The organism is Enterobacter sp. UPMP701 (assembly GCF_053709515.1).
In genome coordinates, this window is record NZ_JBSKJN010000001.1 from 1 (window position 1) to 910,804 (window position 910,804).

Genomic DNA, 910,804 nt, shown 5'->3' on the forward strand with positions numbered 1-910,804 from the left:
CCCTCTCCCTGTGGGAGAGGGAGCAAACACTAAAACGGCAACCTGAAGGTTGCCGTTTGCTTTAACCTCCACAAACCTCACACCCCGGGTTACGCATCAGCTTCATTTCGCGGAACTGGCAGGTCATCGCGTCGTACATCACGATTTTCCCCGCGGCAGGCGTGCCGTAGCGCGCCAGGACTTTGATCGCTTCCATCGCCTGCAGTGAGCCAATCACGCCAACTAACGGCGCCATTACGCCCGCCTCAACGCAGGTGAGTGCGTTCTCGCCGAACAGACGGCTCAGGCAGCGGTAGCAGGGTTCACCTTCCGCGTACGTGAAGACGCTGATTTGCCCCTCCATACGGATAGCCGCGCCGGAAATCAGCGGGGTTTTATAAGCAAAACAGCCCGCGTTAAGCTGGTTGCGGATGGTGACGTTATCGGTGCAGTCCAGCACCAGATCGTGCTGCGCAATCTGGGCAAACAGCGCGTCGTCATCCAGCATTGTGTCAATCAGGGTGAACTGAACGTTGGGGTTAATGCGCGCCAGCGCCGTGCGGGCAGATTCCACTTTTGGCTGGCCCACCGTCGCGTCGCTGTGCAGCGTCTGGCGCTGCAGGTTGGACACCGACACGGTATCGAAATCCAGCAGCGTCATGCGGCCTACGCCCGCAGCGGCAAGGTACTGCGCGGCGGCGCAGCCCAGCCCGCCGAGACCGACGACCAGCACGTTTGCTGCCTTAAGCGCTTCCTGGCCCTCGAAATCAAACCCGCGCAGCACAATCTGGCGATTGTAGCGCAGCATCTCCTGGTCGCTCAGCTCCACCGTCATGTCAGCCCCCGAACAGGTGGTTAAAGCGCTCAACCTCAACCCACTCGCCCGGCTCCACGCTGCCGCGCTCGCGCTCCAGCACGATAAAGCAGTTGCCCTGGCTGAAGGAGCTGAAAATGTGCGAGCCCTGGTGGCCGGTGGTGCTGACTTCCAGATCGCCGTCCGCGTTGCGCGCCAGAATGCCGCGCTGGAAATCGAGGCGGCCGGGTGATTTTTTCAGGCGCGTGGCGGCACGCACGCGCAGGCGTTCCGGCAGCGGGCTGGCGCTGTTGCCGGACAGTTTTGCCAGCAGCGGGATCACCAGCTGGTAGAAGGTGAGTGCCGCCGAGACCGGGTTACCCGGCAGGCCGCAGAACCAGCTGTGCGTGAGCTTGCCAAACGCGAACGGTTTTCCCGGCTTGATGGCCAGCTTCCAGAAGGCGATTTCCCCCAGCTCTTCGAGGATGGTTTTGGTGTAATCCGCTTCGCCCACGGAGACCCCGCCGGAGCTGATAACCACGTCGGCAGCGTTATCCGCCTCGATAAACGCGGCGCGCAGTTTTTCCGGATCGTCAGGAATAATGCCGAGGTTAATCACCTCACAGCCCAGCTGCTCAAGCATCAGGTGAACCGCGAGGCGGTTGGTGTCGTAAATCTGACCGTCCTGCAGCGGCTGGCCCGGAAGCTGCAGCTCGTCGCCGGTGGAGAAAACGGCAACGCGCACTTTACGGAAAACGTCGATTTCAGCCACGCCGAGCGACGCCAGCACCGGCAGTTCACCTGCCGTTAGCTTCTGTCCGGCGGCAAAGACCGTTGCGCCAGGGGTGATATCTTCGCCCGTGCGGCGGATGTTCTGGCCCGCTTTAACGTTCGCGGTAAAACGCACGCCTTCGTCGGTCTGTTCGGTCTCTTCCTGCATTACCACGGCGTCGCAGCCGGCCGGAACCGGCGCGCCGGTCATGATGCGCACGCAGGTGCCCGCAGGCCATTCACCGCTAAACGGCTGACCCGCAAAGGCTTTACCCGCCACCGGCAGGGCGTTACCCGTCTGGAGATCCGCCAGGCGCACCGCGTAACCGTCCATCGCGGAGTTATCGAACCCCGGCACGTTCATCGGCGAGACGATATCGCGCGCGGCAATACGACCAAAACAGCGCACAAGCGGCAGCGTTTCAACGGCGTGCAGTGGAGTAATGCGGTCAAGCATCTGCGAGAGTGCCGTCTCAAGCGGCATCAGTCCGGCGGTAAAATCCATGGTGGGCTCCTGCGGAGTAACAACGAAAGCGCTCATTATGGCAGAAAAGTGCGGCTAACTGTATGACCCGATGGGTGTACGCTTTACATCACAGTTGCGTCTTTCTATATTCAAAAATCATCTGAAGATTCAACGACGATAATGATATTTATAGAAAAAGCCGCAAATCAGGCTAACGGGTGAGGCGAAATGGGTAAGGCGGTAATCGCAATTCATGGTGGCGCAGGGGCAATCACCCGTGCACAGCTCAGTCCCGAGCAGGAAAAGCGCTACATTGACGCGCTGTACGCCATTGTGGAAACGGGCCAGAAAATGCTGGAAGCGGGCGAAAGCGCGCTGGATGTGGTCACCGAAGCGGTGCGCCTGCTGGAAGAGTGCCCGTTATTTAATGCGGGAATCGGGTCGGTCTTTACCCGGGATGAAACGCACGAGCTGGATGCCTGTGTGATGGATGGCGTCACCCTGAAGGCGGGTGCCGTAGCCGGGGTTTCCCGTCTGAGGAACCCGGTGCTGGCCGCCCGTCTGGTGATGGAAGCGAGTCCGCACGTGCTGCTGGCGGGCGCTGGGGCGGAGACGTTTGCCTTTGAGCACGGAATGGAACCGGTATCGCCGGATCTGTTTTCCACGGAAGAACGCTATCAGCAGCTGCTGGAAGCCCGAACGGCGGGTCTGACGCAACTGGATCATGCTGCACCGCTCGATGAAACCACCAAAATGGGGACGGTCGGCGCGGTGGCGCTCGATAAAGCCGGTAACCTCGCGGCGGCCACCTCCACGGGCGGGATGACCAACAAGCTGCCGGGACGCGTCGGCGACAGCCCGCTGCCCGGCGCGGGCTGTTATGCCAACAACGCCACGGCGGCGGTGTCGTGTACCGGAACCGGGGAAGTGTTTATTCGCGCCCTCGCGGCCTATGACATCACCGCGCTGATGGATTACGGCGGACTGAGCCTGAGCGAGGCCTGCGAGCGCGTGGTGATGGAGAAGCTGCCTGCGCTGGGCGGCGTCGGCGGGCTGATTGCGGTCGATCGTGAAGGCAATGTCTCCCTGCCGTTCAACAGCGAAGGCATGTACCGCGCCTGGGGTTACGCCGGTGATGAACCGAGTACGGGCATCTATCGTGAATAAGGGGGCTACGCGTGCCGCACCGTGAAGAGCTGGACAACTGCGAAGTGCTGGCTGTCCACCAACTGAATATTGCGTTTCAGGAAGAGCGGCAGTTCATCCCCGCAGTACAGAATTTATCGTTTTCGCTCAGGCGCGGCGAGACGCTGGCAATTGTTGGCGAATCTGGTTCCGGTAAATCGGTCACCGCGCTGGCGCTGATGCGCCTGCTGGAACAGACGGGCGGGCAAATCAGCAGTGAGAAAATGCTCCTGCGGCGCCGTAACCGTCAGGTCATTGATGTCAACGAGCTGAGCGGCGCGCAGATGCAGGGCGTGCGCGGGGCGGATATTGCGATGATCTTCCAGGAGCCGATGACCTCGCTCAACCCGGTTTTTCCGGTCGGGGAGCAAATTGCCGAGTCCATCCGGCTGCATCAAGGGCTGAGCGGCGATGAGGCGCTCAAAGAGGCCCGACGAATGCTGGAGCTGGTGCGCATTCCGGAGGCGCAGGCCATTCTCGGGCGCTATCCGCATCAGCTTTCCGGCGGCATGCGCCAGCGAGTAATGATTGCCATGGCGCTCTCCTGCCGTCCGGCGGTGCTGATTGCCGATGAACCGACAACGGCGCTGGACGTGACGATTCAGGCGCAGATCCTGCAGCTCATCAAAGTGCTGCAGCAGGAGATGGAGATGGGGGTGATTTTCATCACCCACGATATGGGCGTGGTCGCCGATATTGCCGATCGGGTACTGGTAATGCACAAGGGCAGCGCGGTGGAAACCGGCACGGTTGAGCAGATTTTCCACGCACCCGCTCATCCTTACACCAAAGCGCTGCTGGCGGCGGTTCCGCGTCTGGGGGCGATGAACGGCAGCGATTTGCCGCGCCGCTTCCCCCTGATTTCTCTTGAGGCGTCTGAGCTGCAGGAGGATGAGCGCGAGCAGGACACCGTGGTGCCGGGCAACCCCATTCTGGAGGTGCGCGATCTGGTCACACGCTTTCCGCTACGCAGCGGAATTTTCAACCGCGTGAAGCGCGAAGTGCATGCGGTGGAAAACGTCAGTTTCGATCTCTGGCCTGGCGAAACGCTGGCGCTGGTGGGGGAGTCTGGCTGCGGGAAATCCACCACCGGGCGCGCGCTGCTCCGGCTGGTGGAATCACAGGAAGGCAGCATTACCTTTAACGGTGAGCGCATTGATACCCTTCCGGACAGCAAGCTGCAGGCGGTGCGGCGGGATATTCAGTTTATTTTCCAGGATCCGTATGCCTCCCTCGACCCGCGACATACGGTAGGGTACTCGATCATGGAGCCGCTGCGGGTGCATAACCTGCTCGACGGCGAAGCGGCACAGCGCCGCGTGGCCTGGCTGCTGGAGCGCGTCGGCCTGAAGCCGGAACACGCCTGGCGTTATCCGCACGAGTTTTCCGGCGGACAGCGGCAGCGTATCTGCATCGCCCGCGCGCTGGCGCTGAACCCGAAAGTGGTGATTGCCGATGAATCCGTCTCGGCGCTGGATGTCTCTATCCGGGCGCAAATCATCAATTTACTGCTGGATTTACAGCGGGATATGGGGATTGCCTTCCTGTTTATCTCGCACGATATGGCGGTGGTAGAACGCATCAGCCACCGCGTGGCGGTGATGTTTATGGGGCAGCTCGTGGAGATTGGTCCGCGAAGGGCGGTGTTTGAGAACCCTCAGCATCCGTATACCCGCAAGCTTATCGCGGCGGTCCCGGTTGCCGATCCCGCGCACCGTCACGGCCAGCGCGTGCTGCTGCAGGATGAAATGCCGAGCAATATTCGTAAGCGCGGCGAGGCCGTAGAGCGCGTCACGCTGCGCGAGGTCGGGCCGGGTCATTTCGTGGCTCCCCCGCGTCAGGACAATGCTTTTTCGCGGTTATAACTTACAACAGGCTGGAGAACACAATGGTTACATTTGTAGCGCGTAGATGGTTGTTAGCCGCGAGCATGACGGCAGCCCTGGCCGCTGCCCCCGCGTTCGCTGCCAAAGATGTGGTGGTGGCCGTCGGCTCCAATTTCACCACGCTCGATCCGTATGATGCCAACGACACGCTCTCCCAGGCGGTGGCGAAATCGTTTTATCAGGGGCTGTTTGGCCTGGATAAAGAGATGAAGCTCAAAAACGTGCTGGCGGAGGGGTACACCGTGTCCGACGACGGGCTGGTCTATACCATCAAGCTCCGTTCCGGCGTGAAGTTCCAGGACGGGACTGATTTCAATGCGGAGGCGGTGAAGGTTAACCTCGATCGCGCCAGCAATCCGGAAAATAGCCTCAAGCGCTATAACCTGTATAAAAATATCGCCAGCACCGAGGTGGTCGACCCGGCGACGGTGAAAATCACCCTGAAAGAGCCGTTCTCGGCGTTTATCAACATTCTGGCGCATCCGGCAACGGCGATGATTTCCCCCGCTGCGCTGAAAAAATACGGTAAAGAGATCGGTTTCCACCCGGTGGGTACCGGCCCGTATGAGCTGGTGACCTGGAACCAGACCGACTTTGTGAAGGTGAAAAAATTCGCGGGATACTGGCAGCAGGGGCTGCCGAAGCTCGATACCATTACCTGGCGCCCGGTGGTGGACAACAATACCCGCGCGGCGATGCTGCAAACCGGTGAGGCGCAGTTTGCCTTCCCGATCCCCTATGAGCAGGCCGCCATTTTGCAGAAAAACAGCAAGCTGGAGCTGGTCGCCAGCCCGTCGATTATGCAGCGCTACATCAGTATGAACGTCACGCAAAAGCCGTTTGATAACCCGAAGGTGCGTGAGGCCATCAACTACGCCATTAACCGCCAGGCGCTGGTGAAGGTCGCCTTTGCGGGCTATGCCATTCCGGCGACGGGCGTGCTGCCGCCGTCTATTGCGTATGCGCAAAGCTATCAGCCGTGGCCATACGATCCGGCCAAAGCGCGCGAGCTGCTGAAAGAGGCGGGTTTCCCGAACGGCTTCAGCACCACGCTGTGGTCGTCGCATAATCACAGTACCGCTCAGAAGGTGCTGCAGTTTACCCAGCAGCAACTGGCGCAGGTGGGAATTAAGGCGCAGGTTACCGCGATGGATGCCGGACAGCGTGCGGCAGAAGTGGAGGGGAAAGGACAGAAAGAGAGCGGCGTGCGGATGTTCTACACCGGCTGGACGGCGTCGACCGGGGAAGCCGACTGGGCGTTGTCGCCGCTGTTTGCCTCGCAGAACTGGCCGCCAACCCTGTTCAACACCGCGTTTTACAGTAATCCGCAGGTGGACAAAGACCTGGCCGATGCCCTGAAAACGACGAAACCGGAAGAGAAAGCCCGCCTCTACAAAGACGCGCAGGATATTATCTGGAAAGAGTCGCCGTGGGTGCCGCTGGTGGTGGAGAAACTGGTCTCAGCCCATAACAAAGCGCTGACCGGGTTCTACATCATGCCGGACACGGGCTTTAGCTTTGACGATGCGGATTTAAAATAAACCTCATGCTGAATTATGTTTGTAAACGCCTGCTGGGGCTTATCCCGACGCTGCTGATTGTGGCGGTGCTGGTGTTTTTATTTGTCCATATGCTGCCGGGCGATCCGGCGCGCCTGGTTGCCGGGCCTGAAGCGGATGCCACCGTCATTGACCTGGTGCGTAAACAGCTGGGCCTCGACCAGCCGCTGTATATGCAGTTCATCCATTATATCTGCAACGTACTGCAGGGCGACTTTGGTATCTCGATGGTGTCGCGCCGTCCGGTATCGGAGGAGATTGCCAGCCGCTTTATGCCCACGTTCTGGTTAACGATTGCCAGTATGAGCTGGGCGGTGGTGTTTGGGCTAGGCGCGGGGATTGTCGCAGCCGTCTGGCGCAACCGCTGGCCGGACAAGCTCGGCATGGCGCTGGCGGTGACTGGCATCTCCTTCCCGGCGTTCGCGCTGGGGATGCTGCTGATGCAGATCTTCTCCGTCGAACTGGGCTGGCTGCCGACCGTCGGGGCCGATACCTGGAAGCATTACATCCTGCCTTCCATGACGCTGGGCGCTGCCGTGTCGGCGGTAATGGCCCGCTTTACCCGTGCCTCGTTCGTTGACGTGCTGAGCGAAGATTATATTCGCACCGCGCGGGCGAAAGGGGTCAGCGAGAAGTGGGTCATTCTTAAGCACGGGTTCCGCAATGCGATGATCCCGGTGGTGACGATGATGGGGCTGCAGTTTGGCTTCCTGCTCGGCGGCTCTATCGTCGTGGAGAAGGTCTTCAACTGGCCCGGGCTTGGGCGCCTGCTGGTCGATTCCGTCGAGATGCGTGACTACCCGGTCATTCAGGCGGAAGTTCTGCTTTTCTCGCTGGAGTTTATTCTTATCAACTTAGTGGTAGACGTGCTCTACGCCGCCATTAACCCGGCCATCAGGTATAAGTAAGATGCGATTGTTGAACTGGCGGCGTCAGGCCGTTTTGAACGCGATGCCGGGACTCAAACCGGAGCATATCCGCACCCCGTGGTCTGAATTCTGGCGGCGTTTTCGCCGTCAGCCGGTCGCGATGGCGGCGGGGCTGTTCGTGCTGCTGCTGATTGTGGTGGCGGTGATTGCGCCGTGGGTGGCGCCGTTTGATGCGGAAAACTACTTTGACTACGACCGTCTGAACGACGGGCCCTCAATGATGCACTGGTTTGGCGTGGACTCGCTTGGCCGCGATATCTTCAGCCGCGTGCTGGTGGGGGCGCAGATCTCGCTCGCCGCCGGGGTGTTCGCGGTGCTGATCGGCGCGGCTATCGGGACCGTGCTGGGGCTCGTCGCCGGATATTACGAAGGCTGGTGGGATCGCATCATCATGCGCATTTGCGACGTGCTGTTTGCTTTTCCCGGCATTCTGCTGGCGATTGCCGTGGTGGCGATTATGGGCAGCGGTATGGCCAACGTCATCATTGCGGTCGCGGTCTTTTCGATACCGGCCTTTGCTCGTCTGGTGCGCGGTAACACGCTGGTGCTAAAGCAGCAAACCTTTATCGAGTCCGCCCGCAGTATGGGGGCCAGCGACGCTACGATCCTGTTCAGCCATATTCTGCCGGGTACGGTATCGTCCATCGTGGTTTATTTCACCATGCGTATCGGCGTGTCGATTATCTCAGCGGCCAGCCTGTCGTTTCTGGGGTTAGGGGCGCAGCCTCCGACGCCGGAATGGGGCGCGATGCTGAACGAGGCGAGGGCGGATATGGTGATTGCACCGCACGTGGCGATCTTCCCGAGTCTGGCGATTTTCCTGACCGTGCTGGCGTTTAACCTGCTGGGTGACGGGCTGCGCGACGCGCTGGATCCGAGGATTAAGGGGTAGGTTTATTGCCCCTCACCCTAACCCTCTCCCCGGAGGGGAGAGGGGACTGCTCGGTGCGGTTTTCCCCCTCGCCCCTTTGGGGAGAGGGCCGGGGTGAGGGGAATGTAATTAAACCCGGCTACCCCACAGGTCATACTCATCCGCGTTTTCAACCTTCACGCGAATAATATCACCCGGCTTAACGCTGGTTTCGCCGTTCAGGTACACCGCGCCGTCGATTTCCGGGGCATCCGCCATGCTGCGGCCAATCGCGCCTTCTTCGTCAACTTCGTCAATGATGACCATGATCTCGCGGCCCACTTTCTCCTGCAGACGCTCGGCAGAGATCTGCTGCTGCAGCTGCATGAAGCGGTTCCAGCGCTCTTCTTTCACCTCTTCCGGCACCTGATCCGCCAGTTCGTTGGCAGTTGCGCCTTCAACCGGGCTGTATTTGAAGCAGCCAACGCGGTCCAGACGGGCTTCTTTCAGGAAGTCGAGCAGCATCTGGAAATCTTCTTCGGTTTCACCCGGGAAGCCGACGATGAAGGTGGAACGCAGGGTCAGATCCGGGCAGATTTCACGCCACTGCTTGATGCGCGCCAGCTGGCGGTCAACGGAGCCAGGACGTTTCATCAGCTTCAGAATGCGCGGGCTGGCGTGCTGCAGCGGGATATCCAGGTACGGCAGGATTTTGCCTTCCGCCATCAGCGGGATCACGTCGTCAACGTGCGGGTAAGGGTAAACGTAGTGCAGACGCGTCCAGATACCGAGTTTAGACAGCTGCTCGCACAGACCCACCATGCTGGTTTTCACCGGCTCGCCGTTGTGGAAACCGGAACGGTGTTTAACGTCCACGCCGTAGGCCGAGGTGTCCTGGGAGATGACCAGCAGCTCCTTCACGCCCGCGTCAGCCAGACGTTTCGCTTCCGCCAGCACTTCGCCAATCGGACGGCTCACCAGATCGCCACGCATGGACGGGATGATGCAGAAGGTGCAGCGATGGTTACAGCCTTCGGAAATTTTTAAGTACGCGTAGTGACGCGGCGTCAGCTTCACGCCCTGTTCCGGCACCAGGCTCAGGAACGGATTGTGCTTTGGTTTTGGCACGTAGTGATGAACATGTTCCAGCACCTGCTCGTAGCTGTGCGGGCCGGTGATCTCCAGCACCTTCGGATGCACTTCGCGGATTTGGTCCACTTTCGCGCCCAGGCAGCCGGTGACAATCACTTTGCCGTTTTCCGTCAGGGCTTCACCGATGGCTTCCAGTGACTCTTGAACCGCGCTGTCGATAAACCCGCAGGTGTTAACGATCACCATATCGGCGTTGTCGTAGCTTGGCACCACGTCATAGCCTTCGGTGCGAAGTTCGGTCAGGATGCGTTCGGAATCCACCAGGTTTTTCGGGCAGCCCAGGGAGACGAAGCCGATTTTCGGCTGGTGCGTAACATTGCTCATAGGTTAAAAATTCATCAATTATGGAGTTATCAGGGCGGGATTTTACAGCGTATCGCGGGGGATTTATACACTCTTTGCAAGGCGGATGTATCAGGCAGAGGTTGTAACATTGTAAATAATGTTAATCAGTTAAGAATAATTGATCTCAGGCATTAAACTGTACAAAAAATGACCTTATTCTGAATGTGCAACATGGCTGACAGAGGAGGAAATAGCATGACCGTTGACAGACTGAAACGCGATCTGCTTAACAAGCTGATCAATGCCCGAATCGACCTGGCCGCCTATCTGCAGCTCAGGAAGGCAAAAGGCTATATGTCAGTCAGCGAAAGCGAACATCTGCGTGATAATCTGTTTGAACTGTGTAATTTCATGCGTGAAAAAGCACCGACCCTGAAGGCGGAATGCGGCGAAAGTGAGCTGATGGCGCTGCGACGCTCCGCTGAGGTGCTCTCCATTGCAGGGGTATGTCTGATGAACGGACGCCACGACTGCCCGACGTTTATCGCTGTAAACGCGGAGAAGCTTGAAAACTGCCTGACAACGCTCTCTCTTTGCATCATGTGTCTGAACAAGCACGAGACGCTTGAGCAGCGCTGAGCCCGGGGGAGGCAACTCCCCCTTCTGATTAAGCTTTTGTAAAAGTGGTAACGCGGCCGGAGCTTGTGGCTAATCTTTATGCCATATGCCGATAAAGGAGCGCGTTATGCCTCGATCCTCGCTGATTTTTCTGCCTGCGTTGTTCATTCCGTTTTCACTTCTTGCTGCGCCAGAGGCGGTTAAGGTCGAGGTGCTGCAAAACCGACTCGATCACCCCTGGTCGATGGCGTTTCTGCCGGATAATCAAGGGCTGCTGGTGACGCTGAGAGGCGGCCAGCTCAAACGCTGGCAGGCCGGAAAAGGGCTTTCCGATCCGATTGTCGGCGTGCCGAAGGTCTGGGCAAACGGCCAGGGGGGACTGCTGGATGTGGTGCTGGCTCCGGATTTTGAAAAGTCGCGCCGCGTCTGGCTGAGCTACGCCGAAGCGGGGAATGACGGCAAAGCCGGAACGGCGGTGGGCTTTGGCCGTTTAAGCGAAGACCTTACGCGCATTGAAGCCTTCCAGGTGGTATTCCGCCAGATGCCGAAACTCTCCACCGGGAATCATTTTGGCGGGCGCATGGTCTTTGACGGCAAAGGCTCTCTTTTTGTTGCTCTCGGCGAGAACAACCAGCGCCCGACGGCGCAGGATCTGGACAAGTTGCAGGGGAAAGTGGTGCGCCTCACCGAAGACGGCAAAGTGCCTCCGGATAACCCGTTTGTGAACACCGCGGGCGCGCGGCCTGAAATCTGGTCCTACGGCATCCGTAACCCGCAGGGGATGGCGATGAACCCGTGGAGCGACACGCTGTGGCTGAACGAGCACGGCCCGCGCGGCGGGGATGAGATCAATATCCCTGAGAAAGGAAAGAACTACGGCTGGCCGCTGGCGACGCACGGTATTAACTACAGCGGACTGAAAATCCCGGAAGCTAAAGGCGAGCACGTTGAGGGAACCGAGAAGCCGCTGTTTGTCTGGAAAGTGTCACCTGCGGTCAGCGGCATGGCGTTTTACAACAGCGACGTTTTCCCGCAGTGGAAAAATAAGCTGTTTATTGGGGCGCTGAAGGAAAAGGACGTGATCGTGCTGAGCGTGGACGGCAATAAGGTCACGGAGGACGGTCGAATTCTGGGCGAGCGGGAACAACGTATTCGCGATGTGCGGGTGGGGCCGGATGGCTATCTGTATGTCCTGACCGACGAAGCGGACGGGCAACTGTTAAAAGTCAGCCCGTCCGGTGCGTAATCAGGTGACCGGGATCATCACCACGTTACGGTACGCCGGGCGCTCGCTGAGCTGATTAAGCCAGCGGTCAAGGTTCGGGCGCGGCGTCCATTTCAGACCGAGGTTGGTCAGGTTCCAGACGAACGGCGCCACGGCAATGTCGCCCACGCCGAACGCATCGCCGGAGAACCATTTATGCTTCGCCAGCTCATCGTCCATCATCGCAAACAGGTTTTCGCACGCATCCTGAGCGGCATGAATGGCGGGGTAGTCGCGCTCGGCTTCAGGGGTTCTGACGAGCCCCATCAGGATCACGCGGTGGGTAGGTGACAGCGTCTGATTCGCCCAGTCCATCCACTTTTCACCCTGGGCGCGCTGGGCCGGACTCTCTACCCACAGGCGGCCCTGACCGTACTGCGCGGCGAGGTAACGCACAATGGTGTTGGACTCCCACAGCGTCGCGTCTGTTTCATCATCGCGCAGCAGTGGCACCAGGCCGTTCGGGTTCATGGCCAGATAGTCGGCCTCGTTGTTCACGCCAAACGACATGCCAGCCATGATTTGGTTAAACGGTAAATCCAGCTCCTCCAGCGTCCAGAGCACTTTCTTCACGTTGGTCGAATTGTTCCTGCCCCACAGCGTAATCATATTTACTCCTGATGAGTGTGAATCCGGGTCGGCTTTTTGCCATGGTGAGATAAAGCTAACAATTACGCAACAGAAGACAAAAAAATCGCCTGAATCAAAGCGTAAATGAATGTTATTGCATAAACTTTAATAACTTTACCCTCGTTGGGTTTCTTTAACCGTTTTAGTGCGCTATTACTCATCGCTTCTTGCGACACGGTGATGTGACGTAATTTTTGAATGGACACTCGGGTGGCATTTATGACGCGAAAAATGACTTCTCTGCGCAGCCTGGCGGCAGGCTCTGCGCTCCTTCTCCTGTTTGCACCAGCACTCCACGCAGCGGAACAGGCTGCGCCCGAAGCGCCGCCAGTGGATGCGCGCGCCTGGATCCTGATGGACTACTCCAGCGGTAAAGTGCTGGCGGAAGGCAATGCGGATGAGAAACTCGATCCGGCCAGCCTGACTAAAATCATGACCAGCTATGTGGTCGGCCAGGCGTTGAAAGCGGGCAAGATCAAGCTGGACGATATGGTCACCATCGGAAAGGACGCGTGGGCGACCGGCAACCCGGCGCTGCGCGGATCTTCAGTGATGTTCCTGAAGCCAGGGGATCAGGTCTCCGTTTCCGATCTGAACAAAGGCGTAATCATTCAGTCGGGAAATGATGCGTGTATCGCGCTGGCCGACTACGTTGCCGGTAGTCAGGATTCTTTCATTGGCTTGATGAATGGCTATGCGCAGAAGCTTGGCTTAACCAACACCACGTTCAAAACGGTCCACGGCCTGGATGCGCCGGGACAGTTCAGTACCGCGCGCGACATGGCGCTGCTGGGGAAAGCGCTGATCCACGACGTGCCGGATGAATACGCCATCCATAAAGAGAAAGAGTTTACCTTCAACAAAATCCGCCAGCCGAACCGCAACCGCCTGCTGTGGAGCAGCAACGTCAACGTGGACGGAATGAAGACCGGCACCACGGCGGGTGCGGGCTACAACCTGGTGGCCTCTGCGACGCAGGGTGACATGCGTCTGATCTCGGTGGTGCTGGGCACCAAAACCGACCGCATCCGCTTTAATGAGTCAGAAAAACTGCTGACCTGGGGCTTCCGCTTCTATGAAACCGTGACGCCGATTAAACCGGATGCCACGTTCGTCAGCCAGCGCGTCTGGTTTGGTGACAAGAGCGAGGTGAATCTGGGCGCAGGTGAAGCAGGCTCGGTGACCATTCCACGTGGACAGCTGAAAAACCTGAAGGCCAGCTATACCCTGACCGACCCGCAGCTCACCGCGCCGCTGAAAAAAGGCCAGGTGGTCGGGACCATTGATTTCCAGCTCAACGGTAAGTCGATTGAACAGCGTCCGCTGATTGTGATGGAAGCGGTGGAAGAGGGCGGCTTCTTCAGCCGGATGTGGGATTTCGTGATGATGAAATTCCACGGGTGGTTTGGCAGCTGGTTCAGCTAAACCTTATGGGTTTTCTCCCTCTCCCACAGGGAGAGGGCCGGGGTGAGGGCATCAGGCCGCAACCCCGCTTAATACATCAACTTAACCTGCTGCGCCTTTGCATGGGCCACAATCTCGTCGTCCGGGCGGCAGTCGCTGACAATGGCGTCAAACTGCGCCAGCTCGCCCATTCTTGCCGAACGCACCTTGCCAAACTTACTGTGATCGACCACCAGCACATGGTACTGCGCGGCGCTTAACGCCCAGTGCTTAACCGGCAGCTCTTCCAGATTAAAGCAGGTTGCCCCCTGGCGGACGTTCACGCCTGCGGCGGAATAAAACGCGATGTCCGGGCAGAGATTGCTGAGCGTGTCCTGCAGGTTAAGCGGCTTAAAGATGGCGTTGCTGGCGTGAAACTCGCCACCGCAGAGGATCACCCGGCACTCGGGTTTCTCCTGCAGCGCAAGAAAGGTGTTTAGCGAGTAACACACGGCGGTAAAAGGGATGTTGCTGTCGATGGCTTCGATAATCCACGGCGTGGTGGTGCCGCAGTCAAAAAACAGCGTCTGGTGCGGCTGTACCAGCGACGCCGCAAGACGTGCGGCTTTGCGTTTCTCTTCCACCAGACGCGTTTTCTGATCGCTGATCAGATAATGGCTGGCGCTGCGCGGCTCAAGGACGATGTACCCGCCCAGAAGCACCACGGGGGCGCTGTCGCTGTTCAAATCCCGACGAATGGTCATCTCTGAGACGCCGAGGAGGTTGGCGGCTTCCTTAAGATGCAGCTTATCGCTGCGCTTCAGCGCCTGTAGCAGCTGAGCAATGCGGTCATCGCGTCGTGTTTCCATAGTTCCTCGGGATAAAAAAGTGAGCCCCCGCAGGGCGGGGGCTCAGTGTAACCTGTCCGGTTGGGATTAGTCACGTATCCAGCCTTTGCGGATCGGGATGGCAAAAATGGCGCGATAGAGTGAAGACAGCGTGCGGTAGAGCGCTTCACCGAAGAGATTCCACAGGATAGCCGCGCTCACGCAGCCAATCAGCCCCACCAGGAATCCACCCACCATATCCAGCGGCCAGTGGACGCCAAGATAGACGCGAGACCAGGCGATAGCCGCGGCCACCACCATCAGCACCGCACCGGACCACAGTCGATGCCAGAACAGGAAAGCCAGCGCGAAGGTGAAGATAACCGTACCGTGATCGCTCGGGAAAGAATCATCCGGCGCGTGGTGCAGGAAGGTGTAGCCAACGTGATCGACAAAGGGACGATCGTGCGGGAACGCGTGGCCGAGAATATAGCTGACCAGCACGCTTACTCCGAGCGCCATCGCGACTTTGATGACCAGCTGGCGCTGAGCTTTAACCTGGCTGCGGGGACCCCACAGCCAAAGGATGGCTGCCAGCGCGGGGACGATGCTGATCAGATCCTTCGCCAGAAAGGTGGCAAAATCAATCATCCACTCTGGCGAGGCCGGGGTAGCGTTGATCAGATAAAACAGCTGATAATTCAGATTCTCTAGCATAGCGTAATCACTCTTTTGCAAACCGGGTGGAAATCAGCCCGTAGACCGCCACCTGGGAAAACCAGACCCACCACCCGGCCCACAGGTTGTGAGAGAAAAAATGTGCCCCGCGCATGACCTGACCGAAGCCCATCGCCAGGCCCAGAACCGCGCCAAGGACCACAAAGCTCCAGGCGAGACGCGGACGCTCGCGCCAGAAGGCAAAAAATAGCCCCATCACCATAAAGCCGCTGGAGGCATGGCCGCCGGGAAAACAGCGCCCCGGACCGCTGTCGGCGGGAGCGGCACTGAACAGGGGATAAGACACGGCCTTACCGCCATATTCCACCAGATCCCACGGGCAGCTGTGGTGGCTGATGCTTTTCAGCACGCCGACCACCAGCGCGCCAAGCCCCATCAGCAGCGCGGCGGTGACCAGCCTTGCGTTACGTTTGTAAGCGCCGTAAAGCAGCGCCACGGCGCCTAAGGCAATCGCAATGTACTTCGCCAGACGATGGTTCAGCAGATCCAGCAGGTGGTCTTTCTGCAGCGGGAAGCTCTGCGTCGCCGCGTCATACCAAAATCCGGTGATCCATCTGTCGAGCGCTTCATCGCGCGATAGCCACGTAAACACCACGGCAAGTGCTATCAGCACCAAAAGCTGATAACCATAAAAGCGGGACGGTAAGCGGTAAAGGTGTTTTGTCTTATTTGTCTGTAAGTTAGACAATTCTGAACGGCTGGAAGTGAGTGCCATAATTAGGGGTCATTGACGAGTAATCGCGCTATCATAAATCTGTCAACTTAAGGAAACCTTAAACGAAGACGATAAGTGCTTTATTTCTGTTTCTCCTCGATAAATCACTATCTCGGGCTGCGGCATTTCATTAAACTCGTCGCGATTTTGTCATTATAAAGAGATTGCATGTTAAACCGTTCTTCTTCTGGTTCACGTCTGGGTCGTCAGGCGTTGCTTTTCCCTCTGTGTCTGGTGCTCTACGAATTCTCTACCTATATCGGCAACGATATGATCCAGCCCGGTATGCTGGCCGTTGTGGCGCAGTACAACGCGGGAATTGAGTGGGTGCCGACCTCCATGACCGCCTATCTGGCCGGCGGCATGTTTTTGCAGTGGCTGTTAGGCCCGCTGTCGGATCGTATTGGCCGCCGTCCGGTGATGCTGACGGGCGTAGTGTGGTTTATCGTCACCTGCCTCGCCACGCTGCTGGCGCAAAACATTGAACAATTTACTCTGCTGCGCTTCCTGCAGGGGGTGAGCCTGTGCTTTATCGGCGCCGTGGGGTATGCCGCCATCCAGGAGTCGTTTGAGGAGGCGGTGTGTATCAAAATCACCGCGCTGATGGCGAACGTGGCGCTGATCGCCCCTTTGCTCGGGCCGCTGGTGGGTGCCGCGTGGGTGCACGTTGCGCCGTGGGAAGGGATGTTTGTACTCTTTGCCGTTTTCGCCGCCATCGCATTCTTTGGCCTGCACCGCGCGATGCCGGAAACCGCTACCCGCATCGGCGAGAAACTCTCGCTTAAAGAGCTGGGCCGGGATTACAAAGAAGTGCTGAAGAATGGCCGCTTTGTGGCGGGGGCGCTGGCGACCGGGTTTGTTAGCCTGCCGCTGCTGGCGTGGATCGCGCAGTCTCCGGTTATTATCATCAGCGGTGAAAAGCTCAGCAGCTACGAGTATGGCCTGCTGCAGGTGCCGATCTTTGGCGCGCTGATTATCGGTAACCTGGTGCTGGCACGTCTGACGTCGCGCCGCACCGTGCGCTCCCTGATTATCATGGGCGGCTGGCCGATTGCGGCAGGGCTGATTCTGGCTGCGGTGGCGACCGTCGCGTCATCCCACGCCTACCTGTGGATGACGGCGGGGCTCAGCATTTATGCCTTCGGGATTGGCGTGGCGAACGCTGGCCTGGTGCGCCTGACCCTGTTTGCGAGTGAAATGAGTAAAGGCACGGTCTCCGCGGCGATGGGCATGCTGCAGATGCTGATTTTTACCGTCGGTATTGAAGTGAGCAAGCACGCTTACGCGCTGGGCGGCAACGGATTGTTCAGCCTGTTTAACCTCGCCAACGGCGTGCTGTGGGTTGGCCTGATGGTGGTGTTCCTGAAAGACAAGCGCGTCGGAAACGCCCTGCAACCTTAATTCTTATCCCCTCTCCCCGTGGGCGAGCTCGGGACAGTCCCCTCTCCCCGTGGGAGAGGGTTAGGGTGAGGGCACCAGACCGCACATTGTCAGTTAAAAGGTGCCTCCCCGTTCAACACCTTCTCAATCACGTTTAAAACGCCTTCCTCGTTATTATGCGGCGCTTCAAAACGCGCTATCGCTTTAATATGCGGTTTCGCATTCGCCATCGCAAAGCTGAACCCGGACTGACGCAGCATCTCTATATCGTTGCCGCTGTCACCGAAGGCCACCACTTCACTGTCCTTGATGCCCCAGCGCTTTTGCAGGATCCGCAATCCGTTAGCTTTATGCACCCCGGGAATAATCAGATCGATACTGCCGTGGCCGGTGGTGACGGGCACCATAATGTCGCTCAGCTTTTCATGCAGCAGCGCCTGAATGCGCGGAATTTCATCGTCAGAAACGTTGAGCCCGAACTTGAAGAAGATGTCGTTCAGGCTGTTGAAATCCTGCACCCTTTCGAGACGGTGATAATATTTTGACGCGATATCAATGAAGGCATCGTCATAGGCCTTAAGCGTGTAGGCGCTGCCTTTTCCGCAGGCGATAATCTCAATGCCGGGAACCTCGTTTAATACGGTGGCCACGGTGTTGAAGTGGGCTTTCGTCAGCTCACCGTTGAACACATCTTCCCCGGCATCGACCACCCAGCCGCCGTTTTCGGCAACAAAGGCAATTTCATGCGCGATCTCCGGGAAAAAGGAGATCAGCTGGTAGTACTGGTTGCCGCTGGCAACCACGAAGCGAATGCCTTGCGCCTTCATGCGTGCATACTGCGCCAGAAAGCGCGCGCGGTTATAGGTCTTGGCATCACTCAGGAATGTGCCATCCATGTCGACGGCGATCAGTTTAACGCTCATATCCCTTCTCCATTGACGTTTGTTCCGTTTCCGGCTTTGCCACCGCGCGCGCCACCAGCGCCGCGATAATCACTAACCCTAACACCACCAGCATGGCGCTGCGCAGCCCGTAGTGCTCACCCAGGAAACCGAGCAGCGGCGGCCCGACCAGGAAGGCGAGATAGCCCGTGGTTGCCACCACGCTGACGCGCGTCGGGGCATCCGGGCCGGTGTCGCTGGCGGCGGAAATGGTGAGCGGGAAGCCGAGCGACGCGCCCAGACCCCAGAGGATCACTGAGACCCCGGCAATCCAGTCCACGTCCACAAAGATGATCATCGCTATACCCAGGCCGCCGAGCAAGGCGCTGGCGCGCACCACCGCCACGCGGCTGTAGCGGTCGATAAACCAGCCGCCGGTGAAGCGCCCGACGGTCATCCCCAGCGTAAAACCGGCGTAAATCAGCGAGCCGGAGGTCGGGCTAAAGCCGTGACCGTCCACCATCAGCAGCGGCAGCCAGTCGTTGGCAGAACCCTCCGCAAACGCCATCGCCAGCACCACCACGCCAATCAACATCAGCTGGAAATCGCGGTAGAAAGGCAGCCCTTTTTCGGCCGAATGGTGTTCATCCGAGGCGTTCTTGCCGGTGCCGTTCGGGATCGCCCGGATGCAGGTCAGAATCGGAATGATGCATACCAGCGCCGCCAGCAGGATATGCAGATTGGCGCTCATGCCAAAGGCCGTCAGCGCCATCCCCACGCCCGCGCCGGCCAGCGTACCGAGGCTGTAAAAGCCATGCATCATCGGCAGTACGGTTTTGTTCATCTCGCGCTCGACCGCCGCCCCTTCAACGTTGATGGCAACTTCAGCCGAACCGAAGCTGCCGCCAAATACCGTCAGCCCTAAAGCGAACAGAACCGGCGAGGCAAACCACAGCGCCACGCTCAGCACCACCATCCCGAACACCGCGCAGCACATGGTGGTGCGGATCACCGCCCGCGTGCCAAAGCGCTTCACCAGCCATGCAGAGCAGAGGATGCCGCTCATGGAGCCTATCGACAGGCCGAACAGCACGATGCCCATCTCAGCGGTAGAGACGGACAAAATATCGCGAATAGCGGGGGTACGCGTGGCCCAGGAGGCCATCAGCAGGCCGGGAATAAAGAAGAACATAAACAATGCCCACATGCGTAGTCGCAGGGCGTTGCGGGGTGAGGTCAGCGTCATTGGGGTAGCACCAGAAGTACAACAGTAGCGACAACACTAGCAAGTTTGTGTACATTTGTACACAAACCGGATGAGGAATTTATGAGCAGACCACCGAACGATCCGCATCGACGGGAGAAGATCCTGCAGGCAACGCTCGATACCATTGCTGAGCACGGTATCCACGCCGTCACGCACCGTAAAATCGCCACCTGCGCGGGCGTGCCGCTGGGGTCGATGACCTACTATTTCGACGGCATGGAGCCGCTGCTGGAGGAGGCCTTCACGTGGTTTACCCGGCAGATGTCGCAGCAGTACCGGGATTTCTTCGCGGGTGTCACCGGGCCGGAAATGGCGTGTGAATCCATCACCACCCTGATCCACAGCTCGCAGGTGACCACGCCGCACAACATGGCGCTGATGTATCAGCTCTACGCTTTTATGCACCGCAGCGCGGCGCTCAAAACGGTGATGCAGGACTGGATGAAGATGAGCCAGACCACGCTGGAGCAGTGGTTCGACCCGGTCACCACCCGTGCGCTGGACGCGTTTATCGAAGGGATGACGCTGCACTATGTCACCGACCGGGTGCCGTTAACCCGCGAAGAGATCCGGGCGATGGTGGGGAGAATTGCGGGCGAGGGGAACTCTTAGGGAGCGCTCGCCCTGTCAGTTCTACCTGCGTTCGATCTTGTTCCCGCTGGCGTCCACGACGGCTTCGCCATCCTCTTTCGTAAACGCACCTTTCTGCGCGTCCGGCAGAATGTCGAGGACAACTTCAGACGGGCGGCACAGGCGGGTGCCCAGCGCCGTCATCACAATCGGACGGTTAATCAGGATCGGGTATTTCAGCATGAAGTCGATAAGCTGGTCGTCAGTGAAATTATCTTCAGCAAGGCCGAGCTGTTCAAAGGGCTCCACGTTTTTACGCAGCAGATCCCGCACCGAAATGCCCATATCGGCAATCAGGGTGGTCAGTCTATCGCGCGACGGCGGGGTTTCCAGATAGAGGATAATCTCCGGCTCCGTGCCGCTGTTGCGGATCATCTCCAGCGTATTGCGCGACGTGCCGCAGGCGGGGTTGTGATAAATGGTGATGTGTCTCATATCAGTGGCTCATTACAGTGTGAAGGAGAGACGTAGCGTATATGTTATGGATCGTTGTGTAATGGCGAGTTTAAAAATCTCAGACAACAAAAAACCCATCAACCTTGAACCAAAACGGCGGGGTTGATGGGCTCCACAAATTGGGGACATCAAAGAAAAGCAGTGGCACTAGTTATGACTGCCCCCTGCTAAAAAAGTTCTGCGCGTTACAAAAATTTTTTCATTACGCGCAAACTTAGGAGTTATCCGAGTCCCGGCCAGATGATGATAATCAGCGTACCCGCCAGCGTCAGCAGCACGTTCGCGATAGCGTAGGTGCCTGCGTACCCCAGCGCCGGGATGTTGCTGCGCGCGGTATCGCTGATGATTTCCATCGCCGGGGCACAGGTACGCGCCCCCATCATTGCCCCGAACAGCAGGGCGCGGTTCATGCGCAGCACGTAGGCGCCGAACAGGAAGCAGATCACCACCGGCACCAGGCTGACGATAAGTCCGGAAACCAACATTTGCCAGCCGACGGCGCCCAGGCTGTGTCCGATACCGCTTCCCGCGCTTAAGCCGACGCCCGCCATAAAGACCATCAGGCCGAACTCTTTTACCATGTTCAGCGCGCCCTGCGGAATGTAGCCGAAGGTCGGATGGTTGGCACGCAGGAAGCCCAGCATGATCCCGGCGAACAGCAACCCGGCGGCGTTACCGATGCCGAAGCTAAAGTTGCTGAACTGGAAGGTAATCATCCCGATCATCAGGCCAACAATAAAGAAGGCGCAGAAGGCCAGCAGGTCGGTGACCTGGCTGTGAATGGAAATAAAGCCGATGCGGTCGGCAACGGTTTTCACGCGTCGCGCGTCGCCGCTGACCTGCAGAACATCGCCTTTATTGAGTACGACGTTGTCGTCGATAGGCATTTCAATCTGGCTGCGGATCACGCGGTTGAGGAAGCAGCCGTGGTCGGTCAGCTTCAGCTGGGCCAGTCGGCGGCCCACGGCGTTATGGTTTTTCACCACGATCTCTTCGGTGACGATACGCATGTCGAGCAGGTCACGGTCAAAGACCTCTTTGCCGTTACGGAAGCTAGGGTCGAGACGGGCGTGCGCGTCCGGGTAACCCACCAGCGCGATGTCGTCGCCCATCTGCAACACCGCGTCGCCGTCCGGGTTCGCCAGAATGCCGTTGCGGCGGATACGTTCGATGTAGCAGCCCGTCTGGCGGTAAATCCCCAGTTCGCGAAGATTTTTGCCGTCTGCCCATGCCACCAGCTCTGGCCCGACGCGATAGGCGCGGATCACCGGGAGATAGACTTTACGTTTGGAATCGGTATCCAGGCCGCGCTCGCGGGCGATTTGCTGGGCGCTGGTCTGCAGATCCTGGTGCTGCAGTTTTGGCAGGTAGCGCGCACCAACGATCAGGCTCACCAGACCAATCAGGTAGGTCAGGGCGTAGCCCAGGCTAAGGTGGTCGAGCGCGGTAGAGAGCTGCGCGCCAGCCATGCCGGAATGTCGCAGAGTATCACCGGCACCCACGAGCACAGGAGTGGACGTCATGGAGCCTGCCAGCATACCGGCCGTTAACCCGATATCCCAGCCAAACAGTTTGCCCAGCCCTAACGCGATCAGCAGCGCGCTACCGACCATCACCAGCGCCAGCATCAAATAATTTTTGCCGTCGCGGAAGAAAATTGAAAAAAAGTTAGGTCCCGCTTCCACGCCAACGCAAAAAATAAACAGCATAAAACCTAAGTTGAGCGCGTCCGTGTTAATGCTGAAGTGCTGCTGGCCTAATAATAAGGAGACGACTAAAACGCCAATGGAATTACCGAGTTGAACCGAACCCAGGCGCAATTTACCCAGGCAAAGACCCAGCGCCAGTACCACAAATAATAACAGGATGTAATTCCCATTTAACAAGTCTGCGACGTTTATATTCACGGAGGCTAACTTCTTGTTTACCAGTAAGTTGTTGAATGAAAGGACTTTTTGGGCTACTGTTTTCTGGGTCAGGGAAAGGCGTTAACGCTCCCTGTTTCCTGCTTTATTCCCTAAAACATTAGCTGGCGTGTAGTTTAATCGTATTAGCTACTGACAGCTACTGATTATCGCATCACCCTGTGCGTACTTTGGCATGGATTGCCGCACTGCTTTATCTGACTGGGCGTCTACCCGACGAAGGTGTATTTGATAGAGATAAGTCAGGAGGATAGTTTGAATATGAAACGAAACTGGGCGGGGGTGATCAGCTGCTTTTTGCTGTTCACGGTAGTTTGCATGTCGCTGGCTTTTAATGTGAAGGGCGCGTTCAGGGCGTCGGGGCATCCGGAACTGGGGTTGCTTTTCTTCACGCTGCCGGGGGCCGCCGCCAGTTTTCTCTCCCGTAAAGGGGAGGTGGTGAAACCGCTGCTCGGCGCCATGCTCGCTGCGCCGCTGTGTCTGCTGATGATGCGCCTGATGTATATTTCAACGCGGAGTTTCTGGCAGGAGCTGGCGTGGTTGCTGAGCGGCGTATTCTGGTGCGCGCTTGGCGCGCTGTGCTACTTGTTTGTGCGCAGCCTGGTTCAGCACCGACGGCACCGCAAATAAAAACGCCCTCACGGTGAGGGCGTCTTATCATTACTGCTCGGCAAACAGGCCCAGATGTTCTTTGGCGTAGGCCTCAAAGTCTGTGCAACCGCCGATGTGTTTCTGATCGAGGAAGATCTGCGGCACGGTTTCAACCGGCTTACCGACGGTTTTTTCGAGATCGGCTTTGGTGATGCCTTCCGCGTGGATATCCACGTAGCGGAAGTTGAAGTCATCGCGCTCTGCGGTCAGTTTCTCAGCCAGCTCTTTTGCGCGCACACAGTAAGGGCACCCTGGACGACCAAAAATTACTGCAAACATTTCTCTCTCCTCAAAAAAACAAGCCTGACGGCGAATGACACGTATAGTGCCCCATAACCCGCCGTCATTAAAGAAGGTTTCGCCTGTCGTTATAATACCTATGAGCTATGTTTCGCCAATTACACCGCGCACATCATTGCCTATACTGGCTGCCATACGTATTAAGCAAGAAAAAGAGAGACAAGATGACGCCAACCATAGACCTGCTCCAGTCCCACCGCTCCATTCGCCACTTTACCGATGAGCCGATTACCGAGGCGCAGCGTAACGCGATTATCGACAGCGCAAGAGCCACCTCCAGCTCCAGCTTTTTGCAGTGCAGCTCGATTATCCGCATTACCGACAAGACCATGCGTGAACAGCTGGTGACGCTCACCGGCGGGCAGAAGCACGTTGCGCAGGCCCCCGAGTTTTGGGTGTTCTGCGCCGATTTTAACCGCCACCTGCAGATTTGCCCGGAAGCCGAGCTGGGGCTGGCGGAACAGCTGCTGCTGGGCGTGGTGGATACCGCGCTGATGGCGCAAAACGCCTTTACGGCCGCGGAATCGCTGGGGTTAGGCGGCGTCTATATCGGCGGTCTGCGTAACAACATTCAAACCGTCACCGAGCTGCTGAAGCTGCCTAAACACGTTCTGCCGCTGTTTGGCCTGTGCCTTGGCTGGCCTGCTGATAACCCGGACCTGAAGCCGCGCATCCCTGCAGCGATGCTGGTGCACGAAAACCACTACCAGCCGGTCGATCAGGACGTTCTGAATCACTACGATGAAGAGCTGGCGAACTACTACCTGACGCGCGGCAGCAATAACCGTCGCGACACCTGGACCGACCATATTCGCCGCACCATCATCAAAGAAAACCGCCCGTTTATTCTTGATTATCTGCACAAACAGGGCTGGGCAACGCGATAGTCCATTTAACCTGCACCTGCCTGCGTATATGATATGCAGGCTTTTCCCATGTCTTTAGAGAGGTGCAGGGTGAAAATTGCCATATTGTCCCGGGATGGAACGCTCTATTCATGTAAACGCCTGCGAGAAGCGGCAGCAAAACGCGGCCATCAGGTTGAGATCCTCGACCCGATGTCCTGTTATATGAACATCGATCCCGCTGCGTCGTCGATTCACTACAAAGGCCGCAAGCTGCCGCATTTTGATGCGGTGATCCCGCGCATCGGCTCCCAGATAACCTATTACGGCACCGCCGCGCTGCGCCAGTTCGAGATGCTGGGCAGCTATCCGCTCAACGAGTCCGTTGCGATATCCCGCGCCCGCGACAAGCTGCGCTCGCTGCAGCTGCTCGCCCGTCAGGGGATCGATCTCCCCGTCACGGGGATTGCCCATTCGCCGGACGACACCAGCGATCTGATCGATATGGTGGGCGGCGCGCCTTTAGTGATCAAGCTGGTGGAAGGCACGCAGGGCATCGGCGTGGTGCTGGCGGAAACCCGTCAGGCGGCGGAGAGCGTGATTGACGCCTTTCGCGGCTTGAATGCGCACATTCTGGTACAGGAGTACATCGAAGAGGCGAAAGGACGCGATATTCGCTGCTTCGTGGTGGGTAATGAAGTGGTGGCGGCCATTGAGCGCCAGGCCAAAGAGGGCGACTTCCGCTCTAACCTTCACCGCGGCGGCGTTGCCAGAATTGCCGATATCAGCGATCGCGAGCGGGAGATTGCCGTGAAAGCGGCGCAAACGCTGGGGCTGGACGTGGCGGGCGTAGACCTTCTGCGTGCGACGCGCGGGCCGCTGGTGATGGAGGTGAACGCCTCCCCGGGGCTGGAAGGCGTGGAAAAAACCACTGGGGTCGATATTGCAGGTAAAATGATCGCATGGATTGAGCGTCATGCCACGCCGGGGTACTGTCTTAAAACGGGCGGTTAAATGGATTACCGCGCGCTTTTTGAGTACCCTATGCGAAGTTTTTACTAAAGAGGCTGCACCGCGATGGATTTACAGGTCGTTCCTACACTGGATACGTTACGTCAATGGCTTGATGATGCCGGGATCACGTTCTTCGAATGCGATTCCTGCCAGGCGCTGCATCTGCCTCATATGCAGAATTTCGACGGCATTTTCGATGCCAAAATCGATCTGATTAACGACGTGATCCTTTTCTCCGCGCTGGCCGAAGTGAAGCCGTCCGCGTTGCTGGCGCTGGCCTCCGATCTCTCGGCTATCAACGCCAGTTCTTTGACGGTGAAAGCATTTCTCGATATACAGGACGATAATCTGCCAAAACTGGTCGTTTGCCAGTCTTTATTCTCCGGTGCAGGGCTCTCGTTCAAGCAGTTCGCCTGGTTTATGCGCTTGAGTGAAGAGCAAATTTCCATGGTGATGATGGAAGCCAATGCACATCATCTGCTGTACAGCGCGGAAGACGATGCAGAGAATAATGATGCATCTCCCAATTTTCTTCACTAAGCCTGTCTGACTTTTGCGCAGTCGCTGCCAGAGCGGCTGCAGAAGGCCATTTTTTCTGCTGCTTTTAACCTTTCTTTAAAGAATTTTTCACCTCCCTCAGGGCCATTTCGGCTTATCACGTAGACTTAACCTGCATAAAAAATTGATAAAAGGCGTTTTTTCGTCTGGGCTATAGCCGGAGACACGGGCTACAGTTATTCTTGCGATGCTTAAAAAAGCGAGCGGATCCTGCCGGGTAAAGAGGTTTCTTTTTATTTTGAGCAGAGCGACAAACTATGCATGATTTTTGCATATATCCAGATTGCACAGTTTAGTTCGTTTGTTAACGAGCTTTCAGAAGGAATAACACTATGATCGCCTTGAATAAAAAATGGTTATCGGGTCTGGTTGCGGGTGCTCTGATGGCCGTCTCTGCCGGCACGCTCGCTGCGGAACAAAAAACGCTGCACGTTTATAACTGGTCTGACTATATTGCGCCGGACACGGTCGCTAATTTTGAAAAAGAGACCGGCATTAAAGTGGTCTATGACGTTTTCGATTCCAACGAAGTGCTGGAAGGAAAGCTGATGGCAGGCAGCACCGGTTTTGACCTGGTCGTACCTTCCGCAAGCTTCCTGGAGCGTCAGCTGACGGCAGGCGTTTTCCAGCCTCTGGATAAAAGCAAGCTACCGAACTGGAAAAACCTCGATCCGGAAGTGCTGAAGCTGGTGGCGAAGCACGATCCAGACAACAAATACGCCATGCCTTACCTGTGGGCGACCACCGGCATCGGCTACAACGTGGATAAAGTCAAAGCGGCGCTGGGCCCGGACGTCAAGCTGGACAGCTGGGATGTGGTGCTGAAGCCGGAAAATCTTGAGAAGCTGAAAAGCTGCGGCGTCTCCTTCCTCGATGCGCCGGAAGAGATTTTCGCGACCGTGCTGAATTACCTGGGCAAAGACCCGAACAGCAACAAGGCTAATGACTACACCGGCCCGGCGACCGATCTGCTGCTGAAGCTGCGTCCAAACATCCGCTACTTCCACTCGTCCCAGTACATTAACGACCTGGCGAACGGCGACATCTGCGTGGCGATCGGCTGGGCAGGGGACGTATGGCAGGCGGCGAACCGCGCGAAAGAGGCGAAAAATGGCGTGAACGTCTCTTACTTCATTCCGAAAGAGGGGGCGCTGGCCTTCTTCGATGTGTTCGCCATGCCGGCTGATGCGAAAAACAAAGACGAAGCCTACCAGTTCCTCAACTACCTGATGCGTCCTGAAGTGATCGCCCACATCAGCGACCACGTTTACTACGCCAACGGTAATAAGGCCTCCGTGCCGCTGGTGAGCGAAGCGATCCGCAATAACCCGGCAATCTACCCACCGGCGGACGTGTTCGCCAAGCTGTTCACCCTGAAGGTTCAGGATCCAAAAATTGACCGCGTGCGTACCCGCGCGTGGACCAAGGTGAAAAGCGGTAAATAAGTTACCGTGAGTCGTAGGCCGGGCAAGCGTTAGCGCCACCGGCAACAGGCGCACCGTTCTGGTGCGCCTGCACCATGATTTGATCTCTACCGGAGAACACCCCGTGAATGACGCGATCCCCCGCCCGCAGGCGAAAGTCCGTAAAGCGCTGACCCCGCTGCTTGAAATTCGTAATCTCACCAAATCTTTCGACGGCCAGCATGCCGTGGACGACGTCAGCCTGACGATTTACAAAGGCGAAATTTTTGCGCTCCTCGGGGCATCGGGCTGCGGCAAATCGACCCTGCTGCGTATGCTGGCCGGTTTTGAACAGCCCACCGCCGGGCAGATTATGCTCGATGGCGTCGATCTCTCCAGCGTGCCGCCGTATCAGCGCCCGATTAACATGATGTTCCAGTCCTACGCGCTGTTCCCGCACATGACGGTGGAGCAGAACATCGCCTTTGGCCTGAAGCAGGACAAGCTGCCGAAAGCCGAAATTACCGCGCGCGTGGCCGAAATGTTGAGCCTGGTGCACATGCAGGAGTTCGCGAAGCGTAAGCCGCACCAGCTCTCCGGCGGCCAGCGCCAGCGCGTGGCCCTGGCCCGCAGTCTGGCAAAACGCCCGAAACTGCTGCTGCTTGATGAGCCGATGGGCGCGCTGGACAAAAAGCTGCGCGACCGTATGCAGCTCGAAGTGGTGGATATCCTCGAGCGCGTGGGCGTGACCTGCGTGATGGTCACCCACGACCAGGAAGAGGCGATGACCATGGCCGGACGCATTGCGATCATGAATCGCGGTAAGTTCGTACAGATTGGCGAGCCGGAAGAAATCTACGAACACCCGACTACCCGCTACAGCGCGGAGTTCATTGGCTCGGTTAACGTTTTCGAAGGGCTGCTGAAAGATCGTCAGGAGGATGGCCTGGTCATCGAATCACCGGGGCTGCAGCATCCGCTTAAGGTCGATCCTGATAACTCGGTGGTGGATAACGTGCCGGTCTACGTGGCGCTGCGTCCGGAGAAGATCATGCTCTGTGACGATCCGCCTGCCGATGGCTATAACTTTGCCGTCGGGGAGGTGGTGCATATTGCCTATCTGGGCGATCTCTCCATCTACCACGTGCGGCTGAAAAGCGGGCAGATGCTCAGCGCCCAGTTGCAGAACGAACATCGCTACCGCAAGGGGCAGCCGACCTGGGGTGACGAAGTGCGCCTGTGCTGGGATGCGGACAGCTGCGTCGTGCTGACGGTATAAGGAGCGATCATGAGCACACTTGAACCTCCAGCCCGAGTCAAAAAACCGGGCGGCTTTGCCCACTGGCTGACGCGCCTTAAGATGAACCACGGCCGCAAGCTGGTGATCGCCATGCCTTACGTGTGGCTGATCCTGCTGTTCCTGCTGCCGTTCCTGATCGTCTTTAAGATCAGCCTGGCAGAGATGGCGCGGGCGATCCCGCCGTATACCGATCTGTGGGAGTGGGCCGACGGGCAGCTGACGCTGACCTTGAATCTGGGCAACTTCCTGCAGCTCACTGACGATCCGCTCTATTTTGAAGCTTACCTGCAGTCGCTACAGGTGGCGGCGATCTCGACGCTCTGCTGTCTGGCGATGGGCTACCCGCTGGCGTGGGCGGTGGCGCACAGCAAACCGTCGACGCGTAACATCCTGCTGCTGCTGGTGATTCTGCCGTCGTGGACCTCGTTCCTGATCCGCGTTTACGCCTGGATGGGGATCCTGAAAAACAACGGTGTGCTGAATAACTTTCTGATGTGGCTCGGGGTTATCGATCAGCCGCTGACGATCCTGCACACCAACTTCGCGGTCTATATCGGCATTGTTTACGCCTATCTGCCGTTTATGGTGCTGCCGATCTACACGGCGCTGACGCGAATTGATTACTCGCTGGTGGAAGCCTCGCTTGACCTCGGCGCGCGTCCGCTGAAAACCTTCTTTAGCGTTATTGTCCCGCTGACCAAAGGCGGCATTATCGCCGGGTCGATGCTGGTCTTTATCCCGGCGGTAGGGGAGTTTGTGATCCCGGAACTGCTCGGTGGTCCGGACAGCATCATGATTGGCCGCGTGCTGTGGCAGGAGTTCTTCAATAACCGCGACTGGCCGGTGGCCTCGGCGGTGGCGATTATCATGCTTCTGCTGCTGATCGTGCCGATCATGTGGTTCCACAAGCATCAGCAGAAACAGATGGGAGATCACGGATGAACAACTTACCGGTAGTACGCTCTCCGTGGCGAATTTTGATCCTCATTATCGGCTTCACCTTCCTGTATGCGCCGATGCTGATGCTGGTGATCTACTCGTTCAACAGCTCTAAGCTGGTGACGGTCTGGGCGGGCTGGTCGACGCGCTGGTACAGCGAGCTGTTCCACGACGATGCGATGATGAGCGCGGTGGGGCTGAGCCTGACCATTGCCGCGCTGGCGGCCACGATGGCCTGCGTGCTGGGCACCATCGCCGCGCTGGTGATGGTGCGTTTCGGGCGTTTTCGCGGCTCGAACGGTTTCGCCTTTATGATCACCGCCCCGCTGGTGATGCCAGACGTCATCACCGGTCTCGCGCTGCTGCTGCTGTTCGTGGCCCTGGCGCACGCCATCGGCTGGCCGGCAGATCGCGGCATGCTCACCATCTGGCTGGCACACGTCACCTTCTGTACCGCCTACGTGGCGGTGGTGATCTCCTCGCGCCTGCGCGAGCTGGATCGCTCCATTGAAGAGGCGGCGATGGATCTCGGCGCGACGCCGCTGAAGGTCTTTTTTATCATTACCCTGCCGATGATTATGCCTGCGGTCATCTCCGGCTGGCTGCTGGCGTTCACGCTTTCGCTCGACGATCTGGTTATCGCCAGCTTTGTCTCCGGGCCGGGCGCGACGACGCTGCCGATGCTGGTCTTCTCCAGCGTGCGGATGGGGGTGAACCCGGAGATCAACGCCCTGGCCTCTATCATCCTCGGCGTGGTCGGAATTGTCGGATTTATCGCCTGGTATTTGATGGCTCGCGCGGAAAAACAGCGAGTGCGCGATATCCAGCGTGCAAGACGCGGCTGAAGGATTTAAAATTTCCGGTGATGTGCCGCGCATGACGCGGCACTGTTTTTCAGGGAAGTAAAACATTGGGATTATTAAAAAAATCACGTCTTACGCACGCTCGTCCTAACGTCCCTGCGCTGGTACAGGTGGCGGCGCTCGCCATTATTATGATCCGCTGTCTGGACGTGCTGATGATTCTGAACACCCTGGGCGTGCGGGGCATCGGTGAATTTATCCACCGCAGCGTGCAGACGTGGAGCCTCACGCTGGTCTTTTTAAGCAGCCTGGTGCTGGTGTTTATCGAGATCTACTGCGCGTTTTCGCTGGTCAAAGGGCGCAACTGGGCGCGCTGGGTCTATCTGCTGACGCAGGTGACCGCCGCCAGCTATCTGTGGGCCGCCTCGCTGGGCTATGGCTATCCGGAGCTGTTCAGCATCGCCGGAGGCTCAAAACGCGAGATTTTCCATGCGCTGATCATGCAGAAATTGCCGGATATGCTGGTGCTGATGCTGCTCTTTGCGCCAGCCTCCAGCCGACGGTTCTTCCGCCTGCAATAATGTGTATAATCGCAGCCCTCGTTTTCCTTAAGGTTTTCATATGCAGTGCGCACTCTATGACGCCGGACGCTGCCGCTCCTGTCAGTGGATAGAACAGCCGGTCTCTCAACAACTCACCGCCAAAATGGCCGACCTGCAACAGCTGCTGGCAGCACACGCGGTGGGCGAGTGGTGCGCACCCGTCAGCGGCCCTGAGCAGGGCTTTCGCAACAAAGCCAAGATGGTGGTCAGCGGCAGCGTTGAAAAACCGCTGCTGGGGATGCTGCACCGCGACGGCACGCCGGAAGACTTAACCGGCTGCCCGCTCTATCCCGCCTCTTTTGAGCCGGTCTTTGCTGCGCTCAAACCGTTTATCGCGCGTGCAGGGTTAACGCCCTACAACGTCGCCCGCAGGCGCGGCGAGCTGAAATACCTTCTGCTGACGGAAAGCCAGATCGACGGTGGGATGATGCTGCGCTTTGTGCTGCGTTCAGAAGCCAGGCTGGAGCAGCTGCGCGCGGCGCTGCCGTGGCTGCAGGCACTGCTTCCGCAGCTTAAGGTCATTACTGCAAATATTCAGCCGGTGCATATGGCGATCATGGAAGGGAAGAAAGAGATTTTCTTCACCGACCAGCACGCGCTGGCTGAAAATTTCAACGGCGTGCCGCTGTGGATCCGCCCGCAAAGCTTCTTCCAGACTAACCCGACAGTGGCAAGCAGCCTGTACGCCACCGCCCGCGACTGGGTGCGCACGTTAAACGTCAAGCATATGTGGGACCTGTTCTGCGGCGTGGGCGGCTTCGGCCTGCACTGCGCCACGCCTGAGATGCAGCTGACGGGGATTGAGATCTCCGCCGAAGCGATCGCCTGTGCGAAACAGTCCGCCGCTGAACTGGGGTTAAGGAACCTGCATTTCCAGGCGCTGGACTCCACGCAGTTCGCGGCCGGGCAGGGCAACGTGCCGGAGCTGGTGCTGGTTAATCCGCCGCGTCGCGGCATTGGCAATGCGCTGTGCGACTACCTGAGCCAGATGGCGCCGAAGTACATCGTTTACTCCAGCTGTAACGCGCAGACCATGGCGAAAGATATCGCCAGCCTGCCGGGCTACCGCATTGAACGCGTGCAGCTTTTCGATATGTTCCCGCACACCGCGCATTATGAAGTGTTGACGCTGCTCGTGAAATCTTAAACAAAATGTGAACTCTGCCGGCCCACAAAATCAGGTAAGCTTACGTCATAAGACATGATTGAAGGCTTACCCATGAAGCAGATCCTGCTGGTGGAAGACGACCACGATATCGCGGCGCTTCTGCGACTCAATTTAGAAGACGAAGGCTACGCCATCACCCACGAGCCCGACGGGGGCAACGCCTTACTGCGCCTTGAAAAACAGCCGTGGGATGCAGTGATCCTCGACCTGATGCTGCCCAACGTTGATGGGCTGGAAATTTGCCGCCGCATCCGTCAGATGACGCGCTACCTGCCGGTGATCATCATCAGCGCCCGCAGCAGCGAAACCGACCGCATCACCGGGCTGGAAACCGGTGCCGATGATTATCTGGCTAAGCCGTTCTCGGTACAGGAGCTGATTGCCCGCATCAAAGCGCTGTTCCGCCGCCAGCAGGCGATGGGGCAGGCGCAGGCAGACGGGCACATTCAGGCTCATGGCCTGACGATCGATCCGCTGGCGCGTAGCGTATTGCTCCACGGTCAGGTGGTGGATCTCACCCCGCGCGAATTCGAGCTGCTGTACTTCTTTGCCCGCCACCCTGGCGACGTTTTTTCGCGGCTGGCGCTGCTGGAGCAGGTGTGGGGCTATCAGCACGAAGGCTACGAGCACACCGTCAACACCCATATCAACCGCCTGCGCATCAAGATTGAGAGGGACGCCGCCGAGCCGGAGATTATTCGCACCGTCTGGGGCAAGGGCTACAAATTTGCGGAGCCAAACCAAGATGCGTCGCTTTAGCCTGAGTCAGCGGCTGACGCTGTTGTTCATTCTGCTTCTGATGCTCTGCGCCACCGTGGCCTGCGCGGTGCAGCTCTACAGCAGCACGCAGTACGGCAATGCGATGGTGCAGCGGCTCTCCGGCGGGCTGGCGCAGCAGATCGTCCAGCGGGAACCGATTCTGGACGCGCAGGGCAGGGTCGACCGCAGCGCGCTAAAACCGCTGTTTGACCGGCTGATGACCTTTAATCCGAGCGTTGAGCTATACGTTATCTCTCCCGACGGCGATATCCTGGCGGACGCCGCGCCGCCGGGCCATATTCAGCGCCAAAAAATCGATCTTGTTCCGGTACAGAACTTCCTTAGCGGCGCGGCGATGCCAGTCTTTGGCGACGATCCGCGAAGCCAGAATAAAAAGGCCTTCAGCGCGACGCCGCTGCGTCAGGACGGCGAGCTTAAGGGATATCTGTACATTATTTTGCAGGGCGAGGAGTCGAACGCGCTGGCGGAAATGGCCTGGCACAAGGCGCTGTGGAGCACCGTCCTGTGGTCATTGCTGTGGGTTGCGCTGTTTGGGCTGCTGGCGGGGTTACTGGTCTGGTACTGGGTAACGCGTCCGGTTAAACGCCTGACGGAAGAGGTTACCGGGCTTGGGCAGGACAGCATCAGCGCCATTAAACAGCTGGCGGCGCAGCCGCTGGAGAGCACGGGGAATGACGAAGTGGCCGTGCTGCGTAACACCTTTATCGAGCTGGCGCGCAAAATCACCTCCCAGTGGGATCAGCTTTCCGACAGCGATCGCCAGCGCCGGGAGTTTATCGCCAATATTTCGCACGATCTTCGCACGCCGCTGACGTCGCTGCTGGGATATCTGGAGATGCTGTCGCTGAAATCCGCTACGCTCACACCCGAGGAACACCAGCAGTACCTTGCCATTGCGCTGCGTCAGGGCCAAAAGATGCGCCACCTGTCGCAGCAGCTGTTCGAACTCGCACGCCTTGAACACGGCGGCATTAAACCGCAGCGCGAACGTTTTGCCATGGGCGAGCTGGTGTCCGACGTGGCGCAAAAATTTGAGCTGGCGGCCCGCACGCGCGAGTTAAATCTGCATATTGATGTACCGGGTCCGCTGCCGCTGGTCTATGCCGACGTGTCGATGATTGAACGGGTAGTGACCAATCTGCTGGATAACGCCATCCGTCATACGCCCGTTGGCGGTGAGATCCGTCTTGCCGTATGGCAGGAAGCGCAGCAACTCCAGGTGGAAGTGGCAGACAGCGGCGCAGGTGTGGATGCCGCACTGCGCGACGACCTGTTCAAACGGCCTTCTGTCCTCAATCCTCAGGCATCGCGTGAGAATCGCGGTGGATTAGGGCTGTTGATCGTTAATCGCATGCTGGAACTGCACGGGGGCGGGATCAGGCTAATGGAGTCGGCAAGCGGGGCACGGTTCAGGTTCTTTGTGCCACTTTGAGAAATTGCCGGGTGACTCGGCCTACAGACTACCACCCCCGTAGGCCGATCCACCCGGCAAAAAAATCTTACTGCGGGAACCACCGATCGCTGATTTTCTGATACGTGCCGTCCGCTTTAATCGCCTTCAGCGCGCCGTTCAGTTTTTCCAGCAGGGCTTTGTTATCCGGACGTACCGCGATACCCAGACCAGTGCCGAAGTACTGTGGATCGGTGACTTTCTCGGTCGCCGTACCCAGCTGCGGGTTGGTTTTCAGCCATTCGTTCACCACGGCGGTGTCGCCGAATACGCCGTCGATACGGCCGTTTTTCAGGTCGATAATCGCGTTCTGGTAGCTGTCATAGGCCACGGTTTTCACTTCAGGATGCTTGTCCTGCAGGTATTTCTGGTGCGTGGTGCCGTTTTCCATCCCGATGCGTTTGTCTTTCAGCTGATCGAAAGAGGTATAAGCGTCTTTCTTCGCAATTACCACCGCCGAGTTGGCGTAGTACGGGTCGGTGAACGCAACCTGCTTGCTGCGCTCCGGCGTGATGTCCATTCCGGAGATCACCGCGTCGTATTTCTTGAATTTCAGCGACGGGATCAGGCTGTCGAACGCGTGGTTGGTAAAGGTGCAGTCGGCCTGCATCTGCTTGCACAGCGCTTTCGCCAGGTCGATGTCGAAACCGACGATCTGGTTGCTGGCATCCAGCGATTCAAACGGCGGATAGGTGGCGGAAACGCCAAAATTAATTTTATCAGCTGCGGATGCGCCAGCGGCGAAGGTTGCGAGTAGTGCGGCCAGAACTAACTTTTTCATGGTAATGCTCCCGTCTGTCTATCTTGTCATTATGCGCCGTGTCTGCGGCATGGATGTACAATGCCAGTTAATGAATTTATATGCAATAAATATGAGTAAATATTGTTTGATGTATAAAAAAAAGCGGATAAGCCATCAGGTTATCCGCTCTGGTAATTACGTTTTATGCACTAACGTGATTAATTTCTGCGCTCAAACGCTAACGCTTTACGCTCGATCAGGCGCATCATCAGCGTCAACAGACCGTTCACCACCAGATAGACCACGCCTGCCGCGCCGAACACCATCACGTCATAGGTGCGCCCGTACAGCAGCTGTCCGTGGCCCATTACTTCCATCAGAGTGATGGTGTAGGCCAGAGAGGTACTCTTGAACACCAGAACCACTTCGTTGGAGTAAGAGGAGAGCGCGCGCTTGAAGGCGTACGGCAGCAGGATCGCCAGCGTGTCTTTCTTGCTCATGCCTAACGCCCCGCAGGACTGCCATTGTCCTTCCGGGATGGCACGGATCGCACCGTAGAACAGCTGGGTGGTATAGGCCGCACTGTTCAGCGAAAGGGCAATCAGGGCGCACAGCCACGGCTCAGAGAGCAGATGCCAGATAACCGGATACTCCTGCAGCGACGGGAACTGGCCCGGGCCGTAGTAGATCAGGAAGATCTGCACCAGCAGCGGCGTACCGGTAAACAGGGTGATGTAGCCGCGCACGATCCATACCAGCACCGGCGTTTTCAGCGTCAGGATGATGGTGAAGATCAGCGCCAGAATCAGCGCCACAATGATCGACGCCACGGTCAGCGTCAGGCTGGTGTGCAGCCCTTTCATCAACTCCGGGAAATATTCAAGCATCAGCCTGGTCTCCGTTCAAAGCGCGTCGCACGCAGGTCAATACGCTTGAGGATGTACTGACTGAGCAACGTGATCACCAGGTAGATAGCCGCCGCCACGATGTACCAGGTAAACGGCTCCTGAGTACGGGTGGCGATACTCTTGGTTTGCAGCATTAAATCATTCACGCTAATCAGGCTCACCAGCGCGGTATCTTTCAGCAGCACCAGCCACTGGTTGCCAAGGCCCGGCAGGGCATGGCGCCACATCTGCGGCATCACCAGGCGGAAGAAGATCGCTGCCTTCGACATGCCGAGCGCCTGACCGGATTCCCACTGCCCCTGCGGAACGGCCTTCAGCGCGCCGCGAAGCGTTTGCGACGCGTATGCGGAATAGAGCAGAGAGAGGGCAATTACGCCGCACAGGAACGGGCTGACGTCAAAGTTCTCAATCTGCATTTGCACCGGGATCTGCGCAAAGCCGAGATTAATCGTGAAGCCGTCCGACAGCGTGAGCAGCAGCTGTGAGGAGCCGAAATAGATGAACAGGACCACCAGAATTTCCGGTAGCCCACGCAGCACGGTGACCAGCGCGGAGCCCGCCCAGGCGACGGGGAACCATTTCGCTGATTCCCACACCGCGAAGAACATCGCCAGCACAAGGCCGATTATCAGTGCGCAAACGGCAAGGCCGACGGTCATCCCGGCGGCGCTTGCTAAAGGTAAAAATTCATTCATCAGGAATTACTTCTGGAACCATTTTTTGTAGATGGTTTCGTAGGTGCCGTCTTTCTTCACTTTTTCCAGCGCAGCGTTGAATTTCTGCTGCAGCTCAGTGTTGCCCTGACGAACGGCAATCCCCAGACCGGTACCGAAGTAATCCTTATCGGTCACTTTGTCGCCCACTGGCGCCAGTTTGTCGTTGGCTTTCAGCCATTCGGTCACGACCGCGGTATCACCAAATACGCCGTCGATACGGCCATTTTGCAGATCCAGCTTCGCGTTCTGGTAGCTGTCATACGGAACGGTGGTGATTTCCGGATGTTTATCCATGATGAATTTCTGGTGCGTGGTGCCGTTCTGCACGCCGACTTTTTTGCCTTTCAGCTGATCGACAGAGGTGAATTTACCTTTCTGACCAATAAACAGGGCGGAGTTGTCGTAGTAAGGGGTGGTGAACAGCACCTGCTTTTCGCGCTCAGGGGTGATGTCCATACCGGCCATCACTGCGTCGATACGACGGAACTTCAGGCTCGGGATCAGGCTGTCGAACGCCTGGTTGCTGAAGGTACAGGTTGCGTCGATCTCTTTACACAGGGCGTTTGCCAGGTCTACATCGAAGCCAACAATTTTGTTGTTCGCATCAATGGACTCAAACGGAGGGTAAGAGGCTTCCGTGGCGAAACGAATGGTCTGGGCTGCGGTAGCGGAAAGGGTAACGCCAGCAAGCAGTACGGCAAGTAATACTTTTTTCATTATATTTCCCCTGACACAATCAATGAGATAAATAGTTTTTGAAGGCATCGGTTTGCGGGTTCGCGAAGCAGCTCGCGTCACCTTGCTCAACGATATACCCGTTTTCCATATAGACCACACGGCTGGCGGTTTTACGCGCCACTTCCACTTCGTGGGTAACAATGACCTGCGTGATATTGGTTTCTGCCAGCTCGCGGATGATGCTGACGATCTGGGCGGTGATTTCCGGATCCAGCGCTGCGGTCGGTTCATCAAACAGCAGCACCGCGGGCTCCATCATCAGCGCACGGGCGATCGCCACGCGCTGCTGCTGACCGCCAGAAAGGTGCAGCGGATAGCGGTCGCTGTAGGGCTTAAGGCGCAGGCGCTCCAGCAGCTTTTCGGCACGCGCGATTGCCTGATCTTTACTTAATCCCAGCACGCGGCACGGGGCTTCAATCAGGTTTTGCAGGACGGTCAGATGCGGCCAGAGATTGTATTGCTGGAAGACCATGCCGACGTTTTGACGCAGTTCGCGAATCGCTTTATCAGACGGGGTTTTCGCGAAATCAAAATGGTTGCCGGCAATCGCCAGCGTACCGGAACGGGGCATTTCAAGCAGATTAAGGACACGCAGAAGAGAGCTTTTGCCTGCACCGCTTGGGCCAAGCAAAACCAGCGTTTCGCCTTCCGGGCAGTTCAGCGTGATGTCAAACAGCGCCTGGTGTGCGCCGTAGAAGCAGTTAATGCCGTTTAGTTTAATACTCATCGGGGCAGTCTTTACTCATCCAGGCAATCTATAGCAATTGAGGCCGCAGATAGTACCGTTGACAGAATAGTTATGCAATATTTCTGCGTTAAAAGTTAAATATAACCCGCATTTCCTCTTAAACATAGCACAAAATAGCGAACGGCAAGGTCGGCGAGTATAAATGTCGGCATTCCGCATGAAATGCCGCACATTTTTCGGGGGTAACGCTTTTGCAATGGATGGTTTAGCGGTTCTCAACCGACTGGCGCAGCGTGCCTGCCGGGGCATGAACGCTGCCGCCAATATAGCGCACGTCATCTATTGCCCAGCACTGGCCTTCACGGATCATCAGCACTTCATCCTGCCAGGTCTGGGTGCCCTGGGTCAGCTTCACGCGCAGAGGAATGTTTCGCGCATCGGTGTTCGGGATGGTTGATGCGCTGGCGACGTCGGCGCTGTCCGGCAGCGTGGCGCGGCTGGAGAACGGATCGGATTTCAGCAGGGCGTTATGCTGCGGATCCCGGGTGGCATCGTTCAGCAGTTTTGCCAGACTATCGCTCAGGTACGGGCGCAGGGCGGTCAGATCATTTCCGCGATGCTGAATACGGTAATCATAAAATTGTTGCGCCACGGCGTCCGGGCCGCCCTCGATACAAGGGCCGCTGCGGGTACCGATATCCTTAAAGGCTGGCGTGACCGTGGTAGTACAGGCGCTGAGCACCAGCGCGCAGGGCACTAAAAGCGTTAAAGCAGAGTAGCGCATGTTGATTTCCTTATTTATTAACTATCCTTTCAATCATAGCGTAACGAACCGATAATGCTGTTGCTAACGCATTGAACGCTAAAGAAGGAGAGAAAGTATGCAGTTTTCAACAACGCCAACCCTGGAAGGGCAACCTATTACCGAGTACTGCGGCGTGGTCACCGGCGAAGCGATTCTGGGCGCGAATATTTTCCGGGATTTCTTTGCCGGCATTCGTGACATCGTCGGTGGACGTTCCGGCGCGTACGAAAAAGAGCTGCGTAAAGCGCGCGAAATTGCCTTTAAAGAGCTGGGTGAGCAGGCCAAAGCGCTGGGCGCGGATGCGGTGGTGGGCATTGATATCGACTACGAAACGGTCGGAAAAGATGCCAGCATGCTGATGGTGAGCGTAAGCGGCACGGCGGTGAAAACCCGTCGATGAAGCGTTCGCTTTCAATGCTCCTGCTGGCGATGTTGCTGGCAGGATGCGCCCAGGAAAATGGGATCGTCGATAAAGGCGCCTACGAACTGGATACGCGTCATCAGGCACAGGCGGCCTATCCGCGTATCAAGGTGCTGGTGATCCACTACACTGCGGATGATTTCGACACTTCGCTTGCGACCCTAACCGACAAAAACGTCAGTTCGCATTATCTGATCCCCGCGAAGCCCCCGTCGCCGGACGGTAAGCCGCGCATCTGGCAGCTGGTGCCGGAGAGCGAGCTGGCCTGGCATGCGGGCATCAGCTTCTGGCGCGGCACTAACCGTATAAATGATACGTCTGTCGGCATTGAGCTGGAAAATCGTGGCTGGCAGAAAACGGCCGGGGTGAAGCATTTTACGCCGTTCGAGCCTGCGCAGATTGCAGCGCTGGTGCCGCTCGCGAAAGACATTATCGCCCGCTATCACATCAGGCCTGAAAACGTGGTGGCCCATTCGGACATTGCGCCTCAGCGTAAAGACGATCCTGGCCCGCTGTTCCCGTGGCGACAGCTGGCGCAGCAGGGAATAGGGGCATGGCCCGATCCCGCCCGTGTGGCATTCTATATAAATGGTCGACCGCGCTTTCAGCAAGTGGATACCGCCGCGTTACTCGATTTACTCGCGCGCTACGGCTATGAGGTACCGGTCAACAGTACGCCGGCGCAGCAGAAACGTATCATTATGGCATTCCAGATGCACTTCAGGCCTGAGCTGTGGAACGGTGCAGGCGATGTAGAAACGATGGCAATTGCTGAAGCACTCTTAGAGAAATACGGGCAGGGGTAATCCTTCGGAATACCCCCGAATGAGTAGTTTTTTCCTTAACCTCTTCAGATTAATCTTAAGTACAAACTCAATTCATTTTTAGTTAATTGACTTAAAATTATCCGCATTTAAGATAGACACATAGCTTGCTAACTAATGCAGCAAATGAATATATCGCATTCGGCTTTTATTTCTTCTCCTTGAGAGCATCTTCAGGAAAATATTCTGAGGTTAAGGCTTTTTATTGCCTTATTCCTGTGAATTAAAAATTTCACATCTTAAATCGGGTATAACAATGTTAAGCATCTACGCAAAAAAATTACGTCCGCAACATGAAATGGAAGCCATTATTTCTGCGACCACAGGTTTTGAAGAAAAAACCTTAAAGAAGTGGCAAAAAATATCGACGTCTGACTCACAGTATATTCATATTATCGTCAGCGGCGAAGTGGAATTCCGACGCGAATCCGACGAGCTGTGCATGTTCACGGTAACGGGCCAGTGTATTTTTGGACTCTCCTCTATGTACTACAACGCAACCCACATGTACGGCCTCGTTCGCGCCAACACCGTGGTGCGTTCGATCAAAAAAGAGGTCTTCGCGCAGCTGATGACCGACAACAATTTATGGCCTCAACTGACCAAAGTTCTCTCCTGGTACATTTGCATGTTGAGCAAACGTGACGATGTCCTGGTCGCCCGTAGTGCTTATTCGGTGGTGCGTGAATTTTTGTACGAAATTAACGATCTGATTGTTCATCATCAGCGCGATATCAATATTTATGATTATATTCAGGAATACACCAACCTGGCGCGCAGTACCATTATTAAAATCCTCTCCGATCTGAAAAAAGGTCAGTACATTGTTGTGGAAAAGGGTCGGCTCCTTAACCTGACAACATTGCCTGAAAAATATTAACTACTCCAGCCGGTCTCCTTTCTCACTCAAAGGAGACCGGGGATCCACTTTATGCAACACATCCTTCTGCGAATTATCCTGCGTCTCGTCAACAGGCGGCGCGGGAATTTTTCCTTGCGAATAATCCTGTTCCTGTTCTTTTAATGCTTGTTTAAACAACTCAGTTAATGAGGCATCCTCACCGCCTGCGCTCGCGGGTACCGTATCGTGCGCTTCGGTTCCGGGTAAGGTATCCCGCGACGTATCGTGCGGCGCGCCGCCGTCAGGCGCCTGCTGCCAGTCTGCATCATCGCTATTGATGGGCAGATCCTGCATGGCAGGAACATCAGCCTGCACCGGCGCGGGTTTCGGATGCGGATGCGGGAATGGCTTACTCACATACACATAATGCATATCTGAAAGCTGCGTTTCGGGTTTCGCGACGCTGGCTTTGACCGGTTCTGGTGCCGGATGGCGCAGGTTCCAGTAAACGTGTGCGTACAGTCCCGCCATCACCATGGCGCACAAACCCAACGTCCATAAAAAAGTATGACTGAAGAATTTTCTCAGGCTGGGCAGGCGGTACGAAAACCAGACCGCCTCTCCGCTGGTATAGCTGCGCTGAGCCGCAAGACAGATAGTCGACATTAGGAATGCTTCTCCTGCGTTTTAGCGTCTGGTGTGTTGTGAGTGGCCTGAAGCAGTACGCTCGGCGTGGTATGCGTTTCACGCATCAGCTGCATCAGCGTATCTTCCCCAGGAATACCATCCACATGCAGATGCATTTTTTGCTGAAACTCACGGGTGCGTTTCATCATCTCCGCCGTCCAGGTTTGTGAATGCGTTTCAGGCTGGGCAAGAGCCACGCTCAGCTGCTGATCCAGCCAGCCCATATCTTTCGCATCGCTGGCGGCACTGATGGCGTCTTTACCTTCCGGCGTCAGGCGATGGAGTTGGGTATAGTTCCCTGTCGCATGCTGGTTAAACCAGCTACGGCTCACCTGCCAGGTGCGGTTGTTCATCAGCAGGTCGATAGAGGTATCTCCGACACGGGCGACCACGGCGTAGTTAAGATGGCCACCGGTTTTGAGTTCACTCACCCACGGGTAACCTTCCTTCGCGAGCGCATCCGGTGTGGCGCTACCCTGTTTACACATCAGATTCACCTTCGCGGCGTTCTGACACAGGGCATCGTCCGCCGAGGCGTCATATCCCCACATCAGGTAAAGCTGGTGCATCGCATCCGGTTGATTAACCATTTCGTTGTCGATAACCGGCACCACGGGGGCCTCAACTTTCGGGGCCTGCTGTTTCCAGCTGACGGGGACCGGCAGTTGAATCGGAAGTTTTGCGTTAATCGAAGAGGTCAAATACCAGCCGCAGGCAGCGAATAGCACGGAAGCGAACAGTCCCACGGTTGCCAGGCGCTTACCGTGTTTATTCACCGGGAGGATCTCACCGGCCGCCAGGCGTAAATGACGCGGGCTGACCTGTAGCGCACGTTCGGTCCAGGCGGCCAGCATTGACAGGTGTGCCAGTTCATTCAGTTTGCTGATATTCCCTTTGGTCAGCGCGTGCATTTTGCGCACGCGCGCCGGGGTTAGCGGCGAATTCTCACACCCGTGTTCTTCACACTGCGCCTGCACATAGCTCAGGTATTCGCGGCAGGTGAGGGGGCGCAGGACATGATGGGTGTGCGTATATTCGTGCAGTTCAGGTTGCTTTAGCAGGCGTTCCTGATCCGCCGTGCCCGTCAGCACCACGGCGAGCCGGAAGTTCAGCTCCTGGGCACGCGTGAGCAGCGTTCCCAGGACTTCACGGCAGCTCTCCTTCATGGCTTCGGAATGGGCGATCGTCAGCACTCTGGATTTTGCTTTCCCCTCCTGCCACTGGCGCAGGACGGCATCCACCGCCTGCATGCGATCTTTAATCGCTTTCGTTCCCGGGTTGAGTTTGTACAGCAGGCTACTGGCACTCAGTTTGGGAAACGCGTTGATGGCAATAACGGTAGGGTTGCTGGCTTTCAGCGCGTCGATGAAGTGGCCCGGAAGCGGAGCGTCGTCGCAAAAAAGCCCGATAATTCCCGCCAGCTGGGTTTTCTCTTTCAGCAGGTTGAACACGTCCTGATGATAAGGCACCAGAAAATCCCCGGATAAACGGGTGATTTCCCTGAACGGCGGGTTTTTAAATTTAAAGTGGCTCTGATACATAACGACTGACCGTCTCCGATTAGGAATAGCAACAGGACGAGAAAGTAAAGCAACGCTATAGGGTGGTCAATTTGCGCACAGGGTAAAAATGTCCTGCTGATATCGCCTAACATCTGGATTTTATACGGTCAATATTTTTCTGTATGAAAGTTGGTGGCGAAGTCAGTGGTCGTATTTGCAACAGCTTATTACTATTTTCCTCCATATTGGCGCAGTATGACGCTGCTTATTTTTGCTTTGCTATAGGCCGGATAAAAAATGAGGTTCTCATTTCTGTCACGGTGGATAACGCCTTGTATTATGTTTGTGCTGCTCATTTTTAGCGGCCAGCAAGGGTATCTCACCTTAAAAGATTATAAAAAAGTTACGAATAAGTTGGCTAAATCTGATCTACAGCCGCTGAAAAAAACGCGTGAAGAGAAACCCTTCACGCTTTTTACGGCTGCCGTCCGTCAGGAAAACTTACCGGCTGCGGCAAAAGCCCCGCTGGCAGCGGAGATAGAGGGCATTGTGCGCAGTGATGACGCCTGGCTCTCCTTCGCTGTCATCAAAACCCCTGGCGGTCAGCGAAGCTACCGTGAGGGTGAACCGCTCGCCGGTTTTAACGACGCATTTATTCAGGAAATAAACAAAGATAGTGTTGTGGTTAATTATGAAGGTGCTACGCAGGTACTGGCGTTAAATAAACCGGACTATTTTAAGGGCGGCGTGGATAGCGGCCCGGTTACAAAATCGACGAAAGATGCCGGCGCAGACAGTTTGCATCTTGATGATTATCTGGTGTTAAAACCCCTCATGGAAAAAGGCCGACTGGAAGGCTACAGGATAAATCCAAGGAATGCCTCCGCCTTTTACAGTCAGTCAGGTCTCGAAAAAGGCGATGTGGCGGTTCAGGTTAACTCTGTCGATATGACCGATGAAGCAAAAGCGAAAAGCATTATTGCCAACTGGTCGAAAATGAAAGAAGCGGAGGTCGTCGTACGGCGTCACGCTCACCTTGAAAATATTCGGGTTAATGTTCTAAACAATTAACAAGTGTGCAGACATGAAAAAATTTCCCTGGGCGTGCGTGGCGCTGACCGCATTGTCGTTATATTCCAGTTCGCTGCTTGCAGCTAACTTTAGCGCGAGTTTTAAAAATACCGATATCCGCGAGTTTATCGATACGGTAGGTCGCAATCTCAACAAAACCATTCTGGTCGATCCGTCTGTCCAGGGAACCGTCTCGGTCAGAACCTACAACGTGCTGACGGAAGATGAGTACTACCAGTTCTTTCTGAGCGTGCTGGATCTCTACGGCCTGTCGGTGATCCCGATGGACAACGGTATGGTCAAAGTGGTGCGCTCAAGTGTGGCGCGTACCGCCGGTGCGCCGCTGGCCGACAGCAAAAATCCGGGCAAAGGTGATGAGATCATCACCCGCGTGGTGCGCATGGAAAATGTGCCGGTGCGCGAACTCGCTCCGCTGCTGCGCCAGCTCAACGATGCCACCGGCATCGGCAACGTGGTGCACTTCGAGCCGTCCAATGTGCTGCTGTTAACCGGTAAAGCCTCGGTGGTGAACCGTCTGGTGGATCTGGTGCAGCGCGTCGATAAAGATGGTATTCAGCGCCGCGAAATCATCCCGCTGCGCTTTGCCTCTGCCAAAGAGCTTTCGGATATGTTGAACAACCTCAACAATGAAGAGCAAAAAGGGCAGAACGCGCCGCAGCTGGCGACCAAGGTGGTGGCGGATGTCGAAACCAACAGCCTGGTGATCAGCGGTTCGGAAGATGCGCGGGCGCGTACCCGTTCCCTTATTCATCAGCTGGATCGCGAGCAGAATAACGAGGGGAATACCCGCGTCTTCTACCTCAAATATGCCAGCGCTACCAAAGTGGTGCCGGTGCTGACCGGGATTGGTGAGCAGCTGAAAGACAAGCCGGGCGCGGCCAAAGCGAAAACCGCGAGCGCCTCAACTGACCTGAATATTACCGCCGACGAGTCAACCAACTCCCTGGTGATCACCGCGCAGCCTAACGTGATGAACTCTCTGGAGAAGGTGATCGACAAGCTGGATATTCGCCGTCCGCAGGTGCTGGTGGAAGCGATCATTGCCGAAGTGCAGGACGGCAACGGCCTGGATCTTGGCGTGCAGTGGACCAGCAAGCACGGCGGCGTGCAGTTTGGCTCAACCGGCCTGCCAATCAGCCAGATTAAAAATGGCACCATGAAGGGGGCGAGCTTCACTGGCCTTGCGACCGGCTTCTTCAACGGTGATTTTGGCGCCCTGATGACCGCGCTCTCTACCGACGGTAAAAACGACATTCTCTCCACGCCAAGCGTGGTCACGCTGGATAACAAAGAAGCGTCGTTTAACGTGGGTCAGGACGTGCCGGTCCTTTCCGGTTCGCAGACCACCAGCGGCGATAACGTCTTTAACTCCGTTGAGCGTAAGACGGTGGGGACCAAGCTGAAGATTGTGCCGCAAATCAACGATGGCGACATGATCCACCTGAAGATTGAGCAGGAAGTCTCCAGCGTTGACAACAGCGCGACGGAAGATGCCAGCCTCGGCCCAACCTTCAACACGCGCACGATTAATAACGAAGTGATGGTCCACAGTGGCCAGACGGTGGTGCTCGGCGGCCTGATGGAAAATGTGACCAAACAGTCGGTCTCCAAAGTGCCGCTGCTCGGCGATATCCCGCTGGTCGGTCAGCTGTTCCGCTACACCTCGCAGGATACCTCCAAACGCAACCTGATGGTGTTTATTCATACCACCGTCCTGCGTGACGACGACAACTACAGCGCAGCCTCGAAAGAGAAATATGACCAGATCCGCGCCCGACAGCAGCAGCGTGTGGAAGAGAAGAAGCTGGGCATTATTGAACCGACGGACAACGCCGTACTGCCAGCGTTTCCTGCCGCCAGCGCCGCACCCGCGAAAACTTCCGCGGCACGCAATCCGTTTAAAGAGTAAGGCGGAGGGGCACCGTGGACGAACTGAGTAAAACCCTGTGTAGCAGCAACTACGCAAAAGATAACGGCGTTCTGCTTTACAACAATGACGTCTATATCCGTGAGGACACCCCGGCGTTAGCACTGCTGGAGGTGCGCCGGGTGCTGGGATGCGCGTTCGTCCCGATCACCCTGGCGCCGGAAGCGTTTGACGAGATGCTGGCCAAAATCTGGCAGCAGAGCAGCGGCGTGTCGCAGCAGCTGGTGGACGACATGGACGCGGATATCGATCTGATGGCGTTAACCGAGGAGATCCCGGATAACGAAGATCTGCTCGATAACGATGAAAACTCGCCGGTGATCCGCCTGATCAACGCCATTCTGGGCGAGGCGGTGAAGGACGGCGCGTCGGATATTCATATCGAAACCTTCGAGCGCACCCTGAGCATTCGCTTTCGCGTTGACGGCGTGCTGCGCCCGGTGCTGCAGCCGGCGCGCAAGCTCGCGCCGCTGCTGGTGTCGCGTATTAAGGTCATGTCGAAGCTGGACATCGCCGAGAAGCGTCTGCCGCAGGATGGCCGTATCTCTCTGCGCATCGGTCGCAAGGCCATCGATGTGCGCGTCTCGACCATTCCGTCCCAGTACGGCGAGCGCGTGGTCATGCGTCTGCTCGACAAAAGTAACCTGAAGCCCGACATCAACAAGCTGGGGCTGATCGACGAAGAGCTGGAGAAGCTGAAAGGGCTGATTGACCGCCCGCACGGCATTATCCTGGTCACCGGCCCGACGGGTTCCGGTAAAAGTACCACGCTGTACGCCATACTCTCGGCGCTGAACGGTCACGAGCGCAACATTCTGACCGTGGAAGATCCGATTGAGTACGAGCTGGAAGGGGTGGGACAGACGCAGGTTAACCCGCGCGTGGACATGACCTTTGCCCGCGGGCTGCGCGCCATTCTGCGTCAGGACCCGGATGTGGTGATGATCGGGGAAATTCGTGACGGCGAAACCGCGCAAATTGCGGTGCAGGCGTCGCTCACCGGTCACCTGGTCATGTCGACGCTGCACACCAACAGTGCCGCAGGGGCGATAACCCGTCTGCGGGACATGGGGCTGGAATCTTTTTTAATCGGTTCATCGTTGCTCGGTGTCATTGCCCAGCGTCTGGTGCGTCGACTGTGCACGCACTGCCGGACTACCAGTCCGCTGGACGCCAATGAAAAAGCGCTGTTCAGCTTTATGGACGCGCCGCCAAAAGTGATTTACCGCGCGGTGGGGTGTGAGCACTGCCGCCAGAGCGGCTATCAGGGCCGTGCCGGTATTCATGAATTCCTGGTGGTGGACAGCACCATGCGTCGCGCTATTCATGAAGATAAAGATGAAATGTCCATCGAAACGCAGCTCTTTAAGCAGGCCTACAGCCTGCGTGAAAACGGGTTGCTGAAGGTGATTAGCGGCGTGACCTCGCTGGAAGAGGTGATGCGCGTGACCGCCGAACGCGGGGGAGATGCGTAATGGCCTTCTACGCGTGGACGGCGACGGATGTCGCAGGCAAAACCCAGCGCGGCACGCTGCAGGCCGAGGGGCAAAAGCAGGTTCGCCAGATGTTGCGCGAACAAAAGCTGATGCCCGTCAGCATCACCGAAACCCGCGAGGCGGCGGCAGGCGGAAAAGCGAAAACCGGGGCGAAGTTCTCCACCCCGGTACTGTCGATGTTTACCCGTCAGCTTTCGACGCTGGTGAACGCCGCGCTGCCGCTGGAGAGCGCGCTGAAGGCGATCTCGAAGCAGACGGAAGACAAAAAGCTGGCGGCGATGGTGGTGGAGATCCGCGAGAAGGTGGTGGAAGGCCACACCCTGTTCGATGCCTTCAGTCAATTTCCGCGCACCTTCGACAAGCTCTACTGCACCCTGGTGATGGCCGGTGAAAAGACCGGCCACCTGGGCGACGTGCTGGAGAAGCTGGCGGAGTACAACGAGCAGCGCCAGAAGATGAAAAGCAAGCTGACGCAGGCGATGGTCTACCCGATAACCCTCACCGTGGTCGCCATCGCGGTGATCAGCATCCTGCTGGTGGCAGTTGTACCGCAGGTCATTGAGCAGTTCACCCACATGAAGCAGCAGCTGCCGATCACCACCCGTACGCTGATTGCGGTGAGCGATTTCCTGCAGGCGTACGGCATTTATATTGTGGGTATCCTGGGCGGCGGCTTTATCGGCTTTAAAACCTGGCTGAGGAATGCCAAAAACCGTTTTCACTGGCACAGCTGGCTGGTGAACGGCTCGCCGATCAAAAAGCTGGTCTGCGCCATCAACAGCGCCCGCTACATCCGTACCCTGAGCATTTTGCAGGCCAGCAGCGTGCCGCTGCTGGAGGGGATGTACATTGCAATGGACGGTATCGAAAACCTCTACGCCCGGCAGGTGCTGGAGCAGGCGGCGGATACCGTGCGCCAGGGGGCGTCACTGTACGCGGCGCTGGAGCAGGCGAAATTATTCCCGCCGACCATGCTGTATATGATCGCCTCCGGCGAAGAGAGCGGGGAATTAGGTAATTTAATGGACCGCGCGGCGGAAAACCAGGAATCGGCATTACAGCATCGAATTACATTAACGCTGTCGGTATTTGAACCGGCGCTGGTGGTATCCATGGCAACGATTGTTTTATTCATCGTACTGTCAATATTACAACCGCTTCTGCAACTTAATAATATGGTAGGTTAAATCATGGCTTTAAAACGTAAAAACCTGGCTCGCCAGGCGGGCTTTACATTGCTCGAATTAATGGTGGTCATTGTTATTCTTGGCGTACTGGCGAGTATGGTGGTGCCAAATTTAATGGGCAATAAAGAAAAAGCCGATACGCAAAAAGCAACCAGCGATATTGTCGCGCTCGAAGGCTCGCTGGATATGTATAAGCTGGATAACCACCGCTACCCGACTACCGAGCAGGGGTTACAGGCGCTGGTGACCAAACCTGAAATCGCGCCAATCCCGAACGGCTACCGCACGGACGGCTATATCCGTCGCCTGCCACAGGATCCATGGGGCGGGGATTATATCCTGGTGAGCCCGGGCGAACACGGTGCGGTGGACGTCTTCTCAGCCGGTCCGGACGGCGAAGCCAATACCGCCGATGACATTACCAACTGGTCTCTGGATAAGAAAGAGAAATAATGAAAAATCAACGCGGCTTTACGTTGCTGGAAATTATTCTGGCGCTGGTGATATTTGCCAGTTGCGCCATGATGGTGGTGTCAACAATACCTTCGCGCAGCGGTGCGGATATATTTGGCCAGCAATTGAAAGCCCTCGTTGATTATGGTTCAGACCGCGCGGTGATGGACGGAAATATTGTCGGGCTGGTGATCACCACCGATAAATATCAGCTGGTGACGATCGCCGATAAAAATGGCGAGCGTCACTGGGTGCCATTATCTGCTGGACGCATTACCACCAAAGGTGATTTTCCGGAAGAGATGCACGTGTCGCTCTCGCCGCAGCGCCTGGCCGCGACGGTGACGTCCGAGCCGCAGGTGATCTTTTTACCGGACGGTGAAATCAGCCGCTTTACGCTGACGCTGCAAAGTTACGACAAACAGCACCATTTCCGCGTGGTGTCGCAAGGCGCGGCGCCGGTATCGGTAGAAAACGATGGCTAACGGCAACAAAAAACAAAAGGGGATGACGCTGCTGGAGGTGATGGTCGCCCTGGTGATCTTCTCCACCGCCGCGCTGGCGCTGATGAACTCAGTCTCCCTGAACGTGCGCTTTACCCACGGCCTGGCCGACACGCTCCAGGCCAGCTGGGTGGCGGAAAACCAGCTGGCGGAAGCGCAGCTCACGAAAACCGACTTCCCGGACGCCGAGGAGCAGGGGACGGAAATCATGGGCGGGCGCAGCTGGAACTGGCGCAAGCAGCGGGTGAAAACTGCCGACAACGTCTGGGCGAATACCCTGCGCGTGTATGCGGAAGGCGATGAGAGCCAGCCGGTTATTTCCCTGCGCATCATTCCGCCGGGAGAGAGCAAGTGAAAAAAACGCGACGCCAGCGCGGGTTTACCCTGCTGGAGATCATGATTGCGCTGACCATCTTTGCGGTGATCAGCACCCTGGCGTGGCAAATTCTGGACGGCGCGATGCGTACCAGCTCGGCCACCGATGCCAGCGCCGCAAAGCTCAATCAGCTTCAGCGCGCCTGGAGCCTGATGGAGCGCGATTTTTTCCAGCTTCAGGCCCGCGCCCCGCGCAACGAGCCGGAGCTGTTTCGTCAGGAGGGCGACACCCTTGAACTGACCACCCTGAACGGGGTGAGCGGAACGGTCCAGCTGGAGCGCGTGCGCTGGCGGCTGGAAGAGGGGCGTTTGTATCGCGACGTCTGGCCGGTCATTGACAGCCCGGCGGACGTCAAACCCGATGAAGTGCCGATTGTCGGCGAGGTGAAATCCCTGCAGTGGCGTTTTTACCGTCAGGGCTGGCAGAAAAGCTGGAGTGACGCGGCCCATCTGCCGGACGGCGTGGAGATTACGTTGACGATGGAAAATGGCGATACCTGGCGCTGGGTCTTTACGACACCGGGCGATATGCCTGAAGCGGCTGCGCCAGCGCCCGCCGCTGCGCCGGAGACCGCGCCTGCACCGCCACCGACACCGGAAGCAAAATCATGAGCGCATTACGTAAACAGAAAGGGGTGGCGCTGCTGGTGGTGCTGATCCTGCTGGTCATGATGTCGGCGCTGGCCGCCAAAATCAGCCAGCAGTTCTGCCGCAACCTGCAGAAGACCCATTACCAGGTCAGTCAGCAGCAGCTGCGCTGGGCGATGCTGGCTCAGGAGAAGGTGGTGAAAGACCGCCTGCAGACCGATGCCAGCGGTGAAAGCAAGCCGCTGGCCCTGGACGGCGACTGGCATCAGCCGCTGGAGACGCAGGGTGAGGACTACACGGTCGTGAGCCAGGTGGAAGATGCGCAGGACTGTTTTAACGTCAACAATCTGCTGGCCGCTGAGAAAGTGACGCAGGGGCAAAACGTACCTGCCGTGCCGGAAAAACCGCGTAACGAGCAGATTGTCGAGCAGATCCTGACGGAAAGCGGCCTCAGCCACACTACGGCGGAAGAGGTCTATCAACAGCTGGTGGATTATCTCGACGGCGACACGACGACGGCCAAAGAGGGGGCAGAGAGCGATGCCTGGGCTGGTGCCGTACCAGCCCGCCAGCCGGCGAACCAGATGATGCGCGCGATAGCCGAGATCAGGCAGTTGCCTGCGTTCCCGGCAGCGGCCTACCCGAAGGTGAGCAAGCTGCTTTGCGCGCTGCCGGACGCCGCCAGCAAGATCGATGTCAACACCCTGCAACCGGAACAGGCCGCCGTGCTGGCGGCCATGTTCCCGGGAAAACTCACGCGGGATGACGCCGTTCGCCTGCTGGATTCACGCCCGGAATCGGGCTGGGAAAATATGGAAGCGTTCAGCAAAGCGCTGGAGCAGACCTTCCCGCAGTTAAAAGACGATCTCCCGCAGGTGGCGGATCAATTTTCTATAAACAGCCGGTACTTCCGTGTGAATTACACCGGCAATACCGATGAATTAACGCTTCGCGTGGTCAGCCAGCTTCAGGTGAATAACGAAGCCGGTGAGATCGTGACGTGGCAGCGTCGTTACCGAATGATTGAATAAGAAAAGTAGAACGTTATGAAACAGGTACTTTTTGTTCGTCCCGACAGCCGCGAGGGCGGGAAAATAATGTGGTGTGAGTCCGGCAGCGAGCGCGTCGAGGTGGTCGACAGCCTGGAGATGCTGGCCGAACATCCCCTGGCTACGCGCGTTTGTCTCCTGTTGCCCGCCAGCGACATGATTTTCCGTCATTTTACGCTGCCGAAAAAGGTGGCTTCTCAGGCGATGGCTTTCTCGTGGATGGCGGAAGAAACGCTGATTGGCGACGTGGACAACCTCCACTGGACGGTACTCCACAAAAAAGGCGCCGACGTCGACGCCGTGGCCATTGACGCCGACCGCCTGCGCGCGGCATTAACCCGCTGTCAGGAGGCCGGATTAAACGTGATTCAGGCCCTGCCTGATGCCTGGCTCCTGCCCGTGACGGCAGGGGGCAGCACGCTGGTCGCCCAGGATGATGGCTACTGGCTGCGTTTATCGCCCCATGTGGCGGGTGAAATGGAGGCTACCCTGCTGCCGCTGTTAATGCAGAAAGCCGGGGTCGGGGAAGTGTGGTGCTACGGCGATGCGCCTGCGAAGGTGCACGTTGACGTGCAGCATGCCTGGCAGCATCCGCTGGCGCTGATTCAGCCGCAGTGGCAAACCTGCCGCGTTAACCTGCTTCACGGTGAATTCAGCCTTAAGGCCGGTCATGGGCGGGCGGCGAAAAGTATGAAAGCCGCGATGGTGGCGGCGGGCGTACTGTCTGTTGGTCTGCTGCTGGGGCCACGCATTGCGATGGCCTGGATGCTGGTGCAGCAGGAAAATCGGGTGCAGGAGGAGATCGTCCAGGTTTATCAGCACCATTTCCCCAGCATGCGTCAGCAGACCAATATCAAATATCACTTTGGTCAAAGCCTGAAAAAGCAGAGCAAGGGGTTCTTTCTTCAGCTTGAGGAGCTGGAGAAAGCCCGGCAGTCAGTTCCTGCGATGGAGATCGATCTGCTGGAATACGATGCGCAGCAAAACACCCTGACGCTGAGCGTCAGCGCGCAAAACCAGCCCGCGTTGCAGGCGTTTGTTAACCAGACCAGTGAGAACTTTGATTTTACCTTACAGCCTGTTTCAACAACCGAACCGTATACCGCCATGATCGCAGGGAAACATAAATGAAAGAGCGAATCGCACAGCTGAAAGCGCGCTATCAGAATTACAGCGCCAGGGAAAAAATCGTTTTAAAAATATGTGCCGTTGCCATTGTGGGGGCCGCGGTGTATTACACAGGAGTGATCCCTTTGGATAATATGATTCAAAATAGTAAATCGACGCTTAAAAGACAAAAAGAGACGCTTAACTGGATGCGCAGTGAAATTGATAAAAATCATATTCAGGTCCAGTTAGTCAAAACGGATAATCCGCGTACGGTGGTCGAGAACAGCGCCCATGAAATTAACCTTTCACTGACGGATGTGCGCCAGGAGGGGCAAACTTTATCGTTCGTGGTGAATCGGGTGAATGTTTATGAATTAAAAAGCTGGCTGCGCGAAATTAATCAGACCTCCGGCGTGAGACTGCAAAAAATAAACCTCACGCCGGTTGACCACCTCAGCGACGTGAAAGCGCAGGTACAGCTCACCTGGTCAAAAAACGCATGAATACCTTCGCGCTGATACGGGACGCCTGCCCGGTAGGGTTCCCGATAATGAGTGCGGTCCTGGGTGGCATTGTGGGCAGTTTTCTTGGCGTTGTCGCCGAGCGCGTACCGGGGATGGTGATGGATGAGGAGGGGAGCGGCAATCTGCTCTTTCCGGCCTCGCACTGTCCGGTGTGCCAGCACACGCTTGCGGCGTGGGAAAACATTCCGCTGCTCAGCTGGCTTTTATTACGGGGGCGCTGCCACCAGTGCGGCAGCGCGATCCCGCTGCGACTCTTTCTGGTCGAACTGATCTCCGCCTTGTTTTTTGGCATCACGGCCTGGTGCATGCCGGACGTTCAGGCGCTGTTCTCTTTGTGGTTACTGGCGGCTTTTTTACTGCCGCTGGCCATGATCGACTGGCAGCACCAGCTGCTTCCGGACTGTCTGACCCAGCCGCTGCTGTGGGCGGGGTTAGTGCTCCATGCGTTTGACCACACGTTGCCGCTAGGCGATGCGCTGTTCGGCGTGGTAGCGGGCTATCTGTCGCTCTGGCTGCTCTACTGGGCTTTTCGTCTGATCGCCGGACGAGAAGGTCTGGGGTACGGGGATTTTAAGCTACTGGCGGCGCTGGGCGCCTGGTGTGGGTGGCAGGCATTACCCTCCATTGAACTGGCGGCAGCGTTAAGCGGTATTGTCGGTTATTTCGCCGTAAATAATTTAAATAAAAATAACCTCACTATTTCTTTCGGACCATATCTCGCCTTTGCTGGAATAGGTGTGTTTATTAGTCAGCAGCTTGCTTTCACATTTTAAATATACAGGTCAAGATTTTTTATGAGTTTTTTCGATGGTGGAAGAGAAGGACGTCTCTTTACGCTCAGTGTATCGTAAGAGATATAAGCTACACGGAATTTCGGCTTGTATCTTTTAATGGAGGAATACAACGCAGCAACAATTTTTTTGTTCACGGCTCTCACGTTGGTTAAATACGCATTATGCGAAACGCATCCATGATCTCACGGAAGACATGGGTTATTACGTTATAAATAAATTTATCAGGAAATAAAAATGAAATTTATGAAGCCAAAATATCTGGCGCTCTTTATTGCGGCGGCAACCAGCTCCGCATTTGCAGCAGCGCCAGGTGCACCGACGATCGGCTATGGCAATGACAAATTTGCCCTGGTGGAAGTGGATCAGGCTGCTCAGGATTATAACAATCTTGTCAAAGTGCATAACGATGGCGTGGATGTAAAAGTTGAGTGGAACGTCTGGAGTGGTGATGCGCCAACTTCTGCGAAAGTTCTGCTGGACGGACAGACCGTATGGACCGGAGCAGCCGGTGCGACGGGCTCTGCAACGTTTAAAGTGAAAAAAGGTGGGCGTTATCAGGAACAGGTTGAAGTCTGTAACGCCAGCGGCTGTGCGAAAAGCGCCAGTAAGCTGATTATTGTGGCTGACACCGACGGTAGCCACCTGCTTCCGCTGAATACGTCTCTCCAGGAGAACAACAAAGCGTTCGCGAAGCATACCGATAAAGTGGTTGCGGCCTACTTCCCGGAATGGGGCGTTTACGACCGTAACTTCCCGGTTGATAAGATCCCTGCGGCAAACCTCAACCACATTCTGTACGGCTTCATTCCAATCTGTGGCGGTGACGGCATCAACGACGGCCTGAAAACCATTGAAGGCGGTAACAGCTTCCGCGTGCTTCAGAACGACTGTAAAGGCCGTCCTGACTTTACCGTGGCGATCCACGACCCATGGGCTGCGCTGCAAAAACCACAGGCTGGCGTCTCCAACTGGGATGACCCGTACAAAGGTAACTTTGGCCAGCTGATGGCGCTGAAAAAAGCGCATCCAGGCCTGAAAGTGCTGCCATCTATCGGCGGCTGGACGCTTTCCGATCCGTTCTTCCATATGGGCGACCCGGCTATCCGCGCACGCTTCGTCTCTTCTGTGAAAGATTTCCTCCAGACGTGGAAATTCTTTGACGGTGTGGATATCGACTGGGAATTCCCGGGCGGTGGCGGTGTGAGCGAAAACCTGGGTAACCCGCAGCAGGATAAAGCGACCTATACCGCACTGATGCACGACCTGCGCACCATGCTGAACGAGCTGTCTGCACAGACGGGTCGTACCTATGAGCTGACCAGCGCTATCGGTGCAGGCCGCGATAAGATCGAAGACGTGGATTACACCACGGCTCAGCAGTACCTCGACCACATCTTCCTGATGAGCTACGACTTCTACGGCGGCTGGAGCAACACCGTTCTGGGCCACCAGGCTGCACTGCGTGCGCCAGCATGGCGTCCTGACACCGATTACACCACTGAAAACGGCGTTAATGCGCTGCTTTCCCAGGGTGTACAGCCAGGCAAGATCGTGGTGGGTGCGGGCATGTATGGCCGCGGCTGGACCGGCGTGCATGGCTACACCGGTGACAATCCATTCACCGGTACGGCAACCGGCATGGTGAAAGGCACCTGGGAACCGGGCGTGGTTGACTATCGTCAGATCGTGAACGAATACAAAGGCAAACCAGGCTGGGAATACGGCTACGATGCGACCGCTGAAGCTCCTTATGTCTTCAACAAATCCACCGGCGACCTGATCACGTATGAAGATGCGCGTTCAACCACGGCGAAAGGCAAGTATGTTCTGGCCAATAAACTGGGCGGTCTGTTCGCGTGGTCTATCGACTCTGATACCGGCGACATTCTGAATGCGATGAACGAAAGCCTGCTGGGCGGCGACTCGACTCCGGTTGATCCGGTGGTCACCAACCACGCGCCAATCGCGTCCTCTGCCGATCAGAACGTGTCTGGCCCGGCAACCGTCACGCTCGATGGCTCTGCTTCCAGCGATCCTGATGGCGATGCGATTACCTACAAATGGACCCAGGTTTCTGGCCCATCTGTAACCATCGCTAACAGCACCAAAGCGAAAGCAACCTTCAACGTTGCGGCAGCGACCACCGACCAGACCATGACGTTCCGCCTGACGGTAACGGATGCAAAAGGTCTGAGCAACGCGATTGATGTGCAGGTTGTGAACAAAGCGCCGAAAGCGAACCAGGCACCTGTTGTAAACCAGATGGAAGCGGTAACGCTGCAGGCAGGGGAAACCTATTCTCTGCATGCACAGGCTGCGGATCCAGACGGTGATGCGCTGACCTACGCCTGGAGCGTTCCAGCGGACATGCACGCAACCGGTACTGACACCGCTAACGTGAGTATCACTGCGCCAGACGTGGCCTCAACATCAACTTACACCCTGAGCGTGGTTGTCGGCGATGGTAAAACCAGCGTGCAGTCTAACGTGCAGGTGACTGTGAATCCGAAACCGGCTGACGTAACGCCACCGGCTGATGACGTGACCCCACCAGCTGACGACGTGACTCCTCCGGCTGATGATGTGACTCCGCCATCTGACGAAGGTTCTGCAACCGGTAGCTGCGACGCGCCTGTCGATGCTAACGCCAGCAAGTATGCTGCGTGGGATGCCAGCAAAATCTACAACAATGGCGACACCGTAAGTGCCGACCATCTGGTGTGGAAAGCGAAGTACTGGACGCAGGGCAACAAGCCTGGCTTCGGTGTGGATGCATGGGAACTGGTAAGCAACGTGAAGATGAACTGGCGTTCTGACCTCGTCTACAACGGCGGCGAAACCACAACCTACCAGGGCAACGTTTACCGTGCCAAATGGTGGACCCGTGGTGATAACCCGGCTAACAGCGACGTATGGGTGAAAGAAGGTCCTTCAACAGACTGCAAATAATCTAGCCCATTAATGACTCCCCCTTCAGAGGGGGAGTCATTCAAAATTCATTTTACAGGATGTTGGTAAGGAGAAATAACCGAAACTGTCAGCAGGTAAAAATGAAAAAGTTGATTTTGTTGTTATTGATAATAAGCCAAAGCGCGCTGGCAAATTGTTGGGATAGAGCCGCGCATTATTATCATGTCGACCCTTATTTACTGTACGCGATAGCGAATGTGGAATCCGGTATGAATCCGTACGCAGTTGGGCAAAACCGCGATGGCACGCGGGATGTCGGGCTGATGCAAATCAACAGTTCGCATTTTACCGCGCTGGAAAGCAGAGGCATCGACGAATACCGATTAATCACGGAGCCGTGTACTTCGATCATGGTCGGGGCTTCTATCCTCTCCGGGATGATCAGGGTGTATGGCTATAACTGGGAAGCCGTTGGCGCGTATAACGCCGGACTGAAAAAAGAAAATTATCCGCAGAGGATGAAATATGCCCATAAGGTCTGGGCCAAGTATCAGCAACTGAAATTAGCAGCACGTTATTAACGTTTTTTATTTTTGAAGAATTCCTGAAGGTGTTCTTCGAAAAGTGAAAACAGCTGAATGTGGTTTATGTATTAACGGAGTAATACCTAAGCCGGGATATTAACATTTAATTTGAAACGAACAGGAAAACTGAAATGAACAAAAGGACGTTACTGAGTGTACTCATTGCGGGAGCCTGCGTGGCGCCATTCATGGCCCAGGCTGCGAATCTGAAGGAGACCAGCAGTGAGCCGTACACCATGAAAGCCAGCGATCTGGCGAAGAAAGAGAAAGAGCTGACCAGCTTCCCGCTGATGGCCTCCGTGAAAGAGACTATTCAAACGCTGGACAATACTCAGGTGGAAATGATTGAGCCAGGCCGCGCGGCGAACCCGGACAACGTGAAGCGCGTTGAAGGTATTGTGAAAGCCAGCGACTGGGAATATCTCTTCCCGCTGCGTGCCCAGGCATACACCTACAGCAACTTCCTGAAAGCCGTCGGTAAATTCCCGGCGCTGTGTAAGACCTATAACGACGGCCGTGACAGCGACGCGATCTGTCGCAAAGAGCTGGCCACCATGTTTGCCCACTTTGCCCAGGAAACTGGCGGCCACGAAAGCTGGCGTCCGGAAGCCGAATGGCGTCAGGCCCTGGTTCACGTGCGTGAAATGGGCTGGAGCGAAGGACAGAAGGGCGGTTATAACGGCGAATGTAACCCGGACGTCTGGCAGGGGCAGACCTGGCCTTGCGGTAAAGATAAAGACGGTGATTTCCTGAGCTACTTCGGTCGTGGGGCGAAACAGTTGTCCTACAACTACAACTACGGTCCATTCTCTGAAGCGATGTACGGCGACGTGCGTACGCTGCTCGACAAACCTGAACTGGTCGCGGACACCTGGCTGAACCTGGCGAGTGCGATCTTCTTCTTCGCCTATCCGCAGCCGCCAAAACCAAGCATGTTGCAGGTGATCGACGGTACATGGCAGCCGAACGATCACGATAAAGCCAACGGTCTTGTACCTGGCTTCGGCGTGACCACCCAGATCATCAACGGCGGCGTTGAGTGCGGCGGCCCGACTGAAATTGCGCAGTCTCAGAACCGTATCAAGTACTACAAAGAGTTTGCAAACTATCTGAAAGTGCCTGTTCCAGCGAACGAGGTGTTGGGTTGCGCCAACATGAAGCAGTTCGACGAAGGTGGCGCAGGCGCCCTGAAGATTTACTGGGAACAGGACTGGGGATGGAGCGCGGATACCCCAACCGGCCAGACCTACTCCTGCCAGCTGGTGGGCTACCAGACCCCGTTCAGCGCCTTTAAAGACGGTGACTACAGCAAGTGCGTGCAGCACTTCTTTAACGTGAAAATCGTTAACGATGATGGTTCTTCCGTTACGCCGGACGAAACCCCGGTAACGCCAACACCGACGCCATCTGGTGATGAAACGCCAGCGCCAACACCAACACCAACACCAACGCCGGATGAAACCCCGGTCGAACCTGTTGTGGTGAACCATGCGCCGGTTGCGCAGATTGCCGGTCCGATCGGCGCAGTTGAAGCGGGTGCGCAGGTTTCTCTGAGCGCGGAAGGCTCTACCGATCCTGATGGCAACAAACTGACGTATACCTGGCGTTCCCAGGATGGTCAGACTGTTACCGGCCAGGACAAAGCGGTTGTGACCTTCACAGCGCCAGAGTCTGCGACGGCGCAGCAGTATGAAGTGAGTCTGACCGTCAGCGATGGCGAGCTGAGCAACACCACGTCTTACCTGCTGAACGTGAAAGCGAAAGCGGCAACGCCATCCGGAGAAGATACGTCTTACCCGGCATGGAGCGCGAACAGCAAGTACAACGCCGGTGATATCGTGAACAACCACGGTAAACTGTTCCAGTGCAAACCGTTCCCGTACAGCGGCTGGTGTAACAACTCTCCAGCGTACTATGAACCAGGCGCAGGTCTGGCATGGGCTGAGGCCTGGACAGCGCTGTAAAAGCAAACGGCAACCGAAAGGTTGCCGTTTTAGTCTTTATACCGTCCCCTCTCCCAGGAGGGGCGAGGGGACGGTATGATGCTGTTGCAGGTGGGCAAAACGTTAGCGATGAAGTTTCCCGTGATCCCGTAACCACGCCGCCGTACGCACAATGCCTTCATCCAGCGTCACAATCGGTTTATATCCCAGTTCAGTCTCAGCGCGCGAAATATCCAGCGTAAAATCAAAGTTAAGCTTCGATACGCCGTAGTGCGTCAGCGCGGGCTCTTTGGCCGATTTACTGCCAAAACGCTCCATGCTGCGGGCAATCATGTCCAGCATCGGGTAGGGCACGGAACGGATACGGCAGTCGATCTGCAGTTCATCAATCAGCCGCTGCACAATGCTGCGCAGCGTGCACGGTTCACCGTTGGTGATGTTATAGGCGCGACCGGAGACCAGCTTATCGCAGTCCGGCTGGCTTGCCAGCCACATGGCGTGGACGGCATTTTCATAATAGGTCATGTCCACCAGCGCATCCCCGCCGCGCGGCAGCAGCACGCTGCCGTAGTGGTGCATCATCTGCGCCAGACGGGGAATAAACACTTTGTCGTGCGGTCCGAACAGGCTCTGCGGGCGCAGGACGGTAAAACGGGTATGCGGGTTCGACTGCGCCAGCAGATCGATCACCTCTTCGCTGGCCGCCTTGCTGCGGGCAAACTCACAGGCAAAACGAGCAGGGCGGAAATCTTCCTGCACGTCGCGATGGTGGTGATAGTCAAAATAGAGCGACGGGGAGGAGATATGAATAAAGTTACGCACGCCCCAGGCGACGGCCCATTCGCCCAGACGACGCGTGGCGCGCACGTTAGCGAGATCGAAGGCTTCCTGCGTTCCCCACGGAGAGGTAAAGCTTGAGCAGTGCCACAGCGTATCGATACCGGCGAGCATCACCTTCGCCTGAGAGGAGACCAGCTCCGTCAGGTCGGCATGGACGAACTCTGCGCCCATTTTTTGCAGCAGTTTACCCATCGCTTCGTTGCGACCGGTGGCCCTGACGCTGATGCCCTTGTTGCGCAGAAATTCGACCGCATTTCGGCCTAAGCCGCTGGTCGCCCCGGTAACCAGTACCTTCATATCAATCCACTGTGTTGAAAAGAATTTCGTGCGCATTCTTTCGTGAATTACGACGTGTTGCAATGGGAAAGGTGAAAGAATAAGAGATTTACTTCTTTTCCGTCTTTTGTTCTGCCAGTTGCGCAATGCGTTTCGCCATCCCCCGAAAGATAAACAGATGGGCGGGGATCATCAACAGCCAGTAGAACAGACCGGGCATTCCGTGCGGATGCCACCAGGCGCGAACGTCCAGTTCCCGATGATCGCCTTTGTCTTTCAGGGTAAAGCAGAGTCGGCCCAGCCCAGGGGCTTTCATACCGAACAGCAGCGCCAGCTGTTTTTCCGGCTCGACGATGATCACCTTCCAGCTGTCGACCGCATCGCCCACCGCAAGATACGGGCGTGCCGGGCGGCCTTTTGCCAGCCGGTGCCCCACCAACAGATCCAATGCCCCGCGCGTTTGCCAGAGGATATTGCCGAAGAAATAGCGCTCTTTGCCGCCAATCTGGTTCACGACCTCCCACAGCGCGGCAAGGCTGGCTGTGGTTTTAACCGTACAGCCCGCCGGTTTCGGGTAATAGCCATACTCGGGTCGCCAGCGGGCAAAGGCCTGAGCGTCGTAGCCCCAGTCGCTGGAGTTCACCAGCTTCTCTTCTTCTTTCAGCGTATTGCGCACCGCGTCGTCAAAGCGGATCAACGTCTGAGGGATCAATGCCCGCAGCGCGCGATCGTCCGCCAGCAGATCGTGTTTTAGCCCCTGAATTAGCGCTTTTGCCGTGGTTGGCGGCACCGAGGTAATGACGTTCAAAAACCACACCGATATCCAGCGGGTCGGGAAGGGGATGGGGATCAGCCAGCGGCGGCGGCCGCTGACGCGCATGAAATGTTCGAACTGCGCCTGATAGCTCAGTACCTCAGGGCCAGCGGCTTCCAGCACGCGGTGTTGCTCCGCCGGGTGATCCAGCAGGGCCACCAGATAATGCAGCAGGTTCTCCAGCGCAATCGGCGTGGTGCGCGAGCGCACCCAGCGCGGCGGCGTGAGCACCGGCAGGTTGTAGACCATATCGCGCATCACTTCGAAGGCGGCGGAACCCGCGCCAACGATGATCCCGGCACGCAGTTCGGTGACAGGTATATTCGCCCCGCGAAGCGTGTCCGCCGTCAGCTGGCGGGCGCGCAGATGGTCGGACTGCTCGTGTTCAGGCGCCTGGAGCGAGCTTAAAAAAATCACCTGCTTAACCGGGGTTTGCAGCAGGGCATCGCGGACGTTCATCGCCACCTGACGCTCGTGGGCGATGAAATCACCGCCTTCGCCCATGCTGTGCACCAGATAGTAAAGCGTGTCGACCCCTTCCAGCAGCGCGGGAAGCGCCTTTGGCCAGTTGAGATCGACGTTGTGACAGGTCACGCCAGGCAAATTGAGTTTTTGCAGACGCTCGGTGTTGCGTGCCGCTGCCCGCACCTGGTGCCCCTGCTGGCTTAACGCAGTGGTGAGATGCTGACCGATATATCCGCTGGCGCCAAGCACCAGAATGCGTTGCGGCACGTGATGCTCCTTAGCGCTGTAAAAATGCCTGCCAGTGTTTCACCACGTCCGCCAGTTGTTCGCGGCTCACGTCGAGATGCATCACCAGGCGCACGACCGGGGAAGCGTTGATCAGCACGCCACGCGCTTTCATAAATTCACCCAGCGCAGCGGCGTGCTCGTCGCCCACGCGCACAAACAGCATGTTGGTGTCGTGACGCATCACGTCTGCGCCGATCTCGCGCAGCTGCGTCGCCATCCACGCGGCGTTGTCGTGATCGTCCTTGAGGCGCGCCACGTTGTTTTTTAACGCGTACAGTCCCGCAGCCGCCAGAATACCCGCCTGACGCATGCCCCCGCCGGTCATTTTACGCCAGCGGTTGGCGCGCTTGATGTAGTCCGCATTGCCGACCAGCAGAGAGCCCACCGGCGTACCCAACCCTTTAGAGAGGCAAATGGTGAACGAGTCGCAATATTGCGTTATCTCTTTCAGCTCGCAGCCGTACTCCACCACGGCGTTAAAAATACGCGCGCCGTCAACGTGCAGGCCGAGTTTGCGCTCGCGGGTGAATTCCCACGCTGCTTTCAGGTACTCGCGCGGCAGCACTTTACCGTTGTGGGTGTTTTCGAGGCTGAGCAGCCTGGTGCGGGCGAAGTGAATATCGTCGGCTTTGATTTTTGCCGCGACTTTGTCCAGCGGCAGGGAGCCATCTGGCGCGGCGTCAATCGGCTGCGGCTGGATGCTGCCAAGCACCGCCGCGCCCCCGGCTTCGTACAGGTAGTTATGCGCGCCCTGGCCAACGATATACTCTTCACCGCGCTCGCAGTGGCTGAGCAGTGCCACCAGGTTCGCCTGCGTGCCGGTTGGCAGGAACAGGGCGGCCTCCTTGCCGCTCAGCTCCGCCGCATAGCGCTGCAGTTCGTTGACCGTCGGGTCATCGCCGTAGACATCGTCCCCGACCGGGGCGGCCATCATCTCTTCGAGCATGGCGCGGCTCGGGCGGGTAACGGTATCACTACGCAAATCAATCATTTCACATCCCTTTATTTTAAGAGGTCATGCGAAATGTTTTACCTGAGCCAGTTGGTTTTTGCCAGTTCGATCACTTCGTCACCGCGCCCGCTGATGATGGCGCGCAGCATGTAGAGGCTAAAACCTTTGGCCTGTTCCAGCTTGATCTGCGGCGGGATGGCCAGCTCCTCTTTAGCGACGACCACGTCCACCAGTACCGGGCCGTCGATGGCGAAGGCGCGCTGCAGGGCTTCATCCACCTCGGAGGCTTTCTCCACGCGAATGCCGGTGATGCCGCACGCTTCGGCGATACGCGCGAAATTGGTGTCGTGCAGCTCGGTGCCATCCGTGAGGTAGCCTCCGGCCTTCATCTCCATCGCCACGAAGCCCAGCACGCTGTTGTTGAAGACCACTATTTTCAGCGGCAGCTTCATTTGTACGACCGACAGGAAATCCCCCATCAGCATGCTGAACCCGCCGTCGCCGCACATCGCCACCACCTGACGCTCCGGCGCCGTCGCTTTTGCGCCCAGCGCCTGCGGCATGGCATTGGCCATTGAGCCGTGGTTGAACGAGCCGAGCAGGCGGCGTTTGCCGTTCATCTTCAGATAGCGAGCGGCCCAGACGGTTGGCGTGCCCACGTCACAGGTGAAGATCGCATCGTCATCGGCGAAATGACTGATCTGCTGCGCCAGATACTGCGGGTGAATGGCTTTGTCGCTCGGTTTGGCGAGGTCGTCCAGCCCCTTGCGCGCGTCGCGGTAATCGCTCAGGGCTTTGTCGAGGAATTTACGGTCGGTTTTTTCTTCCAGCAGCGGCAGCAGGGCGGCGAGGGTGGATTTGATGTCGCCAACCAGCGCCATATCGACCTTGCTGTGCGCGCCGATGCTGGCCGGGTTGATATCAATCTGAATGATTTTGGCATCCGTCGGGTAGAATGCGCGGTACGGGAACTGGGTGCCGAGCAGGACCAGCGTATCGGCGTTCATCATGGTGTGGAAGCCGCTGGAAAAACCGATCAATCCGGTCATCCCGACATCATAAGGGTTGTCATATTCGACGTGCTCTTTGCCGCGCAGAGCGTGGACAATCGGTGCTTTCAGCTTACCGGCAAATTCCAGCAGCTCTTTATGCGCGCCCGCGCATCCGCTGCCGCACATCAGAGCGATATTGCTGGAGTAACGCAGCAGTTGCGCCAGCTTTTTCAATTCTTCTTCCGCAGGCGTCACGACGGGCTGTGGCGCATGATACCAGTGGGTACTGGCACCTTCCGGTGCGGCCTTCAGCGCCACGTCACCGGGGATGACGACCACGGAAACACCGCGATTTAGCACGGCTTTACGCATCGCAATTGCCAGTACCTGTGGGATCTGCTCCGGGGATGAAACCAGCTCACAGTAGTGGCTGCATTCGCGGAACAGCTCCTGCGGATGCGTCTCCTGAAAATAGCCGCTGCCGATTTCGGAAGAGGGGATATGGGCGGCAATCGCCAGCACCGGCACGTGGTTGCGGTGGCAGTCGAACAGGCCGTTGATCAGGTGCAGGTTTCCCGGTCCACAGGACCCGGCGCACACCGCCAGCTCGCCCGTAAGCTGCGCTTCAGCACCTCCGGCAAAGGCGGCGACCTCTTCATGGCGAGTTGGCATCCATTCGATGGTTTTCATCTTATTCAGGCTGTCGCTGAGCCCGTTCAGGGAATCGCCCGTCACGCCCCAGATACGTTTTACGCCAGCCTGTTCGAGCGTTTTCGCAATATATGCAGCCACGGTTTGTTTCATGGTTGTCCGTCTCCTTTTTGTGATATCGCTTACAAGCTTAGAAGAAAGTCACTGTATTGCCTGCTGAGTACCCCTTAATTAAAGGTGGTTTTCCTGCGCAATTATTCGGCATACTCTGGTAAGGCTTAGGGTGAAAACAGGAATCATTTCAAATGGTTAAATCATTGTTAATTGCTGTTAATGAAAAGCTATCCTGCGACGATTTTGGCAAACTCTTGTTACGACTTGCCGTCGGCGGGCTGATGTTGTTTCACGGGTTGCATAAGCTTTTTGGCGGCGTGGGATTTATCAGCGGCATGCTGGTGGAAAAGGGATTGCCGGGTTTTATCGCTTATGGGGTGCTGATTGGCGAAGTGGTGGCACCGATTCTGATGATTGTCGGGCTCTTTACGCGTCCGGCCGCGCTGGTGCTGGCGTTTACGATGGTTGTGGCGTGGCTGATGGTGGGGACGGGGGAAACGTTCGCTCTCGATAAGGTCGGTGCATGGGCGATTGAAAGCCTGGTGTACTTCTTTATTGGCTCGCTGGCGGTGGCATTTTTAGGCGCCGGGCGGTTTGCGGTAGGGAAAGGTCCGGCGTGGCGGTGAAAGTTGGATGCCGGAATGAAAGAAGGGGTCTACGGACCCTTTTTTATTGGCGATTTTTAAGTGGTTGATTCTATTGAGCTGTATTGTATGTCATGAAAAAAGGGTTTAAGGGGGATTTCCTGGGGGAATTCTTTATCTGACAACGTGATAGGTGTAGATTGTTCCAGTTCACTGCCGTACAGGCAGCTTAGAAATAATATTGTTGCAGCGATCCTTTTCGGGGGTAGTTCACTGCCGTACAGGCTGCTTAGGAATATCGCGTCTCAGCAGTCATTCAGGGGCGCAAGTCACTGCCGAACAGGCAGCATGCACAACGCAGGTCGGGTAAACGAAGTGCCACCCGACAAAAAGCCCGGTGGCGCTAACGCTTACCGGGCCTGCGATCGAACATTTACCGTTTATGCGAGGACCAAATCACCCTGCGGGTGACACGAGCATGCCAGCACGTAACCCTCGGCAATTTCCGCGTCGGTTAACGTCATGGTGCTGGTGACGCTGTACTCCCCGGAAACCACTTTCGTCTTACAGCAGCCGCATACGCCTGCGCGGCAGGCCGCTACCACCGGCACCTTGTTGCTTTCCAGCGCTTCAAGCAGCGTGGTACCCACGCGGCCAAAGAAGGTTTGCGCTGGCTGCAGTTTGGTGAACTGAATCCCGCTGGTTGCCGCTTCTGCAACAGGCGTGAAGAATTGCTCCTTGAAGAAGCGGGTCACGCCAAGCGCTTTCACTTCTTTCTCCACGATATCCATGTACGGCGCCGGACCGCAGGTCATCACGGTACGGTTCGCAATGTCCGGCACGCCTTGCAGCAGCTCGCGGCTCAGGCGACCGGGCACAAAACCGTGGGTCGCATTGTGCTCCGCTACCAGCGTTACCGGATAATCACGCCACTCCCCGGCAAAAATCACATCCTCCGGGGAGCGCACGCTGAAGATCACCTGCACGTCGGCCTGCGGGCGGTTCTTCGCCAGCCAGCGACGCATCGACATAATCGGCGTCACGCCACAGCCCGCCGCCAGCAGCAGGAATTTATCGTCTGACTTGTCATCACAGGTGAAATCCCCCTGCGCGTCAGACAGCCAGATGTAATCCCCGCGCTTCACGTCACGGGTCAGCCACTGAGAGCCGGCACCGTCATCAATGCGGCGGACGGTGAGCGTAATGTATTCACTCACGCCCGGCGTGGAGGAGAGGGTGTAGGCGCGCAGGGTGTCCGCGGAATTGCGGACGCTGACCAGCGCATACTGGCCCGCACGATACGGATAGTAGTCGTGACAGAGCAGCGACAGCGTCCACACATCCGGCGTCTCCTGATGGATGTGATGAACCTGCATCCGCCACGGACATTGTGAGGTTGGCATGGTCATGAATAACTCCTTACGCGCTCAGCAATTGCTTCATATCATCTTCAACGTTGGTGACGGAACGCAAACCGAATTTCTCGTTCAGCACCGCCAGCAGGTCCGGCGTCAGGAAGCCAGGCGCGGTCGGGCCGGTCACGATGTTGGTGACGCCGAGCGAGAGCAGGGTCAGCAGGATCACGATCGCCTTCTGCTCAAACCAGGAGAGCACCAGCGACAGCGGCAGGTCGTTGACGCCGCAGCCCAGTTTTTCCGCCAGCGTGACCGCCAGAATGATGGCCGAGTAAGCATCATTACACTGGCCTGCATCAATCAGGCGCGGCAGACCTTCGATGTTGCCGAAATCCAGCTTGTTGAAACGGTATTTGCCGCACGCCAGGGTCAGGATCAGGCAGTCTTCCGGCACGCTGGTGGCGAAGTCGGTGAAGTAGTTACGCTCGCCGCGCGCGCCGTCGCAGCCGCCAACGAGGAAGATGTGGCGAAGCTTTTCACGACTGACGAGGTCAATCAGCGAGTCTGCGGCACCCAGTAGGGTTTCACGACCGAAGCCGACGGTGATCAGGTGTGGAATTTCGCTGTACGGGAAGCCCGCCATCTGCTGCGCCTGCGCGATAACCGGACCGAAATCGTCGCCTTCGAGGTGGCTCACGCCCGGCCAGCCGACGATGCTGCGGGTCCAGATGCGGTCGTCATACGCGCCCACGGTAGGGTCGATGATGCAGTTAGAGGTCATCACGATAGGGCCAGGGAAGCGGGCGAACTCAACCTGCTGGTTCTGCCAGCCGCTGCCGTAGTTACCGATCAGATGTTTGAATTTACGCAGCTCAGGGTAGCCGTGTGCGGGCAGCATTTCGCCGTGGGTATAGACGTTAACGCCGGTACCTTCGGTCTGCTTCAGAAGGTTGTAGAGATCTTTCAGGTCGTGACCGGAAATCAGGATGCATTTGCCTTCGGTCGCCTTGACGTTGACCTGAGTCGGCGTTGGGTGGCCGTAGGTGCTGGTTTCACCGGCATCCAGAATGCTCATGACTTTGAAGTTCATCTGGCCGATTTCCATTGAGCACTCAAGCAGAGCATTCATATCGGCAGGCCAGGTGCCCAGCCACGCCATGATTTTGTGGTACTGGGCGTAAATAGCGTTGTCGTACTGACCGAGCACGTGCGCGTGTTCCATATAGGCCGCAGCGCCCTTCAGGCCGTACAGGCACAGCAGGCGCAGGCCGAGAATGTTCTCGCCAATCGCCGCTTTGTCTTTATTTGGCGTGAAATCTGCCGCCTGACGCTGCAGGTCGCCCAGGTCATCGCTCACCAGCTGGAGCTCTGACATAGGGTTGTCCACGCGAGCGTTAGCATCCACCTTCAGACACTGCGCCTTCAGTGCTTCGCGCAGGGCGATGGCTTCGCGGGCATAGCCGACAATGCGCGGGGAATCAAAGTTGACGTTGGTCAGGGTGGAGAAGAATGCGCGCGGGGCGAAGCTGTCGACGTAATGGTCGATAATACCGTATTCACGGGCTTTGAAGGCCCATGCGGAAAGGCCTTGCAGGGCAGCGATCAGCAGGTCCTGCAGGTCTGATGTTTCTGCGGTTTTACCGCACATACCCTGTGCGTAAGAGCAGCCATTGCCTGCCGGGGTACGGATGGTTTGTTCACATTGCACACAAAACATAATCACACCTGTAAAAGTTATATTTAATATACATGTTTAAGGTTATGCCTGTGGCAGAGTGGGGGAAAGGGCTTTCTTCTACAAAATAGAGGGATATTGATTTAGCGCAATTTTGGCGGCAGGAGCCCTACCGCCACAGAGGTATCAGGCAGAGAAAAACGCCATGAGAATGGGAACCAGCAGGCTCAAAATAAAACCGTGCACGATGGCGGCGGGCACCATCTCCAGACCACCGGAGCGTTGTAATACCGGCAGGGTGAAGTCCATCGACGTGGCGCCGCACAGGCCCAGCGCGGTTGAGCGGCTGCGGCGAACCAGACCCGGGATCAGCATGATGGCAATCAGCTCGCGTGCCAGATCGTTAAAGAAGGCGGCGCTGCCGATCACCGGGCCGAACGATTCGGTCAGCAGAATACCGGACAGGGAATACCAGCCGAACCCGGAGGCCATCGCCAGGCTGGTCTTCAGCGGCAGATCGAGAATAAAGGCATTGATGACTCCTGCCACCATTGAGCTGGCGACAACAATAACGGCAACCATCATTCCCCGACGATTCAGGACAATCTGTTTCAGCGTCATACCGTTATTTCGCAGCTGGATACCGATCAGGAAAAGCAGGAAGATCAGGGTATATTCGCTGGCTTCTGTCGCGTGCTGTAAAAATGCCCATCCGGTAAGACCCAGAAGAAATCCGAGCACCACGACGCCGCAGAGTTTTAATGACTCCAGTGCCATCGCAATTCGTGAAGGGAGTTTTTCCTGATGATGGTGATTTTTCCATGGAATAGTGCGTTCCAGCCACAGCAGCGCGGCAATATTGCACAGCAAAATAACCACCACGGTGACCGCAGAATAATGCAGGATAGAAAGCAAATTCGTCGCCAGATTATCCAAAAAGGCCAGACTGATCCCCATAAAAAAGAGAATGACGTAAACAATCCAGCTGAGAAAACGGTTAATAAGCCGTAATGCGGATTCCTGATGCAGCGGGATGAGATAGCCCACAATCAGGGGCAGCAGAATAATGAGGAGTCCTGAAAACATGAACAGCCGGTCCTTTTGAGTATCTGTTAAGCGCCAGAGACACTACCCAATAACGGCTGCTCAGTAAAGCGGCAAAAGAAAACCGGGTGGCGGCTGCGCCTTACCCGGCTTGTATGTGCGGCCTGTTGCCCTCACCCCGGCCCTCTCCCACGGGGAGAGGGAGGGATAGATTAATCGCGTTTTTCCAGCAGAGTGCGGTACAGCACGCCGCCCAGAATACCGCCGATAATTGGCATCACCCAGAACAGCCACAGCTGCTCAAGCGCCCAGCCGCCCTGGAAAATGGCGACGGCGGTGCTGCGCGCCGGGTTAACGGAGGTGTTGGTCACCGGAATCGAAATCAGGTGGATCAGCGTCAGCGCCAGACCAATGGCGATGGGCGCGAAGCCTGCGGGCGCGTATTTGTCGGTTGCGCCATGGATCACCAGCAGGAAGCCGGCGGTCAGCACAATTTCAATCACGATCGCAGAAAGCATGGAATAACCGCCCGGGGAGTGTTCACCAAAGCCGTTAGAGGCGAAGCCGCTGGCCGCCGCGTCGAACCCGGCTTTACCGCTGGCAATCACGTACAGGACGGCAGCTGCAATAATACCGCCCACCACCTGCGCTACGATGTAGCCAATCACGTCTTTCGCCGGGAAACGGCCGCCCGCCCATAAGCCTAATGTCACTGCTGGGTTAAAATGACCGCCGGAAATATGCCCCACGGCAAACGCCATGGTTAATACGGTTAAGCCAAACGCCAGCGCGACGCCGACAAAACCAATACCTAATTCCGGGAATGCTGCTGCCAGAACGGCACTGCCGCAGCCACCAAATACCAGCCAGAATGTACCAAAGCATTCTGCTGCTAATTTTCTAAACATAACCACCTCAATAATAAATGACCGTGCGCTTTCCTGCGCGCGGGATATCGCCATAAAGGGATGACGACTCAAAGAGTCATTATTTTAGAAACCAACAACACCCCTTCGCCACTTAAATAAATTCGATTGATTTGATTTAAGGCAATGTGATGTCAATCCTTGTTCCAGTCAGCGGTAAATAGAGCATAGACCAATTCTTATAAGAATGAATGTTGTGCTGTCGTGACAAGATTCCTCCCGCTATACTGCTGATAACTTAAAGGAAAAAGTGATCATTTCGCGGGGGATTTATGCTTCTCGAACGTGCGGAAATTGTCGGGTTTCGCGGTATTAACCGTCTGTCGCTGCAGCTGGAGCAGAACAACGTCCTGATCGGCGAGAACGCGTGGGGTAAGTCCAGCCTGCTGGATGCGCTGACCCTCCTGCTTTCACCCGAAGACGATTTGTATCACTTCGTTCACGATGATTTCTGGTTCCCGCCCGGCGACATCGCGGGCCGCGAAAAGCACCTGCACATTATCCTTACGTTCCGCGAATCCGAGCCCGGACGACACCGCGTGCGTCGCTTCCGTCCGCTGTCGCCCTGCTGGGTTCCGTGCGACGACGGCTTTCACCGGATCTTCTATCGGCTGGAAGGCGAGATGGCGGAGAACGAAGGGGTGCTGACCCTGCGTGAATTTCTTGATGAGAAGGCCAGTCCGATCCCGCTCGACAACATCGACGATCTGGCGCGTCACCTGATCCGCCTGACGCCGGTATTGCGCCTGCGCGATGCGCGTTTTATGCGCCGTATCCGTAACGGTACCGTACCGAATATGCCGGAGGTGGAAGTCACTGCCCGCGAACTGGATTTCCTGGCGCGAGAGCTGGTGTCGCGTCCGCAGAACCTCACCGATGGCCAGATTCGTCAGGGGCTGTCGGCGATGGTACAACTGCTGGAGCACTATTTTTCCGAGCAGGGCACCTCGGAGTCCCGCCATCGTCTGATGCGCCGCCGCTCTCACGATGAACAACGCAGCTGGCGCTATCTCGACATCATCAACCGGATGATCGACCGGCCCGGCGGTCGTACCCATCGGGTGATTTTGCTGGGGCTGTTTTCAACGCTTCTGCAGGCGAAAGGCACCGTGCGTCTTGACCGGGATGCCCGCCCTCTGCTGTTGGTGGAAGACCCTGAAACGCGTCTGCACCCCATTATGCTCTCCGTGGCGTGGCATCTGCTGAATCTGCTGCCGCTCCAGCGGATTACCACCACCAATTCCGGTGAACTGTTATCGCTGACGCCGGTGGAGCACATCTGCCGTCTGGTGCGCGAGTCTTCGCGGGTTTCCGCGTACCGTCTCGGGCCCGGCGGGATGAATGCCGAAGACGGGCGGCGTATTGCGTTTCACATCCGTTTTAATCGCGCGTCGTCACTCTTTGCCCGCTGCTGGCTGCTGGTGGAGGGGGAAACGGAGACCTGGGTCATTAACGAACTGGCGCGCCAGTGCGGCCACCACTTTGATGCCGAAGGCATTAAGGTGATCGAATTTGCCCAGTCGGGATTAAAACCGCTGATAAAATTTGCCCGGCGAATGGGAATTGAATGGCATGTGCTGGTGGACGGTGACGAGGCGGGTAAAAAATATGCCTCAACCGTGCGCAGCCTGCTGAACAACGAGCGGGAAGAAGAACGGGACCACTTAACGATGCTGCCCGCGATGGACATGGAGCATTTTATGTATCGTCAGGGTTTTGACGACGTATTCCACCGCATTGCGATGGTGCCGGTCGACGTCCCGATGAACATGCGGCGCGTGATCGCCAAAGCCATTCACCGCTCGTCAAAACCGGACTTAGCCATTGAAGTGGCGACGGAAGCAGGAAGGCGGGGCGTCGAGGCGGTTCCGACCCTGCTGCGCAAGATGTTCTCCCGCGTGCTGTGGCTGGCACGCGGAAGGGCGGATTAACGTTCGGTCGCCTGTTTCACCTGCTGAATCAGGCTATCCAGCAGCGCGTAGCGGCGACGGTATTCGGCACGTTTTTTACTCGCGATCTCATCCATGGGTTTACGCGGCATGGCGAGCGGCAGCATAAAGTGACCGCTTTCCCGTTTTTCCCCACCGAGCGAGCTCCAGAAGCTGTCGTAATCGGCCAGCAGTTTTCCCTCTTTTTTCTTGCGGTAGCGCCAGCTGCGATAAATATGGGTGGCGTTACTGACGGCAACAATCTGCGCGACCGGGAAGGCGGCGCCGAACGTCATGGCGGCTTCAACCAGCAGGCGTTTCGGGAACAGCCCGTGGCAGGCTTTTGTCGCCTTCTGGATCAGCTCATGGGGAACATGCGCTTTCGCGCCCTGCAAGCCGCCGATGAACAGCGTCGATTTTCCTTCAAACTGGCAGAGCGTAAAGGTTAGCTCCGCCAGCACCGTATTCTCACTGTTGCAGAAGGTAAGGGTGGCTTCGCCCTCTTTATCCAGGAACGCATCGGCACACAGGCGGACGGTAAACGCCTGCTCATCTTTACCGGTTAACGTCAGCAGCGTAACGCCCTGCGTCGAAAGATAGCCCTTCAGCAGTGATGCGGGCAGCTGGCGGCTCATGGTCTGATAGTGCCAGTTCAGGGATTCCAGCGCGTGCTGGCGATCCATCTTCACCGTCAACCAGGGGCGATGAAGCCGGCACGGCAGACCGGGCTGTACCTGCAACATCTGCATCAGACGCGGTTGTTTTGCCAGGCTCGTTAACAGGCGGGACGTACTCACGGGCGTCGCCAGTGAACGCAACATGAACTTACGACGATAAGCGGGGTTCTGCCACGCCAGTCCGGGCGCGATCTTCCCGGACGCCAGGTTTTTGAAAAGCTGCCAGCCGGATGTCGGCTGCGTCAGGTTTGAATAGGGTGTATCGACGATGGAAGACATGATAAATCCTGAGTCTTTTTGAATATCGCTATTTCAACAGGGGAAATATCAACGTCTTGTAAACAAATTACGGCGATTTCGGAGAACAGGGGTTTCGTTAAGGAGTCGTTTAGATAGAATCAACGTTTATTATTGCCAGAACATTAATTTGGAATATTTATGAACCTCAAGGGAAAACGCAGAACGCTGTTTCTGCTGCTGGCGCTGGTGATTTTAGTCGGTGGATTCTGGTTATGGCAGGTGCTTAACGCGCCTGTTCCGCAGTACCAGACGCTGATCGTTCGTCCGGGTGAACTGCAGCAAAACGTCCTTGCGACGGGCAAACTTGATGCGCTGCGCAAAGTTGACGTCGGCGCGCAGGTCAGCGGCCAGCTGAAAACGCTGTCGGTAGAGATTGGCGACAAGGTTAAAAAAGGCCAGCTGCTTGGTGTTATCGATCCCGAGCAGGCTGAGAACCAGATCCGCGAAGTGGAGGCTACGCTGATGGAGCTGCGCGCCCAGCGTGCGCAGGCGCTGGCAGAGCGTAATCTGGCTCAGGTGACGCTGACTCGCCAGCAGGCGCTGGCGAAAACCCAGGCCATTTCAAAGCAGGATTTAGACACCGCCGCGACGGAGTTGGCGGTGAAACAGGCGCAGATTGGCACGATCGACGCGCAAATCAAACGTAATCAGGCCTCGCTGGATACGGCGAAAACCAACCTCGATTATACAAAAATCGTTGCGCCGATGGCCGGGGAAGTGACGCAAATTACCACGCTGCAGGGCCAGACGGTGATTGCCGCCCAGCAGGCACCAAACATTCTGACGCTGGCGGACATGAGCACCATGCTGGTGAAGGCTCAGGTCTCCGAGGCGGACGTGATCCATCTTAAGCCGGGGCAGAACGCCTGGTTTACCGTACTCGGTGACCCGCAAACCCGTTACGAAGGCGTGCTGAAAGATATCCTGCCGACGCCGGAAAAGGTTAACGACGCCATTTTCTACTATGCACGTTTCGAAGTGCCGAACCCGAAGGGCGTGCTGCGTCTGGACATGACCGCGCAGGTGCATATCCAGCTGACCGGCGTGAAGAACGTGCTGACCGTTCCGCTTTCCGCGCTGGGTGAATCCGCCGGGGACAATCGCTACAAGGTAAAAGTGCTGCGTAACGGCGAAACGCGCGAGCGCGAAGTGGTGATTGGCGCGCGCAACGACACCGACGTGGTGGTAGTGAAAGGGCTGGAAGAGGGCGAGGAGGTGGTTGTCAGTGAAAGCCTGCCCGGAGCTGCTAAATGACCGCGCTGCTTGAGCTGAAGGACATTCGTCGCAGCTATCCGTCCGGCGACGGCCCGGTGGAGGTGCTGAAAGGCATCTCGCTGCGGGTGGAAGCGGGCGAGATGGTGGCGATTGTTGGCGCGTCGGGTTCGGGTAAATCGACGCTGATGAATATTCTCGGCTGTCTGGATAAACCCACCAGCGGCACGTACCGCGTGGCCGGGACGGACGTCTCTACGCTGGACGGCGACGCGCTGGCGAAGCTACGCCGGGAGCATTTTGGCTTTATCTTCCAGCGTTACCACTTGCTCTCTCACCTGAGCGCGGCGCAGAACGTGGAAGTGCCCGCGGTGTATGCGGGCGTGGAACGTAAAAAACGCCTTGAGCGCGCGAAGGCGCTGTTAACGCGCCTGGGGCTGGCGGAGCGGGTGGAGTATCAGCCGTCGCAGCTGTCCGGCGGCCAGCAGCAGCGCGTGAGTATCGCCCGTGCGCTGATGAACGGCGGGCAGGTGATCCTCGCGGATGAACCGACGGGAGCGCTCGACAGCCACTCCGGCGAAGAGGTGATGGCGATCCTGCACCAGCTGCGCGATCAGGGTCACACGGTGATTATCGTCACCCACGATCCGCAGGTGGCAAAGCAGGCGGAACGCATTATTGAGATCCACGACGGCGAGCTGGTGAGCAACCCGCCGCCGCGTGAGTCCCGCGCGGCGGCACCAAAAGAGGCGCTACCGGCAGCAACCGGCTGGGGACAGTTCTCCAGCGGCTTTCGTGAAGCGCTGACCATGGCCTGGCTGGCGATGGCGGCCAATAAAATGCGCACCTTGCTGACCATGCTCGGCATCATTATTGGTATTGCCTCGGTGGTGTCGATTGTGGTGGTGGGCGACGCGGCGAAGCAGTTGGTGCTGGCGGATATCCGCGCCATCGGGACCAACACCATTGACGTCTATCCCGGCAAAGATTTCGGCGACGACGAGCCGCAGTATCAGCAGGCGCTGAAGTATGACGATCTGGCGGCCATCCAGAAGCAGCCGTGGGTGAACTCCGCCACGCCTGCGGTCTCGCAAAACCTGCGTCTGCGCTACGGCAATATCGACGTAGCGGCCAGCGCCAACGGCGTGAGCGGCGATTACTTTAACGTCTATGGCATGACCTTCAGCGAAGGTGCCACCTTCAACGCCGAACAGCTGGCGGGCAGGGCGCAGGTGGTGGTGCTGGACGCCAACTCGCGCAGGCAGCTCTTCCCCAATAAAGCGAACGTGGTGGGCGAAGTGATCCTGGTCGGCAATATGCCGGCCACGGTCATCGGCGTGGCCGAAGAGAAGCAGTCGATGTTTGGCAGCAGCAAGATCCTGCGCGTCTGGCTGCCGTATACCACCATTTCCGGGCGGATCATGGGCCAGTCCTGGCTCAACTCCATCACCGTGCGCGTGAAGGAGGGCTATGACAGCGCGCTCGCCGAACAGCAGCTGGAACGGCTGTTAACATTACGCCACGGGAAGAAGGATTTCTTCACCTGGAATATGGACGGCCTCTTGAAAACGGCGGAAAAGACCACACGTACTCTTCAGCTGTTCCTCACGCTGGTGGCGGTGATCTCGCTGGTCGTCGGTGGTATCGGGGTGATGAATATCATGCTGGTGTCGGTGACGGAGCGCACGCGCGAGATCGGCATCCGCATGGCGGTCGGAGCCAGAGCCAGCGACGTGCTCCAGCAGTTTCTGATTGAGGCGGTGCTGGTGTGTCTGGTTGGCGGGGCGATGGGCATTGCACTTTCGATGATGATCGCCTTCGCGCTTCAGCTCTTCTTACCCGGCTGGGAGATTGGCTTTTCGCCGGTGGCCATATTGACCGCTTTTCTCTGTTCAACGTTTACCGGTATTTTGTTTGGCTGGTTGCCCGCCCGCAACGCGGCGCGGCTTGATCCGGTGGATGCGCTGGCGCGGGAATAACCCGAAAATAAAAATGCCAGCCGATCGGGCTGGCATTTTGACTGCGTGATGTACACAATAAACAGAGAGCTATGCAACCGTTTCTGCTTCAACGGGTACGATAAGGCTTGCATGATTGCCTTTTGGCCCCTGGTGTACATCGAACCGGACGGACTGCCCGGCTTTGAGCGTTCTGTAACCATCCATCTGAATGGTGGAATAGTGAGCGAAGATATCCTCGCCGCCGCCTTCGGGGCAGATGAAGCCAAACCCTTTGGCGTTGTTGAACCACTTAACAGTACCCATTTCCATGCTTCGACATCCTTCGTAAATCTTATAAATTAAGATGGAATGAACCGGTGGTGGAGTGGGGGCTGTTCAAAACCTCGCCATCTCACGCTTGTACAATTTAGAGAAACGATAGAAGTCGTCAAGCGTTTGGCGCTGGAGATGGGACAATAATCAACCAAAGTTTGAAGCAGTTAACGCTATTGCAACGGTTTGTGACAGACATCGCGGATGACAGTAATAGATGATTGTTATCTAACATCTGAGGTAGATTCAAAGTGGTTATGCAAAATGGGTAAGACCAACGACTGGCTGGATTTTGACCAGCTGGCGGAAGACAAAGTGCGTGACGCGCTAAAACCGCCATCTATGTATAAAGTTATGTTAATGAACGATGATTACACGCCGATGGAATTTGTTATTGACGTGCTACAAAAGTTCTTTTCTTATGATGTAGAACGTGCAACGCAACTGATGCTTACCGTTCATTATCGTGGCAAAGCTATCTGCGGCATCTTCACAGCCGAAGTGGCGGAAACCAAAGTGGCGATGGTGAACGACTATGCGAGGGAGAACGAGCATCCGTTGCTGTGTACGCTGGAAAAGGCCTGATAAGGCATAAAATTGGGGGAGGTGCCTATGCTCAATCAAGAACTGGAACTCAGTTTAAACATGGCTTTCGCCAGAGCGCGTGAGCACCGACATGAGTTTATGACCGTCGAGCATTTACTGCTCGCACTGCTTAGCAACCCATCTGCCCGCGAAGCGCTGGAAGCCTGCTCCGTGGATCTGGTGGCGCTACGTCAGGAACTCGAAGCCTTCATCGAACAAACCACACCAGTGCTGCCAGCCAGTGAAGAGGAGCGCGACACGCAGCCGACGCTCAGCTTCCAGCGCGTGCTGCAGCGCGCGGTATTTCACGTCCAGTCTTCCGGACGTAGCGAAGTGACTGGCGCAAATGTCTTAGTCGCCATCTTCAGCGAGCAGGAGTCACAGGCTGCCTATCTGCTGCGCAAACACGAAGTCAGCCGCCTCGACGTGGTTAACTTTATTTCTCACGGAACGCGCAAAGACGAGCCTAACCAGGCATCGGATTCCAGCAATCAGGTCAATAACAATGAAGAGCAAGCAGGCGGGGAGGATCGTATGGAAAACTTCACCACCAACCTTAACCAGCTTGCTCGCGTTGGCGGTATCGACCCGCTGATTGGCCGCGATAAAGAGCTGGAGCGCGCGATCCAGGTGCTGTGCCGTCGCCGCAAGAACAACCCGCTGCTGGTGGGTGAGTCAGGCGTGGGTAAAACGGCGATTGCCGAAGGTCTTGCCTGGCGCATTGTGCAGGGCGACGTGCCGGAAGTGATTGCCGACTGCACCATCTACTCGCTGGATATTGGCTCGCTGCTGGCGGGCACTAAATATCGCGGTGATTTTGAAAAACGTTTCAAGGCGCTGTTGAAACAGCTGGAGCAGGACACCAACAGCATCCTGTTTATCGATGAGATCCATACCATCATCGGCGCAGGTGCGGCTTCCGGTGGCCAGGTGGATGCGGCAAACCTGATCAAACCGCTGCTTTCAAGCGGCAAGATCCGCGTGATGGGCTCCACGACGTACCAGGAGTTCAGCAACATCTTTGAGAAAGACCGTGCTTTGGCTCGTCGCTTCCAGAAAATCGACGTCACCGAGCCGTCCGTTGACGAAACGGTGCAGATCATCAACGGTCTGAAAACCAAGTACGAAGCGCATCACGACGTGCGTTACACCGCGAAAGCGGTCCGTGCGGCGGTGGAGCTGGCGGTGAAATACATCAACGACCGTCACCTGCCGGATAAGGCGATTGACGTGATTGATGAGGCAGGGGCGCGTGCGCGTCTGATGCCAGCGAGCAAGCGTAAGAAAACCGTTAACGTGGCGGATATTGAGTCCGTGGTGGCCCGCATCGCGCGTATCCCTGAGAAGAGCGTTTCTCAGAGCGACCGCGACACGCTGCGCACCCTTGGCAATCGCCTGAAAATGCTGGTCTTTGGTCAGGATAAAGCCATTGAGGCCTTAACCGAAGCGATCAAGATGGCCCGTGCCGGACTGGGGCATGACCACAAGCCTGTCGGTTCCTTCCTGTTCGCCGGTCCAACTGGCGTGGGGAAAACCGAGGTGACGGTTCAGCTCTCAAAAGCGCTGGGCATTGAGCTGCTGCGCTTTGATATGTCCGAGTATATGGAGCGTCACACCGTCAGCCGTTTGATTGGTGCGCCTCCGGGCTACGTGGGCTTTGACCAGGGCGGCCTGCTCACCGACGCGGTGATCAAGCATCCGCACGCGGTATTGCTGCTCGATGAAATCGAGAAAGCGCACCCGGACGTGTTCAACATCCTGCTGCAGGTGATGGACAACGGGACGCTGACCGACAACAACGGGCGCAAGGCGGATTTCCGCAACGTGGTGCTGGTGATGACCACCAACGCCGGGGTGCGTGAAACCGAGCGTAAATCAATCGGCCTGATCCACCAGGATAACAGCACCGATGCGATGGAGGAGATCAAGAAGATCTTCACGCCGGAGTTCCGTAACCGTCTGGACAACATTATCTGGTTCGATCATCTGTCTACCGAGGTGATTCATCAGGTTGTGGACAAGTTCATCGTCGAACTGCAGGTTCAGCTGGATCAGAAAGGCGTGTCGCTGGAAGTGAGCCAGGAGGCCCGCAACTGGCTGGCCGAGAAAGGCTACGACCGTGCGATGGGCGCCCGTCCGATGGCGCGCGTGATTCAGGACAACCTGAAGAAACCGCTGGCGAACGAGCTGCTGTTTGGCTCGCTGGTGGACGGCGGCCAGGTGACCGTGGCGCTGGACCAGGCGAAGAACGAGCTGACGTACGATTTCCAGAGTGCAGCGAAGCACAAGCCGGAAGCGGCTCACTGAGTTGTAAGGTAAAAGCACAACGGCAACTTCGGTTGCCGTTGTTTAGTTTTAGTAAGATGGTCACATAAAAAAGGACTCTTGATAGTTCTTTTTTATGCCACTGCTCTTTCATTCCATGAGTCTTTGAACATTATGTTCCCATCACAGTAAATCCACTCTATAGATTCATAACGAATTTCAATTTCTTCCATATGCTTACTTGCAACGCCTATTGGAAATAAAATGGGAGAAATCCTTGTAATTTTTACGTTTTCCATCTTTATATTAAAGTATTCTACTTCTATTCCTGCTTCATTAATCCTGTACATTTTAATTAAAGCAGTTTTAAGTGTTCTGCCCTGACATACCGCCCTGAATAAATAGGGGGTGAGGCGATCTATCTCTTTTTCAAATGTAATCGGAACATGTAGGCGCGTACCAGTAAGTTTTCCAGTGTTATAATCTGTAGGGATCCATACAGAATGATTGAACGATTTAAGCTCTGTGGAACCCAATCGTGTAGGCATTAAACATTCACCTATTATAGGTGAGTTATTTTCATCGGTAAGCCACATATATGCTGGTATTGTCATTTTTTATCCTTTGTCTTTGAAGCGAAAAGCAATTGCAAATACGGTTATAAAGATGCCTAGAATAATGTTACGGGCTATTTTAACATCCTCTATATTTGCTGCTATGATACCTGAAAGAAAAGCAGAAAATATAAATACACCGTACCAATAAAAATCATTAAAACAATCTTGTATAAAACTATCAAAGAATTGTTTTAAAAATTCCATGATTGACTTTAACATGATTACATCATTCTTTTTAGCGTGTTAGTAATTTCAATATCAGATGCTGTATTTATGTTTATGTATCCAGCCTTCATAATAATTGGTTCAATAAGAAAATACATCATCTCAAGTTTTTCAACATAAAGTGCATGATAAAATTGTGGCATAAAAGTCTTTAATCTATTTGCACTCTCAGAAGCTTTGTTAACAATGCCATAAAGGTTCAATGCAGTAATCGGAATGCCAGCGCGTCCTCCTATTTTTTTCACAAAAGCAGCTTCAACTGAGGCATTCATTTTATTTCCATAACAAATGTAAGATACAACGGAATAAATTAAGGCAGATTTTGATAAGGTTTTTATGGAAATGTTTTTAGTGAATGGTGTTAATCTTTCAAGAATTGTTTTCTTTTCTACTTCATTTTTGTTTTTGAGAACCGTTTCTATATAAATCTTAATCATCCTGAAAATTAAATCCCGGTGTATAACTAACTCGCCTAACCCCTGCACGAACCTAACATCTTCATCCTTTAATCGGATGCAAACATCATGATAATTTTTTGTTAAACATGATGAATAGTATAACAGGCGCGTCGCTGCATCACTGAGGTTATTTAAATAATCAGTAACTTCATCTTTGACCCCTCTCATAGCCTTATCTAATCTTATGGCTAATTCTTTGTCAGTTCCTATTTTATTAATAATATCTTCACTGTAATACATAATGCATTCCTTTGGTTTAATACGTACATCATCTTATAAGGAACGCTTTGAACAAGTGATCGTGCCCTCACTTTTGTTAAATAGGAGAAAAGGCAGTCTTTATATTTACATGATGGATGGTTGGTCTTTAATAATTAATGTGGTGAATGCAATGCTGTACTATAAGTTGTTCGTTATTTTTATCAGCTTATTTTAAAATTTTAAAAGTACGTCATTAAAAATAGCTCTGATATCGTTTGATATGATTTCATTTACAATTGTTGTTTCGGGTAGAAGGACGTTTGCGGCAACTGCAGAGCGCAGTGTTTTATAGTGATGATACGAGAGCTTGCCGGACGCTATAAAATCCGCTTTATGAGCATCAAACAGATAGGCAAGCATTTTTGCGACTTTAATCACGCCAGCTAAGGGGCAAGACTTTCAAAAACTTCAGGCGCACTAATGATGCTCGTTTGCGGATATACGCTAATTGTATTGAATTTAGCGTGTTTCACGCTTTTATCTATGAAATAGCGATAGAAAAAAACCTTTCGTCCAGAGGGGTAAACACGGATTCCAACCTGTCGTGTGCCTCACTCACTTAAATTACATTTATTATTTGTTCAATGTTTTGCCGTCCTTCCCTGTGCGAGAGGTGAGGGCACGAGGCTGCAGAGGAATTTTGCGAGGCGCTTTCCAGTTTCTTTCGAAGTCAGTTGCTGGATAAATCCACAGTAATAAAATGGCGGCGCACCTGCAAAATCAGGTGTCGGGATTGGCGTCCTGAAAGTGTGTGAGCAGCAGTAATGCTGCAGGCTTCGTTCGCCCTAAGGAAAAGGGTATAATTCTGCATCTGGCGGGCGAATCGGAAGCTTCTTTTGAAGCGCCAGTAGCACACACACTGGTACGCCAATTCCTTTTCGTCCGCCGCCAGCAAATTGGCGTTTCCTGCGGTGGTAAATTCATAGTGTGTGAAGGAATTACCCAATGAATACAGAAAACAATTTCGCCCATTTATACAGCGAACTCTCCCTCAACCCCGATCTCCCAACCCTGGCCGAGCGCTGCAAGCTGCTCACCGAAATTCTACTGGATTGCAAATCACTCCCGCAAACGCAGCCCGTCTGCCTCTGTCTCGGCGCCTGGCTGGAAGAAGTTAAAACCGGCCTCACAGAATCAATGCGTGATTTTCAGGTGGTGGAATTTGAGGACGAAGCGGAACAACCGCGACAAAAAGAGTGGTTGCTTGAAGATACAGAAACGAAATGCGACTACTGCCGCGCGTTAAACCATGTGCTGCTGGTGTCGCATTTTGACTGCGATATGTTGCCGCACCTGACGGGGTTGCTCCATGACATTACGCATTCGATGGCCGCGGATGTCGTTGCACCTCAACGTGCAGAAACGGTAATTCACATTATTTCCTGAATGCGATCCGAGGCGTCGGGGGCGTTACTCTGACGTTATTGGTTTATACCCTTTTTTCTGATATTTACGTAACGTATTGATTTATATGGTGCGTATTTACGTTCCAGAAAAAAGGGTTTTATGCGTAAAAGTTGATTATTTTGTTTGCTAACAATAAGATGGCGTTTTTTCATTTCAGTTCACTGCCGTACAGGCAGCTTAGAAAGTAAGTTCCTTGATGTAAAAACGCCGGTCATTGTTCACTGCCGTACAGGCAGCTTAGAAATTTACCGCCTTTGGCATTGAGCTGGTCAAGTAGTTCACTGCCGTACAGGCAGCTTAGAAATCTTTCGCGCGAATCATATCAATTAGTTTTCTGTTCACTGCCGTACAGGCAGCTTAGAAAATTACGCACCAGCCCTTACGCACTTGAAATTTGTTCACTGCCGTACAGGCAGCTTAGAAAGTCATATATCACCGTCTCAGTTAGCAGCCATTGTTCACTGCCGTACAGGCAGCTTAGAAATGTTCTCCATTAAAGCGTTGCCAGTTATCCCAGTTCACTGCCGTACAGGCAGCTTAGAAATTGCAGCAATAGCTGAAGGACGCGCACCACGCGTTCACTGCCGTACAGGCAGCTTAGAAAGGGAGGTCATTGCCCACGTAAACCGTCAGTACGTTCACTGCCGTACAGGCAGCTTAGAAAGCGACACACACACATTATCATGTGTTCGTGCAGTTCACTGCCGTACAGGCAGAATAAAAACCATCGGCAATCATAACCGAGTCTATTAGGCGAATGCCCGTTTTTGATGCTGACCTAAACTTCATCTCTTCATTATGTTGACTCCGTATGGGGAGTTGGCATTTTTTACCTGGAAATAAAATACCTTTCAGCTATTCTCCTCCCATTAAAAACAAGGAGAGCTATATGAAATTTCAATATTTTATTATGACAACTATTCTTTTTCTCCCAGTAACTGGTAATGCGGTTGGAATACCTCGTATGGGGGAACTTAAAGCCGAAAGTCATCAGATTTGTGGGAAAAACATCGATGTTGAAGTTATTATGCTTGAAAACCACTCTACATTGATTGGCCTGGAAAATAAACAAACACATAATCTGGATCTATTTCTCTCATCCGAGCAATCTCCCGAGGAGATGAATTATGCGAAATTCATTCCCGCCAGATATGATAACCTGTCAAAGAGTTTTATTGCCCGCGAAGATAATGAAATTGATATAGTCTGGGGGAGCTCAAAAAATGATAAGGGTGAGGTTTCTTACAGCCTTGCCCTTGGTCCTCAAACATATTCATGTAGCCCGCTCCAGAAGTGGCCCAGTGAAAAAGCCAATGAAATGTATGGTGAGGCTCCCTGACTCTCTTTATGCCTACAGGCGCTTTTTTAAGCGCCTGTATCAATGACCCCTTTCTGAAACTGGTAGGGAAGAGGAGTTGCTTAATTTATTTCCTGACATTAGGATGAGCGGTGTTCTTCCTGCTTCACTGCTGTACAGGCAGTTTAGAAAAACTCGACTGCGATTTTTTTCGCAATAAAATGTTTACTGCCGTACAGGCAGACCCCTCTTTTTAGTAAATATTCGCCATATCAATTTTATAAGTGAAATTATTCAAACTCTCACTTTTTTTCAAACGTATACCCGAAAACATTCACGGGAAAATTATATTTTTACATATATATCATTGGTGAAAATGATAAGTGAAGGGATGGAGATATTTTTTTCTCAATTATAGCTGTAATTAGTATTGATTTGATACCCGTCACATTTTTGTTCATCTTGTCTCCGATAACATGCCATGCATACAACGCCTTGAAATAAAAGCTCTTACTATGTCCGCAAACAGCATCACCTCAACAGACTTAAAAACCATTCTGCATTCAAAACGCGCCAACATTTATTACCTGGAAAAATGCCGTATCCAGGTAAATGGTGGACGCGTTGAATATGTCACCCAGGAAGGGAAAGAGTCATTTTACTGGAATATTCCCATCGCTAATACCACAGCGGTGATGCTGGGAATGGGAACATCCGTTACGCAAATGGCAATGCGGGAGTTTGCGCGGGCGGGCGTGATGGTTGGTTTTTGCGGTACAGATGGCACGCCGCTTTATTCCGCCAACGAGGTGGATATTGATATCTCATGGCTCAGCCCGCAAAGCGAATACCGTCCGACGGCGTATCTACAAAATTGGGTCTCATTCTGGTTTGATGAAGAAAAACGTCTGCAGGCGGCAAAGCAGTTTCAGTTTATTCGTTTTCAGCAAATCGAAAAACAGTGGGCAGGGCTGCGGATGCAGCGCGAAACGGCTTTTCAGCCAGATAAGAATGCGCTGGACACTATTCTGGAGCGTGCCCGACAGGGTATGGATAACGCGCAGGATCATACATCCCTGATGCTCCAGGAAGCACTACTCACAAAATCACTTTATAAACTGGCAAGCCAGACCGTGGGCTACGGTCACTTCAGCCGCGCCAAACGGGGCGGAGGGGCGGATATGGCAAACCGTTTTCTCGATCAGGGTAACTATCTCGCCTACGGGCTGGCGGCGGTCGCGGCCTGGGTGACGGGCATTCCTCATGGTCTGGCTGTCATGCACGGTAAAACCCGACGCGGCGGGCTCGTTTTTGATATTGCCGATTTAATCAAAGATGCCCTCGTTATGCCGCAGGCATTTATTGCGGCTATGGAGGGTGAAGATAATCAACAGTTTCGCCAGCGCTGTATTAATGCCTTTCAGCAGGCCGATGCGCTGGATGTAATGATTACCACGTTGCAGGAAACCTCGCAGTCGCTGGCGGGGGGCACAAAATGAATGTGCTGATTATCTCTCGGTGTACCAAACGTGCGCGCGAGCAAAGCTGGCAGATTATCGATCAGTTTGCTGAGCGCACGGGAGACGCGGCATGGCAGACGACGATGACGATGGAAGGCGCTATCACGCTGCGCAAGCTGCTGCGTAAAACTGCGCGACGTAATACCGCCGTGGCCTGCCACTGGTTGAAAAAAAACGGTCAAACCGAACTGCTGTGGATTGTCGGGAATTTGCGGCGTTTTAACGCGCAGGGGCGCGTGCCAACGAATCGCACGACGCTGCAAATTATTCGCAATGACAGCGAACACCGCTGGCAAAGTGCGGAAAGCATCGCCTTGCTGGCGGCGATCGCCGGGCTGTTTCATGATTTTGGTAAAGCCGGGATGTGCTTCCAGCAGACGCTTAAGGGGGAAAGTCAGCACGTTTGTCAGCCGTTTCGCCATGAGTGGATCTCGGTTCGTCTGTTCGAGGCGTTTGTAGGAGAGCAAACCGATGAACAGTGGCTGACATCTCTCACCCAGCTAAAAGCCGCTGACGAAAAGGCTATGCTGAAAGCGCTGAAGATGGACACAGATAAGAATTGCAGCCTTTTGAGCAACCTCCCACCTCTGGCGAAAGTGGTGGTATGGCTGATATTGTCGCACCACCGTTTACCGCAGTCGCATTCGACTCTTCCTGAGTTGCTCTATTGCGAAGGCTGGTTTGAGCGACAGCTGAACGCAGACTGGAACTCGCTTAATCATAAATCTCCCGAAAAACATCAGTGGAAAGCGCGTGATTTTAAAAATGTCTGGACATTTCCCCACGGTACGCCGCTAAAAAGTCAAACCTGGCGTGAGAAGGCCCGTCAGATTGGTAAACGCATCCGGAACCTGCCTGCTCTGCTTCATGCGGGATCGCTGGATAATCTCTTTACCCTCCACCTTGCACGTCTGTCGCTGATGCTGGCCGATCACGTCTACTCCTCTCAACCGGCTTATTCCGGATGGCAGGATGATGCCTTTCAGGTATGGGCTAACAGCTACCGAGGGACCGGGGAACTCAAGCAAAAGCTGGATGAACACAATGTCGGCGTAGCGCATCAGGCGCTATTGATGGGGCGTTCTCTTCCGGCGTTGCGTCGTTCATTGCCCGCCATCGCCAGACATAGAACCTTCCGGGAAAGGGCAAAAGAAGAGCGTTTTCACTGGCAGAACAAGGCCTGGGACGTTGCCTCTTCCCTGCGCGAGAAGAGTAACGAGCAGGGCTTCTTCGGCATCAATATGGCCTCGACCGGATGCGGTAAAACCTTTGCCAATGCCCGAATTATGTACGCTCTGGCTGATGATCAGACAGGGTGTCGTTTCAGCGTGGCGCTGGGGTTACGCACGCTGACGCTGCAAACGGGGCAGGCTTTACGTTCGCGCCTGAGGCTGGATGACGACGCGCTGGCCGTCGTGACCGGTGCCGCAGCAGTGAAGGAGTTGTATCAGGGTAACGAGGCTGAAGATACCAGCAGCGCCAGCGACGAAGCATTTTTCGCCAGCCACCATTACGTGCATTACGAAGGGGCGACCAGTAGCGGGATCGCACAGCAGTGGCTGGCGAAAGAACCGGCGCTTAATCGTCTGGTCAGTGCCCCGGTGCTGGTGACAACCATCGATCACCTGATGCCAGCTACGGAAGGCGTGCGCGGCGGCAGGCAGATCCCCGCCATGTTGCGCCTGATGACCAGCGATCTGGTTCTTGATGAGCCTGATGATTTTGATGTTGATGATTTGCACGCCCTGTGTCGGCTGGTGAACTGGGCGGGAATGCTGGGTTCCCGCGTGCTGCTTTCCTCGGCGACGCTCCCCCCTGCATTAACGGAAGCGCTGTTTGAAGCTTATCGGGTAGGGCGCAAAGCCTGGCAGGCCGCGTGCGGTCAGTCGGACAGGCCGATGAGTATCTGCTGCGCCTGGTTCGATGAATATGGCGCGCAGTCGCAGGATGTGGTCGACGAAGCTCAATTTCGTCAGGCGCATGGCGATTTTGTCAGGCAGCGGATCAAACGTCTGCCTGACCAGCCCCGGCTTCGTCTGGGGAAACTGGCCGTCGTGAAGCCGCACTCGTCCTGTACTGCCGATGTTGTCTCTGCGCTGGCGCAGACGTTGCATCAGCAAACAATCGCGCTGCACGGTCATCATCACAGCACGCATAAAAGTGGCAAAACCGTGTCGTTTGGTCTGGTGCGGATGGCGAATATCAACCCGCTGGTTGCCGTCGCGCAGGCGCTGATGGCATTACCCTCTCCGGATAATTACCGCATTCATTATTGCGTGTACCACAGCCAGCACCCGCTGGCGGTGCGTGCGGCAATTGAAAAACGACTCGATGCCGTGTTCACGCGGCATGAGCCGGAACGGGTCTGGCAGTTGCCTGAAGTTGTGCAGGCACTGATGTCACCGGAACAGCACCATCTTTTTGTCGTACTCGGCACATCTGTTCTGGAAGTCGGGCGCGATTTTGATGCCGACTGGGGAATTATCGAGCCGAGTTCGATGCGTTCGCTTATTCAGTTTGGGGGGCGTATTCAGCGCCATCGTCAGATCGTGCCTGAGAGCGAAAATCTGGTGATTCTGGAACGCAATGTTCGCTCGCTTCGCGGGGAGACGGTGGCCTACTGCCGACCCGGTTTTGAAACCGAGCAGCATCTGCTGCCTCACCACGATCTCCATGAGTTACTCAGCGAAGAGGGTTATCGCACGCTGAATGCGCTCCCGCGCATCGTTGAGAATCTGCCCGGCAATGCGCTGGCGGCACTGGAGCACGCCCGGTTGCGCGGCGCGCTGCTGGACGGCGGCGATAAGTCAGATGCGGTGGCCGCGTCGTGGTGGCGGCTGCCGCTGACGTGGAACGGTGAGTTGCAGCGGCGGACGCCGTTTCGCGCCTCATCTCCGCAGGAGTCCTTTTATCTGACAATGAAAGAAGAAGATGACGAGCCCGTATTTTGTTTGCTTCAGGAAAATGGTGAACCGAAACCTGCGGGAGGATTTTGCAAACAGCTGTTATCCATTGCTGACGGCGTAGAGCCGTGGATTGCAATTGATTATGCCGAGGTATTACAGGCGCTGGCGGAGACGAAGCAGATGGAGTTGGCTGCGGTGTCGCGACGGTATGGCGAAATCACATTGAGAGTGACCAGGGAGGAGGAAACAGAGAAATGGTTATATCACCCCGCATTGGGTGTATTCAGGGAATATCTCTAAGAGTCAGGAGCAAGTATGTCAGTTGAAGCACTAAGCGCTTTCATCGCTGAGTACATTGCCGGACGACGGCAAGCAAAGCTGGAAGCATGTGGTAAAGAGGCCGCAAAGCGCAGCGATACAGATAGCGCAACGCTTGCGGCAGAACGCCGGGCACTGGAGCTTCGCTATGAACCGAAAGCATGGCTGACGGATGCCGCGAAGCGAGCCGGGCAAATTAACCTCGTGACCCATGCGGCGAAATTTACCCACGGGGATTCAAAGAGTAGCAGTATTTACAGCGAGGCAGTGGCGAAGGAAGGGTATCTCAGCACCGCTGCGTTGTCAGGTCTGGAACCGGATGCGGTGGGTAACGCCGCTGCGCTGGACATCGCGAAACTGCTGCAAACGCGGACAGAAGATGGCGATTCTCTACTGGCTAGCCTGAAACGTGGCGATCATGCTGCGCTGGCCGCTTTTACCAATGACGCGAGTCAATTGAGTGAGTGGATTGCGGGATTTTCCCGCGCCTTAACGCCTGGAGAGCCTGCTTCACATAAGCTGGCGAAACAGAGTTATTTTCCGGCTGGTGGTGATTACCATCTGTTAAGCCCGCTGTTTGCCACCTCGCTTGTTCACGCGATGCATCAGAAAATGATTGCCTTCCGTTTTGGCGATGAGGTTAAAGCCATCTGGAAAGCCAGGCGCGAGAAAACCTGGCATCCTGCTTCGCTGACACTTTTCCCGGATTCAGCAGAAATACACTTCGGTGGCACTAAACCGCAGAACATTTCCTATCTCAACAGCGTGCGCGGCGGACGGAGCTGGCTACTTTCCTGCCAGCCGCCGCGGTGGAAAAGAGCAGAAAAGCCGCCTGTGAGTTTACGTTCTGTTTTCGCCTGGGGGGGGCAATTTGACCGCCGGGCGAAGAGCCACATTCAGCTGCTTGTTTCCCTACTGACGAAAGCGGGTGATTACACCAATTTTCGTATTCGTGAAGCCCGCGATGGCTACATCAATATGATTATCGATCTGCTGTTTGAGATCGCATCTGAATTTCAGCGTGAAACCGCGCAGAACTGGACGTGCAATTGCCCGGATCTGAAACCACATCAACAGCTCTGGCTCGATCCCTGGCGCACAAAAACAGACGAAGCCTTCCGTCTTGAACGAGAAAAAGACGACTGGCAGGACGCTGTGGCCGAAGATTTTGCCCTGTGGCTGAACGCCCGTTTGCGGAAGCCGATGCCGGATTTAGGTGCTGTAGAAAAACGAGAATGGGAAACCCGCGAACGTTTACGGGCCAACCTCCGCGAGATGGAAAAAATTATCCAGGAGGCGCTGAAATGAGCTCACTGATCCTGCTTCGCCGTGTGAGAGTTGAAAACGCCAACGCGATTGCTGGCCTGACCTGGGGTTTTCCCGCCATCACCCATTTCATGGGATTTTCTCATGCGCTGTCTCGCAAACTCACTGAAACGCACGGGCTGCGCATTGATGGCTGCGCCGTCGTGAGCCACGAACACCAGATCCACGCGCATACGTCTGGTCGTGATTATCAGTTCGCCCTGACGCGTAACCCCCTTACCCGTGAAGCGAAAACGGCCTCTTTTAATGAAGAGGGGCGCATGCATATGACGGTGTCACTGCTGCTGGAATGCCACGGGGAAATCCCCAACGGTGAATACGGGCAGCGCGATCTCGCCGAGTTGCTGTCTCAGGTATGCCCGACGCTTCGACTGGCGGGGGGAATCATCGTCGATATCCAGAATATTTCGGTTATGACGATGCCTGCCAGCGCTCAGGAAATGGGCCGACTACAGTGGCAATTGATGCCGGGTTTTGCCCTGCGCGATCGCAGTAGCTGGCTGGCGGAACATCATCACACGCTTCTTGAAAACGACCCTAACGCCACGCTGCTTGACGCCTGGCTCGATTTCGCTTCGTTGAAAATGCAGGCTGAAACGCCGGAGGACGGCAACATATCCGAAGGCGAGCCAGCAAACTGGCACTACGTCCCCAAACCTAAGCCCGGCTATCTGGTGCCATTAATGACAGGTTACCAGCGCATCTCTGAACTCTACGCGCCCGGTGTCGTGGCAAACGCGCGCGATGCAAAAACGCCCTTCGCGTATACCGAAGCGGTGCATGGCGTGGGCGAATGGTGCAGTCTGCACCGGATTCAGTCTTTAGACGACATTTTCTGGCGTTATCACACGACAGAAACAGGTTACTACTGTCAGGGCGCGGGCGCGCCGGTGACATCTGAACATCTTAATTAAAAAAGGACTTATCTATGGCAAAGGCTCCAACTGCCGTTAAAACGGCATCTGTACTGGCATTTGAACGTAAACTGGCAACCTCGGATGCGATGATGTATTCAGGAAGCTGGGAGGGAGAGACCTGGCAACCGATTCGTATTCAGGAAAAAGCGGTGCGTGGTACCATTTCTAACCGTTTGAAAAACGCGCTCACCAACGATCCGGCGAAACTGGATGCTGAGATCCAGAAAGCGAACCTGCAGCGAGTCGATGTGGCGGCACTGCCTGCTGGTGCGGACACCCTGAAAGTGAAATTTACCCTGCGCGTGCTGGGTAACCTGTCGACGCCGTCTGTGTGTAACGATCGTGCCTATCAGGATGAACTTCAGCAGGTTATCGACGGCTATATCAGTGAACACGGTTTTGCAGAACTGGCGCGCCGCTACGCAACCAACCTGGCTAACGGCCGTTTTTTATGGCGCAACCGCGTCGGTGCAGAAAAAATTATCGTGACCGTGACGGGCAGTAAGTCGTGGACGTTTGATGCATACAGCTATGCGCTGCGAGATTTTTCTGCCAGCGACGAGAGCCTGAACGCACTGGCGCAAGAAATCGAAAAAGGGCTTAGCGGTGAAGGATTTGTTCTCTTGAACGTCGAAGCGCAGGTGCTTCTCGGTGCCGGACAGGAGATCTTCCCGTCGCAGGAACTGGTTCTGGACAGCAACAGCAGCAAGAGTCGCCTGCTGTATCAGGTGGATAATGTGGCAGGCATGCATTCGCAGAAAATCGGTAATGCCATTCGAACTATCGATACCTGGCATCCTCAGGTAGATGCACTGGGCGCTATCGCCGTGGAACCTTACGGCTCAGTCACCAGCCGCGGTGTGGCTTGTCGTCAGCCGAAAGAGAAAATGGACTTCTACACCTTGCTGGATAACTGGGTGACGAAAGGCCAAAAGCCTGACGTTGAACAGCAACATTACGTGATGGCCGTGCTGATCCGCGGCGGCGTCTTCGGTGAGAAGGGCGAGTAAGGAGTGGCTATGGATCACTACATTGAGATCCGCGTCCTGCCCGACCCGGAGTTCAGCGAGGAGATGCTGATGACCGCGCTGGTGGCTAAGCTGCATCGTGCGCTGGGTCAGCGGGGGAAGGGGGATATTGGCGTTAGTTTCCCTGCGCACGGCATTAAGCCTGGTCCGGTGTTACGCTTGCATGGTACTCACCCGGCGTTAAGCGAACTCGAATCACTCATATGGCGAAAAGGATTGAGCGACTACTGCATGTCCTCGGACATCCAGCCCGTGCCTGTCGTCAACCAGTGGCGCTGCGTGAGCCGCGTTCAGGTGAAAAGTAGCACGCAGAGGCTCATGCGACGCTCGGTGAAAAAGGGATGGTTAACCGAGGAAGAGGCGCAACAACGTCTTCTGACGATGCAGGAAGCGAGAACGGATTTACCCTGGCTTAACCTGCGCAGCCTCTCTTCGGGCCAGTCTTTTAAACTCTTTATTCGCCACGGTGATTTGCTTTCTGCGCCTGCCACCGGCATGTTTACAACCTACGGGCTCAGCGCGACGGCGACGGTTCCCTGGTTCTGAGAAGCATAACCGCATCAGCGTTCAGGGTGCGGTTTTTTCAGCCAGGCGGGAATCAAAAATAAAGGGCAACTGCTGAACTGAATCGAGCGACGAGTGAAATGCAGGATGTAAGGGGTTAAGGATGGCATTGTTTTCATAAGGGATGATGCAGGAAGGTAAGATAAGCGCGAGGGCACTGTTAGCCTGTAACCAACCGGTTCCCAGATCCATTGTTGATACCGGCGCTGGGTTTTCCTGCCAGTCCTCGGGTAGCCACGCTTTATCCAGGTAATCAATCTGGTCATCCGGGATATCGATGCTGAAAAGCTGGTACTGATTCAGCACGGTATCTTTTTTAACGTGGACTAAAATCTCCAGTGACGCCAGCGAGATGGTGGTGGACACATACACGGCAGGATGTCCTTTATGGTTCCAGCGTCCGCCATACTGGTTTGCGCCACTTCCACTCCACGCTTCGCTGGCATAACGTCCCGTCACCAGCCGATAAAAAATCATGCGAACACTCCGTGCTCCAGTCGACCAATCAAGTCGGTGACTTCCAGAGCACCGGTTTCCGTGGCAATCAGGTCGACAGGTGCCACATTCCCAAGCCCGCGCACCGGTGCTTGCAGCCAGTTCCATGCCTCTTCTTTACTGCCAAAATAATCGACGGCTGCATCCAGCACCCGTACGAAACGGGCCACGCGTTCGCTCTCATCCGGCGTTAGCGTCCGTCCCGCGCTTTTGCGACGAGCCACGTTACGCTCATTAATCCCTGTGACGCGCAAAATATCTGCTTTCGACATGGCCGTCCACTCGTGGATATTGTCGAGGACGCTGACGGGTAAGCCCTGGTTGAGATACTCAATCAGCCGCATACCTCTGTTTGCAGGTAAACCGGCGTAGCGCCATAGTGCGTTATCAGCAGGTTTCTGCGCGGGGATCCAGGTTCTCATGCTTTCTCCTGAGTAATGTCATTTGTCATGGTTAAGTATAGCCATTTGTCGGGAGGAGTGAAATGAGTGTTTTGTATGCATAGGGAAGAGAAAAGGGCATTTGACCCTAATTTTTAGTGAATTTGTAATGTATTGATTTTAAATGGGAAATTTTGGTGGGTGAAAAAGAGGGTAAGAGAAGGGTTTTTAGCTTTTTTTGTATGAAAATCATAATGGTGTGGGGATATTATTCCAGTGCACTGCCGTGCAGGCAGCTTAGAAATGGAGGGTTTATGTCACCAGTTATAAATCACAGTGCACTGCCGTGCAGGCAGCTTAGAAATGCTCCATGTCCCGTTGATGTAGTTATAGGTTGTGCACTGCCGTGCAGGCAGCTTAGAAAATTGACCCGCAGGCAACAAACAGCGACGAAAGGTGCACTGCCGTGCAGGCAGCTTAGAAACGATGGAAGGTGAACAATATCATTACCTTTTTGTGCACTGCCGTGCAGGCAGCTTAGAAAGGAGCTGCTTTGCGCTAATGCCGCTAGAACATGTGCACTGCCGTGCAGGCAGCTTAGAAAATTGCCGAACAGACTGGTCGAAATTTTAGTGAGTGCACTGCCGTGCAGGCAGCTTAGAAATTTGACTAAGTTCAAAAAACTGTTCGACAGTGTGCACTGCCGTGCAGGCAGCTTAAAAGCTCTGCCGTGACCCACTATTGCGAGAGAATTCATACACTGCCACACACGCAGCTTAGCAAAATAGAAAATAAGGCTTCACCCCCTTACTTCCTACACTGTCGAACAGACAGCCTCGACGCTCAAACGAACCGCCAAATAATTGTTCAAATAATCAACTGCACCATCAAAAAATAAGGCCGGGAATATCCCGGCCTTATTTAAGATTCATCTGCCATTACAGGCGAAAACAATTAGCGACTACGGAAGACAATGCGGCCTTTGCTCAGGTCGTACGGGGTCAGTTCAACAGTCACTTTGTCGCCCGTCAAAATGCGGATGTAGTTTTTGCGCATTTTACCGGAGATGTGCGCAGTTACCACGTGACCGTTTTCCAGCTCTACGCGAAACATGGTATTAGGCAACGTATCAAGTACGGTACCCTGCATTTCAATATTGTCTTCTTTGGCCATCTAATCCTCTGGGGTATCACTACCAAGTTTTGAACCGGCAAGATAATGCCGAAATTCATCAATTAAGTAAAGAATTGCGCGATTAAAACGCAGCAAAACAGTTTCGGCGCATTGCCCAAGCGTCACGGTACAACCGAACAGGAAGCGCATTCGTAAAGGGGAGACGACAGGATAAACGTCAGGACGTTATCTGAAGCGAGGGTCCCAAACGGCGGCGGGGCAACAGGCAGAAGCTACTCTGCGGCATAATTATAACACCCTCACAAAAAATATGCGGAAAACATTTAGCTATTGGGCATAAAGAGCGTTCCGGGTATCCAGAAGTCGTGCGGGAGCTTCTCCTGACGGCAGGCATCCAGATGCTCGATATATTGACGTCGCGGGATGTCCACGGCACCGAGGGAGGCCGTATGTTCATTAAGGACCTGGCAATCGATCAGGCGTCCGCCGCGTTGGGCAAACGTCCGGGAGAAGACCAGCAGCGCGGTTTTCGAGGCGTTAACCGCACGGGAGAACATCGACTCGCCGCAAAACAACGTTCCTTGCGCCACGCCGTACATCCCGCCAACCAGTTCACCCTTTTCCCAAACCTCAATAGAGTGGGCGTAGCCAAGCTCATGGAGCTGGTGGTAGGCGTTGATGATATCGCGAGTGATCCACGTTCCCTCGTGACGGTCTTCGGCACACCCTTCGATCACCTGCCCAAAAGCGTGGTTCAGCGTGACGCGGTACGGTGATTTGCTATGGAAACGCTTCATGCTGCGGCTCAGGTGAAACTGCTCTGGCCACAGCACGGCGCGCGGGTCGGGAGACCACCATAAAATTGGATCGCCGGGAGAAAACCACGGGAAGATGCCGCGCTGGTACGCCATCAATAGCCGTGCAGGGCTAAGGTCACCGCCAAGGGCCAGCAGCCCGTTGGGCTCACGCAGTGCACCCTCCGGCGAAGGGAACGCGATGTTATGACGAGAAAGCTGGACCAGGCGCATGACAGCAAAACTCCAGTACGCGAGTGAGGACGCTACAAATATAGTCTACAGACGCTGTTTAAACTGGTAGTAGCGACCCTGTTTCGCCAACAGCTCTGCGTGACTACCTTGCTCAATAATGTGTCCGTTGTCCATCACAATTATCCGATCAAAACTCGCCAGACCGCGCAGGCGGTGTGTCACCATCAGTACGGTTTTGCCGGTCATAACATTCGCGAGCAAATCAAGAATTTGGCTCTCGGTTGTCGCATCAAGCCCTTCGGTCGGTTCGTCGAGCAGCATTAATGGCGCATCATGCAGCAGCGCACGCGCAATCGCCAGGCGGCGCAGCTCTCCGCCGGAAAGCTGACGGCCGCCTTCACCCAGCCAGCTGTTCAGCCCTTCGTCCTCAAGCAGCTTTTGCAGCCCGACCTGCTCCAGCATGGCGCGCAGCGCATCGTCTGACGCTTCCGGCGCGGCCAGCAGCAGGTTATCGCGCAGCGTGGCGCTAAAGAGGTGTACGCGCTGCGGAACGACGCTGACGGTCTTACGGAGTGCCTGTTCACTGAAATCTGCCAGCGGAGTCTCGTTAAAACGAATCTGACCGTGCTTCGGATCCCAGGCGCGCGTCAGCAGCTGCAACAGCGTCGACTTACCGCAGCCGGTGCGGCCGAGGATCGCAATCCGCTGTCCTGCATTGACTGACAGATTGATACCTTCCAGTGCGTTCTGCGCCTGTTTGTCGTAGGTGAAGGTTACGTCATCAAGGGTCAGCGCAACCAGCTCAGGCACCGCAGTTTGCCTGGTACTGAACGTCACTTCAGGCTCCTGCTCGGCAATCTGGGTGATGCGCAGGGCAGAGGCGATCACCTGCCCCAGATGCTGGAAAGCGCCCGTGACCGGGGCCAGCGCTTCAAAAGCGGCCAGCGCACAGAAAACGAAGAGGGCAATAAGAGGGCCTGGCTGTGTGTTACCGCCGACATTGCCGGAAGCCAGCCACAGCATGGCGATCACCGCCACGCCGCCGATCAACATCATCAGCGCCTGGGAAAAGGCCGTCAGTTCCGACTGGCGGCGCTGGGCCTCATGCCAGTTCAGCTCGGTACTTTCCATGCGCGCGCGGTAGCGCTTACTGGCACCAAAAATGGTCAGCTCTGCCTGCCCCTGAAGCCAGGAGGTCAACTGCTGGCGGTAATCTCCGCGCAGACGCGTCAGGTTTTCCCCGGTGGATTTCCCGGCACGGTAAAACAGCGGCGGCAGAATGATGAGTGTCAGCAGCATGATCCCGCCCAGCGTCAGCGCAACGGGAACATCCAGAACAGAGAGTCCCAGCGTGACCACCACAATCACCACAAACGCGCCCACTATCGGGGAGATCACGCGCAGGTACAGGTGATCGAGCGTGTCGACATCCGCAACGACGCGGTTCAGTAACTCGCCCTGACGAAAACGCGCCAGCCCGGCAGGGGAGAGGGGAAGCAGTTTGCTGAAGGTGTAAATACGCAGGTGCTGCAGGACGCGGAACGTCGCGTCGTGGCTGACCAGCCGCTCGAAATAGCGTCCGGCAGTACGGGTAATCGCCGTACCGCGCACGCCAGCCGCGGGAAGCATATAGTTGAAGCTGTATAACCCGGCGAATCCCGCGACGGCAGAGGCCGACAGGAACCAGCCGGAAAGCGTGAGCAGGCCGATACTGGCGAGCAGCGTCACAATTGCCAGCACAATGCCCAGCGTCAGCATCCATTTGTGGCGTTTATAGAGCGCAAGATAAGGCAGCAGAGCACGCATCAGATGTCCTCCTGACGGTTCGCCAGCAGGGCGGCAAATGGCCCCTGCGCGGCAACAAGAGAGGCGTAATCGCCTTGCTCAACGATACGACCGTTTTCCATCACCCAGACCTCATCCCAGTCAGCAATACCTTCCAGCTGGTGGGTGACCATCAGGGTGGTTTGCTGCCGCGAGGCGGCGTTCAGCGTCTCCATCACGCGCTGCTCGCTGTGGGCATCCAGGCTGGCAGCGGGTTCATCCAGCAGCATCAGCTGGCTCGGGTTAAGAAGAGCCCGGGCCACGGCCACGCGCTGGGCCTGTCCGACCGACAGACCGGCAGACTGGTCACCGACGACGGTATCCACCCCTTGCGGGAGCTGCGGCAGAAACTCGCTGACCCACGCGCGGTCGAGAACCGAGTGCAGCTCATCTTCACGCGCGTTCGGGCGCGCCAGAAGGACGTTTTCTCGCAGCGTAGAGGCCGGAAGCTGCGGGTTTTGTCCGACCCAACTGAGTTGTTTACGCCAGACGTCTGGATCGAGGTCGCGTAGTTCGGTTTTGTTTACCCGCAGCGAGCCGGTGTAGGCCATAAAACCGGCTAAGGCGTTCAGCAGAGAACTTTTCCCGGAGCCGCTGGTGCCGACCAGCACCACGCGTTGTCCGGCAGATAAGGTAAAGTTCAGCGGACCCGCGAGCACTTTGCCTTCGGGTGACAGAATGGAAAAGTCCTGCGCTTCAATGGTCACGGGATCGTTGGCATTCAGCGTCACGTCACCCCGTTCCGGATGCGCCAGCGGCGTTTCCAGGAACGTTTTCAGGCTATCTGCCGCGCCAACCGCCTGCGCTTTGGCATGATAAAAGGTTCCCAGATCGCGTAGCGGCTGGAAAAATTCCGGGGCCAGGATCAGCGCCAGGAAACCGGCAGAAAGGGTCACTGCCGTGCCGTAATGGCCGAAATCCAGCGCGCCAAGATAGGAAAAGCCGAAGTAGACCGCCACGAGGGCAATCGACAGCGAGGTAAAGAATTCCAGCACGCCGGAAGAGAGAAAAGCCAGGCGTAACACTTCCATCGTGCGCTGGCGGAAGTCCTGCGACGCCCGGCGAATGTTTTCAGTTTCCGCTTCGCCGCGGCCAAAGATGCGCAACGTCTCCATGCCGCGAAGACGATCCAGGAAATGGCCGCTTAAGCGCCCCAGTGCCAGAAAGTTACGACGGTTGGCATCTGCTGCCCCCATCCCAACCAGCGCCATAAACAGCGGGATCAGTGGGGCAGTGCCCATCAGGATCAGCGCAGCCATCCAGTTAACCGGGAAGATGGCAATAACAATCAGCAGCGGAACGAAGACGGCAAGGGCCATCTGCGGCAGGTAGCGCGCATAGTAGTCGTGCATATCGTCTATCTGCTCAAGGATCAGCGTCGCCCAGCTTCCGGCTGGTTTACCCTGGATCCACGCAGGTCCGGCTTCCTGAAGGCGATCGAGCACCTGACGGCGGATCTCGTAGCGGATATGTTGTCCGGCGTGGAAACCGACACGTTCACGCAGCCATACCACCCAGGCACGCAGGACAAAAATCAGGATCAGGACAATGAAGGGCAGCAGGAGCGCTTCGCGGGGGATGTTCTCCATGATCATATGATTGAGAATGCGGGCCAGCAGCCATGCCTGGGCAACAATCAACAGACCGCTAACGAATCCCAGGACACGGGAGATCGTAAGCCAGCGGCGGGAAAGAACGCTTTGCTGTTTCAGCCAGCGTGTTAACTCTTGTTGACGGGTTTTTTCCATTGCGTACTTTGCAGGTGACGTTATTAGAGTTGGGCAGCGCAATGTTACAACGGAGAGACAATAAAGGCGACTTATCGCCGCCTTTATTTACGTTTGTTACTGACTTGTAAAGATTATTTCCCTTGTTCAGCCAGTCCATCGAGGTAGCGTTCTGCATCCAGCGCGGCCATACAACCGGTGCCTGCAGAGGTGATCGCCTGACGGTAAATGTGGTCCATCACGTCGCCAGCTGCAAACACGCCCGGGATGCTGGTTTGAGTCGCGTTACCGTGGATGCCGGACTGCACTTTGATATAGCCGTTCTCCAGCTCCAGCTGACCTTCGAAAATCGCGGTGTTAGGGCTGTGGCCGATAGCCACAAACAGGCCTGCCACTTCCAGCGTTTCGACGTTATCGGTGTTCTGGGTATCGCGGATACGCAGACCCGCAACGCCCATCTGATCGCCGGTGACTTCTTCCAGCGTGCGGTTGGTATGTAGCACGATGTTGCCGCTCGCCACTTTATCCATCAGACGTTTGATCAGGATTTTCTCCGCGCGGAAGGTGTCGCGACGGTGGATCAGATGCACCTCAGAGGCGATGTTCGCCAGGTAGAGCGCTTCTTCCACTGCGGTGTTGCCGCCGCCGATAACCGCAACTTTCTGGTTACGATAGAAGAAACCGTCACAGGTGGCGCAGGCAGAGACGCCGCGGCCTTTAAACGCTTCTTCGGATGGCAGGCCGAGGTAGCGGGCTGAGGCGCCAGTGGCGATGATCAGCGCGTCGCAGGTGTATTCGCCGCTGTCACCCGTCAGACGGAACGGACGGTTCTGCAGGTCGACCTTATTAATGTGGTCGAAGAGAATTTCGGTTTCGAATTTGGTGGCATGCTCGTGCATGCGTTCCATCAGCAGCGGCCCGGTCAGGTCGTTCGGATCACCCGGCCAGTTTTCCACTTCGGTGGTGGTGGTCAACTGACCGCCTTTTTCCATCCCGGTGATCAGAACCGGCTGCAGGTTAGCGCGTGCAGCATAGACCGCCGCGGTATATCCCGCAGGTCCGGAACCAAGGATTAGCAACTTACTGTGTTTGGTCGTGCCCATGAGATCCCCATTGTTGTTGGCAGGCAATGGGCTGGATTGTAGGGAATTTGTTGCCGTAAAAAAAGAGCACTGGGATTTTGCTTTCGATATATGCAATAGCTGCGCCCGATGGATCTGACAAGATTACATCATGCCTGCTACTGAAAACCGCTCGTTTATAAGGCAGCAAAATGAGGATTAATACCCCTCCGAAATGAATATCCGGCATCTTGTACTAAAAAACGATGTTTTGCTTTGACAATCCCCTGCGCATTTGCGAAAACATTCAAGGAAGAAAAAAAACCGCGTTAACCGTATGCCGCATAGGCATGCACGTAAATGCCATTTTTACCGTGTCAGTGAAATCTACGCATGGCGTGGACAGACGCCATACGTGATGTCGGTGACAGCCTTCGGGCAGCGGTCTTCTTACCAACAGAACCCGAATCCGCATCGCGTCTAATACATAACCAGGCGATGTGATGACTAACGGGTACAGGCTCTGAACAGTGATGTGCACAGGGTCCAGGCAGGAGTAGGGAAGGAATACAGAGAGACAATAATAATGGTAGATAGCAAGAAGCGCCCTGGCAAAGATCTCGACCGTATCGATCGTAACATTCTTAATGAATTGCAAAAGGATGGGCGTATTTCCAACGTCGAGCTTTCAAAACGTGTGGGACTTTCCCCGACGCCGTGCCTTGAGCGTGTGCGCCGACTGGAAAGACAGGGTTTTATTCAGGGCTATACGGCTCTGCTGAACCCGCATTATCTGGATGCCTCACTTCTGGTATTTGTTGAGATTACTCTGAATCGTGGTGCGCCGGATGTGTTTGAGCAATTTAACGCCGCTGTACAAAAACTTGAAGAAATTCAAGAGTGTCATCTGGTTTCCGGTGATTTTGACTACCTGTTGAAAACCCGTGTGCCTGATATGTCCGCCTACCGTAAGCTGCTGGGGGAAACCCTGCTGCGTCTGCCAGGCGTGAACGACACCCGTACCTATGTGGTGATGGAAGAGGTCAAACAGAGCAATCGTCTGGTTATTAAGACGCGCTAACACGGAACAGGTGCAAAATCAGCGTAGTTTGATTACACTCCTGTTAATCCATACAGCAACAGTGCCGGGGAGCCCCGGCGCTGTTGTCCGTTTTAGCAAACAGGCAGGATATGCCTGATACCTGGAGAGCCTTTCTTGAGCCAGGAATACACTGAAGACAAAGAAGTCACATTATCGAAGCTAAGCAGCGGACGTCGTCTCCTCGAGGCTTTGCTGATTGTTATTGCCCTTTTCGCCGTCTGGCTGATGGCAGCCTTACTCAGTTTTAACCCCTCCGATCCCAGCTGGTCGCAAACCGCGTGGCATGAGCCTATACATAATTTAGGCGGCGTACCCGGCGCCTGGCTTGCGGACACGCTCTTTTTCATTTTCGGTGTGATGGCCTATACCATTCCCGTCATTATCATTGGCGGATGCTGGTTTGCATGGCGTCATCGTCAGAACGATGATTACATCGACTATTTTGCCGTATCCCTGCGCCTGATTGGCGCGCTGGCACTGATCCTCACCTCCTGCGGGCTGGCGGCGATTAACGCCGATGATATCTGGTACTTTGCCTCTGGCGGGGTCATCGGCAGCCTGCTGAGCTCTGCGCTACAGCCGATGCTGCATAGCAGCGGCGGCACGCTGGCGCTGCTGTGTATCTGGGCGGCCGGGCTGACGCTGTTTACCGGCTGGTCATGGGTGAGCATTGCCGAGAAGATCGGCAGCTTTATTCTCACCATCCTCACCTTCGCCAGCAACCGTACCCGCCGCGATGACACGTGGGTTGATGAAGAAGAATATGAAGATGAGTACGAAGAGGAAGACGATGCCCCGGTGCAGCGTCGTGAATCTCGTCGTGCCCGTATTCTGCGCGGTGCCCTGGCGCGTCGCCAGCGCGTCGCTGAAAAATTTGCCAACCCGCTAGGGCGTAAAACCGATGCGGCGCTCTTCTCCGGTAAACGTATGGATGAAGACGGGCAGGTTGAATACCGTGCGGCGGGTGCCGCCGTCGATCCTGACGATGTGCTTTTCTCCGGCAACCGCGCGATGCCGGGAGATTTCGATGAATACGATCCGCTGCTTAATGGTCATACCGTTACCGCGCCGGTTGCCGCTGCCGCTGCCGCAGCCGCAACGACCGCAGCGCAGGCGTATGCCGCGCCAGTTGACGCCGTGATGCCATCTGAGGCGGTTTCGCCGCCAGAATCCGTTATTCAGCAGCCTCAGGTTGCGTGGCAGACCGCACCGGGTGTGCACACGCCGGAGCCGGTTATTGCGCCTGAACCTGAAAGCTATATACCCGTGCAGCAGGCGCAGTGGCAGCAGCCTTATCAGCCGCCTCAGGCTGAGTATGAACCGCAGCAGTATGAGCCGCCGGTGTCCCAGCCGTATCAGGAATATGTGCCTGAACCGGTCGAGCCTGTGCAGCCTTATGTTGAGCCGCAGCCTGAACCGGAGGCAGTCGAAGAGGTGAAACCCTCTCGTCCGCCAATGTACTACTTTGAAGAAGTTGAAGAGCGTCGTGCCCGTGAACGCGAGCAGCTGGCGGCCTGGTATCAGCCTGTGCCTGAACCGGTGCAGGAACCTGCGCCAAAAGCCCCGTCGGTTTCGGTTCCACCAGTCGACCCGACGCCTGCTGTTGCACCCGTAGCGGATAGCGTGAAGCAGGCTACCGCTGCCGCTGCCGCAGCGGCACCGGTATTTAGCCTGGCAACGGGCGGCGCGCCGCGTCCTCAGGTAAAAGAGGGGATTGGTCCGCAACTGCCTCGCCCTAACCGCGTTCGCGTTCCAACGCGTCGTGAGCTTGCCTCTTATGGGATTAAGTTGCCTTCTCAGCGGATGGCCGAAGAAAAAGCGCGTGAGACGGACTATGAGGATGATGCTGACGAGATGCAGCAGGACGAGCTGGCGCGCCAGTTCGCTGCACAGCAGAATCAGCGCTATGGGGAAGACTATCAGCACGATGAACCGATGCTGGAAGACGAAGATGATGCGGCTGAAGCCGAATTAGCGCGTCAGTTTGCGGCAACCCAGCAGCAGCGTTACTCAGGTGAACAGCCTGCTGGCGCGAACCCGTTCTCATTGTCGGATTTCGAGTTCTCGCCAATGAAAGATCTGGTGGATGATGGCCCGAGCGAGCCTTTATTCACCCCGAGCGTGATGCCTGAAGCAGAACCTGTGCGCCAGCAGCCAGCGCCGCAGGCGCAGACATACGCGCAGCCGCAGCAACCTGTTCCGCAGCCGTATGCGCAGCCGCAGCAGCCACAACAACAGCCGCCGCAGTTCCAGCAGCCAGCGCCACAGCCGCAGGAGAGCCTGATTCACCCGCTGCTGATGCGTAACGGTGACAGCCGTCCGCTGCAACGTCCGAGCACGCCGCTGCCGTCGCTGGATCTGCTGACGCCGCCACCGGTTGAAGTTGAGCCGGTTGATACGTTTGCGCTGGAGCAGATGGCCCGTCTGGTTGAGGCTCGTCTGGCTGACTTCCGTATCAAGGCGGACGTGGTGAACTACTCACCGGGTCCTGTGATCACCCGTTTCGAACTGAACCTGGCGCCTGGCGTAAAAGCCGCGCGTATTTCCAACCTCTCCCGCGACCTGGCGCGTTCTCTGTCGACCGTTGCGGTGCGCGTGGTGGAAGTGATACCGGGCAAACCTTACGTTGGTCTTGAGCTGCCGAACAAGAAACGCCAGACCGTCTACCTGCGTGAAGTTCTGGATAACACCAAGTTCCGCGATAACCCATCCCCGCTGACTGTGGTGCTGGGTAAAGATATCGCGGGCGATCCGGTGGTGGCAGACCTCGCAAAAATGCCTCACCTGCTGGTCGCGGGTACCACCGGTTCCGGTAAGTCCGTCGGTGTGAACGCCATGATCCTCAGCATGCTCTATAAAGCGCAGCCGGAAGATGTGCGTTTCATCATGATCGACCCGAAAATGCTCGAACTGTCGGTCTATGAAGGCATTCCGCATCTGCTGACGGAAGTGGTTACCGACATGAAGGACGCCGCCAACGCATTGCGCTGGAGCGTCAACGAGATGGAACGCCGCTACAAGCTGATGTCGGCGCTGGGTGTGCGTAACCTGGCCGGTTACAACGAAAAAATCGCAGAGGCGGCGCGCATGGGCCGTCCGATCCCGGATCCGTACTGGAAGCCGGGTGACAGCATGGATGCCCAGCATCCGGTGCTGGAAAAACTGCCTTATATCGTTGTGCTGGTGGATGAATTTGCCGACCTGATGATGACCGTCGGTAAGAAAGTGGAAGAACTGATCGCGCGTCTGGCACAGAAAGCGCGTGCGGCGGGTATCCACCTTGTGCTGGCAACGCAGCGTCCGTCTGTGGACGTTATCACCGGTCTGATTAAGGCGAACATTCCAACCCGAATTGCGTTTACCGTTTCGAGTAAAATCGACTCGCGTACCATTCTGGATCAGGGCGGTGCTGAGTCGCTGCTGGGGATGGGGGATATGCTCTATTCCGGCCCGAACTCCACCTCTCCGGTGCGTGTCCACGGTGCGTTTGTTCGCGACCAGGAAGTGCACGCGGTGGTACAGGACTGGAAAGCGCGTGGACGTCCGCAATACGTTGATGGCATTACTTCCGACAGCGAAAGCGAAGGTGGCGGCGGTGGCTTTGACGGCGGCGAAGAGCTGGATCCATTATTCGATCAGGCGGTTAATTTCGTTACTGAAAAACGTAAGGCATCCATCTCTGGCGTGCAGCGTCAGTTCCGCATCGGCTACAACCGCGCGGCGCGTATTATCGAGCAGATGGAAGCGCAGGGCATTGTGAGCGAGCAGGGGCACAACGGTAACCGTGAGGTGCTGGCACCGCCGCCGTTTGATTAACCTTCAGCGATTGCAAAGAAGGGTAAAGCAGCAAAAATTAAGCATATTCTTCTGTCGCCTGCCTTCGGGCAGGTCCAGAATAGAAACGGAAACCCCATTTCGGGAAGACGTATTTTAAGGAATAACAATGAAAAAAATCGCCATCGCCTGTGCATTACTCACCAGTTTTGTTGCGAGCAGCGTCTGGGCTGATGCAGCCAGCGACCTTAAAAGCCGACTGGATAAAGTAAGCAGCTTCCACGCCAGCTTCACGCAAAAAGTGACTGACGGTAGCGGTAACGCGGTGCAGGAAGGACAGGGAGATTTATGGGTGAAACGCCCCAATCTGTTCAACTGGCACATGACTCAGCCGGATGAAAGCATCCTGGTGTCTGACGGTAAAACGCTGTGGTTCTTCAACCCGTTCGTTGAGCAGGCAACCGCGACCTGGCTGAAAGATGCCACCAGCAATACGCCGTTTATGCTGATCGCCCGCAACCAGGCCAGCGACTGGCAGCAGTACAATATTAAACAAAACGGTGACGAGTTTGTCCTGACGCCGAAAGGCAGCAACGGCAATCTGAAGCAGTTCACCATCAACGTGAGCACCAACGGTACCATTAATCAGTTCGGCGCGGTTGAGCAGGACGATCAGCGCAGCAGCTATCAGCTTAAGTCCCAGCAGAACGGCGCCGTTGACGCATCGAAATTCACCTTTACCCCGCCGCAGGGCGTAACGGTGGACGATCAACGCAATAAGTAAGAGGCGTGAGTGAGCAACCTGTCGCTCGATTTTTCAGATAATGCGTTTCAACCTCTGGCCGCTCGTATGCGGCCAGAAAATTTAGCGCAGTACATTGGCCAGCAGCATCTGCTGGCTGCGGGGAAACCCTTGCCGCGCGCTATAGAGGCCGGGCATCTGCACTCGATGATCCTCTGGGGGCCACCCGGCACCGGCAAAACAACCCTCGCTGAAGTGATCGCCCGCTATGCTAACGCGGACGTTGAGCGCATCTCGGCGGTTACCTCCGGCGTGAAGGAGATCCGTGAGGCGATCGAGCGCGCACGGCAAAACCGTAATGCCGGGCGCCGCACCATTCTTTTTGTCGATGAAGTCCACCGCTTCAACAAGAGCCAGCAGGATGCGTTCCTGCCGCACATTGAAGACGGCACGATCTTTTTCATCGGCGCCACCACTGAAAACCCATCGTTTGAACTCAACTCCGCGCTGCTTTCCCGCGCCCGCGTCTACCTGCTTAAATCCCTGACCACAGAGGATATCGAAAAGGTTCTGACTCAGGCGATGGAGGATAAGGCGCGCGGCTACGGCGGGCAGGATATCGTTCTACCGGACGACACGCGTCGGGCGATTGCGGAACTGGTCAACGGCGATGCGCGCCGCGCGCTGAACACGCTGGAAATGATGGCCGACATGGCCGAAGTGGATGATGCCGGAAAGCGGGTGCTAAAGCAGGAGCTGCTGACCGAAATAGCCGGGGAGCGCAGCGCGCGTTTCGATAATAAAGGCGACCGTTTTTACGACCTGATCTCGGCGCTGCATAAGTCCGTGCGCGGTAGCGCGCCGGATGCGGCGCTCTACTGGTATGCACGTATTATCACCGCGGGTGGCGATCCCCTGTATGTGGCGCGTCGCTGTCTGGCGATTGCATCAGAAGATGTCGGCAACGCCGACCCGCGAGCCATGCAGGTCGCTATCTCTGCATGGGACTGCTTCACCCGCGTCGGGCCAGCGGAAGGCGAACGCGCCATTGCGCAGGCGATTGTCTATCTGGCCTGCGCGCCGAAAAGTAATGCGGTCTATACCGCTTTCAAAGCGGCGATGTCGGATGCGCGCGAGCGCCCGGACTACGATGTGCCGGTTCATCTGCGCAATGCGCCAACCAAACTGATGAAAGAGATGGGTTACGGGCAGGAGTATCGCTACGCGCACGACGAGCCCAACGCCTACGCTGCCGGAGAGGAATATTTCCCGCAGGAGATGGCACAAACGCGCTATTATCATCCCACAAACAGAGGTCTTGAAGGCAAGATTGGTGAAAAGCTCACCTGGCTCGCCGGACAGGATCAAAATAGCCCTATAAAACGCTACCGTTAGTTCAATCGTTGCGGTAATGTTGGCAATGTATCCTTGTGGCCGCAGGCTGTGGTCACATTTTCCTATTTTAATTCGATAAGCACAGGATAAGCATGCTCGATCCCAATCTGCTGCGTAATGAGCCAGACGCAGTCGCTGAAAAACTGGCACGCCGGGGCTATAAGCTGGATGTAGATAAGCTGCGCGCTCTTGAAGAGCGTCGTAAAGTTCTGCAGGTACAAACTGAAAATCTGCAGGCAGAGCGTAACTCTCGATCGAAATCCATTGGCCAGGCGAAAGCGCGCGGGGAAGATATTGAGCCATTACGCCTGGAAGTGAACAAGCTGGGTGAAGAACTGGATCAGGCAAAAGCTGAGCTGGACGTTCTTCAGGCCGAAATTCGTGATATCGCTCTGGCTATCCCGAACATTCCTGACGACAGCGTGCCTGTCGGCAAAGACGAGAACGACAACGTTGAAGTGAAACGCTGGGGCACGCCTCGCGAGTTCGACTTCGAGGTGCGCGATCACGTGACCCTGGGCGAAATGCATGCGGGTCTGGACTTTGCTGCCGCGGTTAAGCTGACCGGCTCTCGCTTCGTGGTAATGAAAGGCCAGATTGCCCATCTGCACCGCGCGCTGGCGCAGTTCATGCTTGATCTGCACACCGAGCAGCACGGCTACAGCGAAACCTACGTTCCGTATCTGGTTAACCACGATACGCTGTACGGTACGGGCCAGCTGCCGAAATTTGCCGGCGATCTGTTCCATACCCGTCCCCTGGACGAGGAAGCAGACAGCAGCAACTATGCGCTGATCCCAACGGCGGAAGTGCCGCTGACCAACCTTGTGCGTGACGAGATCATCGACGAAGACGATCTGCCAATCAAGCTGACGGCACACTCACCGTGCTTCCGTTCTGAAGCTGGTTCTTACGGTCGCGACACCCGTGGTCTGATCCGTATGCACCAGTTCGACAAAGTTGAAATGGTGCAGATCGTTCGTCCTGAAGATTCCATGGACGCGCTGGAAGAGATGACCGGCCACGCGGAAAAAGTGCTGGAGCTGCTGGGCCTGCCGTATCGCCGTATGGCGCTGTGCACCGGTGACATGGGCTTTGGTGCCTGCAAAACCTTCGACCTGGAAGTCTGGGTGCCTGCGCAGAACACCTACCGTGAAATCTCCTCCTGCTCTAACGTCTGGGATTTCCAGGCGCGCCGCATGCAGGCACGCTGCCGCAGCAAATCTGACAAGAAAACCCGTCTGGTTCATACCCTGAACGGTTCTGGTCTGGCTGTAGGCCGTACGCTGGTTGCGGTGCTGGAAAACTACCAGCAGGCAGATGGCCGTATCGAGATCCCTGAAGTGCTGCGTCCATATATGAAAGGCCAGCAGTACATCGGCTAATTCTTTGCCTTACAACAAAAAAGCGCCATCGGGCGCTTTTTTTATGCCTCTGAATTGACACGACGCAATACCCCCTCCCTCTAAAGTAGTAATACTCCTCCGAATGAAAGTCAGCATAAAACGCTGATAACAAAAAAATTCGTTATTTATAAAACTATATAGCGGTTCGTGCCGCCTCTCTTTTCTTTGTGAGCAACCAAAGTGAGTCTCTATGAAAATCAAAGCGCCTGAAGCGTTAATGGCTGCCGAGGTCACTCGCCGTGGGTTGATGAAAACCACGGCAATAGGCGGCCTGGCTGTAGCCAGCAGCGCCTTCACGCTCCCTTTTACCCGGCTGGCGTCGGCGGCGGATGCACTATCCTCAGCCGCAGCCCCGGAAAATGTGGTGTGGAGTGCGTGTACCGTAAACTGCGGTAGCCGTTGTCCGCTGCGTATGCATGTGGTGGATGGCGAAATTAAATATGTCGAAACCGACAATACCGGGGATGATAACTACGAAGGGTTACACCAGGTTCGCGCCTGCCTGCGCGGTCGCTCCATGCGTCGCCGCGTCTATAACCCGGATCGTCTGAAATACCCAATGAAACGTGTCGGTAAACGTGGGGAAGGGAAGTTCGAGCGCATTAGCTGGGACGAGGCCTACGATATTATCGCCACCAACATGCAGCGCCTGATTAAAGAGTACGGCAACGAATCCATTTACCTGAACTATGGCACCGGGACGCTGGGCGGCACGCTGACCCGCTCCTGGCCACCGGGTAAAACGCTGGTGGCGCGTCTGATGAACTGCTGCGGCGGTTATCTCAACCACTACGGCGACTACTCTTCCGCACAGATTGCCGCCGGCCTGAACTATACCTACGGCGGCTGGGCCGACGGCAACAGCCCGTCCGATATCGAAAACAGTAAACTGGTCGTCCTGTTCGGTAATAACCCGGGCGAAACGCGCATGAGCGGCGGTGGAGTGACGTACTACCTCGAACAGGCCCGCGCCAAATCCAATGCCCGCATGATCATCATCGATCCGCGCTATACCGACACCGGTGCCGGACGTGAAGACGAGTGGATCCCCATCCGTCCGGGTACCGATGCGGCATTGGTGTCAGCGCTGGCATGGGTGATGATCACCGAAAACCTCGTCGATCAGCCTTTCCTGGATAAATACTGCGTCGGTTATGACGAGAAAACGCTGCCAGCCAGTGCCCCTGCCAATGGTCACTACAAGGCGTATATTCTCGGCCAGGGGAGCGACGGCGTAGCGAAAACGCCCGAGTGGGCATCCACCATCACTGGGATCCCTGTGGAGCGTATTGTCCAGCTGGCGCGTGAGATTGGCTCAGCCAAACCGGCCTACATCAGCCAGGGTTGGGGACCGCAGCGTCATGCGAATGGCGAAATCGCCACCCGCGCTATCTCCATGCTTTCTATCCTGACCGGTAACGTCGGCATTCACGGGGGTAACACCGGTGCGCGCGAAGGTTCTTATGAAGTGCCGTTTGAGCGTATGCCGACGCTGGATAACCCGGTTAAGACCAGCATCTCCATGTTTATGTGGACGGATGCGATTGAACGTGGCCCGGAAATGACCGCCCTGCGCGACGGCGTGCGCGGTAAGGACAAGCTGGACGTGCCGATCAAAATGATCTGGAACTATGCCGGTAACTGCCTCATCAACCAGCACTCTGAAATCAACCGCACCCATGAGATCCTGCAGGACGATAAGAAGTGCGAGATGATTGTGGTGATCGACTGCCACATGACCTCCTCGGCGAAATACGCCGATATTCTGCTGCCGGACTGCACCGCCTCTGAGCAGATGGACTTCGCGCTGGATGCTTCCTGCGGGAACATGTCCTACGTGATCTTTACCGACCAGGCCATCAAGCCGCGCTTCGAGTGCAAAACTATCTATGAGATGACCTCCGAGCTGGCGAAACGTCTTGGTGTTGAGCAGCAGTTTACCGAGGGACGCACGCAGGAAGGATGGATGCGTCATCTGCACGAGCTCTCTCGTAAAGCGATTCCTGACCTGCCGGACTTCGACACCTTCCGCAAGCAGGGCATGTACAAGCAGCGTGACCCGGAAGGGCATCACGTCGCGTACAAAGCGTTCCGTGAAGATCCGCAGGCGAATCCGCTGACCACGCCGTCGGGCAAAATCGAAATCTACTCCGAAGAGCTGGCAAAAATCGCGTCTACCTGGGAGCTGCCGGAAGGGGACGTTATCGATCCGCTGCCGATCTATACACCGGGGTTCGAAAACTACAACGATCCGCTGACGGCGAAATTCCCGCTACAGCTGACCGGTTTCCACTATAAGGCGCGCGTGCACTCCACCTACGGCAACGTTGACGTACTGAAGGCTGCCTGCCGCCAGGAGGTGTGGATCAACCCGATGGATGCCAAAGCACGTGGTATCAGCAATGGGGATCGCGTGCGTATCTTTAACGGTCGCGGCGAGGTGCACATTGAAGCCAAAGTGACACCGCGCATGATGCCTGGCGTAGTGGCGCTGGGGGAAGGTGCCTGGTACAGCCCGGATGCCAATCGCATCGACCAGGCAGGCAGTATTAACGTCCTGACCACGCAGCGTCCATCGCCGCTGGCGAAAGGCAACCCGTCTCACACAAACCTTGTCCAGGTTGAAAAGGTTTAAGGAGTAACCGATGACAACCCAGTATGGATTTTTCATTGATTCCAGCCGTTGCACCGGGTGCAAAACCTGCGAGCTGGCTTGTAAAGATTACAAAGATCTCACCCCGGACGTGAGCTTCCGCCGTATTTACGAATACGCCGGAGGCGACTGGCAGGAAGACAACGGCGTCTGGCATCAGAACGTTTTTGCCTATTACCTGTCGATTGCCTGCAACCACTGTGAAGATCCGGCCTGCACCAAGGTCTGTCCGAGCGGGGCGATGCACAAGCGTGAAGACGGTTTTGTGGTGGTGGACGAAGATGTCTGCATCGGCTGTCGCTACTGCCATATGGCGTGCCCGTATGGCGCACCGCAGTACAACGCCGCCAAAGGTCATATGACCAAATGCGACGGTTGCCACACCCGCGTGGCGGATGGCAAAAAGCCGATTTGCGTCGAGTCCTGCCCGCTGCGCGCACTGGATTTTGGGCCGATTGAAGAGCTGCGTCAAAAACACGGCCAGCTTGCCGCCGTGGCACCGCTGCCGTCTGCGCACTTCACCAAGCCGAGTATTGTGATTAAACCTAACGCCAACAGCCGTCCTACAGGTGACACCACCGGCTATCTGGCAAACCCGAAGGAGGTGTGAGATGGGAAGTGGATGGCATGAATGGCCGCTGATGATCTTCACGGTCTTTGGGCAGTGCGTAGTGGGCGGTTTCATTGTTCTGGCGCTGGCGCTGTTAAAAGGGAATCTCAATGCCGAACAGCAGCAGCGTTTAGTGTTGAGTATGTTTGGCCTGTGGGTGCTGATGGGGATTGGATTTATTGCCTCTACGCTGCATCTGGGCTCACCGATGCGCGCGTTTAACTCTCTGAACCGCGTAGGCGCATCGTCGCTCAGTAACGAAATTGCCAGCGGGGCAATCTTCTTTGCCGTCGGCGGGCTGGGCTGGTTGCTGGCTGCGCTGAAGAAATTGCCTGCGGGCCTGCGCAGCCTGTGGCTGATCGTGACGATGGTGCTGGGCGTGGTGTTCGTGTGGATGATGGTGCGCGTCTATAACACCATCGATACCGTTCCAACCTGGTACAGCATCTGGACGCCGATGAGCTTCTTCCTGACGATGTTTATCGGCGGGCCGCTGCTGGGCTACCTGCTGCTGCGCGTGGCGGGGGTAGATGGCTGGGCAATGCGTTTGCTGCCCGCTGTCTCGCTGCTGGCGCTGGTGGTGAGTGCGATGGTCGCCCTGATGCAGGGGGCCGAACTGGCAACCATTCACAGCTCTATCCAGCAGGCTTCTGCGCTGGTGCCGGACTACGGATCGCTGATGGCCTGGCGTGTGGTGTTGCTGGCAGCTGCGCTGGTGTGCTGGATTGCCCCTCAGCTTAAAGGTTATCAGCCTGCACTGCCGCTCCTGTCACTGGCTTTTGTGCTGGTGCTGGCTGGGGAGTTAATTGGTCGCGGTGTGTTTTACGGCCTGCATATGACGGTCGGTATGGCTATCGCCAGCTAATTTCATTTTTCGTTATAAAAAGCCGGGACATAGCGCCCGGCTTTTTCTTTTTTCATTCATGAAATTTTTCGACTGTCGTTTTGTTTTAATTTCGGCCATTAATAAATAAAAACATATACATAATTAATATCTATAGCAGGCGTTGCATTAGCAGGATAAGTTTTTTAAATCGACGGAGAGCATATTGTGCGAGCCGGCTAAATCAGTGGATTGACTTTGTTTTTGCCAGTGGCATGATGCGCACGAAATCTGAACTTCCTCACGGTTTTTAATCCATGACCACCTATACCCGGCCAGTGCTCCTGTTGCTCTGTGGCCTGCTTCTGTTGACCCTGGCGATCGCAGTGTTAAATACGCTCGTCCCGCTGTGGCTTGCCCATGAAAACTTACCGACCTGGCAGGTGGGTATGGTTAGCTCGTCCTTTTTTACCGGGAACCTGCTGGGCACATTATTAACCGGTAGCCTGATTAAGCGCTTTGGCTTTAATCGCAGTTATTACCTGGCCTCGCTGATTTTTGCTGCCGGATGCGCCGGTCTGGGTCTGATGGTGGGCTTCTGGAGCTGGATGGCGTGGCGTTTTATCGCCGGTGTCGGCTGCGCGATGATTTGGGTGGTGGTTGAAAGCGCGCTGATGTGCAGCGGCACGTCCCGTAACCGCGGACGCCTGCTGGCGGCCTATATGATGGTTTACTACGTCGGTACCGTGCTGGGACAACTGATGGTCAGCAAACTGCCAACCGACCTGATGAGCGTGCTGCCGTGGGTAACAGGCATGGTGCTGGCTGCGATCCTGCCGCTGCTCTTTACGCGCATTGTGAATCAGAACAGCGAACATCAGGAAGCGACCCACGTCTGGCCAATGCTGAGACTGCGCCAGGCGCGTCTGGGGGTTAACGGCTGCATTATCTCCGGGATTGTACTGGGCTCGCTCTATGGATTGATGCCGCTCTATCTGAACCATCAGGGCGTCAGCGATTCCGGGATTGGTTTCTGGATGGCAGTGATGGTGAGTGCGGGTATTGTTGGACAGTGGCCGATTGGCCGTCTGGCGGACCGTTTTGGTCGCCTGCTGGTGCTACGCGTTCAGGTCTTCGTGGTGATCATGGGATGCCTTGCAATGCTCAGCAATGCCGCGATGGCGCCCGCGCTGTTTATTCTGGGTGCCGCAGGATTCACGCTCTATCCGGTTGCGATGGCCTGGGCCTGCGAGAAAGTTGAACATCACCAGTTAGTGGCAATGAACCAGGCGCTGTTATTAAGCTATACCATCGGCAGTTTGCTGGGACCGACGTTTACCGCCATGCTCATGCAAAATTACTCCGATAATTTACTGTTTATCATGATCGCCAGCGTCTCATTTATTTATCTCCTGATGCTGCTGCGCAAAGCGGGCGAGCATCCCACGCCTGTGGCTCATGCCTGATGATAAAAAAGCCTGTCGATGACAGGCTTTTTTGTCCCTGTCACATATAAGACTTTTACTCATTGTTTGTTTTTCGCGCCTGGCGATAATTCAAATGAGTTCTACCACTAAAAGGCAGCAATCATGTCTACACGTCGTTTTTCCACTACCGCACTTGCCGTAGTGTTGTCTTTAACGTTTGCAACGGCTCCGGTCATGGCTAATCCTGGAAACGGGAATGGCGGTGGTCACGGAAACAGTGGCGGACAGGGTAATAGCGGCAATCATGGTAATTCCGGTAACCATGGTAATAAACAAAATAGCGGTCAGGATAACCCAGGAAAATCGGAAAAGAGCTTTAAAAACAGCAAAGATGTCGGTAATGACGTCGACGCTCGCGTGAGCTTTGATCATGCCCGTCATCTGGCACTGAATTATGGCTTAACAGGCTATGACTCTCTGCCTCCGGGGATTGCGAAAAACCTCGCACGCGGTAAACCGCTTCCTCCGGGCATTGCGAAGAAAACCGTGCCAGCCTCTATGCTGGGACAACTTCCTTCCTACCCGGGATATGAATGGCGCGTGGTCGGGGACGATCTGGTCTTAATTGCGCTGAGTACGGCGATTGTGACCTCCGTAATTAACGGCGTCTTTAAGTAGAATATAAAAAGGCCCGGTTTTTACCGGGCCTTCTCTTTAATACATGACCTTGTGGCCATACTGCTCAAGAATACCTTTCACGCGTTCCATGGTCTCTTTTTTCGGCGGCTTCACACCATCAAGCTTGTACTCTTCGCCCATTGCCACCCATTTATGTTTACCCAGCTCGTGATAGGGCAGAAGCTCAATTTTCTCGACGTTGCCCATGTCGCGGGTAAATTCACCCAGGCGGTGCGCGGAGTCGTCATCATCTGACCAGCCGGGAACAACAACGTAGCGGATCCAGGTTTTAATGCCCTTGTCGGCAATGTATTTGGCAAATTCCAGCGTGCGGTGGTTTGAAACACCAACGAGGTTCTGGTGGATCTCATCGTTCATCTGTTTGAGATCGAGCATCACCAGATCGGTCACGTCGAGCAGTTCATCAATAACCGGATCGTAGCGGCGCACAAAGCCGTTGGTGTCGAGGCAGGTATGAATACCTTCTTTGCGGCAGGCGCGGAACCAGTCGCGGACAAACTCAGCCTGCAGGATGGCTTCACCGCCGGATGCCGTCACGCCACCGCCGGATGCGTTCATAAAGTGGCGATAGGTCACCACCTCTTTCATCAGATCTTCAACGGTAACTTCTTTACCGCCATGGGTATCCCAGGTGTCGCGGTTATGGCAGTACAGGCAGCGCATCAGGCAGCCCTGGAAAAAGGTAATAAAGCGGATACCTGGGCCATCGACGGTGCCACAGGATTCAAAGGAGTGAATGCGACCAATAATTGACATTGCGGTGATATCTCCGAATTTGGCCCATCCAGGGGCCTATGTAGGTGCACAGCTCAAAGGCTATGTCGAGTCTGTTTTGGCTGTTATCCATAGAGTATAGATAGCGGACAAAAGAGACTGAGGTGGAGAGGGTGCTAAAAAGGCCCCACTGACGTGGAGCCTTTATTGTACGCTTTTTAACGCGTGATTTCAGTCAATTCCACTTACATGGACTGAGTGAAAGTACGGGTGATAACGTCCTGCTGCTGTTCTTTCGTCAGGGAGTTAAAACGTACTGCGTAGCCAGATACGCGGATGGTCAGCTGAGGATATTTCTCAGGGTGTTCCATTGCGTCGAGCAGCATTTCACGGTTCATCACGTTCACGTTCAGGTGTTGACCACCTTCGATGGACGCTTCGTGGTGGAAGTAACCATCCATCAGACCCGCGAGGTTAGTTTTACGCACTTCGTCGTCTTTACCCAGCGCGTTTGGCACGATAGAGAAGGTGTAAGAGATACCATCTTTCGCGTAAGCAAACGGCAGTTTTGCAACGGAGGTCAGAGAGGCAACAGCACCTTTCTGGTCACGACCGTGCATTGGGTTAGCACCTGGGCCGAATGGCGCGCCAGCACGACGACCATCTGGGGTGTTACCGGTTTTCTTACCATACACAACGTTAGAGGTGATGGTCAGAACAGACTGAGTCGGGATAGCGTTACGATAGGTAGTGAGTTTCTGAATTTTCTTCATGAAACGTTCTACCAGGTCAACCGCCATGTCATCAACGCGAGCGTCGTTGTTACCAAACTGCGGATATTCGCCTTCGATTTCGAAGTCTACGGCCAGGCCGTCTTCGTCACGAATTGGTTTAACTTTCGCGTATTTGATTGCAGACAGGGAGTCAGCCGCAACGGACAAACCTGCGATACCACACGCCATGGTGCGAACCACGTCACGGTCGTGCAGCGCCATCAGAGAGGCTTCGTAGCTGTACTTGTCGTGCATGTAGTGGATAACGTTCAGCGCGGTCACGTACTGCTTAGCCAGCCAGTCCATGAAGTGATCCATGCGCTCCATGACTTCGTCATAGTTCAGCACGTCGCCTTTAATTGGCTCAGACTTAGGACCAACCTGCATTTTCAGTTTTTCATCAACGCCGCCGTTGATAGCGTACAGCATGGTTTTCGCCAGGTTAGCACGCGCACCGAAGAACTGCATTTGTTTACCAACAACCATTGGGCTTACGCAGCAAGCGATAGCGTAGTCATCGTTGTTGAAGTCAGGACGCATCAGGTCATCGTTCTCGTACTGCAGAGAAGAGGTGTCGATGGACACTTTAGCGGCGAATTTCTTGAAGTTCAGAGGCAGTTTTTCAGACCACAGAACGGTGATGTTCGGCTCCGGAGAAGGACCCATGGTGTACAGGGTGTTCAGGAAGCGGAAGCTGTTTTTGGTGACCAGCGTACGGCCGTCAACGCCCATACCACCGATAGATTCTGTTGCCCAGATTGGGTCACCAGAGAACAGCTCATCATATTCTGGGGTACGCAGGAAGCGAACCATACGCAGTTTCATGACCAGGTGGTCAATCATTTCCTGAGCGTCTTGCTCGGTGATTTTGCCTGCTTTCAGGTCACGTTCGATGTACGCATCCAGGAAGGTGGATACGCGACCGAAGGACATTGCTGCACCGTTCTGAGACTTAACCGCAGCCAGGTAGCCGAAGTAGGTCCACTGGATAGCTTCCTGAGCGTTGGTAGCAGGGCCAGAGATGTCGCAGCCATATTTAGCTGCCATTTCTTTGATCTGACCCAGCGCGCGGTGCTGTTCAGCGATCTCTTCACGCAGACGGATAGTCGCTTCCAGGTTTACGCCGTTTTCCAGGTCGGACTGCAGGGAAACGAACTGCGCGTATTTGTCTTTCATCAGGAAGTCGATACCGTACAGCGCAACGCGACGGTAGTCACCAATGATACGGCCACGGCCATACGCATCCGGCAGACCAGTCAGAACGCCAGATTTACGGCAGTTCAGAATGTCTTTGGTATAAACATCGAATACACCCTGGTTATGGGTTTTGCGGTATTCGGTGAAGATTTTTTTCAGCATTGGGTCCAGCTCGCGGTTATACGCTTTGCAGGAACCTTCAACCATTTTGATACCACCGAACGGGATGATTGCGCGTTTCAGTGGTGCTTCAGTCTGCAGACCAACGATTTTCTCAAGGGCTTTGTTGATGTAGCCAGCATCGTGAGAAGTGATGGTGGATGCAACGGAGGTGTCAAAATCAACTGGCGCATGAGTGCGGTTTTCCAGTTTAACGCCTTCCATTACGCTGTCCCACAGCTTGGTGGTTGCGTCAGTTGCACCAGCCAGGAAGGATTCGTCACCTTCATACGGGGTATAGTTTTTCTGAATGAAGTCACGGACGTTGACTTCATTCTGCCAGTCACCTTTCGCAAAACCTTCCCAGGCTGTGGCTAACTTTTCATTAAGCTCGGACATGTAACACCTACCTTCTTAAGTGGATTTTTTATTTACTGCCTGAGACAACCATTAATGATGGTCGCCGCCACGCAGGTAAATGACCCAGTATGTCAACCCAACTAACAGACCCCCACCGATAATGTTCCCGATAGTGACGGGGATCAGGTTATCAGTAATGAAATTCATAATAGTCAGGTGAGAGAAACTTTCCGGGGATGAACCAACTGCGGTCCAGAACTCCGGGCTTGCAAAGTTGCGGATAACAATCCCCATCGGGATCATGAACATATTCGCAATACTGTGCTCGAAGCCGCTGGCAACAAACATCGCAACCGGCAGAACCATAATCATGGCTTTATCCATCAGGCTACGACCAGAGTAGCTCATCCAGACCGCCAGGCAGACCATCAGGTTTGCGAGGATGCCGAGAGCAACGGCTTCGATAAATGTATGGTGCATTTTGTGGTCAGCAGTTTGCAGGACATTAAGCCCCCAGCCACCGTTGGCGGTCATATACTCGCCAGAGAGCCACATCAACAGAACAAAGAGCAGACAGCCAATCAGGTTACCAACGTAGACGTTAAGCCAGTTGCGCGCCAGTTGACCCCAGGTAATTCTTCCGCTGGCTTTCGCCACAACAATCAGCACCGTTGAGGTGAAGAGGTCGGCGCCGCAAATGACGCAGAGAATCAGACCCAGTGAGAAGCAAATGCCGCCAATCAGTTTGGCTATGCCGAAAGGCATTCCGGCAGTACCGGTGGTGGCGGTGATGTAGAAGACGAAAGCGATAGAGATGAACACACCGGCCGTGATCGCCAGATAGAACGTCTTCATCGGGTGTTTCGTTGCTTTATAGACACCCGCTTCTTCGGCAACTTTTGCCATCGCGGCGGGGAGTAAAAGATCAAAAGGGTTGTCAGCTTTCACACTAACTCTCTCTTTATTAAGTCGGCGACGAGATACTAACAAAGCATTATAGAAGAGAAATTGATATAGATCATATCTCGCCTGGCTTATAGGCCCGCAGTATGTATGGTTTTACAACAAATGCGGAGTAAGTATTTGATTATCCGTATAAAAATAAATTTTAAAAGTTATGAAAAGAGTTGAATTTTTTCCTTCGGCCCCCTTCGAAACAGTTAATTAATATGGAGTATTTAAAATAAAAAGTAACAATAAAGCCCGGCTAAATATTATTATATTTACCCATATTTAACTTTATTATTACAATCAACAATCATTGTCGAAAAAATAAAAAAAAAGGGGCAATGAAATTGCCCCGTAATATAGCCCAGACGATTGAATACGCCTACAGCCGTTAATGTTATATGCGCTTATTTTGACCAGTAAGCGGCTTTCGCCTTCTGCAATTTCTCATAGGCGTTAAGCAGAGACTGATGAGCCGGGAAGGCCTTCAGGTCGCTATCAACCGCCTGCAGACCGTAGAACGGCTCTTCACCGCTCAGCGCCGCGCTGGCGGCTTCAACCGCTTCTGCACCGTACATGCGCACGAAGGCGTTCAGATACTGCAATGGCTCGCGATCGTCTTCCTGCGCAAGCAGCAGCAGGGTTTGCAGGCAGCGATAGTAGTTGGTGCGCTCCGCAGAGAAGACCGACTGGTTAAACTCCATGGTCCATTCGGTCCAGGCCAGGGCCTGATCCAGATCGCCGCCCGCGAGGGCCAGCATCGCTTTCAGCTCACCGATACGCAGCGTGTACCAGCCGTTGTCCTTACCGGTCGCCAGACCCAGCAGTTCGCGCACGCGGGTGAAGTCATCGTGGCCTTCATCGTCCAGCTGGGCGATCAGGTTGAGATAATCTTCTTTTTCCCACTCGCTGCCCGGCAGGGAGAGTAGAGTCTCACGCAGGTGCGCGCCCATGCTGTTATTTGCGAGCCACAGATCTTCCGCCGGGTAGATATCGGACATGCCAGGTACGATGATACGGCATGCGTAAACGCCCAGGTGTTCGTAGTCGGCAATGTAGACTTCCTGATCTTCGGCGTTGAAGATCGCCATCAGCGTCGCGAACTCTTCTTCTGTGGTGCCGGCAAAGCTCCAGTCCACGAACGGATAGTCCGCGTCCTGTTTGAACATATCCCAGGAGATCAAACCGCTGGAGTCGATGAAGTGGGTTTCGAGGTTGGTGTGCTCGGCCACCTCTTCATCGTCAAACGTTGGCGGAGTGAATACGTCGAGATCTTTCAGGCTACGGCCCTGCAGCAGCTCGGTCACGGTACGTTCCAGCGCCACGCCGAAGTCAGGATGCGCGCCGAAGGAGGCGAAACAGGTGCCGTTCGTCGGGTTAAACAGCACGACGCAGATCACCGGATATTTACCCCCCAGCGAGCCGTCATACGCAAAGATTGGGAAACCTTCCGCTTCCAGTTTCGCGATGGATTCCACCACGCCCGGGTAACGCGCCAGCACGTCCGCCGGGATCTCCGGCAGGCTGATGGATTCAGCGATGATGCGGTTTTTAATATGGCGTTCGAACACTTCAGACAGACCCTGTACGCGCGCTTCATTACGGGTATTACCCGCGGACATGCCGTTGGATACATACAGGTTGCCGACGATATTCATCGGAATATACACGGTTTGCTCGTCAGACTGACGGGTGAACGGCAGGGCGCAGATCCCACGCTCTTCATTGCCAGACTGGAGATCGATCAGCATGCTGGCAGTCAGTTCGTTTTCCGGATCGTAGAACGCGCGCAGACGGGCGTCCAGAATGCCTTCCGGCAGTTCGTCGTCTTCGGGAAGCGGGAACCATTTTTCGTTCGGATAGTGAACGAACGGGCCGTTGGCGATGGTTTCGCCCAGCCAGAAATCGGCGAAGAAATAGTTGGTGGACAGACGCTCAAAATACTCACCCAGCGCAGAAGCCAGCGCCGCTTTTTTGGTTGCGCCTTTACCGTTGGTAAAGCACAGCGCGCAGTCTTTGTCGCGAATATGCACGGACCAGACGTGAGGCACCGGGTTCAGCCAGGAGGCTTCTTCGATGTTAAAGCCCAGGTCGGTCAGTTTCTGCTGGAAGCGAGCGATGGAATCTTCCAGAGCGGCGTCTTTGCCGGGGATAAACGTTTGAGTCATGGCGTTCACTTTTATCGTACGTAAAGCGCGCAATGATACGGGTTTTGCGTGACGGGTGCTATCTCCGGCGAAAATAAATGGCTGGGCTATGCTTAGTAGCAGTAACTGACTGTTAAGGCATACAAAAATGAAAGCATTTGATCTCCAGCGGATGGCGTTTGATAAAGTTCCACCTGAATTTCTGGGCGAAGTGGCGCTGCGCAGCCTGTACACTTTCGTGCTCGTCTTCCTGTTTCTCAAAATTACCGGCCGTCGCGGCGTTCGGCAGATGTCACTGTTTGAGGTGCTGATCATTCTGACGCTGGGCTCGGCCGCAGGGGACGTCGCCTTTTATGACGATGTGCCGATGGTGCCGGTGTTTATCGTTTTTGTTTCCCTCGCCTTGCTCTACCGTCTGGTCATGTGGCTGATGTCAAAAAGCGAAAAGCTGGAGGATCTTCTGGAAGGGAAGCCGGTTGTAATTGTGAAAGACGGGCAGCTGGCATGGGAAAATGTGCAAAGCGCCAATATGACCGAGTTTGAGTTCTTTATGGAGCTGCGTTTGAATAGCGTTGAACAGCTCGGGCAGGTGCGGCTGGCGATCATGGAAACCAATGGGCAAATCAGCGTCTACTACTATGCTGACGACGACGTTAAGCCCGGCCTGTGTATCCTGCCGGATATGTTAGTAGAACGGTTCAGGGTGGTACCTGAAACCGGGGAGTATGCATGTATAAAATGTAGTCATGTGGTGGGGATGCATGCGGGCGATCATCAATTATGCCCGCGTTGTGCAAATCCGGAATGGACAAAGGTTAGCCGGGCTAAACGCCTCGTCTGACAGCGATTTTGTCGGTTTTGTCACGACGAGGCGGCAGATTGTATTGTGTGACGAAGGGCACATTTCCCCGGTCATAAGTTTTAGACATTGCGGCGCGTGTCACTGAATGATAAAACCGATATCCACAGTTATATCTTATGGCTTTTAGCGTGGTGAGGGGAAATGGCTCAAGTCTTTAATTTCAGTTCAGGTCCGGCAATGTTACCGGCAGACGTGCTCAAACAGGCTCAACAGGAGCTGTGTGACTGGAACGGTCTGGGTACGTCGGTGATGGAAATCAGCCACCGGGGTAAAGAGTTTATTCAGGTGGCGGAAGAGGCAGAAAAGGATTTTCGCGATCTGCTGAACATTCCCTCGAACTACAAAGTTTTGTTCTGCCACGGCGGTGGACGCGGCCAGTTTGCGGGCATCCCACTGAATCTGCTGGGTGACAAAACCACCGCTGATTACGTTGATGCGGGCTACTGGGCGGCCAGTGCGGTCAAAGAAGCGCACAAATACTGCACGCCGAATGTGATCGATGCCAAAGTGACCGTTGACGGTCTGCGTGGCGTGAAGCCGATGAGCGAGTGGCAACTTTCCCATGATGCGGCTTATCTGCACTACTGCCCGAATGAAACCATCGACGGCATCGCCATTCATGAAGAGCCAAACTTTGGGGATAACGTGGTTGTTACCGCGGACTTCTCTTCGACCATCCTTTCCATGCCGTTGGATGTGAGCCGTTATGGCGTGATCTATGCGGGCGCACAGAAAAACATCGGTCCTGCGGGTCTGACTATCGTTATCGTGCGTGAAGACCTGCTGGGGAAAGCCCATAAGTCTTGCCCGTCAATTCTGGATTACACCGTCCTGAACGACAACGATTCCATGTTCAACACCCCACCGACGTTTGCCTGGTACCTCTCCGGCCTGGTCTTCAAATGGCTGAAGCAAAACGGCGGCGTGGCGCAGATGGACAAAGTTAATCAGCAAAAAGCCGAACTGCTGTACGGCGTCATCGACAAGAGCGATTTCTACCGTAACGATGTGGCGAAAGCGAACCGTTCCCGCATGAACGTGCCGTTCCAGCTGGCGGACAGCAACCTGGATAAGGTGTTCCTGGAAGAGTCCTTCGCGGCAGGCCTGCATGCGTTGAAAGGTCACCGCGTCGTTGGCGGCATGCGTGCCTCCATTTATAACGCGATGCCGCTGGAAGGCGTTAAAGCCCTGACGGATTTCATGATCGACTTCGAACGTCGTCACGGTTAATGTGCTGTTTTTCACCCCCGCAGCGTCCCTGCGGGGTTTTTATTATGTTGAGTTGAGAGTTTAGTTTTCATGGAATCCCTGACGTTACAACCTATCGCGCGGGTAGATGGCACCATCAATCTGCCTGGTTCAAAAAGTGTCTCGAACCGCGCTCTGCTGCTGGCAGCTCTGGCAAACGGCACCACCGTCCTCACTAATCTGCTGGACAGCGATGACGTGCGCCATATGCTCAATGCACTGAAAGCGTTGGGCGTTCAGTACGCGCTGTCTGACGATCGTACCCGTTGTGAAGTCACCGGTAACGGCGGCGCGTTACATTCTGCTGAAGCGCTGGAGCTTTTCCTGGGTAACGCCGGTACCGCGATGCGTCCTCTGGCCGCTGCGCTGTGTCTGGGGAGTAACGATATTGTGCTGACCGGTGAGCCGCGAATGAAAGAGCGTCCGATCGGCCATCTGGTGGATGCCCTGCGTCAGGGCGGCGCGCAGATTGATTATCTTGAGCAGGAAAATTACCCGCCCCTGCGTCTGCGCGGGGGATTCACTGGCGGTAATGTTGAGGTTGACGGTAGCGTTTCCAGCCAGTTCCTGACGGCACTGCTGATGACCGCACCGCTGGCACCACAGGACACCGTCATCAGCATTAAAGGCGACCTGGTTTCTAAGCCGTACATTGATATCACCCTGCACCTGATGAACACCTTTGGTGTTGAGGTGGAAAACCAGTCTTATCAGCGTTTCGTGGTGCGCGGAGCGCAGCAGTATCAGTCCCCGGGCCACTACCTGGTTGAAGGCGATGCTTCATCCGCCTCCTATTTCCTTGCCGCAGGCGCGATTAAAGGCGGTACGGTTAAAGTGACGGGCATTGGCCGCAATAGCGTGCAGGGCGATATCCGTTTTGCTGACGTGCTGGAAAAAATGGGAGCGGTAGTTACCTGGGGGGATGATTTCATCGCCTGTACGCACGGCGAGCTGAACGCCATTGATATGGACATGAACCATATCCCGGATGCGGCAATGACCATTGCAACAGCGGCGCTGTTTGCCAAAGGCACCACCACGCTGCGTAATATCTACAACTGGCGCGTAAAAGAGACGGACCGCCTGTTCGCGATGGCGACCGAGCTGCGTAAGGTCGGTGCAGAGGTGGAAGAGGGCGAAGACTACATTCGCGTGACCCCGCCGGCAAAACTGCAGTTTGCGGAAATCGGCACCTATAACGATCACCGTATGGCGATGTGCTTCTCGCTGGTGGCGCTGTCCGACACGCCTGTGACCATTCTTGACCCGAAATGTACGGCGAAAACCTTCCCGGACTACTTCGAGCAGCTGGCGCGCATTAGCACCCTGGCATAATGGATACTTGCCGCATCACCCGATGCGGCATTTCCTTACGCTTCCTGACGATCTTTCCCGCTCATTTCTTCTACACTCTGCTTCAATCATTCCGTAATTTGCACGCAAAGGTAACAGTTGCGCACGTTGACGCGTATAATGCGCGGCGTTCATGTAAACGGTATGCCTTGTTTAAGGAGAAAAAGATGACGGCAGTTGCCCCGGTAATCACCATTGATGGGCCGAGTGGTGCAGGGAAAGGTACTCTGTGCAAAGCGATGGCGGAAGCATTGCAATGGCATCTTTTAGATTCGGGAGCAATCTATCGCGTGCTGGCTCTGGCTGCGCTGCACCATCATGTGGATGTGGCGTCTGAAGAGGCGCTGGTACCGCTGGCTGCGCATCTGGATGTGCGTTTTGTTTCCACCGATGGCAACCTGGAAGTGATCCTGGAAGGGGAAGACGTGAGCGGCGAAATCCGCACCCAGGACGTAGCGAATGCGGCATCGCAGGTGGCGGCTTTCCCACGCGTACGCGAGGCGCTGTTACGCCGCCAGCGTGCGTTCCGTGAGGCGCCGGGCCTGATTGCTGACGGGCGCGATATGGGAACGGTGGTCTTCCCTGATGCGCCAGTAAAAATCTTCCTTGACGCCTCTTCTGAAGAGCGTGCCCAGCGCCGCATGCTTCAGTTGCAGGAAAAGGGGTTTAGTGTTAACTTTGATCGCCTTTTATCCGAGATAAAAGAGCGCGATGACCGCGATCGTAACCGCGCCGTCGCACCACTTGTTCCTGCAGAAGATGCATTAGTTCTGGATTCAACCAGTTTAACTATTGAGCAAGTGATTGAAAAAGCGCTACAATATGCGCGCCAAAAACTGGCACTCGCGTAATCGCGACCGATTTAGCAGTACCCCCGCTGCAATGGATTGACGGCGGGTATGTGAAACAACCCCATCCGGCACGGAGCCAGGTGGACGTTAATATTAACCTGAAGATTAAACATGACTGAATCTTTTGCTCAACTGTTTGAAGAATCCTTAAAAGAAATCGAAACCCGTCCGGGTTCCATCGTTCGTGGTGTTGTTGTTGCTATCGACAAAGACGTAGTACTGGTTGACGCCGGTCTGAAATCTGAGTCCGCCATTCCGGCTGAGCAGTTCAAAAACGCCCAGGGCGAGCTGGAAATCCAGGTTGGTGACGAAGTTGACGTTGCTCTGGACGCAGTAGAAGACGGCTTCGGCGAAACCCTGCTGTCTCGTGAGAAAGCTAAACGTCACGAAGCATGGATCACGCTGGAGAAAGCTTACGAAGAAGCTGAAACTGTGGTCGGTGTTATCAACGGCAAAGTTAAAGGTGGCTTCACTGTTGAGCTGAATGGTATTCGTGCGTTCCTGCCAGGTTCACTGGTAGACGTTCGTCCAGTCCGTGACACCCTGCACCTCGAAGGCAAAGAGCTTGAGTTCAAAGTAATCAAGCTGGACCAGAAGCGTAACAACGTTGTTGTTTCCCGTCGTGCCGTTATCGAATCCGAAAACAGCGCAGAACGCGATCAGCTGCTGGAAAACCTGCAGGAAGGCATGGAAGTCAAAGGTATCGTTAAGAACCTCACTGACTACGGCGCATTCGTTGACCTGGGCGGCGTTGATGGCCTGCTGCACATCACCGACATGGCGTGGAAACGCGTTAAGCACCCAAGCGAAATCGTGAACGTGGGCGACGAAATCACTGTTAAAGTGCTGAAGTTCGACCGCGAGCGTACTCGTGTATCCCTCGGCCTGAAACAGCTGGGCGAAGATCCATGGGTAGCTATCGCTAAGCGTTACCCAGAAGGTACTAAACTGACTGGTCGCGTAACCAACCTGACCGACTACGGCTGCTTCGTTGAAATCGAAGAAGGCGTTGAAGGCCTGGTGCACGTTTCCGAAATGGACTGGACCAACAAAAACATCCACCCATCCAAAGTTGTTAACGTTGGTGATGTAGTGGAAGTGATGGTTCTGGATATCGACGAAGAACGTCGTCGTATCTCCCTGGGCCTGAAGCAGTGCAAAAACAACCCATGGCAGCAGTTCGCGGAAACCCACAACAAGGGCGACCGTGTTGAAGGTAAAATCAAGTCTATTACTGACTTCGGTATCTTCATCGGCCTGGACGGCGGCATCGATGGCCTGGTTCACCTGTCTGACATCTCCTGGAACGTTGCAGGCGAAGAAGCAGTTCGTGAATACAAAAAAGGCGACGAAATCGCAGCGGTTGTTCTGCAGGTTGACGCAGAGCGTGAGCGTATCTCCCTGGGCGTTAAACAGCTCGCAGAAGATCCGTTCAACAACTGGGTTGCACTGAACAAGAAAGGCGCAATCGTAAACGGTAAAGTGACTGCAGTTGACGCTAAAGGCGCAACCGTAGAACTGGCTGACGGCGTTGAAGGCTACCTGCGCGCTTCTGAAGCTTCACGTGACCGCGTTGAAGATGCGACTCTGGTTCTGAACGTAGGCGACGACGTTGAAGCTAAGTTCACCGGTGTTGACCGTAAGAACCGTGCAATCAGCCTGTCTGTTCGTGCTAAAGACGAAGCTGATGAGAAAGATGCAATCGCAACTGTTAACAAACAGGAAGATGCAAACTTCTCTAACAACGCAATGGCTGAAGCTTTCAAAGCAGCTAAAGGCGAGTAATATCAGGTTCTCAGCATCATTTGAGCTGTAACGCATTTACAGCGCGAAGGATGAGGAGCAAACTTGACAGATTGCAGGATTCGTCCTGTAATCAATAACAAAGGGCGGCTACGGCCGCCCTTGTTTAATGAGCTGTTAAGCTAATTGGTTTGAAAGGAACCGGAGGAATCATGACCAAGTCAGAATTGATTGAAAGACTTGCCAGTCAGCAACCGCATATCCCTGCCAAGGCAGTGGAAGATGCCGTAAAAGAGATGCTGGAGCATATGGCCTCCACTCTTGCCCAGGGCGAGCGCATTGAAATCCGCGGTTTCGGTAGTTTTTCTCTGCACTATCGTGCTCCACGTACCGGGCGTAACCCGAAAACTGGCGATAAAGTCGAGCTGGAAGGTAAGTACGTTCCACACTTTAAGCCGGGTAAAGAACTGCGCGATCGCGCCAATATTTACGGTAACTGAGTTTAGCCAGCGGGTTAAACTGGGTTCGAAAGAAAGCACCTGCGGGTGCTTTTTTTGTCTCCGTCGCTTTCATTCTGAAGGTGTCTCGCATTTTCAGTTGCGATTGCTGCAACGCGCTAAAAACCTTGCAGCGCTTGCTGTAGATTGCATTTTTCACACCTGACACCCCGCTCGACCTGCCCGCATACTGCCACCCTGAAACAGGGAGGTAGCAATGGGAATTCCCGCTTTAGGTATATGCGCCATTCTGGCAATAGCCCCGTTACTTTGGTTACCTGAACTGCCATCGCGCTATACCGTGTGGATAATGATAGCTGGTGGGGGCGTGCTGGCCGCACGGCAAAGCAATCGACTGAAGTATACAGGCATCACGCTGTTATTTTGTGTGTGGGGTGTTCTGGCCGCGAAGGAGAGCGTCTGGCCGATGCAGCATTTAACCACCGGTGCTGTGCAGGCTGAGGTAGAGATCACCGCCACCGATGGCGCAACTCAGCATCAGGGAAACATTCTCCGCGTCGATGGTCAACGCTGGTGGGGCTCTACTGGCGTTACGCTGTATGGCAATTATCTGCCGCAGGAAGCGTGTCCCGGTCAGCGCTGGGCGATGACGCTCAGGCTCAGGCCTGCACATGGCGAACTGAATGACGGAGGGTATGATCCACAGCGCAGCGCTATTGCCCGCCATCAAACGCTGAGCGGGCGCTTCACCCATGCGGAACTCGTCGACGGGCGCTGCAGCCTGCGCGCACAATATCTGACGTCGCTGCAAAACCGACTTTCCGCTTATCGCTGGAGCGCGGTTATTCTCGGGCTGGGGATGGGGGAGCGTCTGAATGTATCCCGGGAAGTAAAAGACCTGATGCGTGAAACCGGCACGCTGCATTTGATGGCGATTTCGGGACTGCATATCGCGCTGGCGGCCTCCATCGTCTGGTTGCTTGCCCGTGGGATCCAGTTTTTATTACCCTGCCACCGGGTTAACTGGCGCATGCCTCTGCTGGCTGGGGTATTCTTTGCCGCTTTCTACGCCTGGCTGACCGGATTGCAACCTCCTGCGCTCCGAACGGTGATTGCCCTCGCTGTACTGGCGGCGCTGCGGATCGGCGCCAGGCAATGGTCTCCCTGGCAGGTATGGATCTGCTGTGTCGCGGCGATCCTGGTAAGCGATCCCTTAGCCATACTTTCGCAGAGTCTTCTTCTGTCTGCATTTGCCGTCGCCGCGCTGATTTTCTGGTTTCAGTGGTTGCCTCTTCCCCACTGGCAGTGGGCTCGCCGGATACGTCCGCTGCTGAACCTGATCTATCTGCAGGCTGGCATGTTACTCCTTCTCATGCCGCTACAGGTTCTGATTTTCCATGGCTTCAGTATTTCCTCTCTGGTCGCCAATCTCTTTGCCGTTCCGCTGGTGACGTTTGTCTGCGTTCCGCTGATTTTGCTCGGCATGCTGCTCCATCTGCTGCCACTGACGGGGCTGGAAAGCGCCATCTGGTATGCAGCCGATACGTCACTTTCGGGGCTATTCTGGCTGCTGATGCGCCTGCCTGACGGCTGGCAGGGTATTGATCAACGCTGGCAGTACATGACGTTACTGCCCTGGCTTATCCTCATCGGCTGGCGTCTCCGCGCCTGGAAAACTGTTCCTGCCGTTTGTCTGGCTGGCAGTGTCTTACTGGCATTCCCACTCTGGCGAACGGTGAAAAACGACGCCTGGACGCTGCATATGCTGGACGTGGGGCAGGGGCTGGCAATGGTCATTGAACGGCAGGGAAAAGCCATTCTTTATGATACTGGGCTTGCCTGGCCGGGCGGGGATAGTGCGCAGCGGTTAATTATTCCGTGGCTGCGCTGGCATCACCTGAGGCCGGAAGGCGTTATTCTCAGCCATGAGCATCTCGATCACGCGGGAGGTCTCGCATCGCTGCAAAAAGCGTGGCCTGAAATGTGGGTGAGAAGCCCGTTGCGCGTGGCGGAACATCGTCCCTGTTTTCGCGGGCAAAAATGGCGTTGGCAGGGGTTAACCTTCACCGTTCACTGGCCTCCTGAGAATTATCCTGCTCGGGGAAATAACCGTTCCTGTGTGGTAAAAATTGACGACGGTGAGCAAAGTGTTCTGCTGACGGGAGACATTGAAGCGCAAGCAGAACAGGCTATGCTTAGCCATTACTGGCAGCATCTGACGGCCACCCTCATACAGGTACCTCATCACGGCAGCAATACCTCTTCGTCATTGCCGCTGGTGCAGCGGGTGGAGGGAGAGATCGCTCTGGATTCTGCGGCTCGCTATAACGCATGGCGATTTCCGTCGGCTAAAGTGGTCCGGCGCTATCGAAAAGAAGGGTATATCTGGCACGATACCCCCCATGCCGGACAAATATCGGTGACATTCTCGCAACATCACTGGCAAATCCGGCGCGTGCGGGAGCAATTTTTACCGCCCTGGTATCATCAGTGGTTTGGCGCGCCCGTAGATAACGGGTAGAATATGCGGCTATTTCAACAAATGCTGGTTTTTTGAATGCATAACGACAAAGATCTCTCCACGTGGCAAACCTTCCGCCGACTCTGGCCGATGATTGCACCCTTTAAAGCAGGCTTGATCGTGGCGGGTGTAGCGTTAATCCTCAACGCAGCCAGCGATACTTTTATGTTATCGCTCCTCAAACCGTTACTGGACGACGGTTTTGGTAAAACGGATCGCTCAGTGTTGCTATGGATGCCTCTGGTGGTTATCGGTCTGATGATCTTACGCGGTATCACCAGCTATATCTCCAGCTACTGCATCTCCTGGGTTTCAGGGAAAGTGGTTATGACCATGCGCCGTCGTCTGTTCAGCCACATGATGGGTATGCCGGTCTCGTTCTTTGACAAGCAGTCTACCGGGACGCTGCTGTCTCGTATTACCTATGACTCAGAGCAGGTAGCCTCCTCGTCCTCAAGCGCACTGATTACCGTTGTGCGTGAGGGCGCGTCGATCATCGGCCTGTTCGCGATGATGTTCTACTACAGCTGGCAGCTGTCGATCATCCTTATCGTTCTGGCACCGATAGTTTCTATTGCTATCCGCGTCGTCTCAAAGCGCTTCCGCAATATCAGTAAGAATATGCAGAACACCATGGGGCAGGTGACGACCAGCGCAGAGCAGATGCTGAAAGGGCATAAAGAAGTGCTGATCTTCGGTGGCCAGGAAGTTGAAACCAAACGCTTTGATAAGGTCAGCAATAAAATGCGTCTGCAGGGGATGAAAATGGTCTCGGCCTCTTCCATCTCTGACCCGATCATTCAGCTGATTGCATCCCTGGCGCTGGCGTTCGTTCTCTATGCTGCAAGCTTCCCAAGCGTGATGGAGACGCTGACGGCGGGTACCATCACCGTGGTCTTCTCCTCGATGATTGCCCTGATGCGTCCGCTGAAATCACTGACCAACGTGAACGCCCAGTTCCAGCGCGGGATGGCCGCCTGTCAGACGCTGTTCAGCATTCTGGATTCCGAACAGGAAAAAGACGAAGGTACACGCGAGATTGAGCGTGCCCGTGGCGACGTAGAGTTCCGCAACGTGACCTTCACCTATCCTGGCCGTGAAATCCCCGCGCTGCGTAATATCAACCTGTCTATTCCGGCGGGTAAAACCGTTGCGCTGGTGGGCCGTTCCGGCTCCGGTAAGTCGACCATTGCCAGCCTGATCACCCGTTTCTATGATATTAACGAAGGTGAGATCCTGCTGGATGGTCACGACCTGCGGGAGTACACCCTGCAGTCGCTGCGTAACCAGGTGGCGCTGGTTTCTCAGAACGTACATCTGTTCAACGATACGGTCGCCAACAACATTGCTTATGCGCGCACTGACGAGTACAGCCGTGAGCAGATTGAGAACGCCGCGCGTATGGCGTATGCAATGGACTTTATCAACAAGATGGATAACGGTCTGGATACGATCATCGGTGAAAACGGGGTACTGCTCTCCGGTGGTCAACGCCAGCGTATCGCCATTGCGCGCGCGCTGCTGCGCGATAGCCCGATTTTAATCCTGGACGAAGCAACCTCTGCGCTGGATACGGAATCTGAACGTGCCATTCAGTCGGCGCTGGATGAGCTGCAAAAGAACCGTACCTCCCTGGTGATTGCGCACCGCCTGTCCACTATCGAGCAGGCAGATGAGATCGTTGTGGTTGAGGACGGCATCATTGTTGAACGCGGAAGCCATGCCGATCTGCTGGAACACCGCGGCGTTTATGCCCAGCTTCACAAAATGCAGTTCGGCGAATGATTGCACGCATCTGGTCCGGTGAATCTCCGCTGTGGCTGCTGCTTTTGCCGCTCTCCTGGCTGTACGGCCTGGTGAGCGGCTGCATTCGTTTGCTTTACCGTCTGGGGCTCAGGCGTGCCTGGCGCGCGCCGGTTCCGGTAGTCGTGGTGGGTAACCTCACTGCGGGTGGCAACGGCAAAACGCCGGTGGTGATCTGGCTGGTGGAGCAACTGCAAAAGCGCGGTATCCGCCCCGGCGTGGTGTCGCGTGGTTACGGTGGTAAAGCGGCGCATTATCCATTGCTGCTCACGGCGGAAACCTCGACCGCCGAAGCCGGTGATGAACCGGTATTGATTTTCCAGCGTACCGGCGCGCCGGTTGCCGTCTCACCGGTGCGCAGCGATGCCGTTCAGGCACTGCTTGCCGAACACGCGGTGCAAATCATTATCACTGACGATGGTCTGCAGCATTACGCCCTGGCGCGTGATAAAGAGATTGTGGTCATCGATGGCATTCGCCGTTTCGGGAACGGCTGGTGGTTGCCCGCCGGCCCCATGCGCGAACGTGCTTCGCGTCTGAAATCTGTTGATGCGGTGATTGTTAACGGCGGTGAGGCAAAAGCGGGTGAAATCCCCATGCGCCTGCAGCCGGGTCTGGCGATCAACCTGGTGACGGGGGAACGCCGGTCGGTTGCTGAGCTGCCTTCACTGGTGGCGATGGCGGGGATTGGTCATCCGCCGCGCTTCTTCGCGACGCTGGAGCAATGTGGTGCCCGGCTTGAAAAACGCGTTCCGCTGGCTGACCATCAGGCGCTGGTGGCAGGGCAGGTAGACGCCCTGACCGCATCCGGGCAGTCGCTGATCATGACCGAAAAAGATGCGGTTAAATGCCGTGCCTTTGCGAAAGATAACTGGTGGTATCTGCCGGTTGACGCTGAACTCAGCGGCGAACAGCCGGAACAATTGCTCAAGGAACTGATTGCGTTGGTGCAGTAGAGGCTTACGCGGTTCTGGTGGCGCTTTGACTGACAGGAAAACGCATGTCTTTACCGCAACTCTCGCTTTCAGCCGCACGTAATTTACATCTTGCCGCGCAGGGGCTGCTCAAAAAGCCCCGCCGCCGCGCGCAGCCTGCCGATATCCTCTCTACCGTCCAGCGCATGTCGCTGCTTCAAATCGACACCATTAACATAGTGGCCCGTAGCCCTTATCTGGTGCTCTTTAGCCGTCTGGGAAGTTATCCCTCACAGTGGCTGGATGAGGCGCTCTGCAAAGGGGAGCTTATGGAGTACTGGGCGCACGAAGCCTGCTTCCTGCCCCGCAGCGATTTTGCCCTGGTCCGCCACCGTATGCTTGCACCGGAAAAGATGGGCTGGAAATACCGGCAAGCGTGGATGGAGGAACATGAGGCCGAAATAGAGCAGCTTATCAGCCATATTCGGGAAAACGGCCCCGTTCGCTCCGCCGATTTTGAACATCCGCGCAAAGGCACAAGCGGCTGGTGGGAATGGAAGCCGCACAAGCGTCATCTTGAAGGGTTGTTCACGTCAGGCAAAGTCATGGTGATTGAGCGGCGTAATTTTCAGCGCGTCTACGACCTGACGCATCGCGTGATGCCCCACTGGGACGACGAGCGGGATCTGCTTACCCAGGAGGCGGCCGAGGCCATCATGCTGGAAAACAGCGCCCGCAGCCTGGGCATTTTCCGTCCACAATGGCTGGCAGACTATTATCGCCTCCGTCAGCCTGCGCTGAAGCCTCTGCTGGAGGTGTGGCAGCGCGAACAGCGAGTTATTCCCGTTATGGTGGAAACGCTGGGAGAAATGTGGCTGCATGCGGATCTTCTCCCTCTGCTGCCCGAGGCTCTGGAGGGCAAACTCCGGGCGACCCACAGCGCAGTATTGTCACCTTTCGATCCGGTCGTCTGGGACAGAAAACGCGCTGAGCAGCTGTTCGATTTTAGCTACCGGCTGGAATGTTATACCCCGGCGCCAAAGCGGCAGTACGGCTACTTTGTCTTACCGCTGCTGCACAAGGGGCAACTGGTCGGGCGCATGGACGCCAAAATGCATCGCAAGACCGGCACGCTGGAAATCATTGCGCTTTATCTGGAAGAGGGCGTCAGGGTGACGGCGAGCCTGGAAAAAGGGTTGACGTCCGCCATGAGCGAGTTCGCGCGCTGGCAAGGGGCTCGCGACGTGACGCTTGGCCGGGTACCTGACGGACTGTTTACAACCTGTCGAAGTGGCTGGGAAACAGGCACGCCCTGAAAAGGGAATGTGTTAAGCTTTAACGATTACCCATACGGAGGAACTATGGATCACCGTTTACTTGAAATTATTGCCTGCCCGGTATGCAACGGCAAACTCTACTACAGCCAGGACAAACAGGAGCTGATCTGCAAGCTGGACAGCCTGGCTTTCCCGCTGCGTGACGGCATTCCGGTACTGCTGGAAAATGAAGCCCGCTCCCTGGTGGCAGAAGAGAGCAAACCATGAGTTTTGTTGTCATTATTCCTGCGCGTTACGCCTCAACCCGTCTGCCGGGTAAACCGCTGGTGGATATCAACGGCAAGCCGATGATTGTCCATGTTCTTGAGCGTGCGCGTGAATCCGGTGCCGATCGCGTGATTGTTGCTACCGATCATCCTGACGTCGCCCGTGCGGTTGAGGCGGCAGGCGGTGAAGTATGCATGACCCGCGCCGATCACCAGTCCGGCACCGAGCGTCTGGCGGAAGTGGTTGAGAAATGTGGTTTCAGTGACGATACGGTCATCGTAAACGTGCAGGGCGACGAGCCGATGATCCCGGCGGTGATTATCCGTCAGGTGGCAGAAAACCTGGCGCAGCGTCAGGTTGGTATGGCGACGCTCGCAGTGCCTATTCACCACGCTGAAGAGGCATTCAATCCGAATGCGGTGAAGGTGGTGATGGATGCCGAAGGCTATGCGCTTTATTTCTCCCGGGCTACGATTCCCTGGGATCGCGATCGCTTTGCGCTCTCTAAAGAGACCATCGGCGATTCCTTCCTGCGTCATATTGGGATTTACGGCTATCGCGCCGGCTTTATTCGCAGGTATGTTACCTGGGCGCCGAGCCCGCTGGAGCATATCGAAATGCTGGAGCAGCTTCGCGTGCTCTGGTATGGCGAGAAAATTCACGTTGCCGTTGCCAGCCAGGTGCCCGGTACGGGCGTTGACACACTGGAAGATCTTGAGCGCGTTCGCGCCGAGTTGCGCTAATACCGCCTGCATCCCTCCTTCTGGAGGGATGTTCTCTCCCCCGTTATTTTTGCCTTTCTTTACCCTAATTGATCTCTTCCGGGTGACATCTGCACTCCGGGCGCTCATTATAAAAGCAGTAGTCTTGATGGGGGTAATCTCATATGGAACAGCTGCGTGCCGAACTTAGCCATCTGCTGGGTGAGAAATTAAGCCGGGTCGAATGCGTGAGTGAAAAGGCTGATACCGCGCTCTGGTCGTTGTATGACAGCCAGGGCAACCCGATGCCGCTGATGGCTCGAAGTTTCTCGTCGCCGGGCGTTGCCAGGCAGCTCGCCTGGAAAATGTCGATGCTGGCACGGGAAGGGACCGTCCGTATGCCGACCGTGTACGGCGTGATGACGCATGAGGAACACCCCGGCCCGGATGTACTGCTGATTGAGCGTTTACGCGGTGTGCCCGTTGAAGCGCCCGCGCGTACGCCGGAACGCTGGGAGCAGCTGAAAGACCAGATTGTTGAGGCGCTGCTGGCCTGGCACCGTCAGGATAGCCGTGGACTTGTTGGCCCGGTGGACAGTACCCAGGAAAACCTGTGGCCGCTGTGGTATCGCCAGCGGGTTGAAGTGCTGTGGGGAACGCTTAACCAGTTCAATAACACCGGTTTGACCATGCAGGATAAGCGTATTCTGTTTCGCACCCGCGAGTGCTTACCGGCGCTGTTCGAAGGCTTTAATGACAACTGCGTGCTGATCCACGGTAATTTTACCCTCCGCAGCATGCTGAAAGACTCCCGCAGCGATCAGCTTCTGGCGATGGTGGGGCCGGGGATCATGCTCTGGGCTCCGCGCGAATATGAGCTGTTCAGGCTCAGCGACAGCGGGGCGGCGGAAGGTTTACTGTGGCACTACCTTCAACGCGCACCCGTTGCTGAGGCATTTCTCTGGCGGCGCTGGCTTTATCTGCTCTGGGACGAAGTGGCGCAACTGGTTAACACCGGACGTTTCAATCGCGCCAACTTCGATCTGGCGGCTAAATCACTCTTGCCCTGGCTCGCCTGACGATCCTTTCAACCACTGCCAGAGGCGTCCGAGCGTCTCGTAGCCGACGCGATCGCTATGCATCAACCACATCGGGGAGGGGATCACCCGCTCCCAGGGGTTGAGCGGCGCGCTGATGGCCATCTGGTTTGCCGGTGCGGGAAGCGGGTGCAGACCCTGCTTCTCGAAGAAAATCATCGCGCGTGGCAGGTGCGAGGCGGAGGTCACCAGTAAGAACGGGACATCGCCAATCGCCTGCTTCACTGCGGCAGCCTCTTCTTCGGTATCTTTTGGGCTGTCCAGGGTGATAATCGAGGAACGCGGCACGCCGAGCGATTCCGCGACTCTGGCCCCCGCTTCAGCCGTACTCACCGGGTTGGTTTTTGCCGCCGCGCCGGTGAAGATCATTTTTGATCCCGGGTTCGCGAGCCACAGGCGAATGCCTTCGTTTAGCCGTGGCAGGCTGTTGTTGATCAGGTTCGAGCTGGGAGCCCAGTCAGGATCCCAGGTATATCCGCCGCCCAGCACCACAATGTACTCAACTTTCTGGTTTCCCTGCCATGTCGGGTACCTGTTTTCGATCGGGCGTAGCAGTCCATCTGCCACGGGTTGCAGGCTCAGCAGCAGCAGGACAAGCCAGCCGAACGTGATAAGCGTTTTGCCACTTTTCTGAAAGCGACTAAACCACACCAGTGCCAGCCCCAGCGCGATGATGATAAGCAGCAGCGGAAGGGGAAGCATCATCCCTCCAATGTATTTCTTAAGGGTAAAAAGCATCCTTTTTGGTTCCTTTTTTGACCATACAGCAGGTGATTACCGGTGATATTACACCAGAGAGGTTCATTCTCCGCGCGGGTGTGACAAAATAGCGGTTTTGCAGTTAGCGAGTGGAACTCTCCCAATGCGGGATCGCAATTTTGATGACATCGCGGAAAAGTTTTCGCGCAACATTTATGGCACCACGAAAGGGCAGCTCCGCCAGACGATCCTCTGGCAGGATCTGGACACCATTCTGGCGACCTTTGGCGGCCAAACGTTGCGCGTGCTGGACGCCGGAGGCGGTGAAGGGCAGACGGCAATAAAAATGGCCGGGCTTGGTCATCACGTCACGCTTTGCGATCTTTCAGCGGAAATGGTCGCCCGCGCGACGCGTGCTGCAGAAGAGAAAGGTGTGAGCGACAACATGCATTTTATACAATGCGCCGCTCAGGACATCGCGCAGCATTTGGAAACCCAGGTTGATCTGATATTGTTTCATGCGGTGCTGGAGTGGGTTGCCGATCCGCTAAGCGTGTTACAAACCCTGTGGTCGATGTTACGCCCGGGCGGTACGCTGTCGCTGATGTTCTACAATGCTAACGGCTTCCTGATGCACAACATGGTGGCAGGAAACTTCGACTATGTTCAGGTCGGGATGCCCAAAAAGAAAAAGCGCACGCTTTCCCCGGACTATCCGCGCGATCCGCAGCAGGTTTATGGCTGGCTGGAAGCGATTGGCTGGCAGATCGTCGGGAAGACGGGCGTCAGGGTGTTTCATGATTATCTGCGTGAAAAACACAAACAGCGTGACTGTTTTGACACCCTAACAGAATTAGAAACGCGGTATTGCCGTCAGGAGCCTTTTGTCAGCCTTGGCCGCTATATTCACGTCACCGCGCACAAGCCGCAGATGCAAGGATAACCTATGAGTGAATTTTCCCAGACAGTCCCCGAACTGGTTGCCTGGGCCAGGAAAAACGATTTCTCCATCTCGCTGCCGGTAGACAGACTCTCTTTCCTGCTGGCGGTTGCCACGCTGAACGGCGAACGGCTGGATGGTGAAATGAGCGAGGGTGAACTGGTGGATGCGTTCCGCCACGTCAGTGATGCGTTTGAGCAAACCAGCGAAACCATTAGCGTGCGTGCCAATAACGCAATTAACGATATGGTGCGTCAACGTCTGCTGAACCGCTTTACCAGCGAGCAGGCGGAAGGAAACGCTATCTATCGCCTGACGCCGCTGGGCATCGGCATCACCGATTACTATATTCGCCAGCGCGAATTTTCCACGCTGCGTCTCTCCATGCAGCTCTCGATCGTGGCGGGTGAGCTTAAGCGTGCCGCCGATGCCGCGGATGAAAACGGTGACGAATTTCACTGGCACCGTAACGTCTACGCGCCGCTGAAGTACTCGGTGGCAGAGATTTTCGACAGCATCGATCTGACCCAGCGTCTGATGGATGAACAGCAGCAGCAGGTGAAAGACGATATCGCGCAGCTGCTGAACAAAGACTGGCGGGCGGCCATCTCCAGCTGTGAACTTCTGCTGTCAGAAACATCCGGCACGCTGCGCGAACTCCAGGATACGCTGGAAGCCGCAGGGGACAAGCTGCAGGCCAACCTGCTGCGCATCCAGGACGCGACGCTGGCACATGACGATCTGCATTTTATCGACCGTCTGGTGTTCGACCTGCAGAGCAAACTCGACCGTATTATCAGCTGGGGCCAGCAATCGATCGACCTGTGGATCGGCTACGATCGCCACGTGCATAAATTTATCCGTACCGCGATTGATATGGATAAAAACCGCGTCTTTGCCCAGCGTCTGCGTCAGTCGGTACAGACCTACTTCGATGCGCCGTGGGCGCTGACCTACGCCAATGCCGATCGTCTGCTGGATATGCGCGACGAAGAGATGGCGCTGCGCGATGAAGAGGTGACCGGTGAACTGCCGCCGGATCTGGAGTACGAAGAGTTCAACGAAATTCGTGAGCAACTTGCGGCCATGATCGAAGAACAGCTCGCTGTCTACAAAACCAGACAAGCGCCGCTGGATCTTGGGCTCGTGGTGCGCGACTATCTGGCGCAATATCCTCGCGCGCGCCACTTCGACGTTGCCCGCATTGTGGTAGACCAGGCGGTGCGCCTGGGTATCGCGCAAGCTGATTTCACCGGACTGCCGCCGAAGTGGCAGCCAATTAACGATTACGGAGCCAAGGTACAGGCGCATGTCATTGACAAATATTGAACAAGTGATGCCAGTTAAGCTGGCACAGGCGCTGGCGAATCCGTTATTTCCGGCGCTGGACAGCCAGCTGCGTGCCGGTCGTCACATTGGCCTGGACGAGCTGGATAATCACGCCTTTTTGATGGACTTCCAGGAGTACCTGGAAGAGTTTTACGCCCGCTACAACGTGGAGCTTATCCGCGCGCCGGAAGGTTTTTTCTATCTGCGCCCGCGCTCCACGACGCTGATCCCGCGCTCCGTGCTCTCCGAGCTGGATATGATGGTTGGCAAAATACTTTGTTATCTCTATCTCAGCCCCGAGCGTCTGGCGAATGAAGGCATCTTCACCCAGCAGGAGCTGTACGATGAACTGCTGACGCTGGCCGATGAGAGCAAGCTGCTTAAGCTGGTGAACAACCGCTCGACGGGGTCGGATCTTGACCGTCAGAAATTACAGGAAAAGGTTCGCTCTTCTCTGAACCGTCTGCGTCGTCTGGGGATGGTCTGGTTTATGGGCCATGACAGCAGCAAATTCCGCATTACGGAATCGGTCTTCCGCTTCGGCGCCGATGTGCGTGCGGGCGATGACGCGCGTGAAGCGCAGCTTCGCATGATCCGCGACGGTGAAGCGATGCCGGTGGAAAACCATTTGCAGCTCAATGACGAGCATGAAGAAAATCTGCCGGATAGCGGGGAGGAAGAGTAATGATTGAACGCGGTAAATTTCGCTCACTGACGCTGATTAACTGGAACGGCTTCTTTGCCCGTACTTTCGATCTGGATGAGCTGGTCACGACGCTCTCCGGCGGTAACGGTGCGGGTAAATCCACCACCATGGCGGCGTTTGTTACGGCGCTGATCCCCGATCTGACGCTGCTTCACTTCCGTAACACCACCGAAGCGGGTGCCACAAGCGGCTCCCGTGATAAAGGCCTGCACGGTAAGCTGAAAGCGGGCGTCTGTTATTCCGTGCTGGACGTCATCAACTCCCGCCACCAGCGCGTGGTGGTGGGTGTGCGCCTGCAGCAGGTCGCCGGTCGCGACCGTAAAGTGGATATCAAACCGTTCGCCATTCAGGGGCTGCCAACCTCCGTGCAGCCGACCGCGCTGCTGACGGAAACCCTTAACGAACGCCAGGCGCGCGTGCTGACGCTGCAGGAGCTGAAAGACAAGCTCGAAGCCATTGAGGGCGTGCAGTTCAAGCAGTTCAACTCGATTACCGACTACCACTCCCTGATGTTCGATCTGGGCGTGGTGGCGCGCCGTCTGCGCACGGCATCAGACCGTAGCAAATACTACCGCCTGATCGAAGCGTCCCTGTACGGCGGTATCTCCAGCGCCATTACCCGCTCTCTGCGCGATTACCTGCTGCCGGAAAACAGCGGCGTGCGTAAGGCCTTCCAGGACATGGAAGCGGCGCTGCGTGAAAACCGCATGACACTGGAAGCCATTCGCGTAACGCAGTCTGACCGCGACCTGTTTAAACACCTGATCAGCGAAGCGACCAACTACGTGGCGGCGGACTATATGCGTCACGCCAACGAGCGCCGCGTGCATCTCGATCAGGCATTAGAATACCGCCGCGAGCTGTTTACCTCCCGTAAACAGCTGGTGGCTGAGCAGTACAAGCACGTCGAAATGGCGCGCGAGCTGGGCGAGCACAACGGTGCCGAAGGCGATCTGGAAGCCGATTACCAGGCTGCCAGCGATCACCTGAACCTGGTGCAGACCGCGCTGCGCCAGCAGGAAAAGATCGAACGCTACGAAGCGGATCTCGATGAGCTGCAGATTCGTCTCGAAGAGCAAAATGAAGTGGTGGCCGAAGCCGCTGAGATGCAGGAAGAGAATGAAGCCCGCGCCGAAGCCGCAGAGCTGGAAGTGGACGAGCTGAAAAGCCAGCTTGCGGACTACCAGCAGGCGCTGGACGTACAGCAGACGCGTGCGATTCAGTACAACCAGGCGCTGCAGGCGTTACAGCGTGCGAAAGAGCTGTGCCATCTGCCGGATCTGACGCCGGACAGCGCCGACGAGTGGCTGGATACCTTCCAGGCCAAAGAGCAGGAAGCCACCGAGAAACTGCTCTCGCTTGAACAGAAAATGAGCGTCGCGCAAACGGCGCACAGCCAGTTTGAGCAGGCTTATCAATTAGTCGTTGCGATTAACGGTCCGCTGGCGCGCAACGAAGCCTGGGACGTTGCCCGTGAACTGCTGCGCGACGGTGTCAACCAGCGCCATCTGGCCGAGCAGGTGCAGCCGCTGCGTATGCGCCTGAACGAGCTTGAACAGCGTCTGCGCGAGCAGCAGGAAGCCGAGCGTCTGCTGGCCGAGTTCTGTAAGCGCCAGGGTAAGCATTACGATTTCGACGAGCTTGAGGCCCTGCATCAGGAGCTGGAAGCGCGTATTGCGGCCCTGTCCGATACCGTATCAAACGCCAGCGAGCAACGAATGACGCTGCGTCAGGAGCTGGAGCAGCTTCAGTCCCGTTCGAAGGCACTCCTGCAGCGTGCGCCGGTCTGGCTGGCAGCGCAAAGCAGCCTGAATCAGCTCAGCGAACAGTGCGGCGAGCAGTTTGAATCCAGTCAGGAAGTGACCGAATACCTGCAACAGCTGCTGGAGCGCGAACGCGAAGCGATTGTTGAGCGTGACGAAGTCGGTGCCCGCAAGCGCGAAGTCGACGAAGAAATCGAGCGCTTAAGCCAGCCGGGCGGGTCAGAAGATCCGCGCCTGAATGCGCTAGCCGAGCGTTTTGGCGGCGTGCTGCTGTCCGAGATTTACGACGACGTCGGCCTGGACGATGCGCCATACTTCTCCGCGCTGTATGGTCCGTCGCGTAACGCGATTGTGGTGCCGGATCTGTCGCTCATTTCTGAGCAGCTCGCAGGGCTGGAAGATTGCCCGGAAGATCTCTACCTGATCGAAGGGGATCCGCAGTCGTTCGATGACAGCGTCTTCAGCGTTGACGAGCTGGAAAAAGCGGTAGTGGTGAAAATCGCCGACCGTCAGTGGCGTTATTCTCGCTTCCCGGAGCTGCCGCTGTTTGGCCGCGCCGCGCGCGAAAGCCGCATCGAAAGCCTGCACGCTGAGCGTGAAACGCTGTCTGAACGTTTCGCGACCCTGTCGTTTGACGTACAGAAAACCCAGCGTCTGCACCAGGCGTTCAGCCGCTTTATCGGCAGCCATCTGGGCGTGGCGTTTGAAGCTGACCCGGAAGCGGAAATCCGCAAGCTCAATACTCGCCGTGGCGAGCTGGAACGTGCCATCGCCAGCCATGAAAGTGACAACCAGCAGAGCCGCGTCCAGTTCGAACAGGCGAAAGAGGGCGTCTCTGCCCTTAACCGCATCCTGCCGCGCCTGAACCTGCTGGCGGATGACACGCTGGCCGACCGCGTTGATGAGATCCAGGAACGTCTGGATGAAGCACAGGAAGCCGCGCGTTTCGTGCAGCAGCACGGTAATCAGCTGGCGAAGCTTGAACCCGTAGTGTCTGTACTGCAGAGCGATCCGGAACAGTTCGAGCAGTTAAAAGAAGATTATGCCTGGTCGCAGCAGGTGCAGCGCGAAGCGCGTCAGCAGGCGTTTGCCCTGACGGAAGTCGTGCAGCGTCGTGCGCACTTTGGCTACTCTGATTCAGCTGAAATGCTGAGCGGTAACAGCGACCTGAACGAAAAACTGCGTCAGCGCCTTGAGCAGGCGGAAGCGGAACGTACTCGCGCCCGCGAAGTGATGCGCAGCCACTCGGCTCAGTTGAACCAGTACAACCAGGTGCTGGCCTCGCTGAAAAGCTCCTTCGATACCAAGAAAGAGCTGTTAAACGATCTGCAGAAAGAGCTTCAGGACATCGGCGTCCGTGCCGACAGCGGGGCGGAAGAGCGTGCGCGCATCCGTCGTGACGAACTGCATGCTCAGCTCAGCAACAACCGTGCGCGTCGTAACCAGCTGGAAAAAGCGCTGACCTTCTGCGAAGCGGAAATGGATAACCTGACTCGTCGCCTGCGCAAGCTGGAACGCGACTATCATGAAATGCGTGAGCAGGTCGTGACGGCGAAAGCGGGCTGGTGCGCGGTGATGCGCATGGTGAAAGACAACAACGTTGAACGTCGTCTGCACCGCCGCGAACTGGCGTACCTTTCTGCCGATGAGCTGCGTTCCATGTCGGATAAGGCGCTGGGTGCGCTGCGTCTGGCGGTGGCGGATAACGAACATCTGCGCGATGTATTACGCATGTCAGAGGATCCGAAGCGTCCTGAACGTAAAATTCAGTTCTTCGTGGCCGTTTACCAGCACCTGCGCGAGCGTATCCGTCAGGATATCATCCGTACCGACGATCCGGTTGAAGCCATTGAACAGATGGAAATCGAGCTGGGCCGCCTGACGGAAGAGCTGACCTCCCGCGAGCAGAAGCTGGCTATCAGCTCCCGCAGCGTGGCGAACATCATTCGCAAAACCATTCAGCGCGAACAGAACCGTATTCGCCAGCTGAACCAGGGCCTGCAGAGCGTGTCGTTTGGCCAGGTGAACAGCGTGCGTCTCAACGTCAACGTGCGTGAGGCCCATGCCACGCTGCTGGACGTATTGTCTGAGCAGCACGAACAGCACCAGGATCTGTTCAACAGCAACCGTCTGACCTTCTCCGAAGCGCTGGCGAAGCTCTATCAGCGCCTGAACCCGCAGATTGATATGGGTCAGCGTACGCCGCAAACCATCGGTGAAGAGCTTCTGGATTACCGTAACTACCTGGAAATGGAAGTTGAGGTTAACCGTGGTTCTGACGGCTGGCTGCGTGCGGAATCCGGGGCGCTTTCGACCGGGGAAGCGATCGGTACCGGGATGTCGATTCTGGTGATGGTGGTGCAGAGCTGGGAAGATGAAGCGCGTCGTCTGCGCGGCAAAGACATCTCCCCATGTCGACTGTTGTTCCTCGATGAAGCAGCGCGTCTTGATGCCCGCTCGATTGCCACGCTGTTTGAGCTTTGCGATCGTCTCGATATGCAGCTCATCATCGCGGCGCCGGAAAACATCAGCCCTGAAAAAGGGACCACCTATAAGCTGGTGCGTAAAGTGTTCCAGAACAGCGAGCACGTTCATGTTGTAGGCCTGCGTGGCTTCGCGCCGCAGCCGCCGGAGTCATTGCCGGAAACCACAGCAGACGCTTCCTGAAGCGTCTGCTGATCAGAAGCGGCGCATTCGCGCCGCTTTTTTTTAAACTTAACTTGTGCTTAGGGCTGCGTTATCTTTAAACTTCTTTACATAAGGTAAGGCAACAGAGTAGCCGTCTACCTATAATGAAAGAAAGCCCCAACGTGATGGGCATGTCGTGAAAACAGGGGGCAAGGGATGTTGCTTAAGAAAAAATGTGGTCGTCAGCTGTCCGCGCTAAGTTTATGCCTGACAGTGATGTTTGCTCCACTGTTAACCGCCCAGGCCGACGAGCCTGAAATTGTGCCGACTGACAGCTCTGCAACGACAGGCGCGCAGCCAACGTCGCTATCCCAGCCGCTGGAGCAATCGCCGGCGACGGCCATCATGGCCGGGATTAAGCCGCTGCCAGAAGGTATCGACGCCGAATCGATCGCTCAACAGCTGCAGTCAGGGCTGCCATCAGGCTACACGCCTGCCTATATCAATCAGCTCACGCTGCTCTATGCTGCCCGTGATATGAAACCCATGTGGGAAAACCGCGATGCCGTACGCGCCTTCCAGCAGCAGCTGGCGGAAGTGGCGATTGCGGGATTTCAGCCGCAGTTTACAAAGTGGGTTGAGCTGTTAACCGATCCTGCCGTCACCGGCCAGGCGCGGGACGTGGTTCTTTCCGATGCCATGATGGGTTACCTGCAGTTTGTGGCGGGCATTCCGGTCAATGGCAACCGCTGGTTATACAGCGATAAGCCCTATAAGCTGGCGACGCCAGCCCTGTCGGTGATTAACCAGTGGCAATTAGCGCTGGATAACGGCGACCTGCCGCGCTTCATTGCCAGCCTCGCGCCTGCGCATCCGCAGTATGCCACCATGCACCAGTCGCTTCTCGCGCTGGTGGGGGACTCGCGTCCATGGCCGCAAATGCGGGGGACCGCGACGCTGCGTCCTGGACAGTGGAGCAGCGATGTGCCTGCCCTGCGCGAGATCCTGAAACGCTCCGGTATTCTGGATGGCGGGCCGAAGATTGCTCTGCCTGGCGACGATCCACAAAGCGTGGTGGTCAGCCCGTCAGCGCCCGTAAAAGAGAACAAGGCCACTGCCCTGAGTAATAAACCAGCGGCCTACGATCGTGAGCTGGTGGCGGCGGTGAAACAATTCCAGGCCGCTCAGGGGCTGGGAGCCGATGGCGTCATTGGCCCGTCAACACGAGACTGGCTGAACGTATCACCTGCGCAGCGGGCAGGGGTGCTGGCGCTCAACATCCAGCGTTTGCGCTTGCTGCCGGGCACGCTGTCCACCGGCATTATGGTGAATATCCCGGCCTATTCTCTGGTCTATTATCAGGACGGCAGTGAAAAACTGGCATCGCGCGTGATTGTCGGACGTCCGGACCGTAAAACGCCGATGATGAGCAGCGCGTTAAATAACGTGGTGGTGAATCCGCCGTGGAACGTGCCGCCGACGCTGGCGCGGAAGGATATTCTGCCTAAGGTCTGGAACGATCCGGGTTATCTGGAACGTCACGGCTATACGGTGATGCGCGGCTGGAACAGTAAAGAGGCGATCGATCCGTATATGGTCGACTGGTCGACGATTACCGCATCGAACCTGCCTTTCCGCTTCCAGCAGGCGCCCGGTGCGCATAACTCGCTGGGACGTTACAAATTCAATATGCCGAGCTCAGATGCGATTTATCTGCACGATACGCCGAACCATAATCTGTTCCAGAAAGATACCCGCGCGCTGAGTTCTGGCTGTGTGCGCGTGAACAAAGCCTCGGAGCTGGCCAACATGCTGTTGCAGGATGCGGGCTGGAACGATACGCGTATTTCTGACGCCCTGAAGCAGGGGGATACGCGCTATGTCAATATCCGACACAATATTCCGGTCAATCTTTATTATCTGACGGCGTTCGTGGGTGAAGACGGGCGGACTCAGTATCGTACAGATATTTACAATTATGATCTCACCGCGCGATCCGGCGCACAAATTTTGCCAAAAGCGGAACAATTAATCAGGTAAATGAAGTAGTTCGGGAAAAATGATTGTCGTAAGTTAGGGTGAATCGGGGCCAATATCGCTGTAAGCCGCGTATTCACTGGGGTTGGGCGCCTTGACGTACCCTGTTTTGCCAGTTAAGGTGCCCTTCGTGCGCTAAGCATATTTACGATTTCATTGACCTGTAGACCTGATTATCATGGACAAATTTGACGCTAATCGCCGCAAACTGCTGGCGTTAGGTGGTGTTGCGCTCGGCGCAGCGGCCATCCTGCCGACGCCAGCATTTGCCACCCTCTCGACACCTCGTCCGCGAGTTTTAACGCTCAACAATCTTCACACCGGTGAGTCGCTAAAAGCGGAGTTTTTTGATGGCAGAGGCTATATTCAGGATGAATTAGCAAGACTCAACCATTTTTTCCGTGATTTCCGCGCGAATAAAGTAAAAGCCATCGACCCAGGACTGTTTGATCAGCTTTTCCGCCTTCAGGGCCTGCTGGGTACCAGCAAGCCGGTGCAGCTTATTTCTGGCTATCGCTCTCTTGATACCAATAATGAACTGCGCGCCCATAGCCGTGGCGTAGCGAAAAAAAGCTACCACACGAAGGGACAGGCAATGGATTTCCATATTGAAGGCGTTTCGTTAGCCAATATTCGCAAAGCCGCGTTATCTATGCGCGCAGGTGGTGTAGGATACTACCCCAGCAGCAACTTTGTGCATATTGATACCGGTCCGGTTCGGCACTGGTAATAACGAAACACAGGAGCAGTATGAACTATCGTATTATTCCGGTTACCGCGTTCTCCCAGAACTGTTCATTAATCTGGTGTGAGCAAACCAAACTGGCCGCGCTTGTCGATCCCGGCGGTGATGCTGAGAAAATCAAGCAGGAAGTCGCCGACAGCGGCGTAACGCTGATGCAGATTTTACTGACGCATGGTCACCTTGACCACGTAGGCGCAGCGGCTGAACTGGCTGAACACTACGGTGTGCCGATTATTGGCCCGGAAAAAGAAGATGAGTTCTGGCTGCAGGGGTTACCTGCCCAAAGCCGCATGTTTGGCCTTGATGAGTGTCAACCCCTGACGCCCGATCGCTGGCTGAACGAAGGAGAGCGCGTTAACGTAGGGAATGTGACTTTACAGGTGTTGCATTGTCCTGGGCATACGCCAGGCCATATCGTCTTCTTTGATGACCAGTCCCGTCTGCTGATTTCCGGCGATGTGATTTTCAAAGGTGGCGTAGGACGCAGCGATTTTCCGCGCGGCGATCATGGGCAGCTGATTCAGTCGATCAAACAGAAGTTATTGCCGCTGGGTGATGACGTGACGTTTATCCCTGGACACGGCCCGATGTCGACGCTGGGCTATGAACGGCTCCATAATCCGTTCCTTCAGGATGAGATGCCTGTCTGGTAACCAGCATAAAAAAAGCCTGCTAAACGCAGGCTTTTTTGTAGGTGCAAATTACAGCACAGCGACAATCGCTTCGCACAGTGGCGCCATGTTGTCAGGGGTCATGCCTGCAACGTTAACGCGGCCAGAGGCCACGGCGTATACGCCAAACTCTTCACGCAGACGCAGAACCTGCTCTTTAGTCAGGCCGCTGAACGAGAACATGCCGTTCTGTTTGATGATAAAGCTGAAGTCGCGGTCCGCGCCTTTCTCAGCCAGGGTGTTCACAAACAGCAGGCGCATGCGCTGAATACGCTGACGCATATCGTTGAGCTCTTGTTCCCAGATCGCGCGTAGCGCATCGTTGCTCAGGATGGTGGCAACGACAGAGGCACCGTGTGCCGGTGGGTTAGAGTAGTTAGCGCGGATAACGGATTTCATCTGGCTGAAGGCACGATCGGCAGTTTCATCGTTAGCCGCAACCAGCGTACAGGCACCCACACGCTCATTGTACAGACCGAAGTTCTTGGAGTAGGAGCTAGCAACGATCAGCTCCTGATGAACTGCTGCGAACGCGCGCAGGCCTTCGGCATCTTCTTCCAGACCGCGGGCGAAGCCCTGATAAGCAAAGTCAAACAGCGGCAACCAGCCTTTCTCAACGGAGAGTTTAGCCAGGTGTTCCCACTGCTCAAGCGTTGGATCGATACCGGTTGGGTTGTGGCAGCAGCCGTGGAACAACACCACGTCACCCGCCTGCGCTTCGCTCAGGCTTGCCAGCAGGCCGTCAAAGTCCAGAGCGTGGTTTGCCGCGTCGTAGTAAGCATATTCACGTACTTCCAGACCCGCAGAGTTAAAGACGCTCTTGTGGTTCGGCCAGCTTGGGTTGCTCACCCATACACGCTTAACAGAGGTGTTTTTCGCAAGGAAATCCGCCGCCACGCGCAGCGCGCCGGTACCGCCAGGGGTCTGTGCTGTGCGAGCACGTTTGTCACTCACAATTGCGCTGCCTTTACCGAACAGCAGCTCCTGGGTGCAGCGACCAAATTCAGGGATACCATCAATACCGAGGTAGTTTTTGGTGGTTTCATTTTCCAGCAGATACTGCTCAGCTTTCTTAACGCTGGTCAGTACCGGAGTTTTGCCGGTTTCATCTTTATATACACCAATACCCAGGTTGATTTTGCCAGGGCGGTCATCGGCACGAAACAGATCGGCCAGGCCCAGAATAGGGTCGGCAGGAGCGGCGGTAATGTTCTCAAACATGACGAAGTTCCATTGTGATTACAGAAGTGAAATCCGCTATCAGGTTAACGGTAGATTTACAAAATGCCAACCGTTTGCGACGAAAAGCGTGCGGCTTTTCAAAAGTCGCCATTATTTTCTGTCAGGCATAAAAAAACAGGGCCGAAGCCCTGTTCATTAAGCATATAACAACGTGGTGTACGGATTAGAACTGGTAAACTGCAGCCAGGCCAACCTGGTCGTCGGTACCAACCCAGCCGCCGCCAGTGCGCTTGGCCTGATCTTCGTCGATCAGGTTGATACGGTAGTCAGCAGACACGTTGAAGTTTTTATTGAAGTAGTAAGTTGCGCCAACTTCAACGTATTTAGCCAGATCTGCATCGCCGCCAGCTACGGTGTTCAGGTTTTTACCTTTACTCTGCACATAGGACAGGGATGGACGCAGGCCGAAATCGAACTGATACTGAGCGATAACTTCGAAGTTCTGGGTTTTGTTCGCTACGTTGAACACGTCACCATCAGCATCCGGAGTATTGGAACCGGTGCTGTTACCCAGGATGCTCATGTTGCGGGTTTCTGCGTACACCGCTGCCAGATACAGGCTGTTAGCATCATATTTACCACCAATTGCCCATGCTTCAGCTTTGTCGCCTTTGCCATCAGCTTTCTGGTCAAGAGTACGGTTAGCATTGCTGTACGCACCGGTCAGGCCAAAGCCACCGCCGAAGTCGTAACCCACAGAGTAACCAACACCGTCACCGTTGGCACGACGCAGGTCAGCGCGCTCGTTTTTAGCCTGGTACTGGATACCGAAGCTCAGACCATCAACCAGACCGAAGAAATCGCTGTTACGGTAAGTCAGCAGGCCAGTAGAACGGCTGGTCATGTAGTTATCAACATAACCACCACCCCAGGTTTCGCCAGACCACGTTGGCGCCATGTCGGTGTAAGACTCTACATCGTATACGATGCCGTAGTTACGGCCATAGTCGATGCTGCCAGCGTCAGCCATTTTCAGGCCAGCGAAAGCCAGACGAGTACGGGTAGAGTTGTTTGCAGACTGTTCACCTTCAGCTGAGCTGGCCAGTGCACGGTATTCCCACTGACCATAACCTGTCAGTTGGTCGTTGATCTGAGTTTCGCCTTTGAAACCGATCTGCGCGTAAGTTGAGTCGGAGTTGTTGGTGTTATCGCCATTGGTAACAAAGTCACGCTCAGCATTAACTTTCCCGTACAGATCCAGTTTGTTGCCGTTCTTGTTATAGATTTCTGCAGCGTTAGCTGCACCGGCTACCAGCAGGGCAGGGATTACCACTGCCAGAATATTGCGCTTCATCATTATTTATTACCCTCATTGGTTTTTTTATGACACTCGCCACTGCCGTCAATAAATTCTGTCAATAAATATTTCCGGAACTATTGATGAGAGTTTGGTGTCTTTATGTATCTGACAGGCATCTTTCCATTCACCGAAGCGTTTCGCTAGCCTGAAAGTGCTACAATTCTCAAGATTGAGTTACAATAAGAAAATATGTGTAACTAAATGTGTATTTTTCGGAACTTTGTGAACCATCTCAAATTTCAGCGTGTCCTGGTGAATTAAGCAGCGAATTGTTTCCTATATATATGAATTCCTTATGATTAATTTGAATAAAGGCAATTCCTATAAACGGATGTTAAACGACTCGTTTTTTCTTATGACCGCAAAAAGACTTCTGGATGGCTGAAAAAGTGGTTGAAATTTGTGCTATTGCTTGAGGCTGTAATAATCTCAATAAGAATGTGGTTTATTTTTTGTGGCTGGATATTTCGCGGAAACAAAACGTAACAGGTAGTGGTTGTGACGGGGTGATGGTTTAAAAACGTTGACTTTGCGCTGACAAAAACTGACAGGGCAGAATAAAATAATGGCCAGCAAATGCTGGCCATTATCTGTTGTGTTACTTAGAAGCTGGCGTTACGTGGAGTACGTGGGAACGGGATCACGTCACGCACGTTCTGAACGCCAGTAACGTAGGCGATCAGACGCTCGAAACCAAGACCGAACCCAGCGTGCGGAACGGTGCCATAACGGCGCAGGTCGCGATACCAGCTGTAGTCCGCAGGGTTGAGACCCATCTCTTCCATGCGCGCGTCCAGCACGTCCAGACGTTCTTCACGCTGAGAACCACCGATGATTTCACCGATGCCCGGCGCCAGTACGTCCATTGCTGCCACGGTTTTCCCGTCTTCGTTAAGGCGCATATAGAAGGCCTTAATGTCTTTCGGGTAGTTTTTAACAACAACCGGTGCTTTGAAATGTTTCTCGGCCAGATAGCGTTCGTGCTCAGACGCCAGATCGACGCCCCAGTAAACCGGGTTCTCGAACTTCTCACCGCATTTCTCGAGGATCGCTACCGCGTCGGTATAGTCCACCTGCGCAAAGTCGGCAGAGACGAAACGCTCCAGACGCGCCACAGCATCGCTGTCTACGCGCTCGGCGAAGAACTTCATGTCGTCAGGACGCTCTTCCAGCACCGCTTTGAAGACGTACTTCAGCATCGCTTCCGCCAGACCGGCAACGTCGTCGAGGTCAGCAAACGCCACTTCCGGCTCCAGCATCCAGAACTCCGCCAGGTGGCGGCTGGTGTTGGAGTTTTCGGCACGGAAGGTTGGGCCGAAGGTGTAAATCTTAGACAGCGCACAGGCGTAGGTTTCGCCGTTGAGCTGGCCGGATACCGTCAGAAAGGCTTCTTTACCAAAGAAGTCTTTGTCATAGTCGACTTTCCCTTCCGGAGTACGCGGCAGGTTTTCCATATCCAGCGTGGAGACACGGAACATTTCGCCTGCGCCTTCCGTATCGGACGCAGTGATCAGCGGGGTAGACACCCAGAAATAACCCTGCTCATCGAAGAAGCGATGCAGCGCCTGAGCCAGCGTATGACGCACGCGGGCCACCGCACCAATCAGGTTGGTACGCGGGCGCAGGTGGGCGACTTCACGCAGGTATTCAATGCTGTGACGTTTTGCCGCCATCGGGTAGGTGTCCGGATCTTCAACCCAGCCGGTCACTTCAATGGCAGAGGCCTGAATTTCGAAACTCTGACCCTGGCCCGGTGATGCGACAACCACACCGGTAACGATAACGGAGCAACCCGTCGTCAGGCGCAGAACGTCATCATTGTAATTGGGCAGAGAATTATTAATGACGGCCTGTACAGGATCAAAGCAGGAACCGTCATAGACGGCAAGGAAGGAGATGCCAGCTTTAGAATCTCGGCGAGTACGCACCCATCCGCGCACGGTGACCTCCTGGTCAACGGCGACACGGCCCTGGAGTACGTCGGCTACAGGCACAACGCTCATAATATTCTCTCTGTTAATAGTCGGAAAAAATAAACACTTGTCCACCCTAAGACGGGGGGATATCTATGTTACCTGCCATCCGCTATCAGACAAGTAAATTTCGCAGTCAAAAGAGAAGAATTAAGAAATAAATAAGGGAAGGGAGCCCTGAAGGCTCCCGTCAGCGCTTAACTGGCTTTTTTGATCTGGGGGAGATCGAACGCTTTGCGCAATGCGCGGACAAACGCTTTGTCATGGCAGATGGTTTTACCCGGGCTATCAGAGAGCTTTGCCACCGGCTTGCCGTTACATTCCACCAGTTTTATCACGATGTTCAGAGGTTTTACCTGAGGGATATCGCAGGTCAACCGGGTACCAATCCCGAAGCCAAGATTAATTCTGGCATTGAAATGACGATACAGTTCGACGGCTTTCGCCAGGTCGAGATTATCGGAGAAGACCAGTACCTTGCTCATCGGGTCAATGCCGAGTTTTTGGTAATGAGCAATCGCCTTTTCGCCCCATTCAACCGGATCCCCGGAATCGTGGCGTAACCCCTGGTAGCGCTCAGCAAACTCGGGACCAAAATCGCGCAGGAAGGCATCCATCGTAATACAGTCGGTGAGGGCGATCCCGAGTTGATTCGGGTACTCCTCAAGCCATGCGGCCAGCGCCGCACGCTGGCTGTTAGCCAGGTCAGGGCTGATTTGCTGATGCGCCTGGAACCACTCGTGCGCCTGGGTGCCCATTGGCGTCAGGTTGAGGCGACGCGCCAGATCGTAGTTACTGGTGCCCACGAACCACGGCTCAAGTTGCAGACGTTTTACTATGGCCTCCTGAACGTCGCGAGAGAAGCGGCGACGGGTGCCGAAATCCATCAGGCGGAAGCGGGACATATCCAGCCCTTCGGTCAGCGTAGAGAAGGCTGCAAGTTTGTTTTCCAGCGAGGCAACGGCCTGCTCGACGCCCGTTTCCGGCGAACGGTAGCGGTGAGCCAGCTCGCTGATCACTGCCAGAAGCGGCACTTCCCACATGATCACTTCCCGCCACGGGCCTTCAAGACGAATATCCAGCTTGCCGTTCTCGTTGGTTACGGTGACCTGTTCTGGCTTATAGCGGAAGTCGCGCAGCCAGTTCAGATAGTCCGCTTTAAAGAAAGGCAGCCCGGAGAGCCAGTGGTATTCGTCGTCCTGCAGCGTCAGATGCTGCATCGCATCGACCTGTTCACGAATGGAGTCTGCGTAGATACCGAGCAAGTCGTCACCACGGCAGCGGAATTCCGCCGCGACGTGAACGTCATTGTAATGGTGGAAAACGGCTTGCTGCATATGCAGTTTATACGCGTCGGTATCCAGCAACGTATGCAGAACCGGAGAAGCGAATTGAGTCATAGGTGCGCTGTAGCATCCTCTCACGGGAGCGTTTAGTACAATAAACAACTCCGGAGTATACCTTGTTTAGTGATTTATTGAACCCCGATCACAACATAAGCACACTTTATGGTCGAGAGCATTTCGTGCCCCGTGTTATACAAATGTAGCAAAAAAAGAGTTTCTGCCTGAAAAGATGAACATTCTGCATAGCGCGTTTTACACAACAGGAATATATTGAAACGTTACTCGACAAACGATGCATAAGGTTTTCTATGACACAACAGCCACAAGCCAAATACCGCCACGACTACCGTGCGCCGGATTACCTGATTAGCGATATCGATCTGACTTTTGACCTGGATGCCACAAAAACCGTTGTGACGGCGGTAAGCCAGGTGACGCGCCACAGCGCGACTGCCGTACCGTTGCGTCTGGATGGCGAAGACCTGACGCTGGTCTCCCTGCATATTAACGATGAACCCTGGTCAGACTATAAAGAAGAAGGCAACCAGCTGGTCATCGACAACCTGCCGGAACGCTTTACGCTGCGCATCGTCAATGAGATCAGCCCTGCCGCCAATACGGCGCTGGAAGGGCTCTACCAGTCAGGCGTGGCTCTGTGTACCCAGTGTGAAGCCGAAGGCTTCCGCCACATTACCTGGTACCTGGACCGCCCGGACGTGCTGGCGCGCTTCACCACCAAAATCATTGCCGATAAAACGCTCTACCCGTTCCTGCTCTCTAACGGTAACCGCGTCGGTGAAGGCGAACTCGACAACGGCCGTCACTGGGTGCAGTGGCAGGATCCGTTCCCGAAACCGTGCTACCTGTTTGCGCTGGTAGCGGGTGATTTCGACGTGCTGCGCGACACCTTCAAAACCCGCTCTGGCCGTGAAGTGGCGCTTGAGCTGTTCGTTGACCGCGGCAACCTTGACCGCGCGCCGTGGGCGATGACCTCACTCATTAATTCCATGAAGTGGGACGAAGAGCGCTTCGGCCTCGAATACGATCTCGACATCTATATGATCGTCGCCGTTGACTTCTTCAACATGGGCGCGATGGAGAATAAAGGCCTTAACATCTTTAACTCCAGGTACGTGCTGGCGCGTACCGATACCGCCACCGATAAAGACTACCTCGATATCGAACGCGTCATCGGCCACGAGTATTTCCATAACTGGACCGGTAACCGCGTTACCTGCCGCGACTGGTTCCAGCTGAGTCTGAAAGAGGGCCTGACCGTCTTCCGCGATCAGGAGTTCAGCTCCGATCTGGGTTCACGCGCGGTGAACCGCATCAACAACGTGCGCACCATGCGCGGTCTGCAGTTTGCGGAAGATGCCAGCCCAATGGCGCACCCGATCCGTCCTGATAAAGTCATCGAGATGAACAACTTCTACACCCTGACGGTGTACGAGAAGGGCGCTGAAATTATTCGTATGATCCACACCCTGCTGGGCGAGGAAAACTTCCAGAAAGGGATGCAGCTTTACTTCGAACGTCACGACGGCAGCGCGGCCACCTGCGACGACTTCGTGCAGGCGATGGAAGACGCGTCTAACGTTGACCTTTCTCATTTCCGCCGCTGGTACAGCCAGGCCGGGACCCCGATTGTCACCGTTAAGGACGATTACAACCCGGAAACCGAGCAGTACACCCTGACCATCAGCCAGCGCACGCCGCCAACCGCCGAGCAGGAAGAGAAATATCCGCTGCACATTCCGTTCAGCATTGAGCTGTACGACAACGAAGGCAAAGTCATCCCATTACAGAAGGGCGGCCACCCGGTTCACCACGTTCTGAACGTGACCCAGGCAGAGCAGACCTTTATCTTCGATAACGTTTACTTCCAGCCGGTGCCAGCGCTGCTGTGCGAATTCTCCGCGCCGGTGAAACTTGAGTACAAATGGAGCGACCAGCAGCTGACGTTCCTGATGCGCCACGCGCGCAACGATTTCTCTCGCTGGGATGCGGCGCAGAGCCTGCTGGCAACCTACATCAAGCTGAACGTGAATCGTTACCAGCAGGGCCAGCCGCTGACGCTGCCGGTCCATGTGGCAGACGCGTTCCGCGCCATCCTGCTGGATGAGAAGATTGACCCGGCGCTGGCGGCTGAAATTCTGACGCTGCCGTCCGCGACTGAAATTGCGGAGCTGTTCGACATCATCGACCCGATTGCCATCGTGGCGGTGCGCGAAGCGCTGACCCGCACGCTGGCGACCGAACTGGCGGACGAGTTCCTGGCGATCTACAACGCCAACAAGCTTGACGCATATCGCGTGGAGCATGCGGATATCGGCAAGCGTACCCTGCGCAATACCTGCCTGCGTTACCTCGCCTTTGGTGAGGCCGGGCTGGCTAATACGCTGGTGAGCAAACAGTATCACGAAGCGGATAACATGACCGATGCGCTCGCGGCCCTGGCGGCAAGCGTTGCCGCTGAACTGCCATGCCGTGATGCGCTGATGCAGGAGTACGACGACAAGTGGCACCAGGATGGTCTGGTGATGGACAAGTGGTTTATTCTGCAGGCGACCAGCCCGGCGGCCGATGCGCTTAGCAAGGTTCGCAGCCTGCTGAAGCACCGTTCGTTCACCATGAGTAACCCGAACCGCGTTCGCTCGCTGATTGGCGCATTTGCCAGCAGCAACCCGGCCGCGTTCCACGCCGAAGACGGCAGCGGCTATCAGTTTATGGTGGAAATGCTGACCGAGCTCAACAGCCGTAACCCGCAGGTAGCGTCGCGTCTGATTGAGCCGCTGATCCGTCTGAAACGCTACGATGCACAGCGCCAGGCGAAGATGCGCGCCGCGCTTGAGCAGCTGAAAGGGCTGGAAAACCTGTCTGGCGATTTGTACGAGAAGATTGCTAAGGCGCTGGCCTGATGTAAAAAAGCCCGGTGGCGCTACGCTTACCGGGCCTACGATTTACCCTTGCGCCGTGTGATAGCGGGGCACTGGTTTTCTCCCTCTCCCCGTGGGGGATGTTCTGCTTAGGCTGATTTTATTGAATTTAAAAGAATTTTTAAAAAAATCGGTAATTTTAGCCCCCAGAAAAGCCCCCCGAATGCTGGTGGTGTCGCTGTAATGCTCTATTTCGCGAGTACAAAAATTTAACGAAGCGGGCTATTCAGTCAAACTGAGGTAAGCGGGATTAACCCACACCTCCGGGCTGGTGGTGCTTTCAGGCTGAGCAGCTCGGGATAATGCAGGAACCTAACTAAGGGCAGAGAGCCACCACTCTATGCCCTTTTATACTCCTCCTTCTGATAATCCTTTATCTATCCCTGTTACAAATAAATCCCACCGAGGTATAAATAATTTTTGCGAATTTAAATATGTAATTTATTCATTTTGTGAATTTATTTAATCTTCCCTGATGTCAGAAGCTGTCTAATAGATTTGAATGCATACTGAATAAAATCGTTATTAATTATTCGTGCTTATTTTTTTATCGAAATGAAATCAAAAAGGAAAAAATTTAACGCTGCCATTTTTCAATACACAAAAAAGCCGCCCAATTTCTGGGGTGGCATAAGTGTGAAAATCCTCACGGAATTAATCTCAAATATTGCGTTCAATGTGATTGAAATGATGTTTCATTTTTATAGGTGTGCTGTTTTGTTTGACTGTTTATTCACATGAGAACCGTTATGAAGATTAAAAATCTGCGCTGGTACATCATCATCCTCGTGATGCTGGGGACCATAACAAACTATCTTGCGAGAAGTACGCTCGGTGTTGCTGCGCCGGAAATGATGAAAACACTCGGCCTGTCCACCGAACAATACGGCTGGATTACAGCGGTGTTTCCCTTCACCTACGCGATTGGCGGCGTCATTTGTGGATTTATTATTGATAAGCTAGGCCTGCGTCTGAGCTTTTCTTTACTTGCCGGACTGTGGTCCCTGTTCAATATGCTGACCGCTCTGTGCAGCAGCTGGTTGCCAATCGCCTGGTTACGTGGCGGTCTGGGTATTACTGAAGCAGCATTTAACCCGGCCGGGATGAAAGTTACGGCGGAGTGGTTCCCGGCGAAAGAGCGCGGACTGGCCTGCGGGGTTTACAGCCTGGGGACGTCTGTTGGTGCAATGCTCGCTCCGCCGCTGGTCGTCTGGGCTATCACCTACTACAACTGGGAAATGTCATTCGTTGTGACCGGTGCGATTGGCCTTGTCTGGGCTGTAGTATGGTTCCTGTTCTACCGCTCTCCCGAACAACATCCGTCATACATTCAGTCTGAACATGCCGCCGTGATGGCAGACCAGATTGAGGTCGTGAAAGAAAAAGCCTCGCTGGCCTCCATCATCAAAGACCGCCACCTGTGGGCGATTTCCCTGCCGCGCTTTATGGCCGATCCGGCCTGGGGCACACTGCACTACTGGATGCCGCTGTATCTCGTCACCGTTCGGCATATGGATATGGCGCATATCGCTATGTTTGCCTGGCTGCCGTTCCTGACCGCTGACTTTGGGTGTGTTTTTGCCGGATTCCTTTCTCGTTTTCTGGTCAATCGTGGGGTTTGCACCCTGAATGCCAAACGCATCACGTTCAGTTTTGCGGCCGTTCTGATGCTGTCTATGGCGGGGGTTGGTCTGGTCACAAACGTTTATGTTGCGCTGGCGTTGTTCTGCGTTGCCGGGTTTGCGCACCAGTGCCTGTCTGTCACGGTTATCAGTATGTCCTCTGATTTATTCCCGAAAGAGAAAGTAGGGACGGCAACCGGATTTGCAGGCTTTACGGGCAGCATGGGCAATTTCTTCTTCAGCCTATTCCTGGGATCAATGGTGGCCGTGATTGGTTACAACTCGTTCTTTGTAGGCCTGGGCGTATTTGACCTGATCGGCGCGATGTTCCTGTGGGTGCTGATTAAATCACCGAAAAAAACAAATCAGCTGGCAACGGCGTAATTCTTCATTTCAGGTAAGGAAACTATTTCATGAAAAAATCAGCTTTGTTGCTGGCGGTTTGCTGCACCCCCATTCTGGCCCACGCAGCGACGTTTGACGTGCGTGGCGGCTATAAAGAAGCCAGTAAAACCTGGGAATCCCGCTTTAAAATCAGCCAGACCGTCGGGAATTTCTGGCTGAGTATGGAAACCGATAACAAGCAGGGAAATAACGATTTCGACCAGTCGAGTACGGACTATAACGAGCTTGAAGGGAACTACAAATACAGCCTGACCCAAAACACATTCGCTCAGCCAGGTATGGTCTATCACTGGGGCAGTGAAGGGGCACAATTTCGCCCCTACGTGAAATTTGGCTGGAAGATGACGGATAACTGGTATTCCGCGATCCGTTTCCGTTATGACTGGAATCAGTACGATTCTTCGGACCTGAACGGCGAAGAAAATAAAGGCAGTCAGGAACGTCTGGATCTGTATCTCGGCTGGCGAAACAAAGACTGGGATATCCAGAACAATCCCGTGTTTTATCGTTACGTAAATGATTTCCACTTCAACAACGGGGAAACGTCTTCCTGGGAAAACGATCTGGTTATTCGCTATAAGCACAATAAAACCTGGCAGCCTTATGTTGAGTGGGACTACATGTCACAGCAGGGTAAGTATGACGGTGAAGCAGGTCTGACTGAAAACCGCTTCCGCGTTGGCCTGTCCATCAACCTCGATACCCTCGGATAAGGCGCGTCTGCATGAAACTGAAACCCATTTATCAGGCGCTGATGATCAGCGCCGTTCTGGCCGCACCTTCGGTGGCAATGGCGTCATCACCGGATGATTGTCTGACTTATGACTGCGCGAAAATGCTGGAGATTAAGGGGGCGATTACTCACAGTGATCCCCAATATCTCGTTGCCTGGCGCGCACTGCAAAAGCAGGCTGATTCGGCGCTGACTCACTCGCGCTACGCGGTGACAGACAAAACACTGACCCCGGCGTCCGGGGATAAACACGACTACTACAGCTTTGGCCCCTACTGGTGGCCTGACCCGGACACGAAAAACGGAATGCCCTACGTCCGTAAGGACGGACAGATCAACCCTGATTCGAAAACGAACGGGACCGACAGTAAGCGGATGGTGCAATTCTCTGATGACGTGCGCGCACTGGCCCTGGCCTGGTTTTACAGTGGAGACGCAAAATACGCCGATAAGGCGCAGCAACTGTTGAAGGCCTGGTTCCTGGATGACGAAACCCGGATGAATCCCAACCTGAATTACGCGCAGGCAATTCCAGGTGCCATCGACGGGAGGGGGATCGGGATTATCGATACCCGCGTCCTGATTGACGTGGCCGACAGCATTGTGTTGCTTGAGGCATCGGGCCGGATACCGGCACAGGATTTGGCCGGGTATAAACGCTGGTACGGCGATTACACCCAATGGCTGCTGACAAGCCAAAACGGGTTTGAGGAGTCGAACTGGTACAACAATCACGGGGCCTGGTATGACGCGCAGGTCACTGCGTTCTCGCTGTTCACCGGGCAGCAAAAGCAGGCCCGGCTGCAGACGGATATTTTCAAACTCCGCCATCTGGCTTCTCAGGTGAATGCCAACGGTGAAATTGCTTCAGAAACGGAGCGTACCCGTTCCTTCCATTACACCAATTTTGCACTGGCCGCCTACGCGAAAATGGGCCGCTACGGTGAAAAGCTGAAAAACGATGTATGGGGCTTCGGGCTCGATAATCATTCGCTGAAAAAAGCCTTCATGCTGGTCAGCGGACAGACGGGGAAACCGCAGACGGCCTGGCTGCACGAAGAGATTAAGTACACCCCTTCTGAGGCGACGGGGCCGCTGCTGGCGGCTGCAAGGGCGTACGGGGATGCCGGGTTTTTGCAGTCTGCTGCGGCACTGACTGAAGCAAACCCCGGGGACATAAACATTCTCACCCCAGGCTCGGCTCTGGTGAAATAGCGGGGAAAAGATGAAACAGTTTACTGAATTACAGATTTTACGGGCGCGTGAGCGTGCAACGCCTGACACTATCCTGAGACTGATCACCGGCAACAGCGATGTGATCAATAACCCGGTGCTGGTACCTGAAACCGGCTGCGCAACCTGGAATCATTATTTTTTCTGCCCGGATCATAGTGTGCGCCTGACATGGGACAGACATTCTCCGGAGCAACATGTTTGCCCGGTTGACGGAAAAAAATTCTCCGGTGAACCCTATGACGGGGCCTGGTGGCGATGGCTGAACGGTCTGAATGCGAAGGCATGCTATGAGCTGGGCGTTCTCTGGCTGCTGACAGAGGATGAGCGCTACCTGAACAAAGTGCGGGAAATTTTGCTGGGGTATGCCCGCTATTACCCGGATTACCAGGAGCACGGGGGGATCCCTTATAACGGTCCCGGCAAGGCCAACGCGCAGACGCTGTGCGAAGCCAACTGTCATACCGATTTTGCCCGCGGGTTTGATCTTGTTCGTGCGCATCTGAGTGCAGAGGAAGAGCAGTATATTGCCTCCAGGTTGCTGTGCACCGGCGCGGATTTTCTGATGAAACACCGCTGTAATCAAATCCACAATCATGAGGTCAAAATTGGCGCAGCCATCGGCATTATCGGGGCCGTTCTGGATAACGATGCGTACCTGGACTTTGCGGTTAACGGTAAATACGGGCTGAGGTATCAGCTGGAGCATGCCGTCATGCCGGACGGACTCTGGTTTGAAGGCTCGCTGCATTATCATTACTACGCGCTTCAGGGTTTTTTTGCGTTTGAAAAAGTCGCGGGGGGATCTGAATACTCCCTGCTTGGGGAGCCGTATTACCGTCAGATGCTGAGTGCGCCGCTTCACCTGCTGATGCCGGATATGACGCTGCCCAGAATCAACGACTGTGTGAACGGGCAGGAGCGGCTGACGCACAGTGATATCTATGAATTTGCCTGGTGGTATTACGAAGATAGAAGCTACGGTCAGCTGCTGAAAAGCATCTGCCATCACCAGGGGCGCAACAGTATCGATGCGCTGTTTTACGGGAAAGATCTGTCCGGTGAAGTGCTTACTCCGCCGGAGCATACTCTACGGGTGCCGCAATCCGGACTGACGATTATCAGGCCAAAACCCGGCCGGGCCATCTGCGTCAAACACATGCCGTATGGTGGTGAGCATGACCACTATAACAGCCTTGGACTGACGGTGTTTGATGAAGGGATTGATATTTTCCCCGATCTGGGGACGACAGGGTACGGCGCGCCGCTGCATTACGGCTATTACAAGAATTCGTTTTCGCATAACACCCTTTGCATTAACGGGAAAAACCAGCCGCCCGCTTACCCGCGCGTGGTGTCATACCGTCATACAGGCGATTTCGTTCAGCTGATAACGGAAGTGGACTGGAAGGCGAAGCCTGTTTTGCCCGACAGCAAAACGCGGGTGGAGTGGGATGATGACGCGTACAGGGACGTGGTTTACCGGCGTAATATTATCGTCACGGGAGATTTACTGATTGATATCTCCACCATCGATAATCCGCATGGTCAGATGGTGGGGACCTCCTGGCTGATTGATGCGGAACCCTGCACTGCGCTGAATAAATGGCGCTACCGGGACGGATTTTATCCCCATATACGGGTGGCAGATAAAATCCCGCTTACGGAAACTGCCGTATTTTCTTATCAGGCTGTGAACCGGTTTACTGTTTACTGCTGCTCGCCGGGAGCGACAGATTTATATCAGGCAAAAGGGCCGAATAATCCTTCGACGGCTGATATTGAATATCTGATTATGCGTTCACAGGAAAAACGCGTCGTCCATATTGTTGTCACTGACCTGTCTGACACGGGGGATATCGGTGTAACGGTTGAGAATAATTATCTTAATGTGAAAACTGACAGCGGGACGGTTCATCGTTTTTCCCTGTCATAGTGCGGAGATTTATCATGTTTGTATTTCACAAAGATGTCATGCAGGAATCAGCCGGTGATGGCGTGACAAGAAAAATACTCGCTCACAACGGTTCGCTGATGAGTGTGGAAGTGGCATTTGAGGCCGGGGCTGTCGGACCGATGCATTCGCATCCTCATGAACAGCTGACGTACGTTCTGTCCGGTGTGTTCAGCTTCACGATTGGTGATGAAACACACACCGTCCAGGCAGGCGATACCCTGTATAAACGTTCCGGCGTCATACACGGGTGTACCTGCCTGGAAGCCGGTAAATTGCTGGATGTATTTACCCCGATTCGCGAGGATTTCTTACCCGCCCGGTAGGCCTGGTTCTTTTTCCGGTGTTGTTATATACGGGCCGGGTATTATTCCTGGCCTTTTTATAGTGCACTGAAAACCCCCAGCCAGGCTGGGGGTTCCGTAAAGCTTTCAGCTTTAAGCCAGTTATAAAAACCCCTTTTGATTTGTTAAAACAACTTGCGGTCTGGCAACTGCAAGAGAGAAACAAGAAATCAAAAGGGGGGGCCAATGGGGGACGAAAAGAGCTTAGCGCACACCCGATGGAACTGTAAATATCACATAGTCTTTGCTCCGAAGTACCGCAGACAGGCGTTCTATGGAGAGAAATGCAGAGCAGTAGGCGCGATTTTAAGAAAGCTATGTGAGGGGAAAAACGTGAATATTCTGGAAGCAGAATGCTGTGTAGATCATATCCATATGCTTCTGGAGATCCCACCGAAGATGAGTGTGTCGAGCTTCATGGGGTAATGCCATTTATCAGGTCTCCATGAAGTTATTAGCCTCCACAGTAGCCCCCAAAATGGAGGCGCTACAGGGATACATCAGAAGACAATAGTAGACAAAAGGAAACCGGACATGCCAGGGTATACGCGGCCTGAGGTGTTACAGAAATACTTCAGAAGATACAGGGAGAATCTGGTATACCACGTCAGATCCTCCCTGTGGGAGAGGGCCGGAGTGAGGGCATCAGGCATTAGCCTTAGCTCGCTGTAGCTCCGTACCCCCGCGCTTCATCACCCGATCCAGCACCTCCGCCTCCAGTTCCGCCAGTTTTGCCGAGCCTACCCGGCGAGGGCGAGGGATATCCACCGTCAGATCCAAACCGATTCTCCCGTCTTCTATAAGCAGCACCCGATCCGCCATCGCCACGGCTTCGCTGACGTCATGCGTCACCAGCAGTACCGTAAAGCCGTGCGCCTGCCAGAGGGATTCAATCAGATCCTGCATCTCAATCCGCGTCAGGGCGTCGAGCGCGCCAAGCGGTTCATCAAGCAGCAGCAGGCCAGGCCGGTGAATCAATGCTCGCGCCAGCGCCACGCGTTGTTTCTGTCCGCCAGACAGCGCCGCAGGCCATTCACCGGCACGGTGTTCCAGCCCGACGGCGGCCAGCGCCTGACGGGCTTCATCCCGCCAGCTGCCTTTGAGCCCCAGCCCGACGTTATCAATCACCGTTTTCCACGGCAGCAGGCGCGCGTCCTGAAACATCATGCGCGTATCGTCCTGAATATTGGCCAGCGGCGTGGTGCCTGCCAGAATCTCTCCACCGCTGGGGGCTTCCAGCCCGGCTAAAAGACGCAGCAGGGTGCTCTTGCCGCCGCCGCTGCGTCCGACCACGGCCACAAACTGGCCGGCGGGAATATGCAGATCCAGCCCGTTAAGAATGGTGTTTTCGCCATAGCGTTTGGTCACGCCGTTCAGCAGCAGCGGCGTTCCCTGGTTCAGTCGTGCTGTATTCATGCTTTTGCCTCCTGAAGGGTGTAGGCCGGGTTCCAGCGCAGCCAGCTGCGCTCCAGCCACTGGGCGCTAACGTCGGCGAGTTTGCCGAGCAGGGCATACAGGATGATGGCGACCACCACCACGTCCGTTTGCAGAAATTCCCGGGCGTTCATCGCCAGGTAGCCGATACCGGAGTTGGCCGAGATGGTCTCCGCCACAATCAGCGTCAACCACATCAGGCCGAGCGCAAAACGCACTCCGACCATGATCGAGGGCAGGGCGCCCGGCAGGATCACGTGTATGAAGAGAGAAAAACCGGACAACCCGTAGCTTCGCGCCATCTCGACCAGACCGCGATCGATATTGCGGATGCCGTGCCAGGTGTTGATGTATATCGGGAACAGCGTGCCCAGCGCCACGAGGAAGATTTTGGCGCTCTCATCGATCCCAAACCACAAAATGACCAGCGGGATCAGCGCCAGATGTGGCACGTTGCGCAGCATCTGAATGGACGTATCCAGCAGCCGCTCGCCCCAGCGGGAAAGGCCGCTGATCAGACCCAGCACCAGACCGATGCTGCCGCCGATGGAAAACCCAATCACGGCGCGCCACGAACTGATCGCCAGATGCTGCCACAGCTCTCCGCTCACGCTCAGCGACCAGAACGCTTCAATGACGCCCTCGGGAGAGGGCAAAATGCGGCTTGACAACCAGCCGGTGGACGACGCGAGCTGCCAGATCGCCACAATGCCGACGGGCAAAAACCACGGGGCGGCGCGCAGCAGCCATTTTTGTGAGGTGGCAGACATGGTCACTCCTTAGCTCTGCGCGGCTTTGCGTGGAATAAACTCGTTCGCCACGGCTTCGCCCTGAAGCTGGAGCCGCTGCGGCTGCGGAATTTCCGGAATAGTGACATCCAGATGCGGGAACAGCAGTTCACCCACCTTGTAGGCCTCTTCCAGATGCGGATAGCCGGAAAGAATAAAGCTGTCGATGCCCAGGTCAGCGTATTCATTGATACGCGCTGCCACGGTTGGGCCGTCGCCGACCAGCGCCGTGCCCGCGCCGCCGCGAACCAGACCGACCCCTGCCCACAGGTTAGGGCTGATCTCCAGATTCTCGCGTTTACCGTTGTGCAGAGACGCCATCCGGTGCTGCCCGACGGAGTCGGTTTTGGCAAACGCCGCCTGGGCTTTTGCAATCGTCTCATCGTCCAGGTGGGAGATCAGACGATCGGCGGCCTGCCAGGCTTCTTCATTAGTTTCGCGCACAATCACGTGCAGGCGGATGCCGAAGCGCACCTTGCGGCCATGGGCGGCCGCTTTAGCGCGGACCTGGGCAATTTTCTCTTTCACCAGCTCGGGTGGCTCGCCCCAGGTCAGATAGAGATCGACCTGCTCAGCGGCCAGATCCTGAGCCACATCCGACGATCCGCCAAAATAGAGAGGCGGGCGCGGCTGCTGCACCGGCGGGAAGTAGAGTTTGGCGTCACGAACGTGAATATGCTTGCCTTCAAAGGTGACGGTTTCGCCTTCCAGCAGGCGTCGCCAGACGCGGGTAAACTCGGCAGAGGCTTCATAGCGCTCGGTATGGTCGAGGAACACGCCGTCGCCCGCCAGCTCCTGCGGATCGCTGCCCGTCACCAGGTTAAACAGGGCGCGGCCGTTGGACAGTCTGTCCAGCGTTGCTGCCTGGCGTGCCGCCACGGTGGGGGAAACCACGCTTGGGCGCAATGCGACCAGGAACTTGAGGCGCTGCGTCACCGGGATCATCGACGCGGCCACCAGCCAGGCATCCTCGCAAGAGCGTCCGGTTGGGATCAGCACGCCAGTGAAACCGATTCTGTCCGCCGCCTGCGCAATCTGCTGAAGATAGCCGTGGTCAACCGGGCGTGAGCCCTCTTCTGTACCAAGATACTGTCCATCACCGTGGGTGGGTAAAAACCAGAAAAGATTCAGACTCATGATTTAGCTCCTTCTTTGCCTGCGGGCTGCCAGATGCGTTCGCGAATATTGACCTGTTTTGGTACCAGGCGGTTTTGATAGAAGAGGTCCGCGGTTTGCTGCTGAAGCGCGGCGACGTGCGCGTCGACAGGCGCAATGGTGGTGGGGGGACGGTGACTGAGGTAGCTCGCGATCACCGGTTCAGGTAAGCCCATGGTTTTTGCCAGCAGGGCAATGCTCGCCTGACGCTGGCTCTGTGTCAGGGCATCGGCCTGCGTAAAGGTATCCAGTACGCCCTGAATAAACGCGCCGTTCTTTTCTGCGTAAGGGCGTGAGGCGAGATAGAACGAACCGGTTTGCTTCAGCGTGGTTCCATCTTTCAGCACCCGTACACCACCCTGCAGCAATGCGGCGGAGTAGTACGGGTCCCAGATGGCCCAGGCATCAACGTTCTTCTGCTGGAACGCAGCACGCGCGTCGGCAGGCGTCAGGTAGACGGGCTGAATGTCGGTGAACTTGAGCCCGGCTTCCTGTAAAGCGCGCAGCAGCAGGTTGTGCGAGCTGGAGCCTTTCTGGAACGCAACTTTACGGCCTTTAAGGTCGGCAACGCTTTTGATGTCGCTGTTTTCAGGTACCAGAATCACCTCGGCTTTCGGTTTCGCGGGTTCTACGCCCACATAAACCAGGTCCGCTCCGGCAGCCTGAGCAAAGATAGGCGGAATGTCGCCCGTGCTGCCTAAATCGATACTTCCGACGTTCAGTGCTTCAAGCATCTGTGGCCCAGCGGGGAACTCCACCCAGGAGAATTTGGTGTCCGGGAAGCGTTTTTCCAGAAGCTGGTGGCTTTTTGCCAGCACCATACTGACGCTGCCTTTCTGATAGCCGATACGCAGGCTTTCCGGCGCGGTGTCTGCCGAATGAGCCAGCGACGAAAGGGCCATGAGTCCGGCCAGGCCGATGCGTGTCAGAGTTTTAAGCATGAGCGACTCCCTGTTGAGGATTAAATGAAGGGACCTGGATATCCCGGCGATGCAGCGCGTACCAGAAGGTTTCCAGCGCGGCATCAAGTCGCGTTTGCAGATTCGGCGTGAAGTGCGGCTTATGCTGGTAGTCGATGATCTGCGAATCATCTGCAAAAACGCCGTGAAGGATCTCCTGCGCTTTCAGCGCGTTGAGTACCGGTTTCAGGGCATAATCCACCGCCAGTAAATGGGCCACCGTGCCGCCCGTGGCCAGCGGCAGGACAACTTTGCCGTCCAGGGCGCGCTCGGGAAGCAGATCGAGCAGCGTTTTCAATGCACCCGAAAAAGAAGCTTTATAAACAGGTGTCGCCACGATTAAGCCGTCAGCGCCTTTAAGCTGTTCCGTCAGGGTTTTGAGCGCGGGGCTGTCAAAACGGGCGTAGAGCAAATCTTCAGGTTCGAAGTTATGCAGATTCCAGTGGCACACTTCCACATCCAGAGCATTGAGCTTGTCGCGGGCATATTCCAGCAGGGCGCTGGAACGCGAGGGGAATCGTGGACTGCCGGCCAGGGTGATGACGCGCATGTTTGCTCCTTATAACCAATTGTTTGCTTTTGTCTAACATTCATAACAATTTTCAGGAGTGTGACACCGCGCGGTTATTCCACTAAATGATTTATCCTCAATTCAAAAGCGAAAAAATGCATAAGAAAGGGGAAGGCAGGAAAACGATTGCGTTTTACGCTGATTTTTTTGCCGCAGGTCAATTCCCTTTCGTGGCGGGATCGCCCATAATCCCCTCCCGGTTTGCACACCGGGAATCCAGGAGAGTTCATGTACTACCCCTTCGTTCGTAAAGCCCTTTTCCAGCTCGACCCTGAGCGCGCTCATGAATTTACATTCCAGCAATTACGTCGCATTACAGGTACGCCTCTGGCGGCTCTGGTGCGTCAAAACGTGCCGGAAAAGCCTGTGCAGTGCATGGGTCTGACTTTTAAAAATCCGCTGGGTCTGGCGGCTGGCCTGGATAAGAACGGCGAATGTATTGACGCCCTGGGCGCGATGGGCTTTGGCTCCATCGAAATCGGTACCGTCACGCCGCGTCCGCAGCCGGGAAATGACAAGCCGCGCCTGTTCCGCCTGGTCGAAGCCGAAGGGCTGATCAACCGCATGGGCTTTAATAACCTCGGCGTTGATCACCTGGTGGAGAACGTGAAAAAAGCCCATTTTGATGGGGTGTTAGGCATCAATATCGGTAAAAATAAAGATACGCCGGTTGAGCAGGGTAAAGATGACTATCTGATTTGTATGGAAAAAGTCTACGCCTATGCCGGGTATATCGCGGTGAATATTTCCTCACCCAATACCCCGGGCCTGCGTTCCTTACAATATGGCGAAGCGCTGGACGATCTTCTGAGTGCCATCAAAAATAAACAAAATGAGCTGCAGACGATCCACCATAAATATGTTCCGGTCGCGGTTAAGATCGCACCGGATCTTTCTGCCGAAGAATTGATCCAGGTTGCCGACAGTTTAGTTCGCCATAATATTGACGGTGTGATTGCGACGAATACCACGCTCGATCGTTCGCTCGTCCAGGGAATGAAAAACTGTGACGAAGCGGGTGGGTTAAGTGGACGTCCGGTTCAATTAAAAAGCACCGAAATTATTCGCGCACTGTCTGCGGAATTAAATGGCCGTTTACCGATTATTGGCGTCGGCGGCATCGACTCAGTGATAGCTGCCCGCGAGAAGATGGCGGCGGGTGCATCACTGGTACAAATCTATTCCGGCTTTATTTTTAAAGGCCCGCCTTTGATTAAAGAAATCGTTACTCATATCTAATCTTTTTTCCTAATCAGACAACCAGGGCTTTATTTCCAGCCCTGGTTGTTTTATATTCCGTCACTGTTGCTTATTTAGACATTATAGTCTTTTATTACTAGTGTTATAAACGAAGCGGCGAACAGGACATTTTTAGTACAGGACGTTTGGGGACGGGAGAGACACATGCGAATTAAACCTGACGATAACTGGCGCTGGTATTTTTGCGACGAGCACGATCGTATGATGCTCGATTTAGCCAATGGCATGTTGTTTCGTTCTCGTTTTGCCCGCCGAATGTTAACCCCGGACGCCTTTGCCCCGTCGGGCTTTTGCGTTGACGATGCGGCACTTTATTTCTCCTTTGAAGAAAAATGCCGTGACCTGGCGCTTTCTAAAGAACAGCGCGCTGAGTTGGTCCTGAATGCGCTGGTGGCGATTCGTTTCCTGAAGCCGCAAATGCCAAAAAGCTGGCATTTCCTGGCGCACGGTATGAACTGGTCCCCGGCCACGGGCGACGCGGCCAGCGTCAATCTGAGCGATACTGCCGAAGAAGTGAGCCTGTTAGTGGTTGAGCCGGGCGAAAACGCTGCACTCTGCCTGCTGGCGCAACCCGGCGTGACGATTGCCGGGCGAGTGATGCAATTAGGTGATGCGATCAAAGTGATGAACGACAGGCTGAAGCCACAGCTGCGCGTCGATGCCTTCAGCCTGGAACAGGCGGTTTAAGCTTCCAGCTGTACGGACGTTTTCGGTACGCAGCTACAGCACAGAATTGTCCCGTCATTGCCAACTGCAGACTTCTTCAACGCACTCACTTCACCTTCCACCAGCTTAATGCGGCAGCATCCGCAAATTCCCGCGCGGCAGGAATACGGTACGCGAATTCCGGCTTGTTCCAGCTGCTCCAGTAAAACCTGCTGATTGTTGCCACGAATCACCTTGCCCTGCCAGTGAATATCCACCGCAGAGGCAACGTTTGTCTCAATGTCGACCATTTCTTCTTCCTGCCCGGCGCCGTACACTCTCGCAGGCCCGCGGGCAAGAATTTCGACCTCATCGCCTACGCGGATCGCGCCGCTGGAGCGCGGGATCAGGTTCTGACCGAAATCGACATCGCCGTTATCCTGCGCGGTACGGAACGATTGCAGCGTTTTCAGCGGTTCGCCGGAAGGGTGTTTCTGACCTTTCTCAGGGCTCACCGTGGTGAAAATGCAGCGGCTACAGGGTTTGACGACATCAAAGATGACGCTGCCGATGCGGATCACTTTCCAGGTGTCTTCATCCCAGGCGTCGGCACCTGTGACTACCAGGTTTGGACGGAACTGTTCCATCTGTACGCTGGCTTTACAGCGATTCTGTACATCACGCAGTGACGCTTCGTTGGTGAGCAGAAACGGGAAGCCATCGGCAAAGGAGAGGGGAACGGCGTCGTGGCGCTTCACGCGACGCGTCAGTTCAGGCCCAACCCAGCGCAGCTGCACGTCGCGGGAGAAGAAGCCGCTCAGCCAGCGGTTAATTTCATCCGGTGCGATGCGCGCGGTAAAATGATTGCCCCACACTTCCGTTGGCGCATCCACAGGCGCAAAATCAACAAAGCGAATCACCGCGCTGGAACCGTCCGGCGCGGTCAGATGCAAACCGTCATGAAGCGGGGAAGGGGTAAAGCGAACCATCTGCGGGAACTGGCGTGCGGTAATAAATGTGCCGTCTGGCTCGGTGACCATAAAAATACGATCGAAGGCGAATCCGCTCATGTCGGCCAGTGCGTGTGAGACACCGATGCCGCGCATGGATTTCACCGGATGAATAAAAAGCCTGGATAACGTCGCCACTGCACACTCCCACAAATGAAAATAAGCCTTCAACTTTATGACATACACGCCATATTAGCTATAATGCGCGACAATTTTCTAAGAGTAAAAGTGACGATATGAATTCTCTGTTTGCCAGTACGGCCCGTGGGCTGGAAGAGCTGTTAAAAACTGAACTGGAAAGCCTGGGCGCGCAAGAGTGCCAGGTGGTTCAGGGTGGTGTCCATTTTGAGGGCGACACGCGGCTTATTTACCAGAGCCTGATGTGGAGCCGTCTGGCGTCGCGCATCATGCTGCCGATGAAAGAGTGCAAGGTTTATAGCGACCTGGATCTCTATACCGGCGTACAGATGATCGACTGGACAGAGATCTTCACGCCGAATGCTACCTTCGCGGTGCATTTCAACGGCGTGAACGACGAAATCCGCAATAGCCAGTACGGCGCCCTGCGCGTAAAAGACGCCATTGTGGATTGCTTCACGCGTAAAAATAAGGAACGTCCAAACGTCGATCGCGAAAACCCGGACCTGCGTATTAACGTCTGGCTGAACGGCGACACGGCGAGTATCTCTCTCGATCTGAGCGGCGCGGGTCTGCATCTGCGCGGCTACCGCGATCGCACCGGGATGGCGCCGATCAAAGAAACGCTGGCCGCCGCCATCGTAATGCGCTCCGGCTGGCAGCCGGGCACGCCGCTGCTCGACCCAATGTGTGGTTCCGGTACGCTGCTGATTGAGGCCGCAATGCTGGCAACCGACCGTGCGCCGGGGCTGCATCGCGGCCACTGGGGCTTCAAAGGCTGGGCGCAGCACGACGAAGCGCTCTGGAAAGAGGTTAAAGACGACGCGCAGACCCGCGCGCGTAAAGGCCTGGCGGAGTATACCTCCCACTTCTACGGTTCGGACAGCGACCCGCGCGTGATTGAGCGCGCGCGCAGCAACGCCCGTCGCGCCGGTATCGGCGAGCTGGTCACCTTCGAGGTGAAGGATGTGGCGAACCTGACCAACCCGCTGCCAAAAGGCCCGTACGGTACTGTGATCAGCAACCCGCCATACGGCGAGCGTCTGGACAGCGAACCGGCGCTGATTGCCCTGCACAGCCTGCTGGGCCGCAATATGAAGGATTACTTCGGCGGCTGGAACCTGTCGCTGTTTAGCGCCTCGCCGGAACTGCTGAGCTGCCTGCAGCTGCGTGCCGATCGCCAGTTTAAGGCGAAAAACGGCCCGCTGGACTGCGTGCAGAAAAACTACCACCTGGCGGAGAAAGCGGCGGACAGCAAACCGTCCGGCGTGGCGGAAGATTACGCCAACCGCCTGCGCAAAAACCTGAAGAAATTCGAGAAGTGGGCGAAGCAGGAAGGGATTGAATGCTACCGCCTGTACGACGCCGACCTGCCGGAGTACAACGTGGCGGTTGACCGCTACGCGGACTGGGTGGTGATTCAGGAATATGCGCCACCGAAAACCATTGATGCGCAAAAAGCGCGTCAGCGTATGCTGGACGTTATTGCGGCAACTATCGCCGTGCTGGGGATTGCACCGAACAAGCTGGTGCTGAAAACCCGTGAGCGTCAGAAAGGAAAAAATCAGTACCAGAAAATGGGTGAAAAGGGTGACTTCATTGAAGTCGGCGAATACAACGCCCGCCTGTGGGTGAACCTGACCGACTATCTGGATACCGGCCTGTTCCTTGACCACCGCATCGCCCGACGCATGCTCGGCCAGATGAGCAAGGGCAAAGATTTCCTTAACCTGTTCTCCTACACCGGCAGCGCCAGCGTGCATGCGGGCCTGGGCGGCGCGCGGAGCACCACAACGGTGGATATGTCCCGCACCTATCTGGAGTGGGCAGAGCGTAACCTGCGTCTGAACGGCCTGACCGGACGCCAGCATCGCCTGATGCAGGCCGACGTGCTGGGCTGGCTGCGTGATACCGACGAGCAGTTCGACCTGATCTTTATCGATCCGCCGACCTTCTCTAACTCCAAGCGTATGGAAGATAGCTTTGACGTTCAACGCGATCACCTGCGCCTGATGACCGACCTGAAGCGCCTGCTGCGTAAAGGCGGCACCATTATGTTCTCGAACAACAAACGCGGCTTCCGTATGGATCATGACGGGCTGGCAGCCCTGGGACTGAAAGCACAAGAAATCAGCCAAAAAACGCTGTCTCAGGACTTCGCCCGTAACCGTCAAATTCATAACTGCTGGTTGATTACCGCGGTCTGAAAGGAAAAATAAATGTCTTTAATTAGTATGCACGGCGCGTGGCTCTCTTTCAGCGACTCACCGCTTCTCGATAATGCAGAGCTGCACATCGAAGATAACGAGCGCGTCTGTCTGGTGGGCCGTAACGGCGCGGGTAAATCCACGCTGATGAAAATTCTTAACCGCGAGCAGGGGCTGGATGACGGCCGCATCGTGTACGAGCAGGATCTGATCGTCTCCCGCCTCCAGCAGGATCCGCCGCGTCATGTGACCGGCAGCGTGTACGATTTCGTGGCGGAAGGCATCTCCGAGCAGGCGGAATATCTGAAGCGCTATCATGAGATTTCGCATCTGGTGATGACCGACCCGAGCGACAAGAACCTGAACGAGCTGGCAAAAGTGCAGGAGATGCTCGATCACCACGGTCTGTGGCAGCTGGAAAACCGCATTAACGAGGTGCTGGCCCAGCTTGGTCTCGAAGCGGATATGGAACTGTCCGCGCTGTCCGGCGGCTGGCTACGTAAAGCGGCGCTGGGGCGCGCGCTGGTCAGCGGCCCTAAAGTACTGCTGCTGGACGAGCCGACCAACCACCTGGATATCGAAGCGATTGACTGGCTGGAAGGGTTCCTGAAAACCTTCAGCGGTACCATCATCTTCATCTCGCACGACCGTTCGTTTATTCGCAATATGGCGACCCGTATTGTTGACCTCGATCGCGGCAAGCTGGTCACCTATCCTGGCGATTACGATACCTATCTGCTGGAGAAAGAAGAAAACCTGCGCGTGGAAGAGCTGCAGAACGCCGAGTTCGACCGCAAACTGGCGCAGGAAGAGGTGTGGATCCGTCAGGGCATCAAGGCGCGCCGTACCCGTAACGAAGGCCGCGTTCGCGCTCTGAAGGCGATGCGTCGCGAGCGCAGCGAGCGCCGCGAAGTGATGGGTAGCGCCAAAATGCAGGTGGAAGAGGCGTCCCGCTCCGGCAAGATTGTCTTCGAAATGGAAAACGTTAACTACCAGGTTGACGGCAAAGTGCTGGTGAAAGATTTCTCTGCGCAGGTTCAGCGCGGCGACAAAATTGCGCTGATTGGCCCGAACGGCTGCGGCAAAACCACGCTGCTGAAGCTGATGCTGGGCCAGCTGCAGGCCGATAGCGGCCGCATTCACTGTGGCACCAAGCTGGAAGTGGCGTACTTTGACCAGCACCGCGCGGAGCTGGACCCGGATCGTACCGTGATGGACAACCTCGCGGAAGGTAAACAGGAAGTGATGGTGAACGGCAAGCCGCGTCACGTTCTGGGCTACCTGCAGGACTTCCTGTTCCACCCGAAACGTGCGATGACGCCGGTGCGCGCGCTCTCCGGCGGGGAGCGTAACCGTCTTCTGCTGGCCCGTCTGTTCCTGAAACCAAGCAACCTGCTGATCCTCGATGAACCGACGAACGATCTGGATGTCGAAACGCTGGAATTACTCGAAGAGCTGATAGACGGTTATCAGGGGACCGTGATGCTGGTTAGCCACGATCGTCAGTTCGTGGATAACACCGTGACCGAGTGCTGGATCTTCGAAGGTGAAGGGCGAATTGGTCAGTACGTGGGAGGTTATCACGACGCAAAAGGGCAGCAGTCCCAGTCTCTGGCGCAGAAACAGTCAAAGTCCAGAACAAGTTCTGAACCTGCTGTAACAAAAGCAGAAACAGTCAAGAAAACCTCGGCTAAACTAAGCTATAACCTGCAGCGCGAGCTGGAGGGGCTACCCCAGCGTCTTGAAGAGCTGGAGGCCGCGCTTGAGGATCTGCAAGCGCAGGTTGCTGATGCGTCATTCTTCACCCAATCGCATGACTATACTCAGAAAGTACTGGCTGAAATGTCCGCGGCTGAAAAAGCCCTGGAAGAAGCATTTGAGCGCTGGGAGTACCTTGAGTCTCTGAAAAACGGCGCATAAACAGGGATAACATATGTGTGACCAGCACCATGCCGACAGGCATATATTATGCTCGCAATGCGATATGCTCGTGGCGTTGCCAGAGCTTGGTCACGGACATAAAGCCCTGTGTCCCCGCTGTGGCACGACGTTGACAACCGAGTGGGACGCGCCGCGGCAGCGTCCCACCGCTTACGCGCTGGCAGCATTGTTCATGCTGCTGCTCTCCAATCTCTTCCCCTTCATCTATATGAAGGTGGGGGGGATGACAAGCCAGGTGGATCTGCTCGAAATCCCGGGCGTGATGTTCTCGGAAGATTACGCCAGCCTCGGCACCTTTTTTCTGCTGTTCGTCCAGATAGTCCCGGCGTTTTGCCTGGTGGTCATCCTGTTGCTGGTCAACCGCGTCAGGATGCCCGCATCCCTTAAAATCAGGCTCGCGCGTATTCTTTTTCAGCTCAAAAGTTGGGGGATGGCCGAGATCTTTCTGGCGGGGATTCTGGTCAGTTTCGTGAAGCTGATGGCGTACGGCGACGTGGGGATTGGCAGCAGCTTTATTCCCTGGTGTCTGTACTGTGTCCTGCAGCTGCGCGCCTTCCAGTGCGTGGACAGGCGCTGGGCGTGGGACGATATCGCCCCGGCCCCGACGCTTGCGCAGACGGTGAAGGTTGGCGTGCCGGGTATCCGCCAGGGGCTGCGTTCCTGTCCGTGCTGTACCGCCGTGCTGCCCGCCGATCTCGACGTTTGCCCGCGCTGCGAAACGAAAGGTCATGTACGTCGCAAAAATAGCCTGCAGTGGACGATGGCGCTGCTGGTCACGTCCGTCATGCTGTATCTGCCGGCCAATATTCTGCCGATTATGATCACCGATTTGCTTGGCGACAAAATGCCCTCGACGATCCTCGCCGGGGTCATTTTGCTATGGGGGGAGGGGTCGTATCCGGTTGCTGGCGTAATCTTTATCGCCAGTATTATGGTACCGACCTTAAAAATGATCGCCATTGCCTGGCTCTGCTGGGACGCAAAAGGCCACGGTAAACGCGACAGCGAACGCATGCACCTGATTTACGAAGTGGTCGAGTTTGTTGGCCGTTGGTCAATGATTGACGTGTTTGTGATTGCCGTCCTCTCTGCGCTGGTGCGGATGGGCGGTTTAATGAGTATTTATCCCGCGATGGGGGCTTTAATGTTTGCACTGGTCGTGATTATGACCATGTTTGCGGCCATGACCTTCGACCCTCGTTTATCGTGGGATCGTGAGCCTGAATCAAGCCATGAGGAAGAGTAAGAGCATGGAAAATAAGAGTGGAGAGGCGAAAGTGCAGAAGGTCAAAAACTGGTCGCCGGTGTGGATTTTCCCCATCGTGACCGCTCTGATCGGTGCATGGATCCTGTTTTATCACTACAGCCATCAGGGACCGGAAGTGACGCTGATCACCACCAATGCCGAGGGGATTGAAGGCGGTAAAACGACGATTAAAAGTCGTAGCGTGGACGTGGGCGTAGTGGAAAGCGCTACCTTAACCGACGATTTAACCCATGTGGAGATTAAGGCGCGCCTTAATGCCGGTATGGAAAAACTGCTGCATGGCGATTCTGTTTTCTGGGTGGTCAAGCCGCAGGTGGGCCGTGAAGGGATCAGCGGCTTAGGAACGTTGCTCTCGGGTGCTTATATTGAACTGCAGCCGGGTGCGAAAGGGAACCAGCCGGGGCAATATCAGCTTCTGGATTCACCGCCGCTGGCACCGCCTGATGCAAAAGGTATCCGCGTGATCCTCGACAGCAAAAAAGCGGGTCAGCTCACGGCGGGCGATCCGGTGCTGTTCCGCGGCTATCGCGTGGGCTCGGTAGAGAAAAGCACGTTTGATCCGCAGAAAAGAGCGATGAGCTATCAGCTGTTTATCAACGCGCCTAACGATCGTCTGGTCACCAGCAATGTCCGTTTCTGGAAAGACAGCGGTATCGCGGTAGATCTGACCTCGGCAGGCATGCGTGTTGAAATGGGCTCGCTGACGACGCTGTTCGGCGGTGGCGTAAGTTTTGACGTGCCGGAAGGTCTGGACCTGGGGCAGCCGGTGGCCGAAAAAACCGCTTTCAGGCTGTTTGACGATCAAAAAAGCATTCAGGATGCGCTCTATACCGATCACATCGACTACCTGATGTTCTTTAAGGATTCTGTTCGCGGCCTGCAGCCTGGTGCGCCGGTTGAGTTCCGCGGTATTCGTCTGGGAACGGTGGGACAAGTGCCTTACTTTGTGCCTGGCCTTAAGCAGATGCTTGATGATGATTACCGTATTCCGGTGCTGATCCGCATTGAGCCTGAGCGCTTGATCAACCAGATGGGTGAGAATCAGGATATCGGCGAGCACATCACCGACCTGATGAATCGCGGCCTGCGCGGCTCGCTGAAAACAGGTAACCTGGTGACCGGCGCTCTGTATGTCGATATGGACTTCTATCCAAAGGCACCCCCAATAACCGGTATGCGCGAATTCGGTGGTTACAAGATTATCCCAACGGTGAGCAGCGGTCTGGCCCAGATCCAGCAGCGTCTCATGGAAACGCTGGATAAGATTAACAATCTGCCGCTGAACCCAATGATTGAAGCCGCGACAGGTTCGCTACACCAAAGCCAGGCGACAATGCAGCGCCTGCAGACCACGCTGGACAGCATCAATAAGATCACAGCCAACCAGAGCATGCAGCAACTGCCGCAGGATATGCAGAAAACGCTGCGCGAACTGAACCGCAGTATGCAGGGCTTCCAGCCTGGCTCGGCGGCGTACAACAAGATGGTGGCAGATATGCAGCGTCTTGATCAGGTCTTGCGCGAACTGCAGCCGGTTCTGAAAACGCTCAACGAGAAGAGCAATGCGCTGGTGTTCGAAGCGAAAGATAAAAAGGATCCTGAGCCGAAGAGGGCGAAACAATGAAAAAATGGCTAGCGATTGCAGGAGCGATGGTACTCACGGCCTGTAGTTCCGGGAGCGAAACGAAAAGCTACTACCAGCTACCGCTGGTGACGCAGGCGGTTACGCAAACTAGCGCCTCGCAGGGTAACCGTCTGCTGTGGGTCGAGCAGGTCGCCGTACCAGATTACCTGGCCGGTAACGGGGTGGTCTATCAGACCAGCGATGTACAGTACGTTATCGCCAACAACAACCTGTGGGCCAGCCCGCTGGATCAGCAGTTACGCAATACGCTGGTGGCGAATCTCAGCAGCCAGCTTCCGGGCTGGGTTGTCGCCTCCCAGCCTCTGGGAAGCGATCAGGACACGCTGAACGTCACGGTAACGGGCTTCCACGGCCGTTATGACGGTGCCGTGGTCATCAGCGGCGAGTGGTTGTTGAATCATCAGGGACAGCTGATTAAGCGTCCTTTCCATCTGGAGCTGAAGCAGCAAAAAGATGGCTACGATGACATGGTGAAAGTGCTGGCTCAGGGTTGGGCGCAGGAATCAGCCAGCATCGCCAGGGAAATTTCCCGGCTGCCATAAGTAAAATTCATCGTCAAAAACCGCAACCGGCCTGATGCTGATTGCGGTTTTTTTTTCGTTTTGGCGTCAGGCTGTTACTTGTGCTGCATCACAATTTTTGTACAAATGATCTTCCAGCTAGCTCACAAATATGACATCCGTATGAATTTTGAACGTTGACGCTGGGGCTAATTCGGGGTATTCGTTATCTGTGCCTGCGCATCTGGTGCAGACACTGTTTTCTTTCCACCAGACAAAAGAATGAGGGAAACGAGGCATGAAGAGACAGAAACGAGATCGCCTGGAACGGGCTCATCAACGTGGTTATCAGGCCGGCATCGCTGGACGTTCTAAAGAAATGTGTCCTTATCAGACGATTAATCAAAGGTCACAATGGCTTGGAGGCTGGCGAGAAGCCATCGGCGACAGGGCACTCATAGCCTGATAACGTCTCTTTAAAAAAAGAAACCTCCGCACTGCGGAGGTTTCGCCTTTCCGGGGTCGCTTAAAGCGATATCAGAACGCGGAAGTGTCCTGGAACAGACCCACTTTCAGGTCGTTAGCGGTATAGATCAGACGACCATCTACCAGCACTTCACCATCCGCCAGGCCCATAATCAGACGGCGGTTAACAATGCGCTTGAAGTGAATACGGTAAGTCACTTTCTTCGCGGTAGGCAGAACCTGACCCGTGAATTTCACTTCGCCGACGCCCAGCGCGCGGCCTTTACCTTCACCGCCCAGCCAGCCGAGGTAGAAGCCCACCAGCTGCCACATCGCATCGAGGCCCAGGCAGCCAGGCATTACCGGATCGCCAATAAAGTGGCAACCGAAGAACCACAGGTCCGGGTTGATATCGAGTTCTGCTTCTACGTAACCCTTATCAAAGTTGCCGCCGGTTTCGGTCATTTTCACGACACGGTCCATCATCAGCATATTGGGGGCCGGTAACTGCGGGCCTTTCGCGCCAAACAGTTCTCCGCGACCAGAGGCAAGAAGATCTTCTTTTGTATAGGATTCGCGTTTATCTACCATGTTCTCAGTAAGCCTTATTTTAGTGAAGGACGCAGGATAGCTAACACGTGTACGCTGAACAAGTCCGATCAGTTCGAACTGAACCAGCCCAGCCAGCGTAACGGCCATGGATAACGATGGCGAGCATCCTGCTGTGTCGCCTGGGCAATACGCTCCTGAATAGTCTGCATCAGGGTCGTCTGACCTTCGCCGTCCCAGACCAGGTTTGTCAGTAAGGGTAGCGCATCCTCGATCCCTTCGATGGCCCAGATGGCGAATTGTTCCTGTTCAACTGCATCCAGAATATCCTGGCTCAGGCTTAAATGGCGTACGTTGGGAGCCGGAATGATCACACCCTGTTTGCCGTTTAAACCGCGCTGCTGACAGATAGAGAAGAAACCTTCAATTTTCTCGTTGAGACCGCCAACGGGCTGAGCGCGACCAAATTGATCGACTGAGCCGGTAATGGCGATGTTCTGGTTGATCGGTACGTCCGCCAGGGCGCTGATTAAGGCGCACAGCTCAGCCATAGAGGCGCTATCGCCATCGACTTCGCTGTAGGACTGCTCAAATGTCAGCGAGGCGGAGAAGGGGATTTGCTGCTCAAGCTGCAGCTCAGACATCAAAAACGCCTGCATGATCATCATGCCTTTGGCGTGAATGTTGCCCCCCAGCTCGGCTTTGCGTTCAATATCGGTAAACTCGCCGTCGCCAATATGCACGACGCAGCTGATACGGGACGGTTCACCGAACGCGCGCGGATGGCCAGGAAACTCGATCACCGAGAGGGCGTTAATCTGCCCGATGCGTTCGCCTTCGGTCTCGACCAGAATTTGTTCCAGCAGAATTTCATCCTGCATGCGGTCAGCAAGATAGCCTTCGCGCCACTCTCGCTGTGCCAGCATCTGCGTAAGCTGTTCACCAGAGAACGTACCGTGGCCGCTGATAACGCCCACCTCACGCAGCTGCTTGCCGATCCAGAGCGGGCAGAGCGGCAAGGTTTCCTGGTCACCGGTATAGCGAACCGCTTCACGAAGTAAACCCGGCCACGCGTCGGCGGCTGGCGTCGGCAAGGCAAAACGCTCAGCGACGGTCATCACCCACTGGCACCACTGCGCCATGTCGTCCGCATCGGCAATCTGGATGTTGTCTTCGTATTCGCTGTAGACCGCCTGCTCAGCCAGTTCCGGCTCCATTTCCTGGAAGTCCGCCAGCGATTCCCGGTCACCTGTCAGAACGACAGTCAGCGACATCGGCATTGACGGAACGGAGACAGGGAGAGGACGAGACTCATCGTAACCGACCCAGTCAAAGCGCTGCTGGTTCACGATCGTTTTCAGGCGCATCCACAACAGCGGCTGCGCGAGCAGAGTACGCAGAGAGATGATGAGTACGCCGCCATTTGCGCGATGTACCAGACCCGGTTGCAGGGTAAGTTCACCGTTAAACTGGCGCAGACAGCCAAAGAGTTGTTCAGCCTCTACCCAGTTAGCGGTAATCACCTCGCCTGTGGCAGCAAAACGACCGTCGGACTGTTCCGCTGGTTCAAAGGTGACATGATGTCCGGCGATACGATACTGGCCGCCAAAGACCGCGTTCGCCTCCGGCCGCAGCTGGCGCATGGCATCCCCAAGCAGCGACAGGTATTCCGCTTCTTCCGGGGCTTTCAGCAGCATGAAAGGCGAGGTCGCCCATGGGCTTAACGTCTGCTCCAGCGCATAATGCAAACGTGGTTGCGTATCGCTAAGGATGAATTCGTGTTCTTTTGCGAGATCTGGCTGTGCAAACAGTTCCTGATAGCTCTCGGCATCCGGAACAAGGTCACGCCATGCTAGTTTCGTAATCGTCAAAGTTGATGTTTTTTAGTCAGATGTAAAAGCGTGGAGTATACCGTAAGCGGGGTGCTCTACCCAAGCAGGATTGGGAATTTCAACAGGCAGACAGGTGGCATTCGCTCACAGGATATGATTTCTTTTCAGCAGATTGCTAAAAAACTGATATTCTGAACAGAGTTACGTGGTAACACTGAGATCGCAATGAAATATCAACAACTGGAAAATCTCGAAAGCGGCTGGAAATGGAAGTACCTGGTCAAAAAGCACCGTGAAGGGGAGCTGATCACCTGCTATATCGAAGCCAGCGCTGCGCAAGAAGCCGTGGATATTTTGCTGACCCTCGAAAATGAACCGGTACAGGTAAACGGCTGGATTGAGAAACACATTAATCCTGCGTTGCTAAACCGGATGAAGCAAACTATCCGCGCGCGACGTAAACGGCATTTTAATGCCGAGCATCAGCATACCCGGAAAAAATCCATCGACCTGGAGTTCGTGGTCTGGCAGCGTCTGGCCGGTCTGGCGCAACGACGCGGCAAAACCCTGTCGGAAACCATCGTGCAGCTGATTGAAGATGCCGAACATAAAGAGAAGTACGCCAACCAGATGTCATCGCTGAAAAACGACCTTCAGGCGTTGCTGGGCAAAAAGTAAATTTTTGTTTTCTTCAGACAATAAAAAACCCCGCATGGCGGGGTTTTTTTATAAGACGATAACTTATGCCGCTGGCTGAGTTACAACGTCTTTAACGCCTTTAACTTCGATCTCTACGCGACGATCTGGAGCCAGGCAGTCGATCAGTGCAGCGCGAGCTTTCACGTTGTCACAGGTGTTGCCAGTAACTGGGTTAGATTCGCCCATACCACGTGGGGAGATCTTGTTAGCTGGGATACCTTTAGAGATCAGGTAATCAACAACAGACTGAGCACGTTTCTCAGACAGTTTCTGGTTGTAAGCGTCAGAACCGATACGGTCGGTGAAGCCCAGAACCACTACAGAACCGTCTTTAGGATCCAGGTTGCTCAGCTGGGTGTACAGCTGATCCAGTGCCTGCTGACCTTCTGGTTTCAGGGTAGCTTTGTTGAAGTTGAACAGAACGTCAGACTTCAGAGTGAAGTGCTTGGTCTGTACTTCTGGAGCTGGAGCCGGCGCTGGAGCAACAACTGGTGCTGCATCTTCCTGCTGGCCGAAACGGTAGGAAACACCTACGCTCAGCATGCCGTTGTCTGGACGAACGCCAACGGTAGCACCATCACCGATGTTGTTAACCCACTGGTATTCCAGACGGGTAGCGATGTCACGGGTCATAGCCCACTCAACGCCACCAGCGAATACTGGGGAAACGCCGGTGTCATGGTCGTCGCCAGCGATGCTGTTGCTGGAGTCTGCACGCCATACCATGCCGCCCAGACGGGTGTACACGTCCAGATCGTCAGTTACTGGGTAACCCAGTTTAGCGGTCAGCTGTACGCCTTGAGCTTTAAAAGCGCCGTTTACGTTGTCGCCTTTGTATGGCATACGACCTAACCAGTCGTAACCCATTTCAAAACCAACATACGGGTTAACCTGATAGCCACCGAACGCACCTGCACCAAGCTGGCTCTCGTGAGTAGGGCCATCATTGTTCAGGCTGCTGTTGTACCAGCCGGTGTCGTGGAACTGAGACCAGCCCAGTTTACCACCTGCATACCAGGTATTATCTTTCGGAGCGGCCTGCGCTACGGTAGCGAAGCCAGCCAGTGCCACTGCAATCGCGATAGCTGTCTTTTTCATTTTTTGCGCCTCGTTATCATCCAAAATTCGCCATGAAAGTCTCAAGAGAGAATCACGGTTAAATCCTTCACCGGGGGGCGTGGTCAAATATAAATCTACCGATATCTTCGGCTTAGGCCGAGCACCCCTAGCGATGTAAAGTCTACAACGTAGCTGAAAACTTACAAGTGTGAAGTCTGTCAGGCATATGAAAAAAAAAGTTCCGTATACCTATTATTTAACATTTTTAGAACGAATTTTGTGCAATAAAATTAAGGAGAACCGCACCAGACAAGCCTTGCCGCAATTTTGAGGCCGGGAACTAAAACCGCATCTTGCGGTCAAAAAAAATTCCAGGAAAAATCTTAATTTCACTCAGTGATACAAATTTGAGTGAATTTTTAGCCCAGAAAGTTGTCCTCTGCGATAAGAATCTGCACGAACCGGGCGCATGATAAACCCGATCGCATTCCCTTCTTCAGCCGCTTCGGTCAGACGAAAATGTTCCTCTTCCGTCAATTCTTCCGGTAACCACCCGATCACCACGCTGTAATTTCCCGTACGTAACGCCCGGATCATCGACTCAACGGTGTCACAGGGGGAAAGTTGGTTGATCTGCATAACCTTTGTCAGCGGCAGGCCCGCAGACTGAACCCATTGACGGCTCAGTTTCTGCTGTGGCGTCAGCCAGAGCTGCCAGCGCGATTGCTGACCAAGCTGCTGTAACAACGGCAGCAGAAGGAGTTGGGTCAACAGGGGCTGGTCTTCACGATAAACCACTTCACTAATAAGCCCCGTCGAAACACCCCCAACGGCGTTTTGCGCGACATTGCCCGCGGTTGAGGTGAGAGAAGTTAAGCGATTTGCATAGCCTGAAGTGTACATATTCATTCCAGCCCTGTAGTTACTGTATGAATATACAGTAACCCCTGTATGCATAAAGATCAACCTCATTTTCGGAAAGCGACTCGCAAAATTCATTCAATCTTGATGCCCTTCGAAAAATCATCTTGCTCAACTGCGCTAAGTTGCCTATTTTCCTGCTAACGGATCCGCTAGTAAGAAATTTCGTTGTTACTTTATGATTTTGAAGGGAAATATCATGAAAAAGATATCTTATGAACGGATTTATAAATCCCAGGAATACCTCTCGCCGCTGGGTGAAATCCACCATCGCGCGCTATTCGGCGGCTATACCCTGGCAGTGGATGATGCAGTTTTTGCCATGGTGTCAGATGGAGAGCTCTACCTCCGTGCCTGTGAAGAAAGCGCGAAATACTGTGTCAAAAATGCAGCCTCTTTTTTGACCCTGATGAAGCGGGGGCGTCCGGTGCTTCTCAACTACTATCGCGTGGATGACGGGCTGTGGCAGGACAGGGAGCGTCTGCTAAAACTCTCCTCATTCGCGCTCAATGCGGCAAGGAAAGAGCGTTATCAGCGGCATCAGCGAAACCGTCTTAAAGATCTGCCAAACCTGACTTTTCAGCTGGAAGTATTGCTCTTCGAAGCGGGTATTACTAATGAAGAGACGCTGCGGGCGCTAGGCGCCAGGGAGAGCTGGCTGAAGATGCGGGCAAAAAATAATGCACTCAGTATTAAAGTGCTCTTCGCACTGGAAGGCGCCATTGAGGGACTGCATGAGGCCGCACTCCCGGCAGGTATTCGCCGGGAGTTGACGGAGTGGTTTAATGCGCTGCCTGAGCCACAGGAGAATCACTCCTCCAGGTAGCGATTTGCTGTTGCAGTCGGCAAATTTCTGGCAGCAGAGCGATAAGCAGGCCAATCTGCTGTAGAACCAGCGGCGCTTTGCTGTCGTTTCCGGGCTCAAGATGCGCAATACGTTGAGTCAGCTCATCCAGTGACTGCCTCACGCGAGGTTCATCGGCGGGCCGGTGGTGCAGTGCATCATCGACATAACAGACCGCGTCATCCAGCAGGTTGAGGATGCCCGGGTTGGTTAGTTTCTCACGATGGGCACCCAGCGTGGAGATATAGCTGGTGAAAGTATGGTTCAGGCAGAGCAGTCGGAAAGCCGTCTCACGAATCTCTGCCGTGGCGCGAGGCTCCGTTGACATGTTAGAGACCACCGAAGCCAGCTCCGCATCGCTGTTGTGCGCATCCCGGCGGGCTATCCGGTAAGCCAGACGGTTATCGCGGCCCTGATGATACTGCTCAAGGATGGCATCCAGGTATCGGCAGTTGGCGTTCATGGCCCTGTCTAACACCCGCGGCAGATTGCGGAAACGCCAGTCTGGCCAGATAAAGCTGACCGCAGCCCAGGCGATAGCACAGCCTATCAGCGTATCAAGCACGCGTGGCAGGGCGACTTCAAACCCTTCACCCAGCAGGTTAAAGCAGAGCAGAACCAGCAGCGTGATGAACATCGTGGCATGGGCGTACTGCACGTTGCGAAACGCGAAGAACAACACGCCGGTGATCACGATCAGGATCAGCTGTCCTTCAACGGAGGGCACGAAATAGAGCACCGGCAGGCCGATCGCGACGCCGACCAGCGTACCGATAATACGCAGCGCAAGGCGGTGTCGGGTGGCGTTGTAGTTCGGCTGACAGACAAACAGGCTGGTCAGCAGTATCCAGTAGCCGTGATGCAAACCGGTTATCTGGATAAAAGCGTACCCAACGCACAACACCAGGGACATCCGCACCGCATGGCGAAACAGCGCCGACTCCGGCGTAAAGTTGCGGCTCAACCGGAGCCACATATCGCTCACGCTGTGCACACTGTCATCAGCAAGCTGGTTCTCCACTTCATTCCCCGGTAGCGCCATCGCCTGCTCGGACTCAATCGTCGCCAGCTGAGCGTCTATCGCCCGCAGGTTATTGAGCAGAAAACCCAGCGCCTTAATGTGTTCCGGCGACGTTCCGCTGGCCTGAACGCGGTCAAGCGCTGCATCAAGATGGCTGAATACGCGTTCAAAGCGCGGATCGTGCTGATAGGGCGTGCGCAGCAGAATGGATCGCGCCAGCTGCTGGCACGCCTGGGACTGCATGGACAGCAGGCGCTGGAAGCGGAACATCACGTCGCTGTAGCGAAATTTCTCACGCAGGGCGGTGTACTGAACGTGCGAGGAGCTGGCGCGCTCATGAATGTCCTGGGCGGCAAAATAGTAGTGCAGGGTTCTTCGCGTGCCGCGCTGGCCGCGATCGCCGCGCAAACGGGTAAGCAGCGAGGCTTTCGTCTGGTTAAGGGTCGCGACAAGCTGGCCGTTTGCCAGCGCCAGATCGTAAAGCGGCGCCTGGCTTTCTTCCTCGATATCCGGGTCGAACAGCCGGGACTTCAGTTCCAGATAATGGGCTAGCTGCTCATAGCTGCGGGCAAGGTTATCCTGCAGAGGACGAACCGGGAAGATCAGATGCCCGGTTAACGTCAGCAGGTTATACCAGATGGCGCCCAACAGCAGCAGCACAGGCTGCTGATACCACTGGTCGTATAGTGATACGCCCAGCATGGTATAGATGGCGATCAGCAGGGCCCCAAAGGCGATAGTGGCATAGCGCTGACCCAGGCCGCCCAGCAAAATAAACCCACTGGTGGAGAGCGTCAGGCCCAGCGCAAACAGCCAGGGCCAGGGGAAGAGCAGCTCAACGGACGCGGAGGCGATAAAAAAACAGACGAGCGTAATGACCAGGTTACGTAAACGTCCGGCCAGGCGGTCGTCCAGATCCGCAAGGGCACCGGCAACCACGCCCAGCGTGAGCGGAATTGTCAGCTTGACATCATTCAGCCACCACGGCAGGGCAACCGTGCCGCAAAGCGCGATAAAAATCCTGACGTTGTAGAGCCAGGAGCTGTTCCAGGTATAACGGCGAAGCAGTGGGCTTAGCATAAACGCGGCCAGTCCTTATTTACTGAAAACGACGACGCGCATTCGCTTCACGCGCCGCCTGGGCCACTTCGACCGGAACAACCCTGCGCCCGACGGGCCAGAGGGCAATAGCGGCGATCTTAAAGTTCGCGATCCCCACCGGAATACCAATAATCGTGATGCACTGCGCAATCCCGGCAAAAATATGCATGATACACAGCCACCAGCCGAAGAAAATCAGCCACAAAATGTTCAGCAGGGTTCCACCCGTGTTCATCAGGGCGTTCTTGCTCTCCGGGTTCAGTTCATCAACGTGAATAGCTTCGTTACCGTACGGGATGAACGAGAGTTTCGTGATCTCCCAGCAGGAGCGGGTCAGGGGGAGTGTGAAAATCAGGACGATGCTCACCAGCGTGGCAAAAAGCCAGGAGAGGGTGGTGGCAAAACCGCCCAGCACAAAATTCAACACATTCAGAACGGTACGCATAAACCCTCACTTCCTTTCGATAAAATTAACGCCCAATGATTGTAACGTTTTTTTAGGCTGGAGCACCTTAAAACTGGCAGTTAAACTGTCAGGTAAATTATCTCTTCGTGGATTTGGCGGGACATGGAACTGAAAGCAACTTCTTTAGGCAAACGCCTGGCGCAACACCCTTATGACAGAGTTGTTCTGCTCAATGCCGGGGTGAAAGTCTCCGGAGAACGCCACGAATACCTTATTCCGTTTAATCAGCTTCTGGCTATCCACTGCAAGCGCGGGCTGGTGTGGGGCGAGCTGGAGTTCGTTCTGCCAGACGACAAAGTCGTGCGTCTTCACGGCACCGAATGGGCGGAAACCCAGCGTTTTCATCACCACCTTAACGCGCTCTGGCAGCAGTGGAGCCAGGATATGAGCGTGATTGCCGCTCAGGTACTGCAGCAGGTGCTGGACGATATCGCGCAAAGCAACGCGCAACAAACGTGGCTGACGCGCCAGCAGACCGCCGGGTTGCAGCAAAAGATCAGGCAGGCGCTTTCGGCGCTGCCGTTATCCGTTACGCGTCTCGATGAGTTCGATAATTGTCGCGATGCCTGGCGTCAGTGCCAGGCCTGGCTGAACGATGTGGATAAAAGCCGCCTTGCCCATAATCAGGCCTGGACGGACGCCATGCTCACCCAATACGCCGACTTTTTCAGTACGGTGGAATCGTCACCGCTTAACCCTGCTCAGGCGCGCGCGGTGGTTAACGGCGAGCAGTCGCTGCTGGTGCTTGCCGGGGCCGGGAGCGGTAAAACGTCGGTGCTGGTGGCCCGCGCGGGCTGGCTGCTGACGACCGGTGAGGCGGTAGCCGATCAGATTCTGCTTCTGGCCTTTGGCCGTAAGGCTGCCCAGGAGATGGATGAACGCATCCAGGAACGTCTGCACACCCGGGACATCACGGCCAGAACCTTCCATGCCCTTGCGCTGCATATTATTCAGCAGGGCAGTAAAAAAGTGCCTGCCATCAGTAAGCTGGAAAACGACACGCAGGCGCGTCAGGCGCTGTTTATCAAGACGTGGCGCCAGCAGTGCAGTGAGAAAAAAGCGCAGGCGAAAGGGTGGCGTCAGTGGCTGGAGGAAGAGCTCAACTGGGACGTGCCGGAGGGCAGCTTCTGGCAGGATGAGAAGCTGGCGCGTCGGCTGGGCTCGCGCCTTGACCGCTGGGTCAGCCTGATGCGGATGCACGGTGGATCACAGGCAGAAATGATTGAAAGCGCGCCGGAGGACGTCCGCGATCTGTTTTCGAAACGGGTCAAGCTGATGGCTCCGCTGCTGAAAGCCTGGAAAACCGCGCTGAAAGAGGAAAATGCCGTTGATTTCTCCGGTCTTATCCATCAGGCCATCATCATTCTTGAGAAAGGGCGTTTTGTCAGCCCGTGGAAGCATATTCTGGTGGATGAGTTCCAGGATATCTCACCCCAGCGGGCGGCACTGCTCTCGGCGCTGCGGGCGCAGAACAAACATACCTCGCTGTTTGCCGTGGGGGATGACTGGCAGGCCATCTACCGCTTCAGCGGCGCGCAGCTCTCTCTGACGACCGCATTCCACCACTATTTTGGCGAAGGCGATCGCAGCGATCTGGACACCACCTACCGCTTCAATTCACGAATTGGTGAGATCGCCAACCGCTTTATCCAGCAGAATCCGCACCAGCTGGCAAAGCCGCTTAACAGCCTGCGGGCAGGGGATAAAAAAGCGGTCACCCTGCTGGCGGATGACCAGCTTGAACCGCTGCTGGACAAGCTCAGCGGGTATGCGAAGCCCGATGAACGTATTCTGGTGCTGGCGCGCTACCATCACCTCAAACCTGCGGCGCTGGATAAAGCCGCCACCCGCTGGCCGAAACTGCAGCTGGAATTTATGACGATTCACGCCAGTAAAGGGCAGCAGGCCGATTATGTGATTGTGGTGGGGCTGAAAGAGGGCAGCGATGGTTTCCCGGCCCCGGCCAGAGAGTCGGTGATGGAGCAGGCTCTGCTGCCGGTGCCGGAAGACTTCCCGGATGCCGAAGAGCGCCGTTTGCTGTATGTGGCCATCACCCGCGCGCGGCATCGCGTGTGGCTGCTGTTCAATAAAGAGGAGCCATCCGTGTTTGTCGATATTCTGAAGAGTATTGATGTGCCGGTAGCACGTAAACCATAACGATGTCAGGCAAGATTTTCCAGGCCGGGTAAGGCGTAACCGCCACCCGGCAAAAAAGCTACTTCAATCTTTCGGAGAGATAACGCTGATAGTCCGGAATAAGGATCTCAACCGGTGCGTTAAACTGCGGTGATTCAATGATGAAATCCGCCGTCGACAGGTTTGTCGCCACCGGAATATTCCACACCGTCGCCAGACGCAGCAGCGCTTTGACATCCGGATCGTGCGGAACCGCATTCAGCGGATCCCAGAAGAAGATCAGCACATCAATCTTTCCTTCGGAAATCTGCGCGCCGACCTGCTGATCGCCGCCCATCGGGCCGCTCAGCATCGCATTTACCTCCAGACCCGTTTCGCGCTGGATCAGGTTACCGGTGGTGCCGGTCGCCGAGAGGGCGTGCTTTTCCAGCAACGACTGATGGCGGCGAACCCAGTTAAGCAGCATTTGTTTACAGTGATCGTGCGCCACCAGCGCAATGTGTTTACGTTCAGGCAGCGTGCGTGTTGTCAGTTCCATAATCATATCCATCAGGTTAACTGACTACACGATGACGGGAACCGTCAGACGCTGCAAGAGTAAGGCGTAAAAAATGTGGCTTATGATGAAGGTTGTTGTTTTGCCCACTGTAAAAACCGGGCCCGCGTGTCGGGATCGGCCTGCTGGAACCAGAATTTAAGGCGCTGTTCCGTCAGGCTCTGGGACTGGGGAGGAATAACGTCCAGTTCAGAGACGCCGGATAACAGCGTACTGTCGTCCGCCATCCTGGTGGCAAACTGCGGCAGGGAAGCGCGTTTACCCGCTTTGTTGTAGGTTTGGGCTGCAGCCTCGTAGTCCGGGCTTTTCGGGGAGGAGGTCAAGGCCAGAATATCAAGCTTGACCGGAATCGGCATCGCGTCCCCGTCCAGTAGCTCTATGCGCGGCGATGCGTCAAAGGCCGAAGCGTCTTTTTCCGTTTCAAGACGAGGCAGGGTAATGTTCACCTGGCTGACTTGTCGGGTATTAAAGCTGACAATCAGCGGCGGGGAGAGGTACATCCGTTGCTCATGGTTAGCCATCCCGATCGATTTTTCTACCCGGAACACCAGCTGATGCGGCCCGTTATCTAATTCGATGCTGTCTGCCCCGCGCAATAATGAGCTGGAGACCTTTTTTCCGTCCAGTACCAGAAGATCAATGTCGCCAGAGAGCCGAAGCGTGGTGGCAAAAACGCAAACCGGCATCACTAACGCAATCAGAGCAGTGGCAATACCGGTTTTCATAGAAGGCTCCCGTCAGAAATCCTGTCGCCGCATTAATGTATCTAAATTTTTCGATAATCACGTTTACTAACATATAGACATATTTCGCCGTTTTGCCCTCATGCATCTGTATGGGATGGATGGTTGAGATGTGCGCTTTGGCGTACACTTTTAAAAAAGCCAGGAGAAAAACCATGAAAGAGAACGATATTGCCGAGATTCTGACATCCACGCGTACCATTGCGCTGGTGGGCGCGAGCGATAAACCCGACCGTCCAAGCTATCGGGTGATGAAATACCTTCTCGATCAGGGCTATCACGTTATCCCGGTGTCGCCAAAAGTGGCAGGGAAAACGCTGCTGGGTCAGCAGGGTTATGCCACGCTCGCTGACGTGCCGGAAAAAATTGATATGGTTGATGTCTTCCGTAATTCCGAGGCGGCATGGGAAGTGGCGCAGGACGCTATCGCCGTAGGGGCGAAAACGCTGTGGATGCAGTTAGGTGTGATTAACGAGCAGGCCGCCGTGCTGGCGCGGGATGCGGGTTTGAAGGTCGTCATGGATCGTTGTCCGGCGATAGATATCCCCCGCCTGGGGCTGGCGAAGTAATAAAAAAAAGCCCGTCATCGGGCTTTTTTTACACGCTTAGTTCCGCAGGCGCGGAGCCTGTAACTGTTTGCGGATAGTCTGAGCAAGTTCATCCATCGTGGGTTGCTCCGGATGCTCTTCCTGCAGCTCACTACTCAGCTGCGCTTCGGCAAGGTAGGTATGAACGGGTTGTCCGTCGTCACCTTCCATTACCACATGGTACCAGGGCGCAGCGCGAAGCTCTGCGTTGACCGCCAGCTCGTCCGCTGACGGTTCATCAAGGGAATACTCCGGGTCGATATCCACGACCACACCCAAATATCCAAGCAAAGTGTGGCGGACCTGCTGGCCGATACCGAATTTGCTGGCAATCATAGTCACCTCCCGGGAAACACTACTTACACATTAAGTGTGGGCAATATTTCTCTTTTCAAGTTACATGACGCGACAGGCAAACCCTTTCAGATACAGTCCTTCCGGGTAGGTAGCAATCACGGGGTGATCGGCTGCCTGACGGAACTGCTCTATAAATTGTACATCACGACCAGCATCTATTGCGGCATCGGCGATGATTTTTTGGAATAAATCGGTGGTCATCAGGCCAGAGCAGGAGAACGTCAGCAGCACCCCGCCCGGGTTCAGCAGTTGAATCGCCAGCATGTTGATATCTTTATAGCCGCGGCAGGCACCCATTAGCTGGCTTTTGTTCTCCACAAATTTTGGTGGATCCATGACGATGACGTCGAACTTCTCTCCCCCATCACGATATTTGCGCAGCAGCTTGAAGACGTCATCGCGTACAAACTCCGCTTTGCTCAAATCCAGCTTGTTTAGCCCGACGTTCTGTTTTGCCACGTCCAGTGCTTCCTGTGAGGTATCCACGCTCACCACCTGAGCACAGCCGCCCATCAGTGCCGAAACGGCGAAGCCACCGGTATAGGAGAAACAGTTCAGGACGCGTTTGTCGGCAACGTACTGGCGGGTCGCCAGACGGCTGTCGCGCTGGTCAAGGTAATAACCCGTTTTATGGCCGCCCTGAATATCCACCAGCAGCTTCATGCCGTGCTCTTCAATCGGCAGAAGGGCAGGCGGCAGCTCGCCGGTAACCGGACCCTGGGTCAGCTCCATGCCCTCTTTTTTGCGCACCGCCACATCGCTGCGGTCGTAAATAGCGCATTCCGGGAACAGGGTTTGCAGCGCGCTAATCAGCGCCGCACGTTGATACTCCGCCCCTGCGCTCAGAAGTTGCAGCACCAGGAAGTGACCGAAGCGGTCAATGGTGACGCCAGGCAGACCGTCGGATTCACCGGCAATCAGACGGTAGCTGTCCAGCCCGTCGCGTTTTGCCAGCCAGTCGCGCCACTGCTGCGCCTGCTGCAGGCGGCGAACAAAGAAGTCGATGTCGATGGATTCATCTTTATCGAAGGTCCAGACGCGCGCGCGGATCTGGGACGCTGGCGAGTAGGCGCCTCGCGCTAACCATTTACCCTGATGGTCAACAATATCAATGGTTTCACCGAGGCTGGCTTTGCCTTCCATACGGGCAACCGCGCCGGAAAAGACCCAGGGATGACGGCGCAGTAAGGATTTCTCGCGCCCTTTGGCTAACACTAAACGTACACTCATAATTTGCTGTTCTGTCGATTTCAGGGAAATGGCGCGTAGAGTAGCACATTCAGCCAGGCGCTATCATCTGCGGATGTCGTTGAGCGTTTCGGCACAAAATCAAATCGCTTAGGCACATTACGTCATTGCAGCAGGCTTTACAGTAGGGCCTCCGGTTCAGCAAAGGGAGCACCTATGAACAAGCGCAGTATGATAGTAATAGCCGCACTGGCGGCGATAAGTTTTCAGGTTTCAGCGGCAACGCCTTTCAGCATCACCAGCCAGGATATTTCCGGCGAGCGTCGTTTAGCGCAGCCGCAGGTATTCGAGGGATTCGGCTGCCACGGCGGTAACCAGTCTCCGCAGCTGGCGTGGAAAAACCCGCCCGCCGGTACGAAAAGTTTTGCCGTCACGGTATATGACCCCGATGCGCCCACCGGCAGCGGCTGGTGGCACTGGACCGTAGCCAATATTCCCGCGAAGACAACGACGTTGCCCGCTGATGCCGGTAACCCAAATGGCGAGAAATTACCTGCCGGTGCCGTGCAGGGGCGTAATGATTTCGGTTATTCTGGATTCGGCGGCGCATGTCCACCTGCGGGAGACAAACCCCACCGCTATCAGATGACCGTCTGGGCGCTGGACGTGGATAAACTGCCTCTCGACAAAAATGCCAGCGGTGCGCTGGTCGGTTTTATGATCAACAATCACGTTCTGGAAAAAGCCCAGTTAACTGTAACCTACAGCAGATAAGGATGAACCGGTGCAGGAGTTTCATTTTCGAAATAAACACCTCACGGCGGGTGAAGTGAACGCCAGCAAAATGCATCGCCTGCACCAGGTTAAACTCTTTTTTCCGGCCATTTGTCATATCACGCACGGCAGTAAGGTGATTGTTCAGGATGACAAGCGCCTGGTGGCGACCCGGGATGAGCTCATCATTATCCCGGCCAATACGACGATGGAGATTATCAATCAGCCTGCGAACGGTCTGTTTCACTCAGATTTGCTGATGTTATCGCCGGAAATTGTTGCCGAGTTTAAAGCGCATTACCTGAAATCCTGGCCGCGCACGACGTTGCATTCGCTCTGTGCTCCGCTAAGCGAAGGGCTGGCGTTTATGTGGGATAACCTGCTCCACGCCGTGCGTCAGGATTTACCCGAGGCGCTACAAAAACATCAGGCCTTCGGTCTTCTGCTGGCCTTGCTGCATGATGGCGTGGCAGGCCCGCTGCTTATTGAAAGAAACAGTAACCTGACCGAGCAGGTGCGGCAGTTCATTATGCTGTCACCCTCCAGAGCCTGGACCGCACAGGACGTCGCCAGCCGTCTGGCCTTAAGCGTACCGACGCTGCGCAGACGGTTACGTGAAGAGTCGCAGAGTTTTCGTCAGATCGTGGAGGAGGTGAGAATGGCCGTGGCGCTGTCACAGTTACAGTCGACTCGCTTACCGATCGGTGAAATCGCATTACAATGTGGGTATCTTTCCAGCTCTCGTTTCACCGCCCGTTTCCGGCAACACTATGGTTGTTTACCGAAAACGCTACGTTAAGGAGAAGAAAAATGTCAAAAGTTTGCACCATTGCCTGGGTTCACGGCGTCGTTCAGGGCGTCGGGTTCCGCTACAGCACCCAGCGCGAAGCGATTGAGCTTGGGCTCACGGGATACGCGCGAAATATGGATGACGGCAGCGTTGAGGTGGTCGCCTGCGGCGACGCGGAACAGGTTGAAAAACTGATGGCGTGGCTGAAAGCCGGTGGGCCGCGCAGCGCCAGGGTTGATAAGGTCTTAACGGAACCGCATCAACCCGGCCGGGAATACGTTAACTTCGGTATTCGCTACTAAATGCACTTCACCGGTTTAGGCAGGCCGGCAATTTTGGTGGCCTGTTTTGCCGGGCCCTTCGGGAACAGGCGATACAGATAACGGCTGTTGCCTTTCTCTTCGCCGAACTTATTGGCCATCGCTTTAACCAGCATGCGGATCGCCGGAGAAGTGTTGAATTCGAGATAGAATTCGCGCACGAAACGCACCACTTCCCAGTGTTCAGGGGAGAGGACGATGCCTTCCTGCTCAGCAATCACTGCCGCCAGCGCTTCGCTCCACTGACCACTCTCTTTCAGATAACCGTCGTTATCGGTCTCAAACTCTTTGCCTTCAAAACTCAACATAGTCATTCACGCGTCAGTCAAAAACCGCAGCAGTGTACCAAAAAACAAAGCCCCGCATAAGCGGGGCCAGGTTCACTGCGCTGTGGGTTAATCCCGGCTGGCGAAGCCCAGGATGCTCAGCAGGCTGACGAAGATGTTGTACAGCGACACATACAGGCTCACGGTCGCGCGGATGTAGTTTGTCTCACCGCCGTGAATGATGTTGCTGGTTTCATACAGGATCGCGCCAGATGACAGCAGGATAAACACCGCGCTGATTGCCAGGTGCAGGGCAGGCAGCTGCAGGAAGATGTTAGCCACCATACCAATCAGAACCACCACGATACCCGCCATCAGCATACCACCGAGGAAGGACATGTCCTTACGCGTGGTCAGCACGTAGGCCGAGCAGCAGAAGAACACCAGCGCGGTACCGCCCAGCGCCATACCAATCACGTCGCCCATACCGGCAGACAAATACGCGTTCAGGATCGGCCCCAGGATGTAACCCAGGAAGCCGGTAAAGGCGAACGCGGACAGGATACCGACCGGTTTGTCAGCGGTTTTGTAGGTCAGGAACATCAGACCATACATCCCGACCAGCGTCAGGATCAGGCCCGGAGACGGCAGCATCAGCACGGTGCTGGCGGTGGCGGTGATCGCCGAAAACGCCAGCGTCAGGCTGAGCATGAAATAGGTATTGCGCAGCACCTTGTGGGTACTGAGTAGCGATGTGCGGTCGCGTGAGGAAGTAATTATACGATCCATGAGTCACTCTCTTATGACAGATGTAATTAACGGAAAGAATAGGAAACGGCACGCCAGTCTCAAAGTGGTTTTACCCATCTTTACTCAGCACGTTAGCGCGAAAGGGGGTTGTTTCTTCTGCAAAATCATGTTTAACCAGTATGAACAGCGGTTTGCTGGCATTAACCAGATCAACCTCTTATAGGTTACTGAAAAATATTGCGTTATTCCCGTGCGGGCGCTAAGAGTTATCACCGGATCGTCATAAAACAGACAATAAGGCGAAGGAAATGAAACCACAAACACGCACGCGCTTTACGCTCTCTTTACTGACCGCCGGGATCCTGTGCGCCAGCACGGCAGCCTGGGCGGCTAACGTGCCAGCAGGAACCGCGCTGGCCGAAAAACAGGAACTGGTCAGAAACAATGGCAGTGAACCGGCCTCGCTCGATCCGCATAAAGTCGAAAGCGATGTCGAATTCAATATTATCAGTGATTTATTCGAAGGACTGGTGAGCGTCTCCCCGGCAGGCGAGATCCAGCCCCGGCTGGCGGAAAAATGGGAAAATAAGGACAACACCGTCTGGACGTTCCATTTGCGGCCTGGCATCACCTGGAGCGACGGTACGGCCATTACCGCAGAAGATGTGGTCTGGAGCTGGCAGCGCCTGGTTGATCCAAAAACCGTTTCACCGTACGCCAGCTATCCGGGCAACATGCACATCGTCAACGCGGCCGATATCGCTCAGGGGAAAAAAGCCCCCGACACGCTGGGCGTAAAAGCGATTAACGACACCACGCTGGAAGTGACGCTCACCCAGCCCAATGCGGCGTTCCTCCCCATGCTGGCGCACCCGTCGCTGGTACCGGTGGATAAAGTACTGATTGGCCGTTTCGGCGAAAAGTGGACCAAGCCGGAGCATTTCGTCAGCAGCGGGGCGTATAAGCTGTCCCAGTGGGTGGTTAACGAGCGGATTGTGGCGGAGCGCAACCCGCGCTACTGGGATAACGCGCATACCGTGATTAACAAAGTCACTTACCTGCCCATCACTTCAGAGGCCTCGGATGTAAACCGTTACAAAGCGGGCGAAATTGATATTGTGTATACGGTGCCGATCAACCAGTTTGCCCAGCTCAAGAAAACCATTGGCAGCGAGCTGGATGTCTCTCCGCAGCTGGCGACCTATTACTACGAATTCAATACCACCCGGCCGCCGTTCAACGATGCCCGCGTGCGTAAGGCGCTCAACATGGCGCTGGATAAAGACATCATCGCTGAGAAGGTGATGGGGCAGGGGCAGCGCCCGGCGTGGCTGATTAGCCAGCCGGATATCGGCGGCGTGAAGCTGCAGACCCCGGATTATGCGAGCTGGCCGCTGGACAAGCGCATCGCTGAGGCGAAAAAGCTGCTGAACGAGGCCGGGTATAACGAAAGCCATCCGCTGAGCTTCAACCTCCTCTATAACACCTCTGAATCGCACCAGCGCATCGCGATTGCGGCCAGCTCTATGTGGAAGAAGAACCTCGGCGTGGATGCGAAGCTGCAAAATCAGGAGTGGAAAACCATGCTGGATACCATGCACACCCACAACTTTGACGCGGTGCGCTACGCCTGGATTGCCGACTACGACGACGCGGCGACCTTCCTGAACAACTTCCGTACCGGCGACAGTGAAAACACCAGCCAGTACAGCAACCCGGACTACGACCAGGCCTTGATCAACGCCGCAAAAGCCAAAACGCCGGCAGAGCGGGGTAAGTTCTACCAGCAGGCGGAAGACCTGTTGGGCCGTGATGTGCCAGCCATTCCGGTTTATCACTACGTCCGTACGCACCTGGTAAAACCGTGGGTGGGGGGATTTACGCCGGATAAGCTGGGGTACTATTTCACGAAAGATATGTACATCAAAAAGCACTAAGCGAAGAGGCTGGATTTTATGCTGATAAAAGCACCGATATGTTGTCAGTTCAACCGATTAAACACGTTTTGACTATTTTTACAGCGAACGAATGGCGCGACTCTTTACAGCGCGCGGTGAGGTGTTTATAGTTCGCCTCACTCAGGAAGTGTGGCCGAGCGGTTGAAGGCACCGGTCTTGAAAACCGGCGACCCGAAAGGGTTCCAGAGTTCGAATCTCTGCGCTTCCGCCAGATATAAACCCCAGGTTACTCGTGAACCTGGGGTTTTTCTTTTGGATTGACCGATCCGCCTCACACTTTTAAAACTCCGCTATTCCCCTGTAAAAACCCGGCGTTATCATTCACCCCGTAAATATCTATTCATCTCTTACCGAGGCTTTGATGCTGGAGAATGTTTTCATCAGATAATCAGCTTCCCGCCCTTCTCAGGACGGACTGGTTATCGCTGCGCTTAAACCTTACGCACGCACCTTTGGGTGTGGGCTCGTTTTTACGCATGATGATTACACAGGTTTTCCAGTATGAATTTATCCCGTCAGGAACAACGTACCTTACACGTTCTCGCCAAAGGTGGACGTATTGTGCACGTCCGCGACAGTTCAGGCCGCGTCACGTCCGTTGAGTGCTATACCCGAGAAGGGCTGGTGCTGAGCGACTGCACGCTTAACGTCTTCAAAAAACTCCGCACTAAAAAGCTGATCCGTTCCGTGAACGGGCAGCCTTACCGCATCAACACCACCGGGCTGAACAACGTTCGCGCCCAGCTTGATAATCGCTAAGGAGCAGTGATGAATACACTTTACACAGATAGCTATGACCGCGCTTTTTTGCTCGATAACATGATGGGACCAAACGCCATGCGGCTTACCGAGGAGCTGGTTGCTCAACTGCAGATTACTCCCGGGATGCGCATTCTCGATCTCGGCTGCGGGAAAGGGATCTCTTCTATCCTGCTTGCCGAAAAATATGACGCCACGGTGTTTGCCGCCGATCTGTGGATTACGCCGGGTGAAAATGCAGCGCGCTTCAGCGAACGGGGTCTGGACGGGAAAATCTTTCCGCTTCTGGTTGATGCCACGAAAGCGATCCCGTTTGCGCATGACTACTTTGACCTGATCGTCAGCGTGGATGCATACCAATACTTTGGCAACAATGACGCCATGCTGGGCACATGGACGCGGGCGCCGGGGCCTATTTCAACATGATCCAACTGGTTGCGCAGAAACGCTAAGAGGTAATAAACAGCGCCACCCGTGGGTGGCGTTGAACGCGACGTTTATGAGCGGATAAAGGCCAGAATGTCCGCGTTGATGGTATCCGCATGGGTGGTATGCATCCCGTGCGGGAAGCCCGGATAAATTATCAGTACGCTGTTCGCCAGCAGCTTGTCCTGCAGAAGGGCGGCGTTCTTATACGGCACGACCTGATCGTCGTCGCCCTGCATCACCAGAACGGGCACCGTGATGGTTTTCAAATCTTCCGTCTGGTCGGTTTCTGAAAACGCCTTGATCCCCTCATAGTGCGCTTTGGCGCAGCCGATCATTCCCTGACGCCACCAGTTCTGAATGGTGCCCTGTGAAACCTCGGCCCCCGCCCGGTTAAAACCGTAGAACGGACCGCTGGCGACGTCGAGATAAAACTGGGCGCGGTTAGCCGCCAGTGCTTTACGGAAGCCGTCGAAAACCTCAATGGGCGTGCCGCCGGGGTTATTATCCGTTTTGACCATCAAAGGCGGCACGGCGCTGACGAGCACCGCTTTGGCGACGCGCCCCTGCGGCTGGCCATACTTCGCAACATAGCGGGCGACCTGGCCACCGCCGGTAGAATGGCCGACGTGCACGGCATTGCGCAGGTCCAGGCTTTCAACCACGGCCGACGCGTCAGCCGCATAATGATCCATATCATGCCCTTCACTGACCTGGTCCGAACGCCCATGACCACGGCGATCGATTGCGATAACGCGATAGCCTTCCGCAAGGAAAAAGAGCATCTGGTTATCCCAGTCATCAGCACTCAGCGGCCAGCCGTGGTGGAAAACGATGGGCTGAGCCTCTTTTGGGCCCCAGTCTTTGTAGTAAATGTTGACGCCGTCTTTCGTTGTTACGAATGCCATACCGCAGACTCCTCTGTAAAAGACAAAACGAGCGCCGGCTGAGCGTGCAGCGAATCAGTAATGTCTTAATTAAGTTGGCTTTTTTCTGTTTACTGTACCGACAGTACCCCTAAAGTGTAGGTGAAATCGTTAAAGCAGCGGGTGTCATTTCGGTTAAAGGCATTCATCAACCCCATCAGCGTTCCCCCGGCGATGACCGCTTGCGCGTATACATCGCCTTGTCAGCGCTATTGAGCAACGTATCGGCATCGGTGGCGTCATGAGGAAAGCGTGCGATGCCGATACTGCCGGAGATGGCAATCACCAGCTCGTTAATCAAAAATGACTGTGCCAGCGCAGCGCTGACCTTTTCCGCCGTTTGTAAGGATAATGGATCGTCGGTCGTTAAATCGGGGAGCAGGGCGACAAACTCATCGCCGCCGAGGCGGGCCACCGTGTCGCCTTCGCGCAGAACGCTTTGCAGACGAAATGCCACCATCCGCAGCAGCTCATCACCGACGGCATGACCGTGGAGATCGTTCACCGGTTTAAACCGGTCGAGGTCGATAAACAGCAGCGCCACTTCCCGGTCGTTGGCGATAGCCTGCGTAATGGCCTGCTCCAGACGGCTAACGAATAATCGCCGGTTCGGTAGCCCCGTCAGGGCATCAAAGTTGGCGTGCAGCCAGGCGATATGTTCACGCTGTTTGCGATCGGTAATATCGCGGATGAATGCCGAAAAGATTTGCTTACCCGCTTGCTGGTGTGGCCATATCGACAGCTCAATAGGGAACTCGCCTTTGGTGCGATGCAGCGCAGCGATCTCGATAGTGCGGTTGAGAATATTCGACGGTTGGGCGGCCTTGAAGCGCTTCAGGCCGCGCGCGTGCTGCTCACGGAATTCTTCAGGTACGATCATATTGCCAAGACTGTTGCCTATCGCTTCTTCGGCAGACCAGCCGAACATGCGTTCTGCCGCCTGGTTCCAGTTCACGACGATCCCGGCATGATCGATGGTGATCACCGCATCCTGTGCGGTCTCAACCAGCTGGCGATGGTACTCTTCACTCTCTTCCAGCGCCTGCTTCATCGACTCTATCTGGCTGATGCTCTCCTGCAGTTCGCGGTGCATTTCCGCCAGCGAAAGGGAGAAGAAGCGGATCCGCTCTTCAACGGACATATTTTTCATTTCTGAATAAAGGTCGCTGGCGGTACGTGGTGGCATACTGAATTCCTGACAAAAAGGTTAAGCACGATCAAGTATGGTGCTTTAGATGACTTTTTGTATCCGGATTATGGCTGGGCAGCGGCAGGAGGCTTGCAGGTAATTTGGACAATAGATATAAAACGGGCTCCGGAGCCGACCTCCAGAGCCTGCAGGGTTAGCGGTTTTCTTCGATATAGCGGGCCAGATCGGCCGGGGTTTTCAGCACCGTCGCGACGTCTGTCGGCGGGATCATACAGCCGTAAACGTCCTGCACTTCGAGCACCATGTCGACTGCCAGAATGGAGTCGAGAATATCCGATTCAATCAGCTCATCGTGAAAGCCAACCTTGCGGGATAACACTTTTTCAAACAGGGCAAGAATCTCTTTTTCCATCATTTTTTCCTGGGATAATTAGTTTGTGCGGGCGTAAGCGTCCAGCAGCTTGCGGTCAATTTTGCCGTTAGGATTCAGCGGCAAAGCGTCTTTAACGATAATTTGTGAAGGCACCATATAGTGGGGAACCACTTTTGCCAGCGAGGTTTTGATCGCATCCGGTGCCAGATCCGTCACGCAGAATGCGGCAATGCGCAGCACGCTGCCGCAGGGTTTCATCAGCGGCATCACCACCGCTTCGTTGATGCCGGACATAGCCAGCAGACGGTTTTCAATCTCATTGATTTCAATGCGGTAGCCATTCAGTTTGACCTGGCTGTCGTTACGGCCCTGGCAGTAGATAAGCCCATCTTCATAGCCCAGATCGCCGGTCCGGTAGCCGCGAAACGCGTCATTTTCCCGACGCAGCAGTTTTGCCGCGTTCTCCTGCGGCAGGCCGAGATAGCCGCGCATGACGTTTTTACCCCAGATAATCAGCTCGCCCTCGGAGGAAATTTCCATTCTGCTCTCCGGCATCATCACGCCCACCGGCAGCACCGCGCTGTCGCTGTTAAGGATGGCATCCGTGATCTCAACCACGGTCGTCGCGATGGTCGCTTCGGTTGGACCATAGGAGTTGATGATTTTGGCCTGCGGGAAACGGCGGCGCAGCTGCTTCACCAGCGCTTTATTGAGCACTTCGCCAATGAAGATAAAGACGTTGAGTGCAGGCAAATACTCGCTGTTAAACTGCGGGGAAAGCAGCTGCTGGTAGGCAAAAGAGGGGGTGGAAACCCAGGCGGAGACCGCGTTGCTTTGCAGTCGCTCGAGCCAGTTCGCTTTCTGAATATCCTCTTTAGCGTTCAGCACGATGTGTCCTCCCATCGCCAGGTTCGCCAGCAGCGGGATCAGGGAGAGGTCAAAGCTGAACACCGCGTGGTTCATCAGCACCGGTTTTTGCGGCAGCGAAAAGTCCTGGCTGACCCACTTCATGAAGTGCCACACGCTTTCACGCCCAATTTGCACGCCTTTCGGTTTGCCAGTGCTGCCTGAGGTAAACATGATATAGGCCAGATCCTGCTCCGCCAGCACCTTACCCGCCTCGCCGGTGGCGATGAACTGCCGCGTCGCCACGTCGTAATAGTAAGGGGCACTGGCCAGGTGGCAGATCTCCCGAAGCCGCTCCTGCGGATAGATGCAGTCCACCGGGATGTACGGAATGTTGTGCAGCAGGCAGCTATAGATCGCCACGGCGAATTCGGCCTGCTGGTGTCCGTACAGGACGACCGGCGTACCGGCAACAGGCTGGCAACGCTGGTAGCGCTGTGCCCAGTCCGTCACGGCAGAGGAAAGCTGGTGCCAGCTTAGGGTTTCGTCGCTGCCGCTGATGGCCAGCTGCTGCGGGGAGGCGGGATCGCGTAGTGCCGCCCGTAAGAAATCCTGCAGTTCCTGAAGATCGGAGTGATTTTTCATAGAGGTGACATTCCACTAAAGATGTATAGGGATCCTGCGGCGCTTGCCAGCGTCAGAATTCGTCCCAAAAACGCAACGGCGGGATACTGCAATCCGCGGTGTAACGCCGGGCTGCGTTTGGCTGACCACAGCAGCATGTTATGGGTGACGGAAATCGCGCCAAACAGCGCGCCGCTGATGACGTAATGGCGCTCCAGGCCATTCCACGCCCCCATGCAGAACAGGGTGCAAAAAATACCGATATTTTGCGCCAGCGTTTTGTTCTGACGGAAAAAGTTGAACTTCATCAGGTTCATATAGACGGGCATAAAAACCACGTCGCGCAGCCATTCGGACAGGCTGATGTGGAAGCGGCGCCAGAAATCCTGCGGGTTCTTCGCAAGAAGCGGCATGTTGAAGTTTGCCGGAATGTTCAGCCCAAACAGGCGGCCAGCGCCAATGGCCATATTGCTGTAACCCGCAAAATCAAAGTACAGGTAGGCGCTGTAGGCAATTGACATCACCACGCCCACGGTCGGGGTAAACGGCTTGTGGCTCCAGGGCTGCACGACGAGCGAGTCGATCAGCATGGCAAACAGGAACTTCTGGATAATACCGGTAATAATTTGCTCCAGCGCCGTTAAAAACTGTTCACGGTTAAGGACAAATCCCGGCTTATTTACATCGCTCATCCATGTCCGCCAGCGATACATCGGGCCGGCCAGAATAATAAAGGGCATAAAGAGATAGCAGAAATAGTGCAGGAAATTCTGGCCCTCTTTTTTACTGCGATACAGCAGCACATCCACAGCGCGGAAGGTCATAAAAGAGAGACCGATCATGCCGAGATGATGATTAAGATGTAATTTCACCAAAAACAGGGGCAGCAGCGTTAAAACGATCGCCTGCCAGGTTTTTAACCATCCCTTTTCTTTTAGCGTAGCGAAGAGATAAAAACAGCAAAAGACGGCCAGGGGGATAATGTAATCACCCTGAAAAATATACCCCCAGCCTAATGCTGTCACCACGGATAAAGACGTTAACCAGGTCAGACGATGGCGTAAAAGACGATTAACCAGCGCAAACGCCAGCGCGGATGAAAATAAACAGACAAAAAACATTCCTGAGCTGTACATCATTCGGCCTCAGAATTTTTGATATTCAAAATGCAGCTGCATACTCATGCTGTCATCGACGGCAGTCCATGCAACGACGGTAATTGCCAGCAGGAGATACAGGAAAAAAAGACGGATTGCGATTTTCATTATTTAAAACTCTGTGCAATAAAGCGAAGCATTGGCACCCAGGCCAGTTCGGTAGGGTGCAGACGATCCCAGTTCCAGCCGTTCTGATACGGCATGGCGTACATATCTAAATACGGGATCTGGTTCTCCTGCAGAATGGTTTGAATCTGCTTATCAAACGGGCGGAAGGTGTCGGTATGGTAAAGCGCCCACGGGTTAACCGGGTCGACGATAGCAATTACCTGTACGTGACGTGCTTTTAGAAGCTGGACGGTTTTCCTGAGCGCAGCGAACTGCCCCGGCACCACCGGCGTGTCATCCCACTGCTGCGGCTTACCGTCTTCGTCGTAAATCGTTTTGTCCATCCACAACGTGGCCGCGCTCTGCTGGCGTTTTTTATTTAACTCGCGGGCATTCGCCAGCGCTTTATCCCAGTCGGGGACAATATGGGAAGTGGGCTGCTGCGGCCAGGGTTGCACCGTCTGTGGGGTAATGTTGAGCAGCGACAGCCAGTCGTTTTTAATCAGGGTGCAGAAATTCGCAAACTGAAAACTCAGCTCGTCCCACATCAGCGCCGGATGCCAGCCATAGACACGCATTTGCCCGAAGGTTAAATGGCTTATCTCTTTTGCATCAATATGCTTCAGGTAATTAACCAGTAACGGGCGCGCCTGCGGATCTTTCATCAGGGGATTAAAAATGGATCCCGGAAAATTATCCGCATAGATAGCGGGCGGCAGACCTTTTGAATAAAAGCCGTCAGGTGCCAGAAGCAGAACCACTTTACTTTTTGCGTTAAGGCTATTTTTAAAGCGCGACAGCAGTAAAAATTGCGTTTCGTCATCGACAAACGCATCACCGTATGCCACGACGGGTTGGTGTAATTGCTTATTAAAATAATTATAGACCGCGTAATGTTCATCTTCGGACGTGGCGACCTCTGACGCACCCAGGAAGAAAATAGCATTACCTTCTAAAGCATGGGAAATAGTCGCTATTTTTTCCGCCTGTTCTTTTGGCGTCCCCGCCATCGATTTGATCAGCGGCTGGAATTTAAGCGGCGGATTAAAGCTTGTCACCAGCGGGTGAAAACTCAGGGCTAACATGGCTAAAACGGCCATCAGGATATGTAAGCAAAATGTATTTTTGATTTTCATCATCAACCAGTAAGGTTATATGGTGGTAATGCATTAAAACCCGGATTGCCGGGATTTATTACAATTACACAACAAATGACCGTCTATTTTTTTGGCATTCTATACCACAGTGATTTAAAAGGATGAGCGTTGCTGTGTAACGGTATGTACAAGGGGGGAGGGAGTGACGGAAGGGCGGGGGGCGGGTGACTTTTTGCGCAGTCAAACGCCTGCAGGCAAAAATAGAAAAATTCCTGCTTTACAAGGTGCTAATAGATGTTTATAGTGCGCCTCACTTTGGAAGCGTGGCCGAGCGGTTGAAGGCACCGGTCTTGAAAACCGGCGACCCGAAAGGGTTCTAGAGTTCGAATCTCTACGCTTCCGCCAAATTTGAAACCCAGGTCGTTATGCGACCTGGGTTTTTTTATGGCTGAATGATGAGGGATTAGTCCAGGGCTCTGGCCCCGGTGAGGTCATACAGTGAATAACGTTTTTGCAAAGGCTGTCCGCCATCACGGGTCAGCGGTTCCCAGTTTAACTTCGCGCGGGTGTTGGTGGGACGCGTGCTCATCAAATCCAGCGGAATGGAAATGTAGAAACCTTTGGTAAAACTGCCTTCACCGTAATCCTGGGAAGAGACATTGGTGAGAGTGGCATAGACTCCGGCCGTAATGCCGCTGGCGAAGCGCCGCGAAATATCCACCGTACCGCCTTTATCACCTGCGAGATAACGCCCCACGCTCACCTTCAGCAAAAACTCATCAGCAAACCACGGCTGCCAGTACCCTGTCACATGTCCGGTCGTGACGCTGTAATCCGCCATTTTCATCGGATCGTTCCAGTCACGTTGTTTCACCTGGTTAAGATCGGCACCGATGGCCCACTGTTTTTTCAGGGGGCGATAGAGCACTTCGCTGCCGACGCCCGCGAACATCATCTCCAGATAACCGCCGTAGTTTTGCATATACCAGCCGTTGCCCAGCGCGCGGGTATGCGTCAGCTGTAAATTGTTCAGATAGACATCGCTGGTACTGACGTAAGAACGAATATGGGTTCTGACCTGCGGAATATGGCTGTCCGCCGGGGGCGCCGTATAGTTGAATTTGTCGTAGTTATTGTGAAGGTTGAGTAACGCCACGCCACCTGCTTTCCAGTTATCGGAAATCTGATAGCTGGCGCTGCCGCTCAGGGCGATCTGGTACATATAGAACGACTCAGGCCCGCCAAACGACTGGTTGAGTACCGGCGACCAGTTAAGCTGCCACGGGGATTTTTCCAGAGCATAGCCCGCCTGTGCAGATGCTGGCTGCGTTGGCTCCTCGACCTTATTCACCTGCTGCGGCCTTGCGGCTCCTGGCGGCAGGCCACGCATCACTTCAGAGAGGGATAAGGTGTCACTGCGATAGCTGGCCATCGGCACATTTTCACGCTCTTCCGTGATGACAATCTGGCGGGTTCCCGCAGGCAGGGCGTTCATTATGATGCGGTTAGCGCGGTCCACGCCTTCGGCCCGGTCGCGGTAATCGGTCTGCTCGCCTGCGATATACACAGTATCGCCCACGCGATCGATGCGCGGAGAAGCAAAACCGGCATTATCACGCAGGGCGGTTAGCTGGGTCGCGGCGACATGAGGGTCAAAGTTTGCCGGTTGCTCCAATGGACGGTAATCAGGTTTCGGTGGCTTGTAGGCCTGGCTGCGCAGCGTGTCGAAATTGGTGTTGAGCGTGATGCCGAAGGTCAGGGTATTTCCGCGCTCATAGCCCACGGAGAGGTCACTCCAGTCATTCAGACGGTACAACACGCCGACATTCACCGGTGCGTCTTGCTTCAGCCTCCCGGCCCGGTCATTACGGTAGTCGTTGGCATCATACTCAGCTTTAATGCGCAGAGGCTGCCAGGGCGTCTGGTATTCCACGCCGCCGAACAGCGCTGCCGGGCCATGGAAAAAGCGATCGGCATCAACCGAGCCGCCGCGGCCACTGTAGCTCTCGCTGCGCTGACAAAAGCTGTTGCTCGCCCGGCAAAATGGGTTGGCGATATTGCCGCCGTTGGCGACATAGCCCCAGCCTGTTCCCACGGTGAAATCGAATGGTCCGACGGCTTTGCTGGCGACCAGATATTCACTGTCAAAAAGTCCTGTACCGCCAATGTCCCGGAATCCCAGCGAAATATCGGGCGTCCAGCGCGTCTCACGCCACAGGCGGGCTTTAAGGTCGATGGCTTTGTCTTTGTACGTCTGATCGCCGCTGAAATTTTTATCACCGTACTGGCGGGTGCGGACATCGGTGTATCGAATCGTGGTTTCCAGCCATGGCATGAGCTGTAGCGACAGGGCCCAGAAGCGGTACTGGTTATTGTCCCGATAGTTCAGGCTGAATTCGCCTGACGGGGCCATTCGCGCGCTCGGGGTCTGCAGTAGTCCCACACCGCCAAAGTCAGACTGAGAAGGGGAGACATAGGGAAGATAGAGCGGGGTGCCGAAATCTGCGCTGGCAACCGTGCTGATGCCGCTAAATAACAGCGCGATGCTGTAGCTGAGAGGGGTGAATTTCATGGTCTGACGGTCCGTTGGCTAAGCAACTGAACGATGCGTTGGTTCAGTGTCTGATATTGCGGTGATAAAGCGTTGAGCTGCAGGTTCAGCCAGATTTGGCTGCCGGGCTGCGGTTCGTGATAGCGGCGGTTCCAGTAGCCTGTCGGTACCGTTTCGACAGTGCCGTCCGGCGCGATGACCGTGACATTATCCGGGTCGATACCCGGCTGCTGCTGATCTGCGGCAGTCCAGATCGCTGTTTGCTGGCCAGCAATCCACGGCGTATTCTCGCGGCTACCGTTCCATATTGTCAGGTTTTGCGCCGGGAACGTACGAAGGTACAGGCGATAATCCCCCTCGAGTCTGGGTGAATTATCAGGTTTCAGCCGGACATGGTCAGGGTCCAGCTGTAAAGGAAAACCGCCGATGGCTTTCAGCGCCTGAAGACGCTGGCTTAACAACGCGATACGCTGGGCCTGGCGCGTATCACCCTGTTCTCGTAATTCCTGTGCAGCCGAGGTGAGTGCCAGCAGAATCTGTTGCTGACGAAGCTGCTGCTCAGCATCGCCTGCAGGCGTAGAAAGCCGAACGCTATTCCAGTCGATATTTTTGGGAAGGGCCGGGTGGGTCACCAGCTCGCTCAGGTCGCGGGCAGTTACGTCATTCACGGCGCAGGCTGGCTGGCAAATAAGCGCGATTTTCCCCTGGCCGTAGCTCAGCGGAGCCGCAGTGAGGAGCGTGACGGCAAGTATGAGATTTTTTTTCATCAGGAATACGGTTTGAGCAGGGTAAGGGACCATGTCTGGCCATGAGGATGCAAAATTTGCTTACTGTGCACGATGCGGCCGGACTGTGGATCGACCCAGTAACGTTGCTGCCAGGTCGCCCCGTCTTTTTCATCGGTCACGGCTTCTTCCAGCACACGGTAGCTGCGCGTCACGTCAAGTACGGTGAAGTCCTGAGAGCCCGACCAGTGGAAGCGGGACGTGATATTGGCAGCATGAAATCCGTGATCCTGCCACCGCGTCTGTGCATGCCATTGCTGGCCTTCCTGAATGGCGAGCGGATCTGCAAGCGGATCGGGCGTATTGCTTTCCAGACTCAGCAGGTTATCGCTGAAACCGAGCGTTTTAATGAGGCGTCCGCTGCGCGTGGCGATCATCTTTGCATCGGCGGTCAGCCACTTTTGCGTGTTGTCCTCATCCCAGGCGAGCACGATAAACGCCTGCGGGCCATCGGCAACGGTGAGGGCCATCGAGGCATACGGCACCTGGGTGACCTTAGCGCGGTCGATGAAGGCATCCTGCGAGGAAAGAGACTGAACAATCGTTTGGGAGAGGAGCCCGGGGCGATGCTGGCTGCAGGCGCCGATCAGTATCACCGCACCCGCCAGACCAATTTTTTTATACATAAGAGACTTTTCAGGGAAACTGGAAAATGGGGCTCAAAGGAGCCCCATGAAGGTATCGTTGATTAACGCGTAGACGTGGTGGTGCCGGTGTTGCCGCTACCATTGCTACTGTCGCTGGCTGCAACGGCAGCGATAGCAACGGCTCCCACTACGCCAGCGCCAACGGCAACGGCTGTGCCGGTCGCCACACCTGCAGCGGCGGCAGAAGAGCCTGCTGCGGTGCCCGTTGCGCTACCCACAGCAGCGGTTTCGGCTGCGGCGAAAGAAGTCATTGGCGCAGACAGGACACAGACCAGCAGGGCAGATAATTTAACGAATTTCATGTTATTTCCTTATTGGTTATTACAGTGGTGTATTCCTCAAATGGCAAAGAGTTGCCGTGCAGAGAAATAAGGGAAACCCCAAACGGTGAATGTCTGTAGGTTAAATATTTTCAGGGCAGGATGTTTTCAGTTATCGCCAAAAATATCGCGCGTATAGACTTTGCTTTGGACATCGAAAAGCTCGGTGGCCATACGGTTGGAGATTATTACGTCGGTGCTGTGCTTAAATTCATTGAGATCTTTAATCACTCTGGAATGGAAAAATTCATTTTTCTTCAGCGCGGGTTCGTAAATAACAACATCAATGCCTTTAGCTTTAATGCGCTTCATAATGCCCTGGATGGATGACGCCCGGAAATTGTCCGAGCCGGCTTTCATAATCAAGCGGTATATGCCCACGCGTTTCGGCGAACGGCTGAGAATAGCATCGGCAACAAAATCTTTGCGCGTGCTGTTCGCCTCGACGATCGCGCCGATAAGCTTGTTAGGTACATCACGGTAGTTGGCCAGGAGCTGTTTTGTGTCCTTGGGCAGGCAGTACCCGCCGTAGCCAAATGACGGATTGTTATAATGATGACCGATACGAGGATCCAGACACACGCCTTCAATAATCTGACGTGCATTGAGGCCGTGCGTTTCGGCATAACTATCAAGCTCGTTGAAGTAGGCGACGCGCATCGCCAGGTAGGTATTAGCAAAAAGCTTGATCGCTTCGGCTTCCGTCGAGTCAGTAAAAATGACCGGACAGTGTTTTTCGACTGCCCCTTCCAGCAGCAAACTGGCGAATAGCGAGGCGCGCTCGGAGCGCTCGCCCACGATTATTCGCGAAGGGTGAAGGTTATCGTGCAGAGCTCGCCCTTCACGCAGAAATTCTGGTGAGAATAGGATGTTCTGGACACCGAACTGTTGCCTGATATGCTGCGTGTAACCCACCGGAACTGTAGACTTAATCACCATCACCGCCTGCGGATTAATGGCGATGACGTCCTTAATCACCGCCTCAACGGAGGCGGTATCAAAGTAGTTTGTCTCCGGGTCGTAGTCGGTCGGGGTGGCGATGATCACGAAGTCAGCATTTAAGTAGGCATCATGTTTATCGGTGGTTGCCCGAAGGTTCAGATGCTTATTCTTTAAATAATGCTCAATATCGTTATCAATAATGGGCGATTTTTTATCGTTCAGTAAATCAACTTTGTGCTGAAGAATATCAAGCGCGACAACTTCATGATGCTGAGCGAGCAGAATACCGTTGGACAGGCCAACGTAGCCGGTACCGGCAATGGCGATTTTCATAACAGGCTAACTCTATGGGTGAATAAGCAACTTGCTGCGATGCCTGGTCACCTGACTGATGGATGATAAGTATTTATTGATGACGATAGCTTCATCAAAATGGCTGGCGATATGCTTACGGCTATTTTTTCCTAACTGAGCAAGCTCATGTTCCGACGATTCAATAATTTTTTCGATGGCCTCTACCAAACTTGTCAGACAGCCTGGTTCACAGAGATAGCCGTTAAACCCGTCCACCACGGTTTCGCGGCAGCCAACATTGTCCGTCGTGATGATCGGTTTACCCATGGCACCGGCTTCGAGCAGTGATTTCGGAACCCCTTCCCGGTAGTAGGAAGGCAGAACCACGCAGTGCACGTCTTTAAGTACGCTTTCGACCTTATCCGTCACGCCCAGATAATTGATAATACCCTCATCAACCCAGGTGTTAATTTCTTCGATATTCACACCTGAAGGGTGCTGAGCATCGCAAAAACCTAAAAGAGAAAAGTCAACTTTATTACCGTATTTTTGTTTTAAGTGCCGCGCCGCGTCTGCAAAAAGATAAACACCTTTTTCCTTCAGCATTCTGGCTGAGAGAAGGAATTTAATTGTCTTTGCTTTTTGTACCGGTGTGAAAGAAAAACGTGTGAGATCGGCACCTGAACCGGGTATCCGTTTTTTAATTGCTGCTGAGCCAATGTTATGTTTACGGAAAACAGCCATATCTTCTTCGTTCTGGAAGAAAATATATTCTGCTCTCCGTTGGCTTATTTTATAGAGTGCACGCACAATTTTATTTAATAAACCGTCATTAATAAACGCATGACCCAGCCCGGCAATATTGTTTATTACGGGGATGCGGAGTGGCGCTGCCGCAAGTGAACTATAAATATTATTTTTGGGTGTGAAGTTTAAAATGGCTTGTGGTTTTATTTTCAAATAAAGACGAAGAAAGTTGAGGCACGTAAAAGCATCAATAACGGGATTTATGCCTCTGCCATCAATTTTAATATCATGAACCATGCAGCCTAAAGCACGAAGCTTACCCGTATAATCATCGAAAGGAGAAATAACATGAACGTTGATTCCCCTGTTGATGAGCTCAATAATGGTATTTTTTCTGAAATTATAAATATACCAACTGGTGTTGGCCGTAATAGCAATGTTATTCATGATTTAACTGCAGCGTAGTCAGAGGTATTTCTGAAGTGGTGATTAAAGAGAGCGGTATAACGCAAGCCATTTTTGCGTAATGGCACTCATCGAGAAATGTTGTTCAACGTGGGAACGGGAAGCTGAGCCCATTTGTCGCGCGTCTTCAGGCGAAAGATTCAGCGCCGTGATAATGGCTTCAGCCAGGGCTGCGGAAGAGTGCGGTGGAACTAAAAAGCCGTTGTTGCCTAGAGCTTCTCGTATCCCACCACAGTCAGTCGCAACAACCACTCGCTCTGCTGCCATCGCTTCAACAATAACTAAAGGAAAACCTTCCCATGCAGATGACATCACGAAAATGTCTCCAGCACTTAACCATTCATGGACATTGTTTTTGATGCCAAGCCAGTGTACACGGTCAGTAATGCCAAGTTCGCTTGTCAGCGCTTTCAGTTCAGTTTCCAGCGTACCGCCGCCGATAATGGCTAACTGCGGCGCCACAGTTGTTTTGTCTTTAATTGCAGCAAAACTACGTAATAGATTGGGATAATCTTTTGCCGTAGCAAGCCGACCAACGGAAAGAAGTAAAGGTGTCTGTCGATCAATGCCGATTTCACGGCGTAACTTTTCCCTGTTAACTTCATCAAAACGAAAGTTGTCAATCTTGATGCCGTTATGGATGGTTGTTACCTTATTTTTATTGACGCTTCCGCGATTTATAATGGATTCAGTCGCTGCCAGACTGACATTCGTGGAGAGCGTAGATAACGGATCGGTGATCCGACAAATAAAGGCCCGTAGCGATCCTCCTTCGTAAGAATTGTGAGAGGTGGATACGAGTTTCGGCATAGGTGTCGTGATTCTAAGTAATCGCGCAAAGATATTGGCATGTACCATATGGCTGTGGACGACGTCTGGTTTGAATTTCTTGATCTCCTTCCGAACCTTAAAATATGTCAGAAGAAAAGATAGTGGGTTTCTTCGCATCGAAAGCGAAATAATTTCAATCTCCTTATTCGATGGGGAGATGAGTATTTTTCCCGACATTGAAATTAATTGTATTTGGACTCCCTTGCATGATAGTTCATCGGCTAGATCACAGACTTGTTTTTCTGCGCCTCCCATTGACAGACCGGTGATGATGAGTGTGGCTCGCATGTTTTTCTCATGTTACGTTGAAAATAAGTATGTTTGTGGGTTTTATAATTTAGCCATGAACCAGGATATTTTATATTTTACATATCCATTTAGTAATTTTTGCTTTATATTTTTGAGTCTGTTTAAATAGTAATGAAAATAAATCTTATCCTTCCTTGCATATTTGTTGTAGTTGTAAATCATGGATTCGCCAGTAAATGGTTGGACCAGGAATTTATTTGGTACAATAAAAAAACCTTGAGCATCGTCAACATCTTGATCAGGCATTTGCATATTTCTTTTTTGTAAGTGAATATATGCGCACTCTCGTTTTTCTAAAGATGATGTTTTTTCATCATAATAATATTCAAATAAATCCCCTTCATTCCAATAATAAATGTATTTTTTTTGCGATTTTTCTTGAGCCCTTTTAAATGTGTGAGATCTATAATTAATATCTGCGAAGTCATTGTTGTTATCATACGATTCAATACCTATCGAGTTGCATAGAAATGTCATCCCTTCGCTTTCATCAAAATGACATGGATAATCACTTTGAAAAACATCCTTATAGGAAAGCATCTTCATATGAATACTTCTTAAGAAAAGGTTATTCATTTTTGTTGTGTTTTTATATATAGTCAGATGACCATGCGAATATATTTTATTAAAAGTGGTTAATGTTTCATCTGAAATAAAGTGGTTTATGCTTCCTAATATTACGTCTATATCGGTATGGCCCCAAAAATCATATTTTGAAATAATGTCTGAAAATATTATCCCAAATGCTGGTCTGAAATCACAAGTTTTATATGGCTTCGATAAGGATATTTTAAAATCGAAATGGCGTTGAGCTTGCGATTTAAATTGAGCGAATTCTTTTTTAATATAATACAAATTGCCATCACGCTGATCATTTTCAACTTGATCGGTAATAATATAAAAGTCGATGAGGTTATTTTTTTTTGCTGATTTAATCCATAGTTTAAAATAATTCGGAAATGGGCCAAAATAAACTACGATTAAAGCTATTTTGTTCATAGTGTTACAACCTGTCGATGGCGAATTTTTAAAAGAGATAAAGTGGTTAGAAACAAGGTTAATGTTAAGAAAGCATCACTTAGAAAGAGTGAAAGTGGTACAGAAAACGCAGGTGGATTAAAAAGTGATATATATATAAGTGCAATGGTGAAAAATAACAAGCTTAATCCTACATTTATTATAATGATTTTTGAATTATTAAGAGCAATAATTATATGGCATATAAAATAATTAGCCACGCTCGTTAAAATCATCAAGATTGTGAAGAGGTAAATTGCCTTTTCTTCGTATGTGAAAGTTCTATTTGCCAGGTAAATATGAATAATATCCTGAAAATATACTATAATAAAAATAATTATGAATGATGTGCTTAATAAGAACGCAAGGTATATAAAACAGTGTTTTTTAAATTTTGCTAAATCAATGGATACTATTTTTGAAATGTGAGGGAACATGACATTGCTGATAGATTCATATATTCTTGAAACAGATGAGCAAACTCGCTGAGATATCGAGTAGACTGTGACAATACTAGTGCCATAAAAATATGAAATAAAAGACGATACCAGAGGATTTATAATGCTACCTAACAGACGGTAAGAGTAAATTCCCCATGATTCTTGTAACGTTTTTTTGAGTTGTATTGAAGGTATATTTATCAATGCTATTTTGATGCCGAATTTCATTTTTAGGAATAGCAATAAAATAATGCTGTTAATTACATACGAAAGATTGTGCAAAGCTGCATATGTGATTTCGTCTGATGGATCACTTATAAGTAAAAAAATTAATATAGAGGACAGTATTCGACAAGTAGCTTGTATCACTAATGCGAAACGTAGTTGCTGAATACCTTGAAAATATGCTATTGGTGATATTGTTTCAAAAAAAATCCCAATAGCGAAACATATTATAAGTTGTAATGGAAACTGTGGTGCTAAAACTGGTAGTGGAATTATAATCAGTAATATCAGTAAAAATAATCGTATCTTAATGTTGGTATGTAAACATACTAATTGCTGGTGAGTGTGTTTTTCTTCATCTTGAGCAATCTTTTTGGACAAAATAGTGTTAAGACCAAAGTCATTAAAAGTTATAATGAAATTTGCTAATGTCAGACAAACTGAAAAAACGCCAAAAGCACTCATGCCGATCTTTGAAATGACATAAGGGATAATAAGAAGGGGTAAGGCAAAATCAATTATTTTTATACAGCTTGAGTTAATAATGTTCTCGATAAGTTTTTTCATTACGTCAGCCATTCAAATAAGTAGCCATTATAAATGTAATGTTTTATATATTTGCTTTTTTCTATCCAAATTGTCATAGCGGTAAGTGATGAAAACAACATAATGATTAATACAGTATTATTCGTATTGCTTTGCTTTTGTGATGAAACAGTCATGACTAACATAGTGATAAGGGAGATAAAGTAGTAAGATAACCTGTCTGCAATGGTACTGCTTGCCATGCCGATGATAAGTAAAGCCCAGGGCGCGCCAACACAAATAATACTTAGCCGTTTAATAACTGGAGACAGAATATCCCGGCGTAGAATCTTTAATAAGAGAAACGTAGCAGGAACCAACAGGTAACAAATCCGTAATAGTAACCCCCCATTCTCCATGTCTGATGTAAAATATTGTTGATATCGTTCAAGTGGTAAGTAAGGAATGATTATCGTTATGAGTAATGTGCTGATAATAAGTAGTGATAAATTAACATTGGCTATAATTAAAACGGTTAAAAACAATGCCGAAGTATGAAACAATCCCGCCAGTAAAGTAAATATGCAGAATTTAATCTTATCGCCATTAAGAATATGTGCAAACGCTATTGTCATGACAGCCAGTGCGACACCCTGACGAATATAATTCACCCCCGCCATCACGAAGATATATCCACCGCTTAACGCAAAGAAATAATATGGGTTTATTTTGGCTGTTTCTGCTCCTTTGATAATGGACATGATGAAAATAGCGGATGTAACAAATATGACAAAACCGAATCCTATATGTGACTGGAAACCAAGTATATTGACTAATTTATACAGAAGTTCATGCGTATCGTAACGCCAGGGATCGGCATTGAATCTGTTATACATTCTTACATAAGCAAACCAGTCGACGCCCACTTTATCTCTTAATCCAATGATTAACGTAAAGTAAAGAGTAAAGAGGGCGTTCATTACCGCTCGAGCATCTTTATCTATTTTATCGTAGATATACCCTAAAATACCCGCCGTGAGTATTATTACAAAATAAATTGTCATTGCGTGATCCAGGTGTTTTTAGTGCTGTAAGCGGTATATAACAGAGATATGCAATTAGCTATACGAGTAAGCATTATACTCATAGGCGTTACTTGCTGTTTTTTCCACACCGTTCAGAATAACGCCGTTGACGGTTATATCGTTCTGTACAAATCGTTTCACTGAGACTTCAACTTCTTTTATAGAGTTTTTCTGAAAGCGAGTCACAAGCATAACGGTACCGGCATATTTTGCCGCAACACAGGCGTCGCTAACGGCTAATACCGGAGGGGTATCAACAATCACCAGATCATAATTATGCTGCGCCCACACCATCAGGTCCGCAAATGCTTCTGTCATGAGTAACTCCGACGGATTCGGCGGAATATGGCCGCGGGAGATAAAATCAAGGTTTTCAATATCTGTCTTCTGAATAACCTTTTCATACTCGCTTGTCCGATGCAGGATTTCGGAGACGCCATGATTGATCGCGCTGCCCAGAACGTGATGCATCTGGCCTTTACGTAAATCGGCATCGATAAGCAAAACACGCTTGCCTGATTGCGCAATCACCGTAGCAAGGTTGCAACTGACAAACGTCTTACCGGCTTCTGGTGTTGCTCCTGAGATAAGCAAAATGTTGTTTTTGGCCTGCATCATCGCAAAGTGCAGGCTGGTTCTCAGGCTACGCATCGCCTCAACGGCCAGGTCTGAAGGATTATCCCTGGCAAGCAGGTGCACGGAGCGCATATGCTCACGTTTACTTCTGGTAATGGTCTGATTTTTATTACTCAGCCATTTTGATACCGGGATGGTGGCGTAAACATTGACACCTAAGTTTTCAATTTGCTCGCTATTTTCAATTCCGGTGTGCAACAGCTTGCGGAAAATGCAATAGGTCACAGAGGCAAACAGACCAAGCATAAAGCTGATGAAGATAATCAATGGTTTGACGGGGGCGACGGGCTTTTTCTCTGTTAGGGCGTGGTCAATGATTCGCACGCTGCCAATGGCGCTGGCCTTGTTGATATTCAGCTCCTGCTGTTTGCTCAGAAGCTGCATATACACTTCCTGACCAGCCTGAACGTCACGGGTCAGGCTCAGTACTTCCTGCTGCGTTTTCGGCATGGCGCTAATTCGGCCATTGAGCTTATCACGCTCCTGGATCAGCACCGTTTTTTGTTCCAGAAGGGTACGGTAGGCCGGGTGATCGCGGGTATAGAGCTTCGAGATTTCGGCTTCTTTAAAGGTCAGTTCATTAATTTGTGCCTCAATACCCACTGCCGTCTCGAGTATGGATTTGGCCTCAAGCGATAAATCGACTGAGTCGTTTTTCTGACGGAACTGATGCAGGGTATTCTCGGATTTATTCAGGTTGTTTAAAACCAGCGGTAACTGCTCTTTAAGAAATTCCAGACTTTTGGCCGCTTCTTCTGATTTGCGCTCGATGTTCTGCTTCAGGTAGTTGTTGCTGATGCTTCTTAAAATCTCCGCCGTTTTCTTTTTATCTTCACCCCGGTATGCCAGCTGCAGCATGCCGCTGTCGTTGCCCATATCTTTTGCAGTGAAGCTATTCAGAAGCTGATTCACGGCGGTCAGCTTGTCGAGCTTAGTCAGCGTAAAGACTGTTCCTTCGTCGGCATGGATCTCCCTGATAACAAAGCTGATTCCATTCTGGGAAAAAGGCTCTCCGGTGTTGCCGGTGTATGTCGTGCCGTCGATTTCAATTTGATAGCTGTTTGCAGCAGTGACGGTAAGCGACAGGGGGATGTCCAAAAAGTCATCCGGGACGGTCAGATTTTCCACTTTCATACTGCCGTCCCGATTACCCAGCAGATTGGCGATCGCTTTGCCGATGACCGGGAAGTGCTTTTCCTGTACGGCGGTGTCGAGATGTAAATCGTCAACCGTCTGACCCAGCACCATTCGAGATTGCAACAGTCCTATTTGCGGCTGAGACTCCTGCTTGCCACCCGGAATAGCATCCGAAAGCTGGCTGAAAATGCTTTTGCCAGCATCTTTTTCAACCTGGACTAATGCCGTGGCCTGGTAAATTGGTGTCGCCATAAAGACATACGCCACGCTAACCAGGGTGAACATTGACGTAATGGCGGCGATCTTCCATTTGCCATCGCGCAGAATGCCGATGATGTCGGCCAGGCTCAGCAGCTTCTCTTTCTCGCTGGCGGTCTTTGAAATGTGGTATGAGTCAGACACGTTATCGAATCTCTCTTCTGTTCTTATTCAAAGCGAGCTCCCAGCGCGCGGCGCCCTGAGCCAGCTGCTTATAAACCAGTTCAAACATTTCACGGCTTTTTTTATAGGGATCGGCAATTTCAAGCTGATCCTGCCAGTGGCCAAAGAGCATCGCTTTCCCGCTCACTTCCGGATAGCTTCTTTTGATCCGCTCAAGGTGGGATTTTTCCATCACCAGAATCAGGTCGTACTGCCTGGCAAGTTCAGAGGTGAACGCCTGCCCGCGGTGTCCTTCCAGCGATACGCCGTGTACTGCCGCGACGTCCGCTGCGGTGGCATCCGCTTCTTTTCCCACCAGTGCGCCTAATCCGGCGGAATCAATTTTCTTATCCGGAAGGGCTCTGCGTAATAACCGCTCCCCGGTAGGGGAGCGACAAATATTGCCAATGCAAACAACTAAAATTGAGTCAAACATGGTTACCACTGCTTAATCATTCGGGCGGTATTGGTCATATCGTTGATACCGGAAATGGTCGGGACGAGCTGGCTTAACACACGGTTCCAGCGGGTGACTGGCGCGGTAGTGACATACACAACGTCATAAGGCTGAAGCCTGAATTCCGTGCCCATCACCAGTGCAGTGGCGTCGGAAATATTGAGCTGATAAACGTTGGCCAGCTTGCCGCCGGCATCTTTTCCTGCGGTCGAGCGAATGACAAAAATGCCGGTCGCGTCGGCGCTCATCTGGTCGATGCCTTCAGCATTGCCCAGCGCCTCAGTGAGCGTCATCCCGCTACGGTCCATCTTCAGGGTGGTTTGCTTTTTCACTTCGCCCATCACGAACACTTTCAGGTCGTCGTTGCGGGGGACGAAAAGGATGTCGCCGTTATACAGCAGACGGTTTTGCTGAAGATCGCCATTTTTCATCAGCGCCTGAAGCGAGATTCGCTCATCTTTACCGTTGTGCGTCAGCACCGCGTTATTCCAGTCGGCATCTTCGGCCAGACCGCCCGCCTGGTTAATGGCATCCATGATGGTGAGCGGAATATTAGTGATAGCCTGCTGACCGGAGCGGGTCACCTCACCGGTGATGTAAGCCTTTTGCGAACGAAAGGCGGCAACGTTGACGTCTACCTGTGGCGACTCAATAAAGGTTGCCAGTTTTCGGGTTAACTCATCGCGGACCTGGGCCAGCGTTCGGCCCGCGACTTTGATCTTGCCCGCGTACGGGTAAAAGATAGTCCCGTCGGACTTTACCCAGTTCCCGGTGTCAGAGGCGCTGCGATATTGCCCGGCAGGGGTGGTGAGCTCAGGGTGGTCCCACACGGTGACCATTAAGACATCCCCAACGCCGATACGATATTCGTAACGACGGATCTCGTCGGCCAGGTCAGTATTTGTGCGAGCGACTACCGGCGAGGGCTTCAGCGATTCAATCAATTTGGGTGTAACGCTGTAGACGTTCACTTTGTTGCTTATATCTGCGCTGGCGTCATTCGCATTAATAATGGTCTTGCCTGACGTCGACAGGTGACTGCCGGGCGTGAGGGTGCATCCGCTGAGCAGAACAGCAGAGAGGGCGAGGGCCCCAAACTTAACGGTCATCATAGTGAAAACTCAATTCATCAAAGGAGGTGAAAGCCCGGCTGGCGCGCTTTCACTAAAAAAGCATAAGGGCTCATGGCTGGCGGCTTTAGTGGCCGATGTGATTATCGGACTGCATGGACTCTCGGATCGGGGTTACGCTGCTGCAAAGCGTTGTTCATCAATACGTAAATACCGAAAACGGCAAGATAGAGGGACATAGACACACTTTCTGTGGCGCCAAACTTTGCCAGCGTCAGCCCCATTCCTGCCAGCGCGGCGGTGAGCAGTACCATCACAAAGACAGTCTGGCGGCTCGTCAAACCGCAGCGTAATAAAATATGGTGCAGATGATCGCGGTCGGCATGGAACGGGCTTTGTCGGCGGCGCAGACGGCGGATCATCACGGTGACCATATCCATCAGCGGCAGGGCGATAATCCACAGTGCGGTCACCGGTGCCATGATGGCATGGCTGCCCTGGCTGGCATTCAGAATCAGCCAAAGCATGGTAAAACCGATAACCATACTTCCGGCATCCCCCATAAAGACCTTTGCGCCCACCAGGCCAAAATTGCTGATCAGGTAAGGAAGCAGGGCCACGATCATCAGGAGACACCACAGCGCGGGCTGCTCTGCGCCAGCGGACAGGAAGTTAACCATCAGCGCGGCAAAAATTACGGCGGAAACCGAGCCCAGCAGACCGTCAATCCCATCGATCATGTTGAAAGCGTTGATGGCCGCCCATCCGGCCAAAAGCGTTATCAGATAGCCAGCCGAACCCAGCAGAAGTTCATACTCACCGAGGACGAACCCAAACGTATTGAGGTAGACATCATCCAGGATAATAACAATCGCAGCTAACGCCTGCGCCAGTATTCGCGGTATAACCGGAAGATCGTAATAATCATCCGCAATGCCGACTGCCAGCAATATAGAAATACCGACAATGTATGCAACGAAACTTGAATCGATAAACGGGGCAATATTGAGGTGCAAAATATGAAATATAACTATCCCGCAATACAGAGAAATGCCGCCAATTAAAGGAATATCACCGCTGTGCTGTTTTCGGCCTCCGGGTTTATCCACCAGACTGTATTTTCTGGCCAAAGGATGAGCGATGATTAAGGTTGTCATTGCTATTAAAAACATGATGATAGCTTCAGTCATGGTGGCTCCTGTGACCTTTGCTCCACGCTACCGCCCATGGTGAACAGGGAACAGGCCCTGTGCCATTCAAATAAAACATTTCATTTATACTTCCTGAATTGCATTGGTTTCGGCGCGAAAAAATCTGGCGCAGAAATTAACCGGCATAGTATATTTTTCTGTCTGTAAATATTAAAACACGATAAGCCATCATAAATGGCCGTAAAGACAGAGGTCGATGAAGATGGGCGGTATTCTATTTTGATAATTAGCGTCATTACTGTGCGTAATTCTAATTATCTTAACTCTCGAAAATGGGAGGAAATAATGAAATTTACAATGATATATTTTGATTTAGGGAGGAGGATTCGCCCCTGCGATAGCACTATCGCAGAGGGTATTTTACAGCGCAATCACCAGCTCACCCGAATGGCTCCGCGAACAGCACAGCGCCACCTGCTGGCCAGCCGCGCTTTTTTCTGCATCCGACTGTACGCTATCCCGGTGATCCACCACGCCGTCAATCACCGGCGTCAGGCATGCGCCGCAGATCCCCATTTCGCATGACAGCGGCACGTCTACGCCGTTTTCCTGTAATACCTGGGCGATGGTCTTATCCGCAGGTACCGGCCAGCGCTCGCCGGTGGAGGCCAGCTTGACCGTAAAGATCTCCCCGGCTTCACCGCCCCTGACAGGCGCAGCAGGCTGAAACGCCTCGCTGTGAATATGGGAGTCATCCCATCCCTTCGCCGCTGCCACATTGCGGACTTTCTCCATAAACCCCGCCGGTCCACACACCCACGCGTGCAGCCCCGCTTCAGGCGCGGGGAGATGCTCCACCAGTGTGGAACGCGGGCTGGTGGTATGAAGAATGCAGTCACCGCACTGCGAGAGTTCGCGCGCAAACGCCGCGCTTTCGCGGTTTCTGACATAATAGTGCAGCGTAAACGGCGTTCCGGCCGCCTTCAGTTGCAGTGCCATCGCATACAGCGGCGTAATGCCAATTCCCGCCGCCAGCAGCAATACTCGCTCTGCCTGACCAAGCGGAAACAGGTTGCGCGGGGTGGAGATCGTCAGCGTCTGTCCGGGCCGCAGCGTCTCGTGAACATAGCGCGACCCGCCGCGCGAGACGGCTTCTCGCCCCACGCAGATAAGATAGCTCTCGTCCCCACATGCCCCGGTCAGGGAATACTGGCGTACCACGCCGCAGGGCAGGTGGACATCAATGTGCGCGCCGGGCTGCCACGCAGGTAGCGCTTCGCCGTTTTCAGCCACCAGCCGGACGGCGAGGCTTTTGTCACCCTCGCGCCACAGCCCGTCAACGATCACGTTCAGCATATCGGCCTCCGTCATACCAGGAAAAATTCGCCAAAGCCCATCTTTTTCAGTCCACGACGGTAGGCAATCGAGCTTTTATCGGCGGGAATATGGGCCTCCAGCGTCAGGTCCAGCGGCAGGCTTTCCGGGCGCTGGGTTTCGACCATCAGGCGATCTTCTTCAAAGATACGCAGGTTAAAGGCATGCACATCCTCTATGGGAATATGCAGATCAAAATTGCGCGCAATAGGGGCGAACATGCGGGTGACGCGCGATGAGACGGGCGACGCGGCGTTCATGATCACCAGTCTCGACTCTCCCGGAAAATGAATCGTCAGGGTGGAGGTAAACGGCAGATGCATTTCAAAATGGCGCAGCCACTGGAACCCTTCTGGCGCCTGCACGTCTGAACTGGCGGGATAGTTGCTCACGGAGCTCCAGTAATCGGCCACGAAGCCGAACGGCGTCTCCTGCGGCTGATAGGTAGGCACAAGCTGATTATTGGGATCGGCAAAGGTATCAGTGTGGATCCACGCAAAGTGCGCCACGTCCAGAAACCCCTCCACCTGACGCCCGGCGAAGCCGTTCACCTCAAACGCCGGGCAGTTGATCTGCTGAAATCCGTCCTCATCCCAGTGCGGCATGGTGGGCAACGGCGCAGGATTGTCCGGGTCAAACGCCAGGCAGGTCCAGATCAGGCCGAAACGCTCCTCTACGGCATAGTTAATCAGGTTCAGCTTCGCCGGAACGGGCTGGTCGGGGCTGGACGGAATACGGTTGCAGCGCCCGTCCTCCCCAAAGCGGAGGCCGTGGTAGGGGCAGATGATCCCATGTTCGTCGTGAAAGCCGAGCGTCAGCGGTACGCCGCGGTGCGGACACACGTCTTTTGCGACCACAATCTGGTCGTTAATCCGGTAAATCACCAGCTGTTCGTCCAGCAGGGTCGCTTTGACCGGCGCCGGGCCGACATCGCAGGCGCGCGCGACCGGGTGCCAGCATTTCGCCAGACGCAGCCAGTCCTCTGGCTCAAACGTGCTGTGGGCGGGTGGAGTCGGTTCTCTTTTCATCGTTGTCCCTCTTGCGTTCAGCCTAACGGGCCGCCCTGAATGGTCTCGCACAGACCGTTGATGATGCGCTCGCCGGTCTCCTCTTTGAGCTCCTGATACCAGGCCTGCGTCAACGCCATGTCTTTCCCGTGGGTGATGTCACAGCGTTTACGCGCCTTCAGCACCAGGTCGCGCACCCGGTCGCAGCGCAGCGCTTCGTACTGCCGCAGCGCTAGCGTAATGCTGTGGTTTTCACGCAGGCATTCCCCCAGCACCACGGCGTCTTCCATCGCCGCACAACCGCCCTGGCCGATATCCGGCGTGGTGCTGTGCGCGGCATCGCCGAGCAGCGCGACGTTGCCGCGCACCAGGCTGTCGAACGGCTCAATGTCGTGGATTTCTATGCGGTTGGTCGTTTCAGGATCCAGCGCCGCGATAAGCTTCTGCACCGGCGGCGCCCAGCCGCAGAAGTAGCCCGTGAGATCGGCTCGCAGGGTGGTGCGATCCTCCGCCAGGCCCGCGGGCAGCGGCACGTCAAAAAAGAAGTAGAAACGACCGCCGGAGACGGGCATCAGCGACACGCGTTTGCCTTCGCCAACGAAGGTAGTCCACTGGTGCGCCGGGGCAATCTCTTCGTCAATCTTCACCAGCCCGTTCCAGTTCACGTACCCGGCGTAGCGGCGCTCCGGCGTATAGCCCAGCACATACGGGCGAACCGCCGAGTGGCTACCGTCAGCGGCAATCAGAAAATCCCCGGATGCCGTGGTGCCGTCGGTGAAGGTCACGCTCACGCCCGCGTCGTCTTCATTTACGCGTTCGACGCGCTTGCCGAACTGCACCTTGTCGCGCCCCCAGAAGTCCAGCATTTCGCGCTGGAGCTCGGTGCGCGAGACGGGGCAGGGATGCCCGCCGGTACGCTCAACCAGCGGGGCAAGGCTAAAGCGGGTCAGGGTCTCGCCGCGCCGGTAATCCTTGTAGGCCATAAAACGCATCGGACCGCCGTACGTCTCGATGATGTCGCCCATGCCGAGGTGCTGCATGCACTTTACGCCGTTAGGCCAGATGGAGATGGCCGCCCCGACGGGCCTGATCTCCTTTACGGCTTCAAACACGGTACAGTCGATACCCGCTTTCTTCAGCGCGACGGCGGCACTCAGGCCGCCAATACCCGCGCCAATGACGATTGCTTTCATGCTTCTCTCCTTTTGCAGGGTGTAAAAACATTCAGCAATTTGCGTACCAGGCTGCAGAGTGGCGAAAACGGCGTTGTGGGAGGTGAGTTTGCACTGCTAAGGTGCGCAAACACGGTGGGCGTGCCTTTTTTTGAATCAAAAATTTCCAGTTGGGCCATGCGGAATCGACTGTTTCACGCCTGCGCTCAGAGTGGCGTGGTTTGTGCAATAACCTGGAGGAAGATAATAAAGGAGACACTATGATCGCACTGCACGAGTTCAATCATCTTTCCCACGAAAAGGCGTTAGCGCTGATTCACCCCTGCGTAGCGCTCCCCGGCTGGGCCGATGCGCTGGCTCTGGGGCGGCCCTACGCCAGCCGGGACGAATTGTTCAGTACGGCAAAAGCGCTGACGCAAGCCTGGGACGAAGCGGCATTAACGCAAGCATTGAGCGCCCATCCGCGCATCGGGGAAAAGCCCGCGGGTTCACAGGCGGAGGCGGCGCTGTCGCGCCAGGAGCAGGGCGCGGTAAATGAAGGCGATGCTGCACTTGCGCAGGCGCTGCGCGAGGGCAATGCCCGCTACGAGGCCCGCTTCGGCCGGGTGTTTCTGATCCGCGCGAAGGGCCGCAGCGGCGAGGATATTTTACAGGCGCTGCACGCGCGGCTGGAGAACAGCGATGCGCAGGAAGTCCGGGCCGCGCTGGAACAGCTGCGGGAAATTACGCTGCTACGGCTGGAAGGAGTCATTAGCGAATGAGTACGTTAAGCACGCATATTCTCGATATCTCGACAGGCAAACCCGCAGAGGGCGTGACGGTTCATCTCGAACGGGAGGGCGAAATCATGGCTACGGGCGTGACCAACGTAAATGGCCGCATCACCGAATTTGTCCCTTTCCTGCCAAAAGGCCGTTATCGGCTGGTGGCGGAGATCGGCGCGTGGTTTAGCGAAACCGGTCGCGAGACGATCTATCCCTGCGCGCAAATTGAATTTGTGACGGGAGAAACGGCAGACGAGCATTTCCATCTGCCGTTTGTGATTGCGCCCGGCGGATGGTCAACCTACCGGGGCAGTTGACCACACCCGCTCGCCGTTGACCCAGGTCTCGCTGATGTTACGCTCGTCGCCGAGGGTCATCAGCACAAAAAGCTGCTCGTAGATATCCTGACAGCGGCGATTGCGCAGGCGCTGCAGCGGCGTTACGTCAGGGTCAATAACCACGAAATCCGCCTCTTTACCGGGCGCGAAGTTGCCAATTTTATCGTCCAGCCGGAGGGCGTGCGCGCCGCCCAGCGTGGCGTGATAAAACGCCTCGCTGGCGCGCAGGCGGTAGCTCTGAAGCTGGCCCACCTTGTAGGCTTCCCCCAGGGTGCGCAGCATGCTGAAGGTGGTACCCGCGCCGACGTCGGTGCCGATGCCCATCCGCACCCTGTGCTGCCAGCAGGCGGGCAGGCGAAACAGTCCGCTGCCGAGAAACAGGTTCGAGGTGGGGCAAAACGCCACCGCCGAACCGGTGTCATGCAGGCACTGCCACTCGCTGTGGTGCAGATGAATTGCGTGGGCAAACACGCTGCGCTCACCGGTCAGGCCGTAGTGGTGATACACGTCCAGATAGCGCTCATGCTCCGGCCAGAGATCGTTCACCCAGGCCACTTCGTTGGGGTTTTCGCTGAGATGGGTCTGCAGCCAGGTATCCGGGAACTCTTCCCTGATCAGGCTGACCGCGGCGAGCAGTTCCGGTGATGAGGTCGGGGCGAAGCGCGGCGTAATGGCATACCCCAGCCGCCCGCGTTTATGCCAGCGCTGGATCAGCTCCCGCGTCTGCCGGTAGCTCTGCTTCGCATCTTCGCTCAGGTAGTCCGGGGCGTGCCTGTCCATCATCACCTTTCCGGCGATAAGGCGCATGTTGAGGCGCAGGGCCTCGGTAAACAGCGCCTCGACCGATTGCGGATGCAGCGTGCAAAACACCAGCGCGGTGGTGGTGCCGTTGCTCACCAGCTGCCGAATGAAAAATTCGGCGATCTCTTTCGCGTAGGCTTCATCGGAAAACTGGCTCTCTACCGGGAAGGTGTAGGTGGTCAGCCACTCCAGCAGCTGTTCGCCAAAGGCGCCGATCATCTCCGTTTGCGGGTAATGGACGTGGGTGTCGACAAAACCGGGCAGCAGCAGCCTGCCGCGCAGGTCGGTGTAGCCCTTGTAGGGGTCAAGATACTGCTCGCCCTCCTGCCACGGCATCAGTGCCAGAATTTTCCCGCTCTGGATAAACAGCAGCCCGTCCTCAAGGTAGCGCGCGTGTTGGGCAATCGCGTCTGCGCTGTCGCAGACCCGGGCAATATCAAAAAATGCACCGCGTATCGCAGTCTGGTATTCCATCATGGTTACTGCCTTAGTATTTGCGTAGCGGGGTGAGAAGGCTCAGCAAGAACGGTGCCAGAATGAACGGGCCGCAGATAAACTGCGGCCGGAGGGAGTGGTTACTCTTTTTGCGTCGCCACGCGGGAACTGAACGACGCCGCGCCTGCTGTCTCGCGCTCATCCCGCGCCAGCCAGCGGTAGGTCACGCCGCCGAGGAAGACGCCGATAAACCAGCTGAAGTTTGCCACCTCGTGCAGGGCCGGAATAAAGCCAATCACCAGCCCCACGGCAACGGATGGGATCAGCGCGCCAATGGCCTTCGGGTTAAAGCCGTTGCGATACCAGTATTTGCCCTTTGGCGTGTCATCGAACAGATCGTCTACCGACACCTTGCCGCGCTTAATCAGGTAGAAATCGGCAATCAGAATGCCGAACAGCGGGCCGATAAACGCCCCGAGCACGTCGAGGGTGTAGTGGATAAGCTCCGGCGAGTTGAACAGGTTCCACGGGGTGAGCAGTATCGAGCCGACGGCAGCAATCATCCCCCCGGTGCGGAAACTGATCTTCTGCGGCGAGCAGTTAGAGAAATCAAACGCCGGTGAGACGAAGTTCGCGACGATGTTGATCCCGATGGTGGCGGTGATCATCGTCAGCAGGCCAATCGCCACGGCCAGATCGTTACCCACCCGGCTGACGGTTTCGATCGGGTCGGTGATCATGCGGCCAAACAGCGACTGGGTGCCGGAGACAATCACCACGGTAACGATGGAGAACAGCAGGAAGTTAAACGGCAGCCCCCAGCGGTTACCGCGGCGGATCTCGCCCATGCTTTTGCCGTAGCGGGAGAAGTCGCCAAAGTTGAGCAGCGGGCCGGAGAAGTAAGACACCACCAGCGCGGTTGCGGTGATCATCTGCCAGGTCTGCTCGCCCACGCTCAGGGATTTACTGGCGAGGGTAAAGGAGATCCCGTCAAAACCGGTCTTGTATACGATCCAGCCTGCGAGAGCCAGCATCACCACATAGACCGCCGGCCCGGCGATATCAATAAAGCGCTTAATGGCGCTCATGCCGTGCCAGAAGACCATCGCCTGGAGAACCCACATGATGGTAAAGCAGATCCAGCCCAGCGGCGACAGGCCGAGGAAGGCACCGGTGGTAAGGCTCGCCAGAGAAGGCCAGAACTTCAGCACCACCAGCATCAGCGCGTTGGCGGCAAGCCAGGTCTGAATGCCGTACCACGCAAAGGCGATCAGCCCCCGGATCACCGCCGGGATGTTGGCCCCGAAGACGCCAAACGCCTGACGGCTGATCACTGCGTAGGGCACGCCTGCCATCTGGCTCGGTTTGGCTACCAGGTTGGCGCACAGCTGCACGATGCAAATCCCCACCAGCAGGCAGAGCAATACCTGCCAGCTTGCCAGCCCAAGCGTGAAGAAGCTCGCGGCAACAACGTAACCCCCCATGCTGTGGACGTCCGACATCCAGAACGAAAAGATGTTGTACCAGCTCCAGTTCTGGTCACGCGTCGGTGCCAGATCCTCGTTGCAAAGACGTGGGCTGTAAACCGCACCGGAATCAGCGGCCTTACCCTGCTGTGCGTTTTGACTGTTTGGCATGAATCCTGCTCCTGTGTATGAAAACCCGTTGAGTGGGAGTGCAAACGGTGTTGCAGGATCCAGGCCAAAATAATAAATCTTGTATGCAATATTTTATTTTTATGTATACGATTCGCTAACGAAAGGTAAAAGATGGAGTGGTAAATGAACATCGTAAACGCCCTGCAGACCGCGCCAGACCTGCATGACAAAGACGAAAGCATCTTTCAGGCGCTGATGACCGCAATTGTCGAACATCAGCTACTGCCGGGGAGCAAACTGCCGGAAGAGGTGCTGGCCGAGGTATTTGGCGTAAGCCGTACGGGCATCCGTAAGGTGCTGCAGCGACTCGCGGCTGTGCAAATGGTCACCTTAACGCCCAGGCGTGGTGCACACGTCGCCAGCCCGACGGTTGAAGAGGCGCGTCACATCTTCCGCACCCGCGCCCTGCTGGAAGTTGCCAACCTGCCGGACGTGCTGGCCCACTGTAAGCCACCACATCTTGCCGCGCTGGAGGCCATTATTCGCCAGGAGCAGCAGGCGCACGAGGCATACGACGGTCCGGCGGCAATTCGCCACTCCGCTAATTTTCACATTCAGCTGCAGGCCATCTCCGGCAACCAGGTGCTGACGGAGATGGTGACCGGCCTGAGCCAGCGCTCCTCGCTGGTGATTGCCACCTGGGGCGCGCCGTGGCGTCAGGGCTGCCGCTGCAACGATCACGAACAGCTTGTGGATCTGCTGCGCCAGAAGGCACTTGAGCCGCTAAGCGCCGCCTTAATGCACCATTTTGAACATATCGTCGCCAGCCTCTGCTTCGAGCGGGCGGGCGAGTGCCTGCCTGATTTTGCCCGGCTGTTTGCCGGCCACAAGGAGTCGTAATGTCCTCTGTTCGTATACAAGTGATCAACCCCAACACCAGCCTCGCGATGACGGAAACCATCGGCGCGGCGGCCCGCGCGGTGGCGGCGCCGGGGACGGAGATCCTCGCGGTCTGCCCGAGCGCGGGCGTGCCGTCTATCGAGGGCCACTTTGATGAAGCCATCGCCGCCTTGGGGGTTCTCGAACAGGTCAAGCTCGGCAGAGAGCAGGGCGTGGATGGTCACGTCATCGCCTGCTTTGGCGATCCGGGCCTGCTGGCGGCGCGCGAGCTGGCGCAGGGGCCGGTGGTAGGTATTGCGGAAGCCGCCATGCATATGGCGACGCTGGTGGCGACGCGCTTTTCGGTGGTGACCACGCTGCCGCGCACGCTGATTATTGCCCGTCACCTGCTGCACCAGTATGGCTTTCACGATCGCTGCGCGGCGCTGCACGCTATCGATCTCCCGGTGCTGGCGCTGGAGGACGGCAGCGGGCTGGCGCAGGAGAAGGTGCGCGCGCGCTGTATACAGGCGCTGAAAGAGGACGGCTGCGGCGCCATCGTGCTCGGCTGCGGCGGCATGGCGACCCTGGCGCAGGAGTTGACCCGCGAGCTGCGCGTGCCGGTGATCGACGGCGTCAGCGCCGCGGTGAAAATGGTGGAGTCGCTGGTGGCGCTGGGGCTCTCGACCAGCAAGCACGGAGATTTGGCTTTTCCGGAGAAAAAAGCGTTAAGCGGACAATTTCAGGTACTGAATCCATTTTAATTTTTGGGGGTGGCTATGGGGCTTTTTGAACAGGATTACCCGCGGGATCTGCGCGGCTACGCGGGCAACCCGCCGCACGCGCGGTGGCCGAATCAGGCGCGCATCGCCGTGCAGTTTGTGCTCAATTATGAGGAAGGGGCGGAAAATCACGTTCTGCACGGCGATGCCGGATCCGAGCAGTTCCTGTCGGACATCATCGGCGCGGCCAGCTACCCGGACAAACACATGTCGATGGACTCCCTCTACGAATACGGCAGCCGCGCCGGGTTCTGGCGGATCCACGGTGAATTTCAAAAGCGCGGCCTGCCGCTGACGGTCTTTGGCGTGGCGATGGCGCTGGCGCGTCACCCGGAGATCGTTGAGGCGATCAAAGCGGCGGATTACGACGTGGTCAGCCACGGCTGGCGCTGGATCCACTATCAGCACATGGACATCAGCCAGGAGCGCGAACACCTGCATAAGGCGGTGCACGTGCTGACCGACCTGTTCGGCAAGCCGCCAACGGGCTGGTACACCGGGCGCGACAGCCCCAACACGCGCCAGCTGGTGGTAGAGCACGGTGGCTTCGACTATGACAGCGACTACTACGGCGATGATCTGCCGTTCTGGACGGAAGTGGCCTGTAGCGACGGCACCCGCAAACCGCACCTGATTGTACCCTATACGCTGGATGCGAACGACATGCGCTTTGCGACCGCGCAGGGGTTTAACACCGCCGAGCAGTTTTATACGTATCTGAAGGACAGTTTTGACGTGCTGTACGAAGAGGGGGAAAGCGCGCCGAAGATGATGTCCATCGGCATGCACTGCCGCCTGCTGGGTCGACCGGGGCGTTTTCGCGCGCTGCAGCGGTTCCTGGATTACGTGCAGCAGCATGAGCGGGTGTGGGTCTGTACTCGCCAGCAGATTGCCGACCACTGGCGGGAGGAGCATCCGTTTCAGAAGTAATTGAGCCGTGTTTTGCCGGGTGGCGGCTGCGCCTTACCCGGCCTACGGCTACGACATCAAACTCACCTGCGCCGCAACAATGCGCCACACATAGGCAAACCGCACCTACGGAAACCTAAAAGATCGGCCTGACGTTGGATGCTCCGCTAGCCATTTTTAGTTGTACCCATCATGGGGCATTAGGGTTTTTTGCCTGAATGATTGATTTTTCGTCACTTTAGCTGGAAAATCCCTGCACTTTAAAGGGAAAAGGAAGGAACCGGATGTTCACGCTCTACATGAGATGGGAAGCCCAGCGAATACTGGCGCCGGATAATATTCAGTTTGTCCTCACGCCACGTGAAGCGCTGGAGATGGCGAGCATATTCTACGAACTCGATTACCTGGAATACGACTATCAATGTAATCCCCTTCACCATAATAGCGTCCCGAAACGGCGGCAAGGTGTTCACCACCGCTACGCGGCGCAGCCCTACAGACGCAAGCAGCGTTCCGAATATGACGGACTTTATGATGAGGTGGAATGGAATCTTGAGCACGGCTGGATGGTCGGCGTGGACACGGGGGAAAAGTGGGATGAGTTCCGCAATCCATTCTCCTTTGATGGCGAAGGTAACCTGGTTTATGACTGCTTCATGGATACCTACTGCGAGAGCTTCCCGCAAGTTGTGCGTGAAATCTACGAGTACGCCCTTAACGAACACCAGGGCAGGAAGCCGCCTCCGACCGTTAAGGAGCACTATTTCGATGCCCCGATACAGCACGCTCAGGCCACAAAAACCATAAACAGCAAAGCTGCGGGAAGGCTTCTTGCGGCGGGTGGCATCTACAACGGCAACATAGAGGGGTTTCATAAGACCGCACAGCAGCTAGGCGGCGATGCTCCAGCAGGTTACGATCAGGTTATGGACAACAAAGGGTTAATCATTGCTGGCGCTTCTGTTGCTGCGGGTCTTGGTCTTGGCCGATTAGGGGCTGCTGGTGAGATTAACGATCTCCACGTTCTGGGAAAAGTTGAGGGTGAATATTCGATGATAAAGCCCGGACCATTACCTAAAGAGCTAGCAGTAACCTTTTCCAGTGGTACATACAAAGAGATCTCTCTATCAACAGATACACGTTTTTATAGAGGTGGTGTTGAGGGGCGACCATTAGGTCAATTTTTCGGATATGAACAACCTCTGGGTGTACTTCAAACCAGGGTAGATAAGGCGCTACTACCTAAATGGCCCAATGGAAGTGAATCTCCTCTTGATAGCTATCATGAGATTCAAATACCCGCAGGAACAAAAGTATATGTTGGAAAGGTAGGTTATCAAACAGACCTTTATTCCGGTGGAACTGAGCAAGTTATAGTACCTACACCGTGGAAAATACCTGGCATTAAGATACTTGGACGTGGCGGTTTAAAATGAAAAATGAAATAAAGAAAACGGTAATTGATATCATCACCATACTGTCCTCAAATGATGAGGAGTCGTGGGCAAAAATATTTGAAAAACTGGGCTTCGAACTCGATGTTGATTATGAGTCATCCATTTACTCATTGAAAAAACTCTACGGTGGAATGGGATCATTTAACGATATTGTTCTTCATAAAAATGGAATACCTCTCATTCGAGAAAATGACGAGTTAGAAGATTTGAGACACAAACTCTACAAGCAACTCGATCATGCCATCGGCTTGTTAAAAGCAGGTTAATTACCATAACTGCTTATAACGCGCATCGCTAAAAAAGCGCTCAGGGCGATTTCCCACCCTGAGCAGCAAATCGTTACACCATCAAACTCACCTGCGCCGCCACGATCCGCCACCCGCAGGCAAACCGCACCCACGTCTGCTGCTGGCGGCCAATGCGTTCCGTGCCCTCGCGGGTAAACTCGGTGCTGCACACGGCATAATCCTCCCCGAAGGTGGTGATGACGGTGTGGCGCAACGTCCGCTGTAAACCGGCGGACGGGCGCGCTGCGCGAAAGGCGCGGATTTCATCAATCCCGTACAGGTTTTCACCCGCCCCCAGACGCACCGTGTTTTTGTCGTGCCAGAACAGCTCGTCCAGCACCGCAATGTTGTTGCTGACCAGCGCGTCTTCATAGCGATAGAACGCGGCGGTCACCTCGGCAACCACCCACGGCAGGTTAATGTCATCATGATTCATCATGCGGCCACCTCCGCCGGGCGGGCATCGGCAATCCCACTCTCCTCCAGCACGCGCGCGACGCGCAGGCAGGCCTGCTCGTTAAACGGCGCGGCAATCAGCTGCAGGCCAATAGGCGCACCCTGGGCGGTGCGCAACGGAACGGTGGTCACGGGCAGGCCCAAAAATGAAATCGGCTGGGTCAGCATCCCCATGCTGGCGCGGATGGGGAGCGCCTGACCGTTAATCTCCATGGTTTGCTCGCCGATCCGCGTGGCGCTGCGCGGCGTCGCGGGGGCGATTAGCACGTCGGCCTGGGCAAATAGCGCGTGAAACGCCTGCCGTGCCTGCGCGCGGAACCGCTGGGCCTGAATGTACCAGGCGGAGGGGATCATCGCACCTGCCAGCAGTCGCTCACGGGAGTGCGGTTCAAAACGCTCGGGCTCCCGGCGAAGCGCGGGCAGGTACTGATTTCCCCCTTCAGAGGCGCTGATGATAAACGCCGCGGAGCGCGCCAGCCCGGCGTCCGGATACTGCAGTTCATCCTGCACGTCGAGCGCCTTCGCCACCCGAGCCACGGCGTCTCTGGCATCCGCATTGCACCAGGTGGTGAAGTAGCCGCCGAGTACAGCGCAGCGCAGGCCGTCAAGCCCGCGATCGAGCAGGGGGCGCGTCTGCTCGCGCGAGCTCTCTGCCTGAAAACCGTCGCTGCTGTCCCGCCCCTGCAGCGCGTCGTATACGGACGCCAGGTCGCACACGCGGCGGGCAAAGGGGCCGATATGATCCAGGCTCGCGACAAACGGATGGCTGCCGGATCGCGACAGGCGACCAAAGGTGGGCTTCAGGCCATAGATGCCGCACAGGGAGGCCGGAACGCGAATCGAGCCGTTGGTGTCGGTGCCGAGCGAAAAGTGCACCAGCCCGGCGGCCACGGCGGCGGCTGAACCGCCGGACGACCCGCCCGCAATGCGCGCCAGGTCGTGCGGGTTACGCGTCGTGCCGTAGTGGCTGTTTTCGGTGGTGAAGCCGTAGGCGTAGGCATCCATATTCACCATCCCGGTCAGCAGCCCGCCCGCGCTGCGCAGCTGGCGCACCGCGAAGCTGTCAGCGGCCGCGGCGGAGCGCTGGCTGAACAGCTCAGCGCCCGCGAGGGTGGTGTATCCGGCAACGTCGAACAGGTTTTTCACCGCGTAGGGCACGCCCGCCAGCGGCGGCAGGGGGCGCTTTTCGCGGCGCAGGGTGTCGATATTGTCAGCCTCGGCGAGCATGCGTGCTTCCGTCACGGCGGTCCAGGCGTTGATCTGCGGGTTCACGCGCGCAATCGCCTCCAGCGTCTGGCGGGCAATCTCGCTCGCACTCAGCTCGCCTGCGCTCAGTGCCTGCTGAATGTCGCTGATACTCATCTCGTGTAGCGTCATGCTTTGTATACTCCTGCGATCTCCAGACGGTCGTCGAGCGGCAGCGCCATCAGCGGGGCGGCCAGGCTGGCAATGCGGCTGAACTGCAACTGCAGCTCGGCGCGGCGGGCATCGTCCAGCTCTACGCCGAGCACGGACTCCATTTGCGCAAGATATGCCTGCCAGTCGGGTTGTTGTGTCGTCATTGTTTTCTCCTCAGAATCCGGCGGCCGCGCCGTTGCTGCGCGGGTCAAATGCCCCTTCGAACAGTCCGTTGGGGTGGCGAACAATCGCCCCCGCGTGGCCCATTGCTTCGCTAAAGCCAGGGAATATCTCCACCTCATGTCCCCGCGCACGGAGCTGCGAGACCGTCTCAGCGCTAAAGCGTCCTTCAAGTTTTAACGTGTCCGAGGTTTGTCCCCATGTGCGTCCCAGCAGCCAGCGCGGGCGGGAAATGCTTTCCTGTAAAGGCACGCCCTGAATTGCGTAGCGGGTAAAGAGCGCGGCCTGGGTTTGCGGCTGGCCGTCGCCGCCCATCGATCCGTAGACCATCACGCGCCCGTCCCTGAGACGCGCCGCCGCCGGGTTCAGGGTATGGAAAGGCTGTTTGCCCGGCGCGAGGGCCAGAAGATGACCCGGATTGAGGCTGAACGATGCGCCCCGGTTCTGCCAGACAATGCCGGTATCGGGCAGCACCACGCCGCTGCCGAACTCGTGATAGATACTCTGGATAAACGACACGGCAAGCCCGCTATTATCCATCACGCCCATCCACACCGTATCGCCGGGACCTTTTCCGGTTCCCCACGGCGCAGCGCGTCCATCGTCAACCCTGTCGGCAAGCTCCTGCAGGGCGGCGGGATCCAGCAGTTTCTGAACATCTGTTTTCAGCTCGCGCGGGTCGGTGATGTGGGCATCGCGCAGGCCAAAGGCCAGCTTGGTGGCTTCAACGATGCGGTGAATGGTGTCGGCGTCGTCGGCTTCCGCCATATTCAGGCGGTCGGTGATGCCGAGTATTGCCAGCGAGACCAGCCCCTGCGTCGGCGGGGCGTGGTTAAAAATCTCCCCCTGCTGATGCTGCAGCCTCAGCGGCGCGGTGCGGCGGGCTGTGTGTGCGTGTAAATCGGCCAGCGTCACGGGCAGTCCCAGCGTCTCCATGCCGTGCGCCAGCACGTCCGCCAGCGGGCCGCGATAAAAGCTGTCCAGACCGTCTTCAACCAGGCGCGTTAACGTCGTGGCCATGGCGGGCTGGTAAAAGCGGCTGCCGACCTGCGGCGGCTTACCGTCCACCAGCCAGGTTTCCGCGAAGCCAGGGACGTCCTTTAATTCGTCGAATTTGCTGGCCGTGGCATGGGCCTGAGAGGCCGTGACCGGCGTGCCGTTTTGCGCATAGTCAATGGCGTCGGCCAGCAGGCGAGCCAGCGGCAGCGCCTTGCTGGTCATCTCACGCGAGACCTTCAGCGCCTCGTCCCAGCCGCTCACCGTGCCGGCGACGGTCAGCGCCGCGCGGGGGCCGCGATGGGGGATATGCGCCAGACCGTCGTAGGCGGCGAGCGTTGCCCGCGAACCCGCCGCGCCGCTGGCATCAATGGCGATGGGGTCGCCTTCCGGCGGCACGATAAGCCAGAAGCCATCGCCGCCCAGCCCGTTCATATGCGGATACACTACGGCAATGGTGGCCGCCGCCGCGACCATCGCTTCTATCGCGCTGCCGCCTTCGCGCAGCACCGCCAGCGCGCTCTGGCTGGCAAGATGGTGGGGCGCAACGGCCATGCCGTGCGTGGAGACATTGCTTTGCATGAGGAGTCCTCGTAACCCTGAAAGTCACAAGGCGCTGCAAAAGCTGTTCCAGTTCTGAGAGAAAAGTTTCAGTAAACTGGCACGTATAATGAATACCTATAATAAAAGGTACAATGTGATGAAACAAAAGTTACAGAGGCGCTATGGAACAACTGGATGAACGTCTGAAAGCACAGTACCCGTCGCTGTCGCCGCAGGAGCAGCGGGTGGCGGATTTTATTTTCGATCATTTTGACGATCTTATTAGCTATAACAGCGCCGAGCTGGCGCAGCTGAGCGGGGTGTCGAAAGCCACGGTGAGCCGCCTGTTTAAGCGTCTGGGCTATGAGAAATATAAGGACATGCGCGACGAGCTGCGCACCCTGCGCCAGAGCGGGATGCCGCTCACTGATAACCGCGACGCGGTGCAGGGCAACACGCTGCTGGCGCGCCACTATAAGCAGGAGATGGCGAACCTGACCCAGTGGGTCAATGCCCTTGACGCGCAGCAGTTTGCCGACGCCATGGCCTGCATGGTCAAGGCGCGGCGCATCGTGATTATCGGCATGCGTAACGCCTATCCGGCGGCGCTTCACCTGCGCCAGCAGCTGCTGCAGGCGCGCGGTCAGGTGCTGGTCCTGCCGCAGCCGGGGCAGAGCCTGAGTGAGGAGCTGGTGGACTTAACGCCGGACGATCTGGTGGTGGTGATGGCCTTTCGCCGCCGCCCGCGCATTATCCGCCCGCTGATGCAGCAGCTTCTGCGTAGCGGTATTCCGGTGCTGCTGATGTGCGAGCCGCAGGCGCACAGCCTGTTCCCGCTGGCGAGCTGGCAGCTCTGCGCCCCGCTGGACAGCGTCTCGGCCTATGACAGCTACTCCTCGGTCAACAGTCTGATTAACCTGCTGGCGAACGCTTTTCTGCATGAGATCCTCGATAAAGGCCGTCCGCGCATTCACGACATTGCTTCCCTCTACCAGCAACTGGACGAACTCGAACAGCGATAATGGGGCATCAGGCTGGTGCTTTGCATTAAAATGGTGCAGCTGTCGGGTCGGAAAAACGCACGTTTTTTCGACCCGCCCGCATTTTATCAGGCTTCTCAATAATATTTCCCGCTTCGCCTTATCTGGCACATTAGTTGCAAAATCACATTCAAAGAATCTTTTGTTTCATGCTAACGTTACGGGGAAGCACCATGAAAAAATTGTTGATTGCACTGGCCGGGGCCGCATGCCTCTTCACACAGCTGCCGGCAAAGGCTGACCAGCTTCAGGATATCGAGAAGCGCGGCACTATCCGCATTGCCGTTCCGCAGGACTTCCCGCCGTTTGGCTCGGTGGGAACCGATCTCCAGCCGCAGGGCTATGACATCGACATGGCGCGCTATCTGGCCAAACAGATGAAGCTTAAGCTGCAGCTGGTGCCGGTGACCAGCGCCAACCGTGTGCCGTACCTGCAAACCGACAAGGTAGACCTGGTCATTTCAAGCCTCGGTAAAAACCCGGAGCGCGAGAAGGTGATCGACTTCAGCCGCGCCTACGCGCCGTTCTTCCTCGGCGTGTTTGGTCCTAAAGGGGCTGAACTGAAGGATGCCGCTGCGCTCAGCGGAAAAACCATCGGCGTGACGCGCGGAGCGGTGGAGGACATGGTGCTGACCGGCCTGGCGCCGAAAGACGCGGACGTGAAGCGCTACGAAGACAACAACACCACGCTCTCCGCCTACCTCTCCGGCCAGGTGCAGTACGTGGCAACCGGCAACCTCGTGGTGGCGGCCATTTCGCGCCAGAACGCGGATAAAGCCCCGGTGCCGAGCTTTATGCTGAAAGATTCGCCGTGCTTTATTGGCCTGAAGAAAAACGAACCGGCCCTGAAGGCAAAAGTGGATGCGCTGATTGAGCAGGGCATTAAGGACGGCACGCTGAACGGCCTGTCCGAGCAATGGCTGAAGGCCCCGCTGCCGGCAAGCCTCGGCGTATAAGGCTATGGCTGAGCAACTTGATTTCTCCGCACTCTGGCCGTACTGGACGGAGCTGCTGGCGGGGCTGTGGGTCACTATTCAACTGACGGTGATGGCAACCATTGGCGGGCTGGCAACAGGGATTGTCGGGGCGGCGATCCGCAGCGGACGACCCACCTGGTACAGCCGGGTCTGGGGGGCGTACGTGGAGATCATCCGCAACACGCCGTTTGTTGTGCAGCTGTTTTTCATCGTCTTCGGCCTGCCGAATCTCGGGCTGAAGATGACGGCGGGGGAAGCGGCGCTGCTGGCCATGGTGGTGAACCTGGGCGCGTACAGCACCGAGATTATCCGCGCGGGCATTCAGGTCACGCCGAAGGGGCAGTGGGAAGCCGGACGCGTACTGGGGCTGACCCGTTTGCAGACCTTTATTCGCGTGGTGCTGCCGCCCGCATTGCAGCGCATTTACCCGGCGCTGGTGAGCCAGTGCATCATCGTGATGCTCGGCTCGTCGGTGGTGTCGCAGGTCTCGTATGAAGAGCTGACCTTTGCCGCCAACCTGATCCAGTCCAGAACGTTTCTGAGCTTTGAGGTTTATCTGGTGACAACCGCCATTTACTTAGCGCTGTCGATTACCCTGCGCCAGCTGATGATGGCGGCAGGACGCAAATGGCTGGGGGTGCAGGCATGATGACCACCTTTACCGACTGGGACATTATTCGCAACCTCCTGCTGGCCGGACGCTGGACGGTGCTGCTGTCGCTGGTGGCGTTTGTCGGCGGGGCGGCGGTGACGCTGCCGCTCCTGCTGCTGCGCCTGACGGGCGGGCGCACGGTGAAGCGCATCATCCGCGGCTATATTGAGCTGTTTCAGGGCACGCCGCTGCTGATGCAGCTGTTCCTGGCCTTCTTCGGCGTGGCGCTGTTCGGCATCGACGTCTCGCCGTGGACTGCCGCCTCGCTGGCGTTAACCTTCTACACCAGCGCGTTTCTGCTTGATATCTGGAACGGCTGCATTCGCGCGCTGCCGAAAGGGCAGTGGGAAGCCTCGCGCTGTCTGGGGCTGACCTTCGGCCAGACCCTGTTTCGCGTGGTCGCCCCGCAGGCGCTGCGCATCGGCATCGCCCCGACGGTCGGTTTTGCCGTGCAGGTGATCAAGGGCACCGCGCTGGCGTCGATCATCGGCTTTATCGAGCTGACCAAGGCCGGGACCATGCTGACCAACGTGACGTATCAGCCGTTTAAGGTCTTTGCGCTGGTGGCGCTCGGCTACTTTATTCTGTGTTATCCGCTGTCGCGCTACAGCCGCTATCTGGAGACGAAATTCAATGCCTCTCATCACCATTAATCAGGTGCAGAAATACTACGGCGATAACCATGTGCTCAAGGGCGTCGATCTGGATATCGACATGGGCCAGGTGATCTCCATTATCGGGCGCAGCGGATCGGGCAAAAGCACGCTGCTGCGCTGCATCAACGGGCTGGAGGGCTATCAGGACGGCAGCATCAAGCTGGGCGGCATGACCATTACTGACCGGGATTCTCAGGCGCGCGAAATCAGCCGCTCGGTCGGGATGGTGTTCCAGAGCTTCAACCTGTTCCCGCACATGACGGCGCTCGAAAACGTGATGCTCGCCCCGCGTCGGGTGCTGAAGAAAAGCGCCGCCGAATGCCGGGCGCTGGCGCAGCAGATGCTGGAGAAGGTCGGCTTAGGCGATCGTCTGGATTACTACCCGTCGAGCCTCTCAGGCGGCCAGCAGCAGCGCGTGGCGATTGCCCGGGCACTGGCGATGTCGCCTAAAGTTTTACTCTGCGACGAGATCACCTCCGCGCTTGACCCGGAGCTGGTGGGCGAAGTGCTTAAGGTGCTGGAGCAGCTGGCGGCCGAGGGGATGACCCTGATTCTCGTGACCCATGAAATGAATTTTGCCCGCGAAGTGGGCGACCGCGTGGTGTTTATGCACCAGGGGAAAGTCTGGGAGCAGGGCGACAGCAAAACGCTGTTCGCCAACCCGCAGACCACGGAACTGAAGCAGTTCATCTCCTCCGTGCGCGGCCTCAACTGATAAGGACTGACAAATGGATATCGCACGCTTTCCGCAAATCAACCCGCCCCAGCGCCTGCTGATGGGGCCGGGGCCGATCAACGCCGACCCGCGCGTGCTGCGCGCCATGTCGAGCCAGCTTATCGGCCAGTACGATCCGGCCATGACCCACTACATGAACGAGGTGATGGCGCTCTATCGCGGGGTGTTCCGCACCGAGAACCGCTGGACGATGCTGGTGGACGGCACCTCCCGCGCGGGAATTGAAGCCGTTCTGGTCTCCGCCATCCGCCCCGGAGATAAAGTGCTGGTGCCGGTCTTTGGCCGCTTTGGTCATCTGCTGTGCGAAATTGCCCGCCGCTGCCGGGCGGAAGTGCACACCATCGAAGTGCCGTGGGGCGAGGTGTTCACCCCGGACCAGGTGGAGGATGCCATCAAACGTATTCGTCCGCGCCTGCTGCTGACCGTGCAGGGCGACACCTCCACCACCATGCTGCAGCCGCTCGCCGAGCTCGGCGCCATCTGCCGCCGCTACGACGTGCTGTTTTACACCGACGCTACGGCCTCGCTCGGCGGCAACGCGCTGGAGACCGACGCCTGGGGGCTGGATGCCGTCTCGGCAGGGATGCAGAAGTGCCTTGGCGGTCCGTCGGGCACCTCGCCGATCACCCTTAGCGCGCGCATGGAGGAGGCGATCCGCCGCCGCAAATGCGTTGAGGAGGGCATACGCACCGACGCCCACCGCGACGGCGACGAGGAGATGATCTACTCCAACTACTTCGATCTCGGCATGGTGATGGACTACTGGGGGCCGGAGCGGCTGAACCACCACACCGAAGCGACCACCGCGCTTTTCGGTGCCCGGGAATGTGCGCGGCTGATCCTCCAGGAGGGGCTGGATAACGGCATCGCGCGTCATAAGCTGCACGGCGATGCGCTGCTGAAGGGCATTCAGGCGATGGGGCTGGAGACCTTCGGCGATCTGAAGCACAAGATGAACAACGTGCTGGGCGTGGTGATCCCGCAGGGCGTCAACGGCGACCAGGTGCGTAAGCTGATGCTGGAGGATTTCGGGATTGAAATCGGCACCTCGTTTGGCCCGCTGCACGGCAAAGTGTGGCGCATTGGCACCATGGGCTACAACGCCCGCAAGGACTGCGTGATGACCACCCTGAGCGCGCTGGAGTCGGTGCTCAACTACCTGAAGTTCACCACCACGCAGGGGGCCGCCATGCAGGCCGCGTGGGACCACTATCGCCGCGAGACGCCACAATGAGCCCGGCGGCAGAACGGGTGATGGCGCGTGCCGACGCGCTGGCCGCCATCAGCGAAACCCCGGATGCGCTGACAAGGGTCTATCTCTCCACCCAGCATCTGCAGGCCAACCAGCTGGTCGGAGAGTGGATGCGCCAGGCGGGAATGACCGTCTGGCAGGACAGCGTGGGCAATATCTGCGGGCGCTATGAGGGGGCGCAGGAAGGGGCGCAGGCGGTGCTGCTCGGCTCGCATCTGGATACCGTGCGCAACGCCGGGCGCTACGATGGCATGCTCGGGGTGCTCGCCGCCATTGAGGTGGTGGACAGCCTGCATCAACAGGGTGTGCATCTGGCGCAGGCTATCGAAATTGTCGGCTTTTGCGATGAAGAGGGTACCCGCTTCGGCATTACGCTGTTAGGCAGCCGGGGCATTACGGGCACCTGGCCGCAGGGCTGGCTGGAAAAAGCCGACGCCAGCGGCATCAGCGTGGCGCAGGCGATGACCCTGGCGGGGCTCGATCCTGCCCGCGTGTCGCATGCCGCGCGCCGTCAGGAAGATTTCAGCGCCTATCTGGAGCTGCACATAGAGCAGGGGCCGTGCCTTGAGCAGGAGGCGCTCGCGCTTGGCGTGGTGGAAGCCATTAATGGCGCGCGCCGCCTGAACTGTTGCTTCACCGGCGAGGCAGGACATGCGGGAACCGTGCCGATGAACCACCGCAGGGACGCGCTGGCCGCCGCCGCCGAGTGGATGGTTATCGTTGAAAACGCGACCCGACAGCAGGGCGGCAACCTGGTGGCGACGGTCGGGGAGCTGCGCTGCCTGCCGGGGGCGGTGAACGTGATCCCAGGCGAGGTTCAGCTCTCGCTCGATATTCGCGGCCCGCAGGATGCACCGCTGGATCGGCTGCTTGGCGAGCTGCTGGAAAAAGCGCGTGTGATTGCTGCGCGTCGCGGGCTGGACTTCAGCGCCGAGGAGTTTTACCGCATCGCCGCCACGCCGTGCGATTTCCACCTGCAAAGCGCGTTGGCGGAGGCCGTCAAATCGGTACAGGGTCGCTCGCTGTCGCTGTCCAGCGGCGCAGGTCACGATGCGATTGCCATCGCGGAATGCTGGCCGGTGGGCATGTTGTTCGTGCGCTGCAAGGGCGGGGTCAGCCACCATCCGGCGGAATCGGTGATGGCTGAAGATGTCGCCCTGGCGATTGAGGCGTTTGGGTGGGCGGTGATTCAGCTGGCGGACCGCGTTACTCCAGCCCCAGCGTATATTGCGCGATCTTAAAGTAAATAATCAGCCCGGTGCCGTCGATAAGCGTCGCGATAAACGGCGCGGAGACGACCGCCGGGTCAATGCCGCAGCGCTTGAGCACCATCGGAATCACTGACGACACGATCGCGCTCCACAGCGTAATGCACACCAGCGTCAGGCTGACGATAAGCGTGATTTCCAGGCCAATTCCCATCATCCAGGCGCGGATACACCCGGCAATACCCAGCGTGACGGCAATCATCAGCGAGGTGGTCATCTCTTTACGCAGCACGCGGCCAACGTCGCGCAGATGGACTTCCCCCAGCGCCATGGCGCGCACCAGCGTGGAGGTGATCTGCGTCCCGCTGTTCCCGCCCGTGCCGATCAGCAGCGGAATAAAGAACGCCAGCGCGATGGCGGACTCCAGCGCCTCTTCGAAATGCTGGATCACCGAGCTGGTGTAGGCCTCCGCGACAAACAGCAGCAGCAGCCAGACGGAGCGTTTCTTCCACAGGCTGTACGGGCTGGTGTCCAGATAGGGCTTCTCCAGCGGCAGCGACGCCCCCTGAAGCTGAGCGTCTTCGGTGACGTCGTCTTCAAGCAGGTGGGCGATTTCGCGCTCGGTCAGGCAGCCGACGAGCTTGCCGTGCGTCACCACCGGCACCACATCCGCGCTGCCGTGCGCCAGAAGTCCTGCGACATCCGCCCGCTTATCCTCCGGCTTAACCTGAACAAATTCTGAAATCATCAGGCTTTTAACGGGCTGTACGGTGTCCGTGGCCTGCAATAATTTGCGTACCGCAATCATGCCCGCCAGCCGACCATGGTCTTCAATAAAAATATGCGACGGAATATCATCGTCTTTTAATTTTTCGAAGAATTTCTCGCGCGCCAGCGCCACGCATAATGAAGTATCAAGGACGATAAAATCGGTATTCATATATTGCGCGACCGCGCTGTCATTGAATGCCAGGTTTTGGTTGTGAATAGCGTAAGACATAGTGAATTCCCTTTGAATAATAACATCTCTCAGGGGCGAGCAAGACAGGGCATGTCGAAGAGGAGATCCCCACGTCCTGGGTTCAGCACTGTACACCGTATCCCGTAAGGGAAGTTATACTGACAAAGCCTTGATTCGACAGTGCCTGTTTTACCCTGTGCCGGTTCTCTCGAACCCACCAGAGCGATAACGTGTATTTGTACAGGAGCCTCGCCATAACGAGATCGTTGTAAAGCGAGAGAAATAATACGCTTATTTGATATTGCCGCTCGGGAAATTAAATAATGTTTAAGAACGGTTTATGTAAATCTTATTAATAATGCGTTGAGGGTTTATTTAAGTGTATTCATTTTAAATGGAGGATTAAGTAATAAACCGGGAGAGGGAGATGGCGTGGTTTGATACTCTGCTGAATCATTTTGCGCTGTATCCAGCACACCTGTTCGCGCTGTTATTTATGATGGCGCTGTGCAAGTCGACGGTGCTGATCTCCTCCGTGCTGCCACCCGCCTCGGTGATGCTGCTGGCAGGCATTACCGTCAGCCAGGGGTGCATGCATAATGCGCTGGCGTGGATCGCCGTGGTGATGGGGGCAACGGCGGGGTCGGTGCTGAACTACCATATTGGCCAACTGATGGGACACACCCGGCTGGTCACGCGTTTCACCTCAAAGCATGCCGCTACGTTCTTGCGGGTACAGCATCAGTTGCAAAAGAATGGGGTCATCGTACTGTTTACGTCGCGCTTTCTGGCGGTGTTGCGTTATGTCGTGCCGCTGGCAGCGGGGATGCTCAGGCTGAATACCGTCAAAGTCTACGCCGTCAGCCTGCTTTCCGCCTGCACGTGGGCGGCGCTGTATGTCGGCATCGTCACCGGCATCAGCGCCTTTTGAGTTACAGACTCCCCATTCCGCCGTCCACCAGCAGCTCGGTTCCCACCGTATAGCTCGACTCGTCGGATGCCAGATAGAGCGCGGCTTTTGCCAGCTCCGTCGTCGAGCCCATTCTGCCGAGCGGCACCAGCTTGATGATCTCCGCCATCATCGCGTTAAGTGTCTCTTCGCTTAAGCCTGTCTTCGTAAATGCCGGCGTTTCCACCGGGCCAGGGCTCAGCCCGTTGACGCGGATCCCGCGCGGCAGCAGCTCCGCCGACAGCGTGCGCGCCAGCGACAGGAGGGCGGCTTTGCTCGCGGCATACACACTGCTGGTAGGCAGGCCGATGCGCGCACTCACGGAGCCGCACAGGATCACTGAAGAAGGGTTATTCAGCAGCGGCAGCAGTGCCTGGATTAAAAAGAACGGTCCCTTCAGGTTGATGCCCATCAGGCGATCCCACGTCTCCTCCCGCCACTCTTCCAGGGGCGCGTGCGTCACGTCGCCAGCGTTGAGAAACACCGCGTCCAGGCGTGGCCAGCGGGCGGCGAGGGTTTCCGCCAGCGCTTTTTGCGATGTGATATCTCCCGCATCGGTCGGAATCACCCAGGCCTTATCGCCCAGAATACGTTCTGCTTCGGCGAGGGTGTCCGGGTTGCGTCCGGTGACGGCAACGCGCGCGCCTTCGGCGATAAACGCCTGCGCGGTGGCAAGACCGATGCCGCTGGTGCCGCCGGTAATCAGCGTATATTTATCTGTTAAACGACCCATGTTCTTCTCCTGAAATGTCACTGGAGAAAGCACTATAGAAACGTTAGTATCGAAAGGAAACCAGGTACCAAATGGATACTAACGAGGCAAGAGGTGTGCTATGGCTGAAATGCTGGGGGTGTGCTGTGAAAAAAAATCTGAGGTCTATACCTGCCCGATGACGCAGTTTGTGAACCTGATTTCCGGCAAATGGGCAATCCCGATCCTCTATCGTCTGATTGTGATCAACGCGCCTGTCCGCTTCGGCGATCTGTTGCGGGCGGCTTCCCCCATCACGCAGAAAGAGCTGACGAAGCAGCTGCGCCTGTTTGAGCAGCGCGGGCTGGTAACGCGGACGGTCTATCCGGAAATCCCGCCGCGCGTGGAGTATCAGATCACCGGGCTGGGGTTAACCCTGCAGGATGCCCTCTCCCCGCTGGCCGCCTGGATGAGCGAGTACGGCGACCAGCTGGAGCGTCAGACTACGGTTTAACGTAGCGCGGTGCCGGAATCCCGGTGCGCGCGCTGTTAAACAACTCAAGACGTGCCGCTTCGTAGCGATCCCACAGACCGGCGTCATGCATTGGCGGGATGGTGATCTGCTCGCCCTGATCCAGACCCGCCAGCGACGCATCCACCATATCGTCGGTGGTCATCACCGATCCTTCCGGCAGATCGTTCACCGTAACGCCCGAGTGGCTCCAGATTTCTGTCGCCGTGGCGGCGGGCAGTACGGCCTGAATGCGCACGCTGCTGTCGGCAAACTCTTCCTGTAACCCACGGGTAAAGCTCAGTACCCACGCCTTGGTGGCGCTGTAGAGGGCGCTTCCGGCGCGAACGTGCAGCGCTAACACCGAGGCGATATTGATCAGCGTGCCGCGATTGTTCTGCGCCAGGCGGGGCAGGATGGCGTAGGTTAAACGCATCAGCGCCGTGGTGTTCAGGGTGTTGATGGCCTCATGTTGCGCCACCTCGCCCGCGAGAAACGGTGCCATCTGCGCGGTACCCGCGTTGTTTACCAGCGTATCAATGGCGGTATTGCTGCGCAGTTCCTCTTCCACGGCGCGGATCCCGAATTCATCAGTGAGATCGGCCACCAGAATATCGACGGCCACGCCGTAGCGCGCGTGCAGGTCGGCGGCGAGGGTTTTCAGGCGATCCTCGCGGCGGGCGACCAGCACCAGGTTAGCACCGCGTGCGGCAAGGCGATCGGCATAGACGGCACCAATCCCGGAAGAGGCGCCCGTGATCAGAGCGGTGGTGATTTGCGTAGTCATCGTGTGTTACCTCAAAGCAAAGTGGGTTGTTTGGTTTCAAAATGAAACTAAATTAACTCTCTGCCATTTGGTTTTATAATGCAACCATTTTGGTAGGCGTTTTGTGCTTTTGCCGTCGGGAACGATCAGGAGGGGAGTTTAGCCACGATTTCTTCAGGCGTCAGTTCGCGCCCATCGTCAGCGATAAGCGTCAGTTTTCGCAGGGGTTTGCGCTGTTCGCTATCGACGAGAACGGTGCCGCATTCGTTTTCAGCAAACAGAAATTCATTGCCCCACTGGGAGAGGGCAACCAGCACCGTCTGGAGCGCGAGTCCCTTGTCGGTCAGGACGTATTCCTGCCAGGCGCTGCCGTCGGAGGCGGGCTGAAGCCGGAGGATGCCTTCGTCGACCAGCAGTTTTAGCCGCGAGGTGAGCATGTTTTTCGCGATACCGAGGCTTTTCTGAAACTCGCCGAAGCGTTTAACACCCCGTAGCGCGTCGCGAACGATCAGCAGCGACCACCAGTCGCCGATAATATCCAGCGAACGGGCGACGGGGCAGGTACTCTCTTCAAGGCGGGTGCGTTTCACAGTCAGGTCTCCGGACAGGGTGGTTTTATTATAAAACTAATTGGCACACACCGTAAGCATGTTAATCATCACTTTGAGAAATGCTTCCCGAAAAAACTGTCACGAATCTGTCACACTCAGTGGAACATTAAAAAAGTGTGAGGAACGAGGGATGAGAAAAGCACTACTCGCGCTGGCAGTCGCCGGTTCCATTTCAGCAACGTTTGGCGTGCAGGCGCAAGAGACGCCGGAAGGGTATCAGCTGGAGCAAGTTTTAATCATGAGCCGCCATAATCTGCGCGCGCCGCTCGCCAACAACGGCAGCGTGCTGGAGCAGTCCACGCCGAAGCAGTGGCCGGAGTGGGAGGTGCCGGGCGGTCAGCTCACTACCAAGGGTGGCGTGCTGGAAGTCTATATGGGTCATTACATGCGCGAGTGGCTGGCAGAGCAGGGGATGGTGAAGACGGGAGAGTGTCCACCCGCGGAGAGCGTTTATGCCTACGCCAACAGTCTGCAGCGTACCGTTGCGACCGCGCAGTTCTTCATTACCGGCGCGTTTCCGGGCTGCGACGTCCCTGTGCACCATCAGGAAAAAATGGGCACCATGGACCCAACCTTTAATCCGGTGATTACCGATAATTCGCCGGAATTCCGTGAAAAAGCGCTGAAGGCGATGGAGACCGAGCGGCAGAAAATGCAGCTTGCAGAAAGCTATAAGCTGCTCGAGCAGATGACCAACTACGCGGATTCCCCGTCCTGCAAAGAGAAAAAAGTCTGCTCGCTGGCGGACGCGAAAGATACCTTCAGCGCCGACTACGAAAAAGAGCCTGGCGTATCCGGGCCGCTGAAGGTGGGTAATTCGCTGGTGGACGCGTTCACGCTGCAGTATTACGAAGGCTTCCCGGCCGACCAGGTGGCCTGGGGCGAAATCAAGACCGACCAGCAGTGGCGCGTGCTGTCGAAGCTGAAGAACGGCTATCAGGACTCGCTGTTTACCTCCACCGAGGTGGCGCAAAACGTGGCGAAGCCGCTGGTGAAATATATCGATAAAACCCTGGTCACCGAACAGGCGAAAGCGCCGAAGATTACCCTACTGGTGGGGCATGATTCGAACATTGCTTCCCTGCTGACTGCCCTGGACTTCAAACCGTATCAGCTGCACGACCAGCAGGAGCGCACCCCGATTGGCGGCAAGATCGTCTTCCAGCGCTGGCACGATAAAAACAGCAACCAGGAGCTGATGAAAATTGAGTATGTCTATCAGAGTTCAGAGCAGCTGCGGAACGCCAGCGTGCTGTCATTGCAGGCGCCCGCGCAGCGCGTGACGCTGGAGCTGAAGGGGTGTCCAGTGGACGCGAACGGCTTCTGCCCTGTTGATAAATTCAATGCGGTCATGAATAACGCGGCGAAGTAAAAGAGAACCCCCCGCTGCGGCGGGGGGGAAACGCTTAGACGTTTTTACGTTCGATGGTTTGCTCACCCCAGAAGAGCGAGTCTTTGTCCGTTTTTTCGAAGGCGCGCACCAGCACCTCATCGCTCCCTTCTTCCCAAATCTGCTCGGCCAGCTTTTCATCGTACTTCGCGACTTCAAAGATGGCTTCGGCAATCTCCGGAGAGGTATTGCGTAAACTTGCCCATTCACCCACGCGGTGAGCTTTGGATTCTTGAGTTGGCATGCTTGTCCTCCTGTTGGGTTAGCCGTTCAGTTTTTTGGCGAGACCCGCGACGTATTCACCCTGATAACGGGCGATAGAGAGTTCTTCATTGCTTGGCTGACGTGAGCCATCTCCACCGGCAATGGTGGTTGCGCCGTACGGCGTGCCGCCGCGCACCTGGGAAACGTCAAACAGCTCCTGCGCGCCGTAGCCAATCGGCACAATCACCATCCCATGATGAGCAAGGGTAGTCCAGGTTGAGGTAATCGTCTGCTCCTGACCGCCGCCCGTGCCGGTAGAGCTGAATACGCTGGCGAGTTTGCCGTAGAGCGCCCCGGATGCCCAGAGCCCGCCGGTTTGATCGAGGAAGGTACGCATCTGGCCCGACATATTGCCGAAGCGGGTCGGGGTGCCGAAGATAATGGCATCATAATCCGCCAGCTCCTGCGGGGTGGCGACAGGGGCATTTTGTGTTTTTCCCCCGGCTTTAGCGAACGCTTCCGCCTGCATGGTTTCCGGTACGCGTTTTACCACAACCTCAACGCCGTCCACTCTGTTTGCGCCTTCTGCTACCGCGTGAGCCATGGTTTCAATGTGTCCATACATGGAATAATAGAGCACCAGAACTTTTGCCATTTTGCATCACTCCTCGTTGGTTTTTCTGACAGCGGATCGCTGCGTTCTTTTAAAGATATGACATCACAGCCAGACTGCAAAAATGAACGGCATTTCTTTGATTTATAACAACATGGTTACAATAAGGTGCTGTAGCAAAATGAAACAACTTTCCGGGCGCCGAATTTTGAAATGATAAGAAAGGCTTATGGATTTCCGTCGCGTTATCTATACCGAAAGGCTGAAATCATGTTGCAGGATATTACCTGCGGCTTGCCGGATAGCCTCAGTCCACTAAGCTTAGTTTCACGCGGCACAGATAAAGGCCCTGTCCTTTAGCCGCGCGGTGAAAGAATCCTCTTTTACTGAATGCAATATGATGTCTAATGTTTCACACTCTGGAGGTTAGAGATGGCAAACCATCGTGGTGGTTCAGGTAATTTCGCTGAAGACCGTGAAAGAGCATCAGAAGCAGGTCGTAAAGGTGGCCAGTCCAGCGGGGGTAACTTCAAAAATGACCCTCAGCGCGCATCAGAGGCTGGTAAAAAAGGGGGTAAAAACAGCCACGGCAGCAACAAGTAGTACGCCGGGTTGACTCCCTGCCGCCGGGTTTCCCGGCGGTTTTTTTATTTCTGCAACATTGAACTGTAACCAAAGGCAACGCACACTACAGAATTGATTTTATTTGCTGGTGTCGCATGTCTGTTTCACGTTTTAAATTCTCCGTAAAACCTCAGGAAGCCATCCTCATCCTCATCACTATGTTCTGGGGCGGGACCTTTCTTGCCGTCCAGTACGCGGTGACCCTGAGCGATCCGTTCTTTTTTGTCGGCCTGCGCTTTGCGACGGCGGCGATAGCCGTTGGGCTGATCTCCCTTAAAACGCTCCGGGGTCTGACGCTGAAAGAGCTTAAAGCGGGCGTAGCGATAGGGGTGGCGATAGCGATGGGCTACAGCCTGCAGACGTGGGGATTGCAGACCATCTCCAGTAGTAAATCCGCCTTTATTACCGCCATGTATGTACCGCTGGTGCCGCTATTGCAGTGGCTCTGTCTCGGCAGAATTCCGGGCCTGATGTCGTGCATCGGCATCGTGCTGGCGTTTATCGGCCTGATTTTATTAGCCGGGCCGGAGAACAACCTGCTGGCGCTGGGGCCGGGGGAGATCATTACCCTTGTTGGGGCAATTGCCATCGCGGCGGAAATTATTCTGATCAGCGCCTGGGCGGGCAACGTGGACGTTAAGCGCGTGACGGTGGTGCAGCTCGCTACTGCGTCGCTGGTGGCGTTTGCGACGATGGTTCCGGCAGGAGAGTCCGTGCCGCCGATGTCCACGGGGCTGATCGTGGTCGCGCTGGGGCTGGGGATCTTCAGCGCCATTATCCAGGTGACCATGAACTGGGCGCAGCGCAGCGTATCGCCAACGCGGGCAACGGTGATCTACACCGGTGAACCGGTTTGGGCGGGGATTTTCGGACGACTCGCCGGCGAGCGTTTGCCGCTATTAGCGCTGGCAGGTGCGGCGTTTATTGTCGTCGGCGTGCTGGTGAGCGAGTTAAAGTTCAGAAAGCGTCGGAATGAGGTGAGTGATTTGACGACCGAGTAAGCTTTTGATTGAAATAAAGCGCAGGGTTAACTACGATGTGTACGGATGAAAACCGTACATGATAAATAAAACCATGCCAGCACTCAAAAAACAGCGTATCGATCTTCGCTTATCGAATGAAGACAAAACTATGATTGAAGAAGCGGCGGCGATGACGAATCAAACCATCACCCAGTTTATGGTGAACAGTGCGTCAGAGCGTGCTGCCGAAGTCATCGAACAGCATCGGCGTCTCGTATTAAACGAAGCATCATGGAATGCGGTGATGGATGCCATCGACAATCCCCCAGAGCCAAATGATCGCCTGACGCGAGCGGCGAAGCGTCTTCGAAACATGGAGTGAAGCGTCGTGGCAAATCTCACGATCGAGATGTTATCAGAGGGAACAGATTACGATTTCGGCGATTTCGATTGTGGTGAACCCTCGCTAAATGCCTTCCTTACCGATCACCTGGTACGTCAGCACAGCGGACGTATTTTACGAGGCTACCTGCTTAAAGAACGCGACCACCCACGTATCCTGGGCTATTACACGCTTTCGGGAAGTTGCTTTGAGAAAGCGATGCTTCCTTCAAAGACTCAGCAGCGTCGCATCCCTTACAGCAACGTACCCAGCGTGACGCTGGGGCGTCTGGCTATCCATAAAGAACTCCAGGGAAACGAATGGGGAACAACGCTCGTTGCACACGCTATGCGCGTGGTGTACCTGGCGTCGCAGGCTGTTGGCGTCCACGGAATTTTTGTGGATGCGCTTAATGAACAGGCCAAACGATTTTATCTGAAGCTGGGTTTTATCCCGCTGGCAGGTGAAAATAGCAATTCGCTGTTCTTTCCCACGCAATCTATCGAACGACTGTTTGAGCAGGCGTGATCGCTCTTAAGGAGCATGCAGGTCGGGTAAGGCTTAGCCGTCACCCGACACAGCGATTTCACGAATCCTGATGCACCACGGCGCCCTGCGGCGTGACAGCCATCCGGCGACTCAGCAGGGCGTTAAGCAGGATCGCGCCGAAGGTCGCCGTACCAATCCCGCCAATCGTAAACCCGCCCAGCGTCAGGGCAAAATCGCCCGCGCCCAGCACCAGCGTGACCGCCACCATAATCAGGTTGCCGTTCTGGCTGAGATCGACCCGATGCTGCACCCAGATGCGCGCCCCGGCCACGGCGATCAGCCCAAACACCACAATCGATGCCCCGCCGATGACCGGAGACGGAATGGTGTGGATCAGCGCGCCGAATTTTGGTGAGAATCCAAGCAGCATCGCCATCACCGCCGCCGCCACGAAGACCAGCGTGGAGTAGACTTTGGTCACCGCCATCACGCCGATGTTTTCCGCATAGGTGGTGACGCCGCTGCCGCCCACGGAACCGGAGAGCATGGTCGCCAGACCGTCACCAACGAACGCGCGGCCCATGTACGGATCCATGCTGCGGCCGGTCATTCCCGCCACGGCCTTCAGGTGGCCTAAGTTCTCAGCCACCAGGATCACTGCGACAGGGGCGATAAGCATCATCGCCTGGGTGTTAAAGGTGGGTGAGGTCACCTGCGGCAGGCCGAACCAGGCGGCCTGATGAAGCAGGGTAAAATCGACCGGCTTGCCCATGCCGAACACATTCGCCAGCAGGGCGTAGATCAGGCAGGCGACGATCAGCCCGACCAGAATCAGCAGCCGCTGGATCATCCCCCGCGTGAACACCGCTACCAGGCCGATGCACAGCACGGTGATCACCGCCATCCAGCTTTCAAACGGCGAAGCGGAAACGCTTTTCACCGCAATCGGGGCGAGGTTCAGGCCAATCGCCATCACTACCGCCCCGGTGACGACGGGGGGCATCATTCGCTCGATCCAGCGCGTGCCGATCTTCATCACCACCAGACCAATCAGGGTATAGACCAGACCGCAGGCGATGATGCCGCCGAGGGCCACGCTCAGGTTGGGGTTGATCCCCTGGCCGTTAAAACCGGTAGTGGCGATGACCACCCCGACAAACGCGGCGCTGGATCCCAGATAGCTGGGCACACGCCCGCCGGTGACGAAAAAGAACAGCAGGGTGCCGATACCGGACATCAGAATAGAGAGGTTGGGATCCAGTCCCATCAGCATCGGCATCAGCACCGTGGCGCCAAACATGGCGACCGCGTGCTGCACACCCATCACCAACGTCTGCCCGAGCGGGAGGCGTTCATCCGGCGCGACCACGCCTGCTTCTGTGGAGGTCGATTTCAACTGCCAGTGGGGAAATCCGAACATGGTCTGTCTCCTTAAGGCGGGTTAACAGGCGGGTCGCATAAGCGCGTGATAGCCGCGGTCAAACCACACCAGCCCTTGCGGCGCGGGGTGGCGAATAATCGAAACAATGTCGCAAAACAGAATGTCATGAGTGCCGACGCTCACCACCTGGCTGATGCGGCAGTCAAACGAGGCCAGCGCGTCCTCCAGACGCGGGCAGCCCGTGTCGCCCGTTTGCCAGCGGGCGGCGGCAAAGCGGTCCTCCATCGGCGTTTTCCCGCCAAACAGATTCGATAACGGCTCCTGCCCGGCGCTCAGGGTATTCACGCACAACGTGCGGTTTTCGCTAAAGGTCGGCCAAACCGACGCGCCGCGATTCAGGCACACCAGCAGGGTAGGCGGGGAATCCGTGACGCTGCACACTGCGCTGGCGGTGAAGCCCGCCAGGCCTGCCGGGCCGTCGGTGGTAATGATATTGACCGCTGCGCCGACGCAGGCCATGGCGTCGCGAAAGGTTTGTTTATCCGGTGTCATCACGTTCGCTCCTTACGCCAGCCCGCAGGCATCGTCAAAGGCCAGGCGCGGCAGGCGTCCGTACAGTTTGGTCGTATCGCCGTAGCCCATGTTGATCAGCAGATTGCTTTTAAGCGTGGTGCCGGTGAAAAAGGCCTCGTCGACCTTTTGCCGGTCAAAGCCAGACATCGGGCCGGTGTCCAGCCCCAGGGCGCGACAGGCGAAAATGAGGTACGCGGCCTGCATTGAGCTGTTGCGAAAGGCGGTCTCTTCCGCCAGCGCGTGGCTTGCGGTAAACCAGCTTCTGGCATCGCCGTGCGGGAACAGCTCAGGCAGACGCTCATAAAACTCGCTGTCCCAGGCGACAATCGCCGTGACCGGGGCGGTGAGCGTTTTCTCAAGGTTGCCGCTGGAGAGCGCCGGGCGCAGCTTCTCTTTTCCCTCGGCGCTTCGCACAAACACAATCCGCGCCGGAGAGCAGTTGGCGGACGTCGGCCCCCATTTCATCAGGTCATAAATCTCGCGCAGCGTCTCGTCGCTGACCGGCATATCCAGCCAGCCGTTGTGGGTGCGGGCGTCGGTAAACAGCGTTTCCAGCGCGGCGGGCGTAATGGCTTCGCTCATTAAAGCTCCTTATAAAGCGGTTTCATGGCTGTGCAGCAGGCTGGCGAGCCCGTTCAGCAGCAGGGTGTTAAAGACGTCTGGCCCGGTGACGTTGCAGGCATGTCCGCCCTGGCGTATGACCGTTTTGTGGGCGTGCGGGAGGGCGGCCTGCAGTTCTGCGGAACAGACGGACGGCACCAGCATGTCGTCAGCAGAACAGATGATGTGAACCGGGCAGCGAATGCGTGCGGCCTGGCGGCTGAAGTCGGCTTTTTTCAGGGCGTTGAGCCTGCGCAGCAGGTTGCTTTTGCCCTGGAAGTGGGCCAGCGCCAGCGCCTCTTCGGCCTCCAGACGCGGCGCGCGGGCGGCCATCCAGTCTGCCGGGTAGAGAAACAGCGGCTGCGCCTCGACCCACGCCTGCGCGCCGCCGGCGTGCAGCAGGCGTTCGCGAACGTCAAAACAGCGGCGGGTGTGGGCATTGAGGGTTAGCCAGCCGTTGACGCACACCAGCGCGGTGAGTGAATCAGGCCTGTCGAGCGCCAGCTGCAGGCCGACCAGCGCCCCCAGCGCGTGACCTACGACGCTGTAGCGGGCAATTCCGGCATCAGCCAGCGCCCGGGCCAGCTCGTCCGCCATCTGCGCAAGGCTGTACCCTTCAGGCAGGGCGTCCGGGTTGTTGCCCGTTCCCCGCTGGTCATAGCACACCACCTGATACTCCGGCTCCAGCGCGGCCAGCTGGGGCAGCCAGTAGCTGCCGCAGCCCCCGAGTCCGGCAATCAGTACCACCACGGGCGCGCCCTCGAACGGGGGCGGCGAGACGGAAAGTTTCATGGCTGCCTCACTTCGCGATGTGCGCAACGGTGGCGATCTCAACCAGCGCGTCCGGTTTTACCAGCCCGCACTGAATGCAGAACCGCGCCGGTTTATCGCCGGGGAAGAACTCGGCGTAGATCTCGTTAATCGCGGCGTAGTTTTTCCAGTCGGTGATAAAGATGCTGTTGAAGGTCACGTCCTCCATGGTGCCACCCGCCGTTTCGATCACGGTTTTGATCGTCTCCAGCACGTGGCGGGTTTGCGCCTTTGGGTCGTTGATAAACACCACGTTGTTGTCTTTATCAAACGGCAGCGTGCCGGAGACATACACCACGCCGTCGGCGAGGGTGCCGGGAACAAATGGGGCAATCGGCGTGCTGGTGCCCGGCGGAATAATCACGGATTTCGGCATCAGGCGTCTCCTCAGGCGATACGGGCGAGTGGGGGAGTCAGGGCGTCGCAGAAATCGGCAACGTTACTGACCCAGCCAAAAAAGGTTTCGATATTGAACAGGGCCGCTTTCTGGGCGAACTCCGGCCCGGCCTGATGGGTCGCGTCTTCCAGCACCACGCCAAAATACTCGAGGAAAAAGCCGTCGCGCAGGGTGGACTCCACGCAGACGTTGGTGGCTATCCCGGTGAACACCAGATGGCGAATGCCCCGGCTGCGCAGCAGGCTGTCGAGCGGCGTGTTGAAAAAGCCGCTGTAGCGCGGTTTCGGCAGGACGATATCGCCCGCCTGCGGTACCAGTTCGTCCACCAGCTGATAATCCCAGCCGCCCTTTGCCAGCAGCTTGCCCTGCAGGTCTGGGTTCTTACGCATGGTTTTCAGGGCGTTGGACTTGTGAAAATTGGGCGAGCCGGGGCCACCGGCCTCGACGTACTGGTCATCCCAGCCATTCTGGAACCAGATGATGACCATCCCCGCTTCGCGCGCGGCATCGACGGCGGTTTTGATGTTCTCGATCACCGGTTTAGTGGCGGAAACATCGAAGCCCGCCAGATCCAGATAGCCCCCCTTGCTGGCGTAGGCGTTTTGCATGTCCACTACGATCAGCGCGCTCTGCTCTGGCGCGAAGGTGATAGCTTCCGGGCGTGCGTTAAGGGTCGTCATTACGCCACCTCCTTCGTGACGGCAGGGATGTGAGCGCGGCACTGCATCAGCGGCTGGATGCGCTCGCCGAAGGTCTCCACGCCGGTGAGGAAATCATCGAAGGTCAGCAGGACGCCCTCCGCGCCGGGCACGGCGGCCACTTCGTCCAGCATTCTGGCGACGCTGGCATACGAGCCAACCAGCGTGCCCATGTTGATATTGACGGCGGAGGTCGGGTCGGCCATCTGGCGCACATTGGTGTCCGCGCCGGAACGGGTGTCTTTCTGGCTCTGCTCGGTCAGCCAGCTCAGGGCCTCGTCGTCGGCGCCGTCCTTATAGCGCTCCCATCTGGCGCGCGCGGCGTCGTCGGTTTCGTCGGCAATGACCATAAACAGCACGTAGGAGCCCACGTCGCGCCCGGTTTTGTCGGCGGCCTCTTTCATCCGCGCGGCGGTCGGGGCGAAGGCGGCAGGCGTGTTCACGCCTTTGCCGAAGCAGAAGTTGAAATCCGCGTATTTGGCGGAGAATTCCATCCCCGCGTCGCTCTGCCCGGCGCAAATTACCTTCATTGGCACCGACGGCTGCGGGCTGACGCGGCAGTCGTTCATGGTGAAGAAGTCACCTTTGAAATCGCTTTTGCCGGTGCCCCACAGGTCGCGCAGGACCTGCACGTATTCGGTCAGGTAGTCATAGCGACGGGAGAAGTAATCGTCACCCGGCCAGAGCCCCATCTGCTCGTACTCCGGTTTTTGCCAGCCGGTGACCAGGTTGACGCCAAAGCGCCCGCCGGAGATGGAGTCGATGGTGGACGCCATGCGCGCCACGATCGCCGGCGGCAGGGTAAGGGTGGCGGCGGTGGCGTAGATTTGGATGCGGGACGTCACCGCGGCCAGCCCGGCCATCAGGGTGAAGGACTCCAGATTGTGGTCCCAGAATTCGGTTTTGCCGCCGAAGCCGCGCAGCTTGATCATCGAAAGCGCAAAGTCGAAATGGTAGTGCTCCGCTTTCTGCACGATGGCTTTATTCAGCTCAAAGGTCGGCATGTATTGCGGTGCAGTGGTCGAGATAAGCCAGCCGTTGTTGCCGATGGGTACAAATACGCCAATTTTCATCACGAACCTCTCTTCATTACGTCGCAGGTGTAACGGTGGTTTTGCAAAGGCAATGCCAGTTTTGAAAATGGCTGTGTTATTAATGTGTTAATCATTGGTTGGCGAATTGATGCGTCTAAATGTGGACTAACTGGTCAAAAACTTTGCACAGAAAACAGGCACTCATGCGCGATGGGAGTGCAGAAGGTCGTGGCGAGACGGGGGTTTTGCTATGCTGTTGGCAACGCAGAATAAGGAGAGCGGGAATGACACAAGGCGCAGTGAAAACACCAGGTAAACGTTCGCAGGCGGTGAGTGCCAAGAAGCAGGCGATCCTCAGCGCGGCGCTGGAGACCTTTTCACAGTTTGGCATTCACGGCACGCGCCTGGAGCAGGTGGCGGAGCAGTCTGGCGTGTCTAAAACCAATCTTCTCTATTACTACCCCTCGAAGGAGGCGCTGTATGTGGCGGTGATGCAGCAGATCCTCGATATCTGGCTGGCGCCGCTTAAGGCGTTCCGCGAAGAGCTGGCCCCGCTGGTGGCGATCGAGGAGTACATTCGCCTGAAGCTGGAGGTGTCGCGCGATTACCCGCAGGCGTCAAGGCTGTTCTGTCTTGAGATGCTGCAGGGCGCGCCGCTGTTGCAGGCGGAGCTGACGGGCGATTTAAAGCAGCTGGTGGACGATAAGTCGGCGATTATCGCCGGGTGGGTTGCCAGCGGTAAGCTGGCCCCGGTCGACCCGCAGCACCTGATCTTTATGATTTGGGCCGCCACCCAGCATTACGCTGACTTTGCGGCCCAGGTCGAGGCGGTGACCGGAAAAACGCTCCAGGACGAGGCGTTTTTCCAGAGCACCCTCGAAAACGTGCAGCGGATGATTATTGAAGGGATCCGCGTGCGCTAGTTCCCCCCTCACCCTAACCCTCTCCCCAAAGGGGAGAGGGAAGAGTTCCGTGCCTCGTCAGCCCGGCGGGAGAGGGCAGCTTAAGTCGCCCTCTTCACACTGCATCAGCGAGGCCAGAAACGCCTCGCGCTCCACGGTTTTTTCCGCCAGGCACTGGTTAACAATCATTGGCTGGACGCTTCCGCCTTCCGTGCCTGAACCGATAAACGCGCAGTCGGCGTCGCGCAGGGTAATCCACGCCTGCTGCGCTTTTTTCAGCAGGTCGCGCTGGGGGGCTGCCGCGCGCTTGATGGCGGCCTGATAGGTCTGGTTGAGCTTTTTATCGGCAGCCTGGTACTGCTGCGCGCTGCAGGTGTTCAGTTCAAGCTGGGTAGTGGCGTTGTTGCACTCGTCGGCCAGCGCGCTGGTGCTGAGCAGCAGTGCCGCACCGGCGATAAGATATCGTTTCATATACTCCTCAATAAAATAAGGCTCCGTCTCAGGAGCCTTATTAGCACAGCGTTAGCCGATTGTCATCAGGCTGGCGTTACCGCCCGCCGCCGCGGTGTTGACGCTGAGCGAGCGCTCTACGTACAGGCGCTCCAGCAGCAGGTTGGTTTCCCCGCGCGCAAAGCCCTGCACCGAAACAATCGCTCCGCTGCGGGCCGCCACCTGCTCGCACAGTTCGCGCAGCTGGTCGGAATCACCGTGGTAGATCACCGCGTCAAACGGCTGGGTCAGCAGGGCATCGGCTTTCGCAAAGCGAATGCGGGCCGAGACCGCTTTTGGCAGCTGTTTGGCGAGGTCGCGATGCAGCGCATCTTCCGGCCACAGCACTTCACAACCGGTTGCCATCGCGGCGGCCAGCTGCACCAGCGCGTCCTGCTCGTTATCCGCCACGCACAGCACGCGCTCGCGCGGCATCAGCGTCCAGGTGTTGCGCTCGCCGGTTGGCCCCGGCAGCAGACGCTGGGTACCGGCCTGCGCCAGCTCGCCATATTGCCGGGCAACCGCACGCAGCTCAGGACGTTTTTCCGCCCAGGCGATCAGCGCCTCCAGCGGCTGGGTCAGCACGGTTTTCACCTGCGTATCTACCGGATAGCGTGCGTCCTGACGCGCCAGCGTCACGCCCAGGGCGTTTTCCGGACGGTTTGCCAGCAGACGGTACAGGTAGAGCGGGCCGCCCGCTTTTGGACCCGTACCGGAGAGGCCTTCGCCGCCGAACGGCTGCACGCCCACAACCGCGCCAACCATGTTGCGGTTGACGTACAGGTTGCCGACTTTGGCAGTGCCAGTGACCTGCGCAATGGTTTCGTCGATACGGGTATGCACGCCGAGCGTCAGGCCGTAGCCGGAGGCGTTGATCTGGTCGATCAACTCGTTGAGGTTGTTACGGTTGTAGCGCACCACGTGCAGTACCGGACCGAAGACCTCTTTTTTCAGCTCGTCGAAGCTTGCCAGCTCAATCAGCGTTGGCGGCACGAAGGTGCCGGTCTGCCACTCGCGGGCATCTTCGCTGTTCTCGCGCACCGCCTGGAACACCGGACGACCTTTGGCGCGCATGGTCTGAATGTGATTTTCAATGTTGGCTTTGGCTTCCGCGTCGATCACTGGCCCGATGTCGGTGGTGAGACGGCCCGGGTTGCCCATGCGGCACTCCGCCATAGCGCCGCGCAGCATCTTCAGCGTGTGGTCCGCCACATCGTCCTGCAGGCACAGCACGCGCAGGGCGGAGCAGCGCTGACCTGCGCTGTCGAAGGCGGAGGCCAGCACGTCAACCACCACCTGCTCGGTGAGCGCGGAGGAGTCCACGATCATGGCGTTCATGCCACCGGTTTCGGCGATAAGCGGGGTAGGACGCCCCTGCGCATCCAGACGGGTGGCGATGTTGCGTTGCAGCAGGGAGGCCACTTCGGTCGAGCCGGTAAACATCACGCCGCGCACGCGGTTATCGGAGGTCAGTTTCGCGCCGACCGTTTCACCGCGCCCTGGCAGCAGCTGCACCACGCCCGCAGGCACGCCAGCTTCCAGAAGAATGTTGATGCCCTGTGCGGCAATCAGCGGGGTCTGCTCCGCCGGTTTCGCCAGCACGCTGTTGCCTGCGGCAAGGGCTGCGGCAATCTGGCCGGTGAAGATTGCCAGCGGGAAGTTCCATGGGCTGATACACACTACCGGGCCGAGCGGGCGGTGGGTTTCATTATCGAAATCATCGCGCACCTGACCAGCGTAGTAGTGCAGGAAGTCGACCGCCTCGCGCACTTCGGCGATGGCGTTGCTGAAGGTTTTACCCGCTTCGCGCACCAGAATGCCGATGAGCGACTGCATCTGATCTTCCATCAGCACCGCGGCGCGTTCCAGAATGGCGGCACGCTCCTGCGGCGGCGTGGCGAACCAGATTGGCGCGTTATTCACCGCGCTGTCCAGCGCCTGGTCAACTTCCGCTTCGGTGGCTTCACGCACGTAGCCGACGATATCTTTTGGCTCTGCCGGGTTAATGACCGGCTGCATTTCGCCGTCAGCAACGGACTGTTCCAGGATCGGCTTCGCCTGCCATTTCTGCAATGCGCTGTTGAGCAGGGCAGAGGAGAGCGATGCCAGACGATGTTCGTTGGCGAGATCCAGACCCGCCGAGTTGACGCGGCCTGCGCCATACAGCTCGCGCGGCAGGGCAATCTTCGGATGCGGCAGGCCAATCTGGCCTTCCTGCACCGCCATCTTCTCTACGGCCTGCACCGGATCGGCAACCAGCTCGTCCAGCGGCAGGGTGGTGTCGGCGATGCGGTTAACGAAGGAGGTGTTTGCGCCGTTTTCCAGCAGACGACGCACCAGGTATGCCAGCAGGGTTTCGTGGGTTCCCACCGGGGCATAGATGCGGCACGGGCGGTTCAGCTTGCCGTCCGCCACTTTACCGGTGACCTGCTCGTACAGCGGTTCACCCATGCCGTGCAGGCACTGGAACTCGTACTGGCCCGGATAGTAGTTCTGCCCGGCCAGGCTGTAGATTGCCGCCAGGGTGTGGGCGTTATGGGTGGCGAACTGCGGATAGATCAGGTTCGGCACGCCGAGCAGCTTTTTCGCACAGGCGAGATAAGAGACGTCGGTGTAAACCTTGCGGGTATAGACCGGATAGCCTTCCAGACCTTCCATCTGGGCGCGTTTGATTTCGCTATCCCAGTAGGCGCCTTTCACCAGACGGATCATCAGGCGACGGCGGCTGCGGCTTGCCAGGTCAATCAGGTAATCAATGACGAACGGGCAGCGCTTCTGGTAGGCCTGGATAACGAAACCAATCCCGTTCCAGCCTGCCAGCTCCGGCTCGAAGCACAGTTTTTCCAGCAGATCGAGGGAGATCTCCAGACGGTCGGCCTCTTCGGCGTCGATATTAATGCCGATGTCATACTGGCGCGCCAGCAGGGTCAGGGACTTCAGGCGCGGGTAGAGTTCTTCCATCACCCGGTCGTACTGCGCACGGCTGTAGCGCGGGTGCAGGGCGGAAAGCTTGATAGAGATGCCCGGCCCTTCATAAATACCGCGACCGTTGGACGCTTTACCGATGGCGTGGATCGCCTGCTGGTAGGAGACCATGTAGGCCTGCGAGTCGGCGGCGGTCAGCGCCGCTTCACCCAGCATGTCGTAGGAGTAGCGGAAGCCTTTGTCTTCCAGCTTGCGGGCGTTCGCCAGCGCTTCGGCAATGGTTTCGCCGGTGACGAACTGCTCGCCCATCAGGCGCATCGCCATGTCCACGCCCTTGCGGATCAGCGGCTCGCCGCTCTTGCCGATGATGCGGTTCAGGGAACGGGAGAGGTTGGCTTCGTTATGGGTGGAGACCAGCTTGCCGGTAAAGAGCAGACCCCAGGTGGCCGCGTTGACGAACAGCGACGGGCTGCGGCCAATGTGGGAATGCCAGTTGCCGTTGCTGATCTTGTCGCGGATCAGCGCGTCGCGGGTGGCTTTATCCGGAATACGCAGCAGTGCTTCCGCCAGGCACATCAGCGCCACGCCTTCCTGAGAGGAGAGGGAGAACTCCTGCAGCAGACCCTGCACCATACCGGCGCGTCCGCTGGCGGTTTTCTGGTTACGCAGCTTGTCGGCGAGCTGATACGCGAGGCTGTGCGCCTGAGCGGCAACGGCTTCCGGCAGGCGCGCCTGCTCCAGCAGCATTGGCACGGCGTCGGTTTCGGCGCGGCGGTAAGCGCCGGTAATGGCGGCGCGGCTGACGGACTGCGGCAGGATCTGCTCGGCAAATTCGAGGAACGGCTGGTGGTTCTCTTCCACCGCCGTCGCGGTATCTTCGCTTTCGTTCGCTGCACCCGCCAGCAGGGCAGGCAGTTCCGGCAGGCCGTCTTCGCTCTCCAGCCTTTCCAGATAGTTAAAAATGGCCTGCTTGATTAGCCAGTGCGGTGTGCGGTCAATGCGGGTTGCTGCGGTCTTAATCCGTTCGCGGGTCGCGTCATCCAGCTTAACCCCCATGGTGGTCATCCCCATGCCAAAACTCCTGTTGTTCTGTAATAGCGTTCTGTTGATAGCGTGAAATATCCACCATGTTGCAACTTTGTGCAACCGTGTTAAATGTGACCTGGTTTGCAAGCTGGAAAATGAATGGATTGTTAACGAATGGTTAGCTGGAAAAAAGCGCTGGCTTCTGCATGCGAAGCCTGGTTTTATGCGGTACTTAACACTTTTCAAAGGTGCAACCCGTATAAATGTGAGCGAGTGCAACCTATAGGAAACTCGTATCAAACCGGGGATGAATTTGATGTAAATGCAGTGTTAAATCGTTTGTCAGTGGGATGCGTATACGGCAGGATAGCGCGCCCAACGGAAACACATACACACATCACTACGTTCCGGTGATGACATAACAAGGCAACCCGGACGGTTGTCGCTCGACATTTTGGAGAATTTGAATGGCTATTAGCACACCGATGCTGGTGACATTTCTCGTTTATATTTTTGGCATGATCCTGATAGGGTTTTTGGCATGGCGTTCAACAAAGAACTTTGACGACTACATTCTGGGTGGCCGCAGCTTAGGCCCGATGGTCACCGCGCTCTCTGCGGGCGCCTCCGACATGAGCGGCTGGCTGCTGATGGGCCTGCCGGGCGCAATTTTCATCTCCGGTATTTCCGAAAGCTGGATCGCCATCGGCCTGACCGTGGGCGCGTGGATCAACTGGAAGCTGGTGGCAGGCCGTCTGCGCGTGCACACCGAAGCCAACAACAACGCCCTGACGCTGCCGGACTACTTCACCGGACGCTTTGAAGATAACAGCCGCATTCTGCGCATTATCTCCGCGGTGGTGATTCTGCTGTTCTTCACCATCTACTGTGCCTCTGGCATCGTGGCCGGTGCGCGCCTGTTCGAAAGCACCTTCGGCATGAGCTATGAAACCGCCCTGTGGGCCGGTGCCGCGGCGACCATTCTCTATACCTTCGTGGGCGGGTTCCTGGCGGTAAGCTGGACCGACACCGTGCAGGCGAGCCTGATGATTTTCGCCCTGATCCTGACCCCGGTGATTGTGATTTTCACCGTAGGCGGCTTTGGCGAATCGCTGGAAGTGATCAAGCAGAAGAGCATTGAAAACGTCGACATGCTGAAAGGGCTGAACTTCGTGGCCATCGTCTCCCTGATGGGCTGGGGCCTGGGCTACTTCGGTCAGCCGCACATTCTGGCGCGCTTCATGGCGGCGGATTCTCACCACACTATCGTACACGCGCGTCGCATCAGCATGACGTGGATGATCCTGTGTCTGGCGGGCGCGTGTGCGGTCGGCTTCTTTGGTATCGCGTACTTCAACAACAACCCGGCGCAGGCGGGCGCGGTGAACCAGAACGCCGAGCGCGTGTTCATCGAGCTGGCGCAAATTCTGTTTAACCCGTGGATTGCCGGTATCCTGCTCTCCGCGATCCTGGCGGCGGTGATGTCCACCCTGAGCTGCCAGCTGCTGGTTTGCTCCAGTGCAATTACCGAAGACCTCTACAAAGCCTTCCTGCGTAAAAACGCGAGCCAGAAAGAGCTGGTGTGGGTAGGGCGCTTTATGGTGCTGGGCGTGGCGCTGATTGCCATTGCGCTGGCGGCCAACCCGGATAACCGCGTGTTGGGTCTCGTGAGCTACGCGTGGGCGGGCTTCGGTGCGGCATTTGGTCCAGTAGTCCTGTTCTCCGTCATGTGGTCACGCATGACCCGTAACGGCGCGCTGGCGGGCATGATCATCGGTGCGGTGACCGTTATCGTCTGGAAACAGTTCGCGTGGCTGGGCCTGTACGAAATCATTCCGGGCTTCATCTTCGGCAGCATCGGCATTGTGGTGTTCAGCCTGCTGGGTAAAGCGCCGTCTGCGTCTATGCAGAAACGCTTTGCGGAAGCGGACGCGCATTACCACACTGCACCGCCGACGAAGCTTCAGGCAGAATAATTTTCCCCTCACCCTAACCCTCTCCCCGATGGGGAGAGGGAACAGACCGTTCACCAGTGTGAGTAATAATAAATGATGATTAAAACAGGGTTGATGGCGGCGGCATTCGTGTTGCTGGCAGGCTGTAATGCACCGATGCAACGCGCGCCGGTAGAAACCTGCAAAGCGGATAACCAGATGCAGCAGACCACGCTCTTTTTCGGCTTGAATCGTCCGGCCGGGGCGCAGATTACCGGCAGTGAGTGGCAGCAGTTTGTCGACCAGGACGTGACGCCGCGCTTTCGCGATGGCTTAACGGTATTTGATGCGCGTGGGCAGTGGCTGGGTAACGATGGCAAAGTGGCGCGCGAACCCAGCAAGACATTGATGCTGATCCACGGTAAAGATGCGCAGAGCGAGAAGAACATCGAAGCGTTACGCGGAATTTATAAATCCCGCTTCGCGCAGGAGTCGGTGATGCGCGTCGACCAGCCGGTGTGCGTGCAGTTCTAATAAAAACGGCGGGATAACCCGCCGTTGTTGTATCGTAGGCCCATGCAAGTGAAGCACCGCCGGGCATTAACCGCACAAAACTTACAGCACCAACCCCGCAAAGCTCGCCGACAGCAGGCTCACCAGCGTCGCGCCGTACACCAGACGCAAACCAAACCGCGACACCACGTTGCCCTGCTGCTCGTTCAGGCCCTTAATCGCCCCGGCGACGATGCCGATGGAGGCGAAGTTCGCGAACGACACCAGGAAGACGGACAAAATGCCCAGCCCGCGCGGTGACATCTGATGGGCAATCTTTTGCAGCTCAATCATCGCCACAAATTCATTCGCTACCAGCTTGGTTGCCATAATGCTGCCCGCGTTCAGGGCATCGCTCAGCGGAATACCAATAAGCCACGCCAGCGGATAAAACACATAGCCCAAAATCTGCTGAAAGCTCATGCCGAATACGCTGGAGAAGAGGGCGTTAACGGCGCTAATAAGGGCGATAAAGCCAATCAGCATTGCCAGAATAATCATCGCCACCTTAAAACCGGCCAGAATATACTCGCCCAGCATTTCGAAAAAGCTCTGGGATTCATGCAGTTTTTCCAGCCTGATATCCGGCTCCGCTTCCGGGCGTACCGGGTTAATGACGGAGAGAATAATAAAGGTGCTGAACATGTTCAGGATCAGCGCCGCGACGACAAATTTTGCGTCCAGCATGGTCATATAGGCCCCGACAATCGACAGGGAGACCGTCGACATGGCGGTTGCGGCCATGGTGAAGAGACGACGAGAGGAGAGATCCCCCAGCACGCCCTTGTAGGCAATGAAGTTTTCCGACTGACCAAGGATCAGCGAGCTTACCGCATTAAAGGATTCCAGCTTGCCCATGCCGTTCAGTTTTGACAGCAGCGTCCCGATAACCCGAATAAATATCGGCAGAATTCGCCAGTGCTGGAGAATACCAATCAGCGCGGAAATAAAAATAATCGGGCACAGCACGCCAAGGAAAATGAACGCCAGCCCTTTATCACCCATGCCGCCAAAGACGAAATTTGTCCCTTCAGAGGCGAATTTAAGCAGCGATTCAAAGAAGCCGGAGACGTATTTAATAATAAACAGGCCGCTTTCTGCGTGAAGGAAAAAGAAGGCCAGAGCAATTTCAATAACAATCAGCTGTAAAACATAACGAATGCGAATTTTTCGGCGGTCGAAACTCACCAGCCAGGCAAGCGCAAGAATAATCACCAGCGCCAGCAGGAAATGGACAATCTTAAACATGGTTTATTTTCGGTTGGTTTTCGAGGCGGACATTTAGCCACAGCGTTGATTAACCGTAAATGGGCATTTTCGTTATAACTTATAAACGTAATTGTAACGACTGGAATTATTATCTTGCGATGCGGTTACAACTCGTCATCAAAACATCACACATTTCGCTTGTGTTTCTTTTCGCCGTAATGATAATCACTATCACAAGAATTTACCTTTCTTTGCATCAGTTGACCGCGATAAACATTTAAGGTGTCGGCATGTTTGTTCCATTTCTCATTATGTTACGTGAAGGCCTTGAAGCGGCCCTGATTGTCAGCCTTATCGCCAGTTATCTGAAGCGAACCCAGCGCGGGCGCTGGATCGGCGTGATGTGGGTTGGCGTCTTCCTTGCCGCGGCGCTCTGCCTGGGGCTGGGTATTCTTATCAATGAAACCACCGGCGAATTCCCCCAGAAAGAGCAGGAGCTGTTTGAAGGCATCGTCGCCGTGATTGCGGTGTTCATCCTGACGTGGATGGTCTTCTGGATGCGCAAAGTTTCCCGCAATGTGAAGGTGCAGCTGGAGCAGGCGGTGGATAACGCCCTGCAAAAAGGCAACCATCACGGCTGGGCGCTGATCATGATGGTCTTTTTCGCCGTGGCGCGTGAAGGCCTGGAATCTGTGTTTTTCCTGCTGGCGGCTTTTCAGCAGGACGTGGGCATCTGGCCGCCGCTGGGCGCCATGCTCGGGCTGGGAACCGCGGTGGTGCTGGGCTTTCTGCTCTACTGGGGCGGCATTCGTCTGAACCTCGGCGCGTTCTTCAAGTGGACCAGCCTGTTTATTCTGCTGGTGGCGGCCGGGCTGGCGGCTGGGGCGATCCGCGCCTTCCACGAAGCGGGCCTGTGGAACCACTTCCAGGACGTGGCGTTCGATCTCAGCAACGTTCTCTCCACCCATTCACTGACCGGCACCCTGCTCGAAGGGATCTTCGGCTACCAGGAAACGCCGAGCGTCAGTGAAGTGGCGATGTACTTTATCTATCTGGTTCCGGCGCTGGTGCTGTTCGTAATGCCGCCGCGTACCGGCTCGCAGGCGTCGCGCGTCGCGCCATAATTATCTTTTTAGTTACAACATACTTTTTAAGGGAAGAGTCATGGCAATTCAGTTCCGTCGTAGTGCGTTATGCGCAGGCATTGCCGCGCTGTTCGCTTCTGCCTTCACCGCTCAGGCGGCAGATATTCCGCAGGTAAAAGTCACCGTCAACGATAAACAGTGCGAGCCGATGACCATCACGGTGAACAGCGGCAAAACGCAGTTTATTATTCAGAACCACAGCCAGAAGGCGCTGGAGTGGGAGATCCTCAAAGGCGTAATGGTGGTGGAAGAGCGTGAAAACATCGCCCCTGGCTTCAGCCAGAAGATGACCGCCAACCTGCAGCCGGGTGAATACGACATGACCTGCGGGCTGCTGACCAATCCGAAAGGTAAGCTGATCGTCAAGGGCGACGCCACGAAGGATGCCGCGAAGGGTGACGCGCTGCTGAGCCTGGGTGAGGCCATCACCGCCTATAAAGCCTACGTGACCAAAGAGACGGCGGACCTGGTCGCGGGCACCAAAGCCTTCACTGACGCGGTGAAAGCGGGCGATATCAAAAAAGCGAAATCCCTGTACGCGCCAACCCGTCAGCACTACGAGCGCATCGAGCCGATTGCCGAGCTGTTCTCTGACCTTGATGGCAGCATTGATGCCCGTGAAGACGACTACGAGCAGAAGGCCGCCGATCCGAAATTCACCGGTTTCCACCGTCTGGAAAAAGCCCTGTTTGGCAATAACTCCACCAAAGGGATGGAGAAATACGCCGGGCAGCTGAATACTGACGTGCTGGAGCTGCAAAAGCGCATCAGCGAGCTGGCCTTCCCGCCGTCGAAAGTAGTGGGCGGTGCGGCCGGTCTGATTGAAGAAGTGGCCGCGAGCAAAATCAGTGGTGAAGAAGATCGTTACAGCCACACCGACCTGTGGGACTTCCAGGCCAACGTCGACGGCGCGCAGAAGATTGTCGATCTGCTGCGTCCTCAGCTGCAAAAAGAGAACGGCGAACTGCTGGCAAAAGTGGATGCCAACTTTAAAAAGGTCGACACCATCCTGGCGAAGTATCGCACCAAAGACGGGTTTGAAACCTACGACAAGCTGACCGATGCCGACCGTAACGCGCTGAAAGGCCCGATTACCACCCTGGCGGAAGATCTCTCCCTGCTGCGCGGCGTTCTGGGTCTGGACTAAGCACGATGAACAAGCACAGCGAGAACGACGTGGTTGAGCCTTCACGTCGTCGATTGTTAAAAGGGGTAGGGGCGCTGGGCGGCGCGCTTGCCCTGGCAGGTGGCTGCCCGGTGGCGCACGCGGCAAAACCACAAAGCGCACCCGGCACGCTGTCTCCGGATGCCCGCATGGAGACGCAGCCGTTTTATGGGGATCACCAGGCGGGTATTCTGACGCCGCAGCAGGCTTCCATGATGCTGGTGGCCCTTGATTCGCTGGCGAGCGATAAGGCCGATCTGGAGCGGCTGTTCCGCCTGCTGACGGCGCGCATTGCGTTTCTTACCGCGGGCGGTCCGGCGCCGGAGACGCCAAACCCGCGTCTGCCGCCGATGGATTCCGGCATCCTCGGGGCGTTTATCGCCCCGGATAACCTGACCATTACCGTCTCGGTGGGCGCGTCGTTGTTTAATGAACGCTACGGCCTGGCAAAACAGAAGCCGAAAGCGCTGCAGAAAATGACGCGCTTCCCGAATGATTCGCTCGACGCGGCGCTGTGTCACGGCGACCTGCTCCTGCAGATTTGCGCCAATACCCAGGACACGGTGATCCACGCCCTGCGCGATATCATCAAACACACGCCGGATCTGCTGAGCGTGCGCTGGAAGCGGGAAGGGTTTATCTCTGACCATGCCGCCCGCAGCAAAGGCAAAGAGACGCCGGTTAATCTGCTGGGCTTTAAGGACGGCACGGCCAACCCGGACAGCAGCGATGCGGCGTTGATGAAAGACGTGATATGGGTGACGGCAGATCAGGGCGAACCGGCGTGGGCGGTGGGCGGCAGCTATCAGGCGGTGCGCATTATCCAGTTCCACGTCGAGTTCTGGGACCGCACGCCGCTGAAAGAGCAGCAGACCATTTTTGGCCGTGACAAGCAGAGTGGGGCGCCGCTGGGCATGAAGCACGAGCATGACGTGCCCGACTACGCGAGCGATCCGAATGGCGACGTCATTGCGCTCGACAGCCATATCCGCCTTGCTAACCCGCGCACCAAAGAGACGCAGTCCAGCCTGATGATGCGCCGTGGCTACAGCTATTCTCTGGGCGTGACCAACTCCGGCCAGCTTGACATGGGACTGCTGTTTGTCTGCTATCAGCACGATCTGGAGAAAGGTTTCCTGACCGTACAGAAGCGGCTGAACGGCGAAGCGCTGGAAGAGTATATAAAACCTATCGGCGGCGGCTATTTCTTTGCTCTGCCTGGCCCGCGCGACCGGAACGCGTACCTCGCGCAAGGGCTGATCGAAGCCTGATAATTGTCCCTGCGATAGTTCGCGGGGACATTATTTTTTCATATGACTATCTTGTTGTTATATTTCTGTAATATTCCTATATGAGACTGATTCCGCTGCAGGAGCAGTCTTAAAAGTTGCACTCAGGTAAAATAAATGTTGCATTTATGATAACTCCTGATGTACTTAAGATAAGACAGCGGTAGTTCCCGGCAGTGATGCTGAATCACTATGGAGATCGCGAATGGTTGCGTCCTGTACTGGACAAGGTAAACACAACAACCGCAGCACCCGGCGCGGAGGCTCAGACTCCGGCAGCGATCTCCTCACCACTAAATTCTCCCCCACACCTCAAGAATCTGATTCGACCGACGTGCAGAACGGTGCGCGTAGCCGTTCCGTATTGTCATCCGATAAAGCAAGCAATGGCTTACAAGGAAGCCAACCCTCTGATGTTCGTGCGCATAATCGTGCCGAAGCTGGCGCGTGTGATGAATACCAACAACTCAAGGTGCTATCCATGGGAAGACAAAAAGCAGTGATCAAAGCTCGTCGCGAAGCAAAACGTGTGCTGAGACGGGATTCACGTAGCCATAAACAGCGTGAAGAAGAATCGGTCACCTCGCTTGTGCAGATGAGTGGCGTAGAAGCAATTGGCATGGCCCGAGACAGCCGTGATAATTCTCCAATTGTGGCGCGCAATGAGGCTCAGGCGCACTACCTGAATGCTATCGAGAGTAAACAGCTCATCTTTGCAACCGGTGAAGCCGGATGCGGGAAAACCTGGATCAGTGCGGCCAAAGCAGCGGAAGCGCTGATCCATAAGGACGTGGATCGCATAATTGTTACCCGTCCGGTACTGCAAGCTGATGAAGATCTCGGTTTCCTGCCCGGGGATATTTCGGAGAAGTTTGCTCCGTACTTCAGGCCCGTCTATGACGTGCTGGTGAAGCGACTGGGTGCATCCTTTATGCAGTACTGCCTGCGACCAGAGATTGGCAAGGTGGAAATCGCGCCGTTCGCCTATATGCGCGGACGTACATTTGAAAATGCGGTCGTCATTCTTGATGAGGCTCAGAATGTGACCGCTGCGCAAATGAAGATGTTCTTAACGCGCCTCGGGGAGAACGTGACGGTTATCGTTAACGGCGATATCACCCAGTGTGACTTGCCATCCGGCGTGAAGTCCGGGTTGAGCGACGCGATGTCACGTTTTGAGGAAGATGAGATGATTGGGGTGGTACGTTTCACCAAAGAGGACTGTGTGCGTTCGGCGCTGTGCCAGCGTACGCTGCAGGTTTATTCCGACTAAAGGTAAAGCATTATCGTTTTACCGCTTTTTTGTAATCTCTTCCCGGCGTTATGCCGGGAAGCGTTTTTTTATTCTTTGTATAACTCACCTGTTATTCATAATTAATCATTTTGATTATTCATTTTTATGGCTGGTTTTTATTTGAGCGGCAGAAGTGTGATATGTGTTTATAATATCCACAAAATATCTATGAATATAATGATCGCGCTAATTGTTAGTTAAAAACTAAACGTGAATGATGTCACAGAACATTACTACGGAGTAAAAATTAAGTTGGTGTCTTCTGGGGAGTTATCTATGTTTCGTACTTGTTCGAACAAAATTCTAAGAAGAAACACAACAGGGGAAGCATTCCCCCGACACATCACGCTGAGGGTCATACATGAACGAACTGGTTGGTGCTATTAATGGTGTAATCTGGAGCCCTGCGTTAATATTTTTATGTCTGGGTGTTGGTCTCTATTTCTCACTGCGTAGTCGCTTTCTGCAATTACGTCACATGAAACATATGATTACCCTGATGTTCCAGGGGCGTCCCACCGATGCAGGCGTGTCGTCGTTTCAGGCGCTGACGATGACGCTGGCAGGCCGTGTGGGGACAGGTAATATCGCCGGTGTGGCCACGGCAATTACCTTTGGCGGTCCGGGTGCGCTTTTCTGGATGTGGATAGTAGCGTTTTTGGGTGCCAGCTCAGCGTTTGTCGAATCCACGCTCGGTCAGGTTTATAAAGAAAAAATAAACGGTGAATATCGCGGTGGTCCTGCCTTTTATATTGAAAAAGGGCTAGGGGTTAAGTGGTATGCATGGTTATTTGCTATTGTGACTATTTTCTCCTGCGGGTTATTACTTCCGGGCGTACAGGCAAACTCTATTGGCGCGAGCCTGGATATTGCCTTTGGTCTGAGCCCGAACGTCACGGCAGCATTACTTGCCGTGCTGTTAAGTTTTATTATTTTCGGTGGTGTGAAAAGGATCGCCAGCTTTAGTAGCATGGTGGTTCCATTTATGGCGCTCGGCTATATTATTGTCGCCTGCGTTATTATCGCCATTAATATTAACCAGCTCCCTTCGGTTATTCTGCTGATCTGGAAAAGTGCCTTCGGCCTTGAAGCGGGCTTTGGTGCCATCCTCGGTCAGGCGATTATGTGGGGCGTTAAGCGCGGGGTCTATTCCAACGAGGCGGCGCAGGGAACCGGACCACACGCGTCATCGGCGGCGGCGGTGAGCCATCCGGTGAAGCAGGGGCTGGTTCAGGCATTCTCAGTCTACATTGATACGCTGTTTGTCTGCTCCGCGACGGGATTCATGCTGCTGATCACCGGGCTGTATAATGTGCAGGGCGTCGACGGCGCGGCGCTGTATACCGGAATTGCAGGCGTGGCCGCAGGGCCGGGATATGTCCAGACGGCAATGGAAAGTATGATGCCGGGCTTTGGTAATTACTTTGTTGCCATTGCGCTGTTCTTCTTTGCCTTCACCACGATCATTGCTTACTACTATATCGCCGAAACCAATATCGCCTACATCAACCGTAAAATTCACCGCCCGTGGCTGACGTTCCTGCTCAAGCTGTGTCTGATGGCTTCGACGGTATATGGCACGGTTCGTACCGCGGATCTGGCATGGGGGCTGGGGGATATTGGCGTAGGGCTGATGGCATGGCTCAACATTATTGCCATTGTGCTGTTGCATAAAAAAGCGTTTGCCAGCCTGAAGGATTATGAAATCCAGAATGCGCAGGGGCTGGATCCACAGTTTGACCCCGTTCGGTTGGGGATTAAAAATGCGGATTACTGGCTGGAGGAGCGTAAGGATGAGGCTGTTGCTCCGCCTGAGCAGGTTTCATCTCTTGAAAGAAAGCAGCCGGCAGGGAAGTTGAATAGCTGAGGAATGGTTGAGACAGGCCCGTGCTTTTGTACGGGCTTTCTTTTTTTGTAGGTGAGGCAGCTCGTGTCGCACCGGGGGGGCTCATCCCCCCCTTATGGGAATATAAAAGAAAAAAGCCCGTACTTTCGTACGAGCTCTCATCTTGAATATGGCGGTGAGGGGGGGATTCGAACCCCCGATACGTTGCCGTATACACACTTTCCAGGCGTGCTCCTTCAGCCACTCGGACACCTCACCATATTGTTTTGCTGCCTGACCGCTTGGGGGGCAACGGGGCGCTACTATAGGGAGTTGCGCGAAAGCGGTCAAGCAGATTTTCTGCATTCGTGCTTGTTCGGTTAAGCCTTAATCAGCTTATGCCGCACAGCGGATGATTAACGCTGTGAATCGAGCACTTCGCTGTTTTTCACCACTTCCTGCGCTTTGCCGTAGCTTTCGATCAGCAGCTGGTAAGCCGGGAAGATGTGGGTGTATACCTCAGCCCATTCAGCCGCATCTTCACGGTTCCAGGTTCGCTGGATCTCAGAGGCCACCGCAGCGGTATCCATCGGTACCACACCGGCCTGAACCACGCGCGCCAGAGTGATCTCCTGCGCCATTTTGCTGTAGGTGCCGGAGGCATCAATTACCGCAAACACTTTGTACCCGTCCGCCACCGCGCTGATGGACGGGAAGGCCATGCAGACGCTGGTGATCGTGCCCGCAATAATCAGCGTTTTGCGCCCGGTGGCTTTCACCGCCGCCACGAACTCCGGGTTATCCCAGGCGTTGATCTCACCTTTGCGTGCCACATATTGCGCATGCGGCGCGTTGGCGTGGATCTCCGGGATAAGCGGACCGTTCGGTCCCTGTGGAACGGAGGCCGTGGTGATCACCGGGATCTTCGCCAGCGTGGCAATTTTTGCCAGCGCCGCCGCGCGCGCCCGCAGCTCCGGCATTGGCATGTCGCCGACGGTCTGGAACAGACCGCTCTGGTGGTCGATAAGCAGCATGACGGCATCATTTACGTCAATGACGGGACGTGCACCGTTGAAGTTTGCAGGGGTAGACATATTGCGCTCCTTTATTACGTTTAGATCTGGCCAAAGTGGCCGGAGTTGAAATCGCGAATAGCCTCGGCGATCTCGGTTTTACTGTTCATCACAAACGGGCCGTAGCCCACAATGGGTTCATTCAGCGGCTCACCGGCCATCAGCAGCACTTTGGCGTCGCTGTTCGCTTCCAGATGCAGCCTGTCGCCGCTCTGGCTCAGCACGACCAGCTGCGCTTCACCCGCTGGCGTGGTGCCGTTGACCGTTATGCTGCCCTCAAGTACCACCAGCGCCGTGCTCCAGCCTTCGGGCTGATTGAGCGTCAGATGGCTGCCCTGGTGCAGCGACAGATCCCACACGTTCAGCGGTGAGAAGGTATGGGCCGGGCCCGTCACATCCTCAAAGCGACCGGCGATGACCCGCAGCGTGCCGCTGTTATCCGGCAGCGTGACCACCGGGATATCGGCTTTGGTGATGCTCTGGTAGCCAGGCGTCGCCATTTTGTCTTTGGCGGGCAGGTTGACCCACAGCTGCATCATTTTCAGTTCGCCGCCCTTCTGTGCGAAAGCGCTGGAGTGGAACTCCTCGTGCAGGATGCCCGCGCCTGCTGTCATCCACTGGACATCGCCGGGGCCGATGACGCCGCCTCTGCCAGTGGAGTCGCGATGCTCCACTTCGCCGGAGTAAACGATGGTTACCGTTTCAAAGCCGCGATGAGGATGCTCGCCCACGCCGCGTTTCGCGCCGTCCGCCGGGAAGGTGTACGGCCCGGCATAGTCCAGCAGCAGAAACGGGCTCAGCGGCTCGCCGTGCGTCTGGTAAGAAAACATCGAACGAACCGGAAAACCGTCACCGACCCAGTGCGGACGAGGTGCGGTATAAACGCCTGTTACGTTTTTCATGATTAACTCCTGATGTTCTGTTGATGTAATTAGCTTATATTCAGGGTTAATATCCCGGTAGATAGTGAAAATGACATTCACTGTTCTGAAAATAGAACGATGAGGACATATGCAGGATCTCAATGATTTCGCGTGGTTTGTGAAGGTGGTGGACCATGGTGGGTTTGCGGCGGCGGGGCGGGCGCTCGATCAGCCTAAGTCGAAACTGAGTCGCCGGATCGCCCAGCTGGAAGAGCGCCTTGGCGTGCGGTTGATCCAGCGTACCACCCGGCAGTTTACGGTGACGGAGGTGGGGCAGACCTTCTATCAGCACTGCAAGGCGATGCTGATAGAGGCAGAGGCGGCGGAAGAGGCGGTGGCGGCGTTACAGGCTGAGCCGCGCGGTGTGGTCAGGATCACCTGTCCCGTTACCTTGCTGCACGTTCATGTGGGGCCGATGCTGGCACGGTTTATGGCGCGCTTTCCGGGGATCAATCTTCAGCTTGAAGCCACCAACCGGCGGGTTGATCTGGTGGGGGAGGGCATCGACGTGGCGATCCGCGTGCGTCCACGTCCGTTTGACGACAGCGATCTGGTGTTAAGGGTGCTGGCAGACAGAGGACACTGTCTTGTGGCGAGCCCTGCGTTGATTGAGCGGATGGGCAGCCCTGCCATGCCCTCTGAACTGAGCGAATGGCCGGGTTTGAGCATGGGGGTGGGAAAGCAGCTGCACAGATGGGAGCTGAGCGGGCCCGAGGGGGCTAAAGCCGCGATTCATTACGCGCCGCGCTTTATTACTACCGATATGCTGGCGCTGCGTGAAGCGGCGATGGCGGGGGTGGGTGTGGTGCAGCTGCCAATTTTGATGGTCAAGGATCAGCTGGCATCGGGAGAACTGGTTCGGGTGCTGGATGCATGGGAACCCCGACGGGAAGTTATTCACGCTGTTTATCCCTCCAGGCGAGGTTTGCTGCCGTCCGTCAGAACGCTGGTGGATTTTCTTACCGAAGAGTATGCGCGGATGGTGGAGGAGTAACGATCCCCTCGCCCCTTTGGGGAGAGGGTTAGGGTGAGGGGCTCAGCCCGCACCGGGCTGCTTGTAGCACCGGGGGGGATTGACTCGCTGCGCTCGCCCTGCGGGCAGCCTGTTCGCTTCGCTCTCAGTCTGTCCAACTGGCTGCGCCAGTTGTCGAACCCCGGTCGGGGGTTCTCATCCCCCCGCAGGTGTGCAACATGCGAAAAAAAAAAGCCCGCATTTTCATGCGAGCTCTTCTTTAAATATGGCGGTGAGGGGGGGATTCGAACCCCCGATACGTTGCCGTATACACACTTTCCAGGCGTGCTCCTTCAGCCACTCGGACACCTCACCATATTGTCATCCCGTTGTTGTCGGGACGGGCGCTAATGTAAGGAAAAGCCGAACTGCCGTCAACCCACTTTTTCAGTAATTTAGCGCGTTTAGACAAACTTCAGGCAACCTGATTCCGAAATGTGCGAAAAGCGCCTCTTTTATCAGCAGCACGGCTTCCCGAGAAATTTGTTATGCTGGCAATCTGGTTGAAAATGAAAACAAAACAGCGCAAGAAAAGGCAGGTATGACTATGGATATACTCTTCTATCACCCCACTTTTGATACGGCTTACTGGATTAAAGCGCTTTCTGCGGCACTGCCGGGCGCTCGCGTTCGTGAGTGGAAACGGGGCGATAACGAACATGCTGACTACGCGCTGGTCTGGCATCCGCCGGTAGAAATGCTTCAGGGCCGTAAGCTGAAAGCCGTGTTCGCGCTCGGGGCCGGCGTGGATTCCATTCTGAGCAAGCTGAAAGCACACCCTGAAATGCTGCCGGAAGATATTCCCCTGTTCCGCCTCGAAGATACCGGTATGGGCCAGCAAATGCAGGAATATGCCGTCAGCCAGGTACTGCACTGGTTCCGCCGGTTTGATGACTATCAGGCATTTAAACAGCAATCTCACTGGGAACCGCTGCCAGAATATCCGCGCGAAGCGTTTACCGTCGGTATCCTCGGCGCGGGCGTGCTGGGTTCGAAAGTGGCTGAAGCGCTCGCGCCGTGGGGCTTCCCGCTGCGCTGCTGGAGCCGCAGCCGCAAAGATTATCCTGGCGTTGAAAGCTTTGCCGGAACGGATGAGCTTCCGGCCTTTCTGAACGGTACGCGTGTGCTGATCAACCTGCTGCCAAACACGGCGGAAACGGTGGGTATTATCAATGAAGGTCTGCTCAACCAGCTGGACGATCAGAGCTACCTGATGAACCTGGCGCGCGGCGTGCATCTGGTTGAAGCCGATCTGCTGAAGGCGCTGGACAGCGGCAAGCTAAAAGGAGCCATGCTGGATGTCTATAGCCGTGAGCCGCTGCCTGAGGAAAGCCCGCTGTGGCGACACCCGCGCGTGGCCATGACCCCGCACGTGGCCGCCGTAACGCGACCCGCTGAGGCGGTGGCCTATATCTCGCACACCATCGGCGAACTTGAGAAGGGTAACCCGGTCACCGGACAGGTCGACCGACAGCGCGGCTACTGAGAGAAACCCGGCGTTCGCCGGGTTTTTGCTAATATTCGCCGCTGATAACTGCTATCCTTTGGAAAAAACGCAGAGGAGAGAAAGATGTATCCCGTTGACCTGCATATGCACACCGTCGCCAGCACCCACGCGTATAGCAACCTCCATGATTATATCGCCCAGGCGAAGCTTAAGGGCATTAAGCTTTTCGCGATCACCGATCACGGCCCGGATATGGCGGATGCGCCGCACTACTGGCATTTTGTGAATATGCGTATCTGGCCACGTCTGGTGGACGGCATTGGGATACTGCGCGGCATTGAGGCGAACATCAAAAATACCGACGGTGAAATCGACTGCACCGGCCCGATGCTGACCTCATTAGATCTGATCCTTGCCGGTTTCCATGAGCCGGTCTTCCCGCCGCAGGATAAAGAAACCAATACCGCGGCGATGATTGCTGCCATTGCCAGCGGCAATGTGCACATCATCAGCCACCCGGGCAACCCAAAGTACCCGATTGACATTCAGGCTGTCGCGCAGGCAGCGGCGAAACACCGTGTGGCGCTGGAGATAAACAACTCCTCGTTTGTGCACTCGCGTAAAGGCAGTGAAGCCAACTGTCGCGAAGTGGCTGCCGCCGTGCGGGATGCCGGTGGGATGGTGGCGCTGGGCTCAGATTCGCACACGGCCTTCACGCTGGGCGATTTTAGCGAGTGCCTGAAAATACTGCAGGATGTCGATTTCCCCGAAGCGCAGATCCTGAACGTCACGCCGCGTCGTATGCTCGACTTCCTCGAATCGCGCGGCATGACGCCGATTGATGAATTTGCCGATCTTTAATTGAATAACGGAATAAAACAATGAATGAATTCTCTATCCTTTGCCGCGTGCTGGGTTCTTTATACTACCGCCAGCCGCAGGATCCGCTGCTGGTTCCGCTGTTTACGCTGATTCGCGAAGGTAAGCTGGCGCAGAACTGGCCGCTGGAACAGGATGAGTTACTGGAACGCCTGCAGAAAAACTGCGATATGCAGCAGATCTCAACGGATTATAACGCGCTGTTCGTGGGGGAAGAGTGCCGCGTATCGCCGTATCGTTCGGCCTGGCAGGAAGGGGCGACCGAAGCGGAAGTGCGGGCATTTCTCTCCGCACGTGGGATGCCGCTGAGCGATACGCCAGCCGATCATATCGGTACGCTGCTGCTGGCCGCGTCCTGGATCGAAGATAACGCTGGTGATGATGAAAATGAAGCCATCGAGACTCTTTTCGAGACGTATCTGCTGCCGTGGGTGGGAACCTTCCTGGGCAAAGTAGAAGCCCACGCCACCTCTCCGTTCTGGCGAACGCTGGCCCCGCTGACGCGCGACGCCATCGCAGCGATGTGGGACGAGCTGGAAGAAGAGAGTGAAGAGTGATTTGAGTCACAAAAAATCTGCAACGATACATTTCAACTTGCACGTAATGTGCTTCTGATCTCATTTCTATGGCGCGCTTCTGCTAAGATGCGCGCCATGAACATATTACTGTGTATTGCGATTACGACGGGCATTCTCTCCGGCATTTGGGGATGGGTGGCGGTGTCTCTCGGTTTGTTAAGCTGGGCTGGCTTCCTGGGCTGCACGGCCTATTTCGCCTGCCCACAGGGCGGGCTGAAGGGGCTCTTTATTTCGGGGTGCACCCTGATGAGCGGCGTTATCTGGGCGCTGGTCATCATGAAAGGCAGCGCGCTGGCGCCGCATCTTGAGAGCCTGGGGTACGTCATGACGGGTATCGTCGCCTTCCTGATGTGCATCCAGGCGAAGCATCTGCTGCTGTCGTTTGTACCGGGCACCTTTATGGGAGCCTGCGCGACCTTTGCCGGGCAGGGTGACTGGAAGCTGGTGCTACCTTCCCTGGCGCTGGGCTTGCTGTTTGGCTATGCCATGAAGAACAGCGGCCTTTGGCTGGCGGCGCGGAGAGAAAAAACGCAAAACATCACCGCGGTGAGTGAATAAAAAAAGGCGAGATAATCATCTCGCCTTTTTTATACGCTTTCTGTCAGGATTCCGGAGGCACCGACATATCACGGTATTTCACCAGGATCGGGTTCTGCACGTCTGCTTTGTTTTGCAGATCCCACAGCCCGCGATCGATACCATCGTTGATTAAGAAGATCACGCCGGTTTCAATGGCTGACATCAGACACATCATGACCGGTTCATTAGAGGTGTAACCAATTTCACCCTCCAGCAGGCGCTGATAGTCGATGAAGCGGAATACCCCTGCCTGAACTTCATAAGACAAAATCGTTTTGCTGGTATTGACCGAAGAGAGCACTTCACCGGTGCTGACGTTAACGACGCGCAGGTTAACGGCGATTTGATCGAGTTGGTACTGAGTATCCGCACCGATACCAAAGTAACGCGCCCCCACGCCGCCCGATTTAACGTTGCTCTCGTAACCGATAATCGAACCTTCAATCATCACGTTCGCCGCCGCCAGAGACTGCAGAGGCGTGCGATTATTGTCCGCGACGGTGCCATTCTCCTGCGCAGCACGAATAATTTTTCGTTCATTTAACAGGTTCTGCAATCCCTGGCGTTCCAGCGGAATAAACCAGTGGGAATCTTTAAGTGCAGTCACCAGCATGGCGGTGGCGCTTTGCGGGACCGCCGTGGAGAAGTTACTTGCCGGGTAAGGTTTAAACTGCCCCGTTTCATCCTGAATATTATAAACCGAGACGAATATCTTCCCCGTTGGCGCAGGTAAATGGGTTAAATCACGGTAGCTTTGGGCCCGAGGCATTAATGTGGGTTTTGCAGCTTCTTTTGGTGGAGCAGTTAAACAACCGCTCAATAAGCACACTGCAACAAATATCAGGAAGCGCTGCATGATCGTTGTCCTTATTTAGCTATTGTTTAAAAGTCAGTTGAATTATTTTGCAGGCCGGAGACCTCAATGGTGGAGGTTTTACCGGTTTTACGATCGGTCACGTTCAACTGAAGCTGTCCGTCCCTGTTGGCGATGTCGACAATAAAGTCGTTGGTCATCATCCGGCCGGGCTTGCCGGTATTAATGTTGGTCAGTAAGCCCCCTAAAATCTGCGACTGGATAGCCTGGGTAAAATTATCCAGTGCGGAAGGGGTATCCACGGTAAAGTCTTTATAACTCGGATCTTTATAGGAGTTTTGCGCCTGGGCCTCATTCAGCAGGAAGGCGCCGTTGTTGGGGTTACCGCCAAAGTTAGGGTTACGGAACTGGAAGGTCATATTTCCGGCCCAGCTCAGGGGAGCAATAAGCATGATCGAAACAACTGCATATGCAATACGCATGACAGCCTCCGCATATCGGTTCGCTAGAACTCATCTTTTGCTAAATCGCTGGTGCTTAATAGCGCTTTATCTATTTGCAGGCGATTAATAGCGTCTTCAGTTTGAGCCAGTGCTAAGGCTACGTTTTTATCGAAGTCTATTTTCGTCGGGAATAAAAAGGTCTGATAAATAACGTCCTGATTCGCCGTTATAGTTATCCAGCTTCCCCAACGTGCACTGGGCCGCTCGTTGATTGTTAAATTACCCGTGTAGCTACTGTCCCATTTATCACTAAAGGCCCGATAAAAACTGTGCCCGATCGATGAGACGGTGTGATCTGTTAACAATCCGGGAACTTCGACCTCAACGGCCTGCAGGTTCCCTGCAGCGAGCAGAAAACTCGCTGCGGCGATCCAACTCAACGTGCGCTTCATGTGTTTAACGCCTGAGGTTATCGTTTGCCCATGAAACAGCCTGAGTTCGGTTTTTAACAGCTATCTTCTTGAAAAGGTTATAAAGGTGCGTCTTTACCGTATTTTCGCTGATAAATAACGAACGGGCGATTTCAATATTTGAAGCACCAATGCGTAGTTTGTTCAGGATCTCTTTCTCACGGTGCGTGAGCAGCGCGGATTCCGAACTGTTATAGCGGTAATTTCCGGAGTGCGTGATGAGATAGCTGGCCAGCTTTTGCGAGAAATAACACTCGCCGCGCAGAATGCCTTGCAGACCATCCACCACCCGAACTTCTTCTTCAGTGACGTAGAACACGCCATTGATATGCGGCCAGCTTTCAATATCTCTGAAAGGGTATTCGTCAGGCGTATTCAATAATAAAACGCGGATATTATTGTTTTTCCTGCTTAAGTTATCTTGCCAGTAATGGATAAGCTTTTTATCGGCTTCCATCATATCAAACAGAATGATGCTGCCAGGCGCAATATCATCAAAAGAACGTTGAATATTATGTAATTTCCCGTTCAGTGATAAAGATTGCTTTAAATGTTGTAATAACGCTGTCGCTTGCAGAGAAGGTTTTGTGATCAACAGTAATGTATGACCATGTAAACTATGGACTTCATTATACATGATGAAACCCCACTTATTTTTGGCACCTGACAGCTGCCCTCCCGTAAAGAAGAGGGCGCCAGAAGTACTGACAGATGTTGCACTGCTGTGTGTAGAATCAGAACATAACCTCCACAGGGAGGTAAATATAAAACCAATTTCGTACATCTAATTTCAATCTAGCTTTTACGAATTTTAAAGCAAGTGTTAATCGTGTAACAAGATGTAAAAATCAATATTAATTTGTGAAAATTGCAGGTTTTAAAAGTTCTTATTTGATATGAAAGTTGTACATGCAAATAGCGATGCATAGATTTTAAAAATCATACAAATATTATCAATATACTGAATTTTATGAATATTTATTATTCGCTATCGTTTTTATTCGGGTATGAGTGACTGATGATTTCTAAGTCCAGCCGTTCTGCGCTTTCCAGCTTAAGAAAAGTCGCCTTGTGTCACGCACTGAAAAAAATGTCATCCTGTCGTTACGCTTAAACAACGCGGGAGGCGGCATGGACAGCCTTCTCGCTGTTGTACAACATGTCGGGCATACATATTCTATAAAAAAATAAAACCGACCTTGCGGAATGTGTTTTATGGTGCAAATTACAACTTTGTGGTGACCTGCAAAATAAAAATAAGCCGCGCGGGTGAGATATTTAAAATGTTTCCGCAGACATACTCTTCACCGTAACGACGCGTTAACAAACAAACGGGTCGTTTAACACGAAATACGATTAAGGTGTTTTCAGGTAGCGGGTCCAGGGTGACAACATGAAAAACACATCGTTATTTATGATGTTTACATTACTGGGTGCGCCTGGATTTGTAACCGCGGCTAATTCAGATTTGGCTAATGCGGAATATAATTTCGCGGTTAATGAATTGAGTCGTTCATCATTAAATCAGGCAGCCATTATTGGTCAACAGGGCGTATTTAATGACGCTCAAATTCACCAGGACGGTTCGAGGCTCTTATCCGTCGTTTCCCAGGACGGGGCAGGCAACAGAGCGAGAGTTGATCAATCAGGGACTTACAATATTGCCTGGATCGATCAGAGCGGTAACGGGAACGATGCAGGTATTACGCAAGATGGATATGGTAATAGTGCAAAAATTATCCAGAAAGGGTCGGGTAACAGAGCAAATATTACGCAGTACGGTACGCAGAAAACCGCAGTTGTAGTGCAGAAACAGTCGCAAATGGCAATTCGCGTTATCCAGCGCTAGTTATTTCGCGGCGACGTTAATCAATCCGATGGGGGTTTACCATGAAATTTATCAAAGTGGCAGCACTTGCAGCAATCGTAGTTTCTGGTAGTGCTATGGCTGGTATGATTAATCAGGGTGGATGGGGTCATGGACACGGTCATGGCCAGGGCGGATACAGTGGTCCAAATTCAACCCTGAATATTTATCAGAATGGTGGCGGTAACTCCGCGCTGGCGCTGCAGACTGATGCCAGAAATTCCGTTCTGAATATTAGCCAGACCGGTGGCGGTAACGGCGCTGACGTTGGGCAGGGTTCCGATGACAGTAAAATTAACCTGACTCAGAACGGCTTCGGCAACAGTGCGACACTTGATCAGTGGAACAGTAAAAAATCCGTTATGAATGTTAGCCAGTACGGCGGCCTTAACGGTGCACTCGTAGACCAGACCGCGTCTAACTCAACCGTCAACGTTACCCAGATCGGCTTTGGTAACCACGCAACAGCGCATCAGTACTGATACTGAAATCTGTGCTACAAAAAAACAGGGCTGATGCCCTGTTTTTTTTCGGGAGTTCATCATGAATACCTTAATTCTCCTTGCCGCACTTTCCAGCCAGATAACCTTTAAAACGTCCCAGCAGGGAAATATCACCACCATTATTCCGCAGGTCATTTTGTCGGAACCGTGTGATTGTCAGGTTCAGATTGTCGCTTTTCGGGAAGGGCAAAGTGGGCACAGTACCTCGCGGCAGCAAAATATATTTTTTATTCCCGCTAATCAGCCGATTGATTTAATGCATCTGAGTTTAACTATTTCTGCGGGAGACACGGTAAAAATCAATGTCACCGTCACTGATGGGAAAACACTTCATTTATCACAACAGTGGTCGCCTGCGGGGGGCGTGCTTTAATTATTCATGATATCAATGTGTTGCGAATGTGGCGGGTCTTCGCCGTTGAGCTATGCTGTTATCAGGAACTGAGTCGTTATGTTCCGTAACGTGAGACTTCGTTTGCATAATGAAGCGCGTTTGCCCCTCAAGGACGATTTTCATTGAGGAGTACATATCGTGACCTACAATTTTGCTCATCTTATTTCAGGTTTGGGCCTGCTCGTTTCTGCTTTTATGATGCCAGCTTATTCCGCCACCCTGGCGGAAGGTGGCGTCATTCATTTTCGCGGTGCAATTGTTGCCGATCCTTGTGACGTTACGCCGCAACAGCAGCATTTTGCAATGTCCTGCCCGGAAAATAACCATATGCAAACGCGTAGGGTGAGTTACGAAGAGGCGCTTAACGGCACAGTGACTGATTCCAGCCTCGCCACGCTCAGTATGAAGTACCTTAATCCAGAAAAAACGCTCGCGGTTGTGCAGATCCAGTACCGTTAATCCCTGGGCTTTTAATCGTCGGCGGAAGCGGTTTTTGTCTGATAGTTTTTTCTCAGGAACACCTCTGCGATACACTTAAGAAAAAGGCGGGTAGCAGAGGGGTTTTATGAAACCGCAAATAGAAGTTATTCATGGCGATATTACGACAATGTACGTCGACGTCATCGTCAATGCGGCCAATCCTTCCCTGATGGGGGGAGGCGGTGTGGATGGCGCTATTCACCGCGCTGCCGGACCGCAGCTGCTGGAAGCCTGTAAAATCGTGCGGCAGCAACAGGGCGAATGCCCTCCAGGGCATGCGGTCATTACGCTTGCGGGCAACCTTCCTGCCAAAGCGGTGATTCATGCTGTCGGGCCTGTCTGGCACGGCGGCGACCAGCATGAAGCGAGCCTTCTGGAGGAGGCATACCGAAACTGTCTGCGGCTTGCCGCCGACAACGGTTACAAAACAATAGCGTTTCCGGCCATCAGCACCGGCGTGTATGGATATCCAAAGGCAGCTGCGGCCACCATCGCCGTCGAAACGGTGTACCGCTATTTGTCGCTTAAGCCGCTGCCAGAGAAGGTGATATTTGTCTGTTTCGATGATGACACCACGCATCTTTATCAGCGACTGTTGACTCAGCGCAGACAAGAGCTGGAGAGCTGAAGCGAAGGCGGCGCACCATGAGTGCGCCGCGCGACTTATGCGGCTTTCGCCTGTGGTTTTCCTGAAAACAGGAAGCGCAGGAGAGGGATCCGCAGATGGATCTCATAGAGTACGATGGCAACCCCCACCACAAACACCAGCCCGGTAAAGAAGCCCAGCGTGTTCGAGGCGATATGCGGCGTGATGTATGCCCCGAAGAACAGCGTCAGCGGGTGATGGACCAGATAAATAAACAGTGAGGCATTGACGAAGTAGGTCACACGGCTGGACTTAAAGTTCAGTAAACGGTGGCCGAGTGCGAATACCACGTTCACCATCCACAAGCCCAGCAGCATGGTGATCACGCTTTCCGTTTCATACATCCAGGCGTCGCCGCTCCCGTAGCGCTGGTTCAGCAGGTAGGCCGCAAACGCGATGGCCGCGCCCACCGCGCACCAGGGAGACGGGGTGGTAAACAGCGCCTTAAGCTTCGGATGAATAAACGCCAGCGCGCCAATCAAAAAGAATGGAATGTAGAACAGCGACTGCATCACCACAAAATTAAACAGGCCGTCGCTCAGTATCGGTGGATAGACGATAAATAAGGTGCGTCTCACCGCGGCATAAGCGACCCCCAGCAGTAAAAAGAGCACCGACAATTTGCCCAGGGTGATGTTGGCGAAGAAGGTGTCTGCTGTCGTGCTGAGATGACGGCGCAGGCGGCTGAAAATCACCAGACTGACCGTGGTCAGCACCACCAGCACCAGCAGGAACCAGAGGTGAGACACCAGCTCCCAGACCAGCGTGTTGTACTTTTCATACAGCGAGAGATTGGGCCAGTTTTCCGCTTTGCCTTTAACGTACTGCAGCATAATGAACTGAGGCAGCGTCAGCAGCGGGATGGCGGTCAGCATCGGAATGCCCACGCGCTCGACGCGCACTTTCCACCACCGCTTAAGCGGATAACGTAAAAACAGCATGTACGAGAAATAGCCGGAGATGACAAAAAACACCTGCATGCGGAAGGCGTGAATAAAGTCATTAAACAGCGTCAGCCACCAGGAGGGCATCTGGCTATTAACATGCCATGTGTGGCTGGAGTAAATCAGTGAAATATGAAAGGGGATCCCCAATAGCATCAGCCATGCCCGGATCGAGTCGAGGAAATATTCCCGTTGTATCGGTGTTGTGCTCATATAACGTTGTGCATTCTCAGACTTTTCGCCTTATCCCTAAGGCTCATAATGGTTACATTCGAAGCCAACCCTACACCAAGACCGACACACTGTCTCCAGGATAAGCACGCAAAGTGAATAGCGGGTTCTTTCATTTGCTTAATCCCTGAGCCAGCAGCTGAACAAAGCAGTGATTATGTTGTCGGATTGCCTGAGTTTCCATTAAAATGGATCGGATCGATATAAGCACACAAAGGGGGAAGTGCTTACTTATTATGAAACATAAACCACAGATGATGAAAATGCGTTGGTTGGGTGTTGCAGTGGTGTTGTCACTGTATACCTCATCGGCACTGGCCTTTAACATCGACGATGTCGCAAAACAGGCAAAATCGATGGCAGGCAAGAGCTACGAAGCGCCGAAAAGTAACTTGCCCTCCGTTTTCCGCGACATGAAGTATGCGGACTATCAGCAGATCCAGTTTAATCACGATAAAGCGTACTGGAACAACATTAAAACCCCGTTCAAGCTTGAGTTTTATCATCAGGGTATGTACTTCGACACGCCTGTTGCTATCAATGAAGTGACGGCGACCGCGGTACGCAAGATCAAGTACAGCCCGGATTACTTCAATTTTGGCAATGTGCAACACGACAAAGATACGGTGAAAGACCTGGGCTTCGCAGGCTTCAAGGTGCTTTACCCGATCAACAGCAAAGATAAAAACGACGAAATCGTCAGCATGCTGGGCGCCAGCTACTTCCGCGTGATTGGCGCAGGGCAGGTGTACGGCCTTTCTGCGCGTGGTCTGGCTATTGATACCGCGCTGCCATCAGGTGAAGAGTTCCCGCGTTTCCGCGAGTTCTGGATTGAGCGCCCAAAACCAACGGACAAACGTCTGACCATTTATGCGCTGCTGGATTCCCCACGCGCAACCGGTGCTTATCGCTTTGTGATTATGCCGGGCCGTGACACGGTAGTTGACGTGCAATCCAAGGTTTACCTGCGTGATAAAGTGGGCAAACTGGGCGTTGCGCCGCTGACCAGTATGTTCCTGTTTGGGCCGAACCAGCCGTCACCGGCAACTAACTTCCGCCCGGAACTGCATGACTCCAACGGTCTGTCTATTCATGCCGGTAACGGTGAGTGGATCTGGCGTCCGCTGAATAACCCGAAACATCTGGCGGTGAGCAGCTTCGCAATGGAAAACCCGCAAGGTTTTGGCCTGCTGCAGCGTGGTCGTCAGTTCTCCCGCTTTGAAGATTTGGACGATCGCTATGACCAGCGTCCAAGCGCCTGGGTCACGCCAAACGGTGACTGGGGTAAAGGCAAGGTCGAGCTGGTAGAAATTCCAACCAACGACGAAACCAACGATAACATCGTCGCTTACTGGACGCCGGATCAGCTGCCGGAAGCCGGTAAAGAGATGAACTTCAAGTACACCATTACCTTCAGCCGCGACGAAGATAAGCTGCATGCGCCGGATAACGCGTATGTGATGCAGACTCGCCGCTCAACGGGTGATGTGAAGCAGTCTAATCTTATCCGTCAGCCTGACGGTACCGTGGCGTTTGTCGTGGACTTCACGGGCCAGGATATGAAGAAACTGCCACCGGACACCGCCGTTGCCGCTCAGGCCAGCATCGGTGATAACGGTGAGATCGTTGAAAATACCGTGCGTTATAACCCGGTAACCAAAGGCTGGCGTCTGACCCTGCGCGTGAAAGTGAAAGATCCGAAACAGACCACCGAAATGCGTGCTGCGCTGGTCAGTAACGATCAGCCGCTGAGTGAAACCTGGAGCTATCAGCTACCTGCCAATGAATAATACATCTGAATATATTGATGCCATGCCGCTGACGGATATCGAAAAAGCGGCACTGCCTGAGAGCAACATCCGCGCGGTTCATACCGCGCTGGATGGCGAACATCGTCAGTTTGCCCGTGATGATGATACGCCGCTGGGGTCAGTCAAGGCGCGTCTGGAGCAGGCCTGGCCGGACTCGCTGGCGGAAGGGCAGTTGATTAAAGACGACGAAGGACGCGATCAGCTTCAGGCCATGCCGAAGGCGACCCGCTCTTCAATGTTCCCCGATCCATGGCGCACCAACCCGGTGGGTCGCTTCTGGGATCGCCTGCGCGGGCGTGATGTGACGCCGCGCTATCTGTCACGCCTGACGAAAGAAGAGCAGGCCTCTGAACAGAAATGGCGTACCGTGGGGACAATCCGTCGCTATATCCTGCTGCTTCTGACGCTGGCGCAGACGGTCGTTGCGACCTGGTACATGAAAACCATTCTGCCTTACCAGGGCTGGGCGTTTATCAACCCGACTGACATGATGGGCCAGGATCTCTGGGTCTCCTTCATGCAGCTGCTGCCGTATATTTTGCAAAGCGGCATTCTCCTGCTATTCGCGGTTCTCTTCTGCTGGGTATCGGCCGGTTTCTGGACCGCGCTGATGGGCTTCCTGCAGCTGCTGATGGGACGGGACAAGTACAGCATTTCGGCGTCAACGGTCGGGGATGAACCCCTCAATCCTGAGCACCGTACCGCGCTGATTATGCCAATCTGTAACGAAGACGTTGACCGCGTATTTGCGGGGCTGCGTGCAACCTGGGAGTCCGTGAAGGCGACCGGTAACGCGGCGCATTTCGACGTTTATATCCTGAGCGACAGTTACAACCCGGATATCTGCGTAGCAGAGCAAAAAGCCTGGATGGAGCTGATTGCGGAAGTGCAGGGCGAAGGTCAGATCTTCTACCGTCGCCGCCGCCGTCGCGTGAAGCGTAAAAGCGGCAACATCGATGACTTCTGCCGTCGCTGGGGTAACCAGTACAGTTACATGGTGGTGCTGGATGCTGACTCCGTCATGAGCGGAGACTGCCTGAGCGGTCTGGTGCGTCTGATGGAAGCCAACCCTAACGCGGGTATCATTCAGTCCTCGCCAAAAGCGTCCGGCATGGACACCCTTTACGCGCGCTGCCAGCAGTTTGCCACCCGTGTTTACGGCCCGCTGTTTACGGCCGGTCTGCACTTCTGGCAGCTGGGTGAGTCGCACTACTGGGGCCACAACGCCATTATCCGCGTCAAGCCGTTCATTGAGCACTGTGCGCTGGCACCGCTGCCGGGCGAGGGTTCGTTTGCCGGTTCTATTCTGTCGCATGACTTCGTGGAAGCGGCGCTGATGCGTCGTGCTGGCTGGGGCGTCTGGATTGCCTACGACCTGCCGGGATCGTACGAAGAGCTGCCGCCGAACCTCCTGGACGAACTCAAGCGTGACCGACGCTGGTGTCACGGTAACCTGATGAACTTCCGCCTGTTCCTCGTAAAAGGGATGCACCCGGTTCACCGTGCGGTGTTCCTGACGGGCGTGATGTCTTATCTCTCCGCGCCGCTGTGGTTTATGTTCCTCGCGCTCTCTACTGCGCTACAGGTTGTCCATGCCCTGACGGAGCCGCAATACTTCCTGCAACCGCGCCAGCTGTTCCCTGTGTGGCCGCAGTGGCGTCCTGAGCTGGCGATTGCGCTGTTTGCCTCCACCATGGTGCTGCTGTTCCTGCCTAAGCTGCTCAGTATCATCCTGATCTGGTGCAAAGGCTCGAAAGAGTACGGCGGTTTCTTCCGCGTGACCCTTTCACTGCTGCTGGAAGTGCTGTTCTCCGTGCTGCTGGCGCCGGTGCGTATGCTGTTCCATACCGTGTTTGTGGTCAGTGCGTTCCTGGGCTGGGAAGTGGTCTGGAACTCGCCGCAGCGTGATGACGACTCCACGCCGTGGAGTGAAGCTTTTATGCGCCACGGTTCTCAGCTGCTGCTGGGGCTGGTGTGGGCTGCCGGAATGGCGTGGCTGGATCTGCGTTTCCTGTTCTGGCTGGCGCCGATTGTCTTCTCACTGATCCTGTCGCCGTTTGTGTCCGTGATTTCCAGCCGTTCAACGGTGGGGCTGCGAACCAAACGCTGGAAACTGTTCCTGATTCCGGAAGAGTATTCCCCGCCGCAGGTGCTGGTGGATACCGATCGCTATCTGGAGCAGAATCGCAACCGCACGCTGGATGATGGCTTTATGCACGCCGTGTTTAACCCGTCATTCAACGCCCTGGCGACGGCCATGGCCACTGCGCGTCACCGTGCAAGCCAGGTGCTGGAGATTGCCCGCGATCGTCACGTTGAGCAGGCGCTTAACGAGACGCCGGAAAAACTCAACCGCGACCGTCGTCTGGTGCTGCTGAGCGATCCGGTTACAATGGCAAGGCTTCACTATCGCGTGTGGTCCGCTCCGGAGAAGTATTCTTCGTGGGTGAACTACTATAAGGACGTGAAGCTGAATCCGCTCGCGTTGAAGGCGAAGTAAGTTGTTAAGCAGGGCGGGTAAGCGAAACGCTACCCGTCAGATAAAATACCGGCTGCGAGGCCGGTATTTTTTTAGAGGTTAAAGATGAAAATAATCATCGTCGTCATGATGGCATGCCTGCTGAGCGGCTGCGGCAGCATCATCAGCCGCACCATTCCAGGGCAGGGCCATGGGAACCAGTATTACCCGGGTGTGAAATGGGATGTACGGGATTCCGCATGGCGCTACCTGACGGTACTCGATCTGCCGTTCTCGCTGATTTTCGACACGCTGTTGCTGCCCATCGATGCCAGCCACGGCCCGTACGAATAGCGTGAATTAACGCTCGTCCCACTCGTCGGCTGCGGTTTGACCTTCTTCCGTATCCAGCGGCGGCTCGAGCTGAAACTCGCCCTCATCCCACTCGTGCAGAGTATTCTCTTCCAGCCATTCCTGGCGTAACTCGATTTCGTCGTAGTCGCCATCAAAGACCGCCTGCGCACCTTCACCACTTAATATCGGCAAACATTCCCCTTCTTCACCTTCATCAGCGAAGAATTCGGCCTGCCACATAATATCCCCATCCTGCAGAACGTATTTTTGGATATTAAGTTGTTGCACGTCAGCATCTTCTTCCTCAACGCCGGGATTATCGGCAAGGAACTCTTCACGAGCGGCATCAATAGCTTCTTCCAGCGTGGCGTACATGGTCATTGGTGTCTCCCTGTTTTCCTGAAGGTTTCAGGGAAAGAATAGCTGAATATCAGATTCTGCAAGTATGAAAGCGAAAATAAGCTATCAGGCGTTCGCCTTATTCCGTCGCCGGGCGTAACGCCCGGGATAAACTGAACCACGAATAAATCGCGTTGAACAGCACCACGCCGGCCGTCACGATAAAGACGGCGCGAAAACCGAAGCTGGCGGAGATGCCCGCGCCGAGAAGCGGTCCGGTGACGTTACCGATATCGCGAAACGACTGGTTATAGCTAAAGATACGTCCGGCAATCTGGTTCGTGGAGTTGTAAACCAGCAGGGTCTGTACGGCAGGCAGCAACGCGCCGTCGGCGGCACCCAGCAAAAAGCGCAGTACGCCCAGTTGCCAAGGAGAGTGCACCATCGACATGGGGATAAGCAGCAGGACGGAAATGACCAGCGCACAGATCAGGATCTTTTCCGGGCCGACCCGGTCACCCAGCTTCCCCAGTCTCGGCGCGCTAAGCAGCGCCGCCACGCCGGGAACGGAGGCAATCAGCCCGCTGATAAACGCAATATTGCTGACGTTACCCGCCAGGTCACGTACATACAGGGTGAGAATTGGAGCGATCGATCCGGTTGCCACCTGAATGATCAGGGTCGTCACGAACAGGCTCAGCACCAGTCGGGGATTTTTAAGCGAGGTCAGCACGTCTCTGGCGTGGAGCATCTCTTTTTTGGCGACGGGCGTAAATTTTTCACGAATGCAGAGCAGGGTGACGATAAAACACAGGAATAAGACGCTGGCGGTGATGAAAAAGACCGGGCGCAGGCCGTAATTATCCGCCAGTAGTCCACCAGCCAGCGGCCCCAGCAGGGCACCGCTCACGCCACCTGTTGAGAGCGTACCCAGCGCCCAGCCGCTCTTATGGCGTGGAATTTGCGTGGCAATCAGGGCGTTCGCATTGGGGATAAATCCCCCCAGCAAGCCCAGCAATGCGCGCAATAACAGGAACTGCCAGACGTTCTGCGCCACGCCCATCAGCGCCATGATAATCGCCATCCCCAGCGCTGAGCGCAGCAGCATGATTTTACGTCCCTTGCGGTCTGCAAGGCCGCCCCAGAAGGGCGAGGCTATCGCAGAAAAGAGAAACGTGATGCTGAATACCAGGCCAGACCACATATTGAGCGCGCTGTGGCCCGTCACGCCCAGCTGTTCGACGTAGAGCGGCAGGAAAGGCATAACCAGGCTAAACGCCGCGCCGGTAAGAAAACAGCCAAGCCACGCAACCGTAAGGTTACGCTTCCAGTTTATGGGGGCATCTGAGGGTGACATAACAATCCGCATAGTGAGGTGCAGAGCACCTGAAGCATGAAGTCATAAGCCTGCTAATTATGCGCCTGGGTTATGATTGCCGCAATGAGGAGGAGCTTTTATCGCTAAAACAGCATGCGGCCCAGAAGACCGCATAAGGATCAATAGCGGGACGGCGTGCCTTCAGGCCGGGTTTTAAAGCGGCGATGCAGCCACATGTACTGCTCAGGCGCCAGCATGATGCACTTCTCCACAACGCCGTTCATCCAGCGCGCGGTGGTTTCCGCATCGTCTAGCGGCGGCGCGAGTTCCGGCTCAAGCATCATCAGCTCGTAGCCTGAGCCATCCGGCATACGGCGGGGAACAAAGGGAACGATGGCGGCTTTGGACATCCGCGCCAGCATCCAGGTGCCGGTCGTGGTGGCGGCCTCGTCGACGGCGAAGAAGGGGACGAAAACGCTGGATTGCGGACCGTAGTCGTGATCGGGAGCATACCAGACCACTTCACCGGATTTCAGCGCGCGGATCATACCCTTCAGATCCTTACGGTCGATCATACTTTTGTTTGAGCGCATGCGGCCGTTGGTCTGGATGAGATCGATAACCGGGTTGTCATTAGGGCGATAAACGCCAATGCCGGGCGCCTGCATGCCAAACATACGCGCCCCGATTTCAAGCGTCAGGAAATGGACGCCGATCAGCAGAACGCCCGTCTGATTAGCCTGAAGCGTATGCACCGGCTCCATGCCGGTCCCTGTAACCTTGCTCCAGCGCGCCATGCGTTTGTCTGGCCAGAACCATGCCATGCCGGTTTCCATGAGCCCCATGCCGACGGATTCGAAATTCTTCGAGACCATATCATGGCGCTCTGCCTCGCTCATCTGTGGAAAACACAGCTCAAGGTTTCGATACGCGATGCGGGCACGACGCGTCATAAACGTTTGCGCGAGTCGGCCTAAAGATTTACCTAACCGGAAAATAACAGGATAGGGAAGCTGTACCAGTAGCCATAAAAAGCCAATGCCAAGCCAGGTCATCCAATAGCGGGGGTGCAAAAGGGCGACGGTAAATTTTGGTAACTGGGTCATGTCTTTCCTGTGTTCTAACGTCCTGTTATGCCATTGTCGCATTTTTTGAGACATAGCCAAAATATCTGCCGCCGAAACCTGCACGACCGCAGCAATTGTTAACCCTCATTAATCAGGGTGTGTGAAATGTAGCGTAAATTGTGTGGATGTAAATTGCTTTTGTTTGCTATATGATGCCGACCGATTTTTCATTCTCTCTGACGATTCCAGGACTTGTACACCATGCCAGTGTTACACAACCGCGTTTCGAATGAGATGTTAAAGGCGCGTATGTTGGCTGAAACCGAACCGCGCACAACCATCTCATTCTACAAATACTTCACCATCGACGATCCGCAGGCGACGCGCGATGCGCTTTATCAGGCCTTCACGGCGCTGAACGTCTTCGGGCGCGTCTATCTTGCCCGCGAAGGCATTAACGCGCAGATTAGCGTGCCGGAAAGCAAAGTGAACGCGTTCCGCGACGTGCTTTATAGCTTCGATCCGGCCCTCAACGGCTTGCGCCTGAACATTGCGCTGGATGACGACGGGAAATCCTTCTGGGTGCTGCGCATGAAGGTGCGTGAACGCATCGTGGCGGACGGTATTGACGATCCTGAGTTTAACCCGGCGGACGTCGGTGAATATCTGAAGGCTGCGGAAGTGAATGCGATGCTGGACGATCCGGATGCCGTGTTCATTGATATGCGCAACCACTACGAGTATGAAGTGGGGCACTTCGAGAACGCGATGGAAATCCCGGCCGATACCTTCCGCGAGCAGCTGCCGAAAGCGGTGGAGATGATGCAGGAACATAAAGATAAAAAAATCGTTATGTACTGCACCGGCGGTATCCGCTGCGAGAAGGCCAGCGCGTGGATGAAGCACAATGGGTTCAATAAGGTCTGGCACATTGAAGGCGGCATTATCGAGTACGCCCGCCGCGCCCGCGAGCAGGGCTTACCGGTACGTTTTATTGGTAAAAACTTTGTCTTTGACGAGCGCATGGGTGAGCGTATTTCGGAAGATGTGATTGCCCAGTGCCACCAGTGCGGTGCATCGTGCGATACCCACACCAACTGCAAAAACGACGGGTGTCATCTGCTGTTTATCCAGTGTCCGGCCTGTGCCGAGAAGTTTAACGGCTGCTGTAGCGAACTGTGCAGCGAAGAGAGCATCCTGCCGGAAGAGGAACAGCGTCGTCGTCGCGCAGGACGTGAAAACGGCAACAAGATTTTTAATAAATCACGCGGCCGTCTGAATACCAAACTGGGTATCCCTGACCCGGAATAAGAATAACGCCCGGCACGGTGAAAGCCTGCCGGGCGAATCTATTATGACTTCTGCTGTACACCTTCAACGGAAATAACCAGCTCAACGTCCTGCGACGCCGGGCCTAAATCCGTGGTGATATTAAAATCTTTCAGGTGAATTTTACCTGCCGCTTCAAAACCTGCGCGCTTACCGCCCCACGGATCGTCACCCTGACCGATCAATTTCGCATCCAGAGTAACGGGTTTGGTTACGCCATTCAGGGTCAGATTACCGGTAATAGCCAACTTATCACCGTCTTTTTTCACTTCCGTAGAGGCGAAGGTCGCCTGCGGGAATTTTGTGACGTTCAGGAACTCTGCGCTGCGCAGGTGTTTATCGCGCTCAGCATGGTTCGTGTCGACGCTGTTCGTATTAATGGTCACGTTGACTTTATCAGCCGCAGGATTTTTATCGTCAAAAGTGAATGTGCCGTCAAAATCCTTAAAGGTGCCGTACAGCCAGCTATATCCCAGATGCTGAATACGGAAATTGACGAAAGCGTGCTGGCCTTCTTTATCAATTTTATAATCAGCCGCCACGGCGGAACCTGCGGTAAATAACAGAGAACCCAGGGCGATACCCAGCAGATGTTTTTTCATTTTATGCTCCAGAGTCAACTGACGAGCGGCCAAGCATGCGCTTAAGCGTATCGTCTTTATCAATAAAATGGTGTTTGAGGGCGGCGAGCCCGTGCAGCACGGACAGGATCACCACGCTCCAGGCAAGCCAGAGGTGAACGACGCCTGCGGTGTCAGCCTGAGATCCCGCATCGCTGAGCGTGGCCGGGACGTCAAAGAGGCCAAACACGCTAATCGGTTTACCGTCTGCCGTCGAGATGAGGTAACCGCTGATCAGGATGGCGAAGAGCAGCGCGTAGAGCGCAATATGCGCGGCAACGGCGCTGACGCGGGTAATTTTACCGTATGTCTTTAGTGGCGCGGGCGGTGGGGAAATATGTCGCCAGATAATGCGAAACACCAGCCCCAGCATCAGCAGAACGCCGATGCTTTTATGCAACTCGGGGGCCTGATGATACCAGCCGTCATAATAGCTGAGCGTCACCATCCAGAGTCCAAGTCCGAACATACCATAGACGGCAATGGCAAATATCCAGTGCAAGCTTATGGATATTATTCCGTAGCGCCGGGAGGAGTTACGCAATTGCATCAGAATGTCCATTTTCAATTTAACCGAAACGTAAAAATGAACGGGAATACGTGATATTGCAACTGAAATAATTGACTATTGATTCTTATTTTATTTATTTCAGCGATTTTGAAAAGAAACGGCAAGATTAATTCAATGGCTTCGTGCAAGAGACAATAAGCGGAAGAAAAAATATTAAACAAACATAAAGTTACGTCAATTAATGTCAGTCAGTGATTTCAATAAAACACAACGTAAATAACATCAATGATAGCCAGCAGCGCCCACAATAAGATATAGAGCATCAGGTGCTCGCGAATATTATTGATGAGAAAAGAAACGATCCTGCGCATAACGCCCCACCACTGAGTATGAAGAAAATGGGCCCCGGTATTGCCGGAGCCCATTGCCGATTATCCGTTAAAACGCGAGAGTGAGAAGGGCGTCAGATCAAACTGCGGCGTGATACCCTGGGCAAACTGCGCGGCGATTTCACCCAGCACGGATGCGAATTTGAAGCCATGGCCGCTCAGCCCGGTGATCAGCAGGGTATTGTCATGTCCCGGCAGCGTATCAATAATAAAGTCTTCATCCGGCGTGTTGTCGTAGGTACAGGCCGCGCCATACAGTAAGCCACCGACGCCCGGTAAAATGTTACGCAGGAACGAGAAGGCTTCTGAACCATCCTGCGGGTAGGCGCCAAATGGTTTGCGCTCCTCAGGTGAGGAGATAACCTGCCCTCCGTTGTGTTTCCCAATCTTGAGTGCGTCTTTCTCGGAAGGGAAACCGTAGAACTGGTCGCCATTCGGCAATTCGCCGGTGAAGGCCGGGAATTTATTCTGCGCGCTGTAGCGTCCATCCGACTGGAACCAGGAGAAGACTTTGCGCACCGGCTGGATGGGCAGATCTGGCAGCAGGCGGGTGACCCAGGTTCCTGCGCTCACCAGCAGGCGGGACGCGGAATAGTCGCCGTCAGGGGTCGCCACCGTGACGCCATTAGCATCGTGCGTGATGGCATTCACCGGGCAGTTAAACAGCTGCGCGCAGCCCGCTTTTGCGGCAAGATCGATCCAGGTTTTGATTGCCGTTTCACAGTGCAGCACGCCGGAGTTGGCTTCAAAAAGGCCGATATAATCATCCGGGACGGTAATTTCAGGCCAGCGGGCGGTAATGCCCGCCGCATCCAGCTTCTCAACGTCAAGATTGAAGGCTTTCGCGCTGCGCTCGACGTTGGCAAGAAATTCCGACCGCGCCGGGCCAAGGTTGATCACCCCCGTACGCTCGAAAACGCGCTCTTCGGTCTGTTTCGCCAGCTCATCCCACAGCGTCTGGGCGCGAAGCACCAGCGGAACATAGCGTTCACCCTCGCCATAGGCATGGCGAATGAGGCGGGTGTCCCCGTGATGACTGCCTTCCTTATGGGGCGGCAGATGGGCGTCAATCATCAGGACGTTAAGCCCTGCCTGTGTCGCGTAATAACCGGCAGCCGATCCGACGGAGCCGCTACCAATAATGATTAAGTCGTATCTCATATGCATCTCGTAAACTAACGTTTTGTTAGCAGAGTAATTAACAACGCGGGCGTAAACAAGCGGGAAATAAATAAGGCACCGCGAGGGTGCCTGTTGAGTGAAAAGTGGGCATAACGTTAGTGCCGTTTATACTCATTTTCCTGATAGTCGCCAGATTCTATTTTTGCAATACCTGCCTCTAAAATAGAAATAAACTGACGGGCGACGTCTGTTGTTAGCCACAACGTCTGTCCAACTTCCGCTTCGTCACGGTTGAGTTGATTTGGGGTCTGGTAGTGCAAACGCAGCATCAGCGCATCGTAGCTATCTACGGTACTGATATCCCAGCCAACGAGTGGGTGGGTCTGGATGACTTCGTTATTCTTTTCCATTATAACCCCCTAAATGCGTGTTAGAAGACAACGGCTCTGAGGTTCAATGCATGTTTTTCTGAAAGCATCTTCAGTATACCAAGTAATAAGGGTTCTAACGGGAAAAATAAACAGGTAGCAACACATTTTTCTGCTTTTTAGGATTGTTCGAACAATAAAACACCATCTCGTTCACGATTTTTTAAGAAGACGCTGAATTAATTTGAACTTTAGGAATTTCGGACAAAAAAAAACCGGGGCGACCCGGCAAAAAAACACAATGAGGGAGCAGTGTTAATCCGTTATGAACCAGTCGTCCGCGCTTTCCCACGTTTCCTGCAGGATTTCGCTGATGCGATCTTTATCTTCTTTCGCGGCACCAATGACGGAGAGGTTGTTCGCAGCGGCGTAACGCACCGTTACGGCGCCCGCGTTGTCGGGAAACGTGCTGTTAATACGGCGGGATAATTCACCTGCCAGCGCGTCAAGCGCGCCAGCAGGCAGAACGGTAGTTTTGGCTATGGTGACTTCAATACGCATAAATGCCCCCCTGTGCAATATACTGTTTATTTATACAGGCATATTATCGTTTTGACAACAAGGGGCACTGATTTTTTAACGTTTTACCGTCCAGTTGACGGTTTCACCTGCCAGGAAGGGGATCAGCGTGTCATCCGTCAGGGCAATGGACTCCTCAACGTGGCTCGCTTTGCGCTCCAGTTCGATGAAGGTGTCGTTGACCGGCAGACCGTAGAAGCGTGGGCCGTTAAGAGAGCAGAACGCTTCAAAATGTTCCAGCGCGTTCATCTCTTCAAAGACGGTCGCGTAGCTGGCAAGCGCCGTTGGGGCGTTGAAACAGCCTGCGCAGCCGCAGCTTGCCTCTTTGCGATGGCGGGCGTGAGGCGCGGAGTCCGTGCCCAGGAACGCGCGAGAGAAGCCGCTGGCAACCAGCTCGCGCAGCGCCTGCTGGTGAACGTTGCGCTTGAGGATGGGCAGGCAGTACAGGTGAGGACGTACCCCGCCAACGAGCATATGGTTACGGTTAAACATCAGGTGCTGCGGGGTGATGGTCGCAGCGATCAGCTCGTTGCCGTCACGCACATACTCTGCCGCGTCTTTAGTGGTGATATGTTCAAACACCACTTTGAGCGCGGGCAGACGCTGGCGCAGGGGCTCCATGACGGTTTCGATAAAACGGGCTTCACGGTCGAAGATGTCAATCTCCGCATGCGTCACTTCACCATGCACCAGCAGCGGCATGCCCAGCTTCTGCATGCGCTCCAGCACCGGCATGATAGCATCAATGCTGGTGACGCCGTGGCTGGAGTTGGTGGTGGCATTTGCCGGGTAGAGTTTCGCCGCCGTAAATACGCCTTCGTTAAATCCGCGTTCCACTTCATTTGGATCCAGCGAATCGGTGAGGTAGCAGGTCATCAACGGGGTGAAATCATGTCCCGCCGGAACGGCATCCAGAATGCGCTGGCGGTAGGCGATCGCAGCATCGACGGTGGTGACTGGCGGAACCAGGTTTGGCATGACAATCGCGCGGCCATAAATTTCACTGGTATAGGGCACGACGGTTTTCAGCATATCGCCATCTCGCAGATGGATATGCCAGTCGTCAGGGCGGCGGATTTTAAGAACCTGGGGTTGTGCAGTCATGGAAGCTCCGGCTTGTCAGGAATCAGTCATAAGGATGGCTGTTTTTGCCGGACACAAATCATAAGCGGAAACGTTTTCGTTTGCACACTTTTCCGTAAAAAAAGGGCGCCGCAGCGCCCTTCAGGTTAATCGGTGAAAGGAATGATGATTTCTCCCGGCTTCACCTCTATCCCTTTTGCGTATTTTTTTGCGAGGGCTTCACCCTTGCTATTGTCTTCGCTTAAGACATACGCCGGCTGCTGGTTAAAGTAATTCCGCAGAGACTGATTCAGATAGGGCATCAGGGTTTGCAGAACCGGCGCCATCTTGTCCGGCGAAACCTGCGCATCGACCACCTCCATCTCCTGCAGGAAAATCGCCCCTTTTTCTTTATTGAAAACGGGAAGCGCCTTCAGCTTGAGCTTGATGTTGGCCTTCTGATTACCAAAAAGTGAGGTCATATCAAGGTCGGCATCACCGGCCAGGGTAACTTTATTCGGCTCTTCACGACCAATCTGGCTGGTGAGATTGGTGAGAACAATGTGGGCATCGGCTAGCCCCGGCACGCCAATGTCTTTAGAGAAATTGTTATGTTTTTCCAGCGCCTGATTAATTTCCTGCTCACTGACGGTGTATTGCGTAAGCTGGTTACAGCCCACCAGCAGACCGCTGACAATAAATGCAGCGGCAATGACAATTTTCTTCATAGTGTTCCTCAACGAAAAATCGGCGCTTCTGTCCTGTTACGCCAGTATGTCAGTGTGAAATGGCAGAAACCAGCAGAAAATACTGAGAAATGAGGCGGGAGTGATTTCCCGCCAGGAGGAGAGACTACGCGCCGGGCTCGAGCATGCCGCTCGCGCTGCGCTTCTGGCTGAACTGCCACCACAGGGCGAAAAGCGTCATGACGCCCACCACGCCGAGCATCATCCAGGGAAGTTCCGGCTGGTTCAGCGCCTTGCCGGCATCGAACAGCCAGCCGCCGCCGGTGTAGCCCAGTGCACCGCCAAAGGCCAGCCCCAGGCGGCTGAAGCCCATATAGCTGCCGCGCGCACGTGCATCGGCGAGTGAGGCGCTCAGCGTTTCGCGGGCAGGCTCGGCGATGATGGAGCCTATATAGAATGTGCAAATCAGCGTAAACAGCTGCTGGAGAGAGCTCACCAGACCGATTGGCATCATGCTCAGCGTCATCAGAAACAGCCCGGCCATCAGACGATGCTCCAGACGAAAACGCCGTTCACTCCAGCGGGCAATGGGGTAGAGCAGCGTTAACGACAGGCAGGCTTCGATGGCGTACATCCATTTCACGGCAGCAGGCGTGCCCGCAATATCGTTCACCATGATCGGCAGCATCAGCATCACCTGTACGGCCAGCATGTAATACCCGGTTAAGGTCAATACGTAGGTGACAAAACGCTTGTCGCGCAGCACGCGTCCGAGCCCCTCGCGCACCGGCGCTTTTACCGTCGACAGTTTCCAGGCTGGAAGATAGAGGCCGTTAAACAGTGCGCACAGAATAAAGAGCACTGCCCCGGCCGCGCAGACCAGGCGGAAATCGTACTGCAGCAGCCAGCTGCCCAACAGCGCGCCGACAACTGCCCCGGCACTGTCCTGCATCATCAGAATGGAGAAGAAGCGGCCGCGGTGCTGCGGACGAATCAGCTTCACCACCAGCGCGGTGCGCGGCGGGTCAAACAGGGTGCCCCCGATACCGGAGAGGAAACAGGAGAACCAGAGCAGCCAGGGCTCGTGGGCAACCGCCATCGTGGCAAAGCCTGCCGCGCGGAGCAGCATACCGGTAACGATCATCGGTTTAGCGCCAAAGCGGTCAGCGATCGCGCCGCCAAAGACGCCCAGACCCTGCTGGACAAACTGGCGTAGCCCCAGCGCAATACCGACCATTAAAGCCGCCCAGCCCATTTGATCGACAAAGCGGATCGAAATTAGCGGAAACACGACAAAAAAGCCGAGCACGACCAGCATGTTATCGACTAAGAGGAAATATTTACCCAGGCTCCTCGCCTGTGATACGCGGGACATTTTCCCTCCAGGGAAAATAAGAAGGTGAGCACGCTAACATTCTGCGGTGTCGCCGCGTTTTTTCCCACCCCTCGGCGCGACAATATTTTTTTATCAAAAAGGTGCTTTGATAGAGAGTTCTCATCGAAAAATGTGAAAAGAGGTCAAAATGGTATGTCACTGTTTTCACAGACGGCACAGGCGCAGGTATAGTAAAGCTAATGGGTAAGCTGAAGTGACGGGAAGGAGTGGTATTGATGTTTGGCTATCGCAGTAATGTGCCAAAAGTGCGTCTGACAACGGACAGGCTGGTCGTTCGTCTGGTGCATGAGCGTGATGCCTGGCGTCTGGCGGATTATTACGCCGAGAATCGCCAGTTTTTAAAACCCTGGGAACCCGTTCGGGATGAAAGCCATTGTTACCCCTCCGGCTGGCAGGCGCGCCTCAGCATGATTGCTGAATTTCATAAGCAGGGAAGTGCATTTTATTTCGCGCTGCTGGATCCAGAAGAGAAAGAGATTATCGGCATCGCCAATTTCTCGAACGTGGTGCGCGGGTCGTTTCACGCCTGCTACCTTGGCTACTCCATCGGCCAGAAATGGCAGGGGCAGGGGCTGATGTACGAGGCGTTAACGGTGGCCATCCGCTATATGCAACGCACGCAGCATATTCATCGCATCATGGCGAACTATATGCCGCATAATCAGCGCAGCGGGAATTTGCTGGCGCGTTTAGGGTTCGAGAAAGAAGGTTATGCCAAAGACTATCTGCTGATAGACGGAGAGTGGCGCGACCACGTTCTGACGGCATTAACCACCCGTGACTGGACTGCAGGTCATTAAGGAGAAAAGATGAAGTATCAGCTAAACGGTACAGAAGCGCGCGTGATTGGGTGCTTACTCGAAAAACAGGTCACCACGCCGGAGCAGTATCCGCTCTCTGTTAACGCCGTGACCATGGCCTGCAACCAGAAGACCAACCGTGAGCCGGTGATGAACCTCAGCGAGCATGAGGTACAGGATGTGCTGGATGCGCTGGTAAAACGTCACTACCTGCGCACCGTCAGCGGCTTCGGCAACCGCGTGACCAAATACGAACAGCGCTTCTGTAATTCCGAATTCGGCGACCTGAAGCTGAGCAGTGCGGAAGTGGCGGTTATTACCACGCTGCTGCTGCGCGGGGCGCAAACGCCGGGAGAGCTGCGCACGCGCGCTTCTCGTATGCATGAGTTCAGCGACATGCAGGAGGTCGAGCAGACGCTGGAAGGGCTGGCCGCGCGCGACGATGGCCCTTACGTGGTGCGTATGGCGCGCGAGCCGGGTAAACGTGAGAGCCGTTATATGCATCTGTTCAGCGGCGACGTTGATGCCGAAAGCGTGGCGACGGCATCGGATCGCCCTGCAAACAGTGACGACCTTGCTGCGCGCGTAGAGGCGCTGGAAGACGAGGTGGCGGGGCTGAAACAGCGTCTGGATGCACTGCTGGCACATTCAGGAGACTAACGGTGAAAAAATTACGCATTGGCGTGGTGGGGTTGGGCGGTATCGCGCAGAAAGCCTGGCTGCCTGTATTGGGCGTAGCGTCTGACTGGACGCTGCAAGGAGCATGGTCACCTACCCGAGAAAAGGCAGAACGCATCTGCGAAACCTGGCGTATCCCGTATGCGGCATCGCTTCAGGATCTGGCCCGCGAGTGCGATGCGGTATTTGTGCATACCTCTACAGCAACCCATTACCAGGTGGTCAGCGAGTTATTGAATGCCGGTGTGCACGTCTGTGTTGATAAGCCCCTGGCGGAAAACGTCCATGACGCCGAACGGCTGATTGAGCTGGCAGCACGTAAAAATCTGACGCTGATGGTCGGTTTCAACCGCCGCTTCGCGCCGCTTTACCAGCAGTTGAAGGCGCAGTCCGGAAATATGGCCTCGCTGCGCATGGACAAGCACCGCACCGACAGCGTTGGGCCGAACGATCTGCGCTTTACCCTTCTCGATGACTATCTTCACGTCGTGGATACCGCGCTGTGGCTGACCGGGGGCGAAGCGCTGCTGAAAAGCGGCACGCTGGTTACCAACGAGCAGGGGCAAATGGTGTATGCGGAACACCATTTTGCCGTTGAGCACCTTCAGATCACCACCAGCATGCACCGCCGCGCGGGCAGCCAGCGGGAATCCGTGCAGGCGGTGACCGACGGCGCGCTGTATGACGTCACCGACATGCGTGAATGGCGGGAAGAGAAGGGCAGTGGCGTGGTGATGCAGCCCGTCCCCGGCTGGCAAAGCACCCTGGAGCAGCGCGGTTTCGCAGGATGCGCCCGCCACTTTATCACCTGCGTGCAAAATCAGACGGTTCCTGAAACGTCCGGCGAGCAGGCCATTATGGCGCAGCGCATTGTGGAAAGGCTCTGGCGCGATGCCATGAGTGAATAACCCGCTGTAACATCTGCGGATAGTAATTCGTTGAAATCCGGTTAGACTAAGCGCCGCTTGTTGGCTTTGCCGGGTGGCGCTTACGCGTACCCGGCCTACACATCCGTATGGTTCTGGAAATTCACGTTAATGAACTTATTAAAATCGCTGGCGGCCGTCAGCTCGATGACCATGTTCTCTCGCGTACTCGGTTTTGCGCGCGATGCCATTGTGGCAAGGGTCTTTGGTGCAGGGATGGCAACGGACGCCTTTTTCGTTGCGTTCAAACTGCCTAACCTGCTGCGTCGTATTTTTGCTGAAGGGGCGTTCTCCCAGGCGTTCGTGCCTATTCTGGCGGAATATAAAAGCAAGCAGGGTGAAGACGCCACGCGGGTATTTGTGTCGTATGTCTCCGGGCTGTTGACCCTGGCGCTGGCCGTGGTGACCGTCGTCGGGATGCTGGCCGCGCCGTGGGTGATTATGGTGACCGCACCTGGCTTTGCCGACACGGCAGATAAATTTGCCCTGACCTCACAGCTTCTGCGCATTACCTTCCCCTATATTCTGCTGATCTCGCTGGCCTCGCTGGTGGGAGCGATCCTGAACACCTGGAACCGCTTCTCCGTTCCGGCGTTTGCGCCGACGTTCCTCAATGTCAGCATGATCGGTTTTGCGCTGTTTGCCGCGCCGCACTTCAACCCGCCGGTGCTGGCGCTGGCCTGGGCGGTGACCGTCGGCGGCGTGCTGCAGCTGGCGTATCAGCTGCCGCACCTGAAGAAAATCGGCATGCTGGTGCTGCCGCGCATCAACCTTAAAGATGCCGGGGCAATGCGGGTGATTAAGCAGATGGGGCCCGCCATTCTCGGTGTCTCCGTCAGCCAGATATCGCTTATCATCAACACCATCTTTGCTTCTTTCCTGGTGTCGGGCTCTGTCTCATGGATGTATTACGCTGACCGCCTGATGGAGTTTCCGTCCGGGGTGCTGGGCGTGGCGCTGGGGACCATCCTGCTGCCGTCGCTGTCGAAAAGTTTTGCCAGCGGTAACCATGATGAATACTGCCGCCTGATGGACTGGGGTTTACGTCTTTGCTTCCTGCTGGCCCTGCCAAGCGCGGTGGCGCTGGGTATTCTGGCCAAACCGCTGACAGTATCGTTGTTCCAGTACGGGAAATTCACTGCTTTTGATGCCGCGATGACCCAGCGCGCGCTGATCGCCTATTCGGTCGGGCTGATGGGGCTGATTGTGGTCAAGGTGCTGGCACCGGGGTTCTATTCCCGCCAGGACATTAAAACGCCGGTGAAAATTGCCATTGTGACGCTGATTATGACGCAGCTGATGAACCTGGCATTTATCGGCCCGCTGAAGCATGCCGGTCTGTCGCTGTCTATCGGTCTGGCGGCCTGTCTCAATGCCGGGCTGCTGTACTGGCAGCTGCGCAAACAGGATATCTTTACGCCGCAGCCGGGCTGGGCGAGTTTCCTCGTGCGCCTGGTTGTGGCGGTGCTGGTGATGTCTGCTGCGTTACTCGGGATGATGCATGTCATGCCGGAGTGGTCCCTGGGCACGATGCCTTATCGTCTGATGCGGCTGATGGCCGTGGTGGGCGTTGGGGTTGTTGCGTACTTCGCCACGCTTGCCGTGCTGGGCTTCAAAGTGAAAGAGTTTGCCCGCCGTACGGCATAAACGCCAAAAGGGGAGTCCACCTTAGGGTGCTCCCCACTGCATGATTTGTCGCTCAGGCTTCAAATCGAAATCTTTTTAACACCCGCAATACGTGCCGTCGCCGTCTGACCATCCGCACCGTACAGTCCGGTTTCTTTATGCGGCTTTAACACCTCAAGCGCCTGCTGATTGCGCTCTATCTGGCCTTCAAGCAGCCAGCCGTTATGCTGGTTGAGATCGCGCAGATGCTGGGTTTTTTCGGTAATGGTCTGCCAGCGCTCAATAATGTCGTCGTTAGCGCTGCGCTTGGGATCCTGCTCAGCGCGACGCTGTTGCTCCAGGTAATCCAGCGTTGCCAGAAGCGAACTCTTATCTTCAGTAATACGCTGCAGCGCGCTGCCGTTAATGTGACCGGAAGAGAGATGCTGCTGTTCAGCGTCCATTACCGTTTTCAGGTCGTTCAGGACAACCGTCATTTGATCCAGTATTTCTGACAGTCGACTCATACGGTTAGTTACTCTGTAAGAAACTCTGTGCTTCCTGAATCAGGGCGTCAGCGATTTTGCTGGTGTCCATTTTCAGCTCACCGTTACGAATGGCCGTTTTCAACGCTTCAACGCGTTCCATATTGATATCGTTGCTGCCTGGCTGCATCAGTTTTGCCTGGGCATCGCTCAGGGTCACGCTGGTGCTGTTAGACGTGGACGTTTTTTCCAGACGCGTTTTCTGAGGGGTAGCGTCGTTCGTTTCGCGAGGTTGTACAGCGCTTACCGGCTTCAGGGCTGATGTACGATCAATGCTCATAGTGTTGTCCTCATCGAGGGTTCGCGGCGTTTGCGCCTGACATCATCATTAGTGGAATATTTATCGGCACGCGCCACGAAATCTTTAAAAAGATTATAGGTTAATCAGAATATTCCCATCAGAATCGACGGTTCCGCTCACCACCTGGCCTGAGGACATTCTGACGCGGGCGTTTTGCGCTACCGCGGCATTGTTTAACGCTTTCCCTTCACTGTTGATGCTAAAGCCGTCTCCGTTGGCAACAACCATCACCTGTTGTCCCGCTTTGACACGCCATGCCTGACGCAGCATAGAGAGCTGAATCGGCTGGCCCGGCGCGACATCGCGCAGGCTGATGGCGTCCTGGGCCTGGTTAATGTCCAGCATGGTCCGCGGCGGGAGCTGATCCAGACGCCCGCGCTTTAACGTCACGCTGTTTGCCTGCAGCGCGCTGCCACGCGCAATGGGAACGGCGGCGACAACATAATTGCCCGTCGCCTGAACTGCAACCTGTAAATAACGTTTTTCGTTGGCGCAGCGTGCCAGGACGTTCACATTACCCCACAGCTTCGTGGTCCCCGTCACGCTAAAGGACGGCTGCTCGCAGGTCGGATACAAATTCGATGGCGTGCGTACGGTCACGTTAATTTCATCGCTAAAGCCCGCCAGCTTTTGCGCGAAAAAAACCGTCAGCGCATCCTGTAAATCTCCAGCCTGCACCAGAGGGCTAAACAGCAAGAAGGTTGCCATCAGGCTACGTTTTAACGTTTGCATCGCAAGTTCCACCGTTACCAGAGTTGAGTGAATTCTACCTGCAGTGGTTTTGCATCAACGGAATAAATAGCGACGCATTTTGCGCTTATTCCGTCGATAGGGGAGACGGGGTGAGATTTAAGCTGTGAACTGAAATTTTGCCATCAGCGGAGGAGACATGCTCGATAAACTCGACGCCGCGTTACGTTTTCAGCAGGAAGCGCTCAATTTACGCGCCCAGCGGCAGGAGATTTTAGCCGCCAACATCGCTAACGCCGATACGCCCGGGTATCAGGCGCGCGATATTGATTTTTCCAGTGAACTCAAAAAGGTGATGGAGCGTGGACGTGCCGAAGGAACGGGTGTTGCACTTGCCATGACATCCTCTCGCCATATTCCCGCTCAGGCGATGACCGCGCCAGCGACCGATTTACTTTATCGCATTCCCGACCAGCCTTCACTCGACGGTAACACCGTGGATATGGACCGGGAGCGTACGCAGTTTGCCGATAACAGCCTGAAATACCAGACGGGCCTGACCCTACTCGGCGGACAAATCAAAGGCATGATGAACGTCCTGCAGGGGGGCAACTGATAAATGGCCTTGCTGAATATTTTTGATATCGCCGGCTCGGCGTTAACCGCCCAGTCCAAACGTCTGAACGTGGCGGCCAGTAACCTGGCGAACGCCGACAGCGTGACCGGACCTGACGGACAGCCTTATCGTGCCAAACAGGTTGTGTTTCAGGTTGATGCTGCGCCAGGCGCGGCAACGGGCGGCGTGAAGGTGTCTGATGTGGTTGAGAGCCAGGCGCCGGACAAGCTGGTCTACGAGCCCGGTAACCCGCTCGCGGACGCTAACGGATACGTGAAGATGCCAAACGTGGACGTGGTAGGTGAGATGGTGAACTCCATGTCGGCATCCCGTAGCTACCAGGCGAACGTCGAAGTGCTTAATACCGTGAAGAGCATGATGCTCAAAACACTCACTCTCGGCCAGTAAAGGAGACATGCATGTCCATCGCCGTAAATGTGAATGATCCTACGAACTCGGGTGTTAACAACACCAAAAGTTCGACGAATTCCAGCTCCCTGACGGGAAGCAATGCCTCCGATCTGCAGAGCAGCTTTCTGACGCTGCTGGTGGCGCAGCTTAAGAACCAGGATCCCACGAACCCAATGCAGAACAACGAACTGACTACGCAGCTTGCGCAGATCAGTACCGTGAGCGGCATTGAGAAACTGAACACGACCCTCGGTTCCGTCTCCGGCCAGATTAACAGCGCCCAGTCTCTGCAGGCGGCAAGCCTGATTGGTCATGGGGTGATGATCCCGGGGACCACGATCCTGGCGGGCACCAGCACCACCGACGGTACGTCGACCACCACCACAACGCCGTTCGGCGTTGAGTTGCAACAACCGGCTGACAAGGTTACCGCAACGATCATGGATGCCAACAACGTGGTGGTACGCACCATTGAAATTGGCGAGCTGAAAGCGGGCGTTCACACCTTTACATGGGATGGCAGCCTGACCGACGGCACGAAAGCACCAAATGGCTCCTACAAAGTCGCGATTAGCGCCAGCAACGGGACGACCCAGCTGGTGGCGCAGCCGCTGCAGTTCGCGCTGGTTCAGGGCGTGATTAAAGGGGGCGACGGCAACAAACTGGATTTGGGTACCTCAGGTACCACCACACTCGACGAAGTTCGGCAGATTATCTAAGCCTTAACACTTATCAGGAGTAAGTCATGGCCTTTTCTCAAGCGGTCAGCGGCCTGAATGCTGCGGCCACCAACCTGGACGTCATTGGCAACAACATCGCCAACTCCGCGACCTATGGTTTTAAATCCGGTTCTGCGTCTTTTGCAGACATGTTTGCCGGTTCCAAAGTGGGTCTGGGCGTAAAAGTTGCGGGCATCACTCAGGACTTTACCGATGGCACCACCACCAATACCGGTCGTGGTCTGGACGTTGCCATCAGCCAGAACGGTTTCTTCCGCATGGTCGATGCAAACGGCTCGGTATTCTACAGCCGTAACGGCCAGTTCAAGCTGGACGAAAACCGCAACCTGGTGAACATGCAGGGGATGCAATTAACGGGTTATCCGGTTGCCGGGACGCCATCAACGGTTCAGACCGGTGCGAATCCACAGGCGATTAATATCCCGACCACGCTGATGGCCGCGAAGTCCACCACCACGGCTTCCCAGCAGATTAACCTCAACTCTACCGATGCCGCACCAACCGCAGCCTTTGACCCGGCTAACCCGGACACCTACAACAAAAAAGGTACGGTAACCGTCTTTGATAGCCAGGGTAATGCGCACAACATGAACCTGTTTTACGTCAAAGATGCGACCCCGGCTAACTCCTGGAAAGTGTATGCCCAGGACGGCAGCGTAGCAGGCAGCACGGCGGCAGTGGCCACGACCTTGACCTTCGATAATAACGGTACGTTGATTGGTGGTGGAAACATCAACATCACTACCGCGACTATCCCAGGTGCGGACCCGGCGACCTTCGCGATGAGTTTTGCTAACTCCATGCAGCAGAACACCGGTGCGAACAATATCGTGGCGACCAACCAGAATGGCTTCAAGCCGGGCGATCTGGTGAGCTATCAGATTAACGATGACGGCACCGTCGTCGGGAACTACTCCAACGAGCAGACTCAGGTGCTGGGCCAGATCGTGTTGGCTAACTTTGCCAACAACGAAGGCCTGAAATCTGAAGGCGATAACGTCTGGTCGGCTACCCAGTCCTCCGGCGTGGCGCTGCTGGGTACGGCAGGAACCGGTAACTTCGGCACGCTGACCAACGGCGCGCTGGAAGCCTCTAACGTGGACCTGAGTAAAGAACTGGTGAACATGATTGTCGCGCAGCGTAACTATCAGTCAAACGCGCAGACCATCAAGACCCAGGATCAGATCCTCAACACGCTGGTTAACCTGCGTTAAGCGGCTAACAGGAAAGCGCAATGGATCACGCAATATATACCGCGATGGGCGCGGCAAGTCAGACGCTCAGCCAGCAGGCCGTTACCGCCAGCAACCTGGCAAACGCCTCGACGCCGGGCTTTCGCGCTCAGCTGAATGCGCTGCGTGCGGTGCCGGTGGAAGGACTCTCCCTGCCGACCCGTACGCTGGTGGCGGCATCCACCCCCGGCGCAGATATGACGCCAGGGCAGATGGATTACACCTCACGCCCGCTGGACGTTGCCCTGCAGCAGGACGGCTGGCTGGCAGTGCAAACGGCGGACGGCGGTGAAGGCTATACCCGAAACGGGAATATCCAGGTCAGCGCCACCGGCCAGCTGACGATTCAGGGCCATCCGGTGATGGGTGAAGCGGGCCCGCTGACCGTGCCGGAAGGCTCTGAGCTGACTATCGCGGCTGACGGTACCATTTCGGCGCTGAACCCGGGCGATCCGGCCAACACCGTTGCCCCCGTCGGGCGTCTGAAGCTGGTCAAAGCGGAAGGCAAAGAGGTGCAGCGTGGCGATGACGGCATGTTCCGTCTGACCCAGGCCGCTCAGGCCACCCGTGGTGCCACATTACAGGCCGATCCGAGCATCCGCGTGATGTCCGGCGTTCTGGAAGGCAGCAACGTTAAGCCGGTAGCCGCCATGAGCGACATGATCGCCAGCGCCCGTCGTTTTGAAATGCAGATGAAGATCATCAGCAGCGTGGACGAAAACGCGGGCAAGGCTAACCAACTTCTGTCGATGAGTTAACAGGACTCTTTATGATCAGTTCTTTATGGATCGCGAAAACTGGCCTGGACGCGCAGCAAACCAACATGGACGTGATTGCCAACAACCTGGCAAACGTGAGCACCAATGGTTTCAAGCGTCAGCGTGCCGTTTTCGAAGATTTGCTTTATCAAACCATCCGTCAGCCGGGCGCGCAGTCTTCTGAACAGACGACGCTGCCGTCAGGCCTGCAGATTGGTACCGGCGTTCGTCCGGTGGCGACCGAGCGTCTGCATAGCCAGGGCAACCTGTCTCAGACCAACAACAGCAAAGACGTGGCGATCAAAGGCCAGGGGTTCTTCCAGGTGCAGTTGCCTGACGGTACCTCTGCCTATACCCGTGACGGTTCTTTCCAGGTCGATCAGAACGGTCAGCTGGTGACGGCGGGCGGTTTCCAGGTTCAACCTGCGATCACCATTCCGGCAAACGCCCTGAGCATCACCATCGGCCGTGACGGCATCGTGAGCGTGACCCAGCAGGGGCAGGCCGCGCCGGTTCAGGTCGGACAGCTCAACCTGACCACCTTCATGAACGATACTGGTCTGGAGAGCATCGGTGAGAACCTCTACACCGAAACGCAATCCTCCGGTACGCCAAATGAAAGCACGCCAGGCCTGAACGGTGCGGGTCTGCTGTATCAGGGGTATGTCGAAACCTCCAACGTGAACGTGGCGGAAGAGCTGGTGAATATGATCCAGGTCCAGCGCGCGTATGAAATTAACAGTAAAGCAGTCTCGACGACCGATCAGATGCTGCAGAAACTGACGCAACTCTAAGGTGTAGCCCGGTGCGGTAAACGCCGCGCCGGCTCCCTGTTTTCGAAGATGAAGGCAATGCAAAAAAACGCGGCGTTTCGTTATCCGATATTGACTGTTCTGGCTGTCACCCTCAGCGGGTGTGCCTTGATCCCGTCTAAACCATTGGTCCAGGGTGCGACGACTGCCCAACCCGTTCCTGGCCCTGCGCCAGTTGTTAACGGCTCCATTTTCCAGACCGCGCAGCCGATTAACTACGGCTATCAGCCGCTGTTTGAAGATCGCCGCCCGCGTAATGTTGGCGATACATTGACCATTGTGCTGCAGGAAAACGTCAGCGCGAGCAAGAGCTCGTCGGCGAACGCCAGCCGCGATGGCAAAACCAATTTTGGCTTCGACACCGTTCCACGCTATCTGCAGGGTCTGTTCGGCAATGCCCGTGCGGATGTTGAAGCGTCCGGCGGCAACACCTTTAACGGTAAAGGTGGCGCGAACGCCAGCAATACCTTCAGCGGTACGCTGACGGTCACGGTTGACCAGGTACTGGTTAACGGCAATTTACACGTTGTGGGTGAAAAACAGATCGCCATTAACCAGGGCACTGAGTTCATTCGCTTCTCGGGTGTGGTGAATCCACGCACCATCAGCGGCACCAACACCGTTCCGTCCACCCAGGTGGCGGATGCGCGCATTGAGTACGTCGGTAACGGCTACATTAATGAAGCGCAGAATATGGGTTGGCTGCAGCGCTTCTTCCTTAATTTATCGCCGATGTAAGCGAGGTGACCCATGTTTAAATCGATCTTCGCCGCGGCGCTGGTTCTTGTCGCAACGTTTGCCCAGGCCGACCGCATACGCGATCTCACCAGCGTCCAGGGCGTTCGCGAGAACTCGCTGATTGGCTATGGCCTGGTCGTGGGGCTGGACGGTACGGGTGACCAGACGACCCAGACGCCGTTTACCACCCAAAGCTTAAACAATATGCTTTCCCAGCTCGGCATTACCGTGCCGGCGGGAACTAACATGCAGCTGAAAAACGTGGCCGCAGTAATGGTCACCGCGTCCTACCCGGCGTTTGCGCGTCAGGGGCAGACCATTGACGTCGTCGTTTCCTCAATGGGTAATGCCAAAAGCCTCCGCGGCGGTACCCTGCTGATGACGCCGCTGAAAGGCGTTGACAGCCAGGTCTACGCGCTGGCGCAGGGCAACATTCTGGTTGGCGGTGCGGGTGCATCTGCTGGCGGAAGCAGCGTGCAGGTGAACCAGCTGAACGGGGGGCGCATCACCAACGGGGCGATCATCGAGCGTGAACTGCCGACCCAGTTTGGCGCGGGTAATACCATCAACCTGCAGCTGAATAATGAAGACTTCACGATGGCGCAGCAGATTGCGGACACCATCAACCGCAACCGTGGCTACGGTAATGCGACGGCGCTGGATGCGCGTACCGTGCAGATCCGCACCTCTACCGGCAGCAGCAACCAGGTGCGCATGCTGGCGGATATCCAGAATATGGAAGTGAACGTTTCGGTGCAGGATGCCAAAGTGATCATCAACTCCCGTACGGGATCGGTGGTGATGAACCGGGAAGTGTCGCTGGATAGCTGCGCCGTGGCCCAGGGTAACCTGTCCGTAACGGTCAACCGTTCCGCCAACGTCAGCCAGCCTGACACGCCGTTTGGCGGTGGCCAGACGGTGGTGACGCCGCAAACGCAGATTGATTTGCGTCAGAGCGGCGGTTCCCTGCAGAGCGTTCGCTCCAGCGCCAACCTGAACAGCGTGGTGCGTGCCCTGAACGCGCTGGGTGCCACGCCGATGGATCTGATGTCGATTCTGCAATCCATGCAAAGTGCGGGCTGCCTGCGCGCCAAACTGGAAATCATCTGATGCTGACCGATAGCAAACTGTTGACCAGTGCCGCCTGGGACGCCCAGTCGCTCAACGAACTGAAATCCAAAGCAGGTAAAGACCCGGCGGCGAATATCCGCCCGGTTGCCCGCCAGGTGGAAGGGATGTTTGTTCAGATGATGCTGAAAAGCATGCGTGAAACCCTGCCGAAAGACGGGATGTTCAGCAGCGATTCAACGCGACTTTACACCAGCATGTATGACCAGCAGATTGCGCAGCAGATGACTGCCGGTAAAGGCCTCGGTCTGGCTGACATGATTGTCAAACAGACCGCCGCCGCACAGGGTATTCCGCCAGAAGCGCAGCCGCAGCAGGTGCCGATGAAGTTCGACCTGGAAACGGTGACCAGCTATCAGAATCAGGCGCTGACGCAGATGGTGCGTAAAGCGATACCGAAAGCCACGGGCGGCGGTGATGAGCCCCTCTCCGGTGACAGCAAAGACTTCCTGGCACAGCTTTCTCTGCCTGCGCGACTGGCCAGTGAACAGAGCGGCGTGCCTCACCACCTGATTCTGGCCCAGGCCGCGCTGGAGTCGGGCTGGGGCCAGCGCCAGATCCGCAAGGAAAACGGCGACCCGAGCTTCAACATCTTCGGCGTGAAGGCCACCTCCAGCTGGAAGGGGCCGACCACCGAGATCACGACCACGGAATACGAGAACGGCGCGGCGGTGAAGGTGAAAGCCAAATTCCGCGTTTACAGCTCTTATCTGGAAGCGTTGTCTGACTATGTGGGTCTGCTGAGCCGAAATCCGCGTTATACCGCCGTTACGCAGGCGGCAACGGCGGAGCAGGGCGCTCAGGCCCTGCAAAACGCGGGCTACGCGACCGACCCGAACTACGCGCGCAAGCTCACCAGCATGATCCAGCAGCTGAAATCCATGGGCGAGAAGGTCAGCAAAGCCTATAGCACAGATATTGAAAATCTGTTCTGAAAGTTCTCAAGTCCCGGTGGAGGTTGCCGATAACCTTCATCAGGACTCGTGTCTGAACGTATAAAAGGAACCCCCATGTCCAGTTTGATTAACAGCGCCATGAGTGGCCTCAGTGCCGCGCAGTCGGCACTCAATACCGTCAGTAATAATATTTCAAGCTATAACGTGGCAGGTTACACCCGCCAGACGACGGTGCTGGGTGCATCTAACAGCACGCTGACCGGCGGTGGCTGGGTGGGTAACGGGGTGTATGTCTCCGGTGTCCAGCGTGAATATGACGCTTTCATCACCAACCAGCTGCGCGCCGCGCAGACCCAGAGCAGCGGCCTGACGACGCGCTATCAGCAGATGTCAAAAATTGACGATGTGCTCTCCGATACCACCAATTCCCTTTCCACCACCCTGCAGGATTTCTTTAAAAGCCTGCAAACGCTGGTGAGCAACGCGGAAGACCCGGCTGCGCGTCAGACGGTGCTGGGAAAAGCGGGCGGCCTGGTCAATCAGTTCAAAACCAACGATCAGTATCTCCGCGATCAGGATACGCAGGTGAATACGGCGATTGGAACCAGCGTTTCGCAGATTAACAACTATGCCAAACAGATTGCGAATCTGAACGATCAGATTTCCCGCCTCACCAGCGTTGGCGCGGGCGCATCACCTAACGATCTCCTCGACCAGCGCGATCAGCTCGTCAACGAACTGAACAAAATCGTGGGTGTGGAAGTTTCGGTTCAGGATAGCGGCACGTTTAACATCTCTTTCGGCAACGGCTACAGCCTGGTGCAGGGCAGCAAAGCTAACCAGCTGGCTGCCGTGAAGTCCAGCGCCGATCCTTCCCGTACCACTATCGCCTACGTCGATGAGGTTGCGGGTAATGTCGAGATCCCGGAAAAGATGATCACCACCGGTTCGTTAGGCGGTTTGCTGACCTTCCGCGCGGAAGATCTGGACAAGGCGCGTAACACCCTGAACCAGATGGCGCTGGCGTTTGCTGATGCGATGAACAAACAGCATGAGGCCGGTTACGATGCCAACGGCGATGCGGGCGGCAAACTGTTCGGCTTTGGTTCTCCGGCGGTGCTTTCCAATAGCAAAAATAGCGGCACGGCGGTCGTCAATGCCACCGTTGCGGACAGCACCAAAGTTCAGGCAACGGACTATAAGCTGCAGTTCAACGGCACCGACTGGACCATCACCCGTACGTCGGACAAAACCAGCTTTACGATGAGCCCGGATGCCAGCGGCAATCTGTCGTTTGACGGTCTCAACGTGAACGTCAGCGGTTCGGCAAACACCAAAGATAGTTTTACCGTGAAGCCCGTCTCCGACGTCATCATGAATATGGAACTGTCGATCAGCGACGAATCCAAACTGGCCATGGCTGCGGTGCAGAACGGCGGTGAGAGCGATAACCGCAACGGGCAGAAAATGCTCGATCTGCAAAACAGCAAAGTGGTTGGCGGGAATAAAACTTTCAATGATGCCTATGCCTCACTGGTCAGTACAGTGGGTAGCACCACCGCTTCACTGAAGGTAAGCAGCCAGACGAAAGCCAATGTGGAAACGCAGTTAATTAAGCAGCAGCAGACCATCTCTGGGGTAAACCTCGACGAAGAGTATGGCAATCTGCAGCGTTATCAGCAGTATTACCTCGCCAACGCGCAGGTGCTTCAGACTGCCAGTACGCTCTTCGATGCAATTATCAACATTCGTTAAGGTTGAGGTGAAAAATGCGTATTAGCACCCAGATGATGTATGAGCAGAACATGCGCGGGATCACCGATTCCCAGAGCAGATGGCTGAGCTACGGTGAACAAATGTCTACCGGCAAGCGCGTTAACCGTCCGTCGGACGATCCTATCGCGGCTTCGCAGTCTATTGTTCTGTCGCAATCTCAGTCTCAAAACAGCCAGTTTGCGTTAGCGCGCACCTTTGCCACGCAAAAAGTGTCGCTGGAAGATAACGTGCTGACCCAGGTGAACACCGCGTTATCAAGCGTGCGTGAGAAGCTGGTTTACGCGTCAAACGGCACCTTAAGCGATGACGACCGTCTCTCTCTGGCGACCGATATCCAGGGGATCCGCGATCAGCTGATGAACCTGGCTAACACGACGGATGGCAATGGTCGCTTTATCTTTGCGGGATACAAAACCGAGAGCGCACCGTTTGATGCCGCGACCGGCACCTACAATGGCGGCGCTGAGGCGATCACTCAGCAGGTCGATACGGCGCGAAATATGGCGATCAGCCATACTGGCCAGCAGATCTTCGAGAGCATTACCAGTAATGCGGAAGAGCTGCCGGGCGGGGGCTATGGCGATACCAACATGTTTAAAATCCTTGATTCCGCGATTGCTTCGCTGAAGACGCCGATTGAGAACGATCCGGCTGCGGCCGCCGCGCAAGGCCAGGTGATTTCCAACGCGCAGATCGGTATCAAAAACGCTCAGAACAACGTCCTGACGGTCGTTGCGGATGTGGGTACCAAGCTGAACGAGCTGGAAAAACTCGATACCCTGGGTGACGACCGCGCGCTGGGCCAGACTAAGCAGATGAGCGACCTGGTGGACGTGGACTGGAACGAAGCGATTTCCTCTTACACCATGCAGCAGGCGGCTCTGCAGGCCTCTTATAAAGCGTTTAGCGATATGCAGGGCATGTCTCTGTTCCAGCTGAACAAATAACATCTTGACCTCCTGGAACATATCCTTAGCCAGGTTATGTTCTATTGCCCAATCCATCTGGATTGGGCTTTTTTTATGCCATTTCTGCCGGTGCTGCGGCGACGCGTGCGCTTTCAATCAGGCGGATTGCCAGCGCAATGATGCCGCAGACCGTTGCCAGCGCCACCACACCTGTCCAGCCAGCCAGCGTGTAAATATTGCTGCCCAACGCGGAACCCAGCGCCATGCCGATAAAGATCACGGTAAAGAGCAGGGCGTTCAGGCGACCCCGCGCCTGTGGCTCAAGGCTATAAACCAGATTCTGGTGCGCGACCAGGCTGGACTGCAGGCCCAGATCGAAGCCGATGGCAGAGACGGCAATCAGAATCAGCTGTCCATGAACTCCCAGGGCGGGCATCAGGAACATCAGGGCAAACGAGACGGTCACGAGGACGGCGCCAAGCTGTGTGACTTTCCCGGCACCCAGTTTATCCGCCAGGCCCCCCGCCAGTGGAGCTGCCAACGCACCGGCTGCACCTGCGATACCAAAACCACCGGCGACGGCACTCCCGAGGTGATAGCGTTCCAGCAGCATGACCGCAAGCGTAGACCAGAAGGCGCTAAAGGCTATCGACAGAAAACCCTGGGCCAGCGCGGCACGGCGCAGAGCGGGATAACGACGCCACAGATGTTCCATGGAGCGCAGCAGAGCGGGATAGCTCAGCGTGGAGTGAATGGCGAAACGAGGGAGCACGGCCCACATCACCACGCCGATAAACGCAATACTTGCCGCAGCCAGCTGGTACATCACGCGCCAGCCAAACGCTTCGCCCACCACGCCGCTGACGGTTCTGGAGAGCAAAATGCCCAGCAGCAGACCGGTCATCACCGTACCCACGGTTTTCCCCTGTTTGCCTTCCGGCGCAAGGATCGCCGCAGCCGGGACAATATCCTGCGCCATGGTGGCGGCCATGCCGATGAGCAGGCTTGCCAGCAGCAGGGAGTGGATCTGTCCGGTCAGGCTACAGCCCAGCAGGAACAGCGCCAGGGCCGTACTTTTAATCAGAATCAATGTTCTGCGGTCGTGGCGATCGCCGAGCGGCAGCAGGAAGAGGATCCCCAGGGCATATCCCGCCTGGGTGAGCGTTGGGACCATGCCCATTCCTTCGATGCTCAGGTGCAGGTCTGCGCCCATCAGCGGCAGCAGCGGCTGGGCATAATAGATGGATGCCACGCTGAAGCCCGCACCGAGCGCCAGCATTAAAATGACCCAGCGGCTTACGGCATGGGCGGCAGTTGTTGTGTTCATAAGACGTTCCTCATTCATCGTGTGAGGCTATTTTTTATCAGTACGCCTTGCGGCGGTAGCGGGCCCGGTGGTAAAACGCTTATACGTTGAACGTATAAGTGAAAATGCGATGAAAAGAGCTGAGCGTATAGACAGGGTGGAGCTGATGCGGACGTTTGTCCGCATTGTGGAGGCGGGTTCACTCTCTGCGGCGGCACGGCAGCTGGCAACAACCCAGGCCACGGTGAGCCGACGGTTGCAGTCGCTTGAGACAATGCTCGGCGTGCGTCTGATGTTGCGCACCACCCACACGACGCGGCTGACGGATGACGGCGAGCGCTGCTATCAGCATGCCCGTCGGGTGATTGACAGCTGGCTGGCGCTGGAAGATGAGGTGGGGCACACGGAAGACGAACCGGTTGGCGTGCTGCGGGTGCGCGCCCCGCACGCGTTTGGTCAGGATCAGCTTCTGAAACCGTTAACCGAATTTTTGCAGCGCTACCCGCAGCTTTCGATTGAGTGGATGCTCAACGATCGGTCGGCTGACTTCCTCGGCGATAACCTTGATTGCGCTATTCGGGTGGGGGTGGAGGTCGATCCGGCGACCGTGTCCGTGCTGCTGGCTGAAGTGCCGCGCTCGGTGGTGGCTTCTCCGGCTTTGCTGGACCGTTTTCCGACGGTTAACACACCGGAAGATCTGCAGCATTTCCCCTGGATAGCCATCAGTTCTTTCTACCAGCGCCATGTGGAGCTTTTTCATAATGCATCGTCAGCCACCGCGCGAGTGGCGATTACCCCACGCCTGAGCACTGACAGCCTGTATGTCGCACGCAATACGGCACTCACCGGTCTTGGTGTGGCGGTGGTATCCAGCTGGACGGTACAGGATGATATTCGGGAAGGACGGCTGGTGCATTTGCTGCCGGAGTGGCAGCCTGCGGCGTTACCGGTGCATCTGGTTTACCCCTGGTCCCGGTATTATCCGGCGCGTTTGCGGCGTTTTCTGGAGTTGATGCGGCAGATAATGCCAGAGGTCACCGGGATGAGAAAACCCGTGCAGCAGCCATAAAAAAAGCCGACCCGAAGGTCGGCTTTCTGACTTAGCGTACGTTATTCAACTGACTGCGGACGGGTTGCTGGTGCAGTCGCCTTGTGCGTAGCACTGTGGCCGCCGGCAGCACCTTTACCATCGAAGTTGAATTCCGGGCGCACCCAGTCGCTGTGACGCGGCGCTTCAGGCACATACTCAGGCGCAGGAGCGCGAGTCATTGGTGCTGTCGCAACGTGAGCAGGCGCGGCAGCAACCTTAACCGGCGCTGGTTGCACTTCCGGCGCTTTCACGTCCTCAACAACAGGCTCAACCTGAATCTCAACGTCCTGAACAACCTCTTCGGTCGTTGTTTCAACGATGGTTTCAGCAGTTTCTTCCACTGCTGCTACAGGTTCAGCCTCTTCAGCGACTTCCTCAGCCACCACGGCATCTTCTTCGGCAATCAGCTGCGGTGCGGCATCAACCGGCGCGGCAATCACTTCTGGATGGGTGGTTTCCACTTCTACTGCATGAGGTGCTTCAGCTTCTACAACCTGAGGTTCAACCACGGTTGCTGCTTGAGTCTCGACGTTTTCTACCGCTACTACTGGTGCAATTACCTCTTCAGCCACAGCCTGTTCTTCAACAACCTGCTCCGGGCGAGCAACCGGATAACGGATCCAGACTTTACCGGATGCCATTTCAGGTGACGCGCACGCCACGGTCATTGGCATTGGGGACTGCGTCGGGTAACGCTCGTCACGGTAGCGACGACGACGCTGACCACTCACGCGCAGATGACGCGGAGAGCGGCGTGAGCGACGCGGCATACCCGCGTTGTCACGGTTTTCACCGTTTTCATCCTGCTCAACATGCGTTTCCACTACGGCTGGCAGGTCAACTTTCGCAACCTGCGTACCCGTTGCGGTTTCTGCTGCTTCTGCCGCTACCACTACGGTTTCTTCTGCCTGAGCAGCGCCGATGCGCACTTTCTGTGCCAGCTGGCGCTGCTTACGGCGCGGCATTACCTGAGTACGCTCTTCCTGCTCGCCGTCCTGCTGTTCAGCAGGCTCTTCGCGGTTCAGGTTTTTAACTTCCTGCTGCGCCTGGCGCTTCTCGTCGTTACGACGACGGTTGCGTTCGCGGCGTGGCTGCTGCTCGTCGCGCTGTTTGCTCTTCTCAGACTCATCGCCCGCCTGCTGGCGAATTTCACGATCCTCAACATTCTGCTGTTGTTTCTCGCGACGGTTGCGACGGTTGTCTTCGCGTTGCTCACGGCCTTCGTTATTCTCAGAACGGCTATCACGACGCTCGCTGCGGTCACCACGATCGTTACGATCATTGCGGTCGCGGCGGTTGTTCTGACGCTTACGGCGGTCCTGCTGACGTTCAGGTCTGGCGGCTTTTGGTTCTTCTTTCGGCTGCTCTGGCTGCACTTCTTCGCCAGCAAACATCTTCTTCAGCGCGCCGAAGAAGCGGCTCAGCAGACCCGGTTGCGCCGGCTGGGCTTTCGCTGTCGCGACTTCTGGTTTCTGTGCGGCAGGTTTTGCCGCCGGTTTTTCCAGGGCCGCTTCCGGTGGTGCTTCTGGCATGATGAAGGTTGCTAACGCAGGCTGCTCTGGCAGTTTGCGCTCGGCAGGTTCTTCATCGGAAGGCAGCGCCATCTCTTCTTCATGCAGCTTCGGCAGCAGGTAGCTGAGGGTGCTGGTCTCTTCGCCTTTACGGACACGCAGCACGTGATAGTGCGGGGTTTCCATCTGGTCGTTTGGCACGATGATGCAGCGAACGCCGCCCTGACGCGCTTCAATGGCACTTACCGCTGCACGTTTTTCGTTCAGCAGGTAGGAGGCAATCGGCACAGGAACAATCGCGTGAACCTCTTTGGTGTTCTCTTTCAGCGCTTCTTCTTCAATCAGACGCAGGATAGAGAGTGACAGAGATTCGTTATCACGCACGGTACCGGTGCCGGAGCAGCGCGGACAAACGTGATGGCTGGACTCACCGAGTGACGGGCTCAGACGCTGACGGGACATCTCCAGCAGGCCAAAGCGTGAGATATGGCTAATCTGGATACGCGCCCTGTCCTGACGCACCGCTTCGCGCAGACGGTTTTCAACCGCACGCTGGTGGCGAACCGGGGTCATGTCGATGAAGTCGATAACAATCAGACCACCCAGGTCGCGCAGGCGGAGCTGGCGGGCGATTTCATCAGCGGCTTCGAGGTTAGTGTTGAAGGCCGTTTCTTCGATGTCGCCGCCGCGGGTTGCACGCGCGGAGTTGATGTCGATAGCGGTCAGCGCTTCGGTGGTATCAATAACGATAGAACCGCCGGACGGCAGGCGCACTTCACGCTGGAAGGCGGACTCGATCTGGGATTCGATCTGATAGTGGCTGAACAGCGGGATTTCACCGGTGTACAGCTTAATTTTGCTGGTGAAATCCGGACGACCCAGCGCGGCGATGTGCTGGCGAGCCAGCTCAAGCACTTTCGGGTTATCGATCAGAATCTCACCGATGTCCTGACGCAGGTAATCACGGAAGGCACGCACGATAACGTTGCTTTCCTGGTGGATCAGGAACGGAGCAGGGCGGCTTTCTGCGGCTTTCTGGATAGCTTCCCAGTGCTTCAGACGGAAGCTCAGGTCCCACTGCAGCGCTTCGGCAGATTTGCCCACGCCCGCGGTACGCACGATAAGCCCCATGCCATCCGGCAGCTCAAGACTTGCCAGCGCTTCTTTCAGCTCGGTACGGTCATCACCTTCGATACGGCGAGAGATGCCACCCGCGCGCGGGTTGTTTGGCATCAGCACCAGATAGCTCCCCGCCAGGCTGATAAAGGTGGTCAGTGCGGCACCCTTGTTGCCGCGCTCTTCTTTATCAATCTGAACGATAACTTCCTGACCTTCACGCAGAACATCTTTGATGTTTGGGCGGCCATGGGCGTTGTAGTTTGCAGGGAAATATTCGCGGGCGATTTCTTTCAGAGGGAGGAAACCATGACGCTCAGCACCGTAATCGACAAATGCAGCTTCAAGGCTTGGTTCAATGCGGGTGATTTTACCTTTGTAAATGTTCGCTTTTTTCTGTTCGTGTCCAGGACTTTCGATATCCAGATCGTACAGGCGCTGCCCATCCACAAGGGCGACACGCAACTCTTCTTGCTGAGTTGCGTTGATTAACATTCTTTTCATCGTAACTTACTCGTTATTCTTACATTGACGACAAAGCTGCGGGCAAGGTGACGCTTTCCGGGGTATGAACCGATGGCCTCGTGTCTGTTCACGTCGCCAACCTCACGGTTGTCGCTCGCTTAAGAGGCGCAGAGTGTCGGTTGCCTGTGTTTCATACGGAAACACAGCGCAATTATCAGGGGAATTGCCTGGGTAGAACTCTCCAGAAAACAATCCTTATACCGGGAAGTACTGCAACCCGCAGCCCGCTAACTGCCTGAAAGATCAATACGTCTTACGCCATTGCTGCGTGGATGATCGGTCAGACAAAATTGGTCATTCCGTCGACATCCTTACAAAACCCGGATTTAACGCGGAAAACAGCCTCATTATTCCACTGCTCGCCGGGTTATAGCAAGATGACTTTTACCAATTATCACCCGGTTACTCACAGTTTCTTCACCTCAAGGTGGTGATTGGTTTAATAACCACCAAATCGATTGCGTGAAACGGGGCGCAGGCCGGATAAAAGTAAATATAAGCATAGAAAAATGAGTGGCGCTAATGGCTGACGATATTTAGAATCGCCAACCATGAAAACAGAGACTCCAGCCGTAAAAATGGTTGCTATCGCGGATGACTACGCGGGGCAACGCATCGATAACTTCTTGCGCACCCAACTGAAGGGCGTGCCGAAGAGTATGATTTATCGCATCTTGCGTAAGGGCGAGGTGCGGGTGAATAAAAAACGCGTGAAGCCTGAGTATAAGCTTGAAGCCGGTGATGAAGTGCGTATCCCGCCGGTGCGCGTGGCTGAACGTGAAGAAGAGGTGGTTTCGCCGAAGCTGCAAAAAGTGGCCGCGCTGAGTGACGTCATTCTTTATGAAGATGACCACATCCTTGTGCTGAACAAACCGTCAGGGACAGCCGTACACGGCGGCAGCGGCCTGAGCTTTGGCGTGATAGAAGGGCTGCGCGCGCTGCGCCCGGAAGCCCGTTTCCTTGAGCTGGTGCATCGTCTCGACCGGGATACCTCCGGCGTGCTGCTGGTGGCGAAAAAGCGCTCTGCGCTGCGTTCTTTGCATGAGCAACTGCGTGAAAAAGGGATGCAGAAAGATTATCTGGCGCTGGTGCGCGGTCAGTGGCAGTCCCACGTGAAGGTGGTGCAGGCGCCGCTGCTGAAGAACATTCTGCAAAGCGGCGAGCGCATTGTCCGCGTTAATCAGGAAGGGAAACCGTCTGAGACGCGTTTTAAGGTTGAAGAACGCTATGAGTTTGCCACGCTGGTGCGCTGCAGCCCGGTAACGGGACGTACCCACCAAATCCGCGTGCATACGCAGTTTGCAGGCCATCCGATTGCGTTTGATGATCGCTATGGCGATCGGGAATTTGATAAGCAACTGGCCGGTACGGGTCTGTCGCGTCTGTTCCTGCATGCGGCCGCGCTGAAGTTTACCCATCCTAATACCGGTGAAATCATCCGTATTGAAGCGCCGCTGGATGAGCAGTTGAAACGCTGCCTGAAGGTTCTGCGCGGCTAAGGTAAACGTCAAACGGCAACGAATGTTGCCGTTTTTAATGTTTGCACCCTCTCCCTGTGGGAGAGGGCCGGGGTGAGGGCATCAGGCCGCAAAGGTCACACCGTCAACGGATTACACTCTTCTCGCCTTAACATCTGGCACAGCGCAATCAATGGCAGCCCCACCAGCGTGTTCGGGTCTCGCCCATCCAGCTTGTCGAACAGTGCAATTCCCAATCCTTCACTTTTAAAGCTCCCTGCGCAGTTTAGCGGACGTTCCCGGCGCACGTAATCCATAATCTCCTGCTCGCTGAGATGGCGGAAGTGTACGTCGAACGGCTCGCATTCGGTTTGCAGATGACCGGTGGCGGAGTTATAGAGCGCCAGGCCGGTGTAAAAGGTCACGATAGTGCCCCGCGCACGCAGAAGCTGCTGGCAGGCATTCTCCTCCGTATGGGGCTTGCCGGTGATTTCGCCGTCCAGCACGCAAACCTGATCGGAGCCTATAATCAAATGGGCAGGATAACGTGCGGCCAGCGATTGCGCTTTCTCCTTAGCGAGGCGGGTCACCAGATGACGCGGTGCTTCGCCCGGTTGTGGCGTCTCATCAACGTCCGGCGCGGCGCATTCAAACGGGATCCCGAGCTTTTCCAGCAGCATTCGACGGTAGGGAGAAGTGGAAGCAAGGACGAGATTTGGCATATTTTTATCACCAGATATAGCGTATCGATGCCAGCCATTTTAAACTACAGGCCGCAATGTGTGCGAATAATTGGCAAAAGGCAGCTCTGGTTGCCTTTTTCTTTGACTCTATGACGTTACAAAGTTAATATGCGCGCCCTATGCAAAAGGTAAAATTACCCCTGACTCTTGATCCGGTTCGTACGGCTCAGAAACGCCTCGATTACGAAGGTATCTATACTTCCGATCAGGCTGAGCGTATTGCCGAATCCGTAGTCAGTGTGGACAGTGATGTAGAATGCTCCATGTCGTTCGCTATCGACAACCAGCGTCTCGCCGTTTTAACCGGTGATGCAAAGGTAACGGTAACGCTCGAGTGTCAGCGTTGCGGGAAACCGTTTGTACAGCATGTTCACACAACGTATTGTTTCAGTCCGGTTCGTTCTGACGAACAGGCTGAAGCACTCCCGGAAGCGTATGAGCCGATTGAGGTTAACGAATTCGGTGAAATCGATCTTCTGGCTCTGGTTGAAGATGAAATCATCCTCTCCTTGCCAGTGGTTCCGGTGCATGATTCTGAACACTGTGAAGTGTCCGAGGCGGACATGGTCTTTGGGGAACTGCCTGATGAAGCGCAAAAACCAAACCCATTTGCCGTATTAGCCAGCTTAAAGCGTAAGTAATTGAGGAGTAAGGTCCATGGCCGTACAACAGAATAAACCAACCCGTTCCAAACGTGGCATGCGTCGTTCCCATGACGCGCTGACCGCAGTTACCAGCCTGTCTGTAGACAAGACTTCTGGTGAGAAACACCTGCGTCACCACATCACCGCTGACGGTTTCTACCGCGGCCGCAAGGTTATCACTAAGTAATCGCGCGAAAGCGTGATTAGGCTTAGTGAGGATTTCCCCGTGCAAACGGGGAAGTTACCGAACCAGGCTGCGACGATACCTTGACACGTCTAACCCTGGCGTTAGATGTCATGGGGGGAGATTTCGGCCCTTCCGTGACAGTGCCTGCAGCATTGCAGGCACTGAATTCTAATTCGCAACTCACACTTCTTTTAGTCGGCAATCCCGACACAATCACGCCATTACTTGCAAAAGCTGACTTTGAACAACGTTCGCGTCTGCAGATTATCCCTGCGCAGTCAGTTATTGCCAGTGATGCGCGCCCCTCTCAGGCTATTCGCAATAGCCGCGGCAGTTCTATGCGCATCGCGCTGGAACTGGTAAAAGAAGGGCGAGCGCAGGCTTGCGTCAGCGCCGGAAATACCGGTGCGCTGATGGGGCTGTCGAAATTATTGCTCAAGCCGATTGAAGGCATTGAGCGCCCGGCGCTGGTGACGGTATTACCGCATCAGCAGAAGGGGAAGACGGTGGTGCTCGATTTGGGCGCTAACGTGGATTGTGATAGTACCATGCTGGCTCAGTTCGCCGTGATGGGGTCGGTGCTGGCAGAAGACGTGGTCGGGATCAGCAATCCCCGCGTTGCGTTATTGAATATTGGTGAAGAAGAGACCAAAGGCCTGGACAGCATTCGCGAAGCTGCTGAATTGCTCAAACAGGTTCCCTCCATCAACTATATTGGTTATCTCGAAGCCAATGAGTTGCTGACGGGAAAAACGGATGTTCTGGTGTGCGATGGCTTCACCGGAAACGTAACGTTGAAGACCATGGAAGGGGTCGTGCGCATGTTCCTCTCTCTGCTGAAGTCTCAGGGAGAAGGTAAAAAAAGCGCCTGGTGGTTGATTTTATTGAAGCGTTGGTTACAAAAAAGCCTGACGCGGCGATTCAGTCACCTCAACCCCGACCAGTATAATGGCGCCTGTCTGTTAGGATTGCGCGGCATCGTGATTAAGAGTCATGGGGCCGCCAATCAGCGAGCATTTTCTGTCGCCATTGAACAGGCAGTGCAGGCGGTGCAGCGACAAGTCCCTCAGCGGATTGCCGCTCGCCTGGAATCTGTATTAGCTAAAAGTGACTGAGCGTACATGTATACGAAGATTTTAGGTACCGGCAGCTACCTGCCAAAACAAGTGCGTACCAACGCCGATCTTGAAAAAATGGTAGATACGTCTGACGAGTGGATTGTCACGCGCACAGGTATCCGTGAACGTCGTATCGCCGCGCCAGACGAAACCGTGTCCACCATGGGTTACGAAGCCGCACAGCGTGCTATCGAAATGGCGGGCATCGATAAAGAAGAGATTGGTTTGATCGTGGTCGCCACGACGTCTGCCACGCATGCTTTCCCAAGCGCAGCGTGCCAGGTGCAGAACATGCTCGGTATTAAAGGCTGCCCGGCGTTTGACGTTGCCGCCGCGTGCGCAGGCTTCACCTACGCGCTGAGCATTGCCGATCAGTATGTTAAATCTGGCTCTGTCAAATATGCGCTGGTTATCGGTGCTGACGTGCTGGCGCGTACCTGCGATCCAACCGATCGCGGAACGATCATTATTTTCGGTGATGGTGCCGGTGCGGTGCTGCTGGGGCAGACCGAAGAGCCGGGTATCATCTCCACGCATCTGCATGCCGATGGCCGCTACGGCGAGCTGTTAACGCTGCCTAACGCCGATCGCGTTAATCCGGACAGCTCCATTTACCTGACCATGGCGGGTAACGAGGTGTTCAAAGTGGCGGTGACTGAGCTTGCGCACATTGTCGATGAGACGCTGGAAGCGAACAACCTTGAACGCACCGCGCTGGACTGGCTGGTGCCGCATCAGGCAAACCTGCGTATCATCAGCGCCACCGCTAAAAAGCTGGGCATGTCGATGGATAACGTTGTGGTGACGCTGGATCGTCATGGCAACACCTCTGCGGCGTCGGTACCGTGCGCATTTGATGAAGCGGTACGCGATGGACGAATCAAACGGGGCCAGCTGGTCTTGCTTGAAGCCTTCGGTGGCGGGTTCACCTGGGGTTCCGCGCTGGTTCGTTTCTAGGATAAGGAATAAAAAATGACGCAATTTGCTTTTGTGTTCCCGGGCCAGGGTTCTCAAACCGTTGGGATGTTGTCTGAAATGGCAGCAAACTACCCGGTAATTGAAGAGACTTTTCGTGAAGCTTCTGACGCGCTGGGTTATGATCTGTGGGCACTGACCCAACAGGGGCCAGCCGAAGAGCTGAACAAAACCTGGCAGACTCAGCCAGCGCTGCTGACCGCGTCCGTTGCGCTGTGGCGCGTATGGCAGCAGCAGGGTGGTAAAGCGCCAGCGCTGCTCGCGGGTCATAGCCTGGGTGAATACTCTGCGCTGGTGTGTGCCGGTGTGATCGCGTTTGCTGACGCGGTGCGCCTGGTAGAGCTGCGCGGTAAATTCATGCAGGAAGCGGTGCCAGAAGGCACGGGCGGTATGTCTGCCATCATCGGCCTTGATGATGCCGCGATTGCAAAAGCGTGTGAAGACTCCGCCGAAGGTCAGGTGGTTTCTCCGGTTAACTTCAACTCGCCGGGCCAGGTCGTTATTGCCGGTCATAAAGAAGCGGTTGAGCGTGCCGGCGCTGCCTGTAAAGCTGCTGGCGCAAAACGCGCTCTGCCGCTGCCGGTTAGCGTGCCATCGCACTGCGCGCTGATGAAGCCCGCTGCCGAGAAACTGGCGGCTGAGCTGGAAAAAATTACCTTTAACGCACCGACGATTTCCGTTGTGAACAACGTCGATGTGAAATGCGAAACCGCGCCGGAAGCGATCCGTGACGCACTGGTTCGCCAGCTCTACAGCCCAGTACAGTGGACCAAAACCGTTGAGTTTATGGCCTCTCAGGGCGTTGAGCACCTGTATGAAGTCGGTCCTGGTAAAGTCCTCACCGGTCTGACAAAACGTATTGTTGACACCCTGACTGCCTCGGCGATTAACGAGCCGGAAGCGATGTCAGCGGCACTCTCGCAATAAAAGAGGAATACCATGAGTTTTGAAGGAAAAATCGCCCTGGTGACTGGCGCAAGCCGCGGTATCGGGCGCGCAATTGCTGAAACACTGGTTGCGCGCGGCGCGAAAGTGATTGGTACAGCAACCAGCGAGAAGGGCGCTCAGGCTATCAGTGAGTATCTGGGTGCGAACGGTAAAGGTCTGGTACTGAATGTGACCGAACCTGCATCTATCGAATCTGTTCTGGAAAATATTCGCGCAGAGTTTGGCGAAGTGGATATTCTGGTAAATAATGCCGGGATCACTCGCGACAACCTGCTGATGCGAATGAAAGATGATGAGTGGAACGATATTATCGAAACCAACCTGTCATCTGTATTCCGTCTGTCAAAAGCGGTAATGCGCGCTATGATGAAAAAGCGTCATGGTCGTATTATCACTGTTGGTTCTGTGGTTGGTACCATGGGAAATGCTGGTCAGGCTAACTACGCTGCGGCGAAAGCAGGTCTGATCGGTTTCAGTAAGTCGCTGGCGCGTGAAGTCGCGTCCCGCGGTATTACTGTAAACGTTGTTGCTCCGGGTTTTATTGAAACGGACATGACGCGTGCGCTGACCGATGATCAGCGTGCGGGTACACTGGCGGCAGTTCCGGCGGGTCGTCTTGGCGACCCTAAAGAAATCGCCAGTGCGGTTGCATTTTTAGCCTCTGACGAAGCGGGTTACATCACTGGTGAGACCCTCCACGTCAACGGCGGGATGTACATGGTTTAATCACGATCGAAAATATTTGCGTTATTAGGGTGAATGGCCTCAAAATAACGTAAAATCGTGGTAAGACCTGCCGGGATTTAGTTGCAAATTTTTCAACATTTTATACACTACGAAAACCATCGCGAAAGCGAGTTTTGATAGGAAATTTAAGAGTATGAGCACTATCGAAGAACGCGTTAAGAAAATTATCGGCGAACAGCTGGGCGTTAAGCAGGAAGAAGTTGTGAACTCCGCTTCCTTCGTTGAAGACCTGGGCGCAGATTCTCTTGACACCGTTGAGCTGGTAATGGCTCTGGAAGAAGAGTTTGATACTGAGATTCCGGACGAAGAAGCTGAGAAAATCACCACCGTTCAGGCTGCCATTGATTACATCAACGGCCACCAGGCGTAAGTGAACATCTCCAGGCGGTCATTCGACCGCCTGAGTTTTATCTTTTTTAGTCCCACGAATCTCTTTTTTTATCCCTCCCTGGAGGACAAACGTGTCTAAGCGTCGTGTAGTTGTGACCGGACTTGGCATGTTGTCTCCTGTCGGCAATACCGTAGAGTCCACCTGGAAAGCTCTCCTTGCCGGTCAGAGCGGCATCAGCCTAATCGACCATTTCGATACTAGCGCCTATGCAACGAAATTTGCTGGCTTAGTAAAGGATTTTAACTGTGAAGAGATCATCTCGCGCAAAGAACAGCGCAAGATGGATGCCTTCATTCAATATGGAATTGTCGCTGGCGTTCAGGCCATGCAGGATTCTGGCCTTGAAATTACGGAAGAGAACGCAACCCGTATCGGCGCCGCAATCGGCTCCGGGATTGGCGGTCTTGGCCTGATCGAGGAAAACCATACATCTCTGATGAATGGCGGACCGCGTAAGATCAGCCCGTTCTTCGTTCCGTCCACGATTGTTAACATGGTGGCAGGTCATCTGACCATTATGTTCGGTCTGCGTGGGCCAAGCATTTCTATCGCAACCGCATGTACGTCTGGCGTACATAACATCGGCCAGGCCGCGCGCATCATTGCGTACGGCGATGCAGATGCTATGGTTGCGGGCGGTGCTGAAAAAGCCAGTACCCCGCTCGGTGTCGGTGGCTTCGGCGCGGCACGTGCGCTGTCTACCCGTAATGATAATCCTCAGGCGGCGAGCCGTCCGTGGGATAAAGATCGCGATGGCTTCGTGCTGGGCGACGGTGCGGGCATGATCGTACTGGAAGAGTACGAACATGCGAAAAAACGTGGCGCGAAAATTTATGCTGAAGTCGTAGGCTTTGGTATGAGTAGCGATGCGTATCACATGACGTCTCCACCGGAGAACGGCGCGGGTGCTGCGCTGGCGATGGAAAATGCGATTCGCGATGCGGGTATTACCCCAGCACAGATTGGCTACGTTAACGCGCACGGCACTTCTACGCCTGCAGGCGATAAAGCTGAAGCACAGGCGGTTAAGTCTATCTTCGGTGAATCTGCCAGCCGCGTAATGGTGAGCTCCACGAAATCCATGACCGGTCACCTGTTGGGTGCGGCGGGTGCAGTAGAGTCCATCTACTCCATCCTTGCGCTGCGCGATCAGGCTGTACCGCCAACCATCAACCTGGATAACCCGGATGAAGGTTGCGATCTGGACTTCGTGCCTCACGAAGCGCGTCAGGTTAGCGGTATGGAGTACACCCTGTGTAACTCCTTCGGCTTCGGCGGTACTAACGGCTCTCTGATCTTCAAAAAGGTCTGAGTCTGACTGCACGATAGCTATTAAAAAAGGTCCGCTTGTCGGGCCTTTTTTATTAAGCGTAATCCCCTTGTCCGGTTAAAGACATCCTGCCAGACTTAGCCACCACGCATAAGGAGCCACCATGTTTCTCATTAATGGCCTTGAGCAAGAAATGCTGCCGGCAAGCGACAGGGCGACCCAGTTCGGCGATGGCTGTTTCACCACTGCGCGTATTCTCGACGGCGGCGTGTGCCTGCTTGATGCCCATATCCGTCGTTTACAAAAAGCCTGTGAGACGTTATTGATCCCCTTCACGCAGTGGGACATTCTGGAGCGCGAGATGCGTCGGCTGGCGTCAGATAAAACAACCGGCGTCTTAAAAGTTATCCTCAGCCGCGGCAGCGGGGGGCGAGGGTATAGCGGTTCTGCCTGTCAGCATCCCACGCGGATTCTTTCCGTATCAGCGTATCCTGCTCACTATGCGCGCTGGCGTGAAGAGGGGGTGACGCTGACGCTGAGCCCGGTACGTCTGGGGCGAAACCCAATGCTCGCCGGAATAAAACATCTTAACCGCCTTGAACAGGTGCTTATTCGTACTCATCTTGAACAGACGGACGCCGATGAGGCGCTAGTCCTTGACAGCGAAGGGTTCATTACGGAATGCTGTGCGGCTAATTTACTCTGGCGAAAGGGCCGTGGCGTATTCACGCCTTCGCTGGAACAGGCTGGGGTTGACGGCATCATGCGCCAGTTTTGTTTGCAACAGCTGGCACATGCGGGTTTTCGCGTTGTCGAAGTAAACGCAAAGGAAGAAGCGCTGCTGTCCGCCGATGAAGTTGTTATCTGCAATGCGTTGATGCCTGTTGTGCCCGTTCGCGGTTATGACCACAGGTTCTGGTCATCCCGCGAGCTGTTCCAGTTTTTAGCCCCGATATGTGAGCAAACCAGATCGTCATGAAGAAAATGTTGCGCTTTGTCCTTCTCCTTATTGTTGCGCTGGGTATCGCTGGCGGAGCGGGAGTATGGAAAGTTCGCCAGCTGGCGGACAGTAAAATCCTGATTAAAGACGAAACGATTTTTACCCTTAAAGCCGGTACCGGGCGCGTTGCGCTGGGTGAACAGCTTTACGGGGACAAGGTCATTAACCGCCCGCGCGTATTTCAGTGGTTACTGCGCCTTGAGCCTGAACTCTCTCATTTCAAAGCCGGGACGTATCGCTTTACCCCAGACATGACCGTCAGGCAGATGCTCCAGTTGCTGGAAAGCGGTAAAGAGGCCCAGTTCCCGCTGCGCTTTGTTGAAGGAATGCGCTTAAGCGATTACCTCAAGCAGCTGCGCGACGCGCCTTACATCAAGCATACGCTAAAAGACGATCGTTATGAGACGGTCGCCGAGGTGCTGAAATTTGAACATCCTGAGTGGGTGGAAGGCTGGTTCTGGCCCGATACCTGGATGTACACGGCAGGGACGACGGATATTGCTATCCTCAAGCGCGCGCATAAAAAGATGGTTGCGGCCGTCGATGCCGCCTGGGAAGGTCGCGTGGAAGGTCTGCCATATAAAGATCAAAACCAGTTTGTCACAATGGCTTCGATCATTGAGAAAGAGACGGCGGTTGCGGCCGAGCGCGATCGTGTCGCCTCGGTATTTATTAACCGCCTGCGCATCGGCATGCGTCTGCAAACCGACCCCACCGTCATCTACGGTATGGGCGAGAGCTATGCCGGAAAGATCTCCAGAAAAGATCTGGAGACGCCAACGGCGTATAATACCTACGTGATTAGCGGCCTGCCGCCTGGGCCGATTGCGACACCGAGTGAAGCATCGCTCAAGGCCGCCGCGCACCCGGCCAAAACACCGTATCTCTATTTTGTGGCTGACGGAAAAGGCGGGCATACCTTTAATACCAACCTTGCCAGCCACAATCGCTCTGTTCAGGACTATCTGAAGGCACTTAAGGAAAAAAATGCGCAGTAAATACATTGTCATTGAGGGACTCGAAGGGGCGGGTAAAACCACCGCCCGTAACGTGGTGGTGGATACGCTGAAATCGCTTGGCGTCGCTGACATGGTCTTTACTCGCGAGCCGGGCGGTACGCAGCTGGCTGAAAAACTGCGCAGCCTGGTGCTGGATATTAAATCCGTTGGCGACGAGGTTATTACTGACAAAGCCGAAGTGCTGATGTTCTATGCGGCGCGCGTCCAACTGGTGGAGACGGTTATTAAACCTGCTCTGGCCGAAGGCAAGTGGGTGATCGGCGACCGTCACGATCTTTCTACTCAGGCGTATCAGGGCGGCGGACGTGGAATTGACCAGACGATGCTGGCAACGCTGCGCAATGCCGTACTGGGTGATTTCCGTCCCGACCTGACGCTCTATCTGGATGTGACCCCGGAAGTGGGCCTCAGGCGCGCCCGCGCGCGCGGCGAACTGGACCGCATTGAGCAAGAGTCCTTTGACTTCTTCAACCGCACGCGTGCACGTTATCTTGAACTGGCCGCACAGGACAGTTCAATTCGTACCATTGATGCCACGCAATCTCTGGACGACGTCACGCGCAACATTCAACAGACCGTTACGCAGTGGCTACAGGAGCAACAGGCATGAAATGGTACCCATGGTTGCGCCCGCACTTTGAACAGCTGATCGGCAGCTATCAGGCCGGGCGGGGGCATCATGCGTTACTGATTCAGGCATTGCCGGGAATGGGGGATGATGCGCTGATTTACGCCATCACCCGTTTCCTCATGTGCCAGCAGCCGGAAGGGCATAAGAGCTGCGGTAAATGCCGCGGCTGCCAGCTGATGCAGGCGGGCACGCATCCTGACTACTACACGCTTGAGCCTGAGAAGGGCAAAAGCGCGCTCGGCATTGATGCCGTGCGTGAAGTCAGCGAGAAACTGTACGAACATGCGCGTCTGGGCGGGGCAAAAGTGGTCTGGCTCAACGATGCCGCATTGCTTACCGAGGCTGCGGCGAACGCGCTGCTTAAAACCCTGGAAGAGCCGCCGGAAAAGACGTGGTTTTTCCTTTCCTGCCGGGACCCGGGACGATTGCTGGCGACGCTGCGCAGCCGTTGTCGTCTTCATCACCTGGCTGTGCCTCAGGAATCGTGGGCGTTAAGCTGGCTTGAGCGAGAGGTGACAACGTCACAGGACAGTGCGCTGTCTGCGCTGCGTCTGAGCAGCGGTGCGCCCGCTGCGGCGCTGGCGTTACTTCAGCCTGACGTCTGGTCTCAGCGCGAAACGCTCTGCCGGGCCGTCGAATCGTCTCTTAACCGCCAGGACTGGCTCAGCTTACTGCCTGCGCTTAACAGCGACCGGGCCGTTGAACGTCTGCACTGGCTGGCCTCTTTATTGCTTGATGCGCTAAAAATCCAGCAAGGGGCAACGCTGCTGACTAACCCGGACGCGTGGTCGCTGGTGAACATGCTGGCGAACCGCCTGTCAGGCACGTCTCTGCACGCTATCCTGCATGATGTTTGCCAGAGCCGCGAACAGCTTTTAACCGTGACGGGTCTTAATCGTGAGCTTTTACTGACCGACCAGTTACTGCGTATTGAACACTACCTGCAACCAGGCGTTACGCCGCCTGTTTCCCATCTCTGAGAGAGACATTATGTTTTTAGTCGACTCACACTGCCATCTTGATGGCCTGGATTACCAATCCCTGCATAAAAACGTGGATGACGTGCTCGCAAAAGCCGCCGCACGCGATGTGAAATTTTGTCTGGCCGTGGCAACGACGCTGCCGGGTTATCGCTCAATGCGTGAGCTGGTGGGCGTTCGCGATAACGTGGTTTTCTCCTGCGGCGTTCATCCGCTGAACCAGGATGAAAAGTACGAGGTGGAAGAGCTCCGTCGGCTGGCCGCAGAAGAGGGCGTCGTGGCGATGGGGGAAACCGGGCTGGATTATTTTTACACGCCGGAAACGAAAGCGCGCCAGCAGGAGTCCTTCCGCAACCATATCCGCATCGGCCGCGAACTGAACAAACCGGTCATTGTACATACCCGTGATGCGCGCGCCGATACGCTGGCGATCCTTCAGGAAGAAAACGTGACGGATTGCGGCGGCGTACTACACTGTTTCACAGAAGACAGAGAAACGGCGGGTAAACTGCTTGATTTAGGGTTTTATATTTCGTTTTCCGGGATCGTGACGTTCCGTAACGCTGAGCAGCTCCGTGATGCCGCGCGTTATGTCCCGCTCGATCGCATTCTGGTGGAAACAGACTCTCCGTATCTGGCGCCGGTACCGCATCGCGGTAAAGAGAACCAGCCGGCCATGACGCGAGACGTCGCAGAGTACATGGCCGTGCTTAAAGGCGTCAGTATTGAAGAGCTGGCCCGCGTCACGACGGAAAACTTCTCTGCGCTGTTCCATATAGACCCCGCCCGCCTGCAATCTGTCTGATACACCTGTTATTTTTAGGCTCGTAATTAATAAATAAAGCGAGTAAAGTTCACCGCCTCATTTAGGGCGGTGAAGGTGTTTTTAGACACATCCAGACATGATTTTTGTAAATAACTGAAAGTTTTTCGACCGCCTTAAGCTGAAACGTGATAGCCGTCAAACAAACTCAGAGGGAATTATTTTACTCTGTGTAATAAATAAAGGGCGCTTAGATGTCCTGTCCACGGCACGGTACTCCCCCCGGGCCAATGCGTGAAAGCGTAAAAAAAGCACAAATACTCAGGAGCACTCTCAATTATGTTTAAGAATGCATTTGCTAACCTGCAAAAGGTCGGTAAATCGCTGATGCTGCCAGTATCCGTACTGCCTATCGCAGGTATCCTGCTGGGTGTCGGTTCTGCAAACTTCAGCTGGCTGCCAGCCGTAGTTTCCCATGTGATGGCCGAAGCAGGCGGTTCCGTCTTTGCTAACATGCCTCTGATCTTCGCGATCGGTGTGGCGCTGGGCTTCACCAATAACGACGGCGTTTCTGCGCTGGCTGCAGTGGTTGCTTACGGCATCATGGTGAAAACCATGGCTGTGGTTGCGCCGCTGGTTCTGCATTTACCGGCAGAAGAGATTGCCGCGAAACACCTGGCAGATACCGGTGTTCTGGGCGGTATCATCTCCGGTGCGATTGCAGCGTATATGTTTAACCGCTTCTATCGCATCAAGCTGCCTGAGTATCTGGGCTTCTTCGCGGGCAAGCGTTTCGTTCCGATCATCTCTGGTCTGGCAGCGATTTTCACTGGCGTGATCCTGTCCTTCATCTGGCCACCAATCGGTTCCGCTATCCAGACCTTCTCTCAGTGGGCGGCTTACCAGAACCCAGTTGTGGCGTTTGGTATCTACGGCTTCATCGAGCGTTGCCTGGTGCCATTTGGTCTGCACCACATCTGGAACGTTCCATTCCAGATGCAGATTGGTGAATTCACCAACGCAGCAGGTCAGGTGTTCCACGGTGATATCCCACGTTACATGGCAGGCGACCCAACTGCAGGTAAACTGTCTGGTGGCTTCCTGTTCAAAATGTACGGTCTGCCGGCTGCTGCGATTGCAATCTGGCACTCTGCTAAACCAGAGAACCGTGCAAAAGTGGGCGGTATCATGATCTCCGCAGCGCTGACCTCGTTCCTGACCGGTATCACCGAGCCGATCGAGTTCTCCTTCATGTTCGTTGCGCCGATCCTGTACATCATCCACGCTGTACTGGCTGGCCTGGCGTTCCCAATCTGTATCCTGCTGGGTATGCGTGACGGTACGTCCTTCTCTCACGGTCTGATCGACTTTATCGTTCTGTCCGGTAACAGCAGCAAGCTGTGGCTGTTCCCAATCGTGGGCGCGTGCTACGCCGTTGTTTACTACACCATCTTCCGCGTGCTGATCAAAGCACTGGACCTGAAAACTCCGGGTCGTGAAGATGCAACTGAAGACAGCAAAGCAGGCGCGACCAGCGAAATGGCACCGGCACTGGTTGCTGCGTTCGGCGGTAAAGAGAACATCACTAACCTGGACGCGTGCATTACTCGTCTGCGTGTGAGCGTTGCCGACGTCGCGAAAGTAGACCAGCCGGGTCTGAAAAAACTGGGCGCAGCGGGTGTGGTTGTTGCAGGTTCTGGTGTTCAGGCTATCTTCGGTACTAAATCCGATAACCTGAAAACCGAAATGGATGAGTACATCCGCAACAGCTAAGCTGTGACCTGGGGAGACTAAGGCAGCCAAATGGCTGCCTTTTTTATTGCTGTGTTGTGCCAATACTCAGAAATCGTAGCTCGCGCTCACCGAGACGTTCAGCGGTGCGCCATAAACCACGTAAGAGCCGACGTAATCGTAATACTCTTTGTCGAACAGATTATTGACGTTAGCCTGGACGGCAAAATCTTTGGTGACCTGATAGCGGCTGAAGAGGTTAACCAGCCCGTAGCTGCCTTGCTCAGCACGGTCCCGGCCTGCCGGGCCGCCGTCCACATCCGTCCACACTTTGTTCTGCCAGTTTACGCCACCGCCCACCGTCAGCGCTGGCAGCATTGGCAGTTGATAACGGGTAAACAGCTTCATTGTCGTGCGCGGCTGATCGGAACTGACCGCGTTGCCGTTCTTATCTTCCGCGATGTAGCGGGTCGCGCCGAAGGTCAACTGCCAGTTATCGGTCAGGGCGCCGTTTAGCTCGAACTCAATCCCTTTACTGACCACGCCGTCCAGCGATTCATAAATCGACTCACCGCTCGGCATGTAGGTATAGGTGTTGCTCGCGACGTTATCCTGCTCAATGCGGAAAATCGCCAGCGATGTGGTCAGGCGGGTATTGAACCAGTCCGCCTTAACGCCAGCTTCGTAGCTTTTGCCCGTGGTTGGATCGAGATAGCGTCCGCTGGCGTCACGCTTGTCCTGCGGCTGGAAGATAGAGGTATAGCTGACGTAGGTCGACCAGTCTTCGTTGATGTCGTAGACCAGGCCCGCGTAAGGCGTTACGTCATCTTTGGTGCTTTCCAGACGGGTGTCAGGAGAGCCCGCCGGGTTATAGCGAATATTGTAGTTGGTGTAGCGCGCCCCGAGGATCAGGTGAAGCGGGTCGGCCAGCGAGAAGCGGGCGGAGGTATACGCTGAGGACTGGCGAATGTCGTCCTGGCTGTAGAGCTTCCACGGCGTCCACTGCGGGTCAGCAATGTTACCATTCCAGTTTTTGAAATTCCCCACATCAACCATACCGTACAGCGCATCCGGCATTCTGTTGTCATAATGGTTGCGCTGACGGCTAAAGCTGCCGCCGAACATCATTTCGTGCTGACGGCCAAAGAGATCGAAACCGCCGCGCAGGAAGGCGTCAACCGCATCCTGTTTACGTTCTCCACGGTTCCAGCCGCCGTAGCCCACCATGCCCGCCCCGGTCTCTTTATCCGGATAGCCGGACATATACATCAGTTTGGAGTCGAAGTTGGTCTCCGCGTGCATGCCGTTGACATGCGCTTCCCAGCCATTATCGAAACGCTGGGTTAGGTTAGCGAAGATGCGGGTGCTGTCCTTATCCGAATAAGCCCAGTCAGGTGCAACGGTCTGGCTGCGGTTGTAACCGGTTTTACTGCCGTCGCTGTACCAGGTTGGCAGCCCGCCCCATGTCGGGTCGGCGGTATGGCTTTCCTGATATTCGTAGCCCACCGAGAGGGTGGTGCTGTCGGTAACATCCGCATCCACCACGCCGTAGAGAAATTTTTTCCGGTAATGATAGTTATCCACGAAGCTGTCGTTATCCTGATAACCCGTAATCAGGCGTCCCCGTACCTTACCGGACTCTACCAGCGGTGCCTGGAGATCCAGCACGTAGCGCTGCTTGTCCCAGCTGCCGTAGCTGGCAGAGACATTTCCTTTGAATTCATTGCTGTCCGCATGCTTACGCACCATATTGACGTATGCCGCCGGGTTGCCCGTACCAGACATCAGGCCGGTTGCACCGCGTACCACTTCAATACGGTCGTAAATCGCGGTATCGGCGGCGGTATCACCAAAGTTCCACACCTCACTGATGGAGGTTGGCAGGTCGTCATACGCGTAGTTACTGACGAAAAATCCGCGCGAGTAAAATACAGTACGGTCGCTGTCCTGCACCTGCGCCGTTACGCCAGTGGTGTTAGTTAACACCTGACCTACGGACTGCAGGTTCTGATCGGCCATGCGCTGCTGGCTAATCACGCTGACGGACTGCGGGATATCGCGGGGAACCAGCAGCAGCTTTGTGCCGGTGGTGGTGGTTTTTACGCTGTAATCCCGGTCCTGACTTGCGGAAGGATCCTGCGTATTGTCAAAACCTCCATCCACGACGACGGTGTCTTCGGTTGTTGATGCAGCGAACGCGGCGGCTGGCGTCAATGCCATAGCAATGCAGACTGCCAGCAACGAAGGCGTTGCGACAGGCTGACGATGCCCATCCCTGGTGTGATTAATGAAAGACATTATCAAACCCTTATGAACGGTGAAGAGGGGTATGCGTCAGTCCCACAAGTACGGGCTGACGTCGTTTTCTATGTTAAAAATGCGCATGAAAATGCAAATGCGAAATATACGCATTGCTATTAATGCTGTAAACAGATGTGTCGACCGGAACTGAAATAATGTTTCAGCCCGTTAAGACGCGCGAGCGGTCACTCTTCAGTCAGCTGATGAATATTCAGGAAAGAATTCGGGGGAGGAGGTTGAAAGGACAGGAGAAACTCGCTCATACTCTTGAATTGTGTCACACACTCATCCAGAGAGTGTGTTAACAGCGGACGCATCGCGCCAGATTAAACTAAAAAGGAAAAGGTCATGGCTGAAGAAACGATTTTCAGTAAAATTATCCGCCGCGAAATCCCGTCGGATATCGTCTATCAGGATGAACTGGTGACGGCTTTCCGGGACATTTCCCCTCAGGCCCCGACGCACATCCTTATCATTCCCAATATTCTGATTCCGACCGTAAACGACGTAAAAACCGAGCACGAAGTGGCGTTAGGTCGTATGCTGACGGTGGCCGCGAAAATTGCTGAACAGGAAGGTATTGCGGAAGATGGTTACCGTCTGATCATGAACTGTAATCGCCATGGCGGCCAGGAAGTTTATCATATTCACATGCATCTGCTGGGTGGACGTCCGCTGGGACCGATGCTGGCTCACAAAGGTCTTTGACATGTTTAAAGGGCGTATTGCAGCGCTGGTAATGACGTTGGCTATTGCGGGGTGCAGCACGCGCCCGGCGATCCCCGTGAGTGATGAACAGACGCTGGTGATGGAATCCTCCGTGCTGGCTGCGGGCATCACGGCGCAACAGCCCGCGCTGACCATCAGTGAAATTAAATCTTCTGCCTCCTCTACGCTCTTTAACGAAAGAAATGAACCAGTGACGGTCCACTACCGTTTCTTCTGGTATGACGTAAGAGGTCTTGAAATGCACCCGCTGGAAGCGCCGCGCAGCGTCACTCTTCCGGCAAGGTCGTCGGTAACGCTCTATGACAGCGCCAGCTATCTGGGTGCGCATAAGGTGAGACTTTATCTTTATCTCTAAGGGGTGAACCTTGATTAAAACTATGAGCCGTTATGCGCTTGTGACCGCATTCGCGTTGTTCCTCGCAGGGTGTGTGACCCGAACTGAACAGCCTGCGCCTGTGGAAGAGGCTAAACCGGGTACTGAACAGCCGACACCGCCAACGCAGCAGCAGCCAACCGTGCCGTCTGTACCGTCTATTCCGTCACAGCCAGGCCCGATTGAACATCAGGACCAGACGTCACAGCCTACGCCGCGCGTGCGCCATTACGACTGGAACGGCGCGATGCAGCCGATGGTCGGTAAAATGCTTCAGGCACAGGGCGTGACGGCAGGCAGCGTGCTGCTGGTTGATAGCGTGAACAACCGTACCAATGGTTCACTAAACGCGGGTGAAGCGACCGAAACGCTGCGCAATGCGCTGGCAAACAACGGTAAGTTTACGCTGGTCTCTGCTCAGCAGCTCGCGGTAGCCAAACAGCAGCTGGGGCTGTCGCCGCAGGACAGTCTCGGTAGCCGCAGCAAGGCGATTGGCATTGCCCGCAACGTTGGCGCTCAGTATGTGCTGTACTCTAACGCGACCGGCAACGTGAATACCCCAGCCCTGCAGATGCAGCTGATGCTGGTTCAGACAGGCGAAATAATCTGGTCAGGTAAAGGTGCGGTTACGCAACAATGACGCCACGCGTGAAGAGATTCTGACGCGTTATTTTCCGCAGTACCGCCTTCTCGCGCCGCAGGCCCACTCCGGGCTTAGCGGCGCGAGTTGCATTATAGAGCAGGGCGCGCACCGTCTGGTCTTGCGGCAGAATCACGATCCCTTCGCCCCGGCTTTCCAGTTTCGCCGTCAGTTTCGCGCTCTCAGACGCCTTCCGTCGGATCTCGCGCCTGAACCCCGATTTTTCAGACAGGGCTGGATGGCCGTCGAGTATCTGGAGGGGGAGGTGAAAAGCGCGTTGCCGGAGACCCCGGCGCTTGCGGCGATGCTGTATCATCTGCACCGTCAACCGCGGCTGGGGTGGCGGGTCACCCTTCTGCCATTGCTGGAATACTACTGGCAGCAGGCTTCTCCGGGCAGACGAACGCCCGGCTGGCTTGCCCAACTTAAACGGCTGCGTAAAGCGGGCGAGCCGCAACCGATTCGGCTCTCACCACTCCATATGGATGTTCATGCCGGGAATATTGTGCACACGCCAGAGGGTGGCAGGCTTATCGACTGGGAATACGCCGGAGACGGCGATGTGGCGCTGGAGCTGGCCGCCGTCTGGACGGAAAGTGAAGCCGCGCGGCAGAAACTTATCAGAGAGTATGCCAGAGTGGCACATCTTGACGCCGACGCGCTGGAACGCCAGGTGAGACGCTGGCGCCCCTGGGTCATCATGCTGATGGCGGGCTGGTTTGAAATGCGTTTACAGCAGTCCAGAGAAAAACAATTTATTGCGCTGGCAGACGATGCCTGGCGACAGTTACAAACAAAAGGATAAGAGAGGTGAGTGTGGGTCCAGTCATGTTGGATGTTGAAGGGTTTGAGCTGGATGCGGAAGAGCGTGAAATTCTCGCACATCCGCTGGTGGGGGGCCTGATCCTGTTTACCCGCAACTATCACGATCCGGCGCAGCTGCGTGAACTGGTGCGTCAGATCCGCGCCGCGTCGCGCAATCACCTGGTGGTCGCCGTCGATCAGGAAGGCGGACGCGTACAGCGTTTTCGCGACGGTTTTACCCGCCTGCCGGCAGCCCAGTCCTTTGCCGCGCTGCTCGGCACGGAAGAGGGTGGAAAGCTGGCCCAGGAGGCCGGCTGGCTGATGGCCAGCGAAATGATTGCCATGGATATTGATATCAGCTTTGCCCCGGTACTGGATGTGGGCCACATCAGCGCCGCGATTGGCGAGCGCTCATACCATGAAGATCCGCGTATTGCGCTGGCAATGGCGACCCGTTTTATCGACGGCATGCACGAGGCGGGAATGAAAACCACCGGCAAACACTTCCCGGGCCACGGGGCGGTGACGGCGGATTCCCACAAAGAGACTCCGCGCGACCCGCGTCCGGAAGCGGAAATTCGCGCCAAAGATATGTCGGTATTCCGCTCGCTTATCACCGATAACAAGCTGGATGCCATTATGCCTGCGCACGTGATATACAGCGACGTTGACCCGCGTCCTGCCAGCGGCTCTCCGCACTGGCTGAAAACCGTTCTGCGCCAGGAACTGGGTTTCAACGGCGTTATTTTCTCCGACGATTTGTCGATGGAAGGGGCGGCAATTATGGGCAGCTATGCTGAACGCGGTCAGGCGTCGCTGGATGCAGGTTGCGATATGATCCTGGTCTGCAATAATCGTAAAGGTGCCGTTAGCGTGTTGGATAACCTGTCACCGATCAATGCAGAGCGTGTTACGCATTTGTATCATAAAGGTTCATTTAGCCGTCAGGAGCTGATGGATTCGGCGCGCTGGAAGTCGGTCAACGCCCGGCTTGAAGACCTGAATGAGCGCTGGCAGGCACATAAAGCCAGCCTGTAAACCCTCCCGGAAGGCGTAGCGTGGTGAGAAGACAATGATCATCTATTTACACGGTTTTGACTCAAACAGTCCTGGTAATCATGAGAAGGTGCTGCAGCTGCAGTTTATCGATCCCGATGTACGGCTGATCAGCTACAGTACGCGCCACCCGAAGCATGATATGCAGCATTTGCTCAAAGAGGTGGACAAAATGCTGCAGCTCAACGTCGACGATCGGCCGCTGATTTGCGGCGTAGGGCTGGGCGGCTACTGGGCGGAGCGGATTGGCTTCCTGTGCGACATCCGTCAGGTGGTCTTCAACCCTAACCTGTTCCCGAACGAGAACATGGAAGGCAAAATTGACCGCCCGGAAGAGTATGCCGATATTGCGACGAAGTGCGTGAGCAACTTCCGTGAGAAAAACCGCGATCGCTGTCTGGTGATCCTCTCGCGTAATGATGAAGCTCTGAACAGCCACCGGGCTGCAGAGCTGCTGCATCACTACTACGAGATCGTCTGGGACGAAGAGCAGACCCACAAGTTTAAGAATATCTCCCCGCATCTGCAGCGCATCAAGGCCTTCAAAACGTTGGGCTAAACCACTGCCTGCCACCTCAGGAACCCGGTCGCGAACGCGCACCGGGTTTCTTTTTGTCCAGAATTGTCTACTTTTAAGCCATCAAAACTTGATGCATATCAATTTTGGTATGACCAATGCGCCTGACGTGTTATTCTCAAAGCACCTGAATGGTTTCAGTGCTGTAACCTGTTGTTAATTAAGGGTTATTTTTATAACTTTTAATTAACAATTGGTTAATAATTTGAGGGGGTCACGTTGACTACGCCATTGAAAAAGATAGTGATTGTAGGCGGTGGTGCTGGCGGGCTGGAGCTGGCCACACAGTTGGGCAAGAAGCTGGGTCGCGGTAAAAAAGCCAAAATCACGCTGGTGGATCGTAACCACAGCCATCTGTGGAAACCGTTGTTGCACGAAGTGGCGACCGGTTCACTGGATGAGGGCGTGGACGCGCTGAGCTATCTGGCGCACGCGCGCAACCATCATTTCCAGTTCCAGCTGGGATCGGTGGTGGACATCAACCGTGAAAGCAAAACCATCACCCTGGCAGAGCTGCGTGATGAAAAAGGGGAGCTGCTGGTTCCTGAGCGCAAGCTGCCATATGACACGCTGGTAATGGCGCTGGGCAGTACCTCCAACGACTTCAACACACCGGGCGTGAAAGAGCACTGTATCTTCCTTGATAACCCGCACCAGGCGCGTCGTTTCCATCAGGAAATGCTGAATCTCTTCCTGAAGTACACCAGCAATCTGGGTGCGAATGGTAAGGTTAATATCGCCATCGTCGGCGGCGGCGCGACGGGCGTTGAGCTGTCTGCGGAGCTGCACAATGCGGTGAAGCAGCTGCACAGCTACGGTTACAAAGGGTTAACCAACGACGCGCTGAACGTGACGCTGGTTGAAGCGGGCGAACGCATCCTGCCTGCGCTGCCTCCGCGTATTTCCGGTGCGGCGCACAATGAACTCACTAAACTGGGCGTGCGCGTACTGACGCAGACTATGGTGACCAGCGCTGACGAAGGTGGCCTGCACACTAAAGACGGCGAGTACATCAAGGCGGATCTGATGGTCTGGGCGGCAGGTATCAAAGCGCCTGACTTTATGAAAGATATCGGTGGTCTGGAAACGAACCGCATTAACCAGCTGGTCACCGAGCCGACGCTGCAAACCACGCGTGACCCTGAAATCTTCGCTATCGGTGACTGTGCCTCCTGCGCACGTCCTGAAGGTGGCTTTGTGCCGCCGCGCGCGCAGGCTGCTCACCAGATGGCAAGCCTGGTGCTGCACAACATCCTGGCGCAGTACAAAGGCAAGCCAATGAAAGCCTATGTCTACAAAGATCACGGCTCTCTGGTATCGTTGTCAAACTTCTCTACCGTCGGCAGCCTGATGGGCAACCTGATGCGCGGCTCAATGATGGTAGAAGGGCGCATTGCCCGCTTCGTGTATATCTCCCTGTACCGTATGCACCAGATTGCGCTGCACGGCTACTTCAAAACCGGGCTGATGATGCTGGTGGGCAGAATCAACCGCGTGATCCGACCGCGTCTGAAGCTCCACTAATCTTTCACTCCCTCCGGGCCCTCCGGAGGGAGTTTTTAGCATTTCATGCTGCAGATCACAGTTTGATTGCTTAAGAGTTCTCCTAAACACGATATATCTCTCCTCGACGTCCACTTTTTGATCCTTTGTCTGATTGGCGAAGCCGTGCCTCCATTGCAAAATTGTTACCAATAGCAACAAAGGAGGAAGTCCCGTGAATAAATCAATGTTGGCGGGTATAGGGATTGGTGTCGCAGCTGCGTTAGGTGTGGCTGCCGTTGCCAGTCTCAACGTATTAGATCGCGGCCCGCAGTATGCGCAGGTGGTTTCTGCTACTCCAATTAAAGAAACCGTGAAAACCCCTCGTCAGGAGTGCCGTAACGTCTCCGTGACCCATCGTCGTCCGGTCCAGGATGAAAACCGTATTGCCGGCTCTGTTCTGGGTGCGGTAGCAGGTGGTGTGATTGGCCACCAGTTTGGCGGCGGTCGGGGTAAAGATGTCGCGACCGTGGTCGGCGCGCTGGGTGGCGGCTATGCCGGTAACCAGGTGCAGGGTGCGATGCAGGATAACGATACCTACACCACGACTCAGCAGCGCTGCAAAACAGTCTATGACAAGTCGGAAAAAATGCTGGGCTATGACGTGACGTACAAAATTGGCGATCAGCAGGGCAAAATCCGCATGGATAAAGACCCGGGCACCCAAATTCCACTGGATGGAAACGGCCAGCTGGTACTGAATAACAAAGCGTAAAAAAGATGTTCTCTGAACTTAGCTCCTCAAGCGCTCAGGCTGAGGAGCTTTTTTTTTGCGTCAGATTTTCAGCAGTTCAGGCCACAGGCGTAGCGTGGTGTCGCTAATATTCTGTAGTTTTTCCAGCGTCGCCCCTTCACGAGCGCTGATCGACATTCCCTGCAAAATGCAGCTCAGATACTGCGCCAGCATCTGAGGCTGGCAGTGCGCGGGAATTTCACCGCGCTGCTGACGCTGCGCCAGAAATGCGCTGAGCGTCTCCTCCTGCATCGCATGACGCGATTTCACCGTTTTGGCGATCTCTTTTGACGATGCCGCCAGGGTGGCAGAGGTGTTTATCATAAAGCAGCCCGCAGGCGTCTCTTTACTGGTGAAGCAGGTGGCGACGGCAGTGAAGTAGTCCCGTAGCGCCTGTTCCACGCTTTTCTCTTCACAAAAAAGTTGGGCCTCGTGTTTCGCCGCAAAGCGGGAAATGTATCTGTCCAGCACCGCTCTGAACAGCCCCTCTTTATTGGTGAATTCCGCATACAGCGTCGGCGCTTTGGCTCCGGTCGCTTCGACCAGATCGGAAAGCGAGGTCGCTTCATACCCGTATTGCCAGAAGAGCGTCATGGCCTTATCAAGCGCGGCATCCCTGTCAAACACTTTTGGACGGCCACGGCTTTTCTTCGCACAACTCGTGACGTCGGTTGTCATTTGCCGTTGGTCCTCTGTTGGTTTGTTGAATAACCATTATAAAAATAAACGCTACCCATCACCAGCGCTGAATGCTTAAAAATAAATTAATCATATACGTATGAAAAATAACGACTTTAAAATTTAATTAATGTTCGTTATAAAATTATATTGACGCGTGAGCTGGGTCACATTTATGATTTACCTATCGATCGTTAACTAAATAGCTAACGACCTCCAAATTCATCTGCCAAAGGTAAACATCATGAAAAACGTAAAAACCCTCATCGCTGCTGCTGTACTGAGTTCACTCTCTTTCGCAAGCTTTGCTGCTGTACAGGTGCAATCTACCCCAGCCGATCAGCATAAAGTCGGGACGATCTCTGCCTCTGCCGGTACTAACCTGGGTTCACTGGAAGATCAGCTGGCACAAAAAGCGGAAGCAATGGGTGCCAAATCCTATCGCATCACCTCTGTAACCGGTCCTAACACCCTGCACGGCACGGCTGTTATCTACAAATAAGCCGGGCATAAACCCTCATTTATGCCACTGCAATAAAAAACGCCCTGCTAAGCAGGGCGTTTTTCTTTCTGTATTACATCGACTGTTGGGTGACATTCTGGTGCCGGGTAACATCGGTCGGCATGCCTGACCGGGCTTCCATCGCGCGCTCCATCACCAGGCTATCGGTATTCGCATTCGTTTTGAAGCTCACCATAGCGGCATTCAGGTTGATGGGCAGCGTCTGCGGATCGTCGCCAATGTTTTTCGATAACGGCTGGTGAATCTCAACCAGCCGCACGCCACCTGGCTCCTCTGAGACCTTTATCGGCGTGTTGATAATATTTACTTTGGTCCCCGGCGTAACGATGTTAAACAGCGTTTTGATATCGTCATCGCGCAGACGAATACAGCCGGAGCTGACGCGCATCCCGATGCCAAAATCCGCGTTCGTACCGTGCAGCAGGTAAACGCCGCCGTATGCGGCAAGGCGGATCGCGTGGTGACCCATCGGGTTATCCGGGCCTGCCGGCACTACAGCGGGGAGGTCAATGCCCTGTGCTTTATAGCGGGCGCGAATGTTGGCCGTCGGGGTCCAGGTTGGATTCGCACGTTTATCTGAGACGGTGGTAACCATCGTCGGCGTCAGGGTATCGCCGCCCAGCTGACCAATACCGATAGGGTATACTGTCACTTCTTTTTTGCCCGGCGGATAATAATAGAGACGCAACTCTGCAAGGTTAATCACGATCCCCTCACGCGGGGCATCCGGCAGGATAGTCTGTAACGGTATGGTCAGTACGCTGCCCGCGCGCGGGACATACGGATCGACGCCAGGGTTCGACTGCAGCAGAGCCAGAAAACCGACGTTATATTTTTTGGCTATTGCTTCCAGTGAGCCACCATTGTTTTCAACCACATGAAAGCGGTTTTCGCCTACGACCTTGCTGCCGGGCGGCGGCAGGGGCCAGGTGTTTGCCCGCGCAGGAAGCGCAACCGCGACGGTGGCTGCCAGCGCAAACAGGGTTATCCAGCGAGTAAAACGCGAAGAGGTCATCATCACCATAATCCATATAAATGATAAGGTTATTGTTTTATAAGGCGTTAATGATAATTATGGCGAATGGGTGTGTCGGGAAGATCGGGTGAAGTGCAAAGAGTTTGTAAATTGTCCCCCCGTAGCGCTGGGCTAACAGGGGGAAGGGATCCCATAAAATAATGCCTGCACGGACGACCCCCTCTCCCTTGAGGGAGAGGGCTGGGGTGAGGGGGAACATACGGCTCTGGTGGTCATTCCGTTCACTTTATGTTCCTTGCTACTCTGTAACGACATGACCTGTGAACGTGCCAGGGTGGCTCAATCGCCACCACCCTGGCGACCCGGGCTCCCGGCGGTAAATCGCCGCTACGCGGTACCTTCGGCTTATTCCTTCCGGCTTTTCGGGGACGGGCGGAGGTAACATCCCTGTAAAGCCCGCCCTCTCGGCGCATCCCTGCGCCTCGCCCCGGCCTGCAGGAAACGCCTCAGCGATTTACAGCCGGACCAGGGTGTCGCTGTAAGCTATTCATTTTCCGGAAGCAACTTTCATCGCTTCCGGTTAATAAACTACTGGGATTTTCTCAGTTAACAGGGGGAATGGAGGTTATGCGATCGCGTTCTCTTCCAGCTGCCGCATAAAGTTACGCACCCAGTCCATGCGGGTTTTGCGCTCCGTCAGCTCCTGGGTAAATTTCAGACGCGTTGGACCATCCAGACGGAAATGCTGCGGCTGTTTTTGCAGCAGGCCGATCAGCCACATCGGGTTGACGTGGTTCTTCTCGGCAAATTCAATCACGCCGCCTTTTTCATTGCCTTCGAGCTTGCGAATGCCCAGCTTCTGCGCCTGCTGACGCAGGCGAGCGATATCCAGCAGGTTACGCGCCGCATCGGGCAGCAGGCCGAAGCGGTCGATCAGCTCCACCTTAATCTCTTCCAGCTCGCTTTCACTCTTCGCGCTGGCGATGCGTTTATAGAACGACAGGCGGGTATTCACGTCCGGAATGAAATCGTCCGGCAGCAGGGAAGGCATTCGCAGCTCGACCTCAGTCTGCTGGCTGGTGAGATCCTCCAGCGACGGCTCGCGCCCGGCCTTCAGGGCGTCCACCGCGTTCTCCAGCAGTTCCATATAGAGCGAGAAACCGATGGTCTCCATGGAGCCGCTCTGGTCTTCACCCAGCAGCTCACCGGCACCGCGGATCTCAAGATCGTGCGTGGCCAGCGCGAAGCCTGCGCCGAGGTCTTCCAGCGACGCGATGGCTTCCAGGCGCTTTTGCGCGTCGGTGGTCATCGCTTTCGGATGCGGCGTCAGCAGCCATGCGTAGGCCTGGTGATGCGAACGCCCGACGCGGCCGCGCAGCTGGTGGAGCTGAGCCAGACCAAAGTGATCCGCACGTTCGATGATAATGGTGTTCGCGGTCGGAATGTCGATACCGGTTTCAATGATGGTTGTGCACACCAGCACGTTAAAGCGCTGGTGGTGGAAGTCGTTCATTACCCGCTCCAGCTCGCGCTCGCGCATCTGGCCGTGACCGATAGCAATGCGCGCTTCCGGCACCAGCTCTGCCAGCCTGTCGGCGGCTTTCTGGATATTTTCGACGTCGTTATACAGATAATACACCTGGCCGCCGCGCAGCACTTCACGCAGGATCGCCTCGCGCACCACCAGGTTGTCATACTCGCGGACAAAGGTTTTCACCGCCAGACGACGCGCCGGCGGCGTAGCGATAATCGACAGATCGCGCATGCCGCTCATCGCCATGTTCAGCGTACGCGGGATTGGCGTGGCGGTCAGGGTCAGGATGTCGACGTCGGCGCGCATCGCTTTGATGCGCTCTTTATGGCGTACCCCGAAGCGGTGCTCCTCGTCAACGATCAGCAGCCCCAGATCTTTCCACTTCACGTCGCTTTGCAGCAGCTTGTGGGTGCCAATCAGGATATCGATCTTGCCTTCGCTTGCCTGTTCCAGAATCTGCGTCTGCTCTTTGGCGCTGCGAAAACGCGAGAGCATCTCAATGCGCACCGGCCAGTTGGCGAATCGGTCGCGGAAGTTGTCGAAGTGCTGCTGAGCGAGCAGGGTGGTTGGCACCAGCACCGCCACCTGCTTGTTGTTTTCAACCGCAAGGAAGGCGGCGCGCATCGCCACTTCGGTTTTTCCGAAGCCGACGTCGCCGCAGACTAAGCGGTCCATCGCCAGGGGCTGGCACATGTCGCTCAGCACGGCGTTAATGGCCTGGGCCTGATCCGGCGTGGTTTCAAACGGGAAGCTGTCGCAGAACAGCTGGTACTGTTCCTTATCGTGCTTAAAGGCGAAGCCCTCTTTGGCCGCGCGCTGGGCGTAGATATCCAGCAGCTCGGCCGCCACGTCGCGCACTTTTTCCGCAGCCTTCTGGCGCGCGCGCGCCCAGGCATCGCCGCCCAGCTTGTGCAGAGGCGCATTGTCTTCGGCACCGCCCGCGTAGCGGCTGATCAGATGGAGGGAGGAGACCGGGACATACAGTTTGGCGTCGTTAGCGTAGGTCAGCATCAGGTATTCACCTTTGATGCCGCCCGCTTCCAGCGTGGTCATCCCCTGATAGCGCCCAACGCCATGTTCCAGGTGAACAATCGGCTGGCCCGGATGCAGTTCGGCCAGGTTGCGGATCAGCGTGTCCGGGTTGATGGTCCGACGGCTGTCCTGACGACGGCGCGCGACGCGCTCGCCCAGCAGGTCGCTTTCGCAAATCAGCGCCAGGTTGTTGAGCGTGTCAATGAACCCGTGCTCGGCGGCACCAATCATCAGGTAACGACCGTTGCCGGTCGCTTCGCTCAGGCGAAGAATGCGCTTCGGCGCCACCTTAATGCGCCCCAGCAGCTCACCGAGCGCCTCGCGGCGGCCTTCACTCTCGACGGAGAACACCACCGGGCCGGTAAAGGACTCCAGGAACTTGCGCAGATTATCCAGCGGGGATTTCTGCTGCGCCTGAACGGACAGGTCCGGCAGCGTGCGGAAGGCGAGGTTAGTGTTAGCGGCCTTATCGGCAAGCGAATCTGTTTTCAGCTGCATGCGTGGCCAGCGCTTCAGCTCGGCGTTGAGCTCGTCGGTGCGCAGCCACAGCGCTTCTGGCGGGAGCAGCGGACGCATCGGGTCAACGCCACGGTTTTCAAAGCGGGCGCGGGTTTCGCTTTCAAAGCGGCTGGCGCTGGCGTCGATATCACCGGTGTTTACAATCAGCGTATTCGCCGGGAAGTAGCTGAACAGAGCGGGCAGCGGCTCGCTGAAGAACAGCGGCTGCCAGTATTCGATCCCGGCCGGGAGCGTGCCTTTGCTGACCTGCTGATAAATATGCTCCGCATCACGCTTCACGTCGAACCTGTCGCGCCACTGGCTGCGGAACAGCTCAATGGCGGTTTTGTCCGTCGGGAACTCGTGCGCAGGCAGCAGATTGATCGATTCCACCTCTTCAAGCGTACGCTGGGTGTCGGCGTCGAACACGCGCAGGCTGTCGATTTCGTCATCAAAGAAATCCAGACGATACGGCTGGTCGCTTCCCATTGGGTAAAGGTCAAGCAGCGCGCCACGGGTGGCGTATTCCCCGTGCTCCATCACCTGATCGACATGGCGATATCCGGCACCGTCAAGCTGCGCGCGCAGGGCATCGCGCGACAGGCGCTGGCCTTTTTTCATCACCAGCGCGTGGCCGTGAAGATAGCTGTGCGGGCAGACGCGCTGCATCAGGGTATTTACCGGCACAATCAGCACGCCGCGCTGCATGGTCGGAAGCTGATACAGCGTCGACAGGCGCGAGGAGATGATCTCCTGATGCGGAGAGAAACTGTCATACGGCAGCGTTTCCCAGTCGGCCAGGCTGAACACCAGGCTATCGGTGAACTGGCGAATTTCATCGTGCAGGCGCAGGGCGTTTTGCATATCCGGGGCGACAAGGATCACCGGGCCAGGATGACGCTCAGCGATTTCTGCTACCAGCGTGGCGCACGCCGCGCCCGTGAGTTCACCCAGCTGGCGCTGGTCGCCCGCTTTGACAGGCAAGGAATAACGATAGTGTTCAGGCATGGCTATGTCAGAGTCTCTTGTGGATATACCAACAGTATTGGGGCATATCACTGATACGCAATGTCTTTATTATCCTCGATCGTTTTGCATAAGCAAATCGTAACCGCACGGCAGGGCTAAACGCCCCCGAAACGGGGGCGGGGAGGGCATTAACGCGTGGAGGGTGAGAGGGGCAGCGTAGACGGAGGAGAGAAGAAAACGTCACCAAACAGCGCGGTAGATATTTTTCGCACCCCAAGCCCGGCAAGGGTACAGATAAGCAGGCTGGCAAACGGGTAGACCAGCACTAAGGTGAGCTCTGCCCAGACCGGCCACGAGGCGGCGTTCATCTCGCCAATCAGGAACAGGCTAAACGCCTCAATTAAAATACGGTGGGTGGTATAAATCGCGATAGTGTTTGAGCCAATCACGTTCAGCAGGTTATTAGGATGTACGGCATAGCGCTGCTCAAGGCTGTAAAACAGCTTCATGATTAGCACAATCGACAGCAGGGAAAGCAGGAGAGGAACGTTTGCAAACCACAGCACCACGGAGACGGCAGCAAAAGCGCTGGTTGCCAGCCAGATGCGGCGCAGGTTGACGCTTTTCATCCACGCCATCAGCTCTGCGCCATACCATGCCCCAAGGCTGTAGTAGATCATGTTGCGTACCACGCTGTTCATCCCCCACCATGGCAGCGGCAGGAAGTTGATCGCGATACTCGCCAGCGCCAGCAATACGAGTACCGGTAGCTTCCAGCGGCTCAGCAGTTTACACAGCGTGAAGTAGACCACCAGAGCATACAGATACCACAGGCTGGTGCTGGCGGTGACCATCCCCAGCACAAATCCTGAGAACGAGTCGGCGTAGGCCGCGTTCGACGAGGTGGCAAGCTCACGCTCGGGTGCCAGCCAGGCGTTCAGATGGGTCAGTGCCTGCCATTGCAGAATGCCCCACAGTGCCAGCACCCAGACGATGCTCCAGATCCGCTTGTCGAGGCTGGTGCGCCAGTCCACCTCATCAATATAACGACGGATCAGATAGCCGGAGATAAAGAAGAAGACCGGCATACGGAACGGCGCGAGATAGAGGTTAAAATAGACCCAGCATTTCGCCAGGAGCCCAGAGAGCGGGTGTTGCAGCCCGCTCAGATGCGGGTAGAAGGTGATGACCGAATGATAGATAACCACCAGGCAGATACAGAGCCCTTTTATCTGGTTAATCCATAATGCTTTTTGCTTCATTGTTCGCGACTACCTTATTGCCATAAACGAACGAGCAATTGTTGTTAAACGGAACCGGGATGTAACGGGTAACAGTCTGTATCAGGTCGTTTTTCGGAAAAGGTGGAGACTGCGAGGCGAGGATTCAGCCAATAGCACGCTGATTTATCTGAATTTATCGGAAAAATGATTACCAAAGCTTACGGTTTCAGTCATTTACGCTTAACGGATTCGCTTATATACTCGTGGGTCTGCTATCAGCAAACAGACGGACTTCATGTATCAACCTGTCGCACTCTTCATAGGCTTACGTTACATGCGTGGGCGCGCCGCGGACCGCTTCGGTCGCTTTGTCTCCTGGCTTTCGACTATTGGCATTACGCTTGGCGTGATGGCACTGGTGACGGTGCTTTCCGTCATGAATGGCTTCGAGCGCGAGCTGCAAAACAACATCCTGGGGCTGATGCCGCAGGCCGTTCTCTCATCCACCAGCGGTTCCGTTAACCCGCAACAGCTGCCGGAAAGCGCGGCGAAGTTACAGGGTGTCACGCGCGTAGCGCCGTTGACGACCGGCGACGTGGTGCTGCAAAGCGCCCGCAGTGTGGCGGTGGGGGTCATGCTGGGTATCGACCCGGCGCAAAAAGACCCGCTGACGCCGTATCTGGTTAACGTAAAACAAACCGATCTCGAAGCCGGTAAATATAACGTGATCCTCGGCGAACAGCTTGCCGGGCAGCTTGGCGTCAACCGTGGCGATCAGCTGCGCATCATGGTGCCGTCCGCCAGCCAGTTTACGCCGATGGGGCGCCTGCCGAGCCAGCGTCTGTTTAACGTGGTCGGCACCTTTGCCGCCAACAGCGAAGTCGACGGCTATCAGATGCTGGTGAACATTCAGGATGCGTCGCGCCTGATGCGTTACCCGGCGGGGAATATCACCGGCTGGCGCCTGTGGCTCGATCAGCCGCTGAAGGTCGATACCCTCAGCCAGCAAAGCCTGCCTGAAGGCACCAAATGGCAGGACTGGCGCGAGCGTAAAGGTGAGCTTTTCCAGGCCGTGCGCATGGAGAAAAACATGATGGGGCTGCTGCTGAGCCTGATCGTCGCCGTTGCGGCATTTAACATCATCACCTCGCTGGGCCTGATGGTGATGGAGAAGCAGGGCGAGGTCGCTATTCTGCAAACCCAGGGGCTGACGCCGCGTCAGATCATGGCGGTGTTTATGGTGCAGGGAGCCAGCGCGGGGATCATCGGCGCGCTGCTCGGCGCCGTACTGGGAGCACTGCTGGCCAGCCAGCTTAATAACTTAATGCCGATCATCGGTGCGCTGCTTGACGGCGCGGCGCTGCCGGTGGCTATCGAGCCGCTGCAGGTGGTCGGAATTGCGCTGGCCGCGATGGCCATTGCGCTGCTTTCTACGCTTTATCCTTCCTGGCGCGCTGCCGCCACTCAACCCGCTGAGGCTTTACGTTATGAATAAGATCCTGTTGCAATGCGACAACCTGTCCAAACGCTATCAGGAAGGCACTGTGCAGACCGACGTGCTGCACAATGTGAGCTTTAGCGTGGGGGAAGGCGAGATGATGGCGATTGTCGGCAGCTCCGGCTCCGGCAAAAGTACGCTGCTGCATCTGCTGGGCGGGCTGGATACGCCAACCGAAGGCGACGTGATTTTCTCCGGCCAGCCGATGAGCAAAATGTCCTCGGCAGCGAAGGCCGAGCTGCGTAACCGCGAGCTGGGCTTTATCTATCAGTTCCACCACCTGCTGCCGGACTTCACGGCGCTGGAAAACGTGGCGATGCCGCTGCTGATTGGCAAAAAGAAACCGGCAGAAATTAACGCTCGCGCCAGCGACATGTTGAAAGCGGTAGGGCTGGGCCACCGTGGAAATCACCGCCCGTCGGAGCTGTCCGGCGGCGAGCGCCAGCGCGTGGCGATTGCCCGGGCGCTGGTCAACAACCCGCGTCTGGTGCTGGCGGATGAACCCACCGGTAACCTGGACGCGCGCAATGCGGACAGTATCTTCCAGCTTCTGGGCGAGCTGAACGCCTCTCAGGGCACCGCGTTTCTGGTAGTGACCCACGATCTGCAGCTGGCAAAACGCATGGGGCGTCAGCTTGAGATGCGCGATGGCCATCTGAATGCGGAACTGACCCTGATGGGAGCAGAGTAATGGCGTCACCGTTATCGTTACTCATCGGGTTACGTTTTAGCCGCGGCCGCCGTCGCGGCGGCATGGTGTCGCTGATCTCCGTGATCTCCACCATCGGTATTGCGCTGGGTGTGGCGGTGCTGATTGTGGGCTTAAGCGCCATGAACGGCTTTGAGCGCGAACTGAATAACCGCATTCTGGCGGTGGTGCCGCACGGGGAGATCGAGCCGGTTAACCAGCCGTGGATCAACTGGAGCGATGCGCTTGCCAAAGTGGAAAAAGTACCAGGTATTGCGGCAGCCGCGCCCTACATCAACTTTACCGGGCTGGTGGAGAGCGGGGTAAGCCTGCGCGCCATTCAGCTGAAAGGGGTGAATCCGGCGCAGGAAGAACGTCTCAGCGCGCTGCCGAAATATGTCCAGAACGGCGCGTGGGCCAACTTCAAGGCGGGCGAGCAGCAGATCATCATGGGTAAAGGCGTTGCTGATGCCCTGAAGGTGAAGCAGGGCGACTGGGTGTCAATCATGATCCCGAACGCCAGCGCCGATCACAAACTGCAGCAGCCCAAGCGCGTACGCCTGCACGTTACCGGTATTCTTCAGCTGAGCGGTCAGCTTGACCACAGCTTTGCGATGGTACCGCTGGAGGATGCGCGCCAGTATCTCGACATGGGCGACAGCGTGACGGGCATTGCCATTAAGGTTAACGACGTCTTTAACGCCAACAAACTGGTGCGTGATGCAGGCAGTGTGACCAATAACTATGTCTACATCAAAAGCTGGATCGGCACTTACGGCTATATGTACCGTGATATCCAGATGATCCGCGCCATTATGTACCTGGCGATGGTGCTGGTGATCGGCGTCGCGTGCTTCAATATCGTCTCGACGCTGGTGATGGCGGTTAAAGACAAGAGCGGCGACATCGCCGTGCTGCGTACCCTCGGGGCAAAAGACGGTCTTATTCGCGCCATCTTCGTCTGGTACGGTTTGCTGGCGGGGCTGTTTGGCAGCCTGTGCGGCGTGGTGATTGGCGTGGTGGTTTCCCTGCAACTGACGCCAATCATCAACGGGATTGAAAAGCTTATCGGCCACCAGTTCCTGTCGGGGGACATCTATTTTATTGACTTCCTGCCGTCTGAACTGCACTGGCTGGATGTTTTTTATGTGCTGGTTACAGCACTTTTACTGAGTCTGCTGGCAAGCTGGTATCCGGCGCGTCGCGCAAGCCGAATTGATCCGGCGAGGGTATTAAGTGGCCAGTAATTACGTCATGGTGTAGCGGTCCTGAGGCCGCTATGTCAGAAAGAGGAATGCGTTATGTATTATGGATTTGATATTGGCGGCACCAAGATTGCGCTCGGCGTGTTTGATAAAAACCTCAAACTGCAGTGGGAAACCCGCGTTCCCACGCCGCGCGAAAGCTACGATGAATTTTTAACCGCCATTGCTGCGCTGGTGGCGCAGGCGGATGAACGCTTTGGCGTAAAGGGCAGCGTCGGCATTGGTATTCCAGGCATGCCCGAAACCGACGACGGCACGCTGTATGCCGCCAACGTGCCTGCCGCCAGCGGTAAACCGCTCCGCGCCGATCTCTCCGCTCTCCTTGAACGCGACGTGCGTTTAGACAACGATGCCAACTGCTTTGCCCTCTCTGAAGCCTGGGACGATGAATTCCGCCAATATCCGCTGGTGATGGGGCTGATTCTCGGTACCGGCGTCGGCGGGGGGATTGTGATCAACGGCAAGCCGATTACCGGTCGCAGCTACATCACCGGGGAGTTTGGTCATATCCGTCTGTCGGTGGATGCACTGGATGTGGTGGGGCGTGATTTCCCGCTCACCCGCTGCGGCTGCGGCCAGCACGGCTGCATCGAGAACTATCTCTCCGGGCGCGGGTTTGCATGGCTTTATGAACACTTCTATCATCAGAAACTTGAAGCCCCTCAAATCATTAACCTGTGGGAGCAAGGAGATGCGCAGGCGCGTGAGCACGTCGAGCGCTATCTGGATCTGCTGGCGGTGTGTCTGGGGAATATCCTGACCATCGTCGACCCGGATCTGCTGGTGATCGGGGGAGGGCTGTCAAACTTTACTGCGATTACGGAACAGCTGTCCGGGCGTTTGCCCCGACATTTATTGCCGGTCGCCCGCGTGCCGCGCATAGAACGCGCGCGGCACGGGGACGCAGGAGGCATGCGCGGAGCCGCATTCCTTCATCTTACCGATTAGTTTACGAGGTTTTTATGCTGTCGCGTCGCCAGGGTCGACTCAGCCGTTTTCGCAAAAATAAACGCCGCTTGCGTGAGCGCTTGCGCCAGCGGATTTTTTTCAGAGACAGAATGATGCCAGAAGCGATGGATAAACCCAGAGTGGTGGTGCTGACCGGGGCGGGGATCTCCGCTGAGTCAGGAATTCGTACCTTCCGCGCGGCGGACGGATTGTGGGAAGAGCACCGTGTAGAGGACGTGGCGACGCCGGAAGGTTTCGCCCGGGATCCTGACCTGGTGCAGGCGTTTTATAACGCTCGCCGTCGCCAGCTTCAGCAGCCTGAGATTGCGCCGAACGCGGCGCATCTGGCGCTGGCGAAGCTGGAAGAGGCGCTCGGCGATCGTTTTCTACTGGTGACGCAGAATATCGACAACCTGCACGAGCGTGCCGGCAACAAGAACATCATCCACATGCACGGCGAGCTGCTCAAGGTTCGCTGCGCCTGGAGCGGCCAGGTACTGGACTGGAAAGAGGACGTGCTGCCAGAGGACAAGTGCCACTGCTGCCAGTTCCCTGCGCGCCTGCGTCCGCACGTGGTCTGGTTCGGCGAAATGCCGCTGGGGATGGATGAAATCTACAGCGCGCTGGCGATGGCCGACGTATTTATAGCTATTGGCACCTCTGGTCACGTCTACCCGGCGGCCGGGTTCGTCCACGAAGCGCGACTGCACGGCGCGCATACGGTAGAACTGAACCTGGAGCCGAGCCAGGTGGGCAGCGAGTTTGAAGAGAAGCACTATGGCCTGGCAAGCGTGGTCGTGCCGGAGTTTGTCGACAAGCTGCTGAAAGGGCTGTAACAGCGATAGCCTGAAAAAGCACCCAATAAACGGGTGCTTTTTTGTTATACCAACCCTGCAAAAAAACTATTACCACTCGCAACGAGATAAATATAATTCCCGTTAATTAGTGTGGATGCTTTTATTTTGTGCATTCAATCAAAATAGCGCTTAATAATACTCGTTATTGTCGTGTAGAAAGGGGATGCTAATTAATATTAAGTGGTAGAGGAGGATGGGATATGTACGGATTTATCGCCAGACAACCCATTTTTAACCCGGAGATGAAGACGGTTGCCTATGAGCTGCTCTTCAGAGAGGGAATGACAAACCGTTTTCCGAATGTATCGGCGGAATATGCTACATCCCGAATGATATCCGATCAGTTTTTATGCGTGCCCTCCCAGCGGATTGCCGGTGAACATACGTCGTTTATTAACTTCCCCTCCCGGATGGTCATCGACCGTAGCGGAGAAGCGCTGGATAAAGAGAACGTGGTCATTGAAATTCTGGAAGATGCGGAGCCGAGGGCTGAGCTGCTGCAGGCCGTCAGGGAAATGCATGCGCACGGTTATCAGTTCGCGCTGGATGATTTTACCCTCGCGCCGGAATGGGATGCTTTTTTGCCCTATATTTCCATTCTGAAATTCGATGTCAGAAATTACACCTTAGCGCAAATTAAACAGTATCTGGCATCGCGTAAACATCAGACAGAACATATAAATTATCTCGCTGAAAAAATTGAGACTAAAGAGGAATTCATTCAATTCCGGGATGAAGGATTTTCTCTTTTTCAGGGCTATTTTTTCTGCCGCCCGGAGGTCATTAAATATAAACGCCTGTCGCAAAATCAGCTGGCCATTTTCCGTCTGCAAATGGAAATCGGACGCAATAAACCTGATTTTCGCATTATCGAGTCGCTGATAAAAAGCGATCTCACGCTCTCCTGGAAAATCATGCGCTATATGAAGCACACCGCATTTAAACATGTCGGCGCGTGTAATTTCAGCAAGTTAACCCTGAGCGAAGTGCTCAGATACCTCGGGGAAAACCAGCTGAGAAGGTTTGTTGCCGTTGTGGTTCTGGCAAGCGCGGGCAATGACACCGTTAGCGAGCTTTACCCGTTGAGCATGATGCGCGGGAAATTCTGTGAACTGATAGCCGGGAAGATGAACGAACCGCTGCTGGCTGAAAATGCCTTCATGTGCGGTCTGTTTTCGCTGCTCGATACTCTTCTTGAGCTGCCGATGGCGGAGTTGATGAAGCAGATCGCGGTGCCCCAGAGCGTGAGCAACGCGTTGTGCCATCAGGAGGGGCCGTTAGCCGATATGGTTGCCCTCTGTCGTTGCTATGAACAGCAGCAGTGGGAGGAGGCTACCAGGCTGAGTCACACGCTGGGCCTTGTGGAGAACGATGTGGTCGAGGCGATGAGAAGCGCGACAATGTGGGCAGGGGAGAATGCGGTAGGTTAATGTCCCCTCACGCCGTGCAGACGGCGTGAGGAGGAATGCGTCCTTTTATCGGCCCGCTTTTAATTTCTGATAATACTCTTCGTAGAGGCGGCTCGCGTCGCCAACGTCGTTCTGCCATTCACCCTTGCTGATGGTGTTGGCATCCGGGTAGAGCGACTTATCATTAGCCACATCAGGTTTCAGCAGCTTACGGGCGGCCAGGTTTGGCGTCGGGTAGCCAATCGTCTCGGCAACCTGTTTCGCCACGTCCGGGCGCAGCAGGAAGTTAATCAGCTTCAGGGCACCGTCCACGTTTTTCGCATTGGCGGGGATCGCGAGGCTGTCCATCCAGAAGATCCCGCCTTCCTTCGGCCAGACCACCTCCAGAGGCGTACCGGCCTGGCGCGCAACATACGCCGAGCCGTTCCACACCATCCCCAGGTTCACTTCGCCTTCCATATACGGGTTTGCCGGGTTATCAGAGTTGAATGCTGCCACGTTAGGCATCAGCTTTTTCAGCTCGTTGTAAGCCGCGTCGATCTCTTTCGGATCGGTGGTGTTTCCGGAATAGCCCAGCTTGCGCAGCGCGACCTGGAATACTTCACGCGCGTCGTCGGTTAACAGCAGGCTGCCTTTGTATTCCGGTTTCCACAGATCGGCCCAGCTTGTCACCGTTTTAGGATCGATGGCCTCGCTGTTCACGCCAATCGCCGTCGCGCCCCAGATGTACGGAATGGAGTAGTCGTTATTCGGGTCGAAAGGCTTGTTTAGCATCTCGGGATCGAGGTTTGAAAAATTGGTGAGCTTCGTTTTATCGATCTTCTGGATCATGCCCTCTTTGCGCATTTTGTCGACAAAGTAGGTGGAGGGAACGACCAGATCGTACGCGCCGTCTTTGTAGGTTTTGAGCTTGGCATACATGGTTTCATTCGACTCATAGGTCGAATAGATAACCTTGATCCCCGTCTCTTTGGTGAACTGCTCCAGCAGGCCCGGCGGCACGTATTCGGTCCAGTTGTAGAAGTAGAGCGTTTTGCTGTCATCAGCGTGCGCGGCACCCATGCCAAGCACCAGCGCCGCAGCGGCGAGCATTTTTTTCATTTCATTGTCCCCTGAGATTTTGTTTTATCACGAGCAATAACCTGGCTGGCAATCACCAGTACCAGCGAGAACACTAACAGAATGGTCGCCAGCGCGTTCACCTCCGGGGAGACGCCGACTTTCACCATCGAATAGATCTTCAACGGCAGAATTTCGTAACTCGGCCCGGTCACGAAGGAGGAGACTACAACGTCATCCATCGACAGGGTAAAGCTGAGCAGCCATCCGGCGGCGACGGCAGGCATCGCCAGCGGCAGGATGATTTTGCGCAGGATGGTCATCTCGCTGGCACCCAGATCCTTCGCCGCTTCCAGCATGCGCACGTCGAACCCTTTCAGACGGGCATAGACGGTCACCACTACAAACGGCAGGCAGAAGGTGATGTGCGAGAATAGCAGCGACCAGAAGCCCAGCTGAACGCCCAGCAGCATAAACAGCACCAGCAGCGAAATTGCCATTACGATGTCCGGCGACATCATCACCACAAACAGCATGCCGCTGACGAACGGCTTGCCGCGAAAGCGATAGCGGTACAGCGCCACGGCTGTGAGTGAGCCAATCAGCGTCGCGAAGGTGGCGGAGAAGATCGCCATCGTCAGAGAGTGCTGAGCGGCCTGCAGCAGGCTGTCATTGTTCATCAGCAGGCTGTACCAGTTGGTGGTAAACCCCTGCCAGCTGATCCCGAACCGCGAGCTGTTAAACGAGTTCACGATCAAAATAATAATCGGGATATATAAATACGCGTAAATGGCGGTCATAAAACCGCCGCGAAGCAGTCGACCGATCATTCGAGTTCCACCTTCTTGTTGAGCAGGCGAGAAGCGCGCCAGTAGACCAACAGCATCAGACCCATCACCACCGTCAGCGTAATGCTGGTCGCGGAGCCGAACGGCCAGTCGCGGATGTTCAGGAACTGACTCTTGATCACGTTCCCAATCAGCAGGTTTTTCGCCCCGCCCATGAGATCCGATACGTAGAACAGGCCCATCGCCGGGAGCATCACCAGCAGACAGCCCGCAATAATACCGGGCATGGTCAGCGGGATGATTATACGGATAAAGGTCTGCAGCTTGCTGGCCCCCAGATCTTTTGCCGCTTCCAGCAGCGGTTTATCGAGCTTCTCAATGCTGGAATAGAGCGGCATCACCATAAACGGCAGCAGGATATAAACCAGACCTATAATCACCGCGCCTGGGGTAAACATGATGCGTATCGGGGTATCAATCACCCCCAGCCACAGCAGAAACGCGTTGAGGTAGCCTTTGGTGCTGAGGAAGATTTTCAGCCCGTAGATGCGGATTAACGAGTTGGTCCAGAACGGCACAATCAGCAGAAACAGCAGCAGGGGGCGAACCTTTTGCGGCAGGCCCGCGAGGAACCATGCAAAAGGATATCCCAGCACCAGACAGGCCGCGGTGGCGATCAGCGCCATATTCAGCGAGTGCAGCAGCACGTCGAAATAGAGCGGATCGAGCAGGCGCGCGTAGTTGTCCAGCGTAAAGACCAGCGAAACGAAGTTTGTATCGTCGCGGGTCAAAAAGCTGGTGGCGATGATCATCAGGTTGGGTAAAAAGACAAACAACACAAGCCAACCGACGATAGTGGCAATGACCACATTCTGGAACTTACTTGTGTTCTTCATCAGCCAGCACAACCTCCCAGCTTTCTACCCAGTTGATAACCATTTTCTGGTCGAGAGAGTGGTCGAAGTCAGGGTCGTCTTCGTTAAAGAACTCGCTGACCATGACCATTTTGCCGTTCTCCAGTTCGACAACGGATTCGAGGGTCATCCCTTTATAGTTACGTTCGCGAACGTAACCGATCAGGCCTTCGGCGTCGGCCGTGTCGTGGATTTCATCAACGCGGAGATCCTCCGGGCGGAGCAGGACGTTGAGTTTTTGGCCTTTTTCGACCGCAAAGTTCACGGCGATTGTGCAGTCGCGTCCTTCCACGTTCGCGCGTACGCGCTGATCATCCAGACGTTCAATCACCGTGGCGTTGAAGATATTGATCTCACCTATGAAGCTGGCGACGAACAGGTTCTTCGGCTCTTCGTAAATTTCACGCGGCGTGCCGTCCTGCTCAATTTTGCCGTCGCGCATCACCACGATGCGGTCGGACATGGTAAGCGCCTCTTCCTGGTCGTGGGTGACAAACACGAACGTAATACCGAGCTTGCGCTGTAGCGCCTTCAGCTCGTTCTGCATCTGCTTGCGCAGCTTGTAGTCCAGCGCGGAGAGGGATTCATCCAGCAGAAGCAGGCGCGGCTTATTGACCACGGCGCGGGCAATGGCCACGCGCTGCTGCTGGCCGCCGGAGAGCTGATGAGGCTTTCGCTGGGCAAACGTCTCAAGCTGCACCATGCGCAGGGCGTCGGTGACGCGCGGTTCGATCTCATTAGCCGGCGTTTTTTGCATGCGCAGGCCAAACGCCACGTTCTCAAACACGGTCATGTGCGGGAACAGAGCGTAGCTCTGAAAGACGGTATTGACGTGGCGGTCTTCGGCAGGAACCTGGGTTATGTCCTGGTTCTCAAGATGGATGCGGCCATTATCAACGCTTTCCAGCCCGGCGATAAGGCGCAGTACGGTGGTTTTGCCGCAGCCGGAGGGGCCAAGCAACGTAAGAAACTCACCGTCATTGATGGTCAGGTTGAGGTCGGAAATGACATCTTTGCCATCAAAGCTTTTACGAATTCGTTCCAGTTGCACCAGCGGTGAACGAGAACGGGATTGTGTATTCAATTTTTGCGCTGTCCCATATAGACGCCTCAGGCAGCAGACTGAAGCGGGGTTTGTGTGTAACCACCTTGGTGACTCGTAATGAGGGCGGACATTCTACGGCAATCCCCCGCAATCGCCAATCCTTGTCACTGATTCATAAGCTACATTTATTAACGCATAAAGATATAAACGTAAAAAGTTCTCGTTTGCGGGGTAAAAGTGACCTGACGCAATATTTGCGTTTTGATGCTTACTGATAATGTTGTCACAAAAAGTGAGGGTGACTGCATGGATAAATTACTTGAGCGTTTTTTACAGTACGTTTCGCTGGATACCCAATCTAAGCCGGGTGTCCGCCAGGTGCCGAGCACCGAAGGCCAGTGGAAGCTATTAAACCTGCTTAAAGAGCAGCTTGACGCCATGGGGCTGGTTAACGTCACGTTGAGCGAAAAAGGCACTGTGATGGGAACGCTGCCGGCGAATGTCGCGGGTGATATTCCGGCAATTGGCTTTATCTCCCATGTCGACACCTCTCCGGATTTTAGCGGTAAACATGTGAACCCGCAGATAGTCGAAAACTACCGCGGCGGTGATATTGCGCTGGGTATCGGCGACGAAGTGCTGTCACCGGTGATGTTCCCTGTGTTGCATCAGCTGCTTGGCCAGACGCTGATCACCACCGACGGTAAAACGCTGCTGGGGGCGGATGACAAGGCGGGCATCGCGGAAATCATGACGGCGCTGGCGGTGCTGAAAGGCAAAAATATCCCGCACGGGGATATACGTGTCGCCTTCACGCCGGACGAAGAAGTAGGCAAAGGGGCGAAACATTTCGATGTGGAAGCCTTTGACGCGCAGTGGGCCTATACCGTCGACGGCGGCGGTGTGGGCGAGCTGGAGTATGAAAACTTTAATGCGGCGTCGGTGACGATCAAGATTGTGGGGAATAACGTTCACCCCGGCTCTGCAAAAGGTGTGATGGTAAATGCCCTGTCGCTGGCGTCGCGTATTCATGCGGAAGTTCCGGCGGAAGAGAGCCCTGAGCAGACCGAAGGGTATGAGGGTTTTTATCATCTCACCAGCCTTAAAGGCACCGTGGACAGTGCGCAGATGCACTACATCATCCGCGATTTCGACCGCAAAGCCTTTGAAGCCCGCAAGCGTAAGATGATGGAGATCGCCAAAAAGGTCGGTAAAGGATTACACCCGGATTGCTACATTGAGCTGATCATTGAAGACAGCTATTACAATATGCGCGAGAAGGTGATGGCGCATCCGCATATTCTGGATATTGCCCAGCAGGCGATGCGCGACTGCGATATTGAACCGGTCTTAAAACCGATTCGCGGGGGTACCGACGGTTCGCAGCTGTCGTTTATGGGGCTGCCGTGCCCGAACCTGTTTACCGGTGGCTACAACTATCACGGCAAGCACGAGTTCGTGACGCTGGAAGGAATGGAAAAAGCGGTGAAAGTGATTGTGCGGATCGCGGAGTTGACCGCGAAGCGGTAAGAAAAAGCCCGGTGGCGCAGCGCCACCGGGCATTGTCACAACTCAGTCCTCAAAGAACCAATACCCGCTGTTGACCAGCGCGGCCAGCATCGCGAGGAAAGAAGGATCTTCCAGCGCGTCGCCAAAGGTTTCGGCCGTCAGTACCAAATGGCTGGCAATGGCTTCCAGCGCCGGACGGTGCGGTGAGTCCAGCTTCTCGCCGTTGACGAAGACCTCTTCACCAATGCGCAGCACGCGTAATCCGCCCAGACGTACGAGCTTATCGCCCTGCTGGAGCGCGTCGTAGATCTCGTCAGCCTGATAAGGCGGCTCCGGCGGCGCAACGTCCAGCTCATGGCGCGACTGGCTAACAAACTCGCCAAACCACTGTCTGAAATGCTCCGGTTCGTTAATCAGATCCAGCATCATGCCGCGCAGTTTATCGAGTTCCTCTGGCAGAATATCCGCAGGATGTTCGCGCGCAGGGACATCCGGATCGCTGTAGCGATAGCTGCCCAGCTCGCGCTGCAGGACGTAGTCAGCAAAGCCGCTGATCATCTCGCGTCCGCTCGGCGCGCGGAACCCAACCGAATAGTTGAGTGAGTTCTCCAGGGAATAACCTTCGTGCGGGAATCCTGGCGGAATGTAGAGAATATCGCCCGGCTCAAGTTCTTCATCGATGATCCCTTCAAACGGATCTACCTGAAGCAGGTCAGGATGCGGACAGTGCTGTTTCATCGGCACTTTTTCGCCCACGCGCCAGCGGCGGCGACCCGTACCCTGAATGATAAAGACATCATACTGATCCAGATGTGGACCGACGCCGCCACCCGGCACGGAGAAGGAGATCATCAGATCGTCCATGCGCCAGTCGGGCAGGGCACGGAACGGGCGCATTAAGGCGGCAGTCGGTTCGTGCCAGTGGTTAACCGCCTGCACCAGCAGCGACCAGTTACTTTCGCCGAGATGATCGTAGCTTTCGAAAGGACCGTGGCTGACCTGCCATTTCCCGTCCTGGTGGCTGACCAGGCGGCTGTCGACTTCGTTTTCCATGGCCAGACCGGCCAGTTCGTCAGGCGAGATAGGGTCGACAAAGTTGCTGAACCCGCGTTTCAGAACCACCGGGCGCTTTTGCCAGTAACGTTCAATAAACTCGGGCCAGTTAAGTGTTAAGTGATAATCCATATTTTTTTATTCCGCAGGCTCTTACTGACACGGATTATAACGGAAGCTCAGGCCCCCGGCTGCGAGATCCTCGCATTTTTCACATAACGGGTTAACTATCGTCCGATGTGGGCTGCTGACGACCAAAAATCACTTCCATTCTGGCCCCGCCCAGCAAGCTTTCGCTGGTTTCGATTTTTCCGTCGTACTGGTCAACAATCTCGCGAGCGACGGCCAATCCCACACCCTGACCGGGGCGTAGCGTATCCGCACGCTGACCGCGATCGAACACAACATCACGTTTGTTACGTGGGATCCCCGGGCCATCATCTTCAACGATAATGTGTAACTCGTTGTCCGTCTGACGCGCCGAGACTTCCACAAACTCCAGACAGTATTTGCAGGCGTTATCCAGCAGGTTGCCCATCACTTCCATAAAGTCATTTTTTTCCCCGACAAAGCTAATCTCAGGCGAAATATCGAGGCTGATGTTTACCCCTTTACGCTGATACACCTTGTTGAGGGCCGATGTGAGGTTATCCAGCAGCGGTGCCACCGGATGCAGTTCGCGGCTCAGCAAGGCGCTGCCGGAACGCATGCTGGCGCGGTGCAGGTAGTAGCCAATTTGCTGGGAGATTCGGCTGATCTGTTCCAGCATCACCGGCTCGGCATCGTCGACGCTCAGCTTTGAGCTACGCATGGAACGCAGGGTGCTCTGCATCACGGCGAGCGGCGTTTTTAGGCTGTGGGTGAGGTCGGTAAGCGTAGTGCGGTACTTATCATAGCGCTCGCGCTCGCTTTTCAGCAGACGGTTCAGGTTGCGCACCAGGCTGGTGAGCTCGCGGGTGGTTGCCGGATTGAGCTTTTCGCGATGATGTTCCTCCAGCTCGCGTACCTCTCGCGCCAGGGACTCAATGGGCCGCAGGCTCCACCATGCCGCTACCCAAAGCAGCGGGATCACCAGCAGCAGGTTGGCAGCCAGAACATAAACGAACCAACTCCAGACCCTGTAAGAACGTTTTAGCTCAACCGGAATGGTGTCGATTACCACAATGGTCAGCTGCGGCATGTTCATTGTGGCAGGGTAAATATTGATCGCCACGGAGTGCGTCATCTCCGTTTCGGCATCATCAGCGCGAATTTCATTGAGTTTCTGCTGAAGAGAGCGATCTTCACGGATCAGCGTGCTGGTGGTATTGAGATCGGCTTCAATCTCATGAAGGCCGTTGGTTTTGAGCCACTCCGGACGAATACTATTGAATAGCCACGGAATATCGCGCTGCGCCCACAATAACTTTCCCTTCTCGTTATAAATCAGGGCTAAAGTGGGGCTCTGCTGATTCAGGTTTTCCGGCATTTCAACGGTGATTTGGTTGTTTTCCCATTGGGCCAGGGTATAAAAAAGATTACTTTCGCCGCGCAAGAGTCGAAAGGTCGTTTTATCAAAGCTGATGCTGTAGCCCACCAGGGCGACCATGCCGTAGGAGAGAGACAGCACCAGCACCACCGCGGCCGTCGCCAGTAAAAAGCGAACCCGCAGCGAAAGGGGGAGAATGTGACGCAAAATCCGTTTCATTTAGCGTAATTCAAACAAATAGCCCTGACCGCGGACGGTCGTGATCACGTCCTGCGGATACTGCGCCTGAATTTTCTTACGCAAACGGCCCATCAGCACGTCAATGGTGTGACTCTCGCGCAGTTCAGCATCCGGGTAGAGCTGGAGCATTAAGGAGTCTTTGCTCACCACTTTGCCGCTGTTGCGGATCAGCGTTTCCATGATGGTGTATTCGAACGCGGTCAGCTTGATCACTTCATCGTTAATGGAGAGCTCGCGTCGGGAGAGATCGACCTGGAACGGCGGAATAGAGATAACCTGTGAGGCCAGCCCGCTGTTGCGACGTAACAGCGCCTGCATGCGCGCCGCCACTTCTTCAATATGGAACGGTTTGGTGACGTAATCATCCGCACCGGCGCTGAGCACTTCAACTTTGTCCTGCCAGCCTTCGCGGGCGGTGAGAACCAGAACCGGCAGAGAAACATCATGGCTGCGCCAGCGACGAATTAACGACAGGCCATCTTCATCGGGCAAGCCTAAATCGACAATGGCGATATCCGGCAGATGTTCATTGAGATAATAATCGGCTTCTTTTGCATCTTCCGCATCGTCCACCTGATGTCCCATCTCCTGAAGCTGAACTTTCAGGTGGTGGCGTAGCAATGCGTTATCCTCAACAACCAGTACGCGCATCATCTTTTCTCCCAGAATAAATAGTATGAATAGTTTAACGCTGATTATGTTGCTGTGGGGATAAACATTCAGTAAACCGGGGAAAAGCAACCCCCTTTCCGGGCGGAAAGGGGGGAAGGGGTGTTACTTCAGCTCGTCGACCATGGTAATGGCGCGGCCAATGTAGTTCGCCGGGGTCATCGCTTTCAGGCGCGTTTTCTCTTCTTCCGGCAGTGCCAGACCGTCGATAAATTGCTTCATCCCTTCGGCATCAACGCGTTTACCGCGGGTCAGTTCTTTCAGCTTCTCGTACGGCTTTTCGATACCGTAGCGGCGCATCACGGTCTGAATCGGCTCTGCCAGCACTTCCCAGTTGTGATCCAGCTCGTCCAGCAGACGGTCACGGTTCACTTCCAGCTTGCTCACGCCCTTCAGGGTGGACTGATACGCAATTAGCGCGTAGCCAATGCCCACGCCCAGGTTACGCAGCACGGTGGAGTCGGTCAGGTCGCGCTGCCAGCGTGAAACCGGCAATTTGCTCGCCATATGCTGCAGCACGGCATTTGCCAGGCCCAGGTTGCCTTCGGAGTTTTCGAAGTCGATTGGGTTCACTTTGTGCGGCATGGTGGAAGAGCCGATTTCACCGGCGATAGTTTTCTGCTTGAAGTGGTTCAGCGCGATATAGCCCCACACGTCACGATCGAAGTCGATCAGAATGGTGTTGAAGCGGGCGATGCAGTCAAACAGTTCTGCGATGTAGTCGTGCGGCTCAATCTGGGTGGTGTACGGGTTCCACTGAATGCCCAGCGAGGTCACGAACTCTTCGCTGAACTGGTGCCAGTCCACTTCCGGGTAAGCGGCGATGTGGGCGTTATAGTTACCGACCGCGCCGTTGATTTTGCCGAGGATTTCAACCTGCTCCAGCTGACGATACTGACGCTCCATACGGTACGCCACGTTCGCCATCTCTTTCCCCATGGTGGATGGAGTGGCTGGCTGGCCGTGAGTACGGGAAAGCAGCGGAATGTCACGGTATTCCACGGACAGCGCTTTCACCGCGTCGATGATTTTACGCCAGTACGGCAGCACCACCTCTTTACGCGCGGTAGAGAGCATCAGCGCATGTGAGAGGTTATTGATATCTTCGGAAGTACAGGCGAAGTGAATGAACTCGGATACCGCATGCAGGGCCGGGACGCTTTCCACTTTCTCTTTCAGGAAGTACTCAACCGCTTTCACGTCGTGGTTGGTGGTGCGTTCAATGGTCTTAATGCGCGCGGCATCTTCTTCGCTAAACTCAGCAACGATTTTATCAAGGTAATCGTTTGCCTTTTCGTCAAAAGCAGGAACTTCCTTGATTGCTGCCTGGGCGGCCAGCTTTTGCAGCCAGCGTACTTCAACCTGAACACGGAACTTCAGCAAACCATATTCGCTGAAGATCCCGCGCAGCGCGCTGACTTTATCGCCGTAGCGTCCATCGACAGGGGATACGGCGGTCAGTGAGGATAATTCCATAATTCGCAACTCCGGGAGGTTAACAATGAGCAAGAATTTGTTTTGCCTGAGTGGTCAGGCGATTACGAGAAAACATTAACTGCAGGCGACCGCCGCCGACCTGATGCCACAGCACGGCGGCGCGGATCCCTGCCAGCAGGGAAGCACGAACCTTTGCCTGCACCTGCGGGCTTTGCAGTACGGCAGGGGAACCGGTGACCTGAATACGCGGGCCCAGCGGGCTGATGACGTCAACGTAAATACCCGCCATGGCGCTCAGCAGCGTTTCGGACTGCAGGTCAAAATGGTCGAGCTGGCGCTGAAGCCCGGCAATGCGATCCCCCAGCGTATTGAGCGCGCCTTTTGCGGCACTCAGCTTACGTTCAAGCACCATCAGGCTCAGCGTGTAGCGGGTCAGCTCCGCGTTTAACCCCTGGCGGCTGCTGGCGTTAAGCACCCCAAGCAGGGTTTCAAGACCGAGACGAAGATTGGTTTCACTGCCGCCGAACACCCCCAGCGTGGAGCCGGGGTTGAGATCGATAACGCTGTTCAGCGAAACGTGCAGGGCGTCAGCGTCGCAATGACCCTGATGCGCCAGCTGTTGCACCAGACGGGCAGACTGGCAAATTCCTGCCAGCGCCAGGGTGATGTCATAGTAATTCTTCGCCACACGGTCTCCTTTATGTGTGCAATCGGTTAAACAGCGGGCAGCGGCAGGCGCTGTTCAATGATCCCGCCGCCCAGGCAGATTTCGCCGCTGTAGAAGACGGCAGACTGGCCCGGAGTGACGGCGGCAACCGGCTCGTCGAAACGGACGTCAATGCGATCGTCATTGAGCGCAGTAATGGTGCAAGGAATATCGGTCTGACGGTAGCGCGTTTTCACCGTGCAACGCAGCGTACCTTTCAGCGGCTCACGGTCGACCCAGTGCAGCTGTTGCGCGATAAGTCCAACGGACATCAGACGCGGATGATCGTGCCCCTGAGCGACAACCAGAATATTGTTTTCGACATCTTTGTCGACCACGTACCACGGATCTTCGCTGCCTTCTTTGGTTCCGCCGATACCCAGGCCTTTACGCTGGCCTAAGGTGTGGTACATCAGCCCCTGATGCTGACCAATTTCATCGCCATCGACGGTGACAATTTTACCCGGCTGCGCGGGCAGGTAGCGGCCCAGGAAGTCGCGGAATTTGCGCTCGCCAATGAAGCAGATGCCGGTGGAATCTTTTTTCTTTGCGGTGATCAGGTCCAGCTCTTCGGCAATTTTACGCACCTGCGGCTTTTCCAGCTCGCCGACCGGGAACAGGCTTTGCGCAATCTGTTCGTGGCTCAGCGTATAAAGGAAGTAGCTCTGATCTTTGTTGCCGTCCAGACCGCGCAGCAGCTGGCTTTTGCCATTCACGTCCGCACGGCGCACGTAGTGACCGGTCGCAATGTAGTCAGCGCCCAGATCTTCCGCGGCGAATTCCAGGAAGGCTTTAAATTTGATCTCTTTGTTGCACAGAATATCCGGGTTCGGCGTGCGGCCCGCTTTGTACTCTTCCAGGAACAGTTCAAAGACGTTGTCCCAGTATTCTGCGGCAAAGTTAACGGTGTGCAGTTCAATGCCGAGCTTGTCGCATACGGCCTGCGCGTCGGCGAGATCCGCTGCGGCAGTGCAATATTCCTCGCCATCGTCTTCCTCCCAGTTCTTCATGAACAGGCCCTCCACCTTATAGCCCTGTTGCTGCAACAGGTAGGCGGAAACGGAGGAATCGACACCGCCGGACATGCCGACGATCACTTTTTTCTGGCTGTTATCTGACATGGAATACTCACGACATTGAACTTCAAGGCGGCGTATTCTATCACGCCCCCCCACCGTTGACACCCTCTGTAAACGGCCAGTTAAATTCTCCGATGACATCCAGCGGCAGGCGTGCGCCTGACTGCCAGCAGCGAATGCTTTCGGCAACCAGCGGCGAGCGCAGGTTTGGCGCGCTCAGGATCTCTTCGGCGGTCACCCAGAGGCAGCGATCGATATCGTCATCGTGCGGTTCAGTGGCGCACGTTTCGCTAAGCTCAACGGCGAATAAAAAGCGCAGGAATGGGGTGCTGTCAGGGGCAATCCACTGGTGCATACGGATGAAGGACCGGGGCTCAGCACGAATGCCGGTCTCTTCCCACAGCTCGCGTTTTGCTGCCTGCAGCAAGGTCTCATTGGCTTCAAGATGCCCGGCAGGCTGATTCCACAGCGCCTTGCCGTTGATGCTCTCTTCGACAACAAGGAATTTACCCTGCGCGTGAACCACGCAGGCGACGGTGACATGGGGTTTAAACATCGTTTCTCCTTAAGGGGCAACGTCGCGCCATTCGCCGTTTGCCAGCGTTTCCAGCGTGTAGTTGCCCATGGCGTAGCGAATCAGACGCAGAGTAGGGAAGCCGACGTGCGCCGTCATGCGGCGAACCTGGCGGTTGCGGCCTTCATACAGGGTGATTTTGAGCCAGCTTGTCGGAATGGATTTGCGCTCGCGAATGGGCGGGTTACGCGGCCACAGCCACTCGGGCTCATTCACGCGTTCAATACCGGCGGGCAGGGTGGGGCCATCGTTCAGCGTCACGCCGCTGCGCAGCTTCGCCAGCGTCTCTTCATCCGGCTCGCCTTCGACCTGCACGAAGTAAATTTTGCCGGTGCGTTTGCCCGGCTGCGTCAGCTTCGCCTGCAGGGCTCCGTCGTTGGTTAAGACCAGAAGGCCTTCGCTGTCGCGGTCCAGACGCCCGGCTGCGTAGACTCCCTGAACAGGAATGTAGTCCTTCAGCGTGCTGCGTCCGGCCTCATCGGTGAACTGCGGCAAAACATCGTAGGGTTTATTGAACAAAATAACCCGCTTAGGCTGGGTTTGCTGGGGTCTTCTGGTGGCTTGTCGCGAGCTGAATCGCTCAACCCGGTGTTTTGTAAAAGAAGTTTTCTTCATGGTATTTTCAGGCGTTATCAATTGCCGCATTATAGCCTAATAACGAAGACCTTTCATGGCGCAGGACAATCAGGTACTATCGAAGGGCTCATTACAATTTATTAACATAAGATCAGTAACAACCAGAAGCGCTCGAAGGAGAGGTTAATGGAAAGCAAAGTAGTTGTTCCGGCGGAAGGTAAAAAGATCACCCTGCAAAACGGCAAGATTAACGTTCCTCACAATCCGATTATCCCGTTCATCGAAGGTGACGGCATCGGTGTAGACGTTACCCCGGCAATGCTGAAAGTGGTTGATGCCGCTGTTGAGAAAGCCTACAAAGGCGAGCGTAAAATTTCCTGGATGGAAATTTACACCGGTGAGAAATCTACTCAAGTTTATGGCCAGGACGTCTGGCTGCCAGCAGAAACGCTGGACCTGATCCGCGACTACCGCGTTGCTATTAAAGGCCCACTGACGACGCCAGTTGGCGGCGGTATCCGTTCCCTGAACGTGGCACTGCGTCAGGAGCTGGACCTGTACGTGTGTCTGCGTCCGGTTCGTTACTATCAGGGCACCCCAAGCCCGGTTAAGCACCCTGAACTGACCGACATGGTTATTTTCCGCGAAAACTCAGAAGACATCTACGCGGGTATCGAATGGAAAGCGGACTCTGCTGACGCAGAAAAAGTGATTAAATTCCTGCGTGAAGAGATGGGCGTGAAGAAAATTCGCTTCCCTGAGCATTGTGGTATTGGCATCAAGCCGTGCTCTGAAGAAGGGACCAAGCGCCTGGTGCGTGCGGCCATCGAATACGCTATCACTAACGACCGTGACTCTGTGACCCTGGTTCACAAGGGCAACATCATGAAGTTCACCGAAGGCGCGTTCAAAGACTGGGGTTACCAGCTGGCGACCGAAGAGTTCGGCGGTGAGCTGATCGACGGCGGCCCATGGCAGAAGATCAAGAACCCGAACACCGGCAAAGAGATCATCATTAAAGATGTGATCGCCGATGCATTCCTGCAGCAGATCCTGCTGCGCCCTGCTGAATATGACGTGATCGCCTGTATGAACCTGAACGGTGACTACATCTCTGACGCCCTGGCAGCACAGGTTGGCGGTATCGGTATCGCCCCTGGCGCGAACATCGGTGACGAGTGCGCGCTGTTCGAAGCGACCCACGGTACTGCGCCTAAATACGCAGGCCAGGACAAAGTGAACCCGGGCTCTATCATCCTGTCCGCAGAGATGATGCTGCGTCATATGGAATGGTTCGAAGCCGCAGACCTGATCGTCAAAGGTATGGAAGGCGCGATCAACGCGAAAACCGTAACTTACGATTTCGAACGTCTGATGGAAGGCGCTAAACTGCTGAAATGTTCAGAGTTTGGCGACGCGATTATCGCGAACATGTAATCCAGACTCTGGGTTAATCAGTAACGGGGGCCAGATGGTTCCCGTTTTTTTTGCCTCTGCCTGCGGGAGACAGCACGATGTTAGCCACTGTCCTTATCGTTGTCGTTGCGTTAATTCATCTCTATATTCTTGTGCTGGAAATGTTCCTGTGGAACACCAGAACGGGGCATAAGGCGTTTAATCTCAGCCCTGAGTTTGCGCGCGAAACTCGCGTGCTGGCCGCGAATCAGGGGCTGTACAACGGGTTCCTGGCGGCGGGCCTGCTCTGGAGCCTCTGGCTTGGTGAACAAGGGATCCACGTCGCCATCTTCTTCCTCGTCTGCGTGCTGGTTGCCGGACTCTTTGGCGCAGCGACTGCCAGCAGAAAAATTTTATACGTGCAGGCCATCCCGGCCCTCGCTGCTCTTCTTGCGCTGCTTATCTGAAGCAGTGCTATGGTCGGCGTGTGTCGTCCGATATACTTATGGCTTAACCCTTACAGGTCAGATAAGAGACTGTTATGAACAACGATATCCCACTGAAATATTATGACATCGTCGATGAGTACGTGACGGAAACCGAGCAGTCCGTGAGCGAGTCAGAACACGACGCGCTGGCGCATTATTTCCAGCTGCTGCTTACGCGTTTATCGAATAATGAAGAGATTGGTGAGGACGCCCAGCAAGAGATGGCGCGTGAAGCCGGGGTTCTTGCCGAACGTATTGATGATATTGCGAATTTCCTTAATCAGTGGGGAAACGAGTAGCCTGCCGCAAAAAGATGATGCTATGCGATACTGCTTAGCATCACGCTACCTGACATCCCGCTCTACCGCGCTACGCCAACAAGCAGCTTCGCCAGCCCGCTGCGGGTGACGGATTTTGAGAAATACCAACCCTGAACAAAAGCGTCGGGATATCTCTCAGCAATAAAGCGATACTGTATTTCACTTTCAACCCCTTCGAAAACAAGGGTTTTATTCAGCTTAGCCAGAGCGTCGCTAAAAATGACGAATATATTCTGTTTATAATGCTCGCTGATGCCATCGACCAGCGACTTGTCGATTTTGATTTCATCATATTCAAGAAGCGACAGTCTGGCCAGGTTCGAGTTTTGCACGCCGAAGTCATCAATGGATATTTTCACACCTAGCGATTTTAATTCCCGGCAGAACTCCTCCAGGATATTCGCCGCGGATACCGCCTTTTCAGAAAGCTCAACTTTTATCAGCGAAAGGGGAATGTGATTGGCCAAACAGCCATTGCGTAAAATGCGAATAAACTGTCCGTCTTCAATTTCCGTACGGCCAACGTTAAGTGAAACAACCAACTGATGCTTAATGGCCAGTGGGGCAATGTCTGAAAGCGATTTTTCAAGGATGTTACTATAATATTTTTTATACAGGCCGATCTTCTTAATCAATGGAATAAACAGCTCCGGTGAGACGTCACCGTGCTTTGGATCGCGCCATCTCGACAGAACTTCCACCCCAACGATTTTTTTATCCTGAACCCGGACAATGGGCTGGTAGTGAACGGCAATGGTGTTGGTAATAACGGCTTTGACCAGCGTCCTCTCCAGTGAGAACCGATCCTCATTGATGCGAAAGAAAAATAGCGTTATCGCAATCCAGATGAAATATAAAATGACCGCGAGAATGATAAGCACAGCTGGAGATAACGCGGCCAGTCCTGCGTTGTGATGCTTCACTATAACGCACAAATCCCAGACGCCGCTGCACTGTGTGTAGGTAAGGGTAAACAACGAGGCAGGTAACCAGCTCTGCTGTTTTAACTCAGGCGTAGCCGAAAAAAAAGTTCGTCCAAAGTCTTTGGTAGTAGTGCTGAGTGAATAGCTTGCCGTAATCGGGGTGAATTTATCGTAAGCATAGCGGGAAGTGAAGATAATAAGATTATTATAGATGGCCGCGTTGCCAGTAAAAAAATCTTTTCTGGAAAATTGCGCCAGCAGGAATCCTCTGGGCGTTTTATGGAGTTCCGCTGGAAGGGGGACTGGGGTCGCGAGTTTTCCCCAAAAAGCAGTGCAGGCTATTTTTCCATTTTCAATAAAACCGATATCTGCAAAATAGAGGCTTTCAAGTTTAATCAGCCGGTAACGATCGAGACTGGCTCTGTCGCATCCCTGGGTGGTCATGCTTTTAAGAGACTGCGCCACGTTTTGGGACAAACTTTCGGAATAATGTAAAAGGGTATGTGAAATCTCTCGTTGTTTGATTTTTTGCTGACTCACGATGGCAGCATTGATCGCATAAAGAGACAGGAGGACCAGAAGCGTTGAAACGATAGCAACGGCAATGATTTTTTTCATTTTCCAGATACCCTGTCCGCTCCCTGATTCCACAAATCTTAACACAGGCAGGGCAAGCTACAAGCCTGATAATAACGGCAGCCGTTACGCTTAAGTGCAATTCATTTTCCTCTTAACCTGAGCTTTGTTACAGTGACGAGAGTTGTCAGCCAGGGATATCAGGCGTGATAAGGTGGAAAAGCTCGTGCATGTGAAAAATACTTTTTACACAACAACCATTACCGTCATCATTGTCTCATTGATTATTTCGCTGTCGCTTGCCGTCCAGATTGCCACGTCCCGACAGCAGTCAATCCAGCAAATTAATACCAGCGTTGCTAACCTCAGCCATACCCTGGATGTCTACACTGAGGGGATCATGCGCCAGAGCGAAATGCTTATTGCTACCGTTTCCGACATAATCGAAATTTATGGCATGACCCCGCAGCAGGCGCCCAATATTCAGCGGATGATAAGCAATCAGGATAATCTTCTTTCCCAGATTAATAATGTGGTTGTTTACGATGCGCATGGAGATATCTTCACCGCATTGCATGAAACGTTTGCGGGTCCGCGAAAAGGTTCCGACAGGTCTTTTTTTGTTTATCATCAGGAAAATAAAAGCCAGCAGATTTTTATTGGTGAGCCCGTTGTCAGCAGAACCAACGGTAAATGGGTCATAACCATTAGCCGGCGCCTTGAAACGCCGACCGGCGCATTTAACGGTGTCGTGGTGGTGACGCTGGGTATCGAGAATTTTCTGGCGCTCTACGGACAAATTAATATCGGTCACTCAGGCGTGATTGGCTTAACGACACAGTCAGGCGTGCTGCTGGTTCGCCATCCCTTTAAAAATACCTATATCGGCACGATTTTTTCTGATTCACCTCTCTTCAGGAAATACCTAAAGGTACAAAATACGGGGATAGCCAGCTCCGTCTCCCGGTTCGATAAAATCGAGCGCATTTACGCCTATGAGAAAAACAGACGCTACGGACTGGTCACCACGGTTGCCGTCAGCATTGATGAAGCTCTTTCACCCTGGCGCAAGCAGGCGATTCAGCTCGCCGTACTCATTTTCGTTTTTACCGCAATACTCATTGTGGCGTCGTACTTCCTCTATTCCGACCTCTCCAGAAAAACGCGGGATAATAACGCGCTGAAGATTATTGCGTCTGAGGATGCGCTGACCGGGCTTTATAACCGTCGCACCTTTGATGAAAAAATCCTCTCGGACATCGCGCGTTGCGCCGCAGATGACGCGCCGATATCAATGCTGATTGTGGATGTGGATTACTTCAAAAAATACAACGATAACTACGGTCATCCTGAAGGGGACCGGTGTCTCGCGGTACTGGGTAATACGCTCAGGGAGAGCATCACCCGCGACAATCAGCTTGTGGCGCGATATGGCGGGGAAGAGTTTGCGCTGATATTGCCGGAAACGGATATCCAGGAGGCGCTCCGCCTTGCGCAGACGATTATTCGCACTGTTTTTTCCCGGCAAATTGAACACGCTTTTAGCCCCTTCGGGCGCGTTACGGTAAGCATCGGGGTTTCAACCGCGCGTGCTGTCGACATTGCAGGGAGTCAGCAGGATATCATTATTGCCGCCGACCAGGCGCTCTACCAGGCCAAACGCGCCGGGCGTAATCGTTACGCTTTTGTAGGGGTATGAGCAAAAAAAAGCCCACTCAAAAGTGGGCAAGAAATACTGGAAGCAATGTGAGCAATGTCGTACTGAATACCTGAGTGTTTTACTCAACTATTCAGTGTTGAGAAAGATAATCTTTCTCAACAAAAGATGCAACCCCACATTTCATGTGGAAGGCTTTTGATGAAGAAATGCGCAGACTCTCTCTGTGAGGGGAATCACAAATTTCCTTTCTCAGATCCTGTGCTATCCTTTTTTGTGTCGTTGATTTAATGACAAAAACCATACAGAGAGGAAAGTTATGGGAATTTTATCCTGGATTATCTTTGGGCTTATTGCGGGTATTCTGGCGAAGTGGATCATGCCGGGCAAAGATGGCGGTGGGTTTATCGTCACCATAATACTGGGTATTGTCGGCGCGGTAGTCGGCGGCTGGATCAGTACGCTGTTCGGTTTTGGTAAGGTCGATGGCTTTAACTTCGGCAGTTTCGCGGTCGCGGTGATCGGCGCGCTGGTTGTGCTGTTTATCTACAGAAAGATCAAAAGCTAAAACCTGAAGCGTTAAAAAAGGCTGCCAGATGGCGGCCTTTTTACGTAGTGGGGGTTACCACCAGCCAGGCTGCGTGCCGGCAAACGCCACGACGGCAACGATCAACATCACGAGCGTCGTTTTTCTCATTTATGCTCCCGGTGCAGCGTAACCACCGACAAAAAACCACGCCAGAAAAGCCACCGCCGTTATAAAAATAACCACCGGGAAGAGGATCCCTATTCTCATATCATCACCTGTTTCGGTTTCTGTAACGCCGTAGAGTGTACGGGGTTAATCCAAAGTGAGAAAGCGTGTTTTGCTTTTTCCTTTTTTCTCCTGATACATCGCGACGTCCGCGGCGCGTAACGCGCTGTCTGGATCCGTTACGCCAGGGTCCACTTCGATCACGCCGAGGCTGGCACCAGGATAGATGATGTTGACGCTACCCAGCCAGTATTCCCCCGCAATACGGGCGCTGAGACGCGTTCTGAGCAGATTTATTTGCTCCTCATGGTTGGTATTACTCAGCGAGGCCACCAGAAACTCATCGCCGCCCAGCCGGCCGATGATATCGTCCTGCTGTTTTTCGGCGGTCAAACGCTTGCCCACTTCAATCAGGAACCGATCGCCTGCTTCATGCCCGTATCGATCGTTAATCAGTTTAAAATCATCCAGGTCGATAAACGCGATGATGGCGTTACGTTTCAGGTGTCGCGCCAGTGAAAACAGGGTGGTCAGATCTTCAAAAATGGCGCGACGGTTGGGTAACCCTGTAAGAGCATCCGTGTAGGAGTGCGCGATAAGCGCTGCATTGGCTTCACGGAGCTGAGCCACCAGAGACTCTTTCTGAATGTACTGACTAATCAACCCGGCGAAGAGTTTTAACATCTGTTCGCCGCGCGCGCTGAGCGGTTTTTTTGCCGTGCTGGTGGCGCAGAGCGTGCCGTAAAGCGAACCGTCAGCAAGATGGACAGGGATGCTCATGTAAGTGGTAATGCCGAGCGCTTTAGCCGCTTCGCACTCCGGCCAGCGTTCGGGAACATCGTTACTGAATAAGGTTTCGCTATCCAGCGCGCGCTTACACAGCGTCTCATCCCACGGCACGCTCAGCCCTTCCGGGATCGTCATCTGCTTGCTGTTTCGGGCATAGAGGATGTGCTGCAGCCGTGCTTTGATATCCACCTTCGTCAGGTAGGTCGACTCCATGTCGGTGACGATCTCCAGCATTTCCAGCAGCTGACGAACGAGACTTTCCAGGGATTGTTCAGTGGCGAGGGTTTCTGAAACACGGGCAAGGATAATATCCGACATGACGTAGATTGACTCCCACGCAGAAGACGTCTGCATCTGCATGTATGCTGAATTTTTAGACTTCGGGCATAGTAAAACATGAATAGGGGAAATTTAATATACGCAGAGGGAAGAGGGGCGGGCGGGAAAAAAAGCCCCGACGTTGAGGCCGGGGCAAAGACATCTTGATTACGGAATGATGTTCTCTGGTCAAATCGAGAACAGACAACACGTTAGCGGTAAAAAGTGCAGTTAAAATGGAGAAATCATGGAGAAAGTGGCGGCGAGCCGTTACCCTTAGGCAAAGATGATGTCAAAAGGATCAATGAGATGAGAGTTCTGCTTCTTGCGCTGGCGCTCCCGCTGGTGGCCTGCTCCGCAAAAACAACGCCACCGGATGCGCCTAAACCACCGCATGCCGTGGGAATGGCGAACCCGGCTTCCGTTTACTGCCTGGAAAAAGGCGGGGAACAGATCCCTGTTCAAAGCCCACAGGGTGTCCGTACCGAGTGCAAACTGCCCGGTGGCGAAGTGATCGACGAATGGACGCTCTATCGTCGCGATCATCCGCAACCCGCCAGGTGACAGAGGGATAGCGCTGCGATACACTTCTCTTTAGGATTATTCTTAGCTAGTTTCTGGCTACTGTTACCGCGAGAGAAGTATGTTTCAGCTTAAACCGGGCAGCGTGGCGATGATCGTCGGTGCCCGCACGGCGTCAGGCCGTCGTAATATTGGTAAATCTGTTGAGCTGTTTGGCCTTTGCCAGCCAGGCCAGCGTTTCGTTAACCCGGTCAACGGCGTGATGACGCAGTTACCTGAAAGCGCGGACCGCGCGCTCTGGCTGGTGACCGGTGATGTTTACGCCTTCGACAATCAGCACGGCTTTGCGTTTGTTCGCGCCGAACATTTGATGCCACTCACCCCGGACGAAGCCCCGCAAAGCCAGAATGAGCTGACGGTCGGCTGATCACAGATGGCGCAGCCAGTCGGCTAAGACCAGCGCGTGATTTTGCTCCTTATCTTTCGCGCCGTAGAGCAGGGTTAAGGTCTGCTTTTTTGCCAGCGCTGCCAGACGCTGCCCCTCATCCTTATGCTGCGTCAGCTCATCCCGATAGGCTTTGCTGAAGGCCGTGAAATCAATGGCTTCGCTATGAAAATCCTTGCGTAATTCATTCGACGGGGTGAGCGTTTTGCACCATTCGTCACAGGCAAGGTCCGTTTTTTTAACCCCCCGGGGCCAGAGCCTGTCCACCAGAACCCGATACCCATCCTCCGGACTTGCCTGCTCATAGACGCGTTTGCACTGAATCATATTTCCACCCTCCTGATTTAAGGTATTGTGATAATTGCAGAAGATCGGTAGTCTGAGGTTCCTTATGTTATCTGATAATACTCTGGCATAAGGAACCTTTCATGGAACACCTCCCGGTTAAAACGACGCTGCGCATTGCGCTGGTTGGCGACTACAATCCTGACGTTACTGCACACAAGGCGATCCCGCTGGCCATTGATGACGCCGCGGCAGTTCTTGACCTCACCGCCGATTATGACTGGCTTGCCACCACGGAGTTGACCAGCCCGGAAGATCTGGTGGGCTACGATGCCATCTGGCTGGTTCCTGCCAGTCCCTATAAAAACACCGAGGCCGCTTTTATCGCCGCACGCTATGCCCGTGAAAACAGCATTCCGTTCCTTGGCACCTGCGGTGGATTCCAGCATGCGTTGATTGAGTATGCCCGCAACGTGCTGGGCTGGAGCGACGCGGCACACGCTGAGACAGATACCGAAGGCACGATGGTGATTGCGCCGCTGACCTGCTCGCTGGTAGAAAAAACCGATGCCATTGAACTGCGGAGTAATACGCTCATCGCGAAAGCCTACGGCAAGCCGGAAATTGAGGAGGGCTATCACTGTAACTATGGCGTGTCGGCGGCGTTTGCGCAGGAACTGGAGAGCGGAGATATGCGGGTGACCGGCTGGGACGACCAGGGGGAAATTCGCGCGGCGGAACTGGTTACTCACCCGTTCTTTGTCATCACCTTATTCCAGCACGAGCGTGCTGCGCTGGAGGGACGCCCTGTCGTGCTGGTGCAGGCGATGCTGCGCGCGGCGCGCGGATAAAAAGGCAGACCCGGTGGTCTGCCACTGTGTTTAACGGGGCGCGATCTCCCGGTCGCGCCCGGCAAGGACGCCGCAGACGGCCATGACGACAGCGACCAGCGCGCAGGCGAGAAGCGGGATCCGCCAGTCTCCTGCCGAATCGTGGATTTTGCCCATCAGCGGGGGGCCGCAGGCAGCGAGCAGGTAGCCAATGGACTGCGCCATGCCGGAGAGCGCCGCAGCCTGATGCGCAGAGCTGGCGCGCAGACCGATGAACGTCAGGCCAAGGATCATCGTTGCCCCGGAGCCAAAGCCAAACACCAGCGTCCACATCACCGCCAGATCTGGCATAAACCACAGCCCGGCCGCGCTGACCGCGCACATCATCGCCACCGCACCGGCGATGGTTCGCTGATCTTTCAGACGCTGAAGGACCAGCGGAACGGCCAGACCCGGCACCGCCGTCGCCAGCTGTAAAAGACCATGCACCGAGCCCGCCTGCGCTTCGCTGAAGCCATGGCTGAGCAAAATGGCCGGCAGCCAGCCGATGATAACGTAATAAATCAGCGAGTTGATCCCCAGAAAGAGCGTCACCTGCCAGGCGAGGGCCGAGCGCCAGATCGCGCGGTTATGCAACGCGCCAGCGCCCGTTACCGTCGCAACGTGTTTCTGACGCCACTGGGGCAGCCAGAGCAGCAAGGCAATCAGCGGAAACACCATCAGCATCAGCAGCGCGCCATGCCACCCCGCATCACCCTGCGCCAGCGGAACGATCAGAGCCGAGCCCAGGGCGGCAGCGGCGCCCATCGTCAGGGAATAGGCGCCCGTGAGCCTGGCAACCTGTCCCGGGAAATCACGCTTAATCAAGCCGGGAAGCAGCACGTTCCCGAGCGCGATCCCGCAGCCAATGACCGCCGTTCCGATGAACAGCAGGGCCGCGGACGGCAGAGAGCGAAGCGCAATTCCGGCGCAAATCAGCAGCAGGGCGATAAACAGGCTGCGCTCCATGCCAATACGTCGGGCCACGCCCGCAGCAAGCGGGGAGATAAGGGCGAAAGCCAGCAGGGGCAGAGTGGTTAGCAGACCGGTTTGCGCGGTGCTTAAGCCATAATCAAGGCGAATGGTATCGAGCAGCGGGGCCGCCCCGGTAAAGGTGACGCGAAGCGTAGTGGCAATCATCAGGATGCCTGCAATCAACAGCGCGCCGTGTTTTCCAGAGGTGCGAATAGCAGTAGTCATTGTGTTCTCATACGTTCAAGCGAGCGCACACAATACCGATTTTCTCAGCGGTTGAAATCAAGCTAAAATGACAGTTTATCGCTAATATCGGACAACCTGATGATTGGTCTGGGACTGGAGGGCTACGATCCTGATAGCCAGCACGACGCAGCCGTCGCCTTTCGCATCCGCGTGGTGGCGGAGGAGCAATATATTCCCGTGCATCATCACCGTAAGGGGCAGCTGATTCTGGCGCTCGGCGGTGCCATTACCTGCGAAGTGGAAAATGCCATGCTGATGGTACCGCCCCAGTATGCCGTCTGGATCCCGGGCCAAATGCCGCACAGCAACAGGGCTACGCCGGGCGCGCAGCTCTGTTTTTTATTCATTGAACCGGGCGCTGCCAGTTTACCCGACCGCTGCTGCACCCTGAAAATTTCCCCTCTGGTACGTGAGCTGATTTTATCGCTGGCGGAGAAATCGAACGAGCAGCGTCACCTTGCGGCCACGTCCCGCCTGGTGGGCGTCCTGTTTGACGAGCTGCCGCTACAGCGTCAGGAGCATCTGCAACTGCCCGTCTCGCCCCATCCCAAAATCCGGCTGATGAGCGAGAGAATGGCGGAAGAGCCCGCCGCCTGGCAGACGCTGGCACAATGGGCGAGCCATTTCGCAATGAGTGAACGCAACCTGGCGCGGCTGGTGGTGAAAGAGACCGGTTTAAGCTTTCGCCGCTGGCGTCACCAGCTTCAGCTGATCGTGGCGTTACAGCATTTGATTAGCGGGAAATCGGTGCAGCAGGTGGCACAGTCACTGGGCTATGACTCTACCACCGCGTTCATCACCATGTTCAAAAAGGGGCTGGGTCAGACACCGGCGCGTTATATGGCCAGCCTGACTATGACTTCCCGATGAACAGCGAGACAAGGCCTGCCGCAATCAGCGGGCCTACCGGTACGCCGCGGAAGAGCGCGACGCCGAGTACCGTGCCCACCAGCAGGCCTGCCACCAGCGAGGGCTGGCTGCTCATCAGCGTAACGCCGCGTCCGCCCAGCCATGAAACAAAAATCCCCACCGCGATGGCCACCAGCGATTTCCAGTTCACAAACGAGTGCAGCAGCGTTGAGGCGGGAAGGGTGCCGCTGGCGATGGGCGCCATTACCCCGATGGTTAAAATGATGATCCCGATGGTGAGGCCTTGTTTTTCTATCCACGGGAAAAAGGTATTTAACGGGGTTACGCGCACAATAATCAGCACCAGAATCGAGATGGCAACGGTGGTGTTATGGCTGATAAAGCCGAGCGCGGCGAGAGCCAGAAGAATAAGCAGAGTAGGGTCAAACATGGGGAGTCCTTGCCAGAATAGTTACCCTGCTTACTGTACGCGGAAAAGTGGCGGAGAACAGTTTTAAAAAGATTATATTGTTGTCATAACCTTGTCATTTGCACGGATTAAAACGAAGGCAGGTATCGCAAAGGGTCGCCATTATGAACGATCACATGTTTGTTGAAACGCTGATCATCTCCTCATCGTTTTTCGCTATTGCCGTGATTCTCATCGCCTCCGTGCTGTTTCTGGAAAGAAGAGGCTAGCGCCGTCACGACGACGCTTTATGGAAGTTTACAAGCTCAGGACGGGCGATGCGCAGGTAATCCTGGGTGTCCATAATCACGGATTTCTCCAGTACACCGGCGTTAAAGGCAATTTCGTCGAAACGCTCGAACAGCAGCGGGTCGGCCACCAGTGCCAAATCAGGATGGAAGCTAAAGGGCGGGATCGCACCGAAAACGCAGGCGGTCAGGGCATCGACCTCGGCCGGGCTGGCGAGGGAAGCTTTCAGACCACCAAAGTGGCTGGCAAGCTGGCTCAGATCGGCCTGCAGGTCGGCGGCCAGAATCGCCAGTACGTGTTTTTTTACGCCGTTTCCCTTTACCTTGCAAACCAGGGCTTTTGCACCCTGACGCAGATCGGTTCCGCGGATTTCACTCACTGCTTCACATTTCCCGACCGCCTCGTGCTCCATAACGCGAAAACGGGCGCCCTGCTCGGTGAGTAAGGTCATCAGCTGTTGGTGGGTTCTTGTTCCAATTACGTCGTCAGTCATCACGATTTCCCCGATGATCATCCAGTATGCAACTTGTTACATTAGCACGGGATTTACGGGGGGCGAAAGAAAACAGCCAGCGCGTTCGCTGGCTGTAGGATTATGCATTGCTGTTCGCGCTTTGCTTGTGGAACAGCTCCCGGAACACCGGATAGATATCATCCTGGTCACGGATATGCTGCATGGCAAAGTTATCGAACATCGATTGCAGATGTTCATACTCCCGCCACAGGGTCTGGTGGGCGCGACGGGTGATTTCGATATAGCTGTAGTAACGCACCACCGGCAGAATTTTCTTCGCCAGAATCTCGTGACACAGCGGTGAGTCGTCGGCCCAGTTATCGCCATCGGACGCCTGCGCGGCATAAATGTTCCACTGCGCCGGGTCATAACGCTCTTTCACGACTTCGTCCATCAGCTTCAGGGCACTTGATACAATGGTGCCCCCGGTCTCCTGGGAGTAGAAGAACTCGTGTTCATCCACCTCTTTGGCCTGGGTGTGATGGCGGATATAGACCACCTCCACGTTCTTGTAGGTTCTGCTCAGGAACAGATAGAGCAGGATATAGAAACGCTTCGCCATATCTTTGGTGGCCTGGTCCATCGAGCCGGACACGTCCATCAGACAGAACATTACGGCCTGGCTCGAAGGCTCAGGGCGTTTTTCGTAGTTCTTGTAGCGCAGGTCAAAGGTGTCGATAAACGGCACGCGGTCGATCTTCGCTCTCAGTTCGGCAATTTCTTTACGCAGGCGCTCTTCTTCCAGCAGCTGCGCTGGTTCCGTGTTTTCCACGACCTTCAGGTTACTTTCCAGCTCGCGCAGTTCACGACGTTTCCCTGCCGTCATGGCCGTACGGCGCGCCAGTGAATTCTGCAGCGAACGCACCACGCTGATATTGGCAGGCACGCCGTTGGCGGTATAGCCCGCGCGATGGGTTTTGTATTCGTTAAGCTGACGGTGCTGATTCTTTTTCAGATTCGGCAGAGCAAGGTCCTCAAACAGCAGGTCGAGATATTCATCTTTCGAAATCTGGAAAACGAACTCATCCTGACCTTCACCGTCCTGGCTGGCCTGTCCCTGACCGCTTCCTGAACCACCGCCGCCGCCCTGAGGACGCTCAATTCTGTCGTTTTGAACGAAGTGGTCGTTACCTGGATGAACGCGGTGGCGCAGGCCGCCGCGCCCCTGATGAAACATCGGTTCACTGATGTCATCGGTAGGGATGGAGACAGACTCGCCGCTGTCGACGTCGGTCACCGAGCGTTTGTTGATGGCCTCGGAGATCGACTGTTTAATTTGCGCTTTATAACGACGCAAGAAGCGCTGGCGGTTCACCGTGCTCTTGTTTTTGCCGTTAAGACGCCGGTCAATAAACCAGGTCATATACCCCCCGTACTGCATTTGCCAACTTGCGTTTTTGTTGGCCCGGCAAGCGCAGACGCCGCCGGGCACTTGTTTTAAGACGATTTACGCACGCGCAGATACCATTCGCAGAGCAGGCGAACCTGCTTGCGGGTGTAGCCTTTTTCCATCATTCGGTCGACAAAATCGTCGTGTTTCTTCTGCTCATCGGTTGAGGTTTTGGTGTTAAACGAGATCACCGGCAACAGTTCTTCGGTATTGGAGAACATTTTCTTCTCAATAACCGTGCGCAGCTTCTCGTAGCTGGTCCAGTTCGGATTACGCCCGTTGTTATGCGCTCTGGCGCGCAGGACGAAGTTCACAATCTCATTACGGAAGTCTTTCGGGTTGCTGATCCCGGCAGGCTTCTCAATTTTTTCCAGCTCCGCGTTCAGGGATTCACGGTCAAACAGCTGGCCGGTATCCGGGTCGCGGTACTCCTGATCCTGGATCCAGAAGTCAGCGTAGGTGACATAACGGTCGAAAATGTTCTGCCCGTATTCTGAATAGGATTCCAGATAGGCCGTCTGGATCTCTTTGCCGATGAACTCGGCGTATTTCGGGATAAGGTAGCCTTTCAGGAACTCAAGGTAGCGTTCAGCCTGCTCCTGTGGGAACTGCTCGCGTTCAATTTGCTGCTCCAGCACGTAGAACAGATGCACCGGGTTGGCCGCCACTTCCGTATGGTCGAAGTTAAAGACGCGGGAGAGGATCTTAAACGCGAAGCGCGTGGACAGACCGTTCATCCCTTCATCAACCCCGGCGTAGTCGCGGTATTCCTGATAGGACTTCGCTTTTGGATCGGTATCTTTCAGGCTTTCACCGTCATAGACGCGCATTTTCGAATAGATGCTGGAGTTTTCCGGCTCTTTCAGGCGCGACAGGATGGAGAAGCGAGACAGCGTTTCCAGGGTTCCCGGTGCGCAAGGCGCGTGCACCAGTTCGCTGTGGTTAAGCAGTTTCTCGTAAATTTTGATCTCTTCAGAGATCCGCAGGCAATAAGGCACCTTGACGATGTACACGCGGTCAAGGAAGGCCTCATTGTTTTTGTTATTACGGAAGGTCACCCATTCAGATTCGTTCGAGTGGGCGAGAATAATTCCATTAAACGGCAGGGCAGAAATACCTTCCGTTCCGTTGTAGTTCCCTTCCTGGGTCGCCGTCAGCAGGGGATGCAGCACTTTAATCGGTGCTTTAAACATCTCGACGAATTCCATAATCCCCTGGTTCGCGCGGCACAGCGCGCCTGAGTAACCATAGGCATCCGGGTCGTTCTGCGCGAAGTTTTCCAGCTTGCGGATATCGACTTTACCCACCAGCGCCGAGATATCCTGGTTGTTCTCATCACCCGGCTCTGTTTTAGCAATGGCGATCTGTTCCAGGATAGACGGCCACACTTTCACCACGCGGAATTTGGTGATATCACCGCCAAACTCGTGCAGGCGTTTTGCCGCCCATGGGGACATAATGGTGCCGAGGTAGCGACGCGGGATGCCATATTCTTTATCCAGAATTTGCGCATCTTCCTGCGGGTTAAACAGGCACAGCGGATGGTCATTCACCGGGCTGCGCTCGCCGTTGGCGCTCAGCACATAAATAGGCACGCGCTGCATCAGTGATTTCAGGCGTTCAGCCAGCGAGGATTTACCGCCACCGACCGGGCCGAGTAAATAGAGGATCTGTTTCTTCTCTTCCAGACCCTGAGCGGCATGCTTCAGATAGGAGACAATCTGTTCAATGGCATCTTCCATACCATAGAACTCTTCGAACGCAGGATATCGGGCAACCACCCGATTCGAAAACAGACGGGAAAGCCGTGGCTCCAGGGCAGTATCAACCATGTTTGGCTCACCAATAGCCATCAATAGCCGTTCTGCCGCATTGGCATAGGCACTGCGATCTTGCCGACAAATGGTAAGAAACTCCTGCAGTGTGAACTCTTCGTCCTTGGCAGCTTCATAGCGCTGGCGATAGTGATCGAATATATTCATGGCATGCCGTCCTTTCGTTTTTTAGCACAGGATAAGAGCCGTTCGTATGAGTAGTGGAGGCTCCCGGAAGAGAATCTCTCGCACCCCACTGCCAGAGCAGCAACCTGTGTGCCAGGTCAGACGCTAAGAACCGCAGGTGCCCAGGAAAACTCTTCTTAAATTTAAGCGTAGATGGCATTTGCCAAACTTGCATGCTGAGAAAATCTAATTTCAATGACATATCAATAACTCATCCAAAAATTTCCACCTGAGTTATAAGGCTTAAGCGCGTTTTTCATTCATTGGTCATATAAATGAAAGCGGGCTGTCATCTGAAAAGTGAAAAATAACGGGTTAATCAGACTGATTAGCAGGCAAAAAATTTTGGGATGTACGGGAATGGCGGTTACACTTCACCCGCTGATTATTTGACTACAGGAAAGAATGGATTGTGACCAAACTCAAACTTCTGGCATTGGGCATCCTTGCCGCGACCGCAGTTAGCACCGCTCAGGCGGAAAGTCAGTGGACGGTTGGCGCGGGCGTTGGCGTGATTAACAGCCCATACAAGCAGTATGACCGCGATGTGTATCCCGTTCCCGTTGTCACCTATGAAGGCGATAACTTCTGGTTCCGCGGTCTCGGCGGCGGCTACTATCTGTGGAACGATACGGCCGACAAGCTCTCCATCATGGCTTACTACGATCCAACGCACTTCAAGCCAGGCGACAGCGATAGCCACGCGCTTCGTCAGCTCGACAAGCGTAAAAGCTCCATGATGGCCGGGCTTTCCTATGTCCATAACACCCAGTATGGCTTCCTGCGTACGGCCCTGGCGGGTGACACGCTGGATAACAGCAACGGCTTTATCTGGGATCTGGCATGGTTGTATCGCTATACCAACGGTGGTCTCACCCTGACGCCGGGTATTGGCGTGCAGTACAATAGCGAAAACTATAACGACTACTACTACGGCGTTTCTAAAAACGAGTCACGCCGCAGTGGTCTGAAAAGCTACAGCGCGGATGACGGCTGGGATCCTTACCTGGAGCTGACCGCGAGCTATAACTTCCTCGGCGACTGGAGCGTTTACGGCACTGGCCGTTATGAGCGTCTGAGCGATGAAGTGAAAGATAGCCCGATGGTCGATAAGTCCTGGGCTGGCATCTTCTCTGTGGGTGTGAGCTACAAGTTCTGATTGTGCATTAATGCAGTGCATTCTTTGCATCAAAACGGGGCGCCATGCGCCCCGTTTGCTTTAGTGTGGTGCAGCGGTATTATCGCTTAACGATGCGGATCGTCTGTCCTAAACGAGACGGCTTTTCTTCACTCGCTTTCTGCGGCGTGGTCACGCAGGCCGTTTCCACGCAGACGAACGTTTTATAACCGTCGTCAGGCACGTCGGCCATGCTTACGGACAGAGCAGGACCCGGGTTCCAGCCCACCACGTTGCTGTGATGCTGGTGAACCACTTCAATTCTGCGGTTCAGGGCGCTGTCGTGAATGACGCTGCATGCTTCCGGGTGCAGATAGACGCGGTCGGTACGATCGGGGAAAGCCTGAACGCCGTCACTCAGTTTGCCTTCCTTCGCGTTATCGACTTTATCGATAAAGGTATCGCCAAGGCCGCTCACTTTCACAGCGCTGATGTCACCCACATTGAAGTAGGTGTGCAGGGCAGAGGTAGTTTCGAACTCGCCGTGGGCTTCCAGCTCAATCTCACAGGTTTGACCCAGTTTGAAACGGGCGTACAGGGTGAAATCGTGCGGCCACAGGGCACGAGTTTCATCATTGGCTTTCAGTTCAAAGGTGAGTACCGCACCGTTGTCGTCTTCGTTGTGCGCTTTCAGCGTCCACTGCTGGTTACGGGCAAACCCGTGCGAAGGTAAACCCTGCTGCGCTGACGGGCCAAACCACGGCCAGCAGATCGGTACGCCGCCGCGAATCGCATCCCCTTTTTTGAACGAGGTGGCGTCGCTCAGCCACAGCGCTTCCGTTTCACCTTCCGGTTTCCAGGAGAGCAGATGAGCGCCGTTCAGCGCCACGGACGCTTTGACGCGCGGATGGTCAACGACGATAACGTCGGCACCGTCAATCTGACGGCGGGAGAGCACAGGGGTAAGTTGTTCGACTACCGGAAGTGCAAAAATTTTATTAATCATTAAGCAATCCTCTGTCTTAAAAATAAAAAAGGCGACCGAAGTCGCCTTTTTGGATCAAACACTCATCTCAACTTATTTGGAGATGTGAGCGATCAGGTCCAGTACTTTGTTAGAGTAGCCGGTTTCGTTGTCGTACCAGGAAACCAGTTTCACGAAGTTGTCGTTCAGTGCGATACCCGCTTTAGCATCGAACACGGAAGTGCACACTTCGCCGTTGAAATCGGTAGATACAACGTCGTCTTCGGTGTAGCCCAGAACGCCTTTCATTGCGCCTTCGGAAGCAGCTTTGATTGCTTTCTTGATTTCTTCATAAGAAGCAGCTTTTTCCAGACGAACGGTCAGGTCAACAACGGATACGTTAGGAGTTGGAACGCGGAACGCCATACCAGTCAGTTTGCCATTCAGTTCTGGCAGTACTTTACCTACAGCTTTAGCCGCACCGGTAGAGGATGGGATGATGTTCTGAGCCGCGCCACGGCCGCCGCGCCAGTCTTTGTGAGACGGGCCGTCAACAGTTTTCTGAGTAGCGGTGGTCGCGTGAACGGTAGTCATCAGACCTTCGATGATGCCGAAGTTGTCGTTGATAACTTTAGCCAGCGGTGCCAGGCAGTTGGTGGTGCAGGATGCGTTAGAAACGATGTCCTGGCCAGCGTAAGTTTCGAAGTTTGCACCACGAACGAACATTGGGGTGTTGTCTTTGGATGGACCAGTCAGAACAACTTTCTTCGCGCCCGCAGTGATGTGTTTACGTGCAGTTTCGTCGGTCAGGAAGATACCGGTTGCTTCAGCAACAACGTCAACACCGATTTCGTTCCATTTCAGGTTAGCTGGGTCTTTCTCAGCAGTAACGCGGATGGTTTTGCCGTTAACAACCAGGTGGCCGTCTTTCACTTCAACGGTGCCGTCGAAACGACCGTGAGTTGAGTCGTACTTCAGCATGTACGCCATGTATTCAGCGTCCAGGAGATCGTTGATACCAACGATTTCGATGTCAGAACGTTTCTGAGCAGCACGGAAAACAATACGGCCGATACGGCCAAAACCGTTGATACCTACTTTGATAGTCATATATTCCACCAGCTATTTGTTAGTGAATAAAAGGTTGCCTGTAAAATTACAAAAACCTTACGCAGCGTCAAGCGGAATCGTGTCAATCATTGCGACAAATCAATCCTGTGACTAACGTTTGTGCGACTGACTCGCCTCACTTTCCCTTTGAGCTTGCAACCACATGGGGGCTGCGCCCGGAATTTTAAAGTCCTCGCAGGATAAAAATGTGAACATGATCACAATTGCCTGACCGCCTTTTCGCGACACATAAGTTTAGAACAAAAGTGCACGCAAGGGTGTTAATGTTTTGTTAGAATTCGGGTTAAAAGATGTCTGTTTCTACAGCGAGATGTAAGCATATGTCGAACCAACGTAACCCTGACGATTTGAAAAAAAACCTCACAGAAATGCAGTTTTACGTGACGCAGAATCACGGCACGGAGCCGCCATTTACCGGGCGTTTGCTGCACAACAAGCGAGACGGCATCTATCACTGTCTGGTCTGTGATGCCCCGCTGTTCAATTCCCAAACGAAATACGACTCCGGCTGCGGCTGGCCAAGCTTTTACGAGCCGGTGAGCGACGATGCAATCCGCTATCTGACCGACTCGTCGCACGGTATGGTGCGTACCGAAATTCGCTGTGGCAACTGCGACGCGCACCTGGGGCACGTCTTCCCGGATGGTCCTCAGCCAACGGGCGAGCGTTTCTGCGTCAATTCAGCCTCAATGAGCTTCACTGATGATGAAAACGGCGACCAGATTAAGGGTTGAAAAAACGATTCAGCAAATTATTCCTTTGAAAGGGAGAGATCGTGAATATCGATGACATGATTAACGGGATGACTCCGGAAGTTTATCAGCGTCTGGTGACCGCCGTTGAACTGGGAAAATGGCCGGATGGTGTGGCGCTCACGCCTGAGCAAAAAGAAAACAGTCTGCAGCTGGTAATGCTGTGGCAAGCGCGCAATAACATCGACGCGCAGCACATGACTATCGACACCAACGGTCAGATGGTGATGAAGAGCAAGCGCGAACTGAAGGAAGATTTTGGCATCACGCCGAAGCCGATTGCGACGATGAAAATGCAATAACGGTGCAGCTTGCAGCCCTCACCCACGGGGAGAGGGCTTGATTGTCTTACTGCTTATGCGGTATCCCGAGCGACTCCGCCAGCTGTTTTGCTAACTGATTATTATCGTCCGCGCCATACTCCCAGAACATCGCCCCGGCGAGACCTTTCTCCTTGATGTAGTCCGCTTTGATCGCAACGGAACGCGGGTTCTCATAGGAAATCGCAAACAGCGCATTGCCATCGGCACCTTTCACCGACAGCCACGGCACCTTCGCCTGGTCATCCCAGTGCTCGGTAAAACGCTTTTGCGGATCGTTCAAGAGCTTCTTCACAATATCGTTGTACTTCACGTAGGTATCTTTGGTCAGGTCATAGCCGAGCGACTTAAACAAGCCGATCTCCTGCGGTCCAAAGTAGGGCTGGGTGACCGGATTTTTTTGCGCATCCGGTTTCGTCCAGTCGATTCCCGGCTCTACGGCACGTTTCGGTACGCGGCCATAGAAACCAATCCCGAGGTTCATCTGCTGCGGCTTCAGCCCGGCGGCCAGATAGTTGTTCACCACAAAATCGACGCTGTATTTGTCGGCAGCGGCCACGGTCGGCCAGGCGCTGGAGTCATACAGGTTCGCGTTGAAATACTGTGTCCCGTACGCCATGTCGTAGGTCATCAGGTTGATATAGTCCAGCAGCGGGGCAATAGCTTTGACATCCACCCAGCTTTTCGGACTTTCCGCATTGGCGCCCACCGCGATGGTCACCAGCTTTTTCTGCCCGAACGCGTCGCGCATCTCTTTCAGCAGGGCGGTGAAGTTATCCCTGTCGGCGGGCTGGCTTGCAACCAGCCCCCACGCGCCGTTGACCGGATACTCCCAGTCGAGGTCGATCCCGTCCAGACCGTATTTCTCAACAATCTCCTGCGCGGAGCGGATAAACACCGCGCGACTCTCTTTGGTTGCCGCTGCGCCAGAGAAACCACGCGCGGCCCAGCCGCCAACGGAAAGCAGGACTTTCAGATTCGGGTTCTGTTTACGTAGGGTGGGAATGAGGGCCAGATCGGACGCCACTTTTGGCGACAGCCAGATTTGATGCAGTTTCGCCGGATCTTTCAGCGCGGCGTTGGTCTCGTCTTTCTCGTCGTTATAAACAAGACCAAACGAGTAGTTCAGGTGGGTGATCTGGCGAACGTCGAGTTTATTGATATCACCACCCGGTCCGGCGGTCACATCTCCACCCCCGTTAAAGTAGCCCACGGACATCAGGGGCGCGGCGGACGCAAGTGAAGCGCAAAGCAAAGGTAATGCTGCCAGCAAGGGCAAACGTTTCATATAAGTTCCTCTTTGACTAAATAAAAATAACCACGCCACAGAAAAGGCGTGGCGAAAAAACAGCCTGAAGAGAATAACATTGCCGCTTCGCTGAGGATGCGAGGGAGTTCACTTTATGGGGATCGGAGAGGAAATGCCGGGTAAGCGCAGCCGCCACCCGGCTAAAAGGCTACGCCTGCGTTTCCAGCCAGTCTGCCAGCGTATACAGCGTGGCGCCTTCGGCGGCCATATCCATAAACGCCTGAGCGCTGTCCTGCGGGTGAATGTTCACCCCGCGACAGCCGTCGGTGATGACGCTGACGGTATAGCCCAGCTGGAGCGCGTCCAGCACGGTAAACTTCACGCAGTAATCCGTTGCCAGGCCCAGCACAATCAGCTCCGTGACTTCATGGTGACGCAACCACGCGTCCAGCGCCGTTTTCTGGCGATGCCCGTTATCGAAAAACGCACTATAGCTGTCGATAGCCGGGTTTTCACCTTTATGGAACACCGCGTCGATGGCCTTATGATGCAGGAGCGGATGCAGCTCCGCGCCTTCCGTCTGCTGCACGCAGTGATCCGGCCAGAAGGTTTGCGCCAGCCCGTCGAGTGCTCCCTGAGTGAAAGGCTCAACGTTGTGCTGGCTGGCAAAGCTGCCGTGGTTCGCCGGGTGCCAGTCCTGGCTGGCGACAACCGCTTCGCCGCGGGCTTTGCACCAGTCAATCAGGGCGTTTGCCACGTCAACGGTGCTGTCACCTTCGGCGACGGCCAGCGCACCGCCCGCACAGAAATCATTTTGCAAATCGACCAGTAGCAGGGCGCGTTGCTTCATGAGTACTCCTTATTCGTCCGGAGTCAGTTCGCCGCGCAGGTTTTGCATCATCGCGCTGCGAATGGACTGAATGTCCAGATCCTGACTCAGTAAATAGTGAAGTTTAGTCAGGGTTGCCTCAACGGTCATATCGAAGCCGCTGATCACCCCCGCATGCGCCAGCGCGTTGCCGGTGGCATAGCCGCCCATGTTGACCTTGCCGGACATACACTGGGTCAGGTTCACCACCACAATTCCGCGCTCGCTGGCTTCCTGCAGCTCTTTCAGGAATTCGCCGTTCTGCGGGGCGTTGCCGACGCCATAGGAGCGCAGGATCAGCGCTTTCACCGGCTGGCGGAGGAAGTTACGCACCACGTCAGCGGAGATCCCCGGATAAATGGTGACCACGCCAATCGGTTGCGGGGTAATCGGATGCACAATCAACTCGCCGGCGGTGTTCGGTGCCGGAGGCGTTCCCAGGCGACGGATATGAATACCCGCTTCCAGTAGCGGCTGCAGGTTTGGCGAGGCGAAGGCGTCAAAACCATCTGCATGAGCTTTGGTGGTGCGGTTGCCGCGATACAGGCGGTTGTTGAAGAATAGCGACACTTCGTTGATCGGGTAATTGGCCGCCACGTACAGGGAGTTCAGCAGGTTGATCTGCCCGTCTGAGCGCAGCTCCGCCAGCGGAATTTGCGACCCGGTGACGATCACCGGCTTGCTCAGGTTCTCCAGCATGAAGGAGAGGGCCGAAGCGGTGAACGCCATGGTGTCGGTGCCGTGCAGGATCACGAAGCCGTCATACTGGTCGTAATGGGCTTTAATATCATCCGCGATGTGCTGCCAGTCTTCCGGCGTCATGTCGGAGGAGTCCATCAGCGGCTCGTATTCGTGGATGGTAAAGTCAGGCATTTCCGGGCGGTGGAATTCAGGCATCAGCGCAAGCTGACGCTGAAGGTGGCCGGATACAGGGATATAGCCGTTTTCAGAGCGCTGCATACCGATGGTACCGCCAGTGTAGGCTACATAAATCGATTTCTTCTGCATGGTAGTGAGTTCTTGTTCTTCAAAAGAAAAAATCCCCTCTTCGCGGGAAGAGGGGACGGTTTTTAACGGACGTTAGCGCAGGTCAGGCAAAACGCGTAACGACTCTGTGGATCGTTAAAGGCTGCCAGCTTATCGCTTTCCGCCTTCATCGCTTTCGCAGCCGTGGCAACGGGGGCAGGCAGGTACGCCTGCAGCGCCTCCGGCAGCATGGCGCGTACGGAGACAGACATGCTGTCCATCACCATATCGAAGAACGACGGTTCGTCCTGGTAATACTCAACGTGCCACTGCTTGAGCTTCGCCAGTTCAGCGGCTTTCTTCACCGCGTCGTCGAAATCGCCCAGGCTGTCGACCAGACCGTTGCTCTTCGCATCCTGCCCGGTCCAGACGTGGCCCTGCGCAATCTGGTCGATCTGCTCAGGCGTCTTTTTACGCGAATCGGCAACCAGCGTGATAAAGCGTTTATAGCCGTTCTCAATGCTGAGCTGCATCATATCAGAGACTTCCGGTGGCAGGGATTTTGTCACCGACACATCCGCCAGCGGAGAGGTGGCAACGCCATCAGTATGCACGCCCAGGTAATCCAGGCTGTTTTCGACGGTATTAATCACCCCGAAGATGCCAATCGAGCCGGTCAGCGTGCTTGGGTTAGCCACAATGTAGTTGGCCGGCGTGGAGATCCAGTACCCGCCTGACGCGGCCATGCCGCCCATGGATACAACGACCGGCTTGCCAGCGGCACGCGCTGCGGCCAGTTCAGCGCGGATCACCTCGGAGGCGCTGACGCTGCCGCCAGGGCTGTTGACGCGCAGGACAATCGCTTTCACTTTCGGATCAAGGCGTGCGTCGCGGATTTGTGACGCGGTAGTATCACCGCCCACGTTCCCCGGGGTTTCCTGACCGTCCATGATGGCGCCGTTAGCAAACACCACGGCGACGCTGTCGCCGCTGTCGTCCGGTTTTTTCGCCGCATAGTCATACATGCTGATGGCGCTGTAGTTTTTGTCCTCTTTACTCCAGCCAAACTGTTTACTCAGGGATTTTTCAACCTCAGCGCTGGTGCCAAGGGCATCAACCAGTTTGTTATCAAGCGCATACTTCGCGGTATCACCGTCAACCTTACGCAGTCCATCCAGCACGCCGCGAGCGCCCGGGAACACCTCCTCAGGGGTAATTTGACGGTTAGCGGCAACGGTACCGAGGTAGTTCTGCCACAGCTCGCCAATCCAGCGGCTGTCCGCTTCACGGGCTGCAGGGGACATATCGTCGCGGATAAACGGCTCCACGGCAGATTTATAGGTACCGACGCGGAAGACGTGGGTGGTGACCTTCAGCTTGTCGAGCAGCGACTTGTAATACAGCCCGTTGGTGGCAAAGCCGTGCAGATCGACCGTACCCTGCGGCGAGAGCCAGATCTTATTGGCGAAGCTCGCCAGATAATATTGACCCTGGCTATAGCTGTCGCCCACGGCAATCACCGGCTTGCCGCTGTCGCGGAACTCGCGCAGCGCTTTACCGATGTACTGCATGGAAGGCTGATCGCCGCCGGCAAAGTCTTTCAGATCCAGCACGATACCGGTAATGTTGCGGTCGTCTTTGGCCTGACGAATGGTATCGACGATATCGAACAGGGAGTTTTCCTGCAGGCGGTCAGATGTCGCACCAAACAGCTGGCGGCTAATGACCCCCAGACGGTTGCTGGTGGACGGTTTATCAACGATCACGCCAGTGATATCGAGTAACAGAGCTCCGCGAGTCGAATGCTGAGCCTGATTCGCGTTGCTGATATGCATCCAGATGCCCGCGCAAACCAGAACCAGGAAGATGAAGAAGATGTTCATCACCAGGTTGCGGACGAAGTTGAGCAGTCGCCACGTCCATTTAAAGAAACCGGCAAAGATTCGCCAAAGGGTTCGCATGTATTCTCCCTAACCAGAAAATGACTGTTTCCGTCGCCACTGGACGGTAATGTTGGGTTATCGTAATGACCCAACCGCCACTTGTCAGCAGGAATCGCCTGCCAGGCTGTAACAAATTCTGCCGTCGTGTTAATTTTGTGAATTAATTTCAAGAAAGGAGTTAACCAATGGATGCACTTGAACTGCTTGTTAACCGTCGTAGCGCGTCACGTCTGGCCGAACCTGCCCCTGTGGGCGAGCAGCTGGAAAACATTCTGCGTGCCGGCATGCGTGCCCCGGATCACGGCACGCTGCAGCCATGGCACTTCTTTGTGATTGAAGGCGAAGGCCGCGAACGCTTTAGCCAACTGCTGGAGCAGGGCGCAGTTGCCGCAGGGCAGGATGAGAAAGGTATCGACAAGGCGCGCAATGCCCCGTTCCGCGCCCCGATGATTATCGCTGTCGTGGCGAAATGCCAGGCCGACCATAAGGTGCCGGTCTGGGAGCAGGAAATGTCCGCTGGCTGTGCGGTGATGGCGATGCAGATGGCCGCCGTCGCGCAGGGTTTCAACGGTATCTGGCGCACCGGGCCGCTGACCGGAAGTGCCGCCGTGCGGGCAGGGTTCTCCTGTGGTGAGCACGATAAAATTGTCGGTTTCCTTTACCTCGGCACCCCGCAGCTTAAAGCCTCCAGCACCATCAGCGTGCCGGACACCACGCCTTTCGTCAGCCGTTTCTGATAACGCACGCTAAACTGTCTGGATTCTGAGCATCTGCCGCAGAATTCAGACAGTCATACTTACCTCTTTATGGAATGAGCGCTACCATAGCGCGATTGAGATGACAGGAGACGTCCATGAGCGAGCAAACCATTCGTTTAACGCAGTACAGCCACGGAGCCGGTTGCGGTTGTAAAATTTCCCCGAAAGTGCTGGAGACCATTCTGCACAGTGAACAGGCGAAGTTTGTCGACCCGAACCTGCTTGTCGGCAACGAAACGCGTGACGATGCTGCAGTTTATGACCTGGGTAACGGCACCAGCATTATCAGTACCACTGACTTCTTTATGCCGATTGTCGACAACCCGTTCGACTTCGGGCGCATTGCGGCCACCAACGCCATCAGCGATATCTTCGCCATGGGCGGTAAGCCAATCATGGCGATTGCCATTCTGGGCTGGCCTATCAACACCATTCCACCGGAAATCGCCCGCGAGGTGATTGATGGCGGACGTTTCGCCTGCCAGCAGGCGGGGATTGCGCTGGCCGGGGGTCACTCTATCGATGCGCCGGAGCCTATCTTCGGCCTGGCCGTCACCGGCGTGGTGCCGACCGAGCGCGTGAAGCGCAACAGCACCGCGCAGGCGGGCTGCAAACTGTTCCTCACCAAACCGCTGGGCATTGGCGTACTCACCACCGCCGAGAAAAAATCCCTGCTGAAGCCAGAACATATCGGTCTGGCTACGGAAGTGATGTGCCAGATGAACCTCGCCGGTGCGGCATTCGCCAATATCGATGGCGTGAAGGCGATGACCGACGTTACCGGTTTTGGTCTGCTGGGGCACCTCTCTGAAGTCTGTCAGGGCGCGGGCGTGCAGGCGCAGGTCTGGTATCAGGACGTGCCGAAGCTGCCGGGCGTGGAAGAGTACATTGCTCAGGGCGCGGTTCCGGGCGGTACCCAGCGCAACTTCGCCAGCTACGGTCACCTGATGGGTGAAATGCCTGAGGAGTGGCGCAACCTGCTGTGCGATCCGCAAACGTCCGGCGGCCTGCTGCTGGCGGTCACGCCTGAATCCGAAGCCGAGGTTCAGGCGACCGCTGCCGAGTTTGGCATCACCCTGACGGCGATCGGCGAGCTGGTCACCGCGCGCGGCGGCCGACCGATGATTGAGATCCGTTAATTCGATGCGGTTGTTTATTGCCGAAAAGCCGAGTCTGGCCCGTGCCATCGCCGACGTGCTGCCTAAACCGCATCGCAAAGGCGATGGCTTTATCGAATGCGGTAACGGGCAGGTGGTCACCTGGTGTATCGGCCACCTCCTGGAGCAGGCGCAGCCGGACGTCTACGACAGCCGCTACGCCCGCTGGAACCTCAACGATCTGCCGATTGTGCCGGAAAAGTGGCGTCTTCAGCCACGTCCTTCCGTCACCAAACAGCTCAACGTTATTAAGCGTTTTCTGCACGAGGCGACAGAAGTGGTCCACGCGGGTGACCCGGACAGGGAAGGACAGCTGCTGGTGGATGAAGTGCTGGACTATCTGGAACTGGCGCCAGAAAAGCGCCAGCAGGTGCAGCGCTGCCTGATCAACGACCTCAACCCGCAGGCCGTTGAGCGCGCGATCTCGCGCCTGCGTTCCAATAGTGAGTTTATTCCGCTGTGCGTCTCGGCTTTAGCGCGCGCCCGCGCCGACTGGCTGTACGGCATCAACATGACCCGCGCCTACACCATTCTTGGGCGCAATGCGGGCTACCAGGGCGTACTCTCCGTGGGCCGCGTGCAGACGCCGGTGCTGGGGCTGGTGGTACGCCGTGATGAAGAGATTGAGAACTTCGTCGCCAAAGATTTCTTTGAAGTGAAAGCGCATATCGTCACCCCTAAAGACGAGCGCTTCACGGCCGTCTGGCAGCCGAGCGACGCCTGCGAGTCGTACCAGGATGAAGAGGGGCGTCTGCTCCATCGTCCGCTGGCCGATCACGTGGTTAACCGTATCACCGGCCAGCCCGCTATCGTCACCAGCTATAACGATAAACGGGAATCAGAACCCGCGCCGCTGCCGTTTTCGCTTTCTGCACTACAGATTGAGGCGGCAAAAAAGTTTGGCTTGAGCGCGCAGAACGTGCTGGATATCTGCCAGAAGCTTTACGAAACCCACAAGCTGATCACCTATCCGCGTTCAGATAGCCGCTATCTGCCGGAAGAGCACTTTGCGGGTCGCCATTCGGTGATGAACGCTATTAGCGTCCACGCGCCGGATCTGCTTCCTCAGTCCGTTGTTAACCCGGATACCCATAACCGCTGCTGGGACGACAAAAAAGTCGATGCCCACCACGCAATTATTCCGACGGCACGCGCCAGCAGCGTCAACCTGACCGACAACGAAGCGAAGGTCTATAACCTGATCGCCCGTCAGTATCTGATGCAGTTCTGCCCGGACGCAGTGTTCCGCAAGTGCGTCATTGAGCTTGAGATCGCCAAAGGCAAGTTTGTTGCTAAAGCGCGTTTCCTCGCGGAAGCGGGCTGGCGTACGCTGCTCGGTAATAAAGAGCGCGACGAAGAGAACGACGGCACGCCGCTGCCGGTGGTGGCGAAAGATGATGAACTGCTGTGCGAGAAGGGCGAAGTGGTTGAACGTCAGACCCAGCCGCCGCGCCATTTCACCGACGCGACGCTGCTGTCGGCCATGACCGGCATCGCCCGCTTTGTGCAGGATAAAGATCTGAAGAAGATCCTGCGCGCCACCGACGGTCTGGGCACGGAAGCGACCCGCGCGGGGATCATCGAACTGCTCTTTAAGCGCGGTTTCCTGGAGAAAAAGGGACGTTACATCCATTCAACAGAACCGGGCCGGGCGTTAATTCATTCGCTGCCGGAGCTGGCCGCGAGGCCGGACATGACCGCGCACTGGGAATCGGTGCTGACGCAGATCAGCGAAAAGCAGTGCCGCTATCAGGACTTTATGCAGCCGCTGGTCGGGACGCTTTATCAGCTGATCGATCAGGCGCGCAGCACGCCGGTGAAGCGGTTCCGGGGAATGGTCGCCCCGGGCGGCGGGGCGAAGAAACCGTTCAAAAAGAAGAAAAGCGCAGCCAAAGATCCAACCTCTTAAACCGTAGTCGCCACCCGGCAAGAAAGGTGGCGTTTACTCATTCAGCGCGCCATAGATCTGATCGACAATCCATCCGTATGTCGCCGCAGGCAAGGTCCCGCTGACAAAAACATTCGGATTTATTTTAGGGTCAGCGACGGGCGAGTGCGGTCGGTTGCCCAGAATGACAATCGCCATATGTTTTACGGGATCAATGGCGGTGAGCGTGCCGGTCCAGCCCGTGTGACCATAGGTCTGCGGGCTCGCCAAAACGCCAAAGGTAGGCGTCATAGATGAATTACCGTTCACCCGCCAGCCCAGCCCAAAGGTGACGTCTGCTGCCGAGCTACGGGTAAACTCATCTACTGTGTTCTGATCAAATAACGTTACGTTGCCATAATGTCCCCCGTTCAGCATGGTCTGCATCAGAACGGCAATATCCTGCGTGTTGGAGAACAACCCGGCGTGACCGGAAACGCCGCCCATGGAATACCAGGCTTTTTCATCATGTACCTCTCCCCAGAGTGTGGTGGTGCGAATATGGGGGAAACTGACTGCGCCGTCGCGGGTGTTACCGTTGAGTTCCGTTGCGGCAATCTGCTGCTGCTTAAACCCTTTTAACAGTGGATTAAACACCGTGTGCTTCAGGCCGAGAGGCTGGTAAATCTGTTTCTCAACGTACACATCAAGCGGCATTGCGGTGACGGACTCAATAATAAACCCGAGGATCATGTAATCGACGTCGCTATAGACATGTTTTGAACCGGGCGGATAATCAAGTGGCGTTCGTTTAATCATCTCCAGCGTGGTTTTTTTATCCTGAGAGTAGAGATCGCCTGCAACGCGCTTGTTGGGGTATTGCGGATCGGCCGGGAAGCCAGCGGTATGATGCAAAATATCAATAATACGCAGGGCATCTTTCCCCTTAATTTTATCCGTGGGGTTATCCCTAAACCCTGGAATATATTTCGCGACAAGGTCGGTCACGTTTATTTTTCTTTCGTAGACCAGCTTCTGTAGCGCAAAGTTTGTTGCATACATTTTGGTATTGGAAGCCAGATCGTACAGCGTGTCCGTGGTGGTCATGACAGGTTTACTGGCTAAATGCGAGCCGTCATATTTTTTGGCGTAGCCCCAGGCTTTCTGAAATACAATGTGGTTATCTTTTATCACCAGCACATTCATCCCGGGGTAGCCAGCGTCAACTTGCTGCTGGATCCAGCGATCCATACTGTTTAATTTTTTAACATTAAAGCCCACGGTTTCCGGTTGTGCAGGGGTTAACACCGGATAATCCGCCGCAAACGCTGATGCGGATAACGCAATCAAAGAAGCAAACATCGCACACAGTTTCATCATCGATCCCTCAATGTAAGACGATATTCTTGCACCCAAAACGTCGGTAATAATAAACCTGCTTCACGAGGAAAAAGGGATCATCTCCACGAAAACAGCAATGGTGTTGTTGACACTATTGCCGCCCGGCAATAATCCCTGCCACTTCCATGACCTTTGCAGGCGGTTGTCGCACCCGGATCTGCTGCGCCATAAAACGCATATACGGATCCATATGGCTGAACATGGCTTTATAACCGGCGCAAAGATGGTTGTGCCAGCGTTGTCCGCTCTTATGGATACGGTGTTTGGGGCAGCCGCCGTGGCAGGCGAAGCGCCAGTCGCAGCGCATACACTCTGCGGATACCGCCGTTTTCGCCAGGCCAAACTTTCGCTGCTGTTTGCCGTTCGCCATTTTTGCCAGGCTGTCCCGTCGCAGATTGCCCAGCCGGTGCTCTGGGTAGACATAATGATCGCAACTGTAGACGTCGCCGTTTTGCTCCACCACCAGCCCAAACCCGCAGGAAGATTGCATCACGCATAATGAAGGGGGCTCTCCCAGCCATGCCGCCAGCGCGCTGTCAAACAGCTGGACGTAAACCCGACCCACATCGTGCCGTACCCACAGGTCGAAAACGCCGTTGATAAATTTTCCCCACTCTTCTCCGGAAACCGACCATTCGGTGACCGCGCCTCCGGCAAGGGACTGCGGATAAAGCAGCTCGCCGTATTTTTCCGCCAGCGGCCGTTGCTCAACGGCGGGAATAAACTGCACAAACCGGGCCCCCAGCTCGTTGGTGAGAAAACGATAAATCTCCTGCGGATGTGCAGCCGTCACGTTGTTCACAACGGTTAAAACGTTCACGTCGACACCGTGGTGTTGTAACAGCGACATGGCGCGGACTACCCGATCAAACACCGAACGCTGGCTGAGGGTTTTGCGGTAGCGATCGTGCAGCCAGGCGGGGCCATCAATCGAAAGTCCCACCAGGAAATGGTTTGCGGCGAGGAACGTGGCCCATGCTTCGTCGATGAGTACCCCGTTGGTCTGAATGCTGTTCGTGATGCGCTTACCGGCGGCGTATTTTTGCTGTAGCCGCAGCGCCTGCTCATAAAAAGCGATACCGGCCAGGGTTGGCTCACCGCCTTGCCAGGTGAATTCAACCTCCGGTCCGGGGTTGGCGGCAATGTACTGACGCACATACGCCTCCAGCGTCGCGTCATCCATATGGCGTGCGGGTCGGCGGGGCTTAAGCGTGCCGTGCTCTTTCTCCAGATAGAAGCAGTAATCGCAGGCGATGTTGCACTGATAGCTGACCGGTTTGGCCATCAGATGAAAGGGACGGTTCATGCTGGCTCCTTAGCCTTCCTGAAAAGGGTGATACTGCTCACTTTTTTATCACTGCGTTTTGACTTTATAAAAAAACGATCGAAATATAGATTTCATATAAACACATATAAAATGAAATATAAACTTCATTACGCCAATATCAGGGGCTTTTATGAGCAAATTGTTTGCAGGAGCACAAAATCTGGGTAAGTCGTTCATGTTGCCAATCGCCGTACTGCCCGCCGCCGGGCTGCTGCTCGGGTTTGGCGGCGTCCTTACCAATCCGGTTACGCTTGCCACGTATCCGGTTCTGGATAACGCGCTTCTTCAGGCCATATTCACGGTGATGAAACTCTGCGGCAGCGTGGTGTTCGATAACCTTTCACTGCTGTTTGCGGTAGGTATCGCCGTCGGGATGGCGCGTAGCGACAAAGGCACTGCCGGGCTGGCCGCGGTGCTGTGTTATATCGTCATGAACAAGGCAATTAACGCGTTGCTGCTGCTTTCCGGCACGCTGGCGTCAGACAATCTGGCCGCTGCCGGGCAGGCAAACGTGATGGGGATCGTCAGCCTGCAAACCGGCGTGATGGGCGGCATCATGAGTGGCCTGTTGGCGTATTGGGTGCAAAAACGCTTCGGTAAAACGGAACTGCCAAACCTGTTGGCCTTTTTTAGCGGCTCGCGTTTTGTGCCCATCGTCAGTTCGTTTTTCGCGATCTTTCTCGGCGTGGCGCTGTTCTTTGTCTGGCCGCATATTCAGGCGGGCATTAGCCACCTTGGTGGGCTGGTGGAACAAACCGGCTACGTGGGGACACTGTTCTACGGGATGATCCTGAAATGCCTAATCCCACTCGGTCTGCACCACCTGTTTTATCTGCCGTTCTGGCTGACCAGCGTCGGCGGCGAGGCAGTGGTTAACGGCCAGGTGGTTCAGGGGACACAGAAAATCTTCTTTGCCCAACTGGCCGATCCCTCCGTAACGCAGTACTACATCGGCGTATCGCGTTTTATGGCGGGGCGCTTCGCCGACTTCATGTTCGGCCTGCCGGGGGCAGCGTTGGCGATCTACCACGCTTCGCGGCCAGAAAACCGTAAAAAGGTCGCCAGCCTGATGCTCTCCGCTGCGCTCACGGCCTTCGCCACCGGCATCACCGAGCCGCTGGAGTTCGCGTTTATGTTCTGCGCGCCGCTGCTTTACGGGGTCCATATCGTGCTGACCGGCGTGGCCTTTATGTTGACTCACGTTTTACAGATCACCGTCGGACAGACTTTCTCAGGTGGACTCATCGATTTTCTGCTGTTTGGTGTGCTTCAGGGCAATGCCAAAACCAACTGGCTGCTGATGCTGCCGCTCGGTGCGGTGATGTTCTGTCTGTATTACTTCTCTTTCCGTTTCCTGATCCAGTGGCGACAGTTGAAAACACCCGGCCGCGAGACTGAGGAAGAGGAGACTAAGGATACCGTCCTTGCAGGCAGCGAACGCGCCGCCGGTATCGTGCTGGCTCTGGGCGGGCGCGACAACATTATCGATGTGGACTGCTGCGCCACCCGCCTGCGCGTCACGGTGAAAAATGCGCACGCTGTGTTGATCGACGATTTTAAACGGCTCGGCAGCCGCGGCGCCTTTATTCGCGGCGAAGGGGTGCAGGTGGTGTACGGGCCGCATGTCACCTTAATCAAGAACGAAGTTGAAGAATTTATCGGTTCATAAAAAGAGACGTCTTATGAAAGCAGTCATGCTGATGTTCGATACACTCACCCGTAACCACCTTGCCCCCTACGGCGGTGACGCGATTACGCCTAACTTTACCCGGCTGGCGCAGGCGTCTGCGCAGTTCGATCGCTTCTATGTCGGCAGCATGCCCTGCATGCCCGCCCGCCGGGAGCTGCATACGGGACGCTATAACTTTTTGCATCGTAGCTGGGGGCCGCTGGAGCCGTTCGACTTCTCCACCTTTCAGGCGCTGCGCGAGGCGGGGATCCATACTCATCTGGTGACTGACCACAAGCACTACTGGCGAGACGGCGGGGCCACGTATCATACCCGCTACTCCACCTTTGAGTTTATTCGCGGCCAGGAAGGGGACCGCTGGAAAGGTCAGGTGGAGAAACCGGCGATCGTCTGGCAGGGGCTGGAGGATGAAGAGACGCAGCGCAGACGCAGCGGACGGATGACTCAGGATCTGATCAACCGCGCCGCGATGCCTGGCCAGGAAGACCACTATACGCATCGTACCATTCAGGCGGGAATGGACTTCCTTGAAACCAATCAGCACCAGGATAACTGGTTTCTGCAGATCGAATGTTTTGATCCCCATGAGCCCTTCTTTGTGCCGGAAAAATACCTCGCGCAGTATGGCTGCACTGCCGATGAATTCGACGGCTGGGTGCCGTATTACTGCGGCGCGCCGGGCGGAGAGAACGACGATAAGGTGCGTAAATTTTACCAGGCGCTGATCACCCTGTGTGACGACTATCTCGGCCAGGTGATGGATAAACTGAAGGCGCTGAACCTGTGGGATGACACGCTCTTTATTGTCTGCACCGATCACGGTTTCCTGCTCGGCGAGCACCAGTGGTGGGGCAAAAATATTATGCCGGTCTATAACGAAATCGCGAATACGCCATTTTTCATCCGCGATCCGCGTAGTCGCGCGTACGGAGTGCGGCGGCAGGCGCTGGCGCAAACCGTCGATATTCCCGCCACGCTGCTCGACTATTTTAATCTACCGCGCCCGGCAACGATGACCGGCCGCCCGCTGGGCGATGCGGTGGCGCATGACATTCCGGTGCGTAACTACGCGCTGTTCGGTTACTTCGGGGGGCACATCAATATTACCGACGGCGATTACATCTATATGCGCTGTCCACGGGAAGAGGGCAACGACAGCCTGTACGAATACACATTGATGCCAACGCGCATCGACAGCATGTTTAACGTCAGTGAACTGCACACTATCACTCTTCATCCGGGGTTCGATTTTACCCAGGGGGCGCAGGTGATGCAGATCCCGGCCACGTTCGGGTATCTCAACCCGTGGCGCTTTGGCGATAAGCTGTTTGATCTGCGATCCGATCCCGGCCAGACGGTTCCGCTGGCGAGTGGCGAAAAGACGTTGCACTACGCGCAGGCGATGCGCTCGATGATGCAGGCGCACGACGCGCCTCGGGAGTTGTATGCCCGTTTTGAGCTGGACGCGATCGGCGAAACGCGCGAGGCGGCCTTCGCCGAACGCTGGGCGCGGCTGGACGTTCTGGCCGATTGCGATCATCACGGTGTGGAGGAGGCGCTGCGCTTTGTTCTCCGCGCAGGGCAGGCGCAGGGGTATGATCGCGACGAGCTGTTGGCCCGGCTGCCCGCTGGGGGGAAAATCCGCGACGCCGACATCTTTGCCCTGATTGACGCCTTTTTTAGCGGTGACGCGCACCGGGCATTGGTCTACCAGGCCCGTCTGCTGTTGAGAACGGAATAACAACATGTGGATACTGGAAAATGAACGCATTAAGGCGACGGTACAAGCGACAGGCGGTGAACTGGTCAGTCTCTGGGATAAACTGGCGGGCAGGGAACGGTTATGGCAACCGGACGCGGCGGTCTGGAACCATACGGCAACGCAATTGTTTCCGGTTGTGGGTCGACTGATACATAACGGACTGTGGCTCGACGAGCAGTTCTGGCCGCTGCCCGCACATGGCTTTTTACGCGAACACATTTTTGGCTGTGTTGCCCAGACGCCGGATACGTTGACGCTGGAAGCCTGCGCCACGTCGCAGACGATAAAACGGTGGCCGCGCCGCTGGCGGGTACGGCTGGAGATAGCCCTCGACGCTTCTGATCTGGTGTTCCGGCAGACGGTCATCAACGACGACAGCCGGGCGTTGCCTTTCTCGGCTGGCTGGCATCCGGGCTTTGCCCTGCCCATCTCCACTCGCTCCGGCTGGTGGGTTGAATTTAGCCCGGCGGTGAGCGGCCCCTTTTTCACCCGGGAACGCACCCTTGAAACAGACGGGCAACGGCAGGACGTCACGCGCTTTGCGCTGACGAGTACCTGTTTCGCGGCGGGTGCGGTCTATTTCGGCGACGGTCAGCACAGAACGATCCACGTTCGCGACCCCGACGGCACGCTTGCATTGACGCTTGAAACAGGCGAACAACCCTGGCTGGCGCTGTGGGGCGTGCCGGGAGCCGATTTGTTGTGCATAGAGCCGCTGGCAGGCACGACCGATGCCCCGGATGCAGACGGGCAGAGCACGAATAAGCGCGGGATGCGGCAACTGGCCGCAGGAGAAAGCCAGACTTTTACCGCCCGTCTACGCTTTGCGGTGGACGCATGAGCGGGGGATTGCCAGAATACGGGCAGTCTTTATCGCAAAGGGAGCGAAACGTCGCCATGAGCGTGAATCGGGAAAACGTGCGGGTCTACATCAGCAATATTTTGGGCGGCTTAAGTGAGACCGATCGTCATATCGCCGGGTTTATTCTGGAGCAGCCTGCGCAGGTCGCGCAGATGCCGGTAAGTCGGCTGGCAGAGGCGATGCGGGTCAGCGAAGCCACCATCGTGCGCTTTTGTAAAAAGATTGGCTATGGCGGTCTGCTGGATCTGAAAGCGGCACTGAAGCGCGAACTGCTTGCAGAGAGCGAGCAGGCGCTGCCCGTTTCGCCGGACATCTTCCTGGACGATTCACGTAACGAGGTGGCGCAGAAAATCGCGCTGACGCTGGAGACGACGGTAAAGGAGACCATCGGCCTGCTGGACATGAAGGTGGTGCATCCTGTGGTGGACCGTTTCCTGACGGCCCGCCGGGTGCTGTTTGTCGGGTTTGGCGCATCGGGCCTGTCGGCGATGGAGGCCAGGGATAAAATGAACCGTCTGGGGATCGACTCGGAAGCCTACACCGACCGTTTCACGATGACCCTGAAACTCGCCAACCTGAAGACGGACGATCTGGTCGTGGCCTTTTCACACTCGGGCGAGACGCCGGAGGTGGTCAACGCTTTTCGACTGGCGCGCAAGGCAGGGGCACACTGCCTTGCTATTACCCATAGCCATCAGTCGCCGCTGACCGAGCTAGCCGATACCTGGCTGCTGACCTGCGGCAGCGCGGGGCCGTATCAGGGCGACTCTATCGCCACGCGGGTCTCACAGCTGTTTATCATCGAATTCCTTTGTACGGAAATCACCCGACACAACCTGCGCGACAGCGCCTCGACCGGGCTTTCCATCAAAGAACTGTTGATTAAGGAAAGAATCAAACGTGAGTCTTCAGGAGAATAATGCCTCTTTTCCTCCATGTCCGCGGGGAAAATGGTGGCTGGCCGGTAAAACGCCGGACTACCGCTTTACGCTGGCTAATGAGCGTACTTTTCTGGCGTGGATCCGCACCGCACTGGCGCTGATGGCCGGGGCGGTAGGTATTGAACAATTTTCACCTCAGCTCTCCTCCGTAGGGCTCCGTACAACGCTGTCTGCGCTGCTGCTGAGCGCGGCATCAGCGATGGGGGTCATCGCCTGGCGTCGCTGGCGTCACAATGAATACGCGATGCGTCTGGGGAGCGACCTGCCGTATACACGCGGTTTATTCCTGCTGGGCGGGTTTATCATGCTGCTGGCGCTGTTGCTCGCGGTTCTGCTGTGGCAGGGGGGGCAGTGAGCCGCGATCCGGGGCTACAGACTGAACGGACGCTGCTGGCCTGGCGTCGCACAGGATGGGCGGCGCTGGTGCCGGGACTGCTCTGTCTGCGTCTCTGGCTGCACGTCGGCGAACCGCTGCACGCGGTGAGTGCGTTATTTTTATTGAGCGTGGGGCTGGGGATGTTGTGCGGCATAATGCGCAGGCACCGCGTGGTTTCATTGCTGGTTGCCGGGAGTGGCGCACTGCTGCTGGCGGGCACGCTGTTGCGCTTATAGCCCGGCGGCAACAGCGCCGGGCAAATACTGGCTAAATCACACCCTGACCCATCATCGCATCCGCCACCTTCACGAACCCGGCGATATTCGCCCCGCGCACGTAGTTGGTTTGCGACGCCTCACCGCCGTACTCGACGCAGGCATGGTGAATATCCAGCATGATGTGGTGCAGGCGCGCGTCCACTTTCTCTGCCTTCCAGCCGAGACGCGCGGCATTTTGCGCCATCTCCAGACCGGACGTCGCCACGCCACCCGCGTTTGCGGCCTTGCCCGGCGCAAACAGCACGCCCGCTTCAAGGAAAAGATCGGTCGCTTCGATGGTGGTCGGCATATTCGCGCCTTCCGCTACCGCTTTCACGCCGTTGCTAATCAACGTACGTGCGGCCTCCACGTCCAGTTCGTTTTGCGTGGCGCACGGCAGGGCGATATCCACCGGCACGCCCCACGGCTGTTTGCCTTCCAGATACGTCAGACCAAATTCCGCGGCATAATCCGCAAGACGGCCGTCACGGCTGGCTTTGATTTCGCACAGGCGCGCCAGTTTCTCCGCCGTAAAGCCCGCTTCATCCACCACCGTGCCTTTAGAGTCCGAGGCCGTCACCACGCGGGCACCAAACTGCATCGCTTTTTCGATAGCGTACTGCGCCACGTTACCGGAGCCGGACACCGCCACGCGCATCCCTTCAAAACCTAAGCCGTGGCGCTTGAGCATCGCTTCAGTGAAGTAAACCAGGCCGTAGCCTGTCGCTTCCGGGCGGATCAGGCTCCCGCCAAAGGATAATCCTTTGCCGGTAAAGACGCAGGCGCTGTTGTTGGAGAGCTTTTTCATCATTCCGGCCATAAAGCCCACTTCGCGGGCGCCCACGCCGATATCTCCCGCCGGTACGTCGGTGTCCGGACCAAGATGGCGATAGAGCTCAGTCATCAGCGCCTGACAGAAACGCATCACTTCGCCTTCGCTTTTGCCTTTCGGGTCGAAATCACTACCGCCTTTACCGCCGCCCATAGGGAGCGTGGTGAGGGCGTTTTTAAAGGTCTGCTCGAAGCCGAGGAATTTCAAAATCGACAGGTTCACGGATGGATGAAAACGCATGCCGCCCTTAAACGGGCCAATGGCCGAGTTAAACTGCACGCGCCACGCGCGGTTAACCTGCACCTGGTTGCGGTCATCCACCCACGTTACGCGGAACTGGATCACGCGTTCTGGCTCAACCAGGCGTTCCAGCAGCGACAGTTGACGATAGCGCGGGTTTTCTTCAAGGAATGGCCACAGGGTGGTCATCACTTCACGAACGGCCTGCGCAAACTCGCTTTGGTGCGGGTCGCGCTGCTGAACGTGGGCAAGGAAACTTTCCAGAGAGCGTGTCTGATCCATAGATATAAGAACCTCTTATAATAATTTCTGATTATGACTTATGCGATTTGTGTTGTTTTTTTGACTATACCACCCGTACCGCTTTGTGAAGCAAGCAGAAATTCATGCTCAAAAGGAAATTCATGACGCGGGCTGAGTCATAACAAAAAGCGATGGCGTGTGAAATTAAAGATTCTGTCCGATTTACCGTTATAGTCATTATCAGGACATAACAGGAAGAGAAGTCTATGAACCGTTACGTGATGGCCGCGTTATTGTTGATGTTGACCGCAGGCGCGCAGGCTGACCGCATTCGCCCGGATGTGGAAGTGAATGTGCCGCCGGAGGTGTTTAGCTCCAGCGGCCAGCGCGCGCAGCCGTGTAACCAGTGCTGCATCTATCAGGATCAAAACTATTCAGAAGGGGCCGTTGTGAAAGCAGATGGCGTGCTGCTACAGTGCCAGCGGGATGCGCGTACCATCAGCACGAATCCGCTGGTCTGGCGTCGCGTAAAAGAATAAACGCCTCCAGCAGCGGAATGTCCGCCGGGGCTAACGCGTAGTTAAACGCCTCTTGCGGCGTACACCAGGCCAGCGCGCTGTGGTAGTGCGCCGTGAGCTCTCCGCAAAAGGTCGGAACGTGCCAGGCGTGCAGGTTGATCAACCGCTGCGAGACTTCCCGCTGGTGGCTTGCCACGTATTGCGCAGGCTGAGCCTCAATACCCAACTCTTCGCGCAGCTCGCGGATAAGCGCCTCTGGCTGAGTTTCGCCAGCTTCGACTTTCCCGCCTGCAAATTCCCACATACCCGGCTGGTCGGCGTGAGCAGGGCGCTGCGCCAGTAAAATGTTGCCGTCTTTTTCGATGATGGCCGCAACGACATCGACTGTTTTTAGCATGGTCGTCAATACTTGATAGCGAAAAACGCCATATTATCGTGCCCTTTCAAAGAGTCCAGTCATCAGGAGAATCAGGTGAAAGAGACATCCACCTGGGTAGATCCCATCTCAACCCTTCCGGCAAGCGTTAAACCCATTGCCGCCATGCAGCAAAAACACTTCGGCGCGGTGCTTAACCCCACGCGCTGGTGGGGACGCATGCCGCGTCTGTTCTGGCTGGTCGCCTTGTTCGTGGGTTTTCTGGAACGGAGAAAAGCGCGCCTGACGCCCGTGCTGCGCTCACTGCTTATGACGCGGGTATCGCAGCTGTGCCACTGTGCTTTCTGTATTGACGCCAACAGCCTGCGGCTGGCCGAGCGTAGCGGCGCGCTGGACAAAGTTCTGGCCGTGAGCGACTGGCCTGATTCTGACGTGTTCAGCGAACAGGAGCGCGCGGCGCTGGCCTATGCGGAGGCGGTCACCGCCACGCCGCCCCGGGTGAACGACGCCGTCAAAGTACAACTGAAGCACCACTTTACTGACGACGCTATTACCGAAATGACGGCGCTTATTGCCTTTCAGAATCTCTCTGCCCGCTTTAACGCCGCCCTCGATATTCCGGCGCAGGGGCTGTGCGCCACGTTTAAAGGGAAGCCTGATGCTTGACCGTCACCTGCACCCGCGGGTAAAGCCCGCCCTGAATCGTCTGGCTTCCGTGCTGGACAAGCCGGGCGTGACGCCCGACGGATTAACCCTGACCGGGTTTGCTATCGGCCTGCTGGCGCTGCCGTTTCTGGCGCTTGGATGGTACCCTGCGGCGCTGGTCACCATCGTACTGAACCGCCTGCTGGATGGGCTGGACGGCGCGCTGGCGCGCCGGAGAGGGCTGACGGATGCGGGAGGGTTTCTCGATATCGCCCTCGATTTTCTGTTCTATGCCCTGGTGCCGTTTGGCTTTGCGCTGGCGGCACCGGCCGGGAATGCTCTGGCCGCCGCCTGGCTGTTATTCGCGTTTATCGGCACCGGCAGCAGTTTTCTGGCGTTTGCGGCGCTGGCGGCGAAGCACGATATCGATAATCCCGGCTATGCGCATAAGTCGTTTTACTACATCGGCGGGCTAACGGAAGGGACGGAGACCATCGCCCTGTTCGTGCTGTGCTGCCTGTTTCCGGCGCACTTTACGTTGTTCGCATGGGTATTCGGCGCGCTGTGCTGGCTGACCACCACAACGCGCGTCTGGAGCGGTTACGTGACGCTGAAGTCACTCACCCCTTAGAGAGCGCTTTCAGGCCCGCGCTCGCCGGTTGATACCGGGTTCTGCGGGTGGCTGCTCCATTCGTACCAGCCGCCGTCATAGACGGCGACGTGCTTCCAGCCCATCGCCCTGGCGTACATAAAGGCTTCGGACGCCCGCCAGCCGGTACCGCAGTAAAACGCGACCTGCTGTTCCGGCAGGATCTTCCAGTTTTTCCACTGGGCGGCGATGTCATCAGCGCTGCGCATGGTGCCATCCGGGTTATGGAAGTCTTCCATGTGCGTGGCGTCGCTCCCCGCGTGACCCCAGCGGGCACCGGCTATTTCACCTTTTGGCTTGATATAGCTATAGCCGCTGGTTTCGCCGATAAACTCCGGCCACGAACGAATGCTGACCAGAGAGGCATCCTGGCGGTGCAGCATCCCGCGTGCCTGCTCCATATCCACCATCAGCTGCGGCTGGCCGGGGATCGGCGCGCCAAAATCAGGGGCAGGTTTCACCTCCCCGGGCATACCGCGTTCAACCGGCAGGTTGGCTGCAGACCATGCCTTCCAGCCGCCGTCAAGAATACGGACATCCTTTACCCCCGCGTAGAGCATAATCTGCGCCACGCGCGCGGCGGCGTAAACGTCGCGCCCATACAGAATGACGGTGGTGTCATGGCGGATCCCGTGCTTCGCCAGCATCGCTTTTAGCTTGTCGTCGGAGACCTTATTCCACAGCGGCTCGCTTTCCACCTCGTTGGTATCGATATAGCCCGCGCCGGGAATGTGGTTCAGCAGGTAATACTTCGGTGCGCCCCAGGCAGCTTCAATCACTTTCCAGTCGCCCGCCGGTGCGGCAGCGATCGGTTTGCCCTGCTGGAGCCGGTGGATCCACTGCGGGTAGACCAGCTGTTCAAAGTGCGCCAGGCGCTGAAGGCGCTCCGGCGTCTGCAGGGCATCGCTGAGAAACGAAACATGCCGGAATCCAGCTTTCTCCAGGCGGGCTTTCACCGTCTGGTTATCCTTCTCGTCACCGTACAGCGCGATGGACGTCGCAGGCGTAAGATGATGCTGTCTGGCCCAGAGCACAATCTGCTCGTCGTTCATTGCATCAAGCCAGGCGGCAGCCAGGTTGAGCGCGGCGGGTTCGTGCCCCGAGGGGCCGCTGAGCGTTTGCGGCCAGCCGTTGTAGAACGCGCTGGGGCGGGTGTCGACAGGCGTGCCGTGCTGAGCCTGAAGCTGAGACAGCGTCATCGCGTTGGCCATATCAGCCGCCAGAGAGGAAAAGGAAGCGAGGCCGCAGAGCAGGGCCAGCGCGGTCAGTTGAGAAACACGTTTCATCGAATAACCTGACGTCAGTAAAAGAGGGGGGCATTGTCGTCTCTCCCGAAACGGAAAACATTGCGTTAGCACATTATTGCCAGCGAGAAATCTCAATCACCTCGCCGCCGGGCGGAATATCCTCTTCGTCATGAGTGACCAGCACCACCGGGATATTGCGCGCGCGGAGGGTGTCAAATACCCATGTCCGAAACGTCGTGCGCAACGTTTTATCGAGGCGGCTGAAGGGTTCGTCCAGCAGCAGCGCCTGCGGTTCGGCAAGCAGGGCGCGCAGCAGGCTTACGCGGGCACGCTCTCCGCCGGAAAGGGTGACCGGATCGCTCGCGTAATGTCCGCTCAGCCCGGCGGAATCCAGCGCCTGCTCGACCGCTTCCCGTCGCGCGCGCCCAGCGATCCGCTCAGGTAACGCCAGCAGTAAATTTTGCCCGACGGTGAACGGGTCAAACAGCAGGGCGTCCTGAAAGAGAATGCCCAGCCCGCGGGATTCAACGGGAAGGCCGTCGCAGCGACGTGCGTCGAGCCACAGTTCGCCCCGCGCCTGAAAATCGTCTGACAGCGCACCGATCATCCAGGCAAAAAGGGTCGATTTGCCGCTGCCGGACGGCCCCATCAGGGTGACGATCTCCCCGCGGGGTACGCAAAAATTGACCTCGCGGAAAAGCGGTTCAATGGTGAGGTTGCTTACCTTCAGCATTAACGTAATCCTTGACGGTAGCGGCTCGCGAGCCGGGATAACAGGGCGGCAAGGCCGAATACGACGCCCGTGACCAGCAGTAAGCCCAGCGCCCGGTTTGCGAGAACCGGAATGCTTCCCCCGCTGCTGAGCGCGACGGTCTCGGTAGTCAGCGTGGCGAAACGCCCCGCGCCCAGCCAGAGCGTCGGCATGTATTGCGCCATGCTGACGGAAAATCCGGTGGCAAAGGCCAGCAGCGCAGGGCGTACCAGCAGAGGGCATTTCAGCAGGCAGAAAATTTTAGCCCGTCGCCAGCCGAGCGTTCTGGCGGTAAGGATAAGCCGGGGATCGATCCGCCGCCAGGCGGGTTGCAGCACCAGCAGCATCCAGGGCAACACCCACAGCAGATGGCTCCAGAGCACGGCGGCATAATGCCCGTCGAGCCCCAGATGCAGCGCAATCGTATACTGGCCGGTAACGAGCGGCAGGGCCGGAAGGGCGAGCGGTAGCCACACCCACGCTGCGTTTCTCTGCGGCCCCCATTCCAGCCAGAGAACGCTGACAACCAGCGCGATCAGGCTCGAAAGCAGACCAAAGGAGAGGCTGGTATCCACGGGACCCACGTCGTCCCGCTGCGCCAGCATGAGCAGAACTGCGGCGCACAGGATGCCGCATGCGGGCAGAAATCCGCTGAACGCGCGTTCAGGCAGCACGAGATGCGACCTGCGGCGCGTACCTGTCTGGTCCGGAATCCCGCGACGCCAGACCTTCCACAGACAGTACCCCAGCACGGCAAGCACGGCCAGCATCAGAAGGAGAATCAGGCACAGCAGCATCCCTTTTGCCTGCTGCTGTGCGTCGCCCTGGCTCAGCCACTGCCAGGCCAGTACGGCCAGCGTGGGCGGATTGCCGGGCCCGAGAACGATCGCTACGTCCACCACCGACAGCGACCACGCCAGCACCGCCAGCATCACCGCGCCGAGGACAGGCGCAATCGCTGGCAGGATCAGCCAGCTTAGCGTCTGTAAACGCCCGTAGCCGAAGGTCTGCATGACGATTTTCTGCTGCGCGAGCCGTTTTTCCGGCAGCACGGCGTAAATGGCCCACAGCACGAACGCGCTCTCTTTAACCGCGAGCGTCAGGCCCAGCCCGGCGCCGTAGCGGTCAAACGGCGGCGAACAGACGGTGCAGATCTGATAAAACAGCCCGCCCTCGGCAAACAGCAGTAACGCGCTGGTGGCGAAGGCCACGTGAGGGACGGCCAGCAGCCACGGCAGGCGCGTGCTGAGGCGCCGCCAGCGTTTGCCGGGCCAGAAAAGTGCCACGAGGAAAAGGGCGATAAATAATGCCCCCAGCGTGGCGATAAGCGTTGAGACCAGCGTAGCGATGGCAGCCTGCGGCAGCTGCGGATCGTTCAGCAGCAGCTGCCAGTTCGTCATGGAAAACGCCGGCGCGAACAGCATGGCGCCGGCGGGCAGGATCGGCAGATAGATAGCCGCCATCGCCAGCCAGACAAGCCAGCTTAACGGGTGCCGTAACGACGCAGCCATTCCTGCTCCAGCGCGTTCACCCACGCGGACTGCGGCTCCGGGAGCACCTTTGGCAGCCCCTGAGGTGTGTGGGCCTGCAGCTGCTTCGCGTCACCTTCGGGCAGCGTTTTCGCATCCAGCACGCTCGGGTCTCCCCAGACGGCCGGATCGGCTTTACGGATCTGCGCCTGCGGCGACAGCAGGAAATTGGCGACCACTTTCGCACCTGCGCTCGCGCTGGCATTGGCCGGAATGGCCACAAAATGAACGTTGCCAATTGTTCCGCCGTGGAAACCAAAGCTGTAGCTGTCGGCGGGCAGTTCACCGCGGGCGACTTTTTGCTGCGCATGCGCCGGGTTGAAGGTCAGCGACAGGTTCAGACTGCCGCTGGCGAGCAGGGCATCCATCCGCGCAGGGGAGGGAGGGAAGTCTTTCCCTTCGCGCCACAGCAGTGGGTGCAGCTTATCGAGGTAGGCCCAGAGCGGCGCCGTAACCTGATCAAACGTTGCATCGGGCGCTTTTTGTAACGCCTCAGGGCGTTCGGTGAGCGTCAGAAGCAGCTGCTCGAGAAATGCCGTGCCGGTGAAATCGGGTGGACGAGGATAGCTCACCTTGCCCGGGTGCTGCTGCGCGTACGCCAGCAGCGCCTGAGGATCTTTCGGCGGCGTCGGCATGCTGGCTTTGCGGGCGATAAAGGTCAGCTGCGCGCCGCCCCACGGCGATTCCGCCCCGTCTGTGGGAATCGCAAAATCTTCCGTGACGGGTTTACGGGTATCGACATAGCGCCAGTTGGGCAGCGTCTGCGCCCATCCGCTTTGCAGCAGGTTCGCCTCTTTTAGCGTGCGGAAGTTTTCGCCGTTCACCCACAGCAGGTCGACTGAGCCGTTGGTCTTTCGCCCTGCGGCAGCTTCCGTCTGAATACGTTTTACCGCATCGGCGGCATCCGCCAGCGGGACGATTTTTAGGGTAATGGCATAGTGCGTTTGCATCTCACCGCTGACCCACTCAAGGTAGCGGTTAACCGCCGGATCGCCGCCCCAGGCGTTAAACCAGACGGTCTGGCCGCTGGCCTGCTGTTGGATAGCCTGCCAGCTTTCGGCGGCACAGAGAGGGGCTGCCAGCAGCAGACCGGTCAGGAACGCGCAAAAACGCACACGGCGCATAATGCCTCACTTTTTAAACAAAGAGGTGTAACGGGAGAAGAGCCAGCGCGTGGCCAGCGGTAATAACCCCAGTAGTGTAAAGGCGAATACGATCCCCGGCGACAAAATATCGCGCAGCGAGGTCACTTTCCCTAGCTCGCGCCCGGCGTTGAGAAAGATAACCGTGGCGGGCAGCATGGCGACCTGGCTGACCCACCAGTAGCGCCGTACCGTGATGCGGGTCAGTCCCATCAGTAAATTCACCAGGAAAAACGGGAACAGCGGCATCAGGCGCAGGGCAAAAAGATAGCCTGCGCCGTCGCGCGTCATGCCCGCATTCACCGTTGCCATCTGTCGGGCAAACCGCCGCTGAACCCAGTCGCGCAGCAGATACCGGCTGGCGAGCATGGCCAGCGTGGCCCCGAGCGTGGAGGCAAATGAGACCAGCATGGTGCCTTCCCAAAGGGGAAAAAGCGCTCCGCCCAGCAGGGTCAGGATCGCCGCACCGGGGATCGACAGGGCGGAAACCGCCACGTAAAGCGCAAAAAAGATCAGCGCGCTCGGTAGCGGCGCGTGTTCAACATGGGAAAGTAATGCCTGCTGATGCGTTTTAATTCCGGCCAGAGAGAGCGTGCCGGGCGGAAGAAAGAAATACGTCAAAATAAATGCGCCCAGAAGGGCGCACAGGAAGAGTGTTTTTCGCATGTTCACGCGTCATTACAGCTTGAATTTAGCCCACACCGGCGCGTGGTCAGACGGTTTTTCCATGCTGCGGATATCGTAGTCGATCCCGGTTTCGATGCAGCGCTCTGCCAGCGGCGAACTGGCCAGCAGCAGATCGATACGCAGGCCGCGGTTGTCGTCAAAGCCCTTAGAGCGGTAGTCAAACCAGGAGAAGCGGTCCTGCGTTTCCGGGTTGGCATTACGGAAAGTATCCACGAGGCCCCAGCCAAGCAGGCGCTCCATCCACTCGCGCTCCTCCGGCAGGAAAGAACATTTTCCGGTGCGCAGCCAGCGCTTGCGGTTCTCTTCGCCGATGCCGATATCCAGATCCGTCGGGCTGATGTTCATGTCACCCATGATCAGCACCGGGTTCTCTTTTTTCAGTTCGGTCGTCAGGTAGTTCTGCAAATCCTGGTAAAACTTCGCTTTGGCCGGGAATTTTGTCTCGTGATCGCGGCTCTCACCCTGCGGGAAATAGCCGTTAATGACCGTAATATTCCCGAGCGGAGAAGGGACTTCCGCCATGATGATGCGACGCTGCGCCTCTTCACCGTCGCCGGGGAAGCCGCGACGCACGGAGACCGGCGTATCTTTGGTCAACAGCGCAACGCCGTAATGGCCTTTCTGCCCATGATAGAAGACGTTGTAACCGAGTTTCGCCACCTCTTCGAGGGGGAACATGTCGTCGTGAACCTTGGTCTCCTGCAGGCCGATCACATCTGGCTGATGTTGCTCAACAATGGCTTCAAGCTGATGAGGGCGGGCGCGCAGGCCGTTGATATTAAAAGAGACAAATTTCATAGTCGCTGCCAGTGCAAGGTGAATAGTGCATGGATGGTAGCAGAATTTGCGTCAACTGTTACCGGGTTCGACCAATAACTGCGACAGATAATGCCGGTGGTGCAATATTTGCACCATTCTGACGCGCTTCGCCCTATAACCGGGCGTAAATGGCCGATAAATTTCGCGAGCGATCACAATTCCAGAATTATATTTGGCCTGTGCATACTCTTTCTGATTTTCATGCGGCAAAGCGCCGCTTGTCGTAAAAATATTCACTTTTTATGCACTAACAGTGAATAACTCCATATCGTAACCTATTGATATTCTGTTACCTCAACCCGTTTATGCATTTTTATCGCTGGCTGGCACGAAGGCTGCAATCTACATTCACAGTGCAAACACTCAATTATTTAACATTCAAATAACTTTTTATTTACCGGATGAGGTCGCTATGTCTCTGTCAATTACGCGTGAAAATTTCGATGAATGGATGATGCCGGTTTACGCTCCGGCGGCTTTTATTCCGGTTCGTGGGGAAGGCTCGCGCCTGTGGGATCAGCAGGGTAAAGAGTATATCGATTTTGCCGGGGGGATTGCGGTCAACGCGCTGGGCCATGCGCACCCTGCGCTGCGTCAGGCGCTGAACGACCAGGCAGCGAAGTTCTGGCATACCGGCAACGGCTTTACCAACGAGCCCGCGCTGCGCCTGGCGAAAAAGCTGATCGATGCGACCTTTGCCGAAAAAGTCTTTTTCTGTAACTCCGGCGCGGAAGCCAACGAAGCGGCGCTGAAGCTGGCGCGCAAATATGCCCACGACAAGTTTGGTACGCACAAGAGCGGGATTGTGGCGTTTAAAAATGCCTTCCACGGGCGCACGCTCTTTACCGTGAGCGCGGGCGGTCAACCCTCTTATTCGCAGGATTTCGCCCCGCTGCCGCCGGATATTCGCCACGGCATCTATAACGATCTGCAGTCCGCCAGCGAGCTGATTAACGACACCACCTGCGCGGTGATCGTCGAGCCGATGCAGGGCGAGGGCGGCGTGCTTCCGGCGCAAAAAGCTTTCCTGCAGGGGCTGCGCGAGCTGTGCGATCGTCACGACGCGGTCCTGATTTTCGATGAAGTGCAGACCGGCGTGGGCCGCACTGGCGAGCTGTATGCCTATATGCACTACGGCGTCACGCCGGACGTGCTCTCCACCGCGAAAGCTTTGGGCGGCGGCTTCCCGATCGGGGCGATGCTGACCACCGATAAATTTGCCAGCGTGATGACCGTCGGCACCCACGGCACCACCTACGGCGGCAACCCGCTGGCCACCGCCGTCGCCGGGCAGGTTCTCGACATCATTAACACCCCTGAGGTGCTGAAGGGCGTTAAGCAGCGTCACGACTGGTTCGTTGAGCGCCTGAACGCCATCAACGGCAAGCTTGGCCTGTTTAAAGAAATTCGCGGCCTGGGGCTGTTGATCGGCTGTGAACTCACCGCTGAGTTTGCCGGAAAAGCTAAACTTATTTCGCAGGAAGGGGCAAAAGCAGGCGTGATGGTGCTGATTGCCGGTGCCAACGTGGTGCGTTTTGCGCCTGCGCTGATCGTCAGCGAGGAAGAGGTGCAAACCGGTCTGGACCGTTTTGCGCTGGCGTGTGAGAAGGTGAAATCCGGGGTGTCATCATGATGGTCATCCGTCCCGTTGATCGCGGCGATATCGCCGGGCTCATGCAGCTTGCCGGTAAGACGGGAGGCGGACTGACCTCGCTTCCTGCCGATGAAAAAACGCTGTCGGCGCGCATTGAGCGCGCCCTGCAAACCTGGCAGGGGACGTTGCCAAAAAGCGAACAGGGTTACGTGTTCGTGCTGGAAGACACCGACACGGGAACCGTGGCCGGGATCTGCGCCATCGAAGTGGCCGTCGGTCTTAACGACCCGTGGTACAACTACCGTGTCGGCACCATGGTTCACGCCTCGAAAGAGCTGAACGTCTATAACGCGCTGCCCACGCTATTTCTCTGTAATGACCACACGGGCGCCAGCGAGCTCTGCACGCTGTTCCTCGACCCGGCGTGGCGCAAAGAGGGCAACGGCTATCTGCTCTCCAAATCGCGCTTTATGTTTATGGCCGCCTTCCGCGATCGCTTTAACGAAAAAGTGGTGGCAGAGATGCGCGGCGTGATCGACGACAAAGGCTACTCGCCGTTCTGGGAGAGCCTGGGCGAGCGCTTCTTCTCAATGGAGTTCAGCCGGGCGGACTATCTCTGCGGCACCGGTCAGAAAGCGTTTATCGCCGAACTGATGCCTAAACATCCTATCTATACCCATTTCCTCAGTCCGGAGGCGCAGGCGGTGATCGGTGAAGTCCATCCGCAAACGGCGCCCGCCCGCGCGGTGCTGGAGAAAGAGGGCTTCCGCTACCGGAACTATGTCGACATCTTTGACGGCGGGCCAACGCTTGAATGCGATATCGACCGCGTGCGCGCAATCCGTAAAAGCCGACTGGTTGAGGTCGCTGAAGGTCAGCCCGCGCCAGGTGACTGGCCCGCCTGTCTGGTGGCAAACGAAAATTACGCCAACTTCCGCGCCATGCTGGTGCGAACCAACCCGAAATGTGAACGTCTGGTGCTGACGGCTGCAGAACTGGATGCCCTGAAATGTAACGCCGGCGATACGGTTCGCCTGGTGCGTCTCTGCCCTGAGGAGAAAACAGCATGACATTATGGATTAACGGTGACTGGGTAACGGGCGAAGGCGAAGAGCGCGTAAAAACCAATCCGGTTGGTAAAGAGGTGCTGTGGAAGGGAAATGACGCCAGTATCACGCAGGTAGATCTGGCCTGCCATGCCGCGCGCCGCGCGTTTCCGGCATGGGCAAAACGGCCTTTCGCCGAGCGCCAGGCGATTGTTGAAAAATTTGCCGGACTGCTGGAGGCGAATAAGGCCGAACTGACGCGCATCATCGCGTCTGAAACCAGCAAGCCGCGCTGGGAAGCGGCCACCGAAGTGACAGCGATGATCAATAAGATCGCTATTTCGGTTAAGGCGTACCACACCCGCACCGGCGAACAGCATACCGAGATGCCGGACGGCGCGGCCACGCTGCGCCACCGCCCGCACGGCGTGCTGGCGGTGTTTGGCCCGTATAACTTCCCGGGACACCTGCCGAATGGCCACATTGTGCCTGCGCTGCTGGCGGGCAATAGCGTTATTTTCAAACCGAGCGAGCTCACGCCATTCACCGGCGAGGCGGTGGTCAAACTGTGGGAACAGGCCGGTTTGCCGCCGGGCGTGCTGAACCTGGTGCAGGGCGGACGGGAAACCGGTCAGGCGCTGAGCGCGCTGAACGACATCGACGGCCTGCTGTTCACCGGCAGCGCCGGAACGGGCTATCAGCTGCACCGCCAGTTGGCAGGGCAGCCGGAGAAAATTCTGGCACTGGAGATGGGCGGCAACAACCCGCTGATTGTCGAAGATCCTGATGATATCGACGCCGCGGTCCACCTGACGATTCAGTCCGCCTTTATTACCGCCGGACAGCGCTGCACCTGCGCCCGCCGCCTGCTGGTCAAGCGTGGCGCGCAGGGGGATACCTTCCTGAAGCGTCTGGTAGAGGTGAGCGCGCGTCTGGCGCCTGGCGCGTGGGATGCCGACCCGCAGCCTTTTATCGGCGGGCTGATTTCCGAACAGGCCGCGTTGAACGTGCTGAAAGCCTGGCAGGACCACGTCGCGCGCGGCGCGAAAACCCTGCTGGAGCCGAAGCAGGTTCAGCCAGGTACCTCGCTGCTGACGCCGGGCATTATTGAGATGAGCGGCGCGAGCAACGTGCCGGATGAAGAGGTCTTTGGCCCGCTGCTGTGCGTCTGGCGTTACGACGATTTTGATGCGGCCATTGCGATGGCGAATAACACCCGCTATGGCCTGTCGAGCGGGCTGATTTCACCTCATCGCGAGAAGTTTGATCAACTGCTGCTGGAAGCGCGCGCCGGGATTGTGAACTGGAATAAACCGCTGACCGGGGCCGCGAGCACCGCGCCGTTCGGTGGCGTGGGCGCGTCGGGCAACCATCGCGCCAGCGCCTGGTATGCCGCCGATTACTGCGCGTGGCCGATGGCGAGCCTGGAAACCCCGGCGCTGACGCTGCCGGAGACGCTTAATCCGGGGCTCGATTTTACGAAGGGAGAAGGCCATGAAAGCGCGTGAAGTCAACTTTGACGGGCTGGTGGGGCTGACTCACCACTATGCCGGTCTCTCCTTTGGTAATGAAGCCTCGACCAGGCACCGCTTTCAGGTCTCTAACCCGAAGCTGGCGGCGAAGCAGGGGCTGCTAAAAATGAAGGCGCTGGCGGATGCCGGTTTCCCGCAGGCGGTGATCCCGCCGCAGGAACGCCCGAACGTGGCGGTATTACGTCAGCTCGGTTTCACCGGCAGCGATGAGCAGGTGGTTGAAAAAGCGGGTACGCAGACGCCCCACCTGCTCTCCGCCGCAAGCTCCGCCTCCTCTATGTGGGTGGCAAACGCCGCGACCGTCGCGCCGTCAGCCGACACGCTGGATGGTAAAGTCCATCTGACGGTGGCGAACCTGAATAACAAATTCCACCGCGCCACCGAAGCGGAGACCACCGAGCGCGTGCTGCGCGCCATTTTCAACCATGACGACCATTTCGAGGTGCATCAGGCCCTGCCGCAGGTGGCGATGTTTGGCGACGAAGGCGCGGCCAACCATAACCGACTGGGTGGCGATTACGGCGATCCTGCCGTGCAGCTGTTTATCTACGGACGGGAAGAGGGAGGCCACACCGCGCCAACCCGTTATCCTGCGCGTCAGACGCTGGCGGCCAGCCAGGCGGTTGCGCGCCTCAACCAGGTCAATCCGTCACAGGTGATATTTGCCCAGCAGAACCCGCACGTGATCGACCAGGGCGTGTTCCATAACGACGTGATTGCCGTCTCCAACCGCCAGGTGCTGTTCTGCCACGAGCAGGCATTTGCTCATCAGGAGAAGCTGCTCGCCACGCTGCATGAGCGCGTGCACGGCTTCACGCCAATCCAGGTGCCCACGGAGGCGGTGAGCGTGCAGGACGCGGTAGAAACCTATCTGTTCAACAGCCAATTGCTCAGCCGCGATGACGGCAGCATGATGCTGGTCCTGCCGCAGGAGTCCCGGGATCATAAGGGCGTGTGGCGCTATCTGACGGAGCTGGTGAAGGCGGATAATCCGATTGACGAACTGCGCGTGTTTGACCTGCGTGAAAGCATGGCCAACGGCGGTGGACCAGCCTGTCTGCGCCTGCGCGTGGTACTTACGCCAGACGAAATGCAGGCCGTTAATCCGGCAGTGATGATGAATGAGACGCTGTTTAACACCCTGAACGATTGGGTGGATCGCTACTATCGCGACCGGCTAACGCAGGCGGATCTGGTTGACCCGCAGCTTCTGCGTGAAGGACGCGAGGCGCTGGACGCGTTATCGACAATCCTGCAACTGGGATCGGTTTACCCGTTCCAGCGCTAAAGGAGTGAATATGGAAAATTTACTGGCGCTGACCCTGGCCGATGAGACGCCGGAAGAGAAAGAGGGGGATGGCCCCTCATTTCGCTGGCGATGGCTGGGGCGCGGGGTGCTTGAGCTGACGCCGACCGTAAAAAGCGATCTCTCGCTGCTGCTTTCAACGGGTATCCACGGGAATGAAACCGCACCCGTTGAGATTGTTGATCTGCTGCTGCGTGCGCTGTACCGCAATGAGATCGCCCTGAAGTGCCGCGTGCTGGTGGTGCTCGGCAATCCACCTGCGCTGGCGCAAAACAAACGGTATCTGGTGAGTGACATTAACCGCATGTTCGGCGGCCGCTGGTCGCAGTTTCCGCAGAGTGACGAAACGGCGCGGGCTGCGTGGCTGGAAAACGTCGTGACGACGTTTTTTGCCGCGTCGGGCCCTGCGCGCTGGCATCTCGATCTGCATACGGCGATCCGTGCCTCTTACCATGTCCGCTTCGGCGTTCTGCCGCAGCGCAATCAGCCGTGGGATGAAGCGTTCCTGAGCTGGCTGGGGGATGCCGGGCTGGAGGCGCTGGTCTTTCACCAGTCGCCGGGCGGGACCTTTACTCACTTCACTTGCGAACGTTTTGGCGCGCTGGCCTGCACGCTGGAGCTGGGAAAAGCGCTCCCGTTTGGTCAGAACGATCTGACCCGCTTTGCACCAACACATCTTGCGCTTCGGGCGCTGCTGGGCGGCACTGAGCCAGAACACGCGCAGGAAGCCGTCGTGCGTTATCGCGTCGTGCAGCAGATTACCCGCCGCAGCGAGGCATTCCAGCTGCATATGGCCGCACACACGCTGAACTTCACCCCGTTCCGCAAAGGGACGCTACTGGCGGAAGATGGTGATGAGCGCTATGAGGTGCAGAAAACCACTGAATATGTGCTTTTCCCCAACCCCTCCGTCGCGTTTGGCCTGCGGGCCGGCCTGATGCTGGAAAAAATCGTCTGAACGCTTCCCCTCTCATCATCGGAGAGGGGAAGCTAAAATCTTTTCTTAGCGATTAAAGCGTTGTGAATACTTTTACGGAATATTCCTGGCGAATTGCTTTATTATTCATCGTCACTTCGTTATACTTCTGCTAAATCTCTTTAAAATCATCGCATTGAATATTTATTGTTGCAACTCTCCACGCTTTATCCTTATTTCCTCCACATTTGGCGAAAAATTGTTTTTTACACTTTCATTGTTTTACCGTTGCTCTGACTAATTGACGATAAACCCCGTAAAGTTAATCTCGTCAACACGGCATAGCGCCGAAGAATAACTGAAAGAAAGGAAATAAATTATGCGTAAGTTTACTGCACTGTTTGTTGCTTCTACCCTGGCTCTGGGCGCTACCAGCATGGCGTTCGCCGCAGAAACCGCAACCACCACCGCCGCGCCAGCTGAAGGCAAAATAATGATGCATCATAAAGGCAAGCCGGGTATGCACCACGAGATGATGATGTTGAAAGATCTGAACCTGACCGATGCGCAGAAACAGCAGGTTCGTGACATCATGAAAAGCCAGCGTGACCAGATGAAGCGTCCTCCGCTGGAGGAGCGCCGCGCGATGCATGACATCATTGCCAGCGACAGCTTCGATAAGGCGAAAGCCGAAGCGCAGATCGACAAAATGGCCGAGCAGCACAAAGCCCGCATGCTGGCCCACATGGAAACCCAGAACAAGATCTACAACATTCTGACCCCGGAACAGAAAAAACAATTTAATGCCAATTTTGAGAAGCGTCTGACAGAACGTCCGGCGATGGAAGGTAAAATGCCAGCACCAACCGAATAATCGGTTCAACATCTTAAGACCGCCGGGATCCTGTCCACAAAAGCGTAATCGCTGTGGACAGGACTGGCGGTTTTTCTTTCCTGCCCTCTTGTCTGCCGCTGCCAGCGCGGTATTCTCCTGTAGTCGCCTCAGAGAATGTGTGTAGAGTCATAACGTTAGAATTTTTATTAACGTTCCGCTAAGGCCTGTCCGCTCTGCTGCCGATACTGTGTCTGTGAGTCCCTGACGATAACAAACAAGACAGCAAGGATAGTAATATCCTTGCCCTGGCACAGGTTGTGCCATTCAGGAGTGGTGATGGAGTTCTTTGATATCCGTAAGATGCCGGTCAGCCTCTGGCGCAATGGTGCTGGCGAAACGCGTGAGATTTGCTGTATCCCTCCCGCGACACGCGACTTTTGCTGGCGTGCCAGCATTGCGACCATCGCCAGCAACGGCGAATTCTCCTCGTTTCCCGGCGTCGATCGGGTGATTACCTTGCTGGAAGGAGGGGAGGTGACGCTCGATGCCGGTCAGGCGTTCTTTCATACTCTGAAGCACCATCAGCCCTACAGTTTTGCCGGCGACCTGCCGGTAAAGGCGTTGCTTTCGGATGGAAAGATGGCAATGGACTTCAACATCATGACCCGGCGCGACTGCTGTCAGGCGAAAGTACGGGTTGCTGACCGCACCTTTACCACCTTTGGCTCGCGCGGGGGCGTTGTGTTTGTGTTAAGCGGCGCATGGCAGCTGGGCGATAAATTACTGACGGCCGATCAGGGCGCCAGCTGGGAAGAGGGGACCCATACGTTGCGTCTGCTGGAATCTCAGGGTTCCCTGCTGTTCAGTGAAATCAACTGGCTGCCGGGTCACTGAGTTCGACGATCTCGAACTTGCCGGTTAACACGGGTTTGCAAAGGATTTTGTAGCCGTCGTGGTCAAATCCGGCGGGGGTACGCAACAGGGTTGCCGCGTCGTTTAGATTATCGACAGCCCCCAGCCAAAGCCAGTTATTGATGATGTGGTACTGCGTCATCGTTTCACCCACTTCTTTTAGCGCGACGGCGCCGTCCCACGGCCAGCAGTTGACGCTAATTGCTGCCAGGCCCGAGAGGAGCCGGGCGTGATGCGCCTCAACGCTCTCTTTTCCGCAGCAGGCGCCAGCACAGCGTTTCAGCGCGGAGCGGAAACAGGCGCGGCCCCGCGTCGTCCCCTCTAAACCTAAAAGGCCGTAGCACAGCTGCTGCTCGTCGGCGAGCGTCTGCAAGGCCTGCAGAGCCGCACGCTTATTCGCGAACAGTCCGAAGAGATTCGGGGCGTGGGAGAAATCGACCTCGCGGGCGTAGACGACCTGCGGCCTGCCGTCGTTGATTTGCAGGGAGCAGAGCTGGCGGTTGCGGCGAAGGCGCTTATTGAACAGCGGCTGCTGCTCTTTTATCAGCCGGGCTTCCAGCAACAGTGCGCCCATTTCTCCCGCCGTCCGGAACCAGGTAATGCGTCGCGACTGGCGAAGCATAGCAGCCTCGTCCGGGGTACGCAGATGGGATAGCACCCGGCTGCGAATATTGACGCTTTTGCCGATATAGAGCGGCAGGGTGTCGCTTTCACCGTGAAAAATGTACACGCCCGGCTGCTTAGGCAACGCCTCGAGCCAGGGGCGAAGGTGCTCGGGATATTCGTAGATTGCCGCCGCTTCAAATTCAAGACGCGGGGCGGATTGACGCCTGCTCACATACTGCTCCATATACTGTTCAGGTATACAGTGTAGCAGGAGTGTGATGGTTAAAAAAGAGCCGGGTGGCGGCTGCCCCTCACCCTAACCCTCTCCCCAAAGGGGAGAGGGGAATGTCCACTGCTCGCATAAATTTGTGGAGAAGCGTTTATTTCCAGAAATCGTCAAACACCGTAATGGGCGTGTGGCGCTTGTGCTCGGTTTTCAGGTACCAGCCCTCGATAATTTTCGCGGTACTTTCATCCAGCGTTTTGCCTTCCAGATAATCGTCAATATTGTCATAGGTGACGCCAAGGGCCGCTTCATCCGGCAGGGAAGGGCGATCGTCTTCCAGATCCGCTGTTGGCGCTTTCTTATACAGATGCTCAGGGCAGCCCAGCGCGGCCAGCAGCTGCTTGCCCTGACGCTTGTTGAGACGGAAAATCGGGTTGATATCGGTGCCGCCATCGCCATATTTGGTGAAGAAACCGGTGATCGCTTCTGCCGCATGGTCGGTGCCGACGACGACGCCTTTGGTCATCCCGGCGATGCTGTACTGCGCTTTCATGCGCTCGCGTGCTTTTTCGTTGCCGCGAACAAAATCGCTCAGCTCAATGCCCGCTTCACGTAGCGCCTGCTCGCTTGCCAGCACCGATCCCTTAATATTCACGGTCAGCACGCGGTCTGGCTGGATGAACGTAATGGCATCCTGGCAATCCTGCTCGTCCGCCTGTACGCCATAAGGAAGACGCACGGCGATAAACTGCAGTGTCTCATCGCCCGTCTCTTCGCGAAGCTCAGAAATCGCCATCTGGCACAGTTTACCTGTCAGGGTAGAGTCCTGCCCGCCGCTGATGCCCAGCACCAGGGATTTCAGGAAAGCGTTCTTTTTTAAGTACGACTTTAAAAAATCCACGCTGCGGCGGATCTCTTCCTGTGCATCTATCGCAGGCTTCGCGCCCAGCGCCTGAATAATCTCTTGTTGCAGAGCCATCATGCCCTCCATCTGCAGACCATAAACGGATTGTGTTAACTGTTAAAACTAACCCTTTGGGCGGAAAACGACAAGGATCACAGTTTCGAGTGCGCTAATTTACGGCGATTTAGCAGGTTATCGTTGTTTTATTAGATTTTTCCGAAATTCGTCTGGCGTAATTCACAAAGTTGAACAATAGTACTTTTTATCCCATGCTTAGATAACACGCTGATAAACAAGAGGACGGAATATGAACAAGAACGTAGCAGGAATTCTTAGCGCAGCGGCGGTACTGACGATGCTGGCAGGGTGTACGGCTTACGATCGCACCAAGGATCAGTTTACCCAGCCCGTGGTTAAAGATGTCAAAAAAGGCATGACCCGTTCGCAGGTGGCGGCGATTGCCGGGAAACCTTCTTCCGAAGTGACAATGATCCATGCGAAGGGTACCTGTCAGACTTACATCCTGGGTCAACGTGATGGTAAGGCTGAAACCTACTTTGTAGCCCTGGATGATACCGGACATGTGATTAACTCCGGCTATCAGACCTGTGCTGAATATGACACCGATCCGCAGGCGCCTAAGGCGCAGTAACCCTGCTTGCCTGACGACGTTAACAAGCCGGCCTCTGGGCCGGTTTTTTTATACATACGTAAATCTTATTTCTTTGCGCGAATTATTTGCCTGAAATGTGAAGGTAGTCAACAAGCCAGGTCAATGAGAGACAATTTTGGTGTATTCAGAATTATCCCCTGTCTGTACCATTGCGTATACTCAATCCAACGATAAACAACAGTACGCAAGCTACCTGTCTGCCGGGACAGCGAGTCGAGTGATAGCGCGACGGCAGGTAGTCATACAAGAGGGAAATTATGATGGAAAAGAAACATATCTACCTGTTCTGCTCAGCGGGCATGTCAACCTCGCTTCTGGTGTCAAAGATGCGTGCACAGGCTGAAAAGTATGAAGTTCCAGTGGTGATTGAAGCGTTTCCAGAGACGCTGGCGGGCGAAAAAGGCCAGAAAGCGGATGTTGTTTTACTGGGGCCGCAAATTGCCTATATGTTGCCCGAAATTCAACGACTGCTACCGAATAAACCGGTCGAAGTGATCGACTCGGTGCTGTACGGCAAGATTGATGGTTTAGGTGTTCTTAAAGCTGCTGTGGCAGCAATTAAAAAAGCTGCTAATTAATTTTTATTTTTTCCCGTCAAAGAGTTATTTCACACACAATTACGCCGTGACATGCGTTACGGCATTTAAGGGTATTTTCCTATGAGTAAAGTCATCGCTTCACTTGAAAAGGTACTCCTTCCTTTTGCTGTTAAAATAGGAAAGCAGCCTCACGTTAATGCCATCAAAAACGGTTTTATTAAATTAATGCCGTTGACGCTGGCCGGGGCCATGTTCGTTTTAATTAACAACGTTTTTCTGAGCTTTGGTGAAGGTTCCTTCTTTTATTCATTAGGAATTCGGTTAGACGTTTCCACGATTGAAACCCTTAACGGTTTTAAAGCCATCGGCGGCAACGTATATAACGGTACGTTAGGTATTATGTCGCTGATGGCGCCTTTCTTTATCGGGATGGCGCTCGCAGAAGAGCGTAAAGTGGATCCGCTGGCCGCCGGATTATTATCCGTTGCCGCGTTTATGACCGTCACGCCTTACAGCGTGGGTGAAGCCTACGCCGTGGGTGCGAACTGGCTTGGCGGGGCCAACATTATCTCCGGTATTGTTATCGGCCTGGTGGTGGCAGAAATGTTCACCTTTATTATTCGTCGTAACTGGGTTATCCGCCTGCCGGATAGCGTACCGGCTTCCGTTTCTCGTTCATTTTCCGCGTTGATTCCAGGCTTCATTATTCTCTCCATTATGGGGATTATCGCCTGGGCGCTCTCTCACTGGGGTACGAACTTCCACCAGATCATCATGGACTCTATCTCTACGCCGCTGGCGTCGATGGGTGGCGTGGTGGGTTGGGCGTATGTGATTTTCACCTCTCTGCTGTGGTTCTTCGGTGTGCACGGTTCACTGGCACTGGCCGCGCTGGACAGCGGAATTATGACCCCGTGGGCACTGGAAAACGTTGCGCTTTACCAGCAGTATGGCTCCGTTGATGCGGCGCTGGCGGCAGGTAAAACCTTCCATGTGTGGGCGAAGCCGATGCTTGACTCCTATATCTTCCTGGGTGGTACCGGGGCGACCCTGGGTCTGATCATCGCGGTCTTTATTGTCTCTCGTCGCGCTGACTATCGTCAGGTGGCTAAACTGGCCCTGCCATCAGGCATCTTCCAGATTAACGAGCCGATTCTGTTTGGTCTGCCAATCATCATGAACCCGGTAATGTTCATCCCGTTCATCCTGGTACAGCCACTGCTGGCAGCCATCACCCTGACGGCTTATTACCTGGGTATTATTCCACCGGTCACCAACATTGCACCGTGGACCATGCCGGCAGGTCTGGGTGCGTTCTTCAACACCAACGGTAGCGTCGCGGCCTTCCTGCTGGCGATATTCAACCTCGGGATTGCGACCCTGCTTTACATGCCATTCGTGGCGATTGCGAACAAAGCCGCCACCATTATTGATGAAGAAGAGAGCGAAGAGGATATTGCCCTCTCACTGAAATTCTAAGATTGACCGGCGCGGGGAAGCCCGCGCCAGCTACAAGGAGCTTAAACATGTTAGATTTGGATAGTATCGTCGCAGACGAAGCCGCAGAGAACGATCTCGAAGAAGTGGTGATGGGGCTTATCATCAACTCCGGACAGGCCCGTAGCCTGGCCTATGCTGCACTGAAGCAGGCCAAGCAGGGCGATTTCGCCGCCGCAAAAACCATGATGGAGCAGTCCCGCACTGCGCTGAACGAAGCGCACCTGGTACAGACAAAGTTGATTGAAAGCGACCAGGGCGAAGGGAAAATGAAGGTCAGTCTGGTGCTGGTACACGCCCAGGATCACCTGATGACCTCCATGCTGGCGCGCGAGCTGGTAGCAGAGTTAATCGAGCTTCACGAGAAAATGCACTGAGTCGGATTTTGCAGCAGGAGGTCAGCACGATGGAAATTAAAACCGCATTTGAACAGCAGCTGTTTAATGGCAAAAATTTTCACGTGGTTATCTACAACAAAACGGAGAGCGCCAGTGGCCTGCACCAGCATGACTACTATGAGTTCACGATTGTTCTGACCGGCCGCTACTACCAGGAGATCAACGGTAAGCGCGTCCTGCTTGAACGTGGAGATTTTGTTTTCCTGCCGATGGGATCCTATCACCAGAGTTTTTACGAATTTGGTGCCACCCGCATTCTGAACGTGGGCGTCAGCAGACGCTTCTTTGAGAAGCACTACCTGCCGCTGGTGCCGTTCTGCTTTGTGGCGTCTCAGGTATACCGTGTCAAAAACGAGTTCATGACCTGGATTGAAACGGTTATTGCCTCGCTTAACTTCCGCGACAATGAATTTGATGAATTTATTGAAACGGTGACCTTCTACGTGATGAACCGGTTACGTCATCATCGTGAAGAGCAGCAGGTGACGGATGATGTTCCGCAGTGGCTGCGCAGTACCGTTGAGCTGATGCATGATAAAGGCCAGTTCAGTGAAAATGCGCTGGAAAATATGGTGTCACTGTCGGGCAAATCCCAGGAATATCTGACCCGCGCGACGCAGCGTTATTATCGTAAAACGCCTGTGCAAATTATTAATGAAATCCGCATTAACTTTGCTAAAAAACAGCTGGAAATTACCAACTACTCTGTCACTGATATTGCTTATGAGTCAGGATATAGCAGCCCCAGCCTGTTTATTAAAACCTTTAAGAAATTGACTTCATTCACACCGAATAGTTACCGGAAAAATCTAACGGTAATTAACTGAATTTCGGCGGGCTTATCCGCCAAAAATATTGCTTTAATGGCTTGCCCAAATAGCGGGAAGAGTACGCTATACCTTGCAGGCGATTAACCTGATACGCTAAGGGAGATATTATGCAAAAGAAATTAAAAGTTGTAACCATTGGTGGCGGCAGCAGCTATACCCCGGAATTACTCGAAGGTTTTCTGAAACGTTATCATGAATTACCGGTCAGCGAATTATGGCTGGTGGACGTTGAGGAAGGTCAGGAGAAGCTGAATATTATTTTCGACCTGTGCACGCGCATGGTGGAAAAAGCGGGCGTGCCTCTGACCGTGCATAAAACCCTCGACCGTCGACTGGCGCTGAAGGATGCGGATTTCGTCACCACTCAGCTGCGCGTCGGCCAGCTGAAAGCGCGTGAGCTGGATGAGCGTATCCCGCTGAGCCACGGTTACCTGGGGCAGGAGACCAACGGCGCGGGCGGTCTGTTTAAAGGCCTGCGCACCATTCCGGTGATTTTCGACATCGTCAAAGATGTGCAGGAGATCTGCCCGAACGCGTGGGTGATTAACTTCACTAACCCAGCCGGAATGGTAACCGAGGCGGTTTATCGTCATACCAATTTCAAACGCTTTATCGGCGTCTGTAATATTCCGATCGGTATGAAGATGTTTATCCGCGACGTGCTGGCGCTGACCGATCAAGACGAACTCTCTATCGATCTGTTCGGCCTGAACCATATGGTGTTCATTAAAGACGTTATCGTGAACGGAAAATCGCGTTTTGCCGAACTGCTCGACGGCGTGGCTTCCGGCCGCCTGACCGCGGCTTCCGTGAAAAACATCTTTGACCTGCCGTTCAGCGAAGGGCTGATCCGCTCGCTGAATCTGCTGCCGTGCTCGTACCTGCTTTACTACTTCAAGCAGAAAGAGATGCTGGCCATCGAAATGGGCGAGTACTATAAGGGCGGTGCGCGCGCGCAGATCGTTCAGAAAGTCGAGAAGCAGCTGTTCGATTTGTATAAAGATCCGAACCTGAACGTCAAACCGAAAGAGCTGGAGCAGCGCGGCGGGGCTTACTACTCCGATGCCGCGTGTGAAGTGATTAACGCCATCTACAACGACAAGCAGGCGGAGCACTATGTGAACGTGCCGCATCACGGCCATATCGACAATATCCCGGCGGACTGGGCCGTCGAGATGACCTGCATCCTGGGACGCGATGGGGCCAAACCGCATCCACGCATCACCCACTTTGATGACAAGGTCATGGGCCTGATCCACACCATCAAAGGCTTTGAAGTAGCGGCGAGCAACGCGGCGCTGAGCGGTGAACTCAATGACGTGCTCCTGGCGCTGAATCTCAGCCCGCTGGTGCATTCCGACCGCGATGCGGAGCAGCTGGCCAGCGAGATGATCCTGGCGCATGAAAAATGGTTGCCGAACTTTGCCGCCACGATCGAGAAGCTGAAGTTCAAACAACACTGAGAGGACGCACAATGGAAAACCTGCTGATCGTTAATGCTGATGATTTTGGTCTCTCGAAAGGCCAGAACTACGGCATTATTGAAGCCTGTCGCCGGGGGGTTGTGACCTCAACAACGGCACTGGTGAATGGTGAAGCGGTTGAACACGCGGCGCAGTTGAGCCGCGAGGTGCCAGAGCTGGGCGTCGGCATGCATTTTGTGCTGACCCTCGGAATGCCGCTTTCGCCAATGCCGGGTCTGACGCGTGACGGTCTGCTGGGCAAATGGATTTGGGAACTGGCGGAGCAGGGTGCTCTGCCGCTCGAAGAGATTGCCCGTGAGCTGGACTGCCAGTACAACCGCTTTGTTGATGTGTTTGGCAAAGCGCCGACACACATCGACAGCCATCACCATGTGCATATGATCCCGGCGATTTTCCCGATTGTTGCCGGATTTGCACAGCGTAAAGGCGTGGCGATGCGCGTGGATCGCGACGTGCGCGGAGTACCGGAGTGCGCCGTGACGACAACCGAGGGGTTCAGCAGTGCATTTTACGGCGACCAGATCGACAAAGCGCTGTTCCTGAAGGTGCTGGATGAGTCCGCCGCGCGGGGGGAAAAGTCGGTAGAAGTGATGGCGCATCCGGCGTTTGTTGATAATACGGTACGGAAAAGCGCCTACTGCTGGCCGCGCCTGGCGGAGCTGGACGTGCTGACGTCAGCGTCGCTGAAGTATGCGATTGCCGAGCGTGGGTATCGTCTGGGCACGTTCAGGGATCTGTAAGACATTCCCCCTCAGCCTAACCCTCCCCACAAAGGGGCGAGGGGACTGGGCGGTGCAGTCTGTAATGTGAGCACCGGTCTGCATTTCTCCCTCTCCCTTTCAGGGAGAGGGCCGGGGTGAGGGTATTTTTACGCCGGTATCTGATCAATCTTACTGCTGCGCGACCAGACGCGGTGCGCAGCGAGCAAATCAAACAGCTTCGTCATAAACGCATCGTCAACGTTATCGCCCTCGACAATGCCGTCCTCACCCTGCTCGGCAACCTTCAGCTGTGCCTTAAACTGTCGCGCGTCGCCGGACAACGCGATCGGTTTCAGGTGCTTATAGGCTTCCAGCAGATAATACACGGCGTCACCGTTGTTCAGCAGGCTGGCAATATCGCCGCACGGCACAATCACCGCATCGACGGTCAGCGACGGCGCACCGGCAAAGGTCGCCGCCACAGGCAGCACGGAGCCGTCATCGGCGGTCACTTCACCCATGCGGGAATAGAGCAGTTTGGCGTGTACGCCCTGGGTTTTAAGCGCCTGCATAATCCCCAGCACGTCGCTGGCACGGGTTTTGTCGTTCAGCAGGATGGCGACCACGCGGCCCTTAATCGAGCCACCCGGCACCGCATACAGGCTCAGCGACGGATCTTTCTTCACGCCGTTGACCTCTTTCGGCGGCGCAAGATTGCGCTGCTCGTCGGTCAGGGTAATACCGAGGTTATCCGCCACGCTCTGGGCGAGCTGAATATCAATATGCGCCAGCTGATCGACCACCCGCTCGCGGATGTAGGAGCGCACCACTTTACTCAGCTCGAAGCTAAAGCCGCCGATGATGTGCTGTTGCTCAATCGGCGTCTGGCTGTTCCAGAACAGGCGAGGGTGGGCGTAATACTCACCGAACGAGGGGCTGCGCTCGCGAATTTTGTTGCCGTCGATACGTTCCTGGTACGATTCGAATCCACCGCGTTTCGGGCCCGGCGGGGTTTCTCTCGGCCAGTTGTCGTTGATGGAGTTCGGCTCATAGTTCGCCGGATTGGTATCAATATCCTGACGGTGCATCCCGTCGCGCTGGAAGTTATGGTACGGGCACGTTGGACGGTTAATCGGGATTTCATGGAAGTTTGGCCCGCCAAGACGGCTAATCTGCGTATCGGTATACGAGAAGAGGCGCCCCTGTAAGAGCGGATCGTTGGTGAAATCCAGTCCGGGGACGATGTGACCCGGGTGGAACGCGGCCTGCTCGTTTTCGGCAAAGAAATTATCCGGGTTGCGGTTGAGCACCATTTTGCCCACCAGCTGAACCGGTACCAGCTCCTCGGGAATGAGTTTGGTCGGGTCAAGCAGGTCGAAATCGAACTTAAACTCGTCCTCTTCCGGGATCAGCTGCAAGCCCAGTTCATATTCCGGGAAGTCACCGGCTTCAATGGATTCCCACAGCTCGCGGCGATGGAAGTCCGGATCGCGCCCGGTGAGCTTCTGCGCCTCATCCCACACCAGCGAGGCTTTACCCGCCACCGGCTTCCAGTGGAAGCGCACAAACGTGGCTTTACCTTCTGCGTTGATCATGCGGAAAGTATGAATACCAAATCCCTCCATGGTGCGATAGCTGCGCGGGATCCCACGGTCAGACATCGCCCACATCACGTTGTGCAGGGTTTCAGGCTGCAGGGAGACATAGTCCCAGAAAGTGTCGTGCGCACTTTGTCCCTGCGGTATCGCCCAGTGGGGCTCCGGTTTTACCGCATGGACAAAGTCAGGAAATTTATGCGCATCCTGAATGAAAAACACCGGGGTGTTATTGCCAACCAGATCGAAAATACCCTCTTCGGTATAAAACTTGGTGGCAAAGCCGCGGATGTCACGCACCGTGTCGGCGGACCCTGCGCCACCCTGTACGGTGGAGAAGCGCACAAATACCGGCGTGATTTTGTCCGGATCAGAGAGGAAGTCCGCTTTGGTGATCGCTTTCAGGCTTTTGTATGGCTGGAAGTAGCCGTGCGCCGCAGAACCGCGCGCGTGAACGATGCGCTCCGGAATTCGCTCATGGTCGAAATGGGTGATTTTTTCCCGCAGGATAAAATCTTCCAGCAGCGTTGGCCCACGCGACCCGGCGCGCAGGGAGTTCTGGTCATCGGCTATGCGCACGCCCTGGTTGGTGGTGAGCGCAAAACCTTCGCCGCCTTTGCGGTGCGGCTCAAGCGATTTCAGCTTCTCGTTTCCGGTGTCCGGCGATTTCATGCTTCCCGGCGCGGTCGGCTGTTCGCCAGGGGCAGAGGGGCCGGGGGAGGGGCGATGAGAGCCATCTGAAGGGGCGAGAGAGTCCATACCCGGTTGAGATTCTTCAGTGCCATGAATCGGTGATTGATGTGATTTATCTTTATTCGACATTGCACGCTTCTCCTTTATCCATTGCTAAAAACCCTATTAAGGATAGAACAATGTCGTGAAATGGCTCGCTAACTAAGAGTTTTCACATGCCGACATTGACGAAAGGAGCCTTCTCGCCCACTCGGGGCGCGACGGAAGGTAGCAGGATCGGCTATCATAGAATTTTCCTGCTTCAAGAATTTGCTTTAGTGAACCAGTCGCTTATGAAACCTCTTCGTCAACAAAACCGCCAGGTTATTAGCTATGTGCCCCGCGTTGAGCCCGCGCCGCCTGACCATGCCCTGAAAGTGGATGGTTTTCGCGATGTCTGGCAGTTACGGGGCAAATACGTGGCCTTTGTGCTGATCGGCGAACATTTCCGCCGCTCGCCCACGTTTACCGTGCCGGAGTCAGCGCAGCGCTGGGCGACGCAGATCCGCCAGGATGAAGAGGTTGAAGAATAACAGCCAAAAAAAAACCGCCATCAGGCGGTTTTTTTAATTTCTGCAGTGATTAACGGTGCGCCAGCTCGGCGTCGTCTTCACTTTCCAGAATCGCTTTATCGGTCTGCTTCAGCCACTGGCTGGTCAGCGTACCGGCAGTCATGGAGCCGCTCACGTTCAGCGCGGTACGGCCCATGTCGATCAGCGGTTCAACGGAGATCAGCAGCGCGACCAGCGTGACCGGCAGACCCAGCGCAGGCAGCACAATCAGCGCGGCGAACGTTGCGCCACCGCCGACACCGGCAACGCCAGCGGAGCTGATGGTAACAATGCCGACCAGCGTCGCGATCCATACCGGATCCAGCGGATTGATCCCAACGGTAGGGGCGACCATGACCGCCAGCATCGCCGGGTAGAGACCCGCACAGCCGTTCTGACCAATGGTGGCACCAAAGGACGCAGAGAAGCTGGCGATAGACTCCGGTACGCCCAGACGACGGGTCTGCGCTTCAACGTTCAGCGGAATAGACGCGGCACTGGAACGGCTGGTGAAGGCAAAGGTCAGTACCGGCCATACCTTACGGAAGTATTTCAGCGGGCTGACGCCGTTCACGCCCAGCAGGATGCCGTGCACCACGAACATAATGCCCAGGCCCAGATAAGAGGCCACGACAAAGCTGCCCAGCTTGATGATGTCCTGCAGGTTAGAACCGGCAACCACTTTGGTCATCAGCGCCAGAACGCCGTATGGCGTCAACTGCATGACCAGACGGACCAGTTTCATCACCCAGCTTTGCAGGGTATCAATTGCCGTCAGCACGCGCTCGCCTTTTGGCGCATCGTCTTTCAGCAGCTTCAGCGCCGCCACGCCCAGGAACGCGGCGAAAATGACCACGCTGATGATGGAGGTTGGGCTGGCACCGGTCAGGTCAGCAAACGGGTTCTTCGGAATGAAGGAGAGCACCATCTGCGGAACCGTCAGGTCAGCCACTTTACCGACATAGTTGGTTTGAATTGCGGTCAGACGTGCCGTTTCAGCCGTGCCCTGAACCAGACCTTCGGCCGTCAGGCCAAACAGGTTGGTGACCAGCACGCCTACCAGCGCCGCAATCAGCGTGGTAAACAGCAGGGTACCAATGGTCAGGAAGCTGATTTTACCCAGCTGGGTCGCATTGTGCAGACGGGCTACGGCGCTCAGAATAGAGGCGAACACCAGCGGCATAACGATCATCTGCAGCAGCTGGACATAGCCGTTACCGACAATGTTGAACCACTGGATAGAATCTTTCAGAACTGGATTATCGGAGCCATAAATCGCCTGCAATGCCAGACCAAATACGACACCCATGGCCAGACCAACCAGCACTTTTTTCGCCAGGCTCCACTGTTTGTGGCGCGCCTGCGCGAGAAGCAATAGCAATACAACGAACACGACAATGTTCGCGATGAGTGGAAAATTCATCCCCGTTCTCCTGATTTATTATGGGATCGGTTTTTCCCGATCCTGTTGGCGGAAGGTTAGCAGAAGTGTGATGTCGCGCTTATATCCAAATGGAATGGTTTATGACAAACGGAATGATTTTGTCGGTTTACTGTTCAATCTGGTGATGAATAAAACGATTGAACTGAAATTGCAGCGAATTAATCATCTGGGAAGACCAGCGCACTGCACTGTTTTCGGGCAATGTTTGCGGCATCCAGACGGCGTAGGCGAACAGCGCCATGCACAATACGCGCTCCAGCTGGTTACCTTTCTGCGGCGCAAGAATGGGAAAACGGAAACGCCACCGGCAGGGCCAGAGTAGCGGCACGCCTGCGGGCGTCAGCATATCGGCGAGGATATGGCTTAAGTAACCCAGCACCATGCCCTGAATGGCATCCCCGGGCACAATCCAGCTTTCGGGTACTTTTAAATAGAAAAGCGTCAGCAGGGCGAACACGGCCAGCAGGCTGTGGGTAAACCCCCTGTGACCGAACGCGCGGGCAATGGGTTTCGATACCCACTTCAGACGCTGTCCGAGGAACGATTTCGGGTGGTCAATATCGGGTAGCAGGCAGGTTAATACGGCGGAAGGGACAATATGCCACCAGTCTCCCTGTGCAAGCACGGGAGTGAGTTCTGCGTTTTTGGCAAATACTGCGCACGCAATGGAAAAAAGCAGGTGGCCTTCCGCCGTCATGATAAAACCCACGAAACTGTCAATTTATACAGTATAGGGTTTTTATACAGTGCGCGAAAGAGGTGACGGTGTAACTGTTTGTCACAAACGCGCGTCAGCGCGCCAGCCAGCCGCCGTCGACGGCTAAGGTGTGACCATTTACGTAATCTGATGCGGCGGAGGCTAAAAAGACGACCGGTCCCTGAAGGTCATCCGGTACTCCCCAGCGCCCCGCCGGGATGCGCTCAAGGATCTCCGCATTACGCTGTTCGTCCGCGCGCAGCTGCTGCGTGTTGTTCGTCGCCATGTAGCCTGGCGCGATGGCATTCACGTTGATGCCATGTGTCGCCCACTCATTCGCCAGCAGACGCGTGATGCCGAGCACGCCGCTTTTCGAGGCAGTATACGACGGAACGCGAATACCGCCCTGGAAGGAGAGCATAGAGGCAATATTGATAATTTTGCCGCCCTGGCCCTGGGCGATAAATTGTTTGGCTACCGCCTGCGAAAGGAAAAAGAGCGACTTGAGATTCAGGTTCATGACGTCATCCCAGTCTTTTTCACTGAACGCCAGCGCATCCTCCCGGCGGATCGTCCCGGCATTGTTCACCAGAATATCGACTCGCCCCATCGCCGCCACGGCGGTATCCACGACGTGCTGAAGGTTATCCTGCTGACTGAGATCGGCACGAATAGCCACAAATCGTCTTCCGAGCGAGGTGACGCAGCTCGCCGTTTTCTCCGGATCTTTGCGGTTTACGCCCACGATATCGCATCCCGCCTGCGCCAGCGCAATGGCCATGCCTTGTCCCAGACCGGTATCGCACCCGGTGATGAGGGCCACTTTGCCTGAAAGAGTAAAGGTATCCAGTATCATACGCGCCTCAGAAGCCTGTTTATTGTCGTTCTGACGTTAAAGATAGGAGGCGGGAATGAGAAAAGCAAACGAAATGAAACGATGTTTTGTTTTTATCAGGCAGCATAACGCTGCCTGAAAGCGGGGCGTTATTCGCCGCGCAGGTGTTGTGCCGTCAGCTCAGCCAGTGAATTTAGCTTGACGTCGGCAAGAGCATACCGGGGATCGTGGCGGTTTACTTTATCGGGAACCACAATGGAGCGCATACGCGCGGCTTTGGAGGCCACCATCCCGTTGACGGAATCTTCAAGCGCGACGCAGGTTAGGGGATCAAGTCCCAGCTTCGCGGCGCAGTCCATATAGACCTGCGGGTGCGGCTTGCTGTAGGGCAGTTTTTCCGCGGAAGCCAGGGCGTCAAAACTGTCGCGCAGCTCAAACATGATCAGCACCTTTTCCAGCATATGCAGCGGTGAAGCCGAGGCCAGGCCGACCTTCAGCCCCTGCGATTTGCACAGCGCGACAGCTTCACGTACGCCTGGCAGGAGCGGCTTGTTCTCCTCCACCAGCGCGATGGCGCGGCTGATAATGCGCGCGGTGACTTCGTCGCGATCGGGTCCCACCCACGGCTGTTGGGCGTACCAGAGGTCAACGACCATATCAATGCGCAGGCCCAGCGTGTCAGGAAGTTCATTACGGCGGCTGATATCAACGCCCAGGCTGGCCATCACGTCCAGCTCGGCGCGATCCCACAACGGCTCGGAATCAATCAGTAATCCATCCATGTCAAAAATAGCGGCAAGTATCTGGCGCGGTGTCGACATCACAACGTCTCCTTATCCAGGGTGTTCGACAGACGATAAGTGCTAAGCACAGTCTGCAATTTAGCATATTGCTTTTAAAGAGCGGGCGAAATTGATGACCAGCAGGTAGACTTAGGCTCAAATAACGCGTCTTTATGAAGAGGAACTGATGACGTATCAACAAGCTGGACGCATTGCTGTCTTAAAACGTGTTGCTGGCTGGGTGATTTTTATTCCCGCCGTCATTTCAACGCTGATCTCCGTACTCAAGTTTATGTACGATCACAGTGAAAAACAGCCGGGCATTAATGCGGTAATGCTTGATTTTGCGCATGTCATGATTGAGATGATGCGGTTCAACACGCCGTTCCTGAATGTTTTCTGGTTCAATTCGCCAACGCCTGACTTTCACCATCAGATGAACGTTGGGTTCTGGATTATCTATGCGCTGATTTTTGTGGCGATGGCGCTGCAGGCTTCGGGCGCACGAATGAGTCGCCAGGCCCGTTTTTTACGCGAAGGAGTGGAAGATCAGCTGATTCTTGAGAAGGCGAAAGGCCCGGAAGGGATGAGCCGCGAGCAAATTGAATCCCGCATTGTGGTACCGCGTCACACCATTTTCCTGCAGATTTTCCCGCTCTATATCCTTCCCGTTATCATCATTGTGGCCGGATACTTCTTCTTTTCACTGCTCGGTTTTCTGTAGCAGACAGGGGTGGCAGTACGGCCACCCGCTCTGTCCTTACGCGGCAAGCACGCGTTCAAGCGCACGCTGGGCGTTGACCAGATGCTGCCCACCAAACAGAATGGCTCGGTTCATTAGCGTATAGAGCTGATATACCGGCTGGCGTTCGAGAAAATCAGGCGGCAGGGGGGAGACAGACTGATAGCCATCGTATATTTGCGGCGGCTGTTCGGGATGGAGCGGCAGCATGGCGAGATCGCACTCACGATCGCCCCAGTAACAGGCCGGGTCGTAAATATAGGGGCCACCAGGGCCCAGCGCGCAGTTATCGGACCATAAATCGCCGTGCAGCAGAGAAGCCGGAGGCTGGTGGGAGGCCAGACGCTGCTGAACATGCTCGACGATGGCGTCAATATTGCCAAACTCCAGCCCTTTTTCAGCGGCTAATTCAAGCTGCCAGCCAATGCGCTGCTCGGCAAAAAACGTTGACCATCGGCGCTGCCAGGCATTGGGCTGCGGCGTGGTGGAAAGGTCGTTGTCAAAGTCGAGACCAAACTGGGGCTGGTCACTCCATTGGTGCAGGTGCGCCAGCTGCTGGCCGAGAATGAAGGCATTATGGGCATCCAGCGGGCGGGCAGGAAGATACTCCATGACCAGAAAACTGTAGTCCCGGTCGCTGCCTACGGCAAGTACCTCAGGTACCGTCACCGTTTTACTGCGCGACAGCAGTTCAAGCTGATCAGCTTCAGCGGTAAAAATCGGGAGCAGCTCCCGCTCATCGCATTTAACGAAAAGATCGCGTCCTGCGTAGCGTAAATGCCACGCGGCGTGGATCTCACCGCCCGGCAGTTCGTTACGCAGTTCAATTTCACCTTCACCCAGTTGCTCACTTAAAAGATGACTGATAGCCTGCCACATGTTGTCTCTCCCATGTTGTCTGCCAGATCATAAAGTTAGCGCATAATTACGGTAGAAAAATACGAACTAACGCACACCTGAGCGGTTTAATTTCATACAGGGCACTTATTGTTCTTTTTTCTGCCAGCTTTCCCAGGTCTCTACGGTAATATCGGCTGGCTTGTCGGTCACACTTTCCACCAGACTGGCGGCCAGCGCCTGAACCTCTTCCTCACTCAGGGCGCCGATCAGCCCGAATGTCAGGGTGCCTAAATCATGAATATGGCCTTCGTCATCCGTCAGCGTGAGCAGGAAATTAGCCCGCGTGAAGGCGTTGTTGAGCTCATTAAGCTCGGTCAGCGATGCTTCATGAAGATTGATGGTCACGACGTAGCGAGTGATGTCACCACTGCTCATAATTCACCTCATTGTTATCATGGAAGTTTTCTTAGCATAGTCGATAGGCCATATTTGGCGACTACGATGCGGCTTTCCCCTCCCGGTCGGGAGGGGAGAATGTGTTAATTGCGGGACAGGTAATCGACGATTTTTTGCGTATCGGCCAGCGAGCAGAGACGCGTTCCCTGGTTAATGGTCGCGGCGCTACCCGCCGCAACGCCGTAGCGCGTCATGTCCAGCAGCGATGCGCCCTCCGCCAGTTTAAGCGTCATTGCGCCCACCATGCTATCACCCGCACCAACCGTGCTCTGGCTCTTCATCGGCGGCGGGACGACCTGAACGGATGACGTTTCATCGACCGCCAGCGCCCCCTGCGGGCCAAGGGAAACCACGACGCGTCGCGCTTTACCGCTGCGCACCAGCTCCTGCGCGGCAGTGCGAACATCATCGGGCTGCGTCAGTTCGCGGTTGACCAGCGCGCTTAACTCTTTCTGGTTCGGTTTGACCAGCTCGAGATTGCCCGGCACTAAGGCAGCCTGCAGCGCGTCGCCGCTGCTGTCGACGATGCAGCGAATGCCGCGCTGCTGAGCCGCCTGAATAAGCGCCGTGAGCTTTTCTATGCTTACGCCTGGCGGCAGGCTGCCGCTTATCACCAGCAGCGCGCCGCTCTCAATCGTCAGCACTTTTTCTTCAAGCTGGCGAAACTCATCATCGCTCAGTTTTGCGCCGGGCATAACAAAACGATACTGCTCGCCGCTCGACTCCACGTGGACATGCAGGTTTTGACGCGTCCAGTCTTTGGCATCGACCGTCTCCACGGCAACCTGTTCATCTGCCAGCAGAGAGACCAGGTGTTCACCCGTGGCGCCACCCGCAGGAAAAATGGCCGTCGCTTTGCCGCCGAGATGCGTAATGGCGCGCGCCACGTTGATTCCACCGCCGCCGGGCTCGAAGACGGGCGCGCTGCAGCGCAGTTTACCTTCCGGGTAAATCTGGGGCGTCAGGGTCGCGGAATCCAGGGAAGGGGAGAGCGTCAGGGTGTAGATAGAAACCATCTTTACCTCCTTTTAGCGTGGGTTCCTTTTAGTCTGGCACCATTTGTCAGGAAGGCAATGTAAATAACAGTATGATTTTAAATATGAATACTGACGAAAAACCCTGGGCGAGATATATAAACTAAAACGCATTTTGAGATCGTTCTTATTCAAAAAATGAAATAAGAAAACATTGCTATGTTATTTGCGGCTTTTTATAATTTGTTACCTTTCTCTGGACGCCTTGTCATTGATCCTCAAGAAAGTTTCCGAGACCGTGGTGGTCTCTTTTTTTGTTGTACGGACTCCTTAAATAAAATGAAGCTTTTGAAGACAGTACCCGCAGCACTGATGCTGGCGGGTGGCGTATTTGCGTCACTGAATGCAACCGCCGATGACACCGTTTTTACTGTCATGGACGATCCTTCCTCCGCGAAAAAACCGTTTGAAGGTAACCTGAATGCCGGATACCTGGCGCAATCCGGTAACACGAAAAGCTCTTCTCTGACGGCGGACAGTACGTTGACCTGGTACGGCAATACCACCGCCTGGTCCCTGTGGGGAAATGCCAGCAACACATCCGCGAATGATGAACGTTCTTCCGAGAAATATGCGGTAGGTGGGCGTAGCCGTTACAACATGACTGATTATGACTACATCTTTGGTCAGGCAAGCTGGTTAACGGACCGTTATAACGGCTATCGCCAGCGCGATGTGTTCACCGCCGGTTATGGTCGTCAGTTCCTGAATGGTCCGGTACACAGCTTCCGTTTTGAATTCGGTCCTGGTGTGCGCTATGACGAGTACACCAATGGCGAAGATGAAACCCAGCCGCTGGGTTATGCATCGGGCACTTACGCGTGGCAGATGACCGACAACACCAAATTTACTCAGGGTGTTTCTGTGTTTGGTGCCGAGGATACGACGCTGAACTCTGAGAGCGCGCTGAACGTGGCTATTAACGAACATTTCGGATTGAAAGTGGCCTACAACGTGACCTGGAACTCGTCACCACCGGCCAGTGCACCCGATCATACCGATCGCAGAACCACGATTTCATTAGGTTATAAAATGTAATACGCGCGGGCCGATAATAATATTGGCCCGTTTTTTAATCTCGTATCTTCTACATCCCTTAACACACCGTATTTCTTTATTATGGCTAAAGCGCGCCAATAAATTTACATCTCTCGAAACGGCGTTTATTTTCTGGACTGCAATGTTGCGTTTAGCCCCAAATCATCGCCGCCCAACGCAGCAACAGCATCGCGCCGCAGATGGCAATAAGCACCACCACCATTTTCCAGTGTTTTACGGCAAATCGTTTTGTTGGCATAACCTGATCCTTGTTCGTTGATGCGCTTAGTCTACCAAACAGGGCAAAAAAATGCCCCATCTCGGGGGATCGATCGGGTTATGCCACCCTGGCGTTCAGCTCAGAACCAGTGGAATCGGTCGGCGAGAATTAACAATAAACCGGTAGCGGAAAGGATGTTCAATATCACAACCGTTCTTGGGGATACGTTCATGGTATGTACCTTTGGGTTTAACAACCTGTACAAGGATAGCTCCGCATAACTGAAATGCGAGCGCCGTGAGATGCAGCCCGATAATTGCCGTGAAAGCGCCAGCGGATCAATCTGCCCGCAGAGGGTGCATTCTCCCTTTTGTTAGTGTTAACATTGCAAGGCTTGCCGTAAATCCGACGTTGTCTGATTTTTCGGCAGGTCAATGATGACGAACCAATTTGACGATTGTTGGTCAGATGGTCTCGTAATCTCTTGTCAAATCACGATTATTTTCTTTGTATATGCTCTTATGTGTGGGGCATCACTGCAAATAAGGATATAAAATGCCTGTAATTACTCTTCCTGATGGCAGCCAACGCCATTTCGACCACGCTGTTAGCCCAATGGATGTTGCCCTGGACATTGGTCCTGGCCTCGCGAAAGCGACCATCGCCGGCCGTGTGAACGGTGCGCTGGTTGATGCGTCCGATCTGATTGAAAACGATGCGACGCTTGCAATCATCACCGCGAAAGACGAAGAAGGTCTGGAGATCATTCGTCACTCCTGCGCGCACCTGTTGGGTCATGCCATCAAGCAGCTGTGGCCAAACACCAAAATGGCGATCGGTCCGGTTATCGACAACGGCTTTTACTATGACGTTGACCTTGACCACACCCTGACCCAGGAAGATATCGACGCGCTCGAAAAACGTATGCACGAGCTCGCCGAAACCAACTATGACGTCATCAAGAAGAAAGTCAGCTGGCACGAAGCGCGTGAAACCTTCGTCAAGCGTGGCGAGAGCTATAAAGTCTCTATTCTCGATGAAAACATCGCTCATGATGACAAGCCAGGCTTGTACCATCACGAAGAATACGTCGACATGTGCCGTGGACCGCACGTGCCGAACATGCGCTTCTGTCATCATTTCAAACTGATGAAGATCGCAGGCGCCTACTGGCGTGGCGACAGCAACAACAAGATGTTGCAGCGTATCTATGGTACCGCGTGGGCGGATAAGAAAGCCCTGAACGCGTACCTGCAGCGCCTGGAAGAGGCCGCTAAGCGTGACCACCGTAAAATCGGTAAGCAGCTCGACCTGTATCACATGCAGGAAGAAGCACCGGGTATGGTGTTCTGGCATAACGACGGCTGGACTATCTTCCGTGAACTGGAAACTTTCGTGCGCTCCAAGCTGAAAGAGTACCAGTACCAGGAAGTGAAAGGCCCGTTCATGATGGACCGTGTGCTGTGGGAAAAAACAGGCCACTGGGACAACTACAAAGATGCGATGTTCACTACCTCGTCTGAGAACCGTGAATACTGCATCAAGCCAATGAACTGTCCGGGCCACGTTCAGATCTTCAATCAGGGTCTGAAATCCTACCGCGACCTGCCGCTGCGTATGGCGGAGTTCGGTAGCTGCCACCGTAACGAGCCATCAGGTGCGCTGCACGGTCTGATGCGCGTTCGTGGCTTTACTCAGGATGATGCGCATATCTTCTGTACTGAAGATCAGGTTCGTGATGAAGTTAACGCCTGTATTCGTATGGTCTACGATATGTACAGCACCTTTGGCTTCGAGAAGATCGTCGTCAAACTTTCAACGCGTCCGGAAAAACGTATCGGTAGCGATGAGACCTGGGATCGCGCAGAGGCGGATCTCGCCGTGGCGCTGGAAGAGAACGGCATTCCGTTCGAATACCAGCTGGGCGAGGGCGCATTCTACGGTCCGAAAATTGAATTTACCCTGTATGACTGTCTCGATCGCGCATGGCAGTGCGGTACTGTACAGCTGGACTTCTCCCTGCCGCAGCGTTTAAGCGCCTCTTATGTTGGCGAAGACAACGAGCGTCAGGTCCCTGTAATGATTCACCGTGCTATTCTCGGTTCTCTGGAGCGCTTCATCGGCATCCTGACCGAAGAGTTCGCGGGCTTCTTCCCAACCTGGCTTGCGCCAGTGCAGGTCGTGGTCATGAACATTACCGATTCTCAGGCGGATTACGTTAAAGAATTGACGCAGAAACTACAAAATGCGGGCATTCGCGTAAAAGCAGACTTGAGAAATGAGAAGATTGGCTTTAAAATCCGCGAGCACACTTTACGTCGTGTCCCATATATGTTGGTCTGTGGTGATAAAGAGGTGGAAGCAGGCAAAGTTGCCGTTCGCACCCGCCGTGGTAAAGACCTGGGCAGCCTGGACGTAAGTGAAGTGATTGAGAAGCTGCAACAAGAGATTCGCAGCCGCAGTCTTCAACAACTGGAGGAATAAGGTATTAAAGGCGGAAAACGAGTTCAAACGGCACGTCCGAATCGTATCAATGGCGAGATTCGCGCCCAGGAAGTTCGCTTAACAGGTCTGGAAGGCGAGCAGCTGGGGATTGTGAGTCTGAGAGAAGCGATCGAAAAGGCTGAAGAAGCTGGAGTAGATTTAGTTGAAATCAGCCCTAACGCCGAACCGCCAGTTTGTCGTATCATGGACTACGGCAAGTTCCTTTATGAAAAGAGTAAGTCTTCTAAGGAACAGAAGAAGAAGCAAAAAGTTATCCAGGTTAAGGAAATCAAATTCCGTCCTGGTACCGACGATGGCGATTATCAGGTAAAACTCCGCAGCCTGATTCGCTTTCTGGAAGATGGCGATAAGGCCAAGATCACACTGCGTTTCCGCGGTCGTGAGATGGCCCACCAACAGATTGGTATGGAAGTGCTTAACCGCGTCCGTGACGATCTGAGTGAACTGGCAGTAGTCGAATCCTTCCCTACGAAGATCGAAGGCCGCCAGATGATCATGGTGCTCGCTCCTAAGAAGAAACAGTAAGGCCTTCAAGCAGCAAAATCTGTGGAGCCTTCGGGTTTCATAGGTTTTGTTCGCCTATGTTTCGTTTATTTAACAATGCGAAGTGGAAGTTATTAAGATGCCAAAAATTAAGACCGTACGCGGTGCTGCTAAGCGCTTCAAAAAAACCGGTGGTGGTGGATTTAAGCGTAAGCACGCAAACCTGCGTCATATTCTGACCAAAAAATCTACTAAGCGTAAACGTCACCTGCGTCCAAAAGGCCTCGTTTCTAAAGGCGATCTGGGTCTGGTTATCGCGTGCCTGCCGTACGCATAAGCCGTTAACGTTTAATTTTTTACTAAGAATATAGATACAGGAGAGCACATATGGCTCGCGTAAAACGTGGTGTAATTGCACGTGCACGTCACAAGAAAATTTTGAAACAAGCTAAAGGCTACTACGGTGCGCGTTCACGCGTATACCGCGTTGCCTTCCAGGCTGTTATCAAAGCAGGTCAGTACGCTTACCGTGACCGTCGTCAGCGTAAGCGTCAGTTCCGTCAACTGTGGATTGCGCGTATCAACGCAGCAGCACGTCAGAACGGTATTTCTTACAGCAAATTCATCAACGGCCTGAAAAAAGCCTCTGTTGAAATCGACCGTAAGATCCTGGCTGACATCGCAGTATTCGACAAAGTAGCGTTCACCGCTCTGGTCGAAAAAGCGAAAGCAGCACTGGCATAAGCCAGTTGAGAGAGGGGGCCTGGCTCCCTCTTTTCATTTAACGCCATCAGAAGATTGACATTTATCCGTGCAGGCTTTTCAATAAGGTCTTAACGGTTTTTACCACACAAGGTAACGCAAGCATGCATGCTGCTATTTTCCGCTTCTTCTTTTACTTTAGCACCTGATACCAGGAGGCTAGCGCGTGAAAGATGAAACGAAAAACAGCGCCAGATAAGCCTCCCGATGGAGGCTTTTTTTGTGCCTGAATTTGAGAGAATAACTCCACCAAATCGGTGTCTGCACCGACATAATGAGGAAAATCATGTCACATCTCGCAGAGCTGGTTGCCAGTGCAACAGCCGCCATTAATCAGGCCTCAGATGTTGCCGCGTTAGACAATGTCCGCGTCGAATATCTTGGGAAGAAAGGGCACCTGACCCTTCAAATGACAACCCTGCGTGAACTGCCGCCAGAAGAACGCCCGGCAGCGGGTGCGGTGATTAACGAAGCCAAAGAGCAGGTGCAGCAGGCGCTGAACGCACGTAAGGCCGAGCTGGAAAGCGCGGTACTGAACGCGCGTCTGGCGGCGGAAACGATCGACGTTTCTCTGCCGGGTCGCCGTATCGAAAACGGCGGTCTGCATCCGGTTACTCGTACTATCGACCGCATTGAAAGTTTCTTCGGTGAGCTCGGCTTTACCGTGGCGACTGGCCCGGAAATCGAAGATGACTACCACAACTTCGATGCCCTGAACATTCCTGGCCATCATCCGGCACGCGCTGACCACGACACTTTCTGGTTTGACGCGACGCGTCTGCTGCGTACCCAGACCTCCGGCGTTCAGATCCGGACCATGAAGGAGCAGGAGCCGCCGATCCGCATCATCGCGCCGGGCCGTGTGTATCGTAACGACTACGATCAGACCCACACCCCAATGTTCCACCAGATGGAAGGTCTGATTGTTGATAAAAACATCAGCTTCACCAACCTGAAAGGCACGCTGCACGATTTCCTGAACAACTTCTTTGAGGAAGATCTGCAGGTTCGTTTCCGTCCGTCCTACTTCCCGTTCACTGAACCGTCTGCGGAAGTTGACGTGATGGGCAAAAACGGCAAATGGCTGGAAGTGCTGGGCTGCGGCATGGTGCATCCAAACGTGCTGCGCAACGTGGGTATCGATCCGGAAGTGTACTCCGGATTTGCCTTCGGTATGGGCATGGAGCGTCTGACCATGCTGCGCTACGGCGTAACCGACTTACGTGCGTTCTTCGAAAACGATCTGCGTTTCCTCAAACAGTTTAAATAAGGGCAGGACAGAACAATGAAATTCAGTGAACTGTGGTTACGCGAGTGGGTGAACACCACGCTGGACAGCGAAGCGCTTTCCAACCAGATCACCATGGCGGGTCTGGAAGTTGACGGCGTTGAGCCGGTTTCCGGTGCCTTTAACGGCGTCGTGGTTGGCGAAGTGGTGGAGTGTGGCCAGCACCCTAACGCCGACAAACTGCGCGTGACAAAAGTGAACGTTGGCGGCGATCGTCTGCTGGACATCGTCTGCGGTGCGCCGAACTGCCGTCAGGGCCTGAAGGTGGCCGTGGCGACCGTCGGTGCCGTGCTGCCGGGTGACTTCAAAATCAAAGCGGCTAAGCTGCGCGGCGAGCCGTCTGAAGGTATGCTGTGCTCCTTCTCCGAGCTGGGTATTTCCGACGATCACAACGGCATCATTGAGCTGCCGCTGGATGCGCCAGTCGGTACCGATATCCGCGAATACCTGAAGCTTGATGACAACACCATCGAAATCAGCGTCACGCCAAACCGCGCCGACTGCTTAGGCATCATTGGCGTGGCCCGCGACGTGGCCGTGCTGAACCGGACCGAACTGAACGCGCCGGAGATTGCGCCGGTTGAAGCGACCATCACTGACGTGCTGCCGATTCAGGTTGACGCTGCTGACGCGTGCCCGCGCTATCTCGGCCGCGTGGTGAAAGGCATCAACGTTAAAGCGCCAACCCCGCTGTGGATGAAAGAGAAGCTGCGCCGCTGCGGTATCCGCTCTATCGACGCCGTGGTTGACGTCACCAACTACGTTCTGCTGGAGCTGGGCCAGCCAATGCACGCGTTCGATAAAGATCGTATCGACGGCGGCATCGTTGTGCGCATGGCGAAAGAGGGCGAAACCCTGGTTCTGCTGGACGGCAGCGAAGCGAAGCTGAACGCCGACACCCTGGTGATTGCCGACCACAACAAAGCGCTGGCGATGGGCGGGATCTTCGGTGGCGAGCACTCTGGCGTCAACGACGAAACGCAAAACGTCCTGCTGGAATGCGCGTTCTTCAGCCCGCTCTCCATCACCGGTCGCGCACGCCGTCACGGCCTGCACACCGATGCGTCTCACCGCTATGAGCGTGGTGTTGATCCGGCGCTGCAGTATAAAGCGATGGAGCGTGCAACCCGCCTGCTGATCGACATCTGTGGCGGTGAAGCCGGTCCGGTTATTGACGTTACCAACGAAGCCACGCTGCCGAAACGCGCAACCATTACCCTGCGCCGCAGCAAGCTGGATCGCCTGATTGGCCACCACGTTGCCGATGCGCAGGTGACCGACATCCTCACGCGTCTGGGCTGCGAAGTGACCGAAGGCCAGGACGAGTGGAAGGCCGTTGCGCCATCCTGGCGTTTCGACATGGAGATCGAAGAAGATCTGGTGGAAGAAGTGGCCCGCGTTTACGGCTACAACAACATCCCTGACGAGCCTGTCCAGGCGGGACTGGTGATGGGCTCCCACCGTGAAGCCGATCTGTCCCTGAAGCGTGTGAAAACCATGCTGAACGACAAAGGCTACCAGGAAGTGATCACCTACAGCTTCGTGGATCCTAAGCTGCAGCAGCTGATCCACCCGGGTCAGGAAGCGCTGATCCTGCCAAGCCCAATCTCCAGCGAAATGTCCGCGATGCGTCTTTCTCTGTGGACGGGTCTGTTGGGCACTATCGTTTATAACCAGAATCGCCAGCAAAACCGCGTGCGAATTTTCGAAAGTGGTTTGCGCTTTGTACCAGATAATCAGGCAAATTTAGGCATCCGTCAGGATCTCATGCTGGCTGGCGCCATCAGCGGTAACCGCTATGAAGAGCACTGGGACCTGGCAAAAGGCACGGTTGATTTCTACGATATGAAGGGCGATCTGGAAGCGATTCTGGATCTGACCGGTAAATTATCTGAAATTGAATTCCGCGCAGAAGCGATTCCAGCCCTGCACCCGGGCCAGAGCGCGGCCATCTATCTGGACGGCAAACGCGTTGGTTTCATTGGTGTTGTGCACCCTGAGCTGGAGCGCAAACTGGACCTGAACGGCCGTACCATCGTGTTCGAGCTGGAGTGGAGCCCGGTCGCAGACCGTGTGATCCCACAGGCGCAGGACGTCTCACGCTTCCCGGCAAACCGCCGTGATATCGCGGTTGTGGTGGCTGAAAATGTGCCCGCAGCAGATATTTTGGCCGAATGTAAGAAAGTTGGCGTAAATCAGGTAGTTGGCGTAAACTTATTTGACGTGTACCGCGGCAAGGGCGTAGCAGAAGGTTTCAAGAGCCTCGCTATTAGCCTGATCCTTCAGGATACCAGCCGTACACTCGAAGAAGAGGAGATTGCCGCTACCGTCGCCAAATGTGTAGAGGCATTAAAAGAGCGATTCCAGGCATCATTGAGGGATTGAACCTATGGCGCTTACAAAAGCTGAAATGTCAGAATATCTGTTTGATAAGCTTGGGCTTAGCAAACGGGATGCCAAAGAGCTGGTAGAGCTGTTTTTCGAAGAGATCCGTCGTGCTCTGGAAAATGGTGAGCAGGTTAAACTCTCCGGTTTTGGCAATTTTGATTTGCGAGACAAAAACCAACGTCCGGGCCGTAACCCGAAGACGGGGGAAGATATTCCCATTACAGCCCGCCGCGTGGTGACCTTCAGACCCGGTCAGAAGTTAAAAAGCCGTGTCGAAAACGCAACGCCCAAAGCAGAGTAATATGAACTAACTAAAAAGGCCGCCCACGCGGCCTTTTTTCTTTGCGCTCTCCGGCAAACCCGCCGTAAAATCAATTACATCACTCGCTAATAAACCGTACACATGCTTGATTATGCCCATCGTCAGTACCGTTCCGATCGGCGTCGCCTGCTTTTGCTGGCGCTGCTGCTCATTCTCGCCGCAGGCGTAAGCCTCTGCGCGGGCGATAGCTGGATCGGGCCTGAAAGCTGGCTGGGCCCCGACGGGCAGCTTTTTGTCTGGCAGATTCGTCTGCCGCGCACTGTCGCGGTGATCCTGGTCGGCGCCGCGCTGGCGCTGTCGGGTGCCATTATGCAGGCGCTGTTTGAAAATCCGCTGGCGGAGCCCGGGCTTCTCGGGGTCTCGAACGGTGCAGGCGTAGGGCTGATTGCGGCGGTGATGCTGGGCGGGGGAGAGCTCTCCGGATGGGGAATTAGCCTGAGCGCTATTCTCGGCGCACTGCTGATCACCCTGATCCTCCTGCGTTTCGCCAGACGGCATTTATCAACCAGCCGGCTGCTGCTGGCTGGGGTGGCGCTGGGGATCATCTGTAGCGCCCTGATGACCTGGGCGGTCTATTTCTCGACCTCCTTTGACCTGCGCCAGCTGATGTACTGGATGATGGGGGGCTTTGGCGGCGTTGACTGGCACCAGGGCTGGCTGATGGCACTTCTGGTTCCCGTCATCTTATGGACAGCCCTGCAGGCGCAGCCGCTGAACATGCTCGCGCTGGGGGAAATCTCAGCCCGTCAGCTCGGCATGCCGATTGGGTTCTGGCGTAATGTGCTGGTGATTGCCATTGGCTGGCTGGTGGGCGTGAGCGTGGCCCTGGCGGGGGCGATTGGCTTTATCGGGCTGGTTATCCCGCATATGCTGCGCCTGTGCGGTTTTACAGACCACCGAACCTTACTTCCGGCTTCGGCCGTTGCCGGGGCGGTTACGCTGCTGGTGGCCGATATCATCGCCCGGCTCGCCCTGACTGCCGCAGAGTTGCCCATTGGCGTGGTGACCGCCACGCTGGGCGCGCCGGTATTTATCTGGCTACTATTAAAAGCTGGACGTTAAATCAACTAGCCGTAAGACAACCTGAGGGAATGCTATGCAGTCAGACATCCTGAATACTGAAGTGACCACCATTGATGGCGATAACACCACGCTGGAAGGCTACAAAGGCAACGTGCTGCTCATCGTAAACGTGGCCTCTAAATGTGGCCTGACGCCGCAGTACGAACAGCTGGAGAACATTCAAAAAGCCTGGGAGAAAGACGGTTTTACCGTGCTGGGCTTCCCGTGCAACCAGTTCCTGGGCCAGGAGCCGGGCAGCGAAGAAGAGATCAAAACCTTCTGCAGCACCACCTATGGCGTGACGTTCCCGATGTTCAGCAAAATTGATGTTAACGGCGAAGCTCGCCACCCGCTGTACGCGAAGCTGATTGCTGCCGCGCCGAAGGCCGTTGCGCCAGAAGGAAGCGGTTTTTACGAACGTATGGCCAGCAAAGCCCGCGCGCCGCTTTATCCGGACGACATTTTGTGGAACTTTGAAAAATTCCTGATTGGCCGCGACGGCCAGGTCGTTCAGCGTTTTTCCCCGGATATGACTCCTGAAGATCCGATTGTTATGGAGTCTATCAAGCTGGCGCTGGCGAAATAATGTCACTCCTGATGCAGCTCACGGACGTCGCCGAGAAGGGGCGTCTGGAGCCGATTACCTGCGCCATCGATGCGGGAGAAATCCTGCATCTGGTGGGGCCCAACGGTGCAGGAAAAAGTACGCTGCTGGCCCGCATGGCGGGCCTGACGACCGGGGAAGGGCAGATTGTCCTGCTTGGGCATAACCTTGCTGACTGGTCACCCGCCTCGCTGGCCCACCGGCGCAGCTATCTTGTTCAGCAGCAGGTCCCCCCCTTTGCGATGCCGGTCTGGCATTATCTGATGCTGCACCTGCACGACAAACAGAATACGGCGCTGCTTACAGAAGTGGCTGCGGCGTTAGGGCTGGACGATAAGCTGTCCCGGCACGCCAGCCAGCTTTCCGGGGGGGAATGGCAGCGGGTGCGTCTGGCGGCGGTTGTTCTGCAGATCCACCCCGCAGGCAATCCTCACGGGCGAATGCTGTTGCTTGATGAACCGATGAGCGGTCTGGATGTCGCTCAGCAGGCGGCGCTGGATAGCCTGTTAAGCGCGCTGAGCCGGGCTGGCATTGCCGTGGTCATGAGCAGCCATGACCTGAACCATACGTTGCGTCACGCCCATCGGGTGTGGCTGTTGTCGCACGGCAGGATGATTGCCAGCGGTACGCGGGAGCAGGTTCTTACGCCGCCGAATCTTGCCCGCGCCTACAATATGGCGTTCCGCAGGCTCGATATAGAGGGACATAAGATGCTGATTTCGACCGGACAAGAGTAACCGTTTCTTGCCTGTTAGCACGATTGCACGCTAAATTACCGAAAGAACAATAAAAGCAGAGGATTCGTCTGAAAATGCGATTCTGGTTTCTCCTGGCTGCGACACTCTTTCTTGCGGGATGCAGCAGCCATCGTGCACCGCCGCCCAACCCACGGCTTTCAGATTCTATCACCGTCATTGCCAGCCTTAACGATCAGCTGAGCAACTGGCGCGGCACGCCTTATCGCTATGGCGGCATGAGCCGCGGCGGTGTGGACTGTTCAGGCTTTGTCCTGATGACGTTTCGCGATAAGTTCGATTTACAGCTGCCGCGAGAAACGCGTAAGCAGGCAGAAATCGGCACTGAAATTGATAAAGACGATCTGCTGCCCGGAGACCTGGTGTTTTTTAAAACCGGCTCGGGCGAAAGCGGCCTTCATGTTGGCATTTATGATACGGACAACCAGTTTATTCATGCCTCAACAAGTCGGGGGGTGATGCGATCTTCACTTGATAATGTGTACTGGCGTAAAAATTTCTGGCAGGCACGACGTATTTAGTCTGCCGTACACGTCTTTTATGTCGGCATGGTAACTATTAAATCATGCCGTTTTTTCTCATTTAAGCTGATTAAAGTTAAATTTACCTAAAAATTTGCAACGTCCTTATGTGTCTGTTTTATCTAAAACTGGCTATTATTCGGTAACCAGGATAAGATTATTTTAGATTCAGGGATAAATCTGAAAATTAATACGGAACTAATGAAATTAAACTTATTAAAATCAAGACAGTGGAATTGTGTCAGCAATTGCTCCAGGATGTCCTCTCTCATCTTTAATGCGGGGCGAGTGCAATGATTATTACGCTAGATAATGCTTACCAGTCTGAACTGATGCTCCTGCCTGCCCGTAATAGCGCCGGCGAGCTAAAAGGTTTAGAAATACTGGTTAACTTTACTGGCGTCGGTACCGATGTGAGGATCCCCACTGAGCTCGTTATCCCGCGGCTTTCAGCGGATGAAGAGTTAGCGCTGTTTAACGAAAAACTGCAATTGCTTGATACCTGCAAACTGTTTTTTATTCAGCATCAGTTAATTGCATGGATCAATATTACACCTGCAATAGTTGAGTTTTTATTAAGTAATGGGAACGCTGTTTCAATCCTTGAGCGTTATCCATTTCTCGAGTTTACTGTTAATGAGAACTATCCAGGTTTAAATAACGGAAAGGACGATCTGCAACTGGCGAGAATGGCAATCCATTTCCCGCTGGTCCTGGCAAACTTTGGTGCAGGCGCCGCATCGCTCAAAGCGGTTTATGATGGATTATTTAAAAGGGTCATTCTTGATAAAGGATTCATCCAGCAGCGCGCCTCGGAGCTCTCTTTTGAGCCTTTTATGCGCGCTATCCTCTGGCAAATAACGCCGCACTGTCAGTCTGTGATCGTCTCCGGTATCGACGATCACGGTCTGCTGCAGCGCGTCCTGTCCTTCAATTTTGGTGCCATGCAGGGCGGGCTCTGGCCTGCCGTCTCTGCGGAACACGTCACCACGCTGGTTCAGCAGCGATAACCCTGCCTTTCGCCCGTGTTTAAGTCCGGGTAAACCCTCTACACTAAAAGCAGGAGGACTTATGACCCTGTCTTTTACTGCTCACTGGCATGACGAGTTGCCTGGCTTTTACACCGCACTCAAACCTACACCGTTACAAAATTCACGCCTTATCTGGCATAACGATTTGCTGGCCGAAGAACTGTCCATTCCGCCCGACCTGTTTCAGCGTTCAGAGAGCGCTGGCGTCTGGGGTGGTGAAACGCTTCTCGACGGTATGCAGCCCCTGGCTCAGGTCTACAGCGGACACCAGTTTGGCGTCTGGGCGGGACAGCTGGGCGACGGCAGGGGGATCCTGCTCGGCGAACAGCAGCTTCCCAACGGGGAAACGGTTGACTGGCATCTGAAAGGCGCGGGTCTTACCCCTTATTCACGCATGGGGGACGGGCGCGCGGTGCTCCGTTCAACGATTCGTGAGAGCCTGGCATCCGAAGCGATGCATGCCCTGGGCATTCCCACTACCCGCGCGCTGTCGATCGTCACCAGCGACACGCCGGTTGCACGCGAAACGGTAGAAAAAGGGGCAATGCTGATGCGCATTGCGCAAAGCCATCTGCGCTTTGGCCATTTTGAGCACTTTTACTATCGCCGCGAGCCGGACAAGGTTCGCCAGCTTGCGGACTTCGCCATTCGCCACCACTGGGCGCACCTGCAGGATGAGACGGATAAATACGTTCTCTGGTTCCGTGATGTAGTTTCCCGTACCGCCACGATGATTGCGCGCTGGCAAACGGTAGGCTTTGCTCATGGCGTAATGAACACGGACAACATGTCGATCCTCGGCCTGACCTTTGATTACGGCCCATTTGGTTTCCTCGATGATTATCAGCCTGGGTATATCTGCAATCACTCCGATTATCAGGGGCGTTACAGCTTTGACAATCAGCCCGCGGTTGGGCTTTGGAACCTGCAGCGTCTTGCGCAAACGTTGTCGCCTTTTATCGATGTTGATGCTCTGAATGATGCGCTCGACAGTTATCAGGATATTTTGCTGCGGGAATACGGCACGCTGATGCGCAATAAGCTGGGGCTGACGACTCAGGAGAAGGGCGACAATGACATCCTCAACGGCCTGTTTGCACTGATGGCGCGTGAGGGAAGCGACTATACCCGCACTTTCCGGATGCTGGGCAAGACGGAGCAGCACAGTGCCGCCTCTCCGCTGCGCGATGAGTTTATCGACCGCCAGGCGTTTGACGACTGGTTTGCAGGTTACCGCTCGCGGCTGCAGCAGGAGCAGGTAGACGACGCCGCGCGGCAGACGCAGATGAACGCGACGAACCCGGCGATGGTGTTGCGCAACTGGCTGGCGCAGCGGGCGATTGAGCAGGCAGAGCGGGGGGAGTACGACGAGTTGCACCGCCTGCACCTGGCGCTGCGCACGCCGTTTGCCGACAGGGACGATGACTACGTCAGCCGCCCGCCGGACTGGGGCAAGCGGCTGGAGGTCAGCTGCTCAAGCTAGGGCGCGAGAAACACGTGCGGCACGGGGTGAGCCGGATGGCTGCCGACGAGCACCTGCGCGCCGTACCAGCGCGCTACCTCCCCGGCCTGCAACACGTCTTCCGGTGCGCCCCGGGAGACCAGCCTGCCGTTATGCAGCAGCAGGATACGATCCGCCCACAGTGACGCCAGATTGAGATCGTGCAGTACCACGCAGACGTGGAGATGACCCCGGCGGGTCAGGGATTTCAGCAGGCGCAGCAGATGCTGCTGGTGGTAGAGATCCAGCGCGGAGGTGGGTTCATCAAGGAACAGCCAGCCGCGCGGAGCGCCGTCGCACCAGAGCTGGGCCAGCGCGCGGGCGAGCTGGATCCGCTGCTGCTCGCCACCGGAAAGCGCCGCGTACTGCCTGCCCGCCAGCGGTAAACAGCCGGTAATTGCCATGACCTCCTCAACCACTGACGCTTCAGGAACGCGTGTCCACGGGGCACGACCCATTCCGACCACCGCTTCCACCGGCCAGTCGAACCCCGGCTGGGTGCTCTGGCGCATCACCGCCCGGTAGCGGGCGAGGGTATTCGGCGGCCAGACCGCAAGTGGCGTACCTGCCAGAGTGCACCGCCCGCTTGCCGGTTTGAGATAGCCGGTAAGCAGCCGCAATAATGTCGATTTTCCGGCACCATTGGGGCCAATCAGCGCGACCAGCTCACCCTGAGACAGGATAAGCGAAACGTCGTCGATCAGCGTCCGTTGTCCGGCGTGAAAGAAAATGTTCTCTGCACAATAGCGCTCAGCCATGCGCACCTCCGCGACGAAAGACAAGCCACAGGAACCACGGCGCGCCGAGAAGGCTGGTCAGCAAGCCGACGGGGACTTCCGCCGGGGCGGCCAGCGTGCGCGCCAGCGTATCGGCAACCAGCAACAGCAGCGCACCGGCCAGCACCGAGCCGGGGACAACGGCCCGGTGGTCGGCTCCCAGCCACATGCGCATCAGGTGCGGTACCACAAGGCCAACGAAGCCGATCACGCCGCTAACGGCCACCGCTGCGGCGACCAGCAGGGCACTGCACAGCAGCAGGATCCGCTGCACCGTGGCAACATCCACCCCGAGGTAGTGCGCCTCTTCTTCGCCCAGCTGCAGCAGGTTGAGCGGCCCGGCCAGCCGCCAGATAGCCAGAACCGCAGGCACCATCAGCGACGTCACCGCAAGCAGGGTGGACCACTGTGCCTGGCCGAGACTGCCCATCCCCCAGAGTGAAAGCTGACGAAGCTGGGCATCATTGCTGAGCCAGGAGAGCACGCCGACGGCCGCGCCGCACAGGGCGTTAATGGCGATCCCCACCAGCAACAGGCGGGACAGGGAACTGTTACGCTGCTGGCTGAGCAGGAAGATCATAACGGTTGCGGCCAGCGCGCCGAGGAACGCCGCAAGCATCGGCGCATAAAGCATCATCAGGGCAGGTAACGCGATTGGCATGACCACCCAAAGCGCCACCGCCAGCGCCGCGCCGCTGCTGATCCCCAGTAAACCCGGGTCCGCCAGCGGGTTGCGGAACAGCCCCTGCATCACACCCCCCGCCAGCGCCAGCGATCCGCCAATCACCAGCGCCAGCAGCACGCGGGGCAGGCGAATGGTAAGCCAGATCTGACGCAGCGCCTCGTCACTGCCGCTCCACAGCAGGCTGAACGGCAGGTGTAGTGCCCCAAACCCGGTTGCCGCGAGCGTCATGATGCTCAGGATCGCGGTCAGCATCCATAGCGACAGGGTGATCCGCCGGGACATCAGGGCAATTGCTCCGCTTTGGTACGCAGCTGCTGGATGGCTTCCGGGGTTCGTACGCTGAAGCCCAGCAGCGCCATATCATCAATCGCCAGCACCTGCCTGTTCCGTCCCGCCGGAGTTTGCGCCAGACCGGGCAGCTTCCACAGATTTTCCTCGCCGCCCAGCGCGTTCATGCCGTCCTGCGAAATCACCACCAGATCGGGCTGGCTGGCAATTACGCCCTCCTGCGACAGCGGCTGATAGCGGGTGAATCCCTGCATGGCGTTCTGTAGCCCGGCGGCACGGATGGCGGCGTCTGCGCCGGTCTGCTGTCCGGCGGCCATTGCGGTCATTCCTCCGTGGTTGAGGATGAACAGCACCCGTTTGTGCAGGGGCGCTGAGGGCAGGGCCGCCAGCGCCTGACGCAGCGTGTTGCGCAGGGCTTCCCCCTCGGCTCCACGGTGCGTGGCGTCGGCAATCACGCGAACCTTTTCCTCAATGACGCTCAGATCGTTGCGGCCGGGAACGGTAACCACCCTGACGTGACTTTGTGCAACCTGCTCTAGCGCCAGCGACGGCTGCGCCTGGGCGCTCGCCAGCACCAGCGTGGGGCGCATGGACAAAATGCCTTCGGCGTTTAGCTGACGCAAATATCCCACGTCAGGCAGATCGTTTGCCGCCTGCGGCCACTGGCTGGTGCTGTCGCGCGCAACCAGTGAAGACTGCGCGCCAAGCGCATAGACAATCTCCGTCACGTCGCCGCCGAGGGTGACAATTTTCTCCTGTACGGCGGCAAAGGCTATCAGAGGCAGAGCGCTCAGCAGGGCTAACCACGTTTTCATGCGGCCAGCCCTTTTGGCGTCAGGGCGTCAATCTGGCTGCGCCACTGGCTCTGCTCCGGCTCGCCTTCGCTACGCTGGCCGTAAAGCTGGGCGATTTGCGTGCCGTCGGCGGCAAACAGCTCAAGGCTGGTGACGTGGCCATCAGCCGTGGGCTTACGTGTCACCCAACTCTCTGCGATCGTCTCCTCAAGCAGATGCAGGGTAAAGGCAGGGTTGAAGATGTTCAGCCAGCCTTTCATCGGCACGACTTTTTCCACCGCGCCGGTGAAAATCTGCACGCAGCCGCGGTTGCCCACGAAAACCATGATTTCGTTCCCGTCCTGACGCGCGGTTTCCAGCAGCTGTGCCAGCGCGTTGTTCTCGACTTTACAGGCGAGGTCGTCGCCCACCAGGCGAAACGCCTGCTGGCGGCTGAGGTTGTGGCGCTTCAGCAGGCTGAAGAACTGGTGTACGTCGGTCATGGCGCGCCACTCTTTGTCCACCAGAGCGGCATCCGCGTTTTCCGCGTGAACGGGCGCATCGGCAGCCTTCAGCTCAAGCGGGGGGTTATCGGCAAAGATAAAGCGGGTCAGCACGTCGCCCCAGGCGGCGAGGTCGGTGTTATCCGTGGTGTAGACTTTCAGTAACGCATCGCCATGACGATCGAAGAACTGAATGCTCTGCCGCTCGCCGCGGGTAGTGGTTTCGCTGATGTGAAACGCGCTCGCCCACTGGTTGAGGAACAGTCGCAGATCCAGCGCGCGAGGGTTCAGCACCAGCCCGGCATGGCCTTTAAGATGCTGGTTGGTGAAGCTGCCAACCTGCTCGTGAACGGCATATTCGTTGCGGCAGATGCATTTGGTTTCCCCCACGGCTTCCAGTGCGCCCAGGATGTCGCGGATTTCGCCGCGCAGTCGCCAGGCGTCATGGCCCACGCGCGCAAAGGTCAGTTCCGCCTCGCTGATATTCATTAACCCTGCGATGTCACGCGCGTATTTGCCCGGATTGTCTTCTTTTAACTCAAGCCAGCGTGTGTAGTGATTCATTGTCTCTTCCTTCTCAATATGCGTTACCACTGATAACTCACGAAAATCTTACCGTTACGGCCGTCCTGCGGAATGCCCTGCGGTGACCAGTACGCTTTGTCAAAGGCGTTGCCCAGCACCAGCGTGGTGGTGACGCCTTTAAGCTGCTCCTGGCCTTTGTAGCTGACGTAGAAATCATTGACCGCATAGCCCGGCTGTTTGCTGTAGCTGCTGCTGACGTGGGTTGAACGATCGGCAAAGGTGCCGATCCAGCCCACAGAGAAACCGCTTTGCGCTACCGGAATGTCCAGCCTGCTGGTGACGGTGTCCGGGTTAATGCTGGAGATATACTCGCCCGTGTCGGTGTCTTTCCCGCGCGTGCGGTTATAGGCCACGTCGAGGTTAAACAGGTCAGCCGAATATTTCGCCATCACGTCCCAGCCCCAGATTTTGGCGTCGGGAACGTTGTACGACATGGTGGTCGCTGCGGCAAAATTGACGGTAGTAGAGATGTAGTCTTTGGCTTTGGTATCGAAATAGCTGGCCTTGAACTCCAGCGCGTCGTTGGCGAGCACCAGATCGTCAAAGCGCAGGCCGAAACCAAACTCCTGCGTTTCGTTGGTTTCCGGGCGCAGGTTCGGGTTAGGCACCCAGTAGTTAGTGTAAAAACGGCCGATGGAGAAGTGTTTGGCATCGTTATACATTTCGCCCATGGTCGGCGCGCGGAAGGCCTGTGCGTAAGAGCCGAACAGCATCAGCCAGTCGGTTGGGCTGACGGTTAACCCGGCGCGGGATGACCACTTATCGGCATCCACATCGTTGTAGCCCTCGCTGCTGCCGCGGTAGTTGTCATAGCGCGTGCCGCCCAGCAGGGTCACCGGCAGATTGCGCAGGGTGATCTCATCCTGCAGCCAGCCGGAGCTGAAGTCGATTTTCGCCTCCGGGAAGCCGGTGGTGGTACCGCCCGGACGCTGCTCCTGACGATAATATTCTCCGCCGTAAGTCAGAAGGTGAGAGGCAAAGGAGTCGCTGAACAGGCGGGTACGGTTTTCCACCTTGCCGCCTTTGGTTGTCTGTTTGCGGAACTCGCCGGTGTTGTCGATATTCTGGGCGTTAATGCGTGCTTCGGACCAGTAGACTTTTGCCTCGGCGTTCAGCCAGTCGTTCTCTTCGGGAGCAATGCGGTAGCCAAGCTGCGCGTCACGCTGGATGGTGGAGCGGTCGGTCATTGGGTTGCTGCTGTTGGCGTCGGTGGTTTGCGGGTTTTTCGGCTCCTGCGCGGCGTTGTTGTAATAGCGCAGGGCGCCGCTCAGCGTCTGAGCCGGGTCGAGTTTCCAGCTGCCTTTTGCCAGCATGTTATTAATGGATTCGTCGTTTGGTGCCGTCGCGCCGTTACTCTGGCGGATGTCGCCGCGATCGCGGCTGGACCATGACACGAGCCCGTCCAGGGTATCGGTGCGGCCATAGGCGCTGGCTCCCATCCCGATGCTGTGGTCGCCCGTCGCTCCGGTTCCAAACACGCGGTAGCCGCTGTTTTTGCCCGCTTCCAGCAGATCGTTGGCGTCGACGGTGTCATAGGAAATGACGCCACCCAGCGCGCCGCTGCCGTAGAGCAGGGCAGACGGACCGCGCACCACTTCAATCCGTTTGATCAGCGCCGGATCGAGGAACGTGCTGTTGAGATGTCCGGTGTCGGTACCCTGACGTACGCCGTCAACCAGCACCAGTACGCCGCGGCGATCGTAACCGCGCAGATTGACGTCCTGGCCGTTGGTGCGACCTGTGCCGTCCAGCGTCAGGCCGGGCACGTTGCGCAGCAGGTCGGCGGCAGAGCTGGCGGTCTGTTTTTCCGGGGCGGCGGCGTCAATCACGCTCACCATCATCGGGGCTTCAAAGGCGCTACGGGCGTTGCCTGTGGCGGTGACGGTGATTTCATCTGCGGCAGCAAACGCGACGCCCGGCAGGGTGCTGACAATCGCCAGCGCCAGAAGTGACGGGCGTAAACGTGCGGAATGCAGGTGTGGCATAGCAACTCTCCATCAAGAATCGAAAGCGCTGGCTGCCTGGGTGTCACCTGGGTGGCTGGCGAAGGGTTGAGTTTATTTTGTGAGAATCAATTTTCCGGCATGGGTCTGGCGCAGCAGGTAGTGCTGGCCGTCATGCTCGATAATCACCCGGCCCTCGTCACCCAGCAGGGTTTTGCTGTCGATACGACGATCGCCAGGGGCAGGGGACGGTGCTGTGTGTTTTTTTGCTGGCGTTGCCGCGCTGTTATCCGTAGGTGACATTATGTTTATAAATAACAATCAATGTAACAATGATAATCATTATCAATAAACTGCAAATTCACGGCAAGCATTTTTGTGAAAATTGTGTGACGGGATCAAATTTCGGGGGAGGGAGAAGGGCACGAACCGTAGGCCGGGTAAGCGCAGCGCCACCCGGCAAAGGATTTAAAATCGACTGTCTACCGCAGACGCCAGCTTCTCCAGCAGCAGCTCGCTGTCTTCCCAGCTCAGGCACGGGTCAGTAATCGACTGGCCGTACACCATCTGCTGTCCGGCAACGATTTTCTGCGTGCCTTCTTTGATAAAGCTTTCCGCCATAATCCCCGCAACGGCGGTCGATCCGCTGCGGATCTGTTGGCAGATCTCATCGCAGACGTCCAGCTGGCGGCGATGCTGCTTCTGGCAGTTACCGTGGCTGAAATCCACCACCAGATGTTCCGGGAGGTCGAATTCGGCCAGCGTTTCGCAGGCGGCAGCAATATCTTCGGCGTGGTAATTGGGTTTCTTCCCGCCGCGCATAATGATATGCCCGTAAGGGTTACCGCTGGTCTGGTAGATGGTCATATGACCGCTCTTGTCCGGCGAGAGGAACATATGGCTGGCACGCGAGGCGCGGATCGCATCGACCGCAATCCGCGTGTTACCGTCGGTCCCGTTTTTAAAGCCGACCGGACAGGAGAGGGCCGAAGCCATCTCGCGGTGGATCTGGCTTTCGGTAGTACGCGCGCCAATCGCCCCCCAGCTGATGAGATCGGCGATAAACTGCCCGGTCACCATATCGAGAAACTCGGTCGCTGTCGGCACGCCCAGCTCGTTGACCTGCAACAGCAGCTTGCGCGCCAGCTCGATGCCGTGGTTCACGCGGTAGCTGCCGTTGAGATCGGGGTCGGAAATCAGCCCCTTCCAGCCCACCACGGTACGCGGTTTTTCAAAATAGGTGCGCATCACAATCTCAAGGCGATGCTGGTACTTATCCCGCAGCCCCTGAAGCCGTTGTGCATAATCCATCGCTGCACCCAGATCGTGGATGGAGCAGGGCCCAATCACTACCAGAAGACGCTTGTCTTCACCATTGAGGATTTTTTCAATGCGGCGGCGGGAGGCCGTCACATGTTCCGCGACCGCGGCGGAAACGGGGTGCCGCTCGGCCAGTTCAGCCGGCGTGACCAGGCTGTCTATGCGCGCAGTGCGGAGTTCATCGGTTTTATTCATGACTTGTCTCAGAAAATTTTTGCTTCATCGGCAGACTACCGGGAAGTGATGGGCATCACATTAAACCAATCCCTGCTGATTTCAAGTTCGGGGCTAAACCGCCCCGTGGTTGTGGGTGATGATACCCTAATCTGAGTTAATGTACTAGCTTGTTAGTACATGCGACGGTTAAGACCCATGATGTCGAGAATTTTGGTGGCGATCTCTTCTACCGAATAGTTAGTGCTGTTCAGCCACGGGATCTGGTTTTTGCGGTACAGCGCTTCCACTTCGGAAACCTCCATACGGCACTGGCGCATCGAGGCGTAGCGGCTGTTCTCGCGGCGCTCTTCACGGATCGCCGCCAGGCGTTCCGGGTTAATCGTCAGGCCAAACAGCTTGTGCTGTAGCGGCTTGAGCGCAGCGGGCAGCACCAGGTTATCCATATCGTCGGCAATAAAGGGGTAGTTGGCGGCACGGATGCCAAACTGCATCGCCAGATAGAGGCTGGTCGGGGTTTTGCCGCAGCGCGACACGCCAAGCAAAATCACCTGCGCCTGGTCGAGATTGCGCAGCGAGATCCCGTCGTCATGCGCCAGGGTGTAGTCAATGGCGGCGATACGCGCGTCGTACTTGGTCAGGTTACCGGGGTTCAGCCCGTGAGTACGGTGGGCGATAGGCGTCGGGTCGAGTTTCAACTCGCTCTGGAGTGGGGCCACCAGCGCCTGCACGATATCCTGGCAGAAACCCTCACTTTGCAGAATGATATGGCGAATTTCGGGAATAACGATGGAGTAGAACACCAGCGGACGCACGCCGGTCTGCTGGTAGATAGCGTCAATCTGGTCCTTCACCGCTTTGGCGCGGCTCTCATTTTCCACAAACGGCAGCGTGATGCTGTTAATCGAAACGGGGAATTGCGACATCACCGCGTGTCCCAGCACCTCGGCGGTGATCGCCGTACCATCAGAAATATAAAAAACGTGACGATCGACAGCATTATCCATTTTACCCACCCTGAATATCATACGTAATTGTCTGAAAGCATAAATTAAAAAAGTAAATTAGACAGCAAAGAACTTATCCTAATTATCAATGAAACGCTGTTTTTGATTTTCCTGAAAAGTGGATTTCATTTTTCAAATAGCGACTTTATTTTTGGGGTTTCTGGCTGAATATAGAGGAATCATCGGGTTATTGGCTGGTGGGAAACTATCCGAAAAGTTGAAAATTTAAATTGCTTACACGATTCACCGTTTTTTTAGCGCAAATAAATATGCCAGTATAAATACGTAGTCAGGTGTTACTTACTCCGATCAAATATCACAAAAGGATTGTTTCGATGTCCAACAATGGCTCGTCACCGCTGGTGCTTTGGTATAACCAACTCGGCATGAATGATGTAGACAGAGTTGGGGGCAAAAATGCCTCCCTGGGTGAAATGATTACAAATCTGTCCGGTATGGGTGTTTCCGTACCAAACGGGTTTGCCACGACCGCCGATGCGTTTAACCTGTTTTTAGACCAGAGCGGTGTAAACCAGCGCATTTACGACCTGCTGGATAAAACGGATATTGATGACGTCACCGAGCTTGCCAAAGCCGGGGCGCAGATCCGCCAGTGGATCATCGACACACCTTTCCAGCCGGAACTGGAAAAAGCCATTCACGACGCGTACAACCAGCTCTCCGCTGACGACGCGCAGGCCTCCTTTGCCGTACGTTCTTCCGCGACCGCAGAAGACATGCCGGACGCCTCGTTTGCCGGGCAGCAGGAAACCTTCCTGAACGTTCAGGGCTACGATGCCGTGCTGGTGGCGGTGAAGCACGTGTTTGCTTCCCTGTTCAACGACCGCGCCATCTCCTACCGCGTGCACCAGGGCTACGACCATCGCGGCGTGGCGCTCTCCGCGGGCGTGCAGCGCATGGTGCGCTCCGACGTGGGCTCCTCCGGCGTGATGTTCTCCATTGATACCGAATCTGGCTTTGACCAGGTGGTGTTTATCACCTCCGCGTGGGGTCTGGGTGAGATGGTGGTGCAGGGCGCGGTGAACCCTGACGAATTCTACGTCCACAAGCCTACGCTGGCCGCTGGCCGTCCGGCGGTAGTGCGCCGCACCATGGGCTCGAAAAAAATTCGCATGATCTATGCTCCGACCCAGGAGCATGGCAAGCAGGTTAAGATTGAAGATGTGCCGCAGGAGCAGCGCGACCGCTTCTCCCTGACCGACGCCGAAGTGCAGGAGCTGGCGAAGCAGGCGGTGCAGATTGAAAAACACTATGGTCGTCCGATGGATATCGAATGGGCGAAAGACGGGAACACCGGCAAGCTGTTTATCGTTCAGGCGCGCCCGGAAACCGTTCGCTCTCGCGGTCAGGTGATGGAGCGTTATACGCTGCACGCGCAGGGCAAAATCGTGGCGGAAGGCCGCGCGATCGGTCACCGCATCGGTGCCGGTCCGGTCAAAGTGATCCACGACATCAGCGAGATGAACCGTATTGAGCCAGGTGACGTGCTGGTGACCGACATGACCGACCCAGACTGGGAACCGATCATGAAGAAAGCGGCCGCTATCGTCACCAACCGCGGTGGCCGTACCTGCCACGCGGCGATCATCGCGCGCGAGCTGGGGATTCCTGCGGTCGTTGGCTGCGGTGATGCCACCGAGCGCATGAAGGACGGACAGAACGTGACCGTCTCCTGTGCCGAAGGTGACACCGGCTACGTCTACGCCGACATCCTCGACTTCAGCGTCAAGAGCTCCAGCGTCGATACCATGCCGGACCTGCCGCTGAAGATCATGATGAACGTCGGTAACCCGGACCGCGCGTTTGACTTCGCCTGCCTGCCGAACGAAGGCGTTGGCCTGGCGCGTCTGGAATTCATCATCAACCGCATGATCGGCGTTCACCCGCGCGCGCTGCTGGAGTTTGACGACCAGGACGCGAAGCTGCAGAACGAAATCCGCGAGATGATGAAAGGCTACGACTCGCCGAAAGAGTTCTACGTTGGCCGTCTGACCGAAGGGATCGCGACGCTCGGCGCTGCATTCTACCCGAAACGCGTGATCGTGCGTCTGTCTGACTTTAAGTCTAACGAATACGCCAACCTGGTAGGCGGCGAGCGCTACGAGCCGGAAGAAGAGAACCCGATGCTGGGCTTCCGCGGGGCCGGACGTTACGTGTCCGACAGCTTCCGCGACTGCTTCGCGCTGGAGTGTGAGGCGGTGAAACGCGTGCGCAACGACATGGGGCTGACCAACGTCGAAATCATGATCCCGTTCGTGCGTACCGTGGATCAGGCGAAAGCGGTGGTGGACGAACTGGCGCGCCAGGGTCTGAAGCGCGGCGAAAACGGGCTGAAGATCATCATGATGTGCGAGATCCCGTCTAACGCCCTGCTGGCCGAGCAGTTCCTGGAGCACTTCGACGGCTTCTCTATCGGTTCGAACGACATGACGCAGTTGACGCTGGGCCTGGACCGCGACTCCGGCGTGGTTTCCGAGCTGTTCGACGAGCGTAACGAGGCGGTGAAAGCGCTGCTCTCCATGTCCATTCGCGCGGCGAAGAAGCAGGGTAAATACGTCGGGATTTGCGGTCAGGGACCGTCCGACCATGAAGACTTTGCCGCCTGGCTGATGGAAGAGGGGATCGATAGCCTGTCCCTGAACCCGGACACCGTGGTGCAAACCTGGCTGAGCCTGGCGGAACTGAACAAGTAACACCATCCTGATCGGAAAAGGCGAGGATATTATTCCTCGCCTTTTTTATTTCCTCTCTTATTTGCTCGCCATCACAAATAAAGTAAAAAACCAAATATCATAATTTGTCTGTTAATTAAGACAATTGTGAGTGCGCAACGCGTTGCTAATACTTGAGCCTTACCGCGCATATCTTCCCTGAAGATGCGCAACTGGTTGAAATACGTTTTAACCTGATAAAAAGGCAAATAACAATGACACTCTCCTCTGTATTGCGTACCAAAGATAAAATAGGTTATGGCTTAGGTGATATGGCCAGTGCGCTGGTCTGGCAAACGGCAACGTTATTTCTCGCTTATTTCTATACGGACGTTTTTGGTTTGCCTGCCGCGATCATGGGGACCATGTTTTTAGTGGTGCGCGTGGTTGATGCGTTTGTCGACCCGTGCATTGGTGCGCTGGTTGACCGCACCCGGACGCGTCACGGCCGTTTCCGTCCCTGGCTGCTGTGGTTCGCCATTCCGTTTGGCGTGAGCTGCCTCATCACCTTCTACGTGCCGGACGTCGGGCCGACGGCGAAAATCGTTTATGCCTGCGTGACCTACGCGATCTTGAGCCTGATTTACTCCGCCATTAACGTGCCTTACTGCGCCATGCCGGGTGCGCTGACGCTGGATCCGCGCGAGCGTCACTCCCTGCAGTCGTGGCGTTTTGGCCTGTCGTTTATCGGCGGGTTAATTGTGACGGTCATTGCCCTGCCGCTGGTCTCATTGTTAGGCCAGGGCAACGTGCAGAAAGGTTATTTCTACGCCATGAGCCTGATGGGGCTGCTGGGGATTGTGCTGTTCTTCTGCTGTTTCCTGATGACCCGTGAGCGGTATTCTCCACGCAATGATACCTCCGGCTCCATGCTTACCGATTTAAAACTGCTGGCCGGGAACAGCCAGTGGCGTATTGTTTTCGTGTTTAATATTTTGCTGTTAACGGCGGTGGTAACGCGCGGCTCCGCCACCATGTATTACGTCAACTATGTGTTGTTACGCCCGGAGCTGGTTTTTGCCTTTATTGTTTCCGGGATGGTGGCCTCGTTAAGCGGCGCATTATTATCTGAACGCCTGCTGGGGAAATTTGACCGCGTACGCGCCTATCAGTGGACGATTATTTCCTTCGTCATTTTCGGCGCGCTGATTTTCTTCCTGCCGCCTTCGCAGGTGTGGCTGATCTTTGGCCTTAACATCGTCTTTAGCTTTATTCAAAACCTCACCACGCCGCTTCAGTGGACCATGTTCTCTGATGTGGTTGACTACGAAGAGCATCGCAGCGGCCGCCGCCTGGACGGGCTGGTCTTCTCCACCGCGCTGTTTGCCATTAAGTTTGGCCTGGCGCTGGGCGGAGCAGTCGTCGGCTGGGTGCTCGGCATGGTGGATTACGCGCCCGGCCAGGCCACCCAGGCGCCGCACGTGCTCTCCACCATCAACGCGCTGTTCACCCTTATCCCGTGCGCATTGTTCCTTTGCATGGTTGCGCTTCTTGCCATCTACAAGCTTAACAGCCGGCTGGTGGATTCCATCGCCCGGGAGCTGGCCAGCAGCGTGAGGTAAGACCCGATGCAGGGCAGCTCAGCCCGGCAACCCCTTCCGCAATACAGGAGTAAAACATGACGGCTATCTATAAGGATGCGGGACGTCCCGTACACGAGCGTGTCGCCGATTTACTGGCGCGCATGACCCCGGAAGAGAAGTTCGCCCAGATGCACGCCTACTGGCTGATCCTCGATGAAAACGGCAACCACCGGGAGCGCAGCGATTTGAGCGACGAATTCTCCGGCGTGAGCGAGCAGGCCGCGCTCAGCGAGCGGTTGAAGCTGGGCGTCGGACAAATCACGCGTCCGCTCGGCACCCACATCGTTGACGCGAAAACCGGCGTGCGCGCGGCCAACCGCCTGCAGCGCATGATGATGGAAGAGACGCGTCTCGGCATCCCGGCGCTGTTCCACGAGGAGTGCCTGGTGGGATTGCTGTGTAAGGACGCCACCCTGTTTCCGTCGTCGCTCAACTACGGCTCGACCTGGGACCCGGAGCTGGTGCAGCGCGCGGCAGAGCAGATCGGCCACGAGGCGCGGTCCGTCGGCTGCCAGCAGGGGCTGGCCCCGGTGCTGGACGTCTCCCGCGACGTGCGCTGGGGGCGTACCGAAGAGACCTTCGGCGAAGATCCGTGGCTGGTGGGGGTGATGGCTACCGCCTGGGTGAAAGGGCTGCAGGGCGATACGCGCGATCTGCTGGCGACGCTCAAGCATTACGTGGGCCACTCGTTCAGCGAAGGGGCGCGCAACCATGCCCCGGTTCATCTTGGCTTTAGCGAGTTGAACGACACCTTCCTGCTGCCGTTTGAAATGGCGGTCAAGCTGGCGAACGCCGGTTCGGTGATGCCCGCCTACCACGACATCGATAACCAGCCGGGGCACAGCGACAGCTTCCTGCTGACCACCGTCCTGCGCGAACAGTGGGGCTTCGACGGCATTATTGTGGCGGACTACGGCGGCGTCAGCCTGCTGCATCAGCACCACGGCATATCCCACGACGCAGCAGAGTCCGCCGCGCTGGCGTTCAACGCCGGGCTGGACGTTGAGCTGCCGAAAGATGACTGCGCTCGCCATCTGGCGGAAGCGGTAGAGCGCGGGCTGATCTCTATGGCGAAAGTGGACGAGATCGTGGCGCGCACGCTGACGGAAAAATTCCGTCTTGGCCTGTTTGAAAAACCGTACGCGGATGAAAACGCTATCGATCTGCAAAGTGAGATGACCCGGCAGGTCGCGCGGGAGGTGGCGACAAAATCGGTGACGCTGCTGGAAAACAACGGCATTCTGCCGCTAAATGGCAAACCCCGCTTGGCGGTGGTCGGGCCGACGGCAGACGATCCGCTGGCGTTACTCAGCGGCTACAGCTTCCCGGTGCATTTGATCATCAGCGATATGGTGGAAGAGACCTCGCAGGTCACGACCCCGCGCGCGGCGCTGGAGCAGTACCTTGGCGCATCGAACGTCCGCTATGCCAAAGGGTGTCATATCATCGAAAAACGGATGGCGGGCGCGCCGGTCTTCCCGGGCGACAGCGGCGGTAAGCCGATGCAGCAGTCGCCGGTATCACTGAGCACCGCCCTGATCCCCGAGGCGGTCGACGCCGCGCAGGAGAGTGAGGTGGTGGTGGCCTGCGTGGGCGATCTCGCCGGGCTGTTCCAGAGCGGCACGGTCGGTGAAGGCTCCGATACCGACTCATTGAACCTGCCGGGCGTACAGCAACAGCTGCTGGAGGCGCTGGTGGCGACGGGCAAGCCAGTGATTGTCGTGATGACCGGCGGGCGTCCGTACAACCTGCAGGGGCTGGAGGATAAGGTCGCCGCGCTGATGATGGCCTGGGCACCGGGGCAGGAAGGGGGCTGGGCGATTGCGGATGTGCTCACCGGCCGCGCGGAGCCGCAGGGTCGGCTGGTGGTCAGCGTGCCGAAAAGCGCCGGGGCGATGCCGTACTACTATAACCACAAGCTGAAAAGCGGCGGCACGCCGTTTGCGTTCCATTTTGGCGCGCGTTATCCGTTTGGTTTCGGCCTCGGCTGGACGACGTTTAGCTGGGGCACTGCCCGCGTAGCTGAAAGCAGCGTGCCGGTCGATGGTGAGGTGACGCTGAGCGTGGATATCACCAATACCGGTGAGCGCAGCGGCAGTGAAGTCGTGCAGGTCTATGTGCGGGATAAGGTCGCCAGCCAGGTGCGGCCGCTTCAGGAGCTGAAGGCCTTCCAGCGCGTCACGCTTTCGCCGGGTGAAACCGCCACGCTCACCTTCACGTTGCCGATTGAGATGTTCAACTTCACCCGTCGTGACGGGAAACGCATTGTTGAGCCGGGCGAGTTTGAACTGCAGGTTGGCGCATCGTCAGCGGATATCCGTGAGAGGGTGACGGTGCACGTAACCGGTGAGACGCGGATATTGCCTGCTGAATGGCGGATGCTCAGCCGTTGTGACGTGAAGCGCGCGTAGTCAGGGTAAAAAAAAGCCCATCGTGGGAGATGGGCAAAGACTACACACAGCAATTCGTTGTTTCACTCAGGGGATTTCCATGCTTATAAATCAAGGTGTTGATTTATAACCGTGAGCTAATAGTAGGCATTGTAATTTTTAGCGTCGATCGGATTCGTCTCAATAGTTAAAGAGACGTAAAGATTTCTTGAGGTTAAGAGCAGATTGAGTGCAGAAATGGCGGGTCTGACCAGTGAATAACGAATAAATACTTTAGCAGCATTTAAGTATCGTGCGAAACAGTGAAGGCCGGGTAAGCGTCAGCGCCACCCGGCAATAAGGCTTAATGGGTATTCTTTTCTTCCAGCTCTTCCAGTTCACTTAAAATCACGTCCGGGTCAGTTCCCGGCGGCGGAATTTCATGCACCCAGGCGGAGAACAGACGCCAGGTGACGGCGAGCAGCACCGGGCCAATAAACAGGCCGATCATCCCGAAGGCAATCAGTCCGCCGATAACCCCTGAGAGGATCAGAATCAGCGGCAGATCCGCACCCATGCGGATGAGGATAGGACGAATCACATTATCCATCGTGCCGACTACGCAGCTCCAGACCAGCAGAACCGTGCCCCAGGTGGTATCGCCTGTCCAGTAGAGCCAGATAATGCTCGGAACCAGCACCAGCAAGGGACCCAGTTGCGCAAGGCAGGTCATCAGCATGATAACGGTAAAGACGGTGGCATACGGTACGCCGGAAATCGCCAGGCCGATACCGCCCAGCACAGCCTGTACCAGCGCCGTCACCACAACGCCCAGCGCCACCGCGCGCACGGCCTGCGCGGCCAGCAGCACCGCAGCGTCACCGCGTTTTCCCGCCAGGCGGGTGGCAAAGTGACGAACCCCTAGAGCAACCTGCTCACCGCGCCAGTAGAGCAGGGCGCTGAAGACCAGCATCAGGCCGCAGTGCATCATAAAGCGGCCAATATGCGCGGCCTGACCGACAAACCAGGTCGTGGTGGTGCCGATATAAGGCCGCACTTTCGTCATCAGCGCACTGCCGCCCATCTCGAGCAGGCTATGCCAGCCGCTGTAGAGTTTGGCCCCCACGACAGGAATGCTGTTCAGCCAGGCGAGGTCCGGCAGCGTCAGATCGCCGCTGGTCACAGCGCGGATCACCGGGCCGCTGGAGTCGACAAGGCTGTTCACCAGCAGCGCAATCGGGATAATAAACAGCAGGAACAGCAGCAGCGTCATCACCAGCACGGCTAGCCCGCGACGGCCAAACAGCAGTTTCTGCAAGCGCAGCAGCAAAGGCCACGTGGCGACGACAACGGTCGCAGCCCAGGCGAAGCCGAGAATAAAGGGTTGAACAATCCACAGACACGCAATAATCATGAGGGCCAGGAACAGCACCGACAGCAGAATTTGCGCAACATCCCTGGGCTGGCGAAGATTGACCATAAATGAAACTTTCCTTAAAAGAACGCCAGTACGACTGGCGGGAACGAAAAACCGCGTCTCTCTAATCATTAATGATTTCAGCGGTTTTTGACAGGCGAATTCTGCCTGTAATTCAGCAGAGATTATAAGAAAAAAATGTGATAAAACTTTTAAGATACACGCAAACGATTCCCACAACTCTAATTAGGGTCGACAGTAATGATCCCACAGATTTCTCAGGCACCTGGCGTCGTTCAGCTGGTGCTTAATTTTTTGCAGGCACTGGAGCAACAGGGTTTTACAGGTGATACCGCCACGAACTATGCCGACAGGCTGACGATGGCAACCGATAACAGTATCTACCAGCTTCTTCCCGATGCGGTCGTGTTCCCTCGTTCAACGGCTGACGTGGCGCTCATCGCCCGGCTGGCAACGCAGGAACGGTTCGCCTCGCTGGTCTTTACGCCGCGCGGCGGTGGCACCGGGACCAATGGTCAGGCGCTGAACCAGGGCATCATCATTGATATGTCGCGCTATATGAACCGCATCATTGAAATCAACCCTGAAGAGGGGTGGGTGCGGGTCGAAGCGGGCGTAATCAAAGATCAGCTTAATCAGTACCTGAAGCCTTACGGCTACTTTTTTGCCCCTGAACTCTCCACCAGCAACCGCGCAACCATCGGGGGGATGATCAACACCGATGCCTCCGGGCAGGGGTCGCTGGTCTACGGCAAAACCTCCGATCACGTCCTTGGCGTGCGTGCAGTTCTGCTGGGCGGTGATATTCTTGATACACAGCCGATGCCGGTTGAACTGGCGGAAACGCTGGGTAAAGACAATACCGTCAGCGGGCGAATTTATCGTACCGTGCTGGAACGCTGCCGCGACAACCGCCAGCTGATCCTCGACAAATTCCCAAAACTGAACCGCTTTTTAACGGGCTACGATCTGCGGCACGTCTTTAACGACGACCTGACGCAGTTTGATTTAACCCGCGTGCTGACCGGCTCCGAAGGAACGCTGGCATTTATTACCGAGGCGCGGCTGGATATCACCCGTCTGCCGAAGGTGCGTCGCCTGGTGAACGTCAAATATGACTCCTTCGATTCTGCACTGCGCAATGCACCGTTTATGGTTGACGCGCAGGCGCTGTCGGTGGAAACCGTCGACTCTAAAGTGCTCAACCTGGCGCGGGAAGATATCGTCTGGCACTCCGTAAGCGATCTGATTACCGACGTGCCGGATAAAGAGATGCTTGGCCTCAACATCGTGGAATTTGCCGGCGATGATGCAGAGCTGATTGAGCGCCAGGTGACAACGCTTTGCCAGCGTCTGGATGAGCGGATTGCGCAGGGCGAAGGGGGCGTGATTGGCTGGCAGTTGTGTAACGATCTAGCCGGTATCGAACGTATTTACGCCATGCGTAAAAAAGCGGTGGGACTGCTCGGTAATGCGAAAGGGGCGGCGAAGCCGATACCGTTTGCCGAAGACACCTGCGTGCCGCCTGAGCATCTGGCGGATTATATCGTTGAGTTTCGCGCCCTGCTGGACAGCCACGGGCTGAGCTATGGCATGTTCGGCCACGTCGACGCCGGGGTGCTGCACGTGCGTCCGGCGCTGGACATGTGCGACCCGCAGCAGGAGATCCTGATGAAGCAGATCTCCGACGACGTGGTGGCCTTAACCGCCAAATATGGCGGTCTGCTGTGGGGTGAACACGGGAAAGGGTTCCGCGCGGAATACAGCCCGGCGTTCTTTGGCGAACAGCTTTACGCAGAGCTGCGCAAGGTGAAAGCGGCATTCGACCCGGATAACCGCCTCAATCCGGGGAAAATTTGCCCGCCTGAAGGCGTGGATGCGCCGATGCTGCAGGTTGATGCCGTCAAACGCGGCACGTATGACAGACAAATCCCGATTGCGGTGCGCGCCTCCTGGCGCGGTGCGATGGAGTGTAACGGCAACGGCCTGTGCTTTAACTTCGACGCGAAAAGCCCGATGTGCCCGTCGATGAAGATCACCAGCAACCGCATACACTCGCCGAAAGGGCGTGCGACGCTGGTACGCGAGTGGCTGCGTCTGCTTGCCGACCGTGGCATCGATCCGCTCAAGCTGGAGCAGGCGTTGCCGGAAAAACGGGCCAGCCTGCGTTCGCTGATTGAACGCTCCCGCAACAGCTGGCATGCCAGCAAGGGCGAATATGATTTCTCCCACGAGGTGAAAGAGGCGATGTCCGGCTGCCTGGCCTGCAAAGCCTGCTCCACCCAGTGCCCGATTAAAATTGACGTGCCGGAGTTCCGCTCGCGCTTCCTGCAGCTTTACCACACCCGCTATCTGCGCCCGGTGCGCGACCATCTGGTGGCGACGGTAGAAAGCTATGCGCCGCTGATGGCGCGTGCGCCGAAGACGTTCAACTTCTTTATCAATCAGCCGCTGGTGCGCAAGCTTTCCGAAAAACATATCGGCATGGTCGATCTGCCGCTGCTGTCGGTGCCGTCGCTGCAACGACAGCTCGTCGGCCACCGCTCGGCGAACATGACCCTCGAACAGCTTGAGGCACTGACCCCTGAGCAAAAAGCGAATGTGGTGCTGGTGGTTCAGGATCCGTTTACCAGCTACTACGATGTGCAGGTGGTCGCTGACTTCATCCGCCTGGCTGAAAAACTGGGGTATCAGCCCGTGGTGCTGCCGTTCTCGCCAAACGGCAAAGCGCAGCACATCAAGGGCTTCCTGAACCGCTTTGCGAAAACGGCGCAAAAAACCGCTGATTTTCTCAACCGGGTCGCCGGGCTTGGGCTGCCGATGGTCGGCGTCGATCCGGCGCTGGTACTCTGCTATCGCGATGAATACAAGCAGACGCTGGGAGATAAGCGCGGCGATTTCCACGTTATGCTGGTGCACGAGTGGCTGCCAGCAGCCCTTGAAGAGAAGGCTATTCAGGAGGTTAGCGGTGAGTCGTGGTATCTGTTCGGCCACTGCACCGAAGTGACGGCGCTGCCCGGCGCGCCAGCGCAATGGGCATCTATTTTTGCGCGTTTCGGTGCGAAGCTGGAAAGCGTTAGCGTGGGCTGCTGCGGGATGGCGGGCACCTACGGCCACGAGGTGAAAAACCACGCCAACTCGCTCGGCATCTATGAGCTGTCGTGGCATCAGGCGATGCAGCGTTTGCCGCGCAACCGCTGTCTGGCGACGGGCTACTCCTGCCGCAGCCAGGTGAAACGGGTAGAAGGTAACGGCGTACGCCACCCATTACAGGCTTTACTGGAGATAATCGGATGATCTGGAAACGTGCCGTCACGCTGCAGGCGCTGAATGCCATGGGCGAGGGGAATATGGTGGGGCTGCTGGATATCCAGTTTACCCGTATCGGGGAAGACGATCTGGAGGCGACGATGCCTGTCGACAGTCGCACCCACCAGCCGTTTGGCCTCTTGCACGGTGGGGCATCCGTCGTGCTGGCGGAAACCCTGGGCTCCGTCGCGGGGTATCTCTGCACCGAAGGCGAGCAGAAGGTTGTCGGGCTTGAGGTGAACGCCAACCACATACGCTCGGTGCGCAGCGGGCGCGTTCGCGGTATTTGCCGCGCGCTGCACGCCGGTAGCCGCCACCAGGTCTGGCAGATCGATATTCTCGATGAGCAGGATCGCCTGTGCTGCTCGTCGCGTCTGACGACGGCAGTCGTGTAAAGTTTTCAGATGATTTGCCTTTGGTCAAAAACTAGCCAGTGTGTTGTGATATACTGGTCAGGATTTGTACATAAGCGAGGACATCATGGATACTGAAATAACCCCAACACAGCTGGCAATTGAATATTTACGTCGCGATAAGAGCAACCTGTCTCCGGCGCAGTACCTGAAAAAGCTGAAACAGCTTGAGCTGGAGTTCACGGATCTGCTGGCGCTCTCTTCAAATGAGTTACGAGAAGAGATCTACTTTGCCTGGCGGTTGGGCGTTCACGTCCATTGAGAGAGTAAAAAGGCCGCCAGCGCGGCCTTTTTTGTGCCCAACATTCAGTATCGGGCGGGAAGTTTGTTAATTTTGATGAGCCGACCGTCTTCTATTTCGATAAACCCGCCCGTTTTTAAATCCGCCAGAATGCGCATCACGCCGCTGCGGGAGAGCTGGGTTTTCTCCCTGATATACCTTTCCGCTGTTACGCTGCCGCGATAGCTCTCGTCTTCATCCATCAGTTTTATCAACTGCTGGCGAATCATCTCATACGCCGTCGGCGCGCCCTGCGGCATGACGTTGTTATACAGACGGTTGTATACAAACATAAGCTGTTTTGAGAGCAGCCCCCACAGCGCTTTTTCTTTAATAATCTCATTCACCCGCTCGGTGGTGAGCGTGCCTGTCAGGCACGGGGTAACGGTCTTGAGATAATCATTGAAATAGATATCGGTGATATTAGCGAGGCCGAAGAGGGCGGGGCTGCGGGCCGTGGAGAGCATCATATCGTCGCTTCTTCTGTAGATGGCGATCGTCCCCTCAAGAATTAAATAGCACATGCCCTGACCGTTGACCTGAAGGTCAAGCCGCTCGCCGCGAGCGGTTCTTCGTGTTGTACATTCAGGCAGTAAATGAGAAATAAGCTCTTGCGCGTAGGGAGAGCCACGGTGAGACGTTTCTGGACGGGACATGGTAGTCGGTAACCTTAAAAATAACCTGGCTAATTATAGCGTCTCTCGCGGGTACAGGCACGGGGGCGGTCAATATTTTCGAGGCAGATGGTGAATCTCGAGGAGCACGCCGCGCTCCATGGTGATGTACTTCCCGTTCCGCAGTTCCGCCAGAATACGCATAATTCCGCTGCGCGAAAGATACGTCCGGCTTTTGATGTAGGCCGCCGCTGTCGTATTTTGCCGTATGGCGTCTGGCTCCTGCATCAGTTCAACAAGCTGGAAGCGGATGATATCGTAAGCAGACATCTGCGATATTTGTGCGCAATGCTCGTACACACGCGAGGCGGTATAAATAAGCAGCTTTGAGAAGTGCTCCCATAAATCGTGCTGCGACACAATTTGATTGAAGCTCTCCAGCGACACGCGCGCAATCTCTGCAGTCTCCAGCGCCCTGACGTACAGGTGTTCAGAGGAAAACTGGCTGCTGACGCCCAGAATAAACGGCGCAGATTCAGAATTTAATACAATACCGTCGCCGCGACGATGAAGCGCCACGCTGCCCTGGATTAACAAAAAACACTGCCTAACATCATCTTTATAATAATGTACCGTCTCCCCCCGACCAATGATCATTCTGCTGGTGGCTGGCAGCACATGTTTAATCAGGGTGTCTATGTCGGCGAACGGCTTTAAATCCAGGACTGAGGATTGATAATTATTCAGTGGGGCGGTTAAACGTGTATTCATAAGATACCTCACATCGACTTCTTGTGTGATCAATTTTTGATCTGCAAAAAGAATTATCTTAAAAATGAAGAACTCAGGGAATCTTCTGGTGAGGTCTAAAAGTAGACCGGGAGCCCTGCGGAAAGTAACTGTTTGAATAGGAAGAAAAAGTGTGCAAGGTCTAATAATAGACTTCTGCAATATCAGTTAAGATTTTCCTGACGTAAATGTTGAGTTTTCGTTAAATTAGAGTCTACAGCTAGACCATCTAAAAGTTGTATTCATTAAAATGATTATATAAATTTTGACCAGTCAGTCAGGAAGACCTTAAGCCATTCAGCGAAAAATAAAAGAACCTTAGCGATTCTTTTATCGGTCTTCTGCTGCTTGAATTTCAATAATAAATAAAGTTATCCCGTAAACAGGAAAATGAACATTATGAAAAAGAGTATGATTTTAGCGATGGTTGCGACGGGTTCAGCCTTAATGATAGGCAATGCTCTCGCCGCCGCAGGAACCGTTAATTTTAATGGTAACATCCTGGATTCAGCCTGTGATGTGGCAGTTGCCTCTCAAAACCAGGTGGTCGTATTAGGTGATTATTATAAAACAGAATTCCAGACGACGGGTTCCAGAACGGCGGCAACGAAATTCGATATTATTCTGAAGAACTGCCCGGTGACGGTCACCAGTGCTAAAGTTCGTTTTGACGGTACGCCCGATCTGAGTAATGCCGATCTGCTGGCGATTGATACCTCTGTCGCCGGTGCGGCAACGGGCGTTGCCATTAATTTGATGACCGCTGATAAAGCCGATCTGCCATTGCACGGCAGCAACGGCTACAACTATGTACTGAGCAGCACCGCAGACAATACGCTGAATTTCTACGCACAGTATATTTCAACGGCGGCATCGGTAACGGCGGGTCCTGCAAACTCCGTAGCTAACTTCTCCGTTGTTTACAACTAGTCATTAAGCTGAACAAGAGTCAGCTCCGCGAGGCGCTGCGCGGGGGCATAATCTGCCCCCTTGTTTTAAGAGGTTCAAAATGAATTTTATTAGCAAAACCCTGCTGAGTGCGGCGGTTATTACTGCATCTGTTTCGCACGCTTATGCCGGGGTTATTATTGGTGGTACCCGTGTAATTTTTGATGGCGGGAAGAAAGAGGCGTCCATCAGCGTAAACAATGCGGATACCGCCCCTTATTTAATCCAGTCCTGGGTCGACATGCCAGAGGGTAATGCTAATAAAGCGCCTTTTATCGTCACACCACCTTTGTACAGACTGAACGGCGGTCAGCAAAATATTGAACGTATTTTACTCTCGGGCTCACTGCCGCAGGATAAAGAAAGTCTCTTCTGGTTAAACATTAAAGCGATACCGTCAGCGAGCAAACAGGAAAACTCGTTGCAAATTGCCGTTAAAACACGCATCAAGCTTATTTATCGTCCGGCAAGCCTGAAGGCGTCAACGCCGGAAGAACAGGCGAATAAATTAACCTGGGATCGTAGTGGAAATAACCTTCAGGTCACTAACCCGACACCGTACGTGATTAACTTTAATGAAATAAGCGTCGGCGGTAAAAAGCTGGAAGATGTTTCCTGGGTTGCGCCTGGTGCAGTGGCAATATTTAGCTTACCCCCAGGCGTCAATGGCAATCAGATTGTCTTTAAAGTGATTAACGATTATGGCAGCCCGGGAATAATACATCAGGCCAGCTTTTAGTTCCTGAGAAAAGCGGCATCCTCAATATCGAGTCAGGTTTATGATGATGGCAACGAAAAATATAAAAATGCAGCCCGCGCGTCTGGCAATGTGTATTGCTTTCGCGCTGGCGAATGCAGTACCCGTGGTTAACGCCCGTGATTCCTTTAACGCCGAGCTGGTGGAGCTGGATAATCCGGGAATGGGTAAAGCCGATTTATCTGCGTTTGAATCAGGTTCGCAGGCACCAGGGAAATACCATGTTGACATCATCCTTGACGACCAGCTTATTGAGACCAGCGATATTGATTTTGTTGCAGGGAAAGACGGGCAGGAAAACGATAGCCTGCAGCCCTGCCTGAGCATGGATCAGCTAAAAAAATGGGGCGTTAAAACAGCGCTGTTCCCCAACCTGGCGGTTGAAAGCACATCCTGCGTCAACCTCCAGGCAATTCCTCATGCCACTACGGATTTTCAGTTTGGCGCGCAGCGGCTTGTTATCAGTATTCCACAGGCTGCGATCGACCTGCCTGCAAGAGGGTATGTCCCGCCAGAACAGTGGGACGAGGGGATCGCCGCTGCGATGCTCAATTATAGCCTGAGCGGGGCCAATAGCTGGGCGAAACAGAGCGAGAGTAAAACCAGCAGCAGCCAGTATGCCAACTTACGTCCAGGCCTCAACGTTGGGCCATGGCGACTGCGCAATTACACCACCTGGTCACGTGATGAGACCGGTCACGATAAATGGGATACCGTCTACACCTATGCTCAGCGGGCCATTATCCCGCTCAAAGCCGAACTCACCCTGGGTGACAGCTCCGCGCCCGCCGACGTGTTCGACAGTATGCCGTTTCGCGGCGGACAGCTGGCATCTGATGACGACATGCTCCCGGATTCGCTCAAAGGCTACGCGCCCGTCGTTCGCGGGATTGCGCGCACCAATGCTCAGGTCATTGTTCGCCAGAATGGCTACCAGATTTACCAGACCTATGTCGCGCCTGGCGCCTTTGAAATTACCGATATGTATCCCACCGGCGGCGCGGGCGATCTGGATGTCACCATTAAGGAAGCTGACGGCAGCGAGCAGCACTTCACCCTGCCTTATGCCTCATTACCGGTTTTGCAGCGCGAAGGGCGCCTGAAGTATGCGGTGACCGCAGGGCAGTATCGTTCTTACAGCAGCAGCGTGGATAAGACTCCATTTGGCCAAATCACGGGGATTTATGGTCTGCCTTATGGCCTCACGCTCTATGGTGGGCTGCAGGAGTCGAGCAAATATCAGTCGATCGCCACCGGGATCGGGAGAAACATGGGGGATTTCGGTGCGATTTCGGCGGACATGACCCAGGCCTGGTCAACCCCGCAGGGGGGAGAAAAATCCAACGGGCAGTCCTGGCGTGCGCGATACAGCAAGAATTTTGTCGGGACAGGGACTCATTTTTCGATTGCGGGCTACCGCTATTCGACCAGCGGTTACTACGGCATGCAGGAGATCCTCGATTCCTGGGGCGACAGCTCTGCGCTTCAGGACCGTCGACGTAACCGTGCCGAGCTGACGATGAGCCAGACGTTGGGCAACAATCTTGGCTCGCTAACGCTGAGCGCGGCCCGTGAGGATTACTGGAATTCGAGTAAAACGATGGCGTCATACAGCCTGGGTTACAACAACTACTGGCACAACATTAGCTACGGACTCACCTGGACTTACAGTAAAAACGGCAGCGCGGGTTCCTATGACGACAATAAACGCTACGACAAAGATCAGCTGCTGGCCTTTAACGTCAGCATTCCGCTAGAAAAATTCCTTCCGCAGACCTGGGCTAACTACAGCGTGAGCGCCAGCAAGAATAATGGCACTACGCAGAACATTGGTCTGAACGGCGTGGCGCTGGAAAACCATGCGCTGAACTGGAACGTGCAGCAAGGTTACGGGTCGGACGGCGTTGGCTACACGGGCAACATGAACGGGGATTACAGGGGGACGTACGGCGAAGTCACCGCGGGCTACAGCTACGACAAAAACAGCGAGCGTCTTAACTATGGTTTGCAGGGGGGCATTCTTGCGCACAGGGAAGGGATCACGCTTTCTCAGCCCCTGGGGGAAACCAATGTTCTGATTAGCGCGCCGGGCGCGCACGATGTGGATATTCGTAATCAGCCGGGGGTAAAAACAGATTTCCGGGGATATACGGTGGTCAGTAACCTTTCCGTATACCGTAAAAATGACATCACGCTTGCCCCGGAAAGTATGCCGGATGACGTTGAGCTGGATATTAATACCCGCACGGTAACGCCGACGCGCGGCGCGGTCGTCCTGGCCGGCTATAAGGCGAAAGTAGGACGGCGGGCATTATTCACGTTAATGCATAACGGCCATTTTGTTCCCTTTGGCGCAATCGCGAGCCTGAAAGGCAGCAATAACAGCAGTTTTATTGTTGGCGACAGAGGGCAAGTCTATCTCACCGGCCTGGATACGCAGGGGACAGTCTTCGTCACGTGGGGCGCGGAAAACGATCGGCAGTGCCGCGCGCCGTTCCGGCTTTTACCGCAATCTCCGGCAGGCGGAATTACAGAAATTAACGTCAATTGTCTTTAGGGTTTTTAAAATGCGCATACTTAACCTCCTGTTCCTGCTGTGTATCACCGCTGCCTGGAATAGTGCTCATGCAGGAACCTGCACCATGATTACGCCACGGGAATCGACGTTGTCCATCGGCACAATTACGGTGCAGCGTGATGTCGCGGTTGGCACAGTAATATTTTCAAAAAATGCCTCGGTAACCTCGTCATATTTAACCGGGTGCACCAATCCGTTAATGCTTGGCTTTAGCATGCGTTATCTTAATGCAACGCTGAGTACTTACGGTAATCACGTTTATAACACCAATGTCAGCGGAATTGGCGTGCGCTTTTCATCAGGTAATTATTTTGAAAACCCGACCAATACCTTTTCTTATAACGCACAGTCTGATTATGTCGAATGGTGGGGCGGCAAAATAGAACTTGTCGTTACCGGACCTGTAGCCTCTGGCTCGCTGACGCCGGGCGTACTGGGTGTCGTTATGCTGCAGGGGAGTGACGGCGTGTATCGTGATGGTCTGACGACGACGCTTCTGGACGGGACCATCAACGTGCTGGCCTGCACCATTACGACACCGCAGCTGACGTTTCCCATCGGTGATATTTCTGCCGCCGCTTTTGGCTCAACGGTCGGCACCACGCCGACGGGCGCCCGGAATACGCAAAACCTTGGCCTGAACTGCGATCCGGGGGCAAACGTCAACGTTTCGCTCAGCGGTATCCAGAACCCGGACGTGGTAACAACGAGCGTGCTCGCGCTGACGGGGCAGGGTAATACCGGAACAGCGAAAGGGGTTGGCGTGCAGTTGCTCTATAACGGTACTCCCCTCACGTTAAATACCCGTCTGCCGTTAAATACCGCTGCGGGCGGGCAGCAGGCATTTCCGATAACGGCGCGTTATTACCAGACCCAAACGACGGTCGAGCCCGGTACCGCCAATGCGTCGGCAACCTTAAATTTGACGTATCAGTGATGGATAAAACGATGAATATTCTGCGCACGGCAGCGCTCGCCGCCACATTAATCAGCAGCAATATTTTTGCGGCGGACAGCGTTAATGTCAGCGTCACCGGAAATATTGTTGCTTCTCCCTGTATCTTTAACGGGGGAAATGACAATCTCGATATTAACCTCGGTAATATTCAGGCATCCAACATGTCCACGCCGGGGTCATCGTCCGACCCTGTACCGTTTAACCTGCTGTTTACCCAGTGTCCGGCAGGGACGCGCAGCGTGACGGTCATGTTTACCGGCAACCCCGATCCGGTCGCCGGGACGGATTACTACATGAACAGCGGTTCGGCCACGAACGTCGCGATTGCGATGAGTGAGGCTACAACAGGTGCACTGAAGGGGACCGGAACAAGTATTACGCAAACTATTTCAGCAGACAGAACCGCAACGATGGCCATGCTGGCATCGGTGAGATCTTCCTCGGGCGGCGCAACGCCGGGGAGCATCAGTGCAGTCGTCGTCATGACGATGCAGTACAACTAAAAAGTGTGCGGGTTGATATTTCTTAATGATTGACAGATGTCGGTAACGGTAATGTTGAATATAGTGATAAAAGAGACAGATTCATTTTTTCGAGATGGCTTGCAGCGTTTTCTGGGGGCATTCTTCTTTCATAATTTCAGACACCACCTTCATTTTGAGGGGGAACTTACACCGGAAAATGTCAGTGCCGCGGATATCATTTTTCTCTCTTTATGCCAGGGAGAAACGTTAACCTGTTATCCCGAACTACAGGCGCGGAAAAAAGGGATTGCAATCGGCCTTGTTGATGATGAGCAGCGTTTCTCGGCATTTCCCTCCTGTTTTCAGGATATGATTTTTATCTCTCGTCGGGCCTCGCTCGATCGAATCAGTGAGGCGCTCTTTATCGCATGGTATCGCACGCAATTACCGGGCTATCGCTGGAAAAATAAAAGCTGCTACGAATGTCAGCACAAAATATTATCGCCGCAGCAGATTCGCGTTATGGTCAATTTTTACCGCGGGTTATCGGTAGGGCAGATTGCCAATAAGCTTAATACCAGCGATAAAACCATTTTTACCCATAAATATTTGCTGATGCAGAAATTCGACCTGCGCAGCGATTTTGAACTCATGGCCCTGATTCACCGCATGGTAGAAAAGAATACTCATCCGAACCGGCTACGCGATTATCTGGTCAATAATTACGGCTAAATTGCGCCCACGATTCTGTGAATTGCAAAACATAGTGCGAGGTTATGCATCTATAGAATAGCGTAGGTGTCATGGTACTTTTTATGTTTTATACAATGACGCCTTAGCTATGCAAATTCATAAAACGATCAGGCCGATATTCTTCGGTAAGTTTCAGTGTGTTGGGCCGGAGTGCTTAATCTCGTGCTGCCGCGGCTGGACAATCCATATTGATAAGAAAACCCACCAGAAGTATGTTCTGTCCACGCATACAGAGATTGCTGCCATTGCAAAGGAGAATCTGATCCTTCAACGAAAGGGCAAGAATAACTACTCCCGAGTGAAGTTAAACGAAAAGGGAGAGTGTCCTTTTATTGATGAAAACAAACTCTGCATGGTGCACCGCGATTTAGGGGAAGAGGCGCTCTCGCATACCTGCAGCACGTATCCCAGAAGCGCAAGCCGCTATCAGGATGAAACGCGGCACACCATGACGCTCTCCTGTCCGGAAGTGGTGCGACGTGTCCTGTTTGATCCGGATGCCATGCTGCTTGATGAGCAGGAGACGCTAGTGGCGGCCTATAAAACCAACCTGATTGGGCAACGGCAGTCTGCCTCGCAGACGCAGCAGGTGATCCACCTTTTTGCCTGGCATTTAATTCAGTCGCCCTCCCGCAACATTGAAGAAAATTTGATGGCGCTGGCCCAGTTTATTCTGTGTCTTCAGCACGTTAACTTTGATTTGCACAGCAAGTTTGATGAGGTAGAACAGTTCTACGAGGCGTTACGCTATGAGCTGCAGAGTGGAAAATCGCTGATTGATACAGATACTCTGGCGCGTTCAAACGCGATGAAATATCTGGCGCTGTCGGTGATGGGCACGAACGTGGCGAAGGATTCAGCACGGGACGGCTTTATTCTCCAGGGGCATCAGCAGATTGCCTCGTATCTGGACGTTGCTGGCCTGAACGACGCGTCTGAGCTGGACGCAAAATTCGACAGGATTAATCAGCAGTGGCAGAAACTGTGCGAGTCGTCCTGCCTGTCAGAACCTCACGTATTACGTAATTACCTGTTGTATAAGCTCTACAACAGCTATTTCCCCGGTAAAAACACGGAAACTATCCTGCGCCAGTTTTATCGTATCGTGCTGGACTTTTTCTATGTCAAATTCATCCTCAGCGTACAATCGATGCAGGGTGAGATTGATCAGCAGGTGGTGATGAAAACTATCGCCAGTCTGTCAGAAAAGACCATGCACAATCAGACTATTGACGCGCGCATGGACTTTGCGATCGATAAAATCAACGGTGGTGATGATTTATCCTGTCTGCTGCTGATTGGATAAGCGTATAAAAGCCAGAGGCTCACCGGGTGAGCCTCTTTTCTTCAGACGTTCACGGCATTAATCAATCGCGTTTTCATCGTCTGATAAGACGACGCCGCGAAATCCTCCGCCCAGCGCTGGTCCTCAATCGCTTCCAGCTGCACCGCGCAATACTTCGTTTCCGGCGTTTTGGAGGTGGGATCGAGATTATCCTGCGTCAGCTCATTGCAGGCGCCGATCCACCACTGGTAGGTCATATAGACCGCGCCGGCGTTGATGCGCTCGCTGATGCTGGCGCGGGTGATAATCTTACCCCGGCGCGAGCGCACCCAGACCAGCTGACCGTCGGTAATGCCCAGCTTATCCGCATCGACTGGATTCATCTGCACCCGTCCGGGCTCATCGGCCAGGCTTTGTAGCGCGGCGCAGTTCCCTGTCATCGAGCGGCATGAATAATGCCCCACCTCGCGCACCGTGCAGAGCACCAGAGGATAATCCTCATCAGGGATTTCTGCCGGCGCGCGCCACGGCGCGGCAAAGAGCTGTCCCTTGCCGGTTGGCGTGTCGAACTGATTGTTTTTGTACAGGTACGGCGTGCCGGGATGATCGAGCGTCGGGCACGGCCATTGGACATGCCCCATCTCGCCCATTTTTTCATACGTCACGCCGTAGAAGAGCGGGCAAAGCTCGCGCATCTCGTCCCAGATCTGCTGGTTATCGTCATACTGCATCGGGTAGCCCATCTCGGTGGCGAGCAGGCTGATGATCTCCCAGTCGCGCTTCACGTTGCCGCTGGCCTCAATGGCCTGGCCAAAACGCTGGAATCCGCGGTCAGCGCAGGTAAAAACACCGCCGTGCTCGCCCCAGGAGGTGGCAGGGAGAAGTACGTCCGCCGCTTCAGCCGTTTTGGTCATAAAGATGTCCTGGACCACCACGAAGTCGAGGGCGTTAAATCCGCTGCGGACCAGGCCGAGATCGGCTTCCGTCTGGAGCGGGTCTTCCCCCATGATGTAGTAGGCCTTGATCTTGCCCTCCAGCGCAAGGTGAGGTACCTCGGTAATGCGCGTCCCGACGCTATCGTCCATGTTAGTCACGTCAATCCCCCAGGCGTCAGCGAACTTCTGCCTGACCGCGGGGTCCGTGACGTCCTGATAGCCGGGGAACATATTGGGCAGAACGCCCATATCACAGGCACCCTGAACGTTGTTTTGCCCGCGCACCGGCCCGACGCCGACGGCCGGGCGGCCAAGGTTACCCGTCAGCAGCGCCAGGCTCGAAAGCCCTTTGACCACATCGACAGCCTGACCAAACTGCGTGACGCCCATTCCCCACATCACGGTGGCGGAAGGGGCCGCGGCAAACGTGCGCATCGCCTGACGGACGTCGCGGGCGGGAATGCCGGTAAGATGCTCGACCTTCTCCGGCGCATAGTCTTTCACCGTCTGGCGATAGGCCTCAAGCCCCTCCGTAAAGCGCGCCACGTAGTTCTTGTCATACAGATCCTCCTCCAGTAGCACATAGCCAAAGGCGTTTACCAGCGCCATGTTGCTGCCGTTTTTCAGCTGCAGATGCTGATCGGCAATGCGCGCCGTTTCGATGCGGCGCGGGTCGCAGACGATGATTTTTGCACCGTTTTCACGGGCCTTAAGCACGCGCCGGGCGACGATAGGGTGGGAATCCGCGCAGTTATAGCCAAAAATCAGCAGACATTTAGAGTGTTCAATATCGTTGATGGAATTGCTCATTGCGCCGTTGCCGAGGGTCTCCTGTAACCCGGCGACGGATGGGCCGTGACAGACGCGCGCGCAGCAGTCGACGTTGTTGGTATTCAGCACCGCGCGGGCAAATTTTTGCATCACGTAGTTGGTTTCATTCCCGGTTCCGCGCGACGACCCGGTGGTCATGATCGCGCGCGGGCCGAACTGCGCTTTAATGCTGCTGAGCTTTTGGGCGGTGTAGCGGATAGCCTCTTCCCAGGTTACGGGGGTAAAGGGTTCTCCCTTGCGGTAGCGGATCATCGGTTGGGTCAGGCGAGGAGTGAGCAGGCGGGTATCGTTAAGAAAGTCCCAGCCGTAAAAACCTTTCAGACACAGGGTGCCCTGGTTTGTGACGCCCTCCGCCGCTTCGGCCCGGAGGATACGGTTATTCTCAACGACAAGGTTTAATTTGCAGCCTGCACCACAGTATGGGCAGACGCTGGCGATTTTTTTCATCAATAACAGACCTGTTAAGAAATGAAGCCAAATGACTGGTAAGCCCAGTCCCGTAACAGGGAGTAAGCAGAAACCATGCCATCTTTTAACGCGCTTTATTTACAGGGTGTTATGGAAAGAGGGGGGTGTCATCGTCATACCAATCGTCAGTTTTGACGATGACACATTACCTGTTGCTGAAGGGCAGGGAGATTAAAGATCGTCCATAGTGTAACCGACGACGATTTCCAGCGTTTTGCGGATCACATCCGCCTGAACCACGTCGTGGGTTGCTTCAAGGGTCTGAATCAACCAGAGGATGATGGCTTTATTGGAAAGATGGCCTTCGGAAGCCAGAACACAGCGTACTGCAGTAGAAAAAACAGCGGACTCTTCAGCAAAACGATCGCCTGCGTGGCGGAAATACTCCGACAGCGCGCTTTCTAAAAAAGCAGAATGGTATTCGGGTTGAAGCTGAATATTTTGTCTCATTTGTTCTCACCGTAGCTGTTGAATTGCAGTCAATGTATTTTTTTGGGATCGGACGGTTTTCCATTTCCAAATAACGGCACTACATTGTCTCTGTTATCATTGAGAGATCCCTCTCTGTTCATTCGTCCTTGCGCGGTTCTGCGACGTTTTAACGCGAAGCTGTTTGAGCCGATATCGGCAATCACCTTCGCCAGTGTCTCCCGCCGCCGGGGATCCTTTTCGCGTGCTTTCATATCCCGCAGACGCCGGACCAGAGCCTCCGTTGTGACGGGGCCGTGCGCTTTCAAAAGAGAAAGAACGGCTTCGCCAATCAGCTGATCGGTCAGTTTGTCCGCGTCACTACGATTCATAACGTTATCGTTCGAAGAGTAAACCAAGCAGCATATGGTAATGCTGTTCCTCTTCCGGGCCATTGGCCCTTTCAAGGCGGCTTAAGAGTTTGGTGCAGAGCGATTTGCGATTCAGGTTTCGCCCGTCGCTGAGGATCTCTACCACCACCTGACCCAGCGTTTCCTGTTGGGTAGGAAGCGCGGCTTTTTCGAAGTACTGTGCGATCGCTGCTGCGGGATCTGTGGCGTAACCTTTCTGCTGCATGTTTCGCTCCTGTAAAAATTTTGTAATCAGTAACGTTACATTTAAGGTATACACAATTTCTAAATCTGTACATTAAAAATGTACAGATTTTTAATTTTATTGTGATATATTTTATAAAGTTCTTTATTTTCAGTTTGTTGTGGGCTTGCTATGCATCGGTACTGTTACAGGATATATTGTACAAAATGAAATGGCGCGGCTAAGTTGTACAGCGCTTAAAAAAGTTTCATTAAGTGCCGTAAATGGTTGAGATGTAAATTATTTGTCAGGCAATTAATGTGCTATAAATGATCTTTACCCACCTCTTTTGTGGCCAAAACACTAACCCCAGGAATCGCATGCTCACAACCATCATTTACCGCAGTCATATCTGCGAGGACGTTCCGGTGAAAGCGCTGGAAACAATGGTCGCTGCTGCAAATCGTAAGAACCGGCAATCCAATGTCACGGGGATTTTGCTGTTTAACGGCACACATTTTTTCCAGTTGCTGGAAGGGCCGGTGGAGCACGTTTCTGCCATCTATGAGCAGATCTGTAACGACCCGCGCCACCATAACGTGGTGGAGCTGATGCGCGATCACGGTCCTGTCCGACGCTTTGGCAACGTGGGCATGGAGCTGTTTGATTTGCGCCAGTTCGACAGGGAAGAGGTGCTACAGCAGGTGCTCAACAGGGGCACGACGCGTTATCAGCTGACCTATAACGACCGCCCGCTGCAGTTTTTCCGCACCTTTGTCGAGGCCACCGAGAAGGCCAACTATTTTGAACTCCCTCCCGCGGACTCGTGGGATTTTGTTACTGAAGAGACGCACTTGTCGGCACAGCCTGAGGTCGTCGCGAAAGGGGCGGATTGCAGTTTTGCGTTTCAACCGATCGTCGATCCGTTTATGCAGCGGGTTGTCTCCTGGGAGGCGCTTCTCCGCACCCCTTCCGGCGATTCGCCGGGAGCCTATTTTGCCAATCGCCCGCGTAATGAAGTCTATGCATCTGATTTACAAAGCAAGCGGGTGGCGCTCTCTATGGCCTGCACGCTGGGGTTACAGGACCAGACATTATCCCTCAACCTGCTGCCCATGACGCTGGTTAATGTCCCCAACGCCGTGGATTTCCTGCTTACCGCCATCGAAGCTAATGGGTTTGTGCCTGAGCAAATCGTTGTGGAATTTACTGAGAGTGAAGCCATTTCACGTTTCGATGAGTTCAAGGATTCAGTCAGGCAGTTAAAAAGCGCCGGAATCAGCGTGACGATCGATCACTTTGGGGCCGGTTTTGCCGGGCTCCAGCTGCTGGCCCAGTTCCAGCCTGACCGCATTAAGATCAATCGCGATCTGGTGGCGAACGTGAACAAAAGCGGTCCCCGACAGGCCATTATTCAGGCGATTATCAAATGCTGTTCCTCGCTGGAAATTCAGATCTGCGCGGTCGGTGTGGAGAAGGCGGAAGAGTGGATGTGGCTGGAATCGGCGGGAATTTCCCAGTTCCAGGGACACCTTTTCGCCAGCCCCCGGCATGGCGGCATTCCGGCCATTGCATGGCCAGAGAAAAAGTTCGAGTACTGATAAAGCTGTACAAACTTCGGCACTCTTAACTGTACGAACGGCAAATTTTATACAACAATGTATTAACAGGTGGATGGGTGAGTCTCCCATTCATCTGTGCAAAATAAGGTCTTAGTTATACAAATGGTTTGTACAATCTGATAAGGTTGGTGCAGTTAGGTATGGAAGTTCTGAGCGTGAGGGAGTTAATGGCCTATTACAGTATCGGCGAAGTGGCCGAACGATGCGGTATCAACCCCGTTACGCTGCGTGCCTGGCAGCGCCGTTATGGATTGTTGAAGCCGCAGCGCAGCGAAGGGGGTCATCGTCAGTTCGACGATGAAGATATCCTGCGTATCGAAGAGATCAAACGCCTGATGAAAAGCGGCGTCTCGGTCGGAAAAGTGAAAGCCTTGCTGGAAAACAAGGAGGTGATGACTCAGGGTAACTGGGCAACTTTTCAGGAAGAGATGATGACCGTTCTGCGCTATGCCAGCCCGGCAAAACTGCGTGCCAAAATAGGCGAATTCCGCCGGGATCACCCGATGGATGCGCTGATCGATAACATTATTTCCCCCGTCCGCCAGCGAATGAATCAGGATCAAAACACCGTGCGCCACATGGCGAGCATGCTGGACGGCGTCCTGATTGAATTTGCAGTTGCAAACCTGGCGGAGTCGCGTAAGAAAGCGGGCAAAGATGCGCTGCTTATTGGCTGGGAATGCGACGACCGCACCCATCTGTGGCTTGAAGCTGCACGTCTGGCACAGAAAGGCTGGCACATTGACGTACTGGCGGAGCCGATTGATTCGCCACGTCCAGAACTGTTCCCCGGACAGAAAATCTTCGTCTGGACCGGAAAAGCGCCGACACCGCGCCAGCAGGAACAGCTCGATCACTGGCGTGAACAGGGTTTTACCGTTACATTCCATCACTGATTATCAGAGGCCTTACGGGCCTTTTTTTGTTTTTGCCACTTCCTGAATTAAGCTATTTTAAAAATAGGCATTTCCGATGCATATTTTACTTTTCCTTTCTCCTCTGCCTTCCTGATGAAATAAGCCATTACTTTTCAAAGCATTGAACAATTACATCCATCCCGCCCGCATCTTCTGACAGGGTCTATGCTTAATAAAAGTAGACAAAAAGGGCGGTTTAGCCGAATGCCCCTGCTGTCAGAGGGTTGAAGTGATAATCGTTATCACTAACATGGTGTTATGCCCTGATGGCTAATCAGATGAGGTGGACCTATGGAACTGCATTCAGAAACCTTCAATCCTGCCGATTTTGCCTGGCGCGGATTAACGCTCACGCCTGCGGCGGCGGCGCATATCCACGAGCTGGTGGCAAAAAATCCCGACATTCTCGGCGTGCGCTTAGGCGTTAAGCAGACTGGCTGCGCCGGCTTTGGCTACGTGCTGGACACCGTCACCGCACCGGAAAAAGATGACCTGGTATTTGAAACCGACGGCGCAAAGCTGTACGTCGCGCTGCAGGCCATGCCGTTTATCGACGGAACCGAAGTGGATTACGTGCGGGAAGGTTTAAACCAGTTATTCAAATTTCATAACCCGAAAGCCCAGAACGAATGCGGCTGTGGCGAAAGCTTTGGGGTATAGGCGGTACTATGTCTCGTAATACTGAAGCAACGAGTGATGTAAACACCTGGAGCGGCGGGCACCTCAACTATAAAGAGGGGTTCTTCACGCAGCTGCAGACAGACGAGCTGGCAAAAGGCATTAATGAAGATGTGGTGCGCGCCATCTCGGCCAAACGTAACGAGCCGGAGTGGATGCTGGAGTTCCGTCTGAGCGCGTTCCGCGCCTGGCTGGAAATGGAAGAGCCGCACTGGCTGAAAGCCCACTATGACAAGCTGAACTATCAGGATTACAGCTACTACTCCGCGCCATCCTGCGGCAGCTGTGATGATACCTGCGCCTCGCAGCCCGGCGCGGTACAGCAAACCGGCGCTGAAAACAGCTTCCTGAGCAAAGAGGTTGAAGAGGCGTTTAACCAGCTGGGCGTGCCCGTGCGCGAAGGGAAAGAGGTGGCGGTGGACGCCATTTTTGACTCCGTGTCGGTGGCAACGACGTATCGTGAGAAGCTGGCCGAGCAGGGGATCATTTTCTGTTCCTTTGGCGAAGCGATCCACGATCATCCGGAACTGGTAAAAAAATACATCGGCACCGTGGTACCGAGTAATGATAACTTCTTCGCCGCGCTGAATGCAGCGGTAGCTTCTGACGGCACCTTTATCTACGTGCCGAAAGGCGTGCGCTGCCCGATGGAGCTCTCGACCTATTTCCGCATCAACGCCGAAAAAACCGGTCAGTTCGAACGCACCATTCTGGTGGCGGACGAAGGCAGCTACGTCAGCTACATCGAAGGGTGCTCCGCTCCTGTTCGCGACAGCTACCAGCTGCACGCGGCGGTGGTGGAGGTCATCATCCACAAAGATGCCGAGGTGAAATATTCCACCGTACAGAACTGGTTCCCCGGTGACGGCAACACCGGCGGTATCCTGAACTTCGTCACCAAGCGCGCGCTGTGCGAAGGTGAAAACAGCAAAATGTCCTGGACGCAGTCGGAAACCGGCTCCGCCATCACCTGGAAGTACCCGAGCTGCATTCTGCGCGGGGATAACTCCATCGGCGAGTTTTACTCTGTGGCGCTCACCAGCGGGCATCAGCAGGCCGATACCGGCACCAAGATGATCCACATCGGGAAAAACACCAAATCGACGATTATCTCGAAGGGGATCTCCGCCGGGCACAGCCAGAACAGCTATCGCGGGCTGGTGAAAATCATGCCGACGGCCACCAACGCGCGTAACTTCACCCAGTGCGACTCAATGCTGATCGGTGCCGACTGCGGGGCGCACACCTTCCCGTACGTGGAGTGCCGCAACAACAGCGCCCAGCTGGAGCACGAGGCGACAACGTCGCGCATTGGGGAAGATCAGCTCTTCTACTGCCTGCAGCGCGGGATCAGCGAAGAAGATGCCATTTCAATGATTGTGAACGGCTTCTGTAAGGACGTGTTCTCTGAACTGCCGCTGGAATTCGCCGTTGAAGCACAAAAACTCCTCGCCATTAGTCTTGAACACAGCGTCGGTTAAGGAAAGCACATGTTAAGCATTAAAGATTTACAGGTTAGCGTGGAAGAGAAAGCGATCCTGCGTGGTCTCAATTTTGACGTCAAACCGGGTGAAGTCCACGCCATCATGGGGCCGAACGGTTCCGGGAAAAGTACGCTTTCGGCGACGCTGGCAGGGCGCGAAGATTACGAAGTGATCCACGGCTCGGTCGAGTTTAACGGCAAAGATCTGCTGGAAATGTCGCCGGAAGACCGCGCGGGCGAAGGCATCTTTATGGCCTTCCAGTATCCGGTGGAAATTCCCGGCGTCAGCAACCAGTTCTTCCTTCAGACGGCGCTGAATGCGGTGCGCAAGTATCGCGGCCAGGAAGCGCTGGACCGCTTTGACTTCCAGGACCTGATGGAAGAGAAGATCAAGCTGCTGAAAATGCCGGAAGACCTGCTGACCCGCTCGGTCAACGTTGGCTTTTCCGGTGGTGAGAAAAAGCGTAACGACATCCTGCAGATGGCGGTGCTGGAGCCCGAGCTGTGCATTCTGGATGAGACGGACTCCGGTCTGGACATCGACGCCCTGAAGATTGTCGCCGATGGGGTGAACGCCCTGCGCGACGGCAAACGTTCATTCATTATCGTCACTCACTACCAGCGCATTCTCGACTACATCAAGCCGGACTACGTCCACGTGCTTTACCAGGGACGCATTGTAAAATCCGGTGATTTCACGCTGGTTAAACAACTGGAGGAGCAGGGTTATGGCTGGCTTACCGAACAGCAGTAATGCACTCCAGCAGTGGCACCGGCTGTTTGAAGCACAGGGCAATACGCGCTCCGTGCAGGCGCAGCAGCACCTGCAGCAAATGCTGCGTCTCGGCCTGCCGACGCGTAAACATGAGAACTGGAAATACACTCCGCTGGACGGGCTGCTGAACGGCGAGTTCGTGACGCGGCTGGCGGATATCAGCCCGGCCCGGCGTGATGCCCTGGCGCTGATGGTGGACGCGGTGCGTCTGGTCTTTGTCGACGGCGTCTACCGTCCTGAACTGAGTGACGATACTCAGAATAGCGGGTTCGGGATCGTGATTAATGACGATCGCCAGAGCCTGAGCGCCCCGGTTCAGCCTGAAGTGTTCCTGCACCTTACCGAGAGCCTGGCCCGCAGCGTGACGCATATTCAGGTTAAACGTAACCAGCGCCCGATCAAACCGCTGCTGCTGATGCATATCACCCAGGGCGTAGAGGGCGATGAAATCAATACTGCTCACTATCGCCATCATCTTGAGCTGGCTGAAGGGGCTGAGGCCACGGTGATTGAGCATTATGTCAGCCTCAATGAGACCCGCCACTTTACCGGGTCGCGTCTGACGATGAATGTCGCCGCCAATGTGCAGCTACACCATATCAAGCTGGCGTTTGAGAACCCGCAAAGCCACCATTTTGCGCATAACGATATCCTGCTGGGCCAGGATGCCGCGGCGTACAGCCACAGCTTCCTGCTCGGCGGTGCGGTGCTGCGCCACAACACCAGCACGCAGCTTAACGGTGAAAACACCACGCTGCGCATCAACAGCCTGGCGATGCCGGTTAAATCTGAAGTGTGCGACACGCGCACCTGGCTTGAGCACAACAAAGGCTACTGCAACAGCCGCCAGCTGCATAAAACCATCGTCAGCGATAAAGGGCGGGCGGTGTTTAACGGTCTGATTAACGTGGCCCGGCACGCCATTAAAACCGACGGGCAGATGACCAACAATAATCTGCTGCTGGGGCGCCTTGCGGAAGTGGACACTAAGCCGCAGCTGGAGATCTATGCCGACGACGTGAAATGCAGCCACGGCGCGACGGTCGGGCGGATCGACGACGAGCAGATGTTCTATCTGCGCTCGCGCGGTATTGACCAGCAGGCGGCGCAGAAAATGATTATCTATGCCTTTGCGGCGGAGCTGACGGAAGCGCTGCGCGATGGCGTACTGAAAGAGCAGGTGCTGGCCCGCATTGGTCAGCGTCTGCCCGGAGGCGAAGCATGAGTTTTCCCGTAGAGAAGGTGCGGGCAGATTTCCCGGTTCTGACCCGTGAAGTGAACGGCCTGCCGCTGGCGTATCTCGACAGCGCGGCCAGCGCGCAGAAGCCGAATCAGGTGGTGGACGCAGAAGCTGAATTTTATCGTCACGGCTACGCCGCCGTGCATCGCGGCATTCATACCCTGAGCGCCGAGGCGACCCAGCGCATGGAGAACGTGCGCACGCAAATTGCGGCCTTCCTTAACGCGCAATCACCCGAAGAACTGGTGTTTGTGCGCGGCACCACCGAGGGGATTAACCTTGTTGCCAACAGCTGGGGCAACGCTCAGGTTCGCGCGGGCGATAACATCATCATCACCCGGATGGAGCATCACGCCAATATCGTGCCGTGGCAGATGCTCTGCGAGCGCGTTGGCGCGCAGCTGCGAGTCATTCCGCTGAACGAAGACGGCACGCTGCAACTTGAGCAGCTTGACGCCCTGCTCGACGATAAAACGCGGCTGGTGGCGGTCACTCAGGTCTCCAACGTGTTGGGTACCGAAAACCCGGTCGCAGAGATTATCGCAAAAGCCCATCAGGCCGGTGCGAAGGTGCTGATTGACGGCGCGCAGGCGGTGATGCACCACGCGGTCGACGTGCAGGCGCTGGACTGCGATTTCTACGTGTTCTCCGGGCACAAGCTCTATGGTCCAACCGGCATCGGCGTGCTGTACGTTAAAGAGGATATTCTGCAGGCGATGCCGCCGTGGGAAGGGGGCGGATCGATGATCGCCACCGTCAGCCTGACGGAAGGGACGACCTACGCTCGCGCCCCGTGGCGCTTTGAGGCGGGAACGCCTAACACCGGCGGGATTATCGGTCTGGGCGCGGCGGTCTCTTACGTCTCCGCAATCGGCCTGAACGCCATTCAGGAGTACGAACAGCTGCTGATGCACTACGCGTTGCAGGAGCTTGCCAGCGTGCCGGATCTTACCCTCTACGGACCTGCCGACAGATTAGGCGTAATTGCGTTTAACCTGGGGAAACACCACGCCTATGACGTGGGGAGTTTCCTCGATAACTACGGCGTGGCCGTCCGTACCGGGCACCACTGCGCCATGCCGCTGATGGCGTTTTACCAGGTGCCGGCAATGTGTCGCGCCTCGCTGGTGATGTACAACACAACGGAAGAGGTCGACAGGCTGGTGGCGGGGTTAAAACGCATTCACCAGCTGCTGGGCTAACGGAGAGGCAAAAAATGGCAGAGCTGCCGGACAAAGATAAACTGCTGCGCAACTTCGGGCGTTGCGCAAGCTGGGAAGAGAAGTACCTCTACATCATCGAACTGGGGCAGCGCCTGCCGCCGCTCGGTGAAGAGGCGCATAACCCGGAAAATATTATTCAGGGCTGTCAGAGCCAGGTATGGATTGTCATGGAGCAGTCTGACGACGGCACGATAACCTTGCACGGCGACAGCGATGCGGCCATTGTAAAAGGGCTGATCGCAGTCGTCTTTATTCTTTACCATCAGATGTCGGCGCAGGATATTGTCGCGTTTGATGTCCGCCCGTGGTTTGAAAAAATGGCCCTCACCCAACACCTCACCCCGTCCCGCTCCCAGGGGCTGGAAGCGATGATTCGCGCCATTCGCGCCAAAGCTGCAATCCTTAGCTAGACTTACAGAACAGCATTCATTCTGTTTCGCGAGGTGGTTCCCGCCTCGCTGGTTTTTCAGCTTTCTGGCATCCTGTCAGTGAATAAGGAATCTCAGCATGAAGCGCGCGTCTCTAATAACGCTATTACTCCTCAGTTCGCTCGGTACGTTTAATTCGGCCCGCGCGATGGATTACCCGTTGCCGCCCGCAGGCAGTCGCCTGATTGGGCAAAATCAAACCTATACGATACAGGAAGGGGATAATAAGCTTCAGACCATCGCCCGTCGATTTAATACGGCCGCGCAGGTGATCCTTGAAACGAACAACACCATTGCGCCGGTAAACCCCGCGCCGGGCACCGTCATCACCATCCCGTCGCAGATGCTGCTGCCGGACACGCCGCGCGAGGGGATTGTCGTGAACCTGGCCGAGCTCCGGCTCTACTACTTCCCGCCGGGAGAAAATATTGTCCAGGTGTTCCCGCTCGGCATCGGACAGTTGGGGCTGGAAACGCCGGTGAGTACCACCCGCGTCAGCCAAAAAATCCCTAATCCAACCTGGACGCCTACAGCGGGCATTAGAGCGCGTTCGCTGGCCCAGGGAATTAAATTGCCTCCGGTTGTTCCTGCAGGGCCAAATAACCCGCTGGGGCGCTATGCGCTGCGTCTGGGAATAGGTAATGGGGAATATCTTATCCACGGCACCAGTGCGCCGGACAGCGTGGGGCTGCGTGTCAGTTCCGGCTGTATGCGAATGAACGCCCCGGATATTAAAGCCCTGTTTGAGCAGGTGCGTGTTGGCACGCGGGTACAGATTATTAATGAGCCGGTGAAGTTCTCCGTTGAGCCGGACGGCAAGCGCTATATTGAGGTCCACCGTCCGCTGGCCCAGATGGAAGGGGAGAACCCGCAGATTTCGCCCATTACCCACTCCGCAGACTTTGCGACCTTTGTTTCTCAGGCCGGAAGCGACAAAGCGCTTATTGATAAAGCCCTTGCGCGCCGTGCCGGGATCCCGGTTATCGTATCCGCGGGCAGCGGCCCGTCAGCCAGTAATAGCGTATTGTCGGTGCAGAACAGCCGGGTATCTGCTGCGGTAGCAGAAGAGGAAGGGGAGAAGGTGACGCAGTAGCGGTTTGACGCAGGCAAAAAAAATGGCGCACAATGTGCGCCATTTTATTAACAGGTACTATTACTTACGGTATTTAGTAGCCTGGTTGTCCAGACGCTGGTTAGCGCGAGCTGCGTCGTCTTTAGCAGCCTGAACGTCGGAACGCATTGCGTTCACGTCGTTGCTCAGCTGGTCAACTTTAGCGTTCAGAGTCTGAACGTCAGAAGACAGCTGATCGATTTTAGCGTTGCTGGAGCAACCAGCCAGCAGAGTAGAACCCAGGATTACCGCGCCCAGTACCAGTTTAGTACGATTCATTATTAATACCCTCTAGATTGAGTTAATCTCCATGTAGCGTTACAAGTATTACACAAACTTTTTTGGGTTGAGAATATTTTTTTGATGGGAATACGCCTATTTTTGATCGTTCGCTCAAAGAAGCATCGAATCAGTGCATTTTGCGTAAAAAGCTATGTAAAAAAAGGCATTTTTCATCGGATTCATCTTAGATAAATCGCAATTAAATAGAAAAACCCGATTTGCTTTTTGAATGAATTTGGCTAATGACGGTTATAAAAAAAGCGCCCGTTGGGCGCTTTTTATCAAAATTAATTCGTTCGTGAATTATTACAGCACGTGAACGGATGCAGTATTGGTGGTTCCGCTTGGTACCAGCGCACCAGAAACCATAACCACAACGTCGCCTTTCTGTGCCAGACCACGATCGACCAACTCCAGAGCCACTTCTTTACCCAGACGGTAGAAATCATCGGTAGACGCGATCTCTTTTACCAGATGTGGGATCACGCCTTTACTCAGCACCAGCTGACGAGCTGTGGTTTCGTTGGTGGTCAGCGCCAGGATGGTGGCATCCGGGAAGTATTTACGTACGGCGCGCGCAGATTTACCGCCCTGAGTTGCAACCACGATCAGTGGCGCTTCCAGTTTCTCTGCGGTTTCTACTGCACCACGGCAAACAGCTTCAGTGATGCGCAGTTTACGGCTGTCGTTGTTGTAATCCAGACGGCTTTTCATCACGCGGTCGGTACGTTCGCAAATGGTTGCCATGATAGAGACGGCTTCCAGCGGATATTTACCTTTCGCGGATTCGCCAGACAGCATAACTGCATCGGTACCGTCGAGGATGGCGTTCGCCACGTCGCCTGCTTCAGCGCGGGTAGGGCGCGGGTTTTTGATCATGGAGTCCAGCATCTGCGTTGCGGTGATAACCACTTTACGCGCGCGAACACATTTCTCGATCATCATCTTCTGCGCGAAGATCACTTCTTCAACCGGGATTTCAACGCCCAGGTCGCCACGCGCAACCATGATGCCGTCAGACGCTTCGAGGATTTCGTCGAAGTTGTTCAGGCCTTCCTGGTTTTCGATTTTGGAGATGATCTGGATCTTCTCGCCGCCGTGGGCTTTCAGGTGCTCACGGATTTCAACCACGTCAGAGCGCTTACGGATGAAGGATGCCGCAACGAAATCAACGCCTTGTTCGCAACCGAAGATCAGATCCTGCTTGTCTTTCTCAGCCAGTGCTGGCAGCGCGATGGAAACGCCCGGCAGGTTAACGCCTTTGTTTTCGCCCAGGTCGCCGTTGTTCAGCACTTTACAGATAACTTTGTTACCTTCGATAGCGGTGACTTCCATACCGATCAGACCATCGTCGACCAGCACGGTGTTACCCACGGAGAGATCGCTGGTGAAACCTTCATAGGTGACCGCAACGATTTCGTTGTTGCCCACAACAGACTTGTCGGTGGTGAAGGTGAAGGTCTGGCCCGCTTTCAGTGAGACGTCGTTACCGCCTTCCAGTTTGATGGTACGGATTTCCGGACCTTTGGTGTCGAGCAGGATAGCGGCTTTTTTACCGGTTTTGCTCATCACGTTGCGCAAATTCTGGATACGCTGACCGTGTTCTGCGTAGTCACCGTGGGAGAAGTTCAGACGCATCACGTTCATGCCGGCGTCCAGCATTTTGCTCAGCATCTCTTCGGATTCGGTTTTCGGGCCGATAGTACAAACAATTTTCGTCTTTTTCATGACAGTCTTAGTCTTTAAGTTGGGAAGGATATGGAAATCTCGCTCCGGGGGCGCACCGCCGCGGAGTCAAACCTGTGTTGCAAAAGAGTATATGACACGCACTAAGGATAGGAGACATCAAATGAGCGTGCAGAAGAAAGTGTGCCTGAGTGACAGCCCAACGAAGGAGAGGAGAAGTTGTACGTTGTTTTTTGTATTCCAAGCGCTGAAACCATTCACCAGGGATTTGGCGCGCATTATACGCTGATTTTAAGATAAAAGGAAAATGGAAACAGCGTTTCAGAATTAATCAATGCTGTTTCACATAATATTGTTATCAAGGCGTTAAGCCATGATAACAACTTATGGCGGCAGGTGAGTGACCTGCCGCGTTTTGCTTATTTTTGCAGCGCCTGGCTGAGGTCGGCAATCAGGTCTTTTGGATCTTCAATCCCCACCGACAGGCGGATCAGCTGCGGCACAATACCGTTTGCCAGCCGTTGTTCAAGCGGGATGGAAGCGTGCGTCATGCTGTAAGGCTGGCTCACCAGACTTTCCACACCGCCAAGGCTTTCTGCAAGGGTGAAAAGGTTCAGGTTGCGAATCACCTCGCTAGCGCGTTGCGCATCGCCTTTCACCACGACGGAAATCATCCCACCGGGCAGCGCCATCTGTGTGCGGGCAAGTTGATATTGCGGATGCGATTCCAGCCCGGGATAGAACACCTTTTCGACCAGAGGATGCTGCGCAAGCCATTGCGCAATCGCCAGCGCGTTGCTGCTGTGTTTCTCTACCCGGAGCGAAAGGGTGCGAATACCGCGCAGCGTCAGGAAGCTGCTGAACGGATCCAGGACGCCGCCCACCGCGTTTTGCAGATAGCCCAGCTTATCCGCCAGTTCCTTGTTGTCCCCGACAATCGCCAGCCCGGCCACCACGTCAGAGTGCCCGTTAAGATATTTGGTGGCGGAGTGCACCACGATATCGAAACCCGCTTCCAGCGGGCGGTGGATCACCGGCGACGCGAAGGTGTTATCCGCCACGCTGATGACGTTATGACGACGGGCGATCGCCGCAATGGCCGCCAGATCCGCCAGCTTCAACAGCGGGTTGGTCGGCGTTTCGACCCACACCATGCGGGTCTCCGGGCGAATGGCGGCCTCAAGCCCGGCTACGTCGTCAGGCTTAACCCAGCTGACCTGCAGGCCGGTGCTGCGCTTACGCACGTTTTCAATCAGGCGATACGTTCCGCCGTAAACGTCATCAATGGCGACGATGTGGCTGTCTTTATCCAGCAGTTCGAGCACCGTGGAGATGGCCGCCAGACCAGAGGCGAAAGCGTAGCCGCGCGTACCGCCTTCCAGTTCGGCGATGGCGGTTTCCAGCGCATGACGGGTGGGATTGCCGCTGCGCGAATATTCATAGCCGGTATGTTCCCCGGGAGAGGGTTGCGCAAACGTCGAGGTGGCGTAAATTGGCGGCATCACCGCACCGTGCTGGTCGTTGAACTCGCCGCTGTGGACGCTCAGGGTTGCCAGGTTTTTCATCATCAATTCCTTTATTGCTGTAGACGGTTGCGCCATGCGGTCAGCACGTCGCTGCGCGTAATCAGACCCAGAAAGCGGTCGTTGTCGTTAATCACAGCCACCAGACCGCGGTCGAAAATGGCGTGCAGGGCGCTCTCCGGGGCGTGTTTATCAAGGAATTCCACATGGCGCGTCATGGCTGCCGTCACCGGCAGGGCAAAGCGATCGCCGTCGCCGCCGATATGCCGCAGGAGATCCCACTCGTCGATAATGCCCACCACCTTGCCGTCCTCAAGGACCGGCAACTGGGAGATGTCATACAGGCGCATGCGTGCCAGTACGGTGGAAAGCGTGTCGTCCGGAGCGGCGGTGACGGTGGCGCCTTCATCGTGGCGCAGGGCGATGTAGTCGGAGAGATCGCCCGCCTGCGGGCGCGTGATGAGCCCCTGCTGGCGCATCCAGTCGTCGTTAAACATCTTCGACAGATACTTATTGCCGCTGTCGCAGGCGAAGGTCACCACGCGTTTCGGCGAGGTCTGCGCCTGACAATATTTCAGCGCCGCCGCCAGCAGCGTGCCGCTGGAGGAGCCCGCCAGAATGCCTTCCGTTTTCAACAGATCGCGCGCGGTGGCGAAGGCTTCGCGGTCGGTGATGCGCCAGGCGCGATTCACCCCTTCGATGTGGGCCAGCGGCGGAATAAAGTCTTCGCCAATCCCTTCAACCAGCCAGGAGCCCGCGTCGTGGTAGCGCCCGGTTTCCACCTGGTCGGCCAGCACCGATCCGGCCGGATCTGCGAGAACAAACTCCGTATGCGGAGAGTGCTCCGCGAACCACGCCTGAAGACCGCCCAGCGTCCCGCCTGAACCCACGCCGACCACGATGGCGTCAATTCTGCCGTCAAGCTGGTCATACAGTTCCGGCGCGGTGGTGGTGCGGTGTGCCAGCGGATTGGCTTCGTTATTGAACTGGTCAATGTAAAACGCGCCGGGCAGCTCATTGGCCAGGCGCTGGGCGTAATCCTGGTAATAGGCGGGATGGCCCTTATTCACGTCCGAGCGGGTTAGCACCACCTGAGCACCCAGCGCGCGCAGGTGGAAAATTTTCTCGCGGCTCATTTTGTCCGGCACCACCAGGATCAGCGAGTAGCCTTTCTGGGCGGCGATCAGGGCCAGACCGAGGCCGGTATTCCCCGCCGTTGCCTCAATAATCGTGCCGCCCGGCTGCAGCTTGCCGGTACGCTCCGCTTCGTTAATCATCGAAAGCGCAACGCGGTCTTTAATCGAGCCGCCGGGATTCTGGTTTTCCAGCTTCAGAAACAGCGAGCAGGGGCCCGTGTCGAGCTTATGCAGCTGGATCAGCGGGGTGTGGCCAATTAGTTCGGTGACGGAGTGGTAAATCGTCATGATATTTTCCTTTCAGGATGTCATGACGGGATGATAGAGCGGTGAAATTTCCGCAATAAAGAACCATTCACTGCCTTTTAGAACAGAAAGTAATATAAATGCCGTTTTTGGATGTCAGGACAGCAAGACGTAAAGTTGTCTGGATGTGGGGATGGCTATACTGGCATGAAATGCTGAAAAAATGACCGCTTTTACAGGATGTCAGCCAGCACATATGCATCTGGCAGATAATCATTGCTGAAATTGGTCTAAATACTTCCCACCCGGCAAATCCGCGGGTTATTTCTGAAAGTTATAAGACATGCTTTTTTGTTCATTTAAAAGCTGTTAACGCCTGTTTACTATCGTTTGGACATCCATACTTCTAAACCGCTATGTGCGGAACGGATAACGTATAAGAATGATCGTACTCAGGAATATTTCGAAGGTTTTTGACAACGGAAAGGTCGCGCTGACTGCCGTTGATAACGTCAATTTGACGATAGAGCAGGGACAGATTTACGGAATTATTGGCTACAGCGGGGCCGGGAAAAGCACGCTGATTCGTCTGCTGAACGGCCTGGAAAAACCCAGCGCCGGAAGCGTCACCATTAACGGGCAGGATATCTCTGCTGCAAAGGGTGAAGCGCTGCGTCAGGCGCGCCTGAAGATCAGCATGGTGTTCCAGCATTTCAACCTGCTGTGGTCGCGCACGGTGAGCGAGAATATCGCTTTCTCGATGCAAATCGCCGGTGTGCCAAAAGCTAACATTAAGGCGCGCGTTGCCGAACTGGTGGAGCTGGTTGGCCTGAAGGGGCGTGAGAATGCGTACCCGTCGCAGCTGAGCGGCGGGCAAAAACAGCGCGTGGGAATTGCGCGCGCGCTGGCCAACAACCCCGACGTACTGCTCTGCGATGAGGCAACGTCCGCGCTCGACCCGCAGACTACCGATCAGATCCTCGATCTGCTGTTAGATATTAACCGCCGTTTCAAACTCACCATCGTGTTGATCACACACGAGATGCACGTGGTGCGCAAAATTTGCGACCGTGTGGCGGTGATGGAGAACGGTAAAGTCGTGGAGGAGGGCGACGTGCTGAGCGTCTTTACCCATCCGCAGCAGCCCATTACGCAGCAGTTTGTCCGTCAGGTAAGCCAGTATGCCGAGGAGGAAACCTTCAATACCGAACTGGCAAACGATCTGGAAGGCACGATCATCAGGCTGACCTTTACCGGACACAGCACGCACAAGCCGATTGTCGGGGAATTAACCCTGCGCTACGGCCTGCCGTTTAACATCCTGCACGGGAAAATGACGCAAACCGCCCACGGCGTTTTCGGGCAGCTCTGGGTACATGTCGTGGCATCCGATGAACAACTGAACAATATCCTCGCCGACCTGCAGCACAGCGATATTGAAGGCGAGGTGATTAAACATGGCTGAGAATCTCTTTCCGCATCTGAAGTGGGATCAGCTCTGGGCGGCGACGCTGGAGACGCTGTACATGACCGCGCTGTCCGGCGTGGCGACCTTTGTGCTGGGTATCGTGCTGGGGCTGGCGCTGTTTTTAACCGCGCGCGGCGGATTGTTCCACAACCGCACGGTCTATAGCGTCATTTCGATTGTGGTGAACGTGTTCCGCTCCATTCCGTTCATCATTTTGATTGTCCTGCTGATCCCGTTCACCAAGACCGTCGTCGGCACCATTCTTGGCGCCAACGCGGCGCTGCCGGCGCTGATTGTGGGCGCGGCACCGTTCTACGCACGCCTGGTGGAAATCGCCCTGCGTGAAGTGGATAAAGGCGTCATCGAAGCAACGCGCTCGATGGGCGCACGACTGAGCACGTTAGTGTTTCGGGTTTTACTGCCGGAATCATCACCCGCACTGGTTTCAGGTATTACGGTGACGCTGATTGCGCTGGTGAGCTACAGCGCTATGGCGGGGGTGATTGGCGCCGGTGGTTTGGGAAATCTGGCTTATCTGGAAGGATTCCAGCGCAACCATGGTGACGTCACGCTGGTGGCAACGGTGACCATTTTAATCATCGTTTTCATTATCCAGTTCTGCGGCGATGTCATTACTTCACTGTTAGACAAAAGATAATCTCTAATAACACACAGGAACCATCATCATGAAAAAGACACTGACACTGATTGCCGCCGCAACCCTGAGCGCCCTGAGCTTTGCCTCCTGGGCCGACACCCTGACCGTGGGCGCATCCAACACCCCGCACGCCGAAATTCTGGAGCAGGCAAAGCCGATTCTGGCGAAGCAGGGTATCGACCTGGAGATTAAACCGTTCCAGGACTACATTCTGCCGAACACCGCGCTGGCGGGTCATGACATCGACGCCAACTATTTCCAGCACATTCCTTACCTGAACAGCGTGCTGAAAGATCACGCGGGTGACAAGGACTACGATTTTGTCAGTGCGGGCGCCATCCACATTGAGCCAATCGGCATCTACTCCAAAAAATACAAGTCGCTGAAAGACCTGCCGGAAGGCGGCAAGATCATCATGCGTGACGCGGTTTCTGAAGAAGGCCGTATTCTCTCTATCTTCGAAAAAGAGGGCGTGATTAAGCTGAAGCCGGGCATCGATAAAGTGACTGCGCGCATCAGCGACATCGTTGAGAACCCGAAAAAGCTGAAGTTCACGCCGAACGTGGAAGCGTCTTTGCTGCCGCAGATGTACAACAACGACGAAGGCGCTGCGGTAGTGATCAACGCCAACTACGCGATTGACGCCGGTCTGGACCCGGTTCACGACCCGATCGCGGTTGAGAGCGGTGAAAACAACCCGTACGCCAACATCATTACCGTGCATCGCGGTGACGAGAAGAAGAAAGATATCGTCGCGCTGGTGAACGTGCTGCACTCCAAAGAGATTCAGGACTGGATCCGCACCAAATACAAAGGCGCGGTTATTCCTGTAAATAACTAATTCGCTGATTTTACAGATGAAGCCCGGCGAGTCTCTCGCCGGGCTTCTTTTTTGTATCCGGCAGGAGAATCATTTAAGCTCAACGTTTAAAAGGCAATGGAGTGATGACGATGGGTAACGTGACCAAAGACGAAGCGCTGTACCAGGAGATGTGCCGGGTGGTCGGCAAAGTGGTGCTTGAGATGCGTGATTTAGGGCAGGAGCCGAAGCATATTGTCATTGCGGGCGTGCTGCGCACGGCGCTGGCGAACCAGCGCATCAAGCGCAGCGCACTGACAACTGAAGCGATGGAAACGGTGGTTAAGGCGCTGGCCGGCTAACGCGCCAGCGTTTCGCGACCTGTTCAAGCGAGCAGCAGAGCAGGTAATAGACCGCACCCGTAAAGATAAAGATGGCCGCCGGGTAGATTTGCACCCGGTTGTTGACCTGGCCCGCTACGGTGGTCAGTTCCGGGACGTTCACGATGAATGCCAGCGACGTATCCTTCAGCAGGCTGATAAAAATCCCCACCAGCGACGGCAAAATATTTCTCAGCGTCTGCGGCAGCAGCACGCGCCACAGGGTTTGCTGCGTGCTGAACCCCTGAGACAGCGCGGCCTCGTTTTGACCCGACGGGAGCGCCCTGAGCCCGGCAAAAACTGAATGCATCACCGATGCCGCCGTAAACCAGGCCAGCGCCAGCGTCACGGTCAGCGCCCCCGGCAGATCTCCGCCGGTTATCAGCGGCAACAGATACCACATCCAGAAAATCACAAAAATCAGTGGAATACCGCGAATCAACTCCGCCCACAGAAAAAGCCCCCTGCGCACCAGCCCAGGATAGCGCCAGGCGAGGCATGCCAGCGCCACGCCGCCGGGAAGCGCAAGCAGGGCGGCCCCTGCGGCCATCAGCAGCGAGAGCAGTACGCCGCCGGGTTCACCCGCTGCCGTTCGTCCCCACAGCAGATAATCCAGGTTTTCGACAATAACGTTAAATCCGGTAATCATCTTTTTTCCTCCCTGAATGCGGGCCGACGCGCACCAGCACCATTCCCATGACAATGCCGGTAAGCAAATAGAGCACCGTACCGACGATAAACGCCTCCAGGGCGTGGGCGTTGTAACTTTCAATCTGCCGAACCTGGTAGGTGAGCTCAGCAAAGCCAATCCCGCTGGCGAGCGAGGAGAGCTTCATCAAATTGAGGTACTGGCCGACAACGGGTTGCCAGGCGTTGGCGAGCCCCTGCGGCAGAAGGATGTAGCGAAATAAACGCCACGAGGAGAACCCTTGCGCCAGCGCCGCTTCCTGCTGTCCGGCAGGAACAGAACGCAATCCCGATGCCACTTCCTCAATTAAAAACGCCGAGGTAAAGACGCCCAACCCCCAGGCAGAACATAAAAACTCAGGGGTAAACCACCAGACGTCGCCGGGCAGAATTGACCAGCTGTGATCCGCGTTCACCGCGTCTCGAAAGCCCTGCGGTAATCCGTTCCAGGCGGCGAAGTACCAGAACAGCAGCTGCACCAGCAGCGGCGTATTGCGAAACAGCGATACCCAGCCGCTGACGACCGCATTCCCGATGCGTCCACCGGAAAGACGCAGGAGTAAAAAGATCGGTGCGAGCAGGCTGGCGATCAGCGCCCCCGCCAGCGTCACCCACAGGGTGGTGAGAAATCCGGAGAGTATCCACTGCAGAGGCTGTCCGGCCAGCACGCCCTGCCAGTCGAGGGCGGGCATCAGAGCTGCTCCTGGTGCAGCGGGTTCAGCACTTTTTGCAGGAAACGCTGCGCCCGGGGATGCGACGGCTGGCTGAAAAACTGTGCCGGCGGCGCGGTTTCAAGAATCTGCCCGCCGTCGATAAAGACAATCCGGTCGGCAATTTCCCGGGCGAACTGCATCTCGTGAGTCACTACAATCATGGTGATCCCGCTATGGGCAAGGGCTTTCATGACGAACAACACTTCGCCAATCATTTCCGGATCGAGCGCCGACGTCGGCTCATCGAAGAGGATGATCTGCGGCGACGAGGCGAGGGCGCGGGCAATCGCCACGCGCTGCTGCTGGCCGCCGGAAAGCTGCGCGGGAAAATGATGGGCTTTTTCCAGCATCCCGACCTTTTCCAGCAGCGCCAGCGCGCGCTCCTGGGCAGGCTGCGGCTTCCAGCCGTGCACATGCTCCAGCGCCAGGGTGATGTTCTGGCTGGCGGTGAGGTGGGCATAGAGATTGAACTGCTGAAACACAAATCCCACGCGGCTGCGTAACTGGCGCAGCCTGCTGCCGGAAAGCTGCCCGGTCGGCTTGCTGTCGACCAGAATTTCCCCGCCGCTCAGGGTTTCAAGCTGGTTGATAAGACGGATCAGCGTTGATTTACCCGAACCGGAAGGGCCGAGAATAGCAACCACTTCACCGGGCGTAATGGTGAGGTTAATGTCGCGCAAAACCTGATGGTCGCCGTAGCGTTTGTCCACGTGACAAAACTCAACGCTGGCCTGTTCCAGATGTGAAAAATCCGCGGCACCGGCCGCGGAGTGGGAAAATAAACCTGAGAGCATATTACTGGGCTTCTATTTTAAAGGCACGAGGCTGTGGAGTGGGCGTGTTTGGGCCAAACCAGACGTCATAGATCTTTGCCGCCTGACCGTTCTTCTCAAGATTAACCAGCTCATCGTTGACGGCTTTCAGCAGCGCCGTTTCACCTTTCTTCACCCCGACGCCAATCTCTTCCTTGCTGAGCAGATCGGGCAGGATTTTAAAGTTCGCTTTATCCGGGGCCTGTGCCAGCAGGCCTGCAAGAATAGTGCTGTCCTGGGTTATGGCCTGCACGTTTCCATTGCGCAGTGCCGTCAGCGCCAGGGGAATATCGTCATAAGAGAGCACGCGTGACTGCGGGAAACGCTGGTGCAGCGCCTGCTCGCCCGTCGTTCCTTTGACCGCGCCAATGCGCGCCCGGCTGTAGTCATCAAGCTTGTCCGGTGATTTAGCCGGAACCAGGAACTGCTGGCCAGTGACGAAATAAGGCGTTGAGAAATCAACCACCTGTGCGCGTTCCGGGGTGATAGTAATATCCGCCACGATCAGGTCCGCTTTACCGGACTGCAGCAGCGGAATTCGGTTCGCCGGATTGGTGGCGACCAGCTCGAGCTTGACGCCAAGGGATTTTGCCAGCGCGTTGGCAAAGTCCACGTCGTAACCCACGATCTCGTGCGTTTTTGCATCAATAGAGCCAAAGGGCGGGTTGGCGTCAAACGTGGCGACTTTCACCACCCCTGCGGCCTTAATCTCCGCCAGCCGATCGGCCTGCGCCTGCGCTGAAATCAGGCTCCCGGCGGCCAGTAATCCCAGAACCACCGTCCCTTTTTTAAAGCCTTTCATCTTTGCTGCCATAGTCATCGTTCGTCCCGTTGTTTTTGTTTTGCACCGTTACGCTCCCATAAGCAAAAGCTATCGCCAAATAAGAAATCGTTCTTTGCTATATACAAAAAAGCATTAGTGAACAGTATGTTACTGGCAGGTAAATGACCGGGGCTATTTGCACTTCCTGCACATCCACTGCCGGAATTGATATTTCCGCTGTCAGGAAAGGCGTGCTTAACTCAGGGCAGGTGAAGCGAGAGGGGTAAAGGCAATGAAAAAATGGATCAGCACGCTACGGCGGTTTTTTGCGACCCGACCAGCGAATGCGGAGAACAGCGCGCAGCGTGTTCTGGAGTCAATACTGCCTGTCGCCAGCCTGTACGGCGTAGACGTGGCCAACATCGACCCGGAGTGGTTCCATGATAAAACGTCACGCTGAACTGCGCCGCACGCGCGAAATGTACTGGAATGAGCTGTGCGTGATGGCTGTAAAGCAGGGATGAGCGGAAAAATACGCGGGTAAATCCTCGGTAAACGATGGCCGTTTTGTTACCACTATCTCCTTTCAGAGATGGAGATGATAATGAAACGGACAGTATTAACCCCGGCACTTTCTGCTACCGCATTACTGATTGCCATGCAGGCGGCGCACGCTGCACCACAGGCGCATGTTGTCTGCGGTTACTCCCACACGCTCGGCGACGATGCCATTATGATGTACGGCATGCCCAACGAAGCCATGCTGCACGATTTTTTTGGCAACGTGCAAACGGATGCCTTCTCCAGCCGCGAATCGCTGCGTAGAGATGAAAAGACCACCTGCGATAACAAAGCCGACAGCTCGGCCTACTGGGCTCCCTCACTGAGGTTGCCTGACGGAACGGTGGTCAAACCGGCCTATCAAAAAACCTATTATCAGGCATCGAACGTGGACGCCTGGCCGCTGCACCCGTTCCCGGCGGGGCTGTCGCTGCTGGCGGGAGATCATCACGGTACCGCGCCGAATCCACATATCACCTTCTTATGCGCCAACGGCAAGGGCTACACCACCAAAACGGGCGAAGTTTGCGGCTTACGCAAAGCGAACGATGCCGTGCAGTTTAATATCGGCATTCAGTTTCCGAACTGCTGGGACGGGGTCAACCTGAAGCCCGCCCACGGGCTGGCCAACGCCACTTATGACACGAAAGGGCAGTGCCCGTCCGCTTTCCCGGTGAAAATCCCCACCGTGAACATGAATATTGCGTATGTGCTCCCGACGATGAGTTCACTCGATACCAGCAAAGCGCAGCTTTCTCTCGATCCCATCATGCACGGTAACGAGCGGGAAGAACTGTGGGGAAGCCTGTATACGGCGCATGCGGACTTCATGAACGGCTGGACGGAAGATGCCGCGCGCTTTATGACCGACCTGTGCATGAACCGCGGGATAGATTGCGGCACTACCGTGCCGTATGGTTATTCAAAAGCGAAGGCTAACGTCTGGCTCAGCAGCCTGGAGCCCGCGCTTTCCCAGCCGGATCCACAGGTTTTACTGGTGCAGGATAACTGGCACAACGGCGGACGCACCAAAAACAGCGAAACGCTGTCGCTGGTGAAGTTTCATATTCCCCCGCTGCCTGCCGGGCAGGATCCTTCGCAGTTTAAATACCGCATACGTATTTATGGCGGGAAAGTAGAAACCAACGGCGCGGATCAAATCTTCTTCTATCCGGCGAGCAATGACTGGGATCCGGCCAGCGTAAGCTGGCAGTCGCGGCCAGCCTGCAACTACCGTTCGGATGCGGTGCTTTACCTGAACCACGCCCGCGAGTACCGGATGGTGGACGTGGATAAAGCGGTGCGCAAGGCGCTGGCTGAAGGGAAAACCGAGATTTCGTGGTATATCGGCGGCGATCGTCAGGGAAATCACTACCAGTTTGAGACGGCATCTTCCCCGCAAAGTCTGATCCTGATGCTGACCGGTTTTAGCAAAACGCCGGAGATCTGATTACGCCCGCGTTTTTTTGTTCTTATCAACGTTAACTGGTAATGTCGACAGCCTGAATGACGGTGCCAGTTAACGCTATGAGCATAAAAAAGATGATAAAGCGCAGCATCGCTGCGTGGGTGATGGTCTGCCTGATAAGTGGCGTATTGCTGTATGCGGAACAGATACGACGTCAGTTCTGGGAGCGCGATCGCGAGTTTTCGGCACTCTATTCGGCGATCGGCGCCGTGCTGACGCAAAACGAGTCGGTACTGCCGCTTCTGAATGGCGATGAAGATATCACCGCGTTACGCAAAAAATTCCCGCATATTAAGGCCCTGGAAAAAACCACCGGTCGCGCGCTGGACGCGGCACGCGTGGAGCCGTTTCGCGGCGTTCAGTACTGGTTATACAACCCGTGGCGGCAGATCCGTGTCCTGATTGACTTAAGCGCGCTGCTTCCGACGCGCCATACTTTTGCGCAGCTGCATTTAAGCGTCACGAATGATGATACACCGCCGTCGACGGGGGATTTCTGGCACTGGCAGCGCACTTTTTCGCAGCATACTCAGCCATTTATTCTCTCTGCCTCGGCAAATCCGGACTGGTTCCGGGTTGCCTGGCTGCCCTATCCGCTGCTCTTTCTGGCGTGGGGGATGGTGATTGCGGGCGCGGGAACCGTACTCTGGCAGCGCAAACAGCGGCAGCAGGCTGAGCAGCGTGCTAGCTATTATCAGCATGCCAGGCTGAATACGCTGGGGGAGATCACCGCGGGCATTGTCCATGAAATTAATCAGCCGCTTACCGCCGTGCAAACCTGGATCCAGGGCGCGCAGCGGCAGCACCAGCAGGGGAACCCGCAGGCTGTGTCGCAGGCGCTCGCGGCGGCGTTACTGCAAACGCAGCGTATCAGCGCCTTGCTGACGCGGTTCCGCGAGCATGTTGTTCAGGAGAAGGTAACCCTGCGGGAAACCGATCTGGTACAGTGCTGGCAGCAGGTGGAGAATTTACTGGAGCACGAGCGCAAATCCAGACGTATCGCGATAATCCATGCGTTTGCCGCAGATGCCACGACCGTGCTGGCTGACAGACTCTGGCTGGAGCAGATCCTGCATAATCTGCTGAGTAATGCGATTCAGGCGCAGCAGGAGAACACGCACGGCTGGGTACGAATCGACAGCCAGAAAAATGAGAAGGGTATTCTCGTCACCCTGACCGACGGCGGGCCCGGGTTTAGCCCGGAAGCCCTGCAGAACGCGTTTATGCCCTTCTTTAGCGGACGCCCCGGCGGAATTGGGCTGGGGATGACGTTAACGGAAACGCTGATAACGCGCATGAACGGCTCGATCGCCCTGGGCAATGCCCCGCAGGGTGGGGCGCAGATCCGCTTGCAGCTGGCGGAAGGAAAGGAGACAAAGCATGGGTAAGGTGGTCTGGCTCATCGATGACGACGAGTCCATCAGAGAATCATTAGCGTTTCTGCTGTCGGGAATGGGCTGGCAGGTGCAGACATATGCGAGCATCGACGCCTTTACGCGCGCGCACGGCGGTGAACCCGTGCTGGTCGGTTGTATGCTGCTGGATATGCGCATGCCGGGCAAAGGCGGGCTGACCTGGCTGGAAGAAGGTGAATGGCCGTGGCCGCTGCTGCCGGTGATTATTATGACCGGGCACGGCACCGTCGATGCCTGTCGTCGGGCATTTCGTAACGGCGTGTTCGAGTTTTTCACCAAGCCGCTGGATGCCGATAAGCTTATCGAAACGGTGGGATTGGCCCTTGCAGAAAGCCAGCGACGTTTTACCGTCTGGCAGGAAATTTCGCGGCTTAAAGCCCGCTTTGAGCAGTTAACCGCGCGGGAACACGAGGTGCTGATCGTGCTGATGGAAGGGTGCAGTAATAAAGAGGTGGCCGCACGTCTGAACCTCTCGCCCAGAACCGTGGAAGCGCACCGCGCGGCGGCGTTTGCCAAGCTCGGCGTCACCAGTCTGGTTCAGGCAAGCCGGGAATATGACAAATTGCAATCCGTATAACTACCAGGTCGAGTGCGTAATCAACCGAATTACGTTTCGTTGTGCAGTTAAGTAACCTTTGAGATGTCAAACAACACTCGAGGAAGTGCAATGAAAAAAGTTATGATGGTTGCGGCACTGGTCGCGGGTAGCGTAAGTCTGGCCGCACAGGCCGAGACGTTGACCCAAAAAAATCTCTCTCTGGCGCAGGCAAACGCGCTGGCAACATCCGCCATTCAGTCCTGTGCAGCGAAAAACTACCAGGTCGCAGTCACCGTGGTTGACCGTGCGGGCGTGGTAAAAGCGGTACAGCGTATGGATAATGCCGGTCCTCACACGGTAAAAGCCAGCGAAATGAAAGCGTTTACGGCGCTTAGCGCAAAGAATGCGTCAGGCAAAGTGATGGAAGCGGCGCAAAGCAACGCGGGCGCACAGAACATGCGTGATATCCCGGGCTACCTGCTGCTGGCTGGTGGTCTGCCGGTCAAAGAAGGCGATGAGGTGATTGGGGCGATCGGCATCGGCGGCGCGCCGGGTGGTCATCTTGATGAAGCCTGCGCGCAGGCGGCCATTGACGGGCTGAAAAAGTAATATAAAAAGCACCGGTTATGCCGGTGCTTTTTCATCAGATCTTGCAGGCATCACCGCAGTCGTCATCGGCAACGATCGCCTGCGCTCTTTTATCCGCGTCGTCCAGACGTTCCGCGTTACGCTCTTCCGCTTCATCCAGTCCGTTAAAAACCAAATTATCGAGATCAATTTCCATGTGGCACCTGCTATGTTCAGTTTTTGATACTGGCACAGTATAGGGTAAAAAACGCCGGTAATGTACCGCGCAGCACATAAGGATAATCCCTGCCATACTCAGTGCTTTATCGCTGAGGAGCGCTCATGATTACACTCTGTAAAACCTGCGGTACCTCCTATGATGGAAAACCCGAAAGATGTCCTATTTGCGAGGATGAACGCCAGTACGTCCCGGCCAGCGGCCAGGCGTGGATTGATTACGCGACGCTGACGTCCACGCACGCGAATAAATGGCAGCTGCTGGAGCCCGCGTTGTTCAGCATCAAAACGGTACCCGCTTTTGCGATTAACCAGCGGGCGCTGCTCCTGCGCACCCCGCACGGCAATATTCTCTGGGACTGCATCGCCAACCTTGACCCGACAACCCAAACGCTCATTTCCGCGCTTGGTGGCCTCAGCGCCATTGCGATTTCACATCCGCACTATTACACCACGATGCAGGAGTGGGCCGCGGCTTTCGATGCTCCGATCTATCTGCATGCCAGCGACCGCGAGTGGGTGATGCGTGACAGCCCGGCAATGCATTTCTGGGAGGGGGAGGCGCTGGAGATTTGGCCGTCGGTCACCTTGCTGCGTCTCGGCGGCCATTTTGCTGGCGGGACGGTGCTGCACTGGCAGGAGGGCGAGGGCGTTTTGCTGGCGGGGGATATCCTGCAGGTCACCCCGGGGAAAGATGCGGTGTCGTTTATGTGGAGCTACCCGAATATGCTTCCTCTGCCAGCCCGTACGGTTGAGGACGTCACCCGGCGTCTGAGAGGGAAAGCGTTCGCGCGTCTTTACGGTGCGTTTGAAGGGCAGGCTATTCCGGCGAACGCCGATGATATCGTCCAGCGGTCAGGCCAGAAATATATTGCTTGTCTCAGGTAAAGCACGGTGGGTAAACTTTACAAGTGTGATCGCGATCATACCTAAACTAAAACAGATAAAAGAGAAATTGCTATGCAACATATCATTGAAGGTTTTCTCAGCTTTCAAAAAGAGATTTTCCCGCAACGTAAAGAGCTCTTTCGCAGTTTAGCGTCCAGCCAGAATCCCAAAGCGCTGTTCATCTCCTGCTCCGACAGCCGTCTGGTCCCTGAACTGGTTACCCAGCAAGAGCCGGGACAGCTCTTTGTCATTCGTAATGCTGGCAACATTGTCCCGCCTTTCGGACCAGAGCCGGGCGGCGTCTCAGCAACTATCGAATACGCCGTTGTGGCGCTGGGCGTGACGGATATCGTGATCTGCGGTCACTCCAACTGCGGCGCGATGAAGGCGATTGCTGATAACGCCAATCTGGAGCCGATGCCTGCCGTCTCCCACTGGCTGCGCTATTCCGACGCGGCGAAAGCCGTGGTGGAGAAGAAAGCCTGGGACAAGCCGATCGACAAAGTCAATGCGATGGTGCAGGAAAACGTGTTTGCCCAGCTGAGCAACATTAAGACCCACCCGTCCGTAGCCGTGGGCCTGCGAAACAACTCTATCCGACTGCACGGCTGGGTTTACGACATTGAAAGCGGCGAAATTCGTGCGCTGGACAAAGCGACGAAAACGTTCGTTTCGCTGTCTGAAAACCCGGAAGTCTTCTTCGAGTAATATCTCTTTTCAGGGCATGGAAGCCCTGTCAGTTCTCCACGTACGGTAATCGACGCCGTCTCCCCGAGGCAGATTTTTCAGCCGCCTTCGCCATCGCTTCTGCAATCTCCGCACATTCCGCCAGCCCCTGAACGAAGGGACGATCGTGCATCAGCCACGGTATTGCACCGAATGCAATGCGCCCGCGAACTGTTTCAGGCGCTTTTAGCGTGTAATCCTCGCCAACGTCGGGTATCTCGTCGCCCGTTTCCATCAGCTGTTTACGCAGCGTCGGGAAAGGCAAATCCTTTGTTTTGAGCGGTTTTTGTCCGCGCGCATCAATAAACACGTCGAAACGGTATACGGCCTCTTTGGTGGTGATTACCGTCCGATCGCTGCCGGCATCAAGCGTGTAATCATCGCCAAGCGCCGTCACGCTAATGATGCCAGCCTCGCGAAGCGCAAGCAGCCTGCGAATAGACTGCGGCGGGATGGCCGCATAGTTGTCGATAAATACGCGGGCCAGGCCTTGCTTAAAGCGCTCCCTGTCCTGCTCGTTGAGGTGGGGCACAATCTCCTGAACCACTTCATGCAGCCGAAGGACGGCATAGCGCCAGGCCACGGTGCGCCGTTCGCGTTTGTTGCGCTCAACCTCGTTGAGATTCTCCTCCGCCCAGCTAAACGGACCGTGCAGTTTACGATCCTCAAACCAGGCATCGCGGAGGCTGTCTGCATCGTGATTGCGCAGCCCAATTTTCTCGCACCACGTCGGGTCGGCGAGTTCAAGCTCTTTCACCATCAGGGAAAATATGCGGTCAAGCAGACCGTCCGAACCTTTGGCGATCTCGTTTTCAACCGTGAATTCGGTCAATACCGACAGCGGCTCGTAAGGAATGGGGCAGTAAAAATCGGCCTCCGGCAGAATGCCCGTCCGGGACATCAGCGTAATGTTTAACCCTTCGCTGCCTTTGTCGAGGATGAATTTACCGTCACGAAACTCACCGTGCTGCATCACCACCGCCATAGCCGCGTCCAGCCCGCTCAGGGATGTTCCCATGATGCCCACGCGGCACGGGGGAAGGGTGGCGTCCATCAACCCGGACCACGGGCTGGGGAAGAACGTGCGCGTGGCTTCTTCCTCCTCAGGCCAGACGTGACCGGTAGCAATAACCGCCAGGTCGAATGTATCGGGTAAGGCGCTGCCGTTGACGGAAAGCGTTACGCCGGTTGTCGAGGGGATGATGTCAGTGACTTTAGCAGACTCATGGACATCAACCTTGAATCCCAGCTTTTTTGCCTCTTCTACGATGGCAAGAAAGCGGTCGCGGAAATACTCCCCCAGCAGGAGCCGGGGCAGGAACTGCCGGTCATGCAGGCGGGCTTTATCCACCCTGAAGCGCGCCAGATGAGCGTCACTCTGTTGCCTGAGCCAGTCGAGGTAGGTCATAAAAATGGGCGGGATTTCAATGCTCGCGATATTCGCCAGCATCAGACGAGAATTATCGTCGTCGTTATAGGGCATGCCCACGCCAGCTTCAGCGGCTTGTTCAAAGATGGAAACAGAGAGCGGTGTGCTGTTTTTAAGGAGATGATAAAAGGTGTAAATCCCTGTGGGGCCGGAGCCAATAATCGCGATTCTCTTCATCGACGGTCTTCCTGTTTTTTTTTCATAAGAAAAGCGTAGCAGGAGAATAATGATGAAAATAAGGGATTAGGAGAATTCAGGATAACAGGAGAGAATTTGCACCATTTCAGGACTGAAATGGTGCGTCCGAGTGGACTCGAACCACCGACCCCCACCATGTCAAGGTGGTGCTCTAACCAACTGAGCTACGGACGCAGAATGGTGCGTTCAATTGGACTCGAACCAACGACCCCCACCATGTCAAGGTGGTGCTCTAACCAACTGAGCTATGAACGCAACGTGTTGTCGGTGACAACGGGGACGAATATTAGCGGCACAGCATCAAGGAGGCAAGAGGGAAAACGCATTTTTCTCTCTGATTTCACGCGATTGCTTCATTACCGCGCAAAGTGAAGAGAAAGTAGCCGGCAGACGGCGGCTACTGCGTATTTAACGTGCGGCGCGCTGCAAAATCACCGCTGATGGCTGGCGCTGCAGGAAGCGCATGCGCAGCATCATCATGATCGCCGCCGACGTCAGGCCGATGATAAAGCCCATCCAGAACCCCGCCGGACCCATGCGGTCAACCACCAGATCGGTTAGCGCCAGAACGTAACCCGCCGGCAGACCCAACACCCAGTAGGCGATAAAGGTGATAAAGAAGATGGAGCGCGTGTCTTTATATCCGCGCAGCACGCCGCTGCCAATCACCTGAATGGAGTCGGAAATCTGGTAAATGGCAGCCAGCAGCATCAGGTGCGAGGCCAGCATCACCACTTCGGGATTGTCGTTGTAGAGCAGGGCGATTTGCTCTCGCAGCGCCACGGTGAAGAGCGCCGTGCAAATGGCCATGCAGACACCCACGCCCAGCCCGGTCCGCGCGGCCGTTTGCGCATCCAGCGTTGACCCCTGGCCCAGGCGGAAGCCCACGCGAATCGTCACCGCCGCCGCCAGCGACATCGGCAGGACGAACATCAGGGAGCTGAAGTTAAGCGCAATCTGGTGACCGGCCACGTTAACAATCCCCAGCGGGGAGACCAGCAGGGCTACCACGGCAAAGAGCGTCACTTCAAAGAACAGGGCCAGCGCAATCGGCAAGCCCAGCTGCACCAGGCGCGTCATGATGCTCCAGTCCGGCGTGCTGAATCTGTTCTCGTTGCGAATATCGCGCATGGAGCGGGCACGTTTCACAAAGGCGATCATACAGAAGAACATGACCCAGTAAACCGCCGCCGTCGCCACGCCGCAGCCGACGCCGCCAAGTTCCGGCATGCCAAAGTGGCCGTATATAAAGATATAGTTCACCGGAATATTGACCAGCAGGCCGATAAAGCCCATCACCATGCCGGGCTTGGTTTTCGCCAGCCCCTCACACTGGTTACGCGCCACCTGGAAAAAGAGATAGCCGGGCGCACCCCAGAGCAGGGCGCGCAGGTAGCCGACGGCTTTGTCTGCCAGCGCCGGATCAATATTGTGCATGGCGCGGATGATATGACCGGCGTTCCAGAGCACGACCATGATCAGCACGGAGACAAACCCGGCCAGCCAGAAGCCCTGACGGACCTGATGGGCAATGCGTTCGCGTCGCCCTGAACCATTGAGCTGAGCGATAACAGGCGTGAGTGCGAGCAGCAAACCGTGGCCGAACAGGATGGCCGGAAGCCAGATTGACGTGCCGATGGCAACGGCCGCCATATCGGTGGCGCTGTAGCCACCCGCCATTACCGTATCCACAAATCCCATTGCGGTCTGGGCCACTTGCGCGACGATCACTGGTATTGCCAGTGCCAATAGCTGGCGCGCTTCATTCATGTACTTCTGCACGTGAACACCTTTATTTTGTAGTTATTTGAGAGACTAAAAAAGCCGCCGTAACTGGCAGCAAGAAGAAAATGCAGGGGGATGCCAGCTATTGTAGCGGGCTTTAGCTATTTATCTAGTGAAAAAATCGCCAGAAAATGCGCTCCGCTGGCAACCTGTTTTTCCAACTGATATTGTGGTGGGATTAAACGGTGTCACCACCGTCCGGAAAAAAACAGGAGTTGTAAGCATGTTTACTGGTATTGTGCAGGGCACCGCCAAAGTGGTGTCCATTGATGAAAAACCTAATTTCCGTACTCACGTGGTTGAGCTGCCGGAATATATGCTCGATGGCATCGAAACCGGCGCCTCGATTGCCCATAATGGCTGCTGCCTGACGGTAACCGAAATTAATGGCAACCGGATTAGCTTTGATTTAATGAAAGAGACCCTGCGTATCACTAACCTGGGCGAGCTGGTGGTCGGAGATACCGTTAACGTTGAGCGCGCGGCGAAGTTCAGCGACGAAATTGGCGGCCATCTGATGTCCGGGCACATTATGACCACCGCCGAAGTGGCGAAAATCGTCACCTCAGAAAATAATCGCCAAATCTGGTTTAAAGTGCAGGATCCGGCATTAATGAAATACATCCTCTATAAAGGATTTATTGGCATTGACGGGATTAGCCTGACGGTGGGAGAAGTGACCCCGACGCGTTTTTGCGTGCATTTAATTCCCGAAACGCTGCAGCGCACCACGCTGGGGACGAAAAAACTGGGACATCGTGTGAATATCGAAATCGATCCGCAAACCCAGGCGGTCGTCGATACCGTTGAGCGCGTGCTGGCGGCAAAAGAGGCGGCAATAATTAAAGCCGCAGAAGAAGAATAAAAAAATAACCCCGGCTAACCGGGGTTATTTTTTAGCGGGCGACACGTAATCCGTGTTCAATCCCGCGGCTGAAAACAACCTGCCAGAGCTGAATATCGCGCGCGCGAAACGCCCCCGCGCAGGCATTCAGATAATAGCTAAACATCCGCTTGAATCGTTCAGAATAGTTGTCGGCAATTTCAGGCCAGGCTTCCTGAAAACGTGCATGCCACGCCATGAGCGTGGTGTCGTAATCCGCGCCGAAGTTATGCCAGTCTTCCATCACGAAATGGGGTTCACTGGCGTTGGCAATCTGGCGGACGGACGGTAAACAGCCATTCGGAAAGATGTATTTATTGATCCACGGGTCAACATTATTGTCGGTCCGCTTAGAGCCGATGGTGTGCAGCAGGAAAATACCATCCGGTTTTAAATTACGGTCCACCACCTCAAAATAGGTGTCGTAGTTTTTTGGCCCGACGTGCTCGAACATGCCAACGGAAACGATGCGGTCAAACTGTTCGTTCAGGTCCCGGTAATCCTGCAGGCGGATATCCACATCCAGCCCCTGGCAGCGCTCCTGCGCCATTTTTTGTTGCTCGGCGGAGATCGTGACGCCGACCACGCTGACGCCGAAGTGCTTCGCCATAAAATACGCCAGTCCCCCCCAACCGCAGCCGATATCCAGCACGCGCATGCCGGGCTGCAGCTGCAGTTTCTCGCTGATCAGGCGCAGTTTGGCCTGCTGAGCCTCTTCAAGCGTCGACGCCTCTTTCCAGTAAGCGCAGGAATATTGCATGAAAGGGTCCAGCATGCGGCTGAACAGGTCGTTGCCAAGATCGTAGTGTTCTTTGCCAACGATCCACGCGCGTTTTTTACTTTGCAGATTAAATAGCCGGGCAGAAGCGACACGCAGGGTGTCTTTGATATTACGAGGGAGTTGTTTTTCCAGACCGGCACGCAACACGCTGGCGAAAAAGATATCCAGCCGCTCGCACTCCCACCAGCCGTCCATATAGCTTTCTCCCAGGCCAAGCGACCCCTCGCGCAATACGCGTTTAAAAAAGTCGGGATGTTTAACCTGAGGATCGGATGGGGATGATCCGTTGATAGTGATGCCTGCTCGACCTAACAGTTCACTGACGATCCGGGACCAGTTATCGTCCGGAACGCTGACTTCTTCTATACACGATGAACTCATAGCTTCTCCATCACCCTACTGTGATCAGAACCTTAAAACAGCGTAGACGCTTTTTTTGGTTTGTGAGAAATCTCACGGTAAACACCGCGAGGCTAGTATCCGACGTAGAACAGAGGAAGGGAGATAACCCTTGCCGAAATGCCTTCCATGGTAAAACGGGAGCACTCCGGCTCCCGTTAACACTTAATATTTATCGTATTTAATCGAACCAAATTTAGTATAGGCCTCAAAATTTGGTGATTCAATAGAAAATTCTTAGCAACCTAATCACTGAAAATTAACATAGTTTCTGGTGCGATTAGGCATGCGAGGTTTCTACCTGCGTGCTCTCGTCCTGCGCGCGCTGCGCGGAGGCCTGCATGCGATAACCCAACGCCGCCAGCGCGACGGTGACCAGCATCACGCTGGTTGTTGTCAGCAGCGGCGTGGCAATCAGCGCGGAGACCACCAGGCTTGCCAGGAAGCACAGCCCCAGTTGCAGGGTGTTCTGCAGCGCAGCCGCGCGGCCTGTCGCCTGCGGGAACGGACGCAGCGCCTGCGCCACAACGATAGGGTAGATCGCCCCGTTCGCGATGGCCATCACGCAGAATGGAATCAATATTTCGGCAAGACCCGCGCCCGGAATAAAGCCAACGGCCCAGGTCCCGATGACGCTCAACGCATACAGCACCAGCAGCCACGGCAGCATTTGCTGGCCTTCCCATTTTTGCAGCGCCGCGCGGCAGCCGTACCCGCCCACCAGGAACGCGATGGTCTGCGGAACGTAGCTCAGACCAATGGCCGCCGGGCTGTAGCCCATATCATGCAGAATAAAGGGCGAACCGGTCAGCCACGCGAAGAAGCTCGCCGAACAGGCGGCATAGATCAGAACGTTGCCGCGATATGCTTTTGCGCTCAGCAGGGAGGTGAAGGTAATCGGCTTCGCGTCAGCATGCGCCTCTTTTTTATGCGCTGGCTTGAGAGCGAACGCAGGCAGCATCAGCACCAGCGTGATGGCAAACAGCGTGGCAAAGATAGCCTGCCAGTCAAAGTGCGCGAGGATCCAGCTGCCCAGCAGCGGGGCGAGGGCAGGTGAGAGACCCACCAGCGGCATAATGGTAGCGAAAATACGGTTTGTGCGGTTTGCCGGGTAGTAGTCGGTGACCAGCGCCTGCCAGGTCACGGCAGCGGCACAGACGCCGACCGCCTGAGCAAACCGCAGCACCAGCAGCCAGGTAGCATCGCGCACCCATAACATCCCCAGACAGCCAACGGCAAAAATGGCCAGCCCCAGCAGCAATACCGGTTTACGACCAAAGCGATCCGAGAGCGGTCCCCAGAGCAGCTGTGCGAAAGCAAAACCGGCGAGGAACAAACTCAGGCTGGCGCTGATGGCCGCGGCAGGCGTTTGCAAATCTTCCTGCATCGCGGCGAAGGCCGGCAGGTACATATCGGTGGCCAAAAAGCCCAGCACGCTTAAGCCGCCGAGCCAGACTAAAAATCCTTTCCTGGGTTGCACTATTTTATTCTCCTGAGGAGGCAGGTATACATTGGCGCTGAGTGTAGGGAGTGCAAAGCCGCTTGTGAAACGCTAATATTTGGCGGGTGAATTCAAATTTTTTGCAGGCAGAAAATGTGGTCAGATTATTCTCTTGAAGTGGTCGATGCTGTCGCGCGTAACGGCAGCTTTAGCGCTGCGGCGCAGGAGTTGCACCGCGTCCCTTCGGCTATCAGCTATACGGTACGTCAGCTTGAAGAATGGCTGGCGGTTCCGCTGTTTGAACGGCGGCATCGTGATGTGGAATTAACGCCCGCAGGGGCGTGGTTTCTGAAAGAAGGGCGTTCTGTTATCAAAAAAATGCAGATCACCCGCGAGCAGTGTCAGCAGATCGCGAACGGCTGGCGGGGACACCTTTCCATTGCGGTGGATAACATCGTTAAGCCCAAGCGCACCCGGCAGATGATTGTCGATTTTTATCGGCATTTCTCTGACGTTGAACTGCGGGTCTCGCAGGAGGTGTTCAACGGCGTCTGGGATGCGCTGGCGGACGGCAGGGTAGAGATGGCGATTGGCGCGACCCAGGCGATCCCCGTCGGGGGACGTTACGCCTTTCGCGATATGGGGATGCTGAGCTGGAAATGTGTGGTGGCAAGCGATCATCCCCTGGCGGCGATGGAAGGGCCGCTGAGCGACGATACGCTGCGCAGCTGGCCGTCGCTGGTGCTGGAGGATACCTCCCGTTCACTGCCGAAGCGAATTACATGGCTGCTGGACAACCAGCGGCGGGTTGTCGCCCCTGACTGGGGATCGTCGGCGACGTGCCTCAGTGCCGGACTCTGCGTAGGCATGGTGCCCGCCCATTTTGCGCGTCCGCGTATCGACACCGGAGAGTGGATAGAGCTAACGCTGGAGAACCCGTTCCCGGATGCGGCCTGCTGTCTCACCTGGCAACAAAATGATGTCTCACCCGCTATGGCCTGGCTGCTGGATTATCTGGGTGACAGCGAAACGCTTAACCGGGAATGGTTACGGGAGCCAGACTGACTGGCCCCGGAAGAAGATTAACGACGGTAGTCGCGGAAAGGACCATCCGCAACGGAGCGGCGCTCGATGAGGCGTGGATGAACTTCAATGGACTGCGACTCTTCACGCTTGTTGACGATCCTGTCCAGCAGCATATTGAAGGCCGTTTCACCCAGCGAATCTTTCGGCTGGTGAATGGTGGTCAGCGCTGGCGTGAAGAAGCGCGCGTTGCGCACGTTGTCATAGCCGATCACGGAAATATCCTGCGGGACGCGCAGGCCAAGCTCGTCTGCGGCGCAGAGTGCACCCATGGCCATGATGTCGCCCCCGCAGAAGACGGCGGTCGGACGGTGCTGCTGGGAGACGATCTGCTGCATCGCGCGGTAGCCTGATTCCGGCTCAAAGTCACCCTGCACGATCCAGTTTTCCGGCACGGTAATCAGCGCCTCTTCCATCGCTTTCATAAATCCGGCCAGGCGGCCCGCACCGGTGTTGCGCTCCAGCGGACCCGGGATTACGCCAATCTCGCGGTGGCCGCGTTCGATCAGATAACGGCCCGCCATGTAACCGCCTTCGAAGGCGTTATCGATGACGGAATCGGTGAAGTCGGCGCGCGCTTCGCCCCAGTCCATCACCACCATAGGGATATGGCGATACTCTTCCAGCATCGACAGTACGGATTCCGGGTACTCGGAGCACATCACCAGCAGGCCATCCACGCGCTTTTGCGCCATCATCGACAGATAGGCACGCTGTTTTTCTATGCTATTCCATGCGTTGCCCAGAATCAGGGTATAGCCTTTCTGGAAGCAGTTTTTCTCTACCGCTTCAATGATCTCGGCAAAATAGGCCGCTTCGCTGCTGGTCGCCAGCAGACCAATAGACTTGGTGTGATTAACCTTGAGGCTACGCGCAACCGCACTCGGTGAGTAGTGCAGCTCTTTGATCGCAGCCCAGACGGCGTTGCGCGTCTCTTCCGCCACAAAGCGGGTTTTGTTAATTACATGTGATACGGTTGTAGTGGAAACGTTTGCGCGTTTTGCTACGTCTTTAATTGTTGCCATTAAATGTCACTCCAGACCATATCCTAAACTCCTGAAAAACTTGAAGGTAAACGTTTGCCTTCTCTCACCCTTATCTCGCAATTTTGGATTGCGGTACGCCAGGAAAACGACACGGGACGTCAGGAGGGGGTCAATGGCCGGTACGCTAATAAATTTAGCGTGGAATTTTGGCCTATCTTGATGAAAAGGGGAAGAGCTAAAGTGTTTATCAGCTTAAATCCAGGAAGATTTTTGAGCTAAATTGTGCAAAAATGAGCAAGCTCACTTTTCGTGGGGGGATTAAAAGGAGAAAAATTGATGAGTTCCGATCTGAAGTTTTCGCTGTTCACCACCGTTATTGTGCTGGCTCTGATTGTCGCGGCTGGCCTGACGGCTGCGCTGCACTGATTTACGCGGGGGGAGAGCCTTCTCCCTCCCGATCTCCTGATTGTTACTTCTCTGGCAAAAATCTTTTGCCATTTTGTTAACTTCTCATTTTTTGTGATTGATGTCATGCTTTCCGCTTCTTTGTTCTGTGTCACCACATGACACGGCATCCGGAGTTGACGCATGAAAATCAATTTTCCCCTGCTGGCCCTGGCGATTGGCGCTTTTGGGATTGGCACCACTGAATTCTCCCCGATGGGGTTACTGCCTGTTATCGCCCGGGGCGTGGACGTCTCGATCCCGGCCGCCGGTATGCTAATCAGCGCCTACGCTATCGGAGTGATGGTGGGAGCGCCGCTGATGACGCTTCTGCTTTCGCACCGCGCGCGCCGCAATGCGCTGATTTTCCTGATGGCGATTTTCACCCTCGGCAATGTGCTTTCGGCCATTTCGCCGGACTACACCACCCTGATGTTGTCGCGCATTCTGACCAGCCTCAACCACGGCGCGTTCTTTGGGCTCGGGTCGGTCGTGGCCGCGAGCGTTGTGCCGAAACACAAGCAGGCAAGCGCCGTGGCGACCATGTTTATGGGGCTGACGATTGCCAACATTGGCGGCGTACCGGCGGCAACCTGGTTGGGTGAAGCGATCGGCTGGCGGATGTCCTTCCTGGCGACGGCCGGGCTGGGCGTGGTCGCGATGGTGGCACTGTTCTTCTCCCTGCCGAAAGGCAGCGCCGGCGAACGTCCGGAAGTGCGTAAAGAGCTGGCGGTGCTGATGCGTCCGCAGGTGCTCTCCGCGCTGCTGACCACCGTGCTGGGGGCAGGGGCGATGTTTACCCTCTACACCTACATTTCGCCGGTCTTGCACGACATTACCCACGCAACGCCACTCTTTGTTACCGCGATGCTGGTGCTGATTGGCGTCGGCTTCTCAATTGGCAACTATCTCGGCGGGAAATTTGCCGACCGTTCCGTGAGCGGGACGCTGAAGGGGTTCTTAACCCTGCTGATTGTCATCATGATTGCGATCCCGTGGCTGGCGCGGAATGAATTCGGCGCGGCGATTGCGATGGTCGTCTGGGGAGCTGCCACCTTCGCCGTGGTTCCACCGCTGCAGATGCGCGTGATGCGCGTCGCCCATGAAGCGCCGGGTCTCTCGTCTTCCGTGAATATCGGGGCGTTCAATCTCGGCAATGCGTTGGGGGCTGCCGCCGGGGGCGCCGTGATTTCAGGTGGCCTGGGATACAGTTTTGTGCCGGTGATGGGGGCGATTATTGCCGCGCTCGGCCTGCTGCTGGTGATGATGTCCGGTCGTAAACAGCCAGAAGCGGTTTGTACGGCTGAATAAGCAAAAAACGCAGAAGGGTAACCCCTTCTGCGTGATCCTTACGCGGCGAAGTTCTTCGCCACAAAGTCCCAGTTTACCAGTGCCCAGAAGTGTTCCAGGTAGTTCGGGCGCGCATTACGGTAATCAATGTAGTAAGCGTGTTCCCACACGTCCACGGTCATCAGCGGCGTAGCGCTGGTGGTCAGCGGGGTGCCCGCGTTAGAGGTGGACACGATAGCCAGTTTGCCATCCGCTTCTTTTACCAGCCACGTCCAGCCAGAACCGAAGTTCTTGATGGCTGCATCGGTAAACTTCGCTTTAAACTCCGCAAAGCTGCCAAATGCGGCGTTGATGGCGGTTGCCAGTACACCGGCAGGTTCGCCACCAGCATTCGGTGCCAGGCAGTGCCAGTAGAAGGTGTGGTTCCACACCTGAGCGGCGTTGTTAAAGATTCCACCCTCTGAACCGCGGACGATCTCCTCCAGCGTTTTGCCTTCGAAATCGGTGCCCTTGATCAGGTTGTTCAGGTTGGTGACGTACGTCTGATGATGCTTGCCGTAGTGATATTCCAGGGTTTCCGCAGAAATGTGCGGTGCCAGGGCGTCTTTTGCATACGGTAGTGCAGGTAATTCGAACGACATTGCTTCTCTCCTTATTGTATTTTGCGTTGCCAATAACCCTACAGACAACAAGGACAGAATAGCAAATTGAAAGGGTATGCAAAAGAGGAACTTACCCTGCCGCGGGTGCGGCAGGGCAGGGATTAACGAATGGTTTTTGGCGTCATGACGCGACGCGCGCCGACGTAGTGACGTACCCAGTAATCTTCGCTGAGCGAGGTGATTTGAATGTCCTGACCGCTGCGTGGAGACTGAATGAATTTCCCGTTGCCGACATAGACGCCGACGTGGTCAGCCGTGCCGCGACCCTGCGTGCGGAAGAAGACCAGATCGCCGTTTTCCAGCTCACCCCGGTTAACAGGTGAGGCATCGCGCAGGTGGTACATCTCATTGGCGGTGCGTGGAATGCGAAACTTAACCAGATCTTTATAGGCGTAATAGACAAGGCCGCTGCAGTCGAAACCGGTGCGCGGCGAACTGCCACCCCAGCGATAAGGTTTGCCAATTTGCCCCATCAGCTTGTTCATCGCCGTTTTTTGCGCTTTCTGCACGCGAACTTTATGCACGTCTGCCAGTTTCGTCACTTTCGTGCATTTTGCTTTATGGCCTTTACGCGCGATGCATTTTTCAGTAACGAGGTTTGCGGCGGTCTGAGAAGCTTTATTTTTTGCGGTGCGGGCTGTGCGGGAAGGTTTGGTTTTCGTTTTGCTGGAAGCGGTTTGTTTAGTCTGAGCGGTGGTTTTTTTCTTGTCGTTCTTGCTGCTGGTCTTTTTCTTACGCTCTGTGGCTTTCACCAGATGGCTTTTTTGCACAGCAGAATGCCGCGCCTGCTGAGAGGCGTTTGCCGCTGGCGTGAAAGAGAGTGATGTAAACAGTAAAGCACAGAGCGTGATCGAGATTTTATTTATCCGCGCCACTGGGCAGTCCCCTGATAATTGCAGGCCATCAATAATGCCCGCGTATGATTTACAAAGCCCGTCGATTCTAATCCATAAAAACCCGAGAAGTTAATAGCATTTTTCAATCTAAAAACGTGTTTCGTTAGCAAGTGCAAAAAAATTCATCGTTCTGACGCACAATTGTTCACTCCCTAAGCAAAACCCTGCCGGGCACAGGGGTAAACACCATTTGCAATGCAACTTTTGCTGAGTCGCGGTAAACTGTATAAACGTGACGAAAATGTTATTTTCCGATGCCAGTCTGACCCGCTACAATGTCAGACTACTGCCGTAACAGAAGTTAAAGGAAGCAAGACATGAGCACCACTATTGAAAAAATCCAGCGCCAGATCGCTGAAAACCCAATTCTGCTGTATATGAAAGGTTCTCCGAAGCTGCCAAGCTGCGGCTTCTCCGCGCAAGCGGTTCAGGCGCTGTCAGCCTGTGGTGAGCGTTTTGCTTACGTTGATATCCTGCAGAACCCGGACATTCGCGCTGAGCTGCCAAAATACGCTAACTGGCCGACGTTCCCACAGCTGTGGGTTGACGGCGAACTGGTAGGCGGTTGCGATATCCTGATTGAGATGTATCAGCGCGGCGAACTGCAGCAGCTGATCAAAGAGACGGCTGCGAAGTACAAAGCCGAAGAGCCGGACGCAGAGTAATTTTCTGCGGAAATAAAAAAAGCGACCTGATAAGGTCGCTTTTTTTTATTCTTCGCTGTCACCCATCGGCAGCGGCCAGCCGCCCAGCCGCTTCCAGCGGTTGACGATCTCGCAGAATAGCTCTGCGGTGCGCTCCGTGTCATACAGCGCGGAGTGCGCCTGCGTACCGTCAAACGGTATACCCGCCGTAATGCAGGCCCTGGATAGCACCGTTTGTCCCAGCGCCAGACCGCTCAGCGCGGCTGTGTCGAAGGTCACGAACGGGTGAAAAGGGTTGCGTTTGAGCGACGCGCGTTCGGCGGCGGCCATGGTAAAGCTGTGATCGAACGTGGCGTTATGGGCCACCATGATGGCGCGGCTGCAGTTGCTCTCTTTCATGCCTTTACGCACCATTTTAAAGATGGCGTGCAGTGCATCATACTCACTGACTGCACCACGCAGCGGGTTATGCGGATCGATACCGTTAAAGGCCAGCGCTTCCGGCTGTAAGTTTGCCCCTTCGAAAGGTTCAACGTGGAAATGCAGCGTGGTGTCCGGTGTAAGCCAGCCCTGTTCATCCATCTTCAGCGTGATGGCGGCAATTTCGAGCAGCGCATCGGTTTTAGCGTTAAATCCGGCTGTTTCTACATCAATGACAACGGGATAAAAACCACGAAAACGGTCGCACAGACCGCTAAATTGAGCGTTATCGGACATCAGGGTCTCTTACAAGGGGAAAAAGCAGTGCGCATTATGGCAAATTTTGCAGGGTGATGCAGTAAAACTACGGGCGCATATTGCGCCCTGCGGGATCAGTTGCCCAGACCGCGACCGGCGTCTTTGGCTTCAATCAGCTCGATTTTGTATCCGTCCGGATCTTCCACAAACGCAATCACGGTGGTGCCGCCTTTTACCGGGCCCGCTTCGCGCGTAACGTTACCGCCGTTGCTGCGAATGCGCTCACACGCTTCGGCTGCGTTGTCCACTTCCAGCGCGATGTGGCCGTAAGCCGTGCCCAGCTCATAGCTGTCCACGCCCCAGTTGTAGGTCAGTTCGATGACCGCTTCGTCCGTTTCCGGGCCGTAACCCACGAACGCCAGCGAGTATTTGTATTCCGGGTTTTCGCTGGTGCGCAGCAGCTTCATGCCCAGGACGTTAGTGTAGAAATCAATGGAACGTTGCAGGTCGCCAACGCGCAGCATGGTGTGAAGTAGGCGCATAATTTCCTCATTAACTAATGGAATAGTCTGTCTTTTTGAACAGAAACGATGTTTTAGTATAGCGGCGAAGTGTCGCCGCTATCAATGAACAATGGCGAGATTACAGAGAAGGGTAGTCGGTGTAGCCTTCCGCGCCGCCGCCGTAGAAGCTTTCAGGGCGCTGCGGGTTCAGGGCCGCTTTCTGCTGCAGGCGCGCAACCAGATCCGGGTTGGCGATATAGTCGCGGCCGAACGCGACGGCATCGATCAGCCCTTTATTAATCAGATCATCGGCTTTCTCAGGGGTATAGGCTCCCGCACCGATGATTACGCCGTGGAAACGCTCGCGCACTTTCTGACGGAAAGCTTCAGTGTACGGCTTACCGCCTGCCCAGTCCGGCTCGGACATGTGCAGATAGGCGATGCCGCGTTTCGCCAGCTCTTCAATAAGATACAGCGCGTCCGCTTCTTCATTCGGGCCGTTGTCGACATTCTGGAACGAGCCGATTGGGGAGACGCGAATACCGATACGGTCCGGGCTCCACTCCTGGCATACGGCGTCAACCACTTCCAGCACCAGGCGAGCCCGGTTTTCGACGCTGCCGCCGTACTGGTCGGTACGATGGTTAGAGGACGGTGACAGGAACTGGTGTAGCAGATAGCCATGGGCGGAGTGCAGCTCAACCAGGTCGAAACCGGCTTCACGGGCGTTAGCAACGGCCTGGCGGAAGTCGTTCACGATACCCGGGATCTCGTCCAGCTCCAGCGCGCGTGGCGTGCTGGTATCGACGCGGATCGCGTTACCGTTTTCATCGCGCAGCGAGGTGCGGGTGTTCGCATTCAGGGCAGACGCTGAAACCGGCGCCTGACCGCCAGGCTGGATGCTGCTGTGAGAGATACGACCGGTATGCCACAGCTGGACCGCAATGCGACCCTCTTCAGCGTGAACGCCCGCGGTGATTTTCTGCCATGCGGCGATCTGCTCCGGGCTGTGGAGACCCGGCGCACCCGCATATCCCTTGGCCTGAGCAGAGATCTGCGTGGCTTCGGTGATAATCAGGCCAGAACTTGCGCGCTGACGATAGTATTCACCCATCAGTGGGGTTGGGATGTCACCCGGCTCAATACTGCGCAGACGGGTAAGCGGAGCCATAAAAACGCGGTTTGGCGCGGTGACGGCACCCACTTTTAAAGGGGTAAATAATTTTTCAGCTGACATAAAGACTCCTGAGTAGACCAGTCGACTAGTAGTTGGGTAAATAAAAACGCCTGTTAAATGCCAGGCGCAGTAATGCTGCTTTTCACATGTGCCAGCGCGCTTTCCAGCGGCACGGCACTGCGCGAAATTTTGGCCTGCAGGTTGGCGCCTAACCAGAGAGAGTAGAGCACCTGAGCCTGCGTTAAAGGATCGCCGGGGAAGGCGAGCGTCTTTTCTTCGCGTCCCTTCGCCAGCGCCTGCGCCAGCAGGGCAATAACGCCGCTTGCGCCTTTATCCATTGCCGTACGCATATCTTCTGAGAGATCGCACACTTCGGCAGAGAGTTTAACCGTCAGGCATCCGCTGATAATGCCCTGCTGACAGAACTGGTTCAGCGTTTCCTGATAGTAGTTCAGAACACGATCCCGAGAGTTACCTTCACCTGTAGCGAAGTGGGCCGCCAGGCGCTGGTGGTAGGCAGCATAGTGCCGCTCCAGCATCGCCACGCCAAAGGCCTCTTTGGACCGGAAGTAGTGATAGAACGATCCCTTCGGTACCTCAGCGGTTTTTAAGAGCTCGCTCAACCCCATACCGGTGAAACCACGGTGCATGCACAGCAGTTCGCCGGTCGCCAGGAGATGTTCGCGGGTATCGTGTTCAGTATTTCTGCTCATGGATTCACTCTAATAGACCGTTCGGTCTAATGCAAGCGTGTTTACCGGCGACACGCGTTCAGAATGTCCAGCTGCTGCTGATAAACCTTTGATTTCACATCCATCATGCCCAGCACCGTCGAGAATAAATTGTCCTGCGAAACCGCATTTTTTGCTGCATGGTCACGCAAACACTGTTCGTTGATGCCAAAGTTTTTCGCATAATCCGGTGACAGCCAGAACATAAACGGAATATGCGTCTGCTGCTCCGGCGCCAGCATATACGGCGTGCCGTGCAGATAAATACCGCTTTCGCCCAGCGATTCCCCGTGATCCGAGAGATAAATCAGCGCAGTGTTCATGTTCGCCTGACGGGCCTTCAGCGCATCGATGGTTTTGCTGACCATGCTGTCGGTATACAGGATGGTGTTGTCATAGGTATTCATCAGCGCCTGATGATCGCAATCCTGAATCTCATTGGTGTCGCAGGTTGGGGTGAACTTACGGAAGGTGTCCGGGTAACGGCGATAGTACGCCGGACCGTGGCTGCCCATCAGGTGGATAACCAGTACCGTATCTTGCTTGACGCCATCCAGCACGTTGTCCAGACGGTAGAAATTCACATCGTCAATACAGGATTTGTCTTTGCAGAACTGATCCAGCTTCCACTGCGTCATGTCGGTATGGGGCACACGGTCGCAGGCACCTTTACAGCCGCCGTCATTGTCGCGCCACAGCAGGTTGACGCCTGCATGGTTGAGCACGTCGAGCAGCCCTTCCTGGTGGCGAGCCAGGTCGGCATCGTATTTGCTGCGCGTCATGCCGGAGAACATGCAGGGCACGGAAACGGCGGTTTCAGTACCACACGAGGAGGCCTGCGGGAAGTTAATCACATCCTGCTTTTTCAGTTCCGGGTTGGTTTCACGGCCGTAACCATTCAGGGAGTAGTTCGCTGCGCGCGACGCTTCGCCGATAACCAGCACCAGAACGGTTTTCTTTTGCTGACCCGTAATCAGCGGCCCTTTATGTGCATCTTCACCAATTCGCACCAGCGTCTGATCGCCGGCAAACCAGCGCATCTTGCTGTATTTCACGACGGCACTGACATAGTTCGCCGGGGTGACCATTTTGACGATGCTTTTGTTATTGCGAAACAACGATGCGTAATCTTTATAAAACACGGCGGCGATAAGGATAATCACCAGCAGGGCACCGAGCATCGCGGCAACGCGCGTCAGCAGGGCGTACCACCATTTTCCGGTACGAATGCGGGTCAGCGCCAGCACCAGGGATGGAACCAGACCGGCTATAACAATCCACAGAACCATCTGCGGGGTCACCAGAGCGGTGGCTTCCTGGGAGTTGGTTTCGAACACGTTCACAATCATGTTCTGATCGATGACCGCGCCGTAGGTAAACATAAAATAAGTCGCCGCGGCGCACCCGACGGTTAAGACGATCAGCAGCGGCTTACGGATATAAGGGATATTGAGCAGGCTAAACACAATGACCCAGCCACAAAACAGCACCACCGGCACGGATGCAGCGAAGAGAACATCGTGCAGATGAGCAGGGGCAATAATGGCCCAGCTGCGCTGGATAAATAGCCCGTTAAGCAGAGTAAAGAAGAGTGCACAGCCCAGAGTAAATTTTATGTCGTTACATTGTAACTTTTTACTTAACCACATCGATCGGTAAACCTGTCATTGTCATGATGTGGCGAGTATAGAGAGGGAAGATTAGTGAAACCTTAATGCCACAAAACTGTGGTAAAGCCCTTGCACGCGGCGAGTTTAGCGTCTTCACTGTAGATGAGATTGGTTAACCGGAGGTGAGTGTGGCAGAGCAGCTGGAGTTTTTCCCCATCCAGAGCCCGTGCCGGGGGATTTGTCAGGTGGATGAACGCGGATATTGCCGTGGGTGTATGCGCACGCGTGATGAACGTTTTAACTGGCAAAACTTCAGCGACACGCAAAAGCAGGAGGTGCTCCGGCTCTGCCGACAGCGTTTTCTGCGCAAAATCCGCGCAAACAAAGCCTCTGAGACCGCAGAACCGCAGCAACCTTCACTGTTTTAACACGGTAATTGCGTATACTCATGGCATCACGTCCTTGAGGAAAATGTTATGGTTCAGCGAATTACCCTTGCCCCACAGGGGCCAGAATTCTCCCGTTTTGTCATGGGTTACTGGCGCCTGATGGACTGGAATATGTCCCCCCTCCAGCTGGCGAGTTTTATTGAAGAGCACCTCAATTTAGGCATTACCACCGTCGATCATGCGGATATTTACGGTGGCTATCAGTGTGAAGCCGCCTTCGGCGAGGCGCTCAGGCTGGTTCCGGCACTCCGAGATCGCATGGAGATAGTCACCAAATGCGGCATTGCCACCACGGCAAAACCTGAACATGCCCTCGGTCATTACATCACCGACAGCGTGCATATCATCAAGAGCGCCGAGCAGTCGCTGGTTAATCTGGCAACTGATCGTATCGACCTGCTGTTAATTCACCGTCCGGATCCGCTGATGGATGCCGATGAGGTGGCGGAAGCGTTCCTGAGCCTGCATCAGAGCGGGAAAGTGCGTCACTTCGGCGTCTCAAACTTTACCCCGGCACAGTTTACGCTGCTCCAGTCTCGTCTGCCGTTTACCCTGGCCACGAACCAGGTTGAGATCTCCCCGGTGCATCAGCCGCTGCTGCTGGATGGCACTCTCGACCAGCTGCAGCAGTTGCGCATTCGCCCGATGGCCTGGTCGTGCCTGGGGGGCGGACGTCTGTTCAATGATGATGAGTTCCAGCCGCTGCGCAACGAGCTGGAAACCATCGCCCGCGAGTTGAATGCCCAGAGCATTGAACAGGTGGTTTACGCCTGGATACTGCGTCTGCCGTCCAAACCGCTGCCGATTATTGGTTCAGGAAAAATTGAACGCGTGCGTTCTGCCCTGGCAGCCGAAGAGCTGCAGATGACCCGCCAGCAGTGGTTCCGCATTCGCAAGGCCGCGCTGGGTTACGACGTGCCTTAAACCGCAAGAGGGTGACTTTCCGGTGAAATCTGTGCCCCTGGTATACACTTAAGGGGCAAAAAATAACCAGCGGAGGTCATATGAAGCGTTTTGCTCTGGCATTGGTCACGCTGGTTGTTTGCGCAGGGGCGCAGGCAGCCAGCGACGAAGTAGAAATGAATCTCGTTACCTCACAGGGTGTGGGTCAGTCCATCGGTACAGTGAAAATCACTGAGACCGACAAAGGGCTGGAATTCGCACCCAATCTCAAAGCTCTCCCACCCGGCGAACATGGTTTCCACGTCCATGCCAAAGGAAGCTGTCAGCCAGCCATGAAAGAAGGTAAACCGTCGGCAGCGGAAGCAGCCGGGGGGCATCTCGATCCGCAGAACTCAGGCAAACATGAAGGGCCAGACGGTATGGGACACCTTGGCGATCTCCCGGTGCTGGTGGTGAACAATGACGGTAAGGCCACGGATCCGGTCGTGGCCCCGCGGCTGAAAAAGCTGGATGAGGTCAAAGGCAAAGCGCTGATGATCCATGTGGGCGGGGATAACATGTCCGATCAGCCTAAACCGCTTGGCGGCGGCGGGGCCCGCTATGCCTGCGGCGTAATCTGATCTCCAATCGTTCCCGGTGGTGGTGCCTGTTCCAGCTGCGACAGCGAGCAGTGCAGGCGCCAGATTATCGAGGCTAAATCACGGGCTGCGGGCAGGTGATGCCGAGCAAGGGTATCGCAGATGCGCTGTAGTTCAGCTAGCGTGGCCTCCAGAGGCCGCTGCTGAACGCCGCGCTCGCTCATCACATCGCGCAGCAGGGAGAGGCAAACGTCACGCACCTGCGACAGCGGATCCGAGCGCGTTTCCCATGCGCGAAGCTGCCAGACCACGTGAGAGCAGTTCAACAGCACCACGCCCCAGCGCAGCAGCCAGCGGCGGGAAAGCGCGTCCTGACTGTTATTTAGCTGGCTGACGTGGTGATACACCAGCGATTCATACTCGCTTTCACGCAGATGCGGTTTGCGACTGAGCTGGTCGACAAACCCTCTGCGCAGCTCCCGAATATGCCTGCGGCTTTTGCGCGCATCTGAGCCGGGGCGCAACACCGCGAAGGCCAGCCACGCCAGCCCCACGCCAAGGATTTTCGCCAGGTTGTCATTAAGAAAATCGGCGTAATCATACACCGGCGGATTCGTCACGGAGATAAACGAGCCCATAAAGACAATCAGCTGTCCCCAGAGCCCAGCAAGCTTCGGCATTTGCAGCTTGAGTAGCTGCATGGTGGTTAACAGTGGAAAAAGAAACAGCAGGAACTGCCACAGATCGCTTATCTGCACCATCAGACCAAACTTCACCACAAAACTAAACAGTGACAGCAAAACAAGCGTGCGTAGCAGCAGCGTAAGCGAGTTAAACGGCGAGGCCGCGACGGAGTAAAGCACGCAACTGATAGCGGCAAGCGTCAGGGCGGCCGTACCGGATCCCCACTGTGTGGTGATGCTCCACGCCCCCACCAGCATCAGTGCGCAGAAGGTGCGAAAACCGCTCCACAGCGCTTCCAGATAATCGGTGTGACGTGCGAGAGCGGGGCTGCCTGGAACGTTAAACTCCGTGACCGGGGTGGCATTCTCAACCGCGTTAATCCAGCGGCTGCTGCGCAGATATAACCGGCAAAAGTAATTCAGCCGCTGCCAGAAGGCGCGATGGCGATAATCATATTCATCCACCGGCGCGAGCGGGGCGATGATCCTCGCGACGGTGTAGATGTCCGCATCCGGGCGCGCGAGCGCCGCGAGCAGGGTCTCGATCACGGCACGGGTATTTTCGGGTGGCGTCGGCCAGTTGAGCAGCATCCGGCGCAGGCTGGAGATGGCGCTGGTCATGCGCAGCTGCTGATGCAGCAAATAGTTAAGCAGGGTGTTCTGACGGCGAAAACGGTAATGGCTCCAGAAAGCCTGAATACGCAACAGATTCATGGTCAGGATCTGCCCGATGACCTTTTCATGGGCGAGTCGAATATTATCGCTGGTATCGGGTTGCCACAGCAGGCTGGCATGTTCCAGCAGGCGGGTATGCATGGTTTTCAGTGCGGTAATAAGCGCAGTGCCGTCGGACGTGCTGGGCAGGATCATCATCATGAAGCCACCGCTGAGGATCCCGACAATCACTTCACAGACGCGGGCCTGAGCGATGTCCCACAGCTCGGTGGTGTCGAGCACGTTCACCACTGGAAAGGCAATAATGGCCGCAGTATAGCCCGCCAGCTGGAAAGCATAGGCGACGTTATTGGTAAAATGCGCGCAGGCCCAGGTACAGCATCCCAGCCATGCCGCCATGCTCAGCAGGAACAGCCACGGATCGTTCAGGGTATGGCCCGCGATAATTAACGCCGCGGTGGCACCCAGCAGGCTACCTGCAATACGGCCCAGGCTTTTGCTGATCACCCCGCCCACGGTGGGGAAACTCACGACTGCCGCAGAGGTCATCGCCCAGTAGGGCTCGTCCAGGTTCAGGTAATAGGCGACGCTTAGCGCCAGACACATGGCTATGCCATTACGCAACGCGTAGCGCCACTGTGGACGCGTGGCCTTCATCCACGGCGTATTTTGCCAGGAGAGCGCCGACAGCTTCATTAATGGTTTCCGATGGAGACGGTGCAGGTGGTGCCCGATACCAATGTAATGTCCTGGGGTAAGCGGTCAAACTCCACGCGTACCGGAACGCGCTGAGCAAGACGTACCCACGGCACGTTCGGCTTGATGTCCGGCACCAGGCCGGAATCCGTTTCGACACTTTGATCGTAAATGGCACGGCCAATGCTGGATACGTGACCCTGTAACTTTTGCGAGCCGCTATAAAGCGTAATAGCAGCTGGCGATCCCTCGCGAATATGCCGAAGTTTGGTCTCTTCGAAATAGCCCACCACGTAGAACGAGTGGCTGTCGACGAGAGCAAAAACCGGCTGACCGGTAGTGGCGTAGTTACCCACGCGGGCGGAGAGGTTGGTCACCCACCCATCGACAGGCGCAGTAATCACGGTTTGCGCGAGCTCCCACTGCGCCTGCTTCAGCGTTGCCTCCGCCACGTTGACGCTCGCCTGCACCGCCTTAACATTGATATTAGCGGTGTCTAAATCTTCCGCGGAGATGTAGTTTTGCGACAGGTGGCGGCGGCGGTTTGCTTCGTTATTGGCCTTTGCTAAATCAGACTGGGCTTTTGCGAGCTGTGCCTGGGCATTCAGAATCGCAATGTGATACGGAGTATCGTCGATACGGAATAAAACCTCTCCCTTTTTCACGAACTGGTTATCTTTAACCAGCAATGTCGTGATAGTGCCCGATACCTGCGGGGTGATGCTGACCTGCTCAGCGCGAACTTTGCCGTCACGCGTCCAGGGGGACTGCATATAAAAGTTCCACAGCCACCAGCCCGCAACCAGCGCGAGGGCAAGCACAAAGAGAGTAGAAAAGTACTTCAGCGTTTTCAGGGACATATTCACCACGCAGTCAAAACAGCAAGGCCCAGGCATACGGATAGGGCAAACAGGGAGAGATCCATCAACATGGGATGCCAGATTTCGCCGGAGTACATCCAGTCGCGAAGCAATCTATGCGCGATGAGCCAGAGAACAAAGCCCACCAGCACGGCTTTAAACAGGGGAGGAAAGTAGACTGACGCACCGAAGATCAGGTCCTGAAGGGAGAAACCTTCTGAGCGATGAAAAAAGATCACAGGCAGAAATCCTTTGCAGTGAACAGAATGCCGCGATGGCTTGTCTGAGTATGAGGAAGCATCACAATTCAGTGTAAGTCATACTTTTGAGTTCGATGAATGCAGTATTGCATTTGTTTTGCCAATACAAATGCTGCACACTATTCTAAAATCAGTATAATAACTTAGCAAGCTAATTATAAGGAGATGAAATTGGAATCGCCATTAGGTTCTGATCTGGCAAGGTTGGTACGCGTCTGGCGTGCTCTGATTGACCATCGCCTGAAACCTCTGGAGTTGACACAGACGCATTGGGTCACGCTGCACAACATTCATCAGCTGCCGCCTGACCAGTCACAAATTCAACTGGCAAAAGCGATAGGTATTGAGCAGCCTTCGCTGGTGCGTACGCTTGACCAGCTTGAGGAAAAGGGGCTGATCTCCCGGCAGACCTGCGCCAGCGATCGTCGCGCCAAGCGCATTAAGCTCACTGAGAAAGCGGCGCCTATCATCACTGAAATGGAAGCGGTGATCACCAAAACGCGCGGTGAAATCCTTTCAGGCGTTTCACCGGCGGAGCTTGAAATGCTCATCAGCCTCATAGCGCGCCTTGAGCAAAACATTCACGAGCTACAGTCTCGCGACTGACCAGACAACAAGGCCTTGCAACTGCAAGGCCTTATTTTTTTACTTAAAGACAACGACGCGGTTACGGCCTGTCTCTTTTGCTTCATACATCGCCTTATCGGCACTTTCCACGCACTCTTCTGCGCTTACCGACGAGGAGGTTGCCGTAAACACCCCCATGCTGATGGTAATCGGCTCTGGTAACTGACCCTCGCTGCTAATTTTATCAAAACCGCTTAGCTTCAACCGAATGCGTTCCGCCACCTGATATGCGTCTTCTGCGGAGGTGTTTGCCAGCATCAGGACAAACTCTTCACCGCCGATTCGCGCTGCGATGTCCTGGGGGCGTACGGAGTCCATCAGCAGATTGGCGACAAACTGCAGGACTTTATCTCCCTGCAGATGGCCGTAGTTATCGTTGATACGTTTGAAACGATCGAGATCGCTGACGATAACCGAAACCGGGCGGCTGGGTTTGGCGATGTCCAGCGCCTGGTTTAACGATTCATAAAAATAGCTGCGGTTATAAAGGCGCGTGAGCGGATCGCGAATCGAATTTTGATATGACTGCTGATATTTCAAATGGGAGTCACGATACAACCTGAAGACATCATAGAGCAGCACAAAAATAATGATCAGCGTGGCGACAGTTTCAAATAAGCGGGCGCGATACCAGGAGATACCTTCGGCATGTCCACCCATCAATAGCATTGAGAGCGTGACGATATAGCAGACGCACAAAAAATTACCGCCCACCCAGAATAAATTGCGTACGCGCGTAATAAACATCAGCGCTGCTAATGTCACCAGCCACAGAGCAATTAATAGAATATTAATGAACTGGCTCCAGAGAACCATAAACTGACGCGTTTCATTATCAACCAGGTCAATTGATAAGAATGATGAATGACTGGAATAGATCCAGGCCAACCCCACCGCACAGGCCGTAAAGAGAAACTCACCGCTTACAATCGCTATATGTGCCAATCGTGAAAGGGGATAATTGCGCGTGGTATAGAGTATTGCCGCAACGATGATGAGTACCGCCATTAAGAGATGGCGGAACATATAGTAGATCATCGCATCGTTGTAGTTCACGACGTTGAACTGGTAAAGGTCCAGCCAGGCGGGAAAGCTGGAGAGCGTTCCGAGCATCAGCAACGCGGAGCCCGCAAAGGCGAAGGCAAAGGCCACCAGATACAGCCGTTTTCTGTCACACCAGTATTTCATCACCATGAAACAGGCAATAAACAGGTGGAACACCAGCAGAAAAATGGTGAGCGTAGGGAATAAAAGCGGTGAAAAGGAAGGTACCCATTCAACGACCTTTAAATAGAGCGCTTGTAATATCCCGATGACAACAATACAACCGAGGCAGAACGCGATATAACGACTCTTTAGAGAACGACGATTTGCAAGCATATACGTTTTTAACGACATTATAATGAATGAAGGTAAGAGGATTGCGAAGAGTTTAATCAATTAGTACGCTAAATACTTTGCGCAGAAACAATATATGCCGTGGTAAATAATAGGTGTGGTGAATATATTTTGTAAATATATTTGTGAGGGTGATATATATTGTAAATGGATGTGGTCAGCTGACCACATCCATTTTTAATTAACGCGGAGAAACGGTAACCTGGCTGCCGTTGCTCGCCAGCACGACACGCTGACCGGCAGAGAAGCGGGTGTTGCCCTGTTTCTGAACAACCATAATGGTGCTGCCGTCGTCTTTACGAATTTCCAGCTCTACGCCCTGGGTTTTGTTCATCGCACCCTGAACGCCCTGACCCGCGACACCACCTGCTACGGCGCCCGCTGCGGTCGCCAGAGAACGGCCCGTGCCGCCGCCAACGGTATTGCCCAGGAAACCACCCAGAACGGCACCGCCGATTGCGCCCATCACGTTGTTATCATCGCCACCCTGAATTTGTACAGGACGAGCGTTAACAACGGTACCGTAAGTCACGCTCTGAACCTGTTTCGCTTCAGAAGCGCTGTAAACGTCGCCAGAGAGCGAACTGTCATTAACACAGCCAGCCAGGGTTAAACCAATTAGCGAAACGCCCAGTACACGTAAAATCATTTGAATCTCCTGTTCACCAAAAACGCCCAATCGGGGGCATCCGTTATGGCTAAATTATATGGCATAAAGGGCCATAGTTCATATCTTTGCACTAACAATAAGAAAATTGTACTTGAATTTAACTTAACGAGACATAAACAGGATCCGCCCGGCTTACCCGCATGACATTGTTAAAAAATATTATCGCCGGATGGCAAAGCAGCGCTGTTTATGGTTGAGTGGATAACCTTAGCCCACGCAACGTAAGGAAAGCGCATGAAATCGGGTCGCTACATTGGTGTGATGTCAGGCACCAGTCTGGATGGGGTTGATGTCGTTCTGGCCGCCATTGATGAAAACATGGTGGCGCAGCAGGCGAGCCTGACCTGGCCAATCCCCATTTCGCTGAAAGAGGATATTCTGAGTATCTGTCAGGGGCAGCAGCTGACTCTCTCCCAGCTTGGTCGACTCGATGTTCGCCTGGGGGCGCTGTTTGCGGATGCGGTGCAGGCTTTGATGCAAAAAGAACATCTTCGTCCGCAGGATGTGGTCGCCATCGGGTGTCACGGACAAACGGTCTGGCATGAGCCGACTGGCGACGCGCCGCATACGATGCAAATCGGCGATAACAACCAGATTGTGGCGAAGACCGGCGTAACGGTCGTCGGGGATTTTCGCCGCCGCGATATTGCGCTTGGCGGCCAGGGCGCGCCGCTGGTGCCTGCCTTCCATCAGGCGCTGCTGGCGCATCCTTCAGAGCGCCGCATGGTGCTCAATATCGGGGGCATTGCAAACCTCTCAATGCTTATTCCGGGCCAGCCCGTTCGCGGCTATGATACCGGCCCGGGAAATATGTTAATGGATGCCTGGATTTGGCGGCAGTGCGGCCAACCGTATGACAAAAACGCCGAGTGGGCGAGCGAAGGGAAGGTGATCCTTCCGCTGCTGCAGTCCATGTTAAGCGATCCTTATTTTGCCTTACCGGCACCGAAAAGTACGGGGCGGGAGTACTTCAACTTTGGCTGGCTCGAGCGCCAGCTGGCGCTGTTCCCGGCACTCGCGCCGCAGGACGTCCAGGCGACGCTTGCAGAATTAACGGCCGTATCGATTTCCGAGCAAGTGCTGCTCAGCGGCGGCTGCGAACGCCTGCTGGTGTGCGGCGGGGGAAGCCGCAATCCGCTGGTGATGGCGCGTCTTGCCGGACTGCTGCCGGGCACCGAGGTGACCACGACGGATGAGGCTGGCATCAGCGGTGACGATATGGAAGCGCTGGCTTTCGCCTGGCTTGCCTGGCGCACCATAGCTGGACTGCCGGGCAATTTGCCCTCGGTCACCGGCGCGCGCGAGGCCAGCGTCCTCGGGGCGATTTTCCCGGCAAATCCGCGTCATAATCAGAGTTAACTGAATTCCAGCGCCGCGTGTCATCGTTAGAATGGAACGAAACAGGAGGGCAGTCATGCCCTCCAGGACCAGGAAAGTCTTCGGAATACGCCCATGAAAAAACTTCTTCTTATTGCTGCGCCTTTACTGCTGTCAGGATGCAGCGTCTACAATCAGTTCCTTGAGCGCATGCAGACCGATACGCTGGAGTATCGCTGTGATGAAAAACCGCTGACCGTGAAGCTGAATAACCCGCGCCAGGAAGCCAGCTTTGTTTACGACAATAAACTGTTGACCCTCAAGCAGGGCATGTCGGCTTCCGGTGCCCGTTATTCCGACGGTATCTATGTCTTCTGGTCAAAAGGCGACAGCGCCACGGTCTACAAACGCGACCGCATTGTGCTGAACAATTGCCAGCTTGAAAATCCGAAGCGTTGAGATTTTTACAGGGGCGGCGCACAATAGCGCCACCCACTCTCAATGTCAGTTAACGCCATGTCAGATAACGACGAACTGCAGCAAATTGCGCATCTGCGCCGTGAATACACCAAAGGCGGCCTGCGTCGCCAGGATCTTCCCGCTGAACCCCTCGTGCTCTTTGAACGCTGGCTGAAACAGGCCTGCGAAGCGAAACTGGCCGACCCAACGGCCATGGTCGTCGCGACGGTAGATGAAAACGGTCAACCCTATCAGCGCATCGTCTTGCTCAAGCATTATGACGAGAAAGGGCTGGTGTTCTATACCAACCTGGGCAGCCGCAAAGCGCATCATCTGGAAAACAATCCGCGTATCAGCCTGCTGTTCCCGTGGCACATGCTGGAACGTCAGGTCATGGTGACAGGCAAAGCGGAACGCCTCTCGACGCTGGAAGTGGTGAAGTATTTCCACAGCCGCCCGCGTGACAGCCAGATTGGCGCCTGGGTGTCAAAACAGTCCAGCCGCATTTCCGCCCGCGGGGTGCTGGAAAGTAAATTCCTGGAGCTGAAACAGAAGTTCCAGCAGGGTGAAATACCGCTGCCAAGCTTCTGGGGTGGTTTCCGCATCCCGATTGAGCAAATCGAGTTCTGGCAGGGGGGCGAACATCGCCTGCACGACCGCTTTTTATACCAGCGCGACAGCGGTGGCTGGAAAATCGACAGACTGGCACCGTAATCCCCAAAATTTGTTGATTTAAGCGCTAGCGCACACCGCGCTGGCGCTTTATTCTATGGTCCTTTCGCATCAGGCGAAAAGTCGTGTACCGGCAAAGGTGCAGTCGTTTATACATGGAGAATTTGATGGCAAGCAGTAACTTGATTAAACAATTGCAAGAGCGGGGCCTCGTGGCCCAGGTGACGGACGAGGAAGCGTTAGCAGAGCGACTGGCGCAAGGCCCGATCGCGCTCTATTGCGGCTTCGATCCCACCGCTGACAGCTTGCATTTGGGGCATCTTGTTCCATTGTTATGCCTGAAACGCTTCCAGATGGCGGGCCATAAGCCTGTTGCCCTGGTGGGCGGCGCGACCGGTTTGATTGGTGACCCAAGCTTCAAAGCCGCTGAGCGTAAACTGAATACCGAAGACACCGTGCAGGAGTGGGTAGATAAGATCCGCAAGCAGGTTGCACCGTTCCTCGACTTCAACTGTGGCGATAACTCTGCCATTGCTGCTAACAACTACGACTGGTTTGGCAGCATGAACGTGCTGACCTTCCTGCGTGACATCGGCAAGCACTTCTCTGTTAACCAGATGATTAACAAAGAGGCCGTGAAGCAGCGCCTGAACCGTGACGACCAGGGTATCTCCTTTACCGAGTTCTCTTACAACCTGTTGCAGGGTTATGACTTTGCCTGCCTGAACAAACTGCACGGCGTTTCCCTGCAGATTGGCGGTTCTGACCAGTGGGGTAACATCACCTCCGGTATCGACCTGACCCGTCGTCTGCACCAGAATCAGGTCTTCGGTCTGACCGTTCCGCTGATCACCAAAGCCGACGGCACCAAATTCGGTAAAACCGAAGGCGGCGCGGTGTGGCTCGATCCGAAGAAAACCAGCCCGTACAAATTCTACCAGTTCTGGATCAACACGGCGGATGCCGATGTTTATCGCTTCCTGAAGTTCTTCACCTTCATGGACATTGCAGAAATCAATGCGCTGGAAGAAGAAGACAAGAACAGCGGTAAAGCGCCTCGTGCCCAGTACGTTCTGGCGGATGAAGTGACCAAACTGGTCCACGGTGAAGAAGGTCTGGCTGCGGCGAAACGCATTACCGCAAGCCTGTTCAACGGTACGCTGAGCGATCTGAGCGAAGCGGACTTCGAACAGCTGGCGCAGGACGGCGTGCCGATGGTTGAGATGGAAAAAGGTGCAGATCTGATGCAGGCGCTGGTGGATTCTGAGCTGCAGCCGTCTCGCGGTCAGGCGCGTAAAACCATCGCGTCTAACGCCATCACCATCAACGGTGAGAAGCAGGCTGACCCGGAATACACCTTCGTTGACGGCGATCGTCTGTATGGCCGCTACACGCTGCTGCGTCGTGGTAAGAAAAACTACTGTCTGGTCTGCTGGAAGTAAGTAAAAGTCTCGAGGGGCGTGGGAAACCACGCCCTTTTTGTTTTTTCAGGGTTTGGTAAGAAAAAGATGAAGAACATCCTCGCCATTCAGTCCCACGTTGTGTTTGGACATGCTGGCAACAGCGCTGCGGAATTCCCGATGCGCCGCCTCGGTGCCAACGTCTGGCCCCTCAATACCGTGCAGTTTTCTAACCACACGCAATATGGCAAATGGGCCGGCTGCGTGATGCCACCTTCACACCTTACAGACATCGTGCAAGGTATTGCGGATATCGATCAGCTCAAACGCTGTGACGCTGTACTGAGCGGCTATCTCGGCTCAGCAGAGCAGGGGGAACATATCCTCGGGATCGTGCGTCAGGTGAAAGCGGCAAACCCGGCAGCGAAATACTTCTGTGACCCCGTCATGGGCCACCCGGAGAAAGGGTGCATCGTTGCGCCAGGGGTAGCGGAGTTCCACGTTCGCCATGCGCTGCCGGCCAGCGACATCATCGCGCCTAACCTCATTGAGCTGGAAATCCTCTGCGAGCATCCGGTTAACAGCGTAGAAGAGGCGGTAAGTGCCTCTCGCGAGCTCATAGCCCAGGGGCCAGAGATTGTGCTGGTAAAACATCTCGCCCGCTCAGGGTTGAGCAGAGACCGTTTTGAGATGCTGCTGGTGACGAAAGATGAAGCATGGCATATCAGCCGGCCGCTGGTGGATTTCGGCATGCGTCAACCGGTGGGTGTGGGTGATGTGACCAGCGGCCTGCTGCTGGTGAAGTTGCTCCAGGGGACGGCTCTGCGGGATGCGCTTGAGCATGTGACCGCAGCCGTTTATGAAATTATGATGGCGACGAAAAACATGCAGGAATATGAGCTGCAGGTGGTGGCAGCGCAGGATCGTATCGCGAAGCCCGAGCATTATTTCAGCGCAACCCAATTGTAAGAGCAGGGATAGCGTAGGCCGGGTAAGCGCAGGCCACCCGGCAATACAGAGCGCTCGGATTAATTCAACCCTTCCGCCTTCAGCGCCGCTGCAACCGCGGGGCGTGCCGCGACGCGTTCCATATACGACGCAATATGATCTAACCCTTCCAGGTTCAGTTTCACCGCGCGCGCCCAGCGCAGAACGGTAAACAGATACGCATCAGCAATGGTGAAACGCGAACCGCAAATCCACTGGTCGTCTTTCAGCGATTCGTTAACATACTGCAGTTTTTTCTCCAGCAGCGCGCGCACGGTAGGTTTGTACTCTTCCGGCGTATCCGGGCGGAACAGGGGAGTAAAGCCTTTGTGCAGCTCGGTGGCGATATAGTTCAACCACTCCAGCGTTTTATAGCGTGCAATGCTGCCGGTAGGGGCAAGGAGCTGACGATCCGGTACGTTGTCCGCCAGGAACTGCATAATCGCCACACCTTCGGTCAGCAGAGTACCGTCATCCAGCAGGAGCGCCGGAACTTGTCCCTTCGGGTTTATGGCAAGGTAATCATCGCCGTTTTCCAGACGTTTTTTCATCAGATCAACGCCATCCAGCGTGAAATCTTTGCCGCTCTCGCGCAGGGTGATATGGGAAGCAAGAGAGCACGCGCCCGGTTTGTAGAACAGTTTCATCGGTAACTCCTTTTTGCTGAGGTTGTAGCTATGTTAGTGCGCGAACGGGTAAAAAAAAAGCCGCTAATACATTAGCGGCTTCTCTTCAGTCGTTTCTCACGGATTTTACGCGGTAGCGGTGTTAGTCGCTTTAGCGCTCTTGTCGTCGTCCTGAGTCATTCGATTCAGTTTCGGTGCGGTCAGCAGCATCAGCACTGCAATCACCGCTGTCGCGATACCAATCTGCATGAACACAGTACCGTAGACGTTCAGGGAGAGCAGCGGATCGGTCACGTTTTCTGGCACAGCCATCAGGTTCGCAATCTTACCAGCGATGATCGCCGCACCGGCAGTGGTCAGGAACCAGCTACCCATAATGAAGCCCATCAGACGCTGTGGAACCAGCTGTGCAACCATCGCCAGACCCAGACCGGAGATCATCAGTTCACCAATAGACTGCAGCGCGTAGCTCAGGATCAGCCAGTTAACGGAGACGATACCTGCGTCGGACGCAAACTTAGTCCCCAGCGGCAGCACCAGGAACGCACCAGAACAGAGCAGCATACCCACCGCGAACTTGTGCGGCATTGGCAGACGATCGCCCATCTTGTTATAGATTGCGGCCAGAATCGGGGAACCAATCATGATCCAGAACGGGTTCAGCGCCTGGAACTGCTCGGGTTCGAATGCGATACCCAGAATAGAGTGTTCTACGTTACGAATCGCAAAGAAGTTCAGTGAAGTCGGCATCTGGCTGTACAGCACGAAGAAGATAATGGCTTCCAGCATCAGAATGAACGCCACAATCATCTTACGACGCGCAGCGCCCTGCATCGCGAACGCTTCTTTCGCGAAGATGACTACGATACCCAGCGCAACCACGCCCAGAACGGCACGAGCGATACCCTGGTTGTGCAGCAGCCAGGTGGCGATTGCCGCCAGGACTACAACGCCCACGATGGTCGCCAGCAGTTTGCCCATATGTACAGGTTCGAAGTCTGGTTTAGAACCGTAGTCTTTAACCCAGCTACGACAGAACAGGAAGTTCACTACCGTGATCAGCATACCCACGAAGCTCAGCGCAAACGCCACGCTCCAGCCGAACTTCGCGGCCAGCCATGGGGTGGCCAGCATGGAGAAGAATGAACCGATGTTGATGGACATGTAGTACATGGTGAATGCACCGTCCAGACGTGGGTCATCTTTGCTGTAGCAGGTAGAGAGCAGGGAGGACGGGTTCGCTTTGAACAGACCGTTACCGACGGCAATCGTCGCCATACCCATATACACGACAGCGGCATCATGCCCTGACCATGCAACCAGACCATAGCCAATCGCCAGAACAATGGCGCCCAGCATAATGACACGTTTAGTGCCGAGAACTTTATCACCCAGCCAGCCGCCGATAGCAACCAGACCGTAGACGAGGGCACTGAAGGAAGAGAACAGCGTAATGGAATCGGCTTCGGACATACCCAGCTGTTTAACCAGGTAAACCGCCATGATCCCTTGCAGGCCGTAGTAACCAAAACGCTCCCATAACTCGATAGAGAAGATGAGATAGAACGCTTTTGGTTGTTTAAAAGCGTTAAGACTCACGCTTTCATCTGTTGGTTTATTGTTTGCAGTCGACACATATACCTCTTTTTTTACATCCCATATTAACGGGGGTGTTCGTAGCGTGATGGCCGTAGTCCATACGCCTTATAGTTATATTGGGAGGAGAAACGGCGGGTAATGTTCACTATCCTGACCCGTCTGGCAATACGTTTGTAATAATCTGTTACATATATCTGAAGTGGTATAATCGTCGGCTCGGGCAAATGTTATTCAGCGTTAAATTTTATACGGTGCGTAAAGGTAGATTTTTCGACTGGTAACTACCCATCCTGAACGGCTTATGGCGATATGTTCTGCTATTTACCGCTTCATGCAGTGATATAGCCCATATTCTTAAAAATAGATGGTCTTATCTTCGGTTATTAAGAGGGGGTATCCTGGCAGACAAAGGGTTAAGGCCGATTTTACCAACAAAAAATCAACATGAAGTTATCAGGGTGATCCTGGTCACAGATATATAGAAATTTTTGGCTATGAAAAAAGTATTAACCTGTTTGAGCGTTAAACAGCCGAACAAGTGACAAGCCAGGAGAAGCGAAGGGCGGACAAATAACGGCCAAAAGAAGAACGAGCGGTAGCCCTTCTTTTGGTGCGGGGTTGTGACGATCAGGGATAGACTTTTTCTTTGTATTCGCAGAGATCTTCAATAATGCATGAGCCACAGCGAGGCTTACGGGCAATGCAGGTATAACGGCCATGCAGAATCAGCCAGTGATGGCAGTCAACCTTGAACTCGGCGGGAACCACTTTCAGCAGCTTCTCTTCGACCTGCTCGACATTTTTACCCGGTGCGAAGTTGGTCCGGTTAGATACGCGGAAAATATGCGTATCCACGGCGATGGTAGGCCAGCCAAACGCGGTATTGAGCACCACGTTCGCCGTTTTACGCCCCACGCCCGGCAAGGCTTCCAGCGCGGCGCGATCTTCCGGCACTTCACCGCCGTGTTGTTCCAGCAGGATCCGGCAGGTCTTAATCACGTTCTCCGCTTTGCTGTTAAACAGGCCGATGGTTTTGATATAGGATTTTACGCCCTCCACGCCCAGTTCCAGCATTGCCTTTGGCGTATTGGCGACCGGATAAAGCAGGGCGGTGGCTTTATTGACGCTCACATCGGTCGCCTGCGCAGAGAGCAGCACCGCGATCAGCAGCTCAAACGGGGAGGTAAAATTCAGCTCCGTCGTCGGGTGCGGGTTCTCATCCCGCAGACGGGTCAGGATCGCAATACGCTTTTCTTTATTCATGAAGCTTTCTCAGGTGTCTCTTCCGGAACGCTGCGCTCAGCCGCGCGGCGCTTACGTTTCTCATCAATCAGGTATTTTATCGCCAGCATCATGCCCAGGCCAATAAACGCACCAGGTGGCAACATTGCCAGCAGGAACGGCGTATCGGTGTGAAACACTTCTATACGCAGCACTTTGGCCCAGCCGCCCAGCAGTGCATCAGCGCCATCGAAAAGCGTCCCGTTGCCCAGAATTTCACGCATGGATCCGAGGACAAACATGGCGGCAGTCGCGCCCATACCGATGGAAAATCCATCCAGAGCGGAAATAGCGGGGTTGTTTTTTACTGCGAACGCCTCAGCGCGGCCAACGACGATACAGTTGGTGACGATAAGCGGAATAAAAATCCCGAGCGACTGATACAGGCCAAACGCATAAGCGTTTATCAGCATCTGGACGACACTCACCACCGACGCAATGATCATCACGTAAATCGGAATACGGATTTCTGATGGCGTCCAGCGTCGCAAAACAGAAATAGAGAAGTTGGTCAGGGTTAGCACCAGCGTGGTCGCCAGTCCCAGCCCGAGCGCGTTGGTGGCGGTGGACGTTACCGCCAGCAGCGGGCAGAGCCCCAGCAGCTGTACCAGCGCGGAGTTATTTTTCCACAGCCCCTGGACAATAACCTCTTTAACCTGGCTCATGATTACTCCTCACAGGCCGGAAGATTGTTGATTTGCGCGGGCAGCGTTTCGGCATACAGCCCGGCTCGTTTTACGGCGTTAACCACCGCCCGCGGCGTGATGGTTGCGCCCGTGAACTGGTCAAACTCGCCGCCATCTTTCTTCACAGCAAACGCGGTGTCATCTTCGCCATGGATCACTTTACCGGCAAAGTGCAAAATCCAGTCGCTCAGCCGGGTTTCGATTTTATCGCCCAGCCCCGGTGTTTCATGGTGCTGCGTGACGCGGGTCCCGAGGATGGTACCTGAAAAATCACTGCCCACGAGCAGTTGAATGGCACCGGAGTAACCGTCAGGGGCCGTTGCTTCCATTACCGCGCCTACCGGCTTATCTCCTTTACGGGCGATAAAGACGCGATGCGCGCCTTTTCCAAGCTGCGGGGCGTCTACGACAAAGCAGCTTTTTTGCAGGTCATTATCGTAGATATCGGACGGGATCACCTGGTCGAACAGCGCCTTTTGCTGCTTCGAGGCCTGTTCCTCAATGGTTGTTTTGGTCAACGCATTGACCAGGGCCGTCAGCCCTGTCAGAACCGCAGCGAAGACAGCCAGCGTGACGCCGTGCTTTTGCATCGTTTTTAACATGGCGAAACCCTTAGCGATGGCCGTACACGCGCGGGCGCGTGTAATAGTCGATGAGCGGAACGGTAATGTTGGCGAGCAGGACAGCAAACGCCACGCCGTCCGGATAGCCACCGAAGCTGCGGATGAGCCATACCAGCAACCCCGCCAGTGCGCCGAAGATCAGGCGACCGCGGTTGGTGGTGGACGCCGTCACCGGATCCGTCAGGATAAAGAATGCGCCTAACATGGTCGCCCCGGAGAGCAAATGCATCTGCGGGCTGGCCAGTGATTCAGGAGAGAAGATCCAACCCAGCGAGGCGCAGACCGCCAGCGTCACGAGGAAGCTGACCGGAATATGCCAGCGAATGGCCTTCTGCTGCAGCAGGAACAGGCCGCCGAGCAGATAGGCCAGGTTGACCCACTGCCAGCCCGCACCCGCCAGCATGCCGCTGTAAATGGCAGATTTCATGATCTGCTCAACGCTGTGTCCGGCGTGCAGGGATGTTTTAAAGGTATCGAGCGGCGTCGCCTGGCTGATACCGTCCACGCCCATACGCAGCGCGTTCATATCCGCACCGAGCGCCGTATGGCCGGTAAAGATCACATGCAGGGCATCCATAAAGCCCGGAACCGTGGCTGCAATCTCGTGCGGTGGCAGCCAGCTGGTCATCTGTACCGGGAAGGAGATCAGCAGCACCACGTAGCCGATCATTGCCGGGTTAAACGGATTATGACCCAGCCCGCCATACAGCTGTTTAGCAATAATTACGGCAAAAACGGTGCCGAGCACCACCATCCACCACGGGGCAAACGGCGGGATACTGATGGCCAGCAGCAGGCCGGTCAGCAGCGCGGAGTTATCAGCCAGGATGCGGGAAACCGCCATCTTGCGCAGCTTCAGCACGAGGGCTTCCGCCGCGACGGCGCTGGCGCAGCCAAGGACAATCTGGAACAGGGTTCCCCAGCCGAAAAACCAGCACTGAACGGCAATGCCCGGCAGTGCGGCCAGGCAGACCAGCATCATAATGCGTGAGGTCTGGCGCTGGTTATGGGTGTAAGGGGAACTTGCGATTCTGAAAACCATTTAATCCTCGTTTACGGCTTGCTGTGCGGCTTTCTTCGCCTGAACGCGCGCGATAGCGGCTGCGACGGCAGCCTTGCGCGGGTCGTCGTTTGCGGCCTGCGGTTGCTCTTCCTGCTGTGCTGCTTTGCGCGCTTTGGCGCGGGCAATCGCCGCTTCAACGGCGGCTTTGCGTGGGTCGAGCGGTGCTTCAGGTTCTGCGGCTGGTGCCTGCTGCGCCGCTTTACGCGCTTTGGCGCGAGCAATCGCCGCTTCAACGGCGGCTTTACGCGGGTCAACCGCTTCCTGTTTAACCACCACTGGCTGCTCCCCGGCCTTGCGGGCTTTGGCACGGGCAATGGCCGCTTCGACGGCAGCTTTGCGTGGATCGATTCCAGCTTCCGGCTGTGCCGTTTGTGCTTTTTCCGCCTGGCGGGCGCGAGCCGCAGCCTTACGCGCTTCGCGGGCGGCAATCGCTTCGCTGTTATCCGGTTTATCACCCGCCTGGATCACCACCGTCTGGGCGGCATTCGCTTTTTTCTCACGAACGCGCGCCAGTGCGGCGTTAATCGCATCCTGATCTTTTTCGCCAGGTTGTACCGCTGCCTGCTTATGGCGTTCCTGACGGGCGATTTTTTCGCGTTCCAGTCGCGCCTGACGTGCTTCAAAGCGCGCTTTGGCTTCTGCTGCACGTTTTTCTTCCATGGAGATGGCATAAATCTCGGCCTTCTCCTGGCGGAAATACTGCACCAGCGGAATATTGCTTGGGCAAACCCAGGCGCAGGCACCGCATTCGATGCAGTCGGCCAGGTTGTGGGCTTTAGCTTTGTCGTGCAGCTGGCCTTTGCTGTACCAGTACAGCTGCTGCGGGAGCAGGTCCGCGGGGCAGGCATCGGCACAGGCGCTGCAGCGGATGCAGCCTTTCTCTTCCTGCTCTTCCCCCATTTCGGTTGGAGAAGGGGCGAGCAGGCAGTTGGTAATTTTCACTACCGGGACATCAAGCCACGGCAGGGTAAAGCCCATCAGCGGGCCGCCCATGATCACCATCTGATCGCTGGCCGGGCAAAACTCAGCCTGTTCCAGCAGATGGCGCACCGGCGTGCCGAGGCGCGCCCAGACGTTGCCCGGACGAGAAACTGACCCTCCGGTCAGCGTAACCACGCGCTCGGTCAACGGCTCGCCGTCAATCACTGCACGTTTCACCGCGTAGGCAGTGCCGACGTTTTGCATCAGCACACCGATATCCGACGAGCGTCCGCCATGCGGCACCTGCTTCCCGGTAAGAATTTGCGTCAGCTGCTTTGCGCCGCCAGAAGGGTACTTGGTCGGAATAACGCGCAGGGCAATATCATGACTACCGGCCAGCACGGCGCGCAGCATCGAGATAGCCTGTGGCTTATTGTCTTCGATACCAATCAGCACTTCCCGCGGCTGCAGAATATGCGCGAGGATGCGGATGCCTTCCACCACCTGGGCGGCGCAATCCTGCATCAGACGATCGTCAGCGGTGATATATGGCTCGCATTCGGCGGCATTGATAATCAGCGTCTGAATCTTATCGCCACCGCCGTGCAGCTTGACGCCAGTCGGGAAGCCCGCGCCGCCAAGCCCCGCGACGCCGAACTGATGAATACGTTCGATAAGCGCGTCGCGGCTCTGGCTGCGGTAGTCGCTCCAGCCGTCACGGTCGATCCAGCGGTCTTCGCCGTCGGCTTCAATAATCACGCTCAGTTCCGACAGCGCGGACGGATGAGCCACCGTATGAGGGGCAATCGCCACCACTTTTCCGGAGGTAGGGGCGTGCACCGGCAGCATACGTCCGCGTCCGAAGGTCAGCGGCTGACCGCGCAGCACCGTATCGCCTTCTTTCACGCACAGCTCGCCCTCAGCGCCAATATGCTGCTTGAGCGGCATGACGTAACGCGTCGCCAGCGGAATTTGACGCAGCGGCGTGCCGTTGGACTGGGTTTTCATCTCTGGCGGATGGATACCGCCGTCAAAGTCCCAAATCTTCTCTTTTCTGAAAGCAGAAAATAACTTAAGCATGTTGTTCCACAGGAATATTGCGAACCGGAATGGTTTGAAGATCCCACTTCCAGTTTTCGGTAGTCATTTCAACCGGGCGCAGCTCAATACATTGCGTCGGGCAGGGGGCCACGCAGAGGTTACAGCCGGTGCACAGATCCGCCACAACGGTGTGCATGGCGCGGGTCGCGCCGACAATGGCGTCAACCGGGCAGGCCTGAATACATTTGGTGCAGCCGATGCAGTTTGCCTCGTCGATCACCGCGAGGGCGCGAACCGGCTCCTGCACTTCCGCATCGCCATCAACGGGCTGCGGATCAACGTTAAGCAGGGCGGCAATTTTCAGCATCACCGCTTCGCCACCGGGGGCGCAGCGGTTAATTTTTTCACCCTGAATGCCTACCGCTTCAGCGTAAGGGCGGCAGCCCGGGTAGCCGCACTGTCCACACTGACTTTGCGGCAAAAGATCATCAATTTTCTCAACAACAGGATCGTCCTCTACCGCGAAACGGCGGGAGGCGTAACCCAGGATAAGGCCAAACGCTAACCCCAGGACGCTGATAGAGGCGATGGCAATCCAGATAGCATTCATTACAACTTCACCAGACCACTAAAGCCCATAAAGGCCAGAGACATTAAACCTGCGGTGACCAGCGCAATCGCATTACCGCGAAATGGCGCAGGGATATCCGCTGCCGCCAGGCGTTCGCGAATCGACGCGAACAGCACCATAACAAAGGAGAAACCGACGGCGGCGGAAAAACCGTACAGCGCCGACTGCATAAAGTTATGACCAAGGTTGATGTTCAGCAGCGCCACGCCGAGTACTGCGCAGTTGGTGGTGATCAGCGGCAGGAAGATACCCAGCAGACGATAGAGCGCCGGGCTGGTTTTACGCACCACCATTTCGGTAAATTGCACAACAACCGCAATGACCAGAATAAAAGCCAGCGTCCGGAGATAGATTAACCCCAGCGGAATGAGGATCCAGGTATCAATCAACCACGCGCAGATGGACGCCATCGTCATGACGAAGGTCGTCGCCAGCCCCATGCCCATCGCCGTTTCCAGCTTTTTGGACACGCCCATAAACGGACACAGGCCAAGGAACTTCACCAGAACGAAGTTGTTAACCAGCACAGTGCCGACAAAGAGCAGTAAGTAATCGGTCATTATTTAGCCTGAAATAAAAAAGCCGCCTATTATCGGACAAACCGGGGCAGGCGACAACAGGTTATCTGTAAGGTTATTGCGGGTTCACGAAGGTGTTTTTCACCCGCGTCGAGCGCTTGAAATACGGCACCAGAAGCGCCGCGGCCAGTAACGGGAAAAGCAGCTGGCGAACGGCAAGCGCATCAGACACCGGCGAGAAAGCAAACGCTTTAACCGCCAGCAGGACGGAAACGAGCAGCCAGATAATGTAGTGCTTAGGCACACTTTTGCGGCGTTTGAAGAAAGCGATAGTCAGCCACAGGGTGTAGTACCACATTCCGATCGCGAAAACGAACGACACGAACCACATCGCAATATTCAGCACGCTTTGCGACATCAGAGTCTGGATGGCGTGAGGGGTAATCAGTGCGGTGGTATACAGCAGCAGCGCAAGTGATGCGCTTAATAAGGCAACCAGCAGCCATGCCAGTGGGGCGATTAACCAGCCTCCAATGCGTTCTCCAGGCGTTGCGGTCATGAACTCTCCCATAATCTGCGCGAAATGTTGTACAGCCAGTTTGCAGGGCGGAGAGTATATAACATTCCGCGCGGATGGCTACTTTCTTATAAAACGTAACGCCATACGGACTTAGGCACTTCACCGACGTTGAACAAGCGTCCGCCGGAGACCAGCTCCGCACGGCGATGATCCGCGGCGCGATACATATTGATAATGTCCTGATTATCCGACAGGGTGTAATTCAGATGGTCAAACAGTTTTTCCAGGCTCTCAAGCGAATTGATCTTGCGAAATTTTAATAAATAGTCCTGAACTGTCATATTAATAAGTTTCCATATAAAAGTGAGTAATACCAGTTACGGTAATTCGGTCGAATAATAAACGGATTAATAAAGACGTAAACAGCCCACTCAGGTAATGCAACGAAATTAGGAGTTTTCTTTGCTGAAAGTATCAGGCATCAGTTGGCGATGCCTGGAAGAGAAGGTTAACCGTGTTCACCAGGGCTGGCAATACGTAACTGACACATTATGTCACTCTTTATGGCAGTAACCGGTTACTTAGGTTGGGCGACCGTAGCAGGCTCTGGCGGCTGGTAGTTGTCAATATGGCTGGCTACGCCGAGCAAAATGACCGAAACCCCAAGAACAATCCATCCCGCTAATTCGATGATTCGATTAATAATTGATGCCATGATTCGCTGTTGTAATTTATCCATAAATACAGGTCGCAAATGTTACAGCGCTGTTTCTCCGACGGCAAGCGCTTTGGGAACGATTCCCTTAAACAAAATCAGAAGGTTAATACTATGTAACAAAAATAACCGCTACAGCCTGCTATTTTAAGCGCGATGGCTCATTATTAATGAGGGGAATGCCAGACTGGCCAGTATGAAATAAGAAACGCATAAAAGAGGACCATACGATGAGTGATAACATCCGCGTCGGGCTTATAGGGTACGGGTATGCGAGCAAAACGTTTCATGCGCCGCTCATCTCCGGCACGCCCGGCATGGCGCTGGCGGCGGTATCAAGTAGCGACGCCGCCAAAGTGCACGCTGACTGGCCCGCTGTGCCGGTTGTCTCCGAGCCTAAACATCTTTTCAACGATCCGAATATTGATTTAATTGTTATTCCCACCCCGAACGACACGCACTTCCCGCTGGCGAAAGCCGCGCTGGAAGCCGGGAAGCACGTCGTTGTCGACAAACCCTTCACCGTGACGTTGTCACAGGCGCGAGAGCTGGACGCGCTGGCAAAAAGCCTCGGCAGACTGCTTTCCGTATTTCATAACCGCCGCTGGGACAGCGATTTCCTGACGGTTAAAACGCTAATCAGTGAAGGCACACTAGGGGAGATCGTTTTTTTTGAATCCCACTTTGACCGCTTCCGTCCGCAGGTAAGAAAACGCTGGCGCGAGCAGGCCGGTCCGGGTAGCGGCATCTGGTACGATTTAGCCCCGCATCTTTTGGACCAGGCTGTGAATCTGTTTGGTCTGCCGGTGAGCATGACGGTCGATCTGGCCCAGCTCAGACCCGGAGCGCAGACAACCGATTACTTCCACGCGGTACTCAGCTACCCGCAGCGCCGGATTGTGCTGCACGGCACAATGGTCGCGGCCGCTGAGTCTGCCCGCTATATTATTCACGGCACGCGCGGGAGCTACGTGAAGTTTGGCCTCGATCCGCAGGAAGACCGCCTTAAAAACGGCGAACGTTTGCCGCAGGAGGACTGGGGCTATGATATGCGCGACGGCGTGGTCGCGCGGGTTGAAGGCGAGGAACTCGTTGAGGAGACCTTGCTGACGATCCCGGGTAACTACCCGGCCTACTATGCGGCCATTCGTGACGCGCTAAACGGCACGGGGGAGAATCCGGTTCCGGCGAGCCAGGCGATTCAGATTATGGAGCTGATTGAGCTGGGCATCGAATCTGCCAAACATCGCGCCACGCTCTGTCTGGCATAATTTTTTAATATTTTGTCGGCCGGGTAAGCGTCAGCGCCACCCGGCACGGTGTTAACCGCGAGCCACTTTATCCTTCAGCGCCTGCTTCTCTTCAGGCGTCAGGAAGGCAATTTCCAGCCCGTTGATCTGCGCCTGACGGATCTGCTCGCGACTCAGACCCGCCTGCGGTGCGGCGATGTTGTACTCATGGATGATATCCACGCCCTGAACCGCCGGATCGTCCGTGTTCAGCGAGGCCAGCACGCCGTGCTCGAGGAACGTTTTCAGCGGGTGATGCGCCAGCGATGCCACGGTGCTGGTCTGAATGTTGGACGTCAGGCACGACTCAATGCCGATACGCTGCTCCGCCAGGAAATCCATCAGGGCGCTATCTTCTACCGCCTTCACGCCGTGGCCGATGCGCTCGGCGCCCAGCTCGCGGATGGCCTGCCAGATGCTTTCGGGGCCAGCCGCTTCGCCCGCATGGACGGTAATATGCCAGCCGGCATCGCGCGCGCGGTTGAAATGGGAGAGGAACAGACTGCCCGGGAAGCCCAGCTCGTCACCGGCGAGGTCGACGGCGGTAATTTCATCGCGATGCGCCAGCAGCGCTTCCAGCTCCTGCAGACAGGCGGCTTCGCCGAATGTACGGCTCATAATGCCGATCAGGCGGGCCTGAACGTCGAAGGTTTTACACCCTTCGCGGACGCCTTCAATAACGGCTTCCACCACGCCAGCAACGGGCAGGCTGTGGGTCATCGCCATATAACCTGGCGAGAAGCGCAGTTCAACGTAATGCAGGCCGTTACGGGCCGCGTCTTCAATGTTCTCAAACGCCACGCGGCGGCAGGCATCCAGCGAGGCCAGCATCTTCACGCCCCAGTCCAGCTTGCTCAGGAAGCTGACCAAATCCGGTTCATTGGAGGTGACCTGAACGTGTGGGATCAAAGACTCAAGCGTCTGAGCAGGAAGCGTTAAATTGAACTGGCGGCCAAGATCGAGGATGGTTTGGGCACGAATGTTACCGTCAAGGTGACGATGAATATCAGTTAAAGGCAGGCGTGTATCAATCATGGTCGCACTCTTTTCTGGTTAAAGTGCGCCATATTATAAAAACAAAACGGGGTAAAAAGCTATTTGCGCAAGGGAATAATCCGTTGCGCAAATTGATTACAGGAGCGCGTTAATCCCGGCGATGAGGCGTTGAACGCCTTGTTCCAGCTTGCTGCGCGGGCAGCCCGCATTAAGGCGGACAAAGCCATTTCCCTCTTTGCCATAGGTATATCCCGGCATAATGGCGACTTTTTGTTGCTCGATCAGGACTTTTTGCAGTGCCCGATCGTCAATATTCAGCGGGCGCAGGTCAATCCAGGCCAGATAGGTTGCCTCCGGCGGCTGCCAGTTCAGTTTCGGAAAAGCGCTGTTTACTTCCTGGGCGATGTACAACAAATTCTCTTCCAGATAACTCCGCAGGGCATCCAGCCACGGCGCTCCCTGCTGATAGGCGGCGATATGCGCCGTTAGCGCCAGCACGGAGGGGGAAGAGAGTCCGTCGCGGCCTTTAAGCGCGCTGAGATAACCGTTGCGGCTCTCTTCGTCGCCGATAAGACCGTACGCGCCCGTCAGCGCAGGAATATTGAAGCTTTTCGAGCCGGAGGTGAGAAGCGCCCATTTACCGCGCGCCACCGTGTTCCACGGCGTGTGACGATGCTCTCCCCACACCATATCCATGTGTATTTCATCGCTGATAACCGCCACGTCATAGCGCTCACACAGTTCCGCCATCTGCGTCAGTTCTTCCCGCGTCCAGACCTTGCCGGTCGGGTTTTGCGGGCTGCACAGCAGCAAAATTTTGTTTTCCGGTTTCGCCAGGGCCGCTTCCAGTGCAGCCATGTTTCCCTGCCAGCCTGCGGCATGCTTTTCCATCTCTACGGGCACCACATGACGCGCATTGCCTTCAATCGCTTTGTAAAACGCATCGTATGCCGGGGTGTGAACTACCACGCCCTCACCGGGATTCGACCAGAGACGGATAAGCTCTGACACCATATAGATGACGGAAGGGCCGTAAACGATAGTTTCCTTATCAATTCGGCTGTTAAGGCGTTGCTGGAACCAGTGCGCAACGGCGGCAAGGAACTCGTCGTTTTTCCAGCGGCTATAGCCTAAAACGCCGTGGTTGATGCGCTGATGCAGCGCGTCAGTAATGCAGGGGGCGGTGGCGAAATCCATATCCGAGATGGTGAAGGGCAGCAGATCCGCCGCACCAAAGCGGTCGGCGACGTAGTCCCACTGCGTACACCAGGTGCCGTGTCGATCCACGACGGTAGAAAAATCAAACATGACGTTAATCCTTAAAGTAAAACCCCCTCATGAGAGGGGGCTGAGGCATCAGGCTTCTACTGTTCGCATCAGGGTAGCCAGCTCATCCTTCACCGACTGCACCTGCGGGCCGATAACCACCTGCAAATTGTGCTGATTTAACTGTACCACGCCGATGGCCCGGTTGGCTTTCAGGGCGTTGGTATCCACTTTTGACATATCCGCCACCGACAGACGCAGGCGGGTAATGCAGTTATCCAGCGAGGTGATGTTATCCGCACCGCCCAGCGCCGCCAGAATGGCAGGGGTGTTATAGCCGGATTTGCCCACGGTCCCGGCAACCGCCTGTTCAACGCTGCTCGCCGTTTCAACATCGCGGCCAGGCGTTTTCAGGTTAAAGCGGGTGATGGCGAAGCGGAAGATACCGTAATACACCGCAAACCAGATAGCCGCCACGACCGGCACCAGATACCACTTAGTGGACAGACCGTGCAGGATCCCGAACACCACGAAGTCAATCACGTTGCCGTCAGTGTTGCCGATGGTGACGCCCAGCACCGCCATCACAGTAAAGCCCAGGCCGGTCAGCACCGCGTGGATGAGATACAGCACCGGCGCCACGAACAGGAACAGGAATTCGATTGGCTCGGTGGTACCGCCCACGACGCAGGCAATCACGCCGGAAATCAGCAGGCCTTTAATTTTATGACGATTTTCCGGTCGCGCGCAGTGGTACATCGCCAGCGCGGCACCCGGCAGGCCGCCGAGGAAGGCCGGCATTTTACCCTGGGACAGGAAACGGGTGGCGCTTTCAGAGAAGCCGTGGGTGGTCGGGCAGCTCAGCTGCGCCTGGAAGATGGTCAGCGCACCGCTTACGTCGTGACCGCACACCTCCATGGTACCGCCCGCTTCGGTGAAGCGAATCAGGGCCACCAGGATATGCTGCAGGCCGAACGGCAGGAGCAGGCGCTCGCCGGTGCCGAAGATCATCGGACCAAAATCTCCCGCGCCGTTGATGATGCGGCCAATGCCGTTGATGCCCATCGCAAAGACCGGCCAGATCAGCGGAATGATCAGACCAAACAGACCCATGACCACCAGGGTGATAATTGGCACAAAGCGGGTACCGCCGAAGAAGGCCAGGGCGTCCGGCAGACGGATATTGTGGAAGCGCTCGTGCAGCATCCAGATAATCACACCCGCGATCACTGCACCGAGGATCCCGGTATCAATAGACTGGATACCGATCACGCTCTGAATGTTGTTGGCTTTCAGCACGGCAGCGTCGGTGGTCGGCAGAATGCCTTTCGCAGTCAGCCAGAAATTAACCGCCAGGTTCATCACCGCGTAACCCACAAAACCGGCAAACGCCGCGACGCCTTTATTTTCGCGCGCCAGACCCAGCGGGATAGCGATACAGAACATGACGGGCAGGAAGCTAAACGCAAAGGAGCCGACTTTACTCATCCAGATAAAGATCGCCTGCAGCACGGGGGTGCCGAGGAACGGGATCAGCGTGATGACGTCTTTACTGCTTAGCGAGCTGCCGATCCCGAGCATGATCCCGCAGAACGAGAGGAGCGCCACGGGCAGCATAAAGGTTTTACCCAGTTGCTGGAAAAATTCCCACAGCGATATTTTTTGTGCTGCTTTCGCCGTCATAAAACGACTCCTTTATTGTTAAAATCAGTTTGTCTGCTTCAATGCTGCGAGAAGATAAAACGTTTTATCAAAGTTTAGTGCGCGCTAAATCACATTCTCAGGCTTTGACTGGTAGTATAAAGATAACGTATTGATAAAACGTTTTACCGATCTCATTTTAGGGAGTCACGCCGACACATGGCTGTAGCGAAAAAAATCACCATCAACGATGTCGCGCTGGCGGCGGGCGTTTCCGTCAGCACCGTTTCTCTGGTGCTCAGTGGAAAAGGGCGCATCTCGCCCGCAACCGGTCAGCGGGTGAACGAGGCGGTTGAGCAGCTGGGCTTTGTGCGTAACCGTCAGGCGTCGGCGCTGCGCGGCGGGCAAAGCGGGGTGATTGGCCTGATTGTCCGCGACCTGACCTCACCGTTTTATGCGGAGCTGACCGCCGGGTTAACCGAAGCCCTTGAAGCGCTGGGGCGGATGGTCTTTCTGCTGCACGGTGGACGCGAGGCCGGGCAGCTTCTCTCCCGGCTCGATATGCTGCTGAACCAGGGGGTGGACGGGGTGATCGTCGCCGGAGCGTCGGGCGTGGGCAGCGAGCTGTGCGAGCGAGCCGCCGAAAAAGGCGTGCCGCTGGTGTTTGCTTCGCGCGCCAGCTACCTGGACGAGGCCGACACGCTGCGCCCGGATAACATGCAGGCCGCGCAAATGTTGACCGAACATCTGATTCGTCGCGGGCATCAGCGCATTGCCTGGCTGGGAGGAAAAAGCTCCTCTCTGACGCGCGCCGAGCGGGTTGGCGGCTACTGCGCGACGCTGATTAAATACGGCCTGCCGTTCCACAGTGAATGGGTCGTGGAGTGTGAATCCAGCCAGAAGAAAGCGGCGGAAGCGATAGGCGCGCTGCTGCGCAGCAATCCAACGATCAGCGCCGTGATTTGCTACAACGATGTGATTGCCATGGGCGCCTGGTTTGGCCTGATCCGCGCCGGGCGTCAGAGCGGCGAGGGTGGGGTGGAAACTTTCTTCGGCCATCAGGTGGCGCTGGGGGCATTCGCCGACGTTGGCGAAAACGCGCTGGACGATCTCCCGATCGTCTGGGCCACCACCCCTGCGCGGGAGATGGGCTATACGCTGGCGGACAGGATCATGCAGCGCATCGACAATACGGATGTGCAGGCCGGGCACCAGATTGTGGCGGCGCGGCTGGTGACGGTGAAATAGTCCGGGCACATCGCCCGGCGGCGCTGCGCTTGCACGGTTCTGCAAAACCCCGTAAATCACCCGGCAATAAAAAACCCCTCATACGAGGGGTTTGACGTTTACTGCTGCGGTGCCGCCGGTTCGGCTGGCGCTGCCGGTTCAGCCGGTTCCGGCATGCCCAGCGTCGGCATACCAAACATGCCAACAAACTCTTCCAGCGGCATTTTATCGCCGTTGAGGGTCACCTGGCCGTTGGCATACTGCAGGCTGGTGGAAATCGTGTTGTTTTCCACTTTGGTGATGCGGAACATCTGGCCCATCGCCGCCAGGCCTTTCACCTGCTGGTTCGCCAGCTTGCCGGCATCTTCATCACCGTAGCCTTCCAGCTTCGCAATCTGAGTCATAAACTCGGTCGCCATATCCATCGGGATGGTCAGCTTGCTGTCGAGCGACTTCACGCTGCGATCCACTTCCTGCGCCAGCGTCTGCGGTTCACCCGTGGCGGTTGCCGGATCTTTCAGGAACAGAGACAGGTTAAAGCTGGTTTCGCCTTTGCTGTTTTTCCAGCTCAGCGGCGCAACGGTTATCACTGGCTCGCCTTTCAGCAGGATTGGCAGGTTATTGAACAGTACCGCCATCGCCTGCTGTTGGTATACTTCAGGGTTCTGCTGCAGCGCGGCATCGGTCAGCAGCGCCTGGCTCTCTTTGCTGTATTTCTGGCTAAACTCGTGCCACGCCTGGCCGTCGATATTGCCGATCTTCAGCGACAGTTTGCCGGTGCCCAGATCCTGATTCTGCACTTTCAGGCTCTTCAGGGTGTAATCCAGCTGGGTATTGATGCTCTTACCGTCTTTGGATACGTCGGATTGACCGTTAACGTCCATGCCTTCCAGCACAGCCATCTCTTTGCCTTCGATAGCGACTGCAATCTTATCAACGGAGAGCTTCTGATCGCCGATGCGCTCTTTAAAGTCGGTCATACGGCTGCTGCCGTCGGCTTTCAGGTTGTTGAAGGTAAGCTGAACCTTTTGGTTGTATTCGTTCACGGCGTTGATCAGGCCGCTTTCCGCTTCACCCGTCATGGAGAAGACGTTGCCGTCCCGATCCGCATCGAGTTTGAAATGACCGCCGCTGAAGGCGACTTTTTCATTCTCTTTCTCGTAGTTCAGCGCTTTCAGCGCGATATCAGAGCGGGTATCACCGGAGTAGCTAATACGGGTATTAATGTCGAAAGGCGATTCATTCTTCGCCAGGTCAAACAGCGGTTTGGTGACGTCGTTATTCACCAGCACGGTATGAACGGACGCCATGGACGGGATCAGGTTAAACGACTTTAACTGCGCCAGCGGCAGCGGACCGTGGCTTACCACTTCATCCAGCACCACGCTCTGTCCCGGTTTCAGCCAGCCGTTTGCCGCACCGGCAACCGGCTTCACTACCAGCTGCATACGGCTGGTAAATACGCCGCGCTGATAGTTCTGGTAGCTCAGCTCCAGACCCGCCTCCGGCGCGCTGCGCTTAATCTCTCCGTTAGCCTGCGCCACCATCTCAGCCAGACGGCCTTCCAGCTGTTTCCCGGTAAACCAGGAGGCACCCGTCCAGACCACGCCTAACGCTACAATCACTCCAACCGCTACGACCGATTTTTTCATTGCGACTATCCCTAAAATGAAACCAGGCGGTAAAAACCGCCTGGAGATATTAAGCCTCCAACTAGCTTAGCAAGAGTTGTTAAAAAATTCAGTAAGTGCTTAAAGCTTATTGAAAACGCGCGCCAGGCGACCGGTGCCGCTTACGTTAACCGGAGACTCATTGGCTGCAACGAATGCTGACTCACCGGGCTTAAGCACCAGACGCTGTTCGCCTTTGCGCAGCGTCGCTTCGCCCTCCACGCAGAACAGAATTGCCGCGCTCTCCTGTGCGATAGTCGTTTCTGTCTGGCTCAGATCATGCAGGGAGAAAGCAAAATCCTCGACCGGAATCGGGAAGTCCAGCTCTGCGCCGTTTTTCACCGGCTGAGTCAGCAGCTCCGCGGCAGGCTTCGCCACAAACTTCACGTTGGCAACCAGCTCAGGGATATCGATATATTTCGGCGTCAGGCCTGCACGCAGCACGTTATCGGAGTTGGCCATCACCTCCAGCGCCACGCCCTGCAGATAGGCGTGCGGGGTTTCGGCGAACAGGAACATCGCTTCACCCGGGTTCAGCTTCACTACGTTCAGCAGCAGAGGGGAGAACAGGCCACTGTCGTCCGGGTAAAACTCGGAAATCAGGCGGATGGTTTCCCACGGTTCACCTTGCTGGCTGTCCAGAACCGCTTTCAGCACCGCCAGCGCGTGAGATTTCTCTTCACCCTGCATATTCAGCAGGCTGGCGAACAGCTGGCTCAGCGCGTCTGCGTTCGGGTTTTCGAGGAAGTGGGCGATGGCCTTGTTGGCCCCCGCGACTGGCTGCAGCAGGGAGATGATCTCTGAAAACTCGCGGAACGCGTTCATCGCCAGGAACGGGGTCAGCGCAAAGACCAGCTCCGGCTTGTGGTTTGGATCTTTGTAGTTACGCTCGGCAGCGTCTAACGGGATGCCCGCCGCGTTCTCTTTGGCAAAGCCAATTTCAGACGCTTTCTTGTTCGGGTGAACCTGGATAGAGAGCGGCTGATCGGCGCACAGGACCTTAAACAGGAACGGCAGTTCGCCGAAGCGCTGAGCCACCTTATCGCCCAGCAGCGCGGCTTTATCGGCATCAATCACGTCACGCAGGCTATGAACCTGGCCGCTGGCGTCTTCAATTTTTGAGCTGCTCTTCGGGTGCGCCCCCATCCACAGTTCCGCCATCGGCAGGTTATTCGGGTTCGCGATACCGTAGAGATCCGTTAACGCAGTTTTACTTCCCCAGGCGTAGTTTTGCACTGAGTTAATGAGTTTTTGCATTATCAAGCCCTGATTCAATTGTGGAATTAACTCCGGGTATTAAAGCAATAAACCACGTGGAAGTAACCTGTGGATGTAAAAAGTCGTACTAGTCTCAGTTTTTGTTAAAAAATTGTGTAGGATAAGCTGACTCGCTTTTAAGCCGGGCAGCGGAACATCTGCCCTGAATAAACAGACCGAAGCAGTAAGTGAGAGAACAATGTCGAATAAACCCTTCCATTATCAGGATCCTTTCCCCCTCGGTAAGGATCAGACCGAGTATTACCTGTTAACCCGCGATCACGTCTCCGTCTCTGAGTTTGAAGGACAAGAGATCCTCAAGGTGGATCCGCAGGCGCTGACGCTGCTGGCGCAGCACGCTTTCCACGACGCCTCCTTTATGCTCCGCCCCGCGCATCAGCAGCAGGTTGCCGATATCCTGAGCGACCCGCAGGCCAGCGAGAACGATAAATACGTTGCCCTGCAGTTCCTGCGTAACTCTGACATCGCGGCGAAAGGCATTCTGCCAACCTGCCAGGACACCGGCACGGCGATCATCGTCGGTAAAAAAGGCCAGCGCGTCTGGACCGGCGGCGGTGATGAAGCGGCGCTGGCGCACGGCGTCTACAACACCTACACCGAAGACAACCTGCGCTATTCGCAAAACGCGGCGCTGGATATGTACAAAGAGGTCAACACCGGCACCAACCTGCCTGCACAGATCGATCTCTACAGCGTCGACGGTGACGAGTACAAATTCCTCTGTATCGCCAAAGGCGGCGGTTCAGCCAACAAAACCTATCTCTACCAGGAAACCAAAGCGCTGCTTACTCCGGGCAAGCTGAAAAATTACCTGGTTGAGAAGATGCGTACCCTCGGTACCGCAGCGTGTCCGCCGTACCATATCGCCTTCGTAATTGGCGGAACGTCGGCGGAAAGTACGCTGAAAACCGTCAAACTGGCCTCAACCAAATACTACGACGGTCTGCCTACCGAAGGTAACGAGCACGGCCAGGCGTTCCGCGACGTACAGCTTGAGCAGGAACTGCTGGAAGAGGCGCGTAATCTGGGCCTCGGCGCGCAGTTTGGCGGCAAATACTTTGCCCACGACGTGCGCGTGATCCGTCTGCCGCGTCACGGAGCCTCCTGTCCGGTCGGGATGGGCGTCTCCTGCTCTGCGGATCGCAACATCAAGGCCAAGATCAACCGCGAAGGCGTGTGGATCGAAAAACTGGAAAACAACCCGGGCAAATACATTCCGGAAGAACTGCGTAAAGCGGGTGAGGGTGAAGCGGTTCGCGTTGACCTGAACCGTCCGATGAAAGATATTCTGGCGCAGCTTTCGCAGTATCCGGTCTCGACCCGTCTCTCCCTGAACGGCACGATTATCGTGGGCCGCGACATCGCGCACGCGAAGCTAAAAGAGCGTCTGGACAACGGCGAAGGGCTGCCGCAGTACATTAAAGATCACCCGATCTACTACGCAGGCCCGGCGAAAACGCCTGAAGGCTATGCCTCCGGCTCGTTAGGCCCAACCACTGCAGGGCGTATGGACTCGTACGTGGACCAGCTGCAGGCTAACGGCGGTAGCATGATCATGCTGGCGAAAGGTAACCGCAGTCAGCAGGTGACGGATGCCTGCCACAAGCACGGCGGTTTCTACCTGGGCAGCATCGGCGGCCCGGCAGCGGTGCTGGCGCAGGGCAGCATCAAGAGCCTGGAGTGCGTGGAATACCCGGAACTGGGTATGGAAGCGATCTGGAAAATTGAAGTGGAAGACTTCCCGGCGTTTATCCTGGTGGATGACAAAGGTAACGACTTCTTCAAGCAGATCCAGTCGTCCCAGTGTTCGGCGTGTGTGAAGTAAATTGAAAAAAGTCGGGTGGCGCAGCCGCCACCCGACATCCAAAAGAGCGCACAAAGCGCCATACCGTTTCTCAGAAGTCATCAATACTTATCCCTTAAGCATGTGAGCAATCCCTCTTTTGTTATCAAGGAGAAAGTAATGACCACGGTACGCCATGAGAAAGACTCGATGGGCGCCATCGACGTCCCGGCCGACAAGCTATGGGGCGCGCAAACCCAGCGTTCGCTGGAGCATTTCCGTATTTCGACCGAAAAAATGCCCGTCTCGCTGATCCAGGCGCTGGCGCTCACCAAACGCGCCGCCGCGAAAGTGAACCAGGATTTAGGCCTGCTGAACGCCGACAAAGCCACGGCCATCATTAACGCTGCCGACGAAGTGCTGGCGGGCAAGCATCCCGACGAATTCCCCCTCGCTATCTGGCAGACCGGTTCCGGCACCCAGAGCAACATGAACATGAACGAAGTGCTGGCGAACCGGGCTAGTGAACTGCTTGGCGGCGCGCGCGGCATGGAGCGTAAGGTCCACCCGAACGATGACGTCAACAAAAGCCAGAGCTCTAACGACGTCTTCCCGACGGCGATGCACGTGGCGGCGGTGATCGCTATCCGCGAGCAGCTTATCCCGCAGCTCAACGTGCTCAAATCCACGCTTAACGAGAAAGCGCAGGCCTTCCGCGACATTGTCAAAATTGGCCGTACGCACCTGCAGGACGCCACGCCGCTGACCCTCGGCCAGGAGATTTCCGGCTGGGTGGCGATGCTGGAACACAACCTGAAGCATATCGAGAACAGCCTGCCGCACCTGGCGGAGCTGGCGCTCGGCGGGACGGCGGTCGGCACCGGGTTAAATACCCATCCAGAATACGCGGTGCGCGTGGCGGAGGAGCTGGCAAACATCACCGGACAGCCGTTCGTCACGGCGCCCAATAAGTTCGAAGCGCTGGCTACCTGCGATGCGCTGGTCCATACCCACGGCGCGCTGAAGGGGCTGGCAGCCTCGCTGATGAAAATTGCCAACGACGTGCGCTGGCTGGCTTCCGGTCCGCGCTGCGGCATCGGTGAAATCAGTATCCCGGAAAACGAGCCGGGCAGCTCTATCATGCCTGGTAAAGTCAACCCGACCCAGTGCGAAGCCATGACCATGCTCTGCTGTCAGGTGATGGGCAACGATGTGGCCGTGAACATGGGCGGTGCGTCCGGCAACTTTGAGCTGAACGTCTATCGTCCGATGGTGATCCACAACGTCCTGCAATCGATTCGTCTGCTGGCGGACGGGATGGAGAGCTTTAACGAGCACTGTGCGGTAGGGATTGAGCCCAATGGTGAACGCATCAGCCAACTGCTCAATGAATCTCTGATGCTGGTAACGGCGCTGAATACCCATATCGGCTATGACAAAGCCGCCGAGATCGCCAAAAAAGCGCATAAAGAGGGGCTGACGCTGAAAGCCTCCGCCCTGGCGCTGGGTTATCTCTCGGAGGCGGAGTTCGACGCCTGGGTTCGCCCGGAAGCGATGGTTGGCAGCCTGAAATAATCATCCCGCCACGTACAGGTGCAGCCGCGGAATAATCAGCTGTAGCGGCTGCGCCTGAGGTCTGTAACGGTGCTGGACATTGTCCGCATCGTAATTCAGCAGTTCCCCAATATCGGGTACCACCGCACCCTGACCGGCATCGTAAAGCGCAATCAGCGGCGTCGGGCAGGCATACTGCACCTGTTTTTGCTGGCCGGAATACCAGACGCGGGCGATAGGCTGCACCTTCACCGGGCGCTTTATCTTGAGGCGCGTGTCCGCCGGTAGTGAGGCGATGCTGTGGTACTCCTGCTCCAGGCGCTCAATCCACTGTTCACGCGACCACGGCGCGACGGTGCGCGGCGTCTTCAGGCTTTTTTCAAGCTGAGCCAGAATCTCATCCCGGGTGAAGTTTTTAATGATGTGCTTATTCGCCCAGCCGAAGCGCAGCGTGGCGGGGTTACGTAGTACCGTCAGGGTACGGTAGGCATTCAGGGTAATCAGCCCCGGAAGCTGACGGTGCACCCACTCAAACCGGGCGGCAGGGGCGAGGCCGGACTCTTCGGTGATGATCTTTTCAAAGGCCGCCTTCAGGGTGTTGATATGCGCAATCTGGCTTTCTAGCGCTTCACGCGTTGTTGCATCGGTTTGCAGACAGATAACGCCCGGCAGGCGCACGGCCGCCTTACTGCTGCGGTTTTCTGACTGCTGCTGGATAAACAGGCGACGATAGTGCTTCAGCGCCAGCTCAAGGGCCGCGCTGCCGATGTGCTGTTCAACCTCAATGGTGTCCAGCGGATCGTGCTCGGCCCCTTTGGCCACATCGGGCAGGGTAAAGACGCGCGCGGCCAGCAGGCGGCAGGTCTGCAAACGTTCGCTCAGGGTAAGTAGCTCGTGCTCTATTTCGCGAAAGGTACTGTTCAGCCTTTCGATGAGATCGTAGGTCGCCATAAACACTCTCATTAGTTACAACATACTTATCATATAGCACAGCACGCCGGGTCAGGCCAGCGTGCAGTTAAGGTCAGGCAGGGACGGGAAGGGCGATGTTATAGTACACCGGCCAGCTAAAGCAGAAGCGCGCACCGCCGAGCTCGCTCTCTTCGCAATGCACCGTACCGCCCATCGCCTGCGCGATAGAGTAGACAATCGCCAGCCCCAGGCCGCATCCGCCTGTGGCGCGATCGCGGCTGGGGTCGAGGCGGACAAACGGTTCAAACACGGTTTCTCGCGCTTCCGGGTCAATTCCCGGTCCGTCGTCCTCCACCGTCAGGCTGGCCCGGTTCCCCTGCAAATCCAGGCCAATCTGGAGCGTACTCTCGCTGTAGCGCATGGCGTTATTCATCAGGTTGTCCAGCACGCGCTCCATCAGGCGCATATCGAGCGCGCCGTAATCACCCGGCGTGACGCGCGTCAGCAGCGTGCGCTGCGGGTTGACGCTCTGAACATCCTCAATGTGGGTTTGCAGCCAGGCAGGCAGGTCCGGCGTGCTGAGGTTCAGTTCGTTCTGCGGACGATCGAGGCGCGCGTAGGTCAGCAGCTCCTCAATCAGCGCTTCTAGCTGGCTGATATCGCGGTTAAGCGCCTGAGACTCCGCTTCCGTCAGATTCTCGCTCATCTCCAGACGATAGCGCAGGCGAACCAGCGGCGTGCGCAGTTCGTGGGCAATTCCGTCGATCAGCTGCTTCTTACTGGCGATCAGGGCATTGATATTATCGGCCATTTGGTTAAAGGCCACGCCCAGACGTTCAAAGCTGGAACCGCTGTCGAAGTGAATGCGTTCGGTAAAATGCCCCTCGCCAAAACGCTGCGCGGCGGATTCCAGCTTCAGCATGTCCTGCCAGTGTGGGCGCATCCAGATAAAGACCGGAAACGCGAGTGAAATGGCGATAAAGGCCATCAGCGCCATGTCCAGCAGACGCATCTGGTGCAGATAATAGAGATAGGGTACCGGCCCGACGGCCAGCACGTAATGGCTGCGCGGAATACGCTGGATAAAGGTGTATTTCTCATCCAGCGCGACGATATCCCCGTCGCGCAGGCGCTGCATGGCGGGCGGATCCAAATCGAAATCTTTTAACGGCTCAATGCGTAAATCGAATGACAGGTTCAGATCCAGCTCTTTCAGGGTTTTCGCCCAGTCGTGCGGCGGGATCTCTCTCAGCTCGCTGCGCATCAGATAGAGCGAGCTTTTCATCAGATCGTCCAGTGACTGCCTGCCCGCACGTTCGGCGGTGAACTTATAGACCAGCCCAACCAGCATGGTCATCACCAGGAAGCAGACAAACAGCAAAAGATAAAACTGCACAAACAGCTTCTTCATTCCATCTCACCGAAAAAACAATACCTGCAGAATATACATGAAAACCCGTCGATACTTTCATGTCTGTGAAGCGTGTTACATGGCTTTCGCGCTGTTTTTTACCTTAGCAATCAGTTTTTCCGTTACGGCCAGACCTTCCGCAATGTGCGGATCAATCACGGCACTCCCAAATTCATTTATTAAATCCAGAAGTATTTCGTAAGACTGGATAAGTTCAAGGAGATCAACGAGCGCTTTTTGATCGGCACGGGAGGGTGAGGAACGTCCAAACGCGGCCTGATTAACAATCCATTCAAGATTGGTTTTGATGGCTTCAACTTCATGATAGCTATACATATTTCATAGGCTTAAATCCTCATTTCAAGATTTCATGGGAGACGTTTCGTGAGAGCTTCACGGTGAAAGTATGGATGTAGCCGGAGTGGTACGGGCGAAGAAATGAAAGGAGTCGTTTTAATTATGGAATAGTTCGCTGGCTTATCAAGTTAATTGTTGCGCAAACGTGCAAATCAACGCGCGAAAAGAAGACATCGCTGCGTAATGCCTTCTTTTCACGCACGTTGTCTTTTATCAGGTTTCCCAGGCGTGTGGAGCAAACAAATAACCTTTGTTACGCACGGTTTTAATCCGGTAGGGCTCGGTGGCATTATCCTGCAGCTTTTTGCGCAGACGCGATATTGCCACGTCAACGCTGCGGTCCATTCCGTCATAGCTTACGCCGCGCAGGTTTTTCAGCAGCGCGTCGCGGTCCATGATTTGCCCGGCATGCGTGGCCAGCTCCCACAGCAGGTCAAAATCAGCGGTGGAAACGGCAATAAGCTCGCCGGAAAGCAGGACCTGACGGTTAACCGGGTCAATAGACAGCGTACCGAAGCGCATCGCTTTGTGCGGTGTCAGAGACGGTGCGGGCGCTTCACGCTCAATGCTGGCATGCTGGCGCAAATGCAGGCGCAGGCGGGCAAGCAGGACGGCAGGCGGTGTGGTTTTCAGAATGTAGTCATTGGCGCCCATCTCCAGCGACAGAATATGGTTCATATCGCTGTCCAGTGAGGTGAGCAGGACGATAGGACCGTCCCAACGGGCGCGCAGATCGCGACAGAGCGTCATGCCGTCTTTTCCAGGCAGCATGATGTCCAGCAGCACCAGATCCGGGTTTTCACGGACGACCACCTCTTCGGCACGATCGCCGCGAGGCTCAACAATGACGTCCATATCATGTTTACCCAGATAGGCGGCGATCAGTTGCCCGACTTCGGGTTCGTCTTCAACATAAACAATCTTATTCATACAGCGTCTGTTTTCGTGAAAAAAGCCAACATACACCGCGGAACCTTAACCTTCCATTAATCTTTCAAAATTAACGCCGCTTCCGTTATTCTGGCGTTTCTTGTTATTTGATTGTTATAAGGAAAAATATGGGGCTGGTGATCAAAGCCGCGCTGGGGGCGCTGGTGGTGTTACTGATTGGCATTCTGGCAAAAACCAAAAATTACTATATTGCCGGGCTGATCCCACTGTTTCCGACCTTTGCGCTGATTGCCCACTATATCGTGGCCTCTGAGCGGGGTACGGAAGCGCTACGCACGACCATCGTGTTTGGCATGTGGTCAATCATCCCCTATTTTCTCTATCTGCTTTCACTGTGGTATTTCACCGGTTTTCTGCGGCTACCTCTGGCGCTGGGCGGGGCAGTGGCCTGCTGGGGGCTCAGCGCCTGGGTGTTAATTTTCTTCTGGAGCCGCTTTCACTAGCGCAACGGGCGGCCGCCGTCCACGGCAAAGGTTCTGCCGGTGACGTAGCAACTGGTAAGCAGGTAATCCACAAGGTCGATCACCTCTTTCTCGCCCGGCGCAATTTTCATCAGCGACTTATTCAGCGCCTGCTGGCGGTACTCCGCATCATCGTTTTCGTTAAACAAAATCATCGCCGGGGCGATGGCGTTCACCTTCACCTCAGGCGCAAGCTTGCGGGCAAAAGAGCGCGTCATGTTATCCAGCGCGGCTTTACTGGCCGCATAGGCGATGTGCTTGTCGCTGCCGCGCTCCACCACATAATCGGTGAAGTGGATAATGTCACCCGCCGCATGCCCGTGGCCGCGCAGCAGATCCTGCAGAGCGTGGTTGAGCAGATAAGGGGCATTAACGTGGATCTGCAGCATGGCGGAGAGCGTGTCGCTGAGTGACGTGCCGGGTTTCTCGGCACACCATGCGCTGGCGTTATGGATCACCGCGCGCAGACCTGTCGTTGTGGATTTTACCTTTTCAGCAAAGGCCAGAATGCCTTCATCGGTCGAAAAATCCGCCTGAATGCAGACCGCCCCGGCTTTACGCAGCCCGTCAATCGACGGGTATTCCGTACGGTAGCTGACAATGACCGGATGGCGAAGGTTGAGAAAGTGATGGGCGAGAGCGAGGCCGATACGGCGGCCTCCGCCGGTAATCAGTATTGGGCGAAGCGGTGCATTTCCCATCGTATTCTCCTTTACAGTTCAACAATGGGAAGGCAGTGCTATCCCATTAACATCCAGGTTGCCGGTATGGCAGCAACCAGTAACATCCCGATTAAGGCCATTTCACGGCGTTTCAGCGCGTTCTCCAGCTGATGCGTGCGGCGGGCGTAGATAAACACCAGCAGACCCGGCGCGTACAGCACCACTGACAGCAGCAGATGCATAGGCCCGGAAGCATACAACAACCACAGGCCGTAAATACAGGCCCCGACACCCACGACATAGTGCGCCGGACGCGTGGCGATTTTTAACAAATATGCCCCCACTAAGAAATAGGGTACCAGAATCATCTCTGAGGCGATGGTCAGTAGGGTGTTATAGTCTGAACCTGTGAGCCAGATCAGCACCAGACAAACCTGAACGCTGATGTTGGTCAGCCAGAGTGAGGCAGATGGCGCATTATTTTGGTTTTGACGGGCAAACAGGCGAGGGAACGCCTTGTGCGTCGCAGCCAGGAACGGCACTTCAGCCGCCATGATGGTCCAGCTCAGGTAAGCGCCGCAGACGGAGACGATCAGCCCTGCGGCAATCACCACGTCGCCCCAGGGGCCGAGCATTTTCACCATCAGGCCAGCCATTGACGGGTTACGCATTTCGGCCAGTTCAGGACGTGCCACCACGCCCAGCGACAGCAGCGTCACCAGCAAATACACGCCCAGTGCTGCCAGGACGGCCAGCAGCGTAGCGCGGCCCACATCGCGTTTATTACGCGCGCGGGCAGAGACCACGACGGCACCTTCGACGCCGATAAACACCCACAGGGTAATCAGCATCGTGTTTTTCACCTGTTCCCAGACCGGAACGCCCAGCGCAATGCCGCTGAAATCAAGCGTAAACACGTCGAGACGAAACGCAATGAAGGCCAGGACGATAAACAGGCCAAGGGGGACCAGTTTCGCCAGCGTCGCGACCAGGTTGATGCTGGCGGCGGTCTGGACACCGCGTAAAATCAGCCAGTGAACAATCCACAGCAGCACCGAGGCGCCGACGATAGACTGCCAGGTATTACCGTCGCCAAACAGGCGCAGTTCTGGGGTATCGGTAAAGAAACTGAGCGCCGAGAAGACGATCACCAGATAAGAGACGTTGGCGATGACCGCGCACAGCCAGTAGCCCCAGGCGGAACAGAAGCCAATCAGCTCGCCGAAACCTTCACGTGCATAGGTGAAAATGCCGCCGTCCAGATCCGGGCGAATGCGCGTCAGCAGCAGCATGGCAAACGCCAGCAGCAATATGCCAACACCGGTAATGCCCCAGCCAATGAGCAGGGCGGCAGGGCTTGCGACGGCCGCCATGTTCTGCGGTAAACTGAATACGCCCGCGCCCAGCATTGAGCTCAATACAAGTGCAGTTAAAGCACTCAGGCCAAGTTTCTTTTCCATTGGCTTCCTGTTATGAAAAGTCCCAATCCAGAATAATTATTTCGCTGAGGCGCATAAAAATGGTGGATCACACTAAGGCGCGGGATTTTACGGAGTGTAACGAAAGCATGCAATGATGTGTGGCAGAAATTCAAAAAAAGTAACAAAAAAGGCGGCATTGCGCCGCCTTTCGTCAACGATTTTATTACTTGTACAGATCGGCGCTGATGGTCACGTTGTTGCCACGTTCCTGCCACTGGCGGGTAATGTGGTAATACTTTGCCCCTTTCTTCGCCGCACGCTTCGCGACCTGGTAAGAGACTTCCGTCATGTTGCCGTAGTTGCCGGTAAACTTGATGCTGTCGAACGGTACCATCTGCGCGGCAGTGGCTTTGTTCAGCTCTTCAATTTTGGTGCCGTCCGGCAGCGTAACGGAATAGCGACCGCCTTTCGTGGATTGCGTTTCAAAGAAACGGCCCACTTCAGCGCTTGGCGCCGCAGAGGTCGCTACGCCTGGAATTTCGACTTTCTTCGCTTCTTCGCCGCCTTTTGCTATCGCCGCGCGACCCGCTTCGGAGTCAGCAGGGATGGCATCCGGGCTCTGCAGAACGCGTTTTTTCGCATCTTCTTTGTAGATGAATGCGGTAATTCGCTGGTTGCCGCCCTGGTTAGCATCCACCTGACGGACGATATAGAAAGAGTAAGCCCCTTTCTCTTTCGCGGCTTTGGTGATGGCATCGTTCACTTCAGGCTGGCTGCGATAGAAGCCCTGAACGGTGACGGTGTCGTAAGGTTCCAGCTCAATCGCCTGATCTTTTGGCAGCTCAACGATACCGTTGATCACGCGGTTCTTCGGTGCGTCAGCTTTTGGCGCATTATCTTTATACAGCGCAATGGTCACGCGCTGGTTACCGCTGTTGCCGTAATCGGACTGGTCAACTACGTAAAACGAGGCCGCCCCGTTTTTATCAGCGGCTTTTGATGCGGCGGCGACGGCATCGCCAATGGAATTATAACGACCCACAATGACCGTATGGTCAAAAGGTTTTAACGCTGCCGCTTGCTCTGGCGTTAACTCTGTTGCGGCATTCGCAGACAGGGCGGTCGCACAGAGAAGTGCGGACGCCAGGAGTGTGTTCTTAAGCTTCATAAAAATAATCCTTCGCCTTGCGCAAACCATGTACTGGTATTGTTGTTAATTTGAAACGGTCCCGATTATGGCATTTAAAACCCGTCGCTGTCTGCGCCATTTTTCACTGCCTGTGCTCACTGAATTAACGAATTCGATAACATTTAGTGATATGTTGAAAAAACAGGCGTTTGACAAGCAAAACTGATAAAGCATATGACTTTTACAAGTTAATTTAATGTTAATAACTTGTTCTCTTATGGCGCTATATCATGTTTTTACCGCTTCGCTTGCGCGATTTATCGGTTCTGGCGATGAATTTAAGGTAAATATCACTGTCAGTGACGCCGATCGCTTATTTTTCACAGATAAAGTAAGAAATAGTGTTTTCTGGCGGTAGATCGCGGGCGCTATTTTCAGTAGGTTATAGACAGTTTGTTACTGTTTTATTTTCCGGGGTTAATCATTTCTCGTCGCTATCGTGATGGCGAAAATTGATACAAACCGCGGGCATTTATCGACAAACCATCATCAAAAACCGATGGAAGGGAAAACTATGCGTATTGGGGTACCAAAAGAACGGTTAGCCAATGAAACCCGCGTAGCGGCAACACCGAAAACGGTGGAGCAACTGCTTAAACTGGGTTTTACCGTCGCGGTTGAAAGCGGCGCAGGCAAGCTGGCGAGTTTCGATGACGACGCCTTTATTCAGGCTGGCGCGGAAGTGGTGGACGGGGCCGAAGTCTGGCAGTCGCCTGTGATTCTGAAGGTCAACGCACCGGAAGAGAGCGAGATTGCGCTGCTGAATCCAGGAACAACGCTGGTGAGCTTCGTCTGGCCTGCACAAAATCCTGAACTGATGGAGAAGCTGGCGGCCCGTGGCGTAACCGTGATGGCGATGGACTCCGTGCCGCGTATTTCGCGCGCGCAGTCGCTGGATGCGCTGAGCTCCATGGCAAATATTGCCGGCTACCGTGCCATTGTTGAAGCAGCCCACGAATTTGGACGCTTCTTTACCGGTCAAATCACCGCGGCGGGGAAAGTCCCACCGGCGAAAGTGATGGTGATTGGCGCGGGCGTGGCGGGGCTTGCTGCAATCGGTGCGGCAAACAGCCTGGGTGCTATCGTACGCGCATTTGACACCCGTCCTGAAGTGAAGGAACAGGTCCAGAGTATGGGGGCCGAATTCCTTGAGCTGGACTTCAAGGAAGAAGCAGGCAGCGGTGATGGTTACGCGAAGGTCATGTCCGAAGCCTTTATCAAAGCTGAAATGGAACTCTTCGCCGCGCAGGCGAAAGACGTCGACATTATTGTTACCACCGCGCTTATTCCGGGTAAACCGGCACCGAAGCTGATCACCCGTGAGATGGTCGACTCCATGAAGCCGGGCAGCGTGATTGTCGACCTGGCCGCGCAGAACGGCGGTAACTGCGAGTACACCGTCGCCAATCAGGTGACCACGACTGCTAACGGCGTGAAGGTGATCGGCTATACCGATCTGCCAGGCCGCCTGCCAACCCAGTCCTCTCAGCTGTACGGTACCAACCTGGTTAACCTGCTGAAGCTGCTCTGCAAAGAGAAAGACGGCAACATCACCGTTGATTTTGACGACGTGGTGGTGCGCGGCGTCACCGTCGTTCGCGAAGGTGAAATCACCTGGCCTGCGCCGCCTATTCAGGTTTCCGCGCAGCCTCAGGCGGCACCGAAAGCAGCGCCTGAGCCAAAAGAACCGGCGAAACCGGCTTCTCCGTGGCGTAAATACGCCATCATGGCGCTGGTTATTATTCTGTTCGGCTGGCTGGCTGACGTCGCGCCGAAAGAGTTCCTCGGCCACTTTACCGTCTTCGCGCTCTCCTGCGTTGTAGGCTACTACGTGGTGTGGAACGTCTCCCACGCGCTGCATACGCCGCTGATGTCGGTCACTAACGCCATCTCCGGGATCATCGTGGTGGGGGCGTTGCTGCAGATTGGCCATGGCGGCTGGATCAGCTTCCTGAGCTTTATCGCGGTGCTGATCGCCAGTATCAATATTTTCGGTGGTTTCACCGTGACTCAGCGCATGCTGAAAATGTTTCGTAAAGGCTAAGGGGTAGCATATGTCTGGAGGATTAGTGACAGCCGCATACATTGTTGCTGCAATCCTGTTTATTTTCAGTCTGGCGGGGCTTTCCAAACACGAAACGTCTCAGCAGGGGAATAACTTTGGTATCGCCGGGATGGCGATTGCGCTGATCGCCACTATCTTCGGGCCGGATACCGGCAATGTGGCGTGGATCCTGGTGGCGATGATCATCGGCGGCGCGATTGGTATTCGCCTGGCGAAACGCGTTGAAATGACCGAAATGCCGGAGCTGGTTGCCATTCTGCACAGCTTCGTGGGCCTGGCGGCGGTGCTGGTAGGCTTTAACAGCTATCTGTATCACGAACCGGGTCTGGAACCGATTCTGGTCAATATCCACCTGACTGAAGTGTTCCTCGGTATCTTCATCGGTGCGGTGACCTTTACCGGCTCGATTGTGGCGTTCGGCAAGCTGCGCGGTAAGATCTCTTCTAAACCGCTGATGTTGCCAAACCGTCACAAGCTGAACCTGGCGGCGCTGGTGGTGTCGTTTGTGCTGCTGGTGGTTTTCGTGCGTACCGAAAGCGTGGGTCTGCAGGTACTGGCGTTGCTGGTGATGACCATTATTGCGCTGGCGTTTGGCTGGCATCTGGTGGCATCCATCGGCGGTGCGGATATGCCGGTGGTCGTCTCGATGCTGAACTCCTACTCCGGTTGGGCGGCGGCGGCGGCGGGCTTTATGCTGAGCAACGACCTGCTGATCGTCACCGGTGCGCTGGTCGGTTCTTCCGGTGCGATCCTGTCTTATATCATGTGTAAGGCGATGAACCGTTCGTTCATCAGCGTTATCGCAGGTGGCTTCGGCTCTGACGGTTCTTCTACCGGCTCTGACGAAGAAGTGGGCGAGCACCGTGAGATCAGCGCGGAAGACACCGCAGAGATGCTGAAAAACTCGCATTCTGTGATCATTACCCCAGGCTACGGCATGGCGGTGGCGCAGGCGCAGTATCCTGTGGCGGAAATCACCGAGAAGCTGCGCGCGCGCGGTATCAAAGTACGCTTTGGTATTCACCCGGTGGCGGGGCGTCTGCCGGGCCACATGAACGTGCTGCTGGCGGAAGCGAAGGTGCCATACGACATCGTGCTGGAAATGGACGAGATCAACGATGATTTCGCCGACACCGACACCGTGCTGGTCATTGGCGCCAACGACACCGTTAACCCGGCGGCACAGGACGATCCGCGTAGCCCAATCGCGGGGATGCCGGTTCTGGAAGTATGGAAGGCGCAGAACGTTATTGTCTTCAAACGCTCCATGAACACCGGCTATGCTGGCGTGCAGAACCCGCTGTTCTTTAAAGAGAACACCCATATGCTGTTTGGCGATGCCAAAGCCAGCGTGGATGCGATTCTGAAAGCGCTGTAATTTCGCTTCATCCTGACAAACCGCTCTTCGGGGCGGTTTTCTTATTTCTGCGGTCGGCTTTTCTCCTCTGTCTATACTTTACCCTTTGCGTAATACGAGGAGGTGTAATGCATTTTCTGTCCCGCTTCGACATCATTGCGTTGATGATGACGCCGACATTCTGGATAGGCGCCGCCACGGTTGTCTTTGTGACGCTGCTGGTGTACTGGCTGCTGACGCGCCTGATCGCGTTCGTTAAGAAAGGGATCACCACCTGGGGCGACAAGCACCCGACCACCAACCGGATGCGTTTTATCCTGACGGATATGCTTAACCGCACCAGCCGCTTCCTGCTGTTTGTGGTAGCGCTGCTCTTCAGCCTGCGTTTCGTTGACTTACCCGATCATCTTTTTGGCACCGTCAGCCACGCCTGGTTCCTTGTCTTCGCCATCCAGGTGGCGCTGTGGATGGATCAGGGCGTTGTGTCGTGGCTTCGTCACGTCATGCTGGCGCCGGGAAGCCATAAAAACCCGGTCACGCTGGTGATCACGGGGCTTATTCTCCGCGCCATCGTCTGGTCAGTGATGCTGCTGTCTATCCTTGCTAACGCGGGCGTCAACATCACTGCTCTGGTTGCCAGCCTTGGGGTAGGGGGTATTGCCATCGCCCTCGCTGTACAAACGATCCTCAGCGACGTGTTTGCCTCATTATCTATCGGTTTTGATAAGCCGTTCGAAATTGGCGATTTTGTGGTGTTCAACGACGTGGCGGGGACGGTAGAGCACATTGGTCTGAAAACGACCCGTATTCGCAGCCTGAGCGGGGAGCAGATCGTCTGTGGTAACGCCATTTTGCTTCAGCAGACGCTTCACAACTACAAACGCATGCAGACGCGTCGCATCGTCTTTACCTTTGGCGTGGCCAGCGACACGCCGCCGGATAAGCTGCGCTACGTGGGGGATATGGTCAGGCAGATCATCACTGATGTGGGTGAGACTAAATTCGATCGCGCCCATTTTCTGGGATTTGACCGTGACCGCCTGACGTTTGAAGTTGTCCATATCGTCAATACCGCGGATTACAACAAATACATGGACATCCAGCAGGAGATCAATATCCGTATTCTTGAAGGGTTGAACGCTCAGGAGATTAAGCTGGCGCTGCCCAGCATGGTATTGCACGCGCCGTGGATGCAGGAGGAATCAGGTGAACAGCCGAAACCGGTAATGGAAAGCTGAGAAAAACGCCCGCCGGAGCGGCGGGCTTGATGTTTACGTTAATCGTCTTCCGGGTCATCCAGCTCAATCGGCGTCTGATACTCATCCGGCTTAATGACCAGCAGGTCGCAGCGCAGATGGTCGATCACCTGTTCGGCAGTATTGCCGAGGAAGGCGGCAGAAATACCGGTCCGGCCAATGGTGCCCAGCACCACAATCCCGGCCTGCAGATGTTCGGCCAAATCCGGGATCACCTCTTCAGGCAGCCCTTTTTCCACATGCGTCATGTTCTCATCAATGCTGAACTTCTGGCGCAGCGCTTTCATCGCCAGCAGGTGCTGACCGCGGATCGCGTCGTTATAGACGCTCGGGTCAAATTCCGGCAGCTCGATGGCGATATTGATCGGGGTAACCGGATAGGCGCCCACCAGATGCACTTCGGTATGGTTAACCTGATCGGCAAGCTGGATGGTTTCCTTCACCAGCTTCTCGTTGAGCGAATTGTGATAATCCTCTTCGCTCGCCAGGTTAACCGCCACCACGGCTTTCCCGCCCTCAGGCCACGGCTGGTCTTTTACCATCCAGACCGGGCAGGGGCATTTACGCAGCAAGTGCCAGTCGGTCGGGGTGAAGATCACGGATTCCAGCTTGTCGTGCTGGTGTGCCATCTTCAGCAGCAGGTCGTGCCCACCGGCAACAACTTCCTGGATGATGGCTTCAAAAGGTCGGTTATGCCAGACCACTTTAATATCAATAGGCACTCCCGCTTCCAGGTAATACTTCGCCTGTTCACGGATCCACGCGGTACGCTGGCTGATGACGCCCTGACGCATAGCGGTGCGCTCGTCAGGCGACAGAAGGGTGGTCATCTCATACGAGAAGTCATAGATCGGCAAAAACGCTTTGATTTTGCCACCAATCCGTTGATGTAAATACACAGCACGTCGTAATGCTGGCTGATCGTCCTGATTCGGATCGATAGCTACCAGCATGTTTTGATACTTGGCCATACAGGTCTCCTTACTACTGTCACCACAGTCTGTAATTAAAAGAGTAACCTATATATCCTGAATGAAACAGAGGGGAGCTTTTGCCAGATCAATAATTCATGAAAATTTATCAGAGGAAAAGCACGGTGGATGTCACCGCGATAAACGCAATAAACAGCAGCACCATCACCGCTATCGCGAACGTTGTGGAATCCTGAACGTAGGTTTTTTCCTCACCCTTCATCGGGCCGACAAGCATGATCCAGATGAAGATAAAGGTCACTGAGGCAATCACGACTGAAACGAAAAACAAACTTTCTCTCAATTCATAACCTCAACGACAACCTTTCAGGTGCTGTGCGGGGACGTGCTACGGTGAAAATGTTTTGAAACGGAAGTGATTATACCAGACCAATAAATCACGAGAATTTATCAGTCTGGTTATCAACATGCGGAGAGTTACGCCACGTTGCGGGCGTGCCCGGCAAGCACGGCCAGCGCTTCGCCGTTTTCGATAGTGATGTATTTACCCTTAACGGCCAGCATTCCGCTCTTCTGGAAACGGCCCAGCAGACGGCTGATGGTCTCCACGGTCAGGCCCAGGTAGTTACCGATATCGCCACGGGTCATGGTCAGACGGAATTCACGCGGCGAGAAACCACGCTCGGCGAAGCGGCGGGAGAGGTTATAGATAAACGCGGCCAGGCGCTCTTCTGCATTCTTTTTGGAAAGCAGAAGAATCATGTCCTGATCGCCTTTGATCTCACCGCTCATCAGACGCATCATCTGCTGACGCAGGTTAGGCATCTTACCGGACAGATCGTCCAGCGTTTCAAACGGGATTTCACAAACCATAGAGGTTTCGAGTGCCTGAGCAAAGCTCGGGTGGTGGCCAGTGCCGATGGCATCAAAGCCCACCAGATCGCCTGCCAGATGGAAGCCGGTGATCTGCTCATCACCCTGTTCGGTGATGGTGTAGCTCTTGATGGTGCCAGAACGGATAGCATAGAGCGATTTCAGTTCGTCTCCCGCTTTAAACAGCGTCTGCCCTTTCTGAATAGGCTTTTTGCGCTCGATGATGTTATCAAGCTGATCGAGTTCATGCTCATTCAGGGTAAACGGGATACAGAGCTGGCTGATGCTGCAATCCTGGCAATGGATAGCACAACCGCCAGACTGAATGCGTCGTATAATTCGCTTTTCCGGGATCATAGGTTTGCTCAAGCCTTAATTGATATTGGTCAATTTTAACATCTTTTTGGGAAGTACGTAAGCCTGACAAACCATCAATAAGGACAAGAGAGGGCAACGTGTTGCCATCTTCTTGAAATTCCACAGCTTGATTATGGATTTTTGGCCTAACCGGTAGAAAATTAAGCACAAAAAGCCTGGAATCTACAGCAAGAGATACCCTTCGTGACGCAGTAACCACTCCTTGCGCTGCACGCCGCCGGCATAGCCGGTCATGGTGCCGTTGCGGCCAATAACGCGATGGCAGGGAACCACAATGCTGACCGGATTGGAGCCGTTGGCGGCACCCACCGCACGTGCGGCACCTGCTCGGCCTAGCTGCTCTGCGAGCTGGCCATAATGCATGACCTGTCCGCACGGGATCGCCCGCAGCGCCTGCCACACTTCGCGCTGAAAAGGCGTGCCTGCGGTGGCGGTTGGAAGCGTATCAATGATGCTGAGATCGCCTTCGAAGTAGGCGCTGAGTTTATCGCACAACCCCCCGGGGTTAACCGCATTCAGGCGCTGATAGCCTTCTTTACTGTAATGGAGGGTGAGCAGCATCTCCATGCGATCGCTGTGCTCCTGCCACTCTACTGCTCTTAAGCGGTACTGTTCATCACATATGACCCATAACGGCCCCAGAGGCGTGGGAATCAATTCCTGCAATAGTGTTAACATAAGTGATACCTGAATAAACAAAGCCATTATCATGTCGGGAAATTTCGGGATGTTCAAGACCCAGCGAGGGAACAATAGGGGTAGTTTTTCAGATTATATTTATAAGTGATAAGGATAGATTTTGGGGGGGATAGCATACACTGTGGATAACAGTATCTGGGGTTACTTAAAACGTGCGTGCGTCCTTATATTTATTCATACGGTTTATATCTGTCGGTGTGGTGAATACCGCTATTCATGCTTCTGTGTTTCTCTTCACCTGTTTTTTATTTTCATTACCGCAAAGCCTGGCTAACGTAATTGCTTTTTTTGTTGCAGCATCGTTTAGCTTTGTTGCTAACGCTACCTGGACTTTCAAAAAAAAACGGACCTTGCGTAAATATCTCCTTTTCATGATGACGATGGCTTGCCTGGCGTGGTCGACAGGTAAACTGGCTGAGGTTATCGGACTTCCCGCTTTATTCACGTTGCTGACGTTCTCTTTTATCAGCATGGTACTCGGTTTTTTATTTTCTAAATATTATATATTCAAGGATTGAATATGGTTATCTCACTTGTGATACCGGTTTTTAATGAGGAGCAGGCTATTCCCCAGTTTTCCAACGCGTTGCGATGCGAGCCTCTCCTGGCGCAGTACACGCTTGAATTGATTTTTGTCGACGACGGAAGCCGCGATAATACTGTACAGGCGATCCGTCGGGAAACGTTTCCCGGCAGCGTTCGTCTTATCGAGTTTAGTCGTAACTTCGGTAAAGAAGCTGCATTGCTGGCGGGGTTACGGGCGGCAACGGGCGATGCGGTGATCCCGATTGATGTCGATTTGCAGGATCCTGTTAACGTCATTCCGCGGCTTATTTCGCGCTGGCAGGACGGGTTTGATACCGTACTTGCCCAGCGCATCGATCGTCGTTGTGATACCTGGTTAAAACGAAAAACAGCACAGTGGTTTTATCGAGCACATAATAAAATTAGCTCGCCAGGCATTGTGGAGAACGTGGGTGATTTCAGGCTTCTGTCACGTGAGACGGTAAACGCTATCCTTCACTTACCTGAAAGAACGCTGTTTATGAAAGGTTTGCTTTCATGGACGGGGGGTAAAACAACGGTTGTGACTTATTCCCGGGAATCTCGTCGTTCGGGTACCAGCAAATTCAACGGCTGGAAATTATGGAAGCTGGCGGTGGAAGGTATTACCTCATTTTCCATTTTTCCACTCCAGTTATGGACTTATCTGGGTTTTTTTATCGCCACCCTTTCTCTGGCGTATGCGTTATGGATGATAATCGACAAACTCATTTGGGGAAATGATGTCCCTGGCTATCCATCATTAATGGTAGCTATTTTATTTATTGGCGGCGTGCAGCTAGTCAGTATTGGGGTGTTGGGTGAATATATCGGCAGGATTTTTATCGAGGTGAAAGGGCGTCCTCGTTACATACTTAAGCATGGAAGTGAGGGATGTGACGATGTTAAAAAATAATGCGACAATGATGGGTTTATTTGCGCTTTGTGCCTTTGTTTATTTTTTCCCAGCCCTGAGTCAGACCTATCTGTTCAATGATGATATCGGGCGTAATGCCGTAGGCTACGGCAGGTATGAATTCACGGGGTTAGGTGAATATGCCGACAGCGGTCGTCCGGCCGCAGAAATTCTCATTCGCCTGCTTTCCGGGTGGATTGGTCGTTCAACCGACATTGTGGCGATTAATCTTGCGCCGTTAACCAAACTCATTAGCGCGATGTGTGTGGCGAGCGTCGCGTGGATTGTTTATCAACGAATCATCAAGGAAGCAACCTGGAGCGGTTTCCTGGTCTGCCTGACGGTCGTCTTCTCTCCCTGGTTTATTCATTGTATCCAGTACAGCTTTGACTCAGTGTCAATGGGCGCCGCATTACTTCTGACCGCACTTCCGTTTATTGGTGAGCGTAACTGGCGCGGCTACCTGTTCTTCTATGGCTGCTATTTACTTTCGCTCTGTTTTTATCAGCTTTTCCTGGTTGGCCCGTTTTTGATTATCGTGGTACTTCTGGTAAAAGAGTTTTTTGACACCGGAAAATTAAGCCTTGCCACGCGGCAACACTATGGGAATGTCATCATAGCGTTATTTGCCGGGTTTGGCACGTATAAAGCATTTATTCTGCTGCTGCCACTAAGGGAGTATGTATTAATACACGGTAAAATGCTGGCGCTAAGTATTATTTTTCCGGCGCAGGTGTTTACACATCTGAAATATCTCATGGATGTATTTTTCTCGCCATTTTACGGTACGGCTGGAGTGGTTCTTATCGTATTGTTTTTGTTTTCCATCGCGGGTGCGGTCGTGGCGGCAAAACGTATCCAGCGTAACATTTGGATCTGTCTAACGATCTATTTATTATCCTGTGTGCTGGGTCTGCTAATGGCATTATTGCCCCAGGCGCTGTTACGTGATCCTCTTTATGCGGGAAGGGCGATGGCGGGGAATCAGTTCGTGATGCTTATTTGGTTCTTCCCGCTAGTTTATCTGCCGAAGAGACTATTTAAATATCTTTGCACGGGCTGGGTATTTTTCTTCACGCTGATGGCAAGCCTGAATGCGGCGATTACAGGTGCTATTCTGGCGCAGTATCAATATGAAGATCGACTGCTTGACGTAATTTTAAACTACCCGGTCAATGATACCTTGCCTGAGAAAATCTTTTTGATTGCACCTTATTACGCTAAAGATCGTGTCTGGTTACGCCAGGCGAGCAACGTTCGCGCTAATTTCCCCTATACAAAATATATTTTGCATAATACTTTTATTCTAAATGCCAGTGTCTGGCCGACCCGCCAGGCGCAGTTATATAACAGGGATATACTTATTCAAAAAGTAAAAAACGATAATTCTTTCTGCCAGTGGAAAGATAAACTGGTCAGGCAGGAGTTTACCATGTATGTCAAGGGTGATGTACGCTACGTTGATTTTGACAAAACAGCGTGTACTAAATCGTAATATATAACAGCGCAAAAAACTGGGCCTGCCGACATCGTCAGGCCCATGAACACACAGCCGTGCTTCCTTTCGCAAGCCCACTTTACATTTTTCCATTACAGCAGGTTTTCTATATATAGCATACGGACCGGAAAATGACAGGGTATTTACTGATTGATTTCACAAAATTTTAACTTAAATTTGAATTTTACACGCCGTTAAATTTGAGTTAAGTCTTGTTGAAGATAATCACTCCACAAATATATTTAGCGCTTTTAAAATATGGCTTCCCCGGTAATAAAACCGATCTTCTCCGCGTACCCGTTTGTCATTGAGCCCGTTATCCTCTATGGGTATAGTACGTCTCTCAGATGTAGCCGGAGGATTTCCATGAACCCTGACGACAAATCCCTTTTTCTTGACGCCATGGAGGATGTCCAGCCCCTGAAACGCTGCACGGATATCCACTGGCAGCAAAGCCGTAATACCCGGGCTCGCCAGGACATCGACACCGAACAGCTCGACAACTTTCTGACCCTGGGGTTCCTTGAGTTACTGCCGCTTGAAGAGCCGCTGGCGTTCCAGCGCGAAGGCGTCCAGCAGGGCGTTATTGATAAGCTACGTTCCGGTAAATATTCCCGTCAGGCCAGCTTAAATCTGTTACGTCAGCCGGCCGAACGCTGCCGCCAGATGCTGTATTCCTTTATTCGCCAGGCCAGTCGTGACGGGTTACGTAACCTGATCGTTATTCACGGGAAAGGGCGCGAGCAGAATTCACATCCTAATGTGGTGCGTAGCTATCTGGCACGCTGGTTAACTGAGTTCGAGGAAGTGCAGGCGTTCTGCGTGGCGCTGCCGCATCACGGCGGCAGCGGAGCTTGCTATGTTTCCCTGCGAAAATCCGACGAAGCGAAGCAGGAGAACTGGGAACGGCACGCCAAGCGCAGCCGTTAGCGGGCGATATCCTCGCCCGCCTGTGGCTCAGAACGTTTCCCAGTTACTGTCAGGGGTGGCGTTAGCCGTTGCCGGGCGCAACAGCTGTGGCGTTTTCACATTGGCCGGGCGCGGGGTTGCCGCGTTTTCTTTCCCGTTCAGACGAAATGCGGCTACGGCCTGGCGCAGCTGTTCGGACTGATCTTCCAGCGCCGCTGCCGCCGTGGCGGACTGCTGCACCAGCGCGGCGTTTTGCTGCGTCACGCTGTCCATCTGCGACACGGCCAGACTTACCTGTTCAATTCCGCGGCTCTGTTCATCCGATGCGGACGAAATCTCGCCCATAATATCGGTTACGCGGGTGACGGCGGCGACAATCTCCTTCATGGTCGCGCCCGCTTCACTGACCTGTTCAGAACCGGTGTTCACCCGGCTGACGGAGTTCTCGATAAGCCCTTTGATCTCTTTCGCCGCCTGCGCGCTGCGGCTGGCCAGCGTACGGACTTCACCCGCAACAACCGCAAACCCGCGCCCTTGCTCGCCCGCACGGGCCGCTTCCACCGCAGCGTTAAGTGCCAGGATGTTGGTCTGGAAAGCGATGCTGTCAATCACGCCGGTAATGTGCGCAATCTGCTGCGAACTGTCGGCAATTTCGTTCATGGTGCGCACCACGTTATCCACGACGTGACCGCCGCGAGCCGCCGTTTCAGAGGCGTTTTTCGCCAGTAACGTCGCCTGACGGGCATTATCAGAGTTCTGTTTAACCGTTGCAGTCAGCTCTTCCATGCTGGCAGCAGTCTCTTCGAGCGAGGAGGCCTGCTCTTCGGTACGGGCGGAAAGATCGTTGCTTCCGGCGGCGATTTCACCCGCGCCGGTGTAGATGGAGTCGGTGCTGCCGCGTACGGCGCTGACGGTCGTCACCAGCGACTGCTGCATCTCATGCAGACCAGCAGCCAGCTGACCCATCTCATTACGGCCAGAGAGGGCGATATTCTGTGTCAGGTCGCCTCCCGCAATGGCGCGAATATGGTTCATGATGGTGTTGAGCGGCTTTAACAGCAGGTGCTGTAAACCCTGCCAGATCACCACCAGCACGGCGATAACGGCCAGGAAAATGGTTGCCAGCGTCCACTGCATCTGCGTGAAGCTGCTCTGGTTTTCTTCGGTAGCCGCCTTCAGCAGCGTGTTGTTCTCGGCGCGCCAGCGGTTATAGACCGCTTCCATGTCGTCCTGGGCCTGCTGAGCGTCCAGATCGCCGTAGGCCTGGTAGTTGTCGGCACGCAGGTACTCAATCGACAAACGCATCACCTCGTGCATCTGATTCCATGACTTCTGCATCTCGTCGGTTAATGCCGCATTCTGGCCGTTAACCTGCGGCATTTTCTGCCATTCTTTGTTATAGGCTTCAGCTTTAGCCAGCGAGTCGCCTGCGGTGCCAAGCAGTTTGTTAATTGCGGCAAGGGACGCCGGGTCGCGCTGGTTCTTCAGGTAGCGGATCGCCACGCGGGTGACGGTAACGCGTGTTTTCACCAGCGTGTTCACGCTGTCGCTCAGGCTTTCCTGCTGGGCATTCAGCACGCCGGAGTTCTGAAAGTTATGGCGATCGTTGTTGACGGCAGAGTAGAACAACCCTCCCGTGACAACTTGCAGCAGACAGAATATGGTGAGGGCAAAGATAATACCGGTAATCACGTGCAGATTTTTCAGCATAGCGGTCGTCCGTTAAAAAGATGCAGAGGTACACTCATACTATCGTCGTATAAAATTTAAACTTTAATTTAACTCGCGCTTAACTAAGGGCTCCGGTGAGGAACCTGTTGTAAATCCGGATCATTTTTATGAGGAAGGTCAACATGAGCAGCATTGATAAAAGCGGAACGTACGCGCTCGGAACGCGGACGGTTAAACGACTGGGCTACGGCGCGATGCAGCTTGCCGGGCCGGGCGTATTTGGCCCTCCGAAGGATAAGCAAGCCGCGCTGGAGGTGTTACGCGAAGCCGTGGCGGCCGGGGTGAACCATATTGATACCAGCGATTTTTACGGCCCGCATGTGACGAATCAGCTGATCTGTGAGGCGCTTCATCCTTACCGGGACGATCTCACCCTCGTCACTAAGATCGGCGCCCGTCGCGACGACAAAGGTGCCTGGCTGCCGGCCTTTTCCGCGCAGGAACTGACCCAGGCGGTGCATGACAACCTGCGCAACCTGAAGCTGGATGTGCTGGACGTGGTGAATCTGCGGATCATGTTCAGTGCACATGGCCCTGCAGAAGGATCGATCGCGGAACCGCTTTCCACCCTCGCAGCGCTACAGCAGCAAGGGCTGGTGCGCCACATTGGCCTGAGCAACGTCACGGCCACGCAGGTGGCGGAAGCGCGGAAGATGGTGCAGGTGGTCTGCGTGCAGAACATGTACAACATTGTGAACCGTGGCGATGACGCGCTGGTGGATTTACTGGCGCAGCAGGGGATCGCGTATGTACCGTTCTTCCCGTTAGGAGGCTTTACGCCACTGCAATCTTCCGGCCTGCAGGCCGTCGCGGATTCTCTGGGGGCTACGGCGATGCAGGTTGCGCTGGCGTGGTTGCTGCAACGTTCTCCAAATATCCTGCTGATCCCCGGCACCTCTTCGGTGGCGCATCTGCGGCAAAACCTCGCGGCGGGAGAACTGCAGTTACCGCCCGCAGCGCTGGAAAAACTGAACGCGCTGATGGACTAATTACGACATGGGCAAAGCCGGAAGGGTACTTTCGGGCTTTGCTTTTTCAGGCTTCTCGTTGACTTATCTGTCTGTGAAGCGCTAATGCTTCCGCCACAATTTCCTGCTTGCTTTTACGCGTCTCAAAGGCGGTGATTCTGATGTATTCCATCAGGTCAGCCTCAATGCGGGCGCTGAACATTTTGAGATCGGCCTCCTTGGCTAAACCGCGTGCAACGCGCTTGTCAGGATAGTCACGAGCTGGCACAGGAAACGTCCTCCGGGAAGTCTTAATAATTCGTGCGATGAATATGCTTTTTTATCAGACAAAAGTCAATGTGTAGTGTTTAGGTAGTGATTTTATTTCGTCCACTTGCGTATAAGTGATAAGGAAGTGATTGAGTGGTGACTTGTTTGTGACTTTTGCGTTGGATTATTAAAAATCATAGAGCGGGTGACCCGCTGTGGATGTTGCCAAATAAAATCCGCTCAAACTTCAACGCGTTTGGGTTCGCTTCCGGAAATGACCTTGATCCTTGCCCATAATCCGTAATACTGTATTTACATACAGTATTTGGCGAGAAAGGCATTTATGGACACTCTCTTTTCTTATCACTCAAAGCAACACCTTGAATTACCTTTATATCTTGAGCGTGTTGCCTGTGGCTTTCCAAGCCCTGCGCAGGATTATGTGGAAGATCGTCTCGATCTTAACCGGCTGGCGGTCAGGCACCCCAGCGCGACCTACTTTATCAAAGTGAGCGGGGACTCCATGATCGGCGCGGGGATTAGCGACGGCGATCTGCTGGTGGTTGACCGCTCGTTAAATGCTGAACATGGGGACATTGTTGTGGCGTCGGTCGGCGGTGAGTTTACGGTAAAAGAGCTACAGACCCGCCCGGTTCTGCGGCTGCTGCCGCGTAATGCCCGCTATCAGCCGATTGCCTTTCAGTCCGAAGAGGAGCTGCAAATCTTCGGCGTCGTCACCCACACTCTCAAAACGCATAAACATGTTCGCGCTGGTTGATGTAAATAGCTTCTATGCCTCCTGCGAAAGGGTGTTTCGCCCCGATCTGGTGAATAAGCCCATCGTGGTGGTGTCCAACAACGACGGCTGTATTATTTCGCTGTCGCGGGAGGCAAAGCAGTTTGGCATAAAAATGGGGGTGCCCTATTTTAAATTCAAAGAGAAGGGGTACCCGTCGCGGGTTTACGTTTTCAGCTCGCACTATGCGCTGTATGCCGCTGGCTGCATTCGGTCATCAGATGCGCACGCAGGTTTTTAAAAACACCGGGTTAACCGTTGGCGTCGGGATTGCGCCGACCAAAACGCTGGCGTTATACAGTGATCAATATTTTTTGCATGAGAGTCACAGATGCTGGCTTTTCTACATGTGCTACCAGCATATTCTGCAACGCAGAGTCGCAGGATATGCGAATCAAGGGAGCGTTACTTAAGATGCTAATAACAAAGGAACTCGAGAGAAAACTGATCTTGGCCCGCTATTTCCGGACAGCTTTTGTAGCTTACGTTAACGATGCCCGCTGCCGGGTGTGAAATCATTCATTCAGAAAAAGCCAGCGGCAGCAGCCGGGACGGACTACACGTTGAACTCCCCCATCAGGAGGAGCCAGATATTTTATGTATGGTTGGAATACCGCTACGTTCAGCGAACGTAGCGTATCGTAAAACTGTACAAAAGCTAAATCGTATTCCCTATAGAAGTACAGGGTTTTGTGTCAAACAATCAGAATGTCCAGCGGACGCCGCCCGTATAGTTCCAGCCTTTGGTGCCGTTACTGTCAAGCTCCTTGCGGTAATCCACCTCGGCATACAGCGACAGATCGTTTTTAAAGGTGACGGTTCCACCACCGCCCAGTTCACCCATCTGGCCAAATTTACCGCTGGTAAAGGTATGGCTGATGGCAACGTTTTCGGCACCAATGGTCGTTTTGGCTTCGCTCCCCCAACCGCGATAATAGTTTGCGCGTAGATACGGCGTGTACTGACGTCCGGCATCATCCGTCCAGGTACGGTCGGCACGTACGCCTGCACGGCCAATCGTCTGGCTATAGTCTTTATACTCTACCGTCGTGGTGTCCTTGTCGGTGAAGTTGTCCATATCGATGCGGGTATACATCAGCTGCGCCTGAGGCTCCAGCTTCCAGCCATTATCAAACTGGAACGGATAGCCGCTTTCCAGCGAGGCGCTCCAGCTTTTTCCTTTCGGTGAAGCCACGGCGTGCTGACGCTGGATATCCGTGCTGCCACGGTGTCTGTCAAAGGACAGCACGCCGTCCATATAGAAGCCGTTCTGCCGCTGCCAGGTCATGTAGAGCGCAATGCTGTTGCTGTCAAATGAGGTTGAGCTGAAACCGTCTGCGGCATCCGGACGGACACGGCTGTTACCGCGCGTCCAGGCGACACCTCCGCGCAGACTGTCTTTCTCACCGTCCAGACGCAGCAGATTGCCGCCCAGCTGCATGGCGTTGTAGTCCATGTCGAAGTCATAGCCAAACTGCTTAAACCCGACGTTGGTTTTATACGTCATGTTCGAGCCGATATAGCGCAGGAACATTTCACCGCCAGTACCCTCCGTCCGGCTTTGTTCATGACGCAGTTCACCAAGACGCTTGTGCAAATCGTCGATGATCGACGCGTTGTAATAGGCCAGCGCGACCGGGGCTGAAATGTAAGAGGGGACCTGTGGCGTGACGGCCAGACGTCCGGGCGCGCAGTTATCCACACCGTCGACCACGCAGCCATCATCCGGCGGATTAGTGAGCGGCTGGCTGTCCGGATTAACCGGAACAGAAGGTTGTTCCGGCGTTCCTGGATTAACGGGCGTCACCGCGACCTCTTTCACTTTCGGGCGACAGTCATCCCCTTCGCAGACATAGGCGTTGGCAAGGCGGTAATCCCAGAACGTATTGGTAATGCCGCCCGGGACTTTACGCTGGTTCGCATCGCTGGCGCCTGGCGCAAAGCTGTACAGATTATAGCGCCACGGCCCGGCCGCCAGATAGCCGCCTTTCAGGCTGAAACTGCCCGGACTGGCATTTCCGGCAACCTGCACCAGGGAGATGCCTTCATAGGCTTCCACCGTTGAGGAATGGTTCAGGTCGGTGAGGTTACCGGTGCTGAGCAGTGATGGCGTGACGTTAAGCAGGGTGGTTCCGCTGCTGGCATTGCCCTCAACTGTCAGCATGTCGCTGAACTGATTTCCCGTGACACCGCCTTCATTAAGGTGGGTGATCATGTTGACCGTACCGCCATCTGAGACCAGATCGCCATCAATATTGAGGGTATTACCCGGCGAGCCGCTGCCGTTGGTTAAATCGATAATCCCCGCATTGGTGACAATGGCCGAGTTCTCTTCACCGCCGGAAATGGTGGCATGCACACCGTTACCGGCAAACAGCGTGGAGGTGCTGTCGATATTCACATTACTGTGCGCCAGTTTCAGGTTATCTGTGAGTTCCCACTGGGTGCCATCAACAAAGTTGATCACATTCCAGCCGCTGCCTAAATTTACGCCACGCGTCAGGTCATCCTGAGTAAACGAGCCGCCGCGCGAGACAACCTGCGAGAAGTTAAGCTGGTTGTCGGCACCCACACCGCTGGTAATATGGCGGGTGAGGGAGAGATCCGCCCCGTTGATCCAGGCCCGGTTAGCGTTACCTTCGCCGAGCGATATGCCGCCATTAAGCAGACTTTTCGTCAGGGTCACGGTGTCATCGCCCCCGCCGGTACTAACCTCACCAGTGATGTCACCCCTGGTCAGGTCAAACACGTCATTTCCGTTCCCCCCCGCGACCGCCGTTGCCGTGACGGATGAGGCGGCGATCGTGCCCTGGTTTTCAAACCTCACGCCGTTGCCGTTACGAAGGTCAACCACTGGCGCGCTCAGGCTGGAGGAGGCCAGGATGCCGGTGTTCAGCACGGACGCCGCCTGACCGGCAACCAGTGCCGATCCCCCCGCGCTGTTTGTCACGTTGACCGTCGCGGAAGTGACGACATCGCCTTTGGTGTTGGCGTTAATCCCGGTACCGCCCGCGCCGCTCACGTTAAAGAGATAGCCTTTGCCAAGCGTCAGTGCCCCGGTGGTGGTGGTCAGATCGGCCTGGGTGAAATTCAGGCCTGTGCCATTGCCCGATACGTTAACCGCCACCTGCGATGCCGGATCGAACGCTGTTGCCGTACGAATACCGTAGCCATCTTTTACGTTGATAGTGGCGTTTTGCAGGATGACGTTGCTCGTTTCCGCGCGGTTTTCAATACCGTGGCCTGTGCCGTTAACGTTGAGGGTGGTTTGCGTCATCGCCAGTCCGGCGGCGCCGCTATCCAGCAGGACACCGTGCGCGGTACCGGCGGTCGTGATGTGATTATCATCGCCGTTTAACACCAGCTGTGTGCCGTCGGCAATGCGTACCCCCGCCACGCCATCGTTAACGGTGATATTGCCTGAGCGGGAGACTGATGTCCCCCCGCCGCTGGCGTCAATCCCGGTCCCGCTGGCGATATTAACGGTGCCGTTATTGGTAAACGTCCCGCCAGAAACCAGTTTTGCGCCAATACTGCCAGCCCCCGTCAGCGCGATTGTCCCATTGTTGATCACATTCCCAAGCGTGGTCGCCAGATAACCGATAGCCCCGGCGGCGCTGCCATTGAGCGTGGCGGCGCTGGTCAGCGTGGTATTCGGATTGGGATCGCTCACTATTGTTCCATCGGGCTCTCGTTTTTGTCCATCTGCCACGCCACCAATACTGTTGACACCAGTTAAGGTCAGCCAGCTGGTACTGTCCAGATTGCCCAGCGCGCCCCCTTCAACGGTGATTGCCCGTGCTCCCTCGCCGCTGGCAATCAGCGTCGCGCCAGAGGCATGAATACGCGCATCGTTCCCGGTACTGACCAGTGCCTTGCTGTCTTTACCGGACGCCGTGAGCGAGGACGCATTCCCCAGCGTCAGCAGGGCACCATCGGCAATACGGTAGAGCGTTGAACGCTCGGTATTGACGTTGAGCACGCCGGTGGCGCTGTTGATGACGGAACCGTCACCCACGGCGCGATAGGCAATCTGATCGGTATTATTGAATGTTGGCGTGGCGGAGCTGGCGATGTTGACCGTGCCGCCATTGAGCGCTTCGGCACCAATGGCGCCCACGCCGTTCAGGTTGATCCGTGAGCCGTCGGTCAATGTGCCCACTGCTTTAGCGCCATTCGCACTGACGCCACGGCTGCGGGCCGCGACGCTGCCGCCGTTTACGTCAATGCTGCCGCTGGTGCTGGCGGTGGTGATTAACCCGCTGGTGCCGCTGTTGACGACAATGCCAAATCCTCCGTTATTGATGGCAATATTCCCGGTATTGCTGCCGTTCGCACCACTTTCCACGCGGAGCCCGGTCGCACCCACGCCAGTAAACGCGATATCGCCGGAGTTGGTCAGCGAGGCGCGGTTGCGAGCAATATAACCGGTCAGTCCGTTTTGTGCCGAGGTGAGTACCGCATGAGAGTTAAGCGTTGTGCTCTGCGCCGGTGAGCCGGAGTTCGCGCCTGCCAGCGTATGACGCTGCCCGTCGGCGATAGCCCCCACTGCATTCATACCGGTGAGATTAATGGTGGTTGCGGCATCGATCGTCCCGGCTGCCCCCCCTTCAATCACCACACCCGTTGCGCCCGTTCCTGAAACCTCTACCGTGGCATTTTGCGTTGAAATCTGGGTTCCACCGGTTCCCGTGCCGAGCACCCCGACTGAATTTTCACCCGAGGCGGTAATGGATAAATCCGTGCCGTCAAAATCGGCCCCTTGCTCAAGGCGGAACAGCGTTGAGCTGTTGGTTGTCACGTCAAACGCGTTGTTGCCCACGGTGTTGATTCTGGCATTCGGGCCGAAGGCAAAGAAGCCAATCTGATGGCTGCCCTGACTGAAGGTTGGCACTGCATCCGGGGCAACATCGACCGTGGCGTTACCGCGGGCATGCACACCGATGGCACCATTCCCGGTGAGATTCACCGGACCATCGACCGTGGCTGACGCCTGACCGGTGCCTTGTCCTTCAACCCAGACGCCATAGTTGCGGGTCCGGCTGGCCGGATCGGCACCACCGGCGACGTTGATGGTCCCTGTAGAGCGGGCGGAGGCCGTATTGCCCTGTGTCGCCAGCACTTTGATGCCCGTGCCATTTACGCCGCTCAGATTAATGGTACCCGCGTTATTAATATTGCCCTGGGCGTTGATGACCGACATGCCCATATTGTCCCGGGGAACGGCCGTGGCTTTACCGTTCACGTCAATGACGCCGTTATTGATCATCGTAACGCTGGTCGCATTCTCCGCAGACATCCCGGCACTGTCCTGGACCCGAGAGCCCAGCACAATGTTACCGTTGTTGACGGCGTTTCCTCCGCTCGCCACTTTCACGCCGGAGGTTAACCCGCTCTGGTTGACGGACACATCAGCCGTGTTTTCCGTCAGGCTGTTTTGCGGACCGCGGCCAATATAAATGGTGCCGCTGGCATTGTTGGTAAACGCAGTACCGCTTCCGACCATCACGCCGTTGGTCGTGCCCGTGGCGCTCGTTCCGTTCACCGCGACGTTAATGTTGCCGCTGTTCTCTGCGGTCGAGCCATTCTCAAGGTTGATGGCCGATGAAACGCCACCGATGGAGGCAAAGTTGACGATACCGTTATTGGCAAAGGTACTGCTGTTCTGCAACTGAATGCCGTGCGAGCCAAAGCCCAGCGAGGCCACGCCGGTGCCGTCATTGCGATTGATAAACCCGCCGTTGACCACACCATTGTTGGTTCCTCGGCTGGCATCAAGCACCAGCGCGGGCCCGTCGGTTACCCATGAGCTGGTGCTACTGACTTTGCCGTCAATGGTGATTTCAGCGCCGTTTGTTCCACGGATGGCACCGCCATTCGCGCCGATCGCTTCCAGCGTTTTGCCTGCCGCGATATTGACTTTGGCGTTGGGGCCGCTGGCATTGATGACAATGCGGTTTCCCAGCGCCTGCGCCACATCATCAGTTGGGTCATCCGCCGATATCCGGTAGTCCACCGTGCTGGAGCGGCTACTCATCGCCTTGTTGAACTCGGTGAGGTAGGCGCTTTTATCAAGGTTGCCGGCTTTAAGTTGCGTAATTAACCAGTCGTTATAGGCCCTGAGCTCTGTCGCGTTAGTGACGTTGAAGCGGGTGGTGGCATTATCGAGGGTGGTCACGCTGAAGGCACCGTTATAGGTCACGATATTCAGCGCGCTGGACTGGCGAGGAATGGCCGGGTTGGCCGCCGTGCCGGTAAACGTAATGCGGTTGTTCGAATTCCAGTTTAGCGTCGAATCCACGCCGCTGCTGCCGTCGACATTAAACAGCAGGCTCTGTTTGGCTGCCATTGTCCAGCTGTTGGTTGACGCGCTGGAGTTTGAGCTGGCCTGGCCAATATTGACATTCAGCGTCCCGCCACCGCTGACGTCTGCGACCCGGGTATTGATGTACTGATTGTCCTGCACGTTGACCACGTCCGCGACGGTGGTACTGGCATCAATCGGTGCCAGCGCGACGAGGCTGGACGGGTTGTAAACCTGAAAGGTGGTATTCCCGCCGGTGGCCGGATCCGGAATGGTGATCCCCATGTTTGCCGGTCCGGGATCCAGTCTGTCGACCCCCAGGACCCCGTGATCGTCAACAATGCGGTTCAGCGTCTGCAATGCACCAATGGAGGTATTCACCGAGCCATCCACCCCGGTCTGGAAACGCTGATTACCCGTCAGATCGATTACGCTGCCGCCCGTCACGTTCAGGCTTCCGTTAAGTTGATCGTTATCGACCGGATTAAAGGCCTGCAGCGTGACAGCCTGAGAGAGCACGGGAAATAAAAAGAGTGGAGGCGAGGCAAGGGCGGCTAATACAGAAACCGCTACCCTCGACAGGCATAAGCTTGTTTTCATAAAGGCTCCGTAATGTAAGATGGGAAGATGTCTGTTCAATGCAAAGTATGACAAAAAGTAACGTGCGGTAACTTAAACAAGCATGGAGTAACTAGGTGTGTTTTTTCGTTAATTTTTTGTTAGTTAAATGTATAGTTATGTAACTTGCTTTTGGCAATATGGATTTTTCGATTACGTGAGACTTAAACGTTTCGGTTTAATTTTTCGGTTTTTTCTGAAAAAAATAATTCCGCTGGGGATAGATCAACATACTTAAGTTAAATTTATGTGTTTATTGGGAGAGGCTGGATATAACCAGAAGAGAAAACCTGATAGATAAATTTCAGCAGCACCAAATGAAATGAAAGGTTATTTGACGACCGGCAAATCGGAATAGCGGGTGGTATAGCAGGGCGACAGCATATCCCGCTTCATCGCCCAGGATTTCACCGCCCCTTGACCCGCAAACCACACCGAACCCCGGCCAGAACGGTTAAGGCGATCGACAACCTGCATCAGGGCGGCGCTGTCCGGTCGCGGCGGGTGTTCATCAAACAGGTCCAGCTGCGCCACCCCCTGACTGAAGAAATCACTCAGCATGACGCCTGCTTTCATATAGCGATGCCCATCTACCCAAATTCGGTTCAGTGACTCAATGGCTACTTTGATAATATCCCGCGTGTCGTGAGAGGGGATTGTCAGCTTGCCAGAGGCCTGGTTGCCATAAAAAATCTCATTCTCTGCATGCGGACTGGTGCGAATAAACACGCTGATATAGCAGCAAAACTGTTTCTCCTCGCGCAGTTTCTCGGCGGCGCGTTCGGCGTAGGCGCAGATCGCCTGGTGCATATCGTCATACCGGGTGATACGGCTACCGAAGGAGCGGCTGCAGATGATTTGTTGTTTTGTTGGCGAAAACTCTTCCAGCGCCAGACACCGTTCACCATGTAACTCGCGGGCGGTTCTTTCCAGCACAACATTGAAGTGTTTACGGATCACCCAGCTTGAGCATTCGGCCAGATGCAGGGCGGTCTCGATCCCCATCAGATTCAGCTTTTTACTGATCCGGCGCCCGACGCCCCACACTTCGCTGACCGGCATCAGCGACAGCAGCTTACGCTGACGATCGATATTCGATAAATCGACCACGCCGTTGGTTTTCTTCCAGGTTTTTGCTGCATGGTTAGCCAGTTTAGCTAAGGTTTTGGTAGGCGCGATACCCACCCCGACCAGCAGGCCGGTCTCTTTGTACAGTCGCTGGCGGATTTGCTGGCCGAACGCCTCCAGACTTATACAGGGACTGATGCCCGTCAGATCCAGGAACGCTTCATCAATCGAGTAGATCTCCACGCTCGGTGCCATCTCTTCGAGGATGGTCATCACCCGGCGGCTCATATCCGCATACAGCGCATAATTGGAGCTAAAGACGTGTACCTTCTGGCGTCTCAGTTCATCTTTCAGCTTGAAGTAGGGACCAGTCATACTGATCCCTAATGCTTTTGCTTCTGCTGAACGTGAAATGATACATCCGTCGTTATTTGAAACGACCACCACGGGTTTACCCTTAAGATCGGGCCGAAATGCCGTCTCGCAGGAGGTGTAAAAGCTGTTGACATCAACGAGTGCGAACATGTCGGTTAGCTTTCAGGGTAAACGTCACGACGCCGAAAATCTCCAGCTCTTCTTCTCCGGAAAAAACGACCGGCGCGTAGTCAGGATTATGGGGGATGAGCTGAAGGCGCGGATGCGTTTGCAGCTCCTTCACGGTAAATTCGCCCGCGACCGCCGCAATCACAATATCACCATGAACGGCGGTTAATGAACGGTCGACCACCAGTAAGTCACCATGACTGATGCCTGCGCCGATCATCGAATCACCGCTCACCCTGACAAAATAGGTCGCGCTGGGGTGTTTAATCACCAGTTTGTTCAGGTCAAGGCTATCCTCGACATAGTCCTGAGCAGGACTGGGGAAACCACAGGGTACACGCTCCATAAACAGCGGAGGTAATAGTGTGGTGTCGGGCCGTAAAGGGGAGGTGAACTGCATAATGGTTAATCCATGCTACTGTGTTTATATACAGTATTCATGATTAACCAGAACGATCAAGAGACGTGAAGGAAATTTTCTGGAACTTGTTGAAAGTCTAAAAATTTTAGTTAAACAAGGAGAGGTGGCTGGTGGGGAGAGTTTACGCCCGAAATATTCAATTTTTCTTCATTATTTCAGGCAGTAACTGCTCAATCACGCTGACGACGCTTCGCACGCGCTGCGGAATAAAGCGGGCGTCAGGGTAGACGGCATAGAGGAAGCGATCGGGCAATCGCCAGCCGGGCAGTACCGGTACCAGCGTGCCGGTTTGCAGCGCCCTGGCCGCAAGCGGTCGCTGCATACCGCCGATACCGATCCCGGCCTCCAGCGCCTGTAACAGCGCGTCGCTGGTATTGGCGCGGAAAACGGTATTCACGTTTACCGCGATCGTTTCTTCATCAGAGATTAGCCGCAGGGGGGCATCCAGCGGGAGGCCGCTAAATCGTACATGGGGTAGCGTTGTCAGCTCGCTCACGTTGTGTATTGCCTGAAAACCGGGGGAGGCAAACAGCGCGGTTTCAATACGCGCCAGCACGCGAGCCGGATGCGCCGATGGAGGCTCACTGCCCAGCCGTATCGCGACGTCCACGCCTTCCGTCACCAGGTCGGCAAGGCGGTCATCAAGAGAAAGCCGCAGATGTAATTCTGGATGCAGGCGTTGCAGCTTCAGTAAATGTGGCAAAACGATCTGGCCCAGGCCGCTTGGTAGCTGGACATGAACGCTCCCCTGAAATTGCTGATTGACCGGCGCCAGCCGTCCCTCCGCTTCCCGCATGGCGTCCAGCAGCAGTTGCATGTCTCGGCGATAACGTTCTCCCTGCTCGGTCAGCTTCATTGTGCGCGTTGTGCGATGCAGCAACACCACGCCGAGCGCTTGCTCCAGGGCGGCGACCTGCTGGCTGACGGCGGACTGCTTCATCCCGCTCCTGCGGGCGGCGGCCGAAAAGGATCCCGCATCCGCGACGCAAAGAAAGGTGGCAATGGCGTTGAGCTTATTATTCATTTAATGGTTTTTCTGATAAATGCTATCGGGTTAAGAGGGCTATCCACTAAAAAAATAATAGATGAGACTGCATCTGTCACCCTTTCCGGAGAAACACCATGAATAAGATGCAGCAACAAAAGGTCGCCCTTATCGCGGGGGCCAGCGGTATTGTCGGCAGACAGCTGGTCAAAACGCTTCTGCACAATGGATGGGAAGCGATCGGCCTGAGCCGTCAGGCATCATCCCATCCTGAAGGCATTACGATGGTTAACGTCGATTTGCTGGATGCACAGGACAGTGCACAGGCGCTGCAATCACTGGACAGGGTTACCCATCTCTTTTACAGCGCCTGGGTGAACGCCGCAAACTGGACGGAGATGGTCGAACCGAACGTTGCCATGCTGCGTAACCTGGTCAGCACCCTCGAAAAAACGGCACCTTTGCAGACGGTCAGCCTGATGCAGGGCTACAAAGTGTACGGCGCGCATCTGGGCCCGTTTAAAACCCCGGCGCGCGAAAGCGACCCTGGCGTGCCCGGCGCAGAATTTAACGCCGCGCAGCTCTCGTGGCTCAGCCAGTATCAGCATGGAAAACGCTGGCACTGGAATGCCATCCGGCCGGGCGTGGTGGGTAGCACCGTAGCGGGTAACAGCATGAATCTTGCGCTGAGTATCGCCCTGTATGCGTCTTTGTGTAAGGCGCTGGGGTTACCGCTGCGTTTTCCCGGTTCGGAACAGACCTGGCACAGCATTGTGGATTATACCGACGCCGGACTGCTGGCGGAGGCCACGCTGTGGGCGGCCACGTCACCCGCGGCGCAGAATCAGGCTTTCAACGTGAATAATGGCGATATCTGGCGCTGGAGCGAGCTGTGGCCGCGCATTGCCCGCTGGTTTGAACTGGACTCTGCGCCGCCGGTAAGGTTGTCGTTTCACCAGCTGTTTACGGACTATCGCGGCGTATGGCGCGAGCTGGCCGGGGATCGGCTGGTGGAGGCGGATATTCTGCAGCTGAATGACGGGCATTTTGCCGATTTCGTCTTCAGCTGGAATTACGACATGTTTGGTGACGGCAGCAAGCTGCGCCGGGCAGGATTTACGCGGATGCAGGCGACCGATGAGATGTTTTTCAGCCTGTTCGCGCAGCTGAGAGCGGCGCGGGTTATTCCCTGAAATAACCTCTCATCCGCACCGCAGGTAAGGGCAGTGAAGGATTACTTCTTCTTGTTCATCATTGCTTTTAGATCGGCAAACGGGTTAAACGTAGCGACGCCCACATCTTTTTGCGCGTCTTCCCCTGCGACCACGGTGGTGCCGTACTGATCCGCTTCGGTGTATTTCGAATGCTCGTGATCGTGGCAAAACAGGCACAACAGCTCCCAGTTGCTGCCATCTTCCGGGTTGTTGGTATGGTCGTGATCGATATGGTGAACCGTCAGTTCACGCAGATTGGAATAGACAAACTCCCGCGAGCAGCGTCCGCAGACCCATGGATAGATTTTTAATGCTTTTTCGCGATAGCCGCTTTCCAGCCGCGCGTAGTTTTTGGGGATCAAAGCCATTGCCGGTTTTACCTGCCATGAAAAAAGTGGGGGATATTATATCCCATTATGGGGCGGAATGACGAACCGCTCTATTCCGTCAATTTATTTGATGTTTTCCGTTAAATAAACGGCATTTATTCTTACGAGGTAATGCGTAAAGTGGACAGAACGCAACGTATTACCAGGAAACATGTTATGAAAAAGATCGGGTTTTTATCGTTTGGTCACTGGACGCCTTCGCCGCAGTCCGGCACGCGCTCGGCGGCAGACACGCTGCTGCAGTCCATCGACCTGGCCGAGGCCGCTGAAGAACTGGGCGCGGACGGCGCCTATTTCCGCGTGCACCACTTTGCCCGCCAGCTTAGCTCGCCGTTCCCGCTGCTGGCGGCAATCGGGGCCAAAACGAAAACCATTGAAATCGGTACGGGCGTGATTGATATGCGCTATGAAAACCCGATGTACATGGCCGAGGATGCGGGCGCGGCGGATCTGATCTCCGGCGGTCGTTTGCAGCTTGGCATCAGCCGCGGCTCCCCGGAGCAGGTCATTGATGGCTGGCGTCATTTCGGCTATGTCCCGCAGGAAGGGGAAAATGAATCGGATATGGCGCGCCGCCATACCGAGGTACTGCTCGAGGTGCTGCGTGGCGAAGGGTTTGCAAAGCCGAATCCACAGCCGATGTTCCCAAATCCACCGGGGCTGCTGCGCCTTGAACCGTATTCCGAAGGGTTGCGGGAGCGCATCTGGTGGGGCGCCGGTTCAAATGCGACGGCGGTATGGGCCGCTAAGCTTGGAATGAACCTGCAAAGCTCAACCCTGAAAGACGATGAAACCGGTGAGCCGTTCCATATTCAGCAGGCAAAACAGATCCGCGCGTACCGTCAGGCGTGGAAAGAGGCAGGGCATACGCGGCAGCCGCGCGTCTCGGTCAGTCGCAGTATTTTTGCCCTGATGGACGATCGTGACCGGATGTACTTCGGCGCCAGCCGCAACGACAGCGATAGCGTAGGGTATCTTGATGAGAAAACGCGCGCCATCTTCGGGCGCAGCTATGCCGCAGAGCCTGACCGACTGATTGAACAGCTGAAAAAGGACGAGGCGATTGCCGAGGCTGATACGTTATTACTGACCGTGCCGAACCAGCTTGGTGTGGATTATAATGCGCACGTGATTGAGTCCATTCTCAAACATGTCGCACCGGCAATGGGCTGGCGCGATTAAGTATTTCGCCTTCAGCCGTGAGATCGTGATGGAAAATCTGGCCCTCTGGTATCGCCGTTTTGGCGAGCCAGAATCTGTTCTGCAACCTGAAGCCGCGCCGCTGGGGACGCTTGCGCCGGGTCATCTCCGTGTGCAAATGCTGTATGCGCCGGTGAACGCGTCCGATCTCATTCCCATTACCGGCGCCTACCGCCACAGAACCGCGCTGCCGGCGGTAGCAGGGTATGAAGGCGTCGGCGTTGTCATCCATGCCCCCGCGTCGTTTGAGCATCTGCTGGGTAAACGCGTCCTGCCGCTGCGCGGGCAGGGCACGTGGCAGCGCTATGCTGATTGCCCGGCTGAGTATGCGATCCCCGTGCCGGACGATATCGATTCTCGCCTGGCCGCGCGGGCCTATATCAACCCGCTGGCGGCGCAGATGATGCTGGCCCACTACCCACCGCAGGGAAAGCGGGTGCTGCTGACGGCCGCCGGTTCGGATTGCGCCATTCTGCTCGGGCAGTGGGCGCGTCAGGCGGGGGCAGAGGCGGTGTACGGTATTCATCGTTCGCCCGTTCACGCTGAACGGCTGGAGGCGATGGGGATCGTTCCTGTCGCACAGCATGACATGCAGCGGATTCTCTCCGTTGCCGCGCGTACCGACGTCGTTTACGATGCAACCGGCGGGACGCTAGCGGAAGCGATCCTGGACGTGATGCCTGAGCAGGGCGTATTTGTTTGCTACGGGCTGCTCTCCGGGCAGACTTTCCGTCAGCAGCGGCCCCTGCCGCGCGTCGCATGGTTCCATATTCGTAACTTTCTGGATCCGCTCAGCGCAGAGGCGTGGCGCGCGGAGTTCGATCGTATCTGGCTCCGAATGCGCACCAGTCAGTACAGCTCCGGCACCGTATACCCTCTGACGGAATGGCAGAGGGCGCTCTGCGCGTATCGTGAAGGGGGAAGGACAAGCAAACCCCTCCTGTCGATGGCGAAATAACGGCTATTGATGGCTCATATCGCTCAGCAGCACGGCGATGCTTTGCCCGCCCGCCGTCTGTTCCAGGCCAATTTTCACGATGATGGTCAGCGGAACAGAGAGCAGCATGCCTACGGGGCCGAGCAGCCAGCCCCAGAAAATCAGAGACAAAAAGACCACCAGTGTAGAAAGCCCCAGCCCGCGCCCCATCATCCGCGGCTCAAGAATATTCCCGAACACCAGGTTAATCGCCAGATAGCCGGCCAGCAGAACCAGCGCGTCATAAAACCCGCTGAATACCAGCACCTGAAGGATAGGGGGGATCGCCGCCAGCACGGAGCCGATGTTGGGAATATAGTTGAGCGCAAACGCCAGTAACCCCCAGACGAACGCAAAGCGGACGTCCAGCGCCAACAGCATTCCCCAGACCACCACCCCGGTGACCAGGCTAATGGCGGTTTTCAGCACCAGGTAGCGTGAAACGCTGTCCAGCGCGCGCTGAATAGCTCCCATTCCTTCAACCGGACGAACCATCATTTGCTGTAACTTTGCGGGCAACTGCGGCACCTCCAGCAGCATGAACACCACCGTTAAAAACAGCAGGAAAATGGAGGTCATGGCATTGGAAAGCTGCGTTAACAGGCTGGTGACAATGGTCATTGCCGCGTTGGGATCGATATATTTAAGGAGATCTTCAACCGAGATTTCTATTCCCGCGCGCTGCAGCCAGGGCTCAAGCTGCAGCAACGGTATCGCCAGCGAGGAGCGGTATTTCGGCAGCGTTCGCGCCAGTTCGTTCAGCGAGTTACCCAGATACGCAACCAGTAACACCATGGCGACAATAATGACGCTAATCAGCAGGGTAATCGCCAGCACGCGCGGGATGCGCAGCCGCGTCATGCGCTGGACCAGCGGATTAAGGATCACCGCAATAAACAGAGCCAGAATAAAGGGCACGATGATATCGGCGGCAAAACGCACGCCAGTAAGTATGATCACCAGCATGCCCAGCATGATGACAATTTTTAACCCGCTCAGGGTAATAATGGGTTTAGCCATGGTGACTCCGAAATACGCTTTTTATTTATAATAAAGGGTAAACACCTTGCAATAAACTAACCAAAATCAAACGAGATGGGTAAAGAATTGAAAAGACTTTGAGTAAATTCCTGGCTTATGGTACAAATCTGGTGTGTTCAACTACCGAGGACAATTTTCATCCGCAAAGACGAGAAGCAACAACGCGGATAATTGTAATTTTATGGACAATTTGTTCAGGACGTATTCTTCAAACAACCCTGCTGTATTTTCTACCTCCTTCTGCCTGATTGCTGGTGAGCAACACTGGCGCACCGCACTATAGTCACCGCTTCTGCCTGAGCTGGCGCTACGCGCTTAGCTGTCTGATTTAATTTCATATTTTTTGGTTTGCTGCATGCGGCGGGCCACGATGGATTATATTCTCAAGCAGGAGAAAAACATGTTTTACTGGATCTTATTAGCCCTGGCTATTCTCGCTGAAATTACCGGCACGCTGTCTATGAAATGGGCAAGCATCAGCGAGGGAAATACCGGTTTTATTTTAATGCTGGTGATGATTTCCCTTTCCTATATTTTCCTCTCGTTTGCGGTGAAGAAAATTGCGCTGGGTGTGGCCTATGCGCTGTGGGAAGGGATCGGTATTTTATTGATTACGCTGTTCAGCGTTCTGATATTCGACGAAACATTAACAACAATGAAAGTCGCCGGGTTAACGACGCTGGTTGCGGGTATCGTGCTGATTAAATCAGGTACCCGTAAACCGACAAAACAGCAGAAGGAGCAGAACCATGCAACAGTTTGAATGGGTTCATGCGGCCTGGCTGGGGCTCGCCATCATTCTGGAGATCCTGGCAAACGTTCTGCTGAAGTTCTCTGACGGTTTTCGTCGTAAAGTCTACGGCCTGCTGTCGATTGCCGCGGTGCTGGGTGCGTTCAGCGCCCTGTCTCAGGCGGTGAAAGGGATCGATCTTTCTGTAGCCTATGCGCTGTGGGGCGGTTTTGGTATCGCCGCCACCCTGGCCGCGGGCTGGGTGCTTTTCGGGCAGCGTTTAAATAATAAAGGCTGGATAGGGCTGATCTTGCTGCTGGCGGGCATGATCATGATAAAACTGGCCTGATAACGTTGCGATCCTGATTTTCAGGCCTCCGCGCTGGCTTACTCTTTAGCCAGCGCTTCCAGCTTATCGCGAAAACCGGTGACGGAGAGGGCCCGGTTATCGGCTCGCCAGCGGTCTTTCGCCGCCGGGGCGGAGCTTTGAACCCCAATCAACTGCCAGCCGTTATCGGTTTTCAACATCAGCGGTGAACCGCTGTCTCCGGGCAGCGTATCGCACTGGTGGGAAAGCACGCTGGTCTGCGCCCAGCCCGTCACGATACAGTCCGTATGGGTGTAAAGCGCGTCCAGATGATCGACAGGGTAGCCTGACTGGGTCACCTTTCGGTCGGCGGCTTTCAGCGCGGCGGTGAGCGCCGCTTTATCGCCGTCAAATAACGGCAGCGGCGTAATGCCGGAAGGCGGGTAGCGTAAAATAATCAGGCCAAAATCCCACGATGCTGCTGCTGGCGGCACAATCCAGCCGTCTCCATCCGGTTTCAGACGCTTACCGAGCGACGCATCCACCCGGCCTTCTATGCCGTGAATTTCATAGCGCCAGATCCCTTTTTGTGACACGAATCGTAAGGCAACCGCCTTGTCTGGCTTGCCGTTGGGGGGCGTCAATAAACAGTGGCCTGCCGTCAGGGCTAATTGCGGGGTGATCAGCGTTGCGGTACACAGGTTACCGCTGGCGGTTTCCAGCTGCCCTATAGCGTCCCAGGGCGCCTGGGTAGGATCGCTGACGCGAGTACGATCGTCATGACCGAAAAAAAGCGTCTTTAGCTCTTTCGCGCTAATGGCGTCATCGCCGCCATCATCCGCCTGTGAAAATCCAGTAAAAAGACCAAACGTTCCCAGCAACAACACAACAGATTTACGCATATCACACTCTGGTGGGGGTAATTATGATTATTAAAAGTGAACCCTATGAAAATACTATAGACGGGACAGCGCTAAAGTGGGAGTAAAATCAGCGTGCTACAGTCAGGAAAGATAAAAATGGCTTGCGATGAGCGCGCATAAAATAAGCAGGATAAGAATGAGCTCAAACCGATAGCGTCGCAGCATACGCCCTCCGGATAAAAAAAACGGCGCAGAACCTTTTCCGGTTCAGCGCCGGTTTACCAACGTGCCCCGAAGGGCACGGTTAAGCTTGTACGCTTACGCAGCTGGCTGTGCAGCTGGTTTAGCAGCTTCGTGTTTTACTGCTTTTTTGTGATGCTTTTTCGCAGCCTGCGCTTTCTGTTCTGCGGCTGGTTTGGCTGCTTTTTTGTGGTGCTTTTTCGCAGCCTGAGCTTTTTGCTCTACGGCAGGTTTAGCGGCTTTTTTGTGATGCTTTTTCGCGGCCTGCGCTTTTTGCTCTGCAGCCGGTTTAGCGGCTTTGTGGTGTTTCTTGTGATGTACGGTTTTTGCTGGCGCAGCGGTGGTCGTTGCAGCAGGTGCCGCAGCAGCGGGTGCTGCAGTAGTTTCAGCAGCAAACGCAGCAGAAGACAGACCCATAGCAGCGGCAACAACCAGAGCTAATACTTTTTTCATGTTCATACCCTCGAATTTGGTTTTTCATTTAACCCCACTGCGGGGCCGTTGAAATAACTATATCCCTGTAAATTCGGGGTTTCCGTGAGTGATTGGTATCGGCGTGTAACCATATGTACAAGGCCGGGGAAGAGCCCCGGCCTTGTCATTACAGGTAGCGTGAGGTGAGGTGTTCGCGGAAGTAGCGGATATTCAGATCTTCACCCGTCGCCTGAGTGATTAACTGCGACGTGCTAAAGCGACTGCCGTGCTGCCAGATGTTCTGACGCAGCCAGTCAAACAGCGCCGAAAAATCGCCCTCAGCGATGGCGGCCTGCAGGCCCGGAAGCGCGGTCTTTGCCGCATGGAACAGCTGCGCGGCGTACATGGCGCCCAGCGTGTATGACGGGAAGTAACCAAATCCGCCGTCGGTCCAGTGGATATCCTGCATACAGCCGTTGCGGTAGTTATCTTTGGTGGATAACCCGAGCCACGCCTGCATTTTTTCATCCCACAGGGCCGGAATATCGTCCACCTCGATCTCGCCGTTGATCAGCGCGCGCTCAATCTCATAGCGCAGCACCACGTGTGCCGGGTAGCTCACTTCGTCAGCATCGACGCGGATATAGCCCGGCTTCACGCGCTGGTTCCAGGCGATAAAGTTCTCTTCACTGAACGCTGCCTGGGTGCCAAAACGGGCGTGGACCGCAGGGAGAAGGTGTTTGAGGAAGGCTTCACTGCGTCCCAGCTGCATCTCAAAGAACAGGCTCTGGGATTCATGGATCGCGGTTGAGCGCGCGAGGGCTACGGGCTGGCCTGCCCACGCACGCGGCAGGTTTTGTTCGTAGCGCGCGTGCCCGGTTTCGTGGATCACGCCAAACAGCGCGCTGAGCAGCTCATTCTCGTCATAGCGCGTGGTGATGCGTACGTCTTCCGGTACGCCGCCGCAGAACGGGTGCGCGCTCACGTCCAGGCGTCCGCCGTTAAAATCGAAGCCAAGCATCTTCATGGCTTCCAGACCCAGCTCGCGCTGGGTTGCCGTCGGGAAGGGGCCCTGCGGCGGAACAAATGACCGCTGAGCCTGCTTCTCTACCACGTTCGCCAGCAGGTCCGGCAGCCAGGTTTTCATATCACCAAACAGCACGTCCAGGCGCGCGCTGGTCATATCTGGTTCAAAAATATCCAGCAGCGCGTCGTACGGCGTACAGCCTTTGGCCTCGGCGCGCAGACGGGCTTCTTCACGACTGAGTTTCACCACTTCTTTTAAATTGGCGGAAAAACCCTGCCAGTCGTTGGCGGGGCGCTGAGTACGCCAGGCGTGCTCGCACCTGCTGCCCGCCAGCGATTTGGCTTCTACCAGGGATTCCGGCAGCAGGGTGGCCTGCTGGTAGTGGCGCGTCATTTCACGCAGGTTGGCCTGTTCGACGTCATTCAGATCTTCCCCTGCTGCGGCCGCTAACAGGTCGCCCACTTTTTTATCGGTCAGGATCTGGTGTTGCAGGACACTCATCTCTGCGAGCGCTTCACCGCGCGCGGCGCTGCCGCCGGGCGGCATCATGGTGAACATGTCCCAGCTGGCGATGGAGGAGAGGTGGGAGAAGCGGGAGAGGCGCTGGAAGGTGCGGGTGAGTTGCTGATAAGAAACATTTTTCTGCATAGTTATTGTTCTCGTTCGGTTGAAAGTGTCTGGGGAGTGTAACGCGATTTAGAGAGGAACCGTGCGCTTTTGATGTCAGGGGCGTGAAGCCCCTGTCAATTCAGTCGTAGAGCCATTTTCCAGCTTTTGCGGACTCAGCAAACATTCTTACGGTTAACGGGATGCGGGTTGCTTCCACCTCTTCTCGCTTCAGCTTAAACCAGCGCTGTAGTAATGGTGTGTTCTGCCAGGGGAAATAACGAGACCAGTTAACACCAGATAAATCCACGTTAAACTCTTTCTCGAAACGGTTTAACGCATCGTGGAGGTCATCGCCTGGTGAACCGAATAGATCAGAATCGAGTTCAAGCAATATCTCGTTCCAGTTATCGTCAAGTTCACGTGAAATTTCATCGTTGAACATATCAAGAACTTTAGCAGCAATTTCGTCTGTCAGCATTAGAACGATGTCCACTGTATACGGTCTTTAGGTCGTGCGATAAGGTTATATTTCTCCTGAGTGCGTGTCGAAATTCTGTAAAGGGTGGTAACTAATGACCCCCAACCTAACCAGGGACAATAGCGGGCAATAACAGCGGCAAGGCTTGTTGTTGTTCTCATCCGTACACCCACCGGTGTTTTGACTCGAATTCCGAACGGGGTTTTAACATCCTTCAAAATCATTCGTGCATACTTTGAAATGACGCTTGTTCCTTCAATGGCATTCCCTGGCTTCGTTCGCGTACCTAGCCACGGTTGCCCGCCCAAAATAGCCGCACCTGAAACGGCATCTATCCCCAACTCCATACAGAACTCCTCCAGAAAAATGATCTCAAGTAACTCGCCCGGAGTGACGTTTGAATGGCCTCTGTAGAAATAGGTTCCGTTAATCTCTTCAGTCGTATCCATACCAGTACCCCAGTTACGCTGTCGCCCGGCGCGGCCATTGCAGGTGATACCGAAACAATCCGCACGCCTTCCAGAAGAATATTGAAGTACTCTGCTTCAAGACCTGCGTCATTAATCTTATAGAACTTGAGTTCGGCTTTTTGCAGAGCCTGACCTGTCGCGACCGCTTTATAGAGGTAGGGCGATGAGTAATCGAATTCCTTTACGATCATCATTGGGAGTGGATGCGCTTACCCGTAGGTTTACCCGTCAGGTTATCGGTCGGCGTCGAAAGATTGTGATGAAATCCCTTGAACTCAATGCTGTATTCCCTGTGCTGCACGTCGCAACCGCCTTTTATCAGTGCACCGCCATCATCGAACAACCACATATTGCCTGGAATAGCCATTTTAAAATCCCTCTTTCATGTGATGAAGTCGAAGAGCTTACAGAGGGAATGAGGCGTGCTGAATGCACGATATGGCTATAATTTGTTGATTTTTCTTAATTTTAAATTAAGCGAGACTAACGGGGAAAACGCCCCCCGCACAGAGATACTCATGCGGGGCGCTGGCTTATTTCAAGCGCTGATGCAGACTTCCCCCCACCAGCAGCGCCGCGCACAGCATCAGGGCGATAAACCCGCCCACGCCGTTCCAGCCGTAGTGATGCCAGAACACGCCGCCGAGCGTCCCGGCGATGCTGGAACCCAGGTAATAGCTAAACAGATACAGCGACGATGCCTGTCCTTTGGCGCGACGCGCGCGCGGGCCAATCCAGCTGCTGGCGACCGAGTGAGCGGCGAAGAACCCTGCGGAGAAGAGCAGCATCCCGGCAAAGATGAGCCACAGGGAAGAGAAGAGCGTCAGCAGCAGGCCGAGCAGCATCACCCCTGTAAAAACCAGCATCACCGGCCCGCGGCCGAAGCGCGCGGTCATGGCCCCGGCTTTCGGCGAGCTCCACGTGCCGGTGAGATAGGCCACGGAAAGCAAACCCACAACGGCCTGATTCAGATGCCAGGGCGAGAGCATCAGCCGGTAGCCAATATAGTTAAACAGCGTGACGAATGAACCCATCAGCAGGAATCCCATCAGAAACAGTCGCGGTAAACCTTTGTCGCGCCAGTGCAGACGGAAGTTGATAAACAGCGTTTTCGGGCGCAGAGAGGTCGGGCGAAAATGACGCGATTCCGGCAGGATTTTCCAGAACATCAGCGCAGATGCCAGCGCGAAACACCCGATCACCCCCAGCGCGATGCGCCAGCTAAAGAAGTCCGTAAACACCCCGCTCAGCAGACGGCCACTCATGCCGCCAATCGAATTCCCGCTGATGTACAGCCCCATCGAAAAGGCAACGAAGCTCGGATGGATCTCCTCGCTGAGATAGGTCATCCCGACCGCCGCCACGCCGCTGAGCGAGAGCCCAATCAGCGCGCGCATCATCAGAATGCCGTGCCAGCTGGTCATCATCGTAGAGAGCAATGTACAGACCGAGGCCAGCATCAGGGCGGTAACCATCACCTGTTTACGGCCAATAGCGTCGGAGAGCGGGCCGGTGAAGAGCAGACCAATTGCCAGCATTGCAGTTGAAACAGAAAGGGAAATACTGCTGCTGGCGGGCGATACGCCAAACTCATGCGAAAGAACGGGCAGGATCGGCTGAACGCAATAGAGCAGGGCAAACGTTGCCAGACCGGCCGAAAAAAGCGCCAGCGTGACGCGCATAAATTGGGGGGTACCGCGTTTGATGAACTGAACCGGCTGCGATGCTACAGGCGAATCATTAATATCTCTGGCCGGATCGATATCAATGGTAGTTGTACGACTCACACAATTTCCTTGCTTAAACATCCCCGTGATTTCTGGTGACGGGTATGACCACCTTTTCAGGGTAGAAAATTGTAAATATTCTGTCTAATATATTAATTATCTCAAATGATACTTTAAAAATATGAATATCGAGCTGCGTCATCTTCGCTACTTTGTCGCCGTTGCTGAGGAACTGCATTTTGGCCGCGCGGCGGCAAGGCTGAATATCTCTCAGCCGCCGCTCAGCCAGCAGATTCAGATCCTTGAACAGCAGGTGGGAGCGCGTCTTCTGGCCCGCACTAACCGCAGCGTGAGTCTGACGGCAGCGGGAAAACAGTTTCTGGCCGACAGCCGGCAAATCCTGAGCATGGTCGACGACGCCGCCGCGCGGGCGGAACGGCTCTATCTCGGGGAAGCCGGAGAGCTGCGGATCGGGTTTACTTCGTCCGCACCGTTTATCAGCGCTGTCTCGCAGACGCTCTCGTCATTCCGCCGTCATTTTCCGGATGTGCATATTCAGACGCGCGAAATTAATACCCGCGAGCAGATTGCGCCGCTGAATGAGGGGGCGCTCGATCTGGGATTAATGCGTAATACCCAACTGCCGGACACGCTGGCGTGGGAGGTGATCCTGCGCGAACCGCTGATGGCGTTGATCCCGCAGGATCACCCGCTGGCAACGCGTCCGACCGTTTCGCTGGCAGAGCTGGCAAAAGAGCCGTTTGTCTTTTTTGACCCGCAGGTGGGGACAGGACTGTATGACGATATTCTGGGGCTGATGCGCCGCTACGATCTGGCCCCGGTCATCACCCAGGAAGTCGGGGAAGCAATGACCATTATCGGTCTGGTTGCCGCCGGGCTGGGCGTGTCGATACTCCCGGCCTCCTTTAAGCGGGTACAATTGCGTGAAATGCGCTGGGTTACCCTCGCCGAAGAGGATGCCGTTTCGGAGATGTGGCTGGTGTGGTCAAAACATCGTGAACAGAGTCATGCTGCGCAGCGCTTCAGACAGCAGTTAATTCGCGCCTCAGCCGTCTGATATTTTGCATGAAAAACCGGTAAAATTGTGCGGTAAATCACATGGCTAAGTAAATATTTGACGGCAACCATGGAAGTGCTTCACCATAGCCAAAAGTTTATTTCGAAGCTCGAAAATAAGGGAGTACGAGGTGGTTGCTGATAGTCAGCCAGGGCATATCGATCAGATTAAGCAGACCAACGCTGGCGCGGTGTATCGCCTGATTGATCAGCTTGGTCCGGTTTCGCGTATCGATCTTTCGCGCCTGGCACAACTGGCACCTGCCAGTATCACCAAGATTGTCCGCGAAATGCTGGAAGCGCACCTGGTCCAGGAAACGGAAATTCAGGAGCCGGGCAGCCGAGGCCGTCCGGCGGTCGGGCTGGTGGTTGAGACGGAAGCCTGGCACTACCTGTCACTGCGCATCAGCCGCGGGGAGATCTTCCTGGCGCTGCGCGATCTCAGCAGCAAGCTGGTGGTGGAAGACCAGCTCGAACTGCCGCTCAACGCGGAACAACCGCTCCTCGATACGATTGTCTCCCATATCGATCGCTTTTTTATCCGCCATCAGCAACGGCTTGAACGCTTAACGGCGATTGCCATCACCATGCCCGGCATTATTGATACCGAAAATGGTATTGTTCACCGCATGCCGTTTTACGACGATGTTAAAGAGATGCCCCTGGGCGAAGTGCTGGAAAACCATACCGGCGTGCCGGTCTATATCCAGCACGACATCAGCGCCTGGACGATGGCGGAGGCGCTGTTTGGCGCGTCGCGCGGTGCGCGGGATGTCATTCAGGTGGTCATCGATCACAACGTCGGCGCGGGGGTGATCACCGATGGACGTCTTCTCCACGCCGGAAGCAGTAGCCTGGTGGAAATCGGCCATACCCAGGTCGATCCGTACGGTAAGCGCTGCTATTGCGGGAACCATGGCTGTCTGGAGACCATTGCCAGCGTGGAAAGCGTGCTGGAGCTGGCGCAGGTGAGGCTCAGCCAGTCCATGAGCTCCTCGCTGCACGGCCAACCCCTGACGGTGGATTCACTCTGTGCCGCCGCGCGCCAGGGGGACCTGCTGGCGAAGGACATTATTACCGGCGTAGGGAATAACGTGGGCCGCATTCTGGCGATTATGGTGAATCTCTTCAATCCGCAGAAAATCCTGATCGGCTCACCGCTGAGCCAGGCGGCGGAGATCCTTTTCCCGGCGATTACGGCCTGTATTCAGCAGCAGTCGCTTCCCGCCTACAGCAGGAATATTGCCGTGGAAAGTACTCAGTTTTCCAATCAGGGCACGATGGCAGGTGCGGCGCTGGTCAAAGATGCCATGTACAACGGCTCGCTGCTTATCCGCCTGTTACAGGGTTAACTCTTTTCCGCAGATGTAAGAAAAATTGCGCTATCTCAAGCCGGGTAGCGCACGCATCCCGTAGACTTCCTCCACTGAATTATTTACCTGGTTGATATTTTCGAAGCATACCCAAGAGGTGGAGTGAGTCATGCTTAAGCGTTTCTTTGTTACTGGTACAGATACCTCTGTCGGCAAGACCGTTGTATCCCGCGCATTGCTGCAGGCTCTGGCAGCAAGCGGTAAACGCGTCGCAGGGTACAAACCGGTCGCAAAAGGGAGTAAAGAGACGCCAGAGGGATTGCGTAATAAAGACGCCCTGGTGCTGCAAAGCGTCTCGTCGCTGGAACTGCCTTACCACGCGGTCAATCCCATTGCGTTAAGCGAAGATGAAAGCAGCGTGGCGCACAGCGGCCTGATTAATTATCCCCTGTTATCCGACGGCCTGGCGAACCTGAGCGAGAAGGTTGATCACGTAGTCGTCGAAGGGACGGGCGGCTGGCGTAGCCTGATGAATGATTTGCGTCCGCTGTCTGAATGGGTCATGCAGGAACAGCTGCCGGTGGTGATGGTGGTGGGTATCCAGGAAGGGTGCATCAACCACGCGCTGCTGACGGCGCAGGCGATTGCCAATGATGGTCTGCCGCTGGTTGGCTGGGTGGCAAACCGCATCAACCCAGGCCTGGCGCACTACGCGGAGATCATTGACGTGCTGAGCGCCAAACTGCCCGGCCCGCTGGTGGGCGAGTTGCCTTATCTGCCGCGCGCCGAGCAGCGCGAGCTAGCGCAGTACATCGATCTCTCTGCCCTCGGTGGCGTGCTGACCGTAGATCGAGTCGTGGCGTAACGTCCGCGACAGTACGGACGCCACCACGCAGGCGACCAGTAAACCGGGAAGTAAAACATACTGCCCGGTCATTTCACAAACCATCAGCGCCGACATAATGGGCGCATGGGTAGTCGCAGCGAGCAGCGTTGCCATTCCCGCCAGCCCCAGCAGAATTGCCGTCTCTGAACCCGGCAGCCACAGCGCGAATAACTGTGCGCACAGCATTCCTGTTGCCATGCCGACAAACAGCGTGGGCGTAAACACCCCGCCCGGCGCCCCCGAACCGCTGCTTGCCAGCACCGCCAGTAATTTACAGATAAACACCCCGGCAATCACCGACAGCAGCGGCGGTGCGAGAAGAAAAGCCTGAACCACGCTGTAGCCGTTCCCCCATACCTTTGGCGTCAGAAGAGACAGCAGGCCGACGATCAAACCGCCGAGCGCCAGCTGCCACGGCGGCGAAAGCCTGAGGCGCAGGAAAAGCCCGTGGCTGAACGCCATCAGCCACATCAGCAGCGGCCCGCAGAGACCTGCCACCAGCCCCATCGCGACCAGCAGGGCATAATCTGCCGTGGTGAGGATGCCACTCAGATGGACCGCGTAGAGCGTACCGGCGCCGGGTGCCAGGAGCTGCGTGGTGAGAAGCGCGACCACCGCCGCAATCACCACCGGCCCGAGCGAGGCCAGCATCAGCGTGCCAAACAGAATCTCAGCAATAAACAGGCTTCCGGCTAAGGGGGCGTGGTAGGCGCTGGCCATCCCGGCGGCGGCGCCACAGGCGATCCATAATTTCCATTCGGATTTGGGCGTAAAGCGCCGGGCGAAAAAGGAGGCGGCGAGGGCGGCAAGCAGGATCATAGCCCCTTCGCGGCCGATGGCGCTTCCGCTGGCAACGACCAGCAGCGACGCAAGGGATTTCACAAGGCTCGCGCCATAGTCAAACTGACCGTCGCCGGTCTCCAGCGCTTCCATATAATCGGTTGGCGCGTGAGGACGCTGAGCGGTGAGGCGCTGCCACCCCCAGAGCAGCAGCCCGGCAGCCAGCCCACCCAGCGCGGGCGTCAGCGCGCGCCGCCAGGGAGAGAGCGACGCGGCGGCATTCACCAGGCTGCCGCTGTCGTTGCTGAGAAGCAGCCACTCCAGCAGGTACATGCTGTGGCGGAACACCGCAACGGCCAGCGCGGCCAGCACGCCGGTGACGGTGGCAATCAGCAGTCGGCGAAACATCGCGCGGATGTCGGGATACGTATGAAGACGTTGCATGAGTCGCGATTAAACGGGGACGATACGATATTGTGGCGGGAAATCGCGGGGTTAGCAAAAGGTATGCGTGCGAAAAAGCCGGGCGATGCCCGGCCGGTAAAATTAACTGTCGCTATGGATATTCAGCGCCCGACGTGTACGCCCGGAACTCAGGTATTCGGCAATGTAATCCTGCGAAATCTCACCGTTGTAGCGCCCGTCCTCGTCCACGATCGGCATCCAACTGGTATTGCTCTCGTACAGGCGTGAAAGCACCACGCGCAGGTTGTCCTCGGCCTTACCGGTCATGCGGAACGGATGCAGAATGTCGGCGCAGGTACCGCTGGCGTTGCGCGCTTCGCGACGCTTCACAAAGCCCAGCGGCTTGCCGTGCTCGTCAACCACGGTAATTGCGCGAATATCATTATCGTCCATGGTGGCAAACGCGTCAGAAAGCGGGGTAGAGCCTCGCACCGTAATGGTCGGCTGCTGGTCGGTGACATCGCCGGCGGAAACCAGCAGCAGGCGCTTCAGGGTGCGGTCCTGGCCGACAAACGAGCCGACAAACTCATTCGCCGGTTTCGCCAGCAGCTCATCCGGGCTGGCGCACTGGACGATTTTCCCCTGACGGAACACCGCAATACGGTCGCCGAGCTTCAGGGCTTCGTCGATATCGTGGCTCACCAGCATGACGGTTTTTTTCAGCTTGCGCTGCATCTCGAGAAACTGGTTCTGGATCACCTCACGGTTGATCGGGTCCACCGCGCCGAACGGTTCATCCATCAGCAGTACCGGAGGATCCGCCGCCAGGGCACGGATGACGCCGATACGTTGCTGCTGGCCGCCGGACATCTCGCGCGGATAGCGGTGGAGGAACTTGTGCGGATCCATCGCCACCATGTCCATCAGCTCTTCGGCGCGGGTTTTGCAGCGCGCTTTATCCCAGCCCAGCATGCGCGGCACGACGGTAATATTTTCCTCAATGGTCATGTTCGGGAACAGGCCAATCTGCTGGATCACATAGCCGATGTTGCGGCGCAGGGTCACGGTGTCCATGCCGCTGGTGTCCTCGCCGTTAATCAGTATCTTCCCGCTGCTTGGGGTAATGAGGCGGTTAATCATCTTCAGGGTGGTGGTTTTCCCGCAGCCGGACGGGCCGAGCAGGACGCACATTTCCCCTTCGGGCACGTTCAGGTTGACGTTATCGACAGCCTTAAAGGTCTGGCCGTGCTTCTGTGAAAATTGTTTAGTGAGGTTTTCCAGTTTTATCATTATCGAATCCCCTTTGGAGTCAGAACCACCTGCAGACGGTGCAGCAGCCAGTCGAGCACAATCGCTAAAAGACAAATCATCAGCGCGCCCGCAATCAGCATGCGAATATCGCTTCCGCCGATGCCGTTAAGCAGCAGCAGGCCCAGCCCACCCGCGCCAATCACGGCGGCAATCGCCATCACGCCGATGTTCATCACCACGGCGGTGCGGATCCCGCCGAAAATCACCGGCAGCGCCATCGGAATTTCCACCCAGCGCAGACGCTGCCAGAAGGTCATACCGATGCCGCGTCCGGCTTCGCGCAGGCCCGGCGGCAGGCTGTCGAGCGCGGTATGGGTGTTACGCACGATCGGCAGCAGCGAGTAGAGAAACACCGCCGTAATCGCGGGCAGGGCGCCAATCCCCTGACCGATCAGTGAAAACAGCGGGATCATCAGGCCAAACAGAGCAATAGACGGAATGGTCAGCACGATGGTGGCAATCCCCAGCACCGGCGTTGCCAGCCACTTGTGGCGGACAATCAGAATGCCCAGCGGGACGCCGATGATAATCGCTAAGCCCACAGCCAGCGCCACCAGCCACAGATGCTGCAGCGTCAGGGTTAACAGGTAATCCCAGTTATCCAGAATGTAGTGAATCGTCTCCATAGCGCCTCCTACAGCATATGCTTGCTACGCAGGAAATCGCGGGCGACCTGCTGCGGTGACTGATGGTCGATATCCACCTTCTTGTTCAGTTCGGTGATAACGTCATTATTTAGCTGGGCAGAAAGGGTGTTGAGCGCCTCTTCCAGACCCGGGTTGGCCTCCAGCGTGTCTTTACGCACGACCGGCGTCACCGCGTAGCTCGGGAAGAAGCCTTTGTCATCTTCCAGCACTTTGAGATCAAAGCCTTTTACGCGCCCGTCGGTGGTGTAGATCAGCCCTGCATCGACAAACCCGTCGCGCACCGCGTTATAGACCAGGCCTGGGTCCATCTGGCGAATTTGCGGGCGGTCCAGATCCATCTTATAGGCCTCCTGCAGGGGCTTCATGCCGTCGCTGCGCCCGGCAAATTCGAGGTCTAATCCCAGCAGCCAGTTTTTGTCCGGGTTGGTTTTGCGCACCTGCTCAATCTTCGCCACCATCTCCGACATGGTATTGATATGTTCTGCCTCGGCGCGCTTGCGCTGCATGGCGAAGGCATAGGTGTTGTTCATGTCGGCGGGGTTGAGCCACACCAGACCGTGCTTCGCGTCCAGTCGTTTCACCGTCTCCCAGGACTCCTGCGGCGACATGCGCTTGTTGATGTGGTTGAAGATGATTAATGACGTGCCGGTATACTCCCAGGTCATATCAATCTGCTTGTTGATCATCGCGTTGCGTGAGATCACCGTGGCGATATTGGTTTTAGGCTGAACCTGAAAGCCTTTCTTTTGCAGGTACTGTACGGTCATCGCCGAAAGAATGTGCTGCTCGGTAAAGCTCTTGGTTGCCAGAATCAGCGGGGCAGCAAGAGTCTGGCTGGTGAAAAGCGCCGCCGCACACAGCGCTGTCAGGCTGGAAAACAGTCTCATAAAAGCTCCTTGTTATTGTTATCGAGCGAGATGGGGACTCATCGCGCGGCCCAGCGCAGCCAGCAGGGTGTCGAGGATCAGGGCGAACAGGGCGGTGGCCGCCGCGCCGAGGATCAGGGTCGGGAAATCGTTCAGGTAAATGCCGGGGAAAATCAGTTCGCCATAGCTGCTGGCGCCAATCAGGAACGCCAGCGGCGCGGTACCGACGTTAATGGCGGTGGCGATACGGATCCCCGAGAGCATGACCGGCCAGGCACTGGGCAGCTCAACCTGACGCAGACGCTGCCATTTGGTCATCCCAATGCCGTTAGCCGCTTCCAGTAACGATGCGGGAACCGAGCACAGCCCGGCGTAGGTGTTACGCACAATCGGCAGCAGCGAGGCGAGGAACAGGGCGATAATGGCGGGCGTATCGCCGATGCCAATCACCACCATTGCCAGCGCCAGAACGGCCAGCGGCGGCAGCGTGTTGCCGACGTTAAAGATTTGCATCACGTATTCGGCGATACCCCGCGCGGCCGGGCGGCTCAGCAGAATACCGGCCGGAATACCCACCAGCAGAGCAAAAAACATCGACGAGAAAACCAGAATCATGTGCTGTTGCCCGAGATAGACCAGGTCAACCTGACGCGCCTTAATCGTCTCAAGCCCAATCCCCCAGACGAGGAGGGCGAGGACCACGATAATGGCGCCGACAAACAGCAGCGAACGTTTGAGTAATGGATGCATTGCGGTGTGTCTCCCTGTGCGCATGCGTTATAGCAACCACCGGTTGCCTGTTGTTATGCCATGTTTCGGCAGGGGTAGATGACCTATAGCAAGCGTTTGGGAAGGGTTCCAGCGAAGGGGGAAAATCAGTAACCCTATGAAACTAGTGGCAACCTCAGGTCAGGCCTTATGGCGTAAGGCCTGATTGTGGGGCAGGCAGAATAGTCCTAAAGACGAGAAGTGAAAGTGACGTTGTCACTAATAAAGCCACTTAAACGTCGACGAGTCAAACAGGTTATCAACGTCGTATCTGGGCAACAGCTCCCACATTTCGCGTGGCCTCCAGCGCATTTCCAGCATGGTTGGGAACTGACGCTCCCACAGCGCGGAATCCGGCGGCAGACCGGCAGTAAAATAGACCGTATCGCTGCAGTTAAGCGCCTTCTGCGTCTGCTGCGCATCCAGAAGGTTGGCCGCAACCGTAATATCGCTGGCGTGGACTATCTGCGGATGGCGGCTGACCAGCCTGATATCGTCGGTAAAATGGTGCTTTAATTTTAGTTAAGTTGCGATTGTTGTATGATGCCAGTGAGTATAACCGCTTAAACATTGAGGGATTAATGATGGCAAGAGCACTGGCCTGTCTTGGTGATAAAACGAGTTACGGGGAAATTATTTCAGCGACTGCGTCCTGGTATGAAGGAAGTAAAGCAATAGCCCGGACCGGCGACAAGGCATCATGCAGCAAATGTAACGGGTATTTTGAAATTCTGGCCTCCGCGCAGGACTGGGCAGATATACAAGTGGAGGTCAGCCAAGGATTTTAGGACTTGACTGGATGACACTGGCTGGGCTGAGGGATTCAGAGAATACCATGCTAAGCTTTGATGCTCTTGATTCGCCAGTGGCTGGTATCACAATGTGGCAGACACTGACTGAATGGTTTGAAAAGGCCGGTTATGAAAAGGTGTTCAGTAATGTAGGTGTCACTCAGGCAGGTGTCCAGGGTATCAGAGATTTAAATAAATATGTAGAGCAAGGCTATAAAGTTGTGACATTAATAAATGATGGACTGCTTGAAGGTAGTACAAACAACACAACATTACCTACGCACTGGATTGTATGGGATGGTTCTGTAACACAGGATAATAATGGGTATGTAAATTTAAAGTTATTTTCCTGGGGGCAATCATCCTTTTGGATTAAACAGGGGAAAGATTTGCAGTTTTTTATCAATAGATTTTTTGGGGGAGTGGTTTTCAAACCACTAAAATAGCCATGAGGATATTTTTTGTTATTTTTATTTCATTTGTAGTGTCAGCATGTACTTTATATGCTGATATTACTCCTTATGGTAATTCACTTAACGATGCCATAGTAGGAACGCCATATATCAGTGAAGTAAATATAAATGGTGGAGCTGTATCATCTTTAGATTCTAGTGGAAAAGAAAGATTTGTAGGTGAAATAACTCCATCAGATACAGGATTAACTTTAAGGTATTGTAATGATTCTCCAGCTCACAATTGCGTCAGGATTCAGGGAGTACCAGTAAAGCCGGGGATTGTCACCGTACGAGTATCAGGCGGATTGTTTGGCACTAATGTAGCGACAGGAGGGGAATTTAATAAAACATATACACTCAAGATCAAAGAATCAGAAGGATCTTTTTAAGATCGTATGAGAGGATCTCTCAGCCTCGTCTATCAAGATACGTGAATCCGCTCAGAGAGCGGTTTTCTCGCATCCAGGGAGTTAAAAAACAACCTTAACGTACAATAATTTTCAATATCCAAACTAGCCCCTTAAAGTTAAATTTAAGGTGTAAGAACAGATGCAATGAAAATTGGCGAGCTGTCGAAAATGACGGGAATTACCCCGTCGCGCATTCGGTTTTATGAGGCGAAAGGTTTACTGCCGCGACCCGTCAGGCAGGGGAACGGGTACCGCGCCTATTCCGCTGATGTGGTTGTGCTGCTGAACATTACCGACAATGCACAACTTACCGGGTTCACCCTCGAGCAAATACGCCGCTTCCTGCCGCAGCCGCCACAGCGCTGGGATCATGAGGGACTGATCCAGTCCCTGAAGACACGCATTGCTGAAATAGAGGCGATGCAGAAGCAGCTGGAGAAAAACCGAAGGGAGCTGCTGGACCTGGTCACGAGTATCCCCCTCAGGCCGGAAGGAATCACCTGTGACGACAACATGCAGCGCCTGCTGGGGCAGTTGCAACACTCAGACGGTAGCGCGAACCCGTCGAACCCGCGTCGAGACGGTGATAATTGAAACGATAGCGACCACGGCGAGCATCAACCCGAGCGCCAGCATGGCGTTAAACCCGATCCACCTGAACAGCAGCAGCCCCGCGATACCGCCCGTTATAAACGAGAAAAGGGTGGTTAAGTGGGTTTTCAGCTGACTTTTCTGTGTCGCCGTATCTTTGGAGTAATCCCTGCGCAGCATCGCTACCAGTACGGAAGCCAGAGATATTCCCGCATCCGTCAGCGTGCCGGTTATGTGCGTCGATCTCACCCGTCCGCCGGAAAGCTGTGTGGATGTGGAGTTATGAATGCCCATCAGACCGCAGAGAAAAAGAATAATCTCGCGGTTGCTGGTGAGGGCATGAAAATACATTTCGTAGAAAGAAACGCCGGTCAGTAATATCCCCTCGACAAACAGGATCTGGCAAAAAACCAGCCTGACGTTATGAATAATGCCCCATATTACGATCATGCGCGCAATGATTGCGCCTGCCACAAATGAGAGAATAATCGAGCCGAAGAAAATAATATCGCTCAGGTCGGTGGAAGAGACTTCGCTGGATAATTGTGAGGTGTTACCGGTCATGTGTGAGGGGAAAAAACCAAATGCCCCGAGGGCGATGGCATTCAGCAAACCTGCCGAGGTCGCCAGCCAGAGAGCAAGCCGGCGATCCTCCTTATGCGTTCGTTCTTTCTTGAGTCTAATCAGCAAGAATACCTCCGGGTTGAGCTTTGCCTGAATAGTCAGGCTAGCAAAGCGGTGCAACAGGCTGTCCAGGATATGGCTTAATTATTATTCCCTCTGACGACTTTAAGAGTTTAGTAATTAAATAAAATATCCTTGCTCAAGATGGGGCGTAGATACTTTACATCATGCCGTTATTGCCGTGACGCAAAAACGCCGGGCGCTGGTAAGACGTTCAAACCAGGCCTCAATTGCCGGCACGTCGGGCTTATCAAGCGGCAGCGCTCCGTTGAAGCTGTGGTTAGCGCGATCAGTTCCCGGTATCCAGAAGCGACGTACCGTAAGAGTTGTCGATGGTACAAAGCCAGCGACCGTCGCTTTCCTGCTGAAAAACATAGGTCGCGCGGCGCGACATTACAGTTATCCCACCCTGACCATCAGGAAAACGCAGAACGGTTTCCATGATAACGAGGGCATTGCCGCCACCTTCGATCACCTGCATCTGCCCTTGTTCGACGATCAGCTGGCCCTGAAAATAGTCCGAGATGGCACTAAACGCGCTGCGGATGTTTTCTTTGCCTTTAACCGTCATACCGGGCTTGACCACCAGAGCCGCGTCGTCGGCGTAGTACTCCATCAGGGCGTCATAGTTTTTGGTGGTGATGGCGCGATCGCAGAATTTGATGATCTAGTGTAGCGGATGTGGGGTCATGCACGATTCCTCGTTAAGGGGTAAACAGGTATTAACGTAACAGCCTGGCGCGTTTGTATAGCTACCAGTTTTTATGGCTGGTGGCGTTGAGGGGGAAGAGGTGTGGGAGGTAATGTTAGGTCTGCTAAGAGCGACAAGCGGACATAATTTCTCGCATACCGATTGCGGTACGTTAAATTACATGCATAACGATAAACTAAACAAATTAGGATAGAATGCTTTGTGTAGGGACACAACTCGAACTGTTTGACGAGCTAAAAAGTAAACTATTCATGAGTAGACGACTTAATAGAGACTATCGAACCAAAATCAGAAATATTCCCCGACGCCTAAAAGCTCTTAACCGTTGGGCTAGTACTTTTCACAACCCTGAACGTAGCATTTTCTCAGAAGATGAGCATTACTGGAATTTCAAAATTCCAGTAGACATTAATATTGTTGAGGGGAAATGCAGCACGCTTAAAACCAAAGCGGCTTGTGCGCAAGCTTTAATTAATGCATGTTCAAACCTCATAACGGCTACTGCTGGTATGAATTACAGTCCTCGAATTACCGCTGTCGTATGTCTTCCTGATATGTTTACAAGTGAGGTCTGTCTTTATCGATCCGAAGAATACTTTCAAGGGTTTATAACTGAAGGTCGTTCTGAAAATGGAGCTTCGGATTTGATCAAAGATCGTAGCCTTGCTGCTGAGTGGGGACTCGTTCTTCCCGCTAACATACAGGAAATCGGTATCACTCTCGAATATTATGGAAGTGAGGACCGTGATGAGTGGTTTACGGGAGAACGCTGGTATTATGGTCAGGTGACTTAAGGGAATTGCTTTCATTTGATTAAAAATAATGCACTTATAAAAAGGGGGACTACTTATGTCTAACGTCCGCTTATGGCACAAAGCGGATCGCACCAGTAACAAAAATTACCCTGTTTCATTTCCATAATCCACCAGTGCGCCACCTTCATAAGCAGTTCAGGATCGTCATTTTTATTAGCAAAAAAGCATAAAACGAAAGCCCAACATCGCTTCCCTTAGAGACCATTTTTGAATCACAGATCCTGATGATCTTTTCCTTCATTCCTTGCCGCACGTTATCTCCTTTACTCTTTTATGTTCGGGCTAAAAAAGCCGCAAGCAGATGTCTGCTTACGGCTACAGGATTGTAGATAACGTTTTCTGACAATCAGGCCGCTTTCACAGCCCTGATTTTTTTCGTGTCAGCCGCATCGGATTCTGTTTTATCCGCTGCAGCTGGGGTAGTGAGATCGGGAAGCTTGCTGGTACGCAGAATATGCTGCACGGTCTCTTTCTGCTCGGCGAGATACATGCCAAGATTTTCAGCCTGCGTTTCATCCATCTGCATTCCGCTTTGCAGCAGCCAGTCGGTGAACGCATCCGCCATATCGAGCAGTTTGTCGTGAGCGTCGGCCTCTTTCTTGCTGGCAAAAGTCATTTTCTCTACACCTTTTCTTACGACAACAAATTTTGTTTCAACAGCCATTATGAGTCTCCGGCACTGTATTTATATACAGTATATCATCTCTGAATGGATGTTGCAGCAAAATGTGCATTATTGCCGCAACGGCTGCGTATCTGCGCCACCCATACTTCGCCGCCAGGCGCCTGGTGCCTGACCATACTGACGCTTAAAGCTGCGGTTGAAGGACTGCTGAGAGTCAAAGCCCAGCGCGATCGCCACGTTCAGAATCGGTTCGTCACTGTGGGTTAAGCGCTCCATCGATTTTTGCAGCTTCTGTGCCCGAATATACCCGGCGAGAGGATAACCCGTATGTTCCTTGAACAGACGCTGGAGGTGCCATTTTGAATAGCCGGAGCGCCTGGCGACGGACTCAATGTCCAGACGGCTATCCAGGTTGTTGTCGATCCAGTCGAGTAAATCATGCATAAATGCGCCAGTGTTCATCTGATTACTCCCACGCAGCATAGTAAAAGTATCTTTGTCTGTTACATTAAAAGGTGGCGCGTTTTTGTATTAATTGCAAGTTTTATTGTTGCATTTAAATCCCTGCCTGAAACGGGTCTTTTAACATCGACTCAAATAGCACATAAAGTGCAACAATTATTCTTGCACTTAGTTAAGCGCCTTCCTACAATCGCCGCGATAGTGTATTCGCAACTGTTACAGTTTTGTGGCGATGAACGACACAAATGGCCTTAAGCCAGCTACCGGACAAAGGAAGTGGCGCGGCGTCTCCCGCAGCGTCTTGCCCGGCGGCTACCAATACCGGAATAAAAATAATGAGCCTGCAAAAAACCTGGGGTAACTATCATCTGAGCGCGCTGGGGGCGGTGTTACTCGCCCTGGTGCTCGCCGGGTGTGACGACAGCGTCGCGCAAAATGCCGCGCCGCCTGCGCCTGCCGTCAGTGCCGCTGACGTAGTGGTAAAATCCATTAGCCAGTGGGATAGTTTTAACGGTCGGATTGAAGCGGTAGAAAGCGTTCAGCTGCGCCCGCGCGTCTCCGGCTACATCGATAAAGTGAATTACACCGACGGCCAGGAAGTGAAAAAGGGCGAGGTGCTGTTCACGATAGATGACCGAACCTATCGCGCAGCGCTGGAACAGGCGCAGGCGAACCTGGCAAGAGCCAAAACGCAGGCGAGTCTGGCGCAAAGTGAGGCTAACCGTACCGATAAGCTGATTAATACCCATCTGGTCTCACGGGAAGAGTGGGAGCAGCGTCGCTCGGCTGCCGTTCAGGCGCAGGCCGACATTCGCGCCGCGCAGGCGGCGGTTGATGCCGCTCAGCTCAACCTGGACTTCACCAAAGTGACCGCGCCTATCGACGGCCGCGCCAGCCGGGCGCTGATCACCAGCGGGAACCTGGTCACCGCGGGCGACACTGCCAGCGTCCTCACCACGCTGGTCTCGCAGAAGACGGTGTACGTCTACTTTGACGTGGACGAGTCAACTTACCTTCACTATCAAAACCTGGCCCGCAGCGGGCAGGGGGCGTCCAGCAATCACACGGCGCTGCCGGTTGAGATTGGCCTGACGGGCGAAGAGGGTTATCCCCATCAGGGTAAAGTGGATTTCCTGGATAACCAGCTCACGCCGAGTACCGGGACTATCCGCATGCGCGCGCTGCTGGATAACTCACAGCGTCAGTTCACGCCGGGACTGTTTGCCCGCGTACGCCTGCCGGGCAGCGCGGAATTCAAAGCCACGCTGATCGACGACAAGGCGGTGCTGACCGATCAGGATCGTAAATACGTTTATATCGTGGATAAAGAGGGGAAAGCGCAGCGCCGCGACATCACGCCCGGTCGCCTGGCCAATGGTTTACGCATCGTGCAGCAGGGGCTGAAGCCAGGCGATAAAGTCATCATCGACGGTTTACAAAAAGTGTTTATGCCGGGTATGCCGGTTAACGCCAAAACCGTTGCCATGACCGCCGCCAGCGCCCTCAACTGATCCCTTGACCTGAGAATCCAACCCATGGACTTTTCCCGTTTTTTCATCGACAGGCCGATCTTTGCTGCCGTCCTGTCGATTCTGATTTTTATCACAGGGTTAATCGCCATCCCGCTGCTGCCGGTGAGCGAATATCCTGACGTCGTGCCGCCAAGCGTGCAGGTGCGCGCGGAGTACCCGGGCGCTAACCCGAAAGTAATTGCCGAGACCGTGGCGACGCCGCTGGAAGAGGCGATCAACGGCGTTGAGAATATGATGTACATGAAATCCGTCGCGGGCTCCGACGGCGTGCTGGTGACCACCGTCACCTTCCGTCCGGGTACCGATCCGGATCAGGCGCAGGTGCAGGTGCAAAACCGCGTCGCGCAGGCCGAGGCGCGTCTGCCGGAAGACGTGCGACGTTTGGGCATCACTACCCAGAAACAGTCCCCGACGCTGACTTTGGTTGTGCATCTGTTTTCGCCCAACGGTAAATACGACTCCCTGTATATGCGCAACTACGCCACGCTGAAGGTGAAGGACGAACTGGCACGCCTGCCCGGCGTCGGCCAGATCCAGATTTTCGGCTCGGGTGAATACGCGATGCGCGTCTGGCTGGATCCAAACAAGGTGGCGGCGCGCGGGCTGACCGCGTCGGACGTGGTCACCGCGATGCAGGAACAAAACGTGCAGGTGTCCGCCGGGCAGCTTGGCGCGGAGCCGCTGCCGAAAGAGAGCGATTTCCTGATCTCCATTAACGCCCAGGGGCGTCTGCATACCGAAGAAGAGTTCGGCAATATTGTGCTGAAAACGACGCAGGACGGTACGGTCGTACGCCTGCGCGACGTGGCGCGTATCGAAATGGGGTCCGGCAGCTATGCGCTGCGTTCCCAGCTGAACAATAAAGACGCGGTCGGGATTGGTATCTTCCAGTCGCCGGGGGCGAACGCCATTGATTTGTCTAATGCGGTACGCGCCAAAATGGACGAGCTCTCCACGCGTTTCCCGGAAGATATGAAGTGGGCGGCACCTTACGATCCGACGGTTTTCGTGCGTGACTCGATCCGTGCGGTGGTGCAAACGCTGCTGGAAGCGGTGGTGCTGGTCGTGCTGGTGGTGATCCTGTTCCTGCAAACCTGGCGCGCGTCGATCATTCCGCTGATCGCGGTGCCGGTGTCGGTGGTGGGTACCTTCAGCATTCTCTACCTGCTGGGCTTCTCGCTGAATACGCTGAGCTTGTTCGGGCTGGTGCTGGCCATCGGTATCGTGGTGGACGACGCCATCGTGGTGGTGGAAAACGTCGAACGAAATATCGAAGAGGGGCTGGCGCCGCTTGCGGCGGCGCATCAGGCGATGCGGGAAGTGTCCGGGCCGATTATCGCGATTGCGCTGGTGCTGTGCGCAGTGTTTGTGCCGATGGCGTTCCTCTCCGGCGTTACCGGGCAGTTCTACAAGCAGTTTGCGGTGACGATCGCGATTTCCACGGTCATATCCGCCATTAACTCGCTGACGCTCTCCCCGGCACTGGCGGCACTGCTGTTAAAACCGCACGGCGCGCCGAAAGATTTCCCGACCCGGCTAATCGATCGTCTGTTTGGCTGGATTTTCCGCCCGTTTAACCGCTTTTTCCACCGCAGTTCAGAGGGGTATCAGGGGCTGGTGGGCAAAACCCTCGGCCGACGCGGGGCGGTGTTTGTCGTTTATCTGCTGCTGCTCTGTGCCGCAGGGGTGATGTTTAAAGCGGTACCCGGCGGGTTTATTCCGACCCAGGATAAGCTGTATCTGATTGGCGGCGTGAAGATGCCGGAAGGCTCGTCTCTGGCGCGCACCGATGCGGTGATCCGCAAAATGAGCGAGATCGGGATGAACACCGAAGGCGTGGACTATGCGGTCGCGTTTCCTGGGCTGAACGCGCTGCAGTTCACCAATACGCCGAATACCGGGACGGTGTTCTTCGGCCTGAAGCCGTTCGACCAGCGTAAACATACTGCGGCGGAAATAAATGCGGAGATCAACGCGAAAATCGCGCAAATCCAGCAGGGCTTTGGCTTCTCCATTCTGCCGCCGCCGATTCTGGGGCTGGGTCAGGGGTCAGGCTACTCGCTGTACATCCAGGACCGTGGTGGTCTGGGCTATGGCGCGCTACAGAACGCGGTGAACAGCATGTCCGGTGCGATTATGCAGACGCCGGGAATGCACTTCCCGATCTCAACCTATCAGGCTAACGTTCCGCAGCTGGACGTGCAGGTTGACCGCGATAAGGCGAAAGCGCAGGGCGTGTCGCTGACCGATCTCTTCGGGACGCTGCAAACCTATCTGGGCTCGTCATACGTGAATGACTTCAACCAGTTCGGGCGCACCTGGCGTGTGATGGCGCAGGCCGACGGGCAGTTCCGCGACAGCGTGGAGGACATCGCGAATCTACGCACCCGCAATAACCAGGGCGAAATGGTGCCGATCGGCAGTATGGTGAATATCAGCACCACCTACGGGCCGGACCCGGTGATTCGCTACAATGGTTACCCGGCGGCGGATTTGATTGGCGATGCCGACCCGCGCGTGCTCTCGTCCACACAGGCGATGACGCAGCTGGAAGGAATGTCGAAGCAGATCCTGCCGAATGGGATGAACATTGAATGGACGGATCTGAGCTTCCAGCAGGCGACGCAGGGCAACACGGCGCTGATCGTCTTCCCGGTCGCGGTACTGCTGGCGTTCCTGGTGCTGGCGGCGCTGTATGAAAGCTGGACGCTGCCGCTGGCGGTGATCCTCATCGTTCCGATGACTATGCTCTCCGCGCTGTTTGGCGTCTGGCTGACCGGGGGCGATAACAACGTCTTCGTGCAGGTGGGGCTGGTGGTACTGATGGGGCTGGCCTGTAAAAACGCGATTCTTATCGTGGAGTTTGCCCGCGAGCTGGAAATTCAGGGCAAAGGCATTATCGAAGCCGCGCTGGAAGCGTGCCGCCTGCGTCTCCGTCCGATTGTGATGACCTCCATCGCCTTTATTGCCGGGACCATTCCGCTGATCCTTGGTCACGGGGCGGGGGCAGAAGTGCGCGGCGTCACCGGGATCACGGTCTTCTCCGGGATGCTGGGCGTGACGCTGTTTGGTCTGTTCCTGACGCCGGTCTTCTACGTCACGCTGCGTAAATTCGTGACGCGCGGCAAGGTGGAAAGAGAGGTTCTTCCCGCGTAGAACGTTGCAGATAACAAAAAACCGCCTTCAAAGTGAAAGCGGTTTTTTTTTGCACTCAAGAAAAGTTAAAGGGCTTCTTTATATTTGGCGATAAGTTCAGGTACCGGATCGCACCCGCTGGTATCGGCCTTTTTCAGTTCTTCCAGCGCGCTTGCCACGGTGTGGCGAGCTAATACCGCTAACGAAGCCTCTTCGGCTTCTTCGGAGATAGACTTGAAGTACCAGCAGGCGTTAGCGCTGACCACGCAGCGGGCCGGTACGTCAGGGCGCGACGCCCACAGTTTTTTATCTTCGATGACCGAAAGGTAGATGTCGCGCAGCGTGATCGCTTCCGCCGGGCGACCAAGATGGATGGAGCCGTTACGGCCAAGCGTCGAGACGATAATGCCGTCACGCGTGAGAGGAACCATCAATTTGCGGATGAAGCTCGGGTTGGCTTCCAGGCCGTAAGCCAGAATCGCACTCGTCGAACGTTCACCTAGTTGCTCCGCCATCGCTACGCTGAGAACCATCTGCAAAGCTGTCGGGAAGCGGTAATCTAACATTTCTCTTTCCTGGGTTGCGGTGAATCTTGTTCTTTTTGGCACCGCAGAGGTGAATAAGCAATAAACAACAATATAACAAATACGGGAATTTTTTTGAAGCAATCTGCGGCATTTGCGATCGAACACCCTGTTCCTGTTTAGCTAAACGTGCGGTCCGGGAAGTCAACCGTCACCAGGAGGCCACCTTCCGCTGAGGTACTCAGGTTTACGCTGCTGTTATGTTGCTGCGCCACCGCTTTAACGATGGCAAGCCCCAGTCCGCTTCCGCTTTGCATCTGATTAGGGTCGCGGAAAAATCGGTCGAATACGCGCTCTCGTAGTTCAACCGGAATACCTGGCCCCGCATCGGAGACGCGAAGTTGCGCTACTTTATCTGATGAACGTACATCAACCTGAATCCGCCCGCCTTCAGGACTGTACTTCACGGCATTTTCAATCAGATTATCTATCAGCGACATCAGGCGCTCCCTGACGCCTGCGATCCAGACTTCATCCTCAGAGAAGAATTCCAGTTCAATCCTGCGCCCGGACGCTAGCGGCTCCAGCGCAGCCATCCGCTCTTGTATAAGTGTGGTTAGCGGCACGGGCTGCATATCCGTGTCAATGCGCGCTTCGCTGTGCATCATCAGCAATAGCTGGTTGACGAGACGGGCCGCCCGGCTGTTGCTGCGTACAATCCCTGCAAGCAGCTGCCGCTGGCTTTCGCTGCTCACCCAGGACTGTAACGCCTCCACGTTGATTCGCATCGCCGCCAGCGGTGTACGCAACTCGTGCGCCGCGTCAGCAATGAAAACCCGCTCCCGTTCAGCGCTTTCACGCACTCTGGCAAGAAAATCATTAATCGCGTCCACCATCAGGCGGAGTTCCTTATGCCCAGGAACCGCCTTTAAAGGGGAGAGATCGTCAGGAGAACGTAATGAAATTTCATTAACCACCTTGCTCCAGGGGCGCATAGCAATGCGGATTGACAGCCACGCGGGAAACAGAAGAAAAGGAATGCACACCAGCAGCGGCATAATGTAGTAGCCCCGCGAGTTCAGGTAGATAAAGAAGTTCCAGCTTCCGGCAGGGGTGAAAAGGGTAACCTCCACGTCGGAGTGGGGGGATTTAAGCGTTCGGCTCGTCCAGGCGTGACCTTCACTCTGAACGCGCTGCATTTCGCCCAGTCTGGTGTTTTTTACCCCCGTAGGTGCACCCTCAGATGAGAAAATAACCTCGTTGTTTTTGCGAACGATCAGGTTAATAGACAGCTCCGGATCTTCACCGCCGCCATAGCCTTCCCGCAACGCTTTGCTGAACGCTTCCAGGACATCATTACGATCCTGCGGACGCTCGTCACTGAGATCAACCAGAGTAAAAATGGTTTCGTAGGTCTTACTGCCCGTGAGTATCGGAGGGCTACGCAGGTCTTCCAATAGAATAAAGGTTAAAAAAAGACACCACAGCAGGGTAAGCAGCAGCATCTGGGCGATGATAATTCGCCGTACCAGCGTTGGCCGCCTCAGTTGGCGCCAGAAATTTCGCATTAATCTGTCACCTTCTGGATAGCGACGGTATCAATGACATACCCGACGCCCCGCACCGTTCGTACATAGCCGTCACCAATTTTTCGCCGCAAATTCCCCATATGCACATCGAGCGCATTGCTGAGATTTTCCTTCGCGCCAAATATCCTCTCTTCCAGGAACCGTCGCGTAATCACGCGGTCAGCGCGCAGCATTAATGTTTCAAGCAGCGCGTATTCGCTTGCCGTCAGTTCAACGTGACGCGCGCTCACCGTCACGCGCCGCGTCGGCGAGTGGAGGGACAACCCCCGGATTTCTATCGCCTCATTTTCAAAACCGTAGCTGCGTCGCGCCAGGGCTCTCACTCTCGCCAGCAGTTCAGCAAGGACAACAGGTTTGACGAGATAATCGTCTGCGCCCGCATCCAGCCCGCACAGGCGATCCTGCAGCGTGCCTCGCGCCGTCAGGATGATGACCGGGATCCCCTTAAGCTGCTGGCGCAAGCGCGTCATCAGGCTCATGCCGTCGCCGTCGGGCAGCCCCAGGTCGAGCAAAATAAGTTCCGGTACGCAGACGTCAAGCTGATGCAGCGCATCCTCTTTACGGCGAACCCATATGACATCAAATCCTTGATCTGCCAGGGCGATACGTACGCCATTGCCGAGATCCAGGTCGTCTTCGATCAGTAAAATTTTCACACTGGTAACTGTATCAACCGTGAATGAAGAACAACTTAAGAAAAAAACGGTATCAGGAAATCTGCCCGGTTGACAGCGCCCGCACGTCCTTCAGCGTTTCTTCATTTTCGGCTCATGAGAACCTCAGGGTGAGTATTCAGAATGAGTGCTCTGGCGTGTAAACCGCTTGCATTGCAATCATTTGAATCCAAAGGACTTCTTCAATGAGAAACATCGAACTGCGTCATACGTTCCCCTGTTTATTCCCGGGCCGCAACCTGAAAAATATCGTGCCGGGCGTTATTCTGGCGCTACTGGCCACCCCGGTACTGGCGGCAGAGCAGAAGCAGGGCAACGTGTTAACCCTGGGGGGAGGCGTGGACGTCGCGCCACGCTACTCGGGTTCGGATAAAAGCCGTGTATCAGCAGCTCAGGTAGTGGATTATTCCATGGCAAATGGTTTCTTTATCAGCACCACGCGGGGTATCGGTTACGGAAACAACATTGGCAACCTGGATTACAACGCCGCAGTGAGCTACCGAACGGGCCGTAAAGATAAAGACGTGAGCAGCGATTCGATCAGCTCCGGCAGCGACTACCTGCGGGGAATGGGCGACATCAAAGGCTCCGCTATTGTGGTGCCGGGGCTGGGGTATAAGGTGACCGACTGGCTCAATCTGCAGCTGCAGGCTGAGATCCCGGTTTCAGAGAGGGACAACGGTGAAGCGGTGCATTTCGGTGTTAGCAGCCCGCTCTATACGTCATCGACAAACGAAGTGACGCTGGCGTTGACCGGCAGCTGGGGCTCCGGCAAGTACATGCAAACATACTATGGGGTCAATGCCGCCCAGTCGGCTGCATCGGGTTTTGCGCGACATGACGCCGGTGCCGGAATTTATGCTTATTCGATGAACCTTGACTGGACCTACAGGCTCACCTCACGCTGGAGCGTCCTTACCTCCGCAGGCGTTACGCAGCTGACGGGGGATGCGGCCGACAGCCCGATTGTACAACGTAAAACGTCGCCAACGGGGGGGCTGAAGGTGACGTACAGTTTCTGATCGTCTGTCGATATGTGCTTTGCAGGCTTGCCCCCCAACCACAAGCAAGCCTCAGCACTCAGCGGTACAGCGTCTTTTCCGCAACCGGAACAAGCAGCGCGGATCGCCAGTCCGCGAGCGTCAGCTGCGCGAGCTTGCCCAGCGCGGTATAGAACGGATGCCCGGCGTTATCGACAAATACCGAGAGGAAGCGGGTGCTCCACGGCAGCAGGTGCCATGCCAGAAGCCGATCGCACTCCGCCTCGCGGCCATTCTCGGCCAGCCACGCCGCCAGCAGCAGCAGCGTACCGAAATGATCTTCCGGTTCGTTCTGCTGCATCTCAAAAGCGATGCCGTTTTCGCGCATCCACTGGCGCAGCGCGAGTGTCGAGTCACCAAACAAGACGGATTCGCGGTCCAGCCAGACGGAGCCCCACGGCGGAGCGGGCAGGGCATAGGGGCCAATAAACAGCCGTTGCCACGCGTCCGTCAGCGGTTCATCGGCGGGCTCGGCAAACGTTTTAGCGACAGGCAACAGGCTTTCCCGAGGCAGGGGCCAGTCCTCAATCCATTCGCCAGCCGTAAGGGCCTGCACCAGCGGCGCAGTCTGCTCGCTATCGGGTGCAAAATAAAACAGCGCGCCCAGTACGCGGGCGCTGAACGCGAACGAGTCACGGTGTGAGACGTCTTTCATTAAACCTTCCTTGCTCGCGCGGCGTTATCCCGCGCGACTGTGTTAACCCGTTTTACAGACCATAGAATAAACCACGGTCGCGCATTTCACCCGCTAGACCTTCTCGATCTGCACCAGATTGGTGTGCTGAGGGTTGCCTTTTGCCAGCGGTGACGGGCGATGTGTGGTCAGGGTGTTAATGCATGAGCCATGATCGATGCGATCGCCGTTCATATTGGCGTCGTGCCACGCTCCCTGGCCCATGGCGCTTACGCCTGGCATGATGCGTGGCGTCACTTTCGCTTCAATTCGCACCTCACCGCGGTCGTTAAAGACGCGCACCCTATCGCCGTTCTTGATGCTGCGTTTTTCGGCATCGACAGGATTAAGCCAGACCTCTTGCCTACAGGCGGCTTTCAACACGTCGACGTTACCGTAGCTGGAGTGGGTGCGGGCTTTGAAGTGGAAACCGAACAGCTGCAGCGGGAACTGCGCGCGCTCCGGAGCATCCCAGCCGTCAAAGGTCGAGGCGTAGACGGGAAGAGGGCTGATGGTTTCATCTTTTTCCAGCTCCCAGGTGGCCGCAATATCCGCCAGCTTGCTGGAGTATATTTCTATTTTGCCGGATGGCGTTTTCAGCGGATTGGCTTCCGGATCCTCGCGGAATTTTTTATAAGCCACAAAGTGTCCGTTCGGATCTTTGCGCTTATAAATACCCATTTTTTTCAGCTCGTCATAGGACGGCAGTTTGGGGTCTTTCTCGAGCATTTTGGCATACAGATACTGCAGCCACTGCTCCTGCGTGCGGCCTTCGGTGAATTTCTGGTGGATATCCGGCCCGAGGCGTTTCGCCACTTCGCTCATAATCCAGTAGATAGGCCTGCGCTCGAACTTCGGCGCGGTCACGGGCTGGAGGAAAATCAGATAGCCCATATTGCCCGCATAATCGTTAGGAATGATGTCTTCCTGCTCGACGGTCATCAGGTCCGGCAATACGATATCGGCGTACTTCGCTGACGAGGTCATGAAGTTGTCGATGACGACAATCATTTCGCACTTGCTCTCGTCCTGCAGGATATCGTGCGTTTTATTGATATCGGAGTGCTGGTTAATGATGGTATTGCCCGCGTAGTTCCAGATGAACTTAATCGGCACGTCCAGCTTCTCTTTGCCGCGCACGCCGTCGCGCAGGGCGGTCATTTCCGGTCCGCGGGCGATGGTATCCGTCCAGCTGAAGCAGGAAATTTGCGTTTTAACCGGGTTTTCCGGCAGCGGCATACGTTCAATGGTGATGGTGTACGTCGATTCGCGCGCGCCGCTGTTGCCGCCGTTGATCCCCACGTTGCCCGTGAGGATTGGCAACATCGCGATGGCGCGGGACGTCAGTTCACCGTTCGCCTGACGCTGTGGTCCCCAGCCCTGACAGATATAGGCCGGTTTCGCGGAGCCGATCTCGCGGGCAAGCTTAATGATGCGATCCGCTGGAATGCCGGTGATGCGCGAGGCCCACTCCGGCGTTTTCGCGGTGCGATCGTCGCCCTGGCCGAGAATATACGCTTTGTAGTGCGCGTTAGCGGGAGCGCCTTCCGGCAGCGTTTTTTCGTCGTAGCCGACGCAGTATTTATCCAGGAACGGCTGGTCGACCAGGTTTTCGTCGATCAATACCCACGCAATACCCGCAACCAGGGCGGCGTCGGTGCCTGGACGGATCGGGATCCACTCGTCTTCGCGTCCGGCTGCCGTATCGGTATAGCGCGGGTCGATAACGATCATGCGCGCGTTGGAGCGCTCGCGAGCCTGCTCCAGATAATACGTGATCCCGCCGCCGCTCATGCGGGTTTCCGCCGGGTTATTGCCGAACATCACCACCAGTTTGGTGTTTTCGATATCTGAAGTGCTGTTGCCGTCATTGCTGCCGTAGGTGTACGGCATCGCACAGGCGATTTGCGCCGTGCTGTAGGTGCCATAGTGGCTCAGGAAACCGCCATAACAGTTCATCAGGCGCGCCACCAGCGAAGCGTAAGGGGAGGAGCGGGTGATGTTGCCGCCGACAATGCCAGAAGAGTAGTTAATGTAGACCGCTTCGTTGCCGTATTTGGCGACTACCTCTTTCAGGCTGGCAGCGATCGTGTTCAGCGCTTCGTCCCACGAGATGCGCTCGAACTTGCCCTCACCGCGTTTGCCCACGCGTTTCATGGGGTAGTTCAGACGGTCAGGATGGTTAATACGACGGCGAATAGAGCGACCGCGCAGGCAGGCGCGAACCTGATGATTGCCATAGATATCGTCACCGGTATTATCCGTTTCGACCCAATAGACCTCATCATCGCGAACATGCAGGCGCAGCGCGCAGCGGCTGCCACAGTTGACCGAGCATGCGCCCCAGACCACTTTATCTTCTGCCGGATTGATTGCGTTTTGTACCGCAGCGGCGGCGCTTTTCAGTCCAAAAGGCAACGAGATGCCGCTGGCGGCAAGCGCCAGAGAACCTATCGCAGTGGATTTAACGAGTGTTCGACGGCTAATCCCGCCGTGGTGTTCAACATCGGACATGGCTCACCCCATCATTATCATTGCGTATTATTTTTCCCGTAATTACAACCGGGCTAATGGTGGGGTGAGTGTTACTTATTTGGGGTTACTAAATATTAATCCTTATCAAATCAAAGGAGATTGAGGGCAAATTACTGAGCCTCAGCGGCCCCGTTGCCTGAACGGGTGTACAAAATTTTAAAGGTGTCGTTGGCGCAGTGACCCACCACCTGCGTACCTGGCTGGTCGGCCTGGTCGTTCGGCACAATGCTTAGCGTAAAACCTGATTCAGGCACGCCGTTGTTGATAATTTTCTGCTGAATGTCGCTTTTCACGCGTTCGCAGGAGTCTGGGGCAGCCAGGGCGGCAGGCGCGAAGCTAACCAGAAGTAGTGCTGTAATCCCGGTAATGATTTTCATGGGTATCTCCTTATCGCTCAGTGTGATTGTTATTTTAGCAGAGTTAATCTAACCAACTGTATTTAAGCGAAACTTTATGAAAAATCCTAAGCATCTGCGTTACACTGTTGCAAAGGCTGAACATCCGCGCTTTCTGTCCTGATGTCGCCATTCTCGGCGTGACTATGGAAAACGGAGTACAGGCCCGGATTATGCCATAAGCTGGCTGGCGTTACCGTTTCTCGCTGCCACGGTATGGCGCCAAAGAACCAGAATCGCCAGAATTTAAGCGGTGCGTCCGGGTTGTTATTGAGCAAGTTTTCAAAGGTCTCAACTTTTCCTACGGAAACGGACAGCGCCTGCTGGTAGATATCGAAGACAAATTTCGAACAAAACTGCCGTGATGAGTTGTAGTTAAAACCCGTGTGGTACCATTTTCCCAGCCGGGAGGGAACTTGTTCGACAATCGCCGATTTCTGATCGTCGGAGAGATTGCCACGAAGCCGGCATACGCTATAGCGTCGATCAACGGATCGATCGATAAACCGGTTGAGTGTCGTGGTGCAGGACAAAGGGACCCGGCTTTCCGCCACGATGTAATCCTGCCCGTTGTGACCAATGATGATCCCCACGTGATTGCTCCAGCACCGCGATGCGCTGGAAATTTCCCGGAATAACGATGTGCCGATACAGGTAAAAACAATATCACCCGTTTCAAAATTGACGGGATAGGATGCGGGCATGGCGTGTCTCCTTCACGTTGCATGCAACTGATTGAATCCCTATAAAATAAGAGGATAAAGTTAATGTGGGCAATGTTTTCAACGAAACTTTACACGCGATACAGAATTGCCTTAACTTATTAAGAAATAACTAAAATTTCGGCGAAGCGAATTCGTCATTATTTCCCAGAAAGGGTATTAAACGTGAAGAAAACTGCAGTAATGATGTTGATGACAATCGGCATTGGCCTCGTAGGATGTGACAACAACTCCGCGCCGCTGTCGTTTACACCTGAGATGGCGAGTTTCTCGAACGAATTTGATTTTGATCCTCTGCGCGGCCCGGTCAAAGATTTTACCCAGACGCTATTCAACGAGAAGGGCGAAGTGTCCAAACGGGTCACCGGCACCGTGTCGACGGAAGGGTGTTTCGATACCCTGGAACTGCACGACCTGGAAGCGAATACCGGCGTTGCGCTGGTGCTGGATGCCAATTACTACATCGATGCTGAAACCCAGCAGCGAAAAGTGAAGCTGCAGGGGAAATGCCAGCTGGCCGAACTGCCGTCAGCCGGGGTGACGTGGGATACCGACGACAACGGTTTTGTGGTGGCGGCGCACGGTAAAGAGATGGAAGTGAAGTACCGCTATGATGCGGATGGCTATCCGCTGGGCAAATCCACGGTCTCCGGGGATCAGCATTTATCGGTCCAGTCGACGCCGTCTAAGGATGTCCGCAAAAGAATGGATTACTCGGCAGTGAGCATGTTGAATGACAAGCCGCTGGGCAATGTGAAGCAGAGCTGTGACTATGATCGCCACAATAACCCCGTAAGCTGCGATCTGACGATCACGGACGATAGCGTCAAACCTGCCGTTGAGCGCAAGTACACCATCAAAAACACAATTGAATATTACTGAGAATGAAACCGCGCAGGTTACTGCGCGGTTGGTTTCAGCAGGCTGGCGCCTGACGGCTTGTGACCGGCCAGATGCTGATGCTGGAAAATGCACATGCGAATGGTGTTGCGGTACTCACCGTTGATAAAGAACTCGTGAATCAGCTCGCCTTCCACCATAAAGCCCAGCTTGCGGTAGATATGGATCGCTTTTTCGTTCTCCTTATCCACAATCAGATAAAGCTTGTAGAGGTTCAGGACGTTGAATCCGTAATCCATCGCCAGCTTTGCCGCCCGTGAGGCGAGACCTTTCCCCTGATGCTCGGGCGAAATGATGATCTGAAACTCCGCCCGGCGGTGAACGTGGTTGATTTCAACCAGCTCCACCAGCCCGGCTTTTTCGCCTTCACACTCCACCACAAAACGACGTTCGCTCTGATCGTGAATGTGCTTGTCGTAAAGATCCGACAGTTCGACAAAGGCCTCGTAAGGCTCTTCGAACCAGTAACGCATCACGCTGGCGTTATTGTCGAGCTGGTGGACGAAGCGCAGGTCTTCACGCTCCAGCGGACGGAGTTTCACGTCGCAGGGAGCCGACATTATGGGGCTACCGTACGACCAGTGCGACGATCCAGGCAGCGCAGGGTGTTAGGCTCCCAGTAGGCATTGACGTTCGCACTTTGCTGACACTTATCGCGTGCGTCAAAAGCGACATCTTCTTTGTCCCACTCTTTCTCAGCACGTTTGTTGACCTTCTGGCGAAGGCTGCGGGTGTCATTCCATTGTTCTTTGTCCATCGCGGCGTTCTGACGGCTCTGCGCGCTGTCACCAGACTCGATAACGAGCTTGCTGGTTTCCGCTGACGCAGAGGCGGCAAAGGCGAACGATGACAGCGCCAGCAGGGCTGTCAGACAAAGGCGTTTGCTTAATGTAGTCATAGCGTTTCCTTTTAAATGGGTGCAGATGAGCAAGTTTCCCCGTTCAGATTCTACACCAAAGAGCAATAACGGCATACCTGCGGCACAGGTATGGACAAGTAAAAGACATCATCAGGTATGCTGTCTAAATAAATCCTCACCTGAAGTGAAACAGGCGCAAAATGTCCGTATTTGGGGAGGACGACTATGTACCTCGTTTTGTGATCGTTCGCTGATTTTACGATCATTATACTTGTATGGTAGTAGCTCAGGTGGGTAAATTTCCAACATCACAACGAACGATGTAAGGAATGGATTATGAAGATTGTCGGGGCTGAAGTGTTTGTAACCTGCCCGGGGCGGAATTTTGTCACCCTTAAAATCACCACCGATGAGGGGATTGTGGGGCTCGGCGACGCCACGCTGAACGGGCGTGAGCTCTCCGTTGCTTCCTACCTGAAAGATCATCTCTGCCCGCAGTTGGTTGGTCGCGATGCGCACCGTATCGAAGATATCTGGCAATTCTTCTATAAAGGCGCCTACTGGCGTCGTGGTCCGGTCACTATGTCGGCCATTTCCGCCGTGGACATGGCGCTCTGGGACATCAAAGCCAAAGCGGCCAATATGCCGCTCTACCAGCTACTGGGTGGTGCATCCCGTGAAGGGGTGATGGTCTACTGCCACACCACCGGGCACACCATTGACGACGTGCTGGAAGATTACGCCCGCCATAAGGAGATGGGCTTTAAGGCGATCCGCGTGCAGTGCGGCGTGCCCGGTATGAAAACGACCTACGGCATGGCTAAAGGGAAGGGGCTGGCCTACGAGCCCGCCACCAAAGGCGACTGGCCGGAAGAGCAGCTCTGGTCCACCGAGAAATACCTCGATTTCACGCCAAAACTGTTTGACGCGGTGCGCAGTAAATTTGGCTTCAATGAGCATCTCCTGCATGACATGCACCACCGCCTGACCCCCATTGAAGCGGCGCGTTTCGGCAAGAGCATCGAAGAGTTCCGCATGTTCTGGATGGAGGATCCCACCCCTGCGGAAAACCAGGAATGCTTCCGCCTGATCCGCCAGCATACCGTTACGCCAATTGCCGTTGGCGAGGTGTTCAACAGCATCTGGGACTGCAAGCAGCTCATCGAAGAGCAGCTCATCGATTATATCCGCACCACCATCACCCATGCGGGGGGGATCACCGGGATGCGCCGCATTGCTGACTTCGCCTCGCTCTATCAGGTGCGTACCGGCTCACACGGCCCGTCCGATCTGTCACCGATCTGCCACGCGGCTGCGCTGCATTTCGACCTGTGGGTGCCAAACTTCGGCGTGCAGGAATATATGGGCTACTCCGAGCAGATGCTTGAGGTCTTCCCGCACAGCTGGCGCTTTGATAACGGCTTTATGCATCCGGGCGACAAGCCGGGGCTGGGCATTGAGTTTGATGAAAAGCTGGCGGCGAAATACCCGTACGATCCAGCTTATCTGCCGGTGGCCCGTCTTGAAGACGGCACGCTGTGGAACTGGTAACCGAGGAGCGAACGATGAAAAGCATAGTGATTCAACAGCCGAACCAGTTGGTGATTGAAGAGCGTCCACGCCCGGAGCCAGGCGCAGGGGAAGTCCGCGTCAAAATCAAGCTGGCCGGGATCTGCGGGTCAGACAGCCACATCTACCGTGGACATAATCCGTTTGCAAAATATCCGCGCGTGATTGGTCACGAGTTTTTTGGAGAAATCGACGCCGTGGGCGAGGGCGTTGCACCGTCCCGGTTGGGTGAACGCGTTTCGGTGGATCCGGTGATCAGCTGCGGACATTGCTACCCGTGCTCCGTCGGTAAGCCTAACGTCTGCACTTCACTGGTGGTGCTGGGCGTTCATCGCGACGGCGGATTCAGCGAATACGCCGCAGTGCCCGCTAAAAATGCCTGGCGCATCCCGGATGCGATCCCGGATAAACACGCCGTCATGGTTGAGCCTTTCACCATTGCCGCCAACGTGACCGGGCAGGCTAATCCCATCGAACAGGATGTGGCGCTGATCTACGGCGCAGGGCCGATGGGGCTGGTCACCGTGCAGGCGCTGAAGGGCGTTTACAAGGTGAAGCAGGTCATCGTTGTCGATCGCATTGATGAGCGGCTGGCGATGGCGCAACGCAGCGGCGCGGACTGGGTCTTCAACAACGGCGAGCAGTCTTTACAGGCCGCGCTGGATGAAAAAGGGATCAAGCCGACGTTAATCATCGATGCTGCCTGTCATCCGTCCATTTTGCAGGAAGCGATTACGCTGGCGTCTCCGGCGGCGCGCATCGTGCTGATGGGCTTCTCCAGTGACCCGAGCCAGATTGTGCAGCAGGGGATCACCGGCAAAGAGCTGTCGATCTTCTCTTCACGCCTGAACGCCAACAAGTTCCCGGTCGTGATTGACTGGCTGGAAAAAGGGCTTATCGACCCGGAAAAACTGGTCACCCATACTTTTGACTATCACCACGTTACAGACGCAATCGAACTGTTTGAAAAAGACCAGCGGCAGTGCTGCAAGGTCTTACTCACGTTCGGCCAATAATAATTCACGCGATAAGAGCCTGCGAAGACAGGCTCTAAGTGGTACGCATCTTACCTTTCAGAGATAGCCATTATGACTCAAGCACAACCTCAAAGAACGACGTCAGATCTGGTGAAAGCCGCCGTATCAGGCTGGCTGGGCACCGCCCTGGAGTTTATGGATTTCCAGCTCTACTCGCTGGGTGCCGCGCTGGTCTTTCATGAAATTTTCTTCCCGGAACAGTCTGCCGCGATGGCGCTGATCCTGGCGATGGGAACCTACGGTGCAGGGTACATCGCGCGTATCGTCGGGGCCTTTATCTTTGGCAGAATGGGGGACAGCATTGGCCGTAAAAAAGTGCTGTTTATCACTATCACCATGATGGGGATCTGCACCACCTTAATCGGCGTATTGCCGACCTACGCGCAGATTGGGATTTTCGCACCGGTGCTGCTGGTCACGCTGCGTATTATTCAGGGGCTGGGCGCGGGGGCGGAAATCTCCGGGGCCGGGACCATGCTGGCGGAGTACGCGCCGAAAGGAAAGCGCGGCATCATCTCTTCTCTGGTGGCTATGGGGACTAACTGCGGGACGCTGAGCGCAACGGCGATCTGGGCCATCATGTTCTTCGCCCTCGACCGTGAACAGCTGCTCGCATGGGGCTGGCGCGTGCCGTTTCTCGCCAGCGTCGTAGTGATGATCTTCGCCATCTGGCTGCGAATGAACCTCAAGGAGAGCCCGGTCTTTGAGAAAGTGAACGATTCAGAAACCGTGCAGCCGGACACTTCACTGGGGTCAATGGTGAAAAGCAAATCCTTCTGGCTGGCGACCGGCCTGCGTTTCGGTCAGGCGGGCAACTCGGGTCTGATCCAGACCTTCCTGGCCGGTTATCTGGTCCAGACGCTGCTGTTTGATAAGGCCATTCCGACCGACGCGCTGATGATAAGTTCCATTCTCGGGTTTATCTCCATCCCGCTGCTGGGCTGGCTTTCCGATAAAGTAGGCCGCCGGGTACCGTACATTATCCTCAATATCTCCGCCATCATTCTGGCGTACCCGATGCTGTCGATCATCGTCGATAAAAGCTATGCGCCGGGGACGATCATGCTCTGCATCATCGTTATCCATAACTTCGCCGTCCTGGGGCTGTTCGCCCTGGAAAATATCACCATGGCGGAGATGTTTGGCTCGCGAAATCGCTTTACCCGTATGGCTATCTCCAAAGAGGCCGGTGGTCTGGTGGCGGTGGGCTTTGGTCCGGTACTGGCGGGGATCTTCTGCAATATGACCGGTTCCTGGTGGCCGATTGTTGCCATGCTGGTGGCCTATTCCGTGATTGGGCTGGTCTCGGCAATTCTGATGCCGGAAGTGCGCGACCGTGACCTCAGCGCGGCGGAAGATGCTGCGGAGGCCGCGCCAAAAGAGAGCGTGGGTTACGGTGCGGTCTCCACGCGACGCTAACGGTTTATATCTTGCGTGACTTATCACACAACTTTTTGTTTATGTCACACCACCTGAGCAAAAGTTAATATAAATCAAAAACTCAAACGGCAGTATCAGTATGGTTTATGGCAGTTATTTTTTTACCCCAACTGCCATTCTAGTTGGTGTAGTCAGCAGGCGCGGCCGCCTGAATAGCGCGGCCGCGAATCACAGCTTTCTAATTAACGAGTCTTAATCATGGAAAACCGGTTATTACAGGCGAAAGCGACGCTTCCTCAGTACGATCGCAGCAGCCTTAAGGCACGCATTGTTCATTTAGGGTTTGGCGCATTTCACCGTGCGCATCAGGCGGTGTATGCCGACATTCTTGCGGCTGAACACGGTAGCGACTGGGGCTACTGCGAGGTTAACCTGATTGGCGGCGAGCAGCAGATTGCCGACCTGAAAGCGCAGGATAACCTCTACACCGTGGCGGAGATGTCCGCCGATACCTGGACATCCCGCGTGGTTGGCGTCGTCAAAAAAGCGCTGCATGCGCAGGTCGACGGGCTGGAGAGCGTGCTGGCGGCGATGTGTGAACCACAGGTGGCGATCGTATCGCTGACCATCACCGAGAAGGGCTACTGCCACTCTCCGGCAACCGGGCAACTGATGCTCGATCATCCGTTAATCGTTGCAGACCTGCAAAACCCGCATCAGCCGAAATCCGCGCCGGGCGTAGTGGTGGAAGCGCTGGCACGACGCAAAGCGGCGGGGCTGCCTGCGTTCAGCGTGATGTCCTGCGACAACATGCCGGAGAACGGCCATGTCATGCGCAACGTAACCTGTGCTTACGCGCGAGCGGTAGACAGTGAACTGGCGGACTGGATTGAAGCGAACGTTACCTTCCCGTCAACCATGGTGGATCGTATTGTGCCCGCCGTCACGGCCGATACGCTGGATAAAATTGAACAGCTGACAGGGGTACGCGATCCGGCAGGCGTGGCCTGCGAGCCGTTCCGCCAGTGGGTGATTGAGGACAACTTTGTTGCTGGCCGTCCAGAGTGGGAAAAGGCGGGTGCGGAACTGGTTTCAGATGTCATTCCCTTTGAAGAGATGAAGCTGCGTATGCTTAACGGCAGCCACTCTTTCCTGGCGTATCTCGGCTACCTGGCCGGTTATCAGCACATTAACGACTGCATGGAAGATGAACATTATCGCGCAGCCGCGCATGCGCTGATGCTGAAAGAGCAGGCGCCGACGCTGAAAGTGAAGGGGGTGGATTTAGCTCACTATGCCGACCAGCTGATCGCGCGCTACAGCAACCCGGCGCTGCGTCACCGTACCTGGCAAATTGCCATGGACGGTAGCCAGAAATTGCCGCAGCGTATGCTCGATTCCGTGCGCTGGCACCTTGTCCATCAGAAACCTTTCCCGCTGCTGGCCCTGGGTGTGGCAGGCTGGATGCGTTATGTCGGCGGTGTGGATGAGCAGGGTAACGCCATTGAGGTGAGCGACCCGCAGCTGGCGGTGATACAGGCGGCGGTAAACGGTAGCGCTGAAGGTGAAAGCCGGGTGAGTGCGCTGTTGGGCATTGAAGCTATTTTCGGGAACGAGCTGCCGCAGGACGCGGTGTTTGTTGAGGCGGTCATGCGGGCTTATCAAACGTTGCTGCAAAAAGGCGCGAAGGCCACGGTTGCTGAGTACGCCGCCCGCCTTTAACGCTTTGACATGCCGCCGTTCGCGGCGGCATGTCGGGGAACAGCTTAGTGCATCCCCAGGCGAATCAGCTCAATCGGTTCGAACTTACCTTCGCATCCTTCCACTTCAACCGTTTTACCACGACGCACCTGCTCGGCATTCAGGCCGTCGCTGTGGATCGCTTTAATCACGCCGAACTGACCTGTGCCGCTAATCATAACGCGGCTGCCAGTGGTGATTGCATTTCGGTTACGGTCGTATGTCATCATGGTATTTTCTCCTCTTGCACTTATCCGTTACGGCGCTAATTCAACGGCTGCCGTTCACGGGGCACTATTAATACGCCTCTCTTAAACTGAATTATTTGCTTTTGATCAAGCTCACACTTTTTTCTTATTTCATGATGGCGCTGACGGTTCAGGACATCGCTTTACAAAGCGGACAGTTATTTTCCTTATTTGATAGTTTACGAACGTAAGTGTTTAGGTTTTGTTTATCTCCGCAATGCCATTCTGGAAGCAGAAAATAACCCTTCATCGGAAAAGGAGTCAGGTTATGTATAAGAAAATTTTGATGCCTGTTGACGTGTTTGAAATGGATTTGAGCGATAAAGCGGTACGCCACGCGGTCAACCTCGCGAAGGCGGAAAGCGCGACAATCACCCTGGTCAACATTCTCCCTAACAGCAGCCGTTCGTTACTGCGGGGGTTCAATGCCGATATTAAGAAGTTCGAAGAGTATATGACCGCCGAATCTGATAAGAAAATGAAGGCACTGAAACGGCTCTTTGATATGTCCCCGGACAATATTGACTGTGAAGTTCGCTTCGGCAACGTACGCGATGAAATCATCAAGCTCAGCAAAGAGGGGAAATATGATGTCATTGTTATCGGATCAAAAAATCCGAGTATCACAACGCATCTGCTGGGTTCAAATGCTGAAACTATCCTGCGCTACGCCACTATTCCGGTATTAGTGGTCCGCTAATCACTTCGCCGCACCGAAAGGGGGCGGCGAGGTTTATTCTTCGCTAAACCACTCGCTGTTTTCCTGACGAATTAACTGAACTGACTCGCTAATTTCCTGGAGGTGAAGCGTCATCGCTTTATCTACGGCTTCCACGTCACGTTTTTCCAGGGCACTGAAAATATCATGATGCTGTCGCAGCAACATCTCTGGCGGAGAAACATGATCAAGACTCATGTAGCGCACGCGGTCGATGGTCGCTTTGATGTTTTCGACGGTATCCCACGCGAGCTGGCACTCGGCAATCTGCGCCAGTTTCTGGTGAAACTCGTCGTCCAGCTGGAAAAAGTCGTTTAACTGTTTGCGGTCGATGGCGATTCGTTGCTGATGCAGGTTTTGCTCCAGCAGATAGCACTGGTTGTCGTTAATGAGCGACGCGGCGCGACGCACCACGGCGCACTCGATGGCCTGGCGAACAAAACAGCCATTCCGTACCTGCGAAAGCGAAATTTTATTGACATAGCTGCCGCGCTGAGGGCGGATCTGAATAAGGCCGTTTTCTGCAAGCTTGATAAACGCCTCACGTACGGGCTGACGGGAAACGTCAAAACGTACCGAAACCTCTTTTTCTGAGAGTGGCGTTCCCGGTGGGATCAGGCAGCGAACAATATCACGGCGTAAAATGCGATAAATTTGCTGATTAACGGGCTGGGTAGGATTAAGTTGCGATTCAGCGGCCATGGGTTGTGATTTCTCAGAGAGTTAACCTGAACATACTACCATTCTTTTGCCTGCCATCACATACCCGGCCCGCAGGCCGGGTGGGGTAAATTAACCGCGATGCACGCTGAGTCCGGCATAGGTCTGGCTGACGGGCATCATCTCAACCGTGTTGATGTTGACATGCTTCGGCAGGGTCGCAACCCACCAGACGGTTTCGGTGATATCTTCCGGCGTCAGCGCGTTTGCATTTTCATAAGTTTTATCCGCTTTCGCGTCATCGCCTTTGAACCGCACGTTGGAGAATTCGGTTCCGCCTACCAGACCCGGCTCAACATCGGTCACGCGGATCGCGGTGCCATGCAGGTCGGTGCGCAGATTCAGGCTGAACTGACGGACAAAGGCTTTGGTTGCACCGTACACGTTGCCGCCCGCGTAAGGCCAGCTTCCGGCGGTGGAACCGATATTGATGATATGACCCCGGTTACGTTCAACCATGCCCGGCAGCACGGCGCGGGTCATGTACACCAGCCCTTTGTTGTTGGTGTCGATCATGTTTTCCCAGTCTTCCACGCTGGCTTTGTGAGCAGGCTCCATTCCCAGCGCCAGGCCAGCGTTATTGACCAGAACGTCGATTTCACGCCATCCGGCAGGCAGGTTGGCAATCATCTCTTCAATGGCGGCGCGGTTTCGCACGTCCAGCTGTGCGGTCAGGATGCTGTCACCCAGTTCGTCTTTTAGCTCCTGCAAACGCTCCTGACGGCGCCCCGTTGCAATCACTTTATGTCCGTTGGCGACGAAACGACGCGTGATACTTTCACCAAAACCCGCCGTTGCCCCGGTAACTAAAATAATCATCTCACTGTTCCTCAACGCTTTTTGTGTTGTACTAACATAGCACGCTCTCCGGCACGTCGTTAAGGCAACATTTGTATGACGCCATTGCAGGCCAGCGCAGGCTGGCCTACTCTGGGGAGAAATACCGTGCTCAGGAGTAAACGATGTCGGTCAACAATCCTTTTTTTGAAATTAGCCTGCTGCCTTATCAGGCACCACGCTTTGATGCGATCAACGACAGCCATTATCGTCCGGCCTTTGATGAAGCGATGCGCCTTAAACGTGCAGACATTGACGCGATTATCGTGCAGACCGCTGCGCCGGATTTCGACAATACCGTGCTGGCGCTGGAAAAGAGCGGGGCCATGCTGTCGCGCGTGAACAGTGTGTTCTTCGCCATGACGTCCGCACACACCAACGATTATCTTCAGGCGCTGGACGAGCAGTTCTCCACCGAACTGGCCGGGCTGGCGAACGATATCTGGCTTAACGATACCCTTTTCGCCCGCGTGGAAGCCGTCTGGCAGGAGCGCGAGGGGCTGGATGCCGAATCCCGCCGACTGACGGAGGAGACGTATCAGCACTTTGTTCTTGCGGGCGCGCGTCTGAACGCCGATGAAAAAGCGGAGCTGAAAGCCCTGAATACCGAAGCCGCCACCCTGACCAGCCAGTTTAATCAGCGTCTCCTTGCTGCGAACAAGGCGGGCGGACTGGTAGTGGACAACGAGCATGCGCTGGATGGGCTGAGTGCCGGGGAGATCGCTGCGGCGGCTCACGCTGCCGCAGAAAAAGGGCTGACGGATCGCTGGCTGATCCCGCTTTTGAATACCACGCAACAGCCTGCGCTGGCGACGCTGTCGCAGCGCGAGACGCGTAAAAAGCTGTTTAACGCAGGCTGGGAACGCACTCAGAAAGGGGACGAAAACGATACGCGCGATCTGATCCGTCGGCTTACCGCGTTGCGGGCAAGACAGGCGCAGCTGCTCGGGTTTGAAAACTTTGCCAGCTGGAGCATTGCCGATCAGATGGCGAAAACGCCGGATGCCGCACTCGAATTCATGCGCGGGATAGTTCCTGCGGCGCGCAACAGGGCCGCGCTGGAGCAGGCGGATATTCAGAAGGTCATCGACGACGAGCAGGGCGATTTTACGGTGCAGGCCTGGGACTGGGCGTTCTATGCCGAACGCGTGCGCTCAGCGAAATACGCGCTGGATGAGTCGCAGATCAAACCCTATTTCGCGCTCAATACCGTGCTGGAAGATGGCGTATTCTGGACCGCCACGCAGCTGTTCGGCATCCGCTTTGTCGAGCGTTTTGATATTCCGGTTTACCACCCGGACGTTCGCGTGTGGGAGATTTTCGATCACACCGGCGAAGGCATGGCGCTGTTCTACGGCGACTTTTTCGCGCGTGATTCCAAAGCGGGCGGCGCGTGGATGGGGAATTTTGTTGAGCAGTCTTACGAATTTGCCGCGCGTCCGGTGATTTACAACGTCTGCAATTATCAAAAACCGGCCAACGGTCAGACCGCGCTGATCTCCTGGGATGATGTGATTACTCTGTTCCACGAGTTTGGTCATACGCTGCATGGGCTGTTTGCCAGCCAGCGCTATGCCACGCTTTCAGGCACCAACACGCCGCGTGATTTCGTTGAATTCCCGTCGCAGATCAATGAACACTGGGCCAGCCATCCGCAGGTATTTGCTCACTTTGCTCGTCACTATCAAACCGGCGAACCGATGCCGGAGGCGCTGCGGGAAAAAATGCTCAACGCGACCCAGTTTAATAAGGGGTATGACATGACGGAGCTGTTGAGCGCCGCGCTGCTGGATATGAACTGGCACGGCCTTCAGAAGCCCGTTGAAGACGTGGAAGCCTTTGAAGCCGCCGCACTGAACAAAGAGGGGCTGGATCTACCAGCCGTACCGCCGCGCTATCGCAGCAGCTATTTCGCCCATATCTTTGGCGGCGGCTACGCGGCGGGGTATTACGCCTATCTCTGGACGCAGATGCTGGCGGACGACGGCTATCAGTGGTTTGTCGAGCAGGGTGGGTTAACGCGTGAAAACGGGCAAATATTCCGTGAGGCAATTTTGTCGCGCGGGAATAGCACTGATTTGGCTGAACTTTACCGGAACTGGCGCGGGCACGATCCGAAAATTGAACCGATGCTGGAGAATCGCGGGCTGAGTTCGTAGGTCTTTTTCAGGCTGGAAACAGAACCGGGCGTGAAGCCCGGTTTATTACCCGAAATTGTTCTTCCCCGCGAAGAGAATAATGAGACATCGTTATTATAATAATGCGAATGCGCAGCAGGTCATGAGAAGTCCCGAACCTTCCTGCGGTTACAAATACTTTTTTCCCGCATCAAATATTTCCTGCGACGTAAGTTCTCTGTCTGAGGCAACATAGATGACGTCGTGGTCACCCGTCAAAGACGGATACCAGGCAGACATTATTTGAAGATGCACTTCTTCACCATTTGGATACTCTTCACGTAACGATGTCACGCCCTTCATGACGGTGACAACCTTGCCCGGTTTGCCATTAAAAAAAACGATCACTTTTTTCATATTTCACCGTGTAGTTGTCTGTGGTTTTTTCAGTTTACGGCAAGCCTAAGAGAATCATTAATTGACGTTTATTCATCATTAATGAAATTAAAACAAGCAATTTACGGCCTTAACGTGTACTGTAGCAGTCCATTTATACAGGAGAAGCCTATGTCTGGACGTAAAAACGCGCAATTGCGCCGAAATTATTTAGTCAAATGTCCTTGCCCAAACTGCTCTAAAGATTCAGAGCACAGCTACAATCGCGTACAAAAAGGGTCTCAACTGGTTTGCCCATACTGCAGTGCGCTGTTTAAACCCTCTCAACGTATTTAAATCAACCCGTCAACTCAATAAAAACTTCATCGTAATCGCGGGCCACTGATCATATTATTTGTCGCAGAGCATCACGTTGGCCGCAGCGGGGCCTTTATTGCCTGCCGTGATAGCAAATTCCACTTTCTGGCCTTCAAAAAGGGTTTTGAAGCTTTCTCCCTGCAGGGCAGAAAAGTGAACAAACACATCTTTACTTCCATCGAGGGGCGAGAGGAAGCCAAAACCCTTATCCTCGTTAAACCACTTGACCAGACCTAAGATCCTTGATGACATAAAATACTCCGTTTGAAGACTCTAAAAATGAAAAAACTATGATGAGAAACGTATGACAGATTACGTAAAAACTCAAAAGGAGGGGATATCAGAGATAGCGCCTGGTTATGAGGACTTCTTGAGGAACGTTGCATTCGATATTTGCAACGAACCAACCGGGTCATTAAGGCACGGGCAGCGCGGATAAGCAAATTTTATTTTAGCTATCCGGGCGGCTAATTAAGAATGGTTTGCCAAAATAATGTGACCGTGTATATCTTTCTTTGCTGAAACGCCGACATATTTGACAGCCCCCAGCATGCTCCAGACTTCCTGATTGTCGCAGAAGGCTTTAAATAATCATCTGCTTGCTTTGAAACGCGCCATCGGCGGGTTTATGACTTATGAAGAGTCAGCATGAAAGAATGGCTGCAAACCGGAGCCAGTTTTAACCCGATGAGCTTTTCTGTAACAAGAGGGAAGCGTTCAGCAGAAAAAATGCCCCTGGTAGGGGCAAGTATGAGTCAAATCTTTTCTTATTCTAAGGTGCTTCTTGCTCTAAGGCTTTTGGACAATAGCACCTCGCGCAAATAATGCAATCTAAATGCACATTTAAATACGACCACATCAGTCATCAGTCATCAGGCTCAGCGGTAGTCTATGCTTTACATACAGTTATGGTTAAAGGTGATTAATCAATGATTGTCGCCTTACTGGAGAATGGAAACAGCAAACGGCCAGAAGAGGTAAAAATGAACGTTGACGCACTGACGCAAAAGGCAGAAGAAGAGATTTCCGCTCTGATTACGAAAAAAATCGCAGAGTTACGAAAAAAAACAGGCCAGGAAGTTTCCGAAATAGAGTTTACTGCTCGCGAAACAATGACGGGACTAGAGGGGTATGAGGTAAAGATCAAACTGCTTTAATCACATCTTCTTCGGTGAAGGTCGCTCAAGCGGCCTTTTTTTATGCCCTCAGGATATGCACAAAGCATTATGGGTGAGCAACAGTATCGGGCTGCTAACGACATTCATGCGTCGTTAAGGATTAATGAGGCTCGTGCGTCAACCACATGTCCGCCTCTTCGAACATCTCCTCAAGCATGCGGTTCAGCTTCTCCCGGTCACTTTTGCTCGCATCGCTGTTCAGGCCGTTCGCTTGCATCGGCTTAACGGACACCCTGGCCTCAGGAAAAATTCGATGCACACGTTTTGTCAGTTCGGCCAGAATGATCTCGCGCGCGCCCGGCAGCCCCTGTACATTTCGCTTGTCATAGACCAGTTCAACAAACATCGACTCTCCTTTTAATTATTCATTGCGCAATGAAATGTTGAAAGTAAAATACTACTGTATATTAGTACAGTCAATCCTCATTGGAGGTAAAACCCACGCGTGTTATGACCCGGGAGAAGGGCGCTACGAAAACATCGAAGCGGCAGCACATCAGCAGTTGCAAAACCACGGGATCGCCATGACCGATTTTGCCCCCGCTAACAAGTATTTCCTGATGGTGAGCCTGATACAGCATCTGATTGACTAGGTTCATAGTGGCGATCTGGCGCTTGCCCAAAGGATGATCGCCCTGGAAGCAAAAAGGCTGAACGTTACGGTAAACGTCGAAGCGAAGATAGCCGTAAAAATGTCATGCTTCTAAAGGATGGCGTGTGACACCATTGGCGGAAAAGGCAGAGGGGCGTTCAGTTAACGCCCAGGCCGGGCAGGGCGTAGCCGCCACCCGGCTTACCAGGTTTACACTATCGCGTTAGGGCACGCTTCGCCCTTTTCGAGTTGACGCAAATTTCCCAGCGTGGTTTCCGAAATGCTGATAAGCGCTTCGGCCGTCAAAAACGCCTGGTGGCCGGTAAACAGGACGTTATGGCAGGCCGACAGACGGCGGAACACGTCGTCCTGAATCACATCATTAGACTTGTCCTCAAAGAACAGGTCGCGCTCGTTCTCATACACGTCCATCCCCAGCGCGCCAATTTTCTGGGTTTTCAGGGCTTCAATAGCGGCCTGAGAGTCAATCAGCCCGCCTCGGCTGGTGTTGATGATCATCACCCCGTCTTTCATCTGGTCAAACGCCGACTGGTTAAGCAGGTGATAGTTTTCCGGGGTCAGCGGGCAGTGCAGGGAGATCACGTCAGACTGTGAGAACAGGGTCGGGAGATCTACATACTCCACGCCCAGCTCCAGTGCAGCGGCGCTTGGGTACGGATCAAACGCCAGCAGACGCATGCCAAAGCCTTTCAGGATGCGCAGGGCGGCCACGCCGATTTTACCGGTGCCGATCACGCCCGCGGTTTTACCGTACATGGTGAAACCGGTCAGCCCTTCCAGAGAGAAGTTGGCATCGCGCGTACGCTGATAAGCGCGGTGAATACGACGGTTGAGTGACATCATCATGCCAATCGCATGTTCCGCCACCGCTTCCGGAGAGTATGCCGGGACGCGCACCACCTTCAGACCCAGCTCTTTCGCCGCGTCGAGATCCACGTTGTTAAAGCCCGCACAGCGCAGGGCGATGTACTTCACCCCCTGTTTTTTCAACTCTTCCAGCACAGGGCGACTGCCGTCGTCGTTAACAAAAATGCAGACGCCTTCACAGCCGTGCGCCGTTTTGGCGGTTTTTTCGGACAGCAGAAAGTCGAAAAATTCAAGCTCAAACCCGTAAGCTTCGTTAACATGTTGCAGATACTTTTTGTCGTACTGCTTTGTGCTATATACCGCGAGTTTCATAAGACTTTCTCCAGTGATTTTGCATTCACGTTAGCATGATTAAAATTATCTTACAATTTCTAAAATATTATTGAATTCAATAAGTTCTATCAATTATTCTAGAGCATATGTACACCCTAACTCCATGATATTCTTACTACGAGAACGCTTCTGCGCGGATCTAATCAGGGCATGTAGCGGAAAATGGAGTGGGTAGAGGATGCGAGAAACGCCTGTCTGGATTACGTTAAAGAATGGCAAGAGGGTGTGAAAACTGCAATGCTTCTGAATGTGATAGAAAGATATCAGGAACCGGCTGAGTTTCTGACAAATATGGAGAATGATCCATGTCGCAACAGTTGGAGTTGTCTTTATCTCCGCCGATGCTGCCCGCCTTGTACTATTTTGTAGTATCTATTGCGGTTTTATTCGTACTGTTGATGGGGAAACTCAAGGTCAACAGGCTGCGTAAATATCCTCTGTTCATTGCCTATACGCTGTTTGTAATAGCCATGGCAGCCATTCAAATTAACGTTTTTGCCAATGGCTACGAATTTGTTAGCGGATTTTTACATATTGATTTTGACCCCTGGCGGTACGACTCGGTGTATTGGGGATCCTTGATATTCGCCATGCTTTACCTTCTGGCAATGCCTCGGAACAGGCTCTAGTTTCGCAACTTAACGTTACAGCATCTATCCTTAAATCTGGCTTTGGCTTCAACTGATCCGCTAAATATGCGACAATATTCGGCACTGCCGGCTTAATTATTTCGAAAAATCAGGATATTAACTGCCCATGAAGGGTAAATACAAAGCCGCACTTGCGCTTTTACTGCTGTTGATTTTGGTGCCGCTGACGCTGCTGATGACGCTCGCCCAGTGGGTGCCGACGCTCGCCGGGATCTGGCTGCCTGTCGGGACGCGCATCGCTTTCGAGGAAAGCCCCAAACTCACCCGTCACGCGCTGGTGATCCCCGATCTTCGCTATCTGGTTGAAGACTGTGAAATAGCCCGTGCCGATAACGTGACGCTGTCACATCCAGGCCGCTGGAAGCTGGATATCGGTACGCTGGATCTTAACTCCGTCTGTCTGAGCAAAATTCCCCAGTCTGCGCCGTCAACGGTCGCCCCCAAAACGCTGGCGCAGTGGCAGGCGGTGTTACCCAATACCTGGCTCACTGTTCACCGTCTGACGCTGTCGCCCTGGCAGCAGTGGCAGGGCGAGCTTAATGCGTCGCTGACCCCGTCCCGTCAGGAGATCGCCTATAAAGGCGAACAGGTCAGCATTAAAGGCACGCTTCGCGGTCAAACGCTCTCGGTCAGCCAGTTCGATGTAAAGCTCCCGGATCAGCCGCAGCCCATTAAGCTGGTGGGCGAGTTTACCTTGCCGCTGGTACCGGACGGCGTGCCGGTGAAAGGCCACGCTGTCGCGACCTTTAACGTGCCACAGTTAACGTCTCTGGTCGATGCCGATCTGGACTGGGAAGACAACCAGGGACAGCTGGTGGTGATGGCGCGGGACAATCCCGATCCGCTGCTTGACCTGCCGTGGCAGATCACCGCGGAGCAGCTGAACATCAGCGACGGACGCTGGAACTGGGATCTCTCGGGTATGCCGCTGAGCGGGCGGGTGTCCCTTCGCGCCGATAACTGGCAGCAGGGGCTGGAAAAAGCCACCCTGACCGGACGGCTGAACGTGTTGACGCAAGGCGATGCGGGGAAAGGCAACGCGGTACTGAATATTGGGCCCGGCAGGCTCAGCATGGAAAACAGCGACATGCCGCTGCATCTGAGCGGCGAGGCGAAGCAAAACGATCTCATTCTTTACGCCAAATTGCCGGCAACACTGACCGGCAGCCTGTATGAACCGCAGCTTGCTTTTGAGCCGGGTGCGCTGCTCCGCTCGCGCGGGCGTATTATTGACTCGCTCGATATCGATGAAATCCGCTGGCCGCTGGCGGGCGTGAAGCTGACACAGAAGGGTGTCGACGGTCGTCTGCAGGCGATTCTGCGTGCCCATGAAAACGAGATGGGCGATTTTGAACTCCATCTGGACGGTCAGGCCAACGATTTTCTCCCTGACAACGGCCTGTGGCAGTGGCGTTACTGGGGCAAAGGCGCTTTTACGCCAATGAATGCCCGCTGGGATGTCGCCGGGAAAGGCGAGTGGCGGGACAAACTCATCGAGCTCACCGCGCTCTCTACCGGTTTTGACAAGCTCCAGTACGGCACGATGGAGGTCAGCAAGCCGCGCCTGGTGCTGGATCATCCGGTGCGCTGGTTCCGCGATCCAGAAAAACCGACTTTTAGCGGCGCGCTGTCGCTCAATGCCGGACAAACCCGGTTCGCTGGCGGCAGCGTTTTGCCGCCGTCGGTCCTGACTTTCAGCGTCGACGGCACCGACCCGACGATTTTCCAGTTTAAGGGCGATCTCCGTGCGGAAAAAATTGGCCCGGTCCAGGTAAATGGCCGCTGGGACGGGGAGCGCCTTCGCGGGCAGGCCTGGTGGCCGAAACAGTCGCTCACCGTCTTCCAGCCGCTGATCCCGCCGGACTGGAAAATGACGCTGCGCGACGGAGAACTCTATGCGCAGGTCGCCTTCTCGGCGGCGGCCGAACAGGGATTTGAGGCGGGCGGGCACGGCGTGCTGAAATCCGGCAGTGCCTGGATGCCCGATAACCAGATTAACGGCGTCGATTTTGTGTTGCCGTTCCGCTTCAGCGAGGGAACCTGGTCGCTGGGCACGCGCGGCCCGGTTACGTTGCGCATTGGCGAAGTGGAAAACCTGGTGACCGCGCGCAACATTACCGCGGACCTGCAGGGGGATTACCCCTGGACGGAGGACAATCCGCTGCTGCTCACCAACGTGAAGGTGGAAACCCTCGGCGGGAAAATCACCATGCAGCAGTTGCGGATGCCGCAGCACGATCCGGCTCTGCTGCGCGTGGACAATATCTCCTCCAGCGAGCTGATTAGCGCCGTCAACCCGAAGCAGTTTGCCATGTCAGGCCCGGTCAGCGGGGCGCTGCCGTTCTGGCTGGACAATGAAAAGTGGATCATTAAAGATGGCTGGCTGACCAACCCCGGGCCGATGACGCTGCGACTCGACAAAGATACGGCTGACGCCATCGTGAAAGATAATATGGTTGCGGGCGCGGCGATTAACTGGCTCCGCTACATGGAAATTTCGCAGTCGTGGACGAGAATCAATTTAGATAACCTCGGTGAATTAACCATGCAGGCGACCATCAAGGGGACCAGCCGCATGGACGGCAAAAGCAGCTCCGTCAACCTGAACTATACCCATGACGAGAATGTCTTTACCCTGTGGCGCAGCCTGCGTTTTGGCGACAACCTGCAAACCTGGTTTGAGCAACACGCGGCGATACCCGCTCTGCGCAGTTCGACTGGCAAGGAAAGTGAGGAACAACAATGAAAAAGATGGCTGGTGCGCTCACCGTTGCCGCGCTACTGACCGGCTGTACGCCGCGCATTGAAGTCGCTGCGCCAAAGGAGCCGATTACCATCAACATGAATGTCAAAATCGAACATGAAATCCACATCAAGGTCGATAAAGACGTCGAAACCCTGCTGAAATCGCGCAGCGATCTGTTCTGAGGATGCCATGAAACGATTAGCGTTGATTTTACTGGCCCTGAGTATAAACGTGCAGGCGGCTGCGCTGACCTTAAATGATGCCCGGGCGCAGGGGCGCGTGGGGGAAACCCTCAGCGGGTATCTTGCCCCGATTCAACAGGATGCGGAAACGCTGGAGCTGGTGAGCCGCATTAACGCGGCGCGCACGGAAAGCTATCAGAAGCTCGCCGACAGCAATAATTTACCGGTCGATGAAGTGGCGAAAATGGCGGGACAAAAACTGGTTGCTCGCGCGCAGCCGGGCGAATACGTGAAGGGCATTAACGGAAAATGGCTTAAAAAGTAGCTAGCGGTAGCGCTTGCGGTATTCACCAGGCGAGACGCCAAAACGCTGCTTAAAAGCCGTTGAAAAATGGCTATGGTCGGTAAACCCCCAGCTGTAGCCAATGCCCGCCAGCTTTTCATCATCGCCGGTGGATTGAAGAGCCTGCGCGCAGAGATCCAGACGACGGTTTTTAATGTACTGCGCTACCACCAGTCCCTTCTCGGCAAACATGCGGTAAAGACTGCGCACGGACATTCCGCTCTCGGCGGCAATCCACTCCGGGCGCAGCGATTCAGACTGAATATGGTCGTCAATCAGCGCCACCACATGCTGGAACTGGCGCTCCTTACGTGGCTGCATTACGTCGCGCTGCTGAAAAGCGGGGCGCAGCAGGCAGATCATCGCTTCGAGCGCCGCTTCACTCTCTCTGTCACTCAGGTCGGCATTGCTCATGCTCTCCATCAGCAGGCGATGGCTCAGCTGTACCGTGGGCAAGGTGCGGGAAAGGGCGGTCGCGCAGCTTATCTCCTGAAAGCGGCACTGCTGCTCAATAATCTGACGGGGAACCAGGAGCGAAATCTGGCGGGATTTTTCCCGCCAGTTGATCGAGCAGGGGCGCGACGCGTCAAGCAGCGTGATATCACCGGTTTTAAGCACCGCGCGGCGGTCGTCCTGCTCAATTTCCGCGCTGCCTTGAAGCTGGAATACGGTATAGAACCAGGCATCATTACTCTGCTGGATCTCCTGATGAGAACGAAACAGGTTTACCCCACCTGCGGTGACGGTGCTGAGCTTCAGGCTGCGCGCATAGCTGGTCTCCAGCTCTCCGAAGAATTTGCCCCCGGTGGGCTGGGCGTTAAAACGCCCGCAAACCTGGTTAATTTGCGCCAGCCACTGCTGATACTGTTCATGTTCACTTGCACACGCCATCGCTTCTCTCACTGCACCGTCAACGTTTTCGCATTGTTGCATTTGTGTTGCATTTTGTCAGAGCTCTGAGGATGACTATAGGAAAGAACACTCACCGGTAACAGCGATATAAGCGGCAATTATCGCGAATTGCGGCACCTGTCACAGGTGGCAAAGCGAATGTCACAGAGACAAAAGCGAGAATGCAAAACCCCACTTAGACTGGATTAACACCCTGAGAATAACAACGAAGGAGTATCCTATGTCTGAATCACAGGTGGCCATTCTGCCTGCCGTACAGCAGTTTTTAGACCGACATCATGGCCTGTGGATTGAAGGGCGTCAGGCCGCGTCAGACAGTGAAAAGCGGCTCAATGTCTACAACCCGGCCACGGGGGAGGTGATTGCCTCGACTGCCGATGCCAGCGTCGATGACGTTGATCGCGCGGTGATGTCCGGCTGGCGCGCGTTTGTCGCCCGCAGCTGGGCCGGAAAATTACCGGCGGAGCGCGAGCGGATCCTGCTCCGTTTCGCCGATCTGGTCGAGCAGCATGGCGAGGAGCTGGCCCAGCTTGAAACGCTGGAGCAGGGGAAATCGATCAACATTTCCCGCGCCTTTGAAGTCGGCTGTACCCTGAACTGGATGCGCTATACCGCCGGGCTGACCACGAAAATAGCCGGTAAAACCCTCGATCTCTCCATCCCGCTGCCGCAGGGCGCGCGCTACCAGGCGTGGACGCGCAAAGAGCCAGTTGGCGTGGTGGCCGGGATTGTGCCGTGGAACTTCCCGCTGATGATCGGGATGTGGAAAGTAATGCCAGCGCTGGCCGCGGGCTGCTCTATTGTCATTAAACCGTCTGAAACCACGCCGCTGACCCTGCTGCGCGTAGCGGAACTGGCCAGTGAAGCGGGCATTCCGGACGGGGTATTCAACGTGGTGACCGGAAGCGGCGCGGTGTGTGGCGCAGCGCTGACCTCACATCCGCATATTGCGAAAGTGAGTTTTACCGGCTCGACTGCAACGGGGAAACAGATTGCCCGCGCGGCGGCGGACACGCTAACCGGAGTAACGCTGGAGCTGGGGGGGAAAAACCCGGCCATTGTGCTCAAGGATGCGGACCCGGCGTGGGTGATAGAAGGGTTAATGACCGGCAGTTTCCTCAACCAGGGGCAGGTGTGCGCGGCGAGCTCTCGCATTTATATTGAAGCGCCGCTGTTTGACACGCTGGTCAGCGGGTTCGAACAGGCGGTGAAATCCCTGAGCGTCGGGCCGGGCATGTCGCCGGAGGCGTTTATCAACCCGCTGGTGTCGCGCGCGCACTGCGATAAGGTGCAGACCTTCCTCGACGAAGCGACATCACGCAACGCGGAGCTGATCGTCGGTAACCGCGGCCCGGAAGGCAAAGGTTATTACGTCTCGCCTACGCTGGTGGTGAACCCGGATGCCGCGCTGCGGTTAACCCGGGAAGAGGTGTTTGGCCCGGTGGTCAACCTGGTGCGGGTCTCCGACGGGGAAGAGGCGCTCCAGCTGGCAAACGACACCGAATATGGCCTGACGGCCAGCGTCTGGACGCAGAACATCAGCAAGGCGCTGGAGTATACCGACCGGCTGCAGGCGGGCACCGTGTGGGTGAACAGCCATACGCTGATTGATGCCAACCTGCCGTTCGGTGGCATGAAGCAGTCCGGCACCGGGCGTGATTTTGGCCCGGACTGGCTGGACGGCTGGTGCGAAACCAAGTCGGTGTGTGTGCGCTACTAGTAAAAGCAAAAGGCAACCGGGAGGTTGCCTTTTTAGTGTATGTTCCCTCTCCCGTGGGAGAGGGTCAGGGTGAGGGCATCAGGCCGCACCCGGCTTTACTTAAAGCGACCACCGATCCCGCCCGGCCTCCTTCGCCCGATAGAGCGCCGCATCGGCACGGGCAATAATCTCGGTACCCGCAAGCCCCTCGACCATACCCGCAATCCCCATGCTCACGGTAACATGGTCGCTTACGGCTGACGCACTGTGCGGTATCGACTCCGCGCGCAGGCCGTCCCGAATGCGTATGGCAACCTTTTCGGCGATATTTTCCGGGCAGTTGAACAGGATCACCACGAACTCCTCGCCGCCGTAGCGTGACACCACATCGTCAGGCGTTCGCACTGACTGCTTCAACACCCGCGCCACGCGCGTCAGACATTCGTCACCCGCCTGATGCCCGTAGGTATCGTTGTAGCGTTTGAAATAGTCGATATCCAGCATGATCAGAGAGAACGGTTTCTTCTGCTCAACCGCGTTCTCCAGCACCACTTCCATTTTCCGGCGATTGGCGGTTTTGGTTAACGGATCCTGATGCGCCAGCGCATCCAGTCTGGAGATCAGCAGCTGATTTTGCTGGTTACGGCGCCAGGCTTCGTCAAACCAGCTCAACAGGATGAAACGCCCGCAAATCAGGATCAGCGAAAACACGCTCCAGATGACTACGAAGTGAAGATTAAAGCCGTTATTCAGTGTCCAGCTGGCTACAGGCAGGGTTATCCAGAGCGGGAGCACAAAGGCGAGTAATCCTTCAGGGTAAAAATAGAGCGCCGTTAAGCCAGCGAGTAATAAAATGACGCACAGCGGCCAGACGTGTGGCAGCAGTAATTGGGTGATAAACCAGAAGCAGGAGACCGACCAGATAGCGCTACAGACAAACAGCACCACGCTGATACCGGCAATGCGCCGCCAGGCCATCAGGATCAGCGCGGCAGAGAGGATAATAATGCCGAGCATGGAGGCATCGACCATTTTCGTCAGCTGCGGCGAGTGGGGATAAAGGGGATCGCTGACCTTTAGCAGAACGTGACGCAGCAGGATCATCACGGCGAAGCTGATGTTGACGAAGGCCAACCACGGCAGGTTCATCGCCAGTCCGTGCATGACCATGGCATGGCGCGTCGGCCAGGTTGCTCGCTCAAGTGTCGGTTTTTTTCTTTTTTCCATTGACGCTGTTTACCCCGTCCAGGGAATAAGTTAAGCAGAAAAGGGCGGACAGGCCGCCCTTACGTGCGCATTGTTACGGCGTCACAATGTTAAACCAGAAATCAAATTTATCCATGTAACCGAGCATGGTGTCGAGTTTTGCACCGTCGCCAGTGATCTTCACATCACCGTTGTCTTCGGCCTGTTTGAGCGTCACCTCTTTGAGGATAATTTTGTTCAGCGTATCGCGGTTAAGGGTGATGGTAGCATCAGCATCTTTTGCCTCGGTGTTCGCCGTATGGTTCAGCACGCCATTTTCCAGTTCCAGCTTATATTTCCCGCCATCATTGCCCAGGTCGATATTAAACACCGATTTGGCATCGCCCGCTTTTTGTCCGTTGATGTGTACGGCAAGATAATCGAAGAACATCTCCGGGGTCATTGCCCGTACGGTATCCGGGCTGGCGGTATTCGGGGTTGGCCCTTTCACCACGCCATTACGCAACTCCTGTGCTCCGGTCAGGTAGAAGTTACGCCACGGGCCAGACTCAGCCTGATAGCCAAGCTGTTCCAGCGCATCCGCTTCCAGGTTACGTGCCGACTGGTTGTTGGGATCGGCAAAGACCACTTTGCTTACCACCTGCGCCACCCAGCGGTAGTTCCCGTGGTCGAAGTCGGTTTTTGCTTTGCTCAGGATGGCATCTGCGCCACCCATATACTCCACGAATTTCTTCGCGGCCTCTTCAGGCGGCAGTTCGTCCAGCGTCGCCGGGTTGCCGTCAAACCAGCCCAGGTAAAGCACGTAGGTGGCTTTCACGTCGTGGCTCACCGAACCGTAATAGCCGCGGTTAGCCCAGGTATGCGCCAGCGAATCCGGGAGCTTGAAGTTAGCGGCGATTTCGTCACGCGTTAGCCCTTCATTCGCCATACGCAGGGTCTGGTCGTTAATGTAACGATAGAGGTCACGCTGGCTTTTCAGCAGGTTGACCACGTTTTCGTTGCCCCAGGTCGGCCAGTGGTGCTGTGCCATGATGATTTCAGCTTTATCACCCCAACGTACAATCGCCTGGTTGATGTATTTCGACCATGGCAGCGGCTCGCGGATTTTGGCGCCGCGCAGCGAGTAGGTGTTATGCAGGGTGTGGGTCACATCCTCAGCGGATTCAATCAGTTTTTTCTCTTCGATATACCAGAGCATTTCGGATGGCGCTTCGGAGCCCGGTGCGAGCATAAAGTCATAGGTCAGGCCGTCGATAACCTCTTTTTGGCCGTCTTTTTCAATGATATTAGTCGGGGCGATCAGCGTCACCGTCCCGGCGGAGGTGGTGGTCCCGAGACCTGCACCTACCTGGCCTTTAGCATCGGGCTTCAGCAGGTTGCCATACATATAGCTGGCGCGGCGGCTCATCACATTACCGGCCATGATGTTCTCGGCAACAGCCGCTTCCATAAACCCGGCCGGGGCGTAGATTTTCACCTTGCCGGATTTCACGTCGGCTTCATCCACCACGCCGCGCACGCCGCCATAGTGGTCAACGTGGCTGTGGGTATAAATTATGGCGACGACAGGTTTTTGACCGCGATTTTTGAAATAGAGATCCATCCCGACTTTCGCCGTTTCTGACGACACCAGCGGGTCAACCACGGTAACACCCTCTTTCCCTTCGATGATGGTCATATTCGACAGGTCGAGATTTCGAATCTGATAAACGCCGTCGGTAACTTCAAACAGGCCGCTAATATTAATCAGCTGAGATTGACGCCATAAACTGGGGTTAACAGTCTCCGGAGCTTTATCGCCTTCTTTAATAAACGAATACTGTTGCGGATTCCAGATAACGTTTCCCGGTTCCCCTTTGATAATGTCCTGAGGAAGAGGCGCAATAAAGCCTTTATGGGCGTTCGTAAAATCGGTGTTATCGGAGAAGGGAAGCTGATTAAACAGGGCATTATTGGCTTGCTGCGTCGCTGCGGTGGCATCCTTTGGGGCTTCTGCGGCATACGCGGAGCTGACGGAAATAACAAGTCCAGCCAGAGCAAGACTCCTGACGATCAAATTGAATTTCATCCTAAAACCTCTCAATGATGTATTACGTCGTTTGTGGGAAATTCGCGTCCTGGCTGAAAGTGTTTCAAAAATGAAATGAAAAAAAATGAGGTAGAAATAACTATAATCGGGGAGAGATATTCAGCAAGTAATGGAAGAAAAACCGGGCATTGCGCCCGGTACGTTATTTATTTCTGCTCGTCTTTTTTCTTTCCGAGCGTTGGCGTCTCGTCGAAGAAATTCCACGGTTTAAGCAGGGTATGCACCCATTCCGTCGGCATGATTGGCCACTCTTCCGCGCGAGCGACATGGGTGGTGCCGGTGGTCATCCAGACCACGTCATCCTGGTCATTCAGCGACTCGTTATCTTTGCTGTACTGCCCCAGGCCCGTGTCGTGGATGGAGCGGTTAGGGAATTTGCCTTCCGGGTAGCGTTCATCCGGGTGGTAACGGGTCACCCACAGCTGTTTGTCCATAAAGCTCAGGCGGTGGTAGATCCACTCGTCCGGGGCAAATTTCGCACCGCTTGCCACCGGATGCGTACCGCCCGCGTAAGGGATGATCTGGTACGAAACCGGGTTGCCCATGCGGTTCTCTTTGCTTGTGTTGCTCAGCAGGCGAATGGTGCCCGGGTCGAATTTCTGCGCCGCCTGCTGTTCAGCATCAATGTCATACTGGTTCACCTGCATGGTGCTGGTGCGCGGGCCACCGGCGGTATTCGGCTTCACTTCAGGATCCATCGCCACCAGCTTGTTGTTGATACCGTCCACGTCCATATCAAGGCGGAAGTTATAGATGTGCTGGTGGGTGGTGCCCACAATGTTATGGTCGATCAGCGTGCCGTATTTTGTGTCGTCTTTGGCGGTGGCGTCGTGCATGGTTTTCGCCTGAACGCCTTTTACCGCCTCGATACCCGTTGCGCCAGCATCAATGCCGATGGTGCCGTTCTCGTGGAACACCCAGTCGAAGATGTAATCGTAGTTGCCCACGGTACTGACCCAGCGCACCACCAGTTCGCGACGTTCAGCGCTGACGTTTGGCTGGCCCATCTCCTGGTGCTTATATTCCGGCCCGGCGTAGCGTTCAAAAATGGCGATTGCGCGCGGGATTTCCATCGGTGCGCCGGTGTAGTCCGGGATGGTTTCGTTAAGCATTACGGCATTGGACGGCACGTCTTTCCCGCGCACCAGCGGGGAAGTCAGGGTGCCCATGCCGTAGTCGCCGGAGTCGAGATAGGCTTTGAAGTACCAGCCCACGTCCGGGTCGCCGTAGGGGACAATCATGCCGCCGAGCGAGCCCTGATACATCACCTGACGCTTTTTGCCGTTAGCGTTGTAGGTGACGGTCGAAATCATTGGGCCGACGCGGGAGTCCAGGCTCAGGTGGAAATCCCAGTTCTGCCAGTGCACCATATCGCCGGTAATGGTGTAGTTCTTGCCTTCAGGCTCAATAATTTCCAGCGGCTTTTTCGGCGTCTCGACGCGGTCGCGGCCATCATACGGGCGCGGGGTCATGGGAACCGGCACAACGGCACCTTCTTCAATTTTCTGGATCTTCTTCTGCTCAAGATCGACCACGGCCACCAGGTTCTCAATCGGGTGCGCCCAGTAGTTGCCGTCGCCGACATCCAGATAGCTCACCACTTTCAGCAGGCGGTCTTCCTGCTTCAGGCCGTCTTTACCGTCGAAATAGCCGACGGTCAGCGGCGTGGTAATCACTTTTTTCGGGTCGGTGATGCCGTGTTTTTTCAGCACCTCGGCAAACTCGGTGCTTTCGTTGATAATCTGCTGAACCGTGGCGAAGTCATCCAGCAGCACCATGCCGTGCGCGTCTTTCACCGGTTCCCAGCGCAGGATTTTTTTATCTTTCAGGTCCACCACGCTTTCGATAACGTGTTTACCATCAAGCATGACGATCTTCGCCTGGCGAGGGGCATCCACGCCCGTACCGTTGAGCACAAAGTCCCATACTTTGGCTTTCTCCGGTTCAACCAGCGCTATCTGGGTAAAGCGGGTATTGGGTTTAAAATCCGAAGAGGCTTTCACGATCTCCACGGCCTGTTTAATTTCATCCGCCGTCAGCGTGTTTAGCGGGTGAGGGCGTTTTTCAACCTGGAAGGTCCGATCGAGGCCAGACTGAAAAACATCGTTGATAAAGGTCTCAGAGATAAACGCTTTTTTGCCTTTCATCACTACCGGCACCTCAAGCTTGAGGGTTTTACCGTTTATGATGGCGGTTTTTGCGCCAGGCTTGACCTTCACAAAGGCTCCGTCCTTCGCAATGGTGAACATCTGTGCGTAATCATCCCACTGCACGTCCGCACCAAAGTCCTGCAGCGTTTTGTCCATCGGGACCATATGCGCCTCGCTGCCGTGGGCGAAAACAGGGGATTGCCAGGCGCAACACAGCGCAACGGCCATAGCCAGTGCCGTTCTACGGGCAGAAAAAGAAGAATTGCTTCCCATCGTAGACCTCATCTTGTTGTGTTTTTTGGGGATATTGTGTTGTGACAGCCTTATCCTGACAGGCGCCTGAGAAAAGCGTTTGCCTGCATCTGCCAGGTTATTTGTTGGTCTTGCCAGGTTAAAAGAAGAGCGGGGATAGGTCACATCCCCGTTATAAAGACCTAATGTGATTAATAAGCTGATCTATCGAGATGAATACGCACATCGAGCCCAACTGCAGTGAAGGAGTAAATATTTCCGCGAACGCGAAGGTAAATTTCTCCATTTGTGACCGTTGCAGCGGCTTTTGCATCGTTGGTAATCATGACAGGTTCGATATCTGATACGTGAGACATAAACTCTTCGGTGCTTTTTCTTGCATCATAGAGATAAAAATGAAACGTATCTTTAGATAAAGAACTTGCTTCTACCTGGGTGATATACAGAGTTAAATGATCATTAACCCTAATTTTTTCCTTAAAATTTTCATACGTGGTAAAAAGATCGCGGAAAGGGTACAAGATAAACCCCAGGAAAATGAAAACCACTACCCCGATTCGCCAGTTAAAACCCCGAGCGTCGCGCATAATCTATTCCTGCTCTAATCCATAACTGATCAACGGGGTCATCTCCATAAGCACTGGCACCCTGATATTTTGCAAATTCTACCGGATCGCTTGTGCCTGCAAGGATCTGCGCAGTACCTGCACCGCGCAGCAGCACACCATCAGGTATGCCCGCCGCCGCGCCAACCGCACCGTAATGGAAATTGCCAAAGTTGGCATATTCCGCATGGCCCTGCTTATAATCCCATGGACCATGGTTCCTCACCATTTGATAAAACCAGATGTAAGTCATCAATGATGCGCCACCATGAAACCGAGCGATGATCATATGGCTGACGACATCAACGCCTGGTGGCGAAAATGATGAAATATCATAGGGAGTTAAATACGAAGGGGTACGCATTAACGTTCAGCCCAGCTATCTGCGAACTGTAAATTACCGTCGCGATACGTCCAGGTTATTTTGTCGTAGCGTAGTTCCACGACTTCAAGATGGTTGTGTTTTTCTTTCATCAGGTCTTTAGTGTCATGCATTAATGGCGTAACGGAAACAACGCGAATATTATCGAGATGCATATTGTAATATTCTACTTCCTGTCCGGCGTCATTAATGCGATACCACCTGAACTCCGCTGTTTTAAGGGTTTGCCCAGTAGCCACTGCTTTCATCAGGTAGGGCGAAGATGAATCAATTTCTTTTTGAAAAACGACTGGCGCATGGTTGCGTTTACTGGTGATTTTACCGGTCAGTGGATCCGTTGGCAGTCGGAGGTTGTGTGTAAAGCCGGTGACTTCAATGCTTCCCTCGCGGTCACGAATATCCACTGAACCTGTGATTTTTGCTCCGCCATCGTCAGTTAAAAAAGATAAACAGGGATTGCCATAATCTATTACTCTTCCATGTAATTTAATCCGGGAACATTCCCGTTGATAAATAATAACCATGCTAATCAAATGGTCAATTTGCTTAATGTTTCTGGTTGTAACTTATCCAGACTATGCTGACTGGATGGTTTGGTTAACAAAATCCATCCAGTCCGGTTTTCGCTTAAGGCTGTTTTGATGCGCTCAAATCATTAAAGCAAATAGTTGCTTTTGATTAATCATCACCCCGCTGACGCGCCACCAGCGTCAGAATGGAGTAGAGCGCCACGGCCTGCTGGTGCTGGTTATAGATCTCAACGGACCACTCCACCACGCCGGTCGGTTTCTCCTCGGCGGTACGCTGTTTCTTCAGCGTTTTACGTTTGCAGGTCAGGCGTACCTGAATGGTGTCGCCCGGCTTGACCGGCTCGATAAAGCGCAGGTTTTCCATGCCGTAGTTGGCAATCACTGGCCCCACGCCAGCATCAACAAACAGCCCTGCAGCGGCGGAAATCAGGAAGTAGCCATGAACCACGCGCTCGCCAAAGATCGACTCTGCCGCACCGATCTTGTCCATATGGGCATAGAAATGATCCCCGCTCAGGCAGGCAAAGTTCACGATATCTGCTTCCGTGAGCGTACGGCGCGGCGTCAGCAGGCTGTCGCCCGGCTGTAGCTCCTCGAAGTATTTGCGGAACGGATGAACGCGATCTTCCTGCACCGTTGCGCCACGCACCCACTGTTTGCCAATGGCGGCCAGCATCGACGGGCTGCCCTGAATCGCGGTGCGCTGCAGGTAGTGCTTCACCGCGCGCAGGCCACCCAGCTCTTCGCCACCGCCCGCGCGGCCAGGGCCGCCGTGGACCAGTTGAGGAAGCGGGGAACCGTGGCCGGTGGACTCTTTCGAGGATTCTTCATTGAGGATCTGAATACGCCCGTGGGCGCGCGCCGCACCGGCAATAAACTGGCGGGCAATCGCCGAATCGGCGGTGACCAGCGTGCCCGCCAGGCTGCCGCCGCCCGCGCGGGCCAGTGCCATTGCGTGATCCGCGCTGCGATACGGCATCAGCGTCGCAACCGGGCCGAAGGCTTCGGTTGAGTGTACCGCCGGGGTTTCATCCGGCTGCGGACAGAACAGCAGGGTCGGCGGGAAGAACGCTCCTGCGGCCTTCGGATCCGCTTTGCCGCCCAGACGGATCTGACAGCCTGCGGCGATCAGCTGGTCCACTTTCTCCTGCACGTCCGCGCGCTGCTCGGCGTTGACCAGCGCCCCCATCTTCACGCCTTCCTGCGCCGGGTCGCCCACCACCACCTTTTCCAGGCGGGCAATCAGCGCCTGGCTGACGGCGTCAACCTGGCTTTGCGGGACGATAATCCGGCGGATAGCGGTACATTTCTGCCCGGCCTTGGCGGTCATCTCGCGTACCACTTCCCGGATAAACAGCGCAAATTCCGGCTGTTCCGGCGTGACGTCTTCACCCAGCACGCAGCAGTTCAGGGAGTCCGCCTCCATGGTGAACGGAATGGAATTCGCCACAATATTCGGGTGCACGCGCAGGCTTTGCCCGGTGCTGGCGGAGCCGGTAAAGGTCACCACGTCCTGGCTGTCGAGCTGATCGAGCAGATCCCCCGCGCTGCCGCAAATCAGGCTGATGGCGCCGTCCGGCACCAGCCCGCTGTCAACGATGGATTTGACCATCGCCTGCGTCACCTGCGCGGTAGCGGTAGCGGGCTTGATGATGGCGGGCATCCCGGCAAGCCAGGTCGGCGCGAGTTTTTCCAGCATCCCCCAGCAGGGGAAGTTAAAGGCGTTGATATGCACCGCCACGCCTGATTTCGAAGTCAGGACGTGGCGCGCCGCAAAGCCGCCTTCTTTCGACAGCGGGATCAGTTCATCTTCCGGCCACAGCGTATCATCCGGCAGTTCGCGGCTGCCCAGGCTGGCGTAGGTGAAGAGGGTGCCGATACCCCCTTCAATATCCACCCAGCTGTCCGCTTTCGTCGCGCCCGTCTGGGCTGACAGGGCATAAAACGTCTCTTTCTCGCCGAGCAGGTGTTTCGCCACCGCTTTCAGCATGGCAGCCCGTTCAATAAAGGTCATGGCGCGCAATGCCTCGCCCCCATGCTCAATGGCGTAGCGACGGGCGGCCGCCATGTCCAGCCCTTCGCTGGTGACTTCCCATAATGCTTCGCCGCTGATGGCGTGATGAATCGCACGTTCGCGGCCCCGGCCAGACTGCCAGGTACCGGACAAGAAGCTGGCTAACTGCTGCATCGCTTATCTCCAAATGTTTCGTAATTTCACTATTAATAGTTTAATCGTGAATCATAAAAATCAAGCCATGTTTTTAATGAATTGTTAACGTTGTGATCTGGCTGGATGAATCGCATCGAGAAAAAGCGCTTTCCTGCGGGCCTGGAGCAAAAGCCTTGCGAGCAGCATCACAAAACCGGGAAACAATTCTTGGGGTTATATTTAACCTTTGTGTAACTTTTAAAAAACAAAGTGATTCAACATTTCGCTTTAATTTGCAAACTAACGAATCATAAAGGTGATGACGTGACGCAAGAACAACGGTTTGAGCAGCGCATAGCGCAGGAGACGGCGATTGAGCCTCAGGACTGGATGCCGGAAGCCTACCGTAAAACGCTGATCCGCCAGATTGGTCAGCACGCGCACTCCGAAATTGTAGGCATGCTGCCGGAAGGGAACTGGATCGCCCGCGCGCCGACGCTGCGTCGAAAGGCGATCCTGCTGGCGAAAGTACAGGATGAAGCCGGACATGGGCTTTACCTCTACAGCGCGGCGGAAACGCTGGGCTGCGCGCGGGAAGACATCTACCAGAAGATGCTCGACGGCAGGATGAAATACTCCTCTATCTTCAACTACCCGACCCTGAGCTGGGCCGATATCGGCGTGATTGGCTGGCTGGTGGACGGCGCGGCCATCGTCAACCAGGTGGCGCTGTGCCGAACTTCCTACGGTCCGTATGCCCGGGCGATGGTGAAAATCTGTAAAGAAGAGAGCTTCCACCAGCGTCAGGGCTTTGAGGCCTGCATGGCGCTAGCACAGGGGAGTGAGGCGCAGCGTCAGATGCTGCAGGACGCCATCAACCGCTTCTGGTGGCCAGCGCTGATGATGTTCGGGCCGAACGACGACAACTCGCCAAACAGCGCCCGCAGCCTCGCCTGGAAAATCAAACGCTTTGGCAACGATGAACTACGCCAGCGCTTCGTCGACAACACGGTGCCGCAGGTGGAGATGCTCGGCATGACGGTACCGGATCCGGACCTGCGTTTTGATGAAGAGAGCGGCCATTACCGCTTCGGCGAGATCGACTGGCAGGAGTTTAACGAGGTCATTAACGGGCGCGGCATCTGTAACCACGAACGCCTGGCCGCGAAACGCAAAGCCTGGGAAGAGGGCGCGTGGGTGCGGGAAGCCGCGCTGGCACACGCGGAAAAACAGCGCGCCCGTCAGGCCGCATAAGAGGAAATAACCATGAGCAATGTCTACTGGCCGCTGTACGAAGTGTTCGTACGCAGCAAACAAGGGTTATCCCACCGTCACGTGGGCAGTCTGCATGCCGCCGACGATCGCATGGCGCTGGAAAATGCCCGTGATGCCTACACCCGCCGCAGCGAAGGGTGTTCTATCTGGGTGGTGAAGGCGAGCGAGATTGTCGCCTCACAGCCGGAAGAGAGCGGCGAATTCTTTGACCCGGCGGAAAGCAAGGTTTATCGCCATCCGACGTTCTACACCATCCCTGACGGCATCGAGCATATGTGAGGCAAAGAATGAATTCAGTGACTGCCTATGCCCTGCGTCTGGGCGACAACGGTCTGGTGCTTTCCCAGCGTCTCGGCGCCTGGTGCGGCCACGCGCCGGAGCTGGAAATTGACCTCGCCCTCGCCAATATCGGCCTCGACCTGCTGGGCCAGGCGCGCAATTTCCTGACCTATGCCGCAGAGCTGGAAGGCCAGGGCGATGAAGACACGCTGGCGTTTGGCCGCGACGAGCGCCAGTTCCGCAATGTCCTGTTGGTGGAGCAGCCGAATGGCAGCTTCGCCGACACGATTGCCCGTCAGTACCTGATGGATGCCTGGAACGTGGCGCTGTACGAACGCCTGACTCAGAGCAGCGACAGCCAGCTTGCCGCCATTGCCGCCAAAGCGATTAAAGAGGCGCGATACCACCTGCGCTTTAGCCGGGGCTGGCTGGTGCGGCTGGGCGACGGCACCGACACGTCCGCGCAAAAAATGCAGCAGGCTATCGACAACCTGTGGCGTTTTACGGCGGAGCTGTTTGACGCCGATGACGTCGAGCTGACGCTGATTGACTCCGGCGTGGCGGTTGACCCGCGCCTCCTGCGCCAGCCGTGGGAAAGCGAAGTCTTTGCCGGTCTGAATGAAGCCTGCCTGCAGGTGCCCGCAGAGGTGGCGTACCGCACGGGCGGCAAGAAGGGGCTGCATACCGAACATCTGGGCCCGATGCTGGCGGAGATGCAGTATCTCCAGCACGCGTATCCCGGTCAGCAGTGGTAAAGGAGAACGCCATGCAACGTCTCGTCGACATCGCGCCTGCGCAAATTCCGCAGATCTGGTCGCTGTTAAGCCAGATTCCGGACCCGGAAGTGCCGGTGCTTACCATCACCGATTTAGGCATGGTGCGCAGCGTAAAAGCGCAGGGCGAAGGCTGGGTTATCGGTTTTACGCCAACCTATTCGGGCTGCCCGGCAACGGAACACCTGCTGGGGGCGATCCGCGAGGCGATGACTGCACACGGCTTCACCCCCGTGCATATCGTGCTCCAGCTCGAACCCGCCTGGACCACCGACTGGATGACCGCCGACGCGCGCGAGCGCCTGCGGGCGTACGGCATCAGTCCGCCCGTGGGGCATAGCTGTCACGCGCACGCGCCTGCTGAGGTGAGCTGCCCGCGCTGCGCCAGCACCGACACCTCGCTTATCAGTGAATTTGGTTCGACGGCCTGCAAAGCGCTCTACCGCTGCAATACCTGCCGCGAGCCCTTCGACTATTTCAAATGTATTTGAGGCTGCCATGACAACGTTTCATTCATTAACAGTGGCAAAAGTGGAACCCGAAACCCGCGACGCGGTGACCATCACCTTCGCGGTGCCGCAGGCGCTGCAGGAGGCCTACCGCTTCCGCCCCGGACAGCACCTGACGTTAAAAACGAAGCTGGGCGAGGACGAGCTGCGCCGCTGCTACTCCATCTGCCGAAGCACCGCGCCGGGTGAGATCAGCGTGGCGGTGAAAGCCATCGACGGCGGGCGCTTTTCCCGCTATGCCCGGGATGAGATCAAAGCGGGTATGGCGCTGGAGGTGATGGTTCCTCAGGGGCAGTTTGGCTACCAGCCGCAGGCCGAGCGTGAAGGCCACTACCTGGCGATTGCCGCAGGCTCCGGGATTACCCCGATGTTGGCGATTATCTCCGCCACGCTGGCAACAGAGCCGAACAGCCATTTCACCCTGATCTACGGCAACCGCAGCAGCCAGAGCATGATGTTCCGCCAGGCGCTGGCGGACCTGAAGGACAAATATCCGCAGCGTTTACAACTGGTCTCCATCTTCAGCCAGGAGCGGCTGGACAGCGATCTGCTCTTTGGACGCATCGACGGGGAAAAGCTGCAGGCGCTGGCGAAAACCCTGATCAACTTCCGCCAGTACGACGAGGCGTTTATCTGCGGCCCGTCGGCAATGATGGACGACGCGGAAGCGACGCTGAAGGCGCTGGGGATGCCAGAAAAATCCATTCACCTTGAGCGCTTTAACACCTCCGGAATCACCGTGAAACGTGCGGTACACGTACAGGCCGACGGACAGAAAGTGACCTTGCGCCAGGACGGGCGCGACCGTGAAATCACCCTGACGGCGGACGACGAAAGTATTCTTGATGCCGCCCTGCGTCAGGGGGCGGATCTGCCGTATGCCTGCAAGGGCGGCGTATGCGCCACCTGCAAATGCAAGGTGCTGCGCGGCAAGGTGGACATGGCGACCAACTACAGTCTGGAGCCGGACGAGCTGGCCGCCGGGTATGTGCTGAGCTGCCAGTCGCTGCCGTTAACCGCCGACGTGATTGTCGACTTCGACGCGAAGGGGATGGCATGAGCGAACTGATTGTTGCCCGTCATGGCCGCGTGCTGCTGCTGACGCTGAACCGTCCGGCGGCGCGCAACGCCCTCAATAATGCGCTGCTGTTGCAGCTTGCGGAACAGCTTGAGGCCGCAGCTTCTGACAGCGAGATTTCCGTCTGCGTGATTTACGGCAGCGAGCGCTGCTTCGCCGCCGGGGCCGATCTCAACGAAATGGCGGAGAAAGATCTGCCTGCCACCCTGAACGATATTCGCCCGCAGCTGTGGGCGCGTATTAATGCGTTCAACAAACCGCTGATCGCCGCCGTGAACGGCTTCGCGCTGGGCGCAGGCTGCGAGCTGGCGCTGCTGTGCGACGTGGTCATTGCTGGCGATAACGCCCGCTTTGGCCTGCCGGAAATCACGCTTGGAATTATGCCCGGCGCGGGCGGCACCCAGCGTCTTATCCGCAGTGTGGGTAAATCGCTCGCCAGCAAAATGGTGCTGACCGGCGAGAGCATCTCAGCGCAGCAGGCGCAAAGCGCCGGGCTGGTGAGCGACGTTTTCCCGCCAGCGCTGACGCTGGAGTATGCCCTGAGGCAGGCAGCGCTGATGGCGCGCCACTCTCCGCTGGCGCTGCAGGCGGCGAAACAGGCGCTGCGCCAGTCTCAGGAGGTGCCGCTGCAGGCCGGGCTCGCGCAGGAGCGCCAGCTGTTCACGCTGCTTTCCGCCACTGAAGACCGCCGGGAGGGCATCGACGCCTTCTTACAAAAACGCACCCCCGACTTTAAAGGACGCTAATTGTGGAATTTATTCTCAGTCATGTTGAGCAGGGCGTAATGACCATTACGCTGAACCGTCCGGAGCGTCTGAACAGCTTTAACGACGTGATGCACCAGCAGCTTGCCGAGTGCCTGAAACAGGCCGAGCGTGATGACACCGTTCGCTGCCTGCTGATAACCGGGGCTGGGCGCGGCTTCTGCGCCGGTCAGGATCTGAATGACCGTAACGTCGACCCCAACGGCCCGGCGCCGGATCTGGGACTGTCGGTAGAAACCTTCTACAACCCGCTGGTGCGCCGCCTGGCAAAACTGCCGAAGCCGGTAATCTGCGCCGTTAACGGCGTGGCGGCGGGCGCGGGAGCTACGCTGGCGCTCGGCTGTGACATGGTGATAGCGGCGCGCTCCGCCAACTTTGTGATGGCCTTCAGCAAGCTCGGCCTCGTCCCGGACTGCGGCGGCACCTGGCTGCTGCCGCGCGTGGCCGGACGCGCCCGCGCCATGGGGCTGGCGCTGCTGGGTGACAAACTCAGCGCCGAACAGGCGCAGGCGTGGGGGATGATCTGGCAGGTGGTGGATGACGAACAGCTCTCCGCCACCGCGCAGCAGATGGCGCTGCATTTTGCGTCTCAACCGACCTTCGGCCTGGGGCTGATCAAGCAGGCGATCAACGCCGCGGAAACCAACACCCTGGACGCGCAGCTTGACCTGGAGCGCGACTATCAGCGCCTGGCCGGGCGCAGCGACGACTACCGAGAGGGCGTAAGCGCTTTCCTCGCAAAGCGCGCGCCGAACTTTACGGGGAAATAAGATGCTCAACATACGGACTGTCGCCGTGATTGGCAGCGGCACGATGGGCGCGGGGATTGCCGAAGTCGCGGCAAGTCATGGCCATCAGGTGTTGTTATATGACATTGCGTCAGAAGCTATCGCACGGGCTATCGAGGGCATTCGTCAGCGCCTGGATTCACGCGTGACGCGCGGCAAACTCTCAGCCGAAGCCTGCGGGCAGATCCTCGCTCGTCTGATGCCGGTAACGGAGATTGAGGCGCTCTCAAAGGCCGATCTGGTGATTGAAGCGGCGTCAGAACGCCTGGAGGTTAAAAAGGCGCTGTTTGCGAAGCTGTCAGACATTTGCCCGCCCGAGACGCTGCTGACCAGCAATACCTCTTCGATCTCCGTTACGGCTATCGCGGCGGACGTTCGTCACCCGGAGCGCGTCGCCGGGCTGCACTTCTTCAACCCGGCGCCGGTAATGAAACTGGTGGAAGTGGTAAGCGGGCTGGCGACCTCTCCGGAAGTGGCCGACGCACTGAGCGAGCTGGCGCTGAACTGGGGTAAACAGCCCGTTCGCTGCCACTCAACGCCGGGGTTCATTGTTAACCGCGTCGCGCGTCCGTTCTATTCCGAAGCCTGGCGCGCGCTGGAAGAGCAGGTCGCCCCGCCGGAAGTGATTGATGCCGCCCTGCGAGAAGGCGGCGGTTTCCCGATGGGGCCGCTGGAGCTGACCGACATGATTGGTCAGGACGTCAACTTTGCGGTGACCTGTTCGGTATTTAACGCCTTCTGGCAGGAGCGCCGTTTTTTGCCTTCGCTGGTTCAGCAGGAGCTGGTGCTGGCAGGCAGGCTGGGCAAAAAGAGCGGGAAGGGCGTTTATGACTGGCAGGGCAACAAGCCTGAGGTGCGCTGGGTTGAGGCCATGAATGACAGCTATAGCCCGATGCGGGTGGAAAAGAAACGTGACGGTGTCACGGAAATTGACGATCTGTTTCTGATTGAAACGCAGGGCGAAACCGCGCAGGCCCTTGCGCTGCGGCTCAACGGCCCGGTGGTGGTGGTGGACCGCATTGAGCGGGACGTGGCGGTCATTGCCGCCGCCGCCAGCAACCCGCATACCGCGACGCAAAAAGCCATCTGCTACCTGCAACAGCAGGGGCTTCGGGTGGTACAAATTGCCGATTATCCCGGCCTGCTGGTCTGGCGCACGGTGGCAATGATCGCCAACGAAGCGCTGGATGCCCTGCAAAAAGGGGTCGCCAGCGAGAAGGACATCGATACCGCTATGCGCCTCGGCGTCAACTACCCGAGCGGCCCGATCGCCTGGGGCGAGCGTCTGGGCTGGCAGCGGCTGCTGACGCTGCTGGAGAACCTGCAACGCCATTACGGCGAAGAGCGCTATCGCCCCTGTTCCCTGCTGCGCCAGCGCGCGCTTCTGGAGAGTAGCTATGAGTCATAACGCCTGGCACAACGCCCGCGCCATGTATGAACGGGACGCCTGCGCGCAGGCGATGGGGATGGACATTGTCGACATGGACGATGGCTACGCGGTGGTATCCATGACCATCACCCCGCAGATGCTCAACGGCCATAAAACCTGCCACGGCGGACAACTGTTTTCGCTGGCAGACACCGCCTTTGCCTACGCCTGCAACAGCCAGGGTCTGGCGGCGGTGGCCTCCGGCTGCTCGATTGATTTTCTGCGTCCGGGCTTTGCCGGGGACACGCTCACCGCCACCGCGCGGGTGAAGCATCAGGGCAAGCTGACCGGCGTGTATGACATTGAAATCCAGAACCAACAACAGAAAACCGTCGCCCTTTTTCGCGGAAAATCTCACCGCATCGGCGGCAATGTGACAGGAGAGGCCTGATGCGTGACGCATTTATTTGTGATGGCGTTCGAACGCCGGTGGGGCGCTACGGCGGCGCGCTTTCCGCCGTTCGGACTGACGATCTCGGCGCCGTGCCGCTGCGTGCGCTGCTGGCCCGCTACCCGCAGCTCGACCTGGAGCGGATTGACGATGTGATCTTCGGCTGCGCCAACCAGGCGGGGGAAGATAACCGCAACGTGGCGCGCATGTCGTCGCTGCTGGCCGGGCTGCCGCAGACGGTCTCCGGAACCACCATTAACCGCCTGTGCGGGTCGGGGCTGGACGCGATTGGTTTTGCCGCGCGCGCCATCAAGGCGGGCGACGGTGACCTGCTGATTGCGGGCGGCGTGGAGTCCATGTCCCGCGCGCCGTTTGTGATGGGCAAAGCCACCACCGCGTTTCAGCGTCAGGCGGAAATTTTTGATACCACCATCGGCTGGCGATTTGTGAATCCGCTCATGCATCAGCAATTCGGAACTGACAGTATGCCGGAAACGGCAGAGAATGTAGCTGAATTGTTAAATATCAGCCGCGCCGATCAGGACGCCTTTGCGCTGCGCAGCCAGCAGCGTACCGCACAGGCGCAGCAGAACGGCATTCTGGCGCAGGAGATTGTGCCGGTACTGGTGCCGGGCAAAAAAGGGGCGGTCACCGGGTTCAGCGTGGATGAACACCCGCGTGCGGACACCACGCTCGAGCAGCTCGCCGGGCTAAAAACGCCGTTTCGTAAGAACGGGGTGGTTACCGCGGGTAATGCCTCCGGCGTCAACGACGGCGCTGCGGCGCTGATTGTCGCCAGCGAGAAGATGGCGCTGGCGCAGGGTCTCGTTCCACGCACGCGGATCGTTGCGATGGCAACGGCGGGCGTCGAACCACGTCTGATGGGGCTCGGCCCGGTACCCGCCACCCGTAAGGTGCTGGAGCGCGCCGGGCTGAGCATTAACGATATGGACGTGATCGAGCTTAACGAAGCTTTCGCCTCGCAGGCGCTGGGCGTGCTGCGTCAGCTGGGCCTGCCGGATGATGCCGCGCACGTTAACCCGAACGGTGGCGCGATTGCGCTGGGTCACCCGCTGGGCATGAGCGGCGCCAGGCTGGCGCTGGCCGCGAGCAACGAACTGCACCGACGCGGCGGGCGCTACGCGCTGTGTACGATGTGCATCGGTGTGGGTCAGGGCATTGCCATGATCCTTGAGCGTGTTTGATCAAATTACAATGTGAGCACCCTACAATGACAAATACAACAAAGCTTGATCCGATTGAAACGGCCTCCCTGGACGAATTACAGGCGCTGCAGACCGCGCGTCTGAAATGGACGCTGCACCACGCCTATAACAACGTGCCGATGTACAAACGCAAGTTTGATGCCGCGGGCGTTCACCCTGACGATTTCAACGAACTGGCGGATATCCGCAAATTCCCGTGCACCACCAAGCAGGACCTGCGGGATAACTATCCGTTCGATACCTTTGCTGTGCCGATGGAGCAGGTGGTGCGCATTCACGCGTCATCCGGCACCACCGGTAAACCGACCGTTGTCGGCTACACGCAGGGCGACATCGACAACTGGGCCAGTCTGGTGGCCCGCTCTCTGCGTGCGGCGGGCGGCAGCGCGAAGGACAAAATTCACGTGGCGTATGGCTATGGCCTGTTTACCGGCGGGCTGGGCGCGCACTACGGCGCCGAGCGTTTAGGCGCGACGGTGATCCCGATGTCCGGCGGCCAGACGGAGAAACAGGCGCAGCTGATCCGTGATTTCCAGCCGGACATGATCATGGTCACGCCATCCTACTGCCTCAACCTGATTGAAGAGCTGGAGCGCCAGATGGGCGGCGATGCCAGCAGCTGTTCCCTGCGCGTGGGCGTCTTTGGCGCCGAGCCGTGGACGCAGGCCATGCGGCGCGAAATCGAAAAACGTTTAGGCATTACGGCGCTGGATATTTATGGCCTCTCCGAGGTGATGGGGCCGGGCGTGGCGATGGAGTGTATTGAAACCGCCGACGGCCCGACCATCTGGGAAGATCATTTCTACCCGGAGATCGTCAACCCGAACGACGGCACGCCGCTGGATGACGGTCAGCAGGGCGAACTGCTGTTCACCACGCTGACCAAAGAGGCGCTGCCGGTGATCCGCTACCGCACCCGCGACCTGACGCGTCTGCTGCCGGCCACCGCGCGCAGCATGCGGCGTATGGACCGGATCAGCGGTCGCAGTGACGATATGCTGATCATCCGCGGCGTCAACGTTTTCCCGTCGCAGCTGGAAGAGGAGATTGTGAAATTTGAACATCTCTCCCCGCACTACCAGCTGGAGGTGAACCGTCGCGGACATCTTGATTCACTTTCCGTGAAGGTCGAACTGAAAGAGAGCAGTTTGACGCTGACGCACGAACAGCGTTGTCAGGTGTGCCACCAGCTGCGCCACCGGATTAAGTCGATGGTTGGGATCTCGACCGACGTGACGATCGTGAACTGCGGCAGTATCCCGCGTTCAGAGGGAAAAGCCTGCCGGGTGTTTGATTTGCGTAAAGTCGCGGCCAACGGTTAAAACAACACCCCCCTCATCCTAACCTTCTCCCCGGAGGGGAGAAGGGACTGTACGGTGCGGTCTTTTCCCTCCCCACAAAGGGGATAAGGAACAGCTCGGAGTGGTCTTTTTCCCCTCTCCCCTCCGGGGAGAGGGCCAGGGTGAGGGGCTTATGCTATGATTCATCCAGGACAAAAATAACAACAGAATGAATCACATGAATAAACTCGACGCCTTTATCCAGCACGCGGTTAGCTCCGTTCCCGTTAGCGGGACTTCGCTTATCTCTTCGTTATACGGTGACGCGCTTTCCCATCGCGGCGGTGAGATTTGGCTCGGCAGCCTTGCCGCTCTGCTGGAAGGCATGGGGTTTGGCGAGCGCTTCGTGCGTACCGCGCTGTTTCGCCTCAACAAAGAGGGCTGGCTGGACGTTTCCCGCATCGGGCGTCGCAGCTTTTACCGTCTGAGCGACAAAGGGCTTCGCCTGACGCGTCGGGCGGAGAATAAGATTTACCGTGCGGAACTCCCCGCCTGGGACGGCAAATGGTTATTGCTGCTTTCAGAAGGGCTGGATAAAACCACCCTTGCCGACGTCAAAAAACAGCTGATCTGGCAGGGGTTTGGCACACTGGCGCCGAGCCTGATGGCCTCGCCGTCGCAGCATCTGGCTGATGTGCAGTCCCTGCTTCATGATGCCGGGGTGGCGGAAAACGTGATTTTCTTCGAAGCCCATTCGCCGCTGGCGCTGTCGCGCGCGGCGCTGCGTTCGCGGGTGGAAGAGTGCTGGCAACTGACCGAACAAAACGCGATGTACGAGACGTTCATCGACTCGTTCCGCCCGCTGCTGCCGCTGTTGAAAGAGGCTACGGCGGAGGAACTGACGCCGGAACGCTGCTTCCAGATCCAGCTGCTGCTGATTCACTTTTATCGTCGCGTGGTGCTGAAAGACCCGCTGTTGCCGGAGGAGTTACTGCCTGCGCACTGGGCGGGGCAAAGCGCCCGTCAGCTCTGCATTAATATCTATCAGCGTGTCGCGCCGGGGGCGCTGGCGTTTGTCAGCGAGAAGGGCGAAACCTCCGTGGGCGAACTGCCCGTGCCCGGCACGCTCTACTATCAACGCTTTGGTGGCCTTACAAGCGCATAAGGAGTGAAGATGCCAGTTTATCAAATTGACGGTCTGACGCCGGTGGTGCCGGACGAGAGCTATGTTCACCCAACGGCGGTGCTGATTGGCGACGTGATCCTGGGTAAAGGCGTTTATGTTGGACCGAACGCCAGCCTGCGGGGTGATTTTGGCCGTATCGTGGTGAAAGATGGCGCGAATATTCAGGATAACTGCGTGATGCACGGTTTCCCGGAACAGGACACGGTGGTGGAGGAGGACGGGCATATCGGCCACAGCGCCATCCTGCACGGCTGCATTATCCGCCGTAACGCGCTGGTGGGTATGAATGCGGTGGTGATGGACGGGGCGGTGATTGGTGAAAACAGCATCGTCGGGGCGGCGGCGTTCGTGAAGGCGAAAGCGGAGATGCCTGCTAACCATTTGATTATCGGCAGCCCGGCCAAAGCGATTCGCGAGCTGAGCGAGCAGGAGCTGGCGTGGAAGCAGCAGGGCACGCGGGAGTATCAGGTGCTGGTGGAGCGCTGTAAGCTCACTATGCACCAGGTGGAGCCGCTGCGCGAGGCAGAGCCTGACCGGAAGCGGCTGGCGTTTGACGAGAATTTAAGGCCGAAGTCGGCGATGTAGGGGTTAGGCCGTCTTTTTTCGCCATATCCATCAAGAGTGCGATGCCAATATAGTTGCTCCAGTTAAAGGTATTTTGCAGCACTACCACCGCATTGCCTCTTTCTTTGTCATAACCGATAAAGCTGGAGTAGCCGCCGATATAGCCGACCTGATAGGTGATTTTTTCCGGGCCAATAAAGTCGGTGATCCAGGCAATACCCTGTACCCCGTCAGGGCGTTGAATATCGGTATTTCTGACTTCGTCAAAGACGCTGTCCAACAAGGGATTGTGGGTCGTAGAGACGTGATAGCGGGCATAGGTCGCAAGATCTTCAGCGTTACTGTATAAACTCGCGGCTGCCACCATGTTGTTGGAAAAATGCCAGTCCGGCGTGAGCTGACCGCGCGGGATGAATTTGGGCTGATCGCCTGCGTGGCCCAGCGCACGCTGCGGGTATCCTTTTAGCTTCTGCGGCGTAAAGCTGCTGTTAGCCATGTGCAGCGGACGGAAAATATAGCGCGAGGCTAAACTCTGAATATCTTCGCCGGTTTTATGCTTCAGGATATAGCCGATCAGGGCGTAGCCGGTATTGGAATATTGCGGCGTTTTATCTCTCGGCGCGCGCCAGTTCGCAAGATAACGCAGCACGTTATCGCTATCCAGCTCACCATAAAAATTATCACCCGTACTTAAATAGCTGATAAATTTTCCGAGCATCGGAACGTCCATATTCTGACGCGGCAGCCCGGAGGTGTGGGTTACCAGCTCCAGCAGGGTAATTTTTTGTGCATCCACGCTAAGCGGTGTTCCCGGCGGGAGTAAGGTCGTCAGGTTGTCGTTCCAGTTCAACTGCCCCTCACTCACCAGACAGGCCACCACTTCCGCTGTGATCCCTTTGCTGAGTGAGCCGAGTGCAAACAGGGTGTCTGGCCTGATCGGATAACGATGGACCGCATCGGTTACGCCCCAGGTGTAAAACTGCGGTGAGCCGTAATTGTGGATCACCGCGACCGTCATCCCGGGAACGGATTTTTGCGCCATATAGTGGCGCACCACGCTGTCAACGTCACCATCCAGCGATTCATGGGTGAGGAGTTCCTGAGTGCCTTCCGGGGAGGACATTTGCGAGAGCGTGCCGCAACCGCTGAGTAGTGGGAGGGTAAGCAGAAGCCAGCGAAATTTTTTTGTTATGTCCTGCATACCTGATAGCGAGAGTGGTGGTCATTAGCGCGGCAGGAATGTATCACACTTAGCCTGTATGAATGAAAACTTTCTGCACGGTGGCCGCCGCGCTGGTGGTCACCGTGACTTTTCGGCCTGCTTTGAGGATTTCACTATGACTCGCTTTTATCAGCTTTCCGCCACCAGCCTTGATGGCCGCCTTGTCTCACTGGCCGACTATGCGGGGAAGGTGGTTTTGGTCGTCAATACTGCCAGCCAGTGCGGCTTTACGCCCCAATATGCGGGGCTCGAAGCGCTATATAAGAAATACGCCGATCGGGGATTAGTAGTGCTGGGTTTCCCCTGCAACCAGTTCGGTAAACAGGAACCCGGCGACGCCGATGAAATCTCAACGACCTGTCACATTAACTACGGCGTGAGTTTCCCGATGTTCGGGAAGGTAGAGGTCAACGGCAGCGCGGCGCATCCGCTGTTTCGTTATCTGAAAAACGAATTGCCTGGCGTACTGGGAGGGCGGATCAAGTGGAACTTTACTAAGTTTCTGATCGGCCGCGACGGTAAACCCCTCAAGCGTTTTGCACCGATGACCACGCCAGAGAAAATGGAGGGGGCGATTGTGGAGGCTTTGGGGAGGTAGGGGGGTGGTATTGGAATCAGTCACTATTCTGGTACTTGCGAAATTCATGATGTCCGCTTTGTGTTAGAAGCGGAAGTTGTTAGTCCAATCTGCATAATTTTCATGAGAGCAGGTCAGGTATCGTGTGATTTTTGTGAAAATGGAAAATTTTGTCAGAGATGGCATGTTTTCTTTTGACCGCACTTTTATAATGATTGGTATTGCTGACTTAGCTTTAAGAGGATTGAATGGATATCAACTATGTAGTTTCAAAAATGAGGCATGTAAATGATCTTATTAATACGGGGTCATTTGATTCTGCCTATAAAAATGTTAAGGAGATATTGAATAATATAAACAATATAAATACCATCAATAAAAATAAACTAATAATATTATCTAATTTGGCTGGGAATCTTATTGATATCGGAAGTTTTAGTAGCGTAAAGACTATAGCGGAAGAAGGTTTGGAGATATTTATAAATAATAAAGATGACTTGCTGTCTATAATGAGAAAATCATCTTATTACTATAACGTGGCAAATGGGATGGGAGCAGTTCTTGAATTCAATTCTCATGGCGATGCAGATATTGCTACTTTCATTAAACTGAATGAAGTAAAAAATAATTACTGGAAATCGTTTAAATTCTCCCGAGAAGATGGTGGTATTCGTCCCGAGTTAATGGTTAATTTAGCCAATACATTAAAGAGGCAATATCGCATATCTGAATCAATGGATTATTATGAGCAAGCCATATTAATGGATAATTCAATTCCCCAAGCGTGGATCAATAGATCTGAAGCATTAGAATTACTTAATGAATTATCTACTACCTATACCTATAAAATGATCAAGGAAGTTATTCTAGGTTATGAGTGTGCAATAAAATCAGGGAAGTGTATTCCTTCATGGATTGCCACTTATCTAGGGAAAATAAAATACAACGAAGGTATATTGAGTGAGTTATGTTTAGATACCGCAGAGGATATAAATACAGATGAGAGACTCACACGGGAGGAGTATGATGCGTTATCTCACTATCAGAGGTTTTGTATAGATAATAAACTAATGCTGTCTGATCATTCTCTATATTGCAATTGTTACGCATCATCTAAAGATAATATAACTATTGCGACCACCGAAAAAGGTGTCTTTGGGGATTTTGTTGTACCAATGGAGATGGTATTAAACAGGCTTAAAGCCGAGTTCTCTTTAGCTAGAAAAATGTTATTCGAATATAAGATTGGCAGCGAGTTTTTTGATGAGGATTCTGAGGCGTGTTATTCTGAATTGTATAATGGTGAGGTTTTGTATGAAAATGTCGAGAAGTTAAGGGTGGCATTTAGATCATGCTTTGGTATCTTAGATAAAATCGCAGTTGCTTTATGTAAGTTGTTTGATTTAAAACCAGATAGAGGTCATATATACTTTCATAATTTCTGGCAGGTTCATGATGAGAAAAGAAAGATCAAAATAAACAAAATAAATAATAAAGGATTGCTCGGTTTGTTTAGTATTGCAATGGATTTGAATGATAAAAATGGTGAGCTTGCTTTTTTTAGAGATTGGAGAAATGATTTAGAGCATAAGTTATTAGTCATTCATGAAAAAGGCATGTTAGTGGATCTATATAATTCTTATGGTTTTTTTGATGAAGTGAAATTTATTGAGAAAGAAGAATTTGAGCAACATCTGTTACAACTTATGAAGATTGTAAAGTCAGCAGTTATCCTCTTTGTTTACACAATACGTATAGAGGGAAAAAGAAATATTCCTGATGATGTTTTGACAATTACAAACACTATCGAGAGAAAAATATTATAGTATATTTTATGGGCGATGGAATGGTGGTTATTTCTTTATGCGTTTTCTTAGCAATGAAATTTCTTGCTTAAACTTGAGTTATTACAGAGTAACTATGTCCGCTCTTCGCTCAAAGCGGACATCCCCACATAGAATCCAGGTCCTGCAAAAAATATCACCCCCGCAACCAGGGCGTAATCGTCAACCCCGTAAGCAAGCCTTCTGGACTGAGCAGGCGAGTGACGGTTTGCCCCCACGGTTCCATACGATTAGCCACCAGCAACCGATAGCCTTTCTCACTCAGAACTCGTGTAGCCGATTCCAGATCCTGTACCTCGTACTCAACCCATCCCTGCGGTATCGGGTGTTCTGCTGGCCACTGTTCTTCTCCAAAACAGGAGGTTGCCGCCTGCGCGAGCGGCCAGACGGCAAAATGCTTCACGCCTTCTAATTGGCCCTCTCCAGTGAGCAGATAATCACTATTCCCCTCCATCGGCTTCAGCGGCAGGCCGAGTGTCTGGATATAAAAGGCGATGCTGGATTCTGTACCGCGCGAAACAGGCCCGAACCCGGCGATAAACAAAACATCTACTCCCGGTAACGTCTGCGACATATCCACTCCGTAATGACCAAAAACCGTTCTGAATTTACCTTACGGCTGGCTGAAATACGACTCTCAATTCTGGTATCGCATTCACCGCGCCAGCTCGCTCACGACGGGGATCCGTATTGCCTTTCGCCCACGGAGCTGTATAAATCGTTGTTGCTGATCTCGGGGGCGATGACAACCGGCTCAACAATCTGTAAAAGCAGGGGTGCACTGCTCAAAAACGTACCGGATGTTAAACGCGCACAGCTTGAATCCATTCTCAGGGCGTTACTGCTGACGTTTCCCCCTGAAGAACTGAGTGACAAGCAGCTCAGTGCCGATAATAAAAATAACACCCTGATCGCACCTCACTGAAAGGAAAAGTATGTCTTTACCGCCACTGTACGCCCTGCGCGCGTTTGAAGTTGCTGCGCGGCTGAACTCCTTCAGCAAAGCAGCTGAAGTACTGAATATCACGCCGGGCGCAGTCAGCAGGCATGTCCGGACCCTTGAAATGTGGTTCGATTGCGAGCTGTTTAAACGGCAAGGGCCAAGAGTGGAGGTCAGTGAAGCCGGGCGTATTCTGGCCGGCCAGCTTAGCGAAAGCTTCTCGAATATTGAATGGGCCTGTCGCGCATTCCGCAGTGAAAATCATCTTCTGCGCCTTAAAGCGCCCAGCACCCTGACGATGCGATGGCTCCTGAACGTTCTCAAAACCTTTCGCGAGAACCATGCGAAACCGAAAATCGAAATCGCCAGCGTCTGGATGGACTTCGACACCGTTGACTTCAGCCGGGAGCCATACGACTGCGCTATCCTCCTCGGTAATGGCTATTTCGGCGAGTCAACGGAGAGCCGGTTGCTCTTCAGCGAATGGCTTATCCCGGTTTGTCCGCCGTCCTTGCTTGAGTCTGCCCGGCACCGGCTTCCTGAGTGCGATCTTATCCATCCCTCTCCCGACAGGCGGGACTGGAAGCGCTGGCTGAAAAGAACAGGACTTTTCCCCGGGCTCGACATGAGCGGCGGAATTGTGTTCGACACCCTTGAGCAGGGAAGCCTGGCCGCCATGCACGGTCACGGCGTGGCGATGGCCGATCTCCGGCTCACGCTGGAAGCACTGAAAAGCGGCCTGCTCGCGCTGCCCTTCAGGGAAGCGATAGCCACGGGGGACGGCTACTACCTCGTCTGGCCGAAAAACTCGCTCAGAAGACAGAGTATTGAACGTCTGCTGGCGTGGCTTAACCTGAATTCGCCGGTCGTTCCTTCTCTGGATATTGTCTGTCTTGAGTATAATGAAAAGCGGCTGTCTTAATTTAAACAGAATATTCCTTACGGGCTATCCTGCCTGTTTAATAAGTTTACGCGTAGGGGATATTCGCCATCTTCTTATATCTTTCCGGCAGGGCGCTATTCAGATTAAGTAATTTATCCAGAATATAAAGCGCAGGCGTTCCCTTTGCACGTTCTGCATCGATCAACGCAGCGCGTAACACATTGGCGGCCGAGGTCATTTTACGGAAGTAATCCTCTGTTTCCGGTGTCTGTACTTCACCGGACTCGGCGTAACGCACCCGGGGCCAGTCCGCGAAGTCAGGCTGGGGAAGGGGGCCATCGTCTTTTGGAATATGTGCTGAGAGTAACGCCTCGGCATTACCGGGAGCGCTCTGGGCAAATGAGAGCAGGTGCAGTCGATGAATAAATGGCGAAAGCGCTTCTGAACGATGATGTTCTGAGGAGAGTAAGGTAATTAGCGCAGGGATATGTTCATTAGCGGTGCTTTTTTCTGGTGACAGGGTTTTCATTAAATGGAATAAAACATCGAGTGTCATAGGTGCTCCATATCCGCACATTATTATTTATTGTTTTAACATCGCTATCTATTTTTGACAGCGGTATACCAGGGGTATATGGATGGTATTTCAATGTGGTTATGTTTGAAAAACGATAAATAGTTGGCATCAATGTGAGTTTTACTCAATGTAGCGCTTTGGGCTTCAATATTGCAGATCCTCTCACGGCAGCGTTTTGTTTCACAAACGCCATAGCTCATCGGCTTTTCAGGATGGTATAACGTCTTGCGGCAATCGGGTTGCCGTTTATCGCCAAATTCGCAAAGGCTTATATGAAACAAATCACCTTCAGTGACCTGCAGCTGCAAAGTGAGCAGGCCGCACAGTCCCCGCGCTTACGTGCGCATCGTAATTTACACCCTGACCTGAGCGACCCGGTGCAGCGCCTGGCTATCGCCATGGAGCCCGGCACCTATGTTCGTCCGCATCGTCACCCGCACACGTTTGAACTGCTGACGGCGCTGAGCGGTCGTTTTCTGGTATTGAATTTTGACGACAGCGGTAACGTGATCCGGCGCGTGGTGTTAGGTGAGGAGTGCAAAGTGCTGGAGATGGATGCTGGCACCTGGCATGCCGTGCTGTCGCTGGATATAGGCGGCGTCATTTTTGAGGTAAAACACGGGAGTTACCAGCCTGTTCCAGAGCACGATACCGCCCCATGGTCACCGGCTGAGAACGCGCCTGGTACTGCGGAGCTGATGAAATGGTACGCTCAGGCGCAGGTGGGCGACGGGGGTTTTACCCTGTAATTTTCCTGTAGTGAGCCCGGCGCGCTGAAAAGCGCGCCGGCACCGGATGGTTTACTGAATGTCGCCGAGACTTTGCAGGAACTCTTCAACCTGCTCAGGCGTAGCCGTATCTGCCTGGTAAAGGATCTCGAGCTTAACGTTCTTCAACCCGCAGAAGCCAAATACACCTTCGATTATCTGCGTCTGAATCGCCGTCGAATAGCCGTGTTTATCGAATCCGGCGAGATCGCTGCCGCCGGTGGCAAACAGGCGGACGGGAACGTCCCGTAAGTTGCCCACAATCCGGCCATCGTCGGCCACTTTATACGCCCAGTTCAGGGTTAATACGCGATCGAACCAGCCTTTCAGCAGTGCGGGGACCGACCACCAGTAAATGGGGAAGACAAACACCAGCATATCCGCTCGCTCGACGCGCTGCTGCTCACGCAGAATATCCGCAGGAAGCGCACTCGGATCGCCATGATATAAATCGAGATCGGGGCGAGAAAACGCCGGATTAAACCCTTCTGCATGAAGATCGGCGATCTCAACCTGCGTACCTTGCTCGCGTAATTTACCGGCAATGCGGGCGGCCAGCGTATGGGATAACGACGTGTCGACAGGGTGAGCCGTCACGATCAGCGCGTTGTTTATAGCATGTGTTGCAGACATAGTGACCTCGAAATGGGGGAGAACTGCCGCCTATATTACTATTGGTAACTTAGCTGTCAATCCGCCCCCAACGATCATTTTGTGCTATTCGCGTAGGTCTCCAGCACGCCGGTCATGGCGCCGCTGAGCATATTTTCCGCGACATTGCGGGCGAGCACGCCGTTGCCGGCGGCGGTACTGAGCGCGTCCGCCGCGCCAATGATGGCCGTCAGCGCCGCTTCTCCCTGAACACCTTTCAGCCCGATAAACGGGGAAAGCGCGGTGCGAAGGCAGTCGGCGCATTCGGCCACGCACGCCTCACGAAACGTCTGCAGCGCGCGGGAGCCGGACAGCGCCGCCGCAATCGGCCCCGTTTCAGGTCCGGCGGTAATGGCGCAGTCGATATAGGCGGCGCTGAAAAAGCGGATCGTCTTCTCCAGCGTTTTACTGTCTACCGCCAGCGTCTCGCGGAATTTCGCCAGCTGCCGATCGCTGTAGTCCTGGTAGAGCGCCATCAGCAGCCCCTCGCGATCGCCAAAGTGATCGTAGGGAATGGGCTTGGTCACGTTGGCCCGCTCCGCCAGGTAGCCCAGCGTCAGCGCCTCCGTGCCTTGCTGACGAACGATTCCGCGCGCGACTTCCAGCAGCTGCGCGCGGCGGTCCTCTTTTCTTAAACGCTTTACAACCATGCTTTCCTCGGGTCAGTTATCTACTTATGGTAGTTTACACGTTTTCCGTAGTGCGCTGCACGCGTTGTTCTTCAGGGAGGATCCTGAACCAGATCGCATACATGGCGGGCAGGAACACGAGCGTAATGATGGTTCCGCCTAACGTTCCGCCGATCAGCGTCCAGGCCAGCGTCCCCCAGAACACAGAATGCGTCAGGGGAATGAACGCCAGCACGGCCGCCAGGGCGGTGAGTAATACCGGTCTGGCCCGCTGAACCGTTGCCTCAACCACCGCCTGGAACGGATTGAGACCCTCTTTCTGGTTATGATCGATTTGCCCGATCAGGATCAGCGTATTGCGCATAAGTATGCCCGACAGGGCGATCAGCCCTACCAGCGCGTTGATGCCGAACGGCTGATTGAAAATCAGCAGGGTCGGCACCACGCCAATCAGCCCCAGCGGCGCGGTCAGAAACACCATCATCATGGCCGAGAGCGAGCGCACCTGCAGGATGATGATCAGCAGCGTCAGGGCAATCATGATCGGAAACAGCGGAATCATCGCCTGCGTGGCTTTGCCTGATTCCTCAATCGAGCCCGCCATTTCGATTCGGTAGCCAGCCGGCAGGGTATCGACTATCGGCTGGAGCTGCTTCATGATGGCAACGGATACGTCAGGTGGCTGCATACCGTCGGCGATATCCCCGCGCACGGTTATGGTTGGGGTGCGATCGCGGCGGCGCAGGATCGGATCTTCCATGCCGACCTCAATTTTGCCGATTTGAGACAGCGGAACGCGCTGTCCCGCAGTGCCGACAAGGGTGAAGCCCTCAATTTTCGCCGGATCGAGGCGGATGTCGCCCGCCGCGCGCCCGATCACCTCAACCGAGCGAATGTCTTCCCGCACGGCGGTGATCGGTACGCCTGACAGCAGGAACTGAAGCTGTTCGGCAACGGCGCTGGAGGTTAAGCCGGTCGCCTGCAAGCGGTTTTGATCGAGGGTGAAATGCAGTACCGGGACGCGACTTCCCCAGTCGGTATTGACGGTCCTCATCATCGGGCTTGCCTGGAGAACGGCCTTTACCTTATCTGCGATGTCATGCACCTGCGTGACGTCCGGCCCCGTCACGCGCCAGGCGACCGGGAAGGGGGAATAGGGCCCGAACACCAGCTGCGTCACCCGCACGCGCGCTTCGGGCGCCAGGCCGTTGGCAACCGCCTCCCGGAGCCGCAACTTCAGCGCCTCGCGCGACGTCTCGCTGTCCGTCAGGATCACGATTTTCGCAAATGACGGGTCCGGCAGCTCGGGGGCCATAGCGAGATAAAAGCGTGGTGAGCCCTGTCCAATATAGGCCGTGACGATGTTGGCTTCGGGCTGTTTGCTCAGCCACGACTCGATCTTCCCGGCAGCGGCGCTGGTCTGCGCAATCGAGGTGCCGTAGGGCATCTGCACTTCAACCAGCACTTCCGGGCGATCGGAGGTCGGGAAGAACTGTTTTTTGACCAGCCCCATGCCCACCACGGCCAGAAGGAAAAGGGCGACCACCGATCCCGCCACCCGCCATTTACGGGCAATAACGCGGGCAAGCAACAGGCGGAAACGGTTATAGCGCGGCGTGCTGTAAATGGCGGCGTGGCCACCTTCCACTTTGGCAATCTCCGGTAGGATCTTCACCCCCAGATACGGCGTGAAGACCACGGCGACAAACCACGAGGCAATCAGCGCGAGGCCGACTACCCAGAACATATTGCTGGTGTACTCCCCGGCGGTCGACTGGGCAAAACCGTTAGGCATAAAGCCAATGGCCGTGACCAGCGTACCGGCCAGCATCGGCGCGGCGGTATGGCTCCAGGCGTAGGCGGAGGCTTTGACCCGGTCGTAACCTTCCTCCATTTTCACCACCATCATTTCGATGGCGATAATGGCGTCATCGACCAGCAGGCCAAGGGCGAGGATCAGCGACCCGAGCGTGACGCGGTCAAAGTTTATTCCTGCGGCCTCCATCACCACGAAAACCACCGCCAGCGTCAGCGGCACGGCCGCCGCAACCACTACCCCCACGCGCCAGCCCATGCTGACGAAACAGACCACCATCACCACCAGCAGGGCGACGAAGAACTTGATCATGAACTCATCAACCGACGAGCGAATATTGACGGACTGGTCGGTGACTTTAGTCAGGGCCATGCCAAGCGGCAGACTGTCGTTGATTTTTGCCGTTTCCGCATCCAGCGCCTTACCCAGCGCCAGTCCGTTCCAGCCTTCGCGCATCACGATCCCCAGCAGAAGGGCGGGTTCATGCTGATTACGGATCAGCATGGTGGGGGGATCTTCATAGCCGCGTTCAACCGTTGCTACATCGGACAGCCGGAGCGTTTTGCCCTGGACAACAAAGGGCGTATCGCGGATCTTCTGCAGTTCATCAAACGCGCCGTCGAGGCGGATAAAAATCTGCGCGCCTCGGGTCTCAATGGAACCTGCCGCGGCTAACGCGTTCTGGCTGTTAAGCGCAGTGAAAATATCCTGCGGAGAAAGCCCCATCGTTGCCAGCCGGTCATGTGAAAAAGAGATATAAATCCGCTCGGCCTGTTCGCCGATAATGTTCACTTTCTTCACGCCGGGAACGTGCAGAAGCTGCTGGCGTAGCTCTTCGGCATCACGCACCAGCTGGCGCTGCGGTTCGCCTTTTGCCTTCAGGGTAAAGAGGGCAAAGGTCACATCCGAAAATTCGTCATTGATCATCGGGCCAATAACGCCCGACGGGAGATGTTGGGATTCGTCTCCAAGCTTTTTGCGCGCCTGATAGAACTCCTCCTGCACCTCCGCAGGCGGCGTTTTGTCCTGTAATGACAACGTGATAAACGCCATGCCGGGACGGGTATAGGTTTCCGTCCGGTCATACCATTTCAGCTCCTGAAGCCGCTTTTCCAGCGGCTCGGCAACCTGATCCTGGATCTCCTGCGCGGTGGCGCCCGGCCAGACGGTTATCACCGTCATTTGCTTCACCGTGAAGGGGGGATCTTCCGCACGACCGAGCCCAAAGAAGGCGTAGATTCCGGCAAGGGTAACCAGAACGATGAGAAACAGCGTGACGGAACGCTCGCGCACGGCCAGCGCCGAGAGGTTGAAGCGATTACCGCTCATGGCACGTTCTCCGCCAGGGTGTCGCTGCGCTGGGCGGCAAGCCTGACGACTTCACCTTCATGCAGAAGATGCGTGCCTAAGGCAACAATCTTCTCACCAGGCTTCACGCCGCCCGTGACCTGCGCCGCATCTTCACCCACGCTCAGCACCCTGACGGGGGTCCAGGCGACCTTTGCAGGCTGAGCGGAAATGCGCCAGACGCCAGGACCTTTGCCTGCATCGTAGAGGGAAGCCAGCGGAACCTGCATAACCTGGCCTTCTGCTCTATTGTCCTGAACGTTCAGCGTGACGGTTGCCCCCAGCGGCGCATTCGCCAGCTGGCCATCCAGCACGTATCGTGCTTCATAGGTGCGGGTGGCGGCATCGGCTGAGTCAGACAGCAGGCGCAGCGTGGCGGTGACCGGGTGCGCTTCATTGCCGTAAAGTGTCGCCTGCGCTTCACTGCCGACGGCAGGGCGTAACGTCTCCGGAAGCTGTACCAGTGCTTCGCGCTGTCCCGCCCTGGCAAGCCGGATCACGACCTGTCCTGCACTGACGACCTGGCCCGGTTCGGCGAGCGTCTCCATCACCACGCCGTCAGAATCAGCCAGCAGGGCGGCATACCCCGTGGCGTTTTGCGCCACGTTTGCCTGCGCGCGGGCAGCGCTAAGCTCCGCTCTGGCGGTATCCGCCGCTGCTTTGATTTGGTCATACTCGGATGCGGACACCGCGCCGGTGGCAACCAGGCCACGGTAGCGCGCCTCGTCGCTGGACGCTTTTCGCGCACGCGCCTGGGCCGCATCCACCGTGCGCTGCTGTGCCTGCGCCTGCAGTTTCAGGTCAACCGGATCCAGGCGCAGCAAAGGCTGACCCTGTTTGACGCTCTGCCCGGTATCGACCAGGCGCTCAAGAATTTTTCCCTGAACCCTGAAGCCCAGATCGCTCTGCGTTCTGGCAACGACAACGCCTGAAAAGGCGCGCGCGCTGCCGCTTGCAAGCTCGACGGAGGCAGATCTGACAAGCGGTGGCTGCGTGCGCGGATCGTTACTCGCGGAGATATCGCCGCATGCCGCGAGGGCAAACGGCAGAAGACAAACGGCAAGGCGGGCTGAATTAAGCCTGAGCATGGGAAACCCTTATCGAGGTAACAGAATAGTTTCCGCATTCTCTGACTAGTGACCAATAATGTCAATGGTCACAAATCAGGGGGCAAGGCTTCTTAAAATCAGTGAGGAGAGCAGTACCGCAGCCGTGGGAGCCATTTCGAGGTTGTACTGCAGCTGAACGGGATTGATGTAAGGGCACATCACCATATAGACAGCAGTGGTGACCTCATCCAGCGGCGTTTTTCGTTCGAACTCGCCGGCCTGCCTGCCTGCGATAATGATGCTCTCGATCAACTTCATCAGGCTTTCAGTATACTTTTGGGTTGAAGGCCACTGCTCCTGCGCGGCGACGGCGGCAATGTCATAGAGCTTGCGATCGTGGAAAAACAGTTCACTTCCCGCTTCGGTGAGGGCTTTGAAAAGACGGCGTAATTTTTCGCTTGCCGATGGCGCATCATCAATGGCGGACAGCACTGCCGCCATAATCAACTCCAGACGGTTAGCGCAGATCACTTCTCCAATAGCCTGCTTGGATTCAAAAAACTTATAAATATAGGATTTTGAAAAACCAATGGATTTTGCCAGTTCGGCAACGGTGGTTTTTTCATAGCCGTAATGGCCGAAGTGCTCAAATGCCGCTTCGACGATTTGCTCTCTGACAGAATGGTCAAGTGGACCACGTGTTGATGGGGTATTCATATTTTTAGTCATTATTTAAGCTTAGCGTGACAGGCATCGAATGACAACGAGTGACCAATTCGTAATTTGGTTACAGCGGCGATCGTCATAACGCATTAAGACGGGCGATCGGCCAGGTGGGGTAAGTGTATCACTGTTTAGGGCGTTAATGCTTTTTAAGCCAGTCGTAAAAAAACTGGCTTAAAAGCAGCATTCTGCAGTCCGGTACCCTATAACCCCAGATCGCTCAACGACGGGTGATCGTCCGGGCGTCTGCCCAGCGGCCAGTGGAACAGACGCTCAGATGCTTTGATCGGCATATCGTTTACACAGGCGAAACGGCGCTTCATTAATCCGTCCGGTTCGAACTCCCAGTTTTCATTGCCGTAAGAGCGGAACCAGTTACCTGAATCATCATGCCATTCATAGGCATAGCGCACAGCGATCCGGTTTTCTGTGAACGCCCAGAGCTCTTTAATCAGACGGTAATCCAGCTCTTTTTTCCATTTCCGTGCCAGAAACGCCTGCGCCTCTTCCCGGTTAGTGGCGAATTCTGCACGGTTGCGCCATTGGGTATCCAGCGTATAGGCCAGCGCGACTTTCTCCGGGTCGCGGCTGTTCCAGCCGTCTTCTGCCAGCCTGACCTTTTCGATGGCGCTTTCGCGCGTGAACGGCGGTAAAGGAGGGCGTGTATTCATTGCGGTTACCTCAGCGTAGGGTGATGTAGACAGGTCTGTCTACTTACGGTAATCTATGCCTGTAAAATAACGCTGTCAATATCCATTTTAGGCTGCCAAAAAATGAAAGCAGAATCCGCAAGTCACGATAAAAAAATCAGCGTCAGGAATAAAATATTACTGACGGCGCACGATCTGTTTTATTCAATGGGATTCAGAGCCACCGGCGTCGACACGCTGATAAAACAATCAAAAGTGACGAAGGTAACGTTCTATCGCCATTTTCCGGCGAAGAGCGCGCTTATTCTTGCCTATCTCCATTACCGCCATGAATTATGGATTAACTGGTTTGAGACTGCGCTGCGTGACCACCTCAGCGCAGGTGAGAAGCCGTCTGATGCGCTGTCTGCAACGCTTCATGACTGGTTTATTTCGCCCGATTTCCATGGCTGCGCGTTTATAAATGCCAGCGCCGAGGCAAAATCAGAAGAGATTGAAAGCGAAATAAAAGCGATATGCCGCGACCATAAATCTGAAACCCGGAAAATCATTGCGTTGCTGACAGGAATAACTGATGAGCGGGTAGTCAATCAAATCATGTTGCTTATTGACGGTGCCATTATTCATGCGCAAATGGGAATGGATACGGATGATGTCATTAACCCGTTGAACAGGGCATTTTCAGGATTAATGAGGGGGTAATGCTTCTTACCCAAACCCTCAGCGTGTGCTTTCGCTGAAGGTATTATCCAACAATACTGCATAGCGCTAGTTCATCCTTAGATGCACAATAATGCTAAGCGTGAACAACCTTTACTCCGGAAATGAGCAAATGAGCTATAACCCTACTTTTCCCGTACCCATGTGTGGTTACCCAACTCTGTGAATACTCGTTCTATCAAAAGCAGGGCATACTCAGCATTATGACGATGTCTCTTTAGAAAGAGGGCTCTCATCCCGCTGGGCCAGCGCCAGCGCGCTGGCGCTGGCGGGGTCGAACAACGAGATGCTCTCAATCTGATTGAGCAAAATCACCTTTCGGAAAGACATTGCGCTGCGGGGTTCCGAGTCAAGCGTAATGTCATGCTCCGCATACCACTTGCTGTAATTATTCTCGATGCGCAGATTCATCGTTTTCTCGTCTCTGTATCCGCTTAACATCGGGATCAGCACGATATTGGCCGTTTTTTCATACTCCAGCGTCGCGGTGTGGATCATGCCGACGTAAATCCGCCGCGACCTGAGCGTCACCTGCGCCAGCTCGCCTTGCTCCATACACTGGTAAAGCAGCTGTTCAATACCGCTCGACTGGGCCAGACGTTTATAGAGTTTTTTCCGGCTTTCACCATCCAGCCGGGCGCTGCCTGCCCAGTTGGAGCGGTAGAGGCAAAACAGAATAGCGAACCCGAGCATCACGACCACTGGCGCCTGAATCCCTAAAAAACTCCAGTTCATGAAGTCGATTTGCCAGTCGGCATATTGCTGCGACGTGAAGTGAAACGTGTTGTCCGCAGCGGAAAGGGCGAGCAGAAGTAGCCAGAGCAGTCCGGTGGCAATCACGCCCTGAAGAACGAAAATAGAGCCGTACAGCGCAACGAGAAAATAGACGTCCCAGCCGAAAGAACGCTTGATTTTAAAGCGGGTCGACAGGTCGCGGCTGGTATACCAGTACCCGCACACCATCAGCACCATAAAGATCGCCGTTCCCATATCACGCCCTCTTCAGTGCATTGACGTGACGCAGAAAATCCTGCCTTACCTCGTTGCTTTTGTAGTTCACCGACGCGTTCCCGTCCTGGTCGATAATGATGCGGTCCCCATCTTCAACAGCTTCAATGATCTCCTGCTGGCTCATCACCTGGAGCAGGGATTCGGGGCTTGAGAAAAGGGAGAGAAAGAAGCGTTTCATATCAGGCATCCTTATGAATAAAAAGGATAAGCCTGGAAGAAGACCGGCGAGTTTGCCTTAAGGATATCCTGAAAGTTAAAGCCGGGGGGCGGTTGCGCCTAACCCGGCCTGCCAATCCCACGATTTTGTCTTTATTTAACTTATTGATATATATTTAAAATAAAAAATAAACCACCACAAACTTGGACAAATAACATTAATTGTGTAAGTTTTAATTATGCGATTACGCCACGTTGTTTACAGCCAGGATGTGACCCATGAGCACTTTGCCCTCTGTCGTGCGTCGGTTTATTGAGTACTACACCGCACTGGATAGCCAGCCGCCTTCGGCGCTGGTCGGGCTTTACCATTCGAATGCCGCGCTTATCGATCCGTTTGGCGAACACAACGGTATTTTTGCGCTCCAGCGCTATTTCACCCATCTGCTGGCGAATGTCGAGCACTGCCGTTTTACCATCGATCCGCCGCTGTGCAGCGGAAACCGCTTCGTCGTTACCTGGGTGATGCACTGGTCGCACCCGCGCATTGCCGGGGGCGAGCCGCTCGAACTGCCGGGATGTTCGGTGGTGGAGACTGAAAACAACCTCATTACGCGCCAGCGGGACTACTACGATGCGGGAGAAATGATCTACGAACACCTTCCGCTGCTCGGCTGGGCGGTACGCGGCGTGAAGCGGAGGGTCAAATCATGAAGACGGTGCTGATTACCGGCGCGAGCTCAGGCATTGGTGCCGGGCTGGCGAAGTCCTTCGCCGCTGATGGCTACAACGTTATCGCCTGCGGGCGCGATCCGGCGCGGCTTGAAGCGCTGCATCAGGCCTGCCCCAATCTCACCGTTCGCCTGTTCGATATGACAGACAGGGACGCCTGTCGCCAGGCGCTGACCGGCATTTACGCCGATGTGGTTATTCTCTGCGCCGGCACCTGCGAATACCTGGACGGTGGTGTCGTGGATGCGGCGCTGGTGGAGCGGGTCATGAACACCAACTTTATCGGCCCGGTGAACTGCCTGGCCGCGCTGCAACAGCAGCTGGTTGCCGGCAACCGCGTGGTGCTGGTGAGCTCGATGGCCCACTGGCTTCCCTTCCCGCGGGCAGAGGCTTACGGTGCGTCCAAAGCGGCGCTGAGCTGGTTTGCTGAGAGCCTGCGCCTGGACTGGGAGCCAAAAGGCATTGCCGTGACGGTGGTCTCTCCGGGCTTTGTTGATACGCCGCTGACGCGCAAAAACGATTTTGCCATGCCTGGCAGGGTGAGCATCGACGAGGCGGTCAGGGCGATCCGTACCGGGCTGGCGAAGGGCAAAATGCATATCGCGTTTCCGGCCGGATTTAGCCTTATTTTGCGGCTGCTCTCCGGGTTACCCGCGTTTCTTCAGCGCGTGCTGCTGCGCAGGATGGTGCGTTCATGAACATTGCGATTATCGGCAGCGGCATCGCCGGGCTGACCTGCGCCTGGCGGCTGGCCGGGCATCATCAGGTCACTCTGTTTGAAGCGGGTGCCACGCCCGGCGGCCATACCGCGACGGTTGACGTATCGACACCTCAGGGGACATACGCGATCGATACCGGCTTTATCGTCTACAACAATCGCACCTATCCGCGCTTTATGGGCCTGCTCAGCGAGCTTGGCATCAGCGGGCAAAAAACGCAGATGAGCTTTTCAGTGCACAACCCGGCGACGGGGCTGGAGTACAACGGCCACACCCTGACGTCGCTGTTTGCCCAGCGCCGAAACGTGGTGAATCCGGCATTCTGGCGGTTACTCAGGGAGATTGTCCGTTTCAATCGCCTGGCGAAAGCGGCGCTGGACGGGGAGGTGAACCCGAACGCCACGCTACAGACGTTTCTGGACCAGCACGGCTTCACGCCTTTTTTTGCGCGTCACTACATTCTGCCGATGGGGGCCGCCATCTGGTCCTCGTCGCTGCAGGAGATGAAGCGTTTCCCGCTGCCGCTCTTTTTGCGCTTTTTCCACCACCACGGCCTGCTGGATATCACCCATCGCCCGCAGTGGTACGTGGTGCCGGGCGGCTCGCGGGAGTATATCCGCGCCATGCTGGAAAAACTGGGTGACCGCCTGACGCTTCACCTGAACGCGCCGGTACAGCGGGTGAGCCGCCACGCACGCGGGGTTACGCTTCAGCTCGAAAACGGCAGCCATACCTTCGATCAGGTGATATTTGCCTGCCACTCCGCCAGTGCCCTGGCGATGCTTGATGACCCGACGCCCGCAGAGCGCGAGGTGCTGGGTGATATTGGCTGGCAGCGCAACGAGGTTGTTCTGCACAGCGATCCGCGCTGGTTGCCGGTGCGTGAGCGTGCGTGGGCGAGCTGGAACTATCGCCTGAGCGAACAGGAGCAGGCCAGCGCCTGCGTCACTTACAACATGAACATTCTGCAGGATCTGCCTGCGGGAAGCCCGCTGTTCTGCGTCACTCTGAACCCGGACACGGCAGTGGATGAACGTTTCGTCCTGCAACGCTTTGTCTATGAGCATCCGTTGTTTAACCCGCAAAGCTGGCGGGCTCAGGCGCGGCGCGGCGAGATCAACGGGCATAACCGGAGCTGGTTCTGCGGCGCTTACTGGTACAACGGTTTTCATGAAGACGGGGTACGCAGCGCGCTGGACGTGGTCAAGGGGATAGCGGCCGGGGAGGGGAACTGAGATGAACAGCTGCCTCTATCACGGCGCATTGCGCCACCGTCGCCTCCAGCCGAAAACCCACGAATTCAGCTACAGCGTTTTTATGGCCTGGCTGGATCTCGATGAACTGCCGCTGCTGCCGTCCGTCGGCGTGGGGCGCAATCGCTTTGCCGCCGCCGCGTTCCACGACGCGGACTATCCGCTTGGCGCGCCGCTTAAAGAGAACGTGCTGAGCAGACTGGAGAGCCTGACCGGGGAGCGCCCGCACGGTCGCGTGATGCTGTTGACGCAGCTGCGCTATTTCGGATTCCATTTTAACCCGGTCAATTTTTACTACTGCTATGACCAGGACAATACGCTTCGCTGGGTGCTCGCCGAGGTGCGCAACACGCCGTGGAACGAGCGTCATTATTACGCGGTCAACGGGCAAAATGCCCAGCCCACGGAAAAAGCGTTTCACGTTTCCCCCTTCAACCCGATGGACATGATCTACCACTGGCGCTTTAACAACCCGGACAACACGCTGCATATGCACATTGAAAATCATCAGGAAGCAAAAGTGTTTGACGCCACGCTGGCCTTGCGCCGGGAGCCTCTGACCCGTCCGGCGCTGCGCTCGCTGCTGCTGCGCATCCCGCTGATGACCCTGAAAACCGTTTTTGCCATTTACTGGCAGGCGCTGCGCCTGTGGCTCAAGCGCGTGCCGCTGTATAACCATCCCGTCAGCAGGAGTGAACGCTCATGACCGATCCCGTCTTTGTGCTCGAACCCGATATCCCGCGCAACGTCCGCGTGGCGCGCTGGCTGCTGTTCCGTTTGTTAAGCGGCATTCGCGGCGGCTCGCTCACGCTGCGTGAAGGTGCGCAGACCTTTCATTTTGGCGAGACATCCGCCGCGCGGCATGCCGAGGTGCAGATCCTCACCCCCGGCGTCTACTGGCGTATCTTAACGGGCGGTAGCCTCGCGGCTGCAGAAGCCTGGATGGATGGCGAATGGGAAACCGCGCACCTCACGTCGCTTCTGGAGCTGCTGGCGCTCAACGGCGAGGTGCTCGGTCGTCTGGAAAACGGGTTCCGTCTGCTCGGCAGGCCGCTGGAGCGGATACGCCACTGGACGCGACGTAACTCCCGCATGCAGGCGCGCGAAAATATTGCCGCCCATTACGATCTGGGCAATACCTTCTATGCCCATTTTCTCGATAAAGAGTTGCTTTATTCCAGCGCGCTTTTTACCGCGGACGAGCAGGATCTTACCGCGGCGCAGCAGGCCAAAATGGCGCGCCTGTGTGAGCAGCTGGCGCTGAGCGCGGGCGACCACCTGCTGGAAATTGGCACCGGCTGGGGCGCGATGGCGGAATACGCGGCCCGCCACTATGGCTGTCGGGTCACCACCACCACGCTGTCGCAGGAACAATACATCTGGGCGACCGAGCGCATCGCCCGCGCCGGGCTGCAGGACCGGGTCGAGGTGCTGCTGTGCGATTATCGCGACCTCACCGGGCAGTACGACAAGCTGGTGTCGATAGAGATGATTGAAGCCGTCGGGCAACGCTATCTGCCCACGTTCTTCCGTACCTGCCAGGCGCGGCTGCGTCCGGGAGGACGAATGGCGATTCAGGCCATCACCATTCAGGACCAGCGCTACCGCGACTACAGCAAAAGCGTCGATTTTATCCAGCGCTACATTTTTCCGGGCGGCTTCCTGCCGAGTATTACCGCGATGAACGACCTGATGACGCGCCACACCGATTTCGTGGTGCGCAATCTCTTCGACATGGGGCCGGACTACGCCCGCACGCTGGCCCACTGGCGGCAGCGCTTTGTCCATGCCTGGCAGGAGATTGAAACGCTCGGCTTTGATGAACGGTTCCGCCGCATGTGGCTTTACTACTTCGGCTACTGCGAAGCCGGGTTTAACGCCCGCACCATTAGCGTGGTACAGCTCACCGCCGAGCGCGTATGAGACGCTACCTTCAGGTCTTCCTGCTGGCCGTCGCCTTCGATCTCTATTGGGCGCTGGTGGTGATGTTTCGCGAACAAGGCCTGATTATCTGGCTCGGGCTGGCGATCCTGGCGTGCCTGTTCTTGCCGTCAGCTTACCGTTTTTATGCGATTGGGCTCGCCGCGGCTGGCAGCCTGCTGGATGCGCTCTGGGCGCTGACGGGGCTGATTGCCTTCACGGGCGAGTCTCTGATGCCGCTATGGATGGTGGCACTGTGGCTGATGTTCGCCACGGTCTGGACGCAGCTGACGCGCACCACCACGTTACCCGGCTGGCTGCTGACGCTGCTGGCCGCCATGGGGGGACCGGTGGCGTATCTGATTGGCGAGCGGCTGGGTGCCATCATGTTTCTGGAGCCGACCTTTATCGTCGTCAGCTGGATGGCGCCGGGCTGGCTGGTACTGATGCTGTTTTTCCACCTGCTGATGGGGAGACAAAAATGAGGGCCATCGTTCTGTTGATTTGCCTGACGGTTGCAGTATCCGCCGTCCGGGCCGCCGACTGGCTGGCCTGGCTGCGCATGCTCCAGTCCCTGTGGCCGGATGTCCGGCCGGGTTCGCAGCTGGCGTTTGTCCTCAATGATAAGCAGGGGCAATTCTGGTATCGCGCGACGGCGACGCAACGCACCTTTATTCCACTCGGACCACGCCAGTCAGAAGCGTTCAGCAGCCGTTTTCTGGCGATCTGGCTCGATCCCCGCACGCAATACCCTGAGCTGCGTCAGCAGTTAATCGGAGGTCAAAAATGAAACGTTTCCTGATAATGGTGCTGGCATTGACGATGCTGCTGGCTGGCTGCAGCACCGAGGTGACCGATTATCGTGAACAGCAGCCGCGGTTGGATATCTTCCACTACTTCCAGGGTAAAACCGAAGCGTGGGGGATGGTGCAGGATCGCAGCGGCAGGCAGATCCGCCGTTTCCACGTTGAGATTGCCGGGGATGTTATCGGCGATACCCTGACGCTCAATGAGCACTTTGTTTATGACGACGGCGAAAAACAGCAGCGGGTCTGGCATATTCGCCGCGTGGGGAACGACCGCTACGAGGGAACGGCGGGGGATATTGAAGGGATCGCCACAGGGCAGGCCGCAGGCAACGCCTTTAACTGGCATTACAGTATGAACGTGACGGCCAACGGCAAAACGTGGCTGCTGAACTTTGACGACTGGATGTACCTGCAGGATGAGACGCATCTGTTCAATAAAACCGAGATGAAGAAATTTGGCGTCACCGTCGCCACGGTGACGCTGTTCTTTACCCGTAAGACGTAAGTTTAGTCGCGGGCATTACCGGTTTTGCTGCTGGAGTAAATAAAGTACAGGGCAATACCCAGGCAAACCACCGCGCCCAGACGGCTCGGTGAAAACGGAATCGCGGGATTATTCAACCAGCCAAAGTTATCAATCAGCATGCTCATGGTGAGCTGGCCGAAGATCACCGCGACCGTAGCGACAGCTGTGCCGATACGCTGAACGGCGAGCACCATAATTACGATATAGGGCACGCCAAACATCGCGCCGAGGAGCTGCCATTTCGGCACGTCCAGCAGCGTGACCGCCTGCCTGGGCTCGAAGAAGAAAATGAGCAGGGCGGTCACCAGCGCGCCGACGGAAAACGTCAGGAATGCGCTTTTGAAGACGCCTACACTGCTGCCGAGCTGTCCGTTAATCGCAGCCTGAATGCTCAGCATCGCGCCGCCGCAGACGGCCAGAATTATCATCATCAGTGTCATACGTTTACCCCTGTGCGACCAGTACCAGTGCGGCAATAATAAAAATCAGCGCCACGATGCGTTTTGCGTTTATCTTCCTGTGCGGCGTGCCCAGCAGGCCAAAGTGGTCAATGATCAGGCTTTTAAAAACCTGGCCCGCCAGAATGCCGATCATCGTCAGGGCGATGCCGATGGCCGGCGTGGCGATAGTCAAAATGACCACGTATACTGGGCCAAGCACCCCGCCGAGCAGCTGCCAGCCTGGCTGTGCGAAAAACGACGGACTGCTGCGCGGGCTGAAAAACAGCATCAGAAGAAACGTCAGTGCGGCGCCCACGCCGAAGATGCTGAATGTGGCCCATAAATCCCCGACTTCGCCACCCAGCGGTCCCAGCAGGCCCGCCTCGATGGACAGTCCCATCCCGCCAGCAATCACCAGTAAAATTAAAATAAGTTGCATTGCTCATACTCTCTCGTTGCTCAGGCGACGAAGAATACGGCGTATCAGCAGTGAGAAAAATGCCATAATGCAGGAAACACCATTGCAGGAAATGCACTAATGATTGATGCCGGAAATATCAGCATTCGCGCGTTGCTGATCTTTATCGCGGTTTATGAATCGCAGAATTTCTCCGTGGTTGCGCGCAGGGAAGGGATCTCCGCTTCACAAGTTTCACGTGTCATCCACCAGCTTGAGGACGCGCTCGGCCAGCAGCTTTTTTATCGCAACACGCGGGCCGTGATACCGACGGAAAGCGGGCATCTTTTCATTCGCTACGCCCGGACGATGGCGGGAAGTCTTGACGAGGCGCGCCGGGAGCTGGATGAGAGGTCTATTGAGCCAACGGGCCTGATTCGCATTAACTGCCCGGTATTTTTTGGACAGCGGCACGTTGCTCCCGGCCTGGCGGGGCTGTCAGCGCGCTACCCCCGGCTTACCCTGGAGTTGACGCTCACCGATGATTTTATCGATCCGCATCGGGATGCCGCCGACGTGCTGTTCCGCATCGGCACGCTGACGGACTCCTCGTTTCACGCACGGGTGCTCGGTCAGCAGTTTTACCATCTGGCGGCGTCGCCGTCCTACCTGCGGCAGCACGGCGCGCCTGATGGGCCGGAAGATCTGACGCAGCACAGTTGCCTGGTGTATCGGGGATCGTCCGGGCCTAACCGCTGGCTCATTCGCCGCCATGATGCGGCATGGGTTCACTATCCCGTTGCGCCGCTGATGACGTCCAACAACGCCGAAACGCTGCTGATTGCCGCGCTGGGCGGGATGGGGATCGTACTGTTCCCCGACTGGCTGGTGAGTGAAAGGCTAAAAAGTGGCGAGCTGGTGTCGCTCCTGCCGGAGTATGAATGCGGGATCAACACGGAGCCGCAGACCATTGCGGCAATTTACCCGAACGCGCGTCATCCGCCCCTTAACGTCAGGGCGGTGATTGATTATTACGTGGAACTGTTCGGCACCCCGCCGTACTGGCAGCGTGAGCGTTAGCGGGTAAGCTCCTTGCGGATAATCTCAGCGCCCGCGCTGAGCGCCTTCAGCTTGCCGTTGGCAACCTGGCGGGAGAGCGGGGCCATACCGCAGTTGGTGGACGGATAAAGCTTGTCGGCATCGACAAACTGCAGCGCTTTACGCAGCGTATTAGCCACTTCCTCCGGCGTTTCAACGGCGTTGGTCGCCACGTCGATCGCCCCGACCATGACCTTTTTACCGCGAATCAGCTCCAGCAGATCCATCGGTACGCGTGAGTTATGGCACTCAAGGGAGATGATGTCGATGTTAGAAGTCTGCAGCTTAGGGAAGGCCTCTTCATACTGTCGCCATTCTGAGCCGAGCGTCTTTTTCCAGTCGGTATTGGCTTTGATGCCGTAGCCGTAGCAGATGTGTACGGCGGTTTCGCACTTAAGCCCTTCGATTGCGCGCTCCAGTGCGGCGATGCCCCAGTCGTTGACCTCGTCGAAGAAGACGTTAAACGCCGGCTCGTCGAACTGGATGATATCGACCCCGGCGGCTTCCAGTTCGCGCGCTTCCTGATTCAGGATTTTGGCGAATTCCCAGGCCAGCTTTTCGCGGCTTTTGTAGTGATCGTCATAGAGGGTATCGATCATGGTCATCGGCCCCGGGAGGGCCCATTTGATCGGCTTGTCCGTGAGCTGACGCAGGTACTTCGCATCGTCCACAAATACCGGTTTCTGACGCGCGACGGCATCAACGACCGTCGGCACGCTCGCGTCATAGCGGTTGCGGATGCGTACGGTCTGGCGGTTTTCGAAATCGACGCCGCTCAGGTGTTCAATAAACGTGGTGACAAAGTGCTGACGGGTCTGCTCGCCGTCGCTGACGATATCAATGCCCGCGCGAATCTGTTCATCCAGAGACAGGCGCAGGGCATCCTGTTTACCCGCCAGTAATTCATCATCCTGGAGTTTCCACGGAGACCACAGCGTTTCAGGTTGCGCAAGCCAGGTTGGCTTAGGCAGGCTGCCAGCCGTAGAGGTCGGGAGCAATGTTTTCATAATAAAAGACCTTTTTTTGATGAATTAAAGCGTGTAGTTATCAGACCACTGCTCAAGAATATGTTGGTAAGGCTTAATGAAATACGCTTCGGTAAATCGGCCCTGTTCAATCGCCAGCCGGCTTCGCTCCTCGCGGTCATACACAATTTTGGTTAATGAATGATCCTGCTGGTTCAGATCCGGGCGGTAGTACAGACCTGCCGCCGAGTTCGCGTTATAAATTTCCGGACGATAGATTTTCTGGAATGTTTCCATGGTGCTGATGGTGGCGATCAGTTCCAGATCGGTGTAATCATTCAGCAAGTCCCCGGTGTAGAAGAAAGCGAAGGGTGCCACGCTGTTTTCCGGCATGAAATAGCGAACTTTCAGGCCCATTTTGGCGAAGTACAGTTCCGTTAACGACTCGCCGTCCGGCGCGTACTCCATGCCCAGCACCGGATGCTGATTACCGGTGCGGCGGTAGGTGTCTTTGCTGGAGACGCTCAGGCAGATCACCGGACCTTTCCTGAAGTTCTCTTTGTATTCCGGCGAATTCACAAAATGACGGAAGATATTGCCGTGCAGCTCGCCAAACTTTTCCGGAATACCGAAGTGCTGCTGGTTCTTATTGTGTTCCAGCAGCAGAACGCTGAAATCATAATCGCGCACGTAAGAGGAGAAGTTATTCCCGACGATGCCTGCGATACGCTGGTTATTTTTTTTGTCGACAATATACGTTTGTAATATCTCAATAGCCGGAAACGGCTTTTCCGCGCCAATGTTCAAATCGACAGAGATGATTTCAAGCTCAACCGCGTAGCGATCGGCGGTCGGGTTATCCCAGCGCGCCAGGGCGTTAAAGCGGTTGTTGATCATCACCAGCGTATTGCGCAGGTTTTCCTGACGTTTTTCTCCCCGCGCCAGGTTGGCAAAGTTAGTGGTCGTACGCGTATTTTCTGACGGGTTGTAATTCTCATCGAAGCAACTGCGCTTAAGGGTATAGGTGAAGGCTTTGCTCATTGTGGTTATGCATCCTAAGTTCATGTTGCTAAGAAGTTACTAATGCATAATTTATGCCTGAGCCCGTGGCGCAGGGGAAGTGACTTAATTTCAATGCAACATGAGGCATTTTCATGTTTAGATACAAAAAGAAGAGTAGCGCGGGTGGCGACTGTTTAAAAATTTTTACGCATTGCTGTAAAGGCTAATACGGAAATTATGGTGTTTTACACCGTAATTATGCATCTGTAAGAAAGCAATCTATTAACCCCCGCAGTTGCGATTAATTGATGTTGCTTATTTAATTTTATGGAAATATTTTTGGTGTGAATTTTATAGGTATTGTCAGCAATGTTGAGTTATTTGTGGTTTTATTTGTTTTGCGATCTTAAACATGATTTTTTGCTATCTCATAATTATTTAAGCGTTTAGCATTTACCCGATGAGTAAAATTCTGAGGATACCATTGTGTACTATCCAAACTCCATCAGTTGGCCAGTGATTCGCGAAGGGGGGCTTCGGCGCCTTAGGCTTGGAGAAATAAATTTAGCGAGTTCGCTCTTTGGGTATAGTATTTACTATCATAAAGTATGGATTCACCTTGAAAGTTATCTGCCTTTTAATCTACAAAATCCTGGCCAGGCAATGAGTCCTGATGGAGAAATGTGGTTCAGGTCTGAAAAATATGAACATGACTTTTCTATGCCTGTTAGCCAGCCAGTGACTGATGCCCAACATCTTTTTATGCATGAAATGATGCATGTCTGGCAGCATCAACGTGGTATGTGGGTGCGTATGCGTGGTGCTTTCTCCTGGGCTGCTGATTATACGTACAGTCTTGAGAAGACTAACTTACTGGAATACGGACTAGAGCAACAAGCTTCGATTGTCAGTGATTACTGGTTATTAAAAAGCTATGGTTTTTGGGGTAATAGTCATCTCTTTGATTATAGAAACTATGATCCTGCTGAACCAGTAACGATATTGATTAAAAAATATGAACGTATTTTAGAGGGGTTTCCCGGTTGAGATATATATCACTGTTGCTGTCTGCCATTTTTCTGGCGGGGTGTCCGGGTAAAGGAAAAGAAGGCGCTGCGTCCGGGGAAAGACAATCTATCTACGTTTATGATGGTCTGGTATGCTTTACAGTCGATAAAAAAGATATTCTTAGTCGCTATGTACTGGCATCAAACGGCAAAGAGTATTCTGAGTTATTAAAGGGGGACTTTTTAGCATTATCATATCCGAACACATGTTTTAACGTGAACTTAACTAAAGGTACTGTCTATGGGGCACATTATACGTTAAATAAAAAGAATTTTTATTATACTTTTATAATCGATAACCAAGGCAATATACTCGACTTAGGGAGAAAGTAACATGTCATTACCCGCATACCTGTTTCTTTATGATGAAAACGGAATGCAGTTAAAAGGAGAATGTCTCGCGTTAGGTCGAGAGGGCGCGGTTGAAGTCATGAGCAGCAGCTACGGCATTAGCCAGCCAGTCGACCCTCATACCGGTAGAATGGGGGGTACCAGACAACACGAACCTTTTATCATACACAAACAGCTGGATAAACTTTCACCACTGTTTGCAGTGTATGTTTGCGACGGGAGACGTCTGCAAAAAGCGATCATTCGCTACTATGAGACAAACGATGCAGGGATTGAACGTGAAGTTTATCGGATATCCATGGAGAGTGTTGTCATCATGTCAGTGAATGCCAATCACACATATATACCTGGTTCAAATCATCATAACATGATCGAGACCGTGAAGTTACGCTTCAACAGTATTGAATGGCACTACCTGGATGGCATGATTAAGTATGGCGATGCGTGGTCAAAACCAGCATCACAAAAACCGTAGTATCACGATTGTACTGCTAATCTTTATCAATCAGGATCCTGGGTGCGATATATGGCGCCCAGCCAGGATGTGTAACGCTTCATCTGCTAATGTCGCACTCTTTCCGCAATTCCCGCTATAATCCCCAAAATTTCCAACCGGTTTAGAAACAATCATGACAAAACTCACCTTACAAGAGCAGATGCTGAAAGCGGGCCTGGTCAGCAGCAAGAAAGCAGCGAAAGTGCAGCGCACGGCAAAGAAATCACGCGTACAGGCCCGTGAGGCGCGTGAAGCGGTAGAAGAGAATAAGAAGGCGCAGATCGAGCGCGACAAGCTGCTGAGCGAGCAGCAAAAGCAGGCCGTGCTCGCAAAAGAGTTTAAAGCGCAGGTGAAGCAGCTGATTGAGATGAACCGCATCACCGTGGCGAAAGGCAACATCACCTTTAACTTCACCGACGGTAATTTGATCAAAAAAATCGAGGTCGACAAGCCAACCCAGGCTCAGCTGATCAACGGCCGTCTGGCCATTGCGCGCCTGGTGCTGAATGCAAACGGTGACTGCGAATACGCAATTATTCCGGCGGTGGTGGCCGATAAAATTGCCCAGCGCGATGCCGACAGCATCGTGTTAAACAGCGCGCTCAGCCAGGAGGAGCAGGACGAAGACGATCCGTACGCGGACTTCAAAATCCCTGACGATTTGATGTGGTAAAATACATTCAGAACGGGGCGGCGTGACGGGCGTTAACCGGCTCTCCGCTCACGGGATGAATAAAATTCAGAACGCTTGCATGCAGCATCAGCCGGGGCGTTTCTTCAGTCCCCGGCGCTTCAAGACCACCATACAGATCGCAGCCCAGAATAGGGTGCCCCAGCTGCTGGCAGTGGATGCGCAACTGATGTGTTCGCCCGGTTTCTGGCGTGAGATCCACCCGCGTTAAAGGCACCCCCGTCCCCTGATAAAAACGTTCCACCACCCGATAGCGGGAGCGGGCGGGTTTACCGTTAATGGTGCAGATCGACATCAGCGGGAACAGCGCCGGGTCTTTAGCAATGGGCGCATCAATTACACCTTCGTCATTTTCCAGATGCCCGCAAAGCAGGGCGCTGTAAACTTTCTCCACGCTGCGCTGGCTAAACTGCTGGCAGAGCGCCGCGTTGATGGCCTTATTGCGTGCAACTACCATCAGCCCGGACGTGCCGAAATCCAGACGGTGCACCAGCGTGCAGCCGGGGTACGTCTGGACAAGACGATAGTGGACAGAATCGAGGTTTTGCGGGTTTTTGCCCGAGAGGCTCAGCAGGCCGGAAGGCTTATCGATCAGCAGCAGATGTTCATCCTGCCAGAGGATCTGAATGTCGTCGTGACACGGTGGGGCAATAAAAGAATCAATAATCGCAGACATCAGGCCGCCCGGCTGGAGAGTGGGAGCGGATGATAACGAAATGCGGAGGAAAAGAAAAACCCTCCCACCGGACGGTGAGAGGGGGAAATCTTACGCGGCTACCAGGCTGTCGATGGCGGCTTTCGCATCGGTCTGCGCTTTGGTTGCCACTTCAGGACCGTAAGCGATACCTTCCGCGAACACGAAGTTCACGTCAGTGATGCCGATGAAGCCCAGGAACAGGCTCAGGTACGGCGCAACCAGGTCGGTTGGGGTGTCTTTATGAATACCGCCACGGCTGGTCAGTACGATCGCACGTTTACCTTTCACCAGACCTTCCGGGCCGTTCTCGGTGTAACGGAAGGTTACGCCAGCGCGTGCCACCAGGTCGAAGTAGTTCTTCAGCTGGGTAGGAATATTGAAGTTGTACATCGGCGCGTTGATCACGATAACGTCGTGCGCCTGCAGCTCGGCAATCAGCTCGTCGGACAGCGCCAGCGCTTCCTGCTGACGTGGAGAGAGCGGTGCATCGCTTGGGCGCAGCGCGCCAACCAGTTCGCCATCGAGCACAGGAATTGGGTTTGCCGCCAGGTCACGCACGGTGATTTCGTCAGCAGAATGCTGTTCACGCCACTGTTCCACGAAGTAATCAGACAGCTGACCAGACTGAGAGTACCCTGCCAGAATACTGGATTTCAAAACTAATACTTTGCTCATGGGTGATTCCTGTTTTTGCATTTGATTGAAGGGTGTTGCCCCGTTGCTTGTTGACACTTTATTCACAATCCTGCCACAGGGATAGCGCAATATATCGAAGTCTATGTTCGAATTTTTTGAATAAGGCGCTAAAAGCCCTGATGTGGTACTCTATAGCCATCATTAAAAAGAGATTTTATCCGGCAGTGCACTGCCCGTTAACGCTATGACAGAACAACAAAAATTAACCTTCCCGATGCTCCTGCAACAGCTGGATTCACTGATGCTGCGTGATAAACAGCGCTTTACGCGCCGTCTGCACGGGGTGAAAAAGGTTAAAAATCCTGATGCACAACAGGCCATTTACCAGGAGATGGCGAAAGAGATTGAACAGGCGGCAGGGAAGGTTGTGCTGCGCGAAGCCGCACGTCCGTCGATTACCTACCCGGAAAACCTGCCCGTCAGCCAGAAGAAACAGGACATTCTTGAGGCCGTCCGCGATCACCAGGTGGTGATCGTCGCGGGGGAAACCGGTTCGGGGAAAACCACGCAGCTGCCGAAAATCTGTATGGAGCTGGGCCGCGGGGTGAAAGGGCTGATCGGTCACACCCAGCCGCGTCGTCTGGCGGCGCGCACCGTGGCAAACCGTATTGCCGAAGAACTGCAGACGGAGCCGGGCGGCTGCATTGGTTACAAGGTGCGTTTCAGCGACCACGTCAGCGATAACACCATGGTTAAGCTGATGACCGACGGTATTCTGCTGGCGGAAATCCAGCAGGACCGCCTGCTGATGCAATACGACACCATCATCATCGATGAAGCGCACGAGCGCAGCCTGAACATCGACTTCCTGCTCGGCTACCTGAAAGAGCTGCTGCCGCGTCGTCCGGATCTGAAAATCATCATCACCTCCGCAACGATCGATCCTGAACGCTTCTCGAAGCATTTCAACAATGCGCCGATTATCGAGGTGTCAGGACGCACGTATCCGGTGGAAGTGCGCTATCGCCCGATTGTGGAAGAGGCGGATGATACCGAGCGCGACCAGCTGCAGGCCATCTTCGATGCCGTCGATGAGCTGGGAAATGAGAGTTCAGGCGACATTCTGATCTTCCTGAGCGGCGAGCGCGAAATCCGCGATACCGCCGACGCGCTCAGCAAGCGCGACCTGCGCCACACGGAGATCCTGCCGCTTTACGCGCGCCTGTCAAACAGCGAGCAGAACCGCGTGTTCCAGCCACATGGCGGGCGACGTATCGTTCTGGCGACCAACGTGGCGGAAACCTCGCTGACCGTTCCGGGCATCAAATACGTGATAGACCCTGGCACGGCGCGCATCAGCCGCTACAGCTACCGCACCAAAGTTCAGCGCCTGCCGATTGAGCCGGTCTCGCAGGCTTCCGCTAACCAGCGTAAAGGCCGCTGCGGCCGCGTGTCGGAAGGGATCTGTATTCGTCTCTATTCGGAAGACGATTTCCTGTCGCGCCCGGAGTTTACCGATCCGGAAATTCTGCGCACCAACCTGGCGTCCGTTATCCTGCAGATGACTGCGCTGGGGCTGGGCGACATCGCGGCGTTCCCGTTCGTGGAAGCGCCGGACAAGCGCAACATTCAGGACGGCGTGCGCCTGCTGGAAGAGCTGGGAGCCATCACCACAGACGAGCAGGCGACGGCGTACAAGCTGACGCCGCTGGGCCGTCAGCTCAGCCAGCTGCCCGTCGATCCGCGTCTGGCCCGTATGGTACTGGAAGCGCAGAAGCACGGCTGCGTGCGTGAGGCGATGATTATCACTTCAGCGCTTTCGATTCAGGACCCGCGCGAGCGTCCGATGGACAAACAGCAGGCGTCTGACGAAAAGCACCGTCGCTTCCACGACAAAGAGTCCGATTTCCTCGCTTTCGTGAACCTGTGGAACTATCTCGGCGAGCAGCAGAAAGCGCTCTCCTCGAACCAGTTCCGCCGTCAGTGCCGCGTTGATTTCCTCAACTACCTGCGCGTGCGCGAGTGGCAGGATATCTACACCCAGCTGCGTCAGGTGGTGAAAGAGCTGGGCATTCCGGTGAACAGCGAACCGGCGGAGTACCGCGAGATTCATATCGCGCTGCTGACCGGCCTGCTGTCCCATATCGGGATGAAGGATGCGGATAAGCAGGAATATACCGGCGCGCGTAACGCCCGCTTCTCCATCTTCCCGGGTTCCGGCTTGTTCAAGAAGCCGCCTAAGTGGACCATGGTTGCGGAACTGGTGGAAACCAGCCGCCTGTGGGGGCGGATTGCCGCGCGTATCGATCCGGAATGGGTCGAGCCGGTGGCTCAGCACCTGCTGAAACGCTCGTACAGTGAACCGCACTGGGAGCGCGCGCAGGGCGCGGTGATGGCGACCGAGAAAGTAACCGTTTACGGCCTTCCGGTGGTTGCCGCGCGTAAGGTTAACTACAGCCAGATTGACCCGGCGCTCAGCCGCGAGCTGTTTATCCGCCATGCGCTGGTGGAGGGCGACTGGCAGACGCGTCACGCCTTCTTCCGTGAAAACCTGAAGCTGCGCGCCGAAGTGGAGGAGCTTGAGCACAAATCCCGTCGCCGCGATATTCTTGTGGACGATGAGGCGCTGTTTGAGTTTTACGACCAGCGCATCAGCCACGATGTTATCTCTGCCCGCCACTTCGACAGCTGGTGGAAAAAGGCCAGCAAAGAGACGCCGGACCTGCTCAACTTCGAAAAGAGCATGCTGATTAAAGAGGGGGCGGAGTCGGTCAGCAAGCTCGATTACCCGAACTTCTGGCATCAGGGCAACCTCAAGCTGCGTTTGACCTATCAGTTTGAGCCGGGCACGGACGCGGACGGCGTGACCGTCCACATTCCGCTGCCGCTGCTGAACCAGGTGGAGGAGAGCGGGTTCGAGTGGCAAATCCCCGGCTTGCGCCGCGAGCTGGTGATTGCGCTGATCAAATCCCTGCCTAAGCCGGTGCGCCGAAACTTTGTGCCTGCGCCGAACTATGCGGAAGCGTTTTTAGGCCGCGTCACGCCGCTGGAGATGCCGCTGCTCGACGCGCTCGAGCGTGAATTCCGCCGCATGACCGGCACCACCATTGACCGCGAAGACTGGAACTGGGATCAGGTGCCCGATCATCTGAAAATCAGCTTCCGCGTGGTGGATGACAAAAACAGAAAGCTGCAGGAAGGCCGTTCCCTGAGCGAGCTCAAAGAGGCGCTGAAAGGCAAAGTTCAGGAGACGCTGTCTGCGGTGGCGGACGACGGCATCGAGCAGAGCGGGCTGCACATCTGGAGCTTTGGTCAGCTTCCGGAAAGCTACGAACAGAAGCGGGGTAACTATAAGGTCAAAGCGTGGCCTGCGCTGGTGGACGAACGCGACAGCGTGGCGATCAAACTGTTTGTTAACCCGCAGGAACAGCAGCAGATGATGTGGCGCGGGCTGCGACGCCTGCTGCTGCTCAACATCCCGTCGCCGATCAAGTATCTGCACGAGAAGCTGCCGAACAAAGCCAAGCTGGGGCTGTATTTTAACCCGTACGGTAAAGTGCTGGATCTGATCGACGACTGCATCTCCTGCGGCGTGGACAAGCTGATCCACGAGGCGGGCGGCCCGGTCTGGACGGAAGAAGGCTTTGCTCAGCTTCATGAAAAGGTACGCGCTGAGCTGAACGACACCGTGGTGGAGATAGCCAAACAGGTCGAGCAGATCCTCACCGCCGTATTCAATATCAACAAGCGCCTGAAAGGGCGCGTGGATATGACCATGGCGCTGGGGCTGTCTGACGTGAAGGCGCAGATGGCGGGGCTGGTCTACCGCGGTTTTGTCACCGGCAACGGCTTCAAACGCCTGGGCGATACACTGCGTTATCTGCAGGCGATTGAAAAGCGTCTGGAGAAAATGGCTATCGACCCGCACCGCGATCGCGCGCAGATGCTGAAAGTGGAAAGCGTGCAGCAGGCGTGGCAGCAGTGGCTCAACAAGCTGCCGCCCGCGCGCCGCGACGATGAAGACGTTCAGGCGATCCGCTGGATGATTGAAGAGTTGCGCGTCAGCTTCTTTGCGCAGCAGCTCGGTACGCCGTATCCGATTTCGGATAAGCGTATCCTACAGGCTATGGAGCAGATCTCCGGTTAAAACCCGGTTTTCTCCCTCTCCCTGTGGGTTGAGGGATCCCCATAAATTAATGCGAGCAGTGAACAATCCCCTCGCCCCTTTGGGGAGAGGGTTAGGGTGAGGGGCACATACGGCGGTAGTGGTCATTCCGTTCACGTTATGTTCCTTGCTACTCTGTAAGGACGATACCTGTGAACGTGCCAGGGCGGCTCAATCGCCACCGCCCTGGCGACCCGGGCTCCCGGCGGTAAATCGCCGCTTCGCGGTGCCCTCAGCTTATTCCTTCCGGCTTATCGGGGACGGGCGGAGGTAACATCCCTGTAAAGCCCGCCCTCTCGGCGCATCCCTGCACCTCGCCCCGGCCTTACGGAAACGCCTCGGCGATTTACAGCCGGACCATGGCGTCGCTGAAAGCCTTCATTCCTTCTGAAAGTCGCTTTATTGCTTCAGCTTAAAAATTACTGGGGATCCCTCAGTCCGCACATTTATTCACCCGTTCACCATTGCCAGCGTAAACCCATCCCACCCCTTAACCCCCACCGTTTGCAGCGCGGTGGCGGTTAAACGCGGGTTATCTCCCGTCATCTCGATAAACCGACGCACGCCCTGCACGCGTGCGTCGTCGCTTTGCCCGTTAATCACTTCGCCGTCGCGCACCACGTTGTCGCCAATAATCACCGTACCTGGGCGGGAGTAGTACAGAGACCACTCCAGATAGCCGGGATTGTTTGGCTTATCGGCATCGATAAAGATCAGGTCGAAAGGCGGAACGTCACCGAGATTTTCGAGCGAGTGCAGCGCCGGACCTTCAACTAACTCAATACGATCGCTTAGCCCCGCGAGGCGGATATTCTGGCGGGCAACCTCGGCATGCGTGGGGTCAGCTTCAAGCGTAATCAGCTTACCGTCCGGTGGCAGGGCGCGCGCCATCCAGATTGAGCTATAGGCACCCAGCGTCCCGATCTCCAGAACCCGCCGCGCCTGCGTCATACGAACAAACAGCGCCAGAAGTTGCCCCTGATTGGCCGCAACATCGTGTTCAGGTAGCCCGGCGCGTTTGTTATTTTCCAGTACCTGATGAAGTACGTCATCATCAGGGATAAGCGAAGAAATCATGTAATTATCTACTGCAGACCATTGTTGTTGCATAGATTGACTCCTTGGATTTTTCTCCCTCTCCCTTTGGGAGAGGGTCGGGGTGAGGGCATCAGCGCGCAAGGCGGTTCACGCGCTCACCCAGCCGCCGCCCAGCGCCTTATACAAATCGATCTGCGCCAGCAGCAGGTTATTTTTCACCTGCACGACGCTGGTTTGCACCGAGAATAGGGTGCGCTGCGCGTCCAGCACGTCCAGATAGGAGGAGTAGCCGTTGCCATAGCGGTTCTGCGCAATGCGCAGCGTCTCCTGCGCCACATCCTGCTGGGCAAGCAGCTCCGTCAGTTGTTCCTGATAGCGCGCAATGGCGTCAAGACTGTTGTTCACCTCGGCAAACGCGTTACGCACGGTTTTTTCATACGTATACAGCGCCTGGTTCCGCTGGGACTGGGAAATATCTACCTGCGCATTCAGCGCCTGGCGGTTCAGCAGCGGGGCAAGAATACTGCCCCCGACGCTCCAGAGCTGAAGCGGGTTGTCCAGCAGGCCGGAAAGGGTGCGATCCTGGATCGATCCGGTCGCGGTCAGGTTGATCGACGGCAGCAGGCTCGCGCGCGAGGCGGCAAGCGAGGCGTCGGCCGCAACCAGCTGTCGCTCGGCCTGCACGATATCCGGCCGACGGTTCAGGAGCGTGGAAGGCAGCTGTGACGGCAGCTTCAGCGGCGTCAGCGTCTCAAAGCTTTCGCTGCGCGCCACCGCGCCGGGATTGCTTCCCAGCAGCAGGTTCAGGGCGTTCTCCTGCTGTGCAATCTGATGCTGCAGCACGGGAACCTGCGCTCGCGTTGAGCGCAGTTCGGAATCTGACTGCATCAGCTCCAGACGCGAGCTGTAGCCCGTCTCAAACTGACGTTTCGCGAGGTTAAATGCCTCTTCGCGCGATTTCAGCGTGGATTCGGTCACCCGCAGCTGTTCGTCAAGTGAGAGCAGGGTGACATACCCGGACGCAACGGACGACACGACGGTTAAATCCGCGGCGGCGGCAGCGGCTTTTTGCGCCTCCAGCGAGGCCTCGGCGGCATTGGCCGTGCTGCGGTTGACGCCCCAGATATCAACGTCATAGCTCGCCGTCAGGCTTCCTCTGTACAGCGTGCCGTAGACCGGCAGCCCGGTCGCGGCGGATTGTGAACGGGCGCGTGTTCCGGTTACGCCCGCGTCGAGCGAAGGAAAGAGACTGCCGTCAGCCGCAAAGACCCGCGCCTGATACTCGTTTATCCGCTCGCGGGCAATTAACACATCGCTGTTATGCTTAAGCGCCTGATCCACGTAGCGGTTGAGGTGGTTGTCATGGAAATTGCGCCACCAGAGCTGCTCCGTTGGGCTGGCAGGGCCTGAGGCGGCGCGCCACTGCGCAGGGATGTGCAGCGTCGGCTGCGCCGGTTTTACGTCGACGGACTGGCATCCGGCGAGCAACACCGCCAGCACCAGAGCGGCTATCGGGCGGAGGGTCATGGCTTTGCCTCCCGCGTATCAATCGTCACCTGCACCGACATGCCCGGGCGCAGCAGCGCAGACTCTTCAGGCTTACCGAGCACCTCGATGCGCACCGGAATACGCTGGGCGATTTTCACAAAGTTGCCAGTCGCGTTGTCCGGCGTGATGGCGCTGAACTCAACCCCGGTCGCCGGGGAGATGCTCTCCACGCGGCCCTGATACGCTTTGTCGTTCAGGGCATCGACGGTAAACTTCACCGGCTGACCGACGCGCAGCTCCGCCAGCTGGGTCTCTTTAATATTGGCGATCACCCAATGTTGCGGCGGAACCAGCGTTGTCAGATGCGTTCCGGCGGTGACATACGCCCCAAGACGCACGGCGATCTGGCCCAGCTGGCCGTCGCGCGGGGCGATAATACGCGTGTTTTGCAGGTCAATCTGCGCCAGCTCCAGCGCCGCTTTGGCGTTTTCAACGTCCGCCTCCAGCGCGCCGCGATTGACAATCACCGTCTGCAGATCCTGACGCGACATCTCAAGCGTGGCTTTCGCCTGGTCGATATCCGCGTTGCCCTGGGCCGCACTGGCCAGCGCGGCATCGCGTTCGCGAATGGAAAGCGACCCGTCAGCCGTCAGATCCTTCACGCGCTTTAAATCCGCCTGGGTTTTCAGGCTCTGGGCGCGGGCATTTTTCAGCGCCGCGTCGTTTTTAGCGATCGTCGCTTCGGCACTTTTACGCTGTTGCAGGTTGTTATTGAGGGCGGCAATTTTCATCGCCAGCTGCGCCTCGGCCTGATGCACGCGCTGACGATAGATGCGGTCATCAATCTGCAGCAGCAGGTCACCTTTTTTAACCTGCGCAAAGTCCTGCACCTTCACCTCGGTGATATAGCCATTCACCTGAGGGCTGATAAACGTCGTCTGGCCGCGCACGTAGGCGTTATCGGTAAACTGCGCGTGGCGGGTGAACGGTGGCAACTGCCAGGCATAAAGGATCACCAGTACGCCGACAATACCGATGGCGGCGGCGGTGAAAACGGAAACAATGCGCACATTTTTGCGGGTGTTGGCCTGCTCTTTGGCGGCATCCTGCTGACTCATAAACTCTCCAGAAATAGTACAATTATTTGTTGCCGGTGGCGTTCTTCAGCGCCATACGGGCAGTGATGCGCAGGCGCAGCAAGCGCCATAAAATCCAGACCAGCGTGGCGGCAGCAATGCTCGCCGTCAGCAGATAAGTATCGTTGTAAGCCAGAATATTTGCTTCAAGCGAAGTGACCGTTTGCAGCTGCGTTATCGCCTGAGTGCCCAGCAGCGAACTGTCGCCAATAAGGCTTTTATACATCTGGGTATAAAGCTGAATCCGCTCGTTGACCAGCGGGTTGAGCGTGGTGAGCTGGTCTGCGAGCAGGCTGGAGTGGTACTTCTCGCGCCAGGTCTGAAAGGTGCCGAGGATCGCGGAACCCAGCAGGCCGCCAAGGTTCTGGCTCATGCCAAACATCACCGAGAAGCTGACGAGGTTGCGCGGGTCGGCAATCACCCCGCCAATGGCGGCCAGCATGGCTGGCGCCAGGAAGAAGGCGCTGCCGAAGCCCAGCAGGAACTGGCTGACCATCAGCTGATCCGGACGGGTCAGGTTATTGGACTGGCTGTCCAGCAGGGAGGCCACAATCATCAGCGCCAGAGAGGTGATAATCGGCCACGCCAGTTTGGTGGGCTTAATCGTGAGACAGCTGGTGACGATCCCGCAGACGATGCCAGCGAAAATAGACCACGCGAGGTGGGTCATCTGCTCATTCTGTAACCCAACATACTGCAGCCAGCCGATGACGCCGGTGTTTTGTTCCGCCAGCACGATACGGATCAGCAGCATGATCAGCCCCAGGCGGACGATGCTGCCGCTCGACAGCCAGCGGGTGTTCAGCAGCGGGTTGGCGCGGTTATGTTCAAACACGATGGCGGACACAATGAGCACCAGCGATAGCGCCAGCGACCAGCCGATCCACGGCGCCTCGAACCACCAGTCAAGACGGCCCAGGGAGAGTACGGCGCACAGGAGGGCCATCCCGGGGGCCAGTAAAAAGAAGGTGATAAAATCTTTCTTCTCAAAGACCTTGCGTCGGTCGCCCGGCGGCAGCTTTAAGGCTATCACGCAGGCCAGGGAGATCAGCGCCAGCCCCAGTTCGAAGAAATAGAGCCCGCGCCATTCGTCAAGCTGCAGCAGTTCGGTCGAAAACAGGCGGGCCAGCGGAATGGCGAGCGACGACCCGGTAATCCCGATGGTGAGCGCCTTCAGGCGATGCTTCGCAGGCCAGGCCTGGATCTGGTAGTAAATCCCCAGCGAGCTGAGCGCGGCGGCCACCATCCCGTGCGCGGCGCGCACCATCAGCGCCGAGCTGAGGTCATTAACGAACAGGTGGAAAAAGGTCACCAGCACGTACAGCACCAGAAAACCTTCCGTAAAAGCGCGCAGGCCGTACTGCTGGCGGAACTTGACCAGCAACAGGTTGATGGAGATGTTGGTCATGACATAGACCGCAGGCAGCCAGGCGATTTCGGTCGACCAGGCCCCGAAGGTCCCCTGCAGGTTTTGCAGGTTGGCGGTCACCACCGCATTCCCCAGCGCCCCCGTCAGGCATACCAGCAGGCCAACCACGCCGTAGGCAATGCGTTTTGGCGTGCTGTGCTCGGGCGTGGAGGGCGAACCCAGCAAGGCGGGTTTCTCATGTGGCTGCCACTCGCGAGGAGCATAAGGGTCGCGTTCGGGCAGGCGCATAACGTCGTTTACCTTAGAAATAATTGAATAATTAGCAGGCTGGGGATTCTACGTCTGCCGCAAATGATAATTCAAGTGAATATGATTTACGCATGTTAATCAAATGTAGAAGGGAAGTTTAAGGAAAAAGAGCGGCCCGAGGTCGCCGTTGTGTTGAGAACCTGAAGTCGCTACCCTGACGGTATAGAGAGGAGGAGTTCACCATGGATCAGACCCATTTTCCCGTCTTGTCGGATGCCACGCTGGCGGCCATCAATATTGTCGGTGAATGGCTGGCGCAGGACGAGCTAAGCGGCAGCCGCCAGCCCCCGGACGTCGACGCGGTAATTCTGGCAGGGAACGCGGTGATCCCGACCATCGAGGCGGCCTGTCGTATTGCCGCGCAGCGAGAAATCCCGCTCCTGATTAGTGGTGGTATTGGTCATTCAACCGCGTTTTTATATGCCGCTATCGGCAGTCATCCGCGTTATCACACCTTACAAGTCGAAGGGCGGGCGGAAGCGAGCATTCTTGCAGATATTGCGCGGGCGTTCTGGCAGATCCCCGAGACGCGCCTGTGGATTGAGGATCAATCTACCAACTGCGGTGAGAACGCGCGTTTTAGCTGGAACATGTTGAAACAGCATCAGCGGGTAACGGGGCGGATGCTGGTGGTGCAGGATCCGACGATGCAGCGCCGTACGATGGCGACGTTTGCCCGCGTTTGTCAGGATGAACCCGCGTCACCGGAGTGGATAAGCCACCCAGGGATTACGCCGAAACTGCATAACGGCAAAGAGGGCGTAGAGTTTAGCGGAGGCAATAGCGGACTGTGGCCCATTGACCGCTACCTTTCACTGGTTCTGGGGGAGCTGCCGCGGCTGTATGATGACGTTAACGGCTATGGCCCGGCCGGGCGGGATTTTATCGCGCACGTTGATTTTCCTGAGGCTGTGATTGCCGCGTGGAAACAGCTGCAGCAAGATCCGGTTCTGAAGGGAGCGCGAAAGATAATCTAAGCACGGAACCATTCCCTCGCCCCTTTGGGGAGAGGGTTAGGGTGAGGGGAAAATCACAGCGCCGCAAACTTATCCAGCGTCCGCACCAGCTGGGTAACGAAACCGTATTCGTTGTCATACCACGCGACGGCTTTCACCAGCTGCAGATCTCCTGCTTCAGACACCTCGGTCTGGGTGGCGTCAAATACCGAGCCATAATGCGAGCCAATCACATCAGACGATACAATCTCTTCATCGGTATACCCGAATGATTTATTCCCCTGCGTCGCCTTTTTCAGCGCGGCGTTGATCTCCTCAACGGTCACTTTCTTGCCCAAAATCGCCACCAGTTCGGTCACGGAGCCGGTCTTAACCGGCACACGCTGCGCGTGGCCTTTCAGTTTACCGCTGAGCGCCGGGATCACCAGCCCGATGGCTTTTGCCGCACCGGTGGTATGCGGAATGATATTCTCAGCCGCCGCCCGCGAGGCGCGGAGATCTTTTCCACGCGGGCCATCCACCAGCGCCTGGGTGCCGGTATAGGCATGAATGGTGGTCATGGTGCCCACTTTAATTTCAAACGCGTCGTTCAGGGCTTTTGCCAGCGGGGCGAGGCAGTTGGTGGTGCAGGACGCGACGGAAATAATGGTATCAGCGGCGTCAATGGTATCGTCATTCACGCTATAGACGATGGTCTTCATGTCGCCCGCTGGCGCAGAGATCAGCACCTTCTTCGCACCGGCGTCCAGGTGCGCCCGCGATTTCTCTTCTGAGGTATAAAAGCCGGTGCACTCCACGACAATATCCACGCCAGCGGCTTTCCACGGTATATGCTTCGCCTCTTTTTCGGCGTACACCGCAATGGTTTTACCGTCCACGATCAGCGCATCCTCGGTGAAATCCACGCTCCACGGGAAGCCACCGTAGTTGGAATCATGCCTGAGCAGGTAGGCCAGGACTTTCGGGGAGGTGAGATCGTTGATAGCGACAACGGTGTTGCTGTCCTGGGTTTCAAGAAGGCGGCGCAGTACAAGGCGTCCAATGCGTCCAAATCCGTTAATACCAATTTTACTCATAGCATTCTCCTGGTGAATGTGTCGATACGACCGTTTGAACTCATCCAGGCTTAGACCATCACGGCAAGGGCGGCAATTGAAGTTGCTTCATACGGGAGGAAGTAATTGAAAAACCATACAGAAAAGTTAATGAATTTTTAAGGAAAGGAGATTATGTTGGCGCGGTGACTGTTTTTTTTCAGGAAATCCCATGCGCACTAAATATACAAGCCTGCAAATCGCGATTCACTGGCTGGTGTTTTTGTTAATCGTCGTCGCTTACTGCGCGATGGAGTTCAGAGGCTTTTTCCCGCGTACCGACCGACCGCTTATTAATATGATCCACGTCTCCTGCGGCATCTCGGTTCTGGTGCTGATGGTGGCGAGATTGCTGATCCGCCTCAAGTTTCCCGCTCCTCCGATTCAGCCGAAACCCAAAGCGATGATCACCGGTATGTCTCACCTTGGGCATCTGATCGTGTATCTGCTGTTTATTGCGCTGCCGCTGATTGGCATTGTGATGATGTATAACCGTGGCAACGACTGGTTTGCCTTCGGTCTGGCGATGCCGCACGCGGCGGAAGGCAACTTTGACCTGGTGGATGTGCTGAAAGAGTGGCACGAGACGCTGGCGAATCTGGGCTATTTTGTGATTGGTTTGCACGCTTTTGCGGCGCTAATGCATCACTACTTCTGGAAAGATAATACCCTCCTGCGCATGATGCCGAAAAAGCGTCAGTAGTCTTTAACTCTTGCCGGGTGGCGCAGCGCCACCCGGCTTGTTCTTTAATCCAGCAGAGCACGCTCTTCGGCCGTTAACGCCAGCGTCTGCGTCGCACCCGTATCCGACGACTTCACTGCCGCTTCCAGAACGGCCATAACCGCTAGCGCCTCAACAGGATGGACAGGGTTGGTGATTTTCCCGAGTAACGCATCACGTACGTTGATGTAATACTGGCGCTGATCGCCCTTCGGTGTCGTTATCGTCTGCGGTTCGCCGTTCGCGCCAAAGAACACCATACTGTCGTCGTCTTCACCCCAGGCTTCACTGCCGGGGATCACGCCGGCAAGCAGTTGTGCTTCCTGCTGATCGATCCTGGCTTTCACTACGCTCCCTTTATCTCCGTGGACGGTAAAACGTGCCGTACCGCCAGCCACCAGCATGCTGGCGTGCAGAACCACCTTATGTTCCGGGTAATTGAGGACCACGTGCGCCCAGTCGTTCACCTCTGCGCCGTCGCGCAGCGTCGCGATATTGCCCTGAACCGACTGCGGCAGGCCAAAGAGCTGAAGCGTCTGGTCGATCAGGTGAGGGCCAAGGTCAAACCACAGGCCGCTGCCGGGCACGTTCTGCTCGCGCCAGCGCACGCGCACTTCCGGGCGGAAGCGGTCAATATGCGACTCCAGGTGCTTAACCTTGCCGAGCGTGCCTTGCTCAATAATCTGTTTAATGCCGAGGAAATCGCTGTCCCAGCGGCGGTTATGAAAGACGGAGAGCAGAAGCTGCTTTTCATCCGCCAGCGCAATCAGGTCGCGGGCCTCCTGCATGTCGAGGGTAAAGGGCTTATCCACAACGACATGCTTACCTGAGTTCAGGGCCAGCGTCGCCAGCGGCGCGTGCGTGGCGTTAGGGGAGGCAATCACCACCAGGTCGATATCAGGGTGTTGAATAGCCTCTTCCGGCGTGGCTACCACCTGAACGTCCGGCAGATCGCGTTTGACCTTCTCTTCATCACGAGAAGAGACCACCGCCAGCTTAAGCCCATCCACGGACTGGATCAGCGGGGCATGGAAGGTTTTACCGACAAAACCATACCCGATCAGCGCAATGTTAATTGTTTGAACTGTACTCATGATCTTCTCCACGTTATTGCGCGCACACCGTGACCTGCAATGCGCTATGGTCCCCAAGCTCAGGCCAGGGACGATCTAAAAAGAGTTGTTGAATGTCAGATAACCCGGAAACCAGATACGGTTCGCAGCGGTTAACTTTCAGATGGTCGGCGACGATCCAGTGCGCATGGCTTGCCGCAAGCATCGCGCGCTTAACCTCGGCATCCGCTTCTTTACCGGCACTCAAACCGAGTTCGGCATGAATGGCGCACGCCCCAAGAATGGCGATGTCTGCCCGGTAGCGGGACAGCAGCGACAATGTGGCGCTTCCTGCAAACAGGCGCTGCTTCGGGTCCCATTTTCCGCCGAGCAGGATCAGCTCAATATCTTCCCGGTCGCTAAAATGCCGGGCGATATCCAGCGAAGTGGTGATCACGGTGTGAGGGCCCTGAAGAAAAGTAGCGACGGCCATCACCGTGCTGCCGGCATCCAGAAACAGGGTGGAACCCGATGGAACCGCCTGCGCGACCTGCTTACCTAAACGCTGTTTGGTTTCCGGCAGGAGCGTGTTGCGGTTATGACGATTCATGGCGGAAAGATTCAGCGCGATAGCCCCGCCGTGGTTTTTCTGCGCAAGGCCCTGATTTTCCAGGTCGGTGAGATCCCGACGGATGGTATCCGCTGACACCTGCAGCGTGTCTGCCAGTTCGGTGATGCTGGCCTGGCCTTGCTCACTGAGGAGGTCAAGAATATAGCGTTGACGCGCGGTTTTGTGCATGGGCGGTAATCCTGCAAAATGTCGCAATAGTTTGCATAATACAGCATTTTGCCGCAGAGGGAAGAGGGGCTAACAGGGGCAAGATGCAGGAGCAGGAATCAGATGGGGAATGAGTTCGGTGATATTAAGGAAATATCGGATTGTATGGAGAGGGAAAATAAAGCCCCGAAGGGCTGAAATTATTTACGTCCCAGCAGCAGACCGAGAACAATACCCACTGCACCGGCGGCAATCAGCCCGGTTAGTGGATTATTTCTGACTGCTTCAGTCACATCTGAAACGGCATCGCTGGCCTGAGCAGCATATTTTTTAGCAGCACCTTTAACCTGATGTTTTGGTGAATCAACGAATTCACCAAACTGCTGCTGCGCTGAACCTGCAAGTTCATTAAATTTATTTTTTGCTTTATCTTCAGCAAATTGCGTGTTTTTATCAGTATCGAAATCAGACATTTTGGCCTCCTTTTGTAGATACATAAAGGATAGCCTCTCTCAGGAAAGATGAGAGGCGAAACGCTTAATTACGGGGAAAATACGCCTGTTTTCAGATATATCTCCATGTCAGGAGCGCGTTATTTCTCGTTCTCATCCTGGCCGTAATAGAGTTTGCCGATCCGGATAAGCGGACGGCCCTGAGATTTACGGTGCAGGTTACTGTCCCGAAGGGAATATACGCAGCCGCAATACTCCTGCTGGTAAAACTGTTCCCGCTTGCTGATCTCAATCATGCGTGAGGAGCCGCCCTGTTTGCGCCAGTTATAGTCCCAGTAGACCATGCCCGGATAGCGCGCTGCTGCACGTTGGCCGCAGTCATTGATCTGCTGCATATTCTTCCAGCGGGAGATCCCCAGCGAACTGCTGATGACGCTGAATCCATTTTCTGCCGCATAGAGCGCCGTACGCTCGAAACGCATATCGAAGCACATGGTGCAGCGCACGCCACGCTCAGGTTCCCATTCCATGCCTTTGGCGCGTTCAAACCAGTTATCGGTGTCGTAGTCGGCATCGACAAACGGCACGCCATGTTTTTCGGCAAAACGAATGTTTTCCTCCTTACGGATGAGGTATTCCTTTTGCGGATGGATGTTGGGGTTATAGAAGAAAATGGTGTAATCAATGCCCGAAGCCTGAATCGCTTCCATGACTTCACCGGAGCAGGGGGCACAGCAGGAGTGCAGCAGAAGTTTATCAGCGCCGTTCGGCAGGGTGAGTTGCGGGCGGATGAAGGGGGTTGTAGTCATGTCGCTATATAATATGTTAATGAAATTTATAGGATTATAGCACAGGTGATAAATCAATTCAGACGGTACTAACGGGAACGGAAGATCCCGCTCCGTCGGGATCTTCGAACAGAGATGCTATTATTCGGCAAATTTTAGCAGCGCTTCGCCATCAAGACGATAGCGAACCCATTCGGACTGCGGCAGCGCGCCGATGCTCAGGTAAAAATCAATCGCGGGCTGGTTCCAGTCCAGCACGCTCCATTCAAGGCGACCACACTGCCGTTTTACCGCGAGCTGCGCGATATGTTTCAGCAGCGCTCTGCCCGCGCCTTTACCGCGATAGTCCGGGGAAATGTACAGGTCTTCCATATAAATCCCGTTGCGTCCAAGCCAGGTCGAATAGCTGGTGAAAAAAACGGCATAGCCGGCGATCTCGCCTTCAAACTCCGCGATCAACGCCTCGGTTTTACTGCCCGCCCCAAAGAGGGTTTCCCGGATCTCTTCCGGTGTGGTTACTACCTCTTCCGGCGCTTTTTCATATACCGCCAGTTCATAGATCATGGCGTAAATGGCTGCTGCATCTTCGGGACGGGCCTGACGAAGGGTTATGCTCATTGTTTTTCCTGTTTTTTAGCATCTGTTTCGATTGATGGCGTCAAGCATACGGAGTATTGTCCGAAGAATTAAGTGCAATGAAATCAACAAATGATGAATGTTATGCATCCGGCGCTGAGACGTCTTGATTTAAACCTGCTACCCGTTTTCGATGCGATTTACCGCCACCGTTCGGTTCGGCTGGCAGCCGACGAGCTGGCTATGAGCACTTCGGCACTGAGCCATGCGCTGTCGCGTTTGCGCACGACCCTCAATGACCCGCTCTTTTTTCGCGAAGGGCATCGTATGTCCCCCAGCGTGTATGCCTCTCAGCTCGCGCCTTCCATTGCTTCTGCATTGTCGTTTCTGAATCATGAATTGACTCCGCAGCCGGAGTTTGACGCGGCCAGCAGTACTGAAAGTTTACAAATTGGAATTACGGACTTTACCGCGCTGTGCATTTTCCCGGCGCTGATGCACAAACTGCAGCGTGCTGCCCCGGCGTTGCGTTTCGAATTGCGCTATCTGCCGCACAGCCCGGCGCTGACGGAACTGCTGGCGGGCGAAGTGGATCTCGCGCTGGGGTTCAGCACCCAGAATGATATCCGGCATCCGGAACTGGAAGAGATCGACTGGTTTAAAGATGAGTATGTAGTCATCAGCAACGCGCGGCGGACGCGTCTGACGCTGGACGATTATCTCACGGCCCGACACCTGGTGGTGACGCCATGGAATGAGAAGCAGGGCGTTCTTGACGTGCGGCTCGAGCAACTGGGCTATACCCGACAAATCGCGATCAAAACGCCGTCGATGCTCAGCGCGCCGTTTATCGTTGCGGAAAGCGACCTGCTGATGGCCATTCCTCGTTATGCCGCAGAGAAACTGATTGCGGCAGCGGAACTCAGGATTTTTCCTTTACCATTTTCGATACAACCTTTTGAAGTGAGAATTTACTCGCATAAGCGCAGCGGCCAGCGGGGCGCGACCCGCTGGCTGAAGGAAGAGCTGCAAGCGCTGGCGCAACAGGGGGATAATTCATAAAATGATTAGCTATTGCGGGGAACTCTTATTATCAAAGGATTTGTCTCAAATCCGTGCGGGCATTTGCGCGCATTGCAATGCTCAGCATATGAGCAGTCTTCAGAATCCAGGTTTTTATTAAAAGGACAGGCCATTTTGTTTTTTATTTCGTACCACAGGTTCTCATTGTATGGCGAGACGTTATAAAGGGATATTTGTTTGAACACGCCATTTACAAAAATTCCATTTTTTGCTGCATGTACTCTGTCTCCGGGCAAAAGATAGATGTCACTCTCGTACCAAATTATTAATCTTAATAATTTCAAACCCACAATGTGCGAATAAACGACTCCTGTGTTAGGGCAAATGACAGAACTTAATACTCGCCACGACATCATACTTTTCTCCATCCATAAGATATTTTTACCTGGATTTAGGTTTAGCACGGGATTAGACATCGATCAACGTTGTAACTCATTGATATTGATCGTTATTTTTAGGTTGTTTGCTTTTTGTCTATATATAACAATGGCTTGCGCAATATGGTTTTGATAATTGTTTTTAATTATTTATCAAACATGAGAGAGGAGTGGTTTGATTTTGACCGTTTACAGGTTCTGAACGCAAAAAATAAGATCCCGCAAAGAGCTTTATTATTAAAGAAAATTTAATCATGACGGAAATCATTTCATTTCAACCTGTTACCAGGTTTAAGGTTTAGAAAGTTTTTTGAACTATTATCAATGCTGCTTATTGATTCCACCGAATAAAGGGTGCTACAGGCGCTTTTTTTGACTTAGCCATAGAAAATGGCTGAATTCCCATGTAGATGCCAGCATTTCAAAGAGAAACTATTCAGAATTACTTATGGATGATAATGATCTTCCAGTGCTTAGTGAGGCTTCTTACCTATTTGGGGTCAGTGAAAAAGTTTAATATCCGGTAGTGCCATTTGACCATGTCGGCTAAGGGCCTGGTAACCATATGAAAACCTACTGTTTACATCAGGTTGCTTAAAAAGGTACCATACCCCCCTATAGTATCAGGAGGGCGTATGCCGCATTCACCCGAAGATAAAAAACGTATTCTTACCCGCGTCCGCCGCATTCGGGGCCAGGTTGATGCCCTTGAGCGCGCGCTGGAGTCGGGCGAGCCTTGTCTGGCCATTCTGCAGCAAATTGCCGCCGTGCGCGGGGCTGCCAATGGCCTGATGGGCGAAATGGTTGAAATTCACCTAAAAGATGAGCTGGTGGCGGGAGAGACCACGCCGGATCAGCGAGCCGTACGCATGGCGGAAGTCGGCCATTTGCTGCGCTCTTATCTAAAATAAACCCACACACCTGACAAAAAGGGAAGACATGATGAAATCTCGCGCAGCTGTTGCATTTGGCCCCGGCCAGCCGCTGAAAATCGTCGAAATCGACGTCGCACCGCCGAAAAAAGGCGAGGTGCTGATCAAAATCACCCATACCGGCGTGTGTCATACCGATGCGTTTACGCTGTCCGGTGACGACCCGGAAGGCGTCTTCCCGGCGGTGCTGGGTCATGAAGGCGGTGGCGTTGTGGTGGAAGTGGGCGAGGGCGTGACCAGCCTGAAGCCTGGCGATCACGTTATACCGCTATATACCGCAGAATGCGGCGAGTGTAAGTTCTGTAAATCCGGTAAAACCAACCTCTGCCAGGCGGTTCGCGCGACTCAGGGGAAAGGGCTGATGCCGGACGGCACCACCCGTTTCTCTTATAACGGTGAGCCAATCTATCACTACATGGGCACCAGCACCTTCAGCGAATACACCGTTTGCGCGGAGATCTCGCTGGCGAAGGTCAACCCGCAGGCACCGCTGGATAAAGTCTGCCTGCTCGGCTGCGGCGTGACCACCGGCATTGGCGCGGTGCATAACACGGCTAAAGTCAAAGAGGGCGACACCGTGGCGGTGTTCGGTCTCGGCGGTATCGGCCTGGCGGTGATTCAGGGCGCGGTGCAGGCCAAGGCCGGTCGTATCATCGCGGTCGATACTAACCCGGACAAATTCAAGCTGGCGGGCGAAATGGGTGCGACCGATTTCGTGAACCCGAAAGATCACGAAAAACCGATTCAGGACGTCATCGTTGAGATGACCGACGGCGGCGTGGACTTCAGCTTTGAATGTATCGGCAACGTCAACGTAATGCGTTCCGCGCTGGAGTGCTGCCATAAAGGCTGGGGCGAGAGCATCATCATCGGCGTGGCCGGGGCGGGTCAGGAGATCAAAACCCGTCCATTCCAGCTGGTGACCGGACGCGTCTGGCGCGGTTCCGCGTTTGGCGGCGTGAAGGGCCGTACCCAGCTTCCGGGTATGGTTGAAGATGCCATGGCCGGCAAGATCCAGCTCGACCCGTTCATTACCCACCGTTTGCCGCTGGAGCAGATCAACGAGGCGTTCGATCTGATGCACCAAGGAAAATCCATCCGTACCGTCATTCATTTCGGTGACAAGTAACTCTTCTGCCAGCGGTTTTTCGCCGCTGGCATTTCTTTAATAATCTTCTCTAAAGTGTGACCAGTGCGGCGTTTTTAGCCGTAATCTAAATCCCCACCGTGCCGATGACTATCTAACAGGCGTGTTTTTACGCATCTTACCTATAAGAGAGTCGACGGTCATGGACAACACTACTTCGATGCAGGCGCAGCGCAAGCTGAGCTTCCTGCATCACATCAGGCTGGTTCCGCTGTTTTCCTCCATTCTCGGTGGCATTATTCTTCTGTTCGCCTTGAGCTCGGGTCTGGCAGGATATTTCCTGCTGCAGGCCGATAACGATCAGCAGGATGTCACGTCCGAAATTCAGGTGCGTATGGGGCTGTCCAACAGTTCAAACCATCTGCGCACCGCGCGTATCAATATGATCCACGCCGGGGCGGCAAGCCGTATCGCGGAGATGGATGCCATGAAGCAGAACATTCGCGAGGCGGAAACGCGCATTAAGCAGTCACAGGATAGCTTTACCGCCTATATGAATCGAACCGTGCGCAGCGCTGCGGACGAAGCGCTGGATGCGGACCTGAAAGCACGCTATGACGCCTATATTGCCGGTCTGCAGCCGATGGTCAAATTTGCCAAAAACGGCATGTTCGAGGCCATCATCAACCACGAAAACGAAACCGCGCGCCCGCTGGATGACGCCTATAATGCGGTTCTGCTGAAAGCGATTAAGATCCGCACCGACCGCGCGAACGCCCTGACGGCGCAGGCACATAGCCGCACGCAGCTGGGCCTGATGTTTATGGTCGGCGCGTTTGCGCTGGCGCTGGTGCTGACGGCGCTGACCTTTATTGTGCTGCGCCGGACGGTCATTAATCCGCTCCAGCGTGCCGCCACCCGCATCGAGAATATCGCGAAGGGCGATTTAACGATGCCTGACGATGCGACGAGCCGCAGCGAAATTGGCCGCCTGACGCGTGACCTGCAAACCATGCAGCACTCTCTGGAGACCACAGTGGGTACCGTGCGTCAGGGGGCAGAAGAGATCTACCGTGGAACCAGCGAAATTTCTGCCGGTAACACCGATCTCTCTTCGCGCACCGAGCAGCAGGCTGCCGCCATTGAGCAAACCGCCGCCAGCATGGAGCAGTTGACCGCGACGGTGAAACAGAACGCCGATAACGCCCATCATGCCAGCAAGCTGGCGGAAGATGCCTCCGGGAAAGCCAGCCGCGGCGGCCAGATGGTCTCCGGCGTGGTCAAAACCATGGGCAATATCTCCAGCAGTTCGAAGAAAATCTCTGAGATTACCGCGGTGATTAACAGCATCGCCTTCCAGACCAATATCCTGGCGCTTAACGCGGCGGTAGAAGCGGCGCGCGCGGGCGAGCAGGGTCGCGGGTTTGCCGTGGTGGCGAGCGAAGTGCGTACCCTGGCAAGCCGCAGCGCCAACGCGGCAAAAGAGATTGAAAGCCTGATCAACGAATCGGTATCGCTGATTGATCAGGGCTCCGGTGAGGTCGTTGCCGCAGGCAACACCATGAATGAAATCGTCGAAGCGGTGAAGCGCGTCACTGACATCATGCTGGAGATCGCCGCCGCGTCTGACGAGCAGAGCCGCGGTATCGTGCAGGTGAGCCAGGCCATTTCTGAGATGGATAAAGTGACGCAGCAGAACGCCTCGCTGGTGGAAGAGGCTTCCGCTGCGGCGGCGTCGCTGGAAGAACAGGGCGCACGACTGACCGAGGCGGTTGGCGCGTTTCGTCTGAACGGCACGAAGACTGGCCGCGCGGTCGCGTCTGCGCCAGTGGCAATGAGCACGCCGCTGCGTCCGGCGGCGACGGTTTCGGGGGATAACTGGGAGACGTTCTGAGTCGCCAGCCGTGTCGGGTGGCGCTTCGCTTACCCGATCTACAAAAAAGGGACCTTTCGGTCCCTTTTTTCATCCGTTACTGCTTATCGGGTAACGCATACGCGATAACGTAATCACCGCGATCCGGCGACTGGCGAGCGCCCCCGGCGTTAATGATGATGTACTGTTTACCGGTTTTCGGCGAAACGTAGGTCATCGGGCCGGACTGGCTGCCGACCGGCAGACGGTCCTTCCAGATCTCTTTCCCGGTGGCGGTATCAAACGCGCGCAGGTAGAAATCCTGGGTGCCGGCAAAGAACAGCAGGCCGGACTGGGTTGAGAGCGATGCGCCCAGCGTCGGCATCCCGATGGGGATTGGCATGTGCATACGAATGCCCAGCGGACCGGTATCTTCCACGGTACCAACCGGTACCTGCCACACCAGCTTGCCGGTTTTCAGGTCAACGGCAGACATGGTTCCGAACGGCGGTTTCTGGCACGGAATGCCCAGCGGTGACAGGAAACGTTCGCGCATCGCGCCGAACGGCGTGCCGTCCATCGGTACGATACCCATCTCGATGCCGCTGGCGTTTTTCGCCACGTTAGCACGCGGAACCATATAGTTTGCCAGCCCCAGACGCATATCATTGACGAACATCAGGCTGTTGTTCGGGTCAACGGAGACGCTGCCCCAGTTCATCCCGCCGAGAGAGCCGGGGAACTGCAGGGAACGGTCGAGACCCGGCGGGGTAAAGACGCCCTGATGACGCATCTCTTTAAACTGAATGCGGCACAGCAGCAGGTCAACAGGCGTCGCCCCCCACATGTCGGATTCGGTCAGCGTCTGGTTGCCAATCATCGGCATGCCCACGGAATACGGCTGGGTCGGGGAGTAGCGTTCGCCTTCAACGTTACCCGCCGGGACAGGACGTTCTTCTACCTTCGCCACCGGCTTGCCGGTTTCGCGGTTAAGCATAAAGATCATGCCCTGCTTGCTGGTCTGCACCAGCACCGGCGTGGTGCCGCCTTTGCCGTCAGGCAGGTCGTACAGCAGCGGCTGGGAAGGCAGGTCAAAGTCCCACAGGTCGTGGTGGGTGGTCTGGAAATGCCAGCGCACCTGACCGGTAGTCGCGTCCACAGCGACGATGGAGGAGCTGTATTTATCGTCCAGCGCGGTACGTTCGCCCGCCCAGAAGTCCGGGGTGGCGTTACCGGTTGGCAGATAGATCAGGTTCAGCTTTGCATCGTAAGACATCGCAGACCAGACGTTCGGTGTACCGCGCGTGTAGGTCTGGCCTTCCGGCGGCAGACCGGTCAGGTTCGGATTACCCGGGTCCCACGCCCAGGCCAGTTTACCGGTGTGCACGTCGTATGCGCGCACCACGCCCGGCGGTTCGCCAGTGGAGAAGTTATCCGCGACGCGACCGCCGACGACAACGACATTCCCGGCCACCAGCGGCGTGGAGGTCTGCTGATAATAACCCGGCTTGATCTCGCCCATGCCGATGCTCAGATCAACGGTGCCATGGTCACCGAAGTCTTCGCAAACCTTGCCGTTATCCGCATTGATGGCAATCAGTCGGGCGTCGGTGGTTGGCAGGAACAGACGGCGAGGGCAGGCCGCAGGCTGTGTCTCGGTCTGTGACGTTGTCACGCTGGAGCGATCTTCAAAATAGCCCAGGCCACGGCAGCGCTGCCAGTTAGGCGCCGTTGCTTTGGAATCATAACGCCATTTTTCTTTCCCTGAATCCACGTCCAGCGCCAGCACTTTACTGTACGGGGTGCAGACATACAGCGTGTCGCCAATCTGCAATGGGGTGTTCTGATCTTCCGCACCGGAGCCGTTGCTCTGCGGAATATCACCGGTGTGCGCCACCCACGCGACTTTCAGGTCACTGACGTTTTGCTTGTTAATTTGATCCAGTGCGGCGAAGCGGTCGCCGTGCGTGGTGTTGCCCCAGTGTTCCCAGTTTTTCTGCTGCTCGCCGGGTAAGACGGGTTTCACCGGAACGGGCTCGTTCGCCGCCACCAGGGTTTGCGGCTTAAACATCCACCCCAGGCTGACCAGCATCGCCACCGCCAGAACGGCCGCAACGGTAAAAGCCGGGGCTTTATTCGCAGCGTTGTGGTTTGCCGCGCGCAGGAAAGGCCAGACGATGGCGCAGAGAAAGGCCAGCACGGCAAAAGTAAAGAGGCGTGAGAAGAGCGGCCAGAAATCCCAGCCCGCATCGCTTACCGCCCAGAACAGCGAGGCGATAAACGCGATACTGTAGAGCACGATCCCGCTGCTGCGATTGAAGAAAATCAGGAGCGCGGCAACCACCATGATCGCGCCCATTATCAGGAAGTAAACACTTCCGCCTACGGTGACGAGCTTAAAGCCCAGTCCGCCGACTGCCAGACCGATGATCAACATCAGTCCGGCAAGGAGCCACTGCAGGATACGCGGTATCCCACGTGGCGCGCAGCCAAATGCCATTTCTGTCTCCTTAAGATCCCCCCGTCGTGCTGGGTGTGTACCAGTTGGGTAATAATGTCGGGGATTACAATGATTAATACGGGTGAATTCGGAGTTGTAAAATGATTTACGAACCATTTGGTGAATTCGACGCTATGATAAAACTGTTAAATTGTTTTACGCAATTGTTAATGAATGATTTCGCATTAAATGATTAGGGCGCAGGAAATGAGGTCGGATGGAACAGTTTGCTCGCCCTATCGGGGCTGCAGGATCCCCTTGTAATTTCTCAACATGAAGCGATGAATGTTGCCTCAGAAAAATGAATGGCTTATAGCGACGCCCTGGTCCGGCTGTAAATCGCTGAGGCGTTTCCTGCAGGCCGGGGCGAGGCGCAGGGATGCGCCGAGAGGGCGGGCTTTACAGGGATGTTACCTCCGCCCGTCCCCGATAAGCCGGAAGGAATAAGCCGAAGGGACCGCGAAGCGGCGATTTACCGCCGGGAGCCCGGGTCGCCAGGGTGGTGGCGACTGAGCCACCCTGGCACGTTCACAGGCCATGTGGTTACAGAGTAGCAAGGAAAATAAAGTGAACGGAATGGCCACCAGAGCCGTATGTTCCCCCTCACCCCAGCCCTCTCCCTCCAGGGAGAGGGGGCCGTCTGTGCATGCATTATTTTATGGCGAACCCTCAGCCTTTCAGAAAGGGTTAGGGTGAAGGGAGAAAAGTGTCAGACCGGCATTGATTTACGGATAGCGCTCAGCAGCGTCTGCGCGCCCGTTGAGAGTGGCGCGTCAACCCGAGTCAAAATGCCGATGGGTTCACCGGCACCAGGAGAAGTGATTGGCAGGGCGGTCAGCGTGCCCTGGCGTAAATCATCTTTTACCGCCCCCGAGGGGACAAACCAGACGTAGTCATAATCCAGCGTGAGCTGGCGTGATAAGGAGGCCGAAAGCGTTTCGATACAGCCGGAAGGCAGCGTGCAACCTTGCATCTGCAGCAGCGCTTCCGCCGTCTGACGCGGGACGGTGCCTTTCGGGCAGACCACCACCGGCCATTCCATCACGCGGCTTAACGTCACGGTGTCCTGCAGCAGCGGGTGATCGGGACGAACCACCAGCTTCAGAGATTCCAGGAACAACAGTTCGTAATTAAGACCGCCCATCAGTTCAGGGTCGGACATTCGACCGATACCGAGATCCAGTTCGCCGGATTTCAGCCCCGCGAGCAGCATGGTGTTATTCATGGTGGCAACCTGAATTGTGGTATGCCGCTGCTGCTTGTGGAACTGGCCGATAACGGGCGGCAGAATGCCCAGCGCCGCGGTTGGCAGGGCACCCACGCGCACCACCTCGCTGGATTGCTCTTCTTTTCGATGCAGGGACTGGCCTGCGGTATTGAGGGCATCCAGCACCTTAACGGCGTGGGTGAGGAACTGTTCGCCGACCAGGGTGAGCTGAGCGCCCAGTCGACCGCGATCGAACAGCCGGGCGCCGGTCAGTTGTTCCAGCTCGTTCAGCGTTTTCGAGAGAGCAGGCTGGCTCAGGTTGAGAGTTTCAGCCGCGCGCCCCAGCGTTCCCTGTTGAGCGACGGCCACAAATGTATGCAAATGGCGCAAGCGTATGCGCTGACTGAACAGACCATTTTTTTCCATAGGCGATGTTAAAAACAGAGCGATGCGGGTGACAAGCTAAGTTGTTTAATTTTGATAACCTGATAGCAAAATATTTTTAACATTCGATCTGTTTGAGTTACAACATATTTTTTGGGAGGGGCGATAAGCGAACGTCCTTGTTCATTTATTGCTCATTGCGAAGGGTTAAATAGCAAACTGACTTAGATTACGCCGTCACCGCCGTCAGAACACCAGACCTGACCGGAGGTGAAGGAACACTCATCCGAGGCCAGCGTGACGTACAGTGGAGCGATCTCCACGGGCTGGCCCGGGCGCCCCAGCGGGGTATCGCCGCCGAACTCCTTCACTTTCTCCATTGGCTGGCCGCCGCTGGACTGCAGCACCGTCCAGTAAGGGCCGGGCGCAACCGCATTCACGCGAATGCCTTTCGGCCCCAGCTGTTTGGCTAAAGATTTGGTAAACACGGCCAGGCACGCTTTCGTCTGGGCGTAGTCCAGCAGTACGGGGCTGGGCTTCACCGCCTGCACGGAAGAAGTATTAATGATAACGGACGACGCTTTCAGATGGCGCAGGGCCGCCTTGGTGATCCAGAACGGAGCGTAAACGTTGGTTTTAAACGTCGCGTCAAAGTCTTCGGTGGTCAGCTCTTCCAGGGACTCCCGGTACTGCTGGCGACCGGCGTTATTGACCAGAATATCAAGCCCGCCGAGTTGCGACACGGCTTCCTCGACCAGATTCTGACAGAAGGTTTCGTCCCGGACATCCCCCGGCAGCGCGATGGCCTTACGGCCTTCCGCTTTGATCAGGTCGATGACTTCTGCGGCATCTTTTTCTTCTTCAGGCAGATAGTTGATGGCAACATCCGCGCCTTCACGGGCATAGGCGATCGCGACCGCGCGGCCAATACCGGAGTCCCCACCGGTGATCAGCGCTTTTTTACCGGCAAGACGGCCATGTCCTTTATAGCTTGTTTCGCCATGGTCAGGGACGGGTTGCATTTCAGATGCCAGTCCCGGTGGCGTTTGCGGCTGTTCCGGGAAAGGGGGCTGCGGGTAAGCGTTCGTACGTTGTGTAGTATCACTCATAGCTGACTCCTTAAGCCAAGGGGTGAGATTTGATGGATAATTGCAGCGTTAACGCTTCGCAGAGTTATTTCTGCATATGATCAACACGCACGACGGCAGGGGATGATTTTTTATCAAGCGAACCGTTGATGCTGATCATCTGGTCGGGTTTGACCGTTCTGCCGTCGAAAACTGCCTGGGGAATAATAACGTCGATTTTTCCGGTTTTATCCTGAAATACAAACTTATCGCCGCTACCATCAATTAGATTACCGCGTAATGAAATAGTCGCACCGTCGTGCATTTGTTTTGCCTGATCGATGGTCATAATACGCGCGTCGTCGGTTCCGCGATATCCGCTGTCAAGGGCGTGCGGTGGCGGCGGTGCTTCACCTTTTTGTAACCCGCCGTTATTATCTGCCCATGCGGCCGGAACCAGAAATATCAAAAAAGCGGAAATAAGTGATAATTTCATCTGATATCCTTCATTTTAAGTGTCTTGACTTATTAAGTATTGTTGCTATTCCTTTATGTGGCAAATGTGATAAGTCCTAAAAACATTCGCGTTAGAAATCAAAAATATCGGATAATAAGCGAAACGGTGACGATGGCCATGAAACGTGAAAATGAAAACTTACCCGGGATAGATGAAAGTTATCGCCTGCTGAGGTTTGAATATGCATTTCGTCAGGTGGGTTTTATCGTGCTTCTGGCTATTATTATCGCAGCCGTTGCCGGTCTCTTTTCCAGCGGTATGGTTAGCGATACGGCTAAAACGAATACCGCTAAATCTCTGACTGTTAACTATGAACGCTTTGGCAGACGGGAGACCGAGACCCGAATGCAGTTCGCGTTTCCGGTGAAGGCCGAGGGGATGAATACCTTAAGCATCACCAGCGAGAGCAGCGATGCGTATGAGCCGGGCAGCGTCTGGCCGCAGCCAGATAAAATGTATAGCCACGAAAAAACGCTTTTTTTGGTCTATAACGACCTGAAAAAGTCTGACAGCTTCTCCGTGTTGTTCTTCACGACGCCTTCCAGAGCCGGTAAATGGAACACTGTCATCCGCGTCAACAACGAGCCGGAGGTTAACGTCTGGCAGTTTATTTACCCGTAGGAGCCTGATATGGATATGGTCTTTCGTGCGCTGGCGATTTATCTGTTCCTCGTGGTGGTATTTAAAGTAGCCGGGCGACGCGCGCTGCTGCAGATGACCAGCTTTGATCTCATTCTGCTTTTAATTATTAGTGAAGCGACGCAGCAGGCGCTGCTGGGGCAGGATTTTTCCGTCACCGGCGCGATGATTACGATTACCACACTGGTGGTGGTTGACATTATTTTTGGTCTGATGAAGAAATATTTTTCTCCGGTGGAGAATATTCTTGACGGCACGCCTGTCATTCTTGTTGAGAACGGTGTGCCTTTAGCAGATAAACTTAAAAAAGTCGATGTCTCCTGCGATGACATTCTGGTTTCGGCCCGGCAGAATAATGGCATTACAAAAATGGGTGATATTAAATATGCCATACTTGAGCGCAATGGCCATATTTCAATCATTCCTTTCGAGAAATAAGAGGCGGCAAGATGAGCAATCTTTTTCACGACCGAAATTATACCGTCAGTGAACTGACTAAAAAACTGGCGAGTAAATTAACCGATGCCGGGCTGCGACTGACGACGGCGGAGTCTTGCACGGGCGGCAAGCTCTCGGTGGCGCTCTGCGCAGAAGAGAACACCGCCGATTTTTACGATGTCGGGCTGGTGGTATTCAGCGACGAAGCAAAAGAGCGGATCCTCAACGTGCGCCCTGAAACGCTGGCGCGGTATACCGCGGTCAGTGAGCAGACGGTGACCGAGATGGCCGCCAGTATTCGTGACATTGAGCAGGCAGATATCAGCATCGCCATTAGCGGCTACGCCGGGCCCGAAGGCGGTGACGACGGCACGGCGGCGGGAACGGTCTGTTTTGCGTGGAATATAGGCGGTGAGACGGAAACCCGCACCGTCCTTTTCTCCGGAGACTGTCAGGATGTGGTGGAAAAAGCGGTGCAGTTTGCACTGGCTGAACTGGTGACAAAATTGTCGGACAGCAAAATTGAGTGAACTCATGCGGAGGTTCTATGGCAGTTGTAGTCATTACCGGCGGGACGGCAGGCGTGGGAAAGGCCACGGCGCTGCACTTTGCGAAAGCTGGATACCACGTGGGGATCATTGCCCGTGATGAAGCCAGCCTGCACTCCACTCAGGAAGAGTTACGCCGCTTTGGCGTCAATGCGCACGCCGTGCAGGCGGACGTGGCCGACAGCCAGGCGGTGGTGGATGCCGCGAACGAGATCGAGTACCGTCTCGGGGCGATTGATGTGTGGGTCAACAATGCCATGGGGGCCGTGCTGGCGCCGTTTCGCACCCTTACTCCGGACGAATTTCGCCGCGTGACCGAGGTGACCTACCTCGGCTTTGTCAACGGCACCCGCGCCGCGCTGGAGCTGATGGTACCGCGCGACAGGGGCGTGATTATTCAGGTGGGCTCCGCGCTGGCCTACCGCTCCATTCCTTTGCAGTCAGCCTACTGCGGGGCCAAAGCGGCGATACGTGGGTTTACCGACGCGGTGCGTACCGAGCTGATGCATGAGAACAGCCGGGTGCAGCTTTCCATGGTGCAGATGCCGGGGCTCAATACCCCCCAGTTCGAATGGGCAAGGAATAAGTTCGCCTGGGCGATGCGCCCGGTGCCGCCGGTCTTTGAGCCTGAAGTTGCCGCCAGCGCCATTTTTAAGGTTGCACAGAAACCAGTGCGTGAACTGTGGGTGGGAAGCAGCACTATCCAGTCGATAGTCGGGCAGTTTCTCTTCCCGGGCTTTCTCGATCGGTTGATGGTGAAAAAGGCGTGGGAAGGGCAGATGACCGACGAACTGAACGCGCCAGATCGCCGGGACTATCTCGACCAGCCGATTAACGACCTGCATAAAATTCACGGACGTTTTACTGACGAAGCGAAAACGCGTGCGCCGTCCGTTACCTCCGGCATGCCGGGCAAGGTGGCGCTGGGCGCCCTCGCGGTAGCGGGAGTGATGCTGACGCGGCTATTGTCCCGCCGGAAAGGGTAATCACCGCAGCGCGCTACGGTGGGTCCAGAACCAGCGGTAACCGTAGCCGCTGAGATTCAGCTCGACGGTTTTGCCGCACACCAGCGCGTCGTCGTAGCGTTTATCCGCGAGGCAGGCGGTCCAGGTGGCGTTGCGGATCCCTCTGGCGCTGAACGTCACCGGCTGGTCGCTAAAGTTAACGAACGTCAGGATGCTGCGCTCGTCGGTCTCGTAATAGATCCCCAGCACCGCGTCATGATCGAGGGTGATGAGACGAAAGGGCGCCACGGCAATTTCGGGAAACTCCGAGCGGGTATTGGCAATATCGATAATCCGGTGCAGAAGCGAGTTGCGGTGGAGCAGCGAATCGGCGACGTTGATTTTCTGATAGCGGTAAGGGCCGTGGTCGATAATCGGCGCGATAAATTTTTCAGGATCGGCTGCGGAAAAACCGCCGCCCTGTGAGGCCGCCCACTGCATCGGGGTGCGAACGGCATAGCGCTCTTCCAGCGCCAGGTCGTCACCCATGCCGATTTCATCGCCGTAGCGCATCACCGGCACGCCGGGCAGAGAGAAAAGCACCGCATGGCAAAACGCCAGTCGTTTTGGATCGCCATTGAGCATCGGCGCCAGGCGGCGGCGGATCCCGCGCTGATAGACGTTCATCTCCTCGTCAGGGGCGAAGGTGTCGAGGACAAACTGTTTATCTTTGTTGCTAATTCCCTCGAGATCCAGCTCGTCGTGGTTGCGCAGCCAGTTGGCAAAACAGCAGGAATCAGGCGGGACGATCATCTTTTTCACCGCGTTGCGCAGCGGACGGGCGCTTTTTCTGGCCAGGCTGACGTAGAAATACTTGTTGAGCCAGAAGTTGAGTACCAGATGCAGGCGGTCGTTATTGCCGAAATAGTCTTTATAAACCTCAACGTCTACGTCGACTTCGCCGAGCAGGATGGCGTCCGGATTACGCTGTTCGATAAGACGGCGCATATGCTCCAGGATCCACAGCCCCTTTTTTTCGTCACCGTTGCCCGCCTGCTTCGTAAGGTGTGATGCGGCATCCAGGCGAAATCCCGATACTCCGAGCTTGAGCCAGAAGAGGATGATATTCTCAATCTCTTTAAGCACCGCGGGCGAGGTCAGGTTCAGATCCGGCTCGTGGCGGTAGAACATGTGCCGGTAATATTGTCCCGCCTCGTCATCCCAGCTCCAGACGCTTTTTTCCACGCCGGGGAACATGGGGGGCGTATCGTCATCGTCGCTGTCCGACCAGATATAGTAATCGCGGTAGGGCGAAGCGGGGTTGCGACGAGCCTGCTGGAACCAGGGATGGGCGTCCGAGGTGTGCTGGATCAGCAGCTCAATAATGACCTGCATGCCCAGCTCCCGGGCCTGTTCGATAAAGGCGATGATATCGGCCAGCTTTCCGAAGCGGGGATCCACCTGCAGATGGTCGCTGACGTCATAGCCCTCATCCAGAAAGGGCGTGAGGTAAAACGGGGTGATCCAGATAACCGTCGCCCCCATGCGGCGAATATAGCGCAGCTTGGCCGCGATCCCGGCGATGTCCCCGCAGCCATCGCCGTTCATATCGTAAAAAAGCGCGGTATCAATCTGGTAAATAATGGCCCGTGTATGCCAGTCCGTCATAGCGTTCCTCAGTGATAGCCTTCAGTATCCGAAACTTTTCCCCGGAAGACGTAGTAGCTCCAGGCGGTGTACACCAGAATCACCGGTATGATCAGCAGCGTCCCGACCAGCATAAACAGCTGGCTGGCAGGTGGTGCAGCGGCTTCCCACAGGGTGATGTCCGGCGGAATGATGTTTGGCCACAGGCTAATACCGAGCCCGCTAAACCCGAGGAAGATCAGCCCCAGCGTCAGCAGGAAGGGGCGCGCGTGGCTGGTTGGGTTGCGGGTCAGGCGCCAGATCAGCACGCTGAACAGGCCCACCAGCAGCGGAACCGGCAGGAACCAGAAGAAGTTGGGGAAGGTGAACCAGCGGTCGGCGACGTACTGCCAGCCGAGCGGCGTCCAGATGCTCACCACCGCGATGACCACCATCAGCGCCAGCAACACGTGGCGGGTCAGCTCGCGCATGCGGTTTTGCAGCGCGCCTTCACTTTTCATGATGAGCCAGGTGGTGCCCAGCAGCGTATAGGCGACGACCAGCCCGATACCGCAGAAGAGGTTGAAGGGGGTCAGCCAGTCCAGCGCGGAGCCGACGAAACGGCGGCCCTCAACATCAAAGCCGTTGATCACCGCCCCGACGACGATCCCCTGGCTGAAGGTGGCGAGCAGGGAGCCGCCGGCGAAGGAGTAGTCCCAGAATTTACGGTGCGAAGGCGTCGCTTTAAAGCGGAACTCAAAGGCGACGCCGCGGAAGATAAGGCCGATCAGCATGGCGGTGAGGGGGATGGTGAGCGCATCAATAATGACCGCATAGGCCAGCGGAAACGCGCCGAACAGCCCCGCGCCGCCGAGCACCAGCCAGGTCTCGTTGCCGTCCCAGACGGGTGCCACGCTGTTAACCATCACATCGCGCTCTTTCGCATCGCCCACGAAGTTAAACAGCAGGCCGATACCCAAATCAAAGCCATCCATAATGATGTACATCAGCGTGGCAAATACGATGATGGCAAACCAGATAACAGAGATATCGACGCCCATCAGTTTCTCTCCTGTTCCGGAACAGACTCGGCGGCAGACAACGGACGCGCGGGGGTGCCCGCGGTGTTTGACGTCAGCGTCTCGACGGGCTGCGGCCCTTTCTTAATCAGCCGGATAAGGTATACATAGCCCACGCCGAACACCGACGAGTAAACGACGAAGAACGCCAGCAGGCTGATGCTCATCTGCAGGGTACTGTGCAGCGATACCGCGTCAATCGTGCGCAGATAGCCGTAAACCACCCACGGCTGGCGGCCCACCTCGGTGGTGACCCAGCCTGCAAGCAGCGCCAGCAGACCCGCAGGCCCCATGCAGAGGGCAAACCACTGGAACGGGCGCGAGCGGTAAAGCCGGTGGCGATAGCGTAGCCAGAGGCTGATCAGACCGAGGCCGATCATCAGCAGACCCATGCCAACCATGATGCGGAAAGACCAGAAGACGATAGTTGAATTTGGACGATCTTCTTTCGGGAACTCTTTCAGCGCCGGAACCTGCTTGTCCAGGCTGTGCGTCAGGATAAGGCTGCCGAGCGCGGGGATCTCCAGGCCGTATTTTGTGCGCTCTTCGTCCATATCCGGCAGGCCAAACAGCAGGAGCGGCGTGGCCTCGCCTGGCGGATTTTCCCAGTGTCCTTCAATGGCGGCAATTTTGGCTGGCTGGTGCTCAAGCGTATTCAGACCGTGCATGTCACCCACGACAGCCTGAATGGGGGCAACCAGCAGCGCCATCCACATCGCCATTGAGAACATGGTCCGTACGGCGGGGGTATCATTGCCGCGCAGCAGATGCCATGCGCCTGACGCGCCGACAAACAGCGCGCTGCTCAGAAACGCGGCGATGGCCATATGAATAAGCCGGTAAGGGAAGGAGGGGTTAAAGATAATCGCCAGCCAATCCTGCGGAATGACCTGTCCATTTTCAATGGTGAAACCCTGCGGGGTATGCATCCAGCTGTTAGAGGCGAGGATCCAGAAGGTCGACATCAGCGTGCCGAGCGCCACCATGCAGGTTGAGAAGAAGTGCAGCCCCGGCCCCACCTTGTTCCAGCCGAACATCATCACGCCAAGAAAACCGGCCTCAAGGAAGAAGGCGGTTAATACCTCGTAGGTCAGCAGCGGGCCGGTGATGCTCCCTGCGAACTGTGAAAACCCGCTCCAGTTGGTACCAAACTGATACGCCATGACCAGCCCGGAAACGACCCCCATGCCGAAGTTCACGGCAAATATCTTGAGCCAGAAGTGGTACAGCGAGCGCCAGACGTCGTTTTTGGTGCGCAGCCACATGCCTTCGAGCACGACCAGATAGCTGGCAAGACCGATGGTGATCGCCGGGAAAAGAATATGAAACGAGACGGTAAAAGCGAACTGAATTCTGGCGAGATGGAATGCATCAAGTTCGAACATGGTCCGTACCTCTGAAGCGATGGGGCACGAGAATTGCCGGGCAGTTCAGGCTGCCCGGCAAAACCGATTACGGTTTACTCTTTCCGGCACCCAGCTCGGCACCGGTCAGCGGGTCGGAATGTGGATCGGACTTCGTGCGGGCAGACATCGCCTTAACCAGCGTAGCCTGTTCGGTCGTGAGCGTGACGCTGGCGCTGCCGTCTCCGCCATCAACGGCAGGCTGGGGGGACTCAACGTAATCGAAATGTTTATCGCTGTTCCAGCTTCCGCGGACCTCTCCACCTTCAGACATATTGTAGTACTTGTTGGTGAATTCCTCGATTGGCGGCAGTTTCCCCGGCGGGAAGTTGTTACGAATGGACTGCAGCGCCTTCTCAAAGGAGAGCTGATGCGCCGCCTCACGCGTCATCAGAAATGCCAGTGCATCTTTCACTCCGGGATCGTCAGTGACGTTAATCAGCCGTTCATAGATGATTTTCGCCCTGGCCTCTGCGGCCACGTTTGAACGCAGATCCGCCGTTGGCTCGCCGATGGTATCAACGTAGGCCGCCGTCCACGGTACGCCCGCGGAGTTTGTAAGCGGGGTGCCACCGCCGTAGAGCAGGGAGGTGATGTGGCTGTCATTACCGTTTTCGGTCATGGACCGGTACAGCTCAGCCTCATTTTCCACCCCTTCCGCCAACGCGCCTTTGGCACCTTTATTCAGCATGCCGACCAGCGTACCGATGATTTCGAGGTGGCTTAACTCTTCGGTCGCAATATCCATCAGCATATCTTTACGGCCCGGGTCGTCATCGCTCAACCCCTGGGTAAAGTAACGGCAGGCGGCAGCCAGCTCGCCCTGAGGCCCGCCAAACTGTTCCAGTAAAAGATTGGCAAGGCCAGGATTCGGTTCAGCAACGCGAACCGTGTACTGCAGTTGTTTTACGTGTCGAAACATACAGACTCTCCCTGGTTATTTTTTCGCTTCGACACCCGATGCGTCTGAACGCAGCAGGAACTGTTCCGTCGTTTGTGGAATATGGCGAATCAGCCAGTCGGCCATTTCACGCTCTTCTGCCAGAATCGTCTCGATGGCGGGCACCGAGGCGGTATCGCCCGCTTTTTTCGCGGCGGCAAGCAGGGAGGTATAGCACGCGATCTCAAACTGTTCGAACACATAGCCGCTGATAGAGCCTTTGACAATTTCATCAGAAGGGAACATACCGCCGATGGACTGGCCCAGTGCGGCCATTTTGCTCATCGAATCTTTTAAAACCGAACGAGAAATACCATTACGATCGAGAATTTCTTCCAGCAATGTAATTTGCCGTTTTGTCTCATTAATATGTTGCTCAATTCTGGCGCGAACATCAGGATAATTATCAATACGGCTGGCCATAGATTCCAGCATAGATTCGGCTTGCTTTTCCATCGCATGGGCATCGCGTAGCCAGTCATGGTAGTGTTCTACGTGATTCATCATTGTATCCTCATTATGGGTTCGCTTATTTGGTCTCACTTTCAGCAGCCTGATCGGCACGCGCAGCACTGTAGCCAGATAAATGGCCGACAATATTGGCGTAAATACTGATGATAATGACCCATAGCACGCTGTTCTTCCACCATATAACGGAAGGGATAGCGAGAATGAACCATATTATAGCTGCCGTTAAATGGCACCGTTTAATTGTCCTGGGACTGATGCTCATTTTATTTAACCTGTGTTATAGCGTCATTTTTGCGCTTTTTGGTTAATATTTCCAACGGCCAGATCGGTGAGTTTAAGGTCGGTCTCTTTTTCTTCTTCCAGCGTTTCGGCAAGAAGTTTAACGGCTTTTTTATAGCCCAGTTGTTCTGCTAAAGTGGCGAGGGTACCGTAACTCGCTATTTCATAATGCTCAACTTTTTGTGCGGCGGCTATTAATGCTGCATCACGGACTCCATTTTTTTCCGTGCTTTCGATGACTTCATTGGCTTCTTCAATTAAGCCTTCCATCGCCACACATTTCATACGTTTGAGCTTGATACCGTCTTCCTGTTCAACGATCTGGTCAATACGCTCGATCTGACCCTGCGTCTCTTCAAGGTGTGCGGTAAAGGCGGCGCTCAGCTTTTCGCTCGACGCGGCACGGGCAAGCTTGCTTAGCGCTCGGGTAAGCTGCTTTTCCGCGCTGTAGGTATCGGAAAGAAGATGAATAAAGACATCCTCAACACTTTTCATATTCATAATAATAACGCTCCGGTAAAATAAGGAAAGGGTACTGCGAGCCAGGCGGCCCGCAGCATGCTCTCTGGTAATACTAAAAGTGAATTAAATAAGATCAGGAGTTATCAGATTTACGGCCTCCGCCGTGACTGTTCTGTCCTCCTTTCTTACCCGCTTCAGAAGCGCGTTGTGGGTCGTTTTTAAAGTTACCACCGCTGTGCTGGCCGCCTTTACGGCCTGCTTCTGATGCTTTTTCACGGTCTTCAGCGAAATTACCGGAACCACCACGATGCTCTGCCATATTAAACCTCATATTCATATATTGGTTATGTCAGTACGATACGAAAATATTCCGTATCACTCGTCGTTCGATTAATAACTCTAGTCGCTGTGCGTCATTCGTCAAATGCGTTTCGCCATTCGCAGTTGCGATATATTTAATTATTGATGCGTTTGCGCTTCGCTTGGTTGGGAAATATGGATGGGTGGGAAGGACTTGTAAACAAACGCTCGGATTAGTCCTAACTTTTAGAAAAAAAAAGGAATGTTGATGCCAATAATAATGGCGTAGCCAAATCGATTAATTTGCAACCGATACGTTGGAAAAAAAGCACCCCTTTGGGGTTAGTAAGCGGAACCATAATTGATCATAAGGAAATCCTGGAAAAGGGTTACATGGTGCCCGGCCAGCAGCCGATAGCACACGGTTTGACCACTGGCGTCTTAAGATCACAAATCAGAAATTCTTCCCCCAGGAAGGAACGGCCTTCTCTACACTCCAGGTAATATTCACTGGAGGCATGACATCATGGCGAACACCATCACGGCTGATGATATTCGGGAACATTTTTCGCAGGCTATGTCGGCGATGTACCAGCAGGAAGTTCCGCAGTACGGCACCTTGCTCGAACTGGTTGCGGACGTAAACCTGGCGGTTCTGGAAAATAACCCACTATTACATGAACAACTGGCGAACGCCGACGAGCTGGCGCGCCTGAACGTGGAGCGTCACGGTGCGATCCGCGTTGGCACTGCAGAAGAGCTTTCAACCCTGCGTCGTATGTTTGCCATTATGGGCATGTTCCCGGTCAGCTATTACGATCTCTCGCAGGCGGGGGTGCCGGTCCACTCAACGGCGTTTCGTCCGGTTGACGATGCGGCGCTGTGTCGTAATCCATTTCGTATCTTTACGTCACTGCTGCGCCTTGAACTGATTGAAAACGTAGCGTTACGCGAGCGAGCGGCAGAAATCCTCTCACACCGGAACATCTTTACGCCGCGCTGTCTGGAACTTATCGACCTCCATGAGTCGCAAGGGCACTTTACCGAAGCGCAGGCGCATGAGTTTGTGCAGGAAGCTATCGAAACTTTCCGCTGGCACCGCCATGCAACGGTCGATCAGGAGACCTATCTGGCGCTGAGTAATGAGCACCGTCTGATTGCTGACGTGGTCTGCTTCCCTGGCTGTCATATCAACCACCTTACGCCGCGCACGCTGGACATTGACCGGGTGCAGGAGCTGATGCCGAAGTACGGCATTGAGCCGAAAATTTTGATCGAAGGCCCGCCGCGTCGTGAAGTGCCGATCCTGCTGCGTCAGACCAGCTTTAAAGCCCTTGAAGAACCGGTGCTTTTCGCCGGGGAACATAAAGGCACCCACACCGCGCGCTTTGGGGAAATTGAACAGCGCGGCGTGGCGCTGACCCCGAAAGGCCGTGAACTGTACGATAACCTGCTGGCCCAGGCCGGAACGGGTAAAGATAATCTCACGCACCAGCTGCATCTGCGGGACATTTTCAGTGCGTTTCCAGACAGCGAGATGTTCCTGCGCCGTCAGGAGCTGGCGTATTTTCGCTACCGCCTGACCCCGGCGGGAGAGGCCCATCGTCACGCGTTTCGCCCAGGCGATGACCCGCAGCCGCTGATCGAGCGCGGGTGGGTAGTGGCTCAGCCGATAACCTATGAAGATTTCCTCCCGGTGAGCGCGGCAGGGATTTTCCAGTCCAACCTCGGGAATGAAACCCAGGCGCGCAGCCACGGTAATGCCAGCCGCAATGCGTTTGAAACGGCACTGGGCTGTGAGGTTTATGACGAGTTCACGCTCTACGAAGAGGCGGAAACGCGCAGCAAACAGCGTTGCGGTTTGCTCTGAAACCGTTACTCTGCAGGGGTGTGATGGAAAAAATAAGGTCGTTATGCAAAATCCTTCCGCCCCTGTGGTTGAAACGCGCCTGGGCGCGCTGTCTGGCTTAACCGATGAAAATGTACACCGCTGGTGCGGTATTCCCTATGCCGCGCCGCCCGTTGGCAACTGGCGCTGGTGCTCGCCGCGGCCGCCAGAACGCTGGGATGGTGTTCGCGAGGCCACATCCTTTTCCCCTTCAAGCTGGCAAAGCAGCGAATATTGTCAGGAACTGGGCGGGGGCGATCCCGGTCAGTTCTCTGAAGACTGCCTCTATCTGAACGTCTGGTCTCCCGTCGACCGAAGCGGGCCGCTGCCGGTGATGGTCTGGCTGCACGGCGGCGGGTTTACGATCGGTGCCGGAAGCCTGCCGCCCTATAGCGGCAAAGCGCTGGCGGCGCGCGGCGTGGTCGTGGTCACGATTAACTACCGTCTGGGTCACCTCGGCTTTTTCGCCCATCCTGCGCTTGAGGGGGAAGAAGAGCGGGTGGTGCATAATTTTGCCCTGCTGGACCAGATCGCCGCGCTCGAATGGGTGCGGGAGAATATCGCCGCGTTTGGGGGCGACCCCAATAACGTGACCCTGTTTGGTGAGTCGGCGGGCGCGCGTAGTGTACTGTCGCTGCTGGCCTCGCCGCTGGCGGAAGGGTTGTTCCATAAGGCGATTGTGCAAAGCGGATATACCCTGCCGGACACGCCGAAAAAGCAAGCCCTGCAAAAAGGGGAAGCGCTGGCCGCCCATTTCGGCCTGCAGAACGCGACGGCAGAACAGCTGCGCGCGATCCCGCCCGAGGCGTTCTGGCCGCTCACTGCGCCGCTCAACATCGCCCCGGCGCCTATCGTTGGCGATTGCGTTCTGCCCGAGGCCATGCTGGACGTCTTTTTCGCGGCCCGCCAGCATCCCGTGCCGGTGATGATTGGTTCCAACAGCGATGAAGCCAGCGTGATGGCGGTGTTTGGTGTCGATCTCGCCGGGGAAATCCAGAAGCTTCGCCGCGAACGCCGCTTTGGCCTGGGGTTGATCAAGCTGCTCTATCCTGGCGTGAAAGGCGATGAGGAGCTGGGCAGGCAGGTGTGTCGCGATATGGCGTTCACCACGATGGGCTATGTGGTCATGCAGGCCCAGCAGCGCGTCGGCGGGCTTTGCTGGCGTTACTGGTTTGATTATGTGGCCGAAGCGGAACACGCCACCTATATCAACGGCGCCTGGCATGGCAATGAAGTGCCGTATGTGTTCGATACCCTCGGCCAGGTGGAACCTTCGCGCCAGTATGTCAACGAACGGGATCTGGCGTTTGCGGCCCAGATGGCCGACTACTGGGTGAGCTTTGCGCGAGACGCAGGTCGCCGCGACAGTCTGCCAGGGCCGACGCACTGGCCCGCCTGCCGCAAAGGGCGGGATGTGCTGTTACGTATCGGAGTGAATAAACATGCAGGTTTCAGGCTTGAAAACCGCTTTATGCGCGCCCGCATGAGCCTCTTTAAGCGGGTAATGAAGCACCACGTCAGCCTCGATTAAGCAAACAGGCGCGAAACGCCGCGAGACCATTTTCTTCGCCTGGCGTTTCGCGCAGCACCAGTCTGTAGCTGGCGCCGGTTTTGACGCTGCTCTCACAGGGGCTCATCAGCCTGCCTGCGCGGATATCTTCTTCGACCAGCGTTTCGTCGGCAATGGCCACGCCGAGTCCCTGAATGGCCGCAGTAATCGCCAGATCCATTGTGTCGAAGTGTTGATTTTTGTGCATGACAAAGCCCGGACCTTCCTGTTTCGTCAGCCACAGCGACCAGTCTGTCTTATCACGCGTAGGGTGAAGAAACGTCAGCGAGTCCAGCGCGGCCCCTGCCCGCACGGGGCTGAACACCGGAGTCAATGCCTCTTCAAACAGCAGATCGCCCGCGCTCATGTGCGTGCCGAAGACAATGGCCGCGTCGTAAGGTTCTGTTTTGAAATTGACGTTGTGATCGGTGGTGGTGGTCAGCGCGATTTGGAGGTCCGGCTGCTCACGCTCTACCTCCAGCAGACGCGGCACCAGCCAGCGCATCGCGCAGGTGGGGGCCTTGAGGCGGATCACGGTGTGCGGGCTGCGGGCCCGATCGGCCACGCTCAGCAGCTGCTCGAAAGCGGACTGCAGTTCCGGAAGCAGGGCGCTACCCTGCGGAGAGAGGCGCAGCCCGCGCGCATGGCGCTCAAACAGCGGAAAGCCAAACCACGCCTCAAGGGAGGCGATCTTACGGCTCACGGCCCCCTGGGTCAGACACAGTTCCGCAGCGGCATGGGTGAGGTTCAGGTGACGCGCGGTGACTAAAAATGCGTCGATGGCATTGAGCGGGAGCGAACGGCGCGACATAAAAACACCTCAGCTATGCATTTTTCTCATGGCTATTATGACAACAATTCGATTGTCCCGACAGCACAGATGTTGTTTGAATAGTTATGCAACGTCCATGAGAAGGGAAAGAGGATGACTTTACGAACGCCGGTACAAACGCGCTCCAAACTGCCAGATGTGGGCACCACCATTTTTACCGTTATCGGCCAGCTTTCGGCGCAGCATAACGCGATTAACCTTTCTCAGGGCGCACCGAATTTTTCCTGCGACCCAAAGCTGATCGCAGGGGTCACCCGAGCGATGGAGGCAGGGCATAACCAGTACGCATCGATGACCGGCCTGCAGCCGCTTAAAGAACGTATTGCCGATAAGATTGCCGCGCTCTACGGCACGCAGTATGACCCTGCCAGCGAGGTGCTGGTGACCGCCAGCGCCAGCGAAGGGCTCTATTCGGCCATAAGCGGGCTGGTGCATCCGGGCGATGAGGTGATCTATTTTGAGCCGTCGTTTGACAGCTACGCGCCTATCGTCCGTCTTCAGGGGGCGACGCCTGTCGCCATAAAACTCACGGTACCGGATTTTGCCGTCAACTGGGATGAAGTGCAGGCGGCCATTACCCCGAAAACGCGCATGATCATCATCAACACGCCGCACAACCCGAGCGGTCAGGTCTTCTCCGCCGATGACCTGCAACAGCTGGCGGCGCTGACGCGCAATACCGACATCATTATTTTGTCTGACGAAGTGTACGAACACGTCGTGTTTGACGGCGAGCCGCACCACGGGATGGCCACGCACCCGCAGCTGGCGGAGCGCAGCGTGATTATTTCCTCTTTCGGAAAAACCTATCACGTTACCGGCTGGCGCGTGGGTTACTGTGTTGCTCCGGCGGTTCTGATGGACGAGATTTGTAAAGTCCATCAATTTTTAATGTTTTCCGCCGATACGCCAATGCAGCACGCGTTTGCTGAACATATGGTCGACCCGCAAACCTGGCTGTCGCTGGCGGCGTTTTACCAGCGCAAGCGCGATCTGCTGCACAGCCTGCTGGCCGATTCGCCGTTTACCCTGCTGCCGAGCGCGGGATCGTTCTTCATGCTGGCGGACTACAGCCAGTTCAGCGACGAGCGCGACAGCGAGCTGGTGAAACGGCTGATCGTTGAGTACGGTGTTGCCACCATTCCGCTGTCGGCGTTTTATGCGGACGGTACGGATAATAAGTTGATTCGTCTCTCTTTTGCGAAAGATGAGGCGACGTTACGGGCAGGTGCCCAGGCCCTGTGTCGGGTTAAACCTCGCTGAGGAGTGTGAAATGAAATTACGCGCGTTAATAGTCGGCATGGGATTGCTGTGTACCTTTTCGTCCTTCGCGGCTACCGAGCTGCGCTACGGTCTGGAAGCCGAATACCCGCCGTTTGAAAGCCGCAATGCGGCAGGCGAACTGGAAGGGTTTGACGTTGAGCTGGGTAATGCCATCTGCAAAGCCGCGGCGCTGAAGTGCAGCTGGGTGGAAACCTCTTTTGATGCGCTGATCCCGGGGCTGGTGGCAAAGAAATTCGACGCCATCAACTCGGCGATGAACATCACCGGGCAGCGCCGCAAGAGCATTGATTTTACCCAGCCGATCTACCGTATTCCGTCGCAGTTGGTCGGCAAAGCGGGGACGGCGGTTGACGCCACGCCAGAAGGGCTGAAGGGCAAAACCATCGGCGTGCTGCAGGGTTCCATCCAGGAAACCTATGCCAAAGAGCACTGGGAAAAGCAGGGTGTCACCGTGGTGTCTTATAAAGATCAGAATATGGCCTGGGGCGATCTGCTGAATGGCCGTATCGACGCCTCGCTGGTCATGTCTGCGGCCGGGCAGGCAGGTTTCCTCAGCAAGCCGCAGGGGAAAGGGTTTGGCTTTATCGGCAAGCCGGTGTCTGACGACACCATCCTCGGCAGTGGGATCGGTTTTGGGTTGCGTAAAGGTGACGAGGCCACCAAAAAGCAGCTTGATGCCGCGATTGATAAAGTACGTGCCGACGGCACGATCGCTAAACTCGCTGATAAGTACTTTCCGGGTATCGATGTCAGCGTAAAATAACCGCCTCATTAGCCCCGGCGAACGATGTCGCGCCGGGGCATTTTTCTACACATTTTCCAGGCTTTCTTTACACCACTTTCGGGCCGTTCTGGTCGACAGAAAATATTTCTCACTTTGTTCAGATAATCACCGGCCAACAATTGGATTCTTAACCATTTTTGTTTAGGCTGTGCGTTCTTTCTTGCCGTCATTTCGCCGAGTGCGAACACATTCACACGACCATAAGGACGTTTTTCCAGGCATGAATCGCAGACGTTTTCTAAAAGGCTCGCTGGCAGTGGCAGCCCTGAGCGGCACCTCTGGCCTTGCTTCCCTGTTTTCCAAAGCGGCATACGCTGCTGACTCTGACATCGCCGACGGTCAGAGCCGTCGTTTTGACTTCTCCGTACTGCAATCCATGGCGCATGACCTGGCGAAAACCCCGTGGGGCGGTGCGCCGCGTCCGCTGCCGGAGACGCTGGCAACCATGACGCCGCAGGCGTACAACGCCATCCGCTACGATGAGAAGCAGTCTCTGTGGAACAACATTGAAGGGCGTCAGCTGGACGTGCAGTTTTTCCATATGGGAATGGGGTTCCGCCGCCGCGTGCGCATGTTCTCGCTGGACCAGTCCACTTCTATGGCGCGCGAGATCCACTTCCGCCCGGAGCTGTTCAGCTACGGTGAAACGGGGGTGGATACCAAACAGCTGGAAGGGCAAAGCGATCTCGGTTTTGCGGGCTTCCGCGCCTTTAAAGCGCCTGAACTGGCGCGTCGCGATATCGTCTCTTTCCTCGGGGCGAGCTACTTCCGTGCGGTGGACGATACTTACCAGTACGGCCTTTCCGCGCGCGGCCTGGCGGTAGATACCTTTACCGACACGCCGGAAGAGTTTCCGGACTTCACCTCCTTCTGGTTTGAAACCGTCAAGCCTGGCGACACTACCTTTACCGTCTATACGCTGCTGGACAGCCCGAGCATCACCGGTGCTTATAAATTCGTGATCCACTGCGAGAAGAGCCAGGTGATCATGGAGGTGGAAAACCATCTCTACGCGCGTAAGGACATCAAGCAGCTCGGCATTGCGCCGATGACCAGTATGTTCAGCTGCGGTAATAACGAGCGCCGCATGTGCGATACCATTCACCCGCAAATCCATGATTCCGACCGCCTGGCGATGTGGCGTGGCAACGGGGAGTGGATCTGCCGTCCGCTGAACAACCCGCAGAAGCTGCAGTTTAATGCCTATATGGATAAGAACCCGAAAGGGTTCGGCCTGCTGCAGCTCGATCGCGATTTCTCGCACTATCAGGACGTGATGGGCTGGTATAACAAACGCCCGAGCCTGTGGGTTGAACCGCGCAACGACTGGGGTAAAGGCTCGGTTGGCCTGATGGAGATCCCAACCACCGGGGAAACGCTGGATAACGTGGTCTGTTTCTGGCAGCCAGAAAAAACGGTGAAAGCGGGTGACGAGCTGGACTTTAAATATCGCCTGTACTGGAGCGCCATGCCGCCGGTGCGTTCCCCGCTGGCTAACGTCTACGCGACCCGTACCGGTATGGGTGGGTTCCCGGAAGGCTGGGCGCCGGGCGAAAATTACCCGAAAGTGTGGGCGCGTCGCTTCGCTATCGATTTCGTCGGTGGCGACCTGAAGGCCGCTGCGCCAAAAGGCATCGAGCCGGTGATCACGCTCTCCAGCGGCGAAGCGAAGCAGATTGAGATCCTCTACGTTGAGCCGTTTGACGGCTATCGCATTCTGTTTGACTGGTACCCGACGTCGGATTCGACCGAACCGGTGGACATGCGCCTGTTCCTGCGCTGCCAGGGCGATGCCATCAGCGAAACCTGGCTGTATCAGTATTTCCCGCCAGCGCCGGATAAACGTCAGTATGTTGATGACCGGGTAATGCGTTAACGATCGATTCCCTCTCCCTCCGGGAGAGGGTTAGGGTGAGGGGCAATGACCGCAACACAATCCGAAACTATTCCCGTATCTGACGCGCTCGAGCTTCGCGCCGTCGAAGAGCGCTATACCGCCGATCTGCACACTCTCGTCGTCAAAAACAGAGCCTTTCTGCAAACCGCGTTTGACTGGGCGCAGCATATCGGAAGCGTTGAAGACACCCGACGCAACGTGCTGAGTAACCAGATGCTGCACCAGCGCGGCTACGCCAAAATGTTTTTGGTCTTCAGGAACGATGAGCTGGTCGGCGTGCTGTCGTTCAATGCGATCGAGCCTGCCAACAAAGCCGCGTACATCGGTTACTGGCTGGATGAAGACCACCAGGGGCAGGGGATCCTCTCCCAATCTTTACAGGCGCTTATGCGCTACTACGCCGGGCGCGGCGAAATCCGCCGTTTTGTGATCAAGTGTCGGGTGGCAAATCAGAGCAGCAACAGCGTTGCCCTGCGCAACGGTTTTACGCTGGAAGGGTGCCTGCGGGAAGCGGAATACCTGAATGGCGCCTATGACGATGTGAATATTTACGGGAAGATTTATACCCTATAACGCGCCCAGCAGCGGCGTGCGGGTGATGCGCTGGTCGCCGTTAATCACCTTTTCGCCGCGCAGGTGAATGGTTTCCCCGGCAAAGGCTTCAATCACCGCATCGTCGGTAATTTCAACCCGATGCTCAATCAGTACGTCGCCGCTGATGCGCGCGCGTCCCTGAATCACTACCTTATCATCCAGCATGATCGGCCCGCCGCGCAGCCATGCATGGCCACCGATCAGAACGTGATGTTTAATGACGCAGTTTCCTTCTACCACCGCGTTTTCGGCCACCTGCGAGCTGTAGCGCACGGTCGGGATAGCATCGTCTTCGAAACCGGCTATCACCCGGGCGTTGCCGTACACTTTGGCGCAGTCGCACACCCAGACGTTGTTGAGTTCATTACCTTCGAGGATCGCGCAGTCGAACACCTCGGCGCGGTGCTCAACGAAGGCATTATTCACCATCGCCTCACCGTAGATTTGCGCCTGGTGGACAATGCGCGAACGGCTTACCGTCGCCCTGTCATAGATTTGCAGGATCTGGTCATGATCCGGCGTGAGCCCTTTGGCGGCGATGATAACGCTATTGTGCAGGACGCGGGCGTCGCCGTAGATATGGCATTCGCCCCGCACGCAGGAGTGCTGAATGGTGACGTTGTCACTTATTCGCGCTCCGTGGCTGACTTCTGCCGCGTCCAGCCAGCAATTGTCGCCTGCAAGGGCGTCATGGCTCAGGGTACACGGCAGGGTAAGGCGCGCGTTGCCGGACACGGATGCCCCGGCGAACACCACGCTGTTTTCGTCATAGATCCAGCATTCTCCCTCCTGAGACAGGGCACGCTCATCGTCAATCCAGCCGCCTTTCGTGCCGGTCGTCACATCATTAAAATCTGCCGTGGCGATGATTTGTCGCAATGTGGTCGAGTGGGTAGTTTCGCCATTTTTCCACTGCCAGATCCGGGTTTCATCGCTGAGCCGATATTTGTTCATCATGTTATCCCTGGTGAGCGTCTCCACTAAACGTAGCAAACTTTCGGCTTTCCGTTGTGCTGGCATCCGTTGCGGAAACCCCTTAAAATGGCATTTAAAATACATTTTAAAAATTCAAATTAATGAATAACTTTAACAAATCCCAACAGGTGCTTAACCTTCCCGCAGGGTATTTTGGCATGGTGCTTGGTATCATCGGCATGGGTTTCGCCTGGCGATACGCCAGCACCCTGTGGCCGGTGACGCGCTGGCCGGGTGAGATTCTGGTCGCTCTCGCGGTGACATGCTGGTTTTTGCTGACGGCGGCGTTTATTACCCGTGCGATCCGTTTCCCGCACAGCGTGCTGGCAGAGATGCGCCACCCGGTGATGAGCAGCTTCGTCAGCCTTTTTCCGGCCACCACCATGCTGGTCGCCATTGGCTTTGTACCCTGGTTCCGCCCGATATCGCTGGTGCTGTTTGGCGTGGGCGTGGTGGTGCAGCTTGCCTATGCTGCCTGGCAAAGCGCCGGGCTATGGCGGGGGACGCACCCGCAGGAGGCCACCACGCCGGGATTATATCTGCCGACGGTGGCGAATAATTTTATCAGCGCAATGGCGTGCGGAGCGTTGGGATTCAACGACGCAGGGCTCGTCTTCCTCGGTGCAGGCGTCTTTTCCTGGCTCAGCCTGGAGCCGGTGATCCTCCAGCGTCTTCGCAGCGCCGGAGAGCTTCCCTCCGCGCAGCGTACCTCTTTAGGCATTCAGCTGGCGCCTGCGCTGGTGGCGTGTAGCGCCTGGTTTAGCGTCAACGGTGGGGAAGCCGACACCTTCGCCAAAATGCTGTTCGGCTACGGCCTGTTGCAGCTGCTGTTTATGCTGCGCCTGCTGCCGTGGTATTTGTCTCAGCCGTTTAACGCCTCCTTCTGGAGTTTTTCGTTTGGCGTGTCGGCTCTGGCTACCACGGGGCTGCATCTGGGGCACGCCAGTTCGACTGGATTCTTCCATGCCATCGCCGTGCCGCTGTTTATCTTTACCAACCTCATCATTGGGATGCTGTTGGTTCGTACATTTATCCTGCTGATACAGGGCAAACTTCTGGTGCGCACTGATAAAGCACTGCTTATGCAATCTGAGGAAAAATAATGGCTGTCGATGAAAATTACTTTACAGAGAAATATGGTTTAACCCGTACGCATTCAGAGGTGCTGTACAGCGCGGGGATCGTGAAGCCCGGTAAAACGCTGGATCTGGGCTGCGGCAATGGCCGCAACAGCCTTTACCTGGCGGCCAACGGCTACGATGTCACCGCCTGGGATAAAAACCCGATGAGCATTGATAACATCGAGCGCATCAAAGCGGCGGAAGGGATCGCCAGTCTGCATACGGCGATTAAGGATCTCAACAGCCTGAGTTTTGACGGCGAGTACGACTTCATTCTCTCCACCGTGGTGCTGATGTTCCTGGAGGCGAAAACCATCCCTGGCCTTATCGCCAATATGCAGCGCTGCACGAAACCCGGCGGCTATAACCTGATCGTTGCCGCGATGGACACGGCGGATTACCCGTGCACCGTCGGCTTCCCGTTTGCATTTAAGAGCGGTGAACTGAGCAACTACTATGAAGGCTGGGAGTTGCTCAAATACAACGAAGAGGTGGGCGAGCTGCACCGCACCGATGAAAACGGCAACCGCATTAAGCTGCGCTTTGCCACCATGCTGGCGCGCAAGCCCGCTTAACGGGCGGCCAGCAGGCAGATCTGCAGGGCAGTGTTGTAAGACGCCTCGAACGACGACAGCGGCAGGAATTCAAACTTCGAGTGGAAGTTATGCGCGCCGGTGAAGAAGTTCGGGGTGAGTAACCCTTTTGCCGAGAGCGCCGCGCCGTCCGTACCGCCGCGCATGGGGATCGGTTTTGGGGTAATGCCGAGCGATTCCATTGCCTCAAACATCAGGTCGATAGCGCGCCGGTCTTCGCCAATCGCATTGCTGATGTTGCTGTAGGTATCCTCAATGCGATAGTCCACCTTTGCCGTCGGATGTTGGGAGGCAATCAATGCGGCGACGTCCGCGATCTGCTGCTTGCGGGCGGCAAAGCCGGTTTTATCAAAATCACGAATGTTGGCCTTTAACACGGCATCGTTTTGCCCGGCCTGGATGCCGTTAAACCAGATATAGCCCTCGCGACCCTCGGTGCACTCTGGCGTTTGCTGCCGGTCGAAATGGTTGATGAAATCGGTCGCCATCAATAACGGGTTCACCAGTACCCCTTTGGCGGACATCGGGTGCGCCGTCACGCCGGTAAAGCGGATTTCAGCGGCTGCCGCGTTAAAATTCTCGTAAACAATTTCCCCCAGCTCGCAGCAGTCGATGGTCCAGGCAAAGTCGACGTCGAAGCGTTTCAGATCCAGCGCCTTGGCGCCGTTAAGGCCAATCTCTTCATCGGGCACAAACGCGACCACAATGTCGCCATGCTGATGTTCAGCGGTGAGGTTTTCCAGTACGGTCATCACCACGGTTACCGCCGCTTTATTATCTGCGCCCAATACGCTGGTGCCGTCACTGAAAATAATCTCCTCGTTCGGATAAGCCAGAATTTCCGGGTGCTCATTTACCCGCAGCCAGATGTCTTTCTCTTTATTCAGACAGAGATCTTCACCGGTAAACGTTAATATTTGTGGATGAATATCCGGTGATAAACCGACGTCAACGGTATCAATATGGGTAATAAAGCCGATGCGCGGCGCGCCGGGCACATTGCCTTTTTTTACCGCCGTCACGGTAGCGAATTCGTCAATTACAATGTCGTCTAAACCCAACTGTGCCAGCTCCTGCGCCAGTTCCCGCGCCATGTCATGCTGGCCCGGCGTCGAGGGCAGGGTTTTCACTTTCGGATCGCTCTGGCTGGTAATAGCGAGATAGCGGAAAAAACGGTGCGTTAATTGTCTGGAAAGCGGCGAGCCCATAGTGTTTTCTTCCTTATTTATTTTTCGGGTGTTTGCCACTTCACTTTAATGTTATTTATGAAATGGCAAAAGAATTAATTAGCCGTCGAATTAAAAAGACAGGAATAAATGATGACAAGCAAACGCACAATGTTAACGCTGGTACTCGCTGCGCTTACGGTCTGTTCCTCCGTTGCCGCGAAAACGCTGGTGTATTGCTCTGAAGGGTCGCCGGAAAACTTTAATCCTCAGCTGTACACCTCGGGGACCAGCGTGGACGCCAGCGCGGTACCGGTCTATAACCGGCTGGTCGATTTCAAACCCGGCACCACGGAGCTGGTACCGAGCCTGGCTGAGCGCTGGGAGGTGAGCGACGACGGCAAGGTTTACACTTTCCATCTGCGCAAAGGAGTGAAGTTCCAGAGCAATAAATTCTTCACGCCGACCCGTGACTTTAACGCCGATGACGTGATCTTCTCGTTTATGCGTCAGAAAGACGTGAACCATCCGTATCACAACGTCTCAAACGGCAGCTATTCCAACTTCGAAAGTCTGGAGTTTGGCAGCCTGATTACCCGCATTGATAAAGTCGACGACCATACGGTGCGCTTTACCCTGGCACACCCTGAAGCGCCGTTTGTTGCGGATCTGGCATGGTATTTCGCCTCGATACTCTCCGCCGAATATGCTGATGCGATGCTGAAAGCGGGCACGCCGGAGAAGGTGGATATGCAGCCCATCGGCACCGGGCCGTTTAAGCTGGCGCAGTATCAGAAAGATTCCCGCATTCTGTTTACGGCGTTTGCCGACTACTGGCAGGGGAAATCGAAGCTGGATCGGCTGGTCTTTACCATCACTCCGGATGCCTCCGTGCGCTTTGCCAAAATTGAGAAAAATGAATGCCAGGTGATGCCGTTCCCGAACCCGGCGGATCTGCCGCGCATGAAGGCCAATAAAGATATTACGCTAATGAGTAAGGCCGGGCTTAACACCGGTTTCCTGGCCTTTAACACCCAAAAGCCGCCGCTGGATAATGTGAAAGTTCGTCAGGCACTGGCGATGGCGATAAACAAACCGGCCATCATTGACGCGGTATTCCACGGCACCGGAACGGCGGCGAAAAACCTGCTGCCGCCCGGCGTCTGGAGCGCAGACAGCGAGCTGAAGGATTACGATTACGATCCTGATAAAGCGAAAGCGCTGCTGAAAGAGGCCGGTTTTGCTAACGGGGTGAGCATTGATTTATGGGCGATGCCCGTTCAGCGGCCCTACAACCCGAATGCGAAACGCATGGCGGAGATGATTCAGGCGGACTGGGCAAAAGTGGGCGTGCAGACCAAAATTGTCACTTACGAATGGGGCGAATACCTTAAGCGCGTGAAGGGCGGAGAGCATCAGGCCGCGCTGATGGGCTGGACGACGGCAACGGGCGATCCGGATAACTTCTTTGGTCCGTTGTTTACCTGCACGTCTGCCAACGGCGGATCGAACTCAGCTAAATGGTGCTACCCGCCCTTTGATAAAATTATTGCCGAGGCAAAATCGATAACCGATCGCAACAAACGTGTGGCGCTGTACAAAGAGGCGCAGCAGATAATGCACGACCAAATGCCGGCGGTAATGATTGCGCATTCAACGATTTTCGAACCCGTTCGCAAGGAGGTGACTGGCTACGAAATCGATCCATTTGGCAAACATTTGTTCTGGCAGGTGGATATTCATCAGTAATATTTCACTGCCCGGGTGTATCCGGGCAGTCTTTTCGCAATTTGTGCTCCCCGCATCATTTTTTGTCACAACAAACCCATCTGACTTTTGCTATAACTTCAAATGCATACTTGCAGATAACATGGAAAACTATCATGCGTACTCAAACTTTTTTTAAAGTTGCAGTGCTTACTGGTTTATTGGCAGTGGCGGGCTGTTCTTCTAAAGTCGCGGCTCCCGAACAATATTCAGGCTTTTTAAAAGATTATTCCGGCTTGCAGCAGACGACCTCTGCGACGGGTAAACCAACGCTGCGTTGGGTTGACCCTTCCTATAACGAAGCCAACTACGACAGCATTATCTGGACGCCAATTACCTATTATCCGGCGCCAAAACCAACGACGCAGATTGGACAGAGAACGCTTGATGAGCTGTTGAATTACACCAATAACAAAATGAAAACGGCGATTGGTACCCGTAAGCCGATTGTGACCACGCCGGGCAAACACAGCCTGATTTTCCGCGGTGCAATCACCGGGGTGAGTTCGCAGAAAGAAGGCCTGCAGTTCTATGAAGTGGTGCCGGTCGCGCTGGTGGTAGCAGGTACGCAGATGGCAACCGGCCATCGCACCATGGACACCCATCTCTTCTTTGAAGGCGAGCTGATCGACGCGGCCACCAATAAACCGGTGATGAAGGTCGTTCGTAAAGGCGAAGGTAAAGAGCTGAATAACGAAAGTACGCCGATGACCTTTGCGACGCTGAAGCAGGTTGTTGACGACATGGCGACGGACGCCACCATGTTTGATGTGCATAAAACAGCGAAATAACGTTAAGCGGCCTGCATCGCGCAGGCCGTTTTTCTTACGCCGTGCGCAGGCGCCTGAACCAGGTCTCTGGTTTCGTGAACATCACCATATTCCCGCCCAGAATCAGCAGTAAACCGACGATGCCGTTGATATGCCAGACGTAGCCTTCATACACCGTTGAGATGGAGAGCGCCACCAGCGGGAAGAGCAGCGTACTGTAGGCCGCTTTCCCGGGGCCAATGCGTCCTACCAGGGTGAAGTAAGCGCCAAAGGCAATGACCGAACCAAACAGGGCCAGATAGAGCAGCGCGCCCATGTAACTCACCGTCCATTCCGGGGCAAAACTGTCGCCTCTGAAAAGCGCAATACATCCCATCACCAGCGTACCGTAAAGCATCGCCCAGGCGTTGGTGGTCATGGTTTCAAGGCCTCTGCGCTGGTGACGCATGCTGATCATATTGCCCAGCGAGAAACCGTACGTGCCAAGGGCGGAAAGACCAATGCCCGTCAGCAGCGAGACGCTCCAGCCGCTGGCCAGCAGGTCGTCCCAGAACAGGGTGATAATCCCGATAAGACCCAACGTCGCCGCCGTCCAGAACCGCGCAGGCGGGCGCTGTCCAAAGAAAATAAAGCAGTTAATGGCATTGTAGAGCACCGCCATCGAGAAGATCACCGATTCCAGACCAGTGTTGATGTGTGCCGCCGCGGTATAAAAACACCAGAAATTAAAGCAGAAGACGCAGCATCCCTGAAGCATGCAGAACAGGTGATCCCGCAGCGCCAGCTTGCGCAGTCGGCCCAGTGCGAGCAGCACCACCATCATCGTGGCGCTGGCCACGGCGAAGCGCCAGAAAATAGACACCGGGGCCGCCACGGGGCCTTGCTGCAGGAAAATAGCAATCCAGGTGGTTCCCCAGATGATCACCACCAGTCCATATAATAATGCGTTCATACCTTTTCTCTTCTTAAACCACAGAAGCCGCCAGTATGGCGCTGAGATCGGTCAGGGGCTTTCATCGGCTTGCGGTAGACTTGCAAAATCTTGCGCTTTTTTCTTTTCCGGGGGCTGGCAACGGGAGAAAACAATTCTTAGACTGACAGTTCACTCAATAACGCGCTAACGGTTATGTCTCACGCTTACGATACCTTTGAAACGCTACGCCAGCAGAATGCGGTGCTCCGGGAAACGGTCGCGCTCAATTCCGGCATTCAGCTGGCGGCGTGGTACAACAAGCACGACACGATAACGGTTAAAAGCAACCATCACACCCTCAGCCTGTACGTGGCGGACGGCTACGAAAGCTATCAAAAGACACCGGGCGGCTGGAAGAACGGCGGGGGACCGGACCGTTTCTGTCTGATGCCGAAAGAGAGCGAATCGACGTGGGACATCCGTGATGACCTGTCGTTTGTGCATCTCTACTGCACCGATGAACACCTGCGCGATGTGGGTGAAAAAATCTGGGACAAGCGGCCGCTCTCGCTGACGCTGGACGAGCGCATTTTTGGCAGCGATCCGAAGATCACCGCGCTGTACCGCCAGTTTTTGCTTGGCTGTGACTGGCAGCAGCAGGCCAATCAGCTTACTCTGAGTACAGCCTCCACGCTGCTGTTGACCCATTTACTGCAAAACTACGCCAACGTTCAGTGGAAGCTGCCGGTTGTTACCGGCGGGCTATCGCCTTTTGTGCTGCGTAACGTGCTGGCGTTTATCGAAGAGAACCTTGGGCAGCCGTTGACGCTGGCTGAACTGTCGGCCCAGGCCGCGCTCAGCGAATACCATTTTGCCCGCATGTTCCGTCAGTCGACAGGGCTGGCACCGCATCAGTACGTCATGCAAAGGCGCATGGAAAAAGCGAAAAACCTGGTGCAGCATACCTCGACGCCATTGACGGATATCGCCCTGGCCTGCGGGTTTAACTCCGCCAGCCACTTCAGTAACCGTTTCCGCAGCGTCATGGGCATCACGCCGTCACAGCTACGCGCGGCGAGCGCGTGAAAACAGGGCATAGCTTACGCCGCCCAGCACCAGCCCCCAGAACGCCGAGCCGATGCCCAGGATCGTGACGCCGCTCGCGGTCATCAGAAACGTGACGATAGCCGCGTCGCGCTCCGCTTCATGATTCAGCGCCTGATATAAACTCCCGCTGATGGTACCCAGCAGCGCCAGACCTGCCAGCGTCTGGATCCAGCTCAGGGGCAGCGCAGCCATTATCCCGGTGATGGAACCGCCGAACACCCCAGCCAGCAGATAAAACCCACCGGCCGTGATGGCCGCCAGCCAGCGTTTACCGGCATCCGGATGGGCATCCGGGCTTTGACAAATGGCGGCGGTAATCGCCGCAATGCAGATGGAAAAGACGCCGAAGGGGGACAGCAGCAGCGCCAGCCCGCCCGTAAAGACGATCAGCGGTGAGACCGCCACCGGATAACCGGAGGCTTTCATCGTCGCGAAGCCGGGGGCATTCTGCGAGGCCATCGTCACCAGGAAGAAGGGCAAGCCAATGCTCACCAGGCTGGTGAAAGTAAAGGTTGGGGTAATAAACTCAGGCATCACGAGAGAAAATGTCAGCTTATCGGTGACAACGTCACCTTCCGCCCATGCCACGATACCGCCTGCCAGCAGCGTGACTACGATGGCATAGCGCGGAGCCAGCGCTTTTGCCAGCAGCCACGCCGCAATCATGCTGCCGCACAGCAGAAAGTGTCCCTCAAGATGCGCAAATGCGTGCAGGCCAAACTGCAGAAGTACGCCCGCCAGCATGGCCGCAGCCAGTGAATGCGGGATCAGCTTCATCAGGCGGGCGAAAAGCCCGGTAATACCGCAGAGTAAAATGAGCGCGTTAGCAAAGATGAACACGCCGATCGTCTCGGCAAGCGTCACGCCGTGCAGGCTGGTGGCGAGCAACGCCGCGCCGGGCGTCGACCAGGCGGTCAGCACCGGCGCTTTGTACCACCAGGAAAGCGCCAGCGTGCTGATGCCCATCCCAATCCCCAGCGCGGTCATCCAGCCCGCTATTTGCTGCGCGCTGGCGCCTGCCGCTGCGGCAGCCTGCCAGATGATGGCGGCCGAGCTGGCGTAACCGACCAGCACGGCGACAAATCCAGCCAGTGCGACTGGAACAAGGTGAGAGGAAAGGCGCATGGAAACTCCGTTGTGCGTTATAACGTCCGCGATAAGGTAACACTGTGCGCTATAGCGTACAAGTGGTATGATGATCGCCATCAGGAGGGAACATGGACATCACACAACATCTTGCAACAACGCTGAAAACGCTGCGCCAGGCGCGCGGCTGGAGTTTGTCGAAGCTCGCGGACGAGACCGGCGTGTCAAAAGCGATGCTGGGGCAAATCGAACGTAATGAATCGAGCCCGACGGTATCAACGCTGTGGAAAATAGCCACCGGGCTCAACGTCCCGTTCTCCGCCTTCATTACCCCGGAGGCGGACCGGCAGGCAGTATTTGACCCTCAGCAGCAGGCGATGGTGGTGAAACCGCTTTTTCCCTGGGATGAGACACTCCGGTTCGATCATTTCTCCATCACGCTGGCACCCGGTGCCCTGAGTGAGTCCACGCCGCATGAGGCGGGAGTGATTGAACATGTGGTGGTGATCAGCGGTGAGCTGGAGATGAACATTAACGGCGTGTGGCAGACGATTTCAGCCGATTCGGGTATCCGTTTTGCCGGGGATAAACCGCACGCCTACCGCAACAGCAGCGACCGGCCGGTGCATTTTCACTCTCTGATCCATTATCCCCACTGACGCTACGCAAAACTGTTTCGCTGGCGCAGACTTCTGACTACAATAGCCGCCATTTTGACCATAACGGATAACGACGAAGTATGCGCCTGCAATCCCATCATCTTGAACTTTTAAGCCCGGCCCGCGACGCCGCCATTGCCCGTGAAGCGATCCTTCATGGCGCTGACGCCGTCTACATCGGCGGCCCTGGCTTTGGTGCCCGCCATAACGCCAGCAACAGCCTGCGCGATATTGCCGAGCTGGTGCCGTTCGCCCACCGTTTTGGGGCGAAAGTGTTCGTAACCCTGAACACCATTCTTCATGATGATGAGCTGGAGCCTGCGCAGCGTCTGATTACCGATCTCTACCAGACCGGCGTCGATGCCCTGATTGTTCAGGACATGGGCGTGCTCGAGCTGGATATTCCACCCATTGAGCTGCACGCCAGCACCCAGTGCGATATCCGCACGGTTGAGAAGGCGAAGTTCCTCTCCGACGTGGGCTTTTCGCAGATCGTTCTGGCGCGCGAGTTGAACCTCAATCAGATCCGCGATATTCACCAGGCAACCGACGCGACGATTGAATTCTTTATCCACGGCGCGCTGTGCGTGGCCTATTCCGGTCAGTGCAACATTTCCCACGCCCAGACGGGCCGCAGCGCCAACCGCGGCGACTGCTCACAGGCCTGCCGTCTGCCGTACACCCTGAAAGACGATCAGGGCCGCGTGGTGGCGTTCGAAAAACACCTGCTCTCCATGAAGGATAACGATCAGACCGCCAACCTGGGCGCGCTGATTGATGCAGGCGTGCGTTCCTTCAAGATTGAAGGGCGCTACAAAGACATGAGCTACGTGAAGAACATCACCGCGCACTATCGCCAGATGCTGGATGCCATCATCGAAGATCGCGGCGATCTGGCGCGCGCCTCGGCGGGTCGTACCGAGCATTTCTTTATTCCGTCGACGGACAAAACCTTCCACCGCGGCAGCACGGACTATTTCGTGAATGCCCGTAAAGGGGATATCGGCGCGTTTGATTCACCGAAGTTTATCGGTTTACCGATCGGCGAAGTGCTGAAAGTAGCGAAAGATCACCTGGACGTCGAAGTGACGGAGCCGCTGGCAAACGGTGACGGCCTGAACGTGATGATCAAGCGTGAAGTTGTGGGTTTCCGCGCTAACACGGTCGAAAAAACCGGTGAGAACCGTTACCGGGTATGGCCGAATGAAATGCCTGCCGACCTCTACAAAGCGCGACCAAACGCGCCGCTCAACCGTAACCTGGATCACAACTGGCAGCAGGCGCTGCTGAAAACCTCCAGCGAACGTCGTATCGCCGTGGATATTGAGCTGGGCGGTTGGGAAGAGCAGCTGATTCTGACCATGACCTGTGAAGACGGCATCAGCGTGACGCATACGCTCGATGGCCAGTTCGAGGTGGCAAACAACGCGGAAAAAGCGCTTAACAGCCTGAAGGATGGCGTGGCGAAGCTGGGTCAGACGATTTACTACGCGCGCGCTATCGAGGTCAATCTGCCGGACGCGCTGTTCGTGCCGAACAGCCTGCTTAACCAGTTCCGCCGTGAAACGGCAGAGATGCTGGATGCCGCACGCCTGGCGCACTATCCGCGCGGCAGCCGTAAGGCCGAATCTGTTCCTGCGCCCGTGTACCCGGACACCCATTTATCCTTCCTGGCGAACGTTTACAACCATAAAGCGCGTGAATTCTATCATCGCCACGGCGTGCAGCTGATCGATGCGGCCTATGAAGCGCACGAAGAGAAGGGCGATGTGCCGGTGATGATCACCAAGCACTGCCTGCGCTTTGCTTTTAACCTGTGCCCGAAACAGGCGAAAGGGAATATTAAGAGCTGGAAGGCGACTCCCATGCAGCTGGTCAACGGTGACGAAGTCCTGACCCTGAAGTTTGACTGCCGTCCGTGTGAAATGCATGTTATCGGCAAAATGAAAAACCATATTTTCAAAATGCCACCGCCGGGCAGCATCGTTGCGTCCGTGAGCCCGGACGATCTGATGAAAACCCTGCCGAAACGTAAGGGCAGTTAATTACCTTACGTGCGTGTCCGGTTTGCGCGATTTCTGCCACAGGTGGTGTTCGCGCAAACCCTCCGCTGACTCTTCTGCCGCGCTGCGTAGCTCGTCACTGTCGGCCTCATGCCGCAGCTGATGCTCCACATTCTTTACCCAAATATATTCATGACCTTTGTGCCCGGCCATCAGCTGGCCTGAAAATAGCGCACAAATAAGCATGATAAGAGATAACCCTTTTTTTAGCATGGATTCACCGCTGAATGATATTGCGGAATAATCATGCCTATTATTTCTTTGGTTTATTATTCAAAACGTCAAATTAGCGCAAAGAAAGTGTCAAATAATGTGCGTCTGAATATTTTCTTAGGAAATGTCCTAAATATGAATCGCGCGTTGTAAACTACCTGTTCTGGTACGCAAACAGACGTTTGCTTTAGGGATAATCCTATATAATAGAGATTCTCTGGCTAAGGAATGAGTCTTAACAAATGAAAAAAATAATCGCACTTGCGCTCGTCGTGGCGGCCGTTGGGGCAACTGCTGGTGTTCGCTATATGGGTAATGACGAACCAGAATATATTCAGTCCGCCAAAGTCCGGGTTGGTTCCTATTTAACCAGCGACTATGGACGCGTAGCCTGCAATAGCAAAAAAGTAAACGAACAACGCTGGGAATTAGACTGTACGCGTCAGGCAGGGGGAAAAACATTCCAGTTTGCAGTGTATCCCTCTGAAAAAGCACCCTATGGCGTTTCGCGACCGTTTTATCTTGAAGCCCTGAATGATGATGCAAAACAGAGCGCTCAGCAGGGCCTGATGCGCTATTTACAGATTAACATCCAGGCGAGTTAATAAAGCTGTTGAGCTTTCGTTAAGACAATCAGTGTTAGTGTGTAAGGGATCCGCTGCCCGACCATGGAGCGTCGGGGACGTAGAGACCAAAATACAAATCTATCCATGCAAGCATTTACCGCCAGATAATGGCGGTTTTTTTTTACCATTTCGCTTAAGTCAGCCCTTATGATGACAGCCGATAGTGCGACTGTACCAGACCCGAAGGGAAGCTGCGGCTTGATACCAGCGTCAAATCAATATCCCTGGTCAGGGTTCCGAACAGCGGTTTTCCTGAACCGAGCAGGACAGGCACGGTAGTAATAACGATATCGGCGACCAGGCCTTCACGCAGGAAAGACTGTATTACCTGCCCGCCATCGATATAGACGCGATGTACGTTTTTCGCCGCCAGATCTTCCAGCACCTCCTTTGGCGTGCGGGAGGAGAATTGCACTTTGTCTTTCAGCGCATCGGGTACAGGCGTGTGTGCCCGTTGACGGGAGAGCACCAGCACGGGCCGATCGTATGGCCATGCGTCAAAGGTCAGTACCTTCTCATAGCTCCCTCGGCCCATAACAATCCACTCTTTGTCCGCGATGAACGCCTCATAGCCATGATCTTCTGCCGGATCGTCGCGCTGCAGCAGCCAGTCGATATCGTCATTTTGTCGGGCGATGTAACCATCAAGGCTGACCGCGATAAAAACGTGTGTGGTAACCATCAGGTCCTCCGTATTCCAGTGTAACCAAAAGACAGCTCTTTCAGCGGCCAGCATCAGGATGAGAAAACTGTTTACGATACTGGGCCGGTGAAAGGGCGAACTGCTGGCGAAAATGATGACGCAATGTCGACGCCTGACCAAATCCGGTCTGCTCGGCGATGCTGTCGATGCTTAAACGGCTGCTTTCCAGATAATCTTTTGCTCTCAGCAGGCGCTCATTGAGCAGCCAGCGTGCGGGCGTCGTACCCGTTGCCGCCTCGAAGCGACGCAGGAAGGTGCGCTGGCTCATGCCGACCCGACGGGCAAGGGCGTCGACGCTGTGCGGCTCGACAAGGTGCGTGTGCAGAAAATCAAACAGTTGGCCCAGACGCTGGCTTTCACGCAGTTGCGCCACCGGGCGGCTCAGCTGTTGCTGCTGTGAACCGTCCCGGTGAGGGGGAATGACCAGCCGACGCGCCACGCTGTTGGCGGTCTCCATACCATAATCCCGACGCACAACGTGCAGACAGAGATCGATTCCCGCCGCGCTGCCTGCGGACGTCAGAATATCGCCTTCGTCCTGGTAGAGCACGTCCTCAACCACATGGATTTCGGGATAATGCGTTTTCAGCGCCTCTGTGTAGCGCCAGTGGGTTGTCGCTTTGCGGCCGTTCAGCAGCCCCGTCGCGGCCAGCACGAACACGCCCGAGCAGATGGACAGCAGCTGGCATCCTCGCGCGCTGGCCTGGCGCAATGCCTCGCAGAGCGCCGGCGGAACAGGTGAGTCCAGCCCTCGCCAGCCGGGAACCACGATCAAATCCGCCGACGCAAGCAGGCTCAAATCGCCATCGGTAACGATGCGGATCCCGCCGGTCGCCCGCAGTTCTCCGTTATCCACGCTCGCCACTGCAAAACGATACCAGTTGTCGCCCAGCTCGGGACGCGGCAGGCCAAAAATCTCAACCGCCACGCCAAACTCAAAGGTACACAGCCCGTCATAGGCAAGCACGACCACGCCAGGGCGGGCAATTTGTCTTAAGTTTGTCATCTTTTTGCTGTTTTCTGGCATAAGCGAACGCATTCACGGGCCGAATTTGTGGATAGAGTAGTGTTAACACAAACGCCAAAAATGAGGAAGGATCATGAGCTATGTTACTGAATTTCCGGCTGCCGAGCCGCAGGAAGCCGTTACCCATTTTCTGCGTCGCCTGAGCGTCGAAACCGACTGCGCCGATGTGCATCATGCCATCGCCAATAATGAGCAGGACTTCGTGCTGCTGCACGTGGTGGGAAGCCCGGAGCAGTTTGCCCGTCGTCATGTCCCCGGCGCGCGGCATATGCCCTGGAGCCAGATTACCGCTGAGCGCATGGCCCAATGGCCTGAAGGCACGCTGTTCGTTGTCTACTGTGCAGGGCCGCACTGCAACGGCGCGGACAGAGCGGCGCTCAAGCTGGCGCGCCTCGGGCTGCCGGTCAAAATCATGCTCGGCGGGATCACCGGCTGGGAAGATGAAAAGTTCGCCTTTGCCAGTAGCGAAACCGCCGTCGCGCTGTGAAGATGAATTTTTTTCAACACCCGTGAAATTTTCTCGTTTGCCGGAGCCGGTGAGGTGTGACATCTTTTTCGGACATTTAGACATCCAGAAGTCTAAAGATTCAAATGATGAATTATCACTGCGGGCAATTAAAACCGGCAGACGAGGAGATTTCCATGCAACGACAACACGCCCCCTACCGCGCCGATGTAGTCGGCAGTTTTTTACGCCCGGATGCCATCAGGCAGGCTCGCCTGAAGTTCTCCAGCGGTGAGATTGATGCCGGACAGCTTCGCGCGGTAGAAGATGAGGCCATTCGCCACGTCGTCGAGCAGCAGTGTGCGTGCGGGCTGCATGTGGTGACCGACGGTGAGTTTCGTCGCGCCTGGTGGCACTTCGATTTCTTCGACGGTCTGCAGGGTGTTGAGCGTTACGATTCACAGCAGGGCATTCAGTTCAACGGGGTACAAACCAAAGCCCACGGCGTGCGTGTGACCGGCAAGCTGGGCTTTGGCGACCACCCGATGCTGGAAGATTTCCGCTATCTGAAAAGCATCAGCGGCAATGCGCAGCCGAAGATGACCATTCCCAGCCCGAGCGTCCTGCATTTCCGCGGCGGGCGTAAAGATATCGATGCGACGGTGTACCCGCATCTGAATGACTATTTCGACGATCTGGCGACCACCTGGCGCGACGCCATCCGGGCATTCTACGACGCGGGCTGCCGTTATCTGCAACTGGATGACACCGTCTGGGCCTATCTCTGTTCGGACGACCAGCGCCGTCAGATCCGTGAGCGTGGTGATGATGCCGATGAGCTGGCGCAAATCTATGCCCGCGTGCTGAACAAGGCGCTGGAAGGCAAGCCGGAAGATCTGACCATCGGGCTGCATGTCTGTCGCGGTAACTTCCGTTCCACCTGGATTTCCGAAGGCGGCTACGAGCCGGTGGCGGAAGTGCTGTTCGGGACGGTCAACGTTGACGCCTTCTTCCTCGAATACGATAACGACCGCAGCGGGGATTTCGCGCCGCTGCGCTTCGTTCGCCCGGGCAAGCAGCAGGTTGTACTGGGCCTGATCACCACGAAAAACGGTGAGCTGGAAAATCCGGATGGCGTGAAGGCTCGTCTGGAAGAGGCGGCGAAATACGTGGCGAAAGAGCAAATCTGCCTCAGCCCACAGTGCGGCTTTGCCTCCACCGAAGAGGGCAACAGCCTGAGCGAATCCCAGCAGTGGGACAAAGTTCGTCTGGTGACGCAGATCGCCAGCGAAGTCTGGTAAAACCGCTTTCTCAGCGCTGCATTATAAAAGTGCAGCGCTGTGCCATTCTGAGTCGTTCTCTTTACATTCTGTGTTCCACCTCCTGAAATAGCGCGTTCGCCATTCTGGCATCCTTTTTGCTCCTGCTTCGCTGACACTTTTTTCCGCGTCCATGCCGTAACGGACGTTTTCGCACAGCGTTCTTTTTCAGGAGTGAAAATATGCAGCGTCGTACCTTATTAAAAGCCTTTGCGTTATCCGCGTCCGTCGTGGCGATGGGAATGAGTTTTGGCGTGCAGGCGGCCGACACCATCAAAGTGGGGATCATGCATTCTCTGTCCGGCACGATGGCCATCTCCGAAACCCCGCTGAAAGACGTCGCGCTGATGACCATCGACGAGATCAACGCGAAAGGCGGCGTGCTGGGTAAAAAACTGGAGCCGGTGGTGGTGGATCCGGCCTCAAACTGGCCGCTGTTTGCTGAGAAGGCGCGTCAGCTGTTGAGTCAGGATAAAGTGGCGGTAGTGTTCGGCTGTTGGACGTCGGTTTCGCGTAAATCCGTGCTGCCGGTGTTTGAGGAGCTGAACGGTCTGCTGTTCTATCCGGTCCAGTACGAAGGCGAAGAGATGTCGCCGAACGTCTTCTATACCGGCGCGGCGCCAAACCAGCAGGCCATTCCGGCGGTGGAATACCTGATGAGCGAAGACGGCGGCGGGGCGAAACGCTTCTTCCTGCTGGGTACCGATTACGTCTACCCGCGCACCACCAACAAGATCCTGCGCGCGTTCCTGCATTCGAAAGGGGTGGAGGATAAGGACATCGAGGATGTTTATACCCCGTTTGGCCATAGTGACTACCAGACCATCGTCGCCAACATCAAGAAATTCTCTGCAGGCGGCAAAACCGCCGTGGTGTCGACCATCAACGGCGATTCCAACGTGCCTTTCTACAAAGAGCTGGCTAACCAGGGGCTGAAGGCGACCGACGTGCCGGTGGTGGCGTTCTCCGTGGGTGAAGAAGAGCTGCGCGGGATCGACACCAAACCGCTGGTCGGCAACCTGGCCGCGTGGAACTACTTTGAATCCGTGGATAATCCGACAAACCAGGCCTTCGTGGCGGATTACAAAGCCTATGCCAAAGCGCATAAGCTGCCGAACGCCGATACCGTGGTGACCAACGACCCGATGGAAGCGACTTACGTAGGGATTCATATGTGGGCGCAGGCGGTGGAAAAAGCGGGCACTACCGACGTGGATAAAGTGCGTGCGGCGATGGCCGGTCAGTCCTTTAAGGCGCCGTCTGGCTTTACGCTCACCATGGATGCCACCAACCACCATCTGCACAAGCCGGTCATGATCGGCGAAATCGAAGGCAACGGCCAGTTCAACGTGGTCTGGCAGACGGAGCAGCCGGTACGCGCCCAGCCGTGGAGCCCGTTCATCGCCGGGAACGATAAAAAGCCCGATCAGCCCATGAAAACCGCCAGCAACTAAGCCATCACCGCAGGGAGAAACGTCATGAACGCCATGCGTATGTTCATCGCTCTTGTATGGCTTTCCGGACTGCTGCCAGGGATGGCGCAGGCATCGGATGCCGATCGTTTTGTTGCCGCCAGCCGTAGCCAGCAGGCGGAACTCCTCACGCAGTGGGCCGCCGCGCCGGATGCCGCCAGGCTTCCGCTGCTTCAGTCCCTGCAAAAGGAAAACCTGTATACCGATGGCCAAAAGCACGCCTTTGCGCAGCGTAATGGCGAAATGGTTTCGCTCGGTGACGCCCGCGCGGCCGAAGGGCAAACCAAAGCCGTCCGCCTGACGAACCGGCTGCGCGTGCTGGCCGCGACGGCTATCGCCACGCATCAGCTTGTCAGTGACAGTGTCACGGAAAGGCGAGCAGCAGCGCGTCAGCTTCAGCGCGACGCTCAGCCCGAAATGCTCGCTTTTCTGAAAAAGCGCGTCGGGGATGAAACGGACGCTGTCGCGCGTCAGGCGCTTTTACTGGCGGTGGCAAATCTCCAGCTAGCCAGCCCGCAGGCAGAGGTGCGCCGCAGGGCCGTCGAACTGCTGGGCCAGTCCGACGATCCGGACGTGCAGTCCAGACTTACGCCGTTTACCCAGGCGCAGACCGAGCCGGACGCCGGGGTTCGCGCGGCCGCAGAAGAGAGTCTTCGTCAGATCACGCATCGCCTGATGTGGGGCGATCTGCTGGGCCAGGCGTTTATGGGGCTTTCTCTGGGGTCGGTGCTGCTGCTGGCCGCGCTGGGGCTTGCCATTACCTATGGTCTGCTCGGCGTCATCAATATGGCGCACGGTGAGATGCTGATGCTGGGGGCGTATGCCACGTGGATGGTGCAGCAGGCGATGGCCGGGCTTGCGCCCCAGTGGCTGGCGCTCTATCCGGTTATCGCGCTGCCGGTTGCGTTCTGCCTGACGGCGGGCATCGGGATGGTGCTGGAGCGCACCGTGATCCGTCACCTGTACGGTCGTCCGCTGGAAACGCTGCTGGCAACGTGGGGGATCAGCCTGATGCTCATCCAGCTGGTGCGCATGACCTTTGGCGCCCAGAATCTGGAGGTGGCGAACCCGGCATGGCTTTCCGGCGGGGTGCAGATTTTTGCCAACCTGACGCTGCCGTGGAACCGCATTGTGGTGCTGGGCTTCGTGCTGCTGGTGCTGTTCTTTACCTGGCTCATTCTGAATAAAACCCGTCTGGGGCTCAACGTGCGGGCGGTGACGCAGAACCGCAGCATGGCCGCCTGCTGCGGCGTACCGACAGGTCGCGTCGATATGCTGGCGTTTGGGCTGGGCTCAGGGATTGCCGGGTTAGGCGGCGTGGCGTTATCCCAGCTGGGTAACGTCGGGCCGGAACTCGGTCAGGGCTATATTATCGACTCGTTCCTCGTGGTCGTTCTCGGCGGCGTAGGCCAGCTGGCAGGCAGCGTGGCCGCGGCGTTTGGGCTGGGTATTTTCAATAAAATCCTTGAGCCGCAGATGGGGGCGGTGCTGGGCAAGATCGTGATTCTGGTGGCGATCGTGCTGTTTATTCAGAAGCGTCCGCAGGGGTTGTTTGCGCTGAAAGGGAGGGTGATTGACTGATGAGCCAGCCGCTGACCTTAACGCTGGCGCGTAGAGCGCCACGCACAACGCAGATTGCAGGCAGCCTGCTGGTGGTATGTCTGCTGCTGTTACCGTTTTTCGCCCTACTGCCTGCAACGCATCCGCTGGCGCTGTCGACCTGGATGCTAACGCTCATCGGCAAGATCCTCTGCTATGCCATCGTTGCGGTGGCGCTGGATCTGGTGTGGGGCTATGCCGGGATGCTCTCTCTTGGGCATGGCATCTTCTTCGCCCTGGGCGGCTATGCGATGGGGATGTACCTGATGCGCCAGGCGTCAGGTGACGGTCTGCCCGCGTTTATGTCGTTTCTCTCCTGGAACGAGCTGCCGTGGTTCTGGTGGGGCACTCAGCATTTTGCCTGGGCGCTGGTGTTGATTGTTATGGTGCCGGGCCTGCTGGCGCTGGTGTTTGGCTGGTTTGCCTTCCGCTCGAAGATCAAAGGGGTCTACTTCTCGATTATGACCCAGGCGCTGACCTACGCGGGCATGCTGCTGTTCTTTCGCAACGAAACCGGCTTTGGCGGCAATAACGGCTTTACCGGTTTTACCACGCTGCTCGGGTTCTCAGTGACGGACACGACCACCCGCATCGCGCTGTTTCTGGCGACGGTGCTGTTGCTGCTCCTGGCGTTAGGTATGGGATTTGCGCTGGCGAAGAGCAAGTTTGGCCGCATCCTGACCGCCGTGCGCGACGCGGAAAACCGCCTGACGTTTTGCGGCTACGATCCGCGCGGGTTCAAGCTGCTGGTGTGGACGCTCTCCGCCGTGCTGTGCGGGCTGGCGGGGGCGCTGTACGTCCCGCAGGTGGGCATTATTAACCCCGGTGAGATGTCGCCGACCAACTCTATAGAAGCCGCCATCTGGGTGGCGCTGGGCGGGCGCGGCACGCTGGTGGGCCCGGTGATTGGCGCGGCGCTGGTGAATGGGGCGAAGAGCTTCTTCACCGTCGCGATGCCGGAGTACTGGCAGCTTTTCCTGGGATTGATTTTTATCGCCGTCACGCTGTTCCTGCCGCGCGGCGTCTACGGTCTGTTGCGGAAGGGAGAGAAATAATGCAGCCATCGGAAGAGCTATTTACCCGCCAGTTGCCCGGCGATCGCTACCGGGACCAGACCGATCCTGTGCTTCAGCTTGAGTCCGTGAACGTCAGTTTCGACGGCTTTCAGGCGCTGACCGATCTCTCGCTGAATATCGGCGTGGGCGAGTTGCGCTGCGTGATTGGGCCCAACGGGGCCGGTAAAACCACGCTGATGGACGTGATTACCGGCAAAACGCGTCCAGAGAGCGGGAGAGCCATTTACGATCAGTCCATCGACCTGACCGTGCTGGAGCCTGCGGCCATTGCCCGTCAGGGAGTAGGCCGAAAATTCCAGAAACCCACGGTCTTTGAGGCGCTGACGGTGTGGGAAAACCTGGAGATTGCCATGAAAACCGATAAATCCGTCTGGGCAAGCCTGCGGGCAAAACTCAGCGGCGAGCAGCGTGACCGCATTGATGAGATGCTGGTTTTGCTGCGTCTCAGCAGCGAGCGCGACCGCCGCGCCGGGCTGCTTTCGCACGGGCAGAAACAATTCCTGGAGATCGGCATGCTGCTGGTGCAGGACCCGCATCTGTTGCTGCTGGATGAACCCGCCGCCGGGATGACCGACGCGGAAACGGAATACACCGCCGAGCTGTTCAAAACACTGGCTGGCAAGCATTCCCTGATGGTGGTGGAGCACGACATGGGCTTTGTTGAAACCATTGCCGATCGCGTGACGGTATTGCATCAGGGCCGTGTGCTGGCCGAAGGTTCACTTCGCGAAGTTCAGGCCAACGAGCAGGTGATTGACGTCTATCTGGGACGCTAAGGAGCAGTGATGTTACAGGTTAACGAACTGAATCAGTATTACGGCGGCAGCCATATCCTGCGCGGCGTGAGTTTTGAGGCCGTCACCGGCGAAGTCACCTGTCTGCTTGGGCGCAACGGCGTCGGGAAAACCACGCTGCTGAAGTGCCTGATGGGGCTGATCCCGGCGAAAACCGGGGAGATCGTCTGGCAGGGTAAAACGATCACCCACAGCAAGCCGCACCAGCGGGTGCAGTCTGGCGTGGCGTATGTTCCTCAGGGGCGCGAGATTTTCCCGCGCCTGACCGTGGAAGAGAACCTTCTGCTGGGGCTGTCGCGCTTTTCTGCCCGCGAGGCAAAGCAGGTGCCGGAGGAGATCTGGCAGCTGTTTCCGGTACTCAACGAAATGAAGCATCGACGCGGAGGCGATCTCTCCGGGGGGCAACAGCAGCAGCTGGCGATTGGTCGCGCGCTGGCGAGCCGTCCGCAGTTGCTGATCCTCGACGAACCCACCGAAGGCATACAGCCTTCCGTCATTAAAGAGATTGGCCAGGTGATCCGCACCCTGGCAAACAGAGGCGACATGGCGATCCTGCTCGTTGAGCAGTTTTACGATTTTGCCGCCGAGCTGGCCGACAGCTATCTGCTGATGTCACGCGGCACCATTATCCAGCGCGGACGGGGCGAAAATATGGCGCTGGAAGGCGTGCGCGGCCTGGTTGCGATCTGAAATGTTATAATATAACATTCTCATTCTTATAAAACGGAATGAGGGCGTTACTTTGGCTGCACATGTTGGGAAATTTGCCATGACTCTGGGGGCGCTGCTGGTCAGCGGCCAGCTGTTTGCTCACTCGCACGGCCATCAGATGACCGAAGCGGAACAGAAGGCGGCGAACGGCGTGTTTGAGGATAAAGACGTGAAGGACAGAGCTCTGACTGACTGGGACGGCACCTGGCAGTCGGTTTATCCGTTCCTGCTGGACGGTTCGCTGGATCCGGTCTTCAAACAGAAAGCGCAGAAGGATAAAAGCAAAACCTTTGACGAGGTGAAAGCGTACTACCGCAAGGGATACGCGACGGACGTGGATGCCATCGGCATTGAAAATAACGTGATGGAATTCCATAAAGGCAGCGCGGTCAGCAGCTGTAAATATGATTACAGCGGCTACAAAATCCTGACTTACGCATCGGGCAAAAAAGGCGTTCGCTATCTGTTTGAGTGTAAGGATGCCGGCAGCAAGGCACCGAAGTTTGTGCAGTTCAGCGACCATACCATCGGGCCGAAAGCCTCTTCGCACTTCCACATTTTTATGGGCAATACCTCCCATGAGGCGCTGCTGAAAGAGATGGATAACTGGCCGACCTATTATCCGAATGAGATGTACAAAGAGCAGGTGGTGGAAGAGATGTTGCACCACTGATGCGTTATTGCCGGGGGGCGGCTCCGCCTTACCCGGCCTGTATTCTCTACGCCGCTTTGGGTGATTCGTTCCACGCCTTCACGCTCATCCCCCGCAAAATCATCAACCAGGCAATGACGATGGCAACCATCATGATCGCAAACAGTGACCAGTGCGGCAGGTTGGTCAGGATGATACCGGTGATCATCGGGTTTGCCGCCGCGCCGAGCCAGCCCAGCGCCTGAGCGGAAAAATAGCTCGCCTTCATCCCCGGCGGGGCGATGTTGTCGATCAGCATGTATTCGCCTGGTGCGTAGATAATCTCACCCAACGTAAAGATGGCGGCGGCGATGCCCCAGTAAATCAGGTTTTCCCCGGAGAGCATAAAGCCACCCAACCCGAGGATAAAAAACAGCGTTGCGGCGGTCATCAAGGGGCGAATATTGCTGGCCGTGATCTTGCGCCCCAGCGCGTACTGCAGCGTCACCACCACGGCGGCGTTAACGGGCAGCACTACGGCGACCACTTTCTGGGCAAAATCGCTATCGGCGTTGGCGGCCAGCACATACTGCGAAATGCAGCTGGCGAACGATCCGCCCACGTAAGACGCGAGCAGGCCGGAAAGGGTGAACCAGAACAGGGCGCGGTCTTTCAGCAGCACCGACGGCTGCCAGGGCATTTGCTCCTCGGCGGTGTCCAGCGCGACGCTTTTTTGCACGAAGAAATGGATAAACCCGAGCGGCAGCGCGGCGCAGAAGGCCGCCAGCCAGAACGGCAGCTGAAGGCTGTACATTACCAGCAGGGTGCCAATCGGCGGCCCGATCGTCCAGCCAATGTTCAGGAAGCTGTAGTTCAGCGAGAAGACGCGCGCTTTCTGGCTGGAGGTCAACACGTCCGAGAACCAGGCTTTCAGCACCGTCGAAAAGACGGAGTACGCGCAGTTGATCAGGGAAAAGAACAGCACCACCAGCGTGACGTTATCCACCAGCGGGATCGCGACAAATCCAGCGATAAAGGCCACGATGGCGATCAGCATGTAGCGTTTTTTATCAAACTTGTCGGCCAGAATGCCAAATCCCAGGCTGAACACCACGCCAACGGTCAGCGCTATCGTCAGGGCATAACCGATACTCTCGACGCTCATGCTGTAGACGCGCGTGAGATAGATGGTCATGAACGGCAGCGTTGCCCCCCGACCGATGGTTAATAACAATGACGACGCCAGCAGCGCTGCGGTTGAGCGCCGGAGAGATGGTTTCATATTCCTGCCCGACAGTTTCTTATGCTTTTTTAGATGTGTGTTAACAGGATTACCATGACATAAGGGGCTTGTATAGCGCCCAATTTATCCCTAAGTGCTTCAGCTGCCTGCCAGAAATAATGATCTTCTCGCGGTACACTTTTTTCTGTTACCTTGAAGTGTTAACAAAATATTAATAATTCAGGGGCAGGGTATGACGCGTAAAGACGGGCTGCTGGCGTTGCTGGTGGTCGTGGTATGGGGGCTCAATTTTGTGGTCATCAAGCTGGGGTTGCACAACATGCCTCCGCTGATGCTGGCCGGTTTGCGTTTTCTGCTGGTTGCTTTCCCGGCCATCTTCTTTGTCGCCCGTCCGAAAATTCCCTTTACGCTGCTGCTGGGCTACGGTCTGACCATCAGCTTTGGCCAGTTTGCGTTTCTCTTTTGCGCGATCAAGTTCGGGATGCCTGCCGGGCTTGCCTCGCTGGTACTGCAGGCGCAGGCGTTCTTTACCATTATTCTCGGCGCGTTCGTGTTTGGCGAACGTTTACAGGGCAAACAGCTGGCGGGGATCACGCTCGCGGTGTTTGGCGTGCTGGTGCTGATTGAAGCCAGCCTGAACGGCCAGGATGTGGCGCTGCTCGGCTTTATGCTCACGCTGGCGGCAGGGCTGAGCTGGGCCTGCGGCAATATCTTTAACAAGCTGATTATGCAGCACGAGGCGCGCCCGCAGGTGATGTCGCTGGTAGTCTGGAGCGCGCTGATCCCGGTTATCCCGTTTCTGGCGGCGTCGCTTATTCTGGATGGCCCACACGTGATGCTGACCAGCCTGGTCGACATCGATTTGACCACGATCCTTTCTCTGATTTACCTGGCCTTTGTCGCTACCATTGTGGGCTACGGGATCTGGGGTTCGCTGCTGGGGCGCTATGAAACCTGGCGCGTGGCGCCGCTGTCGCTGCTGGTACCGGTGGTGGGGCTTGCCAGTGCGGCACTGCTGCTGGATGAAAAGCTCAGCGCGCTGCAGCTGCTGGGTGCCGTGCTGATCATGGCCGGACTGTACATCAACGTATTTGGCTTACGGGTACGCCGGACGGCGCGGGTAAGAGGATAGGGCATAAAAAAGCCCCGCAGTTGCGGGGCAAAAACGAATCAGAGGCCGTGCGCGTGATAATAAGGCACGCCTAATTCGTCGGATTTGTCGCTACCAGCACCCATGTGGTTGAAATCGTAAGGTGACTGGTCATGTGCTGACGGCAAAATCATCGTATCGCGATTATTTTGCTGCGTTGCACCTGGGGTTTGCTCCGCGAAGGTCTGGCTGGAAAACAGCACCAGCAAGGCGAGGGCGGCGGAGGCGGTAACTTTCATTTTTTCCTCGGTTACGTCTATACAGGCGATAATTAACTACAGTGTTTCAACGGATACAGGTATCGGGATTCACCCGGCACGCTGGTGATTCGGTACTTATGAGGCGGCACGTCAAAATAGTTCTTGAACGTACGCGTGAGGGTCTGTTGCGATTCAAACCCGTAGCGCTCCGCCAGATAAAGGATCGGCTCATTGCTTTCTTTCAGTTTCTGGGCAATTTCCGTCAGCTTGCGGCTGCGAATATATTGACCTAATGAATGGCCGGTCTCTTTTTTGAACATCCGTTGCAGGTGCCATTTGGAGTAACCTGAACGCTCTGACACTTTTTCAAGGGAGAGCGGCGATTCCAGGTTATCTTCGATCCAGTCCAAAATGCTATGAATAGTGATAGCGTCAGTATTGCGTCTGGACATCGTCATACCTCTTTTTCTGTTTACGGCAGTATTTTCTTAAGCAAGAGCTCAAGGGTTGCCACTTCATCTGCCGTTAAGTTTTTTGTTAGTTCCTGATGCAGTGTTTGTCCTACTAATTGATGACATTGCTCGCACATGTCCGCGCCATCGCTGGTCAGCCTGACCAGTACGCCGCGTTTGTCATTCGGGTTAGGGCTTCGTTCTACCCATCCTTTGCAGACGAGACGATCGAGCATGCGGGTTAACGCACCCAGATCGACAGAAAGCACCTTTTTCAGCTCAACCGGCGTGATACACCCTTCGCAGCGAATCGAACACAGCACTTTGAACTGTGTTGCGGTGATATCCAGCGGTGACAGATAGTCATTGAGCAGGCGGTCTTTTTTCTGATTAACCATATGAATAAGACGACCCAGCGGAACAACGTCGTTAAAGATATCACTGGTGCTTTTCACAATGGTTGCCCTGGCAAGTAGTTTAATCACGGCAGATATTATTGCTCAGGCAAGTATAAGTCAACTGAATGAATCAGCCGATGCCACGAATTGCTAAAACGTTTCATGAACGATTTTTACAACCTTTCAAATCAGGAAGATAACAAAAGGGTATCGTTCCCGAAGGAAAACAATCGTTACGTTGCGCCGATGGCTGAACGTCACACTTTCACCCTATAATTGCGATGTTAAATGTGGATAAGGACAACGACACACTATGTTGGATTTGATTAAAGCAATTGGTCTCGGGCTGGTGGTACTGCTGCCGTTGGCTAACCCGTTAACAACGGTGGCGCTATTCCTGGGGCTGGCAGGGAATATGAACAGCGCCGAGCGCAATCAACAGTCGTTGATGGCCTCGGTGTATGTATTTGCCATCATGATGGTGGCCTACTACGCCGGACAGCTGGTGATGAACACCTTCGGGATTTCCATTCCCGGGCTGCGTATTGCCGGGGGGCTGATCGTGGCGTTTATCGGCTTCCGCATGCTGTTCCCGGCGCAAAAAGCGCATGAGTCGCCGGAGGCGACCAGCAAATCCGAAGAGCTGGAGTCCGAGCCGAGCGCGAATATTGCTTTCGTACCGCTGGCCATGCCAAGCACGGCCGGACCGGGTACCATCGCGATGATCATCAGTTCTGCGTCGACGGTGCGCGACAGTTCCACCTTCCCGGACTGGGTACTGACCGTTGCGCCACCGCTGATTTTCGCGCTTATCGGGGTTATCGTGTGGGCGTCTCTGCGCAGTTCCGGTGCGATCATGCGCTGGGTGGGCAAGGGCGGTATCGAGGCGATTTCCCGTCTGATGGGCTTCTTACTGGTCTGTATGGGCGTGCAGTTTATTATTAACGGCGTGCTGGAGATTATTAAGACCTACCACTGATGTGATTGCCGGGTGAGGCGAAGCCGCCACCCGGCACAAACACACGTCATCCATGCTGCCCCTGTTCCTCCAGCGCCACCGGCCACTTGCGGAAGATAAGCACTGACCAGACAAGCGCGACGAGGGCCGGAATGGCCCCCAGATAGCCAATCGCCGACATCGACACGTGCAGGCTAATCTGATTGCCCACCAGCGCGCCCGCACCGATCCCCAGATTGAATATCCCCGAAAACAGCGACATGGCGACGTCCGTCGCGTCCGGCGCGAGGGCCAGCACTTTCACCTGCATGCCAAGCCCAATAATCATGATGGCTACGCCCCAGAACAGGCTCAGGAACGCCAGTTGGCTTTCACTGCCTGATGCAGGCAACAGCAGCACCAGACACGCCAGCAACAGACCGATGGCGCTGCTCACAAGCGTGGAGGCATGCTGGTTGCCGAGCTTGCCAAACAGCACGCTGCCAATAATGCCCGCGCCGCCGAGGATAAGCAGCAGGAGGGTGGCAAAGTTAGCGCTAAAGCCCGCGACAACCTGCACAAACGGTTCAATATAGCTATACGCTGTGTAATGCGCGGTGACCACCATAACCGTAAGCAGGTAGATACTCAGCAGCGCCGGGCGACGCATCAACAGCGGCAGGCTTTTCATCGAGCCGGAGTGTTCGCTTGGTAGTTTTGGCAGCAGCTTAATCAGGCATACCAGCGTCACCAGTGCGCCCATGCCGATGGCAAAGAAGGTGGTACGCCAGCCGAAATATTGCCCTACGATACGGCCAATCGGCAGTCCCAGCACCATCGCCAGCGCGGTACCGGTGGCGATCAGGCTTAATGCCTGAGCGCGTTTACCCGCTGGTGCCAGGCGTATTGCCAGCGACGCGGTGATCGACCAGAACACTGCATGGGCAAAGGCAATCCCGATGCGGCTCATGACCAGCACCGTAAAGTTCCACGCCATAAACGACAGCACATGGCTGGCGATGAACAGGATAAACAAACCGATCAGCAGCCTGCGCCGCTCCATCTGACTGGTCAGCAGCATAAACGGCAGCGACATCAGCGCCACCACCCAGGCGTAGATGGTTAACATAATCCCCACCTGAGCCGTTTCCATCTGGAAACTGTCGGCGATGTCAGACAACAGCCCAACCGGAACAAATTCAGTGGTGTTAAAAATAAATGCGGCAATGGCCAGCGTGACCACGCGTAGCCACGCGACCCTGCGGGAAACTGTGTTCGTTGTCATAGGGATGTCGGAGATTCGTTGCTGGAAAGACGAGAAGGCGATCTTAAAACGTCATACGGCGAAAACTCAACCATTATGTGACGCAGATCTCAATATTTACCTTATGAAAGCGGTAGCCGGGGGCGTTGTTTTCATTGAATATAAAAGAACAACACAGCAAAAACAGGCGGTAAGACAATGCAGGAGATTGATTTTTATCTGGTAGATGCGTTCAGCGATACGTCGTTCGGCGGGAATCCGGCTGCGGTGTGCCCGCTGAACGAATGGCTGCCGGATGAAACGTTACTGAAAATGGCGCAGCAGCATAATCAGTCGGAAACCGCCTTTTTCGTCTGCACTAAGGGGGGCATTGAGCTACGCTGGTTTACCACGCTCACCGAAGTCAATCTCTGTGGACACGCGACGCTGGCAGCCGCCTACGTCCTGTTTAGTGAACTGGATTATCCCGACTCGCGGATCCACTTCGACACCGCGTCTGGTCGCCTGACGGTCAGCCGGGAGGGTGACTGGATGACGCTGGACTTCCCGGCGTGCCCCACCCAGGAGGAGACGCCGCCACCGGAGATGCTTTCGGCGCTCGGTATCCAGCGCTACGTTGACGCGCGCAAAGGGCGCGCGTGGGTTATCGTTCTGGAGAACCGTCAGCAGGTTGAAGCACTTGAGCCGAACCTGTCAGCGATGACGCCGGGCGAACATAAAGTGAGCGTGACGGCACCGGGCGAAGGGGATTATGACTTTGTCAGCCGCTTCTTCTCGCCGGGCGTTTCCGTTCCGGAAGATCCGGTCACCGGATCCGCGCATACGATGCTGATCCCCTACTGGAGCGAAAAGCTCGGTAAAGCGACGATGTTTGCCCGCCAGGTATCGGCACGTGGCGGCGACGTACGCTGCGAGCTGCGAGGAGAACGCGTCCTGATGAGCGGCCAGGCCTCATGCTATCTGAAAGGCACCGTCTATTTGCGCTAAAAACCATAACAAGAGAGGAAGAGACAATGCGGGAAATTGATTTTTATCTGGTGGATGCCTTCAGCGACAAAACGTTTGGCGGCAACGCCGCGGCGGTATGTCCCCTGGAAGAGTGGCTGCCTGACGAGACGCTTCTTAAAATGGCGCAGCAGCATAACCAGTCGGAAACCGCCTTTTTCGTGCGCACCGACAGCGGTTTTGAGCTGCGCTGGTTCACCACGCTGCATGAAATTAACCTCTGCGGCCATGCGACCCTTGCGGCATCACACGTTATTTTTGAATACCTGGATTATCCGCATACGGAAATTCGCTTTAGCACCCGCTTTGTCGGCGAGCTGACGGTCAAACGCAGCGGCGACTGGCTGACGCTGAACTTTCCCGCGTGGTCAACGGAGGCAGTCGATAACCCACCGGCAGTGCTGTTTAGCGCGCTGGGCATCACCGGAGCGCAAGAGGTGCGCGTCGGGCGAGACTACGTGGTAGTGCTGGAGAGCCAGCGGCAGGTGGAGGCGTTAACGCCTGATATTGGCGCAATGGTACCGCTGGATAAAATGGTCTGCGTAACCGCGCCGGGCGAGGGGGAATATGACTTCGTCAGCCGCTTCTTCTGCCCGGGTGAAGGGGTGCCGGAAGATCCGGTGACCGGATCTGCTCACAGCATGTTAATCCCGTACTGGAGTGAAAAGCTGGGTAAGACATCACTCAACGCTCGCCAGGTGTCCTACCGTGGCGGGGATCTGCGCTGTGAACTGAAGGGGGACCGCGTGCTGATTGGCGGCCAGGCTACGCTGTATCTGAAAGGGCGTATTTTTTTGCGCTAACTAGACAGACGATACTGGCGGTTGGCGTTCATTCAACAGCGCTATAAACGCTTCCAGCTGGCGGGTCATCGCCCCGCGCCGCCATACAAGCCAGGTGGTGAGCCAGCGCCAGTTTTCCGCCAGCGGCCAGGCCTCAACCTGATGGTGCCCCGGCATACTTTCCAGCATTGAGCGCGGCATCAGCGCGATGCCCGCGCCCGCAATAACGCAGGCGAGCATGCCGTGATAGGACTCCATTTCGTGAATGCGCCCCGGCGTGGCTCTGTCTGCATGAAACCAGCTCTCCAGGTGTCGGCGATACGAGCAGTTTGCGCGAAAAGCATAAACGTCGCTGCCGCTGACCTGCGTGGCGCGCGTCACCTCCGCATGCCCGGCGGGCGTGACCAGCATCATCTCTTCGCGGTAGACCGGCATTCCCTCCAGCTCCGGGTGCGACAGCGGCCCGTCGACAAAGGCGGCGCTTAGGGTTCCCTCCAGTACGCCATCAATCATCGTCCCGGACGGCCCGGTAGAAAGGGCAAACTGGATGCGCGGATAGCGCTGGTTAAACTGCGCCAGCGTTTCAGGAATGCGCACGGCGGCGGTGCTCTCCAGCGCGCCGAGGGCAAACAGCCCCTGCGGCTCATCGCCCGCGACGACCATTCGCGCTTCATCCACCAGGGCGAGGATCTGCCTGCTGTAGCGCAGGAAGTTGTGCCCGGCGGGGGATAAGCGCAAACGCTGGTTCTCGCGAATAAACAGCTCAACGCCAAGATCGGCCTCCAGCTGACGAATGCGGGTCGTCAGGTTCGAGGGAACGCGGTGCACCTTCTGCGCCGCCTGGGTGATGCTGCCCGTCAGCGCGACGGCGTTAAACATTTCAAGCTGGGTTAAGTCCATAGCATTCTCGTTTTGTGAATAAGGTGGTCAGTATTATTCATTTTTAAGAAATAGCAGAGTCAGCCACAATCAATCAACCGAAATGCGTGGAGAACATCATGAAATATTCATCTGCTACACATGCCCTGTCCGTTAACCCGGCAACGGGCGAAACGCTCGCTGCCTGTCCGTGGGCAACACCGCAAGAGGTTGAACGTGCCATCGCGCTGGCTGACGCGGGCTTTCGTCAGTGGAGGCGCGAAAGCGTTGCCCACCGGGCGCAGAAGCTGCGCGATCTCGGCGCCGCGCTGCGCAGTCGTGCGGAAGAGATGGCCCGGATGATGTCCCTGGAAATGGGGAAACCCATTCTGCAGGCGCGGGCTGAGGTCGCTAAATCTGCCGGACTGTGCGACTGGTATGCCGAACATGGCCCGGCGATGCTGAATGCTGAACCCACGCAGGTCGAGAATCACAATGCGGTCATCGAGTATCGTCCGCTGGGGCCGATTCTGGCCGTTATGCCGTGGAACTTCCCGCTCTGGCAGGTGCTGCGCGGCGCGGTGCCAATCCTGCTGGCGGGCAACAGCTATCTGCTTAAACACGCGCCCAACGTGCTCGGTTCAGCAGAGCTTATCGCGCAGATTTTTGCGGACGCCGGTTTTCCTGAAGGGGTATTCGGCTGGGTGAATGCCGCCAATGACGGCGTAAGCCAGGCGATTAACGATCGCCGCATTGCGGCCGTGACCGTCACCGGCAGCGTGCGTGCCGGGGCCGCCATTGGCGCGCAGGCCGGGGCGGCGCTGAAAAAATGCGTTCTTGAGCTGGGTGGCTCCGACCCGTTCATCGTTCTCAACGATGCCGACCTGGATCTTGCCGTGAAGGCGGCGGTAGCGGGGCGCTACCAGAACACCGGGCAGGTGTGCGCGGCGGCCAAACGCTTCATTGTGGAAGAGGGTATTGCAGATACCTTTACCCGACGCTTCGTTGACGCCGTCGCCGCGTTAAAGATGGGCGCACCCGATGAAGAAGAGAACTACCTTGGCCCGATGGCGCGTTATGACCTGCGCGATGAGCTGCATCAGCAGGTGCAGGCGAGCCTGGCAGAAGGGGCAACGCTGCTGCTGGGCGGAGAGAAAATCAGCGGCGAGGGGAATTATTACGCACCAACGGTGCTGGCAAACGTCACTCCGTTGATGACGGCCTTCCGCCAGGAGCTGTTTGGTCCGGTCGCGGCTATTACGGTTGCGAAAGACGCGGCGCACGCCCTGACGCTTGCCAACGACAGCGACTTTGGCCTCTCCGCCACGGTGTTTACCGCTGACGCAGCGCTTGCGGATAAATTCTCTCGCGAACTGGAGTGCGGCGGTGTGTTTATCAATGGCTATAGCGCCAGCGACGCGCGCGTGGCCTTCGGTGGCGTGAAGAAAAGCGGCTTTGGCCGCGAGCTTTCCCACTTTGGTTTGCACGAGTTCTGTAATGTGCAGACGGTGTGGAAGGATCGCGTGTAATTTTTTCGGCCCTCATTACGAGGGCCGTTGTCATTTATCTGCAATGGTTCTGTCATTTTCGTTTCGTAGACTCGCACGCGTCTAACGTCTTGTTACTGAAGAAAATTATGAACCTAACGCAAATTTTTCGCCGTATTGCGCAGCGTCTTATCCCTCGTCAGTTTGGCCTGTTGACGGGTATCTTTTGTATTATTGGCCTTTTCTCCGCGCTGCAACTCTCCTCATCCTTTCTGCTGAACGCCTCCCTGAAGGAAGCTCAGCGCAACGAACAGCAAAATCTGCTGGCGTATCAGCAGCAGAGCAAGCTGGATCTGGCGCGCGTCTCCCTGCTGGCGGCAAGCGATCTGCTCAACCGCTCCGGCGTCTGGTTTATGCAGGATAAAGAGACCGGCTCGGAAGGAAGCTGGCACAGCCTGATGGATGAGGCGCAAAAGTCGCTGGCGGTGTCTCAGCAGGCGTGGAAGGCCTGGCTGGCGCTCCGCCCGCCAAAAGATGAGGCGCTGGTGAACAGCTATCAGCTTTTCTACGATGCCATTGAAGAGCAATCCGAAGCGCTTGTCAGGACCAACTCGATTGATGCCTTTTTTGCCGTACCGGCGCAGGCGTTTCAGACTGATTTTAACGATAATTACGCGCGCTATCAGCAGGCAAGCGAGAAGCAGGCGATGCAGGGGCGTCAGACCTTAATGGCGCAGCTCGCCGATCTGCAAACGGTGTTCAGGCTGGCGCCGGTACTGTTGCTCGCCATCGCCGTTGCCGTCTGGTACGGCATGTCCAGGTGGGTGATTATGCCGCTGCGTCGGCTTATTGCGCACATCAACCAGCTGGCCGCCGGAGATCTCTCCGGTACGCCGCCAAACGTGATGCGCTTTAACCGGGAGACCGGGCAGCTTAGGGACAGCATTGCGACCATGCAGCACGGCCTGCAGCAGCTGGTAACGCAGGTCAGCCACGCAACGACCGCGATGGTTGAGAATATTGATTCCCTGGCGCAGGGAAACCAGAAGCTGTATCAGCAGTCGGCACGTCAGGCAAAAGAGCTGGAAGAGGTTACGGCGCACATCGCGTCGCTGGAAAACCATGTGGAAGGGAATACCGGCTATGCCAGGCTCGCCAGCTCGCGGGCGGATGAAGCGCGTCAGGCCGCGGTAGGGGGTGACCAGATGATGTCAACCGTGAATGCCTCCATGCAGGCGATCGTTGAGCGATCGTCCGAGATGCGCGGGATCGTGGCGATGATCGACAGCGTGGCGTTTCAGACCAACATTCTGGCGCTGAATGCCGCCATCGAGGCCGCCCATGCCGGAAACCAGGGGCGCGGGTTTGCCGTCGTCGCCCGCGAAGTGGGCCTGCTTGCCAGAAAGAGCAGCCACTCCACGCAGACTATTCAGGAGCTGATTAATCGCTCCGTGCAGGGTATCGAAGACGGTTCCCGCGCCGTGAACCTTATGGAAGAGAATCTGCAACAGGTCACCGGTCTGGTGGGTAATTTAAGCAGTCTGCTAAATGAGATCTCAACCGCCACGCTCAGCCAGGGGGAGAGTATTCATCAGATGACGCACCAGCTTCAGGCGCTGAATCAGGTCTCCCGCCAGACGGATTTGCTGGTCGCTGACGCCTCAGAGGCCTCAGAACGTCTGCAAAAGCAGTCCGATCTTTTATTGCAGGCCGTTTCGCGTTTTCGTCTTAGCGCCTGACGCAACACATAAGCCTCTGTTATACTCGCAGCCCGTTTTAGCCTGAGGGCAAGGAGCAAAGTGTGGCTGCGGTCATCCATAATGAGATGCTGGACGAGATTCTGGCACAGGTTCGTCCGTTAATTGGAAAGGGGAAGGTAGCCGACTATATTCCGGCCCTTGCCTCGGTCAGCGGGAATAAGCTGGGCATTGCTATCTGTACCATTGACGGACAGCGATACCAGGCAGGTGATGCAACGGAGCGTTTTTCCATTCAGTCCATTTCTAAAGTGCTGAGTCTGGTAGCGGCGATGCGTCAGTATGAAGAAGAAGAGATCTGGCAGCGCGTGGGGAAAGATCCATCCGGCCAGCCTTTTAACTCACTGCTTCAGCTCGAAATCGAACAGGGTAAGCCGCGTAACCCCTTTATCAACGCCGGGGCGCTGGTGGTTTGCGATATGCTGCAAAGCCGCCTCAGCGCACCGCGTCAGCGAATGCTTGAGATTGTCCGCCAGCTCTCGGGTGTGGACGATATTGCCTACGATCCGGTCGTGGCGCGCTCGGAGTTTGAGCACTCCGCCCGCAATGCGGCCATCGCCTGGCTGATGAAATCCTTCGGCAATTTCCACAACGACGTGACGACCGTGCTGCAAAACTATTTCCATTACTGTGCCCTGAAAATGAGCTGCGTCGAACTGGCCCAGACGTTCCTGTTCCTTGCGCACCAGGGGCACGCACCGCATCTCGATCAGGAGGTGGTTTCCCCTCTGCAGGCGCGTCAGGTCAATGCCCTGATGGCAACCAGCGGGATGTATCAAAACGCCGGTGAGTTTGCCTGGCGCGTCGGGCTTCCGGCTAAATCCGGCGTTGGCGGCGGGGTGGTGGCGATTGTGCCGCATGAAATGGCGATTGCCGTCTGGAGCCCGGAGCTGGATGAAACCGGGAATTCGCTTGCTGGCGTGGCGGTTCTGGAGAAACTGACCCAACGGCTGGGACGTTCCGTATACTGATGTCTGACCTGGATCCACTCTTTTCCCGCCTGGCGCGATCGCCATTTCGCTCGCGCTTCCGCTTAGGCAATAAAGAACGGCAATACTGCTGGGACAAAGGCCCCGAAACCATTGACCAACACGCCGCAGACTTTGTTGCTAAGCGCCTTGCGCCCGCACACCCCACAAACGATGGCAAACAGACGCCCATGCGCGGCCATCCGGTGTTTATCGCCCAGCATGCCACCGCCACCTGCTGCCGGGGCTGTCTGGCGAAATGGCATCACATTCCCCAGGGTGTTCAGCTTACCGCGCAGCAACAGCAGTATATCGTCAGCGTGATCCACCACTGGCTGGTGATACACATGAACGCCCAAATTTGACGAGTTATGATCCTGTAGTAATTGTGTTATAGATGCAGGTTAAATGAGTCCCGATCGTGCTGACGACCGCAATAATTGCCATAAGCTTCCATATGGAATGATATTTCATGCGTCCTGCTCTTACCGCCTTCAGGCTGTTCCAACCCGATACGCCGCTGCGTAATGCCTCGGCAATCTTTATTCTGACGACGCTGTTTTATTTTGTGGGGGCGGAATTACGGCTGGTCGAGGCGTTATCGCTGTTCTGGCCGCTGAATGGCGTGATGGCGGGGATTTTTGCCCGCTATGTTTACCTGAATCGACTGCATTACTACGCGGTATCCTATGTCGCGATGCTGATGTACGACGTGGTAACAACGAGCTGGGGAATGGCCTCAGTGACGATCAACCTCTCTAACATGATCTTTATCGTCGTTGTCGCCGTGCTGGTGCAGCGCGACAGGCGGTTGATGAAGAAAACGCCCGATCCGCTTAATGCGTTACGGCTGTTTAACTATTGCCTGATTGCCGCGCTGCTTTGTGCCTTGCTCGGCGCGACGGGGTCGGTGGGGATCGACAGCCACACGTTCTGGCCGCTGTTTGCCGACTGGTTTAGCGAACAGTTCTCGACCGGCGTGCTCGTGGTGCCGTGTATGCTTACTTTGCGTATGCCCGCGCGTGAACTCAGGCTGCAACTGGAGCAGTTGCTCCCGGTCATCGCGCTGATTATTTCGGTGCTCGCGTCGGTTGTGATAGGCGGCGCGGGGAGCCTCGCATTCCCGCTGCCTGCGCTTATCTGGTGTGCGGTACGCTACGCTTTACCAACGACCTGCGTGCTGACGTTTATGACGGGGGCGACTGAAATCATTCTGGTCGCCAACTCCATCATCAATATTGCCGTGGCGACGCCACTGTCGACTCCTGTTATGTTCTCCGCCAGGCTCGGCATTGCCACCATGGCGATCTGCCCGATTATGGTGTCCGTCAGCATGGCAGCGATTAGTTCCCTGATCCGCCAGGTTTCCCTGCGGGCGGATTATGACTTTCTGACGCAGGTCTACTCGCGTTCCGGGCTCTACGAGGCGCTAAAACGCGAAGAGACGCACCGCCATTCGCGTTTTCTGACCGTGATGCTGCTGGATATTGATTACTTTAAAAGCATTAATGATAACTACGGTCACGAGTGCGGAGATCGCGTGCTGGCCTCGTTTGCCCGGCAGGTTCAGCGAGTTGTTGGCGAAGACGGCATGGTGGCGCGGATGGGCGGGGAAGAGTTTGCCGTGGTCGTGAACTCCGGCGACGCACAGCACGGTTTTGAGCTGGCCGAGCGCATCAGAACTACCGTTGCTAAACATCCTTTCACCTGGCGTCAGCAAACGCTCTCTCTGACGGTCAGTATTGGCCTGGGGAGCGGAAAAGCTGAGTCATGGCAGTTGACCGAGGTCTTTAACAAACTCATGGTCGAAGCGGACGATAACCTTTATCGTTCAAAAAAAGCGGGCCGAAATCTTACCAGCACCCGGGGGGCGGACGAACACGTTACGGCCGCTACCGGAAGCGAAACAGAACTGCGTTAATCGTCATGTTTAAGCTACGCTTTGAGTAACGCTTTACGTCAGGAGACATTATGAAAGCACCTGCAACCCCTGAAAATGAAACGGAACGTCTGAACTCGCTGCGCGAATCGGGTCTACTTGATATTGACAGTTCCCCCGCGTTTGACCGCTTAACGCGTCTGGCAAAACGTTTTTTCCAGGTACCGCTGGCGATGGTCAATCTCATTGATGAGCATTCGCTGATCGTTAAGTCGGCTGATGGCCAGGCGCCCGGCACCGTTCCGCGTAACATCTCATTTTGTGGGCATACGATCCTCGCCGAAGCGCCGCTGGTGGTGGGGGATATGCTTCAGGACGATCGCTTTGCGGATAATCCGCTGGTGGCCGGTGAGCCGCGCGTGCGGTTTTACGCGGGTTTCCCGCTGCGCTTACGTAATGGCGCAAGCGTCGGATCGCTGTGCCTGATTGATTACGCTCCTCGGGAGTTTTCTGCCGCCGACCTCGCCGTGCTGGGCGACCTGGGCGCGCTGGCGGAAGATGAATTTGCTGCCATCAGCGCGGCGACCACGGATGAATTAACCGGGCTATTCAACCGTCGGGGCTTTAATCAGCTCGTTCGGTTCACGCTTTCCATCGCCCGACGCCGGGCCGAGCCGTTGACCCTCGGCTGGCTGGATCTGGATCGTTTTAAAGAGATCAACGATCGCTACGGACATGAAGAAGGTGACAAGGCGTTGAAAGCGATGGCGCAGCTGATGCGTAGCTCTTTCCGCGAAGCAGATCTGCTGGTTCGTTTTGGTGGCGATGAGTTTGCCGTGCTGTTTGCCGATACGGATGAAAAGGGCGCGTGGATTGCCATGCAGTATCTTAGCGAGCAGGTCGAAAACTATAACGCGCGCAAGCTGCATCCCTGGTCGCTTCATTTCTCATGGGGGTTAAGCGAATTCGATCATAACGGCAATGACCTGCAACAGTGGCTCAAAGACGCTGATGAAAAGATGTATGCCATGAAGCAGCAGCGGTCGCGTGCCCGGTGACATAATTAAAGCGTATGACCGAACCGTTTGCGTTAAAAAAGTGTTAAATGCAAAGTGTGGGGATTCAACGTAAGGAAAAGAAATGAATACCTCACTGCAAATCAAAAACCTTACCCGGGACGATATTCTCACCCTTCTTGATGCGCTGGCCGGGATCCTTGAAAACTGCGTCAGCGGCGGCGCGTCGGTTAGTTTCATGTTGCCATTTAGCCTCGATAAGGCGCGTGCTTTCTGGCGCGGCATCGCTGACAGCGTAGGGCGGAATGAACGCGTTGTGCTTGCCAGTATTGACCCACAGCTGGGCGTCATGGGTACGGTGCAGCTGATTACCGACCAGCCGGAAAACCAGCCTCATCGTGCAGATGTGGCGAAGCTTCTTGTGCATGAAAAAGCGCGTCGTAAGGGGGCCGCAATGGCGCTAATGGAAGCGCTTGAAGCTGAGGCCCGGGCCAGGAACATTTCGGTTCTGGTTCTCGATACTTCCACCGGTAGCGGGGCAGAAACCTTTTATCAGCGGGCGGGCTGGCAAAAGGTTGGAGAGATCCCACGCTACGCCCTGTTGCCTGACGGCGCCATGACGGCCACCTCCGTGTTCTATAAATTCTTATAAATATTTTCACAACTACGCAATGGATTGATCGAAACAGGGTTCCTGGTCGTAAAGTTTTGATAAGTTATCGTACCAATCTTATCAGCCTGTATGACTAATCATAAAAGGAACCCATTGTGAACACGCTCAACCGTCGTGATTTCCCCGGTGCGCAGTATCCCGACCGCATCATTCAGTTTGGTGAAGGCAATTTCCTGCGTGCGTTTGTCGACTGGCAAATAGACCTGTTAAACGAACATACCGATCTCAATGCCGGCGTGGTTATCGTTCGTCCTATTCAAAGTGATTTCCCGCCGTCGCTGAGCACCCAGGATGGTCTTTATACCACCATCATTCGCGGCCTCAACGAGCAGGGCGAGGCGGTGAGCGAGAGCCGCGTCATCCGATCCGTTAACCGGGAGATTAGCGTCTACAGCCAGTATGATGCGTTCCTGAAACTGGCTCATAACCCAGATATGCGCTTTGTGTTCTCAAACACGACCGAAGCAGGGATCGGCTATCACGCGGGGGATACGTTCGACGATGCCCCGGCTGTGAGCTACCCGGCGAAACTGACGCGCCTGCTGTTTGAGCGCTTTAGCCACTTCAACGGTGCACCGGACAAGGGCTGGATAATCATCCCCTGTGAGCTTATCGACTACAACGGTGATGCACTGCGTGAACTCGTCCTGCGCTATGCCCGGGAGTGGGCGCTGCCTGCTGCCTTTATTCAGTGGTTAAACGAGGCAAACCACTTCTGCTCAACGCTGGTTGACCGTATCGTGACCGGTTACCCGCGCGACGAAGCAGACACGCTTGAGGCTGAGCTGGGTTATCACGACGGGTTCCTGGACACGGCAGAACATTTCTATCTGTTTGTTATTCAGGGACCAGCCTCGCTTGCTCGCGAACTGCGCCTGGATAAGTACCCGCTAAACGTGCTGATTGTCGACGACATCAAGCCCTTTAAAGAACGTAAAGTCGCCATTCTCAATGGTGCGCATACGGCGCTGGTGCCGGTGGCCTATCAGGCCGGGCTGGATACGGTAGGCGAGGCGATGAACGATGAAGACGTATGCGCTTTCGTTGAAAAAGCGATTTATGAGGAAATTATTCCGGTTCTCGATTTGCCGCGTGACGAGCTGGAATCTTTCGCCAGTGCGGTAACCGGGCGTTTTCGTAACCCTTACATCAGACACCAGCTGCTTTCCATTGCGCTCAACGGCATGACTAAGTACCGCACGCGTATTCTGCCGCAGCTGCTGGCAGGGCAGCGGGCCACAGGTCAACTGCCAGCGCGTCTGACGTTTGCGTTAGCGGCACTGATCGCGTTTTATCGCGCGGAGCGTAACGGAGAGAACTATCCGGTGCAGGATGATGCGTTCTGGCTGGAACGTTATCAGCAGCTGTGGGCGCAGCACCGCGACCAGCAGTTGAGTACCCGTGACCTGGTGCACTCGGTGCTGAGCGTGCGCGAGCACTGGGAACAGGATCTGACGCAGGTGAGAGGTCTGGTTGACCAGGTGACGCGGGATCTTGATGCCATCCTGCTGAAGGGGATGCGCGCTGCGGTCAAACAGCTTTGCTGATAACGTGACCCGGCTTCGGCCGGGTTTAAATACAACCACCATTAGTTACAACATACTATTTGCTCTGTTTTTAAAAAAACCATCTAACACCGTGCGCTTTTCGCTATTCAGGTGAGAAAATGTAATGTCCCGTTAACAAGCTTGCAACTGTGAGGGGGATCACGTTTAATAGCCACGCTCTTTTCTTGCCTGAAACTCACTATGATTGTTCGTCCTAAACAACACTGGCTACAACTGATTTTTGTCTGGCACGGTTCGGTACTTCCCAAGATTTACACCCGGCTGCTGCTCAACTTCCTGCTTTCTATCGCCGTTATCCTGATGCTGCCGTGGTATACCTCACTGGGCATCAAATTTACCCTGGCGCCATTTAGCATTCTCGGCGTGGCGATTGCGATCTTTCTGGGTTTCAGAAACAACGCCTGCTATTCACGCTACGTTGAGGCTCGCCAGCTGTGGGGGCAACTGATGATAGCGGCACGCTCGCTGTTTCGCGAGGTAAAAAACACCTTGCCTGATGATAAGCATCTGGGCGAGTTTGTCCGCCTGCAGATCGCCTTTGCTAACTGCCTGCGCATGACCCTGCGCCGGGACACCCGCGCCGATCAGCTGGCGCCTTATCTCACTCCTGATGATTTACGTAAAGTGATGGAGGCCAACTCGCCGGCGAACCGTATTTTACTGATCATGGGGGAGTGGCTGGCCGTGCGGCGGCGTAACGGGCAGCTTTCAGACATCCTGTTCCACAGCCTGAACAACCGTCTGAACGATATGTCCATCGTCCTTTCCGGCTGCGAACGTATTGCGACAACGCCCGTACCGTTTGCCTATACGCTGATTTTGCACCGCACGGTGTATCTCTTCTGCATCATGCTGCCGTTCGCGCTGGTTGTGGACCTGCACTATATGACGCCGTTCGTCTCAGCCCTGATCTCTTACACTTTTATCTCGCTGGACACCCTGGCGGAAGAGCTGGAAGACCCGTTTGGGACAGAAGATAACGACCTGCCGCTGGACGCCATCTGCAACATGATGGAACGCGATCTGCTGCAGATGAACGATGAAGAGAACATTCCCGAAAGAATGATGCCGGATAAGTATTATCAGCTAACCTGACGGGCGTTCCACTCGTCGCGGGTGATCTCCCACAGCTCGGAGTCCAGTATCCCGCTGACGTAGGCTTTCTTTTCTGTTCGGATAAGCCGCATGCCGCTACTGTCTGAAATACGACGGGAGCGGCTGTTAGCGGCAGCCTTCGGGGCGCGTAAAACCGGTTTGTTCAGGGTATTAAACCAGTAGTCCGTCGCCGCAATGCTGGCCTCACGCATATATCCCTGTCCCTGAAACTCCGGCGCCAGCCAGAATCCACGGTTATTATCTTCAACGTCGTACAGACAGATAATGCCCATCAACGCATCTGGCACCTCACGACGGCGGATGCTCCAGAACCAGGCAATCCCTTTTGCCATATCCGGCAGCGCGACGTTATTCACATAGTTTTCCGCACCGTTATCCGGGTAGGGCCAGGGCACGGAAGAGACCATATAGCGGACAATCTCCCAGCGCGGATAAAGCGTCTGAATCTGGGACGCATCTTCGGCAACCAGCGGTTTTAAGAGCAAGCGTTCTGTTGTGAGGGTCGGTATCGTCATCCGCCAATCTCCATATTTATGCGTTATGTTTTTGTTTGCGTTCTGGTATTTTCATCTCTATCACATTCTTTCGAGGTATGCTTTGGTTATTCACTACCAAAAATGGGCAACGTCTCTTTGATGGCGAAATTTTGGTTTCATAAGGCGATCAACTTGTAATATGAGGAAAACATGGCTGTCACGGTAAGACCTCTTCGCGAAGACGACTATTCCCACTGGCGACCGCTGTGGGATGGCTACACCCATTTCTATAATTGCTACCTCGATGAGTCCGTCACCGCATCGACATGGGAAAGGGCTCTCTCGGTGCATTCTGCAATGTTCTGCCGGGTGGTAGAGAAGGACCAAAAGGTCATCGGTTTCGCGATGTGCATTCTGCACGAAGGAACCTGGTCAACCGCCCCCATCTGCTACCTGGAAGATCTGTTTGTTGATGCCACCGAACGTGGAGCTGGAGCAGGAAAAGCGCTCATCGATGCCCTGATAGCGGAAGGCAAGCGCGAAGGGTGGTCAAAGCTCTACTGGGTCACCCGGGAGAACAACCCGGCGCGTAAACTCTATGACAAATATGGCGAAGCTGACGATTACGTCCGCTACCGACTCTCCCTTTAAGGCGACAACGCCTGTGTTTGTATCACACTGTATCAGCGTCCCGGATACATACACAGGCTTGCAATAAACCCGCTTTCGCACATATCCGCTATACATTGCAGTGTTGTTATATCCCCGTGAATTGTACTCAACCGGAGATACCAACATGTTTAGCAAACTCGCGTACTCAACTCTTGCATTGACCGTTTCTCTTGGCACCGTGATGTCCTGTCAGGCCGAAGTCACCGGCACAAATTTCGCGGCAGCCTTTGATCATCCGCAGCAAATCAACGCCGGCGATCTGAATGTCGGGTATGTCGACATCGGCCCGAAAAACGGCCAGCCGGTCATTTTATTGCACGGCTGGCCCTACGATATTCACAGCTACGCCGATGTCGCGCCCGCACTGGCGGCAAAAGGCTACCGGGTAATTGTGCCTTCTCTGCGCGGCTACGGCACTACGCGCTTCCTCTCAGCCAAAACGCCGCGCAACGGCCAGCCTTCCGCGATGGCGAAAGATATTGTGAACCTGATGGATGCCCTGAACATTAAACAGGCCGTGTTCGCCGGATATGACTGGGGTGCCCGCACTGCGGATATCGTTGCGGCATTATGGCCTGAGCGCGTTAAGTCACTCGTTTCGGTGAGTGGTTATCTCATCAGCAGCCAGCAGATTGGCAAACAGCCGCTGCCGCCAAAAGCAGAGCAGCAGTGGTGGTATCAGTTCTATTTCGCCACAGAGCGCGGTGCTGAAGGTTATGCTAAAAACACGCATGACTTCGCCCGTTTGATCTGGTCTCAGGCATCGCCTGACTGGAAATTTAGCGACGCTGTCTTTAACGCCAGCGCCAAATCCCTCGATAACCCGGACCACGTCGCGGTGACGCTCAGCAACTATCGCTGGCGCTTAGGGCTGGAAAAAGGCGAGCGCAAATACGACGCCTACGAGCAAAAGCTGGCCACGTTGCCGAATATCACCGTACCGACAATCACCATCGAAGGCGGGAACAACGGTGCGCCGCATCCGGCTCCGCAGGCCTATGCGGGCAAATTTACCGGTAAGTATGAACACCGGACCTTCGGCGCAACCGTGGGGCACAATCCACCTCAGGAAGATCCGCAGGATTTCGTCAAGGCAGTCGTTGACGCTGATAAACTCTGAAATGTGCTATTTTCAGTACGTTACCCTTCGGTCTGGAGAGTTCGGTGGAGCATATTGATCATATCCTTGTCGTCGATGACGACAGGGATATTCGTGAACTGATTGTCGACTATCTCGCTAAGTCCGGCTATCGCGCTTCTGGCGCGGCAAACGGCAAAGAGATGCGCGTCGCGCTGGATAAACAGCATATCGACCTGGTGGTGCTGGACGTAATGATGCCCGGGGATGATGGTCTTACATTGTGCAGGCAGCTACGCAGCGGCAAACATAAAGATCTGCCTGTTCTGATGCTGACGGCACGCAACGAGGAGACGGACAGGATCCTGGGTCTCGAAATGGGGGCCGACGATTACGTCGTGAAACCTTTCGTCGCGCGGGAATTGCTGGCGCGTATCAAAGCGATTCTACGCCGTTTTCGCACGATGCCGCCCAATTTACAGGTAACGGAGGCAGGGCGGCTGGTGATGTTCGGAGAATGGCAGCTCGATACCGTTGCCCGCCATTTAATCGACCCGGAAGGGGTGATCGTGGCGCTCAGCGGGGCGGAGTATCGCCTGCTGCGCGTTTTCCTTGACCATCCGCAGCGGGTGCTGACCCGCGATCAGCTGCTTAACCTGACGCAGGGGCGCGACGCCGAGCTGTTTGAACGTTCCATCGACCTGCTGGTTAGCCGGGTCCGTCAGCGGCTGAATGAAGATGCCCGCACGCCCGCGTATATCAAAACAGTGCGCAGCGAGGGCTATGTATTTACCATGCCAGTGACTATCAAAGAGGTTAACGAATGACGCTCTGGCCACGCTCTCTGCTGGCCCGCCTGCTGATCATTGTGCTTCCCGGCCTGTTGCTGGCCAACGCCCTGAGCCTGACGCTGGTCATGATTGAACGCATGCACAGCGCCCGCACGGTAATGCTCGGTAATCTGGAATACGATGTCGCAACCAGCGTTGCCATTTTAGACCGCTTACCGGCCAATGAACGCGCGGCCTGGCTGCCGCGCCTCGAACGGGGCAATTATCGATACATCCTCGGTCCGGGCGAGCCCGGCAATGCGCCGACGGATAAGCGTTCGCAGGACGCCATCCGTACCTTAAAAGCGACGCTCGAAGCGCAGTACCCGCTCAGCTTCACCGCTGTTCCCGGAGCCATTTCGCACATTCAGGCGCACCTCAGGTTACGCGACGGCGCCCCGTTGACCATTGACCTGATCCCCCGCATGCCGCCGGTCGCCAGCTGGCTGCCCGTTGTTCTTATCCTTCAGCTGTTGTTGCTCGCGACCTGCTCCTGGATCGCCGTACGGCAGGTGATACGGCCTTTTTCGCAATTCACCCGCGCGGTTGACTCGCTGGACCCGGCGGCCAGCACGCCGATGACGGAAAAGGGGCCGCTGGAGGTGCAAAGGGCCGCCCATGCCTTCAACGCGATGCAGACGCGCATCCAGTCTTATCTCAGGGAGCGAGCGCAAATTCTGGCCTCCATTTCGCACGATCTGCAGACGCCGATCACCCGCATGAAGCTGCGCGTCGAAATGGCGGAGCAGCCTGAACTACGCGACAAGCTCTTAAACGATCTTGATAATATGTCGCGCCTGGTGCGGGAGGGTATTGCTTATGCCCGGTCATCAGAATCCCTGGAAGAGACCTCGCTGAAGCTGGAACTGAACGCCTGGATCAACAGCATCGCCTGCGATTATCAGGACATCGGAAAAAACGTGCAATTTCAGGCAGGCGAGAGCCGTTTGCCCATTGTGACGCGCCCGCAGGCGCTTCGCCGGGTGATGACCAACCTGCTGGATAACGCCCTGAAGTTTGGCGAGTACGCCGTCATTGCTATTGATGAAACTTCAACCGGACAGGTTGTTATTCATATTCTGGACGGTGGACCGGGAATACCCGAGGCCGAGCTTGATGCCGTGTTACAGCCGTTTTATCGGGTTGAGACATCACGTAATCGCGATACCGGTGGGACAGGCCTGGGCCTGGCGATTGCTGCGCAGCTGACCGCGCAGCTCGATGGAAAGCTGAAACTGGCGAACCGTACTGAGGGCGGGCTGGACGTCTCCATTTCGCTCCCGCGCCGATAATTGTACGGTTATGTATCTTTCGCTATGACCGATACACAACCCGACAACAAACGCTTTTTAGCACATAACCTGAACATATCAGCACGGTGAAATGACCTCACTGCAGTTTCGCAGGGTATCTGTAAGGTGAAATCACCATGTTTCTGATAATCGCTTTTCTGGGCGGGATGATAAGCCTGCTTAGTCCATGTACGCTCCCGGTTATTCCGCTCCTGTTTGCCGGTTTCCAGGGGCAACGTCGACATATTCTGGCGCTCCTCGCGGGAATGATCGCGATGTTTACCCTGGTGGCGATGGTAGTTACCGCCGCCAGCGAATGGATAGTGAATGCCACAATAATCGGGCGCTGGGTGGCGCTGGTTATGCTTGCGACGGCCGCGCTGGCGTTAATTTTTCCCTCCTTCGCCCAGCGTATCGCCGGGCCTGCGGTCAGCGCGGGAAATATCCTGAATAGCCGAAGCGGCAAGACGCGCGGTATGGTTTCCGCGTTCCTGGCGGGTCTGGCGGTCGGGCTGCTCTGCTCTCCCTGCGCGGGGCCCATTCTGGGCGCCATTTTCAGCATCAATATTGCAGGTCATTCAGCCATCGCCACTGGTGCATTGCTGGCCGCATATGGTAGCGGTTGCGCGCTGATGCTCGGCCTGCTCGTTCTCGGTGGCCGCACGCTGATGGCGCCGCTGAGAGCAAAATCTTCGCTGATGGCAAGGTTACGTCAGGGCGCGGGCGTGGCGATGTTAGCCGCAGTCGCCGTTAACGCCACCGGGATGACCTCAGCGCTGAGAGGCGCAAACGGCATGGCGGATCGCCTTGAAACCACGCTGCTGAATCTGGCAAAACCGGTCGCTCAACCAGCGAAACTTCAGCCGGTCGTCATGACAGAGCCCAGCAGCCAACTGCCTTCGTTAAGCGGTGGAACAGGGTGGGTAAATGGTGACCCTGTCACGTCTGAAGCGTTGCGAGGAAAGGTTGTGTTGATCGATTTCTGGACCTGGGACTGCATCAACTGCCAGCATACGCTTCCGCACGTGCGTGACTGGGCGACAAAGTATCAGCCTCAGGGGCTGGTCGTCATAGGAGTTCACACGCCGGAATACCCCTGGGAAAAACCGATCGCCTCGGTGAAAAACGCGGTCAATAAATGGCAGTTGCCGTACCGGGTCGTAACGGATAACAACTACCAGATCTGGAACGCTTTCGGCAACCAGTACTGGCCCGCGCACTACTATTTCGATGCAAAAGGCCAGCTACGCTATACCTCATTTGGCGAAGGAAATTATGAGCAGCAGGAAAAAGTTATCCAGCAACTGCTCAAAGAGGCTCGTTCATAGCCCCGTTCAGGGCTGACGCTGAGCCACGATAAACAGCCGTGGAAAAGCCAGCAGTATCTGCCCGTTTTCCTGAAGCGGATACTGCTCTTCCAGCATTTCATGATAGCGTTTCAGGAATCGGTGCTGCTCGCTCTCATTGAGTTCCTGGAGCCACGGGCGCAAACCGGTGGCGCTTACCCAGTCAATAATGGCCTGATGGGAGCTCATTTTGTGGAAATAGGTTGTCCGCCAGATATCTACTTCGCAACCGGCCTCCGATAAAATATCGTAATAGGCATGTACCCCAGGCAGCGGCTCCCGACCACGGTCGGGGTAGCCTTGCTCCAGGGCCACTTCACGCATCGCGACATGCGTGGGCTCAAGCCAGTTGTCCGGCATCTGGATCGCCAGCACGCCATTGAGCGTGAGCAGTGACACCAGGTGCGGCAGGAGATCGTAATGGTCAGGGATCCACTGTAGTGATGCGTTCGCATAAATGAGGTTCAACGACTGGCCTGGCTTGTACTGGCGGATATCGGCCTCGACAAAGTGGCAGTCGGGCAGCGCATTACGTGCCTCTTCCAGCATAGCCGGTGAGTTATCGACTCCGGTGATCTGCGCTGACGGCCAGCGATGCCGCAACAGCGCGGTGCTGTTCCCCGGACCACAGCCCAGATCGGCGAGGTTGGCGACATCATTCAGCGGGACTCTGGCAAGCAGCTCGGCGGCAGGGCGCGTGCGTTCAGCGCCGTATTGCAGGTAAAGGGAAGGGTTCCAGTCGGCCATCTTGAGATCTCCGTTGTGCATGTTTCAGCAAGGATAGCACAGGCCGACACCTGCACCGGGACAGGCGTCGGAAGAGGGGCAGGTTACAGAATGCCTTTCAGAGCGACGTGGTAGAGCAGCATGATGGTTTTACCGTCGACAATCTTGCCCGTTTCAATGGCGAGCAAGGCTTCTTCAAGGGGCATTTCCAGCACGTCGATATCTTCACCCTCCGCTTTAAGACCGCCGCCTGCGCTGGTTTTATCCTTCGGATGATACTCAGCAAGATAGAAGTAGAGTTTTTCCGTGACCGATCCGGGGCTCATATACGCTTCAAAGATTTTCTGCACGCTGGAAACCCGAAACCCGGTCTCTTCTTCCGCCTCAGCCTTAATGCGGCTTTCCGGATCCATGTTATCGAGCAGACCGGCTGCCGCCTCAATCAGATCGTCCTCATGGCCATTAATGAATACCGGGAAGCGGAACTGGCGCGTCAGGATCACTGTTTTTTGGTCACGGTTGTAGAGCAGAATCGTTGCTCCATTACCCCGGTCATAAACCTCGCGCGTCTGCCGCTGCCACTCTCCATCGCGTCTTTGCAGGTCGAAAGTGTATTTTTTAAGTACATACCAGTTGTCAGACAGCGTTTCACTGTCAATGATGCGTATATTTGCACGTTTCATTTGCACGTTTGTTCCTCCTTACGTAGAGTTATTATCAATAACAGCACTATCGTGCATTTTCAAGAATAAACATGCAACCTCAGGAATACATGATGCTCACCAGTCAGCGAAAACAATTGATCCTTGAAAAGCTCGGCGTTGAAGGTCAGGTGCAGTCAAAAGCGCTCAGCATTCTTTTTGACGTCTCTGAAGACACCATCCGGCGCGACTTGCGCGAACTGGCGGCAGAAGGGCGTTTACAGCGCGTACACGGCGGCGCGCTGCCGGCATCTTCCGCCGTTGTCCCTTTTGCCGAGCGTCAGTCCGTTAAAATGGATGCCAAGAAAAAGGTGGCGCGGAAAGGTGCGCAGATGATTTCAGCGGGACAGGTAGTGATTATCGACGGCGGAACGACAACCTCTGAGCTCATAACTTTTCTACCGCAAGACTTGCGCATTACCGTGGTGACGCACAGCCCGAGCATTGCCCTGGGGCTTGTCGATCGTCCCGCCATCGAGGTGATTCTGATCGGTGGCCGCTTGTATAAACACTCGATTGTTGCCGTCGGCGCGGCGGCTATCGAAGGTATCGAAAACATTCACGCGGATCTGTTCTTTATGGGCGTGACCGGTATCCATCCTGAAGCAGGGTTGACGACCGGAGATTTTGAAGAGGCGTGCGTCAAACGTGCATTTTCCGGCAGAGCCGCCGAAACGGTAGTCCTGGCTTCACCGGAAAAAATAAACGCGGCGTCATCTTTTGTGATCGGCGATGTGTCGCTGGCGAATACGATTGTGGTTGAAGGCGATACCGATCAAGGCTGGGTTAAGGCGGTATCAGAAAAAGGGGTGTCGGTGGTATTGGCTGGCGCGTGAGCCAGCCAGTAACATCAGGGGAAAGGTATTAAGGGCGGTCAGAGTTTGCTCTAATAATCAGTGCACACGAAATAAGGCACCGGCGCAGTTGTGAAAATCCATGCGCCCTTTTTAATGTTTTTTATTCTGATATGATGGGCAGGAATAGTGTTTGTAAGGTAGAAATCAGGAATATAATGCTCAAGAACGGCCTTATCTTCCGGTGCCACCTCTAAAATACCGTCCGGACTTTGGCTCAGTAAATACTCACCATCCTTTTCACTGTAACGGAACTGCTTTGCTAAACTTACGTCAGATGTCTTTTTTCCGTTTTCATAATATTCGCCGTTAAGCGTCAAAAAGCCCTGACCATCTTCCATGTGGTAGTTTAAAACTGCACTTAACATGTTGTTGTGTTTATGCAGGTTTACATTCGCCGTACAATAGAAACCATCGCTTGAAGTATTACTAAAGCTTCCCAGATAACCCGCCACACCTGAAGTGACAATGACAATAACGGGAATTATATATTTTAACGGAGCCATATTAATAACCACAGTTTAAAAATAATAATCAGAACTGCATAACACATCATCGTTACCTTTTTTCGAAAGCAAGTCTGACGAGCAGCGTAATACTAATGTTTTTGACGCCGGAGGATAATTAAAAATGTACCACCATTTTTGTTCTCCGCATGCGAAATTATTCTTTGCAAGAAAATCATAAAAATACGCATCATCACGTAAAGATTGGTTTCTGTGTATATGACAACTGCCACTCAGCGTCAGCTCAGAGAAGGAAGGGTAAATAAATTTATCGCTCTCCTCTTGCAGTCGTTTTCCAGCTTCAAACCCAAGCAAAGAGAGCACGACCGTAACAAACAGAAGAATCAACATGCCTTTATGTTTTCCTGGAGTTATGGCGTCTTGATTTGCCTGGGGCAACTCATCGATGGCGGGCGTTGCGTGCTGACCCACTGGAGAATGAACATCCGTTGTGTTTTCATTTTCGAGATCTAAAAAACTCTCGGATAAAATCACGAAACCACGCTTCGGGACGGTTTTGATGACATCTCCAGACAATCCTGCTTTGACCAGCTGTTTTCTTAAAATAGACAGGTTCTGATAAATGGCATTGGTTGAAACGTTAATTCCGCGTGATTGCCATGCAAAAGCGTGTAACTCATTGAGTGAGACCGTTTCATCTTTATTCTGCAACAAAGCAAGCAAGCAAAGACTGGCCGGAATGGCCAGGGTTGTCTGCGTCTCTCGCCTGTCAATTTCGAACAATGAATGGGTAGACGAATCATAGATGACTTTGTCTTCAAGAATAAATTTTGCCATATCGGTTCATATGCCATGGTAGTAAACAACTAATAAATCAATAAAAGAATATCATGCAATTTTAGAATGTACAATTGGGCACTCCTGAAAAGGATTCATGAAAAGATCATAGCAGCACGAGAGCGCTGTAACGCCTTGATCTTTAATCAAATCAAGATTCAAAAAACATTCATATTTTTATGAGTTGATTCTCAATCATGGTTTTAAGAATATTAATGACGAAGAAGGATGAGGCCACCAATGCAAAGCTTGCAGGAATATTAAATTGCGTGTTTTACCCCCATGTATAGAGAATGAGTTGTGAGAAGTGTAAATAAAATAAAGTCATATTCCAAAGTTCTTAACGAATTAACCAAAGAGAATTTAACAAAAACACTTCAATTTTATGGTTTTCTGGAGTGTGCGAAAATCCTGCGTTTTCTGTCTATTATGGTGGAAGGCGAGACGGTGGACATGCCTTCACTAAAGTACATACTTGCCAATATAAACGAGTGCATTGATAAGCACACGCGTGATTACAGGGATGACGTTCACCTGAAGTATTTTCATTCCCTATTCGAACTGCGCAACAAAATTGAATATGTGACATCTATTAGCATTAAATAGTACGTCATACTAAATGGATTTTTAAAATTATGTCCGAATCACCGACTCTTTTCACCCGTGAACCTACAGAGAAGTTCTGTATTGTTCTTACAGATAACTATTACCTTTATTCTGGAGTGGTTTCATGCTTGCCGGAACATACATGCGCCCATTTAACTTTCTCCGGTCATAATACCGTCAAATTTGCATGCTCAAGCCCTTTGGTTCTCGTAGATAGCAAAATTTTCTTCTGCCGGTCGTGGGCAAATTTTACGACTCTGTTTGAGCGTTACCCACAAGGCAGGTTTGTTTGGTTGCCTTATGGACCTAAAGAGCGATATTTACGAGACGACGCCTTATCCATACGCTGTTGCGATCTAAGCGACGTCCTGACATTCCGAAGTGCCGTTGAAAGATGTTTAGCTGAGAATGTCATTTCTCTGACAAAAAGGAAGGTCCTTTCGAGGATTGAAGAACGATTTCTGGCCTGCTTTTTAACGGGGATGACGATCAATGAAACGTCGGCGTTTCTGAAAAAACCGACAAGCTATAGCTATGCGCTACGAAGTAAACTAACTGAAATAATTGGCTTAAATAATTCATGTTATCTATCCTTTCATCTGGAGAAAATGTCCGCTTATGTTCTCTACTATAATGTCCTGCACGTTTTATAAAACTTTTTTAAAAACTGCTGAAGTTGTTATTTTTATCTTCTGTTCAGTTACTGCATTACCGGCAACTGCAGACGATGTGCCGATTACAACTTTACATATTAATCATGAACAATATTCTGCTATGGTAGGTCAGAGCGATTATGAATTTCCTGATAAGGTGACCTTACCCCTGGCGGATTTTGTCCTTGGTGATAAAACTCCGCCCGTGAGTTTGCAGGTGGAGTGGAGCGGTAACTGCACGCCGTTAAACGGCACTACAGGTTTAAATATTAGAGTGCAGGGCCTTAGAGATTTCAAAGAGATAGCTGATGGCCTGCAAATCTCCGGCAAGTCAGAACTAAGTCATACTACAAACCTTTGGTTTACAGTCAATAAATCAGCCCAGTCAATGACCCCAAAACAGCAATACGAATGTGATTTATTGGGAACAGAATATTGGCCGAATGTGTTTACCAGACATCCGGTGACTAAACTCATCCTCTCTTTCGATACTGAAAAGTCTGCCTGTAACATTTCAACGTTAGGTTCTTTAGATCTGCCGCCTGTATCAACGCATAATAAGCGTTCGTTTGCTGCATTACCAATCACGGTGTCCTGTAATAATTTCGATTCAGCTCCTAAAGTCTATTTAACGCTAAAAGGTGGGCAGGAAAGTGATGGTGATAGCCTGTACGATGACAATAATGTGACGATGGAAGCGCTGTACAACGAAGCCGGCCAGCGATGGAAAGCTGATGGGGAAATGAAATATGAGGTCGGTGAAGTCGATTCCGTAAAAACAATTACGCCTGTCATAAGCTCAACCATTAAGGAACTGGCTCACGCTGGCTTCTACCGTACTTCAGCGACGATTACGCTCGACGTTGAATAATAAACCTGAGGAGCTCTTTTCTGCACAAAACAGGCCTTTCCACGATGGCGGTAAGGCCTGTTTTTCATTTAATCATTAATGAGATGCGTACCGGATATGAACGTTCTTCTGCATTTCCCTTACCCTGTACACGACATCTTCCCGCTTATTCGTAGGTCATATTCAGCGTGGCTACCCCTGTTGCAGTTCCTGCTTCAACCGGGCTCGCTCCTGTTGGAACCAGTTCAGCCACAAAAGGCATTTCAATAGCGGTCGCGTTCGTCGGCATTTTATATTCGACGGACGAACCTGAGTTCGGCTTCAGAGGAGTATTCTGATCTGGCCCTGCCAGTAAAACAAATGCCACATTTTTAGCGGCGTCTTTCTCCTGCGCGGTATTCGCAAAAGCATCGGGTTTATTTGCGTCGGGGGTGCCTGCTGCAGACACTTCTACACCCGTTACGTTTTGACAGTTTGTAAGCGTTAAAGTGAATTGTCGCTTAGCAATTCCGTTTTCTGTATTCAGTTCTTCCGAACGTACTTTAGCGAAGTCAATGGTAATTCCGTTGGTCGCATTCCAGCTTGGAGTGCACGTTGATTCCGTTACTGTCGCCCGGAATTTAACCTCCGCGCTGGCACCGGGTGCCGCGTAGACATACGCGCCAGATGATGTTGCAAACAGCGCAACCGCAATAGCGCAGGATGAGGCAGTTTTTCTTACATTAAACATCATACTTATTTCCTTCTTGTTTTTGGGATTATGAGTGACTGTGGATTCCCACTGCTAAAATTTGGTATTTGAGGTTAGCGGCACATCTCCTGCGCCTGAGCAAGCGGAGCCGTCAGTACCTTCTCCGGCAGGTTGTAATACACCGTACACTGCTCCTCAGGAGCCGTGCCCCATTTAGCGTTCAACTTCCCGTGAAGCGGCAGGCCCGTTAACCATACTTGACCGTTGTCTCCGACCAGTCCGCTGGCATTGCCACTTTCCGCACTCACTGTCGTTCCGAAAGGCAAAGGCGCGCCATTGTGCGTTAGCGTAAACAGCCCATGGATCCCCCGGTGCGTGATAAAACTGGCCCTGACCACCGCCCCGCGCGTAGGCACAACGCGGGTTACGGCATCATCAATGTCCGTATGGTCATCAAGCCCTCTGATATCCAGGGCAACCCTGTTTTCCCTGTATGGCCCGGCGTACGGTACAACCGTGTAACCACGCCAGTCGGTGTGAATACCGGAGCTGCTTTCTACGGGTATGCCTGAAGCGCCAGGAGCAGAGACCAGAATGCTGGTTTCACCCAACGGCTGGCTCAGGGTCAGACCATGGCTGTGCGCAATAGCCCCACCGGACATGCCGTAGCGGATTTGACGGTAGTTCTGGCTGTAGCCGTATCCCAGCGAGACGTTCCCGGTGCCGCTCTGGTAGCTCAGGCTGGCGTCACCGCTTGTGCTCTCGGCGCGCCCATACCCCTGCGTCACATTCCAGTCGAGGTTGTCATCACCCAGGGCTGTCCCGCTCAGGCCAACCTGGTGGCTGATGTTCCCGTCCGGATTCTGGGTGGCGCTGTAATTGACCATCAGTTGATGGTCGTGGTCAGTGTTAGCCTCATGTGAGAGCAGGGCCAGTAACGGGACTGATGTAGAAAACCAGAGCGTTTTGTCGGCATCAGGCTGGCCGCTGATATGGCTATATCCCCAGGAAAGACTGTAGCTGACAGGACCAAGCGTGCTGCTGAAGCCTGCCTGCACCGTGCTGGATCTGGCGTTGTTCTGCCAGTATGTCTGATGGCTGGCCGTAACGAACAGCGAGCCGAACGCGTCAAACTTTTGTGAGAGGCTGAGCTGGATACGCTCACGCTTATTGTTGTAGAGGCTATAGTGGCTCGCCCAGTTGCGCTTAACCGGCTTGCCATCAGCATCGATCTCATCTTCGTTTTGCAGCCAGCCGGACATCTCCTTCAGTGCGGTATCTGCCAGGGTGTAAAAGCCCTGGCTGGAGTAACGGTAACCGGCCAGCTGAAATGATGTCCCCGTTGATACCAGCGAGCTGCCATACATGAAGCGCAAGGATTGGCCCTGATGATGTGAACCATCCGCAAGGGCACTGTTGGACTGGGTCGCATCGGCTGATACCGCACCCCAATGTCCCATGCTGAGGCCTGTTCCGACTGCCAGAGCGTTGTAATTATCAGCATACTGGACACCCCCGTAAGCCGTGACATTATGGGCCAACCCCCACAGTAACGTTCCCTGCGCAAAGGCCGGGGCAGCATAGCGGTCACTACTGCTGCGGTAGCGTCCTGCAATCAGGGCATAGCGGAGATGTCCCTGACGCTGCAGAACGGGAAGAGAAGAATAGGGCACGGTGAAGCTGCGTTTCGTGCCATCTGCCTCAGTCACCGTGATATCAAGATCGCCGCCTGACGAGACCGGGAAAAGGTCGCGTATGACGAAGGCACCCGGCGCCACAAAGGTCCGATAAACTTCGCTGCCGTTCTGCCGGACGCTGACCTGCGCGTTACTGTTCGCCGTTCCCCGAATGACAGGGGCATAACCTCGCATACTGTCAGGAAACATCCCCTCATCCGTGACAAGTTTGATGCCGCGGAATGAATTAGTATCAAACACGTCCCCGTTGCTATTGCTGTCACCGAGCGTCAATTCGCTTCGCAAAGGAATAATGGTTCGCTGTACATAGGTGCTCAGGTGCTGCCAGCGATGCACATCGCTGGATCGACTGCGGTTATCACTCCATGTGCTGACGTCGCGAAGTCTCCAGGGGCCGAGGTTCAGGCCGCTGGTCAGATTCAGGTAGCTGCTGCGACTGTCACCATAACTGCCCCGGCTATTACTGCCGCTGAACTGATAGCTCAACAATGCCGCATTAATGCCTTCATCCCACTGCTCCGGTGGTATCCAGTCCTGCGGCTGGCTCTTCATTGCCGCCTGCGGGATGCTGATATCCAGACGCATTTTCTGAAAGTTAAAGGCCGTATAGGCCTGCGGGATGAACTGCCCGGGCGATACGCATCGATCTTCAGGCAATGAGGCCAGTCGGGGGAAAGCGGATACGTATACCCCCATGCGGATAAGGTCGCGGCGATTCAGGCACGCCATCAGATCGGTACTGTCGTGAATATCTTCCCGTTGCCCCTCGTCAGGTACAGTGTCAAATCGCAGGGTTTGCGAACGGTAAAAATTGCCGTTCAGATAAATATCTACCGGGTAGCTGCCAGCCATCTGCGCATGGCCAGTCTCAAAACGCGAAAGGTCTGCAACAGCATGCGGATCGTCAGACAGCATGGCTGGATCAAAATGCAGCCCTGCAAAGGCGTTACCGAATATTCCTCCTCCAAGGAGAACGAACAACCGACTGCATCTGAAAGACATATCCTTCACCCGGTAAACTAAAGGCATAACGTCAGAATCAATTGAAGTTATTTAATGGCCGTCTCAATTGCCGGCGTGATGGTGCCGTAATCGTTAACGGTACGGTAAGAAATTGTGCTTCCGTGGCCAGCCGGCAGAGATTCTGTCGCGGTTCCCAGTGGCGAAACCATGAGATCTTTTAACACCTTCCCGCCAGACGTCATCGCTGTCAGCGTCAGGTAATAAGGAGAGGTATTACGGATAACCAACTCCGTACCCTGTTGATGAAACGCCAGTAGAGCAGGCGCCATGTCCGGGGAGGGTTTCAAACCGGAAGGGCGGACAAACATCTTTATTCTGCTTGCAAGGGCGAAATGCAGGACGTCCTTATCGGCTTTGTTGTTGTCATCGATTGAAGGAATGGCTCTTGCAGTAAAGTAATAAAGCGTTTCACGGTCCGTTGGGAGCGCTCCGCCTGTATGAATGATACGTAACGCGTTTTCATTTTTTGGACCGCTAAGGTAAAGCGGGGGCGTAACGATAAAGTCCGCCGTTTTATGCCCTGAGGCATCCTCAACCCAGGACTGCACCAAAAAGGAGTCGGTAGCAGAAGAGTTAACGATCGACAGACTCACCTGCTCAGCGTTCTGCGGATAAACAACCCGCGTGCCCTGAATGGATATACCGCCCTCTGCCAGAGCCGGTTGGGCCAGTCTGGCGCAGAAACCCATAAAAATAATTGCCAGTGTTTTTTTAACGGCATGCCGGGAATCGGAAGACATTATTTATTCTCCTGCCTGTTAATGTCAGAGCGTCAGTAAAATTACGAAATCGTCAGTTTACTTAATCAAAAGGAACTGCACGGGGCGGGAAGTATAATGAAGGCAGAACGTAATGGGCAATATTTCCACAATCACCAAAAACAATTTCATTAACATATAAAGAGACCATGTAATAATGCAGCACTATTACAAAAACAATTCATTTCATCATCAAAAACAGTCACTTACCATGATGTGCTTTTATTCGTGAAACGTAGTTGCAACAACAATAAAGCTTGTCATAAACACTCACTGGAAATGTTGTTTATGCTCTGTTTAGATGGCACATAAACATACCGGTCATTATTTCATCCTGATAATTTTTCTTCGCAACAGGAGAAACTAAACCGCCGTTAAACAAACGTGAGAGAATAGGGCATGGAGACCCTGAATGAGCTTAATGGTATATTGCGGTATATCTCACAACTTATATACTGAGCGCTCGATGAGATAAATGAGGAAGAGAAGATGCGTAGTTTAATGACGAAAGGAATGTGCCTGGCATTAGTATTGTCCGCAGCAGGCACAGTGCAGGCGGCTCAGAAAGCACCCGATGATAACATCTTTACAGGGATCAAAATATTCGCTGAAAAAGAGTCTCAGGGGAGTCAATGGGACAGTTCGACAGGCGAAGCACAGTACATGGTGAGCTATAAAGTTACGCTTGATAACTTTTCTAAAAAAAGTATTGAGCCGGGCAAAGAGAATAAAATGTGTTTCTTCCTGTTTGATAACAAAGGAAAATCATTTATGAGTACCGGTATTCAACTGGAGATGTTGAAGAAATACAAGCCCCTGGATAACAGAACAGGAATGGTTTATTTCGCCAGTTCAAACCCTGACGTACTGAATATGCCATTTGTCCGTTTCGGCATTGGAAAAGATTGTATCTCAGAGTAGCCGTCCTGGCACCTGCAGTTACTGCAGGTGTCCTCTGGCACCCTTATTTACACTGATCCACTATAGAAAGGATAGACTTCTGTAATTGAGGATCGTGAGGTGCATAATAGAACTCAACTGAAGTCTGCTTCCCGTTGAATTGACTTACTTCAACCCAGGCGACATCGATTGAATCCTTATCCTGAAGATTATATCGCTCGCTACCGTCAGGCAGGGTGTCATCAAACTCCAGCGATAAACGCTCTCTGTAGGATGCGTAAATGAGGCAATCTGCAACCTGACTTTTGGGATGATTGATATAGTACGACGCCACTTCCGGGTGTGTACCAATTTTACCCAAATCCACGCAGCCGCTTAGCCACAGAAAGGGAAATAGCAGAAGGAGTTTTTTCATGAAGCGGTGCCTTAATGCACATGATAAATTGCTTGAGGCCAGTTTAGCACCGTGCGTTAAAACGCACAATCGCTACACAACTGACCGTTTCCGACCAACGAGTATCCAGCGCAGATAGTCATAAAGCCAGTTAAACAGCAGCGTATAGGGCAGGAAAAACAGTACAAGGCCAATCTCAACAAAAAATGCCTCGGTCATCGTTAAATCCAGCATTAACATTGCCACAGGGATCAAGGCGATGATAAGGCCTGTTTCAAAACCAACCGCGTGGATGGCGCGAACAAGGAACGTACGTTGAAACTGATGTTTTTTCTGAAGGGAGTCAAAGAGTTGGTTAAACATAAAATTCCAGGCCGTTGCGGTTAATGCAGAGATTACGGACAGCGAGCCTGACTGGAGGACAGAAACGTTCATCAGCCATGCGAGGGAAAGCGCGATGATAACGTTGGCCGTCACTTCGAAAATGACGGCATGGAAAATCCTTTCTCGAAAACTTTTATCTAATTCAATTTCCATAAGTTTACGGCAGCGGTGTGCAAAGTCGGAAGTATATCAAACGTCCTTAAACTCTGTATCAACGTGCAGCCTGGGTTTTGTTAATCGACGTGATGGTCTGCGAGGATTTCACGTATGCAAAGATGCGATCAGGAGATATCAGTGACCAGAGCAATGATGACCGCAAAGGTCCACATTTGGCCTGAGTCTCCTTTGGTGCGCATAATGTATATTATGTTAAATGCGATATTGAAGCCACATATCTATACCTGCCTAAAACCAACAAGTCATTAATTTCTACCCTCCTGTTGCAACCCGGTAAAAATCCCGCCATACCCTGGCGGGATTCAGGCTCATTATCCCAGTCGCGATATCCTTGATCTCGCCTCGTCAAGATGTGCCCGTAATGCCGTCACGCATGGTGCAAAGCTGGCAGAGAAACGTTCGCAACCGCTGACCAAAGCAAAAAAGCGTTCAGCCAGTTCCAGAGCTTCATGCCAGATCTCTCCCTCTATCGCATCAAGTAGCGATGCCGGACGAAGCGTATTCACAATCTCACCACCTGCCTTAGGCGCAAATCCCATGGGCAGAATGTCATAAGCTGGCGCAAGATGATATGGACGACCATGCGCACTGATGAAGGACAGATTACCGTGGTGCATGTCCGTATTACCGATCAGCATGCCAAACGCCCAGAGCCGTGCCGTTCCGGTTACTGCATCAGGATGAACGCAGCCCTGCTTTACCAGCTCATTAACCAGAACAGGCCAGGCCTCTCTCGCACGGCCAACAAACTCCGCCTCAAGAGCCCGCAAAGAAAAAAGCCCTTTACGCCCAAGCAGTCCTGTGCGATCGAACCGCGGGATTTCAAGAAAACGCCGTCCACCGAAATCAAATACCTCGGTTTCGACACCAAGGACGTTTAAAGCAAGATGTTCGGCGAGTAACAAATCTCGCCAGCGCTCGCTGATGGGATTTTCGTCCGCGGCTGTAAATTTGACTATGACGTGGCCACGTTCTGTATAGGTGCAAAATTTTGGTTGTTCGCCGCCAGCAGACGAACCCGGTACATCTCCGGAACTCACGGCCAGAGCTAACGACGGGTATGCCGAAGCCCTGTCCACTGCAACAGGCAACGGCATCTCCACGAAATGGTTTCGTGCCTGTTCTCCTATTAACAGATTTCCAACCGCATCGTGCCCATGCGCCAGCAAGGCCCTGATAACATCAGAGTCACTCCAGCTCTCTGGATTTGCCGGCAGGCCAAGTTCGGATGAAAATCGGGATGCATACGCGCGACCAAGATATCCCTGAGGCCGCATATCAAACAACCACCACGGTAGCCCGTCGCTATGGAGACAGACATCGTCCGTTTGTTCCATCACAAATCCATCTGGATAAACCGGAATGAGCCGTCCCAGCGAATAGGTAATTGAATAGCTAATTTATCAGCTAATGTTTACCCTGTCATCTTCAGGAAATGCTGTCATTTTTCTCTGCCTGCGCAACCAAATTAACTTATACGCCGCAGGAATAATAAACAGCGACAGCAGCGGTGCCGTAATCATTCCACCAATCATGGGTGCCGCTATCCGGCTCATGACTTCCGACCCTGCCCCCGTCCCCCAGAGTATCGGCAACAGGCCAGCAATAATCACCGCCACGGTCATCGCCTTTGGCCGCACGCGCAGTACGGCACCATGATAAAGCGCGTCATCAAGCCCCTCTACGGTGAACGTTTCCCGATGGGACAACGCCGGATGCGCTTCAATGGCATGACGCAAATACATCAGCATCACCACCCCAAACTCAGCCGCTACGCCGGCCAGCGCGATAAAACCGGTTCCGGTCGCAACCGACATATGGAAGCCCTGCCAGTACAGAAACCAGATGCCACCAACCAGGGCGAACGGCAGACTCATCAGGATCAACAACGCCTCATCAACGCGCCGGAAGGCCAGATAAAGCAGTATGAAAATGATCATCACCGTCATCGGAACCATCAGCTTCAGCTTCTTGTTGGCGTGCTCGAGCAGTTCAAACTGCCCTGAGAATGACACGCTGGTCCCCGGTCTCAGCTTAACGTTCTGGCTGATGGCCGTCTTTATGTCGTTCACCACCGATACCATATCCCTGCCCCGAGCATCGATGTAAATCCAGCTGGCAGGCCGTGCATTCTCCGTTTTCAGCATGGTCGGGCCAGAAACGACCTTAATATCAGCCACATCACCCAGCGTGATCTGCTGCTTCATCGGTGTCAGAATCGGCATCTCTTTCAGCGTCTGCGGGCTGTTCCGGTAGTCCTGCGGGTAGCGAATATTGATCGGGTACCGGGCCACGCCTTCTACCGTTTCCCCCACCGTCGCGCCACCGATGGCCGATGAAACGAACAGCTGCACGTCACCCACCGTCATCCCGTAGCGGGAGGCCTTTTCCCGGTTGATATCGATATCAATGTAACGCCCGCCCTCCAGACGTTCAGCCAGGGCTGACACCACGCCCGGCACGGTTTTGGCTACCGCCTCGATGCTTTGCGCCGTCGCGTCAATATCAGACAAAACGGTACCGGACACCTTAATGCCTATCGGGCTTTTGATCCCGGTTGAGAGCATATCAATGCGGTTTCGAATAGGCGGCACCCACAGATTTGCCAGGCCGGGCAAACGAACGGTTTTGTCCAGCTCGTCGACTATCTTGTCCATCGTCATGCCGGGCCGCCACTGATCCTCAGGTTTGAGCTGAATGGTGGTCTCAACCATTTCGAGTGGCGCGGAATCCGTTGCCGTTTCCGCCTTACCGGTCTTACCAAAAACAGAGGCCACTTCAGGCACGGTTTTGATGAGTTTGTCCGTGGTCTGCAATAGCGCAGCGGCTTCTGCCGGCGACACGCCGGGCAACGTCGACGGCATATACAGCAGGTCACCCTCATTGATCTTCGGCAGAAACTCGCCGCCCACCTGGCTTAAAGGCCAGATCACCGTAAGGATCGATAAGGCAGCAACGAACAGCGTTGTTTTTGGCCAGTGGAGAACCCTGATTAGCAGCGGATGATAAGCTTTAATCAGCAGTCGGTTCAGCGGGTTACTGGTCTCGGCGGGAATTTTTCCCCGGATCCAGAATCCCATCAGAATAGGGATAACAATGATGGCAAGCGCAGCCGCACCCGCCATGGAGTACGTTTTGGTAAAGGCCAGCGGGCCAAACAGCCGCCCTTCCTGTCCCTCAAGAGTAAAGATGGGTATAAACGATAAGGTAATGATTAACAGGCTGATAAACAGCGCGGGCCCCACTTCCACCGAGGCGTTAGTGATCACCTTCCAGCGAGTAACGTCATCAATCTCCTCTCCAGGATGCTGGTGATCCCACTCCTCAAGCCGTTTATGCGCGTTTTCAATCATCACGATGGCAGCATCCACCATCGCCCCGACGGCAATGGCGATCCCGCCAAGCGACATAATGTTGGCGTTCAGCCCCTGGAAATGCATGACGATAAAGGCAATACACAGGCCCAGCGGCAGAGAGACAATTGCCACCAGCGCGGAGCGGACGTGCCAGAGAAAGAGTGCGCAGACGATGGCCACCACAATAAACTCTTCGAGGAGTTTGTAGCTCAGGTTATCGATGGACCGATCAATTAACTGGCTGCGATCGTAAGTGGTCACGATCTCAACGCCCTCCGGCAGGCTGGCCTTCAGCGTTTCGAGCTTGTCTTTCACCGCAGTGATGACGTCGCGCGCGTTTTTGCCCGAACGCAGGATCACCACGCCACCAGCAACCTCCCCCTGGCCGTTCAGCTCGGCAATGCCGCGCCGCATTTCCGGCCCCGTCTGGATGCGGGCAACGTCACGGAGATAAACCGGGATCCCGTTTGCTCCGGTTTTGAGGACGATGTTATTGAAATCATTGATGGTCTGCAGATAACCGCTGGCGCGGACCATATACTCCGCTTCCGCCATTTCAACTGACGATCCCCCTGCTTCCTGGTTCGACGTTTCAAGTGCCTGCTTAACCTCCGGCAGACTGATACCGAACTGGGTCAGCTTTAGCGGATCAACCTGAATCTGATATTGCTTAACCACGCCGCCCACCGACGCGACCTCGGCCACGTTCGGGATGGTTTTCAGCTCAAATTTCAGGAACCAGTCCTGCAATGAACGTAACCCGGCGAGATCGTGTTTTCCGCTGCGATCGACCAGCGCATACTCAAATATCCAGCCCACGCCCGTGGCGTCAGGACCGATTTCAGAGCTCACGCCGGCAGGCAGTTTACCCTGAACCTGATTCAGATACTCCAGCACGCGAGAGCGGGCCCAGTACAGATCGGTGCCATCCTCAAATATGACGTACACATACGAATCACCAAACTGCGAAAAGCCGCGCACGGTCTTCGCTCCAGGAACCGACAGCATGGTGGTCGTGAGCGGATACGTGACCTGGTTTTCCACAATCTGCGGGGCCTGGCCGGGATAGCGGGTTTTGATAATCACCTGCACGTCAGAGAGATCGGGCAAGGCATCAACCGGCGTGTTGATGATGGTCCATGTTCCCCAGACGCTGAGAAAAAGCGCCCCCATCATCACCAGGAAACGGTTGGCGACCGACCGTCGGATAATCCATTCAATCATCATCGTCTCCTTAATGACCCGAATGCATGTCGTCAGCGGTTTCAGCCTGTCGCATGCGATCCAGCGCGCCGGTAATATTGGCCTCTGAGTCAATCAGGAACAGGCCGTTGACCACCACCGAATCCCCCTCTTCCAGCCCGCTACCAATACCGGACAGCTGCTGAGATTCATGCAAAACGTGAATCGGTTTCGGCACAAAATTCCCGTCTGCATCAACGGTAATCACGCGTTGTTCTTTGCCGGTATCAATCACGGCCTGTGACGGGATGAGCAGCATCTCCTGACTTTGCGTATTCAGTTTCAGGTACGCATTCATGCCCGGTTTAAGAAGCTCGTCCCTATTAGAGACCTGCAGACGCACCTGCAGCGTACGGGTGGTTTGATCCACGCTCGGCAGAAGACTCCATTTCTCCACCGGGAAAGATTTATCCGGCCAGGCCGGTATCGAAACAGCAAACTGCGAGGTATCTTTCAGCAGATAAGCGACAGACTCAGGCACCGCCGCGCTGATCCAGACCGGATCTATGCCCTGAATTTGCGCCACCACCTTATCTTTCGAAATATTCATGCCGGTACGCAGATCGAATGCCGTGATTACCCCGTCGATGGGAGCCTTAACGGTAAACCGGGTCTGGATGGCGCGGGTCGCGCGCAGTCTCTGAATATCGTCGTCCGGCATACCGGCCAGCCGAAGCCGTTCAAGCACCCCTTTGATCTGCGTGGGCGTGCCGCCGGTGCCGGATAACAGTAAAAATTCACTCTGCGCTTCAACCCAGTCCGGGATAGTAATATCAATGAGCGGCGTGCCTTTCTTCACGCGATCGCCGATGGTCAATGGGTATACTTTCTCAACGAAGCCTTCTGCACGGGCCTGCACGATAACAAACTGATAGTCGTTATAACTGACGTTAGCCGGGATCGTCTGGGCATAATTCAGCGTACCGCGCGTCACCTTTTGCGTTTTTAAACCCAGGTTCTGAACCTGGGTCGGGTCAATACGTATCCCGGCACTGCTTTTATTCTCGTTTTCATCCGCATATTTCGGCACCAGGTCCATATCCATAAACGGGGATTTACCTGGCTTATCGAATTTAACGTCTGGCTTCATCGGGTCATACCAGAAAAGCACCTTTCTTTCTGTCGCGCTATTTCCCGTTTTTTCAGATGGATGAAAAGCCTGCCATGCCGCCACGGATATCAGTCCTCCTGCAATAAGACTGCTGAGTATGATGGCAGCATATTTTATTTTTAATGAGGCCATGCCGTCTCTCGCCTATTTAATGCTCTTGAGTAAAGAGATATTTCCCTGCTGAACAAATGTAAAATCAACATGGCTGCCAGGCTTTAACGCGTTAATACTCTCGTCAGCCTTGATGAACGTGAAACGCATGGTCATCGCAGGCCAGCCGACTGCCAGGATAGCATCATGAGAAATGGTGATTTTTTTATTCGTAAGATCAATCTCCTTTACGACGCCCTTGCCGTGGATGATTTGCTCCGGGGCTGCGTCACTGGCGGCACGCATCCCCTCGTGCTGATGAACCTCAGCCTGGAGGCTGGCAGAAAACATCACGGCGATCGCGCCGAACACAACGGCTTTAAGTTGATGAGACATGTTTATTTTCCTGTTTAATGAATTTAAGTTATTCGACCCAACCCCCACCCAGCGCAGTGAAGAGATTAATTTCATTCACCTGACGGGCATAAATAAGGTCGAGAGTAGTTTGCTGCGTGGAGAAAAGAGAACGTTCCGCGTCGAGCACCTCGATATAGCTGACTGCACCGCCGGAATATAATCCTCTGGCACGCTGTACAGTAATGTGTAGTGAAGCAAGATAACGCTGCTGCGCGTCAATTTGCTGGTTAATACTCTCCCGCAGCGCAAGCGCGTCCGCTACCTGTTTGAAGGCGGACTGAATTTTTTGTTCGTAATTAACCACCGACTGCTGCTGGCGAATTTCCGCTAATTTCAGGTTGGCGTTATTCCTGCCCGCATTAAAGATGGGAAGTTCAATTTTAGGGATAAAATTCCACACCCCGCTTCCCGTGGTGAAAAGGCTTGATAACGCCGTACTGCCTGTTGAAAGCCCGCTGGTCAGTGAAATGGACGGGAAAAAGGCCGCGCGCGCTGCGCCAATATTCGCATCTGCCGCTTTTAGCTGGTACTCCGCCTCCATAATATCCGGGCGCTGTAGCAGGATTTCTGATGAAAGATGAGGCGGCAGTTTTACTGGCGTAATATCCCCGGCATTCATTCCACTATCATCCGGCAATGCGCGATAGGATCCCAGGACCAGATGCAGAGCATTACTGGCCTGCGCCAGCTCCCCCTCTCTTTTGGCGATCTCTGCCTGGGTACTTTCAATCTGGCCTCGGGCCTGTTCCAGCGCCAGAACGTTCGTACTGCCTGTTACCAGCTGGCGCTCAACGAAAGCATAAGACTGCCGATAATTTTTCAGGGTATCCCGCGCAATCCGTAGCTGTTTATACGCCAGCTGCTGATTGAAATAGCTTTGCGACACGTTTGCGATGAGCAAAATATGCACCGCGCGACGCGCTTCTTCGCTGGCGAAATAGTTTTGTCGGTTGGCCTCGCTCATGTTTCTGAGCTTGCCGAAAAAGTCGAGATCGTAGCTAAGCGCCAGGCCCGCGTCATACTGCTGTGAGGTGGATTTGTCACTTTTCAGCCCGCCGCTGTAGGTAATACCCGAAGAGGCATTCAGTTGAGGATAGCGTTCCGCATCCGTCACGTTGTACTGCGCCCGGGCTTCTTCGACCTTCAGGGCGGCCATTCTGACATCGCGATTGCTCTTCAGGGCTTCTGCAATCAGCCCGGCAACCTGAGGATCGGCGAAAAAGTGACGCCAGCCAGTGTCCTGATAGCCTGAAGCCGCGGGCGTGAGGCCGTTGTGGGAAAGCGAAAACTGTTGGGGTACCGGTGATGCGGGCCGCTGGTACTCGGGGGCCAGCGAGACGCAGCCTGCGAGGATAAATACCGTACTGATGCTTAGTCGCTTTAACAGGAACATAACGCTTCTCGTCCAGAGTTTGACGAGGGTTACTCTACGGAACGCATCCTGTTTGACGGGTGACAGGATAATGACAATGTTGTCATCTTTAACGTATGTCATTGTTAATGATCGCGGGCGCAATAGAATGTCCTCAGCAGCCAGCCTGGGGAACAACATGAAATTACTGATCGTTGAAGACGAGATTAAAACCGGTGAGTACCTGAGCAAGGGGCTGACTGAAGCGGGGTTTGTGGTGGATCGCGCTGATAACGGCCTGACCGGCTACCATCTCGCCATGACCGCCGAATACGATCTGCTGATTCTGGATATCATGCTGCCCGATGTGAACGGCTGGGATATTGTCCGCATGCTTCGTTCGGCCGGTAAAGGGATGCCGATACTGTTACTCACGGCGCTCGGCACCATTGAACACCGGGTAAAAGGGCTTGAGCTGGGGGCGGACGATTATCTGATTAAGCCGTTTGCCTTTGCGGAGCTACTCGCCAGAGTCAGGACGCTGTTAAGACGCGGAAATACGGTGATCGCAGAAAGCCAGCTTCAGGCGGCTGACCTGACGGTTGACCTCGTGTCGCGAAAGGTGAGCCGGGCGGGCAATCGCATCCTGCTCACCAGCAAAGAGTTCAGCCTGCTGGAGTTTTTCCTGCGCCACCAGGGAGAGGTGCTGCCCCGCTCGCTGATCGCCTCCCAGGTCTGGGACATGAACTTTGACAGCGACACGAATGCGATAGATGTGGCGGTGAAGCGGCTGCGCGCAAAAATCGATAACGATTATGAACCGAAACTGATCCAGACGGTGCGCGGCGTGGGCTATATGCTGGAGGCGCCGGATGCGCACTAAGCTCTTCAGGCGCCCTTTCTCGCTTGCCCTGCGGCTGACCTTTTTTATCAGTCTCTCCACCATCCTGGCCTTTTTCGCCTTTACCTGGTTTATGCTGCAATCTGTTGAAAAGCATTTCGCCGAGCAGGATATCAGCGACCTGCAACAGATCAGCACCGCGATGCACCGCATCCTGCAGTCTCCGGCCGATCCCGATCGGAAGAAAATCAGTAAAATTAACGAGTCGATTGCCAGCTACCGCAACGTTGCCGTCCTGCTTCTCGATCCGCAGGGAAATACCCTTTTCAGCTCGGCGCAAGGGGCGGCATTACGCCCCGCAATGAATACGACGGATTTCAACGCACACCGTCGCGCGCAGGACGTGTTTCTCTGGACGGTTGAAGACTCTGCTGACCCCATGCATACCGGGTCCGGCATGCAAATGGAAACGTACCGGATTATCGCCTCTTCGGGAACGGCGACGTTGCAGGGTAAAACGCAGGGCTACGTGATGCTGATTGGGCTCTCCATTAATTTTCATTTGCACTACCTCGATGCGCTGAAAAAGAACCTGTTTGCCATTGCCGCAGCGATTAGCCTGCTGATTATTTTTGTCATTCGCGTCGCGGTACGCCAGGGACATTTGCCCCTGCGTAACGTCAGCACCGCCATTAAAAATATCACCTCGGAGAATCTGGACGCGCGGCTGGAGCCCTCGCGCGTGCCCGTTGAGCTGGAACAGCTTGTCATCTCCTTCAATCATATGATCGAAAAGATTGAGGATGTCTTTACCCGACAGGCCAATTTCTCTGCCGATATCGCCCATGAGATCAGAACCCCCATTACCAACCTGGTGACGCAAACCGAAATCGCGCTGAGCCAGAACCGCTCTCAAAAAGAGCTTGAAGATGTTCTGTACTCCAGCCTTGAGGAGTACAACCGGATGACCCGGATGGTCAGCGACATGCTTTTCCTGGCGCAGGCGGACAATAATCAGTTGATCCCGGACCGGGTGATGTTTGATTTGCGTGCCGAAGTCATGAAAGTGTTCGATTTCTTCGAAGCCTGGGCCGAAGAACGCAACATCACGCTGAAATGTAACGGGCTGCCGTGCCTGACAGAAGGCGATCCCCAGATGTTCAGAAGAGCGATTAACAATCTGTTATCCAATGCCCTGCGCTATACGCCGGAGAGGAAAACGGTGACCGTCTCGCTCAGTGAACAAGAAAACGATGTTGAACTGGTGGTGGAGAACCCCGGCACGGCCATCCCGGAAGCCCATCTGCCGAGGCTGTTTGATCGTTTTTACCGGGTGGATCCATCAAGACAGCGCAAAGGTGAAGGCAGCGGGATTGGCCTTGCCATCGTCAAGTCCATCGTGACCGCGCACCATGGAAAAATCCGTGTGGAGTCTGACGCGGTATCGACGCGATTCATTCTCAGCGTACCGAAAAAACGTGTTTGAGCGCTCAGTGCACGGCTCGACACACTTCCAGCACTTTCTCCCTGAGCCATCGGTGGCCTGGGTCCCTTTCCATGCGCGGATGCCACATTTGTGACACTGTAATGCTTCTGGCCTTAAAGGGCAGTTCAAAAATATGCACGTGTTCAGACATCGGCTGATTGAGCAAATAGAGCGCCGGGACCAGCGCAATCAGATCGGACGTCAGCGCCACCGATAGCGCCGTCGGAAAGCCGGGCACCACGCTGGCGACTTTGCGTTTCATCCCGCGCTCCGCCAAAGCATCATCGACAAACCCGTGCAAGGATCCGTCTGGCGAGGCCACCACGTGTCCCCATGAAACATAATCGTCAAGGCTGACTGACGACCGCGAGGCCAGCGGATGGCCCTGCCGTACGGCGCCAACAAAGCGATCCTGAAAAAGTCTTTGCAGACGTATTTCAGGTCCCATATTGCTCTGAACGCCAATTTCCAGGTCAACCAGTCCCTCGCGTAAATAGCGTGAGGTTTTCTCGGGCTTCGGCGAGAAACGGATGCAGACACCGGGCGCCGCCTTCGCCACAGCGGCAATGAGCATGGGCCCAAACGCCACCACGAAACCATCGTTAGCTCTGATGGTGAAGAGGCGCTCCATACGCTCAACATTCAGCGTTTCCCTGGAAGGCAGCAGCACTGCCCTCGCCTCATGGACGGCGCTTCTGGCGCGATCCCGGGTGGCTTCGGCCCAGGGGGTCAGGACCATATGCCGACCGGCCCGCACAAGAATAGGATCGCCGGTCACCTCCCGCAGCCTGCTCAGGGTGCGGCTCATGGCGGAGGTGCTCAGGTTTAAGCGCCGCGCCGCACCCGCTACGCTGGCTTCAGCCAGCAGGACGTCGAGAGCAACAAGCAGATTAAAATCAGGACCCGACACAATGACTCCTTACATAAGGCGTTGTGTGCAACGATTAAGTGCAAACGCTGCATCTTCCGCCCTGTATATCCCATGATTATAGTTTCGTCATCACTATTCTTCTCTGGAGTCAAACGATGACACTCTTCTCGAACCAACCCGGTGATGACGGATTACCCGGCCATGAACGCGCGCGGGTAATGGTCGCACTGATGACCACCACGTTGATGGGCGTCTTTGACGGCACCATGATTAACGTTGCGCTGCCCTCGATGGCAAACGCAATGAAGGTCTCTGCGGATATCGCGGTATGGTTTGCCAACGGTTACCTGCTGTCGGCGGCGATGACGCTGGCCATCTTTGCGGCGCTGGCGGCGCGCGTGGGCTATCGTCCGGTGTTTCTTGCCGGGCTGGCCACCTTTACGATCACCTCGCTTGGCTGCGCGCTGGCAACAACACCAGATATGCTGATCGGAATGCGTATTTTGCAAGGCATAGGCGGCGCGGCCACGCTGAGTATCGCTCCGGGGATACTGCGCGCCGTTTTTCCCGGGCGACTGCTTGGCCGCGTTCTGGGGCTCCACGCCCTGCTGATTGCCGCCAGTACGGCGATAGCCCCCGTGCTGGGCGGCACGATCCTCGAGGCGCTGCGCTGGGAATGGCTGTTTGCCATTAACATTATTCCGGGAAGCGTTGCGCTGCGGCTGGCCTGGAAGGCATTACCACGTGGATCCGCTTCTCAAAAAACGCCCTTTGACACGGCTGGCGCAGTGCTCTCGGCAGTCCTGTTAGGTTCAACGATCGTAACCGCTAACCTTTCCCGGCACATCAGTCAGGAGACCGCTTGCTGGGCGATGCTTGCCATACTTAGCGCCATCGCCTTCATCTGGCATATTCGACGGACCCGAAGCCCTTTGCTGCCCCCCGTGATTTTCAGCAATGGCCGCTTCACGCTTGCCGCCCTGACCTCACTGGCCTCGTTTGTCAGCCAGGGCATCACGTTTGTCGCCCTGCCGTTCCTGTTTCAGAGCGTGTATGGCTATACGCCGCTCGAATCCGCGCTGCTTTTTACCCCGTGGCCGATTGGTATCGTGCTCATCGCGCCACACGCGGGGCGCTGGGCGGATACGATTTCCGCGCCGCTGATTTCAACCCTTGGGCTGATCGTTTTTGTCTGCGGCCTGGTTCTGCTGGCGACGTTGCCAGAAAACCCCTCGGCATGGAATATCTGCCTGCGCAGCCTGGTGTGTGGGATAGGTTTTGGATGTTTCCAGAGCCCTAATAACCGGGAGATGCTCGCTAACGTGGCGCGGGAATATGCCAGCTATGCATCGGGCGTGTTGTCTATCGTCAGGACGTTTGGGCAATGTCTCGGCGCCGCCGTTGTCGGTGTTCTGCTGGCCACGACGACGGGGTCGGACCAGAGCGTTCACGCAGCGCTGTGGATTGCGGTCATTGCCTCGGCGGGTTCGGTATTGTTCAGTCTGAGTCGGCTGCGCCCTGCGATTCGGGCATCAGCGTGAAACGTTGCAGCGCCTTGCGGCGCTGCACGTTCGTTTACTCCAGCGCCAGCAGCGCAAAGCTCGCCAGCCAGTGTCCGCCGCTGTAGTGGCTGCCCACCACGTGCTCGACGCTCGCCGTCAGGTGTTTCACCACGGCATCACCTAGCGCCTGCTGCGCCGGATGGTTTGCGGGAAGCGCGCGGGCAATATGCTTCATACACCACGCGCGGCTGAGGTTTAATCCGTCCAGATGAGCAATTTTGGGGTCGGTACGGTCGCTCACTTCCGCCGGGTTCATCAGCGCCGCAATGGAGCCAACATCCGGCAGAAACGCGTCAAACCAGGCCGGGAAGTCCTCAGTCACCTTGCTCATCAGCAGCGCTTCCGTCAGCGCGCCGGAAATATACTCATCGCCACCCGGCTCGTAGTGGGCCGGATAGCGTGTATCTGCGAGATAAAACCGCTCCGCCGCCGCCACAATCGCCTGCTCAAGCGCGCTATCTTCCACCGCTCGGGCGTAGTCCAGCCCCAGCGCGAGGGCAAACGCCGTGTTGTAGTGCGTCCCGACGCGGATCGGATAGGTGAGCTTGCTGAGGTAATCCACCAGCCGGTTGCGAATGTCCTGGGTTAACGGCTCAAGCGTCTGGTACCAGCCTTCGGCCTCTGGCAGCGACGACTGTTTCAGCTCCTGGGCCAGCGCCAGCAGCCAGCCGTAGCCATACGGGCGCTCAAACGAGGCGCGGAACGGCGCGGTGAAATAGGCCAGCTCTTTCGCCACGTTCTCGTCGGTCAGGTGCTCGTCGAAAAGCGCGACGATGTCATTCCGGCACGGCAGTGCCGGGTAGATACGCACGCAGCGCAGCAGCAGCCAGTAGCCATGCACCGCCGAATGCCAGTCAAAGCAGCCGTAGAAAATGGGGTGCAGCTCGCGAGGCGGCAGCACGTCGCCATCATCATTCAGCAGGTGCATGATGTGGTTCGGGTATTCCTGGCGCAAATAGGTTAAAGGCATGCGGGCAAACGCGTCAGCCTGATGTTGCGTCAATTCCATAACAGCTCCTTAGCGAAACACGAGGAAATACATGAGGAACACGTTCACCACCAGCAGGGTTAACGCGGTCGGGATCTGGATTTTGATCACCTGATATTTGTCCTTCAGCTCCAGCAGCGCAGCGGGAACAATATTGAAGTTCGCGGCCATCGGCGTCATCAGCGTGCCGCAGTAGCCCGCGTACATGCCAATCGCCAGCAGCGGCGCCGGATTGCCGTGATGCACGTTGATCAGGAACGGCAAGGCAATACCGGCACTCAATACCGGAAAAGCGGCAAAGGCATTACCCATGATCATGGTAAACAGCGCCATGCCCACGCAGTAAATCACCACCAGCATGAAGCGGCTATCCGGGTTCACGAACAGGCTCACCACCTTCTGTACCGAATCACCGGTATTGGCCGCCACGAACACGCCGCCGAGCATCGCCAGCATCTGCGGCAGGATAACCGCCCAGCCGATGGTGTCGACAAGGCGGCGGGACTGGCGAATAGCATGCAGCGGCGTGCCCTTCGTCAGCCACCAGCCGGTGAGGATCGCCGCGACGCAGGCCACGCACAGCGCCGCAAGGGTAAGCTGTTTCTGGTCGAGAAGATAAACGTCGCCAATTGACACGCCCTTCAGGAACAGCGTCCCGATAACCGTCACCACCGGGATCATCAGCGCGGGCAGGAACAGCCAGTTTTTAAGCCGGTTCGATGAGGCAACGCGCTCCTCGTCGGAGGCCATTTTATAGTGCCCTTTGCCGACAAGCCCGAACCCCGCCAGCAGCGCGATAGCGATGACGCCGCCGCCGATTATCCGGTACGCCAGGGATTTACCCAGCTCCTGCACCATCAGGTCGCCAAAAAGGAAGATCCCGCCGAATAAGAACCAGAACAGCGCGGTGGTAAAACGCTTCGGATTGGCGCGATCGCGCAGGGTCATCACAACCAGCAGCATGACAACAAAGCCGATCAGGTAGTACACGCGGTTAATGGTGATAAGCGTCATCATTGCGCGGCCCCCTGCGTACCCTGCTCTGCTCGCCAGGCCATGACGTCGCGACGGATGCTGGCATCCAGGCGCAGCAGGCGCGTCATATGAATAATCAATGCCGCAATGGCGGTGGGAATGGCCCACAGGCCGATGTGCAGCGGCTCGATCCCTTCGATCCCGTTTTCCTTCAGGAAGGCGTCAATCAGCAGCACCGCACCAAAGGCGATAAAGATATCTTCCCCAAAGAAGACCGCGATGTTGTCGCACGCGGCGGCATGGGCTTTGATTTTGTCGCGGATATGCTGCGGCAGCTCGCCGTATTCGTTCAGCGCCGCCCCTTCGGCCATCGGCGCCAGCAGCGGGCGTACCGTCTGGGCATGGCCGCCAAGGGACATCAGCCCCAGCGCGGCGGTGCCCTCACGCGCCACGAAGTAAAGCATCAGAATGCGCGCCGAGGTGGCGCTGGCGATTTTCGCCACCCAGGCCTGGGCGCGCTCTTTGAGACCGTAATATTCCAGCAGACCAATCACCGGCAGGATCAGGATGAAGGTCGCCAACGACCGGCTATTCACAAACTTCTCGCCGAAGGTCTCCAGCAGCATCCCGAAATCCATCCCGACCAGCAGACCCGTCGCCAGCCCCGCCACCACGACCACCAGCAGCGGGTTGAAGCGCAGTGCAAAACCAATAACCACGATCGGTATCCCGATCAGCGGCAGCAGCGTAGTACCGTCCATAAACGTTTACCCTATCGAAAGTGAGCGTTGCGCGCCGACGGCTATTTTTTTAATTTGCGGCGAGCGATGTTGTGTTTTTTTGTCAGGCGTCGAAAAACCTGCGCTAAAAAGCTATATCTGAACCTCAAAAACATGTAAACAATTTATCAATAAAATGTTCTTATTTTATAGACGAGTTTACATTTCTGGCTAAGGAACGTTATGACCTCGAAAAAGAGTGCTTCACCCGATCGCGACGATATCAACGATGGCCGGATCGTCTCTTCCCGCCATCTGGTGTCCGAGCGCTGCGCGGAACTGTCAGAGCTGGAGTACGCGCTGATCATGACCAGCAACGCGTTTAACAAATGGATGGTGCGCTGCATGACCGCAGCCGGAGAGCCGGATATGGGCGCTTTTGACGTCTCGCTTCTCCACCACGTAAACCACCGCGACCGCAAGAAAAAGCTGGCCGATATCTGTTTTGTTCTCAACGTGGAAGACACGCATGTAGTGACCTATGCCCTGAAAAAGCTGGTCAAAGCGGGCTACGTAACGAGCGAGAAGGCGGGGAAAGAGCTCTTTTTCTCTACCACGGACGAAGGGAAAGCGCTGTGCATGAAATACCGGGACGTGCGGGAAGCGTGTCTGATCGCGATCCACGCGGAGAGCGGCATTTCCGGGAAATCGATCGGCGAAACCGCGCAGCTGTTACGCGCGATCTCCTCCCTGTATGACACCGCCGCCCGCGCGGCGGCATCACTTTGAATTACGGACGTCTGAACAAGGTAATACTGCGTCCGGCCAGGTCGTACTCTACGGTTTCGGTGAACGCTGTCCCGACGACAGCGTCATCCGCCGTAGACAGTTCAAGCACCCATCCCCCTTCGCCAAACTGCGGGATCTGGAACGGAACCGTACCTTCGAACGGGTTGAACAGCATCAGCACGTCGTGCCAGATGCCGTCCTCCTGAACAAGGTCAGATCTGCTAATAGAAACCCCGAGCGTCGAGCCTTCATCCCACTGCTCCGCCTGTTGCGGCCCCCCTCCGGCATTGAACCAGCGGATCTCCAGCCCGTCGCGCCAGCTTTCACGACGCAATAACGGCTGCGATGCGCGTAGGGCAATGAGACGGCGGGTAAACTCGCGCAGCGCGGCGTCGTGTTCGGACAGCCCCTTCCAATCGATCCACGAGATCTCACTGTCCTGACAGTAGCGGTTGTTGTTGCCCTTCTGCGTGCGGCCAAACTCGTCCCCCGCCAGCAGCATCGGCGTGCCGTGGGAGAACAGCAGCGTGGTCAGGAAGTTACGCTTCTGCCGTTCGCGGGTCGCAATAATATCCGGGTTCTCCGTCGGCCCCTCTTCGCCGTAGTTGTACGAGCGATTATCGTTATGGCCGTCATTGTTATCCTCGCCGTTGTCGGCGTTGTGCTTCTCGTTATACGAGACCAGGTCATTCAGGGTAAAGCCGTCGTGGGCGGTGATAAAATTGACGCTGGCCCACGGACGGCGACCGCGCAGATCGTACAAATCGCCGGAGCCGAGCAGGCGCGCGGCAAAATCCGTTGAGACGTTATCGCCCTTCCAGTATTCGCGCACGGTGTCGCGGTATTTGTCATTCCACTCCCCCCAGCCCGGCGGGAAACCACCGACCTGATAGCCGCCGGGGCCGATATCCCAGGGTTCACCGATCAGCTTGAGTTTTGAGAGCACCGGATCCTGGGTGACGGCGTCAAAGAAACCGCCGCGCGGATCAAACCCTTCGGGCTCGCGGCCAAGGATGGTTCCTAAATCAAAGCGGAAACCGTCAATGTGCATGGATTCCGCCCAGTAGCGCAAGGAATCCATCACCATCTGCAGCACGCGCGGGTGCGAGGTATTGACCGTATTCCCCGTCCCGGTGTCGTTAATGTAATACCGGTGCTGGTCAGGCAGCGTGCGGTAGTAGCTGTAGTTATCAATGCCCTTGAATGAAAGCGTTGGCCCCAGCTCGTTACCTTCCGCCGTGTGGTTGTAGACCACGTCCAGAATCACCTCGATGCCCGCGTCATGATAGGCGCGCACCATGTCGCGAAAGCCCTGGATCCCCGCCGGGCCATAGTAGCGCGACGCCGGAGCAAAAAAGCCGAGCGTGTTATAGCCCCAGAAGTTCTTCAGGCCACGGTCGAGCAGATGCTGGTCGTCCGGGAACCAGTGAACGGGCAGCAGCTCCACCGAGGTAATGCCCAGACTCTTGATGTAGTCGACCGAGGCTTTGTGTCCCATCCCCTCGAACGTCCCGCGCAGCTCGGGCGGAATGGCCGGGTTCATCTGGGTAAAGCCCTTCACGTGGCTCTCATAGACGACGGTATGTGACCAGGGCACGTTTGGCCGGTTGTTGTCCTGCCAGTCGAAAGCGTTCGGGTCGATAACCTTGCATTTCGGCGTAAACGGCGCGCTGTCCCGCGTATCGAAGCTAAGATCCAGTTCGTCGTGCCCCAGCTCATAGCCGAAATGGGCGTCGTTCCAGTCGATATCGCCCACCAGTTCACGGGCATACGGATCGATAAGCAGCTTATGTGGGTTGAAGCGGTGACCGTTTTCCGGATCGTAGGGGCCGTAGACGCGATAGCCATAAAGCGCACCGGGTTTCAGATCGGGCACATAGCCGTGCCAGACTTCATGGGTATACTCCGGCAGCTCCAGCCGGGCGATTTCGGTTTTCCCGGACGGGTCAAACAGACAGAGCTCCACCCGCTCGGCGTGCGCGGAGAACAACGCGAAGTTGACCCCTTTCCCGTCATAATTCGCCCCTAACTGCTGGCCATGACCGGCCCGAATTTCAAACGTAGTATCCTTTGCCATTTTCGTTCTCCACGATTATTCGCAGGTAAGCAGAACTAATAAACATCCCGTTTCAGACGTTAAATCCAGCGTCTCTTGCAGAATGCGGCTTTCGCCGCTGAACAGATCCCGATAGCGCTTCCCGGCCAGTTCGTCGGGTAACGCGACCGTGGTATTGATCCACAGCTGATGAGTATCGGTGACGTCAAAAACCAGACGCGGCACGGCGACAATCAGCGCCTCATCGTCCTTAACGCGCGCATAGACAATCAGGTTCTCCTCGCGTTCGCCGCTGACCTTAAGCGGCAGCCAGTCGCCGTAGCGGAAAAGCGCGTCGTAGTGCGGCCGCAACCGCAGCAGCGTGGCGGTGACAAACTGTTTCACCCTGCCGTCTCGCCAGCATGCCGGGTCGTTGAACACAGCGGCATCCGCCGCGCTGAGGTTGTGCACCAGCGCGTTGAAGTCCGGCTCACGTCGGTTATCCGGGTCGACGAGGCTAAAGTTAAGCGCTTCGCTGCCCTGATAGATATCCGGCACGCCGGGAGCCGTCAGCTTAATTACCGTCTGGCTGAGGCTGTTCATCAACCCGGCACGGATAAAGGGCTGCATCGCCTCGCTGAAGTCCTGCAAAAAGAGTGTGTTATCCGGGGACAGCAGATGCCGCGCATAGCTCAACACCACGCTCTCATAGCTCTCGTTGCTGTCAATCCAGTCGGTGCGCTGTTTGGCCTCACGCAGCGCTTTCTCGAGGAAGCCGATAAAACGTTCTTCCAGCGAGCTAAGCCCTTCGGCGTCGTCAGGCGACAACGTGGCGGGCCAGACGCCCGCCAGCGCCTGATAGATCATCCAGGTATCGGCAGCGTTCGGCGCGGTACCATCATTGAGAAAACGCACCTGAGTCTGGTTCATCTGACGCCAGCGGGCGAGATTTTCTCCCCACCGTTCCGGGGCTTCAGTCAGGGTGTAAAGACGCGCCCGGGCGTCTTCCCCGCGCTTGGTATCATGCGTGGAGGTGCCCAGCAGCGCGTCGGGCTGACGGGCGAGTCGAATGCGCATCTCCTGGTGAAAGCGGGATAGTGAAAACGCGCGCGGCGTCGGGTCGGCCCCCACTTCATTAAGGGCCAGCTCCAGGTTGTGACGGAAGAAGAGCGTGTCCTCTACCGACTTCGCCATCAGCGGGCCGGTCAGCTGCTGGAAGCGGGTTCTGAAAAGCGCGGCGGACTCGCGGCAATCTTCCGGCAGATCGCCGGTAAGAATGCGTACAATCAGGCTCAGGGCCGCTTCAGACGTCTCCACGCTCGCGACCACGCGATTGAGCAGCGCCACATCAGGCGGGGTTAATCCCTCCCGGGTGCCGTAGGTGCGGTAGACCGGAAAGGCGATAAGCAGTTCGCGCAGCGCGTGGCGGATCTCCTCGCGCGGTAGCGCTACCTCATTGCGGCGGGCCAGATCGTCAGCAAGGTTTAGCAGCGTGGTGAACTCACCTTCAAAATTACGATCGGTCATCAGGCCTTTGGCATCGCGCAGTTCCGCGTGCCGATCGACAGTCATTCCCAGCGTCTCGTCGTGGATGGTCTCCAGCCGTGACAGGTTATTATCGTCAACCAGCACCTCTGCCAGCGAGGCGATAAACTCGTAGCCGGTGGTGCCGGATACCGGCCAGTCTGCGGGGAGCTGCTCTCCCTTCGCGAGAATTTTTTCAACCGTGATGTAGCAATCCGGTCCGGTTTTCTCCCGCAGGCGCTGCAGATAGCCCAGCGGATCGGCCAGGCCGTCAATATGGTCAATGCGCAGACCGTCCACCAGGCCCGCGTGAACCAGCTTAAGGATGAGGTGGTGCGAATCGTCGAAGACCGCCTCGTCTTCAACCCGAACGCCCACCAGACCGGTGATCTCAAAGAATCGCCGCCACGAGAGCTGTTTAGGCGCTTCCCGCCAGGACATCAGCCGCCAGCTTTGGGCCTCATGCAGTTCGGCAATGCTCTTCTCCTCGCTATATGTACCCGGATTAAGCGGATAAGCCGTATCGTAATAGACCAGAGAGGTTTTATTCGTGACAGGGTCACGTTTTAAGGTGATGGCCCCTTTCTCCAGCTCCGCCTCAAAGGTATCGCCGAGAAACGGCAGCGTAAGGGGGCGCGACGCGTCGATATCGAAATAGCGGAAATAGCGGCTCTGCTGACCGTGTTCAATCACATCCCGCCACCAGAGGTTTTCCAGCGAGGTCGACATATGGTTAGGAACGATATCCAGAATCAGCCCCATGCCGGCCTGCTTTAGCGCCGCGGCCATGCGGTCAAAGCCTTCTCGCCCGCCAATCGCGGGGTCAATTTCATTCGGGTTGGTCACGTCATAGCCGTGGGTGGAACCCGTTGTGGCGGTAAAAACGGGGGATGCATAGAGGTGGCTGATACCAAGATCTTTCAGATACGGCACCAGCGCCGCAACGCGGTCGAAGGTCATGCCGTTGCGGAACTGGATACGGTACGTGGCGGAAGGGATCATAACGATGCGTCTCCATCAGCAAAGCGAACGACAATTCCGTTCGGCGGTAAAACGTCAGTGACTTCCGGCCAGGCGAAGCGTATCTCACCCGCGTGATCGGGCAGCCCGACGGGCTTATTACCGATATTGAGCACCAGAGAGAGCGTCCCCGTCAGGAAGCGCCAGCTCACCGCCACTATGCCGGGCGCGGTCTTGATTACCTTTCCCTGAACGGTGTCGCCATGACGCAGAAGCGGAACGATATGGCGGTGACGTAGCGTCAGCAGATGCCGCGTGAAGCGCAGCCACGTTTTACCTTCGTCGGTGGCAATCTTATGCCAGTCGAGCTTTGAGCGAACAAAGGTGTTCACGTCATTCGGATCCGGGACGGTGTCATCGTGTCCGGCGTGGCCGGTAAACTCTTTTGCGCGCCCTTCCCGCACCGCCTTTGCAAGGTCGCCATGAAAATCGGTAAAGAACAGGAACGGATACGTTTCACCAAACTCCTCCCCCATAAACAGCAGCGGAATATGGGGGGAAAGCAGCAGCGCGGCTAGCAGCACCCGCGTCTTATCTGCCCCCGCGAGGGTAATAAGCCGCTCGCCCTGAGCGCGGTTCCCGGTCTGATCGTGGTTCTGGATAAAATCGACGAAGAACTGTGGCGGCTGCGTCTGACACTCCACCCCGCGCGATTCGCCGGTTTGCAGCGAAATCTCGCCCTGATAGACAAAGCCTTCTGCCAGCGCCCGGGCGAACTTTTTCTCCGGCTCAAACGCAAAATCCTGGTAATACGCGTGCGTTTCGCCGGTGGCAAACACGTGGGCAGCGTTGTGGAAATCATCATTCCACTCGGCGGTGAACAGCGGGGTGTTGCCCTGTTCATCGCGAGGGTGCAGGAAAATGACGTTGCGGCTGTCTTCCGTGGTCAGGTGAACGTGACGATGCGGGATCGCCTTGCGGATCTTCTCTGCAATCTCCTGAAGGATGTGCGTCTGCGAGCTGTCTTTAATCTGATCGATGGCATCAAATCGTAAGCCGTCCAGACGATATTCCGTGAGCCAGTACAACGGCGCGTCGGTGATGTACTGCCTCACCGGCTCGCGCTCGTAAGCGATGCCGTTGCCCCACGGCGTCATTCGATCCGCATCGAAAAACGCGGGCGACAGCAGCGGCAGATAGTTCCCCTCCGGGCCGAAGTGGTTGAGCACGATATCCAGCACCACGGAAAGCCCAAGCCCGTGCGCGGCGTCGATAAACGCGTGAAAATCCTCCGGCGTACCGTAGGCAGAGTGCGGGGCATACAGCAGCACGCCGTCGTAGCCCCAGCCGCGGGATCCGCCAAACTGGGAGACGGGCATGACCTCGAGCTGGGTTATGCCAAGCTCGGCAAGATACGGCAGCTTGTCGATGGCCGCCCGGAAGGTGCCTTCAGGGGTAAACGTGCCGATGTGCAGTTCGTAAATAACCGTCTCTTCCCAGGGCCGCCCTGACCATTCCCGGTTAACCGGTTGATAGCGCCGGGAATCGATAACAACGGAGGGTCCGTTAACGTCCCCCTTCTGGGCGCGCGAGGCGGGATCGGGCACCGTCATGCCGTCCTGCAAAACAAACTCATACTCTGTACCGTGCGCGACGCCGGTCACATCGGCCTGGAACCAGCCGCCGCCGACGGCATTCATCGGCACATCGGTGGCGGCAAGTCGTAGCGTAAGTTCTTTCTGTCCTTCTGCCCAGACGCGAAAACGCACCACGTCATCGGAAATAAACTCAGCACCCCACTGCTTTTGAAATGTCCTGAATTCCATTCATTGTCCTCGAATGACCCACATTTTACGCGGAACGAAGTACAAGCTTAGTTCAGGATTAAAAGTGTGTTAGCTCAGCGGATTTAACCGCTTCGTCTATTCTTTCCCGGAAAAAGACGAGGTCGCTCTGTTCTGGTATGACATCCTGGCCTGGCGGCGCGGCCTTCATATTTCTGTCATTGAATTTCATTACGCTTTCGGAATTTTAACCACGGTGTTGAGGAAAGAAGTGTGAATTCAATGGCTAAGGCATTACTGCTGGCATTACCTGTTTTGAGTGCAACGGCAGCGGCGACGGCCGCCGGGGGCGACCTGTGTGAACCCAAAGCGTACGAAATGGCGCTGCACTATCAGCAGAAATCAGCAGAGATCATGGCTCTTCAGCTGCAGACATATCGGTTTGCCACCGAGCGTTTCAACGAAAAGTTAAAAGATCTGAAAACGCCTGAAAATTACGCCGTGGTAATGGATCTGGATGAAACGGTACTGGATAACACTCCTCTGCTGGTGCGTGACACGGAGCAGTGTCACGACTACACAAAATGGGACACCTGGAGCGACTGGGAAAAACAGGGAAAACCCGGCTTAATTCCGGGAGCGAAGGCGTTTCTGGACCATGTGAATCAAAGCAAGGTCCGTATCTATTATGTCTCGGACCGCATGCAGGAAAATAAAGCCGACACGCTCAGAACGTTAAACGCCCTCGGACTTCCGCAGGTCTCCGATGAAAGCGTGCTTCTGGATACGGTCAGCAAGGAAGAGCGTCGCCAGAGCATCCTCAAAAAACTGCAGATCGTGATGCTGTTTGGCGACAGCCTGGCGGATTTCGCCGTGCAGTTTAAAAACAAAAAGCCGAGTGAGCAGCAGCGCGAACTGGTTGAGGCCAGCACGGAACACTTCGGTAACGACTGGATTGTGCTGCCTAATGCCGCTTATGGCTCCTGGTCTAAAGCCACGCCGGACAGCTGGAGCGCACCGCTGAAAAAATAACGTTTTACGGGCCGGGAAAGGTTCCACCTCCCCCCGGCTTTTGCGCTTTGCTATTTATCCCGTTTATAGGTCCTATCATTTCCGGGCAGGTTCTTATAATTTTACGAAGAAGTAAGATGAGCGCTTTCAAAGGAGACTCGTATGCTTACCGTGAAAAAACTTGCCCTGTCCACGCTGATTTCCAGTTCATTGCTTTTCTACCCTGCGCTGCAGGCGTCGGCAGAGACGCCTCAACACGTCGTTAAACAACCGGCGGGCGGATACAGCGTTCAGGTCGGAGACGTTCTGGTCACCTCGTTTACCGACGGGACCGTCGCGCAGGATCTGCATAAGCTACTGCGCCGGACAACGTCGCAAAAAATTGATGCGCTGCTAGCGAAAAATTTTCAGACCAACCCGGCAGAGGTGTCCATCAACGCGTTCCTGATTGCGATGCCCGGACATAAAATTCTGGTGGATACGGGATCAGGCCAGCTCTTTGGCCCCGGAAACGGCGGACGTCTGATTGAGAGCCTCGCCACCCAGGGAATTAAACCCGAGGACATTACCGACGTTCTGTTGACCCACGCCCATTCCGACCATGCGGGTGGACTGGTGAAAGACGGCAAGGCGGTGTTCAGCAACGCGCGCGTTTACCTCGGCAAGCCGGACGTCGACTTTTTCTTTAACGAAGAAAATCAGAAGAAAACCGGCTACGACCAGAACTACTTTGACGTCGCACAGAAGACCTTAAAGCCTTACCTTGATGCCGGTAGAGTGACGCCTTTTAGCGGCACAGCAGAGCTTATTCCGGGCATTACCGGCACGGTTCATCCAGGCCATACGCCGGGTTCAGCCTTCTATACGCTTGAAAGTAAGGGCGAGAAAATCATCTTTATTGGCGACGTTATCCATGTTGCGGCGGTACAGTTTCCGCAGCCTGAGGTCACGATTGCCTACGATCAGGATCAGGACGGCGCCGCCCGGGTACGCGAGCATGCGTTCACTGATTTTGTGAAAAACAAAGACCTGGTTGCCGCGCCGCATCTGCCTTTCCCGGGCATCGGGTATGTGACAAAAGGAGAGAAAGGCGGCTATGCCTGGGTACCTGTCACCTATACCAACCGGGACGCCAGCAGCGCGAAATAAGATGACGCCCTCCTCTGACATGGACATCGACCTGCTCCTGGCGCTGGACGCCCTGCTTCAGGACAGGAACATCACTCATGCGGCCACGCGGCTGGGCATCAGCCAGCCCGCGCTGTCCGCCCGCCTGGCGCGTCTGCGCGTACTCTTTGGCGAACCGCTGTTTATTCCCTCCCCACATGGACGTGGGGTGTTACCCACGCCGAGAGCGGAGGCACTGAAGCCACAGGTTGAAAGCGTGCTGCGCGGCATTCGCGCGATGTTCGTTCCCACCACGTTTAACGCGCAAACCAGCAGCCGGACGTTTGTTATCGCGCTGCATGAAAACCCGGCGCTGATGCTGGGCAGCGAACTGCTAAACCAGATAAGCGCTGATGCGCCGGGCATTCGTCTGCGCTTCGCCCTGCCTGAGATGGGCAAGCTGCCGCAACAGCTGGAACACGGTGACGTGGATATTTACATCGGCGTGAGCGCGGGGGCGCATGACGGCTGGGTCAGGCGCAAACTGCTCGACGACGCGTTTGCCACCGCCCAGCGTAAAGATCACCCGCGCGGGACAGGTCCGCTGGATCTGGAAAGCTATTGCGCCCTTTCTCATCTGGTGGTGTCATCGGAAGGCGATCCGTTTACCGGCTTTGTCGATCAAACCCTGGCCGGGCTCGGCCATCAGCGTAATGTGGTAATGTCTACCCAAAGCTACGCTATGGCGCCTGCGCTGGTTGCCAGCACCGACCTGGTGTGTACCCTGCCGGGACGGATGTTGCGACAGTTTGCGGCGACGCTGGATATGTTCCCGCCGCCGCTGCCGCTTCAGCCGATTACCCTGTATATGTACTGGCACCCGAAAAACAGTCAGGATCCGGCGAGCGTCTGGCTGCGTGAGCAACTGCTGCAGGCCGCCGGAGGTCAGGAGCGATTATGACCTCTACGATCCGTCGTTACAGGCGGGGTTTCTTTGGTCTGTTTGAAGACTTATTTTTCGGCGTAGCCCAGGGATCATCATAACCCGGCAGTGGCGCCGTACGCGTCAGTCCACCCCATGGAGAAAGATGTTTCTTTATTGAGTCCGGTAAGGTGTCGGCTAACAGGTATTCTTCCAGGAGAATGATTTCCGCCAGAGGCTGAAGCGCGAGGGAGTCCGCCAGGCTTTTTAAAAAATGGCCATAATTATTTTCAGTTATTTTCCTGTACTGTTCCAGCGTAGGTTTTACTCTCTTAATAACATTGCGTAGTTCTGTTCGGGAAGGAAATAACTCAGAGAATTTTACCAGACCCTCTTTGAAATAACCTGTTTCACTATTCTCAACAAGCTTAAGATCAATCACCTCTTTCAGCGCAAGATAGATCCCAAGGCTGGATTTTATCTCATCCTTGAACTCCAGGTACATTTTGGGGATACCAAACTGAACGTCATCATATTCTGGCGCATGTACAAATACCCAGTCATCCATTCCTTCAATCTCATATTTACGGCTTGTTTCAATGGCGGACAGGGTATCGTAAAGGCTGATTAACGTGAGTTTTGAGAGAAGGATGCAAACATCGGGATTGATAATTAGGGGTTGTGCATGGTCCGGGACAGGATCAACAACGTTGATGGAGATCTCATTACCGGCATCTATCGACGTGTGTGAACATACGAAGGTGATGATCTTTTCTGGCTTTCCACCTTTACGGACAATATGAGTGACGCTGTCTAATTGTGCGACCCCCTCTTCTATCCTCTGCCATCGCGATGTATGTTCTCCACCCTTACTTTCGAAAACATGCCATATACCTGCCTTAGTCTCAATAAGATAATCAGGCATTTTTTTCTTGCCCTTATCCGGGTAAAACTGCAGAGACGCTTTCTTTACCAGTCCAGCATGAATAAAATATTTGATCTGCTCACTTCTTGAATTCAACCAATACATTGCAGATTGATAACAGAAAAAACCGCCGAGGATAAATGATATCGTTGATTTTTCGGAGGCTTCGATACACTGGTAAAATTTTCGCATTTTAAATGCTTTGTTTTTACTGATCACAACACATGAGCCTGCAAGCTTTAATCTGGCACAGGTATACAAGCCAATCGACTTATAAATGTTTTCATTTAAAATAGCTTCACCCGTCCAGTCTATACACTGCGAGTATCCACATTCCAGTGCGCCTGGCGTTGCATATAATCGTGTTTCAGCGATAAGTTTTTCTTCAGGATTCGTCATGCCATCCTTTGGGGTATAAGAAACGCAAACCTTCTCATAAGACGGGTAATGAACTATTTTGGTAATCCCTTCTTTCTCATTGCTTGCTTTTATCGCATCAATTTCTTTTTTTTCGTTTTCCCTTGTAATCAAGGACTGTGCCGAAACCTCAAGCCAGGTAAAGACGTTCCCATTTTCATTCATTATCATTTTTCCCTGAACGCAAATTGTAGGCTATTGAGCCAGCGTTATTATACCGTTCTGGATAAAATTCATGACGCTCAAATAAGGTAGGTTTGTTGCCGCTTCCCCTGCTTTCTTGTACCCTTTCACCGATAAACCCACCCCCACAAACATTGAGACATCTGGACGCCTATGACTGCACACATTTCCAAAGATCCTTTACATGGCGTAACGCTGGAGATGATGGTCAACGCCCTGGTGGCGCGATACGGCTGGAGCGAGTTGGGTGACCGAATCAAAATTAACTGTTTCAGAAAAGACCCCAGCGTTAAATCGAGCCTGAAGTTTCTGCGCCGCACCCCGTGGGCGCGCGCGGAAGTTGAAGCCCTGTATCTGGATTCCCTCACCGATGAGGTAAATACAGAGCAGGCGGCGCCCGCCTTTAATCCCTGGGCTAACAGTCGGATTCTTAAGAGCTAATACGCAAATGACGCGACACGTAAAACGGATCGGTGCGCTGGCTGCCTGCGCACTTTTACTTGTAAACTGCTCCTCAAAACCACCTAAATCACTGGTTACCCCTCTTCCCACCGCGAGCAAACCGACGCAGCAGGCAAACGAGCCGATGCGCGGGATCTGGCTGGCGACTGTCTCTCGTCTCGACTGGCCGCCAGTGGCCTCGGTGAATGGCCGCAGCGCCGACCAGCGCATCGCGATGCAGAAACAGGCGCTGATCAGCAAGCTCGACAACCTTAAGCGCCTCGGCATTAACACCGTATTTTTCCAGGTGAAGCCGGACAGCACCGCGCTCTGGTCATCAAAGATTTTACCGTGGTCGGATATGCTGACGGGCAATATTGGCGAATATCCGGGTTACGACCCGCTGCAGTTTATGCTGGATGAAGCGCACAAGCGCGGCATGAAAGTCCATGCCTGGTTCAACCCTTATCGCGTGTCGACCAATACCAAGCCGTCAACCATCGCCGCCCTGAACCGGACCTCATATCTGACCCCGTCCAGCGTTTATGTCCAGCATCCGGAATGGGTGCGCGTCTCCGGCGATCGTTTTGTTCTCGACCCGGGCATTCCCGACGTGCGCGACTGGATAACCAAAGTAGTGACCGAAGTGGTGGCGAACTATCCGGTAGACGGCGTGCAGTTTGATGATTACTTTTACGCTGAATCGCCGGGATCCGCGCTCAATGACGCGCAAACCTGGCGGCAGTACGGCCAGGGATTTGCCTCAAAGGCCGACTGGCGCAGACACAATACGCAGCAGCTGATCGTGCAGGTGTCCCGCGCGATCAAGCAAACCAGGCTTGGTGTAGAGTTTGGCGTCAGCCCGGCGGGCGTGTGGCGAAACCGCTCCTTTGACCCTGCGGGTTCGGACACGCGCGGCGCCGCGGCCTACGATGAATCCTACGCCGATACGCGCCAGTGGGTGCAGCAGGGCCTGCTGGACTACATTGCCCCGCAGATATACTGGCCCTTCGCCCGTGATGCGGCGCGCTATGACGTGCTGACCAGATGGTGGGCCGACGTCGTCAAGCCGACCCACACCCGCCTGTATATCGGCATTGCGTTCTACAAGGTGGGTGAGCCGTCGAAAAATGAGCCGGACTGGACGGTTCAGGGCGGCGTGCCGGAACTGAAAAAACAGCTCGACCTTAACGATTCGCTGCCCAACGTGAATGGCACCATCCTGTTCCGGGAAGATTATCTCAACCAGCCGCAGACCCAGCAGGCGGTGAACTACCTCAAAGGACGCTGGGGTAGCTGAGTGAAGATCGGGCAGAAACGGGGCGTTTCTGCCCGATTTTTTACGGCTTCGGCCCGAACATCGCCTCAAGCTGCTGCGCGTCCGGCATTCCGACCACCTGCTGCAGCTCGTTTTCCGCATTCAGATAGTAAATGGCCGGGGTGGCGTTAGCGCCCAGGCTGTCCATCAGCGCCTGATGTTTCTGCAGGATCCCGACCGTTTCGCGGGAGGCGTCCCCTTCAGGCTTCGGTAATTTTTTTCCGCCAGAAAGCTCGTATTCGCGCCAGGCCGAAACCGGATCCTTCGCATTCAGGATCGCGGAGGCGTTACGTCCACTGTTGGGGTTAAGAAACGCCACCAGTAGCGTATTGAGCTGAACCTTGCCGGCCTTCACCCACGGCTGCGCTTCGGCCCAGAACTGCTTGCAGTACGGGCAGAACGGATCGGCGAAGACAAAGACCTTACGCGGGGCATTATCTGCCCCTTCCTTCAGGGCATGCGACGCGTTGAGGTTCTTCCACATCTCGCGTCCCATCGGAGCGTAGATCTCTTTCTGAAAATAGCCTTCGCTGAGGTTTTTTCCTTTGTCATCGTACAGATAGCCCGAAATAACGTGCTTGCCGTCCGGCGTTAAAAACAGCGTCACGCCCATATCCTGATATTGCCCCAGCCAGGCCGGTGCGCCGCCGGGGGCATCCAGTTTTTTAATGATTTTGATCTGCTGCTGCTCGCTGAACTGCTTTACCACATCCGGTATGGTATCAGCGGCCTGGGCCAGCCCTGAGGTCACCAGCGCCGAAAGTAACAATAATTTTTTCATTTCCCTCTCCGGTTTGTCGGGGGCATTCCGCCCCCTTCAGGTTAGCGATTTTTCAGTGCGTCACTGACGATTTCGTCGAACTGTTCAAAAGGCACCCAGCCGGGCAGCAGACCTTCACCGATAAGCGTGGCGGGCGTGCCCTGAATGCCCATTTTTTCCGCCACGATCAGGCTGCGTTTGATCGTCATCATGCTCTCCTCGTCCGGCGTCGTGACGCTGACGCCTGCCCGCTTCTGCGCCTCCTGAATGCTGGCGTCATCGTGGTATCCCTTTTTTGCCATCAGGGTATGGTTAAACTTCATAAACTGCTCAGGATGCGCGCGCCAGACGGTTAAGGCGTCACGCGCTGCGGTCAGAGAACTTTCCGAGCGGAAAGGCAAAAACTTAAAGACCACCGCCACATCCGGATGTTTTTCGACGATCTTCTCCAGGTACGGATCGAATTTCTTACAGTACGGGCAGTTGTAGTCGGTAAACACCACCAGGGTAAGTTTTGGGTTTTTCGCGCCGATGCGCGGGGAATTCGGATCGTTAAACAGGAAATCCGCGATCATCTTCTGCGCGCGCTGCTCCTGGTCCGGCGTCAGCGGCTGGGCAGCCATCACCTGAGCAGAGGCCAGCAGGAGCATAAGCGTGATAAAGAATTTTTTCATAATGCTTTTAGCCTTTTGCGTTATTCAGGGTGGTGACCAGGGTGCGCTTGTCCAGCAGCGGCGAGAGCATTTCCCCTTCCGGCGTGCCGGGGCCATACACCGCATTAAACGGAATGGCGTAACGATTTCGCTTCGCCAGAAAGTCAGCAATAAACGCTGAGGGCTGGCTCCAGTCTCCGCGCAGGGCCACCACGTCCGGCTGGCTCAGCGCGGCAATAATGTCCGGCTGATTCAGTACCCGGTGCTCGTTAACTTTGCAGGTCACGCACCAGTCCGCGGAGATATCCACAAACACCCGTTTCCCCTGCGCCAGCGCCTCCCCGATGGCCTCCTCGCTGAGCGGCTGCCACGGAATGGTCTGCGCGACGCTTTGCGTGGTGGCGTCAGACGGTGAATTAAGCAACCCGCGCAGTTGATACCCGCCAAACGCCGACAGCGCGATCATCACGATCCAGAATAACGGCGAAGATGTTTGCCCCTTCTTCGCGAACAGCGCCAGCGCGATAACGATCAGCACCAGCATCACGATCTGGCTGAGCGCTTCGCCCAAATGCAGGCTCAGCAGCGTGACCAGCCAGAGGCTGGAGGCCAGCATCATCAGGCCCAGGATCGTTTTGAGCGTGTTCATCCAGCGGCCGGGTTTTGGCAGCATCATGGCCGTTTTCGGCACCAGGGCAACAAACAGCCACGGCAGGCTCATGCCCACGCCGAGCATCAGGAAGATAAGCCACAGGGAGTACAGCGGCGCGCCAAGGGCAAAGGCAACCGCCGTACCGAGGAACGGCGCGGAGCACGGCGTTGCCAGCAGCGTGGCGAACATCCCTTCGCAGAAGCTGCCGCCAGGCCCTGTGCCCCCTGCCGTTGCCAGCCGCCCGGCGGCGGCAGATGGCAGAAGCATCTCAAACGCCCCAAACAGGTTCAGCGCAAACAGGAAGGTGACGGCGACCATCAGGCCGATAAACCACGGGTTCTGAAACTGAATGCCCCACCCCAGCGACGCCCCGGTCAGCTTAAGCGCGGTCACCATCGCGGCCAGCAGCATAAAGGAGGTGAGGATACCGGCGCTGGTGGCCAGGAAACGCAGCCTGATGGCGCGCCTGTCCGATCCCGCCTGCAGGATGCTGTTAAGCTTCATCCCCATGACCGGCAGCACGCAGGGCATCAGGTTCAGGATAAGCCCGCCCAGCAGGGCAAAAAGCACCATTTTGCCCGTTCCGCCCGGCGCGGAAGACTTTACGGGCGCCGCCTGGACGGTCATGGTGGTTTGCTGCGCGTGACCGCCATTGGTCAGCACAAACGACAGCCTCTTGCCTTCCAGCGAGGCGGGTTTATCGCCCCATTCGTCGGTCACGGGTACCGTCACCCGAAGCGTGTTGCCGTCGTGTTTAATGACCGGCTCGCCGGGCAGAATGTCACCCTCCAGCGGGTCAAAGTAGATCCCCGGATTGTTCCACTTCCCGTCCGTGGTGCCGGTAATTACCAGCTTGTCGCCAGAGAGCCAGGCGGACAGATCCGTGGATACGCCCGACGTGCCCGGAACAGCGCGCATCGCTTGCTCGAAGGCGGCCTGGAAGCCCTCATCCACCGGCTGGTTAAAATCGAGATGCAGCGGATAGTCCGTCAGCAGGCAGACGTTACTGCACGTGGAGAGCGTGAGCGTCCCGTCCAGCGTGTCGCCCTTCACCCCGTCGAGAATGATCGGAATCGTGACCTTATCGTGATACCCCTGCGTAGTCATGCCGGAGATATCGAAGCGCGACGGCACCGGCCATGACCAGCTGTCCGTTACGCCTTCCGGCCAACTGATTTTCGGGGCCACGCCGCCCTCGCCCGGCGATCGCCAGTAGGTTTTCCAGCCGGGCTTCAGCTCAACGGTGAGCAGGCCTTTAATGTGCGTTTGTTCCCTTTCCGCCTGGAAGCGGATGCGGGCGTGATCGTTTTGTGGGGAGACCAGCCAGCCAGTGTCTGCCGCATGGACAATGCCGATGCAGGCCAGCCACAGGAAGACGAATCCCCTGAAGAGGTTAACCATGTTTTACTCCGTGAACAGTGAAAAATTATCGTGTGGTGACGATGATTTCATTCACGGAAAACGCAGTTTTTAAGATGTATTCGGGGAGCTGGTGCCTGAACGGGCTGTTCCGCGGGAGCGAATGCCCGCCCTTGCGTAAACAGCTGCAGCAGCGCGAAGAAGATAATAATGGCCGGTAGCGCGCCGTCGAAGAACAGCGGCTGGGCACAAAGAAGCGACTGGGCGCCAAGCTGGCAGGGTGATGGCCCGGACTGCTCGGAGCTGCTTTGCGTTGGGGCATCTGCACTCAGTGAAATCTGCGGATCGAGTCCCTGTAAAAAATGGTTGAGATACACCGCACGCTGCACGAGGCAAAGCGCCATCGCGAGACAGGTGATGATCAAAAGCCATTTTCCGAGGAGCTGACGGTTGCGCATAATATTCCAGAGTAACAAGACGCCCCGATCATAAACGATAGTGATGAATCTACAAGTGCCGGAAGTGTAAGGTTTTGTCTGTCGCCGCTATTCGCCCGTCAGCGCGTCGTAGATATCACGCAGCCGCGTGCGCAGAAACAGCACCGCCTTGTGCTTGCGGGATAACAGCGCCTGCTCGCTGGCGCCCGTCTCCTCTGCCAGCATTTTTATGCTGTAGCCATGCAACTCGGTCTTTTCGAATACCTCGCGCTGCGGCGGCGGCAGTTCAGACAGCGCCTGCCCCAGTTCTTCCCACAGCAGCGTTTTGAGATACTCCTCTTCCGGCGTTTGCGGTACGCCGAACAGGGTTTCGGCCAGCTCGTCCTCCGGGAAACCCTCTTCATCTTCGACTGTAAAATAGCCGGAGAGCGACACCTCGCGCTTTTTACGCGCCCGGTCGGTCATCTCGTTACGCGCTGCGCGGAACAGCCAGGCCGCGACGTTTTCGACCGGCTGCTCCACTTTCATCAGCTGATACGTGACTTCCTGCAAAATGTCGTCGGCATCATCGCTAACGGACGTTCGTCCGCGAATGAAGGCTTTCAGCCGGGCGCGGCAGGCGTTGAGCGCCGACATCAGCATGGATCCGCCCGCCTCCCCGGCTTTCATTTCGCTCACTCTGCTTCCGGGGTTTTGGGCGCGGCGTCATCGCGCTTATCGTCACGATGGCCATGCCAGCCGCAGTGACCGCGACCGTGACGACCAAAGCCTTCGCGACGCTGCTGAATAAACGCCTCGCGCTGCTCGGGCGTCATGTTCATCCAGCGCTCGTGCATCCGGCGGTGCGCGCCAAACATCCCCGGGCGGAAACCTAACCCGCCAAACAGAATGCGGCTCAGCACCAGAATCCCCAGCGCCTGCCAGAATCCGATGGCCTTCACGCCCAGGATCGCGGGGAGCAAGGCATTCCACAGGGACATCACCAGCAGGCCGAGCGCGATGAAAATCACCGCGCCGATGATTAATCCCTTGCCCATACGGTGGCGACCAAATCCGCGCCCGTGACCTCTGCCGTGCAGTTCAAAATCTCTCATGGTGTTTACCTCGTGTGCAGTAACTGATTATGGCTTGTGATGAAGTAGACGGATGAGGGAGGGAAATATTGCTGGGGTGAATGAAAATTTTTGCGTGATGACGCAACTCTTCCCTCGCTGAGATCGATGTACATCTTGATGTTGCAGATGCAGATGCAGATGCAGATGGGGTTAAGGAACGTGCATTATTTTTTACAACGAATGTAGCTTATCTATAGTGAGAGAATTCATCCGATGAGTATCTCACTAGATGCATTCGAGTTTGATAACAACTCAAACAACAGTATTCAAATATATTAGAGCAACAAAATCAATCCTCATATTAAAAGTAGGTTGACATGAAATTTCAACCCCACACTTGCGAACAGAGTTACAGATGTTTAAAATGTCACATTCAACATAAAATCAACCGGAAAAATTTGTATGTTTGACTCAATAGTGCTAAACCGCTCAATAGATGGACCGGCATTGACGATTGGTGAGATTGCCGAGACATTATTATTCTATCAAAATATTCATATTGTAATGGACACATCAACCGTTCTTAATCTTATAAGAGAAATTGGTCACCATAATGTAATTAAACTTATATCGCTACCTGATGTTAAAACCACATTTATTGAAGAGTTTGTTGGTGTTTATGGTGAGGATACTTATAATGGAAGGCAGTACTCTTTAATAAGTGCGTACTTTTCCGGCAGTGAAACCGATGGTGAATTGAAAAGCTGGAAAAAAAGATTAGCGAACATGGTTTCACGCCAAGGTTATAGCAAAAATGAGTCTGATAACTTTGTTGAAAGGTTCAAAAACCACGTAACAGTGAAAAAACTTTCCAGTGATCATTTTATTAAAGGCGGGATTATATCAGCAGCACGTGAAGATTTAAATGATGATGACTTTGTATCCTCTGCTGCGCGCTTAATAACTGCTGATTTGCTATCTACAGAATCCTTATCTAATGATTATTTCTACAAAATACATCCAAGTGGAGATGCCTTCCAAATCTCTACAAATATAGATTTTGATAAAATTAACAAACTTAATGCAGCCAAGATATCTGAAATGGGTGAAACAAATTCAGCAAGCATAGCGGCTGGAATATTGAGCGCTTCATATGCCCTTATACTTGCTGCTCATTACGGTGGTGATTTCCATACATCAAACACAAATTCAAAAATCATACAATATAAAAACAAACAAATACTATCCAGAACAAACAAAAATAGAAATGAACTTAGCATTTTTAATGAAATCCTATTAAAGGACTGTCCCAATATATCCTCTATCATAAATAGCAAAGAAAGAACTTTTGAGGAGTTTTTAGAATTACTTTCACAAGCCAAAAAGTTTAAAGTTTGGCTTAAGGGGAGTTCACCTGATAAAAACTTACTATCTAATTATCTTGAAGATATAGCTAAGACAGGATGGCTTGGCAGTGGATATGGGAAAATAATTCGCTACATCGTAAGCACCGGCGCAGGATTAATTGGCCCAACAACTGGTCTGGTAGTATCGGCTTTCGATAGTTTTATATTAGATAGACTTAGTACTGGTTGGAAACCGAATCAATTTATAACTTCAAAACTAAAGCCATTTGTTGATACTTACAATGACTTTTAAAAATAAAATGCGGTTAGAGTTGCGACTGTAGCATTGGGAAATGGTCGACCAGTAGTAAACCGTGAAGCCTCCTCTGGCACGCCCTTTCCTGTGATGCCAGACATTAAAAAGGCTCCCTGCGGAGCCCCCTCATACAATCAAGCCTGCACCGGCAACCTAAAACTCGAAATACTCCGCGAAAGCTGCTGCGCCTGCTCCTCCAGCGAGGCCGCTGCCGCCGCGGACTGCTGCACCAGCGCGGCGTTCTGCTGGGTCACGCCATCCATTTCGGTCACTGCCTGCCCGACCTGGCTAATCCCGCGGCTCTGCTCTTCAGAGGCGACGGAGATCTGCTCCATCAGCGTATTCACTTTGTTCACCGACGAAATAATCGAATCAATCACCTCACCGGAACGATTCACCAACTCCGCGCCGTTTTTCACACTGGAAACCGACTGCGCGATCAGGCTCTCGATGTCCTTAGCCGCCACCGCGCTTTTCTGCGCGAGGGTGCGCACTTCACTGGCAACGACCGCAAAGCCGCGTCCCTGCGTACCGGCGCGCGCCGCTTCAACCGCCGCGTTCAGCGCCAGAATGTTGGTCTGGAAAGCGATGCTGTTAATCACGCTGGTAATGTCTTCGATACGCTTCGAGTTCGCCGCGATGGTGTTCATCGTGTCAATGACTTCGCGTGTCACCGCTTCGCCGGTATGGGCATTATTCACCGCGTCCTGCACCAGTTTTCCGGCCTGGAATACATTATCGGTGTTATTCGCCACCGTCGCGCTCAGCTCTTCCATGCTGGCCGCCGTCTGGGTCAACGCGGAAGCCTGCTGCTCGGTACGTGACGCCAGGTCGATATTTCCGGAGGCTATCTCCTGCGCCGCGTGCGTTACGGTATGGCTCGCATCGCGCACCTGGGCGATGGTGGCAAGCAGTGCCTGACGCATCTGCTCCATTGAGCCCATCAGGTGGTCGATTTCGTTATGTGAACTCCCCTTCACCGGCACCGGAATGTCCAGCTTGCCCGCCGCTATCTGGCCGCAGTGCTCGCGCGCCAGATTGACCGGCGCGAAGACAAAGCGCTTCATGAAAATGCTGACGGCCACAATCACCACCACAAACAGGCAGGCAATAACGGCTATCATCACCAGGCCGGAGACGAAATTACTGCGCGCATCCTCGTTCAGGCTTTTGGCGTATTTTTGGTGGACCGAAAGGACCTGGTCGAGCACGATTTCGTACTGGCGGTCGAGGCGGGAAACTTCCGGGATCAGGGTGTTAAATTTGGCGACATCGTGCGCCGCAGCGGCATCGATTAGTGGTGCCAGCCCCTGGTTGCGGTAGTTTTGCCAGGCGTCCTGATAGGCACTCACCAGCGGCGCTTCATCCGGCAAACGCGGCGAAGCCATAAAGGCCGCAAAGGCATTGTCCGCTTTGGTTAGCGCCTCTTTCACTGCGGTTAGCTTTGCAGACTCGTCTGTCGAGTTGCCCGCTTCCACCATCTTCACGTACTCCATCACCCGCACGCGCAGCGTACGGCTGTGGTTGATGGGGTCAATAATGGACAGCACTACCTGGATTTCTTTGTTCACATTATCCAGCGAGTTATTACTTTTAATGATGAGGCCAACGCTGGTGACGATGCTGACAACAAAGAAGAAAAGCAGCGAGAACAGGACAATCAGGGACGACTTTTTCAACGACATAAACCAATACCTCAAGGAGAATTATTCCTTATGGTTATCGGCGCTTCCAAAACTTAAATTAATTAAAGTTATTGATGTATCGGTCCGGGCTATATTGCTCACTTATAGCGCCGTTGCAGGGTGGCAGCCAGCTTGCGTTGCAACGGTTCCGGGCTCTCCCCCTCGATCAATTTGCTAATCAAATCAAAGCAGTGCCACGCAAGCTGACGGTTATCCTGACGAATGGTATCCACCGGGATCGTCAGCGAATCGTAGAGATAGTGATCGTCAAAGCTGGCTAATCTGATATCGCTTTGCAACAGGTTGTGCTGGCCCATATAGCGCAATACCCCTTCCAGCAGCCCGCAGGCGGCGGTGAACAGGGCTTTTGGCGGACGGCCCAGACGCGCACAAAGTTCAGCAAACATCTCGTATCCGGAGCTCGGGTGATAGTTGCCGTGAATGATCCACTCCGGGCGAAGCTCTACGCCCGCCTCTTGCAGACCTTGCTTAAACCCGTCCAGACGGTCGCGCGTCGGAGAAAGTCGCGGCTGGCCACCCAGAAAATAGAATTCATCCGGATGCTGGCGCGCAATGTCGGCCACCAGTTCCGTCGTTGGAGTAATGGAATCGGTGATCACCAGCGGCAGCGCGCTGTCGTTCATATGCCGGTCAAAAAGCACCACGGGCAGTTGCTCGCTGAGCTTAAGGTAGTCCGCATCGTTCAACATGCTGGAGGCCACAATCAGCCCGTCCACCTGACGCGCCACCATGTTGTTCACCACAACCGTCTCCTGCCCCGGGTTTTCATCGCTACAGGAGATCAGCAGCTGAACGCCCGCCTCGCGGCACAGCGTTTCCAGCTCGTGAGAAAAAACGGCAAAACCGTAGTTTGTGATTTCCGGGACGACAAGTCCAATAGTATGGCTGCGGTTATCGCGCAGCGACCGAGCGTGAATGCTCGGCTGATAGTGATGCTCTTTGGCAATCGCCAGCACGCGCTCGCGCGTCTCTTCCGCCACGCGAAGCTCTTTGCTGCGCCCGTTCAGGACCAGGCTGGCGGTGGCTTTTGACACACCCGCCAGCTCCGCGATGTCTTTAATGGTGACGCGTTTTGTTTTTCTCACAACGACTTAGATCCGGCTGCCAAAACCCTCATTCTATCATGCAGGCGCGCAGCGACCAGTAGCGTAATGTGATGTCGGACGCACCTTCGAATCGCACCCGGGCCGGATGGTCAGGAAAATAGCGGCTGCTCATTACCCCTTCGCCGTGATTGATGAAAATTTCAACGCTGGAGCGGTCGCACAGAACGCGTAAATGACGGACATCACCCTGCCAGTAGCGGGTCAATGTTTCACCGGTTTTCAGGCTCGCGCGTTCAAGGCGTATACCCTGCTCATCGACCGTGAGGCGCAGCGCGTCGGCAAAATCGACATTCACCTGCGATGCGCCCAGCTCAAACTCCAGGCGCGTCGCATCCAGGTCTGGCGCCTCGCTGGCGCGTCCCTGCCAGTGCTGCTCATCTTCACGCAGCGCCGCCAGCTCGCGCGCCGGGGTCTGCCAGAGCCTGCCGTCGCGGAAGCGCAATTCTCGCGGGCAGGTCATCTGGTGCATCCAGCCGTGCGCCCGGGTTGGCTGAAGCATCTCTTCCCCGTCCGGTACGCCCATCCAGCCGATCAGAATGCGGCGCCCATCTTCCGCCAGGGTGGTTTGCGGGGCGTAAAACTCAAAGCCCGCGTCCAGCTCGTGCAGCTCACCGTGATCGAATGCGGCGGTTGCATAGTCAAACGCCCCGCTCATCCAGGTGGCCGGATAGGTATTGAGGTAGCGATGCGGTTCGCGCGCCAGCCCCTGCGGACAGCTGATCAAGACGTGCGTTCCGTCGAGCGCGAACAAGTCCGGACACTCCCACATATACCCTGCCTCCGTCAGGCCGTTGATCCCATGACCGGCGATTTCCCCGCAGGGTTCCCAGGCATGCAAATCGGCTGACTTAAACAGCAGCACCTTGCCGCGCTTTTGCACATCCTGCGCGCCAAGCACCATGTACCATATCCCGTCGTGCTGCCACACCTTCGGGTCGCGCACGTGGCCAGTGTAGCCTTCCGGCAGCGCCAGCACCGGCCCCAGCTTCTTAAAGGTTCCGTCCGCTTGTTCAACCGCCAGGCACTGCCAGGCGGTGCGGCTGCCGTCATCAAACTTAACGTTGCCGGTGTAGCACAGAGTCAGTACGCCCTGGTTATCCACGGCGCTACCGGAGTAGCAGCCGTTGCGGTCATACTCTTCGTCGGGCATCAGCGCCAGCGGCTCATGCTGCCAGTGCGCCAGATCCGCAGAGCTCCAGTGCCCCCAGCATTTAAAGCGATGCTCGCAGTCCAGCGGGTTCCACTGATAGAACAGATGGTAGCGGCCAGCAAACCAGATAAACCCGTTCGGGTCGTTCATCAGCCCCGTCACCGGCGCGGGGTGCCACTGAGGGTAGTGGCTATCCGCCAGCGCCCGCGGCTGACCTTTCATAACGGCCTGCAGGATCGCAGGCCAGCGGGAAAGTTGTGTCATTATTCAGAGTCCGTTTTATATTTCAGCAGCAGCGAGACGGTAAACGCCACGCCGAAGGCAATCACCATGCCGATAATATAGTTAAGGAGCGAGCTGGCCTGCACGATAGCCATGCCCGGAATAGCGGTCAGCCCGACGGCGGTCATGTAGACATGCACTGACACCACCCAGGCCCCGCCCGCCGCGCCGCCGATCAGCGCCGCGATAAACGGCTTCACGAAGCGCAGATTGATACCAAAAATGGCCGCTTCGGTGATGCCCAGCATCGCAGAAAACGCCGACGGTAAGGTAATGGCTTTGATTTTCGCGTCTTTAGTTTTAAACCACACCGCCAGACAGGCACCGCCCTGCGCCACGTTCGCCATGGCCCAGATAGGCAGCAGGAAGTTAACACCAATCGACGGGTTACCCAGCAGCCCGGCCTCGATGGCGTGGAAGCTGTGGTGGATGCCGGTGATCACAATCACTGAATACAGCCCGCCAAACAGCAGCCCGGCCAGCCAGCCCGCGTGTTCAATCAGCGTGCTCAGGATAAAGGAGATGCCGTCGCCCAGCGCGCGCCCTGCCGGGCCGATAACCAGCAAGGCGATAAAACCGGAGATAACGACGGTGAGGAACGGCGTTAAAATCAGATCCAGCGCGTCCGGGATCGCGCGGCGCAGGTTTTTCTCCACGATGCTCATAAACCAGACGGCCAGCAGCACCGGGAATACCGTGCCCTGATAGCCAATCATCGCGATCTCAAGACCGAAGAAGTTCATGGTGTGGAAGCCGGAGGCCACGCCCCAGGCGTTGGTCAGCGCCGGGTGGGTCAGAATGCCGCCCAGCGTCGCGCCCAGATACGGGTTACCGCCAAATTCCCGCGCGGCGGTAAAGCCGATCAGGATAGGCAGAATGATAAACGCCGCGGAACTGCACATATCCAGCATGATGTAGAGCGCATTATCCGCATTGACCCAGCCGTAGGTTTTCACCATCCCGAGGAGGCCCATCAGCAAGCCGGACGCCACAATGGCGGGAATGATCGGCACAAAAATATTGGAGAGCAGACGCGCAATGCGCTGGAACGGGTTCAGCTTGCGCGCCGCCAGGTTCGCGGCTTCAGACTTGCTGGACTCGCTGATCCCCGCAGCCTGAATAAACGCGGCGTAAACTTTATTCACCACGCCCGTACCGAAAATCACCTGCATCTGCCCGGCGTTACGAAAACAGCCTTTTACACCCTCGACCTTACCGATAGCCTGCTGATCGGCAAGCGCGTCATCAACCAGCACCAGACGAAGACGCGTAGCGCAGTGCGCGGCGCTGGCGATATTTTCCTTGCCACCGAGCAGCGGAATAAGCTCGCGGGCGATTTGATTAACATCCATAGATACCTCTGCCTGACTTTTTTTATGATGTGCGAAACGCCCCCGCCGGGCGGGAGCGTGATGGGTTAAAACCAGGTTTCCATCTGGACCCCAAAGTTCCATTCCCCGCCGGCGTTGAAGCCGCTGCTGCCAAAGGCATCATCGCTGGCGTAATTATCCAGTTTGCTGCTCCAGTCCATCCAGGTGGCAAACAGGCGCAGCTCCGGGCGGCTGAAGAAATCGCCGATTTTGCTCGCTTTTAACGTTGGCGCAAAGGTCAGCTTGTAGAAACTGCCGTTGACGGCGTTGCGATCCTTATAGCCTTCCGGATTTAAATCCATGTACTGATAGCTTCCCTCAAACGCCAGGGCGAAGTTCTGTGTTACCTCTTTAATCAGGCGGGTGTTGAGCGTCACCCACTCATAGCTGTCGCCCTTGACGTAGCGATCTTTACTGCTCTGCGCCAGCACGGCAGGCGCAACGCTCCAGCCACCACCGATTGGCGTGACACCGTAACTTGCGAAGCGCCAGGTATCCGCCTCAGACAGCAGCGCGCCGTCGGAGCCGATGCTTTTCACTTCCGCACCCAGCCCGTGACCGTACAGCAGCGCCGTTTTGGCACTCCCTTCGCGCAGGCCGTAGAAGCTCTCGTTGTGCAACCCAACCAGAGCATGAACGCCGTTATTGGCCGCGTCGGTTTTGATGAGATCTCCGTTGGCGTCTTTACGGTCGTCGTTATCCTTCGCCCGCAGACCGCTGACCATTACCTGTAACGGCCCGGCGAAATGGTTCATGCTGAGGATATAGTTCTGAACGTTATTGTCCGTCTGCTCCACACTGCCGAAGTTGCGGCCGTAGATAGAGAAGTTGCTGCGCAGCGAATCGTTCCACTTCACGTCATAGACGCCGCCGCCGGTACCGGCGAGGAACACCACGTCGGAATCCAGCCAGTGAATGTCAAAGTTGTCGCGGTCAAAGCGTTTACCCGCCCAGAAGGTACTGCCCTTCAGCGCGCCGGTAAAATCAGGCAGATTGCCCAGCTCCGCAAAGGCCTGGCGAATATTGAGATCGCTGGTATCGGCTGACCAGTCGTTATAGGTTCGCTGACCGTCGGCCAGCATCGCCTTGAAGCGTGTGGTCGCCCCGTTATCCAGGGTTTGTTTGTGCTCCAGGTTCAGCTCAACGTAGGTATCGGCTTCGTTACCCAGACGCCCTACCGCACCGCCGGTTTCTCCGGCTGGCGTCAGATACGGGCCGCTTTTGCTGCTGGAGGCCGCGTCGTTCATCAGCAGGCCGGAACGGGCGTAGCCGTGGAACTCAAACCCGCTGCTCTGATCCGCTTTTTTCTCCAGCGCGGTGGTGCGCTGCGCCACCTCCTGGGTTGTAGTTTGCGTCTGCTGCTGCGCGGCAACCAGTTGCTGCGTTTTTTGTTCGGCTTCGGTGGCGCGTTTCTCCGCGACCTGCGCACGTGCTTCAGCAGCCTGAAGGCGCTGCTCCATCGCGGCAAGGCGCGCTTCGATACTTGTCATATCCGTTTGGGCAAAAACAGAGGTACTGCCGGCCAGCATGCCTATCATCACGGCAAGTCTGCGTTTTTTATACATTTTGTCGCATCCCTAAAAGTATTAATCGAACGTGCTAAATTGCTAAACCGGTTTAGGCTGCTGATACTAAACCTCTGAATTTTGGATCGGCAATCTTTTTTGCTAAACCGTTTTAGTAAGTGTGATCGAGGCGACAATTCAGGCCGCCGAATGGCGGCCAGGGATGACAGGAATTACAGTTCGTGCTGCCAGGGCAAGGCGGTCATCGCCCCTTTGGCCGTGGTGGCTAGTGCGCCGCAGCGCTGGGCAAGCGCGATGACCGGCGTCAGGTCCTGCCCGGCAGCCAGGCCGTAGAGCAGTCCGGCGACGAAGGCATCGCCCGCGCCGGTGGTATCTACGCATTTCACAGGGGTTGCAGGATAGTGCTTCACGCTACCTTCATGCCAGGCAATGACCCCCTCTTTACCCTGCGTCACCAGCACCAGGCGGGCCGGACAGCAGTGCATAAGCGCATTCAGACCGGCCTCCACCTGCGTATCTCCGGTTAAAAACGCCAGTTCCTCAACGGAGAGTTTTACTACGTCGGCGCTTTGCAGAGCCTGCTCCAGGCAGCGGCGCAGTACGTTTTCATCCGGCCAGAGGTCCGGGCGAATATTGGGGTCGAAGCTGACGTAGCCGCCCGCCTCGCGCATGGCGGCCATCGCCTCAAACGTCGCGGAACGGCTCGGCTCTGCGCTTAACGCGATGGAACAGACGTGCAGCCACTCGCCCGCGCTGAAGGTCGGAAGATCGGCGTTTTCCAGAAACAGATCGGCGCTCGGACGCACCATAAAGGTAAACGAGCGTTCGCCGTGATCGTCCAGATCGACCACCACCGTCGACGTGCGGTGCGTCGGGTCAAGGCGCATATGCTTTACGTCGACCCGCTCGTCAGCGAGCGTTTTCGCCATAAACCGCCCGAAGGGATCGTCGCCAACTCTGCCGATAAACGCGCTTTTGCCCCCCAGCCGGGCAATGCCCACCGCAACGTTGGCCGGTGCGCCGCCGGGGCACTGCAGTAATCGCCCATCACCATCAGGCAGTAAATCGACCACCGCATCGCCAAGTACCCAGATTTTTTCCATGTGTTCCTCTTAGCTAAACAACGTTAAACCGTTTTAGCTATTTAAGCACAGGCAGGACAAAGGGGAAATAACGGGGAAGGAAAATTGACTTAACGCACCAGATGCGGCCAGTGGATATCACCGACGCCGTTAAGCTGCGGACGTGCAAACAAAAAGCCCTGGAAACGGCGGATCCCGGCCGATTCGAGCCAACACCACTCCTCTATTTTCTCGATACCCTCTGCGACCAGGGTAATTTCGAGGTCTGAGCAACAGCTGATGATGGAGCGCACAATTGCCTGCTTCGGGCCGCTGAGGTGGATATCGCTGACAATCTCCCGGTCGATCTTAATTTTGTCCGGCTGGAAGCGGGTCAGCAGCGAAAGCCCTGCATAGCCGGAACCAAAATCATCAATCGCCAGATCCACCCCCTCACCGCGAAGCTGTTTAATGGCGCTATTGAACTGGTTGAACCCGGATATCATCTCGTTTTCGGTGACTTCAATGACCACTTGCTCCGGCTGAAGCCCATGTTGCTTAATCTGATCGACCAGAAATTCCACTGCACCGGGGACATTCACCAGCGACATCGGCAGCAGATTGACCGCAATTTTATGGCTGCCAATCCCCAGCTTTTCGGCCAGCGCAAAGGCATACGCTTTCGTCTGGAGATCGACTTCGTAGATTTTGTCCGGGTCGAGGGTACTGAAGAAATGCTCCGGGCTGCCGCCGTCATTGCCTCGAATTAGGGCCTCCAGCGAACTGATCTTCCCTTCCGACGGCTCAACGATGGGCTGGAGCGCGAACTGACAGGTTTGGTTGGCCATCAGCCCCAGACGTTCGCCAAAGGGTAACGCCTCGGGTGACAGCGTCCATTTTTCAGGGACGTAGCGCGCGCCCGACAAGGCCGGACGTTTGCCTGTGATAAACGTCTGGATAAATTTGAACACCCGATCGTCGGAGGTGAGATAGCTTTCCAGCTTGCTGTAATGCAGGACCGACTGCAGCACCTCTTTCGGCGACTGCGTCTGCAGATCGAACAGTAGCATCCCGACGTTTTCGAAGCGTCTGCGCGGGCCGTAATCCCGCATCAATTCCACCACTCCACTGTGCCGCTTATCATCACGGATTTTATGGAACAGCTTAACCACACACTCTTCCGACCCTTCCAGGATTTGCAGAACGTCACTCCCTTTAGCAAGGAGTACACCGGTAATGTTCAGTTTTGCGTTACGGCCTCTGGCGCGCTCCACCAGCTCCCGTAGCCCGGTGGAGGGGCGGGATAAATTCAACTGGCTTCGGTAAATCAGAGTCGTCAGCACAAAAATGGATTCCGATGAGAAAGAGAGGTGCCTTAAAGCTATTATTTAACATACTTAATCAATGCGACCTAACATATTCACACCACAAGGGAACGTTACTTTTCCGCGTCCCCGATCCGGCTGTTAATACTCTCCTGCACATAGTCGTAAAACGGATTCGAAGTAACCCGCATCAGCGCCTCTTTTCCGACGCTCAATACGGACGTCTCTCCCCACAGCGCAATCGTCCCCAGACTGATGCCGTAACGGTTTTTCACGCCTGGCTCGCGGCCATAGAGATCGTCATCCGGCGGGAACGGCACCGCAACGTGCGACAGCGAATAGACATCCTGCGGCCAGGCCTGCGCAAGCGGCACGACCGTCTGCTGGGTGCTGCCTGCCGGGGTTATTTTCGCCACCGTCGAGAAACTGTGCTCGCTGGCATTGGTGACAATCGTGACACCGTAACGTCTCTGCGCAACCGGCAGCAGCGCCGAGGTTGCCGTCCACGCTGTCGGCTTGAACAGCGGACGGAAACTCGCCGCCTGGTTGATGTCAAACACCACCAGTTCGCTGCCGTTTGCCGGAAGCTGGTCAAACAGGCCGCTCACTACCGCGCGGGTGCTAACGGTAGAATCCATCACCGACTGAAACGCCAGTACCGGCGGCAAATTCGCCAGCCGGTTTTCACGCGCCTCGCGGCCAATCTGCTCCTGCAGAGCCTTCGTGAGCAGCCATGACTGACGTGCGGCGTTCACCGGGAACGAATTGTATTTATACGGGTTATATTCCGGGGAGATATTCAGCCACGCCGCTTTTGCGAAGGCCGGCAGCAGCGCCGGTAGCCCGGCGAAACCGGCAAAGCGCGCAAATGCCGTCACGCCGATCATCGGAGACAGCAATATCAGCTGCTGCGGTTGCCGCAGCGCCGGAGAATCCAGCGCATCGAGGGCATATTTCATCGCCAGCGCCCCGCCGTTGGAGTAGCCCACCAGATGCAGCGGCACGTTATCCCCCGCCAGGCGCGTGGCTTCCCGCACGGCAAGGCGCGTCGCCGCCAGCCACATCTCCCAGTCAACGTCCGTCAACGCGCCGGGCGCGGTGCCGTGTCCGGGCAGGCGCGGAACCACGGCCACAAAGCCATGCTGCTGATAGTTCACGGCAAGGCGTCTGACGCTGTAAGGCGAGTCCGTCAGCCCGTGCAGCAATACCACCGCGCCACGGGGCTTTCCGGCAGGCATAAGTACAAACGAACGGTTGGCATCGGGCGTAAACTGCCCCGGCCAGACCAGGCTCTGGCGATAATAGCGGTTTAGCGGCGTTTGCTCCTCGCCCTCTGTTTTCGCCGTTACCGCGTTATCAAGGTCGGCGAAAATGGCGTTCTCCCGGGCGATATACCCGGCAAAGTCGGCGTTATCCAGTTCGCGCACGGACATCTCATCTGCCCGCCAGGTATGCCAGAGGTGCAGGTCCGGCCCCTGCTGCGACAGATAGACCCGTACCGCCAGCAGGACGACCAGAACGATCCCCACGACCATCCCTGTTTGCTTTGCAAGCGCCATCAGGCGCGCGCTGACTCGCCAGGGCAAATTCGCCATGCAGTGATCCTTTTAATGTTTTCAGTACCGCTATCTTATCAAAAATGTGAACGGGCTGACGTATTCACCAAATTCATACCTTCCAGTTCAGCCAGTGCACCAAAAGTGAACTACGCTGCACAAATGTTGATCATTGGTTAACTAAATATTGCGTGAAATTTACAGCACAGCGGGTTTTGGCCTCCCTGTGAATATGGCACGCGTCATGCATTGTTAATCCGGTAACACAAATCCAGCTTTTGACAGCCAGTTAACAGCGAGGCGGTATGACGACGAAACCCGAGATGTTGAGCCGTATCGAAGCGATCTTCAGCCAGCTCACGCCCAGCGAAAAGCGGGTCGGGAGCTGGCTGCTGGCGCACGCCGCGCAAATCCCGTTTGAAACGGCTGAGAGCGTCGGTCTGGCGAGCGGGACCAGCGGGATCACCGTCGGACGCTTCCTGCGCAAGCTGGGGTACCGCAACCTGGAAGATGCAAAAAAGAGCCTGCGCGATCCGTATCAGCCCTGGGGCATGAACGAGCGGCTGGACTCCTGGCAGCAGCAGCGTCCCCTGCCCAACCGCCTTCAGCACGCCCTGTCGCTGGAAGTGGATGCCATTACGCAGGTGTATCAGCTGGCGCAAACGGACGTCTTCCGTCAGGTGGTGCATAACCTTACCCACGCCGACGCGGTGTTCGTGCTGGGGATCCAGTCAACGCGCGGCATTGCCAACGCTTTCTTCAGCCATCTCGAGTACCTCCGTCCGCGTGTGAGCTATTCCGAGGGAGCGTCCGGCAGCTGGGTTGAATCCCTGAACTCTGGGTTTTCTCATCCTTATGTCGTGCTCACCGATACGCGCACCTACTCCGCGATGGCCCGCCAGTACTGCCGCGTTGCGAGCGAGAAAGGGATCCCGCTGGCGTTAATCACCGATATCTGGTGCCCGTGGGCGCGGGATTACCCGATGGACTTACTGCAGGTGAAAACCGATACCGGTCATTTCTGGGATTCACTTGCCCCCGTGAGCTGTCTGTTCAACCTGCTGCTGTCGGGCGTGGTGGAAGCGCTGGGCGATGCGCTGCCGGCGCGCCTGGCGGTAAACCGACAACTACAACAAGAGTTTGGTCAATTCGAACGCTAAAGGAGCGGAGCTATGCCCGAAGAGAGTGAACTGATTGATGTGGCGAAGACCTTTCCCACGCTGCATATCGATCTGAAGTATGCCACCGCCGACAACATCACTGGCAGGCCGATCTATCAGGAGGCGCTGTGCCTGCTGCATACCGACGCCGCCACCGCGCTGGCAAAAGCCATCAGCATTGCCTCGCTGGCCGGGCTGAAGCTGGTGGTCTACGACGCCTATCGACCGCAGCAGGCGCAGGCCCAGCTGTGGGACGCCTGCCCGAACCCGGAATATGTTGTCGATGTGGCAATTGGCTCCAATCACAGCCGCGGTACGGCCATCGACGTCACCCTGATGGACGAGAATAACAGCGTGCTGGATATGGGCGCCGGTTTTGACGAAATGCATGACCGATCGCATCCGTATCACCCCTCCGTGCCGCCGCACGCCCAGCGCAACCGACTGCTGCTGAATGCCATCATGTTCGGCGGCGGTTTTGTAGGTATCAGCAGCGAATGGTGGCACTTCGAACTGCCGAACGCCGCCAGCTATCCGCTGCTGGAAGATCGTTTTGCCTGTTTTCCCCTGACGCACACCTCTCTTTAACCTGGAGCACTGCCATGAAAACAACGCTTCTCACTGCCGTGATCGCCGCCACGCTGGCCCTGAGCGCCCCGCAGGCGCTGGCTGCCGTCCCGAAAGACATGCTGGCGATCGGTAAAGCCGCCGACCCGCAAACGCTCGATCCTGCCATCACCATTGATAACAACGACTGGACCGTCACCTATCCGTCCTACCAGCGTCTGGTCAAATACAAGCCGGGCTCTACCGAGGTAGAGGGCGATCTGTCGACGGGCTGGAAGGCCTCTGACGACCAGAAAGAGTGGACATTTACCCTGGCGGATAACGCCAAATTCTCCGACGGTACCCCGGTCACCGCCGAGGCGGTCAAACTCTCCTTTGAGCGCCTGCTGAAGCTCGGCCAGGGGCCGTCTGAAGCCTTCCCGAAAGATCTGAAAATTGATGCCGTGGATGACCATACGGTGAAGTTCACCCTCAGCCAGCCGTTCGCCCCTTTCCTCTACACGCTGGCAAACGACGGGGCGTCCATCGTTAACCCTGCGGTGCTGAAGGCCAATGCTGCGGACGACGCGCGCGGTTTTCTGGCGCAAAATACCGCCGGTTCAGGGCCATTTATGCTGAAAAGCTGGCAGAAAGGCCAGCAGCTGATCCTGGTGCCGAACCCCCACTGGCCCGGCGACAAGCCGCACTTTAAGCGCGTTTCGGTGAAAATTATCGGTGAGAGCGCCTCGCGCCGATTGCAACTTTCCCGTGGCGATCTGGACATTGCCGACTCCCTGCCGGTCGATCAGCTCGCGGCCCTGAAGCAGGAAGGCAAAGTCGCCGTCGCGGAATACCCGTCCCTGCGCGTAACCTATCTCTACCTCAACAACAGCAAAGCGCCGCTCAACCAGGTGGATTTACGCCGGGCCATCTCCTGGGCGACGGATTACCAGGGGATGGTGAAAGGCATTCTGAGCAGCAACGGCAAGCAGATGCGCGGCCCGATTCCTGAAGGCATGTGGGGCTTTGACGCCACGGCAATGCAGTACAGCTTCGACGAGGCCAAAGCCAAAGCGGCGCTGGAGAAGGTAAAGGACAAACCCGCCAGCCTGACCTTCCTCTACTCGGATAACGACCCGAACTGGGAGCCTATCGCCCTCTCCACTCAGGCCAGCCTCGGCAAGATCGGCATTAACGTCAAGCTGGAGAAACTGGCTAATGCCACCATGCGCGACCGCGTCGGAAAAGGCGATTACGACATTGCCATCGGCAACTGGAGCCCGGACTTTGCCGACCCGTACATGTTCATGAACTACTGGTTCGAATCGGACAAAAAAGGGCTGCCGGGCAACCGTTCGTTCTATGAGAACAAAGAGGTCGATTCCATGCTGCAGGCCGCGCTGAAAACCACCGATCAGGCGGAACGCACCAAAAATTACCAGCAGGCGCAAAAGGTCGTTATCGACGAGGCGGCCTACGTCTATCTGTTCCAGAAGAACTACCAGCTGGCGATGAACAAAGAGGTCAAAGGGTTCACCTTTAATCCGATGCTCGAGCAGGTGTTCAACATCGCCACCATGAGTAAATAACGGTTCTCGCCGGGGGAAAATGTATGACGTTCTGGAGCATTGTGCGCCAGCGCTGCTGGGGGTTACTCCTGGTGGTGGCCGGTGTCTGTATTATCACCTTTATTATTTCGCACATGATCCCCGGCGATCCGGCCCGTCTGCTGGCGGGCGATCGCGCCAGCGACGAAATCGTGCAGAACATCCGCCAGCAGTTAGGGCTGGATCAGCCGCAGTATATCCAGTTTGGCCGCTACGTGGACGCCCTGGCCCACGGGGATTTAGGCACCTCCATCCGTACCGGACGCCCGGTTGCGGAAGACCTGAAGGCCTTTTTCCCCGCCACGCTGGAGCTGGCCTTTTGTTCTCTGCTGCTGGCGCTGGTCATCGGCGTGCCGCTGGGGATTTTGTCGGCAGTGTACCGCAACCGCTGGCTGGATCACCTGGTGCGTTTAATGGCGATGACCGGGATCTCCACGCCGGCTTTCTGGCTCGGACTGGGCGTGATTGTGCTGTTCTACGGGCACCTGCAGATTCTGCCGGGCGGCGGCAGGCTGGACGACTGGCTCGATCCGCCAACCCACGTCACCGGGTTTTATCTGCTGGACGCGCTGTTGGAGGGCAACGGTGAGGTCTTTTTCAATGCGCTGCAGCACCTGATTTTACCCTCGCTGACGCTGGCATTTGTTCACCTGGGGATTGTGGCGCGCCAGGTGCGGTCCGCGATGCTGGAGCAACTCAGCGAGGACTACATCCGAACAGCGCGCGCCAGCGGACTGCCCGGCTGGTACATCGTCCTGCGCTATGCCCTGCCGAATGCGATGATCCCCTCCATTACCGTACTCGGGCTGGCGCTGGGCGATCTGCTATATGGTGCCGTGCTGACCGAAACCGTCTTTGCCTGGCCGGGCATGGGCGCGTGGGTGGTGACATCCATTCAGGCGCTCGATTTCCCTGCCGTAATGGGCTTTGCTGTCGTCGTTTCGCTGGCCTACGTGCTGGTTAATCTGGTGGTTGATCTGCTTTATCTGTGGATTGACCCGCGAATCGGGCGCGGAGGTGCCGAATGATGTTAACGCAGGAAACGCCCGTCCCGGCGAAAACCGCCGGACAACGCATCCACTGGGCAAAGCTGTTCTGGATGTTGCGTCAAAGCCCGCTCACGATCGTCGGCGGCGTCATTATGATCGCGATGCTCTTCCTGATGGTGAGCTCACCGTGGATAGTGCCGCATGACCCGAACGCGTTGGATCTGACCGCCCGCCTGCAGGCGCCATCTGCGCAGCACTGGTTTGGTACCGATGAGGTGGGACGCGACCTGTTCAGCCGCGTGCTGACGGGCAGCCAGCAGTCGATTACCGCCGGGCTGGCGGTGGTGGTGATTGCGGGCGGCATTGGCTCACTGCTGGGCTGTTTGTCCGGCGTACTGGGCGGGCGCGGCGACGCCGTCATCATGCGGGTGATGGACATTATGCTCTCCATTCCTTCTCTGGTGCTGACCATGGCGCTGGCCGCCGCGCTCGGTCCGAGCCTGTTTAACGCCATGCTGGCGATTGCGATTGTACGCATCCCGTTTTACGTCCGCCTGGCGCGCGGGCAAACCCTGGTGGTGCGCCAGTTTACCTACGTTCAGGCCGCCCGCACGTTCGGTGCGTCACGCTGGCATTTGATCCGCTGGCATATCCTGCGCAATGCCCTGCCGCCGCTGATCGTGCAGGCGTCGCTGGACATCGGCAGCGCCATCCTGATGGCCGCTACGCTGGGGTTTATCGGCCTGGGCGCGCAGCAGCCGACCGCCGAATGGGGTGCGATGGTGGCCGTGGGCCGTAACTACGTCCTGGACCAGTGGTGGTACTGCGCCTTTCCCGGTGCGGCGATTTTAATTACCGCCGTGGGCTTTAACCTGTTTGGCGACGGTATCCGCGATCTGCTGGATTCGAAGTCAGGAGGCAAACAGTGATGACCGAGTCGGTACTCAATATAGAAGACCTGCATCTGAGCTTCCCGATTTTTCGCGGGGAGGTCCACGCGCTGAACCACGTTTCGCTTGAGATCGGCAGGGGCGAAATTGTCGGTGTGGTGGGCGAATCGGGGTCGGGTAAATCGGTAACTGCCATGCTCGCCATGCGCCTGTTGCCGGAGGGCAGCTATCGTATTCATCACGGTCAGGTGAAGTTACTCGGCGAAAACGTCCTGACGGCGTCCGAAAAACAGCTTCGCCAGTGGCGCGGCGCTAAAGTGGCGATGATTTTTCAGGAGCCCATGACCGCCCTCAACCCGACGCGGCGGATTGGCAAACAGATGGTGGAGGTGATCCGCCAGCATCAGCCGCTTTCCCGGCGCGAGGCGCAGCAGAAGGCAATTACCCTGCTGGAAGAGATGCAAATCCCGGACGCGAAGCAGGTCATGGATCGTTACCCGTTTGAACTCTCCGGCGGCATGCGCCAGCGGGTGATGATCGCCCTTGCCTTCTCCTGCGAGCCGGAGCTGATCATCGCCGACGAGCCGACCACCGCGCTGGACGTGACCGTTCAGCTCCAGGTGCTGCGCCTGCTTAAGCATAAGGCGCGGGCCAGCGGTACCTCGGTGCTGTTTATCAGCCATGATATGGCCGTGGTGTCGCAGCTTTGCGACAAAATGTATGTGATGTATGCGGGCAGCGTGATCGAGAGCGGCGCCACGCAAACGCTGATCCACCACCCTGTGCATCCCTACTCCATTGGGCTGCTGCAGTGCGCACCGGAAAACGGCCAGCCGCGCGCCCTGCTACCCGCCATCCCCGGCACGGTACCCAACCTGAGCCAGCTTCCGCAGGGGTGCGCCTTCCGCGAACGCTGCTTTGCCGCCGGGGCGAAATGCACTGAAACGCCGCGCTTATCGCCCACCGGTGCAGATGGCCAACAGGCTGCCTGCTGGTATCCACAACGGGAGAAACACCATGTCTGATGTACTGCTGGAACTGGATAGCGCGCACGTGAACTTTGCGGCGCGCAAAAACTGGCTGGGACGCGTGACGGAACAGGTCCATGCCCTCAACGGGCTGGATCTCCAGATCCGTCGGGGCGAAACGCTGGGCATTGTCGGGGAATCCGGCTGCGGGAAAAGCACGCTGGCCCAGCTGCTGATGGGGATGCTTAAGCCCAGCACCGGCGCATGCCAGCGGGCGCACCACGCGGGCGGCATGCAGATGGTGTTTCAGGATCCGCTCTCCTCGCTTGACCCGCGATTACCGGTCTGGCGCATCATCACCGAGCCGGTGTGGGTGCAAAAACGCAGCAGCGAGCGCGAACGCCGTCAGCTGGCGGAGGATCTGGCGCTGCAGGTGGGCATTCGCCCGGAATACCTCGACAGGCTTCCGCACGCCTTCTCCGGCGGGCAGCGCCAGCGCATCGCCATCGCCCGGGCGCTCTCGTCCGATCCCGATATTATCGTGCTGGATGAACCCACCAGCGCGCTGGATATCTCCGTGCAGGCGCAAATCCTCAACCTGCTGGTGAACCTGCAACAGCAGCGTAATCTGACCTACGTGTTAATCTCGCATAACGTCTCGGTGGTCAGACACATGAGCGACCGCGTGGCGGTGATGTACCTCGGGCAGATTGTGGAGCTGGGCAGCGCCGCACAGGTGCTTGGCGAGCCGCGACATCCCTATACCCGTCTGTTACTCGACTCGGTTCCCCGCACCGGTGAACCGCTGGATGAAACGCTGGCGTTACGCAAAACGGAGCTTCCCGGCAATCGTCATCTTCCGGAAGGCTGTTTTTTCCGTGACCGCTGCCCGATGGCAACGCAGGGGTGTGAACGCCCGCAGCCGCTACAGCCCTCAATAGGAGGAGGTAGCGTGCGCTGCTGGCGTAATCGGGATTAATTACTTCTTGTTACAGCTGTTTTACCCGGCTGTATTTTTCAGGATCACGTCGCTGCAGCTGAAGAAGGTCTCACGTGCGGGATCTTCATGGCGTGCCCATGCAATATAAATAATGGCTTTCTTATCCGTGGTATATCCATCAGGTAATTTGACATCCAGTTTGTAATGTCCGGGCACGGCTTTCGCATCATCCGGAACCCCTACAAATTTCACTTCCGGGGCCTCCTGCAAATCGGCCCATTTAAGCTTACTGGTGGCGGAGTCAAAACCGGGCTTGCTTAAATAGACGGTAAACTCACTGGGGTCGTGCATCTGGCTGGCTTTATAATCAAGCGCAACGCGACCCTCTTTCACGTCCAGTTCAGTTGCGTGCCATTCCGCGCTGGGGAGATTAATGCTCTTATAGTTTTCAATGCCTGCTGAGCATAATTGCTCGTCAGGCACCTTCGTTTGCCATTGGTCTTTAGGGGCATTTTGAGAGTAAGTATTCCAGTTATTAAATAGACGTTCTCTTTCCCAATTTTCATTGCCAGCGGCCTCATATGCCGCCTTGCAGGCCGCATTTTTAATGCCCCCACTACCACCACCGAAATCTTTTTGGCTATAACAATAATACTGTCGGGAAGGTGGTATTTCTGATGTACCATGTCTTGATGCGGGTACTGCCTCGACCTTTTTTGCATCTTCAGCCATAGAAATGGAACTAAAACCCGAAAACATCACAATACAGCCAATAGTCAGAGCTGAATATTTCATAACATTCACCTTGTAGTAAATTGATGTATTAGAAGCCGCGACTTCAGTATAGGCAAGAGAATAAAAATGCAACCTAAATAAAACACCAAATCCATTCATTAGCCTTTCTTCCTACTATAATTAAGGGGATGGTATTAAATATATTATATAGTTGTAAATGATGCCTTCGCGGATATTTAATTTGAATTTAATAAATATAATTACACTATGAGATGATTTCAGAGGGAATGAATTAAGGGTTTTCGCTATATTAAAAGAATAGCCGGGTCTTAACCCGGCTCATGATTAGTTTAGTTTATAGTCCAGCGTAATCTCGGCTTTCAGGAGCTGCGATACCGGACAGCCCGCTTTCGCTTTCTGAATAATGCCGTCAAACTGCGGTGGCGTAATGCCCGGAACGGTGACCTTGCTTTGCAGCGCAACCTTAGTAATGGCAAAGCCGCCATCGGTTTTATCCAGAGAGACGTCCGCGGTTGTATCAATCGAATCAGCCGTATAGCCCGCTTCACCCAACATCAGCGACAGCGCCATCGAGAAGCAGGCCGCATGTGCCGCGCCAATCAGCTCTTCCGGGTTGGTCCCCTTTTCGCCCTCAAAGCGGGTATTGAAACCATAAGGCTGTTGATTGAGAACGCCGCTCTCGGTGGAAACCGTTCCTTTCCCGCGCTTAATGTCGCCAGACCAGTGTGCCGAACCGTGCTTATGAATCGTCATTCTTGCTCTCCTTTTGGCTTACAAAGGGTTAAGTATAGACTACGCATCTGACACGTCCTGGAACACAGACGATTCCAGGTCTTTCACCTGCTGTACCGACAAAAAAGGATAATTAAGTGGCGCTAAAAATCAGGATGGCCGTTGCCGTAACCACGCTAGCTATATCATTGTCTTCGCTGGCAAAAACGCCGGAGAACTTTATCTATACCAGCTCGGGCGATCTCGACGCGGCGCTCCCGCTCGTTGCGCGAAGCGACATTGGCGGCGTGCAGATCGTTTATAACTGGCGCCTGCTTGAACCCGAAAAAGACAGCTATGACTTCTCGCGGATTGAGCAGGATCTGGCGCGGCTAAAGGCCGCCCGGAAAAAACTCTTTATTCAGATCCAGGATCGTTTCTTCGAACCGGACGCCCGCTACGTCCCGGACTATCTGATGAACGATAAGCAATATAGCGGCGGGATTGCGTCGCAGTTTGATAATCCTGGCGAAGGCAAGCCTGTCGGTGCAGGCTGGGTAGCACGTCAATGGGACCCGACAGTGCGCGAGCGCTACCAGGCACTGCTGGCAGCGCTCGCAAAACGCTTTGATGGCGAGGTGTATGGCGTAAACCTGCCTGAAACCGCGATTGATATTGACGAGAAAAATCCGCCCGCGGGCTTTACCTGCGACAGCTATTTTGAGGGTGAAATGGAAAACCTGGCCTTCGCGCGCAAGGTCTTTCAGAAATCACATGTAGTGCAGTACGTGAACTTCTGGCCGTGCGAATGGAACAATGACCACGACTACATGGGACGTCTTTTTGCGTATGCCAGCGCCCACAATATCGGCCTGGGCGGGCCGGACATTGTTCCCAACCGCAAGGCGCACATGAAGAACGCCTATCCCTTCTTCCATAAAAATAAACAGACGCTGCCGCTCATCGCCATGGCGGTTCAGGAACCGACCCTGACGTATAAGAATCCTCGAACCGGTAAGCCCTTCACCAAAGCGGAATTTGTCCGCTTCGGCGAAAGCTATCTCGGGGCCGATATTATTTTCTGGAGCACGTCGTCTCCCTGGCTAAAGGCAAAGTAATTGCCCCTCAGGCCAGGTAGCGGAACAGTTCGTCGAGGAACACGCGCAGCGCGGCTGGCTGATATTCCCGGGACTGATAAATGCCATGGATGGCAAGCGGTTTCGGCTCCAGCGCCTCCAGTACCGGCACCAGCAATCCCCGCTCCAGCGCGGCGCGCGCTTCGCGTTCCGGCAGCATGGCGATACCGCAGTGCTTAATCGCCGCGTCCATCAGCAGCGACGAGATGCTGGCGCTCAGGTTGCCGCTGACGGCCACGCTCAGGCTTTCGCCTTCCGGCGTCAGGAAGTGCCAGGACTGCCCGGCGAAAAAACTGTAGTGCAGGCAGTTGTGCTGCGCTAATTCTTCGGGGCTGGCGGGTGTTCCGTGCTGCGCGAGATACGCCGGAGAGGCGCACAGCACCGAGCGACACTCCCCCAACCGGCGGGCAATCATGCCGGGCTCAGGGTTATCGGTAATGCGCACGGCGACGTCAATGCGCTCTCCCACCAGGCTGACCGGGTGATTATTTACATCCAGCTCGATGCGCAGCTGCGGGTAGCGCGAGAGCAGGCCGGGCAGGACCGGCGAAATCAGGTGCATCGCAGTAAAGTGTGCGCAGGCAACCCGCAGCGTGCCAGACGGGAGATCTTTTTCCGACTGGCCTTCAATCTCCTGCGAGATCTGCGAGAGCGTCCGGGTTTTTTGCAGCACTTTTTCCCCTGCCGCGGTCAGCGTCAGCTTGCGCGTAGAGCGGTTTACCAGTCGCGTTCCTGCCCACTTCTCCATTTGTTCAAGGTAACGGCTCACCATCGGTCGGGAGATGCCCAGCGCGCGGGCCGCGGCGCTCAAACTTCCCAGCTCGCAAATTCGGTTGTAGACCTGAGCGGCGATAACGCGATCCATAGAGTCTCCATCTGCTCGATTTATGAAACTAAGCATGTCTTGTTTCAGGAATTCTGGCAAATGAGAATATCCGTACAATAGCGATATTCCTGAACAACAGAGACAACAGCATGAAACTCACTCATATTGCCCTGCTTTCCGCCCTTTTCGCTCCGGCTGTTTTTGCCGCACCGCTGACCATTGATACCTATAACCCACAGGATAAAGGCATTTTCGCGGTCTCCTCCACGCTGGTTTCCGGCCCGAAAGAGGCGGTGCTGTTTGACGCGCAGTTCAGCGTGAAGGATGGCGAAGCGCTGGTAGAGAAAATTCGCCGCAGCGGTAAGACCCTGAACAAGATTGTGATTACCTCCGGCGATCCGGATTTCTATTTTGGCCTGCAGCCGCTGGTGAAAGCCTTCCCGAATGCCAAAGTGGTGGCCACGCAGCATGTGGTTGACCACATCAAAGCCACCAAAGACGCCAAGCTCGCCTTCTGGGGCCCGCAGATGAAGGACGGCGCGCCAACGGAGCTGGTCGTCCCGCAGGTGCTTGCCTCCACCACGTTTATGGTTGACGGGGAAAAGGTCGATATCGAGCAGCCAGACAGCTACGCGGCCTATGTGTGGATCCCGTCAGCAAAAACGATCCTCGGCGGCACCGGGGTAGCCTGGGGCATTCACGTCTGGACGGCAGACACCCAGACACCGGCAAGCCGCAAGCAGTGGCAGGAAACCCTTGAGAAAATGGCCGCACACAAACCGGAACGCGTGATTCCAGGCCACTACCTGGGCACCCCACCTGCGGGAACCGGGGCAATTGATTTTACCCGTGGCTATCTGCAGCATTTTGAACAGGCGTTGTCGGGACATAAAGATTCTGCGGGCGTCATCGATGCACTGAAAAAACAGTATCCGGGCCTGGCTGAAGAGAGCTCGCTGGAATTAAGCGCCAAAGTGAATACCGGCGAAATGAAGTGGTAATTTAAATTCCGCTCCTGCTATTTATTCGTGATAGCAGGAGCACCCTTATAATATCCCCATTCTTACTCTTCGATATATCTTCCCCGTCCAAAAGCACATAAAAGCATGCACTTATGTCATTTTTATTTCTAAGATGAATCTGAACCACAACCGGGAAAATATTTGCCATTCTGTTTATGAAATAAATTTTTTGCGAGCCGTACCATTAAACAGACAACGACACGGAGGCAGTATGTTTACTTATTACCCGGCTAATACCACAGCAGCACAACCTGAACTCGTTAACGCGATTGCGCAGGGTCTTCACGCCGAGCACGGTGCTGTGACTGAAGATGACATTTTGATGGAACTGACCAAATGGGTGGAATCCACGGATAATGACATCCTCAGTGACATCTACCAGCAGACCATTAACTACGTCGTCAGCGGGCAAAACGCACCTTTGTAAAAACCTGCTAAGCTGGATCTGCAACCTAAGGGGTTACATTTCGTTTGCGTAAGCAAACTGGTCCTTAAAACTATCAACAGGATTGAGGAGTTAACATGAAATCGAACCGTCAGGCACGCCATATTCTGGGACTGAACTACAAGCTTTCTAATCAGCGTAAAGTGGTGATTGAAGGCGACCACGAAACGCAAGTCACTCACGCCACCGGCAGAAAACGCCACGCGAGCAAGTAAGTTCCAGTCTGAGATCCAGAACACCATCGGCAAAACCGATGGTGTTTTTGTTTATGTGTTGCGGTAATTAATATTTAGCTCCTTTATAATACCGCCCGACCGCCTCCCGCAGCACAGGCCAGAAAGATGACAAACAGCAGTGTCAGGGACGGATCTTCAAATAAGAGTGAGTGACATGGACAACAAACTGAAAAAACATCGTTCCTTATATATCCCATACGCCGGACCCGTTTTACTCGAATTCCCCCTGCTCAACAAAGGTAGCGCCTTCAGCATGGAAGAGCGCAGCAGCTTTAACCTGCTTGGCCTGCTGCCGGAAGTGGTTGAAACCATCGAAGAACAGGCGGAGCGCGCGTGGATCCAGTATCAGGGGTTCAAAACCGAGATCGACAAGCACATCTACCTGCGTAACATTCAGGACACCAATGAAACCCTCTTCTACCGTCTGGTGCAGAACCATCTCGAAGAGATGATGCCGGTGATCTACACCCCAACGGTGGGTGCAGCGTGCGAACGCTTCTCTGAGATCTACCGTCGCTCACGCGGCGTCTTCATCTCTTATCAGAACCGTCACAATATGGACGATATTCTGCAGAACGTGCCTAACCACAATATCAAAGTGATTGTGGTAACCGACGGCGAACGTATTCTCGGCCTTGGCGACCAGGGCATTGGCGGGATGGGGATCCCAATCGGTAAACTCTCCCTCTACACCGCCTGTGGCGGCATCAGCCCGGCGTACACCCTGCCAGTGGTGCTGGATGTTGGTACCAACAACCAGCAGCTGCTTAACGATCCGCTGTACATGGGCTGGCGTCATCCGCGTATTACCGACGACGAGTACTACCAGTTTGTTGACGATTTCATTCAGGCCGTGAAGCACCGCTGGCCGGACGTTCTGCTGCAGTTTGAAGACTTCGCGCAGAAAAATGCGATGCCGCTGCTGAACCGCTATCGCGATGAGATCTGCTCCTTTAACGACGACATCCAGGGCACCGCCGCCGTGACCGTGGGGACGCTTATCGCCGCCAGCCGCGCGGCCGGCAGCCAGCTGAGCTATCAGAAAATCGTTTTCCTGGGCGCAGGCTCTGCGGGCTGTGGTATTGCCGAGCAGATTATCGCCCAGACGCAGCGTGAAGGCTTAAGCGAAGAGCTGGCCCGCTCCCGCGTCTTTATGGTTGACCGTTTCGGCCTGCTGACCGACGGCATGCCGAACCTGCTGCCGTTCCAGACCAAGCTGGTGCAGAAGCGCGAGAATCTGAAAAACTGGGATACCGACAACGAAGTGCTCTCTCTGCTGGACGTAGTGCGCAACGTGAAACCTGATATCCTGATCGGCGTTTCCGGGCAAACCGGTCTTTTCACCGAAGAGATTATTCGCGAGATGCACAAGCACTGCGAGCGCCCTATCGTGATGCCGCTTTCCAACCCGACCTCCCGCGTGGAAGCAACGCCGCAGGACATCATCGCGTGGACCGAAGGCAACGCGCTGGTTGCCACAGGCAGCCCGTTCGATCCGGTGGTGTGGAAGGATAAAACCTATCCGATTGCCCAGTGCAACAACTCCTATATCTTCCCGGGCATTGGTCTGGGCGTCATCGCTTCCGGCGCGTCCCGCATTACCGATGAGATGCTGATGTCAGCAAGCGAAACCCTCGCAGGGTACTCGCCGCTGGTCAACAACGGCGAAGGTCTGGTGCTGCCAGAGCTGAAAGACATTCACAAGGTGTCGCGCGCTATCGCGTTTGCGGTAGGCAAAATGGCGCAGCAGCAGGGCGTGGCGGTGAAAACCTCTGCCGACGCGCTGCAGCAGGCTATTGATGATAACTTCTGGATGCCTGAATACCGCAGCTATCGTCGTACTTCGATTTAATTCGCTCCGACCGTACCCTCTCCTCAAAGGGAGAGGGTACTTGATCACCCCCTTCCCTTTATTCTCTTTGCCGCTACTACGGTATTCTTCTTCCCCTTATTAATAAAACAAATATTTCAACAACTATCCATATTCCATTGAAATATAAAATTTTCGCATAACACTTTTTGCCTAACAAACGGATTTTTTTAAGAGCTTAGTAAGCTTTTGCATTACTAATAATAGGCGTTTTGAAATGACAATTCCGGGATATTATTGGCTGAAAGGTGATGGAAGCGCAGACATCAAGAGTACTATTGACGTGCAAAATTGCGAGGAAAGCAAGGAGCGGTTATGTACTATAAAAATGAAGTGATAAGTTATTTGCAGGCGAATAACATCCTTGCGTTAAAACTCGACCACGCATTAGCGGGTGTAGGAAAAGCCGTATCAAATCAGATAGAAACGATCGGCGCAGGAGCTACGCGCGCACTGTATTATACGTCTTGCTTTACTGATGAATATCAAGACGTATGCCAGAAACAAAAGTCCGAAGACATTCGATTTGCTAAGAATGTTTACCATATTATATTTGATGGAGATGTTGTGTATGAAATGCTCAAAATCTATTTTGAAGAAGTATTTCGGCACAAAACCTCCGATCAGCTAGAGCACATCAAACAATTGCTAATGGCAGTAAATATTCATATCGCCGCAAGTTCACTTACAAACGCCGGGTTTGCTTTAGCAACAGCATCATTTGTTGCTGCAGGTATGAATCTAAGCCTTGAACTTAGTGCACTGGTTGGGCGAAGAGCGGGACAGGTTGTTGGGGGTATTGGCCTATACGGCGTTGTTCAGAAAGCAGCAGATAGTTCACATCGCCTTCATATTACTTATCCAGCGTACTACTCAGCGCTATACGCTCAAGAGCTGGAAATGTTGTACTTCTTGATAGAGCCATTGTTTGAGCGGGCTGAAGCGTTTAAAGCACAATGGGTATCGGATGGTGAGATTGCAGATATCATAACCCGGATGGTTCAGTAATCATGATGCATCTTATTAAAAGATTTTTCAGGCGGATATTTAAGTCATTGATATCGATGTACGGCCCTTCGCTATTAACACTTTTATTTGCAGTTGTCTTTTTCCAACTTTTCCCTGACGGGCCAATATGGCCTGTTCCTATATTCTTCTTTTTTGTGATGGTTATTTTATCGCTATATGAAATTGTAAATCTCAAACGTTAGCTTTATCGTAAATTTATCTATAAGGAAATAGTATGTCTACACCCGCACACTTATGGCTTGAAGATGAGAACGGTTCTCCGATAATCGGTAGCTGCATGATGCCACTTCGCCTGGGGTCTATCGAGTTAAAATCATTCTCTCACGGTGTCACTATCCCAGTAGATCCAAGCTGGGGAAAACTGACAGGAACGCGAGTCCATCGCCCTATCACGATAGTGAAGGAGTTTGATCAAACAACACCTCTTTTGTACCGCGCTGTCTGTGAAGGTCGAACCATGAAGAAAGCCACAATTAAAATGTACCGTATTCTGGAATCAGGTATTGAGGCCGAGTATTTCAATATCATTCTGGAAAACGTCAAGTTCACAACGGTTGCACCCTACCTGTCTCCTAACGGCATGAGCAGCACACACCTTGAAACGCTCGAATTGCGTTATGAAGCGATTACCTGGAAGTATACGGAGGGTAATATTATCTATCGTGATTCATGGAACGATCGTTGTTGTGCATGATGACGAAAGAGCCAAAGGATGCTACGCCTCCTCTAACCCTAACAAACAGAAAAAAGAGACAATTTAACTGCAGAGCAGCCACTAGTAGAGAAGGTAGGCTTATGCTTAAAAACGTTATATAGTGATAGATACCTACAAACTCAAAACAAATAAGGAGGCCAATTATGCTGTACTGTGAAATTTTCAATGTTTCACATACATTTGGTGATCGCACCAGCTCAAGCGTTATCGGTATCGTGCTGCGATAACTTCTGCTTGAGCGAAGACACCAACCCCTGAATCCCTTCTCTCGGGCTTACTGAGTTATCGTCAGCGATGTTTGACGAGGCATAAACATGCCTGTAACTCTTGGGTAAGCAACAATGAGCACTTTACTCACTGCACAATCTTTACGCGTTGATACGGCGTTTGGCACGCTCTTCGACTCTCTCTCCTTTACGCTGAAAAAAGGCGACCGCATTGGCCTGCTGGGCGACAATGGCTGTGGAAAAAGCACGCTCCTGAAGGTGCTGGACGGCACCGACTCTCCTGCTGCCGGAACGATAGCGCTGGCTGGACACTGCCTGATGGCACGCGTGGAGCAACATCTCCCGGACGCCATTTTCCCGCTGACCATGCTGGATGCCGTGCTCGCACAGCTGCCTTTAGCCGAGCGCGATAGCCTGCGCTGGAAAGCCGAAACGCTGCTGGCAAGCATGGGCTTCACGCCGCAGGATATGATGCTGCAATCCGCCACGCTGAGCGGCGGGCAGCATACGCGCCTGCTGCTGGCGCGAGCGCTGATTCACGAGCCGGATCTGCTGCTGCTGGATGAACCGAGCAACCACCTGGACCTGCCGACCATGCTCTGGCTGGAACATTTCTTACAGAACTGGTCAGGCAGCTTCGTACTGGTCTCGCATGACCGACAGCTGCTGGATGCCGTCACCAACGGCAGCTGGATCCTGCGCGATAAGACGCTGCACTACTTCGCCCTTCCCTGCACGGCCGCCCGCAAGGCGCTTGCAGCAAAGGACGAAAGCGATACGCAGCGCCATAAGGCGGAGCAAAAGGAGATCGACCGCGTGACCGCCAGCGCGAAGCGGCTGGCGACCTGGGGCAAGGTGTACGACAACGAAGACCTGGCCCGTAAAGCCAAACAGATGGAAAAACAGGTCGAACGGCTGAAGGAGAGCCAGACGTCACTCACGGCTGGCAGCCCGTGGACGCTCACCCTGCGCGGCGATGCGCTGCGGGCAGACCGTCTGCTGGAGATGGAAAACCTCAGCGTCCCGCCTGCTCCCGGGCTACCGCCGCTGTTTAACATCGAAATGGCGCGGCTGAAAAGCGGCGATCGCGTGGCAATTGTCGGTCGTAACGGCTGCGGCAAATCGTCGCTGATGAGGCTTATCTGGCAACAGTTTGCCGATGAGCCCGAAGACAGCGGGTTGAAAATCCATCCGCGCGTGTCGCCAGGCTATTACGATCAAACGCTGAACCAGCTGCCAGACAACGCCACGCTATTTGACGCGCTGGAGCCTTTCGCGCCCGATCCGCAGCACAGGAAGATGGCGCTCATCAGCGCCGGGTTCCCGTGGGCGCGCCACGGGCAAAAAGTCAATACGCTCAGCGGCGGCGAGCGCTCTCGCCTGCTGTTTGTCGGGCTGACGCTTGCCCGCTATAGCCTGCTGATGCTGGATGAACCGACCAACCATCTGGATATGGAAGGCAAAGAGGCGCTGGCGGAAACGCTGCAGCAGTTCGAAGGCGGCGTGCTGCTGGTCAGTCACGATCGCCAGTTAATTAGCCAAAGCTGTAACCGCTTCTGGCTAATTGAGGATGGCAGTCTGAGCGAGTGGCACGATGCAGAAACGGTGTTTGAGCGCCTGCGTGAAAGCGCGGGGCTGGTGACATCCACCGCGCCCGTCATCGCCGCTGCAACGGCTCAACCTTCGCCATACGACGATCTCCTTGAACGGCTGGTCGCACTGGAAACGCTGCTGGAAGACGATCTGGCGCGTAAGCCGAAGCATCAAAAGCCTCAGCTGCAGGCACAATGGCGTAAAGAGATTGAGGAGATAGAAGCACAGCTGTAACACTGCGCCCGGCGAGGCTTTCTCGTCGGGCCAGTAGTTTCCCCCTAAATTATTAGAGGAACACCCTTTTCTTAATCTGAAAACGGATTAAATGATGACATTATGTTGCTGCAGCCTTGCATTACCAGGCTAATGTATTAATCCTTAATGGGTATTACCCTGCTACGCAGATTCTTATCATGAACAAGGAGATACACATGAAGGCTGCTGTTGTTACTCAGGATCACCAGGTCAACGTCACCGAAAAAACGTTACGCCCGCTTAAGCACGGGGAAGCCCTGCTGAAGATGGAGTGCTGTGGCGTGTGCCATACCGACCTCCACGTGAAGAACGGTGATTTCGGCGATAAAACCGGGGTTATCCTGGGCCACGAAGGGATTGGGATTGTAAAAGAAGTCGGCCCTGGCGTGACGTCGCTGAAAGTCGGCGACCGCGCGAGCGTGGCGTGGTTTTTTGAAGGCTGTGGCCACTGCGAATACTGTAACACCGGGAATGAAACCCTGTGTCGCGATGTAAAAAATGCCGGTTACTCCGTCGATGGCGGGATGGCGGAAGAGTGCATCGTCACCGCAGATTACGCGGTCAAAGTCCCGGACGGCCTGGATTCGGCGGCGGCAAGCAGCATCACCTGCGCTGGCGTTACCACCTACAAAGCGGTGAAGGTCTCGGGTATCAAACCGGGCCAGTGGATTGCAATTTACGGCCTGGGCGGGCTGGGCAACCTCGCGCTGCAGTACGCTAAAAACGTCTTCAACGCTAAAGTCATCGCGCTTGACGTTAATGACGAACAGCTTAAGCTAGCGGCGAGCATGGGGGCGAATTTAACCATCAATTCCCGCAGCGAAGATGCCGCTAAAATTGTGCAGGAAAAAACCGGCGGCGCGCATGCTGCGGTGGTGACTGCCGTTGCAAAAGCGGCCTTCAACTCGGCAGTCGACGCGGTTCGTGCCGGTGGCCGCGTCGTCGCGGTTGGCCTGCCGCCGGAAGCGATGAGCCTCGACATTCCGCGTCTGGTGCTGGACGGCATTCAGGTCGTGGGTTCACTGGTCGGCACCCGTCAGGACCTGCAGGAAGCCTTCCAGTTCGCCGCTGAAGGCAAGGTGGTGCCGAAAGTCACGATGCGTCCAATCGAGGACATCAATGCCATCTTTAAAGAGATGGAACAGGGTCAGATTCGTGGCCGTATGGTCATTGATCTTCGCTCGTAAACACCTGTCGCCGGGTAGCGGCTTCGCCCTGCCCGGCCTACTGTTACGACGAACGCCGGTCCGAAATCCACTCCTGAACCTCAATCTGAAACGTGTCCGGTGCTTTTCGATACATTTTGCGCGCCAGATCGAGAATGGTATGCCGGGCTAACTCCTCTTCCATTCGCTGCTGCGCGCTGTCCATCACCGACCGTACCCCGCACGGACCGTCACATACCCAGGCAGGCGGCGTTTCATCAAACACGGCCAGCCGCTGGCGTATCTCCCTGCACTCGAACATATTTTTCTCACCGTCGATGGCGTGCGTTACGTCCAGCACGGTGATCAGCTCCGCCGGGCGCGCCAGCTGAAAGCCCCCGCCCTTGCCTTCCGTACTGATGACCAGACCGGCACGCGACAAGCGGGTGAATATTTTACCGAGATAATCGTACGGCACGCCCTGAAGGGCAGCCATCTCCCTGACGCTCATCTCCCGCTCATTACCCTTCGCATCCACCATGCACATCAGGCTGTGAATGCCGTATTCCACACCGGAACTGTAAAACGCCATGGTTAACCCCAGTTTGCTGTTCAGGCCATTATAACGATTTTTAACTCAGAAAGAAGTTGTCGCAGTTAACTCCGACAAGTATTGTGGCAGTTATGTCAGGTACACAGCCTGGCGATCAAAAGGATCGAGTATGAAAAAGCAAATTTTAATTGTGGGTAGCGGCTTTTCCGGTATGTGGGCTGCGGTCAGTGCCGCTCGCCTGTCGGCGCTGGAAGGAAAAGACAATCTTAAGATTGCCGTACTGGCGCCGGTTCCTGAGCTGCGCGTTCGCCCGCGCTTCTATGAAGAAAAGGTCTCAACGCTGGTCGCGCCGCTGACCGAACTGTTCGCTGAGCTGAATATTGAGTTCATTGCCGGAAGCGCAGAACATATTGATACGGATGCAAAAAAAGTGATATGGCGTAATAATCAGGGGATAACATCCTCGGTGACTTACGAGCGTTTAGTGCTGGCGACGGGTAGCCGGACCAAACGCCCTTCCATTGCTGGCCTTGCCGAGTACGCATTTGATATCGGCCAGCTGGAATCGGCGCTGGTATTTGAGCAGCACCTGGATTCACTGGCTTCACGGCCTGCCTCCCCGGAACGTAGCACCGTTGTGGTCTGCGGCGGCGGTTTCACCGGCATTGAGCTGGCGACCGAGCTCCCTGCCCGGCTTCGTTCACGATTAGGCGAAGAAACAAGGATTAAAGTTATCGTAGTTGAACGCGGAGCAGTTATCGGTGGACGTTACAGCGAAGCCTTGCGCAAAACGATTGAGGACGCAAGCCGCGAGCTGGGCGTTGAATGGCGTCTTAACAGTGAAGTGGAAGCCATCGACGCAAACGGCGTTACCTTAAAAAATGGCGAACGTATTGCCGCCTCTACCGTGGTCTGGACGGCAGGCGTTGAGGCCAACCCCCTCAGCCAGCAGATAGACGGCGAACGTGACAACCAGGGACGACTTATCGTTACCGAGTCGTTGCAGGTTCCAGCCCATCCGGACATCTATGCAACGGGCGACATGGCGCACGCGAAAACAGACGATGCGGGTAACACGGCGCTGATGACCTGTCAGCACGCGATCCAGCTTGGAAAATTTGCCGGACACAACGCGGCGGCCAGCCTGCTAAACATCGCGCCCTATCCTTATCGTCAGGTGAACTATGTTACCTGCCTGGATTTAGGCGCGTGGGGCGCGGTCTATACCGAGGGCTGGGAACAGGCAATCAAATCCGTCCGCGACGAGGCGAAGAAGATCAAAATCGCCATCACGAACGAGCTGATCTATCCGCCAGCAGCAGACAAAAAGGTCGCCTTTGCCGCCGCCGACCCGCTGGCGAAATTCGTTTAGCCCCCGCCATCGCCCCGCTAACGGGGCGTTTTTTTATTTTCAGTTTCCGGCAATCCTTATCTTAATTCCTTTGTTCCCTTGCTTTCCCCCGCGCCCGATGATGAATCCGACGCTAACAAGAAGATAACAAAGGAATTCACCATGCAAACCCCATTTCGTCTGCCGCTGCTGACGGCGTTGATTCTGGCGACAACTTCAGCCTGGTCCGCTGATGCGCCCGTCAAAGGCGGTACGCTGATTTATCTGGAGCAACAGGCTCACACCAACCTCTATCCGCCTGCCGGTGGCTTTTACCCGAACGGCGGCATTCTGAATCAAATCACCGACAAGCTGACGTGGCAGAACCCAAAGACGCTGCAGGTGGAACCCTGGGTGGCAGAAAGCTGGACCACCAACGCCGATAAAACCGAATACACCTTTAAACTTCGTCCCGGCATCACCTTCTCCGACGGCACGCCGCTGGACGCGAACGCCGTGGCGAAAAATTTCGATACCTACGGTTTAGGCAATAAGGCGCAGCGTCTGCCGGTGTCAGAAGTGATCAATAACTACAATCGCAGCGAAGTCATCGACCCGCTGACCGTGAAGTTCTACTTCAAAAAACCGTCGCCGGGGTTCCTGCAAGGCACCGCCACCATTGGCTCGGGTCTGGTCTCGCTCAGCACGCTGAAGCGCAACTTCGAAGAACTGGGGGATGCCCGCCATATCATTGGCTCCGGCCCGTTTGTGGTGAAGGACGAGAAGCTGGGTCGTGAAGTGACGCTCGAAGCGCGCAAAGACTATCAGTGGGGCCCTAAAAATCTGGCGCAACAGGGGCCAGCCAATCTTGATGGCATCAAGTTTATTGTGACCCAGGAAGACAGCGTGCGCGTGGGCGCCCTGCTGGCTGGTCAGGCCGACTTTATTCGCCAGGTGCAGGCGTATGACGAAAAGCAGGCGACAGACCAGGGCTATAAGATCTACGCGGCCCCGACGCGCGGGGTAAATGACAGCATCAGCTTCCGCCCGGATAACCCGCTGGTCTCCGATATTCGCGTACGCCAGGCGCTGCTGCATGCCACCAATGCAAAACAGGTGGTTGAGACCCTCTTCTCGGCCAACTATCCGCAGGCAAAGTCCGTGATTGCCGGTTCCGCCGCAGGCTTTGTCGATCTCAGCGACAAATTAACCTTTGACCCGGCAAAAGCCAACCAGCTGCTGGACGACGCGGGCTGGAAAGCAGGCAGCGACGGGATCCGCGCCAAAGACGGTCAGCGGCTGGCACTGACGGTATATGAATCCCTGCCGCAGCCGCAAAATAAAGAGGTGCTGCAGCTGGTTGCCCAGCAGTGGCGACAGGTGGGCGTGGCGCTGAGCGTCAAAGCCGGTGACGCAGGCAGCCGCACGCTGGATAACCTTGACCCGCTGAAAACCCCGTTAACCGTCTCCGAAGTAGGCCGCGCCGATCCTGACGTGGTGAAAAGCATGTTCTACCCGGCTAACCGCGACGCGCTGCTGCAAAAAGGCGGATCCAGCGACAAGGTCAAAAACTTCCGTGACGACAAGCTGAATGAACTGCTGGTGAACATTTCGGCTGAGGTCGATCCGCAAAAACGCCTGCAGCTGACAGGGGACGCCCAGCGCTATCTGCTGGATAACGCCTACGTCATTCCGATTTTCGAAGAGCCGCAGGTCTTTGCCGGTGCGCCGTGGCTGAAAGGCGTCAATTTTGAAGCGGTAGGCCGCCCGTCGTTCTACGGCGCGTGGATTGAGAAACACTGAGGAGCTGACGATGCGCCACGCACTTCTTCAACGCTTTGGGCACGGGCTGCTGGTACTGTGGGCCGCCTTTACCCTCTCGTTCGTGTTGCTCCAGGTGCTGCCGGGCGATGCGGTGCTGATTAAATTTCAGAACCCGGACCTGGGCTTAAGCCCGGCGCAAATCGAGGAGATGCGCGTGGCCTACGGCGCAGACAGTCCGCTGTGGCAGCAATACGGCCACACGCTGCTGGCGATGCTGCGCGGGGATTTCGGCTATTCGTTACAGGCAGGCGTGCCGGTCAGCGAGCTGATTGCCAGCAATCTGCCGGATACCCTGAGTCTCGCCCTGCCCGCGTTTGTACTCGCGGTTCTGCTGGCGTTCGCGCTGGCCTTTGCGTCGCGTCTGCCGGATCTGCGCTGGCTGAGTAATACCCTCCAGTCTCTGCCGGTCCTGTTTATCTCCTTACCAACCTTCTGGCTGGGGATTGCCCTCATCCAGCTCTTTTCTTTTCAGCTACGGCTGATCCCGGTGATAAACCCGACGCCGCTGCAGGGGCTGATCCTGCCGATCGTGACCGTCGCGATCCCGATCTCCGCCCCGCTGGCGCAAATTCTGATGCGCAGTCTGGACCAGGTGGCGACGCAGCCGTTTGTCGCCGTTGCCCGGGCCAAAGGGCTGAGTGAAACCGCCGTCCTGTGGCGTCACGTTACCGGCAACGCCCTGCTGCCGGTACTCAATATTGCCGGGCTGCTGCTGGGCGAGCTGATTGCCGGGGCGCTGATCACGGAAACCGTTTTTGGCCGCAGCGGGCTCGGACAGCTGACCCAGCAGGCGGTGAATAACCAGGATATCGCCGTACTTCAGGCGGTCGTGATGATTTCCGCCCTCGGTTTTGTCCTGATCAATCTGCTGGTGGATCTGCTGATGCCGCTGCTGGATCCCCGTCTGCAAACCGTTACCGGAGGTGCATCATGAGTCTGGTCGATTACGCTGCCGCCGCGCGAAAACGCGTTCCAGCCTGGCAGGGCGTGGAATGGCAACCGGGACTGTGGCTGGCATGGGGAGTAATTATTCTCGCCGCTTTTGCCGCCGTGGCGCCCGGCCTGTTAACCCACTACAGCCCGATTGAGGGCATAGCGGGCGCACAACGCCTGGCGCCGCAGGCGGGACACTGGCTCGGCACCGATCAGCTTGGCCGCGATGTGTACGCGCGTATTGTCTACGGTGCCTCCCACTCCCTGAGCGCGGCGCTGGCCGCCGTGACGCTGGGTCTGGTGGTCGGCACCGGCTTAGGAGTGGTTGCGGGGGCGTTCGCCGGACGCGTCGAGTCTCTGCTGATGCGTTTCGTCGACGTGCTGCTTTCCATCCCGTCTTTGCTGCTCTCGCTGACGGTGATTATTCTGCTCGGGTTTGGCACCGTTAACGCCGCGATTGCCGTAGGCGTGGCCTCCATTGCCAGCTTCGCCCGCCTCGCGCGCGGTGAAGTCGTGCGCATCCGGCACACGGATTACGTCGAGGCGGCGTTTGGCAGCGGCGGGACGTTTTTCGCCGTGCTATGGCGACACATCCTGCCCAACGCGTTAACCGCCGTCCTCGCCTTTGCCACGCTACAGTTCGGACAGGCCATCCTGGCGCTCTCCACGCTGAGCTTTCTCGGCTACGGCACCCCGCCGCCCGTACCGGAATGGGGTTTATTGATTGCCGAGGGCCGTAACTATCTCTCGACCGCCTGGTGGCTCACCACCTTCCCCGGCGTAGTCGTCATCGCCGTGGTGCTGGCCACCAACCGTATCAGCCAACAGTTCAGCGGAGGTCGCTAATGAGCATGCTCTCAGTAGAAAATTTGACGATCAGCTACCGTACCGCGCGCCAGTGGCGAGAGGTGGTGCATAACGTCAGCTTCACGCTCGGGCGAGGGGAAATGCTGGCGTTTGTCGGCGAATCCGGATCCGGCAAAACGACCACGGCGCAGGCGATCATTGGTCTGCTGGCCGATAACGCGCGGCGCGATGCGGGAAAAATATCGCTCAACGGCGAGGAGATTAGCCGATGGTCCGCCAGGCGTCTCGATACCCTTCGCGGGGCGCGAATTAGCCTGGTTCCGCAGGATCCGGGTAATTCACTCAACCCGGTGAAGACCATCGGTGCGCAGGTCGGAGAAATTATTCAGCTACACCAGAAAGTAACCCGCACCCAGCGCGACGAGCAGGTGCTCGCCCTGCTGACAAAAGTCGGTCTGAGCCACCCCGAACAGCGCATGACGCAGTATCCCCATCAACTTTCCGGCGGCATGAAACAGCGCGTGTTGATTGCCATCGCCATTGCCCTGCGCCCGGATGTGATCGTTGCCGATGAGCCCACCAGCGCGCTGGATGTGACGGTGCAAAAACGCATTCTCGATTTGCTGGATACCCTGCGCCGGGAATCGGGTACCGCCGTTCTGTTTGTGACCCACGATCTGGCGCTGGCCGCACAGCGCGCTGACAGGCTGCTGGTTTTTCGCGATGGCGAGGTTCAGGAGCAGGGAAACACCACCGATATCGTCCGCACGCCGCAGCACGCCTACACCCGCCAGCTATTGAGCGATCTCCAGGGCCAGCGCCTGACCATCGCCCCGGCGGCCGGCCGCCCGCTCGCATCACCGGCCATTCGCGCCCGCGCCATCAGCAAACAATTTTCCCTGGGCAAAGGGCATCAGCTTCAGGCGCTGGATCGGGTGACGTTTGACGTCAGGCGCGGCAGCACGCATGCGCTGGTCGGCGAATCCGGCTCCGGGAAAACCACCCTCGCCCGTATTTTGCTCGGTTTTGAACAGGCCGACAGCGGACAGGTCATCATTGATGATATTGATGCCACCACGCTCAGCCGCGAGGCCCGTCGTCAGCTGCGCCAGAAGATACAGTTTGTTTATCAGAACCCGTTTGCCTCTCTCGACCCGCGTCAGACGCTGTTCGACATCATCGAAGAGCCCCTGAAGAACTTTTCTCGCCTCGGTAAGGCGGACCGAAAGATCCGGGTGGAGACAGTCGCGCAGCGGGTTGCCCTGCCCGTCGAACTCCTGACCCGCACCGCCCGGGAACTTTCAGGCGGACAGCGTCAGCGCGTTGCCATCGCCCGGGCGTTGATCCTGGAGCCGACCATTCTGGTGCTGGACGAAGCCACCTCCGCGCTGGACGTCACCGTGCAGGCGCAGATTCTGGCTCTGCTTCAACAGCTGCAGCAGCAGCTGGGATTGACCTATCTCTTTATCACGCACGATCTGTCTACCGTCCGCCGGATCGCCCACAGCGTTACGGTGCTGCGCAGTGGTCAGGTGGTCGAGCACGGCGACGTCGGGACCTTATTCGCGTCACCGCAGAACGCCTATACCCACGAGCTGATTGACGCCATTCCCCATTTTTCACCCGCTACGGAGGAGTTCGCATGACGAGAAAACGCCTGGGATTTTTCACCCGCCTGCTTGACGACGCGACGCCGAAGGAGCGCTATCGTCTGGCAACTGAACAGATCCGCCACGCCGAACGCCACGGTTTTGACAGCGCCTGGATTGCGCAGCACCACTTCCATGAAAGCGAAGGCGGGTTGCCGTCGCCGCTGCTGTTTCTGGCGCACGTAGCCGCCCATACCGAAACCATCCGCCTGGGCACGGCCATCATTACCCTGCCGATGGAAAACCCGCTGCGCGTCGCAGAAGATGCCGCCGTGCTCGATTTACTCGCTAATGGACGTCTTGAAGTCGGTTTTGGTTCGGGTGGCACACCGACCTCATTTCTGCCGTTTGGCCTGACGTTTGAAGAGCGCGGCGCGGCCTTTGCCGACCATTTGCATGTGATTCAAAGCGCCTGGCGCGGGGATTCACTTACCCATCCGGATAACCATCTTTACCCGCCTGCGCCACAGCTGGCTGACCGTATATGGATTGCTACCTTCTCTGTTGACGGTGCCGTTCGCGCCGCGCAGGCCGGACACGGTTTAATGCTCTCCCGCACGCAGCCGCGCCCGGCAGATCGGCTGGATTTAACGCTCGACGAGATCCAGAACCCGATTGTGGATGCCTACCTCGATGCGCTGCCTGCGGGCATCGCCCCGCGTATTCTGGCCTCCCGTACGGCGTTCGTCGCCGACAGCGACGACTATGCGCTCAAGGTCGCGACCCCGGGCCTCACAAAACAAGCCCAGCAGCATCGCGCTGCCGGGAATATCGTTAAAGGTGACAGTGTCACTGATTATCGCCGTCAGTTTGACGCCCATATTGGTTCGCCCGATACGGTGCTGCATTCGCTGAATGCGGATTCCATTCTCAGACGCGCCACGGATATCTCATTCCAGGTCCATTCGGTCGAACCTACGCATCGCGACACGCTGCGGTCCATCGAACTGATCGCCGAACGTATTGCCCCCCACTTCCTTTGAGGAGACACCTATGTCATTAAGTCAGGACATTCTCGCCGAGCTGGCGGAAATTAAACCCGGTTCCCCTCTGGCAGAGGCGCGCGCCACGCGTGATGCCGCCACGCGCCACGCGCAGGGCAGCTACGAAATCCTGTTTAGCCAGCAGGATAATGATTTTGCACTCGACGAGCGCTTCGCCGTGGCGGCAAAAGTCGCCAGGTGGCACAGCGCGGAGGCGCTGGCCGCGCACTATGCGGGGTTTGGCCTGGCCGACCCCACCTCAGAACGCCTGACCCTGGCGCTGAATTTTGCGCGGCTGCTGACGTTCTCCCCCGTCGAAGCGACGCCTGCAGCGTTAAAGGCGCTGACCCTGGCGGGATGGAGCAAAGAAGGCATTGTTACCCTGGCGCAGCTCGTCGCGTTTGTGAGCTTCCAGAGCCGACTCATCACCGGGCTGCGGTTGCTGAACGACAAGCCCGTCGCCAAAAGCGATGCGCCGGTGGCGGCAGGCATCTGGCACACGACCGCAACAACGGTCACCGGAAAGGCGGCCCCCGTCGCGTTTACCCAGCAGGAGCTGGGATGGGAACCGTGGATAGCGGCCAAACCGCTGGCGGACTTCCGGGACGATGAGGTTGCCATTCTGGCGAAATTTGGCCATACCGATTCCGACTACTTCCGCCTGCTGGGGCGCAACCTGCCGGTGCTTGAACAGCGCACGTTGACGGATAAAGGAATTTTTTATACATCGGGGGGATTACAGCGCGCCGAGCGCGAGCTGGCCGCGACGGTCGCCAGTAAAATCAACGGCTGCATTTACTGCGCATCTGTCCATGCGCGTAAAGCCAGCCAGCTGTCAAAGGATGACGCGGCGGTAGAGGCCCTGCTGGCCGTGAGGCCGGGGCAATCCCTGAGCGAGGGGCAATCCACACGCTGGCAGGCGGAAATCAATTTTGCAGCGGCGCTGTCGGTCACGCCGCCTGCCGCCACGCCGCTGCACCTTGCCGCACTGGAAAAAGAGGGGCTGGATACCTTAGCACAGCTTGATCTGGTGCAGTCCGCCGCGTTCTTCGCCTGGGCCAACCGCCTGATGCTGACCCTGGGTGAGCCCTGGCTTGCCTGAAGCCTGTCAGGCTAGCGCGCGAGCGTTAGCCTGAGCCCGTCTGGCCCGCAGGTGGCCGTAGATCAGCAGTGCACTCATGGCCGAGAAAGAAAGTATTGCCGCTGGCAGCGTGACGTAACGCCAGCTAAAGCCGAGGACGATCATCATCCCACCGAAGTACGCGCCAATCGCACTGCCGAGATTAAAGGCCATCTGCCCACCCGCCGCTCCCAGCATTTCGCCGCCCTTCGCATTTTGCAGCAGCAAAATTTGCAGCGGTGCAGAGAGCGCAAACAGCCCGGCGCAGCAGATAAAACCCATCACCAGCGAGGCCGTTTTTTGTTCACCAAAGGCGCATAACAGTAGCAGTGAGGCGACAATCACCATGTCGGTAGTGGCCGCAATGCGCAGCGGGCTAAACCGGCCAGAGAGTTTACCGCTTAGCAGATTACCCAACACCATACCCAGCCCCATCAGCATCATGATGGCCGTCATCACCCCTTCCGAAAAACCGGAGACGTTGACCATAAACGGCTTAACGAAGCTAAACCACGCGAACACCCCGGCGTTGCCAAACATGGTGGCGGCAAAAATCAGCCAGGGTTCTGGTTTTTTCAGAAAGTGGAACTGCTCGGTCAATTTGATTTCTGATTTATCGTGGATATCTGGCACCCAGAGGAGAACCGAGAGGATCACCAGCGCGTCGAAGACGGCAATCAGGAAAAAGGTATAACGCCAGTTAAATGCGTGCCCCAGCCAGGTACCCAGCGGAACGCCCATCAGGTTGGCTACGGTCATGCCAGCAATCATGCCTGAGACCGCAACCGTCACCTTCCCCGGTGGCGCAATTTTCGAAAGGATTATCGCCCCGACGCCAAAAATGGCCCCGTGCGGAAAGCCGGAAATCAGCCGCCCCACCGCCAGCCAGAAATAGGTCGTCGAAAACGTAAACAGGGCATTGCCGACCGCGCACATGGCCACCAGAAACAGCAGCGTGGTTTTTAACGAAAACTTTCCCGAAAACAGCGCCACAATCGGGGCGCCAACCACCACGCCGAAGGCATAAAAAGAGATCATATTCCCGGCGGAGGGAATCGAAATACCGGTGTCATGTGCCAGCTCGGTTAACACGCCCATAATGCCAAATTCGGCCATGCCCAGGCCAAACGTGCCAAGCGCCAGCGAAAAAATTGTCTTTTTCATACCGCAACCACAGGTTAATACTCGCGACGGGCATTATTGAACAATCTTGTATGGTGAGCCAGTTCAAATCCGTTGGCTGACACATTAATCCATTAATTCAGGTGGATTACACTTCATAGTGCGGCCTCGCCTTTTCCCGCGCCGGACAACCAGAGGATGACAATCATGGGTAGCAAAAAGAAAGCCCCTGTCGCTGTTGAAGTCGTAAAGAGTGCTCCGCTAAAGACTAAAGAGTACGAAAAAGAGCTTCGTCGCCTGCACGTTGAACTGGTTAAGCTCCAGCAGTGGGTGGTCGCTAAAGGATTAAAGGTATGTATCGTTTTTGAGGGCCGCGACGGCGCCGGTAAAGGCGGTACCATCAAAGCAATTACCGAGCGCGTCAGCCCGCGCGTCTTTCGCGTCGTCGCGCTTCCCGCGCCTACCGATAAAGAGAAAAGCCAGCTCTATTTCCAGCGTTACGTACCGCATCTGCCCTCAGCGGGCGAAATCGTCATATTCGACCGCAGCTGGTATAACCGCGCGGGCGTCGAGCGCGTGATGGGATTCTGCACCGAAGAACAGGTGGAAAAATTTCTGGACGGCACGCCGGTGATGGAAAAAGCGATGGTGGATGCCGGTATTATCCTGCTTAAGTACTGGCTGGAGGTGACGCCGAAAGAGCAGGAGCGCCGCCTGCGCGACCGTATTAACGATGGTCGTAAAATCTGGAAGCTATCGCCGATGGATATTAAATCCTTTAACCTGTGGGACGAGTATACCCTCGCGCGCGACGCTATGTTTGAAGCCACCGATACCGCATGGGCGCCGTGGTTTGTGGCGCGTTCAGAAGATAAAAAACGCGTGCGCCTGAATATTATTTCGCACCTACTTTCGCAGATCCCCTATAAAGAAATACATGTCGACAAAGTGGATTTACCGAAACGCAAAATTGGCAAAGTCAAACCCACAAAATATCCGTTCCGGTATGTGGAGGAGCGGTTCTGAAATAGCAGAGGTAGGCCCGCGCAAGCGCAGCGCCGCCGGGCAAAGCCGACGGCGCAGGTCTTACTTCATCCCTTCCATACTTTCTTTTTTCGCTTCCAGACGTTCCACATCACGATACCAGCGCGGGTGGTGTTTCTGCGCCCAGCGGCGACTCACCTTCCCTTCAATCATCCCTTTAATTGAACCTTTCACCCAGAATGCCATATACATATGAATCAGGATGGCATGGATCAAAATAATGGCTGACGTGGCGTGGATCAGCAGCGCGTAGCGAATTACCTGAATCGGGAAATAGTGCGCAAAATACGGACGCCAGATAATCACCCCGGTCACCAGCAGCACAAAAATCATGCTCATGATGGTCCAGAACATCATCTTCTGCCCGGCGTTGTACTTGCCCACCTTCGCAACTTTATGCTCGTTGCCCTTCAGAACTTCGACGATCCCTTTCAGCCACGGAATGTCCTGTTTGTCCGGGATGTTGTGGTGCACGAAGCGCACGAACATAAACATCAGCACCACGAAAATCAGCACGCCGAAGAACGGATGCAGAATACGCCCCATCTGTGGCGTACCGAAGGTTTCGGTCAGCCACTGCAGCGTCGGGAAGAAGAACGAAATCCCCGATACCGCCACCAGGAAGAAGCAGATCACCACCGTCCAGTGACAGGCGCGGTCAACAAACTTCGTGCGCACGATCATTTTCGACTTACTCATGATGCTCCTCCTCGTCGTCGTCCACCTCTTTGTTTGGTCCGATACCAATGTAGTGATAAATCAACCCGGCAAAGGTGGCGATAAAGCCCGCCGCTGAGAGCGGTTTGAGCGCCCCTTTCCACAGGTTGATCGACGTGTCAATCGCCGGGTCCTTTGGCAGATGGTGGTACAGCTCCGGCTGGTCGTTATGGTGCAGCACGTACATCACGTGCGTACCGCCCACGCCCTGCGGGTTGTAAATGCCCGCCTTGTCGTAGCCTCGCGCTTTCAGCTTGTCCACACGCTCTTGCGCCACGTCGAGCATCTCTTTTTTGGTGCCGAAGTGGATCGCGCCGGTCGGACAGGTCTTCACGCAGGCAGGCTCCTGCCCGACGCTGACGCGGTCCACGCACAGGGTGCATTTATATACCCGGTTATCCTCTTTATTGAGGCGTGGGATATTAAACGGACAGCCCGCAATGCAGTAGCCGCAGCCGATGCAGTTATCCTGCTGGAAGTCGACGATCCCGTTAGCGTACTGAATTATCGCACCGGCAGACGGACACGCCTTCAGACAACCAGGATCTTCACAGTGCATGCAGCCGTCTTTACGGATCAGCCACTCCAGCTTGCCATTCTGGTCGGTTTCGCTAAAGCGCATCACCGTCCAGGATTTGGCGCTCAGATCCGCCGGATTATCGTAAACGCCAACGCAGTGCCCCACCTCGTCGCGGATATCGTTCCACTCTGAACAGGCCACCTGGCAGGCCTTGCAGCCCACGCAGGAGGAAACGTCGATCAGCTTGGCGACTTCGGCCTTGTAGTCCCGCGCGCGCGGCGCGGGGGTAACCGGGTTAGTCGCGGAGCGTTTAATAATGTCTTGTGTTTCCATCGCCATTTATTCGCTCCTTACGCTTTCTCGATGTTGACCAGAAACGCCTTGTACTCCGGCGTTTGCGAGTTGGAATCGCCGACGTTTGGCGTCAGGGTATTGGCGATGTAGCCTTTCTGCGCCACCCCCTCAAAGCCCCAGTGCAGCGGGATACCGACGGTTTCCACCTGCTGGCCGTGCACGTTCAGCGACTGCAAACGACGGGTCACCACCGCCACCGCGCGAATAAAGCCGCGCTTGCTGCTCACCTTCACACGATCGCCGTTGGCAATGCCTTTCGCCTTCGCCAGCGTTTCGCTGATCTCCACAAACTGTTCAGGCTGCGCGATGGCGTTAAGCCGCGCGTGCTTGGTCCAGGTATGGAAATGCTCGGTCAGGCGGTAGGTCGTTCCCACGTACGGGAACTTGTCCTTTTTGCCCAGGCGCAGCACGTCTTCTTCGTAGATGCGTACCACCGGGCTGGAGACCACGTTCGGATGCAGCGGGTTAGTGCCGAGCGGCGTTTCCATCGGCTCGTAGTGTTCCGGGAACGGCCCTTCCGCCAGCTTGTTGAGGGCAAACAGGCGTCCCAGCCCTTCCGGCTGCATGATGAACGGCCCGGTGTTACTGCCCGGTGCGGCGGTGTTGTAGTCCGGGATGTCGTTCCCCGTCCACTTCGCCCCGTTCCACTGGATCAGCATACGCTTCGGATCCCACGGTTTGCCGTTCACGTCGGCAGATGCGCGGTTGTACAGCACGCGACGGTTCAGCGGCCACGCCCATGCCCAGCCCAGCGTGTTGCCCAGGCCTGACGGGTCAGCGTTGTCGCGGTTGGCCATCTGGTTACCCTGCTCCGTCCAGCTGCCGGTGTAGATCCAGCAGGACGATGCCGTGGTACCGTCGTCGCGCAGCAGCGCGAAGCTGTTCAGCAGTTGGCCTTTCTTCGCCACCAGATTACCGCTAGCGTCATAGAGATCCGCCAGCGCCACGCCGTTGTTCTCTTTGGCGACTTCTTCTGACTCAGGATGGTCCGGCTGCTTGTAGTGCCAGCTCATCTTCAGCAGTGGCTCAGCGCCTTTGCCGCCTTCAGTGCGGTACATTTCGCGCAGGCGATGGTAAATGCCAGCCAGGATTTCGCCGTCGTTACGCGCTTCGCCCGGTGCGTCCTGCCCTTTCCAGTGCCACTGCAGCCAGCGGCCGGAGTTGGCAATAGAGCCGTCCTCTTCCGCAAAGCAGGTTGACGGCAGGCGGAACACTTCGGTCTGAATCGATGCCGGATCGACATCGTTGGATTCGCCGTGGTTCTGCCAGAAGGTGGAAGTCTCGGTCACCAGCGGATCGATAACCACCATGTACTTCAGCTTGCTCAGGCTACTAACAACTTTGTTTTTGTCCGGGAAGGAGGCCACAGGGTTAAAGCCCTGGCAGATATAGCCGGTGACTTTGCCCTTCTCCATCATGTTGAAATACTTGATGACGTCGTAAGCCTGGTCCCACTTCGGCAGCCACTCAAAGCCCCAGTCGTTCTCTTTCTGCGCCGCGTCGCCGTAGAAGGACTTCATCAGGCTGACGTAGAACTTCGGATAGTTGCTCCAGTAGTTCACCTGATCCGGCAGCGTCGCTTTTGGCGTATTGGCCTCAAGATACGTTTGCAGATCGGCCTGCTTTTCAGACGGCAGCGTCAGGTAGCCCGGCAGGCTGGTGGAGAGCAGACCGAGATCGGTTAAGCCCTGAATGTTAGAGTGGCCGCGCAATGCGTTCACGCCGCCACCGGCCATCCCCATGTTGCCGAGCAGCAGCTGGATCATCGCCATGGTACGGATGTTCTGCGCGCCCACGGTATGCTGCGTCCAGCCCAGCGCATACAGGAACGTCGTGGTTCTGTCTGCGGCGCTGGTGGAGGCCAGCACTTCACAGACCTTCAGGAAGTCCGCTTTCGGCGTGCCGCAGATGTTTTCCACCACGTCCGGCGTATAGCGGGAAACGTGCTGCTTCAGCAGGTTCCACACGCAGCGCGGGTGCGTCAGCGTTTCATCCCGCATCGCATAGCCGTTTTCATCGAACTGATAGTTCCAGGACGTTTTGTCGTACTGGCGTTTTTCGGCGTCATAGCCGCTAAACAGCCCGTCATCGAAGGCAAAATCATCCCGCACCAGCAGGTTCGCGTTGGTGTAATGCTTAACGTATTCCGCGTTAATTTTGTTGTTTTCGATCAGGTACAGCAGAACCCCGGAGAGGAACGTAATGTCCGTACCGGAGCGGATCGGCGCATAGATATCGGCCACCGATGCCGTGCGCGTAAAGCGCGGATCGACGACGATAAGCGTCGCATCGTTGTTGTTTTTCGCTTCCATCGCCCAGCGGAATCCCACCGGATGGGCTTCAGCGGCGTTACCGCCCATCACCACCACGACGTTAGCGTTTTTGATATCAACCCAGTGGTTGGTCATCGCACCGCGACCAAATGTTGGAGCAAGACTTGCTACCGTTGGTCCGTGTCAGACGCGCGCCTGGTTGTCTACCGCCAGCATGCCGAGAGAGCGCACAAATTTTTGCGTCAGCATGCCGGTTTCATTACTTGCCGCAGAGGCGCATAACATGCCGGTGGATAACCAGCGGTTAACCGTTACGCCCTGCGCGTTCTTCTCAATAAAGTTGGCGTCACGGTCGGCTTTCATCAGTTTTGCAATACGGGAGAAGGCTTCATCCCAGGAGATACGCTGCCATTTATCCGAACCCGGCGCGCGGTATTCCGGGTAGCGCAGGCGGTTTTCACTGTGGACGTAGTCCAGCAGGCCCGCCCCTTTCGGGCACAGCGCCCCACGGCTCACCGGATGATCCGGATCCCCTTCAATATGGTAAATCGCTTCTCTGGCGTTCTTCGCGCCATCGCCCAGGCTATACATCAAAAGCCCACAACCTACGGAACAGTATGTGCAGGTGTTACGGATCTCTTTTGCGCGCAGCAGCTTATAGTTGCGTGCCTGAGCCAGCGCCATTTTGGGAGCAAATCCCAGCATTGCGGCTGTTGTTCCGGCCATACCGCCCGCGCAGATTTTAAAAAATTGTCTGCGGCTGACGTCCATTGTTGTCCTCGTTATCTGATAAGACTTCGCGCCGCAAACTAACAGCAAAGCCCCTATTTTTTTTGCGTCAAATCAAGGTCGCCCGACTTCGCCCCCTTAATAGTCAGCGCTGCCGCGTTTGAATAATCCTTTAGGGTTAAACACTTGAGAGAATTATTCGCGACAGGGTCTGGATTAATGCTATACATTTTTCCTTTGAATTTATTAGCGATGAAGACGAAATGGACAGAAAGAGAGCAACGCTAACAGGACTGGCGGCGATACTGTTGTGGAGCACGATGGTGGGCCTGATTCGTAGCGTAAGCGAGGGACTGGGGCCCGTCGGCGGCGCGGCGATGATTTACACCCTCAGCGGATTATTGTGTCTGGTGACGGTAGGATTTCCTGATATTAAACGTTTTTCACCTGGGTATCTTATTGCAGGCAGCGTGCTGTTTGTCAGTTATGAAATTTGCCTTGCCCTGTCATTAGGCTATGCCACATCGAGGCCACAGGCTATTGAGGTGGGAATGGTAAATTATCTCTGGCCGAGCCTGACAATACTCTTTGCCATTTTGTTCAATGGACAAAAATCAACGCTGTGGGTGATTCCAGGTTTAGCGATCTCATTGCTCGGCGTATGTTGGGTATTAGGGGGTGAGCAAGGGTTACATATTGATGAAATAACCCGCAATATCGTCTCAAACCCGCTCAGCTATGCGCTTGCCTTTGCGGGAGCATTTATCTGGGCCGCCTACTGCACCGTAACCGCCAAATTTGCCAAAGGGCAAAACGGTATCACCCTCTTTGTGTTGCTCACTGCGCTGAGCCTGTGGGTGAAATATACCATTAGCGATCAGCCAGAAATGGTGTTCAGCTTTCCGGTTATCGTGAAGCTCGTTATGTGCGGCATTGCGCTTGGGTTTGGCTATGCGGCATGGAATATTGGCATTCTGCACGGTAACGTCACGGTGCTGGCTGCCGTATCCTATTTTACTCCCGTGCTCTCTGCTGCACTCGCTGCCGTGCTGCTGAGCTCCCCTCTCTCATTTTCGTTCTGGCAAGGCGCAGTGATGGTCTGCGCAGGCTCGTTGCTCTGCTGGTACGCCACGCGAAAATAAGATTCAGAAGTTTGCCGGGTTCGATTAAACCCGGCATAAAAATTAACATAAATTTAATATGTGATCACATCGTAATATATTAATCAGAACATTAGTGCGCTTGTTGATGTTCTGTTTATATTACTTCCTTTCGTCAATCCCCCCACCTTAAATTGACATAACCTGACACCGCTGCGTAACTACTTCCCTGCGAATATTACCGCCATCAATAACACGAAATGCAATAATACCCATCATAGTGGCTGCCAGAAAAATAAACGTATTCTGATTAAATAATCGTCACATCATTTTATTCCTCCGTCATTAATCCGATCTCGATCACACTAAATGAAATTATTACTCATATTTTGAAACTTATTATTGAAAGACAACTACAAGATTTTTAAAAATAGCGTGCCATTGACGAGCAGCCTCGTTTAGAAATCGTTCAAGATGGTTCAGGAAATACTGAAAAAAATTATAAGGAATATTTAAGATGAAACTTAAATTAGTTGCAGTGGCAGTCACTTCCATGTTGGCGGCAGGCGTTGTAAACGCTGCTGAGATTTATAACAAAGACGGTAACAAGCTGGATCTGTACGGTAAAGTGACAGGTCTGCACTATTTCTCTGATGACGCTGGCGCAGATGGCGATAAAACCTACATGCGTATCGGCTTCAAGGGTGAAACTCAGGTTAACGATCGGCTCTCCGGCTACGGCCAGTGGGAATACCAGATTCAGGGTAACAAAGACGAAGGCGACAACCAGTCCTGGACCCGTGTGGCCTTCGCTGGTCTGAAATTCGCTGAAGCGGGTTCATTCGATTACGGTCGTAACTACGGCGTGATTTACGACGTGACTTCCTGGACCGACGTTCTGCCAGAATTCGGCGGTGACACCTACGGCGCAGATAACTTCCTGCAGTCTCGTGCTAACGGCGTGGCAACGTACCGTAACCAGGACTTCTTCGGTCTGGTCGATGGTCTGAACTTCGCGCTGCAGTACCAGGGTAAAAACGGCAGCGTAAGCGGTGAAAACACCAGCGGTCGCAGCCTGCTGAACCAGAATGGCGACGGCTACGGTGCGTCCCTGACTTACGATCTGGGTGAAGGCTTCAGCGTAGGTGGTGCAATGTCCTCCTCACGTCGTACCGCTGACCAGAATGCGGCTGGCGTATACGGTGAAGGCGACCGTGCGGAAGTGTACAGCGGTGGCGTGAAATACGACGCAAACAACATTTACCTTGCTGCGCAGTACTCTCAGACCTACAACGCAACCCGTTTCGGTACTTCGAACAACAAGCGTACCGACATTTACGGCTTTGCAAACAAGGCGCAAAACTTCGAAGTTGTGGCTCAGTACCAGTTCGACTTTGGTCTGCGTCCATCCATCGCCTACCTGCAGTCTAAAGGTAAAGACATCGAGAACTTTGGCAACCAGGATCTGGTTAAATACATCGATGTTGGCACCACGTACTATTTTAACAAAAACATGTCCACCTACGTGGATTACAAAATCAACCTGCTCGACGACAACAACTTTACCCGCCAGGCAGGCATTGGTACTGACAACATCGTGGCACTGGGTCTGACCTACCAGTTCTAAATATTGTCCGTGAAAAAGCCAGCTTACTCAGCTGGCTTTTTTTGTTTCTGCAAAATGTGTTACTGCGGGTTTACCTTCGCCAGACTAAACCAAATCCCGATAGCCAGAAGCAGCAGCATGCCTCCCGCACTCCCCAGCGCCACGCTGTGAGAGGTGATAAACGCCTCTTTTGCCGCCCCCATCACCGACTCCGCCAGCGGCGACGTCAGATCCTGTGCCACCTTCATCGCTTCACCAATAGAAGAGGACGCTTTATCGGCGAGCGACGCGTTCAGCCCCGCCGGGAGTACTATCGACGCCGAGAAGCTGCGGGTAAGCAACAGCCCGAAAATCGCGATCCCCAGTCCAGCCCCCAGTTCATAGGACATGGTTTCAATCGCCCCGGCGGCGGCGGCTTTCTCTTTTGGTGCCGCGGCCATAATTGCCGAGGTTGAGGCCAGCAGCGCGCTGGCGGCACTGAAGCCGAGCAGCACCATCAGACACCAGGCCTGCCACTGCTGTGTACTGAAATTCAACGTCGACAGGCCGATAAAGCTGACCGCGCTAAGCCCCATGCCCCCGGCCGCAACAATGCGCAACCCCAGACGCCCCACCAACACGCCGGCAATCGGCCCACTGAATCCGCTCGCCACCATCACCGGGAGCATAAACATTCCGGCTTCGAACGGGGTAAAGCCGTGGACAAACTGCAGCTCCTGCGCCATCAACAATTCAAAGCCCACCAGTGCGATCATCGCCGTCATCGCCATCACCACGCCGCTTAATATAATGCGGTGGCAAAACAGACGCATGTCGATCATCGGCACGCGGGCGCGCAGCTGGATGCGCACGAAAATAAACAGCATCACGGCCCCCGTGAGCAAGGTACATGCCACCAGCCACGGCGACAGCGCGCCCTTCAACGCGGTTTTGGCGCTATAAACCAGCAGCAGAATGGCCACAATCAGCATGATCGCGTGGCTGATATTTAACGGCTGCTCAGGACGCCCTTCCTGCTGCGGAACAAAGCGCGCTGCGAGGGTAACGACGATAAGCACGATCGGCACGTTGATCAAAAACACCGAGCCCCAGTAGAAGTGCTCCAGCAGCATACCGCCAATCAGCGGGCCAAACGCCGCCCCACCGGAACCGACCGCCGCCCAGACGCCAAGCGCGATATTACGATCCCGCGCGTCGAGAAACAGCGTGCGGATCCCTGCCAGGGTGGCGGGAATGATCATTGCGGCACCAATCGCCAGCGAGGCGCGCGCCGCAATCAGCCACCCTGCAGAAGGTGCAAACGCGGCCGCCAGCGACGACAGGCCAAACAGCGTACTGCCGATCATCAGCAACCGTTTAAAACCAATGCGGTCACCCAGCGCGCCCATCGGCAGCACCATCCCCGCCATCACCAGCGAGTAAATATCAATGATCCACAACAATTCGTTACCGCTGGCACCCAGCGTCATGCTCAATGTTGGCGCCGCCACGTGCAGCACCGTCGCGTCAATCGCCACCGGGATATACACCAGCACGATAATCACTAACGCTAACCACTGACGATACATAAATTTCCTTATCATTTTCATTCATGGACACATGTCCAGGATGCGATCCTACGGAATGTTGAACGCATGTCCAGCTTTTTGTTACACTCGTTTCATTCCCATTGAGAGTAGAAAAAAATGCGATATTTGAGCAAGGAAGAGCGGCGGGAAGCGATCCTGCAGGCCGCTATGCGCGTGGCCCTGTCCGAGGGGCTGGCAGCCATGACGGTGCGGCGCATTGCTGCAGAAGCGGGCGTCGCAACCGGGCAGGTTCACCACCACTTTGCCTCTGGCGGCGAGTTAAAATCACTGGCGTTCGTACGCGTGATCCGCGAGTTACTGGATGCCGAAGTGGTGGGTGAAAACGCCAGCTGGCGGGAACGGCTGCACAGCATGCTCGGCAGCGACGACGGTGGGTTTGAACCCTACATTCGCCTGTGGCGGGAAGCACAAATCCTCGCCAGCCGGGATCCTGAGATAAAAGCGGCTTATGTCCTGACCATGGAGATGTGGCACCAGGAGACCGTGGCGATTATCCGTGCCGGGGCGACTGCCTGCGCGTTCACGCTTAACGATCGGGCGGAAAATATTGCCTGGCGTTTGATAGGGCTGGTTTGTGGCCTGGATGGGATCACCATATTAAATATGCCCGAAATGGACGATGCGGCATTTAATAAGCATCTCGACAAGCTTATTACCCTGGAATTGTTTTAATACTCCTTCCGGAGTATAAATTCCCGCAAATTGTTACAATTAGTAACACATTAAGCGAACCCTTATTTCCATTCTAATCTCAGGGGTTCGCATTTTTTATCTATCCTTTCAAATGTATCCCAAAGCATCCAAAAAAATCAAGAACGCATCCTCACTCATCTTTTTGTTTTTACTTCATTTTTCTCTCCATTATGGTAAGCAAGAGGGCGATATGTCGCAACAAAGTGAAAAGAGTAATCCACATCTGTTGAGTAACTGGAAACCTGAAAACGCGCAATTTTGGGAGAATAAAGGAAAACATATCGCACGAAGAAATCTATGGATTTCGGTAGCTTGCCTGCTATTAGCGTTTTGCGTCTGGATGTTATTTAGCGCCATCGCGGTCAATCTGAATAAAGTCGGTTTTAATTTCACCACCGATCAGCTTTTTATGCTAACGGCATTACCTTCGCTCTCCGGTGCGATATTGCGCGTCCCCTACTCGTTTATGGTGCCGATATTTGGCGGGCGTTACTGGACGGTATTGAGTACCGTTATCCTGATTATTCCCTGCGTCTGGCTGGGGATTGCCATTCAGGACACCGCCACGCCTTACTGGGTCTTTATTGTCATTGCCCTCCTCTGCGGTTTTGCTGGCGCTAACTTTGCCTCCAGCATGGGCAACATCAGTTTCTTCTTCCCGAAAGCCAGACAGGGCAGCGCGCTGGGCATCAACGGCGGTCTGGGCAACCTGGGCGTCAGCGTCATGCAGCTGGTTGCGCCGCTGGTCATCTTCCTGCCGATGTTCACTTTCCTCGGCGTGCACGGCGTACCGCAGGAGGACGGCTCGACGATGTGGCTGGCCAACGCCGCCTGGATCTGGGCGCCACTGCTGCTTCTGGCAACCCTTGCGGCGTTTTTTGGCATGAACGATATCGCCAGCTCAAAAGCCTCCATCGCCAGCCAGCTTCCGGTGCTTAAGCGCTTTCATCTCTGGCTGCTGAGCCTGCTCTATCTGGCAACCTTCGGCTCGTTTATCGGCTTCTCGGCGGGCTTTGCCATGCTGTCAAAAACTCAGTTTCCGGACGTGAACATCCTTCACCTCGCCTTCTTTGGCCCGCTGATCGGCGCGCTGGCACGCTCCGCTGGCGGGATGATCTCGGACAGGCTGGGCGGCGTGCGCGTCACGCTGATTAACTTTATCTTTATGGCCATCTTCAGCGCCCTGATCTTCCTGACGCTGCCCGGCTCTGGCTCCGGCAGCTTTGTCGCCTTTTATCTGGTCTTTATGGGCCTGTTCCTCACCGCCGGGTTGGGCAGCGGATCGACCTTCCAGATGATCGCGATTATTTTCCGCCAAATCACCCTCGACCGTGTCAAAAAGCAGGGTGGCACTGACGAGCAGGCACAGCATGAAGCGGTGACGGAGACCGCCGCCGCGCTGGGCTTTATCTCCGCCATCGGTGCCGTAGGCGGGTTTTTCATCCCTAAAGCCTTTGGTACGTCACTGGCGATGACCGGATCGCCGGTCGGTGCCATGAAAGTCTTCCTCGTGTTTTACATCGTCTGCGTGCTCGTCACCTGGCTGGTGTATGGCCGCAAATCCGCACAAAAATAAAAACTACATCTTCGCCGGAGCGTAATGCAGCACCCTCCGGCCATGCTATCGAAGCAGGAGAAATGTCATGAGCAAACTGTTGGACCGCTTCCGTTACTTCAAAACAAAAGGCGACAGTTTCGCCGATGGGCACGGACAGGTTTACCACACCAACCGCGACTGGGAGGACAGCTACCGCCAGCGCTGGCAGTTCGACAAGATTGTGCGATCCACCCACGGCGTTAACTGTACCGGCTCCTGTAGCTGGAAGATTTATGTCAAAAACGGCCTGGTGACCTGGGAAACCCAGCAGACCGACTACCCGCGCACCCGCCCTGACCTGCCCAACCACGAGCCGCGCGGCTGCCCGCGAGGCGCAAGCTACTCCTGGTATCTCTACAGCGCCAACCGCCTGAAATACCCGCTGGTGCGCCGCAGGCTGATTGAGCTCTGGCGCGAGGCGCTGGCGCAGCATACCGATCCGGTGCTGGCCTGGGATGCCATCCAACAGGATCCGCACAAGGCCCAGAGCTACCGGCAGGCGCGGGGTAAAGGCGGGTTTATCCGCTCAAACTGGAAAGAGTTAAATCAGCTGATTGCCGCCGCTAACGTCTGGACCATCAAAAATTACGGCCCGGATCGCGTGGCCGGTTTCTCCCCAATTCCGGCGATGTCGATGGTCTCTTACGCCGCCGGAACGCGCTATCTCTCCCTGCTGGGCGGCACCTGTCTGAGCTTCTATGACTGGTACTGCGACCTGCCGCCCGCGTCGCCGATGACCTGGGGCGAGCAGACCGATGTGCCGGAATCTGCGGACTGGTACAACTCCAGCTATATCATCGCCTGGGGCTCGAACGTGCCGCAGACCCGTACCCCGGACGCCCACTTCTTCACCGAGGTACGCTACAAAGGCACAAAAACCGTCGCCATCACGCCGGACTTCTCGGAGGTCGCCAAGCTCAGCGACCAGTGGCTGGCCCCCAAACAGGGCACCGACAGCGCCCTCGCCATGGCGATGGGCCACGTGATCCTTAAAGAGTTCCACCTTGATAACCCGAGCGATTACTTCCTCAACTATTGCCGCCGCTACACCGACATGCCGATGCTGGTCCTGCTCGACGAGCAGGAGGATGGTCGCGTGGTGCCGGGCCGGATGCTGCGCGCCTCCGATCTCGTCGACGGACTGGGGGAAGCCAATAACCCAGAGTGGAAGACCGTCGCTTTTGATATTGCCGGTAACCTGGTGGTGCCAAATGGATCGATTGGCTTCCGCTGGGGGGAGAAAGGCAAATGGAACCTGGAATCGCTTGCCGCAGGACAGGAAACTGAACTGACGCTTTCTCTGCTGATTACGCACGACAGCGTGGCGGACGTCGCCTTCCCCTACTTTGGCGGCAACGAAAACCCGCATTTCCGCAGCGTGAAGCAGGAGCCGGTGCTGACGCGCCGCGTGCCGAGCA

General features: G+C 55.5%; 877 protein-coding genes, 6 tRNA genes, 1 other RNA gene, 8 pseudogenes, 2 CRISPR repeat arrays, 1 riboswitch and 1 other annotated feature (1 of these 896 cut by a window edge). Of the genes and pseudogenes, 477 read left to right on the forward strand and 415 right to left on the reverse strand.

Going from position 1 to position 910,804, the window contains the following annotated elements; genetic code table 11:
* Positions 1-61: 61 nt before the first annotated feature.
* Positions 62-814 (reverse strand): molybdopterin-synthase adenylyltransferase MoeB, encoded by a 753-nt coding sequence (gene moeB, locus ACWKXT_RS00005; protein WP_454528871.1) that lies wholly within the window; start codon positions 812-814, stop codon positions 62-64.
* 1 nt (position 815) lies between these two features.
* On the reverse strand, positions 816-2,048 hold the full coding sequence (gene moeA / locus ACWKXT_RS00010) for a molybdopterin molybdotransferase MoeA (protein ID WP_454531359.1): 1,233 nt from the start codon (positions 2,046-2,048) through the stop codon (positions 816-818).
* Positions 2,049-2,237: 189 nt separating this feature from the next.
* On the opposite strand from moeA, the gene iaaA reads away from it, so the two are divergent.
* The 5 genes from iaaA to gsiD are packed head-to-tail and all read left to right on the forward strand — an operon-like array spanning position 2,238 to position 8,460.
* Positions 2,238-3,176 carry a beta-aspartyl-peptidase gene (gene iaaA, locus ACWKXT_RS00015; protein WP_454531360.1) on the forward strand — a complete coding sequence of 313 codons (939 nt, stop codon included), beginning with the start codon at positions 2,238-2,240 and terminating at the stop codon, positions 3,174-3,176.
* An 11-nt stretch (positions 3,177-3,187) separates the two neighbouring features.
* Entirely contained in the window at positions 3,188-5,059 is a 1,872-nt protein-coding gene (gsiA, locus tag ACWKXT_RS00020; RefSeq protein WP_454531361.1) for a glutathione ABC transporter ATP-binding protein GsiA, read from the forward strand.
* Between the two features lie 23 nt (positions 5,060-5,082).
* Complete coding sequence (gene gsiB, locus ACWKXT_RS00025) at positions 5,083-6,621, forward strand: glutathione ABC transporter substrate-binding protein GsiB (protein WP_454531362.1); 1,539 nt, start codon at positions 5,083-5,085, stop codon at positions 6,619-6,621.
* 5 nt (positions 6,622-6,626) lie between these two features.
* Positions 6,627-7,547, forward strand: a complete 921-nt coding sequence (gene gsiC / locus ACWKXT_RS00030; RefSeq protein WP_116343413.1) for a glutathione ABC transporter permease GsiC — start codon at positions 6,627-6,629, stop codon at positions 7,545-7,547.
* Position 7,548: 1 nt separating this feature from the next.
* Positions 7,549-8,460, forward strand: a complete 912-nt coding sequence (gsiD, locus tag ACWKXT_RS00035) for a glutathione ABC transporter permease GsiD (protein WP_454528875.1) — start codon at positions 7,549-7,551, stop codon at positions 8,458-8,460.
* A 108-nt stretch (positions 8,461-8,568) separates the two neighbouring features.
* Here the strand turns inward: gsiD and rimO are convergent, their stop codons facing one another.
* Positions 8,569-9,894: a 30S ribosomal protein S12 methylthiotransferase RimO gene (gene rimO / locus ACWKXT_RS00040; protein ID WP_121425683.1), complete on the reverse strand. Its 1,326-nt coding sequence runs from the start codon at positions 9,892-9,894 to the stop codon at positions 8,569-8,571.
* A 216-nt stretch (positions 9,895-10,110) separates the two neighbouring features.
* On the opposite strand from rimO, the gene bssR reads away from it, so the two are divergent.
* Both bssR and ACWKXT_RS00050 read left to right on the forward strand, forming a co-directional pair.
* Positions 10,111-10,494 carry a biofilm formation regulator BssR gene (gene bssR, locus ACWKXT_RS00045; protein WP_454531363.1) on the forward strand — a complete coding sequence of 128 codons (384 nt, stop codon included), beginning with the start codon at positions 10,111-10,113 and terminating at the stop codon, positions 10,492-10,494.
* 106 nt (positions 10,495-10,600) lie between these two features.
* The gene (locus ACWKXT_RS00050; RefSeq protein ID WP_454531364.1) at positions 10,601-11,719 is read left to right on the forward strand and encodes a PQQ-dependent sugar dehydrogenase; all 1,119 of its coding nucleotides are present in this window, start codon (positions 10,601-10,603) and stop codon (positions 11,717-11,719) included.
* Here ACWKXT_RS00050 and ACWKXT_RS00055 read toward each other — a convergent pair whose 3' ends face one another.
* Complete coding sequence (locus ACWKXT_RS00055; RefSeq protein ID WP_454528879.1) at positions 11,720-12,346, reverse strand: glutathione S-transferase family protein; 627 nt, start codon at positions 12,344-12,346, stop codon at positions 11,720-11,722.
* 240 nt (positions 12,347-12,586) lie between these two features.
* Here ACWKXT_RS00055 and dacC point away from each other — a divergent pair, with 240 nt between their 5' ends.
* Positions 12,587-13,792 carry a serine-type D-Ala-D-Ala carboxypeptidase gene (gene dacC / locus ACWKXT_RS00060; RefSeq protein ID WP_454528880.1) on the forward strand — a complete coding sequence of 402 codons (1,206 nt, stop codon included), beginning with the start codon at positions 12,587-12,589 and terminating at the stop codon, positions 13,790-13,792.
* A gap of 68 nt (positions 13,793-13,860) precedes the next feature.
* Here dacC and deoR read toward each other — a convergent pair whose 3' ends face one another.
* The 3 genes from deoR to ACWKXT_RS00075 form a co-directional block, all read right to left on the reverse strand.
* Positions 13,861-14,619, reverse strand: a complete 759-nt coding sequence (deoR, locus tag ACWKXT_RS00065; RefSeq protein WP_454528881.1) for a DNA-binding transcriptional repressor DeoR — start codon at positions 14,617-14,619, stop codon at positions 13,861-13,863.
* 66 nt (positions 14,620-14,685) lie between these two features.
* The gene (gene ybjG, locus ACWKXT_RS00070; RefSeq protein ID WP_217479986.1) at positions 14,686-15,294 is read right to left on the reverse strand and encodes an undecaprenyl-diphosphate phosphatase; all 609 of its coding nucleotides are present in this window, start codon (positions 15,292-15,294) and stop codon (positions 14,686-14,688) included.
* Positions 15,295-15,301: 7 nt separating this feature from the next.
* Entirely contained in the window at positions 15,302-16,030 is a 729-nt protein-coding gene (locus tag ACWKXT_RS00075; RefSeq protein ID WP_454531365.1) for a phosphatase PAP2 family protein, read from the reverse strand.
* Positions 16,031-16,198: 168 nt separating this feature from the next.
* On the opposite strand from ACWKXT_RS00075, the gene ACWKXT_RS00080 reads away from it, so the two are divergent.
* A complete protein-coding gene (locus tag ACWKXT_RS00080) occupies positions 16,199-17,431 on the forward strand; it encodes an MdfA family multidrug efflux MFS transporter (protein ID WP_454531366.1) in 1,233 nt (410 codons plus the stop codon).
* 89 nt (positions 17,432-17,520) lie between these two features.
* On the opposite strand, the gene ACWKXT_RS00085 is transcribed toward ACWKXT_RS00080, so the two are convergent.
* Both ACWKXT_RS00085 and ACWKXT_RS00090 read right to left on the reverse strand, forming a co-directional pair.
* The gene (locus ACWKXT_RS00085) at positions 17,521-18,333 is read right to left on the reverse strand and encodes a Cof-type HAD-IIB family hydrolase (RefSeq protein WP_454531367.1); all 813 of its coding nucleotides are present in this window, start codon (positions 18,331-18,333) and stop codon (positions 17,521-17,523) included.
* Complete coding sequence (locus ACWKXT_RS00090; protein WP_454531368.1) at positions 18,323-19,537, reverse strand: MFS transporter; 1,215 nt, start codon at positions 19,535-19,537, stop codon at positions 18,323-18,325. The genes ACWKXT_RS00085 and ACWKXT_RS00090 overlap by 11 nt, the downstream gene beginning before the upstream one ends.
* 81 nt (positions 19,538-19,618) lie before the next feature.
* On the opposite strand from ACWKXT_RS00090, the gene ACWKXT_RS00095 reads away from it, so the two are divergent.
* Positions 19,619-20,170, forward strand: a complete 552-nt coding sequence (locus tag ACWKXT_RS00095) for a TetR/AcrR family transcriptional regulator (protein ID WP_454531369.1) — start codon at positions 19,619-19,621, stop codon at positions 20,168-20,170.
* Positions 20,171-20,191: 21 nt separating this feature from the next.
* On the opposite strand, the gene arsC is transcribed toward ACWKXT_RS00095, so the two are convergent.
* Positions 20,192-20,623 carry a glutaredoxin-dependent arsenate reductase gene (gene arsC / locus ACWKXT_RS00100; RefSeq protein ID WP_454531370.1) on the reverse strand — a complete coding sequence of 144 codons (432 nt, stop codon included), beginning with the start codon at positions 20,621-20,623 and terminating at the stop codon, positions 20,192-20,194.
* Between the two features lie 242 nt (positions 20,624-20,865).
* Complete coding sequence (locus ACWKXT_RS00105) at positions 20,866-22,551, reverse strand: aspartate:alanine antiporter (RefSeq protein WP_014169303.1); 1,686 nt, start codon at positions 22,549-22,551, stop codon at positions 20,866-20,868.
* Positions 22,552-22,830: 279 nt separating this feature from the next.
* On the opposite strand from ACWKXT_RS00105, the gene ACWKXT_RS00110 reads away from it, so the two are divergent.
* A complete protein-coding gene (locus tag ACWKXT_RS00110) occupies positions 22,831-23,199 on the forward strand; it encodes an inner membrane protein YbjM (RefSeq protein ID WP_088204913.1) in 369 nt (122 codons plus the stop codon).
* A gap of 30 nt (positions 23,200-23,229) precedes the next feature.
* Here ACWKXT_RS00110 and ACWKXT_RS00115 read toward each other — a convergent pair whose 3' ends face one another.
* Complete coding sequence (locus ACWKXT_RS00115; RefSeq protein ID WP_014883149.1) at positions 23,230-23,499, reverse strand: GrxA family glutaredoxin; 270 nt, start codon at positions 23,497-23,499, stop codon at positions 23,230-23,232.
* A 185-nt stretch (positions 23,500-23,684) separates the two neighbouring features.
* Between ACWKXT_RS00115 and nfsA the strand changes: the two genes are divergently transcribed.
* The 11 genes from nfsA to ACWKXT_RS00170 all read left to right on the forward strand — a co-directional run bounded on the left by nfsA (position 23,685) and on the right by ACWKXT_RS00170 (position 34,364).
* Positions 23,685-24,407, forward strand: a complete 723-nt coding sequence (nfsA, locus tag ACWKXT_RS00120; protein ID WP_454528891.1) for a nitroreductase NfsA — start codon at positions 23,685-23,687, stop codon at positions 24,405-24,407.
* Positions 24,408-24,476: 69 nt separating this feature from the next.
* Entirely contained in the window at positions 24,477-25,379 is a 903-nt protein-coding gene (gene rimK, locus ACWKXT_RS00125; RefSeq protein WP_216357128.1) for a 30S ribosomal protein S6--L-glutamate ligase, read from the forward strand.
* Positions 25,380-25,442: 63 nt separating this feature from the next.
* On the forward strand, positions 25,443-25,919 hold the full coding sequence (locus tag ACWKXT_RS00130) for a YbjN domain-containing protein (protein ID WP_003858385.1): 477 nt from the start codon (positions 25,443-25,445) through the stop codon (positions 25,917-25,919).
* Between the two features lie 350 nt (positions 25,920-26,269).
* A complete protein-coding gene (potF, locus tag ACWKXT_RS00135) occupies positions 26,270-27,382 on the forward strand; it encodes a spermidine/putrescine ABC transporter substrate-binding protein PotF (protein WP_454528893.1) in 1,113 nt (370 codons plus the stop codon).
* Positions 27,383-27,485: 103 nt separating this feature from the next.
* Entirely contained in the window at positions 27,486-28,619 is a 1,134-nt protein-coding gene (potG, locus tag ACWKXT_RS00140; protein WP_048339039.1) for a putrescine ABC transporter ATP-binding subunit PotG, read from the forward strand.
* A gap of 9 nt (positions 28,620-28,628) precedes the next feature.
* Positions 28,629-29,582 (forward strand): putrescine ABC transporter permease PotH, encoded by a 954-nt coding sequence (potH, locus tag ACWKXT_RS00145; protein ID WP_454531371.1) that lies wholly within the window; start codon positions 28,629-28,631, stop codon positions 29,580-29,582.
* Entirely contained in the window at positions 29,579-30,424 is an 846-nt protein-coding gene (gene potI, locus ACWKXT_RS00150) for a putrescine ABC transporter permease PotI (protein ID WP_454531372.1), read from the forward strand. Before potH ends, potI begins: the two co-directional genes overlap by 4 nt.
* A gap of 65 nt (positions 30,425-30,489) precedes the next feature.
* Positions 30,490-30,963, forward strand: coding sequence for a YbjO family protein (locus tag ACWKXT_RS00155; RefSeq protein WP_454528896.1), 474 nt, complete (start codon positions 30,490-30,492; stop codon positions 30,961-30,963).
* A 40-nt stretch (positions 30,964-31,003) separates the two neighbouring features.
* Complete coding sequence (rlmC, locus tag ACWKXT_RS00160; protein ID WP_454531373.1) at positions 31,004-32,131, forward strand: 23S rRNA (uracil(747)-C(5))-methyltransferase RlmC; 1,128 nt, start codon at positions 31,004-31,006, stop codon at positions 32,129-32,131.
* Between the two features lie 72 nt (positions 32,132-32,203).
* Positions 32,204-32,911 (forward strand): response regulator transcription factor, encoded by a 708-nt coding sequence (locus ACWKXT_RS00165; RefSeq protein ID WP_454528898.1) that lies wholly within the window; start codon positions 32,204-32,206, stop codon positions 32,909-32,911.
* A complete protein-coding gene (locus tag ACWKXT_RS00170) occupies positions 32,898-34,364 on the forward strand; it encodes a sensor histidine kinase (protein WP_454531374.1) in 1,467 nt (488 codons plus the stop codon). The genes ACWKXT_RS00165 and ACWKXT_RS00170 overlap by 14 nt, the downstream gene beginning before the upstream one ends.
* Before the next feature lie 67 nt (positions 34,365-34,431).
* On the opposite strand, the gene artJ is transcribed toward ACWKXT_RS00170, so the two are convergent.
* The 6 genes from artJ to ACWKXT_RS00200 all read right to left on the reverse strand — a co-directional run bounded on the left by artJ (position 34,432) and on the right by ACWKXT_RS00200 (position 38,958).
* Positions 34,432-35,163 (reverse strand): arginine ABC transporter substrate-binding protein ArtJ, encoded by a 732-nt coding sequence (gene artJ / locus ACWKXT_RS00175; RefSeq protein ID WP_454528900.1) that lies wholly within the window; start codon positions 35,161-35,163, stop codon positions 34,432-34,434.
* Between the two features lie 179 nt (positions 35,164-35,342).
* Positions 35,343-36,011, reverse strand: coding sequence for an arginine ABC transporter permease ArtM (gene artM / locus ACWKXT_RS00180; protein ID WP_023310940.1), 669 nt, complete (start codon positions 36,009-36,011; stop codon positions 35,343-35,345).
* Positions 36,011-36,727 carry an arginine ABC transporter permease ArtQ gene (gene artQ, locus ACWKXT_RS00185; RefSeq protein ID WP_080327747.1) on the reverse strand — a complete coding sequence of 239 codons (717 nt, stop codon included), beginning with the start codon at positions 36,725-36,727 and terminating at the stop codon, positions 36,011-36,013. Before artQ ends, artM begins: the two co-directional genes overlap by 1 nt.
* A gap of 6 nt (positions 36,728-36,733) precedes the next feature.
* Positions 36,734-37,465, reverse strand: a complete 732-nt coding sequence (gene artI / locus ACWKXT_RS00190) for an arginine ABC transporter substrate-binding protein ArtI (RefSeq protein ID WP_008500032.1) — start codon at positions 37,463-37,465, stop codon at positions 36,734-36,736.
* Between the two features lie 19 nt (positions 37,466-37,484).
* Entirely contained in the window at positions 37,485-38,213 is a 729-nt protein-coding gene (gene artP / locus ACWKXT_RS00195; protein ID WP_008500030.1) for an arginine ABC transporter ATP-binding protein ArtP, read from the reverse strand.
* A gap of 226 nt (positions 38,214-38,439) precedes the next feature.
* Positions 38,440-38,958: a lipoprotein gene (locus ACWKXT_RS00200; RefSeq protein ID WP_454528901.1), complete on the reverse strand. Its 519-nt coding sequence runs from the start codon at positions 38,956-38,958 to the stop codon at positions 38,440-38,442.
* Between the two features lie 97 nt (positions 38,959-39,055).
* On the opposite strand from ACWKXT_RS00200, the gene ACWKXT_RS00205 reads away from it, so the two are divergent.
* From ACWKXT_RS00205 to ACWKXT_RS00215, 3 genes are all read left to right on the forward strand, one after another.
* Entirely contained in the window at positions 39,056-39,379 is a 324-nt protein-coding gene (locus tag ACWKXT_RS00205) for a heavy metal-binding domain-containing protein (protein ID WP_006174327.1), read from the forward strand.
* The gene (locus ACWKXT_RS00210) at positions 39,376-40,206 is read left to right on the forward strand and encodes an N-acetylmuramoyl-L-alanine amidase (protein ID WP_454531375.1); all 831 of its coding nucleotides are present in this window, start codon (positions 39,376-39,378) and stop codon (positions 40,204-40,206) included. The genes ACWKXT_RS00205 and ACWKXT_RS00210 overlap by 4 nt, the downstream gene beginning before the upstream one ends.
* A 274-nt stretch (positions 40,207-40,480) precedes the next feature.
* Positions 40,481-41,104 carry a helix-turn-helix domain-containing protein gene (locus tag ACWKXT_RS00215; RefSeq protein WP_454528903.1) on the forward strand — a complete coding sequence of 208 codons (624 nt, stop codon included), beginning with the start codon at positions 40,481-40,483 and terminating at the stop codon, positions 41,102-41,104.
* Here ACWKXT_RS00215 and ACWKXT_RS00220 read toward each other — a convergent pair whose 3' ends face one another.
* The gene (locus tag ACWKXT_RS00220; protein WP_454531376.1) at positions 41,105-41,731 is read right to left on the reverse strand and encodes a hypothetical protein; all 627 of its coding nucleotides are present in this window, start codon (positions 41,729-41,731) and stop codon (positions 41,105-41,107) included. It abuts the gene before it with no gap.
* Positions 41,731-43,293, reverse strand: coding sequence for a peptidoglycan-binding protein (locus ACWKXT_RS00225; RefSeq protein ID WP_454531377.1), 1,563 nt, complete (start codon positions 43,291-43,293; stop codon positions 41,731-41,733). Before ACWKXT_RS00225 ends, ACWKXT_RS00220 begins: the two co-directional genes overlap by 1 nt.
* A gap of 300 nt (positions 43,294-43,593) precedes the next feature.
* Here ACWKXT_RS00225 and gspC point away from each other — a divergent pair, with 300 nt between their 5' ends.
* From gspC to ACWKXT_RS00300, 15 genes are all read left to right on the forward strand, one after another.
* The gene (gene gspC, locus ACWKXT_RS00230; RefSeq protein ID WP_454531378.1) at positions 43,594-44,325 is read left to right on the forward strand and encodes a type II secretion system protein GspC; all 732 of its coding nucleotides are present in this window, start codon (positions 43,594-43,596) and stop codon (positions 44,323-44,325) included.
* A 13-nt stretch (positions 44,326-44,338) separates the two neighbouring features.
* Positions 44,339-46,255: a type II secretion system secretin GspD gene (gspD, locus tag ACWKXT_RS00235; RefSeq protein ID WP_454531379.1), complete on the forward strand. Its 1,917-nt coding sequence runs from the start codon at positions 44,339-44,341 to the stop codon at positions 46,253-46,255.
* Positions 46,256-46,269: 14 nt separating this feature from the next.
* Positions 46,270-47,748, forward strand: coding sequence for a type II secretion system ATPase GspE (gene gspE / locus ACWKXT_RS00240; RefSeq protein WP_454531380.1), 1,479 nt, complete (start codon positions 46,270-46,272; stop codon positions 47,746-47,748).
* Positions 47,748-48,956: a type II secretion system inner membrane protein GspF gene (gene gspF, locus ACWKXT_RS00245; RefSeq protein WP_454531381.1), complete on the forward strand. Its 1,209-nt coding sequence runs from the start codon at positions 47,748-47,750 to the stop codon at positions 48,954-48,956. Before gspE ends, gspF begins: the two co-directional genes overlap by 1 nt.
* A gap of 3 nt (positions 48,957-48,959) precedes the next feature.
* On the forward strand, positions 48,960-49,409 hold the full coding sequence (gene gspG, locus ACWKXT_RS00250) for a type II secretion system major pseudopilin GspG (protein WP_454531382.1): 450 nt from the start codon (positions 48,960-48,962) through the stop codon (positions 49,407-49,409).
* The gene (gene gspH, locus ACWKXT_RS00255; RefSeq protein WP_047051794.1) at positions 49,409-49,894 is read left to right on the forward strand and encodes a type II secretion system minor pseudopilin GspH; all 486 of its coding nucleotides are present in this window, start codon (positions 49,409-49,411) and stop codon (positions 49,892-49,894) included. The genes gspG and gspH overlap by 1 nt, the downstream gene beginning before the upstream one ends.
* Positions 49,887-50,267: a type II secretion system minor pseudopilin GspI gene (gene gspI, locus ACWKXT_RS00260; protein ID WP_454528911.1), complete on the forward strand. Its 381-nt coding sequence runs from the start codon at positions 49,887-49,889 to the stop codon at positions 50,265-50,267. Before gspH ends, gspI begins: the two co-directional genes overlap by 8 nt.
* Positions 50,264-50,899 (forward strand): type II secretion system minor pseudopilin GspJ, encoded by a 636-nt coding sequence (gene gspJ, locus ACWKXT_RS00265; RefSeq protein ID WP_454531383.1) that lies wholly within the window; start codon positions 50,264-50,266, stop codon positions 50,897-50,899. Before gspI ends, gspJ begins: the two co-directional genes overlap by 4 nt.
* Positions 50,896-51,906, forward strand: coding sequence for a type II secretion system minor pseudopilin GspK (gene gspK, locus ACWKXT_RS00270; RefSeq protein ID WP_454528913.1), 1,011 nt, complete (start codon positions 50,896-50,898; stop codon positions 51,904-51,906). Before gspJ ends, gspK begins: the two co-directional genes overlap by 4 nt.
* Positions 51,907-51,921: 15 nt before the next feature.
* Positions 51,922-53,055: a type II secretion system protein GspL gene (gene gspL / locus ACWKXT_RS00275; protein ID WP_454528914.1), complete on the forward strand. Its 1,134-nt coding sequence runs from the start codon at positions 51,922-51,924 to the stop codon at positions 53,053-53,055.
* The gene (gspM, locus tag ACWKXT_RS00280) at positions 53,052-53,537 is read left to right on the forward strand and encodes a type II secretion system protein GspM (protein WP_454531384.1); all 486 of its coding nucleotides are present in this window, start codon (positions 53,052-53,054) and stop codon (positions 53,535-53,537) included. The genes gspL and gspM overlap by 4 nt, the downstream gene beginning before the upstream one ends.
* A complete protein-coding gene (locus ACWKXT_RS00285; RefSeq protein WP_454531385.1) occupies positions 53,534-54,331 on the forward strand; it encodes a prepilin peptidase in 798 nt (265 codons plus the stop codon). Before gspM ends, ACWKXT_RS00285 begins: the two co-directional genes overlap by 4 nt.
* A gap of 255 nt (positions 54,332-54,586) precedes the next feature.
* Positions 54,587-57,301 carry a glycosyl hydrolase family 18 protein gene (locus tag ACWKXT_RS00290; RefSeq protein ID WP_454528917.1) on the forward strand — a complete coding sequence of 905 codons (2,715 nt, stop codon included), beginning with the start codon at positions 54,587-54,589 and terminating at the stop codon, positions 57,299-57,301.
* A gap of 101 nt (positions 57,302-57,402) precedes the next feature.
* The gene (iagB, locus tag ACWKXT_RS00295) at positions 57,403-57,843 is read left to right on the forward strand and encodes a type III secretion system invasion protein IagB (protein WP_454528918.1); all 441 of its coding nucleotides are present in this window, start codon (positions 57,403-57,405) and stop codon (positions 57,841-57,843) included.
* Positions 57,844-57,977: 134 nt separating this feature from the next.
* On the forward strand, positions 57,978-59,810 hold the full coding sequence (locus tag ACWKXT_RS00300; protein WP_454531386.1) for a glycoside hydrolase family 19 protein: 1,833 nt from the start codon (positions 57,978-57,980) through the stop codon (positions 59,808-59,810).
* Between the two features lie 102 nt (positions 59,811-59,912).
* Here the strand turns inward: ACWKXT_RS00300 and ACWKXT_RS00305 are convergent, their stop codons facing one another.
* The 4 genes from ACWKXT_RS00305 to poxB form a co-directional block, all read right to left on the reverse strand.
* Positions 59,913-60,926 (reverse strand): NAD-dependent epimerase/dehydratase family protein, encoded by a 1,014-nt coding sequence (locus ACWKXT_RS00305; RefSeq protein WP_454528920.1) that lies wholly within the window; start codon positions 60,924-60,926, stop codon positions 59,913-59,915.
* An 88-nt stretch (positions 60,927-61,014) separates the two neighbouring features.
* Complete coding sequence (locus tag ACWKXT_RS00310; RefSeq protein ID WP_454531387.1) at positions 61,015-62,451, reverse strand: DUF2867 domain-containing protein; 1,437 nt, start codon at positions 62,449-62,451, stop codon at positions 61,015-61,017.
* A 10-nt stretch (positions 62,452-62,461) separates the two neighbouring features.
* Positions 62,462-63,463: a low-specificity L-threonine aldolase gene (ltaE, locus tag ACWKXT_RS00315; protein ID WP_061098722.1), complete on the reverse strand. Its 1,002-nt coding sequence runs from the start codon at positions 63,461-63,463 to the stop codon at positions 62,462-62,464.
* A gap of 38 nt (positions 63,464-63,501) precedes the next feature.
* The gene (gene poxB / locus ACWKXT_RS00320; protein ID WP_454531388.1) at positions 63,502-65,220 is read right to left on the reverse strand and encodes a ubiquinone-dependent pyruvate dehydrogenase; all 1,719 of its coding nucleotides are present in this window, start codon (positions 65,218-65,220) and stop codon (positions 63,502-63,504) included.
* Positions 65,221-65,372: 152 nt separating this feature from the next.
* Between poxB and ACWKXT_RS00325 the strand changes: the two genes are divergently transcribed.
* Entirely contained in the window at positions 65,373-65,807 is a 435-nt protein-coding gene (locus tag ACWKXT_RS00325) for a DoxX family protein (RefSeq protein ID WP_454531389.1), read from the forward strand.
* 398 nt (positions 65,808-66,205) lie between these two features.
* Here the strand turns inward: ACWKXT_RS00325 and hcr are convergent, their stop codons facing one another.
* From hcr to aqpZ, 4 genes are all read right to left on the reverse strand, one after another.
* Complete coding sequence (hcr, locus tag ACWKXT_RS00330) at positions 66,206-67,174, reverse strand: NADH oxidoreductase (protein WP_454531390.1); 969 nt, start codon at positions 67,172-67,174, stop codon at positions 66,206-66,208.
* 10 nt (positions 67,175-67,184) lie between these two features.
* Entirely contained in the window at positions 67,185-68,837 is a 1,653-nt protein-coding gene (hcp, locus tag ACWKXT_RS00335) for a hydroxylamine reductase (RefSeq protein ID WP_454531391.1), read from the reverse strand.
* Between the two features lie 144 nt (positions 68,838-68,981).
* The gene (locus tag ACWKXT_RS00340; protein WP_454531392.1) at positions 68,982-69,881 is read right to left on the reverse strand and encodes a lysine exporter LysO family protein; all 900 of its coding nucleotides are present in this window, start codon (positions 69,879-69,881) and stop codon (positions 68,982-68,984) included.
* Positions 69,882-70,051: 170 nt separating this feature from the next.
* Positions 70,052-70,747, reverse strand: coding sequence for an aquaporin Z (gene aqpZ / locus ACWKXT_RS00345; protein WP_454528927.1), 696 nt, complete (start codon positions 70,745-70,747; stop codon positions 70,052-70,054).
* A gap of 290 nt (positions 70,748-71,037) precedes the next feature.
* Here aqpZ and ACWKXT_RS00350 point away from each other — a divergent pair, with 290 nt between their 5' ends.
* Entirely contained in the window at positions 71,038-72,696 is a 1,659-nt protein-coding gene (locus ACWKXT_RS00350) for an ATP-dependent endonuclease (protein WP_454528928.1), read from the forward strand.
* On the opposite strand, the gene ACWKXT_RS00355 is transcribed toward ACWKXT_RS00350, so the two are convergent.
* Positions 72,693-73,649, reverse strand: coding sequence for a VirK/YbjX family protein (locus ACWKXT_RS00355; RefSeq protein WP_454531393.1), 957 nt, complete (start codon positions 73,647-73,649; stop codon positions 72,693-72,695). The two genes, ACWKXT_RS00350 and ACWKXT_RS00355, sit on opposite strands and share 4 nt — an antisense overlap.
* A gap of 159 nt (positions 73,650-73,808) precedes the next feature.
* On the opposite strand from ACWKXT_RS00355, the gene macA reads away from it, so the two are divergent.
* Complete coding sequence (gene macA / locus ACWKXT_RS00360; protein WP_217479925.1) at positions 73,809-74,924, forward strand: macrolide transporter subunit MacA; 1,116 nt, start codon at positions 73,809-73,811, stop codon at positions 74,922-74,924.
* Positions 74,921-76,861: a macrolide ABC transporter ATP-binding protein/permease MacB gene (gene macB, locus ACWKXT_RS00365; protein WP_454531394.1), complete on the forward strand. Its 1,941-nt coding sequence runs from the start codon at positions 74,921-74,923 to the stop codon at positions 76,859-76,861. Before macA ends, macB begins: the two co-directional genes overlap by 4 nt.
* A gap of 69 nt (positions 76,862-76,930) precedes the next feature.
* On the opposite strand, the gene cspD is transcribed toward macB, so the two are convergent.
* Positions 76,931-77,152, reverse strand: coding sequence for a cold shock-like protein CspD (gene cspD, locus ACWKXT_RS00370; protein WP_006809408.1), 222 nt, complete (start codon positions 77,150-77,152; stop codon positions 76,931-76,933).
* Positions 77,153-77,419: 267 nt separating this feature from the next.
* Here cspD and clpS point away from each other — a divergent pair, with 267 nt between their 5' ends.
* Both clpS and clpA read left to right on the forward strand, forming a co-directional pair.
* Positions 77,420-77,740 carry an ATP-dependent Clp protease adapter ClpS gene (gene clpS / locus ACWKXT_RS00375; RefSeq protein WP_006174393.1) on the forward strand — a complete coding sequence of 107 codons (321 nt, stop codon included), beginning with the start codon at positions 77,420-77,422 and terminating at the stop codon, positions 77,738-77,740.
* A 27-nt stretch (positions 77,741-77,767) separates the two neighbouring features.
* Complete coding sequence (gene clpA, locus ACWKXT_RS00380) at positions 77,768-80,047, forward strand: ATP-dependent Clp protease ATP-binding subunit ClpA (RefSeq protein ID WP_028012550.1); 2,280 nt, start codon at positions 77,768-77,770, stop codon at positions 80,045-80,047.
* A 92-nt stretch (positions 80,048-80,139) separates the two neighbouring features.
* Here clpA and ACWKXT_RS00385 read toward each other — a convergent pair whose 3' ends face one another.
* Genes ACWKXT_RS00385 through ACWKXT_RS00395 form a run of 3 tightly spaced genes read right to left on the reverse strand, consistent with a single transcriptional unit; the run spans position 80,140 to position 81,545 of the window.
* Positions 80,140-80,619, reverse strand: a complete 480-nt coding sequence (locus ACWKXT_RS00385) for an Hcp family type VI secretion system effector (RefSeq protein WP_454531395.1) — start codon at positions 80,617-80,619, stop codon at positions 80,140-80,142.
* Positions 80,620-80,622: 3 nt separating this feature from the next.
* Positions 80,623-80,841 carry a hypothetical protein gene (locus ACWKXT_RS00390; RefSeq protein ID WP_454531396.1) on the reverse strand — a complete coding sequence of 73 codons (219 nt, stop codon included), beginning with the start codon at positions 80,839-80,841 and terminating at the stop codon, positions 80,623-80,625.
* Positions 80,842-80,843: 2 nt separating this feature from the next.
* Positions 80,844-81,545 (reverse strand): hypothetical protein, encoded by a 702-nt coding sequence (locus ACWKXT_RS00395; RefSeq protein WP_454531397.1) that lies wholly within the window; start codon positions 81,543-81,545, stop codon positions 80,844-80,846.
* 966 nt (positions 81,546-82,511) lie between these two features.
* Between ACWKXT_RS00395 and ACWKXT_RS00400 the strand changes: the two genes are divergently transcribed.
* From ACWKXT_RS00400 to cas6f, 8 genes are all read left to right on the forward strand, one after another.
* Positions 82,512-82,952 carry a hypothetical protein gene (locus tag ACWKXT_RS00400; RefSeq protein WP_454531398.1) on the forward strand — a complete coding sequence of 147 codons (441 nt, stop codon included), beginning with the start codon at positions 82,512-82,514 and terminating at the stop codon, positions 82,950-82,952.
* Between the two features lie 177 nt (positions 82,953-83,129).
* Positions 83,130-83,697: a CRISPR direct-repeat array (repeat unit 28 nt; unit sequence GTTCACTGCCGTACAGGCAGCTTAGAAA).
* Between the two features lie 165 nt (positions 83,698-83,862).
* On the forward strand, positions 83,863-84,312 hold the full coding sequence (locus ACWKXT_RS00405) for a hypothetical protein (protein WP_454531399.1): 450 nt from the start codon (positions 83,863-83,865) through the stop codon (positions 84,310-84,312).
* Positions 84,313-84,785: 473 nt separating this feature from the next.
* Entirely contained in the window at positions 84,786-85,769 is a 984-nt protein-coding gene (gene cas1f / locus ACWKXT_RS00410) for a type I-F CRISPR-associated endonuclease Cas1f (protein WP_454531400.1), read from the forward strand.
* Positions 85,766-88,996: a type I-F CRISPR-associated helicase Cas3f gene (gene cas3f, locus ACWKXT_RS00415; protein WP_454531401.1), complete on the forward strand. Its 3,231-nt coding sequence runs from the start codon at positions 85,766-85,768 to the stop codon at positions 88,994-88,996. Before cas1f ends, cas3f begins: the two co-directional genes overlap by 4 nt.
* A 15-nt stretch (positions 88,997-89,011) precedes the next feature.
* Complete coding sequence (csy1, locus tag ACWKXT_RS00420) at positions 89,012-90,322, forward strand: type I-F CRISPR-associated protein Csy1 (protein ID WP_454531402.1); 1,311 nt, start codon at positions 89,012-89,014, stop codon at positions 90,320-90,322.
* Positions 90,319-91,254, forward strand: coding sequence for a type I-F CRISPR-associated protein Csy2 (gene csy2, locus ACWKXT_RS00425; protein WP_454531403.1), 936 nt, complete (start codon positions 90,319-90,321; stop codon positions 91,252-91,254). The genes csy1 and csy2 overlap by 4 nt, the downstream gene beginning before the upstream one ends.
* Positions 91,255-91,268: 14 nt before the next feature.
* On the forward strand, positions 91,269-92,267 hold the full coding sequence (gene csy3 / locus ACWKXT_RS00430) for a type I-F CRISPR-associated protein Csy3 (protein ID WP_454528937.1): 999 nt from the start codon (positions 91,269-91,271) through the stop codon (positions 92,265-92,267).
* A 9-nt stretch (positions 92,268-92,276) separates the two neighbouring features.
* Positions 92,277-92,831, forward strand: coding sequence for a type I-F CRISPR-associated endoribonuclease Cas6/Csy4 (cas6f, locus tag ACWKXT_RS00435; protein WP_454531404.1), 555 nt, complete (start codon positions 92,277-92,279; stop codon positions 92,829-92,831).
* A gap of 21 nt (positions 92,832-92,852) precedes the next feature.
* On the opposite strand, the gene ACWKXT_RS00440 is transcribed toward cas6f, so the two are convergent.
* The 7 genes from ACWKXT_RS00440 to trxB form a co-directional block, all read right to left on the reverse strand.
* Complete coding sequence (locus tag ACWKXT_RS00440) at positions 92,853-93,326, reverse strand: RES family NAD+ phosphorylase (protein ID WP_454531405.1); 474 nt, start codon at positions 93,324-93,326, stop codon at positions 92,853-92,855.
* Positions 93,323-93,766 (reverse strand): type II RES/Xre toxin-antitoxin system antitoxin, encoded by a 444-nt coding sequence (parS, locus tag ACWKXT_RS00445; protein ID WP_217479915.1) that lies wholly within the window; start codon positions 93,764-93,766, stop codon positions 93,323-93,325. Before parS ends, ACWKXT_RS00440 begins: the two co-directional genes overlap by 4 nt.
* Positions 93,767-94,000: 234 nt before the next feature.
* Positions 94,001-94,447: a CRISPR direct-repeat array (repeat unit 28 nt; unit sequence GTGCACTGCCGTGCAGGCAGCTTAGAAA).
* A gap of 231 nt (positions 94,448-94,678) precedes the next feature.
* Complete coding sequence (gene infA / locus ACWKXT_RS00450) at positions 94,679-94,897, reverse strand: translation initiation factor IF-1 (RefSeq protein ID WP_002211347.1); 219 nt, start codon at positions 94,895-94,897, stop codon at positions 94,679-94,681.
* Positions 94,898-95,181: 284 nt separating this feature from the next.
* Positions 95,182-95,886: a leucyl/phenylalanyl-tRNA--protein transferase gene (gene aat, locus ACWKXT_RS00455; protein ID WP_454528941.1), complete on the reverse strand. Its 705-nt coding sequence runs from the start codon at positions 95,884-95,886 to the stop codon at positions 95,182-95,184.
* A 45-nt stretch (positions 95,887-95,931) separates the two neighbouring features.
* Positions 95,932-97,653, reverse strand: a complete 1,722-nt coding sequence (gene cydC / locus ACWKXT_RS00460; protein ID WP_454531406.1) for a heme ABC transporter ATP-binding protein/permease CydC — start codon at positions 97,651-97,653, stop codon at positions 95,932-95,934.
* Complete coding sequence (cydD, locus tag ACWKXT_RS00465) at positions 97,653-99,419, reverse strand: heme ABC transporter permease/ATP-binding protein CydD (protein WP_454531407.1); 1,767 nt, start codon at positions 99,417-99,419, stop codon at positions 97,653-97,655. The genes cydC and cydD overlap by 1 nt, the downstream gene beginning before the upstream one ends.
* Positions 99,420-99,532: 113 nt before the next feature.
* Positions 99,533-100,501 carry a thioredoxin-disulfide reductase gene (trxB, locus tag ACWKXT_RS00470; protein WP_047368204.1) on the reverse strand — a complete coding sequence of 323 codons (969 nt, stop codon included), beginning with the start codon at positions 100,499-100,501 and terminating at the stop codon, positions 99,533-99,535.
* A 544-nt stretch (positions 100,502-101,045) separates the two neighbouring features.
* Between trxB and lrp the strand changes: the two genes are divergently transcribed.
* The 10 genes from lrp (at position 101,046) to ACWKXT_RS00520 (ending at position 115,069) form a co-directional block, all read left to right on the forward strand.
* Positions 101,046-101,540: a leucine-responsive transcriptional regulator Lrp gene (lrp, locus tag ACWKXT_RS00475; RefSeq protein WP_000228469.1), complete on the forward strand. Its 495-nt coding sequence runs from the start codon at positions 101,046-101,048 to the stop codon at positions 101,538-101,540.
* A gap of 135 nt (positions 101,541-101,675) precedes the next feature.
* Positions 101,676-105,377 (forward strand): DNA translocase FtsK 4TM domain-containing protein, encoded by a 3,702-nt coding sequence (locus tag ACWKXT_RS00480; RefSeq protein ID WP_454531408.1) that lies wholly within the window; start codon positions 101,676-101,678, stop codon positions 105,375-105,377.
* 127 nt (positions 105,378-105,504) lie between these two features.
* Positions 105,505-106,119 carry an outer membrane lipoprotein chaperone LolA gene (gene lolA / locus ACWKXT_RS00485; RefSeq protein WP_014883204.1) on the forward strand — a complete coding sequence of 205 codons (615 nt, stop codon included), beginning with the start codon at positions 105,505-105,507 and terminating at the stop codon, positions 106,117-106,119.
* A 9-nt stretch (positions 106,120-106,128) separates the two neighbouring features.
* A complete protein-coding gene (gene rarA / locus ACWKXT_RS00490) occupies positions 106,129-107,472 on the forward strand; it encodes a replication-associated recombination protein RarA (RefSeq protein WP_080327710.1) in 1,344 nt (447 codons plus the stop codon).
* 92 nt (positions 107,473-107,564) lie between these two features.
* The gene (serS, locus tag ACWKXT_RS00495; RefSeq protein WP_454528945.1) at positions 107,565-108,857 is read left to right on the forward strand and encodes a serine--tRNA ligase; all 1,293 of its coding nucleotides are present in this window, start codon (positions 107,565-107,567) and stop codon (positions 108,855-108,857) included.
* A gap of 211 nt (positions 108,858-109,068) precedes the next feature.
* Positions 109,069-111,513, forward strand: coding sequence for a dimethylsulfoxide reductase subunit A (dmsA, locus tag ACWKXT_RS00500; protein WP_454531409.1), 2,445 nt, complete (start codon positions 109,069-109,071; stop codon positions 111,511-111,513).
* A 10-nt stretch (positions 111,514-111,523) separates the two neighbouring features.
* Positions 111,524-112,141, forward strand: coding sequence for a DMSO/selenate family reductase complex B subunit (locus tag ACWKXT_RS00505; RefSeq protein WP_021240882.1), 618 nt, complete (start codon positions 111,524-111,526; stop codon positions 112,139-112,141).
* Position 112,142: 1 nt separating this feature from the next.
* Entirely contained in the window at positions 112,143-113,006 is an 864-nt protein-coding gene (locus ACWKXT_RS00510; RefSeq protein WP_454528947.1) for a dimethyl sulfoxide reductase anchor subunit family protein, read from the forward strand.
* A 275-nt stretch (positions 113,007-113,281) separates the two neighbouring features.
* A complete protein-coding gene (locus ACWKXT_RS00515) occupies positions 113,282-114,430 on the forward strand; it encodes an MFS transporter (RefSeq protein ID WP_045261768.1) in 1,149 nt (382 codons plus the stop codon).
* Positions 114,431-114,553: 123 nt separating this feature from the next.
* Positions 114,554-115,069 (forward strand): anti-virulence regulator CigR family protein, encoded by a 516-nt coding sequence (locus ACWKXT_RS00520; protein WP_454531410.1) that lies wholly within the window; start codon positions 114,554-114,556, stop codon positions 115,067-115,069.
* Positions 115,070-115,105: 36 nt separating this feature from the next.
* Here ACWKXT_RS00520 and pflA read toward each other — a convergent pair whose 3' ends face one another.
* The 4 genes from pflA to ycaO all read right to left on the reverse strand — a co-directional run bounded on the left by pflA (position 115,106) and on the right by ycaO (position 121,409).
* Positions 115,106-115,846: a pyruvate formate lyase 1-activating protein gene (gene pflA, locus ACWKXT_RS00525; RefSeq protein ID WP_238460352.1), complete on the reverse strand. Its 741-nt coding sequence runs from the start codon at positions 115,844-115,846 to the stop codon at positions 115,106-115,108.
* A 203-nt stretch (positions 115,847-116,049) separates the two neighbouring features.
* Positions 116,050-118,332, reverse strand: a complete 2,283-nt coding sequence (pflB, locus tag ACWKXT_RS00530; protein ID WP_333016277.1) for a formate C-acetyltransferase — start codon at positions 118,330-118,332, stop codon at positions 116,050-116,052.
* 51 nt (positions 118,333-118,383) lie between these two features.
* Positions 118,384-119,241 carry a formate transporter FocA gene (gene focA / locus ACWKXT_RS00535; RefSeq protein ID WP_047362719.1) on the reverse strand — a complete coding sequence of 286 codons (858 nt, stop codon included), beginning with the start codon at positions 119,239-119,241 and terminating at the stop codon, positions 118,384-118,386.
* Between the two features lie 407 nt (positions 119,242-119,648).
* Positions 119,649-121,409, reverse strand: coding sequence for a 30S ribosomal protein S12 methylthiotransferase accessory factor YcaO (ycaO, locus tag ACWKXT_RS00540; RefSeq protein WP_217479906.1), 1,761 nt, complete (start codon positions 121,407-121,409; stop codon positions 119,649-119,651).
* A gap of 127 nt (positions 121,410-121,536) precedes the next feature.
* Here ycaO and ACWKXT_RS00545 point away from each other — a divergent pair, with 127 nt between their 5' ends.
* The 13 genes from ACWKXT_RS00545 to ACWKXT_RS00605 all read left to right on the forward strand — a co-directional run bounded on the left by ACWKXT_RS00545 (position 121,537) and on the right by ACWKXT_RS00605 (position 136,465).
* Entirely contained in the window at positions 121,537-122,229 is a 693-nt protein-coding gene (locus ACWKXT_RS00545; protein ID WP_080327700.1) for a DUF421 domain-containing protein, read from the forward strand.
* A 162-nt stretch (positions 122,230-122,391) separates the two neighbouring features.
* Positions 122,392-123,480 (forward strand): 3-phosphoserine/phosphohydroxythreonine transaminase, encoded by a 1,089-nt coding sequence (gene serC, locus ACWKXT_RS00550; protein ID WP_454531411.1) that lies wholly within the window; start codon positions 122,392-122,394, stop codon positions 123,478-123,480.
* Between the two features lie 69 nt (positions 123,481-123,549).
* A complete protein-coding gene (gene aroA / locus ACWKXT_RS00555) occupies positions 123,550-124,833 on the forward strand; it encodes a 3-phosphoshikimate 1-carboxyvinyltransferase (RefSeq protein WP_454531412.1) in 1,284 nt (427 codons plus the stop codon).
* 185 nt (positions 124,834-125,018) lie between these two features.
* Complete coding sequence (cmk, locus tag ACWKXT_RS00560; RefSeq protein ID WP_080327697.1) at positions 125,019-125,702, forward strand: (d)CMP kinase; 684 nt, start codon at positions 125,019-125,021, stop codon at positions 125,700-125,702.
* Positions 125,703-125,813: 111 nt separating this feature from the next.
* On the forward strand, positions 125,814-127,487 hold the full coding sequence (rpsA, locus tag ACWKXT_RS00565) for a 30S ribosomal protein S1 (RefSeq protein ID WP_008499966.1): 1,674 nt from the start codon (positions 125,814-125,816) through the stop codon (positions 127,485-127,487).
* A 170-nt stretch (positions 127,488-127,657) separates the two neighbouring features.
* Entirely contained in the window at positions 127,658-127,945 is a 288-nt protein-coding gene (gene ihfB, locus ACWKXT_RS00570) for an integration host factor subunit beta (protein WP_008499965.1), read from the forward strand.
* Positions 127,946-128,159: 214 nt separating this feature from the next.
* Entirely contained in the window at positions 128,160-130,424 is a 2,265-nt protein-coding gene (locus ACWKXT_RS00575) for a ComEC family protein (protein WP_454531413.1), read from the forward strand.
* A 36-nt stretch (positions 130,425-130,460) separates the two neighbouring features.
* Entirely contained in the window at positions 130,461-132,209 is a 1,749-nt protein-coding gene (msbA, locus tag ACWKXT_RS00580; protein ID WP_080327695.1) for a lipid A ABC transporter ATP-binding protein/permease MsbA, read from the forward strand.
* A complete protein-coding gene (gene lpxK / locus ACWKXT_RS00585) occupies positions 132,206-133,183 on the forward strand; it encodes a tetraacyldisaccharide 4'-kinase (protein ID WP_454531414.1) in 978 nt (325 codons plus the stop codon). Before msbA ends, lpxK begins: the two co-directional genes overlap by 4 nt.
* 44 nt (positions 133,184-133,227) lie before the next feature.
* A complete protein-coding gene (locus ACWKXT_RS00590; RefSeq protein WP_454531415.1) occupies positions 133,228-134,457 on the forward strand; it encodes a winged helix-turn-helix domain-containing protein in 1,230 nt (409 codons plus the stop codon).
* A 45-nt stretch (positions 134,458-134,502) separates the two neighbouring features.
* Positions 134,503-134,685, forward strand: coding sequence for a protein YcaR (ycaR, locus tag ACWKXT_RS00595; protein WP_006174474.1), 183 nt, complete (start codon positions 134,503-134,505; stop codon positions 134,683-134,685).
* On the forward strand, positions 134,682-135,428 hold the full coding sequence (gene kdsB, locus ACWKXT_RS00600) for a 3-deoxy-manno-octulosonate cytidylyltransferase (RefSeq protein ID WP_454528954.1): 747 nt from the start codon (positions 134,682-134,684) through the stop codon (positions 135,426-135,428). The genes ycaR and kdsB overlap by 4 nt, the downstream gene beginning before the upstream one ends.
* 143 nt (positions 135,429-135,571) lie before the next feature.
* On the forward strand, positions 135,572-136,465 hold the full coding sequence (locus ACWKXT_RS00605; RefSeq protein ID WP_454528955.1) for a YcbJ family phosphotransferase: 894 nt from the start codon (positions 135,572-135,574) through the stop codon (positions 136,463-136,465).
* Here the strand turns inward: ACWKXT_RS00605 and elyC are convergent.
* Complete coding sequence (gene elyC / locus ACWKXT_RS00610) at positions 136,442-137,221, reverse strand: envelope biogenesis factor ElyC (RefSeq protein ID WP_454531416.1); 780 nt, start codon at positions 137,219-137,221, stop codon at positions 136,442-136,444. The genes ACWKXT_RS00605 and elyC overlap by 24 nt on opposite strands.
* A gap of 124 nt (positions 137,222-137,345) precedes the next feature.
* Here elyC and cmoM point away from each other — a divergent pair, with 124 nt between their 5' ends.
* From cmoM to ACWKXT_RS00645, 7 genes are all read left to right on the forward strand, one after another.
* The gene (cmoM, locus tag ACWKXT_RS00615) at positions 137,346-138,125 is read left to right on the forward strand and encodes a tRNA uridine 5-oxyacetic acid(34) methyltransferase CmoM (RefSeq protein WP_454528957.1); all 780 of its coding nucleotides are present in this window, start codon (positions 137,346-137,348) and stop codon (positions 138,123-138,125) included.
* Positions 138,126-138,128: 3 nt separating this feature from the next.
* A complete protein-coding gene (gene mukF, locus ACWKXT_RS00620; protein WP_041910621.1) occupies positions 138,129-139,451 on the forward strand; it encodes a chromosome partition protein MukF in 1,323 nt (440 codons plus the stop codon).
* Positions 139,432-140,136 (forward strand): chromosome partition protein MukE, encoded by a 705-nt coding sequence (mukE, locus tag ACWKXT_RS00625; protein WP_008499954.1) that lies wholly within the window; start codon positions 139,432-139,434, stop codon positions 140,134-140,136. Before mukF ends, mukE begins: the two co-directional genes overlap by 20 nt.
* Complete coding sequence (gene mukB, locus ACWKXT_RS00630; RefSeq protein ID WP_454531417.1) at positions 140,136-144,587, forward strand: chromosome partition protein MukB; 4,452 nt, start codon at positions 140,136-140,138, stop codon at positions 144,585-144,587. The genes mukE and mukB overlap by 1 nt, the downstream gene beginning before the upstream one ends.
* A 177-nt stretch (positions 144,588-144,764) precedes the next feature.
* Positions 144,765-146,588: a L,D-transpeptidase gene (ldtD, locus tag ACWKXT_RS00635; RefSeq protein WP_454531418.1), complete on the forward strand. Its 1,824-nt coding sequence runs from the start codon at positions 144,765-144,767 to the stop codon at positions 146,586-146,588.
* Positions 146,589-146,763: 175 nt separating this feature from the next.
* A complete protein-coding gene (locus ACWKXT_RS00640) occupies positions 146,764-147,315 on the forward strand; it encodes a DUF882 domain-containing protein (protein ID WP_454528960.1) in 552 nt (183 codons plus the stop codon).
* A 20-nt stretch (positions 147,316-147,335) separates the two neighbouring features.
* On the forward strand, positions 147,336-147,983 hold the full coding sequence (locus ACWKXT_RS00645; RefSeq protein ID WP_454531419.1) for an MBL fold metallo-hydrolase: 648 nt from the start codon (positions 147,336-147,338) through the stop codon (positions 147,981-147,983).
* A 48-nt stretch (positions 147,984-148,031) separates the two neighbouring features.
* Here the strand turns inward: ACWKXT_RS00645 and ACWKXT_RS00650 are convergent, their stop codons facing one another.
* The 4 genes from ACWKXT_RS00650 to pncB all read right to left on the reverse strand — a co-directional run bounded on the left by ACWKXT_RS00650 (position 148,032) and on the right by pncB (position 153,916).
* Positions 148,032-149,222 carry an amino acid aminotransferase gene (locus ACWKXT_RS00650; protein WP_061098686.1) on the reverse strand — a complete coding sequence of 397 codons (1,191 nt, stop codon included), beginning with the start codon at positions 149,220-149,222 and terminating at the stop codon, positions 148,032-148,034.
* A gap of 184 nt (positions 149,223-149,406) precedes the next feature.
* Positions 149,407-150,540, reverse strand: a complete 1,134-nt coding sequence (locus ACWKXT_RS00655; protein WP_454531420.1) for a porin — start codon at positions 150,538-150,540, stop codon at positions 149,407-149,409.
* Positions 150,541-151,145: 605 nt separating this feature from the next.
* Positions 151,146-152,546: an asparagine--tRNA ligase gene (gene asnS, locus ACWKXT_RS00660; RefSeq protein ID WP_032677806.1), complete on the reverse strand. Its 1,401-nt coding sequence runs from the start codon at positions 152,544-152,546 to the stop codon at positions 151,146-151,148.
* Positions 152,547-152,713: 167 nt separating this feature from the next.
* The gene (gene pncB, locus ACWKXT_RS00665) at positions 152,714-153,916 is read right to left on the reverse strand and encodes a nicotinate phosphoribosyltransferase (RefSeq protein WP_454531421.1); all 1,203 of its coding nucleotides are present in this window, start codon (positions 153,914-153,916) and stop codon (positions 152,714-152,716) included.
* Between the two features lie 254 nt (positions 153,917-154,170).
* Between pncB and pepN the strand changes: the two genes are divergently transcribed.
* The 7 genes and pseudogenes from pepN to tnpA form a co-directional block, all read left to right on the forward strand.
* Positions 154,171-156,783, forward strand: coding sequence for an aminopeptidase N (gene pepN, locus ACWKXT_RS00670; RefSeq protein WP_454531422.1), 2,613 nt, complete (start codon positions 154,171-154,173; stop codon positions 156,781-156,783).
* Positions 156,784-157,550: 767 nt separating this feature from the next.
* The gene (locus ACWKXT_RS00675) at positions 157,551-158,807 is read left to right on the forward strand and encodes an MFS transporter (protein ID WP_454531423.1); all 1,257 of its coding nucleotides are present in this window, start codon (positions 157,551-157,553) and stop codon (positions 158,805-158,807) included.
* A 29-nt stretch (positions 158,808-158,836) separates the two neighbouring features.
* Positions 158,837-159,541 (forward strand): oligogalacturonate-specific porin KdgM family protein, encoded by a 705-nt coding sequence (locus tag ACWKXT_RS00680; protein WP_454531424.1) that lies wholly within the window; start codon positions 158,837-158,839, stop codon positions 159,539-159,541.
* Between the two features lie 11 nt (positions 159,542-159,552).
* Positions 159,553-160,776, forward strand: coding sequence for an alginate lyase family protein (locus tag ACWKXT_RS00685; RefSeq protein WP_454531425.1), 1,224 nt, complete (start codon positions 159,553-159,555; stop codon positions 160,774-160,776).
* Positions 160,777-160,786: 10 nt separating this feature from the next.
* Positions 160,787-162,730, forward strand: a complete 1,944-nt coding sequence (locus ACWKXT_RS00690) for a heparinase II/III domain-containing protein (protein WP_454531426.1) — start codon at positions 160,787-160,789, stop codon at positions 162,728-162,730.
* A 14-nt stretch (positions 162,731-162,744) separates the two neighbouring features.
* Positions 162,745-163,074, forward strand: a complete 330-nt coding sequence (locus ACWKXT_RS00695) for a cupin domain-containing protein (RefSeq protein WP_454531427.1) — start codon at positions 162,745-162,747, stop codon at positions 163,072-163,074.
* A 204-nt stretch (positions 163,075-163,278) separates the two neighbouring features.
* Positions 163,279-163,515: pseudogene (gene tnpA / locus ACWKXT_RS00700) on the forward strand (IS200/IS605 family transposase); the annotation flags it as partial.
* Positions 163,516-163,737: 222 nt separating this feature from the next.
* Here the strand turns inward: tnpA and ssuB are convergent.
* Genes ssuB through ssuE form a run of 5 tightly spaced genes read right to left on the reverse strand, consistent with a single transcriptional unit; the run spans position 163,738 to position 167,978 of the window.
* Positions 163,738-164,508 (reverse strand): aliphatic sulfonates ABC transporter ATP-binding protein, encoded by a 771-nt coding sequence (gene ssuB / locus ACWKXT_RS00705; protein ID WP_454531428.1) that lies wholly within the window; start codon positions 164,506-164,508, stop codon positions 163,738-163,740.
* On the reverse strand, positions 164,505-165,296 hold the full coding sequence (ssuC, locus tag ACWKXT_RS00710; RefSeq protein WP_454531429.1) for an aliphatic sulfonate ABC transporter permease SsuC: 792 nt from the start codon (positions 165,294-165,296) through the stop codon (positions 164,505-164,507). The genes ssuB and ssuC overlap by 4 nt, the downstream gene beginning before the upstream one ends.
* A 9-nt stretch (positions 165,297-165,305) precedes the next feature.
* Complete coding sequence (ssuD, locus tag ACWKXT_RS00715; RefSeq protein WP_454531430.1) at positions 165,306-166,451, reverse strand: FMNH2-dependent alkanesulfonate monooxygenase; 1,146 nt, start codon at positions 166,449-166,451, stop codon at positions 165,306-165,308.
* Positions 166,448-167,410, reverse strand: coding sequence for an aliphatic sulfonate ABC transporter substrate-binding protein (locus ACWKXT_RS00720; RefSeq protein ID WP_454531431.1), 963 nt, complete (start codon positions 167,408-167,410; stop codon positions 166,448-166,450). The genes ssuD and ACWKXT_RS00720 overlap by 4 nt, the downstream gene beginning before the upstream one ends.
* Complete coding sequence (ssuE, locus tag ACWKXT_RS00725) at positions 167,403-167,978, reverse strand: NADPH-dependent FMN reductase (protein ID WP_454531432.1); 576 nt, start codon at positions 167,976-167,978, stop codon at positions 167,403-167,405. Before ssuE ends, ACWKXT_RS00720 begins: the two co-directional genes overlap by 8 nt.
* 249 nt (positions 167,979-168,227) lie before the next feature.
* Here ssuE and pyrD point away from each other — a divergent pair, with 249 nt between their 5' ends.
* On the forward strand, positions 168,228-169,238 hold the full coding sequence (gene pyrD / locus ACWKXT_RS00730; protein WP_454527333.1) for a quinone-dependent dihydroorotate dehydrogenase: 1,011 nt from the start codon (positions 168,228-168,230) through the stop codon (positions 169,236-169,238).
* Positions 169,239-169,403: 165 nt separating this feature from the next.
* A complete protein-coding gene (gene zapC / locus ACWKXT_RS00735) occupies positions 169,404-169,946 on the forward strand; it encodes a cell division protein ZapC (protein ID WP_454527332.1) in 543 nt (180 codons plus the stop codon).
* Here zapC and ACWKXT_RS00740 read toward each other — a convergent pair.
* Complete coding sequence (locus ACWKXT_RS00740) at positions 169,943-171,052, reverse strand: YcbX family protein (RefSeq protein ID WP_454531433.1); 1,110 nt, start codon at positions 171,050-171,052, stop codon at positions 169,943-169,945. The two genes, zapC and ACWKXT_RS00740, sit on opposite strands and share 4 nt — an antisense overlap.
* A gap of 98 nt (positions 171,053-171,150) precedes the next feature.
* Between ACWKXT_RS00740 and rlmKL the strand changes: the two genes are divergently transcribed.
* From rlmKL to rmf, 6 genes are all read left to right on the forward strand, one after another.
* Entirely contained in the window at positions 171,151-173,259 is a 2,109-nt protein-coding gene (gene rlmKL / locus ACWKXT_RS00745) for a bifunctional 23S rRNA (guanine(2069)-N(7))-methyltransferase RlmK/23S rRNA (guanine(2445)-N(2))-methyltransferase RlmL (protein WP_023311022.1), read from the forward strand.
* A 12-nt stretch (positions 173,260-173,271) separates the two neighbouring features.
* Positions 173,272-175,179 (forward strand): ABC transporter ATP-binding protein, encoded by a 1,908-nt coding sequence (locus tag ACWKXT_RS00750; RefSeq protein ID WP_454527330.1) that lies wholly within the window; start codon positions 173,272-173,274, stop codon positions 175,177-175,179.
* Positions 175,180-175,192: 13 nt separating this feature from the next.
* Positions 175,193-176,446 carry a membrane integrity-associated transporter subunit PqiA gene (gene pqiA / locus ACWKXT_RS00755; RefSeq protein ID WP_454527329.1) on the forward strand — a complete coding sequence of 418 codons (1,254 nt, stop codon included), beginning with the start codon at positions 175,193-175,195 and terminating at the stop codon, positions 176,444-176,446.
* A gap of 4 nt (positions 176,447-176,450) precedes the next feature.
* Complete coding sequence (pqiB, locus tag ACWKXT_RS00760; protein ID WP_454531434.1) at positions 176,451-178,091, forward strand: intermembrane transport protein PqiB; 1,641 nt, start codon at positions 176,451-176,453, stop codon at positions 178,089-178,091.
* Positions 178,088-178,654, forward strand: a complete 567-nt coding sequence (gene pqiC / locus ACWKXT_RS00765) for a membrane integrity-associated transporter subunit PqiC (RefSeq protein WP_080327672.1) — start codon at positions 178,088-178,090, stop codon at positions 178,652-178,654. Before pqiB ends, pqiC begins: the two co-directional genes overlap by 4 nt.
* 256 nt (positions 178,655-178,910) lie before the next feature.
* The gene (rmf, locus tag ACWKXT_RS00770; protein WP_013097261.1) at positions 178,911-179,078 is read left to right on the forward strand and encodes a ribosome modulation factor; all 168 of its coding nucleotides are present in this window, start codon (positions 178,911-178,913) and stop codon (positions 179,076-179,078) included.
* Between the two features lie 71 nt (positions 179,079-179,149).
* Here the strand turns inward: rmf and fabA are convergent, their stop codons facing one another.
* Together fabA and ACWKXT_RS00780 are read right to left on the reverse strand one after the other, a co-directional pair.
* A complete protein-coding gene (gene fabA / locus ACWKXT_RS00775) occupies positions 179,150-179,668 on the reverse strand; it encodes a bifunctional 3-hydroxydecanoyl-ACP dehydratase/trans-2-decenoyl-ACP isomerase (protein WP_000227926.1) in 519 nt (172 codons plus the stop codon).
* Positions 179,669-179,736: 68 nt separating this feature from the next.
* Positions 179,737-181,497 (reverse strand): AAA family ATPase, encoded by a 1,761-nt coding sequence (locus ACWKXT_RS00780; protein WP_454531435.1) that lies wholly within the window; start codon positions 181,495-181,497, stop codon positions 179,737-179,739.
* Between the two features lie 186 nt (positions 181,498-181,683).
* Here ACWKXT_RS00780 and matP point away from each other — a divergent pair, with 186 nt between their 5' ends.
* Entirely contained in the window at positions 181,684-182,136 is a 453-nt protein-coding gene (matP, locus tag ACWKXT_RS00785; RefSeq protein WP_023332611.1) for a macrodomain Ter protein MatP, read from the forward strand.
* Between the two features lie 63 nt (positions 182,137-182,199).
* Here the strand turns inward: matP and ompA are convergent, their stop codons facing one another.
* Together ompA and sulA are read right to left on the reverse strand one after the other, a co-directional pair.
* Positions 182,200-183,255: a porin OmpA gene (ompA, locus tag ACWKXT_RS00790; RefSeq protein ID WP_014883252.1), complete on the reverse strand. Its 1,056-nt coding sequence runs from the start codon at positions 183,253-183,255 to the stop codon at positions 182,200-182,202.
* Positions 183,256-183,609: 354 nt separating this feature from the next.
* Positions 183,610-184,119 carry an SOS-induced cell division inhibitor SulA gene (gene sulA, locus ACWKXT_RS00795; RefSeq protein ID WP_454531886.1) on the reverse strand — a complete coding sequence of 170 codons (510 nt, stop codon included), beginning with the start codon at positions 184,117-184,119 and terminating at the stop codon, positions 183,610-183,612.
* Between the two features lie 217 nt (positions 184,120-184,336).
* On the opposite strand from sulA, the gene ACWKXT_RS00800 reads away from it, so the two are divergent.
* Positions 184,337-184,963 carry a TfoX/Sxy family DNA transformation protein gene (locus tag ACWKXT_RS00800; protein WP_119914940.1) on the forward strand — a complete coding sequence of 209 codons (627 nt, stop codon included), beginning with the start codon at positions 184,337-184,339 and terminating at the stop codon, positions 184,961-184,963.
* On the opposite strand, the gene yccS is transcribed toward ACWKXT_RS00800, so the two are convergent.
* Positions 184,920-187,082, reverse strand: coding sequence for a YccS family putative transporter (yccS, locus tag ACWKXT_RS00805; protein ID WP_454527326.1), 2,163 nt, complete (start codon positions 187,080-187,082; stop codon positions 184,920-184,922). The two genes, ACWKXT_RS00800 and yccS, sit on opposite strands and share 44 nt — an antisense overlap.
* A 19-nt stretch (positions 187,083-187,101) precedes the next feature.
* Positions 187,102-187,548 carry a YccF domain-containing protein gene (locus ACWKXT_RS00810; protein ID WP_023335159.1) on the reverse strand — a complete coding sequence of 149 codons (447 nt, stop codon included), beginning with the start codon at positions 187,546-187,548 and terminating at the stop codon, positions 187,102-187,104.
* Positions 187,549-187,671: 123 nt separating this feature from the next.
* Here ACWKXT_RS00810 and helD point away from each other — a divergent pair, with 123 nt between their 5' ends.
* Positions 187,672-189,726: a DNA helicase IV gene (gene helD / locus ACWKXT_RS00815; RefSeq protein ID WP_454531436.1), complete on the forward strand. Its 2,055-nt coding sequence runs from the start codon at positions 187,672-187,674 to the stop codon at positions 189,724-189,726.
* A gap of 58 nt (positions 189,727-189,784) precedes the next feature.
* Here the strand turns inward: helD and mgsA are convergent, their stop codons facing one another.
* Together mgsA and csgI are read right to left on the reverse strand one after the other, a co-directional pair.
* On the reverse strand, positions 189,785-190,243 hold the full coding sequence (gene mgsA / locus ACWKXT_RS00820; protein ID WP_454527324.1) for a methylglyoxal synthase: 459 nt from the start codon (positions 190,241-190,243) through the stop codon (positions 189,785-189,787).
* 80 nt (positions 190,244-190,323) lie between these two features.
* The gene (gene csgI / locus ACWKXT_RS00825) at positions 190,324-190,986 is read right to left on the reverse strand and encodes a curli synthesis inhibitor (RefSeq protein WP_454531437.1); all 663 of its coding nucleotides are present in this window, start codon (positions 190,984-190,986) and stop codon (positions 190,324-190,326) included.
* 173 nt (positions 190,987-191,159) lie between these two features.
* Here csgI and ACWKXT_RS00830 point away from each other — a divergent pair, with 173 nt between their 5' ends.
* Positions 191,160-191,573 (forward strand): CoA-binding protein, encoded by a 414-nt coding sequence (locus ACWKXT_RS00830; protein WP_028012609.1) that lies wholly within the window; start codon positions 191,160-191,162, stop codon positions 191,571-191,573.
* Positions 191,574-191,609: 36 nt separating this feature from the next.
* On the opposite strand, the gene hspQ is transcribed toward ACWKXT_RS00830, so the two are convergent.
* Positions 191,610-191,927 (reverse strand): heat shock protein HspQ, encoded by a 318-nt coding sequence (hspQ, locus tag ACWKXT_RS00835; protein WP_008499919.1) that lies wholly within the window; start codon positions 191,925-191,927, stop codon positions 191,610-191,612.
* Between the two features lie 60 nt (positions 191,928-191,987).
* Complete coding sequence (gene rlmI, locus ACWKXT_RS00840) at positions 191,988-193,178, reverse strand: 23S rRNA (cytosine(1962)-C(5))-methyltransferase RlmI (RefSeq protein ID WP_454531438.1); 1,191 nt, start codon at positions 193,176-193,178, stop codon at positions 191,988-191,990.
* 174 nt (positions 193,179-193,352) lie between these two features.
* Between rlmI and ACWKXT_RS00845 the strand changes: the two genes are divergently transcribed.
* From ACWKXT_RS00845 to yccX, 3 genes are read left to right on the forward strand one after another with little or no spacing between them, the layout of a single operon-like run.
* Positions 193,353-193,910: a kinase inhibitor gene (locus tag ACWKXT_RS00845; RefSeq protein ID WP_454531439.1), complete on the forward strand. Its 558-nt coding sequence runs from the start codon at positions 193,353-193,355 to the stop codon at positions 193,908-193,910.
* Between the two features lie 10 nt (positions 193,911-193,920).
* Positions 193,921-194,709, forward strand: coding sequence for a helix-turn-helix transcriptional regulator (locus ACWKXT_RS00850; protein ID WP_454531440.1), 789 nt, complete (start codon positions 193,921-193,923; stop codon positions 194,707-194,709).
* 11 nt (positions 194,710-194,720) lie between these two features.
* On the forward strand, positions 194,721-195,002 hold the full coding sequence (yccX, locus tag ACWKXT_RS00855) for an acylphosphatase (protein WP_218728834.1): 282 nt from the start codon (positions 194,721-194,723) through the stop codon (positions 195,000-195,002).
* On the opposite strand, the gene tusE is transcribed toward yccX, so the two are convergent.
* Together tusE and yccA are read right to left on the reverse strand one after the other, a co-directional pair.
* Positions 194,999-195,328: a sulfurtransferase TusE gene (gene tusE, locus ACWKXT_RS00860; RefSeq protein WP_454527376.1), complete on the reverse strand. Its 330-nt coding sequence runs from the start codon at positions 195,326-195,328 to the stop codon at positions 194,999-195,001. The two genes, yccX and tusE, sit on opposite strands and share 4 nt — an antisense overlap.
* 87 nt (positions 195,329-195,415) lie before the next feature.
* On the reverse strand, positions 195,416-196,075 hold the full coding sequence (yccA, locus tag ACWKXT_RS00865; protein ID WP_013097244.1) for an FtsH protease modulator YccA: 660 nt from the start codon (positions 196,073-196,075) through the stop codon (positions 195,416-195,418).
* A gap of 269 nt (positions 196,076-196,344) precedes the next feature.
* On the opposite strand from yccA, the gene ACWKXT_RS00870 reads away from it, so the two are divergent.
* The 4 genes from ACWKXT_RS00870 (at position 196,345) to ACWKXT_RS00885 (ending at position 199,179) form a co-directional block, all read left to right on the forward strand.
* Positions 196,345-197,973, forward strand: a complete 1,629-nt coding sequence (locus ACWKXT_RS00870) for an ABC transporter substrate-binding protein (RefSeq protein ID WP_454531441.1) — start codon at positions 196,345-196,347, stop codon at positions 197,971-197,973.
* Between the two features lie 144 nt (positions 197,974-198,117).
* A tRNA-Ser gene (locus ACWKXT_RS00875) sits at positions 198,118-198,205 on the forward strand.
* A gap of 290 nt (positions 198,206-198,495) precedes the next feature.
* Positions 198,496-198,753: a YjhX family toxin gene (locus ACWKXT_RS00880; protein ID WP_032674491.1), complete on the forward strand. Its 258-nt coding sequence runs from the start codon at positions 198,496-198,498 to the stop codon at positions 198,751-198,753.
* Between the two features lie 9 nt (positions 198,754-198,762).
* The gene (locus ACWKXT_RS00885; RefSeq protein WP_454531442.1) at positions 198,763-199,179 is read left to right on the forward strand and encodes an SAM-dependent methyltransferase; all 417 of its coding nucleotides are present in this window, start codon (positions 198,763-198,765) and stop codon (positions 199,177-199,179) included.
* Between the two features lie 71 nt (positions 199,180-199,250).
* Here ACWKXT_RS00885 and ACWKXT_RS00890 read toward each other — a convergent pair whose 3' ends face one another.
* From ACWKXT_RS00890 to ACWKXT_RS00915, 6 genes are all read right to left on the reverse strand, one after another.
* Positions 199,251-200,087: an alpha/beta fold hydrolase gene (locus tag ACWKXT_RS00890; RefSeq protein ID WP_454531443.1), complete on the reverse strand. Its 837-nt coding sequence runs from the start codon at positions 200,085-200,087 to the stop codon at positions 199,251-199,253.
* Positions 200,088-200,262: 175 nt separating this feature from the next.
* Complete coding sequence (locus ACWKXT_RS00895; RefSeq protein ID WP_454531444.1) at positions 200,263-201,291, reverse strand: diguanylate cyclase domain-containing protein; 1,029 nt, start codon at positions 201,289-201,291, stop codon at positions 200,263-200,265.
* A 157-nt stretch (positions 201,292-201,448) separates the two neighbouring features.
* Positions 201,449-201,667: an acyl carrier protein gene (locus ACWKXT_RS00900; protein ID WP_325834577.1), complete on the reverse strand. Its 219-nt coding sequence runs from the start codon at positions 201,665-201,667 to the stop codon at positions 201,449-201,451.
* A gap of 18 nt (positions 201,668-201,685) precedes the next feature.
* On the reverse strand, positions 201,686-203,119 hold the full coding sequence (locus tag ACWKXT_RS00905) for an AMP-binding protein (RefSeq protein ID WP_454531445.1): 1,434 nt from the start codon (positions 203,117-203,119) through the stop codon (positions 201,686-201,688).
* Positions 203,116-204,234: an MBOAT family O-acyltransferase gene (locus ACWKXT_RS00910; RefSeq protein ID WP_454531887.1), complete on the reverse strand. Its 1,119-nt coding sequence runs from the start codon at positions 204,232-204,234 to the stop codon at positions 203,116-203,118. The genes ACWKXT_RS00905 and ACWKXT_RS00910 overlap by 4 nt, the downstream gene beginning before the upstream one ends.
* 128 nt (positions 204,235-204,362) lie before the next feature.
* Positions 204,363-205,499 carry a D-alanyl-lipoteichoic acid biosynthesis protein DltD gene (locus ACWKXT_RS00915; protein WP_454531446.1) on the reverse strand — a complete coding sequence of 379 codons (1,137 nt, stop codon included), beginning with the start codon at positions 205,497-205,499 and terminating at the stop codon, positions 204,363-204,365.
* A gap of 278 nt (positions 205,500-205,777) precedes the next feature.
* Here ACWKXT_RS00915 and ACWKXT_RS00920 point away from each other — a divergent pair.
* Positions 205,778-205,865 (forward strand) — tRNA-Ser (locus ACWKXT_RS00920).
* Positions 205,866-205,923: 58 nt separating this feature from the next.
* On the opposite strand, the gene ACWKXT_RS00925 is transcribed toward ACWKXT_RS00920, so the two are convergent.
* The 17 genes from ACWKXT_RS00925 to hpxO all read right to left on the reverse strand — a co-directional run bounded on the left by ACWKXT_RS00925 (position 205,924) and on the right by hpxO (position 225,088).
* Positions 205,924-208,032: a YjbH domain-containing protein gene (locus ACWKXT_RS00925; protein ID WP_454531447.1), complete on the reverse strand. Its 2,109-nt coding sequence runs from the start codon at positions 208,030-208,032 to the stop codon at positions 205,924-205,926.
* Positions 208,029-208,778, reverse strand: coding sequence for a capsule biosynthesis GfcC family protein (locus ACWKXT_RS00930; protein ID WP_454531448.1), 750 nt, complete (start codon positions 208,776-208,778; stop codon positions 208,029-208,031). Before ACWKXT_RS00930 ends, ACWKXT_RS00925 begins: the two co-directional genes overlap by 4 nt.
* Entirely contained in the window at positions 208,778-209,422 is a 645-nt protein-coding gene (locus ACWKXT_RS00935; protein WP_454531449.1) for a YjbF family lipoprotein, read from the reverse strand. The genes ACWKXT_RS00930 and ACWKXT_RS00935 overlap by 1 nt, the downstream gene beginning before the upstream one ends.
* A 62-nt stretch (positions 209,423-209,484) precedes the next feature.
* Positions 209,485-209,745 carry a hypothetical protein gene (locus tag ACWKXT_RS00940; protein WP_217479870.1) on the reverse strand — a complete coding sequence of 87 codons (261 nt, stop codon included), beginning with the start codon at positions 209,743-209,745 and terminating at the stop codon, positions 209,485-209,487.
* A gap of 126 nt (positions 209,746-209,871) precedes the next feature.
* On the reverse strand, positions 209,872-211,038 hold the full coding sequence (locus ACWKXT_RS00945) for a nucleotide sugar dehydrogenase (RefSeq protein WP_454527304.1): 1,167 nt from the start codon (positions 211,036-211,038) through the stop codon (positions 209,872-209,874).
* A 12-nt stretch (positions 211,039-211,050) separates the two neighbouring features.
* Entirely contained in the window at positions 211,051-212,193 is a 1,143-nt protein-coding gene (locus tag ACWKXT_RS00950) for a glycosyltransferase family 4 protein (protein WP_454527303.1), read from the reverse strand.
* Between the two features lie 42 nt (positions 212,194-212,235).
* On the reverse strand, positions 212,236-213,330 hold the full coding sequence (locus ACWKXT_RS00955) for a glycosyltransferase (RefSeq protein ID WP_454527302.1): 1,095 nt from the start codon (positions 213,328-213,330) through the stop codon (positions 212,236-212,238).
* A 42-nt stretch (positions 213,331-213,372) separates the two neighbouring features.
* The gene (locus tag ACWKXT_RS00960) at positions 213,373-214,350 is read right to left on the reverse strand and encodes a DUF6625 family protein (protein ID WP_454531450.1); all 978 of its coding nucleotides are present in this window, start codon (positions 214,348-214,350) and stop codon (positions 213,373-213,375) included.
* Positions 214,347-215,600: an oligosaccharide flippase family protein gene (locus ACWKXT_RS00965; protein WP_454531451.1), complete on the reverse strand. Its 1,254-nt coding sequence runs from the start codon at positions 215,598-215,600 to the stop codon at positions 214,347-214,349. Before ACWKXT_RS00965 ends, ACWKXT_RS00960 begins: the two co-directional genes overlap by 4 nt.
* Positions 215,600-216,622 (reverse strand): EpsG family protein, encoded by a 1,023-nt coding sequence (locus tag ACWKXT_RS00970; protein ID WP_454527299.1) that lies wholly within the window; start codon positions 216,620-216,622, stop codon positions 215,600-215,602. The genes ACWKXT_RS00965 and ACWKXT_RS00970 overlap by 1 nt, the downstream gene beginning before the upstream one ends.
* 54 nt (positions 216,623-216,676) lie before the next feature.
* A complete protein-coding gene (locus tag ACWKXT_RS00975; protein WP_454531452.1) occupies positions 216,677-218,818 on the reverse strand; it encodes a polysaccharide biosynthesis tyrosine autokinase in 2,142 nt (713 codons plus the stop codon).
* Between the two features lies 1 nt (position 218,819).
* Positions 218,820-219,272, reverse strand: a complete 453-nt coding sequence (locus tag ACWKXT_RS00980; RefSeq protein WP_454527297.1) for an arsenate reductase/protein-tyrosine-phosphatase family protein — start codon at positions 219,270-219,272, stop codon at positions 218,820-218,822.
* Between the two features lie 2 nt (positions 219,273-219,274).
* Positions 219,275-220,405 carry a polysaccharide export protein gene (locus ACWKXT_RS00985; RefSeq protein ID WP_454531453.1) on the reverse strand — a complete coding sequence of 377 codons (1,131 nt, stop codon included), beginning with the start codon at positions 220,403-220,405 and terminating at the stop codon, positions 219,275-219,277.
* 101 nt (positions 220,406-220,506) lie between these two features.
* Positions 220,507-221,553 (reverse strand): UDP-N-acetylglucosamine--undecaprenyl-phosphate N-acetylglucosaminephosphotransferase, encoded by a 1,047-nt coding sequence (wecA, locus tag ACWKXT_RS00990; RefSeq protein WP_454527295.1) that lies wholly within the window; start codon positions 221,551-221,553, stop codon positions 220,507-220,509.
* Positions 221,554-221,934: 381 nt separating this feature from the next.
* On the reverse strand, positions 221,935-222,870 hold the full coding sequence (locus tag ACWKXT_RS00995; protein ID WP_454531454.1) for a PDR/VanB family oxidoreductase: 936 nt from the start codon (positions 222,868-222,870) through the stop codon (positions 221,935-221,937).
* A gap of 11 nt (positions 222,871-222,881) precedes the next feature.
* A complete protein-coding gene (hpxD, locus tag ACWKXT_RS01000; protein ID WP_454531455.1) occupies positions 222,882-223,916 on the reverse strand; it encodes a molybdenum cofactor-independent xanthine hydroxylase subunit HpxD in 1,035 nt (344 codons plus the stop codon).
* Positions 223,917-223,933: 17 nt separating this feature from the next.
* The gene (gene hpxO, locus ACWKXT_RS01005) at positions 223,934-225,088 is read right to left on the reverse strand and encodes an FAD-dependent urate hydroxylase HpxO (protein ID WP_454531456.1); all 1,155 of its coding nucleotides are present in this window, start codon (positions 225,086-225,088) and stop codon (positions 223,934-223,936) included.
* Positions 225,089-225,327: 239 nt separating this feature from the next.
* Here hpxO and uraD point away from each other — a divergent pair, with 239 nt between their 5' ends.
* Positions 225,328-225,828, forward strand: a complete 501-nt coding sequence (gene uraD, locus ACWKXT_RS01010; protein ID WP_454531888.1) for a 2-oxo-4-hydroxy-4-carboxy-5-ureidoimidazoline decarboxylase — start codon at positions 225,328-225,330, stop codon at positions 225,826-225,828.
* Entirely contained in the window at positions 225,825-226,148 is a 324-nt protein-coding gene (gene uraH, locus ACWKXT_RS01015) for a hydroxyisourate hydrolase (RefSeq protein ID WP_333075216.1), read from the forward strand. Before uraD ends, uraH begins: the two co-directional genes overlap by 4 nt.
* On the opposite strand, the gene guaD is transcribed toward uraH, so the two are convergent.
* Positions 226,128-227,444, reverse strand: coding sequence for a guanine deaminase (gene guaD, locus ACWKXT_RS01020; RefSeq protein ID WP_454531889.1), 1,317 nt, complete (start codon positions 227,442-227,444; stop codon positions 226,128-226,130). The genes uraH and guaD overlap by 21 nt on opposite strands.
* A gap of 101 nt (positions 227,445-227,545) precedes the next feature.
* The gene (locus ACWKXT_RS01025; protein WP_454531457.1) at positions 227,546-229,042 is read right to left on the reverse strand and encodes an NCS1 family nucleobase:cation symporter-1; all 1,497 of its coding nucleotides are present in this window, start codon (positions 229,040-229,042) and stop codon (positions 227,546-227,548) included.
* A 144-nt stretch (positions 229,043-229,186) separates the two neighbouring features.
* On the opposite strand from ACWKXT_RS01025, the gene ACWKXT_RS01030 reads away from it, so the two are divergent.
* The 5 genes and pseudogenes from ACWKXT_RS01030 to ACWKXT_RS01050 all read left to right on the forward strand — a co-directional run bounded on the left by ACWKXT_RS01030 (position 229,187) and on the right by ACWKXT_RS01050 (position 233,296).
* Positions 229,187-229,903, forward strand: coding sequence for a GntR family transcriptional regulator (locus tag ACWKXT_RS01030; protein ID WP_454527289.1), 717 nt, complete (start codon positions 229,187-229,189; stop codon positions 229,901-229,903).
* Positions 229,903-230,777, forward strand: a pseudogene (gene hpxA / locus ACWKXT_RS01035) (allantoin racemase). Before ACWKXT_RS01030 ends, hpxA begins: the two are co-directional and overlap by 1 nt.
* The gene (gene puuE, locus ACWKXT_RS01040; RefSeq protein WP_454531890.1) at positions 230,695-231,594 is read left to right on the forward strand and encodes an allantoinase PuuE; all 900 of its coding nucleotides are present in this window, start codon (positions 230,695-230,697) and stop codon (positions 231,592-231,594) included. The pseudogene hpxA and the gene puuE overlap by 83 nt, the downstream one beginning before the upstream one ends.
* Positions 231,595-231,857: 263 nt before the next feature.
* Positions 231,858-233,009: a hypothetical protein gene (locus ACWKXT_RS01045; RefSeq protein WP_454531458.1), complete on the forward strand. Its 1,152-nt coding sequence runs from the start codon at positions 231,858-231,860 to the stop codon at positions 233,007-233,009.
* Positions 233,006-233,296 carry a DUF6966 domain-containing protein gene (locus tag ACWKXT_RS01050; RefSeq protein ID WP_454531459.1) on the forward strand — a complete coding sequence of 97 codons (291 nt, stop codon included), beginning with the start codon at positions 233,006-233,008 and terminating at the stop codon, positions 233,294-233,296. Before ACWKXT_RS01045 ends, ACWKXT_RS01050 begins: the two co-directional genes overlap by 4 nt.
* Before the next feature lie 73 nt (positions 233,297-233,369).
* Here the strand turns inward: ACWKXT_RS01050 and hpxZ are convergent, their stop codons facing one another.
* Genes hpxZ through hpxW form a run of 4 tightly spaced genes read right to left on the reverse strand, consistent with a single transcriptional unit; the run spans position 233,370 to position 236,929 of the window.
* Complete coding sequence (gene hpxZ / locus ACWKXT_RS01055; protein WP_454531460.1) at positions 233,370-233,756, reverse strand: oxalurate catabolism protein HpxZ; 387 nt, start codon at positions 233,754-233,756, stop codon at positions 233,370-233,372.
* On the reverse strand, positions 233,753-235,150 hold the full coding sequence (locus ACWKXT_RS01060) for an AtzE family amidohydrolase (protein WP_454531461.1): 1,398 nt from the start codon (positions 235,148-235,150) through the stop codon (positions 233,753-233,755). The genes hpxZ and ACWKXT_RS01060 overlap by 4 nt, the downstream gene beginning before the upstream one ends.
* Positions 235,147-235,335: an oxalurate catabolism protein HpxX gene (hpxX, locus tag ACWKXT_RS01065; RefSeq protein WP_454527286.1), complete on the reverse strand. Its 189-nt coding sequence runs from the start codon at positions 235,333-235,335 to the stop codon at positions 235,147-235,149. The genes ACWKXT_RS01060 and hpxX overlap by 4 nt, the downstream gene beginning before the upstream one ends.
* Positions 235,336-235,345: 10 nt before the next feature.
* Positions 235,346-236,929 (reverse strand): oxamate amidohydrolase, encoded by a 1,584-nt coding sequence (gene hpxW / locus ACWKXT_RS01070; RefSeq protein WP_454531462.1) that lies wholly within the window; start codon positions 236,927-236,929, stop codon positions 235,346-235,348.
* A 143-nt stretch (positions 236,930-237,072) separates the two neighbouring features.
* Between hpxW and hpxU the strand changes: the two genes are divergently transcribed.
* From hpxU to hpxK, 7 genes are all read left to right on the forward strand, one after another.
* Positions 237,073-237,912, forward strand: coding sequence for a MurR/RpiR family transcriptional regulator HpxU (gene hpxU / locus ACWKXT_RS01075; RefSeq protein ID WP_454531463.1), 840 nt, complete (start codon positions 237,073-237,075; stop codon positions 237,910-237,912).
* A 191-nt stretch (positions 237,913-238,103) separates the two neighbouring features.
* Positions 238,104-238,886 (forward strand): transporter substrate-binding domain-containing protein, encoded by a 783-nt coding sequence (locus ACWKXT_RS01080; protein ID WP_010429429.1) that lies wholly within the window; start codon positions 238,104-238,106, stop codon positions 238,884-238,886.
* 4 nt (positions 238,887-238,890) lie between these two features.
* The gene (locus ACWKXT_RS01085) at positions 238,891-239,556 is read left to right on the forward strand and encodes an amino acid ABC transporter permease (RefSeq protein WP_454531464.1); all 666 of its coding nucleotides are present in this window, start codon (positions 238,891-238,893) and stop codon (positions 239,554-239,556) included.
* Positions 239,556-240,212, forward strand: coding sequence for an amino acid ABC transporter permease (locus ACWKXT_RS01090; protein ID WP_248165422.1), 657 nt, complete (start codon positions 239,556-239,558; stop codon positions 240,210-240,212). The genes ACWKXT_RS01085 and ACWKXT_RS01090 overlap by 1 nt, the downstream gene beginning before the upstream one ends.
* Entirely contained in the window at positions 240,193-240,930 is a 738-nt protein-coding gene (locus ACWKXT_RS01095; protein ID WP_023327069.1) for an amino acid ABC transporter ATP-binding protein, read from the forward strand. The genes ACWKXT_RS01090 and ACWKXT_RS01095 overlap by 20 nt, the downstream gene beginning before the upstream one ends.
* Positions 240,931-240,943: 13 nt before the next feature.
* On the forward strand, positions 240,944-242,185 hold the full coding sequence (locus ACWKXT_RS01100; protein ID WP_126816786.1) for a pyridoxal-phosphate-dependent aminotransferase family protein: 1,242 nt from the start codon (positions 240,944-240,946) through the stop codon (positions 242,183-242,185).
* The gene (gene hpxK, locus ACWKXT_RS01105; protein WP_454531465.1) at positions 242,182-243,444 is read left to right on the forward strand and encodes an allantoate amidohydrolase; all 1,263 of its coding nucleotides are present in this window, start codon (positions 242,182-242,184) and stop codon (positions 243,442-243,444) included. The genes ACWKXT_RS01100 and hpxK overlap by 4 nt, the downstream gene beginning before the upstream one ends.
* On the opposite strand, the gene ACWKXT_RS01110 is transcribed toward hpxK, so the two are convergent.
* Positions 243,410-244,411 carry a magnesium transporter gene (locus tag ACWKXT_RS01110; RefSeq protein WP_454531466.1) on the reverse strand — a complete coding sequence of 334 codons (1,002 nt, stop codon included), beginning with the start codon at positions 244,409-244,411 and terminating at the stop codon, positions 243,410-243,412. The two genes, hpxK and ACWKXT_RS01110, sit on opposite strands and share 35 nt — an antisense overlap.
* 60 nt (positions 244,412-244,471) lie before the next feature.
* A riboswitch (M-box (ykoK) riboswitch) is annotated at positions 244,472-244,641 on the reverse strand.
* Between the two features lie 158 nt (positions 244,642-244,799).
* Between ACWKXT_RS01110 and ACWKXT_RS01115 the strand changes: the two genes are divergently transcribed.
* Positions 244,800-245,303, forward strand: a complete 504-nt coding sequence (locus ACWKXT_RS01115; protein ID WP_454531467.1) for a DedA family protein — start codon at positions 244,800-244,802, stop codon at positions 245,301-245,303.
* A gap of 1 nt (position 245,304) precedes the next feature.
* Here ACWKXT_RS01115 and ACWKXT_RS01120 read toward each other — a convergent pair whose 3' ends face one another.
* Positions 245,305-246,054 (reverse strand): SDR family oxidoreductase, encoded by a 750-nt coding sequence (locus tag ACWKXT_RS01120; protein WP_454531468.1) that lies wholly within the window; start codon positions 246,052-246,054, stop codon positions 245,305-245,307.
* A 100-nt stretch (positions 246,055-246,154) separates the two neighbouring features.
* Here ACWKXT_RS01120 and ACWKXT_RS01125 point away from each other — a divergent pair, with 100 nt between their 5' ends.
* Positions 246,155-246,526: a winged helix-turn-helix transcriptional regulator gene (locus ACWKXT_RS01125; RefSeq protein WP_454527278.1), complete on the forward strand. Its 372-nt coding sequence runs from the start codon at positions 246,155-246,157 to the stop codon at positions 246,524-246,526.
* Here the strand turns inward: ACWKXT_RS01125 and ACWKXT_RS01130 are convergent.
* Positions 246,516-247,310: an SDR family NAD(P)-dependent oxidoreductase gene (locus ACWKXT_RS01130; RefSeq protein ID WP_454531469.1), complete on the reverse strand. Its 795-nt coding sequence runs from the start codon at positions 247,308-247,310 to the stop codon at positions 246,516-246,518. The two genes, ACWKXT_RS01125 and ACWKXT_RS01130, sit on opposite strands and share 11 nt — an antisense overlap.
* A gap of 125 nt (positions 247,311-247,435) precedes the next feature.
* Positions 247,436-247,879 (reverse strand): winged helix-turn-helix transcriptional regulator, encoded by a 444-nt coding sequence (locus tag ACWKXT_RS01135; RefSeq protein WP_454531470.1) that lies wholly within the window; start codon positions 247,877-247,879, stop codon positions 247,436-247,438.
* Between the two features lie 151 nt (positions 247,880-248,030).
* Between ACWKXT_RS01135 and agp the strand changes: the two genes are divergently transcribed.
* Positions 248,031-249,272, forward strand: coding sequence for a bifunctional glucose-1-phosphatase/inositol phosphatase (gene agp / locus ACWKXT_RS01140; RefSeq protein WP_454531471.1), 1,242 nt, complete (start codon positions 248,031-248,033; stop codon positions 249,270-249,272).
* Between the two features lie 34 nt (positions 249,273-249,306).
* Here the strand turns inward: agp and ACWKXT_RS01145 are convergent, their stop codons facing one another.
* Positions 249,307-249,534 carry a YccJ family protein gene (locus ACWKXT_RS01145; protein ID WP_014883300.1) on the reverse strand — a complete coding sequence of 76 codons (228 nt, stop codon included), beginning with the start codon at positions 249,532-249,534 and terminating at the stop codon, positions 249,307-249,309.
* A gap of 18 nt (positions 249,535-249,552) precedes the next feature.
* Complete coding sequence (wrbA, locus tag ACWKXT_RS01150) at positions 249,553-250,149, reverse strand: NAD(P)H:quinone oxidoreductase (RefSeq protein ID WP_006809323.1); 597 nt, start codon at positions 250,147-250,149, stop codon at positions 249,553-249,555.
* Between the two features lie 390 nt (positions 250,150-250,539).
* On the opposite strand from wrbA, the gene ACWKXT_RS01155 reads away from it, so the two are divergent.
* The 4 genes from ACWKXT_RS01155 (at position 250,540) to ACWKXT_RS01170 (ending at position 252,603) form a co-directional block, all read left to right on the forward strand.
* Complete coding sequence (locus ACWKXT_RS01155; RefSeq protein WP_001273664.1) at positions 250,540-250,710, forward strand: con-10 family general stress protein; 171 nt, start codon at positions 250,540-250,542, stop codon at positions 250,708-250,710.
* Positions 250,711-250,826: 116 nt separating this feature from the next.
* Positions 250,827-251,732 carry a DMT family transporter gene (locus ACWKXT_RS01160; protein WP_454531472.1) on the forward strand — a complete coding sequence of 302 codons (906 nt, stop codon included), beginning with the start codon at positions 250,827-250,829 and terminating at the stop codon, positions 251,730-251,732.
* Positions 251,733-251,805: 73 nt separating this feature from the next.
* On the forward strand, positions 251,806-252,075 hold the full coding sequence (locus ACWKXT_RS01165) for a type II toxin-antitoxin system TacA family antitoxin (RefSeq protein ID WP_454527371.1): 270 nt from the start codon (positions 251,806-251,808) through the stop codon (positions 252,073-252,075).
* 6 nt (positions 252,076-252,081) lie between these two features.
* Positions 252,082-252,603: a GNAT family N-acetyltransferase gene (locus ACWKXT_RS01170; RefSeq protein WP_454527273.1), complete on the forward strand. Its 522-nt coding sequence runs from the start codon at positions 252,082-252,084 to the stop codon at positions 252,601-252,603.
* A gap of 58 nt (positions 252,604-252,661) precedes the next feature.
* On the opposite strand, the gene rutG is transcribed toward ACWKXT_RS01170, so the two are convergent.
* From rutG to rutA, 7 genes are read right to left on the reverse strand one after another with little or no spacing between them, the layout of a single operon-like run.
* The gene (gene rutG, locus ACWKXT_RS01175; protein ID WP_454527272.1) at positions 252,662-253,984 is read right to left on the reverse strand and encodes a pyrimidine utilization transport protein G; all 1,323 of its coding nucleotides are present in this window, start codon (positions 253,982-253,984) and stop codon (positions 252,662-252,664) included.
* 21 nt (positions 253,985-254,005) lie between these two features.
* Positions 254,006-254,497, reverse strand: a complete 492-nt coding sequence (rutF, locus tag ACWKXT_RS01180; protein ID WP_454527370.1) for an NADH-dependent FMN reductase RutF — start codon at positions 254,495-254,497, stop codon at positions 254,006-254,008.
* A gap of 12 nt (positions 254,498-254,509) precedes the next feature.
* Entirely contained in the window at positions 254,510-255,100 is a 591-nt protein-coding gene (locus ACWKXT_RS01185; RefSeq protein ID WP_454531473.1) for a malonic semialdehyde reductase, read from the reverse strand.
* A 9-nt stretch (positions 255,101-255,109) separates the two neighbouring features.
* On the reverse strand, positions 255,110-255,910 hold the full coding sequence (gene rutD, locus ACWKXT_RS01190) for a pyrimidine utilization protein D (RefSeq protein WP_454531474.1): 801 nt from the start codon (positions 255,908-255,910) through the stop codon (positions 255,110-255,112).
* Between the two features lie 7 nt (positions 255,911-255,917).
* Positions 255,918-256,304, reverse strand: a complete 387-nt coding sequence (gene rutC, locus ACWKXT_RS01195) for a pyrimidine utilization protein C (protein WP_008499822.1) — start codon at positions 256,302-256,304, stop codon at positions 255,918-255,920.
* Positions 256,305-256,315: 11 nt separating this feature from the next.
* Complete coding sequence (rutB, locus tag ACWKXT_RS01200; RefSeq protein WP_454531475.1) at positions 256,316-257,005, reverse strand: pyrimidine utilization protein B; 690 nt, start codon at positions 257,003-257,005, stop codon at positions 256,316-256,318.
* Positions 257,005-258,096, reverse strand: a complete 1,092-nt coding sequence (gene rutA / locus ACWKXT_RS01205; protein WP_454531476.1) for a pyrimidine utilization protein A — start codon at positions 258,094-258,096, stop codon at positions 257,005-257,007. Before rutA ends, rutB begins: the two co-directional genes overlap by 1 nt.
* A gap of 245 nt (positions 258,097-258,341) precedes the next feature.
* On the opposite strand from rutA, the gene rutR reads away from it, so the two are divergent.
* On the forward strand, positions 258,342-258,980 hold the full coding sequence (rutR, locus tag ACWKXT_RS01210; protein WP_028012659.1) for an HTH-type transcriptional regulator RutR: 639 nt from the start codon (positions 258,342-258,344) through the stop codon (positions 258,978-258,980).
* Positions 258,981-259,037: 57 nt separating this feature from the next.
* Here rutR and ACWKXT_RS01215 read toward each other — a convergent pair whose 3' ends face one another.
* Both ACWKXT_RS01215 and putA read right to left on the reverse strand, forming a co-directional pair.
* Entirely contained in the window at positions 259,038-259,430 is a 393-nt protein-coding gene (locus ACWKXT_RS01215) for a lysozyme inhibitor LprI family protein (RefSeq protein ID WP_454527267.1), read from the reverse strand.
* Positions 259,431-259,481: 51 nt separating this feature from the next.
* Positions 259,482-263,444, reverse strand: a complete 3,963-nt coding sequence (gene putA, locus ACWKXT_RS01220; protein ID WP_454531477.1) for a trifunctional transcriptional regulator/proline dehydrogenase/L-glutamate gamma-semialdehyde dehydrogenase — start codon at positions 263,442-263,444, stop codon at positions 259,482-259,484.
* Positions 263,445-263,866: 422 nt separating this feature from the next.
* Here putA and putP point away from each other — a divergent pair, with 422 nt between their 5' ends.
* Together putP and ACWKXT_RS01230 are read left to right on the forward strand one after the other, a co-directional pair.
* Positions 263,867-265,375, forward strand: a complete 1,509-nt coding sequence (gene putP, locus ACWKXT_RS01225; RefSeq protein WP_454531478.1) for a sodium/proline symporter PutP — start codon at positions 263,867-263,869, stop codon at positions 265,373-265,375.
* Between the two features lie 72 nt (positions 265,376-265,447).
* Positions 265,448-265,867 (forward strand): DUF3574 domain-containing protein, encoded by a 420-nt coding sequence (locus ACWKXT_RS01230; RefSeq protein WP_454531479.1) that lies wholly within the window; start codon positions 265,448-265,450, stop codon positions 265,865-265,867.
* Positions 265,868-265,948: 81 nt separating this feature from the next.
* On the opposite strand, the gene ACWKXT_RS01235 is transcribed toward ACWKXT_RS01230, so the two are convergent.
* A complete protein-coding gene (locus ACWKXT_RS01235) occupies positions 265,949-267,133 on the reverse strand; it encodes a NupC/NupG family nucleoside CNT transporter (RefSeq protein ID WP_454531480.1) in 1,185 nt (394 codons plus the stop codon).
* Between the two features lie 251 nt (positions 267,134-267,384).
* Here ACWKXT_RS01235 and efeU point away from each other — a divergent pair, with 251 nt between their 5' ends.
* The 5 genes from efeU to ACWKXT_RS01260 all read left to right on the forward strand — a co-directional run bounded on the left by efeU (position 267,385) and on the right by ACWKXT_RS01260 (position 273,854).
* Positions 267,385-268,218, forward strand: a complete 834-nt coding sequence (gene efeU, locus ACWKXT_RS01240; protein ID WP_454527262.1) for an iron uptake transporter permease EfeU — start codon at positions 267,385-267,387, stop codon at positions 268,216-268,218.
* Positions 268,219-268,258: 40 nt separating this feature from the next.
* Positions 268,259-269,386, forward strand: coding sequence for an iron uptake system protein EfeO (gene efeO / locus ACWKXT_RS01245; protein WP_454531481.1), 1,128 nt, complete (start codon positions 268,259-268,261; stop codon positions 269,384-269,386).
* A gap of 5 nt (positions 269,387-269,391) precedes the next feature.
* On the forward strand, positions 269,392-270,675 hold the full coding sequence (gene efeB / locus ACWKXT_RS01250) for an iron uptake transporter deferrochelatase/peroxidase subunit (protein WP_454531482.1): 1,284 nt from the start codon (positions 269,392-269,394) through the stop codon (positions 270,673-270,675).
* A gap of 499 nt (positions 270,676-271,174) precedes the next feature.
* Positions 271,175-271,966, forward strand: a complete 792-nt coding sequence (gene phoH, locus ACWKXT_RS01255; RefSeq protein ID WP_454527259.1) for a phosphate starvation-inducible protein PhoH — start codon at positions 271,175-271,177, stop codon at positions 271,964-271,966.
* 382 nt (positions 271,967-272,348) lie between these two features.
* Complete coding sequence (locus tag ACWKXT_RS01260; protein WP_454531483.1) at positions 272,349-273,854, forward strand: alanine/glycine:cation symporter family protein; 1,506 nt, start codon at positions 272,349-272,351, stop codon at positions 273,852-273,854.
* Positions 273,855-274,003: 149 nt separating this feature from the next.
* Here the strand turns inward: ACWKXT_RS01260 and ACWKXT_RS01265 are convergent.
* From ACWKXT_RS01265 to ACWKXT_RS01275, 3 genes are all read right to left on the reverse strand, one after another.
* Positions 274,004-274,091, reverse strand: a tRNA-Ser gene (locus ACWKXT_RS01265).
* Between the two features lie 137 nt (positions 274,092-274,228).
* A complete protein-coding gene (locus tag ACWKXT_RS01270) occupies positions 274,229-274,906 on the reverse strand; it encodes an isochorismatase family protein (RefSeq protein ID WP_025755865.1) in 678 nt (225 codons plus the stop codon).
* Between the two features lie 20 nt (positions 274,907-274,926).
* On the reverse strand, positions 274,927-275,787 hold the full coding sequence (locus tag ACWKXT_RS01275; protein WP_454527257.1) for a pirin family protein: 861 nt from the start codon (positions 275,785-275,787) through the stop codon (positions 274,927-274,929).
* A 109-nt stretch (positions 275,788-275,896) separates the two neighbouring features.
* Between ACWKXT_RS01275 and ACWKXT_RS01280 the strand changes: the two genes are divergently transcribed.
* On the forward strand, positions 275,897-276,802 hold the full coding sequence (locus ACWKXT_RS01280) for a LysR family transcriptional regulator (RefSeq protein WP_454527256.1): 906 nt from the start codon (positions 275,897-275,899) through the stop codon (positions 276,800-276,802).
* 245 nt (positions 276,803-277,047) lie between these two features.
* On the opposite strand, the gene ACWKXT_RS01285 is transcribed toward ACWKXT_RS01280, so the two are convergent.
* Positions 277,048-277,135: transfer RNA gene (locus ACWKXT_RS01285), tRNA-Ser, on the reverse strand.
* 232 nt (positions 277,136-277,367) lie between these two features.
* On the opposite strand from ACWKXT_RS01285, the gene ghrA reads away from it, so the two are divergent.
* The 4 genes from ghrA to ACWKXT_RS01305 all read left to right on the forward strand — a co-directional run bounded on the left by ghrA (position 277,368) and on the right by ACWKXT_RS01305 (position 280,282).
* Positions 277,368-278,306, forward strand: coding sequence for a glyoxylate/hydroxypyruvate reductase GhrA (gene ghrA / locus ACWKXT_RS01290; protein WP_080327577.1), 939 nt, complete (start codon positions 277,368-277,370; stop codon positions 278,304-278,306).
* A gap of 84 nt (positions 278,307-278,390) precedes the next feature.
* Complete coding sequence (locus ACWKXT_RS01295) at positions 278,391-279,128, forward strand: PHP domain-containing protein (protein WP_454531484.1); 738 nt, start codon at positions 278,391-278,393, stop codon at positions 279,126-279,128.
* Positions 279,129-279,148: 20 nt separating this feature from the next.
* A complete protein-coding gene (locus ACWKXT_RS01300) occupies positions 279,149-279,703 on the forward strand; it encodes a TorD/DmsD family molecular chaperone (protein ID WP_454531485.1) in 555 nt (184 codons plus the stop codon).
* Between the two features lie 96 nt (positions 279,704-279,799).
* Positions 279,800-280,282, forward strand: coding sequence for a DUF1097 domain-containing protein (locus tag ACWKXT_RS01305; protein WP_454527252.1), 483 nt, complete (start codon positions 279,800-279,802; stop codon positions 280,280-280,282).
* A 43-nt stretch (positions 280,283-280,325) separates the two neighbouring features.
* On the opposite strand, the gene csgG is transcribed toward ACWKXT_RS01305, so the two are convergent.
* Genes csgG through csgD form a run of 4 tightly spaced genes read right to left on the reverse strand, consistent with a single transcriptional unit; the run spans position 280,326 to position 282,667 of the window.
* Entirely contained in the window at positions 280,326-281,159 is an 834-nt protein-coding gene (gene csgG / locus ACWKXT_RS01310; RefSeq protein ID WP_454527251.1) for a curli production assembly/transport protein CsgG, read from the reverse strand.
* Between the two features lie 26 nt (positions 281,160-281,185).
* Positions 281,186-281,599 carry a curli production assembly/transport protein CsgF gene (csgF, locus tag ACWKXT_RS01315; protein WP_080327573.1) on the reverse strand — a complete coding sequence of 138 codons (414 nt, stop codon included), beginning with the start codon at positions 281,597-281,599 and terminating at the stop codon, positions 281,186-281,188.
* Between the two features lie 23 nt (positions 281,600-281,622).
* Positions 281,623-282,012 (reverse strand): curli production assembly/transport protein CsgE, encoded by a 390-nt coding sequence (gene csgE, locus ACWKXT_RS01320; RefSeq protein WP_454527250.1) that lies wholly within the window; start codon positions 282,010-282,012, stop codon positions 281,623-281,625.
* Positions 282,013-282,016: 4 nt separating this feature from the next.
* Positions 282,017-282,667 carry a biofilm master transcriptional regulator CsgD gene (gene csgD / locus ACWKXT_RS01325; protein ID WP_028012677.1) on the reverse strand — a complete coding sequence of 217 codons (651 nt, stop codon included), beginning with the start codon at positions 282,665-282,667 and terminating at the stop codon, positions 282,017-282,019.
* Positions 282,668-283,423: 756 nt separating this feature from the next.
* Between csgD and csgB the strand changes: the two genes are divergently transcribed.
* The 5 genes from csgB to ymdB all read left to right on the forward strand — a co-directional run bounded on the left by csgB (position 283,424) and on the right by ymdB (position 285,902).
* Entirely contained in the window at positions 283,424-283,879 is a 456-nt protein-coding gene (csgB, locus tag ACWKXT_RS01330; protein WP_454527249.1) for a curli minor subunit CsgB, read from the forward strand.
* Between the two features lie 41 nt (positions 283,880-283,920).
* Positions 283,921-284,379 (forward strand): curli major subunit CsgA, encoded by a 459-nt coding sequence (csgA, locus tag ACWKXT_RS01335; RefSeq protein WP_080327570.1) that lies wholly within the window; start codon positions 283,921-283,923, stop codon positions 284,377-284,379.
* A gap of 61 nt (positions 284,380-284,440) precedes the next feature.
* Entirely contained in the window at positions 284,441-284,773 is a 333-nt protein-coding gene (csgC, locus tag ACWKXT_RS01340) for a curli assembly chaperone CsgC (protein WP_454531486.1), read from the forward strand.
* A gap of 216 nt (positions 284,774-284,989) precedes the next feature.
* Positions 284,990-285,253, forward strand: a complete 264-nt coding sequence (locus tag ACWKXT_RS01345; RefSeq protein ID WP_454531891.1) for a type 1 fimbrial protein — start codon at positions 284,990-284,992, stop codon at positions 285,251-285,253.
* A 106-nt stretch (positions 285,254-285,359) separates the two neighbouring features.
* The gene (gene ymdB, locus ACWKXT_RS01350; protein WP_454531487.1) at positions 285,360-285,902 is read left to right on the forward strand and encodes an O-acetyl-ADP-ribose deacetylase; all 543 of its coding nucleotides are present in this window, start codon (positions 285,360-285,362) and stop codon (positions 285,900-285,902) included.
* A 35-nt stretch (positions 285,903-285,937) separates the two neighbouring features.
* On the opposite strand, the gene mdoC is transcribed toward ymdB, so the two are convergent.
* Positions 285,938-287,077, reverse strand: a complete 1,140-nt coding sequence (mdoC, locus tag ACWKXT_RS01355; RefSeq protein ID WP_454527246.1) for a glucans biosynthesis protein MdoC — start codon at positions 287,075-287,077, stop codon at positions 285,938-285,940.
* Between the two features lie 254 nt (positions 287,078-287,331).
* Between mdoC and mdoG the strand changes: the two genes are divergently transcribed.
* From mdoG to ACWKXT_RS01370, 3 genes are all read left to right on the forward strand, one after another.
* The gene (mdoG, locus tag ACWKXT_RS01360; protein ID WP_454531488.1) at positions 287,332-288,885 is read left to right on the forward strand and encodes a glucans biosynthesis protein MdoG; all 1,554 of its coding nucleotides are present in this window, start codon (positions 287,332-287,334) and stop codon (positions 288,883-288,885) included.
* Positions 288,878-291,406 carry a glucans biosynthesis glucosyltransferase MdoH gene (gene mdoH, locus ACWKXT_RS01365; protein WP_454527244.1) on the forward strand — a complete coding sequence of 843 codons (2,529 nt, stop codon included), beginning with the start codon at positions 288,878-288,880 and terminating at the stop codon, positions 291,404-291,406. Before mdoG ends, mdoH begins: the two co-directional genes overlap by 8 nt.
* Positions 291,407-291,490: 84 nt before the next feature.
* Positions 291,491-291,718, forward strand: a complete 228-nt coding sequence (locus ACWKXT_RS01370; RefSeq protein ID WP_013097162.1) for a YceK/YidQ family lipoprotein — start codon at positions 291,491-291,493, stop codon at positions 291,716-291,718.
* A gap of 6 nt (positions 291,719-291,724) precedes the next feature.
* On the opposite strand, the gene ACWKXT_RS01375 is transcribed toward ACWKXT_RS01370, so the two are convergent.
* From ACWKXT_RS01375 to ACWKXT_RS01385, 3 genes are all read right to left on the reverse strand, one after another.
* Positions 291,725-292,099, reverse strand: coding sequence for a MysB family protein (locus ACWKXT_RS01375; RefSeq protein ID WP_023311118.1), 375 nt, complete (start codon positions 292,097-292,099; stop codon positions 291,725-291,727).
* A gap of 97 nt (positions 292,100-292,196) precedes the next feature.
* Positions 292,197-293,414 (reverse strand): multidrug efflux MFS transporter MdtG, encoded by a 1,218-nt coding sequence (gene mdtG / locus ACWKXT_RS01380; RefSeq protein ID WP_454531489.1) that lies wholly within the window; start codon positions 293,412-293,414, stop codon positions 292,197-292,199.
* A gap of 140 nt (positions 293,415-293,554) precedes the next feature.
* Entirely contained in the window at positions 293,555-294,481 is a 927-nt protein-coding gene (locus tag ACWKXT_RS01385; RefSeq protein WP_454527235.1) for a Kdo(2)-lipid IV(A) acyltransferase, read from the reverse strand.
* A gap of 222 nt (positions 294,482-294,703) precedes the next feature.
* Between ACWKXT_RS01385 and trhO the strand changes: the two genes are divergently transcribed.
* On the forward strand, positions 294,704-295,753 hold the full coding sequence (gene trhO / locus ACWKXT_RS01390) for an oxygen-dependent tRNA uridine(34) hydroxylase TrhO (protein WP_454527234.1): 1,050 nt from the start codon (positions 294,704-294,706) through the stop codon (positions 295,751-295,753).
* A gap of 41 nt (positions 295,754-295,794) precedes the next feature.
* Here trhO and ACWKXT_RS01395 read toward each other — a convergent pair whose 3' ends face one another.
* The 9 genes from ACWKXT_RS01395 to mdtH all read right to left on the reverse strand — a co-directional run bounded on the left by ACWKXT_RS01395 (position 295,795) and on the right by mdtH (position 302,483).
* Complete coding sequence (locus tag ACWKXT_RS01395) at positions 295,795-296,373, reverse strand: YceI family protein (RefSeq protein WP_080327543.1); 579 nt, start codon at positions 296,371-296,373, stop codon at positions 295,795-295,797.
* Position 296,374: 1 nt separating this feature from the next.
* Positions 296,375-296,941: a cytochrome b gene (locus ACWKXT_RS01400; RefSeq protein ID WP_454527233.1), complete on the reverse strand. Its 567-nt coding sequence runs from the start codon at positions 296,939-296,941 to the stop codon at positions 296,375-296,377.
* A 218-nt stretch (positions 296,942-297,159) separates the two neighbouring features.
* Positions 297,160-297,273: a YceO family protein gene (locus tag ACWKXT_RS01405; protein WP_080328158.1), complete on the reverse strand. Its 114-nt coding sequence runs from the start codon at positions 297,271-297,273 to the stop codon at positions 297,160-297,162.
* A gap of 60 nt (positions 297,274-297,333) precedes the next feature.
* Positions 297,334-298,452, reverse strand: a complete 1,119-nt coding sequence (gene solA / locus ACWKXT_RS01410) for an N-methyl-L-tryptophan oxidase (protein WP_454527232.1) — start codon at positions 298,450-298,452, stop codon at positions 297,334-297,336.
* 116 nt (positions 298,453-298,568) lie between these two features.
* A complete protein-coding gene (gene bssS, locus ACWKXT_RS01415; protein ID WP_023299782.1) occupies positions 298,569-298,823 on the reverse strand; it encodes a biofilm formation regulator BssS in 255 nt (84 codons plus the stop codon).
* 273 nt (positions 298,824-299,096) lie between these two features.
* The gene (gene dinI / locus ACWKXT_RS01420; protein ID WP_080327540.1) at positions 299,097-299,342 is read right to left on the reverse strand and encodes a DNA damage-inducible protein I; all 246 of its coding nucleotides are present in this window, start codon (positions 299,340-299,342) and stop codon (positions 299,097-299,099) included.
* 75 nt (positions 299,343-299,417) lie between these two features.
* A complete protein-coding gene (gene pyrC / locus ACWKXT_RS01425; protein ID WP_252001397.1) occupies positions 299,418-300,464 on the reverse strand; it encodes a dihydroorotase in 1,047 nt (348 codons plus the stop codon).
* A 125-nt stretch (positions 300,465-300,589) separates the two neighbouring features.
* The gene (locus ACWKXT_RS01430) at positions 300,590-301,150 is read right to left on the reverse strand and encodes a lipoprotein (RefSeq protein ID WP_080327537.1); all 561 of its coding nucleotides are present in this window, start codon (positions 301,148-301,150) and stop codon (positions 300,590-300,592) included.
* 124 nt (positions 301,151-301,274) lie between these two features.
* Entirely contained in the window at positions 301,275-302,483 is a 1,209-nt protein-coding gene (mdtH, locus tag ACWKXT_RS01435; RefSeq protein WP_454531490.1) for a multidrug efflux MFS transporter MdtH, read from the reverse strand.
* 236 nt (positions 302,484-302,719) lie between these two features.
* Here mdtH and rimJ point away from each other — a divergent pair, with 236 nt between their 5' ends.
* From rimJ to murJ, 4 genes are all read left to right on the forward strand, one after another.
* Complete coding sequence (rimJ, locus tag ACWKXT_RS01440) at positions 302,720-303,304, forward strand: ribosomal protein S5-alanine N-acetyltransferase (protein WP_454531491.1); 585 nt, start codon at positions 302,720-302,722, stop codon at positions 303,302-303,304.
* A 9-nt stretch (positions 303,305-303,313) separates the two neighbouring features.
* Positions 303,314-303,964: a YceH family protein gene (locus ACWKXT_RS01445; RefSeq protein ID WP_454527230.1), complete on the forward strand. Its 651-nt coding sequence runs from the start codon at positions 303,314-303,316 to the stop codon at positions 303,962-303,964.
* 2 nt (positions 303,965-303,966) lie between these two features.
* Positions 303,967-304,890: a Gfo/Idh/MocA family protein gene (locus tag ACWKXT_RS01450; protein WP_454531492.1), complete on the forward strand. Its 924-nt coding sequence runs from the start codon at positions 303,967-303,969 to the stop codon at positions 304,888-304,890.
* A 129-nt stretch (positions 304,891-305,019) separates the two neighbouring features.
* Positions 305,020-306,555: a murein biosynthesis integral membrane protein MurJ gene (gene murJ / locus ACWKXT_RS01455; protein WP_080327532.1), complete on the forward strand. Its 1,536-nt coding sequence runs from the start codon at positions 305,020-305,022 to the stop codon at positions 306,553-306,555.
* Between the two features lie 59 nt (positions 306,556-306,614).
* On the opposite strand, the gene flgN is transcribed toward murJ, so the two are convergent.
* From flgN to flgA, 3 genes are all read right to left on the reverse strand, one after another.
* Positions 306,615-307,040: a flagella biosynthesis chaperone FlgN gene (flgN, locus tag ACWKXT_RS01460; RefSeq protein ID WP_008500818.1), complete on the reverse strand. Its 426-nt coding sequence runs from the start codon at positions 307,038-307,040 to the stop codon at positions 306,615-306,617.
* A gap of 4 nt (positions 307,041-307,044) precedes the next feature.
* Positions 307,045-307,338, reverse strand: coding sequence for a flagellar biosynthesis anti-sigma factor FlgM (gene flgM / locus ACWKXT_RS01465; protein WP_454527228.1), 294 nt, complete (start codon positions 307,336-307,338; stop codon positions 307,045-307,047).
* A gap of 93 nt (positions 307,339-307,431) precedes the next feature.
* Positions 307,432-308,091, reverse strand: coding sequence for a flagellar basal body P-ring formation chaperone FlgA (flgA, locus tag ACWKXT_RS01470; protein ID WP_454531493.1), 660 nt, complete (start codon positions 308,089-308,091; stop codon positions 307,432-307,434).
* A gap of 157 nt (positions 308,092-308,248) precedes the next feature.
* Here flgA and flgB point away from each other — a divergent pair, with 157 nt between their 5' ends.
* The 11 genes from flgB to flgL all read left to right on the forward strand — a co-directional run bounded on the left by flgB (position 308,249) and on the right by flgL (position 318,103).
* Positions 308,249-308,665: a flagellar basal body rod protein FlgB gene (gene flgB, locus ACWKXT_RS01475; RefSeq protein WP_014883362.1), complete on the forward strand. Its 417-nt coding sequence runs from the start codon at positions 308,249-308,251 to the stop codon at positions 308,663-308,665.
* Between the two features lie 3 nt (positions 308,666-308,668).
* Positions 308,669-309,073: a flagellar basal body rod protein FlgC gene (gene flgC / locus ACWKXT_RS01480; RefSeq protein WP_013097138.1), complete on the forward strand. Its 405-nt coding sequence runs from the start codon at positions 308,669-308,671 to the stop codon at positions 309,071-309,073.
* Between the two features lie 11 nt (positions 309,074-309,084).
* Positions 309,085-309,795 (forward strand): flagellar hook assembly protein FlgD, encoded by a 711-nt coding sequence (flgD, locus tag ACWKXT_RS01485; protein ID WP_454527226.1) that lies wholly within the window; start codon positions 309,085-309,087, stop codon positions 309,793-309,795.
* 26 nt (positions 309,796-309,821) lie between these two features.
* On the forward strand, positions 309,822-311,030 hold the full coding sequence (gene flgE, locus ACWKXT_RS01490) for a flagellar hook protein FlgE (protein ID WP_061098580.1): 1,209 nt from the start codon (positions 309,822-309,824) through the stop codon (positions 311,028-311,030).
* A 20-nt stretch (positions 311,031-311,050) separates the two neighbouring features.
* Entirely contained in the window at positions 311,051-311,806 is a 756-nt protein-coding gene (locus ACWKXT_RS01495) for a flagellar basal body rod protein FlgF (RefSeq protein WP_028012705.1), read from the forward strand.
* An 11-nt stretch (positions 311,807-311,817) separates the two neighbouring features.
* Positions 311,818-312,600, forward strand: coding sequence for a flagellar basal-body rod protein FlgG (gene flgG, locus ACWKXT_RS01500; protein WP_000625853.1), 783 nt, complete (start codon positions 311,818-311,820; stop codon positions 312,598-312,600).
* A gap of 57 nt (positions 312,601-312,657) precedes the next feature.
* Positions 312,658-313,356 carry a flagellar basal body L-ring protein FlgH gene (gene flgH, locus ACWKXT_RS01505; RefSeq protein WP_023311139.1) on the forward strand — a complete coding sequence of 233 codons (699 nt, stop codon included), beginning with the start codon at positions 312,658-312,660 and terminating at the stop codon, positions 313,354-313,356.
* Positions 313,357-313,368: 12 nt separating this feature from the next.
* The gene (locus ACWKXT_RS01510) at positions 313,369-314,466 is read left to right on the forward strand and encodes a flagellar basal body P-ring protein FlgI (RefSeq protein ID WP_217479800.1); all 1,098 of its coding nucleotides are present in this window, start codon (positions 313,369-313,371) and stop codon (positions 314,464-314,466) included.
* Positions 314,466-315,419: a flagellar assembly peptidoglycan hydrolase FlgJ gene (flgJ, locus tag ACWKXT_RS01515; RefSeq protein ID WP_454531494.1), complete on the forward strand. Its 954-nt coding sequence runs from the start codon at positions 314,466-314,468 to the stop codon at positions 315,417-315,419. Before ACWKXT_RS01510 ends, flgJ begins: the two co-directional genes overlap by 1 nt.
* A gap of 75 nt (positions 315,420-315,494) precedes the next feature.
* On the forward strand, positions 315,495-317,135 hold the full coding sequence (gene flgK, locus ACWKXT_RS01520) for a flagellar hook-associated protein FlgK (protein ID WP_454531495.1): 1,641 nt from the start codon (positions 315,495-315,497) through the stop codon (positions 317,133-317,135).
* Positions 317,136-317,149: 14 nt separating this feature from the next.
* A complete protein-coding gene (gene flgL / locus ACWKXT_RS01525) occupies positions 317,150-318,103 on the forward strand; it encodes a flagellar hook-associated protein FlgL (protein WP_454527222.1) in 954 nt (317 codons plus the stop codon).
* A gap of 73 nt (positions 318,104-318,176) precedes the next feature.
* Here the strand turns inward: flgL and ACWKXT_RS01530 are convergent, their stop codons facing one another.
* Positions 318,177-319,391: an MFS transporter gene (locus ACWKXT_RS01530; RefSeq protein ID WP_454531496.1), complete on the reverse strand. Its 1,215-nt coding sequence runs from the start codon at positions 319,389-319,391 to the stop codon at positions 318,177-318,179.
* A 145-nt stretch (positions 319,392-319,536) separates the two neighbouring features.
* Here ACWKXT_RS01530 and ACWKXT_RS01535 point away from each other — a divergent pair, with 145 nt between their 5' ends.
* Positions 319,537-320,439, forward strand: coding sequence for a LysR family transcriptional regulator (locus ACWKXT_RS01535; protein ID WP_454531497.1), 903 nt, complete (start codon positions 319,537-319,539; stop codon positions 320,437-320,439).
* A gap of 41 nt (positions 320,440-320,480) precedes the next feature.
* Here ACWKXT_RS01535 and rne read toward each other — a convergent pair whose 3' ends face one another.
* Positions 320,481-323,591, reverse strand: a complete 3,111-nt coding sequence (gene rne / locus ACWKXT_RS01540) for a ribonuclease E (RefSeq protein WP_454531498.1) — start codon at positions 323,589-323,591, stop codon at positions 320,481-320,483.
* Between the two features lie 572 nt (positions 323,592-324,163).
* On the opposite strand from rne, the gene rluC reads away from it, so the two are divergent.
* Complete coding sequence (rluC, locus tag ACWKXT_RS01545; RefSeq protein WP_454531499.1) at positions 324,164-325,111, forward strand: 23S rRNA pseudouridine(955/2504/2580) synthase RluC; 948 nt, start codon at positions 324,164-324,166, stop codon at positions 325,109-325,111.
* Positions 325,112-325,206: 95 nt separating this feature from the next.
* On the opposite strand, the gene ACWKXT_RS01550 is transcribed toward rluC, so the two are convergent.
* Positions 325,207-325,791 carry a Maf family protein gene (locus ACWKXT_RS01550; protein ID WP_454527217.1) on the reverse strand — a complete coding sequence of 195 codons (585 nt, stop codon included), beginning with the start codon at positions 325,789-325,791 and terminating at the stop codon, positions 325,207-325,209.
* Positions 325,792-325,931: 140 nt separating this feature from the next.
* On the opposite strand from ACWKXT_RS01550, the gene yceD reads away from it, so the two are divergent.
* The 14 genes from yceD (at position 325,932) to ptsG (ending at position 338,258) form a co-directional block, all read left to right on the forward strand.
* Positions 325,932-326,453 (forward strand): 23S rRNA accumulation protein YceD, encoded by a 522-nt coding sequence (yceD, locus tag ACWKXT_RS01555; protein ID WP_021240759.1) that lies wholly within the window; start codon positions 325,932-325,934, stop codon positions 326,451-326,453.
* Between the two features lie 16 nt (positions 326,454-326,469).
* Complete coding sequence (gene rpmF / locus ACWKXT_RS01560) at positions 326,470-326,643, forward strand: 50S ribosomal protein L32 (protein ID WP_003857964.1); 174 nt, start codon at positions 326,470-326,472, stop codon at positions 326,641-326,643.
* A gap of 80 nt (positions 326,644-326,723) precedes the next feature.
* Positions 326,724-327,758 (forward strand): phosphate acyltransferase PlsX, encoded by a 1,035-nt coding sequence (gene plsX, locus ACWKXT_RS01565; RefSeq protein WP_454527216.1) that lies wholly within the window; start codon positions 326,724-326,726, stop codon positions 327,756-327,758.
* Positions 327,759-327,764: 6 nt separating this feature from the next.
* Positions 327,765-328,718, forward strand: coding sequence for a beta-ketoacyl-ACP synthase III (locus ACWKXT_RS01570; RefSeq protein WP_061098572.1), 954 nt, complete (start codon positions 327,765-327,767; stop codon positions 328,716-328,718).
* Between the two features lie 15 nt (positions 328,719-328,733).
* The gene (gene fabD / locus ACWKXT_RS01575; RefSeq protein ID WP_454531500.1) at positions 328,734-329,663 is read left to right on the forward strand and encodes an ACP S-malonyltransferase; all 930 of its coding nucleotides are present in this window, start codon (positions 328,734-328,736) and stop codon (positions 329,661-329,663) included.
* Positions 329,664-329,675: 12 nt separating this feature from the next.
* Complete coding sequence (gene fabG, locus ACWKXT_RS01580) at positions 329,676-330,410, forward strand: 3-oxoacyl-ACP reductase FabG (RefSeq protein WP_080327518.1); 735 nt, start codon at positions 329,676-329,678, stop codon at positions 330,408-330,410.
* Between the two features lie 154 nt (positions 330,411-330,564).
* Positions 330,565-330,801 carry an acyl carrier protein gene (acpP, locus tag ACWKXT_RS01585; RefSeq protein ID WP_003857954.1) on the forward strand — a complete coding sequence of 79 codons (237 nt, stop codon included), beginning with the start codon at positions 330,565-330,567 and terminating at the stop codon, positions 330,799-330,801.
* A 91-nt stretch (positions 330,802-330,892) separates the two neighbouring features.
* Positions 330,893-332,134, forward strand: coding sequence for a beta-ketoacyl-ACP synthase II (gene fabF / locus ACWKXT_RS01590; RefSeq protein ID WP_032653212.1), 1,242 nt, complete (start codon positions 330,893-330,895; stop codon positions 332,132-332,134).
* A gap of 121 nt (positions 332,135-332,255) precedes the next feature.
* Positions 332,256-333,071 carry an aminodeoxychorismate lyase gene (pabC, locus tag ACWKXT_RS01595; protein WP_454531501.1) on the forward strand — a complete coding sequence of 272 codons (816 nt, stop codon included), beginning with the start codon at positions 332,256-332,258 and terminating at the stop codon, positions 333,069-333,071.
* On the forward strand, positions 333,068-334,090 hold the full coding sequence (gene yceG, locus ACWKXT_RS01600; protein WP_454527213.1) for a cell division protein YceG: 1,023 nt from the start codon (positions 333,068-333,070) through the stop codon (positions 334,088-334,090). The genes pabC and yceG overlap by 4 nt, the downstream gene beginning before the upstream one ends.
* A complete protein-coding gene (gene tmk, locus ACWKXT_RS01605) occupies positions 334,080-334,721 on the forward strand; it encodes a dTMP kinase (RefSeq protein WP_454527212.1) in 642 nt (213 codons plus the stop codon). The genes yceG and tmk overlap by 11 nt, the downstream gene beginning before the upstream one ends.
* The gene (holB, locus tag ACWKXT_RS01610; protein WP_454531502.1) at positions 334,718-335,722 is read left to right on the forward strand and encodes a DNA polymerase III subunit delta'; all 1,005 of its coding nucleotides are present in this window, start codon (positions 334,718-334,720) and stop codon (positions 335,720-335,722) included. The genes tmk and holB overlap by 4 nt, the downstream gene beginning before the upstream one ends.
* 10 nt (positions 335,723-335,732) lie before the next feature.
* Positions 335,733-336,527, forward strand: a complete 795-nt coding sequence (locus tag ACWKXT_RS01615) for a metal-dependent hydrolase (protein WP_454527211.1) — start codon at positions 335,733-335,735, stop codon at positions 336,525-336,527.
* A 297-nt stretch (positions 336,528-336,824) separates the two neighbouring features.
* The gene (ptsG, locus tag ACWKXT_RS01620) at positions 336,825-338,258 is read left to right on the forward strand and encodes a PTS glucose transporter subunit IIBC (RefSeq protein WP_028012724.1); all 1,434 of its coding nucleotides are present in this window, start codon (positions 336,825-336,827) and stop codon (positions 338,256-338,258) included.
* A 66-nt stretch (positions 338,259-338,324) separates the two neighbouring features.
* Here ptsG and fhuE read toward each other — a convergent pair whose 3' ends face one another.
* Complete coding sequence (gene fhuE / locus ACWKXT_RS01625) at positions 338,325-340,514, reverse strand: ferric-rhodotorulic acid/ferric-coprogen receptor FhuE (RefSeq protein WP_454531503.1); 2,190 nt, start codon at positions 340,512-340,514, stop codon at positions 338,325-338,327.
* Between the two features lie 351 nt (positions 340,515-340,865).
* Here fhuE and hinT point away from each other — a divergent pair, with 351 nt between their 5' ends.
* The 8 genes from hinT to ACWKXT_RS01665 all read left to right on the forward strand — a co-directional run bounded on the left by hinT (position 340,866) and on the right by ACWKXT_RS01665 (position 346,953).
* Positions 340,866-341,225 (forward strand): purine nucleoside phosphoramidase, encoded by a 360-nt coding sequence (gene hinT, locus ACWKXT_RS01630; protein ID WP_006809243.1) that lies wholly within the window; start codon positions 340,866-340,868, stop codon positions 341,223-341,225.
* A gap of 1 nt (position 341,226) precedes the next feature.
* Positions 341,227-341,601, forward strand: a complete 375-nt coding sequence (locus ACWKXT_RS01635; RefSeq protein WP_454527209.1) for a YcfL family protein — start codon at positions 341,227-341,229, stop codon at positions 341,599-341,601.
* A gap of 13 nt (positions 341,602-341,614) precedes the next feature.
* Positions 341,615-342,259 carry a penicillin-binding protein activator LpoB gene (lpoB, locus tag ACWKXT_RS01640; RefSeq protein WP_454531892.1) on the forward strand — a complete coding sequence of 215 codons (645 nt, stop codon included), beginning with the start codon at positions 341,615-341,617 and terminating at the stop codon, positions 342,257-342,259.
* Positions 342,240-343,064, forward strand: coding sequence for a thiamine kinase (gene thiK, locus ACWKXT_RS01645; RefSeq protein WP_454531504.1), 825 nt, complete (start codon positions 342,240-342,242; stop codon positions 343,062-343,064). Before lpoB ends, thiK begins: the two co-directional genes overlap by 20 nt.
* Positions 343,065-343,075: 11 nt before the next feature.
* Entirely contained in the window at positions 343,076-344,101 is a 1,026-nt protein-coding gene (nagZ, locus tag ACWKXT_RS01650) for a beta-N-acetylhexosaminidase (RefSeq protein WP_045261820.1), read from the forward strand.
* A 34-nt stretch (positions 344,102-344,135) separates the two neighbouring features.
* A complete protein-coding gene (ycfP, locus tag ACWKXT_RS01655) occupies positions 344,136-344,678 on the forward strand; it encodes an alpha/beta hydrolase YcfP (protein ID WP_080327509.1) in 543 nt (180 codons plus the stop codon).
* A gap of 237 nt (positions 344,679-344,915) precedes the next feature.
* Entirely contained in the window at positions 344,916-346,220 is a 1,305-nt protein-coding gene (locus ACWKXT_RS01660) for an NAD(P)/FAD-dependent oxidoreductase (protein WP_454527207.1), read from the forward strand.
* A 193-nt stretch (positions 346,221-346,413) separates the two neighbouring features.
* Positions 346,414-346,953 (forward strand): glycine zipper 2TM domain-containing protein, encoded by a 540-nt coding sequence (locus ACWKXT_RS01665; RefSeq protein ID WP_028012731.1) that lies wholly within the window; start codon positions 346,414-346,416, stop codon positions 346,951-346,953.
* Between the two features lie 60 nt (positions 346,954-347,013).
* Here the strand turns inward: ACWKXT_RS01665 and ACWKXT_RS01670 are convergent, their stop codons facing one another.
* On the reverse strand, positions 347,014-347,649 hold the full coding sequence (locus ACWKXT_RS01670; RefSeq protein ID WP_080327507.1) for a TetR/AcrR family transcriptional regulator: 636 nt from the start codon (positions 347,647-347,649) through the stop codon (positions 347,014-347,016).
* Positions 347,650-347,893: 244 nt separating this feature from the next.
* Between ACWKXT_RS01670 and bhsA the strand changes: the two genes are divergently transcribed.
* Positions 347,894-348,151, forward strand: coding sequence for a multiple stress resistance protein BhsA (bhsA, locus tag ACWKXT_RS01675; RefSeq protein ID WP_023332711.1), 258 nt, complete (start codon positions 347,894-347,896; stop codon positions 348,149-348,151).
* Between the two features lie 73 nt (positions 348,152-348,224).
* Here the strand turns inward: bhsA and ldtC are convergent, their stop codons facing one another.
* From ldtC to ACWKXT_RS01690, 3 genes are all read right to left on the reverse strand, one after another.
* Complete coding sequence (ldtC, locus tag ACWKXT_RS01680) at positions 348,225-349,190, reverse strand: L,D-transpeptidase LdtC (protein WP_454531505.1); 966 nt, start codon at positions 349,188-349,190, stop codon at positions 348,225-348,227.
* 583 nt (positions 349,191-349,773) lie between these two features.
* Entirely contained in the window at positions 349,774-353,220 is a 3,447-nt protein-coding gene (mfd, locus tag ACWKXT_RS01685) for a transcription-repair coupling factor (RefSeq protein ID WP_454531506.1), read from the reverse strand.
* A gap of 149 nt (positions 353,221-353,369) precedes the next feature.
* Positions 353,370-354,443: an acyltransferase family protein gene (locus ACWKXT_RS01690; protein WP_454531507.1), complete on the reverse strand. Its 1,074-nt coding sequence runs from the start codon at positions 354,441-354,443 to the stop codon at positions 353,370-353,372.
* Between the two features lie 256 nt (positions 354,444-354,699).
* Between ACWKXT_RS01690 and lolC the strand changes: the two genes are divergently transcribed.
* From lolC to ACWKXT_RS01720, 6 genes are all read left to right on the forward strand, one after another.
* Positions 354,700-355,899: a lipoprotein-releasing ABC transporter permease subunit LolC gene (lolC, locus tag ACWKXT_RS01695; protein ID WP_454527203.1), complete on the forward strand. Its 1,200-nt coding sequence runs from the start codon at positions 354,700-354,702 to the stop codon at positions 355,897-355,899.
* Positions 355,892-356,593 (forward strand): lipoprotein-releasing ABC transporter ATP-binding protein LolD, encoded by a 702-nt coding sequence (lolD, locus tag ACWKXT_RS01700; protein ID WP_010429765.1) that lies wholly within the window; start codon positions 355,892-355,894, stop codon positions 356,591-356,593. Before lolC ends, lolD begins: the two co-directional genes overlap by 8 nt.
* Positions 356,593-357,837: a lipoprotein-releasing ABC transporter permease subunit LolE gene (lolE, locus tag ACWKXT_RS01705; RefSeq protein ID WP_454531508.1), complete on the forward strand. Its 1,245-nt coding sequence runs from the start codon at positions 356,593-356,595 to the stop codon at positions 357,835-357,837. Before lolD ends, lolE begins: the two co-directional genes overlap by 1 nt.
* Positions 357,838-357,891: 54 nt before the next feature.
* A complete protein-coding gene (gene nagK, locus ACWKXT_RS01710; RefSeq protein WP_454527202.1) occupies positions 357,892-358,803 on the forward strand; it encodes an N-acetylglucosamine kinase in 912 nt (303 codons plus the stop codon).
* Between the two features lie 14 nt (positions 358,804-358,817).
* The gene (cobB, locus tag ACWKXT_RS01715; RefSeq protein ID WP_454527201.1) at positions 358,818-359,639 is read left to right on the forward strand and encodes a Sir2 family NAD+-dependent deacetylase; all 822 of its coding nucleotides are present in this window, start codon (positions 358,818-358,820) and stop codon (positions 359,637-359,639) included.
* Positions 359,640-359,860: 221 nt separating this feature from the next.
* Positions 359,861-361,090 (forward strand): EAL and HDOD domain-containing protein, encoded by a 1,230-nt coding sequence (locus tag ACWKXT_RS01720; protein ID WP_454531509.1) that lies wholly within the window; start codon positions 359,861-359,863, stop codon positions 361,088-361,090.
* Positions 361,091-361,135: 45 nt separating this feature from the next.
* Here the strand turns inward: ACWKXT_RS01720 and potD are convergent, their stop codons facing one another.
* From potD to potA, 4 genes are read right to left on the reverse strand one after another with little or no spacing between them, the layout of a single operon-like run.
* Positions 361,136-362,170 (reverse strand): spermidine/putrescine ABC transporter substrate-binding protein PotD, encoded by a 1,035-nt coding sequence (gene potD / locus ACWKXT_RS01725; RefSeq protein WP_454527199.1) that lies wholly within the window; start codon positions 362,168-362,170, stop codon positions 361,136-361,138.
* Entirely contained in the window at positions 362,167-362,958 is a 792-nt protein-coding gene (gene potC, locus ACWKXT_RS01730; RefSeq protein ID WP_454527198.1) for a spermidine/putrescine ABC transporter permease PotC, read from the reverse strand. The genes potD and potC overlap by 4 nt, the downstream gene beginning before the upstream one ends.
* Entirely contained in the window at positions 362,955-363,812 is an 858-nt protein-coding gene (gene potB, locus ACWKXT_RS01735; protein ID WP_454531510.1) for a spermidine/putrescine ABC transporter permease PotB, read from the reverse strand. The genes potC and potB overlap by 4 nt, the downstream gene beginning before the upstream one ends.
* A complete protein-coding gene (gene potA, locus ACWKXT_RS01740; protein WP_454531893.1) occupies positions 363,796-364,944 on the reverse strand; it encodes a spermidine/putrescine ABC transporter ATP-binding protein PotA in 1,149 nt (382 codons plus the stop codon). Before potA ends, potB begins: the two co-directional genes overlap by 17 nt.
* Positions 364,945-365,181: 237 nt before the next feature.
* Between potA and pepT (ACWKXT_RS01745) the strand changes: the two genes are divergently transcribed.
* A complete protein-coding gene (pepT, locus tag ACWKXT_RS01745) occupies positions 365,182-366,405 on the forward strand; it encodes a peptidase T (RefSeq protein ID WP_454531511.1) in 1,224 nt (407 codons plus the stop codon).
* A 42-nt stretch (positions 366,406-366,447) separates the two neighbouring features.
* Here pepT (ACWKXT_RS01745) and ACWKXT_RS01750 read toward each other — a convergent pair whose 3' ends face one another.
* The 8 genes from ACWKXT_RS01750 to rluE form a co-directional block, all read right to left on the reverse strand.
* Positions 366,448-367,569, reverse strand: coding sequence for a ribosomal protein uL16 3-hydroxylase (locus tag ACWKXT_RS01750; RefSeq protein ID WP_454527150.1), 1,122 nt, complete (start codon positions 367,567-367,569; stop codon positions 366,448-366,450).
* A gap of 91 nt (positions 367,570-367,660) precedes the next feature.
* Positions 367,661-369,124: a two-component system sensor histidine kinase PhoQ gene (gene phoQ, locus ACWKXT_RS01755; protein WP_454527149.1), complete on the reverse strand. Its 1,464-nt coding sequence runs from the start codon at positions 369,122-369,124 to the stop codon at positions 367,661-367,663.
* The gene (gene phoP / locus ACWKXT_RS01760) at positions 369,125-369,796 is read right to left on the reverse strand and encodes a two-component system response regulator PhoP (protein WP_025911763.1); all 672 of its coding nucleotides are present in this window, start codon (positions 369,794-369,796) and stop codon (positions 369,125-369,127) included.
* Positions 369,797-369,919: 123 nt separating this feature from the next.
* Positions 369,920-371,290 carry an adenylosuccinate lyase gene (purB, locus tag ACWKXT_RS01765; RefSeq protein WP_014883421.1) on the reverse strand — a complete coding sequence of 457 codons (1,371 nt, stop codon included), beginning with the start codon at positions 371,288-371,290 and terminating at the stop codon, positions 369,920-369,922.
* Between the two features lie 19 nt (positions 371,291-371,309).
* Positions 371,310-371,939: a high frequency lysogenization protein HflD gene (gene hflD / locus ACWKXT_RS01770; protein WP_013097081.1), complete on the reverse strand. Its 630-nt coding sequence runs from the start codon at positions 371,937-371,939 to the stop codon at positions 371,310-371,312.
* A gap of 26 nt (positions 371,940-371,965) precedes the next feature.
* The gene (gene mnmA / locus ACWKXT_RS01775) at positions 371,966-373,078 is read right to left on the reverse strand and encodes a tRNA 2-thiouridine(34) synthase MnmA (RefSeq protein ID WP_454527148.1); all 1,113 of its coding nucleotides are present in this window, start codon (positions 373,076-373,078) and stop codon (positions 371,966-371,968) included.
* A gap of 40 nt (positions 373,079-373,118) precedes the next feature.
* The gene (locus ACWKXT_RS01780) at positions 373,119-373,592 is read right to left on the reverse strand and encodes an NUDIX hydrolase (protein ID WP_454531512.1); all 474 of its coding nucleotides are present in this window, start codon (positions 373,590-373,592) and stop codon (positions 373,119-373,121) included.
* A 9-nt stretch (positions 373,593-373,601) separates the two neighbouring features.
* The gene (gene rluE / locus ACWKXT_RS01785) at positions 373,602-374,255 is read right to left on the reverse strand and encodes a 23S rRNA pseudouridine(2457) synthase RluE (protein WP_454527146.1); all 654 of its coding nucleotides are present in this window, start codon (positions 374,253-374,255) and stop codon (positions 373,602-373,604) included.
* A gap of 117 nt (positions 374,256-374,372) precedes the next feature.
* On the opposite strand from rluE, the gene icd reads away from it, so the two are divergent.
* The 3 genes from icd (at position 374,373) to ACWKXT_RS01800 (ending at position 376,368) form a co-directional block, all read left to right on the forward strand.
* Positions 374,373-375,623 (forward strand): NADP-dependent isocitrate dehydrogenase, encoded by a 1,251-nt coding sequence (icd, locus tag ACWKXT_RS01790; RefSeq protein ID WP_003857898.1) that lies wholly within the window; start codon positions 374,373-374,375, stop codon positions 375,621-375,623.
* Positions 375,624-375,700: 77 nt separating this feature from the next.
* Complete coding sequence (locus ACWKXT_RS01795) at positions 375,701-376,048, forward strand: DUF1304 domain-containing protein (RefSeq protein ID WP_454527145.1); 348 nt, start codon at positions 375,701-375,703, stop codon at positions 376,046-376,048.
* A 74-nt stretch (positions 376,049-376,122) separates the two neighbouring features.
* Positions 376,123-376,368, forward strand: coding sequence for a DUF2543 family protein (locus ACWKXT_RS01800; protein WP_080327486.1), 246 nt, complete (start codon positions 376,123-376,125; stop codon positions 376,366-376,368).
* A gap of 62 nt (positions 376,369-376,430) precedes the next feature.
* Here ACWKXT_RS01800 and ACWKXT_RS01805 read toward each other — a convergent pair whose 3' ends face one another.
* Positions 376,431-377,930, reverse strand: a complete 1,500-nt coding sequence (locus ACWKXT_RS01805) for an EAL domain-containing protein (protein WP_454527144.1) — start codon at positions 377,928-377,930, stop codon at positions 376,431-376,433.
* 172 nt (positions 377,931-378,102) lie between these two features.
* Here ACWKXT_RS01805 and ACWKXT_RS01810 point away from each other — a divergent pair, with 172 nt between their 5' ends.
* Positions 378,103-379,587, forward strand: coding sequence for a sensor domain-containing diguanylate cyclase (locus tag ACWKXT_RS01810; RefSeq protein WP_454527143.1), 1,485 nt, complete (start codon positions 378,103-378,105; stop codon positions 379,585-379,587).
* A 277-nt stretch (positions 379,588-379,864) separates the two neighbouring features.
* Positions 379,865-380,113: a GlsB/YeaQ/YmgE family stress response membrane protein gene (locus ACWKXT_RS01815; RefSeq protein WP_028012758.1), complete on the forward strand. Its 249-nt coding sequence runs from the start codon at positions 379,865-379,867 to the stop codon at positions 380,111-380,113.
* Positions 380,114-380,242: 129 nt separating this feature from the next.
* On the opposite strand, the gene ACWKXT_RS01820 is transcribed toward ACWKXT_RS01815, so the two are convergent.
* Entirely contained in the window at positions 380,243-380,341 is a 99-nt protein-coding gene (locus ACWKXT_RS01820; protein ID WP_041162541.1) for a YoaK family small membrane protein, read from the reverse strand.
* 45 nt (positions 380,342-380,386) lie between these two features.
* Positions 380,387-381,406 (reverse strand): sensor domain-containing diguanylate cyclase, encoded by a 1,020-nt coding sequence (locus tag ACWKXT_RS01825; protein WP_454531894.1) that lies wholly within the window; start codon positions 381,404-381,406, stop codon positions 380,387-380,389.
* A gap of 309 nt (positions 381,407-381,715) precedes the next feature.
* On the opposite strand from ACWKXT_RS01825, the gene ACWKXT_RS01830 reads away from it, so the two are divergent.
* Positions 381,716-381,970 carry a putative hemolysin gene (locus ACWKXT_RS01830; protein ID WP_454527142.1) on the forward strand — a complete coding sequence of 85 codons (255 nt, stop codon included), beginning with the start codon at positions 381,716-381,718 and terminating at the stop codon, positions 381,968-381,970.
* A gap of 79 nt (positions 381,971-382,049) precedes the next feature.
* Positions 382,050-382,355 (forward strand): hypothetical protein, encoded by a 306-nt coding sequence (locus tag ACWKXT_RS01835; RefSeq protein ID WP_454527141.1) that lies wholly within the window; start codon positions 382,050-382,052, stop codon positions 382,353-382,355.
* On the opposite strand, the gene ACWKXT_RS01840 is transcribed toward ACWKXT_RS01835, so the two are convergent.
* Positions 382,356-382,700, reverse strand: coding sequence for a DUF488 domain-containing protein (locus ACWKXT_RS01840; protein ID WP_454531513.1), 345 nt, complete (start codon positions 382,698-382,700; stop codon positions 382,356-382,358).
* Between the two features lie 101 nt (positions 382,701-382,801).
* On the opposite strand from ACWKXT_RS01840, the gene ACWKXT_RS01845 reads away from it, so the two are divergent.
* The gene (locus ACWKXT_RS01845; protein ID WP_454527139.1) at positions 382,802-383,509 is read left to right on the forward strand and encodes a CTP synthase C-terminal region-related (seleno)protein; all 708 of its coding nucleotides are present in this window, start codon (positions 382,802-382,804) and stop codon (positions 383,507-383,509) included.
* Between the two features lie 30 nt (positions 383,510-383,539).
* Here ACWKXT_RS01845 and ACWKXT_RS01850 read toward each other — a convergent pair whose 3' ends face one another.
* On the reverse strand, positions 383,540-384,727 hold the full coding sequence (locus ACWKXT_RS01850; RefSeq protein WP_454527138.1) for a CynX/NimT family MFS transporter: 1,188 nt from the start codon (positions 384,725-384,727) through the stop codon (positions 383,540-383,542).
* Between the two features lie 99 nt (positions 384,728-384,826).
* Here ACWKXT_RS01850 and ACWKXT_RS01855 point away from each other — a divergent pair, with 99 nt between their 5' ends.
* Positions 384,827-385,618 carry an AraC family transcriptional regulator gene (locus ACWKXT_RS01855; RefSeq protein WP_454527137.1) on the forward strand — a complete coding sequence of 264 codons (792 nt, stop codon included), beginning with the start codon at positions 384,827-384,829 and terminating at the stop codon, positions 385,616-385,618.
* Here the strand turns inward: ACWKXT_RS01855 and ACWKXT_RS01860 are convergent.
* Positions 385,602-386,048 (reverse strand): DUF441 domain-containing protein, encoded by a 447-nt coding sequence (locus tag ACWKXT_RS01860; protein ID WP_008500737.1) that lies wholly within the window; start codon positions 386,046-386,048, stop codon positions 385,602-385,604. The two genes, ACWKXT_RS01855 and ACWKXT_RS01860, sit on opposite strands and share 17 nt — an antisense overlap.
* A gap of 143 nt (positions 386,049-386,191) precedes the next feature.
* Here ACWKXT_RS01860 and yoaI point away from each other — a divergent pair, with 143 nt between their 5' ends.
* Complete coding sequence (yoaI, locus tag ACWKXT_RS01865) at positions 386,192-386,296, forward strand: small membrane protein YoaI (RefSeq protein WP_119914826.1); 105 nt, start codon at positions 386,192-386,194, stop codon at positions 386,294-386,296.
* A gap of 5 nt (positions 386,297-386,301) precedes the next feature.
* Here the strand turns inward: yoaI and ACWKXT_RS01870 are convergent, their stop codons facing one another.
* The 3 genes from ACWKXT_RS01870 to yeaG all read right to left on the reverse strand — a co-directional run bounded on the left by ACWKXT_RS01870 (position 386,302) and on the right by yeaG (position 390,201).
* A complete protein-coding gene (locus ACWKXT_RS01870) occupies positions 386,302-386,808 on the reverse strand; it encodes a YbaK/prolyl-tRNA synthetase associated domain-containing protein (protein WP_454531514.1) in 507 nt (168 codons plus the stop codon).
* 100 nt (positions 386,809-386,908) lie between these two features.
* Positions 386,909-388,192: a YeaH/YhbH family protein gene (locus ACWKXT_RS01875; protein WP_454527135.1), complete on the reverse strand. Its 1,284-nt coding sequence runs from the start codon at positions 388,190-388,192 to the stop codon at positions 386,909-386,911.
* Positions 388,193-388,266: 74 nt separating this feature from the next.
* Positions 388,267-390,201, reverse strand: coding sequence for a protein kinase YeaG (gene yeaG / locus ACWKXT_RS01880; RefSeq protein WP_454531515.1), 1,935 nt, complete (start codon positions 390,199-390,201; stop codon positions 388,267-388,269).
* A 430-nt stretch (positions 390,202-390,631) separates the two neighbouring features.
* On the opposite strand from yeaG, the gene ACWKXT_RS01885 reads away from it, so the two are divergent.
* Complete coding sequence (locus ACWKXT_RS01885; RefSeq protein WP_080327430.1) at positions 390,632-391,378, forward strand: MipA/OmpV family protein; 747 nt, start codon at positions 390,632-390,634, stop codon at positions 391,376-391,378.
* A 79-nt stretch (positions 391,379-391,457) separates the two neighbouring features.
* Here the strand turns inward: ACWKXT_RS01885 and ACWKXT_RS01890 are convergent, their stop codons facing one another.
* Together ACWKXT_RS01890 and gapA are read right to left on the reverse strand one after the other, a co-directional pair.
* Entirely contained in the window at positions 391,458-392,342 is an 885-nt protein-coding gene (locus ACWKXT_RS01890) for a D-hexose-6-phosphate mutarotase (RefSeq protein ID WP_454527133.1), read from the reverse strand.
* 72 nt (positions 392,343-392,414) lie between these two features.
* Positions 392,415-393,410, reverse strand: coding sequence for a glyceraldehyde-3-phosphate dehydrogenase (gapA, locus tag ACWKXT_RS01895; RefSeq protein WP_014831506.1), 996 nt, complete (start codon positions 393,408-393,410; stop codon positions 392,415-392,417).
* A gap of 341 nt (positions 393,411-393,751) precedes the next feature.
* Between gapA and msrB the strand changes: the two genes are divergently transcribed.
* Both msrB and ACWKXT_RS01905 read left to right on the forward strand, forming a co-directional pair.
* Positions 393,752-394,165, forward strand: a complete 414-nt coding sequence (gene msrB / locus ACWKXT_RS01900; protein WP_454527131.1) for a peptide-methionine (R)-S-oxide reductase MsrB — start codon at positions 393,752-393,754, stop codon at positions 394,163-394,165.
* A 41-nt stretch (positions 394,166-394,206) separates the two neighbouring features.
* On the forward strand, positions 394,207-394,485 hold the full coding sequence (locus tag ACWKXT_RS01905) for a YeaC family protein (protein WP_454531516.1): 279 nt from the start codon (positions 394,207-394,209) through the stop codon (positions 394,483-394,485).
* Positions 394,486-394,531: 46 nt separating this feature from the next.
* Here ACWKXT_RS01905 and ACWKXT_RS01910 read toward each other — a convergent pair whose 3' ends face one another.
* The 4 genes from ACWKXT_RS01910 to sppA all read right to left on the reverse strand — a co-directional run bounded on the left by ACWKXT_RS01910 (position 394,532) and on the right by sppA (position 399,547).
* Positions 394,532-395,791: a glycoside hydrolase family 18 protein gene (locus tag ACWKXT_RS01910; protein ID WP_454531517.1), complete on the reverse strand. Its 1,260-nt coding sequence runs from the start codon at positions 395,789-395,791 to the stop codon at positions 394,532-394,534.
* Between the two features lie 169 nt (positions 395,792-395,960).
* Positions 395,961-396,602: a bifunctional nicotinamidase/pyrazinamidase gene (pncA, locus tag ACWKXT_RS01915; RefSeq protein WP_454531518.1), complete on the reverse strand. Its 642-nt coding sequence runs from the start codon at positions 396,600-396,602 to the stop codon at positions 395,961-395,963.
* A gap of 9 nt (positions 396,603-396,611) precedes the next feature.
* On the reverse strand, positions 396,612-397,628 hold the full coding sequence (ansA, locus tag ACWKXT_RS01920; RefSeq protein WP_008500705.1) for an asparaginase: 1,017 nt from the start codon (positions 397,626-397,628) through the stop codon (positions 396,612-396,614).
* Between the two features lie 62 nt (positions 397,629-397,690).
* Positions 397,691-399,547: a signal peptide peptidase SppA gene (gene sppA / locus ACWKXT_RS01925; RefSeq protein WP_454531519.1), complete on the reverse strand. Its 1,857-nt coding sequence runs from the start codon at positions 399,545-399,547 to the stop codon at positions 397,691-397,693.
* Positions 399,548-399,714: 167 nt separating this feature from the next.
* Here sppA and ACWKXT_RS01930 point away from each other — a divergent pair, with 167 nt between their 5' ends.
* From ACWKXT_RS01930 to ACWKXT_RS01940, 3 genes are all read left to right on the forward strand, one after another.
* Entirely contained in the window at positions 399,715-400,266 is a 552-nt protein-coding gene (locus ACWKXT_RS01930; RefSeq protein ID WP_454531520.1) for an NAD(P)H nitroreductase, read from the forward strand.
* A gap of 116 nt (positions 400,267-400,382) precedes the next feature.
* A complete protein-coding gene (gene selD, locus ACWKXT_RS01935) occupies positions 400,383-401,426 on the forward strand; it encodes a selenide, water dikinase SelD (protein WP_454527125.1) in 1,044 nt (347 codons plus the stop codon).
* A gap of 4 nt (positions 401,427-401,430) precedes the next feature.
* Complete coding sequence (locus tag ACWKXT_RS01940; RefSeq protein ID WP_454531521.1) at positions 401,431-403,353, forward strand: DNA topoisomerase III; 1,923 nt, start codon at positions 401,431-401,433, stop codon at positions 403,351-403,353.
* A 33-nt stretch (positions 403,354-403,386) separates the two neighbouring features.
* Here the strand turns inward: ACWKXT_RS01940 and pbp4b are convergent, their stop codons facing one another.
* Positions 403,387-404,688: a penicillin binding protein PBP4B gene (pbp4b, locus tag ACWKXT_RS01945; RefSeq protein ID WP_454531895.1), complete on the reverse strand. Its 1,302-nt coding sequence runs from the start codon at positions 404,686-404,688 to the stop codon at positions 403,387-403,389.
* Between the two features lie 115 nt (positions 404,689-404,803).
* Positions 404,804-406,018, reverse strand: coding sequence for an anaerobic sulfatase maturase (locus ACWKXT_RS01950; protein WP_454531522.1), 1,215 nt, complete (start codon positions 406,016-406,018; stop codon positions 404,804-404,806).
* Positions 406,019-406,169: 151 nt separating this feature from the next.
* On the opposite strand from ACWKXT_RS01950, the gene ACWKXT_RS01955 reads away from it, so the two are divergent.
* From ACWKXT_RS01955 to ACWKXT_RS01980, 6 genes are read left to right on the forward strand one after another with little or no spacing between them, the layout of a single operon-like run.
* Complete coding sequence (locus tag ACWKXT_RS01955; protein ID WP_454531523.1) at positions 406,170-407,708, forward strand: PTS transporter subunit EIIC; 1,539 nt, start codon at positions 406,170-406,172, stop codon at positions 407,706-407,708.
* A 13-nt stretch (positions 407,709-407,721) separates the two neighbouring features.
* A complete protein-coding gene (locus tag ACWKXT_RS01960) occupies positions 407,722-409,470 on the forward strand; it encodes a sulfatase (protein ID WP_454531524.1) in 1,749 nt (582 codons plus the stop codon).
* A 4-nt stretch (positions 409,471-409,474) separates the two neighbouring features.
* Entirely contained in the window at positions 409,475-410,332 is an 858-nt protein-coding gene (locus tag ACWKXT_RS01965) for an aldose epimerase family protein (RefSeq protein ID WP_454531525.1), read from the forward strand.
* A 56-nt stretch (positions 410,333-410,388) separates the two neighbouring features.
* A complete protein-coding gene (locus ACWKXT_RS01970) occupies positions 410,389-411,273 on the forward strand; it encodes a MurR/RpiR family transcriptional regulator (protein WP_454531526.1) in 885 nt (294 codons plus the stop codon).
* Positions 411,254-411,649 carry a YidH family protein gene (locus tag ACWKXT_RS01975; RefSeq protein WP_454531527.1) on the forward strand — a complete coding sequence of 132 codons (396 nt, stop codon included), beginning with the start codon at positions 411,254-411,256 and terminating at the stop codon, positions 411,647-411,649. Before ACWKXT_RS01970 ends, ACWKXT_RS01975 begins: the two co-directional genes overlap by 20 nt.
* Complete coding sequence (locus tag ACWKXT_RS01980) at positions 411,646-411,906, forward strand: DUF202 domain-containing protein (RefSeq protein ID WP_454527117.1); 261 nt, start codon at positions 411,646-411,648, stop codon at positions 411,904-411,906. Before ACWKXT_RS01975 ends, ACWKXT_RS01980 begins: the two co-directional genes overlap by 4 nt.
* A gap of 31 nt (positions 411,907-411,937) precedes the next feature.
* Here the strand turns inward: ACWKXT_RS01980 and gdhA are convergent, their stop codons facing one another.
* Complete coding sequence (gene gdhA / locus ACWKXT_RS01985) at positions 411,938-413,281, reverse strand: NADP-specific glutamate dehydrogenase (RefSeq protein WP_454527116.1); 1,344 nt, start codon at positions 413,279-413,281, stop codon at positions 411,938-411,940.
* A 227-nt stretch (positions 413,282-413,508) separates the two neighbouring features.
* Between gdhA and ACWKXT_RS01990 the strand changes: the two genes are divergently transcribed.
* Positions 413,509-413,781, forward strand: a complete 273-nt coding sequence (locus tag ACWKXT_RS01990) for a YnjH family protein (protein WP_454527115.1) — start codon at positions 413,509-413,511, stop codon at positions 413,779-413,781.
* Here the strand turns inward: ACWKXT_RS01990 and ACWKXT_RS01995 are convergent.
* Complete coding sequence (locus tag ACWKXT_RS01995; protein WP_454531528.1) at positions 413,741-414,157, reverse strand: pyrimidine (deoxy)nucleoside triphosphate diphosphatase; 417 nt, start codon at positions 414,155-414,157, stop codon at positions 413,741-413,743. The two genes, ACWKXT_RS01990 and ACWKXT_RS01995, sit on opposite strands and share 41 nt — an antisense overlap.
* Positions 414,158-414,232: 75 nt before the next feature.
* Here ACWKXT_RS01995 and ACWKXT_RS02000 point away from each other — a divergent pair, with 75 nt between their 5' ends.
* Together ACWKXT_RS02000 and ACWKXT_RS02005 are read left to right on the forward strand one after the other, a co-directional pair.
* The gene (locus ACWKXT_RS02000) at positions 414,233-414,802 is read left to right on the forward strand and encodes a carboxymuconolactone decarboxylase family protein (protein ID WP_454531529.1); all 570 of its coding nucleotides are present in this window, start codon (positions 414,233-414,235) and stop codon (positions 414,800-414,802) included.
* Positions 414,795-415,412: a CDP-alcohol phosphatidyltransferase family protein gene (locus ACWKXT_RS02005; RefSeq protein WP_454531530.1), complete on the forward strand. Its 618-nt coding sequence runs from the start codon at positions 414,795-414,797 to the stop codon at positions 415,410-415,412. The genes ACWKXT_RS02000 and ACWKXT_RS02005 overlap by 8 nt, the downstream gene beginning before the upstream one ends.
* On the opposite strand, the gene ACWKXT_RS02010 is transcribed toward ACWKXT_RS02005, so the two are convergent.
* From ACWKXT_RS02010 to xthA, 6 genes are all read right to left on the reverse strand, one after another.
* Positions 415,409-416,716 carry a sulfurtransferase gene (locus tag ACWKXT_RS02010; RefSeq protein WP_454531531.1) on the reverse strand — a complete coding sequence of 436 codons (1,308 nt, stop codon included), beginning with the start codon at positions 416,714-416,716 and terminating at the stop codon, positions 415,409-415,411. The genes ACWKXT_RS02005 and ACWKXT_RS02010 overlap by 4 nt on opposite strands.
* A 73-nt stretch (positions 416,717-416,789) precedes the next feature.
* Entirely contained in the window at positions 416,790-417,410 is a 621-nt protein-coding gene (locus tag ACWKXT_RS02015; protein WP_454531532.1) for an ATP-binding cassette domain-containing protein, read from the reverse strand.
* Positions 417,410-418,939, reverse strand: a complete 1,530-nt coding sequence (locus ACWKXT_RS02020) for a thiamine ABC transporter permease (RefSeq protein ID WP_454531533.1) — start codon at positions 418,937-418,939, stop codon at positions 417,410-417,412. The genes ACWKXT_RS02015 and ACWKXT_RS02020 overlap by 1 nt, the downstream gene beginning before the upstream one ends.
* Entirely contained in the window at positions 418,912-420,072 is a 1,161-nt protein-coding gene (locus ACWKXT_RS02025) for an ABC transporter substrate-binding protein (protein WP_454531896.1), read from the reverse strand. The genes ACWKXT_RS02020 and ACWKXT_RS02025 overlap by 28 nt, the downstream gene beginning before the upstream one ends.
* Positions 420,073-420,087: 15 nt before the next feature.
* Positions 420,088-420,771 (reverse strand): TVP38/TMEM64 family protein, encoded by a 684-nt coding sequence (locus ACWKXT_RS02030; RefSeq protein ID WP_454531534.1) that lies wholly within the window; start codon positions 420,769-420,771, stop codon positions 420,088-420,090.
* Between the two features lie 6 nt (positions 420,772-420,777).
* Positions 420,778-421,584 (reverse strand): exodeoxyribonuclease III, encoded by an 807-nt coding sequence (gene xthA / locus ACWKXT_RS02035; RefSeq protein ID WP_454531535.1) that lies wholly within the window; start codon positions 421,582-421,584, stop codon positions 420,778-420,780.
* Positions 421,585-422,017: 433 nt separating this feature from the next.
* Between xthA and astC the strand changes: the two genes are divergently transcribed.
* The 7 genes from astC (at position 422,018) to ves (ending at position 429,728) form a co-directional block, all read left to right on the forward strand.
* On the forward strand, positions 422,018-423,238 hold the full coding sequence (gene astC / locus ACWKXT_RS02040) for a succinylornithine/acetylornithine transaminase (protein ID WP_119914798.1): 1,221 nt from the start codon (positions 422,018-422,020) through the stop codon (positions 423,236-423,238).
* Positions 423,235-424,269, forward strand: coding sequence for an arginine N-succinyltransferase (astA, locus tag ACWKXT_RS02045; RefSeq protein WP_454531536.1), 1,035 nt, complete (start codon positions 423,235-423,237; stop codon positions 424,267-424,269). The genes astC and astA overlap by 4 nt, the downstream gene beginning before the upstream one ends.
* On the forward strand, positions 424,266-425,753 hold the full coding sequence (astD, locus tag ACWKXT_RS02050) for a succinylglutamate-semialdehyde dehydrogenase (protein ID WP_454531537.1): 1,488 nt from the start codon (positions 424,266-424,268) through the stop codon (positions 425,751-425,753). Before astA ends, astD begins: the two co-directional genes overlap by 4 nt.
* Positions 425,740-427,065 (forward strand): N-succinylarginine dihydrolase, encoded by a 1,326-nt coding sequence (gene astB, locus ACWKXT_RS02055; protein ID WP_454531538.1) that lies wholly within the window; start codon positions 425,740-425,742, stop codon positions 427,063-427,065. Before astD ends, astB begins: the two co-directional genes overlap by 14 nt.
* A gap of 10 nt (positions 427,066-427,075) precedes the next feature.
* Positions 427,076-428,041 carry a succinylglutamate desuccinylase gene (astE, locus tag ACWKXT_RS02060; RefSeq protein ID WP_454527103.1) on the forward strand — a complete coding sequence of 322 codons (966 nt, stop codon included), beginning with the start codon at positions 427,076-427,078 and terminating at the stop codon, positions 428,039-428,041.
* A gap of 337 nt (positions 428,042-428,378) precedes the next feature.
* Complete coding sequence (spy, locus tag ACWKXT_RS02065; protein WP_454527102.1) at positions 428,379-428,873, forward strand: ATP-independent periplasmic protein-refolding chaperone Spy; 495 nt, start codon at positions 428,379-428,381, stop codon at positions 428,871-428,873.
* Between the two features lie 297 nt (positions 428,874-429,170).
* On the forward strand, positions 429,171-429,728 hold the full coding sequence (gene ves, locus ACWKXT_RS02070; protein ID WP_454527101.1) for an environmental stress-induced protein Ves: 558 nt from the start codon (positions 429,171-429,173) through the stop codon (positions 429,726-429,728).
* On the opposite strand, the gene cho is transcribed toward ves, so the two are convergent.
* Both cho and nadE read right to left on the reverse strand, forming a co-directional pair.
* Positions 429,706-430,584: an excinuclease Cho gene (cho, locus tag ACWKXT_RS02075; RefSeq protein WP_454531539.1), complete on the reverse strand. Its 879-nt coding sequence runs from the start codon at positions 430,582-430,584 to the stop codon at positions 429,706-429,708. The two genes, ves and cho, sit on opposite strands and share 23 nt — an antisense overlap.
* 148 nt (positions 430,585-430,732) lie before the next feature.
* Positions 430,733-431,557 (reverse strand): ammonia-dependent NAD(+) synthetase, encoded by an 825-nt coding sequence (gene nadE, locus ACWKXT_RS02080; protein ID WP_454531540.1) that lies wholly within the window; start codon positions 431,555-431,557, stop codon positions 430,733-430,735.
* A gap of 232 nt (positions 431,558-431,789) precedes the next feature.
* On the opposite strand from nadE, the gene osmE reads away from it, so the two are divergent.
* From osmE to chbG, 7 genes are all read left to right on the forward strand, one after another.
* Positions 431,790-432,134 carry an osmotically-inducible lipoprotein OsmE gene (osmE, locus tag ACWKXT_RS02085; protein ID WP_010430142.1) on the forward strand — a complete coding sequence of 115 codons (345 nt, stop codon included), beginning with the start codon at positions 431,790-431,792 and terminating at the stop codon, positions 432,132-432,134.
* 281 nt (positions 432,135-432,415) lie between these two features.
* Positions 432,416-432,733, forward strand: coding sequence for a PTS N,N'-diacetylchitobiose transporter subunit IIB (chbB, locus tag ACWKXT_RS02090; protein WP_454527361.1), 318 nt, complete (start codon positions 432,416-432,418; stop codon positions 432,731-432,733).
* An 81-nt stretch (positions 432,734-432,814) separates the two neighbouring features.
* The gene (gene chbC, locus ACWKXT_RS02095) at positions 432,815-434,173 is read left to right on the forward strand and encodes a PTS N,N'-diacetylchitobiose transporter subunit IIC (protein ID WP_454531541.1); all 1,359 of its coding nucleotides are present in this window, start codon (positions 432,815-432,817) and stop codon (positions 434,171-434,173) included.
* 47 nt (positions 434,174-434,220) lie between these two features.
* A complete protein-coding gene (gene chbA / locus ACWKXT_RS02100) occupies positions 434,221-434,568 on the forward strand; it encodes a PTS N,N'-diacetylchitobiose transporter subunit IIA (protein ID WP_028012800.1) in 348 nt (115 codons plus the stop codon).
* Between the two features lie 5 nt (positions 434,569-434,573).
* Positions 434,574-435,416, forward strand: coding sequence for a transcriptional regulator ChbR (gene chbR / locus ACWKXT_RS02105; RefSeq protein ID WP_119914790.1), 843 nt, complete (start codon positions 434,574-434,576; stop codon positions 435,414-435,416).
* A 110-nt stretch (positions 435,417-435,526) separates the two neighbouring features.
* Positions 435,527-436,882 (forward strand): 6-phospho-beta-glucosidase, encoded by a 1,356-nt coding sequence (locus ACWKXT_RS02110; RefSeq protein WP_454527098.1) that lies wholly within the window; start codon positions 435,527-435,529, stop codon positions 436,880-436,882.
* An 11-nt stretch (positions 436,883-436,893) separates the two neighbouring features.
* Positions 436,894-437,643 (forward strand): chitin disaccharide deacetylase, encoded by a 750-nt coding sequence (gene chbG, locus ACWKXT_RS02115; protein WP_454531542.1) that lies wholly within the window; start codon positions 436,894-436,896, stop codon positions 437,641-437,643.
* Between the two features lie 128 nt (positions 437,644-437,771).
* Here the strand turns inward: chbG and katE are convergent, their stop codons facing one another.
* On the reverse strand, positions 437,772-440,021 hold the full coding sequence (gene katE, locus ACWKXT_RS02120; RefSeq protein ID WP_454527096.1) for a catalase HPII: 2,250 nt from the start codon (positions 440,019-440,021) through the stop codon (positions 437,772-437,774).
* 86 nt (positions 440,022-440,107) lie between these two features.
* On the opposite strand from katE, the gene cedA reads away from it, so the two are divergent.
* Positions 440,108-440,464: a cell division activator CedA gene (cedA, locus tag ACWKXT_RS02125; protein WP_454527095.1), complete on the forward strand. Its 357-nt coding sequence runs from the start codon at positions 440,108-440,110 to the stop codon at positions 440,462-440,464.
* Positions 440,465-440,513: 49 nt separating this feature from the next.
* Here cedA and tcyP read toward each other — a convergent pair whose 3' ends face one another.
* The 4 genes from tcyP to hxpB all read right to left on the reverse strand — a co-directional run bounded on the left by tcyP (position 440,514) and on the right by hxpB (position 444,279).
* Entirely contained in the window at positions 440,514-441,905 is a 1,392-nt protein-coding gene (tcyP, locus tag ACWKXT_RS02130; protein ID WP_080327398.1) for a cystine/sulfocysteine:cation symporter, read from the reverse strand.
* A 127-nt stretch (positions 441,906-442,032) separates the two neighbouring features.
* Entirely contained in the window at positions 442,033-442,623 is a 591-nt protein-coding gene (locus tag ACWKXT_RS02135; protein WP_080327397.1) for a metal-dependent hydrolase, read from the reverse strand.
* Between the two features lie 94 nt (positions 442,624-442,717).
* Entirely contained in the window at positions 442,718-443,479 is a 762-nt protein-coding gene (kduD, locus tag ACWKXT_RS02140; protein WP_454531543.1) for a 2-dehydro-3-deoxy-D-gluconate 5-dehydrogenase KduD, read from the reverse strand.
* Positions 443,480-443,607: 128 nt separating this feature from the next.
* Positions 443,608-444,279 (reverse strand): hexitol phosphatase HxpB, encoded by a 672-nt coding sequence (hxpB, locus tag ACWKXT_RS02145; RefSeq protein WP_454531544.1) that lies wholly within the window; start codon positions 444,277-444,279, stop codon positions 443,608-443,610.
* Positions 444,280-444,427: 148 nt separating this feature from the next.
* Here hxpB and ACWKXT_RS02150 point away from each other — a divergent pair, with 148 nt between their 5' ends.
* Entirely contained in the window at positions 444,428-444,964 is a 537-nt protein-coding gene (locus ACWKXT_RS02150; RefSeq protein WP_454527091.1) for a YniB family protein, read from the forward strand.
* Between the two features lie 36 nt (positions 444,965-445,000).
* Here the strand turns inward: ACWKXT_RS02150 and ACWKXT_RS02155 are convergent, their stop codons facing one another.
* The 3 genes from ACWKXT_RS02155 to pfkB all read right to left on the reverse strand — a co-directional run bounded on the left by ACWKXT_RS02155 (position 445,001) and on the right by pfkB (position 447,294).
* Positions 445,001-445,861: a fructosamine kinase family protein gene (locus ACWKXT_RS02155; RefSeq protein ID WP_454527090.1), complete on the reverse strand. Its 861-nt coding sequence runs from the start codon at positions 445,859-445,861 to the stop codon at positions 445,001-445,003.
* A gap of 105 nt (positions 445,862-445,966) precedes the next feature.
* Positions 445,967-446,257 (reverse strand): type V toxin-antitoxin system endoribonuclease antitoxin GhoS, encoded by a 291-nt coding sequence (gene ghoS, locus ACWKXT_RS02160; protein ID WP_119914786.1) that lies wholly within the window; start codon positions 446,255-446,257, stop codon positions 445,967-445,969.
* A gap of 104 nt (positions 446,258-446,361) precedes the next feature.
* Positions 446,362-447,294, reverse strand: a complete 933-nt coding sequence (pfkB, locus tag ACWKXT_RS02165) for a 6-phosphofructokinase II (RefSeq protein ID WP_454531545.1) — start codon at positions 447,292-447,294, stop codon at positions 446,362-446,364.
* A gap of 297 nt (positions 447,295-447,591) precedes the next feature.
* On the opposite strand from pfkB, the gene ACWKXT_RS02170 reads away from it, so the two are divergent.
* Positions 447,592-448,350 carry a DUF481 domain-containing protein gene (locus tag ACWKXT_RS02170; RefSeq protein ID WP_080327390.1) on the forward strand — a complete coding sequence of 253 codons (759 nt, stop codon included), beginning with the start codon at positions 447,592-447,594 and terminating at the stop codon, positions 448,348-448,350.
* 151 nt (positions 448,351-448,501) lie between these two features.
* Here ACWKXT_RS02170 and yniD read toward each other — a convergent pair whose 3' ends face one another.
* Together yniD and yncL are read right to left on the reverse strand one after the other, a co-directional pair.
* Complete coding sequence (yniD, locus tag ACWKXT_RS02175; protein WP_003857815.1) at positions 448,502-448,609, reverse strand: small membrane protein YniD; 108 nt, start codon at positions 448,607-448,609, stop codon at positions 448,502-448,504.
* A gap of 100 nt (positions 448,610-448,709) precedes the next feature.
* On the reverse strand, positions 448,710-448,802 hold the full coding sequence (yncL, locus tag ACWKXT_RS02180) for a stress response membrane protein YncL (protein WP_080327389.1): 93 nt from the start codon (positions 448,800-448,802) through the stop codon (positions 448,710-448,712).
* A 323-nt stretch (positions 448,803-449,125) separates the two neighbouring features.
* On the opposite strand from yncL, the gene thrS reads away from it, so the two are divergent.
* The 14 genes from thrS to selO all read left to right on the forward strand — a co-directional run bounded on the left by thrS (position 449,126) and on the right by selO (position 461,774).
* Entirely contained in the window at positions 449,126-451,054 is a 1,929-nt protein-coding gene (gene thrS / locus ACWKXT_RS02185; RefSeq protein WP_454531546.1) for a threonine--tRNA ligase, read from the forward strand.
* 3 nt (positions 451,055-451,057) lie between these two features.
* Positions 451,058-451,600, forward strand: a complete 543-nt coding sequence (gene infC / locus ACWKXT_RS02190) for a translation initiation factor IF-3 (protein WP_023616141.1) — start codon at positions 451,058-451,060, stop codon at positions 451,598-451,600.
* A 97-nt stretch (positions 451,601-451,697) separates the two neighbouring features.
* Positions 451,698-451,895 (forward strand): 50S ribosomal protein L35, encoded by a 198-nt coding sequence (rpmI, locus tag ACWKXT_RS02195; protein WP_003030583.1) that lies wholly within the window; start codon positions 451,698-451,700, stop codon positions 451,893-451,895.
* 50 nt (positions 451,896-451,945) lie between these two features.
* Positions 451,946-452,302, forward strand: coding sequence for a 50S ribosomal protein L20 (gene rplT / locus ACWKXT_RS02200; protein WP_000124850.1), 357 nt, complete (start codon positions 451,946-451,948; stop codon positions 452,300-452,302).
* Between the two features lie 117 nt (positions 452,303-452,419).
* Positions 452,420-452,544, forward strand: a sequence feature (Phe leader region).
* Entirely contained in the window at positions 452,425-452,469 is a 45-nt protein-coding gene (pheM, locus tag ACWKXT_RS02205; protein WP_123912837.1) for a pheST operon leader peptide PheM, read from the forward strand. It overlaps the preceding feature by 45 nt.
* A 62-nt stretch (positions 452,545-452,606) precedes the next feature.
* The gene (gene pheS / locus ACWKXT_RS02210; RefSeq protein ID WP_020884406.1) at positions 452,607-453,590 is read left to right on the forward strand and encodes a phenylalanine--tRNA ligase subunit alpha; all 984 of its coding nucleotides are present in this window, start codon (positions 452,607-452,609) and stop codon (positions 453,588-453,590) included.
* Between the two features lie 15 nt (positions 453,591-453,605).
* Positions 453,606-455,993: a phenylalanine--tRNA ligase subunit beta gene (gene pheT, locus ACWKXT_RS02215; protein ID WP_454531547.1), complete on the forward strand. Its 2,388-nt coding sequence runs from the start codon at positions 453,606-453,608 to the stop codon at positions 455,991-455,993.
* Between the two features lie 4 nt (positions 455,994-455,997).
* Positions 455,998-456,297 carry an integration host factor subunit alpha gene (gene ihfA, locus ACWKXT_RS02220; RefSeq protein WP_003857805.1) on the forward strand — a complete coding sequence of 100 codons (300 nt, stop codon included), beginning with the start codon at positions 455,998-456,000 and terminating at the stop codon, positions 456,295-456,297.
* Positions 456,298-456,399: 102 nt separating this feature from the next.
* Positions 456,400-457,380, forward strand: coding sequence for a vitamin B12 ABC transporter permease BtuC (gene btuC, locus ACWKXT_RS02225; RefSeq protein ID WP_454527087.1), 981 nt, complete (start codon positions 456,400-456,402; stop codon positions 457,378-457,380).
* 34 nt (positions 457,381-457,414) lie between these two features.
* Positions 457,415-457,966, forward strand: a complete 552-nt coding sequence (locus ACWKXT_RS02230) for a glutathione peroxidase (protein WP_454531548.1) — start codon at positions 457,415-457,417, stop codon at positions 457,964-457,966.
* Positions 457,966-458,721, forward strand: coding sequence for a vitamin B12 ABC transporter ATP-binding protein BtuD (gene btuD, locus ACWKXT_RS02235; protein WP_454527085.1), 756 nt, complete (start codon positions 457,966-457,968; stop codon positions 458,719-458,721). The genes ACWKXT_RS02230 and btuD overlap by 1 nt, the downstream gene beginning before the upstream one ends.
* A 74-nt stretch (positions 458,722-458,795) precedes the next feature.
* Entirely contained in the window at positions 458,796-459,260 is a 465-nt protein-coding gene (locus ACWKXT_RS02240; RefSeq protein WP_454527084.1) for a C40 family peptidase, read from the forward strand.
* A 293-nt stretch (positions 459,261-459,553) separates the two neighbouring features.
* Positions 459,554-460,270: an EAL domain-containing protein gene (locus tag ACWKXT_RS02245; protein WP_454527083.1), complete on the forward strand. Its 717-nt coding sequence runs from the start codon at positions 459,554-459,556 to the stop codon at positions 460,268-460,270.
* 61 nt (positions 460,271-460,331) lie between these two features.
* Positions 460,332-461,774, forward strand: a complete 1,443-nt coding sequence (selO, locus tag ACWKXT_RS02250; RefSeq protein WP_454527082.1) for a protein adenylyltransferase SelO — start codon at positions 460,332-460,334, stop codon at positions 461,772-461,774.
* Here selO and ACWKXT_RS02255 read toward each other — a convergent pair.
* The 8 genes from ACWKXT_RS02255 to ppsR form a co-directional block, all read right to left on the reverse strand.
* Entirely contained in the window at positions 461,771-462,550 is a 780-nt protein-coding gene (locus ACWKXT_RS02255) for a heme ABC transporter ATP-binding protein (RefSeq protein WP_454527081.1), read from the reverse strand. The genes selO and ACWKXT_RS02255 overlap by 4 nt on opposite strands.
* Positions 462,543-463,535: a FecCD family ABC transporter permease gene (locus tag ACWKXT_RS02260; protein WP_454531549.1), complete on the reverse strand. Its 993-nt coding sequence runs from the start codon at positions 463,533-463,535 to the stop codon at positions 462,543-462,545. The genes ACWKXT_RS02255 and ACWKXT_RS02260 overlap by 8 nt, the downstream gene beginning before the upstream one ends.
* The gene (locus ACWKXT_RS02265; protein ID WP_454527079.1) at positions 463,535-464,356 is read right to left on the reverse strand and encodes a heme/hemin ABC transporter substrate-binding protein; all 822 of its coding nucleotides are present in this window, start codon (positions 464,354-464,356) and stop codon (positions 463,535-463,537) included. The genes ACWKXT_RS02260 and ACWKXT_RS02265 overlap by 1 nt, the downstream gene beginning before the upstream one ends.
* Complete coding sequence (gene chuS / locus ACWKXT_RS02270) at positions 464,353-465,381, reverse strand: hematinate-forming heme oxygenase ChuS (RefSeq protein WP_454531550.1); 1,029 nt, start codon at positions 465,379-465,381, stop codon at positions 464,353-464,355. The genes ACWKXT_RS02265 and chuS overlap by 4 nt, the downstream gene beginning before the upstream one ends.
* A gap of 23 nt (positions 465,382-465,404) precedes the next feature.
* Positions 465,405-467,387, reverse strand: coding sequence for a TonB-dependent hemoglobin/transferrin/lactoferrin family receptor (locus ACWKXT_RS02275; RefSeq protein ID WP_454531551.1), 1,983 nt, complete (start codon positions 467,385-467,387; stop codon positions 465,405-465,407).
* A gap of 72 nt (positions 467,388-467,459) precedes the next feature.
* Positions 467,460-467,648, reverse strand: a complete 189-nt coding sequence (hemP, locus tag ACWKXT_RS02280; protein ID WP_080327376.1) for a hemin uptake protein HemP — start codon at positions 467,646-467,648, stop codon at positions 467,460-467,462.
* 165 nt (positions 467,649-467,813) lie between these two features.
* Complete coding sequence (gene aroH, locus ACWKXT_RS02285; RefSeq protein WP_454527077.1) at positions 467,814-468,860, reverse strand: 3-deoxy-7-phosphoheptulonate synthase AroH; 1,047 nt, start codon at positions 468,858-468,860, stop codon at positions 467,814-467,816.
* 152 nt (positions 468,861-469,012) lie between these two features.
* Positions 469,013-469,846, reverse strand: a complete 834-nt coding sequence (gene ppsR, locus ACWKXT_RS02290) for a posphoenolpyruvate synthetase regulatory kinase/phosphorylase PpsR (protein ID WP_014883510.1) — start codon at positions 469,844-469,846, stop codon at positions 469,013-469,015.
* A gap of 335 nt (positions 469,847-470,181) precedes the next feature.
* Here ppsR and ppsA point away from each other — a divergent pair, with 335 nt between their 5' ends.
* The 3 genes and pseudogenes from ppsA (at position 470,182) to ACWKXT_RS02305 (ending at position 476,572) form a co-directional block, all read left to right on the forward strand.
* The gene (ppsA, locus tag ACWKXT_RS02295) at positions 470,182-472,560 is read left to right on the forward strand and encodes a phosphoenolpyruvate synthase (RefSeq protein ID WP_014883511.1); all 2,379 of its coding nucleotides are present in this window, start codon (positions 470,182-470,184) and stop codon (positions 472,558-472,560) included.
* A 233-nt stretch (positions 472,561-472,793) separates the two neighbouring features.
* Positions 472,794-474,193, forward strand: a pseudogene (locus ACWKXT_RS02300) (MFS transporter).
* Between the two features lie 3 nt (positions 474,194-474,196).
* The gene (locus tag ACWKXT_RS02305; protein WP_454531552.1) at positions 474,197-476,572 is read left to right on the forward strand and encodes a glycoside hydrolase family 3 N-terminal domain-containing protein; all 2,376 of its coding nucleotides are present in this window, start codon (positions 474,197-474,199) and stop codon (positions 476,570-476,572) included.
* A 5-nt stretch (positions 476,573-476,577) separates the two neighbouring features.
* Here the strand turns inward: ACWKXT_RS02305 and rprA are convergent.
* Together rprA and ydiK are read right to left on the reverse strand one after the other, a co-directional pair.
* Positions 476,578-476,685, reverse strand: an RNA gene (gene rprA / locus ACWKXT_RS02310) — antisense sRNA RprA.
* Positions 476,686-476,894: 209 nt separating this feature from the next.
* Positions 476,895-478,010 carry an AI-2E family transporter YdiK gene (gene ydiK / locus ACWKXT_RS02315; RefSeq protein WP_454531553.1) on the reverse strand — a complete coding sequence of 372 codons (1,116 nt, stop codon included), beginning with the start codon at positions 478,008-478,010 and terminating at the stop codon, positions 476,895-476,897.
* A gap of 198 nt (positions 478,011-478,208) precedes the next feature.
* Here ydiK and ydiJ point away from each other — a divergent pair, with 198 nt between their 5' ends.
* The 3 genes from ydiJ to ACWKXT_RS02330 all read left to right on the forward strand — a co-directional run bounded on the left by ydiJ (position 478,209) and on the right by ACWKXT_RS02330 (position 481,952).
* Positions 478,209-481,265, forward strand: a complete 3,057-nt coding sequence (gene ydiJ, locus ACWKXT_RS02320) for a D-2-hydroxyglutarate dehydrogenase YdiJ (protein ID WP_454531554.1) — start codon at positions 478,209-478,211, stop codon at positions 481,263-481,265.
* A complete protein-coding gene (gene menI / locus ACWKXT_RS02325) occupies positions 481,262-481,672 on the forward strand; it encodes a 1,4-dihydroxy-2-naphthoyl-CoA hydrolase (RefSeq protein ID WP_028012841.1) in 411 nt (136 codons plus the stop codon). The genes ydiJ and menI overlap by 4 nt, the downstream gene beginning before the upstream one ends.
* A gap of 85 nt (positions 481,673-481,757) precedes the next feature.
* A complete protein-coding gene (locus ACWKXT_RS02330) occupies positions 481,758-481,952 on the forward strand; it encodes a YdiH family protein (protein WP_080327369.1) in 195 nt (64 codons plus the stop codon).
* A 44-nt stretch (positions 481,953-481,996) separates the two neighbouring features.
* Here the strand turns inward: ACWKXT_RS02330 and ACWKXT_RS02335 are convergent, their stop codons facing one another.
* Both ACWKXT_RS02335 and ACWKXT_RS02340 read right to left on the reverse strand, forming a co-directional pair.
* Complete coding sequence (locus tag ACWKXT_RS02335) at positions 481,997-482,626, reverse strand: helix-turn-helix domain-containing protein (protein ID WP_454531555.1); 630 nt, start codon at positions 482,624-482,626, stop codon at positions 481,997-481,999.
* Between the two features lie 69 nt (positions 482,627-482,695).
* Positions 482,696-483,355, reverse strand: a complete 660-nt coding sequence (locus ACWKXT_RS02340) for a helix-turn-helix domain-containing protein (protein ID WP_454527071.1) — start codon at positions 483,353-483,355, stop codon at positions 482,696-482,698.
* A 417-nt stretch (positions 483,356-483,772) separates the two neighbouring features.
* On the opposite strand from ACWKXT_RS02340, the gene ACWKXT_RS02345 reads away from it, so the two are divergent.
* The 7 genes from ACWKXT_RS02345 (at position 483,773) to fliB (ending at position 491,137) form a co-directional block, all read left to right on the forward strand.
* Entirely contained in the window at positions 483,773-484,303 is a 531-nt protein-coding gene (locus ACWKXT_RS02345) for a fimbrial protein (protein WP_454531556.1), read from the forward strand.
* Positions 484,304-484,382: 79 nt separating this feature from the next.
* Entirely contained in the window at positions 484,383-485,060 is a 678-nt protein-coding gene (locus ACWKXT_RS02350; RefSeq protein ID WP_454527069.1) for a fimbrial biogenesis chaperone, read from the forward strand.
* Positions 485,061-485,106: 46 nt separating this feature from the next.
* A complete protein-coding gene (locus ACWKXT_RS02355; RefSeq protein ID WP_454531557.1) occupies positions 485,107-487,635 on the forward strand; it encodes a fimbria/pilus outer membrane usher protein in 2,529 nt (842 codons plus the stop codon).
* 10 nt (positions 487,636-487,645) lie between these two features.
* A complete protein-coding gene (locus ACWKXT_RS02360; RefSeq protein WP_454527067.1) occupies positions 487,646-488,593 on the forward strand; it encodes a fimbrial protein in 948 nt (315 codons plus the stop codon).
* A gap of 11 nt (positions 488,594-488,604) precedes the next feature.
* Positions 488,605-489,117 carry a fimbrial protein gene (locus ACWKXT_RS02365; protein ID WP_454531558.1) on the forward strand — a complete coding sequence of 171 codons (513 nt, stop codon included), beginning with the start codon at positions 488,605-488,607 and terminating at the stop codon, positions 489,115-489,117.
* Positions 489,118-489,168: 51 nt separating this feature from the next.
* Positions 489,169-489,810 carry a LuxR C-terminal-related transcriptional regulator gene (locus ACWKXT_RS02370; RefSeq protein ID WP_454527360.1) on the forward strand — a complete coding sequence of 214 codons (642 nt, stop codon included), beginning with the start codon at positions 489,169-489,171 and terminating at the stop codon, positions 489,808-489,810.
* Between the two features lie 109 nt (positions 489,811-489,919).
* On the forward strand, positions 489,920-491,137 hold the full coding sequence (gene fliB / locus ACWKXT_RS02375; RefSeq protein WP_454531559.1) for a flagellin lysine-N-methylase: 1,218 nt from the start codon (positions 489,920-489,922) through the stop codon (positions 491,135-491,137).
* A gap of 41 nt (positions 491,138-491,178) precedes the next feature.
* Here the strand turns inward: fliB and fdhF are convergent, their stop codons facing one another.
* The 4 genes from fdhF to ycgZ form a co-directional block, all read right to left on the reverse strand.
* The gene (gene fdhF / locus ACWKXT_RS02380) at positions 491,179-493,329 is read right to left on the reverse strand and encodes a formate dehydrogenase subunit alpha (protein WP_454531560.1); all 2,151 of its coding nucleotides are present in this window, start codon (positions 493,327-493,329) and stop codon (positions 491,179-491,181) included.
* 192 nt (positions 493,330-493,521) lie between these two features.
* The gene (locus ACWKXT_RS02385; protein ID WP_014883526.1) at positions 493,522-493,800 is read right to left on the reverse strand and encodes a biofilm/acid-resistance regulator YmgB/AriR; all 279 of its coding nucleotides are present in this window, start codon (positions 493,798-493,800) and stop codon (positions 493,522-493,524) included.
* A 29-nt stretch (positions 493,801-493,829) separates the two neighbouring features.
* Positions 493,830-494,150 (reverse strand): hypothetical protein, encoded by a 321-nt coding sequence (locus ACWKXT_RS02390; protein WP_454531561.1) that lies wholly within the window; start codon positions 494,148-494,150, stop codon positions 493,830-493,832.
* 4 nt (positions 494,151-494,154) lie between these two features.
* Positions 494,155-494,394 (reverse strand): regulatory protein YcgZ, encoded by a 240-nt coding sequence (gene ycgZ, locus ACWKXT_RS02395; protein ID WP_454527062.1) that lies wholly within the window; start codon positions 494,392-494,394, stop codon positions 494,155-494,157.
* A 338-nt stretch (positions 494,395-494,732) separates the two neighbouring features.
* On the opposite strand from ycgZ, the gene ACWKXT_RS02400 reads away from it, so the two are divergent.
* From ACWKXT_RS02400 to ldtE, 9 genes are all read left to right on the forward strand, one after another.
* Positions 494,733-495,953, forward strand: a complete 1,221-nt coding sequence (locus tag ACWKXT_RS02400; RefSeq protein ID WP_454527061.1) for a diguanylate phosphodiesterase — start codon at positions 494,733-494,735, stop codon at positions 495,951-495,953.
* 188 nt (positions 495,954-496,141) lie between these two features.
* Positions 496,142-496,870: a MerR family transcriptional regulator gene (locus ACWKXT_RS02405; RefSeq protein ID WP_454527060.1), complete on the forward strand. Its 729-nt coding sequence runs from the start codon at positions 496,142-496,144 to the stop codon at positions 496,868-496,870.
* A 312-nt stretch (positions 496,871-497,182) separates the two neighbouring features.
* On the forward strand, positions 497,183-497,551 hold the full coding sequence (gene sufA, locus ACWKXT_RS02410) for a Fe-S cluster assembly scaffold SufA (protein ID WP_041910386.1): 369 nt from the start codon (positions 497,183-497,185) through the stop codon (positions 497,549-497,551).
* An 8-nt stretch (positions 497,552-497,559) separates the two neighbouring features.
* Positions 497,560-499,050, forward strand: a complete 1,491-nt coding sequence (gene sufB, locus ACWKXT_RS02415; RefSeq protein WP_080327356.1) for a Fe-S cluster assembly protein SufB — start codon at positions 497,560-497,562, stop codon at positions 499,048-499,050.
* 9 nt (positions 499,051-499,059) lie between these two features.
* A complete protein-coding gene (gene sufC / locus ACWKXT_RS02420) occupies positions 499,060-499,806 on the forward strand; it encodes a Fe-S cluster assembly ATPase SufC (protein ID WP_454527059.1) in 747 nt (248 codons plus the stop codon).
* Positions 499,781-501,052 carry a Fe-S cluster assembly protein SufD gene (gene sufD / locus ACWKXT_RS02425; protein ID WP_454531562.1) on the forward strand — a complete coding sequence of 424 codons (1,272 nt, stop codon included), beginning with the start codon at positions 499,781-499,783 and terminating at the stop codon, positions 501,050-501,052. The genes sufC and sufD overlap by 26 nt, the downstream gene beginning before the upstream one ends.
* Positions 501,049-502,269, forward strand: a complete 1,221-nt coding sequence (sufS, locus tag ACWKXT_RS02430) for a cysteine desulfurase SufS (RefSeq protein ID WP_454531563.1) — start codon at positions 501,049-501,051, stop codon at positions 502,267-502,269. The genes sufD and sufS overlap by 4 nt, the downstream gene beginning before the upstream one ends.
* Before the next feature lie 14 nt (positions 502,270-502,283).
* Complete coding sequence (gene sufE, locus ACWKXT_RS02435) at positions 502,284-502,700, forward strand: cysteine desulfuration protein SufE (protein WP_265194055.1); 417 nt, start codon at positions 502,284-502,286, stop codon at positions 502,698-502,700.
* A gap of 97 nt (positions 502,701-502,797) precedes the next feature.
* Entirely contained in the window at positions 502,798-503,811 is a 1,014-nt protein-coding gene (ldtE, locus tag ACWKXT_RS02440) for a L,D-transpeptidase LdtE (RefSeq protein WP_454531564.1), read from the forward strand.
* Positions 503,812-503,871: 60 nt separating this feature from the next.
* Here ldtE and lpp read toward each other — a convergent pair whose 3' ends face one another.
* The 5 genes from lpp to ACWKXT_RS02465 all read right to left on the reverse strand — a co-directional run bounded on the left by lpp (position 503,872) and on the right by ACWKXT_RS02465 (position 508,744).
* Positions 503,872-504,108 (reverse strand): murein lipoprotein Lpp, encoded by a 237-nt coding sequence (gene lpp, locus ACWKXT_RS02445; RefSeq protein ID WP_001082307.1) that lies wholly within the window; start codon positions 504,106-504,108, stop codon positions 503,872-503,874.
* A 309-nt stretch (positions 504,109-504,417) separates the two neighbouring features.
* On the reverse strand, positions 504,418-505,839 hold the full coding sequence (gene pykF, locus ACWKXT_RS02450) for a pyruvate kinase PykF (RefSeq protein WP_080327350.1): 1,422 nt from the start codon (positions 505,837-505,839) through the stop codon (positions 504,418-504,420).
* Between the two features lie 7 nt (positions 505,840-505,846).
* Positions 505,847-506,041 (reverse strand): protein YnhH, encoded by a 195-nt coding sequence (gene ynhH, locus ACWKXT_RS02455; protein ID WP_418721936.1) that lies wholly within the window; start codon positions 506,039-506,041, stop codon positions 505,847-505,849.
* Positions 506,042-506,216: 175 nt separating this feature from the next.
* The gene (locus ACWKXT_RS02460) at positions 506,217-507,362 is read right to left on the reverse strand and encodes a trans-sulfuration enzyme family protein (RefSeq protein WP_454531565.1); all 1,146 of its coding nucleotides are present in this window, start codon (positions 507,360-507,362) and stop codon (positions 506,217-506,219) included.
* An 11-nt stretch (positions 507,363-507,373) separates the two neighbouring features.
* Positions 507,374-508,744, reverse strand: a complete 1,371-nt coding sequence (locus tag ACWKXT_RS02465) for a pyridoxal-phosphate dependent enzyme (protein ID WP_454531566.1) — start codon at positions 508,742-508,744, stop codon at positions 507,374-507,376.
* A gap of 400 nt (positions 508,745-509,144) precedes the next feature.
* Here ACWKXT_RS02465 and ACWKXT_RS02470 point away from each other — a divergent pair, with 400 nt between their 5' ends.
* From ACWKXT_RS02470 to fumD, 4 genes are all read left to right on the forward strand, one after another.
* Positions 509,145-510,167 carry a methionine ABC transporter ATP-binding protein gene (locus ACWKXT_RS02470; protein WP_454531567.1) on the forward strand — a complete coding sequence of 341 codons (1,023 nt, stop codon included), beginning with the start codon at positions 509,145-509,147 and terminating at the stop codon, positions 510,165-510,167.
* The gene (locus ACWKXT_RS02475) at positions 510,160-510,828 is read left to right on the forward strand and encodes a methionine ABC transporter permease (RefSeq protein ID WP_008500617.1); all 669 of its coding nucleotides are present in this window, start codon (positions 510,160-510,162) and stop codon (positions 510,826-510,828) included. The genes ACWKXT_RS02470 and ACWKXT_RS02475 overlap by 8 nt, the downstream gene beginning before the upstream one ends.
* Before the next feature lie 28 nt (positions 510,829-510,856).
* Positions 510,857-511,669, forward strand: a complete 813-nt coding sequence (locus ACWKXT_RS02480; RefSeq protein ID WP_063142945.1) for a MetQ/NlpA family ABC transporter substrate-binding protein — start codon at positions 510,857-510,859, stop codon at positions 511,667-511,669.
* 110 nt (positions 511,670-511,779) lie between these two features.
* Positions 511,780-511,989 (forward strand): fumarate hydratase FumD, encoded by a 210-nt coding sequence (gene fumD / locus ACWKXT_RS02485; RefSeq protein ID WP_028012876.1) that lies wholly within the window; start codon positions 511,780-511,782, stop codon positions 511,987-511,989.
* Here the strand turns inward: fumD and ACWKXT_RS02490 are convergent.
* The 4 genes from ACWKXT_RS02490 to ACWKXT_RS02505 are packed head-to-tail and all read right to left on the reverse strand — an operon-like array spanning position 511,970 to position 515,033.
* On the reverse strand, positions 511,970-512,656 hold the full coding sequence (locus ACWKXT_RS02490; RefSeq protein WP_454527051.1) for an amino acid ABC transporter permease: 687 nt from the start codon (positions 512,654-512,656) through the stop codon (positions 511,970-511,972). The genes fumD and ACWKXT_RS02490 overlap by 20 nt on opposite strands.
* A complete protein-coding gene (locus ACWKXT_RS02495) occupies positions 512,640-513,386 on the reverse strand; it encodes an amino acid ABC transporter permease (RefSeq protein WP_454531568.1) in 747 nt (248 codons plus the stop codon). The genes ACWKXT_RS02490 and ACWKXT_RS02495 overlap by 17 nt, the downstream gene beginning before the upstream one ends.
* Positions 513,386-514,201, reverse strand: a complete 816-nt coding sequence (locus ACWKXT_RS02500; protein ID WP_454531569.1) for an amino acid ABC transporter ATP-binding protein — start codon at positions 514,199-514,201, stop codon at positions 513,386-513,388. The genes ACWKXT_RS02495 and ACWKXT_RS02500 overlap by 1 nt, the downstream gene beginning before the upstream one ends.
* A gap of 1 nt (position 514,202) precedes the next feature.
* Entirely contained in the window at positions 514,203-515,033 is an 831-nt protein-coding gene (locus tag ACWKXT_RS02505) for an ABC transporter substrate-binding protein (protein ID WP_454531897.1), read from the reverse strand.
* A 241-nt stretch (positions 515,034-515,274) separates the two neighbouring features.
* Here ACWKXT_RS02505 and ACWKXT_RS02510 point away from each other — a divergent pair, with 241 nt between their 5' ends.
* From ACWKXT_RS02510 to ACWKXT_RS02530, 5 genes are all read left to right on the forward strand, one after another.
* Positions 515,275-515,442: a hypothetical protein gene (locus ACWKXT_RS02510; RefSeq protein ID WP_013096943.1), complete on the forward strand. Its 168-nt coding sequence runs from the start codon at positions 515,275-515,277 to the stop codon at positions 515,440-515,442.
* Between the two features lie 144 nt (positions 515,443-515,586).
* Complete coding sequence (locus ACWKXT_RS02515) at positions 515,587-516,993, forward strand: DUF1996 domain-containing protein (RefSeq protein ID WP_454531570.1); 1,407 nt, start codon at positions 515,587-515,589, stop codon at positions 516,991-516,993.
* Positions 516,994-517,085: 92 nt separating this feature from the next.
* Entirely contained in the window at positions 517,086-518,399 is a 1,314-nt protein-coding gene (locus ACWKXT_RS02520; RefSeq protein ID WP_454527047.1) for a sensor histidine kinase, read from the forward strand.
* Positions 518,392-519,003: a response regulator transcription factor gene (locus tag ACWKXT_RS02525; protein ID WP_454531571.1), complete on the forward strand. Its 612-nt coding sequence runs from the start codon at positions 518,392-518,394 to the stop codon at positions 519,001-519,003. The genes ACWKXT_RS02520 and ACWKXT_RS02525 overlap by 8 nt, the downstream gene beginning before the upstream one ends.
* A gap of 90 nt (positions 519,004-519,093) precedes the next feature.
* Positions 519,094-519,573 (forward strand): GlcG/HbpS family heme-binding protein, encoded by a 480-nt coding sequence (locus ACWKXT_RS02530; RefSeq protein ID WP_151413253.1) that lies wholly within the window; start codon positions 519,094-519,096, stop codon positions 519,571-519,573.
* 34 nt (positions 519,574-519,607) lie between these two features.
* Here the strand turns inward: ACWKXT_RS02530 and ACWKXT_RS02535 are convergent, their stop codons facing one another.
* Entirely contained in the window at positions 519,608-519,748 is a 141-nt protein-coding gene (locus tag ACWKXT_RS02535; protein WP_454527045.1) for a hypothetical protein, read from the reverse strand.
* A gap of 125 nt (positions 519,749-519,873) precedes the next feature.
* Between ACWKXT_RS02535 and ACWKXT_RS02540 the strand changes: the two genes are divergently transcribed.
* Positions 519,874-520,656, forward strand: a complete 783-nt coding sequence (locus tag ACWKXT_RS02540) for an MBL fold metallo-hydrolase (protein WP_454527044.1) — start codon at positions 519,874-519,876, stop codon at positions 520,654-520,656.
* Positions 520,657-520,728: 72 nt separating this feature from the next.
* Positions 520,729-521,364: a carbonic anhydrase gene (locus tag ACWKXT_RS02545; protein ID WP_080327337.1), complete on the forward strand. Its 636-nt coding sequence runs from the start codon at positions 520,729-520,731 to the stop codon at positions 521,362-521,364.
* A 28-nt stretch (positions 521,365-521,392) separates the two neighbouring features.
* On the opposite strand, the gene ACWKXT_RS02550 is transcribed toward ACWKXT_RS02545, so the two are convergent.
* The 4 genes from ACWKXT_RS02550 to mdtK all read right to left on the reverse strand — a co-directional run bounded on the left by ACWKXT_RS02550 (position 521,393) and on the right by mdtK (position 524,791).
* Entirely contained in the window at positions 521,393-522,988 is a 1,596-nt protein-coding gene (locus ACWKXT_RS02550) for an FAD-NAD(P)-binding protein (protein WP_454531572.1), read from the reverse strand.
* Positions 522,989-523,106: 118 nt separating this feature from the next.
* Positions 523,107-523,183: transfer RNA gene (locus ACWKXT_RS02555), tRNA-Val, on the reverse strand.
* A gap of 4 nt (positions 523,184-523,187) precedes the next feature.
* Positions 523,188-523,264, reverse strand: a tRNA-Val gene (locus tag ACWKXT_RS02560).
* Positions 523,265-523,417: 153 nt separating this feature from the next.
* A complete protein-coding gene (gene mdtK, locus ACWKXT_RS02565) occupies positions 523,418-524,791 on the reverse strand; it encodes an MdtK family multidrug efflux MATE transporter (protein ID WP_454527042.1) in 1,374 nt (457 codons plus the stop codon).
* A 226-nt stretch (positions 524,792-525,017) separates the two neighbouring features.
* Between mdtK and ACWKXT_RS02570 the strand changes: the two genes are divergently transcribed.
* A complete protein-coding gene (locus ACWKXT_RS02570; protein WP_454527041.1) occupies positions 525,018-525,659 on the forward strand; it encodes a riboflavin synthase subunit alpha in 642 nt (213 codons plus the stop codon).
* 31 nt (positions 525,660-525,690) lie between these two features.
* On the opposite strand, the gene cfa is transcribed toward ACWKXT_RS02570, so the two are convergent.
* Both cfa and punC read right to left on the reverse strand, forming a co-directional pair.
* Entirely contained in the window at positions 525,691-526,839 is a 1,149-nt protein-coding gene (gene cfa, locus ACWKXT_RS02575) for a cyclopropane fatty acyl phospholipid synthase (RefSeq protein WP_454527040.1), read from the reverse strand.
* Between the two features lie 298 nt (positions 526,840-527,137).
* The gene (gene punC / locus ACWKXT_RS02580; protein ID WP_454527039.1) at positions 527,138-528,337 is read right to left on the reverse strand and encodes a purine nucleoside transporter PunC; all 1,200 of its coding nucleotides are present in this window, start codon (positions 528,335-528,337) and stop codon (positions 527,138-527,140) included.
* 114 nt (positions 528,338-528,451) lie between these two features.
* Between punC and punR the strand changes: the two genes are divergently transcribed.
* A complete protein-coding gene (punR, locus tag ACWKXT_RS02585) occupies positions 528,452-529,363 on the forward strand; it encodes a DNA-binding transcriptional activator PunR (RefSeq protein ID WP_454531573.1) in 912 nt (303 codons plus the stop codon).
* A gap of 17 nt (positions 529,364-529,380) precedes the next feature.
* Here punR and purR read toward each other — a convergent pair whose 3' ends face one another.
* Entirely contained in the window at positions 529,381-530,406 is a 1,026-nt protein-coding gene (gene purR / locus ACWKXT_RS02590) for an HTH-type transcriptional repressor PurR (RefSeq protein WP_014883552.1), read from the reverse strand.
* A gap of 297 nt (positions 530,407-530,703) precedes the next feature.
* Here purR and cydH point away from each other — a divergent pair, with 297 nt between their 5' ends.
* Positions 530,704-530,793, forward strand: a complete 90-nt coding sequence (gene cydH / locus ACWKXT_RS02595; protein ID WP_020688313.1) for a cytochrome bd-I oxidase subunit CydH — start codon at positions 530,704-530,706, stop codon at positions 530,791-530,793.
* Positions 530,794-530,955: 162 nt separating this feature from the next.
* Positions 530,956-532,122 carry an MFS transporter gene (locus ACWKXT_RS02600; RefSeq protein ID WP_217479701.1) on the forward strand — a complete coding sequence of 389 codons (1,167 nt, stop codon included), beginning with the start codon at positions 530,956-530,958 and terminating at the stop codon, positions 532,120-532,122.
* Between the two features lie 38 nt (positions 532,123-532,160).
* On the opposite strand, the gene sodB is transcribed toward ACWKXT_RS02600, so the two are convergent.
* Both sodB and ACWKXT_RS02610 read right to left on the reverse strand, forming a co-directional pair.
* Complete coding sequence (gene sodB, locus ACWKXT_RS02605; protein ID WP_454531574.1) at positions 532,161-532,742, reverse strand: superoxide dismutase [Fe]; 582 nt, start codon at positions 532,740-532,742, stop codon at positions 532,161-532,163.
* A 122-nt stretch (positions 532,743-532,864) separates the two neighbouring features.
* Entirely contained in the window at positions 532,865-533,638 is a 774-nt protein-coding gene (locus ACWKXT_RS02610) for a C40 family peptidase (protein ID WP_080327328.1), read from the reverse strand.
* A gap of 338 nt (positions 533,639-533,976) precedes the next feature.
* Here ACWKXT_RS02610 and grxD point away from each other — a divergent pair, with 338 nt between their 5' ends.
* Positions 533,977-534,324 carry a monothiol glutaredoxin 4 gene (gene grxD / locus ACWKXT_RS02615; protein ID WP_454531575.1) on the forward strand — a complete coding sequence of 116 codons (348 nt, stop codon included), beginning with the start codon at positions 533,977-533,979 and terminating at the stop codon, positions 534,322-534,324.
* A 45-nt stretch (positions 534,325-534,369) separates the two neighbouring features.
* Here the strand turns inward: grxD and rnt are convergent, their stop codons facing one another.
* The 5 genes from rnt to eptA form a co-directional block, all read right to left on the reverse strand.
* Complete coding sequence (gene rnt, locus ACWKXT_RS02620; RefSeq protein WP_454527035.1) at positions 534,370-535,020, reverse strand: ribonuclease T; 651 nt, start codon at positions 535,018-535,020, stop codon at positions 534,370-534,372.
* A gap of 95 nt (positions 535,021-535,115) precedes the next feature.
* A complete protein-coding gene (gloA, locus tag ACWKXT_RS02625) occupies positions 535,116-535,523 on the reverse strand; it encodes a lactoylglutathione lyase (protein WP_013096923.1) in 408 nt (135 codons plus the stop codon).
* A gap of 100 nt (positions 535,524-535,623) precedes the next feature.
* On the reverse strand, positions 535,624-536,721 hold the full coding sequence (nemA, locus tag ACWKXT_RS02630; RefSeq protein ID WP_454531576.1) for an N-ethylmaleimide reductase: 1,098 nt from the start codon (positions 536,719-536,721) through the stop codon (positions 535,624-535,626).
* A 53-nt stretch (positions 536,722-536,774) separates the two neighbouring features.
* Positions 536,775-537,374, reverse strand: a complete 600-nt coding sequence (locus tag ACWKXT_RS02635; protein WP_454527034.1) for a TetR/AcrR family transcriptional regulator — start codon at positions 537,372-537,374, stop codon at positions 536,775-536,777.
* 41 nt (positions 537,375-537,415) lie between these two features.
* Positions 537,416-539,041: a phosphoethanolamine transferase EptA gene (gene eptA / locus ACWKXT_RS02640; protein ID WP_454527033.1), complete on the reverse strand. Its 1,626-nt coding sequence runs from the start codon at positions 539,039-539,041 to the stop codon at positions 537,416-537,418.
* 149 nt (positions 539,042-539,190) lie between these two features.
* Between eptA and ACWKXT_RS02645 the strand changes: the two genes are divergently transcribed.
* The 3 genes from ACWKXT_RS02645 (at position 539,191) to sodC (ending at position 540,974) form a co-directional block, all read left to right on the forward strand.
* Positions 539,191-539,430, forward strand: a complete 240-nt coding sequence (locus ACWKXT_RS02645) for a DUF1289 domain-containing protein (protein ID WP_454531577.1) — start codon at positions 539,191-539,193, stop codon at positions 539,428-539,430.
* A 48-nt stretch (positions 539,431-539,478) separates the two neighbouring features.
* Entirely contained in the window at positions 539,479-540,375 is an 897-nt protein-coding gene (locus ACWKXT_RS02650) for an aldo/keto reductase (RefSeq protein ID WP_454531578.1), read from the forward strand.
* A gap of 80 nt (positions 540,376-540,455) precedes the next feature.
* Positions 540,456-540,974 carry a superoxide dismutase [Cu-Zn] SodC gene (gene sodC, locus ACWKXT_RS02655; protein WP_454531579.1) on the forward strand — a complete coding sequence of 173 codons (519 nt, stop codon included), beginning with the start codon at positions 540,456-540,458 and terminating at the stop codon, positions 540,972-540,974.
* Here the strand turns inward: sodC and ACWKXT_RS02660 are convergent.
* Genes ACWKXT_RS02660 through ACWKXT_RS02670 form a run of 3 tightly spaced genes read right to left on the reverse strand, consistent with a single transcriptional unit; the run spans position 540,953 to position 544,085 of the window.
* Entirely contained in the window at positions 540,953-542,986 is a 2,034-nt protein-coding gene (locus ACWKXT_RS02660) for an FUSC family protein (protein ID WP_454531580.1), read from the reverse strand. The genes sodC and ACWKXT_RS02660 overlap by 22 nt on opposite strands.
* On the reverse strand, positions 542,986-543,846 hold the full coding sequence (locus ACWKXT_RS02665) for an efflux RND transporter periplasmic adaptor subunit (RefSeq protein ID WP_454531581.1): 861 nt from the start codon (positions 543,844-543,846) through the stop codon (positions 542,986-542,988). Before ACWKXT_RS02665 ends, ACWKXT_RS02660 begins: the two co-directional genes overlap by 1 nt.
* 2 nt (positions 543,847-543,848) lie before the next feature.
* On the reverse strand, positions 543,849-544,085 hold the full coding sequence (locus tag ACWKXT_RS02670; protein WP_454527027.1) for a DUF1656 domain-containing protein: 237 nt from the start codon (positions 544,083-544,085) through the stop codon (positions 543,849-543,851).
* 186 nt (positions 544,086-544,271) lie between these two features.
* Between ACWKXT_RS02670 and slyA the strand changes: the two genes are divergently transcribed.
* Positions 544,272-544,712 carry a transcriptional regulator SlyA gene (gene slyA, locus ACWKXT_RS02675; RefSeq protein ID WP_021241135.1) on the forward strand — a complete coding sequence of 147 codons (441 nt, stop codon included), beginning with the start codon at positions 544,272-544,274 and terminating at the stop codon, positions 544,710-544,712.
* Positions 544,713-544,751: 39 nt separating this feature from the next.
* Here the strand turns inward: slyA and ACWKXT_RS02680 are convergent, their stop codons facing one another.
* Positions 544,752-546,113: an MASE4 domain-containing protein gene (locus tag ACWKXT_RS02680; RefSeq protein ID WP_454527026.1), complete on the reverse strand. Its 1,362-nt coding sequence runs from the start codon at positions 546,111-546,113 to the stop codon at positions 544,752-544,754.
* Between the two features lie 199 nt (positions 546,114-546,312).
* The gene (gene slyB / locus ACWKXT_RS02685) at positions 546,313-546,780 is read right to left on the reverse strand and encodes an outer membrane lipoprotein SlyB (protein WP_080327315.1); all 468 of its coding nucleotides are present in this window, start codon (positions 546,778-546,780) and stop codon (positions 546,313-546,315) included.
* 255 nt (positions 546,781-547,035) lie between these two features.
* On the opposite strand from slyB, the gene anmK reads away from it, so the two are divergent.
* The 5 genes from anmK (at position 547,036) to pdxY (ending at position 551,618) form a co-directional block, all read left to right on the forward strand.
* Positions 547,036-548,160 carry an anhydro-N-acetylmuramic acid kinase gene (anmK, locus tag ACWKXT_RS02690; RefSeq protein ID WP_454527025.1) on the forward strand — a complete coding sequence of 375 codons (1,125 nt, stop codon included), beginning with the start codon at positions 547,036-547,038 and terminating at the stop codon, positions 548,158-548,160.
* A 93-nt stretch (positions 548,161-548,253) separates the two neighbouring features.
* A complete protein-coding gene (mliC, locus tag ACWKXT_RS02695) occupies positions 548,254-548,577 on the forward strand; it encodes a C-type lysozyme inhibitor (protein ID WP_024909356.1) in 324 nt (107 codons plus the stop codon).
* Between the two features lie 57 nt (positions 548,578-548,634).
* Entirely contained in the window at positions 548,635-549,291 is a 657-nt protein-coding gene (gene pdxH, locus ACWKXT_RS02700; RefSeq protein ID WP_454531582.1) for a pyridoxamine 5'-phosphate oxidase, read from the forward strand.
* Between the two features lie 125 nt (positions 549,292-549,416).
* Positions 549,417-550,691, forward strand: a complete 1,275-nt coding sequence (gene tyrS / locus ACWKXT_RS02705) for a tyrosine--tRNA ligase (protein WP_023311370.1) — start codon at positions 549,417-549,419, stop codon at positions 550,689-550,691.
* 66 nt (positions 550,692-550,757) lie between these two features.
* Positions 550,758-551,618 (forward strand): pyridoxal kinase PdxY, encoded by an 861-nt coding sequence (pdxY, locus tag ACWKXT_RS02710; RefSeq protein WP_454531583.1) that lies wholly within the window; start codon positions 550,758-550,760, stop codon positions 551,616-551,618.
* 59 nt (positions 551,619-551,677) lie between these two features.
* Here the strand turns inward: pdxY and gstA are convergent, their stop codons facing one another.
* The 12 genes from gstA to blr form a co-directional block, all read right to left on the reverse strand.
* The gene (gene gstA, locus ACWKXT_RS02715; RefSeq protein ID WP_454531584.1) at positions 551,678-552,283 is read right to left on the reverse strand and encodes a glutathione transferase GstA; all 606 of its coding nucleotides are present in this window, start codon (positions 552,281-552,283) and stop codon (positions 551,678-551,680) included.
* A 105-nt stretch (positions 552,284-552,388) separates the two neighbouring features.
* The gene (gene dtpA / locus ACWKXT_RS02720) at positions 552,389-553,897 is read right to left on the reverse strand and encodes a dipeptide/tripeptide permease DtpA (protein WP_454527021.1); all 1,509 of its coding nucleotides are present in this window, start codon (positions 553,895-553,897) and stop codon (positions 552,389-552,391) included.
* A 591-nt stretch (positions 553,898-554,488) separates the two neighbouring features.
* Entirely contained in the window at positions 554,489-555,124 is a 636-nt protein-coding gene (gene nth, locus ACWKXT_RS02725) for an endonuclease III (protein ID WP_008500570.1), read from the reverse strand.
* The gene (locus ACWKXT_RS02730) at positions 555,121-555,807 is read right to left on the reverse strand and encodes an electron transport complex subunit E (protein ID WP_454531585.1); all 687 of its coding nucleotides are present in this window, start codon (positions 555,805-555,807) and stop codon (positions 555,121-555,123) included. The genes nth and ACWKXT_RS02730 overlap by 4 nt, the downstream gene beginning before the upstream one ends.
* 2 nt (positions 555,808-555,809) lie before the next feature.
* A complete protein-coding gene (gene rsxG, locus ACWKXT_RS02735; RefSeq protein ID WP_454527019.1) occupies positions 555,810-556,430 on the reverse strand; it encodes an electron transport complex subunit RsxG in 621 nt (206 codons plus the stop codon).
* 10 nt (positions 556,431-556,440) lie between these two features.
* Complete coding sequence (gene rsxD / locus ACWKXT_RS02740; protein ID WP_080327307.1) at positions 556,441-557,493, reverse strand: electron transport complex subunit RsxD; 1,053 nt, start codon at positions 557,491-557,493, stop codon at positions 556,441-556,443.
* Positions 557,494-559,515, reverse strand: a complete 2,022-nt coding sequence (gene rsxC / locus ACWKXT_RS02745) for an electron transport complex subunit RsxC (RefSeq protein WP_454531586.1) — start codon at positions 559,513-559,515, stop codon at positions 557,494-557,496. It abuts the gene before it with no gap.
* The gene (gene rsxB, locus ACWKXT_RS02750; protein ID WP_454527017.1) at positions 559,508-560,086 is read right to left on the reverse strand and encodes an electron transport complex subunit RsxB; all 579 of its coding nucleotides are present in this window, start codon (positions 560,084-560,086) and stop codon (positions 559,508-559,510) included. Before rsxB ends, rsxC begins: the two co-directional genes overlap by 8 nt.
* On the reverse strand, positions 560,086-560,667 hold the full coding sequence (gene rsxA / locus ACWKXT_RS02755; RefSeq protein ID WP_014883581.1) for an electron transport complex subunit RsxA: 582 nt from the start codon (positions 560,665-560,667) through the stop codon (positions 560,086-560,088). The genes rsxB and rsxA overlap by 1 nt, the downstream gene beginning before the upstream one ends.
* Before the next feature lie 73 nt (positions 560,668-560,740).
* Complete coding sequence (locus tag ACWKXT_RS02760; protein ID WP_454531587.1) at positions 560,741-561,184, reverse strand: DUF2569 domain-containing protein; 444 nt, start codon at positions 561,182-561,184, stop codon at positions 560,741-560,743.
* Positions 561,185-561,270: 86 nt separating this feature from the next.
* Positions 561,271-561,486, reverse strand: coding sequence for a transcription modulator YdgT (ydgT, locus tag ACWKXT_RS02765; RefSeq protein ID WP_013096896.1), 216 nt, complete (start codon positions 561,484-561,486; stop codon positions 561,271-561,273).
* A gap of 236 nt (positions 561,487-561,722) precedes the next feature.
* Entirely contained in the window at positions 561,723-561,848 is a 126-nt protein-coding gene (gene blr / locus ACWKXT_RS02770) for a division septum protein Blr (protein WP_170289847.1), read from the reverse strand.
* A gap of 242 nt (positions 561,849-562,090) precedes the next feature.
* On the opposite strand from blr, the gene ACWKXT_RS02775 reads away from it, so the two are divergent.
* Positions 562,091-563,131: an oxidoreductase gene (locus ACWKXT_RS02775; protein WP_454531588.1), complete on the forward strand. Its 1,041-nt coding sequence runs from the start codon at positions 562,091-562,093 to the stop codon at positions 563,129-563,131.
* A gap of 51 nt (positions 563,132-563,182) precedes the next feature.
* On the opposite strand, the gene add is transcribed toward ACWKXT_RS02775, so the two are convergent.
* The 3 genes from add to malX all read right to left on the reverse strand — a co-directional run bounded on the left by add (position 563,183) and on the right by malX (position 567,094).
* Positions 563,183-564,184, reverse strand: coding sequence for an adenosine deaminase (gene add, locus ACWKXT_RS02780; protein ID WP_454531589.1), 1,002 nt, complete (start codon positions 564,182-564,184; stop codon positions 563,183-563,185).
* Positions 564,185-564,280: 96 nt separating this feature from the next.
* Entirely contained in the window at positions 564,281-565,453 is a 1,173-nt protein-coding gene (locus tag ACWKXT_RS02785) for a MalY/PatB family protein (protein WP_454531590.1), read from the reverse strand.
* Positions 565,454-565,501: 48 nt separating this feature from the next.
* A complete protein-coding gene (gene malX / locus ACWKXT_RS02790) occupies positions 565,502-567,094 on the reverse strand; it encodes a maltose/glucose-specific PTS transporter subunit IIBC (RefSeq protein ID WP_023335462.1) in 1,593 nt (530 codons plus the stop codon).
* A 177-nt stretch (positions 567,095-567,271) separates the two neighbouring features.
* Between malX and ACWKXT_RS02795 the strand changes: the two genes are divergently transcribed.
* Positions 567,272-568,300 carry a Mal regulon transcriptional regulator MalI gene (locus ACWKXT_RS02795; RefSeq protein ID WP_454527013.1) on the forward strand — a complete coding sequence of 343 codons (1,029 nt, stop codon included), beginning with the start codon at positions 567,272-567,274 and terminating at the stop codon, positions 568,298-568,300.
* 98 nt (positions 568,301-568,398) lie between these two features.
* Here ACWKXT_RS02795 and ACWKXT_RS02800 read toward each other — a convergent pair whose 3' ends face one another.
* The gene (locus ACWKXT_RS02800) at positions 568,399-569,931 is read right to left on the reverse strand and encodes a YdgA family protein (protein WP_454531591.1); all 1,533 of its coding nucleotides are present in this window, start codon (positions 569,929-569,931) and stop codon (positions 568,399-568,401) included.
* A 99-nt stretch (positions 569,932-570,030) separates the two neighbouring features.
* Complete coding sequence (manA, locus tag ACWKXT_RS02805; protein ID WP_454531592.1) at positions 570,031-571,206, reverse strand: mannose-6-phosphate isomerase; 1,176 nt, start codon at positions 571,204-571,206, stop codon at positions 570,031-570,033.
* Between the two features lie 199 nt (positions 571,207-571,405).
* Between manA and fumA the strand changes: the two genes are divergently transcribed.
* Both fumA and fumC read left to right on the forward strand, forming a co-directional pair.
* Positions 571,406-573,052: a class I fumarate hydratase FumA gene (gene fumA / locus ACWKXT_RS02810; protein ID WP_454531593.1), complete on the forward strand. Its 1,647-nt coding sequence runs from the start codon at positions 571,406-571,408 to the stop codon at positions 573,050-573,052.
* Between the two features lie 138 nt (positions 573,053-573,190).
* The gene (fumC, locus tag ACWKXT_RS02815) at positions 573,191-574,585 is read left to right on the forward strand and encodes a class II fumarate hydratase (protein WP_454531594.1); all 1,395 of its coding nucleotides are present in this window, start codon (positions 573,191-573,193) and stop codon (positions 574,583-574,585) included.
* On the opposite strand, the gene tus is transcribed toward fumC, so the two are convergent.
* The 4 genes from tus to rstA form a co-directional block, all read right to left on the reverse strand.
* A complete protein-coding gene (gene tus / locus ACWKXT_RS02820) occupies positions 574,586-575,515 on the reverse strand; it encodes a DNA replication terminus site-binding protein (RefSeq protein ID WP_454531595.1) in 930 nt (309 codons plus the stop codon). It lies immediately after the preceding gene.
* A gap of 73 nt (positions 575,516-575,588) precedes the next feature.
* Positions 575,589-576,887, reverse strand: coding sequence for a two-component system sensor histidine kinase RstB (gene rstB, locus ACWKXT_RS02825; RefSeq protein ID WP_454531596.1), 1,299 nt, complete (start codon positions 576,885-576,887; stop codon positions 575,589-575,591).
* Positions 576,888-576,962: 75 nt separating this feature from the next.
* A complete protein-coding gene (locus ACWKXT_RS02830; protein ID WP_454527002.1) occupies positions 576,963-577,223 on the reverse strand; it encodes a hypothetical protein in 261 nt (86 codons plus the stop codon).
* Between the two features lie 234 nt (positions 577,224-577,457).
* Positions 577,458-578,174 carry a two-component system response regulator RstA gene (gene rstA / locus ACWKXT_RS02835; RefSeq protein WP_454531597.1) on the reverse strand — a complete coding sequence of 239 codons (717 nt, stop codon included), beginning with the start codon at positions 578,172-578,174 and terminating at the stop codon, positions 577,458-577,460.
* Between the two features lie 128 nt (positions 578,175-578,302).
* Here rstA and ACWKXT_RS02840 point away from each other — a divergent pair, with 128 nt between their 5' ends.
* On the forward strand, positions 578,303-578,638 hold the full coding sequence (locus tag ACWKXT_RS02840; protein WP_454527001.1) for a GlpM family protein: 336 nt from the start codon (positions 578,303-578,305) through the stop codon (positions 578,636-578,638).
* Here the strand turns inward: ACWKXT_RS02840 and folM are convergent.
* The 3 genes from folM to ydgH form a co-directional block, all read right to left on the reverse strand.
* Entirely contained in the window at positions 578,635-579,357 is a 723-nt protein-coding gene (gene folM, locus ACWKXT_RS02845) for a dihydromonapterin reductase (protein WP_454527000.1), read from the reverse strand. The two genes, ACWKXT_RS02840 and folM, sit on opposite strands and share 4 nt — an antisense overlap.
* Positions 579,358-579,395: 38 nt before the next feature.
* Positions 579,396-580,778 carry an amino acid permease gene (locus ACWKXT_RS02850; protein WP_454531598.1) on the reverse strand — a complete coding sequence of 461 codons (1,383 nt, stop codon included), beginning with the start codon at positions 580,776-580,778 and terminating at the stop codon, positions 579,396-579,398.
* Between the two features lie 184 nt (positions 580,779-580,962).
* Positions 580,963-581,907: a DUF1471 family protein YdgH gene (ydgH, locus tag ACWKXT_RS02855; RefSeq protein ID WP_028012941.1), complete on the reverse strand. Its 945-nt coding sequence runs from the start codon at positions 581,905-581,907 to the stop codon at positions 580,963-580,965.
* A gap of 535 nt (positions 581,908-582,442) precedes the next feature.
* Between ydgH and pntA the strand changes: the two genes are divergently transcribed.
* From pntA to ACWKXT_RS02870, 3 genes are all read left to right on the forward strand, one after another.
* Entirely contained in the window at positions 582,443-583,972 is a 1,530-nt protein-coding gene (gene pntA, locus ACWKXT_RS02860) for a Re/Si-specific NAD(P)(+) transhydrogenase subunit alpha (protein WP_061098391.1), read from the forward strand.
* Positions 583,973-583,982: 10 nt separating this feature from the next.
* Positions 583,983-585,371, forward strand: a complete 1,389-nt coding sequence (gene pntB, locus ACWKXT_RS02865; protein ID WP_028015953.1) for a Re/Si-specific NAD(P)(+) transhydrogenase subunit beta — start codon at positions 583,983-583,985, stop codon at positions 585,369-585,371.
* A gap of 107 nt (positions 585,372-585,478) precedes the next feature.
* Positions 585,479-586,588 carry a mechanosensitive ion channel family protein gene (locus tag ACWKXT_RS02870; protein ID WP_454526998.1) on the forward strand — a complete coding sequence of 370 codons (1,110 nt, stop codon included), beginning with the start codon at positions 585,479-585,481 and terminating at the stop codon, positions 586,586-586,588.
* A gap of 38 nt (positions 586,589-586,626) precedes the next feature.
* Here ACWKXT_RS02870 and uspE read toward each other — a convergent pair whose 3' ends face one another.
* The 4 genes from uspE to ogt all read right to left on the reverse strand — a co-directional run bounded on the left by uspE (position 586,627) and on the right by ogt (position 589,467).
* Entirely contained in the window at positions 586,627-587,577 is a 951-nt protein-coding gene (gene uspE / locus ACWKXT_RS02875) for a universal stress protein UspE (protein WP_028012944.1), read from the reverse strand.
* 109 nt (positions 587,578-587,686) lie between these two features.
* Entirely contained in the window at positions 587,687-587,869 is a 183-nt protein-coding gene (locus ACWKXT_RS02880) for a hypothetical protein (RefSeq protein ID WP_224224379.1), read from the reverse strand.
* Between the two features lie 146 nt (positions 587,870-588,015).
* The gene (gene fnr / locus ACWKXT_RS02885; protein ID WP_006174991.1) at positions 588,016-588,768 is read right to left on the reverse strand and encodes a fumarate/nitrate reduction transcriptional regulator Fnr; all 753 of its coding nucleotides are present in this window, start codon (positions 588,766-588,768) and stop codon (positions 588,016-588,018) included.
* Between the two features lie 183 nt (positions 588,769-588,951).
* Entirely contained in the window at positions 588,952-589,467 is a 516-nt protein-coding gene (ogt, locus tag ACWKXT_RS02890) for a methylated-DNA--[protein]-cysteine S-methyltransferase (protein ID WP_454526996.1), read from the reverse strand.
* Between the two features lie 173 nt (positions 589,468-589,640).
* Between ogt and ACWKXT_RS02895 the strand changes: the two genes are divergently transcribed.
* From ACWKXT_RS02895 to smrA, 4 genes are all read left to right on the forward strand, one after another.
* Positions 589,641-590,006, forward strand: coding sequence for a GtrA family protein (locus ACWKXT_RS02895; RefSeq protein WP_454526995.1), 366 nt, complete (start codon positions 589,641-589,643; stop codon positions 590,004-590,006).
* 2 nt (positions 590,007-590,008) lie between these two features.
* Complete coding sequence (locus ACWKXT_RS02900; protein WP_454531599.1) at positions 590,009-590,947, forward strand: glycosyltransferase family 2 protein; 939 nt, start codon at positions 590,009-590,011, stop codon at positions 590,945-590,947.
* Positions 590,934-592,442: a glucosyltransferase domain-containing protein gene (locus ACWKXT_RS02905; RefSeq protein WP_454531600.1), complete on the forward strand. Its 1,509-nt coding sequence runs from the start codon at positions 590,934-590,936 to the stop codon at positions 592,440-592,442. Before ACWKXT_RS02900 ends, ACWKXT_RS02905 begins: the two co-directional genes overlap by 14 nt.
* Before the next feature lie 369 nt (positions 592,443-592,811).
* Positions 592,812-593,375: a DNA endonuclease SmrA gene (gene smrA / locus ACWKXT_RS02910; protein ID WP_454526992.1), complete on the forward strand. Its 564-nt coding sequence runs from the start codon at positions 592,812-592,814 to the stop codon at positions 593,373-593,375.
* A 27-nt stretch (positions 593,376-593,402) separates the two neighbouring features.
* Here smrA and tcp read toward each other — a convergent pair whose 3' ends face one another.
* Positions 593,403-595,064 (reverse strand): methyl-accepting chemotaxis citrate transducer, encoded by a 1,662-nt coding sequence (tcp, locus tag ACWKXT_RS02915; protein WP_454531601.1) that lies wholly within the window; start codon positions 595,062-595,064, stop codon positions 593,403-593,405.
* Between the two features lie 143 nt (positions 595,065-595,207).
* Here tcp and ACWKXT_RS02920 point away from each other — a divergent pair, with 143 nt between their 5' ends.
* Positions 595,208-596,074 carry an aldo/keto reductase family oxidoreductase gene (locus ACWKXT_RS02920; RefSeq protein ID WP_454531602.1) on the forward strand — a complete coding sequence of 289 codons (867 nt, stop codon included), beginning with the start codon at positions 595,208-595,210 and terminating at the stop codon, positions 596,072-596,074.
* Positions 596,075-596,120: 46 nt separating this feature from the next.
* On the opposite strand, the gene ACWKXT_RS02925 is transcribed toward ACWKXT_RS02920, so the two are convergent.
* On the reverse strand, positions 596,121-596,321 hold the full coding sequence (locus ACWKXT_RS02925) for a hypothetical protein (RefSeq protein ID WP_454526989.1): 201 nt from the start codon (positions 596,319-596,321) through the stop codon (positions 596,121-596,123).
* Between the two features lie 324 nt (positions 596,322-596,645).
* Here ACWKXT_RS02925 and umuD (ACWKXT_RS02930) point away from each other — a divergent pair, with 324 nt between their 5' ends.
* A complete protein-coding gene (umuD, locus tag ACWKXT_RS02930; RefSeq protein WP_454526988.1) occupies positions 596,646-597,080 on the forward strand; it encodes a translesion error-prone DNA polymerase V autoproteolytic subunit in 435 nt (144 codons plus the stop codon).
* A pseudogene (locus ACWKXT_RS02935) lies at positions 597,064-597,391 on the forward strand (Y-family DNA polymerase); the annotation flags it as partial. The gene umuD (ACWKXT_RS02930) and the pseudogene ACWKXT_RS02935, both read left to right, overlap by 17 nt.
* A 410-nt stretch (positions 597,392-597,801) precedes the next feature.
* Here ACWKXT_RS02935 and ACWKXT_RS02940 read toward each other — a convergent pair.
* From ACWKXT_RS02940 to ACWKXT_RS02955, 4 genes are all read right to left on the reverse strand, one after another.
* Positions 597,802-604,002, reverse strand: a complete 6,201-nt coding sequence (locus tag ACWKXT_RS02940; RefSeq protein WP_454531603.1) for an autotransporter outer membrane beta-barrel domain-containing protein — start codon at positions 604,000-604,002, stop codon at positions 597,802-597,804.
* Between the two features lie 348 nt (positions 604,003-604,350).
* The gene (gene umuC, locus ACWKXT_RS02945; RefSeq protein ID WP_454531604.1) at positions 604,351-605,613 is read right to left on the reverse strand and encodes a translesion error-prone DNA polymerase V subunit UmuC; all 1,263 of its coding nucleotides are present in this window, start codon (positions 605,611-605,613) and stop codon (positions 604,351-604,353) included.
* A complete protein-coding gene (umuD, locus tag ACWKXT_RS02950; protein ID WP_454526985.1) occupies positions 605,597-606,031 on the reverse strand; it encodes a translesion error-prone DNA polymerase V autoproteolytic subunit in 435 nt (144 codons plus the stop codon). The genes umuC and umuD (ACWKXT_RS02950) overlap by 17 nt, the downstream gene beginning before the upstream one ends.
* Positions 606,032-606,188: 157 nt before the next feature.
* A complete protein-coding gene (locus ACWKXT_RS02955; protein ID WP_454526984.1) occupies positions 606,189-607,076 on the reverse strand; it encodes a LysR family transcriptional regulator in 888 nt (295 codons plus the stop codon).
* A gap of 98 nt (positions 607,077-607,174) precedes the next feature.
* Between ACWKXT_RS02955 and ACWKXT_RS02960 the strand changes: the two genes are divergently transcribed.
* On the forward strand, positions 607,175-608,230 hold the full coding sequence (locus ACWKXT_RS02960) for an SDR family oxidoreductase (RefSeq protein ID WP_454531605.1): 1,056 nt from the start codon (positions 607,175-607,177) through the stop codon (positions 608,228-608,230).
* A gap of 41 nt (positions 608,231-608,271) precedes the next feature.
* Here ACWKXT_RS02960 and yajD read toward each other — a convergent pair whose 3' ends face one another.
* Positions 608,272-608,619 carry an HNH nuclease YajD gene (yajD, locus tag ACWKXT_RS02965; protein WP_006808895.1) on the reverse strand — a complete coding sequence of 116 codons (348 nt, stop codon included), beginning with the start codon at positions 608,617-608,619 and terminating at the stop codon, positions 608,272-608,274.
* A gap of 177 nt (positions 608,620-608,796) precedes the next feature.
* On the opposite strand from yajD, the gene ACWKXT_RS02970 reads away from it, so the two are divergent.
* Positions 608,797-609,822: an LLM class flavin-dependent oxidoreductase gene (locus ACWKXT_RS02970; RefSeq protein ID WP_454531606.1), complete on the forward strand. Its 1,026-nt coding sequence runs from the start codon at positions 608,797-608,799 to the stop codon at positions 609,820-609,822.
* Positions 609,823-609,850: 28 nt separating this feature from the next.
* Complete coding sequence (locus ACWKXT_RS02975) at positions 609,851-610,798, forward strand: zinc-dependent alcohol dehydrogenase family protein (protein ID WP_454531898.1); 948 nt, start codon at positions 609,851-609,853, stop codon at positions 610,796-610,798.
* Between the two features lie 3 nt (positions 610,799-610,801).
* On the opposite strand, the gene ACWKXT_RS02980 is transcribed toward ACWKXT_RS02975, so the two are convergent.
* A complete protein-coding gene (locus ACWKXT_RS02980; RefSeq protein ID WP_454531607.1) occupies positions 610,802-611,836 on the reverse strand; it encodes an AI-2E family transporter in 1,035 nt (344 codons plus the stop codon).
* 133 nt (positions 611,837-611,969) lie between these two features.
* Here ACWKXT_RS02980 and ACWKXT_RS02985 point away from each other — a divergent pair, with 133 nt between their 5' ends.
* From ACWKXT_RS02985 to mdtI, 3 genes are all read left to right on the forward strand, one after another.
* Positions 611,970-612,140: a protein YdgV gene (locus ACWKXT_RS02985; RefSeq protein ID WP_454526981.1), complete on the forward strand. Its 171-nt coding sequence runs from the start codon at positions 611,970-611,972 to the stop codon at positions 612,138-612,140.
* 117 nt (positions 612,141-612,257) lie between these two features.
* On the forward strand, positions 612,258-612,620 hold the full coding sequence (gene mdtJ / locus ACWKXT_RS02990; RefSeq protein ID WP_080328146.1) for a multidrug/spermidine efflux SMR transporter subunit MdtJ: 363 nt from the start codon (positions 612,258-612,260) through the stop codon (positions 612,618-612,620).
* Positions 612,607-612,936: a multidrug/spermidine efflux SMR transporter subunit MdtI gene (mdtI, locus tag ACWKXT_RS02995; RefSeq protein ID WP_454531608.1), complete on the forward strand. Its 330-nt coding sequence runs from the start codon at positions 612,607-612,609 to the stop codon at positions 612,934-612,936. The genes mdtJ and mdtI overlap by 14 nt, the downstream gene beginning before the upstream one ends.
* Positions 612,937-612,974: 38 nt before the next feature.
* On the opposite strand, the gene ACWKXT_RS03000 is transcribed toward mdtI, so the two are convergent.
* The 7 genes and pseudogenes from ACWKXT_RS03000 to ACWKXT_RS03030 form a co-directional block, all read right to left on the reverse strand.
* A complete protein-coding gene (locus ACWKXT_RS03000; protein ID WP_454531609.1) occupies positions 612,975-613,796 on the reverse strand; it encodes a trypsin-like serine peptidase in 822 nt (273 codons plus the stop codon).
* A 279-nt stretch (positions 613,797-614,075) separates the two neighbouring features.
* Positions 614,076-614,450 carry an acid resistance repetitive basic protein Asr gene (gene asr, locus ACWKXT_RS03005; RefSeq protein WP_454526978.1) on the reverse strand — a complete coding sequence of 125 codons (375 nt, stop codon included), beginning with the start codon at positions 614,448-614,450 and terminating at the stop codon, positions 614,076-614,078.
* 148 nt (positions 614,451-614,598) lie between these two features.
* Complete coding sequence (locus ACWKXT_RS03010) at positions 614,599-616,086, reverse strand: carboxypeptidase M32 (protein WP_454531610.1); 1,488 nt, start codon at positions 616,084-616,086, stop codon at positions 614,599-614,601.
* Positions 616,087-616,186: 100 nt separating this feature from the next.
* Positions 616,187-616,540: a DUF1493 family protein gene (locus tag ACWKXT_RS03015; protein WP_454531611.1), complete on the reverse strand. Its 354-nt coding sequence runs from the start codon at positions 616,538-616,540 to the stop codon at positions 616,187-616,189.
* The gene (locus tag ACWKXT_RS03020) at positions 616,525-616,974 is read right to left on the reverse strand and encodes an STM2901 family protein (RefSeq protein WP_454526975.1); all 450 of its coding nucleotides are present in this window, start codon (positions 616,972-616,974) and stop codon (positions 616,525-616,527) included. Before ACWKXT_RS03020 ends, ACWKXT_RS03015 begins: the two co-directional genes overlap by 16 nt.
* Positions 616,959-617,362: pseudogene (locus ACWKXT_RS03025) on the reverse strand (Hcp family type VI secretion system effector); the annotation flags it as partial. The gene ACWKXT_RS03020 and the pseudogene ACWKXT_RS03025, both read right to left, overlap by 16 nt.
* A 166-nt stretch (positions 617,363-617,528) precedes the next feature.
* Positions 617,529-618,782, reverse strand: coding sequence for an MFS transporter (locus tag ACWKXT_RS03030; protein ID WP_454526973.1), 1,254 nt, complete (start codon positions 618,780-618,782; stop codon positions 617,529-617,531).
* Positions 618,783-618,903: 121 nt separating this feature from the next.
* On the opposite strand from ACWKXT_RS03030, the gene ACWKXT_RS03035 reads away from it, so the two are divergent.
* The 3 genes from ACWKXT_RS03035 (at position 618,904) to bioD (ending at position 621,977) form a co-directional block, all read left to right on the forward strand.
* A complete protein-coding gene (locus tag ACWKXT_RS03035; protein ID WP_454526972.1) occupies positions 618,904-619,800 on the forward strand; it encodes a LysR family transcriptional regulator in 897 nt (298 codons plus the stop codon).
* 130 nt (positions 619,801-619,930) lie between these two features.
* Positions 619,931-621,151, forward strand: a complete 1,221-nt coding sequence (mlc, locus tag ACWKXT_RS03040; RefSeq protein ID WP_454526971.1) for a sugar metabolism global transcriptional regulator Mlc — start codon at positions 619,931-619,933, stop codon at positions 621,149-621,151.
* A gap of 130 nt (positions 621,152-621,281) precedes the next feature.
* Positions 621,282-621,977, forward strand: a complete 696-nt coding sequence (bioD, locus tag ACWKXT_RS03045) for a dethiobiotin synthase (RefSeq protein WP_454531612.1) — start codon at positions 621,282-621,284, stop codon at positions 621,975-621,977.
* On the opposite strand, the gene clcB is transcribed toward bioD, so the two are convergent.
* The 5 genes from clcB to osmY all read right to left on the reverse strand — a co-directional run bounded on the left by clcB (position 621,912) and on the right by osmY (position 626,757).
* Positions 621,912-623,222, reverse strand: coding sequence for a voltage-gated ClC-type chloride channel ClcB (gene clcB, locus ACWKXT_RS03050; protein WP_454531613.1), 1,311 nt, complete (start codon positions 623,220-623,222; stop codon positions 621,912-621,914). The genes bioD and clcB overlap by 66 nt on opposite strands.
* Positions 623,223-623,324: 102 nt before the next feature.
* The gene (gene osmV / locus ACWKXT_RS03055; RefSeq protein WP_454526968.1) at positions 623,325-624,473 is read right to left on the reverse strand and encodes an osmoprotectant ABC transporter ATP-binding protein OsmV; all 1,149 of its coding nucleotides are present in this window, start codon (positions 624,471-624,473) and stop codon (positions 623,325-623,327) included.
* Positions 624,473-625,120: an osmoprotectant ABC transporter permease OsmW gene (gene osmW, locus ACWKXT_RS03060; protein ID WP_006808875.1), complete on the reverse strand. Its 648-nt coding sequence runs from the start codon at positions 625,118-625,120 to the stop codon at positions 624,473-624,475. The genes osmV and osmW overlap by 1 nt, the downstream gene beginning before the upstream one ends.
* Positions 625,121-625,128: 8 nt before the next feature.
* Positions 625,129-626,028, reverse strand: coding sequence for an osmoprotectant ABC transporter substrate-binding protein OsmX (gene osmX, locus ACWKXT_RS03065; RefSeq protein WP_454531614.1), 900 nt, complete (start codon positions 626,026-626,028; stop codon positions 625,129-625,131).
* A gap of 18 nt (positions 626,029-626,046) precedes the next feature.
* Complete coding sequence (gene osmY, locus ACWKXT_RS03070) at positions 626,047-626,757, reverse strand: osmoprotectant ABC transporter permease OsmY (protein ID WP_454531615.1); 711 nt, start codon at positions 626,755-626,757, stop codon at positions 626,047-626,049.
* A 219-nt stretch (positions 626,758-626,976) separates the two neighbouring features.
* Between osmY and ACWKXT_RS03075 the strand changes: the two genes are divergently transcribed.
* The 4 genes from ACWKXT_RS03075 to ACWKXT_RS03090 all read left to right on the forward strand — a co-directional run bounded on the left by ACWKXT_RS03075 (position 626,977) and on the right by ACWKXT_RS03090 (position 629,025).
* Positions 626,977-627,291: a hypothetical protein gene (locus ACWKXT_RS03075; protein WP_454531616.1), complete on the forward strand. Its 315-nt coding sequence runs from the start codon at positions 626,977-626,979 to the stop codon at positions 627,289-627,291.
* Positions 627,292-627,610: 319 nt separating this feature from the next.
* Positions 627,611-628,012, forward strand: a complete 402-nt coding sequence (locus ACWKXT_RS03080) for a hypothetical protein (RefSeq protein ID WP_454526963.1) — start codon at positions 627,611-627,613, stop codon at positions 628,010-628,012.
* Between the two features lie 2 nt (positions 628,013-628,014).
* Positions 628,015-628,410, forward strand: coding sequence for a hypothetical protein (locus ACWKXT_RS03085; RefSeq protein WP_454526962.1), 396 nt, complete (start codon positions 628,015-628,017; stop codon positions 628,408-628,410).
* Between the two features lie 165 nt (positions 628,411-628,575).
* Positions 628,576-629,025: a MerR family DNA-binding transcriptional regulator gene (locus ACWKXT_RS03090; RefSeq protein WP_454526961.1), complete on the forward strand. Its 450-nt coding sequence runs from the start codon at positions 628,576-628,578 to the stop codon at positions 629,023-629,025.
* On the opposite strand, the gene ACWKXT_RS03095 is transcribed toward ACWKXT_RS03090, so the two are convergent.
* Positions 628,975-629,712: a YoaK family protein gene (locus tag ACWKXT_RS03095; protein ID WP_454531899.1), complete on the reverse strand. Its 738-nt coding sequence runs from the start codon at positions 629,710-629,712 to the stop codon at positions 628,975-628,977. The genes ACWKXT_RS03090 and ACWKXT_RS03095 overlap by 51 nt on opposite strands.
* A 283-nt stretch (positions 629,713-629,995) precedes the next feature.
* Positions 629,996-630,373, reverse strand: coding sequence for a YybH family protein (locus ACWKXT_RS03100; protein WP_454531900.1), 378 nt, complete (start codon positions 630,371-630,373; stop codon positions 629,996-629,998).
* Between the two features lie 296 nt (positions 630,374-630,669).
* Here ACWKXT_RS03100 and ACWKXT_RS03105 point away from each other — a divergent pair, with 296 nt between their 5' ends.
* Positions 630,670-631,212, forward strand: coding sequence for a DUF3916 domain-containing protein (locus ACWKXT_RS03105; protein WP_454531618.1), 543 nt, complete (start codon positions 630,670-630,672; stop codon positions 631,210-631,212).
* Positions 631,213-631,271: 59 nt separating this feature from the next.
* Here ACWKXT_RS03105 and ACWKXT_RS03110 read toward each other — a convergent pair.
* The 3 genes and pseudogenes from ACWKXT_RS03110 to ACWKXT_RS03120 form a co-directional block, all read right to left on the reverse strand.
* A pseudogene (locus ACWKXT_RS03110) lies at positions 631,272-631,486 on the reverse strand (DUF6500 family protein).
* 93 nt (positions 631,487-631,579) lie between these two features.
* Entirely contained in the window at positions 631,580-631,897 is a 318-nt protein-coding gene (locus ACWKXT_RS03115; protein ID WP_454531619.1) for a YebG family protein, read from the reverse strand.
* 69 nt (positions 631,898-631,966) lie between these two features.
* Complete coding sequence (locus ACWKXT_RS03120) at positions 631,967-632,320, reverse strand: helix-turn-helix domain-containing protein (protein ID WP_454526957.1); 354 nt, start codon at positions 632,318-632,320, stop codon at positions 631,967-631,969.
* A 335-nt stretch (positions 632,321-632,655) separates the two neighbouring features.
* Here ACWKXT_RS03120 and ACWKXT_RS03125 point away from each other — a divergent pair, with 335 nt between their 5' ends.
* Together ACWKXT_RS03125 and oqxB are read left to right on the forward strand one after the other, a co-directional pair.
* The gene (locus ACWKXT_RS03125) at positions 632,656-633,831 is read left to right on the forward strand and encodes an efflux RND transporter periplasmic adaptor subunit (protein ID WP_454531620.1); all 1,176 of its coding nucleotides are present in this window, start codon (positions 632,656-632,658) and stop codon (positions 633,829-633,831) included.
* A gap of 24 nt (positions 633,832-633,855) precedes the next feature.
* On the forward strand, positions 633,856-637,008 hold the full coding sequence (gene oqxB / locus ACWKXT_RS03130; RefSeq protein WP_454526955.1) for a multidrug efflux RND transporter permease subunit OqxB: 3,153 nt from the start codon (positions 633,856-633,858) through the stop codon (positions 637,006-637,008).
* A gap of 65 nt (positions 637,009-637,073) precedes the next feature.
* Here oqxB and ACWKXT_RS03135 read toward each other — a convergent pair whose 3' ends face one another.
* From ACWKXT_RS03135 to ACWKXT_RS03145, 3 genes are all read right to left on the reverse strand, one after another.
* Positions 637,074-637,553: an RrF2 family transcriptional regulator gene (locus tag ACWKXT_RS03135; RefSeq protein WP_454526954.1), complete on the reverse strand. Its 480-nt coding sequence runs from the start codon at positions 637,551-637,553 to the stop codon at positions 637,074-637,076.
* Positions 637,554-637,690: 137 nt separating this feature from the next.
* Positions 637,691-639,079: a sensor histidine kinase gene (locus ACWKXT_RS03140; RefSeq protein ID WP_454531621.1), complete on the reverse strand. Its 1,389-nt coding sequence runs from the start codon at positions 639,077-639,079 to the stop codon at positions 637,691-637,693.
* Positions 639,079-639,756 (reverse strand): response regulator, encoded by a 678-nt coding sequence (locus ACWKXT_RS03145; RefSeq protein WP_454531622.1) that lies wholly within the window; start codon positions 639,754-639,756, stop codon positions 639,079-639,081. The genes ACWKXT_RS03140 and ACWKXT_RS03145 overlap by 1 nt, the downstream gene beginning before the upstream one ends.
* Before the next feature lie 203 nt (positions 639,757-639,959).
* Between ACWKXT_RS03145 and ACWKXT_RS03150 the strand changes: the two genes are divergently transcribed.
* On the forward strand, positions 639,960-640,796 hold the full coding sequence (locus ACWKXT_RS03150; RefSeq protein ID WP_454531623.1) for a MipA/OmpV family protein: 837 nt from the start codon (positions 639,960-639,962) through the stop codon (positions 640,794-640,796).
* A 58-nt stretch (positions 640,797-640,854) separates the two neighbouring features.
* Here the strand turns inward: ACWKXT_RS03150 and dmsD are convergent, their stop codons facing one another.
* The 4 genes from dmsD to ACWKXT_RS03170 form a co-directional block, all read right to left on the reverse strand.
* Positions 640,855-641,469 (reverse strand): Tat proofreading chaperone DmsD, encoded by a 615-nt coding sequence (gene dmsD, locus ACWKXT_RS03155; protein ID WP_454526950.1) that lies wholly within the window; start codon positions 641,467-641,469, stop codon positions 640,855-640,857.
* Between the two features lie 93 nt (positions 641,470-641,562).
* Entirely contained in the window at positions 641,563-644,001 is a 2,439-nt protein-coding gene (gene ynfE, locus ACWKXT_RS03160) for a selenate/tellurate reductase subunit YnfE (RefSeq protein ID WP_454531624.1), read from the reverse strand.
* Positions 644,002-644,132: 131 nt separating this feature from the next.
* A complete protein-coding gene (locus ACWKXT_RS03165) occupies positions 644,133-644,399 on the reverse strand; it encodes a DUF1161 domain-containing protein (RefSeq protein WP_454526948.1) in 267 nt (88 codons plus the stop codon).
* Positions 644,400-644,485: 86 nt separating this feature from the next.
* A complete protein-coding gene (locus ACWKXT_RS03170; RefSeq protein ID WP_454531625.1) occupies positions 644,486-645,121 on the reverse strand; it encodes a YebB family permuted papain-like enzyme in 636 nt (211 codons plus the stop codon).
* Between the two features lie 201 nt (positions 645,122-645,322).
* Here ACWKXT_RS03170 and ACWKXT_RS03175 point away from each other — a divergent pair, with 201 nt between their 5' ends.
* Entirely contained in the window at positions 645,323-646,021 is a 699-nt protein-coding gene (locus ACWKXT_RS03175; protein WP_454526946.1) for a YnfC family lipoprotein, read from the forward strand.
* A 17-nt stretch (positions 646,022-646,038) separates the two neighbouring features.
* On the opposite strand, the gene speG is transcribed toward ACWKXT_RS03175, so the two are convergent.
* Together speG and ACWKXT_RS03185 are read right to left on the reverse strand one after the other, a co-directional pair.
* On the reverse strand, positions 646,039-646,599 hold the full coding sequence (gene speG, locus ACWKXT_RS03180) for a spermidine N1-acetyltransferase (RefSeq protein ID WP_023311549.1): 561 nt from the start codon (positions 646,597-646,599) through the stop codon (positions 646,039-646,041).
* The gene (locus ACWKXT_RS03185; RefSeq protein WP_061098343.1) at positions 646,599-646,937 is read right to left on the reverse strand and encodes a DUF1283 family protein; all 339 of its coding nucleotides are present in this window, start codon (positions 646,935-646,937) and stop codon (positions 646,599-646,601) included. Before ACWKXT_RS03185 ends, speG begins: the two co-directional genes overlap by 1 nt.
* Before the next feature lie 297 nt (positions 646,938-647,234).
* On the opposite strand from ACWKXT_RS03185, the gene manD reads away from it, so the two are divergent.
* The 4 genes from manD (at position 647,235) to ACWKXT_RS03205 (ending at position 652,606) form a co-directional block, all read left to right on the forward strand.
* The gene (gene manD / locus ACWKXT_RS03190) at positions 647,235-648,449 is read left to right on the forward strand and encodes a D-mannonate dehydratase ManD (protein ID WP_454531626.1); all 1,215 of its coding nucleotides are present in this window, start codon (positions 647,235-647,237) and stop codon (positions 648,447-648,449) included.
* 14 nt (positions 648,450-648,463) lie between these two features.
* The gene (locus ACWKXT_RS03195; RefSeq protein WP_454526944.1) at positions 648,464-649,483 is read left to right on the forward strand and encodes a Zn-dependent oxidoreductase; all 1,020 of its coding nucleotides are present in this window, start codon (positions 648,464-648,466) and stop codon (positions 649,481-649,483) included.
* Between the two features lie 72 nt (positions 649,484-649,555).
* Positions 649,556-650,923, forward strand: a complete 1,368-nt coding sequence (locus ACWKXT_RS03200; protein ID WP_454526943.1) for an MFS transporter — start codon at positions 649,556-649,558, stop codon at positions 650,921-650,923.
* Positions 650,924-651,142: 219 nt separating this feature from the next.
* The gene (locus ACWKXT_RS03205) at positions 651,143-652,606 is read left to right on the forward strand and encodes a mannitol dehydrogenase family protein (RefSeq protein ID WP_454531627.1); all 1,464 of its coding nucleotides are present in this window, start codon (positions 651,143-651,145) and stop codon (positions 652,604-652,606) included.
* A gap of 44 nt (positions 652,607-652,650) precedes the next feature.
* Here ACWKXT_RS03205 and ydfZ read toward each other — a convergent pair whose 3' ends face one another.
* A complete protein-coding gene (gene ydfZ, locus ACWKXT_RS03210) occupies positions 652,651-652,854 on the reverse strand; it encodes a putative selenium delivery protein YdfZ (RefSeq protein WP_003857405.1) in 204 nt (67 codons plus the stop codon).
* A gap of 286 nt (positions 652,855-653,140) precedes the next feature.
* Here ydfZ and ACWKXT_RS03215 point away from each other — a divergent pair, with 286 nt between their 5' ends.
* On the forward strand, positions 653,141-653,572 hold the full coding sequence (locus tag ACWKXT_RS03215; protein WP_454531628.1) for a universal stress protein: 432 nt from the start codon (positions 653,141-653,143) through the stop codon (positions 653,570-653,572).
* A gap of 33 nt (positions 653,573-653,605) precedes the next feature.
* Here ACWKXT_RS03215 and ACWKXT_RS03220 read toward each other — a convergent pair whose 3' ends face one another.
* Both ACWKXT_RS03220 and ydfG read right to left on the reverse strand, forming a co-directional pair.
* The gene (locus ACWKXT_RS03220) at positions 653,606-654,292 is read right to left on the reverse strand and encodes an FCD domain-containing protein (RefSeq protein WP_213813297.1); all 687 of its coding nucleotides are present in this window, start codon (positions 654,290-654,292) and stop codon (positions 653,606-653,608) included.
* A gap of 90 nt (positions 654,293-654,382) precedes the next feature.
* Positions 654,383-655,129, reverse strand: coding sequence for a bifunctional NADP-dependent 3-hydroxy acid dehydrogenase/3-hydroxypropionate dehydrogenase YdfG (ydfG, locus tag ACWKXT_RS03225; RefSeq protein ID WP_454531629.1), 747 nt, complete (start codon positions 655,127-655,129; stop codon positions 654,383-654,385).
* 143 nt (positions 655,130-655,272) lie between these two features.
* Between ydfG and dcp the strand changes: the two genes are divergently transcribed.
* Complete coding sequence (gene dcp / locus ACWKXT_RS03230) at positions 655,273-657,306, forward strand: peptidyl-dipeptidase Dcp (RefSeq protein WP_454531630.1); 2,034 nt, start codon at positions 655,273-655,275, stop codon at positions 657,304-657,306.
* A 147-nt stretch (positions 657,307-657,453) separates the two neighbouring features.
* On the opposite strand, the gene ACWKXT_RS03235 is transcribed toward dcp, so the two are convergent.
* On the reverse strand, positions 657,454-657,681 hold the full coding sequence (locus ACWKXT_RS03235) for a hypothetical protein (protein ID WP_454531631.1): 228 nt from the start codon (positions 657,679-657,681) through the stop codon (positions 657,454-657,456).
* A gap of 150 nt (positions 657,682-657,831) precedes the next feature.
* On the opposite strand from ACWKXT_RS03235, the gene ACWKXT_RS03240 reads away from it, so the two are divergent.
* Positions 657,832-657,996: a YnfU family zinc-binding protein gene (locus tag ACWKXT_RS03240; RefSeq protein ID WP_454531632.1), complete on the forward strand. Its 165-nt coding sequence runs from the start codon at positions 657,832-657,834 to the stop codon at positions 657,994-657,996.
* A 54-nt stretch (positions 657,997-658,050) separates the two neighbouring features.
* Here the strand turns inward: ACWKXT_RS03240 and ACWKXT_RS03245 are convergent, their stop codons facing one another.
* On the reverse strand, positions 658,051-658,269 hold the full coding sequence (locus ACWKXT_RS03245) for a cold shock domain-containing protein (protein ID WP_454531633.1): 219 nt from the start codon (positions 658,267-658,269) through the stop codon (positions 658,051-658,053).
* A 396-nt stretch (positions 658,270-658,665) separates the two neighbouring features.
* Here ACWKXT_RS03245 and ACWKXT_RS03250 point away from each other — a divergent pair, with 396 nt between their 5' ends.
* A complete protein-coding gene (locus tag ACWKXT_RS03250; protein WP_454531634.1) occupies positions 658,666-658,842 on the forward strand; it encodes a hypothetical protein in 177 nt (58 codons plus the stop codon).
* 158 nt (positions 658,843-659,000) lie between these two features.
* A complete protein-coding gene (locus tag ACWKXT_RS03255; protein WP_454527357.1) occupies positions 659,001-659,174 on the forward strand; it encodes a GnsA/GnsB family addiction module toxin in 174 nt (57 codons plus the stop codon).
* Between the two features lie 121 nt (positions 659,175-659,295).
* On the opposite strand, the gene ACWKXT_RS03260 is transcribed toward ACWKXT_RS03255, so the two are convergent.
* On the reverse strand, positions 659,296-659,541 hold the full coding sequence (locus ACWKXT_RS03260) for a DinI family protein (RefSeq protein ID WP_454526934.1): 246 nt from the start codon (positions 659,539-659,541) through the stop codon (positions 659,296-659,298).
* Positions 659,542-659,575: 34 nt separating this feature from the next.
* Between ACWKXT_RS03260 and ACWKXT_RS03265 the strand changes: the two genes are divergently transcribed.
* Complete coding sequence (locus tag ACWKXT_RS03265) at positions 659,576-659,788, forward strand: hypothetical protein (RefSeq protein ID WP_454531635.1); 213 nt, start codon at positions 659,576-659,578, stop codon at positions 659,786-659,788.
* Positions 659,789-659,997: 209 nt separating this feature from the next.
* On the opposite strand, the gene ACWKXT_RS03270 is transcribed toward ACWKXT_RS03265, so the two are convergent.
* Positions 659,998-660,987 (reverse strand): 2-hydroxyacid dehydrogenase, encoded by a 990-nt coding sequence (locus ACWKXT_RS03270; protein ID WP_454531636.1) that lies wholly within the window; start codon positions 660,985-660,987, stop codon positions 659,998-660,000.
* A gap of 326 nt (positions 660,988-661,313) precedes the next feature.
* On the opposite strand from ACWKXT_RS03270, the gene ACWKXT_RS03275 reads away from it, so the two are divergent.
* From ACWKXT_RS03275 to ACWKXT_RS03290, 4 genes are all read left to right on the forward strand, one after another.
* Positions 661,314-661,637 carry a hypothetical protein gene (locus tag ACWKXT_RS03275; RefSeq protein WP_454531637.1) on the forward strand — a complete coding sequence of 108 codons (324 nt, stop codon included), beginning with the start codon at positions 661,314-661,316 and terminating at the stop codon, positions 661,635-661,637.
* A gap of 127 nt (positions 661,638-661,764) precedes the next feature.
* Positions 661,765-664,404, forward strand: a complete 2,640-nt coding sequence (locus tag ACWKXT_RS03280) for a YdbH family protein (RefSeq protein ID WP_454531638.1) — start codon at positions 661,765-661,767, stop codon at positions 664,402-664,404.
* Positions 664,401-664,586: a YnbE family lipoprotein gene (locus tag ACWKXT_RS03285; protein WP_080327221.1), complete on the forward strand. Its 186-nt coding sequence runs from the start codon at positions 664,401-664,403 to the stop codon at positions 664,584-664,586. The genes ACWKXT_RS03280 and ACWKXT_RS03285 overlap by 4 nt, the downstream gene beginning before the upstream one ends.
* A gap of 7 nt (positions 664,587-664,593) precedes the next feature.
* On the forward strand, positions 664,594-664,911 hold the full coding sequence (locus tag ACWKXT_RS03290) for a YdbL family protein (RefSeq protein WP_454526929.1): 318 nt from the start codon (positions 664,594-664,596) through the stop codon (positions 664,909-664,911).
* Here the strand turns inward: ACWKXT_RS03290 and feaR are convergent, their stop codons facing one another.
* Positions 664,912-665,820: a transcriptional regulator FeaR gene (gene feaR / locus ACWKXT_RS03295; protein ID WP_454527356.1), complete on the reverse strand. Its 909-nt coding sequence runs from the start codon at positions 665,818-665,820 to the stop codon at positions 664,912-664,914.
* Between the two features lie 241 nt (positions 665,821-666,061).
* Between feaR and ACWKXT_RS03300 the strand changes: the two genes are divergently transcribed.
* The gene (locus ACWKXT_RS03300) at positions 666,062-667,561 is read left to right on the forward strand and encodes an aldehyde dehydrogenase family protein (RefSeq protein WP_346808452.1); all 1,500 of its coding nucleotides are present in this window, start codon (positions 666,062-666,064) and stop codon (positions 667,559-667,561) included.
* 99 nt (positions 667,562-667,660) lie between these two features.
* Here ACWKXT_RS03300 and ACWKXT_RS03305 read toward each other — a convergent pair whose 3' ends face one another.
* The 7 genes and pseudogenes from ACWKXT_RS03305 to paaZ form a co-directional block, all read right to left on the reverse strand.
* Positions 667,661-668,767 (reverse strand): membrane-associated sensor domain-containing protein, encoded by a 1,107-nt coding sequence (locus ACWKXT_RS03305; RefSeq protein WP_454531639.1) that lies wholly within the window; start codon positions 668,765-668,767, stop codon positions 667,661-667,663.
* Between the two features lie 73 nt (positions 668,768-668,840).
* Positions 668,841-670,814: an alkyl/aryl-sulfatase gene (locus ACWKXT_RS03310; RefSeq protein ID WP_454531640.1), complete on the reverse strand. Its 1,974-nt coding sequence runs from the start codon at positions 670,812-670,814 to the stop codon at positions 668,841-668,843.
* A 167-nt stretch (positions 670,815-670,981) separates the two neighbouring features.
* On the reverse strand, positions 670,982-673,258 hold the full coding sequence (tynA, locus tag ACWKXT_RS03315) for a primary-amine oxidase (RefSeq protein WP_454531641.1): 2,277 nt from the start codon (positions 673,256-673,258) through the stop codon (positions 670,982-670,984).
* A 170-nt stretch (positions 673,259-673,428) separates the two neighbouring features.
* On the reverse strand, positions 673,429-673,824 hold the full coding sequence (locus tag ACWKXT_RS03320; protein WP_061098326.1) for a hypothetical protein: 396 nt from the start codon (positions 673,822-673,824) through the stop codon (positions 673,429-673,431).
* Positions 673,802-674,206, reverse strand: coding sequence for a polymorphic toxin type 44 domain-containing protein (locus tag ACWKXT_RS03325; RefSeq protein ID WP_454526925.1), 405 nt, complete (start codon positions 674,204-674,206; stop codon positions 673,802-673,804). Before ACWKXT_RS03325 ends, ACWKXT_RS03320 begins: the two co-directional genes overlap by 23 nt.
* Positions 674,206-674,687 (reverse strand): annotated as a pseudogene (locus tag ACWKXT_RS03330) (Hcp family type VI secretion system effector). Before ACWKXT_RS03330 ends, ACWKXT_RS03325 begins: the two are co-directional and overlap by 1 nt.
* Positions 674,688-674,902: 215 nt before the next feature.
* Positions 674,903-676,942 (reverse strand): phenylacetic acid degradation bifunctional protein PaaZ, encoded by a 2,040-nt coding sequence (paaZ, locus tag ACWKXT_RS03335; RefSeq protein WP_454531642.1) that lies wholly within the window; start codon positions 676,940-676,942, stop codon positions 674,903-674,905.
* Between the two features lie 285 nt (positions 676,943-677,227).
* On the opposite strand from paaZ, the gene paaA reads away from it, so the two are divergent.
* From paaA to paaY, 13 genes are all read left to right on the forward strand, one after another.
* The gene (paaA, locus tag ACWKXT_RS03340; protein ID WP_454526923.1) at positions 677,228-678,157 is read left to right on the forward strand and encodes a 1,2-phenylacetyl-CoA epoxidase subunit PaaA; all 930 of its coding nucleotides are present in this window, start codon (positions 677,228-677,230) and stop codon (positions 678,155-678,157) included.
* Positions 678,158-678,169: 12 nt separating this feature from the next.
* Positions 678,170-678,457 carry a 1,2-phenylacetyl-CoA epoxidase subunit PaaB gene (gene paaB / locus ACWKXT_RS03345; protein WP_003857353.1) on the forward strand — a complete coding sequence of 96 codons (288 nt, stop codon included), beginning with the start codon at positions 678,170-678,172 and terminating at the stop codon, positions 678,455-678,457.
* A gap of 8 nt (positions 678,458-678,465) precedes the next feature.
* Positions 678,466-679,212 carry a 1,2-phenylacetyl-CoA epoxidase subunit PaaC gene (paaC, locus tag ACWKXT_RS03350; protein ID WP_454531643.1) on the forward strand — a complete coding sequence of 249 codons (747 nt, stop codon included), beginning with the start codon at positions 678,466-678,468 and terminating at the stop codon, positions 679,210-679,212.
* A gap of 11 nt (positions 679,213-679,223) precedes the next feature.
* Positions 679,224-679,721, forward strand: coding sequence for a 1,2-phenylacetyl-CoA epoxidase subunit PaaD (gene paaD, locus ACWKXT_RS03355; protein WP_028013029.1), 498 nt, complete (start codon positions 679,224-679,226; stop codon positions 679,719-679,721).
* A 7-nt stretch (positions 679,722-679,728) separates the two neighbouring features.
* Positions 679,729-680,799 carry a 1,2-phenylacetyl-CoA epoxidase subunit PaaE gene (gene paaE, locus ACWKXT_RS03360; RefSeq protein WP_454531644.1) on the forward strand — a complete coding sequence of 357 codons (1,071 nt, stop codon included), beginning with the start codon at positions 679,729-679,731 and terminating at the stop codon, positions 680,797-680,799.
* Positions 680,796-681,563: a 2,3-dehydroadipyl-CoA hydratase PaaF gene (gene paaF, locus ACWKXT_RS03365; RefSeq protein WP_454531645.1), complete on the forward strand. Its 768-nt coding sequence runs from the start codon at positions 680,796-680,798 to the stop codon at positions 681,561-681,563. Before paaE ends, paaF begins: the two co-directional genes overlap by 4 nt.
* A complete protein-coding gene (gene paaG / locus ACWKXT_RS03370) occupies positions 681,563-682,351 on the forward strand; it encodes a 2-(1,2-epoxy-1,2-dihydrophenyl)acetyl-CoA isomerase PaaG (protein ID WP_454531901.1) in 789 nt (262 codons plus the stop codon). The genes paaF and paaG overlap by 1 nt, the downstream gene beginning before the upstream one ends.
* Position 682,352: 1 nt before the next feature.
* On the forward strand, positions 682,353-683,777 hold the full coding sequence (paaH, locus tag ACWKXT_RS03375) for a 3-hydroxyacyl-CoA dehydrogenase PaaH (protein ID WP_454531646.1): 1,425 nt from the start codon (positions 682,353-682,355) through the stop codon (positions 683,775-683,777).
* Positions 683,767-684,189: a hydroxyphenylacetyl-CoA thioesterase PaaI gene (paaI, locus tag ACWKXT_RS03380; protein ID WP_253541848.1), complete on the forward strand. Its 423-nt coding sequence runs from the start codon at positions 683,767-683,769 to the stop codon at positions 684,187-684,189. Before paaH ends, paaI begins: the two co-directional genes overlap by 11 nt.
* Positions 684,189-685,394 (forward strand): 3-oxoadipyl-CoA thiolase, encoded by a 1,206-nt coding sequence (gene pcaF, locus ACWKXT_RS03385; RefSeq protein ID WP_454531647.1) that lies wholly within the window; start codon positions 684,189-684,191, stop codon positions 685,392-685,394. The genes paaI and pcaF overlap by 1 nt, the downstream gene beginning before the upstream one ends.
* A gap of 26 nt (positions 685,395-685,420) precedes the next feature.
* The gene (paaK, locus tag ACWKXT_RS03390) at positions 685,421-686,737 is read left to right on the forward strand and encodes a phenylacetate--CoA ligase PaaK (protein WP_454531648.1); all 1,317 of its coding nucleotides are present in this window, start codon (positions 685,421-685,423) and stop codon (positions 686,735-686,737) included.
* A 187-nt stretch (positions 686,738-686,924) separates the two neighbouring features.
* A complete protein-coding gene (paaX, locus tag ACWKXT_RS03395; protein WP_454531649.1) occupies positions 686,925-687,860 on the forward strand; it encodes a phenylacetic acid degradation operon negative regulatory protein PaaX in 936 nt (311 codons plus the stop codon).
* Positions 687,861-687,869: 9 nt separating this feature from the next.
* Positions 687,870-688,466, forward strand: coding sequence for a phenylacetic acid degradation protein PaaY (gene paaY / locus ACWKXT_RS03400; RefSeq protein ID WP_454526915.1), 597 nt, complete (start codon positions 687,870-687,872; stop codon positions 688,464-688,466).
* Here the strand turns inward: paaY and ACWKXT_RS03405 are convergent.
* Positions 688,375-689,646: a serine hydrolase domain-containing protein gene (locus ACWKXT_RS03405; protein ID WP_454531650.1), complete on the reverse strand. Its 1,272-nt coding sequence runs from the start codon at positions 689,644-689,646 to the stop codon at positions 688,375-688,377. The two genes, paaY and ACWKXT_RS03405, sit on opposite strands and share 92 nt — an antisense overlap.
* Positions 689,647-689,782: 136 nt before the next feature.
* Here ACWKXT_RS03405 and ACWKXT_RS03410 point away from each other — a divergent pair, with 136 nt between their 5' ends.
* Complete coding sequence (locus ACWKXT_RS03410; RefSeq protein WP_454526913.1) at positions 689,783-690,265, forward strand: glutathione peroxidase; 483 nt, start codon at positions 689,783-689,785, stop codon at positions 690,263-690,265.
* Between the two features lie 227 nt (positions 690,266-690,492).
* Complete coding sequence (locus ACWKXT_RS03415) at positions 690,493-692,070, forward strand: LA2681 family HEPN domain-containing protein (RefSeq protein ID WP_454531651.1); 1,578 nt, start codon at positions 690,493-690,495, stop codon at positions 692,068-692,070.
* A gap of 154 nt (positions 692,071-692,224) precedes the next feature.
* Here ACWKXT_RS03415 and ACWKXT_RS03420 read toward each other — a convergent pair whose 3' ends face one another.
* Positions 692,225-692,662, reverse strand: coding sequence for a glyoxalase (locus ACWKXT_RS03420; RefSeq protein WP_454526911.1), 438 nt, complete (start codon positions 692,660-692,662; stop codon positions 692,225-692,227).
* A gap of 12 nt (positions 692,663-692,674) precedes the next feature.
* Here ACWKXT_RS03420 and ACWKXT_RS03425 point away from each other — a divergent pair, with 12 nt between their 5' ends.
* On the forward strand, positions 692,675-693,013 hold the full coding sequence (locus ACWKXT_RS03425) for a hypothetical protein (protein WP_454531652.1): 339 nt from the start codon (positions 692,675-692,677) through the stop codon (positions 693,011-693,013).
* Between the two features lie 10 nt (positions 693,014-693,023).
* The gene (locus tag ACWKXT_RS03430) at positions 693,024-693,950 is read left to right on the forward strand and encodes a LysR substrate-binding domain-containing protein (RefSeq protein ID WP_454531653.1); all 927 of its coding nucleotides are present in this window, start codon (positions 693,024-693,026) and stop codon (positions 693,948-693,950) included.
* Positions 693,951-693,996: 46 nt separating this feature from the next.
* Here the strand turns inward: ACWKXT_RS03430 and ACWKXT_RS03435 are convergent, their stop codons facing one another.
* A complete protein-coding gene (locus ACWKXT_RS03435) occupies positions 693,997-694,467 on the reverse strand; it encodes a hypothetical protein (protein WP_454531654.1) in 471 nt (156 codons plus the stop codon).
* A gap of 293 nt (positions 694,468-694,760) precedes the next feature.
* Between ACWKXT_RS03435 and ACWKXT_RS03440 the strand changes: the two genes are divergently transcribed.
* A complete protein-coding gene (locus tag ACWKXT_RS03440) occupies positions 694,761-695,237 on the forward strand; it encodes a WbuC family cupin fold metalloprotein (protein WP_454526908.1) in 477 nt (158 codons plus the stop codon).
* A 51-nt stretch (positions 695,238-695,288) separates the two neighbouring features.
* Here the strand turns inward: ACWKXT_RS03440 and ACWKXT_RS03445 are convergent, their stop codons facing one another.
* The 6 genes from ACWKXT_RS03445 to ACWKXT_RS03470 all read right to left on the reverse strand — a co-directional run bounded on the left by ACWKXT_RS03445 (position 695,289) and on the right by ACWKXT_RS03470 (position 702,141).
* Positions 695,289-695,888, reverse strand: coding sequence for an NAD(P)H-dependent oxidoreductase (locus tag ACWKXT_RS03445; RefSeq protein WP_454526907.1), 600 nt, complete (start codon positions 695,886-695,888; stop codon positions 695,289-695,291).
* 74 nt (positions 695,889-695,962) lie between these two features.
* On the reverse strand, positions 695,963-696,556 hold the full coding sequence (locus ACWKXT_RS03450; RefSeq protein ID WP_454531655.1) for a TetR/AcrR family transcriptional regulator: 594 nt from the start codon (positions 696,554-696,556) through the stop codon (positions 695,963-695,965).
* Positions 696,557-696,590: 34 nt separating this feature from the next.
* Positions 696,591-699,680: an efflux RND transporter permease subunit gene (locus ACWKXT_RS03455; RefSeq protein ID WP_454531656.1), complete on the reverse strand. Its 3,090-nt coding sequence runs from the start codon at positions 699,678-699,680 to the stop codon at positions 696,591-696,593.
* The gene (locus tag ACWKXT_RS03460) at positions 699,677-700,786 is read right to left on the reverse strand and encodes an efflux RND transporter periplasmic adaptor subunit (protein ID WP_454531657.1); all 1,110 of its coding nucleotides are present in this window, start codon (positions 700,784-700,786) and stop codon (positions 699,677-699,679) included. The genes ACWKXT_RS03455 and ACWKXT_RS03460 overlap by 4 nt, the downstream gene beginning before the upstream one ends.
* 75 nt (positions 700,787-700,861) lie before the next feature.
* The gene (locus tag ACWKXT_RS03465; protein WP_454531658.1) at positions 700,862-701,476 is read right to left on the reverse strand and encodes a TetR/AcrR family transcriptional regulator; all 615 of its coding nucleotides are present in this window, start codon (positions 701,474-701,476) and stop codon (positions 700,862-700,864) included.
* Positions 701,477-701,673: 197 nt separating this feature from the next.
* Entirely contained in the window at positions 701,674-702,141 is a 468-nt protein-coding gene (locus ACWKXT_RS03470; RefSeq protein ID WP_454531659.1) for a nuclear transport factor 2 family protein, read from the reverse strand.
* Positions 702,142-702,243: 102 nt separating this feature from the next.
* On the opposite strand from ACWKXT_RS03470, the gene ACWKXT_RS03475 reads away from it, so the two are divergent.
* A complete protein-coding gene (locus ACWKXT_RS03475) occupies positions 702,244-702,822 on the forward strand; it encodes a TetR/AcrR family transcriptional regulator (protein WP_454531660.1) in 579 nt (192 codons plus the stop codon).
* 219 nt (positions 702,823-703,041) lie between these two features.
* Here ACWKXT_RS03475 and ACWKXT_RS03480 read toward each other — a convergent pair whose 3' ends face one another.
* Both ACWKXT_RS03480 and ACWKXT_RS03485 read right to left on the reverse strand, forming a co-directional pair.
* Positions 703,042-703,830 carry a hypothetical protein gene (locus ACWKXT_RS03480; RefSeq protein ID WP_454526900.1) on the reverse strand — a complete coding sequence of 263 codons (789 nt, stop codon included), beginning with the start codon at positions 703,828-703,830 and terminating at the stop codon, positions 703,042-703,044.
* Between the two features lies 1 nt (position 703,831).
* On the reverse strand, positions 703,832-704,029 hold the full coding sequence (locus ACWKXT_RS03485) for a hypothetical protein (protein WP_008502331.1): 198 nt from the start codon (positions 704,027-704,029) through the stop codon (positions 703,832-703,834).
* A 257-nt stretch (positions 704,030-704,286) separates the two neighbouring features.
* Between ACWKXT_RS03485 and ACWKXT_RS03490 the strand changes: the two genes are divergently transcribed.
* The 8 genes and pseudogenes from ACWKXT_RS03490 (at position 704,287) to ACWKXT_RS03525 (ending at position 709,945) form a co-directional block, all read left to right on the forward strand.
* Positions 704,287-704,721: a nuclear transport factor 2 family protein gene (locus ACWKXT_RS03490; protein WP_454531661.1), complete on the forward strand. Its 435-nt coding sequence runs from the start codon at positions 704,287-704,289 to the stop codon at positions 704,719-704,721.
* The gene (locus ACWKXT_RS03495; RefSeq protein WP_454531662.1) at positions 704,718-705,437 is read left to right on the forward strand and encodes an SDR family NAD(P)-dependent oxidoreductase; all 720 of its coding nucleotides are present in this window, start codon (positions 704,718-704,720) and stop codon (positions 705,435-705,437) included. Before ACWKXT_RS03490 ends, ACWKXT_RS03495 begins: the two co-directional genes overlap by 4 nt.
* Positions 705,434-706,693 (forward strand): NAD(P)/FAD-dependent oxidoreductase, encoded by a 1,260-nt coding sequence (locus ACWKXT_RS03500; protein ID WP_454531663.1) that lies wholly within the window; start codon positions 705,434-705,436, stop codon positions 706,691-706,693. The genes ACWKXT_RS03495 and ACWKXT_RS03500 overlap by 4 nt, the downstream gene beginning before the upstream one ends.
* Before the next feature lies 1 nt (position 706,694).
* Positions 706,695-707,417, forward strand: a complete 723-nt coding sequence (locus ACWKXT_RS03505) for a DUF1365 domain-containing protein (RefSeq protein ID WP_454531664.1) — start codon at positions 706,695-706,697, stop codon at positions 707,415-707,417.
* A complete protein-coding gene (locus ACWKXT_RS03510; RefSeq protein ID WP_454531665.1) occupies positions 707,414-708,634 on the forward strand; it encodes a class I SAM-dependent methyltransferase in 1,221 nt (406 codons plus the stop codon). Before ACWKXT_RS03505 ends, ACWKXT_RS03510 begins: the two co-directional genes overlap by 4 nt.
* The gene (locus ACWKXT_RS03515; protein WP_454531666.1) at positions 708,631-709,116 is read left to right on the forward strand and encodes a DUF2878 domain-containing protein; all 486 of its coding nucleotides are present in this window, start codon (positions 708,631-708,633) and stop codon (positions 709,114-709,116) included. Before ACWKXT_RS03510 ends, ACWKXT_RS03515 begins: the two co-directional genes overlap by 4 nt.
* Positions 709,117-709,181: 65 nt before the next feature.
* Positions 709,182-709,421: pseudogene (locus tag ACWKXT_RS03520) on the forward strand (hypothetical protein); the annotation flags it as partial.
* Positions 709,418-709,945, forward strand: coding sequence for a DUF3833 domain-containing protein (locus ACWKXT_RS03525; RefSeq protein ID WP_454531667.1), 528 nt, complete (start codon positions 709,418-709,420; stop codon positions 709,943-709,945). The pseudogene ACWKXT_RS03520 and the gene ACWKXT_RS03525, both read left to right, overlap by 4 nt.
* Positions 709,946-709,947: 2 nt before the next feature.
* Here the strand turns inward: ACWKXT_RS03525 and ACWKXT_RS03530 are convergent, their stop codons facing one another.
* Positions 709,948-710,406, reverse strand: coding sequence for a DMT family transporter (locus ACWKXT_RS03530; protein WP_454531668.1), 459 nt, complete (start codon positions 710,404-710,406; stop codon positions 709,948-709,950).
* 4 nt (positions 710,407-710,410) lie between these two features.
* Positions 710,411-710,845, reverse strand: coding sequence for a DMT family transporter (locus tag ACWKXT_RS03535; RefSeq protein WP_454526891.1), 435 nt, complete (start codon positions 710,843-710,845; stop codon positions 710,411-710,413).
* A gap of 99 nt (positions 710,846-710,944) precedes the next feature.
* Here ACWKXT_RS03535 and ACWKXT_RS03540 point away from each other — a divergent pair, with 99 nt between their 5' ends.
* Positions 710,945-711,883 (forward strand): LysR substrate-binding domain-containing protein, encoded by a 939-nt coding sequence (locus tag ACWKXT_RS03540; protein WP_454531669.1) that lies wholly within the window; start codon positions 710,945-710,947, stop codon positions 711,881-711,883.
* Here the strand turns inward: ACWKXT_RS03540 and ACWKXT_RS03545 are convergent.
* Positions 711,880-712,908 (reverse strand): methionine synthase, encoded by a 1,029-nt coding sequence (locus ACWKXT_RS03545; RefSeq protein ID WP_454526889.1) that lies wholly within the window; start codon positions 712,906-712,908, stop codon positions 711,880-711,882. The genes ACWKXT_RS03540 and ACWKXT_RS03545 overlap by 4 nt on opposite strands.
* Positions 712,909-712,932: 24 nt before the next feature.
* Positions 712,933-713,907 (reverse strand): DUF1852 domain-containing protein, encoded by a 975-nt coding sequence (locus tag ACWKXT_RS03550; protein ID WP_454531670.1) that lies wholly within the window; start codon positions 713,905-713,907, stop codon positions 712,933-712,935.
* Positions 713,908-714,351: 444 nt separating this feature from the next.
* On the opposite strand from ACWKXT_RS03550, the gene ACWKXT_RS03555 reads away from it, so the two are divergent.
* From ACWKXT_RS03555 to ACWKXT_RS03570, 4 genes are all read left to right on the forward strand, one after another.
* Positions 714,352-714,915: a type IV secretion protein Rhs gene (locus ACWKXT_RS03555; RefSeq protein WP_454531902.1), complete on the forward strand. Its 564-nt coding sequence runs from the start codon at positions 714,352-714,354 to the stop codon at positions 714,913-714,915.
* 14 nt (positions 714,916-714,929) lie between these two features.
* The gene (locus ACWKXT_RS03560) at positions 714,930-715,268 is read left to right on the forward strand and encodes a lipoprotein (RefSeq protein WP_454531671.1); all 339 of its coding nucleotides are present in this window, start codon (positions 714,930-714,932) and stop codon (positions 715,266-715,268) included.
* A 1-nt stretch (position 715,269) separates the two neighbouring features.
* Positions 715,270-715,761 carry an Hcp family type VI secretion system effector gene (locus ACWKXT_RS03565; RefSeq protein ID WP_454531672.1) on the forward strand — a complete coding sequence of 164 codons (492 nt, stop codon included), beginning with the start codon at positions 715,270-715,272 and terminating at the stop codon, positions 715,759-715,761.
* Positions 715,762-715,915: 154 nt separating this feature from the next.
* On the forward strand, positions 715,916-716,455 hold the full coding sequence (locus ACWKXT_RS03570) for a DUF2058 domain-containing protein (RefSeq protein WP_454531673.1): 540 nt from the start codon (positions 715,916-715,918) through the stop codon (positions 716,453-716,455).
* Between the two features lie 7 nt (positions 716,456-716,462).
* On the opposite strand, the gene ACWKXT_RS03575 is transcribed toward ACWKXT_RS03570, so the two are convergent.
* Positions 716,463-717,149, reverse strand: a complete 687-nt coding sequence (locus tag ACWKXT_RS03575; protein WP_454531674.1) for an RluA family pseudouridine synthase — start codon at positions 717,147-717,149, stop codon at positions 716,463-716,465.
* A gap of 90 nt (positions 717,150-717,239) precedes the next feature.
* Positions 717,240-717,845 carry an FMN-dependent NADH-azoreductase gene (gene azoR, locus ACWKXT_RS03580; protein ID WP_008502313.1) on the reverse strand — a complete coding sequence of 202 codons (606 nt, stop codon included), beginning with the start codon at positions 717,843-717,845 and terminating at the stop codon, positions 717,240-717,242.
* 205 nt (positions 717,846-718,050) lie between these two features.
* Here azoR and hrpA point away from each other — a divergent pair, with 205 nt between their 5' ends.
* A complete protein-coding gene (hrpA, locus tag ACWKXT_RS03585; RefSeq protein ID WP_454531675.1) occupies positions 718,051-721,953 on the forward strand; it encodes an ATP-dependent RNA helicase HrpA in 3,903 nt (1,300 codons plus the stop codon).
* Between the two features lie 468 nt (positions 721,954-722,421).
* On the opposite strand, the gene ACWKXT_RS03590 is transcribed toward hrpA, so the two are convergent.
* From ACWKXT_RS03590 to ACWKXT_RS03605, 4 genes are all read right to left on the reverse strand, one after another.
* A complete protein-coding gene (locus ACWKXT_RS03590) occupies positions 722,422-723,081 on the reverse strand; it encodes an O-methyltransferase (protein ID WP_454531676.1) in 660 nt (219 codons plus the stop codon).
* A 75-nt stretch (positions 723,082-723,156) separates the two neighbouring features.
* Complete coding sequence (locus tag ACWKXT_RS03595) at positions 723,157-724,536, reverse strand: efflux transporter outer membrane subunit (RefSeq protein WP_454531677.1); 1,380 nt, start codon at positions 724,534-724,536, stop codon at positions 723,157-723,159.
* Entirely contained in the window at positions 724,533-725,615 is a 1,083-nt protein-coding gene (locus ACWKXT_RS03600) for an HlyD family secretion protein (RefSeq protein ID WP_454531678.1), read from the reverse strand. Before ACWKXT_RS03600 ends, ACWKXT_RS03595 begins: the two co-directional genes overlap by 4 nt.
* 22 nt (positions 725,616-725,637) lie before the next feature.
* On the reverse strand, positions 725,638-727,290 hold the full coding sequence (locus ACWKXT_RS03605; protein WP_454526881.1) for an MFS transporter: 1,653 nt from the start codon (positions 727,288-727,290) through the stop codon (positions 725,638-725,640).
* A 203-nt stretch (positions 727,291-727,493) separates the two neighbouring features.
* Between ACWKXT_RS03605 and ACWKXT_RS03610 the strand changes: the two genes are divergently transcribed.
* Complete coding sequence (locus tag ACWKXT_RS03610; RefSeq protein WP_454531679.1) at positions 727,494-728,288, forward strand: YdcF family protein; 795 nt, start codon at positions 727,494-727,496, stop codon at positions 728,286-728,288.
* A gap of 53 nt (positions 728,289-728,341) precedes the next feature.
* On the opposite strand, the gene gap is transcribed toward ACWKXT_RS03610, so the two are convergent.
* Positions 728,342-729,343: a type I glyceraldehyde-3-phosphate dehydrogenase gene (gap, locus tag ACWKXT_RS03615; protein WP_454526879.1), complete on the reverse strand. Its 1,002-nt coding sequence runs from the start codon at positions 729,341-729,343 to the stop codon at positions 728,342-728,344.
* Positions 729,344-729,533: 190 nt separating this feature from the next.
* Between gap and cybB the strand changes: the two genes are divergently transcribed.
* The gene (cybB, locus tag ACWKXT_RS03620; RefSeq protein ID WP_454526878.1) at positions 729,534-730,064 is read left to right on the forward strand and encodes a cytochrome b561; all 531 of its coding nucleotides are present in this window, start codon (positions 729,534-729,536) and stop codon (positions 730,062-730,064) included.
* Between the two features lie 44 nt (positions 730,065-730,108).
* Here the strand turns inward: cybB and ACWKXT_RS03625 are convergent, their stop codons facing one another.
* From ACWKXT_RS03625 to ACWKXT_RS03645, 5 genes are all read right to left on the reverse strand, one after another.
* Positions 730,109-731,176, reverse strand: coding sequence for an oxidoreductase (locus tag ACWKXT_RS03625; protein ID WP_454531680.1), 1,068 nt, complete (start codon positions 731,174-731,176; stop codon positions 730,109-730,111).
* A gap of 13 nt (positions 731,177-731,189) precedes the next feature.
* Positions 731,190-731,933, reverse strand: coding sequence for a DeoR/GlpR family DNA-binding transcription regulator (locus ACWKXT_RS03630; protein WP_454526876.1), 744 nt, complete (start codon positions 731,931-731,933; stop codon positions 731,190-731,192).
* Positions 731,934-732,112: 179 nt separating this feature from the next.
* Complete coding sequence (locus ACWKXT_RS03635; RefSeq protein ID WP_454531681.1) at positions 732,113-732,385, reverse strand: DUF883 family protein; 273 nt, start codon at positions 732,383-732,385, stop codon at positions 732,113-732,115.
* A 119-nt stretch (positions 732,386-732,504) separates the two neighbouring features.
* Positions 732,505-733,173: an epoxyqueuosine reductase QueH gene (locus ACWKXT_RS03640; RefSeq protein WP_454531682.1), complete on the reverse strand. Its 669-nt coding sequence runs from the start codon at positions 733,171-733,173 to the stop codon at positions 732,505-732,507.
* 120 nt (positions 733,174-733,293) lie between these two features.
* Positions 733,294-733,770: an N-acetyltransferase family protein gene (locus ACWKXT_RS03645; RefSeq protein ID WP_454531683.1), complete on the reverse strand. Its 477-nt coding sequence runs from the start codon at positions 733,768-733,770 to the stop codon at positions 733,294-733,296.
* Positions 733,771-733,860: 90 nt separating this feature from the next.
* Between ACWKXT_RS03645 and ACWKXT_RS03650 the strand changes: the two genes are divergently transcribed.
* A complete protein-coding gene (locus ACWKXT_RS03650; protein WP_454526872.1) occupies positions 733,861-734,790 on the forward strand; it encodes a LysR family transcriptional regulator in 930 nt (309 codons plus the stop codon).
* Positions 734,791-734,795: 5 nt separating this feature from the next.
* Here ACWKXT_RS03650 and iraM read toward each other — a convergent pair whose 3' ends face one another.
* Positions 734,796-735,227 (reverse strand): anti-adapter protein IraM, encoded by a 432-nt coding sequence (gene iraM, locus ACWKXT_RS03655; protein ID WP_454531684.1) that lies wholly within the window; start codon positions 735,225-735,227, stop codon positions 734,796-734,798.
* Positions 735,228-735,823: 596 nt separating this feature from the next.
* On the opposite strand from iraM, the gene ACWKXT_RS03660 reads away from it, so the two are divergent.
* The 3 genes from ACWKXT_RS03660 to ACWKXT_RS03670 all read left to right on the forward strand — a co-directional run bounded on the left by ACWKXT_RS03660 (position 735,824) and on the right by ACWKXT_RS03670 (position 739,101).
* A complete protein-coding gene (locus tag ACWKXT_RS03660) occupies positions 735,824-736,099 on the forward strand; it encodes a metal/formaldehyde-sensitive transcriptional repressor (RefSeq protein ID WP_080327146.1) in 276 nt (91 codons plus the stop codon).
* A 31-nt stretch (positions 736,100-736,130) separates the two neighbouring features.
* Positions 736,131-737,249, forward strand: a complete 1,119-nt coding sequence (locus ACWKXT_RS03665) for an S-(hydroxymethyl)glutathione dehydrogenase/class III alcohol dehydrogenase (protein ID WP_454531903.1) — start codon at positions 736,131-736,133, stop codon at positions 737,247-737,249.
* A gap of 160 nt (positions 737,250-737,409) precedes the next feature.
* On the forward strand, positions 737,410-739,101 hold the full coding sequence (locus ACWKXT_RS03670) for a methyl-accepting chemotaxis protein (protein ID WP_454526871.1): 1,692 nt from the start codon (positions 737,410-737,412) through the stop codon (positions 739,099-739,101).
* Between the two features lie 76 nt (positions 739,102-739,177).
* Here the strand turns inward: ACWKXT_RS03670 and ACWKXT_RS03675 are convergent, their stop codons facing one another.
* From ACWKXT_RS03675 to ACWKXT_RS03690, 4 genes are all read right to left on the reverse strand, one after another.
* Entirely contained in the window at positions 739,178-741,559 is a 2,382-nt protein-coding gene (locus ACWKXT_RS03675; protein WP_454531685.1) for a glucose/quinate/shikimate family membrane-bound PQQ-dependent dehydrogenase, read from the reverse strand.
* A gap of 709 nt (positions 741,560-742,268) precedes the next feature.
* Positions 742,269-743,192 carry a LysR substrate-binding domain-containing protein gene (locus ACWKXT_RS03680; protein ID WP_080327142.1) on the reverse strand — a complete coding sequence of 308 codons (924 nt, stop codon included), beginning with the start codon at positions 743,190-743,192 and terminating at the stop codon, positions 742,269-742,271.
* A 182-nt stretch (positions 743,193-743,374) separates the two neighbouring features.
* The gene (locus ACWKXT_RS03685) at positions 743,375-744,259 is read right to left on the reverse strand and encodes an SDR family oxidoreductase (RefSeq protein WP_454526869.1); all 885 of its coding nucleotides are present in this window, start codon (positions 744,257-744,259) and stop codon (positions 743,375-743,377) included.
* A gap of 64 nt (positions 744,260-744,323) precedes the next feature.
* The gene (locus ACWKXT_RS03690) at positions 744,324-744,713 is read right to left on the reverse strand and encodes a YdeI family stress tolerance OB fold protein (protein ID WP_080327140.1); all 390 of its coding nucleotides are present in this window, start codon (positions 744,711-744,713) and stop codon (positions 744,324-744,326) included.
* Positions 744,714-744,851: 138 nt separating this feature from the next.
* On the opposite strand from ACWKXT_RS03690, the gene ACWKXT_RS03695 reads away from it, so the two are divergent.
* From ACWKXT_RS03695 to ACWKXT_RS03710, 4 genes are read left to right on the forward strand one after another with little or no spacing between them, the layout of a single operon-like run.
* Entirely contained in the window at positions 744,852-745,355 is a 504-nt protein-coding gene (locus ACWKXT_RS03695; protein ID WP_454531686.1) for a hypothetical protein, read from the forward strand.
* A 9-nt stretch (positions 745,356-745,364) separates the two neighbouring features.
* Entirely contained in the window at positions 745,365-745,811 is a 447-nt protein-coding gene (locus ACWKXT_RS03700) for a DUF421 domain-containing protein (RefSeq protein ID WP_454526867.1), read from the forward strand.
* An 11-nt stretch (positions 745,812-745,822) separates the two neighbouring features.
* Positions 745,823-746,341: a 2-oxo-tetronate isomerase gene (locus tag ACWKXT_RS03705; RefSeq protein WP_454531687.1), complete on the forward strand. Its 519-nt coding sequence runs from the start codon at positions 745,823-745,825 to the stop codon at positions 746,339-746,341.
* A gap of 17 nt (positions 746,342-746,358) precedes the next feature.
* Complete coding sequence (locus ACWKXT_RS03710; protein WP_454526865.1) at positions 746,359-747,345, forward strand: SDR family oxidoreductase; 987 nt, start codon at positions 746,359-746,361, stop codon at positions 747,343-747,345.
* Here the strand turns inward: ACWKXT_RS03710 and ACWKXT_RS03715 are convergent, their stop codons facing one another.
* From ACWKXT_RS03715 to ACWKXT_RS03750, 8 genes are all read right to left on the reverse strand, one after another.
* A complete protein-coding gene (locus tag ACWKXT_RS03715; protein WP_454526864.1) occupies positions 747,346-748,971 on the reverse strand; it encodes an alpha-amylase family protein in 1,626 nt (541 codons plus the stop codon).
* A gap of 8 nt (positions 748,972-748,979) precedes the next feature.
* Positions 748,980-749,990 (reverse strand): cytochrome d ubiquinol oxidase subunit II, encoded by a 1,011-nt coding sequence (cydB, locus tag ACWKXT_RS03720; RefSeq protein WP_454526863.1) that lies wholly within the window; start codon positions 749,988-749,990, stop codon positions 748,980-748,982.
* Positions 749,990-751,393, reverse strand: a complete 1,404-nt coding sequence (locus ACWKXT_RS03725) for a cytochrome ubiquinol oxidase subunit I (protein ID WP_454531688.1) — start codon at positions 751,391-751,393, stop codon at positions 749,990-749,992. Before ACWKXT_RS03725 ends, cydB begins: the two co-directional genes overlap by 1 nt.
* 67 nt (positions 751,394-751,460) lie before the next feature.
* Complete coding sequence (locus ACWKXT_RS03730; protein WP_080327133.1) at positions 751,461-752,333, reverse strand: manganese catalase family protein; 873 nt, start codon at positions 752,331-752,333, stop codon at positions 751,461-751,463.
* Positions 752,334-752,348: 15 nt separating this feature from the next.
* Complete coding sequence (locus ACWKXT_RS03735) at positions 752,349-752,855, reverse strand: ferritin-like domain-containing protein (protein ID WP_080327132.1); 507 nt, start codon at positions 752,853-752,855, stop codon at positions 752,349-752,351.
* Between the two features lie 25 nt (positions 752,856-752,880).
* On the reverse strand, positions 752,881-753,084 hold the full coding sequence (locus ACWKXT_RS03740) for a hypothetical protein (RefSeq protein WP_013096662.1): 204 nt from the start codon (positions 753,082-753,084) through the stop codon (positions 752,881-752,883).
* 23 nt (positions 753,085-753,107) lie between these two features.
* Positions 753,108-753,602, reverse strand: coding sequence for a YciE/YciF ferroxidase family protein (locus ACWKXT_RS03745; RefSeq protein ID WP_454531689.1), 495 nt, complete (start codon positions 753,600-753,602; stop codon positions 753,108-753,110).
* Between the two features lie 94 nt (positions 753,603-753,696).
* Complete coding sequence (locus ACWKXT_RS03750; RefSeq protein WP_004150795.1) at positions 753,697-753,882, reverse strand: con-10 family general stress protein; 186 nt, start codon at positions 753,880-753,882, stop codon at positions 753,697-753,699.
* A gap of 507 nt (positions 753,883-754,389) precedes the next feature.
* Between ACWKXT_RS03750 and hglS the strand changes: the two genes are divergently transcribed.
* Positions 754,390-755,733 (forward strand): 2-oxoadipate dioxygenase/decarboxylase HglS, encoded by a 1,344-nt coding sequence (hglS, locus tag ACWKXT_RS03755; RefSeq protein ID WP_454531690.1) that lies wholly within the window; start codon positions 754,390-754,392, stop codon positions 755,731-755,733.
* Between the two features lie 43 nt (positions 755,734-755,776).
* Entirely contained in the window at positions 755,777-757,282 is a 1,506-nt protein-coding gene (locus ACWKXT_RS03760; RefSeq protein ID WP_454531691.1) for a carboxylesterase/lipase family protein, read from the forward strand.
* On the opposite strand, the gene ACWKXT_RS03765 is transcribed toward ACWKXT_RS03760, so the two are convergent.
* Positions 757,269-758,111 carry a LysR family transcriptional regulator gene (locus tag ACWKXT_RS03765; protein ID WP_454531692.1) on the reverse strand — a complete coding sequence of 281 codons (843 nt, stop codon included), beginning with the start codon at positions 758,109-758,111 and terminating at the stop codon, positions 757,269-757,271. The genes ACWKXT_RS03760 and ACWKXT_RS03765 overlap by 14 nt on opposite strands.
* Positions 758,112-758,225: 114 nt before the next feature.
* Between ACWKXT_RS03765 and ACWKXT_RS03770 the strand changes: the two genes are divergently transcribed.
* From ACWKXT_RS03770 to rimL, 4 genes are all read left to right on the forward strand, one after another.
* Entirely contained in the window at positions 758,226-759,395 is a 1,170-nt protein-coding gene (locus ACWKXT_RS03770; RefSeq protein ID WP_454526858.1) for a methionine aminotransferase, read from the forward strand.
* Positions 759,396-759,405: 10 nt separating this feature from the next.
* Positions 759,406-760,179 (forward strand): transporter substrate-binding domain-containing protein, encoded by a 774-nt coding sequence (locus ACWKXT_RS03775; protein ID WP_454526857.1) that lies wholly within the window; start codon positions 759,406-759,408, stop codon positions 760,177-760,179.
* A 241-nt stretch (positions 760,180-760,420) separates the two neighbouring features.
* Positions 760,421-762,076 carry a glucan biosynthesis protein gene (locus tag ACWKXT_RS03780; protein ID WP_454526856.1) on the forward strand — a complete coding sequence of 552 codons (1,656 nt, stop codon included), beginning with the start codon at positions 760,421-760,423 and terminating at the stop codon, positions 762,074-762,076.
* A gap of 45 nt (positions 762,077-762,121) precedes the next feature.
* Positions 762,122-762,670: a 50S ribosomal protein L7/L12-serine acetyltransferase gene (rimL, locus tag ACWKXT_RS03785; RefSeq protein ID WP_454531693.1), complete on the forward strand. Its 549-nt coding sequence runs from the start codon at positions 762,122-762,124 to the stop codon at positions 762,668-762,670.
* Here the strand turns inward: rimL and ydcK are convergent.
* On the reverse strand, positions 762,665-763,645 hold the full coding sequence (gene ydcK / locus ACWKXT_RS03790; protein ID WP_454531904.1) for a YdcK family protein: 981 nt from the start codon (positions 763,643-763,645) through the stop codon (positions 762,665-762,667). The genes rimL and ydcK overlap by 6 nt on opposite strands.
* Positions 763,646-763,767: 122 nt before the next feature.
* Between ydcK and tehA the strand changes: the two genes are divergently transcribed.
* On the forward strand, positions 763,768-764,769 hold the full coding sequence (tehA, locus tag ACWKXT_RS03795; protein ID WP_454531694.1) for a dicarboxylate transporter/tellurite-resistance protein TehA: 1,002 nt from the start codon (positions 763,768-763,770) through the stop codon (positions 764,767-764,769).
* Entirely contained in the window at positions 764,769-765,362 is a 594-nt protein-coding gene (tehB, locus tag ACWKXT_RS03800; RefSeq protein ID WP_454531695.1) for a tellurite resistance methyltransferase TehB, read from the forward strand. The genes tehA and tehB overlap by 1 nt, the downstream gene beginning before the upstream one ends.
* Here tehB and pepT (ACWKXT_RS03805) read toward each other — a convergent pair.
* Positions 765,359-766,588: a peptidase T gene (pepT, locus tag ACWKXT_RS03805; RefSeq protein WP_454531696.1), complete on the reverse strand. Its 1,230-nt coding sequence runs from the start codon at positions 766,586-766,588 to the stop codon at positions 765,359-765,361. The two genes, tehB and pepT (ACWKXT_RS03805), sit on opposite strands and share 4 nt — an antisense overlap.
* 111 nt (positions 766,589-766,699) lie before the next feature.
* Between pepT (ACWKXT_RS03805) and ACWKXT_RS03810 the strand changes: the two genes are divergently transcribed.
* The gene (locus tag ACWKXT_RS03810; RefSeq protein WP_454531905.1) at positions 766,700-768,295 is read left to right on the forward strand and encodes an ABC transporter substrate-binding protein; all 1,596 of its coding nucleotides are present in this window, start codon (positions 766,700-766,702) and stop codon (positions 768,293-768,295) included.
* A 134-nt stretch (positions 768,296-768,429) separates the two neighbouring features.
* On the forward strand, positions 768,430-769,104 hold the full coding sequence (locus ACWKXT_RS03815) for a DUF3313 domain-containing protein (RefSeq protein WP_454526851.1): 675 nt from the start codon (positions 768,430-768,432) through the stop codon (positions 769,102-769,104).
* A gap of 34 nt (positions 769,105-769,138) precedes the next feature.
* On the opposite strand, the gene ACWKXT_RS03820 is transcribed toward ACWKXT_RS03815, so the two are convergent.
* Entirely contained in the window at positions 769,139-770,035 is an 897-nt protein-coding gene (locus tag ACWKXT_RS03820) for a DMT family transporter (protein ID WP_454526850.1), read from the reverse strand.
* A gap of 174 nt (positions 770,036-770,209) precedes the next feature.
* Between ACWKXT_RS03820 and ACWKXT_RS03825 the strand changes: the two genes are divergently transcribed.
* Entirely contained in the window at positions 770,210-771,082 is an 873-nt protein-coding gene (locus ACWKXT_RS03825; RefSeq protein ID WP_454531697.1) for a helix-turn-helix domain-containing protein, read from the forward strand.
* Here ACWKXT_RS03825 and ACWKXT_RS03830 read toward each other — a convergent pair.
* Complete coding sequence (locus ACWKXT_RS03830; RefSeq protein ID WP_454531698.1) at positions 771,062-772,309, reverse strand: benzoate/H(+) symporter BenE family transporter; 1,248 nt, start codon at positions 772,307-772,309, stop codon at positions 771,062-771,064. The genes ACWKXT_RS03825 and ACWKXT_RS03830 overlap by 21 nt on opposite strands.
* A gap of 11 nt (positions 772,310-772,320) precedes the next feature.
* Between ACWKXT_RS03830 and ACWKXT_RS03835 the strand changes: the two genes are divergently transcribed.
* Both ACWKXT_RS03835 and ACWKXT_RS03840 read left to right on the forward strand, forming a co-directional pair.
* Positions 772,321-772,848 (forward strand): helix-turn-helix domain-containing protein, encoded by a 528-nt coding sequence (locus tag ACWKXT_RS03835; protein WP_454526848.1) that lies wholly within the window; start codon positions 772,321-772,323, stop codon positions 772,846-772,848.
* A gap of 80 nt (positions 772,849-772,928) precedes the next feature.
* Complete coding sequence (locus tag ACWKXT_RS03840) at positions 772,929-774,893, forward strand: peptidase U32 family protein (protein ID WP_454531699.1); 1,965 nt, start codon at positions 772,929-772,931, stop codon at positions 774,891-774,893.
* Here ACWKXT_RS03840 and ACWKXT_RS03845 read toward each other — a convergent pair whose 3' ends face one another.
* Positions 774,894-775,124 (reverse strand): DUF2554 family protein, encoded by a 231-nt coding sequence (locus tag ACWKXT_RS03845; protein ID WP_454526846.1) that lies wholly within the window; start codon positions 775,122-775,124, stop codon positions 774,894-774,896.
* A 242-nt stretch (positions 775,125-775,366) separates the two neighbouring features.
* Here ACWKXT_RS03845 and ACWKXT_RS03850 point away from each other — a divergent pair, with 242 nt between their 5' ends.
* A complete protein-coding gene (locus ACWKXT_RS03850; protein ID WP_454531700.1) occupies positions 775,367-775,729 on the forward strand; it encodes a hypothetical protein in 363 nt (120 codons plus the stop codon).
* Between the two features lie 166 nt (positions 775,730-775,895).
* On the opposite strand, the gene ACWKXT_RS03855 is transcribed toward ACWKXT_RS03850, so the two are convergent.
* Positions 775,896-776,432, reverse strand: coding sequence for a dihydrofolate reductase family protein (locus ACWKXT_RS03855; RefSeq protein WP_454531701.1), 537 nt, complete (start codon positions 776,430-776,432; stop codon positions 775,896-775,898).
* Between the two features lie 40 nt (positions 776,433-776,472).
* Positions 776,473-777,480 (reverse strand): transcriptional regulator FtrA, encoded by a 1,008-nt coding sequence (gene ftrA, locus ACWKXT_RS03860; RefSeq protein WP_454531702.1) that lies wholly within the window; start codon positions 777,478-777,480, stop codon positions 776,473-776,475.
* A 73-nt stretch (positions 777,481-777,553) separates the two neighbouring features.
* Between ftrA and ACWKXT_RS03865 the strand changes: the two genes are divergently transcribed.
* The 8 genes from ACWKXT_RS03865 to zinT all read left to right on the forward strand — a co-directional run bounded on the left by ACWKXT_RS03865 (position 777,554) and on the right by zinT (position 785,569).
* A complete protein-coding gene (locus ACWKXT_RS03865) occupies positions 777,554-777,967 on the forward strand; it encodes a rhodanese-like domain-containing protein (RefSeq protein ID WP_454531703.1) in 414 nt (137 codons plus the stop codon).
* A 155-nt stretch (positions 777,968-778,122) separates the two neighbouring features.
* Positions 778,123-779,226: a cobalamin-independent methionine synthase II family protein gene (locus ACWKXT_RS03870; RefSeq protein WP_454531704.1), complete on the forward strand. Its 1,104-nt coding sequence runs from the start codon at positions 778,123-778,125 to the stop codon at positions 779,224-779,226.
* A 200-nt stretch (positions 779,227-779,426) separates the two neighbouring features.
* Positions 779,427-780,698: an urea ABC transporter substrate-binding protein gene (gene urtA / locus ACWKXT_RS03875; protein ID WP_454531705.1), complete on the forward strand. Its 1,272-nt coding sequence runs from the start codon at positions 779,427-779,429 to the stop codon at positions 780,696-780,698.
* Positions 780,699-780,722: 24 nt separating this feature from the next.
* Positions 780,723-782,297: an urea ABC transporter permease subunit UrtB gene (gene urtB / locus ACWKXT_RS03880; RefSeq protein WP_454531706.1), complete on the forward strand. Its 1,575-nt coding sequence runs from the start codon at positions 780,723-780,725 to the stop codon at positions 782,295-782,297.
* On the forward strand, positions 782,297-783,370 hold the full coding sequence (gene urtC, locus ACWKXT_RS03885; protein WP_454526839.1) for an urea ABC transporter permease subunit UrtC: 1,074 nt from the start codon (positions 782,297-782,299) through the stop codon (positions 783,368-783,370). Before urtB ends, urtC begins: the two co-directional genes overlap by 1 nt.
* Entirely contained in the window at positions 783,370-784,167 is a 798-nt protein-coding gene (gene urtD, locus ACWKXT_RS03890; RefSeq protein WP_454526838.1) for an urea ABC transporter ATP-binding protein UrtD, read from the forward strand. The genes urtC and urtD overlap by 1 nt, the downstream gene beginning before the upstream one ends.
* 9 nt (positions 784,168-784,176) lie before the next feature.
* Positions 784,177-784,875 carry an urea ABC transporter ATP-binding subunit UrtE gene (gene urtE / locus ACWKXT_RS03895; protein WP_454526837.1) on the forward strand — a complete coding sequence of 233 codons (699 nt, stop codon included), beginning with the start codon at positions 784,177-784,179 and terminating at the stop codon, positions 784,873-784,875.
* A 52-nt stretch (positions 784,876-784,927) separates the two neighbouring features.
* Positions 784,928-785,569, forward strand: a complete 642-nt coding sequence (gene zinT, locus ACWKXT_RS03900) for a metal-binding protein ZinT (protein WP_454531707.1) — start codon at positions 784,928-784,930, stop codon at positions 785,567-785,569.
* Between the two features lie 46 nt (positions 785,570-785,615).
* Here the strand turns inward: zinT and ydeE are convergent, their stop codons facing one another.
* Positions 785,616-786,809, reverse strand: coding sequence for an efflux MFS transporter YdeE (gene ydeE, locus ACWKXT_RS03905; protein ID WP_454526835.1), 1,194 nt, complete (start codon positions 786,807-786,809; stop codon positions 785,616-785,618).
* Positions 786,810-787,002: 193 nt separating this feature from the next.
* On the opposite strand from ydeE, the gene eamA reads away from it, so the two are divergent.
* Positions 787,003-787,902 carry an O-acetylserine/cysteine exporter gene (gene eamA / locus ACWKXT_RS03910; protein WP_454531708.1) on the forward strand — a complete coding sequence of 300 codons (900 nt, stop codon included), beginning with the start codon at positions 787,003-787,005 and terminating at the stop codon, positions 787,900-787,902.
* Positions 787,903-787,940: 38 nt separating this feature from the next.
* Here eamA and marB read toward each other — a convergent pair whose 3' ends face one another.
* From marB to marR, 3 genes are read right to left on the reverse strand one after another with little or no spacing between them, the layout of a single operon-like run.
* On the reverse strand, positions 787,941-788,159 hold the full coding sequence (marB, locus tag ACWKXT_RS03915) for a multiple antibiotic resistance protein MarB (RefSeq protein ID WP_119915625.1): 219 nt from the start codon (positions 788,157-788,159) through the stop codon (positions 787,941-787,943).
* A 32-nt stretch (positions 788,160-788,191) separates the two neighbouring features.
* Complete coding sequence (marA, locus tag ACWKXT_RS03920) at positions 788,192-788,572, reverse strand: MDR efflux pump AcrAB transcriptional activator MarA (protein WP_008502237.1); 381 nt, start codon at positions 788,570-788,572, stop codon at positions 788,192-788,194.
* A gap of 20 nt (positions 788,573-788,592) precedes the next feature.
* Positions 788,593-789,027, reverse strand: coding sequence for a multiple antibiotic resistance transcriptional regulator MarR (marR, locus tag ACWKXT_RS03925; RefSeq protein WP_080327098.1), 435 nt, complete (start codon positions 789,025-789,027; stop codon positions 788,593-788,595).
* A 256-nt stretch (positions 789,028-789,283) separates the two neighbouring features.
* Between marR and ACWKXT_RS03930 the strand changes: the two genes are divergently transcribed.
* On the forward strand, positions 789,284-789,949 hold the full coding sequence (locus ACWKXT_RS03930) for a MarC family NAAT transporter (RefSeq protein WP_454526833.1): 666 nt from the start codon (positions 789,284-789,286) through the stop codon (positions 789,947-789,949).
* 46 nt (positions 789,950-789,995) lie between these two features.
* Here the strand turns inward: ACWKXT_RS03930 and ACWKXT_RS03935 are convergent, their stop codons facing one another.
* Entirely contained in the window at positions 789,996-791,192 is a 1,197-nt protein-coding gene (locus ACWKXT_RS03935; protein WP_454531709.1) for a sugar transporter, read from the reverse strand.
* A 177-nt stretch (positions 791,193-791,369) separates the two neighbouring features.
* Here ACWKXT_RS03935 and ACWKXT_RS03940 point away from each other — a divergent pair, with 177 nt between their 5' ends.
* Positions 791,370-792,158 (forward strand): PhzF family phenazine biosynthesis protein, encoded by a 789-nt coding sequence (locus tag ACWKXT_RS03940; RefSeq protein WP_454531710.1) that lies wholly within the window; start codon positions 791,370-791,372, stop codon positions 792,156-792,158.
* Between the two features lie 26 nt (positions 792,159-792,184).
* Entirely contained in the window at positions 792,185-792,979 is a 795-nt protein-coding gene (locus ACWKXT_RS03945; protein ID WP_454531711.1) for a PhzF family phenazine biosynthesis protein, read from the forward strand.
* On the opposite strand, the gene ptrR is transcribed toward ACWKXT_RS03945, so the two are convergent.
* A complete protein-coding gene (gene ptrR, locus ACWKXT_RS03950; protein ID WP_454531712.1) occupies positions 792,980-793,858 on the reverse strand; it encodes a putrescine utilization regulator PtrR in 879 nt (292 codons plus the stop codon).
* A 98-nt stretch (positions 793,859-793,956) separates the two neighbouring features.
* On the opposite strand from ptrR, the gene sad reads away from it, so the two are divergent.
* From sad to ACWKXT_RS03995, 9 genes are all read left to right on the forward strand, one after another.
* Complete coding sequence (sad, locus tag ACWKXT_RS03955) at positions 793,957-795,345, forward strand: succinate-semialdehyde dehydrogenase (RefSeq protein WP_454531713.1); 1,389 nt, start codon at positions 793,957-793,959, stop codon at positions 795,343-795,345.
* Between the two features lie 107 nt (positions 795,346-795,452).
* Positions 795,453-797,042: a methyl-accepting chemotaxis protein gene (locus ACWKXT_RS03960; protein WP_454531714.1), complete on the forward strand. Its 1,590-nt coding sequence runs from the start codon at positions 795,453-795,455 to the stop codon at positions 797,040-797,042.
* A gap of 62 nt (positions 797,043-797,104) precedes the next feature.
* Complete coding sequence (gene glsB, locus ACWKXT_RS03965) at positions 797,105-798,031, forward strand: glutaminase B (RefSeq protein ID WP_454531715.1); 927 nt, start codon at positions 797,105-797,107, stop codon at positions 798,029-798,031.
* Positions 798,031-798,393, forward strand: a complete 363-nt coding sequence (locus ACWKXT_RS03970) for a DUF4186 domain-containing protein (protein ID WP_454526826.1) — start codon at positions 798,031-798,033, stop codon at positions 798,391-798,393. The genes glsB and ACWKXT_RS03970 overlap by 1 nt, the downstream gene beginning before the upstream one ends.
* Before the next feature lie 107 nt (positions 798,394-798,500).
* On the forward strand, positions 798,501-799,949 hold the full coding sequence (locus tag ACWKXT_RS03975; RefSeq protein ID WP_454531716.1) for a GGDEF domain-containing protein: 1,449 nt from the start codon (positions 798,501-798,503) through the stop codon (positions 799,947-799,949).
* A gap of 50 nt (positions 799,950-799,999) precedes the next feature.
* A complete protein-coding gene (locus ACWKXT_RS03980) occupies positions 800,000-800,965 on the forward strand; it encodes a sensor domain-containing diguanylate cyclase (protein ID WP_454526824.1) in 966 nt (321 codons plus the stop codon).
* Positions 800,966-801,047: 82 nt separating this feature from the next.
* Positions 801,048-801,575, forward strand: coding sequence for an N-acetyltransferase family protein (locus tag ACWKXT_RS03985; protein ID WP_454531717.1), 528 nt, complete (start codon positions 801,048-801,050; stop codon positions 801,573-801,575).
* A 116-nt stretch (positions 801,576-801,691) separates the two neighbouring features.
* Positions 801,692-803,143, forward strand: coding sequence for a tagaturonate reductase (locus tag ACWKXT_RS03990; RefSeq protein WP_454531718.1), 1,452 nt, complete (start codon positions 801,692-801,694; stop codon positions 803,141-803,143).
* 201 nt (positions 803,144-803,344) lie between these two features.
* Entirely contained in the window at positions 803,345-804,259 is a 915-nt protein-coding gene (locus tag ACWKXT_RS03995; protein WP_454526821.1) for a bestrophin family protein, read from the forward strand.
* Here ACWKXT_RS03995 and ACWKXT_RS04000 read toward each other — a convergent pair.
* Positions 804,247-804,795 carry a GNAT family N-acetyltransferase gene (locus ACWKXT_RS04000; RefSeq protein WP_454526820.1) on the reverse strand — a complete coding sequence of 183 codons (549 nt, stop codon included), beginning with the start codon at positions 804,793-804,795 and terminating at the stop codon, positions 804,247-804,249. The two genes, ACWKXT_RS03995 and ACWKXT_RS04000, sit on opposite strands and share 13 nt — an antisense overlap.
* Before the next feature lie 171 nt (positions 804,796-804,966).
* On the opposite strand from ACWKXT_RS04000, the gene ACWKXT_RS04005 reads away from it, so the two are divergent.
* From ACWKXT_RS04005 to ACWKXT_RS04025, 5 genes are all read left to right on the forward strand, one after another.
* Positions 804,967-805,407: an N-acetyltransferase family protein gene (locus tag ACWKXT_RS04005; protein ID WP_454531719.1), complete on the forward strand. Its 441-nt coding sequence runs from the start codon at positions 804,967-804,969 to the stop codon at positions 805,405-805,407.
* Positions 805,408-805,552: 145 nt separating this feature from the next.
* The gene (locus ACWKXT_RS04010; RefSeq protein ID WP_454526818.1) at positions 805,553-806,548 is read left to right on the forward strand and encodes an alpha/beta fold hydrolase; all 996 of its coding nucleotides are present in this window, start codon (positions 805,553-805,555) and stop codon (positions 806,546-806,548) included.
* A 44-nt stretch (positions 806,549-806,592) separates the two neighbouring features.
* Positions 806,593-807,333, forward strand: a complete 741-nt coding sequence (locus ACWKXT_RS04015; RefSeq protein ID WP_454526817.1) for a response regulator — start codon at positions 806,593-806,595, stop codon at positions 807,331-807,333.
* Entirely contained in the window at positions 807,330-808,628 is a 1,299-nt protein-coding gene (locus ACWKXT_RS04020; RefSeq protein ID WP_454531720.1) for an ATP-binding protein, read from the forward strand. Before ACWKXT_RS04015 ends, ACWKXT_RS04020 begins: the two co-directional genes overlap by 4 nt.
* A 137-nt stretch (positions 808,629-808,765) precedes the next feature.
* Complete coding sequence (locus ACWKXT_RS04025) at positions 808,766-809,956, forward strand: cytochrome c biogenesis protein/redoxin (RefSeq protein WP_454531721.1); 1,191 nt, start codon at positions 808,766-808,768, stop codon at positions 809,954-809,956.
* Positions 809,957-809,962: 6 nt separating this feature from the next.
* Here ACWKXT_RS04025 and tam read toward each other — a convergent pair whose 3' ends face one another.
* On the reverse strand, positions 809,963-810,721 hold the full coding sequence (gene tam, locus ACWKXT_RS04030) for a trans-aconitate 2-methyltransferase (RefSeq protein WP_454531722.1): 759 nt from the start codon (positions 810,719-810,721) through the stop codon (positions 809,963-809,965).
* Between the two features lie 83 nt (positions 810,722-810,804).
* The gene (locus ACWKXT_RS04035; protein ID WP_454526813.1) at positions 810,805-811,389 is read right to left on the reverse strand and encodes an NUDIX domain-containing protein; all 585 of its coding nucleotides are present in this window, start codon (positions 811,387-811,389) and stop codon (positions 810,805-810,807) included.
* An 86-nt stretch (positions 811,390-811,475) separates the two neighbouring features.
* Here ACWKXT_RS04035 and ACWKXT_RS04040 point away from each other — a divergent pair, with 86 nt between their 5' ends.
* On the forward strand, positions 811,476-812,237 hold the full coding sequence (locus ACWKXT_RS04040; RefSeq protein ID WP_454527350.1) for a DeoR/GlpR family DNA-binding transcription regulator: 762 nt from the start codon (positions 811,476-811,478) through the stop codon (positions 812,235-812,237).
* 50 nt (positions 812,238-812,287) lie between these two features.
* Here the strand turns inward: ACWKXT_RS04040 and ACWKXT_RS04045 are convergent, their stop codons facing one another.
* Positions 812,288-812,761, reverse strand: coding sequence for a hypothetical protein (locus ACWKXT_RS04045; protein WP_454526812.1), 474 nt, complete (start codon positions 812,759-812,761; stop codon positions 812,288-812,290).
* 15 nt (positions 812,762-812,776) lie between these two features.
* Positions 812,777-813,559: a winged helix-turn-helix domain-containing protein gene (locus tag ACWKXT_RS04050; RefSeq protein WP_454531723.1), complete on the reverse strand. Its 783-nt coding sequence runs from the start codon at positions 813,557-813,559 to the stop codon at positions 812,777-812,779.
* A gap of 1,224 nt (positions 813,560-814,783) precedes the next feature.
* Here ACWKXT_RS04050 and ACWKXT_RS04055 point away from each other — a divergent pair.
* Positions 814,784-815,689 carry a hypothetical protein gene (locus ACWKXT_RS04055; RefSeq protein ID WP_454531724.1) on the forward strand — a complete coding sequence of 302 codons (906 nt, stop codon included), beginning with the start codon at positions 814,784-814,786 and terminating at the stop codon, positions 815,687-815,689.
* 145 nt (positions 815,690-815,834) lie between these two features.
* Here the strand turns inward: ACWKXT_RS04055 and ACWKXT_RS04060 are convergent, their stop codons facing one another.
* The 3 genes from ACWKXT_RS04060 to ACWKXT_RS04070 all read right to left on the reverse strand — a co-directional run bounded on the left by ACWKXT_RS04060 (position 815,835) and on the right by ACWKXT_RS04070 (position 819,819).
* The gene (locus ACWKXT_RS04060; RefSeq protein ID WP_454526809.1) at positions 815,835-816,401 is read right to left on the reverse strand and encodes a fimbrial protein; all 567 of its coding nucleotides are present in this window, start codon (positions 816,399-816,401) and stop codon (positions 815,835-815,837) included.
* 71 nt (positions 816,402-816,472) lie between these two features.
* Positions 816,473-819,058, reverse strand: coding sequence for a fimbrial biogenesis usher protein (locus tag ACWKXT_RS04065; RefSeq protein WP_454531725.1), 2,586 nt, complete (start codon positions 819,056-819,058; stop codon positions 816,473-816,475).
* Between the two features lie 47 nt (positions 819,059-819,105).
* Positions 819,106-819,819 carry a fimbria/pilus periplasmic chaperone gene (locus ACWKXT_RS04070; protein ID WP_454531726.1) on the reverse strand — a complete coding sequence of 238 codons (714 nt, stop codon included), beginning with the start codon at positions 819,817-819,819 and terminating at the stop codon, positions 819,106-819,108.
* A gap of 507 nt (positions 819,820-820,326) precedes the next feature.
* Here ACWKXT_RS04070 and ACWKXT_RS04075 point away from each other — a divergent pair.
* Positions 820,327-820,758 carry a DUF4354 family protein gene (locus ACWKXT_RS04075; protein ID WP_454531727.1) on the forward strand — a complete coding sequence of 144 codons (432 nt, stop codon included), beginning with the start codon at positions 820,327-820,329 and terminating at the stop codon, positions 820,756-820,758.
* Between the two features lie 43 nt (positions 820,759-820,801).
* Here ACWKXT_RS04075 and ACWKXT_RS04080 read toward each other — a convergent pair whose 3' ends face one another.
* The 7 genes from ACWKXT_RS04080 to ACWKXT_RS04110 form a co-directional block, all read right to left on the reverse strand.
* Positions 820,802-821,152 (reverse strand): hypothetical protein, encoded by a 351-nt coding sequence (locus ACWKXT_RS04080; RefSeq protein ID WP_454531728.1) that lies wholly within the window; start codon positions 821,150-821,152, stop codon positions 820,802-820,804.
* A 72-nt stretch (positions 821,153-821,224) separates the two neighbouring features.
* Positions 821,225-821,668 (reverse strand): PACE efflux transporter, encoded by a 444-nt coding sequence (locus tag ACWKXT_RS04085; RefSeq protein ID WP_454526804.1) that lies wholly within the window; start codon positions 821,666-821,668, stop codon positions 821,225-821,227.
* A 335-nt stretch (positions 821,669-822,003) separates the two neighbouring features.
* The gene (gene yjjJ, locus ACWKXT_RS04090) at positions 822,004-823,092 is read right to left on the reverse strand and encodes a type II toxin-antitoxin system HipA family toxin YjjJ (RefSeq protein WP_454531906.1); all 1,089 of its coding nucleotides are present in this window, start codon (positions 823,090-823,092) and stop codon (positions 822,004-822,006) included.
* Positions 823,093-823,095: 3 nt separating this feature from the next.
* A complete protein-coding gene (gene silA, locus ACWKXT_RS04095) occupies positions 823,096-826,272 on the reverse strand; it encodes a Cu(+)/Ag(+) efflux RND transporter permease subunit SilA (RefSeq protein WP_454531729.1) in 3,177 nt (1,058 codons plus the stop codon).
* Between the two features lie 10 nt (positions 826,273-826,282).
* A complete protein-coding gene (locus ACWKXT_RS04100; protein WP_454531730.1) occupies positions 826,283-827,533 on the reverse strand; it encodes an efflux RND transporter periplasmic adaptor subunit in 1,251 nt (416 codons plus the stop codon).
* Between the two features lie 12 nt (positions 827,534-827,545).
* Positions 827,546-827,887, reverse strand: coding sequence for a cation efflux system protein CusF (gene cusF, locus ACWKXT_RS04105; RefSeq protein WP_454531731.1), 342 nt, complete (start codon positions 827,885-827,887; stop codon positions 827,546-827,548).
* 28 nt (positions 827,888-827,915) lie between these two features.
* Positions 827,916-829,301, reverse strand: a complete 1,386-nt coding sequence (locus ACWKXT_RS04110; protein WP_454531907.1) for an efflux transporter outer membrane subunit — start codon at positions 829,299-829,301, stop codon at positions 827,916-827,918.
* A 157-nt stretch (positions 829,302-829,458) separates the two neighbouring features.
* Between ACWKXT_RS04110 and ACWKXT_RS04115 the strand changes: the two genes are divergently transcribed.
* Together ACWKXT_RS04115 and ACWKXT_RS04120 are read left to right on the forward strand one after the other, a co-directional pair.
* Positions 829,459-830,142 carry a copper/silver response regulator transcription factor gene (locus ACWKXT_RS04115; protein WP_454526799.1) on the forward strand — a complete coding sequence of 228 codons (684 nt, stop codon included), beginning with the start codon at positions 829,459-829,461 and terminating at the stop codon, positions 830,140-830,142.
* Entirely contained in the window at positions 830,132-831,586 is a 1,455-nt protein-coding gene (locus ACWKXT_RS04120; protein ID WP_454531732.1) for a Cu(+)/Ag(+) sensor histidine kinase, read from the forward strand. The genes ACWKXT_RS04115 and ACWKXT_RS04120 overlap by 11 nt, the downstream gene beginning before the upstream one ends.
* A gap of 4 nt (positions 831,587-831,590) precedes the next feature.
* On the opposite strand, the gene ACWKXT_RS04125 is transcribed toward ACWKXT_RS04120, so the two are convergent.
* The gene (locus tag ACWKXT_RS04125) at positions 831,591-832,496 is read right to left on the reverse strand and encodes a LysR family transcriptional regulator (protein ID WP_454531733.1); all 906 of its coding nucleotides are present in this window, start codon (positions 832,494-832,496) and stop codon (positions 831,591-831,593) included.
* Between the two features lie 116 nt (positions 832,497-832,612).
* Between ACWKXT_RS04125 and ACWKXT_RS04130 the strand changes: the two genes are divergently transcribed.
* Positions 832,613-833,998, forward strand: a complete 1,386-nt coding sequence (locus tag ACWKXT_RS04130; RefSeq protein ID WP_454531734.1) for an MFS transporter — start codon at positions 832,613-832,615, stop codon at positions 833,996-833,998.
* Between the two features lie 34 nt (positions 833,999-834,032).
* Here the strand turns inward: ACWKXT_RS04130 and ACWKXT_RS04135 are convergent, their stop codons facing one another.
* The 3 genes from ACWKXT_RS04135 to ACWKXT_RS04145 are packed head-to-tail and all read right to left on the reverse strand — an operon-like array spanning position 834,033 to position 836,743.
* Positions 834,033-835,028, reverse strand: a complete 996-nt coding sequence (locus ACWKXT_RS04135; protein ID WP_454526795.1) for a DUF2891 domain-containing protein — start codon at positions 835,026-835,028, stop codon at positions 834,033-834,035.
* Between the two features lie 9 nt (positions 835,029-835,037).
* On the reverse strand, positions 835,038-836,024 hold the full coding sequence (locus ACWKXT_RS04140) for a DUF979 domain-containing protein (protein WP_454526794.1): 987 nt from the start codon (positions 836,022-836,024) through the stop codon (positions 835,038-835,040).
* Positions 836,021-836,743 (reverse strand): DUF969 domain-containing protein, encoded by a 723-nt coding sequence (locus tag ACWKXT_RS04145; protein WP_028013182.1) that lies wholly within the window; start codon positions 836,741-836,743, stop codon positions 836,021-836,023. The genes ACWKXT_RS04140 and ACWKXT_RS04145 overlap by 4 nt, the downstream gene beginning before the upstream one ends.
* Positions 836,744-836,944: 201 nt before the next feature.
* Here ACWKXT_RS04145 and ACWKXT_RS04150 point away from each other — a divergent pair, with 201 nt between their 5' ends.
* The gene (locus ACWKXT_RS04150) at positions 836,945-837,490 is read left to right on the forward strand and encodes a winged helix DNA-binding protein (RefSeq protein WP_454531735.1); all 546 of its coding nucleotides are present in this window, start codon (positions 836,945-836,947) and stop codon (positions 837,488-837,490) included.
* 1 nt (position 837,491) lies between these two features.
* Here the strand turns inward: ACWKXT_RS04150 and glgX are convergent, their stop codons facing one another.
* Genes glgX through treZ form a run of 3 tightly spaced genes read right to left on the reverse strand, consistent with a single transcriptional unit; the run spans position 837,492 to position 843,835 of the window.
* Entirely contained in the window at positions 837,492-839,567 is a 2,076-nt protein-coding gene (glgX, locus tag ACWKXT_RS04155) for a glycogen debranching protein GlgX (protein ID WP_454531736.1), read from the reverse strand.
* A gap of 15 nt (positions 839,568-839,582) precedes the next feature.
* A complete protein-coding gene (treY, locus tag ACWKXT_RS04160) occupies positions 839,583-842,051 on the reverse strand; it encodes a malto-oligosyltrehalose synthase (RefSeq protein ID WP_454531737.1) in 2,469 nt (822 codons plus the stop codon).
* Positions 842,048-843,835, reverse strand: a complete 1,788-nt coding sequence (gene treZ, locus ACWKXT_RS04165; RefSeq protein ID WP_454531738.1) for a malto-oligosyltrehalose trehalohydrolase — start codon at positions 843,833-843,835, stop codon at positions 842,048-842,050. The genes treY and treZ overlap by 4 nt, the downstream gene beginning before the upstream one ends.
* A gap of 240 nt (positions 843,836-844,075) precedes the next feature.
* On the opposite strand from treZ, the gene ACWKXT_RS04170 reads away from it, so the two are divergent.
* From ACWKXT_RS04170 to ACWKXT_RS04180, 3 genes are all read left to right on the forward strand, one after another.
* A complete protein-coding gene (locus ACWKXT_RS04170) occupies positions 844,076-844,825 on the forward strand; it encodes a 5'-nucleotidase, lipoprotein e(P4) family (RefSeq protein ID WP_454531739.1) in 750 nt (249 codons plus the stop codon).
* Positions 844,826-844,966: 141 nt separating this feature from the next.
* A complete protein-coding gene (locus ACWKXT_RS04175; protein ID WP_454526788.1) occupies positions 844,967-845,953 on the forward strand; it encodes an MBL fold metallo-hydrolase in 987 nt (328 codons plus the stop codon).
* Between the two features lies 1 nt (position 845,954).
* Positions 845,955-846,872 (forward strand): LysR family transcriptional regulator, encoded by a 918-nt coding sequence (locus ACWKXT_RS04180; protein ID WP_454531740.1) that lies wholly within the window; start codon positions 845,955-845,957, stop codon positions 846,870-846,872.
* 16 nt (positions 846,873-846,888) lie between these two features.
* Here the strand turns inward: ACWKXT_RS04180 and ACWKXT_RS04185 are convergent, their stop codons facing one another.
* Complete coding sequence (locus tag ACWKXT_RS04185) at positions 846,889-848,340, reverse strand: hypothetical protein (protein ID WP_454531741.1); 1,452 nt, start codon at positions 848,338-848,340, stop codon at positions 846,889-846,891.
* A 171-nt stretch (positions 848,341-848,511) separates the two neighbouring features.
* Here ACWKXT_RS04185 and ACWKXT_RS04190 point away from each other — a divergent pair, with 171 nt between their 5' ends.
* Both ACWKXT_RS04190 and ACWKXT_RS04195 read left to right on the forward strand, forming a co-directional pair.
* Complete coding sequence (locus ACWKXT_RS04190; protein WP_218729115.1) at positions 848,512-848,799, forward strand: VF530 family protein; 288 nt, start codon at positions 848,512-848,514, stop codon at positions 848,797-848,799.
* Positions 848,800-848,806: 7 nt separating this feature from the next.
* Positions 848,807-850,099 carry a glycoside hydrolase family 10 protein gene (locus ACWKXT_RS04195; RefSeq protein ID WP_454531742.1) on the forward strand — a complete coding sequence of 431 codons (1,293 nt, stop codon included), beginning with the start codon at positions 848,807-848,809 and terminating at the stop codon, positions 850,097-850,099.
* A gap of 40 nt (positions 850,100-850,139) precedes the next feature.
* Here the strand turns inward: ACWKXT_RS04195 and dsbG are convergent, their stop codons facing one another.
* The 6 genes from dsbG to ACWKXT_RS04225 form a co-directional block, all read right to left on the reverse strand.
* The gene (gene dsbG, locus ACWKXT_RS04200; protein ID WP_454531743.1) at positions 850,140-850,898 is read right to left on the reverse strand and encodes a thiol:disulfide interchange protein DsbG; all 759 of its coding nucleotides are present in this window, start codon (positions 850,896-850,898) and stop codon (positions 850,140-850,142) included.
* Between the two features lie 41 nt (positions 850,899-850,939).
* A complete protein-coding gene (locus ACWKXT_RS04205) occupies positions 850,940-851,551 on the reverse strand; it encodes a DsbA family protein (RefSeq protein WP_454531744.1) in 612 nt (203 codons plus the stop codon).
* 7 nt (positions 851,552-851,558) lie between these two features.
* Complete coding sequence (locus ACWKXT_RS04210) at positions 851,559-853,583, reverse strand: protein-disulfide reductase DsbD family protein (protein WP_454531745.1); 2,025 nt, start codon at positions 853,581-853,583, stop codon at positions 851,559-851,561.
* A gap of 47 nt (positions 853,584-853,630) precedes the next feature.
* Positions 853,631-853,999, reverse strand: a complete 369-nt coding sequence (locus ACWKXT_RS04215; RefSeq protein WP_454531746.1) for a hypothetical protein — start codon at positions 853,997-853,999, stop codon at positions 853,631-853,633.
* Between the two features lie 87 nt (positions 854,000-854,086).
* Positions 854,087-854,647: an RNA polymerase sigma factor gene (locus tag ACWKXT_RS04220; protein ID WP_454531908.1), complete on the reverse strand. Its 561-nt coding sequence runs from the start codon at positions 854,645-854,647 to the stop codon at positions 854,087-854,089.
* A gap of 5 nt (positions 854,648-854,652) precedes the next feature.
* Positions 854,653-855,072, reverse strand: coding sequence for a hypothetical protein (locus ACWKXT_RS04225; protein ID WP_193051611.1), 420 nt, complete (start codon positions 855,070-855,072; stop codon positions 854,653-854,655).
* 423 nt (positions 855,073-855,495) lie between these two features.
* Between ACWKXT_RS04225 and ACWKXT_RS04230 the strand changes: the two genes are divergently transcribed.
* Positions 855,496-856,692 (forward strand): hypothetical protein, encoded by a 1,197-nt coding sequence (locus ACWKXT_RS04230; RefSeq protein WP_454531747.1) that lies wholly within the window; start codon positions 855,496-855,498, stop codon positions 856,690-856,692.
* A gap of 137 nt (positions 856,693-856,829) precedes the next feature.
* On the opposite strand, the gene ACWKXT_RS04235 is transcribed toward ACWKXT_RS04230, so the two are convergent.
* The 8 genes from ACWKXT_RS04235 to ACWKXT_RS04270 all read right to left on the reverse strand — a co-directional run bounded on the left by ACWKXT_RS04235 (position 856,830) and on the right by ACWKXT_RS04270 (position 867,816).
* Positions 856,830-858,380, reverse strand: a complete 1,551-nt coding sequence (locus ACWKXT_RS04235) for a methyl-accepting chemotaxis protein (protein WP_454531748.1) — start codon at positions 858,378-858,380, stop codon at positions 856,830-856,832.
* A gap of 98 nt (positions 858,381-858,478) precedes the next feature.
* The gene (locus tag ACWKXT_RS04240) at positions 858,479-859,486 is read right to left on the reverse strand and encodes a LacI family DNA-binding transcriptional regulator (RefSeq protein WP_454531749.1); all 1,008 of its coding nucleotides are present in this window, start codon (positions 859,484-859,486) and stop codon (positions 858,479-858,481) included.
* Positions 859,487-859,514: 28 nt separating this feature from the next.
* Entirely contained in the window at positions 859,515-860,921 is a 1,407-nt protein-coding gene (locus tag ACWKXT_RS04245; RefSeq protein WP_454531750.1) for a sucrose-6-phosphate hydrolase, read from the reverse strand.
* Positions 860,921-862,291, reverse strand: coding sequence for a sucrose-specific PTS transporter subunit IIBC (locus tag ACWKXT_RS04250; protein WP_454531751.1), 1,371 nt, complete (start codon positions 862,289-862,291; stop codon positions 860,921-860,923). Before ACWKXT_RS04250 ends, ACWKXT_RS04245 begins: the two co-directional genes overlap by 1 nt.
* 65 nt (positions 862,292-862,356) lie before the next feature.
* The gene (locus tag ACWKXT_RS04255; RefSeq protein WP_454526772.1) at positions 862,357-863,874 is read right to left on the reverse strand and encodes a carbohydrate porin; all 1,518 of its coding nucleotides are present in this window, start codon (positions 863,872-863,874) and stop codon (positions 862,357-862,359) included.
* A gap of 173 nt (positions 863,875-864,047) precedes the next feature.
* Entirely contained in the window at positions 864,048-864,938 is an 891-nt protein-coding gene (locus tag ACWKXT_RS04260; RefSeq protein WP_454531752.1) for an aminoimidazole riboside kinase, read from the reverse strand.
* A gap of 89 nt (positions 864,939-865,027) precedes the next feature.
* Positions 865,028-866,239, reverse strand: coding sequence for a diguanylate phosphodiesterase (locus tag ACWKXT_RS04265; protein ID WP_454526766.1), 1,212 nt, complete (start codon positions 866,237-866,239; stop codon positions 865,028-865,030).
* A 95-nt stretch (positions 866,240-866,334) separates the two neighbouring features.
* The gene (locus ACWKXT_RS04270) at positions 866,335-867,816 is read right to left on the reverse strand and encodes an alpha/beta hydrolase (protein ID WP_454531753.1); all 1,482 of its coding nucleotides are present in this window, start codon (positions 867,814-867,816) and stop codon (positions 866,335-866,337) included.
* A 266-nt stretch (positions 867,817-868,082) separates the two neighbouring features.
* Here ACWKXT_RS04270 and ACWKXT_RS04275 point away from each other — a divergent pair, with 266 nt between their 5' ends.
* Genes ACWKXT_RS04275 through ACWKXT_RS04305 form a run of 7 tightly spaced genes read left to right on the forward strand, consistent with a single transcriptional unit; the run spans position 868,083 to position 874,916 of the window.
* Entirely contained in the window at positions 868,083-868,937 is an 855-nt protein-coding gene (locus tag ACWKXT_RS04275; RefSeq protein ID WP_454531754.1) for a MurR/RpiR family transcriptional regulator, read from the forward strand.
* Between the two features lie 12 nt (positions 868,938-868,949).
* Positions 868,950-869,525, forward strand: a complete 576-nt coding sequence (gene ddpX / locus ACWKXT_RS04280) for a D-alanyl-D-alanine dipeptidase (protein ID WP_454531755.1) — start codon at positions 868,950-868,952, stop codon at positions 869,523-869,525.
* Positions 869,526-869,539: 14 nt separating this feature from the next.
* On the forward strand, positions 869,540-871,072 hold the full coding sequence (locus ACWKXT_RS04285; RefSeq protein ID WP_454531756.1) for an ABC transporter substrate-binding protein: 1,533 nt from the start codon (positions 869,540-869,542) through the stop codon (positions 871,070-871,072).
* A gap of 23 nt (positions 871,073-871,095) precedes the next feature.
* Positions 871,096-872,118: an ABC transporter permease gene (locus ACWKXT_RS04290; RefSeq protein WP_454531757.1), complete on the forward strand. Its 1,023-nt coding sequence runs from the start codon at positions 871,096-871,098 to the stop codon at positions 872,116-872,118.
* Positions 872,115-873,008, forward strand: coding sequence for a D,D-dipeptide ABC transporter permease (gene ddpC, locus ACWKXT_RS04295; RefSeq protein ID WP_454531758.1), 894 nt, complete (start codon positions 872,115-872,117; stop codon positions 873,006-873,008). The genes ACWKXT_RS04290 and ddpC overlap by 4 nt, the downstream gene beginning before the upstream one ends.
* Positions 873,008-873,994 (forward strand): ABC transporter ATP-binding protein, encoded by a 987-nt coding sequence (locus ACWKXT_RS04300; protein WP_454531759.1) that lies wholly within the window; start codon positions 873,008-873,010, stop codon positions 873,992-873,994. Before ddpC ends, ACWKXT_RS04300 begins: the two co-directional genes overlap by 1 nt.
* The gene (locus ACWKXT_RS04305; protein ID WP_454526758.1) at positions 873,987-874,916 is read left to right on the forward strand and encodes an oligopeptide/dipeptide ABC transporter ATP-binding protein; all 930 of its coding nucleotides are present in this window, start codon (positions 873,987-873,989) and stop codon (positions 874,914-874,916) included. Before ACWKXT_RS04300 ends, ACWKXT_RS04305 begins: the two co-directional genes overlap by 8 nt.
* A gap of 21 nt (positions 874,917-874,937) precedes the next feature.
* Here ACWKXT_RS04305 and ACWKXT_RS04310 read toward each other — a convergent pair whose 3' ends face one another.
* Positions 874,938-875,771 (reverse strand): lytic polysaccharide monooxygenase, encoded by an 834-nt coding sequence (locus ACWKXT_RS04310; protein WP_454531760.1) that lies wholly within the window; start codon positions 875,769-875,771, stop codon positions 874,938-874,940.
* Between the two features lie 186 nt (positions 875,772-875,957).
* Positions 875,958-876,386 carry an OsmC family protein gene (locus ACWKXT_RS04315; RefSeq protein WP_217478676.1) on the reverse strand — a complete coding sequence of 143 codons (429 nt, stop codon included), beginning with the start codon at positions 876,384-876,386 and terminating at the stop codon, positions 875,958-875,960.
* A 134-nt stretch (positions 876,387-876,520) separates the two neighbouring features.
* On the opposite strand from ACWKXT_RS04315, the gene ACWKXT_RS04320 reads away from it, so the two are divergent.
* On the forward strand, positions 876,521-877,462 hold the full coding sequence (locus tag ACWKXT_RS04320; RefSeq protein WP_454531909.1) for a hypothetical protein: 942 nt from the start codon (positions 876,521-876,523) through the stop codon (positions 877,460-877,462).
* A 7-nt stretch (positions 877,463-877,469) separates the two neighbouring features.
* Here ACWKXT_RS04320 and ACWKXT_RS04325 read toward each other — a convergent pair whose 3' ends face one another.
* A complete protein-coding gene (locus ACWKXT_RS04325; RefSeq protein ID WP_454526754.1) occupies positions 877,470-878,345 on the reverse strand; it encodes a LysR family transcriptional regulator in 876 nt (291 codons plus the stop codon).
* Positions 878,346-878,455: 110 nt separating this feature from the next.
* On the opposite strand from ACWKXT_RS04325, the gene ACWKXT_RS04330 reads away from it, so the two are divergent.
* The 8 genes from ACWKXT_RS04330 (at position 878,456) to adhP (ending at position 886,885) form a co-directional block, all read left to right on the forward strand.
* Positions 878,456-879,307 (forward strand): Vmh family MBL fold metallo-hydrolase, encoded by an 852-nt coding sequence (locus ACWKXT_RS04330; protein WP_454531761.1) that lies wholly within the window; start codon positions 878,456-878,458, stop codon positions 879,305-879,307.
* A gap of 232 nt (positions 879,308-879,539) precedes the next feature.
* Positions 879,540-879,755: a biofilm-dependent modulation protein gene (gene bdm, locus ACWKXT_RS04335; RefSeq protein WP_023335793.1), complete on the forward strand. Its 216-nt coding sequence runs from the start codon at positions 879,540-879,542 to the stop codon at positions 879,753-879,755.
* Between the two features lie 95 nt (positions 879,756-879,850).
* Positions 879,851-879,988 (forward strand): stationary-phase-induced ribosome-associated protein, encoded by a 138-nt coding sequence (gene sra, locus ACWKXT_RS04340; protein ID WP_454531762.1) that lies wholly within the window; start codon positions 879,851-879,853, stop codon positions 879,986-879,988.
* 175 nt (positions 879,989-880,163) lie between these two features.
* Positions 880,164-881,861 carry an NAD-dependent malic enzyme gene (locus ACWKXT_RS04345; RefSeq protein ID WP_028013235.1) on the forward strand — a complete coding sequence of 566 codons (1,698 nt, stop codon included), beginning with the start codon at positions 880,164-880,166 and terminating at the stop codon, positions 881,859-881,861.
* Between the two features lie 333 nt (positions 881,862-882,194).
* Complete coding sequence (locus ACWKXT_RS04350; RefSeq protein ID WP_454531763.1) at positions 882,195-882,887, forward strand: hypothetical protein; 693 nt, start codon at positions 882,195-882,197, stop codon at positions 882,885-882,887.
* Between the two features lie 235 nt (positions 882,888-883,122).
* Complete coding sequence (locus tag ACWKXT_RS04355) at positions 883,123-883,602, forward strand: Hcp family type VI secretion system effector (RefSeq protein ID WP_454531764.1); 480 nt, start codon at positions 883,123-883,125, stop codon at positions 883,600-883,602.
* 362 nt (positions 883,603-883,964) lie between these two features.
* Entirely contained in the window at positions 883,965-885,677 is a 1,713-nt protein-coding gene (locus ACWKXT_RS04360; RefSeq protein WP_454531765.1) for an ABC-F family ATP-binding cassette domain-containing protein, read from the forward strand.
* Between the two features lie 197 nt (positions 885,678-885,874).
* Positions 885,875-886,885, forward strand: coding sequence for an alcohol dehydrogenase AdhP (adhP, locus tag ACWKXT_RS04365; protein ID WP_454531766.1), 1,011 nt, complete (start codon positions 885,875-885,877; stop codon positions 886,883-886,885).
* Positions 886,886-886,928: 43 nt separating this feature from the next.
* Here the strand turns inward: adhP and ACWKXT_RS04370 are convergent, their stop codons facing one another.
* Positions 886,929-887,435 (reverse strand): RrF2 family transcriptional regulator, encoded by a 507-nt coding sequence (locus ACWKXT_RS04370; RefSeq protein WP_029740891.1) that lies wholly within the window; start codon positions 887,433-887,435, stop codon positions 886,929-886,931.
* A gap of 130 nt (positions 887,436-887,565) precedes the next feature.
* Here ACWKXT_RS04370 and ACWKXT_RS04375 point away from each other — a divergent pair, with 130 nt between their 5' ends.
* The 7 genes from ACWKXT_RS04375 (at position 887,566) to ACWKXT_RS04405 (ending at position 896,024) form a co-directional block, all read left to right on the forward strand.
* A complete protein-coding gene (locus tag ACWKXT_RS04375; protein WP_454531767.1) occupies positions 887,566-888,768 on the forward strand; it encodes an NAD(P)/FAD-dependent oxidoreductase in 1,203 nt (400 codons plus the stop codon).
* 141 nt (positions 888,769-888,909) lie between these two features.
* On the forward strand, positions 888,910-890,529 hold the full coding sequence (locus ACWKXT_RS04380; RefSeq protein WP_454531768.1) for a TIGR04028 family ABC transporter substrate-binding protein: 1,620 nt from the start codon (positions 888,910-888,912) through the stop codon (positions 890,527-890,529).
* A gap of 10 nt (positions 890,530-890,539) precedes the next feature.
* Positions 890,540-891,484, forward strand: a complete 945-nt coding sequence (locus ACWKXT_RS04385) for an ABC transporter permease (RefSeq protein WP_454531769.1) — start codon at positions 890,540-890,542, stop codon at positions 891,482-891,484.
* Complete coding sequence (locus tag ACWKXT_RS04390; RefSeq protein WP_454531770.1) at positions 891,481-892,329, forward strand: ABC transporter permease; 849 nt, start codon at positions 891,481-891,483, stop codon at positions 892,327-892,329. Before ACWKXT_RS04385 ends, ACWKXT_RS04390 begins: the two co-directional genes overlap by 4 nt.
* The gene (locus ACWKXT_RS04395; RefSeq protein ID WP_454531771.1) at positions 892,329-893,936 is read left to right on the forward strand and encodes a dipeptide ABC transporter ATP-binding protein; all 1,608 of its coding nucleotides are present in this window, start codon (positions 892,329-892,331) and stop codon (positions 893,934-893,936) included. The genes ACWKXT_RS04390 and ACWKXT_RS04395 overlap by 1 nt, the downstream gene beginning before the upstream one ends.
* Complete coding sequence (locus ACWKXT_RS04400; RefSeq protein ID WP_454531772.1) at positions 893,933-894,922, forward strand: putative FMN-dependent luciferase-like monooxygenase; 990 nt, start codon at positions 893,933-893,935, stop codon at positions 894,920-894,922. The genes ACWKXT_RS04395 and ACWKXT_RS04400 overlap by 4 nt, the downstream gene beginning before the upstream one ends.
* 10 nt (positions 894,923-894,932) lie before the next feature.
* Positions 894,933-896,024 carry an alkylhydroperoxidase domain protein gene (locus tag ACWKXT_RS04405; protein ID WP_454531773.1) on the forward strand — a complete coding sequence of 364 codons (1,092 nt, stop codon included), beginning with the start codon at positions 894,933-894,935 and terminating at the stop codon, positions 896,022-896,024.
* A gap of 6 nt (positions 896,025-896,030) precedes the next feature.
* Here ACWKXT_RS04405 and araJ read toward each other — a convergent pair whose 3' ends face one another.
* Complete coding sequence (gene araJ / locus ACWKXT_RS04410; protein ID WP_454531774.1) at positions 896,031-897,206, reverse strand: MFS transporter AraJ; 1,176 nt, start codon at positions 897,204-897,206, stop codon at positions 896,031-896,033.
* A gap of 165 nt (positions 897,207-897,371) precedes the next feature.
* Here araJ and ppk2 point away from each other — a divergent pair, with 165 nt between their 5' ends.
* Complete coding sequence (ppk2, locus tag ACWKXT_RS04415) at positions 897,372-898,190, forward strand: polyphosphate kinase 2 (RefSeq protein ID WP_119915697.1); 819 nt, start codon at positions 897,372-897,374, stop codon at positions 898,188-898,190.
* A 60-nt stretch (positions 898,191-898,250) separates the two neighbouring features.
* Here the strand turns inward: ppk2 and fdnI are convergent, their stop codons facing one another.
* From fdnI to fdnG, 3 genes are read right to left on the reverse strand one after another with little or no spacing between them, the layout of a single operon-like run.
* Positions 898,251-898,907: a formate dehydrogenase-N subunit gamma gene (fdnI, locus tag ACWKXT_RS04420; RefSeq protein WP_454526741.1), complete on the reverse strand. Its 657-nt coding sequence runs from the start codon at positions 898,905-898,907 to the stop codon at positions 898,251-898,253.
* Entirely contained in the window at positions 898,900-899,784 is an 885-nt protein-coding gene (fdxH, locus tag ACWKXT_RS04425) for a formate dehydrogenase subunit beta (RefSeq protein WP_454526740.1), read from the reverse strand. Before fdxH ends, fdnI begins: the two co-directional genes overlap by 8 nt.
* 11 nt (positions 899,785-899,795) lie before the next feature.
* Entirely contained in the window at positions 899,796-902,843 is a 3,048-nt protein-coding gene (gene fdnG, locus ACWKXT_RS04430) for a formate dehydrogenase-N subunit alpha (RefSeq protein WP_454531775.1), read from the reverse strand.
* A 221-nt stretch (positions 902,844-903,064) separates the two neighbouring features.
* Here fdnG and yddG point away from each other — a divergent pair, with 221 nt between their 5' ends.
* Together yddG and ACWKXT_RS04440 are read left to right on the forward strand one after the other, a co-directional pair.
* A complete protein-coding gene (yddG, locus tag ACWKXT_RS04435) occupies positions 903,065-903,943 on the forward strand; it encodes an aromatic amino acid DMT transporter YddG (RefSeq protein ID WP_454531776.1) in 879 nt (292 codons plus the stop codon).
* Positions 903,944-904,418: 475 nt separating this feature from the next.
* Entirely contained in the window at positions 904,419-905,528 is a 1,110-nt protein-coding gene (locus ACWKXT_RS04440) for a porin OmpC (RefSeq protein WP_454531777.1), read from the forward strand.
* A 59-nt stretch (positions 905,529-905,587) separates the two neighbouring features.
* Here the strand turns inward: ACWKXT_RS04440 and ACWKXT_RS04445 are convergent, their stop codons facing one another.
* Positions 905,588-907,075 (reverse strand): SmvA family efflux MFS transporter, encoded by a 1,488-nt coding sequence (locus ACWKXT_RS04445; RefSeq protein ID WP_454531778.1) that lies wholly within the window; start codon positions 907,073-907,075, stop codon positions 905,588-905,590.
* A gap of 117 nt (positions 907,076-907,192) precedes the next feature.
* Between ACWKXT_RS04445 and ACWKXT_RS04450 the strand changes: the two genes are divergently transcribed.
* The 3 genes from ACWKXT_RS04450 to ACWKXT_RS04460 form a co-directional block, all read left to right on the forward strand.
* Positions 907,193-907,768, forward strand: coding sequence for a TetR family transcriptional regulator (locus ACWKXT_RS04450; RefSeq protein ID WP_454531779.1), 576 nt, complete (start codon positions 907,193-907,195; stop codon positions 907,766-907,768).
* Positions 907,769-907,979: 211 nt separating this feature from the next.
* Positions 907,980-909,365 (forward strand): NarK family nitrate/nitrite MFS transporter, encoded by a 1,386-nt coding sequence (locus tag ACWKXT_RS04455; protein ID WP_454526734.1) that lies wholly within the window; start codon positions 907,980-907,982, stop codon positions 909,363-909,365.
* Between the two features lie 67 nt (positions 909,366-909,432).
* Positions 909,433-910,804: the start of a nitrate reductase subunit alpha gene (locus ACWKXT_RS04460; RefSeq protein WP_454531780.1), read on the forward strand. The gene runs 2,369 nt beyond the window's last position; only the first 1,372 of its 3,741 coding nucleotides appear in the window; its start codon is at positions 909,433-909,435; its stop codon lies off the right edge, out of view.

Bases quoted from the DNA above. Each gene is read 5' to 3' on its own strand.
- lpxK (WP_454531414.1), top strand. From the start codon at position 132,206: ATGATTGCACGCATCTGGTCCGGTGAATCTCCGCTGTGGCTGCTGCTT.
- aroH (WP_454527077.1), bottom strand. From the start codon at position 468,860: ATGAATAAAACCGATGAACTCCGCACTGCGCGCATAGACAGCCTGGTC.
- ACWKXT_RS04025 (WP_454531721.1), top strand. From the start codon at position 808,766: ATGTTTCTGATAATCGCTTTTCTGGGCGGGATGATAAGCCTGCTTAGT.
- ACWKXT_RS04300 (WP_454531759.1), top strand. From the start codon at position 873,008: ATGACCGAGTCGGTACTCAATATAGAAGACCTGCATCTGAGCTTCCCG.
- ACWKXT_RS00930 (WP_454531448.1), bottom strand. From the start codon at position 208,778: ATGAAAAAAAATCTCATACTTGCCGTCACGCTCCTCACTGCGGCTCCG.
- ACWKXT_RS00170 (WP_454531374.1), top strand. From the start codon at position 32,898: ATGCGTCGCTTTAGCCTGAGTCAGCGGCTGACGCTGTTGTTCATTCTG.
- ACWKXT_RS00685 (WP_454531425.1), top strand. From the start codon at position 159,553: ATGAAACTGAAACCCATTTATCAGGCGCTGATGATCAGCGCCGTTCTG.
- ACWKXT_RS00300 (WP_454531386.1), top strand. From the start codon at position 57,978: ATGAACAAAAGGACGTTACTGAGTGTACTCATTGCGGGAGCCTGCGTG.
- nemA (WP_454531576.1), bottom strand. From the start codon at position 536,721: ATGTCAGCTGAAAAATTATTTACCCCTTTAAAAGTGGGTGCCGTCACC.
- ACWKXT_RS04175 (WP_454526788.1), top strand. From the start codon at position 844,967: ATGCTTACCGTGAAAAAACTTGCCCTGTCCACGCTGATTTCCAGTTCA.
- ACWKXT_RS01825 (WP_454531894.1), bottom strand. From the start codon at position 381,406: ATGTCGGATATTATCCTTGCCCGTGTTTCAGAAACCCTCGCCACTGAA.
- ACWKXT_RS02635 (WP_454527034.1), bottom strand. From the start codon at position 537,374: ATGAGCAGAAATACTGAACACGATACCCGCGAACATCTCCTGGCGACC.
- ycaR (WP_006174474.1), top strand. From the start codon at position 134,503: ATGGATCACCGTTTACTTGAAATTATTGCCTGCCCGGTATGCAACGGC.
- ACWKXT_RS01100 (WP_126816786.1), top strand. From the start codon at position 240,944: ATGGATATCGCACGCTTTCCGCAAATCAACCCGCCCCAGCGCCTGCTG.
- phoQ (WP_454527149.1), bottom strand. From the start codon at position 369,124: ATGAAACGGATTTTGCGTCACATTCTCCCCCTTTCGCTGCGGGTTCGC.
- ACWKXT_RS03085 (WP_454526962.1), top strand. From the start codon at position 628,015: ATGAGGATATTTTTTGTTATTTTTATTTCATTTGTAGTGTCAGCATGT.
- sulA (WP_454531886.1), bottom strand. From the start codon at position 184,119: ATGTACACTTCAGGCTATGCAAATCGCTTAACTTCTCTCACCTCAACC.
- sufC (WP_454527059.1), top strand. From the start codon at position 499,060: ATGTTAAGCATTAAAGATTTACAGGTTAGCGTGGAAGAGAAAGCGATC.
- ACWKXT_RS03575 (WP_454531674.1), bottom strand. From the start codon at position 717,149: ATGTCTGCGATTATTGATTCTTTTATTGCCCCACCGTGTCACGACGAC.
- spy (WP_454527102.1), top strand. From the start codon at position 428,379: ATGCGTAAGTTTACTGCACTGTTTGTTGCTTCTACCCTGGCTCTGGGC.
- pncA (WP_454531518.1), bottom strand. From the start codon at position 396,602: ATGAAGCAACGCGCCCTGCTACTGGTCGATTTGCAAAATGATTTCTGT.
- ACWKXT_RS02170 (WP_080327390.1), top strand. From the start codon at position 447,592: ATGAAGCTTTTGAAGACAGTACCCGCAGCACTGATGCTGGCGGGTGGC.
- ppk2 (WP_119915697.1), top strand. From the start codon at position 897,372: ATGGGTAGCAAAAAGAAAGCCCCTGTCGCTGTTGAAGTCGTAAAGAGT.
- helD (WP_454531436.1), top strand. From the start codon at position 187,672: ATGGAACTGAAAGCAACTTCTTTAGGCAAACGCCTGGCGCAACACCCT.
- ACWKXT_RS03250 (WP_454531634.1), top strand. From the start codon at position 658,666: ATGAAAGAATGGCTGCAAACCGGAGCCAGTTTTAACCCGATGAGCTTT.
- rsxD (WP_080327307.1), bottom strand. From the start codon at position 557,493: ATGGTTTTCAGAATCGCAAGTTCCCCTTACACCCATAACCAGCGCCAG.
- ACWKXT_RS00210 (WP_454531375.1), top strand. From the start codon at position 39,376: ATGAAGCGTTCGCTTTCAATGCTCCTGCTGGCGATGTTGCTGGCAGGA.
- tcp (WP_454531601.1), bottom strand. From the start codon at position 595,064: ATGCTGAAAAATCTGCACGTGATTACCGGTATTATCTTTGCCCTCACC.
- potD (WP_454527199.1), bottom strand. From the start codon at position 362,170: ATGAAAAAAATGCTCGCCGCTGCGGCGCTGGTGCTTGGCATGGGTGCC.
- hpxZ (WP_454531460.1), bottom strand. From the start codon at position 233,756: ATGATGAATCATGATGACATTAACCTGCCGTGGGTGGTTGCCGAGGTG.
- fabG (WP_080327518.1), top strand. From the start codon at position 329,676: ATGAGTTTTGAAGGAAAAATCGCCCTGGTGACTGGCGCAAGCCGCGGT.
- ACWKXT_RS03760 (WP_454531691.1), top strand. From the start codon at position 755,777: ATGCAAAATCCTTCCGCCCCTGTGGTTGAAACGCGCCTGGGCGCGCTG.
- ACWKXT_RS03845 (WP_454526846.1), bottom strand. From the start codon at position 775,124: ATGCTAAAAAAAGGGTTATCTCTTATCATGCTTATTTGTGCGCTATTT.
- ACWKXT_RS04100 (WP_454531730.1), bottom strand. From the start codon at position 827,533: ATGGCCTCATTAAAAATAAAATATGCTGCCATCATACTCAGCAGTCTT.
- ACWKXT_RS02335 (WP_454531555.1), bottom strand. From the start codon at position 482,626: ATGTCCCGTCCAGAAACGTCTCACCGTGGCTCTCCCTACGCGCAAGAG.
- flgA (WP_454531493.1), bottom strand. From the start codon at position 308,091: ATGCAAACGTTAAAACGTAGCCTGATGGCAACCTTCTTGCTGTTTAGC.
- ACWKXT_RS02370 (WP_454527360.1), top strand. From the start codon at position 489,169: ATGTTGAATATAGTGATAAAAGAGACAGATTCATTTTTTCGAGATGGC.
- ACWKXT_RS03505 (WP_454531664.1), top strand. From the start codon at position 706,695: ATGAACAGCTGCCTCTATCACGGCGCATTGCGCCACCGTCGCCTCCAG.
- ACWKXT_RS03645 (WP_454531683.1), bottom strand. From the start codon at position 733,770: ATGAGCATAACCCTTCGTCAGGCCCGTCCCGAAGATGCAGCAGCCATT.
- ACWKXT_RS00110 (WP_088204913.1), top strand. From the start codon at position 22,831: ATGAAACGAAACTGGGCGGGGGTGATCAGCTGCTTTTTGCTGTTCACG.
- ACWKXT_RS03855 (WP_454531701.1), bottom strand. From the start codon at position 776,432: ATGGTTACCACACACGTTTTTATCGCGGTCAGCCTTGATGGTTACATC.
- ACWKXT_RS01185 (WP_454531473.1), bottom strand. From the start codon at position 255,100: ATGAGCGAAGCCATTACGCCCGCCGCGCTGGAAACGCTGTTTACCGAC.
- ACWKXT_RS03705 (WP_454531687.1), top strand. From the start codon at position 745,823: ATGAGCAATCTTTTTCACGACCGAAATTATACCGTCAGTGAACTGACT.
- rlmI (WP_454531438.1), bottom strand. From the start codon at position 193,178: ATGAGTGTACGTTTAGTGTTAGCCAAAGGGCGCGAGAAATCCTTACTG.
- ACWKXT_RS03415 (WP_454531651.1), top strand. From the start codon at position 690,493: ATGGATATCAACTATGTAGTTTCAAAAATGAGGCATGTAAATGATCTT.
- smrA (WP_454526992.1), top strand. From the start codon at position 592,812: ATGAACCCTGACGACAAATCCCTTTTTCTTGACGCCATGGAGGATGTC.
- aroA (WP_454531412.1), top strand. From the start codon at position 123,550: ATGGAATCCCTGACGTTACAACCTATCGCGCGGGTAGATGGCACCATC.
- uraH (WP_333075216.1), top strand. From the start codon at position 225,825: ATGAGTACGTTAAGCACGCATATTCTCGATATCTCGACAGGCAAACCC.
- gspG (WP_454531382.1), top strand. From the start codon at position 48,960: ATGGCTTTAAAACGTAAAAACCTGGCTCGCCAGGCGGGCTTTACATTG.
- ACWKXT_RS02405 (WP_454527060.1), top strand. From the start codon at position 496,142: ATGGCCTATTACAGTATCGGCGAAGTGGCCGAACGATGCGGTATCAAC.
- ACWKXT_RS02390 (WP_454531561.1), bottom strand. From the start codon at position 494,150: ATGAATCGTAGTGACGCGGACAAACTGACCGATCAGCTGATTGGCGAA.
- ACWKXT_RS04230 (WP_454531747.1), top strand. From the start codon at position 855,496: ATGTTTGACTCAATAGTGCTAAACCGCTCAATAGATGGACCGGCATTG.
- ACWKXT_RS02795 (WP_454527013.1), top strand. From the start codon at position 567,272: ATGGCTGTAGCGAAAAAAATCACCATCAACGATGTCGCGCTGGCGGCG.
- yoaI (WP_119914826.1), top strand. From the start codon at position 386,192: ATGAACGATCACATGTTTGTTGAAACGCTGATCATCTCCTCATCGTTT.
- fliB (WP_454531559.1), top strand. From the start codon at position 489,920: ATGCAAATTCATAAAACGATCAGGCCGATATTCTTCGGTAAGTTTCAG.
- ACWKXT_RS04350 (WP_454531763.1), top strand. From the start codon at position 882,195: ATGTACTATAAAAATGAAGTGATAAGTTATTTGCAGGCGAATAACATC.
- ACWKXT_RS02360 (WP_454527067.1), top strand. From the start codon at position 487,646: ATGCGCATACTTAACCTCCTGTTCCTGCTGTGTATCACCGCTGCCTGG.
- tmk (WP_454527212.1), top strand. From the start codon at position 334,080: ATGCGCAGTAAATACATTGTCATTGAGGGACTCGAAGGGGCGGGTAAA.
- ACWKXT_RS01095 (WP_023327069.1), top strand. From the start codon at position 240,193: ATGCCTCTCATCACCATTAATCAGGTGCAGAAATACTACGGCGATAAC.
- hpxX (WP_454527286.1), bottom strand. From the start codon at position 235,335: ATGACGACACAACAACCCGACTGGCAGGCATATCTTGCGCAAATGGAG.
- ACWKXT_RS04250 (WP_454531751.1), bottom strand. From the start codon at position 862,291: ATGGATGTTAATCAAATCGCCCGCGAGCTTATTCCGCTGCTCGGTGGC.
- ACWKXT_RS03700 (WP_454526867.1), top strand. From the start codon at position 745,365: ATGGATATGGTCTTTCGTGCGCTGGCGATTTATCTGTTCCTCGTGGTG.
- ACWKXT_RS03935 (WP_454531709.1), bottom strand. From the start codon at position 791,192: ATGACAACGAACACAGTTTCCCGCAGGGTCGCGTGGCTACGCGTGGTC.
- fabD (WP_454531500.1), top strand. From the start codon at position 328,734: ATGACGCAATTTGCTTTTGTGTTCCCGGGCCAGGGTTCTCAAACCGTT.
- ACWKXT_RS00340 (WP_454531392.1), bottom strand. From the start codon at position 69,881: ATGTTTTCAGGACTCCTCATTATTCTGCTGCCCCTGATTGTGGGCTAT.
- ACWKXT_RS01165 (WP_454527371.1), top strand. From the start codon at position 251,806: ATGCCAGCACTCAAAAAACAGCGTATCGATCTTCGCTTATCGAATGAA.
- ACWKXT_RS01400 (WP_454527233.1), bottom strand. From the start codon at position 296,941: ATGCAATTGCGTAACTCCTCCCGGCGCTACGGAATAATATCCATAAGC.
- ACWKXT_RS02600 (WP_217479701.1), top strand. From the start codon at position 530,956: ATGAAAATCAATTTTCCCCTGCTGGCCCTGGCGATTGGCGCTTTTGGG.
- pykF (WP_080327350.1), bottom strand. From the start codon at position 505,839: ATGAAAAAGACGAAAATTGTTTGTACTATCGGCCCGAAAACCGAATCC.
- ACWKXT_RS00960 (WP_454531450.1), bottom strand. From the start codon at position 214,350: ATGAACAAAATAGCTTTAATCGTAGTTTATTTTGGCCCATTTCCGAAT.
- poxB (WP_454531388.1), bottom strand. From the start codon at position 65,220: ATGAAACAAACCGTGGCTGCATATATTGCGAAAACGCTCGAACAGGCT.
- ACWKXT_RS02570 (WP_454527041.1), top strand. From the start codon at position 525,018: ATGTTTACTGGTATTGTGCAGGGCACCGCCAAAGTGGTGTCCATTGAT.
- ompA (WP_014883252.1), bottom strand. From the start codon at position 183,255: ATGAAAAAGACAGCTATCGCGATTGCAGTGGCACTGGCTGGCTTCGCT.
- ACWKXT_RS01930 (WP_454531520.1), top strand. From the start codon at position 399,715: ATGGATGCACTTGAACTGCTTGTTAACCGTCGTAGCGCGTCACGTCTG.
- ACWKXT_RS04210 (WP_454531745.1), bottom strand. From the start codon at position 853,583: ATGGTTAACCTCTTCAGGGGATTCGTCTTCCTGTGGCTGGCCTGCATC.
- ACWKXT_RS00995 (WP_454531454.1), bottom strand. From the start codon at position 222,870: ATGCTGAACGTGATCGTTGACGGGCTGTGGCGCGAGGGTGACAAAAGC.
- gapA (WP_014831506.1), bottom strand. From the start codon at position 393,410: ATGACTATCAAAGTAGGTATCAACGGTTTTGGCCGTATCGGCCGTATT.
- ACWKXT_RS04220 (WP_454531908.1), bottom strand. From the start codon at position 854,647: ATGAAAGCCGGGGAGGCGGGCGGATCCATGCTGATGTCGGCGCTCAAC.
- ACWKXT_RS02260 (WP_454531549.1), bottom strand. From the start codon at position 463,535: ATGTCCCGGCGGATCACCCTGTCGCTATGGATGCTGACCGCGATCCTG.
- astC (WP_119914798.1), top strand. From the start codon at position 422,018: ATGTCTCTGTCAATTACGCGTGAAAATTTCGATGAATGGATGATGCCG.
- sufA (WP_041910386.1), top strand. From the start codon at position 497,183: ATGGAACTGCATTCAGAAACCTTCAATCCTGCCGATTTTGCCTGGCGC.
- ACWKXT_RS03320 (WP_061098326.1), bottom strand. From the start codon at position 673,824: ATGCGCGACGCTCGGGGTTTTAACTGGCGAATCGGGGTAGTGGTTTTC.
- ACWKXT_RS00385 (WP_454531395.1), bottom strand. From the start codon at position 80,619: ATGACAATACCAGCATATATGTGGCTTACCGATGAAAATAACTCACCT.
- ACWKXT_RS02530 (WP_151413253.1), top strand. From the start codon at position 519,094: ATGAAAAAAGTTATGATGGTTGCGGCACTGGTCGCGGGTAGCGTAAGT.
- tehB (WP_454531695.1), top strand. From the start codon at position 764,769: ATGGCTGTCGATGAAAATTACTTTACAGAGAAATATGGTTTAACCCGT.
- ACWKXT_RS03165 (WP_454526948.1), bottom strand. From the start codon at position 644,399: ATGAAAATCATTACCGGGATTACAGCACTACTTCTGGTTAGCTTCGCG.
- ACWKXT_RS03020 (WP_454526975.1), bottom strand. From the start codon at position 616,974: ATGGATACGACTGAAGAGATTAACGGAACCTATTTCTACAGAGGCCAT.
- ACWKXT_RS04455 (WP_454526734.1), top strand. From the start codon at position 907,980: ATGTCGCAACAAAGTGAAAAGAGTAATCCACATCTGTTGAGTAACTGG.
- ACWKXT_RS03730 (WP_080327133.1), bottom strand. From the start codon at position 752,333: ATGTTTCGACACGTAAAACAACTGCAGTACACGGTTCGCGTTGCTGAA.
- ydgT (WP_013096896.1), bottom strand. From the start codon at position 561,486: ATGACAGTTCAGGACTATTTATTAAAATTTCGCAAGATCAATTCGCTT.
- ACWKXT_RS01910 (WP_454531517.1), bottom strand. From the start codon at position 395,791: ATGAAACGTTTGCCCTTGCTGGCAGCATTACCTTTGCTTTGCGCTTCA.
- pqiA (WP_454527329.1), top strand. From the start codon at position 175,193: ATGTGTGACCAGCACCATGCCGACAGGCATATATTATGCTCGCAATGC.
- ACWKXT_RS02015 (WP_454531532.1), bottom strand. From the start codon at position 417,410: ATGCTGAAGGTAAGCAACCTCACCATTGAACCGCTTTTCCGCGAGGTC.
- ACWKXT_RS04000 (WP_454526820.1), bottom strand. From the start codon at position 804,795: ATGACGATACCGACCCTCACAACAGAACGCTTGCTCTTAAAACCGCTG.
- ACWKXT_RS00965 (WP_454531451.1), bottom strand. From the start codon at position 215,600: ATGAAAAAACTTATCGAGAACATTATTAACTCAAGCTGTATAAAAATA.
- ACWKXT_RS03640 (WP_454531682.1), bottom strand. From the start codon at position 733,173: ATGACTACAACCCCCTTCATCCGCCCGCAACTCACCCTGCCGAACGGC.
- ves (WP_454527101.1), top strand. From the start codon at position 429,171: ATGGAGTTCTTTGATATCCGTAAGATGCCGGTCAGCCTCTGGCGCAAT.
- ACWKXT_RS03775 (WP_454526857.1), top strand. From the start codon at position 759,406: ATGAAATTACGCGCGTTAATAGTCGGCATGGGATTGCTGTGTACCTTT.
- ACWKXT_RS04140 (WP_454526794.1), bottom strand. From the start codon at position 836,024: ATGATGACGCTTATCACCATTAACCGCGTGTACTACCTGATCGGCTTT.
- ACWKXT_RS03265 (WP_454531635.1), top strand. From the start codon at position 659,576: ATGTTGAAAGTAAAATACTACTGTATATTAGTACAGTCAATCCTCATT.
- tcyP (WP_080327398.1), bottom strand. From the start codon at position 441,905: ATGAATTTTCCACTCATCGCGAACATTGTCGTGTTCGTTGTATTGCTA.
- ACWKXT_RS04115 (WP_454526799.1), top strand. From the start codon at position 829,459: ATGAAATTACTGATCGTTGAAGACGAGATTAAAACCGGTGAGTACCTG.
- fdxH (WP_454526740.1), bottom strand. From the start codon at position 899,784: ATGGCGATGGAAACACAAGACATTATTAAACGCTCCGCGACTAACCCG.
- ACWKXT_RS03150 (WP_454531623.1), top strand. From the start codon at position 639,960: ATGAGAAACATCGAACTGCGTCATACGTTCCCCTGTTTATTCCCGGGC.
- ACWKXT_RS02385 (WP_014883526.1), bottom strand. From the start codon at position 493,800: ATGAGACAAAATATTCAGCTTCAACCCGAATACCATTCTGCTTTTTTA.
- pqiB (WP_454531434.1), top strand. From the start codon at position 176,451: ATGGAAAATAAGAGTGGAGAGGCGAAAGTGCAGAAGGTCAAAAACTGG.
- ACWKXT_RS01830 (WP_454527142.1), top strand. From the start codon at position 381,716: ATGAGAGTTCTGCTTCTTGCGCTGGCGCTCCCGCTGGTGGCCTGCTCC.
- pheS (WP_020884406.1), top strand. From the start codon at position 452,607: ATGTCACATCTCGCAGAGCTGGTTGCCAGTGCAACAGCCGCCATTAAT.
- ACWKXT_RS03975 (WP_454531716.1), top strand. From the start codon at position 798,501: ATGCGTCCTGCTCTTACCGCCTTCAGGCTGTTCCAACCCGATACGCCG.
- ACWKXT_RS03815 (WP_454526851.1), top strand. From the start codon at position 768,430: ATGCGTACTCAAACTTTTTTTAAAGTTGCAGTGCTTACTGGTTTATTG.
- ACWKXT_RS01215 (WP_454527267.1), bottom strand. From the start codon at position 259,430: ATGAAACGATATCTTATCGCCGGTGCGGCACTGCTGCTCAGCACCAGC.
- ACWKXT_RS00925 (WP_454531447.1), bottom strand. From the start codon at position 208,032: ATGAAATTCACCCCTCTCAGCTACAGCATCGCGCTGTTATTTAGCGGC.
- rpsA (WP_008499966.1), top strand. From the start codon at position 125,814: ATGACTGAATCTTTTGCTCAACTGTTTGAAGAATCCTTAAAAGAAATC.
- pyrD (WP_454527333.1), top strand. From the start codon at position 168,228: ATGTACTACCCCTTCGTTCGTAAAGCCCTTTTCCAGCTCGACCCTGAG.
- cedA (WP_454527095.1), top strand. From the start codon at position 440,108: ATGCCGACATTGACGAAAGGAGCCTTCTCGCCCACTCGGGGCGCGACG.
- ACWKXT_RS01850 (WP_454527138.1), bottom strand. From the start codon at position 384,727: ATGACTACTGCTATTCGCACCTCTGGAAAACACGGCGCGCTGTTGATT.
- paaH (WP_454531646.1), top strand. From the start codon at position 682,353: ATGCTCAACATACGGACTGTCGCCGTGATTGGCAGCGGCACGATGGGC.
- ACWKXT_RS03440 (WP_454526908.1), top strand. From the start codon at position 694,761: ATGAAACAAATCACCTTCAGTGACCTGCAGCTGCAAAGTGAGCAGGCC.
- mdtH (WP_454531490.1), bottom strand. From the start codon at position 302,483: ATGTCCCGCGTATCACAGGCGAGGAGCCTGGGTAAATATTTCCTCTTA.
- efeU (WP_454527262.1), top strand. From the start codon at position 267,385: ATGTTTGTTCCATTTCTCATTATGTTACGTGAAGGCCTTGAAGCGGCC.
- rutG (WP_454527272.1), bottom strand. From the start codon at position 253,984: ATGTTCGGATTTCCCCACTGGCAGTTGAAATCGACCTCCACAGAAGCA.
- dacC (WP_454528880.1), top strand. From the start codon at position 12,587: ATGACGCGAAAAATGACTTCTCTGCGCAGCCTGGCGGCAGGCTCTGCG.
- ACWKXT_RS04180 (WP_454531740.1), top strand. From the start codon at position 845,955: ATGACGCCCTCCTCTGACATGGACATCGACCTGCTCCTGGCGCTGGAC.
- ACWKXT_RS03105 (WP_454531618.1), top strand. From the start codon at position 630,670: ATGAGTAGACGACTTAATAGAGACTATCGAACCAAAATCAGAAATATT.
- ACWKXT_RS01635 (WP_454527209.1), top strand. From the start codon at position 341,227: ATGTTTAAAGGGCGTATTGCAGCGCTGGTAATGACGTTGGCTATTGCG.
- rutB (WP_454531475.1), bottom strand. From the start codon at position 257,005: ATGACGACCCTTAACGCACGCCCGGAAGCTATCACCTTCGCGCCAGAG.
- ACWKXT_RS02515 (WP_454531570.1), top strand. From the start codon at position 515,587: ATGAAACGGACAGTATTAACCCCGGCACTTTCTGCTACCGCATTACTG.
- ACWKXT_RS00830 (WP_028012609.1), top strand. From the start codon at position 191,160: ATGAAAGAGAACGATATTGCCGAGATTCTGACATCCACGCGTACCATT.
- thrS (WP_454531546.1), top strand. From the start codon at position 449,126: ATGCCTGTAATTACTCTTCCTGATGGCAGCCAACGCCATTTCGACCAC.
- ACWKXT_RS00895 (WP_454531444.1), bottom strand. From the start codon at position 201,291: ATGCCACCACGTACCGCCAGCGACCTTTATTCAGAAATGAAAAATATG.
- ACWKXT_RS01950 (WP_454531522.1), bottom strand. From the start codon at position 406,018: ATGAACCGTCCCTTTCATCTGATGGCCAAACCGGTCAGCTATCAGTGC.
- ACWKXT_RS00130 (WP_003858385.1), top strand. From the start codon at position 25,443: ATGGATTTACAGGTCGTTCCTACACTGGATACGTTACGTCAATGGCTT.
- ybjG (WP_217479986.1), bottom strand. From the start codon at position 15,294: ATGCTAGAGAATCTGAATTATCAGCTGTTTTATCTGATCAACGCTACC.
- ACWKXT_RS02665 (WP_454531581.1), bottom strand. From the start codon at position 543,846: ATGTCCCTGAAAACGCTGAAGTACTTTTCTACTCTCTTTGTGCTTGCC.
- ACWKXT_RS00870 (WP_454531441.1), top strand. From the start codon at position 196,345: ATGAAACCACAAACACGCACGCGCTTTACGCTCTCTTTACTGACCGCC.
- mfd (WP_454531506.1), bottom strand. From the start codon at position 353,220: ATGCCTGAACACTATCGTTATTCCTTGCCTGTCAAAGCGGGCGACCAG.
- ACWKXT_RS01965 (WP_454531525.1), top strand. From the start codon at position 409,475: ATGTGGATACTGGAAAATGAACGCATTAAGGCGACGGTACAAGCGACA.
- pfkB (WP_454531545.1), bottom strand. From the start codon at position 447,294: ATGGTTTCTATCTACACCCTGACGCTCTCCCCTTCCCTGGATTCCGCG.
- flgK (WP_454531495.1), top strand. From the start codon at position 315,495: ATGTCCAGTTTGATTAACAGCGCCATGAGTGGCCTCAGTGCCGCGCAG.
- clpA (WP_028012550.1), top strand. From the start codon at position 77,768: ATGCTCAATCAAGAACTGGAACTCAGTTTAAACATGGCTTTCGCCAGA.
- rstB (WP_454531596.1), bottom strand. From the start codon at position 576,887: ATGAAGAAGCTGTTTGTGCAGTTTTATCTTTTGCTGTTTGTCTGCTTC.
- bssR (WP_454531363.1), top strand. From the start codon at position 10,111: ATGACCGTTGACAGACTGAAACGCGATCTGCTTAACAAGCTGATCAAT.
- hpxU (WP_454531463.1), top strand. From the start codon at position 237,073: ATGGAACAACTGGATGAACGTCTGAAAGCACAGTACCCGTCGCTGTCG.
- ACWKXT_RS01145 (WP_014883300.1), bottom strand. From the start codon at position 249,534: ATGCCAACTCAAGAATCCAAAGCTCACCGCGTGGGTGAATGGGCAAGT.
- fdnI (WP_454526741.1), bottom strand. From the start codon at position 898,907: ATGAGTAAGTCGAAAATGATCGTGCGCACGAAGTTTGTTGACCGCGCC.
- ACWKXT_RS04050 (WP_454531723.1), bottom strand. From the start codon at position 813,559: ATGGCAAAATTTATTCTTGAAGACAAAGTCATCTATGATTCGTCTACC.
- arsC (WP_454531370.1), bottom strand. From the start codon at position 20,623: ATGAGACACATCACCATTTATCACAACCCCGCCTGCGGCACGTCGCGC.
- ACWKXT_RS03865 (WP_454531703.1), top strand. From the start codon at position 777,554: ATGAGCTATGTTACTGAATTTCCGGCTGCCGAGCCGCAGGAAGCCGTT.
- pntA (WP_061098391.1), top strand. From the start codon at position 582,443: ATGCGTATTGGGGTACCAAAAGAACGGTTAGCCAATGAAACCCGCGTA.
- purR (WP_014883552.1), bottom strand. From the start codon at position 530,406: ATGGCAACAATTAAAGACGTAGCAAAACGCGCAAACGTTTCCACTACA.
- ACWKXT_RS00510 (WP_454528947.1), top strand. From the start codon at position 112,143: ATGGGAAGTGGATGGCATGAATGGCCGCTGATGATCTTCACGGTCTTT.
- ACWKXT_RS03410 (WP_454526913.1), top strand. From the start codon at position 689,783: ATGACTCGCTTTTATCAGCTTTCCGCCACCAGCCTTGATGGCCGCCTT.
- ACWKXT_RS03260 (WP_454526934.1), bottom strand. From the start codon at position 659,541: ATGTTTGTTGAACTGGTCTATGACAAGCGAAATGTACAGGGGCTGCCG.
- ACWKXT_RS01045 (WP_454531458.1), top strand. From the start codon at position 231,858: ATGTTCACGCTCTACATGAGATGGGAAGCCCAGCGAATACTGGCGCCG.
- flgJ (WP_454531494.1), top strand. From the start codon at position 314,466: ATGCTGACCGATAGCAAACTGTTGACCAGTGCCGCCTGGGACGCCCAG.
- paaC (WP_454531643.1), top strand. From the start codon at position 678,466: ATGAATTCAGTGACTGCCTATGCCCTGCGTCTGGGCGACAACGGTCTG.
- ACWKXT_RS04010 (WP_454526818.1), top strand. From the start codon at position 805,553: ATGTTTAGCAAACTCGCGTACTCAACTCTTGCATTGACCGTTTCTCTT.
- ACWKXT_RS00980 (WP_454527297.1), bottom strand. From the start codon at position 219,272: ATGTTTGACTCAATTTTAGTTGTTTGCATTGGCAATATTTGTCGCTCC.
- sufS (WP_454531563.1), top strand. From the start codon at position 501,049: ATGAGTTTTCCCGTAGAGAAGGTGCGGGCAGATTTCCCGGTTCTGACC.
- ACWKXT_RS00750 (WP_454527330.1), top strand. From the start codon at position 173,272: ATGTCTTTAATTAGTATGCACGGCGCGTGGCTCTCTTTCAGCGACTCA.
- lolE (WP_454531508.1), top strand. From the start codon at position 356,593: ATGGCGTCACCGTTATCGTTACTCATCGGGTTACGTTTTAGCCGCGGC.
- ACWKXT_RS01385 (WP_454527235.1), bottom strand. From the start codon at position 294,481: ATGACCCAGTTACCAAAATTTACCGTCGCCCTTTTGCACCCCCGCTAT.
- ACWKXT_RS03530 (WP_454531668.1), bottom strand. From the start codon at position 710,406: ATGACACTGATGATGATAATTCTGGCCGTCTGCGGCGGCGCGATGCTG.
- ACWKXT_RS00115 (WP_014883149.1), bottom strand. From the start codon at position 23,499: ATGTTTGCAGTAATTTTTGGTCGTCCAGGGTGCCCTTACTGTGTGCGC.
- ACWKXT_RS00225 (WP_454531377.1), bottom strand. From the start codon at position 43,293: ATGTATCAGAGCCACTTTAAATTTAAAAACCCGCCGTTCAGGGAAATC.
- mdtI (WP_454531608.1), top strand. From the start codon at position 612,607: ATGCAACAGTTTGAATGGGTTCATGCGGCCTGGCTGGGGCTCGCCATC.
- ACWKXT_RS01085 (WP_454531464.1), top strand. From the start codon at position 238,891: ATGGCTGAGCAACTTGATTTCTCCGCACTCTGGCCGTACTGGACGGAG.
- ACWKXT_RS03285 (WP_080327221.1), top strand. From the start codon at position 664,401: ATGAAAAAGATGGCTGGTGCGCTCACCGTTGCCGCGCTACTGACCGGC.
- ACWKXT_RS03610 (WP_454531679.1), top strand. From the start codon at position 727,494: ATGGATCAGACCCATTTTCCCGTCTTGTCGGATGCCACGCTGGCGGCC.
- ACWKXT_RS03870 (WP_454531704.1), top strand. From the start codon at position 778,123: ATGCAACGACAACACGCCCCCTACCGCGCCGATGTAGTCGGCAGTTTT.
- ddpX (WP_454531755.1), top strand. From the start codon at position 868,950: ATGCCCGAAGAGAGTGAACTGATTGATGTGGCGAAGACCTTTCCCACG.
- flgL (WP_454527222.1), top strand. From the start codon at position 317,150: ATGCGTATTAGCACCCAGATGATGTATGAGCAGAACATGCGCGGGATC.
- fdhF (WP_454531560.1), bottom strand. From the start codon at position 493,329: ATGAAAAAAATCGCCAGCGTCTGCCCATACTGTGGTGCAGGCTGCAAA.
- ACWKXT_RS01260 (WP_454531483.1), top strand. From the start codon at position 272,349: ATGAACGAACTGGTTGGTGCTATTAATGGTGTAATCTGGAGCCCTGCG.
- ACWKXT_RS02540 (WP_454527044.1), top strand. From the start codon at position 519,874: ATGATTACACTCTGTAAAACCTGCGGTACCTCCTATGATGGAAAACCC.
- cydC (WP_454531406.1), bottom strand. From the start codon at position 97,653: ATGCGTGCTCTGCTGCCTTATCTTGCGCTCTATAAACGCCACAAATGG.
- ACWKXT_RS00075 (WP_454531365.1), bottom strand. From the start codon at position 16,030: ATGGCACTCACTTCCAGCCGTTCAGAATTGTCTAACTTACAGACAAAT.
- ACWKXT_RS02730 (WP_454531585.1), bottom strand. From the start codon at position 555,807: ATGAGCCAGGTTAAAGAGGTTATTGTCCAGGGGCTGTGGAAAAATAAC.
- ACWKXT_RS00845 (WP_454531439.1), top strand. From the start codon at position 193,353: ATGAACAAGCGCAGTATGATAGTAATAGCCGCACTGGCGGCGATAAGT.
- fumA (WP_454531593.1), top strand. From the start codon at position 571,406: ATGTCGAATAAACCCTTCCATTATCAGGATCCTTTCCCCCTCGGTAAG.
- ACWKXT_RS03695 (WP_454531686.1), top strand. From the start codon at position 744,852: ATGAAACGTGAAAATGAAAACTTACCCGGGATAGATGAAAGTTATCGC.
- ptrR (WP_454531712.1), bottom strand. From the start codon at position 793,858: ATGGACTTAACCCAGCTTGAAATGTTTAACGCCGTCGCGCTGACGGGC.
- chbB (WP_454527361.1), top strand. From the start codon at position 432,416: ATGGAAAAGAAACATATCTACCTGTTCTGCTCAGCGGGCATGTCAACC.
- pheT (WP_454531547.1), top strand. From the start codon at position 453,606: ATGAAATTCAGTGAACTGTGGTTACGCGAGTGGGTGAACACCACGCTG.
- ACWKXT_RS03080 (WP_454526963.1), top strand. From the start codon at position 627,611: ATGCTAAGCTTTGATGCTCTTGATTCGCCAGTGGCTGGTATCACAATG.
- tehA (WP_454531694.1), top strand. From the start codon at position 763,768: ATGAATAACTTTAACAAATCCCAACAGGTGCTTAACCTTCCCGCAGGG.
- ACWKXT_RS01375 (WP_023311118.1), bottom strand. From the start codon at position 292,099: ATGACCATGTACGCCACGCTGGAAGAAGCTATTGATGCCGCTCGTGAA.
- mukB (WP_454531417.1), top strand. From the start codon at position 140,136: ATGATTGAACGCGGTAAATTTCGCTCACTGACGCTGATTAACTGGAAC.
- hinT (WP_006809243.1), top strand. From the start codon at position 340,866: ATGGCTGAAGAAACGATTTTCAGTAAAATTATCCGCCGCGAAATCCCG.
- ACWKXT_RS00680 (WP_454531424.1), top strand. From the start codon at position 158,837: ATGAAAAAATCAGCTTTGTTGCTGGCGGTTTGCTGCACCCCCATTCTG.
- silA (WP_454531729.1), bottom strand. From the start codon at position 826,272: ATGATTGAATGGATTATCCGACGGTCGGTCGCCAACCGTTTCCTGGTG.
- ACWKXT_RS02840 (WP_454527001.1), top strand. From the start codon at position 578,303: ATGGGGCTGGTGATCAAAGCCGCGCTGGGGGCGCTGGTGGTGTTACTG.
- ACWKXT_RS00650 (WP_061098686.1), bottom strand. From the start codon at position 149,222: ATGTTTGAGAACATTACCGCCGCTCCTGCCGACCCTATTCTGGGCCTG.
- cybB (WP_454526878.1), top strand. From the start codon at position 729,534: ATGCGCACTAAATATACAAGCCTGCAAATCGCGATTCACTGGCTGGTG.
- rlmC (WP_454531373.1), top strand. From the start codon at position 31,004: ATGCAGTGCGCACTCTATGACGCCGGACGCTGCCGCTCCTGTCAGTGG.
- ACWKXT_RS01025 (WP_454531457.1), bottom strand. From the start codon at position 229,042: ATGCCAAACAGTCAAAACGCACAGCAGGGTAAGGCCGCTGATTCCGGT.
- ACWKXT_RS04170 (WP_454531739.1), top strand. From the start codon at position 844,076: ATGGCTAAGGCATTACTGCTGGCATTACCTGTTTTGAGTGCAACGGCA.
- trxB (WP_047368204.1), bottom strand. From the start codon at position 100,501: ATGGGCACGACCAAACACAGTAAGTTGCTAATCCTTGGTTCCGGACCT.
- ACWKXT_RS00305 (WP_454528920.1), bottom strand. From the start codon at position 60,926: ATGAAGGTACTGGTTACCGGGGCGACCAGCGGCTTAGGCCGAAATGCG.
- astD (WP_454531537.1), top strand. From the start codon at position 424,266: ATGACATTATGGATTAACGGTGACTGGGTAACGGGCGAAGGCGAAGAG.
- rutC (WP_008499822.1), bottom strand. From the start codon at position 256,304: ATGCCGAAATCCGTGATTATTCCGCCGGGCACCAGCACGCCGATTGCC.
- ACWKXT_RS02255 (WP_454527081.1), bottom strand. From the start codon at position 462,550: ATGGCTGAGCGCTATTGTGCAGAGAACATTTTCTTTCACGCCGGACAA.
- ACWKXT_RS03465 (WP_454531658.1), bottom strand. From the start codon at position 701,476: ATGACTAAAAATATGAATACCCCATCAACACGTGGTCCACTTGACCAT.
- ACWKXT_RS02230 (WP_454531548.1), top strand. From the start codon at position 457,415: ATGCAGTCAGACATCCTGAATACTGAAGTGACCACCATTGATGGCGAT.
- ACWKXT_RS03960 (WP_454531714.1), top strand. From the start codon at position 795,453: ATGAACCTAACGCAAATTTTTCGCCGTATTGCGCAGCGTCTTATCCCT.
- uspE (WP_028012944.1), bottom strand. From the start codon at position 587,577: ATGGCCAAGTATCAAAACATGCTGGTAGCTATCGATCCGAATCAGGAC.
- ACWKXT_RS03405 (WP_454531650.1), bottom strand. From the start codon at position 689,646: ATGCAGGACATAACAAAAAAATTTCGCTGGCTTCTGCTTACCCTCCCA.
- infA (WP_002211347.1), bottom strand. From the start codon at position 94,897: ATGGCCAAAGAAGACAATATTGAAATGCAGGGTACCGTACTTGATACG.
- osmX (WP_454531614.1), bottom strand. From the start codon at position 626,028: ATGAGACTGTTTTCCAGCCTGACAGCGCTGTGTGCGGCGGCGCTTTTC.
- ACWKXT_RS00945 (WP_454527304.1), bottom strand. From the start codon at position 211,038: ATGAAAATCGCCATTGCCGGTACCGGCTACGTTGGCCTGTCCAACGGT.
- ACWKXT_RS00645 (WP_454531419.1), top strand. From the start codon at position 147,336: ATGAACTATCGTATTATTCCGGTTACCGCGTTCTCCCAGAACTGTTCA.
- umuC (WP_454531604.1), bottom strand. From the start codon at position 605,613: ATGTTCGCACTCGTTGATGTCAACAGCTTTTACACCTCCTGCGAGACG.
- ACWKXT_RS01345 (WP_454531891.1), top strand. From the start codon at position 284,990: ATGATGCCAGCTTATTCCGCCACCCTGGCGGAAGGTGGCGTCATTCAT.
- ACWKXT_RS02495 (WP_454531568.1), bottom strand. From the start codon at position 513,386: ATGCCCGCCCTCGACTGGCAGGGCGTGCTGGCCGGACAGCCTCTGCAG.
- add (WP_454531589.1), bottom strand. From the start codon at position 564,184: ATGATTGATACACGCCTGCCTTTAACTGATATTCATCGTCACCTTGAC.
- ACWKXT_RS00085 (WP_454531367.1), bottom strand. From the start codon at position 18,333: ATGAGCGTTAAACTGATCGCCGTCGACATGGATGGCACATTCCTGAGT.
- ACWKXT_RS03480 (WP_454526900.1), bottom strand. From the start codon at position 703,830: ATGGGAACGGCGATCTTTATGGTGCTGATGGTGTGCGGGTACTGGTAT.
- ynfE (WP_454531624.1), bottom strand. From the start codon at position 644,001: ATGTCCGATGTTGAACACCACGGCGGGATTAGCCGTCGAACACTCGTT.
- ACWKXT_RS01030 (WP_454527289.1), top strand. From the start codon at position 229,187: ATGAACATCGTAAACGCCCTGCAGACCGCGCCAGACCTGCATGACAAA.
- umuD (WP_454526985.1), bottom strand. From the start codon at position 606,031: ATGCAGTTCACCTCCCCTTTACGGCCCGACACCACACTATTACCTCCG.
- cas1f (WP_454531400.1), top strand. From the start codon at position 84,786: ATGTCCGCAAACAGCATCACCTCAACAGACTTAAAAACCATTCTGCAT.
- mdtG (WP_454531489.1), bottom strand. From the start codon at position 293,414: ATGTCACCCTCAGATGCCCCCATAAACTGGAAGCGTAACCTTACGGTT.
- iraM (WP_454531684.1), bottom strand. From the start codon at position 735,227: ATGTCTAATCCCGTGCTAAACCTAAATCCAGGTAAAAATATCTTATGG.
- ACWKXT_RS00505 (WP_021240882.1), top strand. From the start codon at position 111,524: ATGACAACCCAGTATGGATTTTTCATTGATTCCAGCCGTTGCACCGGG.
- ACWKXT_RS01820 (WP_041162541.1), bottom strand. From the start codon at position 380,341: ATGAGAATAGGGATCCTCTTCCCGGTGGTTATTTTTATAACGGCGGTG.
- ACWKXT_RS01115 (WP_454531467.1), top strand. From the start codon at position 244,800: ATGGCGTGGTTTGATACTCTGCTGAATCATTTTGCGCTGTATCCAGCA.
- ACWKXT_RS04330 (WP_454531761.1), top strand. From the start codon at position 878,456: ATGAAACTCACTCATATTGCCCTGCTTTCCGCCCTTTTCGCTCCGGCT.
- pbp4b (WP_454531895.1), bottom strand. From the start codon at position 404,688: ATGAAACTGTGTGCGATGTTTGCTTCTTTGATTGCGTTATCCGCATCA.
- ACWKXT_RS02955 (WP_454526984.1), bottom strand. From the start codon at position 607,076: ATGAATAATAAGCTCAACGCCATTGCCACCTTTCTTTGCGTCGCGGAT.
- ACWKXT_RS03825 (WP_454531697.1), top strand. From the start codon at position 770,210: ATGTCTCACGCTTACGATACCTTTGAAACGCTACGCCAGCAGAATGCG.
- ACWKXT_RS03500 (WP_454531663.1), top strand. From the start codon at position 705,434: ATGAACATTGCGATTATCGGCAGCGGCATCGCCGGGCTGACCTGCGCC.
- cydB (WP_454526863.1), bottom strand. From the start codon at position 749,990: ATGGGCGTCGATATCTCTGTTATCTGGTTTGCCATCATCGTATTTGCC.
- punR (WP_454531573.1), top strand. From the start codon at position 528,452: ATGTGGTCAGATTATTCTCTTGAAGTGGTCGATGCTGTCGCGCGTAAC.
- ACWKXT_RS03280 (WP_454531638.1), top strand. From the start codon at position 661,765: ATGAAGGGTAAATACAAAGCCGCACTTGCGCTTTTACTGCTGTTGATT.
- ACWKXT_RS02650 (WP_454531578.1), top strand. From the start codon at position 539,479: ATGGTTCAGCGAATTACCCTTGCCCCACAGGGGCCAGAATTCTCCCGT.
- ACWKXT_RS04375 (WP_454531767.1), top strand. From the start codon at position 887,566: ATGAAAAAGCAAATTTTAATTGTGGGTAGCGGCTTTTCCGGTATGTGG.
- paaB (WP_003857353.1), top strand. From the start codon at position 678,170: ATGAGCAATGTCTACTGGCCGCTGTACGAAGTGTTCGTACGCAGCAAA.
- ACWKXT_RS03650 (WP_454526872.1), top strand. From the start codon at position 733,861: ATGATGAATGTTATGCATCCGGCGCTGAGACGTCTTGATTTAAACCTG.
- rimL (WP_454531693.1), top strand. From the start codon at position 762,122: ATGACCGCAACACAATCCGAAACTATTCCCGTATCTGACGCGCTCGAG.
- cobB (WP_454527201.1), top strand. From the start codon at position 358,818: ATGCTGTCGCGTCGCCAGGGTCGACTCAGCCGTTTTCGCAAAAATAAA.
- paaZ (WP_454531642.1), bottom strand. From the start codon at position 676,942: ATGCAGCAGTTAGCCAGCTTCTTGTCCGGTACCTGGCAGTCTGGCCGG.
- ACWKXT_RS00395 (WP_454531397.1), bottom strand. From the start codon at position 81,545: ATGTATTACAGTGAAGATATTATTAATAAAATAGGAACTGACAAAGAA.
- astB (WP_454531538.1), top strand. From the start codon at position 425,740: ATGAAAGCGCGTGAAGTCAACTTTGACGGGCTGGTGGGGCTGACTCAC.
- fabA (WP_000227926.1), bottom strand. From the start codon at position 179,668: ATGGTAGATAAACGCGAATCCTATACAAAAGAAGATCTTCTTGCCTCT.
- ACWKXT_RS03175 (WP_454526946.1), top strand. From the start codon at position 645,323: ATGATGTTGATGACAATCGGCATTGGCCTCGTAGGATGTGACAACAAC.
- ACWKXT_RS00515 (WP_045261768.1), top strand. From the start codon at position 113,282: ATGACCACCTATACCCGGCCAGTGCTCCTGTTGCTCTGTGGCCTGCTT.
- hglS (WP_454531690.1), top strand. From the start codon at position 754,390: ATGGCGAACACCATCACGGCTGATGATATTCGGGAACATTTTTCGCAG.
- ACWKXT_RS03770 (WP_454526858.1), top strand. From the start codon at position 758,226: ATGACTTTACGAACGCCGGTACAAACGCGCTCCAAACTGCCAGATGTG.
- gspH (WP_047051794.1), top strand. From the start codon at position 49,409: ATGAAAAATCAACGCGGCTTTACGTTGCTGGAAATTATTCTGGCGCTG.
- paaF (WP_454531645.1), top strand. From the start codon at position 680,796: ATGAGCGAACTGATTGTTGCCCGTCATGGCCGCGTGCTGCTGCTGACG.
- pncB (WP_454531421.1), bottom strand. From the start codon at position 153,916: ATGACTCAATTCGCTTCTCCGGTTCTGCATACGTTGCTGGATACCGAC.
- treY (WP_454531737.1), bottom strand. From the start codon at position 842,051: ATGATCCCTTCCGCCACGTACCGTATCCAGTTCCGCAACGGCATGACC.
- rstA (WP_454531597.1), bottom strand. From the start codon at position 578,174: ATGAATAAGATTGTTTATGTTGAAGACGAACCCGAAGTCGGGCAACTG.
- ACWKXT_RS04440 (WP_454531777.1), top strand. From the start codon at position 904,419: ATGAAACTTAAATTAGTTGCAGTGGCAGTCACTTCCATGTTGGCGGCA.
- msrB (WP_454527131.1), top strand. From the start codon at position 393,752: ATGTCGAACCAACGTAACCCTGACGATTTGAAAAAAAACCTCACAGAA.
- katE (WP_454527096.1), bottom strand. From the start codon at position 440,021: ATGTCGAATAAAGATAAATCACATCAATCACCGATTCATGGCACTGAA.
- ACWKXT_RS00970 (WP_454527299.1), bottom strand. From the start codon at position 216,622: ATGACAATTTATTTTGTAATAATACTCACGGCGGGTATTTTAGGGTAT.
- rimO (WP_121425683.1), bottom strand. From the start codon at position 9,894: ATGAGCAATGTTACGCACCAGCCGAAAATCGGCTTCGTCTCCCTGGGC.
- ACWKXT_RS01090 (WP_248165422.1), top strand. From the start codon at position 239,556: ATGACCACCTTTACCGACTGGGACATTATTCGCAACCTCCTGCTGGCC.
- ACWKXT_RS04325 (WP_454526754.1), bottom strand. From the start codon at position 878,345: ATGGATCGCGTTATCGCCGCTCAGGTCTACAACCGAATTTGCGAGCTG.
- xthA (WP_454531535.1), bottom strand. From the start codon at position 421,584: ATGAAATTTGTCTCTTTTAATATCAACGGCCTGCGCGCCCGCCCTCAT.
- hcp (WP_454531391.1), bottom strand. From the start codon at position 68,837: ATGTTTTGTGTGCAATGTGAACAAACCATCCGTACCCCGGCAGGCAAT.
- btuD (WP_454527085.1), top strand. From the start codon at position 457,966: ATGTCACTCCTGATGCAGCTCACGGACGTCGCCGAGAAGGGGCGTCTG.
- pepT (WP_454531511.1), top strand. From the start codon at position 365,182: ATGGATAAATTACTTGAGCGTTTTTTACAGTACGTTTCGCTGGATACC.
- rsxB (WP_454527017.1), bottom strand. From the start codon at position 560,086: ATGAATGCTATCTGGATTGCCATCGCCTCTATCAGCGTCCTGGGGTTA.
- ACWKXT_RS03995 (WP_454526821.1), top strand. From the start codon at position 803,345: ATGATTGTTCGTCCTAAACAACACTGGCTACAACTGATTTTTGTCTGG.
- ACWKXT_RS02905 (WP_454531600.1), top strand. From the start codon at position 590,934: ATGTTAAAAAATAATGCGACAATGATGGGTTTATTTGCGCTTTGTGCC.
- flgD (WP_454527226.1), top strand. From the start codon at position 309,085: ATGTCCATCGCCGTAAATGTGAATGATCCTACGAACTCGGGTGTTAAC.
- ACWKXT_RS01550 (WP_454527217.1), bottom strand. From the start codon at position 325,791: ATGCCAAATCTCGTCCTTGCTTCCACTTCTCCCTACCGTCGAATGCTG.
- moeA (WP_454531359.1), bottom strand. From the start codon at position 2,048: ATGGATTTTACCGCCGGACTGATGCCGCTTGAGACGGCACTCTCGCAG.
- ACWKXT_RS03435 (WP_454531654.1), bottom strand. From the start codon at position 694,467: ATGACACTCGATGTTTTATTCCATTTAATGAAAACCCTGTCACCAGAA.
- ACWKXT_RS04185 (WP_454531741.1), bottom strand. From the start codon at position 848,340: ATGAATGAAAATGGGAACGTCTTTACCTGGCTTGAGGTTTCGGCACAG.
- kduD (WP_454531543.1), bottom strand. From the start codon at position 443,479: ATGATACTGGATACCTTTACTCTTTCAGGCAAAGTGGCCCTCATCACC.
- ACWKXT_RS01445 (WP_454527230.1), top strand. From the start codon at position 303,314: ATGAAGTATCAGCTAAACGGTACAGAAGCGCGCGTGATTGGGTGCTTA.
- ACWKXT_RS02535 (WP_454527045.1), bottom strand. From the start codon at position 519,748: ATGGAAATTGATCTCGATAATTTGGTTTTTAACGGACTGGATGAAGCG.
- sufD (WP_454531562.1), top strand. From the start codon at position 499,781: ATGGCTGGCTTACCGAACAGCAGTAATGCACTCCAGCAGTGGCACCGG.
- ACWKXT_RS04085 (WP_454526804.1), bottom strand. From the start codon at position 821,668: ATGGAAATTGAATTAGATAAAAGTTTTCGAGAAAGGATTTTCCATGCC.
- trhO (WP_454527234.1), top strand. From the start codon at position 294,704: ATGCCAGTGTTACACAACCGCGTTTCGAATGAGATGTTAAAGGCGCGT.
- rmf (WP_013097261.1), top strand. From the start codon at position 178,911: ATGAAGAGACAGAAACGAGATCGCCTGGAACGGGCTCATCAACGTGGT.
- yeaG (WP_454531515.1), bottom strand. From the start codon at position 390,201: ATGAATATATTCGATCACTATCGCCAGCGCTATGAAGCTGCCAAGGAC.
- ydiK (WP_454531553.1), bottom strand. From the start codon at position 478,010: ATGGTCAATCTTCGCCAGCCCAGGGATGTTGCGCAAATTCTGCTGTCG.
- wecA (WP_454527295.1), bottom strand. From the start codon at position 221,553: ATGACTGAAGCTATCATCATGTTTTTAATAGCAATGACAACCTTAATC.
- csgF (WP_080327573.1), bottom strand. From the start codon at position 281,599: ATGCGTATTGCATATGCAGTTGTTTCGATCATGCTTATTGCTCCCCTG.
- ACWKXT_RS03685 (WP_454526869.1), bottom strand. From the start codon at position 744,259: ATGAGTGATACTACACAACGTACGAACGCTTACCCGCAGCCCCCTTTC.
- ACWKXT_RS04055 (WP_454531724.1), top strand. From the start codon at position 814,784: ATGTTCTCTACTATAATGTCCTGCACGTTTTATAAAACTTTTTTAAAA.
- gspM (WP_454531384.1), top strand. From the start codon at position 53,052: ATGAAAGAGCGAATCGCACAGCTGAAAGCGCGCTATCAGAATTACAGC.
- artM (WP_023310940.1), bottom strand. From the start codon at position 36,011: ATGCTTGAATATTTCCCGGAGTTGATGAAAGGGCTGCACACCAGCCTG.
- ACWKXT_RS03635 (WP_454531681.1), bottom strand. From the start codon at position 732,385: ATGTCTGATTTCGATACTGATAAAAACACGCAATTTGCTGAAGATAAA.
- gspL (WP_454528914.1), top strand. From the start codon at position 51,922: ATGAAACAGGTACTTTTTGTTCGTCCCGACAGCCGCGAGGGCGGGAAA.
- rpmF (WP_003857964.1), top strand. From the start codon at position 326,470: ATGGCCGTACAACAGAATAAACCAACCCGTTCCAAACGTGGCATGCGT.
- ACWKXT_RS03450 (WP_454531655.1), bottom strand. From the start codon at position 696,556: ATGGTTGTAAAGCGTTTAAGAAAAGAGGACCGCCGCGCGCAGCTGCTG.
- ACWKXT_RS01160 (WP_454531472.1), top strand. From the start codon at position 250,827: ATGTCTGTTTCACGTTTTAAATTCTCCGTAAAACCTCAGGAAGCCATC.
- ACWKXT_RS04020 (WP_454531720.1), top strand. From the start codon at position 807,330: ATGACGCTCTGGCCACGCTCTCTGCTGGCCCGCCTGCTGATCATTGTG.
- hemP (WP_080327376.1), bottom strand. From the start codon at position 467,648: ATGTCACCTACGGATAACAGCGCGGCAACGCCAGCAAAAAAACACACA.
- ACWKXT_RS01535 (WP_454531497.1), top strand. From the start codon at position 319,537: ATGCGGACGTTTGTCCGCATTGTGGAGGCGGGTTCACTCTCTGCGGCG.
- ACWKXT_RS02245 (WP_454527083.1), top strand. From the start codon at position 459,554: ATGATTATTACGCTAGATAATGCTTACCAGTCTGAACTGATGCTCCTG.
- ACWKXT_RS03135 (WP_454526954.1), bottom strand. From the start codon at position 637,553: ATGTTAGATTACCGCTTCCCGACAGCTTTGCAGATGGTTCTCAGCGTA.
- ACWKXT_RS00215 (WP_454528903.1), top strand. From the start codon at position 40,481: ATGTTAAGCATCTACGCAAAAAAATTACGTCCGCAACATGAAATGGAA.
- ACWKXT_RS00050 (WP_454531364.1), top strand. From the start codon at position 10,601: ATGCCTCGATCCTCGCTGATTTTTCTGCCTGCGTTGTTCATTCCGTTT.
- ssuE (WP_454531432.1), bottom strand. From the start codon at position 167,978: ATGCGCGTCATCACCCTGGCCGGCAGTCCACGATTCCCCTCGCGTTCC.
- potB (WP_454531510.1), bottom strand. From the start codon at position 363,812: ATGAAGAACACAAGTAAGTTCCAGAATGTGGTCATTGCCACTATCGTC.
- lpp (WP_001082307.1), bottom strand. From the start codon at position 504,108: ATGAATCGTACTAAACTGGTACTGGGCGCGGTAATCCTGGGTTCTACT.
- nth (WP_008500570.1), bottom strand. From the start codon at position 555,124: ATGAATAAAGAAAAGCGTATTGCGATCCTGACCCGTCTGCGGGATGAG.
- ACWKXT_RS03255 (WP_454527357.1), top strand. From the start codon at position 659,001: ATGAACGTTGACGCACTGACGCAAAAGGCAGAAGAAGAGATTTCCGCT.
- msbA (WP_080327695.1), top strand. From the start codon at position 130,461: ATGCATAACGACAAAGATCTCTCCACGTGGCAAACCTTCCGCCGACTC.
- sodB (WP_454531574.1), bottom strand. From the start codon at position 532,742: ATGTCGTTCGAATTACCTGCACTACCGTATGCAAAAGACGCCCTGGCA.
- ACWKXT_RS03780 (WP_454526856.1), top strand. From the start codon at position 760,421: ATGAATCGCAGACGTTTTCTAAAAGGCTCGCTGGCAGTGGCAGCCCTG.
- chbC (WP_454531541.1), top strand. From the start codon at position 432,815: ATGAGTAAAGTCATCGCTTCACTTGAAAAGGTACTCCTTCCTTTTGCT.
- ACWKXT_RS04270 (WP_454531753.1), bottom strand. From the start codon at position 867,816: ATGGCGAATTTGCCCTGGCGAGTCAGCGCGCGCCTGATGGCGCTTGCA.
- ACWKXT_RS03830 (WP_454531698.1), bottom strand. From the start codon at position 772,309: ATGGCGATCATCATACCACTTGTACGCTATAGCGCACAGTGTTACCTT.
- speG (WP_023311549.1), bottom strand. From the start codon at position 646,599: ATGTCGGCTCCCTGCGACGTGAAACTCCGTCCGCTGGAGCGTGAAGAC.
- ACWKXT_RS02365 (WP_454531558.1), top strand. From the start codon at position 488,605: ATGAATATTCTGCGCACGGCAGCGCTCGCCGCCACATTAATCAGCAGC.
- ACWKXT_RS00605 (WP_454528955.1), top strand. From the start codon at position 135,572: ATGGAACAGCTGCGTGCCGAACTTAGCCATCTGCTGGGTGAGAAATTA.
- ACWKXT_RS04390 (WP_454531770.1), top strand. From the start codon at position 891,481: ATGAGTCTGGTCGATTACGCTGCCGCCGCGCGAAAACGCGTTCCAGCC.
- menI (WP_028012841.1), top strand. From the start codon at position 481,262: ATGATCTGGAAACGTGCCGTCACGCTGCAGGCGCTGAATGCCATGGGC.
- ACWKXT_RS02240 (WP_454527084.1), top strand. From the start codon at position 458,796: ATGCGATTCTGGTTTCTCCTGGCTGCGACACTCTTTCTTGCGGGATGC.
- mgsA (WP_454527324.1), bottom strand. From the start codon at position 190,243: ATGGAACTGACAACACGCACGCTGCCTGAACGTAAACACATTGCGCTG.
- sufB (WP_080327356.1), top strand. From the start codon at position 497,560: ATGTCTCGTAATACTGAAGCAACGAGTGATGTAAACACCTGGAGCGGC.
- ACWKXT_RS00055 (WP_454528879.1), bottom strand. From the start codon at position 12,346: ATGATTACGCTGTGGGGCAGGAACAATTCGACCAACGTGAAGAAAGTG.
- ACWKXT_RS03930 (WP_454526833.1), top strand. From the start codon at position 789,284: ATGTTGGATTTGATTAAAGCAATTGGTCTCGGGCTGGTGGTACTGCTG.
- ACWKXT_RS03535 (WP_454526891.1), bottom strand. From the start codon at position 710,845: ATGCAACTTATTTTAATTTTACTGGTGATTGCTGGCGGGATGGGACTG.
- ACWKXT_RS03625 (WP_454531680.1), bottom strand. From the start codon at position 731,176: ATGAGTACAGTTCAAACAATTAACATTGCGCTGATCGGGTATGGTTTT.
- ACWKXT_RS00880 (WP_032674491.1), top strand. From the start codon at position 198,496: ATGAATTTATCCCGTCAGGAACAACGTACCTTACACGTTCTCGCCAAA.
- ACWKXT_RS02265 (WP_454527079.1), bottom strand. From the start codon at position 464,356: ATGAAAACGTGGTTAGCCCTGCTGAGCGCTCTGCCTCTGATAGCCTTT.
- ACWKXT_RS01235 (WP_454531480.1), bottom strand. From the start codon at position 267,133: ATGTTTAAGATTGTCCATTTCCTGCTGGCGCTGGTGATTATTCTTGCG.
- ACWKXT_RS04225 (WP_193051611.1), bottom strand. From the start codon at position 855,072: ATGAGAGATTTTGAACTGCACGGCAGAGGTCACGGGCGCGGATTTGGT.
- ACWKXT_RS03765 (WP_454531692.1), bottom strand. From the start codon at position 758,111: ATGTCGCGCCGTTCGCTCCCGCTCAATGCCATCGACGCATTTTTAGTC.
- ACWKXT_RS03240 (WP_454531632.1), top strand. From the start codon at position 657,832: ATGTCTGGACGTAAAAACGCGCAATTGCGCCGAAATTATTTAGTCAAA.
- ACWKXT_RS03525 (WP_454531667.1), top strand. From the start codon at position 709,418: ATGAAACGTTTCCTGATAATGGTGCTGGCATTGACGATGCTGCTGGCT.
- ACWKXT_RS01305 (WP_454527252.1), top strand. From the start codon at position 279,800: ATGAACATATTACTGTGTATTGCGATTACGACGGGCATTCTCTCCGGC.
- ACWKXT_RS02680 (WP_454527026.1), bottom strand. From the start codon at position 546,113: ATGCTTGCAAATCGTCGTTCTCTAAAGAGTCGTTATATCGCGTTCTGC.
- potC (WP_454527198.1), bottom strand. From the start codon at position 362,958: ATGATCGGTCGACTGCTTCGCGGCGGTTTTATGACCGCCATTTACGCG.
- ACWKXT_RS01800 (WP_080327486.1), top strand. From the start codon at position 376,123: ATGAACAACGATATCCCACTGAAATATTATGACATCGTCGATGAGTAC.
- icd (WP_003857898.1), top strand. From the start codon at position 374,373: ATGGAAAGCAAAGTAGTTGTTCCGGCGGAAGGTAAAAAGATCACCCTG.
- ACWKXT_RS04385 (WP_454531769.1), top strand. From the start codon at position 890,540: ATGCGCCACGCACTTCTTCAACGCTTTGGGCACGGGCTGCTGGTACTG.
- ACWKXT_RS03595 (WP_454531677.1), bottom strand. From the start codon at position 724,536: ATGACCCTCCGCCCGATAGCCGCTCTGGTGCTGGCGGTGTTGCTCGCC.
- rluC (WP_454531499.1), top strand. From the start codon at position 324,164: ATGAAAACAGAGACTCCAGCCGTAAAAATGGTTGCTATCGCGGATGAC.
- ldtD (WP_454531418.1), top strand. From the start codon at position 144,765: ATGTTGCTTAAGAAAAAATGTGGTCGTCAGCTGTCCGCGCTAAGTTTA.
- ACWKXT_RS00400 (WP_454531398.1), top strand. From the start codon at position 82,512: ATGAATACAGAAAACAATTTCGCCCATTTATACAGCGAACTCTCCCTC.
- ACWKXT_RS01955 (WP_454531523.1), top strand. From the start codon at position 406,170: ATGAGCAAATTGTTTGCAGGAGCACAAAATCTGGGTAAGTCGTTCATG.
- ACWKXT_RS03660 (WP_080327146.1), top strand. From the start codon at position 735,824: ATGCCGCATTCACCCGAAGATAAAAAACGTATTCTTACCCGCGTCCGC.
- ACWKXT_RS04130 (WP_454531734.1), top strand. From the start codon at position 832,613: ATGACACTCTTCTCGAACCAACCCGGTGATGACGGATTACCCGGCCAT.
- ACWKXT_RS01845 (WP_454527139.1), top strand. From the start codon at position 382,802: ATGGAACACCTCCCGGTTAAAACGACGCTGCGCATTGCGCTGGTTGGC.
- ACWKXT_RS03270 (WP_454531636.1), bottom strand. From the start codon at position 660,987: ATGAAACTCGCGGTATATAGCACAAAGCAGTACGACAAAAAGTATCTG.
- wrbA (WP_006809323.1), bottom strand. From the start codon at position 250,149: ATGGCAAAAGTTCTGGTGCTCTATTATTCCATGTATGGACACATTGAA.
- ACWKXT_RS01860 (WP_008500737.1), bottom strand. From the start codon at position 386,048: ATGTTTGACCCTACTCTGCTTATTCTTCTGGCTCTCGCCGCGCTCGGC.
- ACWKXT_RS03545 (WP_454526889.1), bottom strand. From the start codon at position 712,908: ATGAAAACATTGCTCCCGACCTCTACGGCTGGCAGCCTGCCTAAGCCA.
- phoP (WP_025911763.1), bottom strand. From the start codon at position 369,796: ATGCGCGTACTGGTTGTTGAGGATAACGCATTGCTACGCCACCACCTG.
- ACWKXT_RS01155 (WP_001273664.1), top strand. From the start codon at position 250,540: ATGGCAAACCATCGTGGTGGTTCAGGTAATTTCGCTGAAGACCGTGAA.
- ACWKXT_RS03600 (WP_454531678.1), bottom strand. From the start codon at position 725,615: ATGAGTCAGCAGGATGCCGCCAAAGAGCAGGCCAACACCCGCAAAAAT.
- ACWKXT_RS03680 (WP_080327142.1), bottom strand. From the start codon at position 743,192: ATGGAAAAAAATGGTCTGTTCAGTCAGCGCATACGCTTGCGCCATTTG.
- ACWKXT_RS02355 (WP_454531557.1), top strand. From the start codon at position 485,107: ATGGCAACGAAAAATATAAAAATGCAGCCCGCGCGTCTGGCAATGTGT.
- ACWKXT_RS01870 (WP_454531514.1), bottom strand. From the start codon at position 386,808: ATGACTGACGACGTAATTGGAACAAGAACCCACCAACAGCTGATGACC.
- ACWKXT_RS03850 (WP_454531700.1), top strand. From the start codon at position 775,367: ATGAAAAAAATAATCGCACTTGCGCTCGTCGTGGCGGCCGTTGGGGCA.
- mdtJ (WP_080328146.1), top strand. From the start codon at position 612,258: ATGTTTTACTGGATCTTATTAGCCCTGGCTATTCTCGCTGAAATTACC.
- ACWKXT_RS04080 (WP_454531728.1), bottom strand. From the start codon at position 821,152: ATGAAAAAACTCCTTCTGCTATTTCCCTTTCTGTGGCTAAGCGGCTGC.
- pepN (WP_454531422.1), top strand. From the start codon at position 154,171: ATGACACAACAGCCACAAGCCAAATACCGCCACGACTACCGTGCGCCG.
- cusF (WP_454531731.1), bottom strand. From the start codon at position 827,887: ATGTCTCATCAACTTAAAGCCGTTGTGTTCGGCGCGATCGCCGTGATG.
- putP (WP_454531478.1), top strand. From the start codon at position 263,867: ATGGCTATTAGCACACCGATGCTGGTGACATTTCTCGTTTATATTTTT.
- ACWKXT_RS02475 (WP_008500617.1), top strand. From the start codon at position 510,160: ATGGCTGAGAATCTCTTTCCGCATCTGAAGTGGGATCAGCTCTGGGCG.
- urtB (WP_454531706.1), top strand. From the start codon at position 780,723: ATGAACGCCATGCGTATGTTCATCGCTCTTGTATGGCTTTCCGGACTG.
- ACWKXT_RS02305 (WP_454531552.1), top strand. From the start codon at position 474,197: ATGACGGCTATCTATAAGGATGCGGGACGTCCCGTACACGAGCGTGTC.
- fhuE (WP_454531503.1), bottom strand. From the start codon at position 340,514: ATGTCTTTCATTAATCACACCAGGGATGGGCATCGTCAGCCTGTCGCA.
- rpmI (WP_003030583.1), top strand. From the start codon at position 451,698: ATGCCAAAAATTAAGACCGTACGCGGTGCTGCTAAGCGCTTCAAAAAA.
- ACWKXT_RS03010 (WP_454531610.1), bottom strand. From the start codon at position 616,086: ATGCAGAAAAATGTTTCTTATCAGCAACTCACCCGCACCTTCCAGCGC.
- ACWKXT_RS03275 (WP_454531637.1), top strand. From the start codon at position 661,314: ATGTCGCAACAGTTGGAGTTGTCTTTATCTCCGCCGATGCTGCCCGCC.
- serS (WP_454528945.1), top strand. From the start codon at position 107,565: ATGCTCGATCCCAATCTGCTGCGTAATGAGCCAGACGCAGTCGCTGAA.
- pflB (WP_333016277.1), bottom strand. From the start codon at position 118,332: ATGTCCGAGCTTAATGAAAAGTTAGCCACAGCCTGGGAAGGTTTTGCG.
- putA (WP_454531477.1), bottom strand. From the start codon at position 263,444: ATGGGGATGACCACCATGGGGGTTAAGCTGGATGACGCGACCCGCGAA.
- ACWKXT_RS04395 (WP_454531771.1), top strand. From the start codon at position 892,329: ATGAGCATGCTCTCAGTAGAAAATTTGACGATCAGCTACCGTACCGCG.
- hspQ (WP_008499919.1), bottom strand. From the start codon at position 191,927: ATGATTGCCAGCAAATTCGGTATCGGCCAGCAGGTCCGCCACACTTTG.
- ACWKXT_RS03215 (WP_454531628.1), top strand. From the start codon at position 653,141: ATGTATAAGAAAATTTTGATGCCTGTTGACGTGTTTGAAATGGATTTG.
- ACWKXT_RS03670 (WP_454526871.1), top strand. From the start codon at position 737,410: ATGGACAACACTACTTCGATGCAGGCGCAGCGCAAGCTGAGCTTCCTG.
- ACWKXT_RS03090 (WP_454526961.1), top strand. From the start codon at position 628,576: ATGAAAATTGGCGAGCTGTCGAAAATGACGGGAATTACCCCGTCGCGC.
- ydgH (WP_028012941.1), bottom strand. From the start codon at position 581,907: ATGAAGCTTAAGAACACACTCCTGGCGTCCGCACTTCTCTGTGCGACC.
- ACWKXT_RS02960 (WP_454531605.1), top strand. From the start codon at position 607,175: ATGAATAAGATGCAGCAACAAAAGGTCGCCCTTATCGCGGGGGCCAGC.
- ACWKXT_RS04150 (WP_454531735.1), top strand. From the start codon at position 836,945: ATGACCTCGAAAAAGAGTGCTTCACCCGATCGCGACGATATCAACGAT.
- ACWKXT_RS01130 (WP_454531469.1), bottom strand. From the start codon at position 247,310: ATGACTACGCAAATCACCACCGCTCTGATCACGGGCGCCTCTTCCGGG.
- ACWKXT_RS01300 (WP_454531485.1), top strand. From the start codon at position 279,149: ATGAATGAATTCTCTATCCTTTGCCGCGTGCTGGGTTCTTTATACTAC.
- yncL (WP_080327389.1), bottom strand. From the start codon at position 448,802: ATGAACGTATCCCCAAGAACGGTTGTGATATTGAACATCCTTTCCGCT.
- ACWKXT_RS03710 (WP_454526865.1), top strand. From the start codon at position 746,359: ATGGCAGTTGTAGTCATTACCGGCGGGACGGCAGGCGTGGGAAAGGCC.
- ACWKXT_RS04070 (WP_454531726.1), bottom strand. From the start codon at position 819,819: ATGTCTTCCGATTCCCGGCATGCCGTTAAAAAAACACTGGCAATTATT.
- gsiD (WP_454528875.1), top strand. From the start codon at position 7,549: ATGCGATTGTTGAACTGGCGGCGTCAGGCCGTTTTGAACGCGATGCCG.
- marB (WP_119915625.1), bottom strand. From the start codon at position 788,159: ATGAAAGTTACCGCCTCCGCCGCCCTCGCCTTGCTGGTGCTGTTTTCC.
- ACWKXT_RS00800 (WP_119914940.1), top strand. From the start codon at position 184,337: ATGAAAAAGATATCTTATGAACGGATTTATAAATCCCAGGAATACCTC.
- ACWKXT_RS04110 (WP_454531907.1), bottom strand. From the start codon at position 829,301: ATGTTCCTGTTAAAGCGACTAAGCATCAGTACGGTATTTATCCTCGCA.
- ACWKXT_RS03125 (WP_454531620.1), top strand. From the start codon at position 632,656: ATGAGCCTGCAAAAAACCTGGGGTAACTATCATCTGAGCGCGCTGGGG.
- ycfP (WP_080327509.1), top strand. From the start codon at position 344,136: ATGATCATCTATTTACACGGTTTTGACTCAAACAGTCCTGGTAATCAT.
- rutR (WP_028012659.1), top strand. From the start codon at position 258,342: ATGACACAAGGCGCAGTGAAAACACCAGGTAAACGTTCGCAGGCGGTG.
- flgG (WP_000625853.1), top strand. From the start codon at position 311,818: ATGATCAGTTCTTTATGGATCGCGAAAACTGGCCTGGACGCGCAGCAA.
- serC (WP_454531411.1), top strand. From the start codon at position 122,392: ATGGCTCAAGTCTTTAATTTCAGTTCAGGTCCGGCAATGTTACCGGCA.
- manA (WP_454531592.1), bottom strand. From the start codon at position 571,206: ATGCAAAAACTCATTAACTCAGTGCAAAACTACGCCTGGGGAAGTAAA.
- ACWKXT_RS03220 (WP_213813297.1), bottom strand. From the start codon at position 654,292: ATGGCCGCTGAATCGCAACTTAATCCTACCCAGCCCGTTAATCAGCAA.
- ACWKXT_RS01295 (WP_454531484.1), top strand. From the start codon at position 278,391: ATGTATCCCGTTGACCTGCATATGCACACCGTCGCCAGCACCCACGCG.
- rimJ (WP_454531491.1), top strand. From the start codon at position 302,720: ATGTTTGGCTATCGCAGTAATGTGCCAAAAGTGCGTCTGACAACGGAC.
- ACWKXT_RS01670 (WP_080327507.1), bottom strand. From the start codon at position 347,649: ATGACAACCGACGTCACGAGTTGTGCGAAGAAAAGCCGTGGCCGTCCA.
- yddG (WP_454531776.1), top strand. From the start codon at position 903,065: ATGGACAGAAAGAGAGCAACGCTAACAGGACTGGCGGCGATACTGTTG.
- artP (WP_008500030.1), bottom strand. From the start codon at position 38,213: ATGAGTATTAAACTAAACGGCATTAACTGCTTCTACGGCGCACACCAG.
- ACWKXT_RS00950 (WP_454527303.1), bottom strand. From the start codon at position 212,193: ATGAATAACATTGCTATTACGGCCAACACCAGTTGGTATATTTATAAT.
- ACWKXT_RS03715 (WP_454526864.1), bottom strand. From the start codon at position 748,971: ATGACGGACTGGCATACACGGGCCATTATTTACCAGATTGATACCGCG.
- ydfG (WP_454531629.1), bottom strand. From the start codon at position 655,129: ATGATTATTTTAGTTACCGGGGCAACGGCGGGTTTTGGTGAAAGTATC.
- phoH (WP_454527259.1), top strand. From the start codon at position 271,175: ATGGGAAGACAAAAAGCAGTGATCAAAGCTCGTCGCGAAGCAAAACGT.
- ACWKXT_RS01280 (WP_454527256.1), top strand. From the start codon at position 275,897: ATGCAGGATCTCAATGATTTCGCGTGGTTTGTGAAGGTGGTGGACCAT.
- ACWKXT_RS04235 (WP_454531748.1), bottom strand. From the start codon at position 858,380: ATGTCGTTGAAAAAGTCGTCCCTGATTGTCCTGTTCTCGCTGCTTTTC.
- nfsA (WP_454528891.1), top strand. From the start codon at position 23,685: ATGACGCCAACCATAGACCTGCTCCAGTCCCACCGCTCCATTCGCCAC.
- dmsA (WP_454531409.1), top strand. From the start codon at position 109,069: ATGAAAATCAAAGCGCCTGAAGCGTTAATGGCTGCCGAGGTCACTCGC.
- ACWKXT_RS01120 (WP_454531468.1), bottom strand. From the start codon at position 246,054: ATGGGTCGTTTAACAGATAAATATACGCTGATTACCGGCGGCACCAGC.
- ACWKXT_RS00165 (WP_454528898.1), top strand. From the start codon at position 32,204: ATGAAGCAGATCCTGCTGGTGGAAGACGACCACGATATCGCGGCGCTT.
- gspI (WP_454528911.1), top strand. From the start codon at position 49,887: ATGGCTAACGGCAACAAAAAACAAAAGGGGATGACGCTGCTGGAGGTG.
- dcp (WP_454531630.1), top strand. From the start codon at position 655,273: ATGTCGGTCAACAATCCTTTTTTTGAAATTAGCCTGCTGCCTTATCAG.
- gdhA (WP_454527116.1), bottom strand. From the start codon at position 413,281: ATGGATCAGACACGCTCTCTGGAAAGTTTCCTTGCCCACGTTCAGCAG.
- ACWKXT_RS03735 (WP_080327132.1), bottom strand. From the start codon at position 752,855: ATGAATCACGTAGAACACTACCATGACTGGCTACGCGATGCCCATGCG.
- ACWKXT_RS00985 (WP_454531453.1), bottom strand. From the start codon at position 220,405: ATGATGACCGTTAAGTTTGGGGCCCTCGCCCTCTCTGCTGTTCTGCTC.
- ACWKXT_RS00355 (WP_454531393.1), bottom strand. From the start codon at position 73,649: ATGTCTTCCATCGTCGATACACCCTATTCAAACCTGACGCAGCCGACA.
- ACWKXT_RS02970 (WP_454531606.1), top strand. From the start codon at position 608,797: ATGAAAAAGATCGGGTTTTTATCGTTTGGTCACTGGACGCCTTCGCCG.
- ACWKXT_RS00640 (WP_454528960.1), top strand. From the start codon at position 146,764: ATGGACAAATTTGACGCTAATCGCCGCAAACTGCTGGCGTTAGGTGGT.
- rsxG (WP_454527019.1), bottom strand. From the start codon at position 556,430: ATGTTAAAAACGATGCAAAAGCACGGCGTCACGCTGGCTGTCTTCGCT.
- ACWKXT_RS00090 (WP_454531368.1), bottom strand. From the start codon at position 19,537: ATGACGCTGACCTCACCCCGCAACGCCCTGCGACTACGCATGTGGGCA.
- ACWKXT_RS01370 (WP_013097162.1), top strand. From the start codon at position 291,491: ATGAAAATAATCATCGTCGTCATGATGGCATGCCTGCTGAGCGGCTGC.
- ACWKXT_RS04245 (WP_454531750.1), bottom strand. From the start codon at position 860,921: ATGACACAACTTTCCCGCTGGCCTGCGATCCTGCAGGCCGTTATGAAA.
- ACWKXT_RS01690 (WP_454531507.1), bottom strand. From the start codon at position 354,443: ATGAAGCAAAAAGCATTATGGATTAACCAGATAAAAGGGCTCTGTATC.
- ACWKXT_RS03195 (WP_454526944.1), top strand. From the start codon at position 648,464: ATGAAAAGCATAGTGATTCAACAGCCGAACCAGTTGGTGATTGAAGAG.
- ACWKXT_RS00690 (WP_454531426.1), top strand. From the start codon at position 160,787: ATGAAACAGTTTACTGAATTACAGATTTTACGGGCGCGTGAGCGTGCA.
- ACWKXT_RS04135 (WP_454526795.1), bottom strand. From the start codon at position 835,028: ATGGAATTGACGCAACATCAGGCTGACGCGTTTGCCCGCATGCCTTTA.
- ACWKXT_RS04045 (WP_454526812.1), bottom strand. From the start codon at position 812,761: ATGGCTCCGTTAAAATATATAATTCCCGTTATTGTCATTGTCACTTCA.
- ACWKXT_RS00905 (WP_454531445.1), bottom strand. From the start codon at position 203,119: ATGAAAAATCACTCCGATCTTCAGGAACTGCAGGATTTCTTACGGGCG.
- ACWKXT_RS02350 (WP_454527069.1), top strand. From the start codon at position 484,383: ATGAATTTTATTAGCAAAACCCTGCTGAGTGCGGCGGTTATTACTGCA.
- sad (WP_454531713.1), top strand. From the start codon at position 793,957: ATGAAATATTCATCTGCTACACATGCCCTGTCCGTTAACCCGGCAACG.
- astA (WP_454531536.1), top strand. From the start codon at position 423,235: ATGATGGTCATCCGTCCCGTTGATCGCGGCGATATCGCCGGGCTCATG.
- ACWKXT_RS02480 (WP_063142945.1), top strand. From the start codon at position 510,857: ATGAAAAAGACACTGACACTGATTGCCGCCGCAACCCTGAGCGCCCTG.
- osmW (WP_006808875.1), bottom strand. From the start codon at position 625,120: ATGGAGACGATTCACTACATTCTGGATAACTGGGATTACCTGTTAACC.
- ACWKXT_RS01855 (WP_454527137.1), top strand. From the start codon at position 384,827: ATGATTGGTCTGGGACTGGAGGGCTACGATCCTGATAGCCAGCACGAC.
- ACWKXT_RS04320 (WP_454531909.1), top strand. From the start codon at position 876,521: ATGGCCGTTGCCGTAACCACGCTAGCTATATCATTGTCTTCGCTGGCA.
- ACWKXT_RS02525 (WP_454531571.1), top strand. From the start codon at position 518,392: ATGGGTAAGGTGGTCTGGCTCATCGATGACGACGAGTCCATCAGAGAA.
- cydD (WP_454531407.1), bottom strand. From the start codon at position 99,419: ATGGAAAAAACCCGTCAACAAGAGTTAACACGCTGGCTGAAACAGCAA.
- ACWKXT_RS01890 (WP_454527133.1), bottom strand. From the start codon at position 392,342: ATGATTAATAAAATTTTTGCACTTCCGGTAGTCGAACAACTTACCCCT.
- bdm (WP_023335793.1), top strand. From the start codon at position 879,540: ATGTTTACTTATTACCCGGCTAATACCACAGCAGCACAACCTGAACTC.
- iaaA (WP_454531360.1), top strand. From the start codon at position 2,238: ATGGGTAAGGCGGTAATCGCAATTCATGGTGGCGCAGGGGCAATCACC.
- ACWKXT_RS01875 (WP_454527135.1), bottom strand. From the start codon at position 388,192: ATGACCTGGTTTATTGACCGGCGTCTTAACGGCAAAAACAAGAGCACG.
- ACWKXT_RS04040 (WP_454527350.1), top strand. From the start codon at position 811,476: ATGCTCACCAGTCAGCGAAAACAATTGATCCTTGAAAAGCTCGGCGTT.
- moeB (WP_454528871.1), bottom strand. From the start codon at position 814: ATGACGGTGGAGCTGAGCGACCAGGAGATGCTGCGCTACAATCGCCAG.
- purB (WP_014883421.1), bottom strand. From the start codon at position 371,290: ATGGAATTATCCTCACTGACCGCCGTATCCCCTGTCGATGGACGCTAC.
- rluE (WP_454527146.1), bottom strand. From the start codon at position 374,255: ATGCGGCAATTGATAACGCCTGAAAATACCATGAAGAAAACTTCTTTT.
- rlmKL (WP_023311022.1), top strand. From the start codon at position 171,151: ATGAATTCTCTGTTTGCCAGTACGGCCCGTGGGCTGGAAGAGCTGTTA.
- ACWKXT_RS04065 (WP_454531725.1), bottom strand. From the start codon at position 819,058: ATGTCTTTCAGATGCAGTCGGTTGTTCGTTCTCCTTGGAGGAGGAATA.
- ssuB (WP_454531428.1), bottom strand. From the start codon at position 164,508: ATGAATACAGCACGACTGAACCAGGGAACGCCGCTGCTGCTGAACGGC.
- ACWKXT_RS00290 (WP_454528917.1), top strand. From the start codon at position 54,587: ATGAAATTTATGAAGCCAAAATATCTGGCGCTCTTTATTGCGGCGGCA.
- gsiB (WP_454531362.1), top strand. From the start codon at position 5,083: ATGGTTACATTTGTAGCGCGTAGATGGTTGTTAGCCGCGAGCATGACG.
- ACWKXT_RS03000 (WP_454531609.1), bottom strand. From the start codon at position 613,796: ATGCGTAAATCTGTTGTGTTGTTGCTGGGAACGTTTGGTCTTTTTACT.
- ACWKXT_RS04345 (WP_028013235.1), top strand. From the start codon at position 880,164: ATGGACAACAAACTGAAAAAACATCGTTCCTTATATATCCCATACGCC.
- flgH (WP_023311139.1), top strand. From the start codon at position 312,658: ATGCAAAAAAACGCGGCGTTTCGTTATCCGATATTGACTGTTCTGGCT.
- ACWKXT_RS02155 (WP_454527090.1), bottom strand. From the start codon at position 445,861: ATGTGGCAGGCTATCAGTCATCTTTTAAGTGAGCAACTGGGTGAAGGT.
- ACWKXT_RS03820 (WP_454526850.1), bottom strand. From the start codon at position 770,035: ATGAACGCATTATTATATGGACTGGTGGTGATCATCTGGGGAACCACC.
- ACWKXT_RS02505 (WP_454531897.1), bottom strand. From the start codon at position 515,033: ATGGCAGCAAAGATGAAAGGCTTTAAAAAAGGGACGGTGGTTCTGGGA.
- ACWKXT_RS01815 (WP_028012758.1), top strand. From the start codon at position 379,865: ATGGGAATTTTATCCTGGATTATCTTTGGGCTTATTGCGGGTATTCTG.
- ACWKXT_RS00675 (WP_454531423.1), top strand. From the start codon at position 157,551: ATGAAGATTAAAAATCTGCGCTGGTACATCATCATCCTCGTGATGCTG.
- yccS (WP_454527326.1), bottom strand. From the start codon at position 187,082: ATGCTAAGCCCACTGCTTCGCCGTTATACCTGGAACAGCTCCTGGCTC.
- lolA (WP_014883204.1), top strand. From the start codon at position 105,505: ATGAAAAAAATCGCCATCGCCTGTGCATTACTCACCAGTTTTGTTGCG.
- ACWKXT_RS01275 (WP_454527257.1), bottom strand. From the start codon at position 275,787: ATGAAAAACGTAACAGGCGTTTATACCGCACCTCGTCCGCACTGGGTC.
- sra (WP_454531762.1), top strand. From the start codon at position 879,851: ATGAAATCGAACCGTCAGGCACGCCATATTCTGGGACTGAACTACAAG.
- ACWKXT_RS02775 (WP_454531588.1), top strand. From the start codon at position 562,091: ATGAGTGATAACATCCGCGTCGGGCTTATAGGGTACGGGTATGCGAGC.
- ACWKXT_RS02340 (WP_454527071.1), bottom strand. From the start codon at position 483,355: ATGAATACACGTTTAACCGCCCCACTGAATAATTATCAATCCTCAGTC.
- ACWKXT_RS02490 (WP_454527051.1), bottom strand. From the start codon at position 512,656: ATGATTACCGGATTTAACGTTATTGTCGAAAACCTGGATTATCTGCTG.
- ACWKXT_RS02020 (WP_454531533.1), bottom strand. From the start codon at position 418,939: ATGGCTGCGTCGTTACGGCACCCGTTAAGCTGGCTTGTCTGGCTGGCG.
- pflA (WP_238460352.1), bottom strand. From the start codon at position 115,846: ATGTCAATTATTGGTCGCATTCACTCCTTTGAATCCTGTGGCACCGTC.
- gspF (WP_454531381.1), top strand. From the start codon at position 47,748: ATGGCCTTCTACGCGTGGACGGCGACGGATGTCGCAGGCAAAACCCAG.
- ssuC (WP_454531429.1), bottom strand. From the start codon at position 165,296: ATGTCTGCCACCTCACAAAAATGGCTGCTGCGCGCCGCCCCGTGGTTT.
- ACWKXT_RS01530 (WP_454531496.1), bottom strand. From the start codon at position 319,391: ATGAACACAACAACTGCCGCCCATGCCGTAAGCCGCTGGGTCATTTTA.
- ACWKXT_RS03185 (WP_061098343.1), bottom strand. From the start codon at position 646,937: ATGACTACATTAAGCAAACGCCTTTGTCTGACAGCCCTGCTGGCGCTG.
- ACWKXT_RS00940 (WP_217479870.1), bottom strand. From the start codon at position 209,745: ATGAAATTCGTTAAATTATCTGCCCTGCTGGTCTGTGTCCTGTCTGCG.
- ACWKXT_RS02920 (WP_454531602.1), top strand. From the start codon at position 595,208: ATGAGCAGCATTGATAAAAGCGGAACGTACGCGCTCGGAACGCGGACG.
- sodC (WP_454531579.1), top strand. From the start codon at position 540,456: ATGAAGCGTTTTGCTCTGGCATTGGTCACGCTGGTTGTTTGCGCAGGG.
- elyC (WP_454531416.1), bottom strand. From the start codon at position 137,221: ATGCTTTTTACCCTTAAGAAATACATTGGAGGGATGATGCTTCCCCTT.
- asnS (WP_032677806.1), bottom strand. From the start codon at position 152,546: ATGAGCGTTGTGCCTGTAGCCGACGTACTCCAGGGCCGTGTCGCCGTT.
- csgA (WP_080327570.1), top strand. From the start codon at position 283,921: ATGAAATTTATCAAAGTGGCAGCACTTGCAGCAATCGTAGTTTCTGGT.
- hpxW (WP_454531462.1), bottom strand. From the start codon at position 236,929: ATGCAAAGCAATGTCTCCACGCACGGCATGGCCGTTGCGCCCCACCAT.
- ACWKXT_RS04195 (WP_454531742.1), top strand. From the start codon at position 848,807: ATGACGCGACACGTAAAACGGATCGGTGCGCTGGCTGCCTGCGCACTT.
- osmE (WP_010430142.1), top strand. From the start codon at position 431,790: ATGAACAAGAACGTAGCAGGAATTCTTAGCGCAGCGGCGGTACTGACG.
- artQ (WP_080327747.1), bottom strand. From the start codon at position 36,727: ATGAATGAATTTTTACCTTTAGCAAGCGCCGCCGGGATGACCGTCGGC.
- ACWKXT_RS01570 (WP_061098572.1), top strand. From the start codon at position 327,765: ATGTATACGAAGATTTTAGGTACCGGCAGCTACCTGCCAAAACAAGTG.
- ACWKXT_RS00405 (WP_454531399.1), top strand. From the start codon at position 83,863: ATGAAATTTCAATATTTTATTATGACAACTATTCTTTTTCTCCCAGTA.
- gspC (WP_454531378.1), top strand. From the start codon at position 43,594: ATGTTTGTGCTGCTCATTTTTAGCGGCCAGCAAGGGTATCTCACCTTA.
- ldtE (WP_454531564.1), top strand. From the start codon at position 502,798: ATGAAGCGCGCGTCTCTAATAACGCTATTACTCCTCAGTTCGCTCGGT.
- gspK (WP_454528913.1), top strand. From the start codon at position 50,896: ATGAGCGCATTACGTAAACAGAAAGGGGTGGCGCTGCTGGTGGTGCTG.
- ACWKXT_RS00440 (WP_454531405.1), bottom strand. From the start codon at position 93,326: ATGATTTTTTATCGGCTGGTGACGGGACGTTATGCCAGCGAAGCGTGG.
- ACWKXT_RS03425 (WP_454531652.1), top strand. From the start codon at position 692,675: ATGACCAAAAACCGTTCTGAATTTACCTTACGGCTGGCTGAAATACGA.
- ACWKXT_RS04305 (WP_454526758.1), top strand. From the start codon at position 873,987: ATGTCTGATGTACTGCTGGAACTGGATAGCGCGCACGTGAACTTTGCG.
- ACWKXT_RS00890 (WP_454531443.1), bottom strand. From the start codon at position 200,087: ATGGCATTCGTAACAACGAAAGACGGCGTCAACATTTACTACAAAGAC.
- osmV (WP_454526968.1), bottom strand. From the start codon at position 624,473: ATGATAAAACTGGAAAACCTCACTAAACAATTTTCACAGAAGCACGGC.
- urtC (WP_454526839.1), top strand. From the start codon at position 782,297: ATGAGCCAGCCGCTGACCTTAACGCTGGCGCGTAGAGCGCCACGCACA.
- urtD (WP_454526838.1), top strand. From the start codon at position 783,370: ATGCAGCCATCGGAAGAGCTATTTACCCGCCAGTTGCCCGGCGATCGC.
- ACWKXT_RS02940 (WP_454531603.1), bottom strand. From the start codon at position 604,002: ATGAAAACAAGCTTATGCCTGTCGAGGGTAGCGGTTTCTGTATTAGCC.
- holB (WP_454531502.1), top strand. From the start codon at position 334,718: ATGAAATGGTACCCATGGTTGCGCCCGCACTTTGAACAGCTGATCGGC.
- rutA (WP_454531476.1), bottom strand. From the start codon at position 258,096: ATGAAAATTGGCGTATTTGTACCCATCGGCAACAACGGCTGGCTTATC.
- ymdB (WP_454531487.1), top strand. From the start codon at position 285,360: ATGAAACCGCAAATAGAAGTTATTCATGGCGATATTACGACAATGTAC.
- ACWKXT_RS02400 (WP_454527061.1), top strand. From the start codon at position 494,733: ATGCTCACAACCATCATTTACCGCAGTCATATCTGCGAGGACGTTCCG.
- ACWKXT_RS04190 (WP_218729115.1), top strand. From the start codon at position 848,512: ATGACTGCACACATTTCCAAAGATCCTTTACATGGCGTAACGCTGGAG.
- ACWKXT_RS03565 (WP_454531672.1), top strand. From the start codon at position 715,270: ATGTCATTACCCGCATACCTGTTTCTTTATGATGAAAACGGAATGCAG.
- zapC (WP_454527332.1), top strand. From the start codon at position 169,404: ATGCGAATTAAACCTGACGATAACTGGCGCTGGTATTTTTGCGACGAG.
- cspD (WP_006809408.1), bottom strand. From the start codon at position 77,152: ATGGAAATGGGTACTGTTAAGTGGTTCAACAACGCCAAAGGGTTTGGC.
- yajD (WP_006808895.1), bottom strand. From the start codon at position 608,619: ATGGCTTTGATCCCCAAAAACTACGCGCGGCTGGAAAGCGGCTATCGC.
- ACWKXT_RS03420 (WP_454526911.1), bottom strand. From the start codon at position 692,662: ATGTCGCAGACGTTACCGGGAGTAGATGTTTTGTTTATCGCCGGGTTC.
- uraD (WP_454531888.1), top strand. From the start codon at position 225,328: ATGATCGCACTGCACGAGTTCAATCATCTTTCCCACGAAAAGGCGTTA.
- ACWKXT_RS02470 (WP_454531567.1), top strand. From the start codon at position 509,145: ATGATCGTACTCAGGAATATTTCGAAGGTTTTTGACAACGGAAAGGTC.
- hpxO (WP_454531456.1), bottom strand. From the start codon at position 225,088: ATGAAAGCAATCGTCATTGGCGCGGGTATTGGCGGCCTGAGTGCCGCC.
- mukF (WP_041910621.1), top strand. From the start codon at position 138,129: ATGAGTGAATTTTCCCAGACAGTCCCCGAACTGGTTGCCTGGGCCAGG.
- yceG (WP_454527213.1), top strand. From the start codon at position 333,068: ATGAAGAAAATGTTGCGCTTTGTCCTTCTCCTTATTGTTGCGCTGGGT.
- yccX (WP_218728834.1), top strand. From the start codon at position 194,721: ATGTCAAAAGTTTGCACCATTGCCTGGGTTCACGGCGTCGTTCAGGGC.
- ydfZ (WP_003857405.1), bottom strand. From the start codon at position 652,854: ATGATGACATACGACCGTAACCGAAATGCAATCACCACTGGCAGCCGC.
- ACWKXT_RS00520 (WP_454531410.1), top strand. From the start codon at position 114,554: ATGTCTACACGTCGTTTTTCCACTACCGCACTTGCCGTAGTGTTGTCT.
- matP (WP_023332611.1), top strand. From the start codon at position 181,684: ATGAAATATCAACAACTGGAAAATCTCGAAAGCGGCTGGAAATGGAAG.
- cydH (WP_020688313.1), top strand. From the start codon at position 530,704: ATGAGTTCCGATCTGAAGTTTTCGCTGTTCACCACCGTTATTGTGCTG.
- ACWKXT_RS03630 (WP_454526876.1), bottom strand. From the start codon at position 731,933: ATGCACAAAACCGCGCGTCAACGCTATATTCTTGACCTCCTCAGTGAG.
- ACWKXT_RS02460 (WP_454531565.1), bottom strand. From the start codon at position 507,362: ATGAAAAACCTGGCAACCCTGAGCGTCCACAGCGGCGAGTTCAACGAC.
- csy2 (WP_454531403.1), top strand. From the start codon at position 90,319: ATGAGCTCACTGATCCTGCTTCGCCGTGTGAGAGTTGAAAACGCCAAC.
- cmk (WP_080327697.1), top strand. From the start codon at position 125,019: ATGACGGCAGTTGCCCCGGTAATCACCATTGATGGGCCGAGTGGTGCA.
- gstA (WP_454531584.1), bottom strand. From the start codon at position 552,283: ATGAAACTGTTCTACAAACCGGGCGCGTGCTCTCTTGCTTCCCATATC.
- csgC (WP_454531486.1), top strand. From the start codon at position 284,441: ATGAATACCTTAATTCTCCTTGCCGCACTTTCCAGCCAGATAACCTTT.
- chbA (WP_028012800.1), top strand. From the start codon at position 434,221: ATGTTAGATTTGGATAGTATCGTCGCAGACGAAGCCGCAGAGAACGAT.
- cas6f (WP_454531404.1), top strand. From the start codon at position 92,277: ATGGATCACTACATTGAGATCCGCGTCCTGCCCGACCCGGAGTTCAGC.
- ACWKXT_RS00720 (WP_454531431.1), bottom strand. From the start codon at position 167,410: ATGCTTAAAACTCTGACACGCATCGGCCTGGCCGGACTCATGGCCCTT.
- feaR (WP_454527356.1), bottom strand. From the start codon at position 665,820: ATGGCGTGTGCAAGTGAACATGAACAGTATCAGCAGTGGCTGGCGCAA.
- folM (WP_454527000.1), bottom strand. From the start codon at position 579,357: ATGGGAAATGCACCGCTTCGCCCAATACTGATTACCGGCGGAGGCCGC.
- ACWKXT_RS00095 (WP_454531369.1), top strand. From the start codon at position 19,619: ATGAGCAGACCACCGAACGATCCGCATCGACGGGAGAAGATCCTGCAG.
- ACWKXT_RS03170 (WP_454531625.1), bottom strand. From the start codon at position 645,121: ATGCCCGCATCCTATCCCGTCAATTTTGAAACGGGTGATATTGTTTTT.
- asr (WP_454526978.1), bottom strand. From the start codon at position 614,450: ATGAAAAAAGTATTAGCTCTGGTTGTTGCCGCTGCTATGGGTCTGTCT.
- paaD (WP_028013029.1), top strand. From the start codon at position 679,224: ATGCAACGTCTCGTCGACATCGCGCCTGCGCAAATTCCGCAGATCTGG.
- csy3 (WP_454528937.1), top strand. From the start codon at position 91,269: ATGGCAAAGGCTCCAACTGCCGTTAAAACGGCATCTGTACTGGCATTT.
- rnt (WP_454527035.1), bottom strand. From the start codon at position 535,020: ATGTCCGATAACGCTCAATTTAGCGGTCTGTGCGACCGTTTTCGTGGT.
- dmsD (WP_454526950.1), bottom strand. From the start codon at position 641,469: ATGAAAGACGTCTCACACCGTGACTCGTTCGCGTTCAGCGCCCGCGTA.
- ACWKXT_RS01750 (WP_454527150.1), bottom strand. From the start codon at position 367,569: ATGGATTATCACTTAACACTTAACTGGCCCGAGTTTATTGAACGTTAC.
- ACWKXT_RS03740 (WP_013096662.1), bottom strand. From the start codon at position 753,084: ATGAGCATCAGTCCCAGGACAATTAAACGGTGCCATTTAACGGCAGCT.
- ACWKXT_RS00885 (WP_454531442.1), top strand. From the start codon at position 198,763: ATGAATACACTTTACACAGATAGCTATGACCGCGCTTTTTTGCTCGAT.
- mukE (WP_008499954.1), top strand. From the start codon at position 139,432: ATGTCATTGACAAATATTGAACAAGTGATGCCAGTTAAGCTGGCACAG.
- ACWKXT_RS03570 (WP_454531673.1), top strand. From the start codon at position 715,916: ATGACAAAACTCACCTTACAAGAGCAGATGCTGAAAGCGGGCCTGGTC.
- ACWKXT_RS02275 (WP_454531551.1), bottom strand. From the start codon at position 467,387: ATGCCACACCTGCATTCCGCACGTTTACGCCCGTCACTTCTGGCGCTG.
- hcr (WP_454531390.1), bottom strand. From the start codon at position 67,174: ATGACCATGCCAACCTCACAATGTCCGTGGCGGATGCAGGTTCATCAC.
- bssS (WP_023299782.1), bottom strand. From the start codon at position 298,823: ATGGAAAAGAATAACGAAGTCATCCAGACCCACCCACTCGTTGGCTGG.
- ACWKXT_RS03470 (WP_454531659.1), bottom strand. From the start codon at position 702,141: ATGAATACACGCCCTCCTTTACCGCCGTTCACGCGCGAAAGCGCCATC.
- ACWKXT_RS00205 (WP_006174327.1), top strand. From the start codon at position 39,056: ATGCAGTTTTCAACAACGCCAACCCTGGAAGGGCAACCTATTACCGAG.
- pcaF (WP_454531647.1), top strand. From the start codon at position 684,189: ATGCGTGACGCATTTATTTGTGATGGCGTTCGAACGCCGGTGGGGCGC.
- ACWKXT_RS03980 (WP_454526824.1), top strand. From the start codon at position 800,000: ATGAAAGCACCTGCAACCCCTGAAAATGAAACGGAACGTCTGAACTCG.
- ACWKXT_RS03460 (WP_454531657.1), bottom strand. From the start codon at position 700,786: ATGCTCAGGCTTAATTCAGCCCGCCTTGCCGTTTGTCTTCTGCCGTTT.
- lolC (WP_454527203.1), top strand. From the start codon at position 354,700: ATGTATCAACCTGTCGCACTCTTCATAGGCTTACGTTACATGCGTGGG.
- ACWKXT_RS03985 (WP_454531717.1), top strand. From the start codon at position 801,048: ATGAATACCTCACTGCAAATCAAAAACCTTACCCGGGACGATATTCTC.
- ACWKXT_RS03675 (WP_454531685.1), bottom strand. From the start codon at position 741,559: ATGGCATTTGGCTGCGCGCCACGTGGGATACCGCGTATCCTGCAGTGG.
- rutD (WP_454531474.1), bottom strand. From the start codon at position 255,910: ATGAAACTTTCCGTCTCGCCGCCCCCGTTCGAGGGCGCGCCCGTGGTG.
- ACWKXT_RS01615 (WP_454527211.1), top strand. From the start codon at position 335,733: ATGTTTTTAGTCGACTCACACTGCCATCTTGATGGCCTGGATTACCAA.
- csgB (WP_454527249.1), top strand. From the start codon at position 283,424: ATGAAAAACACATCGTTATTTATGATGTTTACATTACTGGGTGCGCCT.
- malX (WP_023335462.1), bottom strand. From the start codon at position 567,094: ATGACGGCGAAAGCAGCACAAAAAATATCGCTGTGGGAATTTTTCCAG.
- mnmA (WP_454527148.1), bottom strand. From the start codon at position 373,078: ATGTCAGATAACAGCCAGAAAAAAGTGATCGTCGGCATGTCCGGCGGT.
- clcB (WP_454531613.1), bottom strand. From the start codon at position 623,222: ATGCAACGTCTTCATACGTATCCCGACATCCGCGCGATGTTTCGCCGA.
- ACWKXT_RS00590 (WP_454531415.1), top strand. From the start codon at position 133,228: ATGTCTTTACCGCAACTCTCGCTTTCAGCCGCACGTAATTTACATCTT.
- ACWKXT_RS02345 (WP_454531556.1), top strand. From the start codon at position 483,773: ATGAAAAAGAGTATGATTTTAGCGATGGTTGCGACGGGTTCAGCCTTA.
- ACWKXT_RS01395 (WP_080327543.1), bottom strand. From the start codon at position 296,373: ATGAAAAAACATCTGCTGGGTATCGCCCTGGGTTCTCTGTTATTTACC.
- ACWKXT_RS04405 (WP_454531773.1), top strand. From the start codon at position 894,933: ATGTCATTAAGTCAGGACATTCTCGCCGAGCTGGCGGAAATTAAACCC.
- ACWKXT_RS01940 (WP_454531521.1), top strand. From the start codon at position 401,431: ATGCGGTTGTTTATTGCCGAAAAGCCGAGTCTGGCCCGTGCCATCGCC.
- selD (WP_454527125.1), top strand. From the start codon at position 400,383: ATGAGCGAGCAAACCATTCGTTTAACGCAGTACAGCCACGGAGCCGGT.
- ACWKXT_RS03455 (WP_454531656.1), bottom strand. From the start codon at position 699,680: ATGAGCGGTAATCGCTTCAACCTCTCGGCGCTGGCCGTGCGCGAGCGT.
- dinI (WP_080327540.1), bottom strand. From the start codon at position 299,342: ATGCGTATTGAAGTCACCATAGCCAAAACTACCGTTCTGCCTGCTGGC.
- sppA (WP_454531519.1), bottom strand. From the start codon at position 399,547: ATGCGAACCCTTTGGCGAATCTTTGCCGGTTTCTTTAAATGGACGTGG.
- ldtC (WP_454531505.1), bottom strand. From the start codon at position 349,190: ATGATGACCTCTTCGCGTTTTACTCGCTGGATAACCCTGTTTGCGCTG.
- ACWKXT_RS03035 (WP_454526972.1), top strand. From the start codon at position 618,904: ATGAATATCGAGCTGCGTCATCTTCGCTACTTTGTCGCCGTTGCTGAG.
- ssuD (WP_454531430.1), bottom strand. From the start codon at position 166,451: ATGAGTCTGAATCTTTTCTGGTTTTTACCCACCCACGGTGATGGACAG.
- ACWKXT_RS02005 (WP_454531530.1), top strand. From the start codon at position 414,795: ATGCTTGACCGTCACCTGCACCCGCGGGTAAAGCCCGCCCTGAATCGT.
- ACWKXT_RS02785 (WP_454531590.1), bottom strand. From the start codon at position 565,453: ATGTTTGATTTTTCTACCGTCGTGGATCGACACGGCACCTGGTGTACG.
- ACWKXT_RS02110 (WP_454527098.1), top strand. From the start codon at position 435,527: ATGCAAAAGAAATTAAAAGTTGTAACCATTGGTGGCGGCAGCAGCTAT.
- grxD (WP_454531575.1), top strand. From the start codon at position 533,977: ATGAGCACCACTATTGAAAAAATCCAGCGCCAGATCGCTGAAAACCCA.
- ACWKXT_RS03970 (WP_454526826.1), top strand. From the start codon at position 798,031: ATGTCTGACCTGGATCCACTCTTTTCCCGCCTGGCGCGATCGCCATTT.
- astE (WP_454527103.1), top strand. From the start codon at position 427,076: ATGGAAAATTTACTGGCGCTGACCCTGGCCGATGAGACGCCGGAAGAG.
- ogt (WP_454526996.1), bottom strand. From the start codon at position 589,467: ATGTTAACACTATTGCAGGAATTGATTCCCACGCCTCTGGGGCCGTTA.
- gspD (WP_454531379.1), top strand. From the start codon at position 44,339: ATGAAAAAATTTCCCTGGGCGTGCGTGGCGCTGACCGCATTGTCGTTA.
- ACWKXT_RS01050 (WP_454531459.1), top strand. From the start codon at position 233,006: ATGAAAAATGAAATAAAGAAAACGGTAATTGATATCATCACCATACTG.
- ACWKXT_RS02510 (WP_013096943.1), top strand. From the start codon at position 515,275: ATGAAAAAATGGATCAGCACGCTACGGCGGTTTTTTGCGACCCGACCA.
- ACWKXT_RS03745 (WP_454531689.1), bottom strand. From the start codon at position 753,602: ATGAATATGAAAAGTGTTGAGGATGTCTTTATTCATCTTCTTTCCGAT.
- ACWKXT_RS04075 (WP_454531727.1), top strand. From the start codon at position 820,327: ATGCGTAGTTTAATGACGAAAGGAATGTGCCTGGCATTAGTATTGTCC.
- ACWKXT_RS04285 (WP_454531756.1), top strand. From the start codon at position 869,540: ATGAAAACAACGCTTCTCACTGCCGTGATCGCCGCCACGCTGGCCCTG.
- ACWKXT_RS03300 (WP_346808452.1), top strand. From the start codon at position 666,062: ATGTCTGAATCACAGGTGGCCATTCTGCCTGCCGTACAGCAGTTTTTA.
- rutF (WP_454527370.1), bottom strand. From the start codon at position 254,497: ATGACACCGGATAAACAAACCTTTCGCGACGCCATGGCCTGCGTCGGC.
- bioD (WP_454531612.1), top strand. From the start codon at position 621,282: ATGCTTAAGCGTTTCTTTGTTACTGGTACAGATACCTCTGTCGGCAAG.
- flgB (WP_014883362.1), top strand. From the start codon at position 308,249: ATGCTCGATAAACTCGACGCCGCGTTACGTTTTCAGCAGGAAGCGCTC.
- ACWKXT_RS03810 (WP_454531905.1), top strand. From the start codon at position 766,700: ATGACAAGCAAACGCACAATGTTAACGCTGGTACTCGCTGCGCTTACG.
- urtE (WP_454526837.1), top strand. From the start codon at position 784,177: ATGTTACAGGTTAACGAACTGAATCAGTATTACGGCGGCAGCCATATC.
- tam (WP_454531722.1), bottom strand. From the start codon at position 810,721: ATGGCCGACTGGAACCCTTCCCTTTACCTGCAATACGGCGCTGAACGC.
- flgM (WP_454527228.1), bottom strand. From the start codon at position 307,338: ATGAGCATTGATCGTACATCAGCCCTGAAGCCGGTAAGCGCTGTACAA.
- ACWKXT_RS01720 (WP_454531509.1), top strand. From the start codon at position 359,861: ATGTACGGATTTATCGCCAGACAACCCATTTTTAACCCGGAGATGAAG.
- osmY (WP_454531615.1), bottom strand. From the start codon at position 626,757: ATGCATCCATTACTCAAACGTTCGCTGCTGTTTGTCGGCGCCATTATC.
- ghoS (WP_119914786.1), bottom strand. From the start codon at position 446,257: ATGAGCAGTGGTGACATCACTCGCTACGTCGTGACCATCAATCTTCAT.
- ACWKXT_RS02150 (WP_454527091.1), top strand. From the start codon at position 444,428: ATGACGTATCAACAAGCTGGACGCATTGCTGTCTTAAAACGTGTTGCT.
- ACWKXT_RS00390 (WP_454531396.1), bottom strand. From the start codon at position 80,841: ATGTTAAAGTCAATCATGGAATTTTTAAAACAATTCTTTGATAGTTTT.
- ydcK (WP_454531904.1), bottom strand. From the start codon at position 763,645: ATGAACAAATATCGGCTCAGCGATGAAACCCGGATCTGGCAGTGGAAA.
- ACWKXT_RS04355 (WP_454531764.1), top strand. From the start codon at position 883,123: ATGTCTACACCCGCACACTTATGGCTTGAAGATGAGAACGGTTCTCCG.
- anmK (WP_454527025.1), top strand. From the start codon at position 547,036: ATGAAATCGGGTCGCTACATTGGTGTGATGTCAGGCACCAGTCTGGAT.
- ACWKXT_RS04145 (WP_028013182.1), bottom strand. From the start codon at position 836,743: ATGGACGGTACTACGCTGCTGCCGCTGATCGGGATACCGATCGTGGTT.
- pdxY (WP_454531583.1), top strand. From the start codon at position 550,758: ATGAAGAACATCCTCGCCATTCAGTCCCACGTTGTGTTTGGACATGCT.
- glgX (WP_454531736.1), bottom strand. From the start codon at position 839,567: ATGGCAAAGGATACTACGTTTGAAATTCGGGCCGGTCATGGCCAGCAG.
- ltaE (WP_061098722.1), bottom strand. From the start codon at position 63,463: ATGATTGATTTGCGTAGTGATACCGTTACCCGCCCGAGCCGCGCCATG.
- ACWKXT_RS00325 (WP_454531389.1), top strand. From the start codon at position 65,373: ATGGTTAAATCATTGTTAATTGCTGTTAATGAAAAGCTATCCTGCGAC.
- ACWKXT_RS04060 (WP_454526809.1), bottom strand. From the start codon at position 816,401: ATGATGTTTAATGTAAGAAAAACTGCCTCATCCTGCGCTATTGCGGTT.
- ACWKXT_RS04120 (WP_454531732.1), top strand. From the start codon at position 830,132: ATGCGCACTAAGCTCTTCAGGCGCCCTTTCTCGCTTGCCCTGCGGCTG.
- ACWKXT_RS03510 (WP_454531665.1), top strand. From the start codon at position 707,414: ATGACCGATCCCGTCTTTGTGCTCGAACCCGATATCCCGCGCAACGTC.
- eptA (WP_454527033.1), bottom strand. From the start codon at position 539,041: ATGTGGTTAAGTAAAAAGTTACAATGTAACGACATAAAATTTACTCTG.
- ACWKXT_RS03590 (WP_454531676.1), bottom strand. From the start codon at position 723,081: ATGCAACAACAATGGTCTGCAGTAGATAATTACATGATTTCTTCGCTT.
- pntB (WP_028015953.1), top strand. From the start codon at position 583,983: ATGTCTGGAGGATTAGTGACAGCCGCATACATTGTTGCTGCAATCCTG.
- hpxK (WP_454531465.1), top strand. From the start codon at position 242,182: ATGAGCCCGGCGGCAGAACGGGTGATGGCGCGTGCCGACGCGCTGGCC.
- hpxD (WP_454531455.1), bottom strand. From the start codon at position 223,916: ATGAAAAGAGAACCGACTCCACCCGCCCACAGCACGTTTGAGCCAGAG.
- ACWKXT_RS03430 (WP_454531653.1), top strand. From the start codon at position 693,024: ATGTCTTTACCGCCACTGTACGCCCTGCGCGCGTTTGAAGTTGCTGCG.
- mliC (WP_024909356.1), top strand. From the start codon at position 548,254: ATGAAAAAACTTCTTCTTATTGCTGCGCCTTTACTGCTGTCAGGATGC.
- deoR (WP_454528881.1), bottom strand. From the start codon at position 14,619: ATGGAAACACGACGCGATGACCGCATTGCTCAGCTGCTACAGGCGCTG.
- kdsB (WP_454528954.1), top strand. From the start codon at position 134,682: ATGAGTTTTGTTGTCATTATTCCTGCGCGTTACGCCTCAACCCGTCTG.
- ACWKXT_RS03475 (WP_454531660.1), top strand. From the start codon at position 702,244: ATGAAAGCAGAATCCGCAAGTCACGATAAAAAAATCAGCGTCAGGAAT.
- ACWKXT_RS01510 (WP_217479800.1), top strand. From the start codon at position 313,369: ATGTTTAAATCGATCTTCGCCGCGGCGCTGGTTCTTGTCGCAACGTTT.
- guaD (WP_454531889.1), bottom strand. From the start codon at position 227,444: ATGGAATACCAGACTGCGATACGCGGTGCATTTTTTGATATTGCCCGG.
- ACWKXT_RS00200 (WP_454528901.1), bottom strand. From the start codon at position 38,958: ATGCGCTACTCTGCTTTAACGCTTTTAGTGCCCTGCGCGCTGGTGCTC.
- selO (WP_454527082.1), top strand. From the start codon at position 460,332: ATGACCCTGTCTTTTACTGCTCACTGGCATGACGAGTTGCCTGGCTTT.
- csgE (WP_454527250.1), bottom strand. From the start codon at position 282,012: ATGAAGCGCACGTTGAGTTGGATCGCCGCAGCGAGTTTTCTGCTCGCT.
- ACWKXT_RS04445 (WP_454531778.1), bottom strand. From the start codon at position 907,075: ATGTATCGTCAGTGGTTAGCGTTAGTGATTATCGTGCTGGTGTATATC.
- ACWKXT_RS02830 (WP_454527002.1), bottom strand. From the start codon at position 577,223: ATGTATAGCTATCATGAAGTTGAAGCCATCAAAACCAATCTTGAATGG.
- clpS (WP_006174393.1), top strand. From the start codon at position 77,420: ATGGGTAAGACCAACGACTGGCTGGATTTTGACCAGCTGGCGGAAGAC.
- ACWKXT_RS00935 (WP_454531449.1), bottom strand. From the start codon at position 209,422: ATGTATAAAAAAATTGGTCTGGCGGGTGCGGTGATACTGATCGGCGCC.
- ACWKXT_RS00810 (WP_023335159.1), bottom strand. From the start codon at position 187,548: ATGCGTACCGTTCTGAATGTGTTGAATTTTGTGCTGGGCGGTTTTGCC.
- umuD (WP_454526988.1), top strand. From the start codon at position 596,646: ATGGACACTCTCTTTTCTTATCACTCAAAGCAACACCTTGAATTACCT.
- potF (WP_454528893.1), top strand. From the start codon at position 26,270: ATGATCGCCTTGAATAAAAAATGGTTATCGGGTCTGGTTGCGGGTGCT.
- ACWKXT_RS01805 (WP_454527144.1), bottom strand. From the start codon at position 377,930: ATGAAAAAAATCATTGCCGTTGCTATCGTTTCAACGCTTCTGGTCCTC.
- ACWKXT_RS04310 (WP_454531760.1), bottom strand. From the start codon at position 875,771: ATGAATGGATTTGGTGTTTTATTTAGGTTGCATTTTTATTCTCTTGCC.
- ACWKXT_RS02660 (WP_454531580.1), bottom strand. From the start codon at position 542,986: ATGAAGCTGTCGGCGCTCTCCTGGCAAAATACGCCGTGGATGAAGGCC.
- ihfB (WP_008499965.1), top strand. From the start codon at position 127,658: ATGACCAAGTCAGAATTGATTGAAAGACTTGCCAGTCAGCAACCGCAT.
- tynA (WP_454531641.1), bottom strand. From the start codon at position 673,258: ATGGGAAGCAATTCTTCTTTTTCTGCCCGTAGAACGGCACTGGCTATG.
- manD (WP_454531626.1), top strand. From the start codon at position 647,235: ATGAAGATTGTCGGGGCTGAAGTGTTTGTAACCTGCCCGGGGCGGAAT.
- fumD (WP_028012876.1), top strand. From the start codon at position 511,780: ATGGGTAACGTGACCAAAGACGAAGCGCTGTACCAGGAGATGTGCCGG.
- murJ (WP_080327532.1), top strand. From the start codon at position 305,020: ATGAACTTATTAAAATCGCTGGCGGCCGTCAGCTCGATGACCATGTTC.
- ppsA (WP_014883511.1), top strand. From the start codon at position 470,182: ATGTCCAACAATGGCTCGTCACCGCTGGTGCTTTGGTATAACCAACTC.
- csgI (WP_454531437.1), bottom strand. From the start codon at position 190,986: ATGAAAACCGGTATTGCCACTGCTCTGATTGCGTTAGTGATGCCGGTT.
- ACWKXT_RS01405 (WP_080328158.1), bottom strand. From the start codon at position 297,273: ATGCGCAGGATCGTTTCTTTTCTCATCAATAATATTCGCGAGCACCTG.
- ACWKXT_RS04400 (WP_454531772.1), top strand. From the start codon at position 893,933: ATGACGAGAAAACGCCTGGGATTTTTCACCCGCCTGCTTGACGACGCG.
- ACWKXT_RS03840 (WP_454531699.1), top strand. From the start codon at position 772,929: ATGCGCCTGCAATCCCATCATCTTGAACTTTTAAGCCCGGCCCGCGAC.
- parS (WP_217479915.1), bottom strand. From the start codon at position 93,766: ATGAGAACCTGGATCCCCGCGCAGAAACCTGCTGATAACGCACTATGG.
- slyA (WP_021241135.1), top strand. From the start codon at position 544,272: ATGAAATTGGAATCGCCATTAGGTTCTGATCTGGCAAGGTTGGTACGC.
- ACWKXT_RS02465 (WP_454531566.1), bottom strand. From the start codon at position 508,744: ATGACGATTTACCACTCCGTCACCGAACTAATTGGCCACACCCCGCTG.
- efeB (WP_454531482.1), top strand. From the start codon at position 269,392: ATGAACAAGCACAGCGAGAACGACGTGGTTGAGCCTTCACGTCGTCGA.
- fumC (WP_454531594.1), top strand. From the start codon at position 573,191: ATGACCACGGTACGCCATGAGAAAGACTCGATGGGCGCCATCGACGTC.
- paaY (WP_454526915.1), top strand. From the start codon at position 687,870: ATGCCAGTTTATCAAATTGACGGTCTGACGCCGGTGGTGCCGGACGAG.
- ACWKXT_RS04370 (WP_029740891.1), bottom strand. From the start codon at position 887,435: ATGGCGTTTTACAGTTCCGGTGTGGAATACGGCATTCACAGCCTGATG.
- paaK (WP_454531648.1), top strand. From the start codon at position 685,421: ATGACAAATACAACAAAGCTTGATCCGATTGAAACGGCCTCCCTGGAC.
- azoR (WP_008502313.1), bottom strand. From the start codon at position 717,845: ATGAGCAAAGTATTAGTTTTGAAATCCAGTATTCTGGCAGGGTACTCT.
- ansA (WP_008500705.1), bottom strand. From the start codon at position 397,628: ATGCAGAAGAAATCGATTTATGTAGCCTACACTGGCGGTACCATCGGT.
- araJ (WP_454531774.1), bottom strand. From the start codon at position 897,206: ATGAAAAAGACAATTTTTTCGCTGGCGCTTGGCACGTTTGGCCTGGGC.
- ptsG (WP_028012724.1), top strand. From the start codon at position 336,825: ATGTTTAAGAATGCATTTGCTAACCTGCAAAAGGTCGGTAAATCGCTG.
- rsxC (WP_454531586.1), bottom strand. From the start codon at position 559,515: ATGCTTAAGTTATTTTCTGCTTTCAGAAAAGAGAAGATTTGGGACTTT.
- ACWKXT_RS02330 (WP_080327369.1), top strand. From the start codon at position 481,758: ATGGATACTGAAATAACCCCAACACAGCTGGCAATTGAATATTTACGT.
- treZ (WP_454531738.1), bottom strand. From the start codon at position 843,835: ATGGAATTCAGGACATTTCAAAAGCAGTGGGGTGCTGAGTTTATTTCC.
- chbG (WP_454531542.1), top strand. From the start codon at position 436,894: ATGGAAAACCTGCTGATCGTTAATGCTGATGATTTTGGTCTCTCGAAA.
- ydiJ (WP_454531554.1), top strand. From the start codon at position 478,209: ATGATCCCACAGATTTCTCAGGCACCTGGCGTCGTTCAGCTGGTGCTT.
- acpP (WP_003857954.1), top strand. From the start codon at position 330,565: ATGAGCACTATCGAAGAACGCGTTAAGAAAATTATCGGCGAACAGCTG.
- ACWKXT_RS03540 (WP_454531669.1), top strand. From the start codon at position 710,945: ATGATTGATGCCGGAAATATCAGCATTCGCGCGTTGCTGATCTTTATC.
- ACWKXT_RS00220 (WP_454531376.1), bottom strand. From the start codon at position 41,731: ATGTCGACTATCTGTCTTGCGGCTCAGCGCAGCTATACCAGCGGAGAG.
- ftrA (WP_454531702.1), bottom strand. From the start codon at position 777,480: ATGCCAGAAAACAGCAAAAAGATGACAAACTTAAGACAAATTGCCCGC.
- ACWKXT_RS01840 (WP_454531513.1), bottom strand. From the start codon at position 382,700: ATGATTCAGTGCAAACGCGTCTATGAGCAGGCAAGTCCGGAGGATGGG.
- ACWKXT_RS03690 (WP_080327140.1), bottom strand. From the start codon at position 744,713: ATGAAATTATCACTTATTTCCGCTTTTTTGATATTTCTGGTTCCGGCC.
- yniD (WP_003857815.1), bottom strand. From the start codon at position 448,609: ATGCCAACAAAACGATTTGCCGTAAAACACTGGAAAATGGTGGTGGTG.
- ACWKXT_RS02760 (WP_454531587.1), bottom strand. From the start codon at position 561,184: ATGACCGCAACGCCTGGAGAACGCATTGGAGGCTGGTTAATCGCCCCA.
- yceD (WP_021240759.1), top strand. From the start codon at position 325,932: ATGCAAAAGGTAAAATTACCCCTGACTCTTGATCCGGTTCGTACGGCT.
- ACWKXT_RS00900 (WP_325834577.1), bottom strand. From the start codon at position 201,667: ATGGAAAAAGAGATTCTTGCCCTGTTTGAAAAAGTGTTATCCCGCAAG.
- slyB (WP_080327315.1), bottom strand. From the start codon at position 546,780: ATGATTTTACGTGTACTGGGCGTTTCGCTAATTGGTTTAACCCTGGCT.
- ACWKXT_RS00910 (WP_454531887.1), bottom strand. From the start codon at position 204,234: ATGTACAGCTCAGGAATGTTTTTTGTCTGTTTATTTTCATCCGCGCTG.
- ACWKXT_RS03205 (WP_454531627.1), top strand. From the start codon at position 651,143: ATGGAAAACCGGTTATTACAGGCGAAAGCGACGCTTCCTCAGTACGAT.
- macA (WP_217479925.1), top strand. From the start codon at position 73,809: ATGAACCTCAAGGGAAAACGCAGAACGCTGTTTCTGCTGCTGGCGCTG.
- csgD (WP_028012677.1), bottom strand. From the start codon at position 282,667: ATGTATAATGAAGTCCATAGTTTACATGGTCATACATTACTGTTGATC.
- rne (WP_454531498.1), bottom strand. From the start codon at position 323,591: ATGAAAAGAATGTTAATCAACGCAACTCAGCAAGAAGAGTTGCGTGTC.
- ACWKXT_RS03120 (WP_454526957.1), bottom strand. From the start codon at position 632,320: ATGAACACTGGCGCATTTATGCATGATTTACTCGACTGGATCGACAAC.
- ACWKXT_RS01960 (WP_454531524.1), top strand. From the start codon at position 407,722: ATGAAAGCAGTCATGCTGATGTTCGATACACTCACCCGTAACCACCTT.
- ACWKXT_RS03310 (WP_454531640.1), bottom strand. From the start codon at position 670,814: ATGAAATTCAATTTGATCGTCAGGAGTCTTGCTCTGGCTGGACTTGTT.
- pqiC (WP_080327672.1), top strand. From the start codon at position 178,088: ATGAAAAAATGGCTAGCGATTGCAGGAGCGATGGTACTCACGGCCTGT.
- aqpZ (WP_454528927.1), bottom strand. From the start codon at position 70,747: ATGTTTAGAAAATTAGCAGCAGAATGCTTTGGTACATTCTGGCTGGTA.
- ACWKXT_RS03750 (WP_004150795.1), bottom strand. From the start codon at position 753,882: ATGGCAGAGCATCGTGGTGGTTCCGGTAATTTCGCTGAAGACCGTGAA.
- ACWKXT_RS04380 (WP_454531768.1), top strand. From the start codon at position 888,910: ATGCAAACCCCATTTCGTCTGCCGCTGCTGACGGCGTTGATTCTGGCG.
- ACWKXT_RS01110 (WP_454531466.1), bottom strand. From the start codon at position 244,411: ATGTCTTACGCTATTCACAACCAAAACCTGGCATTCAATGACAGCGCG.
- ACWKXT_RS02550 (WP_454531572.1), bottom strand. From the start codon at position 522,988: ATGAAGAGAATCGCGATTATTGGCTCCGGCCCCACAGGGATTTACACC.
- rplT (WP_000124850.1), top strand. From the start codon at position 451,946: ATGGCTCGCGTAAAACGTGGTGTAATTGCACGTGCACGTCACAAGAAA.
- ghrA (WP_080327577.1), top strand. From the start codon at position 277,368: ATGGATATACTCTTCTATCACCCCACTTTTGATACGGCTTACTGGATT.
- cmoM (WP_454528957.1), top strand. From the start codon at position 137,346: ATGCGGGATCGCAATTTTGATGACATCGCGGAAAAGTTTTCGCGCAAC.
- cfa (WP_454527040.1), bottom strand. From the start codon at position 526,839: ATGAGTTCATCGTGTATAGAAGAAGTCAGCGTTCCGGACGATAACTGG.
- lrp (WP_000228469.1), top strand. From the start codon at position 101,046: ATGGTAGATAGCAAGAAGCGCCCTGGCAAAGATCTCGACCGTATCGAT.
- ACWKXT_RS04275 (WP_454531754.1), top strand. From the start codon at position 868,083: ATGACGACGAAACCCGAGATGTTGAGCCGTATCGAAGCGATCTTCAGC.
- gloA (WP_013096923.1), bottom strand. From the start codon at position 535,523: ATGCGCCTACTTCACACCATGCTGCGCGTTGGCGACCTGCAACGTTCC.
- tyrS (WP_023311370.1), top strand. From the start codon at position 549,417: ATGGCAAGCAGTAACTTGATTAAACAATTGCAAGAGCGGGGCCTCGTG.
- ACWKXT_RS01970 (WP_454531526.1), top strand. From the start codon at position 410,389: ATGAGCGTGAATCGGGAAAACGTGCGGGTCTACATCAGCAATATTTTG.
- flgE (WP_061098580.1), top strand. From the start codon at position 309,822: ATGGCCTTTTCTCAAGCGGTCAGCGGCCTGAATGCTGCGGCCACCAAC.
- ACWKXT_RS03495 (WP_454531662.1), top strand. From the start codon at position 704,718: ATGAAGACGGTGCTGATTACCGGCGCGAGCTCAGGCATTGGTGCCGGG.
- pepT (WP_454531696.1), bottom strand. From the start codon at position 766,588: ATGGGCTCGCCGCTTTCCAGACAATTAACGCACCGTTTTTTCCGCTAT.
- mdoH (WP_454527244.1), top strand. From the start codon at position 288,878: ATGAATAATACATCTGAATATATTGATGCCATGCCGCTGACGGATATC.
- artJ (WP_454528900.1), bottom strand. From the start codon at position 35,163: ATGAAAAAGTTAGTTCTGGCCGCACTACTCGCAACCTTCGCCGCTGGC.
- nadE (WP_454531540.1), bottom strand. From the start codon at position 431,557: ATGGCTCTGCAACAAGAGATTATTCAGGCGCTGGGCGCGAAGCCTGCG.
- ACWKXT_RS03490 (WP_454531661.1), top strand. From the start codon at position 704,287: ATGAGCACTTTGCCCTCTGTCGTGCGTCGGTTTATTGAGTACTACACC.
- ACWKXT_RS02800 (WP_454531591.1), bottom strand. From the start codon at position 569,931: ATGAAAAAATCGGTCGTAGCGGTTGGAGTGATTGTAGCGTTAGGCGTG.
- ACWKXT_RS01780 (WP_454531512.1), bottom strand. From the start codon at position 373,592: ATGTTTAAACCCCATGTCACCGTCGCCTGCGTGGTTCACGCGCAGGGT.
- pyrC (WP_252001397.1), bottom strand. From the start codon at position 300,464: ATGACTGCACAACCCCAGGTTCTTAAAATCCGCCGCCCTGACGACTGG.
- marA (WP_008502237.1), bottom strand. From the start codon at position 788,572: ATGTCCAGACGCAATACTGACGCTATCACTATTCATAGCATTTTGGAC.
- hrpA (WP_454531675.1), top strand. From the start codon at position 718,051: ATGACAGAACAACAAAAATTAACCTTCCCGATGCTCCTGCAACAGCTG.
- ACWKXT_RS02975 (WP_454531898.1), top strand. From the start codon at position 609,851: ATGGAAAATCTGGCCCTCTGGTATCGCCGTTTTGGCGAGCCAGAATCT.
- ACWKXT_RS01495 (WP_028012705.1), top strand. From the start codon at position 311,051: ATGGATCACGCAATATATACCGCGATGGGCGCGGCAAGTCAGACGCTC.
- ACWKXT_RS03605 (WP_454526881.1), bottom strand. From the start codon at position 727,290: ATGCGCCTGCCCGAACGCGACCCTTATGCTCCTCGCGAGTGGCAGCCA.
- yccA (WP_013097244.1), bottom strand. From the start codon at position 196,075: ATGGATCGTATAATTACTTCCTCACGCGACCGCACATCGCTACTCAGT.
- ddpC (WP_454531758.1), top strand. From the start codon at position 872,115: ATGATGTTAACGCAGGAAACGCCCGTCCCGGCGAAAACCGCCGGACAA.
- ACWKXT_RS04260 (WP_454531752.1), bottom strand. From the start codon at position 864,938: ATGGAAAAAATCTGGGTACTTGGCGATGCGGTGGTCGATTTACTGCCT.
- dsbG (WP_454531743.1), bottom strand. From the start codon at position 850,898: ATGAAAAAATTATTGTTACTTTCGGCGCTGGTGACCTCAGGGCTGGCC.
- ACWKXT_RS03665 (WP_454531903.1), top strand. From the start codon at position 736,131: ATGAAATCTCGCGCAGCTGTTGCATTTGGCCCCGGCCAGCCGCTGAAA.
- nagK (WP_454527202.1), top strand. From the start codon at position 357,892: ATGTATTATGGATTTGATATTGGCGGCACCAAGATTGCGCTCGGCGTG.
- ACWKXT_RS01125 (WP_454527278.1), top strand. From the start codon at position 246,155: ATGGCTGAAATGCTGGGGGTGTGCTGTGAAAAAAAATCTGAGGTCTAT.
- fnr (WP_006174991.1), bottom strand. From the start codon at position 588,768: ATGATCCCGGAAAAGCGAATTATACGACGCATTCAGTCTGGCGGTTGT.
- lolD (WP_010429765.1), top strand. From the start codon at position 355,892: ATGAATAAGATCCTGTTGCAATGCGACAACCTGTCCAAACGCTATCAG.
- rsxA (WP_014883581.1), bottom strand. From the start codon at position 560,667: ATGACCGATTACTTACTGCTCTTTGTCGGCACTGTGCTGGTTAACAAC.
- ACWKXT_RS03235 (WP_454531631.1), bottom strand. From the start codon at position 657,681: ATGAAAAAAGTGATCGTTTTTTTTAATGGCAAACCGGGCAAGGTTGTC.
- tus (WP_454531595.1), bottom strand. From the start codon at position 575,515: ATGGCGACCTACGATCTCATCGAAAGGCTGAACAGTACCTTTCGCGAA.
- agp (WP_454531471.1), top strand. From the start codon at position 248,031: ATGAGAAAAGCACTACTCGCGCTGGCAGTCGCCGGTTCCATTTCAGCA.
- tusE (WP_454527376.1), bottom strand. From the start codon at position 195,328: ATGTTGAGTTTTGAAGGCAAAGAGTTTGAGACCGATAACGACGGTTAT.
- ACWKXT_RS02520 (WP_454527047.1), top strand. From the start codon at position 517,086: ATGATAAAGCGCAGCATCGCTGCGTGGGTGATGGTCTGCCTGATAAGT.
- ACWKXT_RS04315 (WP_217478676.1), bottom strand. From the start codon at position 876,386: ATGACGATTCATAAGCACGGTTCGGCACACTGGTCTGGCGACATTAAG.
- hxpB (WP_454531544.1), bottom strand. From the start codon at position 444,279: ATGTCGACACCGCGCCAGATACTTGCCGCTATTTTTGACATGGATGGA.
- ydeE (WP_454526835.1), bottom strand. From the start codon at position 786,809: ATGAAACCATCTCTCCGGCGCTCAACCGCAGCGCTGCTGGCGTCGTCA.
- paaE (WP_454531644.1), top strand. From the start codon at position 679,729: ATGACAACGTTTCATTCATTAACAGTGGCAAAAGTGGAACCCGAAACC.
- ACWKXT_RS04205 (WP_454531744.1), bottom strand. From the start codon at position 851,551: ATGAAAAAATTCTTTATCACGCTTATGCTCCTGCTGGCCTCTGCTCAG.
- ACWKXT_RS01990 (WP_454527115.1), top strand. From the start codon at position 413,509: ATGAACCGTTACGTGATGGCCGCGTTATTGTTGATGTTGACCGCAGGC.
- ACWKXT_RS01080 (WP_010429429.1), top strand. From the start codon at position 238,104: ATGAAAAAATTGTTGATTGCACTGGCCGGGGCCGCATGCCTCTTCACA.
- ACWKXT_RS02135 (WP_080327397.1), bottom strand. From the start codon at position 442,623: ATGACGGCGGAAGGCCACCTGCTTTTTTCCATTGCGTGCGCAGTATTT.
- ACWKXT_RS03835 (WP_454526848.1), top strand. From the start codon at position 772,321: ATGGACATCACACAACATCTTGCAACAACGCTGAAAACGCTGCGCCAG.
- macB (WP_454531394.1), top strand. From the start codon at position 74,921: ATGACCGCGCTGCTTGAGCTGAAGGACATTCGTCGCAGCTATCCGTCC.
- ACWKXT_RS03445 (WP_454526907.1), bottom strand. From the start codon at position 695,888: ATGTCTGCAACACATGCTATAAACAACGCGCTGATCGTGACGGCTCAC.
- flgN (WP_008500818.1), bottom strand. From the start codon at position 307,040: ATGAGTCGACTGTCAGAAATACTGGATCAAATGACGGTTGTCCTGAAC.
- ACWKXT_RS01995 (WP_454531528.1), bottom strand. From the start codon at position 414,157: ATGCTAAAAACAGTCGATGTCGTTGCGGCCATCATCGAAAAAGACGGC.
- ACWKXT_RS00695 (WP_454531427.1), top strand. From the start codon at position 162,745: ATGTTTGTATTTCACAAAGATGTCATGCAGGAATCAGCCGGTGATGGC.
- ycgZ (WP_454527062.1), bottom strand. From the start codon at position 494,394: ATGCAGCAGAAAGGTTACGCCACAGATCCCGCAGCAGCGATCGCACAG.
- ACWKXT_RS04450 (WP_454531779.1), top strand. From the start codon at position 907,193: ATGCGATATTTGAGCAAGGAAGAGCGGCGGGAAGCGATCCTGCAGGCC.
- oqxB (WP_454526955.1), top strand. From the start codon at position 633,856: ATGGACTTTTCCCGTTTTTTCATCGACAGGCCGATCTTTGCTGCCGTC.
- btuC (WP_454527087.1), top strand. From the start codon at position 456,400: ATGCTTGATTATGCCCATCGTCAGTACCGTTCCGATCGGCGTCGCCTG.
- efeO (WP_454531481.1), top strand. From the start codon at position 268,259: ATGGCAATTCAGTTCCGTCGTAGTGCGTTATGCGCAGGCATTGCCGCG.
- ACWKXT_RS03305 (WP_454531639.1), bottom strand. From the start codon at position 668,767: ATGGAAAAAAGAAAAAAACCGACACTTGAGCGAGCAACCTGGCCGACG.
- pdxH (WP_454531582.1), top strand. From the start codon at position 548,635: ATGTCAGATAACGACGAACTGCAGCAAATTGCGCATCTGCGCCGTGAA.
- artI (WP_008500032.1), bottom strand. From the start codon at position 37,465: ATGAAAAAAGTATTACTTGCCGTACTGCTTGCTGGCGTTACCCTTTCC.
- ACWKXT_RS01270 (WP_025755865.1), bottom strand. From the start codon at position 274,906: ATGTCTACCCCTGCAAACTTCAACGGTGCACGTCCCGTCATTGACGTA.
- sufE (WP_265194055.1), top strand. From the start codon at position 502,284: ATGGCAGAGCTGCCGGACAAAGATAAACTGCTGCGCAACTTCGGGCGT.
- csy1 (WP_454531402.1), top strand. From the start codon at position 89,012: ATGTCAGTTGAAGCACTAAGCGCTTTCATCGCTGAGTACATTGCCGGA.
- ACWKXT_RS02010 (WP_454531531.1), bottom strand. From the start codon at position 416,716: ATGAAACGTGTTTCTCAACTGACCGCGCTGGCCCTGCTCTGCGGCCTC.
- csgG (WP_454527251.1), bottom strand. From the start codon at position 281,159: ATGCAGCGCTTCCTGATATTTGTTGCAGTGTGCTTATTGAGCGGTTGT.
- ACWKXT_RS00080 (WP_454531366.1), top strand. From the start codon at position 16,199: ATGTTAAACCGTTCTTCTTCTGGTTCACGTCTGGGTCGTCAGGCGTTG.
- ACWKXT_RS01835 (WP_454527141.1), top strand. From the start codon at position 382,050: ATGTTTCAGCTTAAACCGGGCAGCGTGGCGATGATCGTCGGTGCCCGC.
- ACWKXT_RS00955 (WP_454527302.1), bottom strand. From the start codon at position 213,330: ATGCGAGCCACACTCATCATCACCGGTCTGTCAATGGGAGGCGCAGAA.
- adhP (WP_454531766.1), top strand. From the start codon at position 885,875: ATGAAGGCTGCTGTTGTTACTCAGGATCACCAGGTCAACGTCACCGAA.
- ACWKXT_RS03945 (WP_454531711.1), top strand. From the start codon at position 792,185: ATGCGGGAAATTGATTTTTATCTGGTGGATGCCTTCAGCGACAAAACG.
- potH (WP_454531371.1), top strand. From the start codon at position 28,629: ATGAGCACACTTGAACCTCCAGCCCGAGTCAAAAAACCGGGCGGCTTT.
- ihfA (WP_003857805.1), top strand. From the start codon at position 455,998: ATGGCGCTTACAAAAGCTGAAATGTCAGAATATCTGTTTGATAAGCTT.
- paaI (WP_253541848.1), top strand. From the start codon at position 683,767: ATGAGTCATAACGCCTGGCACAACGCCCGCGCCATGTATGAACGGGAC.
- pabC (WP_454531501.1), top strand. From the start codon at position 332,256: ATGTTTCTCATTAATGGCCTTGAGCAAGAAATGCTGCCGGCAAGCGAC.
- gsiC (WP_116343413.1), top strand. From the start codon at position 6,627: ATGCTGAATTATGTTTGTAAACGCCTGCTGGGGCTTATCCCGACGCTG.
- gap (WP_454526879.1), bottom strand. From the start codon at position 729,343: ATGAGTAAAATTGGTATTAACGGATTTGGACGCATTGGACGCCTTGTA.
- flgC (WP_013097138.1), top strand. From the start codon at position 308,669: ATGGCCTTGCTGAATATTTTTGATATCGCCGGCTCGGCGTTAACCGCC.
- ACWKXT_RS00575 (WP_454531413.1), top strand. From the start codon at position 128,160: ATGGGAATTCCCGCTTTAGGTATATGCGCCATTCTGGCAATAGCCCCG.
- ACWKXT_RS02870 (WP_454526998.1), top strand. From the start codon at position 585,479: ATGCATTTTCTGTCCCGCTTCGACATCATTGCGTTGATGATGACGCCG.
- ACWKXT_RS03485 (WP_008502331.1), bottom strand. From the start codon at position 704,029: ATGAAACGCTTCTTTCTCTCCCTTTTCTCAAGCCCCGAATCCCTGCTC.
- ACWKXT_RS00285 (WP_454531385.1), top strand. From the start codon at position 53,534: ATGAATACCTTCGCGCTGATACGGGACGCCTGCCCGGTAGGGTTCCCG.
- ACWKXT_RS04005 (WP_454531719.1), top strand. From the start codon at position 804,967: ATGGCTGTCACGGTAAGACCTCTTCGCGAAGACGACTATTCCCACTGG.
- ACWKXT_RS03550 (WP_454531670.1), bottom strand. From the start codon at position 713,907: ATGAGCAAAGCCTTCACCTATACCCTTAAGCGCAGTTGCTTCGATGAG.
- ACWKXT_RS02900 (WP_454531599.1), top strand. From the start codon at position 590,009: ATGGTTATCTCACTTGTGATACCGGTTTTTAATGAGGAGCAGGCTATT.
- ACWKXT_RS02980 (WP_454531607.1), bottom strand. From the start codon at position 611,836: ATGGCTAAACCCATTATTACCCTGAGCGGGTTAAAAATTGTCATCATG.
- ACWKXT_RS04255 (WP_454526772.1), bottom strand. From the start codon at position 863,874: ATGTATAAAAAACGCAGACTTGCCGTGATGATAGGCATGCTGGCCGGC.
- ACWKXT_RS01795 (WP_454527145.1), top strand. From the start codon at position 375,701: ATGTTAGCCACTGTCCTTATCGTTGTCGTTGCGTTAATTCATCTCTAT.
- ACWKXT_RS03200 (WP_454526943.1), top strand. From the start codon at position 649,556: ATGACTCAAGCACAACCTCAAAGAACGACGTCAGATCTGGTGAAAGCC.
- potI (WP_454531372.1), top strand. From the start codon at position 29,579: ATGAACAACTTACCGGTAGTACGCTCTCCGTGGCGAATTTTGATCCTC.
- ACWKXT_RS01430 (WP_080327537.1), bottom strand. From the start codon at position 301,150: ATGAAGAAAATTGTCATTGCCGCTGCATTTATTGTCAGCGGTCTGCTG.
- ACWKXT_RS02545 (WP_080327337.1), top strand. From the start codon at position 520,729: ATGCAACATATCATTGAAGGTTTTCTCAGCTTTCAAAAAGAGATTTTC.
- ycaO (WP_217479906.1), bottom strand. From the start codon at position 121,409: ATGACTCAAACGTTTATCCCCGGCAAAGACGCCGCTCTGGAAGATTCC.
- ppsR (WP_014883510.1), bottom strand. From the start codon at position 469,846: ATGGATAATGCTGTCGATCGTCACGTTTTTTATATTTCTGATGGTACG.
- ACWKXT_RS03290 (WP_454526929.1), top strand. From the start codon at position 664,594: ATGAAACGATTAGCGTTGATTTTACTGGCCCTGAGTATAAACGTGCAG.
- ACWKXT_RS03515 (WP_454531666.1), top strand. From the start codon at position 708,631: ATGAGACGCTACCTTCAGGTCTTCCTGCTGGCCGTCGCCTTCGATCTC.
- iagB (WP_454528918.1), top strand. From the start codon at position 57,403: ATGAAAAAGTTGATTTTGTTGTTATTGATAATAAGCCAAAGCGCGCTG.
- ACWKXT_RS01230 (WP_454531479.1), top strand. From the start codon at position 265,448: ATGATGATTAAAACAGGGTTGATGGCGGCGGCATTCGTGTTGCTGGCA.
- ACWKXT_RS03725 (WP_454531688.1), bottom strand. From the start codon at position 751,393: ATGTTCGAACTTGATGCATTCCATCTCGCCAGAATTCAGTTCGCTTTT.
- chuS (WP_454531550.1), bottom strand. From the start codon at position 465,381: ATGAATCACTACACACGCTGGCTTGAGTTAAAAGAAGACAATCCGGGC.
- urtA (WP_454531705.1), top strand. From the start codon at position 779,427: ATGCAGCGTCGTACCTTATTAAAAGCCTTTGCGTTATCCGCGTCCGTC.
- paaX (WP_454531649.1), top strand. From the start codon at position 686,925: ATGAATCACATGAATAAACTCGACGCCTTTATCCAGCACGCGGTTAGC.
- ACWKXT_RS01060 (WP_454531461.1), bottom strand. From the start codon at position 235,150: ATGACGCTACACGAGATGAGTATCAGCGACATTCAGCAGGCACTGAGC.
- ACWKXT_RS02500 (WP_454531569.1), bottom strand. From the start codon at position 514,201: ATGCTCTCAGGTTTATTTTCCCACTCCGCGGCCGGTGCCGCGGATTTT.
- ACWKXT_RS03115 (WP_454531619.1), bottom strand. From the start codon at position 631,897: ATGGCTGTTGAAACAAAATTTGTTGTCGTAAGAAAAGGTGTAGAGAAA.
- ACWKXT_RS03940 (WP_454531710.1), top strand. From the start codon at position 791,370: ATGCAGGAGATTGATTTTTATCTGGTAGATGCGTTCAGCGATACGTCG.
- ACWKXT_RS03325 (WP_454526925.1), bottom strand. From the start codon at position 674,206: ATGCGTACCCCTTCGTATTTAACTCCCTATGATATTTCATCATTTTCG.
- ACWKXT_RS02850 (WP_454531598.1), bottom strand. From the start codon at position 580,778: ATGGAAAAGAAACTTGGCCTGAGTGCTTTAACTGCACTTGTATTGAGC.
- bhsA (WP_023332711.1), top strand. From the start codon at position 347,894: ATGAAAAACGTAAAAACCCTCATCGCTGCTGCTGTACTGAGTTCACTC.
- ACWKXT_RS04215 (WP_454531746.1), bottom strand. From the start codon at position 853,999: ATGCGCAACCGTCAGCTCCTCGGAAAATGGCTTTTGATCATCACCTGT.
- cas3f (WP_454531401.1), top strand. From the start codon at position 85,766: ATGAATGTGCTGATTATCTCTCGGTGTACCAAACGTGCGCGCGAGCAA.
- eamA (WP_454531708.1), top strand. From the start codon at position 787,003: ATGACGCGTAAAGACGGGCTGCTGGCGTTGCTGGTGGTCGTGGTATGG.
- solA (WP_454527232.1), bottom strand. From the start codon at position 298,452: ATGAGATACGACTTAATCATTATTGGTAGCGGCTCCGTCGGATCGGCT.
- ACWKXT_RS04360 (WP_454531765.1), top strand. From the start codon at position 883,965: ATGAGCACTTTACTCACTGCACAATCTTTACGCGTTGATACGGCGTTT.
- ACWKXT_RS00350 (WP_454528928.1), top strand. From the start codon at position 71,038: ATGCTTCTCGAACGTGCGGAAATTGTCGGGTTTCGCGGTATTAACCGT.
- mdoC (WP_454527246.1), bottom strand. From the start codon at position 287,077: ATGAGCACAACACCGATACAACGGGAATATTTCCTCGACTCGATCCGG.
- aat (WP_454528941.1), bottom strand. From the start codon at position 95,886: ATGCGCCTGGTCCAGCTTTCTCGTCATAACATCGCGTTCCCTTCGCCG.
- mdoG (WP_454531488.1), top strand. From the start codon at position 287,332: ATGAAACATAAACCACAGATGATGAAAATGCGTTGGTTGGGTGTTGCA.
- ACWKXT_RS04290 (WP_454531757.1), top strand. From the start codon at position 871,096: ATGACGTTCTGGAGCATTGTGCGCCAGCGCTGCTGGGGGTTACTCCTG.
- ACWKXT_RS03140 (WP_454531621.1), bottom strand. From the start codon at position 639,079: ATGCGAAATTTCTGGCGCCAACTGAGGCGGCCAACGCTGGTACGGCGA.
- ACWKXT_RS03245 (WP_454531633.1), bottom strand. From the start codon at position 658,269: ATGTCATCAAGGATCTTAGGTCTGGTCAAGTGGTTTAACGAGGATAAG.
- ACWKXT_RS00915 (WP_454531446.1), bottom strand. From the start codon at position 205,499: ATGAAAATCAAAAATACATTTTGCTTACATATCCTGATGGCCGTTTTA.
- ACWKXT_RS00545 (WP_080327700.1), top strand. From the start codon at position 121,537: ATGAAAGCATTTGATCTCCAGCGGATGGCGTTTGATAAAGTTCCACCT.
- ACWKXT_RS00655 (WP_454531420.1), bottom strand. From the start codon at position 150,540: ATGATGAAGCGCAATATTCTGGCAGTGGTAATCCCTGCCCTGCTGGTA.